Origin of the sequence: Hymenobacter canadensis, assembly GCF_027359925.1 — a bacterium.
Classification (GTDB): domain Bacteria; phylum Bacteroidota; class Bacteroidia; order Cytophagales; family Hymenobacteraceae; genus Hymenobacter; species Hymenobacter canadensis.
Genome location: NZ_CP114767.1, coordinates 2,760,363 through 3,683,108, shown reverse-complemented (window position 1 = coordinate 3,683,108; position 922,746 = coordinate 2,760,363). Strand labels below are relative to the sequence as shown.

The following is a 922,746-nucleotide window of genomic DNA, read 5'->3' as shown; positions in this document are numbered from 1 at the left end:
CACCCCTCCTGCCCCGGCCGTTGCCACTGCCCCCACCCTGCCACCCATAGCGCCGCCGCCACCGCAGCGGATTTCAGCTTCGGCCTGGGGGCTGCTGGTGGTGCTGGCCAGCATTTGGGGCACGTCGTTCATTCTGATGAAGAAAGGGCTGGTGGTGTTTTCGGCTATGGAGCTGGGGGCGGCGCGGGTGAGCATTGCGGCGCTGTTGCTGCTGCCGTTTGCGCTCCGCAATGTGCGCCGCGTCGATACGGGGCGCTACAAGTGGCTGCTGCTGAGTGGCGTGGTGGGCACATTTTTCCCGGCCTTTCTTTTCGCCTACGCCGAAACCAAGCTGGCCTCGGGCCTGGCCGGGGTGCTGAATGGCCTGACGGCGGTGTTCACGCTGGTGGTGGGCGCGGTGCTGTTTGGGCAGAAGCTCACCAGCCTACGGGTGCTGGGTATTGCGCTGGGCCTCGTGGGCACGGTGGTGCTGATGCTGCTGGGCGGCAGCGGCGGCGCAGCCACGCCCTCCGGCGACTCCAATGCCTGGTACGGGCTCTACATCGTGGCCGCCACCATCGGCTACGGCATCAGCGTGAACGTGATAAAGCAGCACCTGCACGGGCCTTCACCGGTGGCGGTTACCAGCCTCACGTTGCTCAGCATCGGGCCGCTGGGGCTGCTGTACCTGTTTGGCGTCTCCGATTTCATGCACAAGCTGGCCACCGTGCCGGGCGCCTGGACCGCGCTGGGCTACATTGCCCTGCTGGCCACCATGAGCACGGCCGTGGCCATGGTGCTCTTCAACAAGCTGATTCAGCAGAGCACCACGCTTTTCGCGGCCTCCAACACCTACCTCATTCCCATTGTGGCCCTCACCTGGGGCGTGCTCGATGGCGAGGCATTCAACCTGTGGCACCTGCTGGGCATGGTCATCATCCTGGCCGGCGTGTTTATCATCCACCGGGCGAAGTGAGTGATGGGGTGATGAAGAACGTCATTCCGAGCCTGCGAGGAATCTCGCGTGCTGACGTTGTGATGGTATTATTTACCACACTAGCGAGATTCCTCGCAGGCTCGGAATGACGTTCTTCATCACCTTTTAACTCAAAACCCTACCCGCACGCCGAACTGCACCCATTTGTGGCAGCGGGCACCGTCGAACTCTGGTGAAATCTGCACGGCGGAGGCTTCCAGGCGCACGCCCGCGTAGCCAAGACCGAGAGTGGCGGTGCTGCGCGCTACCGTGCGGCGGATGGCGCTGGCGGGCAGCGTGTAGGGGTTGTCGGAGCGGAGCAGGCCGCCCTGCAGGGTGGCGTCGTAGCCGATGAGGCGGCCTTCGAGCTGGCCTTCGGCGTAGAGTTGCACCCGGCGCTGGCCGGTGCGGGTGGCCGGACCACTCACGCCCAGGTTGTCGAAATACGGATTGAGCAGACCCACGCGCAGGCGCGCCCCGGCCCCGGCGTAGGTGTAGAGCGTGCCCAGCGAAGCCCCGGCCGAGCCGATCAGCTCGGCCCCGCGCCCGACGGCCAGCAGCTGCTTTTCGGCGTGCGCCTCGTAGCCCAGCACCAGATCGTTGCGGATCTGGTAGTCCCAGCCGCGGGGCGTGGGCGAATCCAGCCACTCGTGCAGCTTGGTCTGGAAGCCCTTGGCCCCCGCCGCCGGCCCCATAAAGCCCAGGTTGAGCGCCGTCGTCAGCCGAAACTTGCGTGCTGGCTGGTTGGCGATGCGCAGGAAGTCGGCGTACCAATACGAAGCATACGGCCGGTCGCCGACCCGGATGAACGGGTCCTGGATGCGTAGCGGTGTGAAGCCGTCGTAGTGCAACCGGATGCCGTGGTAGCGGGTGCTGCCTGCCGGCACCGGGCCTAATATGCGGTTTACGGGCGAGCGGCTAAGCCCCGGCAGCACCAGCATGAGCGTCTGGCCCTGGGTGAAGTAGTAGTCGGAGCGGAAAAAGGCGTCGTTGGCGAAGGTGTAGTACACCAGCCGGTCGGGGCTGGTTTGGGCGCTGTCCAGGCGCTGGGCGCAGACAACACCGGGAAGAAGGCAAAGGACAGTAATCAGAAGAGCGCGCATCAGCAGGAATACTTTCCGCTACCTACGCAGCAACCCGCACTTCGGCCTTGCCACCCTATGGCACGGACTTCAGTCCGTAGCCCGAAAACGTTGCCCGACCACGTTGCGCGGAATATCCGGTGCAGGCGGGCTACGGACTGAAGTCCGTGCCACAGAGGGGCTACTCGGGCAAATAAGGCCAACTATGAAACCGCTCGGGCAGTCTCAGGCGCTGCGGGTGAGCCAGCAGATACGCTTGCAAGCGGCCCAGCTCGGCGTCATCCAGCACGGGCAGCTCGTGGAAGCCGGGCTGCCAGAAGTCGGCTTCGGGCGGGAGCTGGGCGCGCAGCAGGCGGCGGGCCTGGGCGGCGGTGCGCTGGTGCAGCAGCTCCACGGTTTTGTAGAGCGAGAGGCCCGCGCCGGACGGCAGCTGCAGCACGGCGTGCAGGTGGTTGGGCAGCAGCACGAAGCAGGGCACCCGCAGCCCCTGCTCCTCCAGCATCAGCAGTTCCCCGACTACGGCCTCCGCCACTTTTTCCCGGGCCAGATAGTCGGGCCCCACCGTGCGGGCGTCCAGCAGCGCATCGAAGCCAGCGAAAAACACCTTCTCAGCCCGACGGTGGGCCACCTGGGCGTCGGCTTCGGTGGCGGCACCACGCGCCGTTTCCTGGGCGGCAATGCGCTGGGCGTGCAGCTCGCGGCCGGCCCGCGCCGGCACGGAGCCCGCCAGACGCAGCGTGAGCAAGATGGTTTCGGCAGGTGGAAGCATACGGTTTTAGCCCGCAGAGGGCGCAGAGGTTAGCGCAGAAGACGCAGAGCTGTTCTGTTAGCTGATCGGCTTCAGTATCCCATTAACTTCCACCAGCTCTCCCCGCTCCAGTAGGCCGGCCAGCACCGGCTCCAGTTGCTGGCGCATTTCCTCGCTGAGGCGGGCGAAGCCGAGTAGCCGCACGGCTGGCAGAAACACTGCCTCCCGAGGCAGCGCGAAGCTTTGCTCGACCACCGTGCGCAAAGCCAGGGCCAGCTCTTCGGGGGCCACATAAAGAAGTTTGCGCGAGATGGCCGGCAGCTGGCTCCGGTCGCGCAGGGCCGGATGCTGCATAGCCGGGGCCCAGAGGAAGTCGCCTTCCCGGCGCAGGTAGTGCAGGTTCAGAGCCAGCAGGGCAGCATCCCGGCCCACTTTGCGCAGGCGGGCGCCTACCTGGCTGGCTCCGCTGGCGTTGGCCAGCCGCCGGGTGGCCTCCTCGATATGAATAGGGCTTTCCACGCCTACCACCACATTCAGCCAGTTCACCACCTGGCCCAGACTGTACTGGTGCAGCTCCTGCTGCCGGATGGTATCGGGCAGCAGCGCCACCTGGTAGGGCACCACGGCCGGGTTGCTGTCGGGCGCAATCGGCTCTTCCCGCGCCAACTCAACTGGCTCGGGCAGCAGTACTTCGTCGGGTTCGTCGGGCTCATCGAGGGCAGCTAGGCGGCGGGCTTCTTCGATGGCCTGCACGGCCCGCTCGGTTTCCCGCGCCGGGTCCCGGAACCAGTCGGTGCTCCAGATGCGGTGCAGGCGCCAGCCCACGGCCTCCAGCACCTGCTGGCGCAGCCGGTCCCGGTCGCGGGCCGAGCGCGCCGAGTGGTACATGGCCCCGTCGCACTCAATGCCCAGCACGTAGCGGCCCGGCTGCTCGGGGTCGACTACGGCCAGATCGAGGTAGAAGCCCTGGCTGCCGATCTGGGGGCGCAGCTGGTAGCCGCGGGCCGAGAGGGCGCGGTATACAGCTTCCTCGAACGGCGACTCCATTTCGCGGCCGGTTTCCTCGTTCTGGTTGAGGCGGCCGTGCTGGGCGAAGTTGAGGAACGTCTTCAGCGCCGCCACGCCCCGGGCGCGGGTCCGGCTCAGGTCCAGGTCGTCGGCCGTGAGGTTAGTAAAGACTTCGCAGCGCTGCTTGGCGCGGGTAATCAGCACGTTGAGGCGCCGCTCGCCGCCCTCCCCGTTCAGCGGCCCGAAGCTCATGCTCAGGTAGCCGTCTTTGGTGCGCCCGTAGCCGATGCTGATCAGAATCACGTCACGCTCGTCGCCCTGCACGTTCTCCAGGTTCTTGATGAAGAACGGCTCGTGGCGGTGAGCGGCAAAGAAAACCTCGGTTTCGGGGTGCTGGCGGCGCAGCACTTCCAGCGCATCCTGGATGGCCTGCCGCTGCACCGTACTGAACGCCACCACGCCCAGCGTGAGTTTGGGCGTAGTGCGGGCGTGGTGAAGGACAGCGGCGGCCACGGCCTGCGCCTCCAGCGGGTTGGTGCGGGTGGTACCCCGTTCGTAGTGCGTTTCGGGCAGATGGTGGTAAAGCAACCCGAGCTGGCCCTTGCCGCCGGGGCTGGGGAAAATCACCAGCTTATCCTCATAAAACAGGTGGTTGGAAGCCGCAATCAGTGACTGGTGCAGGCTGCGGTAGTGCCAGCGCAGCATCCGCTCGGGCATCTGGCGGGCCTTGCACAGCTCGAGAATACTCTGGATGTCGGCCGTCACGTTTTCCTCGTCGGCGGCCTCACCGGTGCCGGTCAGCGAGTCGAAGAACGAGGTAGGCGGCAGCTGCTTGGAGTCACCGACCACCACCAGTTTCCGGCCCCGCGCCACCGCACCCAGCGCATCCACGGGCTTCACCTGCGAGGCTTCATCGAACACTACCAGATCGAACTCCACGGCGCCGGGCGGCAGGAAGCTGGCCACCGACAGCGGCGACATCATGAACACCGGCTTGATGGCCTGCACCACCCGCCCGGCCCGCTGCATCAGCTGGCGAATGGGCAGGTGGCGGGTCTTTTTGGCAAACTCGTTTTTGAGGATGCTCATCTGGCCGCCGGCCGTGGGCAGCAGCGGGTTGGGCAGGTTGTCGAAGTGCCGCGTCATGGCGCGGGTTCGGTTATGGTGCAGGCTGGCGCGGTCGGCTGCGCGGAACTGCGCGGCCACGTCCTCGTGCCCGGCCCGCTCGAACTGCGGCAGCGCCGGGAACTGGTTGTAAGCCAGTCGCTGCAGATATTCCAGCCAGGTTTGCCGCACCGTTGCCACCAGATACTGCGCAGCGGCGGGCCAGGTTTCGGCCAGGGGCAGTAGCTCCGGCCGGCCTTCCGTACGAACCACGGCGGCCACGTTGTTCCACTCCAGCGCCATCTGCAAAGCCGGCACGTCGGCAGCCCAGGCGGCCAGCAACGCGGCCTGGGCCGGCAGTGGCTGCGCTACCAGCGGGCCAGCCTCGCCAAAGCGGCGGGTTTCGTCCAGCGCCAACGTCGCCGCCAACGCCGGAACAGCCCGTTGCTGATCAGCCAGGGCAGTTTCCACAGCCTGCGCGGCAGCGGCCAGTGCAGCAGGCAGCGGCGTGGCTGCCAACCACGTGCGGAGCAGCTCCGCTTGGATGGTGAAGGGCTGCTGCCCCCAGTCAGGCGGCAGCCCGAACAACGATGGACCGGGCACTGCCTTCCCTATTGCCTGCTCTACTTGACTCAGTTGTTGCAAAGCAACGGTGCAGGCGGATACCTGTGCGGTAATATCATCGGCGCGGGGCGTAGCGGTTGCCCAGGCAGCCAACGCAGCTGCCTGCACGGCAAATGAAGCTTCGGGCAGATGATTCGTGAGACTTTGCGGCCGATCGGCTGATGGCTGGCACGCGGCTACGGCTTGCCGCACCGCCTGCTGGTGCCGGTGCAGGGCCGCTTTCAGAGTTGCCAGCGGCTCACTCAGTGCGGCGGCCTCCGGGTTGGCAGCCAGATAAGGCAGGATGGCAGCGGGCAGTTGCTGCCGGGTCAGCAGCTGGTGCGTGTGGGTAAGATAGTCGGCGACACGCAGCAGGGACGGCCAGTCAGAGGCTTCGGCTTGCCAGCTCGCACCAAACAACCGGCCAGCCAGTGGACTGACTTCCTGCAGATTCCGGTTGTGGCGGGCAGCCTCGTGGATATCATCGATAACGGCCATAACCTCGGCGGCCGAACCGGGCAGGGGCTGCCGCCACAGCTGCTGCAGGCGGCGGCGGGCGCGGCGGTAGTCGCCGCTCAAAAAGCGCCACCACTTGCTGCCGGTGGTCAGCAGCACGGCCCGCTCGGCGGCCAGATCTTGGTCCCAGGCTTCGGGCAGCAACGTGGCCGCGTGGCGCTGGCGCAGGTCGTTGAGGGTGGCGGCGGCCTGTTGGGCGGCGGGCAGCGGGCTGTTGGGCTGCTGCCAGAAGGCGTCGGCAACGGCCACACCGGGCAAGGGCGGAGCCAACGCGGCATGCTCGGCCAGGGGCAGCAGCGCAGTGGCCGTGGTGTAGTCGGGCGGGGTGGGTACGCCCAGCAGCCAGGCTATTTCAGCGGATGCCGTCTGCACCGCGCCAATGGCCGCTTCGGCCTCACCCGAATGGGCTACCAGTGCTTCGCCGTGCCGCTGCCGGGCCAGGTTTATCAGGGGTTCGGCGGTGGTCCGGCCAGTGGGTTTCGGTGCCTGCAACAGGCGGGCCAGCCCGGAGGCGGCAGTCTGTAAAGCTTCTACGGCTGTCACAGCTGCCAACTGGTGGGCAGATTCGGCTTCCCGGTGCGCCTGCTCTGCCACGGGCCGAAACGCCGCCACAGCGGCGGCATCGGGCGGCGCGGGCACGCCCCCCAGCAGCGCGGCCAGCGCGGTGCTGGTATGCGCCAATTCCTCTACGGTCTGGCGGGCAGCGGTCAGGCGCGCCACCAGCGCCTCCTGGTCGGCAGGCAGCAGCATGGTGAGGCCGGAGCCCCAGAACAGCAGCTGCGGGGGCGGCCCGATTTTCTGCAGGGTGGCCTGCAGGCGGCCAGCCAGCACCTCGGCGCGGGTGGCGTCGGCGTCGGTCCAGGTGACGAGGTCAGCGAAGGGCGGGCGCGGCAGCAGCTGCGTGCCCACTTCCTCGCGCAGGGCCAGCAACGCCCCGGCCACTTGCTGTGCGGTGCGGCGGCTGCGGCCCAGAGGGGCATTCACAGCCAGCGCGTAGCGGTTCAGCTGCTCGCGCAACGGCGGCAGCTGCGCAATCTGCTCATCCAGTACGGTGGACGCAGCCGGGCGGCCCAGGGCCAGGGTAGCGCGCAATTCGTCGTGGAGGCTTTTCTTGTTGGCCTTGTTGCTGTGCAGCTCCAGGCAGGCGGCGCCTAGCCCCAGCGCGTCGAGGCGGCGCTTAACTACTTCCAGAGCCGCCATCTTCTCGGCTACAAACAGCACTTTCTTGCCCGCACCAATGGCCTCGGCCAGCAGGTTGGCAATGGTCTGCGACTTCCCAGTGCCGGGCGGACCCTGAATGACGAGGTTGCGGCCTTCCTGCACGGCCAGCAGCGCCAGCAGTTGCGAGGAGTCGGCATCGAGCACTTGGTGCAGCTCGTGGGCCGGGCTGTCGGTATCCAGAAACGCCCCTTCGCCCACGCTGGGTGGCGCGTCATCGAAGCCGGCTTCCTGGTCGAGGAGCGAGCGGATGGCCGGGTGCGTCAGCAGCTCGGAGGTACCGTCGGCGCTGGTGGGCCAAGTGCTGGGGTCCAGGTCGCGGTAGAGCATCAGCTTGCTGAAGGAGAAGAAGCTCAGCGCCACGGCATCGGCTTCCACGCTCCAGCGGCTGCGCCCGGCCAGGGCCGCCCGTACCGCCTCGAAATACTCGGGCAGCGGCTGGTTATCGGGGTCGGGCAAGGGCAGCAGGATGCCGAAATCGGCCTTCAGGCGGGCCTGCAGGCTCAGGTTGCCTTCCACCTCGGCGCCCGAGTAGGTGATCTTAAAACGCTCGCCCACAGTGCCGCGCTCCAGCACCACCGGCACCAGCACCAGCGGAGCCCGGCGCGGCTCCGGGCTGCTCTCGGCCTCGTACCAGCTGAGTTGGCCCAGAGCCAGGTACAGGATATTGACGCCGGTTTCCTCCAGGCTGGTGCGGGCCGTGTAGTAGGTATTGAGCAGGCGGGTTTCCAGCCGGGCCAGCGGCTCGGCGGTCTGCAGCTTGTTATCGGTCAGCAGCGCCTTCTGCTCGGCCTCAGACAGCTCTACCGGCGGATGATCTTCCAGGTAGTCCTCCAGCGACGAAGCCACTTCCGCCGTAGCTTCGTTGGGTTGGGTGGCAGTTGCTGGCGAGGCGGCTGGCTCCGCATCAGGAACCTTGGTGGCTTCCGCGCCGGATATTGCGTCAGTCTGCGGCTGCGGCTTTTTTCGGGCCGGCTCGGGGGCGGCCGAGAAGTACATAGTTTTGCCCTGGCGCACCAGAATATCGAGCACCTGCGCTGATTCTTCGCGCACTACGGCCACGCCCTGGGCCTTGGAGAGGCGGAAATTGAGCAGCGGGTTGCGCATCCCCAGGTCGAGCAGCTCCTGGCGGGAGGCTTCGAGGCGGGCAGCAATGGAAATGGCAGCTACAGATGAATCAGAAATCGAATGCATAGCAGATAGCGGTAAACGTGTTTAGCTTTACCCATCATCAAGTATAGCGGTAAACGCCCTGCGGTGCAAGGAAAGGCCCGTCATCACAGCCTATCTGCTGTTGGCGCAGGGCGTTTCTGATGGCTGGCTAAACGGCCTTTTTCAGCCCCAGCTTGCTGTGCTTGTAGCCGTAGTTGAAGTACAAAGCCAAGCCGATAATCAGCCAGCCGAAGAACAGCAGCCAGTTGTTGATGCCGAGCTGAGTCATCAGGTAGAGGTTGGTGAGCAAACCCAGAGTAGGCAGCAACGAGAGGTGCCGGCGGAACGAATACCACGCCAGCAGCAAGCTAGCCACGAAAAATACCAACATCGGGATGTAGTGGCGGCCTTCCTCATAGCCACTGCTCAGAGCCTTGCGGAACTCCTCAATACCAGCGCCATTGTACACAAATAGCAGCACGGTTCCCACCAGCAGCACCAGCGGCACCAGATACTGCCCGTCGATGTAGGGCACCTTGAAGCGGGCATCGGACTTGCCGTGCGGATCAATCACGAGGATGCCGCCGCACACCAGCGCGAAGGCAAACAGCGTCCCGATGCTGGTCAGGTCAATCACGAGGTCCATGTTGAGCAGCAGTGCCGGCACGCCCACAAAAAAGCCCGTGACGATGGTGCTGAACGACGGCGTGTGGAAGCGCGGGTGCACCCGGGCAAACACTGGCGGCAGCAGCCCGTCGCGGCTCATGGTCATCCAGATGCGGGGCTGCCCGATCTGGAACACCAGCAGCACCGAGGCCATGGCAAAAATGGCCGACACGGCCACCACGCCCGCCAGCCAGTTCAGGCCCACTTTCTGAAACACGAAGGCCAGCGGGTCGCCCACGCCCAGCTCGGTGTAGCTCACCATGCCAGTGAGCACCAGCGTGATGATAACGTAGAGCACGGTGCAGATGATGAGGGCGTAAATCATGGCCCGGGGCAGGTCGCGCTGCGGGTTTTTGCACTCCTCGGCGGTGGTGCTGATGGCATCGAAGCCGATGTAGGCGAAGAACACCGCTGACACGCCTTTGAGCACGCCACCCACGCCGTTGGGCGCAAATGGGGTCCAGTTGTCGGGGTTCACATAGAACACGCCCACCGCAATAACCGTGGCTACCACAATCAGCTTGAGCAGCACCAGCAGGTTGGAGGCGTTCTTGGATTCCTTGATGCCGATGTACACCACGGCTGTGATGAGCAGCGTGATGAGGCCGGCGGGCAGGTCAATTACCAGCTTCAGGTCGCCGAAGATGGTGGGCGCCGAGTTCCAGGCCTTGTAGCCTTCCAGCTGCGTGGCGGTGGCGTCGGCGAGGGGCTTGCCGGCCTGCATCAGCTCCAGCACTTCGTTGTAGTGCTTATGGGCGCTTTGCATGCCCATTGTGAGCCAGATAGGCATGTCCCAGCCCACGCCCGAGAGCAGGCCAGTGAAGTAGTCCGACCAAGAAATAGCCACCACAATGTTGCCGACGGCATATTCCATGATGAGCGCCCAGCCGATGATCCAGGCCACCAGCTCGCCAAACGAGGCATAGGCGTAGGTGTAGGCCGAGCCGCTGACCGGGATGGTGGCGGCAAACTGTGCGTAGCACAGCGCCGAAAACGCGCAGGCAATGGCCGTAAATACAAACAGCAGCGAAACGGCCGGCCCGCCGTCGTGCGAGGCATTGCCGATGGTGCTGAAAATACCAGCCCCGATGACGGCCGCAATGCCCAGTGCCGTCAGGTCGCGGACGGTGAGGTGGCGCGCCAGGCCCCCGCCCCCGCCGTGGCTTTCGGCGTCGGCAGGCGGGTTGTGCAGGATGTCGGTGAGGCTTTTGCGGCGGAACAGGCCGCTGAGACGTGAGGGAGGTAGCGGATTAGACAAAGCAGTGGAGCGAGGTAAGAGGGGCAAAAGATACAGAATAATGCGGCTAGGCTGCTTTGATGCGCGTCATCTTCCTATCTTCCGGCTATGGCTACCGTTTCTATTCCGCAGCCCTGCCCGGCTTCCTGGGCCGATATGACGCCCGCTCCCGGCGGCCGCCACTGCGGCGCCTGCAACAAGATAGTGGTCGATTTCAGCGCCTTTTCAGCGGCCGAGGTGCAGCAGTATCTGCAGCGCCACCCAGAGGCGTGCGGGCGGTTTCAGGCCACCCATGTGGGCCAGGCCCCGGTGTGGGCGCCGTGGCTGGCCGCCGCCCTGGCAGCCCTTAGTAGCTGCAAAACCGAGCCCTTCGTCGTTGCACCGCAGGCCGCCAATACGCCGGTGGACGCAACCCGCCACTTCCTGATGCGCGGCACCGTGGTGGATAACAGTACCGGCCGGCCACTGGCGCAGGCGCTGGTTATCAGTGAGCAGGATACCACCTTCCTCACCCACACCGCCGCCGATGGCTCGTTTCAGCTGCGGCTGCCGCTGCATCTGCTGGGCACGCGGCTGGTGGCGGCCATCGAAAACGGGAAGATGCCGGCTGAAAGCCAGGAGTTGGAGGGCTCCTACCTACCAAAATATTTTCCGGCCGACAATACCACCGGCTCTGTGGTTTCGCTGCGCAACCCAGGCATGATTATAGGTCAGGCAGAGCTGGCGTCTGACGAATGCTACTCACCGGTAGTTATGCGGTATGTGATGCCGCCGCCACCGCCGCCTCACCTCATTACAAGCAGCTTCACCGCCCCTGTGACCAAGAACGAGGCCACAGAATAGCCGCCTGAATTCGGTTCGTTTCTGGTTTCAGTCACTCCACATTTTTCCCTCTTCCACTATGGCCTTCTCCGTTCCGAGCCCCTGCCCTAAAGCCTGGGCCGACATGACGCCCACCGCCGACGGCCGCCACTGCGGCAGCTGCCAGCACGAAGTCGTGGATTTCTCGCGCATGACCGAAGGCGAGGTCACGGCTTGGCTGGCGAGGCCGGCGGCGGGCGCCGTCTGCGGCTTTTTTCGGGCCGGGCAGTTTGCGCCGCCGGCCGTGCTGGCGCCGGCCGCTCCGCGCTGGCGCCGCTGGGTGCTCACGTCGCTGGCGCTGCTCAGCTTCAAGCCGCTGGTTAGCTCCTGCCAGACCACGGCCCCGGCCGCCACGGCCGGCCCCACTCCCACCTCCCAGACTGACGCTCTGGCCGACGCCCCCAACGGCCAGGTGAACGTGCGTGGCCGCGTCCTCGACGACTCCACTGGCCTGGGCGTGCCCGGCGCCGAAATCTTCATCGGCGACACGCCCTACGGCGCTACCACCGACGAGCAAGGCAATTTCAGCTTCGTGATGCAGCAGAAATGGGCGGCCGTGCAGAACGGCACCGTAAAGCTGCGTGTGCAGGGCAGCCCATTCGTGTTCGTGACGCAGCAGGTATCCGTGGCCGTGTTGCCGGCGCCCGCGCCGCTTACGGTGCGCCTGAAGTCCCGGGAGGGCCGCGGGCAGATCATGGGTAAAATTGCGCAGCACGACCCGCCCCAGAAGCCCCCGCTGAAGTAGCCTGCTGTGGCACGGACTTCAGTCCGTAGCCCGACTGCACCGGCCTACCCGCGCAATATGAACGAGCCGACTGGCGCAGCGCATTTGGGCTACGGACTGAAGTCCGTGCCACAGACACCCGGCACCGCGCTACTTGGGCAAAAATTTTCAGGCGCAGTTTGTGGAATCGGGCGGCGGGCGGCATCAGAGGCACAACTCTTCTGCTACCTGCCATGCCACAGCCGCTTAGCCTCTCCGTTCCGCAGCCCTGCTCCGAAAGCTGGGCCGCCATGACGCCCGCCGCCCAGGGCCGCCACTGCGCCGCCTGCGCCAAAGTCGTCATCGACTTCACCACCTTCAGCGACGCCGAGGTAGTGGCGCTGCTGCATCGCACCGCCGCCCCCTGCGGCCGTTTCCGCGAAGACCAGCTCCAGCGGGTATTGCGGCCGCTGGCCGAGCCGGCGCCGCGCTGGCGCACCTGGCTGGCCGCAGCGGCCGCCGTGCTGGGGTTGCGGGAATTGGCAGCGGAGCAAAGCGCCGGGCAGCAGCCTACGGCTCCCGTGTACACCGATTTCCTGACCCAGGACCAGCGCAAGCTTATCCGCCATCCGCAGCCTCAAGTGCCTGCCGATAGCAGCAGCCAGGTAGTGCGCGGCCGGGTCACAGATGCCAGCACCGGCGAAGGCCTGCCTGGTGTCACGATCCTCATACAGGACACACGTATCGGTACGTCAACGAATACCGATGGCACGTTTGAATTGCGCCTCTCGCAGTCCCATTTCCCCACTCCATCTACTACGTTGAGCATTTCCTACATCGGCTACCAAAATCAGGCTATCCGCTGGGATGAGCTCCAACAGCTGGCATTACCAATTGAATTGAAAATGGCTACCCAAACTCTGGGGGAAATAGTGGTAACGCGCAGTTACTATGCTAAACCCTGGCACCCACGTAGCCTCTGGAATCGGGTGCGCGCGCCTTTTCGGCAGTAGCCGCCTAAACCTTTCTGCCCCCAAAATCCTTATTCCGGGGTATGAAGAATCTGTTGCTTGCCGCCTTATTTCTGGTTTTTGCCACCTCGGGCTGCGCCCTGAAGCCCACCAATAAGTACGACGTATTCACGGAGCGGGCCCAACTGCCGCAGGAGGAAGCCGTGCACAAGCAGAATTCGCTGGAGTGGTGGTACTTCACGGGCCACCTGCGCGACGTGAAAACCGGCGAGCAGTTCGGCGTGGAATATGTGTTCTTCCACTTCAACATCACCGGCAAGAAAGACTGGCAGATGGTGAACTTCGCCGTTACCGACCCGCAAACCAAGCAGTTCCGCTACGACTACAAAGTGGAACGCCTGCCCAAGCTACTCGATTCGGCGCTGCCCGTCAGCCTGCAGATGCAAAAGGACGACCAGCGCTGGACCCTGGCCGGCGTCACTGGCGAGTACCAGCTGCAGGGCCGTATGGCCAGCCACAAAGGCTACGCCATCAACCTGAGCACCAAGCCGCAGAAGCCCGTGCTGCTGCACAGCGGCACCGGCTACGAAAACTACGGCGACGTGGCCAAGGCCGGCTACTACAGTTACCCGCGCCTGGCCACCACCGGCACCATTGAGGTAGACGGCAAAGTGCACGAAGTAACCGGCGACCTGTGGTACGACCGGCAGTGGAACTGCAACTCCGTCACCAACAAAGGCATCGGCTGGGACTGGTTTTCGCTGCAGCTCGATGAGCCCGCCGCCGCCGTGGCTGGTACGGCATCCGCGCCGGGCAACGTGACGCGCCACGAAATCATGACCTACCAGTTGTTCGACCGCAACTCCAGCAAAGTAGTAAACGGCGGCACCTACAACGGCCCCCAGCCGGGCCAGGCCGTAGACCTGGAAGCCAAGGACTTCCAGCTGGAGGTGCTCGAATACTGGACCAGCCCGCACTCCAAGCTGCGCTACCCCAGCAAATGGCGCCTGCGCATCCCCAGCCAGCAATACGACCTCACCATCACGCCCCTCGTCCCCGATCAGGAGCTAACGCTCAAGTTGTTTGCGGGCATCAAGATGCGCTATTGGGAAGGCATGTGCCGGGTAGAGGGCACGCACAATGGTAAGCCCGTGCAGGGCAACAGCTACGTGGAGCTAACCAACCGCGGCAAGGCCGGCAAAGACCCACTGACCCCGCAGCCTACCGCTACTACAGGCTCTCCGGCCGCACGCTAGCTACTTTTCCAGCTTACACCAACGGCGCAATAAATCATCCTTTCAGCACCACCCGGAACGTAGTGCCGCGCCCGACTTCGCTCCATTTCACGAAGAGGCGGCCCTGGTGGTAGTTCTCGATGATGCGTTTGGCCAGGGCCAGGCCCAGGCCCCAGCCGCGCTTTTTAGTGGTGTAGCCCGGCAGAAACACGTTGTCGATTTTGCTTTTTGGGATGCCCTTGCCGGTGTCGGTGATGTCGATGGCAATGCCGGTTTTGTCGCGGACGGGGCGGCGCAGGTGCAGCGTGATGCTGCCGCGGCCGTCCATAGCATCCACGGCGTTTTTGCAGATGTTCTCAATCACCCAGTCGAAGAGCGGCACGTTCACCAGCGCTGGCGTATCGGTGGGCAGGTCGGTCTTGATTTCGAACGTCACCTTCTTCGAGACGCGGCTCTGCAGGTAGGAAATGGCGTTCTGGGTGGTGCGCAGGATGTTTTCGGGCTTGAGCACCGGCACCGAGCCGATGTTGCTGAACCGCTCCGTGATAATCTGCAGCCGCCGGATGTCCTTGCTCAGTTCCTCCACAATGGGCTCATCCTTGAACCGCTCACTCTCGCTCAGATAGCTCTGCCAGGCCATCAGGCTGCTCAGGGGCGTGCCCAACTGGTGCGCGGTTTCCTTGGCCAGGCCCACCCACACGCGGTTCTGCTCGGAGCGGCGCGAATAGCTGAATGCGAAGTAGGCAATAACGCCCAGGCAGGCAATCACGGCCAGCTGCACCAGCGGATACGTTCGCAATTGTGCCAGCAGCACTGAATCTTTATAATAGATGCGGTTGCGCAGGCCGGCACCCAGCTCAATCACGATGGGCCGGTGCTGCTGCTCCATCACCGTTATTTCGCGCCGCAGATACGCAATGGAGGCCTTCTCCGACCGGCTCTTGGGCACGGTCACGTTCTTGGCATCCACGATATTGCCCTCGTCGTCGGTGAGGATGATGGGGATGGTGGTGTTGGCGTTGATGATTTCCTCGAATACGAAGTTGGTATTCGAGTCGACCTCCGAGTTGATGATAAAGCGCTGGGCCTTGGCGTAGAGTGCAATCTGCTGCTGCTCCCGCTCCGACACGCGCTGCACCAGGATGTTGGTATAGATGACGGTAGCGGCCGCAATGAGTAGCGCCACCGCCACAATAAGCAGTTTGATGCGGGATTTTTGGTCGTAGATGGCTATCAAAGCACGAAGAAAACGCTGGTGAGAAACCCGGCAGCAGCAGGCTGCCGGGCGCGGCGCCGGCCCCGGTTTGCCCCGAAGCCCGCCGGGCGGAACGAAGGTACAACGCGCCGCCGGGCGCTGCCGTTACGACAAAGGCCGCCTAGCGGACTACCCATCAGCTGATTTTTGTCACTTTATCGATTCAAAAAGACGCTTTAAAGCCCTAAAACGCAATTTCAACCTTTCTCGAACCAGGATAGGTTGCTGGCTGTTTTCACGGTACCAATTTGTGCCGTAATTTTGCCTTCTGCAATTGCAGTAGCCACCCGCTATGTCCCATCCTTTCAAGGCAGTCAGTCTTTCGTTCAAAAAAGCCCCCCTGCAAATCCGGGAGCTTATTGCACTGGACGAAGCCGCCTGCCGCCGCTTTCTGCACACGCTGCACCACGAACTGGGTCTTACCGACCTACTCGTGCTCAGCACCTGCAACCGCACGGAAGTCTACTACTCCTCTGACCTCGACTACAGCACCGCCATCATCACGGCGCTGGGCAAGCTCAAGGGCCTGGCCGACGCCGACAGCTACACGCCTTACTTCGACCTGCTCACCGATGCCGATACGGCGGTGCAGCACCTGTTTGAGGTAGCTATGGGCCTCGATGCTCAGGTAGTTGGCGACCTGCAGATCAGCAACCAAGTGAAGCAGGCCTACCAGTGGGCCGCCGACGAAGACGCTGCCGGTCCGTTTCTGCACCGCCTGCTGCACACCGTGTTCTTCACCAACAAGCGCGTACAGCAGGAAACCAGCTTCCGCGACGGCGCTGCTTCCACCTCCTACGCCGCTCTGGAGCTGGTAGAGGAGCTGACCGCCGACGTCGCCAACCCGCGCGTGCTGGTGGTAGGCCTGGGCGAAATCGGGGCGGATGTGTGCCGCCACTTCGGCGACAGCAAGCAGTTTCAGGACGTGACCATCTGCAACCGCACCCGCTCCAAGGCCGAAACGCTGGCCGAAGAATGCGGCCTGAAGGTACTGGACTTCGAGAACTTGGTGCAGGGCATGAAGGAAGCCGACATCATCGTGTCGTCGATTGCGGCAGCCACGCCCTTCTTCACCCGCGAGATGGTGCAGCACCTCGACGTGCTCAGCTACAAGTTCTTCATCGACCTGTCGGTGCCGCGCAGCATTGAGGCCGAGGTGGAAACCGTGCCGGGCGTGCTCGTCTACAACATCGACGCCATCCAGAGTAAGGCCTCGGCCGCGCTGGAGCGCCGCCTGGCCGCCGTGCCGCACGTGCGCGCCATCATTGCCGAAAGCATTGCCGGCCTCAACGACTGGAGCAAGGAAATGATGGTGTCGCCGACCATTCAGAAGCTGAAAAACGCGCTGGAGCAGATCCGGCAGGAAGAGATGGACCGCTTCCAGAAGAAGATGAGCCCTGAGGAAGCACGCCGCATGGACGAAGTCACGAAGTCGCTGATGCAGAAGATCCTCAAGCAGCCCGTCATCCATCTCAAAGCCGCCTGCAAGCGCGGCGAGGCCGACCAGCTGATTGACGTGCTTACCGACCTGTTTGATCTGGAACACCAGCCGACGGTAGCCTAAATCTCCTTCTCCTGTCATTGCGAGCATGTGGCGCATCAAGCCAGTGTCGAAGCAATTCATCCTCTCACAGCAGACAATTTCCTTACGACAAAGCCCTCCGGCATTAGGCTATGACCTACTGCCGGAGGGCTTTGCTGTTAAGAGGGCTTGTTTCAGACAGAAGATAGCTGGCTCCGCTTGCACTGTCTGATACCTGCCCCAAACGAAAAAAGACCGTCAACTGGCGGTCTTTTTCGATTAGGAAGAACGAAGTAAGCCGCGCTTACATCGTGTCGCAGCACTCTTCCAGCGAGTCGATAACATCGAGCAGCTTGGGAATGGACAGCGAGTAGTAGATTTTGGTACCCACCTTGAACGACGACAGAATGCCGCGGTCTTTGAGGGTAATCAGGTGCTGGGAAGCAATAGCCTGCGGCAGATCGAGCGAGCGGTAGATTTCCGTTACGGTCATCTTATCCTCTTTGCCCAGCAGGTCAACAATGGCTAAACGCTTCGGGTGCGCCAATACCTTAAGCATGGCAGCAGCCTTGTCTACTTTTTTAGATTCTACTCGTGACAGCAAAGGTTTCATAGGAGGGTACTACGGTGGCGAGGTGGAGGACGTTGTCGTCAGGAATATGCCTACTACGATATTTACGCCTTAAAGAGTTCCGGTAACAGAAATCGAACCAGAAAAACCAAGGCCATACTAGGCAGGCAGACAACCCTATTTGCTGCCCTAACGCAGTAAAGACCCCAATTCTTACGGGGGGCTGCTTACCTTTGGCCAACAAAATTACTGCCATCCTACCTACCCTTTTCTTCCCCGCCCATGAAAGACCTGCTGGCCAAATTCGAGAATAAGCGTCCTGAAATTGTCTTCGAGTGGAAAGACGCCGAAACGGAAGCCGAAGGCTGGGTGGTGATTAACTCGTTGCGCGGCGGCGCGGCCGGCGGCGGCACCCGCATGCGCAAGGGCCTGGACAAGCGCGAGGTGGAAAGCCTGGCCAAAACCATGGAAGTGAAGTTTACGGTGTCGGGCCCCGCCATCGGAGGTGCCAAGTCGGGCATCAACTTCGACCCGCAGGACCCACGCAAGCGCGGCGTGCTGGAGCGCTGGTACCGGGCCGTCATTCCGCTGCTAAAGAACTACTACGGCACCGGCGGCGACCTGAACGTGGACGAAATCCACGACGTCATTCCGATTACGGAGGACTACGGCCTCTGGCACCCGCAGGAAGGCATCGTGAACGGCCACTACCGCGCCACTGAGCCCCAGAAGATTCAGAAGCTGGGCCAGCTGCGCCAGGGCGTGGTGAAGGTGCTGGAAGATGCCGCCTTCACGCCCGACCTGAGCCGCAAATACACCGTGGCCGACCTGATTACGGGCTACGGCGTGGCCGAAGCCGTGCGCCACTACTACGAGCTGTGGGGCGACCGGAGCGTGGCCGGCAAGCGCGCCGTGGTGCAGGGCTGGGGCAACGTGGGCGCCGCGGCGGCTTACTACCTGGCCAGCCAGGGCGCGCGCATCACGGGCATCATCGACCGGGCCGGCGGCCTGATCAAGGAAGAGGGCTTCTCGCTGGAAGAAATCCGCACGCTGTTTCTGCAGCGCGAAGGCAACGCCCTCACCGCGCCGGATCTGCTGTCGTTTGACGAGGTGAACCAGCGCATCTGGAGCAGCGGAGCCGAAATCTTCATTCCGGCGGCGGCCTCGCGCCTCGTCACGCGCCAGCAGGTGGAGCAGCTGATTGCGGGCGGCCTGGAGGTGATTTCGTGCGGCGCCAACGTACCGTTCCAGGACCCGGAAATCTTCTTCGGCCCCACCGGCGAGTTTGCCGACCAGCACACCTCCGTCATTCCCGACTTCGTGGCCAACTGCGGCATGGCCCGCGTGTTTGCCTACCTGATGGAAACCAACGCCGAAATCACCGACCAGGCCATTTTCGGCGACACCTCGCGCATTATCCGCCGGGCCCTGGAGCGCACCCGCCAGCAAGGCGACGCGCGAACCGGCGTGGCCCAGAAGTCGTTTGAAATGGCCCTGCGCCAGTTGGTATAGCGTAGGGGCGCGTTGCACGCGCCCGCCGGCACCGCGTCCGTTCAACTGTACTCTACGCTGGTGCGGAACTGTTTTTCCGCTCACTTACCTACGCGTCTGCGTGGCTGGCCCAGGCCGGCGGGCGCGTACAACGCGCTCCTTCCATGACCCTTACCGAAATCCTGCACTACCGTTTTCTGGGCAACAATGTGGCCGCCTACCTGTGGTGCGTGGGCATTTTGCTGTTTGGCTACGCGTTCAAAACGCTGCTGTCGCGGCTGGTGTCGCGGGTGGTGTTCCGGTTTATTCGCCAGAAAACCGAGGGGGTCAGTGAAGCCCAGTTTCAGGCGCTGCTGATCCGACCGCTGTCCATCGTGGTATTTTTCGTGACGATTTACCTGGCGTTTCAGGTGCTCGACTACCCGGTGCGCAGCTCGGAGCTGGCCCACAACGAGCCTTGGCCGAAAGTGGCGCTGTTCCGGCTCTATCAGATCGGGATTATCTGGGGCGTGGCCTGGATTGCCCTGCGCCTCGTGGATTTTGCGGTGCTGGTATTTCAGCGGCGCACCAGTACTGGCGGAGGACTACAGGCCGAATTGGTGCCCTTTGCCAAGGATCTGATAAAAGTACTCATCATTGTGCTGGCGTTTCTGGGCGTGCTGGGCCGCGTGTTTGGGGTAGACGTTACGGCCCTGATTGGGGGGCTGGGCATCGGGGGCCTGGCCGTGGCCTTTGCTGCCAAGGAAAGCTTGGAAAACCTGATTGCCTCGTTCACCATCTTCCTCGACCGGCCCTTTGCCGTCGGCGACCTGGTGGAAGTGGGCGCCGTGGCGGGCACCGTAGAGAAGGTGGGTTTTCGCAGTACGCGCCTGCGCACGGCCGAGAAAAGCTACGTCACGGTTCCTAACAAGTCCATGATTGACAAGCCGTTGGACAACCTCTCGTTGCGCACGGCGCGGCGCGTGAGCTTCACGCTGGCCCTGAGCCACGCTACTTCCAGCCAGCAGCTGCACCGCATTGTGGAGGAAGGCAAGCGCCTGATCGGCGAAAACCCACTGGTGACCAAAGACATCCAGATGCAGTTTTCGGCCCTGACGCCGGCCGCCAAGGAAGTGACCGTGCAGTACTTTGTGGAAACCACCAACTACGACGAATACCTGCAGGTGAAGGAGGAGCTCAACTACCGCCTCGTGGAAGCCGTGGAGCAAGCCGGCGGCCTGTTTGCCAGTACCGGCAGCACCGTAGTGCAGCTAGCCGGCGGCGGCCGCCTCGACGGCCTCAATTCGGCCAGTACGCCGGTGGTGTAGTAGCGCGTGGCCGGCTACCGGAACTTCGGCGACTTGATGGTGGCGCGGTGCTGGATGATTTCCACTTCCTTGTCCTGCGGGTAGTCGACCTGGAAGCTGAAGCCCAGGCGCTGGCTGGTGCCGGGAGCCAGCGTCAGCACCCACGTGAGCCGGCCGGTGCGCTCGTCGAGCTGGGCTCCGCTGGTTTCCAGCGCTTTTACTTCGATTTCTTTTTCGCTGGCAACCGGAATCTGATCCTGTATCCGGATGCGGATGGGTTCGGCGTGGCGGTTGCGCACGTTCAGCTCGTAGGCCAGCTGCACGCGGCGCTTACCACTCAGGCCCGCCTTGCCACTGAAGTCTTTGAGCTTGGTACGGCTCACCACCACCTGCTCATCGTAGCCCAGCGTTACCTCCAGGGAATCGTTGTAGGCTCGCTCGTTCAGGTCGACCTGGCCCACGTAGCCGCCTTTGTGGTACACGGCCGCATCTTCAGGCAGATGCAGGCCTTCCCAGCCCGTGGCTTTGGCCGTCAGGTATACTTTGTCGGAGAGTTTGGGCAGGGCCAGGTATTCGGGGCGGGCCGACAGCCGCAGGGGCGGCAACGAGACGTCGCGCCGCCCGCCTACGGCCAGCGTAATGGGCTCGGGCACCTCGTAGCGGGTGCTTTGCGCCACGTTGGCGGGCTGGCCTTTGGCCGTGCCTTTCACCACAAACTCATCAATGCGGCCCTCACCGATATGGTCGCCGCCATTAAAGTCCAGCGCCCAGGGCTCCAGCTGCGGGCGCGACACATCTTCGGCCAGGGCGTAATTCATGATGGTGAGGCGCACCTGCTGCCACGCCAGCCCCGACTGATTGCGCAGCATCCCATGCGGATCAAAGCGCAACTCCCGCCCCGCTTCATCGGCCCGAATTTCCAGTTTGGGCTGCCACGGCATGCGGCTACCCACGTAATAGCGCACCGTGAGCGGCACGGGCCCGGCCTGTTTGGTGCGCACCAGCGCCACTACCCGGTCGCCAGGGTCGTTGGCCGTCCGGGGTTCAAGCAGCGTTGCCTGTTTCTTTAGCTCTGTCTGGCGCAGCTGCAGCCGCTGGGTTTCACGCAGTATGGCGGCCGTGCGGGTGCGCAGCAGGGTGGCGCCTTTCTGCACTTCCGCGCTCCAGTTGGCCTGGGTGCCGGCGGGCAGCGTGCGGTTGGCCTGCAAAAACACCTTCTCTTCTTCCAGCCCTTTCAGCTCGGCCTCCACTTGCTCTATTTCGTCGCGGGTGCGGCGCAGGCTGTCGAGGGCAGGCTGGTTGGCTGGCGAGGCGGGCAGCTCATCGGCGGCATCCAGCGACACCAGCTCGGCCGCCGGGCCCAGCTGCAGCTCCAATGATTCGGATTTGATTTTGGCTGACAAGTTATCGAATACCAGCCGGCTCAGGCCAGCCGGCAGCTGCACCTGCCCTTTGTGTTCCAGCGACGTCCCGTTCAGGTACACCACTACGCTGGTGAGGGGAGGCCTGGCCGGGACAAGCGGGGTAGAGGTTTGAGCGGCTGCGGCCCCGGGCAGAAGCAGCAGAAAGACACGTAAATATTGGCGCATAGCTTCCTGATTCAGAATTGGGCAGCCAAGGTGCGCAGATCCAACGGCAATAAAAAAGGCCGGCGGCTCCCTCAGGAAGCCACCGGCCTTTTTTTATGTTCCAGAAACTATAGCAGACGCCTAGCGGCCACCGCCGAGCAGGCCGCCGAGCAGACCGCCCATGCCACCGCTCATCAGGCCACTCAGACCGCCACCGCCGGCGCTGCGGGGCTGCGAGCCCGGCTGGCCGCCCAGGCCACCCAGAATCGACATCAGCGAACCAAGCCCGCCGCTGCCCACGTGCGAGCCCTGCTGCGGCATATCGCCGTAGGAGCCCTGCGCACCAGCCGAAGAGTTGCCGCCGCCGAGCACGCCGCTCAACAGGCCACCGCCGAGCAGACCACCGAGCAAACCGCCCATCGAGCTGCCGCCCATGGCACCGCCCATCAGGCCGCCCAGGGTGCCGCCGCCGGTCATGCCGCCCATCAGGCCGCCGCCGCTGCTTTGGCCACGGCCACCACCCATCACTTTCGACAGCACCATCGGGGCCACTACGCCAAGCAGGCCCGCCATCAGCGCGCCTTTCGGGATGCCGGCGCTTTCCAGCTTGTCGGTGATGCCACCGAAGAAGCCCTGCTTGGCCGGGTCGCTGGCATCGTGCGGCACGTGGGCCGCCTGGTCTACTACCTGGTTCAGCGTCTGGGTTTGCTGGGGCGTGATGCCCAGGTAAGCCGAAATCTTATTGATCATGGCTTCCTCGTCGTTGGCATACGCGCCATCGGCGCGGGCAAAGCTGATGAGGTCTGTCACGAGCGAGTAGCGCAGGTCGCTGTTGCGTAGCGCGTCGAGGTTGCTCTTGATGGTTTCGTTGCTGGCGTCGCGGGCAGCGCTTAATACCTGCTGCGTGGCACCGCCAGAGAGGCCGGCTTCGTGGGCCAGCTGTTGCAGAAACTCTATTTCAGTAGCGGAGGCTTCCCGGTCAGCCGAAGCGAGGCTGGCAATGACGCTCAGGTAAGCGGCTTTTTCCGAGTCGGAGTAGTTCTGGAGAAGTGGGGAATTGCTCATCTTCGTGTAGTTGGAAAGTAGTAGGGTGGGTTCTGCAGACCTTAACGCACATCCTTTAATTTGGTTAGCGCCTACTGCCGCCGCCGCCGCTACCCACTTTCCAGACAGGTCAGAATTCGAAATACTCGCCGGTCTGAGGCTGGGCGGGCTTCTTGGCGGGCGGCTTTTTCAGCTCGAAGGGTTTGCGCGGCTCCTGCGCCGGGCCAGCAGGCGCAGCAGGCTTCGGCAAGTCGGGGCGGCTGGCTGGCCGGGCGGTTTCCTGCGGCACCGTCGGCGCGCGGCCCGGCTGGGGCCGCCGGTCGTAGCTCACCCGGAAATTGTCTTCATCGCCCTGAATGGCCAGCAGCAGGCTGGGGCCGGTAGCCATGCCCACGGTGCGCTGCAGCAGCCCGGGCAGAATCGGGATATTGAGGTGGTAGTCCATCTGCTGGTCGAAGGTGTGGGTACCCGTGACGCGAATCAGGGAGGCGGCTCGCACGTTGGAGCGGATTTCCATTTCGGGCAGATACACCGTGCGGCTCTGGATGTAGACGGGCGTGGTGAGCTCGGCAAAGCGCAGGTGCCGCAGCCGCTCCCGGCCGGCTATCATGGAGAGCTTCTGCAGCGGCTCGAAATTGTTGAGTTCCCCGTTGCGTACCTGCAGGTTCAGCTCGGCCTCTAGGCGGTTAGTGAGCGGCGTAAGGCCCCCATCGAAGTACAGGTCCGACTCGGCGGTGGCCGTGAGGGCCCCGCGCAGGTGCCGCGCCGTGATGAACTGCTGCCCGAAATCCTCGAACGTGTAGAACAGACTATCCAGCGGCAGCTGCCGGCAGCTGATGGTGGAATGCAGGTGCAGCAGCAGCGGCTGGCGGGCATCGAGCGTGCCCCGAAAGCTGACCTGCCCGCCGGCGGCCCGCACCGTCAAGGAAGGCGCGCTCAGCACCTGCTGCTGCAGCCGGATGGTGCCGCGCAGCTGCCGCCCCCGAAACCGCCGAAACCGCAGCCGCTCCACCTGTGCCCGCACATTCAGGGCCAGCTGGGTGGGCAGCCGGAACTCGTAGCTGCCGGACCCGGGCGCGCCGGCGCCAGTGGCCGCAGCAGGGCCTGCGGGCGTAGTGAGACGCAGGAGCTGGTCGAAATCCAAGAGCCGCGACGTCAGGTCGGCGTCGAGCAGCAGCGTTTGGCCGGGCAGCAGGGCCCAGGCCAGGGCATTGCGCAGGCGGCCCTGCAACCGGAAATCCGACCCACCCACGCGCCCCGTGAAGCCCGCCACTTCCACCTCGCGGCCCAGCAGCCGGAAGCGGCCCGTGAGGGCCGTGAGCGGCTGGCTGAGGTCGCGCAGGCGCAGCTGCACGTTCTGTAGCACCAGGGTTCCGCTGGCCTGCACAGGAGCCGTAGCCGGCCGCGCCCGCAACTGGCGCAGGTTGCCGGCAAACGCCAGCGACAGCTGGGCAGTACCCCGGCCACTTGGCACGGCCGCCACCGGGTAGAACTGCAGCGCCTGCGCCACGTCCAGATCGGCGCGTACCTGCAGCTGCACGGTAGGATCCAGGAAATTGGCGTAGCGCAAACTGCCGCTGAAAGGCCGCCCGCGCAGCGTGCCGCGCACGTTCTGCAAGCTCAGCACCGAGGTGCGCGCCGCCTGGGCGGCGCCGTTGCTGAAGGTGCCCGCCAGAAACACGTGCTCCACGGCCTGCCGCAGCTCCGGATGGTAGAAGGAAGCGTCGCGGCAGCCGAACCGGGCCTCAATGCGCGGGCTGGCCTGCCCCGACACCTCGCCCCGTACCGTCCCGCCGAAGTACACCGCCCCGCGGCTGCGGTAGGCCCGCAGCGGCCGCGCCACCCGCGCCGGCAGCAGCGCCAGCACCGACTGCACGTCGGTGTTGCGGCCCGCCACCTGCAGATCCAGCTGCACGACCCGGCGGTAATCGATACGCCCGCCCACTTCATAGGATGCCGCTCCCACCCGTAGCTCGGAGGGCTGCAATGTCACGAGCCGGGCACCCCGATCCACGCGCAGACGGGTGTTTAGGGTCAGGTCTTTATTTTGGAAGTAGGCATCGAAACCCAGCTGCAGGGCCTCTACGCGGGCTTCGCCCTGGGCCGAAATGTCCACCAGCATGTCCTGCACATCCAGTTGGGCGCGCACGTCGTGGGCCTGCACGGTATAGCGCTGCCGGCGCTGGTCGTCGGCGTAGACGGTAGCCACGCGCTCCAGCCGGATGTTTTCGAGGGCGAAGGCCAACGGCTGACTGCTTGGCGCGGCGGTGGTATCAAAGCGTAGCACGTCGTAGTTAGGGCGGCCCTGCGCGTCGTGGCGCACCCACACCCGGCCGTCGGCCAGCGTCACGGCCCGGATGCGGTAGTGGCCGCGCAGCATGTCCCAGGCGTCGAAGGCGCAGTAGAGGCGGCGCGCCCGGGCCAGCGGCACGGTGTCCTGCGCCAGCGAGCCGCTCACGCGCAGCTCATGCAGCGTGATGGAAACGCGCGGAAACTGGTCCAGCACCGATACCTCCATGCGGCCCACCTGCACGGGCGTGGCCAGGTAGCGGTTGGCTTCCTGCACAAACAGCGCAATGATGCGCTCCTGCCCCAGCCACACGCCCCCAACCACCGCCGTCACCAGCAAAACCAGCCCGGTCAGAAAAAAAAATAGCACTCGCCGCAGCTTTCTCAATCTCCGAAAATTTCTGACTCTAAAAGAGTTGCCTGCAAAACCACCCGCCCTGCGAACATTTTTACGGGCTAAAGTTCGCACAAAGTGTTGCGTAATCAGAAACGACCTGCCATATTTGCATCCCCAACGGGATACGCCCAACGGGAGATTAGCTCAGCTGGTTCAGAGCATCTGCCTTACAAGCAGAGGGTCACTGGTTCGAACCCAGTATCTCCCACTTTTTTATTTTAGTACATTGCCCTATCGGGAGATTAGCTCAGCTGGTTCAGAGCATCTGCCTTACAAGCAGAGGGTCACTGGTTCGAACCCAGTATCTCCCACATCGAAAAGGACAGCCCTACCGGCTGTCCTTTTTTGTTTGCGGCCGGCCTGTTCGCAACCGGTTGCTTTTCAGCCTCTATTCTGCCTGCCATGCTCCTGCTCGAAGTTACAGATGCCGCCCGAGCCCGCCAGTTCCGCGACCTGCCCGTGCGCCTCTACCAAGGCCACCCCAACTGGATTCCGCCCCTCGACCACGAGCTGGAAGCGGTTTTCGACCCCAAAAAGAACCCCAACTTTGCGCAGGGCGAGGCCATCCGCTGGATTCTGACCACCGAGGCCGGGGAAGTAGTGGGTCGGGTGGCCGCCTTCGTGAACGGCAGCACGGCCCACACCGAGCCGGCACTGCCCACCGGCGGCATGGGCTTTTTTGAGTGCATCGACGATCAGGCCGCGGCCAGCCAGCTGTTTGAGGCCTGCCGGGCGTGGCTGGCGGCGCGCGGCATGGCGGCCATGGACGGGCCCATCAACTTTGGCGAGCGGGACCGGTTCTGGGGGCTGCTGACGGACGGCTTCACCGAGCCCAACTACGGCATGTTCTACCACCTGCCCTACTACCAGCAGCTGTTTGAAGCCCACGGCTTTCAGCTGTACTTCAAGCAGTATACCTGCTACCGCGAGGTGGCCGCGCCGCTGCACGCGCGCTTCTTTGAGGCCACCGAGCGCTACGCCGCCCAGTACCCGGAGTTCCAGTTCCGGCACGCCAGCAAGCGCGACCCGGAGCGCATGGCCCGCGACTTCCACCACGTATACAACCTGGCCTGGGCCAACCACAGCGGCATTGCGGCCATGACCCTGGACAAGGCCCGCGACCTGGTGCGCCAGATGAAGCCTGTGCTGGATGAGCGCCTGGTGTACTTCGCCTACCACCACGACGAGCCGATTGCCTTCTTCGTGAGTCTGCCCGAGCTGAACCAGCTGTTCAAGCACGTCAGCCGCAACTTCAACCTCTGGAACAAGCTGCGCTTTCTGTGGCTGAAGCGCCGCTACGAGCAGCGCTCCGACAAGAAGGGCTTCGGTGTGATTTTCGGGGTGGTGCCGGCGTGGCAGGGCAAGGGCTTGGAGCTGGCCCTGATGGTGCACGCCCGCGCCGAGATGATGCGCGCCGGCTACACCGAGTTTGAGATGAACTGGATCGGCGACTTCAACCCGCGGATGCTGGCCGTTATCCGCTCCATTGGGGCGCGTATCTACAAAACGCACATCACCTACCGCTACCTCTTCGACCGGGAGCGGCCGTTCGAGCGCAGCCCGATTATCCGGTAGTCGGCTGTCATTGCACGCCTGTCATTGCGAGCGAAGCGAAGCAATCCTTCCTCTCGTGGCAGTCACTTTCCTTACAGAAAAGCCCTCCGGCGTTAGTGTACTACACTACTGCCAGAGGGCTTTCTGCTGAGGGTCGTTTGTCTCATGGAGAGGAAGGATTGACGCCGCTTGATGCGCGGAATGTCGTGCCTCCTCGCAATGACAGCTAGCTGTTGAACTGCGCGTGTAGCTGGAGCACCTGCGGGATGAGCAGGTGCTCGTCGTCGTTGTACACGATGTGGTCGGCGCGCTGCATTTTTTCTTCTTCGCCGAGCTGCTTGCCGATGATGGCCAGGATGTCGTCGGGGGTGCGGTGCGGGTCGCGGCGCAACACGCGGGCTTGGCGCACTGGTAGCGGGGCAAACACGGTGATTATCTGGTCGAGGCCCTTGTAAGCTCCCGATTCGAAGAGCAGGGCGGCTTCCTTCAGCAGGTAGCGGTGGCCTTCCTGGGCGCGGGCGGCGCTCCAGGCGGCAAAGTCGCGGCCTACGGCGGGGTGTACCAGAGCATTGAGGCGGGCCAGCTCCGCCGCATCGGCAAAGGCGACGCGGCTCAGGTGCACGCGGTTCAGCTGGCCGGTGGCATCAAAGGTTTCGGGCCCGAAGGCAGCTACCAGCTCATCGCGCAGCTGCGCATCGTTGGCCATCACCCACTTGGCCCGGAAATCCGAATCATATACGGGCACACCCAATACCTGAAACAGCCGGCACACCACGCTCTTACCCGAGCCAATACCCCCCGTAATTCCAATCCGAAGCATAATTTATTTGGTGATGGGGTGATGGGGTGATGAGGTGACAGGTGACAGGTGACAGGTGACAGGTGACAAAATAAGAACGTCATTCCGAGCCTGCGAGGAATGACGTTCTTTTTCATCCTATTACCCCATTACTTCATCACTTCATCCCCCCGCTCACAGATACGCGCACGGTGGGGGTGATGACGCGGCGGCCCCGCACCAGAGCCGGCACCTGGGCCAGCACGGGCTGCAGGCTGGAATCGGGGCCGGCGAACTGGCCGTAGTGGAGCTGCACGCGCACCTGGCTGCGCTGCTGGCTGAGGCGGGCGCTATCCTCGGGGAAGCACTGCAGGCGCACCTGCACCGTAGCCGGCCACAACTGGTACTCGCGGCCCGCCGGAAACCCGGATAGCTCGGGCACTATGCGCATAAGCAAGCTCACGAGCGGGCGGGGCTGCAGGCGCACGCGCACCTCGGGCACACTGGTTTTCACCAGATCAGGCCCCCCGATGGGTACGCTCATGTCGCCATTGGTGCTGCTAGCCGGGGCGCGGGGCAGATGCACCGGGTAGGGGTTGGACAGCGCCAGCACCTGCCGCGCCGGCCCCCGAAACACCACCGAGGCAGGCGTGAACCGGGCCGCAAACGGCAGCGCCGAGCCATCGGCGGCGGGGCTCAGGGCCAGCGGCAGGCGGCGGCTCAGCAGCTGGTCGAACGCCACCCACAGCGTATCCGAAATCAGGTAGTTGAACTGCAGGCCTTCCATGGAAGCCTGCAGCGCCGGCCGCACCACACGGCCCGTCACGTAGCGCGTGGCGGGCAGGCCGGGCAGCGTAATTTCGGCGGGCTTCATGTCCAGCATCAGGTGCTTGCGCAGCAGCTTCCAGCCCCGGGTCGTCACGTTCACGGCTACCTCGGTGGGCAGCGGCTGCACCGGCACGTAGCGCGTAGCATCGTAGCGCCAGGCCAGCGGATAGGCAATGCGGGTGGTGTAGGTCTTGTTGAGGGCATTGAGCAGCCAGAACGTGCTGGCCGCCAGAAAGCACGCCGTTACGGCCCGCCAATAGCTCCGCTCCTGCCCGTAAAACGGGCTGAAAAACCAGCGCATCAACTGGGCAGAGCGGTTTAGTGGCATCGGGTACGGAGTAGGGTTTCGACTTCACAAGCCAGGACGAAGGCAACTCACTGTCGACGTTGCCCTTCGGCCCGGGTATAGCTTACGCTACAGTGTCTTTTACGCTGTCCTTGGCGGGCTTCACTTCGCGGGCAATGGCCGAACGGTCAAACTTGAGCTTGGTGCCGCGGTCCACTTCGATGATAATGGCTTCGTCGGTCAGGTCTACCACTTTGCCGTGCAGGCCGCCGATGGTTACTACGGTAGCGCCTTTGCCGATCGACTCGCGGAATTTCTTGGCTTCGGCGGCTTTGCGTTGCTGGGGCCGGATCATGAAGAAGTAGAGCACCACCGCAATGGCCACCGGAAACAGATACGACATAAAGCTCTCGTTGGTGGCAGCAGCCTGCAGCAAAAGGGTAGCAAACATGTAAAAAGGCGTGAGGAGGTGAAAAAGAATGAGGTGGCAAGGTACTGCCATCCGGGGTAACACGAAGGACCTTATGCCAGCGGAACCGCCGACGTTGTCGCGACGCGTTCCGCTGCCATAAGGTCCTTGGCGCAGCTCAGCCTGGCGGGTCCGCCACGCTCAGCAAGGAGGCACTACTGCCGAACCGGACCCTGCGCGCCGTCGGGCAGGATGTTGGCCTTGATGGCAATAACCGTGGTGCTGGGCGTGGTGTTGGCCTGCACCGAAATCTGCTTGTTCTGCATGCCCGACTTGCCTTGGCTGTCGAACTGCACGTCAATCGTGCCGGTGGCGCCGGGCGCAATAGGCTCTTTGGTCCAGTTGGGCGTGGTGCAGCCGCACGAAGCGGTGGCGTTGCCAATCAGCAGCGGCGTTTTGCCGCTGTTGGTGAACGTGAACGTGTGCTTCACCACCGCGCCGGGCTGGATGTCGCCGAAGTCGTGGTCCGACTCGGCGAAGGTCATTACCGGAGCGTTGGGGTTGGGCACCTCCGTTTCGTTGGTCACGTTGGGGTTGTCCACGGTGGGGTTGGCGGCAGCCTCGGTGGCGGCGGCATTCATGCCTTCGGCGCCCACTTCCGTGGTTTTGTCGGTGTTGCAGGCGCTGGTCAGCAGAGTGCCGGCCAGCAGGAAAAGGAACGTGCGTTTCATGGAATGAGAATTGGAATGTAGCAGAAGCTTTAGCTTGTGCCGGATAGCAGCACAACACGAAAGCGGCAGAAAACAGTCAAAATTTTTCGGCCCGCTGACGGCACAGGCTAAAGCCTATGCTACAGGATGTGCTACTGCAAATTAGCAATAATCGACTGGGTGAACTCGCTGGTAGAGGCCGTGCCGCCCAGGTCGCCAGTGCATTTTTCCTTGGTCTTGAGGGTGGCTTCCAGCGCCTTCTCAATCTGGTCGGCTTTAGCGTGCTCGCCGAGGTAATGCAGCATCATCAGGGCCGAGCGCAGCAGGGCCGTGGGGTTGGCTTTGCCCTGGCCGGCAATGTCCGGGGCCGAGCCGTGCACGGCTTCAAAGATGGCCATGTCGTCGCCGATGTTGGCGCCGGCTACCACGCCCAGGCCGCCCACGAGGCCGGCGCACAGGTCCGACAGGATGTCGCCGAACAGGTTGGTGGTTACCACCACGTCGAACTGCTCGGGCTTGCCCACCAGTTGCATGCACATGTTGTCGATGATCTTGTCTTCGAACACGATGTGCGGAAACTCGTTGCTGGCTTCCTTGCAGGCGTTCAGCATCAGGGTGCCGGCCATCTTCAGGATGTTGGCTTTGTGGGCCAGGGTCACCTTCTTGCGGCCGTGCTTGTCGGCGTAGGCGAAGGCGGCCCGGCAGATTTTGCGCGAACCTTCCTTGGTGATGCGGTTGAACGAGTCGGCAATGCCCAGGCGCTCATCGTACACTTCAAGGCCCGAGTACAGGCCCTCGGTGTTTTCGCGGAACAGCACCAGATCAATGCCCTCGTAGCGCGTTTTGATGCCGTCGGTGGTTTTAGACGGGCGCACGTTCTGGTAGAGGTCGTACTTCTGGCGCAGCGTCACGTTGATGCTGCGGAACCCCTTGCCCACCGGCGTCGTGATGGGGCCTTTCAGCGCCACGCGGTTTTTCTCCAGCGACGTCAGCAGCGCCTGCGGAATCAGCTCGCCCGACTGGTCGAAGGTGGTCTGGCCGGCGTTCTGCTCTTCCCATTGCACCGGCACCTGGGCCGCCGTGAAGATGTCCGTAACAGCTTTCGTGATTTCCGGGCCGATGCCGTCGCCGGGGATGAGGGTGATAAGGTGCATTGTATTGATTTACTGATTGTTTGATGTACTGATGTGCTGCGCAACGGCAGGCTGAGTGCCAAGCCTCCCGCAAAGGTACCCAAGCGCGACGGGTGCTGAAAATGAAAATGTGCCGACGTGCTGCCAACAGTTTCCTGTTTCTCAGCACATCAGCACATCATCCTGTCAGCACCTCATCTAAACCGTCTTGCGCGAGTTGATCTGGTTGATGAGCTGGTCCACGTCGCCGAGCAGCTGCTCGGCCTTGCTCTTGGCGTCCTGAATCACGCGCTGGCCTTCGCTCTTGGCCGAGCTGGGCCCCTGGTCGGCGCGGTTGGTCACCAGGTTTTCGGTGAGGTCGGCCAGGGTTTCGCGGTACTTCTCCAGCTGATAGCTCAGCCAGCTGCGGGTTTCGCGGCCTTTTTCAGGCGCATACAGGAGGCCAATGGCGGCGCCGGCCAGGGCTCCGCCCGCGAAGCACAGAATACCGGTAGTGGTTTTGCTACCCATTTTTTTAGTCTTGAGTATGAAGTAGGGAGTAAGGAGACAAACTTGATGAGCTTGAGTACGAAGTAACGCACAAACGAGATGCAACTTGCCCGGGGTCAGCAAAAACGGCGGCGCCTGCTCTGCTTGCCCGATACCAGGCTACCACCACGCCTTACTGGTTGTCGAGCAGGCCCCGGCCCGACTTGCGGATGGCGCCGCTGGCGGTCAGGTCCTGGGCCAATTTATCCAGAATCCCGTTCACAAACTGCTTGCTCTTGGGCGTGCTGTAGATTTTGCTGATTTCGATGTACTCGTTGATGGTCACTTTCACCGGAATACCGCGGAACAGGTGCATCTCACAGAGGGCCATCTTCAGCAAAATCTTGTCGGTGAGGGCCACGCGGTCCACGTCCCAGTTCTGCACCGATTCGGCAATCAGCTTCTCGTACTTGTCGTCGTCGGCCAGCGTCTGCTGGTAGAGGCTTTCGGCAAACTCCTTGTCCTCGGCCCAGTTCGCCGACAGCGCCATCAGCTCCAGCTCCTCGGTGGCGGGCTCGTCGAGCATCTTCACCGTCTTGAGCACCAGATTCTTCACGATGGACCGGTTTTCCTCCCAGTTCAGGTCGTCTTCCTCGATGTAGCGCGGCAGGCTCTCGCCCTTGAACACGTAGGTTTTGTAGAGGTGCTTGAGCATCTCTTGGTCCTCGGTGTAGTTGCCGGCCGGCGCGGCCAGGTAGCTGAGCAGCTCGGGGTCCTGGCGCATTTCGTTGCGCCAGGCCAGGCGCAGGGCCTCCAGCTCCTCCTCGCCGTGCCAGCGCTGGGCCCGCCGAATCGTGAGTGCCTGCAGCTGGGTGTTGCTGATGAGCTTCTGAATCACTTGGTTTTCTTCCAGGCGCGTGGTGTCCAGCAACGGCTCGGCCGAGGCAATATGCTTGCGGGCGGCGCGGGCCTTGTCTTCCTCAATCACCTGCAGCAGCACCTCCGGAATGTTGAGCAGGTGCAGATACTGGTCGTGAATGCTCTCGGCGGCGTGCACCATCTGCCCGCCGTAGAAGGTGCCGTCTTTAGCCACGGCCTTCTTGTAGAAGCTGATGGCATCCTGCACGGCCGAATGAATGTCGGCGTCGTCGCCCTTTTCGGGTTCTTCGCCGGTTTTGTGCCAGTCCTTGAACACCACCTCCGCCAGTTTGCGCTGGCCCTGGAGCTTGCGCCGGTCCTGCGGTTCGGGCGAAGTCAGATCGGGCGCGAAGGCATCCGCAATCCGGTCATTGGCCAACAAAAAATCGGACCCGACGGCCTGATGGTAGGCGTACAGGGCCTGCATGACCTTGATGCGGAGCGTGCGACGGTTGAGCATTGTACTTGGACTTGGGGATATTGAGGCTGAATGAACGTCATTCCGAGCGAAGGCGGAGCCGTAGCCGAGGAATCTCGCGTGCTGATGTTGCAATACTATTATTTACTACACTAGCGAGATTCCTCGGCTGCGGCTCCGCCTTCGCTCGGAATGACGTTCGTTCAGCCTCAAGTATTAAAAAGTGGATTTGACTTTGCCGAGCGAGGCAATGCGCTCCTCAGCCTGCCGGGTGGCGGCGGCTTGCGGGTGGCTTTGCTCCTGTTCGGCTTTGTTGAGAACCTGGGTGGTGATGTCGTAGATTTTCTCGGTTTGGGTGAGGGCCGACTGACGGCTGCCCCCAATAACTTCCGAATATACGTTGATCAGGCCACCGGCATTGATGAGAAAGTCGGGGGCGTACACGATGCCGCGCTCCACGAGGGCCGGGCCGTGCGTGTTTTCGTCCTTGAGCTGGTTGTTGGCGCAGCCGGCCACCACGCGGCACTTCAGCCTATCGATGGTGTCGTCGTTGAGGGTAGCACCCAGCGCGCACGGCGAGTAGATGTCCACGTCCTGGTCGTAGATTTCGTCGAGGCCCACGGCGCGGGCGCCAAAGCGGGCGGCTGCCTCCAGGGCGCGGTCTTCGTAGTAGTCGGTGAGCACCAGCTGGGCGCCTTCCTTCTGCAGATACTCCAGCAGGTAGGTGCCTACGTGGCCCACGCCCTGCACCGCAATGCGCTTGCCGGTCAGCGAGTCGGACCCGAACGCCTTTTTGGCGGCGGCCTTCATGCCCATGTAGGTGCCGTAGGCCGTCACCGGCGAGGGGTCGCCGGAGCCGCCCATGCTTTCGGGCAGGCCGGCCACGTGCTTGGTTTCCATCCGGATGTACTCCATGTCCTTGGTGGTCATGTTCACATCTTCGGCCGTGATGTACTTGCCGTTGAGGTTTTTCACGAAGCGACCAAACTTGCGCAGCAACGCCTCAGTCTTCATGGTCTGGTCGCCGATGATGACGGCCTTGCCACCGCCCAGGTTCAGGCCCGAAATGGCGGCCTTGTAGGTCATGCCGCGCGAGAGGCGCAGCACGTCGTTCAGGGCTTCGGCGTCGGAGGCGTAGTGCCACATGCGGGTGCCGCCCAGGGCCGGGCCCAGCACCGTGTTGTGGATGCCGATGATGGCGCGCAGACCGGTTTCGTGGTCGTGGCAGAACACTACCTGCTCGTGCTGGTGCTCGGCAATCTGACTGAAGACCGACGTGTCGGCCAATTGCTGGATTTCAACCATGGGATGAAGAAATGAGGGTGGGTGGGATGGGGAGGCAGAGGGAAGAGAGCGGGACGTGTAACTTTGGACTCGGTGGCGCGAGGTGGGTCTCTCTTTACGTTGAAGTTGAGCCGTTTGGTGCTGCCGGCTGTTTCGTACGTATAGAACCCTGCCACGTGGCACTGTCCTCAATTCGGGTGCAAAAGTAACCCTATTTCCGGTTCCGGCCATCGGTTGCGCTACCTTCGTGGCTGGCGGGCCGTAGAGTGGCCGGCTGCTATCCTCTTCTGCTGTGCGCGCACTTTCCGCTACCAACAAATACCTGTTTCGCTATAAATGGCACTTCCTGGGCGGAATGCTGTTTGTGGCCCTGAGCACGCTGCTGGCCATTTTCCCGGCCCAGATTGTGCGCTACGCCTTCGACCTGGTGAGTGAGGGCATCGACCTCTACCACCTGTTTGCGGGCACTTCGGCGCAGGGTGAGGTGTACTCGCTGTTCGGGCGCAACGTGCTGCTCTATGGCACGCTCATTATTGTGCTGGCGCTGTTGCGGGGCGTGTTTCTGTTCTTCATGCGCCAGACGCTCATCGTGATGAGCCGGCTGGTGGAAAACGACCAGAAAAACGAAATCTACCAGCACTACCAAAGCCTGCCGCTGGCCTTCTACCGCCGCCACAGCACCGGCGACCTGATGTCGCGCATTTCGGAGGACGTGGGGCGGGTGCGCATGTACATCGGGCCGGCCCTGATGTATTTCATGCAGCTCGTTATCCTGTTCATCCTCATCGTGCCGCTGATGCTGATGGTGAACGTGAAGCTGACGCTCTACACGCTGCTGCCACTGCCGGTGCTGAGCGTGAGCATTTTCTATGTGAACACGCTGATTGAGCGCAAGTCTGACGAAATCCAACGCTCTTTGGCCGCCATGACCACCTTCGTGCAGGAGGCGTTTTCGGGGATTCGGGTCTTGAAGTCGTTTGTGCGGGAGCAGGATTCGCACCGGCAGTTTGCCATTGCCTCGGAGCACTACAAGGACAAGTCGCTGAGCCTGAACTTCGTGAACTCGCTGTTTTTCCCGCTGATTCTGTTTCTGGTGGGCCTCAGCACAATCGTCACGGTGTGGCTGGGCGGGCAGGAGGTTATCCGGGGCACCATCACCACGGGCAGCATTGCTGAGTTCCTGATTTACGTGAACCTGCTCACCTGGCCCGTCACGGCGCTGGGCTGGACCAGCAGCCTGGTGCAGCGCGCCGAAGCCTCCCAGGCCCGCATCAACGAGTTCCTGTATCAGAAAACCGACATCGTGTCGCGCGAGGACGTGCAGCAGGAAATCCAGGGCGACATCGTCTTCGACAACGTCAGCTTCACCTACCCCGACACCGGCATTCAGGCCCTGCGCAACGTGAGCTTCCGCATCCGGCCGGGCCAGACGCTGGCCGTCATCGGCAACACCGGCTCGGGCAAAAGCACCGTGGCCGTGCTGCTCTGCCGCCTGTTCGACGTGAGCGAAGGCGCCATCAAAATCGACAGCGTGGACGTGCGCGACTACGCCCTGACCAGCCTGCGCGAGCAAATCGGCTACGTGCCCCAGGACGTATTCTTGTTCTCGGACAGCATCCGCAACAACATCAACTTCGGCCTCGACCAGCCCGACGAAGCCCGCATGCAGCAGGCCGCTAAAGACGCCAACGTCTACGACAACATCATGCACTTCCCCGAGGGCTTCGACACCAAAGTGGGCGAGCGGGGCATCACGCTGTCGGGCGGGCAGAAGCAGCGCGTGAGCATTGCGCGGGCTTTGGTGAAGGAGCCCAAAATCCTGATCCTCGACGACTCGCTGTCGGCCGTGGATACCAACACCGAAAACGCCATTCTGGGCGCCCTGCAGCGCATCATGCACAACCGCACCAGTCTCATCATCTCGCACCGCGTGAGCTCCGTGAAGCTGGCCGACGAAATCCTGGTGCTCGACGACGGCCAGATTGTGCAGCATGGCACCCACGAGGCCCTGATGCAGGACGAAAACGGCCTGTACCGGGCGCTATATGAGCGCCAGCTGCAAAGCGAGGACGCGGCGTAGCTAATCCAAGTTGCGGAAGAAGCTCCGGTCCGGCGGCTCTTTCAGCCGTCGGACCGGTCGCAGGGTGAACGAGGCGGCCGCGTCTGCCAAGACGTGCCAGATGTGCCAACAACGACCGGCTCGACGGCTGAAAGAAGCCTCCGGACCGGAGCCCTTGTCAATGGCCGCCGCATCGTCCGCACAACTTGGTTTAGCTGACCCACGTTGCGGAGCATCCGCGTAGCCCCGGAGGGGCGATATATAGGTAGAAGCCCCCCTAAACAATTCCGCAAGCCCCAGCGGGGCGACACCTTGGCCGCACAGTTCAGGTGTCGCCCCGCCGGGGCTCTGTTCTTATTAAAGACTATTGTGCTACCAACATACCGCCCCTCCGGGGCTACTCAGCTACCTGGGTTAACTACGCGCTGACCAGCATCTCGGCCGCCCGGCGGCCCACTCCGGCGCCCAGCGCCACGCCCATGCCGTTGCAGCGCAGTGCCCCGAACACGCCCGGCGCCAGGGGCCGCACAATCGGCTCCAGCTCAGCCCCGAAGGCCATCACGCCGCTCCAGCGGTAGTCGATGCGCACGGCGCGGCCGGGCAGGATTACCTCGCGCAGCAGCTCCTCCAGATACTGCTGCACCCGGGGCGTGAGACCGGGCTTGGTAGTGGCTTCGGCGGCGAAATCAAGGTTGCGGCCGCCGCCGAGCAGGATGCGGCCGTCGATCTGGCGGAAGTAGGTGTAGCCGCGGTCGTAGTGGAAGGTACCGGGCAGGTGCAGGCCGGCTATGGGCTCCGTGACCAGCACCTGCCCGCGGCCGGGCTGCGCGTCGAGCTCCGGAAAAAACTGCTGGCTGAAGGCATTGGTGGCCAGCAGCACCTGCGGCGCCTGAATTTCGCCCAGCAGCGTCCGCATACGGACCTGCGCCGGGCCCGGCTCCAACGCCAGAGCCGCGCAGCCATGCACCACCACCACGCCGGCCGCCCAGGCCTGCCGCAGCAGCACCTCCATCAGCCGGCCGGTGTGCAGCGCGCCTTCGGCCGTATTCTCCAGCATGACGCTGACGCCGGCAAAGCCGGTGGCGGGCACCTGCGCGGTGGCGTCGCGGAACACGTCGGGGCGGCCGATAATGGGAGCCAGCAGCTCGTTGTAATACGGCAGGGCGGCGCGGCAGCGGGCCGCCAGCTCGGCCTCAGCGGGCCGGAACAGCTCGTAGCCCCCTACTGGCTGATACTGCAGCGCCTCATCGCCGAGCAGGGCCCGCAGTTCGGCTAGGCCTTCCCAGCGGGCCTGCACCACGGCCAGCAATGCGGCCGTGCCGCCCCGCGCCTCCTGCTCCAGCAGCTCCGACACGCTGCCGAAGCAGGCGAAACCGGCGTTTTTGGTACTCGCGCCGTTGGGCAGCACGTCGCGCTCCAACACCAGCACGCGGGCCGCCGGGCGCAGGCGGCGCAGGTGCAGCGCGGCCGTAAGTCCCACCAAACCAGCCCCGATGACTACCACATCGAAGCCGTGCAGAAACGTCTGGTGCTCCCAGTAAGAAAGCGTCGGAATGCTCATGCCGGAAAAATAGGCAATCAGCCAGTAACGGCTGAATCGGGGTAACAGAAAAGCCCATCCGGCGCAAACCGAATGGGCTTTCCAATCATGAAGATCCTAATCTTAGCGGCCTACCATCACGCGCTTCATGCCCCGCCGCTCACCGGAAGTGCACTGCACCAGGTAGGCGCCGGCCGGCAGCTTGCTCACGTCGAGCGTAGCTACTTCGTTGCTGTTGAGCAAGTCGCGCGTGACCACCGGGCGGCCATCGGGGCCATTGATTTCCACGCGGGTAGGGTTGCTGGAGTTGGTACGCACCGTGAGGCGCTTGGTCACGGGGTTGGCTTCGGCGCGCACTTTCAGCGGGCCCGTGTTGGTGGGCTGCTGCACCATCTTGTCGGTGACCAGGGCCGGCGGGCCGGCGGGAGTTTCTTCCAGCTTGGGCTTGGCAGCTACTGTGGGCTTTTTGGCGGCCGGCACGGCGGGTTTCGCCACCGGTTTTGCCGCGGGCTTAGCCGCGCCTGGGCGGGCGGCCACCGGCTTTTTGGCGGTGGGCAAGGGCTTTTTGGTGGCCGGCTTGGGGGAGGGCTTGGTTTGGGCCTGAGCAGATATCGACAATGCCGTAGCAATTGCCAGGCAAACGAGAGTAACGAGTGTTTTCATACGCACGCCTAACGCGAAAAAGATGAGGGGTAGTATCCGGTAAAGATAGCCAATATTCACATCGGACTGCTACACTATTGGTAAAGTTCTCACCATCAGATTTTTCAATATTCCATCTCCCCAATATTTCATATCGCCACTCCCCGTACAATACACACTTCACCCCAAAGCCGCCAACCAGCCCAGACCGGTATTTTGTGGAGGAGCTAGCTGGTAGCCCGATAGTTAGCGACGAAGGTGTAAGCACGGAACCATGCTAACCACAAGAAACTGATTATCATAATTTTAAAATAAAAATTCTATGGTTAGATGCCTTGCTACAGGCAGGACCGGCACGAGCCGCAACGACAGGCAATGGCGGCTGCTAAGCAGAAAGTGAGTAAGTTCGAAGCCTCACAAATTCCATCTCCATCTTTCCTGCAATGGCTGCACAATCACTGACCGGGCTGCGTGCCGGCGTCCTGCACGGCGACGAAGTTCAATCCCTGTTCCAATATGCCAAGGCGAATTCGTTTGCGCTGCCGGCCGTCAACGTGACGGGCACCAATACGGTAAATGCCGTTTTGGAGGCCGCTCACGAAGCAAATTCGCCGGTTATCATTCAGTTTTCCAACGGCGGCGCCCAGTTCTTCGCGGGCAAATACCCTTCCAACGACGGCCAGCGCGCCAGCATTGCCGGTGCCATTTCCGGCGCGCAGCACGTGCACGCCATGGCTGAGCTCTACGATGTGCCCGTGATTCTGCACACCGACCACGCCGCCAAAAAGCTCCTACCCTGGATCGACGGCCTGCTGACGGCCGGCGAAAAGCACTTCGCCCAGTACGGCCAGCCGCTCTACAGCTCGCACATGCTCGACCTGTCGGAGGAGCCGATTGAGGAGAACATCGAAATCTGCAAGCGCTACCTGGAGCGCATGGCCAAAATCGGCATGACGCTGGAAATCGAGCTGGGCGTAACCGGCGGCGAGGAAGACGGCGTGGACAACTCCGACGTGGACAGCTCCAAGCTCTACACCCAGCCTTCGGAAGTGGCCTATGCCTACAAGGAGCTGAGCGAAGTAAGCCCGCGCTTCACAGTGGCCGCGGCCTTCGGCAACGTGCACGGCGTATACAAGCCCGGCAACGTGAAGCTGCAGCCCAAGATTCTGCACAACTCGCAGCTCTACGTGCAGGAGCACTTCAACACCGGCCCCCAGCCCGTTGATTTCGTGTTCCACGGCGGCTCGGGCTCCAGCCAGGAGGAAATCCGCGAGGCCATCAGCTACGGTGCCATCAAGATGAACATCGACACCGACCTGCAGTGGGCTTTCTGGGAAGGCATCAAGAACAACTACGTGAAGAACGAAGGCTTCCTGCAGGGCCAGATCGGCAACCCATCCGGCGCCGACTCGCCGAACAAGAAGTACTACGACCCGCGCGTATGGCTGCGCGAAGGCGAAAAAACCTTTGTAGCCCGCTTGAAGCAGGCTTTCGAAGATCTGAACGCCATCAACCGCCGTCCCTAGTCAGCGGTAGAATTGCACTGAAAAGCCGCCGCTTCTGCTTTGCAGACGCGGCGGCTTTTTTAATGAGCCGTTAGCTGTTTCAGAATATTTTTCAGCGTTTGCCGGAAGACAAGGTTGCGTCGCAAGCTGCAGAATATGAGGCATCTTTACGGTATTTGGCGAGCCAATGACGGGCTGAAAACCGGCTATCTGTGCTGCAGGCGCAATTTTCTTCGGCAGATATTGCGCAACTCTCACTTCTTCGCTTACCTTTGTGTCTCAATTCTATCGGGGTGTAGCGTAGCCTGGTATCGCGCCAGCATGGGGTGCTGGAGGTCGTAGGTTCGAATCCTGCCACTCCGACCGAAGAATTTCTTGTTCGAGAAGCCTCTGGGAACCCCACCCGGAGGCTTTTTTTGGCAAAACCGACTGAGTTGCCCGGTGCAGATCATCGTACCAACGGCACAGTTCGGGGTGTAGCGTAGCCCGGTATCGCGCCTGCTTTGGGAGCAGGAGGCCGCAGGTTCGAATCCTGCCACCCCGACTTCGTTTTAAAAAAAGGCCCTGCTGAACACATGTTCAGCAGGGCCTTTTTTATTTGCGTTTATAACGCACTGAAAGTCTGAGTAAGAGCCACCTGTCTATAGCGTCGAGCCTCCCCTACACATATCACTGGCTTAATACTTGCAGCGCCCGCCGCTGTACATTTTTATCCTTTTTTATATGAAAAAGCTCGCTACCAGCTTGCTATTACTTGGCGCGGCCACAGCGGCCCACGCGCAAACCTCTGCCGGAACCGTTTTGCTTGGCGGCAACGTCGGGTACAATTCCTCTAAGGAAAAGATCAGTTCCGGCTCTTACGCCTTCGAAAACAGCCAGCAAGCTTTTCGGATCGTACCGACAGTTGGCTATTTTATAACCGATAATCTGGCGCTAGGATTGGCGGGAGGCATTGAACGCGGCAAAGCTAAATCGTCCTACAAAAATGACGATCCATATGCTACCTCAAATCAGTATGAGCTTACTGGCAGGTCTTCATCTACCTATGTTGGTCCTTTTGTGCGTTACTACAAAATGGTAGGCGAGAAAGCAGCTTTTTATGGTCAACTGGATGCAAGCTACCGGAAAGGCAGTGCAGAAAACGAGCGCATTACTCCGAGCTCTGAAATTGAGGTTGTCAAGGATAATAATAGAGGATTCTCTAGTAACATCACGCCAGGTTTTGTCTTCTTTCCAACCAATAAGCTGGGGTTGGAACTGACGCTAGGATACCTTGGCTACTATCGTGCTAAAACAGTTCAAGAGAAAACGGATCAGATGCAGGAGTGGCGAAGGGAAAATTCCAGTTTCGGCGCCAGCTTTGGCTTGCAATATCTTAACATTGGCGCTTCATTTTACCTTGGCGGCAAGTAATTGCTAGCCGTTAACGAAACGGCCGCCTCAACCGATGGATGAGGCGGCCGTTGTATTTGCGGCTAACTATCAATTCTTACTTCACCACAGCCCACACTTCCACAGGGCCGGTGGTCGGGAACCGCTCTAGGTAGATGTTCTGCAGGGTGAGGTTGTTCTGGTTGGCGTAGTCTTTCACACCGGTGTAGAGCTTGTCGGGGGCCACGAGGTAGCTGGCTTCGATGCGGGCGTGCAGCACGCGCTGGCCGGCGGCAAAAACGCGGTGGCGGTAGCCCGGCGGCAGCGGCTGCGACACGGTATCGTCGAGGATCAGGCCCACGAAGACCTTGGCGTTGTCGCTGGCCTTGGCGGGGTCGTTGTAGAACAGGTTGCCGAAGGTGCCGCGCAGCTTGCCGGAAGTGCGCAGCTCGTAGGCTTCGCGGGTCAGGTCGCCGAACTGCTCGCTGTTGGCCGGGCCCTCGAAGTAGCGGCCCGCCAGGAATATGGGCTGGGCGGTGGTTTCCAGCGTCACGTCGGCTTTTTTCAGGCCACCCAGCATGTAGTAGGCCACGCCGGCGGCCACAATCAGCAGCAGGGAAAGCAGTAGGAAAATTCGGTTCATCTTGTGATAGAAGTGAGAAAGTAGAGGTAAGAAGTGAGAAGCAAGGAGGCAGAAGTGAGAGCAAACGCCTATGGGGTCAGCAAAGGTCTCACTTCTCGCCTCTACTTTCTCACTTCTACTGCGCCAGCACGTCTTTGTACTGCATCTGGTAGAGCTGGCGGTAGTAGCCGTCCTGGCGGAGCAGCTCCTCGTGGCGGCCCGATTCCTTGATTTCGCCGCGGTCAAGCACGATGATGCGGTCGGCTTTCTGGATGGTGCTCAGGCGATGTGCAATGACGAGGGCGGTGCGGCCCTGCATCAGCTTTTCGATGGCTTCCTGAATCAGCTCCTCGGTTTCGGAGTCGACGGACGACGTGGCTTCATCGAGAATGATGATGGCCGGCTGGTACACCATGGCCCGCACAAAGCTGATGAGCTGGCGCTGCCCCACCGACAGCGTGGCGCCGCGCTCCATCACGGGGTATCCAAGGCCTTCGGGCAGCCGCTCGATGAAGCGCCGGGCGCCTACTAGGTCGGCGGCTTCCCAAATCTGGGCATCGGTGATGTCTTCGTGGCCCAGCGTGATGTTGTCGCGGATGGTGCCTGCAAACAGGAACACATCCTGCAGCACCACCCCAATGTGGCGGCGCAGCACGCTCAGGTCGTAGGCGGGTAGATCCTGGCCGTCGATGCGGATGTGGCCCTTGTTGATGTCGTAGAAGCGGCTGAGCAGGTTGATGATGCTGGTTTTGCCGGCGCCGGTAGCGCCCACGAAGGCCACGGTCTGGCCGGGCTCTACCCGGAAGCTGATGTCGCGCAGCACCCACTCCTCGTCGTTGTAGGCAAACCAGACGTTTTCGAACTCCACTTCGCCGCGCAGCGTGGCCGGAGCCAGCGTACCGTTGTTGGGCACGAACTCCTGGCTGTCGAGCAGCTTGAGCAGGCGCTCGGTGCTCACGAGGCCTAGCTGCAGCGTGTTGAACCGGTCGGCAATCTGGCGAATGGGGCGGAAGAACAGGGCATTGTACATGATGAAGGCGATGAGCGCGCCCTTGGAAATGGTGCCCTCGATCTGACCTTGCGCAGCGTACCACACCAGCAGCCCCACCCCTACCGCCGCCAGCACTTCGGCCACCGGAAAGTAGATGCTGTAGTAGAGCACCGAGCGGATGTTGGCGCGGGTATGCTCCTGGTTGAGGGCCTGAAACTTGCGGTATTCGCGCTGCTCGTTGTTGAAAATCTGCACCACGTTCATGCCCGTCAGGTGCTCCTGCACGAAGGCGTTGAGCCCGGCCACGGCCGTGCGCACCTCCTGAAAAGAGCGTTTCACCTTCTCCTTGAACACGTAGGTGCTGAACAGCAGCGGCGGAATCACGGAGAGGCTCACCAGCGTCAGGCGCCAGTCGATGTAGAACATGAAGCCCATAATGAACACGATCTGCAGAATGTCGCCGATCATGGCCGCCAGCCCCTCGCTGAACACGTCGGACAGCGTCTCGACGTCGGAAATGTTGCGCGTGACGAGCACGCCGATGGGCGTGCGGTCGAAGAACTTCAGGCGCAGGTTGAGGATGTGCTTGTACAGATCCACGCGGATGTCGCGCACGATGTACTGGCCCAGCCAGCCGCCGAAATAAGTCTGGAGGTAGCTCACGAAGGCGTGCGCCACCAGCAGCACCAGCAAAATGCCAAAGCCCCGGTTCAACCCCACCCAGTCGCTCTGCTCAATGGTCACATCCACCATCTGCTGGATGAGAAAAGGCCGCAGCGTGCCCAGTACGGCCGTGGCCACGGTCAGGAACACCAGCAAATAGAAGATGCGCCGGTAGGGCCGCACATACACCATCAACCGGCGTAGCACCTGCCAGTCGAAGATATTGCCGGATTTGGCGGGGGTAGCAGTAGTCGGGTCCAAAGTAGCGGGTGGGGTGAAACGTAGTAACCGGGGCCGGCGGTGGGAAGTTGCAGGGTCAGCAGAACGATCTTAGTCGAACGTCATGGATAGAACGTCATTCCGAACGGAGTGAGGAATCTCGCCAGCGTAGTAACTGCTGAGAATACCACATCAGTCAGATTCCTCACTCCGTTCGGAATGACAATAGCCTCGGGCGAGATGCTTCGGCTGCGCCTCTGCATGATGTTCCTGCGCCGCTGCCTGACGTTCTTGCGCTGCCTAACTGGCTACCGGCCTACAAAGTACGGCAAACCGGGCGGCACCAAGTCGGCGGGCACCACATCGGGCGTGTATTCCACGCGGCTCAGGTAGAGGCCCTGGGCCGGGGCGGCGCCGCTGGCGTCTACGCGGCTCTGGGCCCACAGAATCTGCTGAAACTGGGCGGGCGTGATTTTGCCGCGGCCCACGCTCAGCAGCGTGCCCACCACCAGCCGCACCATGCCCCGCACAAAGCGGTTGGCCCGGATGCGGAACACCAGCCCGCCCGGCATTGGGTGCCAGCCGGCCTCATACACCACGCACACATAGTGGTTTTCACCGCCCTTCACCTTGGAAAAGGCCGTGAAGTCGCGCGAGCCGAGCAGGTGGGCGGCGGCTTCGTTCATGGCCGCCACGTCGGGGGCGAGGTCCACGTAGAGGGCACGCCCCACACTGAAAGGGTCGGGCACCTGGCGCACGTAGTACTCGTAGGTGCGGGCATCGGCCGAGAAGCGCGCGTGGGCCTGCGGCGGCACCGGGTGCAGCGCGTAGGCCGCAATGTCGGGTGGCAGGGCGCGGTTTAGGCGGTAGAGCAGGGTTTTGATGTCCAGCGTTTCCGGCACCTCGGCCTCGAAGTGCGCTACCTGATGGCTGGCGTGCACGCCGGTGTCGGTGCGGCCGCTGCCCAGGCAGAACACCGGCTGCCGCAGCACCTGCGACAGGCAGCGGTCCAGCTCCTGCTGCACAGTGAGGGTGTTGGGCTGCACCTGCCAGCCGTGGTAGCGGGTGCCGTCGTAGGCCAGATGAAGGAAGTAGCGCATAGAAGATCAGTGTAGCATAGGCTTTAGCCTGTGCCGTCCGTTAAATGGGTAATCAGCTTAATGGTTACGGGTTGAACGACGAGCTATTGAACAAGGCTATCATTCAATTGACGGCACAGGCTAAAGCCTATGCTACAGTTCACACCACCAGCGCGTAGAGGCGGGAGTCCAGCATCTGGCCGTCTTTCACCACGCTTTTGCGCATCGTGGCTTCCAGCGCAAAGCCAGCCTTTTCCAGCACCCGTGCCGAGGCGGCGTTGGGCTCAAACACCACAGCATACAGCCGGCAAACGTCGAAGTTCGCCAGCACATAGGCGGCCACGGTCTGTACGGCCGCCGTAGCCAGCCCGCGCCCCCAGTACGGCCGCGCCAGCCAGTAGCCGATTTCGGCCGAGCGGCGGCGCACGTCGCTCTTGAAGTGCACCCCGATACTGCCTACGGCCACCCCATCCACCGCAAAAGCCAGGTGCAGGTCGCGCTGGTTATCGGCTACCGATGCTAGGAAGAATTCCGCATCCTGGGTGGTGTAGGGGTGCGGAAACGTGTCGCGCAGGTTCTGCCAGATGCTCCGGTCGTTGGCGTAACCGGCCAGCGCCGGGGCATCGACAGACTGCCAGGGCCGCAGGCACGCGTCCGGCTGGGGCAATATGAGTGTAGGCGTGAGAAGCGGATTGGACATAGCTGTAATGCTAAGCTCCTGCTTGGCGAACGAGCGGAGCGAGTAATTCACATTGGTGTACTGCCGCCTATTCGCTTCGCTCGTTCGCCAAGCGGGAGCCTGGCGTTACATACGCTCGTAAATCACGGAAGCACCCTGCCCTACCCCTACGCACATGGTCACGAGGCCGTAGCGCACGTTTTCGCGGCGCTGCATTTCGTGCAGCAGCGTGGCCGTGATGCGCGAGCCAGCTGCGCCCAGCGGGTGCCCGATGGCAATGGAGCCGCCGTTCACGTTCACGATGTCCATGTTCAGGTCCAGGTCGCGGACGCAGGCAATGCTTTGGGCGGCAAACGCCTCATTCAGCTCAATCAGGCCGATATCCTGCAAGGTCAGGCCGGCGCGCTGCAGCACTTTCTGGGTGGCCGGCACCGGGCCCAGGCCCATAAACGCCGGATCGACACCCGCCACGGCCGACGCCACCACGCGGGCCATAGGCTTGAGGTTGAAGCGTTTCAACGCGTCTTCGCTCACCACCAGCACACCCGCGGCTCCGTCGTTGATGCCGGCCGAGTTACCGGCCGTAACGGTGCCATCGATGGGCTGAAACGCCGGGCGGATGGCGGCCAACTTCTCCATGGTGCTCAGGCGCGGCGGCTCGTCGGTGTCGAACAGCGCGGCAGCACCCTTGGGGTTGGCCACGAATACCGGCGCAATTTCCTTGCGGAAGCGCCCCTTCTCGGCGGCCCGGTGGTACTTGCGCTGCGAGTTGAAAGCAAACTCGTCCTGCTCAGTACGCGTGATGCCGTACTTGCGGGCCACGTTTTCGGCCGTTTCGCCCATGGCGAAAGGGTGGTGCATCTTGCTCAGCTTCGGGTTGGTGAAGCGCCAGCCCAGGGTGGTGTCGTGGGCCGTCAGCTCGCGCCCGAAGGCGGTTTCCGACTTGGCCATCACGAACGGGGCGCGGGTCATGCTTTCGGCCCCGCCGGCCAGGTACACGTCGCCCTCGCCGGCCATGATGGCGCGCGAGGCATCGGTGATGCTCTGCAGGCCGGAGGCGCACAGGCGATTCACGGTGCAGCCCGGTACCGTGATGGGCAGACCGGCCAGCAGCGCCGCCATACGGGCCACGTTGCGGTTGTCTTCGCCGGCCTGGTTGGCGGCGCCGATAATCACGTCTTCTACCGCGGTTTTGTCGAGGGAAGGGTTGCGACGCAGCAACTCACGCAGAATGTGGGCGGCCAAGTCGTCGGGACGGACGCTGCTCAGGGCTCCCCCAAAGCGGGCAATCGGAGTCCGGACGGCGTCAACTATGTAAGCGGTAGGCATTGGTAGGTTCGGATGCAGTTATTCCAGTCGTTGTTGGCTACTTTTGCCGGCCCGGCGGCACTGCCGACGGCCTAAACTGACAAAACACAAAGATGATACAAAGAATCCAAAGCGTATTCCTGCTGCTGCTGGCCCTGTGCATGATAGCCGTGCTGTTTCTGCCCCTCTGGCACAAAGCCGACCCCACCACCGGCCAGGAGCTGACCATGACGGCCCTCGGCTTCAGCTACAACAAACCTGGTGCGGGCCTCACGCCTCCGGGCGCGGTTTGGGTTATTGCGGCCCTCGCGGCGGCTTCGGCGGCAGTGGCGCTGTTCGAGATTTTCCAGTTCCGCAACCGGTTCCTGCAGCTCAAGCTGGGCATGCTCAACCTGCTGCTGATTCTGTGCACCATCGGGGCCGGCTTCTACTTCTCCACCCTGGGCGAGCAGGCCCTCAACGTGAAGATGCTGGGCTCCTACCAAGCCGGTTTCTACCTACCCACGCTGGCGCTGCTGCTGAACGTGCTGGCGGGCCGCTTCATCCGCCGCGACGAGCAGCTGGTGCGCAGCATGGACCGCCTGCGGTAGGCAACTGTCAGTCACGCGTTTTTTGAGCTTAACCAAAAAGAGGCTTCCACATGTGTGGAAGCCTCTTTTTGGTTAAGCTCTATACAGCCCAGTCGTCAGCTGCTTAGCGCGGCGCCTGTTGCGCCAGGTATTCCTGCAGCTCATTGGCCGAGTGCGAGAACGTGAAGCCTTCGTTGAGGCGGTACAGGTTCTGGCGGTCTACCACGCGGCTGGAGCCGTATTTGGCCAGCTCCATTTTCGAGTCCTCGAAGCTTAGCTCCTTCATCAGGCGGGTCAGGTCTTCGGCGCGCAGGCCGGTTTCGCTGAGGGCCAGGCGGGCCATGGGCAGCTTGTCCTTGTCGAACGACTGGCGGTGCACAGCCGCCACCAGGGCATCCACATCCTGCGGGGCCATCACGCGGTTGTAGCTCACGCTGCTACCGCCGTAGTAGCCACCGCCGTTGTTGTTGCCGCCATTGGGGTAGCTATTGCCGTTAGGATAGCCGCTGTTATTGCCGCCGTTGTTATTGGGGTAGCCACCGTTGCCGTAGCCGCCGGGCTGGCCGGGCGCAGGCTGGTTGCCATACGAATCGTCGTAGTCCTCATCAGCTCCCCGCGGGCTGCCACCCTGCACGCCGCCGTAGCCGCCGTTGGGGTAGCCACCATTATCGTAGCCGCCACGCACTGGCACAGCAGCCACTTTGCGCAGCTCGGGACCACGACCGGGGCGCGTCAGGAGCACGAAGCTGGTTTCCAGGCCGGGGTCCAGGAAAACGCGGGTGCGGTAGCTGACCGAGCGGCCATAGCCTACGGGTATCATAAACTCGGCCCAATGCACGCCCGGCGCAATCCGGTTGAGGTGTACCTGGCGGGCACCACCACGCGTTAGGGTGCGGCCATCAAAACGCAGGTTGAAGGGCACGCCGCGCTCCGAGGTGATGTTCATGTTGGCCGGAGCGGCCTGCAAGTGGGCGGCCGTCAGCAGCAACAGGCTGAGGCAGAAGAGTAGCGCCTTTTTCATGGCAGTAGGTAGTTGGGCGGAAGCAGCCCATCTGCCTCCGTATATATACCCAAGCCAAGGATTATGCCAGTTCGTGGAACTTTGCCGCGAAGCTGGTGGTTCGCGCGGCCATTTCCCTGAATTTGCAGCAGAGAGGCCGTATTTCTTTTCCTGCGCCGGCCTACAAAACGTAAAAAGCCCCCTCGCTTTGCAAACGAGGGGGCTTTTCCGGTAGTACGCAGCCGGTCTTATTCGGCGATTTTCGTCACTCGGAATTCCGTGCGGCGGTTGCGCTGGAACTGGTCTTCGGTTTTGGCATCCTTCACTTCCGGGCGGCTCTCGCCATAGCCTTTGGCCGTGATGCGCGCCTTGTCAACGCCCTTGGAAATGATGTAGTCCACGGCCGACTGCGCCCGCCGCTGCGACAGGGCCTGGTTGTAGGCGTCTTTGCCGCGCGAGTCGGTGTGGGAGCTCAGCTCAATGGTGATGTTGGGGTTGTCGTTGAGCGTTTCCACCAGCTTATCCAGCTCCAGCGCCGCATCCGGACGAATATCGGCCTTGTCATAGTCGTAGAGGATGTTCTCGACACGGATGGCTTTGTTTTTCACGATTTCCGTGAGCGTAAGCGCCACCGGAATCCGCACCTCCGTCATTTCGTTCACCAGCTGGTCCGGAGCCGGCTTGCGCCCAACGGTGCTCAGCGGCGCGCGGGCCGTGAAGAAACCGGGCCGGTCGGCCACCAGCGCATAGCTGGCCGCCGCCGAGTCCAGCTTCAGGCTAAACTTCCCTTCGGCATCAGCAGTCACGTCCTGGATTTTCTGACCATTGCGGCCGTACAGCGTCACGGTTTCGCCGCTGGCGGGGGCCATAGCGCCGGTTTTCTCGTTGCGGGTCATCACCGTGCCGTCGGCGTAGAAGGTCACGAGCCGCAGCGGCTTCTGCCGGAACATATAGAGGTCGTCGGAACCTTTACCGCCGGCGCGGTTGGAGGAGAATACGCCGCCGTCCTTGCTGGTGAAATAAGGGGCGAAGTCGTCGCCGGCGCTATTGATGGGAGTGCCTAGGTTCTTCACCGTGCCCTTCTCCACCATGAAGATGTCGAGCTTGCCCAGGCCCGGCTGCCCATCGGAGGAGAAATAGAGCGTGCCATCGGGGGCCACGGCCGGGAAGTTGTCGTTGCCGGCGGTATTCACCTGGTCGCCCAGGTTTTCGGCGGGCGAGAAGCGGCCGTTCGGGCCCAGCGTGGCTTTGTAGATGTCGTTACCACCGAGGCCGCCTTTGCGCCCGGAGGCGAAGTACAGCGTCTGGCCGTCGGCACTGAAGGCGGGCGCGAAGTCGTCGGCGGTACGGTCGTTGATATTGGCCAGCGCCGGCTCGCTCCAGGCGCCATTTTTGAAGTAGGAAATCCACAGGTCCACGCTCAGCAGCCCTTTTTTGGAGCTGTTGTTGGAGCGGGCAAACACCATCGTTTTGCCGTCGGGCGTGTAGGTGGCGCTGGCTTCGTGCTTGTCTTCGGTGTTGAAAAGGGCCTCCAGCTTGCGTACCGCGCCGCCAGTCATCTTCTCGGCATCATCAAATTTCACCGCGTATAAGTCGCTGAAATTCTCACCGTTGCCCAGATACTTCTTGCCCTCGCGGCCGGAAGCAAACACCAGCTCCTTAGTATCCGGCATCAGGGTCGAGCCAAATTCCGAGGCGGGCGTATTGATCTGGTCCAGCGCCATCACCTCATTATTGGAGCGCATGGCCATGATGGTGTTGGCCATCTTGGCGTTGCGGGACTCCATTTCGGCCCGGGGAGCCAGGGCCCGGCCGGCACTGGCCTGCGTGTAAGCGTCGAACTGCTGCGCCGCCTCATCAAACTTGCTGTTGGCTTTCAGCGCCTGGCCGTAGTAGAACACCACGTCGGGGGCCTTCACGCCACCGTCGATGGCGGCTTTGTAGTACGTTTCGGCCTGCTCTATGCGGTTGGAAAGCCGATACGCTTCTGCCACCCGGTAGTTGGCAGTGGCTACGTTTTTACCCTTGGCAACATCTGCTTTGTACAGCTCTATGGCAGTTTCATACTCGCCCTGAGCAAAGCGCTTATCGGCTTTGCTGGCGCTGCCGGAGGTAGCGCATCCGCTCAACAAGGCGGCAGAGCCGGCCGCAGCACAGACCAGTAGTAGCTTATTCATAGGTGGTGTACGATGGAGTGGATAACAAGCCAGCCGTCAAGTCGGCAAACCCGGACCTAATAATACTAAGTTTGTACAGTATAATAGCCGTAAAACCAAAATTAGCCGGCCGGCTCGAAGTAGCGGGACAGCCAGCTCTGGCCCGCCGGAGTCGGGAAGGAAGCCGCCAAAAGGCCCTTTTGCGCCAGTGTAGCATCAAAATAGGGAGTTTCCGCCGTGAGCTGGCCCGCGGCTACCGCCTCGCGGAGCTGCGGCCGGCTCAGTAGCTGCACCTGCCCAGCTACGAGAAAGGCCATGCGTGACTTTTCCAGCAGCGACACGCCCAGCTTGTCCTCTATGCTGCGCACAAATCTGACGGAAGCATCAATAGAGCAGCCGCTGGCATCGGCCACGGCCTCATCCAGCCCTACCACCAGAAACTGCTGATGCAGCACCTCCGCCGAAGCGGCCAACGAACGGCCGTGGCTGGTCCACTCCTCCGCAAAACGGCATAGCGTCGGCTGCATGTCTGCTATTTCTTCCGTCGTCAGCGGACGGCTGGCCTGATAAATCCAGATGCGGGCGGAAGCAGGAAGCTGATCGAAGGAAACGTACATGGCGTAGGGCTTGCGGGAGTTGAGGACTTGGGTATCGTCCCGTTCGGGATGGGGTGTTCTTACTACAAAGAAACAGCCCCGCCCGGAAGTTCCGGTGCGGGGCTGCTGTTTCGTTTATAGTTGTCGGTTGATAGTTGTCAGTTGTCAGCATTGTCCTGACAACTGACAACTATCAACCGACAACTATAAACGAACTACGCGTTGAGGCCTTCGGCGGAGGCAATCAGCTCGGCCAGGTCGAACACCTGCACGTCGGATTCGCGCTCTTTGTTCTTTACGCCGTCGGCCATCATGGTCATGCAGAACGGGCAGGCCACGGCAATGACGCTGCCGCCGCGGTTGGAGCCGGCGGGCAGTACAGGGGCGGTGCTTTCCACGCCCTGCAGGTTCAGCAGCACGTCGGCGTCGCCGTCGAGGGTAGCCAGGGCTTCCTCGGTTCTTTCAATATTGACTTCCTTTTTACCGGGTTCGGCATCCTTCCACATCTGGGCGCCGCCAGCCCCGCAGCAGAGGCCGTTGGTTTTGCAGCGCTTCATTTCCAGCAGGTCGGCGTCGAGCACCTCCAGCACCTCGCGGGGCGCTTCGTAGATGTTGTTGGCACGGCCCAGGTAACAGGAATCGTGGAAGGTAATGCGGCGGCCCTTGAACGACTCGCCGCCCTTAGCCGTCACCTTGCCTTCGTTGATGAGCTGCTGCAGGAAGGTGCTGTGGTGAATCACCTCAAACTCGCCACCCAAGGCGGGGTACTCGTTTTTGATGGTGTTGAAGCAGTGCGGGCAGGCCGTTACTACCTTCTTGATGCCATAGCCGTTGAGGGTGGCAATGTTGGTCATGGCCTGCATCTGAAACAGGAACTCGTTGCCGGCGCGCTTGGCCGGGTCGCCGGTGCAGGATTCCTCCATGCCCAGCACGGCGTAGCTCACGCCCACGTGCTCCAGAATGCGGACGAAGGCGCGGGTTACGCGCTTGTACCGGTCGTCGAAGGCCCCGGCGCAGCCCACCCAGAATAGGATTTCCGGCGACTCGCCCCGGGCGGCCAGGTCGGCCATCAACGGAACAGATACGGGACGCTTGGCAGTTTGCTCAGCCATTATATTGAGGTGGTTATTTTTTATGTTGTAAGAACGTCATGCTGAGTGAAGGCGCAGCCGCAGTCGAAGCATCTCTACCGCAGTAGTAATCAAATTACTTTGGCAACGAAGCGGTAGAGATGCTTCGACAAGCTCAGCATGACAGGGGTACTAATCCGACGAGATGCTTCGCTCTGCTCTGCATGACGTTCCAATGATTACTACGCCGTTACCGGCGTTTTTTCCGTCACGAACAGGTCGTCGGCCCAGTTGAACCGGTCGGAGGGCGAGAAGGCCCACGGCGCGCCGTTGTTTTCGATGTTGCTGAACATCACGTTCAGGGAGTTGGGCGCGGCCGACTCTTCCAGCACCAGGAAGCGGCGCATCTCGATGATGCTTTCCAGGGGGTTGATGTTCACGGGGCAGGCTTCCACGCAGGCGTTGCAGGTGGTGCAGGCCCACAGCTCCTCGGGCGTCACGTAGCCGCGCAGCAGGGTGTGGTTTTCCTTGTCGAGCTGCTCCTGGGGGTTGTGCTTGGCCTCCGCGCCGTACAGGCTGGGGTGGAAAATCAGCGGCGAGTTATACTTCTCCTCCACCCTATCCCGGGTGTCCATGATAATTTTGCGGGGCGAGAGGAGCTTGCCGGTCAGGTTAGCGGGGCACACCGAAGTACAACGGCCGCACTCGGTGCAGGAGTAGGCACTGAGCAGATTGGTCCAGGCCAAGTCGTCCACATCTTTGGCGCCGAAGGGCGTGGGCGCCAGCGCGGAGCCGTCAGGGTTGGTGGCCGGGGCAGGCACCGCGTAGCTGGGGTCCATCATGGCTTTCACCTCGTGGGTGATGCTGTCCACGTTCGAGAACTGCCCCTGCGGCACCAGCCGGGAGTAGAACACGTTCGGGAAGGCCATGATGATGTGGAAGTGCTTGCTGCTGGGCAGGTAGTTCAGGAACAGCAGAATGCCCACAATGTGCGCCCACCAGCCCACGCGCTCCAGCACGGCCAGGGCCGTGAGGTTGTCGGGAAACAGGCCCGTCAGCAGGCTGCTGACCGGAAACGCACCGGGCAAGTCCTTGCCTTCCAGCTGATGCAGCTTCAGGTCGGCGGCATTCATCGTGAACAGGGCCACCATCAACACTACCTCCACATACAGAATGATGTTGGCGTCGAGCTTAGGCCAAGCCCGCAGCTCCGGGCCGGTGAAGCGGCGCACCACGCTCGCATTGCGGCGCCACCAGAACGCCACCACGGCCAGCACCACCAGCGCGCCCAGCAGCTCGTTGGTACCGGTCAGGGCCGAGTACAGCGGGCCGAGGAACTGCAGAAACCGGTGGGTGCCAAACAGGCCGTCCACCATAATCTCAATCACCTCCACGTTGATAACAATGAAGCCAACGTAGACAATAAGGTGCAGGAAGGCCGGCGTGAGGCGCTTGAACATCTTCTGCTGCCCGAAGGCCACCAGCAGCGTCTTCCAGAGACGCTCATTGACGTGGCCGCTCATGTCCCGGTCGCGCCCGACGAGGATGTTGGCCCGGATCTTCCGCGCCTGCCAGGCAAACAGGCCGAAGCCCGCTACCGCCACCAGCAGGAAGAGGAGGTTTTGAAAGGAGAAATGCACAGGAAAGGGTAGGTTTGGGGTTGGATCCGAAATATACTCGGTATGCATAACAAATTACAGATTTTGCCAGCATAGTTTTCGGCCAGAAGATTTTTTTTAGGTTCAGGCTTGCAGGTTGAAAATGGTTTACTACTTTTGTGCTCCCCAACGGCGGTAACGCACTCGGGGGACCAAGAGCTGGTAATGTAGCTCAGTTGGTAGAGCACAGCACTGAAAATGCTGGTGTCGTTGGTTCGATTCCAATCATTACCACTAAAGCCCTCTTTGCAAAGCGCAGAGAGGGCTTTTTGTTTTACTCCTACTCGGCTGCGTGCCTTTGCGGCGCTGGCATCTGCTACCCGATGCCAGCGCTGTAAAGGCGCTTGCTACCGGCTCTTGAACTGGCGGATGGCGTCGCGGGTGAAGTCGGACAGCACGAGGCGGCCGCTGATGGCGGCTCGCTCCGGCAGCAGGGTGTCCCAGTGGTCGGTGCCCTGCCAGATGACGCGCTTGAGGTAGGTGAGGGCCTCGGGGTTGTAAGCGGCCAGCTTGCGGGCAAAGGTTAGCACGGCCGCGTCGAGGGCTTCCGGGGAGTCGTGCAGCTCGGCGTAGAGGCCTTTCTGCAAAGCCCACTCGGCGGGGCGGAACTCGCCGGCATCGAGGGCCAGCTGGGCGAAAGCCGCCGTGCCGATTTTGCGCTCCACGGCCGGGCCTACCACAAACGGACCGATGCCTACTACCAGCTCGCTCAACTTCACGCTGGCGTTACTGGTGGCAAAGCAGTAGTCGGTGGCGGCTGCCACGCCCACGCCGCCGCCAATGGCCTTGCCCTGCACCCGCCCGATGATGATTTTGGGCGAGGTGCGGCAGGCGTTAATCACTTTGGCGAAGCCGGAGAAAAACTCCAAGCCCTGGGCCGCATCCTCAATGGCAATCAGCTCATCGAAGCTGGCCCCGGCGCAGAAGGTCTTCTCGCCCTCGCTTTCCAGAATGATGACTTTGGTGGCTTCGTCCTGGGCAGTTTGGGTGATGGTGGCGGCCAGTTGGGTGAGCAGCGCGCCGGGCAGCGAGTTGTGGCTGGGGTGGAAGAAGCGGATGGTGCTGATGCCTTCCGGGGTGGTGTGGGTGGTAACGGTTCCTGTGGTCATGGGGGAATTGAGTTGTAAAAAGAACGTCATGCTGAGCTTGCCGAAGCATCTCTACCGCTTCGTTGGGCTAGCATTGCAACGAAGCGGTAGAGATGCTTCGGCAAGCTCAGCATGACAGTTAGCCTCTGGCGAGATGCTTCGGCTGCGCCTCTGCATGACGTTCTAAAGGCTACTCCTGGTCTTTCTTTTTCACCATCGTCAAAATGGTGGCTACGGCTACGGTTTCGCCGGTTTCGTCGGACACGTCTACCAACCAGCGCACGATGCCTTTGGCTACGTCGTCGTCGTCGCGCTTTTCCTGGGCTATTTTTTCCTTCACCGTGAGCTTCACGCCGATGGTCATGCCGGGGTACACGGGCTTGGTGAAGCGGCACTCATCGAGGCCGTAGTTGAGCAGCACGGGGCCTTTGCGCGGGTCCACGAACATGCCGGCGGCCTTGCTGAGCACGTAGTAGCCGTGGGCCACGCGGCCCGTAAACAGCGTGCCGTCCAGCGAAGTGGCATCCACGTGGGCGTAGAAGTTGTCGCCGGATACCTGCGCAAAGTTGGTGATGTCGGCCTCTGAAACGGTGTGGCGGTGGGTGGTGTACGTCTGCCCGATTTCCAGCTCCTCGAAGTAGTGCTGGAAGGGGTGCTTGTCCTTCTCAATCTGCTTGGCCTTGGGCTGATACACCTGAGTGATGGCCGTAATCATGCTGGGCGAGCCCTGGATGGCCACGCGTTGCATGAAGTGCTCCACGCCGCGCAGACCGCCCATTTCCTGGCCGCCACCGGCCCGACCGGGGCCGCCGTGCACCAGCAGCGGCAGTGGTGAGCCGTGCCCGGTGCTTTCCTTGGCTACCTCGCCGTTAAGCACCAGAATCCGGCCGTGGTGCGTGGCGGCACCCAGCACAAACTCGGTGGCGGTGGCGGGGCTGTTGGTGGCCACGGAGCACACCAGCGAGCCGCGTCCCAGGTTGGCCAGCTCGATGGCTTCGTCCACATTCTTGTAGGGCATCAGCGTGGCGACCGGCCCGAAGGCTTCCAGCTCGTGCGAGTCGGTGAACTTGAACGGCTCGGAGTTCAGCAGTACAATCGGCGACATGAACGCGCCGGTTTTGCAGTCGCCGCCGATAACCTGCACGTTGTCCAGGTCGCCGTACACGATGGGCGTGTTCTGGGCCAGGCGCTGCACCTGCTCGCGCACGCGCTTCACCTGGTCGAGGCCGGCCAGGGCGCCCATGCGCACGCCCTCAGCCTGCGGATGGCCCACGGTGGTTTGGGCCAGGGCTTTGCCCAGCGCAATCTGCACGTCTTCTACCAGGTTTTCGGGCACGATGATGCGGCGGATGGCGGTGCATTTCTGCCCGGCTTTGGCCGTCATTTCCTTGCGTACTTCCTTGATGAACAGGTCGAACTCCACGGTGCCGGGCACGGCGTCGGGGCCCAGCACGGCGGCATTCAGCGAGTCGGCCTCCATGTTGAACGGCACCGATTCAGCCAGAATGCGCGGGTGGCCCTTGAGCTTGCGGCCGGTTTCAGCCGAGCCCGTAAACGTCACCACATCCTGGTACGTGACGTGCTCGAGCAGACCGTGGCCGGTGCCCACCACCAACTGCAGCGCACCCTCCGGCAGAATCCCCGACCGGATGATTTCGCGCACCACGGCTTCGGTGAGGTAAGCCGAAGGCAGGGCCGGCTTCACGATGGCTGGCATCCCGGCCAGCAGGTTCACGGCAATCTTCTCCAGCATGCCCCAGATGGGGAAGTTGTAGGCGTTTATGTGCACGGCCACGCCCTCCTTGGGCACCATCAGGTGGTGGCCCATGAAGTTGCCGGCCTTGGACAGCGCAATAGGGTCCGACTCGGCATAGAACGGCGTATCGGGGAATTTGCGGCGCAAAGAGGCGTTGGCGAACAGGTTGCCGATGCCGCCTTCGATGTCAATCCAGGAGTCGGCGCGGGTGGCGCCGCTGCGGTAGCTGAGGGTGTAGAAGTCCTCCTTTTTGCTGTCGAGGTGCAGGGCCAGAGCCTTGAGCATGCGGCCCCGCTCGTGGAAGGTCATGCGGCGCAGCACGGGGTTGCCCACGCGGCGGCCGTAGTCGAGCATGGCCGCGAAGTCAAGCCCCTCACCGTCGGCAATGGCTACCACCTCGCCGGTGGAGGCGTCGTAGAGTTCGTGCTGGTCGCCGGAGCCCGCTGTCCAGCGGCCCAGGGCGTAGTTTTCGAGTAGTTGTGCCATTGGTGGGGTTTTCAGGATTCAGATAATTGCGCTCCGTTTTTAACTGAGCAATACGTTCGGCGCTAAGCTCGCTCAATAATAGCAGCGTAGCCCTGGCCCACGCCGATGCACATCGTGACAAGGGCGTAGCGCTTGTGCTGGCGGTGTAGCTCGCGGGCGGCGGCGTTGAGGATACGGGCGCCACTCATGCCCAGCGGGTGGCCCAGGGCAATAGCGCCGCCGTTGGGATTTACGCGTGGGTCGTTGTCGTCGAGGTGCAAAGCGCGCAGGCAGGCCAGGCTTTGGGCGGCGAAGGCCTCGTTCAGCTCGATTACGTCGATGTCGTTGAGCGTGAGGCCGGCGCGTTGCAGGGCCTGCTGGCTGGCTGGCACCGGCCCGATGCCCATAATGCGCGGCTCCACGCCGGCCACGCCCATGCTCACGATGCGGGCCAGCGGCGTGAGGTTGTGTTGCTTGATGCCGGCTTCCGAGGCCAGCAGCAGGGCTGCCGCGCCGTCGTTGAGGCCGGAGGCGTTACCGGCCGTGACGGTGCCGGTTTTGCGGAACGCGGGACGCAGCTTGCCGAGGCCTTCGAGGCTGGTATCGGGCTTCAGAAACTCATCTGCGGCGAAAAGCAGCAACTCGCCCTTGCGCTGCGGAATGGGCACCGGCGCAATTTCCTCGGCCAGGCGGCCGGCCTGCTGGGCGGCGGCGGCTTTCTGCTGCGAGTGGAGCGCAAACTGATCCTGGTCGTCGCGGCTGATGTGGTACTGGTCCACCAGGTTTTCGGCGGTTTCGCCCATGGCGTCGGTGCCGTAGAGGGCCTGCATCTGGGGGTTGATGAAGCGCCAGCCGAAGCTGGAGTCGTACATCTGCGAGTCAGTGCCGAAGCCTTTGCTGGGCTTAGATACCACCAGCGGGGCACGCGTCATGTTCTCCACCCCACCAGAAATAAACAGGTCGCCGTCGCCGCTGCGGATGGCGCGGGCGGCGGCAATGCTGGCCGAGAGGCCGGAGGCGCAGAGGCGATTTACGGTTTCGCCGGGCACGGTGGTGGGCATACCGGCCAGCAGTAGCGCCATACGGGCCACGTTGCGGTTGTCTTCGCCGGCCTGGTTGGCGCAGCCCAGCAGCACATCGGCCACGGCGGCGGGGTCGAGGCCAGGGTGGCGGCGCAGCAGTTCCCGGATGGCGTGAGCCGCCAGGTCGTCGGGCCGCACGGCCGCGAGCGTGCCGCCAAAGTTGCCGATGGGCGTCCGGATTCCGTCGATGAGGTAGGCTTGGGTCATGGGGTGGGTGGTGATAGGGAAAGGAAAAGAGGGAAGAACGTCATGCTCCATCTGGCGTCCGCTTGTCGAAGCATCTCGCGTGCTGAGGTTGCTTCACTAGCCCAGGGTTTAAACCCTGGGCTACGGAGCGGTTACCATCTGATTACTATAGCAACATCAGCACGCGAGATGCTTTGACAAGCTCAGCATGACGTGCTATTTGCTTTACAGCACCTCCTTACTCGTCCGGTAGGCGGTGCCTTTGAACAGGGCCAGCGGGATGCCGTGCTGGTTGGTGAGGCGCAGCTGGTACACCCCGATTTTGTGCTTGAGGCTTTCCTCGCGGGCTTCCACAGTGATAAGGTCGTCGGGGCGGCCGGCTTCGAGGTAGTCGATGGTGGCGTTGAGGGCCACGCTTTGGCGGCCATGGCTGTTGCAGGCGAAAGCAAAGGCCGAGTCGGCGGCGGCGAAGGCCACGCCGCCGTGCAGGATGCCGAAGCCGTTGAGCATCTCGGGCCGCACCCGAAACTGCAGACGGCAGTAGCCGGGACCCATTTCCTTCACTTCCAGCCCCAGCCAGTGGCTGAAGGCGTCGTGCTGTAGCATCTGGTCTTTCACAGCTTCGGCGCGAACCACGGCGGCGTTAGCGGGCGGCTGGCTCATGCTGGGCGAACGTGTGGCCGGTCCGGACCAGGCGGCGCAGCAGTGGGCTGGCGCGGTAGCGGTCCTCGTGGTAGTCGGCGTAGAGGTCGTCGAGGGTGGTCAGCACGTTCTGCAGGCCCAGCTCGTCGGCCCAGGCCAGCAGACCTTTGGGGTAGTTGACGCCCTTGGTCATGGCCAGTTCCAGGTCCTCTTTGGAAGCTACATTGAAGGCCAGCGCATCGGCGGCTTCATTGATGAGCATGGCTAGCACGCGCTGCACGATGTGGCGGCCCAGGGCTTCGTCGCGGGTGGGCTCGGGCGGGGTGGCGCCGTCGCGGTAGTCGTAGAAGCCGCGGCCCGATTTGCGGCCGTAGTAGCCGGCCTCGAACAGACGTTTCTGGGTGAAGCTGGGCTTGTAGCGCGGGTCGAAGAAGAACGAGGTAAACACCGACTCCGTGACGCGGTAGTTCACATCGTGGCCGATAAAGTCCATCAGCGCAAACGGCCCCATGCGGAAGCCACCCAGCTCGGTCAGGGCCCAGTCGATGGTCGCCATATCGGCCACGCCTTCTTCCAGCAGCCGGATGGCCTCGCCATAGAAGGGCCGCGCCACGCGGTTCACGATGAAGCCCGGCGTGTCTTTGCACAGCACCGGCAGCTTGCCCCAGCTCTGCACCAGCTGGCGGGTTTCCTCGGCCAGACCGGCGCGGGTCTGCACCGCCGGAATGATTTCCACCAGCTGCATCAGCGGGGCAGGGTTGAAGAAGTGGATGCCGATAAACCGCTCGGGCCGCTGGCAGGCCGCCGCAATGCTGGCAATCGACAGCGAGGACGTGTTGGAAGCCAGCACGCACTTCGGCGTCACCACCAGCTCCACTTCCCGGAACAGCTGCTGCTTTACGCCGAGGTCTTCCACAATGGCTTCCAGCACCAGCCCGCAGTCGGCAAACAGGTTGATGTCGGTGGTGGGCTGCACGCGGACCGCGGCGGCTTCGGCGGCCTCTGCCGTGATTTTGCCTTTCTCCGCGAGCTTCTGCAAGCCGCCGCGGATGCCGGCCACGGCCCGTTCCAGCGCGGCCGTGTTCTGGTCGAGCAGGCGCACCGGGTGGCCGGCCTGGGCCACCACCTGCGCAATCCCCGCCCCCATAGCCCCGCTCCCAATAATTCCGATGGTCATTGTACTGTGTTTTTATTCTGTCATCCTGAGCGGAGCGAAGGACCTTATCACGTTTGGGCGACTATCCAACGATGTCGTTCCTTAGTGACAAGATCCTTCGCTCCGCTCAGGATGACAGATATTTTTCAATTACTGCCCCGTAAACGTCGGCTGGCGCTTTTCCATGAAGGCTGAGACGCCCTCTTTGTAGTCGGCGGTGCTGCCGGCGCGGAGCTGGTAGTCGGCTTCGGCGCGCAGCTGCTGGGTGAGGGTGTTGGAGAAGGTGCCGTTGAGCAGCTGCTTGGTGTAAGCGAGGCCCTTGGTGGGCATGGCGGCCAGCTTGCGCACCAGCACGTCTACCTCAGCGTCGAACTGGTCGTCGGGGAAGGTCTTGTAGATCATGCCCATCTGCACGGCCTCCGGGGCCGATACTTTGTCGCCGGTCATCATCAAAGCCGTAGCACGCTGCAAACCCACAAGGCGAGGTAGGAAGTAGGTGCCGGCGCTGTCCGGAATCAGCCCGATTTTGCTGAAAGCCTGAATAAACGAGGCCGATTCGCGGGCCACCACAATGTCGCAGGCCAGGGCCAGGTTGGCGCCCGCGCCGGCAGCTACGCCGTTCACGGCCGCCACTACCGGCTTGTCCAGGGCCCGAATCAGCTCCACGATGGGGTTGTAGAGCTGCTCCACAATCTCGGCTACCTCGGGGCTGTCGGGGCCGGTGATTTCCGCCAGATCCTGGCCGGCGCAGAAGGCTTTGCCGGTGCCGGTGAGCAGCACGGCGCGCACTTCCGGGTTCTGCTGGCACTCGCGCAGCCGCTGCTGCAAGGCCAGCGCCACTTCCTTGTTGACGCTGTTGAACACCTGCGGCCGGTTGAAGCGGATGGTGGCCACGCCGGCTTCGAGGGAGAAGAGTAGGGAGGAAGTTTCGGACATAGTTCGGGAGTAGGGTGGGACAGGATGAAAAACGGCCGTCATGCTGAGCGAAGCCGGGGGCGAAGTCGAAGTATCTCGCGTGCTGACGTTGCCACAGCAATCCGACGTCAGCACGCGAGATGCTTCGGCAAGCTCAGCATGACGTTCTATACCAGTTGCATCACGCGTGGCACTTGAAGTAATCGAACGGTTCCAGGCAGTCGTCGCACTGGTAGTGGGCTTTGCAGGCAGTGGAGCCGAATTGGCTGACCAGGTGGGTGTGGGTGGACTTGCAGAGGGGGCAGCGCACGGCCGTATCGGCCCCGAACAGGTTGAGGACGTGGCCGGTGGCGGTGCCGTCCACGGGCGGGGCAATGCCGTAATCCTCCAGCTTCTGGCGGCCGGCCTGGCTCATCCAGTCGGTGGTCCAGGCGGGGCTGAGCTGGTTGTGGATGTGCACCTGCGTGAGGCCCTCGGCCAGCAGCCGCAGCCGAATTTCGGTGGCAATGGTGTTCATGGCCGGGCAGCCCGAGTAGGTGGGCGTGATGGTGACGTGCACCTGCTCGCCCTCCAGCCGCACCCCGCGCACAATGCCCAGATCCAGGATGCTGAGCACCGGCACCTCAGGGTCGGAAACCTCTTCCAGCAGCTGCCAGATCTGTGCTTCGGTGGGCATTACGTGGGGTTGGTGGGGCATAGGGGATGAAGTCAGAACGTCATGCTGAGCGCAGCCGGAGGCGAAGTCGAAGCATCTCTACCGCTTCGTTGCTACAGTAATCAGACATCAGCACGCGAGATGCTTCGACAAGCTCAGCATGACGGGCTATTTAGTCTACCACTGCATGCCCGGATACGTGCGCTGCATGTACTGCAGCTCGGCCAGCAGGTAGCCCAGGTGCTCGGAGTGGCGGCCGTCTTTGCCGCCTTGCTGGGCAAACACGTTTTCCGGCACGGGCAGGGTGGCTTCCTCAAACACGCGCGCAACGTGGGCATTTATCTGCTGCTGCAACGCGGTGTAGTCGGGCACGAGGCCGGCGATTTGCAGGGTTTGCTCGGTGGCGGTGGGCGTGGTCAGCTCGCCACCGAAGCGCCACAGGTTGCGGATGGCCTTCTCGATGCGCTGCCGGCTTTCGTCGGTGCCGTCGCCGAGGCGAATCACCCATTCCGAGCTCCACTTGATGTGGTAGGCCGCCTCCTTCACCGATTTCTCAGCAATGGCTGCCAGGTGAGCATCGGAGCCCTGCTGGAGCTGGAGCAGCAGATGGTAGTGGAAGGCATCGTACAGAAACTGTCGCACGATGGTGTGGGCGAAATCCTGGTTGGGCTGCTCCACCAGCAGCGGGTTGCGGTACTCCACGGCGGGCCGCAGGTAGGCCAGATCGTCCTCGGTGCGGCCCTGGCCTTCGAGCTCGGCGGCATACTGGTAGTAGCTGCGGGCCTCGCCCAGCAGATCCAGCGCAATGTTGGCCATGGCCAGATCCTGCTCCAGAATGGGGCCGTGCCCGCACCACTCGCTCAGGCGGTGGGCCAGAATCAGACTGGTATCGGCCAGCTGCAGCACGAAGGGCAGCATTTGACGCTGCGTTTCGGTGACAGTGGCCAGGGCCGGCGTGGGCGTGAAGTCGTCCGTCATCGGTTACATGTGCTTGATGGAATCCGGCACCTGGTAGAAGGTCGGATGGCGGTAGATTTTGTCGTTGGCAGGCTCGTAGAAAGCAGCCGCGTCGTCGGGGTTGGAGGCGTGCACGTGCGTGCTTTCCACCACCCAGATGCTCACGCCTTCGAGGCGGCGCGTGTACACGTCGCGGGCGTTCTGGATGGCCATGGTGGCATCGGCGGCGTGGAGGCTGCCCACGTGCTTATGGTCGAGGCCCTGCTTACTGCGGATAAAAACTTCCCACAGCGGCCATTCTTGTTGAGTCATGATGTAGTGCTTAGTAGAACGTCATGCTGAGCTTGTCGAAGCATCTCGCGTGCTGACGTCGGATTGCTATTGCAACGTCAGCACGCGAGATGCTTCGACAAGCTCAGCATGACGGGCTTGACAATTGGAGTTCAGACCTACGCCGCTGACTTGGCCAGCTCGCGGCCGGCGCGTTTGGCGGCGTGGGCCAGGGCAGCTTCGCGCACCCAGGCGCCTTGGTCCCAGGCATCTACGCGGGCCTGCAGGCGTTCCTGGTTGCAGAGGCCGTTGCCTTTCACCACGTTCCAGAACTCCTCCCAGTTCACCTCGCCGAAGTCGTAGGCCTGGCGGGCTTCGTTCCACTGCACCTTTTCGTCAGGAACGGTGAGGCCCAAGAACTCGGCCTGGGGCACCATCATGTCCACAAATTTCTGGCGCAGCTCATCGTTGGTGAAGCGCTTGATGCGCCACTTCATGCTCTGCTCGGTGTTGGGCGAGTCGGCATCGGCGGGGCCAAACATCATCAGCGTGGGCCACCACCAGCGGTTGAGGGCTTCCTGGGCCATGGCTTTCTGCTCGGGCGCGCCTTCGCACAGGGTCTGCATAATCTCGAAGCCCTGGCGCTGGTGGAAGCTTTCCTCCTTACACACGCGCACCATGGCGCGGGCGTAGGGGCCGTAGCTGGTGCGGCACAGCGGCACTTGGTTCAGAATGGCGGCGCCGTCTACCAGCCAGCCTACGCAGCCCATATCGGCCCAGCTCAGGGTGGGGTAGTTGAAGATGCTGCTGTACTTGGCTTTGCCCGAGTGCAGGTCAGCCAGCATCTGGTCGCGGGTGGTACCCAGGGTTTCGGCCGCCGAGTAGAGGTAGAGGCCGTGGCCGGCTTCGTCCTGCACCTTGGCCAGCAAGATGGATTTGCGCTTCAGCGAAGGGGCACGGGTAATCCAATTGCCTTCGGGCAGCATGCCCACCAGCTCGGAGTGCGCGTGCTGCGAAATCTGCCGGATCAGCGTCTTGCGGTACGCCTCGGGCATCCAGTCCTTGGGCTCGATGCGCACATCGGCATCAATGCGGGCCTGAAACTGTTCTTCCTGGGTGAGTTCTAGGGTTTCCATGCGCCTTCAACAAAGGTTAACTAACAATCGTTAGTTAAATGTAAGGAAAAATTTGGGCTGCTGCGCTGCAGCATCTTAAAAGAACGTCATGCTGAGCGAAGCTGAAAGCGTAGTCGAAGCATCTCGCATGCAGCAGTAATCAAATTAGTATTACAACGTCAGCACGCGAGATGCTTCGGCTGCGCTCAGCATGACGTTCTTTTACGAGGCCATCGATTACTGGTCGAAATCCACCACCACCCGCTCGGAGGTGGGGCGCGCCTGGCAACTGAGGACGTAGCCTTGGGCCACTTCTTTTTCGGAAAGCGAGTAGTTCACGTCCATTTCTACGGTGCCTTCGGTCACGCGGCAGCGGCAGGTGCTGCACATGCCGTTTTTGCACGAATACGGCGCGTCGGCCCCGGTTTCGAGCACCGCGTCCAGAATCGTGTCGCCGTAGTACGACATTTCCAGCACGCGCTTCGTGCCTTCCAGCTGCACCGTTACCTGGCTGTGCTTGTCGTCCTGGCCGGCGGGGCGCTGGGCCTGGCGGGCGGCGGCTTTCTGGGCCCCGGCGGCCGAGGCGAACAGCTCGAAGTGCACCTTCTCGGGCGCAACGCCGGCTTCCAGCAACACGCTTTTCACTTCCAGAATCATTTCCTCAGGCCCGCACAGAAACACCTCGTCGATTTTCTGGGCCGGGATGATTTTGTCGAGGAACACGCGGGCCTTGGCGCCGTCGATGCGGCCGAACAGCAGGTCGGTGTCGCCCTGCTCGCGGCTGAGCACGTGGTACACGCTCAGGCGCTGAAGGAAGCGGTTTTTCAGGCCCTCGATTTCCTCCTTGAAGATGATGGAGTTGCGGCCCCGGTTGCCATAGATGAGCGTTACGCGGCTATCAGGCTCCGCCAGTAGCACCGTTTTCAGGATGGACAGCACCGGCGTGATGCCTGAGCCGGCCGCGAACAGCACGTACTGCTTGGCCTGGTCGGCGTGCAGCTCGGTGGTGAAATGCCCCATCGGCGGCATTACCTCCAGCTCGTCGCCGACGCGCAGCTGCTGCACGGCGTGGGTGGAAAAGCGCCCCTCCGGCACCTGCTTGATGGCCACGCGCCACTCGTTTTCCAGCGGGCTGCTGCAGATGGAGTAGCTGCGGCGCACTTCCTCGCCGTTCAGGTGCCGCCGAAACGTGAGGTACTGGCCCTGCGTGAACCGGAAGGTGTCGCGCAGCTCGGCGGGCACGTCCAGGGCCACGCTCACGCAATCGGGCGTTTCGCGGGTGATGCTCTTGACTTTGAGGGAGTGGAAGCGGCTCATTCGTGTTAGTTGTCAGTTGCTGGTTGTCGGTTGTTAGTCACTGGGGTGTGGTTGTCAGACGTCCCTTCCGGCAAGTACTGACAACTGATACCCAGCAACTGACAACTCAACAACGCACTTACTTTTTCAGCCCCGACAGGAGCATGGTGATGATGTTTTCTTCGAGCTCTTCGGCCGTAACGCCGCGGCCCGGGCGGTACCACAGCTCCACCCAGCGCACCGCCGACAGAATGGTAAACAGCGCCACCGACACGTTGACGGGCTGCAGCTCGCCGGCCGCAATGCCCTGCTCGATGAGGGCGGCAAAGCCTTTTTCGTAGTCTTTGCGGGCTTTCTTGAACTCGGTTAGGCGCGGCTCGGACAGGTACTTCCAGTCGTTGTTGGCCACCGATACGGCCGCCCCATCCTCCACCATCAGGCGGATGTGCAGCCGGATCAGCGCCTTTATCTTCTCTACGTAAGAATCCTCGGTGCGCTCTATTTCGGCCAGCTGCGAGATATAGGTATCGGAAACGTGGAAGCAGATGTGGTCCAGCAGCTCATCCTTAGAACTGATGTGATTGTACATGCTGGCCGCCTCCATCCCTACCTGCGCACCCAGCTCCCGCATGGAGGCGCCGCTGAAGCCCCGGGCTTTAAACAGCTTGGCAGCTTCTTCCAGAATTATCTGGCGCTTATTGGACTTCGTTTTTTTGGCCATGGAGGTAAAACAGCATCGCCTGAAAGCAACGGCTTAAGCGCCTGACAACTGGTTGTTCGTTGCCGGACGAGGCGCAATCAGTTGCGCCGCAATGCCCTCAAAAGTACGGACCTCTAAGCCCCAAACAAACATTCGTTAGTTTAACCACTTATAAAATTCAGGCTTTTGAAAAAGGCCGTTTTTTGATTAAATTTCTACAAATCAACAACTTAAATATTATCAAGCAATAATAAGTGAGTGAATACTCACCTAAAAAGCAGCTACTCACCATGCCGGGCAGGATTCTTTGCTTAATATTGTTCCGGCTATCACACGGTGAATCCCCCCCGCCGGGTGTTAGCAAATTCCCACACCCTGATTGCCCGGACGTCCGCCCCACCCCGTCCGGTTCCTGTTCACCGAAAACCGCATTCCCTGCTTCGGTAGGTTGAGAGCCGGTTATCGAATTTCTACCCCGGCCGAAGCGGATTAATTTCCGCTTCGGCCGGGCTATTTTTGGGCGGTTTCGTTGGCTGAGGCGGCTGGAGTCTGGCCGCGGGCCAGCGCCGGGTGGTACAGCGCGTAGCCCGGCAGATTTTCGCACGTACCGGCCGGCCGGCTACCTTCGTGGCGCTCCTCTCCTACTGCCCCGCCCATGCCCACCGGAACCCTGCTGCTCATCGACGACGAAACCAGCCTGCGCCAGCTGCTCACGCGGGTGCTGGAGCTGGAGGGCTACACCCTGCTCCCGGCCCCCGATGCCCGCCGCGGCCTGGAGCTGCTGCGCCAGCACCACGACGAGGTACTGGTAGTGCTGTCGGATGTGAAGCTGCCCGACGGCTACGGCCTCGACCTGCTGCCGCGCTACAAGCAGGTCGCCCCGCTGGCCGAGGTCATCCTGATGACGGCCTACGGCACCATTCCCGACGGCGTGCGGGCCATGAAGGAAGGCGCCTTCGACTACCTCACCAAGGGCGACTCCGACGACCAGCTGCTGGTGGTAGTGGAGCGCGCCGCCGACAAGGCCCGCCTGCAGCGCCGCGTGGCCGACCTCGAAAAGAAAGTAGGCGCTCAATACAGCTTCGACAGCATGATTGGCCGCTCCGCCGCGCTGCTGCAGGCCCGGAAGCTGGCTGAGCGTGCGGCTCCTACCGATAGCACGGTTTTGCTGGAAGGGCCTACCGGCGCGGGCAAGGAGCTATTTGCCCAGGCCATTCACCAGGCCAGTCCGCGCCGCAGCAAGCCGTTCGTGGCCGTGAACTGCTCGGCCTTCCCTAAGGATTTGCTGGAATCGGAGCTGTTTGGCTATAAGAAGGGCGCGTTTACGGGCGCGCTGACCGACAAGAAGGGGCTGCTGGAGGAAGCCAACGGCGGCACGCTGTTTCTGGACGAAATCGGGGAGCTGGAGCTGAACGTGCAGGCCAAGTTCCTGCGGGTGCTGGAAACCCAGCAGTTCACCAAGCTCGGCGACACGAAGCCCACCAGCGTGAACGTGCGCATCGTGGCCGCCACCAACCGCAACCTCAAGCAGGAAGCCGAGGCCGGCCACTTTCGGCCCGATCTGTACTACCGCCTGGCCGTGTTTACGGTACCGGTGCCGGGCCTCAACGAGCGACGCGAGGATGTGCCGCTGCTGGCCGAGTATTTCCTGCAGTTCTTCGCCGGTAAGCTGCGCCGCCGCCTGCGCGGCTTGGAGCCCGAGGTGCTGGAGCAGCTGCGCCGCCACGACTGGCGCGGCAACGTGCGGGAACTGAAAAACGTGCTGGAACGCGCCGCCATCCTCGCCGACGGCGACACGCTCACCACCGACGACCTGCCCGCCGACTTCCACTACTTCACGGCCGCCCCCACCACTGACGAGGCCTCCGACAAAAGCCTACGCAATCTGGAGAAGCGCCAGATTCGGCAGGTGCTCCACGACACCGGCGGCAACAAGATGGAAGCCGCCCGCCAGCTCGGCATCGGCACCAAAACCCTCTACCGCAAGATTCAGGAATACGGGCTGTAGAGACGCAACATTTTGCGTCTCTCCGTTGAACGATGCCGCCTGCGTCCCAGGGCTGAAGCCCTGGGCTACGTAGCGCCCGCCCATACTCACTCACTAGCCCAGGGCTTCAGCCCTAGGACACGATGACCGGCACCCCACCAAACCGGGTTATTCTGACCAGCGCACCGGGTCAGAATGACCCGGTTTTTTTGTGCACGGTGAGCTGGGAAAGAGCAAGGTCAAAATATTTATATCTGATAATCAGGCAGATAAAATCAAAATAGAGCACAGCATCCGAATGTGGGCCCGGATTGGCAAGAAGCCGCCCGAGCCATTCGTCGATTCGGCAAACTGACCGAACCGGGGCCGGCCCTGGGCAGACTGACAACCAGCCCAGGGCCACGCCCCGACGACGCAGGCTCTTCACGGACCAGTTCCACTTTTTTTCATCGTTTCCGATGACTTCTTCCACCGAAACCGCCTCCCTGCTGCTGGAAAACTTTCCGGAGCTGGGTGCGGAGTTGCAGGCTCCGGCTACCCGCCAGAGTATTTACCGGCAGCTGAGCTGCTTTGCCACCTTCACCCGCGAAGCCGCCGAGGGCGGCCACCTGGCCCTGCTCAAGCGCTGCTTCGAGGTGGCCGACCGCCTGCTGCGCCAGGGCGACGCCTACCTGGCCCGCGCCATCGAAAACGTGTACCTGCACTGCCTGCACCTCGATGGCAGCACCTACGGCAACCAGCTGGCCCGCCAGCTCATGCCCGCCCGCCTCTACCAGACCTATCACTATCCATACACCACCATGCTGCCCTAGGGCCGCTGCTTTTCCGCTTTGCCAATGGCTCCGCTCCTGATGATTCCCGTGCTCACGGCCGCCGGCCTAGCCGGTTTCTGGCTCTTCTACAAGTCCGTCGATTTCTTCGACCAGATCTAACCCCGTCGCGCCATGATGCTCGTCCTGTTTTTCCTCTCCCTCGCCACGTTCGGCTACCTCTGCTACGTGCTGCTGCGCCCGGAGAAATTTTAACGTCAACCCCACCCCAACCCCTCCCCTCCGGGAGAGGGGTTGGGGTGGAGTTCAACTCACCAAAAATGAACAACGAACTACTCAGCATCGGCGGGATATACCTCGTTACGCTGGTGCTGGCCCTGCCGCTGGGCGCGTATCTGGCCCGGGTGTTCCGGGGCGAAAAGAACCTGCTCGACTTCATGCGGCCCGTCGAGAACGGCATCTACCGGCTGTCCGGCATTGATGCCCGCCGCGAGATGAGCTGGCAGCAGCACATGGTGGCGCTGCTCACCATCAACCTCGTGTGGTTTCTGCTGGCCATGCTGGTGCTCAGCACCCAGGGGAGCCTGCCGCTCAATCCCGACGGCAACCCCTCGATGGCCCCCGATCTGGCTTTCAACACGGCCATTTCCTTTTTGGTGAACTGCAACCTGCAGCACTACTCCGGCGAGTCGGGCCTGTCGTACCTCTCCCAAATCGTGGTGATTACCTTCCTGCAGTTTGTGAGTGCCGCGACCGGCATTGCGGCGGCCGTAGTGGTGTTCAACGCCCTCCAGACCCGCACTACCGAGAAGCTGGGCAACTTCTACGACTACTTTGTGAAGAGCCTCACGCGCCTGCTGCTGCCCGGTGCGCTGCTAGTAGCCCTTATCCTAGCCTTCAACGGCACGCCCATGACGCTGCAGGGCAAGCAGGAGCTCATCACGCTGCAGGGCGACTCGGTGGCCGTGAGCCGCGGGCCGGTGGCCGCCATGGTGGCCATCAAGGAGCTGGGCACCAATGGGGGCGGCTTCTACGGAGCCAACTCGGCCCACCCGCTCGAAAACCCCAACTTCATTACTAACGCCGTCGAGAACATTGCCCTGGTGATTATCCCCATTGCCATGGTGTTTGCGCTGGGTTTCTACCTGAAGCGCCGCAAGCTCTCCTACATGATTTTTGGGGTGATGACGGTAGGCTTCTTGGCCCTGCTGGCCCCCACGGTGTACTACGAAATGCACGGCAACCCCGCCATCAGCCAGATGGGCGTCGATCAGGCGCTGGGGGCTATGGAAGGCAAGGAAATCCGCTTCGGGGCCGCGGCTTCGGCCTACTGGAGCATCACCAACACCATCATCAGCTGCGGCTCCGTCAACTCCATGCACGATTCGTTTATGCCGATTTCGGGCATGAGCCAGATGCTGGGCATGATGACCAACGCCTTCTACGGCGGCTGCGGCGTGGGTCTGCTCAACTTCTTCGCCTACCTCATCATTGCCGTGTTCATTGCCGGCCTGATGGTGGGCCGCACGCCCGAGCTGCTGGGCAAGAAGATTGAGGCCCGCGAGATGAAAATCGCCATCCTCGTGACGCTGCTGCACCCGCTGCTGATTCTGGCAGGCACGGCCCTCACGGCTCACCTGTACGTGGGCAACCCCACCGAGTATGCTGGCTGGCTGGCCAACCCCGGCTACCACGGCTTCTCCGAGATGCTGTATGAGTTCACCTCCGCCTCGGCCAACAACGGCTCCGGCTTCGAGGGCCTCGGCGACAACACGCCCTGGTGGAACATCAGCACTGGCGTAGTGCTGCTGCTGGCCCGCTTCCTGCCCATCATCGGCCCGGTAGCCATTGCCGGCCTGCTGGCCCGCAAGAAGTACGTGCCCGAAAGCGCCGGCACCCTGCCCGCCGACACGGCCACCTTCGGGGTGATGGTGCTGGCCGTCATCGTCATCATCGCCGCGCTGGCCTTCTTCCCGGCCTTGGCCCTGGGGCCGCTGGCCGAGCATTTCTCGCTGTACTAGGCGGAGCCAATATCCGAGACTGTCATGCTGACGAAGGAAGCATCCTATCACGACTGCCTTCATCAGAACTAGTAATCAATGTAGCGCAGGCGTGATAAGGTCCTTCGCTACTCTCAGGATGACAATTACCCATGTCTACCAAATCTCAATCTCTCTTTCAACCCGCGCTGGTGTCGGAGGCCATCAAACAGGCGTTCGTGAAGCTCGACCCGCGCATCATGTTCCGCAACCCGGTGATGTTCACCGTGGAAATCGGGACGGTGGTGATGCTGCTCGTGACGCTGGGGCTGCTGGTGAAGCCGGACGCCGCCCAGGGCTCGTTCGGCTACAACTTCACCGTGTTTGTGGTGCTGTTCCTGACGCTGCTGTTCGCCAACTTCGCCGAGGCTATTGCCGAGGCCCGCGGCAAGGCCCAGGCCGAAAGCCTGCGCAAAACCCGCGAGGAAACGCCCGCCCGCGTGCTTGATGCCAACGGACAGGAGTCGTCGGTTTCCTCCTCCCAGCTCCAGAAGGGCCAGATTTTCCTGGTGGAAGCCGGCGAAATCATTCCTACCGACGGGGAGATTATAGAGGGACTGGCCACCATTGACGAGTCGGCCATTACGGGCGAGTCGGCTCCGGTGATTCGGGAGGCCGGCGGGGATAAGTCCAGCGTAACGGGCGGGACCAAGGTGCTGTCGGACCGCATTAAAGTGGTGGTGACGACGGCCCCCGGCGAGTCGTTTCTGGACAAGATGATTGCCCTGGTGGAAGGCGCTTCGCGGCAGAAAACGCCCAACGAAATTGCCCTCACCATTCTGCTGGCCGGGTTTACGCTGGTGTTCGTGCTGGTGTGCGTTACGCTGGCCCCGTTTGCCGAATACTCCAACACGCCCATTGCCATTTCGGCCTTCATTGCGCTGTTCGTGTGTCTGATTCCGACTACCATCGGCGGGCTGCTCTCGGCCATCGGCATTGCGGGCATGGACCGCGCGCTGCGGGCCAACGTCATCACCAAAAGCGGCAAAGCCGTGGAAACGGCCGGCGACATCGACGTGCTGCTGCTGGATAAAACCGGCACCATCACCATCGGCAACCGCAAAGCCACCCACTTCTGGCCCGCTCCCGGCATTGAGGCGCGGCAGTTTATCGAACTGGCCACCCTCTCCTCACTCACCGACGAAACGCCCGAGGGCAAGAGCATTGTGGAGCTTGCCCGGGAGCAGCAGGTAGATCCGCAGCTGCTGCAAAGCCGTTTGCAGGGCGCCGAGCTGATCAAGTTCACGGCCGAAACCCGCAGCTCCGGCGTGACCCTCGCCGACGGTCAGCGCATCCGCAAGGGCGCTTCTGATGCCATTCGCCAGTTAGCGGTAAAAGCCGGCCAGCCCTTCCCGCAGGAGACATCGGAGCGGGTTGATGCCATTGCCAATAACGGCGGCACGCCGCTTGTGCTGAGCGAAAACGACCGAGTGCTGGGCGTGGTAGAGCTGCAGGACATCATCAAGCCCGGCATTCAGGAGCGGTTTGAGCGCCTGCGCAAAATGGGCATCAAGACGGTGATGGTAACCGGCGACAACCCGCTCACGGCCAAGTTCATTGCCGAAAAGGCCGGCGTGGACGACTTCATTGCCGAGGCCAAGCCCGAGGACAAGATGCAATACATCCGCAACGAGCAGCAGCAGGGCCGCCTGGTGGCTATGATGGGCGACGGCACCAACGACGCCCCCGCCCTGGCCCAGGCCGACGTGGGAGTGGCCATGAACTCGGGCACCCAGGCCGCCAAAGAGGCCGGCAACATGGTGGACCTCGACAACGACCCCACCAAGCTCATCGAGGTGGTGGAAATCGGGAAGCAGCTGCTGATGACGCGCGGCACGCTCACCACGTTTTCGATTGCCAACGACGTGGCCAAGTACTTCGCCATTGTGCCCGCGCTGTTCATGGTGGCCATTCCGGCCCTGGGCGCGCTCAACATCATGGGCCTGAAGTCGCCGCAGTCGGCCATTCTTTCGGCCGTGATTTTCAACGCCATCATCATCCCGGCGCTGGTGCCGCTGGCGCTGCGCGGGGTGGCCTACAAACCCATCGGGGCCTCAGCGCTGCTGCGCCGCAACCTGCTAGTGTACGGCCTGGGCGGCGTCATCGTCCCCTTCATCGGCATCAAGGTCATTGACCTGCTGGTGGGGCTGTTTTTGTAAGAAAGCTGACGTTTGAACAGATAAAAAAGAACGTCATGCTGAGCGAAGCCGGAGGCGAAGTCGAAGCATCTCTACCGCAGTAGTAAATCAATACCGATTCAACAAGGCGGTAGAGATGCTTCGACAAGCTCAGCATGACAGACAACATAAAATCAACATGAACCAGAACCTGCTTCCCGCATTCCGCCTGACCCTTGTGCTACTAGTGGTCTGCTGCCTGATTTACCCCGTGATGGTGTGGGCCGGTGCCCAGCTGGCCCCCAACAGCGGCCAAGGCGAAACCATCAGCCACAACGGCCGCGTGGTGGGCTACGACAATGTCGGCCAGAACTTCACACGGCCCGAGTACTTCCAGGGCCGCCCCTCGGCCGTGGATTACAACGCCGCCGGCTCGGCTGGCTCCAACAAAGGCCCCAGCAACCCCGAGTACCTCGCCACCGTGCAGGCCCGCCTCGATACGTTTCTGGTGCAGAACCCCGGCGTAACCAAGGCCCAGGTGCCGGCTGAGCTGCTCACCGCTTCCGGCTCGGGCCTCGACCCGCACCTCTCACCGGCCGCCGCCGCCGTGCAGGTGGCCCGGGTGGCCAAAGCGCGCAACCTGGACGCTGCCAAAGTTCAGTCTCTGGTAACGGCCACCACCCAGCACAGCGCCTTCGGCCCCGACCGGGTGAACGTGCTACGCCTGAACGTGGCCCTCGACGCCCTGCAGAACCGCTAGCCCGTGGCTGCTCGTTAACGGCTCAGCTGGCGCGGGCGTCCCAGGGTTGAAATCCTGGGCTACGGAGTGGTTTAAACCGCCAACCAGACCGCTGACTAGCCCAGGGTTTCAACCCTGGGACGCCCGCGCCGCCTGAGCCATCTATTCCTACTTTCGCCTCTCCCTTCTCACTTTGCGCCCCTGCAACGGACGCTTCCCCCCCATGAAACCACTGGTTCTCCTTACCGCTACGGCACTGCTCACAGCTTCGGCCGCTATGGCGCAAACCACGCCCGATTCCACGGCAGCCCCGGCGGCTCCGGCCAATCCGCTGACCACCTACGGGTTCGTGGATGGCTATTACGGCTATGATTTCAAGCACGCGGCCACCAACCAGCGGCCCAGCTTCTTGTACTCGCACAACCGCCAGAACGAGTTTACGGTGAACAACGCCGTTATCGGCCTGCGCTACGACAACGGGCAGGTACGCGGGGCACTGGGCCTGCACGCGGGCTCCTACGTATCGGCCAACTACGCGGCCGAAGACCAGGTGCTCAAGCATCTCTACGAAGCCTACGCGGGCTTCCGGCCCTTCAAAAAGGCGTGGCTGGACGTGGGGATTTTCGGCTCGCACATCGGGTTTGAGTCGGCGCTGAGTAAAGACAACTGGACACTGACCCGCTCCCTGATGGCCGAAAACTCGCCCTATTACGAGGCCGGGGCGCGGCTGACCTACGAGGTGTCGCCGAAGCTCACGCTGACCGGGCTGGTGCTCAACGGCTGGCAGAATATCCGCGAAAACAACCAGGCCAAGGCCCTGGGTACCCAAATTCAGTGGAAGCCCACCGATAAGCTGCTCATCAACAGCAGCACCTTCTACGGCAACGAGCAGCCCCAGGACTCGGTGCGCCGCCGCCGTTACTTCCACGATTTCTACATGAGCTACGCCGCCACCGACCGCCTCAGCCTGGCCCTGGTGTTCGACGTGGGCAAGCAGGAGAATGAGCAGCGCGGCGGCAAGGCCGATACCTGGCACACCGGCGCGGCCTTCGTGCGCTACAAGCTGGCCGACAAGTGGACCGCCGCCGCCCGCGCCGAGTACTACAACGCCGACCGGGGCGTCATCATCAGCGCCATTTCGCCGGTGGCCGCCGCCACCGATTTCAAGGTGCAGGCGGCCTCGCTCAACCTCGACTACGCGCCCACCAGCAACGTGACGGTGCGGGTAGAGGGCCGAACCTTCCACGGCCGCCAGCCCTTCCTGACGGACCGCAACGGCAACCCTACGCGCAACTACGGCAACCTCACCAGCAGCATCGCGCTGTCGTTTTAGAGTGTGTTTGGGAATTTGAAAAGAACGTCATGCTGAGCTTGTCGAAGCATCTCTACCGCTTCGTTGCATGCTATCTGGCGAAGCGGTAGAGATGCTTCGACAAGCTCAGCATGACGTGCTGTTGATTACTTACGACTTTCTGAACAGCTTCATTTAGTAGCAGTGTTAATCATTTGTGAGACAGTGGTTTGTTAAAAAAAACAAATACCTGCTACTCAATACCAACTACTCAATACCCAGCCGTTCGGCGGCTTGGCAATGGTTTCACCTTCTAGCTGACCACGCATCATGGCCCGTACCATCAAAGCCCGCCTCACGCTGGGCCTGAGCTTTCTGTTCGTGATTATTCTGCTGCTGAGCGGGGTGGGGGCGTATTTCCTCTATCAACTCTCGCGCAGCTCGGCGGCCACTCTGCAGGACAACTACCGCTCGGTAGCTTACGCCCGGGCCATGTCCGATGCGTTGTCGGATTTGCGGGCGGCACAGCAGGCGGACCCAGTGGCTTCGGTCCGCGCCGAGGCCGCCTTCCGGCGCAGCCTGCGGGCCGAGCAGGGCAACATCACGGAGCCCGGCGAACAGGAGCTGGCCGATTCGCTGGCGGCCTCGTTTGGGAAGTACGCGGCGCAGGTGAAGGCCCCGGCCGGCCTCTACCAGCAGGTGCGCGGGCAGGTGGGCCGGGTGGCTACTCTGAATCTGCGAGCCATTGAGCAGCAGAGCGTGCGCACCCGCCGCATTGCCAACCGCACCATCGGTACGCTGGGACTGCTGGCCACCGTGGGTATTTTGGCCACGCTCTCGTTCATCTTCAGCTTCCCCGACTACCTGACCAAGCCGGTGCAGGAGCTGACGGCCGGCATCCGGCGGGTGGCCGAGGGCCACTACGACCAGCGCCTGCCCGTGCGCGCCCACGACGAGTTTGCGCCCGTGGCCCAGGCCTTCAACGACATGGCCCGCCGCCTCGAAGGCTACGAAACCGCCGACGGCACGCCCCGCATCGACTCCAGCGGCCCGCTGGACCTCATTACCCGCCACCACCGCCCCGGCACCGCTCCGGCCGCTCCAGCCGAGCTGTCGGACAGCCAACGCCATCTGGCCGAGCAGTTGCAACAGCAGGCCCGCCAGCTAGAGCGCACCGCCAAGACGCTGCTCCGCGGCCAGGGGTAGCGGGGCTATTCTGCCTGCCACCAACGCACACGTATTTCTCCCTAGTTTTCGGGCATGACGTCCTCCTCTTCTTCCGCGCTGCAGCGCGCTACCCCGGCCGGAATGCTGGTGGCTTTAGGCATTGTATATGGGGATATCGGCACCTCGCCGCTGTACACGGTGCGCGGCGTGTTTGCCGGCCGGCCCGTAACGGAGGATGTGGTGCTGGGCACTATTTCCTCAGTTATCTGGACGCTGACGTTGCTCACCACCGTGAAGTACGTGCTCATTGCCCTCCGCGCCGACAACCACGGCGAGGGGGGCATTCTGGCGTTGTATGCCCGGCTGCGGCGGCTGCCGGTGCGCTGGCTTTACCTGGTAGCCATTATCGGGGCGGCGGCGCTGCTGGCCGATGGCATCATCACGCCGCCCATTTCGGTGGCCTCGGCCATTGAAGGGCTGCGCATGGTCTGGCCCAATATCAACACAGTGCCCATCGTCATCGGGATTCTGGTGGCGCTGTTTGCGTTTCAGCAGTTCGGCACCCAGATTATCGGCAAGCTGTTCGGGCCAGTGATGACGGTGTTTTTCTCGATGCTGGCCGTGCTGGGCGTGTACCACCTCAGCCAGGATCTGAGCATCCTGCGCGCCTTCAACCCCTATTACGCCCTGCACATGGTCACGCAGGTGCCGGGTGCTTTCTGGTTGCTGGGCTCCATCTTCCTGTGCAGCACCGGCGCCGAGGCTCTGTACGCCGACATGGGCCACGTCGGCCGTAAGAACATCTACGGCTCCTGGACCTTCGTCAAGATTTGCCTGCTGCTCAATTACCTAGGCCAGGGGGCCTGGCTGCTGCAGCACCTGGGGCCGCCGCTGGGCGAGCAGAACCTGTTTTTCCTGCTGATTCCGCAGTGGGCTTTGCTGCCGGCCATCGGGCTGTGTACGCTGGCCACCATCATTGCCTCGCAGGCCCTCATTTCGGGCTCGTTCACGCTGGTGATTGAGGCATTGCGCCTGCATTTCTGGCCCAAAGTGAAGGTCGATTACCCCACCGAGCTGCGCGGACAGGCCTACGTGCCCTCGCTCAACTGGCTGCTGTGCACCGGCTGCGTGGGCGTGGTGCTGTACTTCCGCGAGTCGGGCAACATGGAGGCGGCGTTTGGGCTGGCCGTGACGGTGACGATGCTCATGACTACGGCCCTGCTGGCGTTCTACCTGCGCATGCGGCGCGTCAATCCGGTCTGGATTACGCTGCTGATTGGCACGTACGTACTGATTGAGGGGTCGTATCTGGTGGCCAATCTGGCCAAGTTCACCCACGGCGGCTGGCTCTCGGTGCTGCTGGGGGCCGTTATTCTGCTGGTGATGCTGAGCTGGATTGCAGGCCAGCGCATCCGCAACGACCTCACCGAATTCACGCCCCTGGCCGAGTACCTGCCGCTGCTGCAGGAGCTCAGCAACGACCAAACGGTGTCCAAATACGCCACCCACCTGGTGTACCTCACCAAGTCCGACGATGCCCGGCAGGTGGAAAACGGCATCATCCACAGCATCTTCAAGAAGCGCCCCAAGCGGGCCGATGTGTACTACCTCATCCACGTGCACACCACCGACGACCCCTACACCCGCCGCTACCACGTGACGCACGTGCTGCCCAACGAGCTGGTGCGCATTGATTTCTACCTGGGCTTCCGCGTCGACCATGCCCTCAACTACATGTTCCGGCAGGTGGTCACGGAGCTGGTGCAGAACGGGGAGGTGGACATTACCAGCCGCTACGAAAGCCTGCGCGGCCAGGACATGGCCGGCGACTTCCAGTTCGTGATTCTCAACAAAACCCTGCCCTACGAATACCTGCTGCGCGGCTGGCAGCGGCTGGCCCTGCGCCTGCACGGCTGGCTCAAGCGCCTGGGCGCCTCCGAAACCGAAAGCTTCGGCCTCGACAACAGCTCCTTCGTCATCGAAAACGTGCCCCTGCACATGCCCGCCCGGCCCGAGCTGCATTTGCAACGGGAGTAGCCAGGCAGAGGTGTAGAGACGCAACATCTTGCGTCTCGTCGTTGAACGATGCGGAACGGCACGATTGCAAACAACATCAGCAACGATGAGACTCCAACTATTGCGTCTCTACACCGATTCATTCACCCATTCCACCCCATGAGCAACGACGACCAACAGCGCGACCAATCAGCCGAGCGGTTTCTGCGGCTGGTGCAGCAGCGGCGGCGCGGCCGGTTGAAGGTGTACCTGGGGCTGGCCGCCGGCGTGGGCAAAACCTACCGCCTGCTGCAGGAAGCCCACGAGCTGCGCGCCCACGGCGTGGATGTGGTGCTGGGCTACGTGGAAACCCACGGCCGCCCCGGCACCGTGGCCCAGCTGCGCGACCTGCCCACGGTGCCGCGCAAGCACATCTTCTACAAGGGCCGCATGCTGGAGGAAATGGACGTGCAGGGCATTCTGCAGCGCCGCCCCTCGGTGGTGGTGGTGGATGAGCTGGCCCACACCAACGTACCCGGCTCCGAAAACGAGAAACGCTGGCAGGACGTGGAGCAGCTGGTGCGGGCCGGCATTTCGGTACTGACGGCCATCAACATCCAGCATCTCGAAAGCCTGCACGACCAGGTGCTGCGCATCACCGGCACCGACGTGACGGAGCGCGTGCCCGACCAGGTGCTGAAACTGGCCGACGAAGTGGTGAACGTGGACCTGACCGTGGGTGAGCTGCGCGGCCGGCTGGAGGAAGGCAAAATCTACGATGCAGCCAAGGTGCCCACGGCCCTGCAGAACTTCTTTCAGGCCGAAAACCTGCTGCAGCTGCGCCAGCTGGCCGTGCGCGAAACCGCCAACCTCATCAGCCGCCAGATTGAAACCGACGGGGGCGGGGCCGCGCCCGTGGCCCCCGAGCGCCGCAACCAGGACCGCCTGCTGGCCTGCATCAACGCCAACGCCCCCGCCGCCAAGGAAATCATCCGCAAAACCTCGCGCCTCGCCGACCGCCTCTCGGCCGCCGGCTGGTACGTGCTCTACGTGCAGACGCCCCGCGAATCGGCCGACCGCATCAACCTGGCCACCCAGCGCCACCTACTCAACAACCTGCAGCTCACCACCGAGCTGGGCGGACAGATTCTGCGCGTAAAAGCCCCCGAAGTAGTGCCCGAAATCCTGCGCATCGCCCAGGAAAAAGGCGTCACGCTGCTGATTTGCGGCGTAACGGGCGAGAAAAGCTGGTGGCAGCGCCTATTGCGCCGGGGCGTCACGGGCCGCCTCATCCGCGCCGTAGCCCGCTCCCCGCTGGACGTGGACGTGTTTCTGGTGAGTTATTAAAGTAGCCAACGCCCTATAGAACGTCATGCTGAGCGGAGGCGCAGCCGTAGCCGAAGCATCTCTACCTCTGGCTAATTAAATATCAGTGCAACGAAGCGGTAGAAATGCTTCGACTGCGGCTGCGCCTTCGCTCAGCATGACGGTCAATTAGAACACCACCCCGCCCATGAACCTCAAAACCAAAATCACCCTGGCCTTTATCACCATGCTGCTGCTGCTGCTGGGCGTGAGTGCCTTCACCCTGTTCTCGCTCAACCGGCTCGACCGTACGGCGCGCAACGTGCTGCAGGACAACTTCTACTCCGTGGAGTTGGGCCAACAGATGCTGCGCGCCCTCGACAGCATGCAGGCTGCACCGCCCGCCGGACTGGTCCGGTTCCGGACGGCCCTCACCCGCGAAGCCGGCAACGTGACCGAAACCGGCGAGCAGGCGGTGGTTGACAGCCTCACGGCCACGCTGGCCCGCTACGAGCGGCTGCCCCAGGCCGCCACCGCCGCCCGGCTCCGCGCCCAGACTTACCGCATGATTGACCTGAACACCCAGGCCCTCACCCGCAAAAACGAAGCCGCCAACCGCACCGCCACCCAGCAGCAGCGCTACGTGCTGGCCCTGCTCACCTTCGCGCTGCTGACCTCGTTGCTGTTTGTGCTGAGCGTGCCCGAGGCGGCTGTCAGTGGCCTGCGCAAGCTTACGGCCAGCATCGAAAACGCCACCAACCAGGATTACTCGGCCTCCATTCCGGTGGAGAGCCACGACGAGTTTGGCACCGTGGCGCGGGCCTTCAACCGCATGCTGGTGCAGCTTCAAGACTACCGCACCTCCACGCTGGCCCAACTGATGGCCGAGCGCAACCGCGCCGCCAGCATCGTGAACAACCTCGATGAGGGCCTGCTGCTGGTGGATGAAAACCGCCGGGTGCTGCTGGTAAACCCCGTAGCGGCTAACCTGCTGGCCCTACCGGCCGCCGAGCTGCTGGGCCAGCCGGCCGACGAGCTGGCCCGCCACAACGACCTGTTCCGGGAGCTGCTGCGCCACCTGGATACGCCCGCCGCCCAACGACCCCAGGAGGCCGCCCCGGTGCTCACGCTGGCCCAGAACGGCGAGGAAGTGTACTACCGCGTGGCCGTGAACGACGTCATCAGCTTCAACGAGGCGCTGGACAAGATGGAGTTCGTGGGCTCCATCCTCACCCTGCACAACGTGTCGGAGTACAAGAAGCTGGACCAGGCCAAATCGAATTTCCTGGCTACGGTGTCGCATGAGCTGAAAACGCCGCTGTCGAGCATCAACTTCAGCCTGAAGCTGCTGCAAAACGGCAAAGTGGGCTCCGTGAACGAGGAGCAGCAGCGGATTCTGGCCACCATCAAGCAGGAAAACCAGCGGCTGCTGAAGCTGGTGGGCGAGTTGATTGACGTGTCGCGGCTGGAATCGGGCAATATCCAGCTCAACTTCCAGCCCACCCAGGTGCGCGACATCGTGCAGTTTGCCGCCGATACCATCCAGCTTCAGCTCCAGCCCAAGCAGCTCACGCTGGATATTCAGGTGCCCGCCGAGTTGCCCGCCGTGCGCGCCGACATCGAGAAGACCACCTGGGTACTGCTCAACCTGCTGGCCAACGGTATCCGCTACTCGCCCGAGCAGGGGCAGCTGCACATTCGGGCGGCGCTGGCCCCGGGCGGGCAGCAGGTGGAGGTGCTGGTGCAGGACCACGGCCCCGGCATTGCGCCCCAGTACCAGGAAAAAATCTTCCAGCGCTTCGTACAGATTCCTGACAAAACCGGCTACCGGGGCGGCTCGGGGCTGGGTTTGAGCATTGCCCGCGAGTTCATCGGCAGCCAGGGCGGGCAGCTGTGGGTGGAAAGCGAGCTGGGCAGCGGCAGCACTTTCCGCTTCACGCTGCCGGTAGCGTAGCCGGGGCCGGGCAATAAGCCGCCGCCGCTTTCGGGCAGCAGCCCAGCGCCTTAGCGCAGCAGGGCATAGGCGTGATAAAATATTTTTCACATGTAATAAATCCAATCAGACACCAGCGGGCGTAAGTGCTTTCAAATCAACCACCCCCTTCTTCTCGCTTCTCTGATTATGAAAAAGACCCTTCTTTCTTTCGCTGTTATGGCCTTTATGGGCGCTGCTTCGGTTTCTTCGGCTCAGGCTCAGGCCAAAATGACGCCCGGCACCGTATCGGTAGGCGGCCAGGCCATGTACCCGAATAAGAACATTGTGGAAAACGCCGTCAACTCGGCCGACCACACCACGCTGGTAGCCGCCGTGAAAGCCGCGGGCCTCGTGGAAACGCTGCAGGGCAAAGGCCCCTTCACGGTATTCGCTCCTACCAATGCCGCCTTCAGCGCCCTGCCAGCCGGCACCGTTGAAACGCTGGTGAAGCCTGAGAGCAAGGCTACCCTCACCAAAATCCTGACCTACCACGTGGTAGCCGGCAACATGACCGCCGACAAGATTATGGCCGCCATCAAAGCCGGCAAAGGCACCGCCAGCCTCAAAACCGTAAGCGGCGGCACCCTGAAAGCCATGATGAACGGCCCCAAAAACGTGGTGCTGGTAGATGAGAAAGGCAACGTCTCGACCATCTCCACCTACGACGTGACCCAGAGCAACGGCGTGATTCACGTAATCGACAAAGTCCTGATGCCCTAACCCAACTGGTGTTTCTGCACCAACAAAAAGCGCCTTCCCGGCTGGGAAGGCGCTTTTTTTGATTGATATTGAGTAGTTGTCAGTTGCTCGTTGTCAGTACAGTTCTGACAACTGACAACGAGCAACTAAACTCAGGGGCAATTCTGGCGGCGGGCCTCGTCGGCGTAGGTGTAGCCGAGGCGCACGGCCCGCTCGAAAAACTCGCAGGCAGCCGGGGCGTTGCCTTCCTGCTGGGCCAGGCGCCCCAGCAGAAAGTGCACCTGCCCATTGTCCGGGTTGGTTTCGAGCACCTGGCGGTAGTCGGCGCGGGCCTGGGTCAGGTCCTGCATTTTGTAGTAGGCCAGGCCCCGGTAGGTCAGGTATTTGATGGGAAGCGGCCGGCCGGCCCGGGTGCGCAGGCGTAGGCCGGTGGTCAGGTCTTCGGCGGCCTGGGCAAAGGTCTGCTGCTCAAACAGGCGCACCTCACCCCGGGCCAGCCAGGCCGTGCTCTGCGTTGAATCCAGCGCCAACGACACGGTAAGGCTCTGCTCGGCGGCAGCGGCCTCGCCAAGACCCGCCAGGCATTGCCCCACCCGAAACAGCAGGTGGGCCCGCTCGGCGGCCGGCTCGGCATCCGTAAGGGCGGCCTCATAGTCGGCGCGGGCGGCGGCATAGTCGCGGTTTATCAGCTGCTCTATCTCGCCTCGCCGCCGCAGCGCGGCCCCGAACTCGGGCTTGAAGTGCAGCGCCTGCGTGAAGTAGGCGTGCGCCGTCGACCACCGGGCCCGGCGGTAAGCCTGCAGGCCGTCTTCGTAGTTGCTCACGGCCGTCACGTGGTCCATGATGAGCTTGCCGCCCAGTACAAACGCCAGGATAGTGGCCAGCAGCCCAAACGTGAGCAGGTAGTCGCGGCGCGTGAAGCGGCGCTGCTTAGGAATGGTGCGGTAGTGCCGCTCGCCGGCGCCGGCCGGCCGCCGGGTGCGCAGCGGCGCGGGCGGCGGCATGGGCACCCCGTACACGTGCTGGGTGGGGGCGCGGTACTGCTGCTGCCGTTGCTGCTCGGCGGCCCGTTGGGCACCCTGGCGCAGCTGCTGGTCGTAGGCGGCCCGGCGGTTGGGGTCGCCGAGCACGCCGTAGGCCACGGCCACGGCCTTAAACCGCTCCTCGTACAGGGCACTGCCGCCGTGCTTGTCGGGATGCAGCTCTACCGCCAGCCGCCGGTAGGCACGCTTCACATCGGCCGTTGTAGCGGTGGTGGCTATGCCTAATACGTGGTAATGATTCTGGCTCAAGATGCAGACACTTGCGGGTAAAAATACGCCGGGTTTCAGACACGCGCGCACTTTTCCCGTATGAATGGGCTATCTGAAAACCGGGCCACGCGCCCGGAGTTCAGCCCCTGCTTCCGAAACATGGTTTTCCGCAAATTATCTCCCGCTCATGGGCCTTTTCTCCGACGACGACGACGCTACTAAAACTCCCCGCACCGACAATATCATCGGGAATCTGAAGGGCTATCTGGACACCCGCATCGACCTGATGCGGCTGGAAGTGCAGCAGAAAGTGAAGGGCGCCATGGTAGGCACCATGCACGGCGCGGCTATGGCCGGCATCGGGCTGGTGTTTTTCCTGTTTCTGAACCTGTTTATCGCCCTGCTGCTCAATGAGCAGCTGGACAGCTCTTATTGGGGCTTCGGCATCGTGGCCGGCTTCTATCTGGTGCTGCTGATTGTGTTTGTGGTAGGCGTTGATAAGAAAGTATTCCAGGGAGTGGCTGACAAGCTCCTCGACAACACCATCTACAAATCCGACAAACGTCAAGCCTAATCCGACATGGCCGAACTGACCAACCCCTTGTTTGAAGACGAGAAAGAGTTTCTGGAACGCCAGAAGCTGGAATACGAGCGTGCTCTGATGGGCGACGTGGAGGAGATTAAAGAAAAAACCCAGCAGGCCAGCAAGTACGTGGCCATCGGGGCCGGCGTATTGGCCGGCGTCTGGCTGTTGTCGAAAGCCTTTGGCGGCAAGAAGGACAAAGTGCTGCGCGGCCGCCAGCAGCCACCGGCCGCATTGCCGGGCGGCCGGGCCGCCCGCACGCTGCGCAAGCACCGCTCTCCGGTGCCCAGCGCCGACGATGATCTGGGCTTCGGCACCAGCCACCAGGCCGACCGCGGCCAGCAGCCTTCCCACCATGAGCGCGCCCACCTTGCGCCCGAGGTGTATCACGCCACGCCCCTGGCTTCGTCCGATGACACTGCGCATGACCCTTTTCAGCCCATCGGGGCCGAGGTACAGTCGTATGCACCGGCCCGGCAGCCAGCTTATGAGCAGCAGCAGCAGCACGCGCCGCAGGCCGAGGCTTCTTCTATTGTAGCCGATACGTTCCGGGTATTCCTGCAGTCGGACACCGGCAAAATGCTGGTAGCACAGGCCACAGCCGTGCTGATGGCCGTAGTTGCCAAAAAACTGAACGAGTATTTGCCGATGCTCAAAAATCCCGACCTTGCAACCTCCCCAGCGGAGCCGGAAACCCGGGACATCGACTTTACTTATCACCACGACGACGCGAATGCGCCTCACCAGCCTCTATGATGGTCTTAGCAAGCGCCGTGCCCACGGCCGCAAATCGCTGGCCATCCTGCTCGACCCTGATAATCTGACTGAAGCAGGCTGCCGCCAGGTGCTGGCGCTAAGCGAGGCGCATCCCGTAGACTACTTTTTTGTGGGCGGCAGTCTGGTGATGAATTCCCACCAGACTGCCCTCATTCAACTGATTAAGCAGCATTCGGCGGTGCCGGTGCTGCTTTTTCCTAGTCATAGCCTGCACCTCGATCCACAGGCCGACGGCATTCTGCTGCTGAGTCTGATTTCGGGCCGCAACCCCGAGTTTCTGATTGGGCAGCACGTGGTTGCGGCCCCGCTGCTGCGCCAGAGCAACCTGCAGATTCTACCCACCGGCTACCTGCTCGTGGACACCGGCCGCCAGACCACTGCCAGCTACATGAGCGGCACCACGCCCCTCCCCTACGACAAGCCCACCATTGCGGCCTGCACCGCCATGGCCGGCGAGCAGCTGGGTCTGCGCCTGATGTACCTCGATGGGGGCAGCGGCGCTATGTACCCGGTGGCCGCAGCCACTATCCGGGCCGTGCGCCAAGCCGTGGAAGTGCCCATTATTGTAGGTGGCGGCATCAATACTGCCGACAAAGCCCAGGCCGCACTGGCCGCCGGTGCCGATGTCATCGTAATCGGCAACCAGGTGGAAAAGACGCCGGAGTTTCTGGCTGAAGTATCCCGCGTAGTACAATCGTTCAACACCGTTTCGGATGTAGCTTAGGGCTTCCGCGGTATCGCAAAGTACCAGTTGGCCCCAACGGCTTCCAGCCAAAAAAAGCCCCTTGCTACCAGTGTAGCAAGGGGCTTTTTTTGGTCGGCACATTGCCGGGAAAGCGTCTGGAAAGGCTTAGATGTTCATCGCCGACTCGCGGCGGCGCATCTTGCCGGCCGGAATCCCGAACATCATTTTAAAGCGACGGCAGAAGTAAGCCGTGTCTTTGTAGCCGACCTCTTTGCCGATGTCGCGGATGCTCTTTTTGGTGGTACGTAGCAGGAACACGGCGCGCTCCATGCGCTGGTACTCGATGTAGTCCTGGGGGTTGATGCCGGTGAGCATCTTGAAATACTGACCCACATAGTCCTCGCTCACGTTGGCCACGTTGCTGAGCACCTTGTTGCTCAGGTCACCGCCGATGTTTTCCTTGATGTAGTTGAACAGGTCGATGAGGCGCGGGTCCTTGAAGTAGGTGCTGTTGGTAGCTAGCTGCTCCACAAACATCTTGTTCTTGAGGATGTAGCGCACGATTTCCACCACGATGTTCTCGGTGTAAATCGTAATCAGCCGCTCCCGGCCCGGCAGCTCCTGCAGGCTTTCCTCTACCACTTTGATGATGAGGTTACCCAGCTTGGAGTTGTTGGAAATCAGGAACGCCGGCACGTCCAGCGAGGCGAAGAAGTTCACCGAGTCGAACACCTTGGCCTCGAAGCTCACAAACGAGTGGCTCTCCTCGGCGTCGCCAATCAGGTCGAGGTCGGAGTTGGAGTGGAAGAACTTGTCTTTGTTGCTGATCAGGTCGTCGTTGGTGATGACTTTGCCGGCCGATTCGCCGTAGTTCACCTTGGTGGCACGGCCGCCGGGGATGAAGAGCATCTCGCCTTCTTCCACCACTTGCTCTTCCTCACCGAACGTGATACGGCCTTTGTGGAGCAGAATAAGGTTGTTGCCGACGTCGTAAGAGTTGCGTACCGTGAAGGGCTGCTGCAACACCAGATTCTTCGCTTTTATGTAGCGTACGCCAAGCGACTCTATCACTTTATTGTAATCTTCCATCTTCGTAGGGCAGTTTGGGTACTGGGGTAAACCCGGTAAAAAGGGTGGCCGGACTTATGTAATGCAAATTAAGATATAAAAATTCACAAAAACGAAAAACCCAGTCGAAATTCGACTGGGTTTAATGCAATACTTCTGACTTTTAGGCAATTCGCTTCTTACTTCAGGATTTCCCGAGAGATTACAATTTTCTGAATCTCGGAAGTGCCTTCGTAAATCTGGGTGATTTTGGCGTCGCGCATCATGCGCTCCACGTGGTATTCCTTCACGAAGCCATAGCCGCCGTGGATCTGCACAGCCTCTACGGCCGTGTCCATGGCCACCTTGGAGGCAAACAGCTTGGCCATAGCGCCCGACTTGGCGTAGTCCTGGTGGGCATCCTTGTCGTGGGCCGACTGCAGGCACAGCAGGCGGGCGGCGTCGATGTTGGTGGCCATATCGGCCAGCTTGAACTGGATGGCTTGGTGCTGCGAAATCGGCACACCGAATGCCTTGCGCTCTTTCGAGTACTTCAACGACAGCTCGTACGCACCCGATGCAATGCCGAGTGCCTGCGCCGCAATACCGATCCGGCCGCCGGCCAGCACCTGCATAGCGAACTTGAAGCCGAAGCCATCCTCGCCGATGCGGTTTTCCTTGGGCACTTTCACGTCGGTGAACAGCAGCGAGCAAGTATCGGAGCCGCGGATACCGAGCTTGTTTTCCTTGGGAGCGGTCTGGAAGCCTTCCATGCCCTTCTCCACAATCAGCACGTTGATGCCGCGGTGCTTGAGCTCAGGGTTAGTCTGGGCTACTACGAGGTACACGGAGGCCGTGGTGCCGTTGGTAATCCAGTTTTTGGTGCCGTTGAGCAGGTAGTAGTCACCTTTGTCTTCGGCAGTGGTGCGCTGGCTGGTGGCGTCGGAACCAGCTTCCGGCTCGCTCAGGGCAAAAGCACCGATGATTTCGCCGGACGTCAGGCCGGGCAGGTACTTGCGCTTCTGCTCCTCGTTGCCATATTTCTCAAGGCCCCAGCACACCAGCGAGTTGTTCACGCTCATGATAACGGAGCAGGAAGCATCCACTTTGCTGATTTCCTCCATGGCCAGCACGTAGCTCACGGTGTCCATGCCGCCGCCGCCGTACTCGGGGCTCACCATCATGCCCATGAAGCCCAGCTCGCCCATCTTCTTGATCTGCTCGGCAGGAAACTTCTGGTGTTCGTCGCGCTCAATTACACCAGCCCAGAGTTCGTTCTGAGCAAAGTCACGGGCGGCCGCCTGCACGGCGAGTTGTTCTTCGGTGAGCTGGAAATCCATGCGGTAAAGGGAGGGGGTGGGATGGGGAAAACGTCAGAGCGTATTAGCTGCACAGCAGCCAAACTGTCCTCAAAATTAAAGCGCAGATTCGGCAGATTCGGTGGCTGGCCCGGATTTTTTACCGGAATCCAGCCTGAAAAGCTACAGACCCGCTATTTTGTTTGGTAGCGCCGCCGCTGCTAGCGGCGGCGGCCCATGAGCAAGGTGGCGTAGTAAAACAGCGTAGCCATAGAGCCCAGCGCCGCTACCACGTAGGTCATGGCCGCCCATTTCAGGGCGTCTTTGGCCATTACGTGCTCCTGCGGCGTCACGACGTTGCGCTTGTCCATCCAGGCCAGGGCCCGCTTGGAGGCGTCGAATTCCACCGGCAGCGTCACGAAGCTGAACAGCGTAGTGAGTGCGAAGAACGCCACCCCGATGCCCAAGGGAAGCGGCGTGGTGCGCAGCATAATCACGCCCACAAACAACAGAATGGGCATAAACTTGGACACGGCGCTCAGGGCCGGCACCATGGCCGAGCGGAACTGCAAGGCGCTGTAGGCGGTGGCGTGCTGCACGGCGTGGCCGCACTCGTGGGCCGCTACGGCGGCAGCAGCGGCACTGCGCTCCGCAAACACCGCTTCGCTCAGGTTCACGGTTTTGTCGGCGGGGTTGTAGTGGTCGGTCAGGCGACCCTCGGTGCTGATGACGCGCACGTCGGTGATGCCGTGGTCAGCCAGCATCAGCTCGGCAATCTGCCGGCCGGAAAGGCCATTGCGCAGGCCTACCTGCGAGTACTGCTCGAACTTGCTTTTCAGGCGGCGCTGAATCAGCCAGCTGGCCAGCATGGTGAGCAAAACGATGATATAGGCCGGATTCATACTGTACATCAAAATGAGGATGGTGGAAGGAAGTGAAAGACGGTAGCTGACTGCCATTCTGACGGTTGCAAGGCCTGCGCCTTCACCAAAATCCACCAGAACCCGGCCGCTAAGCCCCCGTCAGAATTCGCTCGACGATGCGCGAGGTGCTGTAGCCGGCCACCAGCGGCACGGTGAGCACCTGCCCGCCATGTTGCAACACCACTTCGTGGCCTACAATTCCACTGATGGGGTAGTCGTCGCCTTTCACCAGAATGTCGGGCAGCACGGCTTCAATCAGCGCCAGCGGGGTTTGCTCGTCGAAGAGCACTACGGCATCCACAAACAAAAGCGACGCCAGAATCCGGGCCCGTGCCATTTCGTCCTGCAGCGGCCGGCCCGGCTTGAGCCGGCTGACGGAAGCGTCGGTGTTGAGGCCGAGCACCAGCTTGTCGCCGAGGTGGCGCGCCTTCTCCAGGTAGTCCACGTGGCCCAGGTGCAGCAGGTCGAAGCAGCCATTGGTAAATACTACGCGCTGGCCTTCGGCTTTCCAGGCCGCCACTACCGGCAGCAGCTGGGCGCGGGTCAGGATTTTATCTTTGCTCCACATCAGCAGGTAGTTCAGTGGTTTCGAGAGGCAGCGCCACGCCACGGCGCGCCAGCTGCCCCGATTTCATCATGCTCAGCAGGAAGCTGATGCCGCCCATCAGCACCACCAGCAGCGTCTGGGCGCCGTGCACCACCAGCGCGTAGGCAATGCCGCCTTCCTTGCTGATGCCATACACCAGCAGCGTGCTCTGCACCAGCAGATGGAACACCCCGATGCCGCCCTGCACCGGCGCGGCCATCCCAAATGCTCCGAACGTCAGCACCGCCAGCGCGGCCCGCATGCCCAGGTCGTAGGTTTCGGGGAAGGCGAAAAAGGCCAGGTAATCCATCAGGTAGTACACCAGCCAGGTGAAGAAGGTGTGCAGCAGAAAGGTCCCCTTATTTTCCATGCGTACGATGCTGAACACACCGGCCAGCAGGCCTTTCACGAAGCCGAGCATCTTGTTGAATACAGTATTCTGGCGCAGGCGCTCCAGGTTGCGCCACAGCAGGTAGCCCGAAATCAGCAAAGCCAGCAGCGCTACCACGGCGGCAGCTACCAGCGCGTTGCGGTTGCGGGCCAGCGCATCGGCCTTGCCCTGCAGCAGGTAGGTATCGGCAAAACCCCAGAAGGTCTTGAAATCCAGGAGCAGCACCGTGGTCAGCAACCCCAGCAGCACCAGCACGTCGATGACCCGCTCGGTAATAACCGTGCCCAGCGAGACCTGCACCGGCACCTTGCTGGTGCGTTGCAGCAGCGAGCAGCGCACTACCTCGCCCACCCGCCCGGGCAGCACCATATTGGCCAGGTTGCCCACCATCATGGCGTGGTATACGTCCCAGAAAGCCGGTTTCGGGCCGGTTACGGTGGGGTCGAGCTGCATCTTCCAGCGGTAGGCCCGGCTCAGGTAGCCCAGCACCGACAGCACCATCGTGAGCATCAGCCACCAGTAGTTGGCGCCGCGCACCGTATCCACGATGCGGCTCAGGTCCTGGCCGCGCACGGCGTACCACATCAGCAGCCCCGAAACGGACAGTAGTAATGCGTATTTGAGGATGTTTAGAAGTTGCTTCACTAACTAAATGATTGAAGTGCTTAACGGCTAAATGGCGGGTCGTTCTAAAAGCCTCTAGAACGACCCGCCATTCAATACAGCAGCTTTTCAGCCGTTAAACCAGCCGGTTGTGCTGATCCGGGAAGATAATGGTGGGCTGGTGCGCCCGCGCTTCGGCGAAGTCGATGAGGCCGTAGGAGATGATGATGACGATGTCGCCCACGGCTACGCGGCGGGCCGCCGGGCCGTTCAGGCAGATCATGCCCGAGCCCCGCTCGCCCTTGATGGTGTACGTTTCGAACCGCTCGCCATTGTTGATATTGACAATGGTGACCTTCTCGTTTTCCACCATGTTGGCCGCATCCAACAGGTCTTCGTCGATGGTGATGCTGCCTACATAGTGCAGCTCGGCCTGCGTAACCTTAACGCGGTGAATCTTCGATTTGAGAACCTCGATGTGCATGAAAAAAAGCAATTGGCGAATAGGACCGCAAAGATACGCAGGAGTGCATCGTCTGGCATTCCTTCAGCTGCCTTACCGCACCACCACGTTGTCAATCAGGCGCACGCCTCCCAGGTGCGCGGCCAGGCACAGCACCACCGCGCGGCCGGGCTCCCGGGTTGCTACCGGCTGCAACGTCTGGGCATCGGCCACTTCAAAATACTCCAGTGTGAAGGCGGGCTCAGCCGCAATGTAGGCGGCGGCCTGCTGCTGCACCTGCGCCGGCGCTAGGCCACTCCGCACCGCGGCGGCCGCCTGCTCCAGCGCCTCATACAGGCGCGGCGCCACCGCCCGCGCCTCCGCCGACAGCCGCCGGTTGCGCGAGGACATAGCCAGCCCATCCGGCTCACGCACGGTCGGGAATGACACCAGCTCCAGATCAAATGACAGATCCTGCACCAGCTGCTGCACCACGGCCACCTGTTGCCAGTCTTTCTGGCCGAAGTAGGCCTGATGCGGCCGGCACATATGGAACAGCTTGCTCACCACCGTAGCCACGCCGTTGAAGTGGCCGGGCCGGTGCGCACCTTCCATCACCCGCTCCAGCGGCCCGAAGTCGAAGTGCAGCACCGAGGGCTGCGGGTACATTTCTTCCACCGAGGGCAGAAACAGTACTGTGCAGCCCGCCGGGCCCAGCAGGGCCGCATCGGCCTCGGGCAGGCGCGGGTAGAGCCGAAAGTCGTCAGGATTGTTGAACTGTGTGGGGTTCACAAAAATGCTGACTATCACCACGTCGCAGGCCTCGGCGGCAGCTTCCACCAGCTGCAGATGGCCGGCATGAAGCGCGCCCATAGTAGGCACCAGGGCCAGGCGTTGGCCGGCGCGCCGGCAATTTTCTGTGTACGCATGCAACGCGGCAGCCGTGTGCAGTATCTCCATAGATGTAGTAGCCTTGTTGGACAGGCTCCAGAGGGGTTTAGTTGAATTTTCGCCCAAATTTGTTTAATTTTGTGCTCCCCAACGTGTTGCCTTTCCCCAACTACCCTTTTCTGACTGATATGTCCAAGTTGAGAATCCTCTACGCGGCTACGGAGATTGATCCGTTTTTGCAGACCACCAAAGTAGCGGAATTTTTGCGGCGCCTGCCTCAGGGCATGCAGGAAATGGGGATGGAAATCCGCATTTTCGTTCCCCGCTTCGGCATCATCAACGAGCGGAAAAACCGGCTCCACGAAGTAGTACGCCTCTCAGGTATCAACATTGCTGTGGGCGAAGATGAGAAACCGCTGATTATCAAAGTAGCTTCCATTCCGAACGCCAAACTGCAGGTGTACTTCATTGATAATGAAGACTATTTCCACCGCAAGTCGGTATTGGTTGACAAGAACGACAAGTTCCACGCCGACAATGACGAGCGGGCTATTTTCTTCTGCAAAGGGGTGCTGGAAACGGTAAAAAAGTTAGGGTGGGCTCCCGACATCGTTCACTGCAACGACTGGATGACGGGTCTGATTCCGATGTACCTGAAAACGACCTACAAGAAGGACCCGATTTTCAAGGATGCCAAATCGGTGTTCACGATTTACAACAACGAATTCGACCACAAATTTGGCGGCGATATCATCGAAAAAGCTAAAATGCTGGATATCGATGATGACATGCTGGCGGGTTTGAAGACGGCGGACTTTGGTGGCTTCATCAAAATCGGCATGGAATACGCCGACTCCATCGTGAAATCGGATGAGAACTTCAGCGACAACCTGAACGCCATCTTCACCGAATACTCGCAGAACAAGAAGAACAAACAGATCGGGCAGGTAGGAGCCGACGAAAACCTACTGACCTCTTACTACGCACTTTATAATGAATTGGCCAACTAGTGCCTGCCGGCTTGCGTCGGTTTCCCTACTTTCCGCAACGCTGCTGTTTACGGCCGCCAGTTGCGAAGACGCCAACGATCTGGGCGTGGAACTACCTGGCACCGCCAACGCCGACACCCAATACCGCGACTTTCCCGTAACGGCTTCCACCGTGCTGCGCGACTCCACCGAAACCCAGAAAGCCGACCGGTTTCTGGTAGGCAGAGTGCGCGAAAACGTGCTGGGCTCTACGGCCGCCACGGCTTTCCTGAACCTGAAGCTGCGGCCTTTGGCCATAGACTCTCTTCCAACTGAGGTGAAGCGAACTGAAACGGTTGTTGCGCCGAACGCCATCCTGGACTCACTCGTGTTGGAGATGCCGTTTGACGAGGTGTATGGTTCGTCGGCTACTCCACTGCGGGTTAATATTTTTCAGTTGGCCCAGCCGCTGGATGACCGTACGGCCTACAATTCTACATCGTCGGTAGCATTCGGACCGGAAATAGCACGGGGCCTTTCGGCACGTCTGAATGGCACGCGCAAGGACTCGGCCGGCACAAAACCGAACCGGACCCAAGTGACTGTGCCCGACCGGACGGTACGCCTGAAGCTGCACGGCGGCAGCCAGACTTCTACGCTGGCAACCAGCGTATTTGACCGCCTCAAAGTGACTGGCTTCAACCAGGCGGCGCTGGATGCCATTTGGAAAGGCATTGCGTTTCAGCCGGTAGCAGACTTCAACACGGCCGTAGTAGGATTGCGGGCTACCGTGACGACGCGGGCTGTATTCTACTATCACTACACCAACAAGAAGAATACTGGCCAGCTCAGCGGCCGTTACAGCATCCCGTTCAGCAAAGGCAGCTGGACCCGTCTGACGACCAACGACGCACCCCGCTATTTCACCCAGATTACCAACGAACTGCCGACTGGCTCAGCCTTGAGCCGACTTGGTGGGCCAGGCGGCGCTACACAGTCGGTAGCGGCATCTGAAACAAATGGCTTGGTGTACATGCAGGGTGGCAACGGTTTCGGGGCCAAGCTGGAAATTCCGGGCTTGGAAATCCTGAAGGGCTTGGCGGCACCACAAGCTAACGGTAGCCCGGCCATTGCCATCAACCGGGCCGAACTGCTGATTCCGGTACGCCCGTATGCCAACCTGTTATTCTCGCTACCGGATAGCACCTTCCTGTACGAAGTAAATGCTAACAACCAATCGTTGTACCGCCCGTTGCTCAACACTCGGGTTGAACGGATTGTCCTGCGGGATGGAGTTCCACAGACAGGTGCTGGACTGTCGTCAATTGCTGATGATCTTACCAGCGGGCTTGGCTACTACCAGAATGCTGCCAATGGCCGCCTTTATACACTGTCGGACGCCAACCAGAACTTCAGCATGATTATGACGGGCTACGTACAGGCATATGTATATGATAAGCTAGGTGGCGTTTCACCGGCCGCTTTCGTATTGTCACCGTCGCTGCGCAACTCTTATGGCCTGGGCCTAGAGCGGGCCGTGCTGGACGGCAGCAATATCAAGCTCCGCGTATACTACTCGCAGCTGCGTTAACTTTGCTTTGTTTTTGTGCCTGCTGAGCCGCGGCATAGCATTTGCTATGCCGCGGCTCACTGCCATTTTTTCACGAAACCTACTTTTGCTTCCCTACTTATGTGCGGAATTGTTGCTTATATCGGTCACCGCGAAGCCTGCCCGATCATTCTTAAAGGCCTGCACCGTCTCGAATACCGGGGCTACGACTCGGCCGGCGTAGCGTTGTTGAACGGTTCGCTTGAAGTGTATAAGAAAAAAGGAAAGGTAGCCGAGTTGGAAGCCTTCCTGCAGGACAAAGACACTCAGGCGCAGATTGGCATGGGCCACACACGCTGGGCCACCCACGGCGAGCCCAATGACTCCAATGCGCACCCCCATTACTCTACCTCGGAGCGTATTGCCATCATCCACAACGGTATCATTGAGAACTATGCGGCGCTGAAAGAGCACTTGCAGCAGCAGGGCCACACGTTTCATTCGGATACCGACACGGAAGTGTTTGTCAACCTGATTGAGGAGATTCAGAAGCAGCAGAAATGTTCGTTGGAAGAGGCTGTCCGTCTGGCCTTGCATGAGGTGGTAGGTGCCTACGCCATTGTGGTGCTGAGCCGCGACGAGCCCAATCAGCTGATTGCGGCCCGCAAAGGCTCGCCGCTGGTTATCGGGGTTGGCAAGGATGAGTATTTCCTGGCGTCCGATGCCACGCCGATCATCGAGTACACCAACGAGGTGATCTATGTGAACGACTACGAAATTGCGGTCATTAAAAACGGCAACCTCGAAATCCGTTCCAAGGAAGACGTGCAGCAGACGCCCTACATCCAGAAGCTGGAGATGGCGCTTGAAAGCATCGAGAAAGGCGGGTACGAGCATTTCATGCTGAAGGAGATTTTCGAGCAGCCGCGCTCCATCCTCGATTCGATGCGCGGCCGTTTGGAACTGGAAGCTGGCCACCTGAACATGGGCGGCATCCGGGCCTACGAGCGGAAGTTCATGAATGCCGACCGCATCATCATCGTGGCCTGCGGTACCTCGTGGCACGCTGGCTTGGTGGCCGAGTATCTGCTCGAAGACCTGGCCCGCATTCCGGTGGAAGTGGAGTATGCGTCGGAATTCCGCTACCGCAACCCCATTATTACGGAGCGCGACATCGTAATTGCTATTTCGCAGAGCGGTGAGACGGCCGATACGCTGGCTGCAATTGAACTGGCCAAGAGCAAAGGCGCCACCATCTTCGGTATCTGCAACGTGGTTGGCAGCAGCATTGCTCGCGCTACCGATGCCGGTGCCTACACGCACGCCGGCCCGGAAATCGGGGTGGCTTCGACCAAGGCCTTCACGGCTCAGGTAACGGTGCTCACGCTACTGGCCATGATTGTGGGCCACAAGCGCGGCGCGCTGTCTGATACCCGTCTGCGCGAGCTGATGGTGGAGCTGACCAACATTCCGGCGAAAGTAGAAAAGGCGCTGCTGCTCAACGACGAAATCAAGGTGATTGCCGAGATGTTCAAGGACGTGCCGAACTTCCTGTATCTGGGCCGCGGCTACAACTTCCCGGTAGCCTTGGAAGGCGCGCTGAAGCTGAAGGAAATCAGCTACATCCACGCCGAAGGCTACCCGGCCGCCGAAATGAAGCACGGCCCAATTGCCCTCATCGACGAAAACATGCCGGTGGTGGTTATCGCCACCAAGGACAGCTCATACGAGAAAGTGGTGAGCAACATCCAGGAGGTGAAGGCCCGCAAAGGCCGCATCATTGCCGTCGTGACGGAAGGCGACACGGTTATCCCGGCCATGGCCGAGTTCGTGATTGAGGTGCCCCACACGTCGGAGGTGCTGGTGCCGCTGGTATCGGTGGTGCCGCTGCAGCTGCTGAGCTACCACATTGCCGTCCTGCGCGGCTGCAACGTGGATCAGCCCCGCAACCTGGCCAAATCGGTAACGGTGGAATAAGGCGCTTTTGCAGCCTGCTACTGACAGAAGTCCATCGGCTGCGGCCGGTGGACTTTTTTGTTTCCGGCCCGGGCACTTCCACTGATTATGCCTTCCGTTAACGCGCTGGGCCGATATTTTCCGCTTACTTTAGCGCTCCTTCAAACACCCATTCCTTCTTTTGCTATGCCCCATACCGTTGTGTATTCCGACCAAGCCCCCGCTCCTATCGGGCCCTATAGCCAGGCCATTCAGGCCGGCAATACCGTGTACGTTTCCGGCCAGATTGCCCTCGACTCTGTCACCGGCCAGGTGGTAGGTGACGGCGACGTGGCCCAGGAAACCCACCAAGTGATGCGCAACCTGCAGGCAGTGCTGCAAGCCGCCGGCCTCACGCTGCGCGACGTGGTGAAGTGCAGCATTTTCGTGAAGGACCTTGGCAACTTTAGTCTGATCAATGAAATCTACGGCAGCTACTTCACGCCCGACTACGCGCCGGCCCGCGAAACCGTGGAAGTAAGCCGCCTGCCCAAAGACGTGCAGGTGGAAATTTCGTGCGTAGCTGTGCAGGGCGGTCAGTAACCCATCGTCTTTTCAGCTATGAAAGAGCTTGGAATAGGGCTTTTCCTGGTGGGCCTGGTGGCGTTGGTGCTGCCTTTTCTGGGCATGAAATTCATGTTTCTGACCTGGATTGACCAATGGGGCGCTACCACGTCGCTGCTCATCCGGGGCGGTATTACGCTGCTGGGACTGCTACTGTGGCTGAGCTTCCGCAACCGCGACTGATGCGCCGGCCTGCCTCCAAAGCTCCGAAGGCGCTGACCAAACCAGCGTACTTCCCGCCCGAAAACGTGCTGGAACGAGCGTTGCCGCCGGCGTTGGCCGGGCAGCGCGAGTTCGAGGAGTACCGGTTTCGAAACATCGACTTCAGCGGGGCCAACCTGGCCGGCTTTCGGTTCAGCGACTGTCTGTTTGAGAACTGCAACCTGGCCGGCGCCAACCTCAGCCAGACGGCCCTCCAAAACGTGGCCTTTGAGGGCTGTAAGCTGCTGGGCCTGCCCTTCCACGCCTGCCGCGACATGCTGTTCGGCGTGCATTTCGACCGGTGCCAGCTGGATTACGCTTCTTTTATGGGCCGGGCCCTGCCCGCTACCCGTTTTGTGGGCTGCTCACTGCAGGAGGCCGATTTCTCGCAGGCTAACCTGACGGCGGCCGTCTTCGACGACTGCCAGCTCACCCGCGCTATCTTCCGCCAGAGCATTCTGGTCGGCACCGATTTTCGGACCGCGCACGAGGTGGAACTGGACCCGGAACAAAACGAGGTGCGGCAGGCCCGCTTTTCGCGCCACAGCCTGCCGGGCTTGCTCACCAAGTACGCCCTGGTAATAGAGTAGCTGAGTAGTGGAGTAGCTGAGCAGTGGTTCTGTTAGCCAGCACAATTACGCAGCTACTCCGCTACTCAGCTACTCTCTCGTATCTTTGCGGCGCGTTTTTCTATCCCGAAGACGCCGCGAACTGACTGACTTATGGAAAGAGAAGTACGGGTGCGCTTTGCGCCCAGCCCCACGGGGCCGCTGCACATCGGCGGCGTGCGCACTGCGCTGTATAACTACCTGCTGGCCCGCAAGCTGGGCGGCAAAATGCTGCTCCGCATCGAGGACACCGACCAGAACCGCTTTGTGCCCGGCGCCGAGCAGTACATCATGGACTCGCTGCGCTGGTGTGGCATTGTCATTGACGAGGGAATTGAGCAGGGCGGCCCCCACGCGCCCTACCGCCAGAGCGAGCGGAAGCCCATGTACCGCCAGTATGCCCAGCAGCTCATCGACAGCGGCCACGCCTACTACGCTTTCGATACGTCGGAAGACCTGGATGCCATGCGCGCCCGCCTGACGGCCGCCAAGGTGCCCAACCCGCAGTACAACAGCATCACGCGCGCCCAGATGCGCAACTCCCTGACGCTGCCCGCCGAAGAGGTGACGCAGCTGCTGGAGAGCGGCGCTCAATACGTCATTCGCCTAAAAGTGCCCCGCAAGGAGGAAATCCGCTTCAACGACCTTATCCGGGGTTGGGTGGTGGTGCATTCCTCAGCCGTGGATGACAAGGTGCTGATGAAGTCGGACGGCATGCCGACCTATCACCTGGCCAACATCGTGGATGACCATCTGATGGAAATTACGCACGTTATCCGGGGCGAAGAGTGGCTGCCCTCGGCGCCTTTGCACGTGCTGCTGTACCGCTACCTGGGCTGGGAAGCCACTATGCCGCAGTTTGCCCACCTGCCCCTGCTGCTCAAGCCCGACGGCACCGGCAAGCTCAGCAAGCGCGACGGCGACAAGCTCGGCTTCCCGGTATTCCCGCTGGAATTCCACGGCACCGATGCCGACGGCCAGCCAACCGTGAGCAGCGGCTACCGCGAAGCCGGCTACCTGCCCGAGGCGTTCATCAACTTCCTGGCGTTCCTGGGCTGGAACCCCGGCACCACACAGGAGCTGTTCACGATGGACGAGCTGATTGAGAACTTCTCGATTGAGCGGGTAAGCAAGTCGCCAGCCCGCTTCGACCAGAACAAAGTGCGCTGGTACAACGAGCAGTATCTGCGCGCCAAGCCCGACGCCGAGCTGGCCCAGTTCCTGCTGCATGACCTGCAAGCCCAGGGCCTGGACGTTTCGGCCGACAAAGCCGAGCAGATTGCGGCCCTCGTGAAGGAGCGCGCCACCTTCCCCGCCGATCTGGCCAAGGAAGCCCAGCTGTTCTTCCAGCGCCCTTCCGCCTACGACGAGCAGGTGATCAGCAAGAAGTGGAACGCTCAGGTAGCCGGCGCCCTCGCCGAGTTTGCCCGCCAGCTGCCCACCGCCCCCGACACCACGCCCGACGGCATCAAAGCCCTGCTCACGCAGGTAGTGGAAGGCCAGGGCCTGAAGCAGGGCCAGGTGCTGCAGGCGTTGCGCGTGGCCGTCACGGGTGCCGCCGCCGGCCCCGACCTGATGGCTATTATGAGCATTCTGGGCACGCAGGAAACCGCCGAACGCATTGAAGCCGCCGTGGCGGCGCTACCGGCCTAATATAGCCGGGTCATAAAGTTTAGGGCACGTTTGGTATCCGCCGGCGGGGCCGCTTCGTAGTGTGATGCTAGGAAGCGGCCCCGCTGTGTGTCAGGGGCGGCCGGCTTGCCGCTCTACGCCTTACGTCTGCTTATCATGGCCAAGAAACCCGTCAGCCCGAAGAAGAAAAAGAACGACCCCGAGAAAAAAGCCCGCGTGCACAAAGAGCTGGAGGGGTTTGAAATCAAAGTCAATCCGCTCGGCGAAATCACCTCCAACTATTCCATCGAAGACATCAACCAGTTCCTGAACCGCCACGTGCGCGACAAGAAGCTGGTGAACCGCGACGGCCAGTTTGGCGAGAAGCCCGAGGACGACGAAGAGTTTCCGCTGGAAGATGCCGCCGCCATCGAGCCGGAGGAGTCGGAAGAGGACTTCATGCGCCGCACTAGCCGCGAGAGCCGCAAGAAAGGCCCCAAAGCCGACCCTGACGCCGCCGCCGAAGCCGCTGACACCCGCGCAGAGCTGCCGGAGGAATGAAATGTAGCATAGGCTTCAGCCTGTGCCGTCCGTTGCCTGATACCATCTTAGATAGCCCCCCACAAAAAGCCCTGTCCTCAGGAGGTTCGTAGCCTGCTGCCGGCAGGGCTCTTTTTGTAAGGGTGGCTATTTAGGCGCTACCACCTGGGCAACCGACGGCACCAGCTGAAGCCTATGCTACAAGCCCTGCGTTTTCGCTATACTTGAGGCACCTTTTCACCTCACTCATATCCTCATGGCGATGAACTCGCACGACGTAGATTACCAGATTCTGGGCAACGATATTCAGGTGCTGGAAGTGGAGCTGGACCCTAACGAAACCGTCATTGCTGAGGCGGGCGCCATGGTGTACATGGAGGAAGCCATTGCGTTTGAAACCAAGATGGGCGACGGCTCGGAGCCCGACCAGGGCCTGATGGGCAAGCTGTTTTCGGCCGGCACGCGCCTGGTTACGGGCGAGTCGCTGTTTATGACGCACTTCACGCACCGCGGCAGCCACGGCAAGAGCAAAGTGGCTTTTTCAGCCCCGTACCCGGGCACTATCATCCCGCTGGACCTGGGCACGCTGCCGCAGGGCCTGGTGGTGCAGAAAGATGGCTTCCTGGCCGCGGCACGTGGCACGCGCATCAGCATCCATTTCAACCAGAAGCTGGGCGCCGGCCTGTTCGGCGGTGAAGGCTTCATTCTGCAGAAGCTCACCGGCGACGGCAAGGCCTTCATTCACGCGGGCGGCACCGTCATCGAGAAGCGCCTCAATAGTGAGCTATTGCGGGTAGACACGGGCTGTGTGGTCGCCTTCGAGCCCGGCATCGACTTCAGCATTGCCCGCGCCGGGGGCCTCAAATCCATGATCTTTGGGGGAGAGGGCCTGATGCTGGCCACGCTGCGCGGCACCGGCCGCGTATGGCTGCAGTCGATGCCCGTGAAGAAGCTGATTCAGGCCTTGGCGCCGGCCGGCGGCAACGCCCAGAAGGAAAGCGGCGGTATCCTGGGCAACCTCATGGGCGCCTTCGACCAATAGGCAGGATTCGGTATTATACCAGCCGGCTACTGGCTCACCGCTTTGGTGGCCGGGGCCGCGCTGTACTGCTGGTCCGTCGTCTCAATTTCGGGGTTAGCCATCTGCACAGCAATGATGCCCAAACTGATCATCAGGCCCAGCACCAGCAGGCCGAGCAGCCCTAACATGGAGCGGTTGCTGAGCAACGGAACTTCTTCGGAGAGACGGCGGCGTTTCCGGCGGGAAACGTAGGGGCGGTGGGAGGAATCGGAAGCGGGCACGGTGGGAGCAGTGAGCTATAACGAATCCCCTAATATATAGCTTTTTCTGAACGGAGCGCCATGCCTTGAGCTGCTGCACGCAGTGGGACCTATCGTGCTGGTTTAGTTGGGCAAGCGGCCCCGGTCGGCGGCTTTTGTTGCGGGACTTTCGAGGCCAGATGCTACTTCGGGCGGAGCACCGGCGGCGTGGCCGCGGGGCGCACGCTCACCAGCTTGCCGGTCTCGTAGTGCTCCAGCTTTTCGGCCTTACCGGCAGCGGAGTACACGGGCCAGTCGCCGAACCAGTAGAAGTGGGAACCGTCGGGCTCGGCTACGATGCGGGCCTGCCCGGTGCGCCAGATGCGGCCGTTGGGGTGGTAGTACGTGATGCGCATGAGGCCATCAACAGCACGAACGTACACCTCCTTGCGTTCCAGCACACCATTGGCGCCGTAGAAGCGGGAGGTGCCCACGATACGACCGTGCCGAAACCGTTCCCGCGAAGCCATTTGCCGGGCTGGCTCGGGATAGTAGCCGCGCCAGGGGCCATGGGGCCGCAGGTCACGGTCGTGGCGGTGCTCCGACCAGAAGCCGATGGGTCCTTTGGCGTTCAGCCGCTGGCAGCTGCTGCAGGCCAGCAGCAGCAAGAGGGCAAACAGAACATAGCGCATAGCAAACAGGGAATCAAGCATAGTATATCACCGCAGGCCGGCGCAGTAGCACTACGCCAGTCTGCGGTGAATATAGCCTTTGCGGGGCGGCCATGCCAGCACCGGGCGGCGGGCCTACTCGCTTTCGCGCAGAATCTCCTCCAGCAGGTCGCGGGAGTTGCTCAGGCGGGGCACTTTGTGCTGGCCGCCCAGCTTGCCCCGGCGGGCCAGCCACCGCTCAAACTGCCCTGGCGCGGCTACCGTGAGCTTGGGGGCCACCAGCGCTAGGTCGCGGTGGCGCTTGGCGTCGTAGTCGGAGTTGAGCTGGCGTAGGGTCTGGTCAAGGACGGCGGCGAAGTGGGCGGCATCGTGGGGCGGCGCCAGGAACTCTACCAGCCACTGGTGCCCTCCGCGGGAGCCATCGGCGGCACCGGCGAAGTAGATGGGGGCGGCCGTGAAGTCGCGCACGGTGGCGGCCGTGGCCTGGCAGGCAGCGGCCACGGCGGCTTCGGCGTTTTCCACCACCACTTCTTCGCCAAAGGCATTCAGGAAGTGCTTGGTGCGGCCCGTGATGCGGATGCGGTAGGGCTGCAAACTCGTGAAGCGCACCGTATCCCCGATTTTGTAGCGCCACAGGCCCGCATTCGTGCTGATGATCAGGGCGTAGCTTTTGCCCAGCTCTACGGCCTCCAGCGGCACGGTTTGTGGCTCAACGGCTTCCCACTGGTCGGCGGGCAGAAACTCATAGTAGATGCCGTGGTTGAGCAGCAGCAGCAGATCCTCGGAGTCGGGCTCGTCCTGCAGGGCCAGGTAGCCTTCGGAGGCGTTGTAGACCTCCAGATAGTGCATCTGCAGGCCCGGAATCAGCTGCCGAAACAGCTGGCGGTACGGCCCGAACGCCACGGCGCCGTGCAGAAACAGGCGCAGGTTGGGCCACACCTCTGTGATGTTGGCGGCGCCGGCCAGCTCGGTCACGCGGCGCAGCAGCACGATCATCCAGGTGGGCACGCCGGCCAGCGCCCGCACGTCCTGGTGCTGCACGTGGCGCGCAATCCGCTCGATCTTCTCTTCCCATTCATCCAGCAGCGCCATCTCCAGCGGCGGCGTGCGGATGTGCTCGGCCCAGGCGGGCAGGTTCTGCATGATGATGGCCGACACGTCGCCGGCGCGGGAGGCGGGGTCGTGGGGGCGCAGCGGGTTGGGGGTGTGCGTGCCACCCAGCGAGAGGGTTTTGCCGCCCAGCAGCTGCGCCTCGGGGTAGTGCAGGGTGGAAAGCGCCACCATGTCGCGGCCGGCGCGGTAGTGGCACTCATGCAGCGCCTCGCGCGTAACCGGGATGTACTTGCTGCGGGCGTTAGTGGTGCCGCTGCTCTTGGCAAACCACTGCACGCGGCCGGGCCACAGCACATCGGCTTCGCCGCGCATCACCCGCTCCAGATCAGGCACCAGCTCCTCGTAGCTGCTTACGGGCACGCGCTGAGCAAACTCGCCGGCCGACGGGCCGTCGGTGAAGCCGTGGCGGCGGCCCCACTCCGTGGCGCGGGCCTTGTGCAGCAGCTCTTTCAGCACGCCCTGCTGCACCTCGTACGGGTTGTCGCGGAAGTGGCGGATGCTGGCCAAGCGGCGCTGCACGGCCCAACTCAGAATACCGTTAATCACGGGCGATAAAAATAGACAGAACGGAATATAGAACGGACTTCCATACCTCTCTGAAGCCGATAAGGTTGTGGGTGCCGGCCCGGGCCAGGCTGCAGCTATAGCTTGCGTTTGAGCTCGAAATTTTTGCCCAGGTACACGCGGCGTACGGTTTCGTCGGCAGCCAGCTCTTCGGCGGTGCCGGCTTTCAGCAGCTTGCCTTCGAAGAGCAGATAGGCCCGGTCCACGATACTGAGCGTGGAATTAACGTCGTGGTCGGTAATCAGGATGCCGATATTCTTGTGTTTGAGCCGGGCCACAATGCTCTGAATTTCTTCGGTGGCAATCGGGTCGACGCCGGCAAAGGGCTCATCGAGCAGCACGAATTTGGGGTCGACGGCCAGGGCGCGGGCTATTTCGGTACGCCGCCGCTCGCCGCCGCTCAGCACCTTGCCCAGGTTTTTGCGCACGTGGGTCAGGCTGAACTCGTTGAGCAAGGATTCCACCTTGTCGAGCTGCTCCTGCTTGGGCATCTTGGTCATCTGCAGCACGGCCAGGATGTTTTCCTCCACGCTCAGGTCGCGGAACACGCTGGCTTCCTGAGCCAGGTAGCCGATGCCGAGGCGGGCGCGCTGGTAGATAGGCATCTTCGTGATTTCCTGGTCGTCCAGAAACACGCGCCCGCCGTCAGGCTTCACCATGCCCACGGTCATGTAGAACGAGGTGGTTTTGCCGGCCCCATTCGGCCCCAGCAGCCCCACAATTTCGCCCTGCTCCACGTGCAGCGACATGTCGTTGACAACCGTGCGGGACTTGTACTTCTTAACCAGGTGTTCAGCTCTGAGAATCATCGTGCGGCAAAGGTAACGAAGCGGCGCGGCCTGACGCCGCCCGGCCCTACAACGCAAAAAACCAGTTGATGAATGCGTATTGCCAAGCCTTTCAGCCGCCACCTATTCCGGCGCGTATCTTGTGGGCAACTCTTTCGCCTGCCATGCCTGGTTTTCGCCGCTTCAACCGCTTTCTGCTGGCCTTCCTGTTCGTGGGAGCTGGCATCACCCATTTTGTGGCGCCGGCCTCTTTTGTGCGCATCGTGCCGCCGTATCTGCCGGCGCCGCTGCTGCTGGTATACCTGAGCGGGGCCGCCGAAATTGCCGGCGGCCTGGGGCTGCTGCTGCCGGCTACCCGCCGCTGGGCGGTCTGGGGCCTGATATTGCTGTTGATAGCCGTGTTTCCGGCCAACGTGTACATGCTGCAAAGCCACGGCGCGGGCCTGGCGGTGCCGCAGTGGGCGCTGTGGCTGCGGCTGCCACTGCAGGCGGTGCTGGTGGCCTGGGTGTGGTGGGTGCGGAAGTAGTGCCCGGCACCTGCTTCCGCGTACGAGTGAGGCGAGTTTTTATTCGTTAGCGCAAGTGGCGCGGCGCCGGATACTCGCTGTGCTCGTTCACCAAGCAGGAGCTTGGTGTTACTTTACTCCCAGCGAATGTCCTTCACGCGGAGCTGCAGGGTTTTCACGCCGCGGTACTCGTTGATTTCCACCGTGTAGCACACGCTGAACGGCTGGCCCTGCTGAATCTGGGGCAGGTGCTCGGCCAGGCCAAACCCGATGGCGTCTATCACATGGTGGCCGTCCTGGGTGAGGGCCAGCTTGAGGTGCGAATTGCCGACGACGCGCGCCGAATCGGGGGCGGCGTATACGTCGCGGGCCATGAAGGTGGGGTTGCTGTTGCCGGGCCCGAAGGGCTCCATCTGGCACAGCAGCTTGTGGAAATTGCGCGTCACCTCGTGCAGCGGCAGCTCGGCGTCAATGTCCACGGGCGGAATCATCTGCTCCGGCCGGATGCGGCCCGCCACTATCCGCTCGAACTTCTCACGGAACGCGGGCACGTTTTCCACGGGTAGCGTGAGGCCGGCCGCGTACATGTGGCCACCGTACTGGTCGAGCAAATCGGCGCACTCCTCAATGGCTTGGTGCACATCAAACCCCGCCACCGAGCGCGCCGAGCCAGTGGCTTTGCCGTTGCTTTCGGTGAGGATGATGGTGGGCCGGTAGTACTTGTCGAGGCAGCGCGAGGCCACGATTCCCACCACGCCCTTGTGCCAGTCCTGCTTGAAAAGCACGGTGGTGTGGGCGTCATGGAACAGCGCATCGGCTTCAATCATGTCCAGCGCCTCCTTGGTGATGCTGGTATCGAAGCCGCGGCGCTCCTGGTTGGTTTTATCCACCACGGCGGCCTTGTCGAAGGCTTCCTGCTTGCTGCCGGCCAGCAGCATGGCCACCGAGCGTTTGGCGTCGCCCATGCGGCCGGCGGCATTTATGCGGGGCGCGAAGCCAAATACCAGGCTGCTGATGTTCAGCTCGCTGGTTTGCAGACCGGCCAGCTCGCGCAGGGCGTCGAGGCCGGCGCGCTGGGGGCGCTGGGGGTCGTTGAGCAGGCGCAGGCCGTGGTAGGCCAGCGTGCGGTTCTCGCCCACAATGGGCACGATATCCGCGGCAATACTAACGGCTACCAGATCGAGCAGGTCGTAGAGCGGGGCTTCGTCGAGGCCCTGTTCCTCGGCGAAGGCCTGCATCAGCTTGAAGCCCACGCCGCAGCCGCTCAGCTCCTTGAACGGGTAGGCGCAGTCGGCACGCTTGGGGTCGAGCACGGCCACGGCGGCCGGCAGCTCGGTGCCGGGCAGGTGATGGTCACAGATGATGAAATCCACACCCCGCTCGTTGGCGTAGGCCACCTTGTCCACGGATTTCACGCCGCAATCCAAGGCAATAATCAGCGAGTAGTCATTGGCGGCCGCGAAGTCGATACCGGCCTCCGACACGCCGTAGCCTTCCTTGTAGCGGTCCGGGATGTAGTAGTCGATGCGTTCCGGCCCGAAATACGGCAGCAGAAAGCTGTACACCAGCGCTACGGAGGTAGTACCGTCCACGTCGTAGTCGCCGAACACGAGTACCTTCTGGCCGGCGTGCAGGGCTTCGCGCAGGCGGGCCACGGCGCGGTCCATGTCGCGCATCAGTAGCGGGTCGGGCAAGGTGCTCAGGTCGGGCCGGAAGTAGGCACGGGCCTCTTCAAAACTGCTGATTTCGCGCTGGCAGAGCAGCGCTACAATGGCTTCCTTAACGCGCAGGGCGTCGGCCAGGTGCCGGACTTGTTCAGCGTCGGGGGCTGGCTTGCGAATCCATCGTTTTTCCATAACAATAAGGCGGCTCGGGTAGGCTGTATCTTCAAAAGTACAAAGAAAACCGCGCCCTGCCACCCCTACGTCGTACCTTTAAGCCATGTCCAGCTTCCGCGAGTTCTTCCGAAAATACGGCCAATACGTCCTCTCCGATGGGCTCATGTACCTGATTTTCATCGTGGCCCTGGGGCTGATGTTTTTGTTTTTCAGGTAGGGCGTAACGCGAAGCTCCAGCTTCTGCATACGAGCGAAGCGAGTAGCGCGCGTTAGCGCAAGTGGCGCGGTGCCGCATACTCACTTCGCTCGTATGCAGAAGCTGGAGCTTCGCGTTACAAACTGTCGCCGCGGAGCTTGCGGAAGTGCTTGCGGGCTTCGGCCACGTAGATGCTGCCGGGGTATTTCACCAGCAGTTGGTTGTAGAGAGTTTTGGCGGCTTCCTTGTCCTGCAGGTTGTCTTCCTGAATGGTGGCCAGCAGAAACAGCGCGTCGTCGCTGAGCACGTCGTACTTGGGGTTGGCCGTGATTTTCTCCAGCGTGCCCACGGCGCCTTTGTAGTCGCCGGTGCGGCGCTGCAGTTGGGCCTTCAGCAGCCAGGCCTCGTCCTGCAGGGCGTGGCCGGGGTACTTCTGCACCAGCGCATCGAGGCCGCGCAACGCTTCCGGCAGCTTGTTCTGGAACACCAGCTGCTCCACGGCCGCGTAGTCGCGCAGGGCCACGCCGGCGGTATCCATAGCGGTGTTGTCGGTGATGAGCAGCGAGAGCTGCATGGCGTCGTTGGCAATTTCGCGGGTGGTGGCTTCCTTCAGGATGTCGAGGTGGCTCTTGGCCAGCTTGAAGTCGCCGGCGAAATAGCTCAGGCGGGCGTTGCGGAGCTTGGCCTCGTAGCCCAGCGGCGAGTCTTTGTGCGACTTCTCCACCTGCGAATACAGCAGCGTGGCCTCCCAGGGCTCGGCGCGGAGCAGGTAGATGTCGGCCAGGTCAATCTTGGCCTGATCCACCACGTCAAGACTGGCGCGGGGCATGTCAATCACCTCCTGCAGCAGCTTGATGGCCGCGGGCTTCTCGTCGAGCTGGAAGGCGTGCAGCACGGCCATGCTGCGCAGTACCGGCGCCGTCTGGGGCGTGCGGCCCAGCTCCGTGAGCACCTGCTGGTACTCCCCGATCAGGCTGCGGATTTTGGCGGTTTCAATCGGGTACGTGTCGCGCACCTGGGCTTCACGGGTTTGCACCAGCCGCTGCCGGGCCATGGCGTAGAACGGGCCGCTACGGTACTCGCGCAGCACGTACTCGTAGCCGCTGATGGCGCTTTCGTAGTCTTTGTTTTGCTGGGCAATGGCGGCCAGCTCCATCACGCGGCTGCCCTCGGTGCGGCCGCGGCGGTCCAGGGCTTTGGCCTGCACCAGGGCGCCCGTGAAGTCGCGGCGCTGCACTTGCAGCCACAGCAGCAGCTCGCTGTACACGGTGCGCTCGGGGTACTTCTGCACGCTGCTCAACAGCTCGCGCTCCAGCGCCTCGAAGCCTTTCTCATCTTGCAGCGAGTTCTGCAGCATGTTGCGCACGAAGGGTAGCTGCTGCTCATCGTCCTGCACGAGGCGCAGGGTTTCGGCCATCAAACGTTCGGAGTTGCCGGTCTGAGTGTAGAGCTGGATGAGCTGCGGACCGTATTCGCTATCGTTTTTGGCCAGGGTGCGGCCGCGCAAGTAGGTTTTTTCGGCCCAGTCGGGCAGCTGGCGGCGCTGGAACTCGGCGGCTACGGGCAGCACCTGCTGGGCAGCCAGTTGGCTCAGTACCCGCTCATATTGCTTGGCGGCGGCGGCCGGGTCGCCGGCGGCAGCGTACACCGCGCCCAGCGTCACGCCGTAGGGCTCCTCGGGGTGCGCCTTCTGGGCTCGTTTCACCAGCTTCTCGGCGTCTTTGTGACGGCTGAGCTGCTGCAGGGTTTCCAGGTAGTCGGGCAGCACGTTGGAGGCTAGCTGAGCATCAGCCGGCAGCTTGGCGTATAGGAACGCCGCCTTTTCGTGCTCGCCCTTGCGGGTGTACTCTTTGGCCAGCGAGATATTGCCGCCCTCCTGCTGGGCCACCGCCGGCGCCGAGAGCAGCATCAGAAACAAAGCGAAACGGAAACGACGCATACAAACAGGGCTATTCAGCAGCAACGGCTACCGGGTCGGATTCATTTCAAGGTACGCAGGAAAATGCACTGTCATCCTGAGCCATCTGTCATCCTGAGCTTGCGAAGGATCCTATCACGGCTGGATTACTACCGAACGATTATTGTTCTAACATGAAAGGATCCTTCGCTCCGCTCAGGATGACAGATATGCTCAGGATGACAGAACAAAAAAAGCCGCTCCTTCGGGAGCGGCTTTCCTATCAAGCGGCAGCAGGGTCTAGAAGAACTTGTTGCGCTCGTCTTTGATGTTGGCGTTGGCTTTCACGGCTTCGTAGATAAGGCCGTCGGCGCGGTTCTGGCGCTGGGCCAGCAGCTGCTTCTTAATGGCGGCCACGTCGGCGGCGGCGGCAGGCTTCTGCACGCTCACCGGCTCCACAATCAGCACGCCCTGCTCACCCTGGATGGGGGTCGACTTCTGCCCGGCTTTCAGGCCAAACACCTTGCCCACGGCCAGCGGCTCGCCGCCCAGGCCCGGGATGGTGCCGGTGCCCAGCACCACGTTGTCGGCCGTTTTCACCTGCGCCTGCGCGCCATAGGTAGCGGCAATCTGCTCCAGCGTGCCGGTCTTACCCTGCAGCTTAGCCATGATCTGCTTGGCCTTTTCCTCGTTGCGCACGGCGGCCTGCAGCTCAGGCTTCAGGCTGGCCACGTCGGCGGTGCCTTTGCTCCGCTCGCCGGTCAGGACCGCAATAACGTATTGGTCGCCCATGTCGAATACTTCCGATACGTCGCCGATGGCGGTTTCCTTACCGGCCGTGCCGTAGGACCAGCGTACAATCTCGCGGGCGTTCTGCAGGTTGTTCACGGCCCGCTCGCCGCGGCCGAGGCCTTTGGCTTCCTGCTTCTGCAGGGTTTTGTCTTTGGCTACTGCCTTGCGGAACGACTCCAGATCGGTAATCTCGCCTTTCAGGGCTTGGGCCTTGGCGTAGGCGGCCTCGTTGGTGGCTTCCGAAGGCGTGATGCGCTTCTGCACCGCGGCCACCTGGTAGGTCTGGCTAGTTTTAGGAGCGGTGATTTTTACGATGTGGTAGCCGAACGACGTTTTCACGAGGCTGGGCAGCAAGCCGGCCGAGGTAGCGCCGAACACGGCCTTCTCGAACTCCGGTACCATGCGGCCCTGCTGGAACCAGCCCAGGTCGCCACCGGTGGCGGTGGTGCCGTCGGTGCCGAACTGGCGGGCCAGAGCGGCGAAGTCAGCGCCACCTTTGATTTTGTTGAGGATGTCGGTGGCTTTCACTTTGGCCGCGGCATCAGCCTCCGGCGTGGTGCCTTCGGGCTTGATGAGGATGTGGCTGGCGCGGGCGGCGGCTTGGGCGCCGGCTTTGGCACCCGTCACTTTGAAGAGGCTGGTGGTGCCGTTCTCCGAGAACGGACCGTATACCTTGCCTACTGCCAGCGGCAGCTGCTGGCGCAGCTTCTCGGGCATATCGGCCGGCGACACGTAAGCGGCGCTGTACGGCTGGTCGGAGTTGAGCTTCACGAACAGCGAGTCGTTCGGAGCCGAAGCAAACTGCGTGGTCAGCTGATCGACGGCCTGGCGGGCGGCGGTGCTGTCTTCCACCGAAGCCGTTACCGGAACGCTCACGTACTCGATGGTGCGGCCATCTTCCACTTTGTAGCGGCCCTTGTTCTTGTCGAGGTAGGCCTGCAGCTGGCTGTCCGTCACTTTCACCGCCGAATCGGAGATGGAGAAGTAGGGCACGAACAGGTAGCGCATGGAAGCGCGGGTGTTCTGGTCTTCGTCGAAGCGCTTGGCTTCGGCCGATGTTACGTAGGTGCTCAGCTTGAGCAAGTTGTTGTACTTCTGGCCTACCCGCTCAGGGCCGAGGTTGGCTTCGAAGTTGCGCCATGCAGCCTGCGCATCGGGCGGCAGCTTGTCGAGGCCCTGCAGGTACTGGATGATCTTGGCGCGGTCGAACTGGCCGGTCTGCTGATCGGTGAAGGCCTGGCGGATGCTGGGGTGGATGTTCTTGCCCTGCACCATGTCGGTCAGCTCGTCGTCGGACACCGACAGGCCGAGCTTATCGAACTCCTTCTGGAAGGCAATGCGGTAGATGGTCTGGTTCCAGGCCTGGTCGCGCAGGTAGCCCATCGTCTGCTCGTCGGGCTGGCGGCCCTGCTGCTGCACAAAGCTCTGCTTGGCCTGCTCCAGGCTGTTGTTGAAATCGGCCAGCTCCACTTTTTCGCCGGCTACTTCGCCCACCACGTTTTCGTTGCGGTTGAAAAGCCGGTTTTTACCCCCGACAAGGTCGCTGCCCACGATGAAGAAGAGCATGCCGATGGCGACAGTGCCCACGGCCCAGCCTGATTTTTCTCGAATCGTGTTAATTAATGCCATTTACTTGTAAAAAAGCGCAGGTTGAAAAAGCGGAAAGAGGTGCAAAATAACCAGAATCCGCGGGAGAATCAAAGGAGACGGGGCGATTGGGTAATCAGGTGAGTTAGTGAAGGCTAGGCTGTCATGCCAAAACAGCCTGTCATCCCGCGCAAGTGCAGGACAACAGGCTGTTTCAGGCGGCTACTATTTAGAGCTAGCCGCGCCGCTTGTTGCGGGGCACCGGCTTGGCGGGCGCCTGGGGCGGCTGCTTTACCGGCGTTTTCGGCTCGGGCTCCGGCTTGAGGTAGCGGTAGAGCATCACGCACGAAAACGACACCATGAATAGCCAGTAGTTGTCGCGCAGCGCGTTTTTGTCGTTGTAGCGGCTGACGGTTTCGTAGGTGCCGATGACGAACGACACCACGGCCAGCGAAAACAGGATGGTTCGCCCGAGGCCGGGACTCCAGAAGCGTTTCATGCGAACAGGTTATTTCGCCGGCTGCGTGGCAGCCTGGTCGATGGTGAACACGCCCTCCGGCTTGAGAATGGTGTAGCGCGAGAAGTCCTGGTTAGCCGTCAGGCCGTAGCCGGTCAGCACTTCGGTGGGCGTCTGGATGCGGACGAGCTGAGTGGTGTCGTTGTAGATCAGTTGCTTGTTCTGATCGAAGTACATCTCCTCGGTTTTCATCGACTGCTGCTTTTCCACATTGGCCACACGCACGTTGCCGCGGATGAAATACAGGTTTTTAGCCTTGTCGTAGCGGCCGTAGTTGCCACGCAGCGTGTTGAGCACCTTGGTGCCGCCTTCGGAGTAGAAGGTGACGTCGATGCCCTTGGGGTAGAGCTTGTCGCCGCTTTCAAACTGCTGCTCCAGCGGGGCCGTGTACTTGATCTGCAGCTTGGCCGAGTCGCTGTAGAGCGTCAGCACGTTGGTGGTTTCCAGCAGCGGGCCTTTGTACTCCACTTCCTTTTTGCTGGCCGCCGGGTCTTTTTTCTGGCAGCCGGCCACCGCCAAGCCGGCGGCCAGCAGTGCCAACAGCCCCAGCCGGCCAAAACTCCTGAACGAGTGCGCAGCCATGGGCAGCTTATTCAATGCGGCGCTTAATGAACCAGCGGTTGTTGAGCGAGATGCCCACCTGGGCGCGGATGTAGCTTTCCTGAATGTTGCGCTCGGTAGCGCCGCTGGCCAGCTGCTGCACGTCGGTGTTGCCGCGGCGGCCATAGGTGAAGCCCATGTTGAGAGTGGTAGCATCCAGCGGCGAGGCCGACACCGGGAACGAGAAGCCCCAGCTCACGGCCCGGTCGTAGAGCACCTGGCCGCCGGGGCGGTAAGGCATTTCGGCCACCGATACGCCGGCCCGGTAGGTTACGCGCCGGAAGTACTTGTCGACGGAAGTCGGGTCGGGGGCAAACTCGCCGCCCAGGGCCGCGCGCCACGTATTGCTCAGGGGCACGCCCACCGTGCCGCCGCGCTCATTGAATGCCCGGAACTTCGACCACTGCTGGTTGGCCGCATCCAGGCTCACCGACCAGTTTTTGTTGTTGTCGAGGCTGACCCCGAACTGGGCCAGCGCCGGCAGGTTGGCCGAGCCCTCGCCGCTTTCCAGCACGAGGCTTTCTACTTGGTTGCCGGCAAAGGCTTGGCGGTCCAGCGTCAGGCTCCGCTCCCCGTTCAGCTGGGCCTGGAAGCTATAAACGGCCCCCAGGTTGTAGTTGATGGTGCTGTTGAGCTTGCTGCGGTACTGGGCGCCGCCCCGGAACTTGAAGTCGGAGTAATGAATATGGTCGAGCAGGACGCTTCTTTCCAGCGCGTCGTTGGCCGTCACCACGTCGGGTACCACCTGCGTGGCAGTGCTGACATCGATGCTACCGAACACGTAGGAGGCTACCACGCCCACCGAAAGGCCCTTGGCCACGCGCACACCCTGCGCGAAGTACGCCTCCGACAGTTCGCCTTCGCCACGGTACTGCTTCACCACCTGCGCCAGCGTCGGGTCGCCGTTGACGCGCTGAGCCTCCACCGATTCGAAATCGACGGAGCTGAAGGGCTTGAGGCCCACGGCAGCACCCCAGCGGCTGGAAAGCGGTACGGCCAGCGCCAAATAATTCAGCTTGCCGGTACCCGTTTTCTGCGAGGTCTGGTTGTTCTCGATGGTTTTGTACTGCCCTATCGCCGTGAACTCCCACGTTGTGCGGTTCATGTAGTAGAGCAGGGCTGGGTTCAGCTCATTGATCTGGGTGCCATTGGGGGCCGAAACCCCGACGCCACCCATGCCCATCTGCCGGACACCGCCCGCGTTGAAGTAGGTGTCGCCCAGCCCGAGGCGGGAGTAAGGAGAATTGCCCAGGCCCTGGCCCTGGCCGCGTGTAGCGGCCCCGAGGCTCAGCAGCGTTAGGCCCAGCAGCCCGGCGTATTTAGAGTTCAACATTGTATGCCAATATACGGTGGAGCCCAATCAGCACGAGCTCCGGAATGCCAAAGATAGGGCCTTTCAGCCGGGGTTGGAAAAAAGCCGCATCGCCGCCGGCCAGCACCACGCTGAGCCCCGGATACTGCGCCTGGTAGCTGGCAATGAAGCCATTCACTTCGGCCACGGCCCCGTTGAGCACGCCGCTTTGGATGGCCGAGGTGGTATTGTCACCGGTGAGGGGTATCGGAGCGGCGCCGTCGGCCGGGATTTCCACCAGCGGCAGGCGTCCCGTAAACGTGTGCAGGGCCCGAAAACGCATGTGCAGGCCCGGCGCAATACTGCCTCCCCGAAACGTGTGCCCGCCTTCCACCAGGTCGCACTTGATGGCCGTGCCGGCATCCACAATCAGCGTGTGCTGGCCAGGCCGCAGCCAGGCCGCCCCTACCGCCGCCGCCAACCGGTCGGCACCCAGCGTGTGCGGGGTGGCGTAGGCGTTGCGCAGCGGTAGCGGCGTGGTGGCGGGGCTGAACTCCAGCACCGTGCCCGGCAGCCGCTGGCGCAGCGTCCGGGCCCAGTCGGCGGTGGGCTCGGCCACTGAGGCTACGATGGCGTGCTGCGGCTGCAGTCGCTCCACAGCGGCCATCACCTGCGCCGCCGTCTGGCCCGTGGCAGTTTCCAGCAGCACAGCGCCCTCGAAGCAGCCGTATTTCACGGCCGTATTCCCAATATCAAGGGCAAACGTGCGCAAACCCGATAAACGTGAAAGGTGAACAACAAAAAAGTGGCGGGACGATGCGCACCGTAGGAGGCGAGGCGGGCCGTTGGGCCGGGCAGCTAATGCCGGCAAAACAGCCTCCTCTCTCCTATCGTTCGCGCATCATCCCGCCACTAAGAGCCACACCGCTGGTCAGCGGTTGCGTATTACATGAAATACTTCAGGCGAATCACTTCCTTCTCGTTGAGGAAGCGCCACTTGCCGCGCGGCAGGTCCTTTTTGGTCAGGCCCGCGTACTGCACCCGGTCCAGCGACACCACGTCGTAGCCGAGGAACTCGAAGATGCGGCGTACAATCCGGTTGCGCCCGATGTGGATTTCGATGCCCACAAAGTGCGGGTTGCCGGCCACTACGGCCACGTCGTCCACTTCGGCCTTACCGTCTTCCAGCTCGATACCGGCCGCAATCATGCCCAGATGCTCCTCGGTGAGCGGCTTGTCGAGCTCAGCCTGGTAGATCTTTTTGTTGCGGTGCGAAGGGTGCGAGAGTTTCTGCGCCACCTCACCGTCGTTGGTGAACAGCAGCAGACCCGTGGTGTTGCGGTCAAGGCGGCCCACCGGGAAGATGCGCTCCTTCGACGACTCCTTCACCAGATCCATCACCGTGCGGCGGCCTTCGGGGTCTTCGGTGGTCGTGATGGTGTCTTTGGGCTTGTTGAGCAGCACGTACACCAGTTTCTCCCTGTTGAGGTTGGTTTTGCCGTACTGCACGGTGTCGGTGGGTTGCACTTTGTAGCCCATTTCCGTCACCACCTCGCCGTTCACCTTGATTTCGCCGGCCGCAATCAGCGAGTCAGCTTCGCGGCGCGAGCAAACGCCGGCGTTGGCGATGTAGCGGTTCAGGCGCAGCTCATCGCCTTTCACGTCTTGCTCTTCTTCGCGGCGGCGCTTGTTGCCGCGGCTTTTGTCGTCCTCGTAGTGCTTGAGGTTTTTGTAGTCGGGTGCCTGGCCTGCCACTTCGCCGCGCTTCAGCTTGTCGGCGCGGTTGGGCGTGGAGGCATCGTGGCCGAAGCGTTTGGGCGCTGCCCGTTCCGGACGCGTGCCATACGGGCGGGCGTCGCGGTTGGCGTCAGAAGCACCCCGGCTTGGCTCCCGGCGGTCAGCAGCATCCCGGTTACCGAAGCCACCTTCCTTGCGGTCGTTGAAGCTGCGGTTGCCGAAAGCCGGACGCTCGCCGGTGCTGCGGGGCTTGAAGCCCGACTCCCGACGGTCGCCGAATGCGCCGCGCGGCCGGTCGCCGAAGTCGGCGTCACGCTCGGGGCGCGGGCTTACCGGGCGCTCGTTGTCGAGGCCCTCGGGGCGGCTGCGGAAATCAAAGGCCCGGGCCGGCCGGATGGCGCGGTCAGGACCCTGGTCGTTGGCGTCATCGGTCCGGGGGGTAGGCTCCGAGGCAGCCGGGCGTGGCGTGTAGCCAGTGGGGGCTGCAGGCTGGTTGGGGTCAGCTTTCACAAACTTGCGGTTCCGCTCGCCGGCCGTACCACGGGGCACTGCCGCGCGGCCTTCCTGGCGGTAGGGCTGCCCGTCCCAGGTTTTGCGCGGCTCAAACGGCCGTACCGGGCGCTCGTCGTTGTCGCGGCGGGGCGGGGCATTAAAGCCACCGCGGCGGTCATCGTCGCGGCGGTTGCCGCCACCTCCGAAACCGCCACTGCGGCGGTCGTCGTTGTCGCGGCGCGGGCCACCGCCGAAGCCACCACTACGGCGGTCATCGTTACTGCCACGCGAAGCTCCGAAGCCACCGCTCCGATTGTCTTCCCGGCGCGAACCGCCACGGTCGAAGTCGCGGCCACCTGAAGGGCGGCTGCCGAAGGAGCGGCTGTCGCCACCATTCGTGTCGCGGGGGCGGGAGTTGACGCCGAAGCCGCCTTCGTTGCTGCGGCCAAAGCTGCCGCCGCCACTGCCAAATTTCTTGGGGCCACCAAAGCCGCTGCCGCCGGTGCGGTCAGCAGGGCCGCGCCCGAAGGAAGGGCGCGAGGAGGAGTCGCCGCGGGGCGCATCGCCGGAGCGGCCGCCGGAACGGTCCCGGTCGCCACCGAAGCGCGGTGGGCGGCTGTCGCCGGCCGAGCCACTGCCCGCGCCGCGCGGAGCGGAGAATTTCTGATAAAAGCCTGAGCCTCCAGCACTGCTGGAAGGACGGTCGGAGCGGCCGCGGCCGCCGGCTGGATTGCCGGAATTGTGCTTCTTGCCCATGGTTGCAAGGATGAGTGCCGTATCGCTACGGTACAGGTGAAAACAGATGTATCAGGAAGATAACCGATTGGGTCCCGATAACAACTAACCCAACCAGAAAACAGTGCCCGGGCTCACAGCCTGACTTCCTGCAGGAGGAAGGCCGGCCGAAAACCCGGGCGCTGGTAGTACAACCGTCGGAACTAGTCGCGACGGGCCATTTTAGCTTCAATCGAATGCTGGGTGTGCGGTACGGCGCGCAGCCGCTCCTTCGGAATCAGCTTGCCGGTGCCGATGCACACGCCATAGGTGCCGTTCTTGATGCGCACCAGCGCATTTTCGAGCTGCTGGATGAATTTCATCTGACGCGACGCCAGCTGGTTGAGGCTTTCCTTTTCGGCCGTATCAGCGCCATCTTCCAGCACCTTGCTGGACGAAGCCGTATTGTCGGTACCCGAATCGTTTTTGCGGCTCAGCGTTTCCTTAATGAAGGATACTTCTTTGCGGGCGGCGGTCAGCTTATCCTGAATGATCTGCTCGAATTCAGCCAAATCTTCTCTGGAATAGCGTATGGTTTCGTCACTCATGTCGGGGTCAGAAAAAGTAAACTAAAAATGGGAGAGAGAAGATGCGGCGATGAAAGCAGCGGGCCTCCGTCCAGATGCTTGCGCTAACAGCTGGCTACAGAAATTAGTTTATCACTAAGTCCAGGCTGTAGGCGGTATTTGCCGGAAAGCACTTGTGCCTGCCGCCTTTTTCGGGCGCAAAGCTACGCTTTTGTCTGACAATCACTTGGTGGCAGGTTGGTTTTCGAGCGCTCCCGCGCCCTGGCCTCAGAAGCTCAACATATGAATGGCGGCCACAGCGCCTTCCACTCCTTTGTTGCCATGCTTGCCACCGGCCCGGTCCCAGGCCTGCTCCAGCGTGTTGGTGGTCACCAGCCCGAAGATGACCGGCTTATTGAACTTGAGGCCCACGTTGGTGATGCCACTGGCCACGGCGTGGCAGATGTAGTCGTCGTGCTTGGTTTCGCCCTTGATGACCACGCCCAGGCAGATGACGGCGTCAATCTGCTCGTGCTGGGCCAGCAGCTGCGCGCCCAACGTCAGCTCGAAGCTGCCGGGCACCGTGTTGCGGAAGATATTCTCTTCCTTGGCGCCGTGCTTGATGAGCGTGTCGTAGGCGCCCTGCGCAAGGGTGTCTGTGATTTCGCGGTTCCACTCGGCCACTACCAACCCGAACCGTTTGTCGGAAATGTCGATGAAGTGGTCGGAGTTGTAGTCGCTCAGGTTTTTGAGGGCAGTTGCCATAAATCGCGGATGTTGCAGATTAAAGGGGATGACACAGATTTAAAGACGGGCTGGCTGATTGGCCTAGACTGGAACACGCAGAACGCAGAACAATCAGAGCCGCTCAGGAAACATTAAAAAGGAAAGGACGGTACCGGACCGTCCTTTCCTCTGCTAGCTGTGCAATCCGTTTACTCTGCAAAAGCTGCGATTCTACTTACCGCTCATGGCTTCCACGCGCGCCTTATACTGGCGGGCCTCGTTCACCTCAAACGCAGCCGGATACTCCGTGATGATGCGGTCGTAGGCTTTTAGGGCGCCTTCCGTGTCTTTGGCCAGCTCGCGGGCGGTGGCTTCCTTCAGCAGGTATACCGGCGTGAACTGCTCGTTGGCGTTGTGGTTGGCGGCTTTGCTGTAGAAGTCGGCGGCTTCCTGGGGCTTGTTCAGCTCCAGGTTGGCGTCGCCGAGCAGCGAGTAGGCGCGGGCCTGCACCAGCAGGTCGTCGGAAGAGAAGTCTTCGAGGTAGTCGGCAGCGGCTTTGTACTGGCCCTGCTTGAGGGCGGCCACACCGGCGTAGAAGTTGGCGAGGTTGCCGGCCTTAGTGCCGCCGTACTCGTTGGCTACCGTCTCCAGGCCCGGGTTCTGGCCGTCGCCTTTCATGGCCTTCTGCAGCGAGTCGGCTTCCCAGTAGTTCACGGCCTGGAACATCACGGCCTGCGCCTTGGTGTCCTGCGAAGCCCGCCAGGTGTAGAAGGCAAACGCCCCCACAATGGCCAGCACCACTACCGTCAGCAAGCCTAGCAGCACGTTCTTGTTGCGGCGCAGGAAATTCTCCGAGTCGGCCAGGCGCACGGCCAGCGCGTCCGGGTCTTCCAGCATCGGGTGCTCCGTGGCATAGGTTTCTTGTCCTAGCGGATCGGCCGATACGGGCTGCTGAGGCTGACGGGCGCCGGGTGTTTTACCCGTGTAAGGAATCTTCGACATGAGAAGTAACTGGAAAACGAGGGCCGAAACCTGGGGAGGCTCGCGGCAGAACTAGTCGCGGATGTAAGGATAATCCTGCTGCACGTACACGTCTTTGTAGAGCTCGTCGGCAGTAGGATAGGGAGACGTTTCGGCAAATTCCACCGACTTTAGCACCTGCGCCTTGATCTTCTCATCAATGGCCGTGAGGTCGTCCTCGGTAGCCATATTGTTGGTGAGGATGGTGTGGCGCACCGATTCGATGACGTCCCGCGAGCGGTAATCTTCCAGCTCGTCTTTGGTGCGGTACTTGGCCGGGTCACTCATCGAGTGGCCTTTGTAGCGGTAGGTTTTGAACTCCAGGAACGTGGGGCCTTCGCCGGCGCGGGCGCGCTCAGCGGCGCGGGCCACGGCGTCGTGCACGTCTTCCACGCTCATGCCGTTCACCGGCTCCGACGGCATATCGTAGCCGCGGCCGATGTGGTAGAGCTCCGTCACGTTGGAAGTGCGCTGCACCGAGGTGCCCATAGCGTAGCCGTTGTTTTCCACCACGAAGATGACGGGCAGTTTCCAGAGCATGGCCATGTTGAAGGCTTCATGCAGGGCGCCCTGGCGCACGGCACCGTCGCCCATGTAGCAGATGCACACGTTGCCGGTCTTGTTGTATTTCTCGGCGAAGGCAATGCCGGCACCCATCGGCACCTGCGCGCCCACGATGCCGTGGCCGCCGATGAAATTCACCTCCTTGTCGAAGATGTGCATCGAGCCGCCTTTGCCTTTGGAGCAGCCGGTGGCCTTGGCGTACAGTTCCGCCATGATGGCGTCGGGCGAGGTGCCCAGGGCCAACGGGTGGGCATGGTCGCGGTAAGCGGTAATCCACTTATCGGATTTGGTCAGGGCTGAAACGGCACCGGCGGCGCAGGCTTCCTGCCCGATGTAGAGGTGGCAGAAGCCTTTAATCTTCTGCTGCCCGTATAGCTGGCCGGCTTTCTCCTCAAACTTGCGCATGAGCTGCATTTGCTCGTACCAGCGCATGTAGATTTCCTTGGAAAACTTCGGCTTGGCTGAACCAGCGGCTTTCGCCGACTTGCCGCCTTTTTTCGTAGCGGCAGGAGCCGCGCCGTTAGCGGGCGGCAACACCGGATCAGGCTGGGTTACCGTTTTGGTAACCGCGTCGCTTTTGGCTACGGCTTTCTGGGTCGGCGTTTTCTTCACCGAGTTGGAAGCCTTGGGGGCAGCCTTTACTTTCGTCTCCGCCATCTTGCTTTCAGTTGTTCGCGTTTGGGATGCGAAAGTACGTAAAATGATTGCAATTCCGAACCCCGCGCATGATACTGGAAAGCCTGCAGCTTCTGTTCTTTAAAAACTACGACGAAGCGAATTTACGCCTGTCGCCCCGCATCAATTGCTTCATCGGCGACAATGGCAGCGGCAAGACTAACCTGCTCGACGCCATTCATTACCTCTCCCTGACAAAGAGCGCCTTCACCTCGGTTGATGCCCAGAGCATCAAGCAAGGTGAAGAATTCTTTGTGGTGAAGGGCCGCTTCCAGCCCACCGATGCGGCGACCCCGGCAACTGAGTCGGAGACCATTCAGGTGAGCTTGCGGGCCGGGCAGAAAAAGGCGGTGTCGCGCAATAAGCAACCCTACGACCGAATAGCCGACCACATCGGCCGCTACCCGGCCGTGCTCATTTCGCCTTACGACACCGACCTGATCCGGCAGGGCAGCGAGGAGAGGCGCAAGTATTTCGACAGCCTCATCTCGCAGCTAGACCACGCCTACTTAGAGCTGCTCATTTCTTACAACCATATTCTGCGGCAGCGCAACTCGCTGCTCAAGCTGGCTGCCGAGCGCCAGGGTGGTTACGACCGGGACTACCTGCTGGTGCTGGACGAGCAGCTGGTGCCGCTGGGCCTGCAGCTGGTAGCCGCCCGCCAGCAGTTTCTGTTGGACTTCGAGCCGCTCTTCCAGCGCCACTACCAGCTGCTGGCCGACGGCCGCGAACAGGTGTTGCTCACCTATAAGAGTGAGCTGCCCGAAACCGACTTCGCCAAACTGCTCCGGATTCAGGAGCGCAAAGACCTGGCGCTGCAGCGCACCACTGCCGGCCCGCATAAAGACGACTTCGTGTTTCTGATGGACGGGCTGCCGGTGAAGAGCTACGGCTCGCAGGGCCAGCAGAAGTCCTACGTCATTGCGCTGAAGCTAGCGCAGTTTGAAATCCTGGCGGCGCGCAACCAGCAGAAACCTCTGCTCCTGCTCGACGACATTTTCGATCGGCTGGACGAGAAGCGCATTGTGCGGCTCCTACAGCTGGTCGCCGACCATACCTTCGGACAGATCTTTCTGACCGACACTCACCTCGACCGCACCGATCTGGCGCTGGCCAGTATCACCGAGCAGATCAATCGGTTTCGGGTGGAAGGCGGTACAGTGCGGGCGGTGTAAGCCGCGCCAGGGCATCGTACCTTTGGGAGCTGCTTCGCTGCGCGCGGCAGTATCTTTCGCGCATCATTATACCGCACCGACGTGAAGAAACCTAGCAACTCCGAAAACTCACGTCGTGCCGATATTGTGTCTTTGAAAGACAGCATCCAGGCCTTGCTGAAGGCTTACCGCCTGCAGGGCAAGCTCAACGAAGTAACGGTAGTTGGCAGTTGGGAGAAGGTGATGGGAAAGGCCGTGGCCCTAAAGACGCAGGAAGTGTACGTAAGCAACGGCAAGCTCTTCGTGCGGCTTTCCTCGGCCCCGCTCAAGCATGAGCTGGTGATGGCCAAGACCCGCGTGATGCAGCTCATCAATGACGAGGTAGGCGAAGCCGTTATCAAAGAAGTTGTGTTCCTATAAGCACTTCGCATCCCGGCTGCGCACCTCTGCTTTATCAGGCTTCTCTCCGAGCGCGCGGCTTGTACCAGCATTTATTGAGCATATCATCCGACATCGCAGTGCGCAGCCTAGCTCACCTTGCCTACCAGCTTAGCTGAAACAAGCGGCGGATGATGCGGCGGCCACTGGCAAAGGCTCCAGTTTGGCGGCACCTTCAAGCCGTCGGACCGGTCGTCGCAGGCGTACATGGCCCGCCTTGACAGCCGCAGCCACCTCGTGCATTCCACCACCGAACCGACGGCTGAAAGAGTCATCAGACCGGAGCTTCTCCGCAACTTGGCTTTGCTACGGCTGTGCGGCTTGCCGGTTCCCGCTTTGGCCCGGCTGTTCCGCTACCTGAGGCTAGGCATAGCGGCAGGCATACCGCATTGTGTCCTGACCTAGCAAGCCCTCTTACCTTGCACAGGTCCGGCAATGCTACTGCCGGAATGTTTCTCCCTCCACTTGCTGTGCCTATGCTCCCCTACCCTCTTCCCGACTTTCGACCCGTGTCATATTCCCGGGTTACGCTCACCGAGCTCATGATTCCCTCGTACGCCAATTTCGGCGGCAAGATCCATGGCGGCATCCTGCTTTCGCTCATGGATAAGGTCGCCTACGCGGCGGCTTCCAAACACGCGGGCACTTACTGCGTCACGGTCAGTGTCGATGGGGTGAACTTCCTGCAACCGGTGGCCGTGGGAGAACTGGTGTCGTTGCTGGCCTCGGTAAACTACGTGGGTCGCACCTCGCTGCTGGTCGGCATCAAGGTCATTGCCGAAGACGTAAGAACCGGCACCGTGAAGCACACCAACACCTCTTACTTCACGATGGTGGCCAAGGACGACGAAGGCCGTCCGACTCCGGTACCGGGCCTGTTGCTCGAAACGCCGGACGACACCCGACGGTTCGTGGAAGCCATCAAGCGGCGGGAGTTCAACGCCCAATACCTCCGCCAATTCAACGATGCCCGAACCGGCATGCACGCCGACAGCCTCCTCCATATGCTGGAGAATGAGCGGTGCCAAATCAGCTATTAGCCCGCTCCTCTCTCACCATGCAGAGAACTAATAAAAGCAGCGGGGCGCAGCAGATTTACTCTGCTGCGCCCCGCTGCTTTTTGTGCTTCAGAGCCCTGCAGCCCCACCCATCTTCCCTCCTGCTTTCAGCTCTCCCACCTGTAGGCTTGAGGTTAAAATCCTACCGTAATACAGACAAAAATGTTTCACGTGGAACAATTTTGTCACCTAGGCCCATACACTTTCAACAGTAGTTCATTATAGGCTTCCAGCAGGGAAATGTACTTGGTCTGCAGAGCTAAAAGCTGTTTAGCGGTATCTGGCTCAGGTTGTGATACAGAAGCATCTCTATTTGTTACAATGGGCAAAGCTGTAACATCAGCCCGTTGTGTTACAAACGGCAAAGACACTTGCTGAACAACTGTAAAGTCGCTGGAAAAGTCGTGTCCGATAATATCTCCTACCTTCTTTACAAATCCGTAATCAAGTGTCTCTTCCTTGAATTTACGGTAGATGGTAGGCCGTGTAATACCCAGTCCATCCACAATACGTGTGATGGAAATACCGCTGTTTTTGATGGCCTCCTGGAGTATTTCGCCTTGATGTGGCATAGTAACGTTTCGTGTTTTGCTGGGTATGTAAATATGACAATTGTGTTTCATTTAACAATACTGACGAGACAAATACAGTTGCGTTACATGATACATGCTGATTGTACACTTGTTACATTATTGCACATTTTACACTTTACATATTATGCACTGTAACATCTTTACAGTGTTACAGTATTATTCCTGGCATTGCAGAAAAGTGCATTGTATGGGCGTTGAGAGGGTTATTACAAGCAAAAAGCACCTGTAACAAGTTGCTACAGGTGCTCTTTCTCCTTCACTACCAGATTCGGCTACGCCTGTGCCGTCCATAGGCACCTGTGGTTACTATGCCTGGGTATACAGCTGCAGTAATCGGTCGGGATAATCGGTGGTGATACCGGCTACACCGAGGGCTGTCAGGCGCCTCATATCGGCCGGATCATTCACTGTCCAGGGCACCAGTAGCAGGCCGTCCTGGGCGGCTTCGGTTACCAGTTGCGGCGTCACCAAGTCGTGGCACGGGCCATATACTTCCGGGACAAAACCGAGCTGCAGCAGGTGTTCGGTGAGGGGTACTTCGTCTTCCACGAGCAGGCACAGCGGCAGGCCCGGCAGTTGGCGCCGGGCCTCCTGCAGGATGCGTACGTCGAAGCACAGGAGCGTGGTGCGGCGCTCCAGATCCAGGCGGCACAGCTCGGCCAGGACCACCGCTACGTAGGCCGGCGGGGCCGGATGGAACAGGTTGTCGCCGGCCGGCTCGCTCTTCACTTCCAGGCTGAAACGGGGCGGTGCCTGGCCCAGCTCCCGGGCCAGCTGATCGGTGGCGGCCACTACTTCGCGGAGCAGCGGCTTGTGCGCCGGCAGGTTTTGCTGAGCCGGAAAAGCCGGGTGCTGCCGCCGCCCACAATCGTAGCGGCGGATCTGGGCGTAGGGCATTCGATAGAGATTGTGCTGCTGCTGGGTGGCCGCCGGGATAGGCTGGCCGGCGTGGTCGAGGCAGATGGCGGCGCTCATCCAGGGCTCGTGCGACACCACCACCTGCCCATCGGCCGACAGCACCACATCCAGTTCCAGCACGGTCACGCCCAGTCGCACGGCGTGCAGGAAAGCGGGCAGCGTATTCTCGGGAAAAAGGCCGCGGCAGCCCCGGTGGCCGTGTACCTCGGGGTGGGCTAAAGAAGCGTGGGAAGTAGGCATACGGGGCAGTACGCAGGGCCCGCCCGAATAGCTGCCGGCCGCCCGCATGCCGGGGCCGACCGTACCGCGAAAGACCAGCTGAATCCAGTATTTTCGCTGGTAACTTCTTCCCTCTTCTATGAAACGATTGATTCTTCTGGTCGTGTTGGCGGCGTTGGCCGTCGGCGGGTATCTCTATTATCAAAGCCTAAAGGCAAGCCCCAAATACGCGCTGATGCAGGCCGCCAATGCCGTGCGCACTCATGACATGGCCGACTTTGAGCGGTACGTAGACGTGAGCAGCGTGACGGGCAACCTCGTGGATCAGGTCACCAGCCAGGGCTCGGCGCTGGGGCTGCTGAACCCGGGCGGCATGATGTTTAAGGGCGCCCTACGGCTGCTGAAACCTCAGCTGGCCCAATCGGCGCGCCAGGAGCTGCAGCGCTACATCGAAACCGGTTCGGTGGAAGCGGCCGCCGCCGCCGCGCCCGACCGGCTGGTAAACGTGTCGGTGCTGGGGCTGGCAGGCAAAGTAGTAAGCTCCGACAGCCAGTTCAAGGACATTAAGTACGTGACCGAGCAGGGCGAGCAGGCGCTGGTAGGCCTGGAGTTCACGCAGCCCAAGTACGACACCACGCTGGTGGTGGAGCTGAAGATGCGTAACCAGGGCGACCATTGGCAGGTAAAGGAAATCACCAACACGGGAGAGCTGCTGAAGCACGTAGCCCGGCTGGAGAAGCAACGGCTCCTGAAAGGCTTGTAGTTAAACCGCAGCCCACCGCAAACAGAAAGCCCCGACACGAAACCGTGCCGGGGCTTTTCACTTACAAACGCTGCCTGAAACTAGCGACGACCTGAGAACAGGAAGTAGATGATGGAACCACCGAAGGGGAAGAACCAGATGATCAGGCCCCAGATGATCTTCTTGCCCGTCGACCAGTCCTGCTTGATCAGGCTCAGGAAAGCGGCTACGGCCAGAATGATGTAGAACACCCCGAAGATGGTGACGTTGCCATTGCTGCTGCGGCCGGCGCAGCTGCTGAGCAGCAGCGAGAAGGCCATGGCCAGGGAAAGCATCCCGACCGGCAGGCGGCGGGAAAGAGTTTTGAGTTTGTTCATGGGAGTAGAGAGTGTGTTTGAAGCCCGTTTACGGGTTGCCACTCAGAATAGATATACGTGGCAGAATATAAATTTTACAAGTCATTGATTTACAATATATTACTTAAATACAGTTGCACCTGCTGCCCAAAATTGAGGGCAGATGACGGTAGCAGAGCCAGCGTGACCAGCACACCATACAAAGCGCCATAAAAGTGAGCGTCGTGGTTGATGTTGTCGGCGCTGCGGCGGCTCATGTAGTAGGAATACGCCAGGTAGAGAAGTCCGAACACGAATGGCTGGATGGGAATCGGGAGCGGGAAGATGTAGATGCCGCCGCCGCCCGGTGCCACCGGAAACAGCAGCACGCTGGCAAACACCACCGACGATACCCCGCCCGAAGCCCCCAAGCTGTGGTAACCTGGGTTGTTGCGGTGGCGGAAAAACGTGGGCACCGACGACAGAATGATGCCGCCCAGGTACAGCAGCAGAAAGAACCCAATGCCCGCTCCCACTCCAAAGTTTACCACATATTGGCGCAGCACGATGGGGCTGAACGAATAGAAGGCAAACATATTAAACAGCAGGTGGGTCAGGTCGGCGTGCAGGAAACCGGAGGTGAGGAACCGGTACCACTGCTGCCGCTGCTGCATCAGGTAGGGGCTCAGAATCCAGCCATCGAGCAGCGCGCGGTTCGACCACGCGTACATCGAAATGCCGGCCGTGAGGGCTATCAGGATCAGAATGGGGTTGAGAAAGGACATGCGGGAGGAATAGAAGAGGAAATAAGCGCGTTTAAGGCGCGTCAGGCAACCGAAAGCCGCCTCTGGAACTTCCTAGCCCGGTAGAGCGCACGGAAGACGCTGAGGGGCCGGAAAAGCCGTGGTTTGTATGGCCGTGGCGTGGACTTCAGTCCGCAGACCATGTATACTGCGCCAATTGCCTACGCGGAGGGGCTGCGGACTGAAGTCCGCGCCACAAACCGATAGCCTAGCTTTCGCGCTCCAACAGCTGCAGGGCCAGATGGCGCAGGGGCTCCTTGCGGGCTGCTGGCACGCTCACGCGGTCCAGATGCTGCAAGGCATCCTCGAAGTAGTGGTTGATGCGGGCCTCGGTCTGGGGGCGGATAGCCAGCTCGTCGTAGAGGGCACGCACGGCCTGCACCTTGGCGTCGGCATTCGAGATGGGCTGGCCGATGTGGCGGGCCAGCTGGGCGCGCTGCGCGTCGTTGGCCTGGGTTTGGGCCGTGAGCAGCAGGAAGGTTTTCTTGTCGCTAAGGATGTCACCGCCCACACGCTTACCAAAGGTGGCGGCGTCGCCGTACACGTCGAGCAGGTCGTCGCGGAGCTGGAAGGCTATGCCGATGCCTTCGCCGAACAGGCGCAGGTGCTCAGCATCCTCCTCGGAAGCGCCACCGAGCCGGGCGCCCAGCTCCAGCGCGAAGCCCAGCAGAACGGCCGTTTTCAGCCGGATCATGTCAACGTACTGGTCGATGCTGACTTGGGTTTCCGTCTCGAAGTTCATGTCCCACTGCTGGCCTTCGCACACCTCGGCGGCCGTCTGGGAGAAGCGGCGCAGCATGGGCGCCAGCAGGGCGGGCGGCATGTCAAACAGCAGCTCGTAGGCCCGCACCAGCATCACGTCGCCGCTCAGGATGGCCACGTTGGGGTTCCACTTTTCGTGCACCGTGGGCTGGCCGCGGCGCAGCGGGGCCTGGTCCATGATGTCGTCGTGGAGCAGGGTGAAGTTGTGGAACACCTCCACGGCCAGGGCGGGCTTCAGGGCCACGTCCAGGGCATCGGTGTAGAGCTGGGCGCCCAGCAGCGTGAGCAGCGGCCGGATGCGCTTGCCACCAAGGGCCATGATGTAGCGGATGGGCTCGTAGAGGGCCGTGGGCTGGTCGCCGTAGTGCAGCTCGGCGAGGGCGGCCGTGAGTTTGTTGGAAAGGGCAGTCAGGTCCACAGAAACAGGTAAAGGTTCGGAGAGGAAAGGTACGGAAGAGTAGCTGAGTGGCTGAGTAGGCAGGCAACCATGAAAAACGCCTGTCATCCTGAGCAAAGCGAAGGACCTTATCACATCAGAACGGGCCGTTATGGCATCAACCGTTTCAACGTAATAAGGTCCTTCGCTTTGCTCAGGATGACAGGCGGCCCTGTGGCAGCACCCTCCTACCGGCGGCGCTTGCCTTTGTCGCCGCCGGGCCGACCTCCGCCGCCGCTGCTGCGCTCGGGGCGGTAACCGCGGGGCTTGCTGTTCTCGCGACGCTCCTGCAGCTCGCGCTGCTTCACGGCGTCGGGGCGGTTGTCCACCAGCTCGAAGTCGATGGTGCGGTCGAGCAGGTTAGCCGATTTCACGATAACCTGCAGCTCGTCGCCGAACTGAATGATGCGCTTGCTGCGCTGGCCCACGATGCGGTAGTTGTCGCGGTCCAGCTCGAAATGGTCGCCGGGAATCTCGCTCAGGCGCACCATGCCTTCGCACTTGTTCTCCTCGATTTCCACGTACATGCCGCGCTCCGTGAGGCCCGACACCACGCCGGTGAACGTCTCACCAATCACTTCGGACATGAACTCCACCTGCTTGTACTTAATGCTGGCGCGCTCGGCGGAGGCCGCCACTTTCTCACGCTCCGAGGAGTGCTTGCACTCTTCTTCCACGGGCTCCACGTCCACGTTCTTGCCGCCCTCTAGGTAGTGTTCCAGCAGGCGGTGCGCCATCATGTCGGGGTAGCGACGGATGGGTGAGGTGAAGTGCGAGTAGTGCTCGAAGGCCAGGCCGAAGTGGCCCAGCGGCTCGGTGGTATAGATGGCCTTGCTCATGGTGCGCACGGCCAGGGTCTGCAGGACGTTCTGCTCGGGCCGGCCCATCACCTCCATCGACAGGTCGTTGAGCTCAGTGCTGATCTTCTTGGGATTCGTCAGGTCGAGGCTGTGGCCGAATTTCTTGGCGAACAGCGCGAAGGTCTGCAGGCGGTCCGGGTCGGGGGCTTCGTGCACGCGGTACACCATCGTGAAGCGCGGCTTGCGGGCCTTGAGCTTGAACACGAACTCGGCCACCTTGCGGTTGGCAAGCAGCATAAACTCCTCAATCATCTTGTGCGCGTCCTTGCGCTCCTTCACGAACACGCCCAGCGGCTTGCCGTTCTCGTCGAGCCGGAACTTCACTTCCTGCGTCTCGAAGCTGATGGCGCCCTGCTTGAAGCGTTGCGCGCACAGCTTCTTGGCGATGCTGTTCATGAGCTGCACCTCGGCGGTGTAGTCCGACTCCAGCCCTTCGATGCGCTCCTGCGCATCTTCGTAAGCGAAGCGGCGGTCGGAGTGAATGATGGTTTTGCCGAACCACGACTCGTAGAGCTTGCCGTTTTCATCGAGCTCAAACACGGCCGAAAAGGTCAGCTTGTCCTCGTTGGGGCGCAGCGAGCAGAGGCCATTGGAGAGGCGCTCGGGCAGCATCGGAATCACGCGGTCCACGAGGTACACCGAGGTGGCGCGGTGCTTGGCCTCCTCTTCCAGCGCCGTGCCGGGCCGCACGTAGTGGGTCACGTCGGCGATGTGCACCCCGATTTCCCAGTGGCCGTTTTCCAGCTTCTGGATGCTCAGGGCATCGTCGAAGTCCTTGGCGTCGGCGGGGTCGATGGTGAAGGTGGTGATGTGGCGGAAGTCGCGGCGGCGCTCAATCTCGGAAGCCGGAATGGCTTCGGAAATGGACTCCGACTCTTCTTCCACTTCGGCCGAAAATTCAAACGGCAGACCGAACTCGGCCATGATGGCGTTTATCTCAGCCTCATTGGCGCCGGCCTGGCCGAAGCTGCGTACCACCTCGCCCATGGGCGAGCGGCTGGCATCCTCCGGAAACTCCGTGACGCGCACCAGCACCTTCTCGCCATCCACGGCGCCGTTCAGGTTCTCGAAGGGCACGAACACGTCGAAGTACATCTTGCGGTTGTCGGGCTTCACGAAGCCGATGCCGCCGCGCACCTGCAGGCGGCCCACCACCTCGGGGCGCACGCGCTGGAGCACTTCCACCACGTCGCCGACGGGGCGGCCGTCGCGGGAGCCGCGCAGGCGCAGGCGCACCGTGTCGCCCTGCATGGCAAAGCGCAGGCGGTCCGTGAACACGCGCACGTCGCTCTCACTTTCCTCGGAAATCACGAAGGCAAACTTGTCGGTGGCCAGCGCCACCTTGCCCACAATGGTATCGGCGTGGGAGTCGTGGCGGCGGCGCGAGTCGGTGGCATTATCGGCGTCGGGGAAGTCGAAGCCGGCCTCGCGGCGGCGGTGCACCAGCGGGTCCTGGCCAAACTCGGCCTCGGGGGAGCGGGCACTGCGGCGGGCGGGCGCGGCCTCGTTTCGGCGCGGGTTGCGGCCGGCGGCGGCGGTAGCCACGGGCGCAGCACCGGGGTCGGTGAGGCGGTACTCGTCGTTCTGCACCAGCGTCAGCAGGCCGGCTTTCTTCAGCGCCTTGAGGTGGCCGAATACTTCGTCGCGCTGCTCACGGGTCGTGACGCCCAGGCGGCGGGAAATCTGGCGGTAGGCCAGCACCTTCTCGGGATTATCGCGGAAGATGCGGAAGACCAGGTCCTGGGAAATGAGGGCAGCATCAGGGCTGCCGGGGGCTGCCTTCGCGCGGTCGGCGCGGGGGGCGGCGGAGTCGTCTTTTCTTTTCATTTAGAAAATGGGCGCCGCCAGTGGTTGTCGTTTTCGCAGGCGGCGGGGGTTGATAGCGGAAAACCCGTTGGGTTCTGAGTTGTCCTGGTTGAAGGTTTGGAAGCCTGGGTCAGGCTTCGAAAAGATGATACGGAATATATCAGGGAATAACTATTACGGGCGGGAAGTTGTAGCGTCATCTACCTGTCATCCTGAGCTTGCGGAGGATCCTATCAGGTTGGAACGGGTCGTTGGTATGGCTACTGTTTTAGCGTGATAAGGTCCTTCGCAAGCTCAGGATGACAAATAGATAACCGGCAGAAGCTAGGCTTACCCCCGGCTGGCCACGGCGGCGCGGATGTCGGCGGGGGTGTCTTTGGGGATGGCGGCCAGCAGCTGTTTGGTGTATTCGTGCTGGGGGTTGGCGTAGATGTCGGCGGCGGGTCCGCTTTCCACAATCCGGCCCTGACGCATCACCAGCAGCCGGTCGGACATGAAGCGGGCCACCGAGAGGTCGTGGGTAATGAACAGGTAGGTGATGCCGAACTCGCGCTTGAGGTCGTTGAGCAGGTTGAGCACCTGCGCCTGCACCGATACGTCGAGGGCCGACACGGATTCGTCGCAGATGATACACTTGGGCTGCAGGGCCAGGGCGCGCGCAATGCAGATGCGCTGGCGCTGGCCGCCGCTGAACTCGTGCGGGTAGCGCTGATACTGGGCTTCGGTGAGGCCCACGGTGCGCAGCAGCTCCAGCACCTGGGCCTTCTGCTCCTGGCGCGTGCCGCCCACGTTGTGCACACGCATGGGCTCCAGAATGGCTTCGCCCACGGTCATCATCGGGTTGAGGGCGGCGTAGGGGTCCTGAAACACCATCTGAAACTCGCGGCGGCGGCGGCGCAGCTGCTCGGCCGGCAGCTGTGCCAGGTCGATACCTTCGAACAGGATACTGCCCGAGGTTGGTTCCACCAGCCGCAGCAGCGCCCGGCCCAGCGTGGTCTTGCCGCAGCCCGACTCCCCCACCAGGCCCACCGTCTCGCCCGGATAGATGTCGAAGCTCACGCCATCCACGGCCCGCACAAACTCGGGCTTGCGGTTGAAGAAGCCCTTACGAATCGGGAAGTGCACGTTCAGGTTTTCGACCTGCAGCAAGGGAGCTGTGGTGCCACGTGTTGCCGAAGGCCTCGTGGTACCACTATCGTTGAACGAGGCAGCGGAGTTAGTGGCGGTGTCGTTCAACGGTAGTGGTACTACGAACCCCTCCGGGGAATTCGTAGCACCACTGGTGGCGCCACTGCTGGTCAGCAAGGGCTGGCCGGATTCCAGGCCAGGGGCCGTTTCCAGGCCAAATTCAGGGGTTTCGGGGCGTGAAACGCTATGTTCCACGGGGAACGTTTTGGTGGTTTCAACGCTGTTGTGAGAGGTTGAATCGGGGGCTTCACCTGCAAGACCATCAACTACTTGCACAATGTCAGTTTCAGTGCTGATAAAGCCTCCTTCGGCCGTTTCACGCATGAAATCAGCCACTACGGGAAGTTTTTTTCGCCCGACGGAAAGTTTTGGGCGGCAGGCCAGCAGGCCTTTGGTGTAGGGATGCTGCGGATTGGTGAAGATGTCGAGCACCGGGCCCTGCTCCACCACGCGGCCGCGGTACATCACCAGAATCCGGTCGGCAATTTCGGCCACCACACCCAGGTCGTGGGTGATGAAGATGACGGCGGTGTTGTGCTGGCGGCGCAGGTCGTCGATGAGGCGGAGCATGCGGGCCTGCACCGTCACGTCGAGGGCGGTGGTGGGCTCGTCGGCAATGAGGATGGCGGGGTTACAGGCCATAGCCATGGCAATCATCACGCGCTGCTTCTGGCCGCCACTGATTTCGTGGGGGTAGCTGGCGAAGATTTTCTCGGGGCGCGGCAGCTGAGCCATCGTGAACAGCTCCACGGTGCGGGCCTCGGCTTCTTTCTCGCTGAGCGAGGTATGCAGGCGCAGGGCTTCCACCACCTGGCTGCCGCAGGTATAGACCGGGTTCAGCGAGGTCATCGGCTCCTGAAAAATCATTCCGATGTCGTTGCCGCGCACCTGCTGCAGCTGCTTGTCCGTGAGCTGCAGCAAGTCCACCTCCCCCAGCGCCTCGCTCTGGAACCGCGCTTCGCCGCTCACAATCCGGCCGGGCGGCAGCGGAATCAGCCCCATCAGCGCTAGCGACGTCACCGACTTGCCCGAGCCCGACTCGCCCACGATGGCCAGCGTCTCGCCCCGGTGCAGGTCAAAGGAAACGTCCTGCACGGCCCGCGTGTTGCCGCGGTGGCTGTTGAAGTCGATGGTCAGGTTGCGAACGGAAAGGATGGGCTGGGGCATAGCAGATAGGCAGGCAAGTCGGTAAAGATACACAGCGCTTCATCTGTCATCCTGAGCTTGCGAAGGACCTTATCACGTCTGGATTACTATTGAACAACTTGCTCAGACGTGATAGGATCCTTCGCAAGCTCAGGATGACAGGCGGCGTATAAAACGGAAACGGCCCGCCGGAACAATTCCGGCGGGCCGCTTTCAGCCAATTAAAGGCAAAACCTACACCACTTCCGAGGCTTCGGCGTCGTGGCGGGCCTGGGCGGCGGCGGGGTCGTTGGCGGCCAAGGGGTGCGCTTTTTCGTCTTCGGTGCTGTAGAAACGGTTCTGGAACAGCAGAATCAGCACCACGCCCACGAAGATACTGGAGTCGGCGATGTTGAAGATGGGGAAGTCCGGAATCATCTGGCCACCGACCAGCGGCCACGAGGCGGGGAAGAAACCGTCGGGGAAATCCACGAAAATCATGTCAATCACCTGCCCGTGCAGCCAGGGCGTGGGGGCGCCGTACACCGTGAGGGCGGGGCCGTAGACAATGCCGTAGAAGATGGAATCGACGAGGTTGCCGATGGCACCGCCCAGAATCAGGGCGATGCAGAACATGAGGCCCTGGGGCGCGCGCTGCTGCCACAGCCGCCGGATGTAGTAGGCAATGCCCGTCACGGCCACCAGCCGGAACAGCGTGAGCAGCACCTTGCCGTAGGGCGCGGGCAGCTCCACTCCGAAGGCCATGCCCGGATTGGTGGTGTAGTGCAGCTTCAGCCAGTCGCCGAGCAGCGGTACTTCGCCAGGCATGCCGAGGGGCATGTAGCGGTGCACGGCCCACTTGGAGAGCTGATCAATGACGATGACCAGCACGGCCACCAGATAGTATTTCCAGTACTTCATTAGGGAGAAGTGAGAGGTTAGAAGTGAGAAGTGAGACGCCGCCCTGACGCTGTGTCAGGCCGGCAACCTCTCCCCTCTCGCAGCACAAAGTGACGCAGAATTTTAGACTTAGGCCTCGGAGCCGAAAGCCGGGCCGTTGCGCCGTTGGTATGTGTTTCGAGTGGCAGTTTATGCCGTTTTGAGCCAGATTCGGCAGCAGATTCCGGGCTTTGTGCGCCGGTGTGCCAACCGCCGTTTGGGAGGCGGCGGTTGGCACCTGAGGCTTAGGCAGTTGCTACGTTCAGCAGCACAGGCACGGAAAACTCGTCGAATTCCAGCACCGCGCCGCCGCTGATTTCCGGGGCGAAATCCAGGCTCAGGGCCTGCACTTCCTCCCGGATGTAGCCGCCGAACGACTGCACGGCGGCTTCCAGCTCGGGCTGCTGGCCCAGCGTCACGCGGATTTTGTCCTGCACTTCCAGGCCGCTGTCTTTGCGCAGGTTCTGGAGGCGGTTCACCAGCTCGCGGGCCACGCCTTCCTGGCGCAGCTCGTCGGTGAGGGTCACGTCGAGGGCCACGGTGAGCGGGCCGTCGGTGGCTACCAGCCAGCCGGGCAGGTCCTGGGTGCGGATTTCCACGTCGTCGGGGGCCAGGGTGTAGGCTTCGCCGTCGATTTCCACGGCCAGCTGGCCGGTTTTTTCGAGGGTGCTGATTTCCTTGGCGCTCATCTGCTGGATGCGGGCGCCCACGGCTTTCAGCTTGGCGCCGTACTGCTGGCCCAGGCGCTTGAAGTTGGGCTTCACCGATTTCACCAGCACGCCGCTGGCATCATCGAGGAACTCCACATGCTTCACGTTCACCTCGGCGCAGATCAGATCTTCCACCAGCGCCACCTGAGCGCGGGTCGAGTCGTTGAATACCGGCACCAGAATGCGCTGGAGCGGCTGGCGCACCTTCAGCACCGATTTCTTGCGGAGTGAGTGAGTGAGCGAAGAAATGCGCTGAGCCAGCTCCATGCGCTCCTCCAGGTCCTTATCGATACGGGCCTCATCGGCCTCTACCAGCAGGGTCAAATGCACCGATTCGGCGGCCAGCGGGGTCTTGCGCTCGATGGCTTCGGCGCGCATGCCGTTGGTCATGTTCTGGTAGAGCCACTCGGCGAAGAAGGGCGCAATCGGGGCCATGAGCTGCGACACTACCACCAGGCATTCCTGCAGGGTTTCGTAGGCGGCGCGCTTGTCGGCGGTCAGCTCGCCCTTCCAGAAGCGGCGGCGCGAAAGGCGCACGTGCCAGTTGGAGAGCTGGTCCGTCACGAAATCCTGGATGGCGCGGGCGGCCTTCGTAGGGTCGTAGCTGTCGTAGTGGCCGCGCACTTCGAGGATCAGCGACTGGAGTTTGCTGAGAATCCAGCGGTCCAGCTCGCTCAGCTCGGCGTGCGGCGTGCGGTCGAATTCGCGGGCCTGGAAGCCGTCGAGGTTGGCGTAGAGGGCGTAGAACGAGTAGGTGTTGAAGAGCGTGCCGAAGAAGCGGCGCTGCACCTCCGTGATACCGGCCACGTCGAATTTGAGGTTGTCCCAGGGCTGGGCGTTGGCAATCATGTACCAGCGCGTGGCATCGGGGCCGTACTGGCTGATGGTGGCAAACGGATCCACGGCGTTGCCGAGGCGCTTGCTCATCTTGTTGCCGTTCTTGTCGAGCACCAAGCCGTTGGCCATCACGTTTTTGTAGGCCACCGAGTCCTCCAGCATCACGGCCAGCGCGTGCAGCGTGAAGAACCAACCGCGGGTCTGGTCCACGCCTTCGGCAATGAAATCGGCCGGGAAGTTCTGCTTGAATTTCTCGCCGTTTTCCAGCGGGTAGTGCCACTGGGCGTAGGGCATGGCGCCGCTATCAAACCACACGTCGATGAGGTCGGTTTCGCGGTACATGGGCTGGCCCGAGGGCGACACCAGGAAGATGTCGTCCACGTAGGGCCGGTGCAGGTCGATTTTAGTGGTTTGGTCCGTAGAGCCGTTGGCCATTACCCAGTTGCCATCCACCAGCTGGTAGGGGTTGTGGGTCATGACTTCGGCGGCGACGGCCTTGTCGATTTCGGCGTTCAGCTGCTCGATGCTGCCGATGCAGATTTCCTCGGTGCCGTCCTGGGTGCGCCAGATGGGCAGGGGCGTGCCCCAGTAGCGCGAGCGGCTCAGGTTCCAGTCGACCAGGTTTTCCAGCCAGTTGCCGAAGCGGCCGGTGCCGGTGCTGGCAGGCTGCCAGTTGATGGTTTTGTTGAGCTCGATGAGCCGGTCTTTCACCGCCGTGGTCTTGATAAACCAGGAGTCGAGCGGGTAGTAGAGCACAGGCTTGTCGGTGCGCCAGCAGTGCGGGTAGGTATGCTCGTACTTCTCCACCTTGAAGGCCGTGCCGTCGCCTTTCATGCGGATGGCAATGCTTTCGTCGAGAGTTTTGTAGTCGGCTCCCGACTCGTCGTGGCCGTCGTAGTTCTTCACCCAGCGGCCGCCAAATTCGCCCATCTGGGCCACGTAGCGGCCCGTCCGGTCCACGATGGGGCCGAGCTTGCCTTCGTCGTCGGCTACCATCAGGGCGGGGACGCCGGCCAGCTGGGCTACCCGGAAGTCGTCGGCGCCAAACGTGGGCGAAATGTGCACGATGCCGGTGCCGTCCTCGGTGGTCACGAAGTCGCCGGGAATCACGCGGAAGGCGTTTTCCTCGTTTTCAAACGCCGGAAAGCCTTTGTCGTGGCCGAACAGCCGCTCGTAATTGATGCCCACGAGGTCGGCACCTTTGAAGGTGTTTTCGATGCGCCAGGGCAGCACTTTGTCGCCGGGCTTGAAGTCCTCAAACGAGGCCTCTTTGCCTTTCTCCGAGAAGTATTTGCCCACCAGCGCCTCCGCCAGCACCACCCGGATGGGCGCGTAGGTGTAGGGGTTGAAGGTGCTCACCAGCACGTACGGGATGTTCTTGCCCACGGCCAGCCCGGTGTTGGCGGGCAGGGTCCAGGGCGTCGTCGTCCAGGCCAGGATGAACACCTCGGGCTCTGATTCATTGTCGCCGTATAAAGCAGCCAGTGGCACTTCGTCGAGCTGCACATTGGCAAATAGCTTCTCCGACTTCTCATCCCGCTTCACCTTGAACTGCGCCACCACGGTGGTGTCTTTCACGTCCCGGTAGGTGCCCGGCTGGTTCAGCTCGTGCGAGGAAAGGCCGGTGCCGGCCGCCGGCGAGTAGGGCTGGATGGTGTAGCCTTTGTAGAGAAGGCCTTTGTCGTAGAGCTTCTTGAGCAGGGCCCAGCAGCTCTCAATGTACTCGGGCTCGAAGGTGATGTAGGGGTCGTCGAGGTCCACCCAATAGCCCATTTTCTCGGTGAGGTCGTCCCACTGGGCCTTGAAGCGCATCACGGTTTCGCGGCAGCGCTGGTTGTACTCCTCAATGCTGATTTTCTTACCGATATCCTCCTTCGTGATGCCCAGCTCCTTTTCTACCTGCAACTCGATGGGCAGGCCGTGGGTGTCCCAGCCGCCTTTGCGGTGCACCTGCTTGCCCAGCAGCGTCTGGTAGCGGCAGAAGATGTCCTTCACCGTCCGGGCCATTACGTGGTGAATGCCGGGGGCGCCGTTGGCCGAGGGCGGGCCCTCATAAAACACGAATGTGGGCTGCCCTTCGCGGGTGCTCACGCTCTTCTCAAAGATGCCGTTCTGCTTCCACCACGCCAGGATATCGGTGCCGACCTGGCCGTAGTTGAGCGGCTGCTTGAATTCGGGGTAGTTCATGTTGTCGGTGGGTGCTTTTCTAGCTCTAGTCGCCTCACCCCCTAGCCCCCTCTCCAAAGGGAGAGGGGGAACTAGAGCTAGAAGTAACTGGCTAGTGGAACTGATTTTTAGATTTTTAGGCTAGTTCCCCCTCTCCTTTTCGGAGAGGGGGTTAGGGGGTGAGGCGACTACGTGAGGCTTTTCGGCTGCACCTGCATCCTACTCAGGTTGAGTTCCAGGTCGTCGTCTTCCTCGTGGTAGTTGTCGTCGTAGTGCTTGATGCCCGACTGGTCGATGGTTTCCTCATCCACACCGTGCTCGAAGGTAACCAGCAGGCAGGGCAGCAGAATCAGGTTGGAGAAGTTGGTGATCAGGAGGCTGGCCGACATCAGCAAACCCAGGGCTTTGGTGCCGCCAAACTCCGAGAAGGCAAACACCGAAAAGCCCAGAAACAGCACAATGCTGGTGTAAATCATGCTGGTGCCAGCCTCCGAAAGCGTGGTGCTGATAGCGGCCTTCACCCGGCGCCCGTTCACGGCCATTTCCTGCCGGAACTTGGCTAGCAAGTGAATCGAGTTGTCGCCATCAATACCCAGCGCAATGCTGAAAATGAGGGCCGTGCTGGGCTTGAGCGGGATGCCGAAGTAGCCCATAATGCCGCCCGTGAGCAGCAGCGTGAAGAAGTTGGGCAGCAGCGTGAAGAACACCGCCCGGATGCTGCGGAACAGAATCAGCACCACCAGCCCTACCAGCGCAAACGCAATCAGCAGGCTTTCCTTGAGTGTGCCAATTAGGTATTCGTTGCCTTTGGTGAAGATGATGGTGGTGCCGGTCAGCTTCACGCTCATGCCGGTGCCGTTGAAAATCTTGTTGATTTCGGGCCGGATCTGGTTGTTGAGCAGCGTATCGAGGTTGTGGGAGCCGATATCGGCAATCTTCAGCGAGATACGGGCCTCGCGCATGGTGCTGTCGGTGAAGGAGCGCAGCAGCTTGCCAGTGAGCTGCCCATCCGAGCCCTCAGTGCTCTGCGAGCGGGCCAAGTAGCTGAACACGTAGTTCTTCTCCGAGTTGTCGGGCAGGCGGTAGAAATCGGGACTGCCGTTGTAGAACGCCTGGGTGGAAGCCTTCAGAAAGGTCACCACGCTCACGGGCGTAGTCAGCACGGGCTGGGTGCGCAGGTAGTTTTCCAGCCGGTCTATCTTCTCCAGGTTTTTGAGCTTGAGCAGGCCTTTGGGCTTGCCGGTGTCCACCACCATTTCCAGCGGCATCACGCCGTTGAAGTGCTGCTCGAAGAACTTGAGGTCGGAGTTCACCGACGAATCCTTGGGCAGATCATCGACCATGTAGCTCACCGAGCGCACCTTGCTCACGCCAAAACCAGCCAGCACCGCAAACACCAGCGCCGCAATGTAGACCGTGCGCCGGCGCTCCAGCACCAGATAGTCGAAGAACTCGAGCAGCTTCATCAGCGGCTTGGCTTCCAGGTGCTCCAGCTGCTTGGGCGTGGGCGGCGGCAGAATGGTGAACACAATGGGCATCAGAATAAACGATACCGCAAACGCCACGAAGATATTGATGGTGGCCACCGCCCCAAACTGGAACAGAATAGCAATGTTGGTGAAGCAGAACACCACGAAGCCGATGGCCGTGGTAGTGTTGTTCATCAAGGTAACCAGCCCGATTTTGCGCACCACCCGGGCCATGGCCAGCACCTGGTTGCCCGATTTGCGGTAGTCGTAGTGGTAGCGGCTGAGCAGGTAGGTGCAGTTTGGGATGCCGATAACGATGATGATGCTCGGAATCAGGCCCGTGAGCAGGTTGATTTTGTAGCCCATCAGCACCATCGAGCCGATGCACCACGTCACCACAATCAGCACAATCAGCAGCGGAAACACAACCGCCGACCACGTCCGGAAGAACATGAACAGCGTCAGGGCCATCATCACGATGGTGAGGCCCACGAACAGCTTCATTTCCGAGGCTACCTTGGTGGTCATCGTGGCCCGCACGTAGGGCAGGCCGGCGTAGTGCATCTTGATGCCCGTTTTCTGCTGGAACCGCTCGGCGTGGCCCAGAATTTCCTTCATCACCGCCTCGCGGCGGCTGGAGTTCAGGTACTTGGGGTCGAGAGTGAGGGCCAGCAGCGTGGCGCCGGTGGTGGGCGAAATCAGCTGGCCTTTGTACAGCTCCTGGGCATTCACCACCCGCATCAGCGAGTCCAGCTCCAGCTGGGTCTGGGGAAAGGTGCGGAAGACGGGCTCGGCCCGGAACGTCTGGGTAGTGGTGTCCTTCACCAGCCGCGGCAGGCGCGTAACGCCCAGCACGCCGTTTACGCCCTCCACCTTGCTAAGCGTGTCGGTGAGGGTGCGCAGCTCGTTGAAGTTGCCCAGCTGGTATACCGAGCTGTCCTGCATGCCCAGCACCAGCACGTTGCCATCCTCGCCAAACTGCCGCTTGAACTGCTGGAAGTACACCATGTCCGGGTCGGTGGGGCTCACTACCTGGGCAAAATCGTAGGTCATTTCGATTTTGCGGGCCTGCCAGCCCATGAACACCGTGATGAGGGCCAGCAGCCCTACCAACAGGCGGCGGTTCTTGATGACAAACAGGGCGAGGTTTCTCCACATAGGCCGGTAAAATGCAGCAAAGGTACGTAACCCCCGGCAGCTATCTGGTGAGGCTCAGCCATTAAACCCGGGCCATGTACAGCCCCGCGGCCCGGCCCGGCAATTGGCCAACTGCTTTTTACTTCTGCACTCGGGAACAATTTATAGTGTTTCTAGCGTAAGTATGCCGTCTACAGGCCGTTGCAGCGTTCAAAAATTGAATTATACCTCGCCGGGTGTAGTGTTTTTCTTTTGTCATGACCTTGTATAATTCCCCGGAAGCCTTGCTGACCTACAATCCGGTTTCCGAAACCTTGCTGCTGAGCTGCAGCACTCCTCACCTGTCGGCCGCCTTCAACCAGGCCTACCGCCGGGCCCTGGAAGAAATGCGCACCCAACACGTCGACAAACTGCTGCTGGACCTTAAGCGCGACGCTCCGCCCACCGACGAGGACGCCGAGCTGCTGCGCCCACTCACCAAAGCCCTGGCTGGCCACGCTACCCGGCCCCTGTTCATTGCGGCCGTCGTCTCGGAAGGGCAGTATCACCACCAGATCGACAGCCTGCTGGCCACTTCGCCCCTGCCGCCCGCGCAGGTGCAGTTCAACTACTTCACTTCCCGCCGCGACGCCACCCAGTGGCTGAGTGAAAACTAATTTCTGGTGCCTCACGCCCACAAAAAAGCCGCCCCGAACGCTGTTCGGGGCGGCTTTTTTGTAAATCTTTAGTTGCCGGTGGTATTAGCGCACTACTTCCACCCAGCCTTTCCAGCTTTCGCCGGTGTTGCTCTTGAGCTGGTAGAAATACACGCCGCCGGGCACGTTTTCCGGGCCCCAGCCCTGCGTGTAGTTGTTCTGCTCGAATACCTTTTTGCCCCAGCGGTTGAAAATCTGGATGTCCACCGGCTGCAGGGTCACGAAGGGCCTGAACGTATCGTTTTTGCCGTCGCCGTTGGGCGTAATAACGTTGGGCTTCTCTTCCTGAAAGATATTCACCGTCACGGTTCTGGCTTCCTCGCACTGGCCACTGGGGCCGTATCTGGCCGCCAGGCGCACCACGTAGGTACCGGGGCGGGTGTAGGTGTGGCTCGGGGCAGCGCCCGTACCGGTGGTACCGTCGCCGAAGTCCCAGACGTAGCTGCCCACAGCGGCCGTAGCCGTGCTGCTGAACGCCACGGGCACGCCGGTAAACTCATTCACTACGCCGGCCGCCGCCGTTACCTGCGGCCGCGGCGCCACCGATACCAGCACGGTGTCTTTGCCGGTGCAGCTGTTGGGGGTGGTGGCGGTGAGGATGTAGAACGTGCTGGCCGTAGGCGAGGCCACTACCGTGCGGCCCGTGGTGGTGTTGAGGCCCGTCGGCGGGAACCAGGCGTACGTCACGCCCGGGCCGGCATCCGGCACCGCCAGCGTCACGGAGCTGCCCTCGCAGATGGTGCGGTCGGGGCCGATGGCGGCGCGGGGCAGGCCATACACCACAATCGTATCCACGGAGGTAGCGCTCTGGATGCAGTTGGAAGGGTCCGTGACGGTGAGGCGGGCAATGTAGGTGCCGGGGGTGGAATACACCGTGCTGACCGTGGTGGTGGCGTTGCTGGAGGTCTGGCCGTTACCGAACGTCCAGTTGGTGGAAGTGCCGCTCACCGAAGGCCGGGTGAAGAACACGGTCAGCGGGGCGCAGCCGGTCCGGATCCGCGACCCGCCGGGCGTAGATGAGGCTGTGAAGGAGGCGTCCAGCTGCAGCACGTCAATCTTGAAGGCGGCGTTGTTCCAGCTGGAGTTGTTGGTGGCCGAGAAGCCGTTGGGCGTGATAGGCAGCGTAGCTGAGCCGCTGCCCACGCACATCGACTGGTAGATGATGCCTTTCTTGTCGAAGCGCGAGGTGCCGCCGTCTACGTGGCAGCTGCCGTTGCCGAAGTAGGTTCCGTACACGAGGCCGCTGGCATTGGCCGCCAGCTGCATGATGTAGAAGTAGCCGAAGCTGCCCGACGAACCTGCCGACGACGTCTGGATGGCGTTGGGCGTGACGGGCATGTTGGCCACGTTGCCCCCGAAGCCGGACAGCAAAATCTGCCCGCAGTTATCTACCAGGAAAGCCGTGGGCGAAATGTTGGTCCCGCCCGAGTTGCCGTTGCCGACCACCGTAGAAAAGCGGGTGGTCGTCAGCAGGCGGTTGATTTTGTGCAGGAACTGCAGACTGTTGGGGTTGGAATACACGCCCGTCGATACGGGGTAGGCCCCGTCGGTCTGCCCAAACAGGTACACCTCACCCTGGCGGTCAAGCTGCAGGAAATAGGCCTGGTCGTAGCCGGCCGTGCCGATATAGGAAGCCTGGAACAGGTCGTTGCCGGCCGCCGCAATCCGGGCCACAAAGCCGTCGGCACTGCCGCCGCGGTACTGCGGGTTGAGGCCGCCCACCGTGCCCGGGAAGTTGGTGCTGGTAGTGCCGCCGCTCACGAACACCGCGCCGGTGCTGTCTACCTGCACCGAGTAGGCCGCATCCTCGCCCGAGCCGCCCAGGAACGTGCTCCACGTCAGGCTGTTCAGGCTGGAGTTGAACTTGGCTACCACGGCATCAGAATTAGCGCCTTTAGTGCGCTGAAAGCCGTTGACTATCGGAAAGTTAGCCGACGAGGTCATCGTGGCCAGATAAATATTGCCCTGGGTGTCGGTCGTGACGTCGCCGCGGTAGGTGTCGTTGTAGTTTTTGTCGAGCGTACCGCTGATCTGGCCATCCACGCCGCTGCCGCCAAAGAAGGTGGAAGCCAGCAGCTGCGTGCCGGTTGGGTTGAGCTTCGACACCACAATGTCGGCGCCCGTGTTGAAGCTCACGTCGTAGGCATTGGTGGTGGTGGGGAAATCCGAGGAACTGGTGGTACCCAGAATCACAAGGTTACCGGCGGGGTCTACCACCATGCTGTGCGGATGGTCGTCGGAGGCGCCCCCGACGTAGGTAGCGTAGACGCGCGAAGCTGCCCGGGTGGTGGCCACCGGGTTGAACTTCATGATACCGTAGTCTTGGCTGGCGGCAAAGCTCACGTCGTAGGCGCCGGTGGTGGTGGGGTAGCCGGCGGCAAACACCACGCCGCCGGCGTACAGGTTGCCCTGCGCGTCGTAGGTGGCCGTGTAGCCGTAGTTGCTGGCCGTGGAGCCGGTATAAGACGAGTACACCAGAACCGGGTCGATGACCAGCGGCAGGGCGTGGTTGTAGTCCTGCGGGAAGCCAAACGAGAGGGTATTGTCGGCGCTCAGCACGTAGCGGCAGGCCACCGGCGTTTTGCGGCCGTTCTGCAGCTGGTACGCCACCGGGCTCTGCTCCAGCACGGTGCCCACCGAGGTAGTAACCTGCAAAGCGCCCTTCACGATGGCGAGCTTCTGCTGGCCTTCGTAGCGGAGCTTGATGCGGTTGGCATCGGCGCCGGGGGCCAGCTCGAAGTCGTATTCCAGCTGCTCCTCGTGGGTATAGAAGCGCAGGTTGGTACCGGGGTACAGCTCCTGGTAGCGCACCTCATTATAGGACGGCACGTTGCTGGCCCACTTGCTGCGGTCTTTGCCCAGGAAGTAGTTGCTGATTTCGCCGGTTTCGTCGCCGCCCTGCACCTGGGCCTGCATGTTGGCTCCCACAAACGACACCGAGTAGGCATGCGCCCTGATGCGGTGGTCGCGCCCGTCGGGCTTGCAGTGGTGCAGCTCCTCCACGGCCTTGGTGTCGTAGAGGGTTTGCAGCAGCCGGCCGCGCTCCAGGTACAGGCGGCCGCCGGGCACATCGGTAGCAAACAGCACGGGGCGCGCCCACTGCTTGCGGTTGGCCACAAACTGCAGGTGGCGGCCTTCGGTAGGAGCGGCCACTCTGCCGGGAGCTTCCGCCGCTACAGCCGGCGCCGCCGCCAGTAGCCCCAGCGCCGCAAGCAGCCCTTGAAACGCAGAAAAACGGTACCCTGAATTAGTAGAAATTCCCATCTAAAAAATTTATGTGTTGGACGAAAGACGATGAAACAGGCTGAAAACCAACCGCTGACCCGAAGACGTGCAGGAACGGCAAGCAGAAACCAGTTAGCAAAAGAACTTCCACCAAGTAAGCAATATTCTTCCCGAATGCCCACAAGCCAGTAGCTATTTTACAGGAAAAATTTCAACTTATCCAACTGTAAATGAGCTTCTAACTTCGTATGGCAACTTTTCCGGCCGGAATTTTCGGGCATAAAAAAATCCCCACGCTGCTCACACAACGCGGGGATTTTTTATGCCCGAATACTATTCAGCCAACTTCTACAGCTGCTCGAAAATGCGCGACAGACTCACGGCCTCCCCGATGTAGCTTTTCAGCTCCGAGATGGGCATGCGGGTCTGCTCGCGGGAGTCGCGGTGGCGCACGGTCACGGTGTTGTCTTCCAGCGTCTGGCCGTCTACCACAATGCAGAACGGCGTGCCGATGAGGTCCTGGCGGGTGTAGCGCTTGCCGATGGCGTCGCGTTCCTCCATCACCACCCGGAAATCGAAGCGCAGGGTGTTGAAGATTTCCTCGGCCTTTTCGGGCATGCCGTCCTTTTTCACGAGCGGGAAAATGGCGGCCTTGATGGGGGCCACGGCCGGGTGCAGCTTCAGGAAGGTGCGGGTTTTGGTCTGCTCCTTCTCGCCTTCGCCCTCCGTGATGGTTTCCTCGGTGTAGGCCTGGCAGAGCGTGGCCAGGAACAGGCGGTCGGCGCCTACGCTGGTTTCCACCACGTAGGGCACGTAGTTGCCGTAAGGCTTGCCGGTTTCGGGGTTTACGTCGGCGTCGAAGTACTGCTGCTTCTTGCGGCTGAGCTCCTGGTGCTGGGTCAGGTCGAAGTCGGAGCGGGAGTGGATGCCCTCGATTTCCTTGAAGCCAAACGGGAATTCGTACTCAATGTCCACGGCAGCCTTGGCGTAGTGGGCCAGTTTATCGTGGTCGTGGAAGCGGAGCTTGGCGGCGGGCAGGCCCATCACCTCGTGCCAGCGGCGGCGGGTGGCTTTCCAGGTGTCGTACCACTCGCCCTCGGTGCCGGGCCGCACGAAGAACTGCATTTCCATCTGCTCGAACTCCCGCATGCGGAAGATGAACTGCCGGGCCACAATCTCGTTGCGGAAGGCCTTGCCGATCTGGGCAATGCCGAACGGCACCTTCTGCCGCGCCGACTTCTGCACGTTCAGGAAGTTGACGAAGATGCCCTGGGCCGTCTCGGGGCGCAGGTAAATCTTGCTGGAATCTTCGGCCACGGCCCCAATCTGGGTCGAGAACATCAGGTTGAACTGGCGCACGTCGGTCCAGTTGCTGGTTTTGGAAACCGGGCAGATGATTTTCTCATCAATGATGAGCTGCTTCACGCCAGCCAGATCCTCGCTGGTGAGCAGACGGCCCATTTCGGCCAGCAGGGTTTCGGCGCGGGCCAGCTCGCCGTTCTTTTCGTACTCGGCGGCTTTGTCTTCAAGCAGCACGTCGGCGCGGTAGCGCTTCTTGCTGTCGAGGTTGTCGATCATGGGGTCGGAGAAGCCGTCGATGTGGCCGGAAGCTTTCCAGGTGAGCGGGTGCATGAAGATGGCCGCGTCGATGCCCACCACGTTCTGGTGAAGCTGGGTCATGGCCTTCCACCAGAGCTGCTTGAGGTTGTTTTTGAGCTCCACGCCGTTGGGGCCGTAGTCGTAGACGGCGGCCAGGCCGTCGTAGATTTCCGAGGAAGGGAATACGAAGCCGTATTCCTTGGCGTGCGACACGATATCGGCCAGGGTGCTTTCGGTGGTGGCGGCGGGTTTCTGCTCGTTGCTCATGCTTTATAGAGAAGTAAGAGGCGTCGGCTGTCATTCCGACGAAGGAGGAATCTCGCTGGTGTAGCGTAATCAGTTACCCCACTAGCGAGATTCCTCCTTCGTCGGAATGACAGCCGCTCCGGGCAAAAGTAGCTAAAGCCGACGCTAGTAGCCTAGCCGCCGCGGCCGAAGAAGCGCTGGCGGGGTGCCAGCCAGTAATTTAGCAGTTGCCGAATATTCGGGCTAACCCCGTACGCCTTCCTGCGTTTAGCGCCTCAAATGGGAGTCGCCCGGATAGTGCCGTAACAATTTCATAATCTTGCGGCCCCTAAGGGCACATCTACCTTTGGATGATGAAAACCGTCTTTTCACCAATTCCCTTCTTATGTTTGGCTTAGAGCCTCACGTGCTGCTGCTACTGGCTACCTGTCTGGTGGCGGCCTGCGCGTTCGAATTTGTCAATGGCTTCCACGACACGGCCAACGCCGTGGCCACGGTCATTTACACCAATGCCCTGCGGCCCTGGGTGGCGGTTATCTGGTCGGCGTTCTGGAACTTCATCGGCGTGTTTTCCGGCGGCATTGCCGTGGCCATGGGCATCGTGTACCTGCTGCCCGTGGAGAGTCTCGTCGATCAGAACGTCTACCACGGCATTGCCATGGTGGGGGCCCTGATTCTGGGGGCCATCATCTGGAACGTGGGCACCTGGTACTACGGCCTGCCCTCGTCGTCGTCGCATGCCCTGATTGGCTCCATTCTGGGGGTGGGCATTGCCTTCAGCCTCCTGCCCGGCTCGCAGAACGCGGCCGTTAACTGGAGCAAGGCTGGCGAAACGGGCATTGCCCTGCTCATCGGGCCGCTGTTCGGCTTCTCGCTCACCATCATCATGATGTTTTTGCTGAAGCGCTTCGTACGCAACAAGTCCATCTTTAAGGAGCCTAATAAGCACAAGCCACCGCCCATCTGGATCCGCTTGATCCTGATTGCCACCTGCACGTTGGTGAGCTTTTTCCACGGCTCCAACGACGGCCAGAAAGGCGTGGGCCTGATCATGCTGATCCTGATCGGTATCGTGCCCACCTATTTCGCCCTCGACAACGGTAAGAACCCGCTGGACATGCGCGACTCGCTGGTGAAGATTGAGCAGGTGATGGCCAAAGTAAACCCCCGTGAGCTGAGCCCCGCCGACCAGAAGATGCTGGCCGAAATCAAGAGCCAGACCGACACGCTCGACGCCATCTTCGCCGGCAAAACCAGCGTGGCCCAGCTGCCGCAGGACGCCCGCTTCCAGATTCGCAAAGGCATCCTGCTGACTTCGAACCGCGCTAAGAAGCTGCTCGGTAGCGAGCGGGTGAGTTTGAGCACCGCCGACCGCGCCACCTACGACGGCGCCATTGCCAACATGAAATCCTTCACCGACTACGCCCCCTTCTGGGTGCTGCTGGCCGTGTCGCTGTCGTTGGCCTGCGGCACCATGATTGGCTGGCAGCGCATCGTGACAACCATTGGTGAGCGGATCGGCAAGGAGCACCTGACCTACGCGCAGGGCGCGTCGTCGGAGCTGGTGGCCGCCGCCATGATTGGGGTGAGCACCGCCTACGGCCTGCCCGCTTCTACCACGCACGTGCTGTCGTCGGCCATTGCCGGCTCCATGGTCGCCAACCGCGGCATCAAGAACCTGAACCCACAGATGGTGCGCAACATTGCCCTGGCCTGGGTGCTCACGCTGCCCGTAACGATGGCCCTGTCAGGCGGTTTGTTCCTGCTGTTCCGCGCTATTCTGGGCTAGCAGCCACCGGTACGTTTCCTGCCTTAATACAAAAAAGCCGCTCTTTTGCAAGAGCGGCTTTTTTATGTTCTGCTTTTCGGGCATCCGGCAAAATGAGGATAACTCCGGACTGAACGTAGTATAGCAAGAGCTAAATACTTACAAAATCAGCCACTTATCCACTTATCAACACAAGTTTCATTGCATTTTGTGGATAACCCTGCTTTTAGGCAGGCCACTGTACGTCAAGGTCTTCGGATATGAACACCCCGAAGTTGACAAACTGCAGCTCGTTGTCATCAAAGTAAAGGTCAATCATTTCCTTCTCGTAGGAAATGCGCATTTCACCAGTATCCATCTTCTCCGTCTCGCTGGCTTCGTGGCCGTGGCGGCTCATGAGGGCCTGGATTTCGTCAGGCGTTTTGCCGTGGATGTTCTCGCCGTAGAGGCGCATGCCAGGGTGGTCGGTTTCGATGCAGCTCAGGCGGAAGTCGTCTTCGCGGTCGAAGTACAGCGAGTAGCCTTCCTCGAGGTAGTTCCAGGCTTGGTGCTCAAATTCGTCGTCGTCTTCCGACTCTTCGATTTCTTCAGGCTCACCCATCAGGGCGCGCACCTCGTCCATGGTGGCCCCGAAGCGGAGCGGGCCCATGCCGGTGCCCAGGGTAATTTCGTTTTCGTCGAGGCTCTGGGGCGTTGCGTTTGTGGGAGTCATAGCGCTTTGGTTGGGGGTATTTCTTGAAGAAAGTAAAGGTAGGAGGTTGAGGGTTGATAAGTGGCGGCGGCCTGGTAGGTGCGGGGGGAATACCTGCTTACCGAGGCACCTCGCGGGCGCAGTCGGGGCCGGCTTTGTTTGCCAGCAGCAACTACCGGCCACCTATCAACATTACGCACTGGCTTATCAACATTACACGGCTCATTTCCCGTAGCGGGCTTCGAAGTCGGCGCGCTGCTGCACGTAGTCGGGGTGGATTTTGGCCTGGTCCCATTTGCGCTTGAAGATGGCGGCGGCTTCAGCTTTTTCCGGATCCTCGGGCGAGCGGGGCAGTTCCTCGCGGCCGTGGGCCCCGCTCTGGCCCTTCTTATCGGCCGGCACGGGCCCCGCGTACTTTTTACCGCCCTGGTGGTTGGCGTAGCGCCGGGCACGCGTGAAGCCCATCTGCAGGAACTTCCGGGCCATGTCGGCCCCCACGAAGTCGTGGGCCTTCAGATAGTCCTCAAACAAGCCGTAGATAGTCTCCGACGACTCCCGGGCCACTGCCGGCGTGCGGAAGCGCCAGTGGGGCAGAATTTCGCTCTTGTAGGGTTCTACCAGCAGCACGCCCTGCTCGCCCTTTCCCACGCGGTACAGCTCGGGCTGCTCGCGCAGGTTGAGGTGCCGGAAATCCTGGTCGTAGTTGAAGGGCATGGCGGGAGAGGTTGCCCGTTGTATACGGCGGCCGCGGCTCCCAGAGTTTCCGGCGCGCCGGATTTGATTTTCCTCCGGCCCATTTGAAACGCAGAACCGTAGGCCTCTTTTTTTTTGAGGGCCGGCCGGGTTGTCCACAGGGTTAATAACTTTTTAAAAGAAGAAATTTTAAGAAATCTTTTTAATCTCCATCGTTAGGGCTGTGCATAAGTGGACAATCGGCGGGAGTAATCCACAGCGCGGATAACTTGTGTACAGCTTCGGGTTTATGCACCGTCTATCAACAGGGTGTGTGGATAGTAAATTACTGATAGTAAGAAACATAACTATCTTTTTAACAATCCACATAGCTTATCCACTAATCCACAATCCACAGCCAGCAGGGTGTGTGGATTGTGGTGAAAACCGGGGGAAGTTATCCACCCTTATCCACGCGGTGTGGATAGGAGAATGGGGGTGTAGGGGCGGCCAGAAACGCAAAAAAACTTATCCTGATTTTCTCCACGCGTTATCCCCAGGTTGCGGTAGTATTATCCACAGGTTAAGCCGTTTAGCCAGATGCCGGTGGAAAAGGCTGTGCAAAACCTGTGGACAAAGAGGAGAAAACCCGCTCAGTGACTGGAACAAGCCTGTTTTGAATGTGGATAGCGCTCCGCGCAAAGGGTGAAAACCCATAAATTGACCGGAATCTGCCCGAACATGGCCGGCCAGCCGTGGAACATAAATCATTGAAAAGCAGCCATACGTGCCTAGGACCCGCATTTTACCCTGGTAGAAGTAACCTGAAAAAGCGTTCCACGCATTTTTTCGGCCTGTAAAGGCAGTTTCTGGCCTGCCAGAACCCAACCGGATAAAGCCGGGCTCTTAGCCGTTGCAATTGCCTAACGTGAGCTGCGGAACAGCTCCGGTCCGGCGGCTTTCTGCAGCCGTCGGGCCGGCCGCAGTCAGAACTACCGGCCGGCTCCCGCCTGCCAACTCGCAGGCCCACCCCGGCGCCCACGCAAAAGCCCCCGGGCGGCCGCCAATCCGTTGGAACGGACCTGGCGGGCACCCGGGGGCTTGGTGGTAGCGTGCGAGGCGGCGGCTAGAAAGCCAGGCGTAAGTCTTCTACTTCCCAGTTGGCGCGCACCTGCACGGGCTGGGGCAGCAGATACACCGGCTCGGCGGGCTGTAGCAGCAGCGGGTCGGCGTTGCGCCAGCGGCCGTCGGCGTCGGCGTCAATCAGCACCCGGATGGAGTAGGTGCCCGGGGCCAGCCGGTCGAAGCGGAAGGTATTGCGCGGGCTTTCCAGGGTGGCAGCCACGGCGCCCTGCGCATCGAGCAGCTGCACTTCGTAGCGCGTGTACTTGGTCTGGATGGTGCCGGCCACGCTGCCCGTGCCGGATTGCTCCGTCAGGCGCAGGCGCAACGGCCGGGCCCCCAGCCGCTGCCCCGATAGGGTCGTGACGTTCACGGTATCGAGGCGGAGTGTGACGGTGGTTTTGGCTTTGGTATTGAGCAGTACCGTGAGGCGCGAACGGTCCGGGCTTAGTTTCACCTCGGGGCCCAGCGGCAGCGCCCGGCGCGTGAGGGAATCTTCCTGGAGCAGCACTGCAGGCTTGCCAGCCGCCACGCGCACCGGCTCCGTGAACACATAGCGCACCTCGCCCTGCCGGTACACCTCGCGCGGGCTGCCTTCCACTGAGTACACTGGCGGGCGGCGGGTGGGCGCCGTGCCCTGAAACTTCACGTTGATGGTGTCGCGGCTGGTGTTGCCGACGCTGTCGGTGGCGGCCAGCAGGTAGCGGCCCTCCTGGAGGGCGGCGGTGCGGTAGAGCGCCACGGCCCTTCCCTGCTCCTGCAGCTGAATGGCCTCGGCAAGCGCCAGAGTGGCGGCCGCCCCGAGCGGAGCCAGCACGGCCGTGCGCAGGCCTTCGTTGTAGCTCACCCGAAACTGCGTGGGGGCCGCCTGCTGGCCGCTCACCACCGGGCGGCGGGCATCGGGGCGCACCAGCTCCAGGCGCACGGTGTCAGGCCGGGCCCCTATCGTAATGGGCTGGGGCAGGTAGGCAATCTTCTCGCCGTCGTCGTAGCGGGTGTTCTGGTTTTTGTCGAGCAGGGCGTAGAGGCGGTAGCGTCCGGCCTTCAGGTTGCGCAGGTTGTAGGCGCCGCTCTTATCGGTGCGGGCCAGGTAGTAGGGCTTGCCGCGGCGCAGGCCGGCGGTGTCGGCCTCGGGGTAGAGCAGCACGGAGGCGGCATCGGCGGGCTGCTGCGTGAGCAGGGTGCGCACGGTGCCCAGCACGGCCCCCGAGTCGAGCACGGCCCCGGTGCTGAAGCTCACGCGGGCATCGGTGGCGGGCAGGCTCTCGGTGATGTCGCTGATGGCATTGCCGAAATTGAACGAGTAGGTGGTGTTTTCGTCGAGGGGCTTGTCGAATACCAGCGAAATGGCGTTGCGCTCCTCGCGCACCTTGTACTTGTTGTCGTCGGGGATGGTGGGCGCGATGATGAGGTTCTTCTGCAGATCCTTGAGCTGCACGGCCTCCGAAAACTCCAGCCGCACCACCTGGGTGCGGGCGTTGCGGGCGCCATTGGCCGGCACCGAGCGCACCAGCTTGGGCGGCAGAATGTCGCGCGGGCCACCCTGCGGCGAGCTGATGGAGGCGCAACCGGCCAGGCCAGCCGCGGCCGAAAGCAGGAACAGGAAACTAGCGCGAGCGGACATTGTAGAGCAGAAGCGTGGAAAGGGTAATTACGGCCAACGCAAGAGCGGCAAAAAGCGCCGTCCTGCGGGTTGGCTTGTCGTCGTCCTCAGCCGCCGGCGTGGGCGAGTCGGGCACCAGGGCGGGGCGTTGTCGGAGCGTGTCGGCCAAGGGGCGGCGGGTGGTATCGGGCGTATACGAGGCTATCCTAACGCCGGACCGGGGCCGGGCCGTATGCGCCGGCAGCGGCTGAGGGGCACTAGCTGAATGCCAGCGCGGTAGCCCCTCCCCTACCCTGCCGGTCCGGCCGGGCAAAGGCCCGGCGGCCAGCAGGAGTCCGAGTACCAGAGCCGCCGGCGTGCGCATCAGCTCAGCGTTTGGTGGCTACGTAAATCAGGCTCGAATACTGCCCCTCGTGCTGCTCGGCGTACTGGTTGGACTTGTAGCCCGCCTTGAGCACGGCCAGCATGCCGCCATTGCGCTCGGCGCGGTGCTTCTCGCTGAGCATGCTCACGTAGTAGGCATCCAGGGCCATCGGCAGCGTTTCCATCACCTGCATCTTGTGCTTTTTGAGCAGCTGGGTCATGGTTTTGGGGCTGAAATGGTAGAGGTGGCGCGGTACGTCGTAGGCGGCCCAGTCCTGGCGGTAGTGCTGGGCGTCGAGGCTATCCACGTTGGGCACCGCAATCAGCAGCACGCCGTCGGCCTTCAACAAGCTGATGAGCTGGGTGAGGGTTTCGTTCAGGCTATGAACGTGTTCCAGTACGTGCCAGAGCGTAATGGCATCGAACGAACCCGCCTGATACGTGACCAGGCTTTCGGTGCCCACCGGCTGCCCGACCCGCTCGGTGGCTTCCTCGCGGGCGCGGGCGTTGGGCTCCCAGCCGGCCACCTGCCAGCCATCGGCCTTGGCGGCGGCCAGAAAGTGACCCGTGCCGCAGCCGTAGTCGAAGAGGCGGCCTTTGCGGGGCGCCAGCTTGTTGAGCAGGCCCACCTTGCGGCGCATCGTGAAGAAGCGCGCCACTTTGTAGGCCTGGTTAATCACCCCTCCTGCCCCACTGTTATGCGACACGTACTCGTCGGACTCGTAGTAGCGGCCGATGTGGGCGGCGTCGGGCCGGGGGTTTGTAAACTGGAACGAGCACGCCTCGCACTGCTGAATGGCGAAACTCTCCTTGCTGACGGATTTGTCCTCGACCACCAGCTTGTTGCGAAACTCCGTTTTGCCGCAAACCGGGCACTTCTCCAAACGCTCGTAAATCACAGATGCTCGCTGATTATGTTGATTTCGCTGATTGCGACGACCAGCCTGCGCAGAGAAGCCAGCCGCAAGGCGAAGGTACAAAACCAAACCGGCCGCCGTTTCGGAAAGAAACGGCGGCCGGTTTGGTTTTGTGCTTCTGTCATCCTGAGCGGAGCGAAGGACCTTATCACATTGGAACGAGTCGTTCTTTCGTCGTGCTGACGTAACAAAGTCCTTCGCTCCGCTCAGGATGACAATAACTACCGCCCCAAATACACCATCAACACCGACACGTCGGCCGGCGAAACACCGCTGATGCGGCTGGCCTGACCCAGGGTTTCGGGCTGAACCTTGAGCAGCTTCTCGCGGGCTTCGTGCGAGAGGGCGGGCATGGCGGTGTAGTCGAGGCGGCCCTGAATCACGAAGTTTTCCAGCTCCTGCACGCGGGCGGCCTGCTGGTGCTCCTTCTCCAGATAGGCCTCGTACTTGACCAGAATTTCGGCCTGCTCCAGCGCGTCGGGGCGGTACGGGGCCAGGGCTAGCGTGAGTTCGGGCAGCACGCGGGCCAGGGCCGGCAACTCAATGCCGGGGCGGCGCAGCAGGTTCACGGCGCGGGTTTTCTCGCTGATAACGGCCGAGCCGATTTCTGTGAGCCAGGGGTTGATGTCTTGGGCCTCGATGCCGAAATTCTTCAGCAGCTTGGCTACTTCCTTGGTCTGTTGCTCCTTTTCGCGCACCAGCTGCATGCGCTCCTCCGAGGCCAGCCCCAACTCGTAGCCCAGGGGCGTGAGGCGCAGGTCGGCGTTGTCCTGGCGCAGCAGCAGGCGGTGCTCGGCGCGGCTCGTGAACATGCGGTAGGGCTCGTCGGTGCCTTTGTTGACGAGGTCGTCGATGAGCACACCGATGTACGCCTCACTCCGCTTGAGCACGAAGGGGGCTTTACCGTGGACTTTGTTATGGGCGTTGATGCCGGCCATCAGGCCCTGGCAGGCGGCCTCCTCGTAGCCCGTGGTACCGTTGATCTGGCCCGCGAAGTACAGGTTCTGGATCCGCTTGGTTTCCAGGGTGAGCTGGAGCTGGGTCGGCGGGAAGAAGTCGTACTCGATGGCGTAGCCGGGCCGGAACATCTTGGCGTTTTCGAAGCCGGCAATCTTACGCAGGGCGCGGTACTGCACGTCCTCGGGCAGGCTGCTCGAAAAGCCGTTCACGTACACCTCTACCGTAGACCAACCTTCCGGCTCTACGAAAATCTGGTGGCGGTCCTTGTCGGCGAAGCGGTTGATTTTGTCCTCCACCGATGGGCAGTAGCGCGGCCCCAGGCCCTTGATGCGGCCCTGGAACATAGGCGACTTCTCGAAGCCTTCCTTCAGGATTTCGTGGACCTCGGGGTTGGTGTAGGTGATGTAGCACGGGCGCTGGTTGCGCAGGGCGGGCGTGTCGAGGTAGCTGAACTTGCTCGGCTCGGCGTCGCCGGCCTGCTCCTCCATTTTGCTGTAGTCGAGCGAGCGGCCGTCCACGCGGGGTGGGGTGCCGGTTTTCATGCGGCCCGCCTCAAAGCCCAGCTCAATCAGCTGTTCCGTGATGCCGGTGCTCCCCTTCTCAGCCGCCCGGCCGCCACCGAACTGCTTTTCGCCGATGTGGATTAGGCCGTTCAGGAACGTGCCGTTGGTAAGCACCACCGACTTACCCCGGAACTCGATGCCGAGCTGGGTTTTCACGCCCACGCACACGCCCTCTTCCACCACGAGGCCCATGACGGCTTCCTGCCAGAAGTCCACATTGGGGGTCTGCTCCAGCGTCATGCGCCACTCCTCGGCAAAGCGCATGCGGTCCGACTGCGCCCGGGGGCTCCACATGGCGGGGCCTTTCGAGCGGTTCAGCATCCGGAACTGAATCATAGTTTTGTCGGTGATAAGGCCCGACTGGCCGCCCAGCGCGTCCACCTCGCGCACAATCTGGCCCTTGGCTACCCCGCCCATGGCCGGGTTGCACGACATCTGCGCGATGGTGTTCATATTCATCGTCACCAGCAGGACCTTTGAGCCCATGTTGGCGGCCGCGGCGGCGGCCTCGCAGCCGGCGTGGCCGGCTCCTACTACAATGACATCGTATTCTTCTTGCTGCATGGCGAAAGGAAGTAGCGCCAAGCTCCAGCTTGGCGAGGCATAAGGCGTGAACTCAACACCAGATGCGGTGTGGCGCGTTCAACGTCAGGCAATGATTCACCAGGCTGGAGCCTGGCGGTGCAGCCGGCAGCACCCGCGCCAGGGCGGGCGCTTCATCTGTTGCGCGAAGACTGGAAATAAACCGCAACACGCTCAAAACGTGCGCAAAGATACGCAGTACGGCGCGTTTTTGCGCGGTCCGGGGCTTCAAGCCTCGTCGGTGGGCGCGAAGTCGTCTTCGTTCCAATCGGCCAGCAAATCAGCCGATTGCCGGTGTACTTCCGGCCAGGAAAACGGCAGCCACTGCCCGGTCAGGCAGTTGAATACTTCCGTAGCGGTTGGGCACGGGAACAGCTTGTAGTCGAACTTGGGGTAGTTGTGGACCACGTAGCCGGGGTAATAGTAGTGGTGGCCCAGGGCGCGGGCGTGCTCCAGCTTCAGCAGCATCAGCACCTTGCCCAAACTGAACTTGCGGTACTCCGGGTGGTAGAAGTTCATGATGCCGGCCAGGGTGCGGGCCCCGTTATCGAAGATGCCCGCCGCTACCAGCCGCGCCCCGTCCCGGATTTCCAGTACCTCCGTGCTGAACACGTTGTGGGTGGCGCCGGCCAGCAGAAACGCCTCCACCGTGGGCGGCGCATCGAAGGTGATGGACGCGCGGTAAGCCGCGTACAGCTCTTCCAGCTCAGTAGTAAGCTGGAACGGGCGCCGCCGGATGGTAAAGCGCTCCGCCAGGCGCAGCAGGCGGCGCTGCTCGGGGCCGTAGTGCACGCGGGCCAGCTCCAGCCGTAGCCAGTGCACCGTGTATAACTCGCCCTCGATGGGCAAAAACCGGCAGGTAAACAGGTCCTGGTGCATCCGGTAGTAGCCCTGGCCCAGGTAGTAATCCAGCGCCGGGCCGGGAACAATGCGGATAGGTTGCGGGGTAGCGGACATAGCGGGCAGCCAGGATAGTCAGAATACAAAGAACGTCATGCTGAGCGAAGCCGAGTATGACGTTGCACAATGTAGAGACGCAATATTTTGCGTCTCACCGTTGCTGACTTTGTTTAGACAAGACAGCGTAGTTCCGGTCGTTAGATGTCAGCAACGACGAGACGCAAAATATTGCGTCTCTACACCGTTCAACAAAAAACGCCCACCAAATGGCGGGCGTTTCAATCTATGAGAGCAGCGCAGTTTAGAACGTGCGCAGCAGCAGGCAGTCGTCTTCCTTTTTGCGCATGGCGGTCTGGCTGAGCAGGTCCTTGTCGGCGTAGCCGAGCAGGTGTAGCACACCGTGAATCATGACGCGGTGCAGCTCGTCGCGGAAAGTGACGCCGTGGGTGACGGCGTTTTCGCGCACCCGGTCCACCGAAATGAAGATGTCGCCCTCGATGATGTCGGCGTCGTCGGCGTTGTCGAAGGTGATGACGTCGGTGTAGGTGTCGTGGTCGAGGTACTCCACGTTTACTTTGTGCAAGTACTCGTCGGAGCAGAAGATGTAGGTGAGCTGCACGATTTCGTACTCGTGTACCTCGGCTACCCGCTCAATCCAGGAGGTCAGCTCCTCGGCATCAGCAACTTTAAAATCGACATCCTCGACCAAAAACTCAATGCCCGCGCCCTCGTTGGGCCCGAAATCATCGTCGTCCTGGTCATCGTGCTGGGTTGGCAGGTCGCTCATCGCCGCGGCAGGCTGATTAGTGGGAATGTAGTTCGGCGCCGTTGACGGCCGAGTCGGAATCGGTAGAAGGCACGGGCAGTAAGAAGGTGAGCTGCACGTTGCGGCCGTCTTTCTGGAACTCCACCTCGTCGGCGAGGTGGCGGATCAGGAATATGCCGCGGCCACCGGGGTTTTCCAGGTTTTCGGGAGCCGTGGGGTCAATCAGGTTGGTGTAGTCGAAGCCCTGGCCCTCGTCCTCCACCTCGAAGCGCACCTTGTCCTGATCAGCGTACAGCGACAGGTAGACGTTCTTGTCCTTATCGAATTTGTTGCCGTGGCGAATAGCATTATTGACCGCCTCCGTGACAGCCACCATGATATTGCCATAGATGTCGTCCTCGATGTGGAAGGCGTCTTTCGAATTGTCGATAAAGCTTTCCACTACGCGAATGTTCTCAACGAGGGAAGGAATCTGGATTTTAACTTGCTTCATTAGGTAGTAGTGAGGGGGCGGCGGGGCGCAAACTTAGCGAGTCGCTATTTCATTTTCTGAAAATATTCACTTACCTCCCGCTGATAGTAGGGCGTGAGGGCTGGCGGCACGGTGCGGAGCAGCTCAGTTTGGCGGTCTTTCTGGCGCTTGTACTGGTTGAAGGCGGGCGGAAATACGGGTGGGCGGTTCTGGGCAGTCTGGGCTTCGCGCTTCTCTTCCTGGTCCCGCTCCCGGGCCGATTTTTCGGCCTCCAGCAACCGGGTAAGGATTTGACGCTGACGCATAACAGTCTGCTCCGTCAGCCGCTTGTTTACGAGGTCGGTTTCGGTTTGTTCCATTAATTTTTTCGCCTCGCCGGTGCCGCCACCGCCGAGCTCCCCTTTGCCGTCTTTCTGGCCGGGTTTGCCGCCTTTCTGCTGCTTTTCCAGCTCCTGCAGGGCCTGGCGCAGCATCTGCTGCTGGGCGGCCAGCTTGGCTAGGTCCTCGGAAAGGGCGCGGCCGGTCTTGCCGCTCTGCTGCAATTGCTGAATCTGCTGGTTGAGCTGCTGCTGCATTTTGCCGAGCTGGCCTTCGCCGGGGCTGCTACCTTTTTTCTTCTTTTTGCCGGGCTTGCCTCCCCCCTGCTGCTGCTGCTGGCTCTGGCTGTCGCGCTGCTCCTGCTGCATCTGCTGCAGCGCCGAATTGAGCATCAGGGCCAAGTTGTTCATGCTGGTCATGGCCTGTTGCTGGGTGGCGGTGGCGCGGCCCACGTCGCGCTGCCGGATGTGGTCGAGGCTTTCGTCCATGCGGCCGTTCATCTCGCCCACTTCGCGCGTCACGAAGCTCTGCAGCTGAAACACGCGCTTGGCCAGGGCATACAAGGAGTCCTGCACCACGCGGGCGTCGTCCTTGAGTTTGCGCTGGGTCTGGCCGAGCTGCACGAAGCGCGGGTCGCTCTGATCCACGCGGCGGAAATCCTTGGCCAGGCCTTCCTGGTCGAAGCTGAGCTTGAGCAGGTTTTCGAGGATGTCGCGCAGGTCGTCGATGTTTTCCTGCTGCTGGTCCTGCTCTTCCTCGCTCATCTGCTGCTTCATCTTCTGGGCCATCTGCTGCATCTTCTGGGCGGCCTGCTTTTGGCTCTGGCTGGCTTTCTGGTTCTGGTTTTTGCCCAGCTGCTGCTCGCCGTCCTGCATCTGCTCGTCTACCTGCTCCTGCTCGGGCTTCATTTCGTCGGCGCCGTTTTCGTTGCCGAGCTGGTCGTCCATCTTCTTGAGGTCCTGCAGGTCTTTCTTCAGCTCGTTGAAGTCCTGCTGTTTCTGCTGCTGCTCCTTCTGCAGTTGGTCGTTTTTGGCCTTCTGCTGCTCGTTCGACTGCTTGTTGTCGGGGTCCTGCTTGTCGTTTTTCTGGGTGTCGTCGGCCAGCTTCTGCTCGTCTTTGGCCAGCTGCTCCAGCTTGTCGAGGGCGGCTTCCTGCTTCTGCTCAAACTGCAGCTGCTTGAACATCTCGAGGGCGCGCTCCAACTCTTTCTGCAAAGTATTTTCCTTGTTTTCGAGCTGCTGCAATAGTTTCTGCATGTCCGGCTGGGTCATATCCTGCTGCTTTTCCAGCAGCTTCTGCAGCTCGTCGTAGAGTTTCTTGGTTTCCGGGTCGAGCAGGCTTTCCATCAGCTTCTGCAGCTCCTGGGCCTTCTCGGCCAGCTCCTGGCTTTTGGGGTCCAGCTCGTCCTGCTTCTGCGTCAGCTCATCAAACAGCTTCTTCATGTCCTGCATCTGCTGGTCCATCTGCTGCTTTTGCTCCAGCATGTCCTGCAGCTGCTTGCGGTCCTGGAAGTTCAGGTCGCGCTTGGTCTTGAGCTTGTCCTGGCTTTTGGCCAGCTCGCGCTCCAGCTTCTTACTTTGCTCGCTGGCCTTGCTCAGCTGGCTCTGCACCGACTCGGCCTGCGAGTTCAGCTGCTCGCGCAGCTCGGTGCGGCTAGGCAGCCGGAACTCCGCCGCCCGCGTGCGCGCCGACTTGGGGCCGTGCACGCCGTCGTTGTCCCAGACCTGCACGAAGTATTCCAGCCGGTCGCCGGGCTGCATTTTCAGCGGGCGCAAATCCCACTGGTAGGCGTAGGCCTGCACCGGCCCACGGGCCAGCGGCAGCGCCCGCGCCTGAAACGCGGCGTTGGGCCGCGCTTTGCTGGTGAGGCGGTAATGCAGCTGCAACCGCGAGAGGCCGTAGTCGTCGCGCAGGTTGCCGCCCAAGGCCAGGTAGCGTAGCGAGGTGGTGTCGGGGAAGGATTCCAAGCTGATTTCCGGGCCCTGGTCGGCAATGGCCGTGAGCTGGTACTCAATTGGGTCGCGGTTGAGGCTGGCAGGGTTGCGCAAACGCACGGCGTAGTTCTGGGTGCGGCTCACCACCCGCGTAGCCGTAAAGTCATCCTCGTTGCGGGCGGCGGTCAGCGTCACGTCGGGGTTCCGGAACAGCAACTGCAGCTGCTCAGTGGCCAGCGTGGCGAAGCGCCAGCGCACGGTGCTGCCCTCGGGCACGGTGAGGTTGCCGGTGTTGCGGATGGTTTCGGCGGGCTTGCCCAAGTAAGCCGGGTAGGTTACATCCACCTGAAAGTCGCGCAGATTGGGGCGCTGGCGCAGGCGCAGGTCGTAGTCGGCTGAGGTGACGTCGGCGGCGGTGAGCTGAAACGCTACGTCCTGCTGCAGCTGCTGAAACTGGTAGCTGAAGTGGCCAGGCCGGTCCTGCACCAAGTGCCGTTCCCGGCCGCCGTACTCAATCGTGACGTCGTTGGGCAGCGCCTCGCCTTCCACCGCTACCTGCAGCTTGAAATCTTCGCCTTTGAAAGCGGTAAGGGCCTTGTTTTCGATGATGAACCGGAACGGCGCCGGCGGCGCATACTTCTGGCGGTAGTTGAGAATACGGGCCGTGCCCTGCACGAAAAACGCCGGATACACCAGCAACACGGCCATAATCACGAGGGCCGGCACGGCCACAAACTTCCACAAGGGCCGGGTTTGCTGCCGGATGTTGATGCCGTTTTCGAACTGCACGCCCGCCAGCTGGCCGGCGCGCTGCTCCAAGCTGGCCGCAATCAGGGCGTTGCCTTTGGCCTGGTCCTGGAGCTGTAGTGCGTTCAGCAGCTTGTCCTGCACGTCCGGGAACAGCTCCCCGACGCGCTGGGCGGCTTGCTCATCGCTCAGCAGGCGGCGCAGGTTGGTGAGGGCGGCCAGCGGCTGCCAGATCCAGCGCATGAACGTGTAGGCCACCAGCCCCAGAAACCCGAACAGCAGCCCGCCCCGCACCCAGGTGGGCAGGTACAGGAAATATTCGAGCAGGTTGAGCACCAGAAACAGGCTCAGCAGCAGCGCGCCCGCTACCAAGGCCCCACGCACTAGTAGGCTCAGGTAGAATTTGCGCTTGAAGGCCTCCAACCGGGCCAGCACTTCACGCAACGCAGATGTAGTAGCAGACGATTCTTGCGACACAGGCATATCCAACGGCCGCTAATGGCCTCCGGGGAAAGATACGATTAAGCGGCGTGGGCTGCACGCCCACCGGCGATACAACCGGGTTTGGTGCGAGCCGGTTCCGGAAGCAGTGGCCCACACGTCTCGGTCGGAAGGCGGTAGCCGTCGGACCGGCAGGCAGCATCAGGCATAAAAAAAGCCCTGGCTGATGTACCAGGGCTTCTTGACAGACTTTCTTTTGGATACCGGAAACGGCACCTGACTACTATACAGCACATAGAGCAGCAGCAACAGCAGTACGATATAGCCCACTATCGGAGTGATGCGGCGCAGGTAGCGTTGTTGCACAGCATCCTGCTCGTCGAGGGTATGCAGATGATTAGGCGGAGAAATCGAGGTCATAGAAGTTGGCGAAGGTAGGGCCTGCAGGCCCGCGTCAACCCGCTGCCGCTTCGGGAAGTTCCCGATGCCAGGAAATAATAAAAAAAGCCCGATTCCAGCCGGAATCGGGCTTTTTACACTGGAAAAAGGAGGCGCTATTCGCCTTTGCCGGCGGTGCCGTCGGCGTTGGTTTTCTGCTTGCGCTTCTCTTTGCCCTCTTTGTCTTTCTTCACCATTTTCACCTTCTCGCCAGCAGGCGCAGGCGCACCGGTTACGGGTGCCGCGGCGGCCGGAGCGGCCGGGGCTGCAGGCGCCGCCACGCGGCTGCCGTTCAGGTCCAGCTCCACCACTTCGTAGCCCAGCTCCGAGAGGCCCGGGAAAGCCTTGGCCCGGTCGCCGACTACCACGATGTACATCTGGTCGATGGGCAGGTACTTCTGGGCGCTGGCCTGCAGGTCTTCCTTCTTCAGGGCCTTCAGGATTTCGCTCTGCTTGCTCACGTAGTTGGTGGGCAGGTCGTACTCCAGCAGGCGGCCCAGGAAGGCGGCTTTCTGCTGGCCGGTTTCATACTTGAGGGCGTCGCTCTGGCCCACCGAGGCCTGCAGGAACTGCAGCTCCTCGTCGGTGGCGCCGTCGCGGTAGTTCTTGATTTCCTTCACGAACTCCTTTACCGAAGCCGCCGTGGCATCGGCGCGCACGCCGGCCTGGGCCGTGTAGGGGCCCACGAAGCGGCTGCCCTGGAAGCCCGAGCGGGCGCCGTAGGTGTAGCCTTTGTCTTCGCGCAGGTTCAGGTTGATGCGCGAGTTGAAGGCGCCGCCCAGGATGTAGTTGGCCAGGTAGGCGCGGTAGTAGTCGCCGGTGGCGTCATACGTCAGCGGCGTGAGGTAGCCCACCCGGATTTCCGACTGCGCGGCGCCGTCCTTGTTCACGAAGTAGATACGCGTCTTGTCGGGCTGCTCGGCGGTGGGGCTGGCCGGCGCGGCTACGGCCTTGCGGCCCCAGGTTTTCAGGAAGCCCAGGCGCGGCAGCACGTCCTTCTGGTCCACGTCGCCTACCACCGTCAGGTAGCTCACGTTGGGCGCGTAGTTCTGCTGATAGAACTGCTTCACCTCGTCCAGGGTGATGCCCTGCACGGTTGTAGTCGAGCCCGAGGTCGGTACGCTCATCACGCTGCCGGGGCCGTAGAGCAGGCGGGCGTAGGTGTTGTTGGCAATGGCCACGGGCTGCGTGCTCTGGTTGGCAATGCCTTCCAGCGTCTGCTTCTTGAGGCGGTCGAAATCAGCCTGGTCGAAGCGCGGATGCAGCAGCATTTCCTCTACCAGCGCCAGCGTGGCAGGCAGGTTTTTGGTGAGGCTGCGGATTACGACGGTCGTGTTGTCGTCGCCGGCGTAGGTCTGCACGTCGCTGCCCAGCTTCTCCAGGGCGCCGGCAAACTGCTCGCCGGTGTACTTCTGGGTGCCTTCTTCCAGCATAGAAGCCGTTAGCGAGGCAATGCCGGCCTTATTGGGGTTCTGCTGCTCCAGGCGGTGGCCGCCGCTGATGTTGAGCAGCATGGTCACGGTCGGAATCTCGGCGTTGCGGTTGCCGATGATGCGCAGGCCGTTGTCGAAATCGGTGCGCCATACGGCCGGCACCTGCACTACGGGGTTGGCGCCGCCCTTCGGCTGCGTGGCCCGGTCGAAGTTGTCGGTGGCCTTGGTGTACTTCAGGTTGGCGTACTCATCGGTAGCGGGGGCTTTGTAGCCGTCCTTGCTGGCCGTGAAGTTGTCGGCCTTGGCTACCAGGGCGTTGCTGCCTTTCGGCACCACGCTCAGCACCACGGCTTTCTTGCCCTTCAGATACTGGTTGTACACGCGCTGCACGTCGGCTTTGGTGAGGCTGCGGATGCGCTGCAGCTCCTGGGGCAGGCGGTTGGGGTTGCCTACGTAGGTCTGGTAGGCGGCCAGCTGGCTCACCTTGCCGCTCACGCTGGCCAGGCCGTTTACCACGCTGGCCTCGCGCGTGGCCTTGAAGCGGGCCACGTCGTCGTCGCTGACACCGCGCTTCTCAAACTCGGCCAGGGTTTTGCGCACCACCGCTTCGGTGCTGTCGAGGCCTTTGCCGGGCAGGCTCAGGGCCACGATGGTGAACTCGCCAGCCAGCTCGGAGCTGGGGTGGTAGGCCTGCGTCTGCACGGCCTTCTGGGTCTTGATCAGGTTCTTGTAGAGCAACGACGTTTTGCCGCCCCCGATGATGTCGGCCAGGGCGTCCAGGGCCACCTCGTCGGGGTGGTATTGGGGCACTGTCGGGAACACCATCTGCAGCATCGGGAAGCGTACGTTGTCCTGGTAGCTCACGTAGCGGTCCTGGGTCAGCACGGGCTCGGGCAGCTTCATGTTCTGCACGGCCGGGCCGCGGTTGATGCTGCCGAAGTACTTCTCCACCAGCTTCACCACTTCGGCCGGCTTCACGTCGCCGCCCACCGTTACGGTAGCGTTGTTGGGGCCGTACCAGCGCAGGAAGAAGTTCTTCAGGTCGTCCACGTTGGAACGGTCCAGGTCTTCGAGGTAGCCGATGGTGAGCCAGCTATAGGGGTGGCCGTACGGATACAGGGTTTTGGCGATATTCTCGCTGGCCAGGCCGTAAGGGCGGTTGTCGTAGTTCTGGCCCCGCTCGTTTTTCACGGTGGAGCGCTGCACCTCAAACTTCTGCTGCGTTACGGCGTCCAGCAGGAAGCCCATGCGGTCCGATTCCAGCCACAGCGCGGTTTCCAGCTGATTGCTGGGCACGGTTTCAAAGTAGTTGGTCCGGTCGCGGTTGGTGGTGCCATTCAGCGTGCCGCCCGACGACGTCACAAGCTTGAAGTGCTGCTCGTCGGCTACGTGGTCGGAGCCCTGGAACATCATGTGCTCGAAGAAGTGGGCAAAGCCCGACTTGCCAATCGTTTCGCGGGCCGAGCCTACGTGGTAGGTCACGTCGATATGGGCCAGCGGATCGGAGTGGTCTTCGTGGATGAGCAGCGTGAGGCCGTTGGGCAGCACGTACTTCTCGTACGGAATCACCAGCTCGGAGCCCTTGCGGGTCACTTTCTCCACGAGGCGGGTGCCGGTGGCCGAGGCTGCAGCAGGTTTGGCCGCAGCTTTTTGCTGGGCAGCCACTGGTTGTGCGGTCAGGGCCAGGCCCAGGCTCAGCAGCCAAAGCGGTTTAAAGGTCATGGGGGAGGGAATAGGTAAATGGATGCGTGAAAATACGCGCAATAGACTGCCGCGCAACGCCGGGGCTGCATGGGCCACCATGCCAGCCACCGGCAGCGGCCACCTGTGGCCGAAAGCCCCGGCCAGTGAACCGGAAAAAGGCCGGACCGATGCAACGTCCTGTTGCAGGAGCTGCTCCTACGGCCGGCGGAGCCTGAAAATCTGCCAGCGCTTCACGCACTATTCATCGTAGCGCTATACGTTTGGGCTTTGCACTGCGTACCTTTGTGGTTCTTTCTCCCCCACCCTATGCTCATTGCCAACCTCGATTACCTGCTTCTCACCCACCGTCCTGATCTGGGCCAGTTGGTGTTGCGCTGGACGCGGCCGGCTACCTCCGCCGAGCACCGCGACGGCTACGCCCTGGCCCTGAAGCAGGCTGAACAGGAGAAAGTGACCCGCTGGCTGATTGATCTGCGCAGCCGCGGCCTGGCCGACGCCGCCGACTTCCGGTGGCTGATGCACAACTTCCGGGCCTCGCTGGCGGCCGCGCTGCCCGGCACCCGGCCCCGCCTGGCCTACCTCGTGGCCCCCTACCACGCCGAGCTGCTCAACGAGCGCCTGGCCGACGAAATGGCCACCGACGCGCTGGACACGGTAGCCGTGCGCGCCTTCACCGAAGAACAAACCGCCCAGGCATGGCTGCAGGCCCGCTAATCCCAGACTTTGCATAAGGCAGCGCTGTCTGTCATGACATAACCCTGAAGCACAACAAAAAGCCCCGCCTGAAGAGTCAGACGGGGCTTTTTGTTATGGGCAGATTCCCTTAAACGCGCGGGTCGGTCTGCGCCGGCGCGTCGTAGGCGGGGCTGACGGGGGCGTCGGTAGAGCTGGCCGTCAGCCGGATGTCGTCGGCGTCCTGCACGCGCAGCGTGAGCAGGCCCGAGATGACCATGGAAACGCCGCCCAGTACCAGCGTGTACACCGATTCGCCGCCGAACACCGACTTGGTGAAGAAGCCCAGAATCAGACCTGCCACCACCTGTGGAATCACAATGAAGAAGTTGAACACGCCCATGTAGTAGCCCATTTTGTTGGCGGGTAGCGCGCCGGCCAGCATGGCGTAGGGCACGCTCAGGATAGATGCCCAGGCAATGCCCACGCCCACCATCGAGAGCAGCAGCATCTTGGGGTCCTGGATGAAGTAAATCGAAATCAAACCCAGCCCGCCGGCTATCAGGCACAGCATGTGCGTGACGCGGCGGCTGGTAGCGCGGGCAATGGCCGGCAGCAGCAGCGCCGCAATAGCCGATACGCCGTTGTACACGGCGAAACAGATGCCCACCCAGTCGGCGCCCTCGTTGTAGATTTTGGAGGTGGCGTCAGTGGTGTGGTAAATGTGGCTCGTGACGGCTGGAGTAGTGTAAATCCACATCGAAAACAGCGCCAGCCACGAGAAGAACTGCACGATGGCCAGCTGGGCCATGGTTTTGGGCATGTGGAAGATGCCGCTAAACGACTCGCGGATGCCGTTCCAGAAGCCGGCCGTGCGCCGCTTCTCTTCCTCAAACTCCGCCATGTTTTCGGGCGGATACTCTTTGGTGTTCATCACCGTCCAGAGCACAGCCAGAAAGAAAATGACGCCCCCGATGTAGAATGCGTACTTCACCGACGGCGGAATCTGGCCGGCCGGGGCCGTGTTGGCAATACCGAACCAGTTGGTGAACATCCACGGCAACGACGACGCTACCACCGCGCCTACCCCGATAAAGAAGGTCTGGGCGGCAAAGCCCGTGGTGCGCTGCTCCGACGGCAGCAAGTCGCCGACCAGGGCCCGGAACGGTTCCATGCTGATGTTGATGCTGGAGTCCATAATCCAGAGCATGCCTACAGCCATCCACAGCGCCGACACGTTGGGCATCGTCAGCAGGGAGAACGAAGCCAGAATGGCGCCCACCAGGAAAAACGGCCGCCGCCGTCCCCACTTCACACTCCACGTCCGGTCCGACATGTAGCCGATGATGGGCTGCACGAGCATGCCCGTGAGCGGGGCCGCCAGCCAGTACAGGGCTATTTCGGTACCACCCAGGGTTTCAAAAATGCGGCTGACGTTGGCATTCTGCAGCGCAAAGCCGAATTGAATGCCCAGGAAGCCGAAGCTCATGTTCCAGATTTGCCAGAAGCTCAGGCGGGGTTTTTCGCGGGAAATGCTCGGCGCAGCCGCTACATTGGTTGCCATTGGGGAATGAATTGGGGGAGTTTTTTGGAGAGGATAGTGAAGGAGGTAAGAACGTTATGCAGAGGCGTAGCCGAAGCATCTCGCCAGTGTGGCATAATCAGTTACCACACTGGCGAGATTCCTCATCCCTGGCTTGATGCGCCACATGTTCGGAATGACAGTTAGCTTCTAGCGAGATGCTTCGGCAAGCTCAGCATGACGTTCTTACCTCATCACTTTTTAGGCTTGATTTCGAACACGTAGGCGCTCAGCGGGGGCATTGTGAGGTTGAGGAAGTCGGTGGGCGGCGTGTTGTTGAGCAGGTCGGTGTAGGTGCAGAAGATGTCGGGGTTGAGGCCCATGCGCTGGCGCACCTCGCGCGGAATCTCAATGGTGGGCGTCATCGTCTTGTCGCGGCTGAAGTTCACCACGATCAGCAGGCGCTGGGTGTCGGTGTAGCGCAGGTAGCTGTAGACGTTCTTCTGGTCGTAGTTTTTGCCTAGGTTGTTGGCATCCTGCAGCTCGTAGAACTTGCCCTTCCGGATGGCCTCGCTGGAGCTGGCCAGGTTGAGCAGGCGGCTGTAGAAGTCGCGCAGCTGCTTCTGGCTGTCGTCGAGCTTGCCGCCGTCGAACTTGCCGCCGTTCATCCATTTCTGGTGCTCCGGCACGCCCCAGTAGTCGAAGATGGTCGTGCGGCCGTCCTCGCCCGAGAAGCCTTCCGACTTCAGGGCCGGCTCGCCCACCTCCTGCCCCGAGTAGAGCATCACCGGGCCCGAGGCCAGCGTGGCCGACACGGTCATGGCCGGAATGGCGGTGCGCGGGTCGGTGGCGAAGTCCTTGGAGGCAATGCGCTGCTCGTCGTGGTTTTCCAGGAAGCGCAGCATCTTCGACGAGAAGCCGCGGCTTTCCTCGCTCCACACCTTCGTGATGTCGTCGGTGGTGCCGTTGCCGGTCATGAGGCGGCGCAGGCCGTCGTAGAGGCCTACTTTGTCGTAGAGGAAGTCGAACTGGCCCTTGTCGAGGTAGGTTTTGTATTCCTTGGGCGTGTAGGCTTCGGCAATGAAGATGATGTCGGGCTTCACCTTTTTCACCTCCGGAATCACCCAGGTCCAGAACTCCACGGGCACCATCTCGGCCATGTCGCAGCGGAAGCCGTCCACATCTTTCTGGGCCCAGAAGATCAGGATGTCGCGCATCTTCTTCCAGGTGTCGGGCACGGGCTGCAGGTACAGCTTGCGGCCGTTCTGGTAGTCCACGCCGTAGTTGAGCTTCACGGTTTCGTACCAGTCGTCTACCTTCGGAGCGGCCGAGAATACGTCGTTGCCGGTGGCTTTGGCGGGGTTTTCCAGGAACTTGCCGTCTTCCTTCGGGCCCAGGGCCGCGCCCAGCGGGTTGCCGGCTTTGGGCACCACCAGCGGCTGGCCGGGCAGGTAGTAGAAGTTGTTGTTGGGTGCGAAGGCCTTGGTTTTGTCGTCCACGGCGCCCAGGTCCACCACGCCCACCGGCTTCCCGTCCGACTTGTAGCTGCGGGCCACGTGGTTCGGGATGAAGTCCATGAGCACCTTCAGGCCGTTGGCGTGCGTACGCTTGATGAGGGCGTCGTACTCCAGCATGCGCGTTTTCACGTTCACGGCCAGGTCCGGAGCCACATCGTAGTAGTCCTTGATGGCGTAGGGCGAGCCGGCGCGGCCCTTCACCACGTCGGCATCGTCGGGGCCGGGGCCGCCGGCCTTGGTGAAGTCGGTCATGGTGGCGTGCTCAATCACGCCGGTGTACCAGACGTGGCTGACGCCCATCTTCTTGATTTCCTGGAGCGCCTTGTCGGTGATGTCGTTGAACTTGCCCACGCCATTCTCCTGGGCCGTGCCGTAGGGTTTGTTGAGGGCGGTTTTGTTGCCAAACAGGCGCGTCATCAGCTGATAGATGACGATTTTATTATCCTGGGGAACCTCATCGGTCGTGTTGGGGTCCGCCAGGGAAACGGAGTCAGACACAGGAGTAGAGCTAGGCGAGAAAGGAAGAGTGAAAGCAGCCAAAGCAAATGCAGCCGCCGCAGCCGGGAGAAGGATTTTCTTCATATACCGCGTAAGATAGGTGATTGGGTAATTAAGAACGTCATGCCGAGCGGAGCGAAGCATCTCGCTGGTATAGCATTGATTACTACTCGGGCGAGATGCTTCGCTCCGCTCGGCATGACGTTCTTAGAGCCCTTCCTACCATTCCTGCGTGAGCGGGTGAATCATCAGCTCGTCGATGACCACGTGGGCCGGAGCTTCGAGCACGTAGCGCACGGCCTGGGCTACGTCGGAGGGCTTGAGGTGAGTTTTCTCGGCGTCGGCGCTGCCCGGCACTGAGTCGTTGAAGTAGGTATCGACGAGGCCGGGGAAGATGGTGCTGACCTTGATGCCGTGCGAGCGGACCTCTTTGCGCAAACTGGCCAGCACGGCATCCTGCGCGAACTTGCTGGCCCCGTAAGCGGTGCCGTTCTCGAAGGTGCGCCGGGCCACGTCGGACGTAATGCCCACGATGTGACCTTTGTGGCGCGACTTGAAGTGGGGCACGGCGGCCTTGCAGAGCAGGAAGGTGCCTTTCACGTTCACGTCGAAAATCCGGTCCCACTCGGCGGCATCGAAGTGTTCCAAGAGCCCAAACGAGCCCACGCCGGCATTGCAGACCAGGATATCGAGGCGGCCGAAGTGGCGCAGGGCCTGGTCTACCACGCGCTGGGCGTCGTCGGCGTCGGATACGTCGGCGGGCACGGCCAGGCCCTGGGTTTTGTGGGCCACTTCCTCCAGTTCCTCGGCGGAGCGGGCCACGCACACTACTTTGGCGCCCTGCATGGCCAGCAGCAGGGCTATGGCTCTGCCAATGCCGCGGCTGGCACCGGTGACGATGGCTACTTGGTCGGTTAGGTCGGTCATGGCGTTTATCAGGTTGAGGCTGAAGATACTACCGGGTGTTGGTATTACGCAGGGTGGCGCATCCGTGGTTCCGGATGCACTGCTCTGGGCCTACTTTTTCAGCTCTACTACCCAAGCCGTGCGGCCCGGTACCTTAAAGCTCTTGAGGTCCGAGACAGTAGCACCGGTCGAAATTTCCGTGCCCGACGAGAAGCTGCCAGTGCGTTCCGCAAACCGCGCGCCGTCCACGGTTTTTTCATCTTTGTTGCCGTTGAGCAGGATCATCACGGTTTCGCCCTGGTCGTTGTAGCGGAAGTAGGTGTATACGCCGTCCTGCGGGATGAACTGCATGAGCTTGCCGGTGGCCAGCACCGGATGGGCCTTACGGTAGAGGCTGAGCTTGCTGAGGTAGTTGAACGCCTCGCCGGCCTGGCCCGTGCGGCCGGCGGCCGTAAAGTAGTTCTGCTGGTCGCCTGCAAAGCCGCCGGGGAAGTCGGCGCGCACCAGGCCGTCGGGGTTGGAGAAGTTCTTCATCAGCACCTCGGTGCCATAGTAGAGCTGCGGAATGCCGCGGGTGGTGAGCAGCCAGGCCACGCCCATCTTGTACTTATTGAAGTCCTCGCCAATCACCGAGTAGAAGCGGCTCATATCGTGGTTGTCGAGGAAGGTGACGTTGCGGGTGGCGTCCTCATACATCCAGTCGCCCTGCAGCGCGTCGTATATCTTAGCCATGTTGGGCTGGTCGCCTTTTAGCGCGTCATACACGGCAAACGTCGACTGAAAATCAAACACCGACTCCAGGTTGCTCTTGAACCCATCGACGGGCTGGAACACGTTGCGGGCGAAGAACGCCTGCTGGGCCGTGCTGCCCACCCAGGCCTCGCCAAACTTGAACAGGTTCGGGAATTCGTCGTTGAGCGCCTGGCCCCACTGCATCAGGAACTTGGGGTCGGAATACGGGTAGGTGTCGATGCGGTAAGCGTCGAGGCCGGTGTATTCCACCCACCACAGGAAGTTCTGAATCAGGTAGGTAGCCACCAGCGGGTTGCTCTGGTTTACGTCGGGCATGGTGGTGTCAAACCAGCCTTTGTTGTAGAGCTTGCAATCCAGCTGGGAGCCGTAGGGGTCGTTGAGGGCCTGCGAGTTGTAGTTGCTGCGCGTGAACTGCGGCCACTGGTTGAACCAGTCTTTGGCGGGCTGGTCCAGAAACAGATAGTTTTTGGAGCCCATGTGGTTGAGCACCACGTCGTGCACCACTTTCAGGCCATTGGCGTGGGCCTTGTCCACGAACTGCTTGTACTCTTCCAGCGTGCCGTAGCGGCGGTCGGTGTTGTAGTAGTCGGTGAGGGCGTAGCCGTGGTAGCTGGCCTTGGGCATGTCGTTTTCCGTGACGGGCGTCATCCACAGGGCCGTCACGCCCAGGCTCTTGAAGTAGTCGAAGTGGTTTTCGATGCCCTTCAGGTCGCCGCCGTGGCGGGCGTACATCGAGTCGCGGGCCACTTTGGGGGCGCGCATGCCAGGGATGTAGTCGTTCTTGGGGTCGCCGTTCGAGAACCGGTCGGGCATCAGGAAGTAGATGAAATCCTGTTGCGCGAGGCCCTGCACCTTCTGCTTGTCGCCGGGCGTGGTGCGCTGCTTCAGCTCGTAGGCGAAGGTGGTTTTTTTCGCGCCCTGAAACTCCAGCTGCAGCTTGCCGGGCTTGGCCGTGGGGCTGATGGTGAGGTTGATTAGCAGGTAGTTGGGACTTTCCAGCTTCTGCACGCCGTCCAGTGTCACGCCCTCGTAGGCTTTGAGCGTGGCGGTGCTGCTGGCAATGGCTGGCCCGTGCACCAGCAGCTGCAGCTTGGGGTTTTTCATACCCACCCACCAAAACGTGGGGTCAATGCGCTGGATGGCGGCGGTTTTGGCGGCCGGGGCAGCGGCTTCGGTAACGGCCGGGGCCGCCAGGGTGGCGGCGGCGGGCGCCGTAGCCAGCAGCACGCCGGCCAGCAAGGGCAGAAAGCGGGAAGAAATCATGAGCACAGGGGGAATTGATCGGAAAGGCCGCCAAGTTACGGCCGGAACGTCCGGAGAAGATAATGCTGAACTGCGCGGAAATGGTGTCCTGTTGACTGATTTTTAGCGCTTCGACGAGTCCGCAGGGTAACTACGCGCCGGCCGGGCACGCCGGAAACGAAAAGCCCCGCCGCCTGCAAACCAGGCAGCGGGGCTTCGGAAAAGGGGGCGGGCTGGCGCCGGCGCTAGCGGGCTACTGCAGCTTGGCCAGCCACAGCGAGGCGTTCAGGTGCAGGCGGGCGTGGCTCAGGTTTTCGTTCCAGCCGTCGTACACGGTGTTGCCGGGCGAGCCGGTGCCGTCGTCGGCCGGCGACGAGTCGCCGATAATCACCACGCGGCCCGTACCGAAGGTGCTGCTGGCGGCCATGGCCAAGCTATTGCCCTGGGTGGCCGAAGTGCGCCACACCAAACCCTGCACCGTGCTGTTGGCCGTGGGGCTGAGCGTCATGGTAGCGCCGTTGTGGAACGACAGCTGCGACACGCGGCCCTGCGAGCCGTTCATGATGGGGTTGGTGCTGGTGGTGAGGGCGTTGCTGCTGTTCTCCACGATGTTATCGAAGTTGACGGAGAAGCCGAATGGATTCGCTTTCACCGAGTTGTTCTGCATCAGGTCGTTCCAGATTTCAGGCGAGTCCCAGCCGTCGTTGTTGCGGTCCGAAATGATGTGGTCGGTAATCATGAACAGGCCGCCGCCGTTCTGCACGAACTGCAGAATGGCCGTTTTCTCGGCGGCCGTGAATAGGATATTCGGCTCATCTACCACAAACACGCTGTAGTTGCTCAGGTCCTGCGGGTTGGCGACATTGCCGTAGCTGATGGCCGCGCCGGTGGGCAGCTGCTCCACGGTGTGGCCCTGCTTCACCAGGGCCACGCCCCAGGCCGAAATGGCGCCGGTCCAGAAGGTTTCCGAAGTGGTGGCCGTGATGCCGCTCTGCGCGGGCGAGGGGTAGCGCGAAGCCACGCCGCTGTTCACGTCCAGCACCCAGTCGGCGTTGCCGGCCAGCTCGCCGTGCGAGCCATCGAACAGGAATTTCTTGCTCGTGCCGGTGGGGGGCGGGGTGGTGCCGCCGCCGGTAGTGCCACCATACTGCTCCACCGTCACGTTGTCGATGCTGATGCGGTTGGTGCCGCCCGAGGTCTTGCGGATCTGCAGGCGCACCGCGCCGCTCAGGTTCACCGCAAACGAGGCCGTGCTGAGCGTGGCGCTGCTGCTGGTGATGGTGCTGCCTACTTTGGCGTAGCTGCTGCCGCTGTTCTGGCTAGCCCACAGCTCCCACTGCGAGGCGGCATCAGTGCCGTACACGGCGTGCTGCACCGTCACGAGGCCGGCACCGGCCGAGGTGTTGAAGTTCATCGTGAGGGAGCCCACGTTGCGGATGCGGGCCGACTGGCTGCCGGTTTTGCGGTCGGCAGTGGTGTTACCGAGCAGGGCGTCGTTCAGGGTCCAGGAGCCGGAGCTGAGTGTGACCGAGCCGGTGGTGTAGGCGGTTTTGGTACCCGTCTCGAAGCCTTCGGGGAAGCCCGTGGCGCTGACGTCGGCGGTGGCGGCGGTGGCGGCCGGCGTGGCGGGGCTCAGGTCTTGCTTGGCGCAGGAGGCAGAGAGTAGCAGCGCGGCTGCCCAGACGAAGTGGAATTTCATGCGGTTGGTTGGAGGAGTTGGTAAGAGCGAAAAAGAACGCAAAGCTACCCCGCCCCCGCCCCGGCAAGGCTACCGTATTGGTTAAGCTTGCGTTAAGTTAATGGTCATTGGCTGAGGCTCTAGCCACGCGTCTGCCGCAGATTGCAGCGGGCCGGAGCGGTGCCGATACCACCCAACGGCAGGAATAGCCAGATGCAACTGCGCGGGGCCGCCCCATTGTGCTGGCCGCGCCCGGAAATACCCTTCGGCTAATGCTGCGTTGACTAGTTTGCCGCCGCTTTTGCCTTCCGGACCTGCATTGGTGGCGTAGCCCGCGGAAAATCCGATATTTGAATCCGCTGTGCTTTGCAAACCGGCCGGCATCTTCTGTTTTCTGACTTTCCCTTTATGGCTTTCGAATTCAAACCCTACCAGCCCGCGCCCGAGTTCAGCACCCAGGCGGCGTACTTTTCCATGGAATTTGCCCTGGATCAGACCCTCAAAACCTACTCCGGCGGCCTGGGCTTCCTGGCTGGCTCGCACATGCGCTCGGCCTACGAGCTGAAGCAAAACCTGATCGGCATTGGCATCCTCTGGACTTTCGGCTACTACGACCAGGGCCGCAACGAAGACCAGACCATGCGCTGCGACTTCCGCCACAAGCACTACTCCTTTCTCGAAGACACCGGCTTGATTTTCCCCATCACCATCCACGGCGCGGCCGTGCAGGTGAAGGCCATGTACCTGGCCCCCGACACGTTCGGCACGGCCCCGATGTTCTTCCTGACCACCGACATTCCCGAAAACGACTACATCTCGCGCACCATCTCGCACCATTTGTACGACGCCGACACGGCGGCCCGCGTGGCGCAGAGCATCCTGCTGGGCGTGGGCGGCGGCAAGCTGCTCGATCTGTTGGGCGTGAAGATGGACGTGTACCACCTCAACGAAGGCCACGGCCTGCCGCTGGCGTTCTACCTCTACGAAAAGCACGGCCGCAAACTGGAGGAAGTGCAGCAACGCCTGGTGTTCACGACGCACACCCCGGAGTTGGCCGGCAACGAGGAGCACCCCATGAAGCTGCTCTCCGACATGACCTTCTTCGGCTCGGTGCCCGCCGATGAAATCCGCCGCGTGGCCGGTGTGGAGCATGAGATGCTCAACTACACGCTCACGGCCCTGCGCTTTGCGCGCAAGGCCAACGCCGTAAGCAAGGTGCACGGCACGGTGGCCAACCAGATGTGGGGCGCCAACAAGGGCATCTGCCCCATCATTCCCATCACCAACTCGCAGAACGGCAGCTACTGGCGCGACCAGCAGCTGCACGAGGCCCTGGAAGCCAACGACGACCAGGCCCTGCTTTCGCGCAAGCGCAAACTCAAGAAGCAGCTCTTCGACCTCGTGGCCGACCAGACCGGCACCCTCCTCGACCCCGAGGTGCTGACCGTGGTGTGGGCCCGTCGCTTTGCCGGCTACAAGCGCGCCGACCTGATTCTGCATGATTTCGAGCGGTTCCAGGCCTTGGTGAACAACGCCGACCGGCCGGTGCAAGTAATGTGGTCCGGCAAGCCCTACCCCAAGGACTACGGCGCCATCGGCCTGTTCAACGACATCATCCAGAAAACCAAACACCTGAAAACCTGCGCCGTGCTCACCGGCTACGAGCTGGCCCTGTCCGGCTACCTCAAGCGCGGCTCCGATGTGTGGCTGAACACCCCCCGCTTCCCGCGTGAGGCCAGCGGCACCAGCGGCATGACCGCCGCCATGAACGGCAGCCTCAGCCTGAGCATCGCCGACGGCTGGATTCCGGAGTTCGTGCGCCACGGCGAAAACGGCTTCCTCATCCCCCATACCGACATCCACCAGCCCGACCACGTGAAGGATGCCACCGAAGCCAGCAGCCTGCTGGACGTGCTGGAAAACGAAATCGTGCCGCTCTACTACAACGAGCCCGCCAAGTACCTGGCCGTGGCCAAAGCCGCCATGCGCGAAGTAGAGCCCGAGTTTGAGTCGGGCCGCATGGCCACGGAATACTACCAGAAGCTGTACACCAAGTAGGGGCGCGTTGCACGCGCCCGCCGGTTGTACACCAAGGGGCGCACCCGCCGGCCTAGGCTTCCCGGTGTAGCCCGCCGGTGCTGGCGGCATGCCAACCACATAGACGGCATACGCAAGGCGCAACTACACAAAATGCCCGCTCCCGAATCAACGGAAGCGGGCATTTTGTGTGATAGGGCGCCGCACCGGCGGGCGCGTGCAACGCGCCCCTACAACACGCCGCTCAACACCGCCCACACGTTATCGGCCAGAATCTTCTGGCCGGCGGCGTTGGGGTGTACGCCGTCGGGTAGGTTGAGGGCGCGCTGCCCGATGACGCCCTGCAGCAGAAACGGCACGAAAGGCAGGCTGTTCTTTTCGGCCAGCTCCCGGAACAGCACCTTGAATTCCAGCGCGTAGCGGGCCATGCGGTGTCCCCCCAGCGGCCCCAGGTCAAACGGAAACTCCAGGCCCACCAGCACAATGCGCGCCTCCGGGTATTTCAGCCGCACCTGGTCGATGATGTCCTGCAGGTTCTGGGTGGTTTCGCGCACCGGAATGCCGCGCAGGCCGTCGTTGGCGCCCAGCTCCAGCACGAATACATCCACGGGCTGGCGGGCCAGCACGGTGGCCACGCGCAGCCGGCCGCCAGCGGTGGTTTCGCCGCTCACGCCGTAGTTGAAGGTTTTGTAAGGAAGATTGAGCGAGTCGATGCGCTGCTGGAGCAGGGTGGGGAAGGCGGCGCTGGCGGGCAGCTGGTAGCCGGCCGTGAGGCTGTTGCCGAAGAAAATGAGGTTTTGCATACGGGGTGGTGGCGTGGAAGGAGCGGCAGTGCGGCTTACCGGGTCGGGTGAGCCGCAACCCGCCAGCAGCAGGCAAAAAACAAGCAGCACGATGCGCATAAGAGCAAACTAAGCGGGCATCATGGCCGATGCTCTGCCTGCTATACTGCTGTTGCCCTTTCAAAAGTTTTCGGGCAGCCGGTTTCGGGCGAGAAAAACAGGTTCGGGACCGGCTGCTGTAAGGCTCGTTGGCAGAATTCGGCACCGGAAAGCCGTAAGTAAACAAAAATATAATTATATGATTTTAATGATATATTTTTGCTGTGTTGAGTACACCGCTCTTGCCTTTCATTCCTTTCTATGAAGCCAGATTTACGTTTCGTTCTGCTGCTGGCCGCTACCCTGACAACCAGTGCCGCCGCTGCCCAAACCGGCAGCGTAGGTATTGGAGTAGCTGTGCCGGCCTCCACCTCGCTGCTTGAGCTAAGCAGCACTTCCAAAGGGTTTCTGCCTCCACGCATGACCCAGGCGCAGCGCAATGCCATTGCCAGCCCTGCCGATGGCCTGATCGTCTACCAGACCGACAACACGCCGGGCCTCTACCAGCGCCTTACCACCGGCTGGGCTACCCTGGGCACGCTCAACACCGAAAGCAAGACGGACATTGTAGCGCCCACCACGGCCGCCAGCCTGGCTCCCGGCACAACCACGGTAGTGTACACCACCAACAGCAATGGCAGCGCCAACGGCACCGTAACGCTGGGGGCAGGCCAGGAAGGCCAGCGGCTGGTCATCATCAACAACGATGAGCAGTACCTGCCGGTAGTATCGGCCAGCGGCACCGGCAACCTTTTGCCCCGCTACGGCGCGCGCTACATCTACACGGCCGGTGCCTGGCGCCGCGAGTCGTAGGCGGCCGCTTTTCTGATTTCGGCTTCCGTTTTTTTCATGGCAAACACTTCCCCTTCGGCCCAGCGCGCCGCGCCATTGCGCGGCTCCCTGCGCCAACGACTCCAGAACTGGCTGCGGCCCACGCCCGCGGCGCAGCCCCTGGTTGCGATGCGCCCCAGCGGCGGCCAGCCCTACGTGGGCGAAATAGCCATTTTCGCCGGCAACTTTGCGCCCGCTGGCTGGATGTTCTGCAACGGCCAACTGCTGTATATTTCTGAGCATGAAACGCTATTCCAGCTCATCGGCACTACCTATGGCGGCGACGGGCAAGAGACGTTTGCCCTGCCCAACCTGCAGGGGCGGGTGCCGCTGCACCAGAGCAGCTCCTACACGCTGGGCCAGCAGGGCGGCCAGGAAACCGTATCGCTGACAATACAGCAAATACCGCAACATACGCACACCCCGCCAGCCAGCAACGCCCCGGGCACCTCGGCCTCGCCGCAAGGCAACGTGCCCGCCGACAGCGGCGCGGGTTCGGCGCAATACACGCAGTCGGTGGCCAGCCTAGTGAAGCAGCCAACGCAGACGCTGGCCGCAGTAGGCGGCAGCCAGCCCCACGAGAACATGCAGCCCTACTTGGCGGTGAATTATATCATCTCGCTGTTCGGCATTTTTCCATCTCAGACATAAGCTCCGAATACCATGTCATCAACACCTGATTCGCTGGTCGGCGACTCTTCGCGCCGGAGCTGGCTTAAACACCTGGGAGGGCTACTAACGGGAGGGCTGCTGCTGGGCCGGAGCCGGCCGGCGGCAGCCGCTATGCCCGAGGCCGCCTCTCCGGAAGGCCTCACGCCCTTCCTGTCGGAGATTATGCTGGTTTCCTTCAACTTCGCGCCCCGGGGCTGGGCGCTGTGCAACGGCCAGCTGCTGCCCATCAACCAGAATCAGGCCTTGTTTTCGCTGCTGGGCACCACTTACGGGGGCAATGGCCAAACCAATTTTGCCTTGCCCGACCTGCGCGGCCGGGTGCTGGCGCCTATTGGCAGCAACGGGACGGCAACTATGGCACTGGGCGAGCGAGGCGGCACGGAATCCCACACGCTGCTGGCCAGTCAGATTCCGCCGCACATGCACGGCATGAAGTGCAGCACCGACCTGGGCACCACGCCGCTTTCGGGCACCAGCTCTACGGTGCACCACTACCTGGCCGACAATGGCGGCGGTGCGGCCCAGTATGGCAGCACAGCGAACACCGAGCTGGCTAGCTTCACAACTGCAGTACCCCTCGTGAATGTGTCCAGCAGTATGGGCGGGGGGCAGCCGCACGAAAACCGCCAGCCCTACCTCTGCCTCAACTACGTGATTGCCTTGCAGGGTATTTTCCCCAGCGCTTCCTAGCCGTGTCCATCATGTCGACAACCTTTTCCCTTTCTGCGGGCCAGCCCACACGCCGCAGCCTACTCAAGCGCTTGTCCGGGCTGGTGGCCGGCACGTTTCTGGCCGGGCCACTGCAGGCGCTGTTTGGGCGCGCTACCCCGGCGGCGGCGGCCCCGCTTACCGGCGGGCAGGATCCTTTTGTGGGAGAAATAGCCATGTTCCCCTTCAATTTCACGCCCCGTGGCTGGGCGCCCTGCAACGGCCAGCTACTGTCCCTTTCCCAGAATACGGCCCTGTTTTCGCTGTTAGGCACCAACTATGGCGGTGATGGCAGAAGCAATTTTGCCTTGCCCAACCTGAACGGGCGGGTAGCCATCGGGGCTGGCCAGGGCCAGGGGCTGAGCCTCTACGACCTGGGCCAGCAGGGTGGCAGCAGCTCGGTTACGCTGACCACTGCCGAAATGCCGGCGCACCAGCATACCCTGGACCTGACTTACAGCACGGAGCTGGGTACCACCGACCTGCCCGCCAACACATATCTGGCCAGCAACGGCTCCGGCGAGCCCCAGTATGCCCCAACTGGCACCGGCTCGACGGGCAACGGCGCCACCGGTACGGCTCTCCCGCACAACAACCTGCAGCCCTATCTGGCTGTCAATTACTGCATTGCGCTGCAGGGGGGGGTCCCGCCGCGTGGGTAGTCCACTCCTGCTTTCCGCTTCACAGTATGAAACCAACTCTACCCCCCTGGGGCCTCTTCCTACTCACCACGCTGCCCGCCGCCGGCCAGGGGCTTTCCAACCAGGGAGCCCTGATCAGCATTCAGCCCGGGGTGCAGGTGTCGGTGGTGGGCGACATCAGCATCGGCAGCAGCGGCACCATCGACAACGCCGGCACGCTCACGCTCACCGGCAACTGGACCAATAATGCGGGTAGCGGCGTGCTTACGCCGGGTACGGGCACGGTGCAACTGACAGGCACCGCCACGCAGCAGCTCGGGGGAAGCAGCGCCACCACCTTTCATTCGCTGGATGTGAGCGGCGCTACCGGCCCGGTGCAGCTGACGGCCGACCAAGCAGTAGGTGCCAGCGGCGGCGTGCTTGCGCTGGGCGCCACGCAGCTGCAGCTCAACTCTAAAGTGCTGACGCTGAACAACGGCGCGGCAACCGCCCTCACCCGCACTACGGGGCGGCTCATCAGCGAAACTCTGCCCGCCGCGGGCTACGGCCGCCTGCTCTGGGTGATTGGGGCCAATACCGGCACGTATAGTATTCCCATGGGCACCGCCACTGCCGACCTGCCCATCACGGCCGTCATCAGCACGGCGGGTACGGGTGCTACCGGTAGCCTGTCAGTGGCCACCTACCCCACCCCGGCCAACAATACGCCCCTGCCTACCGGCATCACCAACCTGCAGGGCGACGCCAACAAGGCGCTTGATCGTTTCTGGGTGGTGCAGCCAGCCAACTACACCACGGCGCCTTCCGCCACGCTCACCTTCTCTTATCAGGAGGCTGAATGGAACACGGCCCCCAACAGCATCACGGAGGCCAGCCTGCGGCTGCAGCGCTGGAACGGCACCCGCTTCGAAGCCCCGCAAGGCAGCGTAAACACCAGCGGAAACACGCTCACCTCGGCTTCGCAGAACACGTTCGGCATCTTCGCCTCGGCCGACCAGGCGGCGCCGCTACCCGTAGAGCTGCGTGAATTTACGGCCCAGGCCCAAGGCCAGGATGGGCTGCTGAACTGGGCCACGGCCTCGGAAAATGGAAACCGAGGTTTTGATGTAGAGGTCAGCCTCGATAGCCGCACCTTCCAGCCGGTAGGCTTCGTGGCGGGCTTCGGCACTACGGTTGTTTCGCGCGCCTACCGCTTCACCGACCCCGGCGCGGCGCGGCGCGGCAGCCTGCAATACTACCGCCTACGCCAGCTTGATGCGGATGGCACCGCCACGTATTCGCCGGTCCGGACGGTAGCTTTTGCCCCGCCGCCGGCCAGCCTGGCAGTATGGCCCAATCCGGCACACGACTCCTACACGGTACTGCTGACCGTAGCCAGGCAGCAACCCGCTACCCTGACTCTGTATGATGCCATTGGCCGGAAGGTGAGTGAGTTGCGGGTACTGTTGCAGTCCGGCGAAAACCGGTTGCCGACGCAGTTTGCCGCTGGGCAGCCGGCGGGTATATACCTGTTTTCTACTACGCTGGATGGGCAGCCGATGCGTACACGGCTGGTGCGCGATTAGCAGGCAGGCCACTCGGAAATATGAGAATGGGCAAACCTTTTTCGAGGGTTTGGGCTTTACCTTTGCTGCAGGTGAGAATCATTCTTGCCTGAAAAGCCATTTCCCTGTCAACCCCTTTGCAATGCCCGTTACGAAAGCAACCGACGCTGATTTCCAAAACCTCCTCGAAGCAAACGATAAAGTAGTAGTGAAATACTACGCCGACTGGTGCGGCAACTGCCGCCTGTTTTCGCCCAAGTTCAAGCGTATGGCCGAAGCCATGCAGGAGCAGGGCATAAAGTTCCTGGACGTGAATGCCGAAACCAGCCCCGAAGCCCGCAAGCTGGCCAGCGTCACGAACCTGCCCTTCTTTGCCGTATTTCGCAACGGCGAGCTGCTCGATACGGTAGCTGCCAGCAAGGAGGAAGCGGTAGCCGCCCTCATTTCGCGCCTCAACTAGCCGCTGCTGCCATGAAAATGCCCGTCATCAAGCGCCTCGTGGAAACGCAGACGCTGGAGGCCCTGGTAGCCGCCGAAGAGGCCCTGCTGGAAGAGCAAGCCCCCGCCTTCGAGGTGGAAGGTGAGGATGAAGGCGAAAAGCTGACGCACGTGTTTGCCGCCATCTTCATCCGCAACCACATGCAGGACCACGGCTCCGAGTTCAAAGACGCCCTGCGTGAGTACACCAAAAAAGTTCGGGTTTCCATCAGCTAAGCTGCCAAACCCTGCATCATAAAAAAAGGAGGACTGGCATAGACAGTGCTCCTTTTTTTATGGCCGCAACCGTCCCGCTAGCTCCACATCCGGGCGAAGTGCGGGGACGTCAGGCGCATGCCTTCCTCGGTGCAGAGGCCGCGCACGTAGGGAAAAAAGATGTTGCGGTACACTTCGCCGAGGTTCACCTGGTCGGGCGGAAAAAACTGCTCATTCAGCACCAGGCTGAACTGGGCCAGGATGATGCGGGCAATGAAGGGCGCGTCGAGGGCGGCGCGGAACTGTCCTTCCTGGACGCCCTCCTGCAGCAGGCGTGTGAGTAGCGGAAAGGCATAATCCTGGGTGTATTCCTGGATGGTGTCCCAGACCAGCGGAAACTGCTTCCGCACCACATGGTAGTCGTGGTGGGAATGACGCAGCTCGTGCAGGCTGTGGTGCAGCAGGGCCAGCAGGCACTCCACCGGAGTAGCCAAGTTGGCGAACAGCTCTTCATGCTCGTGGCGCTGCCGGGCCAGGTTGTGGCGCGTAACCTGCAGCATAAATTCTGCCTTGTTTCCGAAAATAGTGCGGAACGTGGTGGGCGTCAGGTCCAGTGCAACGGCCAGCTGCTCTTCGTGCAGCAGCCGCACGCCCATGTCGCGCAGTAGCAGGTTGGCCTTATCAAGTAGTTGATGGAGTACGACTTGCTCCATAGAAGGGAGGGAATAAAAGGCGAAAGACAGAAGGTAAGCCAGAACGATGGATGGCCTAACAAAAAGTATTCCGAAGTGCCAATATTTTTAGCGCAGCAGCCCCAAACCGAAGAAGAACAGCAACTGCAGCATGTATACAAACGCGGCCAGCGGATTGCGCTTATCGAACTGCGTGCGGTTGAAAAACACCTGCAGGATGAGTGACACGGCAAACCAGCCCTTGAAGTTCTGCAGCGGAATGACATCGAAGCGCCACTGCCAGAAGTCGAACCGGACGGCCACGGGCTCCAGGCAGGCGTCGAGGCCCACCATGAGCAGTGTGGCCACTACGGCCCGCAGAAAATCGGACAGCGGCAAGTAGCGCGCCAAAATGCCAGCCGTGTAGGTGAGCATCAGCCAGTTGGCCCCGATGATTAGCGGCACGCCCAGCCACTTCAGGCCCAGCGTGCCCCCGTATTCATAGGACCCAAACAGCAGCCCGGTCCGGATGCCTACCACCTCCACGCCGAAGCCCACGGCCATGGTTACCAGGCAAAACCACCATAAGGTAGAGCCCTTATCTGGCTGAAACGCCAGCAGCAGCCCCAGCGTCAGGAGCAGGTTGAGCGGCACGAACTGCAGGAAAAACGCCGGATCTTCGGAAAAGCCCAGCCCCAGAAACCCCGTGACGTGGAACAGCAGCAGAATGCCTTGCGCCCAGCGCACCCGGCGTTGCCGGGCCAGGGCGCGTTGCGCAAGCGCCTCCGCCGGGAGTTGTTGAATGGATTCAGGCATTTATAATCGGTTAGTAATGAGCAATGTATAGTTAGGGGCAAGGCTTCTGGCCAGCGCATTTGGCTGGTCACAATTCGCCTGAAATTTGCTCCTGACTATTATTTGCTGATCAATTCAGAGACAATGCGGGCAGAAAGCAAACATAGCGGAATACCACCGCCGGGATGCACAGAGCCACCGCAAAAGTACAGCCCTTCCAGCTTCCGCGAGAAGTTGGGGTGCCGCAAAAACGCAGCCAGCAGATTGTTGCTGGAGCTGCCGTAGAGCGCGCCGCCAAACGACGACGTGCGGGCTGCAATGCCGGGCGGGTCCCACACCTGCTCGGCCCGGATGAGGGCGGCCACGTCGGTGCCCAGCGCGTTGCTCACGCGGGCCAGCACGGCGGCGCGGGTGCGCGCCACCAGCGCCGGCCAGTCTTGGCCCTGGTCGTGGGGCACGTTCACCATCACAAACCAGTTTTCGTGGCCCTCAGGCGCGTCGGCGGGTGTGTGCCCACTCGTGATGTTGACGTACACCGTAGGGTCGTCGGCAATGGTTTTGTCGCGGAAGATGGCCTCAAACTCCCGCTTGTAATCTTGGGAGAAGAAGATGTTGTGCACGCCCAGTTCCGGGAAGCGCCGCCCTATGCCCCAGTAGAAAATGAGGGCCGATGAGGAGCGGGGCTGGCTAAGCGTACGTTCCGGCGCAGGCTGCGTGGGCAGCAGGCGGCGGTAGGTCGGCACTACGTCCATGTTGCTGACTACCAGTCCCGATGCGTATGTGCCGTGGGCCGTACGCACGCCCGTCACTCGGCCTGCTTCGGTCAGAATTTCCTGCACCGGCTCCTGGTAGCGGAACTCCACGCCCAGCTCTTCGGCCAGCCGCACGAGGCTTTGGGCAATGGCATAGATGCCGCCTTCGGGGTAGAAGGCGCCCCGGCCGTGCTCCAGGTGCGGAATCAGGCTGAGGGTGGCCGGCGCCTGGTAGGGGTCGGAGCCGTTGTAGGTGGCAAACCGGTCGAAGAGCTGCACCAGCCGCGGGTCGTCGGGGAAGGCGGCGGTGTGGCGCTGGTGCATGGTGCTGAGCAGGCCCAGCTGCGGCAACGCGCCCACGGCTTTCAGCACTTCGGGGCTGAGGTAGGTACCGGCCTTGTGCAGCGACTTCTGCAGAAACGTGCCCGCCGTGCCGTCGTAGGCCTGGCCGCTGCGGTGCAGAAAAGCCCGCACGTGGGCGGCCGGCACGCCCAGCTTCGTTTCCACTTCCTGCGCAAACCGGTCTTCGTCGGCCCAGGCCGTAAGGCGGGTGCCGTCGGCGAAGAAGTACTGCGTGATGGGGTCGAGGCGCTGGTAGCGGAAGTAGTCGGCGGGGTTGCGCCCGGCCAGCGTGAACAGTTCGTCTACCAGCTCGGGCAGCGTAAACAGCGACGGGCCGCCGTCGAAGCGGTAGCCGCCGGGCAGCTCCAGCTGGTGCATTTTGCCCCCGAAGCTCTCCTGCGCCTCAAATACCGTGACGCGGTGCCCGGCCACCGCCAGCCGCACGGCCGTAGCAATGCCGCCAATGCCGGCCCCGATGATGGCGGCGGCGGCTTTCGGGACGGAAGTGGAAGCGTTTGGGCGGGTCACAGAACGAAATGAAGAATGTATCGCAGCTATAACTCGAAAACCCGCTTTATGGCTTCAGTTTCGAGATGAAAAAGTACATTGTGGGGATTGTGAATTGGGCTGTCAACCCCCGTTACAAGCAGGCCAGTGAAGGATTGCAACTGCAATACCCTGAATCCACTCCGAAACACCAGCAGCTTATGAAGCCTCGTATCGAGTACTGCCAGATGCTGGGCAGAGCCTACTAGCGAAGCCCGATTCCACATTGGTAGGGCTACCCGATGCCCTGCAGAATCCCACACGGGCGGGCCACCGAAAAAGCCTGGTAACGGCACGCGCTGGTTACTTTGGGTAAACCAGAAGCAGCGGCCGCTGAGTGGCCCACCCTGGCACTTCTCATACAACTCGCCATATTCCAAGCGCTGTGAACCATCAATTGAACACAGGTGGCTTACGTCGTTGGAGAAGTACCAGGGACTGAACTCAGTGTCCGGCATACAACTTACTTTCTCACTCAGGATTAGTTGTTGAGCGGCTTAGCACCCTTACTCAGGCTTCAACTGGCCCAACGGCTTCCAGCTGCTGCCGGACCGGAACTACCGGCTACTCCACGGCCAGCACCAAACCTTTCAGATAAGCGCCTTCGGGGTGGAAAAGGCTTACGGGGTGGTCGGCGGGCTGGGTGAGGCGGTGCAGGATGCGGGCCGGCCGGCCGGCCTCGATGGCGGCGGCCAGCACGGCGCCCTCAAACAGCTCGGGGCTCACCACCTGCGAGCAGCTGAACGTGAACAGCAAGCCCCCGGGCGCAATCTGCCGGATGCCGGCCGCGTTCAGGCGCTTGTAGCCCATCAGGGCGTTGTGGCGGGCTGAAAGGTGCTTGGCGAAGGCCGGCGGATCGAGTACGATGAGGTCGTATTCTTGCTGGCTGTTTTTCATGAAACTGAACACGTCCTCGGCGTAGGCGGCGTGCTTGCTTTCGAGGCCGGTGAGGGCGGCGTTGCGCTCCGTCAGCTCGATGGCGCGCTTGGAGCTGTCCACGGAGTGCACCAGCTCGGCGCCGGCCTGCAGCGCGTAGGAGCTGAAGCCACCGGTGTAGCAGAACGTGTTAAGCACCCGGCGGCCGGGCGCGTAGCGGGCCAGCAGGCTGCGGTTGTCGCGCTGATCAATGAAGAAGCCGGTTTTCTGCCCCGTTTCCCAATCCACGGCGAACGGCTGGCCGTTTTCGTGCACCACGTGCTCCTGCCCGCTGCTGCTGCCAAACAGGTAGCCGTTCTGGGCACCCGGGGCAGCCTTGGCCGGCACGGTTTCGGCGCTCTTGTCGTAGATGGCGCGCAAACCCGGAATGACGGCCTGCAGGGCTTCCGCAATGAGCGGGCGGGCCTTGTACATGCCCGCGCTGTGCGCCTGCACCACGGCCGTGTCGCCGTACACGTCGATGATGAGGCCGGGCAGGCCGTCGCCCTCGGCGTGGGTGAGGCGGTACACGTCGGTGTTGCCGGTGCCCGTCAGGCCCAGACCCTGGCGCAGCTGGTAGGCGTTGCGCAGGCGGGCTTCCCAAAAGGCCGCGTCGGGCAGCTGGGCATTGGGGCCGAAATCGAGCATGCGCACGGCAATGGAGCCGGGGGCGTAATGGCCCACTCCCAGTACTTCGCCGTTGGGAGCCTGCACCGTCACCACTTCGCCTTCGGTCACTTCGCCCTGCATGCGGCCAATAGCGCCCGAAAACACCCACGGGTGGCGGCGGCGCAGGGATTGGTCTTTTCCGGGTTTGAGGGTGACGATGGCAGCAGTCATAGGGGCAATGAAATGAATTGGACTGCAAAGGTAGCCTAACCCGCCGAGGATGAATTGCCGGGGCCTGATTTTAACCCCGGGCCAGCCAGATGCTCCCTTCAGCAGTCTGTCAGCGTGGCTGCCATTAGAAAGGGTCGATATAGGCAACCAGCACCGCCAGCGCCGCCAGCCCAGCCAGCACCAGCCACACCGGCCCGCCCCAGATCAGCAGCCCCAGCAGCGAAAGCGGCAATACAATCAGGCCCAGCACGCCCAGTACCGTAGTGCCCAGCCCCACCTCAGCGGGCCGTTGTGGCGCAAACGCTCGTCGGACTTTAGCTGGTGCCGCCGCTGCCTGGTGCCTGGTAACTGCCTGGGCGGCAGAAGCCGTCGGCCGGCGCGCTAACGCCGCCACCGGCCGCGCCAAACGCCGCAGGTGGCGGGGCCGGACGATGGTAACCGTATGCGTTTGCGGCTGCAAGGATGGCGCGGCAACCGGTGTTGCAGGTGGTGGCACCGCCGCTTCAGGTTCTGCAGAAACAACTGCTACAGACGCTGGCACCCGTTCGGAAGACGCGGGCCGAAACCGGAAGGCCGACTGGCTGCTGCTGCAGCTGGCCGTGGCTCCTAACAGCAGCAGCGCGCTCAACAAACGAAAAAACAGCCGCAGGGAAGCCGGGGAAGCAGAAGTAGTGGTGTGCATAGACGAGGGGAGAAAGCCGGTTCCGACGCGAAGTACGCCGAAAGCCTGGGCCGTATACGGCAGTAGCGGCCGGCGCGCTGCCTCAACCGGCCGGCAGAACAGCCGGCACCTTGGCGGGCCGTCCAAACCAGCGCCGGTAGATAGGTTTCCGCCACGCAAACTGCGCCCACATGGCCGGCCACAGCAGCCGGTCCAGCAGCTTCGAGCCACTCGTGAATTCCAGGTCTTCGATGATGTAGCAGCCGCCATCCGGGGCGGGCTGCATCAGGTGCCGGTGCTGCCAGTAGCGTAGCGGCGGCGGCAATTGACGGCCCTCATCCACAAAGAAATAGGTGCCATCGGGGGTGGTGCCGTGGTCGGTGATGAGCGACGTCCAGCGGAAGCGGGCGGGCCCGGCACCCAACTCAATGTGCACCTCGTCGCCGCGGTGGCAGCCATCGAAGCGCAGCAGCCGGAACGGCGGAAACGGCGGCGCTAGGGCCAGAAACAGGTCACGGGTAAAGCCCTGCCATACTTGGGCAGGCGCGGCGGCAACGTGGGTACGGAGGTAGAGGTGCATGAAGAATGAAATTTTGTTTTATGTATATATATTGTTACTATTATTATAGTAACAACCTGTTTGAGTTACAGGACTGTTGGCGCAGTCGCAGTAGCGGTGGCATTGGGGTCTAACCTCTAAACAATAAACAAATGAAGATGCCTCTCTTGCTTATAATCGGGACCGTCGGCTTGGCCGCCTCTGCTACCTCTTGCCTGATAAATCCCCATCCACCTACCCAGCAGCAGACTTCGACTTTGGCTTGTGAGCCTCCCGCCAGCATACCAGTAATAGCGGATAGTGCGGATAAGTGGCTTAACCGCTTTAATACCGATAATCCGAACGGTAGAAATAAATTTGCCTCCACTACTTTTGATGAAAGGGCTCTGAAAAATCTTCTTGGCTTACCTGGGGTGAAAGGGATTAAAATCTATTATGCCTACGATAGAAAAAAGCCGAATTCGTCGTCTGACGGCAGCAGCCCGCGCCCTTTTGCCCGGTTGATTCTGATGCCTGTGGACGGATGCGGAAAAGATTTAGTTGACCTTAAAAGTAAGAAATTGCTGAATCCTTATTACTTGCTTTCATCGCCAATGCGCTGCCCGGATAACTGCGACCAAAACCAGTAGGCACCTGCATGTATAACTGGGCCGACACACTCCACCTGACCAACCGAGTGCTGGAAGCCGCACCACTGCTGCCATTCATAGCTGGCTACCTGCGACGGATGAACCTGCCGCCGCTTTATCGTCTGGTGTATTACTACGTCGGCGCAAAGTCGCTTTTCTATATGCTGGATGTAGTTAGCAGGAGCGTATTTCGCAACAACGTTTACCTTTTCCACCTCTCCACGATAGTGACTGTTTTGTTGCTGTCCTGGGTGTATTACCGGCTGATTGATTTGGTGGCAGTAAAGAAACTGCTGCCCCCGGCAATTGGCGTGTTTATGCTGGTGGCAGTGGCCGACGCGCTTTTTCTCAATAAGCTGTTTATCGATATCAACAGCTATTCGCAGGCTTGCGGCAGCACCATCCTGATTACGCTGTCGTTGCTGCACATTCTGCAACTCAGCCGAAGCGTGCAGCTGCTGGAACAGCAGCCCGAGTTCTTCTTCAGCATTGCCGTGCTGGTGTATTCTGCTTACTCAGTTGTGACGTACGTAGCCTCCAATATCATCTACAGTGCGGGTTACGACAAAGCCACTAATATCCGGCTCGACACCATCATCAGCGCCCCCGATGCCCTTCTGTACGCTGTACACATGGGGATGCTGGCTTGGATGTTCAGTTTCTTTCCGCTCTCCATCAACCCAAGGCAGGCCCTCCCCTACTGGCTGCACTATAGCCGCTGGCGGCAGCGGGCGCATAAATTGCTGGGAAACAATATATTGCCGGGGATTTATTCCTGATTCTAGCTATGCCCGACGCGCTGCTGCCCTTCCTGCTGATTGGTCCGGTGCTGCTGCTGCTGGTAGGCGGCATTATCGGCATTCTGGTGCGGGAGCAGCGGCGCCGGCTGCAGCAGGAGCGCGAGAAGCACCTGCTGCTGGAGCAGCAAAATGAGCGGCTGGAGCAGCAGGTACAGCAGCGCACCGCCGATTTGCAACAGTCGCTGGATCATCTGCAGGCCACGCAGCGCCAGCTGATTCAGAGCGAAAAGCTGGCCTCGCTGGGCGAGCTGACGGCCGGAGTGGCGCACGAGATTCAGAACCCCCTCAACTTCGTGCTCAATTTCTCGGAGGTGAGCGTGGAGCTGGTGCAGGAGCTGAAGGAGGAAGTGCTGCACCAACTGCCGGCCACTACTGTGGCGCCGGCCGCAGAGCTGCTGCAGAACCTGGAAGACAACTTGCAGCGCATCACGCAGCACGGGCAGCGGGCTGGCGGCATTGTGCAGGGCATGCTGCTGCACGCGCGCACCTCGGCCAGCGAGCGGCAGCCCACCAACCTCAATGCCCTCACCGACCAGTTTCTGCGGCTGGCTTACCAGGGAATGCGCGCCAAAGACAAGACCTTCAACGTCACCATCGAAACGCACTTTGCGCTTGGTATGGACCCGGTAAGCGTGGCGCCGCAGGATATTGGCCGGGTGCTGCTGAACCTGTTCAACAATGCGCTGTATGCCCTGCGCAAGCGCCAGCAAAGCCAGGAGCCCGGCTATCAGCCGCTGCTGCAGGTCAGCACGACGGAGTGCCGCGACGGGCAGGTTGAGGTGCGCGTGCGCGACAACGGGCCGGGCATTGCGGCGGCCGTACTGGACAAAATCTTTCAGCCGTTTTTCACCACCAAGCCCACCGGCGAAGGGTCGGGGCTGGGGTTGTCCATCAGCTACGACATCGTGACGCAGGGGCACGGCGGCCAGCTGCTCTGCCAGACGCACGAAGGAGTCTACACCGAGTTTATTGTGCGGCTGCCGGCATAGCCGGCTTTCTTGCAGCCGGAGCCGCAATAGCCAAGAGTATGAATGGGCCGTTTTCTAGGGAACCGGACAACTACCCGGCCGCCTGTCGGGCTGCTAGCCTAGTAGCTCCTCAATATCCTCCTTGGTGAGGCTCTTGATGATGGCTTCGTCAGTAGTTATCAGGTCCGTGACAAGCTGGATTTTCTTGTGCTGCAGGGCCAGAATCTTCTCTTCCACCGTGTTCTGCGTGATAAACTTGTAGGTGAACACCGTGCGCTGCTGCCCGATACGGTGGGCGCGGTCGATGGCCTGGGCCTCCACGGCGGGGTTCCACCACGGGTCGAGGATGAACACGTAGTCGGCGGCCGTCAGGTTGAGGCCCACGCCGCCGGCTTTCAGGCTGATGAGAAACACCCGCAGCTCTTCGGTTTCCTGGAAGCGCGTCACCACCTTGTGCCGGTCGCGGGTGTTGCCATCGAGGTAGGCGTACTCGATGTCGCGCTCATCGAGTGAGGCCCGCACGATGTCAAGGTGCTTGACAAACTGGCTGAACACCAGAACCTTGTGGCCTTCTGAAACCACGCTCTTGATCATGCGCACTATCTCGCGCAGCTTGCCTGACTCGTGCGCATACTCCTCGTCGGCCATGCGGGGGTGGTTGGCAATCTGGCGCAGCTTGGTGAGGCCCTGCAGCAGCATAAACTGGGTGCTGGCCGTGCCGTGCTCCTCAATGTTCTGCAGAATCTTGTTGCGGTAGTAGCTCTTGGTTTCCTCGTAGCAGTGCTGCTGCTCCTCGGTCATGGGGCAGTAGCTCAGGTTCTCGATTTTCTCGGGCAGTTCCTTGGCTACCTGTGCCTTATGGCGGCGCAGAATGAACGGCTTGATGAGCGCATGGAGTTTGCGCGTCCGGCCTTCGTCCTTGCCTTTCTCAATGGGCTTGAGGAACTCCTTTCGGAAAAACGTCTGCGTACCCAGCAGCCCCGGGTTGATAAACGACATCTGCGACCACAAGTCCATGGTGCTGTTTTCCACGGGCGTGCCTGTCAGAATCAGGCGGTGGCGCGAGTGCAGCCCGCGCACGGCGTGCGAGGTAGTGGAACTGGGGTTCTTGATGGCCTGCGACTCGTCCAGAATCACGTAGTCGAACTTGTACGTTTTGAGCAGGTCCGCATCGAGCCGCACGATGCCGTAGCTGGTCAGCACCACGTCGTAGTTGGCAAACTGCTCCACGTTTTTGTCGCGGTAAGTGCCCGTGTAGATCAGCAGGCGCAGGGCGGGAGTAAACTTCTGAGCCTCGCTCAACCAATTGTATACCAAAGAAGTAGGCATGGCCAACAGCGACGCCGCGCCGCCGGCTTCGCCGCTTTCCTTGCGGTGCAGCAGCAGCGCCAGCGTCTGCACGGTGTTGTGCGTGAGCACGAAATTATCGGTGACATAGAGCCGGTCGGGCGCATCAACCGAGATGCACTGCGCGGGCATCGTACCTGCCGGTTCTACGGACCGGATGCCGCGGTAAGGCTGATACTTGGTTTTCGGGCGGTACAGCGCCGTCTTGCGGGTGAGCCGGAACGGCACAATATGCGGGGGCAGACTCAGCGTGAGCGTATACGCCCGCTGGCCGGTGCGCGCCTCTCCGCTGTGCGAGTAGGTGGGCATTTTGCTCGACTGGCGCACCGTGCCGCCCAAGGACTGCACCAGAAAGGTAACGCCCGCAATCAGGTCCGGAGAAATGGAGGTGAACTGGCTCACGTCGCCGCTGGCCGATACGTAGCCGTCGGAATCCATGAGTCCCTGGAGCACCGCCAAGCGGGTGGCCATGTCGTTCACCAAGTACTCCTCCGGCACAAATTTATCCCGGGAACCACACCCCTTCAGGCCCAGCTGCCGGATGGTCTGCATCAGCTCGTTGGTATGGCCCGGTGCGTTTTTCACGAACGTATAGTCGCAGGACTCGCCCTGGCGGCGCACGGCCAGCGTGGGCGGGAGCGTATCGGTGACGTAGTTCACAATTTGCGCGTCGCCAGTCGAGAGACGGATGCTGTTCTGGCGGAAGCAGCCGTCGCCCAGCAGCAGGCCCAGGAAGTAGGGGTCCAGGGGCACCGGCTGGGCCTCGAACTGGACGGGCTGCACTACCGGCACAAACCACTTGGTGTTGCCGTGAGGGTCGTGCAGGTCGTGGCGCAGGTCGGCCAGCTCCTTTACCTGGTAGCCCTGGCCGCGGTACTTCTGCACCGGACTTTGCACGGCCCACAGGTGTTCGGCGCAGCATTCCGCCGTGGAGCCATCGGTAAACGTGACCCGGAAAATCTCCTTCTCGCCTTGCGGAAACACGCCCGTCACGTGCGAGGTGCGGCCTTGGGAGTTGATGACGGCTTGTCCCACCCGTATATCACCCATCGTTGTCCAGCCCGTCGGGGTCAGAATGCGGGCGTGCAGGGGCTGGGCCTTGCCCAAACCCATATCGTCGGCGAGGCAGCCTCCGAAATGGTAGTCCTTCACGAAATGCAGCCAGTTGTAGCCGGCCTTCTGGTAGGGTCGCAGCTCGCCCTGGAAGCCAACCGGCATGGGCTGGTCTTCCACGGCCTCAAAGCCGCGCAGCTTCTCCAGCTTGCGGCTGATGACCACGGTGGCCAGGTTGCCGTTCTGCAGGTCCGAGACCAGCGCCAGGTGGTGCTTGCGCAGCGTCAGGCTCTGGGCGTGCTCTTCGGCGAAGGCAAACAGCTCCAGGTACTGCGTAAACCACTCCTCCGGGATGATGGCAATCTGCCCGTTGGGCAGCCGGAACTCGTGGCGGCGCTGCAAAATGTAGGTGCGCAGCTTGATGAACGGAATTTCGAACTCGCCGAAGCGCACGGTGCCGCGCACATCAAACCAGTCATTGGCTTCCGTGATGCCCACTTCCACGCTCACGGCCCCGATAAAGTAGTCTTTGCCGGAGGTACTGCCCTGCTGCACCGTGAAGCCCAGGCGGGCCAGCTCGTCGGCGTGGTGGTGCAGCCATCGGAAAGCGGTGGCCTTTTCCAGCACGGCGCGGCCGTTGCGCACCTCCAGGGCCCGGTCGGCCAGCTCCCGGATGATTTCCTGCTCCCGGTCGAGGTTGCGCACGAGGCGGTGGAAAATGTAGTTGTCCTGCTGCTTTTCCAGCTTCACGCACACCCGCTTGTCGTAGCTGTTGTGCACGGTATGGTCGCCGTAGCGGAAGGACAGGTCGAAGTGGATGTGGTCGGAAAGGGCCGTGGCCACGCTGGTACCGCCGGTTTCGGCTGCGGCGCGACGGGCTGTGGGGCGCACATCCTCTACTACTTTAGCCGTAGGAGCATCCGAAAAGGTCAGCTGCGGCCGCGCCACGTAGCGCTCCGACCGGATGTCGAAGCCGCGGGCGTGCACATCAAACGACTCGACGAGCGGGGCCACGAACCGCAGGAAGTAGCTTTCCTCCACCTGCCGCGGAATGACGATGAACTTCTTGTTGAGGAAGGGCTTGATCTTCTTGCCATCCACCTCGTTGCGGAAGTGGTAGAGCACATCGTCAACGAGCAGCCACGCTGGCTGCTCCGAGATGATAACGGCGTTTTTGTACTGGAAGTCGAGCCGCTGACTTTGGTACTGAATGGTAGGAAAGTAGTGGGTATTGTCTTCGTTGCGCCGAAAATGGAACAGCACCGACGCCGCTTCCGGGGCCAGCCCGATTTCACGCCACGTAGGCTCTCCATCCTTGCCCATGATGAACACGTACTTGCCGGGCAGGCGCGCCAGAATCTGGCCCATCCGCTCCTGCACATGCTGGGAAATGACTTCCTGGAGGGCTTTGTCGCCTTTCTCAGGATCGTAAACTTTCAGGAAAAAGTCGGTGGGGGTAGTTTTCTTGGGCCAGAATTCCTTGATGACAGCGTCCTGCTGAATCTGGTCGGTGAGAGCCACCAGCTCGAAGTCGGTTTCGTCGAGGCCGTCGGCAAACTCGGGCGCGTTTTTCGCCGAAACTGTTTGGTGCTGGAGCGTCAGCTGTCCTTTGGCGTTGCGCTGAACAACGTAAGACTCAAATAAATACCCTAAATATTCGTGCTCAAGCAACGAGTAAACAATTTGAAAAGGTAGAGCAGTAGAAACCTTCATAAGGATAAACAGCAGCCAAAATGCAGGGTTGAATGTAAGGACAAATGCTAAATACTATATTATTTACCAAAAAGTAAAATATATTCTAAAAATAATTATATTGTAGAGTCGAACAGGGTAGTTAATCTACCCGGAAGGCCCTTGTAGGTAGATGAACTACTAATTGCGCTGGCAGAAGGTTACAGGTTTTCGCGAACGTCGAGGCGTGCGGCATTCAGGGCGGGCCGAATGGAAACGGCTATCGTGATAACCACGATGGCCAGGCCGGTAAGCGCAATGTCGGAAAACTGCATTTTAACCGGGTACGAATCGACTACGCTGGTGGCCATGCCCATGCTCACGACGTGGAACGTCTGCTGCATCCAGCAGATAGTAACGCCCAGAAACAGGCCCGTAATGGCACCCACGAGGGCTACAATAGCTCCTTCGAGCAGGAAAATGCGTCGGATATGGCGCGGCGTAGCGCCCATGGCCAGCAGAATGGCCACGTCCTTACGCTTGTCGATGACGAGCATCGAGAGCGAGAAAAAGATGTTGAGTGAGGCAATCAGCAGGATGAAGGCGAAGGTGATGAAGACGAACATCTTCTCCACTTTGATGGCCTTGAGCAGGCTAACGTGCTGCTCATCGGAGTCGAGGACCTTGAACTTCGGGCCGAGGTCCTGCTTAATTAACTCCTTGACTTTCTGAATGTCGTGCTCATCGCCAACGTTTACCTCCAGCGACGTACGGCGCGGGCCGTAGCTGAGCAGCTCCTCGGCAAATTCCAGCGGCACGAATACATAGCTGTCGTCGATGTGCTGCTCAATCAGGAAAACGCCGCCCGCCGTAATGGTTTTTTCGGTGAAGGCGTTTTCGGGATTGAAGGAGAGGGTTTTTCTGCCTGTGTTGCGGGGGTAGAGCAGGTGTAGCGGCGCAAAGCGGTTGTTGAGGGCGATGCTGAGTTCGTGCTGTACGCCGGCCCCAAGTAGGGCATAAGGCTCGCCGCCGCGGCGCAGGCGGTGGTCGCCTTCCACAATCGAGGAGTCGATGCGGCTCTGCGTGTAGTAGTTTTCCGAAACGCCCTTCATCTTCACCACCATCTGGCGGTCGTGGTACTGAAGCAGGGCGTTGTCTTCGATGACCTCCGTGAGCAGTCCTACGCCCCGGATGCGGCGCAGCCCGTCCAGCATCGGCTCCGACACGGTAAACGACTTGCCCTGCATGGCCGTCACCACTAGGTCGGGGTCCGACTTGCCGTAGAGCGTGCGCACCAGGTCCTCGAGGCCGTTGAATACTGACAGCACGATAATCAGCGCCATTGTGCCCACCGCCACGCCAATCATGGAGATGTTGGAAATGATGCTGATGATGTTGCGCTTCTTCTTCGAAAAAAAGTAACGCCGGGCAATGAGCAACGGAACGTCCATGCGGGGCGTGGGAGGTGAAACGGCGGTAGGGTGGGTGGAAGGGAAAACTAGCTGGCGCGGCGCATAAATTCTTCGAGGCGGCGCAGGCGCTCCTCGTGGTCGGTCAGCACTACGGTTTTCAACTCCCGCAGGTCGGTACGTATTTCGCGCAGCTCAGACAGCAGAATGGCGTCGGTTTCTTCCTGACGCGAATTGAAGCGCATCTGCCGCTCATTGAAATCCTGCTGCGCCGAGTTGACTTTTCGCTGCTCCTCATAAATAAGCTGCAGTTGATCAAGCATCTGATTTTGTACGGTCGCTACCGTTTCCAATACGGAAGTGTTGCGCTCCAGCGCGGTGCCAAGCTGCTGAATCTGTTGTTGATGCAGCCCCGACTGACTGGTCAGATGCTGCAGAATTTGCGTCAGTTCGGATTGGTCAGCCATAATATGTGAACGAAGCAGTTCGGAAGAGCCCCAAGATACGCCGCTAGGGCTAAAAAGGTAGCAGCTAAAATAGCCCTACTTCCAGGCTTTCACAATCAGGCCGGTGCCGGAATCGTGCAGGGTGCGGGCATCCAGCCAGTTCAGCAGCAGGCAGAACGGGAACGTGACGAGGTAGTAGAACGGCAGCAGCAGGAAAAACAGCTTGGACTGGCCCAGCATCAGAATCGGGTATTTCATGCTCAGGCGCCACGAAACCTGGCCCGGTTCGCCGTAGCTGTAGCGGGCCTCAATCCGCTCGAAGCCGGCGGTGCGCAGCTTCTGCTGAATCTCGTGGATGTTGTAGCCGTCGCGCACGTGCTCCTCAATGAAGCTGGTTTCGCCGTCGGAGTGCACGTCGGAGCCGCCCTGGTCGGAGGGAGTGGAAATGAGCAGCATGCCGCCGTCCTTGAGGGAGGCGTGGATGTTGCGGAACACTTCCACGTCTTCCAGAATGTGCTCCATTACGTCAACGGACAAGGCCAGGTCGAAGGTGTTGGGCTCCTGGTACAGCACGAGGTCCTGCACCGCAAACTGGGCGTTGGTGCGGCCAATCTCGCGGAAGAACCGGTTGGAGTCGTCCACCTGCTCGTCTTTCACATCCACGGCCAGCACCTGCCACTTTTTGCTTTGGCCGGTCAGCCAGTAGGTATACTGGCCGTAGCCGGAGCCGGCATCGAGGATGTTGAGCGCCTCGCCGGTGCGGCCCCGCGCCCACTCCCGCAGCTCACGGTGCACGTGCCAGGTACGCAGCAGCAGCAGATCCAGCAAATGATAGAACAGGCGGCGCAGCAGCGGGGTGCGGTTGAAGACCTCACCCAGGGAGCGTTTAATCGGGTCGTAATGCAAGAGAGAGTAACTGAGTAGCGGAGTAACTGAGTAAGACGAGTAACTGAGTAATGGAGTAGCTGAGTAAGGCGTTCATTATCAGAACATCCTGCTCAGCTACTCCATTACTCAGTTACTCGTCATCGTCGTCGGCGAAGAGTTTGGGGCGCTTGGGGGCGGCTTCGGGCTGGTCGTCGGTTTCGGGCTCGGGGGCCGGAATGTTGAGTGTACCCAGCACCTGGTCCATTTTGGCAGCGTAGGCGGCCGAGTCGTCAAGGAAGAACACCAGGTCGGGCACGATGCGCAACTGCTGGCGGATGCGTTTAGCCAGGGCCTGGCGCACTATTTTCTGGTTTTCGCGCACCAGCTCCAGGGCGGCTTCGCCGCTGCCCTCGCGGGCCAGCAGCTGGCTCAGGTACACGCGGGCCACGCCCAAGTCGGGCGAAACGCGTACAGTGCTGATGCCCGGCGCCAGGCCCGGAAACAGGTGCGGCAGGTCGCGCTGAAATACGGCGGCCAATTCCTGCTGGAGCAGGCTGGATACTTTCTGTTGTCGTTTGCTTTCCATATGAATAAGCAAAGATAGGAACTTGGGGACAGGTAATAGGCGACAGGTAACAGGTAACGTGTGACAGGTGAGTGATGGTGTAGCTGAGGATGACAGTACATTTGAATTCTGTACCCCAACTTTCACCTGTCACGCATCACCCGTCACCCCCTTGCTGCAATTCTTTAAAAGCCCGTTGCCTTCCCGTTTGCTGGCGCTGCTGCTGCTGGTGCTGGCCGTGCGGCTGCCGCTGCTCTGGTGGGGCATTCCGCTCTCGGCTGTAGAGCTGCGGGCCCTGCTGGTAGGCGAGCGGCTGCACGCCGGGGCCCTGCCCTACCGCGACCTGTACGATGCCACGGCTCCGCTGGCCGCCGCCTTGTTCGGGCTGCTCGATGTGGTGGCCTCGCGGCCGCTGTGGCTGTACCGGGTGCTGGCCCTGGCCCTGCTCCTGACGCAGGCGCTGCGCCTGAGCTTCGTGCTGAACCGCGCCGATGTGCATCCCGAGCGTGGCTACGTGGCGGCGCTGGTGTACATGGTGCTGGCCAGCGTCACGACGGACCTCGATATTCTGTCGCCACTGCTGCTGGGGCAGACGTTCCTGCTGCTGGCCCTGAGTGCGCTGCTGCCTACTTCGCGGGAGGGCTACGACAACCGCCGCCTGTTTCGGGCGGGCTTTCTGATTGGGGTGGCGGCGCTGTGCTACCTGCCGCTGGCGCTGTTTCTGCTGGTGGGGCTGTTCGCGGTTATCATCTTCGCCGCCAATTCGTTCCGGAGCTTTCTGCTGTTGATTTGCGGCTTCGCGTTTCCGTACGCGGTGGTGGCCACCTTCCTGCTCTACAACGACGCTCTGCCCGATTTCCGGCAATACCATCTGGCCCCTACGCTGAGCGGGCTGGTGCTGGGCGCCGATGGCCTGCCGCTGGCGTTGCAGTGGAAGCTGCTGGTGCTGCCGGGTGCGGTGCTGCTGCTGGCGTTGGCGCGCTCATTCACTACGTCGCTGGGGCTGGTGTTCCAGATCAAGTTTCAGCAGCTGATGCTGGTATGGCTGCTGGTGGCCGCGCTGATGGTGGCGGCCGGGCGCGGCACGGCGCCGGGCACGCTGGTGCTGGTGCTGCCGCCGGTCACGTATTTTAGTTTGTTTCTGTGGCAGAAGGCCCCTCTCCGCTGGGTGGTGGAAGTGCTGTTTCTGGTGGTGCTGGGCAGCGTGGTGGCCATCCGCTACCGCACGCTGGCCGGCCTCGATGTGGCGTTGCGCTTCCCGTCCGAGAGCCGCTACGCCATGCAGCTGCATCCGGCCTACGCGCAACTGAGCGGGCAGCGCCTGCTGGTGCTGGGGCCCGACCTACGCCCCTACATCAACAACAAGCCGGCCTCGCCCTACCTCGACTGGCGCCTCGCCCAGGCCGATTTCGGCCACCTCAGCCAGTACGCGGCCGTCTACCGGCTCTCGCGCAACCTCGCGCCCGCCCCGCCCACCGTCCTCATCGACCAAACCAACCGCTTGGCGGAGCTGCAGTACAAGATACCCGCCGTGTTCGGCCGCTACCAGCCCACCGTCACCCAGCGCGTGTATCGGTTGAAGTAGCTGTCATTGCGAGGAGTCACGACGCAGCACCCGCAGGACAGCGCAGTTAATCCGTCCTCTTTTTGAGCTAAGCCTAAATTAAACAGAAAGCCCTCCGGCAGTACGTTAGTAACCTAACGCCGGAGGGCTTGTCGCTTAGGGTTGTTTCGCGCACGGAGAGGACGGATTAACTGCGCTGTCCTGCGGGTGCTGCGTCTTACCTCCTCGCAATGACAAGGGGTTAGCAATCAATCTTATTCACGCGGTTCTGGTGGCGGCCGCCTTCGAAGGCGGTGTTGAGGAACTGGCTAACGATGGCGCGGGCCTGCTCCTCGCTCACGAAGCGGGCCGGCACGCAGATGATGTTGGCGTCGTTGTGCTGGCGGGCCAGCCCGGCCAGCTCCGGCTCCCAGGCAATAGCTGCCCGGATGCCGCGGTGCTTGTTGGCCGTGATGCACACGCCGTTGGCCGAGCCGCACACCAGAATGCCGCGCTCCAGCTCGCCGCCCGTAATGGCCGTGGCCAGCGGATGCACAAAGTCGGGGTAGTCCACGGAGTCGGCGGAGTGGGTGCCGAAGTCGCGCACCTCGTAGCCGTTGTCGCGCAGCCAGTCGGCCAGCATCTGTTTGTAGGCAAAGCCGGCATGGTCGGAGCCGATGGCAATAGGAGTCTGGTCGGACATGGGAAAAGAAGGGAGAGGATGAAGACGGAAAATGGCCGGCAAAAAATGGGTCTGGAGGTTCAGAGCATCATTTCTTGCCGGCCATCGTGCGGTGCTGAATTTCGGAATTACGCTACGCCGTTGTTTTCGGCCAGCCGCTCGTTCAGCATTTTGGTGCGGTTGCGGCTCACCACGCGGGCAATGTTGATGCTCAGCTCGTAGAGCAGCACGATGGGAATCGTGACGATGATCTGGGCCGAAATATCGGGCGGCGTGATGATGGCCGCCACGATGAGGATGACCACAATGGCGTGCTTGCGGTAGAGGCGCATTATTTCGGGCGTCACGATGCCGGCTTTGGCCAGGAAGAACACAATCATGGGCAGCTCAAACACCCCGGCACACGACACCGACATGGTGGTGAGCGTACTGATGTAGCTCTGCATGTCGATCTGGTTTTCGATGGTCGGGTCGATCTGGTAGGAAGCCAGGAACTGGATGCTCAGCGGCGCGGCAATGTAGTAGCCGAACAGCAGCCCCACTAGAAACAGCAGCGACACGAAGAACACCGCCCCGCGCGAGTTGGCCCGCTCGTGCGGATACAGACCGGGCTTGATGAAGCGCCAGATTTCCCAGAACGTGTACGGAAACGCCAGCACCAGCCCCACCACCAGCGAGGTGCTGATGTGCATGGTCAGCTGCCCGCTCATCTCGCGGTTCTGAATCACGAAGCCGACTTTTTCGATGCACAGATCCGGAGCGCCTACCCAGGCGCCGAAGCGGCAGAAGGTCTTATAGGTCCAGAAATCGGCCCGCGAAGGCCCCAGAATCAGGTCGTGAAACAGGAATTCCTTGGAGAAGAAGGCAATGCTGGCAAACACGACAATCGAAATGGCGGCGCGGATGATGTGCCACCGCAGGGCCTCCAGATGGTCGATGAAAGACATTTCCTGGGGCTGGCCCAGAACGGGTTGTTCTGTATTCAAAGCAAACGGCGAAATAGTGGGGTGGTGAACGGGTGAGGGCGGCGACGGCAAACGGAACGGCAAGACACAAACGAGAAACCCGGCCAACAGGATGTGCGGGCCCGGCTTTGGCCGCGTGACTCAGCCGTTTACCACCTCACCAGGGCCCCGCTAGGCAAACAGCGGAAACTGCTGCATCCACTCGTTTACCTGGCCGCGCACGCGCAGCAGGTGGGCGTCGTCGTCGTGGTGCAGCAGGGCCTGGTCGATCAGGTCTACGATCCGGGCCATATCGGGTTCCTTGAGGCCGCGGGTGGTGACAGCGGCCGAGCCGATGCGCATGCCGCTGGTCACGAAGGGCGACTTGTCGTCGAAGGGCACCATGTTTTTGTTGATGGTGATGTCGGCCTTCACGAGGGTGTTTTCGGCCAGCTTGCCGGTGAGGCCTTTGCTGCGCAGGTCAATGAGCATCAGGTGGTTGTCGGTGCCGCCCGAGATGATCTGGTAGCCGCGCTCCACGAAGCCACTGGCCAGGGCCTGGGCGTTGCGGATTACCTGGTGGGTGTAGTCGGTGTAGGCGTCGGAGAGGCACTCGCCGAAGGCCACAGCTTTGGCGCCGATGACGTGCTCGAGCGGTCCGCCCTGCGTACCCGGAAACACCCCCGAGTCCAGCAGCGCCGACATCATGCGCAGTTCGCCTTTCGGCGTTTTCAGGCCGAAGGGGTTTTCGAAGTCCTTACCCAGCATGATGAGGCCGCCGCGTGGGCCGCGCAACGTCTTGTGCGTGGTCGTCGTGACGATGTGGCAATGCTGGAACGGATTGTTCAGCAAGCCCTTGGCAATCAGACCCGAAGGGTGCGAAATATCAGCTAGCAATAGCGCCCCCACTTCGTCGGCGGCTTCGCGCAGGGCCTGGTAGTCCCAGTCGCGGGAGTAGGCCGAGGCGCCGCAGATGATGAGTTTGGGCTGCTCGCGGCGGGCGGTTTCCTTTACTTTTTCCCAGTCGATGAGGCCGGTTTCCTTCTCCACGCCATAAAACGACGGCCGGTAGAGCTTTCCCGAGAAGTTGACCGGCGAGCCGTGGGTGAGGTGGCCGCCGTGGCTGAGGTCAAAGCCCAGAATTTTGTCGCCGGGGTTGAGGATGGCCAGCATCACGGCGGCGTTGGCCTGGGCGCCGGAGTGCGGCTGCACGTTCACCCACTCCACGCCGAACAGCGCTTTGGCGCGGTCAATGGCCAGTTGCTCGATCTGGTCCACGATTTCGCAGCCACCATAGTAGCGCTTGCCGGGCAGGCCCTCGGCGTATTTGTTGGTCAAAATAGAGCCCTGGGCCCGCATCACCTGCTCCGAAACGTAGTTTTCGGAGGCAATGAGCTCAATGCCGTGGGTCTGGCGCTCTTTCTCGCGCTCAATCAGGTCGAAAATGGCGGTGTCTTGCACGAGGGCGGGGGCTTGCGTTTCCATACTTCCAAAGGTACGCCACCGGCCCGAAAGGCCAAGCCGGACCCCAAAGCGGCGGCCTGACTTGCCCCAACGTTAAAATTTTTCCGGTGGTTGCGTGTGCAATACAGACCGGTTGCGCATCAGAAAGTTGTAGTCGGGCGTTTGAGCGTTGCACCGGGGCCGCTATTCTCCGCTCCCGATGCAACGCGGGAAGCCCATGCGGGTATCCTGCAGATAGGCAAGTGCCTGGGCAACAGGAAAATTGGGTCAGGTCGGGCGCTTTACTCACCCTTCCGGTAAGGGGCTCTGGCTGGTTGCAGCCGGCCGTTGCCACACCACTTGCCAGAACCCGGCCTGACCTCTGGCCTGGCAGCGGCTTCGGCCGGTGTCGTTTAACGCCAAAAGACCCTGCCGGCTAACCGGCAGGGTCTTTTTATTGGTCGTCTGTGGCGCGGACTTCAGTCCGCAGCCCGCCGGTACCAGCCCAGATGGTTGGGCTACGGACTAAAGTCCGTGCCACAACCTATCTAGAACGAGTAGTTCACCGAGGCTTTGATGACGCGGTTCTGAGCGTCGAAGCGGTTGTTTTTGTCGAGCGACGACAGGCCGTAGTCGTAGCCGGCGCTTACGCCGATGCCGCTGCTGTGCTGGTAGCCCAGGCCGCCGGTCACGCTGAAATCGACGGGGCGGAACTGGTCTTTGATGTCGAAGTCCTGCTGGAAGGCATCGAAGCCCAGCGCGCCGGCTTCCACGCGCACCTCATTGCTAAGCAGGAACGATGCCTGCGGGCCGGCGAAGATGTAGAAGCCGGGCGTCACGTTGATTTTGGCCAGCACCGGCACATCCAGGTACGCCATGCGCGAGGTGGCCGTCACGCGGGCGTTCAGGAAGTCCAGCTGTTCGAAGGGCAGCGTGCCCACCAGCCGGGCGCCTTTCTCGGAGTACAGCACGCCGGGCTCAATGGAGAAGCCGGGCGCGATGGGCAGGGTGGCGTAGAGGCCGGCGTGGAAGCCGGTTTTCATTTCCTTGGTCACGCCGCCGTTGGTGTAGCCGGCCAGGTCCATCACGCTCTGCACGGCATCCCCCGACCAGTCCGACACGTTCACGCCGGCCCGAATGCCGATCTGAGCGCCGCCCGTGCTGGCTGCCGGCTTGCGCACCGCCGATACTGAACGGGCCTGGGCCTTACCGGTATACGCCGGTACCCGGTGGGTTTGAATCTGAGCCTGGGCGGCGGTGCCTACTGCGGAAAAGAGAAGCGTAGCGGCGGCCAGACGGCCAAGGAAAGAGGAAGTTTTCATGATAACGAGAAGTTTTGGAGTGAAGAGCCAGCCGCCGCACTGCGCGGGTTGAAAAGTGGGCCGATGCTGGGTGCTTTTGCAAAACCGTGCCAAAAATCAGAATCCGCGTACTTGGCTAGTGCTTGGGCCTTGCCGGGCGCATGGCAGGGGCGTTCTTTTCCGGGAAATAATTTGGAAGTCCGGGCGGCGGGTGCCACCTTGCCGACGTCAAGCACCTCATTCTCATGCTGCAGCCCACGGCCCGTTTCTATTTTAGCTACTGCTTCTACTACGCCACCGCGTAGCCGGGTAGCCGCCGTGTAGCTTTTCCACTTGAAAATCTTCAGCGCCTCCCGACCCCGGGAGGCGCTTTTTTTACGCCTGCATCTGCCCATGACCATCCTGCGCTACTTTTTTACCTACGCCTATTTCTTCTATTGGAAGAAACCGGCCCCGTGTTGCCTGAGCTGAAAACCAGTTCACCACCAACCGCAGGGCCCCGCACACGGAGGCCCTTTTTTATTGCCCTTACTCAGTTGCTCAGTTACTCAGCTACTCTCTCATGCACGTTTCCATTCAGGGTTTTCAGGGAAGTTTCCACGAGGTAGCCGCCCGCCGGTATTTTGGGCCGGAGCCGGCGCTGCGGGCCTGCGCCACCTTTGCCGAAGTGGTTGCGCACGTGGTGCAGGGTACCGCCGAGGCCGGGCTCATGGCCATGGAGAACTCACTGGCCGGCAGCATACTGTCTAACTACCTGCTGCTGGAGCGCCACGCCGTGCAGGTCACCGGCGAAGTGTACCTGCCCATCCATCAGCACCTGCTGGCGCGGCCCGGCACCACCCTGGCCGACGTGCGCACCGTGCACTCGCACCCCATGGCCTTGCGCCAGTGCGGCACTTTCCTGGACAGCCACCCCGACTGGAAGCTGGTAGAAACCGACGACACCGGCCGCAGCGCCCAGTGGCTGGCCGAAACCGGCACGCCGGGCGCGGCTGTGGTGGCCGGGGCCCAGGCCGCCGAGCTGTTCGGGCTGCACATTCTGGCCCCCGCCATCCACGACGACCCGCACAACTATACCCGGTTTCTGGTGCTGGAGCGCGCCGACACCGCCCTCACCGACCCCCACGCCGATAAGGCTTCTCTGTACTTTTGCGTCGCGCACGAGCCCGGCAGCCTGGCCAACGTGCTGGTGCGTGTGGCCGCGCATGGCCTCAACCTGAGCAAGCTGCAGTCGTGCCCGCGGCCCGGCCAGCCCTGGCACTACGGCTTCCACGCCGATGTCGAGTTCAGCCAGATGGCCCAGCTGGTGGCCCTGCTCGCCGACCTGTCCCTGGTGACGGAAGAGCTGCGGGTGCTGGGTGCCTACCGCCGCGGCAGCTGGGAAGAGGAAAGTGTCATGGCGAGTGCAGCGAAGCAATCCTTCCTCTCGTAGCAGACACGTTCCTCAGCTCAAAGTCCTCCGGCATGACAACGATATGCCAAAGCCGTAAAGCTTTGCGCGTAATGGACGCTCACCACTTTTAGAGGAAGGATTGTTTCGTCCTTCGTCCTCGCAATGACAGAAAATACCCTGCAAATCCCCGTAGCCAGCCGCCTGGCGCACACCGGCGAATACTACTTCTCCCGCAAGCTGCGCGAGCTGGCGGCCCTCAACGCGGCCGGCGCCAACATCATCAACCTCGGCATCGGCAGCCCCGACCTGCCGCCGCACCCCAGCGTGCTGGCCGCGCTGGCCACCTCGGCCGCCCAGCCCACGGCCCACGGCTACCAGGGCTACCAGGGCACGCCCGCGTTGCGCCAGGCCATGGCCGATTTCTACCAGCGCCAGTACGGCGTGGCGTTGGATGCTGCCACGCAGGTGTTGCCGCTGCTGGGCTCGAAAGAAGGGCTGATGCACCTGGCCATGACGTTTCTGGAAGCCGGCGACGCGGTGCTCATCCCGAACCCCGGCTACCCCACCTACCGCGCCGTGGCCGAAATCTGCGGCGCCGAAATCCGGGAGTACAACCTCACCGAAGCCGCCGGCTGGCTGCCCGACCTCGACGCGCTGGCCGCCACCGACCTCTCCCGAGTGAAGCTGATGCTGGTCAACTACCCGCACATGCCCACCGGCACCGCCGCCGACCTGCCCTTCCTGACGCGCCTCGTGGCGTTTGCGCGGCAGCACCGCATTCTGCTGGTGCACGACAATCCGTACGGCTTCATTCTCAACGAAACGCCGCCCCTGAGTTTGCTGGCGGTGCCGGGCGCCCTGGAGGTGGCCGTGGAGCTGAACTCGCTCAGCAAGAGCCACAACATGGCCGGCTGGCGCGTGGGCCTACTCGCTGGCCGCGCCGACGTGCTGGCCAACGTGCTCCGCTTCAAGAGCAACATGGACTCGGGCATGTTTCTGCCGGTGCAGCAGGCGGCCGTGGCAGCCCTGGCGCTGGGTGAGGAGTGGTTTGCGGACCTCAATGCCACCTACCGGGCCCGCCGGGAACTGGTGGTGCAGCTGCTGCAGGCCGTGGGCTGCGCGCCGGTGCCCGAGCAGGTGGGCCTGTTCATCTGGGCGGCCGTGCCAGCCGGCGTGGCCGACGGCTACGCCCTGAGCGACGCCGTGCTGGCCGGCGCCCGGGTGTTCCTGACGCCGGGCGGCATCTTCGGCAGCAACGGCGGCGGCTACATCCGGGCCAGCCTCTGCCAGCCAGAAAGTGAGCTGCGCGAGGCGCTGACGCGGGTGCGGGAGTGGCAAAGCACGCTACCCGGCCGTCATGCAGAGGCGCAGCCGGAGCATCTCGCCAGAGGCTAACTGTCATGCTGAGCCTGTCGAAGCATCTCTACCGCTTCGTTGGGTTAGCATTGCAACGAAGCGGTAGAGATGCTTCGGCAAGCTCAGTATGACGTTCTTATAACAACCAGCCAGCCAATCAACACCATGACTATCAGCATCATCGGCTTAGGACTTATCGGCGGCTCGCTCTCGCTTAGCTTGCGCCAGCATAGGCTGGCCCAGCACATCATCGGTGTGGAAAACAGTCCCGCCCACGCCCGCCGGGCGTTGGAGCTGGGGCTGGTGGCCGAAATCGAAACCGACCTGGCCGCCGCGGTACGCCGCGCCGACCTGGTAGTGGTAGCCGTGCCCATGGATGCCCTCGTGACGGTGCTGCCCCAAGTGCTCGACGTGACGGAAGCGCACCAAGTGGTCATCGACGTGGGTTCGACCAAGCAGGCGCTGCTGGCGGCTGTGGCCGGGCATCCGCGCCGGGGCCGCTTCGTGGCGGCGCACCCGATGGCGGGCACCGAGCACTCGGGCCCAGAAGCAGCCATTTCAGGGCTGTTTGAGGGCAAGACGGTGGTGCTCTGCGACACGGCGCACAGCGACCCGGACGCCGTGCGGGTGGTGGAGCAGCTGTTTCAGGCGCTGCCCATGCGACTGCTCTACCTGGGCGGCGCCGAGCACGATTTGCACACGGCTTACGTGTCGCACATTTCGCACATCACCTCGTTTGCGCTGGCCCTCACGGTGCTGGAAAAGGAGAAGGAAGAGCAGCGCATCTTCGACCTGGCCAGCGGCGGCTTTGAGTCGACGGTGCGGCTGGCCAAGAGCGCGCCGGCGACGTGGGTACCCATCTTCCGCCAAAACCGCCTCAACGTGCTCGACGTGCTGGATGAGCACCTGCACCAACTCCAGCACCTGCGCGAGCTGCTGGCCCGCGAAGACTACAACGGACTGACCGACAGCATTCAGCAAGCTAACCGCATCCGCAAGATTCTGCCGTGAAAACGGCAGTGGTCCTACGAATTGCCCGCAGGGCTTCGTAGGACCACTAAAACATTGCTTCATCACCACCTGCCGGTTTAGTGGTTCTACGAATCGCCTGCAGGGCAATTTGTAGAACTAACTCCAACCATCACTACCTACCGGGTTAGTGGTCCTACGAAGCCCTTCGGGCAATTCGTAGGACCACACCCTCCCCTCCTCATCCGCTCAAGCAAAACCCCATGAAATCAACCCTGTTCAACCGCCAGCCTGACGATAAGCCGTACCTCATTTCCGGGCCCTGCTCGGCCGAAACCGAGGAACAAGTGCTCGAAACCTGCCAGCGCCTGGCCGCTACCGGCAAGGTGCAGGCCCTGCGCGCCGGCATCTGGAAGCCCCGCACCAAGCCCGGCGGCTTCGAGGGCGTGGGCACCAAGGGTTTGCCCTGGCTGAAGAAAGCCAGTGAGCTGACCGGCCTGCCCGTGGCCGTGGAAGTGGCCACCGCCAAGCACGTGGAGGACTGCCTGGCCTTCGGGGTGGACATTCTGTGGGTGGGCGCGCGCACCACCGGCAACCCGTTTTCGGTGCAGGAAATTGCCAATGTGCTGCGCGGCGTGCAGGTGCCAGTGCTCGTCAAGAACCCCATTCACCCGGAGCTGGAGTTGTGGGTGGGCGCCGTGGAGCGTCTGCAAAAGGCCGGTCTGGAGCAGGTGGGCCTGATTCACCGGGGCTTCAGCAGCTACGGCAACACCGACTTCCGCAATGCGCCCATGTGGCACCTGCCCATCGAAATGAAGCGCCGCCACCCCCACATGCCGCTGCTCTGCGACCCCAGCCACATCTGCGGCCGCCGCGACACGCTGTTTACGGTGGCCCAGCAGGCTCTCAACCTGGGCTTCGAGGGCAACATGATTGAAAGCCACATCGACCCCGACAACGCCTGGAGCGACGCCAAGCAGCAAATTACGCCCGAGGTGCTGCGCGACCTGATTGAGGCGCTGGTGTGGCGCCACGAAACCACCGACCAGCGCGAGTTCCTGACGGCGCTATCCAGCCTGCGCGAGCAAATCAACCAGCTCGATGCCGAGATTATGCAGCTGTTGGGCCGCCGCATGGCCGTGGCCGAGAAAATCGGCCTCTACAAAAAGGAAAACGACATCACCATTCTGCAGACCAGCCGCTGGAACGAGGTGCTGGAGCGCGCCCAGCGCCAGGGCGCCACGCTGGGCCTCACCCACGAGTTTGTGGAACAGTACCTGGCCGCCGTGCACCTGGAGTCCATTGCCCGCCAAAACCGCGTGATGGAAGGCCAATAGCCTGTAGCGCGAAGCTCCAGCTTCCGCGAACGAGCGAAGCGAGTATCTGGCGTTGGCGCAAGTGGCGCGGTACCGGATACTCGCTTCGCTCGTTCGCAGAAGCTGGAGCTTCGCGTTACTTCTTCTTCGCTTTGGCGGCCTGGGCAATCTTCTTTTCCAGGTTTTCGGCCAAGTAGGTGGCGTCGCTCTTGGCAGTGGGGTCGTCGAAGTAGCGGGCGGCGGCGCGGGCTTCCTGCAGGGCCAGCGGCAGCTTTTTGAGCACGGTATAGCTGTAGGATAGCTGGAAATGTGCCGGCGCGTAGTTGGGCCGCAGTGCAATGGCGCGGGTGTAGGCGGGCACGCTTTCGGCAAACTGGCGCAGGCTCTGGCGGGCATAGCCCAGCGCGAAGTAGGAGCTGAAGTCGCCGAGGCCGTGCTGATGGGCGGTGGCGTAGTAGCGCACCATCAGGGCGTAGAGCTGGGCCGGCGACTTGTCGGCCTCGGCGCAGCTGCACTGCTCGGTCTGGTAGTAGTAGTCGGCGAGGGCGCGGTGGAGGCGGTAGTTGGTGGGGTGCTGCTGGATGAGGTTTTTCAGCACCGTTTCCACCGCAAACGGGTAGCGGATAGCGGCGCGCGTGAAATGCTCCCGCAACGAATCCAGGCGTTCCAGCGGCTTCACATCCACGAAGCCAAAGCCTTCCAGCTCGCGGCTGCGCAGATGATAGTTGAGGGCCAGTTCGGTTTGCCTGAGCGCCACGGCCGGGCGGCGGTGCTTGGGGTCGAAGCCATTGAGTAGCTTCCAGGCCGATTCGTACTGGCGGTTCTGCATCAGCTGCGTGGCCTGGCGCAGCACCTCCGCTTCCGTGGGAGCGGCAGCCGGCGGCGTGGGCTGCTGCGCCGGCGCGGGGCCGGGCAGCAACAGCGCCCCGAGCAGGAGCAAAGGCAAACGATAGAGGTGCAGCATAGATACTGTGCTATACGGTAAGTGAGGGCGCGTAAGTTTGATGATCCATTGGCCGGGGCCGGCGGCCGGTCGAAAAGCCCGCTGCTCCGCTGCTGATCGGCTGCCGGCGGCCCCGGCCAAAAGTCCGGGCAATGATAGGCGAAAACGCCGTATCTGCGGCTTATAGCTCAAAAGCGAGCCGTTTTGGCCGGGGCGTAAAAGTCGGGTTCTGCTGCCGATTTTGGGGTGTAACGGGCGGAGCGGGTTGGCTATTTATCTGGTTCCGCCGTACTTGCTCACTATGCTCTTCTACACCGTCATAAAGCCGTTTGTGCAGGTCGCGCTGCGCGTGTTCTTTCGTCGTCTCGAAATCCGCCACCGCGACCGGCTGCAGACCCCGGGGCCGCTGCTGATGGTGAGCAACCACCCCAATACCCTGATGGACCCGCTGGTGGTGGCCGCCAACCGCCGCCAGCCTATTGCGTTTCTGGCCAAGAGCACGTTTTTCAAGAATCCGGTGTCCAGGGCGCTGCTCACGTCCGGCAACTCCATTCCGATTTACCGCCGCCAGGACCTGGAAACCGGGGCCGAAGCCACCACGCCCGAGCAGCTGGAAGCCCAGAACGAGGCCACCTTCGGCAAGTGCTACGATTACCTGGGACGCGGCGGCACGGTCATGATTTTTCCGGAAGGCACCAGCGTGAGCGAGCGGCGCCTGCGACCCCTCAAAACCGGTGCGGCCCGCATTGCGCTGGGGGCCGAGGCGCGGCACAATTTCACGCTGGGCCTGCAGGTGCTGCCGGTGGGCATCAACTACTTCGACCCCCAGCGGTTCCGCTCCGATGTGCTGGTGAACGTGGCGCCGCCCATCCGGGTGGCCGACTACGCCGCCGCCTATCACCAGGACCCCGCCGCCGCCGCCGACCAGCTCACTGAGGACATCCGGCAGCACCTGGAACAGCACCTCGTCATCACCCGCGACGCGGCCGAGGACGAGCTGGTGCAGCAGCTGGAGCGTACCTTCACCGGCCACCTCATCGACGACGATCCGCGCACGCTCTACGACAACTTCCAGCTCAGCCGCACGCTGCTGCAGGCCGTGGCGTATTTCGAGAAGCACGACCCCGACCACCTGGGCGAGGTGCGCGAGAAGCTGACGGCCTACCTCACCGACCTCAAGCGCCTCGGCCTCACCGACGAAGCCCTGGAGCGCACCGGCCGCCCCGACACCCGCACCTCGCGGGCCGTTGTGGCGGGCCTGAAGCTGGCTCTGGGCCTGCCGGTGTATCTGTATGGCGTTATCAACAACTATCTGCCCTACAAGCTGCCCTCCATGGTGGCCAAGCGCGCCACCAAGGAAGTGGAGTTTGTGGCGCCCATCATGCTGGTGGTGGGCATGATTACGTTCAGCCTCGGCTACGCTGCCCAGATTGCGCTGGTGCACCATTTCACCCAGGACTGGCGCTGGACATTGCTCTACGGCCTGAGTCTGGCGCCCGCCGGCTTCTACGCCCTCTACTACGCCAACAAGCTGGCTGGCCGCCTGCGGCGGCTGCGGGCGTTGCGGCTGTTCCGGCAGCAGCGCCCCCAAATGGAAAGTTTGCTGCGCCAGCGGGCTACCATCCTGCGCCTGCTCAGCGAGGCCCGCGAAGCCTATCTGGCCGGAGTGCAGCAGAGCCAGTAGCCGCTTAGCTCTTGTGAAACTTCAGCCGCTGCTGGCCTGTCAGGCTAGAACTCGGCCTTGATGCCCAACCCCAGCGTGAGGATGTCAACCGGGCTCAGGGAGCGGAAATTGCTGTTAGAGAAGTAGCTGACCACGTACAGGTCATTGGTGCCCAGCTCGTAGTATGCCGACACCCGGTGTGAGCGGCCGGCCGCCGACGTGGGCCGGTTGTAGCTGAGCCGCCCACCCAGCACGACGCCCACGCGGGTGTCCGTCGAAAACCAATAGTAGCCCTTGGTGTACTGGCCCCGCTCCTCGTCGTTGATGGTGCCGTGGGTGTAGCTCACATAGGGCCCGAACGTGAGGGGCCGCAGCGTCAGCTTCTCGCCCAGCGGCACCGAGTAGGGCGTGTACAGCAGCTTGAGCGTGGCAATGGATAGGGCCGAGCCGGCGTGCTTTTTGGGCACGTAGCCCACCAGCACGTCGGCCTCCGTCCGGTCGCGCCAGAAGCTGTAGCCCACGCCGCCGGCCACCATGCCCATGCCGCCGGCCGTCTGTAGAATCAGGTGGCGGGGCCGAAACCAGGGGCGCGGCGCCACGGCATCGGGGGTGTCGGGCGCGGTCTGGGCCAGCGCAGGGCCTGCCAGCAAAGAGAGGCCCAGGAGCGGAAATAGCAGGTGGCGCATCAGAAACTCACTTTTTTCAGCCGAAACTGCGGCTCGTCGTTGGCGTCGTTCCAGAGCGTCACAATCAGGTACTCGTTGCGCTCAAAGGAGGCCGAGTTGATGTAGGTCACGCCGTCCTCGAAGGGCTCCCCGATGCTGTAGCTGTGGCGGTGCCCGTTCAGCTCGAAGGCCAGCTTGGGCGCTTCGGCCAGGGTGCGGGTGTAGGCGGGCGTCAGGTTCTGGTCGAAGTCGCCATCCTGGGGCGGCACGTGCGACATCACCACCTGCCGGCGCGCGCCCTGCAGGTCCTGCATTTGGCCCTGCAGCCACGGCACGTCCGGAATGCGGCCGTTGAAGTTGTACTCGCGGCTGTTGGTGTCCACGAAGATGAACTTGGTGTCGCCGTACACAAACGAGTAGTTCAGCGGGCCGTAGATCTGCTCATAGGAGGCGCGGCCGTTGCCCACTTGGTCGTGGTTGCCGATGACGGTGAGGTAGGGAATGGTGAGGCGGTTGAGGCGCTCGGCCACCCAGCGCATCTCGCGGGCCAGCCCGAAGTCGGAAATGTCGCCGGCCACCACCATCAGCGACACGCCCGGCTGCTGGTTCACGCTGGCTACCAGCGCTTCCACCTCATTGTAGAAGCGCTGCGAATCGCCGGTGAACACAAAGCGCAGGGTGTCGCCGGGCGGCAACGGCTTTGCGGCCAGCTTGTCGAGGTTTTTCTGGGTGAGGTTGGTCAGGTCTTCGGGGCCCCGGAAGTCGTTGGGGCTGAATTCCAGCAGCTCACAGCCACTGAACAGCACGGTGGCGGCGGCCGCCAGACTCAGGCGGCGCCAGGAAGAGAAAGTAGAGAAAGAAGCCATATAAAGCGCCCACACAGGCAAAGCAGCACAACGGCGCGCCAATAGCGCCGAAATGCATATACTGTGTGGGCGCCCCAGTGGTTTTCGATATTCCCGCTTGAAATCCCGGAAAGGGCCTATTACCGGCGCCGCGTTTCCGACCGGGGCCATTGGGCGGCCCCGTGGCAGGCCAAAACGAGGCCTGCAGCAGCACCGAAGAAATTTTGCGTTTCCGGTGGCCGGGGCCCGTTTCGGGCGGCTATTCGTCGAGGTATTGGTGCACAAACTTGATGGCCATACTGCCTTCGCCCACTGCCGAGGCCACGCGGGCCATGGCCCCGGCCCGGCTGTCGCCGGCCGCGAATACGCCGGGCACGCAGGTTTCGAGCAGGTAGGGCTCCCGGGTGTGCTTCCAGGCGGTGGCGTAGCGCGGGTCCGTCACCAGGTCGCGGCCCGTCAACAGGAAGCCTTTGGCGTCGCAGAGCACCGTCTGGCACACCCACTCGGTGCTGGGCTTGGCTCCGATGAACACGAACAGCGCCCGGGCCGGTACTTGGCGCAACTCGCCGCGGCTTTTCAGCACCACGGCCTCCAGGTGGTCCTGCCCGCACACTTCGGCAACTTCCGTGAAGGGCAAAATCTCGATGTTGGGCGTGTGGGCAATCTGCTCAATCAGGTACGCCGACATGGACGCCGCCAGGTTTTCGCCCCGGATGACGATGCCCACGCGCCGCGCATAGGTGGCCAGGTACATGGCCGCCTGCCCCGCCGAGTTGCCGCCGCCCACGATGTACACGTCTTGCTCGTCGCAGGAGCGCGCCTCGGTGCGGGCGGCGCCGTAGTACACGCCGGCCCCGCTCAGGTGGTGCATGCCGGGCACGTCGAGGGTGCGGTAGCTGACGCCGGTGGTGAGCACCACGGCGCGGGTGCGTACGGTGCTGCCGTCGCTGAGGGTGAGGACTTTGTAGCCATCCTGCACGCACAGCTCGGTCACCTCACGCGGAGCCAGAAACTCGGCCCCTAGGCGTACGGCCTGCGCCCAGGCCCGGTGGGCCAGCTCGGCCCCGCTCAGCCCCGTCGGGAAGCCCAGGTAGTTTTCAATGCGGGATGAGGTTCCGGCTTGTCCGCCAGGGGTTTGGCGCTCGATGATGAGCGTTTTCAGGCCCTCGGAAGCCCCATACACTGCCGCCGCCAGCCCCGACGGCCCGGCCCCGATGACCACCACATCGTACAGCTCCTGGGTGGCCTGCGTGGTGAGGCCGATGCGGGTGGCTACCTCGGTGGCGGTGGGCTTGGCCATGGCGGTGCCATCTTCCAGCACCACCACTGGCAGGTCAACGGCGGCCAGGTTTTTGGCCGAAAGCAGGGCCTGGGCGTCGGGGTTGGTTTCGAAATCCAGCCACTGATACGCTACCATGTAGCCGGCCAGAAAGTCCTTGAGGTCGTGCGAGAGCGGCGACCATTGGAAGCCCACCAGCCGCACGCCCTTGTAGCGCGGCCGGTGCGTGGCTCGCCAGGCTCCCAGCAGATCGTGCAGGGTGGGGTAGAGCAGCTGCTGGGGCGGGTCCCAGGGCTTCATCAGGTAGTGGTCGAGGCGGGCGTTGTTGATGGCCCGGATGGCGGCTTCGGTGTCGGCGTATGCCGTAAGCAGCACCCGCTTGGCGTCTGGAAACAGGCTGCGGGCCTCAGCCAGCAGCTCCACGCCTTCCAGGCCGGGCATGCGCTGGTCGGCCAGAATCAAAGCCACTTCTTCTTCGCGACCCAGCAGTTCCCGCAAGGTTTCCAGCGCCTCCTCGCCCGAGGCCGCCCGCAGAATGCGGTAGTGCTGCCGGAACTCGGCGCGCAAATCCCGGTCGATGGCATTGAGCACCTGCGCATCATCGTCCACGGTCAGGATAATCGGTTTCTTGTCCATATGGTGGAGGGGTAAGAGTAGTAGGGTGGATGATCTGTCATCCTGAGCTTGCGAAGGATCTTCTCACGTATGAGTCGACGTAAAGCTGTTTCTCGCGGAGGTTTACAGGGTCGGCGCAGAGCTTCGCTGAGTTGTGTCTATTATTAGATCATTCTGGTGTGTCAAGGTCCTTCGCAAGCTCAGGATGACAGTACCAACCCATTACTCCCCAACCTGTCTACGCCGGCAGCCATACGCAGAACTCGGTGTGGCCGGGCTCGGAGCGCACTTCCAGCTTGCCGCCATGGCTTTCTACGGTGCGCAGCGCAATATCGAGGCCCAGGCCCGAGCCCTCGCCGGCCGGCTTGGTGGTAAAGAACGGCTCCAGTACCCGCGGCAGAATCTCGGCCGGAATGCCGGGCCCGTTGTCGATGACGAACACCCGTACGAAGTCGCCTTCCAGTAGCGTGCGGAGCGCGATTTCGCCGCCTGGTGGCAAAGCGCAAATGGCGTTGTCGAGCAGGTTGGTCCAGACCTGGTTGAGGCTGCTGACCTGCCCGCGCACCGGCGGCAGGCCGGGGGCGTAGTCGCGCACCAGCCGGATGTTTTTTTCGCGCAACGCGAAGCCCAGCATGTTCACGGTGCTGTTGAGGCCGGCGTGCACGTCCAGCGGCGCGAAATCGGCGGCGCGGTCCATGTGGGAGTAGGTTTTCACGTTGTGCACCAGCGTGCTGATGCGGCCGCCGGCTTCCTGCACATCGTGCACGAGGCGCAGCGAGGCCAGCTTGGCTTCCAGCCAAGCCAGCGCGGCCGGGCGGGCGGCCGTCGGCAGGCCGGATACCGCATCGGTCAGCTGCGTTGCGGTAAGGCCCGCGTTCAGCAGGCCCTCCACCAACGCATACGGGTCGGGCACCTGTTCATCTTCCAGCCAGCTCAGCAGCTCGTCTTCGCGGTCGGCGCGGGCCAGGCCGGAGAGGGGCGGTCCGTCGGCAGCCGGGGCCAGGGCCAGGGCGGTGAGGCGGTCGAGGGCGGCGGGGTCGGGGCAGTGCTGCAGCAGGTCGCGCATTAGCGTGGGCGAGGCGCGCAGGTGCTGGTTGAGGGCTTCGGCGGCCCGCACGATGGCGGCGGCGGGGTTGTTGAGCTCGTGCGCCAAACCCGCCGAGAGCTTGCCCAGGGCCCGCAGCTTGTCGTCGCGCTCCTGGCCGCGGGCTTCCAGGCGGGCCCGGTCGCTCATCAAAGCCACCAGCCGCTGCACCAGCTCGGGGCTCACCTGTTCCAGCTCCGGAAACAGGTCGCGGTGCAGGGTATAAACCACCACCTGCCCCACGGCCACGCCCCGGGCCTTGATGGTCTGCATGCGCGAGTAGGGCAGCACCCCGCTGATCTGGCCGGTATCGAGGCGGAAGGCGGGCTCGGGCTGGCCATTGCGGGCCACGTAAAACTGCAGGCTGCCCTGCAGCAGCACCAGCATCAGCTCGGCGGGCATGCCGGGCTCCACCACGGTTTCGTTGGGGGCAAACTCGCGCCGCTCGCCGTGGGCGAGCAGCCAGTCCAGCACAGAAGCGGGCAGGCCCTCCAGCGTCGGCACCACGGAGAAATCGGCAGAGGTCAGGTCGGCAGCCATGGCAGTACAGGGGAAAAGCGAAGCAGGCAGGCAAGTTCCCGACTATTCTCCAACAAAGAAAGCGCCCCCCAGACGGGAGGCGCTTTCCGGCAGACGCGCCAACGCGCGGATTACTTTACTTACTGCCCCAGTCCGACGGCGGTAGCCGTCCGACCGGTTGCTGGCCGCGTCGTTCAAACGAAGCCGCCCGAACCATGGCGTACCAACATCAGCCTGCGGCGACCGGTCGGACGGCTGAAAAAGCCGTCGGACCGGCAAGCGGTGGCAACGTCGCTTACTTCACCACTTTCAGCTGCTGGGTGCCGGCGCTGGTGCGCAGGCGCAGCGTGTACACGCCGGCTGGCAGGCTGCCGGTGGCCAGCGTGTGCTGCTGGGCGCCAGCGCGCAGCAGCACCGCTTCCTCGCGCACGGTGCGGCCCAGGGCGTCGAGCAGCTGGAGCGTGGCGGCTCCGGCTTTGGTGGGGGCCAGTTGCACGGTCAGCTCCTGCGAGAAAGGCACCGGATAGGCGCTCAGCAAACCCAGGTTGGCCTGGCGGCCGGCCGTGCCCAGTACCTGCAGGGCGCGCAGGCGCACATTGCTCAGGTAGAGGTTGTTGCCGTAGTCGTTGAGGTTGGCGAAGCGCACCAACACGTTGGCCGGGCGCGTGCCGCCGGCCGTCAGCAGGCCGGGCAGGTCTACGGTTTCCTGGCGCCAGTCGGCGGGCCGGGAAGGCTCCCACTCATTGGTGTCGAAGCCGGGCACCGTGGCCAGGGCTGTGCCGCGCTTCAGGTAGCCCGTGGGCTGGAACGTAGCGCCGCAGTCGGTGCTCATATCCACCCGGATACCATCAAAATACGCCGCGCTGTAGGCCGCATACGCCACCCAGAACGTCAGGCGGACGGTGTTGGCGGTGGCGGGCACCGTGCTCAGGTTCAGCGGGGGCGTAATCAGGTAGTCTTCGGTGCCGCGGGCCGCGTTGGCGTAGTCGTTGGCCATGGGCACGGGGCGCGCCACTGAGTCGGGGCCCGGGATGATGGAGCCGCTCAGCTGCCAGCGGAAGTTGGAGGTAGCGCTGGGGTTGACCACCTGCCAGCCGGCGGGCGGGAAAGTGCTGGTGCGGAAATTCTGCACCACGGGCAGCGGGTCGCCGGTAGTCACGGTGATGAGAGCCGGCCGGGTGGCGGTGGTGGGGCCGTAGCTGTTGCTGGCCAGCAGCGTGACGCTGTAGGTGCCGGGCGTGGCAAACTGCAGCTGCGGATTCTGCGAGCTGGCGCTTGTGCCGCCCACAAACGTGACGCCCGCGCTGGGCGACACCGACCACGTCCAGCTGGTTGGGAACGACTGGCTCTGGTCGGTGAGCGTGACGGGCACGCCGGGGCAGACCAGCGTGCGGCTGGCTTCAAACGCAATGAGGGGCGGGCCGGGGCAGTTGAAGATGCGCGCCGGCTGGTTGAGGGCGCGGGTGCGGCGGCTGCGCAGCCCGTCGGAGGCCCGGATGGCGCGCACCGCGTACCACTGCTCGGCGCCGTAGCCCAGGCCCGGCAGCACCACCGAGGTGCGCGTGACGGTCGTCACGGAGTCCATGTACTCAGCCCCCAGCTTATATACAATGTAAGCCGAGGCCGTGGCCAGCGTGTCCCACTGCAGCTTCACCTCGTTCTGGCATACGTAGCCCAGGCGCAGGTTGCCGGGCAGCGCCGACACGGTAAGCGGCACTACCGACTGGCTGCTGGCCGCGCCGCGCGTCACGCGCACTTTCACGCGGCCCGAGGCCACGCCAGCCGGTACCGTCCAGTCGAAGTGGCGGGCGGTGGCGGCGACGGTGGCGGAAATCGGGAGCCAGGTGGTGCCGTTATCGGTGGAGTAGTCCAGCGCGAACGTGGCGGGGCCGGCCGGAGCATCCCAGCGGATTACTTCGTTTTCGCCGGGCACGAAGCCTTCCCCGCCCAGCGGGTAGGTCAGCTCCACGCCGTCTTCGAGGTAGCTATACACTAGGTAGTAGGTCTGGGGGCCCTGGGGCACGGCCGCGCCGCGTACGGTCACGGTGTAGGTGCCGGCGGCGGGCTCGGCCACGGTCACCTGCTCCACGTTGTTCAGCGAGTCGAGGCCGCGCACGGCGTTGGCGTTGAGCTGGGCCACGGTGGGCCGGTGGTCGAGCACCCAGGGCTGGTAGGTGGTGCCGCCGGGCAGCGCCACCTGCATGTTCAGGTCGTTGATGAGGTTTTCGGTGGAGTTGATGGCACCCTCATAGTCGTGCCAGTACACCATCACGCGTAGCTCCTTCTTGCCGGTCGGCACTGCAATGGTGTGGGTGCGGGCCTGGCCCGTCGTCAGAGAGTCTTTCAGATAAGTGCGCTGCTCCAGCACCCGCACGGCCCGCAGCGCATTCACGCGGCCGTAGCCGAAGCGGAAGTCGGGGCCGGGGTTGCCGAGGTCTTCGGCGGTGTTCATCAGCGCCGCTTTCAGCAGGGCGCCGGGCGCTTCCTGCTGGTTGTTGAGGCTGCGGTAGGCCTGCACCAGCTGGGCCGTGACGCCGGCCACGCCGGGCGCCGCCATGCTGGTGCCCGTAAATACGGCATAGGTGTTGGGGTCGACGGTGGACGTAACGCTGGTGCCCACGGCGCATACGTCGGGCTTGATGCGGCCGTCTTTGGCCGGGCCGCGGCTGCTGGAGCCGGCCAGCGCGTCGGTGTACGTCACGTTGCCCACGGTAATCACGTTCTTGCCCATCTTGTGGCCGCCCGTGATGGTGCCCCAGCCCACGCCGGCCCCGTAGCCGAAGTCAGAGGTACCGGAGTTGCCCGACGAAAACACGTGCAGCAGGTAGGGCCGCTGGCGCGTCTGCTGGTCCACGGTGCGCGTGAAGCTGGTGTAGCCGGTGTTGTTGCCGTCGCCGTAGCTGGAGTTGGTCACGCGCATCTTGCGGGCGCCAGCGTAGGCTGCGGGGGTGTTGGTGAGGTTGCCGGGGTAGGAGAAGTACTGGTTGAAAGCGCCCGTGGCGTTGCCGCGCACCCGTGGGTCGGCGTTGCCGGCGCCCATGATGATGCCGGCCACATGGTCGCCGTGGTTGCCGCCGCTGGCGCCGGCCGCGCTCTGGTCGAAGCGGCCCTGGTAGTCGATGTGCGGCCCAATGCGGCCGTCGTCGCCGTGGCCCACGGTCACGCCGCGCCCGTCGTAGTGGCGGCCGGCGCCGTAGTCGGTGCTGATGGCGTTGGCGCGGTGGTCGGTGCGGCCCCGGAAGTTCTCGGGCTCAGCGGGCGGCGTGGCGGGCTCCACGGCACTCACCCAGGGCAGCGCCGCCACCCGGGCAATGTCGGCCTCGCGGCATAGCACCCGCAGCAGCTGCCCGAACATCGGCTTGCCGGCCTCCTGAAATCCGCTCTGGCGCAACGCCTGGGCGGCCTGGTTGGGTGTGAGCGTGGCGTAGTACTGCACGTTCACCTCTACCAGCCCGCCGGGCCGCCGCATGTGGGCCGGAATGGTATTCCGGGCCAGGTCGCCGGCCAGCTTCCAGGTGGGCGCCACGGGCTGCACGCTGCGCAAGCCCACGCCGCTCAGGCGCTGGTGGGGCAGGCTGGCAGGCAGGGCGGCGGTCCAGGCGTTGCGGGGCAGGTAGTCGAGCAGGCGCACGCCGGCCGCGGCCAGGGTGGCTTTCTGCGCCTCGGTGGGCAGCTGCTCAAACTGCAGCACCCGAAACACCTGGCCCTGCCAGGCATCGGCGGGAGCAGTGGTGGCGGGCTGCCGCAGCCAGTCGGCGAAGTTGGCGGCGGGCGTTACGGGGCCGCTGGCCAGGCGCAGCGTGTAGCGGCCGGCCGGTTGCGGCGCCTGGGCCTGCGCCAGCAGCGGCGCTAGGCTCAGGGCCGCGGCCAGCCCCAAGGAGGAGAGGTGTTTCATGCAGGAAACGGGAGTAGTGGTGGAAGCAAATAAAGAAGGGAAAGGAAGTTGCCGGGAAGATACACAGCTGATTTTATGTTCGATATAGGGCGCGGCCTGAGCGGCCAACAAAATTCCGGCTGGGCCCGGCCGGCAGAAGCCGCTGCCGAAACGCCGGCCGCGGGTGGCGCAACGCGGCTTCGGGCGGGGCTTGGTGGGCGGCGGTTTGTGCGGGTGAGGTGGCCTCTTATAGCCCGCAAGCCAACTTTCTGCGTTATCTTGTTCCGCCCGGGCAGGCTGCTGCCGGCCGGGGCCGTATTCTGTCTTTGTTGCTCTGGCCCCGTGAATCAGCCTTTAGCCGAAACCCTGACCCATCTGCGCGTTGGCAACCAGTCGTTTCTGATAACTTTCTACCAGGAAAACCGCGACCTGTTCGCGCGCTGGGCCCGGCGGCAGCACCAGTTGGAGCCGCCCGCCGCCCACGAGCTGCTGCGCACCGTGCTAGTGGAGTTCTACGACCAGGTAGCCGACGGCCGCCTCACCAAGCTCCCGCCCGACCTGAGGGCCCACGTCTACGGCATGGCCGTGCAGGAACTGCAGACGGCCCGCCCCGACACCGAGGTGCTGCCCGTGGCGGAAGCCGGCCGGCGCCAACGGCTGCTGGGCTTGTTCGGGCAGCTCGGCACCGACTGCCAGCAGGTGCTCATGTTCTTCTACTTCCGGGGCTACAATTTTGAGAAGGTGGCCGGCAAGATGGGCTTCGCCAACGCCACCGTGGCCCGCCTGCAGAAAGCCGGCTGCCTACGCCGCCTCTACGAGCTCAGCCTCAAGGATAGTGCTTAGGAAATAGGGCGTAGGGCTTAAGTCGTTTAACGACTGCACATACAAATAAGCCCCTAGTCCTAAGTTCCTGTTAATGAGCCACGAATCCTATTCCCCAAGCCCTACTCCCTAAGCCCTAAGATATGCCTGACCTGCGCCCCTACCTCGATGAGCTGGAACGCTTTGCCGATGGGCAGATGTCGGAGAGCGAGCAGGAAGCCTTTGAGCTGCGCCTGGAACAGGACGAGCAGCTCAGCACCGCCTACGAACAGTACGAGCGGTTTACGGCCGACCTGCGCTGGGTGGCCGGCCACGAAACCCTGCGCCACCGCCTCACCGGCCTCGATAAGCGCCTCGACCAGCGCCAGCATGCGCTGCAGCGCGTGCAGCGCCGCCGTCGCCGCCAGCAGGTCCGCTGGGGCATAGCGGGCGGGGTGCTGCTGCTGCTGCTGGGCGTGGGTTTGTGGCTGCTACTGCGCCCCCACGCCATCAGCTCCGATGAGGCCTGGACCCGCTACTACACGCCCGAACCCGGCCTGACGGAAGCCGCCGCCCAGCGTATCGGCAACCCGTTTCTGCGCGAAGCCATGCAGCAGTACCGCGACGGCCACTATCCGGCCGCGCTGCACTCGCTGCGCCGCATTTCCGAAAACAGCCTCGGCCCCGACACGCTGCTCTACTACACCGGCGTCACGCTGCTGCGCCAGGATGAGGCCGCCGCCGCCCGCCCCTATCTGCTGCGGGCCAGCCGGCAGCCGGGCTCGGCCCTGGCCGGCAAGGCGCAGTATCAGCTGGGCATGGCGCAGTGGCGCACCGGCCAGCTGCCCCAGGCCCGCACCACTCTGCAAGCCGTAGCCCAGGACCCCCGCAACCCCTACCGCCTCGATGCCAAAGCCGTGCTTCAAGCCAAGGTGTTGAACAGCAAGTAAGTATTGGGTGGTGGCTGGTGGTAGCGCGAACTTTGCGGTTCGCGTTTCCGCGCCATAGCTACTACCTGAACGGTGCGGAAACCCGAACCGCAAAGTTCGCGCTACTGACTACCCAACACGATTCGCCGTATGAATCCTGCTCCTGTTGCGGCAACCGGGCCGGCGGCTATCAGCATCATCATTCCCACCTATAAGGAAGCCGGCCACATCGGGCCGCTGCTGCGCCACCTGCGCACGGCTGCCGGCCCCGATGCGGCGCTGGAATTGCTGGTGGTAGACGGCCACAGCCCCGACGCCACGGCCGTAGAAGCCACGGCCGCCGGGGCGCGGGTGCTGCTGTGCCCGCGCAAAGGCCGGGCCGCGCAGCTCAACTTTGGGGCCGCGGCCGCCACAGGCAGCATCCTGTACTTCCTGCACGCCGACACCTATCCGCCGGCGGGCTTTACCGCACACATCCGGGCGGCGGTGGCCGGGGGCGCGGGCTGCGGCGGCTACCGCCTGCGCTTCGACCACCCCAGTTGGTTTCTGGCCCTAAACGCCTGGTTCACGCGCTTCCCGCAGGAGGTATTCCGCTTCGGCGACCAAAGCCTGTTTGTGCGGCGCGACGTATTCGGGCAGGCCGGGGGCTACCGCGAGGATATGGTGGTGTTTGAGGATCAGGAAATTACGCGGCGCCTGCGCCGGGTGGCGCCGCTGCGGGTGCTGCCGCACTACATCGTAACCTCGGCCCGCAAATACCGCGAAAACGGCGTGTGGCGGCTGCAGGGCATCTACTACCTCATCACGGCCATGTACCGCCTCGGCATGTCGCAGCAGCGCATGGTGCAGGTCTACCGCCGCCTGATCCGGCAGGATAAGGTGTGAGATTGGGTGATGAGGTGAATGGTACGTCATGCAGAGCGGAGCGAAGCATCTCGCGTGCTGACGTTGCAATAGTACTCCTGCATCAGCACGCGAGCTGCTTCGCTCTGCTCTGCATGACAGTTACCAACACAACGTCAGCACGCGAGATGCTTCGGCTGCGCCTCTGCATGACGTTCCATTTACCTCATAACCCCATCACTTCATTACTTGGCACGCCGCCGCATCGGATTCTCAATCAGCTCGTTACCGACGAAGTTCTGGCCATCGGTGGCCTGGTACTGGCGGTAGCGCTCGGCTTCAATCTTGCGCCGGTCTACGAAGTAGAGGCCGCCGCGGAAGCCACGCCGCCGCACCCAGTTGTTGATCAGGAAGGCGTGGGTTTTTTCGAGGCGGTTGGCGCCGCGAGTGGGCACGCCGTAGTCGCCCTGGAAGTAGAGGCCCGGCGCTACCGGCTCCCGCACAATGCTGCGGGTGTCGCCGTGGCGCAGGCGCTCGGTGTCGGCCACCCAGTTGCCATTGATGATGTTCACGGCCGGGTAGGGCGAGGGGTTGCCCCACATGACGCGCCGCTGGGCTCCGTTCACGTTGGCAAACCATGGCAAGTGCGACATCACGAAGGCCGAAAAATACGCGTACTCCGTGGGGTCGTAGTTCCGCTCCCGGAATACCAGCGTCACTTCGCGGTGCTCCGTGCGGATCAGGCGGCGCAGTTCCTGGCGGAAGCGCGGGTCGGCGAGGTACTGCAGGGCTTCGGCGAAGTGGTTGAAGAGCAGCGTGAGGCCGTTGTAGTGCACGGCGCCGTGCAGGTAGTTGATGGCGTGGGGCATACGGCGGCGTGTGCCGTGCGGAATCTCCGGCGTCGGCACCGATTTGCCCACCATCGTCGCCAGAAACTTGCCCACCTTACTGGCAATAACGTCGTCGGGCTCCGGGGTGTAGTCGGGCTGGGCCCATTCGGTGGCGGGCTCCGTCCGGAACACCACGTTGCGGGGCCATACCGCGCCCTGGCCGGCGGGCATCTGGCCTGTTACCCAGGGGTGTTCGGGGCCGAGCAGGCCGGCGGGCATCTTGTGCAGCGTGAGTAGGCGCATCACGTGTAGCGCTCCGCCGGTGTTGTGCAGCACGTTGCCGCGCACGATGTTCTGCACCAGAAACGCGCGCTCCTTCACCCAGGCCCGCTTGCGGCGCGGGGCCGGCAGGGCCGGCGGATGGGGCAGATGGGGCCGCGGCAACACGTCGGCAGAGGCGTAGGAAGCAGGCATAATCAGGAAGTAAGGAGTAGAAAGTATAACCGTAGCCCTTGCTACACGAACCATGCCCCCGTTTCTGGTTCAGCCGTTGTCCTGAAGATAAGTTGCTGTAAACAAGACTCTTTCAGGACGCCAGAAGGTGTAGAGACGCAATATTTTGCGTCTTGTCGTTGCTGATGTCGTTCAACCGGCACGCTTCTAGTCGTTCAACGACGAGACGCAAAGTATTGCGTCTCTACATCGTGCCGGCAGCTTCCAACACCCCCAAAAAAACAGCGCCGCCCTTGCAGGGGCGGCGCTGTGAGCAGCCTGAAAACCAGGTTGCTACTGACGTACTACGCGCTGGCGGAGCACGGTGCCGTTGAGGCGGGCCGTGAGGGTGTAGGTACCGGCGGGACACTGCGGAACCAGGTCCAGGGTGCTGAGGCCGGCGTCCATGGGCTGGGTTTGCTGCCAGACCACCCGGCCCACGGCGTCGATGAGCGAGAAGGCTACCGGCGTGGCGGTGGGCGTGGTCAGCTCCACGGTGAGACGGCCGCTGAAGGCCGTAGGATAGGCCGCCAGCTGCATGGCCTGAGCTTCCCGGAACGACACCGTAACGGGGCCGAAGTAGCTAGTTTTGCCGTCCTGGTCTTCCTGGCGGAGGCGGTAATAGCGCAGGCCCTGCTTGTTGGCCTCGCGGTCCAGGAACTGGTAGGCGCGGGGCTGGGTGGCCGGGCCCTCTTGGCCGGGCACGAAGCCCAGGCCCCGGAACTGCCGGCCATCGGTGCTCACTTCCACCTCGAAGCCGCGGTTGTTGATTTCGGAGGCCGTCGTCCAGGAAACCAGCGCCTGCGGGCCCTGGCGCACAGCCCGCAGCGAGGTCAGGCCTACCGGCAGCGGCCGCTGCGCGTCGCCGAGGGTCCAGCGTGAGAAGCCATCCACACCGTTGAGCTGGGCGTAGCCGGGGCCGCTACTGCTCACGCCGCGCGGCTGCCAGTTCACGCCCGCATCCGTCGACTTGAAGAAGCGCAGGTTGGCGGGCGTAATGCCGTTGAGCTCGTGCGTGAAATAGCGCATCACGAGGCTCAGGTTCAGGCCGTTAGCGGTGGTGGCTGTCACGTCGTAGTAGCGCTTGATGCCCTGGCTGCCATTGGAGCCGCTGGCGGCCGTGCCCGTCACGCGCAGCACGTCGGTGGCGCCGGGTAGCACGGAGCTGGCGGCGGGCGTCATTTCCAGGCCCAGGCCCCCGAATAGCTCGGTGTTGCTGGCCCGCACGGTGCGGCTGGCCATCACCCGGCCCAGCACGTAGCTCGCGTCCGACTCCGTGATGTTGGCCTGCTCCAGCAGCTCCAGCGTGTGGGCGCCAGTGGCCAGAATGCCGTTGGTGAGCGTGAGCTGGCTGATGATGTCGGCGTCGTTGGTGATGGTTTTGGTGCCGGCGCCGTTGATTTCGAGGTTGAAATACACGCCGCCGCTCACCAGCTGGGGGCCGCTGCCGGTCAGCTTCACCAGGCCGCCCACGCTCGTAAACGTGCCGCCCTGGTTGTTCATATCGCCTTTGATTTCCAGCGTGCCCTGGGTCTGGTTGTAGGTGCCCGAGGAGCTGTTCAGGAAGCTGCCAGTCACCAGCACGTCGCCGGCGTTTTTCAGCACACCGTCGTTCCGCAGGTTGCCGGTCAGGGTCAGGATGCCGCCTGGTTCCACGTTCACAATCTGGCCGCTGGCCACCGTAAAGTTCACCAGATCCGTGTCGGTGCGCGAGTTGAGGCTGATGACGCCGCCCTGGCCGCTGTTGGTCACGTTCGTGACGCTGTTGCCAGCCACGGCGGTTAGGCCGTCTTCCAGGCGCAGCGCCGTCAGGGGCTGGGTGGTGCTGGTGAGGCTCACGTTGCTCACCAGGTTGTTGCTGATGGTGGTGCTGATGCCGCTGCCGCAGCCCACCACAATGCCCCGGAACTCGGCGCTGGTGTTCACCCAGGTGCCGCCGCTGGCCGCGGCCGCCCGCCCCCCGATGCTGTTGCCGCTGATGACGTTGTTGTCGGACAGCGTGCCGGGCTCGAAGTCGATGGCCGTCTGCATCGACGTAGGCGTGGTGGCCTGGTCGTAGAAGAAGTCGTTGTTGGAGATGTTCCAGTTTGAGCCGTTGCCGCTCTGCACCTGCAGACCGTAGGCCGTGAAGTTGGCCAGGTCGTTGTCGGTGATGCTGATGTCCTCGTTGAGCGCGCCCGGCACGATGTTGAACGCATAGATCAGCGTTTTGGGCAGCGTGGTCGAAGCGTTGGTAATCAGGTTGTCGATGAGCGTGTTACGGTCGTTGCCGGCCGTGGCCGCGTTGCCGATGGTAACCACGCCCAGGCCCGGCTGCTGGCAGCTGCCCAGCACGCGGGTCTGGCTGAGGCGGTTGTCGGCGGCATCGTCCTCAAACACCACCGTGGCCCGGCTGATGGCCGGCTGGCGCAGCGTGAGGGTACGGGCGTTGGTGCCGTTGTGGCCGCTCACCACCACGTAGTGGCTGCCGGCCCCAAACGTAAGCGTGCCGGTGATTTCCGCCGTCACGCCGGCGGCCGGCCGGATGGTGATGGTGCTGGTAGCCGTGCCGGCCTTGTTGATGAGTACGTTCTCCGTGTATCTGGCATCAAGCAGCTGAATTTCAATAGGCTGCAAAACCTCAGTCGGGACAGAGGCCAGCGCCTGCGCAATGGTGGTGTAGGTGCCGCCAGCGCCTACCGTCTTCACCAGCGGAGCCGCGGCCCACGCCGGAGCCGCCAGCAGCAACGAGCCGGCCAAGATGCCCCCCAGGCATTTCAACGACTGGCCCGACATGGAAAGTAGTGTTCTTTTCATCCCTCTGATTGGTAAATGAGCGTGACAGAAAACGTGAAAAACCCCTCCGGCGGCTCTGCTCCGGCGCGTTGCCGAGTGGCAGGCAGCCTACTCTATCCCCTCGCAGCAGGCGCACCGCACAGCCCACACCCGATCAGGCAAAAGGCTCTCGGCAAATCGAAAGTCTTTGCAAAGTTTAATTGAAGTGTTGCTTGGTGGATGAGGCGTTATATGATTCGTCAAATATAGAGCAGAAATGAACACATGCCAATTTAGCCTGTGTGAAATTTGTATTATGGTTCCCGTTTATAGAATATGAACTGCCTTGATATATCTTAAGATAGTTAAAATGGCCTGTAAAAGGCATTTTAAAACATTATTCTTAGCGTGGAAAAGTATAGATAATAAATTTTTATTGGCAAAAGCTCTATTATGTTTTTGTTTTATCGTGTTTATAAAATGGTATTATTTTGATTTGTATCAACCGATACTTAGAATAATGAATTGGAATGATGCAATAATAGAATATACTGATGTTGAATAAATGCAATTGTATAGACGCAGGGCGCCCCTGATTGCCCAACACCAATGGGTGAGGCAAACAGGGGCGCCCTGGGTTTCGCTGAACGGCTATTAGCGGCGGGCTATAGGATAGGGCGTCTCTCGGTTGGGGGTGAGCGTAAGTTCGAACGTGTCGAGGTTGAGGGCAGCCAGATGGGCCAGCTCCGGGTTGTGGCGGTACACGCAGCCAGTATCGAGGCCGATGGCGCCGGCCCGGGCCTGCACGTGCTGCTGTACGGTGGCAGTGGGCGTGGGCACATGCCCGTGCAGCAGGTGCCGACCCTGCAGCCGCGACGCATCAAGGGTAAACTCCTTGGTATTGAGCATGGTGTGCCAGTCGTGGCGCATCTGCTCGGGCGGCAGCCGGAAGTCGTAGCCGGCGTGCACCAGCGTGAAGCCCGGAATATCGAGCTGGTGCGGCAGGTCACTCAGCCAGCGCAGGTAGCGCGGCGCCAGGTGCTCGGGCCGCGCTATGCCGAAGCTGGCCAGGGTTTGCTGGCGGTCGGCGGCGGCGGCCCAGGTGAGTTGCTGGTGGCCCAGGGCCGCGTCGAGCAGCTCCTGGTCGTGGTTGCCGCGCAGGCAGTGCACCTGGTAGCCCTGGGCGGTCAGCTGCATCAGGTAATCCAGCACGCCGCGGCTTTCGGGGCCTTTGTTGACGTAGTCGCCCAGCAGGTAGAGCTCGTCGGTGGGCTGCAGGCGCAGCTGGTGTTCCAGCAGGTGCCGGAAGGTGGCCAGGCAGCCGTGCAGGTCGGTGGTAGCGTAGCGGGCCATATGGTATCGGAAAAGCGGGAAGACGCAAAAAGCACCTTTTCTGGATCGAAAAGGTGCTTTTTTAGATATCACAGGTATTGCCTTAGCTACTGCACAATGGCCGTGTCGGAGGCGTCGGGGTCGGTGAGGTCGGCGTTGGTGCCCTGGCGGGCGAGGTCATCGTTGTTGATGGCAGGGCGCTCCATCTGGCCCATGCCTACCCGGGAGTCCGGGTCCGACATTTCATCGGGGCCGCTGCGGGCGTCGTCGCGGTCCAGCTCATCGGCGGGGCGGCGGGTGGCCAGGTCCAGGTCGTCGGCGGGCAGGTCCTGGTTGGGACGGTCGGGGCGGCCTTCGTCGGTGCTGCGCATGTTGTCGGGCGGCGAGCTGGTCTTGTCGGCGTTTTCGTTGACCGATACGGCCGAGATGCCGGCGCCGCTGTCGGTGCCGAAGCCTTCCTTGCCGTCGCGGTTGCCGAAGCCGCCGCGGGCATCCTCGTTCTTGGGCGGGTCGCCGCCGGGCGTGATGTGGCCGGCCTTCATTTCCTGTTCGGTGGTATCGTCGTTGATGACGCGCACGGGGCGGTTGTTCGGGTCAGTAGCCATGGCAGGTCGAGGTGTTAAGGTGGGAGTCAGGTATAGCTAGGTGTACTGCGGTTCGCCGATATGGGTTTAGCTTTGGCCTGCCCGCTGCCTTAAAATATTCGCGCTTCCTCCCCGCATCTGCCATGTTCGCCGCCGGCTTACCCGCCATTCGTTCTGTCGAGAGCTTGCTGCATCATCTGGAGGCTGGGGCGCCTGTGAAGTATCTGTATTTCTGGGGCCATACCGGCGCCGGCCATGTCGGCAAGGAGGTATTCAGCCAGTGGTATCCGGCGCCTTTCGATCTGGATGGCGATACCTACGCCACCGCCGAGCACTACATGATGGCCGAAAAAGCCCGCCTGTTTCAGGACGAAGCCACCCGCCAGGCCATTCTGGCTTCCTCCCATCCCGACCAGGCTAAAAAGCTGGGCCGCACCGTCCGCAACTTCGATGAAGCCCGCTGGAATGACGCCCGCTTCGCGGTGGTGGTGCGCGGCAATGCGGCCAAGTTCAGCCAGCATCCGGCGCTGCGGGCGTTTCTGCTGGGCACGGGCGCCCGCGTGCTGGTAGAGGCCAGCCCCGTAGACCCGGTATGGGGAATCGGGCTGGCGCAGAGCCATCCGCAGGCCGCCAATCCGGCACAGTGGCGCGGCCTCAACCTGCTGGGCTTTGCGTTGATGGAAGTTCGGGCTCAGCTTGGATAGTGCCAGTGAGTTATAGTATTTAGGACCCTGAATAATTCCTGTAAACAGTTTATATAAAGCCGTACATACCATGAAATTCTCACCAGTTGCTATTCTCTCTTTTCTCGTGCTAGGCTGTTCGCATTCAGCTTCCTTTGATCAGGAAGTTTGGTTGCAAAACCCCGGTGTGGAAGACACGCGCAACCCCAGAGCCTACATGGTGCAGGATGTGCTCAAAAATCACCTTCGTGCAGGCATGCCACGTGAAGCAGTAGTAGCCCTGCTAGGTTCACCATATAAAGAGGGTGTGGAGCAACGTCTTCCCAAAGAAGTAGTCGTACCAGATTCACTTTCTGCCAGTAATCCTGAGAATTTGAAGCCTGAAAATCAAGACAAATTCTTAGCTGCCTTCAACGCTTTTATGAGGTTGCCTTCCCGGCCAGATACAGTGCTTTTGTACCCAGTAGGTTGGTCTACTATTGATCCTAACTTTTTGGTAGTTAAGCTGACTGGCAAAGGCAAAGTTGAAAACTGCTGGGTTGAGCAGCATTGACTTACATCAAGAAGATAGACATAAGCCTCCTTTTTACCCATTTGCCCCCATTTGCCCCCATGTGGACCGAAACCGATAACACCCTGACCCGCACCTTCCGCTTCCCCGACTTCAAAGTAGCCTTCAGCTTCATGACCGACGTGGCTGAGGAAGCCGAGCACCAGCAGCACCATCCGTGGTGGAGCAACGAGTACAACGTGGTCAGCTTCCGCCTGCACACCCACGACGCCGGCAACACCGTCACCGCCAAGGACCACGCCCTGGCCGCCGCCATCGACCAGCTGGCCGCGGAGTACGGCGGAAGCTAGTAGCTTGTGGCGCGGACTTTAGTCCGCAGCCCGACTTCCGCGCCACACGCGGGCGGCGCGCATTCGGGCGGGCTGCGGACTGAAGTCCGCGCCACATGCAGGCGGTGCACTACCTTTGCGGCTATGGCTGACGCTCCCAAAACCCTGCTTTACCTCGTGCCCACGCCCATCGGCAACCTGGAGGATATCACCCTGCGGGCCATCCGGATCCTGGGTGAAGTGGACACGGTATTGGCCGAAGACACCCGCACCAGCGGCCGCCTGCTGCAGCACCTGGGTCTGAAAAAGCCCATGCTCAGCTACCACCTCCACAACGAGCACCAGCAGGTGCAGCGGCTGCTGGAGCGCCTGGAGCGCGGCGAAACCATGGCCCTGGTTTCCGACGCCGGCACGCCCGGCATCTCCGACCCCGGCTTCTTGTTGGTGCGCGAGTGCCTGGCCCGGGGCCTGCGGGTGGAGTGCCTGCCCGGCGCCACGGCCTTCGTGCCGGCGCTGCTCAAGTCGGGCTTCGGGGCCGAGCGGTTCACGTTCGAGGGGTTTCTTCCCGTGAAGAAGGGCCGCCAGACCCGCCTGCAGGAACTCGTGCACGAGCACCGCACCATGATTTTTTACGAGTCGCCGCACCGGATTGTGAAGACGCTGGAGCAGCTGGCCGGCGTGCTGGGTTCCGAGCGGCCCGCTTCCGTGAGCCGCGAGCTGACCAAGCTGTTCGAGGAAACCGTGACGGCCCCACTCGCCGAACTGGCCGCCAACTTCGCGGCCCGCGCCGCCATCAAAGGCGAAATCGTGCTGGTGGTGCAGGGCCGCGAGAAGGAAGAACGCATCAAGGAGGACCGCTACAAAAATGACGACCGTGACGAATAACCCCACTCTCGCCCCCGCCCCAACGGCCGGCCGCCTGGCCTACTGGCTACCCAGCCTGCTGGCGCTGCTCAGTGCGGTGCTGCTGTGGCTGGGCTGGCCGGTGCACCCGGCCCCACTGGCGCTGGTGCTGCTGGTGGCCTGGGTGCCGTTTCTGCGCCTGGAGCAACTGCTGGTGCAGCGCGGGGCCAGCGGCTGGAAGGTGTTTCGCTACACTTACCTCAGTTTGTTGCTTTGGAACGCCTTCACCACGTACTGGGTGAGCTACAGCACGTTAGGCGGCGGTATCACGGCCGTAATCTGCAATGCTTTGATGATGAGCGCGCCCGTTATGGCGTTCTACCACACCAAGCGGCTGGCTGGCCCGGTGCTGGGCTATTTGTCGCTGCCCGTCTACTGGATTGGCTTCGAACAGCTACATCTGCATTGGGACCTTACCTGGCCCTGGCTGACGCTCGGCAACGGCTTCGCGCAGGCCAACTATCTGGTGCAGTGGTATGAGTACACGGGCTTCCTGGGCGGCTCCGTCTGGATGTGGGCTGTGAACATCCTGGCGTTCTTGGCGCTATATCGGCAGCCAGCGCCCACCAGCTTGGTCCGGCGGTGGCTGGCGCCGGTGGTGGCGGCGGTGCTGCCCATCGCCGTGTCACTGATTATTGGCAGTCAATACCAGGAAAAGGGCGCGGCCGCCGAGGTTGTGGTGATACAGCCCAACGTGGATCCGTACCTGGAGAAGTTCAGCAGCACGCCCAACTTCATTCCCTACGACGAGCAGCTCAGCCGCCTGATCCGCCTCACCGAGCAGCAGCTCACGCCCCAGACCAAACTCGTACTCTGGCCTGAAACGGCCCTGGAAGAATCGTATTTCGAGCAGTCGTTTGATGCCAACCCCAAGGTTCAGCGGGTACGCAGCTTCCTGGCGCAGCACCCTGGCCTGGAGCTGATTACGGGCATCACCAGCATCCGGATGTACCCGTCCAAGGAAACCGCCACGCCCACTGCCCGCTTCCGCGACGACCTGGGCTACTACGACGTGTCGAACACGGCCGTGCACTTCCCGGGCGCTACCGGGCCGGTGACGTTCTACCACAAGTCGCGGCTGGTGCCGGGCGTGGAAAAGGTGCCGGTGGCGCTGGCCTCGCTCATCAACAACATCGACCTGGGCGGCTTCGTGGGCTCCTACGGCAGCCAGGAGGAACGCACCGTGTTCCAGACCGCCACGCCCGGCCTGCGTATGGCGCCCAGCATCTGCTACGAATCGGTGTACGGCGACTTCATGGCCGAATACGTGAAGAACGGCGCCACCCTCATCGGCATCATCACCAACGACGGCTGGTGGTCTGACTCGCCCGGCCACCGCCAGCACGTGCAGTACGCCACATTGCGCGCCATCGAAACCCGCCGCGACGTGGCCCGTTCAGCTAATACGGGCATTTCGGCCTTCATCAACCAGAAAGGCGAGTTCCTGGTGCGCACCGCCTGGTGGACGCAGGACGCCCGCCGCTACACCGTGCACCTCAACACCGAGCAGACGTTCTATGTCCGTCACGGTGAGCTGATCGGGCCTGCCTGCCAGGCGCTGGCGGCGCTGCTGCTGGGCTTCACAGTGGTGCAGGGTGTGCGGCGCCGGCAACAACCGGCAATCTAATACCGTCTGTCATCCTGAGCGGAGCGAAGGACCTTATCACGTCTGCTTCACTGCTAAACGACTCGTTTACGCCTGATAAGATCCTTCGCAAGCTCAGGATGACAGATACTTTTCTTGACTTTATCAACCACATGGATTACAACGAAATCAGCTTTCAGCTGGCGGCCGTAACGCGGCACGCCGGGCAGTTCATCCGCCAGGAGGCGGCTACGTTTCACCGCGGCCAGATCGAGAGCAAAGGCGTCCACGACTTGGTGTCGTACGTGGACAAGGAAACCGAGAAGCTGCTGGTAGCGGGCCTGCGTGAGGTGCTGCCCGAGGCCGGCTTCATCACCGAAGAAGGCACCGAGGGCGCCGACCGCGCCGAGGAGTTCAACTGGATTATCGACCCGCTCGACGGTACCACCAACTTCGTGCACGGCCTGCCCGTGTACTCCGTGAGCGTGGGCCTGATCCGGGGGCAGGAGCTGGTGGCGGGCGTGGTGTACGAGGTGGTGCGCGACGAGTGTTTCCGGGCCGCCAAGGGGGCCGGCGCCTTCTGCAACGAGCTGCCTATTCACGTCAGTGACGTGCCCGACCTCAACAGCTCGCTCATCGCCACCGGCTTCCCCTACACCGATTTCGGCCTCATGAGCGACTACCTGCAGGTGCTGGGCGCGTTCATGCGCAAGTCGCACGGGGTGCGGCGGCTGGGCTCGGCGGCTGTGGATTTGGCCTACGTGGCGGCCGGCCGTTTCGAGGGCTTCTTCGAGTTCAACCTCAACTCCTACGACGTATCGGCCGGCTTGCTGCTCGTGACCGAGGCCGGCGGCCGCACCACCGAATTTCTGCAGGACGGCGACCCGCTGTTTGGGCGGCAGGTGCTGGCCTCCAACGGCCACGTGCACCAGGAAATGCAGGACACCATCCGGGAGTTCTGGAAGTAAAGACTAACAGGGTACCTACAAAAAGGGTCCGACTCCACGTGGAGTCGGACCCTTTTTGTAGGTGCTTTTACGGCCCTGGATTCCGGCTTACGGCATGCTGTACTTGCTCTTGAACTTGCGGTTCAGGTACAGCTGCTTGTTCTCGGAGCTGAACGCGCGGCCGTCGATGTAGGCGTGGGTGATGTTGTTGGTGCGCATGTCCAGCAGGTCGCCGCTGCTTACCACCAGGGTGGCGCTTTTGCCGGTTTCCAGGCTGCCGTAGTCTTTGTCGATGCCCAGGATGCGGGCGGGGCTGAGCGTTACGGCCGTCAGGGCTTGCTCCGGGGTGAGGCCGAAGCCGGCCGAGGTGCCCGCAATGAAGGCCAGGTTGCGGGAGCCGGCCGTTTCCATACTGCCTTCATAATCAAGGCAGTAGCGGATGCCGGCCTGCTGCAAAATGTTCGGCAGTTTGTAGGGCAGGTCGTAGTCGTCGCCGGGGCGGCGGGGCAGGGCGTGGGTGCGCGAGAGCACCACGGCAATGTCGTGCTGCTTCAGGAAATCCAGCATCATCCAGGCGTCGCGGGCGCCCACCACGGCCACCTTCTGCGCGCCCAGCCGCTTGGCGAAGCTCACGGCTTCTACTATTTCCTTGCCGTAGTCGGCGTGGATAAACAGGGTTTTGGAGCCGTCGAAAATCCCGCTCAGCGCCGACAGCCGCAGGTTTTCGCGGTGGCCGGCCGGCAGGCTCTTGTAGGCGGCGGCTTCGGTGAGCATGGCTTCCAGGTCGCGCAGCTGGGTTTGGCGCTCTTTGGTGCGCCGTTCCACGGCTTTTTCGTCTTCGGCGGAACTGAGCTTGAGCACCATGGCCGGCCAGTTCAGGTGCAGGCCGTCGTCGGGGCGCACGGCGGCGTCCTGCCAGTTCCAGGCATCGAGCTGCACAATGCTGCTCTGGCCCGACAGCATCCCGCCGCGGGGCGTAATCTGGGCCAGCAGCACGCCGTTGGTGCGCACCGTCGGGATGATGTCGGAATCGGTGTTGTAGGCAATCAGGGAGCGGACGTTGGGGTTCATCATGCCCACTTCCTGCTCGTCCACCGTCGCCCGGATGGATTCCACCTCGGTGAGGCCCAGCGTGGTGTTGGGCAGAATTAGCCCGGGGTACACTTCCTGCCCCTTCACGTCAATCACCTCGTAGCCGGCGCGCTGCGCGAAGCCGCTTTGGGCGCCCGCGTAGGTGATGCGGCCCTTGTCGAAGGCCACGGCGGCGTCGGGCACCACCGTGCCGTTGCCCACGTGCAGGTTGCCGCCCACCAGCAGAATCGGCTTGCTTTGGGCCGGGGCCGGCATGGGTACCTGCGCGGCGGCGGTAAGCGCCGTCAGCAGGGGTAAGCAGAGCAGTAGTTGTTTCATAGTTGCTGAGGTTTCTGGTAGTCCGGCGCCCTTCTGAGTGGCGCGGTGGAGTGACCGTTTATTATATGTTCTACTGGTCCAGCTCTTTTTCCTCGCCGTCGGTGTCGCAGTGGAAGTGGCCGGTGGGCTTGGCGGTGGCCGTTTGGGTGGGCGCGCCGCCTTTCTTGGCTGCCAGCATTTTCTGCACGATGCGCAGCCGCTCCCGCTCCATGTCCTGGCGCAGCACCTTGTCCGACTCCAGGTCGAAAAACTGGCGGCCATCCACGAAGGTGCGCTCGGCGTGGGAGTACACGCTCAGCGGGTGGCCGCTCCACAGCACCACATCGGCGTCCTTGCCTTCCCGGATGCTGCCCATCTGCTGGTCCAGGTGCAGCATGCGGGCCGGGTTGATGGTCACCAGCTTCAGGGCTTCCTCTTCCGACAAGCCGCCGTACTTCACCGTTTTGGCGGCTTCCTGGTTGAGGCGGCGGCTCATTTCGGCGTCGTCGGAGTTGATGGCCACGTTCAGGCCGGCGTCGTGCATGATGGCGGCGTTGTAGGGAATGGCGTCGCGCACCTCATTTTTGTAGCCCCACCAGTCGGCAAAGGTGCTGGCCGCGGCTCCGTGGGCTTTCATCTTGTCGGCCACTTTGTAGCCTTCCAGAATGTGGGTGAACGTATTCACCTTGAAGCCCATCCGGTCGGCCACGCTCAGCAGCATGTTGATTTCGCTCTGCACGTAGCTGTGGCAGGTGATGAAGCGCTTGTTGTTGAGGATTTCCACCAGCGCGTCCAGCTCCAGGTCGCGCCGCGGGGCTTCGGTTTTCTTCTGCTTGCCTTTGCCGAGCTTGTTGTAGGCGGCCCACTCCTTTTCATACTCCCGGGCCCGCGTAAACGCATCCACAAACACCTGCTCCACGCCCATGCGCGACTGCGGGAAGCGCAGCACGTTGGCCTCGCCAGCATTCGACTGCTTCACGTTTTCGCCGAGCGCAAACTTGATGAACCCATCGGCGCCGGCCACTTTCAGGCCTTCGGGGGCCGCGCCCCAGCGCATCTTAATCAGCTGCGACTGGCCCCCAATCGGGTTGGCCGAGCCGTGCAGCAACTGCGCCGCTGTCACGCCGCCGGCCAAGTCGCGGTACAGGTCCACGTCCTCGGGGTCGAGCACGTCGCCGATGCGCACCTCCGCCGTGACGGCCTGGGTGCCTTCGTTCACGCCCCCGATAATGCCGATGTGGGAGTGCTCATCGATGATGCCCGGCGTGAGGTGCTTGCCGGTGCCGTCCACCACGCGGGCGTCTTTGGCGGTCAGGCTCTTGCCGATTTTCGAGATTTTGCCGCCCACCAGCAGCACGTCGGTGTTTTCCAGCTTGCCGGCGGCCTCACTGGTCCAGACTGTAGCGTTTTTAATCAGTACCGTTTCCTGCGGCGGAATGGCCGGGCGGCCGTACGCCGCAAACGGGTACAGAATGGCCCCGAGCTGCACCGGCTCCGGCGCCTTCGCCGAGTCGCGCCGGGCGGCGCGGCTGGCGGCTTCCTGGCGGCGGGCGGTCCACTTCACCAGAGCCGCGTCGGGCAGCTGGCCGTCGCCCTGAAACACGCGGGTTTCGGGGGTGTAGTAGCCGCTCAGGCGGACGGCGGTGGCTTTGTTTTTAGGCGTGGGGTTGTACACGATGGTGGCCAGCTCGCCCTGCACCGAAATAGCGCCCCGCACCGTGTCGTTGGGCGCCACGGCCACTTTCAGCTCCGGGGCTTCGGGCTTGCCGGCTACCAGCATCTGCACGGCCGGCTGGCTGCCCACCTGCAGCGTGTACACACCGCGGTAATCGGCGGGCAGGGTGCTGAGCTGGTACCGCTCGCCCTGGATCCAGTTGTCGAGCAGCACGTTGTCCTCGGCAAACAGGCGGCTGGAGCATACCAGGAAGTTGGCGGTCAGGCCGGGTTTCAGGCTACCTACTTTGTCCTGGGCCTTGATCAGCTCGGCGGGCGTGGCCGTGAGGGCGCGCAACGCCTGCTCCTCGGTGAGGCCGTACTGAATGGCCTTACGCAGGTTGGGCAGAAACTTCTTTTTATCCTTGAGGTCGGCGGCCGACAGCGCGAAGGGCACGCCGGCTTTGGCCAGCAGCGCGGCGTTGGCGGGCGCCATTTCCCAGTGCTTCAGTTCTTCCAGCGAAATGCGGGAGGCGTCGTACACATCGTCCACGTTGTAGGCGTCGGGGAAGTTGAGGCTGACCACGAACGAGGCGCCGGTGGCCTTGATGTCGGTCAGGCGCTGGTATTCGTCGCCGCGGCTCTTGATGATGTACTGGGTCTTGAACTCGTCGCCGAGCTTGTCGGCCCGTAGCGCGTTCAGCTTATCGCTCACCTCGAAGATTTGCGGCAGACTGCGCTGCTCCTGCCACGCCCTGAGCGACAGGTTCTGCTCTTTGCCGGGGTTGCGCTGGTTCCAGTCGGCGTCCAGAAACGTCTGGCGCAGCAGCGCAATGCTGCCCATCAACGAGCCGGGGTAGTTCTGGGTGCTACTGCCTTTGTCGAAGGAATAGCCGGCGGCGGCGCGTTCCAGCAGCAGTACCTCGTTTTCGCGGTGGCCGGCGGTGGCCAGCGAAACCAGCGCCGCCGTGCCGCGCGCAATGCCGTCGGGCTGCTGCGTCAGCACCGCCCCGAAGCCTAAGCGGCGGTACACATCGGCCTGCTCGTCGTTCACCTTGAACTCCTGCGCCGCCTGGGTTTCCGGATGAATGGCCTGGTTCCAGTCGTAGGCGCCGGTTTTTTTGGTTTCGAACTGTGGCGGCGGGCGGCGGGCGGTACGCTCGGGCGGCTTCACTTCGGGCAGGCCGTAGCTGGCCGCCAGATCCACGAAGCCGGGGTAGATGTACTTGCCCTTCAAATCCTGCACCACCGCGCCGGCCGGAATTTTCAGGTTCTGCCCCACGGCTTCCACCTTGCCGTCGCGCACCAGCAGGGTGGCGTCGGTGAGTTGGGTTTTGTAGTCGGTGAAGATGGTGGCGTGGGTGAAGGCGTAGAGGCCCGGCCGCTGGTCGTAGACGCCGTTGCGCGGGTAGGTGGTGGGCTGGGCGTAGGCCCCCAGACCGCCCAGCAGCAGTCCGCCCGCCAGCGTAAATCGAAGAGTAGAAGTTTGCATGCAGATGATAGGGTGAAAGGCCGCACGAACATTGCCAAATGGCCGGCCGGCGTTCAGCTGGAGAAGACCAACTCTTGGCTAAAGTACAGCCAGATGCCAGATCATCAAGTAAAAGCGGAAATCTTACCAGACCCCGGCAAAACAGGCCCCCAACCCGCGCCGGACGCTGCCGCCCGCAGGCTGACGGCGCCTGCGGCAGGCCGCCTTCCGCTCACACCAAACTTTTACTGCGGCATCGTAGTTTTGCGGGTACTATGTGGATGCAAACTCTCATCATCGGGCTGCTCTTCGCGGCGGCGGCGTTCTACGTGGGCCGGCTATTCTGGCGGGCCTTCTTCGACAAAACCCAGGCCGGCTGCGCCAAAGGCTGCGGCGGGGCCTGCTCCACCATTGATGTCGACCGGCTGCAGCGCACTATCGAGCTGGCGGCCTCCCGCCCCGACGCCGGCAAATAGGCCGGTTTTCTTCCCGAAAATTAAAGCAACCCGCCCCCGTACCGGCCTCGTATAGCCGGTGCGGGGGCGTTGCAGTTGCCCCTGTTTCCACGGCCTGTTTCCACCCTCGCATACCACACAACCATGCAAGACAAAGAAGAAGAACGCTCCCTCGTGAAAGTAGAGCAGCAGCTCACCAAAGACGGTTTCACGGCTGATTTCCGGGTGGCAGATGGCCGGCTGTTTCCTTTCGGCGACGACCGCAGCAAGGGCTACGCACCCGGTGAGGTAACCATCGTGGATTTCTACCGCTTCGAGGGCGAAAGTAACCCCGACGACATGTCCATCCTCTACGCCATCAAAACGGCTGACGGCGTGAAAGGCACCATTTCCACCGCTTTCGGCACCTATGCCGACGGCGACGTGGACGAGTTCCTGCGCACAGTAGAAGACCTCGGCAAAGACCTGGACAAGAACCATAAGTAAGCGGCCGGCTTCGGCCCCGCTCCGCATAAAAAAGGCGTCCGGAATTCGTTCCGGGCGCCTTTTTGTGTGTCTGAAGGATGGCTAGGCTTTCGGCGTTTCCGGCGGGTCGGCTGGCGGCGGGGCCAGCCGGCGCAGTACCGTTTCCGGCACGTCCAGCGTCCGGATCGGGAACGGAATGACGATGCCGGCCGCGTCGAAGGCGCGCTTGATGCGCATGATGGCCTCGCTCTTGGCCGACACGTAGTCGAGCTGCCGCTCAAACGGCACCCAGAACCGCACCTGAAACGCAATGGCACTCTCGCCGAACTCGGTGAACATCACATCGGGCTGGCGTTCGGGGGCCAGGTTGGGCACGTCGCGGATGGCGGCCAGCGCCACGTTGCGCACCTCGTCCAGGTCGGCATCGTAGGTTACGCCGCAGTCCACATCCACGCGCCGAAAGCTGTTGATGGTGAAGTTGATGAGGGCGTTTTCGAACACCTTGCGGTTGGGCACGCGTACCAGCTCGCCGGTAGCTTGGCGCAGGTCGGTGGTGCGCAGGCTTACGCGCTCCACCAGACCGGTGTAGTCGTTGGTCTTGATGACGTCGCCGACCGTGAACGGCCGCTGCAGCACCAGAATGATGCCGCTGATAAAGTTGGCCGCAATGTCCTGAAACGCAAAGCCCAGCGCCAGCCCGATAATGCCCACGCCCGCTAGCAGCGACGTGACGGTTTTCTGCAGATTGAGCACCTCCAGCACGAAGAACAGCCCGATGAGCAGCACCAGCACATAGCTGAGCGTGGCCACCAAATCGCGCAGGGCGGTGCTGGGCGAGATGCGCGGAAAAACGCTGATGATGAGGCGTTTGCTTAGTCGTGCCGCGTAGAGCGTGGCCACCAGTACTAGGGCCGCAATCAGCAGATTGGGCAGCATCACAATGAACTCCTGGCCCCAGCCAATCAGCTTGCGGGTCAGCATAGTAAAGGCTTTGTCGATCTGGGTCAGGCCGAACATAGAAACGGGCAGTAAGGTGAGCAATACGGCAAGATAGAAACCAGGCCACACGCACGCACGGCCGCTACGCCGTGCCGTAGCGCGAACTTTGTAGTTCGCGCCGCCGCGCCGTTCGCGCTACTGGCGCGGTCACCAGCGAGTTAGCCCCAGACCTTGGTGCCCTCGGTGCAGTTGCGGCACATGTCTATCTGGTCGCGGCCTTTGAGCAGGGAGGCCCGGAACTGGCGGTATTTGGGGCCGTGCCAGAGCTGGCGGAAGGTTTGGGTTTTCAGGTCGCCGAGGCGGTACTCGGCGTCTTTGTCGAAGCAGCAGGGCACCACGAGGCCGTCCCAGGTTATCACGCAACTGTGCCACATCTTCCAGCAGTGGTTGAGCAGCCGGTTCTTGATGCTCCAGGTGCCGTCCTGGTTGTTTTCGTAGCGCGAGTAATAGTCGATGGTCGGAATCAGCGGCGAGCCGTGCTGGTAGTCGTAGATCTGGGCCGTCTTGAACCACACGTCATCCACGCCCATGTCCTTGGCCATCTGCCGGGCTTCGTCCATCTGGTGCTCATTGGGGCGCACCACTAGAAACTGGAACACCACCCGCGGCGTCTGGCTTTTCAGCTCCCGCCGCCACTTAATCAGGTTGCGGGTTCCTTCCAACACCTTGTCGAGCTTGCCGCCCACGCGGTACTGCTGGTACACGTCCTGGGTAGTTCCGTCGAGGGAGATGATGAGCCGGTCGAGGCCGCTTTCCACGGTGCGGCGGGCGTTGTGGTCGTTGAGGTAATGGGCGTTGGTGCTGGTAGCGGTATAGATGCCCTTGTCGGCGGCATACTTCACCAGATCCAGGAAGTTGGGGTGCAGGTACGGCTCGCCCTGGAAGTAGAAAATCAAATACCACAGCCGCGAGGCCACCTCATCGATGGTTTTGCGGAACAGCTCGTCGGGCAGCATGCCGGTGGGCCGGGTGAAGCTGCGCAGGCCGCTGGGGCACTCCGGGCAGCGCAGGTTGCAGCTGGTTGTCGGCTCGAAGCTGAGGGCCACCGGCAGGCCCCAGTGGCGCGCCTTGCCCGTGAGCTTGCTCAGGGCGTAGCCGCCCACCACCTGCGCCGCATTCCAGACGCGGCGCGGCGTAGCTTTCGAAAGAAAAATAACGGAGTCGGTGAGCAGAGAGGCCATGCGGCAGTAAAGGTAGGGGCTGGCACGCTGCCACCCCCGATAGCAACAAAAACGCCTTCTGCCAGGGCAGAAGGCGTTTTTCAAGTATAGAAAAGAGGTAGTGCTTACTTGGCCGTTTCGTTGGAGAGCAGGCTGGTGTAGGTGCTGGCCTTGCCAAACGACTCCTTGATTTCGTCGACGGCGGCGCGGCTGCTCAGGCGCTTGGGCTTGGTGTTGAGGAAGGTGCCGTCCTCGGCCAGCAGGAAGTAGGCCGGCACATCATCGAGGGCGTAAGCGCGCAGAATGGGGCTGCGCATGCCGCCGGCGGCGCGGGCCTGCACGCCCGGCAGGCGCTTGCTGGTCACGAGCTGCTTCCAAGCGCCTTCGTTTTCGTCGAGGGCAATGTTGATGAACACGATGTTCTTGCCCTCAAACTTCTTGGCCAGATCGGCGGCGTACGGCAGGTCGCGCAAGCTCAGGCCGCTGGTGGTGCGCCAGAAATTGAGGTACACCAGCTTGCCCCGGAAGTCGCGCAAGCTCACCGAGTCGCCGTTGACGGTCTGCAGCCGGAACTCCGGTGCCGGCGCGCCAATGGCAAAGGCCTTGTGGGTATCGAAGTCCTGCTGCAACACCGGGGCGTAGCGGTTTTTGGTATCAATGGTGCGGAAATCGGCCAGCATAGCCGCCGACTGCTTCACGTGCCCAAACCGGAATGACTCCTGCAGCACCCGGCCCATGATGATAGGCCGCACGGGGCCGCTGAGCTGGTTTTTAGCGATGTCGTAGCAGGCCTGGTAGAAGTCGGGGTGGGTGCGGAGCTTGCCGTTGCTGTTGGCCAGGTAGTGGACGTAGTTGAGCAGAAACTCCTGGTACATCTCACTCTGCATGGCCTGAGCGTTGTTGGTCAGGCTCTTGTCGTTGAGGAACTCGTAGAACGTCGGCGACATTTTCAGGCGGCCCTCGGTGGCTACCACCTGCTCGCGCAGATCCGGGAACGTCAGCCGGTCGTTGGCGTAGCTGTAGTCGATTTCAGCCTTGGCATATTGCCGAAACGCCTCGCTGAACTTGTTGTCTTCCAGCGCGTTCTTCAGAAACTTGCTTTCCTCCTTGCGGCGGTAGTCCAGAAACGACAGAAAGCCAGGCTCGTAGAGCATGATGTTGTCGGGCAGGGCCTGAAAACCATCATTTTCAATGAACTGCTCCGTCACGTCGGTCAGGTAGGTGTTGGCGTCGGCGCCCTTGCCTTTGTAGCGCACCGAGCCCGCCATGTTGCTGCCCCGGAAGCGGATGTCCAGCGCGTCGCCGGGCTCCAGAAACAGGTCGGCCACGTCGTCGCCGTACACGAGGTCGGCGCGGGCGGGACCGTCGAGCTTGAGGGCCATCCGGAACTCGCCTTTGTCATCGAGGCGGGCGTAGGTGATCTGCTCCTTGGGGTCGAGGGGGTTTTCGCGGACCGATACGGCGATGGTGTCGTTGGTGCGGCCGCTTACTTTGCCGGTGAGCGTGACCGTACCCTGGGCCTGCGCCCCTGAAGAGAGGGCAGTGAGGCCCGCAGCCAGCAGCCACCCGGCGAGAAAGCGAATAGAGTATGACATCAGAACGGGTATTGCAGGAACTAGCGTCGGAACCGGACCGCTGGCAGGGGCTGCAGCGGTAAGCTGGACAGTGTCCCTATTCGCGGTAAAAGTCAATTCCTGTACCGAAGATACGGGTTTTGGGTTGTGATAGTCCAATCCGAATTATGTCTTTTTTTCGTACCGCACTACCACCCCGGTTTTTTGGCGGATTTATCCAAACAAACCCTGCAATACTTCATCCAGGCGGCCCGCCGGCTGCACCCGAATCCCATATCGGGCCAGATCGAGGCCGCGGGCGTTGTACTGGGAGATGTACATTTCGGCGAAGCCCAGCTTCTCCGCCTCACTCAGGCGCTGGTCGAGGCGGCTCACGGCCCGGATTTCGCCGCTCAGCCCCACTTCCGCCGCCAGGCACACTTCGCCCCGGATAGGCAAGTCGTTGAGCGACGACACCACGGCGGCGCACACGGCCAGGTCCAGCGCGGGGTCGTCGAGGCGCAGGCCGCCGGCAATGTTGAGGAACACGTCGTGCTGGCCGAGGCGCAGGCCGCTGCGCTTCTCCAGTACCGCCAGCAGCATCTGTAAGCGCTTGGCATCGAAGCCCGTAGCCGACCGCTGGGGCGTGCCGTAGGTGGCGGGCGTCACGAGGGCCTGCACTTCCACCAGCAGCGGGCGGTTGCCTTCCAGCGTGGCCCCGATGGCCATGCCGCTGAGGCTTTCGGCGCGCTGCGAGAGCAGGATTTCGGAGGGGTTGCTCACCTGCCGCAGCCCCGAGCCCTGCATCTCGTAGATGCCCAGCTCGGAGGTGCTGCCGAAGCGGTTTTTGGTGGTGCGCAGGATGCGGTAGCTCAGGTGCCGGTCGCCCTCAAACTGCAGCACGGTGTCCACCATGTGCTCCAGGATTTTGGGGCCCGCAATGGAGCCGTCCTTGGTGATGTGGCCGATGAGCAGCACCGGCACGCCGGTTTCCTTGGCGTACTTGAGCAGCTCCTGGGTGCACTCGCGCACCTGGCTCACGGAGCCCGCCCCCGACTCCACCAGCTGCGAGTGCAGCGTCTGGATGGAATCGACGATGACCACGTTGGGTTGCAGCGCGTCGATCTGCTTGAAGATGTTCTGGGTGTTGGTTTCGGTGAGGATGTAGCAGTTGGGGTGCTGCTCGCCGAGGCGCTCGGCGCGCATCTTGATCTGCTGCTCGCTTTCCTCGCCCGAGATGTAGAGCACCTTCATCTGCGTGAGGCTCATGGCAATCTGGAGCATGAGCGTGCTTTTGCCGATGCCCGGCTCGCCGCCGATGAGCACCAGGGAGCCCGGCACGAGGCCGCCGCCCAGCACCCGGTTCAGCTCGCCGTCGTTGGTATCGAAGCGCGACTCTTCCTCGAAGTGAATCTCGGAGATGACGCGGGGCTTGGCGGCCTTGGTAGTGCCCACCGTGGTGGCGGCTTTCCAGGAGCCGGCCGCCGAGGTGTCTTCCTTCTGGATGACTTCCTCCACGAAGGTGTTCCACTCGCCGCAGCTAGTGCAGCGGCCGAGCCACTTAGCGCTTTGGGCGCCGCAGTTCTGGCAGAAAAATAAGGTCTTGAGCTTGGCCATTCCTAAACAGGTTGGGGAGAATGGGTGTAAGGCAGATTTGCGCCAAAAAGTTTAGCAAGAACGGCATTTGGCGGCAGGTTTCCTTGCTGATGCGCTCCGGCAGGCAGCCGTAAATCTTTGCTACCTTAAGGCTGCCTATCGGCGCCATTTATCCCTGTCTTTATAGCGTTGTATGCGCAAACTATTTCTCTACGCGGCCCTGCTGCTACTCTCGCAATGCTCCAAGTGCAAGGACAACGACCCCTCGCCCGAAGCCCAGCTACCACCCGCCACCCAAACCGGCGCCAACACGTTCGGCTGCCTTGTGAATGGGGAACCGTTCACACCTGCCGGGCGCGTGGGACTTGATCCTAATCTATACTTCGAGTACGATACTACTTTCAACGGAGGGACTTTTACTCTGCAAGCTTTTCGAGCTGCAGACAGACGGCAACAAACTATCATACTAAGGGCTATACCGTTGGCCGGTCTTGGCACCTATTCGTTTGCCCTACCAAATAGTATAGCTCAAATAGCGTATTCAGACACTCGTCTACCAGACCCTTGCGATGAAACATACAGCGAATCAGATTTTGCTTATCGGCAAGGCTCGCTTACCATTACGCGCCTAGACCCAGTAGCAGGTATCGTCTCTGGCACCTTTGAGGTGAAAGTTGTTGCTCTGGGCGGCTGCGACACCATTCGTCTGACCAACGGCCGCTTTGACGTAAGACGGTAATCACCTTTGCCGCTTTCCGGCCACCCGCGCCGCTAAACGCCGCGCTGCCCGTATCTTGGCGGAACCTGGGGGCCGCTGGCTGGCTCTGCTGTTGCGCTATGCTGTTTCGTCGTCGTCCTGTTGCTGCTGCCGAGCTGTCCGATGCGGACCTGCTGCGGCGCTACCACGCCCAGGGCGAGGTGGCCGACCTGGGCGTGCTCTACGAGCGGCACATGAGCGGCGTGCTGGCCATTGCCCGGCGCTACCTCCGCGACGAAGCCGACGCCCAGGATGCCGTGATGCAGCTCTTTGAGCAGCTGGTGCCCAAGCTGCGCCAGCACACCGTGGAGAACTTTCCGCCCTGGCTGCACGCCACCGCCCGCAACCACTGCCTGATGGTGCTGCGGGCCCGCCAACGGGCCGGCCCCGCGCTGGTGCACTTTTCCGACGAGGCCGGTATGGAATCGGTGGCGGCCCGGCATCTGACCGCCGACGACCCCGCCGACGCCGAGCTGCACGAGCAGCACCTGCAGCAGCTGGAACACACCCTCGCCGAACTGCCCCCCGGTCAGCGCCAGTGCTTGGAGCTGTTTTACCTTGAAAAGAAAAGCTACCGCGAAGTGGCGGCCCTCACCGGCTTCGACCTCAACGCCGTAAAAAGCCACCTCCAAAATGGCAAGCGCAACCTGCGCCGCCTCCTGCAAGCCTCCGCCTCCGATGCCTCGCCCTGACCCAACCTCCGCACCCTCTGCCCCGGCCGGCGCCCACCTGCCGGTGGAGCAGCTGCGCCGGTACGTGGCCGGGCAGCTGCCGCCCGCCGAGGAGCACGCCGTGGAAGCCCACACGCTGGATTGCGCTGTATGCGCCGACATGCTGGAAGGCCTGGAGCTGCAGCCCGCCGCCGCCCACGAGGCCAGCCTGGCCGCGCTGCGCCAGCGCCTGCACACCCGCGTGGCCGAGTTGACTACTGAAACGGCGCCTGAGCCGACCGTAATTCCGCTGTGGGCGTGGCGGCCGCTGGCGGCGGCGGCCGTGCTGCTGATTTCGTTGAGCGTGGTGGGCTGGCTGGCAGTCAGCCGGTTCAGCAGCGCACCCAATTTGGCAGCCCGCACGGCTCCGGAAGCCGCCGCGCGTCAACCTGCTGGCGCGCCCGCCATTGTGCAACCCACCGAGCCGGCAGCAGCAGCTTCTGATTTGGCGGTTGTAACGCCGGCGGTTCCGTCGGCCTCGCCGCTGCGGCGGCCACCTGCAGCGCCAATGCGGCGGGCAGTGGTTGTAGCCGATGCCGACGTGCCCGGTCCGGCGGCTGACCTCGCGTCCGACAGTCAGGTTTCCGGCCTGGGCAGTACGATGGACGTGGCTGCTGTGGCCGCGCCGGATACTGCGGAGAGCAAGTCGGTGGCGGTAGCGGCGGCCGCGGCTCCGGCTAAAGCCCGCATGGCCCGCGTTTCGGTAGCAGCAGCGCCAGCCGCTGCTGAAGCAACGCGCACCGTGCAGGGCCGCATCACCGATATAGCTGGCGTGCCGCTGCCGGGTGCCACGGTGCTGGTGCCCGGTACTCAGAATGGCGCTAGCACGGATGCGGACGGCTCATTTTCGGTGGTCGTGCCGGCCACGACTTCTCAGCTGGCCGTCAGCTCCATCGGCTACACCACCCAGACCCGCGCCCTGCGCCCCACCGATTCCACTTTAGCGCTGGCGCTGGCGCCCGACACCCGGCAGTTGAGCGAGGTGGTCGTGGTGCGCCGCGAGGCCCCGCCGATGCTGCCCAGCATAGCCGCCACCCCGGCCGGCGGCTACCCCGCCCTGCGCAAGTACCTGCGCGACAGCCTCGACTATCCGCAAAAAGCCCTGGACGAGCGCCTGGAAGGAACCGTGCGCGTGCAGCTGCTGGTGGGTACGGATGGCAAGCTGAGCGACTTCAAGGTGCTGCGCAAAGTCTCGCCGGAGTGCGACGCCGAAGCCCTGCGGCTGCTGCAGGAAGGCCCGGCTTGGTTTCCAGCTGTGCAAAGCAACCGCCGCGTCGCCCGCCAAGTGGTCGTGGACGTGCCGTTCAAGATTGTGCAGCGGTAGCGGGATAGTTGAATTAATAGGACGTCATGCAGAGGCCGGAGGCCGAAGCATCTCGCCAGTGTAGTAGAATGAGTTTACTACACTGGCGAGATGCTTCGGCCTCCGGCCTCTGCATGACGGGCGGTAACTACCCGCTAATGCGTCGTTAGCCGCTGTAGCCGCCGCCACTTTCGGGCTCGGTGGCGCTGCCGCCGGCTTTATCGGGCGTGGGCAGCTCGGATTCGGTCTTCAGTTCTACCTGGCTGTAGTCGGGGGCACCATTGCCGGCGGTGGGCACGGGCGTTTCGGCGGTGGCGGCGGCGCCGGATATCCGGGTGCTCGTAGACTCCTTGTTTTCGTGGTTAGGCGGCGTGACGGCAGCGTTCTGGGCCGTGGTGGGCTGGGCGGGCGAAGTGGACAGGGCGTCGGATTCGTCTTCGAAGGTCTTTTTCATGAGGAAGGGCAGAAAATGTGGAGGGAAAGCAACTGGCTGGCTATACGCAGGGGCCGGGCCAGTGGCCGGGCGAGCGGGGCGCAGAATTTGGGGATTTTCCTCGCGCACGGGGCCGGGTTGCGTACTTTTGCCCGGCGGCCCCGGCCGCAGCCTGTTTCCCTGTCACCTCATCCTCTTCTCACCCCACAGAAGCATGACGCAGTTCCGCACCGAGAAAGACACCATGGGCACCGTGCAGGTGCCGGCCGACGCCTACTACGGCGCCCAGACCCAGCGCAGCATCGACAACTTCCAGATTGCCCAGGACATCAACCGGATGCCCAAGGAAATCATCCGCGCCTTCGCCTACCTTAAGAAAGCCGCCGCCCTCACCAACCGCGACGCCGGCATCCTCGACGCCGATAAAGCGGAGCTGATTGGCCGCGTGTGCGACGAAATCCTGGACGGCAAGCTCGATAAGGAGTTTCCGCTGGTGGTGTGGCAGACCGGCTCGGGCACCCAAAGCAACATGAACGTGAACGAGGTGGTGGCCTACCGCGGCCACGTGCTGCAGGGCGGTCAGCTCTCGGATGAGAAGAAGGTACTGGCCCCCAACGACGACGTGAACAAGTCGCAGTCGAGCAACGACACGTTCCCGACGGCCATGCACATTGCGGCCTACAAAATCCTGGTCGAAACCACCATTCCCGGCCTCGAGAAGCTGCGCGACACGCTGAAAAGCAAGTCGGAGCAGTTCATGCACATCGTGAAAATCGGCCGCACCCACCTCATGGACGCCACCCCGCTGACGGTGGGCCAGGAGTTTTCGGGCTACGTGTCGCAGCTCGACCACGGCCTGCGCGCCATCAAGAACACGCTGGCACATTTGAGCGAGCTGGCGCTGGGCGGCACCGCCGTGGGCACCGGCATCAACACGCCCGCCGGCTACTCCGAGAACGTGGCCAAGCACATTGCCGACCTCACCGGCTTGCCATTCATCACGGCTGAAAACAAGTTTGAGGCCCTAGCCGCCCACGACGCCATCGTGGAAGCCCACGGCGCGCTGAAAACGGTGGCGGCTTCGCTGATGAAAATCGGCAACGACATCCGTTTGCTGGCTTCGGGCCCGCGCGCCGGCATCGGCGAGCTGCACATCCCCGACAACGAGCCCGGCTCCAGCATCATGCCCGGCAAGGTGAACCCCACCCAGTGCGAGGCCATGACGATGGTAGCGGCCCAGGTGATGGGCAACGACGTGGCCATCAACATCGGCGGCATGAGCGGCCACTTCGAGCTGAACGTGTTCAAGCCGGTGATGATCTACAACTTCCTGCACTCGGCCCGCCTCATCGGCGACGTGTGCGTGAGCTTCAACGACAAGTGCGCCGTGGGCATCGAGCCCCTGAAAGCCAACATCAAGAAGCACGTGGATAGCAGCCTGATGCTGGTGACGGCCCTCAACCCGCACATCGGCTACTACAAAGCCGCCGAAATTGCCCAAACCGCCCACAAAAACGGCTCGACCCTGAAGGAAACCGCCCTCCAGCTCGGCTACCTCACTGAGGAGCAGTTCGACGAGTGGCTGAAGCCCGAGGACATGGTGGGCGAAATCAAGAAGTAACGCTTAGCGCCCTTGTGTCCACCCGGAACGCCGTTGCCCTGATCTGGGGCAGCGGCGTTTGGTTTTTTCGGGCATCTTTACGGGACACTCTGCTGGTTTTACTCCTTTTGATTATTACCGTCTTCGAACATGAATTTCAACGGCAAACGATTCCTGCTCGCCTTTGTGGGCCTTCTGCTGTTCATCACGCTGATCGAAATCGGGCCGGCATTGTTGCGGGGCGAGGCTATAACTGACTACTACTTTCCAATCTGGGTGATGCCGCTGGCTGCTGGGCTGGCAATGCAGCCTCAACAGAAACCGAAGAAACGCTAGCTCTGCCCGCATGGATTTCGCCCAGGATATCGTTCTTGAAAACAGCCGCGTACGGCTGCGTCCGCTGGCCCTCACCGATTTTGAGGCCCTGCGCCCCCTGGCGGCCGCGCCGGAGCTGTGGGCCTACACCCTCACCCGCGCCGACGACCCCATCAGCCTGGCGGCCTACCTGACCGAGGCCGCCCAAGGCCGTGAGCAGCAGCGCCGCTACCCCTTCCTTGTCCTCGACAAGGAAACCGGCCAGGCGGCTGGCAGCACCAGCTACTACAACGTGGATCTGGCCGACGCCAAGCTTTCCATCGGCTACACTTGGGTGGGGGAGGCGTTTCAGCGCACCGGCCTGAACCGGGCCGCCAAGCACCTTCTGCTGCACTATGCTTTCGAGGAGCTGGGCTGCGAGCGGGTGGAGCTGGAAACCGACGCCCGCAACCATAAGTCGCAGGAGGCGATGCGCCGCATGGGAGCCACTGAGGAAGGCACGCTGCGCAGCCATCGCCGCACCCAGGGCGGTATTCGGCGCGATACGGTCATCTTCAGCGTGCTGCGGAGCGAGTGGAGCCGACTGCGGCAAACTGTTTTTCAGGAGTTCGATGGCCGGGGCTGAGCCGGAAAAAGCCCCGCCGCGTCGGTTTCCGGCGGTGCTGCGGCGCCGGGCGGCCAGCTTCGGCTATGCGCTGCGGGGCGTGGCGGCGGCGTTGCGCACGGAGGTGCATCTGCAGTTTCATGCCGTGGCCACGGTGGCGGTGCTGGTGCTGGGCTGGGTGGTGGGGCTGGCGCGCTGGGAATGGGCGCTGGTGGTGCTGGCCGTGGGGCTGGTCTGGAGCCTGGAGCTGGTGAATACGGCCGTGGAAGCCGTGGTGAATCTGGTGTCGCCGGAGTACCACCCGCTGGCCGGCCGCGCCAAAGACGTGGCCGCCGGGGCCGTGCTGGCCGGGGCCGTAGCCGCCGCCGCCGTGGGCGCGCTAGTGTTTGGCCCGCGCCTGTGGGCGTGGCTTTCTTAGCGGTGGCCGGGCGCCTGTTACTCTACTACCGCTCCCCGGCTCACCAACCCCAGCGCCGGATAGGGCGTAAGCACAGGCCAGTGGTTGGCTTCTCGGCCGCCATCCGTACTTTTGCGCCCTCTTTTCCCGCTGCCATGCGCTCCTTTCTACTGTTGCCAGCCACTGCGCTGGGTGTACTGCTCTGCAGCGTCGGCTGCCAGAAAAACGTGAGTGTCACGACGCCGACCGACACGCCGGCCGGTGGTGGCACGGGCATCACTTCCACGCCGGCTCCGGCCGCCCGCAATACCACCACGCCCGTGCCCGAAGCCCCCGTAGCGCAGTACGATACCACGGCCCGCCCGGGCTGGCTGAAGGCAAAAATCGACGCTCACCTGGCCGAAAACAAGCAGAACCCGCCCATCCAGGTGTTCCGCTACCGCTACAACGGTGCCGTGGTGTACTACGAAACCAGCCCCTGCTGCGACCAGTACACCAACCTCTACGACCAGAAAGGTAAGCTCATCTGCCATCCTGATGGTGGCCTCACGGGCCGCGGCGACGGCAATTGCGCTGACTTCAACAAAAACAAAACCGAAGAAAAGCTGGTGTGGCAGGACCCTCGGTAATGGGCTGATTTTTTGATGGGCTGATGGGCTGATGGGCTGGCTTCTTCAGCGAAAACACCTCAGCCCCACCGGCTCATCAACCCATCAGGAAGCAACACACCAGCACACCAAAGAATCAGTACAGCATGTTCATGATCAATACCATCGACAAACTGGGGGCCTACAATGTGTGGGCCAACGAAACCCTGCTCCGCCACCTCGACGGCCTCGTGGCCAACGGCGCCACCATTCCGGCCAACGTATTGCGGCTGTTCAGCCACGTGCTCAACGCCCAGTCCATCTGGATTGGGCGCCTCACGGGCACGCCCAGCCCCGTGAAAGTATGGCAGGAGCACGACCTGGCCGGCCTGCACCACTGGCACGAGCAGTCCACGGCCCGCTTCTACGGCCTGGCCGCCGCCGCCGACGAAACCGAGCTACTGCGCCTCATCAGCTACACCAACTCGGTGGGGGAGAGCTTTACCAGCCAGGTGTCCGACATCTTCACGCACCTGCCCATCCACGGCAACTACCACCGCGGCCAGGTGGCCATCAAGCTGCGCGAGCAGGGCCTGGAGCCCATCAACACCGACTACATCACCTACTGCCGCGAGCTGTCGGCGAAGGCCCAGGCCGCCGACGTGCCCAGCCTGTAAGCAAAATCCCGGTTTGCGGGTTATACCGAAGCCTTTTCAGGAATTCCTGGAAAGGCTTCGGCTTTTTTTAGCCACAACCAGGCACCGCCGCCGCCGTGCCGCCTGCGTATGTAGTGCTGCTAACCCTGTTTCCTGCATGACCACCGAACCCACCACCCAGCCTGTTCTCACGCCCGAGCGCCTCGCCTCGGCCCATACCTACGCCCGCTACCGCCAGCTGATCGACGAGCTGCAGGCCGACGGCAAAACCACCGGCCCCCAGCAAAGCCCGGAGCTGACCGAGTACACCCACCTCAACGTGCAGCGCATGCAGCGCCTCGACAAAACCACCCGCGTGCTGCCCGAGCTGGCGGCCGCCGTGCAGGCCCTGCCGCAGCGCTACGAGTGGCTGATCATCACGGAAGGCTGGTGCGGCGACGCGGCCCAGATTGTGCCCGTGCTGGAAGCCGTGGCCCAGGTCTCGGGCGGCAACATCCGCACCCACTATCTGCTGCGCGACGAAAACCCGGACCTCATGGACCGCTACCTCACCAACGGCGCCCGCTCCATCCCGCAGCTGGTGGTATTGCACGCCGATACGCTCACCGAGGCCGCCCACTGGGGCCCGCGCCCTGCGCCCACCCAAACGCTGCTGCTCGACCTGAAAGCCCAGGGCGCCACCCACGAGGAGTACGCCGAGAAAATCCACGGCTGGTACGCCAAAGACAAAACCCAGACCACCCAGCACGAGCTGCTGGACTTGGTGCAAAAGCTGCGCTAGAACGCCCGCCGGCCAATAAAAAGCGCCCCGTAGCTGTTGCTGCGGGGCGCTTTTTGCGTGTGTGCGGTCGAGAGGGTTAGCCGCCGGTTTTGGCCGTGTCCGGCTTGGTGGGCTCCGGGTCGGCGGGCTTGGGGTCGGCGGGGGCCGGGGTGGGGTCGGGAGCCGGCGCCGGAGTGGCGGGTTTGGCTGGCTGGGCTTTTGGCTTGCCGAACAGCGAGTTGAGGCCTTTGGTGGCCTGCTCTTTCAACTTGGCCTGGGCTTCGAGGCGGCGCTTTTCGATTTCCAGCTGGGCCTTGTTCTGCAGCTCCAGCTGCTTGCGCTGCAGCTCGCGCTGCAGGCTGTCCTGCGCCACTTTGGCTTTGGCCTGCAGCTGCACCCTGGCGTCGTCGACCTTGGCCTGCACAATGTTGCTGACGATGTCCTTGGCCTGCGCCTTCACGCTGCCGGTGGTCAGCTTCACCTGCGGGTTGCTCACGGTGCCCCCGATGGTGAGGCCCAGCGTCACGCGCTCCGTGCCCTTGATGTCGGAAACGCCGGTGAGGCGCGTGAGCTGGCCGCTGAGCTGGCTGCCGAGCTTGCCGGTGGGCACGTTCAGGGCCGTCACGTACTCCAGGCCGCCGCTGCTGATGTTGTTGGAGCCGCCCACGGTCATCTTCACCTGGCCCACGGTCAGGTCGAAGGGCTTCACAATGAAGTTGCCGTTGAGGATTTCGGCGGCCACATCCTTGTTGTTCACCGCAAAGCTCTTCAGCTCCTGAAACTGCGTGAGGCTGCTGATTTTGGCCAGCACCGGCGAGCCGCTCACGGCCGCCCGCACCACCTCAAAAAGGCCCTTGCCAGTGAGCGTGCTGTAGTTGGGCATCATGTCGGGGCCCATTTCGCCGCTCACGCTGAAGTTGGTGGAGAAGATGCCTTCCAGGTTGTCGGCCAGCGGCACCAGCGTCTTGATGGAGTTGAAGGCCGAAAAAGCGTTCTGGAAGTTCAGGTTCTTGATGTTCAGCCCGAAGTTGAATTTGGGGTGCGCCAGGTTTTTGCTGCTGTACGAGCCGGTGGTGGCAAACGCGCCGCCCAGCGTGTTAAACGTCAGGCCGTTGAGCGTGGCCGTCTGGTCGCGCACGCCCACCGTGCCCTTCACGTTATCGAGCTTGAGGTTGTCGTAAATCACCTGGCCCACGGTGGTGTTCAGGGTCAGGTCTAACTCCTTCGGAATCTGCAGCACGCCGTCGGCCTTGGTGGCGGCGGCGGGGGCTTTGGTGGCGGCCGTGGCTCCCTTGCTCGGCGCCGCCGTCACCTCGTCCACCATCCACTCGTTCACGTTGAAGCGCTGCGAGTTCACCGTCAGGTTGCCGCGCAGCGGCTGGCCGGGCACAAACAGGTAGCCCATGTAGTTGCTGATGGTGCCCAAGGCGGCAATATCCGACGAGCCCACAAAGCCAGCCATATTCTGCAGCACGATCTTGTCGTTGTTGAACGTGGCTGTGGCCCGGGTCACGCGCATGCCCTGCGGCAGGTCGGCGCTTTTGTAGGTGATGTTCTGGGCCTGCACCGTGCCCGAGGCCACCACCGTCTGGTAGCGCCCGGCCTCAATGTCGGCCATGTTGCCCTTGGCGGCCACGTTGCCGTTGAGGCGGCCCGTCACGGTCATGCCGTCCAGCGGGAAGATCTTCGTGATTTTGGTGAGGTCTACGGTGCCTTTCACGTCGGCATCGAAGCGCAGCTTGTCCACGCCCTGGGTGCTCACGCGGCCGGCCAGCGGCTCGCCGTCCAGCAGCATCCGGAAGTTGCTGATGTCCACGCGCGTGTCGTTGAGCTGGCCCGTGGGGTTGGTCACCACGCCCGTAACGGCCAGATTCTCAATCGGGGCCGGAAACTGCTTGCTCTTCACGTAGCCGTTGGTCAGGTTCATCTTGGCCTGCACCACCGGCATCTGCGTCTTGGAATACGTGCCTTTGGCCGTGCCATCCACGAACAGCTTGCCGCGCAGCAGCAGATCCTGCACCGGGTACACTTTCATCATCTCGGCCAGGTCCACGTTGGCTTTCACGCGGCCGTCCACCTTCATCGGCTCCAATCCGTCGATGGCCACGTTGCCGTCAATCGGGTTGGCTCCCAGGTCGAGGTGGAACTGCTTCACGTTGACTTTCATGTTGTTGGTGAAGCCCGACGGGTTGTCCACCACCATGTCCACGTTGATGTTCTTGGCCGCCTGCGGCAGCTGCGGATAGTGGAACATGCCGTTTTTCACCTGCAGGTTCACGCCGTAGCCGGGCATTTGCACGTCGTTCTGCACACCCTTGAAATAGCCATCAAACGCCACCTGTCCGCTGGCCTCCACGTCCTTGAACTGCGCGGTGTACACGCCCGGCACTAGGCTCAGAATGTTCTTGAAGTCGGTTTCCAGCGCCTTGAAGGTCAGGTCGTAGGTGATGTCCGTGTCATTCGGCAGCCCGATGGTGCCGGCAAACTGCGCCGGAAAATCGTTGAGCTGCACCTTGTTGTCTTTGAAGGTGAACAACATCTTCTCCAGGTCCATGGCCAGGGTCACGTCGCCGGTCAGCTTCTTGCGCGTCACGTATTCGGTACCGTCGTAGGTCATCGAAAACTCCCGCGCCTCAGTCTGGCTGACCAGGTCGAAGATGTTCTGCTCGAAGTCGCCGGAGCCGGTGTGGTTGAGGCCGCGCAGCTCCATATTAAAAGGAATCGTGCGGTCCTCATAGCGCAGGTGCCCGTCGGTTACTTCCCACTTGCTGATGGCCAAATTAAGCGCCGTCGTGTCCTGCCCTTTGGCCGCGGCGGCCGAATCAGACAGCATCACGTCCCAGTTGGCACGGCCGCTTTTCAGCACCTTCGCGCTGATGTCGGGCCGGTCGAGCACAATGCTTTTGATCTTGATCTGCTCGCCGCTGATGACGCTCATCAGATCCAGCCCCACCCGCAACGACGGCAGGTAGGCCAGCGTGTCGCGTGCAAACGAGTCCTGCCCAATCACGCGCAGCTCATCAATGCCCAGCGCCAGATCCGGAAAAGTGCTGAACAGGGTCAGGCTGACGTTCTCGGGCTTGTACTGCACCTCGGCGTCCACGCGCTGGGCCAGCTGCTTGTCGAGGGCCTGCTTGATTTTGTCTTTGAACAGCAGCGGCGTAAGGGCCACGCCGGCCACCAGCACCACCACGAAAATCAATAAGCCAATCCAGAATTTGCGCATGATAAAAAAGGGTGAGGAGAGAGAATAATCGGCTTTTCGGGGCCCGAGTGGGCCGCAATATGCATCGGCTGCTCCTGCCGTAGCAGAGCCATCGGAGGCGGGGCAAGTTGCATGCCGGTCGTAGCAGGCCCTTCACGCGCCACAGTCCGGAGACCTGCCGGGCATCCAGTTGGTCAGTTGCAAAAGTAGCAGCCTTAGCCCGGCAACGGCCCTGCACTGGTCGCCAAAATGCCCGGGTTAGTCGATTAATGCCAGCGGCATACTGCTAATGAGGCCGGAAAGTGGCAATTTAGTTTTTGCAAAGCCACATTGTTGTGTACGATACCAAGCCAGGCCGGCGTTTAACCTCTTGATGACAGGGCTATTCCGACGCAAAATCAGTTGCCGTTCCGGCCGCTTCCACCGGCCGTTGCTACTGGCGGGGGTGGCTGCTGTGGTGGCGTTGCCCGCCGCCGCCCAGGACCTGTACTTTGCCCAGCCCTACGCCAACCGTCTGCACCAGAACCCCGCTTTCGCCGGCCTCCTCGACGATGCCAGCGTCACGCTCAGCTACCGCAACCAGTTCCCCACGCTGGCCGGCACCTTCACCACCAGTCAGCTCGCCGCCGACTACCGCCTTAAGGACCAGCATAACTCCGTCGGGCTCCTGCTGAACTACGACCGCACCGGTGGCCTGGGCTACACCCGCTTCGAGGTGGGCGGCCTCTACGCCTACCAGACCCGCCTCAATAAGGAGCTGTCGTTTAGCGGCGGCCTGCGCGCCAGCTATGGCAACCAGCGCATCAGCTACGGCAACCTCGTCTTCGGTGACCAGCTTTCCGAAGACGGCACCACGGTCCCTGTCACCGCCGAGCCGCTCGATTTCAACCCCGTCAGCTACCTGAGCGTGGGCACGGGCGTGCTGCTTTACTCCGAGAACTTCTGGGTATCGGTGGCCGGCCATCACCTCAATCAGCCCGACCTCGGGTTTCGCACCCAGGGCACGCTGCCCATCCGCTACGAGCTCAGCACCGGCTATAAGCACTACTTCCTGCAGCGCACCGAGCGCCAGCAGACCCGCGAAATAAGTGTCACGCCCACCGCGCATTACGTGCGGCAGGGCGGCTCCGAGCGGGCCGAAGCCGGATTGTACGCAACCGTGACGCCCCTCACGCTGGGCGCCGTCTACCGCGGCATTCCGCTGCCCGGCGCCCCAAATCCGCAGCAGATCCTGACGGCCATTGCGGGCGTCAGCGTGGGCAGTTTCCGGGTCGGGTATGCTTACGACGTGGCGCTGAGCAGCTTGAGTGCCGATCTGGGCGGCGCGCATGAAATAACTCTGACCCTGCGGGCGTTTGATTCGCTGGATGCCGCCTGGCGTCGCCTCAAACGTCGAAATTCCCCGGCGCCTCCTTGGCCATCGTTCTGAATTGTTGTATTATTGCAGCAACTTGCCTTGCCTAAAACGTTTTCTAACAGGTAGTTTCAACTCAATCATGAATTTTTCCAAGTACCTGCGTTTTGCGGTCGTAGGAGCCTGCGCCCTGGCTTCCTGCAAAAGCGGTCCGCCGACTGCTACTAAACCCGGTAAGTATAGCTCGACTACGGGCATCGATTATAACACCGACGAAGGAATGAAAGTGGCGGATTACGCCGGCATTCCCGAAGGCCCGGGCCTTATCTTTATTGAAGGTGGCCGTACCGTACTCGGCTCGCAGGAAGAGGACGTGACGATGACCCACGACAACGTGGAGCGCACCGTGACCATCGCCTCGTTCTACATGGACGAAGCCGAGGTGGCCAACATCCACTGGCTGGAGTATCTGCATTTTATCCGCAAGGACTCGTCGGAGGAATTCTACCAGTCGGCCCTGCCCGACACCACCGTGTGGGCCCGTGAGCTGTCGTTCAACGACCCGTATGTAGACTACTACCTGCGTTACCCCGGCTTCCGCTTCTTCCCCGTGGTGGGCGTAAGCTGGCTGCAGGCCAACGACTACTGCACCTGGCGTACTTCGAAGGTGAACGAAACGCTGGCTGGCAACTCGGAAGAGAGCAGCGGCGGCGGCGGTGGTCTGTTCAAGCGCAAGAAGAAAGGCGGTGACGCTGCTGAAGGCACCGACAGCGGTGATGGCAAAGCCAAGATTTCCATCGAAAACGGCAACACGCTGCCGAATTACCGTCTGCCCACCGAGGCTGAGTGGGAATACGCTGCGCAGGCACTCATCGGTACGCAGGAAACCGGCAACGAAAACCAGGAAAACAAGCGCATCTACCCATGGGATGGCCGCCAGGTGCGGAACCCTTACGGTGGCAAGATGGGCCAGTTCCTCGCTAACTTCAAGCGGGGCCGTGGTGACTATGCCGGTATTGCCGGCTCGCTCAACGACGGCGCCATGATTACGGAGTACATTTACGCCTACCCGCCGAACGACTACGGCCTGTACAATATGTCGGGCAACGTGAACGAGTGGGTGCAGGATATCTACCGCCCGCTCTCGTTTGAGGACGTGGAAGATCTGAACCCCTTCCGCCGCAACGGCTTCCTCGACCCGTCGGAGAAGTACGACAAGAAAGGCTACCAGTCGCTGATCGACGACCACGTACGCGTGTACAAAGGCGGTTCGTGGCGCGATGTGGCCTACTGGCTGTCGCCCGGCACGCGCCGCTTCATGGCTGAGGACTCGGCTACGGCCACCATCGGCTTCCGCTGCGCCATGATCAACGCTGGTTCGAACAAGTAAGGAGCACGGATTAGCACGGATTTCTCACGGATTACACGGATTTTGTAGTCGATTGATGTTCGTTTAAAACAAAGAGGCTTGCCAACCGGCAAGCCTCTTTTTGTTGTAGTCTGGTTGAAGTAAGCGAATTAGCGCCGTCCACAAAATCCGTGTAATTCGTGAAAGATCCGTGTCAATCCGTGATTAGCGATCCGCGCAGGCAATGGTGGCAATGCTGACTTCACTGGCGCCGGCGGCCAGCAGCGCGGCGGCGCAGGCTTCGAGGGTGGCGCCGGTGGTCAGCACGTCGTCTACTACCAGCACGTGTTTGCCCTGAATGGCCACTACGTCGGCTACTTCGAATACCTCGGCTACGTTTTGCCAGCGCTGCACGCGGTTTTTGCGGGTCTGGGAATCGGTGTGGGCGGTGCGGCGCAGGGCGCTGGCGTGCCAGGGCGTGTGCAGGGCTTCAGCGAGGCCCTCGGCAAACGGGTCGGACTGGTTGAAACCGCGTTTGGCCAGCTTGCGCGGGTGCAGCGGCACCGGCACAATCAGGTCGAAGGTGAAGCCGGCGGCGGCCAGGTCGTGGCCATACCAGCGGCCTAGGGCCAAGCCCACGTCGCGCTGGCCCTGGTACTTGAGCTGGTGCAGCAGGTGCTGCACCCGGCCGCGGCGCAGGAAGCGCAGGTAGCTCAGGGCGTGGCGCACGGGCAGCTTGCCCCAGAAGCGGCGGGCCAGCGGGTTGTCGGCCGGGGGCAGCAGGTGGTAGTCGGTGTAGGGGAGCTGAGCGCGGCATTTGGTGCAGAGGTGGTCTTCGCCGCGGGCCAGCGGCTCCTGGCAGCCCAGGCACACGCGCGGGAAAATCAGGCCCCAGAAATCGGCGAGGATGGTAGCGGCGGTGGCACGCATCGTGGATCGTCCTAACAGGTAGCGAATAAGCCCGGCGGTAACCGCTGGCGAACTTCTGCCTAATTTCGCGGTTAGAACGGGCCGGATTGAAAGTAGCAATTCGCGGCCATAGTTGCCGTAGTATTGTGAAGCTCTTGCTTCGTGTATCGTTGCTTTGGCACGAATACTTTTTCGATAGCGCGTTCAGCCATACGCGAAGCAAAAGCTTCGCGCTACACCTCACTCATTACCTCATCACCGATATGTCACAAGTCACTGAATTCAACGAATACCGCCAGCGCATGAATGAGAAGATCATGGCGGCGGATAACAAGGTTATCAAGCGCTTCTTCAACCTCGACACCAACACCTACCAGGCTGGCGCCGTGGACGTGAAAACCAAGGAAATGCTGGGCCTGGCCTGCTCCATGGTGCTGCGCTGCGACGACTGCATCAAGTACCACCTCGGCAAGTGCTTCGAGGAAAAGCTCACCGACGAGGAAATCTACGAGGTGTTTGCCATTGCCAACCTCATCGGCGGCAGCATTGTGATTCCGCACTTCCGCCGGGCCGTAGAGTACTGGGAGATTCTGAAAACGGAGGCCGTGGAAGCTGCGCCCGAACACCACCACGAGGCATGAGCCTCATGCACCCCGACGAAACCGAAACCCAGTTTGAAGAACGCTGGTACGGTTTCATGAACGACATGCGCGAGCGGTTTGGCAAGAAGCCCGACCTGAACGCGCTGCTCCTACTAATAGGTGTGCAGGAGCTGGGCCAGGGCGCCGGCCCCTTCACCAAAGAGCAGAAGCAGGACCTGATGCACATTGCCACCTGCCGCCTGTTCAGCCTCTCCGGCTACTACGAGCTGGAAAACGTGGACGAGGAAGGCTGGCCACACTTCCGGCTGGTGAAGTCCGTGCCGTTTGCCAGCCTCAAGGAACAGGAACGCATGCTCAAGTGGCACATCCTGGAGTATTTCGCCGAAATGAGCGGCGAGTAAATAGAATACCTGTCACCATACGCCACCTGTCATCCTGAGCTTGCAAAGGACCTTATCACGTTTGGACTACTACTGTCTGACGATTTCGTTCACGCGTGATAAGATCCTTCGCAAGCTCAGGATAACAGGCAACCAACCCGGAAATTCACCACATGCAAATCATCAGCTACAACGTCAATGGCCTGCGCTCGGCCCTGAGCAAAGGGCTGCTGGACTGGGTGCGGGAGGCGCAGCCCGACGTGCTGTGCGTGCAGGAAATCAAGGCAGGGCGCGAGCCGCTGGACGTGTCAGGGTTTGCGGCGCTGGGCTACTCAGCCTACCTGCACCCGGCCCAAAAGCCCGGCTACAGCGGCGTGGCCACGTTCACGAAGCAGGCCCCCACGGCCGTGGTAGTGGGCTGCGGCACCGACCTCTACGACGCCGAAGGCCGCGTGTTGCGGTTGGATTTCGACCAGCTTTCAGTGCTGAACGTGTACATGCCCTCGGGTACGAGCGGGCCGGAGCGGCAGGCGTTTAAGGTGGAGTGGCTGCACTTCTTCCGCGAGTACGTGCGGCAGCTGCGCGCCGAGGGCCGACAGCTCGTCATCGGCGGCGACTTCAACTGCTGCCAGACCGCCATCGACCTGCACAACCCCAAGGCCAATCAGAACAGCCCCGGCTACACGCCCGAGGAGCGCCAGTGGTTCAAGGATTTTCTGGCCGATGGCTACACCGATTCGTTCCGGCACCAGCACGGCGACGCGCCCGGCCACTACTCCTGGTGGAGCTACCGCGCCGGCTCCCGGGCCCGCAACGTCGGCTGGCGCCTCGACCATCTGCTGGTTGATGCGGAGCTGCTGCCGCGCCTCACTGGCGCCGGCTTGCTCCCGGATGCCGTCCACTCCGACCACTGCCCGGTGTGGGTGGAGGTGAATGGTTAAATGGCTGAATGGTTAGTTCTTGTGCTGGTCACTTAGCCATTTAGCAATTCAACCATTTAACCATTCAAAATCATCTCCGCTACTTCGCGGCCGGAGGCCATGGCGGCGTTCAGCGAGGGGTATGATGTGACGTCGCCGCAGCGGTAGAGGGTGGGGCTGATGCGCTGGGGCTGCTGCACGGGCTGGCCGGCCGGATACACGGGCAGGGCGTAGGGCAGGTCGTAGGTGCGCAGGTGCTCCCACTGGCTGACTTCCTCGCCAAACCACAGCATCAGCTCGGCGCGCAGCGTGGTGGTGAGGGTGGTTTCGGGCAGGCCATGCTCGCCGTGGGTGCTCACCGACACCAGCGTGCGGCCCGCCGGCGCATAAGCCGGGGCCACATCCGAGGGAAAGCAGACGTTGTGCGCCAGCTGGCCGGGCACGGCGTTGAGGCGCAGCAGCTTGTCGTGGCGGCCCGGCGAGGCGGGCGCCGAGAAGTAGGTACAGGTGGTGCGGCGCCAAGCGGTGGCCGGGGCCTGGGGCAGCGCCGGCAGCAGCTCCGAAGCGGTGTTGCCTTCGGTGGCTACTACCACGGCGGCAGCCTGCAGTGTTTCGCCGCCCCGCAGGCGCACGGTGGTGCCCTCGATGGCTTCTACCGCCGAATTGAGGCGCACGGTACCGGCCGGCAGGCGGGCGGCCAGCTGCTCCGGAATCTGCTGCATACCCAGCGCCGGCACCACGGCGTCGCCTTCCACAAACTGCTTGAACACAAACTCAAAGAAGTTGCTGGCCGTGGTCAGGCCCCGATCCAGGAACACGCCCCCGAAAAACGGCCGGAAGAAGTTGTCGATGATTTGCTCGCTCCAGCCGTAGCGGCGCAGAAACGTCAGGGTATCGGTGGAAGGGCGGTTCAGCAGGTCTTCGTTGCTGTGGCTGGTCACGTGGCGGGCCAGGCTGGCAATACGCAGCTTGTCGAAGAGCGTGCCGATGGGCGATACCACGGCCGGCAGGGCCGCCACCGGCTGCCGCAGCGGGTTGCGCAGGGTGGTTTCCTGGCCCGAGGCCAGCCGGATGACCGCGCCCGAGCGAAAGGCTTTCAGGTCCAGGGCGCCATAATCCAGGAGGCGCTGCACCTCGGGGTACTTGGTCAGCAGCACCTGAAAGCCCCGGTCGAGGCGGAAGCCCTCGGGCGTAACATCGGTGCGGACGCGGCCGCCCACGGCTTCGGCGGCTTCCAGTACCACCACGGTGCGGCCGGCACGGTGCAGGTAGTTGGCACAGGTCAGGCCGGCCATGCCAGCCCCGATGATAACGATGGGCGCGGAGTCAGGAGAAGAAGCAGTCATATCAGCCCCAAACTACAAAACCGGCTGCAAGGTTGGGCGCGGGCTGACGAAAGGCCGCGCCGTCAGATCAGCGAGCTGCCTGCGGGCAGATATTGTTGAGCGTGTACACCTCGCCCTGACTGTAGGCGTCCCAGTCGGCAATTTCCAGCCTTGACTCGTCCTGGTAGGTTTCCACCGCATCCACCACAATGCCGCTGCTGAAGTAACCTTTCCGGAAAATCTCCCGCACCACCACGGCGTCGTCGGAGATGCGGCGCAGCACCCAGCGGCCATCCGGCGCGCCTTGCAACACCGCGCCTGACAGGTTTAGGCCCAGCTCGTTGCGGTACCAGCTGCCGTTACCATCCTTCACCTGCTGCGTGCCGGCTTCGCTCCAGAATTGCTGAATCAGGGGGGCGTGGCCGTCGCGGAAGCTCAGGATCTGGCGCGGCCGGCCCGTCGGGTACCAGTAGGCCCAGTCGCCGACTTCCCGGCCCTGGAGGTAGCGGCCCCGCGCCGCCAGCTCACCATTGGGATGATAAATCTCGAACACGCCTTCTTTGCGCCCGGCCCGGTAGGCCCCCTGCACCAGCAATACGTTGTTGGTGAGGCGGTAGTCGCGCACGAAGCCCTGGAAGCGGCCGGCGCTGTCGAGGCGCACGTGGCGGCGGATGGTGGCGCAGCCGGGCGGCGTCAGCACGTACTCGTCGGAGTAGTAAAACACCACGCTGTCTTTGCCCACCACCCGGTAGCAGTCGTTGAGCTTGGCTTTGGGCAGGGCGGCCGTTTGGGCCCGGGCGGAGCCGAGGCTGAAACACATTAACAGCAGTAGATAATAGTAGCGGTTCAAGAGCAGTCGGAGTAAGAATAAGCGGGAAGTATAAAGCTGCTACGCGGCCGGCAAAGTGCAGGTTGGAATCGCAGCCACAACCCGCGTAGGGCAGCGGCAAAAACGGATTTCCGGCCTGGGGTGGCTGGCAGCTGCTAACAATTTTTGTGCTGGTTTATCAACTTCAGTAGGACATTGCCTGCAACTTTCCAGGCTCAGCCTAAAACAGCTTGCGGCGCTTTGGAATCTTGCGGGTCTTCATGGTCCAGAATTCGGCCACGCCGGGGCGCTGGAGCGTGACGCGCCACACGCCCATGGGCTCACCCAGCGCATAGCCGGTGGCCTGGTCCTGCGGGAATTGCCTGCGGATGAGGGCGTAGTCGGTGGCACTGAGGTCTTGGCCCACTTTGCCGTGGCAGCGCAGGCACAGCGCGTCGTTGGCGATGATGGGGCGCTGGTAAAAGAACGTCTCGGCGTTGGGCCGGGCCACTTGGCGGGCGGTGTCGGGCTGCAGGTCGGAGGCGGTGAGGGCCGCAAGGGCGGCGGGGTTGCGGGGCTTGCTGCTCACGCGCCGGGCGCTGGCCTGTAGGGTTTTGGCCACCGAGTCGACACCGGGAAAGGATGCGGGGCGGCAGTAGGGCAGGGCGGCAGCCACACCGCCCTCGGCGAGCTTGTCGCGCAGCACGCGCAGCAGCTCGCGGTCGGCGTGGCGGGTGAGCGAGTCGCCGGCCCAGCGGGTGGCGCGGAGCAGGTCTTCGGGCATGATGCGCTTTACCACCCAGTTTTCGGCCTCGGCCCCGATGCGCTTGCTTTCACGCAGGTGCTCAATCTGGTCGGGACGGCAGGCGGCGGCCAGCAGCAGCAAAGCGGCCCCGGCGGCACGGAGGAAATGGCGCATCATGAAAATGGGAAGGTGGAGTCGGCAAGATAAACAGGCCACGGCGCTGTTCGTTTCCAGGATAAGCGGTGCGCAGCATTCCCGGTGGCTTCAGCGCAGTAAAAACTCCTGCAGTGCCTCGTAGCGTGGCTCCAGCAGAATGCTTTGCTTGGGCCTGGACAGCAGCCCAGCCACGGAATCCGGCACCGGCACGGCCGCGCCAATGATGGGCTCCACTACTTCCGGAAACTTGATAGGATGCGCTGTTTCCAGGAAAAAGCTCCGGGCCGCCGGGTGTTCGGCCAAGTAGTTTTCCAGCGCCAGCAGCGCCACGGCGCCGTGCGGGTCGGGCAGGTAGCCGGTTTGCTGGTAGGTGCGCCGGATGGTGGCCTGGGTCTGGGCATCGGTGATGGTGGCGCCGCTGACCAGCTCGCTTAAGGCGGCATGCTGCTGCCCGAACAGCTCCAGAATGCGCCCGAAGTTGCTGGGGTTGCCCACATCCATGGCGTTGGAAAGCGTGGCTACGGCCGGCCGGGCCGCAAATGCGCCGGTGCGCAGGTAGTCGGCTACGGCGTCGTTGGCGTTGCAGGCAGCGATGAAGTGGCCGATTGGCAGGCCCGAGGCGTGCGCCAGCAGCCCGGCACAGAGGTTGCCGAAGTTGCCGCTGGGCACCGCTACCACCGGCGGCGCGGCGTGCCGCCACTGCTGCAGCGCAAACAGGTAGTAGAACTGCTGCGGCAGCCAGCGGGCCACGTTGATGGAATTGGCCGAGGTGAGCTGCCGATGCTGCGCCACTGTGGCATCGAGGAAGGCCTGCTTCACCAGCTGCTGGCAGTCGTCGAAGTTGCCGCGCACCTCCAGGGCCGTGATGTTCTGGCCGAGCGTGGTGAGCTGCTTTTCCTGCAGCGGGCTGACTTTGCCCGACGGATACAGAATCACCACTTCCACGCCCGGCACGCCCAGGAAGCCGTCGGCCACGGCCCCGCCGGTGTCGCCGGAGGTGGCTACCAGCACCGTGATGGGCGCCGCCTGACGCTGCGAGAAGTAGCCCAGGCAGCGGCTCATAAACCGCGCGCCCACGTCCTTGAAGGCCAGCGTGGGGCCGTGAAACAGCTCCAGCGCCGAAATTCGGTCGGAAACCGGCACTAGTGGGAAATCGAAATCCACGGTTTCAGCGCAGATGCGGCGCAGTTCCTCTTCCGGAATGCAGGCGCCCACATAGGGCCGGATGACTTCGTAGGCTACTTCGGCGCGCGACAGGCCCGGCAGCTGGGCCAGGAACTCGGGCGTGAAGCGCGGAATCTGCTCCGGGAAGTACAGACCGCCATCGGGGGCCTGCCCGGCAATGGTGGCTTCCCGGAAATCAACGGTAGGCGACTGGTGATTGAGGCTGTAGTAGCGCATGCTGAACAACGGATATCAAACGGCAAACCGTACGCCCACCGGGCTGAGGGTCGTGACGTGAATGTGAAAATCGACCCCCAGCGGCTCATAGACGCCGCGCATGGCGTGTCCCACAGCCTGCGCGGTAGCTTCGTCGCGGCTGAGCATGAAGATGGAGGGACCGGAGCCGGAAATGCCGCCGCCCAGCGCCCCGGCCGCCATGCTGGCCGCCTTCACGGCCGCAAAGCCCGGAATCAGGATGCTGCGCACGGGCTCCACGATGACGTCTTCCAGAGAGCGGCCAATCAGGTCGTAGTCAGATTGCAGCAGGCCAGCCACCAGCCCGGCCACGTTGCCCCACTGCCGGATGGCGTCTTTCAGCGGCACCTGCTGGCGCAAAATCCGGCGGGCGTCGGCGGTGCGCACTTCTATCTGCGGGTGTACCACCGTCACGTGCAGGGGCGGCGCCTGCAGCGGCACGATGTCGAGCGGGTCGGCGGAGCGGATTAGGGTGAAGCCGCCGTAAATGGCCGGCGCGATGTTGTCGGCGTGGCGGGCACCGCTGGCCACTTCCTCCCCGAACATGGCAAACTGCACCAGCTCTTCCGGGCTGAACCGGTCGTTCAGCAGCCGGTTGGCCGCCACCACTGCCCCCGCCGCGCTGGCCGCGCTGCTCCCGATGCCGCTGCCCGGCTTGATGCCTTTGTTGATGCGCATCTCAAAGCCCAGCGGCTCCGGTAGAGCCCGGAGCAGCGCCAGCAGCGCCGCCCCGGCCACGTTGCGGGTGGGCTCGGTGGGCAGGCCATAGTCGTCTTCGTTGATGATGACCACGCCCGGTTCCGGGGTGCAGCGCAGGTGCATGGTGTCGAAGGGTGCGGCCAGCGCGAAGCCCAGCACATCAAAGCCGCACACCACATTGGCCACGGTAGCCGGCGAATAAACGGTAACGGAATCGGTCATATATCGAAAGAAAAGCTGGCTGTGCGCGAAATCCCAGGGCTGAAGCCCGGGGCTACGTAGCGAGAATGAGCATTCAGGTGTTCACTGACTAGCCCCGGGCTTTAGCCCTGGGACCTAGAAGATTTACACCCGGGCGGCGCGCACAATGTCGGCAAACACGCCCGAGGCCGTCACGTCGGCGCCGGCGCCGGCGCCTTTCACCACCAGCGGCTGGCGGGGGTAGCGGTTGGTGAAGAACAGCACGGCGTTGTCTTTGCCCTGCAGGTCGTAGAAGTCGTGGCCGGGCGCCACGGCCTGCAGGCCCACGCTGGCCTTGCCGCCCGCGTAGCTGGCTACAAACTTGAGGCGCTTGCCCTCGGCGGCCGCGGCGTCATACAGCGCCCGAAAGTGCGGCTCGTGCACGGCCAGCTGCTCGTAAAACGCCTCCACGTCGCCCTGAAGGCAGGATTCGGGCAGAAACGACTCGTTGCGGATATCGGCCATTTCCATTTCCCGGCCGGCCTCGCGGGCCAGAATCAGGATTTTGCGGGCCACGTCGGAGCCGTTGAGGTCGAGGCGCGGGTCGGGCTCGGTGTAGCCTTCGGTCTGGGCCTGGCGCACCACTTCAGCAAACGGCCGGCTACCGTCGTAGTGGTTGAACACGAAGTTGAGCGTGCCCGACAGCACGGCTTCCATCCGCCGCACCTCGTCGCCGCTGCGCAGCAAGTCGTTCAGCGTCCCGATGACCGGCAGGCCCGCGCCCACGTTGGTTTCAAACAGAAAGCCCGCGCTGAACTCCCGCGCCAGCGCCTTCAAACGGGCATACTTCACGTACTCCGCCGACGCGGCCACCTTATTGCAGGCCACCACGGCAATGCTTTTTTCCAGCAGCTGGCCGTAGATGCCGGCCACTTCGGCGTTGGCCGTCACGTCCACGAACACGGTGTTGCGCAGGTTGCGGGCCTGCAGCTCGCGCACCAACTCGGGCAGGCGCAGCGGCTGGCCCTGCTCCAGGGCCTCGGGCCAGTGCGCCAGGTCGAGGCCGTTGTCGTCGAGCACGAAGCGGCGGCTGTTGGCCAAACCCACCACGCGTAGGTTCAGGCGCAGCTTCTCGCGCAGCCAGGGCTGCTGCCGGGCCAGCTGCTCCAGCAGCTTGCCGCCCACGTTGCCCACGCCCGCCACAAACACGTTCACCTGCTTCACCGACTCCTCAAAGAAGTCTTCATGCAGCACGTTGATGGCCTTGCGCACGTCGTGGGCCCGAATCACGACGGAGATGTTACGCTCCGACGAGCCCTGCGCAATGGCCCGGATGTTGACGCCGTTGTTGCCGAGCGCCCCAAACATGCGCCCACTGATGCCGGAGTGGTTGCGCATCTGCTCGCCCACCAGCGCCACAATAGCCAGGTCGGTTTCCAGGCGCAACGGGTCCACGCGGCCGGCCGCTAGTTCGGGCCCGAACTCCTCGTCTACGGCCACCTGGGCGTGAGCCGCATCGGCGGCGCGCACGGCCACGCAGATGGAGTGCTCGGATGAGCTTTGGGTGATGAGAATCACGTTGATACGCTCCTGGGCCAGCACCCCAAACAGCCGCCGTGAGAAGCCCGGAATGCCCACCATGCCGCTGCCTTCGAGGCTGAGCAGGGCCAGCCCGCTAATGCTGCTCAGGCCCCGCACCACCTCGTGGTTGGCCGGCGGGCGCACTTCCACCAGCGTGCCGGCATCGTCGGGCGCGAAGGTGTTTTTGATCCAGAGCGGGATGCCCTGGCTCATGACCGGCTGAATGGTAGGCGGATACAGCACCTTGGCCCCGAAGTGCGACAGTTCCATGGCTTCCTGGTAGGAGATGCGCGGAATGGGCCGCGCCGCCGACACCAGCCGCGGGTCGGCCGTCATCATGCCGCTCACGTCGGTCCAGATTTCCAGCTTTTCGGCGGCCAGCGCGCCCGCAAACAGGGCCGCCGTGTAGTCGGAGCCGCCGCGGCCCAGCGTGGTGGTGGCCCCGTGCGCGTCGCTGCCGATAAAGCCGGGCACCACGTAGAGCGCTGCAGGCTGCGCGGCCACAAACTCCCGGATCTGCAGGTTGGTCAGGGCTACATCCACGGCCGCGAAGCCGTGCTGCGAGTTGGTGCGGATCAGCTGGCGGCTGTCGTGCCATAGGTGCGGGATGCCGTGGCTGCGCAGCGCCGCCGCCAGCAGCCCGGAGGCCAGCAGCTCGCCGTGGCTCATCAGCCGGTCGAGGGTCCGGTCGGATAGCTCGTTCAGCGCGAAAATTCCGTCGCAGAGGTTTTCCAGCTCGTTGCAGGAGCTTTTCACAAAGCTCAGCACTTCGCTCTGCTCGGGCACCGGCAGCAGGCCGCGCACCGCCTCCAGGTGGCGCAGCTCCAGCTGGCGCAGGTGGGCGCGGTAGTCCTGGTGGCCGGCGGCGGCGGCGCGGCCGGCCTCAATCAGCAGATCCGTGGTGCCGCCCAGCGCCGACACTACGACGATAGTGGGCTGCTGCCGGGCGGCGGCCTCGGCCAGCCGCGCCACGCGCTGAAGATTGGCAGCCGTAGCCACCGACGTACCGCCGAATTTGAGGACCTGCATGAGATAGAAGCTAGATGAGAGACAGGAGAAGTAAGAAGGCGGGCGGGTAGTGGGCAGGGAGCGAAAAGGCACTACACAAAGAAGCCCGTCGGGCCGGGGCTTCCGGGGTGGGAAGCGGCCGGCGACGGGCTGCGAAAACTCGGGGGAAAGGGAAAAGGAGGTTCGGCAGCCCGCGTCAGCGGGTTGTTGTGGCCGTACCGGTGGTTGTCAGCGTTGAGTTGACAGCTGGTAATGGAAGAAGTAAGCTTAAAGCAACGAGCTGAAGCATAGGAGCGAGAAGAGTGGGCTCAAAGTAGAGAAAGTTTTCAGGATGCCCGCGTCGCCGGGCGTGTTTTTTTGCGGCGCCTGGCAGCGGCCTGCGCTTGCATCCACTCACACTATCAATACTGCGGAACCGGCTGGCAACCTACACGTGTTTGTTTTCAGTACCTTTGCAGCTGCAAATACAATTCCCCGAAGGCAAGATGCTAGATAAACTGGAGGCCATCCAACAGCGCTACAACGATGTGAGCGAACTGCTCACGCAGCCCGACGCCATGAGCGACATGAAGCGCTTCAAGACCTTGAACAAAGAGTACAAGGACCTGGGCAAAATCGTGGTCGAGTACAAGGCCTACCAGAGCGTACTGGCCAACATTGAAGGCGCCCGGGAGGTGATTTCGACCGAGAAGGACGAGGACTTCCGCCAGATGGCGAAAGAAGAGCTGGAAACGCTCTACCCCGAGCAGGAACGCCTCGAAACGGTCATCAAGGACCTGCTGCTCCCGCGCGACCCCAACGACAGCAAGGACGTCATCATGGAAATCCGGGCCGGGGCCGGCGGCGACGAAGCCGCCATCTTTGCCGGCGACCTGCAGCGCATGTACATGCGCTACGCCGAAAAGAACAACCTGAAAATGGACCTGATTGACGCCACCGAAGGCACTTCGGGCGGCTACAAGGAAATTATCCTGGCCGTGAAGGGCGAGGATGTGTACGGCAAGCTCAAGTTTGAGAGCGGCGTGCACCGCGTGCAGCGCGTGCCGGCCACCGAAACCCAGGGCCGCATCCACACTTCCGTAGCGTCCATTGTGGTGATGCCGGAAGCCGAGGAACTGGATGTGCAGATCGACATGAACGATGTGCGCAAGGACCTGTTTATGTCCAGCGGGCCCGGCGGGCAGTCGGTGAACACCACCTACTCGGCCGTGCGCCTCACCCACTTGCCCACCGGCCTGGTGGCCCAGTGCCAGGACCAGAAGTCGCAGCTCAAGAACTTCGACAAAGCCCTGCAGGTGCTTCGCTCGCGCATCTACGAAATCGAGTTGGCCAAGAAAAACGAAGCCGAAGGCGCCCAGCGCAAAAGCATGATTGGCAGCGGCGACCGGTCCGACAAGATCCGCACCTACAACTACCCCCAGGGCCGCGTAACCGACCACCGCATCGGCTACACGGTGCATAACCTGTCCAGCGTGATGGACGGCAACATCGACGACTTCGTGGAGCAGCTGCGCATCGCCGAAAGCGCCGAGCGCCTGAAGGAAGGCGTATCGTAATTAATTGCTGACCTATACGTTCTGTCATCCTGAGCAGAGCGAAGGACCTTATCACGCCAGACACGTTGTTTGTACAATCGTCGTTCCAGTGTGCTAGGATCCTTCACTCCGCTCAGGATGACATTCGTTTTATATAAGTTGCTGTTCTCTATGCGCTTTCTACTCCCGTTGCTGTTGATTTGTGCGGCGCTGCTGGCTTTGCTGCCGGGCTGCGAGCCGAAGGAAGACTTGCTCACGACCGACGACAGCGCCCGGCTGGAGTTTTCGGCCGATACGGTGCTCTTCGACACGGTATTTACGCAGGTGGGCACCGTGAGCAAGCGGCTGTGGGTGTATAACCGCAACAGCCGGGCCGTGAAAATCGAGCAGATCCGGCTGGCCGACAGCAACCCCGGCACTTACTCGCTCATCATCAACGGCGACGAGCGGCAGGCCGCCGCGGGCCTCGAAATCCGGGGCAAGGACAGTTTGCTGGTGCTGGTGAAAGCCCGCCTCGGTGCCACCTCGGCCTTGAAGCCCTTCCTGCTAACCGAGCAGCTGCTGTTCACGACCAACGGCAACGAGCAGGATGTGAAGCTGGTAGCCTACGGGCAGAACGCCTACTTCCACGTGCTGGAGCGCCTGCCCTGCGACGCCGTGTGGGCCAACGACAAGCCCCACGTCATCTACGGAGCAGCTGTCGTCGATGAGCTCTGCACCCTCCGGATTCAGCCCGGCACGCGCATTTACGCGCACGGCGGCGCGGCCCTGATTGTGCGCGGAACGCTGCTCATCAACGAAAACACTACGCCCGTCACCGAGCTCAAAGACGACGACCGCAGTACCATCGTGCGCTTCCAGGGCGACCGGCTGGAGGCGGCCTACAACGACGTGCCGGGCCAGTGGGCCGGCATTCAGTTTGATGCCAGTAGCAGCCGCAACAACGTGGTAAACTTCGTGGACATCAAGAACGCCTCGTTTGGGCTGCTGATTTTCAATCCTCGCAACCGGCCCCACCCCAAAGTGACGGTGCGCAACACCGCTATCCGCAACATTTCCGGGGCCGGCCTCACGTTTGCCAGCGGTGGCCAGAGCTTTGCGGGCGGCGGGGTGCTGAGCTTTTCCGGCGACTTCGACCTGACCAACTGCCTGCTTACCAACTGCGGCGAGTACGCTGTTGCGGGTGTGGGCGGCGGCCTCTACAACCTCAACTATTGCACCATTGCCAACTACACGCCGCTGTTCGGGCGGCGCGAAACGGCCTCGCTGTCGTTTACCAATGAGCCGGCGGATACGCAGCCGTTGGTGAGCCCCATTACGATTGGTATCAGCATCAACAATTCCATTGTGTGGGGCTCAGTGCCAGAGGAGCTGTTTTTTGAGAACAGCGACCGGTACCGCAGCAGCATCAGCATCCGCAACAGCCTGCTCCGCACCCTGGAGTACGCCGCTACCACCGATGCCGCCAATAAGCCCGGCCTAGGCAATGCAGCGCTCAACAACCTGCTCAACGTCAACCCGAAGTTCAAACGCAGCCCCGAAAACGCCGCCGATAAGTACGATTACCGCCTCGATACTCTCTCGCCGGCCAGCAACAAGGCCCGCTTCGATGCGCAGGTACCGCGCGACCTGGTGAACAAAACCCGCAACACCTCCACGCCCGACCTGGGGGCCTACGAGCGGGTGAATCCGTAGTGCTATGATCTACTTCCAGAAGCGGTTGCGGCTGCCGGCTGTGCGCCGAGGCTTTCATCTGATTACTGATCTGCTGGTGGCGGAGCTGCCCGAGCTGGAGCAGCTGCGGGTGGGCACGGCGCACTTCTTCATTCAGCACACCTCGGCCAGCCTGAGCATCAACGAAAACGCCGACCCCACCGTACGCCACGATTTCGAGGCCTACTTCAATCAGGCGGTGCCCGAAAACGCGCCTTACTTCCACCACACCCAGGAAGGCCCCGACGACATGCCCGCGCACCTGAAAGCGGCCCTGCTGGGCCACGCCGTAAGCGTACCCATCACCAATGGCGAACTGGCCTTGGGCACCTGGCAGGGCATCTATCTGGGGGAGCATCGCAACCAGGGCGGCCGGCGCTGGGTGGTGGCGACACTAATGGGCAGCGAGTAGCGTAGCTGGGGCGGGCGGCACAGAATTATTGCGCGGTCAGCAAGCCGCTTCCTGGGCTTTTGCGTATGACAGTCAAATTGTTTCCTGTCCGCGCTATGTTGTCCGCTATGCTGCTGTCCACGTCCAAAAGCCTTTCTGCCGCGCTGCTGTATGCGGCGCTGGGCCTGTTTGGCTGCGGCCCCGACGATACCGGCCGGACCGTAGCGCGCCCGGTGCCGCAACCTACGCGCCGCCTGGCCCCGAAGCCGCGGACGCCGCCCGTAGCGGCCCCCAAAGCCGTGTGCACCCTCACCAACGACAGCCTCGCCGGCCAGCCTTTTGGCCCCGAGCCTACCGTGCAGGAGCTGCTGGCCGTCGGCGCCAAAATGACGGCCCGTAAGCCGTTTGCCAACCTGCACGAAGCCGGCCAGATGGACACCATCCTGACGCTGCAGCATCAGGGCAACGAGTTTGAATTTTACCGTACCCCGGACAAGGACCTGCTCCGCCAGGCGGTCATCACCAACTTCCGGCCCGATTACGGCCGGCGTCTGCGGGCTACGCTCAACGAGTCGGCGCGGCAAAACGGCGGGACGTGCCTGCAACTGCGCCTCCGCGACACCGAGCGCGCCAACAGCGTCTCGGCGACCTTCACGGCCGGCCAGCCCAGCACGGCCCGCGTGCAGCCCTACTTCGACTGAAAACGGTCATCCTGAAAAAGAAGGAGCCTGAGTGAAACCGTTAATCGGCTTCGCTCAGGCTCCTTCTTTGTTGGAGTAACAAGTCTATTGCACAACCCTCGTCCGGACGGAGTAGCGCACGGTGTCAAAGAAGACCAGCTTCTGCACGCCGCGCACCTCGTATTCGGTCAGCTGGCCGTTGCGTACGGCTAGAAACAGTTTCTTCTCGCTGTAAAACAGCGTGTTGTCCTGTTGAACAGTAGCCGTGAGCTGCTGAGTGGCGCCGCTTTCCTGCGCCGCTTCCACGGTCAGGCGCTTCACTGGGGCGTCGTTGCCGGGCTTCAGGGCATACGTTTTGCGCACGACACCGTTCTGCAGCTTGGACGCTGCGTCGGCCGCGTACAGCCCCCGCAGCGCCGGCTTGTTGATGTCGGCCTGGTAGAAGATCTGCAGCTCCTTGGCCCAGTCGGTTTTCGCGACGCGGGTGGTTTCTGTGCTGCCGTTGCGGAGCTGCACCTGCTTCTCCACGGCCGGCTGCAGCTGGTTCAGGCGCGCCACCTGCGCATCCAGATATGCCTTCACGTCGAAGTAGCCGGGCTTGCGGTTGGCCGGGTTGGCACGCATCGTCGCCTCATCATCGGTGGTTCCGCAGGCCGCCAGCAGGCATAGCAGCGCCACTGCCCCCAGCCGCTTAGGCACGGGCAGGAGCGGTAGCCGTGAGCAGACTCTGGCCGGTCATGGTGGCCGGCTGCGGCAAACCCATCAGCGCCAGCACGGTGGGCGCAATGTCGCCGAGCTTGCCATCGGTGAGGGCACCGTGGTAGTCAGCGTCGGCCAGGATGCAGGGTACCAGGTTGGTGGTGTGCGCCGTGTTGGGTGAGCCGTCGGGGTTCATCATGAACTCGGCGTTGCCGTGGTCGGCAATGACGATGCAGGCGTAGCCGGCCGCCAGGGCCGTTTCCACCACGTCCTTGGTGCAGGTGTCTACGGCTTCGGCGGCTTTCACGGCGGCCTCAAACACGCCCGTATGGCCCACCATGTCGGTGTTGGCGAAGTTGAGCACGATGAAGTCGGCCGACTTGGCCTGCAGCTCCGGCACCAGCGCGTCTCGTAGCTCGTAGGCGCTCATCTCGGGCTGCAGGTCGTAGGTGGCTACCTTAGGTGAGTTGCGCATGATGCGGTTTTCACCCTCAAACTCCACCTCGCGCCCCCCGGAAAAGAAGAACGTGACGTGCGGATACTTCTCGGTTTCGGCAATCCGAATCTGCTTCTTATGGTGCGCGGCCAGCACCTCACCCAAGGTATTTTCGAGGTTGTCCTTCTCGAAAATCGGCGTGACGCCCGTAAACGTGGCGTCGTAGTTGGTCATGGTGAGGTAGTGCAGGTTCAGCCGGTGCATCTCAAAGGCGTGGAAATCCTGCTGCGTGAGGGCCTGCGTGATTTCGCGGCCCCGGTCGGTGCGGAAGTTGAAGCAGATAACCACGTCGCCTTCCTGAATGGTGGCCAGGGGCAGGCCGTCGGCACCGGTTTTCACAATCGGCTTCAGGAACTCGTCGGTCACGCCCTCCTTATAGGAGTCGAGCATGCTCTGGATCAGGTTTTGCGAGGCCGTGCCTTTGCCGTTCACCAGCAGGTCGTAGGCCACGCGCACCCGTTCCCAGCGGTTGTCGCGGTCCATGGCGTAGTAGCGGCCCACGATGGAGGCAATCTTGCCGCTGGCGCCGCGCTGCAGGTGCTGCTCCAGGTCGTTGACGTAGCTCACGCCACCCTTGGGGTCGGTGTCGCGGCCATCAGTGAAGGCATGGATGAACACGTTGTGCACGTCGGCATCGTGGGCCAGGGTGCACAGGGCCTTGAGGTGGTCGAGGTGCGAATGCACGCCGCCGTCGGAGAGCAGGCCCATCAGGTGCACGGGCTTGCCGTTGAGGCGGGCATACTCGAAGGCTTTTTCCAGCGCCGGCACGAGGCCCAGCTTCCGCTCCCGGATGGCCTTGTTGATACGCACCAGATCCTGGTACACTACGCGGCCGGCCCCGATGTTCATGTGGCCCACTTCGGAGTTGCCCATCTGGCCGTCGGGCAGGCCCACGGCCTCGCCGGACGCCTGCAGCTTGCTGTGCGGAAACCGCTCGAACAACGAATCCACAAAGGGCGTCTGGGCCTTGTCGACGGCCGAAACCTCCTTATTCTGTGCCAGACCCCAGCCGTCCAGAATTACCAACAATACCTGTTTGTTCATGCCTGCAAAGATACGTGCCGCGCGCCGTACCGGCCACATTTTCTTATCTTGCTTACCGGGTGAGCGCACAACCCCACGGGCGGCTGGCGCGTAGCGGAGGCTTGGCATCATTTTCGCGTACTGCATGACGAATTCTCTACAAACCCCATGAAACGCATCTTCTTCCACGCCTTCCTGTTCGTATCGCTGCTCCTGAGCTCGGGGGCGGTGCTGGCGCAGGCCGAAACCTTCGGGGCCGTTCGCAACGCGCTGCGCAGTGCTTCCTCGCGCGAATTGTCGCAGTACTTCGGCACCACGGTCGACATCAGCTTCGACGGCGACCGGCAGAGCTACAGCGCCACGCAGGCCGAGTTTGTCCTGAAGGACTTCTTCGCCAAAACGGCTCCCGCCACCTTCGATATCGTGCACCAGGGCGCCAGCCAGGGTGGCATTCCCTACGCCATCGGCAAGTACAACGGCAAATCGGGCCCTTATCGGGTGTTCATCAAAATGAAAAACGTGAACGGTGTCCTGCGCATCGACAACATGGATTTCACGAAAGAGTAACTGAGTAATGGAGTAGCCGAGTAGGTCGTTCTTGCTCGCCGCCGCTGTTTTTCTTTCAGGCCCCCAGTGCATCCGTGCGCTGGGGGCCTGTTGCGTAATAGGCGCTGGCGGCCTGCAATGGAAGCTTCCACCAGAGTTCCGGGCGCGCACCGCAGCGCCTCTACGCGTCCGGCTTCCGCCTACTCAGCTACTCACGTACTCCGTTACTCGTAGGTGCGCCGTTTTCACTATTTTTGCACCGTGCAAAACACCCCTTACCTCACCCCGGAAGCAATTTCAGAGTTCATTCGCACTGCCCTGCGCGAAGATGTCGGCGACGGCGACCATTCCTCGCTGGCGGCCATCCCGGCCGACGCCCGCAACCGGGCGCGGCTATTGGTGAAGGACGAGGGCATATTGGCCGGGGTAGAGTTGGCCCGCCATATTTTCCGGGCGGTAGATGCTGACCTGCAGGTGGAAACCCTGCTCGCCGACGGCGACACCATCAAGTACGGCGACGTGGTGCTGACGGTGGAAGGCCGCGCCCAGAGCATTCTGACGGCGGAGCGGCTGGTGCTCAACTGCATGCAGCGCATGAGCGGCATTGCCACCCACACCACCCACCTGCGCAACCTGCTGGCCGGCACCAACGCCCGCCTGCTCGACACGCGCAAAACCACCCCCAACTTCCGCCTCTGCGAGAAGTGGGCGGTGCTCATCGGGGGTGGCGTAAACCACCGCTACGGCCTGTTCGACATGATTATCCTCAAGGACAACCACGTCGACTACGCCGGCGGCGTTGCGGAGGCCATTGCGGCCACCAAGGCCTACCTGGCCCGCACCGGCCGCCAGCTGCCCATTGAGGTGGAAACCCGCAACCTGACCGAAGTGCAGCAGGCCCTGGATGCCGGCGGCATTGACCGCATCATGCTCGACAACATGCCGCCGGCCCAGCTGCGCGAAGCCGTGGAGCTAATTGGCGGCCGCGTAGAAACGGAAGCCAGCGGCGGCATCACGGAGCACACCATTGCCGCCGTCGGCGCCACCGGCGTCGACTACATTTCCGTGGGCGCCCTCACGCACTCCACCAAAAGCCTCGACTTAAGCCTGAAAGCGTATTGAGGTGTTGATTGGTTGGTGTGCTGATGTGTTGATTTACAATACAAGCAGCACAGCAGCAGGAAAGCACATCAGCACATCAATAATCAGCATATCAACCCCATGCAACTCCCCAACCAACGCGGCGCCAGCTACCGCCAGCAACAGCAGCCGGCCGGTTCGCCCCTGGCTATCCGTACGAAAAAGCACCAGCTTGATTCCAACCTCTACACCCGCGTGGCCATGGGCTACGTGTGGCGCAAGGAGTGGTGGTTTGCCATCATTCCGTTTGTGGTAGGCGTGCTGCCGGCAGCCATCTGGCCCTCGTGGTGGTGGCTGGTGAGCGGCCTGGTGCTGGCCCTGCTCTACGTGCTGCTGCGCTCCTCGCAGATTACGGCCGTGACGCAGGTAGAGCAGACCAAGCCTCTTTTCGAGCGCATGAGCTACGTGATAGACCAGCGCCAGATTGGGCTGATGCAGAACGAGAAGGAAGGCAAAGGCATGGGTGTCAACTGGGAAATGATCGGGCGCGTAGAGCGGGAAGGCGAAGGCTACCTGCTCTGGTTCCGCAACCAGGAGGTGCCCGCCGACATCACGGGCTGGCGCGCCTGGATTGCCCGCACCTTCGAAACGCCCATGTTCCTGCACGTTCCGTTTAAGATCTTCAACACGGCCACCGACCAGAAGCTGTTCGAGTCGATGCTGCGCCGCAAGAATCTGCTGCCGGCTGCCGCGCCCGAGGCGAAGTAACCAGCCGGCTCCGCACTTTTTACCTGTTATTTCAACCCTGTTTTTCTTCTCATGACCAAGCAACTTCTGCTTTCCGCGCTGGCTGTAGCCGCTCTTTCCCTGTCTGCGTGCAGCAGCGAGCCTTCCGACTGGCGCCCCGACAAGAAGGTGTCGGTGGATATGGTGGAGCCCGGCACCCGCTCTTCCGACAACTTTGACCAGCCTGCTGAGGCCGGTGCCCACCACGAAGGCGCCGGCGCGGCGCACGGTGCCGCCGGCGTAGAGCACGGCGCGGAAGGCATGCAGCACGAAACCGGCGTGGCTACCCCGCCCAGCTCCAACGTGAACATGGACCGCCGCGCCAAGCCGTCGGCGGAAGCAGCTACCTCGGCCAATGCCAAGGAAACGTTGCTCAACAAGAGCGACGAAACTGCGGCCGAAAAAGCAACCATCGCCGACCCGGCTGCCAAGGCCGAAAAGCCCGAATAGTCCGTGCGTAGTCTTTCCATTACCCTGTTTGCGGCCGCCGCCCTGCTGATGGCCAGCTGCAACAGCCAGCCCGCCACGGAAGCCGGGGCTGCCTCCCAGGCCACCACGGCCCCGGCCGACAGCCTGGCCGTGCCCACCGCTGCCGCCGCTTACATCTGCCCCATGAAATGCGAAGGCAGTGCCAGCGACAAGCCCGGCAAATGCCCGGTTTGCGAAATGGCGCTGGAGCCAGCCGAAGCCAGCCAGCCAGCCAGCTAACGAGAATGCCTACGTGCAGTTCCACGTCCTGCAGAACCAGCAACGGCTGGCTCCGCGGGGCGTGGAACTGCTGTTGGTGAGAATATTTTGTAACATTGTTGCACTAGATGCGCGTCAGCCATTCCGGGTGCCGAACATTGCCCCTAGCCTGACGCAGGCCTTCTGTGGTTTTCTGATATGACGTTGTTACCCGCTGCGGTGGAGCCCGAATGGTTTAGTACCTGGTTCGACTCGCCTTACTACCACCTGCTCTACCACGACCGGAACCAGGCGGAAGCCCAGGCGTTTCTGGATGCGCTGCTGCGGCACCTGCACCCTAGGCCGCAGGCCCGCCTGCTGGATTTTGCCTGCGGCAAAGGCCGCCACTCCATCTTTCTGAGTGCGCAGGGCTACGACGTAACCGGTATCGACCTGTCGGCGAAGAGCATTGCGGCGGCCCGGCAGCATGCCCACGAGCACCTGCACTTTGCCGTGCACGACATGCGCGAGCCGCTGCCGTTCGGGCCGTTTGACTTCATTGTCAACCTGTTCACCAGCTTCGGCTACTTTGAGCACGAGAGTGAAAACGTGCTGGCGCTGCGCAACGCCACAGCCGCGCTGCAGCCCGGCGGTAAGCTGGTCATCGACTTTCTGAATACCGAGCGCACGGTGCGCGAGCTGGTAACGCACGAGCAGAAAATGGTGGACGGCATCACCTTTCATCTGCACCGCCACCTCGACCGGGGCTTCATCGTCAAGGAAATCGACTTCCGGACCCCCGATGGCCAGCAGCTGCATTTTGAGGAGCGGGTGCGCGCGCTGAGCCGGGAGCGGTTTGAAGAATATTTCCTGCTGGCCGGGCTGCGGCTGGTAGAGGTGCTCGGTGACTATCACCTGCGCCCCTACGACGAGGCCACCAGCCCGCGCATGATTTTCATTCTTAAAAAGTGACGAAGTGATGAGGTAAGTGGTGATGAGGGGATAGGTGCCATGCGGCCGCCGCACAGCCTGTCAGCTCATCACCACTCACCTCATCACTGTTCACTTCATCACTTCATCACCGGTTTATGTGGTTTGCTGTTTTGCTGTTGTTTCTCACCGTGCTGGGGGCCGGCTGGTCTACCCGGCTGGTGCCAACCGCCAGCACCGTCTGGATGAAGCCGCTGCTGGCGTTCAGCGGGGCGTATCTGTTTACGCTTACCATCACGCACCTGCTGCCGGAGGCGCTGCTGCTAGTGCCCGGCAACATGCACCGCATCGGCTACTTCGTGCTGGCGGGCTTTTTTGGGCAGCTGGTGCTGGAGGTATTTTCGCAGGGCGTGGAGCATGGGCACGTGCATCATCACTCCGACCACGTGGGGCACGTGCCGTTCCTGCTGCTATTTTCGCTGGTTATTCACTCGTTTTTGGAGGGCAGCATCCTGGTGAAGGCGCCGGAGGCTGGCGCCATGAGCGACAATTTCTACGCTATTCTGACGGGCGTGGCGCTGCACCATATTCCGGCCGCTTTTGCCCTGATGGCGGCGCTGCGGCTGCGGCTGGGCAGCTTCCGTAAAGCGCTGCCGTTGCTGGTGCTGTTTGCGCTGGCGGCTCCAGTCGGCATCATCGTCAGCAACTACGTGGTGCTCGACCAACTCCTGACAGGCGGCCTCTACGCGGCGCTGCTGGGCTTCGTGGCCGGCAATTTCCTGCACGTTTCCACCACTATCCTCTTCGAAACCAGCCCCGAGCACAAGCTCAACCTGCCCAAACTAGCCGCCACCCTGGCCGGCACGCTGCTCGCACTGGGCGTTGAAGCACTGTAGAGGTTGGCGCTTAGTGCTTAGTGCCTAGTGCTTAGGGACTAGAGATGAAAAAACAGAAAGAAAAAGAGGCCCCGCCGTAACCTGGCGGGGCCTCTTTCATACACACTAAGCACTAAGCACTAAGCACTAAGCACTAAGCACTAAGCACTAAGCACTAAGCACTAAGCACTAAGCACTAAAAAGTCCCCAGCCGTCGTCGTAATGGTCGGTGGGGTCGAAGGTGGCGACCCAGGCCCGGAACAGGTGGCGGAACTCCTCCAGCTCGCGGCGCAGCGCCTCAATGTATTCCGGGGGCGTCAGGCGCAGTTCCAGGCACAAAGAGGTTTGGGAGAGCAGGCTTTCGGCCGCCACTTTTATCAGCACGGCCAGCTCCATGCAGCGGCCGTAGTCGGTGGCGGTGCAGGTGGCAGCCAGCTTGGCCGAGAGCTGAAATGCATTGTTGATCATCATGGAGCCCAGGCCCTGCACATCTTCGGGGCGCAGCTCGGGCTCCTCGGCCAGATGGGCGTCGGGGGGGAGCAGGGCGGCATCATCGGGGTGCGGGGTGGTGGCCGACGCCAGGCTCTGGACCAGCGCGTGCGTGAGCTGGCCTATTTCGCGGGCCTTCTGGCGCAGGGGAGCCGCGTGCAGCTCCCGCAGGTCGTCGTTGTTGTGGCCGCGCGCACTGGCCGCGTCGTCATCCTTCCACATACGCTAGAGCCAGTCGTCGGCTTCGAGCTGGGGGCCGGAGCTACGCAGCAGAAACTCCAGCTGCCGGGCGCGGGCCTGCTGCCGGACCAGCTCGGCCTGCAAACTCAGGAGCCGCTGGCGCATGGCCAGCACCACCTCAATGCCCGCGTGGCTCAGCTCCAGCTCGTGGTGCAGGCGCGAGAGGCGTGCCACATGGTCGGGCTCGTCGTGGATGGTGCCGGGCCGGGGGCCGGCCGCCAGCAAACCCAGCTCCACGAAGCCGCGCAAATCCGTTTCGGTCAGCTCGTACTGGCTGGCGCAGTCGTGGTACGTGATGGTGATACGGGGCGTTTTCATGCGCAAAGAGAGGCTAGTCGGGTGGCTGATAGAAGGGTAGCGCAGGCAGCACCTATTCCGGGCGCAGGGCGGCCAGCTGCTGCAGCAGCTCTTTCTCCTGCTCAGTGAGCTGCTGCGGAAGCTGCACCGTGAGGCGCAGGTACAGGTCGCCGTGCTGGCCGGCCTGCTTGTGCACCGGGAAGCCCTTGCCGCGCAGCCGCAGCCGGGTGCCGTTCTGGGTTTCGGGCTTGATGTTGATTTTGAGCGGCCCCGCCAGCGTTTCCACCACCTGCTCGCCGCCCAGCAGCGCCCGGTACAGCGGCACCGGTACTTCCTGGGTGAGGTCGTTGCCGGTGCGCACAAAGCGGGCATCGGGCCGCACGCGCAGCGTGATATAGAGCGAGCCGGCCGGCCCGCCGTTGCGGCCCGGGCCGCCCTGGTCGCGCAGCCGGATTACTTGGCCGTCCTCGACGCCGGGCTGAATGGTGAGGCGCAGGCTTTTGCCATTGACGGTGAGCGTGCGCGGGCCGCCTTCGTAGGCATCCTGCAGGCCCAGCTCCAGCTCGGCCTGGTAGTCGGAGCCGGCGGCGGCGCGGGTGCTGCGGCCGCCCCCGCCCGTGTTGCCGAAGATGGACCCGAAGAAATCCGAGAAGTCGGCGCCGTCGCCGAAGTCGTGGCCGCCAAAACCGCTTGGCTGCTGCTGGTACTGGCTCCAGTCGAAGCCGCCGCTGCTGCGGCCGCCGCCGCTGCCGGCCTGCTGGTAGCGCTGCCAGTCGTTGCCGAGCTGCTCGTACTTCTGCCGTTTCTCGGGGTCGGAGAGCACCTCGTTGGCCTCGTTCACTTCCTTGAACTTGCGCTCTGCATCCGGGTCGTTAGGGTTCACGTCGGGATGGTGCTGCCGGGCCAGCTTGCGGTACGCTTTCTTGATCTGGTCGGTGGTAGCGGTTTTCTCCACTCCCAGAATCTTATAGTAGTCTTTGTAGTCCACTGGACAAAATGACGGAAAAGCGTGGCAGGTAAGAACGACGGAGCCGCAGCTGCGGCACCTGAAAATACAGAATTTAAAACACCCCGGAGGCAGCGGCTACTCTGGTTTTACAAACGGCAGGAGCCCGAGCGGGGTTGCTGAAACGGAAATGGCCCTTCTTTTGTAGTTTAGCCTATAGTTGGATTCCCACCACCCTTTTCTCTTATGTTCTCCGCTATGAAACGGATTCTCACTCTTGCACTATTGCTGGCTACGGGCAGCTTCGTGGCTCAGGCCCAAACCAAACTTCCACCCCGCAAACCAGTGCAGCCGCGTGGCCGCATGGTGATGAAGGATGGTGCCACCCGCGACGGCGCGGTGATGAAGGACGGCAAGGTAATTCTCACCCAGCAGGGTCTCACCAATCCGGTGCTGCAGGAAACTGCCCTCATCAACGGCACCAAAATCAAGCCCGACGGCACCCTGACCATGGCCGACGGCACCACCGCCCAAATGAAGGAAGGCGACTATATGTCCCTGACCGGCCGCCTGACCACCATGGCCATGAAAGCCGAACAGGACAGCCTGATGAAGGCCGCCATGCTGGACCCGAAGGGCAAGGACAAAGTTAAAATGAAGAAAAAAGGCAAGTAAGACTGCCGAAGTCTCTGACCCGAAGCGGCGCTTCGGCCGTTGCACGTAGCCGTGAAGGCACGCGCAACGGCTGAAGCGCCGCTTTTTTGCCGGCGGCTAGCGCTGGGTGTAGTCCTGCAGAATCTCGCGTACCTCTGCCTCGTCGGCGGCTTCCACCACCTCGTCAATCACAAACTGCACCTCGGCCTCCGACCAGTGCTGGGCTTCGGCGGCTTTGATGAAGGCGGCCAGCGCCAGGAAGCGGGAGGTGGTGGCCGGGGGCAGCGTCCAGGCGACTTTCTTTTTGATGCGCATAAGCAGAGCAGAGGAGTGAATTACAAAGCAGCAAGGGCCGTCTAGGCCCTGACGCTGCACCGTGTGCGGTGCAGCATCATCAGCCTTTGCGGATTACTTTCAGCTTCACGGGGGCCACGCCCGCGTCGATGATGCCGATTTTGCGGGCGGCCTTCTTCGACAGGTCGATGATGCGGCCCTTGGCGTGCGGGCCCCGGTCCGTGACGGTGACCTTGACGGACTTTTTGCTGCGCGGGTTCGTGACTTTCACCACCGTGCCGAAGGGCAGCGTGTTGTGGGCTGCCGTGAGCTGGCCGCCGCGGTACACGGTGCCGCTGGCCGTTTTGCGGCCCTCAAACTTGTCGGCGTAGTAGGAGGCCTGGCCGGTTTGGGTGAAGCCCGCGCCGCCGCCGGCGCAGCTGCCCAGTGCAGCCAGCAAGGCCAGCAGCAGGCCGGTAGCCAGCGGCTGGCGCAGTCCGGGGAAGAAAGAAAATGTGGGTTGGGTCATGGCAGCAAAGGTACGGCTGGCCCGGGCAATGCGCCCTCAGGGCTGCGCCGGGCCAGACCTGGGCGGAATGCGCAAGGCCAGCAGCGTCTGGATGCTGCCCTGAAATACGTTGAAATCGACGGTGCCGCGGATGCCGGGAATGTAGGCCTCGTCGGAGTGCTGCCAGATGATCCACTTGTCGCGGGGCAGCCGGGGCTCGGGCACCTCGTAGTGCGCCAGCCAGAGCGGGTATTTGTCGAAGTGGCCGGCCAGGTGGCGCTTGTAGAAGCTGTAGTTGGAGTAGAGGATGGGGCGCACGCCGTAGTGGCGCTCCACCAGCCGCAGCCAGATGCCCACGTTGCGGCGCATGGTGGCCACGTCGTGAAACTCGGCGTGCTCTACGTCCAGCACCGGCGGCAGGTCGCCGGGAGCCAGGGGCACGGTGCGCGTGAACAGGTTGGCCTGCCGGGCGCCGTCGTAGTTGGGCTGGAAGTAGTGGTAGGCGCCCCGGTACACGCCGGCCTTGCGGGCGGCTTCCCAGTTGCGCCGGAAGCGCTGGTCGCGCAGCGTCACGCCCTCAGAGGCCTTGATGAAGGCGAACTGCACGTCGTGGCGGGCCACCTCGGGCCAGTTGATGCGCCCCTGGTAGGCCGAGACGTCGATGCCATGCACGGAGTAGCCGTCGAGCAGGGGCGTTTTTTCGTGGCCCGTGAGGTGGCGGCTGATGAGTGAGGCCCAGGCTAGGCGGACGTGGCGGTTGATCTGGCGCTGGTGCGTGAGGTAGAACCCCACCGTGCCCAGCAGCGCCACGGCCACGGCCCAGCGCAGCCAGGGCGGCAGGCGCCGGCGGCGGCGCGGCGGAACGGGAGCAGGGCGTTTCATCAGCAGGGTCATGGCGAAAGTAACGCCGTAAGCTAAGCAACTAGTGCCCTTGCGGGCAAAGCCGGCGTGCTGGTTTTTTGCGAACTTGCCGCCCCGCACCTTTATTGCCCTTTGCCCCATGTCTTCTGCCCCCATTGATGCTCGCGACGAAAACGGCCACCTCATCCGTGAGCTGCACGGCGTCACGCTGGCTTCCATCATCGACTACCTGCAGGCCCGCTACGGCTGGCCCGGCCTCGATGAGCGGCTGCGCATGAACTGCTTTGCCGTGAACCCTAGTGCCAAGTCGGCGCTGGCTTTTCTGCGCCGCACGCCCTGGGCCCGCGCCAAAGTAGAAGAGCTCTACATCCGCACCCGCAGCGCGGAGGTGGCTGGTAAATAGTGATGAGGTGATGGGATGATGAGGTTAGCACGTCATGCAGAGCGGAGCATCTCGCTTGCTGACGACTGAATTACTTTGGCAACATCAGCACGCGAGATTCCTCGCAGGCTCGGAATGACGTTCTTACTTCATCACTTCATCACCAAAATTCACCCCAAGTAAAAATGGCCGACGTAACGCAGAAAACGAGTGGGCAGGCACAGGTGGCGGGGGCGGCCGGCTTTGTGGTGTTTGAGGTGGTAGCCTACTACCTGCTGCGCTGGATAACGTCGCCGCTGGGCCGGCCCGACCAGTTTCAGCCCGAAAACACCATTGTGCCCAACTGGGTGAAGGCCGTGCTGTTTCTGCTGCTGCACCTGGTGCTGGTGGTGGTGGCCGTGCTGGTGCTGAGCAACCGGCTGCCCCGCCGCTACCGCGGGTTGGTAATGGGTTGGTTCTACCTGTCGCTGCTGATGGGCTTCGTGCTGGTGTTTGTGCTGATGAGCTGATACCGCCAGCCGGGCCGCCCGGCCCCGGAGGGCAATAAAAAAGCCACTGCGGGCGCAGTGGCTGGTGAAACATGGCGCCGGTCGGTCCCGGCTATATAGAAGGCAGGCGCCGCTTAGCGCTGCTTGATGGTGATTTCGCGGGGCTGGTCGGCCGGGTTCTGGTATGGAATCCGGATGCGCAGCTCGCCTTCCTCGTGCACGGCATCAATCCGCGTCAGGTCGAGGTTGGCGGGCAGGTCGAGCACGCGCGTGAAGAGCGGCGCGGCCAGCTTGTCCTCAGGCTGATGGCGGTACTCGGCCATCACCGTCAGGCGGTTGTTGTTGAGCACCACATGGATGTTCTCGGGGCTCACTGACGGGGCTGACACCCGCACCAGTACGCCCTGCTCCCGCTTGTCCACCTGTAGCTGGGCCTGCGCGATGCCCCCACCCAGCGTGTTGAGCAGATCAAGTTGCGGGGCCAGGTTACGAATGAATTCTCGGCTAATCAGATTCATGGTTGGGTTCCTATTGGTAGGTTCGATAAGGGTATTGCAAACCGTGTACCAACAGCGAATCCTGGGCTGAAATTAAGAAATGCAGCCATAATGGCTGCTTGTGCGTCGGTAATGAGTTATTTTATGTCTATTTGTCGCTTTAAGCGACAGTTGTTCCCCGGGTTAGCAGGCAATTCAGCATTCTGCTCCAAATAGCTGCCCTGGCAGGAGGCGCACAACAGGGGCAGGCCTCAAAAGAGCTGACTCACAGAAAGTAGCAAGCCGAGGATGCTGCGTATACTACGGCTACTATGCGCAAATCCACCACCCCCGACCTCACCAAACTGCCCAGCCGCGCCCCCGTGGAGTTCCACAAAGAGCACACGCTGCGCGAGCTGAAACGCATCCGGCAGGAGCTGATTGAGCTGCAGTACCGCCTCTACGCCGAAAACCGCCACAGCGTGCTGGTTATTCTGCAGGGCATGGATGCCAGCGGCAAAGACGGCCTGATCCGACGGGTGTTCAGCGGCCTCAATCCGCAGGGCGTGCAGGTGCATTCGTTTAAGGAGCCAACCGAAGAAGAGCTGGCGCACGATTTTCTGTGGCGCGTGCACCAGCAGGCGCCGCGCCGTGGCATGCTGCAGGTCTTCAACCGCTCCCACTACGAGGACGTGCTCATCACGCGGGTGCAGGGCATGATAAGCGCGGAGGAAGCCAAGCGCCGGTTTGTGGCCATCAACAACTTCGAGAAGCTGCTGCAGCAGGCCGATACCACCGTGCTCAAGTTCTACCTCCACGTCTCGGAAGCTGAGCAGCGGGAGCGGCTGCTGGAGCGCACCCTCGACCCCGACAAGCAGTGGAAGTATGAGGCCGGCGACGAGGAAAAGGCGCGTCAGTGGCCCCAGTACCGCGCCGTGTACGAAGACGTGTTCCGGCACTGCAGCCCAGCCAGCTGCCCCTGGCACCTGGTGCCCGCCGACCAGAACTGGTACAAGGCCTACGTGGTGGCCCGCACCCTGCGCGACGCCCTCCTGCGCCTCAACCCGCAGCTGCCCGAGCCCAAAGCCACCCGCAAGCGTGCTAGCTGATGGGGGTAACCTGGCCCTGCGCCTGGGGCGGCTCCGACGGCTCCACGGCCCGCTCGAACCGCATGCGCCCTTCTGTGTCGGGGTCGGTCAGCGTAAAGCCGTTGCGGAGCAGCACGCGCTGCGAAACCTCGTTGCCGGGCAGCGTGTGCGCCAGCAGACGGCGCACCATGCCCGTGTGCGACGCCTGCTGCACTAACCCGCCCACCAGCTCGGTGGCCAAACCCTGCCCGCGCCAGTCGGCCGCAATGGAGTAGCCGATTTCGGCCGTGCCGTTGACATCCGGCGGGCCCCAGAAGCCGCCCGCGCCTACCAGGGTGGCCGGGTGCTGCTCGGTGGCCCGCAGAATGGCGTACCAGCCGTACCAGCCCGCCGCCGTCCGGCCCCCGGCCGTCAGTTGGGCCAGGAAATACCGGCTGGCTTCGGCGTCATACTCTCCGGGAGGCCAGTCGGCGGGCAGGGCCGCGCCCAGTAGCACCGGGAAATATTGGGGCTTGTGCAGCTCAGCCGTGAGCAGGGCGCGGCTGGCAGCCAGAATGGTCAGGCGGGAAGTACGTGTGATGAGCGGAATCATGGCGAAATATACAAGGCTACCGTGCGCCAGCCAAGGCGGGCGCACGGTCGGGCTGGAAAGGGGGTAATATGTAAAATCCTCTATTTACCTTTGCCGACTGTTGTTTTGCTTATGTTCTCTGACACCCCCGATTTCCTGGCCCTCTCGCACCGCCCCGACCTGCAGGTGCTGGTAGCACGCTGGATGCGGGTGATTTCGCTGGCAGAAATGCGGCAGGGCTACGAGCTGCTGCTGCTGGCCGCCGCCCAGCACCGCTGCCGCCAGTGGCTGATAGATGCGCGCCGCCGCAACAACACCGACCGCGAAGGCGCCATCTGGATGGTGCAGGAGTTTCTGCCGCGCCTGCAGGGGCAGCTGGGTGGCCGCACGGCCCTGGCCTACCTGCTGCCGCCGGTGCACCTGCGCGACCAGCAGGCCGATGCTGCCTTTCCGCCCGCCCGCTTCTTCGATGACAAGCCCTTTGTGGCGGAGCGGTTTACTGACGAGCGGCAGGCGTTGGACTGGCTGCAGCAGGTGCAGCCGGCCGCCAGCGGGCAGTAGCGCCGCGGCTACAGCTCCCGAAAGGGTAGGTCCAGGATGATGGCCTCCAGCGCCAGCGGCACCGTGTCGGCAATGTGGTAGAGGCCTTCTGCACAGGCCCCGTAGAACGTGCCGCGGGCATCCACCAGCAGGCACAGCGGATCGGTGTAGGCCTGGCCTACCAGACTCAGCTGCCGGCCGGGCACGCGCGGTTCGTACTCGTCGTGCAGCTGGGCCATGTTCAGCAAAGTGGCCGCCTGCCGGATTTCAAACTGCATGCGGGTGATGCTCTGATCCTGGCGCGTGAAGTAGCAGTGCAGCCCCCCGTACTCGCGCAGAAATGCATCGGCGGCCGGAAGCCAGGCAAGCTGCCGCTGCAAAGTATCCTGCTGATAGGCGGCCGTAGACACGGCGCGCCCGACAAACCAGCCCGCTTCCGTCAGGGAGTGCTGCACATCATCGTGGAAAGCAGGCATAGTAGTAGGGCAGCAGTACGGCGTGCAAGATACGCAAGCTGCCGGGCCCGCAAAAGTGCCGCTGGGCTAGGCGGCCGGCGGCGAAAAGTGCAGATCTACGCAGTTGAGCACGTCCTGCACCGTGTGCAGCTCTTCCAGCTCGGCATCGGGTATTTCGATGTGGAAGCGGCTTTCCAGGTTCAGGGTAAGCTCCACGACGTCAACGGAATCGAAGCCCAGGTCGTGGACGAGGCGGGTGGCGGGCGTGAGGGGCCGGGCCGGGTTGCGGCGCTGGCGGTGGAGCATGCGTTCCACCTGATATTGAGTAAGCTGTTGCATAAGGGGGAGTAAAAAGTTGCGGTGCGGAAGAGCGGGTTAGTTGGCGCTGGAAAGCAGCAGGGTGGTGTCGTCGGCGGGCGTGGCGGGCAGCGGCGCCAGCTGGCCAATAGCGTCCCCCAGGCTGAGGTAGTCGCCGGAAGCCACGCTACGGCGCACCATCACGCCGTCGTGCGGGGCCGTCACGAACTGGAAGCTAAGCTGCGAGGGCAGCGCGGCCAGCTGCTGCCCGGTAGCGGCCACGAGGGCCGCGGCAGCCGCCAGCTCGGTGGCCGGCGCCGCCGGCTGCTGCCCCGTCAGGGTTGTCTGCCGCAGTTGTTGGCGGGTGAGCTGCTGCTGCAGGCGGTGGTGCTCAGCCGACACCAGCTTCTGCGCGACCTTCAGCAAAAGCTGGCCTTTGCGCACGTGCTGGCCTTCGGTGAAATACACTTCCCAGACCCGCCCGGCTACGGTGGCGGGCACGGCCACCCCAGCCGGGACGGTGGGCTGGGCGGCCGGTTGCGGCGTGCTCAGGTAGGCCGTGAGGGTAGACGAATCGGGCGTGGGGGCATCGGGCAGGCGGCTGAGCCAAAGGGCCAGCACGCCAAGAGCGCCGAGCAGAATGACGGAAGCCATTCCAACAAACTTGTTCATATAGGAGGGCTGTCGGCAGACGCAGAAAACTGCTTGGGTGCGCGACGAGGAAAAGCGTGGGGCAAAAAAAGGAGTTGGTAACTAATCTGGTTACAGTTAAGTACCCGGAAAAAACGTGCTCAAGTAGTGCCCGGGCAGCCGCAGTCGGGCGGGAGCCGGGTGGCCAGCTCCTGCATCAGCTGCGCCACCGACACAGCCGCCAGGGCCTGCCGCATGGCTTGCTCGGCGCTGCCCAGCAGGTCTTCGAGCGTGTGCTGCATCACCCGGCCCAGGTTGCAGTGCGTGTTCGGCTTGGTGCTGTTCACGGCAAATAGGTCGGGCTCCGGCTCCTGCATGGCTTCGTACACGTCGAGCAATGAAATGCTCTCGGGGGAGCGGGCCAGCAGCGCGCCGCCGCCGGCACCCAGCTGGGTGCGGACCAGGCCGGCGTTGCGGAGCGTGCTCATCAGGCGGCGCACCACCACCGGATGGGTGCCCGCGCTACCCGCCAGCACCTCCGACGATACCGGCTGCCCCGAGCTGTGCGCCAGGAAAGCCAGGATATGCGTTGCGACGGCGAAGCGAGTGTTCATGAAAATAAGTGTAACTGATTCGGTTGCAAATGTACGAAGGAAAATGGTTGTGGACAATCGTTCCGGCAAAATCCGGTAACGGGGTGGGGCCGCCCGGCTGGTGGCGGCCCCGCCCCGCTGCTGTCTGGCAGACGAATGAAAGCCGGATTTACCTTACAGATAGCCGCAGAAAATTTTAGGCTGAACCCTGATAGCCAGTGTATTTCGCAGAACTTGGGCCTGCCTAGCCGGGGCTACCCCTTCCAGACGCCGAACTTGCCCGCCTGATAGTCCTGGTAGGCCTGGCGGATTTCGGCCTCGGTGTTCATCACGAAGGGCCCGTGGGCCAGAATGGGCTCCTGAAAGGGCACGGCGTGACCGAGCAGCAGCACGGCATCGTCGGTGAGGGCCTCGGCCCGGAACTCGTCGCCGTCGTAGTTGAACTCCACCAGCTGCCGCGCCGCGGCTTCCTGCCCGTTGATGCGCAGGCTGCCCCGGATAACGTAGCAGAAAATGGTGCGCTCGGCCGGAATGGTGAGGGCCAGCTGCCCGCCCTGTTGGAAGTTGATGGTGGCCAGCTGCATATCCGTGAGAGGCTGCACGGCGCCCTCGGTGCCGGCCCAATTGCCCGAAACGGCGTGCACCTGCACGCGGCCCTCGTCCAGCGCCACCGTCGGAATTTGCGGTTCCTGCAAGCCCACGTAGTGCGGCGCGGTCATTTTGTGCTGGGCGGGCAGGTTCACCCACAACTGCAGAATCTCCAGCGGGCCGCCGGTTTGCTTGAACTCGTCGGACGATATTTCCGAGTGAATCAGGCCGCTGCCGGCCGTCATCCACTGAATGCCGCCCGGCCCGATAACGCTCTGGTGCCCGCCGCTGTCCTGATGCATGATGTCGCCGTCCAGAATGAAGGTCACCGTCTCGAAGCCGCGGTGGGGGTGCGGGCCGAAGGGGAGGCCGTGGTTGCGGGCCGGGTAGGTCTGGGGGCCGTGGTGGTTGAGAAACAGGAACGGGTCGAGGTGCTCGACGGCCTCCGTGGGCAGGGCCCGGTAGGTAACCAGGTCGGCAATGTGGGCGCTGACGGCGCGGTGCTGCTGCTTGATGGTGCGCATCATAGGGGAAGAGAACAGGTGGCGGAAGCCAGGTGCCTAGCACTACCCGGAAACGGGCGCACTTGTTTCCGGCGGCCCGGCCGCGGCGCAACCTATCGGCCCCGGAAAGGGTTTACTGGCTTCGTACCGACCAAAACTCCTCATCATGTCTGATCTGTTTTCGCCGTTTGCGCTGCGTGGTATCACGCTCCGCAACCGGATAGTTATTTCGCCCATGTGCATGTACAGCGCCCAGGATGGCTTCGCCAACGACTGGCACCTAGTGCACCTGGGCAGCCGGGCCGTGGGTGGGGCCAGCCTCATCATTCAGGAAGCCACGGCCGTGTCGCCGGAAGGCCGTATTACGCCCGGCGACCTGGGCATCTGGAAAGATGAGCACGTGCCGTTTCTGCGCCGCATCACCGACTTTATCAAGGCCCAGGGCTCGGTGGCGGGCATTCAGCTGGCCCACGCCGGCCGCAAAGCCAGTCACCGCAACCCCTGGGAAGGCGCCGACGCTATCCTGCCCACCGAGCCCCACGGCTGGCAGACCGTAGCGCCCAGCGCCGAGCCCTTCACGCCCGACGAACCCACCCCCCACGCCCTGAGTGTGGCCGAAATCGGGCAGGTAGTGGCCGACTTCCGCGCGGCCACGCTGCGCTCTTTGGAGGCGGGCTACGAGGTGATTGAGCTGCATGCCGCCCACGGCTACTTGCTGCACGAGTTCTTCTCGCCTCTGAGCAACCACCGCCAGGACGAATACGGCGGCTCCTTCGAAAACCGTATCCGGCTGCTGCTGGAAGTAGTGGACGCCACCCGCGCCGTGCTGCCTGAGCACCTGCCGCTGCTGGTGCGCGTGTCGGCCACCGACTGGACCGAGGGCGGCTGGACGGCCGAGGATACCGTGCAGCTGGCCGGCATCCTGAAAGATAAAGGCGTGGATCTGCTGGACTGCTCCACCGGCGGCAACGTGGCCAAAGCTGATATTCCCGTGGGCCCCGGCTACCAGGTGGAATTTGCCGAGCAGGTGCGCCGCGAAACCGGCCTGCCTACCGGGGCCGTCGGCCTCATCACCGACGCGCAGCAGGCCGAAGCCATCATTGCCAGCGGCCAAGCCGACTTGGTGCTGCTGGCCCGGGAATCCTTGCGCGACGCCTATTTCCCGCTGCACGCGGCGCACGAGTTGGGCACTGATATTGCCTGGCCCAACCAGTACGTGCGGGCCAAGCCGCGGCTGTAGGCGGGTGCCGCAGCGGGCCGGCCCGTACCTGCTTTCTGTACTGTACCTTTGTCTGATGCAAGACTTCTCGACGCCTGACTTCCCCATTCTCTACCGCCCCGACCTGGATATTCTGGTGGGCCGGTGGCTGGTGGAAATCAGTCTGGCCGAGGAGGTGAAGCAGAACTACGTGCAGCTGTTTCAGGCCGCCGCCGCCGCCAACTGCCGGTTCTGGCTGCTCGATGCCCGGCGGCGGTTTCGGACGACGCACGAAATCACCAACTGGGTAAACCAAAACGCGCCCCGGCAGGCGCTGGAGAAGCTGGGCCGCGAAATCCGGGTGGCCTTCCTGCTGGCCCCGCATCAGCTGCTGGCCTCCACCGATTCGTCCCCGTTTCCGGAGCTGCGGCACCCCGACACTGGCCACGCCATGTCGGCCCAGTTTACCGACGAAGGCGAGGCCATTGCCTGGCTGCAGGCCGAGCAAAGCAAGGTGTAGCGGCAGGATAGTTTCCTGATTAAAAGGCAAAAGCGCGACTGAAAACCCGGAGTGGGTTTTCAGTCGCGCTTTTGCCTTTTAATCAGGTTGATGGACAGAGGCCCGCAACCTTTCCCGGCGCGGTGCGACCTTAGGCGAAGCCTACTCTGTATTTCGCTGCATGAAACACCTTTCTGCTCCCAACCGGGCCGGCGCGGCGGCCCTGCTGCTGGCGCTGGCCGGCTGCGCCACCACCCAGCCCGCCGCCACCAGCACTACTGCCACGCCTCCCGCCACTGCTGTGGCCTCTGTCAGCGGCGGCCGCAGCATCAACCCCCAGGACGTGGACCGCTCGGTGTCGGCGTGCGAGGACTTCTTCCGGTTTTCGGGGGGCAACTGGCTGAAGAATAACCCCATTCCGGCCTATGCCAGCAGCTGGGCCCCGCGCAACGAGCTCAACGACCGGACCCAGGCCACCCTGCGCCGCATCCTAGAAGATGCCGCCGCCGACCGCGCCGCCACCCCCGGCTCGAACCGCCAGAAAGTGGGCGACTACTACGCCGTCGGCATGGACTCGGTGGGCCTGGAAAAAGCTGGCCTGACCTACCTCAAGCCCGAGCTGGCCCGCATTGCGGCCGTGAAAGACCGGCCCGGCCTGCTCACCGAAGTTGCCCGCCAGCAGACGCTGGGCACCGGCGCGTTCTTCCGGGCCGGCGTCACGCCCGACCGCAAAAACAGCTCGGTATATGCCGTAAACATGAGCCAGGGCGGCCTCGGCATGCCCGACCGGGACTATTACCTCAAGGACGACGCCCGGTCCAAAACCGTGCGCGCCGCCTACGTCACCTACCTCACCAACATCTTCAAGCTGCTCGGTGATGCCGAGGCTACGGCCGCCGCCAAGGCCGCCACGGTAGTGCGCGTGGAAACCCGCCTGGCCCGCGCCAGCAAAGACCGGGTGTCGCTGCGTGACCCGTACGCCAGCTATAATAAGATGACGGTGGCTGAGGCCGATAAGCAGTTTGCTAACCTGCAGCCCTCGGCTTTGCTGAAGCGCAACGGCCTGGGTGCGGCCCAGGAGGTGATTGTGGGCCAGCCCGAGTTCTTCAAGGAAGTCAGCGCGGTGCTGAAAGAGGAGCCGCTGGCCGACCTGAAAACCTATCTGAGCTGGCAGCTGGTGTCGTCGGTGCCGGCGGCCTTGCCCCAGGCGTTTAGTGACGAGGCGTTCCGGTTTGCGCAGGTGCAGAGCGGGGCCAAGCAGCAGCCCACCCGCTGGAAACGCATGCTTTCGGCCACCGATGGCACTTTGGGCGAAGCCTTCGGGCAGCTGTATGTGGACCAGGCGTTTTCGCCCGCCGCCAAGCAGAAGGCGCTGGATATGCTGGCCAACATCCGCGAGTCGATGGCCGAGCACATCCAGACCAACACCTGGATGAGCGCCGCCACCAAGCAGGAAGCACTCAAGAAGCTCAGCGCTCTGCGCGTGAAAATCGGCTACCCCGACAAGTGGAAGGACTACTCGGCGCTGAACATTTCGCGCGAATCGTACCTGAAAAACGTGCTGGCGGCGCGCCAGTGGGGCTACCAGCAGAACGTGAAGAAGTTCGGCGGACCCATTGACCGCAATGAGTGGAGCATGACGCCGCCTACCATCAACGCCTACTACAGCCCGCCGATGAACGAAATTGTGTTCCCGGCCGGCTACCTGCAACCGCCGTTCTTCGACCCCGAAGCCGACGACGCGGTAAACTACGGCGCCATTGGCGGGGTGATGGGCCACGAAATGACCCACGGTTTCGACGACTCGGGCCGGCAGTACGACTCGGAAGGCAACCTGCGCGACTGGTGGACGCCCGCCGACGCGGCCGAATTCACGAAGCGCGCCGCCGTGGTGGGCACCCAGTACTCGGCCTTCTCGCCTTTGGATTCGGTGTACGTGAACGGCAAGCTCACGATGGGCGAAAACCTGGCTGACTTTGCCGGCCTCACCATCGTGTACGCCGCCCTCCAGAAGCAGCTCGACAAGCAGTACGGCAAAGGCAACCGCCCGCTCATCGACGGCTTCACGCCCGAGCAGCGCTTCTTCCTGAGCTGGGCCCAGCTGCGCCGCCAGAACATTCGCCCCGAAGCCCTGCGCCAGCAAATCCTCACCGACCCCCACTCGCCCGGCCAGTACCGCACCATCGGCCCCCTCATGAACATGCCCGAGTTCTACCAGGCCTTCGGCTGCACGCCCGGCCAGAAAATGGTCCGCCCGGATGCCGAGCGGGCGGTGATTTGGTAGCCGGAAGCACATAAAAAGAACGTCATGCTGAGCGGAGCGAAGCATCTCGCGTGCTGATGTTGTTAAATCGTCGAACGGCAACCGCTCCGTAGCCCAGGGTTTAAACCCTGGGCTAGTGAAGCAACGTCAGCACACGAGATGCTTCGGCTGCACCTCTGCATGACGTTCTTTCTTCTCCTAATTCCAACTTCTCCCACAACCTTCATCCCCCCACCAATGACCCCACAACGCACCTTCCTGCTCTCCCTGGGCACGGCAGCCGGCATGGCCCTGGCCGGCTGTGCGGCCAGTACGCCTGCTACCACCGCCACCACGCCCGCCGCTACGCCGGCTACGACTGATGCTACGGCCACGGCCCAGCTCGGCCCGGTACTGCCCGGCGTCGGTATTGATCCGGCCAATATTGATAAGTCGGTAAATCCCTGCGACGACTTCTTCCAATACGCTTCGGGCACCTGGCTGAAGAACAACCCGATTCCGGCCGCCGAGTCGCGCTGGAGCTCCTGGAACGGGCTCATCAACCAGAATGAGGCCGTGATGCGCCAGATTCTGGAAACTTCGGCCGCCAACAAAACCGCCGCCAAGGGCACCAACCTGCAGAAAGTTGGCGACTATTACGCCACGGCCATGGACTCCATGGCCATCGACAAAGCCGGCCTGAAGTACCTGCAGCCAGAACTGGCCCGCATCAACGCGGTGAAAGACTTGCGCGGGCTGCAAATCGAGCTGGTGCGCGCTCAGCGTCTGCAAACCCGCTCGGTGTTCGGACTGGGCGTGAACCAGGACCGCAAAAAGAGCGACGAGTACGCCCTCTACCTCAGCCAGGGCGGCCTCAGCCTGCCCGACCGGGACTACTACCTCAAGGATGATGCCCGCTCCAAAACCATCCGCACGGCCTACACCACCTACCTTACCAACACGTTCAAGATGCTGGGTGAGAGCCCGGCCGTGGCCGCCAAAAGCGCTGCTACGGTGCTGCGCCTCGAAACCCGGCTCGCCAAAGCCAGCAAGGACCGCGTAGCCCTGCGCGACCCGTACGCCAACTACAACAAGATGACGGTGGCCGAAGCCGCCCAGAAATACCCCAACCTGGGGCTGCCCGTGATGCTGCCCGCTTTGGGCCTCAACTCGGCTAAAGAGGTGATTGTGGGCCAGCCCGAGTTCCTGCAGGAAGCCAGCACGGCCCTCAAGCAGGAGCCCCTCGGCGACTGGAAAACCTACCTGCGCTGGCACCTCACCTCGTCGCTGATGTCGGCGCTGCCGCAGTCGTTTGGCGACGAGAGCTTCCGGTTCCAGCAGGTGCTGAGCGGCGCCAAGCAGCAGCAGCCTCGCTGGAAGCGCATGCTTCGCGCCACCGATGGCGCGCTGGGCGAAGCCTTCGGCCAGCTCTATGTGGACAAGGCCTTCGCGCCCGAAACCAAGGTGAAGGCTCAGCAAATGGTGGCCAACATCAAGGAAGCCATGGGCGAGCATATCCGCGGCCTAGAGTGGATGAGCGCCGCCACTAAGGAGGAAGCCATCAAGAAGCTCAACTCCTTCACCGTCAAAATCGGCTACCCTGACAAATGGAAGGACTATTCGGCCCTCTCGATGAGCCGCGAATCGTACCTGAAAAATGTGCTGGCCGCCCGCGAGTGGGAGTCGAAGGACAACCTGAGCCGCTACGGCAAGCCGATTGACCGCGAAGTGTGGGGCATGACCCCGCCCACGGTGAATGCCTACTACAACTCCTCGCTCAACGAAATCGTGTTTCCGGCCGGCATCATGCAGCCGCCGTTCTTCGACCCTAAGGCCGACGACGCGGTAAACTACGGCGGCATGGGCGCAGTTATTGGCCACGAAATCACCCACGGCTTCGACGACCGGGGCCGGCAGTCGGATGCCCAGGGTAACCTGCGCGACTGGTGGACCAAGGAAGATGCGGCCGAATTCACGAAGCGCGCCGACATGGTGGGCGCCCAATACTCGGCCTTCCAGCCCCTGGATTCGGTGTTCGTGAACGGTAAGCTCACGATGGGCGAAAACCTGGCCGACTTCGGCGGCCTCGCCCTGGCCTACTCGGCCCTGGAAAAGGAACTGCAGAAGAAATACGGCAGCAACCCGCGCCCCCGCTACGACGGCTTCACGCCCGAGCAGCGCTTCTTCCTGGGTTGGGCCCAGGTGTGGCGCACCAACGCCCGCCCCGAATACATCCGCCAGCAGGTCCTCACCGACTCGCACTCCCCGGCCCAGTACCGCACCAACGGCCCACTCATGAACATGCCCCAGTTCTACGAGGCCTTCGGCTGCAAGGAAGACGCCAAAATGGTCCGCGCCCAGAACGTGCGCGCCAACATCTGGTAGCATAGAACGTCCCGGTCCGGCGGCTGTTGAAGCCGTCGGGCCGGTTGCTGTGTGCTGATGGTGATTGGTGAAGGGTGATTTTGGGAACGGTGTAGAGACGCGACACTTCGCGTCTCGTCGTTGCTGATGTTATTTGTCTGGCAAGATTCCGGTCGTTCAACGACGAGACGCGAAGTGTCGCGTCTCTACACCGTTCAACAGCCGCTGAGCCAGTGCCCTTCTGCCACAAGGGCATCAAGGCAAGAAAGGCCGCCTGCACTGTGCAGGCGGCCTTTCTGTTTTCTTGTGAAAAAAACTATTCTCGCTGACAACCAAGCAATACGATTTATTCGTAGAATTACGAAAAGTTCGTAATAGGAGAATGGAACGATTAACTCAACCCGAGGAAGAGGCCATGCGGGGCTTCTGGCAGCTGGGCGGCGGCTTCATCAAGGAAGTGCTGGAGCTACTGCCCGAGCCACGCCCGCCCTACACCACGCTGGCCTCCACGGTGCGCAACCTGGAGCGCAAAAACTACCTGACCAGCCGCAAGCTGGGCAACACCTTCCGGTTCGTGCCCAGCGTCACGGCCGAGGAATACCGGCGGCGCTTCCTGGGCACCTTCGTGGGCGACTACTTCCGCAATTCCTATAAGGAACTGGTGTCGTTCTTCGCCCAGGAACAGAAAATCAGCCCCGAGGAGCTGCAGGACATCATCGACATGATTGAAAACCGCAAAACCCGGCCCTGATGCCTGCGCTGCTTCTGTATCTGCTGCAAATGCAGGGGGCGCTGCTGCTGTTGCTGGCCGTGTACTACGGGCTGTTGCGCCGGCTCACGTTTCACCAGCTCAACCGAGGTTATCTGCTGGCGGCGCTGGCTCTGGCGGCCGTTTACCCATTGCTGGATCTGGGCTGGCTGCGGCCCGCCGTGGCCCCGGCCGCGCCGCTGGCGCAAGTGCTGACCGCCTGGCCTGCTGCGGCCGGCGTGGCCGCTCCGGCTGCTTCTGGCCTCGACTATGGCGCGTGGCTGCTGGCCGCCTACGGCCTGGGCGCGACGGTGCTGCTGCTGCAACTGTTGGTGCAGGTTGCCTCACTGTGGCGGTTGCACCGGGCTTCCCGGCCGGCGGAGGCGGCAGGCGTGCGGTTTCGGGCGGTGATGGGGGAGGTGAGTCCGTTTTCGTTTGGGCGCGCCATCTACCTCAACCCGGCCCACCACGCGCCCACTGAGCTGCCGGTGGTGTTGCTGCACGAGCAGGTGCACGTGCGCCAGGCCCACACGCTGGATGTGCTGCTGGGCCACCTGCACCGGGTGCTGGCCTGGGCCAGTCCGGCGGCCTGGCTGTGGCTGCGTGCCACCCAGGAAAACCTGGAGTTCATTGCCGATGCCGCCGTGCTGCACGAAAGCCAGCTGGCCCCGAAACAGTATCAATACAGTCTGGTCCGGCTCAGTACGCTGGCCGCCGGCCCGGCTTTAGTCACGCCTTTTTCCTTTATCATCCTCAAAAACCGTATCCGTATGATGAATTCCCGTCCTTCCGCCCGGCGCCAGCTGTTGCGCTACGCTGCTGTGCTGCCCGTAGCCTTGGGCCTGCTCCTGACCACCGCCGCCACCCAGGCTACTGCTGCAGAGCCACAGCAGACCAGCCGGACTGCCGCGCCTCTTTATTTTGTGGATGGCAAGCGGGTTGCTGAAAGCGAGCTGAGCAAACTAGACCCCAAAGCCATTGAGAGCATGAACGTGCTGAAAGGCGAGGCTGCTGTCAAAGCGTTTGGCGCTGAGGCCGCTGACGGCGCTATTCTCGTCATCACGAAGCAGAACAAAAATTCGGCAGAGGTGAAGGCTTTCATGCAGCAGTACAGCATCGTGCTGGACCCAACCGTGTCGAATGCCAAGCCCAGCCTGTACTTCCTCGACGGCCAGCCTTCCACCCAGCAGGCCATCAATGCCCTCAACCGCCGCACCATTGCCAGTGTGAACGTGGTGAAGGGGCCCGACGCCACCAGTGTTTTTGGCGTCGGCGCCGCGGATGGCGTGATGGTCGTGGTGACCAAGCGCAACGTGAGTTCCGAAACCGTGGCCGAGTTCAACCGCCGCTACAACATCCAGCCGCCGGTGGTGCCGGTGCCCCCGGTGCAGCCCTAGCCCGAGGCGAGAGTCTGCTGCTGCCCGGCTTCCTCCCCAGGAGTGAGCCGGGCAGCAGCGTTTACGGGGGCTGCTGCTACCGGCAGCCAACGCTAAGCGCCGATGGTGCGTATCGGTAGCACTGCACTCTTTCCTGGCCTGCCACCTACTCCTGTTTGCATGACGCCAACCACGCTAACTGATTTCCTCCACCTCAGCCACCGCCCCGACCTGGGCATTGTGGCCGCCCGCTGGACCCGGCCGGCGGAATCGGGCGAGCTGCGCGCCGGCTACCAGGCCATGCTGCACTACGCCGCTTCCTGCGGCAGCTGCACCCGCTGGCTGATTGACTCGCGCCGCCGCCTGCAGGTAGATGCCCAGGACGTGCACTGGCTGACCACCGAGTTTTACCCCACGCTGCGCCGCCACCTCAACGCGCACGTGTACCTGGCGTTCCTGATTGCGCCCTACCAGGCCGACGACGTGCAGGACGACACCCTGCCGCCGCTGCCCTACACCCACGGCGACTACTGCTCGCTCAATCAGTTCATCGACGAAGGCGAGGCAGTCCGGTGGCTGACCTCGCGCAGCTAGAGAAACAGGCAGAAAAGTAGTGGCCGCTGAAAAAGGCAATTTTCAGGTATCCTGTTGCATATTGAGGGTAAACGTAATATTGGCTCGATTATAGCCATTATCTTTGATACAGAGGACGTACAGGCATTGTTTATAAGTGCTTTAACGGCCCAAATGCTGCCTGTTTTACCTTTTTTTCTTCGGTCCATGTCTAAAATAATACTATTGCTTCTGTGCGCCCTCATGGTGCTGCTGGAGCCCGCCACCACGCTGGCCGCCGCTGGCCCCGAGGCCGCCCTCACGGAAGCCGCCGCTTCCGAAACGGATGCCGTTACCGTCATTCCGCGCCCCAACTACAAGCGCTACCGCGGCAACAGCCGCAGTAAAAAGCGCCGCCTGGGCTTCTTCCGCCGCCGCGCCGCCCGCCGCAAAGCCGCCCGCAAAACCAAGCAGAGAGCCACCGCGCCTAAGGGCCGGATTCAGGTGGACGCGCCAACCGGCACCATGCCGCCGCGCCAGTAGCCCGCACCAGTACCGCAAGTGCCCAAACGGCCGCTTTTCCTCCCCGGGAAAGCGGCCGTTTGCGTGATGGCCCGGCTGCCACAGGCGAAATGCAGCCGGCTGGCCGCCATCCGCCGGACGGTGCCGTATACAGGGACGTACCGTTTTCCTAGTGCTGCTATGCTTCGTTCGCTCCCTATTGCTTTACTGCTGGCCCTGTTGGCGGGTACCACCGCCGTGGCCCAGAACCGCGCCCCTTCCACGTCCACCCAACGCAAGCTCACCGAGCGGGTCAGCCCGTTGCCGGGCGTAACGCTGCCTACCGGGGCCAGCCAGCGCAATGCTCAGCCATTGCCCATTCCTTCGCAGGTGCGGCCCAACGGCGCGCTGCCGCTGCCGGCCATGCCCAGCGGCAACGTTACCGTCGGCCCGCTCGATTCAGGGCGGGTAGAGGAGCCGGCCCAGCGCCCGGCGCCGAAAGCACCAGCTCGCCGCCGACCCTAGCGCGCCCGGTGCAATGGCACGGCCGGCGGGCTAAGGGCAACGAGGACGGTTTGTGCCAAGGTGCCGCCGCAGGCAGTGCCGCCGCCCGGGGAGCGTACAGGCTGTGGCCGCCGCTCAGCCGCACTGGAACTCCCGGCGCTGGCTGCAGAACATCCGCCGCTGCACCCGCAACAATGCCGCACCCACCCGCTGGCTGCCCGCCGACTACTTTCCCAACAACGCCGCCCAGATTGCTCCAGGCGGCGTTTTCGGTTTGACACGGGCTGCGCGGCGCCAGATTTGCGCCAGGGGGCTTACCCGGCCGGGCCGGCTTTGTAGCGCAGCCACAGAATGCCACCGGGACGCTGCTCCACGCTCAGTAGCGCAAACTGCCGGGGTGGGCCGGGCTGCTCGCCCTGCTCGAACATGGTGGGCGAGGAGGCCGCGCCGTCCACCACCGGGTAGTGCAGGAGGCTCAGCTCGTCTATCAGGCCGGCGCGCAGCAAGGAGCCGTTGACGTGGCCGCCGCCTTCCAGCAGCAGCGTTTTGATGGGAAACAGCTCCCCCAGCTTGTCCAGCACCAGCGCCAGATCCAGCTCCTGGGCCCCGCCGAACACGTACGATACGCCCACCCGGCGCAAATAGGCCAGATACTCGTCGCTGACCTGCTCGGTGAGGACACTGATGACGTGGTCGTCGTCGATGGCGGCCGACTCCCAGCCCAGCTTGCCGTGTGCATCTATTGCCACCGCAAACGAGGTGGCGCCGTGTTCGGCCACGTAGTCGGTGCGGGGCAGGGGCTCGGGGGCGGGCTGCAGGTCGGGGGCGAGGCCGTCGGTGAAGTCCTTTTCCATCGTGACGCGGCCCACCAGCCAGGCATCGGCCCCGAAGGTGGCGGCGGTAGTTTCGTACTCCTGGGTGTTGGGTTTGGCGCCCCAGCGGCTGAGGATGATGCGCCCATCGAGGGAGCTCATCATGTGGCAGATTACGTGCGGTTTCATCGTAAAGCAGAGTAAGAGCGGGCACAGCAGCCTCGCCCGAAACGGCCTTATACGTACCGCTTCGGCAAGCGGCCGCGCCGGCCGGGTATACCTGCTAGCCCGGCAGCGCATGCGGCCGCGCCACCTGCCGGTATATGGCCGGCGCCGTCACGAACACGAACACGCCAAACAGCGCCTGCTCCAGCAAACTCAGCGGCACCAGTCCCGCTACTGCCGGCCCGAAGTAGCCTGCCAGGTACACGTGGGTGTTCACGCTGATATCCACCGCCATAATGCCTGCCGCCAGCGGCACGCCTATGCGCGGCCGCCACCAGACCAGCCCCGCCGCTAGCGGGTCGAGCAGCGTCAGGGCATCCCAGAACACCCCGATGCCCACCGGCACCGGAAACGCCAGCAGCCCCCGCCGCAGAATGCTGGCCGCGTGGGTGTAGGTGCCAATCAGGAAGCACGCGGCGTAGATGGCCACCACCAGCCGAAGGGGCCAGGCGTAGGAGGGAGTGGAAACAGTTGGGTAGCGCACGGCGGCAAGGTAGCGGCCCCCGCCCAAACGAAAGACGCCGCCCGGATTTCTCCAGGCGGCGCGGTGCCGGTTTGCCGCGTTGCGGCAGTGGAGGTATAATCTCCACCTAAGGGCTGGTTATGGGTTAGGCTGTGGTACACTCGCGCCAGATGGGAAACTTATTGTGCTTTATAAGCAATCTGTATAACTTTTTACGATACAGTTTGTCTTTATCCGATGAATCCGCATACATTTAACTAAAACCGAAAAGGAGATACCCTTTAGGGTACCTCCTCTTGGTTATGTTGAAGCTATCTACGCTTTGCGTAGAAATGCCACATCTTACCGTCTTTACGATAGCGCCTCACGCCTTTAATCGTAATGTACGGGGTGAACACTTCAACATAATCTGGGTGGTCGGCTTTTTCGGCCTGCTTCATGGGTATATGAAGTTTGGAGAAAAGAATACTAGCCAGGACTATCCCGTCTAGAGCCCAGTTGAGGTACGAACTCAACTGGGTTTCTTTTTGCCCCACCCGCAGCAAATGTCTGACTGCTGTGATTTGCTAATTTTTACGTCTTTCTATAGGCTCCCAATAGGGTTGAATGGCGAGTAAGATCCACGTCAACAAGTTACAAAATAGCCGTGACGCTTTTTGTCATCTTGCTAAAACGCTAGGAGTAGATTGGTAAACTAATTAGCATACCAGTCTACTCCTAATGTTTTAGTATTACGACCCGCAAGCCTCGCAGCCGTCCGGATCATCCAGGGAGCAGGCCATGTCGGAGGCGTTCTGGGCCGATACGTTCAGCGGCTCCAGGGTCTCGGCGGCTTGCTTCTGCACCGTGAACTTGATGGCGTCGGCGGCGGCTTTGGTGCGCAGGTAGTACATGCCGGTTTTCAGGCCCTTCTTCCACGAGTGGAAGTGCATGCTGGTGAGCTTGCCGAAGTTCACGTTCAGCACGTGCAGGTTCAGGCTCTGGCTCTGGCAGATGTAGGCGCCCCGGTCGGCCGACATATCAATGATGCGGCGCTGCGAAATCTCCCACACCGTTTTGTACAGGTCCTTGATGTTCTGCGGGATGGTGGGGATGTCCTGCACCGAGCCGTTGGCGGCAATGATGGCGTTCTTCATCTGCTCGTTCCACAGGCCCAGCTTCACCAGGTCTTTCAGCAGGTGCTTGTTCACCACCATGAACTCGCCGCTCAGCACGCGGCGCACATAGATGTTGGAGGTGTAGGGCTCAAACGACTCGTTGTTACCCAGAATCTGGGCCGTGGAGGCCGTCGGCATGGGCGCTACCAGCAGCGAGTTGCGCACGCCGTGCTCCATCACCTGGGCGCGCAGTGTGTCCCAATCCCAGCGGCCGGAGTCGGGCTGCACGTTCCAGAGGTCGAACTGGAATTTGCCTTCGCTCAGCGGCGAGCCCGGGAAGGTTTCGTAGTGGCCGTCGCGCATGGCCAGGTCCTTGGAGGCCGTCATGGCCGCGAAGTAGATGGTCTCGAAGATGTCCTTGTTCAGGCCGCTGGCTTCGTCGCTCTCGAACGGCATGCGCAGGGCAATGAACGTATCGGCCAGCCCTTGCACGCCCAGCCCGATGGGGCGGTGGCGGCGGTTGCTGCGCTCGGCCTCAATCACGGGGTAGTAATTGATGTCGATAACCTTGTTCAGGTTCAGCGTGGCGTGGTACGTAACGTCGTAGAGCTTCTTATGGTCGAAGAACAGATTGCCGGCGTCGTCGGGGCGCACGTAGCGGGGGAGGGCCAGCGAGGCGAGGTTGCACACGGCAATTTCGTTCTCGTCGGTGTACTCCATAATCTCGGTGCAGAGGTTGGAGCTCTTGATGGTGCCGAGGTTTTTCTGGTTGCTCTTGCTGTTGGCGGCGTCCTTGAACAGCATGTAGGGCGTGCCGGTCTCGGTCTGGCTTTCCAGAATGGCGAACCATAGCTCCTGGGCCTTCATGGTGCGGCGGCCTTTGCCTTCGCGCTCATACTTCTGGTAGAGCTTCTCGAACTCCTCACCGTAGGTGGTATCCAGGCCGGGGCACTCGTGGGGGCACATCAGGGTCCAGTCGCCGTTCTGCTCCACGCGCTTCATGAACAGGTCGGGCGTCCAGAGGGCGAAGAACAGGTCGCGGGCACGCATCTCCTCCTTGCCGTGGTTTTTCTTGAGGTCCAGGAAGTCGATGATGTCGGCGTGCCAGGGCTCCAGGTAGATGGCGAAGGCGCCTTTGCGCTTGCCGCCGCCCTGGTCCACGTAGCGGGCCGTGTCGTTGAACACCTTCAACATGGGCACGAGGCCGTTGGAGGTGCCGTTGGTGCCTTTGATGTAGGTGCCGGTGGCGCGCACATTGTGCACGGCCAGGCCAATCCCGCCGGCGCTCTGCGAAATCAACGCACAGTTCTTCAGCGTGTCGTAAATGCCCTCGATGGAGTCGTCCTTCATCGTGAGCAGGAAGCAGGAGCTGAGCTGGGGCTTGGGCGTGCCGGCGTTGAACAGCGTAGGCGTGGCGTGCGTGAACCACCGCTCGCTCATCAGCTCGTAGGTTTCAATGGCGGCGGCAATATCCTCCTTGTGGATGCCAATGGCCACGCGCATCAGCATGTGCTGGGGCCGCTCCACCACCTTGCCATCCAAGCGGAGCAGGTAGCTGCGCTCCAGCGTCTTGAAGCCGAAGTAGTCGTAGTTATAGTCCCGGTCGTAGATGATGGCCGAATCCAGCGTAGCGGCGTGAGCGTGCACGATTTCCCACACGTCCTGGGCCACGAGGGAAGCGTTTTCGCCGGTCTTGGGGTCCTCGTAGGTGTGCAGCCGCTTCATGGTGCTGCTGAACGACTTGCTGGTGACCTTGTGCAGGTTGCTCACGGCAATGCGCGCGGCCAGGATGGCGTAGTCGGGGTGCTTGGTGGTGAGCGAGGCAGCGGTTTCAGCGGCCAGGTTGTCGAGCTCCACGGTGGTCACGCCATCGTAGATACCGTCGATAACCTTTTTGGCTACCTCAATCGGGGAAATGAAGTTCTGGTTGAGACCGTAGCAAAGCTTCTCGATGCGGGCCGTAACCTTATCGAACTTCACGGATTCGCGGCGGCCGTCGCGTTTGAGTACCAACATAAGCGTAGCAGTTGATGTGGGGAGTGTTGGGGTATGGGCATAGCCGCTCCAACGGGAGGCGGCAGGTCGGAATCAGCTCGAAGGAGGCCCGCTCGTAACGGCGCGGTATCCATTGATAGCGGAAGTTATTTCTATCTGGGCTGTAGGACAAACCTTCTTTTCAGAAGTTTTCCACATAAGCCTAACGCAATGCAGATCAGGGGCTTTTTCGGAATCCGGTGGCGGCTATATAGCCTCGGCCGGCGCCCAAAAATGGGGTTGGCGGATTGCAAAGAATTGGTATTGGCCGGGCCCGAACGGGCAGCAAAAAGCGTGTCCCCGGAAGCAAACAGCTCCTGAGAACACGCTTTCTGCGCGGAGTGAAAAAAGCTTAAAAGTCCTCGTCCAGCGAGAAGGCGTTTTCGGTTCGCTCGCTCATCACGCCGGCCTTCTGGTACTCGGCCACACGCTTCTCGAAGAAGTTGGTTTTGCCCTGCAGCGAAATCATTTCCATGAAGTCGAAGGGATTGGAGGCGCCGTAGATCTTGCTGTAGCCCAACGATTCCAGCAGGCGGTCGGCCACAAACTCGATGTACTGGCTCATCGTCTTGGCATTCATGCCAATCAGGTTCACGGGCAGCGCATCGGTCACGAACTCCTGCTCAATCTGCACGGCGTCCTGGATGATTTCGTGCACGCGGGCTTCGGGCAGCTTGTTCTGCAGGTGGTCTTTGTAGAGCAGGCAGGCGAAGTCGCAGTGTAGGCCTTCGTCGCGGGAAATCAGCTCGTTGGAGAACGTGAGGCCGGGCATCAGGCCGCGCTTCTTCAGCCAGAAAATGCTGCAGAACGAGCCCGAGAAGAAGATGCCTTCCACCGCCGCAAAAGCAATTAGGCGCTCGGTGAAGTTCTCCGAGTTGATCCACTTGATGGCCCAGTCGCCCTTCTTCTTCACGCACGGCACCGTTTCCAGGGCGTTGAAGAGGTAATCCTTCTGCTTGGGGTCTTTGATATATGTGTCGATCAGCAGCGAGTAGGTTTCGGAGTGGATGTTTTCCATCATCACCTGGAAGCCATAGAAGCAGCGGGCCTCAGCCATCTGCACTTCCTGCATGAAGTTCACCGCCAGGTTCTCGTTCACGATGCCGTCGGAAGCTGCAAAGAAGGCCAGCACGTGGCTGATAAAGTGCCGCTCGTTGTCGCTGAGGGCTTCCCAGTCTTTCTGGTCCTGGGAGAGGTCAATTTCCTCGGCCGTCCAGAACGAGGCTTCCGCCTTCTTGTACATCTGCCACACGTCGTTGTGCTGGATGGGGAAGAGGACAAATCGGTTGGGATTCTCAGTGAGCAACGGTTCCATAGCTGAAAGCAATACGGGTGAAAGGATCTAAGTGCCCCACGGGCGGGGGCAGCGCCGGGAAGCCAGAAACCAACGGGCCAACCAGAATGTTCGGGGCTGTTGGCGGTGGTCGGCGGCAGGTTGGAGCACCAAATATACCCTCCTTGACCGGCTTGCCAGACACTGCTCTGGCATTTTTTACGTGTTAAATTTTCATTGCCAGATAATCACGTTCAGCGCCCTGTATTCCCGAAAAGAGGCAAAAACTGCCCGAAAATCCCAAATTGTGGAAAAGTTTTCCACAATTTGCGTGTGGACAATCGTGGTTTTCCACAAAAAACCTATTCGCGTACCCGCTGGCGCGTTCCTTGACAAACCGCCGCTACGTGGCCTGAGTGGTGGAGTAATGATGTTTAATGAGTTAGGGTTTGGATTTGTAAAACGATACTTCTACTTTTGCCTTCCATTTTTCAGAAACCGCGAAGACGCCGATGTACGCAATTGTCAACATAGCCGGGAAGCAGACTAAGGTCGAAGCCAATAAATTTGTATACGCCCACCGTTTGGCTGGCAACGTCGGCGACAGTGTGGAGCTGGGCAAAGCCATGCTCACCGATAACGACGGAACCATCACCATCGGCTCGCCGCTGTTGGACGTGGCCGTAACCGGTACCATTCTGGCGCACGTAAAGGGCGACAAGGTATTGGTATTCAAGAAGAAGCGCCGCAAGGGCTATAAGAAGCTGAACGGTCACCGTCAGCAGTTCACCAAAGTAATGATCAACAGCATCGGTTAATCTAGTGCATAGTTGTTGGTGTCGGGGGCTTAGTTTATTGAACTAAGCTGGATCGGCCCAACAAACCCCTAAGCACTAACAACCAGGCACTAAGCACTTAATACCATGGCACACAAGAAAGGCGTAGGTAGCTCCAACAACGGCCGCGAATCAGAATCCAAGCGCTTGGGCGTGAAGATCTTCGGTGGTCAGTCTATCATTTCCGGCAACATCATCGTGCGTCAGCGCGGTACCAAGCACCACCCCGGCCAGAACGTGGGTATCGGCAAGGACCACACGCTGTTCGCTATGATCGACGGCACGGTGCAGTTCCGCAAGGGCCGCAAAGACCGTTCGTTTGTATCGGTAGTTCCGGCTGCTGAAGTGGCTGAAGTAGCTACCGCCGAGTAGTTTCTACCAGTCCAGCGCAAGCTAAAGGGACGGCTCTCACGGGCCGTCCCTTTGTGCGTTGGGCTGAGTGGTATTTGTCATCCTGCGCATGTCGCGCATCAAGCGAGGACGAAGGATCCTGTCACGTTTGCTTGAGTCGTAGCAATGGTGCGTTCTGACCTGATAAGATCCTTCGCTCCACTCAGGATGACAGATGCTCAGGACGACATATTTCCCAGCGCGTACAGCACCGGCTTGCTGGGGCTGGCGTCCAGCTCCAGGCTGGTGGGCTGCAGGCTGAGCAGAAACAGGCCGTCTTCCACCTCGTCGGGCACGAAAATGAGCTCGGTGATGGTGGCGTGGGTGCGGGTGGCGTGCGGATACTGCCAGAAGGCGTGGTGCGCCAGCAGCTGGCCGCCATCTTCCTCGCGGTCCACGCTGGGCAGGTCCAGCAGCAGGTGCTCGATGTGGTGCTCGGCCAGGTAGTGTGCCAGGGCGGGCTCGAGGTAGGTGGGGTTGGTGCCGGAGTAGTGGCGGGTGCGCTTGGCGCGGTGGTTGGGTAGGGTGCGCAATACCAGGGCCTCCAGCGGAACGTCGGCGGCGGGGCCGCCTTCCAGTTCGCGGCGCACATCTTCCAGCAACACCACCTGGTCGCCGTTGGGCTGCGGGCGGGGCTGCACCGATACCAGCCGGGCCACAAACAGGAAGCGGCGCAGGCAGCGGTTGAGCGTGGCCTGCGGATCGGGCGAAATGTGGCCGTAGCACTCGGTGTGGGTGCCGTTGCCGTGGGGTGTGAGGTGCACGCGCTGGTAGTTGGTGCTGCCGCCCAGGGCCACGCTGCCCACAAAATCGCCCACCCGAATCACGTCAAACTGCACGGGCTCAGCCCAGAAGCAGTTCACCTGGTTTTCGCCGGGGGCCAGCGGTAGGGAAATATCCAGCGGCGCGGCCGGGTTGAAGGAGTAGGCGCGGCCGTGGTGCGGGTAAGTGGCGAGCATGGTGGGAAGTGAGTTGCGGAAGAGCCTAAAGGTACTGTCATCCTGAGCTTGCGAAGGATCCTATCACGTCTGGGTTACTACCGAACGACTCGTTCTGCCCTGATAGGATCCTTCGCTCTGCTCAGGATGACAGACGGCTCAGGATGACTGGGCTTTCTGGTGCTCTGCCGCCCCTTCCACTACTAGCCGGTTCAGGATTTCGGCAATCTGGGGGGCGTGGCTAACGACCATGAAGTGGCCGCCGCCGGGAATGAGGTAGTCGACGGGGGTGGGGCCGGGCGGAAACACTCGGTCGTTGCTGCCCAGGATCTGAATGCTGCGGCCGGCGCTGGTGCTGTCCCAGTGCAACAGCCGGTGGATGGCCCAGCGCGTGTAGCGCGGCTCCATGTCCTGCAGAATCTGGTGAAACAGCTGGTACTCCTCGCCGTTCTGCACCCCGAAATACCACTGCCCGGCCCGTGGGAACAGCTTCAGCCACTGCGGCGGAAACAGCCGGTAGGCGCCGCTGCCGCGGATCAGGCGCAGCAAGGGCGGCAGGCAACTGGCATCGGGCACGCTGCTGATGAGGATGGCCCGCGCCAGCGGCCGGATCCGGCAAATTTCCAGGGCCACCACGCCCCCAAACGACACGCCCACCAGCAGGCACGGCTGCCCGGCCGGTATGGCCCCGGCCATGCGCGCCGCGTACTGCGGTAGCAGCTCCTGAGGTTCTGGCAGTAGCCACTGCAGCACCTGACTCGGGCCGTGCAGCAAAGGCTGTAGGTTCCGGAAAACCCGCTCATCCGCTCCCAGGCCCGGTATCAGGTAGAACATGGAGTCAATTAAGAATTATGAATTAAAAATTGCGCCACCGCCCGAAGATGCAGTGTGGTTTCGCAGGAAGTACGTTTGCGTCATTCATGACTTTTAATTCTCCATTCTTAATTGACTCATGGCTCTACCCGCAGAAACACGTCTTCGAGGTAGAAGATGTTGTGGGGCATGCTGGCCTCGTATTCGGAGGTATCGGCTTCGTCGGCGTCGGGGTCGATGCTGATGTTGAACGTGTCGTCGGCGCCGTCGTCTTCGTCGGTTTCGTCGTCGTCTTCGAAGGGGCCGTCGGCGGGGTAGGTGCAGGAGAGCTTGAGGGCCACGCTGGGCAGTGGCACGGGCGGCTCAGCCTCAGAGGTGTACTCCAGCAGGCAGGGCCATTCCGTAACGGTAGCCAGGGCGTCGGCCACGTCTTCCTGCAGCGTGCCGGCCCGCTCGCCGGCCAGGCGCAACAGCAAGTCGAGCTGCTGGAACTGCAGGCCCAGGTGAAAAAAGTGCGGTTCCTGGTCGAAAAAGGTGGTCGCCCAGATGGTTACGTCGTCGGAGTTGTCGAACACGATGGCCGTAATCTGCACCTGTTCGATGAAAAAGTCCGTGTCGTCGGCCAGAGCATCAATCAGTCTTCTCATACTTGAAGATTACGCGGATTTTTTGATTCCTCCGAAGCAAAGTGGAGCGCGGGCGGCCAGCGGAATCCGGCCGCCTGCGAAGTCGCAGAGCGTTAGGATACTAGGAATGTAAGAATTTTGCGGCGGCTGCGCGTGCAGCGCTAAGCTCTGCCTTGGCGACGAGCAACGCGAGTATCTACGCGTTGGCGCAAGTGGCGCGGTTCCGCATACTCGCGTTGCTCGCCGCCAAGCCGGAGCTTAGCGTTACTCCGTCGGGCTCTGGAACAGCGTCAGCGTGATGTGGTCGGCGAGGAGCTTGCCCTGGTCGGTGAGGCGCAGGATGCCGTCGGCGTCGAGGGTGGCTAGGTTGGTGGCCTGCAACTCGTGCAGGTAGGTGGCCTGCTGCGTGAGCAGGTCCACGCCGAGTATGTCGCGCAGGTGGTGCAGGTCGGTGCCGTAGGCGGTGCGCAGGCTGGTCATCAGGTACTCGTTGGCGCGGTCCAGCGGCGAGAGGACTTCGATGGTGGCGGGCACCTCCTGCCGCTCCAGCACGGCGGCCACGTACTGCGGGTTGTTGGCGAGAGTGTACTGGCGGCTGTGGCCGTTGAAGGAGTGCGCGCTCGGACCAAGGCCCAGGTAGGGCACTCCGCGCCAGTATGCCGAGTTGTGCCTCGACTCACGGCCGGGCTGGCAGAAGTTGCTGATTTCGTACTGCTGGTAGCCGTGGCGGGCCATTTCCAGGAGCAGCAGCTCAAACTGCCGGGCCACAAAGTCGTCGGGCGGCGGGCGGAACGTGCCTTTCTGCTGGCGCCGGCCAAACACGGTGTCGGGCTCCACGGTGAGGGCGTAGCAGGAGAGGTGCGGCACACCCAGCGCGAAGGCCGCTGCCACATCCTGCTCCCAGATGGCGTGGCTGTCGGCGGGCACCCCGTAAATCAGATCCACCGAAATGTTCTCGAAGCCCGCGTCCTGCGCCAGCCGCACCGCCGCGCCCGACTCCGTGGCCGAGTGCGCCCGGTTCATCAGGCGCAAATGCGGCTCGTGGAAGCTTTGCAGCCCGATGCTGAGCCGGTTGATGGGCGAGGCCGCCAGCTCCCGCACCTTCTGCGGCGTCAGGTCGTCGGGGTTGGCTTCCAGCGTGACTTCCACATCCGCGGCCACCCGGAAGTGCCGGTGGATGGCGTCGAACAGCTGCTCCAGCTCGGCCTGGGTGAGCAGGGAAGGCGTGCCGCCGCCGAAGTAGATGGTGTTCAGCGTGGCCTGCGGGCCCAGATAGTCGGCGCGCAGGGCCAGCTCCTGGGTAATGGCCTCCACGAGCCGGCTCTTCAGGGCCATACTGGTGCTGAAGTGGAAGTCACAGTAGTGGCAGGCCTGCTTGCAGAAGGGGATGTGGAGGTACAGTCCGGGCAAAGTAGGGGCGCGTTGCACGCGCCCGAAAGGCCGGGCGCTACCGCAGGAGCAAAGATACGGCCGGGAGCGTGGGCGGGAGGCAGCTGCGTCAGCGAAGAATAGCAGCAGGCCATAGTTGCCGAAAAGTGCGTAGCGGCGGCAGATTCGCCGGCAAACTTCGCGTCGCTATGTGGCTCTTTTTCGGGTTCTACACACCTGCTGTCGCTGGGTGACTTCTCTTTAATGTGCTGATATTCAGTATGAAGGCAAGGGAAATGACTTAGCCTGTGGTGCTGTGTAGAATAGTGCTGATATCCAGAAGTTGCAGGCGTAGCTTGGGTGCCAAAGTACCATCGGCTATAGCTTGCGTCTTCTGAGTCAGAGCAGCAATTCGGGTATCGTAGCTGGCGATTAAGGCTTCAACAGACCCGGTGTTTGTGATGCAACCAGATATAGCCTCCGCGCTCAGCTCCAGCGTGCCTGCCTTTTCCAGGCTGTTGTCCGCATCCATATCCAGACGAGGCAGCATGTGTTCTTCTGGGCCGTGTACATAGCCCATTGCTGCGGGAATCAGTATGCCGAAGTATCGGGCGGACGCAAAATCCTGCATCGTTGGCTTTCTCGGTTCCTTGTAGTCAATCAGGGTCAGATAGTAGTGCTTGCTGGTTTTCTGCGCGATGAAGGAGGCGTAGAAAGTGAGCTGGTCGTAGCTGATGCTCAGGCAGTCACCTCTTCTGTACTTCGCGCGTTTGCCTCTCACTTTATCTGTTGACATATGCTTAATGGTAGGCTTCATGAATCCTTAATAACGATGTCCAAGCGTAAAATGGGGTTTCCCTATAGCCAGTAATGGACAGTAGGAATCAAATCTACTGTTTGATACCGAGAAGCAATAACGCCTCAATTAATAGTAGCTGATCTACCCCGAAACGCACGAAAACCCTCGTTTTGCGTTTACTTGCCATCATGGCTGCCCGCTTACTGCTTTTTCTGGGTTGGTGCTGGCTGCTGACGGGCAGCCCGGGCGCCGCGTGGGCCCAAACCACGCCGCTCAACCTCAATCTGCCTCCGCAGGCTATGCCGGCCCTGCCGCCGGATACCACCCGCACCACCCGCCCCGATACCACCCAGGCCAGCCGTCCCGATAGCGCCCGTGCCGCCGCGCCCGCCCGCCGGGCGGCGCTGCCGGTGCGCAAGCCCCGCGTGCTGGTACTGGAAGCCGAAGCCGCCGACCGCGCCGTGCTGCGCCGCTACCGTACTAAGGCCGTGTTGCCCGATTCGCTGGCCGTGCTGCGCGAAGTGCGCGAGCTGGTACTGGCGCTGCAGGGCCAGAGCTACCTAACGGCCTCCGCTGACGCCATGCGCTGGCGCCGCGACACGGTGCGGGTGCAGCTCTACATCGGCGAGCAGTTTCGGTGGGCGCGGCTGCGCAACGGCAACCTCGGCGACGGCCTGCTCACGCGCGCCGGCTACCGCGAAAAGCTGTACCGCGAGCAGCCGTTTCAGCCGCAGGAGTGGAGCCGGCTGCAGCAGCGCATCCTCACCGAAGCCGAAAACCAGGGCTTCCCGTTCGCCATCGTGCGGCTGGACTCGGTGCAGCTGCGCGGCGCGGATATTGAGGGGCGCGTGGTGCTGGAGCGGGGCCCGGTCATCGTGTTCGACTCGCTGCAGATTGTGGGCAATACCAAAACCAAGAAGCGCTTCCTGACTAAGTATCTGCAGATTTTCCCCAACCAGCCCTACAGCCAGGAGAGGGTGCAGGAAGCGGCCCGGCGGTTGCGGCAACTGCCGTATCTGCAGCTCAAGGCCGAGCCAGAAGTGCGGTTTGCGCAGGGCCGGGCGCGGGTGTATCTGCTGCTCGAAGACCGCACCGCCAACCAGTTCGACGCCATTGTGGGCGTGCTGCCCAACCCCACGCCCACCCTCGGCCAGAAGCGCGTACAGCTCACCGGCGACGTCACGATTGCGCTGCGCAACCTCAAGGGCGGCGGCAAAGGGCTGGGCCTGCAATGGCGCAAGGTGGATGCCAACTCGCAGCAGCTCGACGCCCAATACAGCCACCCCACGTTTTTCGGCACGCCGCTGGAGCTGGACGGCAACTTCAACCTCTACCGCCAGACCGACCCCGTCAATGCCTTCCAGACGCTGCGCCCGCGCCTGCAGATTACGTATCCGACGGCGCGGGCCGGGCGCGTGGGGTTCTTCACAGAGTGGCGCAGCTCGCGCCTGCTGCTCGTGGACAGCCTGGCTACGGCCCTGCCCCAGAACATCGACTCCCGCTTCACCGCTTACGGCCTCGACTACGTCTGGACCACGCTCGACGACCCGTTTTTCCCGCGTACCGGCGTGCTGGCCAGCGGGCAGGCGTCGGTGGGCAGCAAGCTCATCAGCCGCAACGCTGAGCTGAAGGAAGAGCTGTACCTGGGTTTGCCGCTACGCACCACGCAGGTGAGCGTGAGCACCCGGCTGGAGCGCTACAACCGCATCGGGCGGGGCGGGGTGCTGCTGGCCCGGGTGCGCGGCGAGGCGCTGTTCAACCGCCGGCTGTTCCTCAACGACCTGTTCCGGCTGGGCGGCCTCTCCACGCTGCGCGGCTTCAACGAGCTGAACTTCTACGCCAGCCAGTACGCCGTGGGCACCCTGGAATACCGCCAGTTCACCGGCCCCGACGCCTACGTCTTCGCCTTCATCGACCAGGGCTACCTGCGCCTCGACATCCTGACGGCCTCCAACAACGACGCGCCCACCGGCCTGGGCGCCGGCCTGAGCTTCCGCACTGGCGCCGGCCAGTTCCAGTTCGTGTACGCCCTCGGCCGCGACCGGCAGCAGAAGCTGGCACTGGGCGCCGGCAAAATCCACTTCGGCATCACCAGTAGGTTTTAGGTTGGTGGACATAGAAAAGCCCTGTCATCCTGAGCGGAGCGAAGGACCTTATCACGTATGAATTCCTGTCGAACAGGTTCGTTCAGGTGTGATAAGGTCCTTCGCTCCGCTCAGGATGACAGGGCTTTATTCCTGCTGACTCTTACTTCATCAAAGCGCTTTTCAGCTCGGCGGCGGCCATGTCCTGGGCCTGGGCGGCCTGGGGCACTACGGCAGCCATGCCGAAGAACTCGTGCGTTACGCCGTCGAAGTTCTGGTACTTGGTGGCTACGCCGGCGGCTTTCAGCTTGTCGGCCAGCATGCTGCCGTCGCTCATCAGCGGGTCGAGGCTGGCGGTGATGACGGTAGAGGCGGGCAGGCCTTTCAGGTTGGCATTCACCAGCGAAATCATCGGGCTCTTGCCATCGGCAGCGCTACGCAGGTATTTGTCGAAGAACCACCCCATCATGGCCTTGTTCAGGGGCTTGGCTTCGGCGTTTTTCTGGTAAGAAGGCGTGTCCATGTCGTAGCCGGCGATGGGATACACCAGCACTTGGTGCAGCGGCATCATCACCTTTTTGTCGCGGGCCATCATGCTCACCGAGGCGGCCAGGTTGCCGCCGGCGCTTTCGCCCACTACCGCAATTTTCTTGGGGTCGCCATTAAACGAAGCGGCATTTTTCAGCACCCACTCATACGCCGCAAACGAGTCGTTGTGGGCCGTTGGGAACTTGTTTTCGGGGGCCTGACGGTAGGCCACCGACACGAAGATGGCGCCAGTTTTCTCCACCAGCCCGCGCACGGAGCCGTCGTAGGTATCGAGGTTGGCAATCACCCAGCCGCCGCCGTGGTAGTAAACCACCACCGGTAGCGGGCCGGTAGCGCCTTTGGGCGTGTAGATGCGCACTTTCACACCGGGCATCACCATGCGGCTCATCGTATCGGCCGTGACGGCCGGCGCGGGCATGTTCTTGTCGCGCATCAGCTTCATCACGGCATCGGTGGGCGTGGGCTGCTGGCGGGCCTCCTGGGCCGTGAGGGTTGCAATGGGCTTGCCGCCCAGGGTGCCAAGCGTTTCCATAACGGCCAGCATTTCGGGCTTGATGCCGGTAGCCCAGGCCGGGGCCGGGCCGGTAGGCTGCACGGCCATAGAACCGGCGGCCATCGCCGTATCCGTGGCCATCATGGTCGAATCGGTGGAGGCAGTAGTGGTGGCCGAGTCGGTAGTTTGGGTGCTGTTGCAGGAGGTGAGGCCGAGGCCGGCCAGCAGCAGCGAGGCGGCCAGCGTATTGCGCGTTTTGGAAGTGTAGGTCATGAGTTGTAGTTGGCTGTGGTTGGGTAGTACAAAATGGTGACGGGCTTTACGGCAAGTCACCGGCTTAGGTGTTGGAAACCCGCAATTGTGTACAATAAGACGGCGGCTGTTTTGAAATCAAAAAAATTTTGTGACTGACAGTCAGGGGGCAACCGGCCGTTAAGGGGTATTTATGCGCCCTGCAGTGGCATTTCCCAAAAAGCCTCTTACATTTGTATCACCAAACAGTGCGGGGTGGAGCAGTTGGTAGCTCGTTGGGCTCATAACCCAAAGGTCACTGGTTCGAGTCCAGTCCCCGCTACCTTCAAAAAGGCCAGATAGTTCTTCGGAATTGTCTGGCCTTTTTCGTGCCCTAATCGTGCCGCCTTACTTTGTAAAAGATAAAAATTTATTATATAAATAATATTTTATATATTTCCTGTATCTTCTTACCTAACTCCTTTTGCTATGGCGGCCAAGTACCATATCAAGCAGTGTGCAGTGGAATTCCGGGTGACGCAGGCTGAATTCACGGACGCTATCCAGTACTATGAAGGCGTGTTTGGCGTCAGCCACCGCAAAACCGACCAGCCGGAACTGGTGCTGCTGACGGCCTATAAGAAGAAGAAACGGCTGTTTTTTGTGGGTATCCGGGCCATGGCGGCGGGAAGTACCGTGCTGGGGCCGGTGGTGTACTGGTTCACCGACAGCAACATTGAGGAGGCATATAACGACATCCTGAGCGGCCAAAAACCCGGCCCGCACGATGAGCCGCCGGTGGCCGACGTTGAGGGCCACTACCGCAGCAGCGTCATGGACATCTACGACAACCGGTTCGGGTCCATCAATCCCGACTACCCGTTCGTGCCTAGAGAGGAATAAAAAGAGCTTAATAATCAGACTTTTTGAAATCAAGTTCAACGGTTTGTTTTCTGATGCATTTCAGAACCGCGCCGATAGCATCAATCCGGACTTTCCAGGATTTTTGCCGTGGTATGCTAAGGGCAACAAGAGCACCTGGGGCACTGTAGTGGGCCTGCCGGGGCTGAGCGTAGCGGGGGCGCTGGTGTGGCGTGGGGCCAACAAATAAGTAGCAGCCGCAACCGCTAGGCAAATCGACTAGGCCTCTACCTCTTTCCTGCTGCTTATGCTGCGCTGTCGACCACTGGTTTTGCTGCTGGCTACGGGGCTTCTGCCCGGCGGCGGTGCGCTGGCCCAGACGCGCGCCCTGGACAGCCTGCGCCAGCTGGTAGCCAGCCATCCGCAGGCCGACACGACCCGGGTGCGCCGGCTACAGGCCCTGGCCACGGAGGTAGGCAAGCAGCAGCCCGCCGAAGCCATTGCCGTGACCAAGCAGGCTCTGGCGCTGGCCCGCCGCATTACCGACCCCGTGGGCGAGGGGCAGGCCCTGCTGCGCCTGGGCACACTCTACCGTCGCCAGGCCGACTTTGCCCCGGCCCTGGAATACACTGAGCAGGCCCGGACTCTGTTTACGCGCCGCACCGACCGCGCCGGCCTCAGCAACGTGTATATGCAACTCAGCCTGATCTACATGGTGCAGGGCAGCCCGGTGCCCGCCATGCAGGCCGCTCTGAAAGGCCTGCACTTGGCCGAGCAGGTGGGCGACCAGCAAGCCAAAGTACGGCTGCGCGTTACGCTGGGCAGCATCTACAACCAGCTCGGCGACTACCGCAGTGCGGTGCTGGTGCTGCAGACGGCCCTGCGCGACGCCGATCAGATCGGGGATGAGCGGGCGGTGGCTTCGGCCCTGAATGTGCTCGGCAACTCCTATCAGCAGCAGCAGCGCTACCGGCCGGCGCTGGCCAGCTACCAGCGGGCTATTGCCCTTAACCGCAAGCTCGGCGACAGCAAGAGCGAGGCCATTGATGAGATTGACGTGGCGGAGCTGTATGAAGAGCAGGGCCGTCACCCGCTGGCCCTGCTGCACGGCCGGCGCGCCCGCCAGCTCACCCGCACCGGCAACGACCTGTTCAGCCTGCCCGCCGCCGAGCTGATTCTGGCGCGCGTGTACCTGGCCCTGAACCAGCCCGACAGTGCTATTGTGCTGGCCCGGCACGGCCTGCAGCTCAGCCAGCGGCACCGCAACAACGAAAATATCCGCAACGCCAGCGACGTACTGGCCCGCGCCTACTCGGCCCGCGGCGACTCGGCGCGGGCCTTCACCTACCTGCAGCTGTATGTGGCCTACAAGGATACCTTGTCGGGCGAGGAGGTGCAGCAGCAGACCAGCGCCCTGCGCTACGGCTTCGAGCTCGATAAAAAGCAGCAGCAGATTGCCCTGCTCACCAAAACCCGCCAGCTGCAGGCCCAGAAAAGCGCCCGCCAGCGCCAGCAGCTCTACGCCTTGCTGGCGGGGCTGGGCAGCCTGCTGGTGCTGGCCTCGCTATTGTGGCGCAACGTGGTGCTCAAGCAGCGGGCCAACCGCCAGCTCAACGAGCGCAACGACCAGATTGCCCGGCAGCGCGACAACCTTGACCAGACCCTGCACCAGCTGCAGGCCACTCAGCGCCAGCTGGTGCAGCGCGAGAAAATGGCCAGTCTCGGCGAGCTGACGGCCGGCGTGGCCCACGAAATCCAGAACCCGCTCAACTTCGTGAACAATTTTGCGGAGGTGAGCGGCGAGCTGCTGGCCGAGCTGCGCCAGGAGCTGGAAACTGAACCGCTGCCCCCACCCCGGCGCGCCATTCTGCGGGTCCTGCTTCAGGACCTGGACGGCATGCAGCAGAAAATAGCGGAGCACGGCCACCGCGCCGACAGCATTGTGAAGGGCATGCTGGAACACTCGCGCGCCAGCACCGGCCAGCGCCGCCCCACCGACCTCAACACCCTGGTTGACGAATACCTGCGCCTGAGCTACCACGGCCTGCGGGCTAAGGACAAGAACTTCAACGTGCTCATCACCACCCACCTCGACCCCCACATTGGGCTGGTAGAGGTGGTGCCGCAGGACCTGAGCCGGGTGCTGCTCAACCTGTTTACCAACGCTTTCTATGCCGTGGCCGAAAAGCAGCGCCACCTACCGCAAGGGTATCAGCCGGAGGTGAAAGTCTGCACCCGCCGCCACGCCGACGAGGTGGAAATTCGGGTGCGCGACAACGGAATGGGCATTGCCGCGGCCCTCACCGACAAGGTGTTTCAGCCTTTTTTCACTACCAAGCCGCCGGGCGAGGGCACCGGGCTGGGTTTGTCGCTGAGCTATGATGTGGTGACGCGGGTACATGGCGGCACGCTTTCGGTGGATACCCAGGAAGGCGATTTTGCGGAATTCATCGTGCGGCTGCCGCTGAGCGTAGATTATTAAATGAATGAAATAGTTATAAAATTTATTTATTAAGTCTATGTAAATTGCGTTTCTAACGGGCATCTGCTAGCCTATCACTTTAAGACTGCTACGATGAACATACTGGTAGTCGACGACGAAACCGACGTGAAGCCGTTGTTTGAGCTGCGCTTTCGCCGCGAAATTCGCAGCGGCGAACACCTGTTTACGTTCGTGTTTTCGGGGGAGGATGCGCTGGAATACCTGCACCAGCACCCCACTGAGCCGGTAGTGGTGCTTTCTGACATCAATATGCCCGGCATGAGCGGGCTGGAGCTGTTGCGGCGCATCCGGGCCACCCGCGAGTTGCCCACCACCCGCGTGCTGATGCTCACGGCCAATGCCGACGACGCCAGCCGGCAGCAGGCCCGCTACGACGGGGCCGAGGACCTGCTGGCCAAGCCCGTGGATTTTGCCGCCCTCAAACACAAGCTCAGCCTGGAGCCGGCCGCATGAAAACCAAGATTCTGGTAGTTGACGACGAAGCCGACCTGCAGCTGCTGATCCGGCAACGCTTCCGCCGCAAAATCCGGGAGGAGGCCTACGAGTTTGTGTTTGCCGGCAACGGCGAGGAAGCCCTGGCCGTGCTGGCCGCCCACCCCGACGTTGATGTGGTGCTGGCCGACATCAATATGCCCGTGATGGATGGCCTGACGCTGCTCACACGGCTGCGCGAAACCAATCCGGTGGTGAAAACCGTGATGGTATCGGCCTACGGCGACCTGGCCAACATCCGGACGGCCATGAACCGCGGCGCCTTCGATTTCGTGTGCAAGCCGGTGGATTACAACGATCTGGAGCTGACCATCGAAAAAACCATTGTGCAGGTGCAAGAGCTGCGCACGGCGCTGCACATGATGGAGGAAAACAAGGTGCTGCGCCTGTACGTGGACGAAACGGTGCTCAAGTTCATGGCCCGGCCCGAGTTCAGCAACCGGCTGCTGGCCAGCGAAACCATTCAGGCCACGGTGGTTTTCATCGATATCTGCGGCTTCACGATGCTGGCCGAAAAGATGCCGGCCCAGGAAGTGGTAGCCATGCTTAACACCTACTTCGACCAGATGGTGAAGGAAATCATCACCCAGGGCGGCTACGTGGACAAGTTTGTGGGCGACGCCGTAATGGCCGTATTCCGGGGCGACTACCACCTCGACCGCGCCATCGACGCCTCGCTGGCCGTGCGCAACCTCGTGCAGAACATGCCGCGCGTGCTGCCCGAAGGCCTGGACTACGAGCCAGCGGTGTCCATCGGTATCAGCTCCGGCGAAATGGTGTCCGGCAACATCGGCTCGGCCACCCTGCGCCGCCTCGACTACACCGTCATCGGGGATGTGGTGAACCTGGGCCAGCGCCTGCAGGATGCCGCTCAGCGCCACCAGATCCTTATCACCGCCGCCATTCATGCCCGCGTGCAGGATTCGTTTCGGTGCCAGGCCGTGGGCGAGGGGCACCTCAAGAACAAAGCCGAGCCGGTGATGCTCTACGAGGTGCTGGAGTGAGTGAGGTGATGGGGTTGTGGGGATGAGGTAATAGGGTGATGAAGAAGAACGTCATGCAGAGGCGCCGCCGAAGTATCTCGCGGGCGCCTCACCCCCCCGGCCCCCTCTCCGAAAAGGAGAGGGGGAGCCGGACGAAAGTTTCTCAGGCGATACAGTCTTGGGAATTAGCCCGCTGGCGAGATTCCTCGCTCCGCTCGGAATGACGTTCTTCCCTCATCACCCCATCACCCCATCACCCCATCACCCCATCACCCCATCACCCCACCATTTCATTCTGGCGGCGCAGGCGCTGGCAGAGCACCCGTACTACGTTGCGCAGCACTTCGCCGCGCTCCTCCATCAGCTCATAGAAATCTTCCTGATCCAGGCGCAGCAGGCGGGTGGGGCCGGCGGCTACCGCCGAGGCGGAGCGCGGCTCGGCATCGAATAGGGCCAGCTCGCCAAAACACTCGCCTTTGCCGAAGCGGGCCAGCTGCCGGGGGCCGTCCAGAATGTCTACTTCGCCGGCATACACCATAAACAGGCACGCGCCCAGCTCGCCCTTCGGGAAGATGACCTGTCCGTCGGTGTAGCTGACTTCCTGCAGAATGGCCACGATGCTGGTCAGCACGTTTTCGGGCGTTTCGGCAAACAGGGCGGTGCTTTTGAGCAGCAGTACCTGCTCGATAATGGAAATGGAGGCGGAAGTGGGAGTCGCGTGCATAAGGTAGGTGCCAAGGGCCGGGTGCGCAGCCAGCAGCTGCTGAAAATGGGTGTAGCCGGTGGTGCGCAGGTGCTCCAGGGCCAGCAGGGCGCTTTCGTGCAGCAAGGGCTGGCCGGAGTGCAGGTAGGGCAGCAGCCAGCGTAGGTCGTGGGCGGTGGGTTGCCACTGGCGCAGCGCCACGCTTATCGTCCAGGTAGAAAACATGGCCTCGCCCTGGCGCACCAGAAACGCCGTCAGGGTTTCGGTGCCGGGCAGGCGGCCCAGCAGTTCGTCGAGGAGGCGGGCCTTTTCCGCCGGGGGCAAATGGTCATCGAGCACGGCCTGCAGGGCCAGATACAGGTTGCGCGGCAGTACGTTGTCGAGTAGCTCCAGGGCATTGGCGCGCCGCTCAGCGCTGGCTTGCGCCAGGTTGCGCTGGGCCTGCACCACGGTGGTGGTTTCGTAGAGCTGCCCCAGCAGATTGAAGATGCGCTGGTGCAGGCTGGCCAGCTCGTAGGTGAGGCTGGCCGCCAGCGGGCCGGCCGGGGCAGTGCCCAGTCCCCGCAGCAGGCGGTGCGCCAAGCTGATTTCCTCATGCAGCAGCCGCTGAAAAATCGGCTGGTCGGCGGGGTGCGGATGGAAGTTGCGCAGGGCCCGCAGTGCTGCGGCCCGCAGCGGGATGGAGGGGCGCTGCACCAGTTCCAGCAGCAGCAGCCGGCTGGCCGGGCTCCCGATGCGGCCCAGAATGGCCGGCAGGTGCAACGTGGCGGCCGTAGCCGGTGCCGCCGGCCGCAGGGCGTGGTGCAGGTGCGGCAGGGCCGCGTCGGCGAGCTGCACGAGGCCGGCGGCGGCCTGGGCTCTGAACGCCGCCTGCGGGAGCAGCCGCAGCACAGCCGGGGCCAGATCGAGGGTGGCGTGCCCGGCGGCCGGCACCCGCACCACGGCCCGGAGCCCGGCCTGCACCACGCTGGGGTCGGGGCTGTGCAGGGCCTCCCGCAGCAGCGCCGCCTGCTGGGGGGCGGGCAGGTAGTGGCTCAGGCCTAGCGCCGCTTGGCGGGCCGCAGGATTGGGCAGCGCCAAGAGCCTACCCAGGCTTTCCTGGGCCAACGGGCAGTTGGGTTTGGTGGCCAGCCGCCCGTGTAGCGCACCGGCGCAGGCCGCCACATCGGCTGGGTTTAGCAAGGTTTGCAGGGTTTCCAGCACCAGCGCCGGGTGGCTGCCGAGGCGCTGAGCGGCGGTCTGGCGCAGCTGTGGAGCCGGGTCGGAGGTGGCCAGTTGATGCAGCAGCGCGGGCGGGAGCTGGCCGGGCAGGAGCAGCAGCAGCGCCTGGTGGCGCACCTGGTCGTTGGGGTAGTGTAGCAGGGTGGGGGCCGCCTCGGCCAGGGCTTCCGGGAAATGAATCTGGAGCCACTGCAGCGCGGGCAGCACCTCGGTGGGGCGCGAACTGCCGAGGCTGCGCAGCATCAGGGCCCGGGCCGTGTCGGGCAGGGCCAGCTCCTGATGGTCGAGGAAGCGCAGCTCCAGGGCCTCATGCAGCTCGGAAAGGTAGTGCTGGTAGGCCCGGTGCAGCAGCCACAGCGCCGCCAGCAGCAGCAGCACCATCCAGACAAGATGCCCCCACACGCTGCGCAGCCCCAGCAGCGGCAGCCCCAGAAACAGCCCACCCGCCAGCGCCATGCCCAGCGGCTCATACAGGCCCTTGAGGGTGGTATGTCCCTGCAGCCGCTGCACCGCACTCAGGGGCTGCAGCAGCACCAGGAAGATAGGCTCGAACACCGCCCGGCGCAGCACTTCCACCAGCAGATACAGCGTGCAGCAGTAGAGCAGCACCCGGTTTTCGGTGAGGCCCAGGGCCTGCAGCGGCACAAACAGCAGCAGCGCCAGCAGCAGCGTCAGCGGCAGCACGGCCAGCGCCCGCCGCGCCCCCAGCTGTTCCAGCGCCGGCCTCGAAACCAGCAGCTTAAACACCGTGGCCAGCAGATAGGTGATGGCCAGCATCTTCCCGATGTAGATAATGAGGTCGGTATGATGATGATAGCGCTGCTTCACGTTCACGAAAAACAGGTACTCGGTGCCGGCCATCACGGCGGCCAGCGCCAGCACGCCCAGCCCCATAGCCCGCACCAGCGAATTGCCGCCCGGCAGCCACGATACCGGCGCCCCCTGCCAGGGCCGGGCTGGCGAGTGGCGCGCGTGCAACGGGTGCCGCTGCAGAATGGCGCGCAGCGTGAAAAAGGTGCTGGCATACAGCAGTAGCGCCGTAACCAGCAGCAAAGCCAGCTGGGTGTGCGCGTATACGGTGGTGGCCAGCACGGCCCCCAGGGCTTTGGCCGGCAGGTCGCCGGCGCTGATGAGGCTGAACAGCCGCTTGCTCTGCCGCACATTGAATACCAGCGCCGACAGCCCCCAGAACTCCAGATTAGTGAGCAGGTAGATCAGGCGGTAGCCCACCACCAGCGCCAGCACCGCCGCCAGCGAGTGGCCCAGCAGCAGCAGCGCCGCCACGCTGCCCGTGAGCAGCAACACCGCCACCAGCACCCACACCGCCAGATACCGCAACGACAGCCGGTGCTCCAGCCAGGCATACGCGCGCCCCACCAGCACCAGGGCCAGGGCAGCCACCAGATACGAGAGCGGCAGGCTGTGGTCGGGGTGGCTTTCCAGCAGCACCACCGAGGCCGTGACGTACACCAGCATGGTGCCGGCCCCCAGCAGGAAGTGGTGCAGAAAAAACAGCCAGACGGTAGCCGCCTCCGGTGTCCGGATTCCGAGCAGCCGGTGCCAGTACTGCGCTACGTTCATCAGAATAGAGGTTTATTTCGATATTATGTATAATATATTATTAATTAAGTATAAAAATATTACCCGCCTCAGAAAAACAGGGCAGCTGCTCTGTGGCGCCCCAACCCACCCAAACGCAGACTTCCCCGCCTGGCACGGAGCCAGGCGGGGAAGTATTAGGGGTTCAAAGAATCAGGCGGGGCCTAGTTCAGCCACACCGTCAGAATCACTTCGAAGCGGTGCGGGGCAAAGGCGTTGTAAAAGGGCGCCTCGCCCTGAAAGCCGAGCACGTGGATCAGCGGCATGCCTTCGGTGCGCGAATCGACCACGCGCACCGGATACAGCTCGCCTTGTGCGGGCCAGTCGCCTACGTGGTTGTAGGGGCGTTGGCTGTCGTCTACGCACCGGGCGTAATCGACGAAGGGAGCGTGCCGGGTGGCTTCGGCCAGGGTCAGGTTATCTACTTCGTATGCCATAAGCTCTTGTACAAAAAACAAGGGGTTTTGATTCATTGGAGAGCCGCACAGTGGCTCCGGGGTTGCAGGAGGTGTTTTGGGGTTATGAGGTGATGGGGTGATGAGGTAAATGGTGACAGGTAAGATTAAGATATAGAGTGGAGTAGTAGAAGTGTGCCGGGCGGAAAAAATATTCTTCCGGCACCTGCTACCCGTCACGTTTCACCATTCACCTCATCACTTCATTACCCAAAAACACCTCATCACCAAAAATCACAAACTAAACTGCAGACTGAATTTCACCCCAAAGTTACGGGCTCCCGGCGAGTTGCGGTAGGTGAGGCGGTGCAGGAAATCAACGCGCGCCACCCGGAAGATGTTTTCGACGCCGTAGCCCACCTCGGCGTAGGGCAGACGGCCCAGCGGCTGGAAGCGGGGCAGCGGCTCGCCGCTGGTGGGGTCCAGTTCCGGGATAATGGCGTCGTTGGCGCGCGCCACGCTGCCATAGAGCACGTTGCCGGTAGCTACCAGGCGCCAGTTCAGCTGCTTGAGGGCCGGCACCGAGTTCAGCAGGAAACCCTCGAAATGATGGTCGAGGCGCAGCGCCACGTACCGGTCACTCACGAACTCGAAAAAGCGCATCAGGTTGTAAGCCCCGCCGTTATAGAACGGCGACTGGTTGCCGAGGTGGGTTTTGAGTACCGGATACGGCACCGTGCTCGGGATGTAGCCGGCATCGAGCGTGTAGTTGGAGCGGCCCAGTTGGCCCAGGCGCACGCTCTGCGCCACCAGCAGGTTAAACTTGTGGTATCGGAAGTCGCCGCCCAGGAACCGGTTGAGGCCCAGCGTGTAGCGTAGCGTGGTGATGGGCAGGCGCTTGAGGCCGAAGGAGGTGCGGCGGTTCTGGTTTTCGTTCTGCACCAGCACCTCGTCGGGGGCGTAGCGCGACTCCAGCACGATTTCCGACAAACTGAACTGGTCGTCGGTGGGGGCGCCCACGCGCACGTCGCCGGTGTAGTAGGCGAAGCGGTAGAGCGGCCGGAACTGCTGGTGCCGGAACGTGACCTTCTGGGTGAAGCCCCGAAACAGATCCGACTGCAGCGACAGCGCCGACAAGTCGCGCAGCACAGGCCGGCCGTTGTCGATGTTGCCGAGGCGGGCCGAGGCCTCGAACAGCGGGTTTTCCAGCGCGTAGTCGTTGTCGAGCAGGGCCACTTGGTCGAGGTCGTGGCGGTACTCGAAGCCGATGGTGGTCCAGGAGCGGCGGTCAAGGACATGGGTGGCACGGGCGCCGTACTTGAAGCGGCCGTCGCGCACGCCGTAGGCCAGGTAGGCCCGCACCGTCCAGTCGCGGCTGATTTCGGGCGTGGTCCGGAATCCGATGCGGGGCCGCAGCCCCTCGATATTGTTGTAGCCGATGGTGGCCAGCACCGGCCCCACGTCGAATTTGCCCACCCGGTAGTAACCGTTCACCACCACATCGGCCACTTCCAGCAACGAGCGCACGGCCGGCAGCTTGCGCACCGAATCCAGCACCATCAGCGTGCGCTGCTCCTGCACGCTCAGCGTATCAGGACGGTTGCGCTCAAAGAAATTGTCGGGCTCTTTGCTGGCCGGGCCCACTGGGGGGGCCAGGGTTTCCAGCGGCCGGTCGTAGAAAGCCAGCGGGTGCTCTTTCTGAGCCTCGAAGTTGGAGTTGATGGTGACAAAGCGGGCCACCACGCCGGTGCTTTGCTTGCTGGGCCGGATGCTCACCACCACGCGCGTCTGCAGCGGCAGCCAGGGGCCGGCCGCAGTGGGCGTCATATCCTGCTTCACCTTGATCTGGTCGATGAAGTTGAGGTTGGCTTCGGGGCTGACGTACACGTCGATACGGCGCAGCGCGTAGCTGTCGGCCGTAATCCAGATGGTGCCCGTGAAGGCCAGGTCCTGGGCGCGGCGCGGCGTCACGGCCAGCTGGTAGCAATAGTCCTTACCGATGAAAATCGAGTCCTGCAGCTCGTATTCGTAGGCGAACTTCCAGCCGTCGGCAATCGGCGACACGAAGTCCTTGCCCATGATCTGCTGCCAGTTGCGGTAGAAGTCCCAGTCCTGAAACGAGGAGCCCGTCACCTGCGAAATCACCGAGCCCTCGCGCGGGGCCATGCCGCGCATGCGGCTGTGCCGGATTTCCTCGCGGCGGCGTAGCGGCTGGCGCAGCACATAGTAGCGCGAGTCGATTTCGGTAGCGAAAATGGGCACCACCGGCTTGCCGTCGGCGCCGCGCTCCAGGCCGAGGCTGTCGGCCACGGCGGTCATCTGGCGCAGCACCTTGCGGTTGCTCACCTGCGCGGGCAGGTTGTTGAGGCTGATTTCGGTGCGGTTATAGGAGTCGAACTCGAACGCCTCGAGCGAGGCCTTGTTGTTGCGGTTTTTTTGCTGCTGCACGCGCCGCATGATGGCGTAAGCCGGATTTTCGCGGGGGCGCACTATCACCTCGCCCAGACTCACGGCCCCGGCCCCCAGCGCAAAGTCGATGGTCTGGCGCGCGGCTTGCCGCCGGATGGGTTTCTTGAGGGCCGCAAAGCCCATGGCCGAAGCCACCACAGTGTCGGCCGGGGCGGTGCTGAGGGAGTAGCGGCCGTTTTCGTCGGCGGTGGCGCCGGCCGTGGTGCCGGGCACAAACACCGACGCGAACGGCACCGGCTTGCCCGTGGCCGCCTCCGTGATGCGCCCGGTCAGCAGGAGCTGTTGGGCCTGCGCCGGGCCCACTCCGGCCAGTAGCAGCAGTAAAAACAGGACGCCGAAACGGTAAGAAAACAACAAGGGCAATCGGCAGCTAGAAATCAGATAAATGACAGACGGCGAGGCGCAAGATACGGCTTTCGGGTAGCCATGTTACGCCCTTCAGAAGGCCCAAGCAAAAAACTCCGCCCTACGTTCCCTATTCCTTATACACAGAAGGATTGTAGTCAGGTTATCAAATTGTTAGGTCAGGTTCTTCTACTGCACCACCACTTCTACGCGGCGGTTGCGGGGGCGTTGCTGTGGGTCGCGGTTATCGGCCAGCGGGCGGGTGCCACCGTAGCCGCGGGCCGCCAGCCGCACCGAGTCGATGCCCTGCTGCACTAGGTACTGCCGCACCACGCGGGCCCGCTGCTCGGAGAGGCGCAAATTCAGCTGGGCGTCGCCCACGTTGTCGGTGTGGCCGGCTATTTCCAGGCGCAGGGCGGGCTGCTCGCGCAGGCGGCGGGCCAGGGCGTTGAGCGTGGGTCGGGAAGTGGGCAGCAGCGCGGCCGTGCTTTGGGTGAAATACAGGTTGGGCAACGCCACGGCCGTCCCTCGGTTCAGGCTGGCCAGGTCGGGCAGCACCGTGTCGGGCAGTGCGGGCCGTGGCTGCGGAACTGGGACCGGTGTGGGCCGGGGGCGTGGCGCGGGCCGGGTGGGGCGCGGTGCAACGGCAGAAGTCGGCCGCCGCCCAATCACCAGAGCCGATTTGACGGGCGTGATAGTCACGCCCGGTGGCAGGCCAGCCGTTTGCGGGCGGGCGGGTGGCGCAGGCTGCGGCGTGGCGGCCACCGGCACTGGCTTGGCTGAGGCCGGCAAAGCGGAGTAGAGGTAGCGGGCCGGAATGGCATCGGGCTCAATAGTGGAGTTAGGCAGTTGCCAAGCCAGCAAAGCGCGCGTGTCGAACCCCACCTGGTAGTACTCCACGCGCAGCGGGTAATAGCGGCCGCCTTCCAGCTGCAGCTGCGCCGTCACCAGTGTCACGGGCTGGTTGCGCCAAGAGCTGATGATGCGCTTGCCGCCCACCCACACCCGCATGCCATCGTCGGTAGGAACCTGAAACGTGTACAGCCCCGAAACTGGCGCGTAGAGGTGGCCCGTCCAGCGCACCGAAAAGTCCTCGCCGGCCAACCCTTCGCCCGGCGGCACAAAATGCCCGGTCACCTGCCCGGCGCGGTTGCGCTCCAGCGTCCAGTTGAAGTCGATGGTAGGGTCGAGGCGGGTGAAGGCGAGGTGCCCGAAGTTGCGGCCATTGTAGTAGGCACCCTGCAAGCCGGTGCCGGCGGTGGCGGGCATGGCCTGGCCCCAGCCCAGCTGGCTGGTAGTCAGCAACAACAAGAGCAGCCAGAGTCGGGGACGCATAAGCCAGAGGAGTAGGGGAGAAATAAATAACAGCAAGCCAACGCCGGAAAACAGTGGCTTGATATAGCCTTGGCGGCCAACAGTCCACCCTGGTTTGCGGTTAGCTGCAAGAAGCTACCGCCGCCAACCACCGAAATCCGGGAATTGAATTTCGGAAATTCCGGTTGTATCTTCGCTGTGTTACTTATCCAGAAAGACCGAGGGATTGGGCCCGATGACGTCTTAGCAACCTGAAATAAAACAAGGTGCTAACTCCCTTTTCAAGGCCTTTACGGGCGTTGGAAGAAGATAAGTACGGAACCGGCCTTCGCGCCCGGCTCTTTCTGGATAGGCACTTTTTGCTGCTGATTTTCTCTAGAAGAGCCGATATGCCGACCGCCCTCACCACCCCCGCCACTACGTCCCCCCTTCACGACATCCTGCGTCAGCGCGTGCTGATTCTTGACGGCGCCATGGGCACCATGATCCAGCGCCACCCGCTCACGGAGGAGGATTTCCGGGGCACACGCTTTGCCGACCACTCGCACCCGCTGCGCGGCAACAACGATTTGCTCAGCCTCACCCGGCCCGATATCATCCGCGGCATTCACGACGAGTACTTCGCCGCCGGGGCCGACATGGTGGAAACCAACACGTTCAGCGGTACCACCATCGCCCAGGCCGACTACGCGCTGGAGCACGTGGTATATGAGCTGAACTACGAGTCGGCGCGGCTGGCGCGGGAGTCGGCGGATGCCTTTACGGCCCTGACGCCCGACAAGCCGCGCTTCGTGGCGGGGGCCGTCGGCCCTACCAACCGCACCGCCAGCCTCTCGCCCGACGTGAACCGCCCCGGTTTCCGGGCCGTGACCTTCGATGAGCTGGCCACCGCTTACCTCGAGCAGGTGCGCGGCCTCGTGGACGGTGGCTCCGACGCGCTGCTGATCGAAACCATCTTCGACACGCTCAACGCCAAAGCGGCTTTGTACGCGGTGCAGAAGTTCTTCGACGAGGGCGGCAAAGTGGTGCCGGTCATGATTTCGGGCACGATTACCGACGCCTCGGGCCGCACCCTGAGCGGGCAGACCGTGGAGGCCTTCTGGAACTCCATCCGCCACCTGCCGCTGCTGAGCGTGGGCCTGAACTGCGCCCTCGGGGCCGACCAGCTCAAGGTGTATATCAAGGAGTTGAGCCGCATTGCCGACGTGCACATTTCGGCTTATCCCAACGCCGGTTTGCCTAACGCCTTTGGCGGCTACGATGAGTCGGCCCAGGAATTTGCGGGCGTGGTGGAAAACTACCTCAAGGAAGGCCTCGTGACGGTGGTGGGCGGCTGTTGCGGCACCACGCCCCAGCACATTGGCGAGCTGGCTCGGCTGGCCGAAAAGTACGCGCCGCGCCTCTTGCCGGAAGTGCCCAAAGCCACCCGCCTGAGCGGCCTGGAACCGTTCGGCGTGTACCCCGACAGCCTGTTCGTGAACGTGGGCGAGCGGTGCAACGTCACCGGCAGCCGCGCCTTTGCCCGCCTTATCCGCACCGGCAACTACGAGGCGGCCCTGCAAGTGGCCCGCGACCAGGTGGAAGGCGGCGCCCAGGTGATTGACGTGAATATGGACGAAGGCATGCTCGACTCGGAGCAGGCCATGACGACCTTCCTGAACCTGATTGCCTCGGAGCCCGATATTTCGCGGGTGCCCGTCATGATTGACTCCTCGAAATGGAGCGTGCTGGAAGCCGGCCTCAAGTGCGTGCAGGGCAAGAGCATCGTCAACTCCATTTCCCTGAAGGAAGGCGAGGACGTGTTCCGGCAGCGGGCCCGCACCGTGCGCCAGTACGGCGCGGCCGTGGTAGTCATGGCCTTCGACGAAAACGGCCAGGCCGACAGCTACGAGAAGCGCATCGAAATCTGCCAGCGCAGCTACGATATTCTGGTGAACGAAGTCGGCTTCCCGGCCGAGGACATCATCTTCGACCCCAACATCCTGACCGTGGGCACCGGCCTCGACGAGCACCGCAACTACGCCGTGGACTTCATCGAAGCTGTCCGCTGGATTAAGCAGAACCTGCCCGGGGCCCTCACCAGCGGCGGCGTTTCGAACATCAGTTTCTCCTTCCGCGGCAACGATGTGGTGCGCGAGGCCATGCACTCGGCCTTCCTCTACCACGCCATCCGCGCCGGCCTGGACATGGGCATCGTGAACCCCAGCCAGCTGGCCGTGTACGACGAGGTGCCCCAGGATTTGCTGGAGCTGGTAGAAGACGTGCTGCTCAACCGCCGCCCTGATTCCACCGAGCGCCTCGTGGACTTTGCCGAAACGGTGAAGCAGAAAGACAAGGTGGAAGTAGTGGCCGACGCCTGGCGCAGCCTGCCCGTGAAGGAACGCCTGCAGCACGCGCTGGTTCGCGGCATCACCGAGTTTATCGACCAGGACACCGAGGAAGTGCGGCAGCTGGTCGGCCGCCCGCTCGAAGTAATTGAAGGCCCCTTGATGGCCGGCATGAACGTAGTAGGCGACCTGTTTGGGGCCGGCAAAATGTTCCTGCCCCAGGTGGTGAAATCGGCCCGGGTGATGAAGAAAGCCGTGGCCTACCTGGAGCCCTATCTGCTGGCCGACAAGCAGAGCGGCGACCGGCAGACGGCCGGTAAAATTCTGCTGGCCACGGTGAAAGGCGACGTGCACGACATCGGCAAGAACATCGTGGGCGTGGTGCTGGCCTGCAACAACTTCGACATCGTGGATTTGGGCGTGATGGTGCCGCTGGAGCGGATTCTCGACGAAGCCCAGAAGCAGCAAGTAGACGTCATCGGGCTAAGCGGCTTGATTACACCGAGCCTGGATGAAATGGTGTACGTGGCCCAGGAAATGGAAAAGCGCGGCCTGAAAACCCCGCTCCTCATCGGCGGCGCCACCACCTCGCGCCTGCACGCCGCCGTGAAAATTGCGCCCAACTACAGCGGCCCCATCGTGCACGTCAACGACGCGTCCCGCTCGGTGGGCGTGGCCGCGGCTTTGCTCGGCTCGGCCGATGTGGAATACGCCCGCACCGTGCGCGAGGAGTACCGCCAGCTCCGCGAGGACTACGCCGGCCGCCAGCGCGACAAAAACTACCTGACCATCGAAGCCGCCCGCGAAAACGGCTTCAAGGCCGACTGGGACACTACGCCCATCGTCAAGCCGACCTTCCTTGGCACCAAGGCTTTGGAGGACTACGACTTGGCCGAGCTGGCCACATACATCGACTGGACGCCGTTCTTCCAGACCTGGGAGCTGAAAGGGCGCTACCCGCGCATCCTCACCGACGAGAATGTGGGCGAGGCCGCCACCCAGCTTTTCCAGGATGCCCAGGCCATGCTTAAGCGCATTGTGGGCGAAAAGCTGCTCACGGCCCGCGCCGTTATCGGGTTCTGGCCCGCCAACACCGTCGGCCACGACACCGTGCAGATATTCGCTGACGAGAGCCGGACCGAAGTAGCCACCGAGTTTTTCACGCTGCGCCAGCAGAGCGAAAAAGCCGCCGGCGTGCCCAACCTGGCCTTCTCCGACTTCGTGGCCCCGCTCGAAACCGGCCGGGCTGACTACATCGGCGGCTTTGCCGTGACGGCCGGTATCGGCATTGAGAAGCACCTGGAGCAGTTTGCCGCCGAGCACGACGATTACAGCAGCATCATGATGAAGGCTCTGGCCGACCGCCTCGCCGAAGCCTTTGCCGAGCGCCTGCATCAGCGCGTGCGCGAGGAGTTTTGGGGCTACGACCCGGCCGAAAACCTGTCGAACGAAGACCTGATTCAGGAGAAATACAAAGGTGTGCGCCCCGCCCCCGGCTACCCCGGCTGCCCCGACCACACCGAGAAAATCACGCTGTTTGAGCTCCTCGACGCCGAAACCGCCACCGGCATCCGCCTCACCGAAAACCTGGCCATGTACCCGGCTTCCTCGGTCAGCGGGCTCTACTACGCCCACCCCGACTCCCGCTACTTCGGCCTCGGCCGCATCGGCCGGGACCAGGTAGCCGACATGGCCGAGCGCAAGGCTATGCCGCTGCCGGAGCTGGAGCGCTGGCTGATGCCGAATTTGAACTACGAGCCTACGGCGGTGCCTGCCCTTATGCCCCAGGGCTAAAGCCCTGGGCTACGCAGCGTCCATTACAGCCCTTTCTCCATCTCCTCCTCGTTTCTAATCCGCTGACTAGCCCAGGGCTTTAGCCCTGGGATGCCTGTGCCAGAGCAGTATGAAAGTAACCGAACACCTGACCCGCGCTGAAGGCAAAACGCTGTTTTCCTTCGAGGTGCTGCCCCCCAAAAAGGGTGAAAATATCCAGAACCTGTTCTCCAACATCGAGCCCCTGATGGAGTTCAAGCCGCCGTTTATCGACGTGACGTACCACCGCGAGGAGTACGTGTACCGCCAGCACCCCAACGGCTTGCTGGAAAAGAAAACCGTGCGCAAGCGGCCCGGCACGGTGGGCATCTGCGCGGCCATCAAAAACCGGTTCGACGTGGACACCGTGCCCCACCTGATCTGCGGCGGCTTCTCGAAGGAGGAAACCGAAAACGCCCTCATCGACCTGCACTTTCTGGGCATCGACAACGTGCTGGCCCTGCGCGGCGACCCGATCAAGAGCGAGGGCAGCTTCAAGCCCGACCCCGACGGCCACGCCTATGCCTGCGACCTGATCGGGCAGGTTTCGGATTTGAACAAAGGTGCTTACCTCGACGAAAAGCAGGATGATGTGTGGGCCACCAGCTTCTGCATCGGCACGGCCGGCTACCCCGAAAAGCACTTTGAGTCGCCGAACTACGGGGCCGATTTGCGCTACCTCAAGCACAAAGTGGACCGCGGCGCCGACTACATCGTGACGCAAATGTTCTTCGATAACGAGCAGTTTTTTGCTTTCGAGAAGCGCTGCCGCGAGGCTGGTATCACGGTGCCCATCATCCCCGGCCTCAAGCCGCTCACCACCCAAAGCCAGCTCACGATGCTGCCCCGGGCCTTCTACCTCAACATCCCGGAGGAGCTGGCCGACGCTGTGCACCTGGCCCCCGACAACGCGGCGGCCCGCGAAATCGGGATTGAGTGGTGCATCAACCAGAGCCGGGAGCTGATGGCCCACGGCGTGCCCTGCCTGCACTACTACAGCATGGGCAAGTCGGAAAGCATCCGGCGGGTGGCGTCAGCGCTGTTTTAAGCAGTTTTTCGTTGTTTGTTTTTCGTTGTTCGTAAAAAGGGAAATTCGTTGCTGACACTGCCACCGAAAAACGGAAAACCAACCACTAAAATCGCACATGAACCCCGACGACCTGTTTGAGCGGCTGCGCGAGGCCACGGCCCTTACGGAGATTGAGGCGCTGCAGAACGGCATCTGGCAGCACTGGCTCACCACCCACGACCACCGCCTCGACAAGCACCTGGAGGTGGGCATGCGGGCCATGGCCGCCGGCGACTACACCCTGGCCATTGCCGAGTTCGACGTGCTGGTGCAGGAGCGGCCCACGTACGCCGAAGGCTGGAACAAGCGCGCCACGGCCCACTACCTGCGCGGCGAATACCGCGCCTCCATCCGCGACGTGCAGGAAACCCTCCGGCTGGAACCGCGCCATTTTGGGGCGCTGGCGGGCTGGGCCACCATGCGCCGCATGCTCGGCGACCCGGCCGGTGCGCTCCGGCTGCTGCGGCGGCTGGAGAAACTATGCCCGCACCAGCCGGGCCTGCAAAGCCAGTTGCGCGACCTGCGCGACCAACTCGATAGCCCGGAACACTGAGTGCGCAACGGCTTGTCTATCTGCTATAACACTTGTATATTTCCGGAATCTAATTTCTTGCTCTTGCCCGGCAGGTTGTCGTTTTTTAAAGCTAATCAGGCCGTTCCGGGGCCTGTGCACACTAAAACGGGGCGTCGAAGGGAAGCAAGGGGTAGATGCAGTATTGAACTTTGCCACTAATTTTTTGCTCTAGCGGCTCTGTGCTCTATCCCCCCTGAGCCGGCCGCGACTTCCTCCTTCCCACCCGTATGAAACAACTTTACTCTTTAGTGGCGCTCTGCGCCCTGTTGCTATTACTATGTACCGGCGCTTCGGCGCAACAACGCATCCGAAAAAGCGAGCTGGAAAGCGGCGAGATGGAAAAGGGCCGCAAAGTAGGCGTCTGGGAATACTTCAGCCTCACCCGCGACGGCCGGCAGGTGCTGGTGCAGCGCTACGACCACACCGCCGGCAAGCTGCTGTTTTATCGTCCCATCGAGGACATTCCGTACGAAACTGAAGTGAGCCCCGGCCAGTGGACCCGCACCCGCGTGCAGCAGCCGCCGCTGTTTGTGGGCGGCGAGGCCGCGCTGGCCGCCTACATGGCCAAGCTCAACTATCCGATGCAGGCCCAGAACCGCAATATTCAGGGCAAGGTGCTGGTGTCGTTTGCCATCGACACCCTGGGCCGCGCTTCCGGCCACAAGGTGCTGATGGGCATCGGGGGCGGCTGCGACGAAGAGGCCCTGCGCCTGTGCCGCACCATTCCGCCGCAGTGGATTCCGGCCCGGCTGGCCGGCCGCGCCGTGCCCGTCGTCTACGAGCTGCCCTTCACGTTCCGGCTGCAGCAGCGCTAGGCCGGCATCAAAAGCGCCTCTGCGTGAGTTTGGGGGCAGTTGCTTCCGTACCGGAAAGTAAGCCTAACCCCAAGGGCAGCAGGTTACGTACATTTCGCCCATGAACCTGTTCCCTACCCTCCGCCTGCTGGCGGCCACCGGCGTGGCCGCCGGAGCCGCCCTGTTGCTCACGTCCTGCGACACCACCCCGCGTGAGCGCCAGGACGTGGTGCGCGACGAAGTCCGCAACCTCGATACGCTGGCCGACCGCACCGCTGCCAAGCTGCGCGTGGCCGGCCGCCGCGCCGCCCGCTTCGACTCCGTTTCACGGGCCCGGGCGCGCCAGCCTGTCAGCGACGCTGATGCCAATACCTTCGCCAACGAGCTGCTGGGCACCTACGCCGGTATCGAGCAACTCACGCCGGCCACCATCGAGCCGGCCTTCACGCAGTTTATGCAGCAGGTGCGGGCCCGCCGCAAAGCCTGGACCCAGCGCGACTGGGACTACGCCACGGTTATCAGCCGCCGCCTCAATGCGCAGTTCCGCAAAATCCGCCTCGATATCAAAGGCCGCGACGAGCTGCACATCCGCGCCCTCCAGACCGAGTTTACGGCCATGGAAACCAGCCGCGACGTGAAAGACCTGCGCGAGGCCGTGCGCGAAGAATAGCCTTGTTTTCCTTGTATTGGAGAGCCCTGCCGGCTGGTGGGGCTCTCTTTTTATGGTAGCTGCCGCATGCGAAGAGCTGTTGAGAAGATTGCTGCCGGCTGGTGGCTGGCCCTGCTGCTGCTTGGGGTGGCCCCGGCTGCGGCCCAGCGCCCAATAAAATCGGTGGAAACCGTGCCCGGCGGCGAGCTGTGGCTAAGCCCCGGCGACCAGCTGCAGGTGCGCCTGACCGGCGAGCCGGGCGGTCAGGCCACGTTCCTGAACGGCCGGCCCCTGACGGAACTGCCCGCCGCCCAGGCCGGCGGGCAGCGCGGTATCTACCAAGGCAGCTACACCATCACGGCCGCCGACACGCTGGGCGGGGCCGCCGGCCGGCCGCTGTGGCTGCACCTGCGCCTGCCCGACGGCCGCCACGACTCCCTGGCCACCGCCGCCCCCGTGCGCGTGCTCAGCCCCGATCAGCCTCAGCTAGCCCTCACCCAGGGCGGGCTGGCCTATCTGAACTACGGCCTGGGCGAAGACCGGCTGGGCGGCGCCAAGTTCGGCTACCTCGACTCCCTGGTGGTGCTGCACGTGGTAGGACGAGCGGCCGGGCAGTACCGCGTGCGGCTGGCGGCCGGCCAGCAGGCCTGGGTACCCGCCGAAGTCGTGCGCCTGCTGCCGCCGGGCGGCTTCGTGCCGGCCTCGCTCACCGGCTCGTGGAGCGTGCAGGGCGACTCGCTCTACGACTACGTGCGGCTGCCGCTCAGCCAGCGTCTGCCCTACCGCACGCAGCTGCTCCAAAACCCCGCCCGGCTGGTGGTAGACGTGTTTGGGGCCACGTCCAACACCAACTGGATAACGCAGCGCGCCGGCTTGCAGGAGCTGGGCGCCGTTTACTACGAGCAGCCCCAGCCCGATGTGTTCCGGTTGGTGCTGCCGTTGCGGCACCGCCAGAGCTGGGGCTACCATGTGAGCTACGTGCGCAATACGCTGGTGGTGCAGGTGGCGCGCCCGCCCGCCAAGCTGCGCCTGAAAGGCCTACTGGTTGCCATCGACGCCGGCCACGGCGGCACCAATACTGGCGCGGCCACCCCGGCCGGCATCCGCGAAAAAGACCTGACGCTGGCCATTGCCCAACAGCTGCGCCAGGAGCTGGAGCGCCGCGGGGCCCGCGTGCTCATGACCCGCTCCGACGACCGCACCGTGGACAACGGCGACCGGGTGCTGCTGCTACGGCAGCGCCGGCCCGCGCTGTTGGTGAGCATCCACGTGAATTCGGCGGGCAGTGCGGCGGCCCGCGGTACGGCGGCGTTCTACCGCTACGTGGCGTTTCGGCCGCTGGCGGCGGCGCTCTACCAGCGCATGCAGGAGCAAACCGGTCTGCCAGGCTGGGGCTTGGTCGGCAATTTTAACTTCGGTTTGAATGGCCCTACCGAGTACCCCAACGCGCTGGTGGAAACGGCCTTTCTGTCCAACCCCGAAGATGAAAAAGTACTGACTGATCCCGCCGCTCAGCGCCGCATGGCGCAGGCCATGGCCGCCGGCCTGCAGGATTTCCTGAAGGCGTCGCGCGCGAAAGGCCCGCGTGGCTGGCTCCTGCGCCAGCCTGCCCGGGAGTAGCCGCAGCGGTATCGGGTGGCCGGGGTAGGAGGGAAGCTGCTGTGAACGAAGTCGGACCTATAGCTTTTTAGCAAAAAATAGTTGGGCATTTGCCGGTAATCGGCGTACAAAGCCGATATCTTCCTAAAAATCAGGCACGGCTTCCGGTCGTGCTATTTGCGTTTCTGTTCTACCTCACCACCAAAACCACCATTCCTCATGGCAGAAGATTCTTTACTGGACCGTAGCCGCACCATAGCCGGTCCCGGCTACAACCGCTGGCTGGTACCGCCCGCCGCGCTGGCGGTTCACTTGGCCATTGGGCAGGCGTATGCCTTCAGCGTGTTCAAGAAGCCCCTGGGAGCCCTCATCAGCGGCAACCCCGACGCGCCGGGTCCAGCCGACTGGACGCCCGGGCAGCTGGGCGTAATCTTCTCCATTGCCATTGTGCTGTTGGGTTTGTCGGCCGCCATTTTTGGTAAGTGGCTGGAGCGCGTCGGGCCGCGCAAGGCCATGATGGCTTCGGCGCTGTGCTTCGGCGGCGGCTTTTTCATTGCCGCGCTGGGCGTGCATCTGCACAGCATCTGGCTGGTGTACTTCGGCTACGGCTTCGTGGGCGGCATCGGGCTGGGTATCGGCTACATTTCGCCGGTGAGCACGCTCATCAAGTGGTTTCCGGACCGCAAAGGCGTTGCCACGGGTATGGCCATCATGGGCTTTGGCGGTGGCGCCATGATTGGCTCGCCACTGGCCGTCACGCTCATGGACCACTTCAAGGCGGCCGGTACCGGCTCGCTGGGCGTGGCCGCCACGTTCCTGGCCATGGGCCTGATCTACCTGCTGTTCATGCAGTTCGGCGTCTGGACCATCCGGGTGCCCGCCGACGACTGGAAGCCCGAGGGCTATACTGTTCCTACGGACCACAATGCTCTCATTACCACTGGCAACGTGACGGCCGACAACGCCATCAAGACGCCGCAGTTCTGGCTGCTGTGGGTGGTGCTGTGCATGAACGTGACGGCCGGTATCGGCGTGCTCGAAACGGCTTCGCCACTTATTCAGGAGTCGTTTTCGGATGCTGCTATGGGCGCCGGACGCGGCGTAACGGCGGCTGCCGCTGCCGGCTTTGTGGGGCTGCTGAGCTTGTTCAATCTGCTGGGCCGCTTCTTCTGGTCGTCTGCTTCGGATAAGCTGGGCCGTAAAACCACCTACGCCATCTACTTCGGCCTGGGTATTCTGCTCTACGCCCTGATTCCGACGCTGGGTGCCGGCGCCCAACTGACGCTGTTTGTGGTGATATCCTGCGTGATTCTGACCATGTACGGCGGTGGTTTCGCCACCATTCCGGCCTACCTCTCTGACTTGTTCGGCAAGCTGCAGGTGGGCGCCATCCACGGGCGGCTGCTCACGGCTTGGAGCACAGCCGGTGTACTGGGCCCCGTGATTGTAAACTACCTGCACAGCAATGCCAAGGACAATGGCCTGGTAGGGGCGGCGGCTTATCAGTCGGTATTCTACACCATGGCCGTGCTGCTGGTAGTGGGCCTGATTGCCAACTTCCTAGTGAAGCCCGTTGCTGAGCGGTATTTCGAAAAGGAAACTGCCAAAAAAGTAGCGGCCTAAGCGCCGGCCCTCTCATCTCCTGATTTCAACCGATATGGAACCAAGAACACCGAATTCCAACGCCGACGCCACGCCCAGCTCTACTGGCGCGGTGGTTATTGCCTGGCTGTTTGTAGGCGTGCCGCTGGCCTGGGGCGTTTCCCAGACCTTCATCAAGGCGCTGGCCCTATTCAAGTAGCGCCCCTCAAAATAAAGTGGCTCAAAAACAAAAGAAGCACCCCGCGGGGTGCTTCTTTTGTTTTTGGTAGTAGGTATTGAATGGTAAGTAATTAGTAGGAAGACTCATGGGCCTGCTTACTATTCAATAGCCGATACCCAGTACTCAATACACTGCAACGTCCCGCCGCATGTTCGACGAGCCCACTGACCAGCCCATTGTGCTGCTGGCCTCTTTCGCCAACAATATCTCGGCGCATCTGGCCAAAAACCAGCTGGATGCCGCCGGCATCCCGAGCTTCCTGAGCAACGAAAACCGGCCCTATGGCCCCATCTCCGGTGGGGTACGCCTGCACGTGCGCCAGCCCGACCTGGCCGCCGCCCAGGAGTTGCTGGAAGCCAGCCGCCCCACTATGCACGCCCTGGCCTCTTCCGACGACGATGAAGCTCCCGCCACGCTCCGCTGCCCCCGCTGCCACCACCCCGACGTGGTGTGCCGCCACCAGCCCCAGCCCCAAGACAACCTGTTCGTGAAGCTGCGCCTGTGGCTGCTGGCCCCCGAGAAGCCCCAGTGCCACTGCTTCCAGTGCGGGCTGGATTTTGAGGGGTGAGGTGACAAAGCAAATGGGATGGGCGAATCTAAAAATAAAAATGTACGCTATGCTTTACTATGTGTAAAGCATAGCGTACATTTGGGCTCACTCTACTGGTACCGTTATGAAAAAGGTTCTCTTGCCATACTATTGCAAATACGTCAGTATGCTGTTGCTGCTGAGTGCTTGCGGGTTTGTATATCTGCAAAGCGTTACCGGACTGGTACTGGCGCTGATAGCCGGAATATTGGCCTGGGTATTTTCGGCCGAGCGTATCGAAGATGAGCGTACGGCCTACCGGCGGCTCCTGGCTTTCCGGGCCACCACGTTTGCCATTCTCTTGTTTGGGAGCGTGTCGGCGGTGCTGGTGCTGAGCGGCCGTAGTGCCAGCCCAACGATATTCTGCGTGGCTCCCGTAGCGTTAGTAGTGTACCTCGTGGCTTTCTACGGCGGCTTACTGATGCCTTTTCAGCGCAATTGTGCGGAATAAGCTGAAGGTGGCCCGAGCGCAACGCGCCATCACGCAGGCCGACTTGGCGGCGGCTTTAGCTATTTCCCGGCAAACGGTCATTTCCATCGAACAAGGCCGCTATGTGCCTTCCACAGTGTTGGCACTAAAACTGGCGCGGTACTTTGGGCAATCTGTGGAGGAACTGTTCGAGCTGGAGGAACACGACTGAAACCGGCTATTTCTCCTCTATCGAAATCTCCTCTACCGAAACTGCCACACCGGCAGCACCGTGCCCGCGGGGAAGTGCTCCTGTTCCGGCGGCAGCTCCAGGAAGCCGCTGGAGGTGAGCAGGCTGGCCATGTCGCCGGAGCCGCCGGCCCGCTTGGGGGTGGCAAGCAGACGGCCGTCGGGGCCGGGCTCCATGCTCACCAGCAGGAAGTGCGTCATGGGCGGTTTGAAGTCGATGGGCTGGGTGAGCACGGCAGGCACGGGCGCGGCACCGGCGGCCGAGGTGCCGGCGGGTTGCTGCACGGCCAGCAGCCAGGGCCGGGCGTAGCGGTAGAAGTTCACGAACGTGGACACCGGGTTGCCGGGCAGCGCAAACACCACTGCCCCGCCGGGCTGCTGCCCGAACCAGAACGGCTTGCCCGGTCGCTGCTTCACCTCATGGAACAGCTGCTCCACGCCCAGCTCCCGCAGTACACTTGGCAGAAAATCGGCCTTGCCCATCGACACCCCCCCGCTGAGCACCACCGCATCGAAGCCGGCCAGCAGGGCGGGCAGGCCCTGGCGCAGGGCAGCGGGGTCGTCGTCGAAGTGGAAGATTTCGGTGCGGGCCCCGGCGGCTTCGGCGGCGGCCTGCAGCATGACGGCATTGGAGCGGCGGATCTGGTGGGCTTGGGGCTGCTCGGTGATGGGCACCAGCTCGTCGCCGGTGCTCACCACGGCCACTCGCGGCCGCCGCGACACAGCCACGGTGGCGGCGCCCACGGTGGCGGCCACTGCTACTTCGGCCGGCTCCAAGCGCGTGCCGGCGGGCACCAGCAGGTCGCCCTGGTGGCGGTCGGCGGCCTGGGGGTGCACGTTGTGGCCGGCCCGGGGCGGCAGCGTTTGCACGGTGGCCCAGCGCTGGCCGTCGGCGGCGGTGCGAAACGTGAGGTCCTCGTAGCGAATCACGGTATCGACGCCGGGCGGCAGCATGGCCCCGGTCATGATTTCCACGGCCGCCGTGGCATCGGGCAGCGGCTGCGGCGGCTGGCCAGCAAACTGAGTGTGGTGGATGCGGAATTCCGTCTGGCCCGCCGCCGAAGCCGCAAACTGCACGGCCATACCGTCCATGGCCACCCGGTTGAAAGGCGGAAAGTCCCGGTCGGCGCGCAGGTCCTCGCGCAGCACGCGGCCGGTGGCGAGGCCTAGGGAAAGATGCTCCACGCCCAGCGGGCGGATGGTGGCGGCAACAAGGCGGGTGGCTTCAGCAACAGAAATCATAGGCACGAAGGTAGAACAAGCCGTAGCTTGCGCCGTTTCTCAACGTGGAAACCGGCTGGTTGTTCAGGTAGGACAAGGCCGATGTAGAGACGCAATATCTTGCGTCTCGTCGTTGAACGGCCGTACTTGAACTGCTGCTCTACGATAAACAACGTCAGCAACGATGAGACGCAAAATATTGCGTCTCTATATCGGCCGGTAACCTCGTATAGCCAGCGCGCCAACCTGGCTTACCATTCCCTTTTCCTCCAACCACCGGCGCAGGCCGGTGTCCCGTATGTCCGACTCCGCTAAACTCACCCACCTCAACGACGCTGGCCAGCCCGCCATGGTCGATGTAGGCGCCAAACAACCCACCCGCCGCGTGGCGCGGGCCCGCAGCCGCGTGGTGCTCGGCCCAGAAATTATGGCCCTCGTGAAGGAAGGCGACCTGCCGACCCGCAAAGGCCCCGTGTTCCAGACGGCTATTCTGGCCGGCATCATGGGCGCCAAGCGCACCTCCGAGCTGATTCCGCTGTGCCACCCGCTGGGCCTCGATAACTGCCAGGTAACCATTGAGGTGGATGGCCCCGATGCCGTGCTGATTGAGTGCACGGCCACCGTGACGGGCAAAACCGGCGTCGAAATGGAGGCCCTGACCGGGGCCTCGGTGGCGGCCCTCACCATCTATGATATGTGCAAGGCCCTCTCGCACGACATTCTCATTCAGGAAACCCGCCTCGTCAGCAAAACCGGCGGCAAACAGGACTTCCACCATGCCGGATAACGCCCCCTCCGAGAAACCCCGCACCAAGCATGCTCACCTAACCCGACCCGCGCTAGGCGAGTTCGGCCGGCACGAGCTGGCCATCCTGGGGGCTCCCTGCGGCCGCATCAAGGAACTGGTGACCCGGCTGCTGCCGCTGCTCACCGATACCTTGCGCGTGGCCTACGTGGACGCCGACCACGCCGCCGCTGATGCCGTACGCAACGGCACCGCCCCCGAAACCGGCATGCTGGCGGCCGGGGCCAGCGCTGAGCTGACCGACAATATCAGCTTCGCCCGCCTCGACGTGAAGCGGCCCCTGGACCGGTTCAGTCAGCCCGAATTGGTGCAGCACCAGAACCTGGTGCTGGTGAACGGCAACCACTTCCGCGCCGCCCGGCAGCTGGTGATTCTGGACCCCGCCAAGCCCGTGGAGAAGAAGCTCGACCGCCTCACCAACGTGCGCGCCCTGCTGCTGCCCGAAGGCGTAACGGAAGTGCCCGCCTACCTGCAAGCCCATTTGGCCGAAGCCAACGTGCCTGTGCTGCCCCTGCACGACACCGCCGCCATTGCCCAGCTGATTCAGGAAGAGTGGCAGGCCGCCGCGCCGCCGCTGCGCGGGCTAGTGCTGGCCGGGGGGCGCAGCCAGCGCATGGGCCAGGATAAGGGCAAGCTGGCCTACCACGGCCAGGAGCAGCGCGCCTATGCCGCCGAGCTGCTGGCCCCCTTCTGCCAGGACGTGCACGTATCCTGCCGCCCCGACCAGATAGTGGAGCTTGAATACGCCGGCCTGCGCCCCCTGCCCGATGCCTTCGCCGACCTGGGTCCGCTCAGCGGCATCCTCTCCGCTCTGCGCCTCGACCCCAACGCCGCCTGGCTGGTGGTGGCCTGCGACCTGCCGTTTCTGTCCAAAACCACCTTGGCCCACTTGGTGCAGCACCGCCAGCCGGCCCGCATGGCCACGGCCTTCCAGAGCCCCGAGAACGAGTGGCCGGAGCCACTCATTACCATCTGGGAGCCGGCCAGCTACCCGCAGCTGCTACGCTTCCTGAGCCTGGGCTACAGCTGCCCCCGCAAAACCCTAATCAACTCCGACGTGGCCGTACTGCCCGCCCCCGCCCCCCAGGAGCTGCGCAACGTGAACACGCCCGAGGAAGCCGCAAACTATGGCCTCACCCCCCGGCCCCCTCTCCTTTAGAGAGGGGAAAGCCTGACGATGCCGCGCAGCACTTTCGGCTTTTGCCTCAAACACTGCTACCGCCAACACAAAGCGCCGCTACCATAGGTAGCGGCGCTTTGTATTTTTCATAAAGTCGGTAAGCCGTTGCGGAGGCGCTAGCCGACGTAGCGGCGTTGGAATCGTCAGGCTCCCCTTCTCCACGGGAGAGGGGGTTGGGGGGTGAGGCTACGGGTGCGCCGCTACCCACACGTCGCCATCCTCATAGAACTCCTTTTTCCAGATAGTCACCACCTGTTTCAGGGTGTCGATAATGTACTGGCAGGCGGCGAAGCTCTCGGCGCGGTGCGGCGTGGACACGGCCACTACCACGGCCACGTCGCCTATGTAGAGGATACCTTTGCGGTGGATGACGGTTATTTTCTCCACCATCGGCCACTGCTCGGCGGCCTGCTCGGCTACTTTGCGGAGTTGGTGCAGGGCCATGCTGTCGTAGGCTTCGTACTCGAGGCGCACCACGGGGCGACCGGTGCTCTTGTTGCGCACCGTGCCGATAAACGTATTGATAGCGCCCGCCCCATCGGCTTCCACGCTGCGCAGGGCGGCCGGTACGTCAATGGGCTGGTCGGTGAGGTCGATGTGAATCAAGGGGAGGAGATGGGGTGATGAAGAAGTGAGGAGGAAAGAACGTCATTCCGAGCCTGCGAGGAATCTCGCATGCTGATGTGGTGGGAGTAGCTCAACGTCAGCACGCGAGATTCCTCGCAGGCTCGGAATGACGTTTTGCTTTGCCTGTCAACTGACAACTGAAATTACCCGCCGCTTACTGGCGGAATAAGGGCTATTTCGTCGCGCTCCTGCAGCAGCGTATCGTCGGCGGCGTACTCGTTGTTGACGGCTACGGCGAGGCTGGTGAGGCGGGCCAGCTCGGGGTAGCGGGCGTGCAGGTCGTGGAGCAGGCCCTGGGCCGACTGGCCTTCGGGTGCGGAAACTTCCAGTACCGGCTGCCCCACTATTTCGCGGGCAATGCCGAACAAAGCAATTTTCAGATTCATGGGTTATCTGGTAATTCGTGGGCGAAACGGCGGGGCCGGTTCGGGTCGGCCGGCAAGTTTGCACCGAACCGACAAAACCCGGGCCGGAGCCCGTGGGTTGTTTACCCGAACGGAAAAGCCTGATTTACGTTGTTTGTTTCGTGGCTCCTGCTGCGCCGTTATTTCCTCCCTTTGCTTATGCCCACTGCCGTACCCTCCGTTCTGTTTGATAATCATGGTCGCCCGCTGGAATACCTGCGGCTGGCCGTCACGGACCGGTGCAACCTGCGCTGCTTCTACTGCATGCCCGAGGAGGGCATCAAGTACCTGCCCAAGCAGGAGCTGCTGACCTATGAGGAAATGGAGCGGCTGGTAGCCATCATGGCCGGCCTGGGCGTGCGCAAAGTGCGCCTCACAGGCGGGGAGCCCTTCGTGCGCCGCGACCTAGTGCCGTTCATGGACCGCCTCAGCCAGATTCCGGGCATCGAAGAGTTGACCATGACGACCAACGGTGTGCTCACCGCCCCCCACGTGCCCGAGCTGGCTCGCATGGGCCTGAAAGCCGTGAACCTGAGCCTCGATACCCTAGACCGCGCCCGCTTCGCCAGCATCACCCGCCGCGACGAGCTGCCCCGCGTGCTTGACACGCTGTACGCGCTGCTGGCGGCCGGCATCCGGGTGAAAATCAACGCCGTGGTGATGGACGGGCAGAACACCCAGGACCTGCTGCCGTTGGCCGAACTGACCCGCGACCTGCCCGTAGACGTGCGCTTCATCGAGGAAATGCCCTTCAACGGCCACAGCCACGAGGCCACGCCCGCCACCCTGCCCTGGAATCACAACCGCATCCGGGAGCACCTGGCCCTGAACCTGGGCGAGCTGACGCCCGTGCCCACCCGTCCCGGCGACACGGCCTCGCACTACACCGTGGCCGGCCACCAGGGCCGACTGGGCATTATTGCGGCTTACTCACGCACCTTCTGCGGCACCTGCAACCGCATCCGCCTCACGGCCGAGGGCGGCCTCAAAACCTGCCTCTACGACCAGGGCGTGCTCGATATCCGGGCCCTGCTGCGCGGCGGCTCCTCCGATGAGCAGATTGCCGAGGCTCTGAAATCGGCGTTCCGCAACCGCGCCGCCAACGGCTTTGAGGCCGAGAGCCAGCGCCCCCTGCACCAGCTCAGCTTCGAGTCGATGAGCACGATTGGGGGGTAAGCGGAGCTGCTGACGCATAACTTGCGGCCCCGCTGCTGCACGTTTCGCCTCCTACACCATGACCGTACTTCTGAGCTGCCTGCTGTTCTTCAATCTGCTGTGTTTTCTGCTTTTCGCCCTCGACAAACGAAAAGCCCAGCGCGGCCAACGGCGCATCCCGGAAAAAACGCTGCACTTCGCCACGCTGCCGGCCGCGGCCCCCGGCGCGTGGGCGGCCATCCTGCTGCTGCACCATAAAAACCGCAAAGCCTCTTTCTGGGGCGTTACCTTGGCAATGACGCTGCTGCAAGGTGCGGCGCTCTATTTCGCGTGGCCCTATTTGCAGGAGTTGGTTTAAGCCAGGGTCGGCGGCTGCATGACCAGTCCGGCTGGTAGACAATCAGTTGCGACGGTTGACGCTTTTGCAGTAGGCTCTGCCCACAGTGCTCGTCCTGATGTACTGTCTCAAACTTCAGCCCCTGCCCGGAATGTGTGCCCTCAGAGCCGGGTTGAACCGCTACTTGCCCAGTCCCACCCAGCCGCGCTGCATGGCGTAGTGCAGCGCCGTGCCCACTACCAGCCCCACCAGATAGCCATACGGCAGCCCACTGCACAGCAATCCCACCAGCAACGCCAGCAATAACCCGGCCCGCGAGTCGCTGATGTCGCGTAGCAGGGTAGCCAGGGTGAGGGCCTCGAACAGCAGTAGCACCCCCAGAATTGGCAGCGGGAAAATCTGCACCAGCTGCTGAAAGCCCTGGCTGAAGAACAAACCCAGCACCACGAACAGCGTGCCATAGAGAACCACCGAGCCGCCCGTGCGCCCCCCGAAAGTGTAGTGGCCCACCATGCCGCCCGAGCCGTGGCACACCGGAAAGCCGCCCAGAAACGGGTTTACCAGGTTCATGAGGCCATAAGTGAAGCTGATTTGCCGTACCGTGAGGCGGCGCTCCGGGAAGTAATCCTCTACCACCTGCCGGGTCGCCAGCACCGAGTTGCCCAACGACAGCGGAATCTGGGGCAGGGCCAGCAGCACCGCGCCCGTCAGTACATCGGCTGCCTGCGGCACGTGCCATGTGGGTAGGTGTAGCCCGATGGCGCGGGTAGCGGTGGCATAATCCAGCTGAAACAGCAGCCCGTAAGCCACGCCCAGTGCCAGCACCACCAGCGCGGCCGGCCAGCGCCGGTTGCCCAGCAAGACCACCGTCACCACAAACGCGGCCGTGGCCAGCGCGTAGCCCGGCAGGCCGGCGGCGGGCACGTATTCTTTGAGCGCCAGCGTGGCCAGCTGCAGCGCCAGCCCGAACTGAATGCCCCGGATAACGGGCTTGGGCACCAGCCGCGCCACCGCGTCAATCAGCCCCGAAACCGACAGCACCAGCATGCTCACCCCAATGGCCAGCCCGCCCCCGGAGATTACGCGGCCCGGTATTTTCTGGGCAATGACCAACGCGGCGAAGGCCTTAAGCGGCTGCACCGGCATCGGCATGCCGTACCACACGCCCGAAAAAATCTGCATCACCCCGAACATGACCAACACACCCGCACTGTCAATGCCCGAGGCGGCAATGACGCCGATGAGCAGCGGCAGATCAGTGCCCAGCCCCGCCAACGCCCCCGCCAGTTCGTTACGGTCGAAACGAAGGCGCGGACGGGCAGCGGCGGGAGCGGTAAGCGGCATGAGAAACTGAAGGGAAGTATGGGCAGTGTAGAGACGCGTATTCGCGTCTGCTCGTTGCGGAGGTTGTTTAGCTGGCGCCGTTTGGCACGGCCCCGGCCGTTACTTCGGAACGTCATGCTGAGCGAAGGCGCAGCCGTAGCCGAAGCATCTCTACCGCTTCGTTGCAGTAGTAAATGATTACCCTCGGTAGAGATGCTTCGACTGCGCCTCCGGCTTCGCTCAGCATGACGTTCTTTTACTTTTCACTCCATCACTTCATTACCTCATTACCTCGTCACCCATTGCCGCATCCTCCCAGGCCAGCATGCCGCCCTCCAGATTCAGCAGGTTGGTGAGGCCGAAATCGGTTTGGAGGCGCTCTACGGCCTTGGTGCTGCGGGCGCCGCTGCGGCAGTACACCACCACCGGATGGTGTTTGGGCAGGGTGGCCACACCACGTTCCAGCGTGCTCAGGGGCAGCAGCGTGGCCCCGGGCAGGTGGCCGGCGGCAAACTCGTGGGGCTCGCGCACATCCAGCAGAAACGGCGGGTGCGCCGAGGCCAGCCGCTCGTGCAGTTCCTGAACCGAAATACTGGTAACACCCGCCCCGCACAAATCGGCGTAATCGGCGGTATTGGCGGTGTCAAGGTTGATGGCGGCCTGCTCGGGGCGGCGGGCGAATTTGAGGGCGCGGGTCTGGAATGTGAGGGCATCGAACAGCCAGAGCCGGCCGCTGAGCACCTCGCCAATACCCAGAATCACCTTCAGCGCCTCGGTGGCCTGGGCCATGCCCACCAGGCCCGGCAACACGCCCAATACCCCGGTGGCGTCGCAGTTGGGCGCTTCCTGGGCCGAGGGCGGCTGCGGAAACAGGCAGCGGTAGGTGGGGCCGCCCTGGTAGTTAAACACCGAAACCTGCCCCTCGAACTTGTAAATAGCCCCCGAAATCAGCGGCTTATTGAAGCTTACGCAGGCATCGTTGAGCAGGTAGCGGGTCGGGAAGTTGTCGGAGCCGTCCACCACCACATCGAACTTGCCGACCAGCTCGCGCACGTTGCCCAGCGTCACGCGGCAGTTGAATACCTCCGTGTTGATTAGCGGGTTGAGGCGGCGCAGGGCCTGGGCGGCGGTGGCGGCTTTGGGCTGGCTCAGGTCGGCCGGGCCATACAGAATCTGCCGCTGTAGGTTGCTGCGGTCCACTTTGTCGGCGTCCACGATGCCGAGCGTGCCCACGCCAGCGGCGGCCAGGTACTGCAGAATGGGGCAGCCCAGGCCACCGGCGCCCACCACCAGCACGCGGGCCGCCTTCAGCTTCTCCTGGCCCGCCTCCCCGATTTCGGGCAGCTGCAGGTGGCGACGGTAAATCTGGCGTTCTTCGGAAGTGAGCATGGCAAGGGAAATAGGAAAGTCGTAAAGATGGGCCGCAGCCGTCAAATGGCCGGCAAGTACCGCCGCCGGCATCGGCCAGGCCGGTTCTGCCGTAAGCACCAAGGTAGAGTGGCGCAGGCGCAGCTTCAGCAGCCGGCCGGTGCAGCCTGGCACCGCGCCGCGCCCGGCTCTTCAAAACTCCCAACCTCTTCGGAAGGTTACTCTAAAAGACGACCACGGCTCCGGCCCCGGCCCTCCTGCTTATTCCTTCTTACGTATTACCTGCCGTGTCCGCTCCCGTTTTCCTGCCGCCTACCAGTTACGACTACGTTACCGTGCACAAGGTGCAGGGCGCAACCGTGACCGAAGCCTCCGATGTGCTGGCCGCCGAGGAGCCGCTGGAAATCCGCCTCGGCTACGGCCCCGCCGACCAGCGCCAGCACCGTACCCTGAGCATCACGATGCGCACGCCCGGCCACGATTTCGAGCTGGCGGCCGGCTTTCTGTTCACCGAAGGCATCATCCGCAGCCGCCAGGACCTGCAGGGCGTCATCTACTGCCCCGATGTAGAAAAGGAGGAGGAGCGCGAAAACGTAGTACGCGCCGAGCTGGCCCCCACTGCCACCCCCGATCTGCCGCGCCTGGAGCGCCACTTCTACACCAGCAGCAGCTGCGGCGTGTGCGGCAAAACCAGCATCGAGGCGGTGCACGCTGCCGCCTGTCCGGTGCTGCCCGCGGCGGGCCCCTACGTGCCGGCCAGCGTACTGCACCAGATGCCCGAGCGGCAGCGCGCCGCCCAGGACTTGTTCGAGCAAACCGGCGGCCTGCACGCGGCGGCCCTTTTCTCGCCGGAAGGCGAGCTGCTGCTGCTGCGCGAAGACGTAGGCCGCCACAACGCCCTCGACAAGGTAATTGGCGCGGCCTTGTTCCAGGAGCTGCTGCCGCTACACAACGCCGTGCTCCTGGTCAGCGGCCGGGCTTCGTTCGAGCTGGTGCAGAAAGCGGCCGTGGCTGGCATTCCGGTGCTGGCCGCCGTGGGCGCCCCCAGCTCCCTGGCCGTATCCGCCGCCCGCGACTTCGGCATGACGCTCTGCGGCTTCGTGCGCCAGAACCGCTACAACATCTACTGCCACGACTGGCGGATTACGAAAGAACTGTAGAGACGCGTATTCGCGTCTCCTCGTTGAGCGACCAGGACCACGACGCCTGCCCAAACAATGGCAGCAACGGAGAGACGCGAATATGTGTCTCTACATTGTTCAAGCCATGCAACCTGTTATCTTACCCCCAATATGAAGCTCCGCCTCGAAGACAATACGCTGCGCCTGCGCCTGGATGAGGCGGAAGTAGCCGCCTTCCGGCAGCAGGGCCGGCTGGAAACGGTAGTGCCCTTGGGCCTGACCGCCGCCGACTCTCTTACGTATACCCTCGAACGCGACCCAACGGTGCTGGCCCTGGCCGTGCGCCACGAGGCGGGCCGCGTGCGGGTGCTGGTGCCGGCCACGGTGGCCGACGGCTGGGCTTCTTCGGAAACCATCAGTCTGCGCGGCACCCAGGAAGTTGCTGACAACCAAGTCGTCCATATCTTGGTAGAAAAGGACCTGGGCTGCAAACATTAGCGGCCCGCGCCGTTTTATCTTTCTACCACCACCGCTCAAAGCCCACTCCGCATGGAAGATTCCCCCAAAACCGACCCCTCCAAGGCCGGCAACCAGCAGCAGCAAAAGGCGGAAAACGCCCCCAAAAGCGGTGAGCGTAGCGACCAGGGCGAGGCCCCGGTAGCCGACCACGATGCCCCTGACCCTCAAAGCATGCGCGACAACAGCAATATCACGCCGCCCGAAGTGGCCAATGCCAAATATACCAACCCCATCTTGGCCCAGCCGCCGGAAGCCCTCACCGGTATTCAGATTGACACGCCACCCAAGGTGGCTGCTGGCGTCACGGCTGTGCTCAAGAGCATGGAGTTCAGCTGGCGCGAAGGTGGCCTCGACCGGGGTACGCGCGGCCTGCTCAAGATGAACCAGAAGGACGGTTTCGACTGCTCCAGCTGCGCCTGGCCCGATCCGGACGACCACCGCTCGATAGCGGAGTTCTGCGAGAATGGCGCCAAAGCCACCGCCTCGGATGCCGACGACAAAGCCGCCGGCCCCGAGTTCTTCGCCAAGCACAGCCTGGCCCAGCTCTCCCAGATGACGGACCGCGACCAGAACAACGCCGGCCGCCTCACGCACCCCATGGTTAAGCGCCCCGGCGACAACCACTACTCGCCCATTGCCTGGGCTGATGCCTTTAACATCATTGGTCGGGAGCTGAACGCGCTGGACTCGCCCGACGAGGCCTTGTTCTACACTTCGGGCAAAGTGCCCAACGAGCCGGCCTTTCTGTTCCAGCTGTTCGCCAAGCAGTTCGGCACCAACAATCTGCCCGACTGCTCCAATATGTGCCACGAGAGCAGCGGCGCGGCCCTGAGCCCCACCCTGGGCCTGGGCAAAGGCTCCGTTACGCTCAACGATATCTACGAGGCTGAGGTGATTCTCATTATCGGCCAGAACCCGGGTACCAACCACCCGCGCATGCTGTCGGCACTGCAGAAGGCCAAGAAGAACGGGGCCAAGATCATCAGCATCAATCCGCTGCTGGAAGCCGGCCTCAACCACTTCAAGAACCCGCAGGACTTCATGAACCCCTTCAAGGCGCTGGGCGCGTTGCTGGGCGACGGCACGCAAATCACCGACCTGTTCCTGCAGGTGCGCGTGGATGGCGACATGGCCCTGCTGCGCGGCATCATGAAGCACCTGTTCGAGGCCGAGGACCTGAACCCCGGCCAGGTAGTAGACCGCCCGTTCATCGACCAATACACTACTGGCTTCGAGTCGTTCGAGCAGAACATCCGCAACACGCCGTGGGAAGACATCGAGGAGCTGAGCGGCATTTCGCGGGCCCAGCTGCTGGAAGCGGCCAATATCATTGCCCCCAAGCAGAAGATCATCACCTGCTGGGCCATGGGCGTGACGCAGCAGCGCCAGGGCGTGCAGACGATTCAGGAAATCGTGAACCTGCAGCTCATGAAAGGCGCCATCGGCAAGCCCGGCGCGGGCACCTGCCCGGTGCGCGGCCACTCCAACGTGCAGGGCGACCGGACGATGGGCGTGTGGGAGCAGCCCACCAAGATTTTCCAGGATGCGCTGGGTAAGGAGTTCAACTTCCAGCCGCCCTACGAGCACGGCCTCGACGTAGTCGATTCCATTAAGGCCATGTACAAAGGCAAAACCAAGGTGTACTTCAGCCTGGGCGGCAATCTGCTGGCCGCTGGCCCCGACACCGAGGTTATTGCCGAAGGCATGCGTAAGCAGAAGCTTACCGTATTCGTGGGCACCAAGCTCAACCGCGGCCACCTTGTGACCGGCGAAACCAGCCTGCTGCTGCCCTGCTTTACCCATGCCGACGTGGACATGCAGAAAAGCGGCCACCAGATGACCTCCTGCGAAAACTCGATGGGCGTGGTGAGCCAGAATAAGGGCATTCTAATACCGCTGCCGGGTCAGATGATGAGTGAAGTGGCTATTCTGGCCGGCGTCGCCATTGCCACCTTGGGCGAGAAAACCAACATTGCCGACTGGGTGGCCATGACGGAGAACTACGACGTCATCCGCGACCATATCAGCCGCGTGATTCCAGGCTTCGAGAACTTCAACGAGAAGCTGCGCCGCCCCGGCGGGTTCTACCTGCCCAACGGCCCCCGCGAGCGGAAATTCACCACCAAGAACGGCAAGGCCAACTTCACAACCACCGAGTTCCAGAAGTACCAGCGCGAGCTGGAGCCCGGCCAGCTGGTGATGATGACTGTGCGCAGCCACGACCAGTTCAACACCACCATCTACGACTACAACGACCGGTACCGCGGCATCACGGGCGAGCGGCGCGTGCTGTTCATGAACGAGCAGGACATGGCCGAGCGCGGCCTCAAGTCCAAGGACCTGATTGACATCACCAGTCACTACCTAGGCTCCACCCGCACCGTGGAGAAGTTCCTAGCCATTCCCTACGACATTCCGAAGGGCAACGTGGCCGCATACTTCCCCGAGGCCAACCCGCTGGTGCCCATTGCCAGCGTAGCCAAAACCAGCAACACGCCCACGTCCAAATACGTGGTGGTCACGGTAGTACCCGCGCACAAAACAGTCGGCGCGCCGGTAGAGCTGCGCGTCAAGGCTGAAGCCACCGCGTAGCGCACACTGTATAAATATAGAGTACGGAACTCTACACGTATACATAAGGCTAAGCAACATCATATAGCTGCATAGTTAACACCCCTCTTTCCACTGCGTAAAAGCAGTAGAAAGAGGGGTGTTTGTGTTTAAATGGGCCATGAGCAGTGTGTGCCAAGCCCATGTGTAGTGCCCCCTAGAATAAATTTCAGGTATCCATTGAACCTTTTCACTGAGCTAAACAGTTGTCTTCCAACGTGCATGCAAAGGCAGTACTGGTTGTCAGCTGCATTTCTTGCATAGACTGCTTGCGCAAGAGAAAAAGGCCTGCTACTTTTGCACTCCCAATCCGAAACGCGGAGCAGGAAAGGCCGCTTCGGCAGCCAAAAAAAGAAAGTTGGTCCGGTTTGCAAATCGCGGAAAAGTTCAGCTACCTTTGCAGCCCACTTCGGCGCCTCCGGGCGCCAGGCCCTGAAAAAAGTTTGCTTCAGGGCTTGCAAACGAAGAAACAGCCACCGTATCTTTGCAGCCCGCTTCAACCGGAGGCGGACAGAGTAACGCAGAAAAGCACAAAACAAACGCAGGCTTCGGCTTGGTTTTCTGCCGCCACTGCTTACCTTTGCAGCCCGCTTCAACCGGAAGCGTCGCTCAAAACTTCAGCCGGAAAAACAAACAAACTTTTTCTTGCTTCTTGCAAAAAGTTGCTTACCTTTGCAGCCCGCTTCACATGGAAGGGGAAACGAACACTGCTTACCGACTCTTTTGTGAGTCACTGCGTTTCACCGATCGGGTGCGACACACGTTCTTTGAATGGATGGAAATGACAAATTGGTAAGCTTCGCCGCTGCCACTCGCAAGAGCAGTAGGGGCGAAGAACAAAGCGTGACTTGGGTGAACAAGACAAGTCAACACTACCGGGTCGGATCAGCACTTGACATCAGCCCATGTTCGCATGGGTGTAGAGAATTTCTTACAATGGAGAGTTTGATCCTGGCTCAGGATGAACGCTAGCGGCAGGCCTAATACATGCAAGTCGAACGGGTATAGCAATATACTAGTGGCGCACGGGTGCGTAACGCGTAACCAACCTGCCCTTGACTGGGGGATAGCCCGCCGAAAGGCGGATTAATACCGCATAAACCAACAGCACGGCATCGTGTAATTGGTAAAGATTTATTGGTCAAGGATGGGGTTGCGTGACATTAGCTAGATGGCGGGGTAACGGCCCACCATGGCGACGATGTCTAGGGGACCTGAGAGGGTGATCCCCCACACTGGCACTGAGATACGGGCCAGACTCCTACGGGAGGCAGCAGTAGGGAATATTGGGCAATGGGCGAGAGCCTGACCCAGCCATGCCGCGTGCAGGATGAAGGCCTTCTGGGTTGTAAACTGCTTTTCTCAGGGAAGAAAAAGAGGATGCGTCCTAAACTGACGGTACCTGAGGAATAAGCACCGGCTAACTCCGTGCCAGCAGCCGCGGTAATACGGAGGGTGCAAGCGTTGTCCGGATTTATTGGGTTTAAAGGGTGCGTAGGTGGCCCGTTAAGTCCGGGGTGAAAGCCCACAGCTCAACTGTGGAACTGCCCTGGATACTGGCGGGCTTGAGTCCAGACGAGGTTGGCGGAATGGAAGATGTAGCGGTGAAATGCATAGATATCTTCCAGAACCCCGATTGCGTAGGCAGCTGACTAGGCTGGTACTGACACTGAGGCACGAAAGCGTGGGGAGCGAACAGGATTAGATACCCTGGTAGTCCACGCCGTAAACGATGGATACTCGCTGGTGGCGATAGACAGTCACTGGCTTAGCGAAAGCGGTAAGTATCCCACCTGGGGAGTACGCTCGCAAGAGTGAAACTCAAAGGAATTGACGGGGGCCCGCACAAGTGGTGGAGCATGTGGTTTAATTCGATGATACGCGAGGAACCTTACCTAGGCTAGAATGCGCGTGACCGGTTCAGAGATGGACCTTTCCTTCGGGACACAAAGCAAGGTGCTGCATGGCCGTCGTCAGCTCGTGCCGTGAGGTGTTGGGTTAAGTCCCGCAACGAGCGCAACCCCTATGTTTAGTTGCCAGCGGATAATGCCGGGGACTCTAGACAGACTGCCTGCGCAAGCAGTGAGGAAGGCGGGGACGACGTCAGGTCATCATGGCCCTTACGCCTAGGGCTACACACGTGCTACAATGGACGGTACAGAGGGTCGCTACACAGTGATGTGATGCCAATCTCGCAAAGCCGTTCTCAGTTCGGATCGAAGTCTGCAACTCGACTTCGTGAAGCTGGAATCACTAGTAATCGCGTATCAGCAATGACGCGGTGAATACGTTCCCGGGCCTTGTACACACCGCCCGTCAAGCCATGGAAGTCTGGTAGACCTGAAGCTGGTGCTCCGCAACGAAGCCAGTTAGGGTAGAACAGGTAACTGGGGCTAAGTCGTAACAAGGTAGCCGTACCGGAAGGTGCGGCTGGATCACCTCCTTTCTGGAGCTATCCGACTCGGACGACCTGTCCGGCTCACCCAGCTACGCAACACTATCAATTCGTCATTTCCTTCATTCACTGATTTTAGTAGGACGCGAGTCTTACGAACAGGGCTTGTAGCTCAGGTGGTTAGAGCGCTACACTGATAATGTAGAGGTCCCTGGTTCGAGTCCAGGCAGGCCCACTGTTCAACTGGTGGGAACGCTGCCAGGACAACAATCCGGGGGATTAGCTCAGCTGGCTAGAGCACCTGCCTTGCACGCAGGGGGTCAACGGTTCGACTCCGTTATTCTCCACTTCGGTGTCAATCGGACACCTAAAGTAGTGCACACACATATAGGAGTAGCGTCGCAGGATACTACTCTTACTTTTCCCCTCAATAGGAGGAGAAAACGTTCTTTGACGTAAGGATAACAAGAGAGAAAAACAAAGAAAAGAAAGTGATTACCCCTAGTGGATAATCACCCGAGCCCGCTCCGTCTTCGGATGGAGCACAAGAGAAGTAAGTAAGGGCACACGGGGGATGCCTAGGCTCTCAGAGGCGATGAAGGACGCGATAAGCTGCGAAAAGCTGCGGGGATTGGCACATACGAGGTGATCCGCAGATGTCCGAATGGGGCAACCCCACCACGTGAAGCGTGGTGACCATCTACGTTTGTAGAATGGGGCAAACCCAGGGAACTGAAACATCTAAGTACCTGGAGGAAAAGAAAATAACAATGATTCCCCAAGTAGTGGCGAGCGAACGGGGAGGAGCCCAAACCGGGTTGGTTACGGCCAGTCCGGGGTTGTAGGACCTCAACATCTGATTGTGTTACTTTAGCTGAACGACGTGGGAAAGTCGATCGTAGAGGGTGAGAATCCCGTAGGCGAACTGGTAATGCACGGTAGAGGAATCCTGAGTAAGGCGGGACCAGAGAAATCCCGTCTGAATCCGGCGGTACCATCCGCCAAGGCTACATACTCCTGAGAGACCGATAGTGAACTAGTACCGTGAGGGAAAGGTGAAAAGAACCGGGAATACCGGAGTGAAAAGAACCTGAAACCGTGTGCTTACAAGCAGTTAGGGGGGCTTCGTGCCCTGATAGCGTGCCTTTTGCATAATGAGCCTACGAGTTACTCCTCTCTGGCAAGGTTAAATGCTTAGAAGCATGGAGCCGCAGCGAAAGCGAGTCTGAATAGGGCGCAGAGTCAGAGGGGGTAGACGCGAAACTTTGTGATCTACCCTTGGGCAGGTTGAAGGTTGGGTAACACCAACTGGAGGACCGAACCAGTTTCCGTTGAAAAGGATTTGGATGACCTGAGGGTAGGGGTGAAAGGCCAATCAAACTGAGAAATAGCTCGTACTCCCCGAAATGTATTTAGGTACAGCGTCGGCGTTGAGTTACGTGGAGGTAGAGCTACCGATAGGACTAGGGGGTGTCATAGCCTACCGAATCCTGACGAACTCCGAATGCCACGTAATATAGCCGGCAGTGAGGCTTGGGGTGCTAAGGTCCCAGGCCGAGAGGGAAAGAACCCAGACCATCTGCTAAGGTCCCTAAATTCGGACTAAGTTGAACAAAGGAGGTCCACTTGCTTTGACAGCCAGGAGGTTGGCTTGGAAGCAGCCATTCCTTTAAAGAGTGCGTAACAGCTCACTGGTCGAGCGAGAGGGCATCGATAATACGCGGGCATCAAGTCCGGTACCGAAGCAATGGATTTGACATGAAAGACTGTCAAGTGGTAGGGGAGCATTCCAGCAGCGGAGAAGGTGTATCGTCAGGTATGCTGGAGCGGCTGGAAAAGCAAATGTAGGCATGAGTAACGATAAAGGGGGTGAGAAACCCCCTCGCCGATAGACTAAGGTTTCCTGCTCAACGCTAATCGGAGCAGGGTTAGTCGGGACCTAAGGCTACGCCGAGAGGCTACGTCGATGGACAGCGGGTTGATATTCCCGCACCTAGGATTTGGAGTGATGCAGTGACGCAGAAGTGAAAGTACCGCGAGCGGACGGAAGTGCTCGTTAAAGGGTGTAGGTATAGGCGGGGTAGTTAAGTACGCCCTGTTTGCTGAAACCTGATAGTACTCTACGGCCTCGGCCACGGAGATAGTGTACCTAATCAGACTGCCAAGAAAACCTGCTAAGCGTTTACTGAATTCTAGCCCGTACCGCAAACCGACACAGGTAGTCAAGGAGAGAATCCTGAGGCGCTCGAGTGAATCATGGCCAAGGAACTCGGCAAAATGGACCTGTAACTTCGGGAGAAGGGTCGCTTCCTCCAGCGATGGAGAAGCCGCAGTGAAAAGGCCCAGGCGACTGTTTAACAAAAACACATGACTTTGCGAACGCGCAAGCGGAAGTATAAGGTCTGACACCTGCCCGGTGCCGGAAGGTTAAGAGGGGAACTTAGTCGCAAGGCGAAGGTTTGAATCGAAGCCCCGGTAAACGGCGGCCGTAACTATAACGGTCCTAAGGTAGCGAAATTCCTTGTCGGGTAAGTTCCGACCTGCACGAATGGTGTAACGATCTGGGCGCTGTCTCAGCCATGAGCTCGGTGAAATTGTAGTCTCGGTGAAGATGCCGAGTACCCGCCACGGGACGGAAAGACCCCGTGCACCTTTACTATAGGTTGACATTGACGCTGGGTAACACATGTGTAGCATAGGTGGGAGACGTTGAACCAGGGCCGCTAGGTTTTGGGGAGTCGCCGTTGAAATACCACCCTTGTGTTGCTTGGTGCCTAATCTGGCAACGGAGACAGTGTCTGCTGGGTAGTTTGACTGGGGTGGTCGCCTCCAAAAGAGTATCGGAGGCTTTCAAAGGTCCGCTCAATCCGCTTGGTAACCGGATGTAGAGCGCAATAGCAGAAGCGGGCTTGACTGTGAGGCCTACAAGCCGAGCAGGGTCGAAAGACGGATATAGTGATCCGGTGGTTCCGCATGGAAGGGCCATCGCTCAAAGGATAAAAGGTACGCCGGGGATAACAGGCTGATCTCCCCCAAGAGCTCATATCGACGGGGAGGTTTGGCACCTCGATGTCGGCTCGTCACGTCCTGGGGCTGGAGAAGGTCCCAAGGGTTCGGCTGTTCGCCGATTAAAGTGGCACGCGAGCTGGGTTCAGAACGTCGTGAGACAGTTCGGTCCCTATCTGTGGTGGGCGTTGGATATTTGACAGGACCTGACTTTAGTACGAGAGGACCGAGTTGGACCAGCCGCTCGTGCACCGGTTGTGACGCCAGTTGCAGCGCCGGGTAGCGACGCTGGGATGAGATAAGCGCTGAAAGCATCTAAGTGCGAAACTCACCTGAAGATGAGATATCCTATATAGGAAGAGTCGTCGTAGACCACGACGTAGATAGGCGGTAGGTGTAGAGGCCGAAATGCCACAGCCGAGCCGTACTAAGGACTCGAACGCTTTGCTTGACAATGCTCGAAACTTCGATGTTTTTCTCTTTTGTCCTTACGTCAACGGTTTTGTTGGCAGCTCGCCTCGAACACAGAGCTGCCGCACCAGTAATGGTGGCTTTAGCCCGGGTGTTCACCTCTTCCCATTCCGAACAGAGTCGTTAAGCCCCGGAGCGCCTATGGTACTGCCTTCATCGGTGGGAGAGTCGGTCGCCGCCAACCTTACTGTATGACCCGCACGGGTCACCCTAACGCCCCCGCACCTCACCGTGCAGGGGCGTTTTGCGTTTGTGCGTGGGCGTGACTGTAGGATAGCTCACACTCTTTGGCCTCTCTCCGGAAAAGTTAGAGGGGGAGCCGGATCCAAAGGCAACGTTTGCTTATGTCTGACTACTTGTGTAGTCAGACATAAGCAAACGTATAACCATGTTGAGCTCGTCTAAGCATTTCTACTGCTTTATCAGGGTCGTTTTGGGCGGCAGTAAAGATGCTTCGATCAGCTCAACACGAAGGCCTTTTTCTATGCGCCTGCTTATAGTTCGCTACTTATAGCGGTTTAGATAACCATGTACCTTGACTCATGCCTTCTAGGGCTGAAGCCCTGGTTTATGTAGGTGATGATGGAGTACACCGTTCGCGAAACCGCTATAGTATTCGCTTGCCCAAGTTTATTCGTGAGCATGACCTACACCTTCAGACTAAGTAGTAAGAGTTCTGCATAGTAGTAATACGACGGTCAACTGTCAGTGAGGATGCTGTTCTGACTACCGTGCCGTTGCCGACTTGCTATCAACAGAACGGGCCATGCATGTGCATGGCCCGTTCTGTTGGTTGGAGAGATTACGTCTTTGTGTATAAGCACCTAGAATGGGTAGCCAATGGCGATGTTAAGGCGTACCGTTTTATCGTCAGGGGTGCCGTAGGGGGCACGGATGGGCATAGCAGCATCGAAGCGGATGACGAAGAACTGCACGTCGATGCGGATGCCGGCGCCGGCGCCGATGGCCAGCTGGTTGAGGAACTTGCTGGGTTCGAATTGGCCCCCGGGGCGGTCTACATCTTCATTGAGCAGCCAGATATTGCCGGCATCTACAAACAGAGCGCCTTTCACATAGGGAAACAGGTCTTGGCGGTACTCGGCGTTGGCTTCGAAGCGCAGGTCGCCGACCTGATCGTAGAAGCTGGTGGCACGGTCGGTATTGGGGCGGTAGGTGCCAGGGCCGATGCCGCGGGCGGCGTAGGCACGGACGCTGTTGGGGCCGCCGATACCGTACTGCTTAAGATAGGGCAGCACGCGGGAGTTCAGGTAGGGCAGGCCAGCGCCAATGAGCACGCGGGTGGCAATCTTGTTGCCGCTGGTGGGGTTGGAGGAAGTCCGGAAGTAGTTACGCACTTCCAGATCTACTTTGGAGTATTGTGAGAACTGCTGGCCGATGAGCGTGTAGGCCTCGGTGCCGTCGGGGTTGGTTTCCTTGGTCTGGCCGGTGAGGTTGCTGAGCAGGTAAGCGGCATTGCCGGAAACCTCGATGCCACCGCTGAAGTAAATCTGGTTACGGCGCTGCTCCAGGGCCTGCTGGTTGTAGGTGTAGCGGTAGCTGCTGCCCAGGATGAACTGTTGGCGGAAGCTGTTGGCTAGGAAGGCATTCTTATTGAGCCGAGCCTGAAAGGTATCAGATACTCCTCCTAAACGCAGGTACTGCAGATCGATGGGGCGCAGTTCCTGTTCGTTGGTGATGTTGGTTTTCCAGGTATAGCCGTAGTTGAGGCTGAAGGCGTCTTGCTGGAAGGCTTCGAGGCGCTGCACGTATTTGTAGCCGACGCCGAAGGTGGTGCGCGGCTGGAAGTCGGAGTTGCGCAGGCGGATATCGAAGGGGGGCGTGATGAGGCGCGGCACAATAAGCTGGGCATCGGCTCCTAGTTCGTAGGACGTGAGGCCGATGGCATTGGTGCCGGTGCGGGTTTGGTTTTCGAATGCGCCGGTAACATTCACCAGCAGCTGCTCGGCACCGCGTAGGGCGGAGCGGTTGCGGAACTGCACCTTAAAGCCGGGTCCAACGAAGCCATTAGACTTGCTGACCAGCGCTACCTCGGCCCGCAGGCTTTTCTTGGGCACCTGCGTCATGCGCACGAAGGCGTTGAGGTGGCCGTATTCGGCAGAGTCGGGCTGGTTGCGGGCGGGGCGGAAGCGGATATCCACGAACTTGAACGTGCCCAGGCTCATGAGGCGGCTCAGGGTCTGGTCGGCGCGGCGGCGGCGATAGAGGCTGTCGGGATAGAGGAAGGTGGCGTTGGTAATGGCCTTGGCCTTGAACACCTTCTCGTCGGGAAAGTAGCGGTAGCCCTCATACATGATGGGCGGGCGTCCCTGGGAGGCGGTATCGGAGAGCGAGTAATCGGTGTTCAGACTCACGCGGTTGAGCACGTAGGGTTGGGCCGCACGCTTCGGGATGGAGCCTTTCACCTTGAGGTAGATGTTGGCCTGGTTGTCGAGCGTGCTGTCGACCTGAAACAGGATGTAGTCGGGGGTGAAGTAGTAGTAGCCCTGGTTTTTCAGCTCGCCATCAATCCGAAGGCGCTCATTGATGAGGGTCTGGAGGTTGTAGGGGTCGCCGACTTTCAGCAGCGAGCCGGCCTGGGTGGCGCGGATGGCGCGGTCGAGCAGGGTGTCGCGCTCCGGGTACTGAATCTGCTTGATGAGGTAGGGCTTGCCCACCTGCGCCAGGTAGTCGATGGTGGCCGTGCGGTCCTTCTTCTGCACTTTGCTGTGCACAACCGGCTTGAAGTAGCCGTTGTTGTTGAGGCGGTTCACCATCAGGCCTTTCACCTTTTGGGTGTCCACCTCGCTCAGCAGCACCGGCTTCTCGCCGTACTTATCGGCCAGCCATTTGCTCAGGCCTTTGGTTTTGCCTTCGCCCATGTGCCAGAAATACAGCTTCGGGCGGGCACCCAGCAGCGGAATAGCGGCGTTGGGTTTGGGGGCAATGACGGCGGTGAGTTCCGTAGTAAGGGCTGCTTCGTTGGGGATGGGCGCTTCCGACTGCATCTTCACGCTGCTGCCGGTGTAGAGGTAGCTGCCTTCGGGGATGAACTTGGTGCCCGAGCAGCTCGCTGCCAGCAGCAGAGCCGTTAGCGCCGCCCAGGAACGCCACAGCCGGGCCGCTCCGGCAGGTGATGCCGAAGCAACCGGAGAGGGAGCAGTGCGACGAAAGAAGGAAGGCTTCATGCGTGAAATTGGCAGTTTCAAGAAATTCAAGAGTGATTCGTTATGCGTAGTTAAGGATTCGCAGCTCGTCGTTCGGGACCTGATAATGCCAGTCTGAGGAGGCTGGCAACTTCAGCAAGCAGCCAGGCTCTGGCAACAAACCGCCAGCCCCCGACCTAGCGGCCGGAGGTAGTGGGGCGTTGCGCGGTGCGCGTGGAGTCGCGGCGCGGCTCCGACGTAACGGTTTGGGTGGAATCCTGCGCGTCTTTTTTGTCTTGGCGCTGGCGGCGGCGGTTCTGCTTCACTTCTTCTTTCACCTCCTTATCGATGCCCTTGAACAGGTCAGCTAAGTCGCGGTAGTCGCGCTGGAAGATGAGCGAGGCACCGGTGCGCACAAACTGGCCGTCGATGTCGCCGTAGGCGTTGTTGCGGAAAGCTCGCAGGCGAATCCGGCCATTGGCCAGCACGTTGTACTCGATGCTGACGTCGCCGGCGAAAGAGCTGATGCCCGCCTGGTTCTGCCCGTTGCTGGCTTGGTTGCCACCGCCCAGCGGGACATCGGTGCCGAGGCGAACGGTGAGGCGGTTGTTGAGCAGCTGGCGGCGCACGGCCACGTTGAGGTCGGTGCGGGTTTTCTCGGCGCCGCTGCTGTAATCAGCATAGGAGTTCACGCCCAGCTCCACGCCCAGGTTGGACAGATACGAGCCCGTGAGGTTGTTGAGCTGCTGGGTGAGCACCTGGCTGGCCGAGCCGCGCAGCTGGTCAGTCACGAGGTTGCCGCCGCTGCTCTTGAACGGGTCGTCGGTCATGAAGCGGTTGAGCACCATCAGCGAGAAGACCTGCTTGTTCAGCTCCGACTCTTCGCTGGGCTGGCGCAACTGGGCCAGGCGGGCTTCAATGGGCCCGCGCAGCTCGGAGCGGGACTCTTCCGGCAGGCGGATATCGAACCCGATGGTGGGCTTGAGCAGCTCACCGGTCACGTTCAGGAACACCTGGAACGGCAGCTGGTTGCGGCCTACGGCACTCAGCGTTTCGTCGGCCACACCCTGGGCGGCCAGCAGCTCGGCCGGGGCCGCCTTCACGTTATAGATGGCGGCAATGTTGAGCTGGGCATTATACGGGTCGCCACTCCAGACAATGTAGCTGTCGGAGCCGATCTTGAATTCGCGCGAAGCCAGATCGTAGAGCGACATATTGTAGGCGCCATCTGTCACGTCGAGGCGACCGGTGAGGCTGATGGAGCCGCTGGGGTCTATGGCCGTGTTGAGCGTACCCTCGGCCCGCACCTTCAGGTTGTCGCCGGAAATCGGGTCGATAACGAGGGTGAAGGGCGTGTTGTCGCGGACGGTGATGCGGGCGGTGATGTCGTAGCCGGCGGCGGTTTTGGCGGAATCCAGGGCCAGCTGCCGGGCCAGCATCGTATCGACGGGCGCACTTTTGTCGATCCACTCCACAATTCCGTCGGTGGCGACTAAGCCGGCTTCGTCGTTGGGCACCACAATGGTCAGGTCGGATCCTTTTTCCACCAGCACATTGGTGTTGAGCACGGGCAGCGTCAGGTTACCGCTGATGCGCGTATCGGAGTCCAGCACCAGCTTGCCGTAGAACAGCTCGTTGTCGGTAGGGCGGCTGTTGATGGCCAGGAAGTCCTCGGTGGTGGCGTTGAGATTGAAGCGGTAGGAGTTGACGTCGGCGTAGTTGGGCACGATGATGCGGCCATCCACCACGGCCTTGTTGCCGAGCGAGTCCAGCACCGTGAAGTTATTGAAGGCAATGTTCTGCGGGTTGAACGTCACCGTCTGGTTGGGCATGCGGAAGTCGGAGCCCAGTTGGGTGAGCGTCAGGCCGGCATCGGCAGTGGTGGTGAGGGCCCCGTTGATGATGGGCTGGGCGGCCGTGCCCGTCACCACGATGCTGCCCGTCACGCCACCCAGGCCTTCGCGTAGTTGCCCGGCCGAAAACGGCTCGGCCATCTTGAGGTCAAACCGGTTTACGGTCACATCAAACCGAATCGGGTCGGGCGGCGTGGCCAAGTAGTAGCCCACGGCCCGCACGTCGGCGCCCTGGGCGTTGGTGAGGCGGGCGTCTACGTTGTAGCGGTTGGGAGTAGGGTTGGTGGCTTTCAGGGTCACGTCGCCCACCACGGTTTTGTTGTACACCAGGTTAGCAAGCGTGGCGTCGGCCGTGAATGCCTGCTTGGGCTGGCCCAGGCTGAGCGCCAGGGCCTGGCCGTTGAGCGTGCCAGCCACCAGCGAATCCTGCAGGCCGGCGGCGCGGGCCAGGCCGTTCAGCTCCAGGTTCTGCATGTTCAGCTGCAGCGGATACTGCGCGCCAGGCAGCGTCTGGAGCTTCAGGCTGCGGTTGTTGCGGCTGAACTCCAGGTTGTTGGCGAAGATGGCGCCGGTAGCGGTGGTGTAGCGCAGCTCGTTGCCGGGTGTCACGTCCCAAGCCACGCGGTCCAGCATTAGTTTAGGGTCGAAGCTGAAAGAGTAAGCGTCGCCGCTGCCAATTTCGCGCAGCACGCCGGCCATGTTCAGGCGCTCGGCACTGTCCGACTCGGCAATGCGCAGGCGGGTGCCAATCTGGTTGTTTTGCACGCTGCCGGCCAGGGTCGGGTTGGGGATGCGCAGCGTGGTGTCCTGGCTGATCTGGCGCAAACCCAGCGCGTAGTCCAGCTTCTGCGCATCGGAGCTGACGTTGAATTTCAACGAGTCAAGCGCGTAGCCCATGTACACAATGCGCGGAATGCGGGTGTTGAGCGTGAGGTTGGCGGCGCGGCTGTCGAAGCCGCCCGTGAGCTTGAACGGCGTGAGCTGCTTGAGGTCGGGCACCAGTTTCTGCACCAGCGTGGTATTTTTCACATTGGCCTCGAACGTGAACTGCCGGTAGGCCGCTGACGGCCGGTAGCGCACGCCGGGCAAATCAAAATACCGGTCAATGTGCTCCTGCAGCACCGTGGCCAGGTCGCCGAGGCGGGTGTTGCCTTGCAGGTTGAAGTCGGCCACGTTGGAGTTGAACACCACCTCGGTGCGGCCGGGGCGCTGCACAATGCGGCCACTCACCGAGTCCAGCGGAATAGTCTGGTTGTCGCGCACGATGATGATGTTGCGGCCCGAGAACGTACCGTTGATGCTGTTGGCGTCGGAGCCGCTGAGGTTAGCGGTCAGGTCGCCCTGCACGCGCAGGTCGCCGCCGGTGTAGAAGCCCAGGGCCGTGAGGTTGGCGCCGCGCAGGTTCAGGCGCTGCACTTCGTAGCTAGGGTTGTTGGCGTCGCGCAGGTTCACGGTGGCCAGCAGGTCGAGGTTCAGGTTGGGGTCCTGCCGGCTTTTGGCGTCGATGACGTAGCGGTTGCGGTCGATGTCCACCTTGGCCGTGATGCCGCGGTAGGTGTAGCCGTTGTAGGTGGCGCGCTGCACGTTGGCCGTGAGCTGCCCGCGCAGCAGGTTGGGGTCGAGGCCGCCGCGGCCGTTTAGGCGGCCGCTGGCCGTGACGGTGCCGATGGTGGGGTCGTTGAGGATGCGGCCTACGTTCAGGTTTTGGGTGCTGAACACGGCCGTAATCGGCTCCTGGCCTTTGGGGCCGGCGCCGAGGTCAATCTTCGCCGCCACGTTGCCGTAGGTGGTGGTAGCGCGCAGGTCGGTGTCAAACAGCATGGCCGAGGGGCGGCCCCGGAAGGTGCCGGCCACCGTCATCCGGGGCGGAATATTGTAACCGGGCGGAATCGTGCCTTTCGGGGCCAGCATCCGGATATCGGCCTCGGAGGTAGTGAACTGCTGGATGCGCAGGTCGGTGTAGAGGCGGCGGTCGGTTTCGGGCAGGCCCTGGATCCGGCCGCTGGCCTTCACGATGGTGTTGCGGAAGCCCACAAACTCCAGCCCCTGAATCCGCATGTCGCCCACGCGGCCACTCACGCGCCCGCTCAGCAGCACCGACTGGTTGGGGCCGGTGGTGAACGGCGGCGTGCCGGCCAGGTCGGGGGCCAGGTACAGGATGTCGCGGAAGCCGAGGCGCACGTTGCGCAGGTCGCCCTCGATGCCCAGGTTGGGCAGTTGGCGGGTGTCGGCCAGCGCGTCGAGGCTCTTGTAGCGCATGCCCAGCGTCTGGCGGATGCGGGTGTGCGGCGTAATCAGGTCGAGGTTGGTGAGGCGGGTCTGCACCGAGTCGAACACCACGTCGGCCGTGGCCGAGTCGATGCGGAAGCCGCTCTGCTCGCGGCCGGCCAGCTGGTTGATGCGGCCGGTGGTGCTGTTTTCGGAGTAGCGCAGGTTCTCCACGTTCAGCACCAGGTCCGTGAACTTGAGGTGATTGTAGTCCATGGCCGGCAGGCGGGTGCGCTGCTTGGGCTCGTCGAAGTTGTCGAAGGCTACATCCACGCCCCGGATGTCGGAGCGGTTCAGCGACACCACCCAGTTGCTAGGCTGGCCGGTGGCTCCTTCCACGGCGTCGTTCAGGTCGCGCACCACCTCGGCGGGGTTCACGAGGCGCTTTTCCACCGGTACGTTTTCGTTCTGGGCGTAGGCAATGCTGGTGTTGCGCAGCTTCACCGTGTTCAGGGCCACGCGGGAGTTGATCAGGTCGATGTTGTCGGCCGTAATTTCGGCCTCGCCCACGCGGGTGCTGATAAACTGCGCCGACGGGTCGTTCTTATAGGTCAGGCTGACGTTGCTGAGCACGGCCTTGTTCAGCCCGAACGTAAGAGCCAGCGGCTCGGCCACGGCCGTATCGGGCGGGGCGGTTTTGGTCTGGGCGATGCTGATGGCCGTGTTGCGCAGCGTGGCCTCATCTACCTTATAAATCGACTGATCCACGTCCACGGCGTCCATGGTGACGGCCAGCTCGCCCACTTTCGTGCGCACCGCCATGCCCTCCACCTGGTCGTCGTAGGTGAGGCGGATATTGGTCAGGCGCAAATCGCCAATGTTGTACTTGAAGCCCGCGGTGGTATCTGCCGGCGCGGTAGTGGCAGTGTCGGCCGTCGTGAAGGCATTGACGATGAAGTCGTAGTTGCTCACGCTGTCGGGCAGCGTGCGGCTGATGGCCAGACGGCCGTCGTTGAGCTCCAGCTCCTTCAGGTTGATTTCCGACTTGGTGAGGGCCCACAGGTCCAGATCCACGCCCAAGCGGCCCACCGACAGCAGTGTGTCGCCCTGCTGGTCCTCAATGTACACGCCTTCCAGGCTGAGCGCGTGCTTGAAATCGGTGCGAAACTTCGCAATGCGTACTTCGGTGCCGATTTTGCCTTGCAGGTAGCCGGCCGCTTTGCCGGCCGCGTAGTCCTGTACCGATGGAAACTGCAGCGCCACCACCACTCCTATAAGGAGCAGCAGCACGAACGCCACGATTCCAAGGAGAGTGTAGAGCGCGCGGCGGGCGTAAGTAGGTAGCGAGTTGATAGGCGTACAGAATTAGGGGTGTAGTCTAGCCCAACGGCAAAAAGGGGCCTGGGGTTGGAAACCAGTGCGTCCTGGCCCCGGCTCAGGGGCAAGGACGCACCTATCTATGCACATTCCCCCAATCCCCCCGTATCTTTCGGCTCTTATCTATTCTGCTCCATGATTCTTCGTTTCTCCCTGCCCTTCCGCACCGCGTGGGGCCAGCGGCTGGTTGTGTGCGGTTCCGAGCCCAGCCTGGGCCAGTGGAACCTCGACCACGCCCTGCACTTGCAGTACAACCCCGAACTCGGCCGCTGGAGCCAGGAAATCAGCTTGCCCGACGACGCGGCCGGCACCGTCGACTACAAATACATTCTGCTCGACGATCAGGACGGCGGCAAGCATTGGGAGTGGGGCCCCAACCGCCAGGTGCACTACGATGGCCGCCAGTTTTCGCGCCTCGTGCTGGAAGACTACTGGCGCCCGGCTGCCCAGCCCGAAAACGAGCTGTTCACGGCCGCCTTCACCCAGGCCCTATTCCGTCGCCCGAATACCGGCCCGGCCCGGCCCGCCACCTCAGCCCGCGTAGCCGACTCGGTGGTGCGTTTCCAGCTGGCTGCACCGCGGGTGGAGTCCGGCCACCAGCTGTGCGTGCTGGGTTCCGACGCCGCCCTCGGTGCCTGGGATGCCCGCAAGGCCGTCATCCTCTCCGACGCCGACTACCCCACCTGGACCGCCGAAGTAGCCCTGGAGCAGCCCGACAAAGCCACGCAGTATAAGTATGGTGTCTGGGACCCGGCGGAGAAGAAAATCGTGCTGCTGGAAAACGGCGAAGACCGCACCATTCCGCCGGCTCAGGACCGCCGTACGCTGCGCGTTCGGGCCGACGATAACTTCCGCTACCCCAGCACCTGGCGCGGCGCCGGCGTGGCGCTGCCCGTGTTTGCCATGCGCAGCCAGCAGGGCTTGGGTGTCGGCGAGTTCCCCGACCTGAAGCTGCTCACCGACTGGGCCGTGCAAACCGGTCTCAAGCTGGTGCAGATTCTGCCCATCAACGACACCGTGGCCACTCACACCTGGGTCGATTCGTACCCGTACGCGGCTATTTCGGTGTTTGCCCTGCATCCGCAGTACCTCAGCCTTGATTCCATTGCGCCCCTCCATGATGCTGCCGCGCAGCAGGAACTGGAGCAGCTGCGCCAGGAGTTGAACGCCAGGGACTTCGTGGACTACGAGCCGGTAATGAACGCCAAGTGGAAGTTCGCGCGCCTGCTCTATCAGCAGGAAAAAGCTGCCTTCCTGGCCGACCCGGCGTTCCATGCCTTCCGCGAAGAGCAGAAGTCGTGGCTGGAGCCCTACGCCGCTTTCTGCTCCCTGCGCGACCAGTACGGCACCGCTGACTTCCAGCAGTGGCCCGAAGAGTACCGCACGCCGGCAAAAGTGGCCGAGCTGGTGCGCGAGGACGCCGCCAACTTCGACGAGGTAGGCCTGCACTTCTTCATCCAGTTCCACCTGGATAAGCAGCTGCTCGACGCCGTAAACTACGCCCGCCAGCACGGCGTAGTGCTCAAAGGCGACCTGCCCATTGGCATCTACCGCCACTCCGTGGATGCCTGGACACAGCCCGAGCTCTACCACATGCACCAGCAGGCCGGCGCCCCGCCCGACGACTTCTCCACCACCGGCCAGAACTGGCGCTTCCCGACCTACAACTGGGAGCGGATGGCCGAGGACGGCTACGCCTGGTGGAAGCAGCGCATGGGCACCCTGGCCCGCTACTTCGACGCCCTGCGCATCGATCATATCCTGGGCTTCTTCCGCATCTGGGAGATTCCCGGCCATTCGGTGGAAGGTTTGCTTGGGCACTTCTCGCCCGCCCTGCCGCTGCATCAGCACGAAATTGAGCAGCGCCTGGGCTGGTTTGACTACGGCCGTTTGTGCGAGCCTTACATCCGCTGGCACACGCTGCAGCACATCTTCCACGGGCAGGCCCAGGCCGTGTTCGACGAGTTTATGGAAGATGCCGGATACGGCGCCATCCGGTTGAAGGAGCACGTGCGCACCCAGCGCCAGATGGAAAGCGTGCTGGCCGAGAAAATGGCCGCCGACCCCGCCAACACCGAGCACTACCTCTGGCTGCGTGCCGGCCTCTACAGCCTTGCCAACGAGGTGCTGTTTGTGCCCGACGACCTGCGCGCCGACTTCTACCACCCGCGCATCACGGTGGACAAGTCGGTGTCGTTCAAGGAGCTGAACGGTGAGGACCAGCACCGCATGCGGGAGATTTACAACGACTTCTTCTTCCAGCGCCATGAGGAGTTCTGGCGCGAGCAGGGTCTGCGCAAGCTGCCGCCGGTACGCTACGCCACCAACATGCTCATCTGCGGCGAAGACCTGGGCATGGTGCCGGCCTCGGTGCCCGGCGTGATGCGCGCCCTCGGCATGCTGGGCCTCAACATCCAGCGCATGCCCTCCGACCCCAAAGTGGAGTTCGGCCACCCCGACGCAGCGCCCTACCTGTCCGTCGTCAGCCCCGGTTCCCACGACATGAGCACGGTGCGCGGCTGGTGGGAGGAAGACCACGTGAAAACCCAGCGCTTCTTCGAAACCATCCTGGGCCACTGGGGCGAGCAGGCCCCGTACCACTGCGAGCCATGGGTGGCCCGCGAAATAACGGTGCAGCACCTGCACTCGCCGGCCATGTGGGCCATCTTCCCGCTGCAGGACCTGCTGGCCATGAGCCCCGACCTGCGCCGCGCCAACCCCGACGACGAGCAGATCAACGTGCCGGCCAACCCCACGCACTTCTGGAAGTACCGGCTGCATTTGCCGCTGGAGAAGCTGACGCAGGAAGCCGACTTCAACCGCGAGGTGCAGGCGCTGGTGCAGCGTAGCGGACGGAATTGAGTATAGTCAATCCTGCTTATTTCGCTGGCGCAGACCGGCATAAAAAAAAACGCTGCTTACACGCAGCGTTTTTTTTTATGCCGGTCTGCGCCAATCCGTTTGGCGCCTTCGCTTCGTAGAAACTTCTATTGCGTGACCATTACCCATGCTAATCTGACACCCCATTTTGGGATTTATACCCGTTATGGGAAACTGTTTAACCACTCAATTATTCACCGAGTAAAAAGGGGAGTTGATCGAATAAAGAAATCCTTCCTCCCATGTGTACGGTATTTTTGAATCACGCGTGAAAGTCAAGCGCTTACTATATTTTTCTCTCCTCCGGCACCATTCCTTATTTTTCAGAATATGAAAACAACCTTACGATTTTTACTCCTGCTGCTGGCCTGGACCAGCCTGGGGTGGACAGTGGGCTGGGCCCAGACGGCACGCGTAGCGTCCCTAATACCTGAGAGGGTATCGGTGGAAAAACGGGCACAACTGCTCGCTCGCACTATTGGCAAAGCGAAAGTCCAGAAAGCGGTTTCTACGGCCAGCCGGCCGGCGGCTATTACTGCCAACAACGTAACTGTAACCGTACCAATAAACAGTGGGCTGCTTATTGTAGCGCCGCTGAATTTCACTACTACACTGGCTAGCAGCCAGCCTAACCAAGTTCGGTACCGGATATTGCCGACGGCAGCGCAGGGCCAGCTCTATCTCTTTAATGCTGACTTCACTCAAAGTGTGCTTCTTGATCCAGCGGTATACAACAATGTGTGGATTAACCCCGGTAATTTCATAAACCAGGTTTTTCAGCCAGCTGCTAACTATACTGGAGTTATCACAATTCCATATGCGGGCAGAACGGTTAATAACTTAAACATTGTAGTTGAAACATCGAACGAAGCGGACTACACCATTCGAGTAGCTCCGGTAGCCGACAATAACACCGCTCTTATAATTGCGCCTAACGCTGGCATTACAGCTTTGTCGCAGCCATTGACATCAACTCCATCCGGCTTAAACTTCACGATTAAGTCGTTGCCGCCGACAGCTAATGGCGTGTTGTACACGACCCGTAACGCAACTGGCGCTATTGTGACTCCCACAGCTATTACTGTAGGCCAGTCTTTGACTCCCACTCAGGCACAAAACCTATCTTTTGGCCCAGCCACGAACTTCTTTGGTACCGCCATTTTCACCTTCACTGTTACCAGCAACGGGGTGGAATCAGAGGTGAGTGACTACGGCATCCCGGTAAGCAAAGCGGCCTGTGGCCTGACAGGCCCGATTGAGTTCAGCAAGAGCCCTATCGAAGACTGGAAGACGCACGCCAACGTGCTCGTAGCGGGCACCAACATTAGTAGCGGCGGTTTCACGTCTTCTGTAAGCGGTACCAATACCAACACGTTTGCTATTGGCAACAACCTTACCTTGCCTGGCCCATCTCTGGTGTGGCAGCAGAATAACATTGGTAACAACCCAACCACTACCCCCAATACCTCATCAGTAACTTTTACGTTCGACCGGCCCGTCAATAATCTGTCTATAACGATTACTGACATTGATAGGGACCTGACCAACGCCAACTTTACCGATGAATTGACCTTCAATGGTTTTGCCACTGACGCAAGTACTACCCCCATCACTCTGACGGCTGCTAATGTGGCCACCGCCGCCAGCCTTAATCAGTTTGTTGCTGGGACTAACACCGTACAAGGCATCGGAGTCGCCAATTCGACGACGACCAGTAACGTTGTTGTAACGTTCGCAAGTGCCGTAAAGAAGCTTACCCTCATTTACAAGAACACGGCTCCTTACGTTAACGCCACTACTGACCGTACGCAAACTATAGGTTTCCCCTCTTTTACTTGGTGCTCGCAGGCTGACGTAACAACGACGCTTATCGCTCAGGCTTCTCCAATTACTGCGGGTGCACAGGGGCAATTCAATGCTGCGTTCACTAACAATGGAGTAGACGTGACAGCCCAGGGTGTAGTAGCTCAGGTGCAGTTGCCTACCGGCCTAAGCAACGTAGTAGCCACTAACGGTGGGTCGTACAGCCCCACCACCGGCATTGTTACCTACGCCGGCCTCACGACCTTGACCGTGGGTCAGACGGTTGCCTCCACCATCACGTTCACGGCCCCGGCTACGGGGCCAGTTAGCGCCACGGCTTCCATCAGCACAACCAGTGATGAAGGCGCCAATACGGCCCCGAACTCGGCCAATGCTAATATTAGCGTGACGCCCTCCGCTGATGTAGTGACGACCCTGACAACTTCACAGACGGCTGTAGCACCTGGTGCCAGCATCACTTACACTGCCCGGGTACAGAATAATGGACCTTCGGCCGCTACCACGGTGGCTCCCACGGTGCAGTTACCAGCTGGCCTGCTGCTTGTAGCAGCTAATCTGCCTACCGGCGCTACCTACAATAATAACACGGGAGTGGTAACGCTGCCAACCACGGCCTCCCTGGCCAGCGGGGCAGGCAGTGCTCTCACATACGCAATTACGTTCCCGGCCCCGAACTACAGCACTACTATTACGGGTGTTGCTGCTAGTGCTTCGGGTACCAACGACCCAACGGCAGCCAACAACAACGGCACCCAAGCCAACGCCCGGGTGTCGACAGTCGTTAGCCTGCCTTCCAACGGCTGTGCTGGTGTGCCATACGGCCCAACCCGCAGCAGCGGTTTATATGGCGAATATTTCGCCGGTTACTTCGCCGATAACCTGAGCTTCTTTGATGGCAAGACGGCCGGTCTGGCCCGTTACGACGCCACACTGAACTTTCCGGCGTCCGATCGTTGGGGCAATCTGGTACCACCGGCTACGGGTTCGGCTTCCGATCCTGAGCAGTACACTTCTCGTTACCGTGGTAGCATCAACATCGCTACCGCCGGCTCCTACACGTTCTACCTGAGCTCCGACGACGCCTCTTACCTGTGGCTGGATGGAGCTACCGTAGCTCCTACACTTGCCAATGTCTCTATCAATAACGGTGGACTACACGGCGCAACTGAAAGATCCGTTATACTGAACCTGTCAGCTGGTTCGCATGACCTGCTGATTTATTTTGGTGAGCAAGGAGGAGGCAATTCGCTTACCTTCTCGTATGAAAGCGCCGCGGCCGGTATTGCCAAGCAGATTGTGCCCAACTCGGTACTGTGCGCCAGCGCCTCGCCCCCGGTTGCCAACAACGACTTCGCCACCACTACGCCCGGCACGCCTTATACTTTCACGGGTGCAACGGCCGTAACGGCCAACGATACGCCAACCGGCACTTTCAACGCTACTACTGTAACGCTGGGTGCCGCCGTACCGGCTTCGCAAGGTGTGTTCACGAAGGCTGCCAACGGCGACGTGACCTTTACGCCGGCTGTTGGTTTCGTGGGAATAGCTACCATCCCGTACACTGTGCAGAACGCCTCGGGCACTGTATCGAACACTGCTTTCATTTCGGTGGAGGTGAAGGGCACAACCTTTAACCTGGCCACCACGCTTACTGGCCCGGCTTCGGCCGATGCCGGGGCTCCGGTAACTTACAATGTCACTTCCAGCAACCCTGGCACAGTAGCCGCTACCAACGTGGTAGAAACGGTGCAGCTGCCCGCCGGCCTAACGACCACCGGCTTCACGGTAGGCGGTGCCAACGGTACGCTCAGCAACGGCGTTATTACGTTTGCCAACGGCAACACCTACAACCAGACGACCGGCGTACTGCGCCTGCCGATTGGCAACCTGGCCGCTTCTACTGGCTCGGTAACTACGGCAGTGGTGTTCCCCGCTTCCGGCAGCAGCCCGCTGATGGTAACGGCCAACATTTCGGGCCTGGGCGGCACGGAAACTACTACTGCTGATAACACGGCTGTGGTAAACACGGCTATCACGCCCCGCTTCGATGTGACGACCGCCCTGACAGGCCCGGCCACAGTAACGGCTGGCAACGAGGTGACCTACACCGTGACGACTAGCAACGTTGCTACTGCCACGGATCCGCGCTCGGTTTCGCCGGCCTCCAACGTGGTGCAGACGGTTACGTTCAGCGGCAATGTCATGGGTATTTTTGCTTCTAATGGCGGGACAGCGGCCTTCAACAGCAGCACGAACACCACTACGGTTACGTTCCCGGCTATCAGTGTGCTGGCGCCTGGCCAGAGCCAGGTGAATACCGTCAGCTTTGTATCGCCAAGCGACGCCCGCCTTGCCCCGGTTGCCATTGTGACTTCTGGAGAAACAAGCACCAATGTCGGCGACCTCAACTCGCCGACAGTGGGCACAAATAACAATACGGCCCAGTTGAACGGCGTGACAGTACGCCCTACGGTTACTCCAATTGCCGCAGTAGGCACGTCCGTCAACGTATTCACGACTATCTCGTCGCCGACCACCAATGTGGCACCTGGCGCGACTATCACGCTCAACGTAACGGCCAACAACGCGGGTCCGGCTACGGCCAACGCCGTGGTGCAGACCGTGACGTTGCCCACCGGACTGAGCGGCGTGACGCCTTCCAACGGCGGCAACTACAACGAAGTCACCGGTGTCGTGACCTTTCCTCAGCTGACGACCTTGGCTTCGGCCGGTTCGCAGGCCTACACGATTACGCTGACGGCTCCGGCCCAGGGTTTCGTGCTGGCTAACGCTACCATCACGACGACCAGCCCAGACCTGGTGCCAGCCGATAACCTGGCCCAGACCAAAGTCGACGTGAACCCGACGGCTGACGTGACTACGACCATTACCGGTCCGGTAGTGGCCCTGCCCGGTCAGCTGCTGACCTACACCGTAACGACCCGTAGCAACGGCTCGGCCGACGCTAACGGTGTAATCCAAACCGTGCAATTGCCCGCCGGCCTCACCAACGTGCAGTTCAACGGCGTGACGCCAACCGGTGCCACCAGCTACAACGCTGCCACCGGCCTGCTGACGCTGACCTATGCCGCACCGCTGGCTCAGGGCTTCAGCGCCTCCAACACGATTACCTTCACCACGCCTACGGGTATGACTAGCTTCGGCCCCGTCGCCACGGTAAGCACCAGTACTTTCGAAACGAACACGGCCAACAACACGGCCGCCGTAACGACGGTGGTGACGCCGGCCGCCGACGTGGTAGTAAGAGTAACCGCCCCGGCTTCGGCTGTAGTGGGCACTCCGGTCCTCTATGTCGTGAGCACGACCAACAACGGCGTGTCGGTAGCCACGGGGGTAACACCTACGCTGCAGCTGCCTGCCGGACTCGGAGTCGCAAATGTGGCCTTCCCGGCCGGCAGCAACACAGGCACCTACGACAACGTTTCCGGCCTGGTGACGTTCCCGACGGCTGGCACTCTGGCCAACGGCGCCAGCCTGGCCAACGAGGTGCTCGTGACTATGCCTGACGTTTCCCAACTCGCAGCCGTGGCCCGGGTGAGCACGACGAGCTTCGACACGAATCTGGATAACAACTACGCCAGCGCCGCTACGACGCCAATAGCTCCTACGGCTACCACGGCAGATGTACGGGTGGCATCGTTCTCGCCGAATTCGACAACTACGCCCGGCACAACTGTAACCTTGACGGCGACCTTCAACAACGCCGGCACCAACCCGGCCGCCAACGTGGTACCGCAAATCGTGCTGGTACCCGGCCTGACCAACGTTACGTATCCTGGCACCGTCGGTACTTACAGTTCCACCACTGGCATCGTCACGTTCCCGACAGTAAGTTCAGTGGCCGCCAACACGACCGTAGCCGGTACCTACTCGGTGAGTTTCAACGCCCCGAACTCGGGTCCGGTGAATGCCGTGGCCACCATTGCCTCGGCCACCTCTGACGCCGTGCTGACCAACAATACCGCTGTGTCGGTGCTGACAGTGACCTCGCAGGCCAACGCTACGACCAGCATTGCCGGGCCGGCTTCGGCCGCTCCGGGCTCGAAGGCAACCTACGCCGTCACGACCTCCAACGTGGCCACGACTTCGCCCTCGACCAACGTGGTGCAGACCGTGACCATCCCCGGCACGCCGGCGGACTTGGTAATTCCGACTGGTGCCACCTCGACCGTAACGGGCGGCAATACCGTGGTAACGTTCCCGACCATTGCCCTGTTGGCTCCCGGTACGGCTAATGCAGTAACCAACTACGTATCGTTCACGATGCCTACTGCAGCGGTAACGCTGACTGGTACCGTAACGTCGGACGTAGACGTTGCTGCCGGCAACAATACTGCTTCAGTTACCACTAATACCAACCGTGCGCCGGTGGCCTACAACGTGGTCAATAAGCTTCAGTCACCCGAGGGCAACACGGCCAACACGCCGCTGCTGATTTCGCCGCTGGCCGCTACCGATGCCGATGCCGGCCAGGTGCTGACCTACCGCATTACGAGCCTGCCCACTTCGGGCACGCTCTCACTGAACGGTACGCCGGTAAATACCACCACTGTGCTGTCGGCCGCCGATGCCGCTAATCTGAAGTTCTTGCCCGCCGCTAATTTCGTGGGCAACGTATTCTTCAGCTACGTAGCTATCGACAACGCTACAACCGTGGCCACGTCGAACACGGCGCTCTACACTATTCCGGTGGGAGCTGACAATAACTCTGCGTATGCTACCACGCCGACGAAAGGCGGCGCTACCGCTTATCAGAACAATGATGTGCTGGCCTACGTGGTCGATATCAATGCCGCCCGCTACAACAGCGCCGGCCTGATCTACAACACTACTACCGGAGCCCTGGTGGCTACCAATGGCAGTGTCAGCAACGGCCTGCCCACCACGGGTACGAATGCAGTTATTTCGGCCGCCGACAAGTCTACGCTCAACGCGGTAGGTATCGACATCAACCCCACTACCGGTCAGTTCTTCGTCTCGAACCGGTTGTTGCTCCGCGAGGGTAACTATACGGTCAGCGTTACCACCACCGATATCAACGGTGGTACCAACACGCAGAACGTGACGATTCCGATTGGAGCCCGGCCACTGCCAGTAACGCTGGTGAGCTTCTCGGCCAAAGCCGAAGGCGCCGACGCCAAGCTCACCTGGACCACGGCTCAGGAAATTAACAATGACCGTTTCGTGGTAGAGCGCAGCCTCGACAGTAACAGCTTTACGGTAGTAGCGGAAGTGAAGGGTCAGGGCACCAAGTCCTCGGCCACGAACTACACCCTTACCGATGCGCAGGCCGCCAGCAAAGGCCGGGTAGCCTACTACCGCCTGCGCCAAGTAGATACGGATGGCACCAGCACCTACAGCTCGGTGCAGACGGTGACGTTCAGCATCGCTACCCGCACAACCGTAGCTGTGTACCCCAACCCTACCTCCAATCTGGCGAATACGCGTCTGGATCTGTCGGGCGCACCGCAGGGTGCCTACCAAGTAAGCATCGTGGACATGACCGGCCGCGTACTCCGCAGCTTCTCGCAGCAGGGTGGCCGCAACGAGGCGATAGACGTAACCAGCCTGCCTGCCGGTACCTACCTGGTGCTGGTGAAAGGCAACGGCGAATCGTTCAACCAGCGCTTGGTTAAGGAATAAGGCTTCGGTTCATTACTCCGCATAGCAAAGTCCCCTCTCCATTCGGAGAGGGGACTTTTTCGTTTTGTCGGCTCGGGTTCAGTTTACCGGATTGCGGGCGTCGCTAAGGAAAGCAGCCCGCCTATTGCACTACATTGTGCGCTGCCAGTCCCGCTCGTTCCAGGTTCGGATACGGTATGCCATTCATGCTGCTCTGCTACTGCAGTCCGTACTTCCTAGGCACCGGCCAACCGCATGCACGCTTGGAAACCCCGGCTGCGGCAAGTAGTAATATGGGCAGCCTGTACGGATAGCTACAGTCCGGTGCGCCCGGCAATTTTCATGGCTTGCCCAACGATTCGTATTGTACAGCATCCGGCGGCACCTGTGCTGAAACACCTGAACGGCCGGCCAGCTTCAGCCCACAAGCGTAGGAATCAGGGGGTAATGGATTACACTAATTCCCGTTTTGGTAATTATATTCCAAAAGGCCTTATTGTCACTTTCTTGTGATAATAAGGCCTTTGATTGTGTAGTTACCTTACTACCTTTGTGCCAGATATTGTAATTTCCTCAACTGTGTCAAGGGTTTAGGGCGTCGATGAGCAGGCGTAACAGGATTTTTAGCAGGAAACCTGCTGCTGCTCCGGCTATGTAGAAAGCTGTTTTGACACACCGAACAACTCAAAAAGGGTTTGTCTAAGCCGGCTGAATGCTGCTTTTGACCGGCTTATATACCTGGTTTACCAAAAAGAGAAAACCTTCTTCTGCCCATAAACCAAGCTTGGTACGAATTGCCGCGTGCCAGCTGATCTTCTTCCTTTTGTCAGATTACCCTTACCATCGTTTCATGAAAACAACCTTACGCTTAGCTGCCTTCTTGGTGGCGTGGCTGGCTTTAGCAAGTAGTACAGCTTGGGCGCAGGCAGTCAACAAATCTGCGCCAATCATTCCGAAGTCATTTGGTATCACGGCTCTAAAAGCTTTATCGGCAACTACGGCCACCACGGGCTACAGTATTCTCTCGGTTCCCACGAGAGGCGTGTTGAGAGCAAATGGGACTGCAGTCACGACGGCTAACGTCCCTTTTGCGGTTACTGCCGCTAATGCGGGCACCCTCTCGTATGACCCGGACGGGGCGGCCCCAGCCGGTAACTACAGCTTTACGTATCGCGCCAGCAACAACACGACGGTAGCTAATTTCTCGCTTCCGGTTAGCAACGCTGACTGCGGCCAGAATAACGTCATTGACTTCTCGGAACGTACAGTGGGGGAGAACTGGAAGCAGCAGACGGGCGTCACGGTGGGAAACACCACCGTGACCACCAGTGGCTACGCCTCTTCTGTGCCAGCTGGTCAGACCAACATTCTTGAAATCAGCAACCAGCCTGCCCGCCTTTCCACGCAAGGGCTGGTATGGCAGCTTGACAATGAGAATTTTTCCGGAGATAACCGCTCCACAGTGCAGATGAACTTCAGCCGGCCGGTACGCAACTTGGCCTTCAGCATGGAAGACATCGACATTAGTACGCTAGGCAACGGTGGTAGTGACTTCGTGGATGAGGTTACGTTCAACGCCTACGCGCAGGGAAGCACCACACCGTATCAGCTGGTAGCAGCAGACGTGGCACTTGGCTTGAATGGCTCCAACATTTTTGTTGCCGGCACGAATACGATTGAAGGAACTACTGCCAACAGTGGCCCGGGAGGTACGGTTGTGCTAACTTATCCGGCCGGCATTGCTATTTCCCGCCTGGAAATCATCTACCGCAACACGCAGAACTACACGGCCGGCAACCTTCGCCTGCAGACCATTGGTATTCCATCCATGGTGTGGTGTGCGGTTGTAGACTTGTCGACTACGCTCACGGGCCCGGCTTACGCGCAGGCTGGCGGTACCGTTGCTTACACAGCCACTACCACCAACCAGGGAAATATTGATGCAGCGGGTGTAAACTCCACCGTGCAGCTGGTTCCTGGTCTGCTTAACGTAACTATTGATGGCACCACTGCCGGAACGCAGTACAATACTGTTACCGGCCTGCTTACGCTGCCCGCCATCGGAACACTGGCGCCAGGCGGCAGCCGTGCGAGCGTTATCCGGTTTACGATGCCTGCTACAGGCAGCGTAACCGGCCAGGCGAAGAGTACAACTACTGGCCTCGATGCTGATGTGACTAACAACAACGGCACTGCAGCCAACGCCAACGTCACGACGGTGCAGAACCAGCCGCCCGTAGCGAATAATGTGACGGTGACTCCTGCCATCTCCGTAAGCAGCGGCCAGACAGGCATTGCCCCCCTTACCGCCACTGACCCGAACGGTAATTCCACCATTGCGTCTTACCGCATTACCAGCACGCTGCCCCCAGTATCGCAGGGTACGTTTTACGTCAACGGCGTAGTGCTGAACACCACCAACTTCCCTAATCTGGTGCTGACGCCAACACAGGTTACGCAGCTGACTTTTGATCCGTCGGGCACGTACGTAGGCAACGTAACTTTCCAGTATACGGCCACCGACGACTTCAATATTTCGGATGCCACCCCGGCCACTTATACCCTCACAATAAGCAACCAGCCGCCGGTAGCAATTAGCGCCACCAACGTAATCCTGTCCAACACGGCCGGCGCTACGGTATTGTCGCCTTCACTCTCGGGCACGGATGCCGATGGTACGGTAGCTTCGTTTTCGATTAAGTCGTTGCCGGCCACCGGCACGCTGAGCTTCAACGGTGCGCCAGTCGTAGCCGGCGTTACCAGTGTCCCGGCCAATCAGTTGAACTTACTGCGCTACACACCGGCCAGCGGGCAGTTGGGCATAGCCAGCTTCACGTTTACGGCTATCGACAACAACGGCGCCGAAAGTGCTACGGCTACTTACTCCATTCCGGTGCAGAACCCGGCTCCGACTAATTGCGCGGTATCGTATTTCGATGGCGTGAACTCCTATAGTGGCCTGTCGGCTGACTATGTGGCGGGCACGTTCAGCACGAACGCCAATTCCACCGGCGACGACCTCGCGTATTTTGTGACGCGGGCGGGCACCGGCAACAGTATCAAACGGATTGACGCCCAGCTCAACTTTACAGATAATGGCGCTAGCTGGGGTAATATCATCCCGCCGGCCAGCGGCTCGGCAACGGACTACAATACCTATAGCTCTCGCTACCGGGGTAGCATCTTCCTGGCGAAAGCGGGTGTCTACACCTTCTACACCAGCTCCGACGATGCCTCTTACCTGTGGATTGACGGCGCGGCCCTGCCTACCAACAACACGCCTACCGCAGCTACGGCCCTGGTAAACAACGGCGGCCTGCACGGCAACGTTGAGGTGACATCCGTCACAGTCCGGCTGTCGGCTGGCTTGCACAACGTGCTGCTGTTCTTCTCTGAAAACGGCGGCGGCAACGTCTTCACGTTCTCGTATGCCGGCACAGCTGAAGACGGTACCACCATCGCCAAACAGGTGGTGCCCAATGCTATTCTGTGCGCCGGTCGTTCCAACCTGCCGCCGGTAGCGCTCAACGTCACCAATTCGCCTGCTATTCCAAACAGCTTTGGTCCTACGGCCATTGCCTCACTGGCCGGCTCTGATGCCGATGGTACTGTTGATAACTACATCATTGCCACGCTGCCAACGGCAGAGCAGGGCGTGCTTTCGCTAAACGGCACGCTCGTAACGGCCGGCCAGCAGATCACGGCCGCGCAGGCCGCGCAGTTGCAGTTCAATCCGACAGCAGGCTTCGTTGGCAACGCTACGTTTACTTTCCATGCTGTGGATAACACGCCACAGCGTTCCAACGAGCCAGCTACTTATACTATTCCGGTAGCAGCTACCACTACCATTAGCGGTACCATCTTCGAGGATGTAAACTACGGTGGTGGCGCAGGCCGCAATTTTAGTACGGCCAACTCGTCGGCCACGGGTTCGGGCTTCGCCAACAACGTCATTGGGCGGAACGGCGCTACCGTGGAACTGTACGATAATGCTACGGGCCTGCCCGTGATTGGCATTACTGCAACCGCCACGAGTACCACCAACGGCACTTATACTTTTACGGGTGTGCCAACTGGTAGCTACACGGTGCGCGTAGTAAACAGCACAGTTTCGTCGGTACGGAATACCGGTAACGTGGCAGGCCTGCTGCCTGTGCAAACCTTCGTACGCAACGGTGTAACAGACGACGTGAACCGCGTAGGCGGCGAGGCACCTGCCAAGCAGGATGCCGCCGCCAACACCGGTGCCCAAACGCTGGCCGCCCTGACGACTGGTACGCTCACGCCGCAGTCCATCACGACGGTGACGATAGCCAGCACGCCGGCCGCTGTAACGGCTGTTGACTTTGGCTTCAACTTCAATACGGTAACGAATACCAACGATGCCGGCGCCGGCTCGTTGCGGCAGTTTATCAGCAACAGCAACGCGTTGCCGAATACTACCCTCGATCAGGATGACACTTTCCAGGGGGCTGCAGCTGGCCGCGAGTTTGCCAACTTTATGCTTCCTGATGGCACTACAACCGGCAACGGTCTGCGTGCCGGGGTGGCAGCTGCCAGCGGTTACAATGCTACCACAGGCTTTACTATCACTTTGGCATCGACTCTGCCAATAATTACGGATGCCAATACTGTAATAAATGGCGGCCGGATTATCACAGGTGAAAAGGTAGCTGCAGTAGCTGGTACGACTACAGGACCAGAAGTGACGATCAACTTTGCCTCATTCGGTGGTCTGGAAACGACGGCGGCTAATACCCGCTTTGTAAGCATAGGTCTGACAGGAGCCAAGGGCACGGGTGTTTCCACAACTGGTGATGTATCACAGGGAGCGGCCATCACGCTGAGCGGAGCTGCTGCTACTGGTTCTATCGTGAACAATATAACGGCCTACGACAATGCCACCGCCGGAGTGCGCCTGGAGAATGGCGTGACGGGAGTATCCATTACTAACAGCATCCTGCGCAATGGTACTTCTACCGCAACTGCAGCCGGTGTCACGGCTACCGATGGATTCGGCATTGTGCTGGAAGGTGCTACCAACAACACGATAACCGGCAACACGCTTAGCAACAATGCAGGTTCTGCTATAACACTGGGTACGTCGACTGGCACGGCCGTAACGAACACCGGCAACCGCTTTGAGCTCAATACGATCAGCGGCAACGGTGGCGGGGCCGCCACGCTAAACAATGCTGGCATTCGGATTCGCTTCGGCCAGGACAATCTGTTTTTGACCAACACCATTACCGGCAACGATTCTGATGGCATTATTGCGAACAGCGGAACCTCTGGCAACCGCTTCTCGCAAAACTCATTCAGTGGCCACAATGATGCTGGTGACCTGGGCATCGATCTGACTGGCGGAACAGGATTTAACGGAGATGATACCAACCTTAATGCCGACGGTAAAACTGCCGCTACTGGCGCAAATGGCATCCTCAACTTCCCGGTCATCACTCAGCTTTCCAAGGATGGTACCAGCCTGCGTATGCTAGGATATGCTCCCGCCAACGCGGTGGTAGAGTTCTTTGTGGCAGATGTACAGACCGCTACTTTTGGTGAAGGCCTCACATACATAGCATCCCGCACTGAGGGCACTGCCGATGATGCTGATAACAAAGTAAGTAACTACTCCTTCTCTGGCTTCCCTGGTGAAATCAATCAAGGCAGCGAAACCAACGCTCGTCGCTTCTCCTTCACTATTCCACTCTCAAGCCTGACTGCCGCACAGCAACTGGCCCTCAATGGCGCCAACGCTCGTATAACCGCCACGGCTACGGTTTTGAGCACCACGTTGGTTAATGGTATAGCTGTTGGAAACACGTCGGAGTTCTCCGGTAATATTGCCGTAACTGCTAACCCTCTGCCCGTAGAGCTGAAAGCTTTCGAAGTAGCGGCGAGCAACGCCAATGCTTTGCTGACCTGGAGCACAGCATCGGAGCAGAACAACGACCACTTCGACGTGGAGCGCAGCTTCGATGGCGGCCGCTTCGAGCGGATCGGGCAGGTGCAGGGCCGCGGCACCACCAGCCAGACGACCAGCTACAGCTTCACCGATACCAACATCGGGGCCCAGCGGACGGGTGTCGTGTACTATCGCCTGCAGCAGGTGGACACGGACGGCACGGCCAGCTACAGCCCAGTGCGCACGGTGCGCTTCGCGGCTACGGCCGGCACTGCCGTGACGTTGGGTGTGTTCCCGAACCCAGCTACCACCCAGGACCGCACCGCAACGCTGGACCTGGCAACGCTGCCGCAAGGCGCTTACCAAGCTACATTGCTCGACGCCACGGGCCGCATCATGGGCACGTATGACGTGCAAGGTGGTGTGAATAAAAAGCTTGACATAGAGTCACTGCCAGCCGGCACCTACCTCGTGCTGGTGCGCGGCAATGGCCTGAGCCTGAATCAGCGTCTGATCAAGAAGTAAGCGGCTGCGGCCACCGATAAGCAAGCCCTCCTCTGGCAACAGAGGAGGGCTTTTTGTTTGCCGTAATCCTGCGCAAGGCTTCCTCGAATCCGGCAGGGGCGGAGCGGTATTCAGGCTGGCAGGGGTAAGCTGACTTGAGATTTTTCCGGCCGATAATCAGCCAGCTACCGCGCCAACGGCCGGGCAGATGCGCCGCCGGCCAACCATATAGCCGGAATACGGTATTAGGAATCTCACGCCTTGAATTCCTGCTCATGCCTGCCATTTCCACTGCTGCTACTTCTGCTATTCCGTCCCCTACTGCCCGGCCCCGCCGTCACCGTCCTGCTGCCGGACCGGTGCCGGATTTCGACGTGGTGATAATTGGAGCAGGAAGTGCGGGCCTGAGTGCCGCGCTGGTGCTCGGGCGCTGTTTGCGCCGCGTGCTGGTCTGTGATGGGGGTGCCCCGCGCAATGCGCCCTCGCCGGCCGTGCAGGGCTTCCTCACCCGCGACGGTACCAAGCCCGCCCAACTCCTGGAGCTGGGCCTGCGCGAGCTGGAGCGCTACACCAGCGTGGAAGTCCGGACGGAGCGGGTAACGGCCATAACGCGCCAGGGGCGGCACTTCGAGCTGACTGCCGAAGGCGAAACCGGCCGCAGCCGCACATTTACGGCGCGCAAGATTCTGCTGGCCACCGGCGTGGAGGACGAGCTGCCGCCGCTGGATGGCATGCGCGAGTTGTGGGGCACCGGCGTACTGCACTGCCCATACTGCCACGGCTGGGAAGTGCGCGACCAGCCGCTGGCCGTGCATGGGCAGGGCAAAGTCGTAACCGGGTTGGCGCTGTTGGTGAGCCGCTGGAGCCGCGACGTAATTGTCTGCACCGATGGCCCCGGTAACCTCACGGCCAACGCCCGCCGTCGGCTGCGGCTGCAGGGCATCCAGGTGCGGGAAGAACCGATAATGCGGCTGGAAGCCGGCCCCAAGGATAGCGTGCAGGTGGTGTTTGAGGGGGGCGAGGTGCTGGCCCGCCGGGCCCTGTTCCTGCATGCCCATCAGCACCAACGCACTGCGCTGGCCGAGCAGACCGGCTGCCGCCTCACCAGCAAAGGCGCCGTGTGGGTCGATAAAAACAACCAGACCTCGCAGCCGGGCATCTACGGAGCCGGCGACACGACTCCTGGCACGCAACAGGCCATTCTCGCTGCCGCGCAGGGCGCGCAGGCTGCTATCTGCCTCAACGAGCAGCTCACCCGCGAGGAGTGCCCGAAGTAACGGGCGACAGGTCCAAGCAGGGCGGGGCACGGTCTTCTCGCGCTTTCCGCTGCTATACTGCTCTCTCTAGCTTAAGTCAATAGGACTGCCGGCAGCGGCAGCGAGAATGGCCGCCAGTGGGTAAAAGAATAACAGCCGACTGCCACGGAGACGTCTCCGGTGCAGTCGGCTGCAATTGATAAGTGGGTAGATGAACAACCGTATCTGCCGGCGCAGGCCAGGGCCAGGGGGAAGCCAGCAGATACGGTGTGGTAGCGAATACGGAATATAGCAGCGTAAGCGTTGTTTTCAGAGCGCAGAAAGAGCGGTAGCGGGGTAGGGGAAGAACGGTTGCCTAATAGCCTCGCCCAACAATGCGGGGTGAGTCGGGGAAAATAGGCTTGTCGAAGTTGATGACGGGCCGCAGCGGCTCGGGCGTGCTGCTGTCAATGATGCTGGGGAAAGGTGGAACCGGGCGGGCAGGCGTACGGCGGACCCGGCGTGGGGCCATTTGCCAGGCCATTTGATAGACGGAGAGTAGGTGTCGGTCAGAAGTCATCATGATGTGCAACTGAGGTGGAGAAGAAGCGAGCGGCAGAGAACATGACAAAGGTGCCTTTTTGCGCAGGGCCCGACGCTCACATTTGAGACAAAAACGCTCAATCCGGGGACGTCTCAACGGAAGGCCCCGCGGTAACTCCTGCCAGGAGTCGCCGTTGGGCCGATTAATGCTTGTAAATCAGGAAGATAAAGCCGAGAGACAAGCCTAATGCCGTCGGGCCGGCATTAGGGCTGCGGTATGGGTGCGGTGCTGAATTCGCTGGGCGTGAGCTGGTAGAGGTCTTTGAAGCACTGCCCGAAGTAGGCCGGGGTGTTGAAGCCCACGGCATAGGCCGTGTCGGCGACTGAGTGGCCGGCGCGGAGTAGGTCGGCGGCTTTGCGCAGGCGGTACTGCTGGATCAGCTCGCTGGGAGCCAGATGGGTGAGGGCCTGCACTTTGCGCAGCAGCGTCTTGCGGCTCATGGCCAGCTGGTCGGCCAGGCGCTCTACGTTCAGCTCCGGGTCGTCGAGGTGTTTTTCCAGCACCTCATACAGGCTGCGCAGCCAGCCGTTCTGCACCGTTTCGGTGGGCTGCGAGAGTTCGGGCCGGCTCAGCTGCTGGCCATAGAGCGTGCGCAGGCGCTGCTGCCGCACCAGAATGTTGTGGAGCCGCAGCACCAGCTCCTCCAGATGAAACGGCTTGGTCAGGTACTCGTCAGCGCCCTGGCGCAGGCCGGTGAGGCGCTGGCTGTGGGTGCCCTGGGCCGTGAGCAGCACCACGGCCACGTGGTCGGTGGCGGGCGTGTTCTTGATGCGGTAGGTCAGCTCGTAGCCGTCCAGCTCGGGCATCATCACGTCCGACACCACCACGTCGGGCAGCTCCTGCTGAATCAGCTGCCAGCCCTCGGCGCCGTTGGCGGCGGCCAGCACCCGGTACAGGGGGGCCAGCTGCCGGGCCAGGTAGGTGCGCAGTTCCTCGTTGTCCTCAATCAGCACAATCAGCGGCGAGTCGGGGGCGTGGTCGGAAGGCAGGTCGGGGGCCGGGGGCACCGGCATGGGGGCCGGCAGCCAGTCGGGCGCGGTGGTGCCCGGGGTGGCCGGCTCGCTGGGCAGGGCCGGCTGCAGCGGCAGCTCCACCACAAAGGTGGTGCCCGTGGGCGGGGTGGTGGTGCTCTGCACGCTCACCTGCCCGCCCATGAGCGTGGTCAGTTCCCGCACCAGCGCCAAGCCAATGCCCGAGCCGACCGGCAGCTGCGTGGCGCCGGGCGCCGCCTGGTAAAACCGGTCGAAGATGCGCGGCAGGTTGGCGGCCGAAATGCCCACGCCGGTATCGGCCACGGCCAGGCGCATCCGCTCGGGGCCGCCGCTGAGGTGCACCGTTACTTGGCGGCGGGCATCAGGGGCAGCCGGCGAGGCTAGCAGCGGGGGCATAAACTTGAGGGCGTTGGCCAGCAGGTTGTAGGCAATGTGGGCCACTTTTTCAGCATCGTAGAGCCAGGTGCCGGGCAGCTCGGCGGCGTAGGTGAGCGTGATGCCGCGCTGCCGGGCCAGGGCCTGAAAGCCATCCACCAGCTCCCGCAGGTAGTCGCTGAGCAGGCCGGGCTGCAGGGCCACGCGCAGCTGCCCGGCCTCCAGGCGGGCCAGTTCCAGCAGCTGGTTGATGAGGTAGAGCAGCTGGCGGGCGTTGCGCTCCACGGTCAGCAGGTCGGGGCGCAGGCTTTCGGGCAGGTCGGGGAGCTGCAGCAGGCCGGCTACCGGGGCCAGAATCAGGGTGAGCGGCGTGCGAAACTCATGGGTGATGTTGTCGAAGAAGTGGGTTTTGAGCTCGGCCATCATCTTCACCTGAGCCGCCTCGCGCAGTTGCTGCACGTGCTGGGCGGTTTTCTCGATGGTGGCATCCAGGTCCAGAAAATTGATGGGCTTGCACACGAAGTCGAAAGCGCCGCGGTTCATGGCCGTCCGGATGTTGTCCATGTCGCCGTAGGCCGACACGATGACGGCCCGGCTCAGGGGCATCAGCTCGGGCAGGCGGCTGAGCAGGGTCAGGCCGTTGATATCGGGCATATTGATGTCGAGCAGCAGCACGTCGAAGTCGGGCTCGTTCTGCATCAGCGTCAGGGCCTGCTGCCCGCTTTCGGCGAAGCGGAAGTCGTAAGTGCCGTCCTTAATCTTATGCCGAAAACGCTGGCCCAGCAGGTCGGCCACGTCTTCTTCATCATCAACAACCAGGATTTTGGTAGCCATATCTTAGTGCTTGGTGCGTAGTGGTCAGGGCTTAGTTGTCAGTTGTTAGTGCTGGGGTGGTTTGCTTCAGTTAGGCGCTGACAACTGATAACCAGCAACTGACAACCACCACCTAATCCCTAAACCGGTAGCCAGAGTTGAAATTCGGTGCCCTGGCCGGGCTGGGAATCCACGAGAAAACGCCCGCCGTGGCCTTTTACTACAATATCGTGGGAGAGGGAGAGGCCGAGGCCGGTGCCGGTGCCGGCGGGCTTGGTGGTGAAAAAGGGCTGAAATACCTTCTGGCGTACTTCCTCGGGCATGCCGCAGCCGTTGTCGCGCACCCGTATTTCCACCTCCGTTCCCATCCGGCGCGTGCTCACCGTGAGGCTGGGCAGGTAGCCGGCCGGCTGCCGGTGCCGCTGCTCCTGTAGGGCGTAGAGGGCATTGTTGAACAGATTCAGCAGCACCCGGCCGATGTCGGGCGCCACCACGTTGGCTAGGCCCAGGTCGGGTGCCAGGTCGGTGTGCAGGGCGGCGTGGAAGGCCGGGTCTTTGGCGCGCAGGCTGGAGTAGGCCAGGTTGAGGTACTCGGTGGCCAGGTGGTTGAGGTCGGTGAGTTGCCGCTCGCGGGGGCCGGTGTGGGCGTGCTGCAGCATGCTGCGCACGATGCCATCCACGCGCTGGCCGTGGCGCGTGATGCGGGCCAGGTTGCGGCCCAGCGTTTCGAGTGTGCCCTGCACCAGGGCCTGCTGGGCGGCCGGCAACGCCGTAAACATGGCCGGCGGCAGCTCCTGCAGCAGCTCGCAGCTCACCTCCGAGAAGTTGTTGACGAAGTTCATCGGGTTCTGAATCTCGTGGGCAATGCCGGCCGTCAGCTCCCCGAGGCTGGCCATCTTCTCGCTGTGGACCAGCATGGCCTGGGTGGCGCGCAGCTCGTTCAGCGACTGTTCCAGCTGGCTGGTGCGTAAGGAAAGCAGGTCGTTGTTTTCGGTGAGTTGGCGCAGGGTGTTCTGGTTGATCTGGTCGAACACCACCGACACCACCAGCAGAATCAGCATCAGCCCGCCCAGGATGTCGAGGCTCCAGAACAGGCGGTGCTCGGGCGGCACCGTGCTGGGCAGATGGATGCCGCGCCGCTCCAGCTCCCAGAGCCCCACCACGCTCAGCAGCGACACCACAAAGAAGATGATGCCCGCCCGCCTACCCAGCAGAAACGTGGCCGACACCGGGCACAGCACCAGCCAGCTGGTAGTGGCCGCAAAGTAGCCGCCCTGGTAGATGCTGTTCAGAAACACACCCAGGTAGCCCGCCACCAAGTAGATGTAGCCGAACGTGACGTAGGAAAACAGGCCCTGCCGAAACCCGAACGGCAGCACCAGAAAGGCCACCACGTTGAAGATCATAAGGTACATGCCCGGCCAGAACCCGGCCCACCAGCACAGCACCAGAAAGTTGAACGAGAACAGGCTGGTGAGCAGCACCGTGTTGGTGATGATGCGCGCCTGCCGGGTCTGGTCCGGGGTGCCGACGAAGCCCGCCGGCATAAAGTAGGAGGTAATTCGATCCATGAAGAGGCGGCCGGCGGCCCGCACGTGTAGAAGCAGGAAGAACTGGAGGCGGGGAAGATACAGAAAGCCCGTGGGCTGTGCGCTAGGCCTACCCCAGCAGCGTGAAGGCTATCAGGCAGGCCAGCAGCATCACTACGCCCTCGGCCAGGCCGGCCAGCAGGAGCCAGCGGCCACCCCGGCCCACGGCGTGCAGCAGCAGCCACGGCACCGGCAGCATCAGCAGCGCCTCGGCCAGGAAAATATAGTAGGGTACCCCGTGCCAGCTGGGTGCTCCCTGATACTGCCACCAGCCGGCGCTAATGGCCCACTTCTCATACAGCGGAATGAGCACCCCGCTGACGGGCACCAGCAGCAGGCCGGTGCGCCACGGCCCCAGCCGCGGCAGCAGCAGCCAGGCCACAAACCCAATCTGGGTGAGCACCACGGCCCAGCTGAAGGGCATATACACCGGCGACGCCCACAGCATCGGCTCCGGTTGCGGGTACACCAGCGTGTTGGTAGCGTGCACCAGGTAAGCATCGGCGGGTAGCTCAGCCAGGCCGGCCGCCAAAGCAAAGCCCAGCAGCCGGGCCACCACCACGTCGCGGGCCCAGAGGGCGTAGAGGGCGTAGGCGGCCGTGAGCGAGTAGCCCCAGCGGGCCGCCGTGGTCCAGCCCAGGCCCGTGAGGCTGTCGTGGATGAGGGCCAGGATGCCCAGCGTCATCAGGCCCAGCATCACGGGCAGGCGATACTGCGTGGCGCGGGACGGGGCAGGGGCGGGAAGGAGGGTAGAGGTGGTGCTCATTTGAAGCGGCGAAACTGGTGGAACAGGTAGTTGAGGCGGTGCAGCGCCCGGCCCAGCCAGGGCACTTCGTTGGTCCAGGGCAGGCCCTGGGCGAAGCGGCGGCGGTCCAGCCAGCGGAGCACGGCCAGCACGCCGGGCTCGTGCAACTCCCAGATGCGGCAGGTGGGCACCTTGGCGCCGCTGGCGGCAATAATGCCGTTCACGGCCCGTCGGGCGGCCTCGTTGGCACCTTCCATGGTGGCCAAGTCGGTGTTGGTGCGCACGTAGTCGGCAGCCAGAAACAGGTTGGCAATGCCGGTGCTGGCTTCCGGTCGAAGGCTCCACGAGTTGGCGGTGTTCACCAGCAGCGGCTCGTCGTTGTGGCCCGAGCGGGTGGGCACGTCCAGGGCCTGCGCCGGCGCGCTCAGCCGCTCCGGCCGGATGTCGGCATCCACGTAAGCGCGCAGGAGCAGGTCGGGGCCGAGCAGGGGCGGCAGGCCGGGCGTGTTCAGGCTCTGCTCCAGCTGGGCCCACACTTCCTTCACTATTTCATCCAAGGTACAGTCGCAGGCCTGCTTGCGGCCGGTGGTGCCGTCTTCGAGGGGCCAGTCGAGCACGCCCTCAGCAAACCAGTTCGATACGTCCACCGACAGCAGCCCTTTGGCCTGCCCGTCGCCGTAGCCGCTCATCGGGAAGCCGGGCCAGAACTGCGGCTGCGAAATGACGGTAATGGCCCACGGCGAATCGATGCAGATGACGTGCCCTTTGGTGAGCTGCACGTCTTCGCGCAGGTAGAACTGCACGCCGTTCATCCAGTTCAGCGTGTGCAGGTGCGGGTTGCTCAGGTGCTCCACAAAGCCCAGCGTGGGGTCCAGCTTCACCATATCGGGGCTGATGAGCTTGGCCATGCGCTCCAGCGGCACGGCCGCCAGGTAGTAGTCGGCCTGCACGGTGCGGGTCTGGTGCGTCTCCAGGTCCAGCAACGTCGCCCCGCTGATCAGGCGCGTGGCGGGGTCGCAGTGCAGGGCCGTGGTGAGCTGGTTGTGATGATACACCACGCCCTTGCTTTTCAGGTACTGCAGCCACGGGTTCAGCCACACGTCGTTGGTGGGGCCGTTCAGCACCCGGTCGGTGTGGGCGCCGGGGTTGGCCATCAGCAGCAGCAGCTGCAGCAGAATGTCGCCGCCGGTTTTGGTGCTCATAAGCTGGGGCTGGGCCGCTACCAGCGAGTGGGTGAGGCCGCCCACGCAGTACAGCTCGTAGGGGCAGGGCTGGCGGGTGCCGCACTGCTGGTCGGTGCTCATGTACTGCCACCACGCCACCCGCTCGTAGCTCTGCTGGCGCCGCTCGTAGCTGCTGGTCAGCAGCTGCCACACCCGGTCGGCAAACAGCTTTTTGTCCGCATCGGTCAGGCCGGTATCGGCGTGCAGCAGGCCGTCGAGCAGGGCCTGCCAGTCGGCGCGGGTTTTGGGGAAGTTGACGGGGGCCGCCACGGGCGGCTTGCCGGTGCGGGCCATCATCACGCGCTGGGTGGGCACCAGGTTGTCGAACACGCCTTGCCGGTTCTGGCCGTAGGGAATGCGCTTCATGGTGTCGGTGATGTGGCGGTAGAAGCCGGGGAAGAACCGGAAGCCATGCTCGCCGGGCAGCGGTTGGTGGCCGGGCGTGGCGCTGTCGGGCACGTCCACGCTGCGGGCCTTGCCGCCCACGTAGTGCGGCTGCCTCTCGTAAATCTCCACGGCAAAGCCGCGCTCAATCAGCTCGTGCGCGGCACTCATGCCCGCAACGCCTCCTCCCAGAATGACAACCTTTTTCGGCATGGCTTTCCACTGAACGGCAGCGGCCCCGGCAATAGGTGTGGATGGTATAACAGAGCAGGTTAGCCCCGGCCGGGCCTGCGCCCGTGCCGGAATGCTTCCGCTAAAGCTACTAGTTATTATGGGGTATGTTCTATATATGGGCCGGAAGCGGATACGTACAGCATTTGGCCGCCGCTCAACGCCACAGCAGGTTTCGCGTAAGCACAGAAGCTTCATTACCTCACCCTGCCAGCCCCCCGCTTATGGCCGCCAAAAAACCCGCCACTCCGTCCGTTCCCGATCCGAAGAAAGCGCCCGCCAAGCCCAAGGCTCCGGCCAAAACCGCCGCCACGCCCGCCGCCAAGCAAGCCGCCAAGGACGCTGCCGAAGCCCCCAAGCCGGTGAAGCGCCCCACGGCCAAAGACATGAAGCAGCATGCCCAGACGCTGCCCTACCCCGCCAAGCAGGCCGATATGAAGCTGCAGCCCGCCATGGACTTCAGCACCTACCGCGCCGCCGGCAAGCTCCAGGATAAAGTGGCCCTCATCACCGGCTCCGACTCCGGCATCGGGCGGGCCGTGGCCGTGGCCTTTGCCATGGAAGGCGCCCACGTGGCCGTGCTTTTCAACGAAAACGTGGTGGACGCCGAGGAAACCAAGCGCCTCGTGGAGGCCCAGGGCCGCCGCTGCATTCTGCTCCAGAGCGACGTGCGCGACCCGGAGCAGTGCAAGCAGGCCGTGCGCCGCACGCTGGCCGAGCTGGGTGGCCTCAATATTCTGGTGAATAACGCCGCCTTCCAGATGGCGCAGGAGAAGTTCGAGGACATCCCGGAAGAGCAGATCCGCCGCACTTTCGATACCAACATTCTGGGCTACATCTGGATGGCGCAGGCCGCCGTGCCGCACCTCAAAAAGGACGACTGCATCATCAACACCGGCAGCATCGTGGGCCTGACGGGCATCCCGATTCTGATTGATTACGCCTGCACCAAGTCGGCCATTCACGCCCTCACCAAAAGTCTGGCCACCCACCTGGGCGAGCGGGGCATCCGGGTGAACTGCGTAGTGCCCGGCCCCGTCTGGACGCCCAACATCCCCGGCACCATGCCCCGCGCCGAAATCGAGAAGTTCGGCTACGAAGTGGCTTTGGCCCGTCCCGGCCAACCCGAGGAGCTGGCCCCGGCCTACGTGCTGCTAGCCTCCCAGGACGGCTCGTTCATGACCGGCTCGCTGGTACACGTCACGGGCGGCAAAATGAGCAGCGACCAGTAAGCAGCTCAACAGATTGTAATGAGCGTCATGCTGAGCTTGCCGAAGCATCTCGCGTGCTGATGTCGGATTACCAACCCAACGTCAGCACGCGAGATGCTTCGGCAAGCTCAGCATGACGTTCTGTTTTATGGGCTGTTGGCCCTTTCAGCAAATCAGTTTGTAGCCGATGCCGCGCACGTTCAGGATCTGCACTTGCGGGTCGTCGCGGAGGTAGCGGCGCAGGCGGGTTACGAATACGTCGAGGCTGCGGCCGTTGAAGAAGTGGTCCTGCCCCCAGAGCTCTAATAGCACGGTGGAGCGCGCCAGAACCTGGTTGCGGTGGTCGTAGAGGCGCTTGAGCAGCTCGGCTTCGCGGTTAGTCAGCTCGATTTCGGTATCGGTGAGGCGTAGGCGCTGCTGAGTGTAGGCGAAAACGTAGCGCCCAATGTGTAGCGGCTCGGACGCCGCCGTAGCGGTGGACACGGCGGTGCGGTTGAGCAGGGCCTGCATGCGTACGATTAGCTCGTCCATGCTGAAAGGCTTGCGGAGGTAGTCGTTGGCGCCCAGCTCGAAGCCGCGCACCACGTCGGTGGGCTGGGAGAGGGCCGTGAGGAAGATGAGGGGGATGGTGGCGTTTTCCTGACGGATCTGCCGGCCCAGCGCAAACCCATCGAGCTGCGGCATCATAACGTCGGCCACCACAATATCGGGCGTCTGCTGCCGGAACAGGCGCAACCCCTGCGCCCCATCGGCGGCGTGCTGCACCGTAAAGCCGCGCATTTCCAGGCTATCCTTGATGATGAGAGCCAGGGCGGCTTCATCTTCCACTAGCAGAACAGTTGCCATAGATCGGAAGCTTACAATGCGGGCAGCCAGAACGAAAACACGCTGCCGCTGCCCGGCTCACTGCGCAGCTGCAACCGACCGCCGTGCCGCTCTATCACCTGCCGCACGTAGTACAGCCCTAGCCCGAAGCCCTTAACCGGATGAAGGTTACCGGTCGGCACCCGAAAAAACCGGTCGAATACGGCGGGCTGGTAGCTGGCCGGAATGCCGATGCCGTCATCGGCCACGGTGAGGCGCCAGCCGGTGGTTTCGGGCCTGCCCTCAATGGTAATCGTGACCTGCTCGCGGGAGTATTTGATGGCGTTGTCGATGAGGTTGCTGATGACGTTGCGCAGGTGCAGCCGGTCGCAGCGGATGGCCGCCGAATCTACATCTACAGCAAAGCGCACGGCTTTGGTGGTAGTGAGTTGGTGCTGCTGCACCAGCTCGGCTACCAGCTCGGCGGGCCGCACCGTTTCGGGTGCCAGGCGCAGCGGCTGCCGCTCGGCCACGGCCATGTGCAGCACGTGGTCTACGAGGCCCGAAAGGCGCTGGAGCTCCTGCTGCGAAATGGCGAGGTAGGTCTGGGTTTTCTGCGGATCCTGCAATGCCCCAAAGTGCTGCAACGCCTCCACCGCCGCCGACACCGTGGCAATGGGCGTCTTCAGCTCGTGGGTCATGTTGTTGATGAAGTCTTCCCGGATTTCCGACAGCTTTTTCTGCCGCAGAATCGTGGACAGCATCAAGGCAAAGCAAGTCGTGGTGATGCACAACAACCCGAACGAGCCCGCCAGCAACCCACCCATGCGGTGCAGAGCATAGGGCCACGGCGGCTCAAAGCTGGCCCGAATAGCCACGCTCGGCAGCGCCGGCAACACCACCGCCGGGGTTTGCACGGCATAGCCGGCCGGCACAGGCGGTTGGCGCCGGGCGGCGGCTGTGGCTACGGTATCGAAGAGGAAGGCGGCTTCGGCGCCGCGCTGCCGCAGCTCGGCCTGGTAGGCGGTGGCGAGGCGCGCGAGGTTGAGCGTGGGCTGGTGGTCGGCGTTGCGGAGCAGAAACTGCAGAAACGCCTGGGCCACACTATCATCCTGGCGGTACGTGGCCAGGGCCGTAGCCCGCTCTTGGCCGCCGGCCCGCAGCAGCTGCCGCAGCTGGGCGCGGCCCGCCGTATCAAGGTGCGGCGTGGGCAGGGCTACCTGGCCGTAGGGATGGCCGGGAGCCGTAGGCTCAAGCAGCGCCCGCACCTCGGCCAGCTGCTGCCGCTGTACCACTGCCAGCAGCGCTTCGTGCGCCGTGCGCGTAAACTGGGTGGCCGTCAGCTGGTACGTGGTATAGAGCCAGTACGCCTGAAACCCGTTGATGCCCAGCATGCACAAGCTCATCAGCCAGAAGATAATACGCAGGCGGCTTTTCATACGCGGGAGTACTGCTGATAGGCAGCCAATCGAAAGTACAGGGCTAGCCGGGCCCTACCAAGTCGTTAACAATCATTAACACAAAATAACAGTCGTTTACACCCCCTTAGCGGTCCTTTGCTGCCGCAGCAACTTCCTCGGCTGCCCACGCTTGGCGTGGTTTACGGCTGTCTGTATGGGTTCGTATGCGCGTTTGAATAATGTGGTGGGCTGGCTGGTATTTGCCGTGGCCACCGTGGTGTATCTGCTCACCCTGGAGCCCACGGCCTCGTTCTGGGACTGTGGCGAGTTCATTGCCTGCTCCTATAAGCTGTTGGTGCCGCACCCACCTGGCGCCCCGCTGTTTTTGCTACTTGGCCGGCTGTTTTCCCTGCTCAGCTTCGGCGACACCAGCAAAGTGGCGGTGCTTATCAACACGCTGTCGGCGCTGAGCAGCGCGTTTGCAGTGCTGTTTCTGTTCTGGAGCATCACGCTGCTGGCGGCCAAGCTGGTGTTGCCCCGCCCCACGCCAGCAAGCCCCGCGCTGCTGGTACCCACCCGCGGGCAGGCGCTGTTGATGCAGGCGGCGGGCGTGGTAGGGGCGCTGGCCTTTGCCTTCTCCGACTCGTTCTGGTTCAACGCCGAGGAAGCCGAGGTGTACGCCATGTCGGCCCTATGCACGGCGGCGGTGGTGTGGCTGATGCTGAAATGGGAAAACCGCGCCGACGAGCCCGATTCTGATAAGTGGCTGGTGCTCATTGCCTACGTTATCGGCCTGAGCATTGGGGTGCATTTGCTGAACCTGGTGGCTATTCCGGCGCTGGGCTTGCTGTACTACCATCGGCGGCAGCCTGCGCCCACGCTGTGGGGCAGCGTGGTTACGTTGCTGATTAGCAGCGTAATCGTGGGGGTTGTGCTGGTCGGGGTCATTCCGGGGCTGCCGTCGTTGGCGGGGAGCTTCGAGGTGTTTTTTGTGAACTCACTGGGGATGCCCTTCAACTCGGGCGTGGTGGGGTTTGTGGTGCTGCTGCTGGGGCTGCTGGTGCTAGGGTTCCGGGTGTCGCACCGGCAGAACGCCCGGCTGCTGAATACGGCCCTGCTGGGCTTCACCTTCATCCTGATTGGGTACTCCTGCTACCTGATTGTGCCGATTCGCAGTGGCTATCAGCCTACCATCAACCAGAACGGACCGCGCGATGTGCTCAGTTTCGTGAGCTACCTCAAGCGCGAGCAGTACGGCTCCCGGCCCCTGCTCTACGGGCCCCACGTATTTGCCCAGCCCATTGCCCAGGAAGATGCCGGCCCGCGCTACGTGCGCGAGGGCAGCAAGTACGTGGTGGCCGAGCAGCGGCAGGAGCTGATCTACCGCGACGAAGACAAGATGCTGCTGCCCCGCCTGTATTCCGACGGCACTTCCAGCGCCTCCCAACGCGCCGCCGCTTACCGGCAGTGGGTTGATATTCAGGAAGGGGTGAAGCCGACAATGGGCCAGAACCTTGCGTTCCTGCTGCGCTATCAGATGGGCCACATGTTCTGGCGCTATTTCCTCTGGAACTACGTGGGCCGCGAAAGTGACGTGCAGCACGCCGGCGTGCTGTGGCCCACCACCAGCCACGAGGCCCTGCCCGAACGGGTGGCCGACAGCAAAGCCCGCAACAATTTCCTGGCCTTGCCGCTGCTGCTCGGGGTGCTGGGGCTGGTGTATCAGGTGCGCCGCGACCCCCGCAACGCGCTGGTAGTGGGGTTGTTGTTCCTGTTTACCGGTCTGGCTATCATCGTCTACCTCAACCAGCCACCCCTGGAGCCGCGGGAGCGAGACTACACCTTCACGGGGGCCACCTATGCTTTTGCCATCTGGATCGGGCTGGGCGTGCTGGCGCTGGCGGAGGTTCTGAGGTGGGCGCTGAAAGCCGACACCGCCCGGGCCGCCGTGGCCTTGCTGCTGGGCCTGATAGTGCCGGGTATTATGCTGGCTGAAGGCTGGGACGACCACGACCGATCCGACCGGTTTACCTCTGTCGATGCGGCCAAGAACCTGCTGAACTCCTGCGCGCCCAACGCCATCCTGTTCACCAACGGCGACAACGACACCTTTCCGCTCTGGTACGCGCAGGAAGTGGAAGGCATCCGCACCGATGTGCGGGTGGCCGTGCTCAGCTATCTGAACACCGACTGGTACATCCGGCAGATGACGAACCGCGCCTACAAGTCGCAGCCGCTGCCCATTTCCCTGCCCGCCGCCCGGTACCGGCAAGGTACCAACGACTACCTGCCCTACGTGGAAAATCCTAACGTCAGCAGCGTCAATCTTCACGATTTCATCGGTTTAGTGAAGGCCAACAGCGACTTGCTCAAAGTCAGCTACGGCGACGGTAGCCCCACGCTACTCTCGTTTCCGTCGCCCAGGTTTTACCTGCCTGTTGATACCACGGCGGTGAAGCAGCTTGGCATTATTCCGCCCGGCCGCCGCGGGCAGCTGGTGCCGCAGATGGAGTTCAACATCGGCAAGGGCGCCATGGAAAAGCGCAACCTATTCGTGCTCGATATTCTGGCCACCAACCAATGGAAGCGGCCCGTGTACTTCGCTACCAGCGTAGCGCGCACCGAAGACCACCTGGGGCTGGATGCCTACTTCCAGCTGGAAGGCCTGGCCTGGCGCGTGCTGCCGCTGAAGAACCCCAACGACGACCCGCGCGAGGAAGCCGGCTACTTAGCCAAAGATCTGCTCTACCAGAAGCTGATGCAGCAATTCACCTACCGCGGCCTCAACAACCCCGCCGTTTTCCACGACGAAAACAGCCAGATGTTCCCGGCCAACTACCGCGCAAAGTTCGCCCGCCTGGCCAATGCCTACTTGGCCGCCGGCGACACCGCCACCGCCAAAAAGCTGGCCGACAAGTGCCTAGCCGTCATGCCCGACCGCGCCATTCCTTACGACTTCTACACCCCGCAGCTGCTGCCGGCCCTGACGGCAGGCGGGGAGAGTAAGCGAGCCAACCAGCTCTTCGACTTACTGCTTGGCCGGGCCCAGCGCGCCCTCACTTACTACAGCAACCCCGCCTATGCCCTCTTCGACCGGGAACTAAGCCAGCAGCTCGCTACCACGCAGCAGCTCTACCTGGCAGCCCAGCAAATCGGCGACGAGCGGCGCGCCAACCAGGCGTTCCAGCTTCTGCAACCCTACCTACGGCAGTAAGCCCAGCTGCCCCCTCATAAGCTTCGTCCTGACTATCAACCAGCGTATGGCTGATGGATAGTCAGGGCGAAGCTTATGGCATTTTTAGCCCGTAGCAGAGATTTCAAAAAATACCGATAGGCATCATAACTAAATACCCTGCCAGACAGTAATGATGAGTACTGTTGAGATAAAGCGCCGCAGGTGCGCTCCCCAAAGCTTCGTCATTTACTAGCAATAAAACGCTTGAATACCTACCCCGAAGGCACCGTCCGGGCGCTGCTCCAGACCGAGCTGGTGACGCCCGCTACCCGCGCCGCCCTGGAGGCCCGCCTCAACGCCCCCGCCAACTACGCCCCGCAGTTCTTCGACGCGGATACGTACCAGCTGCTGCGTGCCGTGGCCGCCCGCATCTTCCCCCAGCCCGACCGCGAAACGCCCATCGAGCTGGCCCCAGCCGTGGATAAGCGCCTCACCGACGGCACCGCCGACGGCTGGCGCTACGACGCCATGCCGCCCGACCGCGAAGCCTACCGCCTCGGCCTGGGCGGCATCAACCAAGCCGCCGAAGCGCAGTTTCAGCAGCCCTTCATGGCCTTGAGCGCCGAGCAGCAGGACGCGGTTATCGGGCAGTTGGCCGCCGGCAAAGCAGCCGGCGAAAACTGGCAACAGGTACCTCAGGACCGGTTTTTCGAGGAGTTTCTGTCCGAGCTGACCGAGAACTACTACGCCCACCCGCTGGCCCAGGAAGAAATCGGCTACGTGGGTATGGCCGACGTGCCCGGCTGGCCCCACGTCACCCCCAACACCCTCGAACCCCGCGAGCCGGAGGCAGTAGCTGAGTGAAGAGTAACTGAGTAGCGGAATAACTGAGTAATCGTTTAGATTTCAGTGCTATACAATCAGTTTTCCCGCTACCCATTCATCACTTAATCAGCTACTCAACTACTCAGTTACTCTACCACATGCCCGACGAAGAAGTACTCGAAGAAGGCGTGCTGAACCCGGTTCAGCCCGAAATACAGGACCCGCTGCTGAAAAGCATTCTGGCCGATAACGAAGCCACCCCGGCCACCGAGCCCACCGGCGAGGAAGCCCCCAATCCGCTGCCCGACCCCACCGACGAGGTGGATTGCGTGGTGATTGGTACCGGCGCGGGCGGCGCGCCGCTGCTGGCCCGTCTGGCCATGGCCGGCCTGAAGGTGGTGGCCCTGGAAGCCGGCCCCCGCCGCGACCCCAAAACCGAGTACGCCACCGACGAAAAAGCCCAGAACTTCCTGTTCTGGAACGACGAGCGCCTCTCGGCCGGCCAGAACCCAGTGGCCTTCGGCAAAAACAACTCTGGCACCGGCGTGGGCGGCTCCACGCTGCACTACACGGCCTACACGCCCCGCGCCCACCGCGGCGACCTGCAGCTGCACACCGACTTTGGCCAGGGCGTCGACTGGCCCTTCGGCATCGAGGAGCTGGAACCGTACTACGAGGAGATTGAGCACTTTCTGGGGGTTTCCGGCCCCACGCCCTACCCCTGGGATGCCGGCCGCCGCAAGGGCTACCCGCTGGCCCCGCTGCCCCTAAACGGTGCGGCCCTGCTCATGCAGAAAGCCTGCGCCCAGCTGGGCATCGAAACCTCGCCGGCGGCCAACGCGGCCCTGTCGGCGCGCTACTACCAGGAGGGCATTGGCTGGCGCGAGGCCTGCACCAACCGGGGCTTCTGCCAGGCCGGCTGCAACCGTGGCGCCAAGGCCAGCATGGACGTCACCTTCTTGCCCCTGGCCGAAAGCTTCGGGGCTGAAATCCGGGCCGATGCCTACGTGACGGAGATTGAGCGCGACGCCTCCGGCCGCGTGGTGGCCGTGGTGTACGAGCAGCACGGCCGCACCGTGCGCCAGCGCTGCCGCCACTTGTTTTTGTGCGCCGGCGCCGTGGAAACGCCGCGCCTGCTGATGCTCAACGAGCTGGCCCTCAACAGCGGGCAGGTCGGCAAGCACTTCATGGCCCACCCCGGCATGCAGGTCTGGGGCACGTTCGATGAGGACATCCGGCCCTACAAAGGCATTCCCGGCGGCCTGATTTCCGAGGACACCCACCGCCCCAAAGACGCCGACTTTGCCGGCGGCTACCTGCTGCAAAGCATCGGGGTGATGCCCGTGACCTTTGCCACCCAGATGGTGCGCCAGCGTAAGCTCTGGGGCCAGCCCCTGCGCGACTACATGCGCAGCTACAACCACACGGCCGGCATCAACATCCTGGGTGACTGCCTGCCGCACGCTGCCAACTTCATGGAGCTCAGCGACGAGAAGGACGCCCGCGGCCTGCCCAAGCCGCGCCTGCACTTCACGGCCCAGGAAAACGAGCAGCGCATGAACCGCCACGCCGAAAAGCTGATGCGCCAGATCTGGGAAGCCGCCGGCGCCAAGGACATCTGGGCTTTCGAGCGCTACGCCCACGTCATCGGGACGGCGCGCATGGGCCTGAGCGGCGACGATGCGGTGGTCAACCCCGACGGAAAGGCCTTCGATGTGCCCAACCTCTACATCTGCGACAACTCAGTATTCCCTAGTGCCCTGAGCGTCAACCCCGCCCTTACCATCATGGCCCTGAGCCTGCGCACCGCCGACAAGTTTCTGGCGTCGTTGCGGGCATAGCGTAGGCTGAATCAGCACGTCATTCCGAGCTTGCCGAGGAATCTCGCGTGCTGATGTTGCAATACTATTCAGGCGTCAGCACGCGAGATTCCTCGGCAAGCTCGGAATGACGTTCTTCTTAATTATGAGGCACCCTTCTGGCGCATCATTTCAGCTTCAAAAAATGAAGTCTTTCCTCACCCACATCAAAGAAGCCTTCGGCGACGGCCATTACGAGGGCGACCAGTTCGGCGGCGCGGCCGGCCACGACGGCTCCGGCCTGCCTACCGGCGACGCGGGCAACTTCATGTTCGCCACCGGCATCGAGTGCTCGTACCCTACCATCGCCAACGGCACCATTCGGCGCGATTTGCTGGCCGAAACCGACCACTACAACCGCTACAAGGAAGACCTGGGGCTGGTAAAGGAAATGGGCCTGAAGGTGCTGCGCTACAACCTGCCGTACTACCTCGTGCACAAGGCCCCCGGCCAGTTCGACTGGGAGTTTGCCGATGCCGCCATGGCCGAAATCCAGCGCCTGGGCATCACGCCCATCCTAGACCTGATGCACTTTGGCGTGCCCGACTGGGTGGGCAACTTCCAGAATCCTGAGCTGCCAGTGCACTTCGCCGAGTACTGCGGGGCCGTGGCGCGGCGCTACCCCTGGGTGCGCTTCTACACGCCCGTCAATGAGATTTACGTGACGGCCCGCGCCTCCGCCAAAGACGGCATCTGGAACGAGCAACTTAAGGACGACCGCGCCTTCGTGACGGCCATCAAGCACATCACGGCGGCCAGCATCATGGGCACCCAGCAGATTGCCAAGGTGCGGCCCGACTGCATCATCGTGCAAAGCGAGTCGGCCGAGTACATCCACGAGATGCGCGCCGTGCCCACGCCCGAAATCTGCCTGGTCAACAAGCTGCGGTTTCTGTCGCTGGATTTGCTCTACGCCCACCCGCTTGACTCGGAAGTGCTGCTCTACTGCCTCGATAACGGCCTGACCCGCCAGGAGCTCGACTGGTTTATGGCCGGCGAGCCGCCCGGCTACCAGATCATGGGCAACGACTACTACGGCCGCAACGAGAAGATTATCAAGCCCGACGGCCAGATCTGCCAGGCCGAGGACGTGCTGGGCTGGTATACTATGACACGCCAGTACTACGAGCGGTACCGCAAGCCCGTGATGCACACCGAAACGAACACCTTCAACCCCAAAGACGCCGAATGCTGGCTCTGGAAGCAGTGGGTGAACGTGCAGCGCATCCGCCACGACGGCGTGCCGGTGGTGGGATTCACCTGGTACAGCCTGCTCGACCAAGTGGACTGGGACATCAGCCTGGCCGAAAAGCGCCTCACCGTCAACGCCTGCGGCCTCTACGACCTGGACCGCAAAATCCGGCCGGTGGGGGAGAGCTACAAGATGCTCATCCGCGAGTTCGGCCAGATTACCATCATGCCCCACGGCGAGATGTTCGAATTCACCAACCGCCCCGCCACGCTTAAAGTGAAGAAGTAGGTGCGCGCGCCATTGCTGGCCGCGCGCACCGATACCCGCACCTTTCAAAACCCCGGCAGCACCAGATGTTGCCGGGGTTTTTTTGTTGGGCGGTGAGGTATGCTCAATGGGCTTTCTGCTAGATGCTTGCACTTCGCTCAGGCCGCGTTTTCTTCCATAGCGGAATATTGTATTTTCTTCCCGGGATTGTGTAGGTTGACGGCGTTTTCCACCTGTTCGTCACCCTATCTTATTCTCTCCTATGAAGAACCGATTTTCCGGCCGCCACTATCTGCTGGGGCTGGCCGGGCTGTTGGGGCTGCATGCCTGCAGCCCCAAAGCCACGGCCGTTGTGACGGCGCCCGCCCCGGCCGCTGCACCTGCCGCTGCCCCCGCGCCGGCCGCCGCCTTCCAGATTCCGGTGGAGTACTACACGCTGCCCAACGGGCTGAAAGTGGTGCTCTCGCCCGACCATACCGCCCCCACGGCTACCGTGGCAGCCTACTACAACGTGGGCTTCCGCAACGAGCCCCGCGACCGGACCGGCTACGCTCACCTGTTTGAGCACCTGATGTTTCAGGGCTCCCAGAACCTGGGCAAGATGGAGTTCATTCAGCTGATTCAGAAAAACGGCGGCATCCTCAACGGCTCCACCCGCTTCGATTTCACCAACTACTTTGAGGTGGTGCCCAGCCACAAGCTGGAAACTATGCTGTGGGCTGAAGCCGACCGCATGCGCGGGCTGGCCATCACGCAGGCCAACGTGGCCAACCAGCAGGGCGTGGTGAAAAACGAGGTGCGCGTGAACGTGCTGAACGCGCCCTATGGCGGCTTTCCGTGGCTGGATATGCCCCAGAAAGCCAACCAGAACTGGAACAACGCCCACAACTTCTACGGCGACCTGAAAGACCTCGACGCGGCCACCCTGGCCGATGCCCAGCAGTTCTTCAAAACCTACTACGCCCCCGGCAACGCGGCCCTGGCCGTGGTCGGCGACTTCGAGCCGGCCGAAGCCAAAGCCTGGGTGCAGAAGTACTTCGCCAACATTCCCAGCGCCCCGCAGCCGCCCAAGCCCGACATTTCGGAGCCCCGCCAGGAGAAAGAGCAGCGCTTCACCAAAGACGACAAGCTGGCCACCAAGCCCGCCCTGGCCTTCGCCTACCACATGCCCGACCGCAACACGCCGGAGTACTACGCCCTCATCCTGCTCGACCAGATTTTGCTGCAGGGCAAAGACAGCCGCCTCTACCAGGCCCTGGTGCAGAAGCGCGGCTACTCCGACAACGTGAACGGCGGCATCAACTACCTCGGCAACGCCTTCAACTACTCCGGCCCCATGCTCTGGATGGGCGACCTGATCTACGACCAGTCGGTGAAAGCCGACTCGGTGGTAAGTGTGCTCGACCAGGAAATCAACCGCTTGGCCAAGGGCGGCATCGACCAGGCCACGCTGGATCTGGCCGTGGTGAAGCTGCGCTCCAGCCTCTACGACCAGCTTTCGGGTTCCGACAACTTCGGCCGCGCCGATATGCTGGCCTCGTTTGCGCTGTTCGACAACGACCCCGGTCGCATCAACCGGCTGGAGGCCGAGTTCCGTAAGGTGACGCCCGCCCTCATGCAGCGCACCATGCAGGAATACCTGCGGCCCACCAACCGCACCCTGCTGATTGTGAACCCGCTGGCCAAAAGCTAACCCACGAAGACTACGCCATGAAACCACTTCACTTCGGGCTGCTCTGCGTGGCCCTGGCTACCGCCGCCCCGGCTGCCCTGGCCCAAACCAAGCCGAAACCCAAGCCCGCTCCGGCGGCAGCAGTGGCCCCGGCCGCACCCCGCGAAACTCCGCCCGCCGGCGGCACCCCCCGCGACTTTGAGCTGCCGGCCAAAGAGGAATTCACGTTGCCCAACGGCCTCAAGGCGAAACTGGTGCCCTACGGCCAGGTGCCCAAAACCACGATGTTGGTGGCCATCCAGGCCGGCAACGTGCATGAAGCCGCTACCGAAGTCGGCGTGGCCGACCTGCTGAGCAAGCTCATGAGCGAAGGCACTGCTACGCTGACGGGCGCGCAGTTCGCCGACAAAGTGGCCCGGATGGGAGGCTGGCTCAATGTTTCGGTGGGCCAGGACCAGACCCTGATCTACGCTTCATGCCTGAGCGAGTTTGCTCCCGAGTTGGCGGCGCTCCTGGCCGAGGTGGTGCAGCGCCCGGCGCTGCCCGAGAGCGAGCTGGCCCGCATCAAGGCCGATTTCAAGCGCCAGATGAACCTGGCCCGCGCCCAGCCCGGTACTCAGGCCCGCCAGAAGTTCAGCCAGGCCCTCTACGGCAGCCACCCCTACGGCCGCCCCATCCCCACCGATGCCGAAATCGACGCCCTGACGATGGCGCAGGTGAAAGCCTTCTACCAGACCCAGTACGGCGCCCAGCGCACCAGCGTGTACGTAGCCGGTAAGTTCGACAACGGGGCTGTGCGCGAGGCCATTACCCGCGCCTGGGCCACCATGCCCCAGGGCCCGGCCCCGCGCATTGAAATAGCCAAATCCCAGACCCGCCCCGACGTCACGACCCTGGACCGGCCGGGGGCACCGCAGTCCACCATCGTCATCGGCCTGCCCGTCGTGGACCCCTCGCACCCCGATTATATGCGGGTGCGGGTGATGAACTCGCTGCTGGGCGGCTCTTTCGGCTCGCGCATCACGCGCAACATCCGCGAGGATAAGGGCTACACCTACTCGCCCTACAGCTACCTCGAAACCCACTACCGCACCGGCAACTGGAGCCAGAACGCCGACGTGACCACCCAGGAAACCGGCAATTCGCTCAAAGAAATCGTGTATGAGATTGAGCAGCTGCAGAAAACCCCGCCTTCGGCCGAAGAGCTGAAAGGCATCCAGAACTACGAGTCGGGCTTGTTTGTGCTGCGCAACTCCACGCCGGCGGGCATCATCGGCCAGCTCAACACCCTCGACCTGCACGGCCTGCCCGACTCCTACCTGACCGAGCAGGTGAAAAACATCAATGCCGTGACGCCCCAACAGGTCAGCGAAACGGCGCGCAAGTACGTGCGCCCCGAAGCCATGACCATCGTGGTAGTCGGCGACCGGAAAATCATCGACCCGCAGATCAAAAAGTTCCAGGCTTCCCGCAAGAAGCCGCTGTAGCGCCCCCAAGCCTACCCGCAGAACGCCGCGCCGGATTTCCGACGCGGCTTTTTTGTGCGCCTCGCCAGCGGCGAAAGTGGGCCCTGCGCTGGCTAAAAGGAAGCCGGTTTCACGGAAGATGAAGTGTGGTGAGTAGCGGGTTGTCGGGGTGCTGCTCTGGACCTGGAGAGGGCTGGCGAAGAAACAGCGCGGCCTTTCGGCACCGACAGCAACGACCTGCCCATTACCCAGCTCGCCAACAAAATTCGGGTGAGCGTGCACGACGTGTTAGATGTTGAGCTTTCCCGTTTTAAGAAAGCGCTGACCGTACCGCCATATAGCGTCGTGCACTAAAGTGGGAAATAAATGAATAGTAGGAATAGCTTATTGTACTGCTGGAGAGAGGAGAGGGCCTTTTCGCGTCTGAATGAGCGCATAAACAAGGGCTATTTATGGATATTTTACAGGGATATTATTTTTTATATGCAAAATGTCGGCCTTATTCCTGCAACTCCGTATACGCCGCTCGAACCCTGTCTCAATTCGACACGAAATGGTTCGATTCTCTCAAAATTCGTCCCTTTTTTAGAATGAAACCTAAAACTCTTACTCACAATCTCCGGCTGTTTGGCCGTGCCTGGCAGGGGTTACTGCCGCTGCTGGTCCTGTTTATAAGCCTTGGCTCTACCCGCACGGCGCAGGCACAGGCTAACAGCAGCATTACCGGCTCCACTATCATTATTGACCGTGGCAATGGCAATGAAGCTTTCATTGGCCAAGGTGGTACGCTGCCACAAGGATTCGATACAAAGGACCTTGGTGTTTTCAACGTAAGCAACTTCAACACGATCCTAGTACTCAATGGTGGTACTCTTCGTACTACTGAAACTGCTCCGGATGTCGTCCGTGGTGGGTTGCTTTTCTACGAGGTATCGGACGCCAGTGGTGCCACATTCACCGGTGGACTCCGCTCCATCAATCTACCGCTGACTGATAACACCAACGGAGCTAAAACTTTTTCGAATATCACATCGAATATCAACCTTCTGGCAGGGCTAACTCCTAATACAGTATTGCCGGCAGGAAGGTATTTTGTGGACGTCAGATTTAGTGCTAACGGCCGTAATTCAACAACTGGTGCTGCTTTCACTAAAGAAGATCCTCCACAAACTTTCTACACTGCTAGTTTTACCGTAGAAGGTGTGCGCCCAGCAGAGCCTCCAACGTCCACGACCTGGACCGGCGGCAAGAACGACAACTGGTTTGACGCCGCCAACTGGACGCAGGGCGTACCTACGGCCACTACGGACGCCACCATTCCCGACTTCCCCTCCGGCTCCACGGTTTCCTATCCGAACATCTACAGCAACGCCATCAAACCGGATACGCAAGTACCAACCAGTATCAAGAACCCGGATGGTACTTTCTCTACTGTTATCACGACAGTACCCGGCTATAATAACTCAACCTCCGGCCCGGCTCAAACCCGTGACTTTATCATGCGCGGTACCGACCAATTGCGACGCTCTATTGCACGGTTAGTAGTAGGCCGTCTGGAAGTGTATCGTGACTTCAGCAACCTGCAGGATAGCTTCATTCAGCGCGAAAATACCACCATTAGCTTTGCCGGTACCGCTCAGTCCATTAGTGGTTCGGCATCTGGGTTGGTAAACGTGGAAATTGATGGCGGCGGTGTGAAGACTCTGATTTCCAACTTCGCAGTGCAGCCTGGTGGCACCCTGCGTTTTATCAACGGCATTCTCACCACCAACATTTCCAGCGTAACCACCTCTTTCGTAGAGTTGGCTAACTCGGCTGGGACAGGTGTTGCCACGGTTCCCGCTGCCCGTTTGCTGGGTGAAAGCGAAACCTCCTATCTGCGGGGTATTGTCAAAACTTCGCAGGGGGTGGTACTGGGTGTGCCGCAGGATTTTAGCAACATCGGTATGACTATGACCTTCCTTGCCCCTAACAATCCTGGTGTAGTAACGATAACCCGCAACACGGGTGGGAACTACGCTACTATCAATAACGGTGCAAACAATAACCCTAGCATCCGCCGCGTATTTGGGGTCCGTCCGGCTGACCAGCAAACCAACAACGGCGGGTTGCGTGCTAATATGGTGTTCCGCTACCTCAACAACGAAACGACCAACCTGGACCCTAACTCCCAGACGGTAAACGAGCAAGATCTGGCCCTGTTCGTATCGACTTCGTCAGGTGACGTGTTCGGCCAGCTGGGCCGCGACAATATCAATACCACCACCAACGAGTTGACAAAGAGCAACATCACTTCCTTTGCCACCTTCACGCTGAGTGAGGCTACGGAGCCGCTGCCGGTTACGCTCACGGCTTTCGGGGCCAAGCGCATCGGTACCAACGCTGAAATCACCTGGGAAACGGTGAGCGAGCAGAATAACCGCGGCTACGAAGTGCAAGTGTCCACCGACGGCCGCACGTTCCGCACTCTTGCGTTCATTCCGAGTCAGGATGCCAACAGCAACCGCCTGCTGCGCTACCGCTACCTCGACACCGAAGCCAATAAAGGCGGTATCCGCTACTACCGTCTGCGCCAGATTGATGTGGATGGCAAGGAGAACTTCTACGGTCCTAAGGTGCTGAGCTTCTCCGGCTCGGCTACTGCTGAGGCCCGGATGGAAGCCTACCCCAACCCCTTCCAGAGCGAGGTGCGCCTGACGGTGCAATCGGCGGCGGCCGGCAAGGGCCAGCTGCAACTTCTGGATCTGACGGGCCGCGTGGTGCTGCAACGCAACGTAGAGCTGACCAGCGGTACCAACGACCTGGAACTGCAGGATCTGTCGGGTGTGCAGAGCGGTACCTACATGCTGCGCGTGGTAACACCTGCCGGCAAAGCCCAGACTCAGCGCATAATCAAGCGTTAACGGGTCGGCTGCTAAGCTACTCTGCTCAACAAAAGAGCCGGCTTTCCTTTGGGAGGCCGGCTCTTTTGTTGATAGAAATTTTGAAAATACTTGGGGAAAGAACGACCGGGAAGCTATGGCCTGTGTCTATATACTGAGTTGGTAAAAGCGTTTCTACCGCTTCTTTGGGGGGTGTGGGTGAAGCAGCCCCCCCGATGAAGCAGGGTTGGCCTCGTTGGTTGGGCCAGCATCAGGATGAGCACACGCTGTTATAGTGTGTGCCCATTCTAATGAACTGGAGGCAAAGCAGGTAGTCGTCTGTATGTCAAAATGTTGAGAAATCAGGTTGGTTACATAGGTTCGGGAAGAGCAATAGCGGATCGGCAATATGGATATTCCCCTGTATTCTGATTTTTACATTATGATAATACAGGAAAAAAGTTGGCAGTGCAGGAAAAGAAGGTAACTTAAATCGTCATTGAGGCACAATGGCTGTTTCGTTGGACACTTCTCGTTTTTCCTTTCATCCATCTCTTTTCCTTTTTCTGCATGACGGCAACTCATTACTCCTCAACCGGCTGGCTTTCTGCAAAGCTGCGGCCGCGGCTGGTAGCCCTGGCTACGGCCCTCTTAATGGCCCCTGCGGCCTGGGCGCAGATTGAAGTGCCCGCCGGCAACCCCAACGGGGGAACTTCGCGCCGCCCTTTGGCTACGTATTTTGGCTACGAGCGTAGCGCCATGATCTACACGGCAGCCGAAATTGGCACCAGCGGCAACCTTACGCGTGTCGGGTTCTATGTGAGTGCAGTGGCAACGCCCGGCGCAACGCCCACCAAAATCTACCTCAAAACCGTTGCCAATGCTACGTTTGCGGCGGCCACCACGGTAGCGGCCGAGGAAACAGGGGCCACGCTGGTGTATGACGCCACGATTCCGGCGGCTTCGTTTACGCCTGATACCTGGGTGAGCGTGCCTCTTTCGGCGCCCTTCGCTTACAACGGTACTTCCAACCTGGAAGTAATTGTGGAAACCAATGCCACTGGCGCCGGCAACGAGCCTATTGCCGGGAAAGCCTTCCGCTACTCTTCCACCGGCACCGGCAACAACCGCACGCAGCTGTGGGCCACCGATACCAACCCGCCAACCACCGCCGGCACGCTTAGCCTGCTGCGGCCCAACATCCAGCTCACGGGCCTCGCGCCGCTGTCCTGCCCACCCGTGACGGGCATTACGGTCAGCAACATTACGCCTACCTCGGCCCAGATTGCTTTCACGCCAGGGGCGGCCAGCACTAGCTACACCGTCACGTATACGCCCGCGGGCGGCACGGCCACTACCGTTACCCCAGCTCCCACGGCTTCGCCTATCAGCCTGACGGGCCTGACCTCCGGCACGGCTTACACCGTAACCATCACTGGTAACTGCTCGGGCAGCACGACGTCGCCTGTTGCTACTACCTCGTTCAGCACCACTGTAGTGGCCCCCGGCAATGATAACTGCGCCACGGCCACGGCCCTGACTGTTGGCACCAGCTGCACGCCTACCACCACCACCAACTTGGGTGCCACGGCCTCCACGGGCGTGCCGGCTCCCAACTCCACGGGCACTGGCTGTTTCGTGGCCGCTACGCCGGTCAGCAACGACGTGTGGTACAGCATGGTCGTGCCGGCTTCCGGTGCCGTTACGGTAACCACCAGCGCCGTTACTGGTTCGCTGGTAGAGGATACGGGCCTGGTATTGTACACGGGTGCTTGCGGCACGCTCACGGAAGTGGCCTGCAGCGACGACGCCACCGGCCTCTTCTCCTCGACGACGGCCAGCGGCCTGACGCCAGGTTCCACCATTTACGCCCGCGTGTGGAGCTTCGGCACCACGCCAACCGGTCAGTTCGGTATTTGTGCCTTCTCGTTACCAGCTAACGATGCTGCAGTACAGGCTATCTACTCGGTTGGCAAGGCTCCGGTATCTGCTCCGCAGGTAGTACAGGCTGTGATTCGCAACAACGGCTCCACTGCTCTGACCAACGTGCCCGTGACCCTGAACGTAACGGGGGCCACGACTTTTGCAGATGCCAAAATTATTCCAACCCTTGCCGTAGGGGCCTCGGCTATCGTAACGTTCACGAGCTACACGCCGGCTGCTATCGGAGCCAATACGCTCACGGTAACGCTGCAGCCTGATGGTCTGAATACCAACAACACGCAGACCTTCGCGCAGCTGGTAACGGCCAATAGCATTTCTTACCTCAACGACAGCCAGCCTGTAACGGCCAGCGTTAGTGTTTCGAGCACTACTCCCGGCGGCACCCTGGCCGTGAAATACAACATCAACTCGTCGGCTAACATCGGCGAGGTGAAGCTGAACTTCCTGGCCATCCCGACGACCACCTCCACTTATCAGGTGGTGATACTGAATGCCAGCGCTACGGGCACGCCCGGCACGGTAGTCTTCACTTCACCAACTCTCAACCGTCCTACGGCGGCGGGTGTCGTGACGGTGCCTGTAACCGGGGTGACAGTTAACGGTACGTTCTTCGTTGGCCTGAGAGAAGTTTCGGGTGGCGTTGCCATCGGCTATCAGGTGGAAAACCCCCTTCGCTCGGGTACTTTCTTCTTCCAGACCACCGCTGCCGGTGCCTGGTCAGACGTGAACACAACGACGCTCCAGACGCGCCTCGGCATCGAGGTTGGGTTCAGCTCGCGTGTACTGTCCAACAACAGCCCGGCGCTGGCCCGCTCTATCTCCATGTTCCCGAACCCCAGCCAGGGCCAGGTAACGCTGGATATCCGCGACGCCAAAGCCAAAGGCGCTATGCAGGTGCAGGTTACCAACACCCTCGGCCAAGTGGTGCACCGCGCTACCGTGCAGGACAACGCCGTAAACAAGCTCGACCTGTCGGGCCTGGCTACCGGCATGTATGTGTTGCGCGTGCAGTCCGGCTCGGAGTATTCCATCCGTCAGCTGGTGCTCACCAAATAGCGAGGTGCTACCGCTGCCAATGCAGCCCGGTAGCTTTCGGCTAACAGAATACCCGGCCCCATCAGGGCCGGGTATTTTTTTGTGGATACATGGCCCCTGTCTTGTGCCCGCCAGCAGGTCGGTCAGAAAAGATGGGCCTGAGCAACGCCGGCGCCAGCCAGCAGTATACAGGGGCAGCGCGGCCGCGGCCGTTTGCTACTATTCTCTCAGCACCGTTTCCTATGCCGAAAGCCACTCCACTTACCTTTCTCTACCTCCACTACTGGGCCGGTTCCGGCCGCGCGTTTCAGGCCGTGGCCGAGCGCCTGGCCCCCGACTACGCCGTGCTAGCTCCCGACCTGGGCGGCTTCGGCGATGCGCCGGCGCCAGCCGGCGGCTATACTGTGGATGCCTACGCCGACGAAGTGGCCGCTTTTGTGGCGGCGCATCAACTGACGGATTACGTGCTGGTAGGCCACAGCATGGGCGGCAAAATTGCGCTGGCCCTAGCGGCCCGGCAGCCGGCCGGTCTGCGGGGCGTGGCCCTGCTCAGCCCATCGCCGCCCACGCCCGAGCCTATGACTGACGCCGACCGCAAAGCCAGCCTGCACGCCTGGGGCCAGCGCGTCGAAGCAGAAAATACGCTTCAGCACATCACCGCCCGGCCGCTGGCGCCTGCCCTGCGCCAGCACATCCTCGCCGACAACCTGCGCAGCTCCAAAGCCGCCTGGGATGCCTGGTTGCTGCATGGCAGCCGCGAAAACCTGGTGGCTCGGATGTGTGAGGTGCGCGTGCCCTGCACCATCCTGGCCGGCGACCAGGACGCGGTGATGTCGCCGTCGGTGCACGGGCTGGAAACGCTGCCGCTGCTGCCTGAAGGCACGCCGCTGGAAATAATAGCCGCCGCCGGCCACCTGCTGCCCTACGAAGCCCCCGACGAGGTGGCGACGCTGCTACGAGCGTTTGGCGAGAAAGTGCGGCAATGGGCTAGCGCGGCGCATTAGGTAGTAAAAGCAGAACGTCATTCCGAGCGGAGCGAGGAATCTCGCGTGCTGACGTTGGATTACTATTCCTGCGTCAGCACGCGAGATTCCTCGCTCCGCTCGGAATGACGTTCTATGGCGTCATATCCGTTGTGTTGCTACTCCGCTAATCGAGGGCCCGCTCGCGGAACAATACGAAGCCGATGTGGGCAAATACGCCGAACTGGTGGTCGGGGTCATCGTAGTGAATGACCTGCAACGAGGCCGGTCCAACGGGCGTTTGGTACACGAAGCCGGTCATGGCCGTCAGGTAGGGGCGGCTGATGGTAGGGCCGCGGCGGGGAAGCAGTGGGTTGATGGTTTCCCGCTCCCAGGGCCGGAACAGCGTGTGTACATAGGCTTCGGTGCGCCATTCCAAGGAGCCCGCAACGGCCTTGATGTACTTCAGGCCCACGGCGGCGTAGGCGGTGCCACGGTAGCGGTCCAGGAACTGCGTGCGCGAGTCGGGCAGGGGCAGGAAAGCCGGCGCCGACGTCAGCGACGAGCGGTAGGTAGCAAAGCTGCCCTGCGTGGTAGCCACGGCATCTACGGTGTAGCCCCAGGCATGCACCCGCCGGCCCACCGAATCTACTTTATGAAACGTGAAATACTGCTCGGTGTACACCCGTGCCTGCAGCCACTGGTGGTCTTTGGTGCGGCCCGGCAGGCCGTTGGCCGTGGTGCCCGGCGTGTATTCTTCTTCGGCCAGCACGCCCCGGAAGGCAACCTCGACCCGGCGGCCATTCACGGCGTACTGCCGGCGGTTCAGAGAGTTGCGCTCGAAGCGCAGGGCCGCCGTAGCGCCATCCAGGCGGTTCTGGTCCAGCTCGGCGCCGGAGCTGATTTCGTTGGTGTTGGCAAACCGGTCGCGGCTCGTGAACACGCCCCCGCTCAGGATGTAGCGGCTGCGGTAGTTGGGGCTGTAGCCGATCTGCAGGTAGGTTTTCAGGTCGCGCTGCTGCAGCTGGGTGTTCTGGGCCGAGCTGCCCAGCAGACCGCCCGTATCCTGGTAGTTGAAGTTGTTGAACGTGACAGTAGGCTCGAAGTAGATCGGCGCCCGGCCCGGCACACTCACCCGAAACGACCCCTGCGCCCCGTTGTAGAAGCGCCCGATGGTGGCATTGGCCTTGATGGTGTAGAGGTAGCGGTTGAGGTAGCGGTAGGCCGCGCCCAGGTAGAAATTGCTCATGGACCGCGACGAGAGCAGCACGCCCAGGTCGGTGGTGAGGTTGGAGTTCTGGCGGGCGTCCAGGTTGAGGTCGTAGCCCTGCAGCTTGCTGTCGTAGCGGATGCGCGGGTACACGTTGTTGAAGAAGTCGTTGTTGACGAGGCGGTAGTAGCCTTCTTCCACGTCGCCGGGCGAGTAGGTAGAGCCGGTGCGCTGGAAGAAGCGGCGCACAAACTCCTGCTGCTGCTTGGGTACGCCCTGCACGCTCACCTGCTTGAAATCGGGCTTAGGGGCGCGCTCCTGGAAGTCGCGGCGGCGCTGCTGCAGCGCCAGCGTGTCTTCGCGGCGCGTAATGCGGGTCAGCAGCAGGTCCAGCTTCTTTTCGGTGGCCTGCTCGCCCAGGCTCAGCAGCTGCTTCACCTTGTTGAAGTCGGCGGCCGTGATGCCCTCCAGGTTGGGCTGGATGAAAATGCCATTCTTGCCCACCGAGGCGGTATCAGCCACATTGGAACCCAGAAACAGCAGCGTGCTGGTCAGCAGGGCATCGTCCTTTTCCTTGGGGTATTTATTGAAGGCCACGTCGCCCACGTTCACCCCAATCATAACGTCGGGCTTGAATTCCTCGCGCATCACGCCGGTGGGGAAGTTGTCCACCACGGCGCCATCGAAGAGGTAGCGGCCGTCCTGCTGCCGGATGGGGCGGAAGGCCAGCGGAAATGCCATGGAGTTGCGCACCGCATCGGAGAGGGAGCCGTTGCGTTGCACCACCCGCTCCCGGGTGAAGACCTCGGAGGCCACGCTGCGGTAGGGCACCAGCAGCTTGTTGAAATCGTAGCCGGAAATGGCGCCGGCCGGCGCCAGCATGGTGGCCAGCACATAGTTAAGCGTCACGTCATCCACGAGCTTGGGGGTCACGCGGGCCTTCAGCGTCGAGTCGATGGCCAGGCGCAGGTGCAGGGCGGCGGGGTTATAGTCGCCGTCGTAGTAGTTATACACCTTGCCTTCCAGCGGCTCCCCTGACACCCAGTTCTGGAACTCGGGCTTGAGCACGATTTCCTCGATTTCGGCTGGCGAGTAGCCGGCGGCGTACATGGCGCCCACAATGGCGCCCATGCTCGTGCCCACGATGTAGTCGATGGGGATGCGGTTCTTCTCCAGCACCTTCAGTACCCCCACGTGGGCCAGGCCCTTGGCCCCGCCCCCCGATAGTACAAGGCCCACTTTCTGGGCTTGGGCAGTGGTGCCTGCTAACAGGCAGATCAGTAAAAAATGGAGAAAACAGTACGTTTTGCGCATATAAAAAATGAGTGAGGCCCACGCCGGGGCGGCGCGTTTCCTACGCAAAGCAGGAAGGCAGGTTGCTGCTACAGCGGAGTTACGCACAAAGCTTCTGAATAGAAAATAAATAATACTTATTATTCGATGTTCGCCAGCATGAATTCGGCCGAGAAAACGCCTCTGCTTTCTGCTAGTTGCAGGCTGCTGCCGTGCAGCTCCAGAATGCGGCTGCTGAGCCACAAGCCCAGCCCGGCACCTTCGCTCAGCACATCGGCCTGGTAGTAGGCCGCCGTGAGCCGCGACAGGTCGCCGAGGCTGCGGGCCACGGGGTTGCTGATGGCTACCTGCCAGCCCGGCCCGGCAGGCGCCGGCCCCAGTGCTACCTGCACGGCGGCGGCCTGCGGGGCGTGGCGCAGGGCATTTTCGAGCAGGTTGAGGAGCACGCTCAGCAGCTTGTCAGCGTCGGCCGGCACGGTGTAGTTGGCCACGGTGTCGTCGAGGTGCAGGTGCAGGGGGCGGCCGGCGGCCTGGTAACGGGGCAGCACCTGATCCAAGAGACTTATTAACAGTTGATTGAGAACGAAGTGGCCAGGTGCTGCGGCAGTGCGCCTGCCGCACCTGAGGCCAGGCTGAGGGCCACATTAATTTTTCTTCAGGTGGCTTTCAGGCCCGATTCGCCGCTGCTCAGGGAGCCAGCCACGCCCCCACCGGGCCGGGCGTGTTGCGCAGCACTGTGAATACCACCGTCAGGCCCACGATGCCCCAGGCCAGCCACGGCCGGTAGAGCAGCGTGCGGCGGCGGGGTTGCCCGCTCAGCTGCAGGCGGGCTTCGTGCAGCAGCCCCAGGGCCACCAGCGGCGCCAGCGTGGCCGCCAGCAGATTGAAGCCCACGGCCTCGGCCAAACGGCCGTGCAGCAGCGAGTGTAGAGCGCGCTGGGTGCCGCAGCCCGGGCAGTGCAGGCCCGTCAGCCAGTTCACGGGGCAGCGCGGAAAGGGATAGTGCGCCGGGTTCAGGCGAAAGTAAAGGGCCGCCAGCGCCAGTCCTGCCAGCAGGACAACGGCGCCAGCGGCCCTCCGCATAGCAAGGGTAGTAGGCAAAACGAGGCTATTGGTTGTCGAGCGCGCCCAGCATACCGGCGCCTACGCCCATCACCACCACAAATACCACATACAGCACGGCAAACACGGCCCAGCCGATCAGTGAGTATTTCACCCACTTGCCAGCTTTCTGTGAAGCGTCGAGCGCGCCGGCGTAGTCGCCGAGGGCCAGACGTGAATTCACGTTGGCGGCGTTGATGATGGCCACGATGCCGAAGGGCAGGCAGCAGAAAATCGTCACCAGAATCGACTCAACGAGCCAGTTTTTCGGGGGTGGGCCGGGAGGCAGCGGCGACATGCCCGAAGGCGAAGCGTAGGATTGTTCCATGCAGGAAGAAAAGGGAGTAGAGTGATAGATGGCGGAAAGCTAAAGATTCCCGTTCCAATCCCCAACTCCGCGCGCCGCCGCTCACCATTTCTTAAAGATGACGTACACGGCCGCCAGCAGCAGCCCGAACCCGACGAGGTGGTTCCAGCCCAGCTTATCGGTCTTGAATACGTATACGGCGCACAGCGTGAACACGGACAGCGAGATGAACTCCTGTATCACTTTCAGCTGAAACAGGTTGAACGGCCCGCCGTTTTCCTCGAACCCGATGCGGTTGGCCGGCACCTGAAACACGTACTCGAAAAAGGCCAGCCCCCAGCTCACCAGAATCACGCCCACCAGCCCCAGCCCCTGCAGCCACGAAATCTTTTTGAACTGCAGGTGCCCGTACCAGGCGAAGGTCATGAACAGGTTGGAGATGGTGAGCAGCACAACGGTGGACAGCGCTTTCATGGGGCAGAGCTAGAAGGAAAAGCCTGCATACGGCAGAAATGGCTGCATTGGCGGCTTAGTCCTCGTGGCCCGGCACGGCGGCCTGAGGCGCCTGCTGCAGGTCTTTGGTCTCACGGGCCAGGCGCAGCTGCTCTTTCTCCGAGGGCTGCTTCGGCAGGGCGTCGAGGTCGGGCTGGCCGGCATCCACCCAGCAGGTGTACCAGAACGCCCCGATTAGGCGCTGGGCCAGGCGCATCTGGCGCTCCACCTGGCCCGCGAGGCGCTGGTGGTACTCGCGGCTGAACTCGCGCGAGTACACGCGCACGGCCCCGGCGTTGCCGCGCTCCTCGAAGCCGTACTTTTTGTCGTCGGGCATTTTGGCCGTCAGGTCGCGCTCGAAGCTGAGCACCGAGTCGACGGCGGCGTTGGAGCGGGCCACGGCCGTCCAGATGGTTTCGGAGGGCCGCTCCAGGTACGGCGCCGGGCCGGTAAAGAAGTCGTAGTTGGCGGCCAGGATTTCGGGCAGCCGCGACTCCCACAGCCCATGAATGCCGCGCTGCCCCGTGAGCTGGCCGTTGTAGTTGTGGGTGGTGTGCAGCGGTACGCAGGCATCGGCAATGTAGTGGCCCATATCGGCCGAGAGGCTCAGAATCCGGTCGGCGTCGCGCTGGCGGAAGGCTTCGGTGAGCTGGCCCTTCATGCGCACCACCTGCCAGGGCACAATGCCGTGCCGCATCAGCGAGTCCTCACCGTACTTGGCCACGGCGTCGGCGTAGGAGCGGGGCAGGCGGGTGAGGGCCGAGTCGCCGTACACGTCCACGTCGAGGAAGTGGCGGGCGGCCTCGCCAGGCACCACCGAGCGCCGCGAGTCGGGCCGGGTGGCGTTGGTGGTCAGGTACTCGATGTTGGTTTTGTAGAAGCCCATCATTTCGGGCGGCAGCGTAAACACGGCCAGCCGGTTGAGCAGCCGGTGCCCGAAAAACCCCCACGCCTGCGGCCGCTGGGGTAGTAGCAGCAAGAGCAGCAACGTTAACAGTACAACTCCTCCCCGTTTACTGCGCATAGAATCGAAGATGATAGGGTTATTGCCACTCGACAATCTGAAAGTCAATCAGTAAGCGGCAGGGCTTATGGTCGTCATCGAACCCAATATAGGTAGCATAAAACCCATCTCCGAAGCCGGTGGAAAACGTGGCGAGCGTGTCCTGCCGAATAGCGTAAAGAAATCCGTTGCGGGGATGCTCAGACTGGCTCTCAAAGCCGGTAATGAACATATCCTTATAGGCATTACGGTCGCGCCGCAGGTGGGCGGTGAAGCGGTTTGTGCTGGCGGCATCCAAGAATAGCGCTGTGCCGCCATCCACCGAAAATCCGTAGTATTCTTCGCTACGCAATGGCAACGGTTTCTGTCCGGGCAGCAAGGCTAACTCCCATTTCTTTACAGGGTTGGCCGAAAAAAGTATCCGGGCAAATGCCACACGGTGGTCGTTATGAAGGCTGGCTATAGCCAATTCAACTGGAAACCGTCCGCGCGGGAATTGAGTGGCGAAGGGCTTTACCTGCTCATGAAAGGTCACCGGATCAGTTGCCACGAGCTTTCCGGACTGCACAGCCAGGTTACCCAGAAACTCCGGCTCCAGGTGTATTTCCATAGAGTCCTGCAGAAGATGGGTGCCAGGGAAGAAGCTGGTTTCAAATGCTTTTGGCTCGGCAACTACTTCGTAGGGAGCCCGGCTGATTGTAGGGACATGACCACTTATCGGGCTTGATGATGCCGGCGAGCAACCCCATAGCAGCAGTAAAATCAGATACGGTATATGAAGCATAGGGAAGTGGTAAAAGGATATTAGATAATCGAGGAGTAGATGACCAAAAGCTTAGCGAGGGATGGGGCAAAAACAGTGAATTTTCCCCATCCCTCGCTAAGCCAGCCTCAGTCCCGCTCCCGCACCAGCCGGTACAGACTGTCGCGGTAGGTTTCGCCCACCGGAATGGCCTGCTCACCGATGTAGACCGTGTTGCCGTCTATCATGCTGATTTTGTCCACGGATACCAGAAACGACTTGTGCACCCGCAGAAACGGGGGCTGCGGCAGCTGGGCGGCCAGCTCCTTGAGGGTCTGGTAGGTGATGAGGCGCTGGCCCGCCACGAAGAGCGTCACGTAGTTGCCCAGCGCCTCAGCGTAGAGAATATCGGCGTGGCTGACGCGCAGAAACTTGTTCTTGCTTTCGCCCTTCACGAACAGGTAGTCATTGGCTGCCGGAACCGAAGCCACTGCTGCGCAACCAGGGCATGTGCGCCAACGTGGTGCGCCTGGCCCGCCAGCAGGGCGCCCGCCGGGTAGTGGTGGCCGTCGGCGCCTCCCACGGCCAAGTGCTGAGCGAGCTGCTCCGGGCAACTCCCGGCGTGAAAGTGGTCAGCTTCAACGAGCTAACCTAGAACCAGTAAATTATCCGAGTGAATAATCCGGCGTGTGTAGGGTACGTGAACTGTCGCACGTGTACATAAAAAGGCCTGCCGCAGTGCATACTGCGGCAGGCCTTTGCCATGGGTAGTAGCAGGGGATGTCTGGCCGCTTACCGCCGGCCTTGGCCCACAAACCGCATGCGGTAGTCGGCCGAAACGTCGCCTTTGGTGATGCGCGCCAGCTTGCCCTTGATGAGCTGCTTCTTGAAGCCCGAAATCTTGTCGGTGAACAGCACGCCTTCCAGGTGGTCGTACTCGTGCTGAATCACGCGGGCCGTCATGCCCGAGAAGGTTTCCTCGTGCATCTGGCGCTGCTCGTCCTCGAAGCGAATGACGATGGTTTCGGGGCGGTACACCATTTCGCGCACGCCCGGAATGCTCAGGCAGCCTTCCTCGAAGCCCCATTCCTCTCCGGTTTCGCTCACCATCTGCGGGTTGATGAAGGCCCGCTTCACGGCCGGCTCGGCATCGGGCAGCGGCTCGCCGGTTTCCTCGTCTTCGGAGTCAATCATCGGCTCCGAGTCGATAACGAACAGCCGGATGCCTTTGCCAACCTGCGGCGCGGCCAGCCCCACGCCGTGGGCGTGGTACATGGTGTCGTACATGTCCTGCACGATCTGCTTGAGGTCAGCGGCCGGCATATCGGCCGGAATGTCTTTGGCGCGGGCCTTCAGCACCGGGTCGCCGAACGCAACTATGGGGTAAATCATCGGGATTCGAGGAAAGATTGCAGAATGAGTGTGGCCGCCACCTTGTCTACGGTGGCTTTGTCGCGGCGGTCTTTCTTGCCCAGTCCGCCGGCCAGCATGGCGGCCTGCGCCATCCGTGAGGTGTAGCGCTCGTCGATTTCGTGCACCGGCACCTCGGGCAGCTCGCGGCGCAGCGTGCGCAGCAAACCCACCACGGCGCTGGTGCTGTCGGTGGCCTCGTTGAGCAGCGTACGGGGCATGCCCACCACCAGCGCCGCCAGCGGCTCGCGCTGGTGGTAGGCCTTCACGTAGGCCAGCAGGTCCTTGCTGTGGATGGTGTCCAGCGGAGTGGCAATCAGCTGGAGCGGGTCCGTGACGGCCAGCCCCACGCGCTTATGGCCATAATCGATGGCAAGAATACGGCCCATCACGGAAACAGGAGAGAAAGTGCGCGGCCCGGCGGCACCCGCCGCCGGCCGCCCAAAGATACGACAGGGCCCCGGAACCGCCCCGCTGTTCGCCCACAATCCGTCGCGCAGCCAATCCGGCCCACCGAGGATTTCGTAGTATTCAGCGAAAGATTTAATCACCATATAATCATAAATATACCTTTGAACGTTAGCTCAGCGGGGCAGAAGAAAATTGCACCGAATTTGACTTTAAATGGCAGTATTTTGATCTAAAGAAAGATATAATTGTATTGTTATCGGATAATTCATATCCCTGTATGTACACGGTGATTTTCTTGGAAAAGTTTCAATAGATTTGAAATCCTGTCCATTCTCAGCTTCTTCTATCGCCCAAACCTCTACTCTCTCAGCGTCTTATGGCAGTCAAGCCTCCGCTTCAGCCAGTGCTTTTTCCGGAGCCTGAGCCGCGCTCTGCGCGGCGTCGGGCGCGGCAGCCGTGGCTGCTGGCATTGGCGTTGGTGTGCGGCGTGCTGATCGGGGCCAATCCGTTCCGGCCTTCCGACCAGAACCCCGACGGCACGGCGCGTGGCTACCTGAAATTCAAGGAAATCCTGAGCTACGTGGACCGCGACTACGTGGACTCCGTGGATGCCGAAGCCCTGTCCGACTACGCCATTGCGCGCATGCTGGAGCGGCTCGATCCGCACTCGGTGTTCATTCCGGCCAAGCAGCAGCAGGCCGCCTCGGCGTTTCTACAGAGTGATTTTGACGGCGTCGGGGTGGAGTTCAATATTTTCCATGACACCGTGACGGTGGTGGCCCCGCTCAGCGGCGGCCCCGCCGAGCAGTCGGGTCTGCAGGCCGGCGACCGTATTCTGGCCGTGAACGGCGAGCGGGTGTCGGGCGTGCAAATCAGCACCGACCAGATGTTTCAGAAGCTGCGCGGCCCGCGTGGCTCCAAGGTGGTGCTGCAGCTGCGCCGCCACACCGTGTCCAAGCCGATGAACGTGGCGCTGGTGCGCAACCGCATTCCTAACAATTCGGTGGACGTAGCTTACCTGCTCGACCCCACCACCGGCTACATCAAAATCAGCCGCTTCGCCAGCGGCACCTACGACGAGTTCAAGCAGGCCCTCGGCGACCTGCGCCGCCAGGGCATGACCGGCCTCGTGCTGGACTTGCGTGGCAACCCCGGCGGCTACCTCGACCGCGCCACCAAGCTGGCCGACGAGTTCATCGGCGGCACCCGCAAAATCGTGTACACCGACGGCAAAGGCGACCAGTACGACACCCAGACCTATTCGCGGGTGCTGGGCGAGTTCGAGGAAGGCCCGCTGGTGGTGCTCGTGGACGAAGGCTCGGCCTCAGCCGCCGAGGTGGTGGCCGGCGCCCTGCAGGACCACGACCGGGCGCTGGTGGTAGGCCGCCGCACCTTCGGCAAAGGCCTGGTGCAGCAGCCCATTGCCCTCAACGACGGCTCGGAGCTGCGCCTGACCATTGCGCGCTACTACACGCCCTCGGGCCGCAGCATTCAGAAATCATACAGCCACGGGCTGGCCGCCTACGAGCAGGACCTGCAGAACCGCCTGCGCCACGGCGAGCTGTTCCACGCCGACAGCATCCATTTCGCTGATTCGCTGCGCTACAAAACGGTGCACGGCCGCACCGTGTACGGCGGCGGCGGCATCATGCCCGACCTGTTTGTGCCGCGCGACACCACGGCGTTTTCGGCCTACTACACCCGTCTGCAGAGCCACAATCTGGTGCGCGAGTTTGCGCTCAACTATTTCCAGGGCCACAAGGCGGAGCTGGAGGCTTTGCGCCCCGAGCAGTACCTGGCCACGTTCCGCATCAGCGACGCACAGCTGCAGGAGTTGGCCGAAGTGGCGGCTAAAGACGGCATGCCAGCCAACCCCATCCACCTGAAGCGCTGCGCCGAACTACTTCGTAATCAACTAAAAGCGTATATTGCTCGTAGTGCCTACGGCAAGCCCGCTTACTACGCCACCCTGCGCGAGCAGGACGCCGAACTGAAACAAGCGGTGCAGGCCATGGCCGACGGTTCCGCCAATCCCATGCAAAAGCTGTCCATGAAATAAGTGAATTACAATTAGGGGAAATCTATACTGCGAAGCGGCCGGGGTGGGGACTCCGGCCGTTTTGATTTTGGGGTAGATGAGAAAGACTGTCATCCTGAGCTTGCGAAGGACCTTATCACGTCAGCACTAATCGTTCGATAGTAACCTCAACGTAATAAGGTCCTTCGCAAGCTCAGGATGACGGTTATTACTTCGCCTGATCCTGATACCGGAACTCGCGCTTCACGCCCTCGAAGGGCTTGCCGCCCAACTCGGCATAGGGGTAGATGAAGTAGTTGAGCGGCTGGCTTTGCTGGCGGGGCGTGAGGGCCAGGTCGCGGCCGCGGCTGAACTCCACGCGGTTTTCGTCGTGGGCGCCGAAGAAGTAGGCGCGGCGGCTGGGGTCTTTGGCGGCTTCGGAAGCATCGACGGGCACCCAGCCAGTCTGGGCGGTGTAGAACTCGGCCCAGCAGTGGTAGCCCTTGATTTCGCCGGTGCCGCGCTCGGCAGGCAGCGGAAACCCGATGCTGAAGCGCGCCGGAATGCCCACGGCCCGGCAGTAGCCGATGAACACGGCGTGGAAGTCGGTGCAGTTGCCGCGGCGGGCGTCGCAGGCGTAGTAGATGTCGCCGCGGCCCCAGCCCTGCCCGGACTTGTCGTAGGTGACGGTGCTGACCACGTGCTCGTAGATGGCGCGGGCTTTTTCGAGGTCGGTTTTGGCGCCGGCTTTGGCCACCACTTCCAGGGCCCAGAACTTGATTTTGTCGTCGAGGGGCACGAGGCGGTCGGGCTGGAGCCAGCGGGCCATGTTGGGGTCGGCGGCATCGGCGGCGCGTAGTTTCTTGGGCGCGGCGCTGGCCAGGTAGGGGTTCTGGTGCTCGCGCCGGGTGGCTTCGAAGCGCATGGCAACCGTGAGGCCGGCCGCCTGGGCGGCGGGCACTTTCAGGTGCAGCATGGTATTGCCGAACGGCGCCTTGGTAAGCGTGTAGGGCGCGGTGGTACTGATTTTCAGGTTGCGCAGCTCCTGCGAGGCATCGGGGTGGGGCACGGGCAGCCACAGCTCCAGCGAGTCGGCGGTAGCGGGCAGGGCGGGCACGGTGGCCGTGTACTCGAAGGTGAAGGTGCGGGTGCGGGGCGCCGACGTGGGGCCGGCCGCCAGCAAGGCGACGCCAGCGGGCAGCAGGCAACGAAGCAAAGTAGAGCGCATAACGAACAGAAAAACAGCAGCAACAGCCGCCTGGGTAGTGCTAACACAAAGGTAGGCCATTCCGTTTCGACAGCTGGCGCCCCGGACTGGTGTTGGAGCCTGATGGTTGAAGTTGGTGCAATCAGAGCTGGCCGTTTTCCGGTGGGGCCGCGGGCTGCGTGGGTGCCGCCAAACCTTCTTACCTTCACCTCCCCATATTTCCCACCCACCCAACGTCCGTTTCGCCATGGCTTACTACCACCGCCTCGGCCAGATTCCGCGCAAGCGCCACACCCAGTTCCGCCAGCCCGACGGCACGCTCTACGCCGAGCAGCTGGTGGGCACGCTGGGCTTCCACGGCGTTTCGTCGCTGCTCTACCACCAGCATCCGCCCACCGAAATCCAGAAGGTAGGCACGCCCGAGCCCTACAGCCCCAAGCTGCTGAAAGACCGGCCGCTGGAGCCCAGCCACCTGCGCACCCTCGGCCAGGTGAGCACCGGCGGCGACTACCTGCAGGCCCGTCAGACCCTGCTCGGCAATGCCGACGTGACCATGAGCATCTGCAACCCCACCGAAAAGCGGATGCAGTACTACTACAAAAACGCGCTGGCCGACGAGGTGATTTTCGTGCACGAAGGCCGCGGCGAGCTGTGGAGCCAGATGGGCAAGGTGGCCTTCGAGCCCGGCGACTACATCGTTATTCCGCGCACCATCATCCACCAGCTGCACTTCGAGGACGGGCCGGTGCGCCTGCTCATCATCGAGTCGTTCAGCCCCGTGGAAACCTGCCGCCGCTACCGCAACCACTTCGGGCAGCTGCTGGAACACTCGCCCTACTGCGAGCGGGACATCCGGCCGCCGAGCGAGCTGATTACCGACGACGTGCAGGAGTCGGGCGAGTACCTGGTCAAGATCAAGAAGGAAGGCCAGCTGCACCATCTCACCTACGGCCACTCGCCATTCGATGTGGTGGGCTGGGACGGCTATTTTTACCCCTACGCCACCAGCATCCACGATTTCGAGCCGATTACGGGCCGCCTGCACCAGCCACCGCCGGTGCACCAGCATTTCGAAGCCAACAACTTCGTCATCTGCTCCTTCGTGCCGCGCCTCTTCGATTATCACCCACTGAGCATTCCGGCGCCCTACAACCACTCCAATGTCGATTCCGACGAGGTGCTGTACTACGTGGCCGGCAACTTCATGTCGCGCAAGGGCGTGGATCTGGCCTCGTTTACGTGGCATCCCAGCGGCATTCCGCACGGGCCGCACCCCGGCACCGTGGAGGCCAGCCTCGGCAAAAAGGAAACCCACGAGCTGGCCGTAATGGTGGACACCTTCCGCCCGCTCTACCTCACCGAGGCCGCGCTGCCCTACATCGACCCGCGCTACCCCATGAGCTGGCAGCCCGGCTTCGTGCCCGACCCGCCGCGCGCCGCCGACATGATGGACTAATCACGGATTCTGGCGGATTAGACGGATTTTGTAGTCGATTTATGTTCAGCTAAAAAACAGGAGAGGCTTGCCAGTTGGCAAGCCTCCCTGCGTTGTGCTAAAGCGGAGTGCAGGCTATGGCAGTTTAGCGCCGTCCACAAAATCCGCCCAATCCCCCTAATCCGAAGAAATACGTGCTCCGTACATTCGTGTGTAAAATTTAAATTACATGAAAAAAGTACTGTTTCTTCTGCCGCTGCTGGCCCTTATGCTCACGCTAGGCTGCAAAAAAATCAACGACCTACTGACGTTCGAAATTTCGGATTCGCAGAACATTAAAATCCCGGCCAGCGGCTTGGTCACGCCGCCTATCATCCTGCCCATAGCCGTGCCGGCACGCTCACAGGAAAACTTCAAAAACAACAACACCAGCGCCGACCTGGTAAAGGACGTCAGCCTCACCAAACTCACCCTCACCATCACCGATCCAGCCGCCGAAAACTTCAACTTCCTGCGCAGCATCAAAATCTCCATCGGCACCGACCAGAACGACAAAGTGCCGCTGGCTTCGCTGGATAACATCCCGACTGGCGTCTCCAGCATCGAGTTGCAGTCCAGCAACGCCAAGCTCGATAAGTACCTGAAGGCCCCCAGCTACACGCTCTACACCGAGGTGACGTTGCGCGGCAACGTAGCGCGGGAGCTCACGCTCCGCTCCGATTCCAGGTTCAAAGTAACCGCCGACCCGCTGTAGCGAGTAGCTGAGTAAAGAGTAGCTGAGTAAGGGAGTAACTGAGTAACTGTCGGGTAGGACAGAACGATACTCAGTTACTCCCTTGCTCAGCTACTCGTTTACCGGTTGCGGCCGTATTGCTCGTGGCTGCTCACCCAGTCGGAGCTGCTGATGGCGGAGCCCAGGCTCAGCTCGCCGGCCAGCACCACGCCGGCCACTATTTCGGCAAACTTATTGACGGTGCCGCGGCCTACGCAGCTCAGCATGCGCAGGCACTCGTTCTGGGTGGCCAGGCCGGTACCGCCGCCGTGGGTGGCTACAATCAGGCTCGGGATGGTGATGCTGATGTACAGGTCGCCCTCGGCCGTGACTTCGGAGTACAGCACCCCGGCCGACGACTCCGACACGTTGGCCACATCCTGACCGGTGGCGATGAACAGGGCCGTGATGCCGTTGGCCGAGTGCGCGCCATTGTTGTTGGCCCCGCTCAGGAAGGCGCCCACGTTGCTGACCTGCCCGTGGTAGGCCAGCTGCTCGGGCGTCACGCGCATGCGCTGCTGCAGAATGTCGCGCTTGATAACGGCCTCCGCCACCACGCGCTTGCCGCGGGTGCGCATCACGTTGATCTGGGAGGCTTTTTTGTCGGTGGCGAAGTTGGATTCGAGGTAGAAGTGGCGGATGGGCGCGCCTTTGTAGTGCTCCAGAATCCAGGAGCAGGCAGCGAAGGTGGCGCGGCCCACCATGTTCTGGCCGGCGGCGTCGCCGGTGCTGTAGTTGAAGCGCAGGAAGGCAAACTTGTTGCTCAGGTAGGTGTCGATGTATTGCAGCTTGGCAATGCGGGAGGTGCTTTCCGCCTCGGGCCGGATCTTGTCCATGTTTTCCTCCACCCACTTGCCGAAGTCGCGGGCGCCGCGGGCGTCGTCGAACACGAACACCGGGGCCCGCTGCATGGCGTCGCCGATGACGGTGCACTTCACGCCGCCGCACAGGTTCAGGAGCTGAATGCCGCGGTTGTAGCTGGCCACCAGCGTGCCCTCGGTGGTGGCCATCGGAATCAGGAACTCGCCCTGGGCATGCTCGCCGTTGACGTGCAGCGGGCCGGCCAGCCCCACCGGAATCTGGGCCACGCCCGTGAAATGCTCACAGTTGCCCTGCAGGTCGTGGGCATCGAAGGAGTAGTGCTTGAGGTGCTGGAACTGTTGCCCCGAAAATTCCTCGGCAAACTGCTGCCGGGCCCGGATGGCGTCGTCGGAGTAGTCGTCCTGGTCGGAGCGCGGAATGCGGGTGCGCTTGTCGGGTTGGGTGGCAATGGCGTCTTCCACCTCCACGTTCAGGTCGCCGAAGGGGTCAGCGGCAAACTGCACCTGCACGGTATGCAGGCCTTCTTTCAGGTGCTCGGTGGCGAGGTGGAAGGTAGCAGCCTGGCCCACGGGCAGCGTAAAGCCGGCACTATCGGCGTTGAAGGTAGTAGCGGGCCGCACGTCGCCCTCGCCCAGGTCCAGCGCAATCTGCTCCACGCCAATCTTCACGCCATCCAGCTGCACATGGTCGATGCGGGTGATGCGCACCGTGTCGAGGCGGTTCTTGATGCTGAAGGCCACGCCTTCGGGCGTATTGTGCAGGCTGCCGCGGGTGTAAAGCAGCTTGAGAAGCATGGGGCTGGGCGTGAAGACCATAGGGCGGGCGCGGATGGGTGAGGAATCAGGTCGGGGAAAATAGGAAGGTTTTCGCTACCTCAACGGGTATTAGCAGTAAAAGATGAGGCGCAACGCTTCTGCTGCTTTCTGCCAGCAGGAGCTAGTGCCGGGAAATGAACTGGGAGAGTAAAAGAAACGGCAACTGGCCGATTGTTATTCCGTGCGGGCATAAAGCGTCCGTTTAATAGGTTCGCCAGCCGCAACGCTTCGGTATTTAGGGCCGGATGCAGGCCGCGCAGAATTCGTGCATCTCTTACCAGCCCCGTAGTATCTATAATGAATCCGACGAACACTATCCCGGTTGGGTAACCACTCTCTGGTTGGCCCAATTGGTTGTTTTGGTAGAGGAGGCAACGCAGGGCTACAATGCCACCTTGCAATACAGGCATTTGGTCGATGTGGTGCGTGTCTCGTCCCCAGAGTTGTGGGGTAGACTGAGGATTAGGGGCAGGCGGGGGTTTCAGTAGGTAAAACAGGGTTGTGTCAACTGTCGCCGGGACGGACTGGGCAGCGCCGACGTGGTGCAGAAGCAGCGCCAGTGGCAGAAGTAGCAGCAGTTTCATGGCTATTTCCGGCTGAAGGTGATGGGTAGCGTGTAGCTCACTTCTGTCGGTTGCTGCCGGGGCGGCTGTATCCAGCGGGGCATTTGCCGCACCACCCGCAACGCTTCAGCATTCAGCATGAGATCAACGCCTTTCAACACTTTGGCTTGTGCGATGTGCCCGGTTTTCGTGATGACGAAGCTAATGAACACCTTGCCTTCGTCGGAGGTGGAATCAGGGTAGCGTAGATTTCTTTTCATGTAAGCCATCAGAGAATCCTGTCCGCCTGGGAAAACCGGCATGGGTTCGGTTGTTATGAATCCAGTCATAGGATACTCCCGCGTCCGAGAGATTGATACAGGCTCCAACCCTAATGCTTCTGCTGTAGCATCAGCAATGGACTGAAACTCTGTTGTGGGAGGTTTTGCGCAGGTAAGAAATTGGCCTATAGCCTCCCGGCTCGTCAATCCCAGCCCGCACACCAGCACCAATGCCACCAGAAACCGCCTCAGCCTTGGGCGCAGGCGGGGCGGTGGGGCCAACTGCTCTGCCCGGAACCGGCCGCAGAGGCGGCCGTCGGGGGAGGCGGCGCGGGCGGCTTCGAGGTCGGCTTGGGTTTTATCGGTGAAGTCAACGACCGTGCGCTGGCAGCTGGCGCAGTGGCGGCCCTTGGCGGTGGGCGTCATCTGCTGCCAGTCTTCGGAGCAGGGCTGTAGATGCACATTGAGGATAGGCAGCGGTAGCATAGGCAGGAGGGAATAGATAGCTCCTGAAAAATACGCTTTCCGCGCCGCATTATTGCGGGTAGCATCAGCCTGTGGCACGGACTTTAGTCCGTAGCCCGCTGAAGCCCGATAAATTGCGCGGTACCAACGGGCTACGGACTGAAGTCCGTGCCACAGCAAAAGGGGCGCTTACTTGTCGTCCCAGAACTCCCGGCCGCGGCTGTCGAGGTAGCCGGGCTGGCCGGTGGCGGTGGTTACGCGGGCCACCTCCTGCGCGAAGGGCGCGGCCGTGGCGTATTTGATGGGCGTCAGGAGCTTGCCGTCGGGGCCGAGGTAGCCGAAGCGGCCGGCCTGCTCCACCACCGGCAGCACGAAGCCGTTGGCCGGCGTGGCTCGGATGGCATCATATTCCAGTGGCAGCGTGAGGCGGCCTTTGGCATTGAGCACGCCCCATTTGGTGCCCTGGCGCACCAGCAGCAGCCCGTCGTGGTGCAGGTCCCGAATTTCGTCGTATTCGGCCGGCACCACGGTGCTGGAGCCGCTCGTGAACCGGAAGCCCACCTTGCCCTGGCGGCGCACCAGGTCGCCCTGCTCCAGGTAGTCGGTTTCGGGGGCGGGGGCGGCGGGCTCGGTCAGGCGCTGGCCGTCGAGGCCGATGGCGAAAGTGTCGGCGGCCAGTACCACGGTGGCGCGGCCGTCGGGCCCGAAGGTGCCGGCGGCGGTGTATTGCACCGGCGTCACGAGGTTGCCGCTGCCATCAATGTAGCCGTAGAGCGCACCCCGGCGCACCCAGGCCACTTCATTCACCATCGGGCCGGCATCGTCGTAGGTGGGCGGCAGCACCAGGCGGCGCGAGAGGTCGGCGTAGCCGAAGCGGCGGCCCTGCCGGAACGGTACCAGCCGGGTGGCCGGCGCGGTTTGGGCGGCGACTTCGGGGGCCAGCAGCATTCCCACCATTGCCCAGAGCGGCCAGCGCAACGAAAACGGGAGTAACTGAAAACCAGGCATACCGGCGAAGGTACGAGGGAAGCGGAAAACCTGTGCGCGGCCGGGCGGTTGCTATTCACTTGTTCTTCACACTGCTGAATGCAAATTGGGGCCTTGGTTAGGCTGCCGTTTTCTGCGGCGTATCAGAGCGCCGTCTTCCCCTCGTATCTTTGCCCCCGCAGGCCTGCTTTCAGGCGGCCTGGGTTCCTATGACTTCCTTGAAATCTTATCCGCGCTTTACGCTGCAAGCCAGCCTTACCACCGAGCAGCGCGACTTTTTTCGTCAACATGGCTTTCTGCATTTCCGGGGTTTCATTGCCCCCGGGGAGGTACAGCAGATTCTGCGCGCCACTGAAGCCATTCAGCAGCAATGGCTGGCCGAGGGCGTGGAAAAAGTAAACGGCGTCCCCATCAAATACGGCCACGACGTAGACGGCTCGCGCATTGTGCAGCGCTTCGCCTTTGCCTCGCAGCACAGCCCGGTACTACACGATTTCCTGCAGGATGTCCGCTTCCAGGCCTTGTTTCCGCTGCTGGAAGCCACCAATGAGCGGGTAGGCGAAAACGAGAAGGATGGTTTGGTGATGAACCACTACGTGAACGTGCCCGGCAGCGAGTTCAGCCGTATGGGCTGGCACACCGACTCGCTGCGCGACGTGTTTTACGGCAAGCGCATCGGGCCCATGCTGAACGTGGGCGTGCACCTGGATGCCACGCCGGCCACCAACGGCGGTCTGCGCATTTTGCCCGGCACGCACCACCAGTCGCTGGCCAGCATGATTTTCCGCAAGAAGTATTTCAAAGACAACGACGCCGACCCCGAGGAGCTGGCCATCGAAACCGAGGCCGGCGACCTGACCGTGCACGACGGCCGGATGTGGCACCGCGTGGCGCAGTCGCCGCTGGTGGGCGAGGTTTCGCGGCGGCGCGTGCTCTACGTGCCTGTCATTGCGGGCAAATACTCTCCCAAAAAAGCCGATAGCCCCACACCGTTCTATCTGCGGTTCCTGCACTTAGTGAAGTAGAGGTTCTGTCATCCTGAGCGTACGAAGGACCTTGTCATGCCGGAATAGAGCCGCTCAGCAGAAGTTCAGCCGTGATAAGGTCCTTCGCACGCTCAGGATGACAGAAAATAAACACGCCACCACTCCCACCAAATCACACATGCCTACCGCTCTTATCACCGGCGCCTCCCGTGGCATTGGCCGCGCTTTCGCCGCCGAACTGGCCCGCCGCGGCTACAACCTGCTGCTGGTGGCCCGTTCGGCGGCGCAGCTGGAAGAAGTGGCTGCCGAGCTGCGGCAGCAATTTGGGGTGCAGGCCGCCATCCTAACCCAGGACCTGGCCGCGCCCCACGCCGTGGAAGCCGTGGCGGAGTGGGCCAGCAGCCAGACGCAGGAACTGGCGGTGCTGGTGAATAACGCCGGCTACGGCCTGTGGGGGCGGTTTGAGGACCTAGCCCTGGAAGAGCAGCAGAACATGCTGCAGCTGAACATGCACGTGCCGGTGGCCCTCACGCACCGTTTGCTGCCCGCCCTGCGCCAGCAGCCCAAAGCCTACATCCTGAATGTGTCGAGCACGGCCGCCTACCAGGCCGTGCCCACGCTCACGCTCTACGCGGCCAGCAAGGCGTTTCTGCTGAGCTTCTCCCGCGGCCTGCGCTACGAGCTGCGCGACTCTCCGGTGTCCGTGACCTGCCTCAGCCCCGGCGCCACCACCACCGACTTCGCCGACCGCGCTGGCATGAGCGCCGGCCTGCAGGAAACTGCCAACAAAGTCTCGATGACGCCCGCGCAGGTGGCACACGCCGGCATTGCGGCGCTGCTGGCCGGCGAGGCCGAGTTGATTCCGGGTGCGCTGAACAAGATTTCCTCGAAGCTTACCGGGCTGGTGCCAAAGTCAATAACCGAGAAGATTGCAGCCGGTATATACGAAAAGCACCTGAAGTAAAATGTAGCATGACCTCCGGTTGTGCCGGGACCTCACCCCAACCCCTCCCTAAAAGAGAGGGGCTCCACCGCTAGCTTGCTAGCTCTCTATTTTCTGCATCTAGTTCCCCCTCTCTACGGGAGAGGGGGCTATGGGGTGAGGCGCGGTCAAAGCGCCGTCCGCAATGCATCTGGCCACCCGGTAGCAGCCCCAGGCAAACAGTGGCGCGGCCAGCACGTCGTAGGTGTAGTGGGCGTGCTGCACCAGCACCAGCGTGCCAACCGCCGCCGCAGCCGCCAACAACGCGGTGCGCAGCCGGCCCCGGCCCACGGCCAGCGCCAGCAGCACTACGGTGGCCGTGTGGCCTGAGAAGAACAAGTCTTTGGTGATGGGCGCCGGCGCGGCGTATACCAGCTGGTCCACGAGCGGATCCTGAAGCAACAACAGGCCCACGGGTGGCTCCAGCGGCAGCAGCCACAGCAGCAGGCAGCGGCACACATGCAGCAGCAGATACGCCCATAGTGCCCGCAGCAGCAGTTGGGGCCGTGGCAGTAGCACCCACAGGCTCGCCGCCACGCTCAGGTAGATGGTCCCGAATATCAGCCCCGAAACGTCGTGGGCGGGCAGCGCGGCCAGCAGCGGGTCGGGCAGGACCACGCCGGGGCGGGCCTGGATGTATGCGAAAAAGCGCGGCAGCGCGGCCAGCAGCCCCAGCAGCAACGCCAGCACCAGCAGCAGCCGCGCCCGGAAACTTGGGGCGCGCCAGGCTTCGGGCCAGCGCAGGGTAGGAGAAGCAGGAGCAGAAACGGCAGGAGAAGCGGGCATGCGGCAAAAGTACAGCCTGGCCGGTGTGTACCATGAAGCCTTCTGTGCCCTTGAAGTCTGGTTTCCGCAGGTACGCCCACAAACCACGCGCCACGCCAGGGCACTCCGCCGCGCGTGTTGTACCTTTTGCCGCCAATTTCAGCCTGTTCTTATGAAGCGCCTGCTTTCCTTACTTGCCCTCACGCTGCCGCTGGCCGCGTCCGCCCAAAACGCCGCCCTCGATGCCCGCATTGCCAAGCTGGCCGCGCAGCAGGAAAAGCAGGTGATTGCCTGGCGCCGCGACCTGCACGAGCACCCCGAGTTGGGCAACCAGGAAACCCGCACGGCCGGCATCATTGCGGCGGAACTGAAGCGGCTGGGCCTAGAAGTGCAGACCGGCGTGGCGCGCACCGGCGTGGTGGGCATCCTGCGTGGTGGTAAGCCCGGCCCCGTGGTGGCCCTGCGCGCCGACATGGACGGTCTGCCCGTGACGGAAAGCCCCACGCTGCCTTTCGCCTCCAAGGCCCGCACCCAGTACAACGGCCAGGAAGTGGGCGTGATGCACGCCTGCGGCCACGACACCCACGTGGCCATGCTGCTGGGCGCCGCCAACGTGCTGAGTGAGATGAAAAAAGACCTCAGCGGCACCGTGAAGTTCATCTTCCAGCCCGCCGAGGAAGGCTCCCTGCCCGGCGTGACGGGCGGCGCCAAGCTGATGGTGCAGGAAGGCGTGCTGGATAACCCCAAGGTCGACGCCATCTTCGGCGTGCACATCAACGCCCAGACCAAGGTGGGCACGCTCAAGTACCGGCCCGAGGGGACGATGGCCTCGTCGGACGTGTTTACCATCAAGGTGAAGGGCAAGTCGGCGCACGGCGCGTATCCGTGGCTGGCCGTGGACCCCGTGGTGACATCAGCGCAGATCATTCTGGGTCTGCAGACCATCATCAGCCGCCAGACCGAGCTGACCCAGGACGCGGCCGTGCTGACCGTGGGCATGGTGCACGGCGGGGTGCGCAACAACATCATCCCGGAGCAGGTGGAGCTGACCGGCACCATCCGCACCCTTAACAAGGAAATGCAGCAGCAGATCTGGGCCGCCGTGCGCCGGACGGCCACCAACATTGCCGAAAGCGCCGGCGCCACCGCCGAGGTCGACATCGTGAACTACGCTCCTGTGACGTTCAACGAAGTGCGCCTCACCGAGCAGATGCTGCCCACCCTGCGCCGCGTGGCCGGCCCCGAACACGTGGTACTGCAGAAGGCCGTCACCGGAGCCGAGGACTTCGCCTACTACCAGGAGAAAGTGCCCGGCTTCTTTCTGTTTGTGGGTGGCATGCCCAAAGGCAAGGACGCCGCTACCACCGCCCCGCACCACACGCCCGGCTTTTTCGTAGACGAAAGCGGCCTCACGCTGGGCGTCCGGACCCTGGCCGCGCTGGCCGCCGATTACCTGGCGATGAAAAAGTAAGAATAAGTCCGTCATGCTGAGCTTGCCGAAGCATCTCTACCGCTTTATTGCACCAATTGGATTAGTGCGGCGGTAGAGATGCTTCGGCAAGCTCAGCATGACGGTCTGGCCTGTTACCTGCTCACCTGCACCTACTACATGAATATTGCCCTCGTAACCTGCGAAACCCTGGCACAATACGCCGCCCCCAACGTCGATGACGAAGACAACCTGCTCACGCGCCACCTGCGGGCGCAGGGTCACCACGTAGAGCCCCGCATCTGGAGTAACCCCGCCGTAGACTGGCGCAGCTACGACGCCGTGGTGCTCAAGTCGCCGTGGGACTACTTCGACCGGGTGCAGGAGTTCTACGCCTGGCTGGACCGGCTGGACACGCTGGGCGTGCGCCTGCTCAACCCCGTGGCCACCGTCCGCTGGAATGCCGACAAGAAATACCTGCTCGATATGCAGCAGGCCGGCGTGCGCATCGTGCCCACGCATTGGCTCACCAAAGGTACCCCTTTCGACGCCGAAAGCGTGTTTGCGGCCCTTGGCACCGAGCGGCTGGTGGTGAAGCCGGCCGTGAGCGGCGGCGCCAAAAACACCTTCGACCTCACGTTGCCGGAAGCCCTGCGCCGCGCGCCGGAGCTCACCGAGCTGCTGCGCCACGAGGACTTCCTGGCCCAGCCCTTCCAGTCCGAAATCCAGACCGAGGGCGAATGGTCGCTCATCTACCTGGGCGGCGAGTTCAGCCATTGTGTGCTGAAAACCCCCAAAGCCGGCGACTTCCGGGTGCAGCACTACCTCGGCGGCGGCATCGAGCCCCAAGAGGCGCCCGCCCACCTGCGCGCCACCGCCGACCAAATCGTGCGCGACTTCGCCAAAGGCTGCCTCTACGCCCGCGTGGACGGTGTAGACGCCAACGGCGAGCTGCTGCTCATGGAACTGGAACTCATCGAGCCATTCCTCTATCTGGCGTCCGATGAGCAAAGCCTCACCCGCTACGAGCAAGCCTTATCACGGATTTCGGCGGATTAGCCGGATTTTGTAGACGATTTCGTTTCAAACAAGAAGGGCTTGCCGTGTGGCAAGCCCTTCTTGCTTGGGTATATATAGAAGTAAAAACCAGAACAGAGTCGACTACAAAATCCGACCAATCCGTCTAATCCGCTAAAATCCGTGATTCAGAAACCATTCACGCTGAAGCCGCCGTCTACGCTTAGGGTCTGGCCGGTGATGTAGCTGGCGGCGGGCAAACACAGAAACGCCACGGCGGCGGCCACTTCCTCCGGCTCGCCCACGCGCCGGGCCGGCGTGCGGCTCACCACCTGCTCCAGGTACTCGGGGTTGCGCAGCACGGTTTCGGCCAGCGGCGTGCGGATGTACCACGGCGCCACCGTATTCACCCGGATGCCGGCCGGGGCCCACTCGGCGGCCAGGTTGCGGCCCAGCTGGTTCATGGCCGCCTTGGTCATGCCGTAGATGGAGCCGGTGCGCACGTGCGTGAGCCCCGCCACCGACGACACATTGACGATGCTGGCGCTGCCCGCCGCCTGCAGCAGCGGATACGCGCCCTGGCACAGCCCAAACACCGATTCGAGGTTGGTAGCCAGCAGGTGCTGGTACTCGGTGGGGCTGTATTCGATGGTAGGCTTGCGGATGTTGGTGCCCACGTTGTTAACCAGAATATGCAGGGCTGGGCCAAGCCGGGCCGCGGCCTCCAGCACCTGCTGTCGGCCGGCCGCGGTGCTTACGTCGGCGGCTATGGCGTAGGCCGCCAGGCCCTGGGTACGCCAGTCGGCTACTTGTGCCTCCAGGTCGGGCATTTTTCGGGCCACGGCCAGCACGGTGGCACCCAGGCCCAGCAGTTCGGCCGCCACGGCGGCCCCAATGCCTTTGGAGGCGCCCGTGACAATGGCCAGTTGGCCATCGAGGCGCCAGCGGGAAGCAGCAGCAGATGAAGAAGATGAGGAAACAGCCATAAGGGAAATAGCAGAAAACAGAGAAGACAGTTCCAGGCCTCTACGCAGCACAGCCCGGCCGGGGACGCCGTTGGGAGCTGAAATTTTGGATTAAAGCAAAGTTAAGTTGACATAAATGAGTATATCTTCATTTGTGAGGTTTTCAGTCGAATGGGCATTTGAAAAATAATTTGATAAGGTAAATACGGTTTGATTGAAAATAACGTAAGTTAGCGGGGCGCCTGACTGAAATAAGGCAATCTGTACTCCTCAATTCCCACAACCACTCCTTATGCTGAACAAGTACTCCGCCGCCACTCTCCTGCTCTTGGGTGGCCTTACTACCTCGTCGTTGGCCCAGGACTATTCCCGGGTGAAAAGCAAGGAGCTTGACGAGAAGGGTATGCCGTCTTTGATTGAACTCAATGTGCAAGGTGCCGCCTATCGGCTCAGCGACGCCAAGGCCGCGCTGCGCGAGCAGCTGCAGCTCGCACCCACCGATCAGCTGGACCTGCTGAAAACCGAAACCGACGAGCTGGGCTTTGTACACGAGAAGTACCAGCAGTTCTACAAAGGCATCAAGGTGGAGCACGGCACCTACTCGGTGCATGCCCGCCAGGGACGCGTGGAAGTGCTCAACGGCCACTTCGAGAAAATCAGCGGCCTGAGCACCACCCCAACCCTGGACGCCGCCGCCGCGCTGTCGCGGGCGCTGGCCTTTGTGGGTGCCCGCACCTACATGTGGCAGGATGCCGCTGAAGAAGCCGGCCTGCGCCAGCAGGAAAACAATTCTGCCGCCACCTACGCCCCCCAGGGCGAGCTGGTGGTAGTGGAAAACCAGCGCAGCACCAGCCCGCAACGGGCCGGCAAGCCGATGCTGGCCTGGAAATTCAACGTGTACGCCAAGGCTCCCTTGAGCCGCGCCTTCATCTACGTGGATGCGCACTCCGGCGAAATCGTGCTCAAGGATGACATCATCAAGCACGCCGCCGCTACCGGCACGTTTGCCACCAAGTATAGCGGCACGCAGGCCGGCACCACCGACAGCTTCAACGGCACGTTCCGCCTGCGCGACGTATCGCGCGGGGGCGGCATCCAGACCTATAACTGCAAGAAGGGCAGCAGCTACACGGCCGCCGTGGACTTCACCGACGCCGATAACAGCTGGACCGAATACAACAACGCCAACTTCGACAACGCTGCCCTGGACGCGCACTACGGCGCCCAAAGCACCTACGACTACTTCAAGAACATTCACGGCCGCAACTCCTATAACAATGCCGGGGCGGCCATCCGAAACTACGTGCACTTCGACGACACGCCCGGCGACGGTGTGGGCTACGAAAACGCCTTCTGGGACGGCACGCGCATGACCTACGGCGACGGCGCCACCCGCTTCGACCCGCTGACCTCGCTCGACGTGGCGGCCCACGAAATCGGCCACGCCGTGTGCTCGTCGTCGGCCAACCTGACGTATTCCAACGAGTCGGGCGCCCTCAACGAAGGCTTCTCCGACATCTGGGGTGCCTGCGTGGAGTACTACAAAGACCCTAGCAAAGCCACTTGGCTGATTGGCGAGGACATCGACAAGGTGCGTCCGGCGTTGCGCTCCATGAGCAACCCCAACGCCGAAGGCCAGCCTGACACCTACAAGGGCACCAGCTGGTACACCGGCACCGGCGACAACGGCGGCGTGCACTACAACTCGGGCGTGCTCAACCACTGGTTCTACCGGCTGGCCATCGGCGGCAGCGGCACCAACGACATCGGCGGCGTGTTCAGCGTAGCCGGTATCGGCATCGACAAGGCCGGCCGCATTGCCTACCGCACCGAAACCGTGTACCTCACGGCTTCGTCCAACTATGCGGCTGCCCGCACGGGCTCCATCCAGGCTGCCAAAGACCTGTACGGCGCCGGCTCGGCCGAAGAGCAGGCCGTAACCAACGCTTGGTTTGCCGTAGGCGTAGGCGCTGCCTACGGCGGCGGCACCACGCCTCCTCCTGCCACGGTTACGTACTGCGCCAGCAAGGGCAACAACGTAGCTTATGAGTGGATCGACTACGTGAAGCTGGGCACCATTGCCCGCACCTCGGGCGCTGATGCCGGCTACTACAACGGCACGGCCACCAGCACGTCGCTGGCTGCCGGCTCGTCGCAGACCATCAGCTATTCGGCCGGTTTCGCCTCGACGGCCTACACCGAGTACTGGAAAGTGTATATCGACTACAACCGCGACGGTGACTTCACCGACGCCGGCGAACTGGTAGCCAGCCGCAGCAGCAACTCGGCCGTCACGCTCACCAGCACGTTCACGGTGCCCGCCTCGGCCCGCACCGGCGCCACCCGCCTGCGCGTGGTGCTGAGCGACGCCTCCGCTACGACCAGCTGCAACAGCTACAGCTACGGCGAAACTGAAGATTACACCGTGAACATCACGGGCGGTGCCGCCATTGCCGGTGCTACCACCGGTGGCAGCAGCAGCATGGGCCTCACGCAGGGCGCTACGGCCCGCGGCCTGGAGCTGTATCCTAACCCGGCTACCGACGTGGTGCGCATCAGCATGCCCGACAACGCTCCGCTGGTATCCGTGACGCTGACTGACCTGCGCGGCGCCAAAGTAACCGGCGTACGCATGGAAGGCGACCAGCTGAACGTATCGGCCTTGGCCAAGGGCATCTACACCCTCACCGCTACCGACGGCCAGAAAGTGTTCCACCAGCGCTTCATCAAGCAATAGGTGACCCGCTCAGGCAGCAGGTACTGCTGACCGCCAATTGAAAAAGGCCCGTCGTGAGACGGGCCTTTTTTTGTGGTTCAGGGTAGCTAACGACTTACTATACGCCACACTGTGATGTGATAGTAAAAGGAGTGCTGTGTAAAAAAAATATTCAAAAAATATAATATAGTATTAACACGTTGTTTATCAGCTTGATTTGTAGATTTGCTTTAAAATGGGCCTGTTTCATTCTGGGAATAAGTCATGTTTAACGCTCCTTTTCTTCTGCTCTTACCTATGAAACACACTTTACATTTGTTGGGCCTGCTGCTAACGCTGGGCAGTTCTTCGGCTATGGGGGCCACCATCGGTGGCCGCGTATTCGAGGATGTGAACTACGGTGGCGGCAGCGGAGCACCGTATGCTACTACCGGCGGCTTTGCGGGCATAGGCGGAGCCCGTGTAGAAATTTACCGTGGTAATACGTTCGTAACATTCGTCACGACAGGTAGCGACGGTTTCTGGTCTTACAACTATGGCACTGCTGCCAACAACAACCTGACTGTGCGCGTGGTGAGCAGCTCGCTGGTATCCAGCCGCGGAACTACTACCGGCCTGCTGCCCGTCGTAACATTCAGGCGGACTTTTGGGAATACGCCCACCAGCAGTGCCAACGATCTAAACTATGTGGGCGGCCAGAACCCTGGTTTGGCAGACGCAGGAAACAACACCGGCGCATTCAATACGATTACTCCCGTCGCGCAGAATCAAACCAATCTGCCGGATGCTGACGGCAATGGTGCAAATGCGGAGAATTACACTGGTATTGACTTTGGCTTCAACTTCGATGTGGTGGTGAACACTAACGACAGCGGCCAAGGCTCGTTGCGGCAGTTTGTGCTCAATGCCAATGCCCTGCCTAATACCGGTCTCGACCAACGGCAGTTCGACAATAATGGCACACCTGCTGGCACCAATTTCCCGGCCGGGCAGGAAACCAGCATTTTCATGCTGGCGGATGGCACCGCCAAACCCGGCCTGCGTGTTGGCCTGGCCAACCTGCTGACCGATGCCAGCGGCGTGGCGGCTACCACCAACAGCCGGGCGTTGATTACGCTGGCTACGGCACTGCCAGCCCTCAGCGCCGACGATACGGCCCTGGATGGCACCACCCAGACAACCCTCAATAGCTCCAACCCCCTACTTCTGGGTACGGGCGGCACGGTTGGCGTTGATAGAGTAACGCTGGCGCAGGTGCCAGGGCCCGAGGTGGAGCTGAGCCTGCCGGATGGCTCGACGGGCATTACACTGTCTGCCAACAACCTGATTGTGCGCGGCCTGGCTATCCATGGCGGCAGCACCAGCCTGCAGGCGACGGCCGGCACCAACCTGCTGGTTGAAGACAACGCCCTGGGAATTACAGCGTTCAGCGTGGCTGCTCCGGCCACCAGACCTACCGGCACAATCATCGTTTCCCTGCGGAATCCGTCGGGGATAGTGCGGCGCAACATTCTGGCCTATTCCGGCTCTTCCAACCTGAATTACTCGGGGAGCGGCAGCGGCTACACCATCACCCGTAACGAGTTTGTGCATGCCGGCCGCACCACAGCCGGCGGCGACAATATTTCGGTGGGCGACCAGGGAACGGCCGGTCCGCTCACCATCACCGAAAACCTGATCCGGGACAGCAACAGCAGCGGCATTCAGTTTGAGATTGGGGCCATCGGCAACAACCTGGTGAACAACAACACCATTTCGGGCAACGGCAAGGGCGGCACCAACAGCCGCCTGGAAGGCTCGGGTATTCACTACCTGCTGCGCGCCGATGGCCGCACCAGCACCAATACCGACGTTATTAGCCGTAACATCATCAATGCTAACCAGTCGTCGGCCATCGTAATCAACTACGGGCAGCGCAACGTGCAGGTAACGCAGAACTCGATTTACGGCAATGGCGACGGCACCACCGGCGGCCAGGGGCTGATTGCCATCGACTTTACGCCGCCTAGCTACCGGGTGGGCGGAAATGCAGCTTACGGCCAAGGCGACGGGGTGACTCCCAACGACGGTATCCCGGATCTGAGCAAAGCCAACGGCGGTATGAATTACCCGATCATCACGCGGAAAAACGTGACTACAGTGGGTGCCAACACCATCCTGCATGTAGAGGGCTTTGTGGGCCGGCAGAGTAACCAGACGCAGTTCGGTGGCTCCGTAGTGGAGTTTTTCCGGGGGGATAATACCACCGATACCAACCAGAACGGAGAGATTTTCGTGGGCGACGGCCAGACTTTCCCCCACGGTGAGCCGCGCGACTTCATCGGCTCCCTGACCACCGGTGCGGATGGTTCCTTCAACCAGGATATCACCTTCCCGACTGCTAACTTATCGCCTGCTCTGCAAACAAGTGACCCCATCAATTCCACCGCGTTTAAGGCGGGCTACGGGACGTCGGAGTCAGGTATCAACTTGATTCCGAATACGATTCCGCCCGGCGCTCTGCCAGTTACGCTCACCAGCTTCCGGGCGGCCTGCGCTGCTGGCGGTGTACTGGTTAGCTGGCAGACGGCCACCGAGCTCAACAACGCTGGTTTTGAAGTGCAGCGCAGCCTCGATGGCACGCAGTTTCGCCCCATTGCCTTTGTGGCTGGCACCGGCACTAGTTCTTCGGGCCGCAGCTACTCCTTAACTACTGATGCTACCGCTCCGTCCACTGCGTACTACCGCCTCCACCAGCTGGATACTGATGGCACGGCCAGCTTCTCGCCGGTGGAGGTGGTGGTGTGCGAAGCCCCGGCCACAAGCCGACTGGTGCTCACGCCAAACCCGGCCCGGCAGGCTGTAGAGGTGCTGGGCGGTATCGGTACCGTGCAACTGCTGGACCTGACCGGTCGCGTGTTGCGCCAGCAAGCTGTTGAGGCCGGCTCTTTGAACCTGCAGGGCTTGGCTCCGGGTATGTACGTGGTGCGCAGTGGCAATGCTACTGCTAGGCTGCTGGTGGAGTAAATCTCCTGCCAGGACGGCCAGATTACCGTTTCGTTGTTTCAGGATCACAGAAAAAAGGCGTTCTGACTATCGTAAGTCGGAACGCCTTTTTCGTGGTACTGCCTGGCAGCTTTACCGGCCCCAGGGGGCATATTCCAGCTTGATTTCGGCCAGGCCGTAGCCGTCGTTGAGGCTGGAGCTGGAGCGGCCACTCACCGGGCTGATGTCGTCGAGCTGGTCAGTGGTGGTGAAGTAGTAGGCGGCTTCGGCTGTGGCGTTGAGCTGAGGCGTGAGCCGGAACACCACCCCAAACCCGACGGGCGCTACCAGCGCCAGAGCGGGGTAGTCGTTGCGCTCGGGCTCCAGGTAGTTGGTGCGGTCATCGGGGCGCAGGGTGCCGCGGTAGGCTTTGGGGTTGTAGAGCAGGAAACCGGCCCCGGCCTTCACGTAGGGCTTGATGAGGGCCGGCGGCCGCTTGGGCGTGGCAAACTGGCTTTCGTCGCGCAGCAGCTCGAAGCGCAGAAACGTGACGCCGCTCACGTTGCGGCCCTGAAAGGCCAGGCCGCGTTCCGGTAGCTGATCCTTGGCTCCAATCTGAAAATACGTGGCCTCGCCGCCTACCACCAGCCGCGGGCGCAGCAGGTAGAGCACGCCCAGGCTGGCGCTGGCCCCCGGCAGATTATCGGAGAGGTTGCCGGCCAGGTCGCCGTTGTAGAAGGCGGCACCGGCACCAGCCGTGAAGCGGACCGGCCCCCGGTAGTAGGCCCGCGCCTGGCTGCTGTAGTAGCGGCGGCGGCGCTCCGGCCCATCCTGCGCCGTGGCCGTATGGGCCAGCAGCACGCTGGCCGTTAAGGAAGAAATCAGCACAAAACGCTTCACGCGGTAGGGGAATAGGTGATGGGGTGACACGTGATGAGGTGACACGTCATAGGTGACAGGTGAGAAGGGAGGCTGCCGGCACGGTTGGTAGCGGCGACAAGCCTACAACGCAAGCAAGTACGGCTTTGGTCTGAAAATAGGTTTCCGCGCGCGTCACTTTCCCGCGCCATCGCTCACCTTACGCCTTCACCTGTTCCCTGTCACGTGTGACGTGTCATGTCACCCCATCACCTCATCACTTCATCACGGCTTACTTAAACTTCCCCTGCGGATCGGGCATCTTGGCCATCAACTCACTCAGGAACTCAAAGTCGATGCTGGTCATGCTCAGGGCCTGGCCTTTGTATACAGCTTCCCAGGCTTTGGGGTAGTCTTCCTGCAGATAATGGACCCGGGCCATCTGCTGCCAGGCAATGGCGTTGTCGGGGCTGGCCGCGAGGGCGCGCTGCAGCAGGTCGGTGGCGGTGGTGAGGTCTTTTTTCTTCTTGGTCTGCTCGTAGCGGATGAGGTGGCTGGCGCCCAGGTCGCTGAGCATAAGGGCGTTGGTGGGGGCCAGGGCCAGGCCCTGGGTGAGCAGCGCAATGGCTTGGTCGGAGGTGGGCTGGCGGCTGGCCACAATGCCCAGGCCCCGGTAGACGTCGGGGTTTTTGGCGTCGAGCAGCCAGGCCAGGTTGAAGCGGAAGGCAGCCGTATCGGCGAGGCCCTCGGCCAGGTATTCGTAGCCCTTGCCCGACAGGAAGCGGCTAGCTTCCTCGCGGGAGGCGAAGCTGCCGGCCACTTTATCCACGTAGCCGGCCCCCAGCAGGGCCTCGGCCTGGGCCGCGGTGGCCCCGCCAAACAGCGGTTGCAACCGGCTGGCCGAGGTCAGCGCGGCAGCGGCGTCGCCTTTGATTTTGACTTTGCGCTGGGCGTGGGCTGGGGCCGCCAGCAGCGTAAGCAGCCCCAGGGCTGCGTAAAAAGGGTATTTCATGGAGAGAACAGAAGAACGGGGGAAGAAGCCGCCGGCTGGCAGCCAAGGGCTTCCGGCAAATATAACGCCGGCTGGCCGGGCGCTGGTGTGTAGCGGGGTGGCATCCGGGCAGGGCCTGGCTGCGTAGGTGCAAAGCGCGGCCGGTCCGGCCCTGCTTTTTTCCTGCTTTTATGTCTTTCTCCCGCCGCTGGCTCTACCTGCCGGCTCTGCTGGTGCTGCCCCTGCTGCTGGGTTTGGCCAACGAATACGCCACCGCCCGCCCCAGCCGCCGCACCCAAAACGTGGCCTACGTGCCCGCCTCCGACCCTGGTTTCGATACCGAGCGCCACCGCCTCGATGTATACACGCCCAAGAAGAAAGCCACGGCCCCCTACCCGGTGGTGGTGTTCATCCATGGGGGCAGCTGGGATAGTGGCAACAAGAACTTCTACTCCTTTATCGGGCGCCGGCTGGCCAAGCAGGGCGTGGTGGCTGTGGTTATCAACTACCGCCTGGCCCCGGCCGTGCAGGTGCCGCAAATGGCCGACGACTGCGCCCGCGCCGTAGCCTGGACCGCGCAGCACATTGCCGAATACGGCGGCGACCCGCAGCGCCTGTTTCTGATGGGCCATTCGGCCGGGGGCGGCCTGGCGGCTTTGCTGGCCGCCGACAACCGCCTGCTGGACCGCCACGGCTGGCCCCAGAATCCCGTCAAAGGCGTCCTGCTCGATGACCCGGCTGGCCTCGATATGTATGACTACCTGCAGAAGCAGGAGTACCCCGGCGACGCGCAGTACCTCGTGCCCTTCGGTAAAAACCCGGCCGTGTGGCGCGACGTGTCGGCCATGTACCACGTCACGGCCCAGACGCCTCCCATGCGGCTGTTCATCGGCGGCGAAACCTACCCTTCCATCAGCGGCAGCAGCCGCAAGTTCGTGAGCAAGCTGCACAGCTTGGGCCAGCAGCCGGAACTAACGGTGCTGCCCGGCAAAAAACACGCACCCATGGTGCTGCAGCTCTACTTCCAGCACAACATCATCTACCAGGAGCTGCTGAAGTTTATAGGGCTTGGGGCTTAGGGCCTGGGACTTAGGGAGTAGGGCCTGAGTATTCGAAAGTAGAATTTTCAAAAAAAACGAAGGCCCCATCGGGTTACGGTGGGGCCTTTCACATACACTCTAAGCTCTAAAAAAGAGCCGTCTGGACAGCGGGCTGCTCGAACTCCAGAAGCCACTTTTTGCGCCAGAGGCCACCGGCGTAGCCCGTGAGCTGGCCGCCCGCCCCGATAATGCGGTGGCACGGCCACACCAGACCCAGCGGGTTCTGGCCGTTGGCGGCGCCCACGGCCCGCACGGCGCCGGGGTTGCCGAGCTGCCGCGCCAGATCCAGGTAGGAGGCGGTGCGGCCGTAGCCCACCGCCGGCAGCGCCGCCCACACCCGCCGTTGGAACTCGGTGCCTTGCGGCACATCGTAGGTGAGCTGGAAGTCGCGCAGCTCGCGACCGAAGTAGGCCTGCAACTGGGTGTAGGCCTCCCGTAGGGGCGTGGCTACGGCCGTCGGCGGGGTAGGCGCTGGTGCTTCCCCGGCTTCCAGAAATTCCACGGCGGCCAGGCCGGCGTCGGAGCCTTGCAGCCGCAGGCAGCCAAGCGGAGTGAGAAGCACAGCCTGCGTGTCAATCATAGAACAGAGAATGGAGGAGAAACGAGAAGGCAAAAATGCAAAAAAGCCCGTTGGATATCTCCCCTTGATACAATGGGACCAGTAATGGACTCTATGGAGGAAAAAAATGGAAAAGAACAGGTTGTCTGCAAACGCGCAACGCAGGTGGAAAAAGAATGCTTTATATTGCTTCAGCGTGCGGCAAACCATAGCTGGAAATAATGATTCCCAGTTGCCGCTTCTGTTTCTTCGGGCCGCATGCAATTTATTCATTCTTAGACCTAACGCATCGTGCGACACCTACTGTTCTGTTTCGTAGCCGGCCTGCTCTCTACGGCCCCAGCGCTGGGCGGATCCGCCGTTTCGGGTCCCGCCGGCCTGCCGGGTCCTCCTGCCGCCGCGGTGGTAGCCGGCGTGGGCGAAGGCACGGGCCTCACCGGTTCCTACTTCAATAATGGCTCGCTGGCCGGCACGCCACTGTTGCGCCGCGTAGATGCGGTAGTGGACTTCGAGTGGAAGGAAGGCATTCCGGCCCCCGGCGTGCGCAACGACAACTTCTCGGTGCGCTGGGAAGGCCAGGTGGAAGCGCCTTCCACGGGCCGCTACAAGTTCATCACCCGCTCCAACGACGGGGTGCGGCTGTGGGTGAACGGCAAGCAGATTCTGGACAACTGGAGCGCGCAGGGCACCACCACCATCACCAGCGCCGAAGTGAGCCTGGCCGCCGGCGAGCGTACCACCATCAAGGTGGAATACTATGACCAGGAAGGCGAAGCTACCGTGCGCCTGCAGTGGGTGCGCCCCGGCCAGGGCCCCCAGACCGTGCCTTCCGTGTATCTGTATCCGTTGGAAGGCCCGGGCATGCCGGTAGCTGCGCCGCCGGTGGCTTTCACGCCGCCGCCGGCTCCGGAAGCCAAGCCCGCCATCGACAAGGCCGCTGCCAAAGCCAAAGCCGATGCGGAGGCTTCCGCCGCTGCTGCCGCGAAAGCCACCGCCAAAACCGATGCTGCCAAGGCTGCTGCTGCTAAAACTGCTGCCGCCAAAGCCACTGCTGCCGCCAAGCCTGTTGCCAAGCCGGCCGCTCCAGCCAAGCCCGCCGTAGCAAAGGCGCCGGCTCCTGCCAAACCAGCAAAAGCCGAAGCCCCTGCGCCGGAAGAAATGGCCAAAGCCCTCGGCATTCCGGGCGTGTTCACCATCATGGGCCGCACCGACGGCAAGCCGCTGGAAGTGCAGGGAGAGGCTCCCGTATCGAAAGAACCGGGCCTGGCCTCCGGGCCGGCCGGCGCCCCACAGTGGCAGATTGAGGAAGCCGGAACTGGTTTCTACAAGCTCACGGTGCAGGGTGGCCGCAAGGTGATGGAAGTGCTGGGCAGCTCCACCTCCAACGGCGCACCCCTGAGTTTGTGGCCTTACTACAGCGGCAACAACCAGCTCTGGAAAATTGAGGATGCCGGCGATGGCTACTACAAGCTCACCGCCAAGCACAGCAAAAAGGCCCTGACGGCCGGCACCGAGGAAGAAGGCGGCCTGCAGCAGCGCCGCTACGCCAGCAAGCCCAACCAGCAATGGAAGCTGCAGCCCGTAGCGCAGCAGCAGACGCAGTTTGCGGGCCTACCCTCCGATGTGCCCGTGACGGGCGCCAACCGCCTGAGCGTGTATCCCAACCCGTCGAGTGGCGTGGTGCAGATGGCCTACCAGCTCGGCCAAGACCAGCCGATGGGCTGGGTGCTCTACGACCAGCGCGGTTCGGCTGTGCGTGTCTCCGACTACCGCCGCCAGAACGCCGGCGCCCACCACCAGACCATCGACTTCACGGGCCTGCCCTCCGGCGACTACAACCTCAACCTGACCGTGGGCGCCTCCACCACCCGCCAGATGGTGAGCATCCGCCGTCCGAATGCAGGTACTACCGAAGCAGCCCCGGAGCCGGAAGCTGCTAAATAGCTACCACGCTCTACGTAAGGCTTCTATGCCTCGGTAAACTGAAACAGCCCGCCCCGGATAGTACATCCGGGGCGGGCTGTTTCGTTGGGTAGGTGATGCTGCTGGCCTAGCCCCGGAACTCCTCCAGCGCGTTCCAGAGCTTGTCGAACTCGTTGGCGTAGCGCATCACCAGCGTCTCGTCGTCGCTGGTGAGCAGGTTTTCCTGGTTCAGCTCGGCGGCGGAGCGGGTCCAGTTGTAGGAGCCGGTCAGCACGGTACGGCGGTCGGCCACGGCGAACTTGTGGTGCATGTGGTTGTCGGTGCGGTCGACGCGGATGGGCAGGCCGGCGGCGTGCAGCTGGCGCACGTCGGAGCCCCGGTCGTGGAGCTTGTCGTTGTCGGTGAGCAGGCGCACGCGCACCCCACGCCGGTGGGCGGCCAGCACGGCGTCGGTCAGGCGGTCATCGGCAATCGTGAACACGCAGATATCGAGCTGGCGCGCGGCCTGCCCCAGAAACCGCCGGATGGCCGCCACGCAGTCGTCGTTGGGGCTGAAATACACCTCGGTGTGCGTGGCGCGGGCTGCCGCCGGTGCGGGAGCGGGCAGCAGCAGGGCGCTGGCCGCCTCCAGCCATTCCACCACGGCCTTGTCCTGGAAGTTGTTGAACCGGTCGCGGGCCAGCCCAAACAGGCGGTGGCGCAAATCGGCGAGGCCAGCCGGGTGCCGGGCGCGCTCGGTGAGGCGCTGGCGCAACTGCCGGGCCTCGTCGGGCGAGAGGGTGGAATCGGCGAAGGCGCGCTGGAAGTGCTGGAGCAGGTCGGTGGGGGAGTCGGGCCGTGGGTTCATGCGGCCTAAGATAAAGAAAGCGCCAGCGAACCAGCCAGTTCCGGCGCAGCTTCCGCTACCATCTGCTGCGCTTCGGCCAGGGCCTCGGCGTAGGGAGCGTGCAGCACCCGCAGCGGGGGCGCGTCGGGCCGCAGCACGGCATCCCAGAGGCCCGAACGGTGCCACTCGCGCTCCGGAAAGTCCCAGTCGGGCCGGTCCACGATGGGGTAGAGGCACGCGCCCCACAGCGGCACGCCCATGCGCAGCGCGGCGGCGCACTCCTCGCCAATCATCCGGATCCAGCCGGGGCGGTCCTGGCCGGGGTGGCTGGTTTCGGTGAGCACCACGGGGCAGTTGTAGCGGCGGTGGGCGGCGGCCAGCAGGTGCCGCAGCGGCTGCCAGCGCGGGTCGGCGGGCACATCGGCCCATGGAATGCGGCAGTGCGGCTCCAGCTCCCATTGGTTGTCGTAGTAGAAGTTGAAGCCCAGCATGTCGATATACTCGGGCCGGCCGCCCAGCTCCGGACATAGCCGCCCGGCCAGCATGTCTACGCTCTGAAACTGGTTGTCGTGAAACTCGGCGGCGCGCTGGCGCTCCTGGCGGCTGGCCCCGGCCCGCGGCATGATGTTGATGAGCGGCTCGGTGGTCAGAATCCGGACGCTGGGGTCCTGCTCGCGCATGGCGGCCACGCCCTCAATGTAGGCCCGCATCAGGCCACGCTTCACTTCCCAGCCCTGGCCCACGCAGTAGGGCGAGGTACCGCGCACGTCGCCGCCCAGCCAGCTCATGAAGCTCACCTCGTTGATAGGCGTCACAATCAGCTCGCCCTCAGGGCGCATTTCGCGGTAGAACGCCACGAAGGCCCGGCATAGCGCGGCAAAGCGCCGCGCAAACAGCGGGTGTAGCGGCGTCAGGTCGTCGGGGTAGCCGAAGTGGCAGATGTCCCAGACCTGCTGGATGCCGTGGCGCTGGCCGGCGGCCAGCATCCGGCGCACGGTGCTCCAGTCGTAGTGGTAAGGCGTTGTTTCGATCTGGCTCCAGCGGATGCCTTCACGCACGGTGCCCAACTGGTGCTGGTGCAGGCTGTGGTAGTCGTCGTCGAGGAGTTGCAGGTGGCCCGTCAGCGGCAGGAAATCAACCCGGTGGCCGAAGGCGTTGAGCTGATCGGTGCATTCGTAGCCGGCCATCCAGAAGGATTGAAACGGATTGGAACGGGTAGGGGCAGCAGACATGGAAGCGCGGTTTGGTGAACGAAAAAGCGGTGCCGCCAACCCCGGGAGGGTGGCAGCACCGCCTTGTTTACCGCAAAACTGCCAGTGGGGTTAGCGCCGGGCTTTGCTGAGCGCGCCGGCTGCTGCTATATCTGCGGCGACACCGGACCGCTGGCCAGCGGCCCGCGCTCCTTGCCGGCCAGGCCTTTGGCCTCAATAAAAATGCGCTTGAATTCCGGGTATTGGGCCCGGATGCTGTCCTGCAGCGCGTCTACGGTGCGCTCCACTTCCACGGCCGACAGGTGGTCGTGAAACTCCACATCCAGGGCCAGCACCACATCCTGGGGGCCCATATACATGGTGAGCGGGCGGCGCACCTGCTCTACGCCGCGCTGCTGCCGCGCAATGGCTTCGAGGCTATCGAGGGTTTCGTCGTCTACGCCTTCGCCCACCAGCAGGCCTTTAGTCTTGTAAATCAGGAAAATGGCCACCGATACCAGCAGCACCCCGATGCATATGGAGGCGCCGCCATCGAAGTACGGATTGTTGAGCGCGTGCCCGAAGTACACGCCGGCCAGCGCAATGACGAGGCCCACCAGCGCAGCCAGATCTTCCATCAGAATGGCAAAAACCGAGGGGTCTTTGCTACGGCCCAGCGTGGCCCAGAAGCCGGCATCGCCGCGGGTTTTGTTGAATTCGCGGAACGCCAGGAAGCAGGAAATGCCCTCAAACAGCATCGAGAGGCCCAGCACCCAGTAGTTCCAAGTGGGGTCGGTAATTGGGGCAGGGTGCTTCAGGTGCTCGATGCCCTCATAGAATGACATGCCGCCGCCCACCGAAAACACCAGCACGGCCACAATCAGCGACCAGAAATACAGCTCCTTGCTGCGCCCGAACGGGTGGCGGGCATCGGCCGGCTTCTCCGATTGCTTCACGCCATAGAGAATCAGCAGGCCGTTGCCACTATCCACGAGTGAGTGAATGCCCTCGGACAGCATGGCCGAGCTGCCGGTGAAAAAGGCCGCCACAAACTTGCTGATGGCAATGGCGACGTTGGCGCCAATGGCCCCGTAAATGGCAATCTTGGAAGAACCGGCAGACATAAGGCAAGGTGCGTGTGCCTGCTGGTACGCGCTGGGTTGGGTCGGGGTTGGAAATGCGGGGCTGGCGTCCGGTTCGGCACCGTAGAAGAGGTGCCGGCGAACATTCTTCGTTTCTGCGACTTTTACAGCTTCTCTCCCCGCGTATGCCCCACCCCGACCCTGCCGTTGCTTCTGCCGAAACCACTGCGCCGCTGCGCCGCCGTCTGGGGCTGGTGCAGGCCACGGCCCTGAACATGATTGACATGGTGGGCATCGGACCCTTCGTGACGCTGCCGCTGGTGATGGGCTTCATGGGGCCGAACTTCCTGCTGGCCTGGCTGGTGGGGGCGGGCTTGAGCCTGGTGGATGGCATGATCTGGAGTGAGCTGGGCGCGGCTTACCCCGAGGCCGGCGGCTCCTACCGCTTCCTCAAACTAGCCTACGGCGAGCAGAAATGGGGCCGGCTGTTCTCGTTCCTGTACGTGTGGCAGACGCTGGTGCAGGCCCCGCTGGTGGTGGCTTCGGGCGCCATTGGCTTCGCGCAGTACTTCGGCTATCTGGTGCCGCTCACCGAGTGGTGGCAGCCCAAGCTGGTGTCGGGCGTGGTGGTGCTGCTGCTGATTGCGCTGCTCTACCGCCGCATTGAGGACATCGGCAAGCTGGGCGTCATGCTGTGGGTGGGCGTGCTGGGGCTGATGGGCTGGCTGATTTTCGGGGGCGTCACGCACGCCACGGTGCCGGTGGCGTGGCTGCCCGAAGGCGGCCTGTCGGCGCTGCCGGGCGTGCTGCTCTCGGCCGCCATGGGCCAGGCCACCGTCAAGACCATCTACAGCTACCTCGGCTACTACAACGTGTGCCACCTGGGCGGCGAAATCAAGGAGCCACAGCGTGTGATTCCGCGCAGCATTTTCCTGAGCATCCTCGGCATCATGGCGCTGTACCTGCTGCTGAACTGGAGCGTGGGCTCGGTTATTCCGTGGCAGGAAGCGCAGCACTCCGAGTTCATCGTGAGTAGCTTCGTGGAGAAGATTTACGGGCCACTGGCGGCGCAGGCCGCTACGGCGCTGGTGCTGTGGGTGGCGTTTGCCTCGCTGTTTGCGGTGCTGCTGGGCTACTCGCGCATCCCGTACGCAGCGGCCGCCGACGGCGAGTTTCTGCCCATATTCGCCAAAACCCACCCCACCAAGCACTTCCCGCATGTCTCGTTGCTGATTCTGGGTGGCGTGGGGTTCGTGTTCAGTTTGCTGTTCCGGCTGGGCGAGGTCATTTCTGCCATCCTGGCCATGCGGATTCTGGTGCAGTTTGTGGGTCAGGCCGTGGGCTTGGTGCTGCTGCGCCGCAGGAATGGCACGGCGCACTTGCCGTTCCGGATGCCGCTGTACCCGCTGCCGGTGGTGCTGGCAGTGGCCGTGTGGCTGTGGGTGTTCTGGAGCACCGGCCCGCAGTTCATGCTCTCCGGGCTGGCCGTTATTGGGGCCGGAGTAGGGGCGTTTCTGCTCTGGAGCCGCCGGCTGGGCCGCTGGCCGTTTGAGCGGTAACGAGTAGCTGGAGCGTTTGGCTACCCCAGCCGCTTCTCGTAGCAGAAAAACCGCAGGCCCGGCCGGAACGCCAGCGTGATTTCGCCGGCGTAGCGGTAGCCCAGCTTCGGGAAAAGCCGCTGGGTGGCCTGGTTTTCGGAGTTGGTATCCACGCGCAGCACCCGCAGGCTTTGCTGGCGGGCCAGCGTTTCGGCCTGAACCATCAGCGCGGCGGCCAAGCCGTGGCCCTGGGCGGCGGGCGCCACGGCCAGCCGGTGCGTGACCAAAGCCGGCTCGGCGGCGTCCCAGTCGGCCTGGGCGTACTCGGCGTCCTGGTCGTTGTGGGTGAGGGCGGCCACGGCGGCTACGCGGCCATCCAGTTCGGCCACCCAGAGGTGCTGCCGCTCTATGTCGCGCCGGAATACATCCTCGTTCGGGTACTCCGCCGTCCACTGCCAGTTGCCGGCCGCATTCATCAGCGGCACTACGCGGCTGATGAGGTCAAGAATGGCCGGCAAATCGGCGATGATGGCGAGGCGGGGCATCTGGTTGATATTGACAAGGTGAAGCGGCGTGTTTCGCGCAGCGCTAACGCTGCATTTCGTGACGGCCGTTGAGCGTACTGATTTGCATAAACAGCGTAGGCCGCAGCAGCTTGCCGGTGCCCAGGTAGCGGACCAGGAAAGCCTGGCTGTTTGCCAGCAAAGTTTCCGCTTCGCGCAGCGAAGCCTCAAACTGCCGTATGTTGGTTTGGTGAGCTGGACTCTGTAAAAGAGGCAAAGAGGCCAGCAGCTCGCGCGAACGGGCCAGGCGAGCCGCCGCAGGAGGCAGCAGCAGCGCCAGCTCGGCGTCGGTTTTACGGGGCAGGAACTGGTGGTTGAAGAAATCCATAAAGGCATTAAGCTGCTCGGCCCCGGCATTCAACTCCTGCAAAGCCGCATTGTAGGTGCCGATGTGCAGGTTTTCCTCCCGGGTGCGGTTGCTGCTCAGGTACGTGAAAGTTAGGCCGTTGCGCACGCCATTCCGCTCAATGCGCCGATTGACGGCCCGCAGTTGCTCCAGCGGGCTTTGCCGCTCGTACACGGCCAGCGAATCCAGGTACGCGAAAGGCTGCGCCGGGGTGGCAGGCACCTGGCCGTACTGAAATTGCTCGGGCGTGCGGGGCGCCGTCAGCAGCTGCCACAGCGGGTCATAAGGCATGTGCGACTCGATGGCCTGCGCGGGCTTCATGCGAAAGTAGTCGTCGCGAAAGACCACCAGCGGCTTGCCATTGACCGTCCGGGTTTGCAGGGCCCAGGTGGGGTCCATCAGGTACCACTGCCCGTCGATGCGGCTGGCGCACCAGGCGTGACCAGTGGCGTCGCGCAGGCTGGTGTAGCCGGGCACCACGTAGGTTGGCACGCCCACCGCGCTGGCCAGGGTCTTATACAGCTCGGCGTAGTGCCGGCACACGCCGAGGCGCTTGGTCAGCGTCTCGCGCACTACCTCGGCCGGCTCCCGCTCAAACTCCAGCAGGTACATGTTTTCCCGGTCGTAGCGGATGTTGCGCGCCACCCACACGAAGGCCGCGCGGGCCTTATCTGCCTCCGTCGCAAACGAGGCGTTGATGTAGCGGGCCAGACTGCCCACGGTATGCGTAGCGGAATCCGGAATCTGCCGCATACGGGCATCCACCGCCTGATAAGGTGGCGGCGGCGTACGGGGCTTGGCGGTCTGCGCGTGTCCGGCGAGCGGCTGGCCCATGAGCCCCAGCAGCAGCGCCAGCGGCACACCGCGAAAAACAGATAGCATAAAAAGAAAATAACGACTATGCAGCAGAAAGTCAGAAGACAAAAATGGGCAATTCCCGCGAGATAAAGCGCGAAAATTGCCCAAGTCCGGCGTGCAGTTGCCTAGCTGCAGTCTAGCCGCGCCGCAGCACTTCGGCGGCTTCCTTGGCGAAGTAGGTCAGGATGGCGTCGGCGCCGGCGCGCTTGATGCTGGTGAGGACTTCCATCATGGTTTTCTCGCCGTCGAGCCAGCCGTTCTGAGCGGCGGCCTTCACCATGGCGTACTCGCCCGATACGTTGTAGGCCGTCACGGGCAGATGCGTATGGTCGCGCACCTCCCGAATCACGTCCAGGTAGCTCAGGGCCGGTTTGATCATCACCATGTCGGCGCCTTCCGCTTCGTCGAGGGCCAGCTCGCGCAGGGCTTCGCGGCGGTTGGCGGGGTTCATCTGGTAGCTTTTCTTGTCGCCTTTTTTCGGGGCCGAGTCCAGCGCGTCGCGGAACGGGCCGTAGAAGGCCGAGGCATACTTGGCCGTATAGCTCATGATGCTCACGTGGCTGAAGGCGTTGCTATCCAGCACGTCCCGGATCCAGGCCACGCGGCCGTCCATCATGTCGGAGGGACCAATGATGTCACTGCCGGCGCGGGCCTGTGCCAGGGCCATCTGGCCGAGCACCTCCAGGGTGGCATCGTTGAGAATCTCGCCCGACTCAGCATCTACCACGCCGTCGTGGCCGTCGGAAGAGTAGGGGTCCATGGCCACGTCGGTCATCAGCACCACGTCCGGAAACTGGCGCTTGATGTCGGCAATGGTCTTGAGGTAGAGCCCATCAGGGTTGGCCGATTCGCGGGCCAGCCGGTCCTTCAGGCCGTCGTTGATGCTCGGAAACGGCGCGAAGCTGTGGATGCCCAGTTCCACGCAGCGGCCTACCTCGTCGATGATTTTGTCGGCCGAAAACCGGAAAATGCCCGGCATGGAATGAATTTCCACCTGTTGGCTGTGGCCTTCAATCAGAAACAGTGGGAAAATGAAGTCGTGCGTAGTCAGGCGGGTTTCCTGCACCATGTCGCGGATAATCTGCGACTTGCGGTTGCGACGCGGGCGGTGCGTGGGGAGCTGGGGCATGAGGTTCGGTTAGTTGGTAAGACGAGAGAGAACAACCGGCGCAAAGGTAAGGTTGCGGGCGGCAGCTTTGGTGGGGAGGCTGCGGCACCCTGTCGGCTCACATATTGAAGAACTCCTGGAACACCTCTAGCCAGGCGTGCTTGCCGCCCAGCCCTACGCCCACAAAATAGTAGCCCGCCAGCACTACCAGCGCCCCTACACCCAGGCCCAGCCAGCCGCCCAGCAGCAGGCCCGCCACCACGCCGCCCACCACCAGCGCCGCACCCAGCACAAACGCGCCGGTGTGTTCCAGCTGCGGCTGTTGCGGTTGGTGCCGGGCCCGTAGTGGGTGGTGCGCAGTCGTTTCCGTGGCCGCTGGTTGCACCCGCGGCATGCGCAATACCCGGGCCCGGGCCAGCAGCGACGCCGTGCCAGGGCGCTGTGTTGGCTGGTGAATGGCGGCTTCCCCGACAGCAGCTGGAACTGCCCCGGCGGGCATTGCAGGGGCCGAAGCCGGGGCTGCGGCCGCCACAAAGGAGGCTTGCATTGGGGCGGGTGCAAACCGGAAAGCAGTTTGCGGGCTGCGGCACCCGGCTACCAGCAAGAGCAGCCAGGAGAACGTGAGGATAGATTTCAAGCAGTGGCGGTAAGAATGCATGGCCGAAGGTAGCTACGGCAGCCGGCCGGCCATAAGCCGGCACAGCGCCCCGGCGGATTATCAGGCACTGAGCAGCGAAATCAACAGCAGCACCAACCCAACGACGAGCATGGCAATACCAAACAGGTAGCCCATATAGAGCATAATCGCCCCGGCCAGAGTGAACGTGCCCGGAGCCAGCACCAGCACCAACACCAACACCAGCAGCAGCACGCCGAAACCCAGAAATACCAGGCCGGCCTTTTGGAGCTTGGTAGTGGTAAGGGCCGCGGCTGCTTCGGAGGCCGGGCGCCGCACTAGCCGCGCTGCGGCAGCGGGCAGCCGGCGGGCGGTGCGCGTAACCGGAAGCAAGGCCACCGCTTTTTGAGGTGATGGGCTTACGGCCTGCTGATGGGGCGGCCGTACATCTGGGAGGACGGTAGCCGTGGGCAAAGACGCGGTAGGCGTTGGCTTGGGTAGTTGCGAGGCCGGCGAGTGGGCGGCCGTAGCCGGGGCCGTAGCACCGGCTGGTCCCGGCCGGAACCGAAACGCCACCTGCTCGCTGCGGCAGCCGGCCAGCAACGAGCAGAATAGCAGCAGCGGCCGGCTGGCAGCGGGTAATCGGAAATACATAGTGCGACGAACAATAGCACGAAAGCAATGGAGCAGGGATAAATAAACGATTTTTCGATTGAATTCAGGCTTCCTGGAGCGGCCGGGACCAGGCCGGTAAGGCTTTCTGCTATCTATCGGGCAACAGAATGCGTATCATACTACAGTAGGCACAAGTACAGGCACAAGTCGCATGGGCAGTGCCGGATCCGCTGGCCGTCTGGCGGGTGCAGCCGGCCACTGCTGGCTCTGTGCAGCGTCACCATCTTCTTCCCTCCGCGCGCCCATGTCCCGCCCCGCTTTCACCACCGTTGCTCATCCGACCCAGCAGGTGTACGCCTCCTGGGACGATGCAGCGCTGGTGCAGGCCCTGCGCCACGACGATACCCTGGCCTTCGCGCAGATCTACGAGCGGCACTGGTGGCCACTTTTTCAGCTGGCGGCGCGCAAGCTGGGCTCGCGGGAAGTGGCCGAGGAAATAGTGCAGGACCTGTTTACGGTGCTTTGGCACAAGCGCGCCGAACACCAGATCCAGCACCTGCAGCACTACCTGCACGCGGCCGTCCGCCACCGCGTCATCGACTGCATCAAGGCCCGGGCCCCGCGCGAAACCTACGTGGCCTACCACGGCGCCCGCCTGATGCAGCCCGATCATTGTACCGAAGAAGAAGTGGCCGCCGACGAGCTGAGCGGTGCCCTGCAGGCCAGCCTCACGCAGCTCCCCCGGCACACGCGGGAAGTGTTTCGGCTGAGCCGCTTCGAGCACCAGTCGGTACCCGAAATTGCGGTGCGCCTCAACCTCTCGCGCAAAACCGTGGAGTACCACCTCACCCGCGCCCTCCGGCAGCTGCGCGTGAGCCTGAAGGACTTTCTGGTGCTGATGCTGGCGTTGCTGGGAGTGGCGGGGTGAAGCATGCTGCCGTTTTTCTGCCTGACAGCTGTAGAGGCGCGACGCGACGTTAGCTTTAGTTTGCTGAGGTTGCTGACGTTGTTTGTTGCTGTAATGCCGGCCGTTCAACGACACGCCGCGAAGTGTCGCGTGTCTGCCCCGTTAGACCCGCAACCACCTGACTGCAAGCTTCGCGACCGGCCTCACGGCTGAAAAAAGCCTACAGCCTGGCCGGCATCTGCGACGTTGTCGATAATTTTTTTCAGACCCCGGCTAGGGATGCCGGCCAGGCTGGTCGTCTGCACTTATACCGCCCGCATTGGTCGGTTTTGAGTTCGATAGCACCCGCTCCATGAACCAGGCCGACCTGCAAACTCTGCTCCGCCGCTACCAGGCCGGCCAGTGCACGCCCGAGGAGCAGCAGCAGGTGGAGACGTGGTACGACACCCTGCGGCAAGACCCGCCGCTGCTCATGACCACCGACGAGCGGGAAGCCCTGCGCACCGAGCTTTGGCACCGGATTACCGCCGGCACTATTGCCCCGGCCGCCGCTCCCGCGCCTGCACCGGGCGGCTTCCGGGCCTGGCCCGCCGCCAGCCACTGGGCTGCCGCGGCCACATTGGCCGCCGGCCTGGGGCTGGGTGCCTGGTACGTAGCCGGCCGCCCCACCCCCGCCGACGTAGCCACTGCTCCGGCTGCCACCACCCGGCCGGCCCCGGCTGGTGCCTGGCGCACCCTCCGTAACTCGGGCCGCCAGCACTTGCCACTCACGTTACCCGACAGCAGCACCGTAGTGCTGGCCCCGGCCAGCTCTCTGCGCTACCCCACGCAGTTTGGGGGCGGCCAACGCCAAGTGCGGCTGGTGGGCGAAGCCTTCTTCCACGTCCGACCCGATGCGGCCCATCCGTTTCAGGTCTATACCGAGCAGTTGGTGACCACCGTGCTGGGCACCAGCTTCCGGGTGCGTGCCTACGCCGGGCAGCCGCAGGAGTTAGTGAAAGTGAGCACTGGACGGGTGAGTGTGACGCCGCGCCGGATGCTGGCCTTGGCCAGCAAGGGCAGTGTGACGGTAGTGCCCAACCAGCAGGCCGTGTACGCGGCGGGCCAGCAGCCGCTGCACCGCGAACTGGTGCCTGAGCCGGTGGTGCTGCAGCCGCAATTTTTCGTGTTCGATGACCAGCCCGTGGCCGACGTGCTGGCCGCGCTGGGCACCGCCTACGGCGTGGATATCCGCTACGACGCCGCCGCGCTGGCCGGCTGCACCGTGACCCTGAATCTGCAGCGCCAGTCGCTCTACGGCAAGCTGGATGTGCTGTGCCAGGTGCTGGGCGCCAGCTACTCCCAGCAAGACGCGCGCATCGAGTTTCGTAGTCCCGGCTGCCAGAATCCCTAGCGCCTGACTACCCTTTTCCTACCACCCGCCCCCGCATTGCCTATGGCCCGATAATCCCGCCGTTCCTCCGCCTTTGCCCGCCCAATGCCGCCCTGCCGACCGGGCCTGCACCGCCGGCCCCTGCCCGCGAAACTTTGCCCGCCACCGGGAACACGCTTCCCAAATTCCCACTTTCGCATGAACCCACGCCTACCATTTCCCCGCACCGTCCGTGACCTGAAGCGGGCGGCGCTGCTGCAGCCACTGTGCCTGACGCTGCTCAGCGGCATGGCCGCCGCCCATCCTTCCGCGGCCCAGCCCTCCCTCAACCAGCCCATTTCGTTGCAGGCCAGCGGCGAAACCGTGGCCGCGGTGCTCAGCAAGATCGAGCGCCAGACCGACTTCCGGTTTCAGTACAGCCGCCAGCTGATTCAGGCCGGGCGCCGCGTATCCATTGAAGCCAGCGGGCAGCCGCTGAGCGAGGTGCTGCATGTGCTCCTCGACCCGCTGCGCATTGCCTACGAGCCCATGGACAGCGGCATCATCCTGAAGCCGGCCGCCGCCGCCGACGTGCCGGTAACCGGCCGCGTGCTGGACGAGAAAGGCGCCGGCCTGCCCGGCGTGAACGTGGTGGTGAAAGGCACCAGCAACGGCACCCAGACCGACCCCGACGGCCGCTACACCATCACGGCCCCCGACACGGGCACGCTGGTGTTCAGCTTCATCGGCTACACCTCGCAGGAGGTGGCCGTGGGCGGCCGAACGACGGTTGACGTGAACTTGGCCCCCGATGCTACCGCCCTGAGCGAGGTGGTGGTGGTGGGCTACGGCACCCAGCGCAAAACCGACCTGACCGGCGCCGTGGCCCGGGTGGAGTCGGCGGAAATTGTGAACCAGCCGGTGCAGACGCCCACGCAGGCGCTGCAGGGCAAAACCTCGGGCGTGCAGATCATTTCCGACGGGGCACCTAACTCCCAGCCCAGAGTGCGCATCCGGGGTACGGGCACGCTGCTGGCCGGTGCCGAGCCGCTCTACGTGGTAGATGGCGTGCAGACCACCGACATCCGCAACCTGAGCAACGCCGACATCGAGACGATTGACGTGCTCAAGGATGCCTCGGCGTCGGCCATCTATGGCGTACGCGGGGCCAACGGCGTCATCATCGTGACCACCAAAAAGGGCAAGCAGGGCAAGCCGGTGCTCAGCTACAACAACACCGTGGGCTTCAAGCAGGCCGCCAACCTGGTGGAGATGGCCGACGCCGCTCAGTATACCAGCTACCTGCGCGACACCTCGCCCACGACCACCATACCGGACAACCCCGCCGACACCGACTGGTACGACCAGGTGTTGCGCCGCGCCACCTACCAGAACCACAACCTGGCCGTGTCGGGGGCCAATGAGAGCGTGCGCTACTACTTCAGCGGCAATATTCTGCAGGACGACGGCCTGGCCATCCAGAACAAGTTCTCGCGCCTCACCGTGCGCTCCAACACCGATTTCACCATCTCGCCCAAGTTCAGCGTCAACTCGCAGGCCTCGTTTAGCCGGGCCAACACGCGCGACGTGAACTTTGCGGCCGCTTACCAGGATGCCTACCGCGCCGCGCCGGTTATTACGGCCAAGGAAGGCGGGCGCTACGGCAATACGTCGGCTTTCGGCAACGTGGGCAACCCGCTGCTCGATATCGAGAAAAACAACAACCGCTCCTACGAAAACCGCCTGCAGGGCAACGTGGGCGTGAATTTCATTCCAATCGAAGGCCTCACGCTGCGCTCGGCCATCAACCTGGACCTGAACTACGACAACCGCCGTGTCTACGACTACCAGTACCTCAACGACGAGGTGACGTTCCTGCGGGCCGGCGGCAACCAGCGCAATCAGCAGAGTACGCTTAATGTCACGCAGATCAACCGCACGCGCTACCTCTGGGAAAATACGGCCACCTACCAGCGCACCTTCGCCGACAAGCACGCCCTGACGCTGCTGGCCGGTACCGTGACCGAGGAAGGCAACACCAACTCGCTGTCGGGGCAGCGGCGCAACGTGCCCGAAGACCCCAGCCAATGGTACCTGAGCACCGGCGACCCGAACACGTCGGTGAACGGCTCGCCCGACCTCAACAAGGACCGCCGCCTCTCGTTTCTGGGCCGCATCAACTACGCCTTCGCCGACAAGTACCTGTTCACGACCAACCTGCGCTACGACGGCACGTCCCGGTTCAATTCCAGCCAGCGCTGGGGCCTGTTCCCGTCGGTGGGTTTGGGCTGGATTCTGACCGAGGAAGGCTTCCTCAAAGACCAGAGCGTGCTGAGCTTCTTGAAGCTGCGCGCCAGCTTCGGCCAGCTCGGCAACGACCAGATTGACCCCACGGCCTACATCACCACGGCCGAAACCAACATCCCGTACGTGTTCAACGGGCAGCCGGTGCTGGGCGCCGTCATCAACCAGATCAAGGACCGCGACGTGCGCTGGGAGGTGACGACGGAGTATGACGCGGCCGTGGAGTTTGCGCTGCTCGACAACCACCTGAGCGGCGAGCTGACCTACTACAGCAAGAAAACCACCGACGCGCTGATTCCGGTGAACATCCCGGCCCTGTTCGGCGACCCCAACAACCAGTACATCACCAACGCCGCCGACATCAGCAACAAGGGCGTGGAAGCCTCGCTGACCTGGCGCAATACGGTGGGGGAGAAGCTCAGCTACAACTTCGGGGTGAATGCCACCTTCAACAAGAACCGCATCGAAAACCTGAACGGCGGCCAGGCCCTGTTCGGGGGCGCCAACAACGTGACCCGTTCCGACAACGGCGTGGCAGCCGGTTCGTTCTACGTGCTCGACGCCGTGGGCGTGTTCCAGAGCCAGGCCGAAATCGACGCCTACCCGCGCTACACGTTCTTCACGCCCCGCCCCGGCGACCTGAAGTATGCTGATTCCAACGGCGACGGCACCGTGGACCTGCGCGACCGGATCTACGCCGGCTCCTACCAGCCGCCGATGTATTTCGGTATCAACGGTGGCCTAACGTATAGCGGGCTGGACTTCTCGTTCGTGTTCAGCGGCAACATGAACAACGACGTGTATAACCGGAAGAAGCAGGCCACCGGCCAGAACACCGACAACATCGAGGCCGACTTCGCCAACAGCCGCTGGACCGCCACCAACCCCTCGCAGTCGGACCCCTTCGCCATTCGCAACAACACGCCCAACTCCACCTACTTTATCGAGTCGGGCTCTTATATCCGGCTCAACAACCTGGTGCTGGGCTACACCCTGCCGGGTGATCTGACGAAGCGGGCCTTTATTTCGTCGTTGCGCATCTACGCCACGGCCCAGAACCTGCTGACCATCACCAACTACTCGGGCTTCACGCCGGAGCTGCCGGGCGGGCCCCTGGACTCGGGCATCGAGGCCACCACCTATCCAACCAGCCGCACGCTTGCGCTGGGACTGAACGTCAACTTCTAAGCTTGCCCCACCCATGAAATCACTCGCCACTTTTGCTTCCCGGCCCGCGCGCCTGGCCGCCCTGGGTTTGCTGCTCACGGTGGGCGCCGCGGGCTGCAAAGACTTCCTCGACGTCGCGCCCCAGGGCCAGCTCACCGAAGACCAGATCAAAACTGACCCCGCCGCCGCCCAGCGCCTCGTGGATGGCGTCTACAACGTCATGTATCTCGGCGGCTTCGGCGAAGACATCCACGGCCTGCAGTACGTGATACTGACCGACATTGCCTCCGACGACGCCGACAAGGGCAGTACGCCCAACGACTATGGCCCGGCTCTGGAGGTGGACAACTTCACGCTCAACTCCACCAATTCTATCGTCAACAACACCTGGAAGGGCTACTTCCAGGGTGTGAACCGCGCCAACCAGGCCCTGGATAAGATTCCGCTGAGCCCAGCCCCGGAGGCCACCAAAAACCGCCTGATCGGGGAGGTGCGCTTTCTGCGCGGCTACTTCTATTTCAACCTGGTGCGCTTTTTCGGGGGCGTACCGAAGCTGGACCGGGTGCCGACGGCCTCCGAAATCAACGACCCGGCCCTGCAGCGCCGGGCTACCGTGCAGGAAATCTACCAGTTCATCGTTGATGACCTGCAGTTTGCGGTGGATAACCTGCCGCTTAAGGGTGCCGCCGAAACCACTACCGGCCGCGCTACCAAAGCCGCCGCGCAGGCCATGCTGGCCAAGGTGTACCTGTACCAGAAAAACTACCAGAAAGCCTTCGAGCTCAGCAACGAAATTATTGCGGGCCGCTCCGGCAACTACGGGCTGCTGGCCAGCTACGAGAACATCTGGCGCGAAGCGGGGGCCAACAGTGAGGAGTCGGTGTTTGAGGTGCAGACCGGCATCAACGCGGCCTGCAATAACTCAGCCGTGAACCTGTACAGCGTCAGCCAGGGCCCGCGCGCCGGCGGCCGCGGCGGCTGGGCCGACCTGGGCTTCGGCTTCAACAACCCCACCCAGCAGCTGGCCGATGCCTACGAGCCCAACGACCGGCGCCGGGCTGGCACCATCATCTTCATTCAGCCCACGGCCCCGGCTGGGCAGCGCTCCACCGGCACCGTGCTCTGGGACGGGTTCCGGATTCCAAGCAAAGACTCGGTGGAAAACCTGCGCTACAGCTACAAGGCATACCACAGCCGCACCCAGGAGCGCAACTGCGGCAACAACGACTACCTGCCCAAGAACATCCGGGTGATGCGATACGCCGAGGTGTTGCTCGTCAACGCCGAAGCGGCCCTGCGCATCGGCAATACCGGCGCGGCTCTCACTCAGCTGAACCGGGTGCGCACCCGCGCCGGCCTGCCTGCGCGCACGGCCCTCACGCTGCCCCTCATTTGGCAGGAGCGCCGCGTGGAGCTGGCCTTGGAGCACGACCGGTTCTTCGACTTGGTGCGCCAGGAAAGTGAGCAGCCCGGCCGCATTGTGCCGTTGTTCACGGCCCAGGGCAAGACCTTCAACCGCGGCAAAAACGAGCTGTTCCCGATTCCGCAGGAGCAGATTGATTTGAGCGGCGGCCAGTTGACGCAGAACCCGGGGTATTAATTTTTAGCCCGCAGAAAACGCGGAGGAAGGCGCGGAAGTCGCAGAACGTTCTGCGTCCTCTGCGCCTTCCTCCGCGCCTTCGGCGGAAAAGATGTTTGCTTGACATGACGATGAAATTCCTGCTTTTTCTGCTTCTGCTGCTGCCCGGTTTCACCCAGGCCCAGCAGAAGCCCACCGCCAAAAAAAGCGCCGCCTTCGATGCCCGGCAGCGCCCGCGCAACCTCACGGATGAGCAGCTGCTGGATCAGGTGCAGCGCCAGACGCTGCGTTACTTCTGGGACTTCGGACACCCCGTTTCGGGCATGGCGCGCGAGCGGAGCAACGTGGCCTACAACTACGGCAACGAGGTGGTGACGACGGGCGGCACTGGCTTTGGCATTATGGCCATTATTGTGGGAGCTGAGCGCAAGTGGATTCCGCGGGAGGAAGCGGCGGCGCGCATCTACAAAATCGTACAGTTTCTGGAGAAATCCGACTCGTATCACGGCGTGTTTCCGCACTGGCTGAACGGCGCAACGGGCAAGACGATTCGCTTCAGCCAGAAAGACGACGGCGCGGACTTGGTGGAAACCTCGTTTCTGTTTGAGGGCCTGATCTGTGCCCGCCAGTACTTCACGGGCAGCAGCAAAACCGAGCAGGACCTGCGCAACCACATCCTGTGGCTGTGGGAAGGCGTGGAGTGGAACTGGCACACGCAAGGGGACCAAAACGTGCTCTATTGGCACTGGAGCCCCAACAACGGCTGGAGCATGAACCACCAGATTCACGGCTGGAACGAGTGCCTCATCACCTACGTGCTGGCCGCTTCCTCGCCCAAATTCGCCATCGACAAAAAGGTGTACGACCAGGGCTGGGCCACCGGCAGCTACTTCAAAAACGGCAATGAGTTCTACCAAACTAAGCTCCCGCTGGGCTTCGATTTCGGCGGGCCGCTGTTCTTCTCGCACTACACCTTCCTGGGCCTCGATCCGCGCGGCCTCAAAGACCAGTACGCCGACTACTGGCAGCAGAACCAGGCCCACACCCGCATCAACTACGCCTACTGCGTCGACAACCCCAAGAAGTTCAAGGGCTACGGCCCCAACAGCTGGGGCCTCACCGCCTCCGACAGCTACCAGGGCTACGCCGCCCATTCGCCCACCGAAGACCTGGGCGTGATTTCGCCCACCGCGGCGCTATCGGCCATGCCCTACGCCCCCAAGGAGTCGATGACGGCGCTGCGGCACTTCTACAACGATTTGGGTGACAACATCTGGAGCGAGTACGGTTTCGTGGATGGCTTCAGCGAGCAGCACAACTGGTACGCCAAGTCGCACCTGGCCATCGACCAGGGTCCCATCGTAGGCATGATAGAAAATCACCGGACCGGCCTGCTCTGGAAGCTGTTCATGAGCAGCCCCGACGTGCAGCGCGGCCTCACCAAACTAGGCTTCGAAAGCCCGCAGATCAAGAAGTAGCAGAACTTTAGAGGCCCGTCATGCAGAGCGGAGCGAAGCATCTCGCCACTGTGCTAATCCTGTTATTCCGAGCGGAGCGAGGAATCTCGCCAGCATGGTAATTCACTACACTAACAAGATTCCTCGCTCCACTCGGAATGACGTTCTAATAGCCAACAACACCCCGCAACCCCACCAACTCACCCTTCCCTATGAAACATCCGTTCCGCTCCGCCCTGCTCTTGTCGCTGGGGCTGCTTGCGTCGCCGGCGCTGCAGGCCCAGGCGCCCGTCTCCGCTCCCCAAAGCGCCTCTGATCCGAAGATGACCCGCTTTATCGACGACCTGCTCCAAAAAATGACGCTGGAAGAGAAAATCGGCCAGCTCAATCTGATTACGGTGGGCTTCGACGTGACCGGGCCGGTGGTGAGCAAGGACGTGGACGCCAGCATCCGGCGCGGCGCGGTGGGCTCGGTGCTGAACACCTTTACGCCCACGGCGGCGCGCAAGCTGCAGGAAATGGCCGTCAAGCAAACCCGCCTGCACATCCCGCTCATCTTCGGCTATGACGTCATCCACGGCCACCGCACCATCTTCCCGATTGCGCTGGGTTTGGCCAGCAGCTGGGACCTGACGGCCATGGAGCGCAGTGCCCGCATTGCCGCCGAAGAAGCCTCCGCCGACGGCCTGCACTGGGTGTACTCGCCGATGGTGGACATTGCCCGCGACCCGCGCTGGGGCCGCATCAGTGAAGGCTCCGGTGAAGACCCTTACCTGGGCTCGCAGATTGCCCGCGTGATGGTGCGCGGCTACCAGGGCGCCGACCTGAGCAAGCCCAACGCCGTCATGGCCTGCGTAAAGCACTTCGCGCTCTACGGCGCCGCCGAAGCCGGCCGCGACTACAATACCACCGACATGAGCCTGGTGCGCATGTACAACGAGTACCTGCCTCCCTACAAAGCCGCCGTGGAAGCCGGCGCCGGCTCCATGATGTCGTCGTTCAACGATATCAACGGCGTGCCCGCCACCGGCAACAAGTGGCTGATGACCGACCTGCTGCGCCGGCAGTGGGGCTTCCAGGGCTTCGTGGCGACCGACTACACGGCCATCAACGAAATGACCGCCCACGGCATGGGCAACGACGCCCAGACCTCGGCCCTGGCCCTGAACGCCGGCATCGACCAGGATATGGTGGGGGAGGTGTTTCTGAAAAACCTGGCCCAGAACCTCAAGGACGGCACCGTGCAGCAAGCCCAGATTGATCTGGCCTGCCGCCGCATTCTGGAAGCCAAGTACAAGCTCGGCCTGTTCCAGGACCCTTACCGCGGCACCAGCGAGAAGCGCGCCAAGGCCACGATGATGAAGAAAGAGTTCGTGGCTGATGCCCGCGACATTGCCCGCAAAAGCCTCGTGCTGCTCAAAAACAGCAACAACACCCTGCCCCTCAAAAAAACCGGCACCATCGCCCTGGTCGGTCCCCTGGCCACCCGCCAGCGCGACATGATTGGCAGCTGGAGCGGCGCCGGCGACTGGAAGCAGGCCGTGTCGCTGGAACAAGGCATCCGCAACGCGGTGGGCAGTTCCGTGAAAATCGTGACAGCCCAGGGCGCCAACTTCACCGACGATGAGCAGATGATTGCGCGCCTCAACGAGCACGGCGGCGAGCTGAACGTGGACAGGCGCAGTGCTGAAGTGATGATTCAAGAAGCCGTGCAGGCCGCCCAAAGCGCCGATGTCATTGTGGCGGCCGTGGGCGAAAGCCAGGGCATGACCGGCGAAGCCGCCAGCCGCGCCGACATCGGCATTCCGGCCCCGCAGATGGAACTGCTCAAGGCGCTGAAGAAAACAGGCAAGCCGCTCGTGCTCGTGCTAATGAACGGCCGCCCGCTGACGCTGCCCTGGGAAGACAAAAACGCCGACGCCATCCTCGAAACCTGGTTTGCGGGCTCCCAGGCCGGCAACGCCATTGCCGATGTGCTGTTCGGGGCCTACAACCCTTCCGGCAAGCTCACGGCCACCTTCCCGCAGCACGTCGGCCAGATTCCGCTCTACTACAACCACAAAAACACCGGCCGCCCCTACGCCGGCGTGGCCCTCGACAAGTACAAGTCGCGCTACCTCGACCTCACCAACGACCCGCTCTATCCGTTCGGTTTTGGCCTGAGCTACACCACGTTCGAGTACGGCAAGCCGGAGCTGAACACGGCGATTTTACCCATGAACGGCACGCTGGAAGTGAAAGTAACCGTGAAAAACACCGGCAGCTACGACGGCGAGGAAGTCGCGCAGCTCTATATCCGGGATATGGTGGGCTCCATCTCGCGCCCCGTGCAGGAGCTGAAAGGCTTCCAGAAAATCATGCTGAAAAAAGGGGAAAGCCGCACGCTCACCTTCCGCCTCGCCCCCGACGACCTCAAGTTCTACAACACCGACCTGCAATTCGTGGCCGAGCCCGGCGAGTTCCAGGTGATGACCGGCCCCAACTCCCGCGACGTGCAGATGACCACCTTCACCCTGGTCAAATAAGAAGCCAGGCTGCAGACGCCACGAAAAAGCCGCGTCCCCGTTTCGTCGGGGCGCGGCTTTTTCCGTGAGTAGCGTACGGCGAACTTAGCGCTGCTGCCAGGTGGCCGCTTCGGCCGTGGTCAGGGAAACGCGGGTGGCCTGCGGGCCCTGCGAGTCGTGCAGGAGCAGCACGGTCGTGGTGGTGTCGGTGGGGGTGGCGGCTACCTGCCCGAACGGCCGGGCCTGGAAGGCCACCCGGCTGGTCTGGCAGCTCGCCAGCAACATCAATACAGCAGATAAAACCAGAACCAGCGGACGAACTGAAAGCATAATCAAGTGGCGATGAAGAAGTAACGCAACAAAAGTACGCCCTGCCCCGATTCCTCGCTTTCCTTCTCGACCAAGCCACCGCCACGCCCGACCAGCGGGCGAATGGCCCGGCTAAAGTGCGTCGGCCCCTGCCCAACAGCCCCGGAAACAGCCGCTGCCGGAACGAAACCCAAACCGGCTTCATCCCGGCAGCATCTACCGAAGACCTATATAAAACTTGAGCGCCTAAAACTCCAGAATCACCTGCTCGATGATGTCGCAGGCTTCGTGGAGCTGTTCTTCGCTGATAACCAGCGGCGGCGCAAACCGGATGATGTCGCCGTGGGTGGGCTTGGCCAGCACGCCGCGCTCCATCAGCGTCACGCACACGTCCCAGGCCGTGCGGCCGTCGGCGGCGGGCTTGATGACGACGGCGTTGAGCAGGCCTTTGCCGCGCACCAGCTCCACCACTTCGGGGCGCTTGGCCATCACGCGGCGCATCCGTTCCCGGAACACTTCGCCCATGGCCCGGGCGTTGTCGATCAGTTTTTCGTCGAGCAGCACATCCAGGGCCGCGCGCATCACTACCGAGGCCAGTGGGTTGCCGCCGAACGTGGAGCCGTGCTGCCCGGGCTGAATGGTGAGCATGATTTCGTTGCGGGCCAGCACCGCCGAGACTGGTAGCACGCCCCCGCTCAAGGCCTTGCCCAGAATCAGGATGTCGGCGTGTACGCCCTCGTAGCACACGGCCAGCAGCTGGCCCGTGCGGCCCAGGCCCGTCTGAATCTCGTCGGCAATGAACAGCACGTTATGGGCTTTGCACAGCGCGGCGGCCTTAAACAGGTAGCCTTCCGAGGGCACCATCACGCCGGCCTCGCCCTGAATGGGCTCCACCAGGAAACCGCACACGTGTGGGTCCTGCAGGGCTTCTTCCAGCGCCGCCAGATCATCATAAGGTACTACCTGGTAGCCGGGCATGTATGGCCCGAAGCCACCGGTGGAGTCGCCGTCGGTGCTGAAGGAGATGATGCCGGTGGTGCGGCCGTGGAAGTTGTGCTCGGCCACCAGAATGCGGGCCTGGTTGGGGGCAATGCCTTTCTCCTGGTAACCCCACTTGCGGGCCAGCTTGAGGGCCGTTTCCACGGCCTCGGCGCCGGAGTTCATCAGCAGAGCCTTGTCGTAGTTGAACAGCTCGCACAGCTGCTTTTCGGCCGCGCCCAGCTGGTCGTTGAAGAAGGCGCGGCTGGTGAGCGTGAGCTGCTGGGCCTGCGCCGTGAGGGCTCCGATGATGCGCGGGTGGCAATGGCCTTGGTTTACGGCCGAGTACGCCGACAGAAAGTCGAAGTAGTGCTTGCCCTCCACGTCCCAGAGGTGCACGCCTTCACCGCGGCTCAGCACCACGGGCAGCGGGTGGTAGTTGTGGGCACCGTAATGGTCTTCGAGGGCCATCAGCTCCTGGCTGCGGCTTTGCTGGGTGGTGGGGGCGGAGGTAGCGTGCATATGGGCCGGAGTTTGGGGGCAGGACAGCAAAAAGCGGTGAGCTGCCTACGCTGCCCACCGCCGAAAATTACGGAAAAACCCCCGTTTTGGCTGCTTGGCCTAACGCGGGCCCGAGAGGCTGCCCAGCCGGTCTTCCAGGTCTAGGAACTTGCCCACGTAGTTGCCCTCCTCGGAGTCGTCGGGGTGCAGGATCATCCAGTCCACGATGTCGGCCTCGTCGAATTCCTCGCGGTTGTTGCCTTCGGGCCGGCCGGTGCTTACCAGGCGGCCAGACACCCGGCCATCCTGCCAGCTTTGCACCTGCACCAGCTGCGGCACCCGGTTGGCGGCATCGTCCAGCAGCGTCGCCGTTACGAACAATTTGTCGCCGGTGGGCAGGCCGCGGTTGAATCGCTGCCGGGCCTGCGCCAGGGTGCGGCGCGCCTCCTTCAGCGGGGCCGCGGGTAGGGTTTCGGCAGTGGTCAGCTGCAAGGCCAGCCGGGTGGCCGCCACCGGCATTTCGGGCTGTTGGGCCCGGGTTGCCGGCCCGGTTGCCAGCATCGTCAAAAGCAGAAACCAATACCGCATGGGGAAACAATGTCTGGTGAAAGGTCTTATATTTTAATTGATTAAGAGAAAGATACTATAAAATAGGTGAGCTGTGGGCTTCTTCCAGGCCCAACGTATCTTGCGGGCCCATTTGTGCCCACCGTGCCCGATTCCACCCCGCAACCCCTGCAGCCCGGCGATTTTTACCTCACTCCGGAAGGCTATATGGTCTTCACGGAGCAGTACCACCTGCGCCGCGGCAGCTGCTGCGGCAACGGCTGCCGCCACTGCCCCTGGCCCGCCAAAAAGGGCAAGCGTGACAGGTAATGAGGTGAGAAGTGACAGGTGATAAGGTGACGAGTGACAGGTCAGTATGGGAAGGGGTACAGGTTTTCGCTGACGCGCAATAGCTTATCCGGGCTGAACAGGGCTTGCGGGTAGCGGAAGCAGAAAGGTGGAACCAGATGTCAGGCCCCGGCAGCAAGGACGTGCAGGCAGGGCAAAACAGCGAAAAGGCCTGTTTGGCGCCCGGAGACAACGCTTTTACAACTCACCTGTCACCTGTTACGTGTCCCCTTTCCCCTTTCCCCGAAAAAGCTAACCCGCTATTTTTCAGTCAGTGGTTTTGCTTCTATCAAACTTATACCGATATTTGCGGCCCCGTTTTTCCGCTTTGAAACCACTAAGTTCCTGATATCATGGCCCGAGTTTGTGATTTGACCGGCAAGCGTACCCGCGTAGGTAACAACGTGTCGCACGCCAACAACAAGACCAAGCGTAAGTTCTACCCGAACCTGCAGAAGAAGCGCTTCTACATCCCCGAAGAGGATGCTTGGGTAACGCTGAAAGTAGCCACCAGCACCATCCGCACCATCAACAAGAACGGCATCATGTCGGTCCTGAAGAAGGCGAAGGAGCAAGGCTTCATCGTTTACTAGTCTGCCCCCGGCCGTTCCTCGGAGCGAATTGTATTCAGACGCGTACCCGCCCCGAAAGCAATTTTTGGGGCGGGTACGCGTCTTTGTTGTATCTGCCTGCTAGCTTCGTCGCCGTGCCCTCATTCCGTCTGACTTCCGCCGCCCGCTGTCTGTGGGCTTTTCTGCTGCTGAGCCCCTTGCTGCCCGCCGCCCACGCCCAGCGGGCCGCCGGCCCCGGCCGCCCCACCGACTTTCTGGACCCGGCGTTCCACAAAGGGCGGCGCGAGCTGCTGCGGCAGGCGTTGCCGGCGGGCTCGGTGGCCGTGCTGTTCGCCAACCCCGTGCGCAACCGCGCCAACGACGTCAACTACCTCTACCACCCGCACCCCGACCTCTACTACCTCACCGGCTACGACGAGCCCGATGCGGTGCTGGTGCTGTTCAAGGAGCCCCAGACGCTGGGCGGGCAGGCGGGCGTCACGGAGGCGCTGTTCGTGCAGCCCCGCGACCCCAAAGCCGAACTCTGGACTGGCCGCCGCCTGGGCACCGAGGGCGCTAAGCAACAGTTGAAGCTGCAGTACGTGGCCGACAACACCACGTTTGCCACGGCCGACATCCGCTGGGCCGGCTTCGCGCGCATCCACTTCTTGGACCTGCCCACCGACGTGCGCGATGACACCCAGGACCCCGCCGACCTGTTCGACCTGGTAGCCGCCTTCCGCCGCCAGGCCGCCGTGCCTGCCGACTACGACGCCCGCCGCGAAGCCGTGTACCTGACCATGCAGCGCGAAGGCGTGGTGAATGCCACGGCTCTGCGCCCCTACCTGGAAAACCAGATGAAGGCCCAGCCGGCGCTGGCCACCGACCCTTATGTGCTGGGCTACCTGCAGGCCACCACCGACGCCACCCGCCTGCAGGCCCTCACCACCCGCCCACCCAGCCGTCACGAAAACACCTCCCTCAACGATGCCCTGGACGCCCTGCGAGCCGTGAAAACGCCCGAGGAGCTGGCCTTGCTGCGCCGCGCCGTCCGCATCAGTGCCGTAGGGCAGCAGGAGGTGATGAAGGCCCTACGGCCCGACATGGGCGAGATGGAAGTGCAGGGTCTGCACGAGTACATCTACAAGAAATACGGGGCCGAATTTGAGGGCTACCCCAGCATCGTGGGCGGCGGCAACAACGCCTGCATCCTGCACTACGAAACCAACGACAAGCCCCGCCTCGGCAACGACCTGATTCTGATGGACTGCGGCGCCGAATACCACGGCTACACCGCCGACGTGACGCGCACCGTGCCGCCCTCGGGCAAGTTCAGCCCGGCCCAGCGCCAGATCTACGAGCTGGTGCTGGCGGCGCAGGAAGCCGGCATCCGGGAGTGCCGGGCCGGCAACGAGTTCCGGGCGCCGGGTAAAGCCGCCCAGCAGGTGGTAGCCGCCGGACTGCAGAAGCTGGGCATCATTGCCGCCCCCGAGGAAATGCGCCGCTACTTCCCGCACGGCACCAGCCACTACCTCGGCCTCGATGTGCACGACCGGGGCGCCTACGGCCCGCTGCAGGCCGGCAACGTCATCACCGTGGAACCCGGCATCTACATTCCGGAGGGCAGCCCCTGCGACAAAAAGTGGTGGAACATCGGCGTGCGGATCGAAGATGACATCCTCATCACCACCGCCGGCCCTGAAAACCTGTCGAAAGAGGCGCCGCGGACTGTAGCTGAGGTGGAAGCCATGATGGCCCGCCCCAGCGCCCTAGACGCCCTGCGGCTGCCGGCCCTGAAGTAGCAAAACCCGCGCAAATCGGCCGGCTGGCCTGCCGGTTTGCAGCGGATTTTTCCTGTTTTTCGTAAAGCGCCAGCGGAGGCTCCAGACTTATTTAGGGCGTTTCGGCGCCCTGACAGCAGGCAAACCTACATTTGAGCGGGGATTATTCGATTGACTGTTTGCCTATTCCGAAAACCCTCGTACCTTTGCAGTCCTTAATCCCAAAACCCCCGTCGAGATGGCTAAGAAAGGCAATCGGGTGCAGGTGATCCTTGAATGCACTGAGCATAAAAACTCGGGGCAGCCGGGCACCTCGCGCTACATCACCACCAAGAACCGCAAGAACACTCCTGAGCGCATTGAGTTGAAGAAGTTCAACAACGTGCTCAAGAAGATGACCGTTCACAAGGAAATCAAGTAATTGAGCAATGGCTAAGAAAGTAGTAGCAACCCTGAAAACTCCAGGCGGCAAGGACTGGGCTAAAGTCATTCGCGCCGTGAAATCGGAGAAAACCGGTGCCTATACCTTCCGCGAGGAAATGGTGCCCGTTGACAAAGTGCAGGATTACCTCGCCACCGGCGTTAAGTAATCTAGCGCCCTTGTGGCCTCCTGATTCGAAGTGAAGAAGTCCCGCCAGCGTGGGACTTTTTTGCGTGTTGGGGTTTTTGATGGTGCCGGGAGCTTGGTTGTTGGCCCTTGGTACTAAAACGCCTAGAAAGCGTGTACTTGCAGCTGTTTCAGCGTGGCGCCACTAAGCACCAACAACTACGCACTAAGCACCACTACATGGGTCTCTTCGATTTTTTCAAGAAGGATAAGGAAAGCAAAGAGCAGCAGGAGTCGCTGGACAAAGGGTTGGAGAAAACCAAAACCAGCTTCTTCGATCAGCTCAGCAAAGCCGTAGCCGGCCGCAACACCGTGGACGAGGCGGTGCTCGACGACCTGGAAACCCTGCTCGTGCACGCCGACGTGGGCATCGACACGACGGTGAAGGTCATTGACCGCATCGAGAAGCGCGTGGCCCGTGACAAGTACGTGAGCACCTCGGAGCTGGACCGCATCCTGCGCGAGGAAATCGTGGAGCTGCTTGACGCCAACAGCGGCGCCACCGGCTCCCGCGCCATCCTCGACCGGCCCGACAGCCCCGGCTCGCCCTTCGTGATTATGGTGGTGGGCGTGAATGGGGTGGGCAAAACCACGACCATCGGTAAGCTGGCGCATCGTTTCCATTCGGCTGGTAAGAAGGTGGTGCTCGGTGCCGCCGATACATTCCGCGCTGCGGCCGTCGATCAGCTCATCATCTGGGGACAGCGGGTGGGCGTGCCCGTCATTTCGCACGGCATGAACACCGATCCGGCCTCCGTGGCCTACGATGCGGTGCAGAAAGGCGTGGAAATGGGCGCCGACGTGGTGATTATCGACACGGCCGGCCGCCTGCACAACAAGGTGAACCTGATGAACGAGCTGAGCAAAATCAAGCGCGTGATGCAGAAGGTGATTCCCGACGCGCCCCACGAGGTGCTGCTGGTGCTCGATGGCAGCACCGGCCAGAACGCCTTCCTGCAGGCCAAGGAATTCACCAAAGCCACCGAGGTATCGGCCCTGGCCATCACCAAGCTCGACGGCACGGCCAAGGGCGGCGTGGTCATCGGCATTTCGGATCAGCTCCAGGTGCCCGTGCGCTACATCGGCGTGGGAGAGAAGATGACCGACTTGCAGCTGTTCGACCGGACGACGTTCGTGAATTCGCTGTTTAAGAAGTAGATACAGAAAGTAAACGCCTGTCATCCTGAGCGGAGCGAAGGACCTTATTACGCCAGCACGAGCCGTTGAAACGATTGTCGTATTGACGTGACAAGGTCCTTCGCTCCGCTCAGGATGACAGGCGTTTTTAGCCTGGCTGACAATCTCGTACTACGCACAAAGAAACTTCCTCAGTAGGAAAAGGCGTTGCCTCCTGCGTACCTTTGCGGTCCGATTTTCGTCGCGGGCTTTAGGCAGGCAAGTTTCTCACTGATAAGAAATTGCCCGGCCGCCCGCCTACCCAATCTAGCATGAAAGTAAGAAGCCAGCAGGCCAATAAAGTCAACGTCATCACCCTCGGCTGCTCCAAGAACATCGTGGACTCGGAGGTGCTCATGGGCCAGCTTCGCGCCAACCAGTTTGAGGTGACGCACGAAGCCGAAAAGAGCGACGCCAACATCGTCATCATCAACACCTGCGGCTTTATTGATAATGCCAAGCAGGAAAGCATCGACACCATCCTGCGCTACGCCGACGAGAAGGAAGCCGGCCGCCTGGACAAACTCTACGTGACGGGCTGCCTCTCGCAGCGCTACAAGGATGACCTGGAAGTGGAAATCCCGCAGGTAGACGCCTTCTTCGGCACCCTGGAGCTGCCGCAGCTGATGAAAACGCTGGAGGCCGACTACATGCACGAGCTGGTGGGCGAGCGGCTGCTGACCACGCCCAAGCACTACGCCTACTTCAAGATTGCCGAGGGCTGCAACCGCCCCTGCTCGTTCTGCGCCATCCCGCTCATGCGCGGCAAGCACATGGACCGCCCCATCGAGGACTTGGTGAAGGAGGCCAACCGCCTCGCCTCCATGGGCACCAAGGAGCTGATTCTGATTGCCCAGGATCTGACCTACTACGGCCTGCAGCACTACGGCGAGCGGAAGCTGGCCGACCTGCTCCGCAACCTGTCCGACGTGAACGGCATCGACTGGATTCGGCTGCAGTACGCCTACCCCTCGCAGTTTCCGATGGATGCGCTGGACGTAATGGCCGAGCGGGACAATATCTGCAAGTACCTGGATATGCCGTTGCAGCATATTTCGGATAACATGCTGAAAACCATGCGTCGCGGCATCAGCAAGCGCCGCACCGTGGAGTTGGTGGACACCATCCGGCAGCGCGTACCCGGCATTGCGCTGCGCACCACGCTCATTGCCGGCCACCCCGGCGAAACCCAGCAGGATTTTGAGGACCTCTACAACTTCGTGGAGGAAACCCGCTTCGACCGGCTGGGCATCTTCACCTACTCGCACGAGGACAACACGCATTCCTATACCTTGGAAGACGACGTGCCGGCCGAAGTAAAGCAGGACCGCGCCGACCAGATTATGGAGCTGCAGCAGGGCATTTCGATGGAGCTGAACGAGGAGCGCGTGGGCCAGACCCACAAGGTGCTCTTCGACCGCAAGGAAAGCGGCTACTTCGTGGGCCGCACCCAGTACGACTCGCCCGAAGTGGACAACGAAGTGCTGGTGCCCGCCACCAAAGACACCTACGTGCGCCTCGGCGACTTCGCCCAGGTGGAAATCACGGAAGCCTCCGACTTCGATTTGTACGGCAAGCTGGTGTAGAGTTTTTTCAGCTGTTAAAGGCAAAAGGAACGTCATTCCGAGCGAAGGCGGAGCCGGAGCCGAGGAATCTCGCGGGCAATAGTAATCCTGTCGTAAGGGTTTACTGGCGCAACATCAGCACGCGAGATTCCTCGGCTCCGGCTCCGCCTTCGCTCGGAATGACGTTCTTTTATTCAGCCCATCCCAAAAAATACCCAGTTACTTTGTGGCTGCTGGCCGGTTATAGCCCGATTATCCTCTCTCGTATGTCCGTCACGACTCTTTCGTACGCCGAAACCGGCGCGTTTTCTTCTTTGCTCACCGATTATCTGGCCCGGGCGGAAGCGTTGCAGCCGTTTTATCACCGCTTCCCTACTCTGGCTGCCTTCGAGGAGCAGATCCGCGAAAAGCAGGCCCAGTACACCCCCGAGGCCCGGCAGCGGCTGACCGCGGAGCTACAGCGGCAGTACGCCGCGCTGCCCGTGGTGCACCCGTCGGTGCAGGCTAATCTGGAGCTGCTGGCGAAGGACACGACGTTCACCATCACCACCGGCCACCAGCTCAACCTGCTCACCGGGCCGCTGTACTTCATCTACAAGATTGTGACGGCCGTGAAGCTGGCCCGCCAGTTGAAAGCCCAGTACCCGCAGTACGATTTCGTGCCGGTGTACTGGATGGCCACCGAGGACCACGATTTCGCCGAAATCAACCACCTCAACCTGTTCGGCAAAAAGTACGAGTGGAACGCTGCCGACCTGGGCGGGCCCGTGGGCCGGCTGCCGCTGGGCGGCCTGAAGGAAGAGCTGCTCGACCAGCTGCCCGCCGATGTGCCGGCTTTGTTCCGCGAAGCGTATGAGCAGTCGGGCACCCTGGCCGAAGCCACCCGCCGCCTTACGCACGACCTGTTCGGGGAGTATGGATTGGTGAGTCTGGATGCCGACGCGCCGGCGCTGAAGCAGGCGCTGGTACCGGTGCTGGAGCAGGAAATCCAGGCCCAGGCCTCTAACAACGCCGTGCAGGCCGCCAACGCCCGCCTCGAAGCCGCCGGCTACAAGCCCCAGGTATACTCACGTCCGCTCAACCTGTTCTTCCTCACCGACGGCGGCAAGCGCGAGCGGCTGGAGTATGACGCGGCCCAGGACTGCGTGCAGATTACGGTGCGCAACACCGGCCACTGCCACACCCAGGCCGAGCTGTTGGAGCTGGCCCGCCAGCACCCCGAGCAGTTCAGCCCCAACGTGGTGCTGCGGCCGCTGTACCAGGAGCTGCTGCTGCCCAACCTCTGCTACATAGGGGGCGGGGCCGAGGTGGCCTACTGGTTCCAGCTGAAAGGCGTGTTCGACCAGAATCAGGTGCCGTTTCCGGTGCTGCTGCCCCGCAACTCGGCGCAGTTCATCAGCAAAGCCAACGCCGGCAAACTGCGCAAGCTCGGCCTCACGTCGCTGGATATTTTCCGGGCGCTGCCGGAGCTGAAAAAGCAGGTGGGCGCCACGCTGGGGCAGGAGGAAGTGAGCCTCCAAGAGCAGCAGCAGCAGCTGGCTGCCGCCTTTCAGCAAATGTCCGAGCTGGCCCAGCGCCTCGACCCCACGCTGGTGAAAACCGTGGCGGCCGAGCAGCAGAAAGTATCCGGCATTGTGCAGGGCCTGGAAAAACGCCTGAGCAAGGCCGCCGAAGCCAAGCACGAAACAGCCTACACTCAGCTTACGGCCCTCAAGGACAAGCTGATGCCCAACGGCCACCTGCAGGAGCGGGAGGATAACGTGCTCAGCATCCTTATCAACAACCCCGGCTTTATCAATCAGCTGCTGGCCGCCTTCGACCCGCTGGCCCTGGAGTTTACGGTGCTGGAAGAGGAGTAGGAAACAGTTGTTGTAGCTGGTTAGAAAGCAACAGAAGTCACTAAAGAACGTCATGCTGAGCTTGCCGAAGCATCTCTACCGCTCCGTTGTAGCAATCCAATGGAGCGGTAGAGATGCTTCGGCAAGCTCAGCATGACTGTTTCAAATAAGCCGGGAAGGCAACCAGCGGCCACCGGTGGGGCTCTGGGGGAGAGTTGTTCTACTCTTCTCCAACTCCTTATCTCCGATGGCGGCTATCCGAAGTTTCCGTTTCTCTGTTTCCTGGCTGTGGAAGGTAGCCGGTGCGCTGCTGGTGGGGCTGGTGCCCCTGGCAGCCATTGGCCAGACGCTGACTGGCACCCTTACCGCCGGCTCTGCGGCCGGCCCGGTGCCGTATGCCAACCTAGGTATCCCGGGCAAAACGGTGGGCACCGTAACCGATGAGCAGGGCCGCTACCAGCTGGCCTACACGCCGGCCAACCTCGCTGATACGGTGTACGTGTCCAGCCTGGGCTACCGGCCGCAGCGAGTGCTGCTGCGGGAGCTGGTGGCGCAGCCTAACCGCACGCTGGTGCCCGTGGCCGTGCCGCTGGCGGATGTGCGGGTGCAGGCCCCGGGGCTCTACAAGCGCCGCCGCACGCTGGGCTGCACCAGCACTTCCCAGTCCATCATAACGAGGCTGAAAGCCGAGAACTTAGGAGCCGAGATGGGCATGGTTGTTTCCCTTAAACACAAGCCCACCAGGCTGCTGACCGCTCATTTCAACGTGCTTTATTACCAGCCCGATACGCTCCGGTTTCGGGTGAACCTGTACCGGCTGCTGCCCGATGGCAGGCCGTCGGGGGAAAAGCTGCTCACCCGCAACCTGCTGATGAGCACGGCTGACCGGGCCAATCCCGACGCCCCGCTCACCGTGGACCTGACCACGGACCAGCTGGTGGTGGACGAGGATTTTTTACTGACGCTGGAATGGATTAGCGGCGGGGAGGTGCAGCAGGTCAGTAAAAGCCTGGCCTTTTCCAGCGCCCTGGGCTACGGCAAAGGCGACCTGTACTTCCGCAAAACCAGTCAGGATTCCTGGGAAAAACCTTCGCTTGGGGCCATGCTGGCCGGTATACAGCCGAAAGTAGGCTTCTACGTAACCGTACTGGACTGACTGGTTCATCCAAGAGAAACCACCTGAAAAAGTGCCCTGCTGTTTGTATCAGGGGATGAAAAAAATCAGCTTAATCAGTTCAATCTGCGAAAATCTGTGATAAAAGCCGACCTTCGCCGTGAAGCCCTGGCCCGCCGCCGCGCCCTGCCCGAAGCCGAAGTGGCCCGGCGCAGCACGGCGCTGTGGCAGCAACTGCGGGCCGGATTTCCGGTGCCAGAGTGGCGCTGGCTGCACCTGTTTCTACCGATTCCGCAGCAGCACGAGCCTGATACCTGGCCGCTGATCCGGGAGCTGTGGGCGCAGCAGCCGCATCTGCAGCTGGCCGTGCCGGTGGTGCAGCCCGACGGCCACACGCTGCGCCACTTCCACCTCACGCCCGAAACGACGCTGCTAGAAAACCGCTGGGCCATTCCGGAGCCGGTAGGCGCTGCCGAAGTAGCGCCGCCGCAGCTGGATGCCGTGCTGATTCCGCTGCTGGCCTTCGACGAAGCCGGTCACCGCGTCGGCTACGGCAAAGGCTTCTACGACCGGTTTCTGGCGGACTGCCGGCCCGAAGCCCTGCGTATTGGGGTGAGCCTGGAGCCGCCGGTTTCGAGCATTTCCGATGCCTGGGAGGGCGACGTGCCCCTGCACGCCTGCCTCACGCCGGAGCGAGTGTGGTGGTTTTAGACGGAGGGCGGCATTAAACCGACTTGCTGAACGGTGTAGATGTGCGTAAACGCCACATAATCTCTACATTCAGGCTATGGCCCACATTCAACCCCCTCATTTTACCGGCCGCGCCCGTCGCGCCGGCCGCCGCCCTGCCTCGTCGCCCGATATGACCTCGATGGTAGGTCTGGGGTTTCTGCTGGTGAGCTTCTTTCTGATGGCGGCTGATTTTACCAAGCCGGCAGTCATGCAGTTGACCATGCCGATGAAGCCAGAGCGGGAGGATATAGGAACTGTGTGCGGTGGCAATCATAATGCAATGACACTATTGATTGATGCGAATGACAAGCTCTACTATTACCCTGGATTGGCTTCGGTGTTATCTAAAGCCGATTTAAGGCAGACTGACTTCAGTGCTGAAGGCTTGCGACAAGTGCTGTTAGAGAACAAAAGAAATTCGAATGATGTGGTATTCCTCATCAAACCCAGCAACAAATCTTCCTATCAGGCGCTGGTAAATGTGCTGGATGAAATGAACATCACCGATACAAAAAAATACGCGCTGGTAGACCTCACGGCAGAAGATCAGCGGCTACTCGACTGCGCCAATCAAGTGAATCTGTAGCGGTTGCAGATGGCGGTAGCAACTTCTCACTAGCCGCAAACCCTTCGGGCGCACAATACCGACACCCACCATAGCGTTGGCTGAATACAACCGGTATTCACTTAACCCCCAGCATCGTTATGGCCGACTTCCAAACCGCCGCCCCTGCCGCCCGTGGCTCGAAACCCCGCGTGAAAAAGTCGGCCTTCCACCTCGATATGACCCCGATGGTGGACCTGGCGTTTTTGCTGCTCACGTTCTTCATGCTCACCACCACGTTTGCCCGGCAAAACGCCATGGAGCTGACCATGCCCGCCGGTAAAGGCCCCGCCACCCCGCTCAAACAAAGCAAGGCTCTGACGTTGATTCTGGGTAAAGACAGCCAGGTACACTACTTTTTCGGCCTGAACGATGCGGAAACCAAGCCGACGCTGCGTACCACCACGTTCAGCTCCGCTGGCCTGCGCCAGATTCTGCTGGACCGCCAGCAGCAGCAGCCCGCGCCCTTCGTGCTCATCAAGGCCGGTCCCGACGCCAAATACCGCGACCTGGTAGACGTGCTCGACGAAATGAACATCACCGACCAGCAGCAATACGCCCTGGTCGATTTCACCCCGGCCGACCAGCAGCTTCTCGACTACATGCCGCCGGTGCGGCACTAGAAGCCGGCGCTACCGGCGCATGGCTCGCCGGCCCAGCTGGTAGCAGCCGTAGCCTGCCCCGGCTATGGCCGCCAAGTGCAGCGCCCGCGCTAGCAGCAGCCAGCGGGCGGGAGCGGCCGCACTGCCGGCCGGAAACCCCGGTGGCACCACCAGCACCACCAGATGCGTAAGGGCGTCGGTGGCATAGTCGGCCCCAAACAGCAGCAGCAGGCTGGCCACCACCAGCCCGGCATACGTCAGGCGCGGAATGTGGCGACGCAGCATTGTGCCGGCTAACGTCAGCAGTAGCAGAGGTAACAGCAGCGCCAGCACCAGCCAGTAAGGCGGCAGCACGAAGTAAGTGTTGTGCAACTGGATATCCAGCTGCGGCTGCAACAGCGCCCCGAACCCCACCAACAGGCCGGCCAGCACAACGGCCGTCACTACACAGCCCAGCAGCAAGAGTAAAAAGCGCCGCGTCATCAGCGGGGCAAAGCGGGCAGCACCTGCACCTGCGAAATGCGCGCCTGCCCCCACGGCGCAATACTGACCGTGACCTGCAGCGGCTGCGGGCGGCGCAGCTGGCGGCGCGCTTCTTCGGGCAGGTAGTAGCGCTCCAGGCCATAGCGCAGGCGCATGCTGCGGCGCCACGTTTCCTGCACCCAGCCGCGCAGAATGGTCTGGCCAGGGCCGATTGCCGGCTGCTCCGGGTACACGGCCACGGCCTCATAGACGCCCTGCCGCTGCTCCAGCACCACGTATACCGGGGCTTTGCGGCGCGGCACGGCGCTGCCCTTCCAGAGGTGGCCGGGCAGCTCACTGATGAGGTAGCGCAGCTCCAGATAATCGTGGAAGCGCAGGTCGCGCGGGTCGGCGGGGGCGGTGCGCAGCGTGATGGTGGTGCCCAGTCGCTCGGTGGCGTAGCCGGCCCCGGCCACCGCCAGCACAAACAGCACCTGCGCCACCACCAGCCCCCACAGCCAGCGGCGCCGCCGGGGCTCGGGCAGCGTGTGGCTGGGCCTGACGCTGGGCGTGGCTACCGGCGCGCCGGCCGCCGCAGGTATGGGCGTAGTAGGCTCGCTCATGGCTTGGGGGCTTCAGAAGCCGAAAACGTGTGGGCCGCCCGGCGCCGCAGCCACCAGCTCAGACCCAGCAGCAGCCCGCCACCCAGCAGGAAAAACAGCGACTTGTCCATGAAGCCCCACGTCAGCTTGAAGTAGGCCACGGCGGTGGTCAGGATGAACAGCACGGTGCCCAGCGTCACCCGGTCGGGGTTCTGCTCCTGGTGGGCGCGCCAGAGCACGGCCCCGGAATAGGCATACAGCACCACCAGCGTGGCAATGGCCAGCGGCAATCCGCCCGTGAAATAGAAGCCCGGCAGCAGCAGCAGCCAGTCGGTGAGGCTGCCCAGGCGGCCGCGCCGCTGCTTGCCCACCGCCGACAGCGCCAGCACCACTCCCAGCGCCGCCAGATACGGCAGCATGGGCGCCCGCAGCCGCCCGGCATAGATGTCCGACTCGCCGAACAAGGCCAGCCCCAGCGTAAACACAAACGCGGCTACCAGCGGCGGCCCCTGCAGGGCACGACCCGCCGGCCGGTCAGGCTGCCAGTCGCCGAAGGCGTAGAGCAGCATGGCCGGCAGGAAAAACCAGGTGATTTTGATGTGCAGGTGGCTGATGAGCAGTGCCGCCTGCCAGAGCAGCCCCGAAGCCAGCACCGCCCCCAGCACCGAATCGGGGCGGCGCCACCAGTAGATGCCCAGCCCGCCCGCCGTGAGGCCGGCCGTGAGGTAGCTGAATGCGCCCAGCTGCCCGGTGTTGTAGCCCTGCACCAGCCCGCCAATCACCACGGTCAGGATGAACAGGAACCGGCTGCCATACACCCACGTGAGGGCCACGCCCGCCACCGCCCACGCCACCAGCCCCGACAGGTCGTAGCCGATGAGCTGGTACATCTGGCTGGTGAGCAAAATGCTGATGCCAAACAGCAGCAGCCCCAGCCCCAGCAGCCCCATGCCCAACGACTCGTACTGGCGGCGCAAAAAGTACTCGGCGGCGGCGTAGGTGCCGGCCAACGAGCCCAGCAGCAGCGCCAGCCGCACCACTTCGGGCAGGCCCTGCCAGTTGGCCGCCACCACGCTCAGGGCGCTCAGCAGAATCAGGAGGCTACCCAGCAGCGGCAGCAGCGCCAGGGGCGGCCGCTCGACCGGGTACAGCGCCAGCAGCTGCACGCGCTGCTCCTCCGCGATGATGCCCCGCTGCACCCAGTCCCGCCCGTCGGTTTCCAGTACTCTTCGACTCATAATGCAGGCAACTTACGCCGAATGGCGGAATTGAGCTAGCAGAGCTATTCGTCGTGCTGCTCCCGGCCCTGGGCCCAGGCCTTCCGTTGCTGGTGGCGGCGGGCCGTCTGGTGATTGTAGTGGCCCCAGCCGATGCGCCGGTCGGAATGGAAACGCAGGACGCCTTCTGCCAGCCGGGAGTTCTGCCGAATCATCAGGCCATTGTAGGGGCAGGTGTCGTAAGGGCAGTTGTGGCGGGAGTAGGTGCCGAAGTTGCGGTGGCCGAGCTGCTTCCGGGTGAGGATGCGTTGTTGCGCGTGCTTGATTTCTTCCCAGGCAGCGCGCTCATCGGCCACGGTCAGCTCCTGCCCCAGCGAGCTGAGCTGTAAATAGGTGGTAGGATCTTTGAGCTGGAGAAACTCATAAAACTTTGGAAACACCGCAATTGCGGCATCCCGTAGCTGCTGCCGTTGCACCAGGCTCAGCTTCCCGTTTTCAAGCAAGCTACGGAACAGCCCCAGCGAGTTGAAATCGGTGTAGCGGCAGTAATTGGCCAATAGGTGCCAGTACTCAGCTTCCGTAAGCTGGTTGAGACGACAATTCAGTTTCATAGCGTTATCAAGTGTCTGCCACTACGCCCGCTTCCAGGCCCGCGTCATTTCGCGTTTGCCAGGCGGGCCCGGAATCCGCTCCACTTCCCAGCCGGCGGCCTGCAGGCTGCGCTTGAAGCTGCCTTTGGCGCAGTAGCTCACCAGGCAGCCGCCCGGCGCGGTGGCGGCGTACAGCTGCCGGAATATCTCATCGGTCCACATGTCGGGCTGCTTCTCGGGCGCGAAGGCGTCGAAGTAGATGACGTGGTACGTGTCTTCGGCCAGGGGCGTGTGCTGCAGCTCGCCGGCCAGCTTCAGCAGCGCAAACTGCGGCGTGAGGGCTACCGGCGTGTTCCAGCCGGCGGCATGAATCTGCTCGTGGTAGTCGAGCAGCTCGGGGTTGAGCACGTAGCGCTCCACGCCCAGCTGCCCGATAACGGCCGGCGGCAGCGGGTACTTCTCAATGGTGTCGTAGAAGATGGGGTGGGGGCTGGCCAGGCTGTACTGCAGAGTGAGCAAAGCATTCAGGCCGGTGCCGAAGCCAATTTCCAGCACCCACACCATGCCCGTGGCGGCGGCCATCACGGGGGCCAGGCCCGCGCCCAGGTACACGTGCTGCGCCTCCTGAATGGCGCCGTGGGTGGAATGGTAATGTTCGTCGAGGGCCGGCACATATAGCGTGCTGGAGCCGTCGGCCGTGGTGCGGACTTCTACGGTGGGGGTGAGCATACGGGAGCGGTTGAGGAGGTGTATAGGCAGGCAGGAGCGGTTGAGGCGGGGCTGTACTTTCCGGCAAGAAAATGCCCCTTTCGCCTCTTCGTTGTCACCCGGCCTGCAAGCCGTGCGTAGGGAGGCTACCCGCTTTTCTTATCGTTCCGCTACATGGCCCGCATCAAAGTAAATCTACCGGAAACTTTCCGCTTTTCCAGCACCCTCGCCGTGCGCATCACCGACCTCAACTACGGCGCCCACCTCGGCAACGATTCGCTGCTGGGGCTGCTCCACGAGGCCCGCGTGCAGTTTCTGCTGCACCTGGGCCGGCCCGAAGTCGACCGCGCCACCGGCCGCGGCCACATCATGGCCGACGTGGCCATCGAGTACAAGGGCGAGGCCTTCCACGCCGATACGCTGCGCATCGATATGGCCGTGGCGGACCCACACAAATACGGCTTCGATATCGTGTATCAGGTCTGGAACCAGGAGCAGCGCGAAATTGCGCGGGCCAAAACCGGCATGCTTGCCTTCGACTACACCACCCGCAAGTTGCTGCCCCTCACCGAGGCCGAGCTAACCCACCTGGCGGGCTAGCTGTCATTCCGAGCGAAGCGAGGAATCTGGGGCAACGACGTTCAGTCGGTTTCAACCTAGATTTCTCGCTTCGCTCGGAATGACAATTTCCGTGGAACCCAACTGCCTCGCTCGTTGTATCTTTGCGCTATGATGATTGACCTGCCCGTAGTTTCCAAGCGCGACATCCGCAAACTCAGCCCCGACGAGCTCAAGGCCTTTATGGTGGAGCAGGGCGAAAAGCCCTTCCGCGCCAAGCAGGTGAGCGAGTGGCTGTGGAAGAACACGGCCGGCACGTTTGAGGAGATGAACAACATCTCGCTGGCCACCCGCGAACTGCTGGCGAAGCATTTCGTCATCAACGGCGTGCAGGTGCAAAACCAGCAGCTCAGCAACGACGGCACCATCAAATCGGCGTTCCGGCTCTACGACGGCAACATCGTGGAAGGCGTGCTCATTCCGCACGACACGCGGATGACGGCCTGCATCAGCTCGCAGGTGGGCTGCTCGCTCACGTGCAAGTTCTGCGCTACCGGCTACATGGACCGTAAGCGCAACCTCGACGCCGCCGAAATCTACGACCAGGTGGTACGCATCAAGGAGCAGTGCGAAAGCCAGTACGGTACGCCGCTCACCAACATCGTGTACATGGGCATGGGCGAGCCGCTGCTCAACTACGCCAACGTGGTGAAAAGCATTGAGCGCATCACCGCCCCCGACGGCCTGAACATGGCCCCGCGCCGCATCACGGTCAGCACCGCCGGCATCGCCAAGATGATCAAGAAGCTGGCCGACGACGGCGTGAAGGCCAACCTAGCCTTGTCGCTGCACGCCCCCAACGACACCAAGCGCAACGAAATCATGCCCATTAACGAGGCCAACTCCCTGGCTTCGCTGGAAGACGCCCTCAAGCACTACCACCAGATAACGGGCCGCAAAGTCACCTACGAGTACATCGTGTTCGAGAGCTTCAACGACACGCTGCAGGACGCCGAGGAGCTGCTGCAAATCACGAAGTGGATTCCGTGCAAGGTGAACCTCATCGAGTACAACCCCATCGAAAACGCCGACTACAAAAACACCGGCGAGGCCAAGCTCATGGCCTTCCTCAAGTACCTGGCCGACCGCGGCGTGCAAACCAACCTGCGCCGCAGCCGCGGCAAAGACATCGACGCCGCCTGCGGGCAGCTGGCCGTGAAAGAGAAGTCGGAGGCCGCATAGGCGGCGCACCTCCCCATACAACCGCAAGGGCCCGGCATTCAGTAATGCCGGGCCCTTTTTTGCTGAAAGTAGGAGTCTGTTATTCCTGCGTTGTCTTGTTGAAGTCAGAGAAGAGCATCACCGCTTCGGGGCATTCCAACGCCATCTGCAGGCCTACTTTGGTGCCCATGTCGCGCATGCGGTCCTGATTCTCGAATATGTCGGCGCCGAATACTTTCTTGAGCTGCGTGGCGTGAGTCTTTAGGTGCTTTTCAAACGCCTGGACCATTACCTGCTGGCGCTCATCAGCGCTCAGGGCTTTGATGGTGGCAATCCGGGGCTGCAGGTCGCGGCAGAGGGCGCTGGCTACCGGCCGGAGGGCTTTTTCTTCCTCCGGCCGCAGGGGCACTGGCTGCGGCTGGTTTAGTTGTTCGGCACCCAAGCGAATGAACAACTGCTGACCGACGGGACAGTTGACCAGTAGCCACATGGCTATCTGGCGCCCTATCTCCTCGCCCCTGGCCTTGATGGCGTCGCGGGTGCCCTCACCGCCGCCGCTGGTAAGCAGGGTCATGAAGTCGGGGTTGTTGGCGGCGCTGATCATCGTCAGACGGACAAAAAGCTGCTGCGCTTCATCCTTGGAGAGCTTGCTGAGCGGCTTCTTCTTGTCTTCGACTTCCAGCTGCCGGCAGATATCAGCGCCGGCCAGGCGAATCGTTTTCTGTTCGGCCAGGCTGTCGGGGGCGGTCTGGGCGTGGCCCGTAAGGGTAGTGCTGCATAGGCTTATCAGCAATACAATGCGTAGGATAAAAATTTTCATGCGTTAAATGTATCACCTGGCTGCCAATACAGGTGCTTAAAGGCGCCTTACTTGCTGCCTTTGCCGAAGCGGAACGTAAAGTCGTAGTACACCGGGATGATGTAGGAAGAGAGAATGCGCGGGCTGTAATCGTTGTAATCGTCATTTTTGTAGGCCAGCGCGTAGAAGGCGCCCAAACCCAGGGAGGCGCGCCGCCAATTGATTTTGGCGCCATACAGCCCGCCCATTCCCGCTTCAGAGTTGGCGATAATATAGTTTTCACTGATTAGTGAAACTCGGCGGCTGATGCGCTTTTGGCCGCCAATCTGCAGCACCGGCGTAGAGCCTATGTCGCCGCCAGAAAACCCATAGCCCAGGCCTACGGTGAAGTTATTGTCGGACGAGCCATAGGTGGCTACCCCGTAGGCTAGCCCTACGCCGAAAGAGCTGTTGTCATCATTGAAGTCCGGAATGCGCAGGTAAAGCAGGCCGGCGCCAGCGTGCCACTTCTCCGATATCCTGGCTGAGAACTTAGGCGTGAGGGCTAGGAACTGGTACTGCAGCGGTACTGTGGGGATGACCGAAAACATCAGCCCCATGGAAAAATTGTCGGTGAAGCCGTAGTTGGCTCCCAGAAAGTAGAGGCTGATGGCTTGCAGGTTGCCTTCGTCCTTGCGCAGATTGCGGGCGGTGGGCGCGAAGAACAGGCGGTTGCCGTTGCCGATGTCGTGCCAGTTGGCCGGGCGGCGGGCTACCTCCGACGTCAGCTCCTCCAGCCGCTCGATGTTGGCCCGCTCCACCTGCACCACGCCTAGGTCTTTGGTGAGGAACTGCAGCCGCTGGGGTTGGCGGTCCGTCAGCTCGCCATCGAAAGCCGAGCCGGAGCGCAGCGTAACCCGGTAGCGGCGGCCCACCGAATCGGGTGCAGCTGTAGTGCCGGGCTGGCTGGCGGCTGCCACCTCCTGCTGCCGGGCCGCAACGCGGCTGCGGATTGCAGCTAGCTCGGCCGGGGTGTAGGGCCGCAGCACCGTGCGGCCATCCAGCAGCTGCACCTGCAGGGTCAGGGCACTGTCGGGGGCCAGGTTTTGCAGTAGGCGCGCTTCCTGGAAATCCCTGGCCGAGTATTCCGGCAGCAGCCCGTAGTCGCGCTTTTCCTGTTGGTCGAGAACCGGGCCCACGGCCGGGCCAAAGGAGAGAGGCCGGGTGGCCGGCTGCTGCGCGTAGGCATGGCTGGCAAACAGGCAGGCCGGGAACAGAAAACGGAGTACAGACAGACGGGACATAGGGCTGGGAGGAGCGGGAGAAAGAGTGAGCCAAACCTACACGTTTGTCCGTCAGGCTGTATGCCGCCAGCCGCCCAGAATATCGTTCTGTCAGACTTTTTAATTTAACGCTTGCAGAATGTTTGAGTAAAGAAAAAGCCATCTGCGCCACAGTCACCAGATTCTATCCGGTGGCTGTGGCGCAGATGGCAGACTTTAAGGCCTACTAGAAATTCAGGCTGGCAGCCTGCCGGACACTATGCCCGCCAGCGACCCTCAGCGCGGGGGCGGCCCGTCGTGATTTCCTCGTGGCTTTCGCCCTTGGGTACCTCCCGCGTTTCGATGCGCACGGCGTGGGCCTTGGGCTGCACCTTCTGCCCAAAGGCGTCGGCGAATTCCTGGGTGAACTCAGCTCCGAAGAAGATGATCAGCGACGAGTAGTTCACCCACAGCAGCAGCAGAATGGCCGAGCCGGCCGCCCCGAAAGCCGAGCCCGGCTCGGCATAAGAGATGTAGGCGGCAATCAGGTATTTGCCAATCATGAACAGCAGGGCCGTGATGAAGGCGCCCACGCCCACGTCGCGCCACCGGATGATGGCATCGGGCAGGAAACGGTAGATGAGGGCAAACAGCAGCGAGGTGATAAACAGCGAGAGGCCGAAGTCCACCAAGTGGATAATCACCACCGTGACTTCGGGCAGCAGCCGCTGCAGATAGCCGGTAAACACCGACAGCATGGCGCTGATAACGAACGAAACGAGCAGCAGCAGCGCCACGCTCAGAATCAGGCCGAACGAGAGCAGCCGGTCGCGCACAAACTGCCAGATGCCGTTGCGCGGCTTCACCTTCAGGTTCCAGATGTCGTTGATGCTTTCCTGCAGCGTCACGAAGAAGGTGGTAGCGGCAAAAATCAGGGTGCCGATGCCGATGACGGCGGCCAGCCCGCTCTTTTGCTGCTTGGTGAACTCGGCAATGGAATCCTGCAGGAACTTGGCCGAATCGGGCCCGACAAAGCCCCGCAGCTGCCCGTACACCTGGCCCGTAACGGCCTCACTGCCGTACACTGAGCTGGCCACCGTGATGACGATGAGCAGCAGCGGGGGCAGCGAGAAAATGGTGTAGTACGACAGGGCCGCCGCGTGCCGAAAGGAGTTGTTGACCATGAACTCCCCGGCCGTGGTTTTGAGAATATTGAGGACGTCGGAAAGTTTGTAATGGGTAGCCATAAGGCGCGTAGTTCGGAGGAAAGGTTTGCGGTTAGTACGGGCCCGGCGCAGGTGGCGTTCGATAGAGTTGATCAAATCCGGGGACTTTGCGTAGAGAAGCCGCGCGGGCGAGCTACTTTGCTGCCTGGTTTCATTTCCTGCTTTTTGCTCTTGTTCTATGCGTTTTCTTCTCGTAGCCGCGCTGGCGGCTCTGCCCCTGGCAGGCTCCTGCCAATCAGCTCCTGACCGCACCAGCCCGGCCGCCGCCCAGAAGCCCGCCAAAGCCCCGAAAGGCTCCTACCCGGCGGCCCAGGGCTTCGATGCAGCCGGCTCCGACGCCAAAGCCACGCAGCTGGCCGATAAGGTGATGCTGGCCATGGGCGGCTACCCGGCCTGGCAGCAGACCCGCCTGCTGGGCTGGGACTTCCTCGACGGCTCCTACCAGCTCTGGGACAAGCAGACCGGCGACTTCCGCTGGCAGAAGGACAGCACCGTGGCCGTGTATAATCTGCAAAGCAAGCAGGGCAAAGCCTTCCGCAACGGCCGCGACATTTCGGCCACGCCCGATGGCGAGAAGCTGCTCAGCCGCATGTACCCCATCTGGGTGAATAACTCGTGGTGGCTGCTGATGCCCTTCAAGCTCAAGGATTCGGGCGTGACGCTGACTTACAAGGGCGCGGGCAAGTTCATGGACGGGCAGCCAGCCGAGGTGCTCAACATGACCTTCAAGAACGTGGGCGTGACGCCCGACAACAAGTACGAAGTGCTTATCAACCCCAAAACCAACCTGCTGGAGGAGTGGGCCTACTTCCCCAAAGCCACCGACGCCCAGCCCGCCTTCCGCCGCCGCTGGACCGGCTACCAGAAATACAACGGCCTGATGCTGGCCACTGACCGCACCGATGGTAAAGATGGCCGCGGTCTGGGCCACATTTCGGCCTTCAGCAACGTGCCCGCCGGCGTCATGCAGAACCCCAAGCCGATAGAGAAGCTGTAAGCTGACTCTGTCATCCTGACGCAGGAAGGACCTTGCCACACCAGAACAAATCGTTCCGGTGTGGCAAGGTCCTTCTTGCGTCAGGATGACAGATGCCCCAGATGTTAGCCTTTCGTCAGCTCCCAGCGCAGAGTTTCGATGGGCGCTTCGCGCAAAGCGGCGGCTAGCTCGGCGTCGTTCGTGAACTGCAGCTGGTGTAGCACGGAAGCTTCTACGCTCACCTCAACCTGCGGCTCGCGGAAGGGCCAGGGCTGTACCTGCACGGGGCCATCCTCGGTGGGGCGCAGCACCCGGTGCGTGTGGCCGTCGGGGCCGCGGTATATTTCCAGGGCCCGGCCCATCTCAGGCAGCTCCCGGCGGCATAGAATCAGGCTGAGCCGGTCGCACCAGTGCAGCAGGGCGTAGGCCTGCTCAGCCTCGGCCTTTTTGATTTTCAGCTCCCGCCGCCAGCGCTGCTGACTGGCCAGCTGCTCATCCAGAAACGCGTCGATTTCTGGCTTCTGGCCCCGCAGACTCTCGTAAAGCTTGCTCAGGTGCAGGCTCGTGAGCAAACTGCGCCAGCGGCCCTGAAACCGCGCGGCATTCATCAGGCGGGTGGCCTGCTCCATTGAAAATTCCTTCATGGTGAAGTTGGCCGGGGCTCCGGCGGGCGTGAGGCCGTAGTGCCCGGTCCAGTCGGCCTGCTCGTCGTCGTGCTGGGCGGCGGCGGCCAGCAGGCCCACCCACTGGTCGGGGGCCAGAAACGGGGGCCACTGGTGCAGCAGCTGGGCCGCCAGCAGCGCGTGGGCCTGCTGGTAAATAATCTGCCAGCCGGCGGGCGTATGGTTGACAATCATGGCAGGGCGCGAAAAGGGTGCAGTTTCAGGAACGCAACCAACGGTCGGAGGTTTTCTGCCAAGCAGCAGAAAACAAAACCGCCCCACCGGATGAGGCGGGGCGGCTGAGGTGTTGTCAGGACCGAGTGTCAGGATATTACAGTAGCGCCAGCGGCAGCCATGTGTTGCAGTAGCTGGTCGGCCCAGTACGCGGGCAGTTCCACGCGCACCTTTCCAATCCGGAACACTCCGGCTGTGTACTCTTTTTCGCTGAAGCGCATAACCTGGAAGGAGGTCGGGGTTTGCAGGGATTCAATATCAGCATACGGAATCCGGACAAGCAGCCCCGCTACACTGATGCCTTGCAAGACCCAATGCTGTGCCTCTAACCTAACCTTAAGATCACACGGGACGGCGCCAATAAAACCAGACACCTGTTCAGTAGGGCGAACAATCTGTGCAATTCCGTACTGCCGTTGCAGCTGCTTCCAGCCCGGCTGAAACGGGTTAGGAAAGCGCAGCTCGCCCCGGCGTACAAGGGTGCGAAAAAGAAACCGGAACAACAGGAATGCCAAGCCAAGTTGTGTCACAACTCCGACAGTTGACAACAAGGAACTTCCGAAGCTCAATAGCATATAATGCCGGCTACTTCAGCACCACGGCCTCTTTCAGGTGTAGCAGCATGTCGTCGGTCATCTTGTCCAGCGTGAACTGGGGCTGCCAGTTCCAGTCCTGGCGGGCTTGGCTGTCGTCGATGCTGGCGGGCCAGGAATCGGCAATCTGCTGGCGGGCGTCGGGCTTGTACGACACTTGGAACTCGGGGTAGTGACGCTGGATGCTGGCCGTAATTTCCTTCGGGCTGAAGCTCATAGCCCCCAGGTTGTAGGAGCTGCGCACTTTGATGTTATCGGCGGGGGCGTGCATCAGGTCGAGGGTGGCCTTCAACGCGTCGGGCATGTACATCATGGGCAGGTAGGTATCCTCGCTCAGGAAGCACTCGAAGTTCTCGCCGGCCACGGCCTTGTGGTAGATGTCCACGGCGTAGTCGGTAGTGCCGCCGCCGGGCAGGCTTTTGTAGCCGATGAGGCCGGGGTAGCGCAGGCTGCGCACATCCAGGCCGTGCTTGCGGAAGTACCACTCGCACCACTGCTCCCCGGCCAGCTTGCTGATGCCGTACACCGTGTTGGGGTTCATGATAGTGAGCTGGGGCGTGTTGTCGCGCGGAGTATCGGGGCCGAACACGGCAATGCTGCTGGGCCAGTACACCTGCCGCACGCCCAGGTCCACGGCCGCATCCAGCACGTGAAACAGGCCGTCCATGTTCAGCTGCCAGCCAAACTTGGGGTTCTTCTCGGCTGTGGCCGACAGCAGCGCCGCCAAGTGGTACACCTGCGTGGGCTTGTACTGGCGCATCACGTCTTCCAGGCGGTTCTTATCCAGCACATCCAGCAGCTCGAAGGGGCCGGCCTGAGTGGTTTCGGCATCCTGAGGGGCGCGCACATCGGCGGCCACTACGTTGGAGGCGCCGTACATCTGGCGCAGCTCGTGGGTGAGCTCCAGGCCCAGCTGTCCGCCGGCGCCGATAACGAGGATGGTGTCGCCGGGGGTGGTGGCGGAAGTGCTGGATGTAGTCATTCGGGAGGGTGGGGAGGGGGAACTGGGTGGTGAAGAAATACAAAGATACGGGCCGCCGGGGTTTCGGGGAGGGCAGTTATGCCGTAGCGCGAACTTTGTAGTTCGCGCCGTCATGCCGTTCGAACGGCGGCGCCCGGACCGCAACATCCGAACGGCAAGGTCCGAACGGCGCCGTAGCGCGAACTGTAACGTTCGCGCTACGGTCCGGCAGTAGCCCGGCTGCAACTTCCCCGGTATATTTGAGCTCCTGTCGTTACCGGTTTACCTGTCCGTTTTATGCGCTACCGATTCCTGTTATTCTGGCTGCTTGGCAGCCTGCCCGCGCTGGCCCAGCCCGCGGCTCAGCCGGCGGCCCGGCCCGTGTACCGCAACCTGGTGATGGAAGGCGGCGGCATCCGGGGCGTGGCCTACGGCGGGGCGCTGGAGGAGCTGGAGCGGCAGGGCGTGCTGGCGGGCTTGCAGCGGGTGGGCGGCACCTCGGCCGGGGCCATTCAGGCGGCGCTGCTGGCCGTGGGCTACTCGCCCCGCGAAATCATCGACGTGGTGAACAACACGCCCATTCAGCGCTTCAACGACGGCCGTTTCCTGTTTTTCGGGGGTAGCCACCGCCTCACCAAGCAGTTCGGCTGGTACCGTGGCGACGCCCTCACCGAACACCTGATGCAGCTGGTAGCCCGCAAAACCGGCAACCCCAATCTCACGCTGGCCGAGCTGCACCAGCTAACCCAGCAGCAGCCCGGCCGCTACCTCGACCTCTACACCACCGGCACCAACCTCACCCAGCAGCGGGTGCAGGTGTTCAGCCATGAAACCGACCCCACCCTGCGCGTGGCCGATGCCGTGCGCATCAGCATGAGCATCCCGCTTTATTTCCGGGCCGTGCTGCTCGATGCCCGCGGCAACGTCATTCAGGGCAAGCCCGAGAAAGGCCAGCCCGTGCAGGTGCTGGTAGATGGCGGCCTGCTGGCTAACTACCCCGTGGAGCTGTTCGACTACCCGCGCTACCTGCCCGCGCAGCTTTCCGCCTCCACCAAGCCCGACGCCGAAGGCCGCGTGTACAACCCCGAAACCCTGGGCATGCGCCTGGATCGGGCCGAGCAGATTGCCTGCGACACGCTGCCCACCGGCCGCCAGCAGCTGGCCCCTTACGATATCAACGGCTTCGGCAGCTACATCGGGGCCCTCTACAACCTCACCGAGGAAACCCTCAACCCCACCCGCGCCCAGGACTGGCCCCGTACCGTCAGCATCAACACTGAAGGCTTCGCCCCCAAAATCAAGCGCATGCCCGACGCCGACAAGCAGCGCCTGATGGCCAGCGGCCGACGCGGCGTGCAGGCGTTTTTTGCGCGGTAGAAAGAAGCGCGCGGTAGTAAGAACGTCATGCTGAGCGAAGGCGCAGCCGTAGTCGAAGCATCTCTACCGTTTCGCTGAACAATTCACTAGCCCAGGGTTTAAACCCTGGGCTACGGAGCGGTTATTGGTGTTGTCATCTGATTAGCCAGCGGTAGAGATGCTTCGACTACGGCTGCGCCTTCGCTCAGCATGACGTTCTGTTTCGCTCCGCTCAGGATGACAGGTAGTATCTTTGTTATGCGGCCACCCGTTCACCAAACCACACTCCATCAACCCACCATATGTACACCACCCTCCAGCCCGATCTTCAGCAGCAGCTTCAGGAAATCAAAGACGCCGGCCTCTACAAAAAGGAGCGGGTGATTACCTCGCCTCAGGGCGCCGAAATTGAAACCGCCGAGGCGGGTGAGGTGCTGAATTTCTGCGCCAACAACTACCTGGGCCTGTCCTCGCATCCCGAAGTCATCAAGGCCGCCAAAGAGGCCATCGACTCGCACGGCTACGGCTTGTCGTCGGTGCGCTTTATCTGCGGCACCCAGGATATCCACAAGCAGCTCGAAGCCAAGCTGGCTGAGTTCCTGGGCACCGAGGACACCATCCTCTACGCCGCGGCCTTCGATGCCAACGGCGGCGTGTTCGAGCCGTTGTTCAACGAGCAGGACGCCATTATCAGCGACGCTCTCAACCACGCCTCGATCATCGATGGCGTGCGTTTGTGCAAGGCCCAGCGCTACCGCTACGCCCACAACGACATGGCTGACCTGGAAAAGCAGCTCCAGGACGCCCACGCCAAAGGCAGCCGCCACCGCATCATCGTCACCGACGGCTCGTTCTCGATGGACGGCACCATTGCCCGCCTGGATGCCATCTGCGACCTAGCCGACAAGTACCAGGCCCTGGTGATGGTGGACGAGTGCCACAGCACCGGTTTCCTGGGCAAAACCGGCCGCGGCACCCACGAAATGCGGGGCGTCATGGGCCGCGTCGACATCATCACGGGCACGCTGGGCAAGGCGCTGGGCGGGGCCATGGGCGGCTTCACCACGGGCCGCAAAGAAATCATCGACATGCTGCGCCAGCGCAGCCGCCCGTATCTGTTCAGCAACACCCTCGCGCCCGCCATTGTCGGCGCCAGCCTGCGGGTACTGGAGCTGCTCACCGAAAGCACCCAGCTCCGCGACCAGCTCGAGGAAAACACCACATACTTCCGCGAGAAGATGACGGCTGCCGGCTTCGACATCAAGCCCGGCGAGCACCCCATCGTGCCGGTCATGCTCTATGATGCCCGTCTGGCCCAGGAATTCGCGGCTCAGATGCTGGAAAAGGGAATTTACGTGGTGGGGTTCTACTTCCCGGTGGTGCCCAAAGGCCAGGCCCGCATCCGGGTGCAGCTCTCCGCCGCCCACACCCGCGCCCAGCTCGACAAAGCCATTGCCGCCTTCATTGAGGTAGGCACCGCGCTGGAAGTGCTGAAGTAATTGCCCGGGCGAATAATCTGCCCCAGCCAACAGCTATACGTCAAAAAAGCCTCCGCTGGTCAGCGGAGGCTTTTTTGATGTTGGGAAGATACGCTCGGCTTAGCTAGCCTGGAAGCCGGTGGCTTGGCGGATGCTACGCTCCTGGCCGGTAGCCGGGTCGGGGTAAGTGTGGTCGCTAACCTCCACCGACAGCGTTTTGCCGATCAGTTGCTTGGTGTCGAGGTCCTGCTCGCCTTCGGGCTTGATGCCTGCGGCAGCATACAAGGACAAAATGATGGGCTTGCCAGCCGGCGAGTTGTAGAACCGTTGCGAAACAAAGCCATCCTCGTTTTCCATGCGGGCGGCAAAGAAAGGTACGTTCTGGTGTTCGCTCACACCCTCTTCAATGTCCGTTATCTCAACCGAATGGCGGCCGTCGGGCAGGAAGCCTTTCTCGTCTTTTTCAACCTGGATTTTCATATATTGCTTGTTTTATTAGCACGATTTGCTAATTATAACGGCAATATGAGCTGATTGGTTGCAGCAATTTTACTACGCTGCCACCTCCGCCGCTGTGGTGCCAGTTGCGGCAGCCGGTTTGGGCGCTGCGTCGAATAGGAATTCGTTGAGGCGGGCGCGCAGGTCGGCGGGAGCCAGGTTGCGGAAGACCTCGCCACCGCGCACCAGCGAAATCTGGCCGGTTTCCTCGCTCACCACCAGCACCACGGCATCGGTCACTTCCGTCAGGCCGATGGCGGCGCGGTGGCGCAAACCCAGGGCGGCGGGCACGTCGGGGTTTTCGCTCACGGGCAGAATGCAGCGCGCCGCCTTGATGCGGCCCCGGCTGATAATGACGGCGCCATCGTGCAGGGGGCTGGTTTTGTTGAAGATGCTCAGCAGCAGCCGCTTGCTCACGGCTGCGTCGAGCAGGTCGCCGGTGTCGGCGAAGGGCTTGAGGTCGGAGGCGAGGCTGAAGGCGATGAGCGCGCCGGTCTGCTTGCCGGCCAGGCTCTTGGCGGCTTCCACGAAGGGCGTGACGTTGAGGCGCTCGGCATCGTCGGGCTCACGGCGCCACGGAAATATGCGCATCCGCTCGAAGGCCGTGGCCTTGCCGATATTGAGCAGAAACCGCCGGATTTCCTGCTGAAACAGGATGATGCCGGCCAGCACGCCCACGCTCATAAACTGCCCCAGAATGCTGGTCAGCAGCTCCATGCCGGCCGCCTTCACTACCAGATAAAACAGGTAGATGGACATGAAGCCCAGGAAAATTTTCAGCGCGACGCTGCCCGTCAGCAGCTTGTAGAGCTGATAAAACAGCACCGTGACCAGCAGCACGTCCACGACGTCGATCCAGCCAATGCGCAGGAAGCCGATGGAGAAGGAGCCAATCACGACGAAAACGGGGGAAAGGTGTTGGAAACGAGCTGCACGGTCTGCACGGCTTCGGCCACGTCGTGTACGCGCAGCAGCCGGGCCCCGTTGAGCAGGGCCAGCGTGTTCACGGCCACCGTGCCCGTGAGGGCAGCGTCGGGCGTGAGGCCCAGCGGCTTATACACCATGCTTTTGCGGGAGAGGCCCGCCAGTACGGGCAGCCCCAGCACCCGCAGCTCGGGCAGGCGGCGCAGCAGCTCGTGGCTCTGGGCCGGGGTTTTGGCGAAGCCGAAGCCGGGGTCGAGCACCACGTCCGTGACGCCGTGCTGGCGCAGCACGGCCAGCTTGTCGCGGAAGTAGCGCACCAGCTCCAGCACCAGGTCGCCCTCGTAGTGGGTGTGCTGGGTCATTGTCTGGGGCGTGCCGCGCAGGTGCATCAGGATGTAGGGCACGCCCAGCCGGCCGGCGGTGGGCAGCATATCGGCATCGAGCGTGCCGCCGCTGATGTCGTTAAGGATGGCCGCGCCGGCCGCTACAGCCTCGGCCGCCACGCCGGCCCGGAACGTGTCCACCGACAGCAGGGCCTCGGGGAAGGCGCGGTGCACGGCCGCCACGGCGGGCATCAGGCGGCGCTTTTCCTCGTCTTCCGAAATGTGCTCGGCGCCGGGGCGCGAGGAGTAGCCGCCCAGATCGAGCACGGCCGCGCCGGCCGTGAGCATGGTTTCGGCGCGGCGCAGCAGGTCAGTTTCGGTTTCGATGCGACTGCCCTCAAAGAACGAATCAGGGGTGAGGTTGAGGATGCCCATCACCTGCGGCCGGCGCAGATCGAGCAGGCGCCCACCGGGGCAGCGCAGGGTTTGCGCAGCGGGGAAACACGTATCTTGCGGGGCCTGGAGCATGGTTTCGGGCGGGAATGAACGTCATGCTGAGCTTGCCGAAGCATCTCGCTCGTGTGGTAACTGATTTTACTACACTGGCCAGATGCTTCGGCAAGCTCGCAATGACAGGAGTACTACTCGGGCGAGATGCTTCGGCTGCGCCTCTGCATGACGAAAAAGGCGAATTGCAACAAAATAGCCTCAAAAACTTGGAGAATCAAACCCAGCACGAGTACGACCAGGTGATTGCGCAGTGCCGCGCCCTGTTTGTGGCCAAGACGCACGACTACGGCACGGCTTGGCGCATCATGCGCCTGCCCAGCATCACCGACCAGATTTATATCAAGGCCCAGCGCATCCGCAGCATTCAGGAGAAGGGCCGCCAGCTGGTCGAGGACGGCGTGGACGGCGAGTTTGTGGCCATTATCAACTACTGCGTGATGGCGCTGATGCAACTGCGCCTGCCCGCCGACGCGCCGCTGGAGCTGGAGCCCGCCGCCGTGGCCGCCGCCTACGACGAGCAGACCGCCGAAAACCGCCGCCTGCTGTTTGCCAAAAACCACGACTACGGCGAGGCCTGGCGCCAGATGCGCATCGAAAGCATCACCGACATCATCCTGATGAAACTGCACCGCACCAAGCAGATCGAGGACCTGGCCGGCGCCACGCGCGTGTCGGAAGGGGTGGAGGCCAACTACCGCGACATGCTCAACTACGCGGTATTTGTGCTGATTAAGAAGGGCGCTGCGCAGAGTAGCTGAGCAATTGAGTGGCTGAGTAAGCAGCTACCAAGCCTATATTTACGTATTGGCCTCAGTTCAGGCGTAAAGCGCATATGACGTTTGCGACCTACTTACTCAGCTACTCTGTTACTCTCCACTCCGTTACTCAACGCCGTTCATGAAACTTGTCACGAAAGTCTGCTGGCTGCTGCTGGGGGCGCTGTTCATTTTCTCCGGGCTCATCAAGCTCAACGACCCGGTGGGCACGGCCCTGAAGCTGGAAGAATACTTCGAGGTGTTTGCCGAGGACTTCGGCAGCTTTTTCCTGTTTTTCAAGGACTACGCCCGGACGATGAGCATCGTGCTTAGCTCGCTGGAAGTGGTGCTGGGTGTGGCGCTGCTGCTCCGTTGGATGCTGCGCAAAACGCTGTGGGTGCTGCTGGCTTTGCTGGTGTTCTTCGGCTTCCTCACGTTCTACTCGGCGGCCTTCAACAAGGTCACGGACTGCGGCTGCTTCGGCGACTTCATCAAGCTCACGCCCTGGCAGTCGTTTAGCAAGGATGTGGTGCTGCTGGGGCTGTGGGCCGTGGTGTTCTTCAACCAGCGCTTTCTGCGCTACAGCTTTGCCAAGGGCCAGCTGGGCGTGATGTACATCACGCTGGCCTCGGCCGTGGCCATCGGCATTGGGGTGCGGGCCCTGGGCCACCTGCCGTATTTCGACTTCCTGCCCTACAAGGTCGGCAACAACATCGGGCAGCTGATGAAGCCGCAGGAGCAGGCGCGCTACCAGTACGTGATGGAGCGCAACGGCGAAACCAAGACCTTCGACCAGTACCCCACCGACTCGACGTGGAAGTACAAGAGCATGGAGTCGCTGAATCCGGAGGCCTCCAAGGCGCTGATCACTGATTTCGAGGTGTCGGATGCCGATGGCAACTCTTACACGCAGGAGTTGCTGCAGGGCAACAAGCTGGTGCTCATCGTGCAGAACACCAATAAGACCGACCGGGAGCGGTTCAAAGTCATCAACGCGCTGATGGAAGCCGCCGGCAAGTCGCGCCGCAATATCAAGGCTGTCACCATCACCAGCACCAGCCCTCCCAAGTTCGACTCGTTTCGCCACGACGTGAACCTGCCCGGGCTATTCTACTTCGCCGACGCCACCGTGCTCAAGTCCATGATCCGCTCCAATCCCGGCCTGATAGTGCTGCAGGACGGCGTAGTGAAGGCCAAATACCACTACCACGACATTCCGGACCTGTATAAGGTCGAGAAGCTGTTTTAAGAGGCAGAACAGCGCAACAAGCACGTCATTCCGAGCGAAGGCGGAGCCGTAGTCGAGGAATCTCGCTAGTGTAGTAAACTTGATTCTACCACACTAGCGAGATTCCTCGGCTACGGCTCCGCCTTCGCTCGGAATGACGTGCTTGTTGGCTGCGTAATGACAGCCTGCCGCACTACCTTTACCGCATGCTCACCTTCCTTCTGCGCCGGCTGGGGCATGGCCTGCTAATATTGGCGGGCGTGGCTCTCACGGTGTTTTTCCTGTTTCAGGTGCTGCCCGGCGACCCGGTGGCCCTGCTGGCCGGCCAGCGCTCCGACGCCGCCACCCGCGCCGCCATTGCCGCCGACCTCGGCCTTGATAAGCCCTTGCCCGCGCAGCTGCTCGGCTACCTCAACGACGTGTCGCCGGTGGGCGTGCACCCGCGCGACTCGGCGGGTACGGCCAAGTATGGCGGCCTCACGCTGCTGCCGCTGGGCGAGCGGGCTGTGGTGCTGAAAACGCCCTACTTGCGGCGCTCTTTCCAAAGTAACAAAGAGGTGCTTACCATCCTGCTCGACCATTTCACAGGCACGCTGTGGCTGGCGCTGGCTGCCATGCTGCTGGCGGCGGTGCTGGGCATTACGTTCGGCGTGGTGGCCGCGCTTAAGCCGCACACCTGGCTCGACCGGCTGCTGATTACCACCTCCGTGCTCGGTATTTCGGTGCCTTCGTTCGTGGCTGCCATTCTGATTGCCATTACGTTCGGCTTCTACTGGAGCCGCTGGACTGGCCTCAACCTCACGGGACAGCTCTTTGAGACGGACGCCTTCACGGGGCGCCACCTGGTGCTGCGCAACCTGCTGCTGCCGGCCTTTGCGCTGGGCATCCGGCCGCTGGCTGTCATCACGCAGCTCACCCGCTCCAGCATGCTCGACGTGCTGGGGCAGGACTACATCCGTACGGCGCGGGCCAAGGGCCTGTCGGGCTACCGCACGGTGGTGGGCCACGCCCTTAAAAACGCGCTGAATCCGGTGGTTACGGCCGTGTCGGGCTGGCTGGCTTCGCTGATGGCGGGGGCCTTCTTCATCGAGTACATATTCAACTGGAAGGGTCTGGGCACCGTCACGCTCCGGGCCGTGGAAAACCTGGATTTTCCGGTGGTGATGGGCGCTACTATCTTCATTGCGGCGTTGTTTGTCGTGGTCAATATTGCCGTGGACATGTTGTACGCCGTGCTTGATCCGCGGGTGAAGCTGACTTCCTAGTTGCGTATGATGCCTGAACCTGAGTTGCAGCGGCTGTATCTGATTGGGATGCCCGGCGCCGGCAAAACCACGCTGGGCCGCGGCCTGGCCGTAGCCTATGAACTGCCGTTTCTTGACCTTGACGAGGAGATTGTGCGCCGGGAGGGACGCAGCGTGGCCGATATTTTCGCGGCCGAGGGCGAGGACTATTTCCGGGAGCGGGAGGCCGCCATCCTGCGGGAGGTGCAGCAGCAGCCCGGCCGCTTCGTGCTGGCCACCGGCGGCGGTACGCCTTGCTTCCACCACAACCTGGAGGCCCTGCTCGCCGACGGGCCGGTGCTGTATCTGGACGTGCCCGCCCCGGAGCTGGCGGCGCGCATACTGGCGGCGGCGGTGCAGCGCCCCCTGCTGGCTGGCCTGCCCGACCGCGAAGCCCTGATTAGCCGCCTGGATGAAACCTTGCGCCACCGAACGAGGTTTTACGACCGCGCACCGTTGCGCTGCAGCGCGGCCGCCTGCACCGTCGAGAACGTCCGGCGGTTGCTGGGCCGGTACCTGTCGCTGGCCTAGCTGGTGCTGGTTTACACTGCGCTGCGTACTTTTGCCCCTTGAATCAGATACTTGTCTCCATGAATCAGACTGCGCCCGCTGCTCCGACTCCTGCTGTGAAACCCGTTCCGGCCACCCCTGCTCAAGCCGTTAAGCCCAAGCACAAGGGCTCGGCACAGCTGTTCCAAAACCCGGTGTTGGAGCGCCTCACTCACACGCATATTGCCGGGCCGCTCAGTATTTTCTTTGGGGTGGCAGGGGTGAGCCTCTACTACAGCCTGAGCCGGGGCCTGATTTCGGGCTTATCGGCGTTTGGGTTGTTTCTGGGAGGCTGGCTGCTGTTCACGCTGGCCGAATACCTGATGCACCGCTACGTGTATCACCTCAAGGCCGATACGCCCCGCAAAACTAAGTTCCAATACACCATGCACGGCGTGCACCACGAGTACCCCAAAGACAAAACGCGCCTAGCTATGCCCCCCATCCTGACGGTGTTTGTGGCGTCGCTGTTGTTCTTCATCTTCCGGTTCACGTTCGGCAATGCCGGCTTCGGCATCTTGGCCGGCTTCGTGTTCGGCTACGCGCTGTACCTGTTTGTACACTACGCCATCCACGTGTACTCGCCGCCGAAGAACTTCCTGAAAGTGTGGTGGCACCACCACGCCCAGCACCACTATCGGCAGGACGAAATTGCTTTCGGCGTGAGCACTACGCTCTGGGACCACCTCATCGGCACGATGCCGCCAGAGAAGAAAAACTAGGGTATCTCTAAATAAGAATCTGCGAAAAAGCCTGCCGGATATCGGCAGGCTTTTTTTATAATTGGCTGTCTTTATATAATAAAATTAATATTTTAATTATTGCTTTGAAAATTTAAACTTAAATAGGAAAGTGCTGATTTAAAGCATTCTGGGTATATTATGATTGGCAAGGCGTTAGACTCTTTGTAATTTTCACGCTTCTAAACAGTTGTGAAAGCTTGAATTTTTCATTCAAAAAGTAGTCGATCTGCCTCTTCCAATATGAAAAAAAACTACGGTGCATTAACCGCTTTGCTGGTTGCGTTGAGTGCCGCACCTGCCGCGGCACAGTACGAATTTACGGCTGCCAACCTGGGCGCCTACACACAGAATTTCAATTCCCTGACGGGAAGCGTTTTTGCAAATAACTCCACTATTCTGGGAGTGTATGCGCAGGCAGAGTTTGGTACAGTCGCGTTTAATCCCACCGTAATTGCGGCCAATGACGGCTCCAACATTATCGCCAACTACTACCATTTCGGCGACACCGGCAGCACCGACAGGTCGTTTGGGGGCATTGCCGCTACCACTACCGCCAACGGTATCGGGCATGCCGGTATCAGGTTTAAAAACAGCTCAGGCGTAACGATTAAAAACCTGGAAATCCAGTACGCCATGGAGCAGTGGTACAACTCCGGCCGGCAGGATGCGGCCCGCGTGGACGTGTCTTACCTGACCGGCACCACCCTGCAGAGTCTGCTCAGCAGTGCCGGTACCTGGACGGATATCAACGCGCTGGACGTGGACGCGCCTTCCACTACTACCGTTATTTCCAGCCGCGACGGTAATTCGCCCTCCAACCGCCGGGTGCGGCAGGTGACACTGAATAACCTGAACCTAGCGAACGGGCAGGAAATTATGCTGCGCTGGAGCTATGTACTGAACAACACTACTAACGGCAACGGCCTCAGCATCGATGATGTGCTGGTGACGCCGGTTACGGGTATTTACTATTCCAAAGCTTCGGGCGACCTGGACGTGCTGGGAAACTGGGGCACCAGCACGGATGGCACCGGTACAGCTCCTACCAACTTTACTGCGCCCAACATCACCTACTACGTACAGGGCACGGGCACTGCAAGCCGCATAAGTGGTGCGCCCGGGTTTCTTAACAAGAGCACCTGGACAGTAGGGGGCGCCAACTCAAAAGTGGTTGTAGGACGGCCCGGCGTGACGGGTGCTGTGCTTCAGCTAGCCGACGACGACGACATCAGCGCAACTATTGATGTAGGTGCCGGGGCCACGTTCATTACTCAGCAGCCTAACCCTGTCTTCACCCTCGGCCGAATTGATAACTCCAGTACTGTCGAGTATATCACCACGGAGCAGCCTATCAGCATCACCCAGCCATCCTACGGCAACCTGAAAGTAAATGGAGCCGGCCCGAAGCTTCTTACCGCCAATACGGTGGTCAACGGCAATCTGATTTTTGTGGATAATGCCAAACTGCAGCTCGGCAACAACAATCTGAACTTGATCCGAGGCGGCACTATTACGGGCAATTCTGCTACCGCTTATGTAGTGACCAATGGCAAAGGCTCGCTTCGGCAGTCTGTCACCAACAACGGAACGGATGTGCTTTTTCCGGTCGGCAGCACTGCCTCCAGCTATACGCCGGCTTTCTTGCAGCAGCCCCTCAGCACCACCGCCCGCAACGAAGATGTTTTCTCAGTGCGCGTTATTGATGGGTTGTACCGCCGCTATACGGCCGCCGAAGACAGCGTTGCGGGCACGGTAGTGAAAACCCAGAACGTCAAGAAAACCTGGCTGATATCGGAGGAAGTAGCCGGTAACTCCAACATCACGATGGGGCTGCAGTGGAATGCCGCAGACCAGGTTGGCGGCTCCACTGCTACCGCCTTCGTTGCGGCGCAGGCCTATGTTTCTCACTACATCACCGGTACCACTCCGTACTTCGATAAGCCGGCCGCCGCTGCTTCATCAGTATCCGGAACCAGGGCTACCCGTACCGGCATCACCAGCTTCTCGCCCTTCGGCGTGTCGTCGCGGGCGGTAGGGCCGCTGCCGGTTACGCTGGTGGCTTTTTCCGCTGCGCGTACGCAGGACGCCGTGCATTGCGAATGGAAAACCGCTTCAGAGCTCAACAACGACTACTTCGCGGTGGAGCGTAGTGCCGATGGCCGTGAGTTTGTGAAAATAGGCACCGTAGCTGGCCGGGGCACCACTGCGCAGTCCACTACCTACTCCTACCTGGATCAGCAGCCTCTGAACGGCCTGGCCTACTACCGCCTGCGCCAGACCGACCTGGATGGTACCTACCAGTACTCGCCTATTGTGGCCGTGACGGGCTGCGCCACCTGTGCCGATGCGCTGCAGACGCTGGCTTTGGCACCCAACCCTGGTACCGGCGTGTTTCGGGTGCTGGATGCCAATGGCCAGCCGGCGGCCGTGACGGGCACAGTACACAATACGCTGGGCAAAGTCGTGCAACAGCTCAGTGGCCAAAGCACGCTGGACCTGCAGGCTCAGCCTGCGGGGATTTATCTGCTGAAGCTCAGCGCTGCGCATGGCGCCAAAGTACTGCGCGTAGTGAAGCAATAGCAGCACAGCATTGCCTCCGCAACACAAAAGGGCGACCCCGCGGGGCCGCCCTTTTTGCGTATTGGAGCGCCGGGAAACTAGCGCCGGATGCGGGTGATGACGAACCAGAGCAGCACCACAACCAGAAACACGCCGATGATGCCTGTCCAGGCGCCGGCTTTGAAGATGGTGCCAACGGCGTCGCAGCTACTGAGCGAAAAGGTGAGCAGCACCATCAGGGCTGCCAGGAAGGGAAAACGGATAGCGCGCATAGCGGGGAGAGGTAAGGCAGGTGCCGGGCCACGAGTATTCGGGCTTCATGGGTTTTACTAGCCCGGCCGGCAAAAGGTTGATGCACGTTGCCTGCCTGCGGCCTGCCGTCGGGATGCTGGTTCTCCAGGCAGCGGCCACCGGGGCCAATGTGCCTGCTGAAAAGGTGCTACGCCAGCCCGCGCGCAATGCCCATTTCCAGCCCGCGTAACTCGGCCAGCCCGCGCAGCCGACCAATGGCTGAGTAGCCGGGATTGGTGCGCTTATGCAGGTCGTCGAGCATCTGGTGGCCATGGTCGGGGCGCATGGGCAGGCTGGTCTGGCGCTGGCGCATCAGCAGCACCAGTTCCCGCAGCACGGCGTACATGTCCACGTCGCCTTCCAGGTGGTTGGCCTCGTAGAAGTTGCCGGCCGCGTCGCGCTGGGTGCTGCGCAGGTGCAGGAAGTGGATGCGCCCGGCAAACTGCTGCACCATAGCGGGCAGATCATTGTCGGGGCGCACACCGAACGAGCCGGTGCAGAAGCACAGGCCATTGCGTACCGAGGGCACGGCGTCGGCCAGGGCCTGCACGTCGGCGGCGGTGCTCACCACGCGGGGCAACCCCAGGATGGGGTAGGGCGGGTCGTCGGGGTGAATGGCGAGGTTGACGCCCACTTCCTCTGCCACGGGCACAATTTCCTTCAGAAACAGTACTAGATGCTCGCGCAGCTTGGCGGCGTCGATGCCGGCGTAGGCGTCGAGGGCCTGCTGAAACTGCTGGAGCGTGAAGCTTGCCTCGGAGCCCGGCAGCCCGGCAATGATGTTGCGCTGCAGCTGCTGCCTTTCGTCAGCGCTCATGCCGGCCAGCCGGGCTTCGGCCTGGGCCAGCTCCGGCGCAGCATACTCGGCGCGGGTGCCGGGCCGCTGGAGCAGTAGCGCATCAAAGGCCACAAAGGCGGCGCGCTCGAAGCGCAGGGCCCGGGAGCCGTCCTCCACCTCGTAGGCTAGGTCGGTGCGGGTCCAGTCGAGCACCGGCATGAAGTTGTACGTGACGGTATGGATGCCGCAGGCGGCCAGATGACGCAGCGTCTGCTGGTAATTCAGGATGTAGCGCGGGAAGTCGCCGGTGCGGGTTTTGATGTGTTCGTGCACCGGCACGCTTTCCACCACACTCCACGTCAGGCCCGCGGCGGCCACTTCCAGCTGGCGCTGCTGAATTTCGGCTATTGGCCACACCTCGCCATTGGGCACGTGGTGCAGGGCCGACACCACATCGGTAGCGCCAGCTTGGCGGATATCCGCTAAGCTAACCGGGTCGTTCGGGCCGTACCAGCGCCAGCTTTGGATTAGGGGCATTGCGTGAGTTTGGGGAATAAGGTATCTGGTTTATTTGACCGTCATGCTGAGCTTGCCGAAGCATCTCTACCTCTGGCTAATCAGTAAGCATTGCAACGAAGCGGAAGAGATGCTTCGGCAAGCTCAGCATGACAGTCTTTTCGCGCGTAACCCCACCCATCACACCCCGCTGTAGGCGTTGAAGCCGCCGTCCACCATCACCGTTTCGCCGGTGACGAAACGGGAGGCGTCGCTGAGCAGGTAAATGAGCGTGCCAGTGAGTTCCTCGGGCTGGCCGAAGCGCTGGTAGGGCGTGGCGGCAATAAACTTGCGGGCTCGGTCGGTGGGGGTGCCGTCGGGCAGCACGAGGAGGGCGCGGTTCTGCTCGGTCAGGAACACGCCGGGCGCAATAGCGTTCATGCGCAGGCCGCCGCCGTAGCGAAGGCCCAGCTCCACCGCCATCCACTGCGTGTAGGCTTCCACCGCTTTCTTGGCCATGGTGTAGCCCAGCACCCGCGTCAGAGGACGCTGTGCGGTCAGGCTCGACACGTTCACAATTGAGCCCTTGCCCTGCTCGGCCATCACGCGGCCGAACACGGTGGTGGGTATCACGGTGCCGAACAGGTTGAGGTCCACGGCGCGGCGGGTGTCCTCGATGCTGAGGTCGAACACGTCCTGGTCGGGGCCGATGGTGGCGCCGGGCAGGTTGCCGCCGGCCGCGTTTACCAGCCCGTCGATGCGGCCCCAGGCCTGCATGATTTCGTCGCAGGCGGCCTGCATCTGGCCTTTGTCGAGCACATCGGCCAGCACCGACAGTGCCTCGCCGCCCACGGCCTCAATGGCGGCCACCCGCTCGGCGGCGCGGCCGGCGTCGCGGCCCAGAATGGCCACGCGGGCCCCGGCCTCGGCCACGGCCAACGACAGCGCCTCGCCCAGCACGCCGGTAGCCCCGGTGATGACGATGACTTTGCCGTGAAGGGAAAACTGGTTGAGCGCAGACATGGGGCGGGCAGTGGATACGGGCGCAGCAGCCGGGGCCGGCGCGGAAGAAACAGGCGTCATATGATACGTTAGGGAAGGAGCGTGAGCCGGCTTTCGAGGCGGATATCGTCGGAGGCGGAACCGAGCATTAGCTGGAACTCGCCGGGCTCGGCAGCCCATTGCAACTGGCGGTTGTAGAAGGCCAGTTTGTCGGGCGTGAGGGTGAAGGTGACGGTTTTGGTTTCGCCGGGCCGGAGGCTGATTTTCTGGAAGTCCTTGAGCTCTTTGAGCGGCCGGGCCACCGAAGCCACCAAGTCGCGCAGATACAACTGCACCACTTCCTCGCCGGCCACTTTGCCGGTGTTTGTGACGGTGAGCTGCACCTGCGCGCTTTGCCCCGCCGCCAGGCTGGCCTTGTCGATTTTCAGGGCGTCATACTTGAACGTGGTGTAGCTCAGGCCGTGGCCGAAGGCGTAGCGCGGCGTGTTGGGCGCGTCGATGTAGGCCGATTTGTAGCGGATGTCGCCGGGCTTCGTGACGGGGCGGCCGGTGTTGTACTGCTGGTAGTTGAGCGGAATCTGGCCCATGTTGCGCGGGAAGGTGCTGGGCAGCTTGCCGCCGGGGTTGTAGTCGCCGAACAGCACGTCGGCCAGGGCGGTGCCGCCCTCCGAGCCCGGAAACCAGCCGTAGAGCACGGCGTCGGCCTGGTCGGCAATGGTGTTGAAGATGAGCGGCCGGCCGGCCATCAGCACCACCACAATCGGTTTGCCGGTAGCTTTCAGGGCCTGAAACAGCTCTTCCTGCACACCGGGCAGCCGGATGTCGGTGCGCGACTTGGCCTCGCCGCTCATGTCCCAGGTTTCGCCCACGGCCAGCACCACCACGTCGGCAGTTTTGGCGGTTTCTACGGCGGCCGCAAAGCCGGCGCGGGAGCTGCCCTCCACCTCGCAGCCCTTGGCGTAGCGGATCTGGGTGTTTTTGCCGGCGCGCTTGCTCAGGCCGTCGTGCAGAGAGGTAATCTGGGTGGTGTCGGCCAGCACAATCCAGCTGCCGGCCAGGTCGCGTTTGGCCTTGGCCAGCGGCCCGATGACGGCAATGCTGCGCGGCTGCGCCAGCGGCAGCGTGTTGTTGCGGTTTTCCAGCAGCACAATGGATTTGCGGGCCGCGTCGCGAGCGGCCACGCGGTGCTGCGGGTCGTTGAGGACTTTCTTCTCGCGCTTCAGGTCCGAGAACTTGTAGGGGTCCTCAAACAGTCCCAGCTCGAACTTTTTGCGCAGAATACGGCGCACGGCGTCGTCCAGCTGCTTTTCGTCGGACTGGCCGCTCTTCACCAGCTGGGCCAGCGTGGTGTGGTAGGCGTCGCTTTCCATGTCCATGTCGGAGCCGGCGGCCAGGGCCTTCTGAGCGGCATCGGCTTTGTCACGGGCATAGCCCCAGGGCACCATCTCGGCGATGCTGCCCCAGTCACTCACTACAAAACCCGGGTAGTTCCACTGGCCTTTCAGGATGTCGCGCTGCAGGTAGCTGCTGCCGGTGGCGGGCACGCCGTTCAGGGTGTTGAAGGAGTTCATGAACGTGGCCACGCCGGCATCGGCGGCCGCCTTAAACGGCGGTAGGTACACTTCCCAGAGCTGCTGCTCGCTCATATCCACCACGTTGTAGTCGCGGCCGGCCAGGGCGGCGCCGTAGGCCGCGAAGTGCTTGGCGCAGGCCATAATGGCATCGGTGCCGCCCAGCTTTTCGCCCTGGAAGCCCAGCACGCGGGCCCGTGCAATCTGGGCGCCGAGGTAGGTGTCTTCGCCGGCGCCTTCCATCACCCGGCCCCAGCGCGGGTCGCGCCCGATGTCCACCATCGGCGCAAACGTCCAGTGGATGCCGGACGCCGCCGCCTCGCGAGCCGCCACATGCGCCGATTCGCGGATAGCGGCCAAGTCCCAGGAAGCCGCCTCGCCCAGCGGAATCGGAAAAACGGTCTGGTAGCCGTGAATCACGTCGAGCGAGAACAGCAGCGGAATTTTCAGCCGCGACTTCAGCGCCTCGGCCTGGATAGCGCGGGTGTCCTGCACGCCTTTCACGTTCAGCATGGAACCCACCTGCCCGCTACGGATGCTATTGAGCAAGTCAGTTTTGCGGTTGCTGGCCGGGCCGGTTACCTCGCGGCCGGAGTACTGGTTGAGCTGGCCGACTTTCTCTTCCAGTGTCATCTGCTGCAGCAAACCGGTGATGCGCTGCTCGATGGCGGCGGCATCAAGCGGCTTGGTTTTCTGGGCCGTGGTCGGGAGGGCGCCCGTGAGCAGCAGCGCGGCGAGGAAAAAGGATCTGGAGTTGGAAGAAAGCATTCGGAAGAAATGGAAATCGGTAAGCGGGCAATAGTGCCCGGCGGCAGGAGAAGCGTAGCGCGGTTGTCATCCCCCCATTCCACAAACGCAGCATTCCCACACACTGGCTTGCAATTCGGAGACATCCGGCTACACTTTCCTTCGGCCGGGGTGATTAAGAGAGCTTTATGTGGAAAACCGTCATACTTGATCTGGCTTATTGCAAACCTTCCACGAGGCCGTCATAGGCGGGTTTGCGCTGGTAGTTGTCGTCGAAGGGGAGGGGCCATTCGGGGCAGCTGCAGTCGTTGCGCTTCCAGGTGTCGGCGTCGGCTACGTTCCAAGTGGTGATGCCGTAGCGCTGCGCGGCGGGCAGGGCCTTGAAAGTTTGGGCCAGTGCCTTGTACTTCACCTTCTGAGCGGCGGCCAGCGCAGGCGTAAACGTGGCGCTGGCAGACCGGCCCGGGTTCATCGAAATGTCCAGCTCCGCCACGTGCACCTTCAGGCCGGTAGCAGCGGCGCTGGTGATGGCCTCGGCAATGCGCGCATCGGTGATGTTGCTGCTGGTGTGCATCTGCAGCCCGACGCCGTGGATGGGCACGCCGCGGTTTTTGAGGCCATTGACCAAGGCCAGGATGCCGGTGCGGCGGGCGGTGCTGTACTCGTGGCCATAGTCGTTGTAGAACAGCAGCGCGGCGGGGTCGGCGGCGTGGGCGTAGCGGAAGGCGCGGTCGATGTACTGGTCGCCGAGGTGCTGGCGCCACACGTTGGCGGTGCGCAGATTGCCGCTGTCGTCGATGGCCTCGTTCACCACGTCCCAGGCCTGCACCTTGCCCCGGAAGTGCGTCACCACGGTCTGGATGTGCGTTTTCATTAGGTTTTCCCAGGCTGCTGAGTCGCCCTGGAAGCTCGTGACCCAACCGGGCAGTGAGTTGTACCAGAGCAGCGTGTGGCCGTGCACGCGCATGCTGTTCTGCTGCGCGAAGTCCACGAGGTAGTCGGCATCCACCCAGTTGTAGGTGGTAGCCGACGGGTGCAGCGCGCCGAACTTCATGGCGTTTTCGGCCGTGATGCTGTTGTACTCGGTGGCCATCAGCTGGCGATAGGCGGGGCGGGTCTTCAGCAGGTTGATGCTCACGGCGGCCCCCACCGGAAACGGCGCCACCGACTTCAGGCTGGCCACCGGCGGCACGGTCGGCGTGGTTGGGGCCGGCGCAGCTGCCGGGTCCTTGTCGCCGCACTGCGTAAGCAGCGTCACACTCAAAGCACTCAGCAGGGTGGTCGCTTTCATGGGATGGGAATTGGGAGTGTGCGAACAGGCGTACTTATTTCCTGATGCTCTTGCTGGCTTTCTGAAGACGCAGCATGGCTACGGCGTAGCGCTGGCCCATCAGGCGGGCCGAAGCCGTATTGAAATGCGTGTAGTCGCCGATGTGGGTGGTGCCCTCGGCCGTGACGTAGGCGTAGCGCGGTACCGTCTTTTGCAGCGCCGCTACCGTGGCGTTAATGCGTTGGGCGGCTTCGTTGGTGTGCGGCCGGCCGGCGCTGTCCAGCTTCAGAAGCTGGAACTCCGGTAGCTGCCCGGCCAGAAACGGCACGTCTGGCGCCTGCAAATCCTGGCGGAAACGGGCAATCAAGGCCGTTAGGCTTGGCCCGTAGGCCGTGCTGCCGGCTGGGTTGCTGTCCGATTCGCCCTGGTGCCAGATGACGCCGGCCAGCGTGCCGTTCTGCATAGCCGTTTTTGCCCGCCGGATGGCATCGTCGTAGGGGTTGGTTTTGGTGGGTGGGTAGAATGCGCCCGGCTGCCAGTAGCGGATAGCCGAGCCACCCACCGCGCACGGAATCAGCCCAATAACCAAGCTGGTATCCTGCTCCGACAGCGTCCGGCCAAACGTCAGGCCCGGACCCACCCCCGCCACGCTTTTGTCGAAATGAATCGGGTCCTGAGCTACTTCCCACTGCCCGGCCGCATTCAGGCGCAGCACGTGGCGGTTCGGTATGGTGTCTTGGGGCTGTACTATGCCACGCCCCGCCATATTCGACTGGCCCACCAATAGATACAGCCGGAACTTCTCTTTTCGCGTCGGCGGTGCCACTTGCTCCCGCGCCTTCGGCCGTAGGCTTTGCGCCCCCGCCGAACCAGTCAGCAGGGTAGTTGCAAGCAGCAGGAGGGGGAGGTGGGGCACGTTGCGTTAGGTGTAAAGACGAGCTATTCTGCGCCTTGTTGTTGCTGAGGTTGTTTGCTAATCCGGACGAACCGGATGGCGCGGACGTAGAGAAGCGAATTCGCGTCTCTACGTCGTTCTACCGCACCAACGGTTGGTGTTGGTCGAAGTAGTCGGCCAGCAGGTACATCTGTTGGTTCAGCTCGCGCATCTTGTTTAGCAGCGGCGTGTAGGGGTTCAGGTAGTTGTCCACGATGCCCTTGTTGGCGTTGGTGTTCGAGGGCTCGGCGCCCACAATCGTCGGGTCGTTGTCCTGGTACTTAAACCAGTGCCAGCCCACGCAATTCTTCGATTCCAGCAAGCCCAGCGTGAAATTCTGGTAGAACAGGCCCCGGTCATTCTGCGTCTTCACCACCCAGCCGGCGCCGGCGGTGTTGGCCAGGCCGGGCGCGTCTTCGCCCTTCACGTACCACTCCGTCACTAGAAACGGCTTGCCGGCAGTCTGCTCCCACTCGCGCACCCAGCGCGGCTCGGGCGTCCAGTTGTTGTAGTAGTTGATGCTGATGGCGTCGAGGTACTGGCCGGCCACCTTCATCAGCTCGGGGTAGTAGCGCTGGGCGCCGTGGAAGCGGCAGCCGAGGTACATGTGGTTGGGGTCGTACTTCTTCATGGCCCTAGCCACGATGCTGAAGTAGCGGTCGGCAGCGTAGGCCAGAAACTCCTGGCGGTGCTGGTCGGTGATGGTTTCCAGGGTGATGCTGCGCGCGTCGGCCCACTTCTTGGCCGCCTGGTAGCCGGGCTCGGTCTGGGGCAGCTTGAGGTAGCCGTCCAGGTTTTTGCGCAGCAGTGGCATTTCGTTATCGGAGAAGTAGCCGAACAGGTTCTTGTCGTTGCGGTACTGCGCCAGCTGCTTGGCGTGCTCCTCGACAAACTCCTCGAAGCCGGGGTCAAACACGAAAATGACGTCGTTGGGGTAGCCTTTGTGGCCGGGCTGCACGTAGGTGCCGCCGCGCTTGTCGCCGTACTTGCTCATGAAATCCAGGTTCACGGTGTACGCCAGCGGCTTGTCAGCGCGGGCGTTTTCCGCCTGTATTTCCTTGGTTGCCGACCATGCTCCGGTGCCGTTGAAGCCGTTTTCGAGCAGGAACTTGCGGGTGCCGGTCATCCAGCCGGCTCGGTCTCGGAACTTGTTCTTCACCGCCTTTTGCGTGCGTTCCGAGCTGCCGGGCTGCACGTCGTTAGGGGCGTTGTGCAGGAAGTAGTAGCCGGCAGGGTCGATGGCCCACCAGCGCCCATCTATCTTCTGCACATGGAAGAAGCCGGTGGCCTTGGCGCGCTTGTCCAGCCGCCCGCCGTACTTGCTCAGCTTCACGGTGCCCGGCCGGAAACCCGACAGCTGCGCCATGGAGCGCGTGGCGTAGCTTTTGTAAGCCGAAAAGCCGGCCTTGCCATCAATAGCAGAGTTGTTGATGGTCTTTTTGGCGTCCACGCGCAACGTGTACTCGGTGGTGTCGAGTTGCTGGGCTTGGGCGGTTGAAGACAGGCCTAGGACTAGGGTAATGGCGAGGAGGAGCTTGCCCGATCTAGAAACGTCGTGCAGAGCAGAGCGAAGCACCTCGCGTGCTGACGTTGAAGTAACGTTGCAATGACTGCACGCGAGATGCTTCGCTCCGCTCTTCATGACGTTCTTTGTCGTGGTTGTCATTTGTTACTTTCCGTCGTATTTGCGGGCCATCTGGCGGTAATATTCCTGCAGCACGTAGTAGGCCTTTTTCTTCTGGCCGGTGCTCGAAATCAGGCCTTTGCGGTTGAAGCCGTTCTGGTACACCGGGTGCTGGCGGCGGGTGGCGCGGAAGTCGGCCAGAATCCAGGGCGTCATGCCGCGCAGGCCGGGGATGGTGCTCAGCATTTTCAGCTGGTTCACGTACAGCGCCTCCTGGTATTCCTCGCTCCAGCGGGTGTTGGCGTCGCCGTGGTAGCCGGCCAGCGCATCGCCGCCAAACTCACTGACCATCACTGGCTTGTTGTACTTGATGTCGAAGGTGTACTTGGTGATTTCGCCGGGTTTGCCTCCCCAGTACCAGCCGGCGTACTCGTTGAAGCTGGTCAGATCCAGAAACTCGCCCAGCGGGTCGTCCACGTGCACCACGTTGTCGGGGGTGCGGTGCAGCTCCAGGGCCGCCGAAATCAGGCGGGTATCATCGAGGGCGCGGGCTTTTTGGGCGAGGCTGCTCATGAACTTCAGGCGTGGCGCGCCCAGCGGCGTTTCGTTGCCCACGCTCCACACCACCACGCTGGCGCGGTTTTTCCCCATCGAAATCAGGTCCGTAAGCTGCTGCTCGGCGTTCTGGTAGGTGGCCGGGTTTTCCCAGGCAATGGTCCAGTACACCGGCACTTCGGCCCACACCAGCAAGCCCATTTCGTCGGCCAGCTTGAGCATGGTTTCGTTGTGCGGGTAGTGAGCCAGGCGCACGTAGTTGCAGCCCAGTTCCTTGGCCCAGGTCAGCAGCATGCGCAAATCCCCCTCGCCCCGCGCCCGGCCCGGAATCAGCGGGTTTTCGTCGTGGATGCTGATGCCGCGCATGTATAGGCTGCGGCCATTGAGCAGGATGTCCTGCCCCCGCGTCTCAATCAGGCGGAAGCCGATGCGGTCCTGCACCGCGTCGGAGTTGCTCGTCAAGCTCACCGCGTACAGCCTGGGGCTCTGCGGCGACCAGCGGGCCAGCTTTTTGGCCGGCACACTGAACGTGGCGCGGCCTTCGGGGTTGGTTTGCACGGTTTGTTTGAGGCCGGCCTCGCCGATGTTAAGCGTCACGGCCTGATTGGCGCGGCCCTCGCCGGCCAGCTGCACGTAGCCGGCCACCGTATTCGCGTCGCCTTTGGCCAGCTGTACTTTGTAGTCGCTGATGTAGGTGGCGGGCGTTTCGGCAATAAACACGTCGCGCGTGATGCCGCCGTAGTTCCACCAGTCAGTGTTGATAGTCGGGACTTCCTCAGGACGGCGGGTGTTGTCGGCCTTCACCACCACAAAGTTGTCGCCGGAGGCGCTGAGCTGGCTGGTGATGTCGTACTGAATCGGCGTGAAGCCGCCCTTGTGCATGCCCAGCTTCTTGCCGTTGAGGTAAATGTGCGCCTCGTAGTTGATGGCCCCGAAGTACAGGAAGTACCGCTTGCCGGGCTTGGGCGCCAGCGCGAAGCTTTTCTTGTACCAGATGGTGCCTTCGTAGTAGAGCAGCTCCGGCCGCTGCGAGTTCCAGTCGCCCGGAATCTGCATGGCCTGCGACTTGTCGAAGTCGTACTCAATCAGCTCTTCCTCTTGCTTGCTGCTGGGCTTGGCGTTGTCGTAGTAGCCGCCCTTGCCCGATTTCGACTGGTCGAAGGCCTCGCGGCGGTAGTCGTAGAAGCCGTTTTCGTAGGGGTCGATGATGTAGTTCCAGCTGCCGTTGAGGCTCAGTACGCTACGGCCCGGCGCATTTTGCAGCAGTGCCGACTGGGCCTGCAGCGGCCGGCTGCTAAAGGTGCCCAGCAACAGCGCGGCGGCGGCCGTGAGCACCTTCATCAGGTTCAGTGAAGTCATGAGGGGTGGAAAAGGGTGGGGAGAAAGGGGCGGGCCAGTGCGCCAAGGCAGCCAGACCCTTGCAGGGACCTGGTTGCGCTTGGCATGTTCTGCACTTTTTCACACACACTTACTCTAGTTGTAGCCCGGATTCTGTGTGAGGATCGGGTTGGTCTGGATTTCCTGGATGGGTAATGCTTGCAGCAGCTCGTAGGTCTGCACCTGAATGGGCGTGCCGGTGGTGCCGTTGTTGGGCCGGATGTTGTACTGCGTGAAGAAGGCGTTCATCACTGGAATGGCGCGGTCGGTGCGCAGCAGGTCAAACCAGCGGTGGCCTTCCATATTCAGCTCCAGCCGCCGCTCGCGCTCCAGCGCCAGCTTCACCTCGGACTGAACGACAGTGGCGGCCAGAGCCGGCACGCCGGCGCGGGTGCGCACCCGGTTGAGCTGCGCGATGGCCAGCGCGGGCGTGTTCTGCTCGTTCAGGGCCTCGGCGTACATCAGCAGCACGTCGGCGTAGCGCAGCACAATCCAGTCGTTTTCGGCGTCCAGCGAGGCTGTGGGCGTGTCGGCGTATTTCTTGGTGTAGAAGGTGTTCACGCCGCCTACTGCGGTGGCGCCATACGAGGCCACGGCGCGAGTGTCGGTAGTGCCGCTAGCTGTGAAGGCCGCCACCAGGTCGGGGTGGATAATGTTGAACTGGTCGGAGGTGCCCACGTTGCCCACCAGCGCCGGCGTCACGGCAAAGTAGTTGGCGAACGGACTGCCCACGCCCAGGCCGCCCTTGCTGTAGCGCACCGCAAACAGAATCTCGCTGTTCATCTCGTTCGTGAGGGAGAAGATGTTGGCGTAGGTAGGCTGCAGCGCGTAGGTGCCGGCGTCAATCACCTGCTTGAGCTTGACGGCGGCCTCGTTGTATTTCTTCTGGGTGAGGTAGACTTTGCCCAGCAAACCCTGCGCGGCGCCTTTGGTGGCGCGGCCCAGATTGGCGGCGTTCTGCGTCACGGGCAGGCTGGCTTCGGCGTCCAGCAGGTCCTGCTCAATCTGGGTGTAGACCTGCGCGGTGGCCGTGCGCCCAAAGGTATAGGCGTCGGCGATAGTAGCAATTTCGCTGGTCACCAGCGGCACGTCGCCCCAGATGCGCACGGCGTTGAAGTAGGCCAGGGCCCGGATAAACTTCACTTCCGCGTACAGGCGGTTGCGGGTGGCCTCTGTCAGCTTCACGGCTGCGCCGCGGGTTAGAATCACGTTGCAGCGCGCAATGGTGCGGTAAGTCACCGTCCACTGGCTCTGCAGCCGGGCGTTGGTGGGCGTCACGGTGAAGAAGTCAAACTCATTGATGTTCTGCCCCGAAATAACCGACGTGCTGTTGTCGGAAGGCACTTCGGCAAACACGAATAGCCCGTTGTTGGAGCCTGCCTTGCCATAGATGTCCTGTAGGCCTGCATACGCCGCCGATACGCCCGTCACAAGGCTGAGCGAGTCGTTGTAGCCCTCGGTGGTGGGGATGCGGGTGGGGTCGTTGAGGTCGATGAATTCCTTGTCGCAGGCAGTGGTGCCCAGCAGGGTGGTCCCCAGCAACGCCGCGCAGCCTGCTCTGGTGAGTAGTTTCTTGAAAGTCATGGTGGGAGATTTTGGAGGGAGGAAGCGGAGTTGTCAGTTGCCGGTTGTCAGTTGTTAGTCAGGCTCTTGCTGAAATTCCTGTCTGACAACTGACAATCAGCAACTGACAACTCAATCAAAAGCCGACGTTTACGCCCAGCGTGATGGTGCGGGCCATGGGGTAGGAGCCTTGGTCGACGCCGTAGGTGGGCTGCGTGGTGTTGCCGAAGTTATTGGCCTCGGGGTTGTAGCCGAAGTACTTGGTGAAGGTGTACAGGTTCTGCGCGGCCACGTAAATGCCGGCGCTCTGCAGGCCGCCGCGCTTAGCCCATTCCGTCGGAATGTTGTAGCGCACCGTCACGTTGCGCACGCGCAGAAACGAGGCGTCGTGCACGAATCGCGAGCTGAACTCCCGAATAGACGGTGACGGGCTGGAGGTGGCGCGGGGCTCCATGCCGTTGCCGGGGTTGTCGGCCGAGCGCCAGCGGTCCAGCACGTTGGTGCGGGCGTTGGCCTGGCCGGGGAAGTTGTTTACATACCGGTCGCCGCCATACAGAACGTCGTTGCCCTGTGAGCCCTGCAGCGTCACGGCTAGCGACAGGCGCTTGTAGCCGAAGGTGTTCTGCAGGCCAAAAGTGAAGTCTGGGAACGGATTGCCGATAACGTCGATGTCGCCAGCATTAATCACCCCGTCGCCGTTCTTGTCGGCGTACTTGATGTCGCCGGGCACGGTGGCCCCGGTCCCGAACTTGGGGCTGCTGTCCACGTCGGCCTGGTCGCGGTACACGCCAATCTGCTCGTAGCCGTAGAACAGGCCCAGCGGCTGGCCCGGCACCACCCGGATGGAGCTGGTGTAGCCAAACACCGCGTCGTAGAGCAGCTGGTCGTTTTCGCCGGCCAGCGCCATCACCTGGTTGCGGTTGAACGACAGGTTGGCGGCCGTGTTCCAGGTGAAGTCACTGCCCACGAAGTTGGCCGTGTTCAGCTGGAATTCCACGCCGCGGTTGCGCACCTCGCCCACGTTAGCCAAGGCCCGCGTGGAGTAGCCGATGACGGCCGGAATGTTGCGATTGAGCAGCAGGTCGGTGGTGTTGCGCTGGTAGGCGGCCACCGTCAGGTATAGCCGGTCGCCGAACAAACCCACGTCGAGGCCGGCATCAAACTGGGTGTTGGTTTCCCAGGTGAGGTCGCGCAGGGCCACGCCGTTGGGCGCAAACCCGAAGGCGCGGGTGCCGGTGTTGGTGCCGAACACGTAGTTGGCGCTCTGCTGGTAGCTCTGGTAAGAGTAGTCGCCGATGTTGTTGTTTCCGGTCACGCCGTAGCTGGCGCGCAGCTTCAGCTCACTGATGGCTGGAATGGCCTTGACGAAGGCTTCCTCGCCCACCCGCCAGGCCGCCGCCACCGACGGGAACGTGGCGTAGCGGTTGTCGGGCCCGAAGCGCGACGAGCCATCGGTGCGCAGGGCCGCCGTCAGAATGTAGCGCTCCTTAAAGGCATAATCCACGCGGCCAAACACCGAGCTCAGCGAGTTGGCCGAGTAGCCGGCGCCGCCGAAAATCTGGCCCGCGCCGGTCACGTATTCCACCGACGTGTTGGTGTAAGTGCCGGTCTGCCCCAGCACGTTGCTGCTTTCGTTGATGTTGTACTGGGCTGCGTAGCCAGCCAGCAGCGTCACGTTGTGGTCGAGGCCCAGCGTACGGTTGTAGGTGGCCGTATTTTCCCACACCCAGTTGTAGTTGGTGTTGTTGAGCTGCCGCGCGTCGATGTTGTTGAGCACCGGATTCGAGAGGTTGGCGCTGCGCGAGTTGTTGGTGGGCAGCGTGGCCGGCACGTAGATGCCGCGGCGGTTGGCCAGCAGCTCGGCCCCGAAGTTGGTGCGCAGGTTCAGGCCCTTTATCACCTCAAAATCGAGAAAGGTGCTGCCCAGCGCCCGCACGGCGTTGGCGCGGTCCTGGTAGAGGTCCAGCGGCGCAATCGGGTTCAGCAGGTCGCTGATGGTGATGGTGTTGGCCGGGAAGGCATTGCTGATCAGGCCGTAGTCGCCGTTGCCGAGGCGGGCCGGCACCACGGGCGCCAGAATCAGGGCCGTCGTCACGGCGGCCGTTTCGCCGCCCGGGCCGCCGCCCGTGATGTTGCCGCCATTGTAGCTGCCCGAAATCGGCCGCACGTCGGTGCGGGCAAACGAAGGCGCCAGGTTCAGCCCGATTTTCAGCTTGTTGCTTAGCTGCGCGTCATAGTTGGCCCGCAGCGAAAACCGCTCGAAACCGGTGCCCTTCACGATGCCCGTTTGCTTGAAGTAGCCGCCCGAAATGTAGAACCGGCTTTTCTCCGCCCCGCCCGACGCTGACAGCTGGTAGTTCTGCTGCACGCCGGTCCGGAAAATCTCATCCTGCCAGTCGGTATCGGCCAGGGTGTTGGGGTCTGCCTGCAGGGCCGCCGGAATCACGCGGCCGCCGTTCGTAAACGACTCCTTGAGGTAGTCCAGGTACTGGTCGCGGTTGAGCACGTCCACGGTTTTGGCCACCTGCTGAATGCCGGTGTTGGCATTGAAGCTGAAGCGCGTTTTGCCGGCCTGCCCGCGCTTGGTAGTCACGATGACGATGCCGTTGCCGCCGCGCGAGCCGTAAATGGCGCAGGCCGCCGCGTCTTTCAGAATCTGGATGCTCTGGATGTCGCCGGGCGGAATCTGGTTGTAGTTGTCGGCGCTGTTGAGCGGGTAACCGTCCACCACGTACAGCGGCGAGTTGCCGGCCGAAATCGAGCCCAGCCCCCGGATACGAATCACGGCGCCCGCGCCCGGCTCGCCCGACGGCTCCGTAATCTGCGCCCCGGCCACCAAACCCACCAGCGCTTCCGACGGCGAGGCCACCGGAATCAGCTCCACATCCTTGGCCGAAACCGAGGCAATGGATGTGGTAAGCAGCTTTTTCTCCTGCACGCCGTAGCCCACCACCACCACTTCGCTTAGCGTCTTGTTGTCGGGTGCCAGCGAAACGTTCACGGAGGTGCGGCCGCCTACCGCCACTTCCTGCGGCAGGTAGCCAATGAAGCTGAACACCAGCGTGGCATCCTCGGCGGCCGTGATGGAGTAGCGGCCGTCGGCGTCGGTCTGGGTACCGTTGGAAGTGCCTTTTACTACCACGTTCACGCCGGGCAGGCCCGCGCCCCGTTCATCCAGAATTCGCCCTTTTACGGTGATATCGGCCACCGGAGCGGTGGGCCGTACCACGGCCGCGTAGGCCGGGCCGGCCGGCAGCGCCAATGCCAGAGCTGGTAGTAGCGCTAGCGGTGTGGCAGCCCAGCGGAGCGGAAAGGCAAGTAAAGAACGAGTCATACAAGTGGGAATTGAGGTGTGGCAAATCGGAGAACGGAAGCCGGAGCGCAGCCTGTAAGCCGCTCAAGGCCCTGCCAGAGACAAGGCAGAAGCTGTTTTCAGCAGTTGGAAGAGCGAGCAAACAAGACGAAGTTAGTGGTCACTCATCAGCCTTCGCTCTGCTAAGTACAGTACATTTAGCAGCGATGCGGCACGCCGAATGCGGGTTTATCTACGCAAACGTTTACATCAAATTACGCCTCCAGCACTCCGGGCAGCCCGCCGACCGGCATCTCAACCCGTTCTGCCAGCCGCGTTTGGCCGGTAGCCCGGCGTGCTCCGCAGCAGCGGGGCATTACGTGAAATGCGTTAGATTTACCCGGCACAGCCTTTCGGCTCGCGCTGCATCCGCGTTCTTTTTCGCCTGGTTTAGTTTCCTGCATGAACCCCGTCAACCTGAAACGGCTCGCCCAGGAGCTGAACCTGTCCATTGCCACCGTATCGCGTGCCCTGCAGGACAGCTACGAAGTGTCGCCACAGACCAAGGAGCGGGTGCGGGCCCTGGCCGCCGAGCTGGACTACCGCCCCAATGAATACGCCAGCAGCCTGCGGCGCAACATCAGCAAGACCATTGGGGTCGTGATTCCGGAAGTGAACAACCATTTCTTCTCGCTGGCTATTAATGGTATTGAGGAAGTGGCCCGCCAAAACGATTACCACGTCCTCATTTACCTCACGCACGAGGATTTCGAGCGGGAAGTAGCCATCACGCAGTACCTCACCGGCGGGCGCGTGGATGGGCTGCTGATGTCGGTGGCCAGCGGCAGCCAGGAGTTTGGGCATCTGCAGAAGCTGCACGCCAGCAAGCCCGCCATCGTCTTCTTCGACCGGGTCTGCGACGCGCTGCAGACCGCCCACGTCACCACCAACGACTACGAAAGCGGCTACCAGGCCACCCGGCACCTGCTGGAAGCCGGCTGCCGCCATGTGGCGCATCTGCTGGTATCGGGCAACCTTTCTATCGGGCGCATGCGCATGCAGGGCTACCAGGCGGCGCTGCAGGAAGCCGGCCTGCCCTTCGACGATACCCTGGTGCTCAGCGGCGAAGGCGACGACGACCACAACACGGCCCTGATTGCCAACCTGCTGCGTGCCCGCCCCGAAATAGACGGCGTATTCGCATCCGTCGAGCGTCTGGCCATCAGCACCTACCTGGCCTGCCAGACGCTGAACCTCACCATTCCTGCCGACCTGAAGGTTATTGGCTTTTCCAATCTGGGGGTAGCCGCGCTGCTCAATCCGGCCCTCACCACCATCACCCAGCCCGCCTACGAAATCGGCCGCGAAGCTGCCACCATCTTGCTGCGCGCTATTGAGAAGAAGCGCCCCATCCTGCCCACGCAAAGCGTAGTGCTGAAGTCGGAGCTGTTCCCGCGCCGCTCCACGGCCCGCGAGTAAGGCGCTGCCAGCGCCTGTTTATCAGGCACACATGCCCGGAAAACAAAAAGAGCCTATCGGAATACGATAGGCTCTTTTTGTTTTCTTGGCGCTCCCTCCTGGGCTCGAACCAGGGACCCTCTGATTAACAGTCAGATGCTCTAACCGGCTGAGCTAAGGAAGCGGTTATGGCGGCTTTTTTTGCCGTTGCTGGTGCAATATTACCCCAATTTGAAAGTTTGTGCAAGCATTGGCCTAAAAAAAAATTGCGCTTTGCGGCTAGTTAGTGATTGTCAGGATGCTACCGGACAAAGAAGTTGTGTACTGGCGCAACGAACGGGTGGCCGGCCCGGCCTGCGGGCGACCCAGCAGGTCGAACTGGGAGGCGCAGCAGGCGTCCCGCAGAAACAGCCGCGACGCATCGATGCGGACCCGGGCGCAGGTGTCGTTGGCGCGGTAGGGGCAGTTGCGCTCGAAAGCCGCGTAGGTGCTGGCGTTCTGGCGTACCACAATCAGGCCGCGCACGCCGCCGGCCACGTAGGCGGCCCCGTTGTCGGCGCGCAGGGCCACGTACTCCTGGTTGGTGAGGTTGATGGGCGTGTTGAAGGCCACCAGCGGAATCTGGGGCTCCACTGCGTTGGAGCCCGAATCACAGGAAGCCAGCATGAGGGGCCCCACAAAGGCCAGCAGCCCTGCAAGGGCGCGCCAACGCGGCAAATATCCGGCAGGAGAAAGGAGGTGGGCTGGGTTCATGAGAACAAGTGTAGATAAAGCTGGCCGAACGGCTAAGCAAGTGCCACCAAACGGCAACTGCCGCTGTGGCGGCGGAACCGTAACGTAGGCGCTTATACGGCCTTCGGTACGTGTCCCGTCATCACAACGGCAGAATGCTGCTTGTAGTCTGCAGTCGGGTTGCGAGCGGGGCTTATTGCACGCTCTCGAACTGCCGCAGGAAGCGCAGGTCGTTTTCCGTGAACAGGCGCAGGTCCTTGATCTGGTACTTGAGCATGGTAATCCGCTCGATGCCCATGCCCCAGGCGTAGCCGGAGTAGCGTTCCGGGTCGATGCCGGACTGCTCCAGCACCGCCGGATCGACCATGCCGCAGCCCCCGATTTCCACCCAGCCGGTCTGCTTGCAGATGTTGCAGCCCTTGCCTTTGCAGATCAGGCAGGTGATGTCGATTTCGGCGCTGGGCTCGGTGAAGGGGAAGAAGGACGGCCGGAAGCGCACCTGTACGTCGCTGCCGAACAGCTCCTGCACGAAGTGGTACACGGTCTGCTTGAGGTCGGCAAAGCTTACGTTTTCATCCACGAACAGCGCCTCCACCTGATGGAACATCATGTGGGCGCGGGCCGAAATGGCTTCGTTGCGGTACACGCGGCCCGGCATGATGCTCCGGATCGGGGGCTTCTGCGCCTGCATCACGCGCACCTGCACGGGGCTGGTGTGCGTGCGCAGCACCCATTCCTGCTCGCCGGGCGTGCGGCGCACGAAGAAGGTGTCCTGCATGTCGCGGGCGGGGTGGTTTTCGGGGAAGTTGAGGGCCGTGAAGTTGTGCCAGTCGTCCTCGATTTCGGGGCCTTCAGCGACGTTGAAGCCGATGCGGGCCAGAATCCGCACGATTTCCTCACGCACCACGCTCAGCGGGTGGCGCGTGCCCAGCGCCTGTGGCACGGCAGGCAGCGTGTAGTCGAAGGTCGGGTCTGCGGGAGCCGTGGCCGTGGCGGCCTCCAGTTCCTGCTGGCGGCCCTCGAAACGGGCCAGCGCCAGCTGCTTGAGCTGGTTTAGCTCCTGGCCGACGGCCCGGCGCTGCTCCTGCGGTACGGTTTTCAGCTGGTCGAACAGATCGGCCAGCTGGCCTTTGCGGCCCGTGTAGGCAATGCGAAACTGGTCGAGCTGCTCGGGGGTGCTGAGGTCGTACGCGTCTATTTCGGCGCGCAGCCGGGTGATGTTCTCCTGCATAGTGGTGCAAAGGTAGGTAGTTGCCGGGTGAGTAGGAAAACAAGCGTCCGGGCAGCTGGTAAGGTCGGCTTCAAGAAAAAAATAGCTGACTAAAAACTGCTTACACGTTTGCTGAAGGTAGTTTTTCTGAAAAACAAGGTAATGCCCTCCGCCTAGAAAAGGAAATTGGTATGGTTGCTGTCTTAGGGCAAATACCAGCGGCCAGCCGCCGGAACGTGGGGCGCCGCCCGTTCTGCTGCTGAGGCCCGGTTGCCTTTCCTGTTTGCCTACCATCTTGATTTTCCTGGTTATGAAATCCCTGTTCCTCTCCGCCTTTCTGGTCGCTGCTTCGTTCAGCACTTCTTTCGCCCAGGGCCAGCTGCCCGCCAACGCCGATTCGTGGCTGGATGAGCTGGCCGAGCCTGCCGCCGTGGCCCCCGACGAAGCCGAGGTGGCCCCTACTTATACGATGGGCTGGAACACTGCCCCCGGCCAGAGCCTGAGTTTGCACGGCCGCCCAACCACCGACTACTGGGGCCGCCCGCTCAAGAAAAAGCAGAAAGCCAACCTGACCACGGCCGCCGCCAAAGAGGTAGCCTACCAGGAGCAGGCCAGCACCGACCCCATGATGCAGTCGTCGGGCGTGATGGCGGCCCCCGGCATGAACACCGCGCCTTACCGCCGTGTGAGCACCGACTACTGGGGCCGCCCGCTCAAGCAGAAAGCCAAAGCTGCCACTACGCTGGGCAAGAGCACCACGGAAAACAGCACCGTAGCCTCCAGCGAGCCTGCCAGCTGGTAATACATCCGGACGCGCCGCGTCTGCGTATGGTAGCTCATTGCCAGTCTCCTAACTGAATTATGCCATGCGTATCGTCTCTGTTTTCACTGTTGGCCTCACTTTGCTTGGCGTCCTACTGATGTCGGAGGCAAAGGCCCAGAAAACCACCCGCCCCAGCGGCACCAAAAAGGCGGCTAACGGCTACCACCGCACCAGCAACACCCGCACCAAAGCTCGCTCCGGCGCCTACGCCCGCTACGACCGGTCGGGGCGGCGAGACGAGGAAGATATGAAGCTGGCCCCGGGCCTGCGCCTGAACATGCCCAGTCCGCCCACTACCGACTACATGGGCCGGCCGCTGAAAAAGAAAGCTTCCAAGCCGGCGGCAACCGGGGCATCGTCTATTTCCTCAGAGAAAAAGACTGCCCCGGCCACCCGCCGTAAGCCGTAGCCTCCGTGGCTCACGTTGCGCCCGATACAGTGAAAGCCTGATCTGCTGATCAGGCTTTTCGCGTGTAATGGAATGAGGTAAGTAGCTGAGGAAAAGGCGAAAATAAATTGTAACTTATAGAATGTCCCACCTTTCATCTGTCAGGTTATGGTTCGTTTTCCCCTACTACCCACCCTGGCTGGCTGCCTGCTGGCCCTGACGGCCCAGGCCCAGTCGGCCACTAAAGCCAAGCCCGCGCCGGCCAAGCCAGCAGCCGTGCAGCCCTTCGCCCCGGCTGCCACCCTGGAAGCCGATGAGCCGGCCGCGACTCCTGGCACCGCTGCCGCAACCAACCCGGCTGCGCCATTGCCGGCGGCGGCAGCGGTGGCACCCGCCGCACCGGCTGCGCCCGCCAAACCCAGCCCGAAGCCGGCAAAGCAATAGGCCCGCACTATGGCACGTTAATTCCCGTAACGACAGGAACTTCTGGCCCGGCTCTGCGTTTCGCAAGAATCTACACAGAAGGTTTCCTGCCAGCAGGCGGAGCCGTATCTTGCAGCACTTTTTAATCTTAGATCTAATGAATCGTTTTGCCTTACCGTTGCTGCTGGTCGGCACCTTCCTCGTAACTGCTCCTGCGCTGGCGCAGACTAAAAAGAAATCCAATGACGGCTGGGGCTCGTCGGATAGCTGGGGTACGCCAGCGGCAGCACCAAAAAAAGCTGCTGCTGCCCCGAAAAAGACTGCTGCTGCTCCGGCCGCAGCTGCTACCCCGATGGAAGCACCCGCTGCTGAGCCTGTAGCTGCAGCCACTACGGATGCCGTTTCCAGCCAAGCCGGTTTCGGTGGCGGCGGTATGTCGGCGGCGGGCACTAGCAACCAGCCCGGCGGCTCGGTGGTAGCGCCCGGCTTCACGGCGGCTCCTTCGCACCGTGTAACCACTGACTACCGGGGCCGTCCGCTGGCTCCCTACATCAAGCGCAATGTGCGCCGCCCCGATCCGGTGGTAGCCGCGCCTATGCCGGAGCCCGAGCCGGAACCAGTAGCCGCCGCGCCTGAGCCAACGCCAGCTCCGGTAGCTGCTTCGGCCAGCGCCAGCAAGACCAAGGCTTCGGGTGGCACCACGGCCACCAAGAAAGCGGCCGCGCCGGCCGCTAAGAAAGCTGCTCCCGCCAAGAAAAAGGACGACGGCTGGGGTTCGGGCGGCAGCGGCTGGTAAGCCAACCCGACTTCTAGGACCACACAAGAAAGGCCCGGCCGACGCATTGTCGGCCGGGCCTTTGCTTTGTAGATATTTAGTGTGTCACGGTGCGAGGGTAGAGACGCAAGATGTTGCGTCTCTACCCTCGTATTCCAGCCCAATGGCTACTTGGCGTCGGCGGTGGCCAGGGCTGCCGGAGCGGTTTCGGCGGCGGGCTGGGCGCGGTAGTAGAGCGTGCTGCAATTGTCGGGGCGCAGCACTTCCCGGGCGGCGGCGTGCACGGCGGCCGGCGTGACGGCCTGCAGGCGGGCGCTTTCCTGATTCACCAGGTTGGCGTCGCCCATCAGTTTGCTGTAGGCCAGATTCATGGCGCGGTTGAGCAACTCGATTTCCCCGAACACGATGCTGGCTTCGGCCTGATTCTTCACCTTTTCCAGCTCGTCGTCAGCTACCGGGGCCTCGCGGAGGGTGGCCAGCGCGGCTTCTACGGCCGCATCGGCGGCTTCCAGCGTCACGCCCGTGTTGAGCTTGCCGCTCACCACCAGCAGGCCAGGTTCCAGGGAGCCCGTCACGGAGGCTGAAATGGAGTTGAACAACGGGTTTTCCTTCACCAGCTGCTGGTACAGGCGGCTGGACTTGCCGCGGCCCAGCAGGTCGCTGAGCAGGTCCACAGCGTAGTAGTCGTCGGCGCTGCGGGCGGGCATGTGGTACACCTTATACAGGGCACTCAGGGGCACGTCGGCGGCTATTTCCAGGAAGCGGGGCTCGGTCTGGCGGGGCTCGGCGGGGAGCTGGCGCTCGTACGCTGGGCCGCCCGCAATGGGTTCGAACCACTTTTCGGCCAGGCGGCGCGCTTCGGCCACCGTCACGGCGCCGGCCACTACCAGTACGGCGTTCTGGGGGGCGTAGTGCTTCTGGAAAAACGCCCGCACGTCGTCCATCACGGCGTTTTCGATGTGGCTGATTTCCTTGCCGATGGTGGCCCACTGGTAGGGGTGGTGCTGGTAGGCGAGGGGGCGCAGCTTCAGCCACACGTCGCCGTAGGGCTGGTTGAGGTAGTTCTGCTTGAACTCTTCCACGACCACTTTGCGCTGCACTTCCAGGCCGTTTTCCGAGAAAGCCAAACTCAGCATCCGGTCCGACTCCAGCCAGAAGCCGGTTTCGAGGTTGGCGGCGGGCACGGTGAGGTAGTAGTTGGTGATGTCGGGCGAGGTGAAGGCATTGTTTTCGCCGCCTACCCGCTGCAGCGGCTCATCGTAGCTCGGGATATTCACGGAGCCCGAAAACATCAGGTGCTCAAACAGGTGCGCGAAGCCGGTGTGGTCGGCGTCCTCGTCGCGGGCGCCCACGTTGTAGAGCACATTGAGCACGGCCATCGGGGTGGTGTGGTCTTCGTGCACGATGCAGCGCAGGCCGTTGGCCAGCGTAAATTCTTCGAAATGAATCATGGAAGCAGAGCGGGAGAGAAACAGGATAGAAAGCTAACCATTGGTTGGCCTTTCGGGTTCGGAAGCATTGACTCAACAGGGTGTAGGGGGCAGGAAACAGGGCGAAGGCCGTTCCATCAAATTAAGGCCGAATGGTCATTGCCTAGCCTCCAATTCCCAAGCCCTACCAGCCTTGCAGGTAGTAGCGTTTTTTGTCTTTGGTGATGCCCCAATAGTGCAGTAGCCGGGCATTATACTCGGAATACTGCGGGTCGTTGATTTTCCACCAGGCGGCCACCGTGCAGCCCTCGCCCAGGCGTACCACCGGCTCCGATGACGCGGCCAGCCGCGCCAGGCTGGCCCGTTCGCAGTCGTTGTTGTTGGTGAGCAGCGGCTGGTCGGAGAGCATGAAGAACGCTGACACCACCAGCACGCCCGCCAGGTAGCGCCGCTGATGTGGGCGGGGCAGCTGGCGCAGCAGCAGCAGCGTGCTCAGGCCGTACAGAAACATCAAACCCATCAGCAGCGGCATGATGGAGTCGCGGCGGATGATGAGCGGGCGGTATTCGCGGTAGCCGCCCAGCGGCAGCAGCAGCACGTACACCACGCTGAACAGCCCTAGCCCCAGCAGTACCCGCCGCACCAGTTGGCTCTCCTCAGAAACCGGCAGCCAGCGCCGAATCAGCCACCCATTCAGCAGCGTGGCTCCCAGCAGCACCGGCAGGCCGGGCCGGCGGGTCAGCCAGAAAATACCCGACGGAATGCGGGTGTAGCGCTGCCACAGCGGCATCGTGTGCTCGGCACCTTCCAGCTCGTTTTGCCCGATGTAGAGCGAGTACAGGCACAGCGCCAGAAACACGCCCAGCAGCGCCACCGGCAGCCCCGGCAGCTGGCGCACCCGCTCCAGCCACTGCCCCGGCCCAAACCGCGCCCCGGCTTGCCACTGCCGCCACATCCAATGCACCCCAATGCCCAGAAACAGCACCGCTACCACGCCCGTGATGATGGCCCCGTTGAAGGCCAGTACCACCATCAGAGCGACCAGTGCTAAGCGGCGGGGCCAGCTCAGGCGCAGCGGTTCGCCGCGCCGCGCCGCCAGATAAAACGGCAGCAGCAGCAGCAGCAGCAGCGTCATCGGGAAGGCATAGAAAAACGTGTAGGTGATGGCCCGGTCCAGAATGCCCATCTGGTCGTTGTAGCCGCCGAGCTGAAACAGCGGCACCAGCAGCGCCGCCGTGGCCCACAGCTGCCACCGCCGCAGCGAGTAGCTGCCGGTGGTGTACACGGCCAGCACGTAGAGCAGCAGCCCCTGCACCAGTACCCCAAACAAGGCGCAGGCGGCGTACACGCTGGCAATGGGCGGCATCAGGCGCTGCAGCGCAAACGGCACCGTCTTGAAATAGCCGCCCATGGCCGCGTGGGCAAAAAAGCGGTTGGGAGCCACGTACACCGAGTCTCGCGTGAGCACCGTCCAGCCGAACGGGTCCTGCAGTACCCGTTGGGACATAGGTCCCGGCAGCACAATATCCACCATGTCGCCCTCCAGCGGCAGCTGGTTGGCCTGAAAAAAGGTGAAGGCCAGATCCAGCAATACAAACAAGATCAGCCCCCAAAGAAGTAGGCGTATTTTCATTAAAAAGCAGTAGCCCGGCCAATTGACTCTGGCCGGGCTACGCAAGTTACAGGGGATTTATAGTCTCTTTATATCGTATTTGCATTATATGTCATTTGGCGTGAATAAGCCAATAGCAACTGTGGTGCTGGATGGGGCATCTACTCCGTCACCAATCTTAAAATTCACCCTGCACGCCCAGCAGCAGAGTGCGGGCCGTGGGGTAGGCGCTGGCGTCGAGGCCGGCTTGGTTGGCGTCGGCGCCAGCGCTGCTCACGCTGGGGTCGAAGCCGCGGTATTTGGTCAGCACCAGCAGGTTCTGGCCGCCCGCCCACACGCTCACGCTGCGCGCCGCCTGCTTCCACAGCTCGTAGCTGACCTGCAAGCTGGACAGTCGCACATGGTTGCCCGACTGCAGAAAATACGAGCTGTTGGAGCGCAGGCCTGCCCCAGCGGCCGGCACGTCGGTGTTGGGGTTGGCGGGTGTCCAGCGGTCGAGCAGGCGGCGACCGTTGGCGTAGAAGGCGGGGTCGTCGAGGTAGCGGCCCGCCAGGCTATACACTTGGTGGCCAAAGGCACCATCGGCCTGCAGCTGCAAGCGCAGACGCTGGTAGCGCAGATCCTGCGTGAAGCCCAGCAGCCGCGTGGGCAGGCCCGAGCCCAGGTTTTCGTAGGTGCCCTCCGGGGAGGCACCCGTGCTGCCGGCGTAGCGGGGCTGGCCGGTGGCGTCGGGGCCGAGGTAGCGTAGGCCGCGGTAAGTGGCCAGCGGCTCGCCGTCGGCCGTTAGCTGCACGTTGTTGTTGCCCCACCCCACATTACCATAGTAGCGGCTTTGCTGGGCGGCCAGGGCCAGGGTGGTGCCGGCCCGCCAGCGGGGGCCACTCAGCCAGGTGCCGGTCAGGCTCAGCTCCAGGCCGCGGGCCCGCAGCGTGCCGGCCTCGTCGGAGCGGCCAAACAGGGCAATGGTGCTAAGGGCCGTGCGGCGCTGGTAGGCACCGGCCTCTACCATCAGTTTGTTGTCCCAGAGCCCCACGCTCAGGCCCGCATCCTGCTGGGTGGTGACTCCCAGGATTGATAGTGTCTGGATGCCCAAGCCACCCGCCCCGGTCTGGAAAAGGGCAAAGAAATTCTGTCCGTAGAGGTATCCGGCATTGGACGTACGCCCTACGCCTGCCCGCACATCCAGCTGCGACACGATGGAATTGTCCTTCAGAAATGCCTCCTGCCCGGCATGCCAGGTAAGCTGCGCGCCGGGGCTCCACTGCCAGCGCTGGTCGGTGCCGAAGGCGCTGCTGCCGTCGCGGCGGAGGCTGGCCTGCAGCTCGTAGCGGTCGGCGTAGGTGTAACCCGTCTGCAGGGTGGCGGTCAGCAGGTTGCTGTTAAATTGACTGACGCTGTAGCTGATGCTCTGCCCTGAGTTGTTGCTCAGCCGCGTGTCGGTGCTGTCGTACTGCTGCACATTATGATGGCGCACCTCCAGGTGCGCCGTCAGGGCGTGGCGCCCAGCCAGGGTACGGCTGTAATCGAGGGCAGTACGGTAGGTGAGCTGGCGCATCTGCCGCAGGTCGTTGCGGCGGTCTTCGTAGTCGGCAAATACGCCGCTGCCCCGATTGAAACCGGTGCGGAGCAGGTGGTTCCACTCTGCATGGCCCAGTAGACTGGCCGTGAAGTGCTGACCGAGCTGCTGGCGCAGTTCCAGGCGGGCCAGCAGCTGCCGCTGCCGGGGCTCGCGCGTCTGGCGCAGGGCCTGGCTGAGCGGATTTACCCCAAACCGCGGGTTATCGTTCAACTCACCGTCGGGCAGGCGGGCCGGAAACACCGGTGCGGCCGTCAGCATATTCAGCGTAAGGCTTTCGGGTGGGAGCCGGGCTTCGGACTGGCTGGCACCGGCGCGGGCATCCAGCGTGAGGCGGGGCGTGAGCTGCTGCTGCATGTTGGCGCGCAGGGCGTAGCGGCGCAGCTGCGAGTTTTCCACGATGCCGTTCTGGCGCAGGTGGTCGGCGCCGACGTAGTAGCGGGTGGTGGGGCGGCCGCCCGATACGCTCAGGTGGTGCTCCTGCAGGGCCGCCACGCGCAGCACCTCTTGCTGCCAGTCGGTTCCCTCACCTAGGCCAGCCACCTGGATGGGTGAAAACGGCTCCGGGAAGCCTGTGTTGCGGGCAGCTTCGTTCTGGAATTCGGCGTACTGGCGGGCGTTCAGCAGGTCGTAGCGGCGGCGCACCTGCTGCACCCCGCCGTAGCCGCTGTAGCGCACCTGCGGAGCTTGGTTTAGGCGGCCCAGCTTGGTGGTGATGCTGATAACGCCGTTCTGGCCCTGCGCGCCATACGCGGCCGTCTCGTACGCCCCGCGCAGCACCGTCACCGATTCCACGTCCTCATTGGGCAGGTTCAGCAGCGGGTTGAGGCCGTACACCTGCACTTGCTGCACGCCATAGGTGGTCTGTAGCTCACTCTCGCCCATGTTCTGGTACACAGGCACGCCATCCACCACGTAGAGCGGCTGCGCGTTGCGGGCCAACGAGGCCGCCCCCCGCAGCCGGACCGCCACCTGCGCGCCCGGCGCCCCGGAGTAGGGCGAGGCCTGCACGCCCGCTACCCGGCGGAGCTGCTCCTGGAGGGGGAGGAAGGGCGAGGGGAGGGGAATTGTTTCAATAAGTATTCCCTCAACTCTATGGTATAGTGTGTCATTCGATAAAGTATTCTGAAAAATGGGCAGATCATCGGTGGTTGCCGCAACGCCCACCCGGCGCGGGCTGAGCGTATCGGGCTGCTGGGCCAGGGCGGGGAGGGCAAGCAGCAACAAGGAACTCAGCGGTAGTAATCGGGTCATAAAAGCAGGATAAGGAAAGGAATTTAGCGCACGAAGATAGATGCCGGCTGGCCGCTCATTTCACAATCCTGCTGCCAATAATTTCGCATCCAACCCAAACCCGTACTTTTGGCGCCACCCACCACTTCTGCCTGCTCCCGATGAACTTCGACCGGAAAGACTACGCCAACGATACGCTCCTGCACCTCTACCAAGCCCTGCTCAAGCCGCGCCTGATTGAAGAGAAAATGCTGATTCTGCTGCGGCAGGGCAAGGTCAGCAAGTGGTTTTCGGGCATCGGGCAGGAAGCCATTTCGGTGGGCAGCACCCTGGCCCTCGACGAAGACGAGTACATCCTGCCGCTGCACCGCAACCTGGGCGTATTCACGGGCCGCAACATCCCGCTCGACCGCCTGTTTGCGCAGTGGCAGGGCAAAACCACCGGCTACACCAAGGGCCGCGACCGGAGCTTCCACTTTGGCACCAACGAGCACTACATCGTGGGCATGATTTCGCACCTGGGGCCGCAGCTGGCCGTGGCCGACGGCATTGCCCTGGCCGACAAGCTCGCCGACCGGCCCAAGGTAACCGTCACCTACAGCGGCGACGGGGGAGCCTCCGAAGGTGACTTCCACGAGGCCCTGAACGTGGCGGCCGTGTGGCAGCTGCCGGTCATTTTTATCATCGAAAACAACGGCTACGGCCTCAGCACGCCCTCCAACGAGCAGTTCCGCTTCCGCTCCTTCGTGGATAAAGGCCCCGCCTATGGCATGGAGGCCGTGCAGGTAGACGGCAACAACGTACTGGAAGTGTACGACACCGTGCGCCGCCTCACTGAAGACCTGCGCCAGAACCCGCGCCCGGTGCTGCTGGAGGCCCTCACGTTCCGGATGCGCGGCCACGAGGAAGCCAGCGGCACCAAGTACGTGCCCCAGGAGCTGTTTGACGAGTGGGCCCAGAAAGACCCGGTGGAGAACTACGAGAAGTGGCTGTTGGCCGAGGGCATCCTCGACGAGGAAGCCCGCATGCGCTACCGCGAAACCATCAAGCGCGAAATCGAGGAAGGCCTGCGCATAGCCGACGCCGTGCCCATGCCCACTGCCAGCCTCACCGAGGAAATCGGCGACATGTACCGGGCTTTCGAGCCCGATTTGGCCCTGAATCTGACAACTGACAACCAGCAACCAACAACTGACAAACGCTACGTCGACGCCATTTCGGACGGGATGCGGCAGAGCATGGAGCGCTACCCCGAACTGGTGCTCATGGGCCAGGACATTGCCGACTACGGCGGGGTGTTCAAAATCACCGACGGCTTTGTGGCGCAGTTCGGCAAGGCGCGGGTGCGCAACACGCCCCTCTGCGAGTCGGCCATTGTGGGCGCGGCGCTGGGTTTGAGCATCAAGGGCCGGAAGGCTATGGTGGAAATGCAGTTTGCCGATTTCGTGACCTGCGGCTTCAACCAGATTGTAAACAACCTAGCCAAAAGCCACTACCGCTGGGGCCAGAACGCCGACGTGGTGGTGCGCATGCCCACCGGCGCCGGCACCGCGGCCGGCCCGTTCCACTCGCAAAGCAACGAGGCCTGGTTTACGCACACGCCCGGTCTGAAAGTGGTGTACCCGAGCAACCCCGTCGACGCCAAAGGCCTGCTCTGCGCCGCTTTCGAAGACCCCAACCCGGTGCTGTACTTCGAGCACAAGCAGCTCTACCGCAGCATCTCAGCCCCCGTGCCCGACGCCTACTACACCACGCCCATCGGCAAGGCCGCGCTGGTTCGCGAAGGCGACACGCTCAGCATCATCACCTACGGCGCGGGCGTGCACTGGGCCCTGGGCCTGGCCGAGGAGCTGAACCTCGACGCCGACATCCTGGATTTGCGCACCCTGCTGCCCTGGGACGAGGACGCCGTGCGCAAAACGGTGGAGAAAAACGGCCGCGTGCTGCTGCTCCACGAAGACACGCTCACGGGCGGCCTGGGCGGCGAAATCGGGGCCTGGATTGCCGAGCATTGCTTCCGCAGCCTCGATGCGCCCCTCATGCGCGTCGGCTCCCTCGACACTGCCATTCCGTTTTCGCCCAACCTCGAAAAGCAGTTCCTGCCCCAGCAGCGCCTCCGCGAAGCCGTGGAAAAGCTGCTGAGCTACTAGACAATAGAACGTCATCCGGGAACGTCATTCCGAGCGAAGCGGAACGTAGTCGAGGAATCTCGCGTGCTGACGTTGCGCTAGCACTAATTTTACAACACTAGCGAGATTCCTTTATTACGCTCCGCTTCGCTCGGAATGACGTTCTATTTTCGCAACTCCATGAAACCACTCGTTACGCTGTGTTTGCTAGGGGCGCTGCTGGCCGGCAGCAGCTGTCACCGCTACGCGCTGCCCAGCCCCAAGGGCCCGCCCCAGCCCAAAGTGAAGCGTGGCGCCCGCGGAGCCGCTGATGCCAACGCCGACGGCACCGCGGCCGCGCCGGCCGAGGTGAAAACCCAGAAAAACAGCTACACCAAAAACGGCCTGCTCAAAAAGCCTAAGTATGAGCGGCGCCGGCTGAAGCGCAAAGTCGGGCAGCGCAAGTTTCTGGGTATCACGCTGCCGTTCTAGCGGGCAGCCTTCGGCGTAGTTTTTGCGTATCCTGTCAGGCTGCCGTCAGCCATTTGTTTCTCTTCCTTGTTGTTCGCTATGCGTTATCTACTGTTGCTGCTCGGTGTGGTTTGTTTGTCTGCCACTGCGGCCTCGGCCCAGATTGAGCCCACCAACCGCCGGGCCGAAAACCGCCGCGCCCTGCGCGACGCCCGGAAATACCCCGCGCCCTACAAAGACTCGCACCTGGCTGTGAACAAGGAAACGCTGACGCCGGGCGAGGGCGGCCGCACGCCCGAAAGCGAGGACGAAGCCCGCGACTACAAATTCGACAAAACCGGGGCGGCCCGCGTAAGTGAACCAAGCCCGCTGGGTTTGCGTCTTCGCAAAAAGAAAAAAGACGCTCCCGCCAACTAATACCAACTCCATTTATGACTCCCTGGCAACCCCTCACCCAATCCGAGCAGCTCCTCGACATCGTTCGCGAATCGCAGCAGCAGCCGGTTATCATCTTCAAGCACAGCACCACCTGCTCCATCAGCGCCGCCGCCAAAGGCAAGATTGAGCGCCAGTGGGCCGACGCTGGCCTCGACAACGTGAAAATCTATTACCTCGATTTGCTGCGCTTCCGGCCCATCTCGCAGGAAATTGCCCAGAAGTTCAGCGTGCAGCACGAGTCGCCGCAGTTGCTGCTCATCCAGGACGGTGAGTGCCGCTACGACGCTTCCCACATGGGCATCCGCCTTGCCGACGTGAAGCAGGCCGTAACCGGCTAAGCCCGAAAGCCCGTCATGCAGAGCGGAGCGAAGCATCTCGCCAGTGTAGTAAACGAGTTTACCACACTGGCGAGATGCTTCGCTCCGCTCTGCATGACGGGCTATTTGGTCAGGTGCTAGTTCTCGTAGAAGAACTGAACATCCTGTTCGATTTCAGGGTTGAGACTTAGCGCCACCGGGCAGGTGCGGGCTGCATTTTCGAGGATGGTGCGCTCTTTTTCGCTGAGCGTGGCTGGTAGCCGGAAGTGCACGTCAATCTGCCGGATGCGGCGGGGTTCGGCGGCCATGTGCTTGGTCACGTCGTACGTCACGCCGGTCAGGTCCAGGCCCTGCCGCTCCGCCACGATGCCCATGATGGTCATCATGCACGAGCCCAGCGCGGCACTGACCAGGTCGGTCGGCGAAAACGCTTCGCCGCGGCCGTGGTTATCCGTGGGCGCATCGGTGAGAATGGTGGTGCCGGAGGCCGTGTGGGTGGCTTCGGTGCGCAGATTGCCGGCATAGCGGGCGGTGGCAGTGCTCATACGGAATGATTTGGAAGGTTAGCCGGTTAACAGCATGATACCTGCAAATTTACGTACTTTCGACAGGGTAGCCGCCGGGCGGCCCTTACGGTTCAGTTCTTTTCACCCTCTAGCCCTTCTGCGCCCCGTGCGACACGTACTTACTCTGGCCGCTACCCTGCTGGCTGCTGCCGCTCCGGCGGCGGTGTGGGCGCAGAAGGCACCTGCCGCTGCCCCCAACGACGATCCTTCCTACCGCAAGGAGTTTGTCTACGGCATCAACTTCAACACCAAAGGTGGCCTGATTGGCGGCGTTTCGGTGCGCTCCAGCCACGTGCTCAACGAGAAATGGTCGCGCTACTGGAGCATTGAGGGCGTGGAGGTGAAGCACCCGAAAGAGCGCCGGCTGGTCAGCAACAACGGCGGCTCGTTTGTGCGCGATAAAGCCAACTTCCTGTACGTGCTGCGGCCGACCATCGGCGTGCAGCGCGTAATTTTTCGGAAGGCCCCCGAGGCGGGTGTGCAGGTGAATGCGCTGTTTGGCGCCGGCCCGTCCATCGGGCTGCAGATGCCTTACTACATCTACTACGACTACACCCCAGTCGACCCCAACGGCCAGGCCCTCGGTCCCGACGACATCCGGGCCGAGGCCTACGACCCGCGCCTGCACGGCAACCTTGGCCGGGTGCTCGACCGGGCCCCGCTGTTTTCGGGCATCAACGAGGTGAAGCCGCTGCTGGGGGCTCACATCCGGGCCGCGCTCAGCTTCGAGTATGGCCGCTACCGCGACGCCGTGGCGGGCATCGAAACCGGCTTTCTGCTCGAAGCCTACGGCAAGCGCCCCATCATCCTGAGCACGCTTCCCTCGGCCGACATCGACGACAACAGCATCAACAACCGCTTCTACCCCTCGGTGTACCTCACCATTTACCTGGGCTCGCGCAGCTAAATTGAGAAGTGAGACTGTAGGAAGTGAGAGGTGAGACTTTCGTTCTGTTGGCCCACTTGGGTTTCAGAACAAAAGTCCCACCTCTCACTTCTTACAGTCTCACTTCTATCTTCTCGCTTCTCTACCCTTACCTTTACAGCATGGAAGATTTGCTGCTGACCCTACCGATCATTCAGCCCGAAGCCGCTGCTCCGGCCAAGCCGCGCAAGCCCGACTGGCTGCGGGTGAAGCTCCCGGTGGGCCCCGAATATGCTGCCGTACGCCGTCTCGTGGACGAGCACAAGCTGCACACCATCTGCGAAAGCGGCAACTGCCCCAACATGGGCGAGTGCTGGGGAGCCGGCACGGCCACCTTCATGATCCTGGGCAATATCTGCACCCGCTCGTGCTCGTTCTGCGCCGTGGCCACCGGCCGCCCCAGCGAGTACGACACCGATGAGCCGCGCCGCGTGGCCGAAGCCATCCAGCTGATGGGCGTGAAGCACGCCGTGCTGACGTCCGTTAACCGCGACGAGCTCAAGGACCGGGGCGCCAGCATCTGGTACGAAACCGTGGTTCAAACCAAGCGTCTCTCGCCCGAAACCACCATCGAAACGCTGATTCCGGACGTGAAAGCCAACTGGGACGCGCTGGACACCATGATTGCCGGCGGCCAGGAAGTGGTGTCGCACAACATGGAAACTGTAGGCAGCCTCTACCGGCTGGTGCGTCCGCAGGCCAAGTACGAGCGCAGCCTGGAGCAGATCCGGCGCACTTACGAGGCTGGCAAGCGTACCAAGTCGGGCATCATGTTGGGCCTCGGCGAAACTCGCGACGAGATGTATAAAGCCATGGACGACCTCGTCGCCAACGGCCTGCACATCCTCACGCTGGGCCAGTACCTGCAGCCCACCAAGCGCCACCTCGAAGTGGCCGAGTTCATCCACCCCGACGTGTTTGCGCACTACCGCGAAGAAGGCCTCGCCCGCGGCCTGAAGTACGTGGAAAGCGGCCCGCTGGTGCGTAGCTCCTACCACGCCGAGCGCCACGTAAACGTACCCATCAACTAGTCTGAAAGAACCTTCGTGGTTCCGCCAGTAGAATATAAAAAAAGCCTTTCCCGATCAGGAAAGGCTTTTTTGCGTGCGTTCAAAGCTGGTGGCTAACAATTACCGGCTGGCATTGGGGCCTTCTGGGCCCTGCGGCGGGTAGGTGCCCAGGATGCTGTTGACAATGCGGTACACTTCAGGCTCCGAAATGGTCTGTTTGTCTACCTGCGCTTGGCCCTGGCCGCGCCATGCCAGCTCCTTGCGGCGCACGTCCACGAAGTCGATGATGACCGTGCCAGCTTTGTAATTGGTGACGAAGGTGTTGCCGCGGCCGTAGAGGCCGCCGTAGTAGCCGTAGCCGCCATATGGGTAGCCATAAGGGCCCATGCCTCCGTAGTTGGCCTGCTGCTTGTCTTCCACCTTGGCCGAATAGGCAATGTAGAGGTCGGGCGAGGTTTCGGCGTAGGTGAGGCCCTTGGCGGTCATTTCGCGCTCCACGGCCGTGCGGATACGCTTATCCAGAAACGACTGGTAGCCCTGGGCGGGGCCGCCTTCGGTGTCCTTGGTCTGCGTCGGGTACCACGACCAGGTTTTGTAGGCCCGGAAGTTCACCGAATGGTCGTAGTCGGACGTGACGCCCACTCGCGACGAGGTAGCGCAGCCCGAAACGCCCAGCACCAGCGCCGAGCCCAGGGCCAGCATAGCCGCCGGCCGGCTGAAAAAACGAGGGATATGAGACATGAGGAATAACAAAAAGAAGTGAGAGAGAAGCGGCGCAAAAACCGGGCAGCCAGTAGCGTGCAAAGAGTTTTGCTGTTCTGGTTTTTTAACATCCTACGCCTATCCATCGTTCCCGGTTTTGGGCCCCGTCCTGACCTGGAGTAAAATTATTCAGGGAAAATTCTCTTTTGCTTCTGAATGTATATATCTTACCCCAATCCTATTACTCCACCATGAACAAACCCACCTTATTTCTGCTCTCTCTACTAGGCCTGGCCGCCTGCACCGCGGCAAAAGAAGATACCGGAAGTTCCCGCACCGCCAGCACTTCACAAGCCAATACCATTGTGGAATGCATCCTCTACGACGGCATGACCAAGCAGTCGGCCCAGCTCACCAGCCTCGGGTCTGATACGCAGGTGCAAATCACGGACACGGTAGACGTGTACTTTGTGAAGGCCCGCGTCCTGAAAGACGGCCAAGTGCTCAACGGCTACATGTACCGGAGCTGCTTCGGCAAACAGTAGGCTTTTAGTGCTTGGTGCTTAGGCACTGGAGCCCAGGAACGAAAAAACAGAAAGAAAAAGAGGCCCCGCCGTAACACGGCGGGGCCTCTTTCATATCCACTAAGCACTAAGCACTAAGCACTAAGCACTAAGCACTAGTACGACGGACCTTTGTCGGTTTCTACCAGCTTCTCCTCGGCGTCTACATATTCCTCGATGGGGGTGCAGGAGCAGATCAGGTTCCGGTCGCCGTAGGCCGAGTCGATGCGGGAAACGGTGGGCCAGAACTTGTAGCTGCGGGCGTAGTCGGTGGGGTACACGGCCTGCTCGCGGGAGTAGGGACGCTCCCAGTCGTGCACCAGCACGGTGGCGGCGGTGTGCGGGGCGTGCTTGAGCACGTTGTCCTTGGCATCGGTGCGGCCGGCTTCTACCTCCGCAATTTCCTTCCGGATACTGATCATGGCCTCAATGAAGCGGTCCAGCTCCTCCTTGCTTTCCGATTCGGTCGGCTCGATCATCAGCGTGCCGGCTACCGGGAAGCTCACCGTGGGCGCGTGGAAACCGTAGTCCATCAGGCGCTTGGCAATGTCTTCCACCTCGATGCCAGCCTTTTTGAAATGGCGGCATTCCAGAATCATCTCGTGGGCGCAACGGCCGTTCGAGCCGGTATAAAGCACGGGGTAGTGCTCCTCCAGGCGGGCCTTGATGTAGTTGGCGTTCAGGATGGCAATGCGCGTGGCCTGCGTCAGTCCTTCGCCGCCCATCATGTTGATGTAGGCGTAGCTGATTGGCAGGATGCTGGCCGAGCCCCAGGGCGCGGAAGTAACCGCGCCGGCCGTGCGGCCGTCGGCGTCCACCAGCACGTGACCCGACAGGTAGGGGGCCAGATCAGCCACTACGCCGATGGGTCCTACGCCGGGTCCGCCGCCGCCGTGCGGGATGCAGAACGTTTTGTGCAGGTTCAAGTGGCACACGTCGGCGCCGATGATGGCGGGCGAGGTGAGGCCCACCTGGGCGTTCATGTTGGCGCCGTCCATGTACACGCGGCCGCCGTGCTGGTGAATGGTGGCGCAGATGTCGATGATGGTTTCCTCGTACACGCCGTGCGTGCTCGGGTAGGTCACCATCAGGCAGCTCAGGCGGTCGGCGTACTGCTCGGCCTTGGCCTTCAGGTCCTCCACGTCGATGTTGCCTTCCTCGGTGCTCTTCACCACGACCACCGTCATGCCGGCCATGACGGCCGAGGCGGGGTTGGTGCCGTGGGCCGAAGCCGGAATCAGGGCCACGTTACGGTGCTGGTCGCCGCGGGCATCGTGGTAGCCTTTGATGGCCAGCAGGCCGGCGTACTCGCCCTGGGCACCCGAGTTGGGCTGCAAGGAAACGGCATCGAAGCCGGTTACCTCACACAGCCATTTCTCCAGATCGTGGAAGATTTCGGTGTAGCCGGCCGCCTGCTCGCGTGGGGCGAAGGGGTGCAACCCACCGATTTCGGGCCAGGTCACCGGAATCATCTCGGCGGTGGCGTTGAGCTTCATGGTGCACGAGCCGAGCGAAATCATGGAGTGAGCCAGGCTCAAATCCTTGTTTTCGAGCTGCTTCATGTAGCGCAGCATCTCGTGCTCGGAGTGGTGCGAGTTGAAGATGGGGTGCGTGAGGTACTCGCTCTTGCGGATCAGGTTGTCGGTCCAGGTCACCTCCACCTCATCGGCCTGGGCTACCTGGCGCACGTCGCGGCCCAGCACTTTGCTGAATACGGCCACGATGTCCTGCACGTCCTCCAATTCGGTGTTCTGGTTGAGCGAGATGCCTAAGCGGGCCGTGCCGTCCTGCTCGAAGTAGCGGAAGTTGATACCCGCCGACTCAGCCTCCTGCCGGATGGCCGTCTGCAGCTCCGCACTTTCCAGCTGGATATCAAGCGTATCGAAGTAGAACTCGTTGGTCTGCTCCAGGCCCAGTGCGTGCAGCTCGGCGTCGAGGGTGCGAGCGAGGGCGTGGACGTTCGAGGCGAACTGCCGGATGCGCTGCGGGCCGTGGTACACGGCGTACATGCCGGCCAGCACGCTCAGCAGCACCTGGGCGGTGCAGATGTTGGAGGTGGCTTTTTCGCGGCGGATGTGCTGCTCGCGGGTCTGCAGGGCCATGCGGTAGGCCTTGTTGCCGGCCGCGTCGATGCTCTGGCCGATGATGCGGCCGGGAATCACGCGCTTGAAGGCGTCTTTGGTGGCCAGGAAACCAGCGTGCGGGCCGCCGTAGCCCATCGGCACGCCGAAGCGCTGGGAGTTGCCCACCACGGCGTCGGCGCCCATCTCGCCGGGAGGCGTGAGCAGCGTCAGGGACAGCAAATCGGCGGCCACGGTCACGAACAGGTTGTTGTCGTGGGCCTTCGAGATGAAGTCGGTGTAGTCGTACACGGCGCCGTCGGCGGCGGGGTACTGCAGGATGGCCCCGAACAGGGTTTCGTCGGTGAGGTCAGCGGTGCGGTGGTCGCCCACCACCAGCTCAATGCCAATGGGCGTGGCGCGGGTGCGCAGCACGTCGATGGTCTGGGGCAGCACCTGCTCCGATACGAAGTAGCGGGTGGCGTTCTTTTTCTTGCTCAGCGAGTGGAACATGTGCAGCGTTTCGGCGGCGGCGGTTCCTTCGTCGAGCAGGGAGGCGTTGGCAATTTCCAGGCCCGTGAGGTCAATTATCATCGTCTGATAATTGATGAGGGCTTCAAGGCGACCCTGGGCAATTTCGGCCTGGTAGGGCGTGTAGGCGGTGTACCAGCCCGGGTTTTCCAGAATGTTGCGCTGAATTACGGCCGGCAGCTGGGTATCATGGTAGCCCAGGCCGATGTAGTTTTTGAACAGCTTATTCTTGCCGGCAATGCCTTTGAATTTCGCCAGAAAAGCCCGCTCCGTGAGGGCAGCGGGCAGGTTCAGCGGCTTCTTGAGGCGGATGGCGGCCGGCACGGTTTCGTCGATGAGCTGGTCAATCGACTCCACGCCGATTACGCGCAGCATCTCAGCTACGGCAGCTTCGTCGGGGCCGTTGTGACGGTCCACGAACACATCGGCGGGCTTGGTCTTCAGCAACATAAAAAGATGGGTGAGGGTGGCAACAAACAGCCCCGGGAAGGAGCCCTGACAAAGGTAGCGCGAAAAGGCTTCACCCTTAAACCGATAAACCGGCAAATGTTTGGGCATTTCAACCGGCAACCTATCTGTCATCCTGAGCGGAGCGAAGGACCTTCTCACACCGGAACGTCTTAGATCCAAGAGAAACCCGAACGTGAGCAGGTCCTTCGCTCCGCTCAGGATGACAGACGCGTGATGTGCCCGAGAGCGACAGGTCAACAATTTTCCGCAGATTTAGCCCCCGAACTTCCCATCCCCACCCGTATGCGTCCCATCACCATTGGCCTGATCCGCGAAGGCAAAACTCCGCCTGATAAGCGCGTGCCGCTCACGCCCAAAAAATGCACCGAGGCCGAAGCGCGCTTCCCCGGCCTGCAGCTGGTGGCCCAGGAAAGCCCCATCCGCTGCTTCTCCGACGACGAGTACCGCGCCGCCGGCATTGCCGTGTGCCCCGACGTATCGGATTGTGACATTCTGATGGGCGTGAAGGAAGTACCCGCGGCGCAGCTCATCCCCAACAAAACCTACCTGTTTTTCTCGCACACCGTGAAAAAGCAGCCCGCCAACCGTGAGCTGCTGCGCCAGGTGCTGGCCAAGAACATTACCCTGATTGACTACGAGTTGCTCACCAACGAAAACGGGGAGCGGATTGTGGCCTTTGGGCGCTGGGCCGGCATTGTGGGGGCCTACAACGGCCTGCTCACCTACGGCCGCAAGCACGGCCTCTATGAGCTGAAACCGGCTTATGAGTGCGTGGATATGGAGGACATGCAGGAGGAGTTTTTCAAGGTGAAGAAGCTACCGCCCATTAAGATGGTCGTGACCGGCTCAGGCCGGGTAGCCCAGGGCGCGGTGGAAGTGCTGAACCTGATGGGCATCCGGCGGGTGAGCGTGTACGACTACCTCTACCTCGACTTCAACGAGCCAGTGTACACCCAGTTGCGCAGCTCCGATTACAACCGTCGCCGCGACGGCCGGGTGTGGGATACGCCCGACTTCCACCGCCACCCCGAGGAGTACGAAAGCACGTTTCGCAACTTTCTGCCCGTTACTAACCTGCTCATTGCCTGCGCCTACTGGCACCCGGCCGCCCCGCGCCTGTTCGAGGAAGCCGACACCTGCCGCGCCCACTTCCGCATCGACACGATTGCCGACGTGACCTGCGACGTGGACGGCTCCATCCCCGTCACCAAGCGCAGTAGCACCATCCAGGAGCCCGCCTTCGACTATAACTGCCAGACCGGCGAGCTGGAGCCGGCTTACTCTGCGCCCGGGAACATCACCGTAATGGCCGTGGACAACCTGCCCTGTGAGCTGCCCCGCAACGCCTCCCGCGACTTCGGCCGCCAGCTACTTGACAACGTGCTGCCCCACCTTGTGCACGAAGGCACCGACGCCGTGCTGGAACGCGCCACCATTGCCCGCAACGGCCAGCTCACCGAGCGGTATCAGTATCTGCAGGATTACGTGGGGTAGGAGGGAGAGCCTAGATTTTAGAGCTTAGAACTGAGAACCTGCATTTTATAGCCTGGAAAAGAGTGGGGAGCCATTCGTTCTGTTGACCCGGTTGGGTTTCAGAACGAACGGCTCCCCGTCTGCTTCTAAGCTCTAAAATCTCAGATCCGGCGCAGCACCGGGTATTTGGCCTGCACGAGCATGTAGAGTCCATAGGCCATCAGGCCCAGCGCCACGATACCGAGTACCACTGGGCCCATACTGGCCAGCAGGTCAAACGCTTCGTCGGTGCTGCCCACGGCAGCGGCGCGTGACTGGCGACCGGCCTGCACGAAGAAGTAGCCGATGATGGCCATCACCACGCCCCGGGCCGTGTAGCCGAGTTGGCCCAGGCGGTACACCGTGTTCTGCTGGCCGCCGGGGATGTCGGAGCTGTTCACATCTTTGTGAAAACTACCGGAGTAGGCTTTATAAATCTGGTAGATGCCGCCGCCGATGATGGCCACGCCGACCAGGATAATGATCCAGTCGCCGCCGGGCCAGCCCAGCACGCGGGCCGTGAGGGTTTGCTGGGTGTTGCCGCCCGCCTCGGCCGAGCCATTCATGGCCAGCTTAGCGGCGTACCAGGCCAGGCTGGCGTATAGCAGCCCGCTGGCCGCAAACCCGATGCGTCGGCCAATGCCTTTGGCGTCGCCGCCCTTGCCTTCCGTGTCCACCACGGCCTGCGTAAAGCGCCACACAATGTAGCCCAGCAGCCCGAAGGCAATCAGGCCCAGCAGCACCGGCCCGCCGGGCAGGCTCTGGATGGTGAGTACGGCTTCTTTTTTATCGGCTGTCTGGCCGCCTTGCTGGCCGGTGGCCGCCAGCAGCGCCAGCACGCCCATCAGCAGATACACGGTGCCCTTGGCTGCAAAGCCAAAGCGGGCCAGCGCCCGGATACCGCCCGAAGGTGAAGTGGGCACGGCGGCAGTTAAGTTGTCAGAGATACTCATGGAGTTCGTTGGTTGGGGGATACCCGTCCTCTACGCGAAAAGGCCAACGACGTTCACCGGGGCCTGATTGGCTACCGGAGGCGCGGCCGGTATTGCGGCGGCAGCTGATGCCCCAGCACGCCCAGTGGGCGCCAGGGCTGGGCCCCCCGCTGCATCAGCCGCCTGTTGAGTGGGATGTCCAGCGTGTAAATGGCTTTGCCCTTCAGCGCCGGCTGCCCGAGTAGCCGGTCAAGATTGCCGCCGGGCTTCAGGTATGGAATGAAGAAATCATCGGCGAGGTCGGCGATGAGCAGATTGCGGATTTCAGCCGTTTCGTCGGTTATATGGCGCACGCCGGCTTCAAAAGGCGAGACGAACAGCAGCCGGTTGGCCTGGATTTCGGGGCCGTACTCCATGCGCACGTTTTGCTGGATGCCCCGGCCCAGCGCGTAAATAATCGGCTGCTGCGGCCCCTGCAGCAAATACCGGAACACCGCCTGCTCCAGCCGCGAGTGAAAGCCCGACAGCACGCAGCATTGCTCATAGCGCTGCTCCAGGGCCCACACATACGTGAGGTACTCAATGGAGGCAGGATAGTCGCGGGAACAGAAAAATGCCGTTTTGCACTGCTGCAACAATGCGGTATTACCCAGGGTGCGCAGTTCTTCAGCGGCTATGCGCATGACAGGCAGGAAAACAGTGCATGACTAAAGATAGAAATATTATTACTAAATAAATAATATGTGCCTCATGAAGCTGCCAGAGGACAGGCTGTATGCGGGCCGGATAAGCAAAACGCCCCGGGCCATAAGGTCCGGGGCGTCTCACTTGGTAAGCGGCTTCGTTACTAGAACGTGCGCTGGAACCAATGTTTGATGTCGTCGATGGTTTCGCCAGTCTTCTGCTGCAGACGGCCATACCACTCGTCCTGCTTGCCTTCTTCGTAGTTCAGATCGTCGTCGGTCAGGCTACCCCATTTCTGCTTAGCCTGGCCTTTGATTTCGTTCCAGTTGCCGCGGGTGCGCAGTTCGGTGCTGTCGTCGATGCCGTTGTTATTAGCGTCCATGTTAGTAGAGGTTAAGGTGGGAAAGATAGCCAGCTATACGCGGCCTGGTAGCGGGGGTTGACAATGCCATAATTTTACTCCCTACCCGCTTCCTGCTTTCCTGGCCCAACCAAGCCAGCCACTACCGCCACCTGCGGCACTGTTACCGGCGGCGCGAGTTGAAGCCCATCAGCAGGCTGATGCGCGCCCCGCCGTTGCCGGGTACCACCGCCAGGTTCACCGGGAAATTGACGCCATCATACTGAAACGAGGTGCCCACTGCCAGCGCCACGCTGGCACTCACCGGCGTCAGGTTGGGGCCTATGCCAAATTCCAGACCCTTGGGGCCTCTGATGCCGAACAGCGCATTGAGGCTGGGAATAAACTTGCCCTGCTCCAGCCCACCTATCAACGGTACAAACTCAAACAGGCCCGCCGTGCCATTGGCCAGCCGGAAAATGCGGGTTTCAAACTGCCAGCCGAACTGCGTGAGAAACGGGTTCAGGCCCGGCACCGACTCGCGCGCCTTGTTCACCACGCCGCCCGTCAGCACGGTGGCCCCAATGCGCGGCCCGCCCAGATACACTGTGCCGCCAGCGGCATCTTCGTCGCCGGGCACCACGGGGCCGGGTGGGGTAGCGGCCCTGGCGGGGGCCGGCGCCGCGGGCAGAAACCCCGCTACCGGCGCCGGGGCAATGGCGGTCGGGGCGGCGGGCCCAAACTCATCCTGGGTGCCGTTGGCGTACCGGATCAGGCGTACTTCGGCTTTGCGCACAATGTAGAGCGGGCCCTCCAGGTTGTCGGTGCGCCGGAAGCGGATGTCGGTGGGCGTTACTTCCACCACCTTCACCCGGATTTCCTCGGTGTTGTGCTTGATGAGCAGGTCCTGAGCCTGCGCGACGGTGGCCGCCAGTAACAGGGTAGCAGAAAGGAGTAGCAGACGGAGCATAGCAGTGGCTGTAAAGGAGGAAGGAAGTGTCCGGTGAAGATGCGGCACAACCTCGTCGCAACGGCTGCCAGCTTTTTACATTGTCCGACTTTGGTTATGGCTTTATTTTTATAACAAGTAATTGATTTTTAGACGATTGAACTGTTGTAAATATGATTTTTCAGGATGCCGTTTGTAGTTGGTTTTCGGGGAGAAAGGCGCTTTCTTTAGGCAGTTGATTTTAGGGTAGTCCCGAGCCGATAGGGCGGGGTTGCCACGCGCTATTCTGTTTCGCCTGCACTCCGTCATGGACGACCTTCGTACCACCCTGGCTACCTTTTCGCCCACCGACCGCAAGGAGTTTCTGCAGTTCATTCAGCGGCAGAAGCGCAAGCCCAAAGGCCGCATGGACCTGCGCCTCTGCGAGCTGCTGCTGCACGTGAAGCCCTACACCACGCCGCAGCTGCTGGCCAAGCTCTACCCCAACGAGCCCAACGCCGTGGCCTACTACGCCCTGCGCAAGCGCCTGCTCCGCCACCTCACCGACTACCTGCTGCTGCGCCAGCGCCAACAGGACCCCACGGCGGCCTCCTCGGTGCGCGGCCTGCTCACGCTGGCCCAGTACCTTTTCGAGGCCGGGGTGCCGCGCCTGGGCTGGTCGGTGCTGCGCAAAGCCGAAAAGCTGGCCCACGACAACGAGCAATACGAGTTGCTCAACACCGTCTACTCGCTGCAGATTGCCCAGGCAGGCAGCGAATACGCCGACGACTTGGCCGACATCATCCGGCGGCACCGCATCAACAAAAAGGCCGCCGACGAGGAGGAGCGGGCCAATATTGCCGACAGCCTGATCCGCCAGCGCCTGCGCCAGGCCCGCGTGAAAGGCCGCGCCGGCGAGGCCTTCGACGGCATTCTGCAGGACGTGCTGCGCGAATACGACCTGCAGGAGGCCTTTGCCAAGCGCCCGGCCGTGCTGTACCGGCTGATGTCCATTGCCCGCAACGCCATGCTCGTGCGCCGCGACTTTGTGTCGTTTGCGCCGTTTGTGCGCCGTTGCTACCACCTCATGGAAAAGCGCCACGGCTTCCTGCCGGCCCACCGCTACTACCAGTTGGGGCTGCTGTATATGGTGGCGCACGCGCTGTACCGCACCCGCAAGTTTCAGGAGTCAGTGGAGTATCTGGAGCAGCTGCGCGGCGTGCTCGACGAGGGCGGGGCGCAGGCCTACCAGGCCGCCTGGCTGCCACGCTACACGTTTCTGCTGGCCGCCAACTACGCCTTCCTGCACCGCAACGCCGAAAGCATCCGGCTGCTGGAGCAGGTGCTGCGCCAGCCCGCCACCGTGCTGGCCCCGCGCGACGAAATGACGGCCCGCCTGGGGCTGGCGTTCCACTATTTTGCCGAAGGCCAGTTCAGCAAAACCAACCAGACGCTTATCAGCATCGGCCGCTCCGACCACTGGTGCGAGCAGGAAATGGGCCTGGAATGGATGCTCAACAAGAGCATGGGCGAAATGCTGGTGCAGTTTGAGCTCGGCAACCCCGACCTGGCCCTCAACCGCCTGCGCGCCATCGAGCGGGTGCTGCGTGAGCGGTTTAGCGCCGATGGGGAGGGCTATACGGCGGTGCTGCGCTACCTGAGTCTGGTGCGCGAAATAATCGAGGACCCGGCGGCGGCGCGGCGGCCGGGCTTTGCCGAGCGGGTGGGCCAGCTGCCGCCCTTCGCGCCCTTGGAGCAGGAAGACCTGCAGGCCCTGAGCTTCTATAGCTGGCTGTTTGCCCGCACGCAGGGGCGGCCCTACTACACGGTGCTGCTGGAACTGGCGGGCAGCGCCTCGCCGGCCCTCGAGCCGCAGGCGGCGGCTGGCAGCCCTGCCGCGTAAGCAAAAACAGGCCCCTTTCAGTCCGCAAAACGGAAGGAAAGGGGCCTGTGAAATTCCGCGGGCACCGGGGTGCCAGTCGGAAATTAGTTGCGGGTTTCGCGCTCTACTTCGGCAGCAGATTCCTTGGTTTCACGGGCTGCGTTGTTGGTAGCGTTTTCGGTAGCGGCAGCCGTTTTGTCGGCGGCGTTTTCGATGGCGTTGCCGGCGTTGTTGGCAGCGGCTTCGGTAGCGTTGGCAGCGTTGTTGGCGGCAGCTTCCGTTGCGTTAGCAGCATTGGTAGCTTCTGCTTCGGCAGCGTCGCCTACGTTTTCGGCAGCGGCTTCGGTATTGGCAGCAGCAGCATCGGCATTTTCTTTGCCTTCCTGGGTGCAGGAGGTAGCAGCAAAAGCAACGGCGGTAGCTACGAACAGGGCTTTGAACGACATTTTCATGGCAAGAAAAAGTTGAGTGTGGAAATTGACTGAACATCCCTTAATAGCGCCCTGCCGAAGAGGTAACCCACTGCCGGAGCCGCCCGCTGCTTAATGGGCATTATTCCAACGCTTCGGGTTTATTGTGCGTAAGCGGAGCCCTGATTTTCTGGTGTTTTTAGTTGAGTTGATGAAATATTTGCTGCCCGCATTGCTCGGGATGCTGCTGGCGCTGCCCATAGCGGCCCAGGCTCAAACCAACGATGGGTTTCTGCGCCGCGACGGCACCATGTATGTACTGCGCAACGGCCAGCCCCGCCCCATGGCCCACGACGTACACCTGCCCAACGGCCGCACCGTCACGCACGATGGGTTTGTGGTAGCGCCCGACGGCCGCCGCACCGAGCTGCGCAACGGCAGTGGCTGCGACCTGAATGGCCAAGCTACCGCCGCCACCGCCCAGGCCGACCGGGTGGTGCTGCAGCCCGTGGCCGGCAGTGCGGCCCCGAGCCGCGGCCTGGTGTATGTGCAGGCCTTGCCGGGCTGGGCCAAATGGGTTGGAGGCCGCGGAAAAGGCCGCTATAAAAAGCACAAAGGCAAAAAGCACGACGACTAGCGGCCGCCAAGGTCAGACCGCCTACTTCACCTCGTCGGCGTCGGTATCAATGTAGAACGTGCGGCCCTGCTGGGTTACCCGGGCGCGGCCCTCCACGAAGTCAGCCGCACTTTCGTAGGCGCCAAAGGGCTCGGTGCCCTCCGTGGGGTCGTCGAGATAGTCCTCCGTGATAAACGTATAGTGGCCGTTGCGCTTCACGCGGGCCAGTTCCTCCCGGAAAGCGTAGGCCTCCTGAAAGATAACCGGCTCCTTGGCCGCTTCTTCGAGCCCCGTGATGTAGAACCAGCCGCGGCGGTCCAGCACCGCGGCTTTGCCTTCGCTGAAGGGCCGCGCCGCGTAGTAGTAGGTGTTGAATTCCTGGCCCTGCAAATCCAGAAACGTGTAGAGTTTGCCGATGCGGGCGCGGGCGTAGCCGCCGGCGTAGGGCTGCAGGGCATCGTAGGCAAGCGGCACGGCTTCCGCACCTTCTTCATCAAGAAACCCGAATACCCCGTTCTGCTCCACCACCGCCCGGTTTTCGGCCTCGAAGGGTCCTGCGGAAGTGTAGCGGGCGGGCACCAGCGTATCGGCGTGGGCAGTGAGGTAGCCCCAGCGCCCGCCTTCCTGAAACGGCACCGGCGGCCCGGCCGTAGCCGCGCGCACGCCCCACCACACTAGGCCCGCGCCCAGCACTCCGGCGCCGGCCATAGCTGCCTGTTTCTTATACCGTCGCCACTGCCGGAGCTGCTGCTTGGCCTGAGGCCAGGCCAGCCGCGGCGTGGGCTGGCTGGCCGACACGCTGGCGGCTCCCGAAGGCGAACCTGCTGAGGCTGGAGTGCCCTGCTGGAGCTGCTGCATCAGACCTTCCAACTGCCGGATGCGGCTGTCGAGGGCGTGGTTGCGTTCCTCCAGATCGGTGCTGGCGGCACGCATGGCTGCCTCCAGGCGCTCCTTCTCCTGGTTCTCGACGGCCAGCTGCACCTGCAGGGCCTGGGCTTCGGCCGTTACGGGCGGGGCCGTGGTGAGCTGCCGACGCAGCTGGGTGATGCTGTGTTCCCGTTCTTTCTCACGGGTTTCCAGCGCCTGTAGCTGGGCGCCCAGCTCGGCCTGCATACTGGCCCGCAGCCGCTCCAGCTCCTCTTTCTGGGCCTGCGGGGCGGAGGTGCTGTAGGTGTCGTCAGGCAGCTGGTCGGCGTCGTGGTCCGAAACGTCCTCGGCGCCCAGCCAGCGCCAGAGCCAGCCCGCTGCCCGCCGCAGCTGAGTCGCTTCGGGCGAAGCCAGATTGGCCGGGGCAGGGCGGAGGTGCTGGGGTTGAGAAGCTTCCGGATCAGCGTCTGCCTGCGCCACGGGGCCTGCCGGCTCCGGTTCAGCAGCGTAGGCAGATGCCGCTTCATAAGGTTGATTATCAATGCCCTGTTGGCCAAGGTCGTGGGCCAGCTGCGTGATTTCGGCCGGCGTAAGGTCGATTTCCGGGGTGGCCAGCTGGCGCAGGCGCCGGGTGCAGTTGGCCGGGTTGGGCAGCAGATGAAAGCTGCTGCTGGCCGGCACGCTGCTCATACGCTCTTCTATTTCGGGCCCGAGCACCAGCGGCTGCTCAAACAGCGCCAGCCCGCCGATGAAGTTGAGGTTAGCCGCCTCCGCCGGCAGCTGAGGCCGCAACCAGGCCGCCAGCGCTTCTTTCTGCTGGCTGAATTGCTGAAAAGGGTTGTCGGCGCCGGCCGAGCCGGTGAGCGGGCGCCCCGCCAGCCGCCAGGCGCTGAAGCCAAAATCGGGGATGTGCAGTGCGCCGCCGCCCGGCAGCAGTAGCAGCAACACAATGCTGTGCGGCCGGATGAGCACAGCGTCCAGCACTTCCTCAGCGGGTCCGACCGCCAGATTTCCGAGCAGCAGTGTAGTGGAAGCACCAATTTCGGCCAGCAGGGCGGCCCGTAAATCGTCGAACTGCTGCTGCTTGGTGGCGTCTGCGAAAGGAATCGGGAGGTAGGTGTGGAGCATAGACAGAAGCGGCGGCCCGGCCGCAAGGCAAACCGGCCGGCAGCCTTCTACGCAGCGAACGGCGGCAGGGTAGCTCAACTTTTCCGGCGGCAGGCAAGTATAGACAACCACCTTCTTTTGTCAGTCATACTCTGCCCTCATGGATTCCACGGCCTCCACTCCCCAAAATACCCCCGTTCCGACGGTGCCACTCGCGGTAACGGACCAGCAAAACACTGCCTTGCTGGAGGATACCCTCACGCTGCTCAATGCCGGCCTGCCCGACAAGCCCGACCAACACGGCCTGACCGAAATAGAGCGCTGGGAGCAGGTGCTGAAAGCCTCGGAACGCCCCGGCCTGGCAAAAATAATTCAGGAATTGGCCACACTGCGCGCTCAACTCATGGCTTCCGATACCCAATCGCATGACCTGGCCGAAACGCTGGCCACGCTGGGCTCCGAAACCACGAAGGTGGCCGAAGAGTCGAACGGCGGCTATTCAGGGCCGCTGATGCACCTGGGCAAAGTGCTGATCAAGATGGGGTCTTCCCTGTCGCGCTAAGCCGGAACCGGCTATTTACTGGCACGCAGGCGCCTCATCAGCCAAGCCCCAACAACACGCGCGCCCCCACCTGCTACAGGTGGGGGCGCGCGTGTTGTTGGGGCCTGGTGCTTAATCGGGTCGTGGGCCGGTAGCGGCAGGCCAGTATCTGCGGCGTACTTTTGCGGCTCTTCGCTGCTTTCGTCTCTATGGAATCTGGTTCTGCTTTCCCGTCTCTTTCGCCCCTGGCCCTCTACGACCCGTTCACTGGGATGCAGTTCAGCCAGAAGCATTGTTTTCTATGCGGCACGCCCACGGTGCCCGGGCAGGATACGGTGCCTGTGTTTGCCGAGTGGCTGATGGCCCGCTACCAGCTGCACGAGCGCCAGATCAAGCTGCTGGATATGAGCATTGTGCGCTACCAGGATCTACAGATTGCCTGCTGCCCACAGTGCCGCACCCGGCACGTAGAGCCGCTGGAAGCCCGCGTGCAGCAGGCCGCCGCCCAGGGCCTGGCCGGCCTGCGCCAGCTGGATGAGCCGACGTTGTTTCTGTGGCTGGGCAAGATGTTCTACGGCGTGCTGGTGACGGAGCTGCTCAATGAGCTGATGCCGTTGGCCCGGCCCCAGTATCCGCTGGCCGAAAACGCCCAGCTGTTCCGGCGTTTCCAGGCCTTCTTCCAGCCGTTTCAGGGCCTGCGCGTGCCAATGGAATACGACGACTTCGTGCCGGGCTCCGTGTTTTTGCTGGAAGTTGATCAGCGCGAAGACGCGCTGCCCTTCTTCTACGACGATGACTTGAGCACGCTCACGTTCACCATCAAGCTCGACGAGACCATGCTCGTAGCCTGCCTCGTGGATAACGGCATCATCCGGCAGGCCATGCGCCGCGTCTACGACGATGCGCAGCGGCCCCTGCACCCGGTGCAGGTCGCGGAGTTCAAGGCCCGGGTGTATTACGGGGCCTATCTGCTCAATGTGGTGCCCGACTATTACCCGCGCGCCGTGCACCCCGGCGACACCACGCTGGTAATGGATACGCTGATTGACGACGTCACGGGCGCCGTCTTCAACCCCTGGGAAAACAGTGGCTACGCGCAGTCGTTGCTGGAAATGTGGAAGCCGTGGCAGATTCCGCTCGCGCAGATTCTGGCCGATCCGGCCCAGCCGCTCAGCCTGTTATACGACGCAGATGGCCAGCCCCGGCACCTGGAGCAGTTCCAAGGGCCGCAGGCAGAAGAAGGTGCGGAAAGCTAAAATTGGGTGGACTACAGGCTAGCTGGCCTGCCAGGCAGGCTCGAACACAAACTTGCTGAGTTTGATATTCGTCCAGCGGCCCTCAAGGCCGGTTTTGCATTCCCGCTCATTCACCAGCACGTCCACGCAGTGGCGGTGGCGGCGGTTCATGGTGTCGTGAATGATGTAAATTCCATCCAAAGCCGCGGAAATTCCGCTGACGCGCACTTTGTCGCCGTATTTGAATGGACCGCCCCAGTGGTTAAGTAGGTCGCGGGATACCGCGAGCCAGCGGGTTTTGCTGGAATGACGTGCCGGAATGATGGAGCCATCGGCCGTTTCCATCGGGGCATCGTCGGTCTGGCCCACTTCGGGCCAGTAAGTGGTTGCCGTAACGTGGTACGACAACGATGGGGGAGGGGCAGTGGGCCGCCGCATGGGCGTCACCGGTACCAGAAGCTGTACCGGACGGGGGCTGATGCTGGCAATGGTGGATGGCAGCGCAAGAGCCGAGTCAGTGAGAGTATGGGGTGGGAAGAGGAGGGTTAATAGGAATAAGGCAAGGGACATGACGTTTGGGTTCGTGGACTCTCGCTTCTTGTCCGGAGAGAATGGACAGCCGGCCCGACTCGGCTATTGGGTAAGTGCGCCAGCTGCATTAGCAGCGTAAAAACACTCTGTAAGGTATATTCAGCGGCCTGAAAAGCCGAAAACAAGCAAGTGGAAGACGTTTTATGATCTAAATATAGATAAAAATTATAATCAATTGCACTTGTAAAATATTGGCTTTTTGGAGGGCTCAAAGGTAACACTTTTTTTTGAACCGGGTTTTTCACCTGTTGCTAACTGTTTTAGTAAAACCGATAGAGCCGCTACTTGTTCAGGACCGGCGCATACGGCTGCATCAGGAAAAGGGTTGCAGGTAAGGCAGGAACCCTTCGACGGGGTGCGCGTATGGAATTGAAGCCGGTTTTTCGCCGCCTCTTGGCCTTAATTTCCCAACTACTGCTTTCTATGTCTTTCCCTTCCTCATTGCCTGACCGGAACTCCTGGCTGGCAACGGGCCTGTTGGCCGCGGCCTTGTTGCCAGCTTGCTCTTCGCCCTCCTCGCCCGCTACCGATGCCGCTGGCACCGCCGCTTCTTCTGACTCTACCCAGACGGCCGCGCCCGTTGCGCCGGCCAACTCGCCGCTGCAGGTGGTGGCCCAGTTCCGGGAGCCGCAGATGGTGGGTGTGGCCGTGCTGCCCGACGGCCGCGTGTTTGCCGACTTCCCGCGCTGGGACAACAACCCCGTGAATCCCATTGCCGAGGTGATGCCCGACGGCTCCGTGAAAGGCTACCCCGACGCCGACTGGTGCGCCTGGAACGAGACCGTGAAAAACGAGCCCCAAAAGCACTGGATCTGTCCCCAGAGCGTGCACGCCGATAAAACCGGCATGCTGTGGGTGCTCGACCCGGCCTCGCCCGGCATAAAGGGCACCGTGCCCGGCGGCCCCAAACTGGTCAAGATTGACCCTAAAACCGACAAAGTGGTGCAGAACATCAGCATCCCGGAAAGCGTGGCCTCGCGCAAATCCTACCTCAACGACGTGCGCATCGACACCCAGAACCAGTACGCCTACATCACCGAGTCGGGCGTGGGCAGTCTGGTGGTGGTGGATCTGAAGTCGGGGAAGGCGCGCAAGCTGCTGGCGGGCCACTCGTCGATGATGGGCGACACTACGCTCAACATCAAGGCCGATGGCAAGGAGCTACTGGACCCCACCGGCAAGCGCGCCCAGTTCAACGCCGACGGTATTGCCCTGAGCCAGGATATGCAATACCTCTACTGGAAGCCGCTGACTAGCTACACCCTGTTCCGCATTAAGACGGAAGCCCTGCGCAACCCGGCCCTCACCGATGCCCAACTGGCCTCGCAGATCGAGGACCTGGGCAAAGTGCCCGCCTCCGACGGGATGGAAATCGACGCCCAGAACAATCTGTACCTGAGTGCCTTCGAGGATCATTCCATCAAGCGCCGCACGCCGGCCGGCAAAATCGAGACGGTGGTGCAGGACCCACGCTTGGAGTGGCCCGATACGTTTGCCTTCTCCGGCGACGGCAAAACCCTGTACGTGACCACCTCGGCCATCCACAAAACCGCCACCTGGAACAAAGGCATCGGCAAGCAGGACCAGCCCTACTACATCTTCAAGATGGCGTTGCCTCAGTAGTAAATACCTGAATCCTACGAAAAGCCGTTTCTACCGAATAGAAACGGCTTTTCTCTTTTATTTGATAGATTGGCTACCCGTAGTCCGATTAACCAACGAATTGGAATTATATTATTGATGGTAAGGTTTATTTGCACATGCGAATATCAGTTTTTACTTCCTGATCAGGCTATTTATCTTTACCCCCTGACACTACCATCTCCCACCGCATGGACGCCAACTCCTATATCGCCAACGCCCACGGCGACTACCTCGACAACCTGTACCAGTCTTATAAGGCCGACCCGCAGTCGGTAGATGCGAGCTGGCAGAAATTCTTTGAAGGCTTCGACTTCGCCCAGCAGTACCCCGAAGGTGGTATTCCGCAAGCCGACGGCGAAGGCGTGTTGACCACGCCTGCCAGCACCAACCAAGCCGGGGCCATCCGGGCCGTGGATACGGTGGCTGCCGACAAGGAAACGCAGGTGCGCAACCTCATTCACGCCTACCGCAGCCGCGGCCACTTAGTGGCTAAAACCAACCCGGTGCGTGAGCGGAAGGACCGAAAGGCCCGCCTGAGCATTGCCGACTTCGGGTTGAGCGACGCCGACCTCGATACCAAATTCAAGAACGGCGAAGTGCTGGGCCTGGGCTCGGAAGCCACGCTACGCGAGATTGTGGCCGCCTTGCAGAAGGTGTACACCCGCACCATCGGCTTCGAGTATATGTATATCCGCGACCCGCAGGTGCTCGACTGGTTCCGCGAGAAAGTGGAGAAGGACTCGCTGAGCTTCAACCCCGGCGTGGAGTACAAGAAGCGCATTCTCAAGAAGCTGAACGAGGCGGTGGTGTTCGAGAACTTCCTGCACACGAAGTTCCTGGGCCAGAAGCGCTTCTCGCTGGAAGGCGGCGAAACCACCATTCCGGCCCTCGACGCTATTATTAATAAGGCCTCGGAGCTGGGCGTGCAGGAGGTAATGCTGGGCATGGCGCACCGCGGCCGCCTGAACGTGCTGGCCAACATCATGGGCAAAACCTACGAGCAGATCTTTTCGGAATTCGAGGGAACGGCCGTACCGGACCTGACCATGGGCGACGGCGACGTGAAGTACCACATGGGCTACTCGTCGGAGGTAGAAACGGAGGGTGGCCGCAAGGTCAACCTGAAGCTGGCCCCCAACCCCTCCCACCTGGAGGCGGTGAACCCGGTAGTGGAAGGCTTCGTGCGCGCTAAAATTGAGCACCAGTACGGCGGCGACTACCACCAGATTCTGCCCATCCTCATCCACGGAGACGCGGCGCTGGCCGGCCAGGGCATCGGCTACGAGCTGACCCAGATGTCGCTGCTGGAAGGCTACCGCACCGGTGGCACGCTGCACTTCGTGATCAACAACCAGGTGGGCTTCACCACCGATTTCGAGGACGCCCGCTCTTCGATTTACAGCACCGACCTCGCGAAGATCATCGACGCGCCGGTGCTGCACGTGAACGGCGACGACCCCGAAGCCGTGGTGTTTGCTGTGCGCCTCGCCACCGAGTACCGCCAGCAGTTCCACGCCGATATCTTCATTGATATGGTGTGCTACCGCCGCCACGGCCACAACGAGTCGGACGAGCCCAAGTTCACCCAGCCCACGCTCTACAACCTCATCAGCAAGCACCAGAACCCCCGCGAGGTGTACAACGCCATGCTGGTGCAGCGCGGCGACGTGGACGCGCAGCTGGCCCAGCAGATGGACAAGGAGTTCCGCGACACCCTGCAGGCCCGCCTGGATATGGTGAAGCAGAAGCCGCTGCCCTACAACTACCAGCCCCTCGAAAACGAGTGGCGCAGCCTGCGCCGCAGCAAGCCCGAGGACTTCGAGAAGTCGCCGGAAACGGGCATCAGCGAGGAAGTGGTGGCCAAAGTAGGCAAGGCCCTGACCACGCTGCCCGAAGGCTTCCGCCCCCTGAAGCAGATTGAAAAGCTGATGGAGGAGCGCAAGAAGATGTTCTTCGAAACGCGCATGCTGAACTGGGCCGCCGGCGAGCTGCTGGCCTACGGCTCCCTGCTCGACGAGAAGCATATTGTGCGCGTAAGCGGCCAGGACGTGCAACGCGGCACGTTCTCGCACCGCCACGCCGTGTTGCACGACGCCGAAACCTCGGCCCCGTACAACTCGCTCAACTACATTGGCGAAGGCCAGGAGAAGCTGAGCATCTACAACTCGCTGCTGAGCGAGTACGCTGTGCTGGGCTTCGAATTCGGCTACGCCATGGCCAACCCTACGGCTCTGGTGATCTGGGAAGCGCAGTTCGGCGACTTCGCCAACGGTGCCCAGACCATGATTGACCAGTTCATCGTGAGCAGCGAAAGCAAGTGGCAGCGCATGAACGGCGTGGTGCTGCAGCTGCCCCACGGCTACGAAGGCCAGGGCCCGGAGCACTCCAACGCCCGCCCCGAGCGGTTCCTGCAGCTGGCCGCTGAAAACAACATCATCGTGGCCAACATGACCACGCCGGCCAACTTCTTCCACGCGCTGCGCCGCCAGCTGACCTGGGAGTTCCGCAAGCCGCTGGTGGTGATGTCGCCGAAGTCTATGCTGCGCCACCCGCTGTGCGTGTCGCCGGTGGAGGAGTTCACCTCCGGCCACTTCCGCGAAGTGCTCGGCGACGTGTACGCCGACGCCAAGAAGGTGAAGCGCGTGCTGCTGTGCTCGGGTAAAGTGTACTTCGATTTGCTGGACGAGCAGCAGCAGTCGGGCCGTACTGATGTGGCCATTGTGCGCCTCGAGCAGCTGCACCCCTTCCCCAAAAAGCAGCTCGACGCCGAGCTGGCCAAGTACCCCAAGGCCAAGCTGTACTGGGTGCAGGAAGAGCCCGAAAACATGGGCTACTGGAACTACCTGCTGCGCTTCATGCGCCGCGAGCTGGAAGATGTTATTTCGCGCAAGCCCTCGGCCTCGCCGGCTACCGGCTACAACAAGGTGCACGTGAAGGAGCAGAAGGACATCGTGGCCCGTGCCTTCGACAAGCCCAAGGAAGCCGTGGCCGACGACAACATCAAAGCCACCGCCGAAGTAGCCAAGAAGCAGGATTAGTCCTGTGTCATTCCGAGCAGCGCAAGGAATCTGAGTGAAAACGTGCAACGACTTCTCTCAGATTCCTCCTGCGTCGGAATGACAACTTCCCCGACATTCCCCACCGAAACCCTTCAAAACTCCCACTTATGGGTCTGGAAATTAAAATCCCCGCCGTCGGCGAGTCCATCACCGAAGTAACCATTGCCAAGTGGCTGAAAGCCGACGGTGACACCGTGAAGCGTGACGAGATTCTGGCCGAGCTGGAATCCGACAAAGCCACGTTCGAGCTGCCCGCCGAGGCCGACGGCGTGCTGAAAATCCGCGTTGCCGAGGGCGAAACCATCGGTATCGGCACCACCATTGCCGAAATCGACGGCGACGGTGCGGCCGCGCCGGCTGCTGCGGCTCCGGCTGCCAGTGCCCCCGCCGCTCCTGCTGCCGACCCGGTAAGCCAGGGTGAGCAAAACCCCAAAGCCAGCGACCAGGCCGGCTACGGCGGCCAGCCAGAAGGCGGTGCTGCCGGTGCTCCGGCCGCTGCTGCTCCGGCTGCCGGCAACGGCGGCGGTGCTACCGTGGAAATGACGATTCCGGCCGTGGGCGAGAGCATCACGGAAGTGACGGTGGCCAAGTGGCTGAAGGAAGACGGTGCCCAGGTACAGCGCGACGAAATCATTGCCGAGCTGGAATCGGATAAGGCCACGTTTGAGCTGCCCGCCGAAGGCACCGGTATCCTGCGCCACGCCGCCAAGGAAGGCGAAACCATCGGTATCGGTGCTACCATTGCCCGCATCGAAGGTGGCAGCGGTGCCGCCGCTCCGACTCCGGCTCCCGCCGCTGCTCCTGCTGCTGCTGCCCAGGCTGCTCCGGCCGCTACTGCTCCGGCGGCTTCGGCTACTATCAGCTACGCCACGGGCACGCCTTCGCCGGCCGCCGGCAAAATCCTCGGCGAAAAAGGCATCAGCCCCGCCGACGTGCAGGGCTCGGGCCGCGACGGCCGCATCACGAAAGAGGATGCCCAGAACGCCCAGGCCAAGCCCGCCGCGCCGGCTCCGGCCGCTGCTGCTCCTGCCAAACCGGCTGCGGCTCCGCAAGCAGCTCCGGCCGCCAGCGGCAACCGCAACCAGCGCCGTGAGCGGATGAGCAACCTGCGCAAGACCGTCGCCCGCCGCCTAGTGTCGGTGAAGAACGAAACGGCCATGCTCACCACCTTCAACGAGGTGAACATGCAGCCCATCATGGACCTGCGCAACAAGTTCAAGGACAAGTTCAAGGAGAAGCACAGCGTGGGCCTCGGTTTCATGTCGTTCTTCACCAAGGCCGTGTGCGTGGCCCTGAAAGAGTGGCCCGCCGTGAATGCCCAGATCGACGGCACCGACATCGTGTACAACGACTTCTGCGACATCAGCATTGCCGTATCGGCCCCCAAAGGCCTCGTGGTACCAGTAATCCGCAACGCCGAGGAGCTGTCGTTTGATGGTATCGAGAAGGAAATCCAGCGCCTCGCCGGCCTGGCCCGCGACAACAAGCTCACCATCGAGCAGATGACCGGTGGCACGTTCACCATCACCAACGGCGGCGTGTTCGGCTCCATGATGAGCACTCCGATCATCAACGCCCCGCAGTCGGCCATCCTGGGCATGCACAACATCGTGCAGCGCCCGATTGCCGAAAACGGCCAGGTGGTGATTCGCCCGATGATGTACCTCGCCCTGAGCTACGACCACCGCATCATCGACGGCCGCGAGTCGGTATCGTTCCTGGTGCGCGTGAAGGAGCTGCTCGAAGACCCGACCCGTCTGCTGCTGGGCGTCTAAATCACGGATTTAACCGGATTAGTCGGATTTCACGGATTTCATGACCGATAACGAAAAAGAGGCTTGCCGATTGGCAAGCCTCTTTTTTGTTATGATTCAAGTAAGAAAAGCAGTGTTTGCGCTGACTGCAAAATCCGTGAAATCCGACCAATCCGGTTAAATCCGTGATTTAGTCGACGGGCAGCTCGCGGGTGCGGGAGGCGCTGAGGCGGGTGGCCATCTGGCGGGCCAGGTGCTTCGCCTCTTCGGCTTTGGAGCCGGTAAAATATTCTTCTACCGTCGAGGAAAACAGGTTCAGCCAATGCTCAACGTGGGCTCCACTCCGTGGTAAAGCCACCTGCTCTGGCAACGGCTCTCCTTCAGCAACGCCTTGGCCAAGCAGCGTGCTGCTCCAGTAGCGGTACTGCGACGTGAGATAGTGCGGCCAGTGGATGCGGGCAGCGGCCCCAAAGCTGGCTCCCAGCAGCGTGTCCTGCGTGGCTTTGTGGCACAGCATATCAACGAGCGTCTTGATGTCGCCTTCGGTCTGAATGTCGTGGCGCGGAGCAGAGGTTTGCATAGACAAAGGAGTATACAGGGTGGGCTACCAACTACGTAGCGAATTTACGCAAGTTGTAAGTCATTCGCTACGGAGCGGTGAAAATTTTATCTTTTCTCTCTAATATTCTATTAATGGGGTGTTTTATCTCACTCCTGGATCATTACTCAACTCGCACAAGCCGCAGTTGATCCAATATGGCCTCGTTTACGGCGCCGTTCATGTTCTCGTTGGCCGGGGCCAGCGTCAGGGTCAGCACTGACTTGCCGCGGGGCAGCTGCACTATAATCGGGTTGGAGTAGCCCCAGTCCGACCACTCGTTCACGCCGCGCTGCGGCAGCACCACCGTGCCCAGCAGCTGCGCGCCGAGGCGTAGCGTGCGGATAGCGCACTTGTTGCTGGTGTTGATGGGGCCGTTGCCGTTGGCGTAGCGGAAATCGAGGGCATAGTGGCCCGTCGTCGGCACCGATACGGGCACCGCGAGGCGGCGGTTCAACGTCTTACTGACTTCCACGAAGCCTTTACCAGTGTAGCCTCTGTACGCTTTAGCCGACCTAGGTGCGGCCGTCTCAATTTCCACAACCTGCGTGTAGCGGGCCGCCTCCGGCACCACCGGCTCACTGGCGAAGCTCTCGAAACCCTGGGCATCAATGGCCACCACCTGATATTCGCCGAAAGGCTGGCCGCCGGGTACGGGATAAGTGGATTCGGTGGTGCGGGCGGCAAACTGGCCGTTGCGCAGCACCTGATAGGCGCGGGCGCCCTCCACGGACGGCCACGCCAGGGCGCCGGCCGCATAACGTACAGCGGGCGTGGGCGGCGCTACGTGGTGGGTTACTTTGTTTTGCGACGAGGCCGCCAGCGGCAGATTGTTCAGCTCAATCCGGATGGTGTGGGCGCCGGTGAGGGTGGCCGGAATGGTGCCATCGGGCAGTGGCTGCCCGTCCAGCGTAATCCGGTGGTAGCCCTGGCCGAAGCCGGTCATTTCGATATCCAGCACGGCCCCCCGGTAACGGAGGTTGGTGAGCCGGCGGGTGCCCGCCAACGCCTGCGGCACAAACGGCCGGAACGTGAGCTGATCGGCCTGAAAATCCATGCCAAACAACCCCTTATACACCAGACCCAGCGCGCCCGAGAGGCTCCAGAGCATGTTGCTGCTGTTGATCTGGGTGCCGGCGAAGTCGCCGTTGCTGGCCACGAAGTTTTCCTTGTTGGTGAGAAACAGCGCCGCGGGCCGGGCCACGGCCATCAGGCTCTCCAGGAAAGCCGTTTCGTTGCCGACTTTGGCCGCTGCCAGCCCCCAATAGCTTTGCACGAAGGGCCACACGGCGTTGTTGTGGTAGGGCGGAATGCCGGAAATCTGCGGGTAGATGCACGGTACTCCGTAGTCCATAACGGGCGTGTGGGCCACCACGGTCTGCGGCCGGCTGCCTTCGGCCACGCCAAACAGCACTGCCAGTGCCTCGCCTAGCGCCTCTGCTTTCGGCGACACCTGCTGGTGCACGCGGCCGTAGCGGAACTGGCCGTAGTAACCCCGGTCGTCCAGCCACAGGTGCTGGTTGATGCCCTGTTTGATACGAGCGGCGCGGGTTTGCGCGTCGCGCGCCACGGCGGTTTCGCCCAGCTTTTCGGCCATCAAACCCAGCACGATGTTGCCCTGATAATGCGCGGCGTTGGTGCCCAGGTTTTCGCTCTGGTAGATGTCAGCGGGCTGCATCCACTTGGGGTAGGTTTGTTCGCGCCAGTCCAGAAACGACGATTCGCCGCGCACCAGATGGGTTTGCGCATCGTACGCCACCTGCTCGTCGTCTTCGATGGTGCGCCGGATGATGGGGTACACCTGGCGCAGCCATTCTTCGTCGCCGGTAGTGAGGTAGATTTCCCAGGCCGCTGTGGCCCAGATAATCCGGTCGGTGGAAACGGGGTAGGCGCCGCCGGTGCCGGTGTCCTGAATGATGCGGCCCTCGGGCGTGACTTTGCGCAGCAAACTGGTTTTGGCTACTTCCGGCTGCAGCAGCGCCTGGCTCAGGATGATGCTGTAGCTGATGTCGCGGGTCCAGACGCCGGCCCACTCCTGGCCGGTGCGGAACGTGCCGTCGGGCTCCACGGCGCGCCGGGCTTCTTCCAGCGCCATATTATACAGCGCATCGAGCAGTGGAAAATCAGAAGTGAGCTGCGGAAACGCCGATACGTCGAGGCTGGCGTTCCAGGTGCCCGCCGTGGTTTTCTGGTCGGAGTGGGCGTTGAGCACCACCGTGGTTTCGTAGATGCCGTTGCCATCGGGGTCTTTCAGCTCCAGCGACGGCTTGTTAATAAGGTTGTCGAAGTCCCAGCTCAGCGGCGCGGTGTTGCCGGCCACGAATACGTGCTTGAAATCGGCCTCGTACAGCTTCTGGCCATTGTAGAGCGTGTAGTAGCCCTGCTTGCGGAACGCCGCCAGCAGCGGCCGCAGGTCCAGCCGGATGGTGAGCGGCGTGTTGGGCGCCAGGTACTGGTTGGCTGGCACCGGCCGCTTATCTAGGTGCTGCTGCCCGAACACGATAACCGGGGTTTCTAGGGCCATGCCCCCGGCGGCCGGTAGTGCCAGAAACTGGTGGTCCTGGCCCGGCGCCATTTCGTTATCCTTGCCGTTGAGGCTGAACGTGAAGCTGATCTGCGGGCTCTGAAACGCGTTGGCCGGGCTCTGGTAGTTGCTCGTCAGCTGCTGGCGCGAGAGGGCCCGCGCCGTGTGGCGGCCCTGCACCAGCGAGTCGCGGTAGACGGTGTAGGCCGCCGACTGCCACACAGGTGCGGGAGGCGCGGCCGCCGGGGCGCCGGCAGTGGGTGAAGAAGCAGGTTTAGTCATCTGGCAGGCAGCAAGAAAGCCGAGGCCGAGCAGGAAGGCAGTGGAACAGGAAAGTCGGGACATAGTCGAAAGTAACAGGAAGCTCCCGGTGCGTGTGTCGTTGAACGATGGTTGCCGCGGCGTGGATGCCTGCCGTTTCGCTGACTTCAGTGTCAGCCGAGCAGTTGCTACCATCTGATGTCGTTAGGCCAACGGAACGGTGCAGAAACGCGACACTTCGCGTCTCGTCGTTGAATGGCCGGACCCACACATTTATAACAACCTCAGCAACGACGAGACGCAAAATATTGCGTCTCTACACCGTTCAACCGGCACCCGCAAACCGCTACGTAGCCCAGGGTTTCAACCCTGGGAATCCTGGGCCGGCCGCTTCGGCTGCCGGCCGCCCAGCACCACCAGCGCCACGGCCGCCACAATCAGGGCCGCGCCACCCAGCATGCCGGCGTTCAGGCTTTCGCCCGCAAACAGCCCGCCCAGCAGCACCGCCACCACGGGGTTCACGAAGGCATAGGTGCCTGCCAGTGCTGGCTCCACCACCCGCAGCAGCCAGATGTAGGCCGAAAACGCCACGAATGAGCCGAACACGACCAGGTAGGCAAACGCGCCCCAGGCTTTTAGTGGCACGGCGCTCAGGTCGTAGGCCGAGGCCTCGCCGTGCAGCAGGCCCGCCACCAGCAGAAACCCGCCGCCGCACAGCATCTGCATGCCCACGCCTAGAAACGGCGAGCCGGCAATGGGCTTCTTCTTGGAATACAACGAGCCCACCGACCACATAAAGGCCGCCAGCAGCACCGCCGCCACCCCAATGCCCGGGTGGCCCGGCAGCAGCACCGGCGCCGCGCTGCGCTGGCTCATCAGCAAGCCCAGCCCGCCCAACCCCAGGGCCAGCCCCAGCAGCACCTTGCCCGTCGGGCGCGCCGTGAGGCCCGCCGCCCAGCCCAGCAGCACCAGAAACATGGGCACCGTGGCTACCAGCAGCGCCGCCATCCCCGACGGAATGTACTGCTGCGCAAATACCGTGGCCCCGTTGCCGAACAGTGGCAGGCAGAAGCCCACCACGGCGGCCCGGCCCCATTCCTGCCGGCTGGCGGCGGCGGCCCCGCTCAGGCGCATGGCCCCGTATTGCAGCGTGCCCGCCAGCAGAAACCGCGAGGCCGACAGCAGAAACGGCGGCCAGGAGCCCAGTGCCACCTTCGTGGCCAGGTACGTGGAGCCCCAGATCAGGTACAGTGCCAGCAAAGCCAGCAGAATCAGGGGGCGGGGCAGGGTAGGCATAGGCAGCAGCATGAAGGCGCAAACCTACGCCCGTTTTCTGCCAGCCTGCTCCGGAGCCTGCTATTCTCAAAACAGGACTCGGGCCGAGGGCCTTAACAGGAGCGTTAAGACATTTTCTGACTGGTTACGAGAAAAGTTGTCTTATTTTAGGAAAGGCGAGAAATGCAATAGCTTTATTAGAAGTCTATTGGAATACGTATAATGCCTCTTGTATGGATTTGGGGGATGATAAAATTGAGTAGGCTCTCTTGGTGTCAGGTTGAAAACTTGTATTTTTGGGGGTTGATTTGCCTGCATTGTTGGTAAAGGCTTGCTGAAAGACTGGTATGCAGCCCTCGGCAAATAGCCCCAGAGTGGCCATCGGGATATTGCCCGATACAAGTCTGTCAATTATGTTGTAACTCCAGCAAAATGGTTCTCATATCATCTTCCGCCCCGAGTAATTGCCAGAACTGCCGCTACGTAAGCCGGTCGTTGCTGGGCACCTGCCAACTCAGCGAGCTGGCGATGCTTTCGGACAGCAAAGTATCGCAGTACTACCAGCGGGGCCAGATTATTTTTCAGCACGGCAACCGGCCGGCTGGGCTCTACTGCATTCATCAGGGCCGGGTCAAGGTGTCCAAACTGAGTAGCGACGGCAAAGAACAGATCCTGAGCCTACGCAAGGAAGGCGACGTGCTTGGGTTTCAGCCGCTCTGTACCGGCGGCCTCTACGATGCTACGGCGGTGGCCCTCACCGACTGTGTGGTGTGCCTGGTGCCGCGTCCCGACTTCTACAGTCTGCTGGAGCAGAACTCACGGTTTTCGCACGCACTGATGCGGCGGCTGTCTGAGGTGCTGAGCGCCACCCAGCAGCAGGTGCTGCACACGGCCTACAAGCCCGTGCGCGAGCGGCTGGCCGAAGCCCTGGTGCTGCTCTATCACTTCTTCCGTCCCGAAACCCCGGCCCCGTTCAGCATCCCCATTTCGCGCGACGACCTGGCCGCCCTCACCAGTACGGCCAAAGAAACGGCCAGCCGCCTGCTGTCTGAGTTGCGGGACGAAGGGCTGGTGGCCACCCAGGGCAGCCGCATTATGGTGCTGGATCTGCCCCGGCTGCAGAAAATGTGCGCGCCGCAGGAGTAGGCAGCGGTATCAGTAAGGCTGTTCTTGTTTTTCAGACCGCGCGGCGGCACCGGCTAGGCTGGTGCCGCCGCGCGCAGTTGCGGCTGGCACCAGCAAAAGGCGTTGATTGTTGTAGTTATTTAACAATCAATTAAATTATACTATGTAATTCTCATAATGATTCCCGCAATATCTGGCGTGGGAAAAGTTTAATTAAAATCATTTTCTAGCATAAGGGCAGTCATTTTTTTTAGCTGGCCAAGTCATGATTTTTGTAGAAAGCAGATGACCATGCCAGCTGGGCTGCAGCAGGCGGGCAGGGTTTTCTGACAGTACCCTTTCCATGGCTGGTATCAACTGCGTACCGGCCGGCCGGCTACTACCTCTTTCTTCCCTTTTTTTTATCTTCTCCCAGTACCATGGCTTACTCAGTCAACAACCCCGCCGGTAAAATAGTCCAGGATGTCATCACCGATCTGCCGGGCCTGGTTGCCATTGCCGTAGTGGAAGTCAATTCGGGCATGAGCCTGGCTTCGCACTCCAACTCGCCGGCCCTCAACCCCGATACCGCTGCTGCCTACAACACGGAAGTGGTGAAGCAGAAGCAGAAAGCCATGACGGCCCTGAAACTGCAGGGAGAGTCTATTCAGGATATTCTCATCTCGCTTACCAACCAGCTGCACCTGATCCGGCTAAACGATAACGGAAGCAAGTTTATCTATCTGGTCGTTAACTCCCGCGACACCAACCTGGCCATTGCCCGGGATGTGCTGCGCACCCACGCCAGCCAGCTCAACTAACCAGGCGACTTCGGCGCAGAGGCGGCAAGGCCGCCTCTGCGCCAAGCGTTTAGGGCCTTTTGGGGCGTATCGTTTATTGCTGATTTGAAGGTGTTTGCCCGCTTTTTAGGCCTATAATGCAGATTCCGTTTCTTCAACGCATACAGGCGCTGGCGGGCCCGGCCATCAACAAGGTGGTGCCGGCCGATGCCGGGCCGGCGGCGACGGCCGCCGCCACCCAGCTCCGGCAGGTGCTGGCCGGGCTGCCGGAGCTGCTTGGCGCGGCCGTGGTAGCCATCGAATCGGGGCAGGCGCTGGCTACTTACACCACTTCCCGCGAGTTCAACCTGCCCAAAGCCTTGGGCCACAACGCCGACGTGGTGCGCCAGCAGCGCCGGGCCCTGCAGGCGCTGGGCCTGCCCGCGGAGGAAGCGCTGGAAGAGATTCTGATAACGCTTCGGCACCAGCTGCATTTGCTCCGGCTATTGCCCAACGACCGTTTCCTGTACGTGGCCGTCGATTGCCGCGACACCAATCTGGGCATTGCCCGCGCCGTAATCCGCTCGTGCGAAGGCTAGCGCGGAGCCAGCGGCAGCGCTGTTTGTTTCTTCTCACCTCATCTGTTTTACGCGTATGAAACTGACTGCTTCCCCCTTCGATCCGCAAACCGGCGAGCTGCTGCCCGTCTACCGGGATGCCTACCTCAACGGCGACCTGAGCCGGTCCTCGGCCCAGGCCGTGGAAAGCTACCTGGGCCGCGACGACGACCAGGCCCACGAAACCCTGAGCCGCTGGCAGGAACTGCACGCGGCAGAGGCTGTGGCCGCGCCCACTTGGGTACAAAAGCAGGTGCAGCACATCCGGGCCGAGCCGGTGCGCTTTCGCCGGCGCGCTACCACCCTGGTAGCTTCGGCCGCGCTGCTGGGCTCCATGGTATTCGCGGGCACGCATCTGCCCACCGAGCGCACACCCACTGCCGACAACCTGCCCACCGACATGGCCGCCGCCCCAACCGAAGCGGCTACGGCAGCCGAAGCCGCCACCACTTCTGCCTCTGCCTCCCTGATGGCCGCCCGCACCATGACGGTGCGCGGCCGGATTCTGAATGAGAACGGCGCGCCGCTGGTGGGCGCCACGGTGCTGCACCCGGGCAGCCGCCACGGCGTATCTACCAACTCCGACGGCGAATACCTGATGCAGGTGCCAGCCGGTACCGCCACGCTCAAGTATGGCTACGGTGGCTACCAGGACGAAGAGCTGACCGTGCAGAAGAGCACTATTTCCAACGTAACGCTGCTGCCCCAGCAGCAAGCGAAAAAGCGCCATTGGTGGCAGTTCTAGGTGCTGCTCGCGTCCTGTGTTTGTAGTACTCCCTTTGCGTGAAACCGAAATCGTACCGAAGAAAAGCGCCCCGTCCGACCAGGCGCGTGAAACCGCCACCGCCGCCCGACCCACTTGCTGCGCAGGTAATTGAGCAGGTGCGGGTCGAGCTGCCCGAACTACTGGCCGTGGCCGTGGTAGACGTGGCATCGGGAACCAGCCTGGCGGCCCACGCCACCACGGCGGCCATCGACCCGGCTACGGCGGCCACGTTCAATGCTCAGGTGGTGAAGCTCAAGCAGCAGGCCATGGCCGAGCTCCAACTGGCTGACGAGCAGCTGGGGGATATTCTCATCACGCTGTCCAGCCAGCTTCATCTGCTGCAGCTCACACCCGACGGCCAGCGGTTTATCTATTTAGTGGTGGCGTCCGGTAGCACCAATCTGGGCATTGCCCGCGAGGTGCTGCGGGCGCAGGTGAGGCAACTGGCAGTGTAAACCTAAGCGTGCGTGCACCAGCCGCATTCAGTAGCAGCGGGCGCTAGAAAGTCCGACGCAACAGAGCTCCTTCCTCACGTGTGGGGAAGGAGCTCTGTTGCGTCGGGCCATGGGGCTGCTGGTGCGGTTGGGCGGCGTTTACATAAATTCACAGCTTCCCAAACTCCCCTTCCGTACCTTCGCCCCAGTTGATTCTCACCGAATTTGCCTTAGCATGAACCAATACGACGTTACCGTCATCGGCTCCGGCCCCGGCGGCTATGTGGCGGCCATCCGCTGCTCCCAGTTGGGCCTCAAAACCGCCCTCATCGAGAAATACGACACCCTGGGCGGCACCTGCCTCAACGTGGGCTGCATCCCCAGCAAGGCTCTGCTCGACTCCACCGAGCACTTCCACAACGCCCACACCACCTTCAAAGAGCACGGCATTGAGCTGAGCGACCTGCAGGTGAACATGAATCAGATGATTGACCGTAAGAACGGCGTGGTGAAAGCCAACACCGATGGCATCATCTACCTGATGAAAAAGAACAAAATCGACGTGCTGCACGGCGTCGGCTCGTTCGTGGATAAGAACCACATCAGCATTGTGCCCACCGGCGGCGGCGAGGCCCAGCAGATCGAAACCAAGAACGTCATCATTGCCACCGGCTCCAAGCCCACTGTGCTGCCCTTCATCGGCCAGGACAAGGAGCGCATCATCACCAGCACTGAGGCCCTGAACATCCGCGAAGTGCCCAAGCACATGGTGGTGATTGGCGGCGGCGTGATTGGCCTCGAAATGGCCTCCATCTACGCCCGCCTCGGCGCGAAAGTGTCGGTGGTGGAATTCATGGATTCGCTCATCCCGACCATGGACCGCGGCCTGGGCAAGGAGCTCAAGCGCATCCTGGGCAAAATCGGCATCGAGTTTTTCCTGAGCCACAAGGTAACCGGTGCCACCCGCGAGGGCGACGCCGTGACCGTAACCGCTACCAACCCCAAGGGCGAGGAAGTGAAGTTTGAGGGCGACTACTGCCTGGTGGCCGTAGGCCGCTCGCCCTTCACGGCGGGCCTGAACCTGGAAGCCTCCGGCGTGCAGATGGAAGAGCGCGGCCGCATCAAGGTTGATGAGCACCTGCAAACCTCCGTGCCCGGCATCTACGCCATCGGCGACGTGATTCGGGGCGCTATGCTGGCCCATAAGGCTGAGGAAGAAGGCGTGTTCGTGGCCGAAACCATTGCCGGCCAGAAGCCACACATCAACTACCTGCTCATCCCCGGCGTGGTGTACACCTGGCCCGAAGTGGCCGCCGTGGGCTACACCGAGGAGCAGCTGAAGGAGCAGGGCAAGGCCTACAAAACCGGCTCGTTCCCGTTCCGCGCCTCGGGCCGCGCCCGCGCCTCCATGGACCTCGACGGCTTCGTGAAAGTGCTGGCCGACAAAGAAACCGACGAAATCCTGGGCGTGCACATGATTGGCCCCCGCATCGCCGACCTCATTGCCGAAGCCGTAACGGCCATGGAGTTCCGCGCCTCCGCCGAGGACGTGGCCCGCATGAGCCATGCCCACCCTACCTACGCCGAAGCCATGAAAGAAGCGTGTTTGGCGGCCACCGAGAACCGCGCGATTCACATGTAATTCTGAAGCCGAAAGGCAGAAGCTGAAAGCGGCTGCAACTCCTAGGAGTTGCAGCCGCTTTTTTTGTGCTTGCATATGTGTAGAGACGCGACACTTCGCGTCTCGTTGTTGAACGGCTGGAACCGGGCAGGTATAACAACCTCAGCAGCCGAAGGCCAGCGGAGCTAACGACGAGACGCGAAGTGTCGCGTCTCTACATCTGGTCGAACGGGCTTTGCGCCGACGCATACGGGTTGTGTATTTTACAGGCGTTAATTTTTCGCCCCAATGACTATTTCATTCCGCTTCGCCTGCGGGCTGCTGCTGTTGCTCGGGCTGCCCGGCACGCTTCGGGCCCAGGCCACCCTCACGCCCGCGCAGTACCAGCAGGATTTCGACTACTTCTGGACCACCGTCAACGACAACTACTGCTACTTCGACAAGAAGCAGACCGACTGGGCCCGGGTGCGTGAGCTCTACGGCGCGCAGGTAGCCGGCGTGAGCACCCGGGCGCAGTTTGTGCGGCTGCTGGAAAACGCCCTCAACGAGCTCTGCGACAACCACGCCAGCCTCTCCACCAACCTGCCCGACTCCCGCCGCCTGGTCCCGACCGGCACCGACGTGTGGGCGCAGTTCGAGCAGGGTAAGCCGGTGGTAATGGCCGTGCGCCCTGGCTACGGTGCCGAGCGGGTTGGGCTGCGGCCGGGTATGGAAATAGTGAGTATCAACGAGGTGCCCGTAGCCCAGGCCCTGCCGCCGCTGCTGGGCCGCACCCTGAAAACCGTGGATGCAGCCGCCCGCAACTTGGCCCTGAACCTGGCCTTGGCCGGTGACCACCGCACCCCTCGCCAGCTGACGGTGCGCGCCCAAGGCCGGCTGCGGGTGCTCTACCCCGATATCCCCACCGCCCAGCTGGAGCAACGCGACGCCCGGTCGCTGCTGGAAAGCCGGCAGCTAGGCACCGTGTGCTACATCAGAATCAACAACAGCCTCGGTAACAACCGCCTGATTGCCGCCTTCGATAGCACGCTGGACGCACTGGCCAACACCACTGGCCTCATCCTGGATTTGCGTGATACACCCAGTGGCGGCAACACCACCGTGGCCCGCGCTATCCTGGGCCGCTTCCTCACGCAGGAGCAGCCCTACCAGCGCCATGAGTTTCCGGCCGAGGAACGGCAGTTCGGCATCCGGCGCAGCACGCTGGAAATTGTCTCGCCCCGCCCGCGGCCGTACACGCGGCCCCTGGTGGTACTGGTCGGCCACTGGACGAGCAGCATGGGCGAGGGCATCACCATCGGGCTGGATGCCATGCGCCGTGCCACCATCATGGGCACCGAAATGGCGCGCCTCAACGGGGCTATTACCTCATTTAGGCTGCCCAATTCCACGTTCGGCTTCAACATCCCTACCGAGCGGCTCTACCAGGTAAACGGCCAGCCCCGGGAAAACTTCGTGCCCGCCGAACGCATTGCGCCGGACCCCCAGGGCACTACCGATACAGCGTTAGATAGTGCGCTGCAACGCTTGCATGCTCCCGCCAAACGCTGAGGCGTGAGGGTAACAGGAAGTCAGTTGCCTACTCTATAACCTCTCCCTTGCCCCACAACGCCAGAAGCGGCGGCAGTTCCAGGAGCTGCCGCCGCTTCTGGCGTTGTGGGGCCGTTACCATTCGCGCCACTCCGACGCCAGCCCTTCGCCGTCGCCGTATTTCTCGGGCTGCAGGCCACAAGCCAGCGTAATGGTGTTGGTCAGTTCGCACAGCTGTTCCCGCTCGCCTGTTTCAATCATGTCTTCTGGCAGCTCATTCGTCGCCTCAATGGCCTGCTGAAACAAGGCTACTTTCTGTTTTTCCGAGGCTTGCTCACCACACGCAATTAGGTCGGCAATGAGCGTATCGAAAATACGTTGGGCCGCGTCGCAGTTCTCCGGCGTGTATTGCTCCAGGCCGTTGTGGTAGGAGGCACGCCAGGCAGCGAACGTGTAAGCGTGTTTAGTGGCGTTCAGGTTTTCGGCGTAGGTGGGCATGTGTGCGGGAGTTGAGTTGGACGATGCAGAGCGGCTATCCGGGGCTTGGTGGTTGGTGGAGGCAGTAGAATCATCTTGCGGCGAGCAGGCACCAACGCAAAGCAGGAATAATAAGAATGGAAGTTTCATAGGCCATTAGAGTAAAATATCCTCTGCGCCCTCCCTCGGCTGCGCCGAGTGAGCCCCACGCCCCAGCAACTATGCTGCGCGCGTCTGCCAAATCTGCGCCAGCAATGTGGACGGATTCGGGGCACAGCCCCTCAGGCGTAAGCCTCACTCGGCACAGCCGAGCGGGTGCGTGGCAGTAACTCCCGGGAGTTGCCGTCGCTTTTTCGGTATTAGAGTGTGTGGCCAGCTACCACAAACCCAGGAAGCCCTTCTTTTTGGCCACGTTGGGACGGGCTATGTCTATCACGTCGGAAATGCCGGCTTCATCGAACTCATCGAGCAACGCATCGGTGCCCTTCTTCATTTTTAGCTCCATCTCTTCCTTGTAAATGGGGTACAAGCAGTAGAAGTGGATGGTTTTTTCGTTTGTTACGCGCAGTTCCCGGAACTCCTCCGGTAAGCTGATAGAAGGCAGTAGCAGCATGCAGCCCAGTTTTGTATCAGCGGCATAAGGCTCGGCTTGTTCCCCGTTCGGGATGGTGTGGCCGGACCCTAGCCACGTGTGATATTCGTGTGGAAAACGGGCAATAAACTTCATCCAACCGATGGGCCAGTACGCTTCGTCCGTTGGGGTAGAGTCTGCCTGCCCAACGTCTGACAGGGGCCAGGTGCTGGGAAGGAGGATGCACAGTTCTGCATACGCAGGGCATGCCGGATCAGCGGGCACAGTCATGGGCAGGTCGCTCATGCCGGATGTGACCAGCGTGTAAAAGGGAAAATCCTTGGTGGGAGCCACGATGTGAACGTCCAAGTGCACTTTGTCCGAGATAAGCTCGTGAAAAACCCCGGTGACAGGGCCAACGTGCTGTTCGATGTGCCTCGAAATAGCCTCAATAGAATCCTCGTCGCCGGATGCCAGGCTAAACGGTTCGGGTTCTACATTTTCGTAACGGTAAATGGGTGCCCCGGAAGACGAATTCTCTGGTTCGATTTCCTGCTCTGACATAGTGGGTAGCGTAAAGTGAAAAGAGAAGAAAGGAAAGCACGTTGCCCGGTTGCTGACAGGCTACCCGAGAAGGGTAATTGTAAAGAAGGAGGGCAGTTAATCAGGTCTTCTGCACCAGCTTAAACCCGTCCTTCGTCACTTGGTACTGCTGGCCCTGGATGGTGATGGTTTCGCCTTCCAGTAGCTTGCTTAGATTCTCGATGTCGCCCTCAATGGTGTGGAGGCTGAAGCCGTGCTTGCGGGCCAGGGCGAGGTATTTGGGGTTGATGTAGTCACGGACGCCGCAGAGGATGATGCGCACGTGAGCGGTGGTGTTTTTGAGGAGTTTGGTGTCGCGGGGGAAGGTGTAGTTGTCGGCAATTAGGATGAGCTCGGCGGAGTCGGGGGCGGCGGCCAGTTGCTGGGCGTAGAGCAGGGCTTCGGCGTCGTTTTCGGGTGCGTCGCCGCCACCGCCGGCCTTCATGGTTTCAATCAGCTTGGCTTTGATGGCCTCGTAGCTGGCGCTTTTTACGTGGTAGAGGCCGCCGGTTTTGCCCGTGCGCTTGTCCTTGTCGGGCTGGTCGTTGCCGTCGTTGAAGAATACAAAGGTTTTCTCGTCTTCGAGGGCGCTGAGCTGCAGCCAGGCCAGCAGGTCGAAGGTGTAGGGGAACATGCTGCCCGTGGCGTCGGTCACCACTAATTCTTTGCTCCATTCGGGGTGGCGCTGCATTACGCGGCTGACCACGTTGGCATCGGCGGGCAGGGGTATTTCCTCAGTGGCGGCAGTATCGGCGGCGGCCAGCAGCTCGCCTTTCTTGGTGATGCGCGCCTCGCAGTAGTCGTTTTTGTGCTGCTTATTTTTCTTCTTCAGTAGCACCCGGTAGAGCCGGGCCGCCGAATCGGGCAGGGCAAAGTTGGTGAAGCCCATGTCGGCCTCGCCCAGCAGCTGAAACGGCCCCAGCGGCAGCCGGATAACGCCCTTGGCGGTGAAGGGAAACATCTTTCGGTTGATGGGAAAGCCCGAGGCGAAGGCCACGCTTTGGCGGATGGCTTCTTCCAGCTCGGCGGTACACACGGGCCGGGCCGTGGGCAGCACCTGCACGGTCCGGATGGTGCCGTCGGCGGCCATGGTCAGCTGAAACTTTACCACCTGCGCCTCCCGCTGGGGGCATTTGTAGAGGCGGCGCAGGCTGCGGGCCATCTGGCGGTTGGTGAAGCGGCCGGCGGGCAGGTTGCAGGCCACCTTTTTGCCCTGTGTTTTCTTGCTGGCTTTGGGGCGTTTCTTCTCCAGCAGGCGCAGCTTGCGCGTGAGGCTGTCGAGGTCGGCGCGGCTGGTGGCGGCGGTGGCGTGCCGGGCCACGTACACCACGAAACCGTGGAAAAACGGCTGGCACTCGATGGGGCTTTTGCAGCCCGTCTGCTCCACCAGCGTCCACGTCACCGACTCGTCCTGCAGCAGCCCCGGCACGGCGGCGGCCAGGTTGCGGATGCGGCTCAGGTTGAGCTGGCGCTGGTTGAAGGTGGGGTTGAGTTTGAAGGCCGTGTACACCAGGTCGATGCGCACGATGTGGCGGCTCTGCAGATTCAGGGCCCGCAGGTCGGCCCCCGAAAACGTGGACGGCAGCTGCAGGGCCTCCAGGTCGGGCAGGGGCTGGTAGCGGGCGGTGCGGTAGGCGTTGAGCTGGTCGTAGAAGGCATTCAGCTCCGGATCGGGCGGAGCAGTCTGGGCCAGGGCCGCGGAGAGAAGCAGGAAAAACAACAGGCCACTGAGCAGGCCGCGCCGGAATAAAGGAAGCATAGCACGATAAAGCACGGGCAGCACCAGGCCGCTCCCGTAAAGCGGCGCAACATACGACTTTACCGCCCCACCTGAAAGTGCCCCAAAAGCCACCGCAAAGCCGTCCCGCTACCAGCTGCTGCCGGCCCCGCCGCCGCCCGAGCTGCCGCCGCTGCTACTCGACCAGGAGCCCCCCGACGTCCCCGAAGACCCCGACGAGCTACCCGACGACGACAGGCGGGAGGTGGTGTATTTGGTGCGCTGGGTGTGTTGGCAGAAAGCGCAGTGCCACACATGCCACCCCCAGCCGCCGTGCGACGTGGTAGCAGACTCCATTACCTCGTCGGGCTGGGGCTGGGCGGTGTGGTAGCGGCACATGATGCAGGCCTTGGCTTCGGTGGCGAGGTTGGCGTAGGGCAGGAGTAGCTGCTGCTGGCAGGTCGGGCACTGCCACGCGTCGTAGTCCACGGAGGCCACCCGCTCCTCGGCTACCTGGCCGGGCTGCAGGGCCGCGTCGTCCTGGGCTTCGTCGAGGCGGTGCATGGGGTGGGCGCAGGTGGGGCAGGTGTAAGGCTCGTCGCGGAGGTCGGCCAGGCGGCGCTGCTGCCGGGGCCACAGCCACACCAGCCCCAGCGGAAACACGTAGCGCAGCATCCCCAGGCCGTGCAGGGCTTCGCTGAGAAACACGTAGCGGGCGTGGCGGCTCTGGCCGGCCAGGGCCGCCAGACGCTGCTGCACCTGCCACAGATAGGCGTGCGCGCCCAGCAGCGGCACCGCGTAGCACAGCACAAGCAGGGCACCGGCCGGCACCGGCAGGTCCAGCAGCACGGTGCCAAACCACAGCGCCACCACCGCCGCCACGGCCAGCCCCAGCCCCCAGCGGAAGCCGGTCGTGGGCTTCAGGTTGAACAGCAGCAGCCCGCCCGTCACCAACAAAAACACCAGCCCCACTCCCATACCAATGGCCTCGCCCGTGGTCCAGGCGTTGGGATTTATGGTGTCGGGGCTGGCGTAAATGGCAGTTTCGGGGGCTGTCGGGTCGTCGGTCAGGGCCAGGGCATCGTCTGTAGAGGCAGTGGCCACCGAGTCGGACGGCTCCAGGCGGCCGGTCGTGAGCTGCCGGATCAGGGCGGCCACGCCCTGGCGCACGGCGGCATCGTACTGGCCCTGCCGCAGATAGGGCACCATGTAGCGCTGCTGAATGCGGAAGCACAGAATGTCGGGCAGGTCGGCTTCGAGGCCATAGCCGGTTTCGATTTCCACCCGGCGCTGGTCCTGCACCAACAGCAGCAGCAGGCCGTTGCGCAGTTCCCGGTCCCCGATCTGCCAGCGGTTGAACAGGGCCGTGGCGGCCGTCTTAGGTACCTCCTGCCCGATACTGCGGGTCAGGACCACGTCGATGTGGGCGCGGCGGCTTTGGTCGAGGGCCCGCAGCAGCTCGTTCAGGTCGCGCACGGTGGCGGGCTGCAGCAGGTGGTCGGTGTCACTGACGTAGGCCTGGCCTAGAGTCTTAGGGTCGGGGATGCGGGTGAGGTAGGACGCCTGCGCCGCCACCTGCCGGCCCGCGCCCAGCGTCAGCGCCATCCATAAAAGCACACACCGCAGAAACATAGGCCACTGGAAAGGAAGGTTCGCAGGCCAAAGAAAGCAATCTGTGGTGAACAGTTTCCGGGCTCAATGGCGCAGCCACAATTCCGGGGCACTCATGCAACCTAGGTGCCGCCTCCGAGGCTCTGGTAGGAAACAGTATCCCCACTTTATCTCCTTCCTACCATGGATATGAAACTGCTACTGCTAAGCGGCATGCTGCTGCTGGCCGGCAGCGCCTACGCCCAGCTGGGTCTGCGCGCCGGCGCCAATACTACATATATCGCCACCAAAACCCCACAACAGGGTCAGCAGGCCAGCGCCGACGCCAAAGCTGGCTACCAAGTGGGCGTATTCTATGAACACAAGCTGGGCACGCGCTTCTCGGTGGTGCCGGAGCTGCAGTTCAGCCGCCAGCGCACTCAGTTGAGTTTGCAGGAAAGTGTTTTTGCCGATCCTAGCTACGCCGCCGACTACCGCCTCAGCCAAAGCTACCTGCACCTGCCCGTGCTACTGCGCGCCCGGTTTGGCAGCTTCTATGTGGAGGCCGGGCCCCAGGCCAGTCTGCAGCTGGCTTCGCGGGAAGTCGGAACCGAGTTCTACGGAACCACCGGCCCCTACTACAAGGACATCGACCGTACGGCTACCGCCCGCTACCGCCGCTTCGATGTGGGCGTATGCGCCGGGCTAGGCGTGCAGTTGCCATCGGGTTTTGGTATTGGGTTGCGGGGTACGGCGGGCTTACTATCGCTCAACTCCAAAGAATCGGCGCTATCCAGCTACAGCGGCGACCTGCGCAGCCAGACGGTGCAGGCTTCCATCAGTTACCAGTTGCGGCCGCGTTCCTGATCTTACGGAGCTGCCATTTGCCCTTCTGCCCGAAATGCCAAGCGGCCGCAGCTCCGGAGAGCTGCGGCCGCTTGGCATAGTAGAAAACCGGAGGCTTATTCGCCGCCGCCAACTTTCACGTTGAAGGCGCTTGGGCCTTTCGGGCCCATTTCCACCTCAAAGCTCACTTTGTCGTTCTCTTTGATAGTGGTGCCGCTCGACAGACCGTTGGCGTGCACGAAGATGCTCTGCTGCGTCACCGAATCCTTGATGAAGCCGTAGCCTTTGGAGTCGTTGAAGAAGGTCACCTGGCCCTTGCGGATCGGGTCTTCCTGCTCCATATCTTCCTGGCGCATGGCCCCCAGGCGGATATCCTCCACCTTGATTTCCTTTTTCTTCTTGGTCGGATCCGGCGGCGTGGACGTGATGTTGCCGTTCTCGTCTACGTAGGCGAGCATTTCGTCAAGCGGCTGGCCTTTCTTAGCATTGGCCTGACGCTCTTCTTTCTTCTCTGCTTTTTCGTTGCGCTTCTTCAGCCGCTTCTTTTCATTTTCCTTCTTGCCGAAGGTTGCCTGCGATTTGCCCATGCGTGGTATGTGGTGGTATTATTGCCGAATGGCGGGTGTGGAGATGTTGAAAGCCCTGTTACGATAGCTACATAATAGGTAAAAACCGATATTTAGCCCGTATGGTTCACAAAATAGGCTCACGAACAGCAGAGGCTGTTAAGGCCAGGCGGGTGAGCTACAGTTAAGGTATAAAAATAATTGCGTAATAGCACGCGGTTGGGGCCGCGAATTGCCAAAGATACGGAGGGTGAGGCAGCTTCGGTTGCGGCCCACGGTGGGAAATTATACAGCTTGGCCAGCCGGCGCTGGTACACGGTGGCGGCAGCCGGCGCCGGTTGTGGAAGCCGGGCCGTAACTGCGCCGCCTCTGTAGACGTTAGGAAAGGCTCATTATTCGTGTATAAAGCCTTTCCGATGTCAGATAAACCATCCCTTTTTCCACCCCAGCACCAGAGTGAGCAGCCGGGCCTGGAATCCAAAATGACGCCCCAGCCCGAGTACATCCGCGAAGGATACCAGGGCGCCAACAAGCTGCGCGACAAAGTAGCTCTGATTACGGGCGGCGACTCCGGCATCGGGCGGGCCGTGGCCGTGCACTTTGCCCGCGAGGGTGCCCACGTCGCCATCGTGTACACGCCCCGCGAGCAGGAAGACGCCGAGGAAGTGCTGCGCCTGGTGGAGGCCGAAGGCCGCCGCTGCGTGCTGCTGCCCGGCGACCTGAAGCAGCCTGCCTTCTGCGCCGAAGTGGTGCGCCGCACCGTGCAGGAGTTGGGTGGCCTCAACATCCTGGTAAACAATGCCGCCGAGCAAAACTGGCACGACTCCCTCACCGAAATTAAGGACGAGGAGCTGGATTCCATCTTCGAGCTGAACATCAAGTCGTTCTTTCGCATCACGCGGGCCGCGCTGGAACACCTCAAAGAAGGCGACTCCATCATCAACACGTCGTCGGTGAATGCCTTTGCCGGCAATGAGCAGCTGATCGACTACACCTCCACCAAAGGCGCCATTACGTCCTTCACCCGGGCGCTGGCGCTGCAGCTGGCTTCCAAAGGCATCCGCGTGAACTCCGTGGCGCCGGGCCCCATCTGGACGCCGTTCATCCCGTCGTCGGCGGGCGCGCTCAAAGTGGCCGTGTTCGGCCGCGATACGCCGATGGGCCGCGCCGGGCAGCCATCGGAAGTGGCGCCGGCTTACGTGTTTCTGGCATCCGAAGACGGCTCTTACTTCTCGGGCCAGACGCTGCATCCCAACGGTGGCCGCGTGGTGAATGCCTAGTTTCTCGAGGCACGAGCAAAAAGTTAAAAACCCATTCCTCTTTCGGGAAATGGGTTTTTTAGTGCTGAGTTTGTAGTCTAAACCGGTTTGTTACAGCAGTTCGCCTACCTCCTGCACTTCGCCGGGCTGCAGGCCGCCCAGCACAATACTGCCGATGCGCACCCGCACCAGCCGCAACGTGGGAAAGCCGGCGGCGGCGGTCATTTTGCGCACCTGGCGGTTCTTGCCCTCCGTCACGGTGATGCTGACCCAGCTGGTGGGGCCGTGCCGGTCGTCGCGGATTTTGCGGGTGCGGGGCGGCAGGTCGGGCGCCTGCTCTAGGCGGAACGCGGCGCAGGGCAGCGTCAGGTACTTGCCTTCGGGGATGCTAATTTCCACGCCCTGCTGCAGCCGTCGCACGGCTTCGTCGGTGATGAGGCCATCTACCTGGGCGTAGTATTCCTTTTCCACGTCTTTGCGGCGCACCCGCTCGCTCACGCGGCCATCGGTGGTGAGCAGGAGCAGGCCCTCGCTGTGCTCGTCGAGGCGGCCAATGGACATGGTGCCTTCGGGGAAGTCGTGCAGCAAGCCCAGAAACTTCTTTTTGCGGGCCTCGCGGGCGTCTTCGCTGCGAAACTGGCTGAGGTAGCCGAACGGCTTGTGCAACAGGAAATGGCGGTGGTTCATGTAACAGAAAACAGGGAGCAGCCAGTTGAAATCGGGCCGGCCGGCCGGCGCCAACCAGGCTGGTTGCAGCCCGGCGCATTGGCGGCACGAAGCTACGAAAGCCGCTGCCGACCTGCCTGCGCCACATACGGCCAGCGGCAACATTGCCGGCGGCAACGTTTGCCCAGAAAGCCACAGGAGCGCGAACTACAAAGTTCGCGCTCCTGTGCAACGGATCCGGCAACGCGTCAGACGCGCTGTTGGCCCCTGTTTCTTGTACGTGGTGGCTTAGCGCGTCACGCGGGCTTTGCCTTTGTTGCGCACGTCGCTGGCACCGGAGGCGCGCGAGGTCAGGCTTTCCTCCACGAAAACGGAGGCGTCGGAAGTGCCGGAGGCCTGCACGTCGGCGGTGCGGCTTTGCAGCTCGGCGGCGTGGTAGTCGCTGCTGCCGCTCACCTGCACCTGCTGGCGCTCGGCGCGGCCGGCCAGCTTGATGTCGGAGGCACCGGAAGCGCGCACGGTCAGCATTTTGGCTTCAAGGCGCAGCGTCACATCCGAAGCGCCGCTGGCCTGGATGGTGAAGTTGTCGGCGGTGAACGTGGAGGTGCTTTTGATGTCGGAGGCGCCGCTGGTTTCGATGCCGGTCAGGCGCGGGCAGGTCACGTACACCGTCACTTTCTTGTTGTTGAACAGCTGGCTGGGCGCTTTTTTGTCGCGGTAGATCTGCAGCGTGCCGTTCTGCACTTCCGTCACGATGTACTTTTCCAGGTCGCTTTCGGTCTGCACTTTTACCTCAGTGGTAGCGCCCTGCACCAGCACTACGTCGCAGGCTCCGCTGGCTTGCAGCTTGTTGAACGAGCCCACGGCCCGCAGCTGCTGGGCCTGCGCGGCTGCTACGGAAACTACACTGAAAACAGCGGCCACGGCCACAGAGCGAAAGCAGGAAAAAGTGCGCATGAGCAGGGGAGGGTAAAGGGAAAAAGAAGACAACGACAGCGTACAGGAGGCTAGATGCCGGAGTTGCTTAAGGCGTTGCCTGGCTGCGGCGGTTTTTTATTGGCTCCCAGCCGAACGGGCCTGCCATCACCCCAGCCGCAACCTTTGGTCGTAACCTCGCCGCAACCTCAGCCGTAACAGGCCCCATTATAGCCAGTGGGCTATATGCTGTTTCCATTGATCTTTCTTTTATGCACAAGACCCTTCTTTTCGTCTCGGCCGCTGTCACGTTGCTGGCCGCTTCCTGCTCCCAGGATAAGCCTGCCGCCGTTGATGCCGCCACCACTCCTTCGGCAGATACGGCCGTGGTAGTGAACAACAGCGTGGACACCACCACCTACCGCACCGACGCCGACCAGCTCGCCAACCGGATTGCCGAAGACCTCAAGCTGACGGATACGGTGGTCGTGACGCGCATCGAGAAGACCTACTACACCCGCGGCCGTCGCCTCAACGACATCGAAACCAGCTATTCTGCTGACACCACCGGCCGCTACGCTGCCATCCGGCAGGTGAACGACGACACGGACCGCGAGGTGCGCACCATCGTTACGGACCCCAACCAGTACAACACGTACTCGTCGAACCGCGGCACCTACTACGCCGGCACGCCCTACACCGTAACGGAAACCCGCGTGGTGGAGGAAGCTCCCCGCAGCGCCCCGGCGCGCCGCACGGGCCCCAGCGTCGTGAAGTACGACAAGAAGAAAAACGGCGAAACCAAAATCGTGTATTCCAACGGCACCACGGTGAAAATCGATAAGGATGGCGACCGGAAAACCGAGTACTCCAACGGTACTAAAGTAAAGCGCGACGCTGACGACGGCAAGGTGAAAGTGAAAGACTAGCTCTCCGCGGCTCCTGCCACGCAAAAGCCCCCGTACCAGTTTGGTGCGGGGGCTTTTGCGTGGCAGGAGCCAGCGTCCGTTATTGGATAACGCCGTAGCCACGCAGTTCGGCATCAATGCGCTGGTTCCAGCGCTCCTGGGTGGCGGCGTCCTGGCCGTGGCGGGTTTCCAGGTCATACTGGTCCTGCAGGCGGTTCATTTCGGTGAACGACTTCAGGTATTGCAGTTGCAGGATGCTGTTGTAGTCTTCCACCGTGAGGCTGTCGGCGGTGGCTTTGCGCCGGAACCGCTCGGTCACCAGCCGCACGATATCGAAGTGGCGCTGCTCGTGGTTGAGGTTGTAGGGCGTTTGCTGGCCGGGCCCCACCCAGGAGCTGCTGCGCACCACAAACACCTGCAGCGTGAGGCCCAGCTGCACCACCCCGCGCACCACCCGCGGCTGCCCCCGGTAAGCAAACCCCGGAAACACCGTGGCCGCGTACTCGCCCGGCTGTGGCCGGCCCGTGAAATCCGCCCAGCGCAAGGGGCGCGTGGGGTCGTAGAATAGGGTGTCGGGCTCGGTCTGGCGCTGGTCCTGGCGGAAGGTGGGCTGCACGGCCGTGGCGAGTCGCACGTCGTGGTCGGCGGCCTGCGTCATCCAGCCGTTGAAGTAGCGCAGGGCGTCGGCCAGGGTCTGGCGCAGCGTGGGCTCCACCAGGGCCGGGCTGGTCAGCGGGCGGCCGTAGCGGGCGCCGCCGCGGTACTCGGTCAGCAGCAGCGGCGGCCCGTCGGGGCGCTGCCACTCAAAGGCCAGCCGCACACTCACTCGGCCTTCCACCTGCCCGCCCGGCGCGGCCGTTTCCTGCACGCGCAACTCCTTTATCCGGACGACGATGGGCCTCTGACCAGTGGTGCGCGGCAGGCTTTTCCAAACAAACTGCCGCAACGCCTCGGCGGCGCCGCCCTGCAGGTCGGTGGCGAGGGCGGGGCCAGCCGGAGCGCCTGGGCGGGCCGGTACCGGCAGCAGCCAGGCCACGGCGGTACGGTCGGCCCGGTCGTCGCGCACATCGGCAACGGAGAAGGTGGTGGCCTGAATGCCGAGCGGCGCGGGCAGCAGCAGCAGCGGCTTAGGTGGCGGCCCGGCCGGCACGGCGCCCAGCAGCATCCACAGCAGCGGCAGCATCCAGCGTAGCGTCGGAATAACGCGGTGGCGGGGCGGGTTCAGGTCAGGAAGGGCCGGCATCATCTGCTATACAACAGGCCGGCGACCCGCGTTCCGCTTACGCTGCTGCGCGCTGTCTGCGGTACTCGGTGGGGCTGTAGCCGGTATAGCGGCGGAAGGTTTTGTTGAAGTGCGACAGGTTGTTGAAGCCGCTGGCGTAGCACACTTCCGTCACCGACAGCTCCTCGTCGATAAGGCTGCGGCAGGCCTGGCCCACGCGGTATTCCTGCAGAAACTCGGTGAGCGTGAGGCGCGTCATCTTCTTGAAGTAGCGGCAGAACGCCGGCACCGACAGATGCGCCACTTCTGCCACCTGCTGCACCGAGAGCGTAGCCCGGAAGTAGTGCTGCTCCACAAACTGATACACCCGGCTCAGGCGCTGCTGCTCCTTGCCGCTCAGGGCCTGGCTGCCGGCCCCGGCGTGCAGCGGCGTGTAGTCGGTGGGGGCGGCCTGGGCCAGGCGCTGCAGCACCTGCAGCAGCAGCAGCAGGCGCGCGAAAGGTGGTGCGTTCAGCAGCTCCCGCAGCAGGTCGCCGGCCGCCGCGCGCGTCATACCCCCGAACGACAGGCCCTCGTGCGAGCGGGCCAGTAGGTGCCGGATATCAGCCAGCTCGGGGTGCTGCCAGAACTCCGGCCCCAGGAAGTCGGAGCGCAGCTGCACCACTATTTCCTCGAACGGCGTGCCGGCCGGCAGCCCGTAGCTGAACGTGAGGTGCGGAAGGTCGGGCCCGATAAGCACCAGCTCACCTTCCTCAAAGCGCGAAATATGCTGCCCGATGTGCCGCCGCCCGCTGCCCTGCGGAATGTACACCAGCTCGTACTCGGGGTGGTAGTGCCAGAGCAGGCCGGCGCTTTGCACCTGGGTGTAGTGCAGCAGCGTAAACGAGCTGTCGGCGGTCGGATGGATGGGCTCAAACTGCAGCTTCATGGCGGAGTAATGCTTTACTGGCTGATACTTCTTGCGAAATTAACACATTAAGTCAATACAGCACCTGCATCGGCTAACTACGACGTAGTAACCCCCTGATTAACTGCCGAAATTGTGTCACGATTCAGGCCTGCTGCCGGCCGTCGGTTTCGGCCGGCTTTTTTCGGCAGCAATGGCCTGGTTTCAAGAGCAATAAAAAGCGGACGGTGGAGGAGTTGAAACGCAGCTTATCCGTCTTTTCTAACAGAATATAGCTGGTGCAAGCCAGCAGGCAGAGAGTGCGCCGGCGCTGTCTGCCGCCAGTATCCAGTGGCATTGGGTGGGAATTTTGCCGCTGGCCCGTTCGCCGATTTCGTCGACGGACGTTAAAAAAGCTGAGGCCGTTAGGTCTCAGCTTTTTTCATTTTCAGCCTATGGGTATTGCTGACGAGGGCGCTACCTCACGCTCTGCTACCGGCCGTTGAGCGCCGTTTGGGGCTTGCGCGGGGCGTTGCGCAGCAGCTGCAGCGTATGAGCCAGCAGATCGGGGCTGCCCCATTGGCCGCGGCCGGGCACCAGCACTTCGGCCTGCGGGTAGCGGGCCTGCAGCTTGCGGAGCGTGGCGGGCCACTGCTTCAGGTTGGTTTCGGCCGTGCTGCTCAGCAGCTGCGCGGCGGTTTCCTGCACCAAGTCGCCGCCGAAGAGCACGCGCTGTTTGGGTAGCCACGCCACCAGGTTATCGGGGCTGTGGCCGGGGCCGGGGAAGAACAGTTCCAGCTTCGTGCGGCCCGCTCGGATGACCGTGTACGGCTTGATGGCCGGCGTAGGCGCGCCGAAGGGCAGCCGGGCGGCCCGCTTGGCCGTGAGTGGCGTGCTGTACACCTTAATATCGTTGGCGCGCAGCACGGCCAGGCCGCCCAGCCGCGCCTCCTGTGCCTCCGACACCACCACCAGCCGCACCCGCTGGTGCAGGCTGTCGGCCACCCAGCGCAGCAGTTCCAGTGTCTGCTCCGGGTCCCAGGCCGTGTCGATGAGCAGCGCGCCTTTGCTGGTACTCACTATGAGTCCATTAGACGCCGCCAGCTCGGTTTTGCCGGCGTAGCGGTGGTAGGAGGTGTGTACAAATACGTTGGGCGCCACGCGCCGTACCTGCAGATGCAGCCCCGCCGGCCGGGGGCGCGGAGGTGGGCCAGCCACGGCCCGATTCAAGGAAAATAAAGCCAAAACCGTCGGCAAAATCAGCCGGCGTACGCAGCGCAACGGGCGCGGAAACAGAACTAACATTCAGAAAAACCAATGAACAGGCTCCCCTAACGGCGCACCCCCCCGGATAGTGCCCGCGCCCCCCAAACCAGCAGTTGCTCAGCCGATAATCTGCCGGATGTGGTACTCCAGATGCACCACGTAATCTTCAATCACCCAGCCCAACGTTACGGTGTAGCCGTTTTCGAACTCGCAGCGGTGCCCGAGGGCGGCGGGCGTGAGCTGGGCCAGCAGGCGGGCCAACTGCCGGTTGTAGAGCGTCCAGAGCTGCAGCAGCTCGGCGGCGGGGGCCGTCTGGTAGGCGCCGCAGGCCACCCAGCCATCCTGCTGATAGGGCACCATGCGGTAGGGCTCGGGCTCCAGCTGGCAGAGCACGAAGCGCCGGTAGTTGTTAGTGGCCGAGTCGAGCAGGTGCCCCAGAATCTGGCGGCGCGACCAGCCGCCGGGCTGCAGTGGGCGGCTCAACTCCTGCTCATCGTAGTCGGGAAACCGGCTGCTGAGCAGCTCCAGCAGCTGCTGCAGGCGTTCCAGCGGCTCGTGCAGGGGCTCCGGTAGCGGCGGCGACACAGGTGCCGGGCTGCCCCCACCGGTAGCGTGCAGCGCGGTTGGGGTCGGGCGCCGCCGGCGGCCGCGGCGCCGGGGATGCAACGCACCCGATAACCCCGGGGCCGTTGCCGCATTGCGTTGGTGGTGGGTAGTATCCACTGCAGCAAGCGTTTGAAAATCAAGCATGTTTCTAGGAAAATAGCAGATTGGCAAGGCGAAATTACGGTAAACCAGTCGGCAATTCGTGCGGCTTTCAGATATATAATGGCTTGGTAAATAGATTTTTATTGCTTGTTTACGCGCCTGCCGCTGCAGTGAAGCGCTGCAGGACATTGGTGCTGGCTGCGTTGCCTGCTTACAGACCAGTAGGTTTTCGGCTGTTGGTTGCCTGCCTGATAACCAGCAGCTAACCACTAACTTCCCGCCTCTTGGCAGGCCGCTGGCTGATCGAAGCCGCCCGTAGCACGTATCAGCTTCACGCCTCATCTGTTCCGCTTTTCCCCTCCCAATATGCCGTCTGCCCCCGAGTCCGTTGCTTCAGTAGCCATCAGCCACCTGTTTGCGCAGCAGCAGGCCCGCAGCGCCGGGTTGCGCCGCGAGGATGCCGCGGCCCGCGCCGTTCGGGTGCGCAAGCTGGGCCGCTGGATTACCGAAAACCGCGCCGCCATTCAGCAGGCGCTCTACGCCGACTTCCGCAAGCCCACCACCGAAACCGACGTTTCGGAAATCTGGCCTTCCCAAACCGAAATCAAGCACACGCTGCGCCACCTCAAGGAGTGGATGGAGCCCAAACCTGCCGAAACGCCGCTGGCCCTGCTGGGTGCGCGCGGCTGGGTGCAGGTCGAGCCCAAAGGCGTCTGCCTCATCATCGCGCCCTGGAACTACCCGTTCTACCTGGCCATCGACCCGCTGATTTCGGCGCTGGCCGCCGGCAACTGCGTTATCATAAAGCCCTCGGAAATGACGCCCACCGTGGCGGCGCTGCTGGGCCGCATGGCCCGCGAGCTGTTCGACCCGGCCGAGGTGACGGTGGTGGAAGGCGACAAGGACGTGGCCACCGAGCTGCTCCGCCTGCCCTTCGACCACATCTTCTTCACCGGCAGCCCACAGGTAGGCAAGGTGGTGATGCGCGCCGCCGCCGAGCACCTGACCAGCGTGACGCTGGAGCTGGGCGGCAAGAGCCCGGCCATCGTGGACGAAACCGCCAACCTGCGCGACGCGGCCGAGAAAATCGTGTGGGGCAAGGGCATCAACGCGGGCCAGACCTGCGTGGCCCCCGACTACCTGCTGGTGCATGAAAGCGTGCAGCAGCCGCTGCTGGATGAAATCGGGGCTGTGGTGCGTCGCTTCTACGACCCCGCCGGGCAGGGCGTCATCGGCTCCGACTCGTTTGCCCGCATCGTCAACCAGCACCACTTCGAGCGGGTGGCTGGCCTGCTCGAAGATGCCCAGCTGCACGGCGCCACGCTGGCCCTGGGCGGCCACGTAGACGCCAGCCAGCGCTTCATCGAGCCCACCGTGCTGCAGGGTGTAGCCCCCGACAGCCGCATCATGCAGGAAGAAATTTTCGGGCCGCTGCTGCCGGTGCGCACCTTCCGCACCCTGCAGGAGGCCGCCGACGAGGTGAATTCCCGGCCCCGGCCGCTGGCGCTGTACGTCTTCACCCAAAGCAAGGAAAACCAGCGCTACCTGCTGGGCAACATTCCGGCCGGCGGCGCGGCCGTCAACGAAACGGTTCTGCACCTGGCCCACCCGGAGCTGCCGTTTGGCGGGGCCGGCAACAGCGGCCTGGGCCGCGCGCACGGCCACGCCGGCTTCCTGGCCTTCAGCAACGAAAAATCCGTGCTCAAGCAGCGGATCGGCGTCACCGGCATCAAACAGTTCTACCCGCCCTACACGCCCAAAGTGCAGCGCATGGTACGGTTGCTGCTGCGCTGGCTGTGAGTTTTAGGTGAGTTTTAGGTTATGGGGTGATGGGGTGATGCAGAACGTCATTCCGAGCGGAGCGAGGAATCTCGCCAGTGTGGTAGAATCATTTACCACACTGGCGAGATTCCTCGCTCCACTCGGAATGACGTTCTTCCTTTGTCACCTGTCACCTCATCACCCCACTAGTTTTCGTATGCAAGCCGAGTATTTCTGCGGAAAAAGTGCGAACTTTTGGGAGCCGGCGGGCCGACTACCGCTTACCGGCTTCCCACCCTGACGTTCTCAGTGCCATGCAGTTCACCGAAGCCCAGCGCGCCACCCTGCGCGCCCTCGCCGATACCTTCATTCCTGCCGTAGACGGCCCCGCCGAACACGCGGCGTTCTGGCAGCGAAGTGGCTCCGAGGGCATCGATGTCAACCAGATTGGGGAGATTCTGGAGGAGCAGCCCGCCGCCGCGCGGCAGGAGTTTCTGAAGCTGCTGGGTTTGCTCGACTCGCCGACGCTGGGCCTCACGTGGTTTGGCCCGCTGCGGCCGTTTGTGCGTTTGCAGCCCGCCCAGCGCGAAAAAATGCTGCAGAGCTGGGCCCAGAGCAACGTGCCGCAGCTGCGCAAAGGCTTCCACGCGCTGCGCAAGCTGCTGCTGATTCTGTTCTACGGCGGTGCCGAAGCCGGCGGCCGCAACCCGGTCTGGGACAGTGTCGGCTACGCCGGCCCGCTGCCCGCCGACCTGCCGGTGGACACCGCCAAACCCATCCGGACGCTGCAGCCGACCCAGGACGTAACCTACGACTGCGACGTGCTGGTGATTGGCAGCGGCGCGGGCGGCGGCGTGGTAGCCGGCGAACTGGCCGCCGCCGGCCACGACGTGCTGGTGCTGGAAAAAGGCCCCTACTGCCACGGCTGCGACTTCACGCAGCGCGAAGTAGACATGTTGGGCAAGCTCTATGATGCCAAAGGCGCGCTCAGCACCCAGGACGGCAGCATCGGGGTGCTGGCCGGCTCCTGCCTGGGTGGGGGCACCACCGTCAACTGGGCCGGCGCGTTCCGCACCCCCGACTACGTGCTGCAGGAGTGGGCGCGCGAGCACCAGCTGCCGCACGTGGCCACGCTGGAGTTCAAGAAAAGCCTCGATGCCGTGAGCCGTGCCCTGAGCGTGAACATCGACTACACCCGCCACAACGGCCAGAACCAGGCCCTCTGGGACGGTTCTACCAAACTGGGGCAGGAAGTGAAGCTGATTCCGCGCAACGAAAAAGGTCTCACCGACTCCGACGCCCACTTTCAGGCCCTGGGCTACACCACCCTCGGTGACGCACACGGCGTCAAGCAGGGCACGCTTAACACCTACCTGCTGCAGGCCTTCGAGCACGGTGCGCGCCTGCTGGCCGACACGCGGGTGGAGCGCGTCACGATTGCCGACGGCCGCGCCACCGGCGCCGAGGCCGTGCACACCACCGCCGACGGCCGCCCGGTGCGCGTGACGGTGCGGGCCCGGCGGGTGGTGGTGGCCGGTGGCGCCATCCAGACGCCGGCGCTGCTGCTGCGTAGTGGCCTGCAGCATCCGCACATCGGGCGCCACCTCAACCTGCACCCCACGGTGGTGGTGTCGGGGATGTATGAGCGGCCGATGCACCCGTGGTTCGGGCCCAGCATGTCGGTGGTGAACGACTGTTTCACGATGCTTAATGGCACCAATTACGGCGCCAAGCTCGAAACGCCGCCCGCCCACGTGGGCCTGATGAGCATGGTAATCCCCTGGCTCAACGGGCGCCAGCACAAGCAGCTCATGCAGCAGGCCGACCACATCGGCTCGTTCATTGTGCTCACCCGCGACCGGGACGGCGGCCGCGTCAGCATCGACAAGCACGGGCAGGCCCTCATCGACTACACCCTCTCGGAGCACGACCGCGCCAACATGCTGACCGGCGTGCGGGCCGCGGCCGAAATTCATGCCGCGGCCGGGGCCCACACGGTGTTGCTGCCCCACGGCACGCTGCCCATGCTGCGCGTGAAAAATGGCCAAATTGATAATCCCGAAGTGCTGGATCAGCTGGCGCACCTGAGCTGGAAACCCAACCAGTTCGGGCTCTACAGTGCCCACCAGATGAGCACCTGCCGCATGGGCGGCGACCCGGCCACGCACCCCACCAGCCCCACCGGCGAGCTGTACGAGGTCAAAAACCTGTTCGTGGCCGACGCCTCAGCCTTCCCGGCCTGCAGCGGCGTCAACCCGATGCTGACGGTGATGGCGCTGGCCCACTACACGGCTCAGCAGATGAAGGCAGCCACCCCGGCTGCCGCCCTGCGTGCGGTGGCTGCCACGGCGGAGTTGTGAGGCCGGGCTGGGTGTCTGGGAGCAGAGATATGCTGCCGGTCTGGGCACACCAATGCAATGATATTGTTTGCAGGCTAGACAGCACGCTTCGGTTTTCACGCAGAATATAGCCGGCAAACGATGATCGAAAACCCTGTTTCTCGCGTATGCGAGGCACACGCCTGTTTTCGTTTCTATCCTATGCGTCTCTCCCAACTCTCTTTTTCGCTGCTGCTGCTGGCCACGCTGTCGGTAGGCTGCGCCCGCCGCAACAACGCCATTCCCGAAGCCAAATCGGTATCGACAGCCCCGCCGGCTGCTGCACCTGTGGTAGCGCCCACCGCCGCCCGCGACATGACCGACATCATGACCGAGGAGCTCAACCTGACCGCCGAGCAGCGCCAGAAGGTGCGGGCCATTCTGTCGGGGGTTGCGGAGCAGGCCAATGCGGCCCAGAAGCAGTTCGGCAACAACCGCCCGGCGCTGCTGGCCGAGCAGAAGCGCATCATCACCACCTCCGACAAAGAGCTGCAGCAGGTGCTCACGCCCACCCAGTACCAGCAACTGAAAACCAAGCAGCGCCAGATGCAGGCCCAGCGCCAGACCCGCAAGCCCAACTAGCGGCTAGGGGCCGGGGCACTTCTATGAAATTTCGGCTCGCAGGCAACTGATGTTCAGGCGGCTGCATCTGCAGAAGAGGCTGGTTTTTCCGGCCGCCCATTTTTGGGTTCACGTCTGTAGGCTATGCTGCCATGAAACTACTTGTTCTCCTGTTTGTAGGCCTGCTGGTGCAGTCTGGTGCGGCTTCTGCCCAAACCACTGTCAAGACAGAAAAGCAGGCCCTGGCTCGGCAGCTAAATGAGCTGCTGCGCGACCCCCGCAAACCGTCGCAGGAAGTGACGCTGGAGCTCAGTGGCTGCCACGTGCTGCAAACCGTCCGCGACACCGACGCCGACGTGCGCATGAGCCAGCCGGTGGCCGTGAGCGTCAGCAAAGGCAGCTCCGACTGGTCCGTGAACCTCGATAATGGCCGCTTCGAGATGAAAATGGGGTTCGACTGGCCGGATGTAACGGCCCTCACCTATGCTCCCGACACCGACGACGATGGCCGCCGGATATACGAGCTGCGGGTGAAGCGGCAGGCCAAAAACGCCAGCACGACCATCACCATGAGCCTCTACACCACCAACGAAGCCTTAGTGAAGGATATAGTGCGACGGCTGGAGCAGCTGCGCCAAAGCTGCCGCTAAAGTGGGAGTGGCACTATCAGATAAAATCCCCTTGTGCTTGTGGCGCAAGGGGATTTCTGTATTGGAATATAAAGGTATTGAATAAAGAGGGTGTGTAATTGTTGATCAGGTAGTTGTTAGCTTAATAAGTCATAGACGGGCAAGGCTAAAGGCCCGCCGCTCATTGTATTCGACCCAAATAATCAGCTTTTGTTCCAGCAGCGCCTTCAGCTGCCAGAGCGGCTCCCCGGGTGCGTAAGTAGCGTGGCGGGGCCGGCGTTCATGGCTATGCTGATAGAACTTGCGCAAAGGTGCGCTGCGGGCCAGCCATGGCGCAAAGGCCAAAAATTTCTTTTTTCTTTGGCCCCTGATTCCGCCCCTTCTTAATGCCCACGCTTCCCACGCCTCTCCACGTTGCCTTGCGCAATGCCGTTGCTACTCGTTTCGGGCAGCCACTGCGCTACCCCAGCCACTGCGACGCGCTGGAGGCGGAGCTGCGCAGGGCGGCGGGCACTACGGGCCGGCGTCTCAGCCCCAGCACGCTGCGGCGGTTTTTTGGCCTCGTGGAGAAAGAGGGTGGCTACCACCTACACACCCTCGACACCCTGGCCCGCTACGCTGGCCACCCTGATTTCGCCGCTTTCGGCCAAGCCGTTACCCGGCAGGCGGCCACCGATTACCCGGCCCAGGTGACCGATATTCCGGAGCTGCTGGCTATGGAGCGGCTGGCCCCGCCGGAGCGCCTGCTGCTGGGGTATTTTCTGGGCCGTGTAACCCGGCCGGCGGTGCCCACCGGCCCGGCAACCCCGCTGGCTTTGCGGCTGGCGGCGCACCCGGCCGGGCAGGAGTATTTCGTGGAGTCGTTCGTGGATATGGCACACCTGAATGGAGCATACGGCGAAGTGCTAACCCATTATCTGCAGCATAAGCGCACTCCCGAAGCCCAGCTGTTCGGGCACGGCACCTTGTTTGTTGGCGAGTTTCTGGCCGAAGACGAACCGGCCTGGCAGCGCCGGCTGGCCCAGCTGCTGGCGCTGCCGGTGCCGGCCGAAACCCACGCCTTTCCGCGCGGCCGCCGCGCTTTTGCCGAAATTATGGGCGCATGGAGTGCGACGCCCGGGCAGCCGCTGCCGGCCAGCCTGCTGATGCGCTTGCGGGAGCAGGCCGCCGCCGTGCCCCGCACGCCCATGCCGCCGCCGGCGATGCCGGCCTTCTACAACCTGTTTCCGGCGGGGTACCACTTCTTCGTGGCGGAGGCCCTGTTGCTGAGCGCGCAGTTTGAGGAGCTCCACACGTGGCTGGAATACACGGCCCTGGCGTTTCCGGAGCTGGCCACGCTGGAGCACAACGTCTACAACGAGTTGCTGCGGGCGTTTCAAGCTGTGGCCCGGTTGCGCACCCAGCCCACGGAATCTGCCGTGGCGTATGCGCCGGCTGTGTTTCGGCCGGAAGAAAGCGGCTGGCTGCTGGACTATTATCAGGTGCATCTGTGGCTGGTGCAGCTGCACTTTGCGGCCGCAGCCGATACTTCGGAAACAGAGCGGCTGCTGGCGCTGGTGCAGCAGTTCGCCGTCCGCCACGGCATGCCCTTTTTTGAGCGCGCCGCCCGGCAAATAGCGCCGCGGGTCTAGCGCTGCCAGCGGCCCGGCGCTGCCGCTGGCGGAGCACGCCAAAACTTTCCGGCGGCAGGTGCGTTGGCACGGTTCCACCTTGTATATAGCGTTCCTGTAGTATGCGCCGCCAACCCTACCAGCTCCATTTCAATCCCAAGCTCAGCCTCAATGAGGCTGGCAAGCACGTACGCGACGGTCTCTCGACCGTGCTGCGCACCGGCGATAACCTCTGGCTGAGCTGCGATGAGCGCACCAGCATTGAGCGGCTGCGCCTGACGGGCCCGCACGAATTTGGTGAGCACTGCCGCTACGAGCTGGCCGATCTGCTGGACCTCACCAACGAGGAAGCCAACGTGGAAATCGACATTGAGGGCCTGGGGGAGTGTGAGAATTACCTCTGGGTTATTGGCTCCCACAGCCTCAAGCGCAAGCAGCCCGACCCCACCGACGCCGACACTGCCAAGCAGATTGCCAAGCTGGCCAAAGTGGCCGAAGAACCCAGCCGCTACCTGCTGGCGCGCATTCCGCTGCTGCTTAATCCCAAGACCGGCGACTACGAGCTGCACAAAGAAGCACCCCACCCCACCGACCCCACCCAAACGCTGCGGGCGGCCCAGCTGCGCGGCACCGACGATTCCAACGACCTGTTGGATCTGCTGGCCCAGGATATCCACCTGAAACCCTTCATGACCATTCCAGGCAAAGACAACGGCTTCGATATCGAGGGGCTGGCCGTGGCACCCGACGGGCGGCTGTTTGTGGGCTTGCGCGGGCCGGTGCTGCGGGGCTGGGCAGTGGTACTGGAACTGCTGCCGCGCGAAGACAAGCACGGCCGCCTGCGCCTTGATGAAGTGCCCGGCGCCACCGAGAAATACTACAAAAAGCACTTCCTCGACCTGAGCGGTATGGGCCTGCGCGAGCTGCGCCAGCGTGGCTCCGACCTGCTGCTGCTGGCCGGCCCCACCATGGACCTCGACGGTACCATTGCGGTATATTGCTGGCCCGATGCCCTGCGCTGCGAGCAGGACAGCCTCATCGGGCCCGATAAGCTGCAGCGCCTCTGCGACATTCCGCACGGCTCCGGCCCCACTTCCGGCCAGGATAAGGCCGAGGGTATGGCCTTGCTCGACGACCAGCATATCCTCATCGTATTCGACAGCCCCACCGACGCCCGCAAGCCCCAGCCGCACTACGTGGTGGCCGATAGCTTTCTGTTGCCTTCCTAATCAGTTTTTACATTCATGCCCCTCGTTCAAACGCCCGAAACCACGCACCGCATCCATTTTCAGGACTGCGACATGATGGGCCACCTCAACAACGCCCGCTACCTCGACTACTTTCTGAACGCCCGCGAGGAGCACACTATCCAGCACTACGCCCTCAACCTGGGCGAGCTTTCCCGCGAGCAGAACGCGGCCTGGGTGATTACCAAGCACCACCTCAGCTACCTGCGCCCCGCCAACCACGGCGAGCTGGTGAGCATCCGCACCCAGCTCATCCACTTCGACAACTCCAACCTGGTGGTGGAGATGCAGATGCTCAGCGACGACGGCCAGCGCCTCAAGGCGCTGTTGTGGTCGGAAATGGCCTTTGTGTCGGCGCGGGCCGGCACCCGCTCCGAGCACTCGGCGGCCCTGATGGAGATGCTCAGCGAGCTGGATGTGGAGCACGTCGACTACGACCCTGATGGGTTCGATGAGCGGGTGAAAACCGTGCGCAAGCAGTTCAAGCAGCTGCGCCGCGAAGAATAAGGCCGGATATTGTACCAACTCCGGTACCTGATTGCCGTTAATGAAAAGGCCGGTTGCGTTGCGCAACCGGCCTTTTCTGTTCTTTCCTCCCAACCACTTACACTACTACCCATGTCTATATTTGGCAGCGACAGCCTCAAAGGAAAAACCATCGCCATTGTGGCCACCGACGGTTTCGAGCAATCGGAACTGGAGAAACCCAAGAAGTATCTGGAAGACGAAGGCGCCGAAATCCACGTTATTTCCCTGAAAAGCGGTTCCATCAAGGGCTGGGACGAGAAAGACTGGGGCGATAAGGTGAGCGTTGATAAGGTAATCGGCGACGTGAAAGTGGCCGAATACGATGCGCTGGTACTGCCCGGCGGCCAGATGAACCCCGATATTCTGCGCACCGAGCCGGCCGTCATCAGCTTCATCGGTGAGTTTGTACGCTCCGGCAAGCCGGTGGCCGCCATCTGCCACGGCCCGTGGCTGCTGATTGAGGCCGATGTGGTGCGCGGCAAAAAGCTCGCCAGCTGGCCCAGCCTCAAAACCGACATCAAAAACGCTGGTGCCCATTGGGTTGACGAAACCGTGGTAGTCGACGGCAACCTTATCACCAGCCGCAACCCGCAGGACATCCCCAACTTCAACGAGAAAATTAAGGAAGCCCTGGTAGGCAAGAAGTAAGTCCTGGGTGGCCCCGCGCCGCCCCTGGCAAAAACGCCCCGCTGACCTCAGTTGTCAGCGGGGCGTTTTTTTGCGCTTTCTGTTTTCCGGCTACCCAACCAGCGCCAGTAGCTCCGCCGCGTAGCGGTGGTACACCAGATAAAAACTCACATCGAACAGCAGCAGAAACCCGCCCTGCAGCCACAACGAGCGGCCGTAGCCCAGCAGCTTTTCGGGCGGGGCAGTAGCGGCGGCCCGGGCGCGCAGCCAGCTGCCGCAGCAGATGTACGCCACATCGAGGCCCGCATTGAACAGCAGAATCTTCTCGAACGTGAACTGCGCGGCCAGGCTTTCGGCCAGGGGCAAGCCGGCTATGTGGTTGGGGTTGGCGCGCAGCAGCCCCCACACGGCAATGGCCGTATTCACGAAAGCCCAGCCCACGTTCATGAGGTGGAAGTAGCGGGTTTCGGAGCGCGGGTCGGCATGCATCACTTGGTAGCCGCTCACCAGCAGGCTCAGCAGGGCCCACGCGCCCAGCACGCCCATGCCGCGCTCCGCCAGCAGCTCGCGGGCGTGGTTAATTGCGGCCAGCGGGTCGGTAGCCGCCATGAGGCTGTCAGGAGTCATAGAATCAGAGAAAAGTTGACACGAAAAAAGGAAGCCAAAGGCTTCCTTTTCAAGTTCAGGGCAAACAACCGGAAACCGGTTGCTTAGTTGTTGATGCCGATGCCTACATACACCTGGAATACACCGTTTTTCACGTTGTCGTAGGCTGCAGAGCCAGCATCCTTGGGGTCGTTGTAGATATCCGACAAACCCAGGTCGTAGCGGGCACCCACGCGGGCAGGGCCTACACGGGCTTCTACGCCGCCAACCACGCCGTATTCCAAGCTATTGAGGCCCACGCTGGAAATCTGGCGCTCTTCGCCAGCAATCTTGGATTTCACCAGCAGCGACGCCTGCGGGCCTACGTGCAGGCTGATATTGTCGAGGACATTGTACACGAACAGTACCGGTATCTGAATATAGTCGAGGCGTGTTTGCTTCTGCTGGCCGGTGGTCTGGCCGGTGGTGCGGTCAAACTGCTCAGCATCGAAGCCCTTGCGAGTGAACAGAAATTCCGGCTGAATCGACACCTTATCGTTGAGGCCAAACTGCGCATACACGCCAGCGTGGTACGATTTCAGGCTTTCCAATTGCTTGTAAGCACCTTTGTCGCCGCCGCGCAGGTCGGAGAGGTTGAAGCCCGCCTTCACGCCGAAGCCGTTGTTGCGCGAGTCGCTGGTGCCGGGTGCGTAGTTGGTAGACGATTGCGAGCCGCCGGGCGTCTGCTGGGCCTGGGCGGCCGTGAACGAAACGCAGCTCAGGGCGAGGAGTATGGGTAGTTTCTTCATGGAGAGAGGAAAATGAAATCGTAGGATTCTGTGATGGCAGACAGCTGCCAGCGCTTTCTGTAGCCGCTATACTTGCGGCGGCAGGGAAGGTTACGCGGCATCCGGGCCGGGGTTGTAAATTTTTATGCGCTGCCTGGTAGCAAGTGTGCAATCGGCTGCTATCTTTGGCGCTTTCCGGCCGCCGCCAGAAGGACTGCGGGGCGTTAGCTCAGTTGGTTCAGAGCATTACCTCGACAAGGTAGGGGTCACTGGTTCGAGCCCAGTACGCCCCACGCATTCCTTCCCCGAATCCGAAGTAACCGCCCCACCGGCGGTTATTTTCGTTTTCGGGGGTGTTAGGACGTTACACTGCGCCCCCTGTCATCCTGAGCAGAGCCAAGGACCTTATCACGCGTGAACGAGTCGTTTTGATAGTCGTGCTAACGTGATAAGATCCTTCGCTCTGCTCAGGATGACAGAAAATCATCCAGTTACCTCATCACCCCAACATGCTTTCCATTGCCTGGGCCCCGCTGTACGCGCATCCGCTGCCGGAAAACCACCGCTTCCCGATGCTCAAGTACGAGCTGCTGCCGGAGCAGCTGCTGCGCGAAGGCACGGTGCCGGAAAGTGCCTTTTTCGTGCCCCAGCCGCCCCCGGAAGCCGATATCATGCGCACCCATTCCGCCGACTACTACCAGCGCCTGCGCGCCGGCCAGCTTACGCGCCACGAGGAGCGCGCCACCGGCTTTCCGTGGAGTGCGCAGCTGTTTGAGCGCGAAGTAACCATCTTGGGCGGCACGCTGGAGTGTGCGCGCCGGGCGCTGCAAAGTGGGGTGGCCTTCAACATTGCGGGCGGCACCCACCATGCCTTCCGCGACCGGGGTGAGGGTTTCTGCCTGCTCAACGACCAGGCCACCGCCGCCGACTACTTGCTGGCTACGCCGGCCTACAACGTGCGCAAGGTGCTGATCGTGGACCTCGATGTGCACCAGGGCAACGGTACGGCCGCCATTTTCCAGCACGAGCCGCGGGTGTTCACCTTCAGCATGCACGGCGCCCGTAACTACCCGCACCGCAAGGAGCAGTCGGACCTGGACCTGCCGCTGCCAGACGGCACCGACGACGCCACCTACCTGGCCCTGCTGCACGACACGCTGCCCCGCCTTCTGGAAGAGCAGCAGCCCGATTTCGTGTTTTACCTCAGCGGCGTCGACGTGCTGGAAACCGACAAGCTGGGCCACCTGACCCTGAGCCGCGCCGGCTGCCGCCTCCGCGACGAGTTCGTGCTGAGCCTCTGCCACCGCCACGGCCTGCCGGTAGTGGTGTGCATGGGCGGCGGCTACTCCCCGCGTATCATCGACATCGTGGAAGCCCACGCCAACACCTTCCGCGTGGCGGCGGACTTGTGGAGCTAGATGATGGAGTGGTGGATTCTTTTGAACGTCATTCCGAGTAAAGCGAGGAATCTCGCGTGCTGACGTTGTTAGGCTATTTCAGGCGTTAGCACGCGAGATGCTTCGGCTGCGCCTCAGCATGACATTCAGTCTGCCCAATCACTCCCCAGCAAAACCAACTGCCACCGAAACGCCCAGCGCCAGCGCAGACGGTACTGTCGGATGCCGGCGTGCTGCAGCAGCTGCTCCCAGTCGGGGCGGGTGAAGGCACGGGCCACGGATAGCGGCGCATCATTCTGCACCAAGTGGGAGCCGCGGAAGAGGCGCGTGAGCCAGCGGATGCTGTAGTAGGCCAGCGGGTGGCGATGCAGGTCGTTGATGATGACGGCCAGCCCGGCCTGCCGTTGCCAGCTGGCCAGCATTTCGGCCAGCGCCTCGTCGGAGAAGTGGTGGCAGAACAGGCTGCACGTCAGCACGTCGAAGGGCTGCTGCCGGAATTGCTCGGAGAAGATATCCTGCTGCTGAAAGCTGATTTCCGGGTAGTCCTGCGCCTTATCAGTGGCGTAGCGCAGCATAAACGGGTTGGCATCAATGCCGACCAGCTCCACCGGAATCTGGCGGCGGCGGGCCCAGCGGGCAATGTGGCGCAGGGTGTCGCCGCCGCCGCTGCCCAGGTCGGCGAGGCGCAGCGGGCGGCCCGGCGGCAGCTGCGGGCGCAGCTGCTCCAGCGCGTGCAGCACCGGCGCATAGCCGCCCAGCCAGGTATTGATGGTTTCCAGCTCGTCGAGGTTGCGCCGCAGCGCGTCGGAAGCCAACGACAGGTCGTCCATCAGCTCCTCCTCAGTAGCGCGGCGCGTGAAATCAGGCATTAGGATTTGGTGGGGTGGGAGGAGTGGCGGGTTGGTGGAGTGGCGGGTTGGTGGAGTGGCGGGTTGGTGGAGTGGCGGGGTGGGCAGGAACGAAGGAATAACGTCATTCCGAGCTTGCGAGGAATCTCGCCAGCGTAGTAATTCACTAAAGACCGCCTGAGCGAAATACGTCAGGCTCCCCCTCTCCATGGGAGAGGGGGCCGGGGGGTGAGGCCCACGTCAGCACGCGAGATTCCTCGCGCTGCTCGGAATGACCTTCCACCAATCCACTACACAACCCGCAGCAGCATGGCTTCCAGCGTGAGGCCGGGGCCGAAGGCAAAGCTCAGAATGGGCGCCCCGGCGTCGGCGGCCGTGAGCCCGCCCAGCAGCTCGCGCAGCACAAACAGCACCGTCGCCGACGACATATTGCCGTACTCGCGCAGCACGTGGTAGGCGGGTGCATTGTCCTGCTTGCTGAGGCCCAGCTCCTGCTCGATGGTTTCGAGGATGCGCCGCCCGCCTGGGTGAATGGCAAAGTGGCGGATGTCGGCCAGCTGCACCGGCAGGTTGCGCAGCAAATCGTCGGTGAGCTTGCGGATACCGCGCTGAATGAGCTTGGGCACGTACGACGATAGCGTCATCTCAAACCCGAAGTCGTTGACGTGCCAGGCCATGTCGGCGTGGCCGTCGGGTTCCAGGCCGCAGTGGAAGGCCTCCATGGCCAAGTGCGGCCGGCTGCCCGTGGGCGTGCCCACCACCAGGGCCGCTGCCGCGCCGTCGCCGAACAGGGCGTTGGAAATCAGGTGGTCTTCCTCGTGGTGCTTTTGAAAGTGAATGGTGCACAGCTCGGTACATACCACCAGCACGCGGGAGTCGGCATCGGCGCGGCAGATGGCGTCGGCCAGCTTCAGAGCGTTGAAGGCCGCGTAGCAGCCCATGAAGTTCACGCAGGTGCGCTGAATGTCGGGCCGCAGCCCCAGCCGGTTCACCAGCTCAATATCGAGGCCCGGCGCGTACATGCCGGTGCAGCTCACCGAAATCAGATGCGTAATCGTGTCGGCGGCTACTTCCGGGGCCTGCTGCAGGCAGCTCTCGGCAGCGGCGGCGGCCAGCGGCAGGGCCTCCTGCCGGTACACCCGCATACGCGCCCCCACCGACGGAAACGGTTCCAGATCGGTCGTGTTCGGGAAGAAGGTGAAGTCGCCGTTGGCGCGGCCGTAATCGGGCAGCACGGTATAGCGGTGGCCGATGCCCGACACCCGGTAAAGGGCCCGGAGCTTGCGGGTGTCAGCATCATCGAACTGCAGGGCGCGGGCCATGAAATCCCCGATCTGGGCTTGTAAGAGACGGTGGGGCGGGTTGGCAGTGCCGATGGCACTCAAATAGCTGGTCATTGACTGCAGTATACGAAATTAGGTAGCGTGTGGAAGAGGCAGGGAGCGGAAAGCGGAAATACTATACACGGCGCTACAGCGCCGGCGAAGCCGTATACGGGCCGAAGATAAAGCGGCTTAAAACGCCTGCCCGTGGGTGCGGCGCATGAGGGCGCGCACAGCGGCCGGTAGGTAGCGCAAACCACCCACCACGGCCTCGCTGAGCACGGGCTGGCCGAACAGGCCCTGCACCAGCCGCCCCACGCGCAGCCGCTGCCCGAACTGGCGCTGCCAGTCGTGGCGGTAGCGGCTTTCCAGCGTGGCGCGGGTGGTGCGGCCCTGCAGGAAGTCGTGGAGGTGGGTGGCGGCCAGCTGCGCGCCGTGCAGGGCCATGGCCATGCCGTTGCCGCAGAGGGGCGTAATCAGGCCCGCCGCGTCGCCGCACAGCAGCATGTGGTCTTCCACGCACGACTTGGGCGCAAAGGATATTTCGTTGATGACCTCGGGCTGCGGATACAGGTACTCGGCCTCCGTGAGGATGCGCCTCAGGTGCGGGTTGCAACCCAGCACGTTGGCTTCCAGCTGCGCGATGGTGCCCTGGGCCTTCAGGTTCTGGCGCGTGGTAAGGTAGCAGAAGCACAGCCGGTCGTCCTCCACCGCCGAGATGCCCGCGTAGCCGTCGGCGAAGTTGTGCAGCGCAATCAGGTCGGTGGGGTAGCCGGGCAGGCGCAGGTGGTGCTTGACGCCGATGTAGGGCGAGCGTTGCTGAAAAAACGGCCGCTGCAGCTGCCTGTCAAAGGTGCTGCGCTTGCCGAAAGCGCCCAGCACCGTGCGCGCCGTCAGCTGCCGCCCGTCGGCCAGCGTGGCGGTGTGGCTGTCGGTGGCCGCATCGAAGGCCACGGCCGTCACGGTGGCTTTCTGCAGCACCGTGACGCCGCGGGCTTCCGCCAGCTGGCACAGGTGCAGATCGAGCGTGTAGCGGCTCACCCCAAACCCACCCAGGTCCAGCGGCACCGACAGCGTGCGGCCGGCCGGCGAGCTAAGCGAGAAGCGCGTGAGCTGAGCCGGCTGTAGTACCGCCGGGTCGGCATCGAGGCGCCGTAGGTACGGCAGCACCTCATTGGAAATGTACTCGCCGCACACTCGGTGAAACGGATACTGCTGCCGCTCCACCACCGTCACGGCGTAGCCGCGCGCCCGCAGGTCCAGCGCCGCCACCAGCCCCCCCAATCCACCGCCTATAATGAGAACGTCCAACTTGTTTTATCTGGTAAGAAGCTGAAAAAGAGGCGAAAAAAGGGCAGTTAGTCGAAGAGGAGTTATATTTTGTCGACCTATTCGGGAATAGCGTAATATCTTTGCAAACCTAATCAAGCGCCGAACGTTTCACCAGGTATTCTGTTCGCGCTTTTCCTTCTGCTTTACGGCCCACTATGATGCAACTCGTACGCTATTTTCTATTATTCGTGCTCCTGGCTGGCAGCTCTGTGCAGAGCCAGGCCGTAGGGCGGCCCACGGCCCGTCCCTCACGGCCCGCCGAGGAACGTTCCCTGCTGATTTACCCGAATCCCAGCACCGGCATCGTCCACATTGCCATCAATGGCTTTGAGGGCCGCAAGCTGGAGCTACGGGTGCTCAACGTCATCGGGTCGGTTATCTACCGCGAAACCATCACGGAGCTCAACGACCGGTTCACCAAAACCCTCGACCTGAGCAAGTTCGCCAACGGTCTCTACTACGTGAAGCTTGAAGGCGACAACGCCAGCGAAATGCGTAAGCTCGTCATTCGCTGAAGTGCAGCTGGCATAATGCCACTGACCTCCCCATAAATGAGAAGCCCCGTCTGGTTCCAGACGGGGCTTCTCATTTATGCGAAAAACCAGCCGGTTAGCGGCGATTCTTGGCGCGTACGGGAATCGGCTTCAGCGACGCTTTCAATTGGTCGAAGGTATTGAGGGCAAACAGGGCCGTGGCAACCGCTACGCCCAGAAAAATCAGAAGTGACATGCTACAGTGCGTTAGAAACAGCGAAAAAAATCCCGGCACCTTACTCGCCTTGGAGGCCATATAGCGGCGTCGGGAACTGCCTATACAACTACGAAAGCCCCTCAGTAGTTGCAGCATAATTTAGGCTTTCCTGAAAAGACGGGTGCTGGCCGGGCCGGCACTCCAAAACGGAGTAGCGCTGCGCCGGCCATGGCTCAGGAAGCCGCCAGCAGGCGCTCCACTACGTGGCGGGCGTCGGGGCCGGCCCCACCCATCAGGGCCGAGCTGCGGCTGTTCAGCCAGGGCAAACCCATGAAAGCCACTCCCGGCGCTTCTGTGAGACCGTAGTGGTGGCGCGGCGTGCCATCAGCTTCGAAGATAGGCAGCCTGATCCAGTCGAAATCGGGGCCGAAGCCGGTGGCCCATACCACGGCTTCCAGGGCAGGCGTGGTGAGGCGGCGGCCCTGCAGTGTGCCTTCGGCAGTGGCCCCGGTGGCCCGGCCCATAAACTGCGCGTTCGGGAAGCGGCGCAGGCGCTGCAGGTCGCCGAGCACCACCGGCTCGGGTCGGTGCATCATGGCCCGCCCTGCAAAGTTGTAGCGCGACACGCGCAGCATGCCGGTGCCCTTCAGCAGTACCCACGTGGTCTGGTTGTTCGGGAAGGCTGGGGTCTGGTCGTCGAAGGCAGCATAGACGGGGCGGCCGCTGCCGGCCAGGTCGGCGGCAATCTGCAGCGCCGAGTTGCCGCTGCCCACCACCGCCACCGGCCCCGCGCCTGCCACCTGGGCCGGGTTGCGGTACTGGCTGCTATGGAGCTGCTGCACGCGGCCCGGCAACTGCCCGGCAAACGCTGGAATGCGCGCCGCCGAATAAGCCCCGGTGCTCACAATCACCCGCTGAGCGTGGTAGGTCTGGCCGGTGGCAGTGCGCACCACGTAGCCGCTGCCGGCCGGGTCCGGCGTCAGGGAAGTGGCTTTCTGCCCCAGGTGCACGGCGAAGCCAAAGTGGACAGCGTAGTCGCGCAGGTAAGCGGCGGCCTCGTCCTTGGAGGGATAGTGCAGCGCCGGTCCCGGCCAGGGCCGGCCGGGCAGCCCGCTGGCCCACTGTGGCGAAAACAGCCTCAATGCATCAAAGCGCGTCGCCCAGATGTCGCCAACGGCCGGCCGCTCGTCGAGCAGTGCAAAGGCCACGCCGCGCTGCTGCAGGTAGTAGGCGGCCGCCAGGCCGGCCTGGCCGGCCCCGATGATGAGCGTGTCGAGCGGGAGAGAGGTCATGGAGCAGCAAAAGCAATGAGTGCGGGAACCGGACAAAGGTAGGCGCCGGCTGGGCCGGCGCGTGGCTGGCGGCTTACAGCCCGGGAAAATCCAGGCGCAGGCCGTCCATCACCTGTTCCGTCACGCTGCACACGAGGTCCACGAGCTGCTTGGCTTCCTGCGGGTCGAGCGGCTCTTTGCGGCAGGCTTCCAGGCGCCGGATGGGCGCGTGCAAACTCCGGATATGGAGGCCATCGAGGGAGCTTTTGAGCTGGTGGGCCGCCGCGCCCAGCTGCTCGTAGTTGGCGGCAGCTAGGTGCTGCTCCAGCTCCCGCACAGCGGGTGGCGTGGTCTGGATGAACAGCTGGGCCAGCCGGCGCACAAACTCTTCGTTGCCGTGGGCCAGCCGCCGGATGCCGCTCAGGCTGTACAAAGCCGTGGCCGCGGGGTCGGTGTCGGGGGGCGCGGGGGCCACCACCACGGCCGGGCGCTGGCCCAGCGCTCCGGCGATGGTCTGGAACAGCTCTTCCTCCTGAAACGGCTTGGACAGATAACCCGAGAAGCCCGCCTGCCGGAACCGCTCGGCCTCGTCGCGCAGGGCGTGGGCGGTCAGGGCCAGGATGGGCGTGGCGGCGCGTGCGGCGTCGGGGTGCTGGCGGAGCCGGCGGGTGGCCTCCACGCCATCCATGCCCGGCATCTGAATGTCCATCAGCACCACGTCGTAGCGGTGCTGGTTGAAGAGCAGGAGCGCATCGGGGCCGGTGCCAGCCGTGTCTACGGTCCAGCCCCAGCCTCTGAGCAGGGTTTCTACCAGAAACTGATTGATGGCATTGTCTTCGGCCAGCAACACCCGGCGGGCTCCAAGGCTCCAGTAATTGGGGGCCGGGGCCGACTTGCTCTGGGCGGCAGCAGTGCCGCTGGGTACGCCGCTGAAGGTGAGGGTGAAGGAGAACGTACTGCCTTCGTGCAGGCGGCTTTCGGCGGTGAGGGTGCCGCCCATCAGCTCCACCAGGCCCCGCGAGATGCTCAGGCCCAGCCCGGAGCCGCCATATTCGCGGGCCGTGCTGGAAGAGGCCTGCATGAAGGGCTCGAACATTTGCTGCAACTGATGCTCCGGGATGCCCGTGCCCGTATCCATCACCTGAAACTGCAGCGTAGCCTGCTCGGGCGTGAGGTGCAGAGGCCGGCACGAAACCACTACCTGGCCGTGCGCCGTGAACTTCACGGCGTTGGAAAGCAGGTTGAGCAGGACCTGACGCAGGCGGTGCGGGTCGCCGAGCACGGTGGTGGGCACCGAGGCCGGCGGCAGGTCCAGCTCCAGCGCAATGCCTTTTTCCTGCGCCCGGGGCAGCAGCAGCTCCCGGCTGGCCGTCAGCACGTCGCGCACGTCAAACAGGATGCTTTCGGGCCGGACCTTGCCCGCGCCCAGCTCCGCCATGGCCAGCACATCGTTGATGACGACCAGCAAATGGTCGGCGGAATAGCGGATGTGACGCAGGAACTGGCTTTGCTGGTCGTCGAGCGGGGTTTTGGCCAGCAGCCCGGCAATGCCCAGAATGCCGTTGAGCGGCGTCCGGATTTCGTGGCTCATGTTGGACAGGAAATCCTGCTTGGCCTGCGCGTTCTGCTCGGCCGCTTCTTTGGCGGCGTGCAGGTCCAGCTGGGTACGCTTGAGTTCCGTGATGTTGGTGTCGATGCCCAGCACCTGCATGCTGCCATCGGCCAGCACAAACGGGCGCTTGATGCTGTAGAACCACAGCAGCTCGCCGTCGGGCTTCGTGAAGCTTTCTTCCAGCACCATCTCCTGGCCGGTGCGCAGCAGTTCTTCGTCCTGCTGGCGGTAGCGCTGGCCGTCGGTGGGCACGTTGGGTAGCTTTTCGGGCTTTATGCCTACCATCTGCTCGGGCGTCATGCCGTAGAGGTCGGCAATGGCCTTATTGGCCAGCAGGTAGTTGCCGAGCCGGTCTTTGAGGTAGATCAGGTGCGGGGCGGTATCAATTACCTGCCGAAACAGGCGGTTCTGCTCGGCCAGACGGCGGTTGGCGGTGCGGCGCTGCTCGTCGGCTACTTTCCAGCGCGTAATGTCTTCGCCCACGCCTACCAGCTGCCGCACCCGGCCCTCGGCGTCGCGCTCGAAAGGCGTATCCGTCACGCGCATCCAGCGCACCGACCCATTGCGGTGGTTGAGATAGTATTCCAGCGTGAGCATCTGGCCGTCGGCCAGCTGGGCCACCTGCGCGTAGTGCTCCTGCATCAGCTTCACCTGCGAGGGCGGCATAAGGTGGCTGTATACCTGGCTGCCAAGAGCCTGGATTTCGGTTCCGGTATACCCCAGCATATGCTCAACGGCACGGTTGCAATAGATATTGCGGTTTTCCTGCAGATCCTGGATATAGATGAGGTTGGGCGCAGTGTAGGCTACCCGCTCCATCAGCAGCTGGCTCTGGCGCAGAGCCTGCTCCGTTAGCTTGCGTTCCGTAATGTCCTCGGCGCTTCCCAGAAGCTGCTGCACGCGGCCCTGCGCATCACGCAGGAAAACCCGGCTCCGCACCCAGATCCAGCGCCAGCTGCCGTCGCGGTGCCGCACGCGGTACTCGCCGGTGCTGAGCTGCTGGTCGGTCATGTTGGCTAGAAATTCCTGCTTACCGGCTACGTCCTGCAGGCCCTGCGGATCAAACATGTGCTGCACTATATCATCGCCAAGCTCCTTAAGGTCTGCCTCCGAGTAGCCCAGTATCTGCTCCATCTGCCGGTTGAGATAAATCATTCTCTGGGCCTGGATATCGAACAGATACACGATGACCGGAATGGTGTCGTTGATGCGGGTCGTAAACCGCTGGCTGTGGCGCAGCTCGGACTCCGCCCGTCGCCGGGCCGTAATATCAGTCAGGTAGACATTGGCGGTCTGCTCCGCTGGCAGCGGCACAATAGTCCAGTGATAGAAATTGCCGTCGAGGCGACGCTCCACCACCCGCGTAGCGCCTTCCTGCAGCGCCTCCGTAACCTGCTGCTGCAAAAATTGCCGGTCGTGCTGCCACTCGGGTTGGCTGAGGGCTTGCAGCACGTGGCCGGCGGCGGAGTTGGCATAGCGTGCCTCGCCATCCATCCCGAAGCAGATAATAGGGGAGGGGCTCTGCTCAGCCAGCCTCGACAGCTCCCGCACGCGCCCCAGCACCTGCTGCTGCTGGGTCACGTCTTCGTAGCTGAACAGGTAGAGTTGCGTGAGGCCCTGGCTTACTACCGGCAGGTATTCCTGCTGCAGAACGCACCCGTTTACCAGTTCAATCAGCGCACAGCTGCGCTCCTGGCTGCGCATGGTTGCTATCGTTTCAGTCTCCAGTTCTGCTGCGTTGCGCACCCGCGGCCGGCATACGGTCCAGAGCTCCTGAATCAGGCGGCCCAGATAATAGGCCGGTGGTTGGGGCAGCTCCAGCAGGTCGCAGTAGTTCTGGTTGAGCAGCGTGATGCGGCGGTTGTGGTCGGCTACCAGCAGGCCGGTGTGCATGGTCTGGAGCAGGGCCGCTACCTGGTTGGCCGCGGCCGTGCTCTGCCGGGCCAGATCCTCGCGCAGCTGCTGCATCTCCTGTTGCTGAGCCTGCAGCGCCTGCTGCGTTAGCTGAAGCCGGCGTTTCAGCTGTCGAAGAGATATAGAGCCTGATGTCATGGAGTGCGTCTGCAGAATGGAGCGTAGCGAAATGAGAAGGCTACTGTTCCGCTAGAAACTATCGCAACCGCACCTCGTTGTTTTGAGCCATACGATAAATAGTGGACTTCCCGATTTGCAGCTTGGCTGCTACCTGCAGAATATTCCCCTGGTGGGCATCCAGGTAGCGCTGTACAATGGTGGCCACCTGCGTCCGCAACGATTCGTTGGCGGAAATGAGGCCGCTACTGGCCCCGCTCTGTGCCCGCAACGACAGATCCTGAGGCTGAATCAGGTCGTTTTCGGCCAGTACGGCGGCTAGCTCTACTACGGCCTTCAGCTCGCGCACGTTGCCCGGGAAAGAGTAGCGCAGCAGCAGGTTGCGGGCCTCGTCTGAGAGCCGGCAGGAGGCCATCTTGTTTTGCTGGCAGAACTCTTCCAGGAAGGAGTCGGCCAGCAGCAGCACGTCCTGGCCTCGCTCGCGCAGGGGCGGCAGCACAATGGGCAGCCCCAACAGGCGGTAGTACAGGTCTTCGCGGAAGTTGCCCTGCTGCACCTCGGCGGCCAAGTCGCGGTGGGTGGCCACCATCAGGCGGGCATCAAACGGAATGGGGGCGCCTCCGCCCACGCGGGATACTTCGCGCTCCTGCAGCACCCGCAGCAGCTTGGCCTGCAGCTCCAGCGGCATCTCGGCTATTTCATCCAGAAACAGCGTGCCCCGGTTGGCTTCCTCAAAGCGCCCGATACGGCGGCTGACGGCCCCGGTGAAAGCGCCCTTCTCGTGCCCGAACAATTCGCTTTCCAGCAAGTCGCGCGGAATGGCGGCCAGGTTCACGGCCACAAAGGCGTGCTCGTGCCGCGGCGACAGGTAGTGAATGGCTTTGGCCACCAGCTCCTTGCCGGTGCCGGTTTCACCACTCACCGAAACGGTAATGTTGGTGCGGGCGGCTTTTTCAATCAACGTGTTGAGCTGGCGCATTTGGGCGCTATTTCCCAAAATGGCACGGGTAGGATCGTATTTGAGACCAATCTGTTCCCGCAGCCGCTCGTTTTCGCGGCGCAGTTGAATCTGTTTGCGCACGTTGCCGACGGAATTCCACAGCCGGTCGGCAGTTTCCTCGTCTTTCACCAGGTAGTCGTAGGCCCCCTGGCGGAGCAGGCCGATGGCTGTGCGCACATCTTCCTGGCCCGAAATGATGATGACGGCTACCTCGGGCAAACGCTCTTTGATCTGGCGCAATACTTCGTCGCCTTTCCCGTCGGGCAGGTTGTAGTCGAGCGTAATCAGGTCCGGCTTTTCGCCCAGGTGGTCGAGGCAGGCCTGGGCCGTAATGAAGCGCTGGATCTGATAATCGGGGTTCTGGCCCAGTTTATACTCGAGCAGTTCGCCGTACCAGGCATTGTCTTCGACAATGAAAATATGGATGGGGGAGGAGGCAGACATGTATAGCAGAAATGCTTAACCGACTGTAGCGAAGCCAATCAGACTACAAACTCCGCAAACTGGACACCCTGTAAGGCGCCTATGCAATGAGGCAGGCTGACTGTGTGGTTTTCGATAGCTAGGGCGGGGGTGAAAAGGGGCAGAAAGATGCGAGTATAACAGGGAAATATGGGCTTTACCATTTATTCCCTAATTGGGAATCATAATCTATAAATGGGATAATATATTAATTTTCTAATATAATTAACTTGTTGAACGTCAGTGTATAAATAAAATGAGTGCAGTGTGGCAGTGGTATTGTACCAGGCAAAGCAGGGCAGTGTAGTTCGCTCTGCCTGTACCTGACCTACCACTATGACACGCCATATCTACTTTCGAACCATTGCGTTAGCCATCGTTTGGCTAACAACCATGTCGCTCAGCTGGGCTGCCGGCCCCGCGTATTATGGTGCCTCGGTACAAGGCATCACTACTACCTGTGGTCTGGCGCTGCCATTTCCATGCGGCCAAGTGCTAAATGATAACAACGCCGTGGGGGATAAGGCACAGTTTGCTACTCTACGACTGCCCACCGTGAGTTTGTTGGGTGGGGCCTCAGCGGCCATCCGGCTCAATATGAGTGGCACTGTTCCGGCAAATTACCGAGCGGGCTTTGTGCTCGGTACTTCCGGGCTGCTCTCAGCGGTCGGTACGGTTACAATCACCACCTACCTGAATGGGCAGGAGCGTGAGTCGTTCCCGGCTACCGGACTCGTCACGGCACTGCTTGGCTCTTCAGACCCTATGCGAGTGGAATTTATTACTAAACAGAGTTTTAACAGAATTGAAATAGAGGCGCGGTCGTTGCTTAGCGTAGGCTATGAATTACGGGTCTACTATGCCTATGGCGTGGATGCCAACATTGTAGAAACAGCCAAAGGCGTGGTTTCGCGCTTCCCAAACCCTGCTGCCGGCACCGCCTACAGCACGCAGGTAGTCGACAACGGCGTGACGGTGTGCGTCAACTCCAACGTGGCCAACGCGGACCGGGCTGCCGATACCGACCTAACCAATTTTGCGACCTTCAATACCGTGTTGGGCGTTAGCTGCCCCAACACCTTGCGCGTGAAGCTGGAGGCCGCCGTGCCGCGTGGCTTCTACGCCGGGTTTGTGGTGGGCCGGCAAGGGCTGGCTGATCTTCAGGCGCTGGGAAGTCTGCAAATCAGAACGTTCCTGAATGGAGAGCCGCGCGAAACCGTTTCGGGACTGGGCCTGCTCCAGGTGACAGCTTTGCCGGGGGATAAATATCAGGTGAGCTTCCCGACCAACCGGGCGTTCGACGAGGTGCAGCTCACCCGTAGCAGCCTGTTGGGGTTGCTCGACAACCTGAATGTGTACTACGGTTTCGGAATTGAGCCTTCGGCCTTCCGCGACCAAGACCCCATCCGGTCGGACTTTGCCAGCGGCGTCGGAAAGTTTCAGGGCAGCCGGAACGGAGTAGCGCTGGTAACCCTCAACGACACGACAATCATCGTGAACGGAGAGCGGGCCGCTGACGCCGACCTGAACAACTTCGCCGTTATCCGCACGGGTTTGTTAGGGGTACTTTCGCGCACTTCGTTGCGCGTGGACCTCAATGGGGCAGGGCAGGCCGGCAATGCGGCCGGCGCAGTTATCCGGCAGGGTACGGGGCTGCTCAATACCCAGCTGCTCAACGCCATTACCCTGCGCACCTATAATGCCGCAGGTCAGCTGCTCGAAACGGCAAGTGGTAGCACGCTGCTCAATCAGTCGTTGCTGACGAATGGCCAGGTAGAAGTGTATTTCAATACCACCCAGGACTTTGCCAAAGTGGAAGTAGAGGTAAGCTCTACGGCGGCCGTGCTGGCGCGTACTTTGGTGTACCAGGTGTTTGCCGAAGACAAGCTGTCGGGCTTCCCGGCCACCATTACGCCCACGGGCCCACTGCCCGTAGAGCTGGTGGCCTTCACGGCGCAGGCGGCCGGCCCGGCTGTGCAGGTAGCGTGGCGTACGGCCTCGGAGCGCAACAACCAGTATTTTGAGGTAGAGCGGGCCCTGAATCCGGCCAGTGGGTTTACGCCAATCGGGCGGGTGGCCGGCAGCGGCACCAGCAACGGCCGCAGCTACAGCTTCCGCGACGAAACGGCCGCTGCCACCCAGGCGGCCACCCTCTACTACCGCCTGCGCCAGGTAGATACGGATGGCACCCCGGAGTATTCGCCAGTGGTGGCCGTGTCCTGGAAAAGCACCACGCAAACCGCCATTTCTCTGTATCCTAACCCCGCTGCGCAATCCAGCACGGTGCGGGTGAGCCTGACTAACAGCAGCGAAGCGGCGGCCGTGGCCGTGCTCAAGATATACGACATGCGGGGTGTGCTACTGCGCCAGCTGCCAGCCGACAAGCTCACGCTGCAGGGCGAAAACCTGCCGGCAGGGCTCTACCACGTAGTCCTGACCAGTGCCCAAGGCCAGACGATCGGTAGCCAGCGCCTTGTAGTGACGGGCCCTTAGGCAGTGCAGCTAACAAACATTGAGTAACGATTGGTGTGTAGAATACAGCCGGAAAAGCCGTTGGCACTGCCAACGGCTTTTTTAGTGCGCCAGTCAGGCGGTCATAGGGGCCATACTGTGGGCCCCGGGCAGGTGGCGGTCAAGATGGAATTCATCGGAATAAGCAAAAGATATTGGATGAATTAAATTTTGAGTTTTTTTCAATAAAGTAGAGGTCAAATGAATAAAATGATAATATTTAAGTAACATCAGCCTGAAAACAAAGCATAACCTTTGCCGCATCATCAACCTGCTGCCTCTACCCGAGGTAGCAGCTACCGCTCCTTCTTCTCTTCTTACTTCACACACCTCCAACACATGAAGCGTACTGGTATTCGTTTGCTCACCTGGGGCGCCCTGCTGACACTGGCTGCCGCTTGCTCGAAAGAAGAGTTGGTTTCACCGCAGGCGCCCACCGCCGTGCAGGCTTCGGCCGATGCCACAGCCACGCGTGACAGCCATCTGGCCCTGGGCAACCCCAGCGGCGCCGTTACGGATGCCGCCCAGTACACCAACTACCTGCTTGTGAAGCCTCAGTTTGTGATGTCGTATCACCGCGACCGGGCGGTGCCGAACTGGGTGAGCTGGCACCTGAGCAGCGCCTGGCTGGGCAGCACTCCCCGCCAGGATAATTTCGCGGCCGATAACAGCCTGCCCAGCACCTGGTTTAAGGCCACTACCAGCAGCTACACCGGCTCGGGCTTCGACCGGGGCCACAACTGCCCCAGCGCCGACCGCACCGGCTCGGTAGCCGATAACTCGGCCACGTTCTTGATGACCAACATGATGCCCCAGGCGGCCAACAACAACCAGCGCACCTGGGCCGGCCTCGAAAACTACTGCCGTACACTGGTGAATGCCGGCAATGAGCTCTACATCATCTGCGGCAGCTACGGCAGAGGCGGCACCGGCGTCAATGGCTACGCCACCACCATCGCCAGCGGCAAAATCACGGTGCCTAACCGCTGCTGGAAAGTGATAGTAGTGATGCCCAACGGCACGTCCGATGCCAGCCGCGTAACCACCGCCACCCGCATTATTGCCATCGACACGCCCAACGACCAGACGGTGGCCACCACCTGGGGTACGTATCGTACTTCCGTAGATGCCATCGAGCAGGCCACCGGCTACAACTTGCTGTCGGCGGTGAGCAGCACGGTGCAGGCCACCATCGAATCCCGCATCGACAACGGCCCGACCAACTAACGGCTGCCACATTCCGGTTTTGGATGTTTTGTGCCCCGGCTAACAGGTGTTAGCCGGGGTATTTGCTTGAAGGGCAAATTTTGACGTTCAGGGAGTTAGCCTGTATATTAACATTTCATTATTCTGCCCTTTAACCCAACATCGCCTGCTTCCCTGTCGTACATTTGCAGTGAGTGAAGTAAGTGGAAAATGTGAAGGAGATGGAGAGCCGCGCTGCAACGCGGCTCTCTGCATTTCTGGCCGGCCGGTCAATCTTAATAGTTTGATAATCGGGGCATAACGAGCGGCTAATTTGCGTTTCGGAGGTTTGGGAGCTATGTCCTGGTGATGCCAGGCGCTACCTGGCCATCCATGGAATTACAGCCCCATTCCTCCCTGTTTCCGGCACCTCTGCGCCGCTCACGTGAATTTCTGCGTCCTGTATGGGAGCAGCTGGTGCAGCTGCGCAAGCTGCAGGACCTCTACGCGCAGAGCAGCCACCTCAATGGGCTGGACTTTGTAGCGCAGCTGCTGCGGCATCTGCACATCAGCGTGCGCTACGATGCCGCCGAGCTGCGCCGGCTGCCGGCCACGGCCTTCGTGGCCATTGCTAACCATCCGTGCGGCCTGCTCGATGGGTTGGTGCTGCTCCATGTGCTGGGGCAGGCGCGGCCACAGCTGCGGGCTGTGGCCAGCGAACTGCTGGCCCCGCTGCTGCCCCAGCTGGCCCAGCAATTGGTGCTGGTGAGCCCGGAGCGCCAGGCAGCTGGCCGCAACGTGCCCGGTGTGCGCCAGATGCTGCGCCACCTGCACAACGATGTGCCCCTGCTCCTGTTTCCGGCCGGCGAGGTGGCCCACCGGTCCCATCTGTTTCGGCCGGCCCACGACTCGGCCTGGAACCCTACGGCTGGCCGGCTGCTGGCTTTGGCGCGGGTGCCGGTGGTGCCGGTGTGGCTGAGCGGGCAGAACAGCGCCACTTTCAGTGTGCTGGGGCTGTTGCATCCGCTGTTGCGCACGGCCCGGCTGCCCGCCGAACTGCTCAACAAGCGCGGCCAGACCATTCAGGTCCGGATTGGCCAGCCGGTGGCGCCAGCTGAGCTGGGCCGGTTGCCGCTGGCCGAGCAGCTGCCGTATCTGCGGGCGCGGGTGTACGGGTTGGGCTCGGCACCTGAGCGGCGCTTTGCGGCGCTGCTGCCCCCCTTGCCCTTGCCGCCCGTGCTGGCCGAAACTCCGGCCGGGTTGCTGGAAGCCGACATTGCCGCCCTGCGCCCGGGCCGCTGCCTGGTGCGCCACGGCCGCTGGGAAGTGTATTTGGGCAAGAAGGCGGAGCTGCCCCATGTGCTGCGCGAAATAGGCCGGCTACGCGAGCTGACCTTTCGGCGGGAAGGCGAGGGCACCCAGCAGCCCACCGACCTGGACCACTACGATGACTATTACCGCCACCTTTTTCTCTACGACCGTGAAAATCGGCAGCTGGTGGGGGCCTACCGCCTGGGTTTGGGCCGGGCTATCCTGCGGCAGCACGGCCGGCGCGGCTTCTACCTGCACTCGTTGTTTCGGCTGAAGAAAGAGCTGATTCCAGTGCTGCGGCAGTCGCTGGAGCTGGGGCGCTCGTTTGTGCGCGCCGAGTATCAGCGCCAGCCCCTGCCCTTGGCGCTGCTCTGGAAAGGCATTGCCGAATACCTTGCCAACCATCCCGAATATCAGTACCTGCTGGGCCCGGTTAGCATCAGCAACCGGTTTTCGATGGTTTCCAAGGCGGTGATGGTGGAATATCTGCAGCGGCACTGTTTCGATACCCAGCTGGCAGCGCACGTGCGGCCCCGGAAGGAGTTTCGCTACCGGCCCCTCGACGACGCCTCCGGCCCCACGCGGCTCCAGGCCGGCCTCAACGATCTGCAGCAGCTGCAGCAGCTGGTGTGTGGACTTGAGCCTGGCGGCAGCGGCGTGCCGGTGCTGCTACGGCAATATTTGAAGCAGAATGCCCGCTTGCTCGGCTTCAACATCGACCCCCGTTTCAGCAACACGCTTGATGGGCTGCTGCTGCTTGATGCGCGGGAGCTACCTGCCCGTACCCACCGGCTCCTTGGCCGCTACTAGCCCCACCCGTAGCAGAATAGCGAGATAGGGATTAGGCGGTGGTTGGTAAAATAGTCGGATATGATAAGGGAAAAGTGCAAAAAAATAGTCCGGGTACCGAAGGTTGCCAGTGGCTGAACCCCGGTGCCCGGACTACCTGATTCCTGCTGGCAGGAGGCTGGCAAGCCCTCCATTGCCTGATGCAGGCAAGATGCAGCCTCTCTGCGTTGCCGGCATTGCTACGCCTTTACTCTACGGCACCCTCAGCAGGCCGGCTATTCATAAATGAGCGGAAAGACATAGCAATTTCGCTGGCCAGGGAGGTTGCCTGAGCCGTTACGCGGCGGTCGTTGTGCGTACGGTCGTTGGTGCGCTCGGTGGCTAGCTGCGCCACAAACTCGTCGAAATTCACGGTGTCATTGGGTTTGCTGGCATCAGGCACCACCTGAAAACCGCCTACGCTGTAGTCGTAGCCGGTTGGCAGCGCATGGAAGACAAACTCAAAGCGTACGGGCCGCTCTTTCAACTGGCCAGACGGGGTAGTAGTTTTTACCATTGCCGTGCCCTCCACGCGCATTTCACCTTTGGCTGTATCTGTGCGTGTTATGGCTTTGGGTACGTACGTGAAGTGGTTTTCCACCCAATCAGTGGCTCTTTTGTATAAGACTACTTTATCTGAACTATCATCAGGAACCCGCTCGCTGTAACCAACCTGGCCATCCTGCGCCTGCGCGGCCTGGCTCATTGCCAGTAGTCCGCCCAGTAGAAACATGAGTACCGATTTTTTCATGGAGTAGTTTGTTGGATGAGGTGGCGGATGCCGCAAAAATACAACTTGTCTTTGAGATTGAAGTGGCGAAATGTGATTGTGATTTTGTTAAGAATTGGTCGGGTACTAGGAAATTATTGCGCTACCTGAAAATTGTCTGGCAGCAGGAATAATCGTCGTGTATATTATAGAAGTAGGTGGTACCTCGTAAAATATAATTATTCTAATTGAGTAGATTGGTGTGGCTGTGGCGAAACCAGGAGTCAGGCAGCGTTCCGGCTGTGCTGGCTCGCGTGGATATTATACTGAATTGCTAAAATGGCTATAGTGTAAGAATTTGATAGTCAATGCGGTATTGGAGTATGCGGAGTTTCGTTTTTGAGTGTCGTTACGCAGTGATCCAAGAATGCGGCGGCAGGTTGTTGAAAAATAATTTTCGTTTCTGTTTGGTGGCAACGAAACGCATTGGTACTTTTGTGGCGTGCTTCTCCTCAATCAACACCATTTGATGAAGCGCGGGACCGAGCCAAACGCCGTCCTGCGAGATGACCGCAAGGTCGTTTCCCCCGTTGACTCTTCCATTTTTATTGGTTCTGCTGCTTTCACCGCTTCGGTTTTCGAGGCGGTTTTTTTATGCCCGGTCGGTTCGGCCAGGCTGGCAGAATCCGGCACGCACCTTCGCATTTTCTAATTCTTCACTCCATATCGGCAATCAACCTTGAACGCCACCACCACTCTCGCCCGGCAGATGGTCGCCGTCGCTCCTGCTGCCACCCGCCATGGCTTCTGCAGGGAAATGCAAGCTGACGGCCGCCTGGCCCGGTTCGTCCCCGGCCAGACCGACATCCGCCCCTTTGTTGCTTTCCTGGTAAACCATGACAACGTCATCTAGTTGCCTTCCGGCTAAGCGCCCGGCCTTACACCGGGTACTTAGGTAGAGAGGATGCCGCGGCTGGCCCGGCCGTGTAGCACCAGCGCAAACCCGACAAAACCCTGGCTCCGAAGGCCGGGTAGGGGTGGCTCAACCAGCGGGGTGATGGAAGATCAGAGGGGATTCTGGCGTAAGTCAGTCCGTGGTTGACCACCCCGTTTCGGGGGGTATGTTTTTTTGAATCCAGTCCTGACGAACAGCAGGGGAGTTTCCCCCGCCGACCGATGGATTTTTCTATTTCTAAACCTATGCAACTCGGACAACTCACATTGCGCAATCCGGTATGTCTGTCGGCCGCCGCCTGGCAGTTGGAAGGCACGGGCTACGAGCGGCTGGGCGCCATCTTCACCCGCACCGTCACGATGGAGCCCCAGCCCGGGCTCTATGAGGAGGGCATCTGGCAGGTGAACGAGCAGACCCTGCTCAACGCCACCCACATGCGCACCGAAAGCGCCGAGATTTTGGTGCAGGAGCACTTGCCCAACCTGCGCCGCTACGGCGTACCGGTGTTCGTGAGCATCACGGCCCCCGGCATCCCCGGCTTCCGCAAGATTGCCCGCTTCCTGGCCCGCGAAACCGCCGGCCTGATTGCCGGCGTGGAAGTGTACATCGCCCAGCCCGACGCCGGGAAAGGGGAGGAACTGACCGCGCAGTTTGTGCGCGACGCCACCCAGGCAGTGCGCAACGAGCTAGGACCCACGGCCGCCGTGGTAGTAAAGCTACCGCCGTGGCCCGAGCACATCCGGGGCTTGGCGCTGGGGGCGCAGGAAGGCGGGGCCGATGCCCTGGCCGCAACCAACCTGCTCAAAGCCCTGCACCTGCCCGAAGATGCTACGGCCGCGCCGATGGTCGGGGGCCTGTCAGGCGAGGCGCTGCGCCCCGTGGCCCTGCGCTGCGTGTGGGAGCTGGCCCATGATGAGCGGATTACGCTGCCCATTTTCGGGACGGGCGGCGTGTTTACGGCCAGCCACGTGACGGACTACCTGCGCTGCGGGGCCTCCGCCGTGCAGATTGCCAGCGGCGAGTGGCTGGAGCCCGGCCTGGCGGCCCGCCTGGCCGCTGAGTGCAGTCAATTGGTGTCCATAAATCAATAATTGCAGTAGCGCGAAGCCTTCGCTTCGCGTGTAGTTGAACTGTCGGTACTGATAATATTCGGCATCAGTGACCATCCGCGAAGCAAAGGCTTCGCGCTACAACCCACCTTATGCAAAAACTTCTCAACCGCGTTCAGGCGGCCAACAGCCTGCTTTGTGTGGGCCTCGACCCGGTAGGCGACGATGCGCAAGTAGCGCGCCGGCTAGCTGAAGTCATCGACCAGACCAGCGAATACGCCGCCGCCTTCAAGCCCAATCTGGCCTTTTTCCTGAGCCGGGAAAACGGCGTACAGCTGCTGCGCGAAACCGTGCAGCGCGTGCCGGACGGTATTCCGGTGATTCTGGATGGCAAGTTCGGCGACATTGCCAACACCGCCGACCACTACGCCCGCTTCGCCTACGACGTCATCGGGGCCGACGGTGTGACGGTGAACCCTTACATGGGCGACGACGCCATTGTGCCCTTTGCCCGTCCCGGTAAGCTGGTGTTCGTGCTGGCTAAAACCTCGAACAAGCCAGCGCACTCTTTGCAGGATGTGGCCCTCACCCGCGGCGGCAGCCTGTCGGATTGCGCGGCTACTATTGCCCGCAAGCTCGATGAAGCACACGGCGGCATCGGGTTGGTGGTAGGTGCCACCAACGCCGAGGCTGTGGCCCGCCTGCGCGCCCTCTGCCCCGAGCAGTGGTTCCTGGTGCCCGGCGTAGGTGCCCAGGGCGGCGACCTGGCCGCCACCCTCCGCTCCGGCCTTCGCCCTGATGGCTCCGGTCTGCTCATCAACACCTCCCGCGCCATCTGGCAGGCCGAAGATGCCGCCGCTGCCGCCCGGGAGCTGGTGGAGCAGATGAATCAGCTGCGGCCGGTGACGGTGTAACCTATGCCCATTCTCCCAGGGCTGAAGCCCTGGGCTACTCAGCGGGTAAGGTGCTTGATTCACCACAGGCCCCCTACGTAGCCCAGGGCTTCAGCCCTGGGACGTCCGAATCCATACGTTATATAAATAGAACACCTCCCTTGACTTCCACCCAACCCACCCAACCCACCCCCTTCACCCCCGAAACCCTGGAGCAGCAGCTGTTGCAGGAAGATGCGCTGCTGCGCGGGCACTTCCGGCTGTCCTCGGGTCTGCATTCCGATACCTACGTGCAGTGCGCCCGGTTCCTGCGCCGCCCCGATCTGGCCGCGCCGGCCGCGGCCGAGCTGGCCCGCCGGATTCAGGAGGCCGGTTTGCAGCCCGATGTGGTGGTAGGCCCGGCCATGGGCGGCGTGGTGATTGGCTACGAGCTGGCCCGGCAGCTGGGTGTGCCCGGCATCTTTACGGAGCGCGACGAAACCGGCCAGATGACCCTGCGGCGCGGCTTTACCATCGAGCCCGGCCAGAAAATTATCATTGCTGAGGACGTGGTAACTACCGGCAAGAGCACCAATGAAGTAGCGCGGCTGCTGGAAGGACTGGGGGCAAAAGTTTTGGCCGTGGCCAGTTTAATTGACCGCACTAGTGGGAAAGCTGGCCTTTCTTTTCCGAACTTTGCCTTGCTGCCGGTCACGGCGGCTACCTACGCACCCGATGAGTGCCCGCTGTGCCGGGCAGGTATTCCGGTGGTAAAACCGGGCAGTCGGCCCGATAAAGCGTTTTCTTAAACCTACTGCGGCGCAACCGGCGTTTCAGCAAGGCATTTTCGGCGTACCCTGCGTGGGTATGCTTCCTCACGATGGCAATTTCGCCAGGCGTGGGAAACCCGAAAAATAGACAAACCTCCCTCTTTTGGAAGCTAGCCAAAGAACCATTCAGCTGCTGCTCAAGCCCGGCCAACACGACGGCGAGGGCCAGCGCGTAGCCGAAGCTGCCCACCGCCACCTGGGCCTGCGCACCGGCCGTGTGCAAAGCACCGCCCTCTACACGGTGCGCTACCCCCTGACCGACCAGCAGCTGCGCGACTTCGCCACCCACTGCCTCCAGGACCCGGTGCTGCACGACGTGGCCTTCGACGAGTTCCGCCACGACTCACTATATAAGAGCTATATTCTCGTTGCCAAGCTGCCCGGTGTCACCGACGACGAAGGCATCTCGGCCCAGAACGCCCTCGGCGACTTCCTCAACGAGCCGCTCGACACCCACACCCAGCACATCTTCTCGAAACGGCTCTACTTCCTCGAAGAAGCCCTGCCCGAGAGTAGTCTGCGCCAGCTCGCGCAGGATCTGCTGGGCAACAAGATGATTAACCGCTTCGAAACCGGCCCCATCACCGATATCCGCGACTACACGCCGCGGCCCGGTGGCGGGGCCGAATCCGTTACGGAGACGGTACAGCTGGTGGGCCTCACGGACGAGGAACTGCTGAAGCTGTCGAAGGATAACCTCTACGCCCTGAATCTGGAGGAAATGCGCGCCGTGCGCGACCATTATACCAGCATCCGGGAAGGGCGCCAGGCCGCCGGCCTGCCCCAGGACCCCACCGACTGCGAGCTGGAAATCATTGCCCAGACGTGGTCGGAGCACTGTAAGCATAAGGAGTTTTCGGCCCTGATTAAGTACAAGGATGCCGACACGGGCGAGGAGTTCGAAGTGGATTCCCTGTTCAAAACCTACATCAAAGACGCTACTTCGGAGGTAGACCGCCAGCTGCGCGCCAACGGCAACGACTGGCTGATTAAGGTGTTTAGCGACAACGCCGGGGCTGTGCGCATCAACCCCGAGTCGCTGTTCGTGTGGAAAGTCGAAACCCACAACTCGCCCTCGGCCATTGATCCGTACGGCGGGGCCATTACGGGCATTCTGGGCAACAACCGCGACCCGCTGGCGACTGGTATCGGGGGCGCGCGGCTGCTGTTCAACACCAACGTGCTGTGCTTCGGCAACCCCGAGTTTGATGGTACGCTGCTGAGCAACCAGTTGCACCCGCGTCGCATTTTTGAGGGCGTGCGCAAGGGTATTGAGGACGGCGGCAACAAGTCGGGCGTGCCCACCGTGAACGGCAGCATCGTGTTCGATGACCGCTACGCCGGCAAGCCGCTGGTGTATTGCGGCACCGGTGCCGTGATGCCCATGCAGCTGGCCGGCCTCGATTCGTGGGAAAAGAACATCGACGCTCAGGACCGCATCATCATGGCCGGCGGCCGGGTGGGCAAGGACGGTATCCACGGCGCGACCTTCTCTTCTATTGAATTAGACGAAACCTCGCCCGCTACGGCCGTGCAGATTGGCTCGCCCATCACCCAGAAGCTGGCCATGGACTTCCTGATCTTGGCCACACGCCGCGGCCTCATCAAGTGCAGCACCGACAACGGCGCGGGCGGCCTCTCTTCGAGCATCGGCGAGCTGGCCACCATTAGCGGCGGGGCCGTGGTGGAGCTGGAAAAGGTGCCGTTGAAATATCCTGGTCTGCGGCCCTGGGAAATCTTCGTTTCGGAGTCGCAGGAGCGGTTTTCGCTGGCTGTAGAGCCCGCCAAGCTGGATGAGCTGCTGGCCCTGGGCCGGGAGATGGAAGTGGAGCTGACCGACATCGGCTACTTCACCGCCGATGGCAGCCTCGACGTGCGCTTTGATGGCGAATCTGTGGCCCGCCTCGATATGGAATTCCTGCACAATGGCGTACCGCGCAAAGTGCTGGAAGCCGAGTGGAGTAAGCCCACAGCGCATGAGCCCGAGCTGGCGGCTGCCACTGACTACACCGACGTACTGGGCCGTCTGCTGGGCAGCCTCAATATCTGCTCCCGCGAGTCGGTGATTCGGCAGTACGACCACGAGGTGAAGGGCCGCACGATTATCAAGCCCCTGATGGGCGCTACCGGCCAAGCTCCGCAGGATGCGGCCGTAGTGCGCTTCAACTTCGAGAGTTGGGAAGGCGTGGCCGTGAGCAACGGTATTCTGCCCCGCTTCGGTGATTTGGACGCCTACCACATGTCGGCCGGCGCGTTTGACGAGGCTGTGCGCCAGATCGTGGCCGTGGGCGGCAAACTGCCCAACCTGAGCTACGGCGACGGTAACTTTTGGTCGGTGAACGACAACTTCTGCGTGCCCGATTCGGTGTACGATGCCACCACCAACCCCGACGGCAAGCACAAGTTGGCCAAGCTGGTGCGCATGTGCCAGGCCCTGCGCGACGCCACGGCGGCCTACTGCATCCCGCTGACCTCGGGCAAGGACTCGATGAAAAACGACTTCAAAGCCGACGGCGTGAAGATTTCGGTGCCGCCCACGGTGCTGTACTCCATGACGGCCAAGCTGGACGACGTGCGCCACACCATCACCTCCGACTTCAAGCAGGCCGACGACGTGGTGTACCTGCTGGGCGAAACCTACGACGAGCTGGGCGGCTCGGAGTTCTACCAGCTCTTCGGTGAGCTGGGCGCCAATGTGCCCAAAGTGCGGTTCGAGCAGGCCAAAGCCTTGTATATCCTCATGGGCGATGCCAACGACCAGAACCTGATTCAGAGCTGCCACGACTTGTCGGATGGCGGCTTGGCGGTGGCGCTGGCGGAGGCTACGTTCGGCTACGGTTTCGGGGCCGAGGTGGAATTGCCGGAAGGCTTGCCGGTGCACGTGCAGCTGTTTTCGGAGTCGCACTCCCGGTTTGTGGCCACGGTGGCGCCCGAAGATGTGGTGGCCTTTGAGCAGCACTTCGGCGGGCGCGCCACGCGCCTGGGCCGGGTCACGCCGGACGGGCAGCTGACGGTGCGGCAGGCGGGCAAAACCATCATTTCGGCCAGCACGGCGGCTTTGCGCCACGAGTGGACCAACGGTCCGGTAAACCGCATTATCGGCTTCGGCCACCACGAAGCCGCGCTCTAATCATGGAACAGACCCCCCAACTGCCGGACCAGCACACGCCCCCGCGCCCCCAGCACGACGACCCCGGCCACGAAATCGTGAACCGCGAAGGCCAGATTGTGCTGCCCGGCTTCAAGAGCGTTGACCCCGGCCACGAATCCGCCGAACCCCTGAAAAGCAAGGAAGAACAGTCAACTGACAACCAACAACTGGCAACTGACAACTCAAAAGTGCAGGCTCTGATCCTGACGGGTTTTGGTATCAACTGCGAAGAGGAATTTGCCGCCGCCTACCGGCTGGTAGGTGCGCAAGCCACCATCGTGCACCTCAACCAGGTGTTGCACGGCCACGTGAGCATCCACGACTACGACATCCTGAACTTCCCTGGCGGCTTCTCTTTCGGCGATGATTTGGGCTCGGGTGTGGTGCTGGCCAACAAGCTGCGCTACCGCCGCAACGCCGAGGGCCGCACGCTGCTCGACGATATCAACGAGTTTATTGCCAACGGTAAGTACGTGATGGGCATCTGCAACGGCTTCCAGGTGCTGGTGAAGCTGGGTTTGCTGCCCGACCTGAGCGGCACCGTAACGCCCGAAGTGACCCTGACGCACAACGCCTCGGGCCGCTACGAGGACCGTTGGGTGAAGCTCAAAGCTAACCCCAAGGCCAACACGCCCTTCCTGCGGGGCCTCGACACGCTGGAAGTGCCCGTGCGCCACGGCGAAGGCCGCCTCATCATTCAGGACGCTGCCACGCGGGCCGCTATTGAGGACCGCGGCCTAAACTGCCTCACCTACACCGACTCCAACGGCGCGCCCACCGAGGTTTACCCCTTCAACCCCAACGGCGCCGACCTGAACTGCGCGGGACTCACCGACACCACCGGCCGTGTGTTCGGCCTGATGCCGCACCCAGAGGCGTTTTTGTCGCTGTACAATCACCCGGATTGGGCCCGCCGCAAGCGGCAGAACCCTGATCTGAGTGAGGAGGGCGACGGGTTGAAGCTGTTCCGGAACATTGTAGAGCATGTGCAAAGCCAGCGCCGTGCCCCCGCAGTGCAGCCAGCAGCCCACCAGTTTTCATCCTAACGAGTCACCTGCCAGCCCCGCCGGTTGACACCTACTTATATGAACACCCTCAACCACTTCGATACCCCCCAGCTCGAACTTTTGCACCGTGGCAAAGTCCGTGATTCGTACCGCGCCCCTTCCGGCGAGCGGCTGATTGTGGTTACTGACCGGTTGTCGGCGTTTGACTCGGTGCTGGAAACGCCCGTGGCCCACAAAGGCGCGGTGCTGAATGGGCTGGCGGCTTTCTGGTTCGACAAAACCCGGCACATCATCCCCAATCACGTCATCAGCCTGCCCGACCCCAACGTGACGCTGGCTCAGGAAGCCGAGCCGATTCGGGTGGAAATGGTGGTGCGCCACTACCTCACGGGCTCCATGTGGCGCGGTTACCAGCAGGGGCAGCGCAGCTTTTCGGGCGTAGCGGTGCCCGATGGCCTGACCAAGCACCAGCAGTTTCCCGAGCCCATCGTGACGCCCACCACCAAGGAAGAATCGGACCGCGAGATTACGCCGGAAAACCTCGTGTCGGAAGGCTGGGTGACGGCCGAGCTGTATGAGCAGATGCGGGTGAAGGCGCTGGAGCTTTTCAACTTCGCCTCGCAGTGGATGGCCGAGCGCGGCATCATTCTGGTGGACACTAAGTATGAGTTTGGGCTGCGGAACGGGGAGCTGATCCTGATTGACGAAATCCACACGCCAGATTCGTCGCGCTTCTGGAGCGCCGAGGACTACGCCGGGAATCCGGAAACAGCCGAGCAGATGGACAAGGAGTACGTGCGCCAGTGGCTGATTGCCAACAAGGAGGATGGCCAGTACCCTCGCGCCCTCACGCCCGAAGTATCCGCCGAAGCCACCCGCCGCTACCTCGATATCTACGAGCGTATCACGGGCGCGCCGCTGCCCATCATTTCCTCCGACGACGATGTGCAGGCCCGCCTGGTGGGCAACCTGGTGCGCGCCGGTATCATGAAAGACGCCTAACAATGCTGGCCCACTCCGCGACGCGGGCACTCATCTTCGCATGAATAACTGGAAACAAACGGTACGCTTCGATGAAACAGAAGGACTGATGGCCGACGTGCCGCTGGACTTCGTGCCGTCGAAACCCTTGGTCAGGTTGATGTTCGACCTGTCGGGGCAGGTGCAGACGCTCACGCCGGAAATGGCCGCGGCGGCTGAAGCCGTGCTGCAGCAGTTGCCCGGCTTGAACCAGTCGGTAGCAGAGGCCGCCTTCGAACATTTCCAGATGATGCGCCAGATGTGCGGCGACATCTACAATGAAGAGGACGAACTGCTGACGGCTGCCGATGCCACGGAGCTGCAGGCGCTATACCAACTGCAAACCATCTACTTTCCCGAAGAGCCGGAAATCGGTCGGTTTGGGCTGAGCTTCGTCTGCCAGTGGGAAATAGAGCACGGCTTTGGGCTGCAGTTTCGTAATTGGAACATCGTAGAGGTAGGGGGTGAGGCGGAAGCTTTTTCCTTCTACGACTGATCTTCCCTGACTTATCAACCACACGATAGTGAGTACCAGCCATAAATCCATAGTACTTCTCGGCGGCGGGGCCCGTGAACACGCCATGGCGTGGAAGCTGACCCGCGACGGTGCTACCGTGCACGTGCTGCCCGGCAACGCCGGCATTCCGAACAGCCACCCCCACATCAGCGCCACCGACTTCCCGGCTATTCAGGCCTTCTGCCAGGAACACGGCGTGAAGCTGATTGTGGTGGGCCCCGAAGCCCCGCTGGCGGCAGGCGTAACCGACTTTTTCCAAGGCTCCGATATCCGGGTATTCGGGCCGGGCCGGGCGGGGGCAACGCTGGAAAGCTCCAAGGTGTGGAGCAAGGATTTCATGCGCCGCCACGGCGTGGCTACGGCCCTTTCGTGGCAGTTCCGCAGTGACAAGATGGACGAGGCCCGCGCCAAAGCCACCGAACTGAACGGCGACGTGGTGGTGAAGTTCGATGGTCTGGCGGCCGGCAAGGGCGTGTACGTGTGCTCTTCGGTGGAAGAAGCCCACGCCGCCCTCGACGATTTGGCCCGCCTGCACAGCGGGTGGTTCAGCTTCCTGCTCGAAGAAAAGCTCACCGGCCCCGAAATCAGCATCATCGGCATCACCGACGGCAACCGCATTCGGTTGCTGGCGCCTTCCCAAGACCACAAGCAGCTGCTGGCCGGCGACAAGGGCCCCAATACCGGCGGCATGGGCGCATACTGCCCCGTCCCGTTTGCCGACGACAACGTGCTGGCTGCCATCCGCACCGACATCGTGGACCCCACGCTGCGCGGGCTGCAGAACGAACAGTTCGACTTCAACGGCTTCCTGTATTTCGGCATCATGCTCACGCCCCAGGGCCCCAAGCTGCTGGAATACAACACCCGCCTTGGCGACCCCGAAGCCGAGGTGCTGCTGCCCGCCCTGGAAAGCAGCCTGCTGGAATTGATTGAAGCCACACTCGACGGCAAGCTGCAGCAAACCGTAGTGCGCCAGCGGCGCGGCTACTACGTGGGCGTGGTGCTGGCCTCGGGTGGCTACCCCGCCGCCAGCTTCCCCACCGGCTTCCCCATCACCGGCCTCGACCAGCTGCATCCCAGCATCCTCGCCTTCCACGGCGCCACTAAGCGCACCGAAACCGGCGAGCTGGTGACCAACGGCGGACGGGTGCTGGTGCTGGTCGGCCACGGCGAGGAGCTGGAAGATGCGGTGGCCCACGTGTACCGCGAAGTAGAACGAGTTAACTTCCAGGATGCCTACATCCGCACTGACATCGGCCAGCGGCCGGAACCGACCCTTGCCGGCAACTGGTAACCATAGCACCCGTAAAGCGCGCCTGGCCATTTTGCTGTCGGGCCGGGGCTCCAATATGGTGGCCCTGGTAACCGCCGTGCAGCAGGGCGTGCTGCAGGAGCTGGCCGAGGTGGCCGTGGTGTTCAGCAACAAGCCCGACGCGCCCGGCCTGGAAACAGCCGCCGCCCTGGGCTGCCCCACGGCCAACCTCAGCAGCCAGGGCCGCAAGCGGGCCGAGTTTGATGCCGACGTGGTGGAAGCGCTGCAACAGTATCAGCCCGATTACGTGGTGCTGGCTGGCTACATGCGGATTCTGTCGCCCACGTTCATCCGGGCGTTTGCGGGCCGCATCCTCAACATTCACCCCGCCGACACCCACCAGCACCAGGGCCTGCACGCCTATGAGTGGGCCTTCGAAAACCACCTGCACGAGACTAAAATCACGGTGCATCTGGTAGATGAAGGCCTCGATACCGGACCTATTCTGGCCCAGCATGCTGTTGACTTACGCGGGGCCGACACCTTGGCCGAAGTAGAGCGCCGCGGCCTGGCCGTTGAGCACCGCGTGTACGCCGAAACGCTTGCGGAACTCATCAAAAAAGAACGTCATGCTGAGCTTGCCGAAGCATCTCGCGTGGCGTCGTCTGAATAGCAATCCAACGTCAGCACGCGAGATGCTTCGGCAAGCTCAGCATGACGTTCTTGAATTTTACCCTGTAACCACCCGATTGCCATGTGCGGAATAGTAGGTTTTTACGGTCCTGATGACGTTGCCCACGATATCGTGTTCGGCCTCACCGCGCTCCAGCACCGCGGCCAGGACGCGGCTGGTATTGCCACCTTCGACGAGAACTTCCACCTCTGCAAGGGCAACGGCCTCATCTCCGACGTGTTCCGGCCCAAGCAACTCAAGAAGCTGAAAGGCAACATCGGTATCGGGCACGCGCGCTACACCACGCAGGGCTCCAATGATGCCGAGCTGGCCCAGCCGTTCACTACCAGCTACCCGTTTGGGCTCTCGATGGTGCATAACGGCAACGTCATCAACTTCCGTTCAGCCGCCAAGCGCCTGCATGAGAAGTACCACGTGCTGCCCAAAACCAGCAACGACCTGGAGCTCATCATGTACACCTTCGCCTCGGAGCTGCGCCTGAAAAACCTCGATGCGCTGTCGGTAGTGGATATTTTCGATGCTGTGGAGACGACGCAGGAGCTGGTGAAGGGCGCCTACGCCACCATCACCATCATTGCCGGCCATGGCCTGCTGGCCTTCAACGACCCGCTGGGCATCCGGCCGCTGGTGCTGGGCCGCCGCGAAACGGAGCGCGGCCCGGTATACGCCTTCGCCTCGGAAAGCACCTGCTTTGATTATCTGGGGTTTGAATTTGTGGAGAATGTAGGCCCTGGCCAAGCGGTGTTCATCGACAAGGATTTCAAGGTGCATCACAAAAACCAGCAGGAGCAGCCCAAAAGCTTCTGCGTGTTCGAGCACATCTACTTTGCCCGCGAAGACTCGACCATCCACGGCCGGCTGGTGGCGCGGGAGCGGGTACGGCTGGGCAAGATGCTGGCCAGGAAGGTTATCGAATCAGGCATTCAGCCCGATATGGTGATTGACGTGCCGTCATCGGGCTACTTCTCGGCCTCCGGCTTGGCCGAAGCCATTGGCGTGCCCTACCGCCGGGCCATGGTGAAGAACAACCACATGGGCCGTTCCTTCATCGTGAGCAGCCAGGCCGGCCGCGAGGACATCGTCAAGAAAAAGCTCAACCCCATTCGGGAGTTCGTGGAAGGCAAGAAGATTGCCGTGGTGGACGACAGTATCGTGCGCGGCACCACGTCGCGGCGCATCGTGCGTATTCTGCGCGAGGCCGGAGCGGCCGAGGTGTACTTCATCAGCAGCGCCCCGCCCATTATTGCGCCCTGCATCTACGGCATCGATATGGCCATGAGCACCGACCTGATTGCGGCCAACTACACCGAAGATGAAATCTGCCAGTACATCGGGGCCGATAAGGTGATTTACCAGTCGATTGAGGATTTGCAGGAGTTGTTTTCGGAGGATAAGGGCCACGGCGGCAGCTGCTTCGCCTGCTTCACCGGTAACTATCCGACCGGCGACGTGACCAAGTACCTGCGCCACATCCAGGAGGAGCGCCAAAGTCACCGCTCCAACAAAAAAGGCCCCGACGTTATTCCTTCCGTCAGCGCCAAAGCCCCCGAGCCGACCGAGCATTAACCCAACCGCCTGTCATCCTGAGCGGAGCGAAGGACCTTATCACGTCTGAATCACTAGTGAACGACTCGTTCCAGTGTGATAAGGTCCTTCGCTCCGCTCAGGATGACAGACGCCTTCCCTGATTCGTCCTTCTCATGAGCCAGACTTCCAACGATACCAACCTCAAAGCCACTGCCGGCTACTCCATCGAAGAAGGCAACGCAGCTTCCAAAAACGCCTACCACTGGGCCCAGAAAACTTTCAGCACCCGTGCAGGCAAGCCTGGCGAGCCGGCCCAGGACCTGGCCGGCGGCTTCTCCAACGAAATCCGCTTCGGGGCCGAGCGGCTGGGTATCGGCTCCGACGGCATCGGGACCAAGATTGAGGTGGCCGAGCGCCTGGACCGCTACGACACGCTGGGCTACGACCTGATTGCCATGGTGGCCGACGACCTCATCGTGGCGGGCTTCGTGCCCACCAACCTCTCCAACATCATCGACGTGAACACCCTCAACTACGAGGTGGTGGACGAACTCATGCGCGGCCTGCACGACGCGGCCCAGTTCAGCCAGATTGCCGTGACCGGGGGCGAAATTGCCGAGCTGGGCAACCGCATCGGCGGCTACCCCGGCGCCAAAATGAACTTCAACTGGTGCTCGACGGCCGTGGGCGTGCTGCACCCCAGCCTGGAGCGCCCCCTGAGCGGGGCTAACGTGCGCGCCAGCCAGGCCGTGGTGGCGTTGCACTCGCCCTCGTTCCGCTCCAACGGCTACTCCCTGGCCCGTCGCGCCCTCACCAAAACCTTCGGCGAAAAGTGGCACGAGGCCCCTTTCGGGGAATCAAGAAGTAAGAATGAGGAAGTAGGAACTGACGGCACCAGTGCTGACAACCAGCAACTGACAACTGACAACTCCAAAACCTGGGGCGAGGTGATGCTGGCGCCTTCGCTCATTTACTCGCCCGGCGTGGCGGCGGTGCTCGATGCCGGCCTGCCCCTGCACGCGGCCGCGCACATCACCGGCGGTGGCATTGCCGATAACTTCAAGCGTGTGCTCAAAAACGGGGTGGGCGCTGTGCTGGATAACCTGTTTGCGCCCCTGCCCGCCATGCAGCAGCTGGCTGAGCTGGCTGGCATCAGCCCCACGGAAGCCTACCTCTACTGGAATATGGGCAACGGCATGCTCCTCGTCACCGACGAGGCTCAGGCCGAAGCAGTAGCCGAAACTCTGCGCGCCCACGGCTACCAGGCCCAGGTGGCCGGCCGCATTACCCCGGAAACCGATGTTGTGCTGCACGTAGGAGCCGGCGAGCTGCGCTACGAAGCGTAGCCTTACGATGAATACGCTGTCATCCTGACGAAGGAAGGACCTTATTACGTTAAAAAAGCCGTGTAAACGACTAGTTTCAACGTAATAAGGTCCTTCCTTCGTCAGGATGACAGGCGAGGGGAGGAGTGCTTGCTAAGCGGCTGCCGGCTCAATATCAAACCCGGCTTGCGACACGGCTTTCATCACCTGCTCGGGAATAACATTTGCGCCTTCCACGGTCAGGATTTTGGCGGGGTTGTTCGTGTCCACGCTCCACTTTTCTACCGTAGGCTCGGCGTCGAGGAAAGGTGTGACGGCGCGCAGGCAGTTGGCGCAGTTGATGCTGGTTTTGAACTGGAGGGTGGGCATGGGAAGTAGTAAGTGAAGAGGCGCTGGCTGCTACGGCTGCCGCCAGCAGCGGGTGAAATGATGCTGATAGTAACGCAGCGGGAGCAAAGGTAGCCGCCAGCTGTGGCTAGGTAAGTACAGGCTTTGGCTGGCGTTGTGTAGAGTTTTGCCGTATTTCGCTGCTCATGCTACACCCGCAGGGCAAATGGACAAGAAAGAATTCTGGCAGCTAATCGAATCGGCTAAGAAAACCGCCCAAGGCGACCAGCAGCAGCAGGAAGCGGCACTAATCAGCCACTTGGCGCAGCTGGAGCCGGAGCAGATTGTCGGGTTTGAATGTCGCCTGCGTGAATACCTGCTGGAAGCCGACCACTTCAATATCATGGCCGCCCAGAAGATCATCGACGGCTACGTTTCCGACGACCCCTACCTGTACTTCCGGTGCTGGCTGATCGGGCAGGGCGAAACCGTCTTCACCAACGCGCTGCAGAATGCCGATTCCCTGGCCAGCGTCATGGACGAAGGCTACCAGAATTTCGAGGAGCTGTTGTACGTGGCAACCGAGGCCTTCGAGCAGCGCACCGGCAAAACCGAGGAAGACGACACCTTCCCGCGCAACGTGGCAAGTGCGCAGGGGCTGAACTATGATTTCGGCTCCGAAACCAAAGGCGAAGACTGGACCGAAAACCAGCTACCCAAGATGCTCCCGAAGCTGTGGAAGAAGTTTGGTGCCGTGTAATATGTCACCGTCTTACCAGTTGGAAAAATGGATCTGGACCGAAGCTGACTATGAGCAGATGGGCTGGCATGATGCCAGGATATATGCGGTCCAGTTTGGGAAGGATATTAGCTTTGATATCGATTATATCTTTCAATGGGTTCAGGCAGACAAAGACGACTACTTCTCTTTCTGGGTAGCGCCGGCAACGCTCATATTTACTGAGGCAACCCACGTTGCCTTAACTATGGATTTTCGGCCGAATCAAGAACTAGAAATAGAAGACATTCGCCGTGAATCTTCTGCAGCCGGTGTTACAGAGTGGCACCTTGAAACCCATCAAGGTGATATAATAATTACGGCTGAAGGCTTCCGGCAGGTTATCCGGCGTCCGCCAACGCTTCAAGTTGGCCAACAGATTATTTCCGAAGAACGTGGCGCTTCTAGTTTCGACGTGACACCGGATGCCGCTTTCGCTGAATCAGAGGAAGTCAGCCGGTTGAAAAAGGCTGATTTTGCTTTGCGCCAAAAGGCAACAGAGTTAAGGCGGCTACGTCGTCAATTGGATGCGCTGGTAGAGCAACGGAGTGCGGGTGCAATGGCAGTAAAGCGGTATTTGCAGGAAAAGCTCACCTTGGAGAAAAGGATCAAAGATCTGCTAAAAGAGCTGGATACGACCGAATGGCAGTAGCTCGTAAAGGAGCAAGGCCCGGCTGCTACAGCAACCGGGCCTTGCTCCTTTACCCCAGCCGCACCGGCCGCTTCTCCAGAATCAGCTTCGTGCGGAACGTGTTGAGCGACTCTTCCAGGCCCACGGGGTAAGTGTGGGGATTGAGGAAGCGGCGGATGCTGGGGTCGAGGCTGAGCACTTCGCGGTGGGCGTGGGCGCGGCTTTCCGGCAGCGTGGGTAGCGTGTGGACCAGCTCACCGCGGCGGAAGATAGGCTCCAGCAGCTCCCGAAACGGCGCTTCGGGCCGCACGGCGCGGCGGCGGGTGGCATCCAGCGGGTCCACGAGGGTGAGCTGTTCGGGCAGTGTCTCGGCCACGTTGTAGAGCATGTCGGCGCGGGGCTGGCCTTTGTCGGTTTCGTAGCGGCGCACCTGCAGGATGCCGGGAATGCTGGTCTTGGCCAGCTGCTCCGAGAGTTTGATCGTGAAGTCCCAGCCCGAATCGTCGGGTTTGCGCAGGGCGGCCAGCTTGTACACGCCACCAAGCGCCGGCTGGTCGTAGGCCGTCACGAGCTGCGTACCGATGCCCCAGGTGTCGATTTTGGCGCCCTGCTGCTTGAGGCTGGTGATGAGGTTTTCCTCCAGGTCGTTGCTAGCCACGATGCGCACACTTTCAAAACCGGCCTCGTTGAGCAACGCGCGGGCCTCGCGGCTGAGGTAGGCCAGGTCGCCGGAATCCAGGCGGATGCCGCCCAGCTCGTGGCCCTGGGCGCGCATCTCGCGGGCCACCTTGATGGCGTGGCGCACGCCTTCCAGCGTGTCGTAGGTGTCCACCAGAAACACCGAATCATCCGGAAACGCCTTGGCGTAGGCGGCGAAGGCGGTTTCCTCGTCCTCGAAGGCCATGACCCAGCTGTGGGCGTGGGTGCCCTTCACCGGAATGCCGAACCGCTGCCCGGCCAGCACGTTGCTGGTGGCATCGGCCCCGCCCAGGTAGGCAGCGCGGCTTGCCCCCAGGCCGCCATCCACGCCCTGGGCGCGGCGCAGACCGAATTCCAGCACCGTATCGGAGCCGGCGGCCTCGCGGATGCGGGACGCCTTGGTGGCAATGAGCGTCTGGAAGTTGACGAGCGTGAGCAAAGCCGTTTCCACCAGCTGGGCCTGCAGCAGCGGCCCCTGCACCCGAATCAGCGGCTCATTACCGAATACCACGGTGCCCTCGGCAATGGCGTCTACGTCGCAGGTGAACTTCAGCTCGCGCAGATACTGCAGGAACTCCGCCGGGAACATGGCCGCGCCCTTGCTGCTTTTCAAGCTGCCCAGGTAGGCCAGATCGTCCTCGGAGAAGCGCAGGTTCTGCAGGTAATCGACGGCGTAGGCCAGGCCCGCCGCCACGGCGTAGCCGCCCTGGAAGGGAGCCTTGCGGAAATAGAGGTGAAACACAGCCTCGCGGTCCTGCAAGCCCTGCTGCCAGTAGCCGTAGGCCATGGTAACCTGGTAGAGGTCGGTGAGCAGACTCAGGGACGGGGAGTAGAGGCCGGAAAGGGGAGCTGAATTCATGGGTGCATCAGGATAGATGCCGTAGCTTACGCAGAATATTTCATTCCGTCGATGCTATGGCCCCTTCTGCTTCTTGGTCCGGTCAGTTCCTGTTTCAGCGCCTGGAGCTGCTGGCGGCCTGGAAACGCCTGTCTATCGGGCTGTTGCCGGCAGTGCTGCTCTACTGGGGCACCCCGGCCGCCTGGCCGCTCATGATGCGGCTGTTTCTGGCCTGGGACGGGTTTGCCCTCTGCACCGTGCTGCTCACCTGGGGTATCATGCTGACGGCCGATGTGGGCCATATCCGCCGCGTATCTACCCGCGAAGACCCGGGACGGGTGGCGTCGTTTGGGGCGGTGCTGGTGGCGTGCAGTACCAGTCTGCTGGCTGTGGTGGGGCTGCTGGCCTCGGTGCGGCAGGGCCCCGGGCCGCTGCAGCTGGCGCAGGTGTTGGTGGGCGTCGTGGGCGTGCTCACGGCCTGGCTGCTGGTGCATACGCTGTTCACGCTGCGCTACGCCCATTTGTTCTACGACAACGATGGGCGGCCGGAAGGCGGGCTGTCCTTCCCCGGCGGCGAGCAGGAACCGGATTACCTGGACTTCGCCTACTTCTCGTTCGTGGTGGGCATGACGACCCAGACCGCCGATGTCAGCATCGTGGACCGCAGTATCCGGCGGCTGGCGCTGCTGCACGGGGTGCTGTCCTTCGGGCTCAATACGGCCGTGGTGGCCCTCACCATTAATGGGCTGGCTGGCGTGGTGTAGCCGTCCGGGGCTGCGAGCGGCAATAGGTGGCCGCTGCGCCCACGGCAGCTGCTGCAGAGTAGCCGCGGCGGCATCGGTAAGGTGGCACAGCACCAGCAACAGCCGGCGACGCTGAAACTGCAGGTGGTAGTCGCTCAGCAGATCCAGCGCTGCCGTTGGCAGGCTGGCCACGGCGCTGCAGTCCAGCCAGATGCTGTTTTTGCCGCTGGCGCCCGCCCGGTGGAGTACCTTTTGCAGATCAGGCAGGTCGTCGGGCGTTGCGGAGCCGCTGAGAATCAGCAGGTAGCTGTCTGGTAAGATTTCCCGGTACACGTTCATCACATCTCAACTGCTTAATGCGCTCTGCGACGTGTACAGCGCCCGGTAGTCAACCTGAATCCTGAACCTGTCGCTGTAAAAGAGATGATTTTCAGGATCTTGTTATAGAAGCTGAGTGCGCAAGGTTCTATTGGTTATTGTAAAAGTATAACAGGATGTTTGTCTAAAAAAGTGGTAAACCCTGATTTTATAGTAATTATTCTGCATTTTTGATTGCCGGGCTTGCATGGCAACCGAAAATCAGGCCCCATAAAATCACGCTTGGCAACGCCTGCCGCCGCTACATCTGCGTAAATGTGGCTTGCCGCCCGAAGTATGGTGGCCCAAACCTCTGCGTTGCCGAAATCAGGCAGCCTTCAGGCTGTAAGTGCCGGGAACTGCCTTGAATGATGAACCAATAACGTTGCCGGGAATAGAAGCAGGCTGCGGCCAGACGTTTCCGGCAGACCTATCCGCCACCATGATTAGAGTTCTGCTCACCGACGACCACACGATTCTGCGCGACGGAATCAGGGCGCTCCTCTCGCTGCAGCCTGACCTTCAGGTGGTAGGTGAGGCGGGCAATGGGCAGGAGCTGCTGGAGCTACTGGCCTCTACTCCGGCTGATGTGGTGCTGATGGACATCAACATGCCCGTAATGGACGGGTTTACCACGATGGGACACTTGCGCGAACAGTACCCCGAACTGCGGGTGCTGGTGCTGTCTATGCTGGACCACGAAAACTACGTGCACCGCATGCTGGGCGCCGGGGCCCATGGGTACGTGCTCAAAAACGCCGACATCACTGAAATCTCCCATGCCATCCGGACGGTAGCTGCGGGGCGGCTTTTCCTGTGTACTGAGCTGGGGCTGGATCTGCTCAATAAGCTGGTGCGCACGTCGGTGGGGGTGGTGGCCGAAGGCAGCCGGATGAAATCCGGAGATTTATCGAAGCGGGAGCTGGAAGTACTGCACCTCATTTCGGAAGGCCTCACCAATGCCGAAATTGCCGATCAGCTCTTTACCAGCAAGCGTACCATCGAAACGCACCGCCAGAACATTATCGAGAAGACGCAAACCAAAAACACCGCGGCGCTGATCAAATTCGCGGCTTCTAATGGTTTGCTGGATCACTAGCTCAGGATTTCGCCAATCAGTACTTCGCCAGGTGCGGTACCGATGGCATACTCCAGCTTCCGGCACATCTGTGCTACCGCCGACCGAAATGAGTCAAGGGCTGTGGGTAGGCACAGATCCGGATTGGTCTGCTCGTAATTGTGGTATTGGGCCGGGGCTGGCTGACAGGGTGCTACCCATTCGGCCGCTTCCTGTTCCGTCACGTTATTGGGCATCCCCCACCAGAGCAGTCGATAGCCATCAGTTTGCAGCAACTCATTATGTTTGAAGTAGAGAGGTATGCCATCGGATAAGGCATACAGGTAAACCCGCCGGGCGGAGCCGGAAGTAGACAAAAGCAAGGATTCCATTGAGCGGAACTACTAAAGGGTACTGGGCAAAAGATGTGTAAGCAGGATGTTCGGAGCGGGTAACTTTACGCAAAGCCCTTAAACTAGGATTCGGTACTTGCAAGATAGGCAGCAATAGTTACTGTTTTCTTGAAATGATATACGTACATAGGATAGTTGATGATGCAAAAAAAAAGTCCTTCCCGCATACTTATGCGAAAAGGACTTTACAGTAGTAGCCGCGACGGGAATCGAACCCATATCAAGCGTTTAGGAAACGCCTATTCTATCCGTTGAACTACGCAGCCGTGGCGCAAAGATAGGGGGAGATGTGCTGGTTTCTGATGTGCCAGCTAGTGCATCATGTCCTTGACGCAACGTGCAGCAGCTCATCAACACATCAAAAACCAGCATATCACTACATCTTGTACAGCAGCGCAATGCCGAACGACAGTGCCGTCAGGATCAGGCCGACCATGAAAATGGTGTAGCTGATGCGCAGCAGGCGGTATTTGCGCGTCAGCACGTCGCCGAGGTAGTAGATGTCGGTAACCATGTTGGTGTAGAGGGCATCTTTTTTGCCCATCAGTTCGGTCATGCCACTCTGGAAGTCGTCGAGGCTGAGCTTGCTGAAGTTGCCGAAGAACAGCAGGTTTACCCGGCGGTTGGTGGCAATCTGGGGGCTTTTCTTGAGCCATTTGAAGCTCGTGACATCGGGCTGGGCACACAGGATGGCCGATACCACCGAGCCCAGCGCCGTGGCCAGCAGCAGCCCGATAGGAATGGTGAGCACCGGGTTGTTCATGATGGTAGGGCTCAGCACCCCGGACTTGGTGCCGGCCTTGGCGCCCAGGTAGGTGATGATGACCGACAGCAGCACCGCGTTGAGGCTAATCATCATGTTGGCCTTCTTATCGGCCATGTCCGAGAGCTTCATGTGGTTGCTGTACATGGTCCGGAACATCGTCTCGATGCCCCGTTTGGGCTCTGCAAACGTGCCGTTTTCTTCCTCGTCCTTCTTCTTTTTCTTCTTCTCGGTTTTCTTCAGCAGGTCACGCTGCTCCTTGAGGTTGGCCTTGAACTGCTCGCCGTAGCGGCTTCTGGCGGCGTCGGTGTGGAACTTGGCCGCGTGCAGGAAGTCCAGCTGCGACTCGGCCCATTCGGTGCTAGAGTAGGTTTTGCCCAGCGTGGTTTCCCACTCGGCCCGGAGCAGCTCGGCGTTGCCGAAGAAGTCCTCGCGCCCCATGCCGCTCATGTCGGCGTCGGCCAGCAGCTGCTGCAGCTCGGTTTCGGCGGGCTCGTTGCGGTGGGTGGTCCGTATAAGGTCCTGCACCAGCGCAATGCGCTCAGGGGCGTCCTGCTGCTTGGTCAGCCAGTCTTTGGCCAGCTCCATGCTGCGGTACTCGTGGCCGTCGTACACTTCGGTGTAGCCGGTGTCGTGAAACCAGGCGGCCAGTAGCAAGGTTTCCTGATCGGGCGCGCTAAGGCCTGTATCTTCGCCGAGCTTACGCGCTTCTTTCACCACAGCCACCGTATGGTCCAGCGAATGGTATACCAGTTGTTTGGGCAGTTTTTCTTCGAAAAGCTGCGTGACATAGGCCTTGGCCTGTTTCAGAATTTCTGACTTTTCAGCCTTGGCAGGCCGGAGCGTTTCCGTGGGTTCCATGGAAGAAAAAAGAGGTGCAACAGGGACGGATTCCGCCTCCCAACCGCCTTTCAACGCGAATCGGCCGATGGGGTTTTTGGAAGGAGGCTCAACCGTACACCAAGAGTTTTCGTACGGCAGGCACCCGGCCACATAAACTGACCGGACTGCAGCAGCCGTTTGGGTAAGTTACTCGTATTTCCGCTAACTACCAGCGGCGCACTGCAGCTCCCGGCCGCAACCCGCCCCTGCTCTTTCTCTCTACTGGCTCTTTATGAAGCATTTTTTGATTTCCTGCGGCTTGTTGCTGGCCGCGTGTAGTGCTCCGGCCTGGGCACAGAAACCTGTTCAAACCCCGCACCCTACCCGCCCCAACTACAACCACGGTGGGGAAAACTGGGAAGCCAGCACGCCACCTGATAGCGCCAACATCCGCTACACAGTGTTTCTGATTGGCGACGTGGGCAAGCCGATTGCGGTGGATAAAGGCGGCGAGCCTTCGCTGAATTATCTGCGCAAGCAGATCACGGCGGCCGGCTCGAAAAGCACCGCCATCTACCTCGGCGACAACATCTACGAGTACGGCATGCCCGAGGAAGGCTCTTTCGACCGCAAGGAGTCGGAGCGCCGCATCATCGACCAGCTAAACGTGCTGCGCGGTTACCAGGGCGAGAAGTACATGATACCGGGCAACCACGACTGGAAACAGGGTCGCGTCGGGGCCGTGGATCAGGTGAACCGCCAGCAGCGGTTCGTGGAGAACTTTATGACCAACGACTCGGCGGCGTTTTCTTACACCGGCGACTTTTTCATTCCGCGCGACGCCTGTCCCGGCCCGTTTGAGGTGCGCCTGCAGGACAACGTGGTGCTGATTGCCATCAACTCGCAGTGGTTTCTGCAGGGTGAAGGTGAGCGGCCGTACGGCTCGAACAGCGGCTGCGGCGTGGCCAACGAGACGGACTTCTTCACCCAGCTCGAAGACATCATCAACCAGAACAAGGACAAGAACATCATGGTGGTGGGCCACCACCCAATTCTGTCCGACGGTATCCACGGCGGCTTCTTCACCCTCGGTGACCATTTGTTCCCGCTGAGCATCGTGTATAAGTACGCCTTCCTGCCGCTGCCCATCATCGGCTCGGTATATCCGTTTGCGCGCAAATACGGCGGAATCTCGCAGGACATTCCGCACCCGCTTTACCAGGCGTATAAGAAAGGGCTGGAAGATATTTTCGCCAAGCACCCCAACATCGTGTACGCGGCCGGGCACGAGCACAACCTGCAGTACTTCAAGGCGCCCACCTACCACCAGATTGTGAGTGGCTCGGGTTGCAAAACCCAGCACGTGCGCGCCGGCCGCGACGCCGACGCCAACTTCTCGGACAAGGAAAAAGGCTTTGCCCGCGTCAACTACTACAACGACGGGCAGGCGTGGGTGGAGTTCTGGATTCCGGAAGGAGCCGGTGAAACCGGCCGCCTGGTGTTCCGCACGCCGCTGTACGCGCAGCCGGTAGTGGCCGAAAACGGCCCGGCCGCCGCGCCCGCCACGGCCCGCCCGGACTTCCGCGACTCCACCGTGACGGTGGCCGTGAACCCGCGCTACGCCGACCGCAGCAGCTTCCATAAGTTTCTGTTCGGCGAGCATTACCGGCAGGAGTGGGCCACGCCCGTGACCTTTCCGGTGCTGGACTTGGCCACTGAGAAAGGCGGCCTGACACCCTATAAAATCGGCGGCGGCAAGCAGACGGCCTCGCTGAAAGTACGCAACGAGGAAGGCCGCCTGTTCACGATCCGTAGCCTCAACAAAGACCCTTCGGCGGTGCTGCCCGAAGCCCTGCGCTCCGGTGCCGCCGCCGACATTCTGCAGGACCAGATTTCGGCCCAGCACCCGTTCTCGTCGCTGCCGGTGCCACCGCTGGCTACGGCGGCCGGCATCCTGCATACCAACCCCGAGCTGCGCTTTATTCCGCAGGACCCGCTGCTAGGCCAGTACCTGGAGCAGTTTTCCAACAAGCCCGGTGCTATTGAGGAAGACGCCAACGAAAACCAGAGCAACGTGGCCTCGCTCGGCAACGCCAAAAACCTGGTGGGCACCGACCGGGTGTTTGAGCGCATCACGGAAGACAACGACAACCGCGTCAACGAAAAAGCCTTTGCCCGCTCGCGCCTCTTCGATATGTGGATCGGCGACTGGGACCGGCACGAAGACCAGTGGCGCTGGGCTGAGAAGAAAGACAAGGACGGTGACCGGAAGTTCACGGCCGTGCCCGAAGACCGGGACGTGGCCTTCTTCAAGGGCGACGGCCTGTTCCCATACCTGGCCTCGCGCAAGTGGGCCATCCGCAACTTCCAGAACTTCGGCAACGACTACGCCGACTGGAAAGGCCTCAACCTGACGGCCCTGAGCAACGACCGGGTGTATCTGGCCTCCGTGAGCCGCGAGCAGTGGGTGAAGGAAGCCGAGGAAATGAAGGCGTCCCTCACCGATGAGGTCATCGAGAAAGCCTTCCGTGAGCGGTGGCCCAAGCAGATCTACGATCTGCACGCCCAGGAAATCATCGGGAAACTGAAAAACCGCCGCGACCTGCTGCCCGAAGTGGCTGCCGATTACTACACCATGCTCAACAAGGTGGCCGAAGTAAAGGGCTCCAAGAAGCGGGAGAAGTTTGTGGTGGAACGCCTCCCCGACGACAAAACCCGCGTGACGGTGCAGAAAATCAATAAGGAGGGCGAGTTGAGCAAGGTGCTGTTCGACCGCACTTTTGAGAACAACGTCACCAAGGAGCTGCGCCTCTATGGCTTCGAGGGTGAGGATATCTACGACGTGAAGGGCGACGTGAAAAGCGGCCCGCGCCTGCGCATCATTGCCGGCACCGGCAAGGACTCCATCACGGACCGCTCGAACGTAGCCGGTTTCCGCCGCTATACCCACATCTACGACGCCGATTCCGGCAACGTAATTACGCCCGGCCGCGACTCGCGCCTGCGCACTGAGCCCGGCATCGACGTGAGCCGCTACGATGTGCACAACCGCTCCAACCGCAAGGACTACACGCTGAACTACTTCGGCCCGACGGCTTATTTCGGCTACAACATCGACGACCGGCTGTTTGTGGGCGGTGGTGCCGTGTACCGCACATACGGCTTCCGCAAAGAGCCCTACTCTACCGAGCAGAGCCTGGCCGCCAACTACTCGCCTTCGCAGCAGGCTTATAACGTGCGCTACCTGGGCCACTTCGTAGACGTTATCGGCAAGTACGACCTGCGCGTGAATGCCCAGCTCTACGGCCCGCAGTTGCTCTATAACTACTTCGGCGAAGGCAACGACTCGCGCAACCTGCTGGATACAGATGAGGGTGGCGTGCGCAACCGCGACATCAACGAAACTTACCGGGTGCGTTTCTCGCGCCTCTACGTGAGCCCCGTGCTGGAGCGCGACGTATTCAGCTTCATGAAGTTTGGTGTGGGCCCGCAGTACGACCAGTTCCGGGTGAGCCGCCTGCCCATCGGCAGCGAAATTGCTAATGGCCTCGACGCCAACGGCAATGGTGTGCAGGGTGCCGGCCTCGGCATCCGCAGCTCTGATTTCCAGATGAACCGCTACCTCGGTGGCCGCGCCTACCTCAACATCGACGCTGCTTCGTCGCCGAAAAACCCCCGCATCGGTTTGCGCTGGTACAACGCCATCGAGTACAACTACCAGCTCAACGCCGAGCAGCTCAAGTACGGCCGCGCCAGCTCGGAATTCCGCTTCTACCTGTCGCCTAACTTCCCGTTCCAGCTGACGTGGGCCGGCCGCATCGGGGGTACTCGCAACTTCGGCGACTACCGCTTCTACCAGGCCAACACGCTGGGCGGCACCACCAACCTGCGCGGCTACCGCCGCACCCGCTATGCCGGCCGCAGCTCCGTATTCGCCAACGCCGAGGTGCGCGTGCAGCTCTTCGAGTTCAACGCCTACCTCGTGCCCGGCAAGTTCGGTATCCTGGGCCTCACGGATGCTGCCCGCGTGTACTCGCCCTACGACGTGAAAACCGGCGTGAAGGCCTTCCACACCGCTTTCGGTGGCGGCGTTTGGGTGGACGTGCTCAAGCAGGCCGTCATCAATGTCACCTATTCTGTAGGGGAAGAAAACCTGGTGTTCGTGGGCTTCGATTTCCTGTTCTAGGCAGAAGTGAGAAGTAGCGCGGCGCTTCGCGTTTCGTTGAACGGCATCGTACGAAAGTCAGCCGCGAAACGCGAAGCGGAAGCGCTGCGCTACTTCCCACAGGCCCCGTTAACCCCCGTACTGCCCCACCTCCACCACACGTAATTATTCGCTTTCATGCTCCTGTCTTCTATCCGCCGTACGCTGCCCGCGCTGGCGCTGCTGGCGGCGGCCCCGGCCCTGGCCCAGCAAACCCCGCCTGCTTCGCCCACGCCGGTATTCCCGCGCCCGGCAGCCACGCCCGGCGACACCACTGCCGCCGGCGCCATCGACCGGCAGGAGTTTGCCACGCCCTCGGTGGTGGGCATGGGCCCCAGCAAGGGCCTGATTTTTCACTATGAGCGGATGCCTACTTTCGGCATAACGTCCAACGCGCAGGTGGTGGGTCTGGGCGACTTCTCAGCTGATGCCAAGAAGAACGCCCGGCTGGTTATCAAGGGCTATATCCCGATGCTCAACCACCCCCACCTCAAGCTGATTCTGGGCGTGAACTACGAGCGGGAGGAGTTCCAGTTCCGCAGCACGCCCACCCGCTACGAGCTCTACGACAACATCGAAAATAAGGCCCTCAAGACCCTAGGCACTCAGCTGGCCGTTATCCGGCCCGTGAACGAGGTGAACTGGTACATCTTCCGCGTGAAGGGCGAGCTGAGCGGCGACTACACCTCCTCGGCGCTGAGCGTGAGCGACTACCTGCGGGTGTCGTCGGAGTTTTTGTACGGCTGGAAGCGCAGCCCCAATTTCTCGTGGGGCGTGGGCCTGCAGCTGGGCTACACCTTCGGGCGCCAGAGCATCTACCCGGCCGTGCTCTACAACCGCACTTTCAACAGCCGCTGGGGCGTGGAGGCGCTGTTCCCGGCCCGTATTACGGCCCGCTACAATGCCTCGCCCAAGTCGCTGTTCTTCGCTGGCTACTCTGTTGATGGCTTCAACTATATCGTGAAGCTGAACAACCCGCTGGTGCGCCAGAACCAGCCCGACAAGCAGCCGCTGCGCACACTGGAGCTGCGCGAAACCGAGGTGAAGTTCCGGGGCCGCTGGGAGCGGGAAATCTACGACTTCATCTGGTTCGGGGCCGAAGCCGGCTACCGCTACAACTACGCCTTCGACGCCTTCGACCGCACCAACGCCGACCGCGAGAAAATCATCGACAGCAAGTTTGCCGGCGCGCCATACGCCTCGCTGGAGCTGTTCATCGTGCCGCCGCGTAAGTTCCTGAAGAAGCAGTAAGCCTGCGCCGCCTTTACTACCGGGCCGCCGCCTGCCAACGTTGCTGCCCCGGGCAGGCGCTGGTGGGCGGCGGCCGGTCTGTTTGTGCGGCAGCCCGCCTAGCCTAGCGGCAACTTCAGGGCAATTATGTTGCGTTAGTATATGTATTCTTCCGCTACTCTCAGGTTATGCATATGCGCATTTCCCAACACCTCGACCAGACGGACGTTAGGAGCTGCACGCTGGATTATGAAGAGGCCGAGACTGCGCGCCACCTGGTTCGGTTATATTGATCCGCAGGAGGCCTACGACGAGGCCACTCACATCCTGGATGCCATGCAGCAGCGGTCCTACCGGTATCTGCTCAACGACAACAGCCGCCTGTCCGGCCCGTGGTTCGACTCAGTGGAGTGGCTGCGCCGCGTGTGGGCCCCGCAGGCCATGCAGTTGGGGATGCGCTACATTGCCCACGTAGTGCAGCCCCACGACCTGCTCGGCGAAGCCGCCATGTCAGCCACCCATCCATTCACCAAGCAGCTGCACCTGCAGTTCTTCGACACGGTAGAATCGGCGGAGGAATGGCTGCGGGCCGTGCGCGCCGGCCAGCCGGCTTAGCGCGGCAGCTGCCAGCCAGAATGCCGCCCACTATGCCACCAGAAGGCCTGATTTTGTTCGTCGGCTTTGCAGAGGTGCGGCAGGACATAGCCGCCCGCCTCCTGTTTCCAAAAAGCCCCGGATTATGTGGGCTGAGCAGCGAGCCAGGCGAGGGCCTCGGCTTCGGTCAGGAATACGCTGGTGGAGTAGGGCTGCTCGGGTGCCAGGGCCCGCTGCACGGCCGGGGCCACGGCGGCATCGGTGTGGAGCTGCTCCAGGCGGGCCTGTGAGCTGAGCGCGGCCATGCACAGCCGGGCCGGGGCCAGGGCGCGCACGGCTTCAGGGAAGAAGTGGCCAACCAGCCAGTGGGTGGTATACACGTCCAGGGGGCCGTCGCGGCGGCCATCCAGCAGCCAGCGGGGGCAGCCGTACTCCTGCGCCAGAGTTAGCAGCTGCTGGTAAGACTCCTGCGTTTCGTACAGCGTCTGGGGGTGCAGCCAGCGCAGCACCAGCACGCGCAGATCGGGGCGATGCTGTATTGTATAGCCCTCGGTGGTGATGGTGGGAAGCAGCGACATGCGGGGGGAATGAGTGGTTATAGTGGATAGTTTGGCGGGCCTTGGGGCACAGGCAGCCGGGGCGCTTGCTGCTGTCATTACTGGCTGAAGCGGAATTCCAGACGGCTGCCACTCGTTGGGCCGGGCGGTAACGCAGGCCCATGGCCCTACTAAGGTTGGCTTTGCCAAGGCAGGGGCATAGTGAGCAGCGCAATAAATGCCGGCTAGCCGAAGCGCTTTTGCACGGGCTCGTCGCAGGTGGCCACCCGGCGGCAGGTCGCACCGGATCCAGTGAATAAATCAATGCCAAGGGCTTCTGCCTGCTCCTGGGTTGCGCCTGGCCACTTCTGGGTAAAGCAGATGGTGCGGTTTTTCGCTGCGGATAAGGAAAACGGCATAGAGACAAGAATAAAACGGCACGGAAGATAGCACGGAATTTCGCCCCGCGCTCTTCGGCTCCGGTCCGATGGTACCAGCCGGCTGGCGGCCTAGTTATTCAGCCTTTCCGATGCAGGAAATGGGGAAAGGGTGAGGCAAAAAAAAGCCCCAACCGGGTGGGCTGGGGCATATGGGTGAGGGGAAGTGGCAGGTAGCTACCAGAGGCGCGTATCGCTGACGCCGGCCGGCAGGGGCGGGTGCTCGGCCAGGCCTAGCACGCACCAGCCGTTTTCCAGGCCGAATGCGCCGCCCTGCAGCAGGTAGCTGATCCAGCGCTCGGTACTTCGGCCGCTGAACTGCTCACTTTCGGGCTCGTACTCGCGCAGTAGCACGGCATCACCGATCTGGTAGTCCCGGTCATTGAAGCGCACGTCGAAGGCCTTGCGGCCATCGAGGACGGCGGCAAAGCAGGCGGGCCAGACTTTCAGTTCGTGGAAGGTAGGGGTGAGGGCTGAAGCGAAACGGGTGACAGAGGACGAATACAACATGGTGTGGAAGTGCAAAGGGTGGAACAGGAACCGCCCCGGCAAGCTGCCGTGGGCTGACTATCAGGGTATTTTACCTGATGCGCGCGGCGTTGGTTGCCGCGGGCGGGCGGGCCGGCGCAGGCCGGCGGGCAGCACAAAGGTACTGCTCCTGTGTTACTTCCGTGTGAAGAGAGGGTTTGCCGGGCGTTATGATGGGACAGCAGAACGTTAAGCAGAACGGAGCGAAGCATCTCGCTAGTGCAGGAATTTTTACCACACTAGCGAGATGCTTCGCTCCGTTCTGCCAGACGTTCTGTTGCTAAATGACGCTATGCGGTTTTGCGTCGGCGGCTATTCTTCTTCAGCCAAGCGTAGGTATCAAACTGGGCACGCACGGCGGCGGCGTTGGCGGCCGGCTCGGTGGTGGGCCCCACGAAGTTGTTCTGCCAGTCGCGCGACTTCACGCTGTCTTGGCGCTGCAGGTCCAGCATGTGGCGCACTTCTGTCCGCAGCTTAGGATCTAGAATAGGGAAAGCCACTTCCACGCGGCGGTCGAGGTTGCGGGCCATCCAGTCGGACGAAGCCACGTAGAGCTTTTCGTCGCCGCCGTTGCCGAACACGTAGAGGCGGGCGTGCTCCAGGTAGCGGTCCACGATGGCGCGCTGGGTGATGTTCTCGCTCTGCCCCACGCGGCCCGGAATCAAACACGAAATACCGCGGATCAGCAGCTCCACCCGCACGCCGGTCGTGCTGGCTTCGTAGAGCTTCAGGATCATGCGCTCGTCCTGCAGGGCGTTTAGCTTGAGAATAATGTAGGCGTCCTCGCCCTTGCGGGCCCGGGCTATTTCGGCATCAATCAGGCCGTTCAGCTTTTCGCGCAGCTCAAATGGCGCCACCAGCAGGTGCTCGAACTGCCCGGTTTTGTCGAGCCGGTCGTGGAAATAGCGGAACACCTCGCCCACCTCGCTGGTCAGGCGTGGGTCGCTGGTGAACAGGCCGTGGTCGGCGTAGATGTTGCTGGTTACCTCGTTGAAGTTGCCGGTGCTCAAGTAGGCGTAGAGACGGTTCTGGCCTTCCTCAGCCCGCGTGATGAGCAGCAGCTTGCTGTGTACTTTCAGTTCCGGAATGCCATAGATGACGTTGGCGCCGGCCTTTTGGAGCTTCTCGGCCCAGTACATATTGCTTTCCTCGTCGAAGCGGGCTTTCAGCTCCACCACCACGGTCACCTGCTTGCCGTTTTTCACGGCTTTCAGCAGCGCTTTGGCTACCTCGCTCTTGCTGGAGACGCGGTAGAGTGTGATGCTTATGCCGCTGACCTGCGGATCGAGGGCGGCCTCCGTAATCAGGCGCGTCACGTAGTCGAACGACTGGTAGGGTAGGTTGAGCAGGTGGTCGCGCTCGGCAATGGCGGGCAGCATCTTGCCGGTGCGCGGTAGCGTGGGGTGCGGCAGCGGCGGGTGCGGCTCGTACACGAGGTGCGAGAGGCCCAGGTCGGGGAAGCCGAAGAAGTCGCGGAAGTTGTGGTAGCGGCTGCCTTCCACCAGCTCGTCTTTGCCGATGCCGGTTTTCTGGATCATGGCTTTCAACACGGCCTTGGGCATGGCCGGGTCGTAGAGCAGGCGGGCGGGGTAGCCGGTTTCGCGCTTCTGCAGGCTGCTCTTGATCTTGAGCATCAGGTTGCCCGATACCTCCTCCTGAATGTCGAGCTCCGCGTCGCGGGAGAGTTTCACGGCGTGCACCTGCACCTTCCCAAACTTCGGAAACAGCGTGTGCGCGCACACCCGAATCACGTCGTCGAGGAACATCACGTACCGCTCATCGCCGATGGCGGGCAGCTGCACGAAACGGCCGCCGTGGCGCTTGGCAGGCAGCTCCATCACCATCACCCGCTCGTCGGCGTCGTGCTTTTTCTTTTTGCCAGTGGCCTCGGGCTCCGTGAGGTGGAAGGTGAGGTACACCGTTTGGTCTTTCAGAAACAGGTGGTGCAGGTTGTCATCGAGAATCACGGGCGAAAGCAAATCCTGCACGTTCTGCTCGAAATACTGCTGCACCCACTGCTGCTGCTCCTCGCTCAGGTCGTGCTCCGACACCAGGTGGATGTGCTGCTCGCGCAGGGCCGGCAGCAGCCCGTTGCGGAACGTGTCGCCGAACTCCTGCTGCTGGCGGCCCACTTCTTCGAGCAGGTCTTTGAGCTGGGCGGCCGGGTCTTCGCCCAGCTTGGCGCGGGTTTTTTTCTTGAGCTTCACGAGGCGCCGTAGCGTGGCTACCCGCACCTTGAAATACTCGTCGAGGTTGGAGCTGAAAATGGCCATGAACTTGAGGCGCTCCAGCAGCGGCACCTGCGGATTCTGGGCTTCCTGCAGCACGCGGCGGTTGAAGGCCAGCCAGCTCAGCTCCCGGTTCAGAAGTTCAGGTTTCGCCGCTACGGACTTCTTCTCAGTCTTTTCCATGAGGTAAAGGTAAAGGGAATGGCAAAAGGACTGTCATGCTGAGCGAAGGGCGCAGCATCTCTACCTCTGGCTAATTATACGCCATTGCAACGAAGCGGGAGGGATGCTTCGGCTACGGCTGCGCACACTGGCTTGATGCGCCACATGCTCAACATGACGTTCTTTTACGATTGTTAATTCGAGTCTCGGGGGCAGTCGAAGAAATAGAACTCAGCGTTTTGAGTGTCGGCGTCGGCCCAGCGCTCCACCTGAAAGTGCAGGCACACAATGGCCGCGGTGGGCATTTCCTCACTCAGGGGGCTGGGTGAAAGCAGGTTGGCCAGCTCCGTGATGCCGGGGTTGTGGCCCACCAGCAGCACGCTTCCCGCTTCGTCCGGCGACTCGCGGATGACGCGCAGCAGTGTCATCGGGTCGGCATGGTAGATGTCGGGCCGCACCACGATTTTCTCGTGCTGGTACTCGATTTCCTTGGCCACCAGCGCGGCCGTGGTGAGGGAGCGTACGGCCGTGGATGCCAGCAGCAAATCGAGTTTGATGTTGCGCTCGGCCAGTGCCTGGCCCATGCGCGGGGCGTCGGTGCGGCCCCGCTCGTTGAGGGGGCGCTGCTCGTCGGAAAGGTCGTCGAAGCTCCAGCTGGATTTAGCGTGGCGCATCAGGTATAGGGTCTTCATAGGGCAGGAGGAGCGAGGTAGAGAAGTCGCGGACCAGAAGCAGGCCTCTTTACTGAGGTGCCTGAAAAAGGTTTTTGCGGCGCCGCGTATGCTGGGCGGTAGTCTGTGCAAGATAGCATGCGTAGGCCGGCAGCGTCCTAAAAAAGAAAGCCCGCCAATGCGGCGGGCTTTCTTCAGGAGGCTGGAGCAGGGCATCGGGGCGCCCGATTAAACCTGCAGCCCGCGCCGGAGCGCGCTATTCCTTCACGAAGCGCTGGTGCGACACCTGCTGGCCATCGGTGATGGTAAGCATATACACGCCTTTGCTCAGGCCCGACACGTCGAGCTGGCCTTCGGCGCTGTAGGTGGCCTGGCGCTGCTCGGCCCCGCGCACGTCGTATACTTTCACGCTTACAGCGCTCAGGTCACGGTCGGCGGGCAGGGCAATGTTCAGCACGCTGGTGGCTGGGTTTGGATACACGCTGTAGTCGGTAGAAGCCAGGCGGGCCGAGGTGCGGGCCGTACCACCCGAGATGGTCACGGTGTAGTCTTCGGTTTCGCCGTAGCTGTAGCTGTTGCAGCTGGTCGTGGCCGAGGCGTCGCTCATCACCACGCGCATGCGGGTGCTGCCGGTTTTGGCAGTAGCCGGTACCGTGAACGAGCTGGTGCGGGTGGTAGTGGCGGAACTGCCGGCGGCATTCACCACCAACTCACCAGCGTCCGTGAAGTCACCATCCCGGTTGTAGTCGATGTACACCTTAAAGTATTCAGTATAAGCTGTGCCGGCGAAACCAGCGCTGTAGCTAATGGTCTGCGACGAGCCAGCGGCCAGAGTAGTGCTCAGGGCGGTGCCGTTGTAGTAGCCGGCATCAGCGCCCGAGGTGCGGGCAATGGTACCCAGCTTCACGTAGTCGATGAACTCATACGCTACGCTGGTGCCTTTGCTGGCGCAGTACGTAATGGTGGTAGGAGGAGGCGTGGTGCCGCCACCGCCGCTTGGCGCCGTGCCGCCCAGCGAGGAGAGCAGCGAAGCGCGGCTGCCGCCGCTACCGAACAGCGCGTTCATGCGCGTGCTCTGGCCGGTGGAGAACATGTACATGCAGGCGTCATTGGTGTAGTCCATGTAGTTCATGAACATGTCGCCGTTGGTGGTGTTGCCGCAGGTGCGGCGCGGGAACACGGGGCAGCCGGAGTTGTCGGCCTGCTGGGTGGGCGTGTCGCTCACCAGGTCGTTGCCACAGTTGGCATCACCCCAGATGTGGCGCAGGTTCAGGTAGTGGCCCACCTCGTGGGTGCCCGTGCGGCCCAGGTTGAACGGCGCCGACAGGTAGCCGGTGCGGCCGAAGTAGTTCGGGCCGATTACCACGCCGTCGGTGCTGGCTGCGCCGCCCGGGAACTGGGCGTAGCCCAGGATACCGCCGCCGATGTTGCACACCCAGATGTTCATATACTGGCTGGCAGGCCAGGCGTTGAGGCCGCCGGTAGTGGTGCTCTTCATGGCGTCGGCGGTGCCCCAGGTGGTTTTGGTGCTCGATTTACGTTCGATGCCGGTGGTGGCGTTGCCGCTAGGGTCGCGCTTGGCCAGCACAAACTGCAGGCCGGCGTCGGCGGCGAGGCCGGCAAAGGCGGCTGGCGTCTTGCTCACGTCGGAGTTGAGCTTGCGGAAGTCTTCATTAAGCACGGCAATCTGCGAGGCAATTTGCGCGTCGGAGATATTCTCGTTGGCGTTGCTGTACAGCACGTGCACCACCACCGGAATGGTGCCGAGCAGCGCCGTGCCCCGCTGGGCCACCGGATTAGCGTCCAGCTGGCGGGTTACGTTCTCAATGGTCTGCATGCGCTGGGCCATGCCGGGGTCGGTGGCCAGCTGGCGCTCCAGCACTTCCATAGAGGCACACTGGCGCTGGGCTAGTGCTTCCGTGCTGAGACCCAGCCCCAGGCAGGCAAGCAGGGTTGCGTAAAATGTTTTCTTCATGTGAAAAGGAGTTTGGTTGTGGAAAAGGGAACGGTTCTGCTAACTTATTGAAAATATGTCAAAATAGTAAACTGTTTATGGCATGAATTTTCAATAATAGCCCAAAAAGCCGTTGTAGTGATAATCAGGCTAAAAGAAATACTGCAGCGGTAAACCCGAACAAGCGTTTGTTTTTGCACTTTCAGTATGTGCCTGTATCACAGGCACCGGGCGGGCCTCAAACAGGAAAAGCCCACCATAAGGCGGGCTTTTCGAGCTGGTGAGCAAATGGAAAATCAGAAGGGCTGTACTGCCGGGGCGCTGCAACACCTGTCGGAAGCAGCGCTAATTACGCTATTCTTTCTCAAAACGCTGGCGAATCGTTTGGCTGCCGTCGGTCAGTACCGCCTGGTATAGGCCCTGCGGCAGACCGGCTACACCGATATGGCCCTGGTTGTCGTAGCTCACCTGCTTCATTTCGTAGCCGCGCAGGTCGTACACCTTCACGCTCCAGCTACCGAACTGCTCGGCTGGTACCGACACGTTCAGCGTCTGGGTGGCGGGGTTTGGGAACAGGCGCACCTTGCTCTGGGCCTCCACCACGCTGGCCGACTGGCGCAGGGCCGTGCCGCCCAACGACGTGGCGAGCGAAGCGCGGGCTCCACCAGCGGCGAACAGCGCGTTCATGCGGGTGCTCTGGCCGGTGGAAAACATGTACATGCAGGCGTCGTCGGTGTAATCCATGTAGTTCATGCTCATGTCGCCCTGGTTGGAGCACGACACCTTAGGGTAGCTGGGGCAGCCGTAGTTGGCCGCCTGCTGGGTGGGCGTGTCGCTCACCAGGTCGTTGCCGCAGCTGGCATCACCCCAGATGTGGCGCAGGTTCAGCCAGTGGCCCACTTCGTGCGTGGCCGTGCGGCCTTTGTCGTAGGGGCGCGAGGTGCCGCCGGGCAGCGACGAGTACAATACCACCACGCCATCGGTGCTGGCGGTACCACCCGGGAACTGAGCGTAGCCGAGCAGGCCCTGACCCAGGTTGCATACCCACAGGTTGAGGTAAGCGCTGGTAGGCCAGGCATTCGAGCCGCCGCGCTTGGCGTTCTTCACGGCGTCGTTGCTGCTCCAGGAAGTGGTTTTGGTGAGCGTCCGCACAATGCCGGTGGTGGCGTTGCCGTTCGGGTCGCGCTTGGCCAGCACAAACTGGATGTTGGTGTTAGCCGCTAGGCCAGAGAAAGCCGCCGGCACGAGGCTGGCATCGGCGTTCATCTTTGCGAAGTCCTTATTCAGCACGTCAATCTGGGCCTGCACCTGGGCTGTCGATACATTCTCGGCGGCCGTCTTGTATACCACGTGCACCACTACTGGAATCGTAACTATGCCGGCCGTGGCGCGGCTGAACACCGGCGACTTCTCGAAGGCGCGGGTCTGAGCTTCCACGTTGGCCATGCGCTGGGCCAGGCTGGGGTCGGCCTGCATCTGAGCGGCCAACACTTCCATAGCGGCGCATGAGCGGCCGGCTGGGGCTAAATCCAGATTGCCTTGACGGAAATCCTGCGCGAAGGCAGCGGAAGTCAGGCCAAGAAAGGCAAGGGCGAGCGAGTAAACGTTTTTCTTCATGTTCCAGGATTTTGCTGATGAGGAATGGGGTATGACGCTCAGTTTATTGATAAAATTTCAATAAAATAACGTGTAGCATCGCAATGTTATAATAATATATGTTGGGCCCGACATGTGAGCATAAGCCGTTATTGCTTGAAAGCAGCGGATGGTGAATAGGCGCTACCGGATATCCGCGAGCAAAAAAAAGCCCTGGCAACTATGCCAGGGCTGGAAATGGACTGTCGCGAAATGGCTATTCCTCTACGCTGAAGCCGGGCACGAAATTGGGGTAGCGCTCCATATGAATCTTGCCCACGTGGCGCGTGATGAGGGCGCGCAGCTCATCGATATTTTCACGCTCCTGCGCCGAGATGAAAATCACCGGGTCGTGGAGCTTGGCCATGTACGTATCCTGCAGCTGGGCTAGCGAAGGGCGCACGGGCAGGTCTTCGTCGAGGTTCATGCCCTCGAAATCGGGCACGGCGTCGGCGGGGGCATCGGCGCGGTACTGGTCAATCTTGTTGAAGACGAGCAGCATGGGCTTGTCGGCGGCCTCGATGTCCTTGAGCGTGGCATTCACCACCTCCATCTGCTCCTCGAAGGTGGGGTGCGAGATGTCCACAACGTGAATCAGCAGGTCGGCTTCCCGGATTTCGTCGAGGGTGCTCTTGAAGCTCTCAATCAGGCGGGTGGGCAGCTTGCGGATAAACCCCACGGTGTCGGAGAGAAGAAACGGCACGTTGTCGAACACGATTTTGCGCACCGTGGAATCGACGGTGGCAAACAGCTTGTTTTCGGCAAACACGTCGGAGCGGCTCAGCAGGTTCATAATGGTGCTTTTGCCCACGTTGGTGTAGCCCACCAGCGCCACCCGCACCACGCCACCGCGGCTTTTGCGCTGGGTGTGGCTTTGCTTGTCGAGGTCCTTGAGCTTTTCCTTCAGGAAGTCGATCCGCTCGCGCACCACGCGGCGGTCAGTTTCAATCTCGGTTTCGCCCGGGCCCCGCTGGCTGACGCCACCGCCGCGCTGCTTGTCCAGGTGAGTCCAGAGGCCGGTGAGGCGGGGCAGCAGGTACTGGTACTGCGCCAGCTCCACCTGCGTGCGCGCCGTGGCCGACTTGGCCCGGCGGGCGAAGATGTCGATGATGAGCAGGGAGCGGTCCACGATTTTCACCTTCAGCTCGGCCTCCAGGTTGCGCAATTGCGAAGGCGAGAGGTCGTCGTCGAAGATGACGACGTTGGTGCCGGAGTGCTGCACGTAGGCCTTGATTTCCTCAAGCTTGCCTTCGCCCACAAACGTGCGGATGTCGGGCTTGTCGAGGCGCTGCACGAAGCGCTTGGTGACCGTAACGCCGGCCGTTTCGGCCAGGAAGGCCAGCTCGTCGAGGTATTCCTGGGTGCGGGCGTCGGCCTGGCGCTTGTCGGGCACGGCCACCAGCACGGCGGTTTCTTCCTCCACGGCGGTTTCGTAGGTGGCGTCTTTGTTGCCTTTGGCCAGGATGCGGCCAGCGCGGCCCTTGGCGCTGTCGACGGCGCCGGGGTGGCGGGTGCTGTTGGTTTGCTGGCGGCCGCCGGAGTTGGATTTCTTGGCCATATCAGAAGGAGTAGGGGAGAGCAGGTAAATGAAAAAGCGGGTAGCGGAGCGGAAACTCTACCGCAGCGTGAGCGAATAGGCCACTACCTGCTGGATTTGCGCGTCGGTGAGCTTGCCCTGGAAGGCCGGCATTTTGCCGAGCCCATTGGTGACGAGGTACACGCGGCCGGCGGTGTTGAGGTTGCTTTTGGTGAGGTCGTGGGCGCCGTTGAGGCCGCGCTGGCCGTCGGGCCCGTGGCATACTACGCAGTTCTTTGTAAACAGGGCCTGCCCGGCTGCCAGTTCCGGATTAGCACTGGTAGCGGAAGCTTCGTCAGAGGCGCTGGCAATGGTAGCTGCGTCGGCATCGGACAGGCCGGCTGAGGCAGCTTCGATGGGCACGTCGGCGTCGGGCGTGGCGGTGGTTTCCGGCAGGCCGGCGGCGGTGGGTATAGTGCCCGACAAAGCCGCCGCATTAGGAGCTTCTCCCAGCAGCGCCTGCCGCAGCACGTTGGGCTGCTGCTGCCCCTGAATGACGAGCGCGCTGTACGTATGAAGGCCGTAGCTGACTACCAAGCCCAGCAGGAAGAGGCGGGCTGCCCCCCGGCGCTCTTGCCGTAGTGCCCGGACAAAGCCCAGGGCAACAATCATTAAAAACACCGCCCTGACCCAGGCCCACGGTATTTTGGGACCCGTGTAGGTGACGTAGGCGGCTGCAAACGTGAGCAGGCCGGCACCCAGCAGCAGGCTGTCGGCCCAGCGGGTGCGGGCGCGCAGGCGGCGCAGCTGTTCCTGGCGGTCCGTGAGCAGCAGCAGCAGCTTGTAGAGGAAAAACAACAGCGTCAGCACCACCACAACGGCGTGCAGCCGCCACAAAACGATATTCAGCATCAGGAGGAACGGTCAGGAGGAGCGGCAAAGATACGGGTGCCGGCAACTGGTAGTGGCCGGCGGGGCAGGGCGAAGCAAGTGTCGGCAGCCGAAAAAAGTTTGGGGCCGTATAGGCCGGCCGGGCGTTTGGTACCTTTGCCGGCCCGCCCAGTCTGTTTGCTTTTCACCTGTTACCCTGAAGAATGCGCGTTGCCCTGGTCATCAATACAAGCTGGAACATCTGGAACTTCCGCCGCAGCCTGGTAAAAGCGCTGCAGGACGCCGGGCACGAGGTGCTGGCCATTGCCCCGCCGGATGCCTACTCCGAGCGCCTCGAAACCGAGCTGGGCTGCCGCTACGTGCCCATCCTGATGGAAAACAAGGGCACCAACCCTGTAAAAGATGCCTTGCTTACGCGCCGCTTCTACACTATCTATAAGCGCGAAAAACCCGATGTAGTGCTGCACTACACCATCAAGCCCAACATCTACGGCACGCTGGCCGCTAAGCTGGCCGGCATCCCGAGCGTGAACAACGTGAGCGGGCTGGGCACGGTGTTTATTGTGAAAAACCTGGTGAGCCAGGTGGCGCTGGGCCTCTACCGCTTCGCGTTCCGGTTTCCACGCAAGGTGTTTTTCCAGAACGACGACGACCGGCAGCTGTTTCTGCAGCATCAGTTGGTGCAGCCCGCCATTACGGATCTGCTGCCCGGCTCCGGCGTGGCTACCGACAAGTTCCGGCCCGCCGCCACGTTCCGGCGCAACACGCCTTTCGTGTTCCTGATGATTGCGCGCGTGCTCTACGAAAAGGGCGTGGAAGAGTATTTCGAGGCCGCCCGCCTGGTGCGCGAAGCCGTGCCCGGCACGCGGGTGCAGCTGCTGGGCGGCGTGGATGAAAGCGGCGGCGTGGGCGTGAAGCGCGCCGTGTTTGAGCAGTGGCTGCAGGCCGGCCACGTCGAGTACCTGGGCACCTCCGACAACGTGGCCGCCCAGATCCGGGAGGCCGATTGCGTGGTGCTGCCCAGCTACCGCGAAGGCACGCCCAAAACCCTGCTCGAAGCCGCCGCCATGGCCAAGCCCATCGTCACGACGGACGTGCCCGGCTGCCGCGAAACCGTGGTGGACGGCCAGAACGGCCTGCTCTGCGAAGTGCGCAACGCCGCCGACCTGGCCGCCAAGATGCTGCAGATCCTGCGCCTGCCTGCCGCCGAGCTGGAGCAGATGGGCCGCGCCGGCCGCCACCTCGCCGAAACCAAGTTCGACGAGCGGATTGTGCTGGACAAGTATCTGCGTGAAGTAGCCGCCGTAGGAAAACGGTAACGGCCGGGCCGTTTGGCCCCCGCAAAATCTGCCTAACTTGCGTCCCAAAACCCGGCGGAACCGGCCACTAGAAGCTGTTATATGGAGTTTAAGTATTTTGATATTGCCGGGACGGTGGAAATCCTGCCGCGCGTATTCGGGGATATTCGGGGCGCCTTTTTCGAGTCGTTCAGCGAGCGGCGGCTGGCCGAAGCCGGCATCAGCGGCGAGTGGGTGCAGGACAACCAGTCGCGCTCCGACCGGGGCGTGGTGCGGGGCCTGCACTTCCAGAAGCCGCCCTTCGCCCAGGCCAAGCTGGTGCGCGTGGCCGCCGGCCGGGCCCTCGACGTAATCGTGGATATCCGCCGAGACTCGCCCACTTACGGCCAGCATTTGTCGGTGGAGCTGGACTCAGAGCGCTTCAATATGCTGTATGTGCCCGTAGGCTTCGCGCACGGCTTCACGGCCCTCGAAGACAACACGCTATTCCTGTACAAGTGCACGAACTACTACGCCCCGGAGTCGGAAGGCGGCCTGCTCTGGAACGACCCCGCGCTGGGCATCGACTGGGGCGTGCAAAACCCCACCATCTCCGCCAAAGACCAGGTGCTGCCCACCCTGGCCGGGTTTAACTCTCCGTTTTAACTGTCATTGCGAGCGAAGCGAAGCAATCCTTCCTCTCAGCAAGCAAAGCAACCCTGAATGCAAAGCCCTCCGGCGTTAGTGTACTACACTAGAGCCGGAGGGCTTTTTTATTAAGGAAAGTGTCTGCCACGAGAGGAAGGATTGCTTCGCTTTGCTCGCAATGACAGCTACACCATTTTCAGCAGGCTTTCCAGGCCCATGCCGCGGGAGCCTTTGATGAGAATCTGGCGGCCCTGCAGGGGCTGCTGCTGCAGCCAGCTGGCCGCCTCGGGCTTGGAAGCGAAATATCGGAACGATGGATCGACGGCGGCGGCGCGGGCCATGTCGGGGCCGATGAGCACGACGGTGCCCAGGGGCAGCTCGGCCAGCAGGTGGCCCAGCGCCTGGTGTTCGGCCAGGCTCTCGTCGCCCAGCTCAAACATATCCCCCAGAATCACCACCTTGGCCGCATTCGACACGCCGGGGCGGGTGGCAAAGCTGCGCAGGGCGGCGGCCATGCTGCTGGGGTTGGCGTTGTAAGCGTCCAGCACTACTTCGTTACGGCCGGTCTGCACCAGCTGCGAGCGGTTGTTGGTGGGCGCGTAGGCGGCCAGCGCGGCGGCCACCTCCTGGGTCGGCACCTCAAAATAAGCCCCCACGGCGGCGGCGGCGGCCAGGTTCGGGAAGTTGTAGTCGCCGGTGATGTGAGCCTCGGCTACGGTGCCGTCGGCGAGGCGCAACACTACCTGCGGGGCGGCGCTGAGCAGGGTGGCCGGGTAGGTGTCGGTGGGGCTGGGGTACGTGACGTGGCCGGGCACGAGGTCGGCGAGGCCAGCCAGGCGGTGGTCGAGGGTGTTGAGGAAGGCCGTGCCGCCCACCGTGGCCAGAAACCGGAACAGCTCCGACTTGCCCTTCAGGATGCCCTCCTGCCCGCCAAAGCCCTCCAGGTGGGCCTTGCCGATGTTGGTGATGAGGCCGTGCGTAGGCTCGGCCAGCTCGCAGAGCAGCGCAATTTCGCCCTGGTGGTTAGCCCCCATTTCCACGATGGCCAACTCATGCTCGCCGCTGCGGATGCTGAGCAGCGTGAGCGGCACGCCGATGTGGTTGTTGAGGTTGCCGCGGGTGTACTGCACGTTGTAGCGGCAACTTAGTACGGCATGCACCAGCTCCTTAGTAGTGGTTTTGCCATTCGAGCCCGTGATGGCCAGCACCGGAATGATGAGCTGGCGGCGGTGGTGCCGCGCCAGCGCCTGCAGCGCTAGCAATGGGTCGGGCGCGTAGGTGTAGTGCTCGGGGTCGTGCGTGGCCTGGGCGGCATCGTCCGTGACAGCGTGGTGGGCACCCTGCGCCAGGGCCCCGGGGGCAAAGTCGGCCCCGCGGAAACTGGGGCCATTCAGGGCGAAAAACAGGGTTCCGTCCTGCGGCTGCCGCGAGTCGGTGCTAACGGCCGTGCAGGCGCGAAACCGGTCGTAGAGCGCCTCAATATCTTCCATGGGCTTTGTGGTAACTTGGAGCTTACTTTTCGTGTCTTACAAGAAAAAGGTATTTCTATGTTTCGACGGTTTATTCTCGCTGCTGCGGTGCTGACGAGCTTTGGCTGGGCCGGTTCGGCTACCCGGGCAACTGCGCAAAATACGGCTTTTGGCTTTGAGTTTCGGGAGGTGGCAAAAGTAGTGCAGGGCTCCGATACGCTCCGCAACGCCTGGGCCGGCGGCCTCGACTCACCCCAGTTTTCGGGCATCGACCTCGACGCCGACGGCCGGCAGGACCTGTTCATCTTCGACCGCCGTACGCGCCGGGTGCTTACCTACCGCAACGCCGCCGCGCCGGGCGGCGCGCGGCGCTGGCAGTATGCGCCCGAGCTGGCCACGCTGTTTCCGGCCGGTTTGCGCAACTGGGCCCTGCTGCGCGACTACGACTGCGACGGCCGCCCCGACCTGTTCACCTCCGCCGAGAACGGGGCCGATATCCGGGTGTTTCGCAACGTGGCCGGTGCCGGCGGGCTGCCGTCGTTTCAGCTGGTGACGCCCCAGATTCGGGCCACGCTGCCCGGCAGCACCATCACGGTTAACATCAACGTCGGTACCAACATGCCCGCCATTACGGACCTGGACGGCGACGGTCGACTCGATATTTTAGTGGCTAGCTGGGAGAATTTTCGCACCATCTATCACTACCAGAATACGGCCACTGACGCCTGCGGGGGACTGGCGTTCCGGGAAGTCAACGATGCCTGGGGCAACATTCGCAACTGCTTGGGCGAGTGCGGCTCCTATGTATTCAGTGCCACGCCGGTGCTATGCCGCGAGGCCCGGCCCCAGCATTCGTCTAGCAGCAGCCTCACAGTAATGGACCTCGACGGCGACGGCGACCAGGATGCGCTGATGGGCCGCGACTACTGCCCCGAGCTGGTATCGACCCTGAACGAGGGCACACCCCAGCTGGCCCGCATGACTACGGCCAATGTCAGCTTCCCCACGGCCGCGGCCGCCATCCGGATTCCGTTTTTTCCGGCCGGCTACGTGGTGGATGTCACCTTCGACGGCCGCCCCGACCTGCTGGCCGCCCCCAACCTGTTCGATAACCTCGACAGCGTGGATACGCGCCGCACGGTGCTGCTCTACGAGAATACCGGCATCGGCCCGGCCTACAATCTGCAGCCGCGGCAGACGGGTTTTCTGCAGCAGGATATGCTGGAAGTCAGCTCGCAGGCCGCGCCGGCTTTCCTGGACGTGGACGCCGACGGCCGGCTGGATCTGCTGGTGGCCGGGGTGAAGCGCCTGACGCCGGCCAGCCCGCTGGTGGCCTCGGTGGCGCACTACCGCAATACCGGCACTGCCGCCCGCCCCGTTTATCAGCTGGTTACGGAAGACTACCTGGGCTTATCGGCCCGTAAATTCGGGGCGCTGCGGCCTACGGTGGCTGACCTCAACCGTGACGGGGCGCCGGACCTGGTGTGTGCGGGCTACCTAGCCGTAGGGCGCCAGGCGTTTGTGGGCTACTACCCCAACCGCGCCCTCGCCGGGCAGCCCGCCAGCTTCGACCGTAACGACCTGCGCCTGATCAGCAACCTGCCCAACGCCCCCGACGACAACGCCACCTTCTTCGACGTGGATAACGACGGCTTCCTGGATCTGCTTTACGCCACCAACTCCACCCGTACGGATCTGCCCGGCCAGGCCCTGCGCTATTACCGCCACAGCGGCAGTGCTACGCCCGAAACGGCCTTTGTGCTGGCCAATGCCGACTTCGGCCAGCTGCGCACGGCGGCCGGCACGCGCCCCGCTAACCTCTCATTGGTAGTGTCCGACTTCGACGGCGACGGCACGCCCGATCTGCTGACGGCCGACGCCAGCGGCCAGGTGCGGCTGTTTGCCAACCTGCGCGCCCAGTCCGGTATTTTTATTGACCGGTCGAGCTTGTTCTACAACGCTGCCCAGGCCCGCTACGACGATGGCTACCTCGGCACGCACTCGCCCAACCACTTCGCCCTGGCCGCCGCCGACGTGAATGCCGACGGTAGCCCCGAGCTGTTTATCGGGATGGAAGCCGGAGGCGTGCTGGCGGCGGCCACCCGCAACCGGGTGCTGAGCACCCGGGCAGCAGCGGCGCAGGCCCTGCCGCTGAGCGTGTATCCTAACCCGGCCGCGGCGGCTGCCGCCGTCGAAACCACTCAGCCCTCCCGCCTGACGCTGCTCGATCTCACCGGCCGCACCGTGCGCACCGGGGCCACGTTCAGCCGCCGCCACCAGCTGGATTTGCGCGGGCTGGCTGCCGGCGTGTACGTAGTGCGCTGCGAAACCCCCGCTGGCCAGCTGGGCATGCAGCGGCTGGTCGTGAGTGAATAGTTGCCTGCTCTCGTCGCCCATGTCCGGTGCGGCTAGGCCCTTTTAAGAAACCCAATGCCCCCCGGCTGCAGCATCTGCTACGGCCGGGGGGCATTGGGTTTCTTACAAGGATCTTCCGATGAATAGTCCTGTCGGCTAGTGCCGAATCATTTCGGCTGACGGATGCAGCAGCTCGAAGGGGTCGGCGTCCTTCAGGGCCGGAAAACGCTCCCGGAAAGCCTCCAGATCGGTGCGGCGCAGGGTGCGCGTGATGCCGGTTTCCTGGTTGCCGACTTCCACCAGATACTCGCCGCGCATGTCCAGCAGGGCCGAGTCGCCGGCGTAGGCCAGGCTGTTGCCGTCGATGCCCACGCAGTTCACGCCCATGGTGTAGGCCAGATTTTCCATGGCCCGGGCCCGGAGTAGCGTCATCCAAGCGGTGCGGCGGGCGGCCGGCCAATTGGCCACGTACAGCAGCAGGTCGTAGGGCTCGTGCATGGGGTTGCGGCTCCAGACCGGAAAGCGCAGATCGTAGCACACAAGCGGGCAGATGCGCCAGCCGCGCCATTCTTCTATCAGGCGCTCATGGCCGGCCGTGTACACGGTATGCTCGCCGGCCATCGAGAACAGGTGACGCTTGTTGTAGTAGCTCAGGCTGCCGTCGGGGCGCACCCACAGCAGGCGATTGTAATGCTGGCCGGCCTCGTCGCGGATAATGATGCTGCCCGTGATGACGGCGTTGCGGGCGGCGGCCAGCTGGCGCATCCAGGCTACGGTAGGGCCCTCCATGGTTTCGGCCAGGTGCGCGGCGTCCATGCTGAAGCCGGTTGTGAACATCTCCGGCAGCACAATCAGGTCGGTGGCTACCGATATTTCGTCGATGTGCCGCTGCAATTCTTTCCAGTTGGCGGCCGGATCATGCCACTGCAGTGAGGTCTGAATAAAAGAAACGGTTAAATCAGGCATAAGACCAGGAGCAATTTAGGTGTAGTAGAAAGTGGCGGCGGCAGACCAGGCAGCGGGTGCAGAAGTGAGCATGCATACCAAAATGTAGATAATATGAAATATGCAATAAACTTTTTGCTTTACCCAATGCCAGGGCCGCGCCAAGCACGGTGGTATCGGGGGCACATACGAAAAACGCGCCCCGGCAGATTGCCGGGGCGCATTACGTAGGGCTGAACAATTCATGGATTTACAGCACCCGCAGCCGCTCGGCTGCCGCCTGCAGGGTGGCATCCTGTTTGGCAAAGCAAAAGCGGATCAGGCCCGCGTCGTGGCCGTTGTGGTAGAAGGCCGACACAGGCACCACGGCCACGCCGGCTTCCCGGGTGAGGTGCCGGGCAAACTCCACATCGGGCAGGGTGGAAATGCGGTGGTAGCGGGCCAGCTGGAAGTAGCCGCCGGGCACGGGCAGCAGTTCGAAGCGCGAGCCGGCCAGCAGCTCCCGGAACAGGTCGCGCTTGTGCTGGTAGAAGGCTGGCAGGTGCTGGTCGTGGGCGGCGTCGGTTTCCAGCACGTCGGCTAGGGCGTGCTGGGTGGGCGTGCTCACGGCAAACGTGAGAAACTGGTGCACCCGGCGCACTTCGGCCGTAAGGGCCGGCGGCGCGATGCAGTAGCCCAGCTTCCAGCCTGTGGCGTGGTACGTTTTGCCGAACGACGACAGCACAAACGCCCGCTCGCGCAGCTCGGGGTGCTGCAAAACGCTGCGGTGCGGCTCCCCATCAAACACCATGTGCTCATACACTTCGTCGCTGAGCAGCATCGTGGCGGTATCGCGCAGCAGGGCGGCCAGCGTATCGAGGTCGGCGGCAGTCAGGACTGCGCCGCTGGGGTTGTGGGGCGAGTTGAGCATGACCAGCCGGGTCCGCGGCGACAGCGCGGCCCGCACTAGGTCCCAGTCGGGGCGGAAGTGCGGGGCGGGCAGCGGCACGTACACCGGCACGCCGCCCTGCAGCCGGATGGCCGGGCCGTAGAGGTCGTAGGCCGGCTCCAGCACCAGCACCTCGTCGCCGGGATGCACCACGGCGGCCAGTACCGCATACAGCGCCTCCGTGGCACCACAGGTCACGGTGATTTCCGTGGCCGGGTCGGGCTCCGGAATGCCATAGACGCGGGCCGTTTTGCGGGCAATGGCTTCGCGCAGGCGCGGCAGACCCGGCATGGGCGCATACTGGTGGTGGCCGGCGGTGGTGGCGTGGCGGGCCAGCGCCTGCTGCAGGGCCAGCGGCGGGTCGTAGTCGGGGAAGCCCTGCGCCAGATTGATGGCCCCGCATTCCTGGGCCAGCTGCGTCATCACGGAGAAAATACTGGTCCCGATGTCGGGCAGCTTGGAAACAGGAACGGGAAACGGCATGCGCGTAAGGAACCTTCAGGATGAGCCCGAAAGTACATAGCGGCGGCCATTTTGCGCCAGGTGGCCGGGCGCCTGCTGCTACTGCCCGCGCAGGGCCGCTTCTTCCGTCGCGTCGCGCATGGCGCCCACCATGCGCACCGGCAGGCCGGCTGCGTCGTGAATCACGCAGGCGCGGTCCTGGATGGTGAGGTAGTGGCCGTCGGAGCGGCGCAGGCGAAACTCCGATTCCAGCAGCTTGGCGCTGGTGGTCAGGTCGTCCTGCACGCCGTTCTGCACCCGCTCCAAGTCGTCGGGATGGATCAGGCTCAGCCAGAAGGCCACCGTTTCGGTGTCGGGGCGGGGCGGATAGCCCACCAGCTGCCAGAAAGCCTCGCTGTACCACATCCGGCCCGAGGTCATGTCCCAGTCCCACATCAGGTCGTTGGTGGCGCGGGCCATCAGCTCGAACAGCTCCCGGCCGCGGCGCTCCTGGATTTCGGCCCGCTTCTGCTCGTCGATGTCGGTGGAAGTACCCAGCCAGCCCAGCAGCTTGGTGTCGGGCCCATACAGCGGCACCACCCGGTCGAGGTACCAGCGGTAGCGGCCGTCTTGGCCGCGCCAGCGCAGGTGCAGCTCCATGGTTTTGCCGTTGGGCAGGTGGCGTAGCTGGGCATCGGCGGCTTCGGCGCGGTCGTCGGGGTGCAGATACTCCACAAAGCCGCCATCGGCCAGGGCATCGGGGGGGGCGCCGGTGTAGCTGTGCCAGCGCCGGTTGCAATGGATAACGGTGCCATCGGGGGTGGAGAGCCAGGCCAGATGCGGCAGCGCATCCAGCATGGGCACTGGCTGCAGATCCCGCATCAGGGTGCGGGCGGCGGCAGTTTCGGTGGTGTCAGACCAGAGCATAGGTGCGGGAAGAAGAGCAGGCGGAGCGAGGGTGCAAGATACAGGGACTGGCATAATATAGCCATTCAGCTATGACTGGGCCTTGCCTGAGGGCCGAAAGCCAAGAGCGGCCGCATATGGGGTATGCGGCCGCTAAGGCAGGAAACCAGTGAGGTGCGGCGCGCTACAGCGGGTTTTTCAGCAGCTGCGGAAAGGCCTTGCGGAACTTCTGCACCTTCGGCACCGACACCGACTGCACGTAGGGGTTGTCGCCGTGGAGGCGGAAGTAGCCCTGGTGGTAGTCTTCAGCGGGCCAGAATTTGGTAAAGGCCTTCACCTGGGTCACGATGGGGTTGGGGTAGTGCTTCGAGGCATTCACCCGCTTGATGGTAGCCTCAATGAGCTGCTTTTCCTGGGGCGTGCGGTAGAAGGCCACCGAGCGGTACTGCGCGCCGGCATCGGGGCCCTGGCGGTTGAGCGTCGTGGGGTCGTGGCCGGCCAGGAAAAACACGTCCAGCAGCTGCTGGTAGCTGATCTGGCCGGGGGTGTAGTACACTTGGAAGCTCTCGGCGTGGTCGGTGCGGCCACTGCCCACCTGCTCATAGGTGGGGTTGGCCTCTTTGCCGCCGGCGTAGCCCGATACCACGTACTGCACGCCTTTCAGCTCCTCAAATACTTCTTCGGTGCACCAGAAGCAGCCGCCTGCAAACGTGGCTACGGCCAAGCCTTTGGCTTGGGTAGCGGTGGGCAGGCCGCCAGCGGTGGAGCGGCTCAGGGCCTGGGCGTCGGCGGGGCGCTGCTGGGAGCAGGCCATCGTGAGCAGTAGCATGCTCAGCAGGTAGGGGTTCTTTTTCAGAAAGGACAGCATAGAGAAACGGGAGGGAAACAGGGAAAAATCAAGAAGGGAATATACGCAGGAAGCCGACAGCCGGACTTGGCCGCCTGCTGTCAAACAACCGCCGGGAGCTCTGCCGTTCCAATAGCGGGCAGATGGCGACCGGCAGGTGCTGCTGCAACCTGGCTAGCCGGCGGAGGTTTGTGGTTTTAGGGCCGGCGGCATTACTTTGGCCGGCGTTATAACCGAAATCAAGGAGAAGAAACTCTTTAAATCAAACAACGTATCGTTATTTTGTTCAAATAAATAGTGAATTATGTCAAATTCAGATGATACGCGTTTTCCGGCTGGCAGTGTGCCCGATAACCCACGGGTGCGAGAGGCAATGGCGGCCCGTATGCGGGCTTTCCACCGGGAAGCAGTTGCGAAAATTGGCCGGCCGGAAATGCTGAAAGTATACTGCCATGCGCTCAGCAACTGGGTACTCAACCCCAATATCGACCCCTACCAGATAGAAATGTTCTTCGACGAAATCTGCCTCGGCGCCCAGCAGGAAGGCCTGGACGACTGGGATGCCTAGATGGAGCAGGTAGGCACAAACCCGGGGTTTCTGGCTATATTGATGGCCCCTTCTGCGCGGCCGACTGGTTACGTCGGTAGTGGCACTTTTTTGGAAGCGCTGCGTGTTGGGCCTGCACTGTTCCACGGTTGTTTTGTTTAGTCTATGATAGTTTCGACGCGTGCCATCCTGTTTGCTGCCGGCAGTTTGCTGGCCGCCGTTCCGGCTTCGGCCGGCAATCCGGCGGGAACGTCGTCCATTACGGTGGTCGTTTCGGCACTGGCCTCCACGCAGTCGGTGGTAAAATTGTATTTCTACAACCTGCGCGACCAGTTTCTCAAGCCCCAGGGCTACGTGTTCAAGAAAGTGGTGATGCCCGCCGGCCAGCGCCAGATTACGCTGCCCGTAGACCTGCCCAACGGTGAGTGGGCCGTGGCCATCACCCAGGACATGAACAACAACGACAAGCTGGACAAGAACTTCGTGGGCATCCCTACCGAGCCGTTTGCCTTCTCCAACAACGTGCGCCCCACGCTGGCCCCGCCCGATTTCAACGAGTGCAAGTTCACCGTGAGCGGCCCGCGCGTTGTCACCATCAAGCTCACCAAATAGCGCGGCGCCACTGCCGCCCCGCTGAAAGTGCCGGTCTGGTTGCGCTGTTAAAGCGTGCCGGACCGGCACTTTTGGCTTTTCGGTGTGCGTAGGGTTTCTTGCAAGCCGCCCACTCCCTGTTCTATGCGTACTCTTCTGCTGGCTGCCGCCGGTCTGACTTCGGTGGTTACTGCCGGCGCCCAAAGCCTGCCCATTCTCGACCAGAATCCGCCCACACTGCGCTGGCAGGAAGTGCGCACGCCGCATTTCCGGGTGCTGTACCCGCTGGGGTTTCAGGAGGCTGCCCAGCGCACGGCCGGGCAGCTGGAGCAGGTGCACGGGCCCGGCGCGGCCACGCTGGGCATCAGCCCGCGGCCTATTTCGGTGGTGATGCAGACCCGCACCAGCGTCAGCAACGGCTTCGTGACGTTTCTGCCGCGGCACGCCGAGTTTTTCAGCACCCCGCAGCAGGGCATGGGTTTGGGCACCGTGGATTGGCTGGCCGGGCTGGTGGTGCACGAGTACCGGCACGTGGCGCAGTTCGAGAAGGGCCGCCAGGGAATAGGCCGCCTGCTGGGGCCGCTGCTCGGCGACGGGGCGCTGGGCGTGGCGGCCGTGGGCGTGCCGCAGTGGTTTTTCGAGGGCGACGCCGTGGGCACCGAAACGGCCCTCACGCGCAGCGGCCGGGGCCGCATTCCGGAGTTCGGGGCCGGGCTGCGGGCCAATCTGCTTTCGGGCCGCACCTACAGCTACCAGAAAGCCGTGAATGGCTCTTTGCGCGACCAAGTGCCCAACTGGTACGTGCTGGGCTACTACCTCACGTCATACGCCAAAACCCACTACGGCGCCGACGTCTGGGACCGGGCCCTGACTGGCTACTACCGGTTTCCGTTCTACCCGTTTTCTTTCTCTAATGGCCTGAAGCGCACCACCGGCCTGCGCGTAGAGCAGCTCTACCAGCGCACGATGCAGGAGCTGGACTCCATGTGGCGCACGCAGCAGCGCGCGGTGCAGCCCACCGCGGCGCGGGAGCTGGCCGGCCAGTACCAGGGCCCGGTGTTTACCGAGTATCAGTACCCGCAGTATGTGAATGACAGCACCGTGCTGGCGTTGAAATCCGGCCTCGGCGACATTGCGCAGCTGGTGTTGCTGGGCCGGCGCGGGCAGGAGCGCAAGCTGTTCGTGCCCGGCCTGCTGAACCTGCCCGAGCAGCTGAGCGTAGGCGGCGGCAAGGCTGTGTGGCCCGAGCTGCAGCCCGATGCCCGCTGGGGCCAGCGCATCCATTCCGAGCTGAAGGTGCTGGACCTGGCCACCGGCCGCATCGGGCGCATGGGGCGCCTCGGCCGCCGCCACCGCTACACCGCCGCCTCGCTCTCGCCCGATGGCACGCGCCTGATAGCCGTGGAAACCGACAGCGCCTACCGCCACGCCCTGCACCTGCTCGACGCCCTCACCGGCGCCGTGCTGCAAACCCTGCCCAACCCCCAGAACGACCTGTACTTGCAGCCCCGCTTCACGCCCGACGGCCAGCGCGTGGTGGCGGTGGTGCTGAAGCTGGCCGGCAAAACCATCGATGAAATCGACCTGGCTACCGGCGCGGTGCGGGCCCTGCTGCCCGTGGCCAACGTCAACCTGACAAACCCCCAGCCCTGGGCCGACTACGTGCTCTACAACTCGCCGCAGTCGGGCATTGATAATGTGTATGCCGTGCACAACATTACCGGGCAGGTGTATCAGGTGACGAGCCGGCCGCTGGGGGCTTACCAGGCGGCCGTGTCGCCGGATGGGCAGCGGCTGGCGTTTCACGATTTCCAGGCTACCGGAGCGCGCATCGTGGAGATGCCGCTGCAGCCGGCCACGTGGCGCGCCGTGCCGCCCGCGCCGCCCGAAGCCGCCGATGCCGGCCAGCCCTACGCCGCCGCACTGGCCGCCCGCGAGCCGGGCGCCGCCACCGTGGTGGCGCAGCTGGGCAGCGCCTCGCGTCCCGATTCGGCCACGCGCTACCCGGTGCGGCCCTACTCGGTGCTGCGGCACGCATTCAATGTGTTCAGCTGGGGCGTGGTGCAAAGTCCCACCGGCAACAGCGTCAGCCTCGGCCTTCGCTCGCAGGATCTGCTGAGTACCACCCAGGCCGTGGCCGGCGTCAGCTACGACCAAAACGAGCGCACCGGGGCCGTATTCGGCGGCGTCAGCTACCAAGGCAAATACCCGGTGTTCGATGCCGAAATCAGCCACGGCGGCCGCAACGCCGCCCGCTACATCGACCGGGCCCGCAACCAGCCGCTCGATAGCCTCCGCGCCGACCGCTGGCAGACCACGCGCCTCACGGCTGGCCTGCGGCTGCCGCTCACGCTCACCCGCTCCAAATACCTGTCGGCCCTGACTTTGAGTAGCTACTACTTGCTGGAGCAGGTCAGCGGCTACGATCTGCCGGTGCGGTTCCGCTCCGAGCCCGGCCCCGGCCGGCCGGTGCACGCCCTGCAAACCACTCTCAGCTTCGTGCGGCAGCTGAAAATGAGTGCCCGGGACGTGGCCCCGCGCTGGGGTGCTACGGCATTGCTCACCTCGCGCCTCACGCCATTCGGGGTGGGGCTGGAGGCCCGTCAGTGGGGCGCGCAGGGCAGCGTGTACGTGCCCGGCCTGGGCAAGCACCACAGCCTGCGCCTGCGTGCCGGCTACCAGCGCCAGCAGCAGCGGCAGTATCAGTTTGCCTCGGCCATCAGTTTCCCCCGCGGCGAAAACTACGTGAGCTTCGACCAGCTCAGCGCTGCCTCTGCCGACTACTACCTGCCGCTGGCGTTTCCGCACTGGTCGGTGGGGCGGCTGCTGTACGTGCAGCGGCTGCGGGCCACCGGGTTTCTGGATGTGGCCCAGGGCCGCAGCACCGGCGTGTCGGGCCGCGGCAACTACCGCAACGTGGGCCTCGACGTGGCGGCGCTGTTCAACGTGCTGCGGCTGCGCACCCCGCTGGAAGGCGGTGTGCGGGTAGTCGTGGATACCTACACCAATGATTTGATAATCGAACCCTTAGTGTTCAGCATTCGGCTGTAACGTGAAGCTCCCGCTGGGTGAACGAGCGAAGCGAATATCAGGCATTGGCGCAAATGGCACGGCGCCGCATATTCGCTGCACAGGTAGCACCAAGCAGAAGCTTCGCGTTGTAGCGTCTTTCCTCTATTTTCGCCTCGATTTATTCATTCACTACCAGTATCCTGTGAAAACTACTTTACCTCTCCGCCTGCAGCATTTAGCCCTGGGCGCTGCCGCTGCTTCCATGGCCGCCATTAGTCTGGCTTTCCAAACCCCTGCTGACCCTGCCGGGCGCCTCGTGGAGCGGCTGCTGGCTTTCTATACCGATGCTCAGCCCGAAATCAGCTATCTGCACCTCAACCAGGCCGCATATGCCGCCGGCGAAACCGTATGGTTTAAGGCCTACGTGGCCGATGCCCGGCATCACCAGCTCGACTCGCTCAGCCGGGTGCTGTACGTGGATGTAGTCAGCCCCTCGGGGCGGCGGGTGCTGCTGCGCCGCACGTTGGCCCTGCGCGGCGGCCTTGCACACGGCGACCTAGCCCTGCCCGATACGCTGGCGCAAGGCATATACACGGTGCGCGCCTACACCCACTGGATGCGTAATACCAGCGAGCAGCTGTTTTTCTCGCGCCGCGTGCCCGTGTGGCAGGTGGCGCCGCCCGCTCCCGACGCGGCCAGTGCCTCAGCCGGCAAGCCCACTCCCGCCCGCCGCAGCGTAACCCGTCCGGCAGCCCCGGCCCGGCCCGACGTGCAGTTTTTTCCGGAAGGAGGCGACTATGTGGCCGGCCTAGCCACGGTGGTAGGGGTGAAGGCCCTTGATGCCACCGGCACCGGCCTGGCCGTGCGCGGTGACATTCTCGACGACCAGAACCAAGTGCAGGCCAGCTTCAGCACGCCCGCGCTGGGCATGAGTTCCTTTAACTTCACGCCGGCCGCCGGCCGCCGCTACCACGCCCGCGTGGCGCTGCCCGCCGGTACCACCGCCGACTACCCGCTGCCTGTGGCCCAGCCCAGTGGCTGGGTGATGAACACGCGCGAAATCGGCAACTCGTTTAAAGTATTTATTCGCCACCAGCCGGCAGCGGGGGCGCCGGCCGGGCCGGTGGGTCTGCGGCTGCTGGCGCATGTGCGCGGCGTACCCGTGTACGTGGGCGAGGGGCAGATTCAGGGTAATGAAATATTCGCGGCTACCCTGCCCAAAGGCAAAATGCCCGCCGGCGTGCTGCACATAACGCTCTTCGACGACCAGCAAGTGTCCCGCGCCGAGCGGCTGGCATTCGTGCCCGATGCTAACCCCCTGCGCATCACTGTGCGTCCCAACAAACCCGTCTACGGCCCGCGCGAAGCCGTGACCGTAGACGTAGACGTGCGCACCGGCGCCGGCGCCCCGACCGCCGCCGAGCTGTCGTTGGCCGTGGCCACGGATGGCGGCCTGCCCGCCACCGCCACCACCGACGCCACTATCGAGTCGCAGTTGCTGTTGACCTCGGAGCTGAAAGGCTACGTCGAAAATCCCGGCTACTACTTCCGCAACCCTACGTCCGACACGCGCCTCGCCCTCGACCAGCTGCTGCTTACGCAGGGCTGGAGCCGCTTTGTGTGGCGCGAGCTGGTGGCTTCCAACGCCTCGCCTGTGGCCGCGTATCAGTTTATGACCGAGCAGAACCTTACGCTGGGCGGCCGGCTGGTGCGCGCCAACCAGAAACCTGTGCCCAATGGTAACGTCACGCTGTTTCAGCAGGCCGAAAAAAGCATCAGCGCCGGGCAATCCAACGCCGACGGACAGTTCCTGTTTACTGGCTTTCCCGGGCAGGATTCGGCCAGGGTGCTGGTGCAGGCCCGCACCGAGAAAGGCGGCAGCAATGTTCTGATTCAACTCAACGAGCTGTGGCCGCTGCCGGCTAAACCATTGCCGCTGCCTCTACTGGCACCTGCTGCCGCCCAGCCCGAAGTAGCTGCCTACGCCCAGCGCAGCCGCCGCCAGCAGGTGCTCGAACAGCAATACCGCCCAGATTCCAGCCGCAGTATTATGCTTCGCAACGTGACCGTGAAAGGCAGCCGCCCCACGCCGCCCCCGCGCGACCCCCGCTCCATCCACGGCACCGCCGACAACGTACTGACCTTGCGCGACATTCCGCTGGCTGACACGTATTCCGATATTTTTCAGCTGATGCAGGGCCGCGTGGCGGGCGTGCAGATAACGCGTACCGGCTTCTCCTACAACGTCCAGATCCGGGGCATCTCCAGCTTTTCGGGCTCTAGTCAGCCCTTGTTTCTGCTCGATGGTATGCCGCTTTCGGATATTGATGGGCTGGTGGGAATTCCGCCCACGATTGTGGAGCGCATTGAAGTACTGAAAGGGGCGTCGGCTGCTATTTATGGTAGCCGCGGCGGCAATGGCGTCATTGCCGTATTCACCAAGCGCGGCAACCCCGACTACAACTACAGCAAGGAGCCTGCTGCAGGCGTGGCAGTGCGCCAACTGCCGGCCTATCACCGCGCCCGCGAGTTCTACGCGCCCCGCTACGAAAAAGCCCCGGCCGCCAACCGCCCCGACCCGCGTGCCACTACGCTCTACTGGCTGCCGCGCCTAGCCGTGCCGGCCTCCGGCACGGCCCGCTTCACGTTCTATACCGCCGACCAAGGCGGCACTTTCCGCGTCAGCGCCGAAGGTATTGGGGCCACTGGCCAGCCGGCGGTGGGCAGTTCTTCGCTCTCGGTGTCGGACCGGTAAGAAGTAACACCAAGCTCCCGCTTGGTTAACGAGCGAAGCGAGTGTGCGGCACCGCGCCACTTGTGCTAACGCGTGGAAACTTGCTAAGCACGTGCGCAGAAGCTTCGCGTTACTTCCGGAACGGGTGCCCGTTCAGGGCCAGCCGCTCGATTAGCTCCACGGCGCGGCGGGCGCGGGTTTCGGTCTGTTTGGCGGTGGCTACGTGGCGGGCCATGGCGCGGCGCATGCTGCCCGAGTGCCTGGCGAAGCTGGCCTCTGCTTCCGGCCAGGTTTCCAGGGCTTCGGCCAGCTCGGCGGGCAGCTCTACATAGTCGGGTTGCGGGTCGGGGGCGAGGCTGATGGTGAGGTGCTGGCCCAGCTGAATGCCCGCGGCCCGGCACAGGTCTTTGCTGAGCATCAGGTAACGGCCGCCGCCGGGTAGCAGCAGCAGCCCTAGCCGTACGGCGTGGCCGTTCACGGTGCCCATCACGCGCTTCGTGGCCTTGCCTCCCAGCGCCTCCAGCACCAGCGGCGGCACTACCACTATCTGGGTAGGCATAAAGCTGGGGCCGCCGGGCTCCAGCTGCGCCTGAAAGGTGTGGGCGGTTTCCATGCGGGAAAGGTAAACAGCAAAAGGGTGCGAGCCGGAATGTTCCTTTCGGCCCGCTAAGTACACCAGGCTGCCAAAAAAATATCCGTGCTACGGAACTATTCCCACAGAGTCTGGCACAACTCTTGGAACTCGGGCTGCCATACCCATCTATGCTCCCGGTTATGTTGATGAAACGCTTTCTAGTTACGCTCCTTACTTCTGCTACGCTATTCACTATCGCCTGCCAAAAAGACTCCGCCGACCAGCCCCAGCCCGCCGCGCCGGTGCAGGCGGCTACCCTCAACATGACATTTCATTACACCAGCCCCGACGAAACGCGCGGCATCAACCACCTGGCCGACCGGCCCAGCGGCCAGTTGCTCTCCGACCGGCTTGTGCTCAAGCTCAGCAACAGCCAAACCAGCACCACCGACCAGCTGGAATTCACACTTGCCAAAAGCCGCCAGAAGCCCGGCCTGACCGGCGCCTACACGCTGGCTTCGCAGCCCGACCCCGGCGCGGGCGACGTGCAGGTGAGCTACCTGCGGGCCAGCCTCAACAGCAGCGCCATCGGCAACCTGATAACGGGTAACAACCACCACCTCACGGGCTCATTCGTCATCAGCAGCTATGATGCCACCCGCAACCTGATCAGCGGCAGCTACACCGTAGAAGCCGCCGATAGCAAAGACCCGTTCACGTTCCTGGCCACCGGCGTCGATAACCGCCGCTCCGGCGATTTGCGCGTCTATGGTACCTTCACGGAGGTGCCGCTGCGGTAAGCTCTCATTCCGACGCACGAGGAATCCGGGGTACAGGTGCGGAAACCAGTTTACCCGGATTCCTTTCTTGCCGGAATGACAGACGAGCTGCGTAAACTTTGATTCCGGCGGATTTGGCCCCAACTTGCCTAGGCTGCGGCTTCGGCGGTGGCATTTCACCCTGGAATCCGACTCATGCTCAAGATCAACAAGCAGGACGCTCTCGACTACCATTCCCAAAGCCCCGCCGGCAAGATTGAGGTAGTGCCCACCAAGCCCGTCAGCACCCAGCTGGATCTGGCCCTGGCCTACTCGCCGGGCGTAGCCGAGCCCTGCCTGGCCATTGCCGCCAACCCCGACGACGTATATAAATACACCGCCAAGGGCAACCTGGTAGCCGTTATCAGCAACGGTACGGCCGTGCTGGGCCTCGGCAACATCGGGCCGGCGGCCTCCAAGCCGGTGATGGAAGGCAAAGGCGTACTGTTCAAGAAATTCGCGGGCATCGACTGCTTCGACATTGAAATCGACGCCACCGACCCCGACGAGTTCATCCGCATCGTGAAGGCCCTGGAGCCCACGTTCGGTGGCATCAACCTCGAGGATATAAAAGCCCCGGAGTGCTTCCGCATCGAAACAGAGCTGCGCGAGAAGATGAACATCCCGCTCATGCACGACGACCAGCATGGCACGGCCATTATTTCGTCGGCGGCGCTGCTCAACGGGCTGGAGGTAGTGGGCAAGAGCATCAAGGACATCCGTCTGGTGGTGAGCGGCGCGGGCGCGGCGGCCATCAGCTGCCTGCGCCTGTATCTGGCGCTGGGTTTGCGGCTGGAAAATGTGGTGGTCTTCGATAAGGACGGCGTCATCAATGCCAGCCGCACCGACCTTGACCCGCTACAGCGGCACTTTGCTACCAGCCGGCCCATCAGCACCATGGCCGAGGCGCTGGAAGGTGCCGACGTGTTCCTGGGCCTCTCGGCGGCCAACGTGCTGCCCGCCGAGCTGCTGCTGAAGATGGCCGACAACCCCATCGTATTCGCGCTTGCCAACCCCAACCCCGAAATTGCCTACGAGCTGGCCATGGCCACCCGTCCCGACATCATCATGGCGACGGGCCGCAGCGACCATCCTAACCAGGTAAACAACGTGCTGGGCTTCCCCTACATCTTCCGGGGGGCGCTGGACGTGCGGGCCACGGAAATCAACGAAGCCATGAAGCTGGCCGCCGTGCGCGCCCTCTCCGACCTGGCCAAGGAGCCCGTGCCCGACATGGTGAACCGCGCCTACGGCGACAACACGCTGGCTTTCGGCCGCACCTACCTCATCCCTAAGCCCCTCGATCCGCGCCTGATTACGGCCGTGAGCCCGGCCGTGGCCCGCGCCGCCATGGAAAGCGGCTCGGCCCGCGTGCATATTCAGGACTGGGTGGCCTACGAAGATGAGCTGCGCGGCCGCCTCGGCGTGAACCAGAAGCTGATGAACCGCATCACGTCGGCGGCCCGCGCCAACCCTAAGCGGGTTGTGTTTGCCGAAGCTGACAACTATAAGATCCTCAAGGCGGCTCAGATTCTGTTCGACGAGGGCATTGCGGTGCCCATTCTACTCGGTAACCGTAAGAAGCTGGAAGCCATTGCCCTGGCCAACAACCTCGACCTGCACGGCTGCCAGATCATCGACATTCTGGAAGAAGAAGCCAAGCGCGAAGAGTACGCCAACCTGCTGTATGAGAAGCGCCGCCGCCGCGGCATTACGCTCTACGAAGGCCGCCGCCTGCTGCGCGAGCGGAACTACTACGGCTCCATGATGCTGGAAACCGGCGAGGCCGACGCCTTCATCACCGGCCTCACCAAAGACTACGGCAAGAGCATTGTGCCTTCGCTGCAGGTGATTGGGGTGGAGGAAGGCGTGAAGCGCGTGGCCTCCATGTACATCATCCAGCACAAGAAAGGCCCGTTCTTCTTCGCCGATACCACCGTTAATATCGACCCCACGGCCGAGGAAATGGTGGACATCATCGGCCTCACGGCCGAGGCCGTACGCTTCTTCGACGCCGAGCCGCGGGTGGCCGTTATCAGCTACTCCAACTTCGGTTCCAACCCCGGCGAGCTACCCGACAAGGCCCGTCGCGCCACCGAGCTGGCCAAAAAGCGTTACCCCGACCTGATTCTGGACGGCGAGATGCAGGCCAATACGGCCCTCAATCCCGACCTGCTGCGCGAGCAGTACCCGTTCTCGGAGCTGGCCGAAAAAGGCGGCGCCAACACGCTCATCTTCCCGAACGTGATTAGCGGCAACATTGCCTACAAAGTGCTCCAGGAAATCGGGGGCGCCGAGGTAATCGGGCCGGTGCTGATGGGCATGCGCAAGCCGGTGCATATCCTGCAGCTGGGCGCCTCGGTGCGCGAAATCGTGAACATGGCCTCCATTGCCGTGGTCGACGCCCAGCAAAGCCAGACCAACCGCGGCCTGTAGCGCCTGTAGCGCCCGTAGCATAGGCTTTAGCCTGTGCCGTACCGGGCCTACTACCGGCGCCTCACCCCCTAGCCCCCTCTCTGTAGGAGAGGGGGCTAGGGGGTGAGGCGCCGCATGGCCAACTTATTCTGCCAATAATGCCGCGCTGCCCGGGATAGAAAACCCGGCCGCTGGTGTTGCCCCAACCCAAGCCCTCAAGTCCCCAAGTCCCCAAGTCCCACCACCCCATGATTGCCTACATCGAAGGAAAGCTCGCTTACAAAGACCACGCTCAGGCCATTCTCGACGTGAGCGGCATCGGCTACGAGGTGCGCATCTCGCTCAGCACGTTCAGCAAGCTGCCCGCCGAGGGCGACAAGGCCAAGCTCTACACCTTCCAGCACATCAAGGAAGACGCCCACACGCTCTACGGCTTCCTCGACCCCAGCGAAAAAGCACTGTTTATGCTGCTGATTTCGGTGTCGGGCATCGGGCCGGGCACGGGCATCGTGATGGTGAGCAGCATGAGCGTGGGCGAAATCCGCCAGGCCATCGTCAACGAGGACGTGCGCGCCATCCAGAGCATCAAGGGCGTGGGCCCCAAAACGGCGCAGCGCGTGATTCTGGAGCTGCGCGACAAGCTGCGCAAAGACGAGCTGCTGGCCAAAGCCGGCGTCGATACCGTACCGCTGGCCCGCGCACACAATACCAGCCGCAGTGAGGCGTTGTCGGCTTTAGTGACGCTGGGCTTCGCCCGGGCCGCCGCCGAGAAAAACCTCGACCAGATCCAGAAGCGCTACGGCAACGACCTGAGCGTGGAGGAATTGATTAAGTTTGCTCTTAAGTCCAATTAAGTATTGAGTAGTTAGTATGGAGTATAGAGTGGTAAGTAGGCAGTATCGGTAGTGGGTAGAAAGCAGTGAGCCCCACGTGCCGCCAGCTCTGCGCGGCCCGGTGTTCACTCCCAGCTACTCCATACCTGCTACTGCATGCTTTCTGCTTGCTACTCCCTGCTCCGCACTCAGCGCCCCCTGCATCCTTTTTATTTGTAGCACTTGAACTCCGGTAAGAAGTCCCTCACTGCCTCAGTTGCTGTTGTTTTTGCGTCGTTGCTGGGTGCTTGGTGGTCGCAGGCGGAAACTGCCGGGGCCGCCGCTTTTTCGCTGCGCCAGCTCTGGGCGTGGCTCCCCGAAACCAGCGAGGCCCGGCCCTGGCTTATGCCCGGGCCCGACACGCCGCGCACGGCCCTGCCCGATACCAGCCGCTACCGTACCAGCCGCCGGCCCCGCGTAGCGCCCGCCGATAGGGTGGGTACGCCGTTTTCGCCGCAGCGCCGCCGCTCGCCGCTGGTGCTGCCGCTGCCCGGCAACGTGCAGCAGGTCATCACGCCCGACGACAGCCTGCAGTATTTTGATGTGGAGGAGCGAATAGGGGAGGATGTGGACTTCCGCGACCCCAGCCGCCTTACCTTCAAAGAATACTCGCGCTGGCAGCAACAACAGGCTGTACGAGACTACTTCCGAAATCGTTCGGCCGGGGGCGTCGTTGGCGACTCCGGCTCGGCCGCCTCGCGCCGCCTGATTCCCAAGATCTACCTCGGCCCCATGGCCGACCGCATCTTCGGCGGCTCCTACGTGGACATCCGGCCGGCCGGCGCCGTCACCATCCGGATGGGCGCGCGCTTCAACCGCAACCAGAACCCCACGCTCACGCTCCGGCAGCAGCGCATCGGCGAGTTTCAGTTCGACCAGAACATGAACCTCAACCTGACGGGCCAGATCGGGGAGAAGGTGCGCCTGAACTTCAACTACGACACCAAGGCCGCCTTCGACTTCGAAAACAACATGAAGCTCGATTACACGGGCTTCGACACGGACATCATCCGGAAGGTGGACCTGGGCAACGTGAGCTTGCCGCTCAACAACTCATTGATTGTGGGCGGCCAGAACCTTTTTGGGGTGAAAACCCAGCTGCAGTTCGGGCGCATGAGCGTGACGGCCGTGGCCAGCACCCTGCGCGGCCAGGCCGACGAGGTGCGCGTGCAGAACGGCGGCCAGAGCCGGCAGTTTGAAATCAAGGCCAGCCAGTACGAGAAAGACCGGCACTTCTTCCTGAGCCAGTTTTTCCGCGACCGGTACAACCTGGCCCTTCGCAACCTGCCCACCGTGCAGAGCGGCATCGAAATCCGCTACCTGGAAGTGTGGGTGACCAACGACAACCGCCAGAGCGACAACCTGCGCAACGTGGTGCCGCTCATGGACCTGGGCGAAGCCAGCCGCGTGTATCGGAGCCCGCTGCTACTGCCCGGGGGTGTGGTGCCCACGGCCGCCGCCAACAACACCAACAACCAGCTCCAGCAGCTGCTGCAGCCCAACGCCCAGGCCCGCGGCGAGCTGACCGTGGACAACTACCTGAGCGGCGGCAGCGTGGCCGGCCAGCCGCTGGTGAAAAACGTGGACTTCGAGCACGTGCGGGCCCGCAAGCTCGACCCGCGCGAGTACACCTTCAACGCCCAGCTGGGCTACCTGAGCCTCAACACCCAGCTGCTGCCCGAGCAGGTGCTGGGCGTCAGCTACGAATACATTTACAACGGCCGCACCTACAAAGTAGGGGAGGTGGTGAACGACTACGGCAACCGCAGCCAGGACGAAGTGGTGTTCCTGAAGCTGCTGAAGGCCACCAACCCCGCCGTCGGCCTCGCCGACCCCAGCCAGAACCCGCAGAACACGAACCTGCTCACCCGGAACCTGCCCACCTGGGACCTGATGATGAAGAACGTGTACCCGTTGAACGCCTCGCAGCTAAACCGGGACAACTTCCAGCTCCAGATCATCTATAAGGACGACGTGACGGGCGTGGATTTGATTTCGCTGAAGGAAGGCGCCCGCATCCAGAACCGCCCGCTGATTGAGGTGCTCAACCTCGACAACGTCAACCCCAACAACGACCAGAACGCCGACGGTAACTTCGACTTCTTCCCCGGCATCACCATCGACCCAGAGCTGGGCAAGATCATATTCCCGGTGGTGGAGCCCTTCGGCAACTACCTGCGCAGCCAGTTTGATACGCTGGGCGTGACGCCCGGCTCCGACCCCGCCAACGAGCGGCTGCTGGCCCGCAAGTACGTCTACGATGCCCTCTACAACCAGGTGCAGAGCGACGCCCAGCAGGTCACCGAGAAAGATAAATTCGTGTTGCGCGGCCGGTTCCAGGCTACTGCCACCGACGAGATTACGCTGCCCGGCCTGGGCATTGCGGTAGGTTCGGTGCGGGTGCGCGCCGGCTCGGTGCTGCTGGAAGAAGGCCGCGACTACCAGGTGTTCTACGACCAGGCCAAGGTGAAAATCCTCAACCCGGCCTACCTCAACTCGGCCAACGAGTTGCGGGTGGAGTTCGAGAAGAACGCCCTGGTGCAGGTGCAGCCGCGCAAGCTGCTCGGTGCCCGCTTCGACTACCGCCTCAACCAAGACGTAAACTTCGGGGCCACGGTGCTGCACCTGCGCGAAAACCAGGCCCCCGGCATCAACCGCGTCAACATCGGCGATGAGCCGGGCAATAACACCATCTACGGCTTTGACGTGAACATGCGCCGCGACTCGCGCGCCCTCACCAAGTACCTGGATATGCTGCCGTTCATTTCCACCAAGGAGCCGTCGTCGGTGGCTTTCAGTGGTGAGTTTGCGCAGCTGCTGCCGGGCAAGTCGCAGCTGGGCAACGGCGAAAACGGCGTGAGCTACCTCGACGACTTCGAGAATGCGCGCACGCCCTACACGCTGGGCGGGCTGAACTCGGCCGTGGCCTGGCGGCTGGGCTCCACGCCGTTCACGTATCCGGAGTTCAACCGCAACGACATCACCTCGGCCTACCGCCGCGCCAAGCTGGCCTGGTACTCCATCGACCAGAGCTACTACACGGACGGGCCCAGCGTACCGAACAACATCGGCACGGCCGAGCTGGAAAACCACTACACCCGCGGCATCCAGCGCAACGAAATCTTCCCGAACCGCGACCTGGGCACTACCGGCAATGGCTTCGAGTATTCGCTGGACATGGCCTACTACCCGTCGGAGCGCGGGCCCTACAACTACAACCCCGCCATTGCGGCCGACGGCAAAAGCCTGCCCCCGGCACTCGCCATCCAGAATTTCGGGGCTATTTCGCGCGAAATCACCTTCGATACTGACTTCGACAACGCCAACGTGGAGTACCTGGAGTTCTGGCTGATGGACCCGTTCATTGCTGGCGTCCGGGGCGAAATCAACGACAGCGAAAACCCGCGCATCAACAATACCACCGGCGGCCGCCTGATGATCAACCTGGGCAACGTGAGCGAGGACGTGCTGCGCGACAACAACCGCTACGAATTCGAAAACGGCCTGCCGACCAGCAACGACTCCATCGGGACCACGCGCCGCACGCCCTGGGGCCTGGTGGCGCGCCAGCAGTTCCTGACCGACGCCTTCAGCAACGCGCCCGGCGGCCGCGCCCGCCAGGACGTGGGCCTCGACGGCCTCAACGACACCGAGGAATCGGCTTTCTTCGGCAAAGCCTACGCCGACCCTTCCGGCGACAACTTCCGCCACCACCTCGACCCGTTCTACGACCAGAACGACGTGAAGCTGCTGGGCCGCTACAAACAATACAACGGCCTGGAAGGCAACTCGCAGGAAAACAGCCAGCTCTCGTCTACGGCTTTCCCGGATAAGGAAGACCTGAACCGCGACAACGTCATTTCGGAGACGGAGCGCTACTACGAGTACCAGTTGGACCTGGGCGCCAACCCCGGCGACATTGCCGTGGGCAACAACTACGTGGTGGACCGCATCACCAAGCAGGTGAACGGCGACCAGGTGAACTGGTACCAGTTCCGCATTCCGATCCGCAACTACAATGCCGTGCGCAGCGCCGACGGGCAGCCGTTCGGCTTCAAGAGCATCCGGTTTTTGCGCATGTATCTCACGGGCTGGCAGCAGCCGGTGGTGCTGCGTATGGTGCAGCCCCAGTTCATTGCCAACCAGTGGCGCCGCTACCTGCAGCCGATTTCCGAAACCAGCCAGCCTTGCGTGAACTGCGGCGACGCGGCCCGCTCGTTCAACATCAGCACCGTGAGCCTGGAGGAAAACGGCCCGGCGCTGGACGGGGCCAAAGGCGCCATTCCGTACGTGCTGCCGCCCAACATTCAGCGCGACAAGGAGTACGGCTCCGGCACCGTGAACCGCCAGCAAAACGAGCAGAGCCTGCGCCTGTGCGTAGACCAGCTCCGCGACGGTTTCGGGCAGGCTGCCTATAAGAACATCAACCTGAGCTTGCTGCGCTACAAGCAGCTGCGCCTGTTCCTGCACGCCGAAAGCGAGGACGCCAACGTGCGCGACGGCCAGGTGCAGGCCTTCGTGCGCCTCGGCACCGACTACAACCAGAACTACTACGAGTACCGCCTGCCGCTGCAGATTACGCCGCGCACCGCTACCACCCAAGCCGAAATCTGGCCCACGGCCAACGAAATCAGCCTTTCGTTGCAGGAGTTCATTGATGTGAAGGCCGAGCGCAACCTGGCCGTGAACCGCGGCACAGCCAGCTACACCGGCCCCTATACCAAAACCTTCCCGAACGGCGCCAGCATCACCGTGTTCGGCAACCCCGACCTGAGCGCGGTGCAGGGCGCCATGATTGGCCTGTTCAATCCCACCAACGACGGCAACACCAAATCCTTCTGCCTCTGGGCCGATGAGTTCCGGGTGTTCGACTTCGATAAGCAGAACGGCTGGGCCGCTACCGCCCGCTTCAATACCAAGCTCGCCGACCTGGCCAACATCACGGCCACCGGCAGCTACACCTCGGTGGGCTTCGGTGGCCTGCAGGACAAGCTGCAGCAACGCTCGCTGGAGAGCATCACCCGCGGCGACGTAAACGCCACGGTGGCCGCCGACAAGCTCTTCCCCGAGCGCCTGGGCCTCCGGATTCCGGTACTGGTGCAGGCCGGCAACGAAACCCGCGCCCCCGAGTACGACCCGCTCGACCCCGATACCCGCCTGGAGCAGTCGTTGCGCAAGTTTGAGCGTGAAGAGGACAAGGCCGAGTATCGCAAGGAAGTCATCGACCAGACCACCAGCCGCAGTATTTCGGTGCTGAACGTGCGCAAAGAGCGCACCAACCCCGAGAAGAAGCCGATGCCCTACGACATCGAGAACTTCGCGGCCAGCTACTCCATCACCGAGCGCACCCACACCGACATCCGCACCGACCGGGACTACACCCGCACCTACACCGGCGCGCTGGCCTACCTCTACCAGCTCACGCCCAAGAACTACACGCCGCTGGCCAAGATCAAGGCCCTGGACAATCCGTATCTGAAGATTTTCCAGGACGTGAACTTCACGCCGCTGCCCACCCGCTTCTCGTTCCGGGCCGACATTGACCGGCGCTACAACGAGCGGTTCCTGCAGCGCGTGCTGGAGCCGGGCAATCTGCCCACCACCAACGGCATTCCGGGCGTGTTCCAGAAGTCGTTCTACTTCAACCGCATCTACGACCTGCAGTGGGCCCTCACCAAAGCCCTGACGGTAGACTACACCGCTAACAACCGCGCGGTGATTGACGAAGGCCTGGGCCGCACCATCGGCGACTCGCCGGAAGCGCTGGAAAACCGCCGGCAGCTGCGCGAAAACCTGTTCCGCCGCGGTGGCCGCACCACCAACTTCAACCAGACGGTGGCCATCACCTACCGCCTGCCGCTCGACAAGTTCCCGCTCACCGACTGGCTGTCGGCGGATGCACGCTACGCGGCTAACTACACCTGGCAGGCGGCTTCCACGGCGCTGCGGGCTCCGCTGTATCCGGCTAACCCGGACAGCACCCAGACGCGGGAGCTGAACCTGGGCAACACCATCCAGAACAACGGGGAGCTGAGTGCCAACGGCAAGATTGATCTGGTGAAGCTCTATAACAAGGTGCGCTTCCTCAACATCATCAACAACGCCCCGGCGCCCGGCGCCAACGAAGCCAGCGCCGGCAAGCGCCGCCCCGGTCTGCCCACGGCCCTCGACCGCGCCAGCCAGGCCGGCCAGCCCGACGTGCCAGCCGACACCGCCAAGGGCCCGGAGCTACGTTTGCTGAAAGCCGTGCTTCGGTCCCTGATGACGGCCCGCTCGCTGAACTTCACTTACACCCGCTCCAACGGCACGCTGCTGCCCGGCTACCTGCCGCGCACCCGCTTCTTCGGCATGAACTCCGACTTCGACGCGCCGGGCGTGCCCTTCCTGCTGGGCAAGCAGTACGACCTGGATGCCCTGTACGACCGGGCCGCCAGCCGCGGCTGGTACACCGACCAGAGCCAGTTCCTGAACACGCCCATCAGCTCCCTGCTCACCGAAAACCTGATTCTGCGCACCTCCCTGGAGCCCTTCCGCGACTTCAACATTCAACTGGAAGGCCGCCGCCAGCTGGCCCGCAACCGGGAAGTGTTCTACCGCAATGAAATCGACGAAATAACGCTGCAGCCCACCGGCAACCTCGCCCCGCGCCAGAATTTGGGTTCCGGCACGTTCAGCACGTCTTTCATCAGCATCCGAACCTTGTTCGGCGACCGGCTGAATGAGGGAGAAGATTCCAAGGCTTTTGACCGGTTTGTGCAGAACCGAGGAATCGTGCAGCAGCGGCTGGCAACGGCCAACACCAGCGGCAATGGTACCTACGGCTACAACTCGCAGGACGTGCTGATTCCGGCCTTCCTGGATGCTTACCGCGGCAAGTCGTCGGACGGCTACAAGGCTGAGAAGTTCAAGCCGTTCGAACTGCTGCCCATCCCCAACTGGCGCGTCGACTACAACGGCCTGGCCGAGTTGCCCTTCGTGAAGCGCTACTTCCGTTCCATCTCGATCACCCACGCCTACTCGTCGGTGTACACGGTGGCGGGCTACACCACGGCCTCCGGTTACACTGCCGAGCCGGAAGGCCTGAGCACCATCACCAACGCCTCGGGCCAATACATTCCGTACTACATCATCGGGCAGGTAAGCATTGCGGAGCGCCTCTCGCCGCTGATTGGCGTGAACTTCCAGACGCTGGAGAAGATTACGGGCCGCGTGGAGCTGCGCACCGAGCGGGCTATCGGCCTCAACACCACCAACGCCCAGGTAACGGAGCTGCACACCCAAGAGCTGGTAATTGGCTTCGGCTACGCTACCAACCGCTTCAAGCTGCCCTTCCGCATCGGCGGCGAGCAGCGCATCCTACGCAACGAGTTAACCGCCCGACTCGACCTGAGCATCCGCGACAACACCACCATTCAGCGCAGCATCGAAGACGTGACGGACCCGATTCCGGCCGCTGGCGGCCAGCCGGCCGTGGAAGGCGAGCTGGGCCGGGCCTTCGGCCTCACCACCAACGGTACCCGCCAGCTGCAGCTGCGCCCCACCATCGACTACGTGCTCAACCAGCGCCTCAACCTGCAGTTCTTCTTTGCCCGCACCGTCACCGACCCGCGGGTGCAGAACTCGTTCAAAAACTCCACCACCGAAGGCGGCCTGCAGCTCCGTTACAGCCTGTCGCAGTAGATAGATGGTTAAATGGCTGCATTGTTAAAGGGTTGGTCGTTGTACCGAAATTAGGTTGAACGACTACCTCTTTAACAATGCAGCCATTTAACCATTTAACAATTACTTTTGAGCGGCCGCGGCGCTGCCCGGCTTCTTCCTCTTCTTCCCAACCCCCGCACTGTTATGAATCTGCCCGCTGACCTGAAGTACACGAAAGAGCACGAATGGATTCGTGTGGAAGGCGACGTTGCCTACATCGGCATCACCGACCACGCCCAGAAAGAGCTCGGCGACATCGTGTATGTTGACATCGACACGCTCGACAAGGAAGTTGCCCAGAACGAGGTATTCGGCACCGTAGAAGCCGTAAAAACCGTTTCCGACCTGTTCAGCCCCATCACCGGCACCGTGCTGGAAATCAACAGCCAGCTCGACGGCAGCCCCGAAACCGTCAACTCCGACCCGTATGGCGACGGCTGGATGGTGAAAATGTCTATTGCCAACCCTTCGGAGCTGGACGCTTTGCTGTCGGCCGAAGTCTACGGCGAGCTGGTAGGTGCCTAGCCTTCCCGGTCTGACCGAGCAATCCGCGCCGCCCAGGTCTGGCAGCCGGCCCCTGGTGGGCCTGCCGCTGGCCTGGGCGGCGCTGGTGTTGGGGCTCACCCTCACGCCCGCCCGCCAAATGCCGGTGGTGCCGCCCTGGGAGCTGATATCCTTCGACACGGCGGCCCACGCGGGCGTATTCGTGGTGCTGGCGGCGCTGCTGGTGTTTTCGGCGCGGCGCCAGTCCCGGTGGCCGACTTTGCGGCGCCACGCCTACCTGATTGTGCTGCTGGGCTGCGTGGCGTTCGGGCTGCTGATTGAGTTGCTGCAGATGACCATGAACCTGGGCCGCCACGGCGAGTGGTCCGACGCCATCAGCGACGCTTTGGGGGGCGTAATCGGCCTGGGTCTGGCTTACGCTAGCCGCCGCTGGTGGCAATAGCGGACTTTTTAACCGCTTGCCTGATGGCCTATTCTTGTAAAAAGTGCCGATGTGTGCTGCTGGCAGCCCTGGCTTTCACTGCGCAACTGGCTGCCGCCCAGGATATGCCCCGCGTGCGGCGCACCATCGAAACCCTCACGGCTCCCGTCATGCACGGCCGCGGCTACGTTAGCCAGGGCGAGCAGAAGGCCGCCGCTTACCTGCGGCAGCGTTTCCGTGAGCTAGGCCTACACCCGCTGGCCCCCAACTACACGCAGCCCTTCACCCTCGGCATTAACACGTTTCCGGGGGCGCTGAAGCTGGAGCTGAGTCTGGGCATGCTGCGCTTTCCGGTGTTCGGCCATTCGCGGCCGTTGCACGTCGGTACGGAGTTTATTGCCGCGCCCAATTCCGGTAGCGGGCACGTAGGCGGGTCTTTCTCTACCGTACCCATCCTGCGCCTCGACACGCTGGTTTTCACGGATGCTGCCGCTCAGCAACAGCTCCTGCATCACCGCTGGTACTTCGGCGGCTACGTGCTACGGGCTGCCGACGAGCGGCGCCTGGCCCAGCTGCCCCTGCCGCTCCGCCAGCACCTCGACTCCGCTGCCCTGCGCATAACGCAGGTGTCTAAGCTCACGGCGTCGTTGGCCTCTGAGCAGGCCTCGCAGATGCGGCTGGAAGTGCTGGATTCGGTGTGGCGTAAAGTGGCCTATCAAGGGCCCGGCAACCTCGCCGCTACGGTTGAGGCGCGCGTGGATGCCCGCCTGCAGCCGCAGTATCCCACCCAGAACATCGTGGGGTTCATTCCCGGTCGCCTGCAGCCCGACTCGTTTCTGGTAGTAACGGCGCACTATGACCACCTGGGCCGCATGGGCGCCCGCACCTATTTCCCGGGCGCCAACGACAACGCCAGCGGCACGGCCATGCTCCTGGAGCTGGCCGCCCACTACAGCCGCCCCGAAAACCGGCCGGCGTATTCGGTGGCGTTTCTGGCATTTGGGGCCGAGGAAGCTGGGCTGCTGGGCTCCCTCTTCTTCGTGGAGCACCCGCTGGTCCCGCTGGCCCGCATCCGCTTTCTGCTGAACCTCGATCTGGTGGGTACCGGCTCAGAAGGCGCCACTGTAGTGAACGGCCGCACCCTGCCCGCGCAGTTTGCCCGGCTGCAGGCCCTGAATACCCGCCGCCAGGCCCTGCCATCATTGGCCGCCCGGGGCCCTGCCGCCAACTCCGACCACTTTCCGTTTTCGGAGCGGGGCGTGCCTGCCTTCTTCCTCTACACCCGCGGCGGCCCCACGGCCTACCATGATGTGCAGGACCAGGCCACCACGCTACCGCTCACGGCCTTCGCCAACGTGTTCGGCCTGCTCTGGGAGTTCCTGGATGGCCTGGGCGCCGGCACCGTCCGCTAGCCCCGAGCGGCCGACCGCTGTCTGCCGAACAGAACCCACCCATGGCAGGGAAGCCCGATTACCGGCTACCGGTTTCCTTGCCGCGGGGCCAAAAAAAAACGCCTGCAACTATTGGCACGGGGCCAATGGTTGCAGGCGTTTTTACAGTCTGAAAGTAGAGAAGACCTAGCCGTTCGTCTTGAACGAGCTCATGATCTGCTTGGCTACCGTTTCCCACTCCGGCTTCTGGCGGTCGGCGCAGGTGAAGGTGCACATGAGCAGCTTGCCCTCCACGTCGGTGAAGAAAATCAGCTGGTAAACTTCGTGGCCCAGCTCTGGCTTCATCAGCTCGAGGTAGCCCACTTTGCGGCCACCTACTTCCTTCACGCCGTTAGCAAACCACTTGGCTTCCTTGAACTGCTTGTAATAGGTCTTGTAGAAGTTGTCGGCATACATGTCAATCATGTCCTGATCGGCCGTATTGTCGGTGTAGGTGAAGGAGATGCTGGCCTCCTTGCTGTTGGTGTAGATAACGCTTGGGCGGCTCTGCGACTTCGCATAGTTGAAGTCCATCTGCTGCTCGCTCATCACCTCGAATCCTTTCGGAATCAGGATTTCGACCCGCTCGCTCAGCACGCGCTTCTTGATCAGTTCTACCTCAGCAAAGGGGCGGAAGGCCGTCAGCAACAGCATCAGGCACAAGGAAACGGGCAAGAGTATTACTTTTTTCATATGTATGGGGCTGAAAAAAGATGAAAATCAAGGTTGGTTTCTACGGCAGACTGATCATCAGGTAGTCTGTTCGGATAACACAATTTACGCAGGAAACCCTGAGTAGCAAGTGATTTGTGAAAAAATAATTATCCCGGATTAACACAGTTTGCTAAAAAGAGGCTTTTTGGGATAATCAGGAATGTTATTCAGGCTTTAGGCAATGGAAAAGGTAAAAATTAAATTTCAATTCGCTCGAATATATCAGGTATTTATAGCAATAATCATATGCAGGATTTTATTGCCAAAGTTCAAAACTGTAAACCGGTGCAAGTCGGGCATGTTTACAGAATATTATTAATCTGCTCTTTTATCTTCTCCAGTTCCTCCTTCATGCCCACCACCAGATGTTGGACAATAGAGTCGTTGGCCTTGGAACCGATAGTGTTGATTTCCCGTCCGATTTCCTGCGAAATAAACGCTAATTTCTTGCCGGTGGGCTCCGGCAGATAGACCGTTTCGGTGAAGTAGTGCAGATGGCTGACCAACCGTACTTTTTCCTCGGCGATATCCAGCTTCTCGATATAGTAGATCAGCTCCTGCTCGAAGCGCGAGGTGTTGAACTGCTCGCTGGTGGCCAGGTCGGCGAGGTGGGAGCGGAGCCGCTCGCGCACCTGTTCTACGCGGTGGGGGTCGTGGCGCTCAATCTCGGCCAGCTGAATGCGGATGCTGTCGAGGTAGCTCAGGATTTCGGTGGTGAGCGTCTGCCCTTCGGCCCGGCGGAACTCGTTGGCGCGCTCCAGCGCCTCCTGCACCAGCGGCAGCAGTTCGTCCCAGGTTACTTCGTCTTCTTCCTCGGTGGGAGCGGCTACCGCCTCTGTAGGCAGGCGTAGGGCGCCGGGCAGGGCTTTAGCAATAGCCGTGAGCTGCTCCAGCGAGGCCCCGGTGCGGGCGCTCAGCTGCATGAGTTCCTCGTACGCCAGCTGCAGCACGGCCTGGTTCACGACACTGCTCTGGGTGCCGGTGGCGCGGACTCGTAAAAAGTCAAAGTTCAGGTTCACTTTGCCGCGCACCAGGGATTTGGCCACCAGGTTGCGGATTTCCAGCTCCTTGTCCTGCAGGAAGCGCGGCAAGCGCAGGGTCAGGTCCAGGGATTTGGAATTCAGGGATTTAACCTCGACGGTGGCGGAGTAGCGGTCGGTGTCGCGGTGCGCGACGCCGTAGCCGGTCATGGACTGGAGCATAGGCGGGTAGGGTAAAACGGCCGCAAAAGTAACGGTTTGTTTCAGAATGTGAGATACTTACCTGCGGCGTAACAAAAGCGTAATACCCACGCAATATTCGCATAACAGGCCTCCGGTACTTTTGCACTGCAAACGAAAACTACCTGTATGCTCCGTTTTTTAACGCTGATTTTCAGCTTGTTGCTCAGTACGCTGGCCATCGCACAACAAGGCTCCCTGGTGGGCAAAGTAGTCGATAGAAAAACCAGTGAAGCAGTAATCGGGGCGACGGTGCTGGTGACGGGCACCACGCAGGCCGCCCCGGTAGACGTGGAGGGCCGCTACGAGCTGAAGCTGGACCCCGGCACCTATAACATCACCATGACCTACATCGGCTACAAGCCGCTGACTTTTCCAGGTGTGCAGGTGCGGGCCGGCCAACCGACCACGCTCAACGGTGCCATGGAAGAAAATTCCACGGCCCTGGGCGAAGTAACCGTGACCGGCCAGAAGCAGACCGGTACCGAGGTAGCCATGATCCAGGACCTCAAGAAAAGCGAGGTGGTGGTGAGCGGCATGAGCAACGACCAGATTGTGAAGAGCCTAGACCGCGACGCCGCTGAAGTGGTAAAGCGCATTCCGGGCGTAACGGTGCAGAGCAACAACTTCATTGTTATCCGGGGCCTGGCCGAGCGCTACAACACGGTGTTGCTGAATGACGCCCTCACGCCTTCGGCCGAAGTGGATACCCGCTCGTTTTCCTTTGACATTCTGCCCAGCTCGGTGATTGACCGGGTGCTGATCTTCAAGTCGGGCTCGCCGGAGCTGCCCGGCGAATTCGGGGGCGGCGTGGTGAAAGTGTATACCAAGAATGCCGTGCTGGAAAATTCTACCAGCCTCACGGTTTCGAGCTGGGCCCGGAGTACCAACACATTTCAGGGCGGCTTTCTGCAGAGCAACCACAGCGGCACCGACTTTCTGGGCACTGATAACGGCCAGCGCGGCATGCCTGGCGTGCTGAGCGGCCTGCAGTCGGCGGTACCGAGCAACAGCGAACAGACTGCAGCGTTGGGCAACGAGCTGCGCAACGAATTTTTGCCGCGCCTGGTAACGTCGCGACCCGACCTGCGGGTGTCGCTGGGGGTGAACCGCAAGTTTGAGATTGGCAGCGTGTATGTGAGCAACGTGACCTCCGTATCGTACTCCAACACGCAGGAGCAGTACAACGCCACCCGGCAGCGCTTCTCGGCCTACAACCCTGCGGCCCCGGACGTACTGCCCGGAAAGTTCTTCGACTACGTGGACACGCGCAGCGTATCGGCCGCGCGCCTGGGCATCATCCACAACTACCAGGTCCGGCTCAATAACAACCACAAGCTGGAGCTGCGCAACTTCTTCAACCAATACGGCACTGATGAGGTGATAAACCGCCGCGGCGTTATCTCGGACCCGCTGCTGGAGCGCAACAACTTCGCGCTGCACTACCAGAGCCGCTCCATCTACTCGGGGCAGCTGGGCGGCACGCATACGCTGGGCGCTGCCGGTGCGGGCACCCTCACCTGGGCCGCTGGCTACAACTACGTGAACCGCAACGAGCCGGACTACCGCCAGAATATTCAGGAGCGGGAACTGGATGCCAACCTGCCCGGCGATGCGAATCCGGCACCTTACCGGGTGGTTGTAAACCGCGACCCTACTACCAGCTCGCGCTTCTACTCCACCATGAAGGAAAATACCTACATGACGAGCGCGCAGTATGAGCACCGCATCAACGGCCGCGATACGCTGAGCGCTAACCAGTACAAGGTGCGCGTTGGCTACTACGTGGAGGAGAAGGAGCGTCGCTACGACAGCCGCTACTTCAACTACGACCGGTCGCGCAACTTCGACTCCTCGCTGGAAGACCTGCCGCTGACGACCATCTTCAGCCCGCAGAACCTCAACACCAACGGGGGCTTTGTGCTGCGCGAAGCAACGCAGCCGCAGGACCGCTACACCGGCAACAACCGGCTGGTGGCGGGCTATGTGGGGGGCGTGGCGCCACTCACGGACCGCTTCAACGTGACGGGTGGTGTGCGGGTGGAGTACAACCGCCGGCGCCTCCAGCCGGGTGGTGGCGACAGCTACGAGGAAATCCGCACGTTCGTGCTGCCCTCGCTTAATACCACGTTCAACTTCAACGACCGCAGCCTGCTGCGGGCCGGGGCCAGCATTTCGGTGAACCGGCCGGAGTTCCGCGAAATTGCCAACTACACGTATTACGACGTCAGCAATAACTTCTTTATTCAGGGTAACAAAGACCTGCGCACGGCCAAGATCTATAACGCTGACCTGCGCTATGAATTCTACCCCAGCCGCTCGGAGATGATTTCGGTGGGCGTGTTTGGCAAGCGCTTCTTCGATGCCATCGAGCAGGTGACCCGCTCGACCACCGGCACCGACTTGCTGCTGACCTACCAGAACGCCACCCGCGCCTACGACGTGGGCGCCGAGATTGAGTTGCGCAAGTCGCTGCTGGATATGTCGGAAAACAAGTTTCTGCAGCGTCTCTCGTTTGTGATGAATGCCTCGCTGATCAGAAGCCGCGTACAGCTCGATACCACCCTGGCCGACAACAAGGATTTCGCGCTGGAAGACCGTCCGCTGCAGGGGCAGTCGCCTTACGTGGTGAACCTGGGTACATTCTACCAGGACGACGAAGGCAAGTGGCAGGTGTCGCTGCAGTACAACGTAATCGGGCCGCGCATTGCTTTCGTAGGCGACCGGAACCTGAACTACTCGGTATATGACCTGCCCCGCCACGTCGTCGATCTGTCGGTGACCAAGGGCATCGGCTCGCACCTGGAGGTACGGGCGGGTATCCAGAACCTGCTCAACCAGCAAACCCGGCTGTACTACGACTTGGACCGCAACGGCCGCATAAACGGGATAGAAAACCAAGCCTCCTTTGCCAGCTACCGGCGCGGGAGCTATTCCACCCTCGGCCTGACCTACCGCTTCTAACCAGCTGCCCCGGTTGCCTTCTTTGAACGGAAGCAGCCGGGGCAGCCGGCTTCTGGGGCACCAGGGGCAACAGTAACTTAACACAGAGGCTACCCAGCGGTAACCTTGCCCAGAAACAAGGAAGCGACCTTTGTCAGGCGCAAAGCGCGGCCTCTTCTATTGCGTTTGTATTCACTCTCTTTTTTTCTTCTCTACCCATGAAAAAAGTTGTACTTCCGGTCTTGCTGGCCTTGGCCACCCTTGCTCCGCTCGCATCGCAGGCACAGTGCCCCACTACGGCCTCCAATGTGGTACTGGTAGGAACGGGCACGTCCGACAAGCAAACCGGCTTTCAGATTACGCAGAACACCACCTGGACCCGCAACAACATTTACGTGCTCAACGGCTGCGTATATGTCAACAGCGGCGCAACGCTGACCATTGAGGCGGGCACCATCATCAAAGGCGACCTGGCCAACCAGGGCACTCTGGTTATTCGGCAGGGCGCGCGGCTGAATGCCGTGGGCACGCCTACCCAGCCCATCGTGTTTACGTCCAACCAGCCGGCCGGCTCCCGGGCTCCCGGCGACTGGGGCGGCATCATTCTCTGCGGCCGTGCGCCTGTAAACCTGTCGGGCAACCCCACGATTGAGGGCGGCGTGAATGCCACGTTTGGCGGCACCGACCCAGCCGACAACTCTGGAACGCTGCAGTATGTGCGCATCGAATATCCCGGCGTAGCATTTCAGCCCAACAACGAAATCAACGGCCTGACGCTGGGTGGCGTGGGCTATGGCACCACCATCGACCACATCCAGATAACGGGCTCCGGTGACGACTCGTTTGAGTGGTTTGGCGGCACTGTGAATGCCAAGTACCTGATTGCCCTGGGCAGCACCGACGACGACTTCGACACCGACAACGGCTTCTCGGGCCGCGTGCAGTACGGCCTGGCCCTGCGCGACCCACGCCGCGGCGACACCGCTTCGGGTGGGGTGTCCAATGGCTTTGAGAGCGACAACGACGCCTCCGGCACCGCCAACGGCCCGCAGACTTCGGCCGTGTTCACCAACATGACCATCCTGCTGCCGACCACGCCTACGCTGGCCTCGCCGTTCAACAACAGCGCCAGCGCCCTGATTCGTCGGAACTCGGCCCAAAGCATCTTCAACTCGGTATTTGCCGGGCGCCGCTTCGGGGTGGAGCTGAACAGCAACTCGGCCAACTACACCCAGAGCAATGCCCAAAGCGGCTCGCTGGCGCTGTCGAACAACGTCATCTCGACGACGTCCTTCTCCGCTACCCTGGCTAACCGGGCCGGTCGTTCCACCTACGGTACCGGCGTAACGCCGCTGGCCGGCTTCAACATCAACCCCATTGTGGCTGCCGGCAACGACACTACGCAAGCAGTAGCTGGCCTGGGCCTGAACGCCGACAACTTCAGCTTTGAAGGCAACTGCAGCAACAACGCGCAGTGCGTTCCTGCCTTCGCCCTCCCTGCTGCCTCCATCCTGAACACCGGCGGCGCCTTCACCAACGCCAAGCTGACCGGCGCCGGCAACGGCGGCCCCAACAGCACCTTCGACGTGGTGAGCTTCCGGGGCGCCTTCGGGGCGCCTAACACGCCTGCCGGCAACTGGGCTACGGGCTGGACCAACTTCAACCCCCAGAACACCTGCTACAACGTGCCCGGCCAAGTGCTGGCCAGCAAAGCGGCCGCCGAGCAGCTGCAGGGCCTGAGCGTGGCTCCCAACCCCACGGAAGGTGCTGCCAAGCTCTCGTTTGAGCTGAAGAAAGCCGGTGCCGTAACGGTGCGCGTGCTCGACGTGACGGGCCGTGTGGTAGCTGTGGTAACTAACGCCGCCAAGCTCGCGGCCGGCACCCAGGTGGTGCAGCTGCCTGCTTCGCTGAACGCCGGCCTCTATGTGGCCGCCGTTACTACTGAAGCCGGCACGCAGTCGGTACGCTTCGTGGTGTCGAAATAGGTTCTGACTCCCTTATGGAAAAGCCTGCTCCCTCGTGGAGCAGGCTTTTTTGTTGTTTACAGCCTGAGGTAATACGGCAAAGCCGCCGCCGAAATCAGGGTTGAAACCTGTAGCTTGCGCCCCGATGAAGCCCCGCGTACTGATGCTGCCCAAGTGGTACCCCAACCGCTACGACGACCAGGATGGCGACTTCGTGGGCCGGCACGTGGCGGCCATTGCGCCCCATGCCCAGGTGGCCGTGCTGTTTGCCGCCGTAGCCCGCGGCCCACTCCGGCGCCTGACCGAGTGCGACGCCGACTTGGCCGGTCCCGTACCCACGCTGCGCTACTACTACCGTGCCCGCCCCACCGGCCTGGCCGCGCTGGATAAGGTGCTGAAGCTGGGGCTGTACTTCTGGTGCCTGGGGCGCGGCTACCGGCAGCTGGTGCGGCACTGGGGCGCGCCGCCGCAGCTGGTGCACGTGCATGTGCTGCTGCGCACAGGCCTGTTTGCGTGGTGGCTGACGCTGACGCGCCGCATCCCGTACGTCATTACCGAGCATTGGACGCTGTATCTGCCCCAGAACGCGCACCGCATCGGGGCGCTGCGGCGGTACCTCACGCAGCGGGTGGTGCGGGCGGCGGCGGCGCTGCACACCGTGTCGGAGAATCTGCGCGGGGCGCTGGGGCAGTTGGGCATCGGTAATGCCCGTACGGTGGTGATTCCGAACGTGGTGGATACGGCCTTGTTTCGGCCGGCCGAGCCGCCCGTGGCGCGGCAGGGCCTGCTGCACGTGGCCGCCTTCAACGAGCAGGCCAAAAACCTGAGCGGCCTGCTGCGCGTGGTGGCGCGCCTGCGGCCCGCCCGTCCCGGCCTGACGCTGCGCATTGCCGGCTACGGTCCCGCCGAAACCCAGCTCCGCCAGCTGGCCGCCGACCTGGGCTTGCTGCAGGATGGCACCGTGACGTTTCTGGGCAAGCTCTCCACTGAAGCTGTGGCCGCTGAGATGCGCCGTGCAGCCTGCTTCGTGCTGTTCAGCAACTACGAAAACCTGCCCTGCGTGCTCATCGAGGCCCAGGCCAGCGGGCTGCCGGCCGTGGCCACTCACGTCGGCGGCGTGCCCGAGCTGCTGCCCCCCGACGGCACCCGCGGCTTCCTGGTAGCGCCCGCCGACGAAGACGCCCTGACCCAGGCCCTGACCAGCGTCCTCGACCACCCGCAGCAGTTCGATGCCGCCGCCCTGCACCGCCACGCCGAGCAGCACTTCAGCCAGCAGGCCGTCGGCCAGCAGTTTGCAAGCTGGTATGATGAGGTGATGGAGAGCTGAAGGTACTGTCATCCTGAGCTTGCGAAGGACCTTATCACATTGTAACGGAATCTTTCGGTAGTAGCCCTGGCGGGATAAGGTCCTTCGCAAGCTCAGGATGACAGTACCTTTATTACCTCATTACCCCATCACCAAAAGTGCTCCGCCGCATCTTCCACACGTTTGCTACCCGGTTGTCGTCGGCGCTGCTGAGCTTTGCGGTGGTGTGGCTGACGGCGCGCTACCTGGGGGCGGCCGGGCGGGGCAGCGTGAGCTTGTTCGTGACGGACTGCGCGGCACTGCTGCTGTTTATCGGGCTGCTGGGCGGCTCGTCGCTGATATTTCTGGCGCCACGCCGCAACGTGTGGCATCTGCTGGTGCCGGCTTACGGCTGGGCCATGGTGGTGTGCACGGCTGGCACAGTGCTGGCCGGCCTGCTGCGGCCGGGGCCGCTGAGCTACCTGGGGCATCTGTGGGGGCTGGCACTGCTGCAGGCCTTTCTGTCCATCAATATTTCGCTGCTGCTAGGCCGCAAGCAGGAAGCCGCCTACAACGCCCTCAATATAGCGCAGGTGGCGCTGCTGGCCGGGCTACTGCTGCTGGCGTTTGCCGGCCTGGGCTGGCGCGAGGTGCCGGCCTACTACTATGCCGCGTACGTGGCCTATGCGCTGCCGCTGCTGGCCAGCTTCGGGCTGCTGCGCCGCCTGCCCGACCAATGGGAGGGAGGCCGCGGGCTGCGCGAAACTACCCAGGAGCTCAGCCACCACAGCCGCGGGGCGCACCTGTCCAATATCCTGGCTTTCGCCAACTACCGCCTCAGCTACTATTTTGTGGCGCATTTTGCCGATGCGCGGGCCGTGGGCGTGCTGAGCGTGGGCGTGGCGCTGGCCGAAGCCATCTGGCTGATTCCGCGCAGTGCCGCCCTCATTCAGTACGTGGACCTGGTGCACGCCGACGACAAGCAGGCCCAGCTGGCCCCGGCACTGCAGGTGGCCCGGCTGGCAGTGCTGGCCACGGCGGCGGCCGTGGTGGTGCTGGCATTGCTGCCGTCTGCGCTGCTGGCGGGCGTATTCGGGCCGGAGTTTGGGGCGGCGCGGCCGGTTATCGGGTGGCTGGTGCCGGGCGTGGTGGCGGTGGCTTTGAACGTGGCCTGCAGCAGCTACTTCGCGGGCCTGGGCCGCTACCGCGTCAACAACTGGGCTACCGTGGTGGGGCTGGCCGTGACGGTGCCGGCCTGCTGGCTGCTGATTCCGCGGCTGGGCATTGCGGGAGCCGCTATGGCTACGTCCTTGTCGTACGTGGCTTCCACGGCCTACCTGCTGGTGCAGTTCGGGCAGGCGACCGGCGCCGGCTGGGCCGAGTGGCTGCCCGGCCCCGCCGACGTGGCCTATCTGCGTGGGCTGCTGCGGACGCGCTAGCGGCCTGCTACGGGCCGCAGCGTCACCTCAAACCACTGGTCCGGGTCGCGCAGCGGGTCCGGGGTGTGGGTGGGTAGCGGGCGCGGCGAGTACAGGGCGCAGAGCGTATTCTCCACCTGTACCAGCTGGCCGGCGGCAGCAGCGGGCAGGCCGTCGAGGATGCCGGCCAGCACTTCCCAGCGTGGCTCGCCCGGCTGGCGGCTGGCATCGTGCCACACCACCACGGTTTCCGGCCCCACCAGGTGCTCGAACACGCGGCGCGTGTCGGTGCGCACGGCCTCGTAGCGGTGGTCGCCGTCGATGAACACCACGTCGAACTGCTGCCGCAACGCTGCCAAGTCGAAGGTGGCAGAGTTGCCGTGCAGGTGCTGCACGTTGGGCAGGGGCCGCGAGAAAAAGCCGTGCAGATCAATGTACCGCTCACTGAGCCCCAGCCCGCGCATCTCCTCTGCCGACAGGTTCAGGGTGTGCACCGAGGCTGCTACCTCGGCCACGTTGGCGGCGCTTTCGCCGCGCCACGTCCCAATCTCGAAGTAGCGGCAGCCCGGCACCTGCCCAGCCAGGGCGCGCAGCAGCACCAGGTCGGTGGGCAGGGAGCCGCCTTCGCGAAACGCGAAAGGCCGCACGGTGTGCGCGGCGGTGGGGGAGAGGAAGTGCGTGAGCGGCACGGCCGGCAGCCCCTGCGCCGTGAGGCCGCGCTGCCCGTTGGCCCGGGCGCGCTGCTGCCAGTCGGCGGTATCGGCGGCCAGCACGTGGTTGAGCAGCCAGGGGTTGCGCGCCAGGCTGGCCAGCCCGCGCAGGGTTTTGGTAAGACGGGACACAGGCAACGGATAAATGAGCTGCAAAGCTACTACGTCTGTTCGCACCCGTCTACTGAGGCGCAACAGCACTCCGTTGCTGTGTGGCGCCGCTGCTTTGGGTTGGGTATATCGTAGAAAATATAGTAGTTATTGTGTATTTCATAAAACTGACAGACAGATAGTTAACTTGACAGGTATTCTGTATGTGCGCTAATCGACTTTGCGTCGGCAGCCTTTTACTGGTCTTTCCTGTCTGCCCAGCTGTGCGACCCCACCGCCCGGGCGCTTTCCGTTCTGCATGCTGGCTTCTCCTGACCTCGATGCCCTGCTGGCCCGTTGCCAACGCCGCGAACCGGCGGCGCAGCGCGCCCTCTACGCCCGCTACGCCGCGCGCATGCTGGGGGTGGCGCGCCGGTACGCTACCTGCCTGGCTGAAGCCGAGGACATTCTGCAGGATGCCTTCGTGAAGGTGTTCACGCACCTGCGTGATTTCCGGGCGGAAGGCTCGCTGGAAGGCTGGATCCGGCGCGTCGTCGTCACGACGGCCATCAACCACTGGCAGAGCGGCAAGCTGCGCCGCCGCTGCCAGGCCGAGCCGGAGCAGCTGCCGGAGCCCGCCGTAGCTGCCGCCGCCCTGGACCGGCTGAACGTAGCCGAGGTGCTGGCCCTGATCGAGCAGCTGCCCGACGGCTGCAAGATGATTCTGCTGCTCTACGCCGTGGATGGGTACTCGCACAGTGAAATCAGTGAGCTGCTGGGCATCCAGGAAAGCACCTCCAAGGCCCAGCTCAGCAAAGCCCGCAAACAACTGCAAACCCTATATCAACAGCAGAATACCTTCCTCCGACTATGAGCTACGACGACCCCGAAGAAGAACTGCTGGACCAGCACCTGCGCGAAGCGTTCAGCGAGTTTGAGCTGCCGCCAGCCCGCCGGGTCTGGAACGGCATCGAAGGCCGGATCGGAACGCTGCCTGGCGCTTCGCAGCCGCTGGTGCCGCTGAAATTTCTGCTGCCGGCCGTGGTGCTGGCTGGCGTAGCGGCGGGGTGGCTGCTGCCCCGGCCCACGCCTACGCTGCCCGCCGCACCCGCGCCGGCAACCCGCACGGTGGCGGCGCAGGCCACGCCCCTAAACCCTGGTACGGACGCTGCTGCCTCCGTGGAGCTGGTGTCGGCTGGGCCGGTAGCGGTGGCCGGTACCGGGCGGCGGCTTTCTGCCGTACCCCGCCCAGCAGGCCGGCGGCCAGTGGCCGTGGCACCTTTGGCTTCTCAGCTGCCGCCTCTGGCAACGGCGCTGGACGCTGACCTCGCAGCTGTGCTTTTGTCAGAAGTGGATAGCAATGCTGCCAGTGCCCTGCCGGTAGCTCCTTACACCCCCGTTACGCCGGCGGTAGTGCCTGCCCCGGAAATAGCACAGGCGCCCTCGGCTACCGAAGCTCCCAGGGCAGATGGGCAGCAAGGGTCTCACACCGAATTCCGCCAGCCCACGCACCGCCGCGCCGAAAAGGGGAGAGGCATCCGGCGGCGCTTGTCGGCGGTGGGGCAATGGGCGCGGCATCTGGTTAGCCCCCGCCGCGCCCGGACTACAGGCAAGCCCAGATTCTGAGGGGAAAGCAGGCACATGGGCCTGAGGCCGCCGCAAAAAATAGCGGTTGTTCAGCAGCCTTTTAGTTTGAAAACCTGTCTGACCCAGCAACGACCTACTCGGTGCACCTGCTGCCGGGTGCCGGCCTTTTGTCTGCTACGCGAAAGCTGAGGCTTCCTCAGCTGTTTCACTTTCATTCGGTTATATGGATACGCTGGTCCGCTCTGTTCCCCCACTACCTGCCGGCCCTCCGCTGCCCGCGGCTGTCGTTCCCCAGCAGGATTACTGGACCTGGGTGGTAGGTGGGGCGCTGTTTTGCCTGCTGCTTATTGCCCGACTGACCGGGGGAACTCCGGTTGCGGCCGCTTCAGGAGCACTGCCCGCATCTGCGGTATCGGTACCAGCTGCCACACCCGTTCGTTTGCACGGGGTGTTGCGTATCTGAGGCCGGTAGGGCCGTTAGCTGATGGGTACCTTGCGTAGAATGGCCTCAATCAGATCCTGGGTCCGGATGCCGTCGGCCTCGGCCTCGTAGGTGAGCAGAATGCGGTGATTGAGCACGTCACTGGCCACATCCTTGATGTCTTCGGGTAGCACGTAGTCGCGCTCATCAAAGTAGGCTACGGCCTTGGCGGCACGGTGCAGCGAAATGCTGGCCCGCGGGCTCACCCCAAACTGCACGTACTGCTGAAACTCGGGCAGGTCGTAGTCGGCCGGGCGGCGCGTGGCAAACACCAGTTCGATGATGTACTTCTCCAGCGTTTCGGAAATCTGCACCTGATTGATCTGCTGCCGGATGCCGAAGATGTCTTCTTTGGTCAGAATGGGGCTTACTTCGCCCACGTAGCTCATGTTGGCCATGCGGCGCATCACCTCCAGCTCGTCGGCTTTCTTGAGGTAGTCCACAAACACCTTCATCATAAACCGGTCGACCTGGGCCTCGGGCAGCGGGTAGGTGCCTTCCTGCTCCACCGGGTTCTGGGTGGCCAGCACCAGAAACGGCAGGTCCAGCGGATACGTGGTTTCGCCGATCGTGACCTGCTTTTCCTGCATGGCCTCCAGCAGGGCGCTTTGCACCTTGGCCGGGGAGCGGTTCACCTCATCGGCCAGTACCAGGTTGGCAAAAATGGGTCCCTTCTTCACCTCAAACACCGACTGATTCTGGTTGTAAATCATGGTGCCTACCAGGTCGGAGGGCAGCAGGTCGGGCGTGAACTGTACGCGCTGAAAGTGCAGGTGCAGCACCTTCGACAGGGTGCTGATGGTGAGGGTTTTGGCCAGACCCGGCACGCCTTCCAACAGGATGTGCCCACCGGTAAAGAGCCCGATCAGCAGCCGACCAATCATGTACTGCTGGCCTACCACCACTTTGCCCATCTCCGCAAATACCTGCTTGATTTTCAGCTGATAATCGGGTGGGGCAGTGCTGGGGCTGGAAGAGGACGGCATCATACGCGGGAGACAGTAATACGGCTAAAGGTAAAGAAAGCGGGTAGTATCTGTATGCCCGGCCCGATGCAGCGGCACTTGCTACCGGCAACGCCGGCCGGAGGGGCGCCGGGGCCGGGGGTAAAAAAATATTCGGGCAACCCGCCATGCCTAAAGCCAATTGCCCCGGTAGCTGCGTATCCGTAAGCACCACGCCCGCCGGTGGCACTGCTATGCCGGTGCGGGCCAACTCTGAAATAAACCACTATTTTCACTGCATGGATACAGCCGCCCCCTCTCCCGCCAACTCGCTACCGATACATTCTCTACGGCGCTTTCTGCTGCTTGCAATAGGTATGTACCTGGTCTGGTTCTTCGGCTATGAGCAATGGCTCCGGGCCGACAACCGGCTGGACCCGGCCTTATCCAGAAATATTGCCCAGGCTTCCACGTGGCTGCTACAGGTGCTGGGCTTTCCGGCCAGCCTGAACGCCAGTAGCCCGCAACTGCTGCTGATCGAGCAGAAACCGGCCGTGTTCGTCGGGAATCCCTGCAACGGATTGGTGCTGTATGCGCTGTTCACCGGGTTCGTGCTGGCCTATCCGGGGCCGATAGTGCGCAAGCTCTGGTTTATCCCAACGGGTATTGTGCTCATCTACCTGCTGAACGTGCTGCGGGTTGCCGCCCTGGCCCTCAACCACCTGTACGCCCACAAATCCGTCGATTTCAACCACCACTACACGTTCACGTTTGTCGTGTACGGCTGCATTTTTCTGCTCTGGATGTGGTGGGCACGCCGTCTGGCCATCGTGCCCGCCCCTTCTCCCGCCTACTAGTTTATGCCTGCAACGCTCGGTAATTCGTCGCTGGTAGCCACCCACCGGTCCTGGACAGTAGCCCGGCTTATGCGGCTGGTGGCCGTGGCCCTGCTGATCGGGCTGCTCTTCGTCTGTGGTATCTACGATGAAGTGATTTTTGCCGCTCTGGGCCCTGCCTGGCAGAAAGCCGCCACCGCTCTGGGCTTCTCCGAGCAGCTGGCCCGCCTGCAGCAGGGCATCAGCGGGGAAGTGGTGAAGCGCAGTCTGCCGGTGGTAGCTACCTACGCGCTGCTTTACCTGAGTCTGGCATTACTGCTGCTGCGCCTGCTGCTGCCCGCCCACCACATGCCACTGGTGCTGAAGCTCTATGGAGCCGTAATAGCCACCTATGTCGTCTTGCTGCTGGCGGGCCGCCTGACAGGCAACGTCCCTTGGATCTACCAGCTCGGGCGCCGCCTCATCGATTTTCTCGTTTCGCCGCTCCCTGTTATTATAGCGGTCTGCCTGCTGCGCTGGTACAGGCCAGGTCCGGTCCGGCCCACTGGCTAGCCAAAACGACGCGCGGCCTTGCAGGTATATCCTGCAAGGCCGCGCGTCGTTTGTACCAGAGACGGGACTCGAACCCGTACGTCCGTGAAGACAAGGGATTTTAAGTCCCTCGTGGCTACCATTACACCACTCTGGCTGAAGATTTTAGCTGATTCTTACCTCGGTAGCTACTTGTCTGCGCGTGGCAATTAGGGCAAAGTAACTGCAAATTTTCCAATCGGTGGTCATTGTTTACACCGTTGATGTGGTGTAGTTCCAAGGGAATGGGCATACTTCGCCACTCTTCCAAACCACACTGCTCGCACCGATGTGCTTTATATCCTTCCTTTAATAGCCGGCCACGCAGACCATGCGTGAAGGTATAAGGAGAATCAGCTACCAGAATTTCTGCCAGCCTACACTTCCTGCCAAAACTCCGGTATCGGTTGCCTACGTTCCAGGCTTTTCCCGTAAAGTGGCCGATTCCTAGTACCTGGCGCTTTATTCGGTCATTCACCGTTTTGTAGTTGCCACCGGCCGGTACCAGCCCCAGCCGCGCCAGCACTTGCGCTACTGACAGGCACTCGGCGACAATTCCGGCGAATTCTGCGTCCGTAACTCTGGGTTTCATATCCGGCTAGCAACTGGCTGTTGAAGATACGAAACGAGCCTTTTCGGGAGGCAACCGTACCGGCATAAAACAAAAAAAGGATGCTTCCGAAGAAACATCCTTTTTGAGCGGGAGACGAGGTTCGAACTCGCGACCTCGACCTTGGCAAGGTCGCGCTCTACCAACTGAGCTACTCTCGCTTTTGATCTTGGCGCCGTAGTGGCGTTTTGATGTGACAAAGGTAGAAGAAGAATCCCTGAAGTCAAGCGCACACCCTAAAAAAACCGGCTATTTCTATCCGTGATGAGCTTTGTCGGCTGATTTTCAGGGAGAAAAATTTCAATAGAAATACCCCATTCGTGGTGCGCAAGCTGTGGTCAGACGCATTTCGCCCCGCCTGATTCCGATGTACTTCCCTGCAGACAGAGGGAAATCGGAGCAGGCGGGGCGAAAAAACGGGCAGCTCGGGTAAGAATCTACTTTCCGCCAACGGCCAGCTTCAGCTCGTTCAACTTCAGCAGGGCCTCGATGGGCGTGAGTGTGTTCACGTCGAGGCGCTCCAGCAGCTCGCGGACCTTCTCCAGGGCCGGGTCGGTGGGCTCGAACATGCTGAGCTGGAGGCTGGGGCGCGGGGCATTGTGTACGGCGGCGGCGGGCTGGGCCTTGGGGCCGCGGCGGGCCGACTCGGGAGCAGTAACCGGTACGGCTCCGTTCAAAGGCACCACTTTGCCGCCGGCAGGCTCGCTTTCCAGGCCATCCAACACGTCGTCGAACTCAGTGGCGGCGTCGGTATCGACGCCCGTAGAGGCGCGCTCCTGCTCCAGGTGGTGCATGATTTCGTTGGCGCGCAGCACCACCGAGGTGGGCATGCCGGCCATGCGGGCCACGTGGATGCCGAAGCTGTGCTCGGAGCCGCCCTCGCGCAGCTTGCGCAGGAATAGGATGCGGCCGTCGGCCTCCTTCACTGCCACGTTGTAGTTGCGGACGCGCGGGCAGTCGTCGGCCAGCTGGTTGAGCTCGTGGTAGTGGGTGGCGAACAGGGTTTTGGCCGTGAAGCGCGGGTTGTTGTGCAGGTGCTCCACAATAGCCCAGGCAATGCTGATGCCGTCGTAGGTGCTGGTGCCGCGCCCGATTTCGTCCATCAGCACCAGGCTGCGGTCGGAGAGGTTGTTGAGGATGGAGGCGGTTTCGGTCATCTCCACCATGAAGGTGCTTTCGCCCTTGCTCAGGTTGTCGGAAGCGCCTACGCGGGTGAAGATTTTGTCGATGACGCCAACGTGGGCGGCGTCAGCGGGCACGAAGGAGCCGATCTGGGCCAGCAGCACAATCAGGGCCGTCTGGCGCAGCAACGCCGATTTGCCGGCCATGTTGGGGCCGGTGATGACCACAATCTGCTGGTCGTCCTGGTTAAGGCAGATGTCGTTGGGGATGTACTGCTCGCCGGGGGGCAGCTGGCGCTCAATCACGGGGTGGCGGCCGGCCTTGATGTCGAGCAGGGTGCTGTCGTCCACCACCGGCTTCACGTAGCGGTGCTGGCGGGCGGTGGCGGCGAAGGAGGCCAGGCAGTCGGCCACGCCGATAGCGCGGGCGTTCTGCTGCACCTGGGCCACGTATTCGGCGGCCGTGAGCACCAGCTCGTTGTAAATGCGCTGCTCAATCACGAACAGCCGCTCCTCGGCGTGCAGAATCTTCTCCTCGTAGGTTTTTAGCTCCTCCGTGATGTAGCGTTCGGCATTTACCAGCGTCTGCTTCCGGATCCAGGTCGTCGGCACCTTGTCCTTGTGCGAGTTCGTGACTTCGAGGTAGTAGCCGAAAACCTTATTGTAGGCCACTTTCAGCGACGAAATACCAGTTTCCTGAATAGCCCGCTGCTGGAGCTGGAACAGGTAGTCTTTGCCAGTGAAGGCCATGGCGCGCAGCTCGTCCAGCTCGGCATCCACCTTGTCGTTGAGCACGCCGCCCTGGTTGGTGAGGATAGGCGCGTCTTCCCGGATTTTCGCCCGGATTTCCTCGCGCAGGGCGGTGCAGGGGTTAAGCTGGTCGGCCAGCTTCTGCAGCGCCCGGATGCCGGAGCCGGCCAACTGCTCCCGGATCGGGCTGATGGCCTCCAAAGCGCGGGCCAGCTGGAGCAGCTCGCGGGGGTTGATGCGGCGCACGGCCACCTTGGAAATCAGCCGCTCCAGGTCGTTGATCTGGCGCAGGTGCTGCAGCAGATTTTCCAGCAGCTCGGGCGTCTGGAGCAGGGCCTCCACGGTATCGAGGCGGCGCTGAATCTGGGCGGGCTCCTTGAGGGGCAGCACCACCCACTTGCGCAGCAGGCGCGCGCCCATGGGCGTCACGGTCTGGTCGAGGATGTCGATGAGGGGCACGCCGCCGGGGTGCTGGGCCTGCACCAGCTCCAGGTTGCGCACCGTAAACCGGTCGAGCCACACGTATTTATCTTCCTCCAGCCGCCCGATGCTACCGATGTGGCCCACATCGGTGTGCTTGGTTTCGGCCAAGTAGTGCAGGATGCAACCGGCGGCCGTGATGCCCTCGCGCAGCCCGTCGATACCGAAGCCTTTCAGCGAGGTGGTGTTGAAGTGGCGGGTGAGCAGGTCGTGGCCGTAGTCGAAGCCGAACACCCATTCCTCCAGCGCAAAGTGGCAGTAGTCGGGGCCGAAATGGTCTTCGAACTCGCGGCGGCTTTTCTTGCAGAACAGCACCTCGGCGGGCTGGAAGTTCTGGAGCAGCTTGCCCAGGTAGTCGATAGTGCCCTGGGCCACCAGAAACTCGCCGGTGCTGATGTCGAGGAAGCTCACGCCGGCTTCGTGCTTGCCGAAATGCACGGCGCAGAGATAGTTATTCGAACGGCGCTCTAGCACGTTGTCGTGCAGGCTCACCCCGGGCGTGACGAGCTCCGTGATGCCGCGCTTGACGAGGCCCTTGGCCAGCTTGGGGTCTTCGAGCTGGTCGCAGATGGCTACGCGCTGGCCGGCGCGCACCAGCTTGGGCAGGTAGGTATCGAGGGAGTGGTGCGGGAAGCCGGCCAGCGGGGTTTCGGAGGCCGTGCCCGCCCCGCGCTTGGTGAGCGTGATATCGAGAATGCGCGAAGCCGTGACGGCATCCTCGCCGAAGGTTTCGTAGAAGTCGCCCACCCGGAACAGCAGCACGGCGCCGGGGTGGGCCTGCTTGAGCTCGTAGTACTGGCGCATCAGCGGCGTATCCACCACGGGGGCGGGCCCCAGCGTGCCGTGCGTGCGGATGGGCTTTTTGTTGGGGTCGGCGGATTTGGTTTTCACGGGGAAATGTAGCGTAAGCTTTAGCTTGCGCCCGTCAGAACGAATACAACGGCGTTTTAGCTCCGTCGCGGCCCAGATACTGGCCGGCGGCACAAGCTGAAGCTTATGCTACATTTTCATGCGCAAACTCTCGATGGAAGAGCTGAACCGGCTGACGGTGGCAGACTTCAAAAATACGCGAAAATTCCCCCTCACCCTAGTGCTCGACAACGTGCGCAGCCTCCACAACGTGGGCGCGGCCTTCCGCACAGCCGATGCCTTTGCGGTGGAGAAAATCTGGCTCTGTGGCATTACGGGCCGCCCGCCCCAGCGCGAAATCACCAAAACGGCCCTGGGCTCCACCGAGTCGGTGGCCTGGGAATACGCCCCCACCACCGTGGAGGCGCTGCAGCAGCTGAAGGCTGCCGGCTACCAGCTGATTGCCGTAGAGCAGACCACCGGCAGCGTGCCCCTGCCCGAGTTCCGGGTAGAAGCCGGCCAGCCCTACGCCCTGATCATGGGCAACGAAGTATTTGGGGTGGACGACGAAGTGCTGGCTTTGTGCGACGCGGCCGTGGAGATTCCGCAGTTCGGCACCAAGCACAGCCTGAACGTGAGCGTGGCGGCCGGGGTGGTGCTGTGGGAGTTTATCAGCCGGATGAATATGGCTAATATGCAATATGATAGATGATAGATTGGGTCAGGGCAGCAGCACGGCCACGGGAAGTATAAATTGGAGGCAGTAGCAGCAGATCAGCAAAAAAAATCCGATTTCCTGTGTAGATTTGAAACGAGTCATCGATTTTTCGACGACTTTTTCATTCAACCGCCTCACCTATCATTCATCTCTACCCCCCCAACCAGATGAAACAAACGTTTACTTTGCCAGGCACCCGCGCTCTGGCGGTGGCTGCTATGCTGGCCATTCCGGGTCTGGCTGCTGCCCAACAAGCGCCTCTTAGCCGGGCGCTGGCTGCGCTGAGCACCACTGCCGCCCGTCAGGGCTTGAGCGAGCAGGATTTGGCCAGCCCGGCCGTAACCAGCAACTACACCGACGCCAGCACCGGCCTCACCCACGTGTATCTGCGCCAGCGCTACCAGGGAATTGAGGTGGTAGGCGCCGTGGCCAACGTAACCGTAGCCGGCAACGGCAAGGTGGTGGCCCTGCACCAGAACTTTGTGGCGGGCACCGCTGCCAAAGCGCGCACTACGGCTCCTTCGCTCACGCCGGCGCAGGCCGTAGCCGCCGCTGCCCGAGCCCTGAACATGCCCGCTCCCCGTTCGCTGAACCTGGAAATAGCCGGCCAGCCGGCCGAAGGCATGACGTTCAACAATGCCGGTATCTCGCTGGAGAAGATTCCGGTGAAGCTCATGTACCAGCCCACGGCTAACGGCGAGCTGACGCTGGCCTGGGACGTAACGCTGGCCCCACTCGACGGGGAGCATTACTGGAACGTGCGCGTAGACGCCCAGACCGGTGCTCTGCTCGACCGCTACGACTATAGTATCTCAGAGCCGGTATCGTTTGCTGATATGACCCAGCAGGCATTGGCTTCGCGTAGCTGGTCGCAGGTGTTGGCTCCTGCTACCACCGCCAATAAGGTGACGGCTCCCAACTCCTACAACGTCATCCCGCTCACCATCGAAAGCCCCAGCCACGGCCCACGCCAGCTGGTGGTAAATCCCGCCGACGCGGCGTTTTCGCCGTTTGGCTGGCACGACGTGAATGGCGTGGCCGGCGCTGACTCCACCAACGCCAAAGGCAACAACGTGTATGCCTACCTGGACCGCGACAACACCAATGTTTACAAGAAGGGCACCAGCCCGGAAGGCGGCGCCACTCAGATTTTCGACTTCCCCTTCGACCAGACGCTGCAGCCAGATGCCTACAAAGAGGCCGCAGTAACCAACCTATTTTACTGGAGCAACATCGTGCACGATGTGCTGGCCACCAAAGGCTTCACGGAGGTTGCCGGTAACTTCCAGTTTAAGAACTACACCAGCACCGGCGGCGTGGTTACGCCAGGCGGCAATGACCCCGTACAGGCCCAGGCCCAGGACGGTGCGGGCCTGCCCACGCCTAACCGCAACAATGCCAACTTCTCGACGCCCAACGATGGATTTGCTCCCCGGATGCAGATGTACGAATGGACGGGTGAGACGCAGGTTCGCGTGACGGCCCCCGCTACGCTGGCTGGCCCGCTAACTGCCCTCGAAGGTACTTTCGGCCGGAAGTTGGATCGGGTAGGCCCCGTTACCGGCAACCTGGTTGCGGTGAACGACGGTTCTGCTCAGCCAACGCGTGGCTGCAACACTACGTTTGTGAACGCCGCCGCAGTGAGCGGCAACATTGCTTTGATCCGTCGGGGCAAGTGCAGCTTCGGTATCAAGATCAAAAATGCCCAGGATGCCGGCGCCCGCATGGTTATCATGATGGACAGCATTCCAAATGCACCCAACCTGATAAGCATGGGCGGTGCGGCGCCGGATACCGTTGGGGTACGTATTCCTTCGGTGTTCATCAGCTTCAACGAAGGCACCCGCCTGAAAGCGGCTCTTGACGCCGGCCAGACAGTGACCATCACGGCCGGCTCCTCGGCCCGCCGCGACGGTGACTTCGACAACGGCATCATTGCCCACGAATACGGCCACGGCATCTCCAACCGCCTCACCGGCGGCCGCCTCAACTCCAGCTGCCTCGGCAATGCTGAGCAAATGGGTGAAGGCTGGAGCGACTTCTTCGGTCTTTGGCTGACCACCAAGGTGGGCGACGTAGGCACCACAGGACGCGGTATTGGTACCTATGCTTCATCGGAGCCAACCACGGGCGCTGGCATTCGCCCCACTCGCTATAGCACCGACATGAGCATCAATCCGTCGACGTACGCGCTGATTGGTACGACGGGCTATGGCGCCACGACTGGCCAGCAGCACGCAATCGGCTACGTGTGGTGCACCGCACTATGGGACCTGAACTGGGCTTTGATCGGCCGACATGGCTACAATGCCGACCTGACAGCCAGCACCGGGGGCAACAACATCGCCATGCGCCTCGTGGTGGAAGGCCTCAAGCTGCAGCCTTGCGGCCCGGGCTTCCTCGACGGCCGCAATGCCATTCTGAAAGCTGACTCCGTACTGAACGGTGCCGCCAACTCTGCCCTGATCTGGCAGGTATTTGCCCGCCGCGGCATGGGTTTCAACGCCATCCAGGGTCTATCTACCAGCACCACCGACAACACGGCTGGTTTTGCTACCCCACCTGCTTTGAGCACCAGCAAGCGTTTGAGCGAGCAGATGCTGGAAGTATATCCAAACCCCGCCCGCGACCAGGTATTGGTACGCACGCAGGTGAGCAGCAAAACCGCCGTGTCGGTGCAGCTGCTGACCCTGATGGGCCAGGTGGTACGCACGCAGTCGGTTTCGGCCGCCTCGCTGCAGCAGAACGGTGTGCAGGTGAACACGGCCGAGCTGGCCAATGGCGTCTATGTAGTACGCGTCACGACTTCCGAAGGCACCATCACCAAGAAAGTATCGGTGCAGCACTAATGGCACGCACAAACGCCGCCTCTGCGGTAGTTTGTGTTGCCGGATGCCCCAAATAAAGAACCCGCCCGGCAGCTAGTCGGGCGGGTTTTTTGTTGCTGCTTTCTACCTCCTTTTCCTCTCGCCCTGATGCTACCTGATTCTGCTTCCCCGGCCCGGCCCGATGCCGCGCTGTTGGCCCTGCGCCCCCAGTTGCCGCAGCTGCTGCCCGCCTCCGGCGACGCCACTGTTGCCGACTTTCTGCACCACACCCTGCGCCCGCTGCTGAAACTGCAGAACGACGTGCTGCTGGCCGTAGTCGCCGATTTTGTGCGCGACCATCACATAGCGTTGGCCGCGGCGTCTGCTACAGAGCAGGAGCGGCTATTGGCCGAGCTGCTTTCCCGCAATACCAAACTGCGCTACACCGTCATCGGGCTGGTGTGCGGCCTGTTTACGGCGGCCGAGCTGAGCTACTACCGCCCGCAACGCCCCGAGCTGAACCGCCGCCTGCTGGAGCTGGCTACCCGCCGGGTGCAGGACCAGGCCGCCGCTGTGGCTGAACTGAGCGCCAGCCAGTGAGCTACTACGCCGTATTGGAGCTGAGTACGCAGGCGTCGCCCGAAGACATTCGGCGGGCCTACCGCCGCCTTGTGCTGAGCACCCACCCCGACCGTACCCCCGACCCCGCGCAGCACCGCCGTTATCTGGCCATCAACGAGGCGTACGAAACGCTCAGCGACCCTGCCCGCCGCGCGGCGTATGACGCGGCCCTGGCCCGCCTGCAACAGCCAGACCCAGCGCCGGAAGCTGCCTTTGAGTCTCACCCCGACCCAGCCATGCGTCGGCGCGGATTTCGACGCAGGCCTCTTAGCAAAGCAGAAGCCGCCGCACGTGTGCAGGCATCGTATCCGGCACAATATGCGCGCTATATGCCTTGGGCCCGGCGTGTAAATTGGGCTCTGTTACTGTGTGCGCTGTTGCTACTGCTGGATTCGCAGTGGAATACCAAGTATGTAGATCAAGAGGTGCGGCGTGTAACAGAGCACGTTGTTCGGGGCAAAGGAGGTACCCTGGATTCATATGTACGCATCGAAACTCCCGATCTGAATTTCCGCCTCGATCAGAATATGCTGCGTGAAGGGGAAATGATTGATGTAGAATGTAGCGCGCTATTTAAGCAGGCGCGCATTATTTGGCCGGCCGGTAACGCCGACCCCGACCGTCGGATCTTTATCGACACGTTTTATGATTTGCTTTTTCTTCCGGCAACTATGGCTGTAGTTGCGGCAATAGGCTGCTGGCCACCTCCCGGAAATCGCCGCATTGTTGATACAGCGGCTATGGCCATAACACTGGGTGTCATTCACCTCTACCTACTGCTTCGTAGCTGAGTAATCCACAAAAAAAGCGCCCGCAACTACAGTTGCGGGCGCTTTTGCGCTGGGTGGTTCTGGCGTTAGTCGTACTGCGAGTCGCGCAGGTGGACCGGCTCGGTTTTCTTGCGCAGGCGCATGTTGAGCACCTCTACAATCAGCGAGAAGAACATGGCGAAGTACACGTAGCCTTTCTCGATTTCCTTGTGGAATGCTTCCATCACCAGCATCACCCCAATCATAATCAGGAAGGAAAGGGCCAGCATCTTGATGGTAGGGTTACGGTTCACGAAATCGGCCACCACACCCGAGAAAACCAGCATCACTGCCATCGACAGAATCACGGCCAGAATCATGATCAGCACGTTATCCACGAGGCCCACGGCTGTCAGGATGGAGTCGAAGCTGAACACGATGTCGATGAGGATGATTTGGAAAATCACGCTGCCGAATGAGACGCCTGCCTTGCCGGCTTCGGTTTCCTCTTCCTCGCCCTGCAGCTTGGTGTGGATTTCGGTGGTACTCTTCCCGATCAGGAACAGGCCGCCGGCCAGCAGAATCAGGTCGCGCCCGGTCACGCCGAACGGCTCCGTCATCCAGGGCAGATTGACGGTAAACAGGGAGGCTTTCAGCCCCACAATCCAGCTGATGCTTAGCAGCAGCCCAATGCGGCACAGCAGCGCCAGCAGCAGCCCGATGCTGCGGCCCCGCTTCTGTTGCTCGCGCGGCAGCCGGTTGACAATGATGGAGATGAAGATGATGTTGTCAATGCCCAACACAATTTCCATAAACGTCAGCGTAAGCAAGCTGACCCAGGTTTGTGGGTTGGAGAAAACCGAGAAGTCGAAATGCATCAGGTGATGTGCTGATTGGGTGATGTGCCGATATGTTGATGGCTGATGTGCGGATTTTCGATGTATTGATGTGCCGGTGCAGCACATCAACACATCAAAAATCAGCGCATCAGTTAGCTTTTCATGTTCACGAATTGGAGCGGCTGGCCGATGTCGGCGGAGCTCTGGCGCAGCAGCGCAATTACGCCCTGCAGGTCGTCGATTTTCTTGGCTGTTACGCGCATCTGGTCGTCCTGCATCTGCACATCCACTTTCAGCTTGGCATCCTTGATGGCCTTGCTGATTTTGCGGCCCACTTCTTTGTCGAGGCCGGCGCGCACCTTGATGGTTTTCTTGATGAGCTGGCCGCTGGCTTGCTCCTCAGCCGAAAAGTCGAGGGCCGTGCCGTCGATGCCCTGCTTCACCACGCGGCCCAGCAGAATATCTTCCAGTGCTTTCACACGCATGGAGTTTTCGGAACTGAGCAGGATGGTGTTTTCTTTCTTGTTGAGCTCAATACCGCCTTTGGTGTCGCGGAGGTCGTACCGGGTCTGCAGTTCTTTCTGCGCCGTATTCACGGCGTTTTCCAGGGTTTGCGGGTCTACTTTGCTGACGATATCGAAGGATGCCATGGGGAGAAGAAAAGAAGGAAGTGAAAGGCAGTACGCCAAACCGGCGCGGTGGTTGGCGCGGGCCGTAAAGGTAAGAAGGGAGGGCTGATTGGCGGGCTCCCGTTTTTGAGTATCCTTGCGCCAGCTCCTGCCCGCCACCCCGCCAACATGCTCCTGCTGACACCCCAAACCCCCGCCCACTGGGCCGCCTACTACCGCCTCCGCTACGCGGTGCTGCGCCAGCCCTGGCAGCAGCCCGAAGGCTCGGAGCGCGTGCCGGAAGATACCCTGCCCACCACCGTGCACGCCCTGGCCCTGGACGACAGCGGCCAGGCGGCCGGGGTGGCCATGCTGCAGGCTGCCGGCCCGGCCACGGGGCAGGTGCGCTTTATGGCCGTGGCGCCGGGGCAGCAGGGCCAGGGCGTGGGCCGGCAGCTGCTGCACCACTTAGAGGCTGCCGCCCGGCAGCACCACTACTGCCGCATGGTGCTGCACGCCCGCGAGGCAGCCGTGCCCTTCTACACCCGGCTCGGCTACACAGTGCAGGCGCCGTCGCACACGCTGTTCGGTACCGTGGCGCACTTTCTGATGCACAAAGACTTGGCCCCGCCGGCTGCCTGAGCAAGCAGCGCAGCGCGGCGGGCGGGCAGAAAAGGGCAGCGGCGTATATTGCCCGGCAGGCTGCCTGTACTGCCCGCCCTTCTACCCGCCCCGCTTCTCTCCATGGAACAGCTCCCCAATGTGGCCACGCTCGTGGCCATCTACAACCAGATAAACACCTACGGCCTTACAAACGGCATGACCCTGACCGTGCACAGCCCCGGCGACGCGGAGTACCGCATGACCATCCGCGAGGAGCATCTGTCGTCGCCGGGCACCTGCCACGGGGGCGTGCTGGCCGGGCTGATGGATGCGGCCTTGGGCGCCGCAGCCCTGTCGCTGGCTTTCACGGCCGGCGAGCTGGTGTCGACGGTGGAGTTCAAGATCAACTACCTGCACCCGGTGCGCCTGCACGATGCGCTGGTAGCCCGGGCCCGGGTGGAGCACGCCGGCAAAACCCTGCTCGTCAGTAGTGCCACCATCGAGTGCCCCGGCCGCGACGGCGGCCTGGTGGTAGCGCGCGGCATGGGCACCTTCAACCGCTACCCCGCCGACAAGCGCGACTTCCACCGCCTGCTCTTCCCCGATGCTGAACCGCAGGAATAGATGAGCCACGGGAGTATTGAGTACCAGCTATCCGGCACTCAATACTCAGTGCTTAATACCGAAAAAAAAGCCGCCAGCTGCTCGATGGAGCGGCTGGCGGCTTTTAAGTAGCTGACAGATACTAAAGACTGTCGGAGGGCTTACAGGTGCTCCGACGAATCGGCCGACTCGTGCTCGGGCTGCTCCTCGTCGTCGTACTCGTCGCCTTCCTCCATGGCCGGAGCGGCTACTTTACGCACGTTGCGGGCGCAGTCCTCGTCGCGGTGGTTGCGGCCCACCGTGAACTCCACCCAGTCGCCTTCGCGCAGCTCGTTGAAGTCGCCTTCGGCCATATCGGCGTAGCTGAAGAACAGGTTGTTCGGCGGCATCACCACGAAACCGAATCCGTTTTTCAGGTTCTTGATGGTGCTGATGCCAATGGTGCCTACCGGACCAGCAGCCGTGGGGCCTGTGGGACGCACTGGCTTGGCGGTGGCCGGATATGGCGTAGGCTCCGGGGTGTTCACAAACATGGTTTCAATCAGCTCGTCGGCATCTACCAGGCCCTGGTCGATGATTTCGTGCATCTGTACCGGGTAGGTGGCCTGCTCCAGCAAGTGCTGCGATGCGCGCGTAACGCGGGCTTCACCCTTGAAATCCACGTACTTGAAGTCCCAGTTGAGCAGCATCACCCGCGTGCCAATAGTGTTGAGCTTCTTGATGAGCGGCACGTAGTCCGAGTCGCCGGCAATCAGCACCACTACGTCGTAGCTCTTGTGCAGCGCCAGCTCCAGCGCTTCCAGGCTCAGCCACACATCAATGCCTTTTTCCTGCAGACGGCCGTCGCGCGTTTTCAGGGGCATGTAGTGGGTGGCGATGCTCATGTTCATCAGGATATCGTCGAGCAGCCGGTCATGGAACAGGCGGTCCTTGTCGCGTGCTTCCGTCGCCGATAGCCGGCCGCGGAAGAAGTGAGCGTCAATGATGCGGCTCAGGCGCACGTCTACATCTTCCTCTTCTGCTACTTGATGGCGGATAAACTCATGCAAGCCTTCCAGGCTAATCCGGGCCTTGCGCTCATGCTGGAAGTAGTAGTAGTCGCTAATCTTCAGGAAATAATTGCCGTCATAAAAGACGCCGACCCTAATCAGAGGGCTATTAATCTGGTTCATACAAAAAAGTGTTGAAGGGTAAGTTAAAAAGGTGTGTGTAGGGGGTATGGGGGCGGTTATTCTGTTTCAGCCATGACCATTGCTGGTATAGTCTGATGCCAAATATACAACACCCATCGTTTTAGCTGCCTGCGTGATAGACTATATTCGGTGCCTGCTCAGGATTACAAGCCAAACAGGAGGAAATGCCAGTTCAACCAAAGCGAATCTTTTTTTCTGACACCGATTTACTGTCCCGCTCCGCAACTCCCCGCTACTCCGTGCCATATATGTCGGGTAGCAGCAGGTGCTGGCTACCGTCGATGCCTACAAGAAAAGCGACTGTAATATTAAATAAAATATATTTTACATAAGTCTGTTTCTGAACAAATGATCATATGTGCAAAGTGCATTTCAGCGCTAATCTAGTAAAAGCGAATATTACCCGTCGGAATTATATTACGTAATCGAACAATCCGCCTGCACGCTCATTGCTAAGTACGCTTACTGCGCCAATAGGCTGCAGATTATTGACTTTTAAGTGAAGTTTGCATGAACCAGGCAGCGCGGGGTGTGCCGCCGCCGCGGCTACTGTTGTGCTTACAAGCGAGTTGCGCAAGCCAAAAATCGGTGGGCTCAAAGGCCCTGATTGCACGCAGGCTGCCCATACCCATCAGGCAGCCTGTAGCAGGCAGTGAAACTATGGGGATGCGGGTAAGGGCAGAGTTTTATGCTTAAAATTCAATTCGGCCCGCTACCAGACCCAGAATCAGCATGGCATACCCCACGCAGATTGCTACTTCCAGCATATTGCCGCTGGGGGAGCCGGTGCGGATCAGGGGAATTTTAAACGACACGTCCAGCAGCGGCATCAGCCACTTTACGCCGGCCTTGGTGAGGCTGTCGGCCAGCAGGTGCGACACGTAGCCGCCGCCGGCAAACAGCGCCACGCCGTGCCAGCCCAGGCTCTGGTTGGCCAAGTGCCCGATGTAGGTCCAGAGGCCGGCGGCCCAGAGCGTATGCGTCCAAGACCGGTGGCTGGTGAACGGCGCAATGGCTACGAAGCAGCCCAGCATACTCAGCCACAGAAATTCGGTATACAGGCCCGCCACCACCGTGCACAGGCCCGTGAACAGCAGCGCCAGCCGTCGGGTGGAGTCGCCCTGCATGGCCGCCCCGATAAGGCCGAAGGCCAGCGCCGCCGTGAAGCCCATGCGCCGGTCGGGGCCGATGGGGAGCTGGAAGTGGGTGTAGGCGGCCAGTAGCAGCGCCACCGCCACAAAGGCCCAGCGCACATAGGCCTGCGCGAAGCCCAGCCGCTTGCTCAGGCGGGAGCTGGGATGGTCGAGGTCGGGGGCGAGGGCCGAGAAGCCCGCCAGCGCAATACCGGCAGGGGAGAAGGGGATGCCGGGCACCAGCCCCGCAACGGCAACGCCGGTGATGAGGCCAATAGCCAGGTGAGAAGAACCGCGCAAAGAAAATAAACTATAAAGGGCGAAAACTGCCCGCAAAGGTGCAACAATAGCCGCGGCTGCTCACCGCCAGTGTGCCAGGAAAGCGGCTGCAAGCAGGGTAGGCTATATACTTTCAGCTTACCACTTGCCGGCACTGCCCTTCAAGTTGCCGCGGATATCCTGCACCTGCGTTTCCAGCAGGGCCAGGCCGCGCCGGAAGGCATCGGTGACTTCGGCCTTGGCCTGCTCGGGCAAAGGGCCCTGCTCCTGCACCTGCTGGCGCACCTGACGAAGGTGGTGCAGCAGGTTGTCCCACTCGTCGCTGCCTGGTTGGTTATGCGTATCTGCCATTGCCCTCTGCCCCCCCGGGCTGCTTAACTGCATGAACCCGGAAGATACGGCACCGGGGAGCAAGTCCGGCGGAAACTTTCGGGGCCGCGCGGCGGTATTGGATAGCGCGCCCCGCGGGCGCCTGTCAGCCTGCTTCGCCCGACCGGATTCTCATTCGGCCGGGCTTCTACCTTTGCCTCCTCCCTAGCCGAACTCCGTTTTGAAGGTTACCGATTTACTGAAGCTCTACGCCCTCGACCCCACCGGCATGACGCTGGGCGCGCGCCTGAATCCGGCCACCCGCCACTCGCTGCGGCCCGCCGACAAGGCTGAAGCGCCCGTGCGCCTGCATCTGCGCGGGCTGGTGGGCTCCCAGGATGCCGTGCTGGCCGCCGCCGTGCACCAGGAGTATCCCGACCAGCACCACCTGTTCATTCTGCACGACCGGGACGAGGCCGCCTACTTCCTGGCCGACCTCCAGCACCTAGTCCCCGAGGAAGAGCCTTTGCTGTTTCCGACCTCCTACAAGCGCCCCTACAGCTTCGACGAGACGGAAAATGCTAACGTGCTGATGCGGGCCGAGGTGCTGAACAAGCTCAATAGCCACCGCGGGCCGAAAACTACTGCCGAGCAGGAAGCCGACGACGCAGCCGACGCAGTGGAAACCGACGGCCAGCCCAAAGGCAAGAAGCGCGGCAAGGCCAGCGCCAAGGAAACGGCTGGCGTGCTCATCGTCACCTATCCCGAAGCCCTGTTCGAAAAGGTTATCAACAAGAAAAGCCTGGTCGCCAATACCTTCGTCATCAAGGTGGGCGACAAGCTGGACGTGAACTTCGTGAGTGAGATGCTGGCGGAGTACGACTTCGAGCGGAGCGACTTTGTGTACGAGGCCGGCCAGTTTGCCGTGCGCGGCGGCATCGTGGATATTTTCTCGTACGCCAACGAGCTGCCGTACCGCATCGAGCTGTTCGGGGATGAGGTGGAGACGATTCGGACGTTTGACCCTGAGACGCAGCTGTCGGTGGAGAAGCGGCAGCAGGTGAGCATCATCCCGAACGTGCAGACCAAGCTACTGCAGGAGACGCGGGAGGCGTTTCTGGAGTTCATTCCGAAGAACACCGCCGTGTGGGCCAAGGACGTGCGCCAGACCCTCGACGTGGTGGACGAGTATTTCGACAAGGCCGAGGCGGGCTTCCAGGAGCTGCTGGCGGTGGCGGGCGGTACCCAGGTAGTGAGCAAGCCGGCCGATTTGTTTGAGTCGGCCAAGACGCTGCGCAAGCTGCTGGAAGGGTTTGCGGTGGTGGAGTTCGGCAAACGGTTTCACTTCAAGACCGGCGCCGAGGAGTTCCAGTTCAGCGCCAAGCCCCAGCCCAGCTTCGGCAAGGACTTCAACCGCATCGTGAAGAATCTGCACGACAACCAGGCCAAGGGCTACACCAACATCATTGCCGCCGAGCAGGTGCGCCAGGCCGACCGTCTGCGCACCATCTTCGACGAGCTGGACAACAACGTGCAGTTTCAGCACCTGCTGCTGGGTTTGCGCGAAGGCTTCATCGACGAGACGCTGCGGCTCATCGTCTACACCGACCACCAGCTGTTCGAGCGGTTCTACCGGGCCCAGGAGGCGCGGAAGTTCAGCAAGAAAAAGGCCCTCACGCTGAAAGAGCTGCGCACCCTCGTGCCCGGCGACTACGTGGTGCACCAGGACTACGGCATTGCCCGCTTTGCCGGCCTCACCCAGGTGGAAATCAACGACCGGCTGCAGGAAGCCATCCGGCTGGTGTACCGCGACGACGACGTGCTGACCGTCAGCATCCACGCCCTGCACAAGATTGCCAAGTACAGCGGGGCCGAGGGCACGCCGCCCACCATGAGCAAGCTGGGCTCGCCGGAGTGGGAAAACAAGAAAAAGTCGGTTAAGAAGAAAGTGAAGGACATTGCGGCCGAGCTGATCCGGCTGTACGCCAAGCGCAAAACCGCGCCCGGCCACGCCTTTGCCCACGACTCCTTCATGCAGGCCGAGCTGGAATCGAGCTTCCTCTACGAGGACACGCCCGACCAGGCCAAGGCCACCGAGGACGTGAAGCGCGACATGGAGCTGCCCCACCCCATGGACCGCCTGATCTGCGGCGACGTGGGCTTCGGCAAGACGGAAATTGCCATCCGGGCCGCCTTCAAGTCGGTGGCCGATGGCAAGCAGGTGGCCATTCTGGTGCCCACCACCATTCTGGCCATGCAGCACTACAAAACGTTCCGCGAGCGGCTCGGCAACCTGCCCGTGACGGTGGAGTACGTCAACCGCTTCAAGAGCACCAAGCAAATCAAGGAAACCCTGGGCCGCGTGGCAGAGGGCAAAACCGACATCCTCATCGGCACCCACCGCCTCACCAACAAGGACGTGCAGTTCAAGGACCTGGGTTTGCTGGTGATTGACGAGGAGCAGAAGTTCGGGGTGAAAACCAAGGACAAGCTCAAGGAAATCAAGGTGAACGTGGACACGCTCACGCTGTCGGCCACGCCCATTCCGCGTACCCTGCACTTCTCGCTGATGGGGGCCCGCGACCTGAGCGTGATTGCTACGCCCCCGCCCAACCGCCAGCCGGTGCAGACCGAGTTACACGTATTCGATGAGCTGCTGATTCGCGACACCATTTCGCGGGAGCTGAAGCGGGGCGGGCAGGTGTTTTTCGTGCACAACCGCGTGAAGGACATTGAGGAGCAGGCCAGCATGATTCTGCGCCTCGTGCCCGATGCCCGCGTGACCTACGTGCACGGCCAGATGGACGGCGACCTGCTGGAAAAGCGCATGATGAAGTTCGTGGACGGCGACTACGACGTGCTGGTGGCCACCACCCTCATCGAGTCGGGCCTCGACATTGCCAACGCCAACACCATCCTCATCAACCGGGCCCACATGCACGGCCTCTCCGACCTGCACCAGATGCGGGGCCGCGTGGGCCGCTCCAACAAAAAGGCCTACTGCTACCTGCTCACGCCCCCAGTGGCCGGCCTGCCCTCCGATGCCCGCAAGCGCCTGAGTACCCTCGAAGAATTCTCGGACCTGGGCGCGGGCTTCAACGTGGCCATGCGCGACCTGGACATCCGGGGCGCGGGCAACCTGCTGGGCGGCGAGCAGTCGGGCTTCATCAACGACCTGGGCTTTGAAACCTACCACCAGATTCTCGACGAGGCCGTGCAGGAGCTCAAGGAAACCGAGTTCCGCGACCTGTTCCTCGGCGACCCCACCCAGCGCCTCCAGCAGGCCGCCGGCACCAGCGGCCCCAAGGAGTGCAACATCGAAACCGACCTGCAGGTGCTCATTCCGGACCGCTACGTGAGCAGCGTCTCGGAGCGCCTGCAGCTCTACAGCAAGCTCGATCGGGCCAAAAACGCCGAGGAGCTGCGCAAGCTGCTTACCGGCATCGTGGACCGTTTCGGGCCGCTGCCCGAGGAGGTGGAGCAGCTCGCCGACATCGTGCGCCTGCGCTGGCTGGCCTGCCAGACCGGGTTCGAGAAGCTCACGCTCAAGAAGAACCTGCTCAAAGGCTTCATCCCGGCCACCAACAACGAGCCCTACTTCCAGGGCGCTACCTTCGGCAACATCCTCAGCTACGTGCAGACCCACCCGCGCTCCGCCTCCATGAAGGAGCGCAAAGAACAGCTCATCATCTCCTTCGAGGACGTGAAAAGCGTCCAGGCCGCCAAGCGCATCCTGAACGAGCTGGTGAGTGAGGAAACGGTGGGAGTTATCTAATTTTACCAAAACTTCAAATACTCAATTGATGATCAATAACATCAGAATCCAGCATTTCAAGTCTTGGCAGGACACTGGCACGATAGAGTTAGGTTCGCTAACTGGCTTTTTTGGCACAAATTCATCAGGCAAAACCAGTATATTGCAATTTATACTAATGTTAAAACAGACTATAGAGTCGTCAGATCGTTCTAGGATACTTAATTTAGGAGGAGACAATTCTTATATTGACTTGGGAACACTATATGATGTTATACATGCACATGCTGACCCAGGGATAATTGAGTTTAGTATGCAGTGGCCCTTTCAAAGGGTTGATTATGGAAGATTTGACGGCAAAAATATTAAAGTAACTCTCGAGGATGTTACTTTTAGTGCTACTATACAAAGAAAAAAAGACAGGATATTTGTCGACTGCTTTTCTTTTAAGGGAGAATCATGGCAGGTTGGAATGAAGAGAAAATCAAGAGTAGCTAAAAGCAATAAATTGCAATATTATATTGAATCAAAGGAGTTAGAGAAGGGAAAAAATAAATCTTCAAAAATCGAATCTATTGAACCTGAAAAATTTTATGGTTTCCCTTTTTCTAGTTCACAAGCAACTAAATTTGGTGGATTTAGAACAATGGATCTTATATACTCTTTTGAAAGGTTGTTTAAGAGTATTTATTATTTAGGACCATTGCGTGAATATCCAAGCAGATTGTATGTTTGGGCCGGAGAGCAACCAGCTGACGTTGGAACAAGAGGTGAAAAAGCCGTAGCTGCTTTACTGGCTTCTAGGCAAGGGGGTAGTGATACTAAAATCAAACGCGAAAACATAACTTACACAGTAGAGCAAAGTGTTGCATTTTGGTTGAAAGAACTAGGGCTAATCCACAGCTTTAAAGTTCAACCTATCGCTCCAAATCGAAAGGAATACGAAGTTAGAGTACAAAGAACACCAGAAGCACATGATGTTTTTATCACTGATGTAGGATTCGGGGTTTCTCAGATACTTCCTGTTCTAGTGCTTTGCTACTATGTTCCAATTAACTCAACAATCATATTAGAGCAGCCAGAAATTCACTTGCATCCTGCTGTACAGGCTGGGTTAGCCGATGTATTTATAGATGTAATTAAGTATAGAAATTTGCAAATTATATTAGAAAGTCATAGTGAGCATCTATTGCAAAGATTACAAAGAAGAATTGCCGAAGAAGCAATAGATCCTAGTAAAATTAAATTGAATTTTTCTTCGTTCACCGAGTCTAGCTCGAGCTTAACAGCATTGCAATTGGATGAATATGGAAATATAAAGAATTGGCCCTTAGGTTTTTTTGGTGATGTAATGGGTGATGCAACAGCAATGGTTCAAGCCGAGTCAAAAAGAAAGAAAGCGAAAAAAATAAATTAAAAAAATGAAATATATAATAGATACAAATGTTCCTCTAACAGCAAATGGTGTTTCATCAGCTGGACCAGCTTGTGTTTTAGCTGCATCTGAACGGATACTCGCTACACAAAACCAAATAATAGTATTAGATGATGAATTCAATATAATTAGCGAATATCAGAATAAGCTCAGTAGCAGTGGCCAACCTGGCCCAGGTGATGCTTTTTTGAAATGGGTATTGCAAAACCGCGCAAATCCTCTTCGCTGTGAAACGATTGCCTTGAACTGTAATGAAGATGGAAGTTATAGTGATTTTCCCGATGATGAAGGCTTAGATAAATTTGATTTGTCGGATAGGAAATTCGTTGCGTTAGCAATTGCTCACGCAGGAAACCCACCTATTGTTAATGCAACAGATACAGATTGGTATATTCACATTGAAGCTTTAGAACGGTGTGGTATATCAGTAGAGTTCTTATGTATGAGTGAGATGGAAAAGAGCAAAGGTTGAGGCTGCTTACGCTAGTGTATGGCAGATGAGGTACAATACAAATCTGTCATAATGCGGAGACCATATCCGCGCCGCTGCTACAGCCTCTGCGGCGGCGGGCTGAGGGCGTTGTGCCCCCGTTAGCAGCGGATGCCACCCGGTTAGCACGGCTTGTCAGCCCGCCACTGGGCGTTGTCACCTGGGCAGCGGCCCTTGTCACGGGGGCAGCAGGCAGTGCCACCGGGTCAGGGGACATTGTCACGGGGGCGAGGGCCTTGCCACTTGGTCAGCGCCCGTTGTCACGCGGGCAGCGGGCGTTGCCACCGGGGCGGCGGGCGTTGTCAGTGGGTCAGCGGCCGTTGCCACCCCGGCAGAAAAAAGTTGCCGCCCGGCGTAGCAGATGCTCCGCGCCACCGCCTATCTTTTGGAGGTACTTTAACCCTTACCTTATTATGACCGATAAGCAACGCGCCCGCCTCACCATGATGCAGGCCACCCTCGCCGTCCTCGACCAGTACGCCGAGGTCTATGCCGCCAACAAAGCCCTGGGCACCGCCCGCGCCGAGCTGGCCGTCCTGGTCCAGGACCTGGACCCCACCGCCGAAACCCAGCAAAGCGCCGCCGCTCCCCGCAGCGCCGGGGCCGTGAAAAAGGCCACCAAGCTGCACCTGGCCCAGCGCGCCGCCGAAGTAGCCGCCGCCCTGCTCGCCTACGCCGACGAGCAACAGGACATCCGACTCCACACCGACGCCGACTACACCGAGCGCCAGCTCCGCCGCGCCCCCGACAACGACCTGGCCCGCATCGCCAAAAACATCCACGACCAGGCCACCGCCCATCTCACGGCCCTCCAGGACCAGGGCGTCACGCAGCAGGAGCTCACCGAGCTGGCCGCCGCCCTCACCGCCTTCCAGGCCGGCCAGTCGGCCCCCCGCCTCGCCACCGCCGACGGCAAAGCCAACACTCAGGCTCTTGCCGCCGACCTGAGCGCCGCCGTGGCCCTGCTCCGCAACCGCCTCGATAAGTACCTGGTGCGCTACCAGCGCCCCGAGCCCCGCTTCTACACCGCCTACCAGTCGGCCCGCCAGGTGATTGACACCGCCCACCGCAGCGAGAAACCGGCCGTGCCCGCCTTCTAAGCCTGCTTCTCCCGCAGTGCAACAACGGCCGCTCCTGTCAGGGGCGGCCGTTGTTTGTTTGTTCTGCCGCCCGGTGTAGCGGCGCGTATTCGCGTCGCGTCGTTCGCGCCGACCAAGCAGTAAGGCGCCGCGCCGGCCGTTCAACGACGAGACGCGAATACGCGCCGCTACAGCCGCGCCAGCCCTTGGCGGAAATACTGAAAGCTGGCCGAGGTATTGCGGGCCGGGTCGAGGTGCGGGGCAATGGTTTCGGCCCATTCCACCTTGGCTTTGCCCGTCAGGTAGTACTTGCCTTCCCGCAACACGCGCCACAGCGTTTCCCAGGTGTCCGCAATAGTATCGGGGTCGTGCGGCAAGCCACTGAAATGCTGGTGCCGGACGCGCGGATACGCCGCCTGAATGGCCTCCCGGTCGCCGAGAAACCACGCTTCCAGCTCCTGCACGGCCAGCCGCGTGATGATGCGAAACGGCTCGTGGGGGGCGGCGCTGGTTTTGGTCAGCAGGCCCGCGTCGGCCACCACCTGTTCCAGCTCCGCTTTCCGCCGTCGGCAATCGGTGTCGGCATCCATCAGAATGACGACCCGCAGCTCCGGCTGGTGGGGTAGCTGGCGGGCGTAGGTTTTCAGCCGGCCGGGCAGGCGCTGGAACAAATCGGTTTTGCCGCGGTGCGGGTAGCAGCGCCAGGTGGTATCGGGTGGCAGCAGTTTGGGCAGCAGGATATCCAGCGCCGCCTCCGAGGAAGGTTCTTCCAGCAGAAACTCTAGGTGCATACTACTGCGCGGCTGAGGTGCGGGGAGCCAGCGGGTCGCCGAGGCGGAAGAAGTTGCTGGTCCAGAGGTAACCCAGCGGCGAGCCATCTTCCACCAGCTCCTTCACCTGCGGAATATCCGCCGTGCGCGTGGCCTGGGTGTAGCCATCAGCGCCCCGGTGCAGAATCCAGACCTGCTCCGGTTCCAGCGCATCCAGCAGGAAGGGCGAATGAGTAGCCACCAGCAGCTGCCGTGTCTCGGTGGCTTTGCTGAGCTCCTCGGCCAGGCGCGGCAGCAGGCGTGGGTGCAGCTCGTTTTCCGGCTCCTCAATCCCCAGCAGACCGGTGGCGTTAGGCTCATAGAGCAGCGTCAGCAGCGCCGCCAGCCGCATCGTCCCATCCGACATGTACTGGGCCGGCAGCGGCTTCTCAAACGGCGCATCCCGGAAGCGCAGCAGCAGCCGCTCATCCGAGGTTATTTCCGGCACCACCTCCGCCAACCCCGGCACCCAGCGCCGCAGCTTCTCGCTGATGTGCGCCAGCGCCTCCGGGTGCTTGGTGTGCAGGTAGTACAGCACGTTGGGCAGGTTGTCCCCATTCGCCGACAGCTTCTCCCGCGGCCCCGCATCGGAGTAGCCTTTCAGGTGGTCGTCGGTGAGGTGGATGTAACGGTAGGAGGTGAGAAGATTTATTACCCGAACAGCTTGCTGCTGAATCACACCTTGGAAGGATGCAAATACAGGCAGTGCAAGATTATTATGGGCTTGAAAGAAACCCTCATTTATAGCTTCTACTGTTCGAGTTTGATTTTCTCTATCTACCTCATCAGGAGTGAATTTTTCATATGTAACTATAGAGACGAAGTTACCTACCGCCTTTTTTATGATGTTGAATAGAGGATAGTTGTCGCCGTTTAGCTTCCGTTGACTCAACCACTCTTCCTCGCGTATCCACTCTCCATCCACTTCATTAATAGCTAAATTGTATCGCAAGCTTTGTAATGGTGGGGCAGCATCTATCTCCACCTCAAACTCAATCGGCCCGTCCTGCCCGCGCGTACGCATCCCGGCAAACCGGTTGCGCTTTTCCCAGGCTTGTTGCAGGTTGCCGCTCACCGCTTCGGCCAGAAATGCCAGCGCGTCGAGCACCGTGGATTTGCCGCTGCCGTTGGGGCCGATGAGCACCGTCAGCGGCGTCAGGTCGCGCAGCTCCACGTCGCGCAGGGCGCGGTAGTTTTTGATGCGCAGGTAGGTGAGGCGCGGAAAGCCGGCAGCGGCGGGAAGGTCAGGCATAGGGCAGCAAAGGCAGTAGCTACAAAGTACGCGGGTTTCGCCTAATGTGGGCGGATGTGCTTTCCGCTTGCCCGGGCCGGTAGCTGGCACCCTGTCAGGTTCCGCCAGCGGGGGCGCGCTGCCGGCCGTAGCGTCTTCCTCGCCGCCGCCACCGGTTGGCCGTCCTGCCGCACATGTTTCTCGTCCAGGATTTGGGTTGGTTGACAGAAATTACGTCGGTCTGGGTGGCCTGCCCCGCTCAGGACTGCTTAACTTAGCTGAACTTACGCAGTTTCGTTACCATTGCGCTGCTGCTCCCACCGCCATGAATTACCCTTCCGCCTCCTTGCCGCCGAACGAAGCTGAACGCCTGAAAGCCATTCAGCCCTACCTGGACCTGCCGTTGCGCCACCAGATTTTTCAGGCGGTGGTGGTGCTCACGGCCCGGGCGTTTGTAGCGCCCATGTCCATCATGTCCATCGTGGAAGAAACCCAGGTGCAGTACCTGGGCAGCGTGGGCCTGGCCCTGCCCGAGCGCATGGCCCGCGTCGACTGCATCTGCTCGGCGGCCGTGTACACCCACGACACTACCATTTTTCGCGACCTGCAGCAGCAGCCCTGCCCGTGGGTTAGCCCCGCCGCCCAGGCCCAGACCGATTTCAGTTTCTACGCCGGTACGCCCCTGCTCACCGAGCACGATTTCGCCATCGGCACCCTCTGCATCCTCGACCGGGAATACCGTCTGTTCCCGTCTGCCGACCGGAACCTGCTGCGGGTTCTGGCCCGCCTGGCTATGCGCCTGCTGGATCTGCAACTCCTGGGCCTTGAGCAACCCAGTGCGCTCGTTCCCTGCTGGCCCGAAATTGAGGCGCGCCTCACCACGACTGGGGAGGCGCTGCTGGCCCTGCCCGACCCGGCCCAGCAGGCCGAGCGGGAGCGGCTGGTGCAGCAGCTGAACGACTATATCGAGTTTATTTAAGCCCGGGTCAGTTGCACCGCCACGGTCATGACTTTGTAGGCCGAGCCGCTGCGGGTTGTCCCGCTACCGAACCTCCCTGCCACCCCGGCAGCAGTTTCTGTGAGTTCTGCCCCGCCGCATGCTGCGCGGAGTTTGCCACAAAAAAAGGCCGCCCAGATCGGGCGGCCTTTTTTACCCTGACTACCGGCGCTTACTTGGCGGGCATCAGTACGGTATCGATGGAATGCACCACGCCGTTGGTGGTCTTGATATCGGCTTTCGTGACGGTGGCTTTGCCGCCTTTGGCATCCGTGAGGGTCACGGTGCCGCCCTGCACGCCCACGGTCAGCGACTCGCCCTGCACCGTCTTCACTACCTGGCCATCCTTGAGGTCGGCAGCCATGACGTTGCCGGATACCACGTGGTAAGACAGCAGGTTGGCCAGCTTCTTTTTGTTGGTGGGCTGCAGCAGCGTGGTCACCGTGCCGGCGGGCAGCTTGTCGAATGCCGCGTTGTCGGGGGCAAACACCGTGTATGGCCCAGCACCCTTGGCCTTGTCGGCGAGGCCGGCGGCACCCAGCGCCTTGAGCAGGGTAGTGTGGTCAGGGGAAAGCGCCGCACTGGCGGCCAGGTCCTTGCCGGTAGAGGCCGTTGCCGGGGCGGCAGGAGAAGCCATAGTTTGGGCCGAGGCCGCTCCGGCTCCGCCCATATACAGTAAGCCGGCAAGCAGGAGGGAGAACAAGGGTTGCTTTTTCATAGCAGTTGGGATTGGTGAGACACTAGGTGCGGCAGCACCCATCCAGTTTCAACAGCCGTCCGCCAGAATTGTCCGGCATTGCCAAAATCTTGTAAATGAACCCGTACGCCTGCCCCGGCCGTGCCAGCTGCCAGACCGGCCCCAACGGCGGCCCCCGCCTTACCCAGGCAAGCCAAGGATATATAACCGCTGTTTCATCAGAAATAGCGGCTATTTTTATTGCCGGCAGTTTATGTCTTTGCTATATATTTCTATTGAACTATGCTCGACTTCTCAAAACCCGACACTCCTCGCACGCCGGAACAAGAACGTCGTAAACAGAGCCGCAACCCGGCCCGTTCCGCGCCAGCCAGTGCCATTTAGGGGGCGGCGCTAGCGAATAGCGAAGGTGACGGGCACCAGACATTCGGCCGGTACTGGCTGGCCGTTGGCGGAGGCCGGAATCCAGGTGCCGGGCAACAGCTGTACCACGCGCATAGCCTCTTCGTCGGCGCCCATGCCCAGACCTTTCACGACACGGTATCCTGAGGTTTTGCCGGCAGTGTCTATCGTGAAGCCGATTGTTACCGTACCCATCAACCGGTTGCGTAGCGCCATTGCTGGGTAGCGGAGGGTCCTGCCCACAAAAATTAGCAGGGCATCGGTGCCTTCCGTGTAGAGTGGCTCGGTGCTGAACGGCGCGCCCTGTGCCACCGGCTGAAAAGCCAGTTGGTGGCGCATGGTGCTAGGCGCCTTAAACAGTATCCGGCCGGCACTGTAGTCGTAGCGTAGCGTGGGGGTACCATCGGCGCTGTAGTATTTCCATTCCCCAAATTTCCGGCCCTGGCGGTAGATGCCCTGCGACATCAGCCGTTTGCCGCTCTCATAATACTCCGTCCAGAGGCTGTCTGGCTGGTTGGCAGTATAGTAGCCCTGCCGGATGAGCGTGTTGCCTTTGCGGCCGGCATAGTAGCGGTAAGTGCCTTGCCGCACGGGTGGCGGGCCCGGCAATACCTCATACTCTTCACGGCCAGGGGCTGTGGGCAGCGGTACCGTTACTTTTTGGGTTGTTTGGGCCAACGTGGCCAACGGCATGGCCAGCAGCAGTGGCAGCAGGAATCGGGTAGAAAGAAGCATGGAAAACAGAATGGAATAGCTTGGCTAAAAATGCAGTGCCCGCCAAAAGTATGGCCTGCCTGCCAAATAAGTACCTGGGTTTCCTAGCCCGCTACCCCAGATACCACGCCGCCGAAGCCACCACCGTCACTGCCTCGCCGGGCGCTACGGTGGGCGCGGCGGTTTTCACGGTCAGGCGGCCGCCTTTCAGGGCCACTTCCACCTCCGAGTAGCTGCCCACGAAGCGCACGGCCCGCACGGTGCCGGCCAGCCCTGGCCCGGAGGGGAGCAGCTGCAGGGCCTCGGGCCGCACCAGCAGCGGCTTGCGGCGGGGTTTCAGGCCCGCCTGCTGCGCCAGCGCCGTGGCCAGCGCCCCGGTCAGCAGGTTGTAGTCGCCGAACAGGCCGGCCGTGTACTCGTTGGCGGGCTGCTGATACACCTGTCGGGGGGCACCCTGCTGCACCAGCCGGCCCGCCTGCAGCACCAGCAGTTCCTCGGCCCAGGCCAGCGTGTCGGTGGGGTCGTGCGAGACGAGAATGCAGGTGATGTCCAGCTCGGCCCCGATGTCCTCAACCACGGCCTTGAGCTGCTGCTTGTGGGCGCGGTCGAGGTTGGAAAACGGCTCATCCAGCAGCAGCAGGCGGGGGGCGCCCAGTAGCAGCCGGGCCAGCGCAATACGCTGCCGCTCGCCGCCGGAAAGCTGGTCGGTGCGGCGCGCCAGCAAGTGCCCGATGCGGCACAGCTCGTACAGGGCCTCGGCCTCTGCGGCCGGCCGCTGGCTGGCGTAGCGCAGCACCTGCTCCACCCGCAGCGAGTGGGGCAACTCCGAGTGCTGCGACAGATACGCCACCCCCGGATGGCCCGGAATCAGCACGTCGTGGGGGCCACGCACGCGGCGGCCGTCGAACGTGACGGTGCCGGCCGTGGGCTGCACCAGTCCGGCAATCACCTGCAGCAAGGTGCTTTTGCCGGCTCCGGTTTCGCCCGCAATGGCCAGCCGCCGCCCCTCCGGCAGCGTAAAGCTGATGTCCTGCAGCGCCGTGTGGCTGGTTTCCTGCACCGATATTCCCGCAACCTGCAATAAGCTCATAAGTACCCGCCCGCTTGTGTGCGGGCAACCTCCGCCCGCTCTGCAAAGCTACGCCGTTCGGCCTCGGCGCGGGCGGGGGGAGCAAGTGCAGTAAAGCCTGTGAAGGGCCGTCATGCTTCGGCTTCGCTCAGCATGACGGCCTGCGTACATTCCGGCCCGGCCAAAACGAAACCGAGCCGCGAAAAATCGCGGCTCGGTTTTACTATCCAACGGCAAACAGCTTCTTACAGCTTCTCCACCGGGAACTTGTCGAGAATGTCTTTGGCGGATTCCGAGAACTTCTCGCCCACGCGGCCGGGGCTGCCCACGGCGTCGGCTACTGAGCCGCGCCAGACCAGATTGTTGCTGCGCGCATCCACAAAGTCCAGAATCATGGTGCCTTCGGTGAAGGTTTCGGTGCGGGTGCCGGTGTTGTAGTACGGCGACGAGTAGAAGTAGCCGTAGTTGATGGGCATGAACCGGCCCCGGTACGCAAAGGCGTAGGGATAGGCAAAACCGGCTGGCTGCGGGTTGGTCACGGTGCGTTCAGCCTCCTCGATGTAGAGGTGATAGGTCAGGTAGAAATCGGGCTTGGCCGAGCCCTGGGCCTGCCGGATGCCGCGCTTGGCCAGCTCCGAGCTGATGGCGCCCTGAATCTGCTGGTCGTTGAGGCTACTCTTATAAATTGGGTTGGCTGAGTCCGCCGATTTCACCTCGGTGGTGGCCCAGTCGTAGGTTTTATACTGCGAGAAGTCGGTGCCGGGGCGCTGCTGCACGGCCACCGAGGGCGCGCAGCTGCTGAGCAGGACTGTAAGCAGGAAAAGAAAAATATGGGTGGTGCGTTGCATGGCGAAAGGAAAACAGGTTGAAAACGTGCTAAATACCTTTGGCTATACCCGGTCGGCTACCCGGAAGTTGCGCCGGTGCGTGGCGGCATCAGGCGGGGGGCAGGCAGGGTTCCGGGCCGGCGTGGGCGGCCAGGCGCTGGCAGGCAGTTTCCACGCGGGCTACTTTCTGCTCGTCGGTGGGGGCGGCGGCCACCCACGCCACCCACGCCTGTTGGTCGGCGGCGGGCAGCTGCTCATAGCGGGCCAGCGCCCCCGGCACCTCCGCCAAGCACTCCCTGAAGTCTTCTGCTGATACCGCCAGGGGCGCGTCTCCCTCGGACTGAAGCAGCACCAGGCGCACCACGTCGCCGGCCTGCTTGCCGATCTGCTTGCGGATTTCGGCCCGCACTGGCAGAAACAGCCGGCCCTTTCCCAGCGACATTAGGCTGGCGTTTTCGAGTGCGAAGTCGTCAATCTGCCCGCTCACCCGCAGCTGGTTGAACCACGACCTGGGAGCCGTCACCGTGGCCGGCAGCGGCGCATAAGTCCAGCCGCCCTTGCCGGGAAACCGTTCCAGCGTCACGTCGCCGTTGAAGAGTTCGATGAGCATAGGGTAAGCGGCCAGCCGTACCGGGCCAGCGCAGAAAGTGGAGGATGCAGCCTTTGGTACGTGCGGGCCGACTACTGGATACATAGTTACCACGCGGCTTCCTCTTTCTTGTATGTCTATGCTGAATTCGATGCGCTGGCTGGCCGTGGCCGCCGGCCTGCTGCTGGCTGCTCCCGGCCGTGGCTTGGCCCAGTCGGCAGCCGTGCCGCCCCTCAACCCCGCCCAGTGGGTCCCGGAGCTGCGCGCCTTTGCCCGCCAGGACAGCCTCACGCCGCCGCCTGCCCGCCCTATCCTGTTCTACGGCAGCTCCTCCATCCGCAAGTGGGAAACGCTGCGCCAGGATTTCCCCGGCCGCCCGGTGCTCAACCGCGGCTTCGGCGGCTCCCGCTTCCCCGATGCGCTGTACTTCTTCGAGAAGCTGGTGGTGCCCTACCAACCCCGGCAGGTGGTGCTCTACGAAGGCGATAACGACATCAGTGCTGGGGCCACGCCGCAGGAGGTGTTTCAGTCGTTTCTGGCGTTTGAGCAACTGATGCAGCAGCGGCTGCCCAGGGTGCCGCTGGTGTTTCTGGCCATCAAGCCCAGCCCCTCGCGCTGGGCGCTCTACCCCCAGATGCAGGAAGCCAACTGCCTCATCCGCGAGTACGTGGCCGCTCACCCGAAGCGCCTGCGCTACGTGGACACCGCCACGCCGCTACTGGGCCCCAACGGCCGGCCGCAGCCGCAGTTCTACGTATCCGACAGCCTGCACATGACGCCCGCCGGCTATGCGGTGTGGCAGCGGGTGGTAGGGAAGGGGCTGAAGAAGTAGGCGCGCTGGTGCTGTAATTGCCCCGTCTAGCGTATTTCTAACGCCACAGTAAAACAAAAAACAGCAGCATGCCAATGAATCGTACGGCTGTGGATGTTATGTACGACTTGATATACTGGCTGGGAAAATCATTGGCTACCAGTTTCTTGTAGGCTGATATGCTAACGCTGATGATGAATACCAGCATAGCAATGCAGTAAAGCACTGATAGTAGAAATGGATCAAGCAAGTTGAATTTTATACCGGCAAAGTAGCCTAGCAGAATAAGGATAAGCGCGCCAAAAGTATAGGGCCTAGAACCCGAGAATAGGTCTACTAAGTCAGCCTTCTGATTTTGGTTGAGATGTTGAGTAGCTTTTTCATTGATTGTCCTTGACAGAAAGACTGAGCCGATTAGTAAAATGAAGGCAAGCATGAAGTTATCCATGAGTATTGATTATTCTAGGAATAGCGTAAAAGTTGGGGTTTATTCCAGAAAGCAGTGTTTTACAAGATTAGAGAGCAACCGTTTCCGCACTCGCTCGGCTGTGCCGAGTGAGGCATGTATGCTTCAGCAGCTGTGCTGCGTGCACCTGCGCGGGTGGCGCGGCCGGATTCGGGGCATAGCCCCTCAGGCGTAGGGCTCACTCGGCGCAGCCGAGCGAGTGCGGGGAGCTTAATCATGAAATGTCTAGATAAATAGATAAAAGAAAGCTGCAAGTAACATTGATTTATTTTCCTATTACATCTCCTATTTTGGCATTTTCTTTCAATTCTACTAAATAGCTTGTTAAATTTCCATTGTTAACACTTGCAATTAGCCCCACGCCCTCAGCGTAATACATATGATACATTTTGAACTTCTCCTTATCTCTATTAAGGAGCTGGATGCATTCAACGACAACTAATTTTTTGTATCTTTTTGCCGGAGTCGTGAGCTTTTCGTCAATCCCGATTATCTTATACGACCAGCTATTGTCTGCCTCAAACCAAGTTTGACCTAATTTAACATTTTTAGGCAATAATATTGACTCGTTTTTAAGTTTACGATTGAAATGATAATAGTTGTTATTGTCTTCTCTAATATATGAAGTGTCGATTTTTCCCCAAGAATAATTTCTAATTTTTACATAATATTCATGTGTGCCAAATTTAAATTTACTGTCTAAATAAAAGTCCAAATATGTGCCATTGCCCATTTTAAATAATGCTGAGTTATTTGATTTTTCATGAATATTTACATATTTTTCAGTGCTTTTTACCTGCCCGTTGCAGATAAATGAAATGAAGCTGAAAGAACTAATGAGCATCAATCTGATCATTGCTGTTTAGTATGTTGTTGAGTGTCTGTTCTTTCGTAGTATAGTGTAAAACAGTATGCTTTTGGTGTGCAAAGTAACGACGAAAACCAAGCCGACAGCAGGTAGCTATTTACCACAATGTGTTTAGTCAAAAGTAGTACATGTCTGCTAGATCTAAAGTAAATCCAGCCGCCCCCGCCGTACCTTCGCCTGACCTAAACCGCACCCAGGGAAACCAAACCCCGGGCGGCGGCTGTTTACCCGTTCTATGGCTGACAACTCCGCTCTGCAAGTAGCCGCCCCCGCGGCCGACCCCATTGACCAGCTCGACCCGCGCGAGTTTATCCTCATCAAAAACGCCCGCGTCCACAACCTCAAAAACCTGAGCGTGGCGCTTCCGCGCAACAAGTTTATTGTCGTGACGGGCCTGTCGGGCTCGGGCAAGTCGAGTCTGGCCTTTGATACGCTGTACGCCGAGGGCCAGCGCATGTACGTGGAGAGCCTCAGCAGCTACGCCCGCCAGTTCCTGGGCCGTATGGACAAGCCCGACGTGGACTACATCCGGGGCATTTCGCCGGCCATTGCCATCGAGCAGAAGGTCAGCATCAAGAACAACCGCTCCACCGTGGGCACCAGCACCGAAATCTACGACTACCTGAAGCTGCTGTTTGCGCGGGTGGGCCGCACCTACTCGCCCGTGAGCGGCGAGCAGGTGAAAAAGGACAACGTGGCCGACGTGGTGGACTACCTCATGCGCCTGCCCGCCGATACCCGCGTGATGCTGCTGGCCCCCCTGCAGCCCGCCCAGGACGGCCGCCCCATGAGCAAGGAGCTGGATTTGCTGCTCCAGAAAGGCTACAGCCGGGTGGTAGTGAACGGAGAAACTGCCTTTATCGAAGAACTCATTGCCGAAGGCCAGCCTGAAGTAACGGGCGAAGTCTTCATCATGATTGACCGCGCCGTCATCATCCCCGGCGACGAAGACCTGACCTTCCGCCTCGCTGACTCGGTGCAAACCGCCTTCTTCGAGGGCCACGGCAGCTTACTGGTCAGCGAGCAGACCAGCACCGCCACGGAGCCCACCACCAAGCAATTCTCCGACCGGTTTGAGCTGGATGGGGTAGTGTTTGAGGAGCCTAGCGTCAACTTCTTCTCCTTCAACAACCCCTACGGTGCCTGCCAGACCTGTGAGGGTTTCGGCTCGGTGCTGGGCATTGATGAGGACCTGGTAATTCCGGACAAGAGCATGACGGTGTACGAGGGCGCCATTGCTCCCTGGCGCACCGACAAGCAAAGTGAGTGGCTGAAGCCGCTGCTGAAAAACGGCATCCGCTTCGACTTCCCGATTCACCGGCCCTACAACGAGTTGAGCGACGCCGAACGCACCCTGCTCTGGAAGGGTAATAAGTACTTTGAGGGCCTCGATACCTACTTTAAGTGGGTGAGCGAGCAGACCCACAAAATTCAATACCGCGTGCTGCAAAGCCGCTACCGGGGCCGCACCACCTGCCCCGACTGCCGGGGCACGCGCCTGCGCAAAGACGCCCAGTACGTCAAGATTCAGGAGCATAGCATCACCGATATCGTGCTGCTGCCGGTGAGCCGGGCGCTGGAGTTCTTCCAGTCCCTCGACCTGCCCGAGCACGAAGCCAAAGTAGCCGAGCGTCTCGTGACGGAAGTCACCAACCGGCTGGAGTACCTGAACCGCGTGGGTTTGGGCTACCTCACCCTCAACCGCCTCAGCAGCACACTTTCAGGAGGGGAAAGCCAGCGGATTTCGTTGGCTACCTCGCTGGGTTCGGCGCTGGTGGGCTCCATGTACATCTTGGATGAGCCCAGCATTGGCCTGCACCCCAAGGACGCCGAGCAGCTGATTGGCGTGCTGCGCTCCTTGCAGCAGCTCGGCAACACCGTAATTGTGGTGGAGCACGAGGACAAAATGATGGAGCAGGCCGACCAGATCATCGACATCGGGCCCGAGGCCGGCTCGGGCGGCGGCATCCTGCAGTTCCAGGGTACCTACGCCGAGGTGCTGACCTCCGACACCTACACCGGCCAGTATCTGAGCGGGCGCATGGCAGTGGAAGTGCCCAAAACCCGCCGCCCCTGGCGCAACGCGCTGGAACTGACCGGCGCCCGCGAAAACAACCTTAAAAACGTGTCGGTGAAGTTTCCGCTGAACGTCATGACAGTCGTGACGGGCGTATCGGGCTCCGGCAAAAGCACGCTTGTGAAGCGGATTCTGGCCCCGGCCCTGCTCAAGCAGCTGGGTGGCGGCGCGGGCGAAGCCACCGGCAAGTTCGACCGCCTCACCGGCGTAAATGGCCAGGTAACGCACGTGGAGTTCGTGGACCAGAACCCCATCGGCAAGAGCAGCCGCTCGAACCCCGTCACCTACGTGAAGGCCTACGACGCCATCCGGACGCTGTTCTCTGATCAGCCGCTGGCCAAAGCGCGGGGCTTCAAACCCTCGCACTTCTCCTTCAACATCGACGGGGGCCGCTGCGAGGTGTGCCAGGGCGAGGGTCAGGTGAAGATTGAAATGCAGTTCATGGCCGACATCTACCTGACCTGCGAAGCCTGCGAGGGCCGCAAGTTCAAGCAGGACGTGCTGGACGTGAAGTACCAGGACAAGGCCATCAACGATGTTTTGGAAATGACCATCGAGGATAGCCTTACCTTCTTTAAAGAGCAGACCAAAATCGTGGAGCGCCTCAAGCCGCTCCACGACGTGGGCCTGGGCTACATTCGTCTGGGGCAGTCGGCCAACACGCTCAGCGGCGGCGAGGCCCAGCGCGTGAAGCTGGCCTCGTTCCTGACCAAGGGCAACACGCTGCAGAACGATAAAATCCTGTTCATCTTCGATGAGCCCAGCACCGGCCTGCACTTCCACGACATCAACAAGCTGATGACGGCCCTCAACGCGCTGGTGGAGCAGGGCAACTCGGTGCTCATCATCGAGCACAACATGGACATCATCAAGTGTGCCGACTGGGTGATTGACCTCGGCCCCGAAGGCGGCACCAACGGCGGCCACCTGCTCTTCGAAGGCACACCCGAGGAAATGGTGAAGCACAAAGACACCAACCACACCGCCCGCTTCCTGGTAGACAAGCTGTAGAAAGTTGGTTGAACAGTGTAGAGACGCAATACTTTGCGTCTCGTCGCTGAACAATCTGTACTGAAGTCAGCAACGACGAGACGCAAAGTATTGCGTCTTTACATCGGTCAGTCCCCAATACCTTCCGCCCCCAATCAGCTTCGTGCCGGTTGGGGGCGGTGTTGTTTGTTGGCAAATGCATTTCGGGTGTTGGCTGCTTGATAAATGCGTCAAATAAAGTAACTTATATAGAGATAACCAGATGCGTAGCGGGCTATGATGATTATGGAAAATCCGATGCTGCGGGTGCAGCACGACGCGCCTACCGGCCTGCTGCGCGTGGCATGGCGGGCCGGCCAGCAGGTGCAGGGCTTCCGGCCGGCGCTGGAGTGGCTCATGGCGTTTAGCCGCCGCAAGCACGTCACCAACTGGCTGGTGGACATGCTGGGCGTGCCCCCGCTGGGCTACCCCGAACAAACCTGGATTGCGCAGGAGTGGTTTGCGGCCATGGCCACCACCCCCGTGCAGCACCTGGCCCTAGTGCTCCCGACGGACCTGCACAACTACCTGGTGGCTACCGCGCCCGTGCACGAGCAGGCCCTGAAACCCCCGTTTGCGCTGCACTTTTTCCTGGATGCTGAGTCGGCCTTCAACTGGCTGCTGGGCGAGACCCCGCACCGGCAGCAGCTGTGGCAGGAGTGGCAGCAGCAGCCCGCCCGCTTCGCCGCCAGCGTTCTGCGCGTGCTCTGAAGTGCCGGGCGCCGGGGGAGCGTCAACATTGCGGTAGCCCGGCCGTAGACGGAAGCCTGCTTTCTTTGCTGCTATGTCTGCTCACTCGCAATCCTCCGCCACCAGCCGCCTCTGGCGCTGGCTGGCCGCTGCCACTATCTTCGGCAACATCTTCCTGAACTACTACTCCAACGCCTTTCCCTTCAACGGGCAGAATATGGGCGAGGTGTCGGCCAAATACCCGACGCTGCTCACGCCGGCCGGCTACGCGTTCAGCATCTGGGGCCTGATTTTCCTGGCCCTGACGGTCTACGCCATCTGGCAGCTGCTGCCGGCCCAGCGCCAACTTTCCCTGCCCGATGCCGTGGCCCGGCCGCTCACGCTGGCCAGCGTGGCCACGGCCGGCTGGGTGGTGCTGTTTGCCTTCGAGCATATTCTGCCCAGCGTAGCCACCATGCTCGTGATTCTGGGCGCGCTGATTGTGGTGTATGGCCGGGCCCGGCGGCGGGTGCTGGACCACAGCGCCCCGCGCTGGGCCAGCGTGCCGTTTGCGCTGTACCTGGGCTGGATTTCGGTGGCCGCCACCATCAACATCACCATCGGGCTGCGGCAGCTGGGCTGGCAGGCCGCCGAAAACTTCACGGTGCTCCTGACGCTGCTGCTGCTGGCTGTGGTGGTGGGCCTGGGCCTGCTGCTGGCCCGCGAGTTCCGCGACGAGGCCCCGGCGCTGGTAGGGGCGTGGGCGCTGCTGGCCATCTGGGTGGCGCGTCGCCCCGAGTACCCTGAGCTGGCCTGGGCGGCGCTGGTAGGCGCTGTGGTGGTGGCAGCGGGTAGCTTCGTGCTGGCCTCGCGCCGCCGGCGCCGGGCGCTGGGCGTATGAATTGTCCGTAATTTGGCCCCTCAACAACTTTTCTCTCTACTCTTCTTCTTATGCGCAAGAACCTCGTTGCCGGCAACTGGAAAATGAACATGACCCTCCAGGATGGCCTGGCGCTGGTGTCTGAAATCACCAACATGGTGCAGGATGAAGTGACCGGCTCCGCGGTGGAGGTGGTTATCTGCCCGCCGTTTCCGTTCCTGGCTTCCATCGGCAAGCAGCTGCCTGCTGGCAGCCGGTTCCACCTCGGCGCGCAGAACTGCCACCAGAAAGAAAGCGGCGCGTTTACTGGCGAGGTATCGGCCAAGATGCTGCAGTCGGTGGGGGCTGAGTACGTGATTCTGGGCCACTCGGAGCGCCGCCAGTATTTCCGCGAAGACGACCAGCTGCTGAGTGAGAAGCTGAAGGCTGCCCTAGCCGCCGGCCTCAAGCCCATCTTCTGCGTGGGCGAAACCCTGGAAACCCGCGAAGCCGACGAGACTTTCAACTACATCAGCAAGCAGCTGAAAGACGGCCTGTTTCACCTCTCGAATGAGGAGTTCGACCAAGTAGTTATTGCCTATGAGCCTATCTGGGCCATCGGGACCGGCAAAACGGCCACCAGCGCCCAGGCGCAGGAGGTGCACGCCTTCATCCGCGAGCAGATTGCCCGCGCCTACGACGCCGAGGCGGCCCTGAACACCAGCATCCTGTACGGCGGCTCGGCCAACGCCCAGAACGCCCGCGAGCTGTTCAGCCAGCCCGACGTAGACGGCGGCCTCATCGGCGGTGCCGCCCTCAAGTCGCGCGACTTCACCGAAATCATCAAGTCGTTCTAGGTTACCACACGTAGCGTATGTCATCCTGAGGCGGTAGCCGAAGGACCTTGCCACGCTGGAACGAAAATTGCCGTTTCCGCGTGATAAGGTCCTTCGGCTACCGCCTCAGGATGACAGCTTTTTTAGGTTGCCCTAGCTTCTTTGTATGCTTTCTACCCTGCTACTCTCCGGCCTGCTGGCTCTGAACCCGTTTGCGGCCCCGCAACCCCGGATACCTTTTGTGGCGCCGGCACCGGCAGCTTCGCTGGAGCCGTGCCGCCTCTACGGCTCGGTGTACCTAGAGCGCGACCCCAACCGCCGCGGCTTCTGCTTCGGGGCGGTGTATGAGGAGCCTGAAGAGGCGTTTGCCGACGTGCTGGTGTTCCCGGAAAGCAACAAGCTCTTCGCCGACAAGCCCGGCCTGTGGTACCTCACCGAAACCCGCGACTTCGCCGACTACGTGCTGTTCGTGTCCCCGAACCGCGCCCTGGCCGACTTCAGCATCAGTTACACCAAGGTGCGCTCCTTTGCAGGGTGCCGTAAGCAGTAACCGTTCCGGCCAAGTAAAAAAGAAGCCCTTCCTCAGTTGAGGAAGGGCTTCTTTTTTTGGGTATGGTCTACAGCTTCACCAGTTCTACGCGTCGGTTGCGGGCCTTGCCGGTTTCGGTGGCATTGTCAGCCAAGGGCTGGCTCTGGCCGAGCCCGGTGGCCTGTAGCCGGCTGGCCGCAATGCCGGCTTTCGCCAGCTCCGCCACTACGGTGCCGGCCCGGGCTTCGGAAAGCTGCTGGTTGTAGGCTGGGGTGCCTGCGTTATCCGTGTAGCCCTGTACGGCTAGGCGCAGCGCCGGATTCTGGCGGAGCAGCGCCAGAACTTCCGCCACGCCAGCCGCCGACTCGGGCCGGAGGGTGGCCTTATCCGTGTCGAAGTTGAGGTAGAGCGCTATGTGGCCTTCCGCATCTAGTTTTTTTTTATGTCGGCGGCCGGAATGACGGTGGCTTGCTGGGGCATGGCTGCCCGCTCAGCTACCGTGATGTTGTAGCTGCCGTCGCTGCCCAGGGGAGTCACCTGCACCCAAACTTCCTTGTCTTTTTGCCGGATCAGGTAGGTATCGGTTACGTGGTCGGTGCTTAGGCTCCACTTGCCGTGCTTGTACGCTTCTTCGCTACCCACTTTATCAATGATTTCCCGCGGGACTTTGGCCGAGGATACTTTGGTGGCACTCAGGTCTTGCAGCAGGGCCGCGTAGTTGCGGGAAATCATCAGCTCCGAGGCCTTCTGGTCGCTGTCATTAGGGTCGAAGAGGCGCTGTGACACCTTCCCCTCTACGGGCACCAGGTTCTGGCCGTCGAAGATGTAGGCGAGCTCGAACTCGTAGGCTTCGCTGTTGCTGGTGTTTACTTTGTAGTCTTTCAGGCCGCTCAGGTACGGATACTGCCCCAGGTTGGCACTGCTCACCGGCACCGTACTGATGTCGAACGTTGCGGCCGGTGCGGTAGGCGCAGCAGTTTCGGGGGCTGCTTCGGGGGCCGCGGCGGTTTCGGTGGTGGTAGTGGCCGTGGTGGTTTCGGCGGCGGTGGTTTCTTCGGCGTTGTCTTTAGCGCCGCAGGAGGCCAGCAGGCTCAGCAAGGCGCAGGAGGCTACGAGTCGGATCGTCGTTTTCATGGAACGGTGGTTGATAGGAGTGAGGTTGGTGGTTCAAAGGAAGTAATATTTATATAAAATGGTAGATGCATAAAACCGGCTGCTGTTTAAGGGCCTGCGTTGGCCCAGCCCGATTTTCCTGCGACCTTTGCGGCCCCGGCCCGGCCGGCTAACCTGAATTTTTCCTCCCTGACTATGGATTTTGTTGAAGTGCGCGTGCTGGCCCCCCGGGAGCTGGCCGACATCCTGGTGGCCGAGCTGGCCGAAGTAGGCTACAGTACCTTCGAAGACAACGACGAGGGCTTCTGCGCCTACATCGACGAAGACCAGTTTGCGGCCGATGCCGTAACCGAAATCATGAGCCGCTACGAGGGCCAGGGTGAGCTGGGCTACGAGCACCGCGTGATTACGCGCCAGAACTGGAACGCCGAGTGGGAGAAGAACTTCGAGCCGTTGGTAATCGCCGAGAAGGTGTCAGTGCGGGCGCCGTTCCACGAGGCCCGGCCCGACCTGCAGTACGAAATCGTGATTATGCCGCGCATGTCGTTCGGCACCGGCCACCACGATACCACGGCCCTGATGATTGCCAATCAGCTGGATGTAGACCACCAGGGCAAGCGCGTGCTGGACATGGGCTGCGGCACCGGCATCCTGGCCATTATGGCCGTGCACTTAGGTGCGAGCTACGTGCTGGCCGTGGACGTGGAGCCCTGGACCGCCGAAAACGCCGCCGACAACGCCCTCGAAAACAACGTGCAGGACAAGGTGGAGGCCCGCCTCGGCGACATCACCGCCCTGGAAGGGGAGGCTCCGTTCGACATCATCTTGGCCAACATCAACCGCAACGTGCTCCTCGATGACATGGGCGCCTACGGCCAGTACCTGAAGTCCGGCTGCCCCATTCTGTTCTCGGGATTCTACGAGGAAGACCTGGCCCTGATCCGGGCGGCGGCCGAACAGAACGGCCTGCGCTACGGCAGCCACCGCACCCAGAACCATTGGGTATCGGCCATTTTCTATCAGGCGTAATAGGTTTCGCCAACAGCAAAAAAGAAGGCCCGCACTACCTGGTAGTGCGGGCCTTCCTGCGTTAGGAGTCAGACGAATTCTACAGGCAGAGCGCCAGCCATTCCTCGTCGGAGAGGCCGTAGTCCACAGGGTTTTCGTGGACCAGGGCCTTACAGTTGAGTGCGGGCAGCACGTCCTGCGGCGACACCAGGAAATGACGGGCCAGCCGGTCGAGGGCGGCTTTGCCCCGGCGCACGATGATGGTGCCGCACTCCGGCCGCACCTGTACTTCAGGGTCTACGAGCAGCAGCATTTCCTTCCACTCCGATACAGTGGCGGAAGACTTGCCCAGGCGTTGCGTGATGTCGTCGCGCAGCGTCTGGACGGCGCGTAGCAGCGCGTTCGGGGCGAGGGCTGAAAGCCGGGAAGCAGCGTTTAGCATAAGACAAGGCAAATGAGAAAGTTCTGCTTATAAGATACGCAGATGCATTCCGAAAGATACCGTTTTAGCTGAGCTGGCCGGTAAACTTTGCAAGAAATTTGTGTGTCTGTTGTATTATTTATTACCGTCTTCTGCTCCCCAAACCCATCCGGCGGCGACGCTGATTGTAGGACGGTAGGCGAGGTAAATAGTCTGAAACCAGCAAAATAGCGGAGCGGGTACTATCAGGCCGCTGAGTATGCCGACTATTAACGAAATTGTAGGCGACTTATCAGGTTCCGACGAATTTTCCTATGAAGCAATTCGCTTTCGGGTGGCTTAGCGCCCTGCTGCTGGCACTGAGTATGCCCGCCCTGGCCCAGCAACCCAAGCCGCAAACGCCTGCCCGCCAGCAGCCTGCCGCCGCCCCGGCGGCGGTGCCGCGCTTTAATGGCAAGCTCTCCGCCGACCCCACGCAGTTTATGCAGGATGTGCAGCTGATGATGGCGGCCACCAACAACGCGGCGGCCAAAAATACCGCCGCCAAGCTGCAGCAGCTTTGGGCCAGCAACAAGCTCACGGCCAGTCAGCAAGCGTCCATTGTGGCGCTGGCACAACAGATGCAGACGCTGGGCTACAAGCCCCGCCCGCACCTGGAGGCGTTGTTCGGGGCCATTGTGGCGGGCGCTACCGTGCAGAACTTCACCGACCGCCAGACCGACGAGTTGCTGGAGGTGCTCACCAAAACCGTGCGCCGCGACCCGGGCCCGGAGGCGTCTAAGTTCATTGTCAGCACGGCGCAGTTTCTGGATACCAAGGTGCTGTATAGCTCGCGCTACAGTTCGTTGCGGGTAGTAGGCGGCAGCTTCTCCTTCGCCTACAACGACCAGGACATGCCCAGCATGGCGCCTGCACCGGCTCCGGCGCCCGCGCCCGTGTCGGCGCCGGTAGTCACGCAGCCGATGAATACCAAAGCCGGCGCCAAGCCGGCCGCCAAGAAGCCCGCCAAAAAGCGCAGCTCCGACGGCTGGGACACCGCCGACCTGTGGAGCAGCAGTGGCAGCAGCGGCTGGGGCGACAGCAACGACGGCTGGGGCACGCCTAAGAAAACCACGGCCAAAGCGGCGCCTGCCAAAGCGGGTGCTGCACCAACTGCCACACCGGCCCCGGAGCCTGCCTACGAGCCGGCCCCGTACTACGACAGCTACATGGCTCCGCCCACGCGTGGCCCGGTGCTGCTACTCAAGGATGCCGACCTATTCCTTTCTACCAGCGCCGACTCGATTACCATCACCAAAACCAGCGGGGCCGTGCTGCCCCTGACCGGCAAGTTTGTGGGCTACGGCGGCCAGTATGCCTGGCAGGTGAACGGCAACCCCGTCACGGCCGACCTCGCCAGCTACGACTTCGACCTCAACAAGCCTGAATTCACGGCCGAGCCCGTGACGCTGACCTATCCGGCGGTGCTGGAAACGCCGGTGAAAGGGGCGCTGTCGTATAAGAGCGTGAAAAAGAAGCCGGGCGCGGCCGACTCCGGCTACCCGCGCTTTATCTCGCTCACCAACGACGCCCGCGTCAAGAACATCGGCGAAAACATCCGCTACTACGGGGGCTTCTCGCTGGCGGGCAGCCGCACGCTGTCGGCGTCGCTGGACGGTTCGTTGTCGCGCATTTTCGTGGACGTGGACGGCAAGCCCAAGTTCCGGGCCGACAGCCGCGCCTACGTGCTCGGCGATTCGGTTATCACGGCGGAGCGGGCTTCGGTGTCGATTTTCGAGGATAAGATTGACTCGCTCACGCACCCCGGCGTGAAGCTGAAGTACAACAAGAAAGCGCAGGTGCTGCAGTTGGCCCGCGAGGCTGGCCTCTACAAAACCACGCCCTACTACGACTCCTACCACCAGATGGAAATCACGGCGGAGATGCTGACCTGGCCCATCCGGACGCCCGATATCCAGTTCTCCATCCTGACGGCCAAAAACCAGGTGACGGCCAACTTCGAGAGCAAGGAGTTCTACACCAACACCCGCTACCAGCAGATCAAGGCCATTAATAAGCTGCACCCGCTGCAGATGGTGGTGGGCTACAGCGCCGAAAACGGTAACCGCAAGCGCTTCACGGTGCAGGAAGTAGCCGATTTCCGCAAGCTCAAGCCCGAAAACGTGCGCTCCGCCGCTGCCGGCCTCGCCCGCGACGGCTACGTAGACTGGAACCCCCTGACCCAGCAGATTACGCTGCGGCCTAAGGCCACGCACTACGTGAATTCCAGCCGTGGCAAAAAGGACTACGACCACATTGCCATTAAGAGCCTGTCGCCGTCGGGCAAGAACGCCACGCTCAACCTGAACTCCAACGACCTAATTGTGCGGGGTGTGGACCGATTTAACTTCTCCGACGACTCCGTGACGGTGTTCGTGAAGCCCGACTCCAGCATCATACGGATCCAGAAGAACCGCGGTATTCTGTTCAATGGCACGGTGGTGGCATCGGCGTTTGTGTTCAAAGGCAAGGAGTTCAAGTTCGACTACGACGGCTTCTTCATCGACCTAGCCCAGATTGACTCCATCATCGTGAAGGGCAAAAACTCGAAAGGCTCGGTGATGAAGGCCCGCAAAGACACCGACTTCACGCTTACCAACAAAAAGAAAACCTCCACCGGCAAGCTCTACATCAACCACCCCAACAACAAGTCGGGGCGCAAGAAGCTGGGCTCATACCCGTCGTTTGACGCCACGACCGGGGCCTACGTGTACTTCGACAAGCCCGAAGTGCTGGGCGGCGCCTACGACACGACCGTGTATTTCGACATCCCGCCCTTCAAGCTCGACTCGCTCAACAACAAGAACCGCTCGGCGGTGGGCTTCAAGGGCACGTTCGTGAGTGGCGGCATCGTGCCTGACATCAAAACCAAGCTTAGCCTGCAGGAAGACGGTTCGCTGGGCTTCACCTACGCCCTGCCCAAGGAAGGCGTGCCGGTGTATGGCGGCAAGGGCCGCCTGTTCAACCAGGTGAAGATGAGCAACCGCGGCATCCAGGGTATCGGCGACATCAAGTACCTGACCAGCACGCTCAGCTCCGAGCAGTTTATTTTCTACAAAGACTCCGTGGTGACCGTAGGCAAGGCCGGCACCATTCTGCCGGGCCCGCTCAACGGTACTGAGTTTAGCAAGGTGAACCTGCCGCCGGGCTACCAGATGAAGTGGGCCGTGAAGCAGGACTCTATGTACCTGAGCACCCAGGCCGGCACTGCGGGCAAGCCCATGCTGCTCTACGGCGACCAGTACGGCTTTAAGGGCGTGGCCACGCTCACGCCGGGCGGCCTCTACGGCGACGGCCGCATTGAGGGCCCGCAGTCGTTTATCCGCTCCACCCAGATTGCCTTCAAGCCCACCAGCTACTCCGGCAAGCAGTCCACGCTGAGCATCAAGTCGGCCGAGCCCAACAAGCCCGCCCTGACGGCCAATAACGTGGTATTTGCCTACGATGTGAAGAACGGCAACACCGTTTTCGCCCGCGAAAGCGACGACGCCAAGTCCAGCATCGACCTGCCGTATTCCGACTACAAAACCACGCTGTCGGGCGGCGTCTGGGACTTCAAGAAGAAGCTGGTGCAGCTGAAGGTGGCGCCCGGTGCCGACTCCACGCGCTCCTACTTCTACTCGACCCGCAAAGACCAGAACGGCCTGAAATTCCGGGCCGCTACCGGCCAGTACGACCTGGCCCGCTACCGCCTCGTGGCCGGCGGCGTGCCCTACATTGCCTCCGCCGACGCCTGGATTTCGCCGGACTCCAGCAAGGTGTATGTGCTGGCCAACGCCCAGATGCGCACCTTCCAAAACGCGGGTATCGTGATGGACACGCTGGCCAAGTTCCACAAGCTGTACCAGGGCGAAATCAAGGTGCTGTCGCGCAATGCCTTCACCGGTAACGCCCTGTATAGCTACAAAAACGCCTCTGCCGACTCCTTCGCCATCAAGTTCGCCAACTTCCAGATCGACTCGGCGGCGGTGGGCATGGGCTCGGCGAAAGGCGCCAAGCCGGTGGCAGCCAAGAAAGGCGGCTTGCTCAAGCGCAACGACGACAGCGGTAACGCCCCGCTTTCGCCACCCACCACGGCCGTGGCCACCATCGACGCCAAAGACAAGTTCCACCTGGCGCCGCGCATTGCCTACCGCGGCGGCGTCAATATGAACTCCAAGCGCAAAGGCTTCATCTTCGACGGGCAGGCACGGCTGGAGTTCAGCAAGGTGCCTGCCGCCGCCGAGTGGTTTGCGGTGCAGGATTCCATCGACCCCAAGGCCATCCGGCTGCGCATTCCGGAGCCCGGCGTGAAGGCCGCCGACGACAACCTGTTCACGGGCCTGTTCCTGTCCGACGGTACGGGCAAGGTGTACCCGCTCTTCGCCGGCCCCAAACCAGACATCATCGACCGGAACTTCTTCCAGGCAGGTGGCACGTTGGCCTTCGACCAGAAGAAGGGCGTGTACACCATCGCCAAGCACGACTTGGCCGACCCCAATCAGTACGAGGGCTCGGTGATGAGCTTTATTGACTCTTCGTCGGCGCTGAGCTTCCGGGGCAAGTTCAACTTCATCAACTCCAGCAAAGACTACGGCCTCACGGCCTCCGGCGTGGGCACCGCCCGCCCCGACAGCAACCGCTACTCCATCAACAGCTTCCTGACCTTCGACATCAACCTGCCGGAGAAAGCCGTGGAAGCCATGGGCGTGGACATGGCCACCAACACCAAAGGTGCGCCCGAGGCCCTCGACGGCTCGCAGGACGAACTGTACAAGCTGGCCGAGTTTATCGGCAACAAGGGCGTGCAGACCTACGCTGAGCGCCGCGGCAAGTACGAGCCGCTGCAGAAGCTTTCGGCCAAGATGCTGCACACGGTGGTGCTGAACAAGGTGAATCTGCGCTGGAACGAGAAGTTCAAGGCCTGGCACTCAGTCGGCAAGATCGGGCTGGTGAGCATCGGCAAGAAGGATTTGAACGCGCTGATTGACGGCTACATTGAAATCCGGAAGGGCGAAAACAACACCGACGAGGTGAACCTGTACCTGGAGGCCGAGCCCCAGACCTGGTACTTCCTCAAGTACTCGGGCACAGCGCTGCTGGCCAAGGCCCAGCACGGCTCCTTCGACGAGATTGTGGGCCGCGCCGCCAAGGGCGACTACAACACGGCCACCCAGTACGGCTTCTTCCTCGGCGACGACCAGGAAGTGCAGCAGTACCTGACGCACTTCCGCAAAGACTACCTGCGCGAAGACCCCAAGAAGATCAAGGCGCCGGTATCGTCGGGCGCGCAGAGCACCGGCAACTTCGACTTCGACCAGGATACCAGCAAGAAGAAAAAGAAGAAAGGCAACGAGCCGGCCTTCGACGCCGACGGCATGCCGATTGAGGAAGCCCCGGTAGACAAGAAGAAGAAAAACAAGAAGGAGGAAGCCGCCTTCGGGGCCGACGAAACGCCGGTGGAAGACACCGGCAAGAAGCCGGTAGAAGACACCGGCAAGAAGCCCAAGAAAGCCGCCGAGCCCGTAGCCGCCGACCCCGCCGACGAAGAGCCTGCCGTAGACCCCAAGCAGGCCAAGAAGGAAGCCGAGCGACTGAAGAAGGAAGAAGAGAAGAAAGCCAAGGAGGACGCCAAAAAGAAGAAAAACAACGAAGACGACCCCTTCGGCGACTCCTAAGCAACCAGCGCCCCGGCCCCCAGCCGGGGCGTTTTGCGTTGTAGCATAGGCTTTAGCCTGTGCCGTCCAGCGCAGGCTTTGCCTGGCCTGCCTGCTACCGCACTATGCGCTTTTGGCCGGCTGGCGCGCAGAAGCGTATGCTGCACTTTCTATCTTTGGCCATCTCCCTCTTTCCCCATCCATGAATCTTGCTATCATCCTCGGCCTGCTGCTGGCCGCCTACCTGCTTGGCTCCATCCCAACGGCCCTGTGGGTGGGGCAGCGTTTCTTCGGCCTCGATATCCGGGAGCATGGCTCCGGCAACGCGGGTGCCACCAACACCTTCCGGGTGCTGGGCAAGAAGCCGGGCTCGTTCGTCATGGCCATCGACGTGCTGAAAGGCTGGGCCGCCACCTCGCTGGCCCAAGTGATGCTCAATCAGGGCGCCATCACGCCCGGGCAGTTGCTGTATTTCCAGCTGGCCTGCGGAATTCTGGCCATCGTGGGGCATATCTACCCGGTGTTTGCGGGCTTCCGGGGCGGCAAGGGTGTGGCCACGGTGCTGGGCATGATGCTGGCTATTGCGCCCGCCACGGTGGGCGTGTGCGTGCTGGTGTTTCTGGCGGTACTGGCTACCACGCAGTACGTGTCGTTGAGCAGCATGTCGGCCGGGGTGGCGTTTGCGTTGCTACAGTTGTTGCCGGCATTCCGGCCGCAGAACCCGCTGCTGGTGTGGTTCGGCTTTATTCTGGCGGCGCTGCTCATCTACACCCACCGCGCCAACATCGGGCGGCTGCGGGCCGGCACCGAGAGCCGCGTGCCGCTACCGTGGAAGAAGTGAAGTAGGAAACTGGACTGAGAATGAAAAGACACTGCTTATTGCTGCTGGTGAGTAGCCTGGCGTCTTGTGCAGATTGCCAGGAGTATTATCGTGAGCAAATTCTGCCGATGGATATTAAAGCGGTAGTGGTTAAAAAATACAACGACAGCCTCAATCATACTTATCCGATGATAGGTATCCGGCAGCCAACGGGTGATAGTGAGTTTACCTTGTATTTCTATGACAGGAGCCACTTGTGGGACTCGCTGCTGGTAGGCGACAGCCTGAGAAAAGAAGCTGGCACGATGGAGTTCTACCGCACTCGTGCTGGACGGCGTACGTTGTTTGAAGTAAGCTGCGAATAGTAGCAACCAGGTAAACAGCATCTATCTGCTCTATAGCATCTGTTCCTGTCTGCCTGAATTTTCTTCCTAGTAGCCAATACCAAGTTGTTGGCTGCTATCTGATAGCACTTGGCGCGACCACTACAAACGGTTACTGTAACGCTAGGGCTAACCGCGGGGGCGTGGTATGTTTGTACATTGGTTCAACGCAGCAATAATGCTCGAACCTGAATCCCTTAATTTGCTTTTTCCCAATGGCTGATATCGTCCTGATTGCGGAATCGTATGGCTCTATGCTGCTGGCGCCGGAAGTTCCCTGCCTGATTGTGCAGTGGCACGGCTTCGCAAACCGCCAGCAGTTTCAGTCGCTCATGGACCGGGGCCTGGACCTGTACATCGAGGAAGCCACCCGCACCCAGCCGCTGGGCTGGCTGGCCGATACGCGCCTGATCAGCGCCATCACCCCCACCGACCAGACTTGGCTCGATACCGTCTGGAACCCCCGGGCCTACGCCGCCGGCATCCGGCACGTCAGCTTCGTGCTGGCTGAAAACGTGTTTGGGCAGATTTCGGTACAGAACTACACGGCCAATACCGAGGCTGCCGCCGCATACACTATTGAGCCCTCCCATCACCGTACCCTGCCCGAGGCCAAGCGCTGGCTGCACAAGGCGTTGCACGCCTAGCCGAGCCTGTTTTTTTCGCTCTTCCCCATCGGCCAATAGCGCCGGAAGGCGGTTGCTGTCTTTTGCCCCCTACTACCCATGAAACAGACCCTACAGAATGCCCTGGGCCGCACCTACATCAGCGTGGAGCAGGATACCGCAAACCGCTGGATTGCGGTGGACTGGATGGGCTACCTCACCACCGACAGCATCAAGGCCGGCGCCCGGGCCTACACGGAGGCGCTGGCCCGCTCCAGCTACCAGGCCGTGCTCAACGATACCCGCAACGTGCTCGGCCCCTGGGACCATTCCATCGACTGGGTGGTAAACGAGTGGGCGCCCAACGCGGCGGCGGCCGGCCTGCGCTACCTGGCCATGATCAGCACGCCCGATTCCATGGCCGATTCCTCGGCTGCCACCTTCTACGCCCAGCTCAAGGCCTTCGAAACCCGAATTTTCGACAACGAAGCAGACGCCGCGGCGTGGCTGCGGCAGAGTCTGGCATCGGGGCGGTAGCACACGGCTCCTACGTATCTGTTGGCTACTTTTACCCCCGGATTCCCCACTAACCCCGCTTCCCGCATGGCTTCCATCCTCGAACAGCACCAGGACCGTTTTCTGAGCGAATTGCTCGACTGGCTGCGTATCCCTTCGGTTTCGGCCGACCCCAAGTTTCACGGCGACGTGCTGAAAGCCGCCGAATACCTCAAAGCCCGCTTCGAGGAAGTAGGCCTCGACAAGGTAGAGCTGTGCCCCACGGCCGGCAACCCCATCGTCTACGGCGAGAAAATCATCGACCCCAGCCTGCCCACGGTGCTCGTGTACGGCCACTACGACGTGCAGCCCGCCGACCCGTATGAGCTCTGGGATTCGCCGCCGTTCGAGCCCGTCATCAAAGACGAGAAGATCTACGCCCGTGGCGCCTGCGACGACAAAGGCCAGGTGTATATGCACGTGAAGGCCCTGGAAATGATGAACCTGGAAGGCGGCCTGCCCTGCAACATCAAAGTGATGATTGAGGGCGAGGAGGAAATCGGGTCCAACAACCTCGGCATCTTCGTGCGCGCCAACAAGGAAAAGCTCAAGGCCGACGTCATCCTGATTTCGGATACGGGCATGCTCGCCAACGACGCGCCCAGCATTGAGGTGGGCCTGCGCGGCCTGAGCTACCACGAAGTGGAAGTGACCGGCCCCAACCGCGACCTGCACTCCGGCATCTACGGCGGGGCCGTGCCCAACCCCATCAACGTGCTCTGCAAGATGATCGCCAGCCTGCACGACGAAAACAACCACATCACCATCCCCGAGTTCTACAACAACGTGGCGGTGCTGACGGACGAAGAGCGCGCCGAGCTGAACCGCGTGCCGCACTCCGACGACGAGTTCAAGCAAAGCATCGGCCTGAACGACGTGTACGGCGAGAAGGGCTACTCCACCGTGGAGCGCATCGGCATCCGGCCCACGCTCGACGTGAACGGCATCTGGGGCGGCTACACCGGCGAGGGCGCCAAAACTGTCATTGCCTCCAAGGCCTACGCCAAGATTTCCATGCGTCTGGTGCCTCACCAGACTTCCGACGAAATCACGGCCCTGTTCCAGCAGCATTTCACTCGCATTGCGCCCGCCGGCGTAACGGTAGTCGTGAAGCCCCACCACGGCGGCGAACCCGTCGTGACGCCGACCGACTCAGTGGCCTACAAAGCCGCCGCCGACGCCATGGAAACCACCTTCGGCAAGCGCCCTATCCCCACGCGCGGCGGCGGCTCCATCCCGATTGTGGCCATGTTCAAAACCGAGTTGGGCCTCGACACTGTGCTGCTGGGCTTCGGCCTCGACTCCGACGCCATCCACTCGCCCAACGAGCACTATGGCGTCTTCAACTTCCTGAAAGGCATCGAAACCATCCCGCACTTCTACCGCAACTACGCGGCCGCCATGAAGGCATAAGAAGTGGTTTTCTGAAAGCAAAAAGCCCGGCTCCTGATAAGGAGCCGGGCTTTTTGCTTGTTGAGGTCGGTGGCCAGTAGCGCGAACTTTGTATTCGCGCTACTGCCTACCGGTTATTTGCCGGGCAGCAGGAAGCCTACCGAAGCCTGGAACACCGAGTTGCGGGCGTTGCGCACGTCGGCGTCGCCGGTGTAGCCGTCTTTGCCGAAATCCGTGAACGAGCCGTTGTAGCGGAGGCCCAGGATCAGGCCGTTGTCGGCCTGGTAGCCCAGGCCGGCAGCGTACCCGATTTCGTTGCGGTTCACGTTGTCGAGGTCGGCTACGCCTTGGCTCTGGAAGGCCGTGTTGCCGTTGATGGACACCTTCGAGTCGTCCTTCACTTTCAGCAGGTAGCTGTACTGCGGGCCGGCCTCAAAGTAGGCACCGCCGGCGCGTATTTTCAGTAGCACCGGTACGTCGATGTAGTTGTAGGTCCGGTCGCCATCGTATTTCACCCGCGCGCCGGCAATGTTAAACTCATCGTCGGCGTAGGTGAAGCCCTTCTGCGAGAACAGCACTTCCGGCTGCACCGACAGGAAGCCGTCGTCGAGCAGGCCAATGTTGAGCATGACGCCGCCGTGGAAGCCAACTTTGTTTTTGTAGCGGTCTTCCTCGGTCAGGTCGCCTGAGATGTTGGACAGGTTGGCGCCGCCTTTCAGGCCGAACCGGATGCCCTGCGCGTGGGCGGAGGCGCCGCCCAGCAGCAGCAGGGCAAACAGAGCAACAGAAGTCTTTTTCATGGGGTAAAAAAGGTTAGGTGAACCACAGTGCCCACTATACGAGCCAGGCTGGCAGGCGGGTTGTGGCGGCAAAAATAAACGGCCGCCTCTTCGCGGGAAGAAACGGCCGTTTTCAAAGCGTATTGTGCCAGAACCTACTTGGTAGGAATCAGGTAGCCCAACTGCAGCGTGAAGGCATTGTTGAACGCCTTGGGCTCGTTGTCGGTGTCTTTGGTGTCAATCAGTGAGTTGAAGCCGCGCGCATAGCGCAGGCCCAGGCTGATGCCGCCATCGGTCATGTAGCCAACACCAGCCACGCCGCTGATGTCAAATTGCGCTAGATCCGACTTCGACGACTCGCCGCGCTTGATGCCGCTGTAGTCCAGGAAACCGCCGTCGTTGTCGGTTTTTACTTTGGTGCCATCGGCGAATTTGGTGGTAGTCTGCTGCTTGTTTTTCGAGCCGAACAAGTAGCTCACCTGCGGGCCCAACTCAAAGAACAGGCCGCCGGCGTTGATGCGGGCCAGCAACGGCACGTCCAGGTAGTGCAGCACGCGCTGCTGCTCCACTTCGCGGCTGGTTACGGTCTTGCCGTTTTCCGTGCCCAGGTTGCCGGTTTGGTTTGACTGAACTTCGTATCCCTTGCGGTTGTAGAGCAACTCAGGCGCAAACGCGAAGAATCCGTCGCTGCTGAGCGGGATGATGGTGCTGATACCTGCATTGTAGCCCAGCTTGTAGTCGCCCAGGTCGGTGCTGTAGCCGGGGCCGGTCAGCAGGTTTACGTTGTCGCCGGAAACGTTGGAGTAGGTACCACCAACTTTCACGCCGAGACGGAAACCACCAGCGTCCTGGGCGTGAGCAACGGCAGCTGCTGACACCAGGGCCAGCGTGAGGGCAAGAGACTTTTTCATGAGGATAGGTGAGGGGGGGGGAGGTGGCAAACACGGAACGGCAACACAATTCGGGGCTGGGGGCCACCAGTGGGGCCGTTTCAGGGGCTCTTAGCGAAAGAAGCACCTATAATGTTGCGTTGCAGCGAAAAATTAATCTGGGCAGGGCGTGCGGGCGGCAGCGGTTTGGATGCCTACTTTAGTGCTCGTTTTGCTGTCGTATGTTCTTTTATAGTCGCTTGATAATGAAGCTGGCAGGGGCGCTGCTGCTGCTGTTCGCCGGGCCGTTGCAGGCGCAGTATACCTCGCCCGGCCCCTTGGTAATCGGGGCCTACGCGCAGGGTAGTTTTATTCTGGCCCACACCCCGGCCATCAGCCATCTGGCCGTGTCGCACCCCACGGGTCTGGAGTTGAACCTGCAGCGCCAGACGAATGGCTCGGAGCCCTGGCACGCCTGGTACCGCTACCCCAAAATCGGGCTGGCGCTGGTCTACTACGACTACCACAACCCCGTGCTGGGCCGCTCCTACGCCTCCACCATCTACCTCAACAAACGGTTTCTGTACTCGCCCCGGCACGAGCTGAATTTTCGGCTGGGCACGGGCCTGGCCTACTTCACCAACCCATTCGACCTCGAAACCAACCACAAAAACACCATCGTCAGTTCGCACCTGAATGCCGTGCTTCAGATGCGCCTGGAGTACGATGTGGCCGTGGCCGAGCACCTGGGCTTACTGGTAGGGCTGGGGCTCAACCACTATTCCAACGGCGCGACCACCAAGCCTAACTTCGGCATCAACCTGCCCACCGTGTTTCTGGGGCTCAACTACCACCAGCAGCGCCCCTTCGTGCCACTAGCGCCGCCCGCCGACGACACGCCCACCGACCTGGGCCGGAATTTCCTCAACCTGAGCACCAGCCTGGGCTTCAAGCAGCGTAGCGCCACCGACCGGCAGAAGTACCTCGTGCACTCCGTGTCAGTGCTGGGCGGACGCCGCGTCGGGCGCAAAAGTAACCTGCTGGTGGGCCTCGAAGGCTTCTACGACCGAAGCCTGGTGCCCGAGCTGCGCGACACCGCCCGCACCAGCGAGAATCTGCCCGACGTGAAAAAGGCCGGCGCCCTTATCGGCCACGAGCTGCTGTTCGGCCGCCTGGCCGTCGTCACGCACCTGGGCATCTACTTCTACAATCCCTACAAGTCCAACACGTTCTATTACGAGCGGATCGGCCTGAAATACCACGTCACCGACCGTCTATTCGGCGCCGTCGACCTCAAAGTCCACCGCGGCTCCGCCGACGTAATCGAGTGGAAAGTGGGCGTGAAGCTGTAGGGTGGATTTGTGGGTTGAACGTCATGCTGAGCATGTGGCGCATCAAGCCAGTGTGCGCAGCCGCAGTCGAAGCATCTTTACCGCTTCGTATGGGTTGCGGGGCTAGCGACAGCACGCGAGATTCCTCGCGCTGCTCGGAATGACGTTCCCGCAGAATGACGTTCCCGCGAAGCGGTAGAGATGCTTCGACAGGCTCAGCATGACGTTCAATCCACTACTCCAGTACTCCGCTACTTCACCAGCGCCTGATTGATGCGCTTGATCAGGCCGGGGCCTTCGTACACAAAGCCACTGTACAGCTGCACCAGCGAGGCACCGGCCGCCAGCTTTTCCTGCGCATCCTCGGGCGAGTGAATGCCGCCCACCCCGATGATGGGCAGCGCGCCCTTGCTGTGCTGATGCAGGTATCGTACCACTTCGGTGGCGCGCTGGCGCAGCGGGCGGCCGCTCAGGCCGCCGGCGCCCAGGCTCTGCACGTGGCTGGCGTCGGTTTGAAGTCCGTCGCGGCTGATGGTGGTGTTGGTGGCCACGAGGCCGCTGAGCTGCGTTTCGCGGGCTATCAGCAGGATGTCGTCGAGCTGGGCGTCGGTGAGGTCGGGAGCTATTTTGAGCAGCAGCGGGCGGGGCGAGGGCAGCGTGGCGTTGCGCTCCTGCACCTGCTGCAGCAACCGGATCAGCGGCTCGCGCTCCTGCAGCTGCCGCAGCCCCGGCGTATTCGGCGACGATACGTTCACCACAAAGTAGTCGACCACGGCGTGCAGCGCCTCCACGCAGGCCACGTAATCATTGGCGGCCTGCTCGTTGGGCGTGTCCTTGTTCTTGCCGATGTTGCCGCCCACAATCAGGCCGGCCGGCCGCGGGCCGCGCAGCCGCTCGGCGGCGGCGGCGGCGCCTTGGTTGTTGAAGCCCATGCGGTTGAGCAGGGCCCCATCCTGCGGCAGCCGAAACAGGCGCGGCGTGGGGTTGCCCGGCTGCGGCCGCGGCGTCACCGTTCCGATTTCCACGAAGCCGAAGCCCAGCTCGCCCAGCTCCGGCAGCAGCTCGGCGTTTTTGTCGAGGCCGGCGGCCAGCCCCACCGGGTTGCGAAACCGCAGCCCGAACACTTCCCGCTCCAGATCCGGGTGCTGAAAGCCGTAGAGCCCGCGCAGCAGCGCAGCCCCGCCCGGCACCCGATGGGCCCGCCGCAGGTTGTCGAACACCAGATGATGCGCTTTTTCTGCGTCGAGCTGAAAGAGCAGGGGCTTGAGTAGGGATTTGTACATGGCTGACCAGCGCGTTTCCGGAAGACAAAGCTCCCACTTATTCCGTTAGCGGGCACGCGGTCTGGCAACAGCTTCCGAAAAATTTATTTTGAAAGATATATGCCTGAAAGCTAGTTGGATCGGGTGCGCAATGGGGGCTGCCTGACCGCAAAGGCAGAAAAAAGCTTGCAGGAAGTGAAATGACCTAGTACTTTTGCCATCCCTTCAGCAGGAAGCCAAGGCCAATGCAACGGGAACTGATTCTGTAGCTCAGCTGGTAGAGCAATACACTTTTAATGTATGGGTCCTGGGTTCGAATCCCAGCGGGATCACCAAAAACCCTCACTGCGCTTCGCAGTGAGGGTTTTTTATTGTTGCCCACCGGAAGCCAAAGTCCCTGCAAGCCTAAGTGGTGCAGCCACCACCAACCGGCACAGCTTCCGGACTCGCGTGAGCCACAAAATCCGTGAAATCCGAATAATCCGGTTAAATCCGTGATTCAGCCGGCCCAGCCTTCCCGGTCGAGGCTGCGGTACTGGATGGCTTCGGCCAGGTGGGGCAACTGGATTTCCTCGGCTTCGGCCAGATCGGCAATGGTGCGGGCCACTTTCAGAATCCGGTCGTAGGCGCGGGCCGAGAGGCCGAGCCGCTCCATGGCGGTTTTGAGCAGCGTGCGGCCGGCGTCGTTGGTGGCACAGATGTCCTTCACCATCTGGGGTGGCATCATGGCGTTGGAGTGGATGTCGGGGAAGTCCAGGAAGCGGCGGGTCTGCACCTGCCGGGCCGCATCCACACGACGCTGAATGGCCTGGCTGCTCTCGGCTTTGCGCGTTTCCGTCATCTGGTCGAACGTGACGGGCGTGACTTCCACGTGCAGGTCAATCCGGTCGAGGAGCGGGCCGCTGACTTTGTTGAGGTAGCGCTGCACCACGCCGGGGCCGCATACGCACTCTTTTTCCGGGTGGTTGTAGTAGCCGCAGGGGCAGGGGTTCATGCTCGCAATCAGCATGAAGTTGGCCGGAAAGTCGATGCTGACTTTGGCGCGCGAGATGGTGACGCGGCGCTCCTCCAGCGGCTGGCGCATCACTTCCAGCACCGTGCGCTTGAACTCGGGCAGCTCGTCCAGAAACAGCACGCCGTTGTGGGCCAGCGAGATTTCACCCGGCTGCGGGTTGCTGCCGCCGCCCACCAGCGCCACGTCGGAAATGGTGTGGTGCGGGGCGCGGAAGGGCCGCGTGCCCAGCAGCGAGGCGTTAGCGCCCAGCTTGCCGGCCACCGAATGAATCTTGGTGGTTTCGAGGGCTTCCTGAATGGCCAGCGGTGGCAAAATGGTGGGTAGGCGCTTGGCCAGCATGGTTTTGCCCGCGCCGGGCGGCCCGATCATAATAACGTTGTGGCCGCCGGCCGCCGCTATTTCCAGGGCCCGCTTGATGTTTTCCTGGCCCTGCACGTCGGCAAAGTCGGCCGCGTACTGGTTGGCGTCGAGCTGGAAGGCGTCGCGCGTGTCCATCACCAGCGGCTCAATGGCCAGCCGGCCCTCGAAAAAGTCGATGGCCTCCTGCATGGTGTCCACCGGAATGATGTCGAGGTTGTTGACGATGGCGGCCTCCCGGGCATTCTCGCGGGGCAGGATGAAGCCTTTGAAGCCTTCCTTGCGGGCCTGAATGGCAATCGGCAGCACGCCCCGAATGGGCCGTAGCGCGCCATCCAGCGCCATTTCGCCCATGATGATGTACTCGCCCAGCCGCTCGGTGTTGAGCTGCTGCGAGGCGTGCAGAATGCCCAGTGCAATGGGCAGGTCGTAGGCCGAGCCTTCCTTGCGGATGTCGGCCGGGGCCATGTTCACCACCACTTTGGTGCGCGGCATCCGCAGCCCCCGAAACTTGAGGGCGGCCTCAATGCGCTGCTGGCTTTCCTTGATGGCATTATCGGGCAAACCCACCACGTAGAAATTGGTGCCCTGCGATACAACTACTTCAATGGTAATGGTATAAGCATTTACTCCCTGCACGGCCGAGCCGAAGGTTTTGGTAAGCATACGATCCGTCGGTAAACAATAAAGTGGAGTAGCAATATAGCCGAAATCCTACACCCTGGCGCACACAAATTCGCCCGTAGCTTCTCTTGTTTCAGCGGATTAGGTTGAACCGAAAAGATGCTACGGGCGAAACGACCTGGCAGCGGCAGAACCGCCGGAAGCAGGCAAGTAGAACGGGCTAGCTGCCCTGTTCGTCTACCAGCTGCTCAATGATCATAATCATGATGTGAATGGCCTTGATGTGGATTTCCTGCACCCGGTCGGCATAGCCGTGGTGCGGGGCCCGGATTTCCACGTCGCAGAGGGCCGCCAGCTGGCCGCCGTCTTTGCCGGTGAGGCCGACTACCTGCATACCTGCCGCTTTAGCGGCCTCAGCGGCGCGCAGCACGTTGGGCGAGTTGCCGCTGGTGCTGATGGCCAGCAGTACGTCGCCGGGGCGGCCCAGGGCCTCCACGTAGCGGCTAAAGACGTGGTCGTAGCCGAAGTCGTTGGCCACGCAGCTCATGTGCGAGGCCTCGGTGAGGGCAATGGCACCCAGGGCGGGGCGGTTCTGGCGGTAGCGGCCGGTGAGCTCCTCGGCAAAGTGCTGGGCGTCGCAGAGGCTGCCGCCGTTGCCGCAGCTCAGGATTTTGCCTTTCTGCCGCAGGCTGCCGGCCATGAGGCGGGCGGCCTGCTCAATGGCCGTGAGGTTGGCGGGGTCCGCCAGAAAACGGTCCAGCACGGTGCGGGCTTCGGTCAGCTCCGCCCGGATGAGGTCGGGGAGGGAAACGGGGGTGTTCACGGCACGAAGATAAGCCGGCTACGCCAGCGGCGCCTCGTCGCGGGTGGTGGGGCGGTGCGCGTCGGGTGGCACGGGGGCCGGAACCACGTAGCCTTCGGGGTGCACGGTGGTACCGGTGCGGGGCGCGCCCAAGCCGGGGCTGCGCTGCTCCAGCTGCTGGTCGTAGAGGCGGGCCTTCAGCTCGTTGATCTTGCCTTCGTGGGCGGCTACGTTGCGGCGGAGCAGGGTGCTGTCGAGGTTTTCGGTGATGAGTTGCAGGGCAAGCAGCACGGCGCCCGTCACGAACAGGGCGTAGTAGAAGCCGGCGGCGTTGCTACCGGCCGTCACGGCCATCAGGCCGTCGCGCGAGCCGGGGCTGAGGATGAGCAACAGGGCCAGCAGGACATAAAGCATCACCAGAATGGTGACCAGACGTTTCAGCGCAAGCATGAGGTGGCAGAGCTAGGTGAGAGAACAATGCGCCCGTGTACGCGAAAACGCCGCAGGCGGGTTAAATATAGTGGTTCACTTATTCTAACAGGCTGTCAGCCTCCGGCCGAAGCGGTACCGAACCGGCCGATGCAGGCCGGGCCGCGGCAAGCCGTGCCTGCAGCTGCCGCAGTTTCTGGCGCTCAATCGGGAAGAGGCTGTCGGTGGGCTGGCGGCGCAGCGAGTCCAGCAGTTGGGTGGCGGCCAGCGTGTCGGCGGCGGTCAGCAGCGATTCGGCGCGGAGCAGGGCGGTGTCGTAGGCCATGCTGGCGGCTATTTTGCGCTGCAGGGCGGCCTCGGTGACCTGCCGGGCGGGCTGTTGCTGCGCCTGCCGGAACTTGCGCCACAGCCACGTGCCGCCCTGGGCCAGCAGCAGCAGCACAATCAGGGTGGCTACCCAGCGGCGCGTGGTGTCAGAGGAAGTCGCCATACCGCCGATCGGGCCTTAGCGCGCCACGGTGGCCGTATCGGCCAAAACGGTGGAATCGGCGAGGACGACGGGGCCGGTGCTGGCGGCTTGGCTGGCCCGGATCCGGTCTTCCAGCGCCGCGTTACGCTCGGTGAGCTGCTCCATGCGGGTGGCCGAATCAGGCTGCTGCTCTTTGTACCAGTATTTATAGGCGAAACGCAGGCCAATCATCACCAACGCCAGCGTCCAGAACCACTGCGACTTAAACCACGGTACTTGCTGATTAGCCATTTTCGTTTTTCGTGGTGTGTAATTCGTCTTTTGAGGATTATTGCATTGTTTGACAAGAAACGAAAAACGCATCAGGAACAACAAGAAACGCAACCCTAAGCCAGCGCCGCGTTGGTGGCCTGCATCTGGCTGAGGCGCTGGTAGAGGCCACCGGGCCGGCGCAGCAGCTCGTCGTGGGTGCCGCGCTCGGCAATGCGGCCCTGGTGCAGCACAATGATTTCGTCGGCGTGCTGCACGGTGCTCAGGCGGTGGGCAATAACCAGCGAAGTGCGGCTCTGCATGAGGCGCGTGAGGGCTTCCTGCACTAGCTTTTCGCTTTCGGTATCGAGCGCCGAGGTGGCTTCGTCGAGGATGAGGATGGGGGGGTTGCGCAGGATGGCCCGCGCAATGCTCAGCCGCTGCCGCTGCCCGCCGGAAAGCCGCCCGCCCCGGTCGCCGATCAGGGTGTGGTAGCCTTCGGGCGTGGCCATGATGAAGTCGTGGGCGTTGGCAATGCGGGCCGCTTCCATCACCTCGGCCTCGGTGGCTTCAGTGTTGAAGCGGATGTTGTTGAGTATGGTGTCGTTGAACAGGATGCTTTCTTGAGTCACGATGCCCATCTGCTCGCGTACGGAGTGAATGGTGCAGTCGCGCACGTCGTGGCCGTCGATAAGGATCTGGCCGCCGGTGGGGTCGTAGAAGCGGGGCAGCAGGTCGGCGAGGGTGCTTTTGCCGGAGCCGCTGGGGCCTACCAGGGCCACGGTTTTGCCTTTCTCAATCACGAGATTTATGTCCTGCAGCACCGGCGCGTCGGCGTAGGCGAACTGCAGGTTGCGTAGCTCAATGTGGTGCCGGAATTCGGGCAGCACCTGCGCGTCGGGCTTGTCGCGGATGATGGGGTCGGTGTCGATGATGTGCAGCACCCGCTCGCCGGCCACCAGCCCGCGCTGGATGTTGCCAAACGACGACGACAGCGCTTTGGCGGGCGTAAGTACCTGCGAAAAGATGACGATGTAGCCGATGAAGGTGGCCGCCGCCAGATTGGATTCGCCATCCAGAATCAGCGTGCCGCCAAAGTATAGCAGCCCCGCCACCACCGTTACGCCGGCAAACTCCGAAAAAGGTGAGGCCAGGTCGCGGGTATTGTCGATGCGGCGGGAAGTGCGGGCGTACTGGTCGTTCTGGTCCTCAAACTTGCCCGTAATGTAGGCCTGGGCATTGAAGGCCTTCACTACCCGAATGCCGCCCAGCGTCTCGTCAATCACCGAAAGCATGGTGCCGAGCGTGCTCTGGCTCTGCTTGGCCTGCGTGCGCAGGCGCTTCGATAAACTCGCAATCAGGCCGCCCGAAATCGGCAGCAGCACCAGCGTGAACAGCGTGAGCTTGGTGGAAATGCTGAATAGCACCGTGAAGTAGAAGATGATGGTGAGCGGCTCCCGGATCACGCCGGTCAGGGTGTTCACCACCGACGTTTCCACCTCCTGCACGTCGGACGTGAAGCGAGACATCAGGTCGCCTTTCCGCTCGCCGTTGAAGTAGCCCAGCGGCAGCTGAATGATGCGGTGGTAGAGGTCGAGGCGCAGGTTGCGGATTACACGGGCCCGCACCCGCGCAATCAGCCGGAGGCTGAGGTAGCGGAACACGTTGCTGAAAAACACCGAAGCCACCACAAACAGGCACACAAACGACAGCGCGCCCAGCTTGCCGCGCGTGGCAATCACCTGCCCAAAATAGTAGTAGAAAGTGTTCTTGAAGTAGTCGGCCGACATCGCAAAATCGGGCAGCACGCTCGGCGTCGGCGACTTGTCGGTGGTGTCGAACAGCACGTCCAGCAGCGGGATGATGAGCGTGAAGTTGAAGATGCTGAACACGATGGTCAGCACCGTGAGCAGCAGGTACAGCGGCAGAAAGTCGGCGTAGGGCCGGGCGTATTGCAGAATGCGGAGGTAGGTCTTCATCGGTAGCCGCAAAGGTAGCATTGTAGCATAGGCTTTAGCCTGTGCCCCGCCACCCACGGCGCGCCCGGGCCTACTCGACTCCGAAAACGGCTACTACCTCAATCTGGCCGATAATGTGGCGGTTGAACTCAGCCAGTTCCTCGGCCGGCACCCACAGCTCGTTGTGCTCCCGCAGCCCCACGTTCTGCACCGGGAAGGTGGCGGCGTATTCGGCATCCACGGCAAAACGCAGCACGTAGCCCACGCCGTAATAGGGCACGTTCCAGTCGCGGGCAATGCGGGTGGCGTACTCTTCATTGAGCACCGGATAGAAAATCGGCTGCTCCGGCAGGCGCGGCGGAAACTCCAGCCACCCTGCCGCCGCAATCAAATCCAGCTCCTGCTGATTGACGGGGCGGTACAACAGCAGGGCTTCTGGTTCGTGGCGCATATGGGGAAGTTGGTGATGAGTGGGTGGTGTAAAAGAACGTCATTCCGAGCGAAGGCGGAGCCGGAGCCGAGGAATCTTGCCAGTGTGGTAGCATCATTTACTACATTAGCGAGATTCCTCGGCTCCGGCTCCGCCTTCGCTCGGAATGACGTGCTGGGTTGTCGTTCGGCTTAAAACTCGTGCAGGCGCTGGGCGATGTTCCAGCGCAAGCCCAGCGAGGCCAGGGCGGTGGTGCCGGCGGTGGCATAGGGCACCGACTGGTCGAGGGTGCGGTTGCGCACTACCAGCTTGCCATCGAGCCAGAGGTTGTGGGCCGCCTGCCAGGTGCCGGTAAGGTCGCCGTGGAACAGGTAGGACGTGGCCCCGTCGCCGACGCGGAAGTCGTACTCCCGGATGTTGCCGTTGGCGTCCAGCGGGCGGTTGGTGTAGGGCAGGTTGGGGTTGCCGCCGTTGTTCTGGCCCACGGGGTCGAGGCCCTGCTTCACGTAGAAGCCCTTGGCCACCACGTTCAGGCGCGGCAGCGGCTGGTAGCTCACAATCCCGATCAGCTCCCACAGGTTGGCGCCCATAGGGTGCGCCAGCGGCTGCTGGTAGTGCTGGTAGTTGCGGTACTTGTCTTCGTGCTGGTAGAGGTAGGGGCGGATGTAGTTGAACTCGCCCTGCACGTCCAGGGTGCGGATGCCGGCCACGTTCACGTATTTGGCGCCCAGCTGAATGCCCTGCTTGTTGGCCCACCAGCCGTTGCCGCTCCGGATCTGGCTCAGCACAAACTCATCGAGCACCACCTGGCCGTAGAGTTGCAGCTGCTGCTTCACGTTCCACTTGAAATCCAGGCCCAGCAACGCGTTGTCTTCGGAGCCCACGCCCTGCTCCACGGCGCGGTAGAAGATGATGGGGTTGAGGTACTGCAGCTCGAAGCCCCGGCGGCGCTGCCGGGTTTGGTATACCGGATTAGGCGCTCCAGGTGGGGATATTAAGTCCTGGACTTCTTCGTAGCCACTGTACACCACGCTTTCAAACACGCCGATGTTCAGGTTGGGCCGCACATCGAGACTGAGGTGGTGCATGGCCAGGTACTTGCGCTCGTAGGAAGCATCCACGTTGGGCGCGTCGGACACCATCTGCGCAAACAGGTTCTGGTAGTTGAACTTCCAGATGCGCGTGTTCAGCTTCAGAAAGAAATACGGCGCCGAGTAGTCCGACATAATCAGGCTGCGGTAGCCGTTGCCGATCTGGTTCCGGTCGTGGCCCAGCTGGATGTTGACGTGGCGGCTGGCGGCATACGTGAGGTAGCCCCGCGCCGACAGGTAGTCGTACTGGCCGGGCGTGGTCTTAAACGGCTTCCAGAACCCTTCGTGCGGCACGGCTAGGTCGCGCTCCACGCGCTGCTGCACGTATTCGGGCACGGCCATCTGGTTGTCGGCCAGGAAGGTGTAGAAGCCCAGGCGCTTGTCAATGGTCCCTTCCAACTGGATGCCGCGGGTGTTCTGGAAGGTGTAGCTCTTGGAACCATCCGAATTGCCGAGGCTCAGGCCCGCCACCGGATTCACGCGCAGCGTGAAGTCGGGCGTGGCCACGCTGTAGAGGTCGGAATGACGCTCGTAGAAGTACTTCAGCCGCGGCTGCGGGCGCCGGTTTACGGCATTGGCGCGCGAGGTGTAGTTCCAGTTGTCGCGCAGCAGGTACTCGGCATTGAACCGGTCCTGGGCCGAGAGGTTGGCGCTGTCGGCCAGCATCCGCTCGGCGAGGCGCGCCACGGCCGCCCGCGGGTAGGGCCGCACGGAGGTGTGCAGCTGATAGATAGAGTCGGTGCCGTAGAGAATGGCGTACCGGTCAATCAGGCGGTACACATCGGCATCAAGCGGCACGGTAGTGGAGCCCTGCGTATAGTCGGGGGATATAGCCAGGTTGTCGGGCACGGGCTCCGGCGGTATCGGACCGTCGAACTTCATGGACATACTTTGGCTGAAAGCAGCTTGCTGGAGCAAGGCGCTCAAAGCCAGAAGGAGGATAGGTTTTTTCATAAAGAGGTAGGCCACATACACAAATCCGGCAGCCTGGTCGCAAAACTACGCAGTTGGCACAACACTCGGATGCCGACAGGGCTGGTTGCCAGGGTCTGCGCCAACTACTAACGTGCGGCGGCAGCCGGCATTGCCCGGATTCTTTGCCACTCAACGCCCGGCGCGTGTACCTTTGGCGCGTGCCCCTGCTGCTGCTCCGCCATCCTCAACTCGACCTCTCTGCCTGGGATGCCTGCGTGGCCCGGGCCACGCAGCAAGTGCCCTATGCCCAAAGCGGCTGGCTGGCTGCTACCGCCGGCCGTTGGGATGCCGTGGTGGAAACCAGCCCCCAGGGCCACTACGTGAGCGTGTTGCCATTGCCCGCGCTCCGCCGTCCCTGGGGTCGGGTTCTGTATCAGCCGGCCTTCACCCAGCAGCTGGGTTTGCTCACCACTGCCGACAGCCGCCACCGCGAGCTGCTCGACTACCTGCCGCTGCTGCGCGGGCACTATGCCCAGGGCTACCTGCAGCTGCACACCGGGCAGGAGCTGGCATCTGAGCCGCCCGGCTTTCAGCTCACTGAGCGCCGCACCTACCACCTGCCGCTGGCCCCCGACTACGCCACGCTGTTGACCGGCTATACCGCCGACTACCGCCGCCGCCTGCGTCTCAACGGCCAGCAGTCGGGCCCGCTAAGCGTAGTCCCGCTGCCCGACATCACCGAAATGCTGGCCCTGTTCCGGCAGCACAGCGGTGAAGCGGCTGGCCTCAAGCCGAAGCATTATCAACAGTTGCAGGCCCTGTATGCCTGTCTGCAGCCACTCGGCCAGGCGCTGCCGCTACAAGTGCGCCACCCCGAAACCGGCGAACTGCTGGCAGCGGCGCTGTTTGTGCGCTACCGGGAGCAGCTGGTGTACCTGTTTGCCGCCGCCTCGCCGGCCGGCAAAAAAGCCGGGGCGCCGCTGCTGCTGCTCGACTACGTGATTCGGCAGCACGCCGGCACGCCTGGGCTGCTGCTCGACTTTGAGGGCGGCATGATACCGTCCATTGCCCGTTTTTTCGCCAATTTCGGGGCCACGCCCGTTCCCTACGCGGCCCTTTCCTTCACCTCCCAACGCCCCTGGTACCTGCAATGGATGCGCTGACCTCTCCTCTCCCGGCCGATTCTGCCGCCGCCGAAAACACTCGGGTGCACGTAGTGTGCGCCGAGCCGTCCATCGCCAACCACTTCCTGGCCGAACTGCGCGACGTGGACGTGCAGCGCGACTCGCTGCGGTTCCGCCGCAATCTGCAGCGTCTCGGCGAAATCATGGCCTACCGCATCAGCTCCCAGCTCAGCTACGTGGAGAAAAGCGTGAAGACGCCGCTGGCCGAGGCCAGAAGCCTGCAGCTGCACGACTTTCCGGTGCTGGCCACGGTGCTGCGCGCCGGCCTGCCGTTTCACCAGGGCTTCCTCAACTACTTCGACCAGTCGCCGAGCGCCTTTGCGGCCGCCTACCGCATCGAAGGCACCTCGCAGGTGCAGGTGCAGGTCGATTACCTGTCGGCGCCCAGCCTCGATGAACGGGTGCTGATTCTGGTGGACCCGATGCTGGCCTCGGGCAAGAGCCTGGTGCAGACCTACCGGGCCATGCTGCGCTTCGGCACGCCGCGCCAGGTGCACATTGCCGCCGTCATTGCCTCGCCCGATGGCGTGGCCCACGTAACGCGCGAAATCCCGGAAGCCACCCTCTGGGTAGCCGCCATCGACGAAAAGCTCAACGAGCAGGCCTACATCGTGCCCGGCCTCGGCGACGCCGGCGACCTGTCGTACGGTAGCAAGCTGTAACGCGAAGCTCTCCTGCTTCCGCGTACGAGCGAAGCGAGTATCTGGCGTGGCATCATTTGGCGCGGCCCCGGATACTCGCTTCGCTTGTGCACGGAAGGCAGGAGCTTCGCGCTACAACCTGTTCGGAACGGATTTCCGCGTTTCTTCCTTGAATGGTAACGCACCTCTTCCCGGAGTTCGTCGTATTTTTAGGATTCGCTTTCTGTCTGTGTTTTTCGCTGCCGTGCTGCCTCAACTGCTTAAATACGCTTCCGTTTTCCTGCTGGGCATGGTCAAGTTTGTGGCGGCCCCGGTAGCCGGGGTGGCCGCCGGTGTGCCGGTGCCGCTGATCTGGCTGCTGTCGGTGGCGGGGATGATGACGACGGTGGTGCTGATTTCCAGCGTGGGCAAGATGTGGGCCCTGCACCAGCGGCAGCGGCGCGAAGCCAAGGGCAAGCCGCTGTTTAGCCGCAAGAGCCGCCGCATTGTGGGCATCTTCCGGCGCTTCGGCATGGCCGGGATTGCCTTTCTCACGCCCATTCTGTTCAGCCCCATCGGCGGCACCGTCATTGCCACGCAGCTGCACGTGCCGCGCCTGCGCATCATGCTGCACATGCTCTGGAGCGCCGTGCTGTGGGGCGCCGCCTTCACGCTGCTAGCCGTGAAATTCAGCCACTTACCCATCTTCGACCACTACCGGTAGGTTGTCATTGCCAGCATTTCCTGCATTAAGCGCGCCACGACCATAAACAGAGAGCCCTCCGGCAGTAGGTTATTAGCCTAACGCCGGAGGGCTTTCTGTTTAATTCAGGCTTAACGCATCGAAAGGAAGGATTGACGCCGCTTGATGCGCGGAATCTCCTTCGTCCTCGCAATGACAGCAGATTACTTGCGCTTGGTGCGGGCTTTGGCGCGGGCGGCTTTCACGGCTTTCTTGCCGGGGCGCGAGTCGCTGCCTTTGGTGGAGTTGGCTTTGCTGCCTTTGGTGCTGCGGTTGGGGCCGGCCACAAACGGGCGGCCGGTGCGCTTATCAATCGTGACGCCGGCCTTGATCCATTCCTTGCGCTCGTGGAAAGCGCCCTGGAACTCGGGGTCTTCGCGCTTGCGGCGCTCGTCCTTTTCGCGGTCCATTTCCTGCTGCTCCTCAAACATGGTGGGCATCACCGTCACGGCGGGCGGTATGGGCACCAGCGGAATTTCCTGCCGGATCAGCTCGGCAATCTTCTGCATGTGGTGCATTTCTGCCTCGTTGGCGAAGGTGATGGCCGCGCCCGTATGCTGCGCCCGGCCCGTGCGCCCGATGCGGTGCACGTAGTCGTCGTAAATCAGGGGCACGTCGAAGTTGATAACGTGGCTTACCAGCGGCACATCGATGCCGCGGGCGGCCACATCGGTAGCCACCAGAAAGCGCACCTCGCCCGCCTTGAAGGCCTCCATGGCGTTGATGCGCATGTTCTGGCCCTTGTTGCCGTGGATGGCCCGCACCTCGCCGTGGGCTTTGCGCGTCAGGAAGCTGGCCACATTGTCGGCGTGCTCTTTGGTGCGCGTGAAAATCATCACGCGGTTGAAGGTGTCCCAGTCCAGAAACAGGTATTCCAGCAGGTTGATTTTGGTGAGCAGGTTGGGTACTTCGTACAGTTCCTGCGTCACGGTCTGGGCCGAGGTAGCGGCGGGCGTTACCTCCACGCGCACCGGAAACTCCAGAAACTCCTCGCTCAGCACCGATACCTTCTCGGGCATCGTAGCCGAAAATAGCACATTCTGGCGCTTGGTCGGAATGACTTCCAGAATGCGCCGGATCTGGGGCATGAAGCCCATGTCCATCATCTTGTCGGCCTCATCCATCACCAGCGTTTTCAGCTCCTTCAGCACCAGGTCGCCGCGCAGGTACAGCTCCAGCAGGCGGCCCGGCGTGGCAATCAGAATATCGACGCCGGCGGCAATGGTTTCAATCTGCGTTTTCGGGCCCAGTCCGCCGTAGATGGCGAAAATGCGCAGATCGGTGTAGACGGCCAGCTTCTTGAGGTGGCTTTCCAGCTGCATGGCCAGCTCGCGGGTAGGGGCCAGCACCAGGGCCCGCGGGTTGGTGCCCTGGGCGTATTTCACCTTCATCAGCAGCGGCAAACCAAAGGCGGCCGTTTTGCCGGTGCCGGTCTGGGCAATGCCCAAAATATCGTGGCCGGCGAGCAGCAGCGGAATGGTTTGCGCCTGCACAGGCGTGGGCTCCGTGAAGCCCGCCTCGGCTACGGCCGTGAATAGCTGCTTGTTGAGCTTGAAATCGGAAAAGGCGGGCACCTGCGGCGTATCGGACATGTCAAAAGGGTGTTGCAAGCCGCAAAGGTACGGGGAATATAGGCGGCGTTTTCCGGTGAACTGATAATCCACGGTCATCCTGAGCCTGCGAAGGACCTTGTCACGCCCGAACAGTAGGTCTGATAACCGCTTGCTGATTCGTAATAAGGTCCTTCGCTCTGCTCAGGATGACAGCAGATTAACGTGCCATCCAGAAAAAAACTGCCAGCAAAGTTTGCAAATGCACTTTCGTACACTACTTTTGTTGCTCCAAAACAAACACGGTAGATATAGCTCAGCTGGTTAGAGCGTCGGATTGTGATTCCGAAGGTCGTGGGTTCGAGCCCCATTATTTACCCACTGCAAAAGCCTCTGACATTGCGTCGGAGGCTTTTTCTTTTTCCGTCAGGCAGTTGCGGTGGCCTTGGCGGCGGCATCGGTGCAATAAATTCGGCGCTAATGCGGAAGGATTTGGATATTTGCGGCGTTGCGAGGCTGTAGCCTCTACTATGAATCACCTTTTTCCTCTCTGAATATGAGTCTGGTCGTAATCGGTACGGTGGCGTTCGACGCCCTGGAAACGCCTTTTGGCAAAACCGACAAAATCATTGGTGGCGCGGCCACCTACATTTCGCTGTCGGCGAGCTACTCCGTGAAGCCGGTGAAGCTAGTGGCCGTAGTCGGCGACGACTTCCCGCAATCCGACATTGACCTGCTGGAGCAGCACGGCGCCGACACTACGGGCCTACAGATCAAGCAGGGCGAAAAGTCGTTCTTCTGGTCGGGCAAGTATGCCAACGACCTGAACTCGCGTGAAACGCTGGTGACGGAGCTGAACGTGCTGGCCGATTTCGACCCTATTCTGCCCGATTCCTACCAGGATTGCAAGTACCTGATGCTGGGCAACCTCACGCCCCAGATTCAGCGCCTCGTGATTCAGCGCCTCGTCAACCGGCCCAAGCTCATCGTGATGGACACGATGAACTTCTGGATGGACATTGCGCTGGACGAGCTGAAAACGACCATCGAAATGGTGGACGTGCTCAGCATCAACGACGAGGAAGCCCGCCAGCTTTCGGGCCAGCACTCGTTGGTGAAGGCCGCCAAGATCATCCTGGAAATGGGCCCCAAATACCTCATCATCAAGAAAGGCGAGCACGGCGCGCTGCTCTTCGATAAGAAGCAGATTTTCTTCGCCCCGGCGCTGCCGTTGGAGGAAGTATTCGACCCGACCGGCGCCGGCGACACCTTCGCGGGCGGCTTCATCGGCCACCTGGCCGCCACCGACGACATCAGCTTCGAGAACATGAAGCGCGCCGTGATTCACGGTTCGGCCATGGCTTCGTTCTGCGTGGAGAAATTCGGCACCGAGCGGCTGCTACACCTCACGCAGGAAGAAATCGAAGCCCGCGAGCAGCAGTTCGCCGATCTGGTAGCCGTAGCCCCGGCCGCCACGGTGGCTTCGTAGTCTGGTTGGCGTCTCGACGTTCCAAAAGCCTCAGCCCACACCGGCTGAGGCTTTTTCGTGCCCGAATTTTGCGCAACCCCACGGCCAGCGGCAGGGTAGAAGTAATATTCATCCACCCGTAAACCACACGGCCATGAGCATGAGCAAGAAGCAAACCGACCTGACCAACGATAAAACGTCCGTCAACCCGGCTGCCAATACCAAGAAGAAAAGCACGCAGGTGCAAAGCCCCAACACCACCGACGTATCGGCCCACGGCAACACCACTGACGGCAACTCGGCCGGCGAAGGCGTCAATAACATCCGCAGCAACCCGCAGGGCAACAAACCGATGTCGGTAGACGGCGGCGGCAAAGGCCCCGGCCGCCAGGGCGACTAGGTCTTTTAGAGGTGAGACATTAGAAATGAGAGGTGAGACTTTCGTTCTGAAACCCAAGCGGGCCATCAGAACGAAAGTCTCACCTCTCATTTCTTTGTACTTACTTCTACCTCAAGGCACGACGGTCAGGCGCACCACCCGGGTGTCCACGTCGCCGTTATCGAAAAAATCCTGCTCGAAGAGGATGGTTTTGTTGTCAAGCCAGCGCGGCTGGGTGCAGCCCCACTCGGTTTGGCGCTCCCATAGCAGGCGCAGCGTGCTGCCGTCTACCGACCACAGCTGCAAACCGCTGGGCTCGTAGCGAGCCAGCACGTCGGAGTTGCCGCAAACGAAGTGGCGGCCGTCCGGGGCCACGGCCGGGGCGCTCCAGACGCGGGTGCGGCGGCCGGTGCGCTGGTCGACCAGCATGGAGTAGCCGCCTTCGTAGAGGTGCACGGCCACCAGCCACTGCCGGATGGCCGGCAGCGTGGCCAGGTACTCGTAGCTGATGTTGGTAGTGGGGTTGTCGGCGGGATTGTTGAGCAGGCGCAGGGGCTTGGCCGTGCCGGGGTAAAGCCACAGCGTATTGCCGACGCGCCGGACGCTCTTGCCGGCCGTGCGCAGGCGGTTGCGCTCCTCGGCTTCAAAATCGAAGGCCTCTTCCTCCTCGGCTGAAGCCGGCGGCACGGGCAGCCAGATCGGCTGGGGTAGCCGCTCATAGGTGCCCCGCGACGCCTGATGAATGGGCAGCACCCGGCCCGGCACCTGCACCAGCGTGTCGAGGTGGCCGAGGCGGTAGATGCGGGGCGGAACTGGGCGCGGTAGCCGCGCCACGGGTGCCACCACCGGCACGCCGGGCTGGGCGCGCTCCGTAGGGCCACGGAAAGAACAACTCAATACTAGCACTGCCAGCGGCAAAACCACTATTAGTGCACGAAGCCGAAACATGGGGATAGTGAAAAAACGCCGCGCTTAAAAATCCTGTTTCAGCCAGTTCCGGTAACTGGCCTGCTGTTCAGCCGTGGCTGCCGGAAGCTTTTCAATCGTAATCTTCTGCCAGAACCGCTCACCGGCACGGGCCGCCAGCGGCACCGTGAGCAGGCGGTTTTGGCGGAATACGCTAACCTCGTACGGATGTTCGCTGTCGGCGGAAAGCAGGCTCTGCAGGTTCATGTCCACGCGGCGTCCGTTCACGGCCACCAGTTCGTCATCGACGGTGAAAGCCGCCGCCGCCGGTGAGTTCGGCAGGATATCCGTGACTTCGGTTCTTTCGTTGCGAGTTACCGTTCGGAAGCCAAACAGGCCTTCGGAAGCCGACAGGTTTTCGGTGATGCGCAGCGTGCAGCCCACAAAGGCCAAGGCCTTGTCGAGCGGCTCTTCCAGCGGGGCCGTGCCGTAGATAAACTTGTCGAAATAGGCCTTCATGTCGCGCCCTGCCACATCCGTCACGATGCGCACGTAGTCGTCTTCGGTGTAGCCGATGCCGGTTTTGCCGAATTCCTCGTAGAGGCGGCGCATCACGTCGTCGAGGCTGCGCTGATGCTGAGAGAGGCGGCGTAGCGTGAGGTCGAGCAGCAGCGCCACCAGCGCGCCTTTGTGGTACACCGACACCTTGCGGTCCGGAATGCCGGGCTTATAGCCGTCCAGCCACAGGTCCATGCTGGCGTCGGCCAGCGAGAGGTGGTAGCGGCCGTAGTCGTCGTAATGCTTGCGCAGCACCGTATTCAGCTCCGCGAAATACTGCTCGGCGGTGCGCACCTGGGCCCGGGCCAGCAGGTACTCGCCGTAGTACGTCGTGACGCCCTCTGCAATGAAGCAGGTGCGGAAGTAGTTTTCCTTGCTGTAGTCGTAGGGCTGCATCTCAGTCGGCCGGATGCTCTTAATGTTCCAGGCATGGAACAGTTCGTGGCAGCTCACGCCCAGCAGCTCCTTGTACAGTCCTTCGGTCATCAGCAGCTCGGCCGGGCCCAGCGTAATGACGGTGGAGTTGAGGTGCTCGACGCCGTGGTAGTGCTTGTAGGGCAGAATCTGGTTGAGGAAGTGGTAGTCCTGGGCCGGAAACGCGCCGAACAGCGTCAGCTGCTCCTGACTGAAGGCCCGGAAATCGGCCACCAGCCGCTGCCAGTCCACGGGGCACTCGCCCTGAATCCAGATGTAGAAGGGGAGACCCTGCACCTCGTAGTTGCGGTACTGCAGCGTGGGGCTGGCAATAAAGGGCGAGTCGGCGAGGTGGTCGAAGCTCTGGGCCTGCAGCACGTTGGGTCCGCTTTGCGGGAGGCCGCAGGCCAGGTGCCAGCCCTCGGGAAGGTGCAGCTGCACCTGACAGGGCTCGTGCTGGCGGCCTTCCACGTACATAAAGCCCTGCACGGGGTTCATGTACAGCTGGCTTTCGTCGAGCCAGGAGCCGCCGGCGTCCATCTGATGGGCGTAGAAGTTGTAGCTCACCCGCACGGTGCGGCCGGCCGCCTCGCGCACTTCCCACCGGTCTTTGGTGAGCTTGCGGGTAGGCAGCAAGTCGTGGCTGGCCGCGTCGGAAACCTCCACCTGCTGAATTTTCTGGGCGAAATTCTGCAGCTCGTAGCGGCCCGGGCGCCACGCCGGCAGCTGCAGCTCCACGGTGGCGGGGCCATCGGTGGGTACCTCAAACGTCATGTGCAGCTGCACATAAAAGGTCAGCGGGTTCTCAAACGAGACGGAGTAGTGAATCATGGGCACGCGGAGCGGAAAGGGCTGAAAACCCAGTACAAAGGTAGGTCTATCCGGCTGAAATAAGTGGATAAATAACAGGGTTTTCGGCCCTGTAAACCAGCTTTCAGCGCAGGCCAAAACCCTGAATGGCGGATAGATGCCGGCAACGGGCCACGGAAAAAGGCGGCCGATGCTTTGCCATTTTCAAACTAACGTCTTACCTTTGCCGGCCCTACCTGTAATTGAGTCACCAGACATACCATGAAACGTACTTTTCAGCCCTCGCAGCGTAAGCGCCGCAACAAGCACGGGTTCCGCACCCGCATGGAATCCGCTAACGGCCGCAGCGTGCTGGCCCGCCGCCGTGCCAAAGGCCGCAAGCGCCTGACCGTATCCGACGAAGGCCGTCACAAGCGCTAGGCTGCTGCCAACTGCTGTGGCTGAGCTCCTTACCCCGCACCCGTTGCCGGAGGAGCGCTCCTATTCGTTTTCGAAAGAAGAACACCTGTGCCGAAAAAAACTCATTGATGAGCTTTTCGCACAGGGTTCTTCTTTTGGTTTATACCCGTTGCGGCTGGTGTGGCGGCCCGCCGAAACCCATGCCGCTACGCCTCCACAGGTGCTGGTGAGCGTAAGCAAGCGCAGCTTCAAGCGCGCCGTCGACCGCAACTACCTCAAGCGCCTCATGCGCGAGGCCTACCGGCTCAATAAGCACCGCCTCACGGAGGCCGCGGGCGGCCACGGCGTCGGGCTGCTGGCTATTATCTACACCGGGAAGGAAAAAAAGCCTTTCGCGCTGGTGGAAAAAAAATTAATTTCAGGGCTGGAGCGTTTGCTGACTGACGCAACCCCGCACGGCGCGCAGGCGTCTGCTGTGTAGGGTTGTTTTTCTGCTCCTTCCCCTGTCTATGCGCAACAAGTCTATTGTGGCCGGTGCCTTCCTGAGCGGGGCCGCGCTGTTGGTTTCCTTCCGCTCCGACAACGAACGGTACTTCGAAATCGCCAAGAACCTCGACATTTTCGCCACCCTGTTCAAGGAGGTGAATACCTACTATGTGGACGAGGTGCCACCGGCTAAGCTGGTGAAGACGGGCATCGACGCCATGCTCAAGTCGCTGGACCCCTATACCAACTACATTCCCGAAGACGACATCGAGGACTTCCGGACCCTGACCACCGGCCAGTACGGCGGCATTGGGGCGGTAGTGGTGAAGCGCAATGGCAAAACCATCGTGCAGGCCGCATACGAAGGCTACCCGGCCCAGAAAGCCGGTCTGCTGCCCGGCGACGAGATTCTGACAATCAACAGCGTTAATGTTGAGAAGAAGAACAACTCCGACATCAGCAAGCTGCTGAAGGGGCAGGCCAACTCGCTGGTGAAGCTGATGGTGACCCGCTACGGCCAGGATGCGCCAGTGGAAATCAACATCACGCGCGACAAGATTCAGGTCGATAACGTGCCGTATTACGGCATGCTCACCAACGATATCGGCTATTTCCAGCTGTCGGGCTTCACGGTGGATGCCGGCAAGGAAGTGCGCATGGCCCTCACCAAGCTCAAGGAGCAGGGGGCCAAGAAAATTGTGTTTGATATCCGCGACAATCCCGGCGGTTTGCTCAACGAGTCGGTGAATATCTCCAACCTGTTTGTGGAAAAGGGGCTGGACATCGTGAGCACCAAGGGCAAAGTTTCCGATTGGAACAAGACCTATAAGGCGCTGGACATGCCGCTGGACACGCAGATTCCGGTGGTTATCATCACCAGCAGCCGGTCGGCGTCGGCGTCGGAAATCGTTTCGGGCGTGCTGCAGGACTACGACCGGGCCGTGGTGGTGGGGGAGAGGACGTTCGGTAAGGGCCTCGTGCAGGCGACCCGGCCGCTGAGCTACAACTCGCAGCTGAAGGTGACGACGGCCAAATACTACATTCCAAGCGGCCGCTGCATCCAGGAAATCGACTACGCGCACCGCGCCGACGACGGCACGCTGGGCAAAGTACCCGACTCGCTGCGCACGGCCTTCAAAACGCAGGCCGGCCGCACCGTGTACGACGGCGGCGGCGTGGCGCCCGATGTGGAAGTAGTGGACCGCGAAATTGCGGATATCACGCGGGTGCTGCTGCAAAAGAGCTACCTCTTCGACTACGCCACCCGCTACCGCGCCGAGCATGCCACCATTGCGCCGGCCCGGCAGTTCAAGCTCTCGGATGCCGATTACGCCAAGTTCACGGACTACCTCAAGGGCAAGGACATCAGCTACAGCACCGACGCCGAAAAGGCTATCAACGACCTCACCAAAAAGGTGAAGGAGGAGAAGCACTACGACGACGTGAAAACCGAACTGGAGGCCATGCGCCGCAAGGTGAGCACCAACAAAGGCAACGACCTGACCCGCTTCAAGCCGGAAATCAGGGATCTGCTGGAGCAGGAAATCGTGTCGCGCTACTACTTCCAGAAGGGCCAGATTGAAGCTACCTTCGACGACGACCCCAACATACTGATGGCCATGAGCGTGCTCAACGACCCCAACCGCTACGCCGCCCTGCTCCGCCCCAACGGCCGCGCCGCCAGCGCCACAAAAGGTGCCGGCACGGCGAAGTAGGATTTGGAAAGCAGTGTGTGATGACTGTATACTAGCACGGTAGTTTCATGACGAAGCTGCCGTGTTTTTTATTTATATGATGGATGATTTTATCCTGCGGGCAAAGCCTTGGCAGATATTTCTATGCTTGCTGGTGCCGCGCGTTGCTTCATGGTGCATAGATGACGGTATACTAGATGCTGTTCTGTCTTTCACCAGTTTGTCTTTATGGGTGATATGGGTGGCTCTTTTAGTAAGCTCGCTCAGCCGCATACGTGCTGGAATAGAAGGGTATAATTTCACTTGGTTTCTGGTGAATGTGTTCGTGGTGCTGTTGGTATTGGCCTACGCAAGCTTCGCAGAAGACCTGAATGTGCAGTTCTCCTCAACCAGCTTTCGGGTAACGGGTGTAGCCGCATTACCAGGGCTGTATGCTGGGTTTGCCTACATTCATCTGCATTGGTTCACCGCGTCGCTGTTACTTGCTAAAGAGCACGGACGCCGGCCTGATTTCAGCCAGGCGTTTGTGGCCTTTTTGGCGTTGTGGTTCTGGCCTCTTGGCGTTTGGTTTATTCAGGAGAAGGCAAATAGGATCTGGGATGAAGATTTCTGGGCACGCCAAGCCGTAGATAATCTGGGAGCTGAGCCGGTGGAGTAATTCAGCAAAAGCGTAGGCTATATCTTTGCCCCATGCCTAGCCTCATCCTTTCCCTCGAAACGTCTTCTGCTGTCTGTTCTGTGGCTTTGCACCGGCTGGACGATGGCCGGCTGGTAGGGCAGTCGGAGCTGCGGCTGGAAAAGTCGCACTCGTCGCACCTGAGTGTGCTGGTTAGCCAGTTGCTGGAAAACACGCTGCATACCTTGGCCGACGTAGCGGCCGTGGCCGTGAGCGACGGGCCGGGCTCCTACACGGGGCTGCGGATTGGGGCTGCTGCTGCTAAGGGGCTGTGCTACGCGCTGGACATTCCGCTGGTGGCCGTGAGCACCCTGGCGGCGCTGGCCCGGCAGGTGGCCGCTGCCACCGTGCCCACCGAAGACCTGCTGCTGTGCCCCATGCTGGACGCGCGCCGCATGGAAGTCTATACCGCCCTCTACCGCCCCGATGGCACGCAGGTGCTGGCGCCCACGCCGCTCATCCTCGATGAAATCGCGCTAACTGAACAAACCACTCAGCACCGCGTGTTATGCTTCGGAAACGGCGCGGCCAAATTCCGGCCGCTCGCGGCAGGCAACCCGAACGTGGCGTTTCTGGCCGGTATCGAGCCTTCGGCAGTGGCCGTGGGCGCGCTGGCGGTGGAAGCCTACGCTCGGCAGGAATTCCGCGACGTGGCCTACTATGAGCCGTTTTACCTGAAAGAGGTGTACACCACTACCCCGAAAAGCTGAGTTGCGCCGGCGCTAGTGCCGGTAGCCCTGCCAAGTGCCGCCGTAGCGGTAGCCGGGTTGGGGTTTGGCCTTCAGGCAGCAGCTTTCGCAGACGAAAATCCAGCTTTTGCCTTCGGTCGGCGTCTGGATGCGGTACAGCGTGGTCGCCTCGGTCTGACAATGGGCGCAGAATTTTGTTTTCATGGTGAGGAGTCTGACCGGTCAACAACTTTTTGCGGTCGTCGCTTTGTTTGAAGTTTTGTTTCGCTTGTTTATTCTGCCTTTCTCATGGAACCGTTATTTGTCAACCGCGTCGCCAGCAGCGCCCTTACGTCGCTGAACCTGGAGGAGCTGCTGCACCCCGGCGAGCGGGTCGTGTACGACATCAAGGACAACCTGTTTCACGGCCTGATGCTGCGCGAAAAGGATTTGCGCGAGTTCGTGAAAACCCACGACTGGAGCCAGTACGACGGCAAAAACGTGGCCATCATCTGCTCGGCCGATGCCATTGTGCCCACCTGGGCCTACATGCTGCTGGCCAGCAAGCTGCAGGGCCATGCCCACCGCTACGTGTTTGGCAGCCTGGAGGCGCTGGAGCAGGAGCTGTTCCAGGAAGCCATTGCCGGCATCAGCGCCGAAGACTACCGCGACGCCAAAGTGGTGGTGAAGGGCTGCGGCGAGAAACCCGTGCCGACCTACGCCTACGTGGCCATCATGCAAAAGCTGCTGCCTGTGGTGAGCAGCGTGATGTATGGCGAGCCCTGCAGCACGGTGCCGCTGTATAAAAAGCCGAAAGTGAGTGTAGCATAAGCTTCAGCTTGTGCCGGTTGGCTATTGAGCCTACGCAAAAGCGAGTTGCGCACCCTGGTGGTGCCGACTCGCTTTTTGCGTTTTCAATGAAAGTTAATTGGGGGGCAGACCCCCGATTAGCTGGGTCGGACCCCCGATTTCGCACTTGGTTGGCCCGATTGCGAGGGTCCGACCCAGCTAATCGAGCCTATCTGGTCCGAAATCGGGCTAAATTGGACCTATTCCGAGCCAGCGAGGACCGATTAGGTACTGAGCTGGTCCGATTGTGGGCCAAAATGGGTCGATTGTGGCCTGACCTTGCTCAATTTTGAGCCACTTTGGTCCTAATTGTAGTGGTTTCGCAAACGAAATATGCTCCGGTCCGACGCCGTAGGCGTCCGACCGGTTGCCGTCCGCGCCACGGCGGCTACTAAAATACTGCCACCCAGACGACGACGGAATCACCTCAGCACGCGGCAACCGGTCGGACGGCTGCCGCCGTCGGACCGGAGCATACTTCGTTTGCGAAACCGCCATTGGACCCGACTTGGCCCCGGAGAGCAGCCTGTTGGCTTGCCAACGGATTCTGCATATTTGGGGCCTCACTTTCCCTGCGCATGCCCCAAACCAGCCCCTACAAAATCAGCATCCTGACCGGCATTTCCATCGTGGTGGCCAATATGGTGGGCACCGGCGTGTTTACCAGCCTGGGGTTTCAGGTGACGGACATCAAGAGTGGGTTTGCGTTGCTGATGCTGTGGGCGGTGGGCGGCGTGGTGGCCTTGTGCGGAGCGCTGAGCTACGGCGAGTTGGCCACGGCACTGCCCCGCTCCGGCGGCGAGTACCACTACCTGTCGCGCATTTACCACCCGGCGGTGGGTTTTTTGTCGGGCTGGGTGTCCAGCACGGTGGGGTTTGCGGCGCCCACGGCGCTGGCGGCCATGGCGCTGGGCAAATACGCGGGCAGCGTGTGGCCGGGGCTGCCGCCGCTGCTCCTGCCGGTGGGCGTGGTGCTGGCCCTCACGGCGGTGCACGCCAGCAGCCGCCGCGCCGGCAGCCGCCTGCAGCTCGTCGTGACGGCCGTGAAGGTGCTGGTGCTGGTGGCGTTTGTGGGCGTGGGGCTGGTGGTGGCCGTGCCGCAAGGGCTGTCGTTTGCACCGTCGGCAGCCGTGGGGCGGGAGCTGCTGAGCCCGGCGTTTGCGGTGGCGCTGGTGTACGTGTCGTATGCCTACTCGGGCTGGAACGCGGCCGTGTATGCCACCGGCGAGGTGCAGGAGCCGCAACGCACGCTGCCACGCATCCTGCTCACGGGCACAGCGCTGGTGCTGGCCCTGTACGTGGCCCTGAACTTTGTTTTCCTGTATTCCACGCCCATCAGCAAGCTGGCCGGGCAGGCTGAAGTGGGCTTTATTGCGGGCACGGAGCTGTTTGGGCCACTGGGTGGGCGGCTGATGGGTGGGCTGATTGCGGCTCTGCTGGTGTCTACTATCAGCGCCATGATTTTTGCCGGGCCGCGCATTGTGCAGGTGATGGGCGAAGACCTGCCGCCGCTCCGGCCGCTGGCGCAGCTGAGCGCGGCGGGCATTCCGGTGCGGGCCATGCTGCTACAAACCGGCCTCACGCTGCTGTTCATCGTCACGGCCACCTTCGAGCAGGTGCTGCTCTACGCGGGCTTCGTGCTCAACCTTTTCACGTTCCTGACGGTGCTGGGGCTGTTTGTGCTGCGCTGGCGCGAGCCGAATCTGCCGCGGCCCTACCGCGCCTGGGGCTACCCGGTCACGCCGCTGCTGTTCCTCGCCCTCAGCGCCTGGACGCTCTGGTTCATCGTCCACGACAAGCCCACCGAGTCGCTCTACGGCCTACTGACGGTGCTGGCGGGGCTGGTGCCTTACGCGCTGAGCCGACGACGGTAAGCCGGGCCCGCTGCCGGTCGGCTTCGTCACATCAGAAACGCTTACTCCCTGCCTTGCCACATGGAAATCACCCTCGCCAACCGCTGGCACCAGCTCACGGCCCCGCTACTGGCCGATGAAGCCGCCCGCACCGCCATGCTCACGCAGTTGACCAAGGCGTACGAGGCCCCGGGCCGCCACTACCACACGCTCACCCACATCCGGGCGCTGCTCGATGCCACTGACCAAGCCGCCGCCCAGCTGCAAGATTCGGTAGTAGTGCAACTGGCCGTGTGGTTTCACGATGCCGTGTACGAGGCGCTGCGCTCCGACAACGAAGCGAAAAGCGCTGAGCTGGCTCGCGAATTTCTGGCAAAAACCTCCCTCTCCGCCGAACGCCAGGCGCGGGTGGCCTTCCTGATTGAGCGCACCCACGACCACACCCAGCCTCAGCCGCCCGACGACTCGGACCTGCTGTTTTTCCTGGATGCCGATCTGGCCATTCTGGGCGCTTCCGAAGCCCGCTACCAGGAATATGCCCGGCAGGTGCGGCAGGAGTACCGCCTGGTGCCGGGCCTGCTCTACCGCCGCGGCCGCCGCAAAGTGCTGCAGAAGCTGCTGGAAGCACCGGTGCTCTACCACACGCCCGGTTTTCGGGAGCAGCTCGATGCCGCCGCCCGCCGTAACCTGGCGCAGGAGCTGCGGGAGTTGTAAACGCCGCCTTATCACCAGCCCAGCCGGCAACGGACCCGGCCAATCCGTGTCTCTGGGTTTCTTCTCCTTCTTGCTTTAGCTTTGATGATGCACCAACTACGCTTTTTAGGGCTGCTGCTGGCCGTGTCGGCCCCGGCTCTGGCCCAGACGCCGGCCGCGCCTTCCGCCGGACTGGCCCCGCTCACCGTCGAGAAAATCATGCGCGACCAGGCGCAATGGCTGGGCACCGCGCCCTCCAACGTGTACTGGGGCGAGGACGGCCGCACCATCTACTTCAACTGGAACCCTGAGAAAAACCGCCGCGACTCGCTGTACCAAGTGGCCGCCAGCAGCGCCGGGGCCCCGCGCAAGGTGAGCCCGCGCGAGCAGCGGGAGCTGCCCGCCAGCTCCGGTGAGTACGACCAGGCGTACACCCGCAAAGTGTACGAGAAGGAGGGCGACATCTACCTGCTCGACCTGAAAACCCGGAAGGTGCGCCGCGTTACGAACACCGCCGAGCGCGAAACCGACCCCGCGTTTGCCATGCGTGGCCGGATGGTGAGCTACATGCGCGCCCAGAACCTCTACACCTGGGACCCCGCCACCGGCGAAACCACCCAGCGCACCGACTTCCGCAAGGGCAGCAAGCCCGCCAACAGCCAGCCCACCGACAAGTCGGAGCGGTTTCTGCGGGCCCAGCAGCTGGCTTTGTTCGACGTAATCCGGCAGAAAGACCAGGACCGGCAGGCCCGTGAGCGGCAGCAGAAGGCCTTGGCCCGGCTGCGCCCCAAAGCCATCTGGATTGGCCAGCAGGCCGTCGATAACCTGCAACTCAGCCCCGATGGCCGCTACGTGACCTACACGCTGGTGCAGGAACCGGCCGCCGAAAAGGTGGCGCTTGTGCCTAGTTTCGTCACGGCTTCGGGCTTTACTGAGGACATCAGCACCCGTACCAAGGTAGGCGCGCCGCAGACCGCCTACGAGCTGGGCGTGTACGACCTGGCCCGCGACACCACCTTCGTGCTGGGCTACCGCGAGCTAAAAGGCCTCGACGAGCAACCCGCCTACCGCAAAGAATACCAGCTGCCCGCCAAGGCCCCCATGCCCGCCGATTCGGCAAAGGCGGCCGCTACCAAAGCCAGCCAGCCCAAGCCCGCCACCGAGCTGCGCCGCGTGCAGCCGTTCGGGCCCTTCTGGTCGGAAGACGGGCAGCGGGCGTTTCTGGTGGTGCGCTCCGCCGACAACAAGGACCGCTGGATTGTGGCCCTGGACCCGGTTAGCCAGAAAATCACGCTTCTGGACCGGCAGCGCGACGAAGCCTGGATCAACGGGCCCGGCATCGGGTACGGCGCTGGCAACGTGGGCTGGATGCCCGACAACCGCCGCATCTGGTTCCAGAGCGAAGAATCCGGCTACTCGCACCTCTACACCGTGGATGTGACTTCGGGCCAGAAAAAGGCCCTAACCAGCGGCAAGTTTGAGGTGCAGAAAGCCGAGCTCAGCCGCGACAAAAAGACGTGGTACCTCACGGCCAACGCCACCCACCCCGGCGTGCAGCACTTCTACCACCTGCCGCTGGAAGGCGGCGCGCTCCGCCAGATCACCACCCGCGACGGCGCCAACGAGGCCACTGTGTCGCCGGATGGCCGGCAGCTGGCCGTGCGCTACAGCTACACCAACAAGCCCTGGGAGCTGTATCTGATGGACAACAAGCCCGGCGCCAAGATGCAGCAGCTCACCCACAGCACCACGCCCGAGTTCGAGAGCTACGCCTGGCGCGACCCCGAAATCATCACCATCAAGGCCCGCGACGGCGCCGACGTATACGCCCGCCTGTACCGTCCCGCCAACCCCACCGCCCAGGGCCCGGCCGTGATATTCGTGCACGGCGCCGGCTACCTGCAGAACGCCCACAAGTGGTGGAGCCAGTACTCGCGCGAGTACATGTTCCACAACCTGCTGGTCGATAAAGGCTACACGGTGCTCGACATCGACTACCGCGGCTCGGCCGGCTATGGCCGCGACGTGCGCACCGGCATCTACCGCTACATGGGCGGCAAAGACCTCACCGACCACGTCGATGGGGCTAAGCTACTGGCCGAGAAATACGGCGTGAGTGCCCAGCGTATCGGTATCTACGGGGGCAGCTACGGCGGCTTCATCACGCTCATGGCCATGTTCACCCAGCCCGACGTATTCCGCGCCGGCGCCGCCCTGCGCTCCGTCACGGACTGGGCCCACTACAACCACGGCTACACCGACAACATCCTCAACGAGCCCTACAACGACTCCGTCGCCTACGCCCGCTCGTCGCCCATCTACTACGCCAACGGCCTGAAAGGCGCCCTGCTCATGTGCCACGGCATGGTGGATACCAACGTGCACTTCCAGGACATCGTGCGCCTCTCGCAGCGCCTCATCGAGCTGAAAAAGGAGAACTGGGAGCTGGCCGTGTACCCCGTCGAGGACCACGGCTTCGTAGAGCCCAGCTCGTGGACCGACGAGTACAAGCGCATCCTGAAGCTATTTGAAACCAACCTGAAGCCCGGCAGCCCGGCCACGGGCGGCGCCAGTAGCGGCGGTAACTAAGCTGCCCGAACGCATAATAAAAAGCCCTTGTCGCGCATTACGACAAGGGCTTTTTATTATGCGTTCGGGTCCGGCGGTACTTTTCAGCCGTCGGGTCAGTCGTCGTCAGAACATTCTCTGCCAGAGCAATGCCAAGACGTTCAAGTGAATAACCTCAGCTTTCCTCAAGCTGTTCGAAGCCAATCTAAAGGCTACTTACGACAACGGTAGTAGACTAAGTGCGCTTGATTACCATTAGAAGGATATTATCGCGCATCACTGCCTGACGATGGGTTGGGAACCAGACATGATTCGTTGAATGCTTGTAGTACCGCAATAATTCCCGCTTCTGTATAGGGAGCCTGGGTCGCTGCCATTGCTGCCGGCGCACAGTTTCCGAAGTAAGTCGACAATTGGTCGCGATACATGTTGCCGTCAACCCAAATAGTATTGGTGGGCCCTTTTACAAATAGTGGCGCTCTGTAAGCTCTAAAATCGGTTGGCCATTGCGCTGCACCCAAAAATGCCGGGTTCCCAGCATGGTGGTGCTATACAGAGAGGTTGGACCTTCCAACAGCATGTCAACCAATAATACAGCAGGCTTCTGGCGAATAACTAGCCCCCAATCCAGGTTTTGTACAGCAGTAGTGGCGTAGCGGTCAACGGGCAGAATGAGGATGCGCTGCTGACTTCAAGTAGAGTGCACGGCGCGAAGCTCTTCCAAGGGGATTTTTCGCACAGCATCTCCCGGATTAGCGCGGAAAAATACAGCCGAATGCTCTGCAGTCCACTTTGTACTATACAACTCTCCACGCAGCGTATCACCACTTGTCAAAACAAGATATCCAGTCTCGAATTGTTGGTTTTGAGGTGCTCTCTGGCCTTGGATGGTGTGATGCGCCGCTAGCAGTATGACGACGATGAGAAAAAAGCGGTAAGCCGACATAACAATGACACAAGTAGATGAGCAGATATTTTCTTGCAATCTACTTGCAATTGGAGTGCACAGCAACTTTCAGCGGGTACCGTCTACAGCCGCTTGGTCAACGACAAACCGGAATAGGAATAGCCATTCACGTTGAGGCCCTGCACCGGGCTGATGCTGTACGAGTTGCCGGTTTTCTTGTGCAGTTGCGGCACCAAAATGCCCGCCGTAGCGCCTACCGCCAGCCCCACAAGGTTGTCGGAGAGGAAGTGCTTGCCGGCTTCCAGACGCGTGTACGCTTCCGCTACCGACACCACGGTAGCCGCCGTCCAGATGAACGGCCTGGCTTTGGAATCGGGGTGGAAGTCGTGGTAAACTTTGGCAGCGAAGAACGTAGCAGCGGCCGTATGGGCCGTGTGGCCGGCAAAAAACGAGTTGGTGGCAATCTTGCTGTTGCGGCTGCCGCCACCTTCGGTGCCGTACAAAAACGGCCGGTAGCGCGTCACGTTGCCGATGGTCATGGTGAAGGTGGCATCGGCAGCCAGCATGCTCTGAAAGTACAGCCCCAGCACCTGCCCGTAGCGGCTGCGCACATCCTGGTCCAGCGCCAGCAAACCCGGCGCAATCAGCAACGACGGATACACAATCAGGTCACCGGCCGTCTGGGCAGTTTCGCTGTAGTAGCCCGCCGAAAACCGGTCGAACTTCGGAATGTCGTTCTTATTAAGGGCCGCCAGCTGAGCATCCGTCAGGCCATCTTTCTTCTGCACCAGCAGCAGCCCAGCCACGCTGAGGGCTGCTAAGCCGCCCGTAATGGGCGCGTCGACGGCAAAGCGGGTTTGGTAAGGAGAGCGGGCTTTTTGGGCTTGCGCGTGTTGTGGGACGTTTACGGCGAGCAGGCTGGTGGCCAGTGCCAGAGAGGAGAGTTTCTTCATAGTAGAACAATTAGGCGAAAGTAGCGCTCTAACGGAAAACGGCCGACGGAGGTTAGCCAACCGCCTCAGCGCATGCGTGGGCCCATCTCCGACACAGTTGCCGCCAACTCCCAACTAAATAGTAGCTTTGTAGCCCTGCTCCAACCGCAGGGCAGGGGCTGCCGGCCCCTCGCGTACTCTACCCTACAAGCTGATGCCGTACCTGTTCACCTCCGAATCTGTTTCGGAAGGCCACCCCGATAAAGTAGCCGACCAGATTTCTGACGCTATTCTCGACGAGTATCTTCGCCAGGACCCTGCTTCCAAAGTAGCCTGCGAAACCCTGGTCACCACCGACTTTGCGCTGGTAGCCGGCGAAATCAAGTCGAAGGCCCACGTGGAGGCCGAGCCGATTATTCGGGAGGTGATTCGCCGCATCGGCTACAACAAGCCGGAATATCTGTTCAACGCCGATACCTGCGAGGTGATGAACCGCCTGCACGAGCAGTCGGCCGATATCAACCAGGGTGTAGAGCGCGCCAGCGACGAAGAGCAGGGCGCCGGCGACCAGGGCATGATGTTCGGGTATGCCACCAAGGAGACGCCCAACTACATGCCGCTGGCCCTCGACCTCTCGCACCGTTTGCTGCAGGAGCTCTCCAAAATTCGCCGCGAAGGCACGGAAATGACCTACCTGCGCCCCGATGCCAAAAGCCAGGTAACCATCCGCTACTCCGACGACAATACGCCTGAAGGCATCGAAACCATTGTGGTGAGCACTCAGCACGATGAGTTCGACCAGGACGAGCAAACCATGCTTCGGCAGATTGAGCAGGACATCAAAACCATTCTGGTGCCCCGCGTGAAGGCCCAACTCAGCCCCGAGGTGCAGAGCCTGTTCACCGACGCCATCATCTACCATATCAACCCCACCGGCAAGTTCGTCATCGGCGGGCCCCACGGCGACTCCGGCCTCACCGGCCGCAAGATCATCGTGGACACCTACGGCGGCAAAGGCGCCCATGGTGGCGGTGCCTTCTCGGGCAAAGATTCCAGCAAAGTAGACCGCTCAGCGGCCTACGCGGCGCGCCACATCGCCAAAAACCTGGTGGCGGCCGGCGTTGCCGACCAGGTGCTGGTGCAGGTGGCCTACGCCATCGGCGTGGCGCAGCCCGTGGGAGTGTTCGTGACCACCTATGGCACCACGCAGGCCAGCAACGGCCACGGCGAAAAGCTCACCGACGGCCAGATTGCCGAAAAAGTGCAGCGCCTCTTCGACCTGCGCCCCTACGCCATCGTGCAGCGCCTGGGCTTGCGCAACCCCATCTTCAGCGAGTCGGCTGCCTACGGGCACATGGGCCGCCAGCCCGGCACCAAAGAGGTTAAGGACGCCGCCGGCAACACCCGCACCGTGGAAACTTTCACCTGGGAGAAGCTCGATTACGTCGACAAAATCAAGGCTGAATTCGGCCTGTAGCATAGGCTTCTGCCTGTGCCGTAAAACGCAAAAAGCCCCGTCTGAGGAATCAGACGGGGCTTTTTATTTGTGAATACGATACGCTTAGTGCGCCAGGATTTTCTCTTTGTGTTTCGTGATCTGGCGCTTCAGGCTTTCGGAGGCAGCATCAGCGGCAGCTTCAAACGAAGGAGCGTCTTCCTGCGAAAACAGCGTGGCGCCCGGTACGAGCAGCTTTATTTCCACGGTCTTGTTGGCAATACCGTCTTTGTTGTTCAGCTTCAGAATCACTTCACCTTCCGTGACGCGGTCATAGAAGGTTTCGAGCTTGTCGAGGCGTTTCTGGATGAAATCGAGCAGTTTTTGGTCGGCGTCGAAGTGCACCGAATGCATCTGTACTTTCATCGGTCGTAGGGTTTGGGAGGTAAGAAAAAGGAACACAACTCAGGCCTTCGGATGGGCCTGTTCAAAAACAGATTTCAGCTTGTCAATGGATAAGTGCGTGTACACCTGGGTGGCGGCCAGGTTGGCGTGGCCCAGCAACTCCTTGATGGCGTTCAGATCGGCCCCCTTGTTGAGCAGGTGGGTGGCGAAGGAATGCCGCAGCACGTGCGGGTGCTGCTGCGACGAAGCCGTGGTAATCTGGCTCAAATAGTGTTTCACGGTTCGATACACCAGCTTTTCATACAACGGTTCGCCCTTATCCGTAACGAGGAGCACGGATTGGGCGTTGCCTTGCGCCCCAAACTCGCGTTGCCGAAGTGCTATATAGCCGGAGAGGACGGCCACCAGCGTAGGGTTCAGCGGCACGATACGCTGCTTGTTGCCCTTGCCCGTTACGCGCACTGTGCGCGCCGCCAGACTCACATCATCGGGCCGGATGCCCAGCAGCTCCGACAGGCGGATGCCGGTGCCGTACAGCAACTCCAGAATCAGTTGGTCGCGCCGGCCGGCTAGCGTATCCTCAAACGCAAACGAGTTCAGCAAGCCGTTCAGGCTCTCCTCGGGCACGAAGTCGGGCAGCTTCTTGGCCATTTTGGGAGCCTTGATGCGCAACATGGGGTTGCGCCCGATGACGCCCGTGGTCAACAGAAACTTGTAGTAGGAGCGCAGGCAGGCAATCTTGCGGTTCACGGTGCGCGGGTCCAGGTCCTGCTGCATCAGCGTCACCACCCACGAGCGAATGAGCGTGTGGTCGGCCTGGGCCGGCTCCGCCAGCTCATATGTCGCCCGCAGATACTCCGAGAACTGGCGTAGATCAGTCTGGTACGACAGCAGCGTGTTGGGGCTGTAGCGTCGTTCCGACCGCAGGTAGGTAAAAAACAAATCCATACATCAGAGAGCCGGCCGCTAGGGCCGGATAACCAATGTATGGATTTCAGGGGAAGAAAAAAATCTGAACCAATAGGACGCGAAAAAACCGGCTGACGCACCACAAGTGGGCATCAGCCGGTTTTTAACCCGGGAAGCAGCAGAGTGCTAGGCGTTAGCCTCGTTGCCGTAGGTCACCTGCTTGTAGATGGCCTTCTGCTTCTGCTTACGGTTGGTGATCGACGGCTTCTGGAAGAATGTGCGACGACGCAGCTCTTTCAGAACGCCCGTGCGCTCAAACTTCTTCTTGAAACGCTTGAGGGCGCGGTCAACCGACTCGTTTTCCTTGATTTGTACGATGATCATATGTCAGTGGGGTTGAAAACTCTTCTATGAAGGGCCGCAAAGATAATCAGAGAGTTGGAAGATTAAAAACGGAATTTATAAAATCGCAGATACCGTAGGTTTTTCGGCGTTTCCATCACCGGGTAAGGAATTCTGGTCGGCTTTAACTTATCAAAATTCCGTTCCGAACGGCAGAATCCGCAAAACCCTACGGCATCGAACGGTCTTACTTCAGCAGCGTGCGGGCAATAACGAGCTTCTGAATTTCGCTGGTGCCCTCGCCGATAGTGCACAGCTTGGCGTCGCGGTAGTACTTCTCGGCCGGGTAATCCTTGGTGTAGCCGTAGCCCCCGAAGATCTGCACGCCTTCGTTTGCCACCCGCACCGATACCTCGGAAGCGTACAGCTTAGCCATTGCCGACTCACGGTTTACGTTCAGGCCGCGGTCCTTCATATCAGCCGCGCGGTACGTGAGTAGGGAAGCCGCTTCAATTTCAGTAGCCATATCGGCCAGCTTGAAAGCAATGCCCTGAAAGCTGCTGATTGGCTGGTTGAACTGGTGACGCTCCTTAGAATACTGCAGCGCGGCCTCATAGGCACCTTGCGCAATGCCCAGGCTCAGCGCCGCAATGCTGATGCGGCCACCGTCCAGCACCTTCAGCGACTGCACGAAGCCGTCACCAACTTTACCGATGACGTTCTCTTTGGGTACCCGGCAGTCCGTGAAAATCAGCTCCGTGGTTTCCGAGGCGCGCATGCCCAGTTTGTCTTCCTTACGCCCGGCGGCGAAGCCCGGCGTGTTGCGCTCCACGATGAAAGCCGTCATGCCGTGCGAGTCGCCCACTTCGCCGGTACGGGCAATCACTACGGCTACGTGGCCGGATTTGCCGTGGGTGATGAAGTTCTTGGCGCCGTTGAGCACGTAATGGTCACCGTCTTCGATGGCCACGGTGCGCATGTTGCCGGCGTCGGAGCCCGTGTTGGGTTCCGTCAGGCCCCAGGCGCCAATCCACTCGCCGGAGGCCAGTTTCGGCAGGTATTTCTGCTTCTGCTCCTCGGAGGCATGCTGCAGGATGTGGCCGGTGCACAGCGAGTTGTGCGCCGCCATGCTCAGGCCGATGCTGCCGTCAATCTTCGACAACTCGGCAATAGCCGTCACGTACTCGGTGTAGCCAAAGCCAGCCCCGCCATACTGCTGCGGCACGAGCACGCCCATCAAACCCATTTCGCCAAGTTTGTGGAACACATCAATTGGAAATTCCTGGCTTTCGTCCCACTTCATCATGTGGGGTTTGATGTGCTGGGCGCCGAAGTCGCGCACCATCTGGGCAATCATTGTCTGGTTTTCGGTAGCAACCAATTCCATGGGTGGGAGAATGAAAGGTGGTGAGAAGTAGAGCTATAACCGGTAAAGCCCGGCTTTGGGTCCGCGAAAGTACGATTTTGGTCGCCCTAATCCGCGTGCAGAATTACGGGAGCCTGCCTCAATTTTGAAAGAGGCCGCTAAATCGGTTAACTTTGAAGGTTTTTCAGAGAAACCACTTTCTCTGGATGTTGCCTCGCCACGGCCCATCCGTTCACTTTTTCGGCTCCCTTAGCCTGCATGCCTGCATCTGTTTCCCGCCGTCTTGTCCTGTTGTGGCTGCTATGCCTGCCTTTCCTGACACTGGTTTCATCCTGCACTGATAAATTATACAATCAGCGGGTGATGTTTCAGCTGGATAAAAGCAAAGGATTGGACACTACCAAAATTCGGCGGGTAGTAAATCGGGTGAATCGCAACTATACTATCCAGATAAATGATTTTTTGTCAGTCCGAGTATACACGAACGAAGGAGAGCGAATCATTGACCCTAATGGTGAATTGCGTTTCGGTGCTCCGGCCGGCTTGCTGCCAACGGGGGGGAATGGTAGCCGGACGTTGGGCAATTCTGGTCAGGGTGGCAGTAGCGGTGGTATGCAAAGCGCTGGTGGAAGCACGCAGAGCGCGGCCGGTGAATCTGAATTTCTAGTGCAAACCGATGGTTACGTTCGTTTACCACTGGTAAACAGGGTGCGCGTTACGGGCCTCACATTACTGCAGGCAGATAGTGTGCTACAAATCAGATACAGCGAATTTTACAAAGGCGTGTTTGTGACTACCCGCGTCACCAACAACCGGGTTATCGTACTGGGCTCGCCAGGTGGTCGAATTGTACCTCTCGTGAACGATAACATGAATCTGCTGGAAGTGTTGGCTTCGGCTGGGGGTATCGATGGTGGCGGCGGTGGTGGTGGTGGAACGAGCGGCCTATACAGGTCTGGGGGCAAAGCTTCTAATATTCGTATCATCAGAGGCGATTTGAAAAATCCGCAGATCGAACAAGTAGACTTGACTACTATTGACGGAATGCGTCGCGCTAACCTACAAGTTGAGCCTAACGATATCATTTATATAGAGCCCATCCGTCGTCCTTTCTATGATGCGCTGAACGATGCTGCTCCTGCAATTGGTTTATCAACAACGCTGTTGAACATAGTGTTTCTTGTATTTACGTTTACACGATAGTACAATGCCAAAAGGCTCTTAACTACCGAACTTCTGACTCCCATAAATGGCCGTTAACGAAAATGCTGAACTGGAGAATCTGATCCGAAACGCTACAGGCGGAGTAAGCGCCTTGTCTGTAGAGTCAGAGCCTGCAGACGAAGGTGGTGGATTAGATTTTGACACACTATTGATGGTAGTGCGTCGCAGTCTATTATGGCTATTACTACTTATTGGACTCGGCCTAACCGGGTCTTGGCTATTTCTGCGCTACACGAAGCCGGTTTATAAATCCTCCTCCCTGTTGAAAATTGATGAGAAGACGGAAGCAGGTGCCCTAGGTTTGGGTGGTGCCATGAAGGAAGCCGAAGGGCGACAAAGTCTGAATAAGCTGTCAGGTGAGGTAGAGCTGATTAAATCCAATATTATCTACCGCCGTTTACGCGACTCTCTGGACCTAGATGTCAACTACTACGCTGAGGGGACCGTTCTGGAAAATGAACTGTATGGTGCATCACCATTCCGGGTTCAATACGGAGGTAATATCATATATAATACCAAATTCAATCTGCGCTTTACGGGGCCGCAACAGGTTCATATTTCATACCAGAAGGCCGGCCAGGAGCAAGGGGGTGATTATTCTTTGAACCAACCGGTGAATCTGGATGGAATGATATTGAGCATCTTGCCTAATGGCAGTATAGCTGCAACAGAACTGGAGCGGAATTACTATTTTACCATTAATGATGAAGGAGCCATCAATGCTTATTTAGATAAGAATCTACTGGTCGAAATTGTGAATCCGGATGCCAATACCATCCAGATTTCTTTTCTGGATTTCAACCCTTCCAAGGCCCGGGCTATTGTCAATAAAATTGACACGGTGTATTTGCAGGAGAAGATTGCGCAGAAACAGACAGCCACTGCCCAAACACTCAAATTCTTAGACCAGCAACTCTCGGAAAATCGGCAAAGCCTAGCGCAGGCAGAAGAAAATCTTCAGGATTTTGCCCGTAGGAATAAAACATATGATGTCCGGGGTACCATAGGAGAAATTACAGGTCGCCTGGAAAAGCAGCAGGAAGAGCGGCTGAAACTGTCGGAAAAAATCCGTCTGCTCAATGAGGTTGCGGCGCTAGCGGAACGTGGGACAATAACCTCCCGGGAGGGCCTAACCGTTGAGGAGAGCATTCCGGCGCTAGTTACGTTGGAAAACAGCCAGCTTTCGCAGCAATTGGCCGAGCTAAACGATTTGCAGTGGAACCTGCGCCGCCTTTCACGCTCCTACAAGGAAACTACTGAAGCTGTACAGCAGCAGCGGGAAGCCCTCGACTACGTGAAAGGCAATCTGCGCCGCACTTTGCGTCAGAGCCAGGACCTGCTTAAAAGTGAACTGGCCGCCTTAGACCGGCAGGGTAACCTGTTCAATTCTGAACTGCAGACGCTGCCGCAAAAGGCTACTGAACTTGCCCGCCTGAATCGTCCACTGGAGCTGTATGAGAAATCATACTTAATGCTGATGGATAAGAAAGTAGAGTTCAATATTTCAAAAGCCGGTACTACACCTGACTTTCAAATTTTGTCGCCCGCCAGTATGCCTGGGGCACCTATTTCTCCTATCAAGCTAATGGTATATGCCATTGGCCTAGCAAGTGGTATTGTTTTAGGATTAGCGCTGATGGCGACGCGTTATTTCATGCACAACACGGTGACGAATGTGCGCGAGTTGGAGCGGGTTACTAACTCATCCGTGTTGGGAGTTATTCCGACGTACGATAAAGAGAAAATGAGCGTGTCGAAGCTGGTGGTGGATAAGAATCCTAAGTCAGCTATTTCTGAGTCCATTCGCTCTATTCGGACGAATCTGGATTTTATCAGTTCCGCGAAGAAAAAGCGGCTGATTTCGGTTACTTCTACTATCTCCGGGGAAGGCAAAACCTTTGTTTCTGTAAATCTGGGGGGAATTATAGCGCTGTCTGAGCAGCGGGTGGTGATTCTGGATCTGGACATGCGCAAGCCCAAGGTGAACCTGGCGTTTGGCGCAGAAAACGTGAAGGGGGTCAGCACCATTCTCATCGATAAGCATTCGATAGAAGAATGTATCCAGCATACTTCTATTCCGACGCTGGATTTCATTTCGGCTGGCCCAACGCCTCCTAACCCTTCGGAGCTGATTCTGAGCGCTAAGTTCGACGAGTTGCTGGCTGACTTACACCAGATATATGATGTCATTCTCATTGATACGCCACCGGTGGGGTTGGTGACGGACGGTATTCTGATTATGCGTAAGGCCGATATTCCGATTTATATCGTCCGGGCTAACTATTCTAAGAAGGCCTTCCTGAAAAATATCAATAAGCTGGCCCGGGCGAATAATTTTACCCGGTTGAGCGTCATTCTCAATGACGCCACAGCTAGCGGCCTGTATGGCTATGGTTACGGCTATGGCTACGGCTACGGTTACGGCCAAGGGTACTACGAAGAAACCAAGCCGGCTGACGGCAAGCTGGCGCGTCTGCGTAAGCGTTTTTCTTAAATCCGGATAGCGGGTATGGCGTCCTTTTTTCAGAAGCTCTTTGGCCGTGCGGCAACTTTGCCGGCACTGGCGGCCGACGGGCTTACGGATTTAGGTGCCGATATGCACTCCCACTTGCTCCCTGGCCTCGACGATGGCGCCGAGAATCTGGATCAGTCGCTGGAGCTGCTGCGGGAGTTGAGGGCCCTTGGGTACCGCAAGCTTATCATGACGCCCCATATCATGGGCGACTTCTACAAGAACACGCCCGAAGGTATCCGAGGAGCACTACGGGCGCTGCGGCAGGCCGCGAGTACGGCCGGGTTGGGAGACGTAGAACTGGAGTGTGCGGCCGAGTATTACCTCGATGAGTGGTTTGGGCCCCGGCTGGAGCGTGGTGACGAAATGTTGACTTTTGGTGGCGACAAGCGCTACATACTGGTAGAAACCAGCTACATCAACGAGCCGCTTAACTTTGCTGAAACCATTTTTCAGTTGCAAAGCCATAACTACCAGCCCGTGATAGCCCACCCGGAGCGGTATACATATTTTTATGGGCGGTTCGACGATTTGGTGAAGGTGCGCGAAACCGGCGCTTTGCTGCAGGTAAACCTGAACTCGCTGGCCGGCTACTATTCGGCGGGTGCTAAGCGGGTGGCCGAAAAGCTCATTGATGCTGGGCTGGTTGACATGGTAGGCACCGACGCGCACAACCTCAAGCACACGGCTACGCTGCGCGAGAAGGTGCTGCCGACCGAATATATGCGCAAACTACTGGCGCTGCCACTGCTCAACAATACGCTGTAACGGATTGAAGAACTCCATGATTTTCGTGACCGGCGGCAGCGGCCTTGTGGGAAGTTTTCTGATTCCGGCGCTGGTGGCCCGCGGCGTGCGGGTGCGGGCCCTATATCGGCAGCAAGTGCCCGAAATAGCGGGCACCGAATCTGTGGAATGGGTGGAAGGGGACTTGCGGGACACCACGTTGCTGAACACTGCGCTGGAAGGCGTAACGCACGTATTTCACTGCGCCGGTTTGGTATCGTATGCCCCGCAGGACGAAGAGGCGCTGCTCCAGGTGAACGTGGAAGGCACGGCCGCCGTGGTAGATGCCTGCCTGCGCCAACCGGGGGTGCGGCTCTGCCAAGTGTCGTCGGTGGCGGCGCTGGGCGGCGGCGCGACGGAAACGAGCGTGCTGCCCGGCAGCCAGCCCCAGGTGCTTGATGAAAATACCAAATGGGACCTGGGCGCTGAGCACGGAGCGTATGCTACGTCTAAATATCTGGCGGAGCTGGAAGTGTGGCGTGGCGTAGCGGAAGGCCTGCTGGCCGTAATCGTGTGTCCGTCCGTGATATTGGGGCCGGCTGACTGGAAGCGGAGCAGCACGCGGCTGTTTCGGTACGCCTGGCAGCAGCACCGGTTCTACACGCCGGGCAGCGTGAATTTTGTGGATGTGCGCGACGTAGTGGCCAGTATGCTCTACCTCACGCTCGATACCCAACTGACGGCGGAGCGCTACGTGCTGAGCGCCGGCAGCCTGCCGCTGCAGGAGTTTCTGGCCCGCGCCGCTGCCTGCTTTGGGCGCCGCCCGCCCACCGTAGCCGTGCCCGACTGGGCGGCGGAGGGCATCTGGCGGCTGGAGCACCTTCGGTCCCTGCTTACCGGTGCCCGGCCGCTCATCACCAAAGATACTGCCCGGGCTGGCCGCCGCCCCCTCTTGTATCGCGCAGAAAAAGTGCAGCGCGCCACGGGCCTGGCCCTGAGGCCGCTGCAGGAAACTATAGCGTGGTGCTGCGCCGAGCTGCAAACCCGCCAGCAACAGGCCCGGGAGCCAGCCGCCGGGAACTAGTGCCTACCGTAGCGCCGGACTATTTTTTGCGCTGTGTGTCGCCTACCGAACCTGCTTGGCTCCGGTGCGGTTGTTGTATATTAGGCCATAGCCCGCATTTAAAGGGTTTTGGTTGGAAGAAAGCCCGTTGGGACTGCCGTTTTGACGGGTAACCGGCACTTGATTGTAGCTGCATGAGAATGAATGAAAATTATGAGGACCGGGATGAAGTACTGGACACCGTGCGCCGTTTCGAGCGGATGGTGGCCCAGAACGAGCCCGTCTTTTTCGACCTGGCTGATTTTGAGAACATCATCGACCATTACACCACCAACACGCAGTACGACAAGGCCTTGCAGGCCTGTGAGGCTGCCATTGCCCAATACCCGTTCAGCACCGAACTCCTGATTGACCGCTCGCAGGTGCTGGCCATGAAAGGCGAATACCTGGAGGCCAGCAGCCAGATTGAGAATGTAGCCCACCTCGACCCCGACAACCCGGACGTGGCGGTAACGCGCGGCATTATCGCCACCCAAAAGGGCGAATTTGCGGAGGCCGTAGCCTTTTTCCTGCAAGCGGCTGAGCGTGCTCCCGACCGCGACGACATCTTCTTCAACCTGGGGCTGGCTTACCAGAGCTGGCAGAAGTTCAAGAGTGCCGCCAAGTACTACAAGAAGAGCCTGCGCATCAACGCCGACAACGACGTGGCGGTGCAGGAACTGCTGTATTGCCTGGAGGTGAGCGAGCGGCTGGAGGAAAACCTGCCGTTTTTCCAGCGCTTCACCGACGACGACCCATATTCGGCCATTGCTTGGTACAACCTGGGCCAGGCATATTTCCGGCTGGAGCAGCTGGACAAGGCGGTTGCGGCCTTTGAATATGCCATTCTTGTGGATGGCAAGTTTCTGGAGGCGCATGCGTATCTGGCCAGCGTATACATCAGCCAGGAGCGCTACCGCGAAGCCATTGCGGAGTTTGAGCTGAGCTACGAGGAAGGCCAGCCCACGCCGGAGGCGCTGTGCAACATCGGCGAATGCCACGAGAAGCTGCGCGAGTGGGATGCGGCCCGCCGGTTCTACCAGAAATCCATTGATCTGGAGCCAGAGATGGACGAGGCTTGGTTTGGCATCGGCGTCATCATGAACGAGCAGGAGCGCTACCTGGAAGCCACGCACTTCTTCCGGAAAGCCGTGGGCATCTACGCCGAAAGCGTGGAATACTGGCTGGCCCTGGCGGCCGCCGAATACCAGGTCGGCAACGTGGTAAGTGCGCTGGAAGCCTACGAAAAGGCCGCCGAAGTGGCCCCCGACAGCAAGGATGTATGGCTGAGCTGGAGCATTATCCTCTACGAGCAGGGTGATTTCCAGGGGGCCATCGACCTGATGCGCAATGCCGTGGAGGTGCAGCCGCTGGAAGCCGAGCTGCACTACCGGCTGTGCGCTTACCAGCTGGCCGCCGGCCGTTTCCGCGAAGCCTACGAAACGCTGGAAAACGCGCTGGTGCTGGATTTCGACAAGCACCGGCTGCTGTTTGAGTACTTTCCGGAGCTGGAGTCGCAGCAGGCCCTGGCCCGCCTGATTGATCAGTATCGGAAGTAGAAAACCCGTTCGCCGGGGATTGAAGGCCCGGGAAGATGGGTGGCTGCGTTGTCACCGAGCCATCTTCCCGGGCCTTCAGTTATAAAATTCGGGCTTACTTTTGCCCCGTTGCCTTCATCGGGCCGGGAGTGCTGCCTGCTGGTCAGGCCCTCAAACCCAATCTAACCAAGACCCTACAGCATGAACTACCACCTCTCACAACTTCCTGAGCGCACTGCCAAACCCCGCGAGCAAGGCTTTACCATGGTCATGGACAAAGGCCTGAGTGTGCGCGAGGTAGAAGACTTTCTGGAAGTGGGCGCGCCCTACACCGACATCGTGAAGCTGGGCTGGGCCACGTCCTTCGTGACGCCCAACCTGAAGCGCAAGCTGGCCGCCTATAAGGAGGCCGGTATTCCGGTGTATTTCGGGGGCACGCTGTTTGAGGCCTTCATCATCCGCAACCAGTTCGACGACTACCGCCGCCTGCTGGAGGAGTATGGCATGGAGTACGCCGAGGTATCGGACGGCTCGATTGACTTGGTGCACGACAAAAAGCTGGAATACATCCGCACGCTGGCCCAGGACGTGCAGGTGCTGAGCGAAGTAGGCTCCAAGGATGCCGAGAAGATCATTCCGCCCTACAAGTGGATTTCGCAGATGAAAACGGAGCTGGAAGCCGGTGCCGTGAAGGTAATCGGGGAGGCCCGCGAGGCTGGCAACGTAGGTTTGTTCCGCAGCACCGGCGAGGTGCGCTCGGGCCTGGTAGAGGAAATCCTGACCCAGATTCCGTTTGAGAAAATTCTGTGGGAAGCCCCGCAGAAAGCGCAGCAGGTGTGGTTTATCAAGCTGCTGGGCCCCAACGTGAACCTGGGCAACATTGCGCCAAACGAAATCGTGAGCCTGGAAACCATCCGCCTGGGTTTGCGCGGCGACACGTTCACCGACTTCCTCGACATGGACAACGTGGACGAGATGTTCAAGCCTGAGGTAAAGCCAATCGGCCGCCCCGGTACCTCGATGCCGCGCGGCTAAGCGCGCCAGATCCATCAGTAAGTGATACGCAGGTGGCTGCTTCCGGCAACGGGGGCAGCCACCTGGCGTTTTGTGGCAATCGGGGCGCGGCTTGTGCCTATACTTGCGCCATGAATCTGCGACTATTACTGCTGCCGCTGCTGCTGCTGGCGTTTTCCTCTATGGCCCAGCCTGCCGGTTCGCCGGCCCGGCTGGAGCAGCTCGGCGAAGTAACTTCCCGGTTCGTGCAGCCCCGGCGCGTGAGCGTGTGGCTGCCGCCCGGCTACGAGCAGGGCCGCCGCTACCCCGTGCTGTACATGCACGACGGCCAGAACCTGTTTGAGCCCGCTACTTCTTATAGCGGCACCGCCTGGGAAATAGACAGCGTGCTCACGCAGCTGATTGGGGCCAAGCAGGCGCGGGCTTGCATTGTGGTGGGCGTCTGGAACACCGACCGCCGCTTCCGCGAGTACGCCCCGGCCAAGCCCTACGCCGCCATGCCCGAAGCCCGCCGCGCCCGGCTGGCCCAGGAGCGCCCCGGCACGCCGCTCTCCGACGACTACCTGAAATTTCTGGTGCAGGAGCTGAAGCCGCGCATCGATAGCCAGTACCACACCAGCCCACGGCGGCAGGATACGTTTGTGGCCGGCAGCAGCATGGGCGGGCTGATTTCGCTGTATGCGGCGCTGGAGTACCCGCAGGTGTTCGGGGGTGCGGCCTGCCTCTCCACGCACTGGCCCCTGAGCCTCAAGGAAAGCACGCCCGACTTCACCACGGCCATGCTGGCCTACCTGCAGCCCCGCCTCACCGGCCGGCTCCGCCCGCGCCTCTACTTCGACTACGGCACCACTACCCTCGATGCCTGGTATGAGCCCCATCAGCAGCGCGTGGATAGCCTGCTGCGGGCCACGCGCTACCCACGTCGGAGCTGGCTGACCCGCAAGTACGCCGGGGCCGCCCACAACGAAGCCGCCTGGCAGCAGCGGGTGGCCGTGCCGCTCCGGTTTCTGCTGAGCCGGTAGCGCCCCTGCCGGTTCCTTTCGCTATCCTTTCCGCCCAAATTCTCCCTGAATGAATACTTCGCTACCCGCGCCCAAGCAATATTTTCCGGCCCTGACGGGGCTGCGGGCCGTGGCGGCGCTGCTGGTGTTTGTGCATCACTTCAACCCATTTTCGGCAGAGAAATTCGGTTGGACGGTGCACACGCTGGCGGCCGAGCTGCACATCGGCGTGACCATTTTTTTCGTGCTGAGCGGCTTTCTGATCGGCTACCGGTATCTGGGCCAGGAGCGGCTGAATCTGCGGGCGTACTTCGCCAACCGTTTTGCCCGCATCTACCCGCTGTACTTTCTGCTCACGACGGCCACGTTCGTTCTGTTCTACTACCTGGGGCGCGACACAGCCGACAATCTGCTGGAGCAATACGTGCTCAACATCACGTTTCTGCGGGGCCTGTTTCAGCAGTATCTCTACACGGGCATTGCGCAGGGCTGGTCTTTGACTACCGAGGAAATGTTCTACGTGTCGGCGCCGCTGGCTTTCTGGCTGGTGCGGCGCAGTGCGCACTGGCTGTGGGCGCTGCCACTGCTGCTGCTGGCGGTGGGCGTGGCGCTGGTGCTGGCCGGGCGGCCGCAGCCCTGGCATGGCTTCTTCGATTCCTTCGATTTCCTGCTGCAGTTCGTGTACCTGGGCCGGGCCGCTGAGTTTTTCACGGGCGTGGCGCTGGCCTGGTGGCTGCGGCAGCGCGGCGGGCAGCTACCGTTCCGGGGCCTGACTTACGTGGGAGTATCCGGCATGCTGGCCTGCGTAGGGATGCTGAGTCTGCTGCACGGCCCCGAGGAGTATGCGTTCGGGGTAATGACCTGGCCCGGCATGTTTATTAATAACATCGTGCTGCCGCTGGTGGGCATCGGGCCGCTGCTGTGGGGGCTGGTGCAGGAAGATACGTGGCTGCGCCGCCTGCTGGGCAGCGCTCCGCTGGTGCTGCTGGGCAAAAGCTCCTACGCCTTCTACCTGATCCATATGGGCGTGTTTCAGCAGTTGCTATATGAGAAGGTGGGCAGCCAGGCGCTGTGCGTGCTGCTGCTGTATGTGACGTCCATTCTGCTGTACTGGCTGCTGGAAGAGCCGCTCAACCGCTGGCTGCGGCGGGTGCTGGGGCCGCCCACCCGCCCGGCTGAAGCCGCCCAAAAGGCAGCCGACGTAACTATATCAGCGTAAAGCAGGTAGAAACGGGTTCCGCATTCTATTCTGACATGAAACATCTGACTTTCCCGGGGCCGGTAGCGGCCCTGCTGTTGCTGGCTGGCTGCAATCAGGGCCAGCCCGCCACCGATACCCCCACCAACACGCCCGCCCAGACGGTAGCCACGCCGGATTCTGCCACCCAGCCCACTGCCACCGCACCGGCCCTGCCCGAGCCTTACGCCACCAAATCGGCGACCAAGCGCAGCAAGGTGATTGGCTGGCCGGCCGGCAAAACGCCGGTAGTGCCTGCTGGCTTCGTGATTACCGAGTATGCCGGCAGCTTTAACAGCCCGCGCTGGGCCTACATCACGCCCAACGGCGACGTACTGGTAGCCGAGTCCAACACGGTGCCGACTTCCTTCAAGAAGAAAGTAGCCGCCAAGCTGGAGCTGGATACCTCAAAATCCCTGAAGGAAACCAGCGCCAACCGCATCACGCTGTTGCGCGACACCAACAAGGACGGCAAGCCCGACGTGCGCGAAACCTTCCTGGCCAATCTTAACCAGCCGCTGGGCATGCTGGTGCTCGGCGACTATTTCTACGTGGCCAACACCGACGGCGTCGTACGTTACGCCTACAAGCCCGGCCAGACGAAAATCACGGGCCCGGGCCAGAAGATTCTGGAGCTGCCCGCCAGCGGCTACAACAACCACTGGACCCGCAACCTGCTGGCCAGCGCCGACGGCTCGAAAATCTACGTGAGTGTAGGCTCCGGCTCCAACGTGGGCGAAAACGGCATGGAAAACGAGCAGCGCCGCGCCAACATCCTCGAAATTAACCCCGACGGCACGGGCGAGAAAATATACGCCGCCGGCCTGCGTAACCCGGTGGGCATGGACTGGGCCCCCGGCACCAAAACCCTCTGGACGGCCGTCAATGAGCGCGACGAGCTCGGCGACGACCTCGTGCCCGACTACCTCACCAGCGTGCAGCCCGGCGCCTTCTACGGCTGGCCCTACGCGTATTTCGGTCCCAAGGAAGACCCACGCCGCAAGGGCGAGCGGCCTGATCTGGTAAAGAAAACCCTGGTGCCCGAAGTGGCGCTCGGACCGCATACCGCCTCGCTAGGGCTGGCGTTCTACAAAGGCCAGGCCTTCCCGACCCGCTACCAACAGGGCGCTTTCGTGGGCCAGCACGGCTCCTGGAACCGATCGGAGTTTACGGGCTACAAGGTGGTGTTCGTGCCATTTGCCAGCGGCAAGCCCGCCGGCAAGATGGAGGATTTCGTGACCGGCTTCATTGCCAATGCTGGCGAAAAAGAAGTGTACGGCCGCCCCGTTGGCGTCACGACGATGCCCGACGGCTCGCTGCTGGTGCTCGACGACGCCGGCAACAAAGTGTGGCGCGTAGCGGCCAGTAAAGGCTAATACTGCTCAACTTAAGGCCGATGGACGGCCGCTGAAATAAAAAAGGAAAGTTGCTGTAATGAGTTGCCGGTTCCGGCGATTTAGTCAGCATCTTTCCTTTTTCATTTCCACTCCTATGCGCCTGTTTCGTCAAACTGCCTTCGCGGCTGCTCTGTTGCTGACCGCCTTCACCGCTTCGGCCCAGAAGAAAACTGCCAAGTCGACCACCAAAGCCCAGCCTGCTGCCACGGCGGCGGCGGCCAATTCCCTGCTGTGGGAAGTGTCGGGCAAGGGCCTGAGCGCGCCGTCTTACGTGTTCGGCACCATCCACATGATTTGCCCGGCCGATATGCAGATGTCGGAAGCCGTGAAGCAGGCCGTGAGCAGCAGCAAGCAGGTGGTGCTGGAAATGGACATGGACGACCCCACGATGGCCCAGCAGGCCCAGGCCGGCATGCTGATGAGCGGCGGCCAGACCCTGCAGACTCTCATGTCGCCAGCCGACTACGCCGCCTTCGGTACCTACCTGCAGGCCAAAGCCGGCCTGCCCATCGACAAGGTGGGGGCCATCAAGCCGTTTTTTCTGGGCTCGATGCTGATGCCAGCCGTGCTGGGCTGCGCCCCGGCCAGCTATGAGGCCTCGTTTATGAAAATGGCCCAGGAGCAGAAAAAGGAAGTGCTGGGCCTGGAAACCATGCAGGACCAGCTCAGCATCTTCGACAAGATTCCATACGCCGCGCAAAGCAAGATGCTGACGGACATGGTGAGCAAGGAGGCGGAAATGAAGCAGGAAATGCAAGCATTACTGGCTCTCTACAAAACCCAACAGGTGGAAGCCCTACGCGACATGAGCTCGAAAAGCATGTTCGGCTTCACTGAATACAACGGCCTGCTCCTCGATGACCGCAACCAGCGCTGGATTGCCGGCATCGAGAAAATGGCTGCCAGCCAGTCCACGTTTTTCGCGGTAGGCGCGGCCCACCTCGGCGGCCCCAAAGGCGTGCTGGCGCTGCTGCGTCAGCAAGGCTACCAGGTGAAAGCCGTTCAATAGTCAGCAAAGCCCTGCCCCAAGAAGTCCGGGCCCCGACAGGCAGCACAGAACCGTGTTGCCTGTTGGGGCCCGGACTTTTGCGCTTCCAGAGGCGGCGGCCTTACCTTGCGCGGCCATGCTAACCTTCCTTCGCCGCTACCTAAGCTACCTGATTCCCCTGACCCGCACCACCACATCGGCCATCAACGGGCCGCTGGAAGTGACGTGGTACCGGGGCCGCAAGCTGCTGGATACGCGCCACGCCAACTATTCCTACGGCTCGCTGCAGCGGGTGCTGCGCTACGGACTGCTGTTTGTGGCCCCCGAAAAGGCTCAGCGGCTGCTGCTGCTGGGGCTGGGCGGCGGCTCGGTGGTAGAAACGCTGCGCAAGGAGCACCCCGCCGCCGGCCACCTCACCGCCGTCGAGCTGGACCCCACCATCATTCAGCTGGCCGCCACGGAGTTCAACATTCAGCCCGGCCCCAACCTCGATATTGTGTGTGCCGATGCCTTTGCGTGGGTGCGCACGGCCCCGGCGGCCACCTTCGGCCTCATCATCATCGACCTGTTTATTGACCTTGATCTGCCCGCCGGCCTCCAGACCGAGGACTTCTGGCAGCATATCTGGCGGCTGCTGGCGCCCGGTGGCCGGGTGCTGGCCAACACCCTCACGGCCGCTCACCTAAGTATTGAAGGGCAGGAGCTGGCCGAGTTTCTGCCGCAGCTGGGGTTCCGGGTGAAGGAAGTGGAAGTGGAGTTGTTGAACCGGCTACTGATTCTGGAAAAGCCGCTGGCGTAGCGACCATGAAGGCGTCGTTGCCGTATCAGGCGCGGCGCCTCTCCCCAGCGGACTGCCCCAAACCCGGGGCAGCCCGCCGGGCCACGGCGATACTCCGGCGGCTTTCCGCTTTCTTTGTAGTTCTATTCTACCACCTCGCCCTTCCGCATGGAAATTCTGAAGCATCTGCTCGACTTCATTCTGCACCTCGATAAGCACCTGGCTGAAATCATTCTGGACTACGGTGCCTGGACCTACGCCATTCTGTTCCTCATCATCTTCGTGGAAACCGGCGTGGTGGTGCTACCCTTCCTGCCCGGCGACTCGCTGCTGTTTGCGGCCGGCTCGCTGGCCGCGCTGCCCGGCTCTCCCCTGAACATCTGGGCCATGATTGGCCTGCTGATTCTGGCCGCCGTGCTCGGCGACACGCTCAACTACCACATCGGCGACTACCTGGGGCCGCGCGTGTTCCGTGAGAATTCCCGCTTTCTGAAGCGGGAGCACCTGGAGCGCACCCAGGCGTTTTACCAGAAGCACGGCGCCAAAACCATCATCATTGCCCGCTTCATTCCCATCATCCGCACGTTTGCGCCCTTTATTGCGGGCGTGGGCACCATGAGCTACACCAAGTTTCTGAGCTACAACGTGGTGGGCGCGGTACTGTGGGTGACGCTGCTGACCGGCGCCGGCTATTTCCTGGGCCGCCTGCCTTGGATTCAGCAGAACTTCGGGTTGTTCACGATTGGCATCATCGTGGTGTCGGTGCTGCCGGCTGTGGTTGAGTTCTTTAAGTCGCGCCGCGACGCGGCCAAGCAGCCGGCTGCCTAGCGCAGGCTGGGTTGTGCGCAGATCCGATACTAACATTCCGGGAAACCATCCTGGCCGTTTTGGCCGGGGTGGTTTTTTTTGTTGCTTGACTCCCGAAACTATCCTCCTGCCTTATGCCTGCCTTCGGACTTATCGGCCTGACCCTGAAGCATTCTTTCTCCCAAACTTATTTCAGTCAGAAATTCACCAACCTCGACTTATCCGACCATCAGTATGAGCTGTTTGAGCTGCCGGCCATTACGGCCCTGCCGGCCCTGCTGGCCCGCGAGCCGGAACTGCGTGGCCTCAACGTCACGATACCGTACAAAGAGCAGGTGTGGCCGTTTCTCAACGAGGTGGCGACCTCGGCGGCGCGGGTCGGGGCCGTCAACGTCATTGAGTTTGCCGCCGACGGACGCCTGATCGGCCACAACACCGACTACATCGGGTTTCGGGACTCGCTGCGTGGGTTTCTGCCTCAGCCGGTGCCGCATGGGCTGCGGGCGCTGGTACTGGGCAGCGGCGGCGCTTCCAAAGCCGTGGAGGTGGCGTTGCGCGAGCTGGGCATCAGCTATTGGGTGGTATCCAGAAACCCTCTGGGCCACGGCCTCACGTACCAGGAGCTGACGCCCACCGTGCTGGCCGACCATCCGCTCATCATCAACACCACCCCGCTGGGCACCTACCCCGATATCGAGCAGTGTCCCCCGCTCAATTACGCGGCCCTCACACCCCGCCACTACCTCTATGACCTCATCTACAACCCCAGCGAAACCGAGTTCATGAAGCGCGGCCAGGCGGCCGGCGCCCACACCAAAAACGGCTTCGAAATGCTCTGCATTCAGGCCGAGGAAGCCTGGAAAATCTGGAACCGGTAAGTGTTGGGTTGCTGGATTGGCGGGTTGGTGGCGTTTCCAGAACGTCATGCTGAGCTTGCCGAAGCATCTCGCTCGGCTGACACAGGATTAGTAGCCCAACATCAGCACGCGAGATGCTTCGGCTGCGCCTCTGCATGACAGTCACTCCATTAACCCGCCAACCCAACAATCCACCTACTGCTGGCCGCCGCCTTCGCCTTGCTTGGCGTCGTCGTTCTGGATGCCTTTGCGGCGCTTGGGGGCCTGGGTGGATACCTTGCCGAAGCGGTAGTTGAAGGCCAGGCGCACCCCGCGCAGGTAGATGTAATTGTTGCTTTCCTGGGTGAACTGCGGCGTTTCCAGGATGGTGCTCAGGTTGCGGGTGGCCTGCAGGAAGTTGTCGGCGTTCAGCGTCAGGTCGGCTTTATCCTGGAGCAGGTTTTTGCGCAGCCCCACCGAGTAGAACGTCCAGGCGGCCTGCTTGCCCTGCAGCTGGATGCGCGGTGAGTTCAGGCCGCCGTTGAGCTGCACGCTCAGGCCCCGGCGCCACGGCGTGGCCGTGTCGTCGCCGGGTTTGGCGAATTTGTAGCTGGAGTTGATATTGACGCTGTACATCAACCCGCTGTTGCGGAAGGCCGTGGTCGTGACATCCAGGGCCGGGCTGTTGAGCGAGACGTAGTAGAAGTTCAGGTTGCCGCTCAAGTCCCAGAGCGGCACCGGCTTAAACGAGCCGAACAGGCTGGCCCCGTAGGTGGCATTGCGCCCGATGTTGCGGAACGTCTGGTTCTGCACGCCCTGCGCATCCACAAACCGTACCGTCTCGATGGCATTGCCGGTGCGGCGCGTATACACCGAGCCGTTGAGCACCACGCCCTTCACGAACGTCGTGTAGTTGAGCTCGTAGCTGTCCGTGAATTCGGGGTTGAGGCGTGGGTTGCCGTAGCTGATGTTGAGCGAGTCAGATGCGTTGATGAACGGGTTGAGGTAGAAAATCTGGGGCCGCTGGATGCGCCGCGAGTAGGCCAAGCGCACCGTCTGGCCGGGCTTGCCGGGCTGGTAGCTCAGGCTGGCATTGGGCAGCATGTTGGTGTAGTTTTGGGTGAAGCGGCTGGCCTCGCCTTGGGTGAAGCGGCCTGTAATATCGGTGTGCTCCAGGCGGGCGCCCAGCCGGGTGCTCAGCTTCTTGCTCAGGTTGAAGCCGTAGGTGGCGTAGGCCGCCAGCACGTTCTGGTCGTAGTCGAAGGTGTTGGAGCGGGCGGCGCTGCGCATCAGCGGGCTGTTGCCGGTGGGGTCAATCTGCACGTCGTACTGGCTGCTCACGCGGCGCAGAATGCCCTTGGCGCCGGTTTCCAGGGTCGCGGTTTCCGAAAACGGGTGCGTGTAGTCGGTCTGGAGGGTGGTTTCGAGGTTGCGGCTCAGGTTGTCGCTGCCTTCGCGGTAGGTCCGCTCGCCCTCGGTGGCCCGGCCCGGAAACTGGTCGAGGTCGTAGCGCTGGGTGTTGCGGTTGCGGGTGTGCTGCCCCAGCACGCTCCACTCGCGCTTTGGCTGCCCCTCGAAGGTGCGGGTGTAGGAGCCGCTGGCGTCGTAGCTCTGGGTACGGAAGCCGCGGTCGGTGGCGCGCGTAAAGTCGGGTAGCAGCGCCGGCTGGTTGAACTGGTCGTAGTCGCCTTTGTTGCGGAACAGGCTACCCTGCACGCTCAGGTTGAAGTTGTGCTCCTTACTGGGGTCGTAGTCGAAGCCCAAACGCCCGAACCCGCCGCCGCCAATTGTGAATCCGTCGCCTTCCTGCCGCAGGGAGGGTACTAGCACATCCTGCGCGTCGCGCACGCTACGGGTCAGGTCGTTGCGGTTGGGGCTGTAGAAGGCAAAGCCGCTGGCCGAGCTGTTGATGCCGATTTTGCCGCGCCGCACGTTCAGCGAGGCGTTGGCGTTGGAGCTGCGCGTGCCGGCTGCCACGCCTACGCTACCGTTGGTGCCCTCCAGGTTGTTTTTCTTGAGCGTGATGTTAATGATGCCGCCCGTGCCTTCGGCGTCGTACTTGGCGCCCGGCGTCGTAATCACCTCCACCGTCTTGATCTGGTCGGCCGGAATCTGCTTCATAGCATCGGCCACCGAGCTGGCAATGATGCCCGACGGCTTGTTGTTGATGAGCACGCGCACGTTGCTGGTGCCGCGCAGCTCCACATTGCCCTCGGGGTCTACGCTGATAAGAGGCACCTTGCGCAACACGTCGGCGGCGGTACCGCCCGCGTTGGTCAGGTCGCGGTCGGCGTTGTACACGATGCGGTCCGGCTTGGTTTCTATCACGTCCCGCTCGCCGGTCACGGTCACTTCGCCCAGCTTTTGGGCCGTGGCGGCCAGCAGCAGACTGCCCAGGTCCACGGTGCCGTCCGTTACGGTCACGTTTTCCACCCGCACGCCATAGCCCAGAAAGCTCACCTGCACTCGGTAGGCGCCAGCAGCCAATCCTTTCAGCACAAACCGGCCCCGCTCGTCGGCGGCGGTGCCATCCAGCGGCCGCTCCCCGGTGGCCGGGAGCAGGGCCACAGTGGCGAATTCTACGGGCTTTTTGGTGGTAGCATCCAGCACGGTGCCCGTAATGCGGCCCGCGCCTTTGGGCGTTTCGGGCAGTGCCAAGCGGGGCGCAGCGGCTGGAGCCGGACGGGCGCCAGCCGGCACCGGATTGGGTGTCTGGGCCAGGGCTGGCAGGGTCAGCAGCGTGCTCAGTAGTAGTAGTGGTACGGTTGGTTTCATAAGGCTGGGAGAATATACCGGGACGAGCGTATAACGACAGATGCCGCAAAGTCTGGCTTGGCCGCAGAAGGTTGCAGCCGCCCGGCGAATCCGAAGAAACAGGAAGCTGTTCTGGCTGTTGCGGCCACAAAAAAAGCCGGCCACTCCTTGCGGAGCGGCCGACTAATGTTGCAGAGGTGTGCGGGACAATTTCTGCGTAAACGTAGCAAGAAAAGCTAATATTATTTCGTGCTCAACTTTTTGGCAATCTCGGCGGTGTGGCGGCCCTGATAGCGGGCACCTTCCAGCTCGTTGCTGCTGGGCTGCCGCTCGCCCTGGCCCCCGGCCACGGTGCTGGCGCCGTAGGGCGTGCCGCCCGTTACTTCGTGGTGGCCCATCTGGCCCTGCCACGCGTAGGGAAGCCCTACCAGCACGAAGCCGTGGTGCAGCTGCATGGTGTGCACAGCCCGGATGGTGGTTTCCTGGCCGCCGTGCTGGGTGGCAGTGCTCACGAAGGCGCCGCCCACTTTGCCTACCAGCGCGCCTTTGGCCCAAAGGCCACCGGTAGAGTCCCAGAAGGCCTGCATCTGGCCGCACATGTTGCCATAGCGCGTGGGCACGCCCACCACAATGGCGTCGTAGTCGGCCAGCTCGTCGGGCGTGGCTACCGCAATGTGGTCGAAGGCTTTCTGCGCCTCGGTGGCCCCGATCTGGTCCAGAAGCTCCTTCGGCAGGGTTTCGGGTACTTTCTTGATGACGACTTCGTTGCCTTCCACTTCGCGGGCCCCTTCGGCCATAGCTTCCGCCAGCTTGAACACGTGGCCGTAGGTGGAGTAGAACAGGATCAGGGTTTTCATGGGCAGTAAGGGTAAGGTGAGGGAATTGCTAGCGTGTATTCAACTGTAGCCGGCTCGCATGTAGCTACATGCGAGCCGGCTACTCCTATACTCGCTTGCGGAAAGCAAGGTTATTGGGTAAGGGCGGAAGATTTTGGCAACTTTTTTTGCGGATATTCAACAGCACATGCAACCGCCGCGGCGGGCGGTGGGCTCTTGGGGGTGTAGTGGCCGCTGGGCCGCAACCGGTTATCTTTCGATTCTCTGTTTCTGCCCTATGCCCACCTTATTTACCCAGCGTATGCTACCCCACGGCCAGCTCGCTAACCACGGCACCGGCGCCGCTGGCCGGCAAGGCAAGTGAGTGCGCTGTCGTCGGCGCTGCAGCCCCTGAGCGGGTTGCGGAGCATGCTGGCCGGTGCGCCGGCTTCGTCATCGGAAGCTCTCACGCCACCTACTCCTGCTGTGCGCCCACTTATCCCGCCTGCCCAGCTCAGCGAGGCCGAGCTGCTCGACGGCTGCCTGGCTGGCAGCCGGCTGATGCAGAAGTATCTCTACGAACGATTTGCGGCCCGCATGATGGCTGTGTGCCTGCGCTACGCCCAAACTACGTTCGAGGCCGAAGACGTGCTGCAGGAAGGATTCATTACGGTGTTCAAGAACCTGAGCAGCTTCCGCCGCGAGTGCCCGCTGGAATTCTGGATCCGGCGCATTATGGTGAATGCGGCCCTGCGCCAGCACCGCCGCAACGCCCCGCTGGTAGCAGTCAGCGACGGCGACTACCCTGCCGAGCTGGCCGGCGAGGAATTCACTCTCTCCAACTACGGGTTCGAAGACCTGATGGCCATGGTGCAGGAGCTGGCCCCCCGCTACCGGATGGTGTTCAACCTGTTCGCCATCGAGGGTTACGGCCACAAGGAAATCGGTGAGATGCTGGGCATTTCCGAAGGCACCAGCAAGTCGCAGTATTCCCGCGCCCGGGCAATTTTGAAGTCTAAAGTCGAGCGCCTTGATGCGCATTCCAATAATGGCACTTTCCGATCCTAACCACACCCCCGACCCACGCCCCACCGGCGACCTGGAGCATCTGTTCCGGCAGAAGTTTGCCGAGGCGGAGGTGACCCCGCGGGCCAGCCTCTGGGAGCAGCTCGACCACGAGCTGCTGGTGCAGCAAAACGATACGTACCGCCGCCGCCTGCTGGGCTACCGCTGGGCGGCGGCGGCTTCGCTGCTGCTGCTGGCCAGCGGCGGCACCTGGCTCACGCTGCAACCAAATGCTACCGGCGTGGCTTCTGCCGCTGCTGGCCTTCGCGCCGGCAGCCCGGTAGTTGGCGCCGCCGGTGCTGGCCGCACCTACGAGGCGGGCGGCTTCCAGGTGCAGCCTAGCGGGGCTGATGCCTCTGCCCGCCACTTTGGCCAGCAGGGCCCAAATACCTCGCCCGGCCCGGCCTACACGCTGGCCAGTGCTTCGCCAGCTTCGCAAACCGCTACCGGCACCAGCTTGGCAGCGCGCCCCAACGGCTACCTGGCCGCTGCCACGGACGAGCAGCGGTTCGGGTTGTACGATGGCCGCCGGTCTGGTGCCGCAAACCTGGGCTCGACGCTGATGCAGGAGGCCGGCTATACGGTGGTGGCCAGCGCCGCGCCGTGGCCGGCCGCTGGCAGCAGTGCCGAGTCGATGCTGAGCCGTTTGGCGGGCTTCGCCGGCAGCACCGCCGCCGGTTTCGGCCGCCCCGACAGGCTAACGTCTGCGGCGTCTACTTCTCCGGTTGCTACTATTCTGCTGGCCTCCGCTTCGCCTAAAAAGCTATTTGCGCCGGCTGCACAGGCAGAAGAAGAACAGCCAGTGCCCGCTCGGCGCCGACGCTGGAAGCTGAGTGCCGGCTACGCCGCCTCAGCTTTCAACCCCAACATCAACTATTCGCGCGCCTCACGGACGAGTACCACGCCATCGAACTCCGTGAATTTCTATTCGGCTGATGTGCAGGCGCAGGCTTACGAAACGGCCGCCTCCGAATACAAGTCCACGCTGCAGTCTGGCCTCGGGCAGCAGGTAGCGGTGCTGGCCAACTACAGCCTCAACCGCCATTGGGCCGTGGAAACCGGCCTGGCTGCCGGCCAGCAGGAAGCCACGTCGGCTACGTCGTGGGTGTTTCTGGATGGTAATTCTCCGCTGGTGTCGGCTGCCACCGCCGACCGTAGCCAGACCGGCAATACCATGCGTCCCAACGCCGACGTAGCGCTGCGCAACGTGCGCTACCGCTACCAGACGGCCAGCGCGCCCGTGAACGTGCGCTATACCACCAACTCGAAAAAGGGGTGGGCCCTCTACGCCAAAGTAGGTGCCGCCGTGAACGTGCTGCTGAAATCCCGCACCGAGCTGGAAGGCCTGCCCGAAGCTACCTCCACTTACAGCCTGGCCTCCACCAATTCGCCCTACCGCAAGGTGCTGGGCTCGGTGCAGAGCGGAGCCGGGGTACACTACCAGCCCGCCAACGCCACCTGGCGCCTGGCGCTGGGCCCGAAAGTGGAAACCGGCCTGAATACCCTCAACGACCGCCCTGCCGGTAGCTTCACGCGGCGCAGCCGCCCGTATTCCGTGGGTCTGGAAGCCAGCGTGGAGTTCGGCAACGCTACTTCTACCGCCGTAGCCCGCCGCTAGCCTGCTGCCCGGGCCGCTGCCGGCTTGGTAAACGAAAAAACCTGTTCGCCCGTCGGACAGGTTTTTTCGTTTGCCGGGAAACCTACACTTTGCTAACGCAGTTATGCTAGGCTGGCTTTCCGGCCGGCGGCCGGGCATTCCGGCGTCCACTCTTCCTGTTGCATGAAGTACCAACTCACCTCGGAATTCCAGCCCACCGGCGACCAGCCCAAAGCCATTGCCCAACTGGTGCAGGGCGTGAACAACGGCGAGCCGGCGCAGGTGCTGCTCGGGGCCACCGGCACGGGCAAAACCTTCACCATGGCCAACGTCATTGCCGAAACCGGCAAGCCGGCCCTGGTGCTCTGCCACAACAAAACGCTGGCCGCCCAGCTCTACGGCGAGTTCAAGCAGTTCTTCCCCAACAACGCCGTCGAGTACTACATCAGCTACTACGACTACTACCAGCCCGAGGCCTACATTGCCAGCTCCGACGTGTTCATCGAGAAGGATCTGGCCATCAACCAGGAAATCGAGAAGCTGCGGCTGCACACCACGTCCACGCTGCTCTCGGGCCGCCGCGACGTGATTGTTATTGCCTCGGTGTCGTGCATCTACGGCATCGGCAACCCCGAGGAGTTCAGCAAAAACGTGATTTACCTGGCTCCGGGCCTGAAATACTCGCGCAACAACCTGCTCTACCAGTTTGTGCAGATCCTGTATTCGCGCACCGAAATGGAGTTCACGCGCGGCACGTTCCGGGTGAAAGGCGACACCGTGGATGTGTACCCGGCCTACGCCGACCACGCCTACCGGCTGTTCTTTTTCGGCGACGAAATCGAGGCCATTCACAAGATTGACCCGCAGAGCGGCAAGAAGCTGGCCGACGAAAAGTCGGTGACGCTGTATCCGGCGCAGCTGTTCGTGACTGGCAAGGACACGCTCAACCAGGCCATCAAGGAAATCCAGTTCGACCTAGTGCAGCAGCACGCCTACTTCGAGAAGGAGGGCCGCGACTCCGAGGCCAAGCGCATCATGGAGCGCACCGAGTTCGACCTGGAGATGATCCGGGAGCTGGGCTACTGCTCGGGCATCGAGAACTACTCGCGCTACTTCGACGGCCGCCAGCCCGGCACACGGCCGTTCTGCCTACTCGACTACTTCCCCGATGACTACCTGCTGGTAGTGGACGAAAGCCATGCCACCATGCCCCAGATCCGGGCCATGTGGGGCGGCGACCGGAGCCGCAAAACGGCCCTCATCGAGTACGGCTTCCGCTTGCCCTCGGCCTTCGACAACCGCCCGCTCACCTTCAACGAGTTCGAGAGCATGTACCGGCAGGCCGTGTTCGTGAGTGCCACGCCCGCCGACTATGAGCTGACCCAGGCCAACGGCACCATCGTGGAGCAGATCATCCGCCCCACCGGCCTGCTCGACCCCGAAATCGACATCCGGCCCAGCGTCAACCAGATTGATGATCTGCTGGACGAGGTGGACAACCGCGTGAAAATGGGCGACCGGGTGCTCGTGACCACGCTCACCAAGCGCATGGCCGAGGAACTGCAGAAGTACATGGAGCGCCTAGGCATCAAGTCCAGCTACGTGCACTCCGACGTGAAAACGCTGGACCGGGTGGAAATCCTGCGCCAGCTGCGCCTCGGCGAAATCGACGTGCTCATCGGCGTAAACCTGCTCCGCGAAGGCCTCGACCTGCCGGAAGTGAGCCTGGTAGCCATTCTGGATGCCGACAAAGAAGGCTTCCTGCGCGACCAGCGCAGCCTGATCCAGACGATGGGCCGCGCCGCCCGGAACGACCGGGGCAAGGTGATTATGTATGCCGACCGTATGACCGGCTCGATGCAGCGCGCCATCGACGAGACCAACCGCCGCCGCGCCACCCAACTGGCCTATAACCAGGAGCACGGCATCACGCCGCGCACGGTGCGCAAGAGCCACGCCGAAATCATGGGCCAGACCTCTCTGTCGGACTACCGCATCCAGGACAATACGGCCTACGTGGGCCCGGAAGGCGACGGTGGGCTGGCCATTGCCGCCGAGCCCGTGGTGGCCATGATGGGCCGCACCGATTTGGAAAAGCTCATCAAGCAAACCGAGAAGCAGATGGAAGCCGCCGCCAAGGACCTGGACTTCCTCACGGCCGCCAAGCTCCGCGACGAGCTGGCCGCCCTCAAGCAGGTGCTCAAAACCAAGCGCGAGTAAGAGCCGCGCCTCAGAACGCTCATTCACAAAGCAGCCCCGTAGCAGAGATGCTACGGGGCTGCTTTGTGAATGAGCGAGAAACGAGGTTCGAACTCGCGACCCTCAGCTTGGGAAGCTGATGCTCTACCAACTGAGCTACTCTCGCTTGTGTACTACTTGGTGAGGCAAAAATACGCGGCAGAAATCAAAATGCAACCACCTTGTGGCCCTGCTGCGGCGGCCGGAGCGGGCCGCCGGGCCACAAAGGGCACTGAATTGCCGCAGGGCCTGTTATTGCCACTGCCAACACCTGCCCGAAATCCTGGTTTATCTGGGTAGTTGCGCTTTTTGCGTCTCACTTTAGCCCCTTGCTGGTTGCCTATGCCTCCGTTGCCACCCGTTACGCGTCGTATTGTAGGGATGATGACTGTGCTGGCCGGCTTTATGCTGCTGGTCGCGTTTTTTCTCCGGATGGGCCTCACGTACTACGCGTACAAGCAGGCAGGCCCGGCCGCTATTTACAACCGCGAGTTTCTGATGAGTTTGCTGCTGCTGGCTGGCAGCGGGCTGCTGCTGCGGTATGGCTGGCGTACGTGGCGCCCGGAAAACGACAGGCTGGGCTAGCCCTCGTGGCCGCCTAGTAGCGGCCCGCAATTCCGGCCGGTGTACCTTTGCCGTCTTCCCGAATCCAGCCCGAATCCAGCCACCATGTCTTCGCCGCTTACTATCACCGTCGCCAAACGCACTGCCGAAGCGGCCGCCCAGCTCGCCAGCCTGGGCCACCAGACCTTCCACGACACTTTCGCCGCCACCAACGACCCGGCTGATATGGCGGCCTATCTGGCGGCTACCTTCAGCCCCGAGCTGCAGCTGGCCGAGCTGAACGAGCCCGACGTGGTGTTTCTGCTGGCCCGGATGCAGCAGCAGTTGGTGGGGTATGCCAAGCTGCGGCTGCATTCCACGCTGGGGCAGGCGGAGGGCAAAGTGCCAGAAGAGCGCCTGGAAATTGAGCGCCTCTACGTGCTGGAAGACTGGACCGGCACGGGTCTGGGGGCCGCCCTGATGCGCCGCGCCATTGAGGAAGCCCGCGAGCAGAAATGCCGCGCCGTAGTGCTGGGCGTATGGGAGAAGAACGACCGGGCGCTGGAGTTCTACCGTCGTTTTGGCTTTAAAGCCGCCGGCCAGCACGAATTTCGGCTGGGCAACGACCTGCAAAACGACCTGATTCTGCGCAAAGGCCTCTAAATTGAGCTTTTCGTGATTCGGTGCTCAAGGGCAGCATACATACGAGTAACGCCTGCCGAAAACCGAATGCCGACGCTGCTCTACCTTTGCCTGTCTGCCACTTAGCCGTTCGCGTGAACCTTCCTCTGCCTGCCACCGCTTCTTTCTGGGCCCGACTCCTGCTGTGGGCTGCTCCCGTGGGCCTGCTGCCGGGCTGCGCATCGGATGCGGGCAGCGGGGCCGCCGTGGCCCTGCCCACCGGGCACTACGAGGGCACGGTAGCATACCAGGGCACCGAGCTGGCGGCCGTGCTGGAGCTGCGCGAAACCAGCCCCGGCCAGCTGGAGGCCGATATGCGCTTTCCACAGGAAGAAGGCCTGAGCTTTCCGGCCGATGATGTGCGCTACGCGGAGCCCCAGCTGCTGTTCGGGCAGGCGGGCACGCCCGGCGGCATGCAGGTATCGGCGGTGCGCGAAGGCGACTTCCTGCGGGGCGTTTTCACGCTCGACAGTATCCGGACGGACTTTGTGTGGGTGCGCCGCGGCAAGGCCCAGCCGCGCCCCTACCAGCTGGATACGCTGCAGGTGCCCGCCAGCCGGCTGGCCCTGCTGGTGCTGGTGCCCACCGATACGCTGGGCCGCCACCCGGCCATGGCACTCTTCGCTGATGATACCCACCAGGCCGCTGCCCACCTCCGCGCCGACCAGCTGGCCCGCCAGGGCTTTGTAACGACAGTAGTGTCGGTAGCGGCCGGTTCCCCGGCCGACTCGGTGGCGTTGCAGGCGGCAGCCGCTACGGTGCAGGCGCTGCGCCTGCATCCGGCCGTAGATACGCTGCGGGTTGGTATGTGGGCCCGGGGCGCGGCCGCTACGGTGGCAGTGCCGGCCGCCACGCTGGCCAAGCCGCGGGCGGCGTTCATGGTGCTGGAAAACGTGTCGGTAACGTCTGCCGACGAGGCCCGGCCGCTGCAGCAGCTCGGCCAGCGCCGGGTGCCGGTGCTGGGCCTCTATGCCGCCGCCGACACTTCCCTGAACGTGAAAGACAGCGCCCGCCGCCTGCGCAATGCCGTGGGCGGGCGCCGCGCTTCGCAGGTGCGCGTGTTTCCCAAAGCCAACGCCCGCTTCGTACTGCTCGGCCGCACCAGCCCCGACGGTAAATGGACTTGGCCCGCCGCTGCCCCCGGCTACCTCACCGCCATCGAGGACTGGCTGAAGTAAGCCGCCACACAGTAGCGCGAACTTTGTAGTTCGCGTCCCCACGCCGCTGGAACGGCCCTATTGATAAGAAGACGCAATACAAAAAGCCTGCAAATGGCGCGAGGACGCGAACTGCAAAGTTCGCGCTACCTACAATACTAGCAGCCCCTTCTCGCGCAACGTCAGCCAGGCCGCCGATTCCAGAAACCGCTCGAACGAGTGGCCGGCCGGGAAGCTCTGGGCCACTTCCTTCAGCAGCACTTTCGTGTCGTAATCGGTGGTGAGGCGGGTGAGCAGGATGTGCAGCCATGGGCCCAGGGCGGGCGGCACCGATACTTCGAAGTCCTCGGCCTGCTCGTAGAAGGTGAGCACCGCGCGCGGGCCTTTCTTGCCGGTTTCCTGCCGCAGCTCCGGCGCGTTGCCCAGCCAGAACAGCCGCTGGTTCTGCTTCGCGAAATCCGGCTTGGCAGGTTCCTGCACCGCCTTCTGAATCAGCTGGCGCGGCACCGTGGACTTGGGCACCCGGAAATCAAACCAAAAGTTGAGCGGCTCGTGTAGCGCCACGCCGTGCAGGTAGTTGTATAGGGCCTTGGCCAGACCGGGGCCAAACTGCTCGTGGTCGGTGCCGGTGGGGTCGTCGTGCCAGAGGTCGTTCCAGGCGAAGGGGCCGGGCTCGGGGCCGGTGGCGGCCACCTGGTACTTCGCGGGGTTCTTGCCTACGGGTGAGTGGGCCGTCATCGAAAACCGGTGCCAGTAGCCGCTCTGCACGATGCCGGCTTCGAACAGCTGCCGCACCACTTCCAGGCTGTCCACGGTTTCCTGGGCGGTTTCCGTTGGGAAACCATACATCAGGTAGGCGTGAACCATGATGCCGGCCTGCGTGAAGCCGTCCGTGACGCGGGCCACCTGCGCGATGGTGACGCCCTTTTCCATGAGGGCCAGCAGCCGGTCGGAAGCCACTTCCAGGCCGCCGCTCACCGCAATGCAGCCTGAGGCGGCCAGCAGGCGGCACAGGTCGGGCGTGAAGGTTTTCTCGAAGCGGATGTTGCCCCACCACGTAATGTTCACGCGGCGCTTGAGCAGCTCGATGGCTAAATCGCGCAAGGCCAGCGGCGGCGCAGCCTCGTCCACGAAGTGGAAGCCAGTCTGGCCGGTCTGGGCAATGATCTGCTCGATTCTATCCACCAGCAAAGCGCTGGGCGCGGTTTCGTAGCGCGAAATGTAGTCCAGCGTTACGTCGCAGAACGAGCAACGCTTCCAGTAGCAGCCGTGGGCCACCGTGAGCTTGTTCCAGCGCCCGTCGCTCCAGAGCCGGTGCATGGGGTTCAGCACCTCAATCACCGACAGATACTCGCTCAACGGCAGATCCGAATAGTCGGGCGTGCCCACCTCGGGGTGCGGAATATCCGGAAACGGCTGGTTGATGTACTCCACCTCGCCGGCCGCATTGCGCAAGAAGGTGCGCTGGAAGGGGAGGGGCTGAGTTTGTGACGGAACGCGCTGCTGTACCGTTAGGCCGTCATGCTGAACTTGTCGAAGCATCTCTCCCGCTTCGTTGCTAAACGATTGATTAGCCAGCGGTAGAGATGCTTCGGCAAGCTCAGCATGACGTTCTTTTGGTGCCGCCTGGCGTTCTTTCTCCTCACTCAACCACTCCAGCAGCCGCAACCAGGGGCCTTCGCCGTCGTCGAGGGTCAGGTAGTCGATGTAGTCGAAGAAGCGCGGCTCCCGGATCTGGCGTAGCTCGGTGTTGGGGTAGCCGCCGCCCATCAAAGTGTGGGTATTAGGGCTGAGCTGCTTGATGCGGCCGGCCAGCCGCAGGGCGCCGTAGAGGTTGCCGGGGAAAGGCACCGTGAAGCCGGCCACGTCGGGCTGCACCCGCGCCACCAGCTCATCTACCAGCTCCTGCAGCATCTGGTCAAGCAGGTTGGGCGGGGCTTGTAGCGCCTCGTGCAGCGCATCAAAGGTGGTGGCCGACATAGCCAGCTTCTCGGCGTAGCGCGAAAAGCCGAACTGCGGCCCCACGGTTTCCTTGATCAGGTCGCCGAGGTCTTCGAGGTAGAGCGTGGCCAGGTGGCGGGCCTGGTCGGTGAGGCCCATGGTGCCGAAGGCCGTTTCCAGGTCGGCAATGTTGTCGAAGCGGCTGGCTTCGGGCAGGAAGCGGCTGTGGCAGATGCGGGGCGCGAGGGTGTTGTCCTTGTTCTGCAGAAAGCGCACGACCGGCTCAATGGTGCTCAGGTAGCTCTGGCGCAGGCGCAGCATCCGGCGGGCGTTGTCGGAGAGCGAAAAAGCGCCGGCCGCAATGGCGTCGAACACCCGCGTCAGGCCCGGCTTAGAAAACAGCTTCAGCACCAGCTCCAGACCCAGGTCGGTCTGCGTAACGGCGTAGCCGCGCGTGCCCAGAAACCCCTTGATGTAGGCCGTGGCCGGGTAGGGCGTGTTGAGCTGCGTGAGCGGCGGCGTGATGAGCAGGATGCGGAGCGAAGAAGTAGGCACGGGAACAACAACCGCCAACCGGCAGCAAAGGTGCCCGCAAAGGTACGGCCCAATGCGTTGTGTTATTTTGCTGCCCGACTCGCACTTTATGGCTCCTGTATCTTCTCCTGACTTACTACCGAAGCTCCCGGCTGCTGCCGCGCTTGAGTGGCTGCAGGCCGGGCACCCGGTGCGTGGCTACCACATTGTGGGCACGCTGGCGCTATGCGACTATCAATACATCGACTATCCGGTGGAAATAGCGAACTGCTGGGTGGACGAGCTGGCCGGCCCCGCCATGAGCTACCGGCAGCCGGTGCGGCTGCTTCACTCCCGATTCGGGCGCTGCGAGTTCCTGTTCGCCTACTTCCTGCAGGGCCTGACCGTGGCAGACTGCACGTTTGAGCAGTATCTCGATTTTCAGGCCGGCGGCCACAACAAGTCCGGTTTTCCGGTATTGCTGCAACGCAACGTGTTTCACGGTTTCGTCAATTTCTTCGACTGCTGGTATGAAGCCGAAGTGCAGGTGGAAGGCAACGACTTCCGCCAGGGAAGCAACCTGCTGGGAAGCCCGCAGGGCTACTCCGTTGAATTCGATGTTTCACCCATCATCCGGAACAATACCGGTGACCTGACACGCAACGACGAAGGGGAAGCCGCTGAACCTACGCTCCAATAAACCGAACCTGCATTTCTACGGGACCAAACGGGCTGCTGCTCCGCATAAGCCACAAAAAAACCGGGGTATCGAACAGAAACCTGTTTGATACCCCGGCAATAAAAGTCAGGTAGCTATAAAGCCGCACCGCAATGAGGCGGCACGAGGCGCTAGGCCAGCTGGTCGAGGGCGATGCGCTTGGGCAGCAGCTCGCGGCGGAATTCGCTGACGGAGTAGCCGGTCACCTGGCGGAACTGGTTGCTCAGGTGCTGGCCGGAACTGTAGCGCATGTGGTCGGCAATTTCGCTGAGCGTCATTTCGCCGTAGCTCAACATTTCCTTCACCCGCTCAATTTTCAGGCGGATCAGGTACTTTTCAATCGTGAGGTTGGCCGTGCGCGAAAACACCTTGCTCAGGTGCGAGTACGTGGCGGCAAACCGGTCGGTCAGGAAAGCGGAGGTAGTGAGGGGCATGCGCGCGGTGCGCAGATGCTCCAGGTACTCGCCCAATGCGCCCTTGATCTGTTCAGTCATCTGCTCGGCGCGGCCCATCAGTACATCGAAGCCGGCTTCGCGCAGCAGGGGAGCCACGGCAGCCAGATCGGCCGGGGTGTCTTCTTCCAGCAGCGCCTGGCCCAGCGTTACTTCCGTGGGGTGATAGCCGGCCTTTTCGAGCACGGTGCGAACGGCTTCCACGCAACGTGGGCAAACCATGTTCTTGATATGAAGCAGCGTTGTTTTCACGGGTTATAAAGTTTTTTCTGACCGCGTTACTGTACGCGTAGGTTTACGAACGGTTGCCGAAGCCGGGGCGCTTCGGGGTTTGCGGCTGGCCCCAGCGGCCGGTGCAACTTCCGGCGACACCAGCCACTTAGCGGCAGCCCAACTCACAAAGGGAACTACCGCCAGAAAAGTTACCGACAACAGCCAGAAAAATACGAAAAAAGCATTGAACAACCGGCTGAAAAAATCCTCGTCGGCAAACCCGAACAGGTAGCCAACCAGCGCCAGTGCCAGCCCGAAGCTCACGCCCGCCATAATGCCGGCCCGGCGCAGCAGCCGGGTAGAAAAAAAAGTCGAAAGCGAAGGGTGGAGCATAAGCACAGCAGCAGGAAAGCAAATATACCGCTTCCACTCATCCCGCGCCATTCACAACGCCGGCCGGTTGACGCCGTACCAACATTCGCTTACCTTGCATCCGAACCGCTACACCTTCATTCCGTCCTCTATGAAACGCCCTTCGCTCCCCGGCATGCTGGCCGCCGCCCTGCTGCTGGCCACCTCGCTCACCGCCTGCAACACCGGCACTTCCACCGGTGATACCAATGTGGAAACCGATGCCGCCAAAACCAAAGACCCCGACCCCGGCCAGATGACTACTTCTGACTCGGCTACGGCCGGCCTGCAGCGCGACACCACCGCCGGCCCTACCACTCGCCAGCAATACGAGAAAGCCGCCGACGCCGTAGACCGCGACAAGAACGGCATCGCCGACTAGCCCGCGCTATGCAACGATACAACGCCAAACGGCCGGCCCCTTCCAGGGCCGGCCGTTTGCGTAAAAAACCGGCGGTTTATGTGCCGCTTATTTGAACAGGAAGCCATTGGGCGCAATGCCCACCGCAAACGAATCGACGGCCGCGCCGGTAGCTGAGAAGCGCACCACCCGCCCATCGGCCGAGAAGCTGCCCGTGCCGGCATAGATGGTGTTGTCCTGCGGGTCGATGCCGAGGCCGTAGAAGCTGCGCCGGATGAGCGGCGTGGTGGGCAGGCTGGTGGCCGTGATGGGCAACTGGTATACGCCCGTGGCCAGGCCCACGTAGATTTTGTCGCCGGCGCCGTTCACGCGCAGGTTGCCGTTGCGGTAGTCTTCCGGAAACGTGATGCGGGTTTGCTGTGTGGGCGTACCCGGGCTGAAGCGCACCAGCGAAGCCAGCGGCTCGGTGTAGTCGTCGGAGAGCACCCACACGTTGCCGCTGGCGTCGGTGGTTACGTTTTTGGGGCCGGCCGGCACGGTCACGGTGCCTTCCACGGCGTCGGTGGTGGGGTTGATGACGGTGAGCGTGTTGCCGTCGGAGTTGGCCACGTACACTTTGCCGCCCGCCACGGTCAGCTGCTCGGGGTTGATGCCCACCGGAATGGTTTTCGTTACGGTGTTCGTAGTCAGATCCAGCACCGACACGCGGCCGGCCGTGTAGCCGCTTGTGAAGTTGCCCTGCCACTCCGTGAGGTAGGCCTTATTCGGCGCCACCTGCACCAGATAGCGCGGCTGCGAGAGGCCCGTAATCTTCTTCACCGACTTGAAATCGGCCAGCGTCACGACTTCCACCCAGTTGCTGTTGTTGGCCACCAGGTAGGCGTTGTCGCCCACAATGGTCATCGACTGCAGCACGTTGCCCACGCCGCGGCCGTTGGCGGCCAGAAACGGGTCTTTCTGCACCTCCTTGGTGGCTTTGCTGAACACGCTCACCGAGCCGCTGCCGGTCAGGAAAGGGCCCTCGTTCACCACGTACACCGTCTGGGTGGTGACGGGCGGTGTAACGGGCGTTACCTCATCGTCCGGGTCGCAGGACGTAACGGCCAGAGTCAGGAAAGAGGCGGCGCCGAGCAGCGCGTAACGGCGCGTAGCCATAGGAAAATGGAACATGGATAAGGGAAAAATGGAAGATGAAAACAAGCGGAATCAGCGCCACGCCACGCGCAGGCTGGCCACCCACGAGCGGCCGGGCATGGCGCGGCTCTGGTAGCTCTGGTAGCGGAGGTTGCCGAGGTTGAAGCCCTGCGCCAGCGGCGTCAGCCGGGCCCGGCCCACCCGAAACTCGTGGCCCAGCTGGGCATTAAGCAGCAGGTAGGAGGGCAGGAAATCGGTGCCGGAGGCGGTGGTGTAGCGGAAGCCCGTGAAGGTGAGGGCGCTGGTCAGCAGCCAGCCGCGCCAGCTGTGGTCGGTGCTGAAGGCGGCAGTGTGCAGCGGCACGTAGGCCAGCTGCTGGCCCACCGGGTCTTCGTCGAGGACGTAGCCGCGCACTTTGCGGGAGCTGGTGTAAGCGTAGGCGGCGCGGGCGGCCAGGGTGTAGCGCCCGGGTTTCCAGCGTAGCTCACTGCTGGCTTCCAGGCCCTGGGCCAGCACCTGCCGCAGGTTGTTGGGGGCGTAGCCCAGGTCGGTGGGCAGCCATTGCACCCAGTCGTCTACGCGCTGCCGGAATGCTGTCAGCTCGGTCTGGAGCAGCAGGGTGGGAGTGGGGCGCACCTCGTGGCGCAGGCCGGCCTCGTAGCCCAGGCTGGTTTCGGGGCGCAGGTCGGGCTTGCCGGTGGGGTACCAGAACCGCTCGTTGAGGGTGGGGGCGCGGTAGCTGCGCGAGGCACTGGCTTTCACGCTGAGCTGCTGGGTGCCGCGCTGCCAGGCCAGCCACTCGGCGCCGGCCGTGGGCGTGAGCGGGGGCCGCCGGCCGCTGATGAAGGCCTGCCGCACGTTCAGGCTGAGCTGCAGCCGCGGCAGCGGGTCGTAGCGCAGCAGCCCGAAGCCGCTGAATCGGTTTTCGGTCACGGTGGGCGCTTCATAGCCATCTACGTGGGCCACGAAATGCTGCGCCTCAGCCCCCAGCCGCAAACTGAGCGTGGGAGCAAACCGGAACGTGTGCTCGGCCTGGGCCTGACTGGTCTGCACCCGCGAGTCGCTCCGGATGCCGTCGTCCTGGTAGTTGATGATGTCCTCGAACCAGGCGGCGCGCACGCTCGTTTCGTGGCGGCTGCTCACGTGGCGGTAGCCGGCCAGCAGGCGGCGGCTCTGGTCCCGCTCCCGGGCACGGCGGTTTACTGAGCCCAGCGCGGCCTGAATCTGCCGGTCGGCATCCGTGAGCCAGACGGCGGCCGTGAGTTCTCCCTGCTCGCCTACCCGCAGCGTGGCATCCTGGGCCAGGCTCCACTGCCGCAGCTGCGCGTTTTGCTGGCGCTGCGTCGGGCCGTACACCAGCCGGCCGTTTTCGCGGCCCACCGGCTCGCGGTACGGGAAGTCGTTTTGGGCGGTGCGGTAGGAGGCGGCCGTCCGCACCGAGAGCTTCTGGTTGCTGAACGTGGCCTCACCTGAGCCGGCGGCCAGCCCGAAGCTGCCGCCATCCAGCTGCACCCGGCTCTGCAGCCCCTGCCCCCAGCGCGCCTCCGACGACAGCAGCACCGTGCCGCCAATGGCCCCGGTGCCGTAGGTGGCGCCGGCCGGCCCGTGCTGCACTGCTACCTGGGTAGTGCCGCTTACGGGCAGCAGCGCAAAGTCTGCTTCGCCCAAAGAAGGTAAATTGATGTTGAAGCCCTGCCACAGCACGGCCGTGTGCCGCGCCGACGTGCCGCGCAGCGTGATGCTGGCCAGCTGGCCCGGCCCATAATTTTTCAGATAAAGCGGCGTGCGCAACGACAGCGCATCGGCTAGGGTGCCGGCGCCGGTCTGCCGGAGCGCCAGCGTGTCGAGCGTGGTGCGGCGGGTGCCAGTGGCGAAGCGCGTGGCCGGAATGCCCTGTACGCGCACCGCCGGCAGCGCCTGCACCGAGTCGAGGGCGTGCGGCGATGCCTGCTGGGCCGTGGCGGGAGTTGCCAGGGCCGCGCAAAGCAGCATGAGCGGCAGCAGCCGGAGCCGTGCAGCAAGCGGAATGTTAATTAGCTGAACCAAATTTTCGGGTAAGGAAAATTCAGTTCAGAACTCCGACGCCAGCTTTCGTTGCCGAAAGCCAGGCCGCAGCCGAGGCCGAAAACAGGAAATTCCGGTGGCCCGAAAGCCACCACTGCCATCATTCTCCGCCCCTCCACCGAGGGCGCTGAACATAGGGAAATGTAAAGGCAGGTCTCCTGGCTTGCTTCTGGCGCGCCGCCTTCCCATTTCTCCGGCTGCTCTGGGGAGAGCAACCTTCTCGGAAACAGTGGCAGCTGAGGCGCGCCGACTCGTGAAGCATACAGTTGCGGGGACAGCTCCGGCTTTGAACCGGATTCCCTTTTCAGCCTCGCCCCGCAATCGGGGTCCGGCCACCTCTACGCCCCAAAGGTAGCAGATTGTAGCATAGGCTTCAGCCTGTGCCCCCGGCCGGCCGCCACAATTCCCGCAGAAAACGTATCAGCTCAACCATAAACCGAAACTTGTTCTTGCGCCGCTGCCGCCGCCCGGCACAGGCTGAAGCCTATGCTACATCGAAATATGCTACATCCCAAACTCCCGCCCGACTTCTACCGCCGCCCCGACCCCGTGCAGATTGCCCGCGACCTGCTGGGCAAATACCTATTTACGTGCCTCGACGGCGAGCTGACCGGCGGTCGCATCGTGGAAACCGAGGCCTACTCGCACCACGGCGACCAGTCGATGCAGCTGCACCTGAAGCGCCGCGGCCCGCACGGCCACGCCCTGCACGAGCCCGGCGGCCGCGCCTACCTGTACCAGGTGTATCAGCGCCACACGCTGTTCAACATCAGCACCAACGAAGCCGACAAACCCGATACCATCCTGATCCGCGCCATCGAGCCGCTGGTAGGTCTGGATATTATGCTTCGGCGGCGTGGGCTGGAAACGGCCTCGGCCAAGCTTACGGCCGGGCCTGGCCTGCTCACGCAGGCGCTGGGCGTCACGCCGGCCCTCTCCGGCACCGATTTGCAGGGCGACACGCTCTGGATTGAAGACCACGCCGAGCAGGTGCCGGAAGCCGACGTGCTCAGCAGCCCCCGCGTGGGCCTCGCCTACGCCGGCGAAGAAGCCGCCAGCCTACCCTGGCGCTTCCGCATCATCAGCAGCCTCTGGACCAGCAAGGTTAAATGAATCACGGATTAGCACGGATTTCACGGATTTTGTGGACGATTGATAATCGCGCAGAAACAAGGGGCTTGCCGTTTGACAAGCCCCTTGTTTCTGCTTTGTGTCTCAGGACAATTGAAGCGAGCAGCTTAACGCCGTCCACAAAATCCGTGAAATCCGCTTAAATCCGCGCTAATCCGTGATCCTTCTCTGTCACCAGCACCATCAGCTTACCTTCCAGATTGGTGGTGGCGAACAGGTATAGGTCGCCGCCTTCGCGGATGCCGGTGCGGTGGCGGAACTCGGCCACCGTGTCGGGGAAGTTGCGGGTTGTGACGTGGGCGCGGACTTCGGGGCCGAGGTGGGCGCGTAGGGCTTGGGCGTCGTATTTCTCGGTGGCCCGGATGCGGAAGATGCGGCCCGGGAAATCGGGGTGCAGCGTGTCGGAGGTGTAGAGGTGGCTGTGCTGGTGCAGCTTCAGCAGCTCAAACGCCGTACCGATGCTGCGGAAGCCGCCCGCCTTCAGAATAGCCACGTTGGGCTCGTAGAGGTACTGCTGCGGCTCGGCGTAGCGCGGGATGGCGCGGGCCTCGCGGGCCCGGTTCAGGCGGAAATCCTGCTGCTGGCCCGTGCGAAGCAGGTTCACGGTGTGGCGCTCCGGATCGACGGCCGGCTCGGGGCCCAGCTCGTACAGCACCTCCTTGCACTCATTGTCCACGGCCACCACCCACAGCTGCCGCACCTGCCGCAGCTCCAGAATGGCCTGCTCGATATCGAGCATGGGCGAAGTTTTGAGCAGCACCCGACGGCCTTTATGCAGCAGCAGCGGCATTAGGCGTAGAATATCCGGCTCACAGTCCTGCAGCCGGAAAATCTTGCGGGCCGCCGTATCGCGCCGGGCCGGGTCGAGGTAGATCCAGTCGAAGGTGTCCGGGGTGTTGCGCAGAAACTGCACCGCATCGGCCGTATGAAACTGCACGTTCGAAACGCCCAGATGCGTGAGGTTGAAGCGCACCACGTCGGCCAGGGCTGCGTTGCGCTCCACGTAATGCACTTCCGGAATACGTTCGGCAAAATACGATACGTCCACGCCGAAGCCGCCGGTGAGGTCGGCCAAGCGCTGCCCGCTCACCAGCGCCGCCTTGAACGCGGCCGTGCGAGCGGAAGAGGCCTGCTCCACCGACAGGGTCGGTGGGAAAACCAGGTCTGGGTTGTCGGCCCAGGCGGGGACTTTCAGGCGGGCTTTCTGGCGGGCCTGAATCTGGCGTACCAGCTCCGGAACGGGCAGGCCAGGGTGTTTGCGGGCTTGCAGCGCCAGCTGGGCGGGGTCATCGTGCAGGTGCTTGGCCACATACTGACGCGACGCCGCGGGAAGCGGAAATTCCATGTGGTACTCCTACGAAACTAATAAACAGGGGTTGGCCCACCGGGCCGGCGCTTAGCGCAGCTGCCAGCGCAAAGCCAGCAGCGGCTGGCCCGTAGCCGACGCCGCCAAACCCACCCCAGCGGGTGCCAGCCGCTGCCACCCGCTCGCGTGCCCGCCCGCCGACAGGCCGGCATTGTTGGCGTCCACGGCCCGCACGAAATGCTCGTTGGTGTGGCGCGTAATGAAGATGTTGGCCAGCAGGCTGCCGGCCACCACACCCAGTGTCACCTTCTGCGGATTGCTGAAATAGTGCTGGTCGCCGCTGCCACTGAAGGTCTGGGAGCCATACACCGCCACGCCGCCCACAAACGTCAAGCGTTCGGCCAGGAAAATCCACTTCTGGCGGCGGTAGCGGTTGAGGTTATCCAAGGCCTCCTGGTTGCCGGCCAGGTATGGGCGCAGGCGCTGCCCGAAGTAGCCGGCATTCTGGTAGTCGTCGTCGGTGGGCTGCTCTTTGGTGGTGAAATAAAAGTTCTTCTGCACCCCGTTGCGGCCCCGCCCCTGGTCTTCCGGGCTCAGGCGCACTACCGTGCCCGATTGCCCAAAAGCGGTGCTCGCCCACAAACCTAAAAATAACACTAGAGAAGGGCGGAATACTCCAGCCAGGCGAAGTTCGTAACGGTGCATGAAAGCAAATATAACAGTCTGCATCATAGCTATATCAACTATGTGCCATGGAAGAATTCCAGGCCAGCCCAACAAAAGCCGTTACCGATACGTTCTGTCCGCAGTGCAATTAGCTTTCACTCAACCTGAAACCGACTATGAAAACCTTCATTCCTTCTCTGCGCCAGCTATTTCTAGCATCCATGCTACCGGCCGCGCTGACTTTTTCTGCCTGCGGCAACGACGACGATAATAACACGCCGGCCCCCGAGCAGGGCAAGGTACTGGTGGTGCATGCCGCCGCCGTGTCCAATGTGCCCATCACGGCCTTCGTCGCCGACCAGCAGGTGGCCCAGCTCAACTACGGCGCCAACAGCAGCTACTTCACCGTAAATGCTGGTTCGCCTACCTTACGTATCAATAATGGCACGCAGGTGCTGGCTTCGGCTCCGCTTGCCGTCTCTAAAGACCAGAGCTACTCGTCGTTCGTCTTCTCGCCTTCCGCCACCATTGGCTCTACGCCCACGGTGCTTACCGTTCCCGACGACCTGACGGCTCCGGCTGCCGGCCAGGCAAAAGTGCGCATTGTGCATCTGGCCCTGAACGCTCCTACGCCGGTGCGCCTCACGGTGCCATCGGCACTGCCCGGCACCCCCGGCACCGACGTAACCACGGACGTAACTTTCGGTTCGGCCTCCAGCTTTGTGGCTATCAATGCCGCCTCGCTTAACCTATCGGTGACGGCCGGCACGCCCCGCGCGCAGGTACTGGCGGTTGGCGATGGCACAGGAACGGGCACGGGCGTTAAGAACTACGAGCCGGGTAAAATCTATACGGTGGTAGTGCGCGGCATTGCCGGAGCTGGCGTGCCGGCAACCCAGCAACCTCAGGCAGTCATCATTCAGCACAACTAAATGCGCCGGTTAGCGGCCTGATCTGCAACGCCTGCCCCATCCGGGCAGGCGTTGTTGTTGTATAGCCCAACTAACATTTTAGTTACCTTTGTAGTTGTCTAGCAAAAAAAACAGCATCATGGTGGAGACCAAGACCACGGCCTACGTTCCGTACAAAGTAAAAGACATGAGCCTCGCTGAGTGGGGCCGCAAGGAAATCCGTTTGGCTGAGGCTGAAATGCCGGGTCTGATGGCGCTGCGCGAAGAATACGGCAACAGCCAGCCGCTGAAAGGCGCGCGTATTGCCGGCTGCCTGCACATGACCATCCAGACCGCCGTGCTCATCGAGACGCTGCAGGCCTTGGGCGCTGAAGTGACGTGGTCGTCGTGCAACATCTTCTCCACGCAGGACCACGCCGCCGCCGCTATTGCTGCCGTCGGCACGCCAGTGTACGCCTGGAAAGGCCTCAACGAAGAGGACTTCAACTGGTGCATCGAGCAGACGCTGTTCTTCGGTGAAGACCGTCAGCCCCTGAACATGATTCTGGACGACGGTGGCGACCTGACCAACATGGTGTTGAACCAGTATCCTGAGCTGGCCGCTGGCATCCGGGGTATTTCGGAAGAAACCACCACCGGCGTACTGCGCCTGCTGGAGCGCGTGAAAGCTGGCACCCTGCCGCTGCCCGCCTTCAACGTCAATGACTCGGTAACGAAGTCGAAATTCGACAACAAGTACGGCTGCAAAGAGTCGGCTGTGGACGCTATCCGTCGCGCTACCGACGTCATGATGGCCGGTAAAGTGGCCGTAGTGGCCGGCTACGGCGACGTAGGAAAAGGCACGGCGGCTTCGCTGCTCGGTGCTGGTGCCCGTGTTATCGTCACCGAAATTGACCCGATCTGCGCCCTGCAGGCTGCTATGGACGGTTTTGCTGTGAAGAAGCTGGCCAACGCCGTGAAGGAAGCCGACATCGTGGTAACCGCTACCGGCAACTGCGACATCCTCACCGAGGAGCACTTCCGCAGCCTCAAGGACAAAGCCATCGTCTGCAACATCGGTCACTTCGACGATGAAATCGACATGGCTTGGCTGAACAAGAACTACGGCCACACCAAGGACACGGTGAAGCCGCAGGTTGACATCTACAACATCGAAGGCAAAGAGGTCATCATCCTCGCCGAAGGCCGCCTCGTGAACCTGGGCTGCGCCACCGGCCACCCTTCGTTCGTAATGTCGAACTCGTTCACCAACCAGACGCTGGCGCAGCTGGAGCTGTGGCAGAACGCCGACCAGTACGAAAACCAAGTGTACACCCTGCCCAAGCACCTCGACGAGAAGGTGGCCCGTCTGCACCTCGCCAAAATTGGCGTGGAGCTGGACGAGCTGACGCCTAAGCAGGCCGATTACATCAAGGTGCCCGTAGAAGGCCCGTTCAAGTCGGACCTGTACCGCTACTAAGCGGCTCCGGCTTCCTGAATAGAAAAACCCCGCCCGGCATTGCGCCGGGCGGGGTTTTTGTTGTGCTCAAGGGTGGCGAGTTATTTCGTAAGGGGCGCCATACCGGTGTATTCTTCGCTGCTCACATACAAGCCAATGCCCAGTAGCTTCCATTCGTGGATTAAGAATACCTCGTAGGAAACGCCCTGCTTCCTGGTGTGCGCCATACCAGCCAGCGGTTTCCATTCGTGGCCCAGCATCAGGCCCGAAACGCTGCTGTACATTCCATGAACCCGTAAGGTAGAATCTGTACGGATGCCTTCAAACCGCAGGTGCAACTCGTTGTTGGGGTTGAGCGGAACAGTGGCACTACTGCCCCAGTTGCCTATCGGATGCTCCAAACGCCCGTTTTCCAGCAGATTCCCGGCTTTGGTGTCCGACGTGGAGCTGCTGCCTCTGAGTGTTAAACTCAACATGAACAACATTGCCAGTCCCAAGCCTATTTGCCGGCGCAGCACCTTAAACACCCGAAACCAGGCAAACGCAATCAGCAGTAGCACTAAAATATTCAGACCAGTCCAGAGTAGCGAAATCATAGCGTAAAACAGAATATAAGATTGCGTCAAACTTAGCGAGAAAATGCTGTCTGCCTAGGCGCGACGTTAGTTACCGGCTGACGCCCGCTACCACGATTAACAAAAACGGCCAGCTCCTGTGGAGCTGGCCGTTTACATATCATGAAATTTAAGCGCTATTCTGCAAAGAACGGCTGCCCTACCATCTGCTCCGACTGCTGCCAGAATTGCTGCACATTGGCCGCGGTATTGAAGTCCGATTTCACGGGCTCCGGCTTTTTCTTGGCGAAATAGCCGCCGCTGATGCTGGCTACTTCGGGTGAGGTGGCGAGGTAGATGCTGGTCTGGGCGCCGTCTTCGGAAGTCGTCATGAATGGCGCGGCGGCTTTGTAGAAGGCCCGCGTGAGCCACGTGGAGTTGCTGCCGAAGTTGCTGGCCACCACGCCCGGGTGCAGGCTGTTGGTGGTGACGTTGGTGATGCCACGCTGCCGCAGTTGCCGGGCCAGCTCCTGCGTGAACAGGATGTTGAACAGCTTGGAGTTAGCGTAGGCCCGCATGGGCGAGTAGCTGCGGGTGGCGTCGAGGTCAGCTAGGTCGGGCTTGGCAAACTTGTGGGCCATGGAAGCCACGTTCACGATGCGGGCCGCCGGGCTTTGGCGCAGCTTCGGTAGGAGTAGGCTGGTCAGCAGAAACGGGCCGAGGTGGTTGGTAGCCAACGTCATTTCGTGGCCGTTGACGGACTCTTCCCGCTCGGCCCCGAAAACCAGGCCGGCGTTGTTCACCAGCACGTCCAACCGGGCGTAGCGCTGGTTGAACTCCTCGGCTGCCCGCCGCACTTGGCCCAGGTCCGACAGGTCGCAGAGCAACACATCAACGCGGGTGCCAGGCTTGGCGGCTTGCTGCAGCTGCTGGCGGGTGCGGGCGGCTTTTTCGGCGTTGCGGGCCAGTAGTACTACGTGGTAGCCCTGCCGGACCAGCTCACGGGCGGTTACTTCGCCGATTCCCGACGTGGCACCCGTAACGAGGGCAATAGGCTGTGATACTTCGCTCATAAAAAAGGCTGAATGGCTGAGCGGCTATACGCAGGCCTGGGGGCGAAGTTGAAAGTGCGGCGGTCAGTGGGCCACCAGCAGGCGCAGAGTGGTCGGCCGAGCCTTGTCGGGCGCCTGCACGCGCACCGAATAGGTGCCATTGGGCAGGCCGGCTACCGGCAGGGCCAGCTGCGAAGCCGCAACCGGGTACGACTGCAACAGCCGGCCCCGTTCGTCGTAGAGCTGCACTTGGCGGGCAGCGGCTTCCCCAAAATCTACCGTGGCGGTGGTGCTGGCCGGGTTGGGATACAGGCGCGGCAGCAGCACCGCACCAGCAGCCAGCACCGGCGTGGAGCGGGGTCCGGCAGCCGGTGCCGTGGCCAGCCGGTACGTAATAAAGCTGTCGACTTCGGCCACGTAGAATGACCGCAGCTGCCGCCGGTCGAAGCGCAGCCGCACACTGTCGCCATCCGGGGAGCGGAACCGCACCAGCGCTGGCCAGCGGCCTTGCCGGGCGGCCAGGCTCAGGTCCAGCATCTGCGCAAAGCCGGTACCCAAGCCCTGCACCTGCCCCCGTCGGATGCGGACGGCGTGCACCCAGCAGCCGGAATCTGGCCGTTCTTCTACCAGGTAGTACAGCCCCCGAAACCGAAAGGCCCGGGCCGTAAACCAGTTTTCATCAGCAGAATCACCCGCCAGCGCAAAACTTGTGAAGCCAGTAGCGGCATCGAACTGCAGGCGTAGCGCCAGCGTGTCGTGGTTGCTCAGCAGTACTGGCGTCGGCCCCAGCACGCGGGCCAGATTCACGGGCCGGGGCAGCTGGAAAGCGTCAAACTCGGCAGTAGGGGCCTCGCAGCTGGTCAGCAGCCCCAGTAATAACAGCAACAGGATCAGTGGACGCATAACCAACTAGGAAGTAGATGAACGGATACCGTCAATGCCGCCGCTAGCTGTCAGGTAACCCTCAGCGTTAGCCTCCGCGCCAAAAGCCCGATATTTGCCGGCCTATGCCTGTTGTCCCGCTCTCCATCGTCATTATCACCTTCAACGAAGAAGCCAACATCGGCCGCTGCCTGGAAGCCGTGCGCGGCCTCTCCGACGATGTGGTGGTGGTAGACAGCTTCTCCACCGACGGTACCGTGGCTATCTGCCAGCAGCTGGGTGCCCGCGTGATACAACACGCTTTTGAGGGCTACGTCGAACAGAAAAACTACGCCACCGCCCAGGCCCGCTACGACTATGTGCTGCAGCTCGACGCCGACGAAGTGCTGACCGAAGAGCTGCGACAGAGTATAGTCGCGGCAACTCAAAACTGGCAGGGCGGCGGCTACACCCTGGCCCGCCTCACCAACTACTGCGGTAGCTGGGTGCGCCACGGCGGCTGGTACCCCGACCGCAAACTGCGCCTCTACGACCGGCGCCTGGGCCGCTGGGAAGGTTTATTGCTGCACGAGCGGTACGAAATGCAACCTGGGCAGCCGGTTGGGGCTCTGCAGGGCGACGCCCTGCACTACTCCTACACCTCCGTTGAGCAGCACGTGCAGCAGCTCAACCGGTTCACCAGCATTGCGGCCGAGGAGTTGTGGCTGCGGGGCCGGCGTCGGGTCACGTTGTTTCACCTGCTGCTCAAGCCGTGGTGGAAGTTTGTGCACGGCTATTTTTTTCGGTTGGGCTTCCTTGATGGGTTTGCCGGCCTGAGCATTGCCGTTATTTCGGCCTGGGGCGTATTTCTGAAGTTTGCCAAGCTGAAAACCAAAGCCGCTGCATGAGCCGCACTTTCCTCATTAGCCGCACCGATGCCATCGGCGACGTGGTGCTCACGCTGCCGGTAGCGGGCCGCCTGAAGCAGCTGTTTCCGGGCTGCCGGGTGCTGCTGCTGGGCCGCACCTACACCCAGGCCGTAGCCGACGCCTGCCCCTGGCTCGACGGATTCCTCAACCTCGATGAGCTGCTGCAGCTGCCTGTCGCCGGCCAGGTAGCCGCCCTGCGTGCCACCGCCGCCGACACCATTCTGCACGTTTTCCCCAGCAAAGCAGTAGCCCGGCTGGCCCGCCAGGCCGGCATCCGGCACCGCATCGGCACCCGCAGCCGCTGGTTTCACTGGCTTACCTGCAACCAACTGGTAGCACTCAGCCGCCGCCACTCGCCACTACATGAAGCCCAGCTGAACCTGCAGCTACTAGGCAGCCTCGGCCCTGCCGGTACGCTCAGCCTGCCGGAGGTAGCGCAATTAGTGCGGCTGCGGCCCGTTGTAGCGTTGCGGCCAGTTTTGCGCGAGCTACTGGCGGCCCGCCGGCCCGGCCAGCTCAACGTCATTTTGCACCCGCGCAGCCGGGGCAGCGCCCGGGAGTGGGGCTTGGCGCATTTCGGCCAGCTGGCCCGGTTGCTGCACCAGGCCGGGCACCGCGTCTTCATCACCGGCACGGCCGCCGAAGGCGAAGAATTGCGGGAGTGGCTGCGGGAACACCAGTCATATCTGGCCGCTGACCTCACCGGGCAGCTTCCGCTACCGGAGTTTCTGGCCTTCATTGCCGCCACCGATGGGCTGGTGGCAGGCAGTACCGGTCCGCTGCATCTGGCGGCGGCCCTGGGCCGGCACGCGCTGGGGCTGTACCCGCCCATCCGGCCCATGCATCCCGGACGCTGGGCGCCGCTGGGGCCGCTAGCCGAATACGTGGTGTTTGACCGGCCTGACTGCCAGGACTGCCGAACGCAGCCGGCTGCTTGCACCTGCATCAAGGCACTGGCCGCCGTCGAAGTGGCCGGCCGGGTTCTTGCTTGGCCGCCGCTTATCTTGCCAAGCTGAGGGAGGGCTCCGCGCTCCGCTCATTTCATTGTTTATGACTACAACTTCCGTCTCACCTTTCTCCCTGCGCCAGCTCTATGCTGATGGTCGTTTGTCGCAATACCTGTTGCTGCTGGGAAGCCTGGCCGCCGTTACGGGGCTGTTTGCGTCGCGGGCCCTCGTAGCGCTCAGCTCGGTGGTGGGGGTGCTGGCCGTGCTAGCCCAGCCGCACCTGCGCCAGCAGCTACGGGCCTGCACCCGCCTGCAAACCGTGCTGGGCATGGCCCTGATGTACCTGTTCTGGCTGCTGAGCGTGGTCTACACATCCGAAACCGACATCTGGCGCCACGAAGTCTACCGCAAGCTGCCCCTGGTAATTGTGCCGCTGGCTTTTGCCGTGGCGGTGCCCCTGAGTCTGCGGCAGCGGTTTGGGGTAGGGCTCCTGTTCGTCGGGCTGGGCACGTTGCTGGCGCTGGGTACGCTCGGCCGCTACCTGCTCGACCCGGAAACGGCCAACTACGAAATCAGCATCGGCCACAATGTGCCGGCCATCACGGGCGTCTTTCATATCCACTTCAGCATCATGCTGGCGCTGGCCTTCTTCTTCGCGCTGCTGATGCGGCGTAGCGTGCTGGCTCTGCCGGTAGTGCGCAACGTGCTGCTGGCCTGCTCGGCCATTTTGTTTGTGGTGATGCATGTGCTGGCTTACCGCACTGGGCTCATGGTGCTCTACGGCATGCTGCTGCTCGATGCCGGCCTGCTGGTTGTATTGCGGCGCCGCTACGTGCTGGGCGCCGTGGTAGTGCTGGCGCTGATTGGAGTGCCGCTTCTGACCTACTATACCCTCGAACCCATCCAGCAGCGCGTCAACGTTACCCTCGACGACGTCAACCAGTACCGCTCCGGCCGCGACATCAATGACTACTCCCTGGCCAAGCGCTTTGCCGCCTGGAAAACGGCCACCGTCATCATCAGCCAGTATCCGGTTGCGGGCGTGGCCCCCGCAGATGTAGATGCCGCCATGCTGGACCAGTACAGCTACCAGGATTACGGCTTGCTGCCCAAAAACTGGGTAATGACCCACAATCAGTACCTGGAGGCCTTGGTAGGCGGCGGCATTGTGGGCTTATTGCTCTGGCTTTTTGTGCTATTCGGACCATTTTTGCAACCTGCGCTCCGCCAAAACCCGTACGTTGTACACTTCCTGCTGATGATGGGCATCGCCAATCTGGTCGATACGCTGTTACAGATGCAGATTGGGTTCAGCCTGTTCGTGTTTCTCTACGGCTTTCTGGTTGTAGCTGCCGAGCGGCAGACCCGCAATACGCACTTGGCTCAAACTGCTTGAGCGAGATAGGATAATCAGTACATTTGTTTACATGGCGGATTTTATTTCACCCCCGCCGTACTTTGCCGCGCCCCCCTTATGAGCGACTCTCCCGAACGGGTTCCGAAGCTTAGTAAAGAAGAAAAAGACCGCCGGTTTCAGGCCGAATTGATGCCTGTAATCGACTCTCTGTACAATTTCGCGTTCCGTCTCACCCTCGATGAAGACGACGCCAACGACCTTGTGCAGGAGACCTATCTGAAGGCGTACCGCTTCTTCGAGTACTTCGAGCAGGGAACCAACGCCAAGGCATGGCTGTTTCGCATCCTGAAAAACTCGTTCATCAACGACTTCCGGAAGAAGAGTAAACAACCCGCCAAGGTCGACTACAGCGAAATTGAGGGCTACTACAATTCGGAAGACGTCGAGTCCGACAGCGACGCGGGTGGTACCTCGTCTGATATGCGGCAGCAAGCCGTGCGCGACCTCATCGGCGACGAAGTGGCTAGCGCACTCAACTCGCTGCCCGTGGATTTCCGCACCGTCATCATCCTCTGCGACCTGGAAGGGTTCACCTACGAGGAAATGGCCAAAGTGCTGGATATCCCTATCGGTACGGTACGGTCCCGGTTGCACCGGGCCCGCAATTTCCTGAAAGAAAAGCTTGAAAAGTACGCCCAATCGATGGGCTACGGTGCCGACTCCGGCAACACGGAGGCAGAGCCGGAGGCAGAGCCGGAGGACGATACCGACAATTACTAACCGCTAACCGCAACGGGTTGCACCATGGAAAACACCTCTACCCACTCCTCATCCTCCACCCATCAGGCGCAAGCGCCCGTTGCTGACTGTGAACGTGTGAATACGATACTAGACCAGCTAGTTGTGGGTCAGCGACCCACCGAAGCCGACGAACAGTACATCGTGCACCACGCCGATGATTGCTCGCCCTGCTTCGATAGCATCGAAAAACAACGGGTGTTTATTGGGTTTTTGATGACCCATGTCAGCCGCAAAGGCGCCCCAAATTCGCTTCCGCAAACCATAATGTCTCGTTTGCAAACAGAAATGGCCTAATTTTGCTCGATGCAGGGTAAAATCATTGCCTTTTCAGCTCCTTCCGGAGCCGGCAAAACCACCATCGTCCACCGCCTGATGGCGGCCATACCGGATCTGAGCTTTTCCATTTCGGCCTGCACGCGCGACAAGCGCGGCCGTACCGAAGCCAACGGAAAAGACTACTACTTCATCTCCGTCCAGGAATTCCAGGAGAAAATCCGCCACGACGAGTTTGTGGAGTGGGAGGAAGTGTACGAAGGCGCCTTTTATGGCACGCTCAAGTCGGAGATAGAGCGCATCTGGGAAAGCGGTAAACACGCCGTCCTGGATGTGGACGTGAAGGGTGGCTTAAGCATCAAAGAGTTTTACAAAGACCGGGCCTTGGCCGTCTTCGTGAAGCCGCCGTCCATTGAGGTGCTCGAAGAGCGGTTGCGCCATCGTGCTACCGACTCGGCTTCCAGCATCTCGGCGCGGCTCTACAAGGCCAACTTCGAGCTGACCTTCGAGGACCGTTTCGACGTCACCGTTGTCAACGATGACCTCGACGAAGCCACCGCCCAGGCCGAAAAGCTGGTGCGCGACTTCATCACGGCCGAGTCGGCTATCTTGTGAGTTCGGAAGCAGGCGCCCAAACCGGCTCTTCCGGCAAGATCGGGCTGCTGTTTGGCTCCTTTAACCCCATCCATACCGGCCATCTGATTCTGGCGCAGTACATGGCCACGCACACCGATCTGTCGGCGGTGTGGCTGGTGGTGTCGCCGCAGAGCCCGTACAAGCTGGGGCATGACCTGCTGCCGGAGCAGGACCGTCTGGCTCTGGCGCAGGACGCCACCGCCGACAATGAGTTGCTGTCGGTGTCAGACGTGGAACTGCGGCTGCCCAAGCCCAGCTATACCATCACCACCCTCGACGAAATCCGCCGCCTGCATCCCGGTCGGGAGTTTGTGCTGCTCATGGGCAGCGACAACCTCTTGGGGCTTGATGGCTGGCGCGACGCCGGCCGCATCCGGCAGGAATTCGGCATCTACGTCTACCCGCGGCCCGGCCATCCGGTAGAATCTGCTGCCGTGGCTGGTGCCAACATCAAGGTGGTGGACGCGCCGTTGCTGGATATCTCCGCTACGCTCATTCGGCAAAGTCTGCAGGAAGGCAAGTCCATCCGGTATCTGGTGCCCGATGCCGTTGAGAAGCTAATTGCCAAAAACGGCTATTGGCAGCAGTAGTTTGATCCGCAAAAAAGGAGCGGCTCCTGTTTCAACGCCCAATCGGGCGTTGAAACAGGAGCCGCTCCTTTTTTGCGTTCGTTGCCGGATCAGATGGTCATGATTTCCGATTCCTTCTTGGTGGTCAGGCTATCAATCTGCACGATGTAGCTATCAGTGGCTTTCTGCACCTTGGCTTCGGCATCCTTGATGGCGTCCTCAGCGGCTCCGTCTTTCTGCAGCTTACGCAACGACTCGTTCACGTCCTTGCGGATGCCCCGGATGCGCACCTTGCCGCTTTCCGACTCCTGCTTTACCTGCTTTACCAGGTCGCGGCGGCGCTCCTCGGTCATGGGCGGAATGTTCAGGCGTACGCCTTCTGCATCAGACTGCGGATTCAGGCCCAAGTCACTGTTTTTGATGGCTTTCACCACTTCCGCAATGATGTTCTTCTCCCAAGGCTTGATGAACAACGTGCGCGCGTCCGGCGTCGAGACGTTGGCCACCTGCGCAATAGGAGTGGGCGTGCCGTAATAATCTACGCGCAGCGAATCGAGCATGGCCGGCGAGGCCTTGCCGGCGCGAATACGGCTGAGTTCCAGGCCGGTGTGCTGCAGCGACTTAGCCATCGATTCTTCGGCTTCGCTTAGATAAAACTGAATTTCTTCGTCCATGAGTGTAAGAAAATTAAAAATTGAGAATTAAAAATTAAAAATTGTCAAGTGGTGAATGGCGCTTCTGCATTGCCGTCCACCTACTTTTAATTCTCAACTTTTAATTTTTAATTCTTTTCAGGCTTGTTCGGAAGGAGTGTCCAGCGAAGGATGCAGGCCGCTGGAGGTGCTGTTGGTTTCCGTTGGCTTCGGGTGTTCCATCGTCACCAAGGTGCCCACTGTTTCGCCCTCGATAAGCCGCTGCAGGTTGCCTTCCTTGTTCATATCGAAAACGATGATGGGCAGGTTGTTTTCCTTGCAGAGCGTGAAGGCCGTCATGTCCATCACGTTCAGGTTTTTGGCCATCACCTCATCAAACGTAATGGTGGGGTAGCGCACGGCGGTGGGGTCTTTCTCCGGGTCGGCCGTATAGATGCCATCCACGCGGGTGCCCTTCAGCACCACATCTGCCTCAATTTCGATGGCCCGCAGCGAAGCCGCCGAGTCGGTGGTGAAATACGGCGAGCCGATACCGGCCCCGAAAATCACGACCCGGCCTTTCTCCAAATGGCGCAGGGCCCGCCGGCGGATATACGGCTCGCACACCCGCTGAATGGTAACGCCCGACAGCAGGCGCGTATTCACGTTGAGCTTCTCCAGAGCGCTCTGCAGCGCCATGGAGTTGATGACCGTGGCCAGCATGCCCATGTAGTCGCCCTGCACCCGGTCGAGGCCAAAGGCTTCGGCCTGCACACCCCGGAAGATATTGCCGCCGCCAATCACCACCGCTACCTGGGTACCGGTGGCGGCTACTTTCTTGATTTCCTCAGCGTATTGCATCAGCCGGACGGCATCAATGCCGTATTGCTGTTGGCCCATCAGGGCTTCGCCGCTTAGCTTAAGCAGAATTCGGGTGTACTTCAACGTCGGAGGAATTAAGTGTAAAAACGGTATGAGGTGCGCACCCTCGCTGGGCGCAGGGCCTGAGCAGGCTGGTTAGCTGAACTGAATCAGCACCTGGCCCTTGGTTACGTTGTCGCGCAGGCCGATTTTGATGGCCCCCACAGTGCCGTCGCCGGGCGCTTTCAGAATGTTCTCCATCTTCATGGCCTCCAGCACCAGCAGCGGGTCGCCCTTTTGCACTTGCTGGCCCGGGGCCACCCGGATATCCACGATCAGGCCCGGCATGGGGGCCTTCAGCTCGTTTACTTTGCTGGCGGCTGCGTTGTTCATGCCCAGCTTGTCGAGCAGCAAATCGAACCGGTCTTTGGCCTGCACTTCCAGCTGCTGCCCGTTGAGCTTAAACTGAAACGATTTGGTAGCGTAATCCGCGCTAACCACTTCGGCCACGTACGAGCGGCCGTCGTGCAGTACATGAAAGCGGCCCGGACCCAGCACCACCAAATCCCAGGCAAACGGCTGGCCGTCTAGGGTGATGGCGCCGGTGGCACGATAATCTACGGCCCAAGTTTGGGTGGGGCTGGTGCTAACCTGTAGCATAGGAAGGGGAGGAGGAGGGGCGGAAATGGGCTTAAAGATAGGCCAAATCTCAAATAATTTCGGAACTTGAGGACCCATATACCTATCGCATCAACGCATGAAATATTCGGTTCTCAGCATTCTGGGACTGGTCCTTGCGTGTCAGTTTCAAGCTTCTGCCCAGGTTGTTAGGAGCATTAAGCCGGCAGGCAGCAAAGCAGCTACGCACAAGAAATCTGAATCGACCCCGGCCCCTGAAGCGGCATCGTCTATTCTGGTAGTACCCTCGTGGCTACCGCCTACCAATCCGGTGCAGCCAGCCGCCACCATTCTCCACGACCTGCTAGATACCAAACTCGACGTCCGTTTCGACTGGGCCAAACAATGGCTGCTGGGAACGGCTACGCTCACTGTCCGGCCGCATTTCTACCCGCAAAATCAGCTTGTGCTTGACGCCAAGGGCTTCGACGTGAAAAACGTGCGCCTTGTAAACGGGGGAAAAGAAAAGAACCTGACCTATACTTACGACAAGAAAAAGCTGACCATTGCGCTGGACCGCACCTACTCCCGCACCGAGCTTTGCCAGGTTCGGATTCAGTACGTGGCCAAACCCAATGAGCTGGAAGTAGGCGGCAGCGCGGCCATCACCCAGGACAAGGGCCTGTACTTCATCAATCCGCTGGGCACCGACAAAACCAAGCCGCGCCAGCTCTGGACCCAGGGCGAAACGGAGGGCAACTCCTGCTGGTTTCCCACCATCGACCGGCCCAACCAGCGCATGACCCAGGAAGTCAGCCTCACGGTGGAAGCGGGGCAGAAAACCCTTTCCAACGGGCTGCTGGTGTCGTCGCGCAAAAACAACGACGGCACCCGAACCGATACCTGGAAGCAGAGCCTGCCGCACGCGCCGTACCTCGCTATGCTGGCCGTAGGCGACTTCGCCGTCATCAGCGACACCTGGCGGGGCAAGCCGGTAGACTACTACGTCGATGCCAAGTTCAGCAACACGGCCCGGGCGGTGTTCGGCAACACGCCCCAGATGCTGGACTACTTTTCCAAAAAACTGGGTGTTGACTTCCCGTGGGAAAAATACACGCAGGTAGCCGTACACGATTTCGTGTCGGGGGCTATGGAAAACACCACGGCCGTCACGTTCGAGCAAAGCCTGGTGCAGTTCTCGCCTCGCGAGCTGGCCGATGTGGGCTACGATGCCGAGTCTACGGTAGCGCACGAGCTGTTCCACCACTGGTTCGGCGACTATGTAACCACCGAATCGTGGGCCAACCTGCCGCTTAACGAGTCTTTCGCCGACTACTCGGAGCTGCTCTGGGCCGAGCACAAGTATGGCGCCGATGCCGCCGACCTGGTGCAGCAGCAGAAGCTGGGCCGCTACCTGGAAGAAGCCCAGAGCAAGCGCGAGCCACTGATTCGCTACCGCTACGCCAAGCAGGAAGACATGTTCGACCGGCACTCCTACGACAAAGGCGGCCGCGTACTGCACATGCTGCGCAACTATGTCGGCGACGAAGCCTTCTTCGCTTCCCTGAACCGCTACCTCACCCAGAATAAATTTTCCACCTCGGAAATAGCTAAGCTGCGCATCGCCTTCGAAGAAACCACCGGTGAAGACCTGATGTGGTTTTTCGACCAGTGGTTTATGCAGCGCGGCCATCCCGAACTGAAAGTGACGCACAGCTTTGCTAACGGCCAAGTGAGCATGCGCGTGCAACAGTTGCAGGATTCCACCTTCACGCCTGTCTACCGGCTGCCCGTAACCGTAACTGTATGGGCCAACAACCAGCCCACCGACCACCGCATCACCATCACGAAAGCCGACCAGACTTTCCGGCTGTCTTCTGCCCAGCGCCCCAGCCTCGTGAAATTCGACAGCCAAGCGCAACTGCTGGCCGAAATCGAAGAAGAGCGCACGCAGGACGAGTTGATGTACCAGTACACCCACGCGAAAGGCTATCTGCAGCGGTATGAAGCCGTAACCCAGCTGAAGGTTAAAAGCGCCGAGCTGCCCGTAAGCGCCCTGCTGCGCACTGCCCTCAACGACCCTTTCTGGGCTGTGCGTCAGGCGGCCGTGCAGGCGTTGCGCCGGTATAAGGGCCCTGAAGGCAACGCCGTACGCCAGGATCTGCAGCAGGTAGCCCTGAAGGATAAAAATAGCCAAGTACGCGCTACTGCGCTGAATGCCCTGGCCTCTCTCCCCAACGAAAACTACGCCAGTGCCTTCCTGACGGCGCTCAACGATAGTTCCTACAGAGTGGTCAGTGCCGGTATTCAGGCCTTGGCCAAAACCCCAACGGCCGATTCGCAAGAGAAGATTGCGGCCATGCAGGAAAGCCGGAATGCAGAAGTGCTGACCTCCATTGCCACCTATTATTCTCTCAATGGCAGCAGCAACGAGCAGTACCAGTGGTTCATGCGCCGCCTGCCCGACGTCAGCGACGCCGACCTCTACCGCAGCTATCTGCCCGACTTTGCCACTTTCATGCTCCGCATGCCTCCCATCGAGCGGGAAAAAGGCATTCAACGACTAGAAAGCCTAGCGCGCACGGCTCCCAGCACGTTCGTTCGGTTGGGCGCTTACCGGGGCCTGAGCATTCTGGCCTCCAGCATGCCCGCACTTAAAGCAACGTTGCAGGATATCCGCAGTAAGGAAAAAGACGAACAGGTGAAGGCATATTATGCCATGATGCAGTAGCTGCTAAGAAAAAACGCAAAAATTTATTCGCTCTCCAGAGTAGCAGGTTTCCTAAAAGCAATCAGCAGGTTAGCCCCGGAAAAACAGGGGATTCTGAACGCCGGCAGAAAAAATATTAAACGATTTTCAGGGCTGCGCTTGACTTGCATCAGAAAGCCCCTAATTTTGCAACTCAATTCGACACAGTAGCCGACTAAGGCAGAAAGGTTGAAGCGAAAATTTCTTCGCAAACGGCGGAGAAATAACAATCGGGGGGGTTCCAGAGCGGCCAAATGGGACAGACTGTAACTCTGTTAGCGTAAGCTTTCGAAGGTTCGAATCCTTCTCCCCCCACGATTGATAAGTAGAGAAACTCGCAAGGCAATGAATCAGATTGGCCGCCTACGAGTTTCTTTATTTACACTACGCGGGAGTAGCTCAGCTGGTAGAGCGGCAGCCTTCCAAGCTGCAGGTCGCGGGTTCGAACCTCGTCTCCCGCTCAACATTCGCAGAGTTGCGCAAAGAAACAGATACAGCCGCAACGGCGATTGTACTTCTCCTGTCGTACCTTTGTTGAAATCTATAGTATCAGCCGTTTTAGCTCAGTGGTAGAGCACTTCCTTGGTAAGGAAGAGGTCATGGGTTCAAATCCCATAAATGGCTCACATTATACCGGCGGTGCAGCGCGGCTGCTCTGTTTGGGCCAGTCTGAAAAGCAAAGCGACGTGCAGTCCCCACTAAGCGGAGCTGCGTTTCGCTTTCTTTCAGTATAAGCAAGTCGCGTTTTCCTCCTCACAACATAGTTCTCTAATCTCACTTACAATGGCCAAAGAAAATTTTGATCGTTCCAAGCCGCACGTGAACATCGGTACGATCGGGCACGTCGACCACGGCAAAACCACCCTGACCGCTGCTATCACCATGGTACTGGCGAACAAAGGTTTGGCCGCCAAGCGTGACTTCTCGTCGATCGACAACGCTCCCGAAGAAAAAGAGCGTGGTATCACCATCAACACGTCGCACGTAGAGTACTCTACCGTAAACCGTCACTATGCTCACGTTGACTGCCCAGGTCACGCTGACTACGTGAAGAACATGGTTACGGGTGCTGCCCAGATGGACGGTGCTATCCTCGTGGTAGCTGCTACCGACGGCCCAATGCCCCAGACGCGTGAGCACATCCTGCTCGCTCGCCAGGTAGGTGTTCCTCAGCTGGTAGTGTTCATGAACAAAGTAGACATGGTGGATGACCCCGAGCTCCTCGAGCTGGTGGAAATGGAAATCCGTGAGCTGCTCTCGTTCTATGACTTCGATGGCGACAACATTCCGGTTATTCAGGGCTCGGCTCTGGGCGGCCTGAACGGCGATGCCAACTGGGTTCCGAAGATCGAGGAGTTGATGGACGCTGTTGACAGCTACATTCCAATTCCAGCTCGTCTGACCGACCTGCCCTTCCTGATGCCAGTAGAGGACGTATTCTCTATCACGGGTCGTGGTACGGTAGCAACCGGCCGTATCGAGCGCGGTATAATCAACTCGGGTGAGCAAGTTGAAATCCTCGGTATGGGTGCTGAGAACCTCAAGTCGACCGTAACTGGCGTTGAGATGTTCCGCAAAATCCTTGACCGTGGTGAAGCTGGTGACAACGTAGGTCTGTTGCTCCGTGGTATTGAAAAAGAAGCCATCCGTCGTGGTATGGTTATCTGCAAGCCCGGTTCCGTTAAGCCTCACACCAAGTTTAAAGCCGAGGTGTACGTGCTGTCGAAAGAAGAAGGTGGTCGTCACACGCCGTTCTTCAACAACTACCGTCCTCAGTTCTATTTCCGCACCACCGACGTAACCGGCATCATCACGCTGGGCGAAGGCGTGGAAATGGTAATGCCTGGTGACAACGTAACTATCTCGGTTGAGCTGATCAACTCGGTAGCTATGGAGAAAGGCCTGCGTTTCGCTATCCGTGAGGGTGGCCGTACGGTAGGTGCTGGTCAGGTAACCGAAATCACTGAGTAGATTTCAGCTGGATTCTAGCAAATCAATGCAATCCGCCTCTGATTTTTTCAGAGGCGGATTTGTTTTGTAAATAGAGTTCCATACATTTGCAGTCCCAATCCAGTAGCAAGCTGGTAACGGACGCATACACGGGCGTAGTTCAAGGGTAGAATAGAGGTCTCCAAAACCTTTGATGGGAGTTCGAATCTCTCCGCCCGTGCTTTAATACAGGTTGCTGCATTCGCAGCCTGCGAGTAATCAGAAGCCACTAACCAGGCGACGAGCAATGGACAAGAAACCGAATTACTTCCGCGACACCGTCGAGGAGATGCGCTACAAAGTAACGTGGCCATCTTTCGAGGAACTCCAGAAGAGCGCTGGCTTAGTGCTCATCGGTTCGCTGGTATTCGCTGCTGTTGTTGGTTTGATGGACGTGGTATTTAAAACTGGTCTGGAAGCGTTTTACAACTCATTCCGTTAATCGGCAGCGAAGATGGGAGAGTTGAAATGGTATGTGGTCCGCTCGGTGAGCGGACAGGAGAAAAAGGCCAAGACCTATCTCGAAACGGAAATTGGCCGGCATGGTCTCTCCGACCTGGTGCCTCAGGTACTGATTCCGGCGGAGAAGGTGTACGAGATGCGCAACGGCAAGAAGCGCGTACGGGAGCGGAATCTGTATCCCGGCTACATCATCATTCACGCGGATCTGACGCACGGTGAGGTAGACCACATCATTACCAGCACTCCGGGTATTCTGGGTTTTCTGAGTGATAAGGAAGGCAAAGCTGCCAACCAGAACACCAAGCCTATCCCGTTGCGTCTTTCGGAGGTGAATAACATCCTCGGTATCGTAGACGAGGCAGAAGAGCAGACGGCCACGCTGGAAACACCATTCGTAGTAAACGAGTTGGTGAAGATTGTAGATGGTGGTTTCGCCGGCATGCTGGGCACTGTCTCGGAAGTATTCGAGGAGCGCAAGAAACTCAACGTAATCGTAAAAATATTTGGCCGTAGCACTCCGATGGAGTTGAGCTACACACAGGTCGAAAAGGACTCATAGTAGTATAGAGCGAACTTGAGCTAGGGACAGTCGGAACGACACGTTTCTGACTGTTTCTAGCTCAAGTTTCACCTACTGCCAAGCAAACGTCATCGGTTATCCGCTCCGGACCGGTGGTGCTTCCACTTCGGAGCAATCAAAAAACTGAGGACAATGCGTGTTACGATGCAGCGTCCGAAGCCTTACAAACCCAATGGCCAAGGAAATTAGAGGTTATCTGAAGCTTCAGATAAAGGGAGGCGCCGCAAACCCTGCGCCGCCGGTTGGACCTGCACTTGGTAGCAAAGGCCTTAACATCATGGAATTCTGCAAGCAGTTCAATGCTCGCACCCAAGATAAGGCCGGCCAAGTTTGTCCTGTACTCATCACCATGTACACCGACAAGTCGTTCGACTTCGTTGTGAAGACCCCTCCGGTGCCGGTTCTCCTGATGGAGGCTGCCAAGCTCCAGAGCGGTTCGAAAGAGCCCAACCGTAATAAGGTAGGCTCAGTGTCGTGGGACCAGGTGCGCACCATCGCTGAAACGAAGATGCCAGACCTGAATGCTTTCAAAGTGGAGTCGGCAATGCTGCAGGTAGCCGGTACGGCTCGTAGCATGGGCATCACTGTGTCGGGCACTTCTCCTTTCGCTGAATAATTTAACGACGGAGTAGACATGGCACAAGTAAGCAAAAAGCGCAAGGAAGCCCTTGCCAAGCATGACCTGACCGAAGTTCGGAATCTGGTAGAAGCGGCCAAAGTGGTAAAGGATATTACCTATACCAAATTTGACGCCTCGGTAGATATCGACGTTCGTCTGGGCGTGGATCCTCGCAAAGCCGACCAGATGGTACGTGGCGTCGCTACGCTGCCCCACGGTACTGGCAAAACCGTTCGTGTTCTGGCCCTCGTTACGCCCGACAAAGAAGCCGAAGCTACTGCTGCTGGTGCTGATTTCGTTGGTTTGGACGACTATATCGCCAAGATTGAAAAAGGCTGGACTGACATCGACGTTATCATCACCATGCCGGCCGTAATGGCTAAAGTGGGTCGTCTGGGCCGCGTGCTCGGTCCCCGTGGTCTGATGCCTAACCCGAAGTCGGGCACGGTAACGACGGACGTAGCTAAAGCGGTGCAGGAAGTGAAAGCTGGTAAAATCGACTTCAAAGTCGACAAAACCGGTATCATTCACTGCTCGGTTGGTAAAGTGTCGTTCGATGACCAGAAGCTGGCTGAAAACGCCATCGAAGTAATTCAGACGCTGCTGCGTTTGAAGCCTTCCTCGGCTAAGGGCACGTACATCAAGAGCATCACGCTCTCGAGCACGATGTCGCCTGCTGTTCCGGTTGACACGTCGGTAACTTCCGCATAATCTAAATCAACACGACGATATGATCCGGGAAGAAAAACAAGCCCTCGTCGACGAGTTGAGCGAGAAGTTCCAATCGCACAACGCGTTCTACATTGCCGATGCTTCGGGAATGTCAGTGGCGAAAATCAACGAATTCCGTCGCCTGTGCTACAACCGCGGCATGGAGTTCAAGGTGTACAAGAACACGTTCATCCGTAAGGCCCTCGACACCCTCGGTGGCGACACTTCGGAGATGGACGCGGCGCTGGTAGGCCAGTCGGGCATCCTGTTCTCGAAAGAGTCGGGTAACGCTCCAGCCAAGCTGTTGCAGGACTTCTACAAGTCGCAGAACTACAGCAAAACTGCTGTGATTCGCCCAGCTTTCAAAGGTGCTTACATTGACTCCGGCGTATACGTTGGAGCCGATCAGCTGAGCACCCTCAGCACGCTGAAAGGTAAAAACGAGCTCATCGGTGATGTTATCGGTCTGCTCCAGTCACCTGCCAAGAATGTTATCTCTGCTCTGTCGAGCGGCGGTGCCAAACTGGCTGGTATCCTCAAAACACTTGCCGAAAAAGAAGAGGTTGCAGGCTAACCGCTGCTCATCTTTTTCACCTTCAATTTCCTCCAACAACCCCTTTTTAACAATCTACAGAAATGGCAGATTTGAAAGCATTCGCCGAGCAGCTCGTTAGCCTGACGGTAAAAGAAGTAAACGAACTGGCTACCATCCTGAAGGACGAGTACGGCATTGAGCCTGCTGCTGCTGCTCCGGTAATGATGGCCGGTGGTGGCGCTGCCGCTGCTGACGCTCCTGAGGAGAAGACCACGTTCGACGTGATCCTGAAGTCGGCTGGTTCGGCTAAACTGGCCGTTGTGAAACTGGTGAAAGACCTGACCGGTCTGGGCCTGAAAGAAGCCAAAGAACTGGTTGACGGTGCCCCTAAGGCCCTGAAAGAAGGTGTTGCCAAAGACGAAGCTGAGTCGCTGAAAAAGCAACTGGAAGAAGCCGGCGCTGAAGTAGAAGTTAAGTAATTTCTGCTGCCTGCTCTTAAAACCAGCAAATAAGGAGAGGCCTGGCAACTAAGCCAGGTCTTTTCCTGTTTGTAGGCAACAAACCAGCCGGAAGTTCGTTTGCACGCCGCTTTGCGGCTTTTCGTGCCTACGGACGCCACAAGCGCAAGGTTCTGCTTTGCGCTTTCGTGCGCCCGCAACTTTCTGATTTTTCAAGGTAGTGGCCCTGTTACTACCCTGTTCTGGATTCTCCCAGTGTCCATTTCCTAACCCCACATACATTGGCTACACCGAAAGCACAGTCAGGTCTGCAAAAGCTGCAAGCTGCTGACGAGCGGATCAACTTCGCCAAGATTAAAAAGGTTATTGAGTATCCGGATTTCCTGGACGTGCAGGTGCGCTCGTTCATGGATTTCTTCCAGTTGGAAACGGCTGCCGAGAACCGTACCGATGAGGGCCTGTTCAAAGTATTCGCCGAGAACTTTCCGATTTCGGACTCGCGCGAAAACTTCGTGCTGACCTTTCTCGATTACCACGTTGACCCACCCAAGTACTCGGTTGACGAGTGCATCGACCGCGGCCTCACGTATTCGGTTCCGCTGAAAGCCAAGTTGCGCCTGGTCTGCAATGACTCGGACAACGAAGATTTCGAAACGATTGAGCAGGAAGTGTTCCTCGGGAACATTCCCTACATGACCGAAAAGGGCTCGTTCGTTATCAACGGCGCTGAGCGCGTTATCGTATCGCAGCTGCACCGCTCGCCGGGCGTATTCTTCGCACAGAGCAAGCACACGAACGGTACCAAGCTGTACTCGGCCCGTATCATTCCGTTCAAAGGCTCGTGGATTGAGTTTGCCACGGACGTGAACAACGTGATGTATGCCTACATCGACCGGAAGAAGAAATTCCCGGTTACCACGCTGCTCCGCGCCATCGGCTACGGCACCGACAAAGACATTCTTGACCTGTTCGGTTTGTCGGAGGAAGTGAAGGCCGATAAAAAGAACCTCAAGAAAGCCGTCGGCCGGAAGCTGGCCGCTCGGGTGCTGCGCACTTGGACGGAAGATTTCGTTGACGAGGACACCGGGGAAGTGGTTTCCATCGACCGGAACGAGGTACTGCTGGAGCGCGACTCCACCATCGAGGAGGAGGACATCGACACGATCCTGAACGCCGGGGCCAAGTCGGTGATTCTGCACCGCGAGAACGTAAATATTGCCGACTACGCAATCATTTACAACACGCTGCAGAAGGACAACTCCAACTCGGAGAAAGAAGCCGTGGAGCAAATCTATCGTCAGCTCCGGAACACGGAGGCTCCCGACGAAGAAACGGCCCGCGACATCATCCAAAAGCTATTCTTCTCGGACAAGCGCTACGACCTCGGGGACGTAGGCCGCTACCGTATCAATAAGAAACTGGGTATTGACACCGGTTGGGACGCCCGCGTACTGACCAACGAGGACATCGTTCTCATCGTGAAATACCTGATCGGTCTGATCAACTCGAAGGCCATTGTCGATGACATTGACCACTTGAGCAACCGCCGCGTACGCACCGTGGGCGAGCAGCTCTACGCCCAGTTCGGCGTGGGCCTGGCCCGGATGGCGCGTACCATCAAGGAGCGCATGAACGTGCGTGACAACGAGGACTTCAAGCCGGTTGACCTTATCAACGCGCGCACGCTGTCGTCGGTTATCAACTCGTTCTTCGGCACCAACCAGTTGTCGCAGTTCATGGACCAGACCAACCCGCTGGCCGAGGTGACGCACAAGCGTCGCGTATCGGCACTGGGGCCGGGAGGTCTGTCGCGCGAGCGGGCTGGTTTCGAAGTACGTGACGTTCACTACACGCACTACGGCCGCCTCTGCACCATCGAAACGCCGGAAGGCCCGAACATCGGTCTGATTTCGTCGCTGTGCGTGCACGCCCGGGTTAACTCGATGGGCTTCATAGAGACGCCTTACCGCACGGTAGAAAACGGCAAGGTGGATACCACCGAGCACGTAAAGTACCTGACCGCTGAGGAAGAAGACACCCACCACATCGCGCAGGCCAACGCCCGGATCGACGACGAAGGCAACTTCATCAACGACTTGGTAAAAGGCCGTTTCGAGGGTGACTTCCCCGTGGTTGGCCCGGATGAGTACAGCTACATGGACGTAGCTCCGAACCAGATTGTATCGGTGGCCGCTTCGCTGATTCCGTTCCTGGAGCACGACGATGCTAACCGGGCACTGATGGGCTCGAACATGCAGCGCCAGGCAGTTCCGCTGCTGAAAGCCGAGGCTCCGATTGTGGGCACCGGTCTGGAAGGCCGCGTAGCTACCGACTCGCGCACGCTGGTAGTAGCCGAAGGCAACGGCGTAATCGACTACGTAGACGCCAACCGCATCGTCGTGAAATACGACCTGACGGCCGACGACGTACTCGTGAGCTTCGACGCCGAGAAGATTTCCTACGACCTGATCAAATTCCGTCGTACCAACCAGGACACCTGCATCAACCTGACGCCGCTCGTGAAGAACGGCGAGCGGGTGACCAAGGGCCAGGTACTGTGCGAAGGCTACGGCACCAACAAAGGTGAGCTGGCCCTGGGCCGGAACATGCAGGTGGCGTTCATGCCGTGGCAGGGCTACAACTTCGAGGATGCCATTGTCATCTCGGAGAAGGTAGTGCGCGACGACATCTTCACCTCGATTCACATTGAGGAGTTTGAGCTGGAAGTGCGCGAAACCAAGCGCGGCGAAGAAGAGCTGACCTCGGAAATTCCGAACGTGAGCGAAGAAGCCGTGCGCAACCTCGACGACAACGGTATCATCCGTCTGGGCGCTGAGGTGAAGGAAGGCGACATCCTGATCGGTAAGATTACGCCAAAGGGCGAAACCGACCCGACCCCGGAAGAGAAGCTGCTCCGCGCCATCTTCGGCGACAAAGCTGGCGACGTGAAGGATGCCTCGCTTAAGGCGCCACCGTCCCTGCAAGGCGTCGTTATCGGCACCAAGCTGTTCTCGCGTCCGAAGAAAGACAAAAACCTGCGGGCCAAGTCGAAGAAGGAAGTGGAAGAGCTGAAGGAGTCGTACGGCAAGGAACTGCGCGGCATCAAGTCCATTATGGTTGAGAAGCTGATTCAGCTTCTGGAAGGCAAAACCTCCCAGGGTATCAAGCATAAGTTCGGCGACGAAATCCTGACCAAGGGCGTGAAATTCGGGAAGAAGAACATCACGGAAGCGTTGTTCCCCGAGAAGAACCCCTATAAGGACGAAAGCAACTACGCCGTGCCCGAGGAGGTGAACATCTTCAAGGACCTCGTGCTGGAAGGCTGGACCGCCGACGCCCGCGTGAACGGTATGGTGCTGCAGCTGGTGAAAAACTACGCCAAGCGCCGCAATACCATCACGGCCCGCTTCAAGCGTGACCGGTTTACGCTGGAGGTTGGCGACGAGCTGCCCGCAGGTATCGTACAGCTGGCCAAAGTCTACATCGCCAAGAAGCGTAAGCTGAAGGTGGGTGACAAGATGGCTGGTCGTCACGGTAACAAAGGGGTAGTGGCCCGCATCGTGCGCGATGAGGACATGCCTTTCCTGCCCGACGGCACGCCGATGGACATCGTGCTTAACCCGCTGGGTGTACCGAGCCGGATGAACATCGGTCAGATTTACGAGACGGTACTGGGCTGGGCCGGCCTCAAGCTGGGCCGCACCTACGCTACCCCGATTTTCGATGGTGCTACCGAAGCAGAAGTATCAGCCGAATTGACGGAGGCCGGGCTGCCGACCTTCGGCCGCGCGTACCTGCACGACGGCCTCACCGGCCAGCGTTTCGACCAGCCGGTAACGGTGGGTGTTATCTACATGCTGAAACTGGGTCACTTGGTGGATGACAAGATGCACGCCCGTTCTATCGGACCGTACTCGCTCATCACGCAGCAGCCGCTGGGTGGTAAGGCGCAGTTCGGTGGTCAGCGCTTCGGTGAGATGGAAGTGTGGGCATTGGAGGCCTTCGGTGCTTCCAACGTGCTGCAGGAAATCCTGACGGTGAAGTCGGATGACGTGGTAGGCCGTGCCAAAGCGTACGAAGCCATTGTAAAAGGCGACGTTCTGCCCAAGCCGAATATCCCCGAGTCGTTCAACGTACTCATCCATGAGCTACGTGGTCTGGCCCTGGAAATCACGCTTGACTAAGGTTTGAAAGTAGTGGCTGCTGATGCGCGAGTATCGGCAGCCACTTTTCAAGTCCTGCTTATATAAAGTATCCGCAGTTCGGGAAACCGAAAACAACTGCTGCCGGCGTCGTTCCGAGATAAGGTCAGAACGACAGCTGATACCGGCATTGGTTGGCTGCACAAGGGTTCGTGTTTGCCCAAAGACGAACGAGTACCCAATCAGACCTAGCAAAACCTACTGCGCGGCGTACCTATCCGACCCGCAGAGCACTTTTCGCAGAGTCGAACTGTTCTGTTCTTTCCGACTGGTCTTAAGACCAGCGGAACCAACTAACAGCCACAAGCCAACAGCTAACAGCTACCCTACATGGCGTTTGCAAAAAACAAGAAACTGGTACAGGACTTCTCGAAAGTCACCATTTCGCTGGCCTCGCCCGAATCCATTCTGGAGCGGTCGAACGGTGAAGTTGTGAAGCCCGAGACGATCAACTACCGGACGTACAAGCCCGAGATGGGCGGCCTGTTTTGCGAGCGGATTTTCGGTCCCGTGAAGGACTGGGAATGCCACTGCGGCAAATACAAGCGGATTCGCTATAAAGGCATCATCTGCGACCGTTGCGGCGTGGAGGTGACCGAGAAGAAAGTACGCCGGGAGCGGATGGGCCACATCGAACTGGTGGTGCCTGTTGCGCATATCTGGTACTTCAAGTCCCTGCCAAATAAAATCGGCTACCTACTGGGCCTGCCCACCAAGAAGCTCGATCAGATTATCTATTACGAGCGGTACGTAGTTGTACAGCCCGGCGTATTGGGCGACGAAGGCGTGCAGCAGCTCGACTTCCTCACCGAAGACGAATACCTCGACATCATCGACAAGCTCCCCCGCGAGAACCAGATGCTGCCGAACGAGGACCCCAACAAGTTCATCGCCCGCATGGGTGCCGATGCCTTGCAACTCCTGTTGGAGCGCATCAACCTGGACGAGCTGAGCTACTCGCTGCGTGACTCTGCCGCTCACGAAACTTCGCAGCAGCGTAAGGCTGAAGCGTTGAAGCGTCTGCGTGTAGTGGAAGCGTTCCGCGACGCCTCGACCCGCGTGGAAAACAAGCCTGAGTGGATGGTAATCCGCATGGTTCCGGTGATTCCACCGGAGTTACGTCCGCTTGTTCCGCTCGACGGTGGCCGTTTTGCCACTTCCGACCTGAACGACCTGTACCGTCGCGTAATCATCCGCAACAACCGCCTCAAGCGCCTGATCGAAATCAAGGCTCCCGAGGTGATTCTGCGGAACGAGAAGCGCATGCTGCAGGAAGCTGTAGACTCGCTGTTCGACAACTCGCGTAAGGTGAATGCCGTGCGCGCCGAAGGCAACCGCGCCCTGAAGTCGCTGTCCGATATGCTGAAAGGCAAGCAGGGCCGCTTCCGTCAGAACCTGCTCGGTAAGCGTGTCGATTACTCGGGTCGTTCGGTTATCGTCGTTGGTCCTGAGCTGAAGCTGCACGAGTGCGGTCTGCCCAAGAACATGGCGGCCGAGCTGTTCAAGCCGTTCATCATCCGCAAGCTCATCGAGCGCGGCATTGTGAAGACGGTGAAATCGGCTAAGAAGATTGTGGACCGCAAGGACGCAGTAGTTTGGGACATCCTGGAGAACGTGCTGAAAGGCCACCCAGTATTGCTTAACCGGGCTCCTACGCTTCACCGTCTGGGTATCCAGGCGTTCCAGCCGCGCCTCATCGAGGGCAAGGCTATCCAGCTGCACCCGCTCGTCTGTACGGCCTTCAACGCTGACTTTGACGGTGACCAGATGGCTGTGCACGTTCCCCTGGGACCGGCCGCTATCCTGGAAGCCTCCATGCTCATGCTGGCGTCGCACAACATCTTGAACCCCGCCAATGGCGCGCCGATTGCGGTACCGTCGCAGGACATGGTTCTGGGCTTGTACTACGTAACCAAAGGCAAGCGTACCACGCCCGAGGAGAGCATCCAAGGTGAAGGCCGCATTTTCTACTCCGATGAGGAAGTAGTAATTGCCCTCAACGAAGGTCAGCTGTCCAAGCACGCCTACATCAAGGTGCGCACGCTGGTTCGCGACGAGGACGATAACCTTGTAACCAAGATCATCGAGACCGTAGCCGGCCGCGTGCTGTTCAACCAGCTCGTGCCAACCGAGGTAGGTTTCGTGGATGAGCTGCTGACGAAGAAGAAGCTGCAGCAGATCATTTCGATGGTGTTCAAGCGGACCGGCATGGCCCGCACTGCACAGTTCCTCGACGACATCAAGACGCTAGGCTTCCAGTCGGCTTACAAAGGTGGTCTGTCGATGGGTCTGGGCGACATCCAGATTCCGAAAGAGAAGGATGCCCTGATTCTGCAAGCGCAGAACGACGTGAAGGCCGTTACTCAGAACTACCAGATGGGTCTGATTACCGACAACGAGCGTTACAACCAGGTTATCGACATCTGGACCCGCATCAACAACCAAATCACGGAAACCCTCATGGGTCGTCTTGAAAAAGAGGATCAGGGCTTCAACTCGATTTACATGATGATGCACTCCGGTGCTCGTGGCTCGCGTGAGCAGATTCGTCAGCTCGGCGGTATGCGGGGTCTGATGGCTAAGCCACAGAAGTCGCTCCAAGGTTCGGTAGGCGAGATTATCGAAAACCCGATTCTGTCGAACTTCAAAGAAGGCCTCGATGTAATCGAGTATTTCATCTCGACTCACGGTGCTCGTAAAGGTCTTGCCGATACGGCACTGAAGACGGCCGACGCCGGCTACCTGACCCGTCGTCTGGTAGACGTATCGCAGGACGTAATCGTGAACGAGGTAGACTGCGGCACGCTGCGGGGTATCGAAACCTTCGCGTTGAAAGACAACGAGGACGTAGTAGAGCCCCTGGCCGAGCGTATCCTGGGTCGCGTAGCGGTGCACGATATCATCGACCCGCTGACGGACGAAGTAATCCTGACCGCCGGTGACGAAATCACCGAGGAAGTTACCCGTCGCATCGACCAGACCAGCATCGAATCGGTGGAAATCCGCTCGGTACTGACCTGCGAATCCAAGCGTGGTATCTGCGGTAAGTGCTACGGCCGTAACCTGTCGTCGGGCCGCATGGTCCAGAAGGGTGAAGCTGTTGGCGTAATTGCTGCTCAGTCCATCGGGGAGCCCGGTACCCAGCTCACGCTGCGTACCTTCCACGTAGGTGGTACGGCCTCTAACATCGCCGTAGAAGCCAGCCTCAAGGCCAAATTCGCCGGTGTAGTAGAGTTCGAAGACATCCGGACCGTGGAAACCGCTAACGCCGACGGCGAGATGGTGAAAGTGGTAATGGGTCGCTCGGGCGAAATCCGCATCGTAGAGAAAGGCACTGGCAAGGTGTTCATCTCCAACCACGTTCCCTACGGCTCTTTCCTGCTGGTGAACGAAGGCCAGGAGGTGGAGAAAGGCCACGAGCTGAACAACTGGGACCCTTACAACGCCGTTATTCTGGCCGAGTTTGATGGTAACATTCAGTACGATGCCATCACCGAAGGCATCACTTACCGTGAGGAGTCGGACGAACAGACCGGTCACCGCGAGAAAGTGATTATCGAATCGAAGGCCAAGGACCAGAACCCGGCCATCATCGTTCGTCCCGGCAAGAAAGGTGACGCAGAAGGCCAGAAAGCATACAGCATTCCGGTTGGCTCGCACATCAACGTCGAGAACGGCGAGAAAATCAAGGCCGGTCAGATTCTGGCCAAGATTCCGCGTGCTGTGGGTAAAACCCGCGACATTACCGGTGGTCTGCCCCGCGTTACGGAACTCTTCGAAGCCCGTAACCCGTCGAACCCGGCCGTAGTGGCCGAAATCGATGGTGTGGTAACCTACGGTACGGTGAAGCGTGGCAACCGCGAAATCTTCGTGGAGTCGAAAGACGGCGTCAAGAAGAAGTACATGGTGCCGCTGTCCAAGCACATTCTGGTGCAGGACAACGACTTCATCCGCGCTGGCTCACCGCTGTCGGATGGTGCCATCACGCCTTCCGACATCCTGAGCATTCAGGGCCCCGGCGCCGTGCAGGAATACCTCGTGAACGAGATTCAGGAAGTATACCGCTTGCAGGGTGTGAAAATCAACGATAAGCACATCGAGGTGGTAGTTCGCCAGATGATGCAGAAAGTTGTGATTCTCGACGCTGGCGACACGACGTTCCTGGAGCACCAGGTAATCGACAAAATCGTGTTCATGGAGGAAAACGATACCATCATCGACATGAAGGTGGTAACGAACTCCGGCGATTCGACCAACCTGAAGCCCGGCCAGATTGTAACGGCTCGTCGCCTGCGCGACGAGAACAGCAGCCTGCGCCGCCGCGACCTGGCCCTGGTGGAAGTGCGCGACGCGCAGCCTTCGGTATCCCGTCCTACGCTGCAGGGTATCACCCAGGCTTCGCTGGGCACTCAGTCGTTCATCTCGGCTGCCTCCTTCCAGGAGACGACCAAGGTGCTGTCGGAAGCTGCCATCCGTGGCAAGGCCGATGAACTGCTGGGCCTGAAGGAGAACGTAATCGTAGGTCACCTCATTCCGGCCGGTACCGGTCTGCGCGAATACACGCGTCAGATCGTGGGCTCGAAAGAGGAACTGGAGGCCCAACAGGCCGCCAAAGCCGACGAGACGCCTGCACCTACCAAGCGCCCCGCCCGTGCCTCGCGCCGCGAGTCCGTTTCGGAGTAAGCTAGTAGCTGCTTAAATTAGGAGAAGCCGGCCGGAGAAATCTGGCCGGCTTTTTCTTTTTTGGTAGTTTTAACCATTCGGCCCACCAACACGGTAGCCGTTCCCGTAACCCCTTCCAATGAACCAACCCAACCAACCCGACGCCGACGCGCCTCAGCCGCAAGACCCGAACGCCATCAACATCGAGCTGTCGGAAGACATTGCCGAGGGAGAGTATGCCAACCTGGCCATGATTGCGCACAGCAGCAGCGAATTCGTCATCGACTTCATTCGGCTGATGCCGGGCCTGCCTAAGGCCAAGGTGAAGGCGCGCATCATCCTCACGCCTGAGCACGCCAAGCGCCTGCAGGCAGCCCTTGCTGAAAACCTGGAGCGGTACGAGCAGGCCAACGGCCCCATCAAGCAGCAAAACGACTCGCCGATGTACCCGATGGGCTTCGGCGGGAAAATAGGGGAGGCCTAATAATTCAAATAGTACCACGCTGGTCAGGGCTTTTATCGGGATGATAGAAGCCCTGACCTTTTTAGGTGCAATCCTTGGCTGACCCGAGAAGGAACGAAACCACGCAAACGGCACCATATAGCTTGGCTTTGGGAAAACGAGAATTATCAGCTCTGAAATTGTCTGAAATGGCTTCGGGCAATTCCCTAAAACAAACTATTCCAACTCGTTTGCTATTTCACCCTGACTTTTCTACCTTTGCAAGCCTAATTTTTGGGAGAGAACCCTCCTTGACAAAACATACCGTAGATGCCTACCATCAACCAGTTAGTACGAAAAGGCCGCGAGAAGCTGACGACGAAGTCGAAGTCGCCGGCTCTTGACTCGTGCCCGCAGCGCCGTGGCGTTTGCACCCGTGTGTACACCACCACGCCTAAGAAGCCGAACTCGGCTATGCGTAAAGTGGCCCGTGTGCGCCTGACCAACGGCAAAGAAGTTAACGCCTACATTCCCGGTGAAGGCCACAACCTGCAGGAGCACAGCATCGTGCTGATTCGTGGTGGTCGTGTGAAAGACCTTCCCGGCGTGCGTTACCACATCATCCGTGGTGCCCTTGACACCGCTGGTGTGAACGGCCGTACGCAGCGCCGCTCGAAGTACGGTGCCAAGCGTCCGAAGCCAGGCCAGGCTGCTCCAGCCGGCAAAGGCGCTCCTGCTAAGAAGAAAAAGTAATTGAAACCGAGTGAGGTAGCGCGCCGTGCCGGATAGCACATGGTTCTTATCCCACTGGCCCGCTACCTCAGCTCATTTCTACACCCATGAGAAAGTCAAAACCAAAGAAGCGCATCCTCCTGCCCGACCCCAAGTTCAAGGAGACGCTGGTTACCCGGTTCGTTAACTACATGATGTACGACGGGAAGAAAAACCTCGCCTACACCATTTTCTATGATGCCTGCGAGCTTGTTGAGCAGCGCACCAAGGAAAGCGGCGTGGAGATGTGGCGCAAAGCCCTCAACAACGTCATGCCGACCGTAGAAGTGAAGAGCCGCCGCGTAGGTGGTGCTACCTTCCAGGTTCCAATTGAAGTTCGTCCCGACCGTCGTATTGCTGTTGGCTCGAAGTGGCTGATTCAGTACGCTCGTCGTCGTGGCGAAAAGACCATGAAGGACAAGCTGGCCGGTGAAATCATCGCCGCCGCGAAAGGTGAAGGTGCTGCCGTGAAGAAGAAAGACGACACGCACCGGATGGCAGAGGCTAACAAGGCCTTCTCGCACTTCCGCTTCTAAATAAATGAGTGCCTAAGTGAATGGGCCGCCCGTTGATTTGGTTAACTCCACACCTCGGTTGCTGCCTGCTCACCAAACACACATTCACTCATTCAACTAGACATGGCTGTTAATAAAGATCTGCAATACCTCCGGAATATCGGGATTATGGCGCACATCGATGCTGGTAAAACCACCACGTCGGAGCGCATTCTCTACTATACCGGTAAGACCCATAAAATCGGGGAAGTGCACGAAGGTGCCGCCACGATGGACTGGATGGAGCAGGAGCAGGAGCGTGGTATCACTATCACGTCGGCTGCTACTACTACCTTCTGGAACTACCCAACCGATGCGCAGGGTGATCCAACCCCGGACACCAAGCAGTACAAGATCAACCTCATCGATACCCCTGGCCACGTTGACTTCACGGTAGAAGTTGAACGTTCGCTGCGTGTACTTGATGGTGCTGTGGCCCTGTTCTGCGCCGTATCCGGTGTAGAGCCCCAGTCGGAAACCGTATGGCGTCAGGCTGACAAGTACAAGGTGCCCCGCATCTGCTTCGTCAACAAGATGGACCGTGCCGGCGCTGACTTCTTCAAAGCCGTTAACGAAATCAAGGACAAGCTGGGTGCTAACCCCGTGCCGCTCCAGATTCCGATTGGCGCTGAAGATACCTTCAAAGGCGTAGTTGACCTGCTGACTGGCAAAGCCATCGTGTGGGACGACGCTACCCAAGGCAAAGCCTACCACGAAATCCCGGTTCCCGAGGATCTGGTGGAGACCGTAGCCGAGTGGCGCCAGAAGCTGGTGGAAAGCGTAGCCGAGTACGACGACGCGTTGCTGGAGAAATTCTTCGACGACCCAGACTCCATCACGAAAGAGGAAATGATGGTCGTTATCCGCCAGGCGGTTATCGACATGAAGTTCTCGCCCGTAATGTGTGGTTCGGCGTTCAAGAACAAAGGTGTACAGTCGATGCTGGATGGCGTAATGGCCTACCTGCCGTCGCCGCTGGACATGCCCCCCATCATCGGTACCGATCCGGACACTGGTGCTGAGGTGACGCGTCACCCCGACAACTCGGAGCCCTTCACTGCCCTGGCGTTCAAGATTGCTACCGACCCCTTCGTGGGCCGTCTGTGCTTCTTCCGCTGCTACAGCGGCGTGCTGGACGCTGGCTCGTACGTGCACAACAACCGTACGAACAAGAAAGAGCGTATCTCGCGCCTTATGCAGATGCACTCCAACAAGCAGAACCCGATTGACAAAATCCAGGCGGGTGATATTGCTGCAGGTGTTGGTTTCAAAGACATCAAAACCGGTGACACGCTGACCGACGAGAAGTCGCGCGTGGTACTGGAGTCGATGAGCTTCCCGGAGCCGGTAATCGGCTACGCCATTGAGCCTAAGACCCAGGCCGATATGGACAAAATGGGTATGGCTATTGCCAAACTCGTGGAGGAAGACCCAACGCTGGTAGTTCAGACCGACCCCGAGACGGGCCAGACTGTTCTGAAAGGCATGGGCGAGCTTCACCTCGAAATCATCATCGACCGGATGCGTCGGGAGTTCAAGGTGGAAATCAACCAAGGTGCTCCTCAGGTAGCCTACAAAGAGATTCTGACCAAGTCGGTAGAGCACCGCGAAACTTACAAGAAGCAGACCGGTGGTCGTGGTAAGTTTGGCGACATCGTGTTCGAACTTGGTCCGAAAATCACCGATCCGGAGAAACCAGGTCTGGAGTTCGTAAACGATATCACCGGTGGTGTTATCCCACGCGAATTCATCGCACCAGTTCAGAAAGGCTTCGAAGAAGCTATGAAGAATGGTCCGCTGGCAGGCTTCCCCATCGAAGGCATGCGCGTGCGCCTGTATTACGGTTCTTACCACGATGTTGACTCGGACGCCCTGTCGTTCGAACTTGCTGCCCGTGGTGGTTTCCGTGAAGCCGGCAAGCAAGCTGGTCCGAAACTGCTCGAGCCAATTATGGCGGTAGAAGTTGTTTCGCCCGACGAGTACACGGGTTCGGTAACCGGTGACCTGAACCGTCGCCGTGGTATCATGAAAGGCATGGACACCAAAGGTGGCGCCAACGTAATCAAGGCTGACGTTCCGCTGTCGGAACTGTTCGGCTACGTAACTACGCTGCGTACCATCTCGTCGGGTCGGGCTTCGGCTTCGCTGACCTTCTCGCACTACGACCAGGTGCCCAACAACCTTGCTGAAGGCATCATTGCCAAGCAGAAGGGTAACGCCATTCGCTAACACCGCTTTCATTCAATAGACATGAACCAGAAGATTCGCATCAAACTCAAATCCTACGACCACAACTTGGTGGACAAATCGTCGGAGAAGATTGTGAAGGCGGTGAAGGCTACGGGCGCTATCGTAAGCGGTCCGATTCCCTTGCCGACCGTCAAGGAAAAATTCACCGTGCTCCGTTCGCCCCACGTGAACAAGAAGAGCCGGGAGCAATTCCAGCTCTGCACTTACAAGCGTCTCGTTGACATCTACTCGACTTCGTCGAAGACCGTAGATGCGCTGATGAAGCTGGAGTTGCCAAGCGGCGTTGACGTTGAAATCAAAGTCTGAGGACTGAGTTAGTCAACTAATCACCAAAACACCCCACTGGTTCTTCGGAACTGGTGGGGTGTTTTGCTTTTGGCTGAGCTCGGAAACGGGATAAGTCAATTTATGCGCCGCAGAAACCTAGTAGGAGAGGGGCAAAGAAGGGCTAAAGCGGTGACACTGAAAATATTTCAGAAGGTAGCTATTATATAACATAACAATTTCCTAGCTTTGCACTCCCATTCCGAAAACGCCACTCGGGCGTTTTCGTGTGCGTCTTTTACTAAACCCAAACAGAATGCCTGGCATCATCGGTAAAAAAATCGGTATGACAAGCCTCTTCACTCCGGACGGGAAGAACATTCCCTGCACGCTCATCGAAGCAGGTCCGTGTGTGGTGACGCAGGTTAAAACTATCGAAACGGACGGCTACACGGCCATCCAGCTCGGTTACGGCGAGAAAAAAGCAAAGAACACCACCAAAGCATTGGCAGGTCATTTTGCGAAAGCCGGAACTACTCCTAAGCGTAAACTCGTTGAGTTCCGCACGGATGAGGTAGCCCAGTTCACTGCTGGCAGCGAAATCAATGCTTCCCTCTTCGAGGAAGGCGAATTCGTTGACGTAGTAGGCACCTCGAAAGGCAAAGGTTTCCAGGGCGTTGTGAAGCGCTACAACTTCGCCGGTGTTGGTGGCCAGACTCACGGTCAGCACAACCGCGGCCGTCACCCCGGTTCTATCGGGGCTTGCTCGTGGCCTTCGCGCGTATTCAAAGGAATGCGCATGGGTGGCCGCATGGGCAACGACCGGGTGAAAGTGCAGAACCTGAAGGTGATGCGCATTGTAGCCGAGAAAAACCTCATTGTGGTGAGCGGCTCGATTCCCGGTGCCAGAAATTCATTCGTGGTCCTGGAAAAATAACCTTGAAGATGGAACTGTCAGTATTTAACATCAAAGGCGAAGACACCGGCCGCAAGGTTACGCTGTCTGACGCCATCTTCGGTCTGGAGCCGAACGAGCACGTGATGTACCTCGACGTGAAGCAGTACCTGGCCAACCAGCGCCAAGGCACGCACAAGTCGAAGCAGCGCAACGAAGTGCACGGCACCACCAAGAAACTGAAGAAGCAGAAAGGTACGGGCGGCGCTCGTGCTGGCTCGATGAAATCGGGTGTGTTCGTAGGTGGTGGCCGGATTTTCGGTCCTGAGCCCCGCGACTACGGCTTCAAGCTCAACAAAAAGACCAAGCGTCTGGCCCGTCTGTCGGCTCTCTCAACGCTGGCCAAAGACGGCAAGGTAGCCCTGGTGGAGAACATCTCCCTGTCGGCTCCCAAGACCAAAGACTTCCTCTCTATCCTCGCAGGTCTGAAGCTGAACAACGGCAAGAAGACCCTGCTGGTGACCGGCGAAGTAGACAAGAACGTGGTTCTGTCGGCCCGCAACATTCAGAAGGTAAAAGTATCGACGCCTATCGCGCTGAACACCCACGACCTGCTGAACACCGACACGCTGCTGCTGTCGGAAGCTGGCCTGACGGCATTGGAACAACTCTATACCACTGCTGAATAATGAGCACGCTGAAAAAACCCATCGTGACCGAGAAGGCCACAGGCCTGAACGAGCAAGGTAAATACGTTTTCGAAGTAGAGCGTAGCGCCAACAAAGTTCAGATTAAGAAGGACGTTGAGCAATTCTATGGCGTGACGGTAACGAGCATCAGCACGATCCGCACCAATGGAAAAGTGAAGTCCAAGTTCACCAAAGGTGGTTCGGTATCGGGCCGCCGCGCACATGGCAAGAAAGCCATCGTGACGGTGAAGGAAGGCGAGGTTATCGACTTCTACAGCGGCATCTAAGCTGCGCCCTTTTCTGCATAAGAGCATTTCCTAAGCAAGAGTAATGGCACTCAAAAAACTAAGACCAACATCACCGGGTCAGCGCTTCCGCATTGCACCGGCCTTCGACGAGATTACGACGTCGACGCCGGAGAAGTCGCTGTTGGCACCCATGAAAAACTCCGGTGGCCGCAACAACTCGGGCAAAATGTCCAACCGCTACATCGGTGGTGGACACAAAGCCAAGTATCGTATCATCGACTTCAAGCGTGACAAGGCCTCGGTGCCTGCTACGGTGAAGACGATTGAGTACGATCCGAACCGTACGGCCCGTATCGCCCTGCTTCAGTACGCCGATGGCGAGAAGCGTTACATCATCGCTCCTGCGGGCGTTGAGGTAGGTGCTACGGTCGTTTCCGGTTCGGGTGTAGCCCCAGAGGTAGGCAACGCCCTGCCGCTGCGCGAAATCCCGCTCGGTACCATCGTCCACAACATCGAGCTGATGCCCGGTAACGGTGCCGCTATGGCTCGTTCGGCTGGCACCTACGCTCAGCTGGTGGCCCGCGAAGACAAGTACGCCACGCTGAAATTGCCTTCCGGCGAGATGCGTATGGTGCTTGTTACGTGCATGGCCACGGTAGGCACGGTATCCAACGGCGACCACATGAACGTTCGTTTGGGCAAAGCCGGCCGTAACCGCTGGTTGGGTCGTCGCCCACGTGTTCGTGGTGTCGCCATGAACCCTGTCGATCACCCAATGGGTGGTGGCGAAGGCAAATCGTCGGGTGGTCACCCACGTAGCCGTAACGGTATCTTCGCGAAAGGTCAGAAGACCCGTAACAAGAACAAGTACTCCGAGCAGCTCATCGTTAACCGCAAAGGCAAGAAGTAAGCAATGGCACGTTCACTAAAAAAAGGGCCGTACATTGACTTCCGGCTCGAGAAGAAAGTAACGGCAATGGATGAGTCCGGCAAAAAGTCGGTGGTGAAGACTTGGTCTCGCCGCTCGATGATTTCGCCTGATTTCGTTGGCCACACCTTCGCCGTTCACAACGGCAATAAGTTCATCCCGGTATATGTTACGGAGAACATGGTAGGACACAAGCTCGGTGAGTTTGCCCCGACCCGGAACTTCCGTGGACACATTGCCAAGAAAGATAAAGGCAAGCGCTAATCATGGAAGCAACCGCTAAACTCCGCAACGTTCCCACCTCGCCGCGCAAGATGCGCTTGGTGGCCGACATGGTTCGTGGTCAGAAAGTGACCCGTGCGTTGGGTCTGCTGAAATTCGAAGCCAACTCGGGCGCTGCCCGCGTTGAGAAGCTTCTCCTCTCGGCCCTTGCCAACTGGCAGCAGCACAACGAGGATGAGCGCATCGAAGACGCTAACCTTTATATCAAAGAGATTTTCGTGGATGAAGGTCGTCAGTTGAAGCGTCTGCGCCCCGCCCCTCAGGGCCGTGGCCACCGCATCCGCAAGCGCAGCAACCACGTGACGCTGGTGCTTGATACGAAAGTAGAGCGTCTGGGCAGCAAAGCTGCTACCCAGAAAGCTGCTGAGACGAAGACCACCGAAGCCAACGCTGAAGCCAAGCCAAAGACCACGCGTCGTAGCTCGGCTAAGAAATCCACTGAAACCAAGGCAGAAGCCTCCGCATAAGCACTATGGGACAGAAAGTAAATCCGGTTGGCTTCCGTCTGGGCGTCATTAAAGGATGGGACTCGAACTGGTACGGCGGCAAGGACTTTGCCGACAAGCTGGTGGAGGACGAAAAAATCCGCAAATACATCATGGCTCGTATCCCGAAAGGTGGCATCAGCCGCATCGTGATTGAGCGTACGCTGAAGCGCATCACCATTACCATCAACACGGCTCGTCCGGGTGTGGTAATCGGCAAGGGTGGCGCTGAAGTGGATAAGATCAAAGACGAACTGAAGCAGATCACCAGCAAGGACGTTCAGATCAACATCTTCGAAATTAAGCGTCCGGAACTCGACGCCAAGCTGGTAGGTGAGAGCATTGCTCAGCAGCTGCAGGCTCGTATCTCGTTCCGCCGTGCCATGAAGATGAGCATTCAGGCTGCTATCCGCGTTGGTGCCGAAGGCATCAAGATCCAGTGCGGTGGCCGTTTGGGCGGTGCTGAAATTGCCCGTTCCGAGCAGTACAAAGAAGGTCGTACGCCGCTGCACACGCTGCGCGCCGATATCGACTACGCTTTGTCGGAAGCTCAGACCGTGTATGGCAAAATCGGTATCAAAGTATGGATCATGCGTGGTGAAGTGTTCGGCAAGCCCGACCTGTCGCCTAACCAGGTTCCTGCTAACCAAGGCAACGACACCCGTGGTGGCGACCGTGGCCCACGCGGTGAGCGTGGCGACCGTGGCGGCGACCGTGGCCCGCGCCGCGACCGTAACGACCGTGGCGGTGACAACCGTGGCGGTGGTGCTCCAGGTGCCGGTGGTGCCGCCGGTGGTGGTCAGCGCCGTGGCGGTGGTGCCCCAGGTGGTACTAACCGTGGTGGTCAAGGCGGTGGCGCTCCGCGTCGCTAGTCGTTTCTTTTCTTCAGAAATTCAATTTCAATAAATCATGTTACAACCGAAAAGGACCAAGTATCGCAAGATGCAAAAGGGTCGCGTAACAGGCCTCGCCTACCGCGGCAGCTCCATTGACTTCGGTTCTTTCGCTATTAAGTCGTTGGAAGTGGCTTGGATTACGGCTCGCCAGATTGAGGCAGCCCGTATCGCCATGACCCGCGCTATGAAACGCGAAGGGCAAGTTTGGATTCGCATTTTCCCTGATAAGCCGATCACCAAGAAGCCGGCTGAAGTGCGGATGGGTAAAGGCAAAGGTTCGCCCGAGTATTGGGTAGCCTGCGTGAAGCCCGGCACTATCATGTTTGAGTCAGACGGCGTTACGCTGGAAGTGGCGCAGGAGTCGCTGCGCTTGGCTGCCCAAAAGCTGCCGGTTCGGACTCAGTTTGTTGTTCGTCGCGACTACGTAGAAAGCAAGTAAGATGAAGAACGCCGATATCCGCGCCCTCTCGCTGGAAGAACTGAACCAGCAAGTAAAGACCGAAAAAGCCAGTGGCCAGACGTTGCGCTTCGCGCATGCCATTTCGCCCCTGGAAAACCCGATTCGCCTGAAGCAAAGCCGCAAGAACGTCGCCCGTCTGTTGACCGAGCTGACCCGTCGCGAGAACGAGCAGGCTAATAACACTGCTAACTAACGATGGCAAGCAACGAAGAACAGCAGGCTACCTCCGCCACGGAAGAGCGGAACCTGCGCAAAGAAATCATCGGGCGCGTCACCTCCTCCAAGATGGATAAGTCCATCACGGTGATGGTGGAAAGCAAAATGAAGCACCCGATCTACGGCAAGTTCGTTACCAAGTCGACCAAATTCATGGCCCACGACGAGAATAACGAATGCGGCGAAGGCGACACGGTACGCATCATGAGCACGCGTCCGCTGAGCAAGAACAAACGCTGGAGACTGGTAGAAATCGTAGAACGCGCCAAGTAAGATGATACAGCAAGAATCCCGTCTGACCGTCGCTGATAACAGCGGCGCCAAAGAAGTTCTTTGCATTCGTGTCCTCGGTGGCACGGGCAAGAAATATGCCAGCGTAGGCGACAAGATTGTAGTAGCCATCAAATCGGCTATTCCTTCCGGCAACGCTAAAAAAGGCACTGTATCGAAAGCAGTGGTTGTTCGCACGAAGAAAGAAGTACGTCGCAAAGACGGTTCTTACATTCGTTTCGACGACAATGCTGCCGTACTGCTCAACAATAACGACGAGCCCCGCGGTACCCGCATCTTCGGCCCCGTGGCCCGTGAACTGCGCGAGAAGCAGTTCATGAAGATCGTTTCGCTGGCTCCTGAAGTTCTCTAAGCAATGGCAACGAAAACGAAAGCAGCACCCGCGAAACTGCATGTGAAAACCGGCGATACCGTACAGGTAATTGCCGGCGACGAAAAAGGCAAAACCGGCGTTATCAAGTCGGTGAACCGCTCGACGCAGCGTGTTATCGTGGAAGGCCTGAACCTGGTGACCAAGCACAACAAACCAAGTGCGAAGAACCCCCAGGGTGGCATTACCAAAATCGAAGCTGGTATTCACGTGAGCAACGTGAAAGCAATTGCCTCGACAAACGCCTAACCCGGTACGACGACAATGGCTCGATTCAAAGAGAAATACAAGAAAGAAGTGGTGCCGCTGCTCCAGGAGAAATTCCAGTTCAAAAGCATCATGCAGGTTCCACGCATCACCAAGATCTGCATCAACCGCGGTATTGGTGCTGCTGTAGCCGACAAGAAGCTGGTGGACAATGGAGTGGACGAGCTGACGACCATTGCTGGTCAGAAAGCAGTTGCTACTATTGCCAAGCGTTCGGTATCGAACTTCAAGCTGCGCGAGGGTATGCCAATCGGCGCCCGCGTAACGCTGCGTGGCGAGCGGATGTACGAGTTCATGGACCGTTTGCTGTCTATTGCTCTGCCCCGCGTTCGTGACTTCAAAGGCATCAACGACAAAGGCTTTGACGGCCGTGGTAACTACACCCTGGGCGTTAAGGAGCAGATCATCTTCCCTGAAATTTCGATTGACAAGATCAAGTCGATTTCGGGTATGGATATTACCTTCGTAACGTCGGCCGAAAACGACGAGCAGAGCTATGAGCTTCTCAAAGCTTTTGGTATGCCGTTCGCTAACGCCAAGAAACAAAACGACTAATGGCTAAGGAATCCGCGAAAGCAAGAGCGCGCAAGCGCATCGCTACGGTTGCCCGCTATGCTGAGAAGCGCAAAGCGCTGAAGGCCGCCGGCGACTACGAAGGTCTGGACAAGCTGCCCAAGGATGCTTCGCCTGTGCGCCTGCACAACCGGGACATGATTGACGGCCGCCCCCGTGGTTACATGCGTAAGTTCGGCATTAGCCGGGTACGTTTCCGCGAGATGGCGCTGGCTGGCAAAATCCCCGGCGTAACCAAGTCGAGCTGGTAGTTCGACCCGTTACCAAATAGCCTCGGCTGTTGACGTAACATTACTTGGCAGGTTGCCGAGAGAAACCATTGGCCGCATTCGAGTCAAGAAGTCTTAACCGAAAATTTCGCTGCCGCATTTCTGCGGCGGCGAAATTTTCATATCTTTGCGGCTCCCTAAAAAAGGGTGGCGCTTTTACTAAGTCACATGAACACAGATCCAATTGCTGACTACCTGACCCGGGTACGCAATGCCATCAAGGCAAATCACCGGGTAGTGGAAATCCCGGCCAGCAACATCAAAAAGGAAATCACGAAGGTGCTCTACAAGAAGGGCTACATTCAGAGCTACCGTTTTGATGATGCCGCAGTACAGGGCACGATTAAAATCGCGCTGAAGTACAACCCGGTAACCAAACAACCCGCCATCACCAAGCTGCAGCGTGTGAGCACGCCCGGTTTGCGTCAGTATGCCCACGTGGAGAACCTGCCGCGCGTACTGAGTGGTCTGGGTGTCGCCATCCTGTCGACCTCGAAAGGGGTGATGACGGAGAAAGAGGCGAAAGCTGAAAACGTGGGCGGCGAAGTGCTGTGCTACGTCTACTAATCTGAAAGGAAACCGAGACTATGTCACGCATTGGTAAACTGCCCATCAGCCTGCCCGCCAACGTGCAGATTGAAGTGAGCAACGAAAACACGGTAACCGTGAAGGGCCCGAAAGGCACTTTGGTGGTTCCGGTTGACCGCGACATTACCGTAGCGACCGAAGACGGCCAGCTGGTAGTGACCCGCCCAACCGAACAGAAGCGTCATAAAGCCATGCACGGCCTCTACCGCTCCCTGCTCAACAACGCCGTTAATGGCGTGAGCAACGGCCTGGAAGAGAAGCTGGAGCTGGTAGGTGTAGGTTACAAAGCCGCAATGGCTGGTACCACGCTGGAACTGTCGCTGGGCTACTCGCACAACATCTTCTTGGCTCTGCCAAAAGAGGTGACTGCTACGGCTCTGACCGAGAAAGGCAAAAACCCTATCGTTACACTGACCAGCATCGACAAGCAATTGTTGGGTCAGGTAGCTGCCAAAATTCGCTCGTTGCGCAAAGTTGAGCCTTACAAAGGCAAAGGCGTGCGCTTCGTGGGTGAGCAGATTCGTCGTAAGGCTGGTAAAACAGCTTCGAAATAACATCACACCATGGCTTTCGATAAAGCAACTAGAAGAAAACGGATCCAGCGCATCATCCGCACTAAGGTGGCTGGCACGTCCGAGCGTCCACGTTTGTCGGTGTTCCGCAGCAATACGGGCATTTATGCTCAGATTATTGACGACACTACCGGCCGCACGCTGGCGTCTGCTTCCTCGAAGCACGTTTCGGTGGAAGGGGGCAACGGAGTCGCCCTCGCTGCCGCAGTCGGCAAAGAACTTGCTGCCCGTGCTACAGGAAAAGGAATTTCGAAAGTGGTATTTGACCGTTCCGGTTACCTCTACCACGGCCGCGTAAAATCATTGGCAGAAGGAGCCCGCGAAGGCGGCCTCAATTTCTAAATCATCATGGCAGAATTTAACAACGGCCCTCGTGGTGGTAGCGGCGATAACCGTGGCGGTGGCAATGACCGTCGTGGTGGTGGCAATGACCGTCGCGGCAATGACCGGAAGGAAGAGTCGCGTACCGGTGACTCCGATCTGAAAGAAAAAGTGGTTGCTATTAACCGCGTAGCCAAAGTAGTAAAAGGCGGTCGTCGCTTCAGCTTCTCGGCCATCGTGGTAGTAGGTGACGGCAACGGCACCGTAGGCTACGGCCTCGGCAAAGCCAACGAAGTAACCGACGCCATTGCCAAAGGCATTGATGACGCGAAGAAAAACCTGGTGAAGGTTCCGCTGTATAAGCACACGGTTCCCCACATCATGGAAGGCAAATACTCGGGCGGCTTCGTGCTGGTTCAGCCAGCTGCTGCTGGTACGGGTGTAATTGCTGGTGGCGCTATGCGTGCCGTTTTCGAAAGCGCCGGTATCAAAGACGTACTCGCTAAGTCGAAAGGCTCGTCGAACCCCCACAACGTGGTAAAGGCTACCTTCGACGCCCTGCTGAAAATGCGCGACCCGATGCAGATTGCACAGGCTCGTGGCATCACCCTCGCTCAAGTTTTCAACGGTTAAGAGACGATGGCGCAGATCCAAATCAAACTCGTAAAAAGCGTTATCGACCGCCCCGAGCGTCAGAAGCGTACTGTGCAGGCCCTGGGCCTCGGCAAAATGGGTAGCACCAAGAGCGTGGAAAACACGCCCCAGGTTGCTGGCATGATCAAAGCCGTTCAGCACCTGTTGGAAGTAACCGAACTCTAGGAATCTCCCGAAAATGAATCTCAGCAATCTCAAACCTGCCGTAGGCTCTACCCGCAATGTCAAGCGCATTGGTCGTGGTACGGGTTCCGGCCGTGGCGGCACCTCGACGCGTGGCCACAAAGGTGCCAAGTCCCGTTCGGGTTACTCCAAGAAGTCGGGCTTTGAAGGTGGCCAAATGCCCCTGCAGCGCCGCGTACCGAAGTTCGGTTTCAAGAATATCAACCGCGTGGAGTACAAAGCCATCAACTTGGACGTACTCGCTGGCCTGACTGAAGGTGGTGTAACTACCTTCGACAATGCCTACTTCGTGCAGGCTGGTCTGGCTTCGAAAAACGCCAAAATTAAAGTTCTGGGCCGTGGTGAACTCACCACTGCCGTAGAAGTTCATGCTCATGCATTCTCCAAGTCGGCTGTTGAAGCTATTGAGAAAGCAGGTGGCAAAGCCGTGACGCTGTAAGTTCTTGTGGCGATGAAAAAGTTTATCGAAACGATAAAGAACATTTTTGCGATTGAAGATCTGCGTATGCGGATCTTCAATACGCTGTTTTTCATTGCCATCTACCGGTTGGGCTCTTTCGTAGTGCTGCCGGGCGTCGACGCTACTCGTCTGAAAAGCGGTGGAGCTTCGGGGGTGTTTGGCATTCTGGACACGCTGCTTGGCGGCGCATTCAGCAATGCTTCCATCTTTGCATTGGGTATCATGCCGTACATCTCGGCATCTATCGTATTGCAGCTGCTTACTATTGCAGTTCCTTATTTCCAGAAGCTGCAGAAAGAAGGAGAGTCGGGCCGCAAGAAAATCAACCAGTACACGCGTATCCTTACAATTCCGATTGTAATGGCGCAGTCGGTCGGTTTCATTGCTACCATCAGTGCTGACGCAATCCTGGAGCCTGGTACGTTCTTTACAATCTCCACTATGCTCATCATCACGGCTGGAACGCTGTTTTGCATGTGGCTGGGAGAGAAAATTACGGATAAGGGTATCGGCAACGGTATTTCCATGATCATTATGATCGGGATTGTATCGCGCCTGCCCGGTGCCATTATCGGTGAGGCTGCCGCCAAAGGCATGCGTGGCTCGCTGATCTTCCTGATTGAGCTGGTCGTGCTTTTCCTGGTGGTAATGGCAGTTATCGTGCTGACGCAGGCTGTTCGCCGGATTCCGGTGCAGTATGCCAAGCAGGTAGGCAGCACCGCTCAACTGAATGCCCAGCGGCAGTTCATCCCGATGAAAGTGAATGCGGCCGGCGTAATGCCGATCATCTTCGCCCAGTCGCTGATGTTCGTGCCCGCTATCGTGGCTTCGGTTTGGCAGAACGACAGTGACCTGGCCAGCTACATTGGCGTGAAGTTCTCGGACTACACGTCGTGGCAGTATAACGTGGTATTTGCAACGCTCATCATTGTCTTCACCTACTTCTACACAGCCATCAGCGTCAACCCTAACCAGATTGCGGATGACCTGAAGCGTAGCGGTGGTTTCGTACCCGGGGTTAAGCCCGGCCGCGATACGTCGGAGCACATTGACGAGATTCTGACCCGCATCACTTTGCCTGGTGCCGTGGCATTGGCGCTGATTGCCATCTTCCCGGCGCTTGCGCTGCTGGGTGGTGTCACGCGGCCTTTCTCGGCCTTCTATGGCGGTACTTCCCTCATCATCATGGTAGGGGTAGTGCTGGATACGCTGAACCAGGTGGAAAGCTACCTGCTGATGCGCCACTACGATGGCATGATGAAAACTGGTAAAGTGCGTGGCCGTTCGCAGAACATTGCCATGGCTTCGTAAGCACTCATGATTGTTTACAAGACCGAAGAAGAAATAGAGTTCATGCGGGCCAGCGCGAAGGTGCTGGCTCAGGCCCACGGAGAAGTGGCCGGCATGATCCGGGAAGGAATTACAACGCGAGAGCTGGATCAGCGCGCCGAGGAGTTCATCCGGGACCATGGTGGAAGTCCTTCCTTCAAGGGGTACAATGGATTCGAATACAGCCTCTGCATCTCGCCCAACTCGGTAGTGGTGCACGGTTTTCCGAGCGACTACACGCTGAAAAGCGGTGATATCGTTTCGGTGGACTGCGGAGTGCTACTCAACGGCTACCACGCGGACAGTGCCTACACCTACCCGATTGGGGAGGTGGCACCGGAGGTGCTGCAGCTGTTGGAAGAAACCAAGAAGTCGCTGTATCTCGGTATCGAGCAGGCAGTGGCGGGCAATCGGATGGGCGACGTCAGCTTTGCCATTCAGAACCACGTTGAGAAACAAGGTTACGGAGTGGTTCGGGAGTTGGTCGGCCACGGGATTGGAAAGAAGCTGCACGAGCGGCCGGAAGTACCGAACTACGGTAAGCGTGGCTCGGGACTGAAGCTGCAGACTGGCCTCACACTGGCTATCGAGCCGATGGTGAATCTGGGTACGAAGAGCGTGATACAGGAGAAGGACGGCTGGACCATCCGGACCAAAGACCTCAAGCCTTCCGCGCACTTCGAGCATACGGTAGTAGTACGAAAAGACAAGGCGGAAATACTTACCTCCTTCGAATACATAGAAAAAGCCTTACAGTAGCCTTATGGCCAAACAAACTTCCATTGAGCAGGACGGAGTCATTCTGGAAGCCCTTTCCAACGCCATGTTCCGCGTGGAGCTGGAGAACGGTCACCAGCTGATTGCCCATATCTCGGGCAAGATGCGGATGCACTACATCAAGATTCTGCCGGGAGATAAGGTAAAGTTGGAAATGTCGCCCTACGATTTGTCGAAGGGCCGAATTGTGTACCGTTACAAATAACCCGACGACATGAAAGTCAAAACCTCGGTTAAGAAGCGTAGTGTTGACTGCAAGCTGGTCCGCCGCAACGGCAAGCTCTACGTTATCAACAAAAAGAACCCCCGCTACAAACAGCGTCAGGGCTAGACATCTGGAAGTTGGGGACTCGGGTCCTGAGGACTTGGTTTTTGAAGGAAAACTGTCCTAACCGAAACCAGGTCCCCAAGACCCTAACTCGCCAAAAACCCAAACTCAACACATGGCTCGTATTGCAGGGGTAGACATCCCAGACAACAAGCGCGGTGAAATCGCGCTGACCTACATTTTCGGCATTGGCCGTCCATCTGCTCAGCAGATCCTTGTTAAAGCAGGTGTAGACCTGAATAAGAAGGTGAAAGACTGGACCGAAGCGGAAGCCGGTGAAATCCGTAGCGTAATTGCTGCCGAATTCAAAACCGAAGGTGTGCTGCGCTCCGAAGTGCAGCTCAACATCAAGCGCCTCATGGACATCGGTTGCTACCGGGGTCTGCGTCACCGCAAAGGTCTGCCAGTTCGTGGTCAGCGCACCAAGAACAACTCGCGTACCCGCAAGGGCAAGCGTAAGACCGTTGCTGGTAAGAAAAAGGCTACTAAATAACCCGTAGTGGGAATCGTTGCCTGCTCTGATACGTTCGGGGCAGGCAACAACACCTCCCGCGTATTTTTGCGATAACCAAATGGCACAAAAGAGAAAAGACAAAGCCAAGAAGCGCGTTGTCGTTGTCGAGCCGGTAGGCCAAGTTCACATCAAGGCCTCGTTCAACAACATCATCATCTCCATCACCAACAACAATGGCCAGGTTATTTCCTGGGCTTCGGCTGGTAAGATGGGTTTCCGCGGTTCCAAGAAGAACACGCCTTACGCCGCTCAGATGGCTGCTACCGACTGCGGTAAAGTAGCTCATGATCTGGGCATGCGCAAAGCTGAGGTGTTCGTGAAGGGCCCGGGCGCTGGCCGCGAGTCGGCTATTCGTACGCTGGGTAACGTGGGTATTGAGGTAACGACCATCAAGGACGTGACGCCGCTGCCCCACAACGGCTGCCGTCCTCCCAAACGTCGTCGCGTTTAGTTTATTGAACAGGCTGGCTCTGCCGGCCACCGGTGTCGGGTTTCTGATGCGCCTTTTCACCCCTGCAAGGTGCGCCTCCGGAGCCCGACACGCGCGGTTCAACCCCCTCAACACTCAACAACCCCGAAATGGCACGTTATACTGGTCCTAAAACCAAGATTGCCCGTCGCTTCAATGAGCCGATCTTCGGCCCAAGCAAGGCACTCACCAAGAAAGCATATCCTCCAGGCCAGCATGGCCGTGGTCGTCGTAAGAAGCAGAGCGAGTACGCTGTCCAGCTGATGGAGAAGCAGAAAGTGAAGTATATGTACGGTGTACTGGAAAAGCAGTTCGAGAATCTGTTCCACAAAGCTGCTACGCTGCCCGGCATCACCGGCGACAACCTGCTGGCCTTGCTGGAGTCGCGCCTCGACAACACGGTATACCGTCTGGGCATTGCTCCAACGCGCCGTGCTGCTCGTCAGCTCGTTCTGCACAAGCACATCACCGTAAACGGTGATGTAGTAAACATTGCTTCGTACAAACTCCGCGCTGGTGACGTTGTTGCCGTACGTGAGAAGTCGAAGTCGCTGGAAGCTATTACCACGAGCCTGAGCGCCCGCAACGCGCGTGCTTTTTCGTGGCTGGAGTGGGACGGCAAAGACATGGTGGGCAAGTTCCTCAACGCCCCCGCCCGTGAGCTGATACCGGAGAAGATCACCGAGCAGCTCATCGTCGAACTGTACTCGAAGTAATTCTTGGAACGGCCCGGACGCCCGGGCCGTTTCCTTGCTTCGACCTTTTTAATTGGATTCAGGTATTGGGTAATGGGTATCAAGACGCTCTGAGAGGTCTTTTTACTCACTACCCATTACTCAATACTAAAAACCGCCCCACTTATGTCAATCTTAGCTTTTCAAATGCCGGAGAAGGTGGTGATGGAGAAATCCGACGACTTCTACGGAACGTTTGAATTCAAACCGCTGGAGAAAGGCTACGGCGTCACGATCGGCAACGCTCTGCGCCGCATCCTGCTGTCGTCGCTGGAGGGCTATGCCATCACGTCGGTTCGCACCAGCAGCGTACTGCACGAGTTCATGACCATCGAAGGCGTGATTGAGGACATGTCCGAAATCATCCTCAACCTGAAGCAGGTCCGCTTCAAGAAGGTGAGCGACGCCATCGAGGACAAGATTACGGTGCGCATCAAAGGCCAGGAAACCTTCACGGCCGGCGACATCAGCAAATTCACCAACGGCTTCCAGGTGCTGAACCCGGACCTGGTGATTTGCCACGTGGACGCCAGCACCGAGCTGGAATTTGAATTCACGATCCAGAAAGGCCGCGGCTACGTTCCTGCAGAGGAAAACAAGCCTGCCGATCAGGTTTTCGGTCAGATTGCCATTGATGCCATCTTCACGCCTATTAAAAACGTGAAGTACAGCATTGAAAACACCCGCGTAGAGCAGAAGACTGACTATGAGAAGCTCCTCATCGAGATTCACACGGACGGCTCTATCCACCCGGAGGATGCGCTGAAAGGCGCCGCCAACATCCTGATTCAACACTTCATGCTGTTCTCCGACAGCACTATGACCTTCGAAACGGCTAAAGCCGAAGAAGAGGAGACGGTAGACGAGGAGACGCTGCACATGCGCAAAGTTCTGAAGACGCCGCTGGCGGACATGGACCTGAGCGTACGCGCTTACAACTGCCTCAAAGCCGCCGACATCAAAACCCTCGGCGACTTGGTGCAGCTGGACATGGCCGACATGATGAAGTTCCGCAACTTCGGTAAGAAGTCGCTGACCGAGCTGGAAAACCTTGTAGAAGAGAAGGGCCTGAATTTCGGCATGGATCTGAGCAAGTACAAGCTCGACGAAGAATAGACAGCAAACAGAAAATGTGCTGAATGTGGTTGATGTGCTGGTCACATATTCCACTTCAGCACATTTTTTATGCCTGTACATTCCGTACCTTTGCACTCCATTTTCACACTTTCATAACCAGTGAGCCCGAAGGGGCGACGGTTCTAATGAGAAAGGTGCCTTACAGCAGCTTTTCCGCCGTGGTCGTCGTCCGCAAGCTTACACATCTCCTTTTTTATGCGTCACGGTAAAACCATCAACCACCTCGGCCGCACGGCCTCGCACCGCAACGCCATGCTTTCGAACATGGCCTCGTCGCTGATCCTGCACAAGCGCATCACCACGACCGTTGCCAAAGCCAAAGCCCTGCGCAAGTTTGTAGAGCCCCTGCTGACCAAAGCCAAGAACGACACGACGCACTCGCGCCGCCTCGTATTTGCCGTACTGGAGCAGAAGGACGTGTTGAAAGAGCTGTTTGGCGACGTAGCTGCTAAAATTGCTACCCGTCCCGGCGGCTACACCCGCATCATCAAGCTGAGCGAAACCCGTCTGGGTGACAACTCGCAGATGTGCATCATCGAGTTGGTTGACTACAACGAAACCATGCTGGAAGCCAAGACGGCCGGCGAAGCAAAAACCACTACCCGTCGTTCGCGCGGCAAGAAAAAAGCTGATACGACTACTGCTGAAGGCGAGTCGTCGGCTGAGGTAGTGGCTGAGAAGCCTGCCAAGAAAGCCAAGGCTGCCACTACGGAGGTTTCGGCCCCCGAGGATACGGCTACCGAAACGCTGAAAGACGGCGAAACCCGCGAGGAGAGAGCTGCCGAGTAGTTGCTTTGGTAAGCATCAGGCTTACGAATTGAAAGGGGCTGCACCACAAGGTGCGGCCCCTTTCTGTTTTACTTCACCAGCTGTTTTACCTGGTTCAGGAGGTTTATCAGTGAACTGAAGGAAACAGGGGAGGAAAAAGGAGGGAGAAACGGGTGATTTGAGACATCCAACCACTTATTCTTCCTGACCATGCTGTACTTCCTGTCCAACTTCCGACTTGCTGCATTTGCGCTCTTGATTCATTGCTGCCTCGCCCATTCGAGTTGGGCCCAAAGTATGGGACAGGACACGGCGGTATTCGCGGGTGTTCCGCAAGCCACGGTTTCTCTTGGGGAGGCCGCCGTGTTTCCGGAGTTTGAGGCGGGCTTTTATGATAATCAGTTGTTTCTACTGGGGGAAGCACATGGTACGGAGCGGCCGCAGGAAATTGACCTGGCCTTACTACAGCACCTGAACCAGCGGACGGGCGTGCGGACGTACGTGGGGGAAATAGACTGTGCTAAGGCGTACTTCCTGAATGAGTACCTGCGCACCGGCCAGGAGGCAACCCTGGATCTGGTTTTCCGCAGCTGGCAGGCCGAGGGCTCGCAGTGGGCCAACACGGCCCTGCGTGCCAAGTTTCAGCGGCTGCGTAGCTGGAACCAGACGTTGCCGGCTAAGCGCCGGATTCGGGTGCTGGGTATTGACCAGTTACAGGATCTGCCCTTGGCCGCCGATTATCTGAAGGTACTGACGCGCGGCTTGGCTTTGCAGCCGGCAGTGCGGGCGCAGCTCGATTCGGTAGCCACTTGGTTGCAACGGACGGAAGGCGCTCAGGCGGCGGCCGGGGCTACGCGAGCCGTGCGGGCATTGGCAACGAGTAAATCCGGCAAGGAGCTGTTCGATCTAACGCATCTGCTGCGTAACGTGGCTTACGACCGGCGCAACATGACGGTGCGCGAGCAGAATATCTTCGCCAATTTCCGGGAGCTGTACCAAGGGCTGCACCTGGAGCGGGAGAAGCTGTACGGTATGTGGGGGCTGGCGCACGTGCTGCAAAGCCCACTGGAGGGCGGAACGACGCTGTTTGCCGGGCTGGTGCGCCAGAGCGATTTGCCGGTGCGGGATAAGGTGGTGTCGTTGCTGTGCGTGTTTTCTGAGTGTCAGCTACTCATGCCGACCAGTTCTCTGCCCGCCGCCTGGCAGGCTCCCGGCCAGCGGTTTACGCCCACCGATAAGTTCAACCACGACGGTCCTCTGACGCGGATTGTGGGTCTGGAAGAACTGAAGCGCCGCACGCAGCCGGGCAGCAGCACCATTTTCCAGCTGAACGCCCCGGCGGCCGCGGCCAACCGGCAGCCTATCCGGGTGACGTACGCGCCGGGCATTCCGGCGGGCCAGCAAATAAGGTTCAGAAGCGACCTGCCGAACACGGCGTACGTGCAATATCTGGTGCTGGTGCGTAATTCGCGGGCGCTTACGCCGTTGGTGCCGTAGTCGGCGGCAGGCAGTATCTTACGCACTATTGAATACGTGACTATGAAACTTTCCGGTTTGCGCCAGTGGAGCCCCGGCTCCGATGGCAAGCTGGTGGGCGGCTACTGGGCCGTGGTGGTGCCGGTGCTGCTGCTGCAATACGTGGCCGATACGGGCTGGATGTGGTGGCGGGTGCTGCCGGTGGTGGCCGTGACGGTGCTGCTGGATACGGCCATGGTGGCCGTGCTGGTAGAGCGGTTTCTGCCACTGTTCCTGAGCCGGAAGTGGTGGCGGGGGCTGGTGCAACTGCCGGTGCTGCTGCTGCTGAGCGGCGGATTGTACCTAGTGTTGTACGGATGTCTGCTGGGGCACCGCATCGATTTATCGGGTGGGCGGCTTGTGCTGGGGGTGGTGGCCCACGCCAAAAGCTACGGGCTGCTGGCCGTGCTGCTCACTGGCAAACGGTACGTGGGGTTGCAGCAGATGCTGCTACGCACCCGTCAGGCCCAGACCGAAAGTGAGCTGCGCAACCTCAAGGCCCAGCTCGATCCGCATTTTCTGTTCAACAACCTCAATGTGCTGCGCGGCCTGATTCAGCACGACCCGGCGGAGGCCCACGAGTTTCTGAACCGCTTTGCCGCACTGTACCGGTTTCTTATCCGCTACAAAGACGAGGACGTGGTGCCGCTGAGCGAGGAGCTGCAGTTCGCCCAGGAATACATCTACCTGCTGCGGCACCGTTTCGGGGCGGCGTATGAGTTTCGGGAGGAAATAGCCGCCAGCGCCAATTTGGGGCAGCTGCTGGTGGTGCCCGGTACGCTGCAGCTACTGGTGGAAAACGCCATCAAGCACAACGCCGGCGACGAGGAAAACCCGCTGGTCATCACCATTGTGGTAGCGCCGGTGGCCCTGACGGTTTCGCACCCGCACCGGCCCAAGCTCACGGCCGTCGAGTCGATGGGGACGGGGCTGGCCAACCTGCGCGAGCGGTACCGGCTGCTGTTTGGCCGCAGCATTGAGGTAGCGCAAAGCCCCATTCTCTTTACCGTGACGGTGCCGGTAGTGCCACTGGGAAAAACCGGGCCGTTGGCTCAACGCACACACGCATGAACATTCTGATTCTGGAAGACGAGGAGCTGGCCGCGCGCCAGACGGTGCAGTTTCTGCGGCAGGCCGGCGCGGTGGCCGAAACCGAGGCCCCGCCGCCCGTGCTGCGGAGCGTGGAAAAGGCCCTAACGTGGCTGCAAAACCACGACATGCCCGACCTGATTTTCTCCGACATTGAGCTGCTGGACGGCAACGTGTTCCTGCTCTACGAGCGGTTTACGGTGACCTGCCCCATCATCTTCACCACCGCCTACGACCAGTTTCTGCTGCCCGCTTTTCGGGGTAACGGCATTGCGTATCTGCTCAAACCCTTCACCTACGAGCAGTTTCAGGAAGCTTTGGCCAAATACCACGGCCTGAAAACCAGTCTGGGCAGTCCTGTACCGGCCCCGGTTCTGACGCCCGAGGTGCTGCGCGAGCTAAGCCAGGCGTTGCGCCAAAACAGCCTGCCCCAGTACAAGCAGCGGTTTTCGGTGCGGATGCGCAACGGCCTGTACGTGCTGCAGGTGGACGACGTGGCCTACGTGCAGGCCGACGAGGGCGTGACCTTTGCCGTGGACGCGGCCGGCGTGCGCTACCCACTCAGCGGCACGCTCACGGAGCTGGAGCGCCAGCTCGACCCCGCCCGCTTCGGCCGCCTCAACCGTTCGGAGCTGGTGAACATTGCGTTTGTGGAGCGCGTGGAGCCGTACTTCAACAACCGGCTGGCCGTGCGGCTGCGAGGCAAGCCCGACCTCACCCTCATCACCAGCGCCGCCCAGACGCCGGAGTTCCGCCGGTGGCTGGAAGGGTAGGAACCAGACTGTTGCGGCATGCGCTTTTTCCGGTGCTGACTTTGCATCTGGTAGCCCAGTGCTGGCCTGAAAGTGGCAATTGAGTACCTTGCCACCGCAATACCGCTTCTGGTCCGCTGGCCGGCTCCGGGGCGGCCGCCCCGTAATTTTTCTCAACCCCATACTTTTCCTCATGAGCATTATCACCGAAATCCACGCCCGGCAGATTTTCGATTCGCGCGGCAACCCGACCATTGAGGTAGATGTGACCACCGAAAGCGGCACCGTAGGCCGCGCAGCGGTTCCTTCGGGCGCCAGCACCGGCAAGCACGAAGCCGTGGAGCTGCGCGACAACGACAAGAGCAAGTACATGGGCAAAGGTGTGCTGCAGGCCGTGGAAAACGTGAACAGCAAGATTGCCGAAGAGCTGATCGGTTTCTCGGTGTTCGAGCAGGGTTTGCTCGACAAGATCATGCTGGAAATGGACGGCACGCCTAACAAAGCAAACCTGGGCGCCAACGCCATTCTGGGTGCTTCGCTGGCCATTGCCCGCGCCGCGGCGCAGGAAGCCGGCATGCCGCTCTACCGCTATGTGGGCGGCGTAAATGCCACCACGCTGCCCGTACCGATGATGAACATCCTCAACGGCGGCTCGCACGCCGACAACAGCATCGACTTCCAGGAATTCATGATTATGCCCGTGGGTGCTCCGTCGTTCTCGGAGGCGTTGCGCTGGGGCACCGAAATCTTCCACCACCTCAAGGAAGTGCTCAAAAAGCAGGGCTTCAGCACCAACGTGGGTGACGAAGGCGGCTTTGCCCCGAACATCAAGAGTAACGAAGACGCCATCAAGATTGTACTGCAGGCCATCGAGAAGGCCGGCTACAAGCCCGGCGACGACGTGATGATTGCCATGGACGCCGCGGCTTCCGAGTTCTACTCCGACGGCCACTACCACTTCAAGAAGAGCACCGGCGACAAGCTGACCTCGTCGGAGATGGTGAATTACTGGACCGACTGGACCAAGAAGTACCCCATCATCAGCATCGAGGATGGTATGGATGAGGATGACTGGAGCGGCTGGAAGGCTCTCACCGAAAGCATCGGTAGCACCACCCAGCTCGTGGGCGACGACCTGTTCGTGACCAACGTAAACCGCCTGCAGCGCGGTATCGATGAGCAGATTGCCAACGCCATCCTCATCAAGGTAAACCAGATCGGTACGCTCTCCGAAACGATTGACGCCATCAACCTGGGCCGCCGCAACGGCTACAAGAGCATCATGAGCCACCGCTCGGGCGAGACGGAGGACAACACCATTGCCGACCTGGCCGTGGCCCTGAACACCGGCCAGATCAAGACCGGCTCGGCCTCGCGCTCCGACCGGATGTCGAAGTACAACCAGCTGCTCCGCATCGAGGAAGAGCTGGGCGAAGTAGCCTACTTCCCCGGCCGCAAGATGTAAGCGTGTAGCATAGGCTTCAGCCTGTGCCACAAACCACGAGCCCGCCCGATGCTGCATCGGGCGGGCTTTGTTTTTGCCACCCGGCCCGGCCCAGGCAAAAGCCTGCGCTACGTTTTCTATCTTTGGCTATGCAACTCTCTGATCTGACGGCGCGCGTGCCGCGCTTTCTGCGCAGCTTCTACTTCTACACCGGGCTGGGTTTTCTGGTCTGGATGTTCCTTTTCGACTCTAATGACCTGCTGAAGCAGTACGACATGTACGCCAAGCTGCAGGAACTGCAAACAGAGAAGCAATACTACCTCGACAATATAGACGTGGTGAAGCGCGAGCGGGCCGAGCTGCTGAGCAGCCCCGAGTTGCTGGAGAAATTTGCGCGGGAAAAGTACATCATGAAACGCCCCGGCGAAGACGTATTCGTGCTCGTGCCCCAGGCCGAAGAATAGCCCTTGGCCGCTGCGGCACAGCCTTTGCCGTATGCATGGTATGAAGTCTGCCCCGTTTTGTTGGTTTTGCTGCGTGTTGAGTGCTCTGTTGGCGGTTGCCGGCCCCTTGGCGGCGCAGCAGCCAGGGCCGGCTGTAGCCGTGAAGCCCGTGGCTATATCGTCGCAGATTCAGGTGGCGCGGCAGTTTCTGCTGGCCGTGCTGGCCGGCAACTACCCGGCCGCCTACGCCCTGCTCGCGCCCGAAGTCAGCCGCAACGTGCCACTGGCGCGGTTTCAGACCACCGCTGAGCCGCTCTACCGGCAAGGGCAGCGCTACCAGCCCACCATCGACCTCTACAAGCTGGGCTTCCGCATCAGTGCCGACAACAGCACCCGCGCCTTCGTGGCCTTCATGTTCCGCAGCGATACGCTGGCCCCGCGCCCCCACCTGCAGCTTGACGTCACGTTCCGCGACACCATCGCCCGGCAGGTTCTCAGTTTTGGCCTCGTGCCGTTGGGAGAGGTGAAGAAGTAATGGGGTGATGAGGTAAGGCAAAGAAAGAACGTCATTCCGAGCGGAGCGAGGAATCTCGCCAGTGTGGTAGAATCAGTTACTACGCTGGCAAGATTCCTCGCTCCGCTCGGAATGACGTTCTTTTCCTTGTCACCTGTCACCTGTCACCTGTCACCAAAAATCACCCCGGGAGCGAAATCTTCCCCATACTTACGGCCGGCACGCGCTGACGGCCCGCGCCAATCGAAACCGGCTGGCCAGCCACGGCTTCATTGGCCAGCACTGCAAACAGGATGGCTTCTTTGGCGTCAGGCAGCACGCCCAAAGCATCGGTAGTGGCGAAACGGCAGTGAGGGAGGTGACGCTGTAATGCCGCCTGCAGCGCCGGATTGTGGGCGCCGCCACCGCTGCAGTAGACTGCCAGCGCCGGCTGCTCGCCAAACACCTGTTGGGCCGCCCGGGCAACGCCGGCGGCACTCAGCTCCACCAGCGTGGCCAGTAGATCTTCGGTGCCTAAGTTCTCAGTGCCGGTGCGCTGCTGAGCCTGCTGCAGATATTCGGGCCCGAACAGCTCCGGGCCGGTGGTTTTGGGCAGCGAAGCCCCAAAAAACGGATGCTCCAGCAGTGCCTGCAGCAGCAGTGCGTGGATGCGCCCGGCCAGTGCCAGGCGCCCATTCTCATCATAGGGCAGGCCACAGCGGGCCCGCACGGTGGCGTCGAGCAGGGTGTTGCCGGGGCCGGTGTCGGTGCTGAAGGCGGCGCTGGCATCGTGGCCGGTGCGGGGCAGGTAGGTGAAGTTGGCAATGCCGCCCAGGTTGAGCAGCAGCCGTTCCTCGGTCGGGCTGCTGAGCAGCAGATAGTCGCCGTAAGCGGCCAGGGGGGCGCCTTCGCCGCCGGCCGCAATGTGTTTCTGCCGGAAGTCGCTGAGCGTGATGATACCGGTGCGCACCGCTACCTGGTCGCCGTCGCCGAGCTGCAGCGTGGCGTTCAGGCCCGTGAAATCTGGGTGCTGGTACTGGTGGGCAGGGGCGTGGTAGACGGTCTGGCCGTGGCTGGCTACAAGGTCCACTTCCGTGGGGGCCAGCTGCCAGTCGCGCAGGCAGGCCAGCACCATATCCGCGTGTAGCGCGCCCAGCCAGGGATTGAGCAGCGTCAGATGCTCAAGGCTGATCTGGCCCGTGGGGCCGCCCGCAAACACCGCCCGGATGCGGCGGCGCACGTCGTCATCGTAGGGTACGGTAGTGAAATGCTCCAGCTCCAGCCGGGTAGCCGGGCCGTGGCCGTGCAGCCGGCACAGTGCCACATCCAGCCCGTCCAGCGAAGTTCCCGACATCAGGCCGATGATGCGCCGGCTGGGCTGCTGCGCTAGCTGGCAAAGGCGGTGGAGGTGTGCGTTCATAGAAGTTTTGTGCCGTTTACTACCGCAGTCAGAGGCTGCGGATATGCTGAAACATTTTTTGTACTGTTTAGTACCAATAGGGCGCCGCAGGCCAGCCAGATCGTCGAATGCAAAGAAAGTAAAAATGCCCTTGCTGATTACAGCAAGGGCATTTTCAGGAGATTATCTATTGGAGCAAACAACATCAGCATGCGGCGACCGGCCCGACGGCTGGAAAAAGCCGCCGGGCCGTGGCGTGCTCACTTCTACTCGATTTTCTTGCCGGTCATGGCCTGCTTGATGGAGATGTTCATCACCCGCTCGGCGTAGGGGCTGGTGAGGGCTTCGAGTTCGTCGACGGCTTTCAGGATGGTGTCTTTGTCGCGGGTTTCCAGCGACTCGCGCAGGCGCTGGGTGGCGGCAGCCGTCTGCGTGATTTCGTCTTCGGAGAGGTGCAGCTGGTTTTTCTCCACGAACCGCTCCACCTGGTAGAGCATCTGCTCGGCCACGGTGCGGGCTTCAATCACCATGCGGGCCGCCACGTCTTCGCGGGCGTGCGTGAGCGAGTCCATCAGCATCTGCTCCACTTGCTCATCGGTGAGGCCGTACTGAGGCTTGATTTCCACAGCCTGGCGCGTGTTTGAGCGCAATTCAACGGCTTCTACTTTCAGAATACCGTCGGCGTTCAGGATGAAGTTCACATCGACCTTGGGCAGGCCGGCGGGCATGGCCGGAATGCCGCGCAAATCGAACTCGGCCAGCTTGCGGTTTTCCTGCACCAAATCCCGCTCACCTTGGTACACCGAAATCTTCAGGTTCACCTGCCCGTCCACGCTGGTGGTGTATTGGCGGCCGGCCTTGGTCGGGATTTTGGAGTTGCGCGGGATGATGGGGTCCATCAGGCCGCCCAGGGTTTCGATGCCGAGCGTAAGCGGCGTCACGTCGAGCAGCAGTACGTCGCGGCGGTTGCCGGCCAGGATGTCGGCCTGGATGGCGGCGCCCAGCGCTACCACTTCGTCGGGGTTGAGAGAGCTGTTGGCGGGCTGCTGGAAGAACTCCGACACCGAATCGTAGACCAGCGGCACCCGCGTAGAACCGCCTACCAGCAGCACGGCGTCGAGGCTTTGGGGCGTGAAATTTGCGTCGGCAAGAGCCTGACGGCAGCTGTCGATGGTGCGCTCCACCATGGGTCCAATCAGCTCGTTGAACTTCGCCTTGCTCAGCGGCAGTGTGGTGCCGTTGAAGTCTGCCTCGAAGGTGTCATGCTGGCTGAGCTGCTTTTTGGCTTCCTCGGCCAGCAGACGGAGCTGCTGCTGGGTTTCGGCGCTCTGGAAAAGCGTCGTGGAGAGCTGGTATTCGGTGGCCCAGTGGTCGTAGATGGCGCGGTCCAGGTCGTCGCCGCCCAGGTAGGTGTCGCCGTTGGTGCTCAGTACCTCAAAAATGCCCTGCTGAATGCGCAGAATGCTCACGTCGAAGGTGCCGCCACCGAGGTCGTACACGGCCACGGTTTTCTCGTCGTCGGGGCTCAGGCCAATGCCGTAGGCCAGCGCGGCCGCCGTGGGCTCATTCACGATGCGCAGCACCTCCAGGCCCGCCAGACGGCCGGCGTCGCGGGTGGCCTGGCGCTGCGAGTCGTTGAAGTAAGCTGGCACCGTAATCACGGCCTTGTTGACGGGCGTTTTCAGGGCGTGCTCGGCGCGGGCCCGCAGCTCCCGCAGAATCTCGGCCGACAGCTCGACGGGGGAGTAGAACTTGTCGCCGACTCGGATTTTCACCAGGCCTTCCGAGTTGTCGTCGATGACCTTGTAGCCCAACTCGCGGGCGTGCTCGCCGAGGTCTTTGTAGCTCTTGCCCAGCAGGCGCTTCACCGAGTAAATCGTGTTTTCGGAGTCGGTGAGCAGGTATTGCTTGGCGTCGGTGCCGACGATGGGCGTTTCGCCGCCCTGCGGAAAGTGCACCACCGACGGCACGATGGTACCGCGGCCCTGGTCGTTGATGGCGCGGGGCTGGCGGGTGTCGGGCTGGATGTAGGCCACCAGCGAGTTGGTGGTGCCCAGGTCGATGCCAACGATGATTTCTTCCTGCTGTATGCTCCCGGTGGAGAGGTTGATTGCGACTTTGGCCATGCGGATAAAGACAGCGCGCCACGGGGGCGCGCACGGTGAGGCAGAAGGGGCGTGGGCGAGAACAACCGGCCCGGTGCGTAAAGGGCCCAAAAGTACGGAAGAAAACCCGGCCGCCGCCCCCACAGTATCGGTGGCGAAAGCAGAGCAGCGAAGAGTTCAGAATTAGATGTACATAATTCCAGCCTTTGCCAAACCATCAGGCTGGGTCCTGACGTAGGGCTTTATATATCTGCTACTCAATACTGCCGGCCCTTATGCTACTTCGGCAGTGATACTACAGGCTCACAGACCTTCTGTCCCCTGTATTGCTCTGTTTATCCGCTCCGCGCACCGCTCTGCTTACCTGGCCTTGCTTTTTTACACCACTGGCTAGTTGCCACTGGTGTGTTGCGTTTCCCAATTCCTACCCTTTCCAACCCCATTATCCATCATGGCAAAAAACATTACGCGTCCCATTCTCATGCTGGCCGCCGCTACCACCGCTGTGGTAGGCGCCGTCGCCTGGAGTGGCCAGGGCACCCGTCTGGAAGCTTCCAGCCACCGCGAAGCCCCCCTTATTGCCGATGACCCGTTGGCCGACAACACCGACCTGTATGCCTTCCGTAGCCCCGACGCCGCGGAAACCGTAACCATCATCGCCAACTACATACCGTTGGAGCTGCCCCAGGGCGGCCCCAACTACAACACGTTCGGCGAAAACGTGCGCTACGAGATTCACGTGAAGAACAGCGCCACCACTACCGGCGACGACATCACCTACCGCTTCACGTTCTCGCGCATCAACCAAGACCCCACCACGTTCTTCAACATTCGGCTGGGGCAGCAGAACCTGAAAACCACCTACACGCTGGAGGCCATCCGCGGTGGGGCCACCACCACGCTGGTGACCAACGGCATCGTGCCGCCTACCAACGTAGGCCCGCGCTCCATCACCAGCGCCGCTGGCCTCAACACTACCTATGAGGCCCTGATGACCGGCGCTATCCAGACGGCGGCCAACGGTGTGAAAGTATTCTGCGGCCCGACCGATGATCCGTTCTTTGCAGATCTGGGCGGTATTTTCGATTTGGGCGGTATCCGGACGGCCAGCGCCCGCGACGGGCTGGCCCGCAAGAACACCCACGCCATTGCCCTGCAGATTCCGATTTCGTTGCTGCAGAAAGACGGCAAAACGGCCGCGCAGGCCACTACCATCCTCGATCCGGACTTCGTGATTGGCGTGTGGGCTTCGGCCAGCCGTCCCGCCCTGCGCACGCTCAATGCTGATGGCACGCAGGCGCACTCCGGCAACTGGATTCAGGTGTCGCGCATCGGTATGCCGCTCACCAACGAAGTAATCGTGCCCATCGGCGGCAAGGACCGCTGGAACTCGCGCACGCCGTACACCGAGGACGCCACCACCGACGACTACCTCTCCAACCCCGAGCTCGGCCTGTATATGGCTGAAGGCACGGCCAACGGCACCACCTACTACGGCGCTGCCGTACCCGGTTTGTCGCCGCTGCGCATCCAGAGCAACTCGCTGCAGGCTTTCGACTTCCGCAACGGCGCCAATGGCGTATCGGGCCTGACGGCTGCCCAGCGCGCCGGTACCGTGTTTGCTGATGCTACGTTCGGTCCGTATTTGTTGCGTGCCGGCAAGCCTCGCTCCGTCGATATCCTGCCGATCTTCCATACCGGTGTGCCCAACCTGCCGCCGTACCAGCTGGCTACGGGCAAGCCTGCCCGCAATCCGCTGGCCGCTGGCAAGCCGTTCGTCAGTAACTTCCTGCCCGTGCTCGGCGACATGCTCCGCCTGAACATGGCCGTGCCTGTTACGCCCCGCAACTCGGCTGATTTCAGCTCCGAAGGTCTGCTGCAGGCAGCCGTACTGGGTCTGACAGATCCACGCTACAACACAACGGCCACGCTGCAGAACATCCCGAACATGGACGGCTTCCCGAACGGTCGTCGTTTGGAAGATGACGTGACGCGCATTGAGCTGCAAGCCGTAGGTGGTGCCGTACTGGCCGCCATTGGCCTGTTCTATGACGACTACACGGCCACGGCCACTAGCCCGGTAACGGCGCAGTTGCTCGGCGTAGTGGGGTTCCGTACCGGCATCGAAGCCAACGATACCACGTTCAAAGCCGGCTTCCCGTATGCCCAGACTCCTTGGAGCGGCACGAAAGCCCAGCGTGTAGCTCTGTCGCAGCGCAACGCCACCGGCGGCCTCGGTTTGCAGCCTAACACGGTTGACAACTTCGTGGCTTTCCCGAATCCGGTAGTTGACCAGACCACGTTCCGCTACGAAGTAGGCGTGAAGTCGGACCTGACGCTGCGCATCACCGACCTGAACGGCCGCGTGATTGCCACGCCGATGAAAGGCAAAGCCCACAAGCCCGGCGCCTTCGAGTACGAATGGCGCATGCCGTCCGGCACGGCCGCTGGTATCTATGTAGCCACCCTGTCGAACGGTTCGACGGTGCTGCAAACCATCCGGCTTGCGCACCAGCGCTAGCCTGAACTACCCAGGCGCAGCATCCGGCCCCGGCCGGGTGCTCTGCTTACCAGCTGAATAGATTGATAGCCGGGCTCGGATGAGTCCGGCTATCTTTTGGGCGGTAGCCGGCGCAACCGGCAGCACCATCGTCCTGTCTTTCCTGCCGAACCCTCAACTCCCGTTTCTGTGCGAAAATATCTTTACCCGATTTTACTGCTGAGCTTTATGGCGGCGGTGGCGGCGCTGGTTTTCTTTCGGAAGCCCGAGCCGGTGCCCGCCCTCAAGCCCCGGCACGGCGACTTGGCCCTGGGCGGCGAGTGGGTGAACACCCAGCAAGCCGTGGGCGGCCTGCTGGCCCGCCTGCGCGAACAGCCCGACGACACCAAGGCCCAGCTGCTGCTGGCCCAGGCCTACATGCAGGAAGGCCGCGTGACCGGCGACCATCCATACTACGACATGGCCGCCGTGAAGCTGCTCGACGAGATTCTGCGCCGGGAGCCCGACAACTTTGAGGCGCTGTGCTGCAAAGCCTCGCTCAGCCTCACCCAGCACCACTTCACCGAAGGCCTGGCCCTGGCCGAACAAGCCGTGCAGCTCAACCCCAACAACGCCTTCGTGTATGGGCTGCTCTGCGACGCCAACGTGGAGCTGGGCCGCTACCCCGAAGCCGTCCGCATGGCCGACAAGATGAACACCGTGCGCCCCGACCTGCGGGCCTACGCCCGGGTGTCGTACCTGCGCGAAATCCACGGCGACGCGCCCGGCGCCATTGAGGCCATGGATATGGCCACCAAGGCCGGCGTGGGCGGTCTGGAACAAACCGAATGGTCGCGCATCACGCTGGGCCACCTCTACGAAACCACCGGCGACCTTGCCCGTGCCGAGCAGCAGTACCAGACTTCCCTAGCCGCCCGCCCTGGCTACGCCTACGCGCTGGCCGGCCTCGGCCGCATTGCCAAAGCCCGCCACGACTACCCGGCGGCCATTGCGCACTTTCTTAAGGCCCGCGCCACGGTGAAAGACTATGCTTTTGCCGATGAGCTGACCGACCTCTACCGCCTCAACCACGAGCCGGCTAAAGCCAACGCCATGGCCCGCGAGGCCATCAAAATGCTGGCTACCGACGCCAAGGAAGCCGACGACAACGAGCAGATGGGCCACTACGCCGACCGGGAGCTGGCCTACGCCTACCTCAAAACCAACGAGCCCGACAAAGCCCTCGAGCACGCCAAAGCCGAGTACGAGCGCCGCCCCGACAACATCGACGTGCAGGAAACGCTGGCCTGGGTGCACTACAAGCGCGGCGAATACGCCGCGGCCCGCAAGCTTATCACGCAGGCCCGCCGCACCAACTCCCAAAACCCCACGCTGCTCTGCCGCGCCGGCCTGATTGCCACCAAAACCGGCCACGCCGCCGAGGGCCAGGCTCTGATCCGGCAGGCGCTAGCCATCAACCCGCACCTGAGCCTGGAGCTGGCCGAGGAAGGCAAGCAGCTGCTGGCTGGCTTGTAGCATAGGCTTTAGTCTGTGCCGCCCTGGCAGCTTCAAGCAACATTGTATATGAGCACAGAGAAAAGCTCGCAGCTTCTGGTCCGGCACAGGCTGAAGCCTATGCTACATTTTCGTTTGCTGCTGCCGTTGCTGCTGCTGGCTCCGGCCGCCGCCAGCGCCCACGCGCTGGACGGCGTAGACGTCAGCAAACTCTCGCAGGCCGATGCGGTCTGGATTTACCTCAAGCTGGGCTTCGAGCACATCATCCCGCTGGGCCTCGACCATATCCTGTTCGTGCTGAGCATTGCGCTGCTGGAGCCGCGTCTGAAGTCGGTGCTGGTGCAGGCTACGGCCTTTACGGTGGCGCACTCCATCACGCTGGGGCTGGCCATGTACGGGCTGATTTCGCCGCCGCCGGGCATTATTGAGCCCATTATTGCGCTGTCGATCCTGTTTGTGGCGCTGGAAAACATCCTCGTCAGCAAGCTGAATCCGTGGCGGGTGGTGGTGGTGTTCGGCTTTGGCTTGGTGCACGGCATGGGTTTCGCCAGCGTACTGACCGGGTTGGGGCTGCCGCGGCGGCTGTTTCTGGAGTCGCTGCTGGCGTTCAATGTGGGCGTGGAGCTGGGCCAGGTGGCCGTGATTCTGCTGGCCTGGGGGCTGGTAGGCTACTGGTTCAGTGGCAAGCCCTGGTACAAGCAGCGCGTCGTGGTGCCGGCTTCCATCGTCATCGGCCTCATTGCCGCCTACTGGACGGTGGAGCGGGTGTTTTTCGCTTGATAATATGTCATTCCGACCGCAGGGAGGAATCTGAGGAGACACACCAAGCAAACTCAGATTCCTCGCGCTGCTCGGAATGACAGCCAAACAACAAAAAGTAAACAACTCTCATGCTCCGCTCCGTCCTCATCTGGCTGTTGCTGCTCAACTACCTGCTGGTAGTTGGTGCGGGCCTCGTGGGCCGGCCGGAGCCCGCGCCGCAGCGCGCCACCGCCTACGTGCACAGCGCCGACTGCCAGCAGCGCCACTACCTGCAAATCGACTGCTTCGACCACTGCAACGGCGAGCAGTACGCCACGCGCAAACCGGGCGCGTCTGAAACGCCGCTGCACTTCCTGAGTAACCTGAAGGGGCTGGATGTGCATTGCCTCGCCGCCGCCGAACCAGCTTCGGTTGCGGTGTTTATCTATGCCCCGAAGCCCCAGGCGCCGCGCCTGCGGCCGGCCGCGCCGGCAGGTTTTGGGAAGCAGCCCTACGCGCCGCCGCGCCACGGATAAGAAGTGCTTCGGGCCGCATCGTGCCCGAAATTTCCGGCCTGCCTGACAAGCCGGATTCTGTCAACTTCTTATCACCCGACGCGCCTTCTGCCCGCCTCCTGTGCGGCATGAGGCCCGTCATGGCTGTGGCACTATGCACCTTTACTTTTTACGAATTTACCTGCTTGGGCTGGCGCTGCTGGCCCTGAGCAGCAGTCCGGCGTACGCGCAATCCTGGACTCTGGCCATGCTGCGTGGCACCATCACCGACTCTATTTCCGGGCAGCCGCTGCCGGGCACTGGCCTGCAGCTCGAAGGGCCTGCCGGCACTACCGGCACGGCCACCGATGCCCTGGGCCACTTCCGGCTCGGCGGACTGGCGGCCGGCACCTACACGCTCCAAGCTACCGGGCTCGGCTATGGCACCCGCCGTCAGCAACTCACGCTGGCCGCCGGTGAAACCCAAACCCTCACGCTGGTTCTGCCTGCCGTGGCCCTAAACCTGCGCGAAGTAACCGTGGCCCAGCCTCGCGACCCCAACCAGAGCCTGGCCGCTATCAGCCGCATCGACCAACTACTGCGGCCCGTGAATTCGGCGCAGGACCTACTGCCGCTGGTGCCGGGTTTGGTTATTGCCCAGCACGCCGGTGGCGGCAAGGCCGAGCAAATTTTCATCCGGGGCTTCGATGTCGACCACGGTACCGATTTCAACGTGAGCATCGATGGGCTGCCGGTGAACATGGTGAGCCACGCCCACGGCCAGGGCTACGCCGACATGCACTTCGTGATACCCGAAACCGTGGACGCGCTGCGCGTGTACAAAGGGCCCTACACGGCCCGTTTCGGCGATTTTGCCACGGCCGGCTCCGGCGAGTTTAGCACCAAAACCACCCTGGAAAGCAGCCTGGCCAAGGTGGAAATCGGGCGGTTTAATACGCGCCGCGCCGTGGCCCTGCTGAACCTGCTGCCCGCCGGCACGCACCTGCTGTCCAACCAGACCGAAAGCGCCTACCTGGCCACCGAGTATACCTTCACCAACGCCTATTTCGACAGCCCGCAGCACTTCCGGCGCTTCAACGGGTTGGGAAAATACACCGGTATCCTGTCCGACCGCACGTCGTTGATGCTGCTGGGCTCGCACTTCACCTCGCGCTGGGATGCCTCAGGGCAGGTGCCGGAACGGGCCGTGCGCGACGGCCGGATTTCGCGCTTCGGCGCCATCGACAACACCGAGGGCGGCAGCACCAGTCGCACCAACGCCACGGCCGTGCTCACCACTGCGCTGCCCCACGAGGCCGTGCTGCGCCAGCAGGCCTACTACTCGCGCTACGATTTCAACCTGTTTTCCAACTTCACCTTCTTCCTCGAAAACCCCGACCAGGGCGACCAGATCCGGCAAACCGATGGCCGCAACATATACGGCTACACCGGCACCTACGAGCGTACCAGCCAGCTGGGCAGCCGGGCGCTGCGCTCCACCTTTGGCCTGGGCACCCGCATTGATGCCGTGGATGTGGCCCTGCGCAACTCGGTGAAGCGGCAGGTGACGGGCACCATCGTGGCCGGCCGGGTTTTCGAGCAGAACCTGAACGCCTACCTCGACGAGACGCTCACGCTCACCGACCAGCTCACGCTCAATGCGGCGCTGCGGGCCGATTATTTCGTGTTTCGCTACCGCGATGCGCAGGATACCGAAACCTCGGGCCGGGCCACTAAGGCGCGCGTCAGCCCCAAGCTGAATCTCTACTACGACCTCACGCCTAACACGCAGCTATTCGTGCGCTCGGGCCTGGGCTTTCACTCCAACGATGCCCGCGCCGTAGTCGTGAACCGTGCCGACTCGTTGCCGGCGCTGCCGCGGGCCATTGGCTACGAGGTGGGCAGCACCTTCAAGCCGCTGCCGGCGCTGGTGGTGAATGCCGCCTTCTGGGCCCTGCACCTGCAGGACGAGCTGGTGTACGTCGGCGACGGGGGTTTCACGGAAAGCGCCGGCCGCACCCGCCGCTTCGGGGCCGATGTGGCGCTGCGCTACCAGCTCAGCCGCGTACTTTTTGCCGATGTAGACCTGAACTATGCGCACGGCCGGCTGGTGGGGGCGCCGAAAGGGGAGAACTACATTCCGCTGGCGCCCAGCTTCACCACCGTGGGCGGGCTCACGCTCAGGCAGCCGCGCGGCCTGAGCGCCAGCCTGCGCTACCGCCACCTCAATACCCGCCCCGCCAACGAGGCCAACACGGTGCAGGCCCGAGGCTATTTCCTGCTGGATGCCGTGGCCAGCTACGCCGTGGGCCGCTTCGTGCTCGGGGCTACCGCCGAAAACCTACTGAATGTGGAGTGGAATCAAGCGCAGTTTGACACGCTGAGCCGCCTGCCCGGTGAACCGGCCGAGGGCGTCTCGGAGCTGCACTACACGCCCGGCACGCCATTTTTCGTGAAAGGCAGCGTGAGCGTGCTGTTTTAGGAACCGGAGCGGCCCCGCCACGCTGCCGCCCCGGGTTCTGTCCCGCGCAACTTGGCCGCAAACAGCGTCTGGATTGGCTATTTGCCCACCGCTGCAGTACCTTGGCGGCATGATGATGCAGGCAAAAACCGGGGCAGGGATACAGAGGACGAAGCTGGCCGCGCTGGCAGTACTGCTTGGTCTGGCTGGGTGCCACGCCGCTGCTACTGAAAGCAATGCTCCGGCGGCCTTTGTGCATCCCGTTGCCGCCGATACCGCCGCTGCGGCTGCCGCTGTTCCCGATTCGCTGGCCCTCACGTCCGTGGCGCCGCTGCCCGCCCTGCCCGATTCAGTGCGCCAGGCGGTGCAACTGTTGCACAAGCAGCTGGGCCCCGAGGCCGCCGCACTGCGGCCCGAAGTGTTAGAACGCGCCTGCGTCGGCTACCTCGCCTTGCGCCATGAAGGCCGCATCCAGCAGGGCGGCGTACTGGCCGTGGCCGACATGGATCTGCCCTCCTCAGAAAAGCGCCTCTGGGTACTGGATCTGCGCCAGGGCCAGGTGCTGCACCGCAGCCATGTCGCGCACGGCCGGGGCTCGGGCCGGTTGCGGGCCCGGCGCTTCTCCAACACCATCAAGTCGGCGTGCACGGCGCTGGGCTTCTACCGCACCCAGGATACCTACGGCGGCAAGCACGGCCTCTCGCGCCGCCTGCGCGGCCTCGACGCGGGCCAGAACGACAACGCCCTGCGCCGCTACGTGGTACTACACGCCGCCGACTACGTGAGCCGCCAGCACCTGCAGCGCTACGGCCAGGCCGGCTACAGCCGCGGCTGCCCCGCCCTGCCCCCCGACCAGTACCGCGCCATCATCCGAAGCCTGCCCGAAGGCGCCTGCCTGCTGCTGGCCGGCCCCGGCCTGGAATCGAAGTGGCTGGATGGCGCCGCCGCCGCCCGGCAGCTGGCGGCGCGGGGCTGGCAGTAAGCACCATCAGCTTTATGAAATCCGATAACCGTATTCGTGTCGACTTTGAGCAGCCAAGCCACGGTTGGCTACCGGTCAAAGTCGTTATGAATGGCTTTGATCTTGATATTGACGCTTCGGACGTTCCAGTCAATCCCATCTATCTGTTGTATGCGGCAATTCTTGATGTGGTTGATGGAATAGCGTCGAAGGTGTGGTGGCATCTGGAGCCAGCTGGCTATTATTTCGATTTCACCCAGCCACAGCCAGGACTATATCGTCTGGTTATCAGCTACCATTCAGATAGCCAAACACCAGAATTCCTGCACGAAACAACAGGCAATGCTGCCGACATCATCCTGCCATTTTGCCGGGCTATCAAAAATCTGGATTCCTATAAGTATGACGAGCAGGACTGGCCCAGTCTCGAAGAAAAGCAACTAGCTCGTCTGTCAAACGTTATCGAATTATTGAAGAAAAGAGCATAAAAAAAGCGCCTCCGGAAACTCCGGAGGCGCTTTTTATAAGTTACTAAGCCTGATTTTTACTGCACCGCTACTTTGCGGCTCAGGCCCAGTTCCGGCACGTTCAACTGGTATACCCCGGCCGGCAGCGCCCGCTCGATGCGGAGGCGCTGCTCGGTGGAGCCGGGGTAGAGGCGTACTTTCTGCTCGTGCACGAGGCGGCCCATCAGGTCCGTGAGGCGCAGCGTAGCCGTTACGTCCGTCGGCGACTGCAGCACCACGTCGATGCGATTGGCGGCGGTGGGGTTGGGGTACACCGTCAGGTCGGCGCCGGCCAGCGGCGTGCGGGCGTTGGCGGTGGCCAGCACGCCGGTTTCGCGCAGGGCGGTGCTGGTGAGTACGGCCGGAGCGGTGTAGGTGGCCTTGATGAAGGCGCGCTGGGCCGGGTTGGTGGCCACAGCGTTCTTAGCGCGCAGCGTCAGCCAGCCGGTGGCCGTGGGCGTGTAGGTGCCCACCAGGTTGCCGGTGCCGGTTTTGCTGCTCACGATGGTACTCGTGCCGCTCACCAGCTCCACCGCGAGGCTGCGGGTAGCATCCGTGGGGAACAGGGTGTAGGTGACGGTTTTGCCCGATTGCACGTAGATGCGGCCCGCCGTGCGGTAGGCCGTGGATGAGGCCGGCAGCTGCCCACCCTGCCGCAAGGAGCGGCTGTCACTGTCGCCCAGGTCATCGGCCAGCTCCCATTCCTGGGTGGTGGCCATGGCGGCGCGCACATAGTTGGTGCCGATGCCGGCAGGGGCCCACACCGAGTAGCCGCGGCGGCCGCCGGTGGCCGTGCCGTTGCAGGGCGGCGTGTTGATGCTCACCGTCTGCGAGCCGCTCACCGTCACGGTAGCCGTGCCGTTGGCGCCGGAATAGTCCTTGAGCACGGTGCCCGGCGCGAAATCACACGAAACCGTGCTGTTCTGCCAGGTCGAGAAGTTGTCGTTGATGCCGATGATGGCTTTGGTGCTGCGCTCAATTACGAGGTGGTCGGCGGCCTGCCAGCGCACTTTGTAGGCGCCGTCCTTGAAGCGCAGATTCTGGTGGCACCAGATCAGGTTCTCGATGTCGGAACGCTGGGGCAAATCGACGGTGCTGGTGGGCTGGTGCGAGTAGCGCTTGCCCGTGTTGCCGATATTAAACAGGTCTTCGAAGAAAATCTGCGGCGAGCCATCCACAGCCAGCGCGGCAGCATACGCAGCCGACAAACGCGGATCGAACGGGTCAATGTGCGGGGCCAGCTCCGAGCCGGAGTTCCAGCCAGTGTAGTTGCCGGTGGTGCTTACCTGGGGCCGGAACGTGTCGTGGTTGTTCACGAACGGCACCGTGCGGTGCACAAAAGTGCCGTTGATCTGCACCACCCGCGTGCCCTGCTGATAAGTCGGCAGCGAGCCGATATCGAAGTTGCCGCCCCCGCTCACGATGCTATACAGGGCATTGCGCAGCGAGAAATCGAAGGTGCCGGCGCGGTTCTGCACGCCCGCCACCCAGCTGTCCATTTGGCCGCTGCCGCCCACCCATTCGCCCACGGCGTACATGGTGGCGCCGCCGTTGGCCCAGCCGGCGTTGCTTTGCATGTTGTAGAGGAAATCCTCCATGGCAAACTCTGGGAAGTGCTTCACGGCATCCAGGCGCACGCCATCAAAGCCTTCCTGCTTTTTGTACCACACCAGCCAGTTGCGCTGGTTGTTGCGCATATAGTCTGCGCCCTGCGCCGGGTTGAAGGTGGCGTTGGAGCTCTGCCCATACGAGCCGTTGTAGTAGCTGATATCGGGCCCGAACAGAATCTGGTTCTGGTCGCCGGAGGTGGAGTTGTTGCCGGGGTTGGGGTTGAAGTTCTGCCAGTTTTTGGGGAAGCGGCCGTTGCGGGCCAGGTAGTTGGCAGCCGTTTCGTCGGTGGCGGGCTTGCTGTAGCTCACGTACCGGAAGTTCTTGTACTTGCTGGTCGAGCCATCTTCCCAGGCGGCCGGGTCCTGGCCACCGCCGCCGGTTTGGGAGCCGGCCCCGTCGTTGTGGTTCAGTACGATGTCCTGCACCACCTCAATGCCGTTGGCGTGCAGCACGGCCACAGCGCGCAGCAGCTCATCCTTGTTGCCCATGCGGGTGGCCGTGAAGCCTTTCTGGTACTTGTCGCCCAGGTCGTAGTTGTCGAAGGGCGAGTAGCCGTTGCCCTGGTTGCCGTTCTTGATGGTGGGCGGCAGCCACACGGCATCAATGCCCATGGCTTTCAGGCGCGGGGCCAGCAGGGCAATGTAGTTGGCCCAGCCGTTGGGGTAGTTGGTGTTCCAGTAGTCCCACCAGTAGCCTTGCAGCACTACTTTTTGGGCTTTGGCGGGTTGGCCGCCCAGCACTAAAAGGGCAGCTGCGGCCAGGGTGAGCTTGCGCCACCATGCGTTTGTACAATTGAGCATATGGGGTTGGGGGAATTGGTTGGTGAAGCGGGTCGGAAGCGGCGAAAATTCGCTTGTGCCGGCAATTTTGGGAAATGCCGGGCTACAAGATAAATAAGAAAATTCCGCTATTAAGTCCTTGGCCAAAATTTTGCTGCCGGCCCTGCTGCTGCCGCAAGCTGGCGCAGTGGCCGCAAGCCGAGGGAATTAATCGTGGTAGCGCTATGTTGTGCCTGTTCCAATGCCGGAGGTAGTGCCACTATCATCCGGATGCAAGCTATTTGCGTATAGGCTTTTCAAGATGGCTTTCAGAGCACGAAAGACATCTTTTGTACAACCGAAACCGAAGTGTGTCGATGGAAAATCATAGTGTAGTTCGTCGCCAGCGGCTGAAGCGCCGGGCCCGCCGCATGGCGCGCCGGGTATTACCGTTCGTAGCCGCTCTGTTCATGGCCACCCCGTTGGCCGGCCCGGTAGTGGGCAGCGGCAACAAGGCGAAAGCCGCAAGCGTGGAAACCAAGCTGCCGTCCGCCAAAAGCCTGCAGGCCGCTTTCTTCAACCAGCGCCTGCACGACCTGTACCGCGACCTGAACGTGGAAAGCCAGGGCCTGCGCTACGCCGTGTTCGAGAAAGCCATGACCGGCTACCTCAACCTGCAGCACGACGGCCAGCTTGCCAACGATAAGCAGCTGCTGACAGTAGTAGATTTCGAGCTACCCAGCACCGAAAAGCGCCTCTGGGTGCTCGATATAGAGGCCAAGCAGGTGAAGTTTCATACGCTGGTAGCGCACGGCCACAACTCCGGCGAGAACGTAGCCACCAACTTCTCCAACCAGAACGAGTCGAATATGAGCAGCCTGGGCTTCTACGTGACGCAGGGCGAATACGTGGGCAAGCACGGCCGCTCGCTCAAGCTCAACGGCGTCGATGAAGGCTACAACACCAACGCGCTGGCCCGCTCCGTGGTCATGCACGGCGCCGACTACGTGAGCGAGGATTTCATCCGGCAGTATGGCCGCCTGGGCCGCAGCCTCGGCTGCCCGGCCCTGCCCATGGATCAGAAAGACGAAATCATTGAGGCCGTAAACGGTGGCACTTGCCTGTTCCTGAACGGCCCCGACCAGTCGTATTCCTCCAAGTATCTCAACGAAGACGTGGCCATGAACGCGCTGCTCAGCAGCAACAGCTAAGCCACTATATCAACAAAAAAGCCCCGCCGACACTGTGTCGGCGGGGCTTTTTTGTTGAAAAATGCTGATAGCCGCTACAGCTTCACGCCAAACTTGCTGCCCACAGTTTCCAGGTCCCGGATGACGGGCTCCAGAAGCGGAATGCCCTCTAACAGCCGCACGGCGGAGGTTTCGCGCTCTGGGTCGCCGGGGATGAGTACGTGGCGGCCTTCCACGGCCTGCGCGGCCCGGAACGTGCTGATCCAGTTGTCCATGTGCGCCTTGAACTCGTCGGCGGGGCGGAAGGCGTCTACGCGCATCGCCCCAAAGAAGTGGCCCAGGCCCTGGCCCACCGGATTGGCCGAGGGCTGCAGAAACGCCACGAACGGCGGCACCCACGGCCCGTAGTTGGCCCCGCTCAGCACCGCCGAAAAGATGTCGACCACGGCGCCCAGGCCGTAGCCTTTGTGCGAGCCGGTAGCGCCGCCCAGCGGCAGCAGCGCGCCGCCGTTTTTCACGGCGTTGGCATCCGTTGAGCCGGTGCCGGTGGCATCTTGGGCCCAGCCTTCCGGAATCGGTAGGTTTTTGCGCTGCGCGATTTCCAGCTTGCCGTTGGCGGCCGTAGTAGTGGCCATATCCAGCACGAAATCGGGCTGCTCACCGGCGGGCACGGCCACGGCAATGGGATTGGTGCCCAGCAGCCGCTCCAGGGAGTAAGTGGGCGCCACCAGCGGCGAGGCGTTGGTCATGGCCACCCCAATCATGTCGTGGGCCAAAGCCAGCATGGCGTGGTAGCCGGCAATGCCGAAGTGGTTGGAATTCTTCACCGACACCCAGCCCGTGCCCACCAGCCGGGCCTTATCCATGGCCACCTGCATAGCCCGTGGCCCCACCACCAGTCCCAGGCCCCCGTCGCCGTCCACCACGGCCGTGCTGGGCGTTTCGTAGGTGACGCCCACGCGGGGCGTGGCGTTGATGCGGCCGGCTTCCCAGAGACGCACGTAGCCGATGAGCCGCGCCACTCCGTGCGAGTCCACGCCGCGCAAATCGGCGGAGAGCAGGGTTTCGGTGGCCAGGGTGGCGTCGGCATCGGGGCAGCCCATCCCGCTGAAAACGGCCTCGGCGAACGTGAAGAGCTGGTTGTAGGAGAGGGTAGTGGTCATTGGCAGAGGGAAGCGGCGCCCGGTTCCCAGGGCTAAAGCCCTGGGCTATGGAGTGGAGCAGATAAGCGGTAAGAAGGAGCAAATACGCCAGTTTCACTAGCCCAGGGCTTCAGCCCTGGGGCACGGCGCGCGGCTGGAACGGCCCAGGCTACGACGCCAGCATTTCGGCCAGCAGCCCTTCCTTGAGGGCGTAGGCCGAGGTGCGCAGGTGCGTGATGCCGGTCAGCTCCAGCACGTAGTCGATCAGCACTACGGCCACCACCAGCATGTCGGCGCGCATGGGCAGGATGCCGGGCAGGGCCTTGCGCTGCTCGTGGAGCAAACTCAGCAGCTGCTGCTGGCTGCGGCGGAAGCTCTCCAGCGGCAGGTCCGTGGACGGCGGCAGGTCGGCTTCGGCGCGCAGGCGGCCCAGGTGCATGTCGGCTAGGCTGTCGAACGAGCCGGACGCGCCCACTAGGCCCACCGGCCGGAACTCGGCCACGGCGGCAGCCAGCGGCGCCAGTACCTGCTGGAAATAGGCTTTTTCGGCCGCTACGGCTTCGGGCGGGAACACGCCGCTGGGGTCCGGAAAGAACTTATCGAGCAGGCGTTGGGCCCCGATTTCAAAGCTCTGCTTCCAGAAGATCTGGCTTTCATCGGCCACGATAAACTCTACCGAGCCGCCGCCAATGTCCATAATCAGGTGCTTCTCGGCTCCCAGCGGCACGGCCCGGCGCACGCCAGCGCAGATCAGCTCGGCCTCCCGGTCGCCGGCAATGACTTCCACCTGAATGCCGGTCTGCTCAAATATGTCCTTCACCAGCTCGGGGCCGTTGCTGGTCACGCGCATGGCGCTGGTGGCCGTGGCGCGCACGTCCGTCACCTGGTGCAGCTCCATTTCCTCCTTGAAGCCGGCCAGCGTGTGCAGGGCCCGCGCATACGGCTCGGGTGCAATCTGGCCCTTGCTGATGCCACCCTCACCCAGCCGCACGCCCACTTTCGTGCGCAACAGCGTAACGGGCTGCGCGTGGCGCGCCTCGGGTAGCTCCACAATCAGCAGGTGAAACGTGTTGGTGCCCATGTCAATAAGGGCCAGCCGGCGGTGCAGAGAAGGAGGATGTGACACGGACTCGGGTGATGAGGTAATGAAGAAATAGAAGGGTAGGGGCCGGCTGTCATTCCGGGCCTGTTGCGCCTGGAGCAAGGACGAGGAATCTGGTATACTGACGTTGGAGCCCCTTGATTTCCACACTAGCGAGATTCCTCGCAAGCTCGGAATGACGTGCTGGTTTTTAACTGTGGTATCCCAAGCCACCTACGTGGCGAAGCGGCAGAACGTGCCCAGCGGCAGCTTGCGGGCGGCGGCATCGTGCAGGTAGATTTCCCCGATTTCGCGCTTGTCGCGCATAGCCGGGAAGATTTCGCCCACCAGATTGTCGAGAATCAGGGCCGAGAAACCCAATGAATAGAGGTTTACGAGGAAGAAATGGTCCTCGGGGTCGAGCAGCTCCTTGCAAAGCTTGAGCATCTCGTTGAGCTCGTCTTCCAGCTGCCACTTCTCACCGTTGGGGCCGCGGCCGTAGGCGGGCGGGTCGAGGATGAGGCCTTGGTATTTGCTGCCGCGCTTCACCTCGCGCCGCACATATTTCATGGCGTCTTCCACCAGCCAGCGCACGCCGTCGAGGTTGCTGGCCTCCATGTTGTCGCGGGCCCAGAAATTCACCTGCTTCACCGAGTCGAGGTGCGTAACGTCGGCGCCGGCGGCGCGGGCGGCCAGCGTGGCGGCCCCGGTGTAGGCAAACAGGTTGAGCACGCGCGGCACGGCCGCTTTGCGCTTGCGGGTCTGGTTGTAGATGAACTGCCAGTTGGGGTCCTGCTCCGGAAACAGACCCACGTGCTTAAACGACGACATGCCCAGCCGAAACCGCAGCTTCAGGCCGTCGGGCCGCTCGTAGCCGATCAGCCACTGCTCAGGCGTGCCGGGCTTGATTTTCCACTGCCCGCGCTCCTGGCTGCCCTTTTCGCGGTTGAACGTGGCGTTGGCGCGCTGCCATTCCGAGGCCGGCAGGTGCGGGTCCCAGATGGCTTGGGGCTCGGGCCGGGCCAGAATGTGCTGGCCAAAACGCTCCAGTTTCTCGAAGTTGCCGGCGTCAATCAGCTCGTAGTCGGCCCAGGGGCTCGTGGTCAGGAAGGTGTACATGCCTGCAAAGGTACGAAGGGGGTTATGAGGTGATGAGGTGAATCGTGATGAGGTGATGAAGTGACAGGTGAAAAGTAAAAGGTCGTCATTCCGAGTGGAGCGAGGAATCTCGGCAGTGTGGAAATCACCAGGAAGCAGGCTCACAAAAAAACTCGTCTGGCTCCCCCTCTCCACGGGAGAGGGGGCCGGGGGGTGAGGCTAACGTCAGCACGCGAGATTCCTCGCAAGCTCGGAATGACGTTCTTACTTTGTCTCCTGTCTCCTGTCTCCTGTCTCCTGTCACCTCATCCCCCCCTTCGTACCTTTGCCCCATGAGCACCACGCTGCACTTCCACAAATACCAGGGCACCGGCAACGACTTCGTGATGCTGGACGACCGCGCCGAAACCTTCGATGCCGCCGACCACGCGCTGGTGCGCCACCTCTGCGACCGGCGCCGCGGCATCGGCGCCGATGGCCTGATTCTGCTGCGCAACCACCCGGAGTATGATTTCGAGATGGTGTATTTCAACGCCGACGGCCACCTGGGCTCGATGTGCGGCAACGGCGGGCGCTGCACCGTGGCCTTTGCCCGGCAGTTGGGCGTCATCGAAACCGAAACCCGCTTCCTGGCCGCCGACGGCCCCCACGAAGCCCGCATCGACGCCGACGGTACCGTACACCTGCGCATGCAGGACGTAGCCGGGCAGCAGGAGTTGGAAAACCTGGGCGTGTTCCTCGATACCGGCTCGCCGCACGTGGTGCGTCTGCAGGCAGCCGGCACGCTGGCCGAGCTGAACGTGTTTGCCGAAGGCCGCGCTATCCGCTACGGCGAGCTGTTCCGCGAGAAAGGCACCAACATCAACTTCGTGGAGGCGCCCGCCGCGCCCGGCCAGCCCTGGCAGGTGCGCACCTACGAGCGGGGCGTGGAAGACGAAACCCTGAGCTGCGGCACCGGCGTCACGGCCGTGGCGCTGGCCGCTTCGCAGCACGGCGCCACCAGCCCCGTGCACCTGCGCACCCCCGGCGGCGACCTGCGCGTAACCTTCCAGACCCAGCCCGACGGCTCGTTCCAGCACGTCTACCTCATCGGCCCCGCCACGCGGGTGTTTGAGGGAAGAATAGATGTAGCATAGGCTTTAGCCTGTGCCGGACCTCACCCCCTGGCCCCCTCTCCAAAAGAGAGGGGGAACTAGTTTGAAAAACCATTCTGTCATTTTCAACCACCCCAACCGTCTCCTTGTAAAAGGAGGGGAACTAGCTCTAGAAGAACCTATCAGCTAGTTCCCCCTCTCCATCGGAGAGGGGGTTAGGGGGTGAGGCCTCCGTTATGCTCCATTCTGACCTCGTATTCCTGCGCCCCCTCGAAGCCGACGACCTCGACTTCCTGTACGCGCTGGAAAACGACCCCGCGGTCTGGAGCGTGTCCGACACGCTGGCCCCCGTGTCGCGCTACACCCTGCGGCAGTACCTCGATAGCGCCGCCACCGACTTCCACGAGGTGCGGCAGTTGCGGCTGGTGCTGTGCGCCACCGCCACCGGCGCGGCCGTGGGAACCGTCGATATATTCGGGTTTGAGCCGCTGCACCAGCGGGCCGGGGTGGGCATTGTGGTGCTGGCCAGCCAGCGCCGGCAGGGCTATGCGCAGGCCGCGCTGCAGCTGGTGCAGCCCTACGCCCGGCAGGTGTTGCGGCTGCACCAGCTGCACTGCACCATTTCGGCCGATAATACGGCTAGCCTTCAGCTGTTTATGGCGGCTGGTTTTGGCGCCGTAGGTACCCGCCGCCAATGGCTGCGCCGGGCCGACGGCTGGCAGGATGCCGTAGAAATGCAGCTGCTGCTGTGAGCCGGCTGCGGAACTAGTGAATTTAGTTGAACTATGCCAAATACCTTAGTGTTAGCTCGGCAATATCCTTTTAAATAATCGGGCGTATAGTCAGCAGGGGCCGGCAGGTCGTTGAGGCGGAATCTTTCAGTAGAAACCCGTGCCCCGATTACTCATTCTCGCTTTCTGTTTATGCCGCTGACCACACCAGCGGAGTTGGATGCGTGCGCCTCCATCTCTGCCGCTACCCCTACAACTACTAACGCCACCGTTGCTTACTCTCTGCCCGATTTAGTGTGTTTTGCGCACTTACACTGGGATTTTGTGTGGCAGCGCCCGCAGCATTTGCTTTCGCGCTTTGCCCAATATGGCCGGGTGTTCTACGTAGAAGACGCCTTCTATCACGCCGACGACCTCATTGAGCCGCACCTGGAAGTGAAAGAGCGTCAGCAGGGCCTCAAGGTGCTGGTCGTGCATCTGCCGCACAAGCTGCGCGCCGACGAAGCCGTGGCCAACCAGACCCAGTTCGAGGTCCTCAGCCGCTACTTCGACGAGCAGGGTGTGGACCGGTACGTGTTCTGGTACTACACGCCGATGGCGCTGGGCAAGTCGCGCTTCTTCAAGCCCGTGCTGACCGTGTACGACTGCATGGACGAGCTGGCGGCTTTCAAGTTTGCCCCGCCGCAGTTGCGAGAGCGGGAGCAGGAGCTGTTCGAGAAGGCCGAGCTGGTGTTCACGGGCGGCCACACGCTCTACGAAGCCAAGCGCCAGCAGCACCCCGACGCGCACCCTTTCCCCAGCAGCATCGACAAGGCCCACTTCGGCCAGGCCCGCCAGGCCATGCCCGAGCCCGCCGACCAGGCCGGTATTGCGCATCCGCGCATCGGGTTCTTCGGCGTGGTGGATGAGCGGCTGGACATTGCGCTGCTGGGTGAGCTGGCCGACGCGCACCCCGAGTGGCAGTTTGTCATTATCGGGCCCGTGGTGAAGATTGACGCGGCTACGCTGCCGCAGCAGGCCAACGTGCACTACCTCGGCGGCAAAGATTACCAGGAGCTGCCCGCTTACCTGCAGGGCTGGGAGGTGGCCACGCTGCTCTTCGCCGACAACGAAAGCACCAAGTTCATTTCGCCCACCAAAACGCCCGAATACCTGGCCGCCGGCCGCCCGGTGGTCAGCACGCCCATCCGCGACGTGGTGCGCCCCTACGGCGAGCTGAACCTCGTGTACATTGCTGATAACGCCGCTGATTTCGGCCAGGCCATTGAAAAGGCCCTGACGCAGACCCAGGACGCCGACTGGCGCCAGCGCACCGACGACTACCTCGCCACCATTTCCTGGGACCAGACCTGGCAGCAGATGCTGGACCTGATGCATGCCCGCCTGCACGCCAAAGTGCCTGCTGTTCCGCTCGCTACTACCTGAAAATTCCCTTTCCGAATCCTCCTACCAACCACAACACCCGTACGTTATGTTCGATTACCTCATTGTTGGGGCCGGTTTTGCCGGCAGCGTGCTGGCCGAGCGGCTGGCCACCCGCTCAAATAAGAAAGTGCTGATTGTAGACAAGCGCAGCCACATTGCCGGCAACGCCTACGACCATTATAATGAAGACGGTATCCTGGTTCACAAATACGGCCCGCATATCTTCCACACCAATTCCAAGGACGTTTTCGAGTACCTGTCTGACTTCACCGACTGGCGCCCCTACGAGCACCGCGTGTTGGCTTCCGTGGATGGCCAGCTGGTGCCCATGCCCATCAACCTTGACACCATCAACAAGCTCTACGGCCTGTCGCTGAACAGCTTCGAGGTGGAGCAGTTTTTCGAGTCGGTGGCCGAGGATGTGCCCGTTATCCGGACTTCCGAGGACGTGGTAGTGAGCAAAGTGGGTCGCGAGCTGTACGAGAAGTTCTTCAAGAACTACACCCGCAAGCAGTGGGGCATGGACCCCTCGGAGCTGGACAAGTCCGTGACGAGCCGGGTGCCCACCCGCACCAACCGCGACGACCGGTACTTCACCGACACCTACCAGGCCATGCCGCTGCACGGCTACACCCGCATGTTCGAGCGGATGCTGGACCACCCCAACATCAAGGTGATGCTCAACACCGACTACCACGACATTATCGACTTCATTCCTTTCAAGGAAATGATTTTCACGGGGCCGGTCGACGAGTATTTCGACTTCAAATACGGCAAGCTGCCGTACCGCTCGCTGGAGTTCAAGCACGAAACCCTGAACGAGGAGCAGCATCTGGCCGCGCCCGTGGTGAACTACCCCAACGACAACCTGTACACGCGCATCACGGAGTTTAAGGCCCTCACTGGCCAGAAGCACCCCAAAACCGCGCTGGTCTACGAGTATCCCAAAGCCGAGGGCGACCCGTACTACCCCGTGCCGCGCCTCGAAAACGCCGAGCTCTACAACCAGTATAAAAAGCTGGCCGACCAGACGCCCAACGTACACTTTGTGGGCCGCCTCGCTACCTATAAGTACTACAACATGGACCAGGTAGTGGCCCAGGCCCTCACGCTCTACAAGCGTCTCACCGAGAAGAGCGAAGAAGCCCAAAAGGCCCAGAAACCGGCCATTCTAGGCTCCACGTCCATCATGGACAAGCTGGTGCCCCGCGACCCGGCCAAGCAGTAAGGTTACTTTTGTCATCCTGAGCGGAGCGAAGGATCTTATCACGTAAGAGCAACGTCGCCGGGTAGTAATCCAGCCGTGATAGGGTCCTTCGCTCCGCTCAGGATGACAAATGATTTCCTGACAACAAATCCGAAACGACAAACCCCGCACACTCTTTGAGGATGCGGGGTTTGTCGTTTTGGGGTCCGGGGCGGCGCGTTTACGGTATTTCACCGGGAGAATCCCGGAAAACACTGTAAATTTGAGGTACGCCCCGGCGTTTCAGTTTAAAAATAACAGCATGTTTGACTTTCTAGGGAAAACCGTCGCCAAGATTTTCGGAACGAAATCGGACCGGGACTTGAAGGAGATTATCCCCTATGTGGCGCTCGTAAACGCCGAATATGCCAAACTGGCACAGCTCTCCGACGACCAGCTGCGCGAGCACACCAACGAGGTGCGCGCCCGCATCGACGCCCATCTAAAGCCGCTCGACGACCAGTTGGCCGCGTTGCACGCCCGCGTCAACGACGACGCCAGCCTCGACATCATGGCCAAGGAGAAGCTCTTCGACCAGATTGATGAGCTGGAAAAGCAGCGCAACAAAGACCTGGAAGTGGTGCTGATGCAGGTGCTGCCCGCCGCCTTTGCCACGGTGAAGGAAACGGCCCGCCGCTACACCGAAAACGGCCAGCTGGTGGTAACCGCCACCGACTACGACCGCCAGTACGCGCAGCGCAAAAAGAACGTCACGATTCAGGGCGACAAGGCCATCTGGAGCAATAAGTGGCTGGCCGCCGGCGCCGAAATCACCTGGGACATGATTCACTACGACGTCCAGATCATCGGGGGCGTGGTGCTGCACCAGGGCAAGATTTCGGAAATGGCCACGGGCGAGGGCAAAACCCTCGTTTCGACGCTGCCGGCGTTCCTGAACGCGCTGAGCAAGCGCGGCGTGCACCTGGTAACCGTCAACGACTACCTGGCCAAGCGTGACTCGGAGTGGAATGCGCCGCTGTTCGAGTTCCACGGCATCACCGTAGACTGCATCGATAAGCACCAGCCCAACACCGACGCCCGCCGCGCCGCCTACGCCGCCGACATCACCTACGGCACCAACAACGAATTCGGCTTCGACTACCTGCGCGACAACATGGCGCGCGAAACCGGCGAGCTGGTGCAGCGCAAGCACCACTACGCCATGGTCGACGAAGTGGACTCCGTACTGATTGACGATGCCCGGACGCCGCTCATCATCTCGGGCCCCGTGCCCCGCGGCGACGTGCACGAGTTCTACCAGCTCAAGCCCCGCATCCAGCGCCTCGTAGACGAGCAGAAGAAGCTGGTGCAGCAGTATCTGGTGGAGGCCCGCAAAGGCATCAAGGACGGCAAAGAAGGCTACAAGGAAGGCGAAGCCGGCCTGTCGCTGTTCCGCGCCTACCGCGGCCTGCCCAAGAGCAAGCCGCTCATCAAGTTCCTGAGCGAAACCGGCATGCGCGCCGTGCTGCAGAAAGTGGAAAACCACTACCTGCAGGACAACGCCCGCCAGATGCCCCAGGCCGATATGCCGCTGTTCTTCACGATCGACGAGAAGAACAACCAGATCGAGCTGACCGAAAAAGGCATCGACCTGATTACGGCCCAGGGCGAGGATCCGCACCTGTTCATCATGCCCGACATCGGCTCGGAAATCGCCAATCTGGAGCGCAGCACCACCCTCAAAGACGACGAAAAGCTGCACCAGAAAGAGCAGCTGATGCAGGACTACCAGGAGAAGAGCGAGCGGGTCCACACCGTAAACCAGCTTCTGAAGGCCTACACGCTGTTCGAGAAGGACGACCAGTACATCCTGACCGACGACGGCAAGGTGAAAATCGTGGATGAGCAGACCGGCCGCGTAATGGAAGGCCGCCGCTACTCCGACGGTTTGCACCAGGCTATTGAGGCCAAGGAAAACGTGCGCGTGGAAGACGCCACCCAGACCTACGCCACCGTGACGCTGCAGAACTACTTCCGCATGTACCACAAGCTGGGCGGCATGACGGGTACGGCCGAAACCGAAGCCGGCGAGCTGTGGGACATCTACAAGCTCGACGTGGTGGTGATTCCGACCAACCGCGGCATCCAGCGCAAAGACGAGCACGACAAAGTCTACAAGACCGTGCGCGAGAAGTACAATGCTGTGGCCGAGGAAATACAGACGCTGGTGCAGGCCGGCCGCCCGGTGCTGGTAGGTACCACGAGCGTGGAAATCTCGGAGCTGGTGAGCCGCATGCTGAAGCTGCGCGGCATCCAGCACCAGGTGCTCAACGCCAAGCAGAACCAGCGCGAAGCCGAAATTGTGGCCGGCGCCGGCTTCCCCGGCACCGTGACCATTGCCACCAACATGGCTGGCCGCGGTACCGACATCAAGCTCAAGGAAACCTCTAAAGCCTCGGGTGGCCTGGCTATCATCGGTACGGAGCGCCACGAAAGCCGCCGCGTAGACCGCCAGCTGCGGGGGCGCGCCGGCCGCCAGGGCGACCCGGGCTCTTCGCAGTTTTTCGTGAGCCTCGAAGACAACCTGATGCGCCTGTTCGGCTCCGACCGGATTGCCAAGCTCATGGACCGCATGGGTCTGGAGGAAGGCGAGGTGATTCAGCACTCGATGATTACCAGCTCGATTGAGCGCGCCCAGAAGAAGGTCGAGGAAAACAACTTCGGTCAGCGCAAGCGCCTGCTCGAGTACGACGACGTGATGAACGCCCAGCGCGAGGTAGTGTACAAGCGCCGCCGCAACGCCCTGTTCGGCGAGCGTCTGGAGCTGGACGTGTGGAACATGATTTACGACGTGGCCGAGGACATCGTGGCTGCCCATAAAATTTCGGGCGACTACGAGGACTTCAAGCTGGCCATCATCCGCGTGTACGGCTACGATACCTACATCACGGAAGCCGAGATGAAGGGCATGGTGGCCGGTACTCTGTCGCAGAAGCTCTACGACGAAGCGCTGGGCTACTACCACAGCAAGAACGACCACATTGCCAGCAACGCCATGCCGCTCGTGAACAGCCTGCTGGAGCAGAACGCCCCGTTCGAGAACGTAGCAGTGCCCTTCACCGATGGCCGCAAGCAGGTGTCGGCAGTAGCCAGCCTGCGCCGCTCGCAGGCTACGGGAGGCCACGAAATCATCCGGAGCATGGAGAAATCCGTGGTGCTGTCGACCATCGACACCGCCTGGACCCAGCACCTGCGCCAGATGGATGACCTGAAGCAAGTAGTGCAGAACGCCGTGTACGAGCAGAAAGACCCGCTGCTGGTGTATAAGTTCGAGAGCTTCGAGCTGTTCAAAGGCATGATCGGCAAGGTGAACGAGGACACCCTGTCGTTCCTCTTCCGCGCCGATATTCCGGTGCAGGGCGGCGCGCAGGGCACCGACGAGGCTGAGTTCTACATCGAAGACGAGCTGCCGACGCCTGCCCCGATGCCCAAGCTGACGGCTGAGAAGGAAGTGTCGTCGATTTCGCTGGGTGCCGGTCCTGAGGACATGGGCCCCGACGACGCGCAGATTCTGGAAAAGCAGACGCCGGCCCGCTCGCAGAAAGTGGCCAACCGCAACGAGAAAGTGACCGTGCAGTACATGGACGGCCGCATCGTGAGCGACGTGAAATACAAGACCGTGGAAGACGACCTGCTCAACAACCGCTGCGTGCTGGTTGACGAGGCATAAGGCCGCCACAAGCCGCAGAACGGGCCGCGTTTCCAGCAGGAAGCGCGGCCCGTTTGTTGTAAAGCGCCAGTCTGTTTCGCGCTACATCCTTCTACCTTTGCGTTGCCTATGAACCTCGCTTCCTATATCGACCATACGCTGCTGCGGCCCGATGCCACGCCCGCCCAGATCCGGCAGCTGTGCCAGGAGGCCGCCGCGCAGCAGTTTGCCAGCGTGTGCGTGCCGCCCTGCTACGTGCGCCTGGCCGCCGAGGCCCTGCACGGCAGCGGCGTGCCGGTGTGCACCGTCATCGGCTTTCCGCTGGGCTACGCGCTGGCGAAGGTGAAATTCTTCGAGGCGCATCTGGCCCTGGCCGATGGGGCGACGGAGCTGGATATGGTCATCAACGTGGGTGCCCTCAAAGCCGGCGCGCTGGCTGAAGTGGAAGAGGAAATAGGCCAGCTGGCCGAGCTGTGCCACTTCCGCGGCGCCATTCTGAAGGTGATAATCGAAACGGCGCTGCTGACCGAAGAGGAAATCGTGACGGCCTGCCGGCTGTGCGCCGAGGCCGGTGCCGACTTCGTGAAAACCTCCACCGGCTTTGCCAGCCGCGGCGCCTCGGTGGCCGATATTGCGCTGATGCGGCAGTCGTTGCCAGACACTATCCGTATCAAGGCCTCCGGCGGTATCCAGGCCCGGGCGTTTGCGCTGGCGCTGGTTGCGGCCGGTGCCGACCGGCTGGGCTCATCCAACAGTCTGGCTTTGCTTGAAGAACATGATGAAACCCCTACTGCGTAACGTGCTGCTGCTTCCCGCATTTCTTGCCCTGGGGGCCTGCGCCGCCACCGCGCCCGCCGCCACCGGCCCCACCGCCCCCGCCGATACCACCAAAACCCGCGCCGCCCAGACCGCGCCGGCCGTGCCCGCCGAGGACCTGAGCCGCTACCGGCCCGTGTTCAGCGCGCCCAAAGAAACGGTCGTTTCCGCGGCCCCGCGCACCGCTATAGCACCCACCAACCAGGTAAATGCCCAGGTAGAACAGCGCCTGCGCGACCAGGCTTTCACCAACCAAAACGTGAAATATGCTCAGGGTTTCCGCATTCTGGCCTACGTGGGGCTGGAGCGCGACCAGGCCATGAGCATCCGCCGCGCCGTCATCAGCCGCTACCCCGACGAAACCGACTACCTGACCTTCAAGCAGCCGGTTTTCCGCCTTTACATCGGTGACTACCTTACGCGCCTCGAAGCTGAGCAGGCCATGCTTCGCATCCGGCCGCTGGCCCCCAAGGCCGAGCTGGAATCGGCCCAGGTGGTACTCAACAAAGCGGCGTACTAGAGTTGTTAGTTGTCGGTCTGCTCCAATAACCAGCAATCTGTACTTAATCAACGACTGACAACCGACAACTAACAACTGACAACCTGCCCTATGCAACACCTGCTTTCCCGCATTAAAGCGCTGGCCACTGAGCACGCCGCCGATACCGTCGCCCTGCGCCACCATCTGCACGCTCACCCCGAGCTGTCGTTTGAGGAGCATAATACCGTGGCCTTCGTGAGTGAGCAGCTGCGGCAGCTGGGGCTGCAGCCCCAGCCCATTGCCAAAACCGGCGTGGTGGCTCTCATCGAGGGCCGCAACCCGGCCTCCCGCACCGTGGCCCTGCGCGCCGACATGGACGCGCTGCCCATCACGGAGCAGAACGAAGTGCCCTACAAATCCCAAAACCCCGGCGTGATGCACGCCTGCGGCCACGATGTGCACACGTCGTCGCTGCTGGGGGCGGCCCGCATTCTGGTGGCGCTGAAGGACGAGTTTGAGGGCACCGTGAAGCTGATGTTTCAGCCCGGTGAGGAACGGCTGCCGGGTGGGGCAAACCTGATGATTCAGGAGGGCGTGCTCGAAAACCCCAAGCCGGCCAGCGTGCTGGGTCAGCACGTTTTTCCAATGCTGCCCGCCGGCCAGATCGGCGTCCGGCCCGGCCGCTACATGGCCAGCACCGACGAGCTCTACCTGACCGTGCGCGGCAAAGGCGGCCACGGCGCCATGCCCGAAATGAACCTCGACCCCGTGCTGGTGGCCGCCCACATCATTGTGGCGGCGCAGCAGATTGTGAGCCGCCGCGCCAACCCCAAGATGCCTTCCGTGCTGTCGTTCGGCAAAGTCATTGCCAACGGCGCCACCAACGTCATTCCCAATGAAGTCTACATCGAGGGCACCTTCCGGACGCTGAACGAAGAGTGGCGCAACGAGGCCCACGGCCACCTGCGCCGCCTTTGCGAGGGCCTGGCCGACTCGATGGGCGCCACCTGCGAGCTTGAAATCCGGCGCGGCTACCCGTACCTGGAAAACGAGCCCAATCTCACGGCCCGCGTGCGCGCCGCCGCCGAGCAGTACCTGGGCCCGGAAAACGTGATTGAGCTGGACCAGTGGATGGCCGCCGAGGATTTCGCCTACTTCTCGCAGGCCGCCGACGCCTGTTTCTACCGCCTCGGCACCCGCGCCGAAGATGGCCGCTTTGCCTCCAGCGTGCACACGCCCACCTTCGATATCGAGCCCAAAGCCCTGGAAACCGGCCCCGGCCTGATGGCCTGGCTCACGCTCTGCGAGCTGCATGTAGCATAGGCTTCAGCCTGTGCCGGCCCATAGAGTTGAGGTGACTACCATAGTGTAGCGCGAGCTGCGTAGTTCGCGCTACACTACGTTGTACCGATTATCGTTCCGTAGTGCGAATTGCATAATTCGCGCTACGAGCCTCATCATCACCTGAACGAAGGCACTGCGCAACAGCCGCACAACAATATTCGCTAACGGGCACAGGCTGAAGCCTATGCTACATCTGCCTTTTCTATGCGTCACCAATTTCTACTGCTTACCGCCTGCCTGCTTGCCACCGCTGCCACGGCCCAGCGCCGGAGCGTCGGCAGCACGCTGCTGCTGCCCGAGGTACAGGCCGAGCTGGCCCTGACCGGCGACGACTATGCGCTGGCCGCTTTCAACCTGGGTGCCCAGACGGTGAGCTCCGGTAGTAAGTTTTCCACGGCTCAGCTGCGCCTCGGCTACGAGCATTTCTGGAATGAGCAGTGGAGTGGGGGCGGGCTGCTTAACGTGTACTCGTACGATAACGGCTATAACAACAACAGCCGCCGCCGGGACTATACTATCACGCCGGAGGCCTTTGTGCGCCATTGGAACACGTTCGGCAGCTTCAATTTCCGGCAGCGGCTGAGCGTGGAGCAACAGATTGCGCTGGCCGATGACGCCGAAAGCCGCGCCCTCACCCGCCTGCGCCTCGACCTGGACCGGGTGTTTCCGCTGGGCACCAGCCTGGCCCTGCGCCCTCGCATCTCCTACGAAGCCGCCGCCTTCCTGCGCCTGCAGCGCGACGAGTTGGAAGAAAAAGAGCGGGTAATCGACTTCGGCAGCCTGCGCGGTGAAATAGGCGTACGCGTGTCGCCCCGTTTCGATTTCACGCCCTGGGTGGCGTCGCAGACCACGTACATCAACGCGTTGGTGCAGACCGATGCCAACGGCAACGTCACCGGCGGCGGCCGCACCAACCTCATCACGCCCGTCGTGGGCCTGGACCTGCGTTTCACCCTCTTCAAAGGCGGCTCCGTGTTCGAGCGCCGGCAGCTTCCAACGCAGCACTAGGTTGATTCGTGACTTTTTGTCGTGAGTTGGATTGCGGTGAAAATAGGCTTGATGGGTTGTATAGTCGGTATTTGTTGAAACGTGGATAGGGTTAAAATTCAGCGAATACACTTTTAATGTCTTTTTGTCATTAAAATACGGCTGGTATGGATTTTATAGAGTAGGGGTGTGCCCGACGGCACAGATTCAACTTCTGACTCAACTACATCACCACATACCATGGCAACTCTGCTGTATAACAACCGCCCTGCTCTCCGTCCTTCGCGTGCCTTCAATGCCGTGCTCAGCGACATGCTGCGCGATACGCTGCCGGCCGTGAACCAGCCGTCCAAATCCTTTGCTCCAGCCGCCGATGTGTTGGAAACCGCCGCTGGCTTCGAGCTGCACCTGGCGCTGCCGGGCATAGCGAAAGACGCCGTCAGCATCGACTTCCAGGAAGGCCAACTCGTCATCAGCGGCGAGCGGAAGGCGCCTGAGGCCACCGAAAACGCTCCGAAGTTCCACCGTACCGAAACCGGCTACGGCAGCTTCACCCGCAGCTTCCGCCTGCCCGAAACCGTGGACGTAACGGCCATCAAAGCCGAGCTGACCGACGGCATTCTGCGCGTGCAACTGCCTTTTGACAGCAAAAAAGTGACGAAACATCACATCGAAGTGCGCTAGGCACTGCGAGTTCTGTAAAAAAGGCACCCGGTCGGGTGCCTTTTTTGTTGGCCCGCGTGTTGCTAGAGTAAGCAGCAGGAAGCGGTACGCAAAACGGGTTGGTTTGTCGACTAATAACCCCGACTGATCTACCAAATGCAACCTCGTACTACCGGGCGCGCATCTTTCGTTGCATACAGGCGCTCCTTTGGGAGTTTATGCCTGCTTTCTTAAATTCGAATCTCTTCTTTTTTCCTTCTTTCACTGTTCTTACCCATGCAAGCAAAACAAATGATGCTCGGTCTGCTCGGTTCCGCTGTACTTGGCGGGGGCGTGGCAGTGGGTGGGTACAAGCTGCTGGAACCAGAGCGCACCAACGCGCCCCAGGCTATTGCGGCTGACCCCAACATTCGGTACACGAGTGAGCTGCGCAGCAGCAACTACGTGGTGCCCGAAGGCCTCAACTTCACGGCGGCGGCTGCTTCCGTGACGCCGGCCGTGGTGCACGTAATGACGGAGTACGCGCCCAAAGCGGGCCAGGGCGGCAGCGCCCGCATGGATCCGTTCCTACGCCAGTTCTTCGGCGATGAGCTGGAGCAGTACCATCAGCCCCAGCGCGGGCCGCAGCAGGGCTCCGGCTCCGGCGTTATCATCGCCGCCAATGGCTATATCGTCACCAATAACCACGTGATTGATAAGGCCGATAAGATTGAAGTGGTGATGGACGACAAGCGCAAGTTCGAAGCCGAACTGGTGGGAGTCGACCCGACCACCGACCTAGCGCTGCTCAAGGTGAAAGCCGATAACCTGCCATTCATCCGCTACGGCAACTCCGACCAGGTGAAAGTAGGGGAGTGGGTACTGGCCGTGGGCAACCCGTTCAATTTGAACTCCACCGTGACGGCCGGTATCATCTCGGCCAAGGGCCGCAACATCAACATCCTGCGCGACCAGCAGGGCATGGGCATCGAAAGCTTCCTGCAGACCGATGCCGTGGTGAACCCCGGCAACTCGGGTGGCGCGCTGGTTAACCTGAACGGCGACCTGATCGGCATCAATTCGGCCATTGCCTCGCAGACGGGCTCGTTTGTGGGCTACTCCTTTGCCGTGCCCAGCTCCATTGTGAGCAAGGTGATTGACGACCTGCTGAAGTATAAAGTGGTGCAGCGGGCGCTGTTGGGCGTGCAGATCCGGGAGGTAGATGCCACGCTGGCTTCGGAGAAGAAGCTGAACTCTCTGAGCGGCGTGTACGTGATGGGCCTGAGCAAGAACAGCTCGGCCGCCGACGCCGGCCTTCGCGAAGGCGACATCATCACGGAAATCAACGGCGCGAAGGTGAACACCTCCTCGCAGCTGCAGGAGCAGGTAGCCCGCTTCCGTCCTGGCGACAAAATCAAGGTGACCTACCTGCGCGGCTCCGACTCGCGCACGGCCTCGGCCACGCTGCGCAACTCCACCGGCACCACCGACATCATTCGGGAAGAGCTGGCCAAAGCCATCAAGTATGAAGGCGCCACGCTGGCCCCGGTGAGCAAGCAGGAAATGAACAAGCTGGGCCTGGAAGGCGGCGCCAAAATCAGCGGCATCCAGGGCTCCAACTTCCGCGAAACCGGCATTGCCGACGGCTTCATCATCACCCGCATTGATAAGAACAAGGTGGGCAAGCCGCAGGACGTGCAGCAGTTTCTGGAAGCCGCCAAGGAAAGCCAGGGCGCGCTGGTAGAAGGCGTGTACCCCGACGGCCGCAAAGCCTACTACCCCATCGGGCAGGCTGAGTAGCTGTCATTCCGAGCAAAGCGAGGAATCTGAGAGTTTCGGTTGCCTAATGTTTATGAAAAGCTCCTGCTACGTCTGTAGCAGGAGCTTTTTTGCATTTGAGTGGATACGTCAGGAGCATGAGCAATAGTAGCCCCGGTGCCAATTCATTAGATTTGCTGAATACCAATCTGCATTTCCCACCCCAACCACCCCCATGAAACAAGCCCTCGAAGAAGCTACCGCTACCGGCACCGACGTACAAGACCACGACCACCACGGCATCCGGCAGGTGCTGCGCGAGCTGGGTGTAGAAGCCACCAACGCCGCCTGGAGCACCGGCCTGGTGTGGGGCGGCCAGGGCAATGCCCAGACCCGCGCCATCCACTCGCCCACCGATGGAAAGCTCATCGGCAGCGTGGCTTTTGCCACCGTAGACGACTACGAGCAGGTGGTGCAGAAGGCCCAGGAAGCCTTCCAAACCTGGCGCACCGTGCCGGCCCCCAAGCGTGGCGAAATTGTGCGCCAGATTGGCAACAAGCTGCGCGAGTTCAAGGAGCCGCTGGGCAAGCTGGTGAGCTACGAGATGGGCAAAATCCTGCAGGAAGGCCTCGGCGAAGTGCAGGAAATGATTGACATCTGCGACTTCGCGGTGGGCCTCTCGCGCCAGCTGCACGGCTTCACGATGCACTCGGAGCGCCCGGCGCACCGCATGTACGAGCAGTATCACCCGCTGGGCGTGGTGGGCATCATCTCGGCCTTCAACTTCCCGGTGGCCGTGTGGAGCTGGAACGCCATGCTGGCCGCCGTCTGCGGCGACGTGAGCATCTGGAAGCCCTCGGAGAAGACGCCGCTGGTGGCCGTGGCCGTGCAGCACATCATCAAAGACGTGCTGCGCGAAAACGAGCTGCCCGAAGGCATCTTCAACCTGGTTATCGGCGACGCCGAAATTGGGGCGGCTATGGCTGCTGACGGCCGCGTGCCGCTGGTGTCGGCCACGGGTAGCACCCGCATGGGCAAGAAGGTGGGCGAAGTAGTAGGCGCCCGCCTGGGCCGCGCGCTGCTGGAGCTGGGCGGCAACAACGCCATCATCCTCACCCAGCACGCCGACCTGGAAATTGCCATCCGCGCCATCGTGTTCGGGGCCGTGGGTACGGCCGGGCAGCGCTGCACCACCACGCGCCGCGTCATCATCCACGAGTCTATTTTCGAGGATGTGAAGGCCCGCTTGCTGAAAATCTACCCCAACCTGCCCATCGGCCACCCGCTGCAGGACGGCAAGCTGGTGGGTCCGCTCATCGACACAGATGCCGTGCAGGCCTTCACCAAGGCCTTGGAAGCCGTGCAAAAGGAAGGCGGCAAGCTGCTCATCGGTGGCGAGGTGCTGAGCGGCGCCGGCTACGAAACCGGCACCTACGTGACGCCCGCGCTGGTAGAAGCCAACAACGCCTACCACACCGTGCAGGAAGAAACCTTCGCGCCCATCCTGTACCTGATCCGGTATAGCGGCGACGTGGAAAACGCCATTACCATCCAGAACGGCGTGCGTCAGGGCCTCTCGTCGAGCATCTTCACGCTGAACATGCGCGAGGCCGAAGCTTTCCTGGCCCACACCGGCTCCGACTGCGGCATTGCCAACGTGAACATCGGTACGAGCGGCGCCGAAATCGGCGGCGCGTTCGGCGGCGAGAAGGAAACCGGCGGCGGCCGCGAGTCGGGCTCCGACGCATGGCGCGTGTACATGCGCCGCCAGACCAACACCATCAACTACAGCACCCAGCTCCCGTTGGCCCAGGGCATCAAGTTCGATTTCTAGCTGAATGTAGCATAGGCTTCAGCCTGTGCCGGACTGCGTAGTTACACAAAGCAAAAGGCCGCCATCAACCAGATGGCGGCCTTCTGCTTTTACTCGAGGCGTAAGTCACTACGGGCTGAAGCCTATGCTACATCCCGACTTTGATGTCGCCGTGGCCTTTGTAGTACAGCGTTGGGCCGTTCTGGAACACGTAATAAAGTCGGTAGCGCTTGCCTGGTGGAAAGTCCTGGCTCATGTCGAAGTGGAAGCCGGTATTGGTTTGCACAATGGATGTTTTCAGCGGTTTGACCACCCGATACTTGTCATCCACTATCACAAAGCTGCACGTCACGGCTACCGGCGTTTCATATTCGAACACCACTTGAGAGGCTACCGGATTGGGGTAGGCACTGAGCAGGGACATCGTGCCGCTGGCAGCGACGTTCAGATCCAGCCCCAAACCCTTGAACAGATCCTGCTCCTGCTGATTCCAGATGCCGTCCAGCGTCCAGTCTGTAGGATCAGTAGTGCCTTGGGGGTAGTTGAATGTGTCGCGGACGGTGATGCCGCCGTTGGGGCCGAAGTCGATGGTAGGGGCGTCGTTGTCCTTTTTACAGGCGACGAGGGCGGTAGCGGCAAAAAACAGGAATGGAAGAAACTTCATACGGGCAGAATAGCTTAACGGAAAGAATAGCAGACAAGGCAGTTGCAAACATACCGCGCCATGCGGCAATGTTGGCGGACAGGTGCAACCCTGGCGCCACGCGACTGTCTTTCACCTGCTTGCCCTCCAGCATGTAGCAGCTTCGCTTGGAAAGTCGGATATTCGCTGACTTTCGCCTGTTTCACCTTCCGCTTTTCGCTTATGGAAGCTTTTGCTTATACCGATATCAACGCCCCGCTGGTAGAGCGGTGCCGCCTGGGCGACCGGCGGGCCCAGGCCGAGATATACAAGCGCTATTCCAAGGCCATGTTCAACGCCAGTTTGCGCATCACCGGCAACTACGCCGAGGCCGAGGACGTGCTGCAGGAGGCGTTTCTGAGCGCCTTCCGGGAGTTGCACAGCTACAAAGGCGACTCGTCGTTTGGCTCCTGGCTGAAGCGCATCGTCATCAACAAAAGCATCAACTGCCTGCGCAACCGGCGCCTGCAGCTGGTGCCGCTGGGCGAGCAGCACGATGCCGCCGCCGGCCCCGAACCAGCCGACTACGCCGCCGATAGCGACGAAACCCACTGGCGCGCCGATGTGGTGCGCCGCTGCGTGCAGGAGCTGCCCGACGGCTACCGCGTGGTGCTGACCCTGTACCTGCTCGAAGGCTACGACCACGCCGAAATAGCCGGCATTCTGGGCATCACGGAGTCCACGTCGAAGTCGCAGTACAGCCGGGCCCGCAAGAAACTGCTGGAGCTGGCCAGCCAGCGCGGCCTCACCGCCTGATACCACCCCCTTTACTTTGCATTTTTCTCTGACGGCGCCTTCGGGCAATTTCAGAAACCCATAGTGCCCCTAGTACCACCCCCGAACATGAACAACAAAGAAACCGGACTGGAGAATTTCGTTGAGCGGCACCGCGCCGACTTCGACGTATTTGAGCCGCGCCCGGACTTGTGGGATGCCATTGAGGCGCAGCTGACGGATTCCGCTGCTGCCCCTGCTACCGCTGCGCCCGACGAGGAGCCCGCGCCGCTGCGGGTAGTGCGTATGCATCCGGCCGCCGAAGCCTCCACGACCCCCACGCTTGCTGCCCGCCCCGCTACCTGGTGGCCGCGCCCGGCTATGGCAGCTGCCACGGCGGCGTTGCTGCTGGCCGGCCTCGGCGCAATCTGGAGCAACGACAACAGCCACTCCGGCGCTTGGACGGCCAGCTCCGCTGCTGTAGCGCCGCTGGCCTCGGCTCCGGCCGCCGAAACCTCAGCCGGCCTCTCGTTTGGCTTTGAAGCCGAGCCCGTAGCTGCCGCCGCTTCGGCCTCCTCCACCCAGCGCCTCGCGCAGGAAGTGCGCCGCATGGAAAGCTACTTCGCTGTGCAGATCAACGAGCGCCAGGCCCAGCTGCAGAAGCTGGAGGCCACCATGCCGATGGCCGGTGCCGCCGACTGGCAGCGCGAGCTGGCTGGCCTCGACTCCACCTATCGGCAGCTGAAGCAGGAGCTATACCGCAACCCCGAGCCCACTGTGGTGCTCGACGCCATGAACCGCAACCTGCAGATTCGCCTTGATATTCTTAATCAGCAGACCCGTACCCGGGAGCAGATGCAGGAGTATCATTCGCAGGCCGCGCCGGCCGCCAGCAACCAGCCCCAGCCATGAACCAGCCCTTCCGCCAGCTTCTGAATCAGGCGTTGCTGCTGGGTGGCTTAGTGCTGGCCGGCTGTAGCACCGTGCGTGCGCAGTCGGTGGAGGCCCACTTCTACCAGGCAGGGGCCGAGGCCGCGCCGCTTCCGCTGCAGGGTGGCCCGGCCGAAGGGCAAGGGCCGCAGGGCCCGCAGGATGAAGCCACACCGGCTCCGGCCGTGGAGAAGACGCGCCGCCTGAGCCGCACGTTCAGCGCCGCCAACGGCAAGCCGTTTGCCCTCAACACCCGCTACGGCCGCGTGCTCGTAAACGTGTGGAACCGCCCGGAAATCCGCACCGACGTGGACATCATCACGCGGGCCGAAACCGAAACCCAGGCCCAGCAGCTCCAGGACATGATTCAGGTGCAGCTGCTCGAAAACGACCCGGCCACGGGCGGCATTTCGGCTAACTCCCGCTTTGGCGCTATGCCGCACGGCTGCTGGAGCCGCACCAAGCTCTACGAAGTAAACTACACGGTGTGGGTGCCGCGCAACACGCCGCTGCACGTGTTCAGCACCTTCGGCGACGTGAGCATCAACGGCGACCTGACCGGCGCCACCGAGCTGGCTGTGGAGTACGGAACGCTGCGCACCGGCCGCCTCGATGGCCCGCAGAACCTGCTGCGCCTCGGCAACGGCCAGGCCTCGGTAGTGTATGCCAGGCGCGCCAGCATTGATGCTTCGTACTCGCGGCTGCGTCTGGACGCCGGCCTGCTGGTGGATCTGCGCAACAACTACTCGGATATTGACATTGGGACGGTGCAGGACCTGACCGTGCACAGCAAGTACGGCGACGTGGCCCTGGGCACGGTGCAGAACCTGCGCGGCACCTCCGGCTACTCGCGCTTCAGCATCGACAAGCTCTCCGACCGCCTCGACATGACGGTACAGTACTGCCCCAACTTTGAGGTGCGCAACACCGGCAAAAACTTCCGCGTCATCAATCTCGACGGCGGCTACAGCACCATCCTGCTCAACTTCGCCGACGACGCCGGCTTCAACTTCGACGTCAACACCCAGCACGGCAAGCTGCTCGTGGATAAGAAGCTGGTGCGGGTGGACTCGGAGGAAAGCGGCCCGGCGTCCAGCGACATGCAGGGCACGTTTGGCGTGGCCAGCCGCAGCCGCTCGGCCGGCAGCAACGTCAACATCAAAGTGCGTTACGGCAACGTCCGCTTTAATCGCTGATTTGCGCTGATTGACTTGATTTCGCTGATTTTTCTGAACGGCGTCCGGTACTTGCTGCCAGACGCCGTTCTTTGTGGTATGCGTACTCGTTTCTGCGGTTTGTTCTTTTCCTTGCTGCTAGCCGGGCCGGCTGCGCCGCTGCTGGCCCAAACTCCTGCTGCCATGCCCGCTAATAAGCCTGCTGTACCGGTTCCTGCCGCTTTGCCTTCTGTCATGCGCACTTATGCGCTGCGCCTGACGCCCGGACAGGATCTGCGCCAGCAGCTCAACGCCTTTGTGGAGCAGCAGCAGATAAAAGCGGGCGCCATCGTGACGTGCGTGGGCAGCCTCACGCAAACTACCCTGCGGCTGGCCAACCAGGAAGGCCCCAGCGTGTACCGCGGCCACTTCGAAATCGTGAGCCTGGTGGGCACGCTTTCCACCAGCGGCAGCCACCTGCACCTGGCTGTGTCTGACTCCACGGGCCGCACGCTGGGCGGGCATCTGCTCGATGGCAACCTCGTGTACACCACCGCCGAGCTGGTGCTGGGCGTGCTGGAAGACGTGGAGTTCCGGCGCGAGCCCGACCCCACGTTCGGCTACCGCGAGCTGACCGTGTACCCGGCCCCGAAAAAGCCCCGCAAGCCCCGCCCCACGCCGCGCTAACGGGCCCTCCGACGCCGCTATATAGGGTAGAAAAATTTATTGTGATACCGGGACAGCCTCTGTTTCAGGGCCGCTTTTCCGTGCGTATACTTGTAGGAATATCTGTCGGCGCGGCGCAGGTCGGGGCCAGGCACTGCCTTCTTTATCTATTCTTTTTTGATGCGACTACCCTCTTATGGTGCGGTGCTGGCCCTGCTGGCTGCCGCGCCCCTGGCCGCGCAGGCTCAGAAAACCGCCGCGCGCCCGGCCACTACGGCTGCCACCACCACCACAACTGCCGCCGCCACCCTGCCACCCCTCGTCGATTCGCGGCAGGCCGTAAACCAGGGCATTGAACTGCACGACCAGGGCGACTACGCCGGGGCCATTGCCCTGTACGGCAGCATCACGCCCGGCGACACGCTGTATGCCGCCGCTCAGAGCGAACTGGCCACCAGCTATGTGGCGCTGGAAAAATACCAGGAAGCCGTAGACGCAGCCACCCGCGCTCTGGCCCAGCACTACCACGACCCGCAGCCCTACGTGGCGCTGTCGTGGGCCGAGGAGGAGCTCAAGCACCCCGAAAAGGCGCAGTCCGCCTACGATACCGGCCTCAAGCATTTCCCATACAACCAGAGCCTGTGGTTCAACCAGGGCGTGTTTCAGGTGGCCACCATGCAGTTTGCCCCAGGCTTTGCCAGCCTGCAGCGCGGCGTAGCCCTGAAGCCCAACCACGCCAACAGCCACTACCAGCTGGCATACGTGGCCAGCCGGCAGGGCCACACCAGCCACGCCATGCTCAGCATGCTCACGTATCTGCTGCTGCAGCCCGCGGCCAGCAGCCACAACATGCTGGTGGCCCTGGAAGAGCAGGCCACCCGCACGGCGGTGGTGGAGGAAGCCGACAAGATTGCCCCGTTCACGCCCAACGCCGCTTTCACGGAGCTCGATGCCCTGCTCGATTCCAAGATTGCGCTGCGCAAGGACTATGTGTCGAAGGTGAAGTTTGATGCGGCGCTGGTGAAGCAGCTGCAGCTGCTGGTGGAGAAGTTTCCGGCCCCGGCTGCTGCCTCCGACGACTACTGGCTGCGCCTCTACGGGCCGCTGGTGGCCCAGCTCCGCCTCAACGACAACCTGACCACCGCCACCTACCTCGCCCTGGCTTCCGCCGACGACAAAAAAGCGGCCCAGTGGATCAAAGGCAACAAAAGCCGCATCGAGAAATTCTATACGGCCATCACGCCGGCCCTGCTCCAGATCCGGGAGCAGCAGTCATTTATGCACGACGGCAAGCCCGTGCTGGCCAAAGGCTGGTTCGACGACGAAGGCCGCCTCAACGGCATTGGCGAGGGCACGGTGGCAGGGGAGGACCGCCGCTTCACGGGGCCGTGGCTGTTCACGGACGAGAGCGGCACCATCCGGCAGCAGGGCCTCTACGGCCCCGATTTCAAGCGCACCGGCCCCTGGCGCATCTACTACGCCACTGGCGTGCTGGAGCGCACCGCCTCCTACCGCGCCGGCGAGCTGGACGGCCTCGTGCGCGACTACCACGACAACGGCCAGCCCGCCAGCGAGGCCACGTACGTGAATGGCAAGACCGAGGGCGTGCTGAAGGTGTTCAGCTACTGCGGCGAGCTGGAAAGCACCCGCACCTTCCGGGCCGGCGACCTGAACGGCCCCTACCGGGAGCTGTATCCCGATGGCAAGCCCAAGATGCAGGCAGAAGTGCGCGCCGACAAGCTGCAGGGCGTTCAGACCTACTTCTACCCCGACGGCACTAAGGAGTATGAGTACACCTATGTCGACGGCAAAAAGCAGGGCGCGTTGCTGGTGAACTACGCCGACAACACGCCCGAAAAGCGCGGCACCTACGACCAGGACGAGCTGCACGGCCCCTACACCGAGTATTTCTCCAATAGCCAGTTGGAAAACACCGGCTCCTATTCTCACGGTAAGAAAACCGGCGTATGGAAAAGCTACTTTGCCGACGGCCGCCCCAGCGACGAGAAGACCTTCGACGAGGCCGGCGAGCTGCACGGCACCTTCCGCGACTACAACTATCAGGGCAAGCTGTATGCTGAAATGGACTACGAGCACGGCCGCATCACGCGGCAGCGCTACTTCGACCCCGCCACCGGCAGCCGCCTGCAGGATACGCCCGTGCCCAAAAAGGGCCGCGCCGCCGTGCAGATTTACGGCGTCGAGGCCGGCGTGACGGGCACCGGTACCTATATCGATGGGTTTATGGAGGGCGAGTGGCGCTGGAATTACGCCAACGGCCTGTTGCAGCAAATCCGGCACTACAAGCAGGGCCAGCTGCAGGGCCCCGCCCTCGACTACTACGCCAACGGCCAGCTCAAGCAGCGCACCAGCTACGCAAGTGGTCAGCTGGAAGGCAGCTTCGAGAGCTTCCTGCGCGACGGCCAGCGCTACCAGACCGGCTACTACCGCGCCGGCCAGCAGCAGGGCCTCTGGCGCGAGTTCTACGCCGACGGTCAGGTGAGCGAGGAGTACGAAATGCACCAGGGCCAGAAAAACGGCCCCACCCGTAGCTTCGCCCCCAACGGCAAGCTCACGGAGTCGCGCCTCTACGGCTTCGGGCGCAAGCTGCAGCTGACTACCTACGACACCCTGGGCCGCACCGTCAGCCACGTCGCACTCCGGCCTGATACCAAGGAGTTCACCTTCGCCTTTCCCGGCGGCCAGCCTCACTACCGCACCCAATTGGCGTGCTACGAAAACCGCGGCCCGGCCCGCTGGTACCACCCCGGCGGTAAGCCGGAAGTGGAGTTCAGCTACCAAGCCGACCAGCGCCACGGCCCCTACAAGTCCTACTACAGCAGCGGCAAACTGCACCAGGAAGGGCGCTACGTCAACGGCGAGCGGCACGGCGAATGGAAGGACTACCACGCCTCGGGCCAGTTGCGCTCGGTGATGAGCTACCGCTACGGCAGCCTCGACGGGGAAGTGCGCTACTATTTCCCCAGTGGCCAGCTTGAAACCGTGCAGAATTACCTCTACAGCACCGCCGAAGGGCCTTCGCGCTACTACAACCCGGCCGGCGAGTTGATCGAGGAGCGCATGTATGACCACGGCGGCCTCACGGCGTTCCGCAACGGCACCAATCCCGCTGAGCCCTGGCAGCGCATCGAGAAGCTGGCCGGCCCGCTCAAAACCACCTTCGCCAACGGCAAGCCCGCCGCCGACCAAACCGTGAAGGGCGGCATTCTGGACGGGGCCCGCACCACCTACTACAGCTCGGGCCAGGTATTCCGCCGCATGACCTTCCAGAACGGGCTACTGACCGGCCCGCTCACCAGCTTCTATGCCGACGGCAAGCCGATGGAGCAGGAAACTTACCTGCACGACGAGTTGCACGGCCTCAGCCGCTACTACCGCCCCGACGGCACCCTGGAGCGCACCGAATCCTACCGCAGCGGCGAAAAGCTCGGCCCTACGGTATATTACGATGCCCAAGGCAAGCCCACCAAGACCGAAGTGTACTGGAACCAATACGTGTATGAAGGCAAATAACCGGTTTGGTGGCGCCCTGGCGCTGCTTTTGGGCGCCGCCACGCTGGTGGCCGCGCCACGCAGTGCCTACGCCCAGCAGCCCACCCAGCTGGTGGCCGAAATGCAGGCGAAGTTTCCGGGCGAAAAGGCCGTGTACCTCGACTACCGCACCGACCTCACCTTCGCGGTGCAGGGCGACTCGGTGGTGGTGCTGGCCCGCCACCACCAGGACATGCTGCACCTGGATGCACAGTCGGCCATGTACGCCAACGACAAGGTGTTCAACTCCCACTTCAGCCGCGTGCAGAAGCTGGACGCCCGTACCATGGTGCCCGCCGGCAACAGCTACAAAACGGTGAAGGTGACCGACTACAAGGAGAAGTTCGAGGTGCAGTCGGGCATTTTCTACGACGACACCCGCTCCACCACCTGGAGCTTCCCGGCCGTGACGCCCGGCGCCCGCACCGTGACCGACTACACCGTGCGCCACCCCGACCCGCGGTTTCTGCTGCCGTTCTACTTCGGCTCCTACGTGCCCGTGCGCCACGCCGAGCTGACCATCACAGCGCCCAAAAACGTGAAGATCAGCCACCGCATGTTTCACGTTGAGGGCCTGAAAATCAACTTCAGCAAGCAGGAGAAAGGCAGCACCGTTACGTACCGCTGGAGCGCCGACGACCTGCCCAGCCCCCCGCGCGACGACGACGGCCCCGAGGCCGCCTACTACCTGCCGCACCTCGTGTACTTCGTGGAGGAAGTGCCTTCCGCCGACGGGCAGGCCCGCCGCATGCTGGCCGGCGTGCCCGAGCTCTACAGCTTGTATTCGGGCTTCGTGAGCAAGCTCGACCCACAGGAAAGCCCCGCCCTGCGCCGCGTAGTCGATTCGCTGGCTGTGGGCGCCAAAACTGAGCAGGAAAAGGTGCAGCGCGTGTACTACTGGGTGCAGGACAACATCCGCTACGTGGCCTTCGAAAACGGCATGGGCGGCTTCATCCCGCGCGACGCCGGCCTGGTGTACACCAAGCGCTACGGCGACTGTAAGGACATGGCCAACCTCACCCGCGAGATGCTGCGCATGGCCGGCATCAAGTCCTACCTCACCTGGATTGGCACCCGCGACCTGCCCTACCGCTACTCCGAGCTGGCCACGCCCGGCGTGGATAACCACATGATAACCACCTACGAGGCCAGCCCCGGCCAGTACGTGTTCCTCGATGCCACCAACAAATACATGCCCTTCGGGATGCCCTCGGCCTTCATTCAGGGCAAGGAGGCGCTGCTGGCCATCGATGGCAAGAACTGCAAAGTGGTGCCCGTGCCGGTGATGGGGCAGGAGCGCAGCCCCGTTTCGGACGTGTCGCAGCTGGTGCTGGATGAGAAGGGCGGCTTGCGCGGCAAGGGCAGTCTGCAGCTACTGGGCTACCCCAAGGTGATGCAGAGCTACGCCCTCGACGGCCTCGACCAGACCGAGGAAACCAAATATGTGAAGGCTCTGCTGGAGCGCGGCAACAACAAGTTCTTTGTCGACAAATACAGCGTCAGCCACCTCGACACCCGCGAAAAGCCGCTCACCATCGACTACGAGTACCGCCTGCAGGACTACGTGCAGAAGCTCGACGACGAAATCTACGTGAACCTGAACCTGGAGCAGCCTTACGCCCACGACAAGATTGACGCCGCCAAGCGCCGCCTGCCCCGCGTGAACGAGTACGCCACCCAGAACCACACCCGCACCGAGCTGGAAATTCCGGCCGGCTACGACGTGGAGTACCTGCCGCCCGTTGCCGAAATGCGCGACCCGGTGTTCGGCTTCAAGGTGAAATATGAGCGCCAGGGCAACAAAATCGTGCAGGACAAGGAAGTCTACATCAACTACCTGCTGCTCCAGCCCCAGCAGTTCGGCCAGTGGAACGCCGTGGTCGACAAGCTCAACGCCGCCTACCGCGAAACCGTCATTTTCAAGCGCCGGAAGGTCTGAGCACGGCTGCGCAGGTGTCCCCGGGCTGAAGCCCAGGGCTACGCAGGGCCCATTGCCCA

Annotated in this window: 780 protein-coding genes, 20 tRNA genes, 3 rRNA genes, 1 pseudogene and 2 riboswitches (1 of these 806 cut by a window edge); of the genes and pseudogenes, 444 read left to right on the top strand and 360 right to left on the bottom strand. The window is 61.7% G+C overall.

Annotation, left to right across the window (positions count from 1 at the left end; translation table 11 throughout):
- Positions 1–955 carry the 3' portion of a DMT family transporter gene (locus O3303_RS15805; protein ID WP_269559348.1) on the top strand. 5 nt of this gene lie to the left of the window's left edge, so 955 of the gene's 960 nt are visible here — the last part of the coding sequence; the start codon falls outside the window, past its left edge; it ends in the stop codon at positions 953–955.
- Positions 956–1,086: 131 nt separating this feature from the next.
- Here O3303_RS15805 and O3303_RS15800 read toward each other — a convergent pair whose 3' ends face one another.
- The 4 genes from O3303_RS15800 to O3303_RS15785 form a co-directional block, all read right to left on the bottom strand.
- On the bottom strand, positions 1,087–2,058 hold the full coding sequence (locus O3303_RS15800; protein ID WP_269559347.1) for a lipid A deacylase LpxR family protein: 972 nt from the start codon (positions 2,056–2,058) through the stop codon (positions 1,087–1,089).
- Between the two features lie 160 nt (positions 2,059–2,218).
- Entirely contained in the window at positions 2,219–2,806 is a 588-nt protein-coding gene (locus O3303_RS15795) for a hypothetical protein (RefSeq protein ID WP_269559346.1), read from the bottom strand.
- A 57-nt stretch (positions 2,807–2,863) separates the two neighbouring features.
- Positions 2,864–8,428 (bottom strand): DUF3320 domain-containing protein, encoded by a 5,565-nt coding sequence (locus O3303_RS15790; protein ID WP_269559345.1) that lies wholly within the window; start codon positions 8,426–8,428, stop codon positions 2,864–2,866.
- A 127-nt stretch (positions 8,429–8,555) separates the two neighbouring features.
- On the bottom strand, positions 8,556–10,310 hold the full coding sequence (locus tag O3303_RS15785; protein ID WP_269559344.1) for an amino acid permease: 1,755 nt from the start codon (positions 10,308–10,310) through the stop codon (positions 8,556–8,558).
- An 87-nt stretch (positions 10,311–10,397) separates the two neighbouring features.
- On the opposite strand from O3303_RS15785, the gene O3303_RS15780 reads away from it, so the two are divergent.
- The 4 genes from O3303_RS15780 to O3303_RS15765 all read left to right on the top strand — a co-directional run bounded on the left by O3303_RS15780 (position 10,398) and on the right by O3303_RS15765 (position 14,080).
- Positions 10,398–11,132 (top strand): peptidase associated/transthyretin-like domain-containing protein, encoded by a 735-nt coding sequence (locus tag O3303_RS15780; protein ID WP_269559343.1) that lies wholly within the window; start codon positions 10,398–10,400, stop codon positions 11,130–11,132.
- Positions 11,133–11,190: 58 nt separating this feature from the next.
- A complete protein-coding gene (locus O3303_RS15775) occupies positions 11,191–11,895 on the top strand; it encodes a carboxypeptidase-like regulatory domain-containing protein (RefSeq protein ID WP_269559342.1) in 705 nt (234 codons plus the stop codon).
- Between the two features lie 212 nt (positions 11,896–12,107).
- The gene (locus tag O3303_RS15770) at positions 12,108–12,866 is read left to right on the top strand and encodes a carboxypeptidase-like regulatory domain-containing protein (protein ID WP_269559341.1); all 759 of its coding nucleotides are present in this window, start codon (positions 12,108–12,110) and stop codon (positions 12,864–12,866) included.
- Between the two features lie 41 nt (positions 12,867–12,907).
- Complete coding sequence (locus O3303_RS15765) at positions 12,908–14,080, top strand: lipocalin-like domain-containing protein (RefSeq protein ID WP_269559340.1); 1,173 nt, start codon at positions 12,908–12,910, stop codon at positions 14,078–14,080.
- 34 nt (positions 14,081–14,114) lie between these two features.
- On the opposite strand, the gene O3303_RS15760 is transcribed toward O3303_RS15765, so the two are convergent.
- A complete protein-coding gene (locus O3303_RS15760; protein WP_269559339.1) occupies positions 14,115–15,296 on the bottom strand; it encodes an ATP-binding protein in 1,182 nt (393 codons plus the stop codon).
- A gap of 310 nt (positions 15,297–15,606) precedes the next feature.
- On the opposite strand from O3303_RS15760, the gene hemA reads away from it, so the two are divergent.
- The gene (hemA, locus tag O3303_RS15755) at positions 15,607–16,878 is read left to right on the top strand and encodes a glutamyl-tRNA reductase (protein ID WP_269559338.1); all 1,272 of its coding nucleotides are present in this window, start codon (positions 15,607–15,609) and stop codon (positions 16,876–16,878) included.
- 262 nt (positions 16,879–17,140) lie between these two features.
- On the opposite strand, the gene O3303_RS15750 is transcribed toward hemA, so the two are convergent.
- On the bottom strand, positions 17,141–17,395 hold the full coding sequence (locus O3303_RS15750; RefSeq protein WP_269559337.1) for an ArsR/SmtB family transcription factor: 255 nt from the start codon (positions 17,393–17,395) through the stop codon (positions 17,141–17,143).
- Positions 17,396–17,689: 294 nt separating this feature from the next.
- Here O3303_RS15750 and O3303_RS15745 point away from each other — a divergent pair, with 294 nt between their 5' ends.
- Both O3303_RS15745 and O3303_RS15740 read left to right on the top strand, forming a co-directional pair.
- Positions 17,690–18,919, top strand: coding sequence for a Glu/Leu/Phe/Val dehydrogenase dimerization domain-containing protein (locus O3303_RS15745; protein WP_269559336.1), 1,230 nt, complete (start codon positions 17,690–17,692; stop codon positions 18,917–18,919).
- A gap of 143 nt (positions 18,920–19,062) precedes the next feature.
- A complete protein-coding gene (locus O3303_RS15740) occupies positions 19,063–20,205 on the top strand; it encodes a mechanosensitive ion channel family protein (protein WP_269559335.1) in 1,143 nt (380 codons plus the stop codon).
- Positions 20,206–20,219: 14 nt separating this feature from the next.
- Here O3303_RS15740 and O3303_RS15735 read toward each other — a convergent pair whose 3' ends face one another.
- The 3 genes from O3303_RS15735 to O3303_RS15725 all read right to left on the bottom strand — a co-directional run bounded on the left by O3303_RS15735 (position 20,220) and on the right by O3303_RS15725 (position 25,455).
- Positions 20,220–21,773 (bottom strand): DUF4139 domain-containing protein, encoded by a 1,554-nt coding sequence (locus O3303_RS15735; protein ID WP_269559334.1) that lies wholly within the window; start codon positions 21,771–21,773, stop codon positions 20,220–20,222.
- Between the two features lie 120 nt (positions 21,774–21,893).
- Positions 21,894–22,817, bottom strand: coding sequence for a TerB family tellurite resistance protein (locus O3303_RS15730; protein WP_269559333.1), 924 nt, complete (start codon positions 22,815–22,817; stop codon positions 21,894–21,896).
- Positions 22,818–22,926: 109 nt separating this feature from the next.
- Positions 22,927–25,455, bottom strand: a complete 2,529-nt coding sequence (locus O3303_RS15725) for an AsmA-like C-terminal region-containing protein (RefSeq protein WP_269559332.1) — start codon at positions 25,453–25,455, stop codon at positions 22,927–22,929.
- A 160-nt stretch (positions 25,456–25,615) separates the two neighbouring features.
- Here O3303_RS15725 and O3303_RS15720 point away from each other — a divergent pair.
- From O3303_RS15720 to O3303_RS15710, 3 genes are all read left to right on the top strand, one after another.
- Positions 25,616–25,690, top strand: a tRNA-Val gene (locus O3303_RS15720).
- Between the two features lie 28 nt (positions 25,691–25,718).
- Positions 25,719–25,793, top strand: a tRNA-Val gene (locus tag O3303_RS15715).
- 91 nt (positions 25,794–25,884) lie between these two features.
- Positions 25,885–27,057 (top strand): GNAT family N-acetyltransferase, encoded by a 1,173-nt coding sequence (locus O3303_RS15710; protein ID WP_269559331.1) that lies wholly within the window; start codon positions 25,885–25,887, stop codon positions 27,055–27,057.
- A gap of 205 nt (positions 27,058–27,262) precedes the next feature.
- Here the strand turns inward: O3303_RS15710 and coaE are convergent, their stop codons facing one another.
- The 8 genes from coaE to O3303_RS15670 all read right to left on the bottom strand — a co-directional run bounded on the left by coaE (position 27,263) and on the right by O3303_RS15670 (position 34,289).
- On the bottom strand, positions 27,263–27,856 hold the full coding sequence (coaE, locus tag O3303_RS15705; RefSeq protein ID WP_269559330.1) for a dephospho-CoA kinase: 594 nt from the start codon (positions 27,854–27,856) through the stop codon (positions 27,263–27,265).
- Positions 27,857–27,992: 136 nt separating this feature from the next.
- Entirely contained in the window at positions 27,993–28,970 is a 978-nt protein-coding gene (locus O3303_RS15700) for a hypothetical protein (protein WP_269559329.1), read from the bottom strand.
- 82 nt (positions 28,971–29,052) lie between these two features.
- Positions 29,053–29,379, bottom strand: coding sequence for a preprotein translocase subunit YajC (gene yajC / locus O3303_RS15695; RefSeq protein ID WP_269559328.1), 327 nt, complete (start codon positions 29,377–29,379; stop codon positions 29,053–29,055).
- 173 nt (positions 29,380–29,552) lie between these two features.
- Positions 29,553–30,068 carry a DUF1573 domain-containing protein gene (locus tag O3303_RS15690; protein WP_269559327.1) on the bottom strand — a complete coding sequence of 172 codons (516 nt, stop codon included), beginning with the start codon at positions 30,066–30,068 and terminating at the stop codon, positions 29,553–29,555.
- A 131-nt stretch (positions 30,069–30,199) separates the two neighbouring features.
- Complete coding sequence (locus O3303_RS15685) at positions 30,200–31,201, bottom strand: isocitrate/isopropylmalate dehydrogenase family protein (RefSeq protein ID WP_269559326.1); 1,002 nt, start codon at positions 31,199–31,201, stop codon at positions 30,200–30,202.
- Positions 31,202–31,378: 177 nt separating this feature from the next.
- Positions 31,379–31,690: a YtxH domain-containing protein gene (locus O3303_RS15680; protein WP_044014992.1), complete on the bottom strand. Its 312-nt coding sequence runs from the start codon at positions 31,688–31,690 to the stop codon at positions 31,379–31,381.
- 151 nt (positions 31,691–31,841) lie between these two features.
- Entirely contained in the window at positions 31,842–33,026 is a 1,185-nt protein-coding gene (gene nusB, locus O3303_RS15675) for a transcription antitermination factor NusB (protein ID WP_269559325.1), read from the bottom strand.
- A gap of 174 nt (positions 33,027–33,200) precedes the next feature.
- Positions 33,201–34,289, bottom strand: a complete 1,089-nt coding sequence (locus tag O3303_RS15670) for a Glu/Leu/Phe/Val dehydrogenase dimerization domain-containing protein (RefSeq protein WP_269559324.1) — start codon at positions 34,287–34,289, stop codon at positions 33,201–33,203.
- Between the two features lie 271 nt (positions 34,290–34,560).
- On the opposite strand from O3303_RS15670, the gene O3303_RS15665 reads away from it, so the two are divergent.
- On the top strand, positions 34,561–36,348 hold the full coding sequence (locus O3303_RS15665) for an ABC transporter ATP-binding protein (protein ID WP_269559323.1): 1,788 nt from the start codon (positions 34,561–34,563) through the stop codon (positions 36,346–36,348).
- A 397-nt stretch (positions 36,349–36,745) separates the two neighbouring features.
- Here O3303_RS15665 and O3303_RS15660 read toward each other — a convergent pair whose 3' ends face one another.
- Together O3303_RS15660 and O3303_RS15655 are read right to left on the bottom strand one after the other, a co-directional pair.
- Complete coding sequence (locus O3303_RS15660) at positions 36,746–37,888, bottom strand: NAD(P)/FAD-dependent oxidoreductase (protein WP_269559322.1); 1,143 nt, start codon at positions 37,886–37,888, stop codon at positions 36,746–36,748.
- Positions 37,889–37,990: 102 nt separating this feature from the next.
- Positions 37,991–38,485, bottom strand: coding sequence for a T9SS type A sorting domain-containing protein (locus tag O3303_RS15655; protein ID WP_269559321.1), 495 nt, complete (start codon positions 38,483–38,485; stop codon positions 37,991–37,993).
- A gap of 467 nt (positions 38,486–38,952) precedes the next feature.
- Between O3303_RS15655 and fbaA the strand changes: the two genes are divergently transcribed.
- From fbaA to O3303_RS15635, 4 genes are all read left to right on the top strand, one after another.
- Complete coding sequence (gene fbaA, locus O3303_RS15650; protein WP_269559320.1) at positions 38,953–40,035, top strand: class II fructose-bisphosphate aldolase; 1,083 nt, start codon at positions 38,953–38,955, stop codon at positions 40,033–40,035.
- A 268-nt stretch (positions 40,036–40,303) separates the two neighbouring features.
- Positions 40,304–40,377 (top strand) — tRNA-Pro (locus tag O3303_RS15645).
- Positions 40,378–40,484: 107 nt separating this feature from the next.
- Positions 40,485–40,558, top strand: a tRNA-Pro gene (locus O3303_RS15640).
- A 179-nt stretch (positions 40,559–40,737) separates the two neighbouring features.
- The gene (locus O3303_RS15635) at positions 40,738–41,427 is read left to right on the top strand and encodes an outer membrane beta-barrel protein (protein WP_269559319.1); all 690 of its coding nucleotides are present in this window, start codon (positions 40,738–40,740) and stop codon (positions 41,425–41,427) included.
- Positions 41,428–41,503: 76 nt separating this feature from the next.
- Here O3303_RS15635 and O3303_RS15630 read toward each other — a convergent pair whose 3' ends face one another.
- The 5 genes from O3303_RS15630 to O3303_RS15610 all read right to left on the bottom strand — a co-directional run bounded on the left by O3303_RS15630 (position 41,504) and on the right by O3303_RS15610 (position 46,967).
- Positions 41,504–42,028: a hypothetical protein gene (locus O3303_RS15630; protein ID WP_269559318.1), complete on the bottom strand. Its 525-nt coding sequence runs from the start codon at positions 42,026–42,028 to the stop codon at positions 41,504–41,506.
- A 115-nt stretch (positions 42,029–42,143) separates the two neighbouring features.
- Entirely contained in the window at positions 42,144–43,853 is a 1,710-nt protein-coding gene (locus tag O3303_RS15625; protein ID WP_269561923.1) for an ABC transporter ATP-binding protein, read from the bottom strand.
- 335 nt (positions 43,854–44,188) lie between these two features.
- Positions 44,189–44,980 (bottom strand): tRNA pseudouridine(38-40) synthase TruA, encoded by a 792-nt coding sequence (truA, locus tag O3303_RS15620; RefSeq protein WP_269559317.1) that lies wholly within the window; start codon positions 44,978–44,980, stop codon positions 44,189–44,191.
- A gap of 139 nt (positions 44,981–45,119) precedes the next feature.
- Complete coding sequence (locus O3303_RS15615; RefSeq protein ID WP_269559316.1) at positions 45,120–45,659, bottom strand: GNAT family N-acetyltransferase; 540 nt, start codon at positions 45,657–45,659, stop codon at positions 45,120–45,122.
- 105 nt (positions 45,660–45,764) lie between these two features.
- A complete protein-coding gene (locus tag O3303_RS15610) occupies positions 45,765–46,967 on the bottom strand; it encodes a thiolase family protein (RefSeq protein WP_269559315.1) in 1,203 nt (400 codons plus the stop codon).
- 92 nt (positions 46,968–47,059) lie between these two features.
- On the opposite strand from O3303_RS15610, the gene O3303_RS15605 reads away from it, so the two are divergent.
- Positions 47,060–47,536, top strand: a complete 477-nt coding sequence (locus tag O3303_RS15605) for a DUF4293 domain-containing protein (RefSeq protein WP_269559314.1) — start codon at positions 47,060–47,062, stop codon at positions 47,534–47,536.
- 103 nt (positions 47,537–47,639) lie between these two features.
- Here the strand turns inward: O3303_RS15605 and O3303_RS15600 are convergent, their stop codons facing one another.
- From O3303_RS15600 to O3303_RS15580, 5 genes are all read right to left on the bottom strand, one after another.
- Positions 47,640–48,536, bottom strand: a complete 897-nt coding sequence (locus O3303_RS15600; protein WP_269559313.1) for a proline and serine-rich protein 1 family protein — start codon at positions 48,534–48,536, stop codon at positions 47,640–47,642.
- Positions 48,537–48,763: 227 nt separating this feature from the next.
- The gene (locus O3303_RS15595) at positions 48,764–50,692 is read right to left on the bottom strand and encodes a CHU_0125 family OmpA-like outer membrane integrity protein (protein ID WP_269559312.1); all 1,929 of its coding nucleotides are present in this window, start codon (positions 50,690–50,692) and stop codon (positions 48,764–48,766) included.
- A gap of 101 nt (positions 50,693–50,793) precedes the next feature.
- Positions 50,794–51,288: a hypothetical protein gene (locus O3303_RS15590; protein WP_269559311.1), complete on the bottom strand. Its 495-nt coding sequence runs from the start codon at positions 51,286–51,288 to the stop codon at positions 50,794–50,796.
- Positions 51,289–51,482: 194 nt separating this feature from the next.
- On the bottom strand, positions 51,483–52,379 hold the full coding sequence (locus O3303_RS15585) for a (Fe-S)-binding protein (protein ID WP_269559310.1): 897 nt from the start codon (positions 52,377–52,379) through the stop codon (positions 51,483–51,485).
- Between the two features lie 200 nt (positions 52,380–52,579).
- The gene (locus O3303_RS15580) at positions 52,580–53,977 is read right to left on the bottom strand and encodes a 4Fe-4S dicluster domain-containing protein (protein ID WP_269559309.1); all 1,398 of its coding nucleotides are present in this window, start codon (positions 53,975–53,977) and stop codon (positions 52,580–52,582) included.
- A 179-nt stretch (positions 53,978–54,156) separates the two neighbouring features.
- On the opposite strand from O3303_RS15580, the gene O3303_RS15575 reads away from it, so the two are divergent.
- Positions 54,157–54,229: transfer RNA gene (locus O3303_RS15575), tRNA-Phe, on the top strand.
- 113 nt (positions 54,230–54,342) lie between these two features.
- On the opposite strand, the gene O3303_RS15570 is transcribed toward O3303_RS15575, so the two are convergent.
- The 13 genes from O3303_RS15570 to O3303_RS15510 all read right to left on the bottom strand — a co-directional run bounded on the left by O3303_RS15570 (position 54,343) and on the right by O3303_RS15510 (position 66,959).
- Entirely contained in the window at positions 54,343–55,104 is a 762-nt protein-coding gene (locus O3303_RS15570) for an enoyl-CoA hydratase/isomerase family protein (RefSeq protein WP_269559308.1), read from the bottom strand.
- A gap of 169 nt (positions 55,105–55,273) precedes the next feature.
- A complete protein-coding gene (paaZ, locus tag O3303_RS15565; protein ID WP_269559307.1) occupies positions 55,274–57,325 on the bottom strand; it encodes a phenylacetic acid degradation bifunctional protein PaaZ in 2,052 nt (683 codons plus the stop codon).
- 62 nt (positions 57,326–57,387) lie between these two features.
- Positions 57,388–58,593 carry a 3-oxoadipyl-CoA thiolase gene (gene pcaF / locus O3303_RS15560; protein ID WP_269559306.1) on the bottom strand — a complete coding sequence of 402 codons (1,206 nt, stop codon included), beginning with the start codon at positions 58,591–58,593 and terminating at the stop codon, positions 57,388–57,390.
- Between the two features lie 204 nt (positions 58,594–58,797).
- Positions 58,798–59,235 (bottom strand): hotdog fold thioesterase, encoded by a 438-nt coding sequence (locus O3303_RS15555; RefSeq protein WP_269559305.1) that lies wholly within the window; start codon positions 59,233–59,235, stop codon positions 58,798–58,800.
- Positions 59,216–60,391: a 3-hydroxyacyl-CoA dehydrogenase NAD-binding domain-containing protein gene (locus O3303_RS15550; protein WP_269559304.1), complete on the bottom strand. Its 1,176-nt coding sequence runs from the start codon at positions 60,389–60,391 to the stop codon at positions 59,216–59,218. The genes O3303_RS15555 and O3303_RS15550 overlap by 20 nt, the downstream gene beginning before the upstream one ends.
- A gap of 129 nt (positions 60,392–60,520) precedes the next feature.
- Positions 60,521–61,306 (bottom strand): enoyl-CoA hydratase-related protein, encoded by a 786-nt coding sequence (locus O3303_RS15545; RefSeq protein WP_269559303.1) that lies wholly within the window; start codon positions 61,304–61,306, stop codon positions 60,521–60,523.
- 160 nt (positions 61,307–61,466) lie between these two features.
- Complete coding sequence (paaD, locus tag O3303_RS15540) at positions 61,467–61,982, bottom strand: 1,2-phenylacetyl-CoA epoxidase subunit PaaD (protein ID WP_269559302.1); 516 nt, start codon at positions 61,980–61,982, stop codon at positions 61,467–61,469.
- A gap of 135 nt (positions 61,983–62,117) precedes the next feature.
- Positions 62,118–62,918 (bottom strand): 1,2-phenylacetyl-CoA epoxidase subunit PaaC, encoded by an 801-nt coding sequence (gene paaC / locus O3303_RS15535; RefSeq protein ID WP_269559301.1) that lies wholly within the window; start codon positions 62,916–62,918, stop codon positions 62,118–62,120.
- Positions 62,919–62,921: 3 nt separating this feature from the next.
- Positions 62,922–63,209, bottom strand: a complete 288-nt coding sequence (gene paaB / locus O3303_RS15530) for a 1,2-phenylacetyl-CoA epoxidase subunit PaaB (RefSeq protein WP_044004358.1) — start codon at positions 63,207–63,209, stop codon at positions 62,922–62,924.
- 137 nt (positions 63,210–63,346) lie between these two features.
- Entirely contained in the window at positions 63,347–64,303 is a 957-nt protein-coding gene (paaA, locus tag O3303_RS15525) for a 1,2-phenylacetyl-CoA epoxidase subunit PaaA (RefSeq protein ID WP_269559300.1), read from the bottom strand.
- Positions 64,304–64,519: 216 nt separating this feature from the next.
- Positions 64,520–65,599: a 1,2-phenylacetyl-CoA epoxidase subunit PaaE gene (gene paaE / locus O3303_RS15520; RefSeq protein ID WP_269559299.1), complete on the bottom strand. Its 1,080-nt coding sequence runs from the start codon at positions 65,597–65,599 to the stop codon at positions 64,520–64,522.
- A gap of 118 nt (positions 65,600–65,717) precedes the next feature.
- Positions 65,718–66,299 carry a TetR/AcrR family transcriptional regulator gene (locus O3303_RS15515; RefSeq protein ID WP_269559298.1) on the bottom strand — a complete coding sequence of 194 codons (582 nt, stop codon included), beginning with the start codon at positions 66,297–66,299 and terminating at the stop codon, positions 65,718–65,720.
- Between the two features lie 489 nt (positions 66,300–66,788).
- On the bottom strand, positions 66,789–66,959 hold the full coding sequence (locus O3303_RS15510) for a hypothetical protein (RefSeq protein ID WP_269559297.1): 171 nt from the start codon (positions 66,957–66,959) through the stop codon (positions 66,789–66,791).
- Here O3303_RS15510 and O3303_RS15505 point away from each other — a divergent pair.
- From O3303_RS15505 to O3303_RS15455, 12 genes are all read left to right on the top strand, one after another.
- On the top strand, positions 66,934–68,286 hold the full coding sequence (locus O3303_RS15505; protein ID WP_269559296.1) for a sigma-54-dependent transcriptional regulator: 1,353 nt from the start codon (positions 66,934–66,936) through the stop codon (positions 68,284–68,286). The two genes, O3303_RS15510 and O3303_RS15505, sit on opposite strands and share 26 nt — an antisense overlap.
- A 437-nt stretch (positions 68,287–68,723) precedes the next feature.
- Positions 68,724–69,077 (top strand): DUF7674 family protein, encoded by a 354-nt coding sequence (locus tag O3303_RS15500; RefSeq protein ID WP_269559295.1) that lies wholly within the window; start codon positions 68,724–68,726, stop codon positions 69,075–69,077.
- 132 nt (positions 69,078–69,209) lie between these two features.
- Positions 69,210–69,290: a K(+)-transporting ATPase subunit F gene (kdpF, locus tag O3303_RS21975; protein ID WP_350356620.1), complete on the top strand. Its 81-nt coding sequence runs from the start codon at positions 69,210–69,212 to the stop codon at positions 69,288–69,290.
- Between the two features lie 65 nt (positions 69,291–69,355).
- Positions 69,356–71,056, top strand: a complete 1,701-nt coding sequence (kdpA, locus tag O3303_RS15495) for a potassium-transporting ATPase subunit KdpA (protein WP_269559294.1) — start codon at positions 69,356–69,358, stop codon at positions 71,054–71,056.
- 131 nt (positions 71,057–71,187) lie between these two features.
- Positions 71,188–73,233 carry a potassium-transporting ATPase subunit KdpB gene (gene kdpB / locus O3303_RS15490; RefSeq protein ID WP_269559293.1) on the top strand — a complete coding sequence of 682 codons (2,046 nt, stop codon included), beginning with the start codon at positions 71,188–71,190 and terminating at the stop codon, positions 73,231–73,233.
- Positions 73,234–73,390: 157 nt separating this feature from the next.
- On the top strand, positions 73,391–73,951 hold the full coding sequence (locus O3303_RS15485; RefSeq protein ID WP_269559292.1) for a K(+)-transporting ATPase subunit C: 561 nt from the start codon (positions 73,391–73,393) through the stop codon (positions 73,949–73,951).
- Positions 73,952–74,153: 202 nt separating this feature from the next.
- Positions 74,154–75,263, top strand: a complete 1,110-nt coding sequence (locus O3303_RS15480) for a porin (RefSeq protein WP_269559291.1) — start codon at positions 74,154–74,156, stop codon at positions 75,261–75,263.
- Positions 75,264–75,551: 288 nt separating this feature from the next.
- Complete coding sequence (locus O3303_RS15475; protein ID WP_269559290.1) at positions 75,552–76,427, top strand: HAMP domain-containing protein; 876 nt, start codon at positions 75,552–75,554, stop codon at positions 76,425–76,427.
- Positions 76,428–76,481: 54 nt separating this feature from the next.
- Positions 76,482–78,425, top strand: a complete 1,944-nt coding sequence (locus O3303_RS15470) for a KUP/HAK/KT family potassium transporter (RefSeq protein WP_269559289.1) — start codon at positions 76,482–76,484, stop codon at positions 78,423–78,425.
- 138 nt (positions 78,426–78,563) lie between these two features.
- Positions 78,564–79,730: a sensor protein KdpD gene (locus O3303_RS15465; protein ID WP_269559288.1), complete on the top strand. Its 1,167-nt coding sequence runs from the start codon at positions 78,564–78,566 to the stop codon at positions 79,728–79,730.
- 166 nt (positions 79,731–79,896) lie between these two features.
- Positions 79,897–81,642, top strand: a complete 1,746-nt coding sequence (locus tag O3303_RS15460; RefSeq protein ID WP_269559287.1) for a HAMP domain-containing sensor histidine kinase — start codon at positions 79,897–79,899, stop codon at positions 81,640–81,642.
- A 168-nt stretch (positions 81,643–81,810) separates the two neighbouring features.
- The gene (locus O3303_RS15455) at positions 81,811–82,383 is read left to right on the top strand and encodes a fasciclin domain-containing protein (protein ID WP_269559286.1); all 573 of its coding nucleotides are present in this window, start codon (positions 81,811–81,813) and stop codon (positions 82,381–82,383) included.
- A gap of 131 nt (positions 82,384–82,514) precedes the next feature.
- On the opposite strand, the gene O3303_RS15450 is transcribed toward O3303_RS15455, so the two are convergent.
- The gene (locus O3303_RS15450) at positions 82,515–83,654 is read right to left on the bottom strand and encodes a J domain-containing protein (protein ID WP_269559285.1); all 1,140 of its coding nucleotides are present in this window, start codon (positions 83,652–83,654) and stop codon (positions 82,515–82,517) included.
- 148 nt (positions 83,655–83,802) lie between these two features.
- On the opposite strand from O3303_RS15450, the gene O3303_RS15445 reads away from it, so the two are divergent.
- Genes O3303_RS15445 through O3303_RS15435 form a run of 3 tightly spaced genes read left to right on the top strand, consistent with a single transcriptional unit; the run spans position 83,803 to position 85,699 of the window.
- On the top strand, positions 83,803–84,189 hold the full coding sequence (locus O3303_RS15445; protein ID WP_269559284.1) for a phage holin family protein: 387 nt from the start codon (positions 83,803–83,805) through the stop codon (positions 84,187–84,189).
- 6 nt (positions 84,190–84,195) lie between these two features.
- A complete protein-coding gene (locus O3303_RS15440; RefSeq protein WP_269559283.1) occupies positions 84,196–84,954 on the top strand; it encodes a hypothetical protein in 759 nt (252 codons plus the stop codon).
- Positions 84,932–85,699 carry a geranylgeranylglyceryl/heptaprenylglyceryl phosphate synthase gene (locus O3303_RS15435; RefSeq protein WP_269559282.1) on the top strand — a complete coding sequence of 256 codons (768 nt, stop codon included), beginning with the start codon at positions 84,932–84,934 and terminating at the stop codon, positions 85,697–85,699. Before O3303_RS15440 ends, O3303_RS15435 begins: the two co-directional genes overlap by 23 nt.
- A gap of 126 nt (positions 85,700–85,825) precedes the next feature.
- Here O3303_RS15435 and O3303_RS15430 read toward each other — a convergent pair whose 3' ends face one another.
- The 7 genes from O3303_RS15430 to panC all read right to left on the bottom strand — a co-directional run bounded on the left by O3303_RS15430 (position 85,826) and on the right by panC (position 91,910).
- Positions 85,826–86,749 (bottom strand): helix-turn-helix domain-containing protein, encoded by a 924-nt coding sequence (locus O3303_RS15430; RefSeq protein WP_269559281.1) that lies wholly within the window; start codon positions 86,747–86,749, stop codon positions 85,826–85,828.
- A gap of 158 nt (positions 86,750–86,907) precedes the next feature.
- Positions 86,908–88,047, bottom strand: coding sequence for an acyl-CoA dehydrogenase family protein (locus O3303_RS15425; protein ID WP_269559280.1), 1,140 nt, complete (start codon positions 88,045–88,047; stop codon positions 86,908–86,910).
- 179 nt (positions 88,048–88,226) lie between these two features.
- Entirely contained in the window at positions 88,227–88,907 is a 681-nt protein-coding gene (locus O3303_RS15420; protein WP_269559279.1) for a zinc metallopeptidase, read from the bottom strand.
- Positions 88,908–89,016: 109 nt separating this feature from the next.
- Positions 89,017–89,496, bottom strand: coding sequence for a D-glycero-beta-D-manno-heptose 1-phosphate adenylyltransferase (gene rfaE2 / locus O3303_RS15415; RefSeq protein WP_269559278.1), 480 nt, complete (start codon positions 89,494–89,496; stop codon positions 89,017–89,019).
- On the bottom strand, positions 89,480–90,550 hold the full coding sequence (locus tag O3303_RS15410; RefSeq protein ID WP_269559277.1) for a lysylphosphatidylglycerol synthase transmembrane domain-containing protein: 1,071 nt from the start codon (positions 90,548–90,550) through the stop codon (positions 89,480–89,482). Before O3303_RS15410 ends, rfaE2 begins: the two co-directional genes overlap by 17 nt.
- 94 nt (positions 90,551–90,644) lie before the next feature.
- Positions 90,645–90,992 (bottom strand): aspartate 1-decarboxylase, encoded by a 348-nt coding sequence (gene panD, locus O3303_RS15405; protein ID WP_187317395.1) that lies wholly within the window; start codon positions 90,990–90,992, stop codon positions 90,645–90,647.
- 72 nt (positions 90,993–91,064) lie between these two features.
- Positions 91,065–91,910 (bottom strand): pantoate--beta-alanine ligase, encoded by an 846-nt coding sequence (gene panC / locus O3303_RS15400; protein ID WP_269559276.1) that lies wholly within the window; start codon positions 91,908–91,910, stop codon positions 91,065–91,067.
- 119 nt (positions 91,911–92,029) lie between these two features.
- Between panC and O3303_RS15395 the strand changes: the two genes are divergently transcribed.
- The 9 genes from O3303_RS15395 (at position 92,030) to O3303_RS15355 (ending at position 100,919) form a co-directional block, all read left to right on the top strand.
- Positions 92,030–92,851 carry a glycogen/starch synthase gene (locus O3303_RS15395; protein ID WP_187317397.1) on the top strand — a complete coding sequence of 274 codons (822 nt, stop codon included), beginning with the start codon at positions 92,030–92,032 and terminating at the stop codon, positions 92,849–92,851.
- The gene (locus tag O3303_RS15390; RefSeq protein ID WP_269559275.1) at positions 92,835–94,400 is read left to right on the top strand and encodes a DUF4270 family protein; all 1,566 of its coding nucleotides are present in this window, start codon (positions 92,835–92,837) and stop codon (positions 94,398–94,400) included. The genes O3303_RS15395 and O3303_RS15390 overlap by 17 nt, the downstream gene beginning before the upstream one ends.
- Before the next feature lie 99 nt (positions 94,401–94,499).
- Positions 94,500–96,335, top strand: a complete 1,836-nt coding sequence (gene glmS, locus O3303_RS15385; RefSeq protein WP_269559274.1) for a glutamine--fructose-6-phosphate transaminase (isomerizing) — start codon at positions 94,500–94,502, stop codon at positions 96,333–96,335.
- A 165-nt stretch (positions 96,336–96,500) separates the two neighbouring features.
- Entirely contained in the window at positions 96,501–96,896 is a 396-nt protein-coding gene (locus O3303_RS15380) for a RidA family protein (RefSeq protein WP_269559273.1), read from the top strand.
- An 18-nt stretch (positions 96,897–96,914) separates the two neighbouring features.
- Positions 96,915–97,100: a hypothetical protein gene (locus O3303_RS15375; RefSeq protein WP_269559272.1), complete on the top strand. Its 186-nt coding sequence runs from the start codon at positions 96,915–96,917 to the stop codon at positions 97,098–97,100.
- Positions 97,100–97,708: a pentapeptide repeat-containing protein gene (locus tag O3303_RS15370; RefSeq protein ID WP_269559271.1), complete on the top strand. Its 609-nt coding sequence runs from the start codon at positions 97,100–97,102 to the stop codon at positions 97,706–97,708. Before O3303_RS15375 ends, O3303_RS15370 begins: the two co-directional genes overlap by 1 nt.
- A 132-nt stretch (positions 97,709–97,840) precedes the next feature.
- Positions 97,841–99,379 (top strand): glutamate--tRNA ligase, encoded by a 1,539-nt coding sequence (gltX, locus tag O3303_RS15365; RefSeq protein WP_269559270.1) that lies wholly within the window; start codon positions 97,841–97,843, stop codon positions 99,377–99,379.
- A 135-nt stretch (positions 99,380–99,514) separates the two neighbouring features.
- Positions 99,515–99,898 (top strand): hypothetical protein, encoded by a 384-nt coding sequence (locus tag O3303_RS15360; RefSeq protein ID WP_269559269.1) that lies wholly within the window; start codon positions 99,515–99,517, stop codon positions 99,896–99,898.
- A 241-nt stretch (positions 99,899–100,139) separates the two neighbouring features.
- The gene (locus O3303_RS15355) at positions 100,140–100,919 is read left to right on the top strand and encodes a TIGR00266 family protein (RefSeq protein ID WP_269559268.1); all 780 of its coding nucleotides are present in this window, start codon (positions 100,140–100,142) and stop codon (positions 100,917–100,919) included.
- A gap of 26 nt (positions 100,920–100,945) precedes the next feature.
- Here O3303_RS15355 and O3303_RS15350 read toward each other — a convergent pair whose 3' ends face one another.
- The 4 genes from O3303_RS15350 to lptB all read right to left on the bottom strand — a co-directional run bounded on the left by O3303_RS15350 (position 100,946) and on the right by lptB (position 104,294).
- Positions 100,946–101,179: a hypothetical protein gene (locus O3303_RS15350; protein WP_269559267.1), complete on the bottom strand. Its 234-nt coding sequence runs from the start codon at positions 101,177–101,179 to the stop codon at positions 100,946–100,948.
- Between the two features lie 161 nt (positions 101,180–101,340).
- Positions 101,341–101,850 (bottom strand): toxin-antitoxin system YwqK family antitoxin, encoded by a 510-nt coding sequence (locus tag O3303_RS15345; protein WP_269559266.1) that lies wholly within the window; start codon positions 101,848–101,850, stop codon positions 101,341–101,343.
- A gap of 93 nt (positions 101,851–101,943) precedes the next feature.
- The gene (locus O3303_RS15340; protein ID WP_269559265.1) at positions 101,944–103,467 is read right to left on the bottom strand and encodes a GH3 auxin-responsive promoter family protein; all 1,524 of its coding nucleotides are present in this window, start codon (positions 103,465–103,467) and stop codon (positions 101,944–101,946) included.
- Between the two features lie 95 nt (positions 103,468–103,562).
- Positions 103,563–104,294 (bottom strand): LPS export ABC transporter ATP-binding protein, encoded by a 732-nt coding sequence (lptB, locus tag O3303_RS15335; protein ID WP_269559264.1) that lies wholly within the window; start codon positions 104,292–104,294, stop codon positions 103,563–103,565.
- Between the two features lie 143 nt (positions 104,295–104,437).
- Here lptB and O3303_RS15330 point away from each other — a divergent pair, with 143 nt between their 5' ends.
- Complete coding sequence (locus tag O3303_RS15330) at positions 104,438–104,800, top strand: DoxX family protein (RefSeq protein ID WP_269559263.1); 363 nt, start codon at positions 104,438–104,440, stop codon at positions 104,798–104,800.
- A gap of 113 nt (positions 104,801–104,913) precedes the next feature.
- Here the strand turns inward: O3303_RS15330 and recJ are convergent, their stop codons facing one another.
- From recJ to pdhA, 12 genes are all read right to left on the bottom strand, one after another.
- Positions 104,914–106,635 carry a single-stranded-DNA-specific exonuclease RecJ gene (gene recJ / locus O3303_RS15325; RefSeq protein WP_269559262.1) on the bottom strand — a complete coding sequence of 574 codons (1,722 nt, stop codon included), beginning with the start codon at positions 106,633–106,635 and terminating at the stop codon, positions 104,914–104,916.
- 314 nt (positions 106,636–106,949) lie between these two features.
- The gene (locus O3303_RS15320; RefSeq protein ID WP_269559261.1) at positions 106,950–108,752 is read right to left on the bottom strand and encodes a tetratricopeptide repeat protein; all 1,803 of its coding nucleotides are present in this window, start codon (positions 108,750–108,752) and stop codon (positions 106,950–106,952) included.
- 258 nt (positions 108,753–109,010) lie between these two features.
- Positions 109,011–111,131 (bottom strand): peptidylprolyl isomerase, encoded by a 2,121-nt coding sequence (locus tag O3303_RS15315; protein ID WP_269559260.1) that lies wholly within the window; start codon positions 111,129–111,131, stop codon positions 109,011–109,013.
- A gap of 193 nt (positions 111,132–111,324) precedes the next feature.
- On the bottom strand, positions 111,325–111,588 hold the full coding sequence (locus O3303_RS15310; protein ID WP_269559259.1) for a hypothetical protein: 264 nt from the start codon (positions 111,586–111,588) through the stop codon (positions 111,325–111,327).
- Between the two features lie 9 nt (positions 111,589–111,597).
- On the bottom strand, positions 111,598–112,188 hold the full coding sequence (gene lptC / locus O3303_RS15305; RefSeq protein ID WP_269559258.1) for an LPS export ABC transporter periplasmic protein LptC: 591 nt from the start codon (positions 112,186–112,188) through the stop codon (positions 111,598–111,600).
- A gap of 7 nt (positions 112,189–112,195) precedes the next feature.
- A complete protein-coding gene (gene bamG / locus O3303_RS15300) occupies positions 112,196–113,539 on the bottom strand; it encodes a BamG family beta-barrel-assembly machinery protein (protein WP_269559257.1) in 1,344 nt (447 codons plus the stop codon).
- Positions 113,526–114,269, bottom strand: coding sequence for a type III pantothenate kinase (locus O3303_RS15295; protein ID WP_269559256.1), 744 nt, complete (start codon positions 114,267–114,269; stop codon positions 113,526–113,528). Before O3303_RS15295 ends, bamG begins: the two co-directional genes overlap by 14 nt.
- 173 nt (positions 114,270–114,442) lie before the next feature.
- A complete protein-coding gene (locus tag O3303_RS15290; protein ID WP_269559255.1) occupies positions 114,443–116,482 on the bottom strand; it encodes a pseudouridine synthase in 2,040 nt (679 codons plus the stop codon).
- Between the two features lie 182 nt (positions 116,483–116,664).
- Positions 116,665–117,048 carry a TraR/DksA family transcriptional regulator gene (locus O3303_RS15285; protein ID WP_044015125.1) on the bottom strand — a complete coding sequence of 128 codons (384 nt, stop codon included), beginning with the start codon at positions 117,046–117,048 and terminating at the stop codon, positions 116,665–116,667.
- Positions 117,049–117,294: 246 nt separating this feature from the next.
- Positions 117,295–117,771: a 6,7-dimethyl-8-ribityllumazine synthase gene (ribH, locus tag O3303_RS15280; RefSeq protein WP_269559254.1), complete on the bottom strand. Its 477-nt coding sequence runs from the start codon at positions 117,769–117,771 to the stop codon at positions 117,295–117,297.
- A 192-nt stretch (positions 117,772–117,963) separates the two neighbouring features.
- A complete protein-coding gene (locus O3303_RS15275; protein ID WP_269559253.1) occupies positions 117,964–118,734 on the bottom strand; it encodes a tetratricopeptide repeat protein in 771 nt (256 codons plus the stop codon).
- 51 nt (positions 118,735–118,785) lie between these two features.
- Complete coding sequence (pdhA, locus tag O3303_RS15270) at positions 118,786–119,748, bottom strand: pyruvate dehydrogenase (acetyl-transferring) E1 component subunit alpha (protein ID WP_269561922.1); 963 nt, start codon at positions 119,746–119,748, stop codon at positions 118,786–118,788.
- 293 nt (positions 119,749–120,041) lie between these two features.
- Here pdhA and recF point away from each other — a divergent pair, with 293 nt between their 5' ends.
- The 3 genes from recF (at position 120,042) to O3303_RS15255 (ending at position 122,623) form a co-directional block, all read left to right on the top strand.
- The gene (gene recF / locus O3303_RS15265) at positions 120,042–121,166 is read left to right on the top strand and encodes a DNA replication/repair protein RecF (RefSeq protein WP_269559252.1); all 1,125 of its coding nucleotides are present in this window, start codon (positions 120,042–120,044) and stop codon (positions 121,164–121,166) included.
- Positions 121,167–121,247: 81 nt separating this feature from the next.
- Positions 121,248–121,565, top strand: a complete 318-nt coding sequence (locus tag O3303_RS15260) for a DciA family protein (RefSeq protein WP_187317093.1) — start codon at positions 121,248–121,250, stop codon at positions 121,563–121,565.
- A 560-nt stretch (positions 121,566–122,125) separates the two neighbouring features.
- The gene (locus O3303_RS15255) at positions 122,126–122,623 is read left to right on the top strand and encodes an acyl-CoA thioesterase (protein WP_269561921.1); all 498 of its coding nucleotides are present in this window, start codon (positions 122,126–122,128) and stop codon (positions 122,621–122,623) included.
- Positions 122,624–122,826: 203 nt separating this feature from the next.
- On the opposite strand, the gene O3303_RS15250 is transcribed toward O3303_RS15255, so the two are convergent.
- The gene (locus O3303_RS15250) at positions 122,827–123,213 is read right to left on the bottom strand and encodes a helix-turn-helix domain-containing protein (protein ID WP_269559251.1); all 387 of its coding nucleotides are present in this window, start codon (positions 123,211–123,213) and stop codon (positions 122,827–122,829) included.
- Positions 123,214–123,540: 327 nt separating this feature from the next.
- A complete protein-coding gene (locus tag O3303_RS15245) occupies positions 123,541–124,392 on the bottom strand; it encodes a glycerophosphodiester phosphodiesterase family protein (protein WP_269559250.1) in 852 nt (283 codons plus the stop codon).
- Positions 124,393–124,510: 118 nt separating this feature from the next.
- Between O3303_RS15245 and O3303_RS15240 the strand changes: the two genes are divergently transcribed.
- Positions 124,511–125,134, top strand: a complete 624-nt coding sequence (locus O3303_RS15240) for a DUF2939 domain-containing protein (RefSeq protein WP_269559249.1) — start codon at positions 124,511–124,513, stop codon at positions 125,132–125,134.
- A gap of 80 nt (positions 125,135–125,214) precedes the next feature.
- On the opposite strand, the gene O3303_RS15235 is transcribed toward O3303_RS15240, so the two are convergent.
- The 8 genes from O3303_RS15235 to O3303_RS15200 form a co-directional block, all read right to left on the bottom strand.
- Complete coding sequence (locus O3303_RS15235; protein WP_269559248.1) at positions 125,215–125,490, bottom strand: PLD nuclease N-terminal domain-containing protein; 276 nt, start codon at positions 125,488–125,490, stop codon at positions 125,215–125,217.
- An 89-nt stretch (positions 125,491–125,579) separates the two neighbouring features.
- Positions 125,580–126,233, bottom strand: a complete 654-nt coding sequence (locus O3303_RS15230; protein ID WP_269559247.1) for a rhomboid family intramembrane serine protease — start codon at positions 126,231–126,233, stop codon at positions 125,580–125,582.
- 226 nt (positions 126,234–126,459) lie between these two features.
- Positions 126,460–127,431 carry a polyprenyl synthetase family protein gene (locus O3303_RS15225; protein WP_269559246.1) on the bottom strand — a complete coding sequence of 324 codons (972 nt, stop codon included), beginning with the start codon at positions 127,429–127,431 and terminating at the stop codon, positions 126,460–126,462.
- 206 nt (positions 127,432–127,637) lie between these two features.
- Positions 127,638–130,136 (bottom strand): ribonuclease R, encoded by a 2,499-nt coding sequence (gene rnr, locus O3303_RS15220; RefSeq protein ID WP_269559245.1) that lies wholly within the window; start codon positions 130,134–130,136, stop codon positions 127,638–127,640.
- 309 nt (positions 130,137–130,445) lie between these two features.
- On the bottom strand, positions 130,446–132,470 hold the full coding sequence (locus O3303_RS15215) for an ABC transporter ATP-binding protein (RefSeq protein ID WP_269559244.1): 2,025 nt from the start codon (positions 132,468–132,470) through the stop codon (positions 130,446–130,448).
- 213 nt (positions 132,471–132,683) lie between these two features.
- Positions 132,684–133,349: a lipoprotein signal peptidase gene (locus O3303_RS15210; protein ID WP_269559243.1), complete on the bottom strand. Its 666-nt coding sequence runs from the start codon at positions 133,347–133,349 to the stop codon at positions 132,684–132,686.
- Between the two features lie 263 nt (positions 133,350–133,612).
- Positions 133,613–137,101 (bottom strand): isoleucine--tRNA ligase, encoded by a 3,489-nt coding sequence (gene ileS, locus O3303_RS15205; protein ID WP_269559242.1) that lies wholly within the window; start codon positions 137,099–137,101, stop codon positions 133,613–133,615.
- A gap of 167 nt (positions 137,102–137,268) precedes the next feature.
- Positions 137,269–139,707 carry an efflux RND transporter permease subunit gene (locus tag O3303_RS15200; RefSeq protein WP_269559241.1) on the bottom strand — a complete coding sequence of 813 codons (2,439 nt, stop codon included), beginning with the start codon at positions 139,705–139,707 and terminating at the stop codon, positions 137,269–137,271.
- Positions 139,708–139,943: 236 nt separating this feature from the next.
- Between O3303_RS15200 and O3303_RS15195 the strand changes: the two genes are divergently transcribed.
- The gene (locus O3303_RS15195) at positions 139,944–140,342 is read left to right on the top strand and encodes a hypothetical protein (RefSeq protein ID WP_269559240.1); all 399 of its coding nucleotides are present in this window, start codon (positions 139,944–139,946) and stop codon (positions 140,340–140,342) included.
- Between the two features lie 84 nt (positions 140,343–140,426).
- Here O3303_RS15195 and O3303_RS15190 read toward each other — a convergent pair whose 3' ends face one another.
- Together O3303_RS15190 and O3303_RS15185 are read right to left on the bottom strand one after the other, a co-directional pair.
- Entirely contained in the window at positions 140,427–143,534 is a 3,108-nt protein-coding gene (locus O3303_RS15190; protein ID WP_269559239.1) for a DUF7948 domain-containing protein, read from the bottom strand.
- A 420-nt stretch (positions 143,535–143,954) separates the two neighbouring features.
- A complete protein-coding gene (locus O3303_RS15185; RefSeq protein WP_269559238.1) occupies positions 143,955–145,472 on the bottom strand; it encodes a glycine--tRNA ligase in 1,518 nt (505 codons plus the stop codon).
- A gap of 364 nt (positions 145,473–145,836) precedes the next feature.
- Between O3303_RS15185 and O3303_RS15180 the strand changes: the two genes are divergently transcribed.
- On the top strand, positions 145,837–147,240 hold the full coding sequence (locus O3303_RS15180) for an inorganic phosphate transporter (protein WP_269559237.1): 1,404 nt from the start codon (positions 145,837–145,839) through the stop codon (positions 147,238–147,240).
- Between the two features lie 205 nt (positions 147,241–147,445).
- Here O3303_RS15180 and O3303_RS15175 read toward each other — a convergent pair whose 3' ends face one another.
- The 11 genes from O3303_RS15175 to O3303_RS15125 all read right to left on the bottom strand — a co-directional run bounded on the left by O3303_RS15175 (position 147,446) and on the right by O3303_RS15125 (position 163,863).
- Positions 147,446–147,931 carry a hypothetical protein gene (locus tag O3303_RS15175; RefSeq protein WP_269559236.1) on the bottom strand — a complete coding sequence of 162 codons (486 nt, stop codon included), beginning with the start codon at positions 147,929–147,931 and terminating at the stop codon, positions 147,446–147,448.
- A 201-nt stretch (positions 147,932–148,132) separates the two neighbouring features.
- On the bottom strand, positions 148,133–148,624 hold the full coding sequence (locus O3303_RS15170) for a DUF4385 domain-containing protein (protein ID WP_269559235.1): 492 nt from the start codon (positions 148,622–148,624) through the stop codon (positions 148,133–148,135).
- A gap of 1,084 nt (positions 148,625–149,708) precedes the next feature.
- Positions 149,709–151,328, bottom strand: coding sequence for an Ig-like domain-containing domain (locus tag O3303_RS15165; RefSeq protein ID WP_269559234.1), 1,620 nt, complete (start codon positions 151,326–151,328; stop codon positions 149,709–149,711).
- Positions 151,329–151,675: 347 nt separating this feature from the next.
- Complete coding sequence (locus O3303_RS15160; RefSeq protein ID WP_269559233.1) at positions 151,676–152,569, bottom strand: class I SAM-dependent methyltransferase; 894 nt, start codon at positions 152,567–152,569, stop codon at positions 151,676–151,678.
- A gap of 239 nt (positions 152,570–152,808) precedes the next feature.
- A complete protein-coding gene (gene mnmG / locus O3303_RS15155; RefSeq protein WP_269559232.1) occupies positions 152,809–154,674 on the bottom strand; it encodes a tRNA uridine-5-carboxymethylaminomethyl(34) synthesis enzyme MnmG in 1,866 nt (621 codons plus the stop codon).
- Between the two features lie 246 nt (positions 154,675–154,920).
- The gene (locus tag O3303_RS15150; protein ID WP_269559231.1) at positions 154,921–155,649 is read right to left on the bottom strand and encodes a GNAT family N-acetyltransferase; all 729 of its coding nucleotides are present in this window, start codon (positions 155,647–155,649) and stop codon (positions 154,921–154,923) included.
- Positions 155,650–155,893: 244 nt separating this feature from the next.
- Positions 155,894–156,379, bottom strand: a complete 486-nt coding sequence (ybeY, locus tag O3303_RS15145) for an rRNA maturation RNase YbeY (protein ID WP_269559230.1) — start codon at positions 156,377–156,379, stop codon at positions 155,894–155,896.
- A gap of 16 nt (positions 156,380–156,395) precedes the next feature.
- Positions 156,396–156,851: an ATP-binding protein gene (locus O3303_RS15140; protein WP_269559229.1), complete on the bottom strand. Its 456-nt coding sequence runs from the start codon at positions 156,849–156,851 to the stop codon at positions 156,396–156,398.
- Positions 156,852–156,895: 44 nt separating this feature from the next.
- Positions 156,896–160,312 carry a DUF4175 family protein gene (locus O3303_RS15135; protein WP_269559228.1) on the bottom strand — a complete coding sequence of 1,139 codons (3,417 nt, stop codon included), beginning with the start codon at positions 160,310–160,312 and terminating at the stop codon, positions 156,896–156,898.
- A gap of 159 nt (positions 160,313–160,471) precedes the next feature.
- Positions 160,472–160,690, bottom strand: a complete 219-nt coding sequence (locus O3303_RS15130) for a hypothetical protein (protein WP_269559227.1) — start codon at positions 160,688–160,690, stop codon at positions 160,472–160,474.
- A 134-nt stretch (positions 160,691–160,824) separates the two neighbouring features.
- Complete coding sequence (locus O3303_RS15125; protein WP_269559226.1) at positions 160,825–163,863, bottom strand: M16 family metallopeptidase; 3,039 nt, start codon at positions 163,861–163,863, stop codon at positions 160,825–160,827.
- A 288-nt stretch (positions 163,864–164,151) separates the two neighbouring features.
- Between O3303_RS15125 and O3303_RS15120 the strand changes: the two genes are divergently transcribed.
- Positions 164,152–164,559 carry a hypothetical protein gene (locus O3303_RS15120; protein WP_269559225.1) on the top strand — a complete coding sequence of 136 codons (408 nt, stop codon included), beginning with the start codon at positions 164,152–164,154 and terminating at the stop codon, positions 164,557–164,559.
- 109 nt (positions 164,560–164,668) lie between these two features.
- Here the strand turns inward: O3303_RS15120 and O3303_RS15115 are convergent, their stop codons facing one another.
- From O3303_RS15115 to O3303_RS15095, 5 genes are all read right to left on the bottom strand, one after another.
- On the bottom strand, positions 164,669–166,081 hold the full coding sequence (locus tag O3303_RS15115) for an MFS transporter (RefSeq protein WP_269559224.1): 1,413 nt from the start codon (positions 166,079–166,081) through the stop codon (positions 164,669–164,671).
- A gap of 212 nt (positions 166,082–166,293) precedes the next feature.
- On the bottom strand, positions 166,294–168,054 hold the full coding sequence (locus O3303_RS15110) for an alpha-amylase family glycosyl hydrolase (RefSeq protein WP_434086402.1): 1,761 nt from the start codon (positions 168,052–168,054) through the stop codon (positions 166,294–166,296).
- Positions 168,055–168,273: 219 nt separating this feature from the next.
- Positions 168,274–168,981 (bottom strand): SDR family oxidoreductase, encoded by a 708-nt coding sequence (locus O3303_RS15105; RefSeq protein WP_269559222.1) that lies wholly within the window; start codon positions 168,979–168,981, stop codon positions 168,274–168,276.
- Positions 168,982–169,071: 90 nt separating this feature from the next.
- The gene (locus O3303_RS15100; protein WP_269559221.1) at positions 169,072–170,976 is read right to left on the bottom strand and encodes a glycoside hydrolase family 13 protein; all 1,905 of its coding nucleotides are present in this window, start codon (positions 170,974–170,976) and stop codon (positions 169,072–169,074) included.
- A 232-nt stretch (positions 170,977–171,208) separates the two neighbouring features.
- The gene (locus O3303_RS15095; RefSeq protein WP_269559220.1) at positions 171,209–172,654 is read right to left on the bottom strand and encodes a hydrolase; all 1,446 of its coding nucleotides are present in this window, start codon (positions 172,652–172,654) and stop codon (positions 171,209–171,211) included.
- Between the two features lie 387 nt (positions 172,655–173,041).
- Between O3303_RS15095 and glgP the strand changes: the two genes are divergently transcribed.
- Positions 173,042–174,691, top strand: a complete 1,650-nt coding sequence (gene glgP / locus O3303_RS15090; RefSeq protein ID WP_269559219.1) for an alpha-glucan family phosphorylase — start codon at positions 173,042–173,044, stop codon at positions 174,689–174,691.
- Positions 174,692–174,900: 209 nt separating this feature from the next.
- Here the strand turns inward: glgP and O3303_RS15085 are convergent, their stop codons facing one another.
- Complete coding sequence (locus tag O3303_RS15085) at positions 174,901–175,473, bottom strand: arylesterase (RefSeq protein ID WP_269559218.1); 573 nt, start codon at positions 175,471–175,473, stop codon at positions 174,901–174,903.
- A 339-nt stretch (positions 175,474–175,812) separates the two neighbouring features.
- Between O3303_RS15085 and O3303_RS15080 the strand changes: the two genes are divergently transcribed.
- The 7 genes from O3303_RS15080 (at position 175,813) to O3303_RS15050 (ending at position 180,661) form a co-directional block, all read left to right on the top strand.
- Positions 175,813–176,364, top strand: coding sequence for a phage tail-like protein (locus O3303_RS15080; RefSeq protein WP_269559217.1), 552 nt, complete (start codon positions 175,813–175,815; stop codon positions 176,362–176,364).
- Between the two features lie 36 nt (positions 176,365–176,400).
- Entirely contained in the window at positions 176,401–177,033 is a 633-nt protein-coding gene (locus O3303_RS15075; RefSeq protein WP_269559216.1) for a phage tail protein, read from the top strand.
- Positions 177,034–177,045: 12 nt separating this feature from the next.
- Complete coding sequence (locus O3303_RS15070; RefSeq protein ID WP_269559215.1) at positions 177,046–177,744, top strand: phage tail protein; 699 nt, start codon at positions 177,046–177,048, stop codon at positions 177,742–177,744.
- An 11-nt stretch (positions 177,745–177,755) separates the two neighbouring features.
- Positions 177,756–178,424, top strand: coding sequence for a phage tail protein (locus O3303_RS15065; protein ID WP_350356587.1), 669 nt, complete (start codon positions 177,756–177,758; stop codon positions 178,422–178,424).
- A gap of 26 nt (positions 178,425–178,450) precedes the next feature.
- On the top strand, positions 178,451–179,968 hold the full coding sequence (locus tag O3303_RS15060) for a T9SS type A sorting domain-containing protein (protein WP_269559214.1): 1,518 nt from the start codon (positions 178,451–178,453) through the stop codon (positions 179,966–179,968).
- 121 nt (positions 179,969–180,089) lie between these two features.
- Entirely contained in the window at positions 180,090–180,407 is a 318-nt protein-coding gene (locus O3303_RS15055; protein WP_269559213.1) for a thioredoxin family protein, read from the top strand.
- 11 nt (positions 180,408–180,418) lie between these two features.
- The gene (locus O3303_RS15050; protein WP_269559212.1) at positions 180,419–180,661 is read left to right on the top strand and encodes a DUF6952 family protein; all 243 of its coding nucleotides are present in this window, start codon (positions 180,419–180,421) and stop codon (positions 180,659–180,661) included.
- A 77-nt stretch (positions 180,662–180,738) separates the two neighbouring features.
- On the opposite strand, the gene O3303_RS15045 is transcribed toward O3303_RS15050, so the two are convergent.
- From O3303_RS15045 to O3303_RS15020, 6 genes are all read right to left on the bottom strand, one after another.
- Complete coding sequence (locus O3303_RS15045) at positions 180,739–181,353, bottom strand: hypothetical protein (RefSeq protein WP_269559211.1); 615 nt, start codon at positions 181,351–181,353, stop codon at positions 180,739–180,741.
- 87 nt (positions 181,354–181,440) lie between these two features.
- Positions 181,441–182,127, bottom strand: a complete 687-nt coding sequence (locus tag O3303_RS15040) for a carotenoid biosynthesis protein (protein WP_269559210.1) — start codon at positions 182,125–182,127, stop codon at positions 181,441–181,443.
- Between the two features lie 98 nt (positions 182,128–182,225).
- Positions 182,226–183,728, bottom strand: coding sequence for a 1-hydroxycarotenoid 3,4-desaturase CrtD (gene crtD / locus O3303_RS15035; RefSeq protein ID WP_269559209.1), 1,503 nt, complete (start codon positions 183,726–183,728; stop codon positions 182,226–182,228).
- 582 nt (positions 183,729–184,310) lie between these two features.
- Positions 184,311–185,501 (bottom strand): class I SAM-dependent rRNA methyltransferase, encoded by a 1,191-nt coding sequence (locus O3303_RS15030; protein ID WP_269559208.1) that lies wholly within the window; start codon positions 185,499–185,501, stop codon positions 184,311–184,313.
- Between the two features lie 124 nt (positions 185,502–185,625).
- Positions 185,626–186,183, bottom strand: a complete 558-nt coding sequence (locus O3303_RS15025) for a hypothetical protein (protein WP_269559207.1) — start codon at positions 186,181–186,183, stop codon at positions 185,626–185,628.
- Between the two features lie 82 nt (positions 186,184–186,265).
- The gene (locus O3303_RS15020) at positions 186,266–186,742 is read right to left on the bottom strand and encodes an SRPBCC family protein (protein WP_269559206.1); all 477 of its coding nucleotides are present in this window, start codon (positions 186,740–186,742) and stop codon (positions 186,266–186,268) included.
- A 131-nt stretch (positions 186,743–186,873) separates the two neighbouring features.
- Here O3303_RS15020 and O3303_RS15015 point away from each other — a divergent pair, with 131 nt between their 5' ends.
- From O3303_RS15015 to O3303_RS15005, 3 genes are read left to right on the top strand one after another with little or no spacing between them, the layout of a single operon-like run.
- Positions 186,874–187,350, top strand: coding sequence for a hypothetical protein (locus O3303_RS15015; RefSeq protein WP_269559205.1), 477 nt, complete (start codon positions 186,874–186,876; stop codon positions 187,348–187,350).
- Between the two features lie 8 nt (positions 187,351–187,358).
- The gene (locus tag O3303_RS15010; RefSeq protein ID WP_269559204.1) at positions 187,359–188,129 is read left to right on the top strand and encodes a hypothetical protein; all 771 of its coding nucleotides are present in this window, start codon (positions 187,359–187,361) and stop codon (positions 188,127–188,129) included.
- Positions 188,130–188,137: 8 nt separating this feature from the next.
- Positions 188,138–189,139, top strand: coding sequence for a sensor histidine kinase (locus O3303_RS15005; protein WP_269559203.1), 1,002 nt, complete (start codon positions 188,138–188,140; stop codon positions 189,137–189,139).
- A gap of 93 nt (positions 189,140–189,232) precedes the next feature.
- On the opposite strand, the gene O3303_RS21970 is transcribed toward O3303_RS15005, so the two are convergent.
- The 5 genes from O3303_RS21970 to rbfA form a co-directional block, all read right to left on the bottom strand.
- Complete coding sequence (locus tag O3303_RS21970) at positions 189,233–193,189, bottom strand: SNF2-related protein (protein WP_350356586.1); 3,957 nt, start codon at positions 193,187–193,189, stop codon at positions 189,233–189,235.
- A 221-nt stretch (positions 193,190–193,410) separates the two neighbouring features.
- Positions 193,411–194,640 (bottom strand): ABC transporter permease, encoded by a 1,230-nt coding sequence (locus O3303_RS14995; RefSeq protein ID WP_269559202.1) that lies wholly within the window; start codon positions 194,638–194,640, stop codon positions 193,411–193,413.
- Positions 194,641–194,687: 47 nt separating this feature from the next.
- Positions 194,688–195,065 (bottom strand): hypothetical protein, encoded by a 378-nt coding sequence (locus tag O3303_RS14990; protein ID WP_269559201.1) that lies wholly within the window; start codon positions 195,063–195,065, stop codon positions 194,688–194,690.
- A gap of 75 nt (positions 195,066–195,140) precedes the next feature.
- Positions 195,141–195,950, bottom strand: coding sequence for a class I SAM-dependent methyltransferase (locus O3303_RS14985; RefSeq protein WP_269559200.1), 810 nt, complete (start codon positions 195,948–195,950; stop codon positions 195,141–195,143).
- A 112-nt stretch (positions 195,951–196,062) separates the two neighbouring features.
- On the bottom strand, positions 196,063–196,497 hold the full coding sequence (gene rbfA / locus O3303_RS14980; RefSeq protein WP_269559199.1) for a 30S ribosome-binding factor RbfA: 435 nt from the start codon (positions 196,495–196,497) through the stop codon (positions 196,063–196,065).
- Positions 196,498–196,648: 151 nt separating this feature from the next.
- On the opposite strand from rbfA, the gene O3303_RS14975 reads away from it, so the two are divergent.
- On the top strand, positions 196,649–198,061 hold the full coding sequence (locus O3303_RS14975) for a hypothetical protein (protein WP_269559198.1): 1,413 nt from the start codon (positions 196,649–196,651) through the stop codon (positions 198,059–198,061).
- Between the two features lie 220 nt (positions 198,062–198,281).
- On the opposite strand, the gene rpiB is transcribed toward O3303_RS14975, so the two are convergent.
- From rpiB to O3303_RS14955, 4 genes are all read right to left on the bottom strand, one after another.
- Positions 198,282–198,722: a ribose 5-phosphate isomerase B gene (gene rpiB / locus O3303_RS14970; protein ID WP_269559197.1), complete on the bottom strand. Its 441-nt coding sequence runs from the start codon at positions 198,720–198,722 to the stop codon at positions 198,282–198,284.
- A gap of 107 nt (positions 198,723–198,829) precedes the next feature.
- Entirely contained in the window at positions 198,830–199,687 is an 858-nt protein-coding gene (gene tatC, locus O3303_RS14965) for a twin-arginine translocase subunit TatC (RefSeq protein ID WP_269559196.1), read from the bottom strand.
- Positions 199,688–199,837: 150 nt separating this feature from the next.
- Positions 199,838–201,130, bottom strand: coding sequence for a serine hydroxymethyltransferase (gene glyA / locus O3303_RS14960; RefSeq protein WP_269559195.1), 1,293 nt, complete (start codon positions 201,128–201,130; stop codon positions 199,838–199,840).
- 506 nt (positions 201,131–201,636) lie between these two features.
- Positions 201,637–202,410, bottom strand: coding sequence for a porin family protein (locus O3303_RS14955; RefSeq protein WP_269559194.1), 774 nt, complete (start codon positions 202,408–202,410; stop codon positions 201,637–201,639).
- A gap of 541 nt (positions 202,411–202,951) precedes the next feature.
- Between O3303_RS14955 and O3303_RS14950 the strand changes: the two genes are divergently transcribed.
- The 4 genes from O3303_RS14950 (at position 202,952) to O3303_RS14935 (ending at position 207,444) form a co-directional block, all read left to right on the top strand.
- Positions 202,952–203,821 (top strand): prephenate dehydratase, encoded by an 870-nt coding sequence (locus tag O3303_RS14950; protein WP_269559193.1) that lies wholly within the window; start codon positions 202,952–202,954, stop codon positions 203,819–203,821.
- Positions 203,822–203,944: 123 nt separating this feature from the next.
- Positions 203,945–205,177 (top strand): pyridoxal phosphate-dependent aminotransferase, encoded by a 1,233-nt coding sequence (locus tag O3303_RS14945; RefSeq protein WP_269559192.1) that lies wholly within the window; start codon positions 203,945–203,947, stop codon positions 205,175–205,177.
- A 126-nt stretch (positions 205,178–205,303) separates the two neighbouring features.
- Positions 205,304–206,149 (top strand): prephenate dehydrogenase, encoded by an 846-nt coding sequence (locus tag O3303_RS14940; RefSeq protein ID WP_269559191.1) that lies wholly within the window; start codon positions 205,304–205,306, stop codon positions 206,147–206,149.
- 221 nt (positions 206,150–206,370) lie between these two features.
- Positions 206,371–207,444 carry a chorismate mutase gene (locus O3303_RS14935; protein ID WP_269559190.1) on the top strand — a complete coding sequence of 358 codons (1,074 nt, stop codon included), beginning with the start codon at positions 206,371–206,373 and terminating at the stop codon, positions 207,442–207,444.
- Positions 207,445–207,559: 115 nt separating this feature from the next.
- On the opposite strand, the gene O3303_RS14930 is transcribed toward O3303_RS14935, so the two are convergent.
- Positions 207,560–208,387 (bottom strand): tetratricopeptide repeat protein, encoded by an 828-nt coding sequence (locus O3303_RS14930; protein ID WP_269559189.1) that lies wholly within the window; start codon positions 208,385–208,387, stop codon positions 207,560–207,562.
- Between the two features lie 280 nt (positions 208,388–208,667).
- Here O3303_RS14930 and O3303_RS14925 point away from each other — a divergent pair, with 280 nt between their 5' ends.
- A complete protein-coding gene (locus tag O3303_RS14925) occupies positions 208,668–210,050 on the top strand; it encodes a lysophospholipid acyltransferase family protein (protein ID WP_269561918.1) in 1,383 nt (460 codons plus the stop codon).
- A 44-nt stretch (positions 210,051–210,094) separates the two neighbouring features.
- Here O3303_RS14925 and O3303_RS14920 read toward each other — a convergent pair whose 3' ends face one another.
- The 5 genes from O3303_RS14920 to O3303_RS14900 form a co-directional block, all read right to left on the bottom strand.
- Positions 210,095–210,715, bottom strand: coding sequence for a hypothetical protein (locus O3303_RS14920; protein ID WP_269559188.1), 621 nt, complete (start codon positions 210,713–210,715; stop codon positions 210,095–210,097).
- The gene (locus tag O3303_RS14915; protein ID WP_269559187.1) at positions 210,715–211,560 is read right to left on the bottom strand and encodes a metallophosphoesterase family protein; all 846 of its coding nucleotides are present in this window, start codon (positions 211,558–211,560) and stop codon (positions 210,715–210,717) included. The genes O3303_RS14920 and O3303_RS14915 overlap by 1 nt, the downstream gene beginning before the upstream one ends.
- A 238-nt stretch (positions 211,561–211,798) precedes the next feature.
- Complete coding sequence (locus tag O3303_RS14910; RefSeq protein WP_269559186.1) at positions 211,799–213,454, bottom strand: NAD(P)/FAD-dependent oxidoreductase; 1,656 nt, start codon at positions 213,452–213,454, stop codon at positions 211,799–211,801.
- Positions 213,455–213,671: 217 nt separating this feature from the next.
- Entirely contained in the window at positions 213,672–215,057 is a 1,386-nt protein-coding gene (locus tag O3303_RS14905; RefSeq protein WP_269559185.1) for a sensor histidine kinase, read from the bottom strand.
- Between the two features lie 274 nt (positions 215,058–215,331).
- Complete coding sequence (locus O3303_RS14900) at positions 215,332–218,931, bottom strand: S8 family serine peptidase (protein WP_269559184.1); 3,600 nt, start codon at positions 218,929–218,931, stop codon at positions 215,332–215,334.
- A 321-nt stretch (positions 218,932–219,252) separates the two neighbouring features.
- Here O3303_RS14900 and O3303_RS14895 point away from each other — a divergent pair, with 321 nt between their 5' ends.
- The 3 genes from O3303_RS14895 (at position 219,253) to O3303_RS14885 (ending at position 221,525) form a co-directional block, all read left to right on the top strand.
- Positions 219,253–219,753 (top strand): hypothetical protein, encoded by a 501-nt coding sequence (locus O3303_RS14895; protein ID WP_269559183.1) that lies wholly within the window; start codon positions 219,253–219,255, stop codon positions 219,751–219,753.
- A gap of 122 nt (positions 219,754–219,875) precedes the next feature.
- On the top strand, positions 219,876–220,661 hold the full coding sequence (locus O3303_RS14890) for a tetratricopeptide repeat protein (protein ID WP_269559182.1): 786 nt from the start codon (positions 219,876–219,878) through the stop codon (positions 220,659–220,661).
- Positions 220,662–220,790: 129 nt separating this feature from the next.
- Positions 220,791–221,525, top strand: a complete 735-nt coding sequence (locus O3303_RS14885) for a TIGR04283 family arsenosugar biosynthesis glycosyltransferase (protein WP_269559181.1) — start codon at positions 220,791–220,793, stop codon at positions 221,523–221,525.
- 203 nt (positions 221,526–221,728) lie between these two features.
- Here the strand turns inward: O3303_RS14885 and O3303_RS14880 are convergent, their stop codons facing one another.
- From O3303_RS14880 to O3303_RS14865, 4 genes are all read right to left on the bottom strand, one after another.
- Positions 221,729–222,787 carry a hypothetical protein gene (locus tag O3303_RS14880; protein ID WP_269559180.1) on the bottom strand — a complete coding sequence of 353 codons (1,059 nt, stop codon included), beginning with the start codon at positions 222,785–222,787 and terminating at the stop codon, positions 221,729–221,731.
- Positions 222,788–223,099: 312 nt separating this feature from the next.
- Positions 223,100–225,601 carry a T9SS type A sorting domain-containing protein gene (locus O3303_RS14875; RefSeq protein ID WP_269559179.1) on the bottom strand — a complete coding sequence of 834 codons (2,502 nt, stop codon included), beginning with the start codon at positions 225,599–225,601 and terminating at the stop codon, positions 223,100–223,102.
- A gap of 612 nt (positions 225,602–226,213) precedes the next feature.
- The gene (locus O3303_RS14870; RefSeq protein ID WP_269559178.1) at positions 226,214–226,912 is read right to left on the bottom strand and encodes a metallophosphoesterase family protein; all 699 of its coding nucleotides are present in this window, start codon (positions 226,910–226,912) and stop codon (positions 226,214–226,216) included.
- Between the two features lie 86 nt (positions 226,913–226,998).
- Complete coding sequence (locus tag O3303_RS14865) at positions 226,999–227,496, bottom strand: hypothetical protein (protein WP_269559177.1); 498 nt, start codon at positions 227,494–227,496, stop codon at positions 226,999–227,001.
- A 122-nt stretch (positions 227,497–227,618) separates the two neighbouring features.
- On the opposite strand from O3303_RS14865, the gene ybiA reads away from it, so the two are divergent.
- The 6 genes from ybiA (at position 227,619) to O3303_RS14835 (ending at position 232,454) form a co-directional block, all read left to right on the top strand.
- Positions 227,619–228,179 carry a riboflavin biosynthesis intermediates N-glycosidase gene (gene ybiA, locus O3303_RS14860; RefSeq protein ID WP_269559176.1) on the top strand — a complete coding sequence of 187 codons (561 nt, stop codon included), beginning with the start codon at positions 227,619–227,621 and terminating at the stop codon, positions 228,177–228,179.
- Between the two features lie 70 nt (positions 228,180–228,249).
- The gene (locus tag O3303_RS14855; RefSeq protein WP_269559175.1) at positions 228,250–228,711 is read left to right on the top strand and encodes a hypothetical protein; all 462 of its coding nucleotides are present in this window, start codon (positions 228,250–228,252) and stop codon (positions 228,709–228,711) included.
- A gap of 59 nt (positions 228,712–228,770) precedes the next feature.
- Positions 228,771–229,019: a 4a-hydroxytetrahydrobiopterin dehydratase gene (locus O3303_RS14850; RefSeq protein WP_269559174.1), complete on the top strand. Its 249-nt coding sequence runs from the start codon at positions 228,771–228,773 to the stop codon at positions 229,017–229,019.
- A 123-nt stretch (positions 229,020–229,142) separates the two neighbouring features.
- On the top strand, positions 229,143–229,883 hold the full coding sequence (rsmI, locus tag O3303_RS14845) for a 16S rRNA (cytidine(1402)-2'-O)-methyltransferase (protein ID WP_269559173.1): 741 nt from the start codon (positions 229,143–229,145) through the stop codon (positions 229,881–229,883).
- A complete protein-coding gene (gene lnt, locus O3303_RS14840; protein WP_269559172.1) occupies positions 229,864–231,528 on the top strand; it encodes an apolipoprotein N-acyltransferase in 1,665 nt (554 codons plus the stop codon). Before rsmI ends, lnt begins: the two co-directional genes overlap by 20 nt.
- A gap of 131 nt (positions 231,529–231,659) precedes the next feature.
- Positions 231,660–232,454, top strand: a complete 795-nt coding sequence (locus O3303_RS14835) for an inositol monophosphatase family protein (protein WP_269561917.1) — start codon at positions 231,660–231,662, stop codon at positions 232,452–232,454.
- A gap of 87 nt (positions 232,455–232,541) precedes the next feature.
- Here O3303_RS14835 and O3303_RS14830 read toward each other — a convergent pair whose 3' ends face one another.
- Together O3303_RS14830 and O3303_RS14825 are read right to left on the bottom strand one after the other, a co-directional pair.
- Positions 232,542–233,843: an amidohydrolase family protein gene (locus tag O3303_RS14830; RefSeq protein WP_269559171.1), complete on the bottom strand. Its 1,302-nt coding sequence runs from the start codon at positions 233,841–233,843 to the stop codon at positions 232,542–232,544.
- A gap of 70 nt (positions 233,844–233,913) precedes the next feature.
- Complete coding sequence (locus tag O3303_RS14825; protein ID WP_269559170.1) at positions 233,914–236,967, bottom strand: amidohydrolase family protein; 3,054 nt, start codon at positions 236,965–236,967, stop codon at positions 233,914–233,916.
- A 254-nt stretch (positions 236,968–237,221) separates the two neighbouring features.
- Here O3303_RS14825 and O3303_RS14820 point away from each other — a divergent pair, with 254 nt between their 5' ends.
- On the top strand, positions 237,222–237,422 hold the full coding sequence (locus tag O3303_RS14820; RefSeq protein ID WP_269559169.1) for a FeoB-associated Cys-rich membrane protein: 201 nt from the start codon (positions 237,222–237,224) through the stop codon (positions 237,420–237,422).
- A 123-nt stretch (positions 237,423–237,545) separates the two neighbouring features.
- A complete protein-coding gene (locus O3303_RS14815) occupies positions 237,546–237,887 on the top strand; it encodes a hypothetical protein (RefSeq protein ID WP_269559168.1) in 342 nt (113 codons plus the stop codon).
- Positions 237,888–237,968: 81 nt separating this feature from the next.
- Here the strand turns inward: O3303_RS14815 and O3303_RS14810 are convergent, their stop codons facing one another.
- The 4 genes from O3303_RS14810 to radA form a co-directional block, all read right to left on the bottom strand.
- Entirely contained in the window at positions 237,969–238,883 is a 915-nt protein-coding gene (locus tag O3303_RS14810; protein ID WP_269559167.1) for a mechanosensitive ion channel family protein, read from the bottom strand.
- A gap of 140 nt (positions 238,884–239,023) precedes the next feature.
- Positions 239,024–240,046: an SPASM domain-containing protein gene (locus O3303_RS14805; protein ID WP_269559166.1), complete on the bottom strand. Its 1,023-nt coding sequence runs from the start codon at positions 240,044–240,046 to the stop codon at positions 239,024–239,026.
- 104 nt (positions 240,047–240,150) lie between these two features.
- Complete coding sequence (locus O3303_RS14800) at positions 240,151–241,620, bottom strand: TlpA family protein disulfide reductase (protein ID WP_269559165.1); 1,470 nt, start codon at positions 241,618–241,620, stop codon at positions 240,151–240,153.
- Positions 241,621–241,812: 192 nt separating this feature from the next.
- Positions 241,813–243,195, bottom strand: a complete 1,383-nt coding sequence (gene radA, locus O3303_RS14795; protein ID WP_269559164.1) for a DNA repair protein RadA — start codon at positions 243,193–243,195, stop codon at positions 241,813–241,815.
- 172 nt (positions 243,196–243,367) lie between these two features.
- On the opposite strand from radA, the gene O3303_RS14790 reads away from it, so the two are divergent.
- The 3 genes from O3303_RS14790 to O3303_RS14780 all read left to right on the top strand — a co-directional run bounded on the left by O3303_RS14790 (position 243,368) and on the right by O3303_RS14780 (position 245,965).
- Complete coding sequence (locus O3303_RS14790; RefSeq protein WP_269559163.1) at positions 243,368–243,913, top strand: Riean_0653 family protein; 546 nt, start codon at positions 243,368–243,370, stop codon at positions 243,911–243,913.
- A gap of 98 nt (positions 243,914–244,011) precedes the next feature.
- Complete coding sequence (locus tag O3303_RS14785) at positions 244,012–244,623, top strand: RNA polymerase sigma factor (protein ID WP_044015269.1); 612 nt, start codon at positions 244,012–244,014, stop codon at positions 244,621–244,623.
- A complete protein-coding gene (locus O3303_RS14780; RefSeq protein ID WP_269559162.1) occupies positions 244,610–245,965 on the top strand; it encodes a TonB family protein in 1,356 nt (451 codons plus the stop codon). Before O3303_RS14785 ends, O3303_RS14780 begins: the two co-directional genes overlap by 14 nt.
- Positions 245,966–246,110: 145 nt before the next feature.
- Here O3303_RS14780 and O3303_RS14775 read toward each other — a convergent pair whose 3' ends face one another.
- The gene (locus tag O3303_RS14775) at positions 246,111–246,398 is read right to left on the bottom strand and encodes a hypothetical protein (protein ID WP_269559161.1); all 288 of its coding nucleotides are present in this window, start codon (positions 246,396–246,398) and stop codon (positions 246,111–246,113) included.
- 193 nt (positions 246,399–246,591) lie between these two features.
- Between O3303_RS14775 and fumC the strand changes: the two genes are divergently transcribed.
- The 7 genes from fumC (at position 246,592) to O3303_RS14740 (ending at position 251,317) form a co-directional block, all read left to right on the top strand.
- A complete protein-coding gene (gene fumC / locus O3303_RS14770) occupies positions 246,592–247,998 on the top strand; it encodes a class II fumarate hydratase (RefSeq protein ID WP_269559160.1) in 1,407 nt (468 codons plus the stop codon).
- A gap of 129 nt (positions 247,999–248,127) precedes the next feature.
- Complete coding sequence (locus O3303_RS14765; protein WP_269559159.1) at positions 248,128–248,313, top strand: hypothetical protein; 186 nt, start codon at positions 248,128–248,130, stop codon at positions 248,311–248,313.
- Between the two features lie 10 nt (positions 248,314–248,323).
- Positions 248,324–248,917, top strand: a complete 594-nt coding sequence (locus O3303_RS14760; protein ID WP_269559158.1) for a GNAT family N-acetyltransferase — start codon at positions 248,324–248,326, stop codon at positions 248,915–248,917.
- The gene (locus O3303_RS14755; protein ID WP_269559157.1) at positions 248,904–249,314 is read left to right on the top strand and encodes a diacylglycerol kinase family protein; all 411 of its coding nucleotides are present in this window, start codon (positions 248,904–248,906) and stop codon (positions 249,312–249,314) included. Before O3303_RS14760 ends, O3303_RS14755 begins: the two co-directional genes overlap by 14 nt.
- A gap of 134 nt (positions 249,315–249,448) precedes the next feature.
- Positions 249,449–249,922, top strand: coding sequence for a DUF6970 domain-containing protein (locus tag O3303_RS14750; RefSeq protein WP_269559156.1), 474 nt, complete (start codon positions 249,449–249,451; stop codon positions 249,920–249,922).
- Between the two features lie 125 nt (positions 249,923–250,047).
- Positions 250,048–250,557, top strand: coding sequence for a DinB family protein (locus tag O3303_RS14745; RefSeq protein WP_269559155.1), 510 nt, complete (start codon positions 250,048–250,050; stop codon positions 250,555–250,557).
- 136 nt (positions 250,558–250,693) lie between these two features.
- Entirely contained in the window at positions 250,694–251,317 is a 624-nt protein-coding gene (locus tag O3303_RS14740) for a thioredoxin family protein (protein ID WP_269559154.1), read from the top strand.
- A gap of 76 nt (positions 251,318–251,393) precedes the next feature.
- On the opposite strand, the gene O3303_RS14735 is transcribed toward O3303_RS14740, so the two are convergent.
- Positions 251,394–254,522 carry an AsmA family protein gene (locus tag O3303_RS14735; RefSeq protein ID WP_269559153.1) on the bottom strand — a complete coding sequence of 1,043 codons (3,129 nt, stop codon included), beginning with the start codon at positions 254,520–254,522 and terminating at the stop codon, positions 251,394–251,396.
- Between the two features lie 352 nt (positions 254,523–254,874).
- Here O3303_RS14735 and O3303_RS14730 point away from each other — a divergent pair, with 352 nt between their 5' ends.
- Both O3303_RS14730 and gldJ read left to right on the top strand, forming a co-directional pair.
- Complete coding sequence (locus O3303_RS14730) at positions 254,875–255,930, top strand: PorP/SprF family type IX secretion system membrane protein (protein WP_269559152.1); 1,056 nt, start codon at positions 254,875–254,877, stop codon at positions 255,928–255,930.
- 67 nt (positions 255,931–255,997) lie between these two features.
- A complete protein-coding gene (gene gldJ, locus O3303_RS14725; RefSeq protein ID WP_269559151.1) occupies positions 255,998–257,245 on the top strand; it encodes a gliding motility lipoprotein GldJ in 1,248 nt (415 codons plus the stop codon).
- A gap of 183 nt (positions 257,246–257,428) precedes the next feature.
- Here the strand turns inward: gldJ and O3303_RS14720 are convergent, their stop codons facing one another.
- Positions 257,429–258,133 (bottom strand): ComF family protein, encoded by a 705-nt coding sequence (locus O3303_RS14720; protein ID WP_269559150.1) that lies wholly within the window; start codon positions 258,131–258,133, stop codon positions 257,429–257,431.
- 242 nt (positions 258,134–258,375) lie between these two features.
- Here O3303_RS14720 and O3303_RS14715 point away from each other — a divergent pair, with 242 nt between their 5' ends.
- From O3303_RS14715 to O3303_RS14705, 3 genes are all read left to right on the top strand, one after another.
- The gene (locus O3303_RS14715) at positions 258,376–258,753 is read left to right on the top strand and encodes a carboxymuconolactone decarboxylase family protein (RefSeq protein ID WP_044018485.1); all 378 of its coding nucleotides are present in this window, start codon (positions 258,376–258,378) and stop codon (positions 258,751–258,753) included.
- Positions 258,750–259,115, top strand: a complete 366-nt coding sequence (locus tag O3303_RS14710) for a hypothetical protein (protein WP_434086401.1) — start codon at positions 258,750–258,752, stop codon at positions 259,113–259,115. Before O3303_RS14715 ends, O3303_RS14710 begins: the two co-directional genes overlap by 4 nt.
- A 152-nt stretch (positions 259,116–259,267) precedes the next feature.
- Positions 259,268–260,035, top strand: a complete 768-nt coding sequence (locus O3303_RS14705; RefSeq protein ID WP_269559149.1) for an exodeoxyribonuclease III — start codon at positions 259,268–259,270, stop codon at positions 260,033–260,035.
- Positions 260,036–260,091: 56 nt separating this feature from the next.
- On the opposite strand, the gene O3303_RS14700 is transcribed toward O3303_RS14705, so the two are convergent.
- The 6 genes from O3303_RS14700 to thrA all read right to left on the bottom strand — a co-directional run bounded on the left by O3303_RS14700 (position 260,092) and on the right by thrA (position 267,956).
- Positions 260,092–261,360, bottom strand: a complete 1,269-nt coding sequence (locus tag O3303_RS14700) for a protoporphyrinogen/coproporphyrinogen oxidase (protein WP_269559148.1) — start codon at positions 261,358–261,360, stop codon at positions 260,092–260,094.
- 67 nt (positions 261,361–261,427) lie between these two features.
- Entirely contained in the window at positions 261,428–262,159 is a 732-nt protein-coding gene (locus O3303_RS14695; RefSeq protein ID WP_269559147.1) for a toxin-antitoxin system YwqK family antitoxin, read from the bottom strand.
- A gap of 229 nt (positions 262,160–262,388) precedes the next feature.
- Positions 262,389–263,069 carry a c-type heme family protein gene (locus tag O3303_RS14690; RefSeq protein ID WP_269559146.1) on the bottom strand — a complete coding sequence of 227 codons (681 nt, stop codon included), beginning with the start codon at positions 263,067–263,069 and terminating at the stop codon, positions 262,389–262,391.
- 87 nt (positions 263,070–263,156) lie between these two features.
- Positions 263,157–264,449, bottom strand: coding sequence for a threonine synthase (gene thrC, locus O3303_RS14685; RefSeq protein WP_269559145.1), 1,293 nt, complete (start codon positions 264,447–264,449; stop codon positions 263,157–263,159).
- Positions 264,450–264,464: 15 nt separating this feature from the next.
- Positions 264,465–265,388: a homoserine kinase gene (locus O3303_RS14680; RefSeq protein ID WP_269559144.1), complete on the bottom strand. Its 924-nt coding sequence runs from the start codon at positions 265,386–265,388 to the stop codon at positions 264,465–264,467.
- A 123-nt stretch (positions 265,389–265,511) separates the two neighbouring features.
- Entirely contained in the window at positions 265,512–267,956 is a 2,445-nt protein-coding gene (gene thrA, locus O3303_RS14675; protein WP_269559143.1) for a bifunctional aspartate kinase/homoserine dehydrogenase I, read from the bottom strand.
- Between the two features lie 464 nt (positions 267,957–268,420).
- Between thrA and prfA the strand changes: the two genes are divergently transcribed.
- The 4 genes from prfA to O3303_RS14655 all read left to right on the top strand — a co-directional run bounded on the left by prfA (position 268,421) and on the right by O3303_RS14655 (position 272,275).
- Entirely contained in the window at positions 268,421–269,491 is a 1,071-nt protein-coding gene (prfA, locus tag O3303_RS14670; protein WP_269559142.1) for a peptide chain release factor 1, read from the top strand.
- A gap of 150 nt (positions 269,492–269,641) precedes the next feature.
- A complete protein-coding gene (locus tag O3303_RS14665) occupies positions 269,642–271,165 on the top strand; it encodes a hypothetical protein (RefSeq protein ID WP_269559141.1) in 1,524 nt (507 codons plus the stop codon).
- A gap of 4 nt (positions 271,166–271,169) precedes the next feature.
- Positions 271,170–271,595, top strand: a complete 426-nt coding sequence (locus tag O3303_RS14660) for a secondary thiamine-phosphate synthase enzyme YjbQ (protein ID WP_269559140.1) — start codon at positions 271,170–271,172, stop codon at positions 271,593–271,595.
- Positions 271,596–271,690: 95 nt separating this feature from the next.
- On the top strand, positions 271,691–272,275 hold the full coding sequence (locus O3303_RS14655) for a hypothetical protein (protein WP_269559139.1): 585 nt from the start codon (positions 271,691–271,693) through the stop codon (positions 272,273–272,275).
- 84 nt (positions 272,276–272,359) lie between these two features.
- Here O3303_RS14655 and O3303_RS14650 read toward each other — a convergent pair whose 3' ends face one another.
- Together O3303_RS14650 and gpmI are read right to left on the bottom strand one after the other, a co-directional pair.
- On the bottom strand, positions 272,360–272,953 hold the full coding sequence (locus O3303_RS14650) for a hypothetical protein (RefSeq protein WP_269559138.1): 594 nt from the start codon (positions 272,951–272,953) through the stop codon (positions 272,360–272,362).
- Positions 272,946–274,493: a 2,3-bisphosphoglycerate-independent phosphoglycerate mutase gene (gene gpmI, locus O3303_RS14645; protein WP_269559137.1), complete on the bottom strand. Its 1,548-nt coding sequence runs from the start codon at positions 274,491–274,493 to the stop codon at positions 272,946–272,948. The genes O3303_RS14650 and gpmI overlap by 8 nt, the downstream gene beginning before the upstream one ends.
- A 147-nt stretch (positions 274,494–274,640) precedes the next feature.
- On the opposite strand from gpmI, the gene O3303_RS14640 reads away from it, so the two are divergent.
- The 7 genes from O3303_RS14640 (at position 274,641) to O3303_RS14610 (ending at position 279,376) form a co-directional block, all read left to right on the top strand.
- The gene (locus tag O3303_RS14640; protein ID WP_269559136.1) at positions 274,641–275,039 is read left to right on the top strand and encodes a DUF4783 domain-containing protein; all 399 of its coding nucleotides are present in this window, start codon (positions 274,641–274,643) and stop codon (positions 275,037–275,039) included.
- Between the two features lie 240 nt (positions 275,040–275,279).
- Complete coding sequence (nadC, locus tag O3303_RS14635; protein ID WP_269559135.1) at positions 275,280–276,140, top strand: carboxylating nicotinate-nucleotide diphosphorylase; 861 nt, start codon at positions 275,280–275,282, stop codon at positions 276,138–276,140.
- Between the two features lie 99 nt (positions 276,141–276,239).
- Positions 276,240–276,866, top strand: a complete 627-nt coding sequence (locus tag O3303_RS14630; RefSeq protein ID WP_269559134.1) for a hypothetical protein — start codon at positions 276,240–276,242, stop codon at positions 276,864–276,866.
- A gap of 51 nt (positions 276,867–276,917) precedes the next feature.
- Positions 276,918–277,334: a hypothetical protein gene (locus O3303_RS14625; RefSeq protein WP_269559133.1), complete on the top strand. Its 417-nt coding sequence runs from the start codon at positions 276,918–276,920 to the stop codon at positions 277,332–277,334.
- Between the two features lie 3 nt (positions 277,335–277,337).
- Complete coding sequence (locus O3303_RS14620; RefSeq protein ID WP_269559132.1) at positions 277,338–277,592, top strand: heavy metal-binding domain-containing protein; 255 nt, start codon at positions 277,338–277,340, stop codon at positions 277,590–277,592.
- Positions 277,593–277,769: 177 nt separating this feature from the next.
- Positions 277,770–278,522, top strand: coding sequence for a class I SAM-dependent methyltransferase (locus tag O3303_RS14615; RefSeq protein WP_269559131.1), 753 nt, complete (start codon positions 277,770–277,772; stop codon positions 278,520–278,522).
- A 116-nt stretch (positions 278,523–278,638) separates the two neighbouring features.
- The gene (locus O3303_RS14610) at positions 278,639–279,376 is read left to right on the top strand and encodes a ZIP family metal transporter (protein ID WP_269559130.1); all 738 of its coding nucleotides are present in this window, start codon (positions 278,639–278,641) and stop codon (positions 279,374–279,376) included.
- A 168-nt stretch (positions 279,377–279,544) separates the two neighbouring features.
- Here O3303_RS14610 and O3303_RS14605 read toward each other — a convergent pair whose 3' ends face one another.
- The 3 genes from O3303_RS14605 to O3303_RS14595 are packed head-to-tail and all read right to left on the bottom strand — an operon-like array spanning position 279,545 to position 281,369.
- Positions 279,545–280,066 (bottom strand): hypothetical protein, encoded by a 522-nt coding sequence (locus O3303_RS14605; RefSeq protein ID WP_269559129.1) that lies wholly within the window; start codon positions 280,064–280,066, stop codon positions 279,545–279,547.
- Between the two features lie 3 nt (positions 280,067–280,069).
- The gene (locus tag O3303_RS14600; protein ID WP_269559128.1) at positions 280,070–280,402 is read right to left on the bottom strand and encodes a hypothetical protein; all 333 of its coding nucleotides are present in this window, start codon (positions 280,400–280,402) and stop codon (positions 280,070–280,072) included.
- Positions 280,403–280,454: 52 nt separating this feature from the next.
- Entirely contained in the window at positions 280,455–281,369 is a 915-nt protein-coding gene (locus O3303_RS14595; RefSeq protein ID WP_269559127.1) for a J domain-containing protein, read from the bottom strand.
- A 216-nt stretch (positions 281,370–281,585) separates the two neighbouring features.
- Between O3303_RS14595 and O3303_RS14590 the strand changes: the two genes are divergently transcribed.
- Positions 281,586–282,002 (top strand): DUF6799 domain-containing protein, encoded by a 417-nt coding sequence (locus O3303_RS14590; protein ID WP_269559126.1) that lies wholly within the window; start codon positions 281,586–281,588, stop codon positions 282,000–282,002.
- A gap of 96 nt (positions 282,003–282,098) precedes the next feature.
- Here the strand turns inward: O3303_RS14590 and O3303_RS14585 are convergent, their stop codons facing one another.
- The 3 genes from O3303_RS14585 to O3303_RS14575 all read right to left on the bottom strand — a co-directional run bounded on the left by O3303_RS14585 (position 282,099) and on the right by O3303_RS14575 (position 283,644).
- Positions 282,099–282,296, bottom strand: a complete 198-nt coding sequence (locus tag O3303_RS14585) for a hypothetical protein (RefSeq protein ID WP_269559125.1) — start codon at positions 282,294–282,296, stop codon at positions 282,099–282,101.
- A gap of 79 nt (positions 282,297–282,375) precedes the next feature.
- Positions 282,376–282,783 (bottom strand): septal ring lytic transglycosylase RlpA family protein, encoded by a 408-nt coding sequence (locus O3303_RS14580; protein ID WP_269559124.1) that lies wholly within the window; start codon positions 282,781–282,783, stop codon positions 282,376–282,378.
- Between the two features lie 36 nt (positions 282,784–282,819).
- The gene (locus tag O3303_RS14575; protein WP_269559123.1) at positions 282,820–283,644 is read right to left on the bottom strand and encodes a glycoside hydrolase family 25 protein; all 825 of its coding nucleotides are present in this window, start codon (positions 283,642–283,644) and stop codon (positions 282,820–282,822) included.
- A 118-nt stretch (positions 283,645–283,762) separates the two neighbouring features.
- Between O3303_RS14575 and O3303_RS14570 the strand changes: the two genes are divergently transcribed.
- Together O3303_RS14570 and O3303_RS14565 are read left to right on the top strand one after the other, a co-directional pair.
- Positions 283,763–284,026, top strand: a complete 264-nt coding sequence (locus O3303_RS14570; protein WP_269559122.1) for a VF530 family protein — start codon at positions 283,763–283,765, stop codon at positions 284,024–284,026.
- 164 nt (positions 284,027–284,190) lie between these two features.
- Positions 284,191–284,514: a hypothetical protein gene (locus O3303_RS14565; RefSeq protein WP_269559121.1), complete on the top strand. Its 324-nt coding sequence runs from the start codon at positions 284,191–284,193 to the stop codon at positions 284,512–284,514.
- Positions 284,515–284,627: 113 nt separating this feature from the next.
- Here the strand turns inward: O3303_RS14565 and O3303_RS14560 are convergent, their stop codons facing one another.
- The gene (locus O3303_RS14560; protein ID WP_269559120.1) at positions 284,628–285,011 is read right to left on the bottom strand and encodes an Hsp20/alpha crystallin family protein; all 384 of its coding nucleotides are present in this window, start codon (positions 285,009–285,011) and stop codon (positions 284,628–284,630) included.
- Between the two features lie 290 nt (positions 285,012–285,301).
- On the opposite strand from O3303_RS14560, the gene O3303_RS14555 reads away from it, so the two are divergent.
- On the top strand, positions 285,302–286,078 hold the full coding sequence (locus O3303_RS14555) for a PPK2 family polyphosphate kinase (RefSeq protein WP_269559119.1): 777 nt from the start codon (positions 285,302–285,304) through the stop codon (positions 286,076–286,078).
- Here the strand turns inward: O3303_RS14555 and O3303_RS14550 are convergent.
- Positions 286,071–286,649, bottom strand: a complete 579-nt coding sequence (locus O3303_RS14550; RefSeq protein WP_269559118.1) for a GNAT family N-acetyltransferase — start codon at positions 286,647–286,649, stop codon at positions 286,071–286,073. The genes O3303_RS14555 and O3303_RS14550 overlap by 8 nt on opposite strands.
- 111 nt (positions 286,650–286,760) lie before the next feature.
- Here O3303_RS14550 and O3303_RS14545 point away from each other — a divergent pair, with 111 nt between their 5' ends.
- On the top strand, positions 286,761–287,189 hold the full coding sequence (locus tag O3303_RS14545) for a hypothetical protein (protein WP_269559117.1): 429 nt from the start codon (positions 286,761–286,763) through the stop codon (positions 287,187–287,189).
- Positions 287,190–287,197: 8 nt separating this feature from the next.
- Here O3303_RS14545 and O3303_RS14540 read toward each other — a convergent pair whose 3' ends face one another.
- From O3303_RS14540 to O3303_RS14520, 5 genes are all read right to left on the bottom strand, one after another.
- Positions 287,198–287,644: an SUKH-3 domain-containing protein gene (locus O3303_RS14540; protein WP_269559116.1), complete on the bottom strand. Its 447-nt coding sequence runs from the start codon at positions 287,642–287,644 to the stop codon at positions 287,198–287,200.
- Between the two features lie 66 nt (positions 287,645–287,710).
- Complete coding sequence (locus O3303_RS14535) at positions 287,711–287,962, bottom strand: acyl carrier protein (protein ID WP_269559115.1); 252 nt, start codon at positions 287,960–287,962, stop codon at positions 287,711–287,713.
- A gap of 36 nt (positions 287,963–287,998) precedes the next feature.
- Positions 287,999–288,592 carry an efflux RND transporter periplasmic adaptor subunit gene (locus O3303_RS14530; RefSeq protein ID WP_269559114.1) on the bottom strand — a complete coding sequence of 198 codons (594 nt, stop codon included), beginning with the start codon at positions 288,590–288,592 and terminating at the stop codon, positions 287,999–288,001.
- 119 nt (positions 288,593–288,711) lie between these two features.
- On the bottom strand, positions 288,712–289,164 hold the full coding sequence (locus tag O3303_RS14525; protein WP_269559113.1) for an Rrf2 family transcriptional regulator: 453 nt from the start codon (positions 289,162–289,164) through the stop codon (positions 288,712–288,714).
- Positions 289,165–289,397: 233 nt separating this feature from the next.
- Positions 289,398–290,255 (bottom strand): pirin family protein, encoded by an 858-nt coding sequence (locus O3303_RS14520; RefSeq protein WP_269561915.1) that lies wholly within the window; start codon positions 290,253–290,255, stop codon positions 289,398–289,400.
- 145 nt (positions 290,256–290,400) lie between these two features.
- Here O3303_RS14520 and O3303_RS14515 point away from each other — a divergent pair, with 145 nt between their 5' ends.
- From O3303_RS14515 to O3303_RS14475, 9 genes are all read left to right on the top strand, one after another.
- A complete protein-coding gene (locus O3303_RS14515; RefSeq protein WP_269559112.1) occupies positions 290,401–291,474 on the top strand; it encodes an NADH:flavin oxidoreductase/NADH oxidase in 1,074 nt (357 codons plus the stop codon).
- A gap of 55 nt (positions 291,475–291,529) precedes the next feature.
- Positions 291,530–291,952 (top strand): hypothetical protein, encoded by a 423-nt coding sequence (locus O3303_RS14510; protein ID WP_269559111.1) that lies wholly within the window; start codon positions 291,530–291,532, stop codon positions 291,950–291,952.
- 160 nt (positions 291,953–292,112) lie between these two features.
- A complete protein-coding gene (locus tag O3303_RS14505; protein WP_269559110.1) occupies positions 292,113–294,215 on the top strand; it encodes a M13 family metallopeptidase in 2,103 nt (700 codons plus the stop codon).
- Positions 294,216–294,431: 216 nt separating this feature from the next.
- On the top strand, positions 294,432–296,558 hold the full coding sequence (locus O3303_RS14500; RefSeq protein WP_269559109.1) for a M13 family metallopeptidase: 2,127 nt from the start codon (positions 294,432–294,434) through the stop codon (positions 296,556–296,558).
- 361 nt (positions 296,559–296,919) lie between these two features.
- Positions 296,920–297,288, top strand: coding sequence for a BlaI/MecI/CopY family transcriptional regulator (locus O3303_RS14495; RefSeq protein WP_269559108.1), 369 nt, complete (start codon positions 296,920–296,922; stop codon positions 297,286–297,288).
- Positions 297,288–298,682, top strand: a complete 1,395-nt coding sequence (locus tag O3303_RS14490; RefSeq protein WP_269559107.1) for a M56 family metallopeptidase — start codon at positions 297,288–297,290, stop codon at positions 298,680–298,682. The genes O3303_RS14495 and O3303_RS14490 overlap by 1 nt, the downstream gene beginning before the upstream one ends.
- A gap of 159 nt (positions 298,683–298,841) precedes the next feature.
- A complete protein-coding gene (locus tag O3303_RS14485; protein WP_269559106.1) occupies positions 298,842–299,255 on the top strand; it encodes a hypothetical protein in 414 nt (137 codons plus the stop codon).
- Positions 299,256–299,441: 186 nt separating this feature from the next.
- Positions 299,442–299,756 carry a hypothetical protein gene (locus O3303_RS14480; protein ID WP_269559105.1) on the top strand — a complete coding sequence of 105 codons (315 nt, stop codon included), beginning with the start codon at positions 299,442–299,444 and terminating at the stop codon, positions 299,754–299,756.
- Positions 299,757–299,915: 159 nt separating this feature from the next.
- Positions 299,916–300,239 (top strand): hypothetical protein, encoded by a 324-nt coding sequence (locus O3303_RS14475; RefSeq protein ID WP_269559104.1) that lies wholly within the window; start codon positions 299,916–299,918, stop codon positions 300,237–300,239.
- Positions 300,240–300,532: 293 nt separating this feature from the next.
- Here the strand turns inward: O3303_RS14475 and O3303_RS14470 are convergent, their stop codons facing one another.
- From O3303_RS14470 to O3303_RS14455, 4 genes are all read right to left on the bottom strand, one after another.
- Positions 300,533–301,219: a RibD family protein gene (locus O3303_RS14470; RefSeq protein WP_269559103.1), complete on the bottom strand. Its 687-nt coding sequence runs from the start codon at positions 301,217–301,219 to the stop codon at positions 300,533–300,535.
- Between the two features lie 94 nt (positions 301,220–301,313).
- Complete coding sequence (locus O3303_RS14465; protein WP_269559102.1) at positions 301,314–301,739, bottom strand: hypothetical protein; 426 nt, start codon at positions 301,737–301,739, stop codon at positions 301,314–301,316.
- A 710-nt stretch (positions 301,740–302,449) separates the two neighbouring features.
- A complete protein-coding gene (locus O3303_RS14460) occupies positions 302,450–304,831 on the bottom strand; it encodes a ribonucleoside-diphosphate reductase subunit alpha (RefSeq protein ID WP_269559101.1) in 2,382 nt (793 codons plus the stop codon).
- A gap of 370 nt (positions 304,832–305,201) precedes the next feature.
- Complete coding sequence (locus O3303_RS14455) at positions 305,202–306,164, bottom strand: ribonucleoside-diphosphate reductase small subunit (protein ID WP_269559100.1); 963 nt, start codon at positions 306,162–306,164, stop codon at positions 305,202–305,204.
- A gap of 470 nt (positions 306,165–306,634) precedes the next feature.
- Between O3303_RS14455 and rplU the strand changes: the two genes are divergently transcribed.
- Positions 306,635–306,940 carry a 50S ribosomal protein L21 gene (rplU, locus tag O3303_RS14450; RefSeq protein WP_044015375.1) on the top strand — a complete coding sequence of 102 codons (306 nt, stop codon included), beginning with the start codon at positions 306,635–306,637 and terminating at the stop codon, positions 306,938–306,940.
- Positions 306,941–307,045: 105 nt separating this feature from the next.
- Positions 307,046–307,330 (top strand): 50S ribosomal protein L27, encoded by a 285-nt coding sequence (gene rpmA / locus O3303_RS14445; RefSeq protein ID WP_269559099.1) that lies wholly within the window; start codon positions 307,046–307,048, stop codon positions 307,328–307,330.
- 197 nt (positions 307,331–307,527) lie between these two features.
- Here rpmA and O3303_RS14440 read toward each other — a convergent pair whose 3' ends face one another.
- The 5 genes from O3303_RS14440 to O3303_RS14420 form a co-directional block, all read right to left on the bottom strand.
- Positions 307,528–308,307 carry a cyclase family protein gene (locus O3303_RS14440; protein ID WP_269559098.1) on the bottom strand — a complete coding sequence of 260 codons (780 nt, stop codon included), beginning with the start codon at positions 308,305–308,307 and terminating at the stop codon, positions 307,528–307,530.
- A gap of 138 nt (positions 308,308–308,445) precedes the next feature.
- Positions 308,446–309,120, bottom strand: coding sequence for an alpha/beta fold hydrolase (locus tag O3303_RS14435; RefSeq protein ID WP_269559097.1), 675 nt, complete (start codon positions 309,118–309,120; stop codon positions 308,446–308,448).
- A 116-nt stretch (positions 309,121–309,236) separates the two neighbouring features.
- Complete coding sequence (locus O3303_RS14430; RefSeq protein ID WP_269559096.1) at positions 309,237–309,746, bottom strand: hypothetical protein; 510 nt, start codon at positions 309,744–309,746, stop codon at positions 309,237–309,239.
- A 243-nt stretch (positions 309,747–309,989) separates the two neighbouring features.
- Positions 309,990–311,135 carry a radical SAM family heme chaperone HemW gene (gene hemW / locus O3303_RS14425; RefSeq protein WP_269559095.1) on the bottom strand — a complete coding sequence of 382 codons (1,146 nt, stop codon included), beginning with the start codon at positions 311,133–311,135 and terminating at the stop codon, positions 309,990–309,992.
- A 259-nt stretch (positions 311,136–311,394) separates the two neighbouring features.
- Positions 311,395–311,910 carry a hypothetical protein gene (locus tag O3303_RS14420; RefSeq protein ID WP_269559094.1) on the bottom strand — a complete coding sequence of 172 codons (516 nt, stop codon included), beginning with the start codon at positions 311,908–311,910 and terminating at the stop codon, positions 311,395–311,397.
- 170 nt (positions 311,911–312,080) lie between these two features.
- Here O3303_RS14420 and O3303_RS14415 point away from each other — a divergent pair, with 170 nt between their 5' ends.
- Positions 312,081–313,997 carry a BamA/TamA family outer membrane protein gene (locus O3303_RS14415; RefSeq protein ID WP_269559093.1) on the top strand — a complete coding sequence of 639 codons (1,917 nt, stop codon included), beginning with the start codon at positions 312,081–312,083 and terminating at the stop codon, positions 313,995–313,997.
- Between the two features lie 142 nt (positions 313,998–314,139).
- Here the strand turns inward: O3303_RS14415 and O3303_RS14410 are convergent, their stop codons facing one another.
- On the bottom strand, positions 314,140–315,291 hold the full coding sequence (locus O3303_RS14410; RefSeq protein ID WP_269559092.1) for an alpha/beta hydrolase: 1,152 nt from the start codon (positions 315,289–315,291) through the stop codon (positions 314,140–314,142).
- Between the two features lie 228 nt (positions 315,292–315,519).
- On the opposite strand from O3303_RS14410, the gene O3303_RS14405 reads away from it, so the two are divergent.
- The 5 genes from O3303_RS14405 (at position 315,520) to O3303_RS14385 (ending at position 320,109) form a co-directional block, all read left to right on the top strand.
- Positions 315,520–315,592, top strand: a tRNA-Met gene (locus tag O3303_RS14405).
- Positions 315,593–315,738: 146 nt separating this feature from the next.
- The gene (locus tag O3303_RS14400; protein ID WP_269559091.1) at positions 315,739–316,152 is read left to right on the top strand and encodes a hypothetical protein; all 414 of its coding nucleotides are present in this window, start codon (positions 315,739–315,741) and stop codon (positions 316,150–316,152) included.
- Between the two features lie 265 nt (positions 316,153–316,417).
- Positions 316,418–318,592, top strand: coding sequence for a tetratricopeptide repeat protein (locus tag O3303_RS14395; protein ID WP_269559090.1), 2,175 nt, complete (start codon positions 316,418–316,420; stop codon positions 318,590–318,592).
- Positions 318,593–318,685: 93 nt separating this feature from the next.
- Positions 318,686–319,066: a response regulator gene (locus O3303_RS14390; protein WP_269559089.1), complete on the top strand. Its 381-nt coding sequence runs from the start codon at positions 318,686–318,688 to the stop codon at positions 319,064–319,066.
- Positions 319,063–320,109: an adenylate/guanylate cyclase domain-containing protein gene (locus tag O3303_RS14385; RefSeq protein WP_269559088.1), complete on the top strand. Its 1,047-nt coding sequence runs from the start codon at positions 319,063–319,065 to the stop codon at positions 320,107–320,109. Before O3303_RS14390 ends, O3303_RS14385 begins: the two co-directional genes overlap by 4 nt.
- Before the next feature lie 256 nt (positions 320,110–320,365).
- Here O3303_RS14385 and O3303_RS14380 read toward each other — a convergent pair whose 3' ends face one another.
- The 4 genes from O3303_RS14380 to O3303_RS14365 form a co-directional block, all read right to left on the bottom strand.
- Positions 320,366–323,593, bottom strand: coding sequence for a cyclic nucleotide-binding domain-containing protein (locus tag O3303_RS14380; RefSeq protein ID WP_269559087.1), 3,228 nt, complete (start codon positions 323,591–323,593; stop codon positions 320,366–320,368).
- 182 nt (positions 323,594–323,775) lie between these two features.
- The gene (locus tag O3303_RS14375; protein ID WP_269559086.1) at positions 323,776–324,048 is read right to left on the bottom strand and encodes a hypothetical protein; all 273 of its coding nucleotides are present in this window, start codon (positions 324,046–324,048) and stop codon (positions 323,776–323,778) included.
- 252 nt (positions 324,049–324,300) lie between these two features.
- Entirely contained in the window at positions 324,301–326,832 is a 2,532-nt protein-coding gene (locus O3303_RS14370) for a DUF5686 and carboxypeptidase-like regulatory domain-containing protein (RefSeq protein WP_269559085.1), read from the bottom strand.
- A gap of 177 nt (positions 326,833–327,009) precedes the next feature.
- Positions 327,010–328,155, bottom strand: coding sequence for a PA14 domain-containing protein (locus O3303_RS14365; RefSeq protein WP_269559084.1), 1,146 nt, complete (start codon positions 328,153–328,155; stop codon positions 327,010–327,012).
- 181 nt (positions 328,156–328,336) lie between these two features.
- Positions 328,337–328,450, top strand: a riboswitch (SAM riboswitch).
- A gap of 73 nt (positions 328,451–328,523) precedes the next feature.
- Between O3303_RS14365 and metH the strand changes: the two genes are divergently transcribed.
- The 11 genes from metH to O3303_RS14310 all read left to right on the top strand — a co-directional run bounded on the left by metH (position 328,524) and on the right by O3303_RS14310 (position 340,010).
- Complete coding sequence (gene metH / locus O3303_RS14360; RefSeq protein WP_269559083.1) at positions 328,524–332,255, top strand: methionine synthase; 3,732 nt, start codon at positions 328,524–328,526, stop codon at positions 332,253–332,255.
- A 109-nt stretch (positions 332,256–332,364) separates the two neighbouring features.
- Positions 332,365–333,321: a methylenetetrahydrofolate reductase [NAD(P)H] gene (gene metF, locus O3303_RS14355; RefSeq protein ID WP_269559082.1), complete on the top strand. Its 957-nt coding sequence runs from the start codon at positions 332,365–332,367 to the stop codon at positions 333,319–333,321.
- A 97-nt stretch (positions 333,322–333,418) separates the two neighbouring features.
- A complete protein-coding gene (locus tag O3303_RS14350; protein ID WP_269559081.1) occupies positions 333,419–333,895 on the top strand; it encodes a tetratricopeptide repeat protein in 477 nt (158 codons plus the stop codon).
- A 248-nt stretch (positions 333,896–334,143) separates the two neighbouring features.
- The gene (locus O3303_RS14345) at positions 334,144–334,731 is read left to right on the top strand and encodes an energy transducer TonB (RefSeq protein WP_269559080.1); all 588 of its coding nucleotides are present in this window, start codon (positions 334,144–334,146) and stop codon (positions 334,729–334,731) included.
- Positions 334,732–334,831: 100 nt separating this feature from the next.
- Complete coding sequence (locus O3303_RS14340) at positions 334,832–335,380, top strand: hypothetical protein (RefSeq protein ID WP_269559079.1); 549 nt, start codon at positions 334,832–334,834, stop codon at positions 335,378–335,380.
- Between the two features lie 66 nt (positions 335,381–335,446).
- On the top strand, positions 335,447–336,979 hold the full coding sequence (locus tag O3303_RS14335) for an N-acetylmuramoyl-L-alanine amidase (protein WP_269559078.1): 1,533 nt from the start codon (positions 335,447–335,449) through the stop codon (positions 336,977–336,979).
- A gap of 198 nt (positions 336,980–337,177) precedes the next feature.
- On the top strand, positions 337,178–338,581 hold the full coding sequence (locus O3303_RS14330) for an OFA family MFS transporter (RefSeq protein ID WP_269559077.1): 1,404 nt from the start codon (positions 337,178–337,180) through the stop codon (positions 338,579–338,581).
- A gap of 34 nt (positions 338,582–338,615) precedes the next feature.
- Complete coding sequence (locus O3303_RS14325) at positions 338,616–338,759, top strand: MFS transporter small subunit (protein ID WP_269559076.1); 144 nt, start codon at positions 338,616–338,618, stop codon at positions 338,757–338,759.
- A 169-nt stretch (positions 338,760–338,928) separates the two neighbouring features.
- Positions 338,929–339,348, top strand: coding sequence for a putative signal transducing protein (locus tag O3303_RS14320; protein WP_269559075.1), 420 nt, complete (start codon positions 338,929–338,931; stop codon positions 339,346–339,348).
- A 106-nt stretch (positions 339,349–339,454) separates the two neighbouring features.
- Complete coding sequence (locus O3303_RS14315; RefSeq protein WP_269559074.1) at positions 339,455–339,820, top strand: hypothetical protein; 366 nt, start codon at positions 339,455–339,457, stop codon at positions 339,818–339,820.
- Positions 339,810–340,010 carry a helix-turn-helix transcriptional regulator gene (locus tag O3303_RS14310; RefSeq protein ID WP_269559073.1) on the top strand — a complete coding sequence of 67 codons (201 nt, stop codon included), beginning with the start codon at positions 339,810–339,812 and terminating at the stop codon, positions 340,008–340,010. Before O3303_RS14315 ends, O3303_RS14310 begins: the two co-directional genes overlap by 11 nt.
- A 32-nt stretch (positions 340,011–340,042) precedes the next feature.
- On the opposite strand, the gene O3303_RS14305 is transcribed toward O3303_RS14310, so the two are convergent.
- Positions 340,043–341,269 (bottom strand): molybdopterin molybdotransferase MoeA, encoded by a 1,227-nt coding sequence (locus O3303_RS14305; RefSeq protein WP_269559072.1) that lies wholly within the window; start codon positions 341,267–341,269, stop codon positions 340,043–340,045.
- A gap of 277 nt (positions 341,270–341,546) precedes the next feature.
- Between O3303_RS14305 and moaC the strand changes: the two genes are divergently transcribed.
- Both moaC and O3303_RS14295 read left to right on the top strand, forming a co-directional pair.
- On the top strand, positions 341,547–342,035 hold the full coding sequence (gene moaC, locus O3303_RS14300) for a cyclic pyranopterin monophosphate synthase MoaC (RefSeq protein WP_187316904.1): 489 nt from the start codon (positions 341,547–341,549) through the stop codon (positions 342,033–342,035).
- Positions 342,025–343,212, top strand: coding sequence for an NTP transferase domain-containing protein (locus tag O3303_RS14295; protein ID WP_269559071.1), 1,188 nt, complete (start codon positions 342,025–342,027; stop codon positions 343,210–343,212). The genes moaC and O3303_RS14295 overlap by 11 nt, the downstream gene beginning before the upstream one ends.
- A gap of 207 nt (positions 343,213–343,419) precedes the next feature.
- Here O3303_RS14295 and O3303_RS14290 read toward each other — a convergent pair whose 3' ends face one another.
- Together O3303_RS14290 and moaD are read right to left on the bottom strand one after the other, a co-directional pair.
- The gene (locus tag O3303_RS14290) at positions 343,420–343,839 is read right to left on the bottom strand and encodes a molybdenum cofactor biosynthesis protein MoaE (protein WP_269559070.1); all 420 of its coding nucleotides are present in this window, start codon (positions 343,837–343,839) and stop codon (positions 343,420–343,422) included.
- 164 nt (positions 343,840–344,003) lie between these two features.
- Positions 344,004–344,246 carry a molybdopterin converting factor subunit 1 gene (gene moaD, locus O3303_RS14285; RefSeq protein ID WP_269559069.1) on the bottom strand — a complete coding sequence of 81 codons (243 nt, stop codon included), beginning with the start codon at positions 344,244–344,246 and terminating at the stop codon, positions 344,004–344,006.
- Between the two features lie 177 nt (positions 344,247–344,423).
- On the opposite strand from moaD, the gene moaA reads away from it, so the two are divergent.
- Positions 344,424–345,440, top strand: coding sequence for a GTP 3',8-cyclase MoaA (gene moaA, locus O3303_RS14280; protein WP_269559068.1), 1,017 nt, complete (start codon positions 344,424–344,426; stop codon positions 345,438–345,440).
- 58 nt (positions 345,441–345,498) lie between these two features.
- Positions 345,499–345,777: a DUF1294 domain-containing protein gene (locus O3303_RS14275; protein WP_269559067.1), complete on the top strand. Its 279-nt coding sequence runs from the start codon at positions 345,499–345,501 to the stop codon at positions 345,775–345,777.
- Between the two features lie 159 nt (positions 345,778–345,936).
- Here the strand turns inward: O3303_RS14275 and O3303_RS14270 are convergent, their stop codons facing one another.
- Together O3303_RS14270 and moeB are read right to left on the bottom strand one after the other, a co-directional pair.
- On the bottom strand, positions 345,937–347,100 hold the full coding sequence (locus tag O3303_RS14270; RefSeq protein ID WP_269559066.1) for a putative sulfate/molybdate transporter: 1,164 nt from the start codon (positions 347,098–347,100) through the stop codon (positions 345,937–345,939).
- 258 nt (positions 347,101–347,358) lie between these two features.
- The gene (gene moeB / locus O3303_RS14265; protein ID WP_269559065.1) at positions 347,359–348,468 is read right to left on the bottom strand and encodes a molybdopterin-synthase adenylyltransferase MoeB; all 1,110 of its coding nucleotides are present in this window, start codon (positions 348,466–348,468) and stop codon (positions 347,359–347,361) included.
- A gap of 266 nt (positions 348,469–348,734) precedes the next feature.
- Between moeB and fdhD the strand changes: the two genes are divergently transcribed.
- The 8 genes from fdhD (at position 348,735) to rrf (ending at position 358,753) form a co-directional block, all read left to right on the top strand.
- Entirely contained in the window at positions 348,735–349,607 is an 873-nt protein-coding gene (fdhD, locus tag O3303_RS14260) for a formate dehydrogenase accessory sulfurtransferase FdhD (RefSeq protein ID WP_269559064.1), read from the top strand.
- 132 nt (positions 349,608–349,739) lie between these two features.
- Positions 349,740–350,066 (top strand): DUF7009 family protein, encoded by a 327-nt coding sequence (locus O3303_RS14255; protein WP_269559063.1) that lies wholly within the window; start codon positions 349,740–349,742, stop codon positions 350,064–350,066.
- A gap of 51 nt (positions 350,067–350,117) precedes the next feature.
- On the top strand, positions 350,118–352,679 hold the full coding sequence (locus O3303_RS14250; RefSeq protein WP_269559062.1) for an FdhF/YdeP family oxidoreductase: 2,562 nt from the start codon (positions 350,118–350,120) through the stop codon (positions 352,677–352,679).
- Between the two features lie 951 nt (positions 352,680–353,630).
- Positions 353,631–355,143 (top strand): 16S ribosomal RNA (locus O3303_RS14245).
- Between the two features lie 110 nt (positions 355,144–355,253).
- Positions 355,254–355,327, top strand: a tRNA-Ile gene (locus O3303_RS14240).
- A gap of 38 nt (positions 355,328–355,365) precedes the next feature.
- Positions 355,366–355,439, top strand: a tRNA-Ala gene (locus tag O3303_RS14235).
- A 200-nt stretch (positions 355,440–355,639) separates the two neighbouring features.
- Positions 355,640–358,549: ribosomal RNA gene (locus tag O3303_RS14230) — 23S ribosomal RNA — on the top strand.
- 92 nt (positions 358,550–358,641) lie between these two features.
- Positions 358,642–358,753, top strand: a 5S ribosomal RNA gene (gene rrf / locus O3303_RS14225).
- The 16S, 23S and 5S rRNA genes sit together here with 2 tRNA genes alongside, the layout of an rRNA operon.
- 640 nt (positions 358,754–359,393) lie before the next feature.
- Here rrf and tamL read toward each other — a convergent pair.
- Positions 359,394–361,754 (bottom strand): translocation and assembly module lipoprotein TamL, encoded by a 2,361-nt coding sequence (gene tamL / locus O3303_RS14220; protein ID WP_269559061.1) that lies wholly within the window; start codon positions 361,752–361,754, stop codon positions 359,394–359,396.
- A gap of 155 nt (positions 361,755–361,909) precedes the next feature.
- Positions 361,910–367,072, bottom strand: coding sequence for a translocation/assembly module TamB domain-containing protein (locus tag O3303_RS14215; RefSeq protein ID WP_269559060.1), 5,163 nt, complete (start codon positions 367,070–367,072; stop codon positions 361,910–361,912).
- Between the two features lie 213 nt (positions 367,073–367,285).
- Between O3303_RS14215 and O3303_RS14210 the strand changes: the two genes are divergently transcribed.
- The 4 genes from O3303_RS14210 (at position 367,286) to O3303_RS14195 (ending at position 385,186) form a co-directional block, all read left to right on the top strand.
- On the top strand, positions 367,286–370,012 hold the full coding sequence (locus tag O3303_RS14210; RefSeq protein ID WP_269559059.1) for a 4-alpha-glucanotransferase: 2,727 nt from the start codon (positions 367,286–367,288) through the stop codon (positions 370,010–370,012).
- Between the two features lie 348 nt (positions 370,013–370,360).
- Positions 370,361–377,518: a T9SS type A sorting domain-containing protein gene (locus tag O3303_RS14205; protein ID WP_269559058.1), complete on the top strand. Its 7,158-nt coding sequence runs from the start codon at positions 370,361–370,363 to the stop codon at positions 377,516–377,518.
- Between the two features lie 1,246 nt (positions 377,519–378,764).
- The gene (locus O3303_RS14200) at positions 378,765–383,930 is read left to right on the top strand and encodes a beta strand repeat-containing protein (RefSeq protein ID WP_269559057.1); all 5,166 of its coding nucleotides are present in this window, start codon (positions 378,765–378,767) and stop codon (positions 383,928–383,930) included.
- Between the two features lie 254 nt (positions 383,931–384,184).
- On the top strand, positions 384,185–385,186 hold the full coding sequence (locus tag O3303_RS14195; RefSeq protein WP_269559056.1) for an NAD(P)/FAD-dependent oxidoreductase: 1,002 nt from the start codon (positions 384,185–384,187) through the stop codon (positions 385,184–385,186).
- A 334-nt stretch (positions 385,187–385,520) separates the two neighbouring features.
- Here O3303_RS14195 and O3303_RS14190 read toward each other — a convergent pair whose 3' ends face one another.
- From O3303_RS14190 to O3303_RS14170, 5 genes are all read right to left on the bottom strand, one after another.
- A complete protein-coding gene (locus tag O3303_RS14190; protein WP_269559055.1) occupies positions 385,521–385,727 on the bottom strand; it encodes a hypothetical protein in 207 nt (68 codons plus the stop codon).
- Between the two features lie 224 nt (positions 385,728–385,951).
- Positions 385,952–387,949, bottom strand: a complete 1,998-nt coding sequence (locus O3303_RS14185; RefSeq protein ID WP_269559054.1) for a response regulator — start codon at positions 387,947–387,949, stop codon at positions 385,952–385,954.
- A 119-nt stretch (positions 387,950–388,068) separates the two neighbouring features.
- The gene (locus O3303_RS14180; RefSeq protein WP_269559053.1) at positions 388,069–389,499 is read right to left on the bottom strand and encodes a sensor histidine kinase; all 1,431 of its coding nucleotides are present in this window, start codon (positions 389,497–389,499) and stop codon (positions 388,069–388,071) included.
- Between the two features lie 88 nt (positions 389,500–389,587).
- A complete protein-coding gene (locus tag O3303_RS14175; RefSeq protein ID WP_269559052.1) occupies positions 389,588–390,283 on the bottom strand; it encodes a DUF6989 domain-containing protein in 696 nt (231 codons plus the stop codon).
- Positions 390,280–392,082 carry a hydroxysqualene dehydroxylase gene (locus O3303_RS14170; RefSeq protein WP_269559051.1) on the bottom strand — a complete coding sequence of 601 codons (1,803 nt, stop codon included), beginning with the start codon at positions 392,080–392,082 and terminating at the stop codon, positions 390,280–390,282. The genes O3303_RS14175 and O3303_RS14170 overlap by 4 nt, the downstream gene beginning before the upstream one ends.
- Before the next feature lie 404 nt (positions 392,083–392,486).
- Here O3303_RS14170 and O3303_RS14165 point away from each other — a divergent pair, with 404 nt between their 5' ends.
- A complete protein-coding gene (locus O3303_RS14165; protein WP_269561914.1) occupies positions 392,487–393,332 on the top strand; it encodes an SDR family oxidoreductase in 846 nt (281 codons plus the stop codon).
- A 144-nt stretch (positions 393,333–393,476) separates the two neighbouring features.
- Here the strand turns inward: O3303_RS14165 and O3303_RS14160 are convergent, their stop codons facing one another.
- A complete protein-coding gene (locus O3303_RS14160) occupies positions 393,477–394,157 on the bottom strand; it encodes a response regulator transcription factor (protein WP_269559050.1) in 681 nt (226 codons plus the stop codon).
- A gap of 11 nt (positions 394,158–394,168) precedes the next feature.
- The gene (locus tag O3303_RS14155; protein ID WP_269559049.1) at positions 394,169–395,554 is read right to left on the bottom strand and encodes a sensor histidine kinase; all 1,386 of its coding nucleotides are present in this window, start codon (positions 395,552–395,554) and stop codon (positions 394,169–394,171) included.
- 175 nt (positions 395,555–395,729) lie between these two features.
- Between O3303_RS14155 and O3303_RS14150 the strand changes: the two genes are divergently transcribed.
- The 9 genes from O3303_RS14150 to O3303_RS14110 all read left to right on the top strand — a co-directional run bounded on the left by O3303_RS14150 (position 395,730) and on the right by O3303_RS14110 (position 412,815).
- On the top strand, positions 395,730–398,729 hold the full coding sequence (locus tag O3303_RS14150) for a glycosyltransferase family 117 protein (RefSeq protein WP_269559048.1): 3,000 nt from the start codon (positions 395,730–395,732) through the stop codon (positions 398,727–398,729).
- A 225-nt stretch (positions 398,730–398,954) separates the two neighbouring features.
- Positions 398,955–399,554 (top strand): gluconate 2-dehydrogenase subunit 3 family protein, encoded by a 600-nt coding sequence (locus tag O3303_RS14145; protein WP_269559047.1) that lies wholly within the window; start codon positions 398,955–398,957, stop codon positions 399,552–399,554.
- A gap of 119 nt (positions 399,555–399,673) precedes the next feature.
- Positions 399,674–401,356: a GMC family oxidoreductase gene (locus tag O3303_RS14140; protein WP_269559046.1), complete on the top strand. Its 1,683-nt coding sequence runs from the start codon at positions 399,674–399,676 to the stop codon at positions 401,354–401,356.
- A 163-nt stretch (positions 401,357–401,519) separates the two neighbouring features.
- Positions 401,520–402,854 (top strand): family 1 glycosylhydrolase, encoded by a 1,335-nt coding sequence (locus O3303_RS14135; RefSeq protein ID WP_269559045.1) that lies wholly within the window; start codon positions 401,520–401,522, stop codon positions 402,852–402,854.
- A 241-nt stretch (positions 402,855–403,095) separates the two neighbouring features.
- A complete protein-coding gene (locus tag O3303_RS14130) occupies positions 403,096–404,526 on the top strand; it encodes a M16 family metallopeptidase (RefSeq protein ID WP_269559044.1) in 1,431 nt (476 codons plus the stop codon).
- A gap of 17 nt (positions 404,527–404,543) precedes the next feature.
- Positions 404,544–405,992: a M16 family metallopeptidase gene (locus tag O3303_RS14125; RefSeq protein ID WP_269559043.1), complete on the top strand. Its 1,449-nt coding sequence runs from the start codon at positions 404,544–404,546 to the stop codon at positions 405,990–405,992.
- 1,181 nt (positions 405,993–407,173) lie between these two features.
- Positions 407,174–408,874, top strand: a complete 1,701-nt coding sequence (locus tag O3303_RS14120) for a T9SS type A sorting domain-containing protein (protein ID WP_269559042.1) — start codon at positions 407,174–407,176, stop codon at positions 408,872–408,874.
- 528 nt (positions 408,875–409,402) lie between these two features.
- Positions 409,403–411,832 (top strand): T9SS type A sorting domain-containing protein, encoded by a 2,430-nt coding sequence (locus O3303_RS14115; RefSeq protein WP_269559041.1) that lies wholly within the window; start codon positions 409,403–409,405, stop codon positions 411,830–411,832.
- 221 nt (positions 411,833–412,053) lie between these two features.
- Positions 412,054–412,815, top strand: a complete 762-nt coding sequence (locus O3303_RS14110) for an alpha/beta fold hydrolase (RefSeq protein WP_269559040.1) — start codon at positions 412,054–412,056, stop codon at positions 412,813–412,815.
- Positions 412,816–412,960: 145 nt separating this feature from the next.
- On the opposite strand, the gene O3303_RS14105 is transcribed toward O3303_RS14110, so the two are convergent.
- From O3303_RS14105 to O3303_RS14070, 8 genes are all read right to left on the bottom strand, one after another.
- Positions 412,961–415,222, bottom strand: a complete 2,262-nt coding sequence (locus tag O3303_RS14105) for a patatin-like phospholipase family protein (protein WP_269559039.1) — start codon at positions 415,220–415,222, stop codon at positions 412,961–412,963.
- Positions 415,223–415,416: 194 nt separating this feature from the next.
- Positions 415,417–415,824 carry an ATP-binding protein gene (locus O3303_RS14100; RefSeq protein WP_350356618.1) on the bottom strand — a complete coding sequence of 136 codons (408 nt, stop codon included), beginning with the start codon at positions 415,822–415,824 and terminating at the stop codon, positions 415,417–415,419.
- Positions 415,825–415,963: 139 nt separating this feature from the next.
- Positions 415,964–416,359 (bottom strand): DUF2752 domain-containing protein, encoded by a 396-nt coding sequence (locus tag O3303_RS14095; protein ID WP_269559037.1) that lies wholly within the window; start codon positions 416,357–416,359, stop codon positions 415,964–415,966.
- Positions 416,360–416,384: 25 nt separating this feature from the next.
- Positions 416,385–416,705 carry a CD225/dispanin family protein gene (locus O3303_RS14090; RefSeq protein WP_269559036.1) on the bottom strand — a complete coding sequence of 107 codons (321 nt, stop codon included), beginning with the start codon at positions 416,703–416,705 and terminating at the stop codon, positions 416,385–416,387.
- 81 nt (positions 416,706–416,786) lie between these two features.
- On the bottom strand, positions 416,787–417,158 hold the full coding sequence (locus O3303_RS14085; protein ID WP_269559035.1) for a DMT family protein: 372 nt from the start codon (positions 417,156–417,158) through the stop codon (positions 416,787–416,789).
- 55 nt (positions 417,159–417,213) lie between these two features.
- Complete coding sequence (locus tag O3303_RS14080; RefSeq protein WP_269559034.1) at positions 417,214–418,155, bottom strand: zinc dependent phospholipase C family protein; 942 nt, start codon at positions 418,153–418,155, stop codon at positions 417,214–417,216.
- Between the two features lie 64 nt (positions 418,156–418,219).
- The gene (locus tag O3303_RS14075) at positions 418,220–418,963 is read right to left on the bottom strand and encodes a DUF4241 domain-containing protein (RefSeq protein ID WP_269559033.1); all 744 of its coding nucleotides are present in this window, start codon (positions 418,961–418,963) and stop codon (positions 418,220–418,222) included.
- Between the two features lie 107 nt (positions 418,964–419,070).
- Positions 419,071–419,412 carry a LytR/AlgR family response regulator transcription factor gene (locus O3303_RS14070; protein WP_269559032.1) on the bottom strand — a complete coding sequence of 114 codons (342 nt, stop codon included), beginning with the start codon at positions 419,410–419,412 and terminating at the stop codon, positions 419,071–419,073.
- A 17-nt stretch (positions 419,413–419,429) separates the two neighbouring features.
- On the opposite strand from O3303_RS14070, the gene O3303_RS14065 reads away from it, so the two are divergent.
- A complete protein-coding gene (locus O3303_RS14065; protein ID WP_269559031.1) occupies positions 419,430–419,576 on the top strand; it encodes a hypothetical protein in 147 nt (48 codons plus the stop codon).
- A gap of 137 nt (positions 419,577–419,713) precedes the next feature.
- On the opposite strand, the gene def is transcribed toward O3303_RS14065, so the two are convergent.
- Complete coding sequence (def, locus tag O3303_RS14060) at positions 419,714–420,313, bottom strand: peptide deformylase (RefSeq protein ID WP_269559030.1); 600 nt, start codon at positions 420,311–420,313, stop codon at positions 419,714–419,716.
- A complete protein-coding gene (gene ruvX, locus O3303_RS14055; RefSeq protein WP_269559029.1) occupies positions 420,310–420,720 on the bottom strand; it encodes a Holliday junction resolvase RuvX in 411 nt (136 codons plus the stop codon). The genes def and ruvX overlap by 4 nt, the downstream gene beginning before the upstream one ends.
- 398 nt (positions 420,721–421,118) lie before the next feature.
- Between ruvX and O3303_RS14050 the strand changes: the two genes are divergently transcribed.
- Complete coding sequence (locus O3303_RS14050; protein ID WP_269559028.1) at positions 421,119–422,801, top strand: S41 family peptidase; 1,683 nt, start codon at positions 421,119–421,121, stop codon at positions 422,799–422,801.
- Positions 422,802–422,988: 187 nt separating this feature from the next.
- Here the strand turns inward: O3303_RS14050 and O3303_RS14045 are convergent, their stop codons facing one another.
- The gene (locus tag O3303_RS14045; protein WP_269559027.1) at positions 422,989–423,987 is read right to left on the bottom strand and encodes a transglutaminase-like domain-containing protein; all 999 of its coding nucleotides are present in this window, start codon (positions 423,985–423,987) and stop codon (positions 422,989–422,991) included.
- A 226-nt stretch (positions 423,988–424,213) separates the two neighbouring features.
- Between O3303_RS14045 and O3303_RS14040 the strand changes: the two genes are divergently transcribed.
- Both O3303_RS14040 and O3303_RS14035 read left to right on the top strand, forming a co-directional pair.
- Complete coding sequence (locus tag O3303_RS14040; RefSeq protein ID WP_269559026.1) at positions 424,214–425,422, top strand: homogentisate 1,2-dioxygenase; 1,209 nt, start codon at positions 424,214–424,216, stop codon at positions 425,420–425,422.
- A gap of 208 nt (positions 425,423–425,630) precedes the next feature.
- Positions 425,631–426,155: a hypothetical protein gene (locus O3303_RS14035; protein ID WP_269559025.1), complete on the top strand. Its 525-nt coding sequence runs from the start codon at positions 425,631–425,633 to the stop codon at positions 426,153–426,155.
- A 98-nt stretch (positions 426,156–426,253) separates the two neighbouring features.
- Here the strand turns inward: O3303_RS14035 and O3303_RS14030 are convergent, their stop codons facing one another.
- The 4 genes from O3303_RS14030 to O3303_RS14020 form a co-directional block, all read right to left on the bottom strand.
- Positions 426,254–427,789, bottom strand: coding sequence for a hydroxymethylglutaryl-CoA reductase (locus tag O3303_RS14030; protein WP_350356585.1), 1,536 nt, complete (start codon positions 427,787–427,789; stop codon positions 426,254–426,256).
- Between the two features lie 80 nt (positions 427,790–427,869).
- On the bottom strand, positions 427,870–428,220 hold the full coding sequence (locus O3303_RS21965; protein WP_350356617.1) for an energy transducer TonB: 351 nt from the start codon (positions 428,218–428,220) through the stop codon (positions 427,870–427,872).
- 176 nt (positions 428,221–428,396) lie between these two features.
- Positions 428,397–429,119, bottom strand: a complete 723-nt coding sequence (locus O3303_RS14025; protein WP_269559023.1) for an energy transducer TonB — start codon at positions 429,117–429,119, stop codon at positions 428,397–428,399.
- Between the two features lie 168 nt (positions 429,120–429,287).
- Positions 429,288–430,106 carry a WG repeat-containing protein gene (locus O3303_RS14020; protein WP_269559022.1) on the bottom strand — a complete coding sequence of 273 codons (819 nt, stop codon included), beginning with the start codon at positions 430,104–430,106 and terminating at the stop codon, positions 429,288–429,290.
- Between the two features lie 188 nt (positions 430,107–430,294).
- Here O3303_RS14020 and O3303_RS14015 point away from each other — a divergent pair, with 188 nt between their 5' ends.
- Both O3303_RS14015 and O3303_RS14010 read left to right on the top strand, forming a co-directional pair.
- Positions 430,295–431,110 (top strand): phytanoyl-CoA dioxygenase family protein, encoded by an 816-nt coding sequence (locus tag O3303_RS14015; RefSeq protein ID WP_269559021.1) that lies wholly within the window; start codon positions 430,295–430,297, stop codon positions 431,108–431,110.
- Positions 431,111–431,249: 139 nt separating this feature from the next.
- Positions 431,250–432,035 (top strand): SDR family NAD(P)-dependent oxidoreductase, encoded by a 786-nt coding sequence (locus O3303_RS14010; protein ID WP_269559020.1) that lies wholly within the window; start codon positions 431,250–431,252, stop codon positions 432,033–432,035.
- Positions 432,036–432,134: 99 nt separating this feature from the next.
- Here O3303_RS14010 and O3303_RS14005 read toward each other — a convergent pair whose 3' ends face one another.
- Positions 432,135–432,839: a phosphatase PAP2-related protein gene (locus O3303_RS14005; protein WP_269559019.1), complete on the bottom strand. Its 705-nt coding sequence runs from the start codon at positions 432,837–432,839 to the stop codon at positions 432,135–432,137.
- A 151-nt stretch (positions 432,840–432,990) separates the two neighbouring features.
- Between O3303_RS14005 and O3303_RS14000 the strand changes: the two genes are divergently transcribed.
- Together O3303_RS14000 and O3303_RS13995 are read left to right on the top strand one after the other, a co-directional pair.
- A complete protein-coding gene (locus O3303_RS14000; RefSeq protein ID WP_269559018.1) occupies positions 432,991–434,289 on the top strand; it encodes an amidohydrolase in 1,299 nt (432 codons plus the stop codon).
- Positions 434,290–434,367: 78 nt separating this feature from the next.
- The gene (locus O3303_RS13995) at positions 434,368–435,306 is read left to right on the top strand and encodes an ATP-grasp domain-containing protein (RefSeq protein WP_269559017.1); all 939 of its coding nucleotides are present in this window, start codon (positions 434,368–434,370) and stop codon (positions 435,304–435,306) included.
- A 146-nt stretch (positions 435,307–435,452) separates the two neighbouring features.
- On the opposite strand, the gene O3303_RS13990 is transcribed toward O3303_RS13995, so the two are convergent.
- Positions 435,453–436,250: an SDR family oxidoreductase gene (locus O3303_RS13990; protein WP_269559016.1), complete on the bottom strand. Its 798-nt coding sequence runs from the start codon at positions 436,248–436,250 to the stop codon at positions 435,453–435,455.
- A gap of 271 nt (positions 436,251–436,521) precedes the next feature.
- Between O3303_RS13990 and O3303_RS13985 the strand changes: the two genes are divergently transcribed.
- Positions 436,522–438,966, top strand: coding sequence for a M4 family metallopeptidase (locus tag O3303_RS13985; protein ID WP_269559015.1), 2,445 nt, complete (start codon positions 436,522–436,524; stop codon positions 438,964–438,966).
- A 276-nt stretch (positions 438,967–439,242) separates the two neighbouring features.
- Positions 439,243–441,951, top strand: coding sequence for a right-handed parallel beta-helix repeat-containing protein (locus tag O3303_RS13980; protein ID WP_269559014.1), 2,709 nt, complete (start codon positions 439,243–439,245; stop codon positions 441,949–441,951).
- 111 nt (positions 441,952–442,062) lie between these two features.
- Here O3303_RS13980 and O3303_RS13975 read toward each other — a convergent pair whose 3' ends face one another.
- Together O3303_RS13975 and O3303_RS13970 are read right to left on the bottom strand one after the other, a co-directional pair.
- Positions 442,063–442,839, bottom strand: coding sequence for a hypothetical protein (locus O3303_RS13975; RefSeq protein WP_269559013.1), 777 nt, complete (start codon positions 442,837–442,839; stop codon positions 442,063–442,065).
- A 220-nt stretch (positions 442,840–443,059) separates the two neighbouring features.
- Entirely contained in the window at positions 443,060–443,779 is a 720-nt protein-coding gene (locus O3303_RS13970) for a tetratricopeptide repeat protein (protein WP_269559012.1), read from the bottom strand.
- 170 nt (positions 443,780–443,949) lie between these two features.
- On the opposite strand from O3303_RS13970, the gene O3303_RS13965 reads away from it, so the two are divergent.
- Positions 443,950–444,837, top strand: coding sequence for an alpha/beta hydrolase (locus O3303_RS13965; RefSeq protein ID WP_269559011.1), 888 nt, complete (start codon positions 443,950–443,952; stop codon positions 444,835–444,837).
- A gap of 106 nt (positions 444,838–444,943) precedes the next feature.
- Here the strand turns inward: O3303_RS13965 and O3303_RS13960 are convergent, their stop codons facing one another.
- Positions 444,944–445,438, bottom strand: coding sequence for a methylated-DNA--[protein]-cysteine S-methyltransferase (locus O3303_RS13960; RefSeq protein ID WP_269559010.1), 495 nt, complete (start codon positions 445,436–445,438; stop codon positions 444,944–444,946).
- A 270-nt stretch (positions 445,439–445,708) separates the two neighbouring features.
- Between O3303_RS13960 and O3303_RS13955 the strand changes: the two genes are divergently transcribed.
- Entirely contained in the window at positions 445,709–447,361 is a 1,653-nt protein-coding gene (locus tag O3303_RS13955; protein WP_269559009.1) for a PA14 domain-containing protein, read from the top strand.
- Between the two features lie 106 nt (positions 447,362–447,467).
- Here the strand turns inward: O3303_RS13955 and O3303_RS13950 are convergent, their stop codons facing one another.
- The 3 genes from O3303_RS13950 to O3303_RS13940 form a co-directional block, all read right to left on the bottom strand.
- Positions 447,468–448,187, bottom strand: a complete 720-nt coding sequence (locus O3303_RS13950) for a phospholipase D-like domain-containing protein (RefSeq protein ID WP_269559008.1) — start codon at positions 448,185–448,187, stop codon at positions 447,468–447,470.
- A gap of 5 nt (positions 448,188–448,192) precedes the next feature.
- On the bottom strand, positions 448,193–449,398 hold the full coding sequence (locus O3303_RS13945; protein WP_269559007.1) for a glycoside hydrolase family 1 protein: 1,206 nt from the start codon (positions 449,396–449,398) through the stop codon (positions 448,193–448,195).
- A gap of 125 nt (positions 449,399–449,523) precedes the next feature.
- Positions 449,524–450,480, bottom strand: a complete 957-nt coding sequence (locus O3303_RS13940) for a cation diffusion facilitator family transporter (protein WP_269559006.1) — start codon at positions 450,478–450,480, stop codon at positions 449,524–449,526.
- Between the two features lie 143 nt (positions 450,481–450,623).
- On the opposite strand from O3303_RS13940, the gene O3303_RS13935 reads away from it, so the two are divergent.
- Entirely contained in the window at positions 450,624–451,997 is a 1,374-nt protein-coding gene (locus O3303_RS13935) for an APC family permease (RefSeq protein ID WP_269559005.1), read from the top strand.
- Between the two features lie 20 nt (positions 451,998–452,017).
- Here O3303_RS13935 and O3303_RS13930 read toward each other — a convergent pair whose 3' ends face one another.
- From O3303_RS13930 to O3303_RS13910, 5 genes are all read right to left on the bottom strand, one after another.
- Entirely contained in the window at positions 452,018–452,521 is a 504-nt protein-coding gene (locus O3303_RS13930; protein ID WP_269559004.1) for a GNAT family N-acetyltransferase, read from the bottom strand.
- Positions 452,522–452,564: 43 nt separating this feature from the next.
- On the bottom strand, positions 452,565–453,767 hold the full coding sequence (locus O3303_RS13925; RefSeq protein ID WP_269559003.1) for a transglutaminase domain-containing protein: 1,203 nt from the start codon (positions 453,765–453,767) through the stop codon (positions 452,565–452,567).
- Positions 453,768–453,879: 112 nt separating this feature from the next.
- Entirely contained in the window at positions 453,880–454,872 is a 993-nt protein-coding gene (gene hemB / locus O3303_RS13920; protein WP_269559002.1) for a porphobilinogen synthase, read from the bottom strand.
- 97 nt (positions 454,873–454,969) lie between these two features.
- Positions 454,970–455,398, bottom strand: coding sequence for a hypothetical protein (locus tag O3303_RS13915; protein ID WP_269559001.1), 429 nt, complete (start codon positions 455,396–455,398; stop codon positions 454,970–454,972).
- A gap of 171 nt (positions 455,399–455,569) precedes the next feature.
- Positions 455,570–456,121, bottom strand: coding sequence for a hypothetical protein (locus O3303_RS13910; protein WP_269559000.1), 552 nt, complete (start codon positions 456,119–456,121; stop codon positions 455,570–455,572).
- A gap of 265 nt (positions 456,122–456,386) precedes the next feature.
- Between O3303_RS13910 and O3303_RS13905 the strand changes: the two genes are divergently transcribed.
- From O3303_RS13905 to bglX (O3303_RS13880), 6 genes are all read left to right on the top strand, one after another.
- On the top strand, positions 456,387–457,010 hold the full coding sequence (locus tag O3303_RS13905; RefSeq protein ID WP_269558999.1) for an RNA polymerase sigma factor: 624 nt from the start codon (positions 456,387–456,389) through the stop codon (positions 457,008–457,010).
- Positions 457,011–457,341: 331 nt separating this feature from the next.
- Positions 457,342–458,382, top strand: a complete 1,041-nt coding sequence (locus O3303_RS13900; RefSeq protein WP_269558998.1) for a FecR family protein — start codon at positions 457,342–457,344, stop codon at positions 458,380–458,382.
- Between the two features lie 177 nt (positions 458,383–458,559).
- On the top strand, positions 458,560–461,832 hold the full coding sequence (locus tag O3303_RS13895; protein ID WP_269558997.1) for a SusC/RagA family TonB-linked outer membrane protein: 3,273 nt from the start codon (positions 458,560–458,562) through the stop codon (positions 461,830–461,832).
- Positions 461,833–461,845: 13 nt separating this feature from the next.
- Positions 461,846–463,411: a RagB/SusD family nutrient uptake outer membrane protein gene (locus O3303_RS13890; RefSeq protein WP_269558996.1), complete on the top strand. Its 1,566-nt coding sequence runs from the start codon at positions 461,846–461,848 to the stop codon at positions 463,409–463,411.
- 110 nt (positions 463,412–463,521) lie between these two features.
- On the top strand, positions 463,522–464,868 hold the full coding sequence (locus O3303_RS13885; protein ID WP_269558995.1) for a glucoamylase family protein: 1,347 nt from the start codon (positions 463,522–463,524) through the stop codon (positions 464,866–464,868).
- 191 nt (positions 464,869–465,059) lie between these two features.
- A complete protein-coding gene (gene bglX, locus O3303_RS13880) occupies positions 465,060–467,372 on the top strand; it encodes a beta-glucosidase BglX (protein ID WP_269558994.1) in 2,313 nt (770 codons plus the stop codon).
- A gap of 84 nt (positions 467,373–467,456) precedes the next feature.
- Here the strand turns inward: bglX (O3303_RS13880) and O3303_RS13875 are convergent, their stop codons facing one another.
- The 3 genes from O3303_RS13875 to O3303_RS13865 all read right to left on the bottom strand — a co-directional run bounded on the left by O3303_RS13875 (position 467,457) and on the right by O3303_RS13865 (position 469,700).
- Positions 467,457–467,636, bottom strand: a complete 180-nt coding sequence (locus O3303_RS13875) for a hypothetical protein (protein WP_269558993.1) — start codon at positions 467,634–467,636, stop codon at positions 467,457–467,459.
- A gap of 270 nt (positions 467,637–467,906) precedes the next feature.
- A complete protein-coding gene (gene rocD / locus O3303_RS13870) occupies positions 467,907–469,160 on the bottom strand; it encodes an ornithine--oxo-acid transaminase (RefSeq protein WP_269558992.1) in 1,254 nt (417 codons plus the stop codon).
- 99 nt (positions 469,161–469,259) lie between these two features.
- Positions 469,260–469,700 carry a hypothetical protein gene (locus tag O3303_RS13865; RefSeq protein ID WP_269558991.1) on the bottom strand — a complete coding sequence of 147 codons (441 nt, stop codon included), beginning with the start codon at positions 469,698–469,700 and terminating at the stop codon, positions 469,260–469,262.
- A 150-nt stretch (positions 469,701–469,850) separates the two neighbouring features.
- Here O3303_RS13865 and O3303_RS13860 point away from each other — a divergent pair, with 150 nt between their 5' ends.
- The 12 genes from O3303_RS13860 to O3303_RS13805 all read left to right on the top strand — a co-directional run bounded on the left by O3303_RS13860 (position 469,851) and on the right by O3303_RS13805 (position 480,624).
- Positions 469,851–470,015 (top strand): C1orf53 family protein, encoded by a 165-nt coding sequence (locus O3303_RS13860; protein ID WP_269558990.1) that lies wholly within the window; start codon positions 469,851–469,853, stop codon positions 470,013–470,015.
- 371 nt (positions 470,016–470,386) lie between these two features.
- Complete coding sequence (rpmB, locus tag O3303_RS13855; RefSeq protein WP_044015540.1) at positions 470,387–470,626, top strand: 50S ribosomal protein L28; 240 nt, start codon at positions 470,387–470,389, stop codon at positions 470,624–470,626.
- A 113-nt stretch (positions 470,627–470,739) separates the two neighbouring features.
- Entirely contained in the window at positions 470,740–472,386 is a 1,647-nt protein-coding gene (locus tag O3303_RS13850) for an aminopeptidase P family protein (RefSeq protein ID WP_269558989.1), read from the top strand.
- A 217-nt stretch (positions 472,387–472,603) separates the two neighbouring features.
- Positions 472,604–472,786: a 50S ribosomal protein L33 gene (gene rpmG, locus O3303_RS13845; RefSeq protein ID WP_022825071.1), complete on the top strand. Its 183-nt coding sequence runs from the start codon at positions 472,604–472,606 to the stop codon at positions 472,784–472,786.
- Positions 472,787–472,793: 7 nt separating this feature from the next.
- Positions 472,794–472,955 carry a DUF4295 domain-containing protein gene (locus O3303_RS13840; protein WP_071843814.1) on the top strand — a complete coding sequence of 54 codons (162 nt, stop codon included), beginning with the start codon at positions 472,794–472,796 and terminating at the stop codon, positions 472,953–472,955.
- A gap of 197 nt (positions 472,956–473,152) precedes the next feature.
- Positions 473,153–474,130: a signal recognition particle-docking protein FtsY gene (gene ftsY / locus O3303_RS13835; protein ID WP_269558987.1), complete on the top strand. Its 978-nt coding sequence runs from the start codon at positions 473,153–473,155 to the stop codon at positions 474,128–474,130.
- Between the two features lie 290 nt (positions 474,131–474,420).
- Complete coding sequence (rimO, locus tag O3303_RS13830) at positions 474,421–475,734, top strand: 30S ribosomal protein S12 methylthiotransferase RimO (protein ID WP_269558986.1); 1,314 nt, start codon at positions 474,421–474,423, stop codon at positions 475,732–475,734.
- Positions 475,735–475,979: 245 nt separating this feature from the next.
- Positions 475,980–477,572, top strand: a complete 1,593-nt coding sequence (gene bshC, locus O3303_RS13825) for a bacillithiol biosynthesis cysteine-adding enzyme BshC (protein ID WP_269558985.1) — start codon at positions 475,980–475,982, stop codon at positions 477,570–477,572.
- Positions 477,573–477,798: 226 nt separating this feature from the next.
- Positions 477,799–478,707, top strand: coding sequence for a carboxypeptidase-like regulatory domain-containing protein (locus O3303_RS13820; protein ID WP_269558984.1), 909 nt, complete (start codon positions 477,799–477,801; stop codon positions 478,705–478,707).
- 96 nt (positions 478,708–478,803) lie between these two features.
- On the top strand, positions 478,804–479,376 hold the full coding sequence (locus O3303_RS13815) for a 5-formyltetrahydrofolate cyclo-ligase (RefSeq protein ID WP_269558983.1): 573 nt from the start codon (positions 478,804–478,806) through the stop codon (positions 479,374–479,376).
- A 76-nt stretch (positions 479,377–479,452) separates the two neighbouring features.
- Positions 479,453–479,983: an ExbD/TolR family protein gene (locus O3303_RS13810; protein WP_269558982.1), complete on the top strand. Its 531-nt coding sequence runs from the start codon at positions 479,453–479,455 to the stop codon at positions 479,981–479,983.
- A gap of 119 nt (positions 479,984–480,102) precedes the next feature.
- Positions 480,103–480,624, top strand: a complete 522-nt coding sequence (locus O3303_RS13805; RefSeq protein ID WP_269558981.1) for an ExbD/TolR family protein — start codon at positions 480,103–480,105, stop codon at positions 480,622–480,624.
- Between the two features lie 9 nt (positions 480,625–480,633).
- On the opposite strand, the gene O3303_RS13800 is transcribed toward O3303_RS13805, so the two are convergent.
- From O3303_RS13800 to mnmC2, 5 genes are read right to left on the bottom strand one after another with little or no spacing between them, the layout of a single operon-like run.
- Complete coding sequence (locus O3303_RS13800; protein WP_269558980.1) at positions 480,634–481,086, bottom strand: hypothetical protein; 453 nt, start codon at positions 481,084–481,086, stop codon at positions 480,634–480,636.
- Positions 481,086–481,688, bottom strand: a complete 603-nt coding sequence (locus tag O3303_RS13795) for a GDYXXLXY domain-containing protein (RefSeq protein ID WP_269558979.1) — start codon at positions 481,686–481,688, stop codon at positions 481,086–481,088. The genes O3303_RS13800 and O3303_RS13795 overlap by 1 nt, the downstream gene beginning before the upstream one ends.
- Positions 481,685–482,905, bottom strand: coding sequence for a DUF2157 domain-containing protein (locus tag O3303_RS13790; RefSeq protein ID WP_269558978.1), 1,221 nt, complete (start codon positions 482,903–482,905; stop codon positions 481,685–481,687). The genes O3303_RS13795 and O3303_RS13790 overlap by 4 nt, the downstream gene beginning before the upstream one ends.
- A 44-nt stretch (positions 482,906–482,949) precedes the next feature.
- Positions 482,950–483,495 carry a hypothetical protein gene (locus tag O3303_RS13785; protein WP_269558977.1) on the bottom strand — a complete coding sequence of 182 codons (546 nt, stop codon included), beginning with the start codon at positions 483,493–483,495 and terminating at the stop codon, positions 482,950–482,952.
- Between the two features lie 21 nt (positions 483,496–483,516).
- On the bottom strand, positions 483,517–484,203 hold the full coding sequence (mnmC2, locus tag O3303_RS13780; RefSeq protein ID WP_269558976.1) for a tRNA (5-methylaminomethyl-2-thiouridine)(34)-methyltransferase MnmC2: 687 nt from the start codon (positions 484,201–484,203) through the stop codon (positions 483,517–483,519).
- A 153-nt stretch (positions 484,204–484,356) separates the two neighbouring features.
- On the opposite strand from mnmC2, the gene O3303_RS13775 reads away from it, so the two are divergent.
- The gene (locus O3303_RS13775; RefSeq protein ID WP_269558975.1) at positions 484,357–484,782 is read left to right on the top strand and encodes an acyl-CoA thioesterase; all 426 of its coding nucleotides are present in this window, start codon (positions 484,357–484,359) and stop codon (positions 484,780–484,782) included.
- Positions 484,783–484,914: 132 nt separating this feature from the next.
- On the top strand, positions 484,915–485,982 hold the full coding sequence (rlmN, locus tag O3303_RS13770) for a dual-specificity RNA methyltransferase RlmN (RefSeq protein ID WP_434086418.1): 1,068 nt from the start codon (positions 484,915–484,917) through the stop codon (positions 485,980–485,982).
- Positions 485,983–486,061: 79 nt separating this feature from the next.
- Here rlmN and O3303_RS13765 read toward each other — a convergent pair whose 3' ends face one another.
- From O3303_RS13765 to O3303_RS13755, 3 genes are all read right to left on the bottom strand, one after another.
- Positions 486,062–486,781 (bottom strand): hypothetical protein, encoded by a 720-nt coding sequence (locus tag O3303_RS13765; protein ID WP_269558973.1) that lies wholly within the window; start codon positions 486,779–486,781, stop codon positions 486,062–486,064.
- Between the two features lie 47 nt (positions 486,782–486,828).
- Entirely contained in the window at positions 486,829–488,043 is a 1,215-nt protein-coding gene (locus O3303_RS13760; protein WP_269558971.1) for a hypothetical protein, read from the bottom strand.
- 236 nt (positions 488,044–488,279) lie between these two features.
- Entirely contained in the window at positions 488,280–489,248 is a 969-nt protein-coding gene (locus O3303_RS13755; RefSeq protein WP_269558970.1) for a YihY/virulence factor BrkB family protein, read from the bottom strand.
- Between the two features lie 157 nt (positions 489,249–489,405).
- On the opposite strand from O3303_RS13755, the gene O3303_RS13750 reads away from it, so the two are divergent.
- A complete protein-coding gene (locus O3303_RS13750) occupies positions 489,406–490,224 on the top strand; it encodes a DUF6503 family protein (protein WP_269558969.1) in 819 nt (272 codons plus the stop codon).
- 104 nt (positions 490,225–490,328) lie between these two features.
- Here the strand turns inward: O3303_RS13750 and O3303_RS13745 are convergent, their stop codons facing one another.
- The 3 genes from O3303_RS13745 to O3303_RS13735 all read right to left on the bottom strand — a co-directional run bounded on the left by O3303_RS13745 (position 490,329) and on the right by O3303_RS13735 (position 492,674).
- Positions 490,329–491,060 carry a DUF3891 family protein gene (locus O3303_RS13745; RefSeq protein ID WP_269558968.1) on the bottom strand — a complete coding sequence of 244 codons (732 nt, stop codon included), beginning with the start codon at positions 491,058–491,060 and terminating at the stop codon, positions 490,329–490,331.
- Positions 491,061–491,188: 128 nt separating this feature from the next.
- Positions 491,189–491,629 carry a hypothetical protein gene (locus tag O3303_RS13740; RefSeq protein ID WP_269558967.1) on the bottom strand — a complete coding sequence of 147 codons (441 nt, stop codon included), beginning with the start codon at positions 491,627–491,629 and terminating at the stop codon, positions 491,189–491,191.
- Positions 491,630–491,684: 55 nt separating this feature from the next.
- Entirely contained in the window at positions 491,685–492,674 is a 990-nt protein-coding gene (locus tag O3303_RS13735) for an NAD-dependent epimerase/dehydratase family protein (RefSeq protein WP_269558966.1), read from the bottom strand.
- Positions 492,675–492,950: 276 nt separating this feature from the next.
- Between O3303_RS13735 and O3303_RS13730 the strand changes: the two genes are divergently transcribed.
- Entirely contained in the window at positions 492,951–494,030 is a 1,080-nt protein-coding gene (locus tag O3303_RS13730) for a patatin-like phospholipase family protein (protein WP_269558965.1), read from the top strand.
- Positions 494,031–494,311: 281 nt separating this feature from the next.
- Positions 494,312–495,508, top strand: coding sequence for a glycine C-acetyltransferase (kbl, locus tag O3303_RS13725; RefSeq protein ID WP_269558964.1), 1,197 nt, complete (start codon positions 494,312–494,314; stop codon positions 495,506–495,508).
- Positions 495,509–495,607: 99 nt separating this feature from the next.
- Here kbl and O3303_RS13720 read toward each other — a convergent pair whose 3' ends face one another.
- From O3303_RS13720 to folP, 3 genes are all read right to left on the bottom strand, one after another.
- A complete protein-coding gene (locus O3303_RS13720) occupies positions 495,608–495,967 on the bottom strand; it encodes a hypothetical protein (RefSeq protein WP_269558963.1) in 360 nt (119 codons plus the stop codon).
- 72 nt (positions 495,968–496,039) lie between these two features.
- On the bottom strand, positions 496,040–496,882 hold the full coding sequence (gene cdaA / locus O3303_RS13715) for a diadenylate cyclase CdaA (protein WP_269558962.1): 843 nt from the start codon (positions 496,880–496,882) through the stop codon (positions 496,040–496,042).
- On the bottom strand, positions 496,879–497,760 hold the full coding sequence (folP, locus tag O3303_RS13710; protein ID WP_269558961.1) for a dihydropteroate synthase: 882 nt from the start codon (positions 497,758–497,760) through the stop codon (positions 496,879–496,881). Before folP ends, cdaA begins: the two co-directional genes overlap by 4 nt.
- A 188-nt stretch (positions 497,761–497,948) precedes the next feature.
- Here folP and O3303_RS13705 point away from each other — a divergent pair, with 188 nt between their 5' ends.
- From O3303_RS13705 to O3303_RS13680, 6 genes are all read left to right on the top strand, one after another.
- Positions 497,949–498,500, top strand: coding sequence for a DUF1599 domain-containing protein (locus O3303_RS13705; RefSeq protein WP_269558960.1), 552 nt, complete (start codon positions 497,949–497,951; stop codon positions 498,498–498,500).
- 139 nt (positions 498,501–498,639) lie between these two features.
- Positions 498,640–499,746, top strand: coding sequence for a BT_3928 family protein (locus tag O3303_RS13700; RefSeq protein WP_269558959.1), 1,107 nt, complete (start codon positions 498,640–498,642; stop codon positions 499,744–499,746).
- Between the two features lie 185 nt (positions 499,747–499,931).
- Positions 499,932–500,990, top strand: a complete 1,059-nt coding sequence (locus O3303_RS13695) for an ABC transporter permease (RefSeq protein WP_269558958.1) — start codon at positions 499,932–499,934, stop codon at positions 500,988–500,990.
- A 6-nt stretch (positions 500,991–500,996) separates the two neighbouring features.
- Positions 500,997–501,539 (top strand): shikimate kinase, encoded by a 543-nt coding sequence (locus O3303_RS13690; RefSeq protein ID WP_269558957.1) that lies wholly within the window; start codon positions 500,997–500,999, stop codon positions 501,537–501,539.
- A gap of 59 nt (positions 501,540–501,598) precedes the next feature.
- Entirely contained in the window at positions 501,599–502,279 is a 681-nt protein-coding gene (locus tag O3303_RS13685; protein ID WP_269558956.1) for a sterol desaturase family protein, read from the top strand.
- Between the two features lie 261 nt (positions 502,280–502,540).
- Positions 502,541–504,880, top strand: coding sequence for a T9SS type A sorting domain-containing protein (locus O3303_RS13680; protein WP_269558955.1), 2,340 nt, complete (start codon positions 502,541–502,543; stop codon positions 504,878–504,880).
- Between the two features lie 77 nt (positions 504,881–504,957).
- Here O3303_RS13680 and O3303_RS13675 read toward each other — a convergent pair whose 3' ends face one another.
- From O3303_RS13675 to O3303_RS13630, 10 genes are all read right to left on the bottom strand, one after another.
- A complete protein-coding gene (locus tag O3303_RS13675) occupies positions 504,958–505,131 on the bottom strand; it encodes a hypothetical protein (RefSeq protein WP_269558954.1) in 174 nt (57 codons plus the stop codon).
- A 167-nt stretch (positions 505,132–505,298) separates the two neighbouring features.
- A complete protein-coding gene (gene uxuA, locus O3303_RS13670; RefSeq protein WP_269558953.1) occupies positions 505,299–506,465 on the bottom strand; it encodes a mannonate dehydratase in 1,167 nt (388 codons plus the stop codon).
- A 159-nt stretch (positions 506,466–506,624) separates the two neighbouring features.
- The gene (locus O3303_RS13665; RefSeq protein ID WP_269558952.1) at positions 506,625–507,506 is read right to left on the bottom strand and encodes an SDR family oxidoreductase; all 882 of its coding nucleotides are present in this window, start codon (positions 507,504–507,506) and stop codon (positions 506,625–506,627) included.
- A gap of 8 nt (positions 507,507–507,514) precedes the next feature.
- A complete protein-coding gene (gene bglX / locus O3303_RS13660; RefSeq protein WP_269558951.1) occupies positions 507,515–509,764 on the bottom strand; it encodes a beta-glucosidase BglX in 2,250 nt (749 codons plus the stop codon).
- 196 nt (positions 509,765–509,960) lie between these two features.
- On the bottom strand, positions 509,961–511,034 hold the full coding sequence (locus O3303_RS13655; protein WP_269558950.1) for an endo-1,4-beta-xylanase: 1,074 nt from the start codon (positions 511,032–511,034) through the stop codon (positions 509,961–509,963).
- A 34-nt stretch (positions 511,035–511,068) separates the two neighbouring features.
- Complete coding sequence (locus O3303_RS13650) at positions 511,069–511,929, bottom strand: sialate O-acetylesterase (RefSeq protein ID WP_269558949.1); 861 nt, start codon at positions 511,927–511,929, stop codon at positions 511,069–511,071.
- A 118-nt stretch (positions 511,930–512,047) separates the two neighbouring features.
- Positions 512,048–513,523: a hypothetical protein gene (locus O3303_RS13645; RefSeq protein ID WP_269558948.1), complete on the bottom strand. Its 1,476-nt coding sequence runs from the start codon at positions 513,521–513,523 to the stop codon at positions 512,048–512,050.
- A gap of 93 nt (positions 513,524–513,616) precedes the next feature.
- On the bottom strand, positions 513,617–515,485 hold the full coding sequence (locus tag O3303_RS13640) for a glycoside hydrolase family 2 protein (protein WP_269558947.1): 1,869 nt from the start codon (positions 515,483–515,485) through the stop codon (positions 513,617–513,619).
- Between the two features lie 114 nt (positions 515,486–515,599).
- Positions 515,600–517,087 carry a RagB/SusD family nutrient uptake outer membrane protein gene (locus O3303_RS13635; RefSeq protein ID WP_269558946.1) on the bottom strand — a complete coding sequence of 496 codons (1,488 nt, stop codon included), beginning with the start codon at positions 517,085–517,087 and terminating at the stop codon, positions 515,600–515,602.
- A 115-nt stretch (positions 517,088–517,202) separates the two neighbouring features.
- Positions 517,203–520,400: a SusC/RagA family TonB-linked outer membrane protein gene (locus tag O3303_RS13630; RefSeq protein WP_269558945.1), complete on the bottom strand. Its 3,198-nt coding sequence runs from the start codon at positions 520,398–520,400 to the stop codon at positions 517,203–517,205.
- Between the two features lie 420 nt (positions 520,401–520,820).
- Between O3303_RS13630 and O3303_RS13625 the strand changes: the two genes are divergently transcribed.
- On the top strand, positions 520,821–521,837 hold the full coding sequence (locus tag O3303_RS13625; RefSeq protein WP_269558944.1) for a LacI family DNA-binding transcriptional regulator: 1,017 nt from the start codon (positions 520,821–520,823) through the stop codon (positions 521,835–521,837).
- An 86-nt stretch (positions 521,838–521,923) separates the two neighbouring features.
- Here O3303_RS13625 and O3303_RS13620 read toward each other — a convergent pair.
- The 3 genes from O3303_RS13620 to pheS all read right to left on the bottom strand — a co-directional run bounded on the left by O3303_RS13620 (position 521,924) and on the right by pheS (position 523,779).
- Positions 521,924–522,000 (bottom strand) — tRNA-Asn (locus tag O3303_RS13620).
- A gap of 95 nt (positions 522,001–522,095) precedes the next feature.
- Complete coding sequence (locus O3303_RS13615) at positions 522,096–522,482, bottom strand: Rieske (2Fe-2S) protein (RefSeq protein WP_269558943.1); 387 nt, start codon at positions 522,480–522,482, stop codon at positions 522,096–522,098.
- Between the two features lie 259 nt (positions 522,483–522,741).
- Positions 522,742–523,779, bottom strand: coding sequence for a phenylalanine--tRNA ligase subunit alpha (gene pheS / locus O3303_RS13610; RefSeq protein ID WP_269558942.1), 1,038 nt, complete (start codon positions 523,777–523,779; stop codon positions 522,742–522,744).
- Between the two features lie 289 nt (positions 523,780–524,068).
- On the opposite strand from pheS, the gene O3303_RS13605 reads away from it, so the two are divergent.
- From O3303_RS13605 to O3303_RS13590, 4 genes are all read left to right on the top strand, one after another.
- The gene (locus O3303_RS13605; RefSeq protein WP_269558941.1) at positions 524,069–524,560 is read left to right on the top strand and encodes a hypothetical protein; all 492 of its coding nucleotides are present in this window, start codon (positions 524,069–524,071) and stop codon (positions 524,558–524,560) included.
- 64 nt (positions 524,561–524,624) lie between these two features.
- The gene (locus tag O3303_RS13600) at positions 524,625–524,990 is read left to right on the top strand and encodes a hypothetical protein (protein WP_269558940.1); all 366 of its coding nucleotides are present in this window, start codon (positions 524,625–524,627) and stop codon (positions 524,988–524,990) included.
- 147 nt (positions 524,991–525,137) lie between these two features.
- The gene (locus O3303_RS13595) at positions 525,138–525,413 is read left to right on the top strand and encodes a hypothetical protein (protein ID WP_269558939.1); all 276 of its coding nucleotides are present in this window, start codon (positions 525,138–525,140) and stop codon (positions 525,411–525,413) included.
- 136 nt (positions 525,414–525,549) lie between these two features.
- Positions 525,550–526,188: a hypothetical protein gene (locus O3303_RS13590; RefSeq protein WP_269558938.1), complete on the top strand. Its 639-nt coding sequence runs from the start codon at positions 525,550–525,552 to the stop codon at positions 526,186–526,188.
- Positions 526,189–526,334: 146 nt separating this feature from the next.
- Here O3303_RS13590 and O3303_RS13585 read toward each other — a convergent pair whose 3' ends face one another.
- The 3 genes from O3303_RS13585 to O3303_RS13575 form a co-directional block, all read right to left on the bottom strand.
- Positions 526,335–527,618: a M16 family metallopeptidase gene (locus tag O3303_RS13585; protein ID WP_269558937.1), complete on the bottom strand. Its 1,284-nt coding sequence runs from the start codon at positions 527,616–527,618 to the stop codon at positions 526,335–526,337.
- A 163-nt stretch (positions 527,619–527,781) separates the two neighbouring features.
- Positions 527,782–529,230, bottom strand: a complete 1,449-nt coding sequence (locus tag O3303_RS13580; protein WP_269558936.1) for a hypothetical protein — start codon at positions 529,228–529,230, stop codon at positions 527,782–527,784.
- A gap of 157 nt (positions 529,231–529,387) precedes the next feature.
- Positions 529,388–532,039 (bottom strand): SusC/RagA family TonB-linked outer membrane protein, encoded by a 2,652-nt coding sequence (locus tag O3303_RS13575; protein ID WP_269558935.1) that lies wholly within the window; start codon positions 532,037–532,039, stop codon positions 529,388–529,390.
- Between the two features lie 140 nt (positions 532,040–532,179).
- On the opposite strand from O3303_RS13575, the gene O3303_RS13570 reads away from it, so the two are divergent.
- The 4 genes from O3303_RS13570 to ytxJ all read left to right on the top strand — a co-directional run bounded on the left by O3303_RS13570 (position 532,180) and on the right by ytxJ (position 535,373).
- The gene (locus O3303_RS13570; protein WP_269558934.1) at positions 532,180–534,168 is read left to right on the top strand and encodes an alpha-ketoacid dehydrogenase subunit alpha/beta; all 1,989 of its coding nucleotides are present in this window, start codon (positions 532,180–532,182) and stop codon (positions 534,166–534,168) included.
- 159 nt (positions 534,169–534,327) lie between these two features.
- A complete protein-coding gene (locus O3303_RS13565; RefSeq protein WP_269558933.1) occupies positions 534,328–534,618 on the top strand; it encodes a hypothetical protein in 291 nt (96 codons plus the stop codon).
- Positions 534,619–534,696: 78 nt separating this feature from the next.
- On the top strand, positions 534,697–535,014 hold the full coding sequence (locus O3303_RS13560; protein WP_269558932.1) for a hypothetical protein: 318 nt from the start codon (positions 534,697–534,699) through the stop codon (positions 535,012–535,014).
- A gap of 14 nt (positions 535,015–535,028) precedes the next feature.
- Complete coding sequence (gene ytxJ / locus O3303_RS13555; protein WP_269558931.1) at positions 535,029–535,373, top strand: bacillithiol system redox-active protein YtxJ; 345 nt, start codon at positions 535,029–535,031, stop codon at positions 535,371–535,373.
- Between the two features lie 116 nt (positions 535,374–535,489).
- Here the strand turns inward: ytxJ and O3303_RS13550 are convergent, their stop codons facing one another.
- Positions 535,490–535,897, bottom strand: a complete 408-nt coding sequence (locus O3303_RS13550; protein ID WP_269558930.1) for an OsmC family protein — start codon at positions 535,895–535,897, stop codon at positions 535,490–535,492.
- A gap of 127 nt (positions 535,898–536,024) precedes the next feature.
- Here O3303_RS13550 and O3303_RS13545 point away from each other — a divergent pair, with 127 nt between their 5' ends.
- Positions 536,025–536,825, top strand: coding sequence for a hypothetical protein (locus O3303_RS13545; protein ID WP_269558929.1), 801 nt, complete (start codon positions 536,025–536,027; stop codon positions 536,823–536,825).
- Between the two features lie 152 nt (positions 536,826–536,977).
- Positions 536,978–537,874, top strand: a complete 897-nt coding sequence (gene lipA / locus O3303_RS13540) for a lipoyl synthase (RefSeq protein ID WP_269561913.1) — start codon at positions 536,978–536,980, stop codon at positions 537,872–537,874.
- Between the two features lie 99 nt (positions 537,875–537,973).
- Here lipA and O3303_RS13535 read toward each other — a convergent pair whose 3' ends face one another.
- Positions 537,974–538,594 carry a DUF4136 domain-containing protein gene (locus O3303_RS13535; RefSeq protein WP_269558927.1) on the bottom strand — a complete coding sequence of 207 codons (621 nt, stop codon included), beginning with the start codon at positions 538,592–538,594 and terminating at the stop codon, positions 537,974–537,976.
- Positions 538,595–538,806: 212 nt separating this feature from the next.
- Between O3303_RS13535 and O3303_RS13530 the strand changes: the two genes are divergently transcribed.
- Positions 538,807–539,100 (top strand): hypothetical protein, encoded by a 294-nt coding sequence (locus tag O3303_RS13530; protein ID WP_269558926.1) that lies wholly within the window; start codon positions 538,807–538,809, stop codon positions 539,098–539,100.
- 134 nt (positions 539,101–539,234) lie between these two features.
- Here O3303_RS13530 and gcvP read toward each other — a convergent pair whose 3' ends face one another.
- Positions 539,235–542,159: an aminomethyl-transferring glycine dehydrogenase gene (gcvP, locus tag O3303_RS13525; RefSeq protein WP_269558925.1), complete on the bottom strand. Its 2,925-nt coding sequence runs from the start codon at positions 542,157–542,159 to the stop codon at positions 539,235–539,237.
- 303 nt (positions 542,160–542,462) lie between these two features.
- On the opposite strand from gcvP, the gene O3303_RS13520 reads away from it, so the two are divergent.
- On the top strand, positions 542,463–543,674 hold the full coding sequence (locus tag O3303_RS13520; protein WP_269558924.1) for an NAD(P)-dependent oxidoreductase: 1,212 nt from the start codon (positions 542,463–542,465) through the stop codon (positions 543,672–543,674).
- 140 nt (positions 543,675–543,814) lie between these two features.
- Here the strand turns inward: O3303_RS13520 and O3303_RS13515 are convergent, their stop codons facing one another.
- The 4 genes from O3303_RS13515 to O3303_RS13500 all read right to left on the bottom strand — a co-directional run bounded on the left by O3303_RS13515 (position 543,815) and on the right by O3303_RS13500 (position 546,618).
- Positions 543,815–544,645, bottom strand: a complete 831-nt coding sequence (locus O3303_RS13515) for a DUF1206 domain-containing protein (RefSeq protein ID WP_269558923.1) — start codon at positions 544,643–544,645, stop codon at positions 543,815–543,817.
- A gap of 71 nt (positions 544,646–544,716) precedes the next feature.
- Entirely contained in the window at positions 544,717–545,307 is a 591-nt protein-coding gene (locus O3303_RS13510; RefSeq protein WP_269558922.1) for a hypothetical protein, read from the bottom strand.
- A 164-nt stretch (positions 545,308–545,471) separates the two neighbouring features.
- Positions 545,472–545,690 carry a CsbD family protein gene (locus O3303_RS13505; protein ID WP_269558921.1) on the bottom strand — a complete coding sequence of 73 codons (219 nt, stop codon included), beginning with the start codon at positions 545,688–545,690 and terminating at the stop codon, positions 545,472–545,474.
- Positions 545,691–545,832: 142 nt separating this feature from the next.
- On the bottom strand, positions 545,833–546,618 hold the full coding sequence (locus O3303_RS13500) for a hypothetical protein (protein ID WP_269558920.1): 786 nt from the start codon (positions 546,616–546,618) through the stop codon (positions 545,833–545,835).
- 286 nt (positions 546,619–546,904) lie between these two features.
- Here O3303_RS13500 and O3303_RS13495 point away from each other — a divergent pair, with 286 nt between their 5' ends.
- On the top strand, positions 546,905–548,479 hold the full coding sequence (locus O3303_RS13495; protein WP_269558918.1) for a hypothetical protein: 1,575 nt from the start codon (positions 546,905–546,907) through the stop codon (positions 548,477–548,479).
- 83 nt (positions 548,480–548,562) lie between these two features.
- Here O3303_RS13495 and O3303_RS13490 read toward each other — a convergent pair whose 3' ends face one another.
- Positions 548,563–548,904 (bottom strand): hypothetical protein, encoded by a 342-nt coding sequence (locus O3303_RS13490; protein ID WP_269558917.1) that lies wholly within the window; start codon positions 548,902–548,904, stop codon positions 548,563–548,565.
- Positions 548,905–549,079: 175 nt separating this feature from the next.
- Here O3303_RS13490 and O3303_RS13485 point away from each other — a divergent pair, with 175 nt between their 5' ends.
- Complete coding sequence (locus O3303_RS13485; RefSeq protein ID WP_269558916.1) at positions 549,080–549,505, top strand: DUF6799 domain-containing protein; 426 nt, start codon at positions 549,080–549,082, stop codon at positions 549,503–549,505.
- A gap of 21 nt (positions 549,506–549,526) precedes the next feature.
- On the opposite strand, the gene O3303_RS13480 is transcribed toward O3303_RS13485, so the two are convergent.
- Positions 549,527–551,479 carry a WG repeat-containing protein gene (locus O3303_RS13480; protein ID WP_269558915.1) on the bottom strand — a complete coding sequence of 651 codons (1,953 nt, stop codon included), beginning with the start codon at positions 551,477–551,479 and terminating at the stop codon, positions 549,527–549,529.
- A gap of 139 nt (positions 551,480–551,618) precedes the next feature.
- Between O3303_RS13480 and O3303_RS13475 the strand changes: the two genes are divergently transcribed.
- Complete coding sequence (locus tag O3303_RS13475; RefSeq protein WP_269558914.1) at positions 551,619–552,020, top strand: hypothetical protein; 402 nt, start codon at positions 551,619–551,621, stop codon at positions 552,018–552,020.
- Positions 552,021–552,208: 188 nt separating this feature from the next.
- The gene (locus O3303_RS13470) at positions 552,209–553,255 is read left to right on the top strand and encodes a hypothetical protein (protein ID WP_269558913.1); all 1,047 of its coding nucleotides are present in this window, start codon (positions 552,209–552,211) and stop codon (positions 553,253–553,255) included.
- Positions 553,256–553,273: 18 nt separating this feature from the next.
- Here the strand turns inward: O3303_RS13470 and O3303_RS13465 are convergent, their stop codons facing one another.
- Complete coding sequence (locus O3303_RS13465) at positions 553,274–553,804, bottom strand: RlpA-like double-psi beta-barrel domain-containing protein (protein ID WP_269558912.1); 531 nt, start codon at positions 553,802–553,804, stop codon at positions 553,274–553,276.
- A gap of 444 nt (positions 553,805–554,248) precedes the next feature.
- Between O3303_RS13465 and O3303_RS13460 the strand changes: the two genes are divergently transcribed.
- The 3 genes from O3303_RS13460 (at position 554,249) to odhB (ending at position 560,303) form a co-directional block, all read left to right on the top strand.
- A complete protein-coding gene (locus O3303_RS13460) occupies positions 554,249–555,448 on the top strand; it encodes an SMP-30/gluconolactonase/LRE family protein (RefSeq protein WP_269558911.1) in 1,200 nt (399 codons plus the stop codon).
- A 209-nt stretch (positions 555,449–555,657) separates the two neighbouring features.
- The gene (locus tag O3303_RS13455; RefSeq protein ID WP_269558910.1) at positions 555,658–558,507 is read left to right on the top strand and encodes a 2-oxoglutarate dehydrogenase E1 component; all 2,850 of its coding nucleotides are present in this window, start codon (positions 555,658–555,660) and stop codon (positions 558,505–558,507) included.
- 128 nt (positions 558,508–558,635) lie between these two features.
- Complete coding sequence (gene odhB, locus O3303_RS13450) at positions 558,636–560,303, top strand: 2-oxoglutarate dehydrogenase complex dihydrolipoyllysine-residue succinyltransferase (RefSeq protein ID WP_269558909.1); 1,668 nt, start codon at positions 558,636–558,638, stop codon at positions 560,301–560,303.
- Between the two features lie 169 nt (positions 560,304–560,472).
- Here the strand turns inward: odhB and O3303_RS13445 are convergent, their stop codons facing one another.
- From O3303_RS13445 to O3303_RS13435, 3 genes are all read right to left on the bottom strand, one after another.
- On the bottom strand, positions 560,473–560,862 hold the full coding sequence (locus tag O3303_RS13445; RefSeq protein WP_269558908.1) for a group III truncated hemoglobin: 390 nt from the start codon (positions 560,860–560,862) through the stop codon (positions 560,473–560,475).
- Positions 560,863–561,004: 142 nt separating this feature from the next.
- Positions 561,005–563,749: an alpha-L-rhamnosidase-related protein gene (locus O3303_RS13440; protein ID WP_269558907.1), complete on the bottom strand. Its 2,745-nt coding sequence runs from the start codon at positions 563,747–563,749 to the stop codon at positions 561,005–561,007.
- A 279-nt stretch (positions 563,750–564,028) separates the two neighbouring features.
- Complete coding sequence (locus tag O3303_RS13435; protein WP_269558906.1) at positions 564,029–564,961, bottom strand: EamA family transporter; 933 nt, start codon at positions 564,959–564,961, stop codon at positions 564,029–564,031.
- Positions 564,962–565,372: 411 nt separating this feature from the next.
- Between O3303_RS13435 and O3303_RS13430 the strand changes: the two genes are divergently transcribed.
- The 7 genes from O3303_RS13430 (at position 565,373) to O3303_RS13400 (ending at position 571,812) form a co-directional block, all read left to right on the top strand.
- Positions 565,373–566,086, top strand: a complete 714-nt coding sequence (locus O3303_RS13430) for a Crp/Fnr family transcriptional regulator (RefSeq protein WP_269558905.1) — start codon at positions 565,373–565,375, stop codon at positions 566,084–566,086.
- Between the two features lie 398 nt (positions 566,087–566,484).
- Entirely contained in the window at positions 566,485–566,865 is a 381-nt protein-coding gene (locus O3303_RS13425; protein WP_269558904.1) for a hypothetical protein, read from the top strand.
- A gap of 116 nt (positions 566,866–566,981) precedes the next feature.
- Positions 566,982–567,422: a hypothetical protein gene (locus O3303_RS13420; protein WP_269558903.1), complete on the top strand. Its 441-nt coding sequence runs from the start codon at positions 566,982–566,984 to the stop codon at positions 567,420–567,422.
- Between the two features lie 55 nt (positions 567,423–567,477).
- On the top strand, positions 567,478–568,185 hold the full coding sequence (locus O3303_RS13415; protein ID WP_269558902.1) for a carboxypeptidase-like regulatory domain-containing protein: 708 nt from the start codon (positions 567,478–567,480) through the stop codon (positions 568,183–568,185).
- 86 nt (positions 568,186–568,271) lie between these two features.
- A complete protein-coding gene (locus tag O3303_RS13410) occupies positions 568,272–568,661 on the top strand; it encodes a hypothetical protein (RefSeq protein ID WP_269558901.1) in 390 nt (129 codons plus the stop codon).
- A 214-nt stretch (positions 568,662–568,875) separates the two neighbouring features.
- Positions 568,876–570,282: a dihydrolipoyl dehydrogenase gene (lpdA, locus tag O3303_RS13405; protein ID WP_269558900.1), complete on the top strand. Its 1,407-nt coding sequence runs from the start codon at positions 568,876–568,878 to the stop codon at positions 570,280–570,282.
- 267 nt (positions 570,283–570,549) lie between these two features.
- Positions 570,550–571,812, top strand: coding sequence for a S41 family peptidase (locus O3303_RS13400; protein WP_269558899.1), 1,263 nt, complete (start codon positions 570,550–570,552; stop codon positions 571,810–571,812).
- 114 nt (positions 571,813–571,926) lie between these two features.
- On the opposite strand, the gene O3303_RS13395 is transcribed toward O3303_RS13400, so the two are convergent.
- The 4 genes from O3303_RS13395 to O3303_RS13380 all read right to left on the bottom strand — a co-directional run bounded on the left by O3303_RS13395 (position 571,927) and on the right by O3303_RS13380 (position 576,755).
- On the bottom strand, positions 571,927–572,289 hold the full coding sequence (locus O3303_RS13395) for a hypothetical protein (RefSeq protein WP_269558898.1): 363 nt from the start codon (positions 572,287–572,289) through the stop codon (positions 571,927–571,929).
- Between the two features lie 355 nt (positions 572,290–572,644).
- Positions 572,645–573,403 (bottom strand): suppressor of fused domain protein, encoded by a 759-nt coding sequence (locus O3303_RS13390; RefSeq protein ID WP_269558897.1) that lies wholly within the window; start codon positions 573,401–573,403, stop codon positions 572,645–572,647.
- Between the two features lie 100 nt (positions 573,404–573,503).
- Positions 573,504–575,180, bottom strand: a complete 1,677-nt coding sequence (locus O3303_RS13385) for a hypothetical protein (RefSeq protein ID WP_269558896.1) — start codon at positions 575,178–575,180, stop codon at positions 573,504–573,506.
- 108 nt (positions 575,181–575,288) lie between these two features.
- On the bottom strand, positions 575,289–576,755 hold the full coding sequence (locus O3303_RS13380; protein ID WP_269558895.1) for a TPM domain-containing protein: 1,467 nt from the start codon (positions 576,753–576,755) through the stop codon (positions 575,289–575,291).
- A gap of 183 nt (positions 576,756–576,938) precedes the next feature.
- Between O3303_RS13380 and O3303_RS13375 the strand changes: the two genes are divergently transcribed.
- On the top strand, positions 576,939–577,595 hold the full coding sequence (locus O3303_RS13375) for a porin family protein (protein ID WP_269558894.1): 657 nt from the start codon (positions 576,939–576,941) through the stop codon (positions 577,593–577,595).
- A 95-nt stretch (positions 577,596–577,690) separates the two neighbouring features.
- Here the strand turns inward: O3303_RS13375 and O3303_RS13370 are convergent, their stop codons facing one another.
- The gene (locus tag O3303_RS13370) at positions 577,691–578,161 is read right to left on the bottom strand and encodes a cold-shock protein (protein ID WP_187314296.1); all 471 of its coding nucleotides are present in this window, start codon (positions 578,159–578,161) and stop codon (positions 577,691–577,693) included.
- 395 nt (positions 578,162–578,556) lie between these two features.
- Between O3303_RS13370 and O3303_RS13365 the strand changes: the two genes are divergently transcribed.
- Entirely contained in the window at positions 578,557–579,420 is an 864-nt protein-coding gene (locus tag O3303_RS13365; RefSeq protein ID WP_269558893.1) for an SDR family oxidoreductase, read from the top strand.
- Between the two features lie 90 nt (positions 579,421–579,510).
- Here the strand turns inward: O3303_RS13365 and O3303_RS13360 are convergent, their stop codons facing one another.
- A complete protein-coding gene (locus O3303_RS13360) occupies positions 579,511–580,086 on the bottom strand; it encodes a pseudouridine synthase (protein ID WP_269558892.1) in 576 nt (191 codons plus the stop codon).
- Between the two features lie 267 nt (positions 580,087–580,353).
- A complete protein-coding gene (locus O3303_RS13355) occupies positions 580,354–581,022 on the bottom strand; it encodes a head GIN domain-containing protein (protein WP_269558891.1) in 669 nt (222 codons plus the stop codon).
- Positions 581,023–581,252: 230 nt separating this feature from the next.
- Here O3303_RS13355 and O3303_RS13350 point away from each other — a divergent pair, with 230 nt between their 5' ends.
- The gene (locus tag O3303_RS13350) at positions 581,253–581,909 is read left to right on the top strand and encodes a hypothetical protein (RefSeq protein WP_269558890.1); all 657 of its coding nucleotides are present in this window, start codon (positions 581,253–581,255) and stop codon (positions 581,907–581,909) included.
- A 79-nt stretch (positions 581,910–581,988) separates the two neighbouring features.
- On the opposite strand, the gene O3303_RS13345 is transcribed toward O3303_RS13350, so the two are convergent.
- The 4 genes from O3303_RS13345 to O3303_RS13330 form a co-directional block, all read right to left on the bottom strand.
- Entirely contained in the window at positions 581,989–583,134 is a 1,146-nt protein-coding gene (locus O3303_RS13345; RefSeq protein WP_269558889.1) for a hypothetical protein, read from the bottom strand.
- Between the two features lie 34 nt (positions 583,135–583,168).
- Positions 583,169–584,038 (bottom strand): AraC family transcriptional regulator, encoded by an 870-nt coding sequence (locus O3303_RS13340; RefSeq protein WP_269558888.1) that lies wholly within the window; start codon positions 584,036–584,038, stop codon positions 583,169–583,171.
- Between the two features lie 450 nt (positions 584,039–584,488).
- Positions 584,489–585,214 carry a subclass B1 metallo-beta-lactamase gene (gene bla / locus O3303_RS13335; RefSeq protein WP_269558887.1) on the bottom strand — a complete coding sequence of 242 codons (726 nt, stop codon included), beginning with the start codon at positions 585,212–585,214 and terminating at the stop codon, positions 584,489–584,491.
- A 165-nt stretch (positions 585,215–585,379) separates the two neighbouring features.
- Entirely contained in the window at positions 585,380–585,847 is a 468-nt protein-coding gene (locus O3303_RS13330; protein ID WP_269558886.1) for a DinB family protein, read from the bottom strand.
- A 489-nt stretch (positions 585,848–586,336) separates the two neighbouring features.
- Here O3303_RS13330 and O3303_RS13325 point away from each other — a divergent pair, with 489 nt between their 5' ends.
- The 8 genes from O3303_RS13325 (at position 586,337) to O3303_RS13290 (ending at position 595,332) form a co-directional block, all read left to right on the top strand.
- Positions 586,337–587,770, top strand: a complete 1,434-nt coding sequence (locus O3303_RS13325; RefSeq protein WP_269558885.1) for an aldehyde dehydrogenase family protein — start codon at positions 586,337–586,339, stop codon at positions 587,768–587,770.
- A 275-nt stretch (positions 587,771–588,045) separates the two neighbouring features.
- Positions 588,046–590,091 carry a GMC family oxidoreductase N-terminal domain-containing protein gene (locus tag O3303_RS13320; RefSeq protein WP_269558884.1) on the top strand — a complete coding sequence of 682 codons (2,046 nt, stop codon included), beginning with the start codon at positions 588,046–588,048 and terminating at the stop codon, positions 590,089–590,091.
- A gap of 180 nt (positions 590,092–590,271) precedes the next feature.
- Positions 590,272–590,691, top strand: a complete 420-nt coding sequence (locus O3303_RS13315) for a hypothetical protein (RefSeq protein WP_269558883.1) — start codon at positions 590,272–590,274, stop codon at positions 590,689–590,691.
- 131 nt (positions 590,692–590,822) lie between these two features.
- The gene (locus O3303_RS13310; protein WP_269558882.1) at positions 590,823–591,320 is read left to right on the top strand and encodes a hypothetical protein; all 498 of its coding nucleotides are present in this window, start codon (positions 590,823–590,825) and stop codon (positions 591,318–591,320) included.
- A 365-nt stretch (positions 591,321–591,685) separates the two neighbouring features.
- Positions 591,686–592,930 (top strand): hypothetical protein, encoded by a 1,245-nt coding sequence (locus O3303_RS13305; protein WP_269558881.1) that lies wholly within the window; start codon positions 591,686–591,688, stop codon positions 592,928–592,930.
- A 101-nt stretch (positions 592,931–593,031) separates the two neighbouring features.
- Entirely contained in the window at positions 593,032–594,138 is a 1,107-nt protein-coding gene (locus tag O3303_RS13300) for a DUF3616 domain-containing protein (RefSeq protein ID WP_269558880.1), read from the top strand.
- Positions 594,139–594,153: 15 nt separating this feature from the next.
- Positions 594,154–594,663: an acyl-CoA thioesterase gene (locus O3303_RS13295; RefSeq protein WP_269558879.1), complete on the top strand. Its 510-nt coding sequence runs from the start codon at positions 594,154–594,156 to the stop codon at positions 594,661–594,663.
- 111 nt (positions 594,664–594,774) lie between these two features.
- On the top strand, positions 594,775–595,332 hold the full coding sequence (locus O3303_RS13290) for a type 1 glutamine amidotransferase domain-containing protein (protein WP_269558878.1): 558 nt from the start codon (positions 594,775–594,777) through the stop codon (positions 595,330–595,332).
- A 90-nt stretch (positions 595,333–595,422) separates the two neighbouring features.
- On the opposite strand, the gene O3303_RS13285 is transcribed toward O3303_RS13290, so the two are convergent.
- Both O3303_RS13285 and O3303_RS13280 read right to left on the bottom strand, forming a co-directional pair.
- A complete protein-coding gene (locus tag O3303_RS13285; RefSeq protein ID WP_269558877.1) occupies positions 595,423–595,938 on the bottom strand; it encodes a DUF6992 family protein in 516 nt (171 codons plus the stop codon).
- A gap of 83 nt (positions 595,939–596,021) precedes the next feature.
- Positions 596,022–596,705: a porin family protein gene (locus tag O3303_RS13280; RefSeq protein WP_269558876.1), complete on the bottom strand. Its 684-nt coding sequence runs from the start codon at positions 596,703–596,705 to the stop codon at positions 596,022–596,024.
- 197 nt (positions 596,706–596,902) lie between these two features.
- Here O3303_RS13280 and O3303_RS13275 point away from each other — a divergent pair.
- Together O3303_RS13275 and O3303_RS13270 are read left to right on the top strand one after the other, a co-directional pair.
- Positions 596,903–596,977: transfer RNA gene (locus tag O3303_RS13275), tRNA-Val, on the top strand.
- Positions 596,978–597,193: 216 nt separating this feature from the next.
- Positions 597,194–598,102, top strand: a complete 909-nt coding sequence (locus tag O3303_RS13270) for a histone deacetylase family protein (protein ID WP_269558875.1) — start codon at positions 597,194–597,196, stop codon at positions 598,100–598,102.
- A gap of 125 nt (positions 598,103–598,227) precedes the next feature.
- Here the strand turns inward: O3303_RS13270 and O3303_RS13265 are convergent, their stop codons facing one another.
- The 3 genes from O3303_RS13265 to O3303_RS13255 all read right to left on the bottom strand — a co-directional run bounded on the left by O3303_RS13265 (position 598,228) and on the right by O3303_RS13255 (position 601,562).
- Complete coding sequence (locus O3303_RS13265; RefSeq protein WP_269558874.1) at positions 598,228–598,950, bottom strand: methyltransferase domain-containing protein; 723 nt, start codon at positions 598,948–598,950, stop codon at positions 598,228–598,230.
- A gap of 269 nt (positions 598,951–599,219) precedes the next feature.
- Positions 599,220–600,326, bottom strand: coding sequence for a type III polyketide synthase (locus tag O3303_RS13260; protein WP_269558873.1), 1,107 nt, complete (start codon positions 600,324–600,326; stop codon positions 599,220–599,222).
- Between the two features lie 117 nt (positions 600,327–600,443).
- Positions 600,444–601,562, bottom strand: a complete 1,119-nt coding sequence (locus tag O3303_RS13255; RefSeq protein WP_269558872.1) for an NAD(P)/FAD-dependent oxidoreductase — start codon at positions 601,560–601,562, stop codon at positions 600,444–600,446.
- A 176-nt stretch (positions 601,563–601,738) separates the two neighbouring features.
- On the opposite strand from O3303_RS13255, the gene O3303_RS13250 reads away from it, so the two are divergent.
- A complete protein-coding gene (locus tag O3303_RS13250; protein WP_269558871.1) occupies positions 601,739–602,098 on the top strand; it encodes a T9SS type A sorting domain-containing protein in 360 nt (119 codons plus the stop codon).
- 408 nt (positions 602,099–602,506) lie between these two features.
- Here the strand turns inward: O3303_RS13250 and O3303_RS13245 are convergent, their stop codons facing one another.
- The 3 genes from O3303_RS13245 to O3303_RS13235 form a co-directional block, all read right to left on the bottom strand.
- Positions 602,507–603,565 (bottom strand): flavin-containing monooxygenase, encoded by a 1,059-nt coding sequence (locus tag O3303_RS13245; RefSeq protein WP_269558870.1) that lies wholly within the window; start codon positions 603,563–603,565, stop codon positions 602,507–602,509.
- A 73-nt stretch (positions 603,566–603,638) separates the two neighbouring features.
- Positions 603,639–607,208 carry a PAS domain S-box protein gene (locus tag O3303_RS13240; RefSeq protein ID WP_269558869.1) on the bottom strand — a complete coding sequence of 1,190 codons (3,570 nt, stop codon included), beginning with the start codon at positions 607,206–607,208 and terminating at the stop codon, positions 603,639–603,641.
- Positions 607,209–607,266: 58 nt separating this feature from the next.
- On the bottom strand, positions 607,267–608,631 hold the full coding sequence (locus O3303_RS13235; RefSeq protein ID WP_269558868.1) for a sigma-54-dependent transcriptional regulator: 1,365 nt from the start codon (positions 608,629–608,631) through the stop codon (positions 607,267–607,269).
- An 888-nt stretch (positions 608,632–609,519) separates the two neighbouring features.
- Between O3303_RS13235 and O3303_RS13230 the strand changes: the two genes are divergently transcribed.
- The 3 genes from O3303_RS13230 (at position 609,520) to O3303_RS13220 (ending at position 614,466) form a co-directional block, all read left to right on the top strand.
- A complete protein-coding gene (locus tag O3303_RS13230; RefSeq protein WP_269558867.1) occupies positions 609,520–611,142 on the top strand; it encodes a T9SS type A sorting domain-containing protein in 1,623 nt (540 codons plus the stop codon).
- A 357-nt stretch (positions 611,143–611,499) separates the two neighbouring features.
- A complete protein-coding gene (locus O3303_RS13225) occupies positions 611,500–612,387 on the top strand; it encodes a DNA/RNA non-specific endonuclease (RefSeq protein ID WP_269558866.1) in 888 nt (295 codons plus the stop codon).
- A gap of 351 nt (positions 612,388–612,738) precedes the next feature.
- Positions 612,739–614,466 (top strand): bifunctional lysophospholipid acyltransferase family protein/GNAT family N-acetyltransferase, encoded by a 1,728-nt coding sequence (locus O3303_RS13220; protein ID WP_269558865.1) that lies wholly within the window; start codon positions 612,739–612,741, stop codon positions 614,464–614,466.
- 226 nt (positions 614,467–614,692) lie between these two features.
- On the opposite strand, the gene O3303_RS13215 is transcribed toward O3303_RS13220, so the two are convergent.
- Positions 614,693–615,235: a DUF4468 domain-containing protein gene (locus tag O3303_RS13215; RefSeq protein WP_269558864.1), complete on the bottom strand. Its 543-nt coding sequence runs from the start codon at positions 615,233–615,235 to the stop codon at positions 614,693–614,695.
- 460 nt (positions 615,236–615,695) lie between these two features.
- Between O3303_RS13215 and O3303_RS13210 the strand changes: the two genes are divergently transcribed.
- The 13 genes from O3303_RS13210 to O3303_RS13150 all read left to right on the top strand — a co-directional run bounded on the left by O3303_RS13210 (position 615,696) and on the right by O3303_RS13150 (position 629,413).
- Positions 615,696–615,905, top strand: a complete 210-nt coding sequence (locus O3303_RS13210; protein WP_269558863.1) for a hypothetical protein — start codon at positions 615,696–615,698, stop codon at positions 615,903–615,905.
- 27 nt (positions 615,906–615,932) lie between these two features.
- Complete coding sequence (locus O3303_RS13205) at positions 615,933–616,106, top strand: hypothetical protein (protein ID WP_269558862.1); 174 nt, start codon at positions 615,933–615,935, stop codon at positions 616,104–616,106.
- A 287-nt stretch (positions 616,107–616,393) separates the two neighbouring features.
- Entirely contained in the window at positions 616,394–617,239 is an 846-nt protein-coding gene (locus O3303_RS13200) for a dihydroorotate dehydrogenase (protein WP_269558861.1), read from the top strand.
- Between the two features lie 110 nt (positions 617,240–617,349).
- Positions 617,350–618,111, top strand: a complete 762-nt coding sequence (gene pyrF / locus O3303_RS13195) for an orotidine-5'-phosphate decarboxylase (protein ID WP_269558860.1) — start codon at positions 617,350–617,352, stop codon at positions 618,109–618,111.
- Between the two features lie 140 nt (positions 618,112–618,251).
- Positions 618,252–618,878, top strand: a complete 627-nt coding sequence (gene pyrE, locus O3303_RS13190; protein WP_269558859.1) for an orotate phosphoribosyltransferase — start codon at positions 618,252–618,254, stop codon at positions 618,876–618,878.
- Positions 618,879–619,002: 124 nt separating this feature from the next.
- A complete protein-coding gene (locus tag O3303_RS13185) occupies positions 619,003–622,029 on the top strand; it encodes a phosphoribosylformylglycinamidine synthase subunit PurL (protein ID WP_269558858.1) in 3,027 nt (1,008 codons plus the stop codon).
- A 2-nt stretch (positions 622,030–622,031) separates the two neighbouring features.
- Positions 622,032–623,096, top strand: coding sequence for a phosphoribosylformylglycinamidine synthase subunit PurQ (locus O3303_RS13180; protein ID WP_269558857.1), 1,065 nt, complete (start codon positions 622,032–622,034; stop codon positions 623,094–623,096).
- Positions 623,097–623,135: 39 nt separating this feature from the next.
- A complete protein-coding gene (locus O3303_RS13175; protein WP_269558856.1) occupies positions 623,136–624,059 on the top strand; it encodes a phosphoribosylaminoimidazolesuccinocarboxamide synthase in 924 nt (307 codons plus the stop codon).
- A gap of 40 nt (positions 624,060–624,099) precedes the next feature.
- The gene (locus tag O3303_RS13170) at positions 624,100–624,573 is read left to right on the top strand and encodes a DUF6985 domain-containing protein (protein WP_269558855.1); all 474 of its coding nucleotides are present in this window, start codon (positions 624,100–624,102) and stop codon (positions 624,571–624,573) included.
- Between the two features lie 85 nt (positions 624,574–624,658).
- Positions 624,659–625,888 carry a phosphoribosylamine--glycine ligase gene (purD, locus tag O3303_RS13165; RefSeq protein ID WP_269558854.1) on the top strand — a complete coding sequence of 410 codons (1,230 nt, stop codon included), beginning with the start codon at positions 624,659–624,661 and terminating at the stop codon, positions 625,886–625,888.
- Entirely contained in the window at positions 625,872–626,519 is a 648-nt protein-coding gene (gene purN, locus O3303_RS13160) for a phosphoribosylglycinamide formyltransferase (protein ID WP_269558853.1), read from the top strand. Before purD ends, purN begins: the two co-directional genes overlap by 17 nt.
- A 132-nt stretch (positions 626,520–626,651) precedes the next feature.
- Complete coding sequence (gene purF / locus O3303_RS13155) at positions 626,652–628,106, top strand: amidophosphoribosyltransferase (protein ID WP_269558852.1); 1,455 nt, start codon at positions 626,652–626,654, stop codon at positions 628,104–628,106.
- A 134-nt stretch (positions 628,107–628,240) separates the two neighbouring features.
- The gene (locus O3303_RS13150) at positions 628,241–629,413 is read left to right on the top strand and encodes an AIR synthase-related protein (protein ID WP_269558851.1); all 1,173 of its coding nucleotides are present in this window, start codon (positions 628,241–628,243) and stop codon (positions 629,411–629,413) included.
- 132 nt (positions 629,414–629,545) lie between these two features.
- On the opposite strand, the gene O3303_RS13145 is transcribed toward O3303_RS13150, so the two are convergent.
- Positions 629,546–629,761 carry a heavy-metal-associated domain-containing protein gene (locus O3303_RS13145; RefSeq protein ID WP_269558850.1) on the bottom strand — a complete coding sequence of 72 codons (216 nt, stop codon included), beginning with the start codon at positions 629,759–629,761 and terminating at the stop codon, positions 629,546–629,548.
- A 184-nt stretch (positions 629,762–629,945) separates the two neighbouring features.
- Between O3303_RS13145 and O3303_RS13140 the strand changes: the two genes are divergently transcribed.
- Positions 629,946–630,479 carry a DUF4240 domain-containing protein gene (locus O3303_RS13140; RefSeq protein ID WP_269558849.1) on the top strand — a complete coding sequence of 178 codons (534 nt, stop codon included), beginning with the start codon at positions 629,946–629,948 and terminating at the stop codon, positions 630,477–630,479.
- A gap of 1 nt (position 630,480) precedes the next feature.
- Positions 630,481–631,149, top strand: a complete 669-nt coding sequence (locus tag O3303_RS13135) for a hypothetical protein (protein WP_269558848.1) — start codon at positions 630,481–630,483, stop codon at positions 631,147–631,149.
- A gap of 49 nt (positions 631,150–631,198) precedes the next feature.
- On the opposite strand, the gene O3303_RS13130 is transcribed toward O3303_RS13135, so the two are convergent.
- A complete protein-coding gene (locus tag O3303_RS13130) occupies positions 631,199–632,686 on the bottom strand; it encodes a nicotinate phosphoribosyltransferase (protein ID WP_269558847.1) in 1,488 nt (495 codons plus the stop codon).
- Positions 632,687–632,742: 56 nt separating this feature from the next.
- Here O3303_RS13130 and O3303_RS13125 point away from each other — a divergent pair, with 56 nt between their 5' ends.
- Positions 632,743–633,429, top strand: coding sequence for a DUF1345 domain-containing protein (locus O3303_RS13125; protein WP_269558846.1), 687 nt, complete (start codon positions 632,743–632,745; stop codon positions 633,427–633,429).
- Positions 633,430–634,207: 778 nt separating this feature from the next.
- On the top strand, positions 634,208–634,864 hold the full coding sequence (locus O3303_RS13120) for a response regulator (RefSeq protein WP_269558845.1): 657 nt from the start codon (positions 634,208–634,210) through the stop codon (positions 634,862–634,864).
- On the opposite strand, the gene O3303_RS13115 is transcribed toward O3303_RS13120, so the two are convergent.
- From O3303_RS13115 to O3303_RS13105, 3 genes are all read right to left on the bottom strand, one after another.
- Positions 634,861–635,214 (bottom strand): hypothetical protein, encoded by a 354-nt coding sequence (locus O3303_RS13115; RefSeq protein WP_269558844.1) that lies wholly within the window; start codon positions 635,212–635,214, stop codon positions 634,861–634,863. The two genes, O3303_RS13120 and O3303_RS13115, sit on opposite strands and share 4 nt — an antisense overlap.
- Positions 635,215–635,429: 215 nt before the next feature.
- Positions 635,430–635,501, bottom strand: a tRNA-Arg gene (locus O3303_RS13110).
- A gap of 110 nt (positions 635,502–635,611) precedes the next feature.
- The gene (locus tag O3303_RS13105) at positions 635,612–636,859 is read right to left on the bottom strand and encodes a Pycsar system effector family protein (RefSeq protein ID WP_269558843.1); all 1,248 of its coding nucleotides are present in this window, start codon (positions 636,857–636,859) and stop codon (positions 635,612–635,614) included.
- Between the two features lie 253 nt (positions 636,860–637,112).
- On the opposite strand from O3303_RS13105, the gene O3303_RS13100 reads away from it, so the two are divergent.
- The 3 genes from O3303_RS13100 to O3303_RS13090 all read left to right on the top strand — a co-directional run bounded on the left by O3303_RS13100 (position 637,113) and on the right by O3303_RS13090 (position 642,869).
- Positions 637,113–641,006, top strand: coding sequence for a metallophosphoesterase (locus O3303_RS13100; RefSeq protein WP_269558842.1), 3,894 nt, complete (start codon positions 637,113–637,115; stop codon positions 641,004–641,006).
- Positions 641,007–641,162: 156 nt separating this feature from the next.
- Entirely contained in the window at positions 641,163–642,275 is a 1,113-nt protein-coding gene (locus O3303_RS13095; protein WP_269558841.1) for a DUF6268 family outer membrane beta-barrel protein, read from the top strand.
- 228 nt (positions 642,276–642,503) lie between these two features.
- On the top strand, positions 642,504–642,869 hold the full coding sequence (locus tag O3303_RS13090) for a hypothetical protein (RefSeq protein ID WP_269558840.1): 366 nt from the start codon (positions 642,504–642,506) through the stop codon (positions 642,867–642,869).
- Between the two features lie 122 nt (positions 642,870–642,991).
- Here the strand turns inward: O3303_RS13090 and O3303_RS13085 are convergent, their stop codons facing one another.
- The 9 genes from O3303_RS13085 to O3303_RS13045 form a co-directional block, all read right to left on the bottom strand.
- Positions 642,992–643,426 carry a hypothetical protein gene (locus O3303_RS13085; protein ID WP_269558839.1) on the bottom strand — a complete coding sequence of 145 codons (435 nt, stop codon included), beginning with the start codon at positions 643,424–643,426 and terminating at the stop codon, positions 642,992–642,994.
- Positions 643,427–643,629: 203 nt separating this feature from the next.
- Positions 643,630–643,803 carry a hypothetical protein gene (locus tag O3303_RS13080; RefSeq protein ID WP_269558838.1) on the bottom strand — a complete coding sequence of 58 codons (174 nt, stop codon included), beginning with the start codon at positions 643,801–643,803 and terminating at the stop codon, positions 643,630–643,632.
- Between the two features lie 195 nt (positions 643,804–643,998).
- On the bottom strand, positions 643,999–644,331 hold the full coding sequence (locus O3303_RS13075) for an ASCH/PUA domain-containing protein (RefSeq protein ID WP_269558837.1): 333 nt from the start codon (positions 644,329–644,331) through the stop codon (positions 643,999–644,001).
- 308 nt (positions 644,332–644,639) lie between these two features.
- The gene (ppk1, locus tag O3303_RS13070) at positions 644,640–646,760 is read right to left on the bottom strand and encodes a polyphosphate kinase 1 (protein WP_269558836.1); all 2,121 of its coding nucleotides are present in this window, start codon (positions 646,758–646,760) and stop codon (positions 644,640–644,642) included.
- 173 nt (positions 646,761–646,933) lie between these two features.
- Positions 646,934–647,431 carry a SixA phosphatase family protein gene (locus O3303_RS13065; protein ID WP_269558835.1) on the bottom strand — a complete coding sequence of 166 codons (498 nt, stop codon included), beginning with the start codon at positions 647,429–647,431 and terminating at the stop codon, positions 646,934–646,936.
- Between the two features lie 235 nt (positions 647,432–647,666).
- On the bottom strand, positions 647,667–649,385 hold the full coding sequence (locus O3303_RS13060) for a GEVED domain-containing protein (protein WP_269558834.1): 1,719 nt from the start codon (positions 649,383–649,385) through the stop codon (positions 647,667–647,669).
- Between the two features lie 333 nt (positions 649,386–649,718).
- Positions 649,719–650,981, bottom strand: a complete 1,263-nt coding sequence (locus O3303_RS13055; protein ID WP_269558833.1) for a M43 family zinc metalloprotease — start codon at positions 650,979–650,981, stop codon at positions 649,719–649,721.
- Between the two features lie 235 nt (positions 650,982–651,216).
- Entirely contained in the window at positions 651,217–652,557 is a 1,341-nt protein-coding gene (gene hflX / locus O3303_RS13050) for a GTPase HflX (protein ID WP_269558832.1), read from the bottom strand.
- A 57-nt stretch (positions 652,558–652,614) separates the two neighbouring features.
- Positions 652,615–653,427: a c-type cytochrome gene (locus O3303_RS13045; protein ID WP_269558831.1), complete on the bottom strand. Its 813-nt coding sequence runs from the start codon at positions 653,425–653,427 to the stop codon at positions 652,615–652,617.
- A 182-nt stretch (positions 653,428–653,609) separates the two neighbouring features.
- Between O3303_RS13045 and O3303_RS13040 the strand changes: the two genes are divergently transcribed.
- Both O3303_RS13040 and rfbC read left to right on the top strand, forming a co-directional pair.
- On the top strand, positions 653,610–654,725 hold the full coding sequence (locus O3303_RS13040; protein WP_269558830.1) for a glycosyltransferase family 4 protein: 1,116 nt from the start codon (positions 653,610–653,612) through the stop codon (positions 654,723–654,725).
- 81 nt (positions 654,726–654,806) lie between these two features.
- Entirely contained in the window at positions 654,807–655,349 is a 543-nt protein-coding gene (rfbC, locus tag O3303_RS13035; protein WP_269558829.1) for a dTDP-4-dehydrorhamnose 3,5-epimerase, read from the top strand.
- Between the two features lie 167 nt (positions 655,350–655,516).
- Here rfbC and O3303_RS13030 read toward each other — a convergent pair whose 3' ends face one another.
- Positions 655,517–656,821, bottom strand: a complete 1,305-nt coding sequence (locus O3303_RS13030) for a UDP-N-acetylmuramoyl-tripeptide--D-alanyl-D-alanine ligase (protein WP_269558828.1) — start codon at positions 656,819–656,821, stop codon at positions 655,517–655,519.
- A gap of 57 nt (positions 656,822–656,878) precedes the next feature.
- Here O3303_RS13030 and O3303_RS13025 point away from each other — a divergent pair, with 57 nt between their 5' ends.
- The gene (locus O3303_RS13025; RefSeq protein ID WP_269558827.1) at positions 656,879–659,176 is read left to right on the top strand and encodes a T9SS type A sorting domain-containing protein; all 2,298 of its coding nucleotides are present in this window, start codon (positions 656,879–656,881) and stop codon (positions 659,174–659,176) included.
- 135 nt (positions 659,177–659,311) lie between these two features.
- On the opposite strand, the gene O3303_RS13020 is transcribed toward O3303_RS13025, so the two are convergent.
- From O3303_RS13020 to msrA, 4 genes are all read right to left on the bottom strand, one after another.
- A complete protein-coding gene (locus O3303_RS13020; RefSeq protein ID WP_269558826.1) occupies positions 659,312–660,121 on the bottom strand; it encodes an amidohydrolase in 810 nt (269 codons plus the stop codon).
- 229 nt (positions 660,122–660,350) lie between these two features.
- Positions 660,351–661,511, bottom strand: a complete 1,161-nt coding sequence (locus tag O3303_RS13015) for a methionine aminotransferase (RefSeq protein WP_269558825.1) — start codon at positions 661,509–661,511, stop codon at positions 660,351–660,353.
- Positions 661,512–661,589: 78 nt separating this feature from the next.
- Positions 661,590–662,396, bottom strand: a complete 807-nt coding sequence (locus O3303_RS13010) for a PAS domain-containing protein (RefSeq protein ID WP_269558824.1) — start codon at positions 662,394–662,396, stop codon at positions 661,590–661,592.
- 163 nt (positions 662,397–662,559) lie between these two features.
- Positions 662,560–663,243, bottom strand: coding sequence for a peptide-methionine (S)-S-oxide reductase MsrA (gene msrA, locus O3303_RS13005; protein ID WP_269558823.1), 684 nt, complete (start codon positions 663,241–663,243; stop codon positions 662,560–662,562).
- 412 nt (positions 663,244–663,655) lie between these two features.
- On the opposite strand from msrA, the gene O3303_RS13000 reads away from it, so the two are divergent.
- From O3303_RS13000 to O3303_RS12985, 4 genes are all read left to right on the top strand, one after another.
- Positions 663,656–663,790, top strand: a complete 135-nt coding sequence (locus tag O3303_RS13000) for a hypothetical protein (RefSeq protein ID WP_269558822.1) — start codon at positions 663,656–663,658, stop codon at positions 663,788–663,790.
- A gap of 144 nt (positions 663,791–663,934) precedes the next feature.
- A complete protein-coding gene (locus O3303_RS12995; RefSeq protein WP_269558821.1) occupies positions 663,935–664,381 on the top strand; it encodes a DUF2141 domain-containing protein in 447 nt (148 codons plus the stop codon).
- 123 nt (positions 664,382–664,504) lie between these two features.
- Positions 664,505–667,411, top strand: a complete 2,907-nt coding sequence (locus O3303_RS12990) for a TolB-like translocation protein (RefSeq protein WP_269558820.1) — start codon at positions 664,505–664,507, stop codon at positions 667,409–667,411.
- Between the two features lie 163 nt (positions 667,412–667,574).
- Positions 667,575–670,127, top strand: a complete 2,553-nt coding sequence (locus O3303_RS12985) for a TonB-dependent receptor plug domain-containing protein (RefSeq protein ID WP_269558819.1) — start codon at positions 667,575–667,577, stop codon at positions 670,125–670,127.
- A 109-nt stretch (positions 670,128–670,236) separates the two neighbouring features.
- Here the strand turns inward: O3303_RS12985 and O3303_RS12980 are convergent, their stop codons facing one another.
- The gene (locus O3303_RS12980; protein WP_269558818.1) at positions 670,237–670,719 is read right to left on the bottom strand and encodes a YdeI/OmpD-associated family protein; all 483 of its coding nucleotides are present in this window, start codon (positions 670,717–670,719) and stop codon (positions 670,237–670,239) included.
- Positions 670,720–670,886: 167 nt separating this feature from the next.
- Here O3303_RS12980 and O3303_RS12975 point away from each other — a divergent pair, with 167 nt between their 5' ends.
- The 7 genes from O3303_RS12975 to O3303_RS12945 all read left to right on the top strand — a co-directional run bounded on the left by O3303_RS12975 (position 670,887) and on the right by O3303_RS12945 (position 684,823).
- Entirely contained in the window at positions 670,887–671,480 is a 594-nt protein-coding gene (locus tag O3303_RS12975; RefSeq protein WP_269558817.1) for a hypothetical protein, read from the top strand.
- 174 nt (positions 671,481–671,654) lie between these two features.
- Positions 671,655–673,934 (top strand): NADP-dependent malic enzyme, encoded by a 2,280-nt coding sequence (locus O3303_RS12970; protein WP_269558816.1) that lies wholly within the window; start codon positions 671,655–671,657, stop codon positions 673,932–673,934.
- A gap of 227 nt (positions 673,935–674,161) precedes the next feature.
- Positions 674,162–674,767 carry a Holliday junction branch migration protein RuvA gene (ruvA, locus tag O3303_RS12965; protein ID WP_269558815.1) on the top strand — a complete coding sequence of 202 codons (606 nt, stop codon included), beginning with the start codon at positions 674,162–674,164 and terminating at the stop codon, positions 674,765–674,767.
- Positions 674,768–674,968: 201 nt separating this feature from the next.
- Complete coding sequence (gene sov, locus O3303_RS12960; protein WP_269558814.1) at positions 674,969–682,465, top strand: T9SS outer membrane translocon Sov/SprA; 7,497 nt, start codon at positions 674,969–674,971, stop codon at positions 682,463–682,465.
- A 165-nt stretch (positions 682,466–682,630) separates the two neighbouring features.
- On the top strand, positions 682,631–683,011 hold the full coding sequence (gcvH, locus tag O3303_RS12955; RefSeq protein ID WP_269558813.1) for a glycine cleavage system protein GcvH: 381 nt from the start codon (positions 682,631–682,633) through the stop codon (positions 683,009–683,011).
- A complete protein-coding gene (locus O3303_RS12950; RefSeq protein WP_269558812.1) occupies positions 683,004–683,432 on the top strand; it encodes a VanZ family protein in 429 nt (142 codons plus the stop codon). The genes gcvH and O3303_RS12950 overlap by 8 nt, the downstream gene beginning before the upstream one ends.
- 53 nt (positions 683,433–683,485) lie before the next feature.
- The gene (locus O3303_RS12945) at positions 683,486–684,823 is read left to right on the top strand and encodes a M28 family metallopeptidase (RefSeq protein WP_269558811.1); all 1,338 of its coding nucleotides are present in this window, start codon (positions 683,486–683,488) and stop codon (positions 684,821–684,823) included.
- 165 nt (positions 684,824–684,988) lie between these two features.
- Here the strand turns inward: O3303_RS12945 and O3303_RS12940 are convergent, their stop codons facing one another.
- Positions 684,989–685,534: a hypothetical protein gene (locus O3303_RS12940; protein ID WP_269558810.1), complete on the bottom strand. Its 546-nt coding sequence runs from the start codon at positions 685,532–685,534 to the stop codon at positions 684,989–684,991.
- Between the two features lie 323 nt (positions 685,535–685,857).
- Positions 685,858–686,757 (bottom strand): YicC/YloC family endoribonuclease, encoded by a 900-nt coding sequence (locus O3303_RS12935; protein WP_269558809.1) that lies wholly within the window; start codon positions 686,755–686,757, stop codon positions 685,858–685,860.
- A 147-nt stretch (positions 686,758–686,904) separates the two neighbouring features.
- Between O3303_RS12935 and O3303_RS12930 the strand changes: the two genes are divergently transcribed.
- The 4 genes from O3303_RS12930 to O3303_RS12915 all read left to right on the top strand — a co-directional run bounded on the left by O3303_RS12930 (position 686,905) and on the right by O3303_RS12915 (position 694,406).
- Positions 686,905–689,739, top strand: a complete 2,835-nt coding sequence (locus O3303_RS12930) for a TonB-dependent receptor (RefSeq protein WP_269558808.1) — start codon at positions 686,905–686,907, stop codon at positions 689,737–689,739.
- Between the two features lie 197 nt (positions 689,740–689,936).
- Positions 689,937–691,703 (top strand): beta-helix domain-containing protein, encoded by a 1,767-nt coding sequence (locus O3303_RS12925; protein ID WP_269558807.1) that lies wholly within the window; start codon positions 689,937–689,939, stop codon positions 691,701–691,703.
- Between the two features lie 124 nt (positions 691,704–691,827).
- The gene (locus O3303_RS12920) at positions 691,828–693,009 is read left to right on the top strand and encodes a glycosyltransferase (protein WP_269558806.1); all 1,182 of its coding nucleotides are present in this window, start codon (positions 691,828–691,830) and stop codon (positions 693,007–693,009) included.
- Positions 693,010–693,146: 137 nt separating this feature from the next.
- The gene (locus O3303_RS12915; protein ID WP_269558805.1) at positions 693,147–694,406 is read left to right on the top strand and encodes a lipopolysaccharide biosynthesis protein; all 1,260 of its coding nucleotides are present in this window, start codon (positions 693,147–693,149) and stop codon (positions 694,404–694,406) included.
- On the opposite strand, the gene O3303_RS12910 is transcribed toward O3303_RS12915, so the two are convergent.
- On the bottom strand, positions 694,403–695,227 hold the full coding sequence (locus O3303_RS12910) for a class I SAM-dependent methyltransferase (protein WP_269558804.1): 825 nt from the start codon (positions 695,225–695,227) through the stop codon (positions 694,403–694,405). The two genes, O3303_RS12915 and O3303_RS12910, sit on opposite strands and share 4 nt — an antisense overlap.
- A gap of 277 nt (positions 695,228–695,504) precedes the next feature.
- On the opposite strand from O3303_RS12910, the gene O3303_RS12905 reads away from it, so the two are divergent.
- Positions 695,505–696,059 carry an RNA polymerase sigma factor gene (locus tag O3303_RS12905; protein ID WP_269558803.1) on the top strand — a complete coding sequence of 185 codons (555 nt, stop codon included), beginning with the start codon at positions 695,505–695,507 and terminating at the stop codon, positions 696,057–696,059.
- A complete protein-coding gene (locus tag O3303_RS12900) occupies positions 696,056–696,811 on the top strand; it encodes a hypothetical protein (protein ID WP_269558802.1) in 756 nt (251 codons plus the stop codon). Before O3303_RS12905 ends, O3303_RS12900 begins: the two co-directional genes overlap by 4 nt.
- A gap of 438 nt (positions 696,812–697,249) precedes the next feature.
- Here the strand turns inward: O3303_RS12900 and O3303_RS12895 are convergent, their stop codons facing one another.
- Complete coding sequence (locus O3303_RS12895; RefSeq protein WP_269558801.1) at positions 697,250–698,242, bottom strand: AAA family ATPase; 993 nt, start codon at positions 698,240–698,242, stop codon at positions 697,250–697,252.
- A gap of 332 nt (positions 698,243–698,574) precedes the next feature.
- Between O3303_RS12895 and xrtX the strand changes: the two genes are divergently transcribed.
- Together xrtX and O3303_RS12885 are read left to right on the top strand one after the other, a co-directional pair.
- Positions 698,575–699,054 carry an exosortase X gene (gene xrtX / locus O3303_RS12890; protein ID WP_269558800.1) on the top strand — a complete coding sequence of 160 codons (480 nt, stop codon included), beginning with the start codon at positions 698,575–698,577 and terminating at the stop codon, positions 699,052–699,054.
- A gap of 3 nt (positions 699,055–699,057) precedes the next feature.
- The gene (locus tag O3303_RS12885; RefSeq protein ID WP_269558799.1) at positions 699,058–699,585 is read left to right on the top strand and encodes an XrtX-associated membrane protein; all 528 of its coding nucleotides are present in this window, start codon (positions 699,058–699,060) and stop codon (positions 699,583–699,585) included.
- Positions 699,586–699,638: 53 nt separating this feature from the next.
- On the opposite strand, the gene O3303_RS12880 is transcribed toward O3303_RS12885, so the two are convergent.
- The 4 genes from O3303_RS12880 to mutS all read right to left on the bottom strand — a co-directional run bounded on the left by O3303_RS12880 (position 699,639) and on the right by mutS (position 703,368).
- A tRNA-Leu gene (locus tag O3303_RS12880) sits at positions 699,639–699,721 on the bottom strand.
- Positions 699,707–700,195, bottom strand: a complete 489-nt coding sequence (locus tag O3303_RS12875; RefSeq protein ID WP_269558798.1) for an HNH endonuclease — start codon at positions 700,193–700,195, stop codon at positions 699,707–699,709. The genes O3303_RS12880 and O3303_RS12875 overlap by 15 nt, the downstream gene beginning before the upstream one ends.
- 106 nt (positions 700,196–700,301) lie before the next feature.
- Positions 700,302–700,374: transfer RNA gene (locus O3303_RS12870), tRNA-Gly, on the bottom strand.
- A gap of 276 nt (positions 700,375–700,650) precedes the next feature.
- Positions 700,651–703,368, bottom strand: coding sequence for a DNA mismatch repair protein MutS (mutS, locus tag O3303_RS12865; protein WP_269561912.1), 2,718 nt, complete (start codon positions 703,366–703,368; stop codon positions 700,651–700,653).
- A 205-nt stretch (positions 703,369–703,573) separates the two neighbouring features.
- On the opposite strand from mutS, the gene O3303_RS12860 reads away from it, so the two are divergent.
- The 4 genes from O3303_RS12860 (at position 703,574) to O3303_RS12845 (ending at position 708,350) form a co-directional block, all read left to right on the top strand.
- Positions 703,574–704,125: an RNA methyltransferase gene (locus O3303_RS12860; protein ID WP_269558797.1), complete on the top strand. Its 552-nt coding sequence runs from the start codon at positions 703,574–703,576 to the stop codon at positions 704,123–704,125.
- A 173-nt stretch (positions 704,126–704,298) separates the two neighbouring features.
- The gene (locus O3303_RS12855; RefSeq protein WP_269558796.1) at positions 704,299–706,980 is read left to right on the top strand and encodes a T9SS-dependent M36 family metallopeptidase; all 2,682 of its coding nucleotides are present in this window, start codon (positions 704,299–704,301) and stop codon (positions 706,978–706,980) included.
- A 126-nt stretch (positions 706,981–707,106) separates the two neighbouring features.
- Positions 707,107–707,538 carry a hypothetical protein gene (locus O3303_RS12850; RefSeq protein WP_269558795.1) on the top strand — a complete coding sequence of 144 codons (432 nt, stop codon included), beginning with the start codon at positions 707,107–707,109 and terminating at the stop codon, positions 707,536–707,538.
- Entirely contained in the window at positions 707,535–708,350 is an 816-nt protein-coding gene (locus tag O3303_RS12845; RefSeq protein ID WP_269558794.1) for a J domain-containing protein, read from the top strand. Before O3303_RS12850 ends, O3303_RS12845 begins: the two co-directional genes overlap by 4 nt.
- Before the next feature lie 65 nt (positions 708,351–708,415).
- Here the strand turns inward: O3303_RS12845 and O3303_RS12840 are convergent, their stop codons facing one another.
- Positions 708,416–709,186 carry a TerC family protein gene (locus tag O3303_RS12840; RefSeq protein WP_269558793.1) on the bottom strand — a complete coding sequence of 257 codons (771 nt, stop codon included), beginning with the start codon at positions 709,184–709,186 and terminating at the stop codon, positions 708,416–708,418.
- A 113-nt stretch (positions 709,187–709,299) separates the two neighbouring features.
- Positions 709,300–709,797, bottom strand: coding sequence for a YajQ family cyclic di-GMP-binding protein (locus tag O3303_RS12835; RefSeq protein ID WP_269558792.1), 498 nt, complete (start codon positions 709,795–709,797; stop codon positions 709,300–709,302).
- 147 nt (positions 709,798–709,944) lie between these two features.
- Here O3303_RS12835 and O3303_RS12830 point away from each other — a divergent pair, with 147 nt between their 5' ends.
- Together O3303_RS12830 and O3303_RS12825 are read left to right on the top strand one after the other, a co-directional pair.
- The gene (locus O3303_RS12830; RefSeq protein ID WP_269558791.1) at positions 709,945–710,397 is read left to right on the top strand and encodes a GNAT family N-acetyltransferase; all 453 of its coding nucleotides are present in this window, start codon (positions 709,945–709,947) and stop codon (positions 710,395–710,397) included.
- 102 nt (positions 710,398–710,499) lie between these two features.
- Positions 710,500–710,982 carry a PaaI family thioesterase gene (locus tag O3303_RS12825; protein WP_269558790.1) on the top strand — a complete coding sequence of 161 codons (483 nt, stop codon included), beginning with the start codon at positions 710,500–710,502 and terminating at the stop codon, positions 710,980–710,982.
- A gap of 140 nt (positions 710,983–711,122) precedes the next feature.
- Here the strand turns inward: O3303_RS12825 and O3303_RS12820 are convergent, their stop codons facing one another.
- From O3303_RS12820 to O3303_RS12810, 3 genes are all read right to left on the bottom strand, one after another.
- Positions 711,123–712,133 (bottom strand): NYN domain-containing protein, encoded by a 1,011-nt coding sequence (locus O3303_RS12820; RefSeq protein WP_269558789.1) that lies wholly within the window; start codon positions 712,131–712,133, stop codon positions 711,123–711,125.
- A 713-nt stretch (positions 712,134–712,846) separates the two neighbouring features.
- Positions 712,847–713,587 carry a metal-dependent hydrolase gene (locus tag O3303_RS12815; protein ID WP_269558788.1) on the bottom strand — a complete coding sequence of 247 codons (741 nt, stop codon included), beginning with the start codon at positions 713,585–713,587 and terminating at the stop codon, positions 712,847–712,849.
- A gap of 117 nt (positions 713,588–713,704) precedes the next feature.
- Positions 713,705–713,917, bottom strand: a complete 213-nt coding sequence (locus tag O3303_RS12810) for a hypothetical protein (protein WP_269558787.1) — start codon at positions 713,915–713,917, stop codon at positions 713,705–713,707.
- 199 nt (positions 713,918–714,116) lie between these two features.
- Here O3303_RS12810 and mfd point away from each other — a divergent pair, with 199 nt between their 5' ends.
- From mfd to O3303_RS12790, 4 genes are all read left to right on the top strand, one after another.
- Positions 714,117–717,650 carry a transcription-repair coupling factor gene (gene mfd / locus O3303_RS12805; RefSeq protein ID WP_434086400.1) on the top strand — a complete coding sequence of 1,178 codons (3,534 nt, stop codon included), beginning with the start codon at positions 714,117–714,119 and terminating at the stop codon, positions 717,648–717,650.
- A gap of 28 nt (positions 717,651–717,678) precedes the next feature.
- Positions 717,679–719,046 carry an AAA family ATPase gene (locus tag O3303_RS12800; RefSeq protein WP_269558786.1) on the top strand — a complete coding sequence of 456 codons (1,368 nt, stop codon included), beginning with the start codon at positions 717,679–717,681 and terminating at the stop codon, positions 719,044–719,046.
- 4 nt (positions 719,047–719,050) lie between these two features.
- A complete protein-coding gene (locus O3303_RS12795; RefSeq protein ID WP_269558785.1) occupies positions 719,051–719,536 on the top strand; it encodes a hypothetical protein in 486 nt (161 codons plus the stop codon).
- 431 nt (positions 719,537–719,967) lie between these two features.
- Positions 719,968–720,654: a hypothetical protein gene (locus O3303_RS12790; RefSeq protein WP_269558784.1), complete on the top strand. Its 687-nt coding sequence runs from the start codon at positions 719,968–719,970 to the stop codon at positions 720,652–720,654.
- 167 nt (positions 720,655–720,821) lie between these two features.
- Here the strand turns inward: O3303_RS12790 and O3303_RS12785 are convergent, their stop codons facing one another.
- A complete protein-coding gene (locus tag O3303_RS12785; protein WP_269558783.1) occupies positions 720,822–721,424 on the bottom strand; it encodes a DUF4276 family protein in 603 nt (200 codons plus the stop codon).
- A 1-nt stretch (position 721,425) separates the two neighbouring features.
- Entirely contained in the window at positions 721,426–722,694 is a 1,269-nt protein-coding gene (locus tag O3303_RS12780) for an AAA family ATPase (RefSeq protein ID WP_269558782.1), read from the bottom strand.
- A 304-nt stretch (positions 722,695–722,998) separates the two neighbouring features.
- Between O3303_RS12780 and O3303_RS12775 the strand changes: the two genes are divergently transcribed.
- Positions 722,999–723,652 carry a GAF domain-containing protein gene (locus O3303_RS12775; RefSeq protein ID WP_269558781.1) on the top strand — a complete coding sequence of 218 codons (654 nt, stop codon included), beginning with the start codon at positions 722,999–723,001 and terminating at the stop codon, positions 723,650–723,652.
- 190 nt (positions 723,653–723,842) lie between these two features.
- On the opposite strand, the gene O3303_RS12770 is transcribed toward O3303_RS12775, so the two are convergent.
- The 5 genes from O3303_RS12770 to O3303_RS12750 form a co-directional block, all read right to left on the bottom strand.
- Positions 723,843–724,307, bottom strand: coding sequence for a fasciclin domain-containing protein (locus O3303_RS12770; protein ID WP_269558780.1), 465 nt, complete (start codon positions 724,305–724,307; stop codon positions 723,843–723,845).
- 453 nt (positions 724,308–724,760) lie between these two features.
- Positions 724,761–725,504 (bottom strand): energy transducer TonB, encoded by a 744-nt coding sequence (locus O3303_RS12765; protein ID WP_269558779.1) that lies wholly within the window; start codon positions 725,502–725,504, stop codon positions 724,761–724,763.
- Positions 725,505–725,595: 91 nt separating this feature from the next.
- On the bottom strand, positions 725,596–726,573 hold the full coding sequence (locus O3303_RS12760; RefSeq protein ID WP_269558778.1) for an ABC transporter ATP-binding protein: 978 nt from the start codon (positions 726,571–726,573) through the stop codon (positions 725,596–725,598).
- Between the two features lie 224 nt (positions 726,574–726,797).
- The gene (locus tag O3303_RS12755; RefSeq protein ID WP_269558777.1) at positions 726,798–727,400 is read right to left on the bottom strand and encodes a DUF4136 domain-containing protein; all 603 of its coding nucleotides are present in this window, start codon (positions 727,398–727,400) and stop codon (positions 726,798–726,800) included.
- A gap of 88 nt (positions 727,401–727,488) precedes the next feature.
- Complete coding sequence (locus tag O3303_RS12750) at positions 727,489–727,989, bottom strand: DUF1905 domain-containing protein (RefSeq protein ID WP_269558776.1); 501 nt, start codon at positions 727,987–727,989, stop codon at positions 727,489–727,491.
- A 112-nt stretch (positions 727,990–728,101) separates the two neighbouring features.
- On the opposite strand from O3303_RS12750, the gene O3303_RS12745 reads away from it, so the two are divergent.
- Complete coding sequence (locus O3303_RS12745) at positions 728,102–728,800, top strand: SGNH/GDSL hydrolase family protein (protein WP_269558774.1); 699 nt, start codon at positions 728,102–728,104, stop codon at positions 728,798–728,800.
- Between the two features lie 37 nt (positions 728,801–728,837).
- Here the strand turns inward: O3303_RS12745 and O3303_RS12740 are convergent, their stop codons facing one another.
- Positions 728,838–729,227 carry a hypothetical protein gene (locus O3303_RS12740; protein WP_269558773.1) on the bottom strand — a complete coding sequence of 130 codons (390 nt, stop codon included), beginning with the start codon at positions 729,225–729,227 and terminating at the stop codon, positions 728,838–728,840.
- 283 nt (positions 729,228–729,510) lie between these two features.
- On the bottom strand, positions 729,511–730,089 hold the full coding sequence (locus O3303_RS12735) for a hypothetical protein (RefSeq protein WP_269558772.1): 579 nt from the start codon (positions 730,087–730,089) through the stop codon (positions 729,511–729,513).
- Between the two features lie 259 nt (positions 730,090–730,348).
- Here O3303_RS12735 and uvrA point away from each other — a divergent pair, with 259 nt between their 5' ends.
- The 5 genes from uvrA to O3303_RS12710 all read left to right on the top strand — a co-directional run bounded on the left by uvrA (position 730,349) and on the right by O3303_RS12710 (position 736,133).
- Positions 730,349–733,201, top strand: a complete 2,853-nt coding sequence (gene uvrA / locus O3303_RS12730) for an excinuclease ABC subunit UvrA (RefSeq protein WP_269558771.1) — start codon at positions 730,349–730,351, stop codon at positions 733,199–733,201.
- 255 nt (positions 733,202–733,456) lie between these two features.
- The gene (locus O3303_RS12725; RefSeq protein WP_269558770.1) at positions 733,457–733,930 is read left to right on the top strand and encodes a hypothetical protein; all 474 of its coding nucleotides are present in this window, start codon (positions 733,457–733,459) and stop codon (positions 733,928–733,930) included.
- Between the two features lie 73 nt (positions 733,931–734,003).
- Positions 734,004–734,789 (top strand): TspO-related membrane protein, encoded by a 786-nt coding sequence (locus O3303_RS12720; RefSeq protein WP_269558769.1) that lies wholly within the window; start codon positions 734,004–734,006, stop codon positions 734,787–734,789.
- A 50-nt stretch (positions 734,790–734,839) separates the two neighbouring features.
- Positions 734,840–735,604, top strand: a complete 765-nt coding sequence (gene tpiA / locus O3303_RS12715) for a triose-phosphate isomerase (RefSeq protein WP_269558768.1) — start codon at positions 734,840–734,842, stop codon at positions 735,602–735,604.
- A gap of 145 nt (positions 735,605–735,749) precedes the next feature.
- Positions 735,750–736,133 carry a 7(1) septoil knot domain-containing protein gene (locus O3303_RS12710; protein WP_269558767.1) on the top strand — a complete coding sequence of 128 codons (384 nt, stop codon included), beginning with the start codon at positions 735,750–735,752 and terminating at the stop codon, positions 736,131–736,133.
- A gap of 67 nt (positions 736,134–736,200) precedes the next feature.
- Here the strand turns inward: O3303_RS12710 and O3303_RS12705 are convergent, their stop codons facing one another.
- Together O3303_RS12705 and O3303_RS12700 are read right to left on the bottom strand one after the other, a co-directional pair.
- Entirely contained in the window at positions 736,201–736,464 is a 264-nt protein-coding gene (locus O3303_RS12705) for an OmpA family protein (protein WP_269558766.1), read from the bottom strand.
- Between the two features lie 77 nt (positions 736,465–736,541).
- Positions 736,542–737,246, bottom strand: coding sequence for a hypothetical protein (locus tag O3303_RS12700; protein ID WP_269558765.1), 705 nt, complete (start codon positions 737,244–737,246; stop codon positions 736,542–736,544).
- Positions 737,247–737,420: 174 nt separating this feature from the next.
- Between O3303_RS12700 and prmA the strand changes: the two genes are divergently transcribed.
- Positions 737,421–738,254 carry a 50S ribosomal protein L11 methyltransferase gene (prmA, locus tag O3303_RS12695; RefSeq protein WP_269558764.1) on the top strand — a complete coding sequence of 278 codons (834 nt, stop codon included), beginning with the start codon at positions 737,421–737,423 and terminating at the stop codon, positions 738,252–738,254.
- Between the two features lie 79 nt (positions 738,255–738,333).
- On the opposite strand, the gene O3303_RS12690 is transcribed toward prmA, so the two are convergent.
- Positions 738,334–738,675, bottom strand: coding sequence for a hypothetical protein (locus O3303_RS12690; RefSeq protein ID WP_044015850.1), 342 nt, complete (start codon positions 738,673–738,675; stop codon positions 738,334–738,336).
- 293 nt (positions 738,676–738,968) lie between these two features.
- Here O3303_RS12690 and O3303_RS12685 point away from each other — a divergent pair, with 293 nt between their 5' ends.
- The 6 genes from O3303_RS12685 to O3303_RS12660 all read left to right on the top strand — a co-directional run bounded on the left by O3303_RS12685 (position 738,969) and on the right by O3303_RS12660 (position 748,105).
- A complete protein-coding gene (locus O3303_RS12685; protein ID WP_269558763.1) occupies positions 738,969–744,350 on the top strand; it encodes a hypothetical protein in 5,382 nt (1,793 codons plus the stop codon).
- Positions 744,351–744,531: 181 nt separating this feature from the next.
- A complete protein-coding gene (plsY, locus tag O3303_RS12680) occupies positions 744,532–745,170 on the top strand; it encodes a glycerol-3-phosphate 1-O-acyltransferase PlsY (RefSeq protein WP_269558762.1) in 639 nt (212 codons plus the stop codon).
- 20 nt (positions 745,171–745,190) lie between these two features.
- The gene (locus tag O3303_RS12675) at positions 745,191–745,514 is read left to right on the top strand and encodes a hypothetical protein (RefSeq protein ID WP_269558761.1); all 324 of its coding nucleotides are present in this window, start codon (positions 745,191–745,193) and stop codon (positions 745,512–745,514) included.
- A 233-nt stretch (positions 745,515–745,747) separates the two neighbouring features.
- The gene (locus tag O3303_RS12670) at positions 745,748–746,179 is read left to right on the top strand and encodes a hypothetical protein (RefSeq protein WP_269558760.1); all 432 of its coding nucleotides are present in this window, start codon (positions 745,748–745,750) and stop codon (positions 746,177–746,179) included.
- Positions 746,180–746,257: 78 nt separating this feature from the next.
- On the top strand, positions 746,258–746,674 hold the full coding sequence (locus O3303_RS12665) for an STAS/SEC14 domain-containing protein (protein ID WP_269558759.1): 417 nt from the start codon (positions 746,258–746,260) through the stop codon (positions 746,672–746,674).
- Between the two features lie 66 nt (positions 746,675–746,740).
- Positions 746,741–748,105 carry a dipeptidase gene (locus O3303_RS12660; protein WP_269558758.1) on the top strand — a complete coding sequence of 455 codons (1,365 nt, stop codon included), beginning with the start codon at positions 746,741–746,743 and terminating at the stop codon, positions 748,103–748,105.
- 113 nt (positions 748,106–748,218) lie between these two features.
- Here the strand turns inward: O3303_RS12660 and O3303_RS12655 are convergent, their stop codons facing one another.
- Together O3303_RS12655 and O3303_RS12650 are read right to left on the bottom strand one after the other, a co-directional pair.
- Positions 748,219–748,884: a porin family protein gene (locus O3303_RS12655; RefSeq protein ID WP_269558757.1), complete on the bottom strand. Its 666-nt coding sequence runs from the start codon at positions 748,882–748,884 to the stop codon at positions 748,219–748,221.
- A 134-nt stretch (positions 748,885–749,018) separates the two neighbouring features.
- Positions 749,019–749,774, bottom strand: a complete 756-nt coding sequence (locus O3303_RS12650) for a porin family protein (protein WP_269558756.1) — start codon at positions 749,772–749,774, stop codon at positions 749,019–749,021.
- Between the two features lie 224 nt (positions 749,775–749,998).
- Between O3303_RS12650 and O3303_RS12645 the strand changes: the two genes are divergently transcribed.
- On the top strand, positions 749,999–751,084 hold the full coding sequence (locus O3303_RS12645) for an acyloxyacyl hydrolase (RefSeq protein ID WP_269558755.1): 1,086 nt from the start codon (positions 749,999–750,001) through the stop codon (positions 751,082–751,084).
- A 230-nt stretch (positions 751,085–751,314) separates the two neighbouring features.
- On the opposite strand, the gene O3303_RS12640 is transcribed toward O3303_RS12645, so the two are convergent.
- On the bottom strand, positions 751,315–752,346 hold the full coding sequence (locus O3303_RS12640) for a quinone-dependent dihydroorotate dehydrogenase (RefSeq protein ID WP_269558754.1): 1,032 nt from the start codon (positions 752,344–752,346) through the stop codon (positions 751,315–751,317).
- 238 nt (positions 752,347–752,584) lie between these two features.
- Between O3303_RS12640 and O3303_RS12635 the strand changes: the two genes are divergently transcribed.
- Positions 752,585–752,660, top strand: a tRNA-Lys gene (locus tag O3303_RS12635).
- 164 nt (positions 752,661–752,824) lie between these two features.
- On the opposite strand, the gene O3303_RS12630 is transcribed toward O3303_RS12635, so the two are convergent.
- From O3303_RS12630 to O3303_RS12595, 8 genes are all read right to left on the bottom strand, one after another.
- Positions 752,825–754,363 (bottom strand): YifB family Mg chelatase-like AAA ATPase, encoded by a 1,539-nt coding sequence (locus O3303_RS12630; protein ID WP_269558753.1) that lies wholly within the window; start codon positions 754,361–754,363, stop codon positions 752,825–752,827.
- A 178-nt stretch (positions 754,364–754,541) separates the two neighbouring features.
- Entirely contained in the window at positions 754,542–755,144 is a 603-nt protein-coding gene (gene lpcA / locus O3303_RS12625) for a D-sedoheptulose 7-phosphate isomerase (RefSeq protein WP_269558752.1), read from the bottom strand.
- Between the two features lie 18 nt (positions 755,145–755,162).
- Complete coding sequence (locus tag O3303_RS12620; protein WP_269558751.1) at positions 755,163–755,573, bottom strand: hypothetical protein; 411 nt, start codon at positions 755,571–755,573, stop codon at positions 755,163–755,165.
- 79 nt (positions 755,574–755,652) lie between these two features.
- Entirely contained in the window at positions 755,653–756,042 is a 390-nt protein-coding gene (locus tag O3303_RS12615; RefSeq protein ID WP_269558750.1) for a hypothetical protein, read from the bottom strand.
- Between the two features lie 15 nt (positions 756,043–756,057).
- A complete protein-coding gene (locus O3303_RS12610) occupies positions 756,058–756,312 on the bottom strand; it encodes a hypothetical protein (RefSeq protein WP_269558749.1) in 255 nt (84 codons plus the stop codon).
- A gap of 95 nt (positions 756,313–756,407) precedes the next feature.
- On the bottom strand, positions 756,408–758,249 hold the full coding sequence (locus tag O3303_RS12605; RefSeq protein ID WP_269558748.1) for an ABC transporter ATP-binding protein: 1,842 nt from the start codon (positions 758,247–758,249) through the stop codon (positions 756,408–756,410).
- A 70-nt stretch (positions 758,250–758,319) separates the two neighbouring features.
- Positions 758,320–758,679: a hypothetical protein gene (locus O3303_RS12600; RefSeq protein WP_269558747.1), complete on the bottom strand. Its 360-nt coding sequence runs from the start codon at positions 758,677–758,679 to the stop codon at positions 758,320–758,322.
- A 170-nt stretch (positions 758,680–758,849) separates the two neighbouring features.
- Positions 758,850–760,631, bottom strand: coding sequence for a hypothetical protein (locus O3303_RS12595; protein WP_269558746.1), 1,782 nt, complete (start codon positions 760,629–760,631; stop codon positions 758,850–758,852).
- A gap of 215 nt (positions 760,632–760,846) precedes the next feature.
- Between O3303_RS12595 and O3303_RS12590 the strand changes: the two genes are divergently transcribed.
- The 3 genes from O3303_RS12590 (at position 760,847) to O3303_RS12580 (ending at position 763,192) form a co-directional block, all read left to right on the top strand.
- Positions 760,847–761,827, top strand: coding sequence for a GNAT family N-acetyltransferase (locus tag O3303_RS12590; RefSeq protein WP_269558745.1), 981 nt, complete (start codon positions 760,847–760,849; stop codon positions 761,825–761,827).
- Positions 761,815–762,510: a uracil phosphoribosyltransferase gene (upp, locus tag O3303_RS12585; protein ID WP_269558744.1), complete on the top strand. Its 696-nt coding sequence runs from the start codon at positions 761,815–761,817 to the stop codon at positions 762,508–762,510. The genes O3303_RS12590 and upp overlap by 13 nt, the downstream gene beginning before the upstream one ends.
- Positions 762,511–762,718: 208 nt before the next feature.
- On the top strand, positions 762,719–763,192 hold the full coding sequence (locus tag O3303_RS12580) for a hypothetical protein (RefSeq protein WP_269558743.1): 474 nt from the start codon (positions 762,719–762,721) through the stop codon (positions 763,190–763,192).
- A 182-nt stretch (positions 763,193–763,374) separates the two neighbouring features.
- On the opposite strand, the gene O3303_RS12575 is transcribed toward O3303_RS12580, so the two are convergent.
- Entirely contained in the window at positions 763,375–764,802 is a 1,428-nt protein-coding gene (locus tag O3303_RS12575; protein ID WP_269558742.1) for a DEAD/DEAH box helicase, read from the bottom strand.
- 263 nt (positions 764,803–765,065) lie between these two features.
- Here O3303_RS12575 and O3303_RS12570 point away from each other — a divergent pair.
- From O3303_RS12570 to O3303_RS12560, 3 genes are all read left to right on the top strand, one after another.
- Positions 765,066–765,139, top strand: a tRNA-His gene (locus O3303_RS12570).
- 177 nt (positions 765,140–765,316) lie between these two features.
- The gene (locus tag O3303_RS12565; protein ID WP_269558741.1) at positions 765,317–766,249 is read left to right on the top strand and encodes a PfkB family carbohydrate kinase; all 933 of its coding nucleotides are present in this window, start codon (positions 765,317–765,319) and stop codon (positions 766,247–766,249) included.
- A 139-nt stretch (positions 766,250–766,388) separates the two neighbouring features.
- On the top strand, positions 766,389–766,628 hold the full coding sequence (locus O3303_RS12560) for a hypothetical protein (RefSeq protein ID WP_269558740.1): 240 nt from the start codon (positions 766,389–766,391) through the stop codon (positions 766,626–766,628).
- Between the two features lie 111 nt (positions 766,629–766,739).
- Here O3303_RS12560 and O3303_RS12555 read toward each other — a convergent pair whose 3' ends face one another.
- Positions 766,740–767,504, bottom strand: coding sequence for a TolB-like translocation protein (locus O3303_RS12555; protein ID WP_269558738.1), 765 nt, complete (start codon positions 767,502–767,504; stop codon positions 766,740–766,742).
- A 75-nt stretch (positions 767,505–767,579) separates the two neighbouring features.
- Positions 767,580–769,316: a M61 family metallopeptidase gene (locus O3303_RS12550; RefSeq protein ID WP_269558737.1), complete on the bottom strand. Its 1,737-nt coding sequence runs from the start codon at positions 769,314–769,316 to the stop codon at positions 767,580–767,582.
- 240 nt (positions 769,317–769,556) lie between these two features.
- Here O3303_RS12550 and rpmH point away from each other — a divergent pair, with 240 nt between their 5' ends.
- From rpmH to tsaB, 5 genes are all read left to right on the top strand, one after another.
- Positions 769,557–769,715 (top strand): 50S ribosomal protein L34, encoded by a 159-nt coding sequence (gene rpmH / locus O3303_RS12545; RefSeq protein WP_044015888.1) that lies wholly within the window; start codon positions 769,557–769,559, stop codon positions 769,713–769,715.
- A 43-nt stretch (positions 769,716–769,758) separates the two neighbouring features.
- Entirely contained in the window at positions 769,759–770,175 is a 417-nt protein-coding gene (rnpA, locus tag O3303_RS12540; RefSeq protein ID WP_269558736.1) for a ribonuclease P protein component, read from the top strand.
- A 28-nt stretch (positions 770,176–770,203) separates the two neighbouring features.
- Entirely contained in the window at positions 770,204–771,895 is a 1,692-nt protein-coding gene (locus O3303_RS12535) for a S41 family peptidase (protein ID WP_269558735.1), read from the top strand.
- A gap of 76 nt (positions 771,896–771,971) precedes the next feature.
- Complete coding sequence (locus O3303_RS12530) at positions 771,972–772,532, top strand: hypothetical protein (protein WP_269558734.1); 561 nt, start codon at positions 771,972–771,974, stop codon at positions 772,530–772,532.
- Between the two features lie 32 nt (positions 772,533–772,564).
- Positions 772,565–773,260 carry a tRNA (adenosine(37)-N6)-threonylcarbamoyltransferase complex dimerization subunit type 1 TsaB gene (gene tsaB / locus O3303_RS12525; RefSeq protein WP_269558732.1) on the top strand — a complete coding sequence of 232 codons (696 nt, stop codon included), beginning with the start codon at positions 772,565–772,567 and terminating at the stop codon, positions 773,258–773,260.
- 12 nt (positions 773,261–773,272) lie between these two features.
- On the opposite strand, the gene O3303_RS12520 is transcribed toward tsaB, so the two are convergent.
- Positions 773,273–773,443 (bottom strand): DUF8622 domain-containing protein, encoded by a 171-nt coding sequence (locus O3303_RS12520; RefSeq protein ID WP_269558731.1) that lies wholly within the window; start codon positions 773,441–773,443, stop codon positions 773,273–773,275.
- An 84-nt stretch (positions 773,444–773,527) separates the two neighbouring features.
- Between O3303_RS12520 and O3303_RS12515 the strand changes: the two genes are divergently transcribed.
- The 4 genes from O3303_RS12515 (at position 773,528) to O3303_RS12500 (ending at position 779,202) form a co-directional block, all read left to right on the top strand.
- Positions 773,528–774,049, top strand: coding sequence for a DUF2480 family protein (locus O3303_RS12515; RefSeq protein WP_269558730.1), 522 nt, complete (start codon positions 773,528–773,530; stop codon positions 774,047–774,049).
- A 596-nt stretch (positions 774,050–774,645) separates the two neighbouring features.
- Positions 774,646–775,941, top strand: a complete 1,296-nt coding sequence (locus O3303_RS12510; RefSeq protein ID WP_269558729.1) for an APC family permease — start codon at positions 774,646–774,648, stop codon at positions 775,939–775,941.
- Positions 775,942–776,001: 60 nt separating this feature from the next.
- Positions 776,002–776,634, top strand: a complete 633-nt coding sequence (locus tag O3303_RS12505) for an HD domain-containing protein (RefSeq protein WP_269558728.1) — start codon at positions 776,002–776,004, stop codon at positions 776,632–776,634.
- A gap of 84 nt (positions 776,635–776,718) precedes the next feature.
- Positions 776,719–779,202: a prolyl oligopeptidase family serine peptidase gene (locus tag O3303_RS12500; RefSeq protein ID WP_350356584.1), complete on the top strand. Its 2,484-nt coding sequence runs from the start codon at positions 776,719–776,721 to the stop codon at positions 779,200–779,202.
- Between the two features lie 1,008 nt (positions 779,203–780,210).
- On the opposite strand, the gene O3303_RS12495 is transcribed toward O3303_RS12500, so the two are convergent.
- Entirely contained in the window at positions 780,211–781,041 is an 831-nt protein-coding gene (locus O3303_RS12495) for a phosphatase PAP2 family protein (protein WP_269558727.1), read from the bottom strand.
- A 193-nt stretch (positions 781,042–781,234) separates the two neighbouring features.
- Here O3303_RS12495 and metK point away from each other — a divergent pair, with 193 nt between their 5' ends.
- Positions 781,235–782,497: a methionine adenosyltransferase gene (gene metK / locus O3303_RS12490; RefSeq protein ID WP_269558726.1), complete on the top strand. Its 1,263-nt coding sequence runs from the start codon at positions 781,235–781,237 to the stop codon at positions 782,495–782,497.
- Positions 782,498–782,581: 84 nt separating this feature from the next.
- Here the strand turns inward: metK and hpf are convergent, their stop codons facing one another.
- The 4 genes from hpf to O3303_RS12470 form a co-directional block, all read right to left on the bottom strand.
- Positions 782,582–782,881: a ribosome hibernation-promoting factor, HPF/YfiA family gene (hpf, locus tag O3303_RS12485; RefSeq protein WP_044015909.1), complete on the bottom strand. Its 300-nt coding sequence runs from the start codon at positions 782,879–782,881 to the stop codon at positions 782,582–782,584.
- A gap of 39 nt (positions 782,882–782,920) precedes the next feature.
- Positions 782,921–783,808, bottom strand: coding sequence for a tyrosine-type recombinase/integrase (locus tag O3303_RS12480; protein ID WP_269558725.1), 888 nt, complete (start codon positions 783,806–783,808; stop codon positions 782,921–782,923).
- A 147-nt stretch (positions 783,809–783,955) separates the two neighbouring features.
- The gene (rpsU, locus tag O3303_RS12475; RefSeq protein WP_044015913.1) at positions 783,956–784,153 is read right to left on the bottom strand and encodes a 30S ribosomal protein S21; all 198 of its coding nucleotides are present in this window, start codon (positions 784,151–784,153) and stop codon (positions 783,956–783,958) included.
- Positions 784,154–784,358: 205 nt separating this feature from the next.
- Positions 784,359–785,498, bottom strand: a complete 1,140-nt coding sequence (locus tag O3303_RS12470; RefSeq protein WP_269558724.1) for an acyl-CoA dehydrogenase family protein — start codon at positions 785,496–785,498, stop codon at positions 784,359–784,361.
- Positions 785,499–785,735: 237 nt separating this feature from the next.
- On the opposite strand from O3303_RS12470, the gene O3303_RS12465 reads away from it, so the two are divergent.
- From O3303_RS12465 to O3303_RS12405, 13 genes are all read left to right on the top strand, one after another.
- A complete protein-coding gene (locus O3303_RS12465; protein WP_269558723.1) occupies positions 785,736–786,680 on the top strand; it encodes a polysaccharide biosynthesis/export family protein in 945 nt (314 codons plus the stop codon).
- Between the two features lie 46 nt (positions 786,681–786,726).
- On the top strand, positions 786,727–789,195 hold the full coding sequence (locus O3303_RS12460) for a polysaccharide biosynthesis tyrosine autokinase (protein ID WP_269558722.1): 2,469 nt from the start codon (positions 786,727–786,729) through the stop codon (positions 789,193–789,195).
- Positions 789,196–789,297: 102 nt separating this feature from the next.
- Positions 789,298–789,981, top strand: a complete 684-nt coding sequence (locus O3303_RS12455) for a tyrosine-protein phosphatase (RefSeq protein ID WP_269558721.1) — start codon at positions 789,298–789,300, stop codon at positions 789,979–789,981.
- Between the two features lie 4 nt (positions 789,982–789,985).
- The gene (locus O3303_RS12450; RefSeq protein ID WP_269558720.1) at positions 789,986–791,023 is read left to right on the top strand and encodes an NAD-dependent epimerase/dehydratase family protein; all 1,038 of its coding nucleotides are present in this window, start codon (positions 789,986–789,988) and stop codon (positions 791,021–791,023) included.
- 179 nt (positions 791,024–791,202) lie between these two features.
- The gene (locus O3303_RS12445; protein ID WP_269558719.1) at positions 791,203–792,600 is read left to right on the top strand and encodes a tetratricopeptide repeat protein; all 1,398 of its coding nucleotides are present in this window, start codon (positions 791,203–791,205) and stop codon (positions 792,598–792,600) included.
- Between the two features lie 180 nt (positions 792,601–792,780).
- Positions 792,781–793,614: a phosphosulfolactate synthase gene (locus tag O3303_RS12440; RefSeq protein WP_269558718.1), complete on the top strand. Its 834-nt coding sequence runs from the start codon at positions 792,781–792,783 to the stop codon at positions 793,612–793,614.
- Between the two features lie 110 nt (positions 793,615–793,724).
- Entirely contained in the window at positions 793,725–794,615 is an 891-nt protein-coding gene (locus O3303_RS12435) for an alpha/beta hydrolase (RefSeq protein ID WP_269558717.1), read from the top strand.
- Positions 794,616–794,664: 49 nt separating this feature from the next.
- The gene (locus O3303_RS12430; protein WP_269558716.1) at positions 794,665–795,813 is read left to right on the top strand and encodes an acyltransferase family protein; all 1,149 of its coding nucleotides are present in this window, start codon (positions 794,665–794,667) and stop codon (positions 795,811–795,813) included.
- Positions 795,814–795,848: 35 nt separating this feature from the next.
- Positions 795,849–797,207: a PQQ-dependent sugar dehydrogenase gene (locus tag O3303_RS12425; protein WP_269558715.1), complete on the top strand. Its 1,359-nt coding sequence runs from the start codon at positions 795,849–795,851 to the stop codon at positions 797,205–797,207.
- A gap of 115 nt (positions 797,208–797,322) precedes the next feature.
- Entirely contained in the window at positions 797,323–798,237 is a 915-nt protein-coding gene (locus O3303_RS12420) for a TraB/GumN family protein (RefSeq protein ID WP_269558714.1), read from the top strand.
- Between the two features lie 115 nt (positions 798,238–798,352).
- Entirely contained in the window at positions 798,353–799,015 is a 663-nt protein-coding gene (locus tag O3303_RS12415) for a spermidine synthase (RefSeq protein WP_269558713.1), read from the top strand.
- 147 nt (positions 799,016–799,162) lie between these two features.
- Entirely contained in the window at positions 799,163–799,822 is a 660-nt protein-coding gene (locus tag O3303_RS12410; protein ID WP_269558712.1) for a DedA family protein, read from the top strand.
- A gap of 113 nt (positions 799,823–799,935) precedes the next feature.
- Positions 799,936–800,679 carry a shikimate dehydrogenase family protein gene (locus O3303_RS12405; RefSeq protein ID WP_269558711.1) on the top strand — a complete coding sequence of 248 codons (744 nt, stop codon included), beginning with the start codon at positions 799,936–799,938 and terminating at the stop codon, positions 800,677–800,679.
- A gap of 174 nt (positions 800,680–800,853) precedes the next feature.
- Here the strand turns inward: O3303_RS12405 and O3303_RS12400 are convergent, their stop codons facing one another.
- The gene (locus O3303_RS12400) at positions 800,854–803,412 is read right to left on the bottom strand and encodes a TonB-dependent receptor (protein WP_269558710.1); all 2,559 of its coding nucleotides are present in this window, start codon (positions 803,410–803,412) and stop codon (positions 800,854–800,856) included.
- Positions 803,413–803,633: 221 nt separating this feature from the next.
- Positions 803,634–804,248 (bottom strand): NAD(P)H:quinone oxidoreductase, encoded by a 615-nt coding sequence (wrbA, locus tag O3303_RS12395; RefSeq protein ID WP_269558709.1) that lies wholly within the window; start codon positions 804,246–804,248, stop codon positions 803,634–803,636.
- 444 nt (positions 804,249–804,692) lie between these two features.
- Here wrbA and O3303_RS12390 point away from each other — a divergent pair, with 444 nt between their 5' ends.
- The 3 genes from O3303_RS12390 (at position 804,693) to uvrB (ending at position 809,088) form a co-directional block, all read left to right on the top strand.
- A complete protein-coding gene (locus O3303_RS12390) occupies positions 804,693–805,274 on the top strand; it encodes an RNA polymerase sigma factor (protein ID WP_269558708.1) in 582 nt (193 codons plus the stop codon).
- On the top strand, positions 805,255–806,889 hold the full coding sequence (locus O3303_RS12385; RefSeq protein ID WP_269558707.1) for an outer membrane beta-barrel protein: 1,635 nt from the start codon (positions 805,255–805,257) through the stop codon (positions 806,887–806,889). Before O3303_RS12390 ends, O3303_RS12385 begins: the two co-directional genes overlap by 20 nt.
- A 162-nt stretch (positions 806,890–807,051) precedes the next feature.
- The gene (gene uvrB, locus O3303_RS12380) at positions 807,052–809,088 is read left to right on the top strand and encodes an excinuclease ABC subunit UvrB (protein WP_269558706.1); all 2,037 of its coding nucleotides are present in this window, start codon (positions 807,052–807,054) and stop codon (positions 809,086–809,088) included.
- Positions 809,089–809,160: 72 nt separating this feature from the next.
- On the opposite strand, the gene O3303_RS12375 is transcribed toward uvrB, so the two are convergent.
- A tRNA-Gly gene (locus O3303_RS12375) sits at positions 809,161–809,233 on the bottom strand.
- Between the two features lie 215 nt (positions 809,234–809,448).
- Between O3303_RS12375 and O3303_RS12370 the strand changes: the two genes are divergently transcribed.
- The 3 genes from O3303_RS12370 (at position 809,449) to O3303_RS12360 (ending at position 811,508) form a co-directional block, all read left to right on the top strand.
- Complete coding sequence (locus O3303_RS12370) at positions 809,449–809,691, top strand: hypothetical protein (RefSeq protein WP_269558705.1); 243 nt, start codon at positions 809,449–809,451, stop codon at positions 809,689–809,691.
- Between the two features lie 84 nt (positions 809,692–809,775).
- Entirely contained in the window at positions 809,776–810,312 is a 537-nt protein-coding gene (locus tag O3303_RS12365) for a GNAT family N-acetyltransferase (protein WP_269558704.1), read from the top strand.
- Between the two features lie 113 nt (positions 810,313–810,425).
- Positions 810,426–811,508 carry a hypothetical protein gene (locus tag O3303_RS12360; protein WP_269558703.1) on the top strand — a complete coding sequence of 361 codons (1,083 nt, stop codon included), beginning with the start codon at positions 810,426–810,428 and terminating at the stop codon, positions 811,506–811,508.
- 129 nt (positions 811,509–811,637) lie between these two features.
- On the opposite strand, the gene O3303_RS12355 is transcribed toward O3303_RS12360, so the two are convergent.
- Positions 811,638–813,983 (bottom strand): B12-binding domain-containing radical SAM protein, encoded by a 2,346-nt coding sequence (locus O3303_RS12355; protein ID WP_269558702.1) that lies wholly within the window; start codon positions 813,981–813,983, stop codon positions 811,638–811,640.
- Positions 813,984–814,071: 88 nt separating this feature from the next.
- Between O3303_RS12355 and O3303_RS12350 the strand changes: the two genes are divergently transcribed.
- The gene (locus tag O3303_RS12350) at positions 814,072–814,641 is read left to right on the top strand and encodes a hypothetical protein (RefSeq protein WP_269558701.1); all 570 of its coding nucleotides are present in this window, start codon (positions 814,072–814,074) and stop codon (positions 814,639–814,641) included.
- Between the two features lie 149 nt (positions 814,642–814,790).
- Here O3303_RS12350 and O3303_RS12345 read toward each other — a convergent pair whose 3' ends face one another.
- Together O3303_RS12345 and O3303_RS12340 are read right to left on the bottom strand one after the other, a co-directional pair.
- Positions 814,791–815,315: a helix-turn-helix domain-containing protein gene (locus tag O3303_RS12345; protein ID WP_269558700.1), complete on the bottom strand. Its 525-nt coding sequence runs from the start codon at positions 815,313–815,315 to the stop codon at positions 814,791–814,793.
- A 51-nt stretch (positions 815,316–815,366) separates the two neighbouring features.
- Positions 815,367–815,717 carry a hypothetical protein gene (locus O3303_RS12340; RefSeq protein WP_269558699.1) on the bottom strand — a complete coding sequence of 117 codons (351 nt, stop codon included), beginning with the start codon at positions 815,715–815,717 and terminating at the stop codon, positions 815,367–815,369.
- Positions 815,718–815,847: 130 nt separating this feature from the next.
- Between O3303_RS12340 and O3303_RS12335 the strand changes: the two genes are divergently transcribed.
- The gene (locus O3303_RS12335; RefSeq protein ID WP_269558698.1) at positions 815,848–816,117 is read left to right on the top strand and encodes a hypothetical protein; all 270 of its coding nucleotides are present in this window, start codon (positions 815,848–815,850) and stop codon (positions 816,115–816,117) included.
- A gap of 87 nt (positions 816,118–816,204) precedes the next feature.
- Here O3303_RS12335 and O3303_RS12330 read toward each other — a convergent pair whose 3' ends face one another.
- Together O3303_RS12330 and O3303_RS12325 are read right to left on the bottom strand one after the other, a co-directional pair.
- Positions 816,205–817,266 (bottom strand): DUF5074 domain-containing protein, encoded by a 1,062-nt coding sequence (locus O3303_RS12330; RefSeq protein ID WP_269558697.1) that lies wholly within the window; start codon positions 817,264–817,266, stop codon positions 816,205–816,207.
- 36 nt (positions 817,267–817,302) lie between these two features.
- Entirely contained in the window at positions 817,303–819,276 is a 1,974-nt protein-coding gene (locus tag O3303_RS12325; protein ID WP_269558696.1) for a TonB-dependent receptor plug domain-containing protein, read from the bottom strand.
- Between the two features lie 149 nt (positions 819,277–819,425).
- Positions 819,426–819,649: riboswitch (cobalamin riboswitch) on the bottom strand.
- A 146-nt stretch (positions 819,650–819,795) separates the two neighbouring features.
- Between O3303_RS12325 and O3303_RS12320 the strand changes: the two genes are divergently transcribed.
- Positions 819,796–820,407: a DNA-3-methyladenine glycosylase gene (locus O3303_RS12320; RefSeq protein WP_269558695.1), complete on the top strand. Its 612-nt coding sequence runs from the start codon at positions 819,796–819,798 to the stop codon at positions 820,405–820,407.
- Between the two features lie 157 nt (positions 820,408–820,564).
- Here O3303_RS12320 and O3303_RS12315 read toward each other — a convergent pair whose 3' ends face one another.
- Positions 820,565–821,770 (bottom strand): class I SAM-dependent methyltransferase, encoded by a 1,206-nt coding sequence (locus O3303_RS12315; RefSeq protein ID WP_269558694.1) that lies wholly within the window; start codon positions 821,768–821,770, stop codon positions 820,565–820,567.
- 51 nt (positions 821,771–821,821) lie between these two features.
- The gene (locus O3303_RS12310) at positions 821,822–822,373 is read right to left on the bottom strand and encodes a hypothetical protein (protein WP_269558693.1); all 552 of its coding nucleotides are present in this window, start codon (positions 822,371–822,373) and stop codon (positions 821,822–821,824) included.
- 200 nt (positions 822,374–822,573) lie between these two features.
- On the opposite strand from O3303_RS12310, the gene O3303_RS12305 reads away from it, so the two are divergent.
- Both O3303_RS12305 and ahcY read left to right on the top strand, forming a co-directional pair.
- A complete protein-coding gene (locus tag O3303_RS12305; RefSeq protein WP_269558692.1) occupies positions 822,574–823,329 on the top strand; it encodes a DUF4397 domain-containing protein in 756 nt (251 codons plus the stop codon).
- Between the two features lie 118 nt (positions 823,330–823,447).
- A complete protein-coding gene (ahcY, locus tag O3303_RS12300; RefSeq protein ID WP_269561909.1) occupies positions 823,448–824,767 on the top strand; it encodes an adenosylhomocysteinase in 1,320 nt (439 codons plus the stop codon).
- 80 nt (positions 824,768–824,847) lie between these two features.
- Here ahcY and O3303_RS12295 read toward each other — a convergent pair whose 3' ends face one another.
- From O3303_RS12295 to O3303_RS12285, 3 genes are all read right to left on the bottom strand, one after another.
- Positions 824,848–825,342 carry a hypothetical protein gene (locus O3303_RS12295; protein WP_269558691.1) on the bottom strand — a complete coding sequence of 165 codons (495 nt, stop codon included), beginning with the start codon at positions 825,340–825,342 and terminating at the stop codon, positions 824,848–824,850.
- A 155-nt stretch (positions 825,343–825,497) separates the two neighbouring features.
- Positions 825,498–826,373, bottom strand: coding sequence for an SDR family oxidoreductase (locus tag O3303_RS12290; RefSeq protein ID WP_269558690.1), 876 nt, complete (start codon positions 826,371–826,373; stop codon positions 825,498–825,500).
- Positions 826,374–826,436: 63 nt separating this feature from the next.
- Positions 826,437–827,255 carry a T9SS type A sorting domain-containing protein gene (locus tag O3303_RS12285; RefSeq protein WP_269558689.1) on the bottom strand — a complete coding sequence of 273 codons (819 nt, stop codon included), beginning with the start codon at positions 827,253–827,255 and terminating at the stop codon, positions 826,437–826,439.
- Between the two features lie 104 nt (positions 827,256–827,359).
- On the opposite strand from O3303_RS12285, the gene O3303_RS12280 reads away from it, so the two are divergent.
- From O3303_RS12280 to nadD, 7 genes are all read left to right on the top strand, one after another.
- Complete coding sequence (locus tag O3303_RS12280; RefSeq protein WP_269558688.1) at positions 827,360–828,121, top strand: glycosyltransferase family 2 protein; 762 nt, start codon at positions 827,360–827,362, stop codon at positions 828,119–828,121.
- The gene (locus O3303_RS12275; RefSeq protein ID WP_269558687.1) at positions 828,118–829,158 is read left to right on the top strand and encodes a glycosyltransferase family 9 protein; all 1,041 of its coding nucleotides are present in this window, start codon (positions 828,118–828,120) and stop codon (positions 829,156–829,158) included. The genes O3303_RS12280 and O3303_RS12275 overlap by 4 nt, the downstream gene beginning before the upstream one ends.
- 34 nt (positions 829,159–829,192) lie before the next feature.
- Positions 829,193–830,485: an O-antigen ligase family protein gene (locus tag O3303_RS12270; protein WP_269558686.1), complete on the top strand. Its 1,293-nt coding sequence runs from the start codon at positions 829,193–829,195 to the stop codon at positions 830,483–830,485.
- A 78-nt stretch (positions 830,486–830,563) separates the two neighbouring features.
- On the top strand, positions 830,564–831,226 hold the full coding sequence (locus O3303_RS12265) for a sigma-70 family RNA polymerase sigma factor (RefSeq protein ID WP_269558685.1): 663 nt from the start codon (positions 830,564–830,566) through the stop codon (positions 831,224–831,226).
- Positions 831,227–831,250: 24 nt separating this feature from the next.
- Complete coding sequence (locus O3303_RS12260; RefSeq protein ID WP_269558684.1) at positions 831,251–831,541, top strand: hypothetical protein; 291 nt, start codon at positions 831,251–831,253, stop codon at positions 831,539–831,541.
- A 9-nt stretch (positions 831,542–831,550) separates the two neighbouring features.
- Complete coding sequence (gmk, locus tag O3303_RS12255) at positions 831,551–832,135, top strand: guanylate kinase (protein ID WP_269558683.1); 585 nt, start codon at positions 831,551–831,553, stop codon at positions 832,133–832,135.
- On the top strand, positions 832,132–832,746 hold the full coding sequence (gene nadD, locus O3303_RS12250) for a nicotinate (nicotinamide) nucleotide adenylyltransferase (RefSeq protein WP_269558682.1): 615 nt from the start codon (positions 832,132–832,134) through the stop codon (positions 832,744–832,746). Before gmk ends, nadD begins: the two co-directional genes overlap by 4 nt.
- Positions 832,747–832,835: 89 nt before the next feature.
- Here the strand turns inward: nadD and frr are convergent, their stop codons facing one another.
- The 3 genes from frr to O3303_RS12235 form a co-directional block, all read right to left on the bottom strand.
- Positions 832,836–833,399 (bottom strand): ribosome recycling factor, encoded by a 564-nt coding sequence (frr, locus tag O3303_RS12245; RefSeq protein WP_269558681.1) that lies wholly within the window; start codon positions 833,397–833,399, stop codon positions 832,836–832,838.
- 117 nt (positions 833,400–833,516) lie between these two features.
- Positions 833,517–834,302 carry a UMP kinase gene (pyrH, locus tag O3303_RS12240; RefSeq protein WP_269558680.1) on the bottom strand — a complete coding sequence of 262 codons (786 nt, stop codon included), beginning with the start codon at positions 834,300–834,302 and terminating at the stop codon, positions 833,517–833,519.
- A 72-nt stretch (positions 834,303–834,374) separates the two neighbouring features.
- Positions 834,375–834,878: an acyl-CoA carboxylase biotin carboxyl carrier protein subunit gene (locus tag O3303_RS12235; protein WP_269558679.1), complete on the bottom strand. Its 504-nt coding sequence runs from the start codon at positions 834,876–834,878 to the stop codon at positions 834,375–834,377.
- 289 nt (positions 834,879–835,167) lie between these two features.
- Here O3303_RS12235 and O3303_RS12230 point away from each other — a divergent pair, with 289 nt between their 5' ends.
- The 54 genes and pseudogenes from O3303_RS12230 (at position 835,168) to O3303_RS11965 (ending at position 877,565) form a co-directional block, all read left to right on the top strand.
- Complete coding sequence (locus O3303_RS12230) at positions 835,168–837,567, top strand: M1 family metallopeptidase (protein WP_269558678.1); 2,400 nt, start codon at positions 835,168–835,170, stop codon at positions 837,565–837,567.
- Between the two features lie 250 nt (positions 837,568–837,817).
- A tRNA-Tyr gene (locus O3303_RS12225) sits at positions 837,818–837,900 on the top strand.
- A gap of 73 nt (positions 837,901–837,973) precedes the next feature.
- Positions 837,974–838,046, top strand: a tRNA-Gly gene (locus O3303_RS12220).
- A 91-nt stretch (positions 838,047–838,137) separates the two neighbouring features.
- Positions 838,138–838,209 (top strand) — tRNA-Thr (locus tag O3303_RS12215).
- Between the two features lie 159 nt (positions 838,210–838,368).
- Entirely contained in the window at positions 838,369–839,556 is a 1,188-nt protein-coding gene (gene tuf, locus O3303_RS12210) for an elongation factor Tu (protein WP_269558676.1), read from the top strand.
- Positions 839,557–839,684: 128 nt separating this feature from the next.
- Positions 839,685–839,755 (top strand) — tRNA-Trp (locus O3303_RS12205).
- Between the two features lie 66 nt (positions 839,756–839,821).
- Positions 839,822–840,016 (top strand): preprotein translocase subunit SecE, encoded by a 195-nt coding sequence (gene secE / locus O3303_RS12200; protein ID WP_269558675.1) that lies wholly within the window; start codon positions 839,822–839,824, stop codon positions 840,014–840,016.
- A 12-nt stretch (positions 840,017–840,028) separates the two neighbouring features.
- Positions 840,029–840,595, top strand: coding sequence for a transcription termination/antitermination protein NusG (gene nusG, locus O3303_RS12195; RefSeq protein WP_269558674.1), 567 nt, complete (start codon positions 840,029–840,031; stop codon positions 840,593–840,595).
- Between the two features lie 193 nt (positions 840,596–840,788).
- Positions 840,789–841,232 carry a 50S ribosomal protein L11 gene (rplK, locus tag O3303_RS12190; protein WP_022822113.1) on the top strand — a complete coding sequence of 148 codons (444 nt, stop codon included), beginning with the start codon at positions 840,789–840,791 and terminating at the stop codon, positions 841,230–841,232.
- 18 nt (positions 841,233–841,250) lie between these two features.
- On the top strand, positions 841,251–841,946 hold the full coding sequence (rplA, locus tag O3303_RS12185) for a 50S ribosomal protein L1 (RefSeq protein ID WP_269558673.1): 696 nt from the start codon (positions 841,251–841,253) through the stop codon (positions 841,944–841,946).
- A 19-nt stretch (positions 841,947–841,965) separates the two neighbouring features.
- Complete coding sequence (gene rplJ / locus O3303_RS12180) at positions 841,966–842,520, top strand: 50S ribosomal protein L10 (protein WP_269558672.1); 555 nt, start codon at positions 841,966–841,968, stop codon at positions 842,518–842,520.
- Between the two features lie 62 nt (positions 842,521–842,582).
- Entirely contained in the window at positions 842,583–842,960 is a 378-nt protein-coding gene (gene rplL, locus O3303_RS12175; protein ID WP_269558671.1) for a 50S ribosomal protein L7/L12, read from the top strand.
- A 287-nt stretch (positions 842,961–843,247) separates the two neighbouring features.
- Positions 843,248–847,123 (top strand): DNA-directed RNA polymerase subunit beta, encoded by a 3,876-nt coding sequence (rpoB, locus tag O3303_RS12170; protein ID WP_269561908.1) that lies wholly within the window; start codon positions 843,248–843,250, stop codon positions 847,121–847,123.
- A gap of 348 nt (positions 847,124–847,471) precedes the next feature.
- Complete coding sequence (gene rpoC, locus O3303_RS12165; RefSeq protein ID WP_269558670.1) at positions 847,472–851,824, top strand: DNA-directed RNA polymerase subunit beta'; 4,353 nt, start codon at positions 847,472–847,474, stop codon at positions 851,822–851,824.
- Between the two features lie 118 nt (positions 851,825–851,942).
- A complete protein-coding gene (locus O3303_RS12160; protein ID WP_269558669.1) occupies positions 851,943–852,287 on the top strand; it encodes a DUF3467 domain-containing protein in 345 nt (114 codons plus the stop codon).
- Positions 852,288–852,575: 288 nt separating this feature from the next.
- Positions 852,576–852,998 carry a 30S ribosomal protein S12 gene (gene rpsL, locus O3303_RS12155; RefSeq protein WP_044003259.1) on the top strand — a complete coding sequence of 141 codons (423 nt, stop codon included), beginning with the start codon at positions 852,576–852,578 and terminating at the stop codon, positions 852,996–852,998.
- 86 nt (positions 852,999–853,084) lie between these two features.
- Positions 853,085–853,552 (top strand): 30S ribosomal protein S7, encoded by a 468-nt coding sequence (rpsG, locus tag O3303_RS12150; protein WP_044016015.1) that lies wholly within the window; start codon positions 853,085–853,087, stop codon positions 853,550–853,552.
- A 102-nt stretch (positions 853,553–853,654) separates the two neighbouring features.
- Positions 853,655–855,799: an elongation factor G gene (fusA, locus tag O3303_RS12145; RefSeq protein ID WP_269558668.1), complete on the top strand. Its 2,145-nt coding sequence runs from the start codon at positions 853,655–853,657 to the stop codon at positions 855,797–855,799.
- Between the two features lie 21 nt (positions 855,800–855,820).
- Positions 855,821–856,126 (top strand): 30S ribosomal protein S10, encoded by a 306-nt coding sequence (gene rpsJ, locus O3303_RS12140; protein WP_073281279.1) that lies wholly within the window; start codon positions 855,821–855,823, stop codon positions 856,124–856,126.
- A gap of 274 nt (positions 856,127–856,400) precedes the next feature.
- A complete protein-coding gene (gene rplC / locus O3303_RS12135; protein WP_269558667.1) occupies positions 856,401–857,021 on the top strand; it encodes a 50S ribosomal protein L3 in 621 nt (206 codons plus the stop codon).
- A gap of 8 nt (positions 857,022–857,029) precedes the next feature.
- Positions 857,030–857,668 (top strand): 50S ribosomal protein L4, encoded by a 639-nt coding sequence (gene rplD, locus O3303_RS12130; RefSeq protein ID WP_269558666.1) that lies wholly within the window; start codon positions 857,030–857,032, stop codon positions 857,666–857,668.
- Complete coding sequence (rplW, locus tag O3303_RS12125; protein WP_269558665.1) at positions 857,668–857,955, top strand: 50S ribosomal protein L23; 288 nt, start codon at positions 857,668–857,670, stop codon at positions 857,953–857,955. Before rplD ends, rplW begins: the two co-directional genes overlap by 1 nt.
- A 43-nt stretch (positions 857,956–857,998) precedes the next feature.
- Positions 857,999–858,826: a 50S ribosomal protein L2 gene (rplB, locus tag O3303_RS12120; RefSeq protein WP_044016024.1), complete on the top strand. Its 828-nt coding sequence runs from the start codon at positions 857,999–858,001 to the stop codon at positions 858,824–858,826.
- A gap of 3 nt (positions 858,827–858,829) precedes the next feature.
- Positions 858,830–859,108 carry a 30S ribosomal protein S19 gene (gene rpsS, locus O3303_RS12115; RefSeq protein ID WP_044003251.1) on the top strand — a complete coding sequence of 93 codons (279 nt, stop codon included), beginning with the start codon at positions 858,830–858,832 and terminating at the stop codon, positions 859,106–859,108.
- A 2-nt stretch (positions 859,109–859,110) separates the two neighbouring features.
- The gene (gene rplV, locus O3303_RS12110) at positions 859,111–859,593 is read left to right on the top strand and encodes a 50S ribosomal protein L22 (RefSeq protein WP_269558664.1); all 483 of its coding nucleotides are present in this window, start codon (positions 859,111–859,113) and stop codon (positions 859,591–859,593) included.
- Positions 859,594–859,598: 5 nt separating this feature from the next.
- Positions 859,599–860,483, top strand: a complete 885-nt coding sequence (gene rpsC / locus O3303_RS12105; RefSeq protein ID WP_269558663.1) for a 30S ribosomal protein S3 — start codon at positions 859,599–859,601, stop codon at positions 860,481–860,483.
- Positions 860,484–860,520: 37 nt separating this feature from the next.
- Positions 860,521–860,946: a 50S ribosomal protein L16 gene (gene rplP, locus O3303_RS12100; protein WP_073281286.1), complete on the top strand. Its 426-nt coding sequence runs from the start codon at positions 860,521–860,523 to the stop codon at positions 860,944–860,946.
- 1 nt (position 860,947) lies between these two features.
- Positions 860,948–861,160 (top strand): 50S ribosomal protein L29, encoded by a 213-nt coding sequence (gene rpmC / locus O3303_RS12095; RefSeq protein ID WP_269558662.1) that lies wholly within the window; start codon positions 860,948–860,950, stop codon positions 861,158–861,160.
- Between the two features lie 2 nt (positions 861,161–861,162).
- Positions 861,163–861,456 (top strand): 30S ribosomal protein S17, encoded by a 294-nt coding sequence (gene rpsQ, locus O3303_RS12090; RefSeq protein ID WP_269558661.1) that lies wholly within the window; start codon positions 861,163–861,165, stop codon positions 861,454–861,456.
- A 1-nt stretch (position 861,457) separates the two neighbouring features.
- Positions 861,458–861,826 carry a 50S ribosomal protein L14 gene (gene rplN, locus O3303_RS12085; protein WP_044003245.1) on the top strand — a complete coding sequence of 123 codons (369 nt, stop codon included), beginning with the start codon at positions 861,458–861,460 and terminating at the stop codon, positions 861,824–861,826.
- Between the two features lie 3 nt (positions 861,827–861,829).
- Positions 861,830–862,075, top strand: a pseudogene (rplX, locus tag O3303_RS12080) (50S ribosomal protein L24); the annotation flags it as partial.
- A gap of 33 nt (positions 862,076–862,108) precedes the next feature.
- Positions 862,109–862,666 (top strand): 50S ribosomal protein L5, encoded by a 558-nt coding sequence (gene rplE, locus O3303_RS12075; protein ID WP_269558660.1) that lies wholly within the window; start codon positions 862,109–862,111, stop codon positions 862,664–862,666.
- Positions 862,666–862,935, top strand: a complete 270-nt coding sequence (rpsN, locus tag O3303_RS12070) for a 30S ribosomal protein S14 (protein ID WP_044016038.1) — start codon at positions 862,666–862,668, stop codon at positions 862,933–862,935. The genes rplE and rpsN overlap by 1 nt, the downstream gene beginning before the upstream one ends.
- Positions 862,936–863,121: 186 nt before the next feature.
- Positions 863,122–863,520, top strand: coding sequence for a 30S ribosomal protein S8 (rpsH, locus tag O3303_RS12065; RefSeq protein ID WP_044016040.1), 399 nt, complete (start codon positions 863,122–863,124; stop codon positions 863,518–863,520).
- A 20-nt stretch (positions 863,521–863,540) separates the two neighbouring features.
- A complete protein-coding gene (gene rplF / locus O3303_RS12060; protein WP_269558659.1) occupies positions 863,541–864,095 on the top strand; it encodes a 50S ribosomal protein L6 in 555 nt (184 codons plus the stop codon).
- A 9-nt stretch (positions 864,096–864,104) separates the two neighbouring features.
- Positions 864,105–864,455, top strand: a complete 351-nt coding sequence (gene rplR, locus O3303_RS12055) for a 50S ribosomal protein L18 (protein ID WP_185888788.1) — start codon at positions 864,105–864,107, stop codon at positions 864,453–864,455.
- A 6-nt stretch (positions 864,456–864,461) separates the two neighbouring features.
- Positions 864,462–865,067 (top strand): 30S ribosomal protein S5, encoded by a 606-nt coding sequence (gene rpsE / locus O3303_RS12050; protein WP_044016044.1) that lies wholly within the window; start codon positions 864,462–864,464, stop codon positions 865,065–865,067.
- A gap of 6 nt (positions 865,068–865,073) precedes the next feature.
- Positions 865,074–865,253, top strand: a complete 180-nt coding sequence (rpmD, locus tag O3303_RS12045; protein WP_044016046.1) for a 50S ribosomal protein L30 — start codon at positions 865,074–865,076, stop codon at positions 865,251–865,253.
- A gap of 13 nt (positions 865,254–865,266) precedes the next feature.
- Positions 865,267–865,710 carry a 50S ribosomal protein L15 gene (rplO, locus tag O3303_RS12040; protein ID WP_269558658.1) on the top strand — a complete coding sequence of 148 codons (444 nt, stop codon included), beginning with the start codon at positions 865,267–865,269 and terminating at the stop codon, positions 865,708–865,710.
- 12 nt (positions 865,711–865,722) lie between these two features.
- Positions 865,723–867,042 carry a preprotein translocase subunit SecY gene (gene secY / locus O3303_RS12035; protein WP_269561907.1) on the top strand — a complete coding sequence of 440 codons (1,320 nt, stop codon included), beginning with the start codon at positions 865,723–865,725 and terminating at the stop codon, positions 867,040–867,042.
- A 6-nt stretch (positions 867,043–867,048) separates the two neighbouring features.
- Positions 867,049–867,819 carry a type I methionyl aminopeptidase gene (gene map / locus O3303_RS12030; RefSeq protein ID WP_269558657.1) on the top strand — a complete coding sequence of 257 codons (771 nt, stop codon included), beginning with the start codon at positions 867,049–867,051 and terminating at the stop codon, positions 867,817–867,819.
- Between the two features lie 4 nt (positions 867,820–867,823).
- Positions 867,824–868,042, top strand: coding sequence for a translation initiation factor IF-1 (gene infA / locus O3303_RS12025; protein WP_022822146.1), 219 nt, complete (start codon positions 867,824–867,826; stop codon positions 868,040–868,042).
- Positions 868,043–868,051: 9 nt separating this feature from the next.
- Complete coding sequence (gene rpmJ, locus O3303_RS12020) at positions 868,052–868,168, top strand: 50S ribosomal protein L36 (RefSeq protein ID WP_044016053.1); 117 nt, start codon at positions 868,052–868,054, stop codon at positions 868,166–868,168.
- Positions 868,169–868,280: 112 nt separating this feature from the next.
- Positions 868,281–868,658 (top strand): 30S ribosomal protein S13, encoded by a 378-nt coding sequence (gene rpsM, locus O3303_RS12015; protein WP_269558656.1) that lies wholly within the window; start codon positions 868,281–868,283, stop codon positions 868,656–868,658.
- A gap of 79 nt (positions 868,659–868,737) precedes the next feature.
- The gene (rpsK, locus tag O3303_RS12010) at positions 868,738–869,130 is read left to right on the top strand and encodes a 30S ribosomal protein S11 (protein WP_022822149.1); all 393 of its coding nucleotides are present in this window, start codon (positions 868,738–868,740) and stop codon (positions 869,128–869,130) included.
- A gap of 128 nt (positions 869,131–869,258) precedes the next feature.
- The gene (gene rpsD, locus O3303_RS12005) at positions 869,259–869,864 is read left to right on the top strand and encodes a 30S ribosomal protein S4 (protein WP_187314077.1); all 606 of its coding nucleotides are present in this window, start codon (positions 869,259–869,261) and stop codon (positions 869,862–869,864) included.
- A 144-nt stretch (positions 869,865–870,008) separates the two neighbouring features.
- A complete protein-coding gene (locus O3303_RS12000; protein WP_044016060.1) occupies positions 870,009–870,998 on the top strand; it encodes a DNA-directed RNA polymerase subunit alpha in 990 nt (329 codons plus the stop codon).
- A 216-nt stretch (positions 870,999–871,214) separates the two neighbouring features.
- Positions 871,215–871,808 carry a 50S ribosomal protein L17 gene (gene rplQ / locus O3303_RS11995; RefSeq protein WP_269558655.1) on the top strand — a complete coding sequence of 198 codons (594 nt, stop codon included), beginning with the start codon at positions 871,215–871,217 and terminating at the stop codon, positions 871,806–871,808.
- Positions 871,809–872,084: 276 nt separating this feature from the next.
- The gene (locus O3303_RS11990; RefSeq protein ID WP_269558654.1) at positions 872,085–873,284 is read left to right on the top strand and encodes an erythromycin esterase family protein; all 1,200 of its coding nucleotides are present in this window, start codon (positions 872,085–872,087) and stop codon (positions 873,282–873,284) included.
- Between the two features lie 42 nt (positions 873,285–873,326).
- Positions 873,327–874,373, top strand: a complete 1,047-nt coding sequence (locus O3303_RS11985) for a sensor histidine kinase (RefSeq protein WP_269558653.1) — start codon at positions 873,327–873,329, stop codon at positions 874,371–874,373.
- The gene (locus O3303_RS11980) at positions 874,370–875,164 is read left to right on the top strand and encodes a LytR/AlgR family response regulator transcription factor (RefSeq protein ID WP_269558652.1); all 795 of its coding nucleotides are present in this window, start codon (positions 874,370–874,372) and stop codon (positions 875,162–875,164) included. Before O3303_RS11985 ends, O3303_RS11980 begins: the two co-directional genes overlap by 4 nt.
- 172 nt (positions 875,165–875,336) lie before the next feature.
- Positions 875,337–876,608 carry a phosphopyruvate hydratase gene (gene eno / locus O3303_RS11975; protein ID WP_269558651.1) on the top strand — a complete coding sequence of 424 codons (1,272 nt, stop codon included), beginning with the start codon at positions 875,337–875,339 and terminating at the stop codon, positions 876,606–876,608.
- A gap of 128 nt (positions 876,609–876,736) precedes the next feature.
- Complete coding sequence (locus O3303_RS11970) at positions 876,737–877,051, top strand: FtsB family cell division protein (RefSeq protein WP_269558650.1); 315 nt, start codon at positions 876,737–876,739, stop codon at positions 877,049–877,051.
- Between the two features lie 76 nt (positions 877,052–877,127).
- A complete protein-coding gene (locus tag O3303_RS11965; RefSeq protein ID WP_269558649.1) occupies positions 877,128–877,565 on the top strand; it encodes a hypothetical protein in 438 nt (145 codons plus the stop codon).
- Positions 877,566–877,725: 160 nt separating this feature from the next.
- Here the strand turns inward: O3303_RS11965 and O3303_RS11960 are convergent, their stop codons facing one another.
- Both O3303_RS11960 and hscA read right to left on the bottom strand, forming a co-directional pair.
- Positions 877,726–878,943 carry an anhydro-N-acetylmuramic acid kinase gene (locus O3303_RS11960; protein ID WP_269558648.1) on the bottom strand — a complete coding sequence of 406 codons (1,218 nt, stop codon included), beginning with the start codon at positions 878,941–878,943 and terminating at the stop codon, positions 877,726–877,728.
- Between the two features lie 245 nt (positions 878,944–879,188).
- On the bottom strand, positions 879,189–881,048 hold the full coding sequence (hscA, locus tag O3303_RS11955) for a Fe-S protein assembly chaperone HscA (protein WP_269558647.1): 1,860 nt from the start codon (positions 881,046–881,048) through the stop codon (positions 879,189–879,191).
- A 430-nt stretch (positions 881,049–881,478) separates the two neighbouring features.
- On the opposite strand from hscA, the gene O3303_RS11950 reads away from it, so the two are divergent.
- From O3303_RS11950 to O3303_RS11920, 7 genes are all read left to right on the top strand, one after another.
- Positions 881,479–883,548 carry a DUF4331 family protein gene (locus O3303_RS11950; RefSeq protein ID WP_269558646.1) on the top strand — a complete coding sequence of 690 codons (2,070 nt, stop codon included), beginning with the start codon at positions 881,479–881,481 and terminating at the stop codon, positions 883,546–883,548.
- Between the two features lie 168 nt (positions 883,549–883,716).
- On the top strand, positions 883,717–885,042 hold the full coding sequence (locus tag O3303_RS11945; RefSeq protein WP_269558645.1) for a tetratricopeptide repeat protein: 1,326 nt from the start codon (positions 883,717–883,719) through the stop codon (positions 885,040–885,042).
- Positions 885,043–885,141: 99 nt separating this feature from the next.
- A complete protein-coding gene (locus tag O3303_RS11940) occupies positions 885,142–885,801 on the top strand; it encodes a HupE/UreJ family protein (protein ID WP_269558644.1) in 660 nt (219 codons plus the stop codon).
- A 110-nt stretch (positions 885,802–885,911) separates the two neighbouring features.
- Positions 885,912–886,298, top strand: coding sequence for a hypothetical protein (locus O3303_RS11935; RefSeq protein ID WP_269558643.1), 387 nt, complete (start codon positions 885,912–885,914; stop codon positions 886,296–886,298).
- A gap of 133 nt (positions 886,299–886,431) precedes the next feature.
- Positions 886,432–888,738, top strand: coding sequence for a TonB-dependent receptor (locus tag O3303_RS11930; RefSeq protein ID WP_269558642.1), 2,307 nt, complete (start codon positions 886,432–886,434; stop codon positions 888,736–888,738).
- Between the two features lie 232 nt (positions 888,739–888,970).
- Positions 888,971–889,699: a murein L,D-transpeptidase catalytic domain family protein gene (locus O3303_RS11925; protein WP_269558641.1), complete on the top strand. Its 729-nt coding sequence runs from the start codon at positions 888,971–888,973 to the stop codon at positions 889,697–889,699.
- Between the two features lie 14 nt (positions 889,700–889,713).
- Entirely contained in the window at positions 889,714–890,166 is a 453-nt protein-coding gene (locus O3303_RS11920) for a hypothetical protein (RefSeq protein ID WP_269558640.1), read from the top strand.
- 56 nt (positions 890,167–890,222) lie between these two features.
- Here O3303_RS11920 and O3303_RS11915 read toward each other — a convergent pair whose 3' ends face one another.
- Positions 890,223–892,595: an alpha-amylase family glycosyl hydrolase gene (locus O3303_RS11915; RefSeq protein WP_269558639.1), complete on the bottom strand. Its 2,373-nt coding sequence runs from the start codon at positions 892,593–892,595 to the stop codon at positions 890,223–890,225.
- Positions 892,596–893,023: 428 nt separating this feature from the next.
- Here O3303_RS11915 and O3303_RS11910 point away from each other — a divergent pair, with 428 nt between their 5' ends.
- Positions 893,024–893,764: a murein L,D-transpeptidase catalytic domain family protein gene (locus tag O3303_RS11910; protein ID WP_269558638.1), complete on the top strand. Its 741-nt coding sequence runs from the start codon at positions 893,024–893,026 to the stop codon at positions 893,762–893,764.
- Positions 893,765–893,838: 74 nt separating this feature from the next.
- On the opposite strand, the gene O3303_RS11905 is transcribed toward O3303_RS11910, so the two are convergent.
- The 3 genes from O3303_RS11905 to O3303_RS11895 form a co-directional block, all read right to left on the bottom strand.
- Positions 893,839–894,906: an Ldh family oxidoreductase gene (locus O3303_RS11905; RefSeq protein ID WP_269558637.1), complete on the bottom strand. Its 1,068-nt coding sequence runs from the start codon at positions 894,904–894,906 to the stop codon at positions 893,839–893,841.
- A 148-nt stretch (positions 894,907–895,054) separates the two neighbouring features.
- Entirely contained in the window at positions 895,055–896,011 is a 957-nt protein-coding gene (locus tag O3303_RS11900; protein ID WP_269558636.1) for a Ppx/GppA phosphatase family protein, read from the bottom strand.
- Between the two features lie 189 nt (positions 896,012–896,200).
- A complete protein-coding gene (locus O3303_RS11895; protein WP_269558635.1) occupies positions 896,201–897,085 on the bottom strand; it encodes a class I SAM-dependent methyltransferase in 885 nt (294 codons plus the stop codon).
- Between the two features lie 311 nt (positions 897,086–897,396).
- On the opposite strand from O3303_RS11895, the gene dapF reads away from it, so the two are divergent.
- The 12 genes from dapF (at position 897,397) to amaB (ending at position 913,071) form a co-directional block, all read left to right on the top strand.
- Positions 897,397–898,200 carry a diaminopimelate epimerase gene (gene dapF / locus O3303_RS11890; protein ID WP_269558634.1) on the top strand — a complete coding sequence of 268 codons (804 nt, stop codon included), beginning with the start codon at positions 897,397–897,399 and terminating at the stop codon, positions 898,198–898,200.
- A gap of 194 nt (positions 898,201–898,394) precedes the next feature.
- Positions 898,395–898,910, top strand: a complete 516-nt coding sequence (locus tag O3303_RS11885; protein WP_269558633.1) for a GNAT family N-acetyltransferase — start codon at positions 898,395–898,397, stop codon at positions 898,908–898,910.
- 171 nt (positions 898,911–899,081) lie between these two features.
- Positions 899,082–900,314, top strand: a complete 1,233-nt coding sequence (locus tag O3303_RS11880; protein WP_269558632.1) for a glycosyltransferase family 1 protein — start codon at positions 899,082–899,084, stop codon at positions 900,312–900,314.
- 46 nt (positions 900,315–900,360) lie between these two features.
- Complete coding sequence (gene glf, locus O3303_RS11875; RefSeq protein WP_269558631.1) at positions 900,361–901,542, top strand: UDP-galactopyranose mutase; 1,182 nt, start codon at positions 900,361–900,363, stop codon at positions 901,540–901,542.
- A gap of 280 nt (positions 901,543–901,822) precedes the next feature.
- Entirely contained in the window at positions 901,823–905,230 is a 3,408-nt protein-coding gene (gene secA, locus O3303_RS11870) for a preprotein translocase subunit SecA (protein ID WP_269558630.1), read from the top strand.
- A 108-nt stretch (positions 905,231–905,338) separates the two neighbouring features.
- Complete coding sequence (gene deoC / locus O3303_RS11865; protein ID WP_269558629.1) at positions 905,339–906,007, top strand: deoxyribose-phosphate aldolase; 669 nt, start codon at positions 905,339–905,341, stop codon at positions 906,005–906,007.
- Positions 905,985–906,545 (top strand): sporulation protein, encoded by a 561-nt coding sequence (locus O3303_RS11860; RefSeq protein ID WP_269558628.1) that lies wholly within the window; start codon positions 905,985–905,987, stop codon positions 906,543–906,545. The genes deoC and O3303_RS11860 overlap by 23 nt, the downstream gene beginning before the upstream one ends.
- Positions 906,546–906,635: 90 nt before the next feature.
- On the top strand, positions 906,636–907,829 hold the full coding sequence (locus tag O3303_RS11855) for a M20 metallopeptidase family protein (protein ID WP_269558627.1): 1,194 nt from the start codon (positions 906,636–906,638) through the stop codon (positions 907,827–907,829).
- Positions 907,830–908,054: 225 nt separating this feature from the next.
- Positions 908,055–908,858, top strand: coding sequence for a hypothetical protein (locus tag O3303_RS11850; protein WP_269558626.1), 804 nt, complete (start codon positions 908,055–908,057; stop codon positions 908,856–908,858).
- 219 nt (positions 908,859–909,077) lie between these two features.
- A complete protein-coding gene (locus tag O3303_RS11845) occupies positions 909,078–909,521 on the top strand; it encodes an Hsp20/alpha crystallin family protein (RefSeq protein WP_269558625.1) in 444 nt (147 codons plus the stop codon).
- A gap of 255 nt (positions 909,522–909,776) precedes the next feature.
- Positions 909,777–911,279 carry a Do family serine endopeptidase gene (locus O3303_RS11840; protein WP_269558624.1) on the top strand — a complete coding sequence of 501 codons (1,503 nt, stop codon included), beginning with the start codon at positions 909,777–909,779 and terminating at the stop codon, positions 911,277–911,279.
- Positions 911,280–911,472: 193 nt separating this feature from the next.
- Positions 911,473–913,071, top strand: coding sequence for an L-piperidine-6-carboxylate dehydrogenase (amaB, locus tag O3303_RS11835; RefSeq protein WP_269558623.1), 1,599 nt, complete (start codon positions 911,473–911,475; stop codon positions 913,069–913,071).
- A gap of 127 nt (positions 913,072–913,198) precedes the next feature.
- Here amaB and O3303_RS11830 read toward each other — a convergent pair whose 3' ends face one another.
- Positions 913,199–913,714, bottom strand: a complete 516-nt coding sequence (locus tag O3303_RS11830) for a hypothetical protein (protein ID WP_269558622.1) — start codon at positions 913,712–913,714, stop codon at positions 913,199–913,201.
- A 201-nt stretch (positions 913,715–913,915) separates the two neighbouring features.
- On the opposite strand from O3303_RS11830, the gene O3303_RS11825 reads away from it, so the two are divergent.
- From O3303_RS11825 to O3303_RS11800, 6 genes are all read left to right on the top strand, one after another.
- Entirely contained in the window at positions 913,916–914,488 is a 573-nt protein-coding gene (locus O3303_RS11825; protein ID WP_269558621.1) for an RNA polymerase sigma factor, read from the top strand.
- 87 nt (positions 914,489–914,575) lie between these two features.
- A complete protein-coding gene (locus tag O3303_RS11820) occupies positions 914,576–915,358 on the top strand; it encodes a hypothetical protein (protein ID WP_269558620.1) in 783 nt (260 codons plus the stop codon).
- On the top strand, positions 915,355–916,572 hold the full coding sequence (locus tag O3303_RS11815) for a hypothetical protein (RefSeq protein WP_269558619.1): 1,218 nt from the start codon (positions 915,355–915,357) through the stop codon (positions 916,570–916,572). The genes O3303_RS11820 and O3303_RS11815 overlap by 4 nt, the downstream gene beginning before the upstream one ends.
- A 78-nt stretch (positions 916,573–916,650) precedes the next feature.
- Positions 916,651–917,217, top strand: coding sequence for a PPC domain-containing DNA-binding protein (locus O3303_RS11810; protein WP_350356583.1), 567 nt, complete (start codon positions 916,651–916,653; stop codon positions 917,215–917,217).
- 159 nt (positions 917,218–917,376) lie between these two features.
- Complete coding sequence (locus tag O3303_RS11805) at positions 917,377–920,730, top strand: hypothetical protein (RefSeq protein ID WP_269558618.1); 3,354 nt, start codon at positions 917,377–917,379, stop codon at positions 920,728–920,730.
- Positions 920,717–922,687 carry a DUF3857 domain-containing protein gene (locus O3303_RS11800; RefSeq protein WP_269558617.1) on the top strand — a complete coding sequence of 657 codons (1,971 nt, stop codon included), beginning with the start codon at positions 920,717–920,719 and terminating at the stop codon, positions 922,685–922,687. Before O3303_RS11805 ends, O3303_RS11800 begins: the two co-directional genes overlap by 14 nt.
- Positions 922,688–922,746 lie beyond the last annotated feature (59 nt).

Bases quoted from the DNA above. Each gene is read 5' to 3' on its own strand.
- O3303_RS15800 (WP_269559347.1), bottom strand. From the start codon at position 2,058: ATGCGCGCTCTTCTGATTACTGTCCTTTGCCTTCTTCCCGGTGTTGTC.
- O3303_RS15795 (WP_269559346.1), bottom strand. From the start codon at position 2,806: ATGCTTCCACCTGCCGAAACCATCTTGCTCACGCTGCGTCTGGCGGGC.
- O3303_RS15790 (WP_269559345.1), bottom strand. From the start codon at position 8,428: ATGCATTCGATTTCTGATTCATCTGTAGCTGCCATTTCCATTGCTGCC.
- O3303_RS15780 (WP_269559343.1), top strand. From the start codon at position 10,398: ATGGCTACCGTTTCTATTCCGCAGCCCTGCCCGGCTTCCTGGGCCGAT.
- O3303_RS15775 (WP_269559342.1), top strand. From the start codon at position 11,191: ATGGCCTTCTCCGTTCCGAGCCCCTGCCCTAAAGCCTGGGCCGACATG.
- O3303_RS15770 (WP_269559341.1), top strand. From the start codon at position 12,108: ATGCCACAGCCGCTTAGCCTCTCCGTTCCGCAGCCCTGCTCCGAAAGC.
- O3303_RS15765 (WP_269559340.1), top strand. From the start codon at position 12,908: ATGAAGAATCTGTTGCTTGCCGCCTTATTTCTGGTTTTTGCCACCTCG.
- hemA (WP_269559338.1), top strand. From the start codon at position 15,607: ATGTCCCATCCTTTCAAGGCAGTCAGTCTTTCGTTCAAAAAAGCCCCC.
- O3303_RS15750 (WP_269559337.1), bottom strand. From the start codon at position 17,395: ATGCTTAAGGTATTGGCGCACCCGAAGCGTTTAGCCATTGTTGACCTG.
- O3303_RS15745 (WP_269559336.1), top strand. From the start codon at position 17,690: ATGAAAGACCTGCTGGCCAAATTCGAGAATAAGCGTCCTGAAATTGTC.
- O3303_RS15740 (WP_269559335.1), top strand. From the start codon at position 19,063: ATGACCCTTACCGAAATCCTGCACTACCGTTTTCTGGGCAACAATGTG.
- O3303_RS15735 (WP_269559334.1), bottom strand. From the start codon at position 21,773: ATGCGCCAATATTTACGTGTCTTTCTGCTGCTTCTGCCCGGGGCCGCA.
- O3303_RS15730 (WP_269559333.1), bottom strand. From the start codon at position 22,817: ATGAGCAATTCCCCACTTCTCCAGAACTACTCCGACTCGGAAAAAGCC.
- O3303_RS15710 (WP_269559331.1), top strand. From the start codon at position 25,885: ATGCTCCTGCTCGAAGTTACAGATGCCGCCCGAGCCCGCCAGTTCCGC.
- coaE (WP_269559330.1), bottom strand. From the start codon at position 27,856: ATGCTTCGGATTGGAATTACGGGGGGTATTGGCTCGGGTAAGAGCGTG.
- O3303_RS15700 (WP_269559329.1), bottom strand. From the start codon at position 28,970: ATGCCACTAAACCGCTCTGCCCAGTTGATGCGCTGGTTTTTCAGCCCG.
- yajC (WP_269559328.1), bottom strand. From the start codon at position 29,379: ATGTTTGCTACCCTTTTGCTGCAGGCTGCTGCCACCAACGAGAGCTTT.
- O3303_RS15690 (WP_269559327.1), bottom strand. From the start codon at position 30,068: ATGAAACGCACGTTCCTTTTCCTGCTGGCCGGCACTCTGCTGACCAGC.
- O3303_RS15685 (WP_269559326.1), bottom strand. From the start codon at position 31,201: ATGCACCTTATCACCCTCATCCCCGGCGACGGCATCGGCCCGGAAATC.
- O3303_RS15680 (WP_044014992.1), bottom strand. From the start codon at position 31,690: ATGGGTAGCAAAACCACTACCGGTATTCTGTGCTTCGCGGGCGGAGCC.
- nusB (WP_269559325.1), bottom strand. From the start codon at position 33,026: ATGCTCAACCGTCGCACGCTCCGCATCAAGGTCATGCAGGCCCTGTAC.
- O3303_RS15670 (WP_269559324.1), bottom strand. From the start codon at position 34,289: ATGGTTGAAATCCAGCAATTGGCCGACACGTCGGTCTTCAGTCAGATT.
- O3303_RS15660 (WP_269559322.1), bottom strand. From the start codon at position 37,888: ATGAGCATTCCGACGCTTTCTTACTGGGAGCACCAGACGTTTCTGCAC.
- fbaA (WP_269559320.1), top strand. From the start codon at position 38,953: ATGGCTGCACAATCACTGACCGGGCTGCGTGCCGGCGTCCTGCACGGC.
- O3303_RS15635 (WP_269559319.1), top strand. From the start codon at position 40,738: ATGAAAAAGCTCGCTACCAGCTTGCTATTACTTGGCGCGGCCACAGCG.
- O3303_RS15630 (WP_269559318.1), bottom strand. From the start codon at position 42,028: ATGAACCGAATTTTCCTACTGCTTTCCCTGCTGCTGATTGTGGCCGCC.
- O3303_RS15625 (WP_269561923.1), bottom strand. From the start codon at position 43,853: ATGGTGTATGTGCGGCCCTACCGGCGCATCTTCTATTTGCTGGTGTTC.
- truA (WP_269559317.1), bottom strand. From the start codon at position 44,980: ATGCGCTACTTCCTTCATCTGGCCTACGACGGCACCCGCTACCACGGC.
- O3303_RS15615 (WP_269559316.1), bottom strand. From the start codon at position 45,659: ATGTCCAATCCGCTTCTCACGCCTACACTCATATTGCCCCAGCCGGAC.
- O3303_RS15610 (WP_269559315.1), bottom strand. From the start codon at position 46,967: ATGCCTACCGCTTACATAGTTGACGCCGTCCGGACTCCGATTGCCCGC.
- O3303_RS15605 (WP_269559314.1), top strand. From the start codon at position 47,060: ATGATACAAAGAATCCAAAGCGTATTCCTGCTGCTGCTGGCCCTGTGC.
- O3303_RS15600 (WP_269559313.1), bottom strand. From the start codon at position 48,536: ATGAAAAAGGCGCTACTCTTCTGCCTCAGCCTGTTGCTGCTGACGGCC.
- O3303_RS15595 (WP_269559312.1), bottom strand. From the start codon at position 50,692: ATGAATAAGCTACTACTGGTCTGTGCTGCGGCCGGCTCTGCCGCCTTG.
- O3303_RS15590 (WP_269559311.1), bottom strand. From the start codon at position 51,288: ATGTACGTTTCCTTCGATCAGCTTCCTGCTTCCGCCCGCATCTGGATT.
- O3303_RS15585 (WP_269559310.1), bottom strand. From the start codon at position 52,379: ATGGCTGAGCAAACTGCCAAGCGTCCCGTATCTGTTCCGTTGATGGCC.
- O3303_RS15570 (WP_269559308.1), bottom strand. From the start codon at position 55,104: ATGACCACAGGAACCGTTACCACCCACACCACCCCGGAAGGCATCAGC.
- paaZ (WP_269559307.1), bottom strand. From the start codon at position 57,325: ATGGCACAACTACTCGAAAACTACGCCCTGGGCCGCTGGACAGCGGGC.
- pcaF (WP_269559306.1), bottom strand. From the start codon at position 58,593: ATGACCCAAGCCTACCTCATCGACGGAATCCGGACGCCCATCGGCAAC.
- O3303_RS15555 (WP_269559305.1), bottom strand. From the start codon at position 59,235: ATGAGCCAGCCGCCCGCTAACGCCGCCGTGGTTCGCGCCGAAGCTGTG.
- O3303_RS15550 (WP_269559304.1), bottom strand. From the start codon at position 60,391: ATGACCATCGGAATTATTGGGAGCGGGGCTATGGGGGCGGGGATTGCG.
- O3303_RS15545 (WP_269559303.1), bottom strand. From the start codon at position 61,306: ATGTCCGAAACTTCCTCCCTACTCTTCTCCCTCGAAGCCGGCGTGGCC.
- paaD (WP_269559302.1), bottom strand. From the start codon at position 61,982: ATGCCCCACCAACCCCACGTAATGCCCACCGAAGCACAGATCTGGCAG.
- paaC (WP_269559301.1), bottom strand. From the start codon at position 62,918: ATGACGGACGACTTCACGCCCACGCCGGCCCTGGCCACTGTCACCGAA.
- paaB (WP_044004358.1), bottom strand. From the start codon at position 63,209: ATGACTCAACAAGAATGGCCGCTGTGGGAAGTTTTTATCCGCAGTAAG.
- paaA (WP_269559300.1), bottom strand. From the start codon at position 64,303: ATGGAAACCCTAGAACTCACCCAGGAAGAACAGTTTCAGGCCCGCATT.
- paaE (WP_269559299.1), bottom strand. From the start codon at position 65,599: ATGAGCCGCTTCCACTCCCTCAAAGTCAAGAGCATCACCCGCGAAACG.
- O3303_RS15515 (WP_269559298.1), bottom strand. From the start codon at position 66,299: ATGGCCAAAAAAACGAAGTCCAATAAGCGCCAGATAATTCTGGAAGAA.
- O3303_RS15505 (WP_269559296.1), top strand. From the start codon at position 66,934: ATGCCCACCGGAACCCTGCTGCTCATCGACGACGAAACCAGCCTGCGC.
- O3303_RS15510 (WP_269559297.1), bottom strand. From the start codon at position 66,959: ATGAGCAGCAGGGTTCCGGTGGGCATGGGCGGGGCAGTAGGAGAGGAG.
- O3303_RS15500 (WP_269559295.1), top strand. From the start codon at position 68,724: ATGACTTCTTCCACCGAAACCGCCTCCCTGCTGCTGGAAAACTTTCCG.
- kdpF (WP_350356620.1), top strand. From the start codon at position 69,210: ATGATGCTCGTCCTGTTTTTCCTCTCCCTCGCCACGTTCGGCTACCTC.
- kdpA (WP_269559294.1), top strand. From the start codon at position 69,356: ATGAACAACGAACTACTCAGCATCGGCGGGATATACCTCGTTACGCTG.
- kdpB (WP_269559293.1), top strand. From the start codon at position 71,188: ATGTCTACCAAATCTCAATCTCTCTTTCAACCCGCGCTGGTGTCGGAG.
- O3303_RS15485 (WP_269559292.1), top strand. From the start codon at position 73,391: ATGAACCAGAACCTGCTTCCCGCATTCCGCCTGACCCTTGTGCTACTA.
- O3303_RS15480 (WP_269559291.1), top strand. From the start codon at position 74,154: ATGAAACCACTGGTTCTCCTTACCGCTACGGCACTGCTCACAGCTTCG.
- O3303_RS15475 (WP_269559290.1), top strand. From the start codon at position 75,552: ATGGCCCGTACCATCAAAGCCCGCCTCACGCTGGGCCTGAGCTTTCTG.
- O3303_RS15470 (WP_269559289.1), top strand. From the start codon at position 76,482: ATGACGTCCTCCTCTTCTTCCGCGCTGCAGCGCGCTACCCCGGCCGGA.
- O3303_RS15465 (WP_269559288.1), top strand. From the start codon at position 78,564: ATGAGCAACGACGACCAACAGCGCGACCAATCAGCCGAGCGGTTTCTG.
- O3303_RS15460 (WP_269559287.1), top strand. From the start codon at position 79,897: ATGAACCTCAAAACCAAAATCACCCTGGCCTTTATCACCATGCTGCTG.
- O3303_RS15455 (WP_269559286.1), top strand. From the start codon at position 81,811: ATGAAAAAGACCCTTCTTTCTTTCGCTGTTATGGCCTTTATGGGCGCT.
- O3303_RS15445 (WP_269559284.1), top strand. From the start codon at position 83,803: ATGGGCCTTTTCTCCGACGACGACGACGCTACTAAAACTCCCCGCACC.
- O3303_RS15440 (WP_269559283.1), top strand. From the start codon at position 84,196: ATGGCCGAACTGACCAACCCCTTGTTTGAAGACGAGAAAGAGTTTCTG.
- O3303_RS15435 (WP_269559282.1), top strand. From the start codon at position 84,932: ATGCGCCTCACCAGCCTCTATGATGGTCTTAGCAAGCGCCGTGCCCAC.
- O3303_RS15430 (WP_269559281.1), bottom strand. From the start codon at position 86,749: ATGGAAGATTACAATAAAGTGATAGAGTCGCTTGGCGTACGCTACATA.
- O3303_RS15425 (WP_269559280.1), bottom strand. From the start codon at position 88,047: ATGGATTTCCAGCTCACCGAAGAACAACTCGCCGTGCAGGCGGCCGCC.
- O3303_RS15420 (WP_269559279.1), bottom strand. From the start codon at position 88,907: ATGAATCCGGCCTATATCATCGTTTTGCTCACCATGCTGGCCAGCTGG.
- rfaE2 (WP_269559278.1), bottom strand. From the start codon at position 89,496: ATGTGGAGCAAAGATAAAATCCTGACCCGCGCCCAGCTGCTGCCGGTA.
- panD (WP_187317395.1), bottom strand. From the start codon at position 90,992: ATGCACATCGAGGTTCTCAAATCGAAGATTCACCGCGTTAAGGTTACG.
- panC (WP_269559276.1), bottom strand. From the start codon at position 91,910: ATGGAGATACTGCACACGGCTGCCGCGTTGCATGCGTACACAGAAAAT.
- O3303_RS15395 (WP_187317397.1), top strand. From the start codon at position 92,030: ATGTCCAAGTTGAGAATCCTCTACGCGGCTACGGAGATTGATCCGTTT.
- O3303_RS15390 (WP_269559275.1), top strand. From the start codon at position 92,835: ATGAATTGGCCAACTAGTGCCTGCCGGCTTGCGTCGGTTTCCCTACTT.
- glmS (WP_269559274.1), top strand. From the start codon at position 94,500: ATGTGCGGAATTGTTGCTTATATCGGTCACCGCGAAGCCTGCCCGATC.
- O3303_RS15380 (WP_269559273.1), top strand. From the start codon at position 96,501: ATGCCCCATACCGTTGTGTATTCCGACCAAGCCCCCGCTCCTATCGGG.
- O3303_RS15375 (WP_269559272.1), top strand. From the start codon at position 96,915: ATGAAAGAGCTTGGAATAGGGCTTTTCCTGGTGGGCCTGGTGGCGTTG.
- O3303_RS15370 (WP_269559271.1), top strand. From the start codon at position 97,100: ATGCGCCGGCCTGCCTCCAAAGCTCCGAAGGCGCTGACCAAACCAGCG.
- gltX (WP_269559270.1), top strand. From the start codon at position 97,841: ATGGAAAGAGAAGTACGGGTGCGCTTTGCGCCCAGCCCCACGGGGCCG.
- O3303_RS15360 (WP_269559269.1), top strand. From the start codon at position 99,515: ATGGCCAAGAAACCCGTCAGCCCGAAGAAGAAAAAGAACGACCCCGAG.
- O3303_RS15355 (WP_269559268.1), top strand. From the start codon at position 100,140: ATGAACTCGCACGACGTAGATTACCAGATTCTGGGCAACGATATTCAG.
- O3303_RS15345 (WP_269559266.1), bottom strand. From the start codon at position 101,850: ATGCTTGATTCCCTGTTTGCTATGCGCTATGTTCTGTTTGCCCTCTTG.
- lptB (WP_269559264.1), bottom strand. From the start codon at position 104,294: ATGATTCTCAGAGCTGAACACCTGGTTAAGAAGTACAAGTCCCGCACG.
- O3303_RS15330 (WP_269559263.1), top strand. From the start codon at position 104,438: ATGCCTGGTTTTCGCCGCTTCAACCGCTTTCTGCTGGCCTTCCTGTTC.
- recJ (WP_269559262.1), bottom strand. From the start codon at position 106,635: ATGGAAAAACGATGGATTCGCAAGCCAGCCCCCGACGCTGAACAAGTC.
- O3303_RS15320 (WP_269559261.1), bottom strand. From the start codon at position 108,752: ATGCGTCGTTTCCGTTTCGCTTTGTTTCTGATGCTGCTCTCGGCGCCG.
- O3303_RS15315 (WP_269559260.1), bottom strand. From the start codon at position 111,131: ATGGCATTAATTAACACGATTCGAGAAAAATCAGGCTGGGCCGTGGGC.
- O3303_RS15310 (WP_269559259.1), bottom strand. From the start codon at position 111,588: ATGAAACGCTTCTGGAGTCCCGGCCTCGGGCGAACCATCCTGTTTTCG.
- lptC (WP_269559258.1), bottom strand. From the start codon at position 112,188: ATGGCTGCGCACTCGTTCAGGAGTTTTGGCCGGCTGGGGCTGTTGGCA.
- bamG (WP_269559257.1), bottom strand. From the start codon at position 113,539: ATGTTGAACTCTAAATACGCCGGGCTGCTGGGCCTAACGCTGCTGAGC.
- O3303_RS15290 (WP_269559255.1), bottom strand. From the start codon at position 116,482: ATGGGCAAGAAGCACAATTCCGGCAATCCAGCCGGCGGCCGCGGCCGC.
- O3303_RS15285 (WP_044015125.1), bottom strand. From the start codon at position 117,048: ATGAGTGACGAAACCATACGCTATTCCAGAGAAGATTTGGCTGAATTC.
- ribH (WP_269559254.1), bottom strand. From the start codon at position 117,771: ATGGCAACTGCCCTCAAAAACCTGAGCGACTACAACTCCGACCACTTC.
- O3303_RS15275 (WP_269559253.1), bottom strand. From the start codon at position 118,734: ATGTCGAAGATTCCTTACACGGGTAAAACACCCGGCGCCCGTCAGCCT.
- pdhA (WP_269561922.1), bottom strand. From the start codon at position 119,748: ATGCGCTGGTACGAGCAAATGCAGCTCATGCGCAAGTTTGAGGAGAAA.
- recF (WP_269559252.1), top strand. From the start codon at position 120,042: ATGATACTGGAAAGCCTGCAGCTTCTGTTCTTTAAAAACTACGACGAA.
- O3303_RS15255 (WP_269561921.1), top strand. From the start codon at position 122,126: ATGATTCCCTCGTACGCCAATTTCGGCGGCAAGATCCATGGCGGCATC.
- O3303_RS15250 (WP_269559251.1), bottom strand. From the start codon at position 123,213: ATGCCACATCAAGGCGAAATACTCCAGGAGGCCATCAAAAACAGCGGT.
- O3303_RS15245 (WP_269559250.1), bottom strand. From the start codon at position 124,392: ATGCCTACTTCCCACGCTTCTTTAGCCCACCCCGAGGTACACGGCCAC.
- O3303_RS15240 (WP_269559249.1), top strand. From the start codon at position 124,511: ATGAAACGATTGATTCTTCTGGTCGTGTTGGCGGCGTTGGCCGTCGGC.
- O3303_RS15235 (WP_269559248.1), bottom strand. From the start codon at position 125,490: ATGAACAAACTCAAAACTCTTTCCCGCCGCCTGCCGGTCGGGATGCTT.
- O3303_RS15230 (WP_269559247.1), bottom strand. From the start codon at position 126,233: ATGTCCTTTCTCAACCCCATTCTGATCCTGATAGCCCTCACGGCCGGC.
- rnr (WP_269559245.1), bottom strand. From the start codon at position 130,136: ATGAAAAGAAAAGACGACTCCGCCGCCCCCCGCGCCGACCGCGCGAAG.
- O3303_RS15215 (WP_269559244.1), bottom strand. From the start codon at position 132,470: ATGCCCCAGCCCATCCTTTCCGTTCGCAACCTGACCATCGACTTCAAC.
- O3303_RS15210 (WP_269559243.1), bottom strand. From the start codon at position 133,349: ATGAAGTACTGGAAATACTATCTGGTGGCCGTGCTGGTCATCGTCATT.
- ileS (WP_269559242.1), bottom strand. From the start codon at position 137,101: ATGAACTACCCCGAATTCAAGCAGCCGCTCAACTACGGCCAGGTCGGC.
- O3303_RS15200 (WP_269559241.1), bottom strand. From the start codon at position 139,707: ATGTGGAGAAACCTCGCCCTGTTTGTCATCAAGAACCGCCGCCTGTTG.
- O3303_RS15195 (WP_269559240.1), top strand. From the start codon at position 139,944: ATGACCTTGTATAATTCCCCGGAAGCCTTGCTGACCTACAATCCGGTT.
- O3303_RS15185 (WP_269559238.1), bottom strand. From the start codon at position 145,472: ATGAGCAACGAGCAGAAACCCGCCGCCACCACCGAAAGCACCCTGGCC.
- O3303_RS15180 (WP_269559237.1), top strand. From the start codon at position 145,837: ATGTTTGGCTTAGAGCCTCACGTGCTGCTGCTACTGGCTACCTGTCTG.
- O3303_RS15175 (WP_269559236.1), bottom strand. From the start codon at position 147,931: ATGACTCCCACAAACGCAACGCCCCAGAGCCTCGACGAAAACGAAATT.
- O3303_RS15170 (WP_269559235.1), bottom strand. From the start codon at position 148,624: ATGCCCTTCAACTACGACCAGGATTTCCGGCACCTCAACCTGCGCGAG.
- O3303_RS15165 (WP_269559234.1), bottom strand. From the start codon at position 151,328: ATGTCCGCTCGCGCTAGTTTCCTGTTCCTGCTTTCGGCCGCGGCTGGC.
- mnmG (WP_269559232.1), bottom strand. From the start codon at position 154,674: ATGCAGCAAGAAGAATACGATGTCATTGTAGTAGGAGCCGGCCACGCC.
- O3303_RS15150 (WP_269559231.1), bottom strand. From the start codon at position 155,649: ATGTCCGCTACCCCGCAACCTATCCGCATTGTTCCCGGCCCGGCGCTG.
- ybeY (WP_269559230.1), bottom strand. From the start codon at position 156,379: ATGAGCGACCTGCCAACCCAGCACGATGACCAGGACGACGATGATTTC.
- O3303_RS15140 (WP_269559229.1), bottom strand. From the start codon at position 156,851: ATGAAGCAAGTTAAAATCCAGATTCCTTCCCTCGTTGAGAACATTCGC.
- O3303_RS15135 (WP_269559228.1), bottom strand. From the start codon at position 160,312: ATGCCTGTGTCGCAAGAATCGTCTGCTACTACATCTGCGTTGCGTGAA.
- O3303_RS15130 (WP_269559227.1), bottom strand. From the start codon at position 160,690: ATGACCTCGATTTCTCCGCCTAATCATCTGCATACCCTCGACGAGCAG.
- O3303_RS15125 (WP_269559226.1), bottom strand. From the start codon at position 163,863: ATGACCTTTAAACCGCTTTGGCTGCTGAGCCTGGGCCTGGCCCTGACC.
- O3303_RS15120 (WP_269559225.1), top strand. From the start codon at position 164,152: ATGCTCATTGCCAACCTCGATTACCTGCTTCTCACCCACCGTCCTGAT.
- O3303_RS15115 (WP_269559224.1), bottom strand. From the start codon at position 166,081: ATGGCAACCAATGTAGCGGCTGCGCCGAGCATTTCCCGCGAAAAACCC.
- O3303_RS15105 (WP_269559222.1), bottom strand. From the start codon at position 168,981: ATGACCGACCTAACCGACCAAGTAGCCATCGTCACCGGTGCCAGCCGC.
- O3303_RS15100 (WP_269559221.1), bottom strand. From the start codon at position 170,976: ATGATTTCTTCCCGCTTTCTGCCCTTGCTGGCCGGCGTGCTGCTGGCT.
- O3303_RS15095 (WP_269559220.1), bottom strand. From the start codon at position 172,654: ATGAAATTCCACTTCGTCTGGGCAGCCGCGCTGCTACTCTCTGCCTCC.
- glgP (WP_269559219.1), top strand. From the start codon at position 173,042: ATGGCTTTCGAATTCAAACCCTACCAGCCCGCGCCCGAGTTCAGCACC.
- O3303_RS15085 (WP_269559218.1), bottom strand. From the start codon at position 175,473: ATGCAAAACCTCATTTTCTTCGGCAACAGCCTCACGGCCGGCTACCAG.
- O3303_RS15080 (WP_269559217.1), top strand. From the start codon at position 175,813: ATGAAGCCAGATTTACGTTTCGTTCTGCTGCTGGCCGCTACCCTGACA.
- O3303_RS15075 (WP_269559216.1), top strand. From the start codon at position 176,401: ATGGCAAACACTTCCCCTTCGGCCCAGCGCGCCGCGCCATTGCGCGGC.
- O3303_RS15070 (WP_269559215.1), top strand. From the start codon at position 177,046: ATGTCATCAACACCTGATTCGCTGGTCGGCGACTCTTCGCGCCGGAGC.
- O3303_RS15065 (WP_350356587.1), top strand. From the start codon at position 177,756: ATGTCGACAACCTTTTCCCTTTCTGCGGGCCAGCCCACACGCCGCAGC.
- O3303_RS15060 (WP_269559214.1), top strand. From the start codon at position 178,451: ATGAAACCAACTCTACCCCCCTGGGGCCTCTTCCTACTCACCACGCTG.
- O3303_RS15055 (WP_269559213.1), top strand. From the start codon at position 180,090: ATGCCCGTTACGAAAGCAACCGACGCTGATTTCCAAAACCTCCTCGAA.
- O3303_RS15050 (WP_269559212.1), top strand. From the start codon at position 180,419: ATGAAAATGCCCGTCATCAAGCGCCTCGTGGAAACGCAGACGCTGGAG.
- O3303_RS15045 (WP_269559211.1), bottom strand. From the start codon at position 181,353: ATGGAGCAAGTCGTACTCCATCAACTACTTGATAAGGCCAACCTGCTA.
- O3303_RS15040 (WP_269559210.1), bottom strand. From the start codon at position 182,127: ATGCCTGAATCCATTCAACAACTCCCGGCGGAGGCGCTTGCGCAACGC.
- O3303_RS15030 (WP_269559208.1), bottom strand. From the start codon at position 185,501: ATGACTGCTGCCATCGTCACCCTCAAACCCGGAAAAGACCAATCCCTG.
- O3303_RS15025 (WP_269559207.1), bottom strand. From the start codon at position 186,183: ATGCACACCACTACTTCTGCTTCCCCGGCTTCCCTGCGGCTGTTTTTT.
- O3303_RS15020 (WP_269559206.1), bottom strand. From the start codon at position 186,742: ATGCACCTCTACCTCCGTACCCACGTTGCCGCCGCGCCTGCCCAAGTA.
- O3303_RS15015 (WP_269559205.1), top strand. From the start codon at position 186,874: ATGAAGATGCCTCTCTTGCTTATAATCGGGACCGTCGGCTTGGCCGCC.
- O3303_RS15010 (WP_269559204.1), top strand. From the start codon at position 187,359: ATGTATAACTGGGCCGACACACTCCACCTGACCAACCGAGTGCTGGAA.
- O3303_RS15005 (WP_269559203.1), top strand. From the start codon at position 188,138: ATGCCCGACGCGCTGCTGCCCTTCCTGCTGATTGGTCCGGTGCTGCTG.
- O3303_RS14995 (WP_269559202.1), bottom strand. From the start codon at position 194,640: ATGGACGTTCCGTTGCTCATTGCCCGGCGTTACTTTTTTTCGAAGAAG.
- O3303_RS14990 (WP_269559201.1), bottom strand. From the start codon at position 195,065: ATGGCTGACCAATCCGAACTGACGCAAATTCTGCAGCATCTGACCAGT.
- rbfA (WP_269559199.1), bottom strand. From the start codon at position 196,497: ATGGAAAGCAAACGACAACAGAAAGTATCCAGCCTGCTCCAGCAGGAA.
- rpiB (WP_269559197.1), bottom strand. From the start codon at position 198,722: ATGTCCGACCAGACTCCTATTGCCATCGGCTCCGACCATGCCGGCTTT.
- glyA (WP_269559195.1), bottom strand. From the start codon at position 201,130: ATGGAAACGCAAGCCCCCGCCCTCGTGCAAGACACCGCCATTTTCGAC.
- O3303_RS14955 (WP_269559194.1), bottom strand. From the start codon at position 202,410: ATGAAAACTTCCTCTTTCCTTGGCCGTCTGGCCGCCGCTACGCTTCTC.
- O3303_RS14950 (WP_269559193.1), top strand. From the start codon at position 202,952: ATGCACGTTTCCATTCAGGGTTTTCAGGGAAGTTTCCACGAGGTAGCC.
- O3303_RS14945 (WP_269559192.1), top strand. From the start codon at position 203,945: ATGACAGAAAATACCCTGCAAATCCCCGTAGCCAGCCGCCTGGCGCAC.
- O3303_RS14940 (WP_269559191.1), top strand. From the start codon at position 205,304: ATGACTATCAGCATCATCGGCTTAGGACTTATCGGCGGCTCGCTCTCG.
- O3303_RS14935 (WP_269559190.1), top strand. From the start codon at position 206,371: ATGAAATCAACCCTGTTCAACCGCCAGCCTGACGATAAGCCGTACCTC.
- O3303_RS14930 (WP_269559189.1), bottom strand. From the start codon at position 208,387: ATGCTGCACCTCTATCGTTTGCCTTTGCTCCTGCTCGGGGCGCTGTTG.
- O3303_RS14925 (WP_269561918.1), top strand. From the start codon at position 208,668: ATGCTCTTCTACACCGTCATAAAGCCGTTTGTGCAGGTCGCGCTGCGC.
- O3303_RS14920 (WP_269559188.1), bottom strand. From the start codon at position 210,715: ATGCGCCACCTGCTATTTCCGCTCCTGGGCCTCTCTTTGCTGGCAGGC.
- O3303_RS14915 (WP_269559187.1), bottom strand. From the start codon at position 211,560: ATGGCTTCTTTCTCTACTTTCTCTTCCTGGCGCCGCCTGAGTCTGGCG.
- O3303_RS14910 (WP_269559186.1), bottom strand. From the start codon at position 213,454: ATGGACAAGAAACCGATTATCCTGACCGTGGACGATGATGCGCAGGTG.
- O3303_RS14905 (WP_269559185.1), bottom strand. From the start codon at position 215,057: ATGGCTGCCGACCTGACCTCTGCCGATTTCTCCGTGGTGCCGACGCTG.
- O3303_RS14900 (WP_269559184.1), bottom strand. From the start codon at position 218,931: ATGAAACACCTCTCCTCCTTGGGGCTGGCCGCGGCCCTGAGCCTAGCG.
- O3303_RS14890 (WP_269559182.1), top strand. From the start codon at position 219,876: ATGCCTGACCTGCGCCCCTACCTCGATGAGCTGGAACGCTTTGCCGAT.
- O3303_RS14885 (WP_269559181.1), top strand. From the start codon at position 220,791: ATGAATCCTGCTCCTGTTGCGGCAACCGGGCCGGCGGCTATCAGCATC.
- O3303_RS14880 (WP_269559180.1), bottom strand. From the start codon at position 222,787: ATGCCTGCTTCCTACGCCTCTGCCGACGTGTTGCCGCGGCCCCATCTG.
- O3303_RS14875 (WP_269559179.1), bottom strand. From the start codon at position 225,601: ATGAAAAGAACACTACTTTCCATGTCGGGCCAGTCGTTGAAATGCCTG.
- O3303_RS14870 (WP_269559178.1), bottom strand. From the start codon at position 226,912: ATGGCCCGCTACGCTACCACCGACCTGCACGGCTGCCTGGCCACCTTC.
- O3303_RS14865 (WP_269559177.1), bottom strand. From the start codon at position 227,496: ATGGCTACTGACCCGAACAACCGCCCCGTGCGCGTCATCAACGACGAT.
- ybiA (WP_269559176.1), top strand. From the start codon at position 227,619: ATGTTCGCCGCCGGCTTACCCGCCATTCGTTCTGTCGAGAGCTTGCTG.
- O3303_RS14855 (WP_269559175.1), top strand. From the start codon at position 228,250: ATGAAATTCTCACCAGTTGCTATTCTCTCTTTTCTCGTGCTAGGCTGT.
- O3303_RS14850 (WP_269559174.1), top strand. From the start codon at position 228,771: ATGTGGACCGAAACCGATAACACCCTGACCCGCACCTTCCGCTTCCCC.
- rsmI (WP_269559173.1), top strand. From the start codon at position 229,143: ATGGCTGACGCTCCCAAAACCCTGCTTTACCTCGTGCCCACGCCCATC.
- lnt (WP_269559172.1), top strand. From the start codon at position 229,864: ATGACGACCGTGACGAATAACCCCACTCTCGCCCCCGCCCCAACGGCC.
- O3303_RS14835 (WP_269561917.1), top strand. From the start codon at position 231,660: ATGGATTACAACGAAATCAGCTTTCAGCTGGCGGCCGTAACGCGGCAC.
- O3303_RS14830 (WP_269559171.1), bottom strand. From the start codon at position 233,843: ATGAAACAACTACTGCTCTGCTTACCCCTGCTGACGGCGCTTACCGCC.
- O3303_RS14825 (WP_269559170.1), bottom strand. From the start codon at position 236,967: ATGCAAACTTCTACTCTTCGATTTACGCTGGCGGGCGGACTGCTGCTG.
- O3303_RS14820 (WP_269559169.1), top strand. From the start codon at position 237,222: ATGTGGATGCAAACTCTCATCATCGGGCTGCTCTTCGCGGCGGCGGCG.
- O3303_RS14815 (WP_269559168.1), top strand. From the start codon at position 237,546: ATGCAAGACAAAGAAGAAGAACGCTCCCTCGTGAAAGTAGAGCAGCAG.
- O3303_RS14810 (WP_269559167.1), bottom strand. From the start codon at position 238,883: ATGTTCGGCCTGACCCAGATCGACAAAGCCTTTACTATGCTGACCCGC.
- O3303_RS14805 (WP_269559166.1), bottom strand. From the start codon at position 240,046: ATGGCCTCTCTGCTCACCGACTCCGTTATTTTTCTTTCGAAAGCTACG.
- O3303_RS14800 (WP_269559165.1), bottom strand. From the start codon at position 241,620: ATGTCATACTCTATTCGCTTTCTCGCCGGGTGGCTGCTGGCTGCGGGC.
- radA (WP_269559164.1), bottom strand. From the start codon at position 243,195: ATGGCCAAGCTCAAGACCTTATTTTTCTGCCAGAACTGCGGCGCCCAA.
- O3303_RS14790 (WP_269559163.1), top strand. From the start codon at position 243,368: ATGCGCAAACTATTTCTCTACGCGGCCCTGCTGCTACTCTCGCAATGC.
- O3303_RS14785 (WP_044015269.1), top strand. From the start codon at position 244,012: ATGCTGTTTCGTCGTCGTCCTGTTGCTGCTGCCGAGCTGTCCGATGCG.
- O3303_RS14780 (WP_269559162.1), top strand. From the start codon at position 244,610: ATGCCTCGCCCTGACCCAACCTCCGCACCCTCTGCCCCGGCCGGCGCC.
- O3303_RS14775 (WP_269559161.1), bottom strand. From the start codon at position 246,398: ATGAAAAAGACCTTCGAAGACGAATCCGACGCCCTGTCCACTTCGCCC.
- fumC (WP_269559160.1), top strand. From the start codon at position 246,592: ATGACGCAGTTCCGCACCGAGAAAGACACCATGGGCACCGTGCAGGTG.
- O3303_RS14765 (WP_269559159.1), top strand. From the start codon at position 248,128: ATGAATTTCAACGGCAAACGATTCCTGCTCGCCTTTGTGGGCCTTCTG.
- O3303_RS14760 (WP_269559158.1), top strand. From the start codon at position 248,324: ATGGATTTCGCCCAGGATATCGTTCTTGAAAACAGCCGCGTACGGCTG.
- O3303_RS14755 (WP_269559157.1), top strand. From the start codon at position 248,904: ATGGCCGGGGCTGAGCCGGAAAAAGCCCCGCCGCGTCGGTTTCCGGCG.
- O3303_RS14750 (WP_269559156.1), top strand. From the start codon at position 249,449: ATGCGCTCCTTTCTACTGTTGCCAGCCACTGCGCTGGGTGTACTGCTC.
- O3303_RS14745 (WP_269559155.1), top strand. From the start codon at position 250,048: ATGTTCATGATCAATACCATCGACAAACTGGGGGCCTACAATGTGTGG.
- O3303_RS14740 (WP_269559154.1), top strand. From the start codon at position 250,694: ATGACCACCGAACCCACCACCCAGCCTGTTCTCACGCCCGAGCGCCTC.
- O3303_RS14735 (WP_269559153.1), bottom strand. From the start codon at position 254,522: ATGCGCAAATTCTGGATTGGCTTATTGATTTTCGTGGTGGTGCTGGTG.
- O3303_RS14730 (WP_269559152.1), top strand. From the start codon at position 254,875: ATGACAGGGCTATTCCGACGCAAAATCAGTTGCCGTTCCGGCCGCTTC.
- gldJ (WP_269559151.1), top strand. From the start codon at position 255,998: ATGAATTTTTCCAAGTACCTGCGTTTTGCGGTCGTAGGAGCCTGCGCC.
- O3303_RS14720 (WP_269559150.1), bottom strand. From the start codon at position 258,133: ATGCGTGCCACCGCCGCTACCATCCTCGCCGATTTCTGGGGCCTGATT.
- O3303_RS14715 (WP_044018485.1), top strand. From the start codon at position 258,376: ATGTCACAAGTCACTGAATTCAACGAATACCGCCAGCGCATGAATGAG.
- O3303_RS14710 (WP_434086401.1), top strand. From the start codon at position 258,750: ATGAGCCTCATGCACCCCGACGAAACCGAAACCCAGTTTGAAGAACGC.
- O3303_RS14705 (WP_269559149.1), top strand. From the start codon at position 259,268: ATGCAAATCATCAGCTACAACGTCAATGGCCTGCGCTCGGCCCTGAGC.
- O3303_RS14700 (WP_269559148.1), bottom strand. From the start codon at position 261,360: ATGACTGCTTCTTCTCCTGACTCCGCGCCCATCGTTATCATCGGGGCT.
- O3303_RS14695 (WP_269559147.1), bottom strand. From the start codon at position 262,159: ATGTGTTTCAGCCTCGGCTCCGCCCGGGCCCAAACGGCCGCCCTGCCC.
- O3303_RS14690 (WP_269559146.1), bottom strand. From the start codon at position 263,069: ATGATGCGCCATTTCCTCCGTGCCGCCGGGGCCGCTTTGCTGCTGCTG.
- thrC (WP_269559145.1), bottom strand. From the start codon at position 264,449: ATGCGCTACTACAGCCTCAATCACCAGTCGCCTACCGTTGATTTCCGG.
- O3303_RS14680 (WP_269559144.1), bottom strand. From the start codon at position 265,388: ATGACCGATTCCGTTACCGTTTATTCGCCGGCTACCGTGGCCAATGTG.
- thrA (WP_269559143.1), bottom strand. From the start codon at position 267,956: ATGCAGGTCCTCAAATTCGGCGGTACGTCGGTGGCTACGGCTGCCAAT.
- prfA (WP_269559142.1), top strand. From the start codon at position 268,421: ATGCTAGATAAACTGGAGGCCATCCAACAGCGCTACAACGATGTGAGC.
- O3303_RS14665 (WP_269559141.1), top strand. From the start codon at position 269,642: ATGCGCTTTCTACTCCCGTTGCTGTTGATTTGTGCGGCGCTGCTGGCT.
- O3303_RS14660 (WP_269559140.1), top strand. From the start codon at position 271,170: ATGATCTACTTCCAGAAGCGGTTGCGGCTGCCGGCTGTGCGCCGAGGC.
- O3303_RS14655 (WP_269559139.1), top strand. From the start codon at position 271,691: ATGTTGTCCGCTATGCTGCTGTCCACGTCCAAAAGCCTTTCTGCCGCG.
- gpmI (WP_269559137.1), bottom strand. From the start codon at position 274,493: ATGAACAAACAGGTATTGTTGGTAATTCTGGACGGCTGGGGTCTGGCA.
- O3303_RS14640 (WP_269559136.1), top strand. From the start codon at position 274,641: ATGAAACGCATCTTCTTCCACGCCTTCCTGTTCGTATCGCTGCTCCTG.
- O3303_RS14630 (WP_269559134.1), top strand. From the start codon at position 276,240: ATGCAACTCCCCAACCAACGCGGCGCCAGCTACCGCCAGCAACAGCAG.
- O3303_RS14625 (WP_269559133.1), top strand. From the start codon at position 276,918: ATGACCAAGCAACTTCTGCTTTCCGCGCTGGCTGTAGCCGCTCTTTCC.
- O3303_RS14615 (WP_269559131.1), top strand. From the start codon at position 277,770: ATGACGTTGTTACCCGCTGCGGTGGAGCCCGAATGGTTTAGTACCTGG.
- O3303_RS14610 (WP_269559130.1), top strand. From the start codon at position 278,639: ATGTGGTTTGCTGTTTTGCTGTTGTTTCTCACCGTGCTGGGGGCCGGC.
- O3303_RS14605 (WP_269559129.1), bottom strand. From the start codon at position 280,066: ATGTGGAAGGATGACGACGCGGCCAGTGCGCGCGGCCACAACAACGAC.
- O3303_RS14600 (WP_269559128.1), bottom strand. From the start codon at position 280,402: ATGAAAACGCCCCGTATCACCATCACGTACCACGACTGCGCCAGCCAG.
- O3303_RS14590 (WP_269559126.1), top strand. From the start codon at position 281,586: ATGAAACGGATTCTCACTCTTGCACTATTGCTGGCTACGGGCAGCTTC.
- O3303_RS14585 (WP_269559125.1), bottom strand. From the start codon at position 282,296: ATGCGCATCAAAAAGAAAGTCGCCTGGACGCTGCCCCCGGCCACCACC.
- O3303_RS14580 (WP_269559124.1), bottom strand. From the start codon at position 282,783: ATGACCCAACCCACATTTTCTTTCTTCCCCGGACTGCGCCAGCCGCTG.
- O3303_RS14575 (WP_269559123.1), bottom strand. From the start codon at position 283,644: ATGAAACGCCCTGCTCCCGTTCCGCCGCGCCGCCGCCGGCGCCTGCCG.
- O3303_RS14570 (WP_269559122.1), top strand. From the start codon at position 283,763: ATGTCTTCTGCCCCCATTGATGCTCGCGACGAAAACGGCCACCTCATC.
- O3303_RS14565 (WP_269559121.1), top strand. From the start codon at position 284,191: ATGGCCGACGTAACGCAGAAAACGAGTGGGCAGGCACAGGTGGCGGGG.
- O3303_RS14560 (WP_269559120.1), bottom strand. From the start codon at position 285,011: ATGAATCTGATTAGCCGAGAATTCATTCGTAACCTGGCCCCGCAACTT.
- O3303_RS14555 (WP_269559119.1), top strand. From the start codon at position 285,302: ATGCGCAAATCCACCACCCCCGACCTCACCAAACTGCCCAGCCGCGCC.
- O3303_RS14550 (WP_269559118.1), bottom strand. From the start codon at position 286,649: ATGATTCCGCTCATCACACGTACTTCCCGCCTGACCATTCTGGCTGCC.
- O3303_RS14545 (WP_269559117.1), top strand. From the start codon at position 286,761: ATGTTCTCTGACACCCCCGATTTCCTGGCCCTCTCGCACCGCCCCGAC.
- O3303_RS14540 (WP_269559116.1), bottom strand. From the start codon at position 287,644: ATGCCTGCTTTCCACGATGATGTGCAGCACTCCCTGACGGAAGCGGGC.
- O3303_RS14535 (WP_269559115.1), bottom strand. From the start codon at position 287,962: ATGCAACAGCTTACTCAATATCAGGTGGAACGCATGCTCCACCGCCAG.
- O3303_RS14530 (WP_269559114.1), bottom strand. From the start codon at position 288,592: ATGAACAAGTTTGTTGGAATGGCTTCCGTCATTCTGCTCGGCGCTCTT.
- O3303_RS14525 (WP_269559113.1), bottom strand. From the start codon at position 289,164: ATGAACACTCGCTTCGCCGTCGCAACGCATATCCTGGCTTTCCTGGCG.
- O3303_RS14520 (WP_269561915.1), bottom strand. From the start codon at position 290,255: ATGCGCACCATCAAGCAGCAGCACCGCGCCGTCAGCGCCCACATTGCC.
- O3303_RS14515 (WP_269559112.1), top strand. From the start codon at position 290,401: ATGTCTGATCTGTTTTCGCCGTTTGCGCTGCGTGGTATCACGCTCCGC.
- O3303_RS14510 (WP_269559111.1), top strand. From the start codon at position 291,530: ATGCAAGACTTCTCGACGCCTGACTTCCCCATTCTCTACCGCCCCGAC.
- O3303_RS14505 (WP_269559110.1), top strand. From the start codon at position 292,113: ATGAAACACCTTTCTGCTCCCAACCGGGCCGGCGCGGCGGCCCTGCTG.
- O3303_RS14500 (WP_269559109.1), top strand. From the start codon at position 294,432: ATGACCCCACAACGCACCTTCCTGCTCTCCCTGGGCACGGCAGCCGGC.
- O3303_RS14495 (WP_269559108.1), top strand. From the start codon at position 296,920: ATGGAACGATTAACTCAACCCGAGGAAGAGGCCATGCGGGGCTTCTGG.
- O3303_RS14490 (WP_269559107.1), top strand. From the start codon at position 297,288: ATGCCTGCGCTGCTTCTGTATCTGCTGCAAATGCAGGGGGCGCTGCTG.
- O3303_RS14485 (WP_269559106.1), top strand. From the start codon at position 298,842: ATGACGCCAACCACGCTAACTGATTTCCTCCACCTCAGCCACCGCCCC.
- O3303_RS14480 (WP_269559105.1), top strand. From the start codon at position 299,442: ATGTCTAAAATAATACTATTGCTTCTGTGCGCCCTCATGGTGCTGCTG.
- O3303_RS14475 (WP_269559104.1), top strand. From the start codon at position 299,916: ATGCTTCGTTCGCTCCCTATTGCTTTACTGCTGGCCCTGTTGGCGGGT.
- O3303_RS14470 (WP_269559103.1), bottom strand. From the start codon at position 301,219: ATGAAACCGCACGTAATCTGCCACATGATGAGCTCCCTCGATGGGCGC.
- O3303_RS14460 (WP_269559101.1), bottom strand. From the start codon at position 304,831: ATGTTGGTACTCAAACGCGACGGCCGCCGCGAATCCGTGAAGTTCGAT.
- O3303_RS14455 (WP_269559100.1), bottom strand. From the start codon at position 306,164: ATGGAACCGTTGCTCACTGAGAATCCCAACCGATTTGTCCTCTTCCCC.
- rplU (WP_044015375.1), top strand. From the start codon at position 306,635: ATGTACGCAATTGTCAACATAGCCGGGAAGCAGACTAAGGTCGAAGCC.
- rpmA (WP_269559099.1), top strand. From the start codon at position 307,046: ATGGCACACAAGAAAGGCGTAGGTAGCTCCAACAACGGCCGCGAATCA.
- O3303_RS14440 (WP_269559098.1), bottom strand. From the start codon at position 308,307: ATGCTCGCCACTTACCCGCACCACGGCCGCGCCTACTCCTTCAACCCG.
- O3303_RS14435 (WP_269559097.1), bottom strand. From the start codon at position 309,120: ATGTTCTACCTGATACCGGGCCTGGGAGCGGATGAGCGGGTTTTCCGG.
- O3303_RS14430 (WP_269559096.1), bottom strand. From the start codon at position 309,746: ATGAGAAGACTGATTGATGCTCTGGCCGACGACACGGACTTTTTCATC.
- O3303_RS14420 (WP_269559094.1), bottom strand. From the start codon at position 311,910: ATGAAGCCTACCATTAAGCATATGTCAACAGATAAAGTGAGAGGCAAA.
- O3303_RS14415 (WP_269559093.1), top strand. From the start codon at position 312,081: ATGGCTGCCCGCTTACTGCTTTTTCTGGGTTGGTGCTGGCTGCTGACG.
- O3303_RS14410 (WP_269559092.1), bottom strand. From the start codon at position 315,291: ATGACCTACACTTCCAAAACGCGCAATACGCTGGCCGCCTCGCTGCTG.
- O3303_RS14400 (WP_269559091.1), top strand. From the start codon at position 315,739: ATGGCGGCCAAGTACCATATCAAGCAGTGTGCAGTGGAATTCCGGGTG.
- O3303_RS14395 (WP_269559090.1), top strand. From the start codon at position 316,418: ATGCTGCGCTGTCGACCACTGGTTTTGCTGCTGGCTACGGGGCTTCTG.
- O3303_RS14390 (WP_269559089.1), top strand. From the start codon at position 318,686: ATGAACATACTGGTAGTCGACGACGAAACCGACGTGAAGCCGTTGTTT.
- O3303_RS14385 (WP_269559088.1), top strand. From the start codon at position 319,063: ATGAAAACCAAGATTCTGGTAGTTGACGACGAAGCCGACCTGCAGCTG.
- O3303_RS14380 (WP_269559087.1), bottom strand. From the start codon at position 323,593: ATGAACGTAGCGCAGTACTGGCACCGGCTGCTCGGAATCCGGACACCG.
- O3303_RS14375 (WP_269559086.1), bottom strand. From the start codon at position 324,048: ATGGCATACGAAGTAGATAACCTGACCCTGGCCGAAGCCACCCGGCAC.
- O3303_RS14365 (WP_269559084.1), bottom strand. From the start codon at position 328,155: ATGCGTCCCCGACTCTGGCTGCTCTTGTTGTTGCTGACTACCAGCCAG.
- metH (WP_269559083.1), top strand. From the start codon at position 328,524: ATGCCGACCGCCCTCACCACCCCCGCCACTACGTCCCCCCTTCACGAC.
- metF (WP_269559082.1), top strand. From the start codon at position 332,365: ATGAAAGTAACCGAACACCTGACCCGCGCTGAAGGCAAAACGCTGTTT.
- O3303_RS14350 (WP_269559081.1), top strand. From the start codon at position 333,419: ATGAACCCCGACGACCTGTTTGAGCGGCTGCGCGAGGCCACGGCCCTT.
- O3303_RS14345 (WP_269559080.1), top strand. From the start codon at position 334,144: ATGAAACAACTTTACTCTTTAGTGGCGCTCTGCGCCCTGTTGCTATTA.
- O3303_RS14340 (WP_269559079.1), top strand. From the start codon at position 334,832: ATGAACCTGTTCCCTACCCTCCGCCTGCTGGCGGCCACCGGCGTGGCC.
- O3303_RS14335 (WP_269559078.1), top strand. From the start codon at position 335,447: ATGCGAAGAGCTGTTGAGAAGATTGCTGCCGGCTGGTGGCTGGCCCTG.
- O3303_RS14330 (WP_269559077.1), top strand. From the start codon at position 337,178: ATGGCAGAAGATTCTTTACTGGACCGTAGCCGCACCATAGCCGGTCCC.
- O3303_RS14325 (WP_269559076.1), top strand. From the start codon at position 338,616: ATGGAACCAAGAACACCGAATTCCAACGCCGACGCCACGCCCAGCTCT.
- O3303_RS14320 (WP_269559075.1), top strand. From the start codon at position 338,929: ATGTTCGACGAGCCCACTGACCAGCCCATTGTGCTGCTGGCCTCTTTC.
- O3303_RS14315 (WP_269559074.1), top strand. From the start codon at position 339,455: ATGAAAAAGGTTCTCTTGCCATACTATTGCAAATACGTCAGTATGCTG.
- O3303_RS14305 (WP_269559072.1), bottom strand. From the start codon at position 341,269: ATGATTTCTGTTGCTGAAGCCACCCGCCTTGTTGCCGCCACCATCCGC.
- moaC (WP_187316904.1), top strand. From the start codon at position 341,547: ATGTCCGACTCCGCTAAACTCACCCACCTCAACGACGCTGGCCAGCCC.
- O3303_RS14295 (WP_269559071.1), top strand. From the start codon at position 342,025: ATGCCGGATAACGCCCCCTCCGAGAAACCCCGCACCAAGCATGCTCAC.
- moaD (WP_269559069.1), bottom strand. From the start codon at position 344,246: ATGAATCTGAAAATTGCTTTGTTCGGCATTGCCCGCGAAATAGTGGGG.
- moaA (WP_269559068.1), top strand. From the start codon at position 344,424: ATGCCCACTGCCGTACCCTCCGTTCTGTTTGATAATCATGGTCGCCCG.
- O3303_RS14275 (WP_269559067.1), top strand. From the start codon at position 345,499: ATGACCGTACTTCTGAGCTGCCTGCTGTTCTTCAATCTGCTGTGTTTT.
- O3303_RS14270 (WP_269559066.1), bottom strand. From the start codon at position 347,100: ATGCCGCTTACCGCTCCCGCCGCTGCCCGTCCGCGCCTTCGTTTCGAC.
- moeB (WP_269559065.1), bottom strand. From the start codon at position 348,468: ATGCTCACTTCCGAAGAACGCCAGATTTACCGTCGCCACCTGCAGCTG.
- O3303_RS14255 (WP_269559063.1), top strand. From the start codon at position 349,740: ATGAAGCTCCGCCTCGAAGACAATACGCTGCGCCTGCGCCTGGATGAG.
- O3303_RS14250 (WP_269559062.1), top strand. From the start codon at position 350,118: ATGGAAGATTCCCCCAAAACCGACCCCTCCAAGGCCGGCAACCAGCAG.
- tamL (WP_269559061.1), bottom strand. From the start codon at position 361,754: ATGAAGCCTTCCTTCTTTCGTCGCACTGCTCCCTCTCCGGTTGCTTCG.
- O3303_RS14210 (WP_269559059.1), top strand. From the start codon at position 367,286: ATGATTCTTCGTTTCTCCCTGCCCTTCCGCACCGCGTGGGGCCAGCGG.
- O3303_RS14205 (WP_269559058.1), top strand. From the start codon at position 370,361: ATGAAAACAACCTTACGATTTTTACTCCTGCTGCTGGCCTGGACCAGC.
- O3303_RS14195 (WP_269559056.1), top strand. From the start codon at position 384,185: ATGCCTGCCATTTCCACTGCTGCTACTTCTGCTATTCCGTCCCCTACT.
- O3303_RS14190 (WP_269559055.1), bottom strand. From the start codon at position 385,727: ATGATGACTTCTGACCGACACCTACTCTCCGTCTATCAAATGGCCTGG.
- O3303_RS14185 (WP_269559054.1), bottom strand. From the start codon at position 387,949: ATGGCTACCAAAATCCTGGTTGTTGATGATGAAGAAGACGTGGCCGAC.
- O3303_RS14180 (WP_269559053.1), bottom strand. From the start codon at position 389,499: ATGGATCGAATTACCTCCTACTTTATGCCGGCGGGCTTCGTCGGCACC.
- O3303_RS14175 (WP_269559052.1), bottom strand. From the start codon at position 390,283: ATGAGCACCACCTCTACCCTCCTTCCCGCCCCTGCCCCGTCCCGCGCC.
- O3303_RS14170 (WP_269559051.1), bottom strand. From the start codon at position 392,082: ATGCCGAAAAAGGTTGTCATTCTGGGAGGAGGCGTTGCGGGCATGAGT.
- O3303_RS14165 (WP_269561914.1), top strand. From the start codon at position 392,487: ATGAAGCAGCATGCCCAGACGCTGCCCTACCCCGCCAAGCAGGCCGAT.
- O3303_RS14160 (WP_269559050.1), bottom strand. From the start codon at position 394,157: ATGGCAACTGTTCTGCTAGTGGAAGATGAAGCCGCCCTGGCTCTCATC.
- O3303_RS14155 (WP_269559049.1), bottom strand. From the start codon at position 395,554: ATGAAAAGCCGCCTGCGTATTATCTTCTGGCTGATGAGCTTGTGCATG.
- O3303_RS14150 (WP_269559048.1), top strand. From the start codon at position 395,730: ATGGGTTCGTATGCGCGTTTGAATAATGTGGTGGGCTGGCTGGTATTT.
- O3303_RS14140 (WP_269559046.1), top strand. From the start codon at position 399,674: ATGCCCGACGAAGAAGTACTCGAAGAAGGCGTGCTGAACCCGGTTCAG.
- O3303_RS14135 (WP_269559045.1), top strand. From the start codon at position 401,520: ATGAAGTCTTTCCTCACCCACATCAAAGAAGCCTTCGGCGACGGCCAT.
- O3303_RS14130 (WP_269559044.1), top strand. From the start codon at position 403,096: ATGAAGAACCGATTTTCCGGCCGCCACTATCTGCTGGGGCTGGCCGGG.
- O3303_RS14125 (WP_269559043.1), top strand. From the start codon at position 404,544: ATGAAACCACTTCACTTCGGGCTGCTCTGCGTGGCCCTGGCTACCGCC.
- O3303_RS14115 (WP_269559041.1), top strand. From the start codon at position 409,403: ATGACGGCAACTCATTACTCCTCAACCGGCTGGCTTTCTGCAAAGCTG.
- O3303_RS14110 (WP_269559040.1), top strand. From the start codon at position 412,054: ATGCCGAAAGCCACTCCACTTACCTTTCTCTACCTCCACTACTGGGCC.
- O3303_RS14095 (WP_269559037.1), bottom strand. From the start codon at position 416,359: ATGCGGAGGGCCGCTGGCGCCGTTGTCCTGCTGGCAGGACTGGCGCTG.
- O3303_RS14090 (WP_269559036.1), bottom strand. From the start codon at position 416,705: ATGGAACAATCCTACGCTTCGCCTTCGGGCATGTCGCCGCTGCCTCCC.
- O3303_RS14085 (WP_269559035.1), bottom strand. From the start codon at position 417,158: ATGAAAGCGCTGTCCACCGTTGTGCTGCTCACCATCTCCAACCTGTTC.
- O3303_RS14075 (WP_269559033.1), bottom strand. From the start codon at position 418,963: ATGCTTCATATACCGTATCTGATTTTACTGCTGCTATGGGGTTGCTCG.
- O3303_RS14065 (WP_269559031.1), top strand. From the start codon at position 419,430: ATGTGCGCCAACGTGGTGCGCCTGGCCCGCCAGCAGGGCGCCCGCCGG.
- def (WP_269559030.1), bottom strand. From the start codon at position 420,313: ATGATTTACCCCATAGTTGCGTTCGGCGACCCGGTGCTGAAGGCCCGC.
- ruvX (WP_269559029.1), bottom strand. From the start codon at position 420,720: ATGGGCCGTATTCTTGCCATCGATTATGGCCATAAGCGCGTGGGGCTG.
- O3303_RS14050 (WP_269559028.1), top strand. From the start codon at position 421,119: ATGGCAGTCAAGCCTCCGCTTCAGCCAGTGCTTTTTCCGGAGCCTGAG.
- O3303_RS14045 (WP_269559027.1), bottom strand. From the start codon at position 423,987: ATGCGCTCTACTTTGCTTCGTTGCCTGCTGCCCGCTGGCGTCGCCTTG.
- O3303_RS14040 (WP_269559026.1), top strand. From the start codon at position 424,214: ATGGCTTACTACCACCGCCTCGGCCAGATTCCGCGCAAGCGCCACACC.
- O3303_RS14035 (WP_269559025.1), top strand. From the start codon at position 425,631: ATGAAAAAAGTACTGTTTCTTCTGCCGCTGCTGGCCCTTATGCTCACG.
- O3303_RS14030 (WP_350356585.1), bottom strand. From the start codon at position 427,789: ATGCTTCTCAAGCTGCTTTACACCCGCGGCAGCCTGCACAATACGCCC.
- O3303_RS21965 (WP_350356617.1), bottom strand. From the start codon at position 428,220: ATGCCTGTATTGCAAGGTGGCATTGTAGCCCTGCGTTGCCTCCTCTAC.
- O3303_RS14025 (WP_269559023.1), bottom strand. From the start codon at position 429,119: ATGCTACCGCTGCCTATCCTCAATGTGCATCTACAGCCCTGCTCCGAA.
- O3303_RS14020 (WP_269559022.1), bottom strand. From the start codon at position 430,106: ATGCCTGGTTTTCAGTTACTCCCGTTTTCGTTGCGCTGGCCGCTCTGG.
- O3303_RS14015 (WP_269559021.1), top strand. From the start codon at position 430,295: ATGACTTCCTTGAAATCTTATCCGCGCTTTACGCTGCAAGCCAGCCTT.
- O3303_RS14010 (WP_269559020.1), top strand. From the start codon at position 431,250: ATGCCTACCGCTCTTATCACCGGCGCCTCCCGTGGCATTGGCCGCGCT.
- O3303_RS14005 (WP_269559019.1), bottom strand. From the start codon at position 432,839: ATGCCCGCTTCTCCTGCCGTTTCTGCTCCTGCTTCTCCTACCCTGCGC.
- O3303_RS14000 (WP_269559018.1), top strand. From the start codon at position 432,991: ATGAAGCGCCTGCTTTCCTTACTTGCCCTCACGCTGCCGCTGGCCGCG.
- O3303_RS13995 (WP_269559017.1), top strand. From the start codon at position 434,368: ATGCTTCGGCAAGCTCAGCATGACGGTCTGGCCTGTTACCTGCTCACC.
- O3303_RS13990 (WP_269559016.1), bottom strand. From the start codon at position 436,250: ATGGCTGTTTCCTCATCTTCTTCATCTGCTGCTGCTTCCCGCTGGCGC.
- O3303_RS13985 (WP_269559015.1), top strand. From the start codon at position 436,522: ATGCTGAACAAGTACTCCGCCGCCACTCTCCTGCTCTTGGGTGGCCTT.
- O3303_RS13980 (WP_269559014.1), top strand. From the start codon at position 439,243: ATGAAACACACTTTACATTTGTTGGGCCTGCTGCTAACGCTGGGCAGT.
- O3303_RS13970 (WP_269559012.1), bottom strand. From the start codon at position 443,779: ATGAAATACCCTTTTTACGCAGCCCTGGGGCTGCTTACGCTGCTGGCG.
- O3303_RS13965 (WP_269559011.1), top strand. From the start codon at position 443,950: ATGTCTTTCTCCCGCCGCTGGCTCTACCTGCCGGCTCTGCTGGTGCTG.
- O3303_RS13960 (WP_269559010.1), bottom strand. From the start codon at position 445,438: ATGATTGACACGCAGGCTGTGCTTCTCACTCCGCTTGGCTGCCTGCGG.
- O3303_RS13950 (WP_269559008.1), bottom strand. From the start codon at position 448,187: ATGAACCCACGGCCCGACTCCCCCACCGACCTGCTCCAGCACTTCCAG.
- O3303_RS13945 (WP_269559007.1), bottom strand. From the start codon at position 449,398: ATGTCTGCTGCCCCTACCCGTTCCAATCCGTTTCAATCCTTCTGGATG.
- O3303_RS13940 (WP_269559006.1), bottom strand. From the start codon at position 450,480: ATGTCTGCCGGTTCTTCCAAGATTGCCATTTACGGGGCCATTGGCGCC.
- O3303_RS13935 (WP_269559005.1), top strand. From the start codon at position 450,624: ATGCCCCACCCCGACCCTGCCGTTGCTTCTGCCGAAACCACTGCGCCG.
- O3303_RS13930 (WP_269559004.1), bottom strand. From the start codon at position 452,521: ATGCCCCGCCTCGCCATCATCGCCGATTTGCCGGCCATTCTTGACCTC.
- O3303_RS13925 (WP_269559003.1), bottom strand. From the start codon at position 453,767: ATGCTATCTGTTTTTCGCGGTGTGCCGCTGGCGCTGCTGCTGGGGCTC.
- hemB (WP_269559002.1), bottom strand. From the start codon at position 454,872: ATGCCCCAGCTCCCCACGCACCGCCCGCGTCGCAACCGCAAGTCGCAG.
- O3303_RS13915 (WP_269559001.1), bottom strand. From the start codon at position 455,398: ATGCAAGCCTCCTTTGTGGCGGCCGCAGCCCCGGCTTCGGCCCCTGCA.
- O3303_RS13910 (WP_269559000.1), bottom strand. From the start codon at position 456,121: ATGTATTTCCGATTACCCGCTGCCAGCCGGCCGCTGCTGCTATTCTGC.
- O3303_RS13905 (WP_269558999.1), top strand. From the start codon at position 456,387: ATGTCCCGCCCCGCTTTCACCACCGTTGCTCATCCGACCCAGCAGGTG.
- O3303_RS13900 (WP_269558998.1), top strand. From the start codon at position 457,342: ATGAACCAGGCCGACCTGCAAACTCTGCTCCGCCGCTACCAGGCCGGC.
- O3303_RS13895 (WP_269558997.1), top strand. From the start codon at position 458,560: ATGAACCCACGCCTACCATTTCCCCGCACCGTCCGTGACCTGAAGCGG.
- O3303_RS13890 (WP_269558996.1), top strand. From the start codon at position 461,846: ATGAAATCACTCGCCACTTTTGCTTCCCGGCCCGCGCGCCTGGCCGCC.
- O3303_RS13885 (WP_269558995.1), top strand. From the start codon at position 463,522: ATGAAATTCCTGCTTTTTCTGCTTCTGCTGCTGCCCGGTTTCACCCAG.
- bglX (WP_269558994.1), top strand. From the start codon at position 465,060: ATGAAACATCCGTTCCGCTCCGCCCTGCTCTTGTCGCTGGGGCTGCTT.
- O3303_RS13875 (WP_269558993.1), bottom strand. From the start codon at position 467,636: ATGTTGCTGGCGAGCTGCCAGACCAGCCGGGTGGCCTTCCAGGCCCGG.
- rocD (WP_269558992.1), bottom strand. From the start codon at position 469,160: ATGCACGCTACCTCCGCCCCCACCACCCAGCAAAGCCGCAGCCAGGAG.
- O3303_RS13865 (WP_269558991.1), bottom strand. From the start codon at position 469,700: ATGCTGGCAACCGGGCCGGCAACCCGGGCCCAACAGCCCGAAATGCCG.
- rpmB (WP_044015540.1), top strand. From the start codon at position 470,387: ATGGCCCGAGTTTGTGATTTGACCGGCAAGCGTACCCGCGTAGGTAAC.
- rpmG (WP_022825071.1), top strand. From the start codon at position 472,604: ATGGCTAAGAAAGGCAATCGGGTGCAGGTGATCCTTGAATGCACTGAG.
- O3303_RS13840 (WP_071843814.1), top strand. From the start codon at position 472,794: ATGGCTAAGAAAGTAGTAGCAACCCTGAAAACTCCAGGCGGCAAGGAC.
- ftsY (WP_269558987.1), top strand. From the start codon at position 473,153: ATGGGTCTCTTCGATTTTTTCAAGAAGGATAAGGAAAGCAAAGAGCAG.
- rimO (WP_269558986.1), top strand. From the start codon at position 474,421: ATGAAAGTAAGAAGCCAGCAGGCCAATAAAGTCAACGTCATCACCCTC.
- bshC (WP_269558985.1), top strand. From the start codon at position 475,980: ATGTCCGTCACGACTCTTTCGTACGCCGAAACCGGCGCGTTTTCTTCT.
- O3303_RS13820 (WP_269558984.1), top strand. From the start codon at position 477,799: ATGGCGGCTATCCGAAGTTTCCGTTTCTCTGTTTCCTGGCTGTGGAAG.
- O3303_RS13810 (WP_269558982.1), top strand. From the start codon at position 479,453: ATGGCCCACATTCAACCCCCTCATTTTACCGGCCGCGCCCGTCGCGCC.
- O3303_RS13805 (WP_269558981.1), top strand. From the start codon at position 480,103: ATGGCCGACTTCCAAACCGCCGCCCCTGCCGCCCGTGGCTCGAAACCC.
- O3303_RS13800 (WP_269558980.1), bottom strand. From the start codon at position 481,086: ATGACGCGGCGCTTTTTACTCTTGCTGCTGGGCTGTGTAGTGACGGCC.
- O3303_RS13795 (WP_269558979.1), bottom strand. From the start codon at position 481,688: ATGAGCGAGCCTACTACGCCCATACCTGCGGCGGCCGGCGCGCCGGTA.
- O3303_RS13790 (WP_269558978.1), bottom strand. From the start codon at position 482,905: ATGAGTCGAAGAGTACTGGAAACCGACGGGCGGGACTGGGTGCAGCGG.
- O3303_RS13785 (WP_269558977.1), bottom strand. From the start codon at position 483,495: ATGAAACTGAATTGTCGTCTCAACCAGCTTACGGAAGCTGAGTACTGG.
- mnmC2 (WP_269558976.1), bottom strand. From the start codon at position 484,203: ATGCTCACCCCCACCGTAGAAGTCCGCACCACGGCCGACGGCTCCAGC.
- O3303_RS13775 (WP_269558975.1), top strand. From the start codon at position 484,357: ATGGCCCGCATCAAAGTAAATCTACCGGAAACTTTCCGCTTTTCCAGC.
- rlmN (WP_434086418.1), top strand. From the start codon at position 484,915: ATGATTGACCTGCCCGTAGTTTCCAAGCGCGACATCCGCAAACTCAGC.
- O3303_RS13765 (WP_269558973.1), bottom strand. From the start codon at position 486,781: ATGAAAATTTTTATCCTACGCATTGTATTGCTGATAAGCCTATGCAGC.
- O3303_RS13760 (WP_269558971.1), bottom strand. From the start codon at position 488,043: ATGTCCCGTCTGTCTGTACTCCGTTTTCTGTTCCCGGCCTGCCTGTTT.
- O3303_RS13755 (WP_269558970.1), bottom strand. From the start codon at position 489,248: ATGGCTACCCATTACAAACTTTCCGACGTCCTCAATATTCTCAAAACC.
- O3303_RS13750 (WP_269558969.1), top strand. From the start codon at position 489,406: ATGCGTTTTCTTCTCGTAGCCGCGCTGGCGGCTCTGCCCCTGGCAGGC.
- O3303_RS13745 (WP_269558968.1), bottom strand. From the start codon at position 491,060: ATGATTGTCAACCATACGCCCGCCGGCTGGCAGATTATTTACCAGCAG.
- O3303_RS13735 (WP_269558966.1), bottom strand. From the start codon at position 492,674: ATGACTACATCCAGCACTTCCGCCACCACCCCCGGCGACACCATCCTC.
- O3303_RS13730 (WP_269558965.1), top strand. From the start codon at position 492,951: ATGCGCTACCGATTCCTGTTATTCTGGCTGCTTGGCAGCCTGCCCGCG.
- kbl (WP_269558964.1), top strand. From the start codon at position 494,312: ATGTACACCACCCTCCAGCCCGATCTTCAGCAGCAGCTTCAGGAAATC.
- O3303_RS13720 (WP_269558963.1), bottom strand. From the start codon at position 495,967: ATGAAAATCCAGGTTGAAAAAGACGAGAAAGGCTTCCTGCCCGACGGC.
- folP (WP_269558961.1), bottom strand. From the start codon at position 497,760: ATGCTCCAGGCCCCGCAAGATACGTGTTTCCCCGCTGCGCAAACCCTG.
- O3303_RS13700 (WP_269558959.1), top strand. From the start codon at position 498,640: ATGAAACTTGTCACGAAAGTCTGCTGGCTGCTGCTGGGGGCGCTGTTC.
- O3303_RS13695 (WP_269558958.1), top strand. From the start codon at position 499,932: ATGCTCACCTTCCTTCTGCGCCGGCTGGGGCATGGCCTGCTAATATTG.
- O3303_RS13690 (WP_269558957.1), top strand. From the start codon at position 500,997: ATGATGCCTGAACCTGAGTTGCAGCGGCTGTATCTGATTGGGATGCCC.
- O3303_RS13685 (WP_269558956.1), top strand. From the start codon at position 501,599: ATGAATCAGACTGCGCCCGCTGCTCCGACTCCTGCTGTGAAACCCGTT.
- O3303_RS13680 (WP_269558955.1), top strand. From the start codon at position 502,541: ATGAAAAAAAACTACGGTGCATTAACCGCTTTGCTGGTTGCGTTGAGT.
- O3303_RS13675 (WP_269558954.1), bottom strand. From the start codon at position 505,131: ATGCGCGCTATCCGTTTTCCCTTCCTGGCAGCCCTGATGGTGCTGCTC.
- uxuA (WP_269558953.1), bottom strand. From the start codon at position 506,465: ATGCCCCTAATCCAAAGCTGGCGCTGGTACGGCCCGAACGACCCGGTT.
- O3303_RS13665 (WP_269558952.1), bottom strand. From the start codon at position 507,506: ATGACGCCTGTTTCTTCCGCGCCGGCCCCGGCTGCTGCGCCCGTATCC.
- bglX (WP_269558951.1), bottom strand. From the start codon at position 509,764: ATGCTTTCTTCCAACTCCAGATCCTTTTTCCTCGCCGCGCTGCTGCTC.
- O3303_RS13655 (WP_269558950.1), bottom strand. From the start codon at position 511,034: ATGAAAGCGACCACCCTGCTGAGTGCTTTGAGTGTGACGCTGCTTACG.
- O3303_RS13640 (WP_269558947.1), bottom strand. From the start codon at position 515,485: ATGACTTCACTGAACCTGATGAAGGTGCTCACGGCCGCCGCCGCGCTG.
- O3303_RS13635 (WP_269558946.1), bottom strand. From the start codon at position 517,087: ATGACTTTCAAGAAACTACTCACCAGAGCAGGCTGCGCGGCGTTGCTG.
- O3303_RS13630 (WP_269558945.1), bottom strand. From the start codon at position 520,400: ATGACTCGTTCTTTACTTGCCTTTCCGCTCCGCTGGGCTGCCACACCG.
- O3303_RS13625 (WP_269558944.1), top strand. From the start codon at position 520,821: ATGAACCCCGTCAACCTGAAACGGCTCGCCCAGGAGCTGAACCTGTCC.
- O3303_RS13615 (WP_269558943.1), bottom strand. From the start codon at position 522,482: ATGCTGGCTTCCTGTGATTCGGGCTCCAACGCAGTGGAGCCCCAGATT.
- pheS (WP_269558942.1), bottom strand. From the start codon at position 523,779: ATGCAGGAGAACATCACCCGGCTGCGCGCCGAAATAGACGCGTACGAC.
- O3303_RS13605 (WP_269558941.1), top strand. From the start codon at position 524,069: ATGAAATCCCTGTTCCTCTCCGCCTTTCTGGTCGCTGCTTCGTTCAGC.
- O3303_RS13600 (WP_269558940.1), top strand. From the start codon at position 524,625: ATGCGTATCGTCTCTGTTTTCACTGTTGGCCTCACTTTGCTTGGCGTC.
- O3303_RS13595 (WP_269558939.1), top strand. From the start codon at position 525,138: ATGGTTCGTTTTCCCCTACTACCCACCCTGGCTGGCTGCCTGCTGGCC.
- O3303_RS13590 (WP_269558938.1), top strand. From the start codon at position 525,550: ATGAATCGTTTTGCCTTACCGTTGCTGCTGGTCGGCACCTTCCTCGTA.
- O3303_RS13585 (WP_269558937.1), bottom strand. From the start codon at position 527,618: ATGATTCATTTCGAAGAATTTACGCTGGCCAACGGCCTGCGCTGCATC.
- O3303_RS13580 (WP_269558936.1), bottom strand. From the start codon at position 529,230: ATGAAAATACGCCTACTTCTTTGGGGGCTGATCTTGTTTGTATTGCTG.
- O3303_RS13575 (WP_269558935.1), bottom strand. From the start codon at position 532,039: ATGACCCGATTACTACCGCTGAGTTCCTTGTTGCTGCTTGCCCTCCCC.
- O3303_RS13570 (WP_269558934.1), top strand. From the start codon at position 532,180: ATGAACTTCGACCGGAAAGACTACGCCAACGATACGCTCCTGCACCTC.
- O3303_RS13565 (WP_269558933.1), top strand. From the start codon at position 534,328: ATGAAACCACTCGTTACGCTGTGTTTGCTAGGGGCGCTGCTGGCCGGC.
- O3303_RS13560 (WP_269558932.1), top strand. From the start codon at position 534,697: ATGCGTTATCTACTGTTGCTGCTCGGTGTGGTTTGTTTGTCTGCCACT.
- ytxJ (WP_269558931.1), top strand. From the start codon at position 535,029: ATGACTCCCTGGCAACCCCTCACCCAATCCGAGCAGCTCCTCGACATC.
- O3303_RS13550 (WP_269558930.1), bottom strand. From the start codon at position 535,897: ATGAGCACTGCCACCGCCCGCTATGCCGGCAATCTGCGCACCGAAGCC.
- O3303_RS13535 (WP_269558927.1), bottom strand. From the start codon at position 538,594: ATGTCTCATATCCCTCGTTTTTTCAGCCGGCCGGCGGCTATGCTGGCC.
- O3303_RS13530 (WP_269558926.1), top strand. From the start codon at position 538,807: ATGAACAAACCCACCTTATTTCTGCTCTCTCTACTAGGCCTGGCCGCC.
- gcvP (WP_269558925.1), bottom strand. From the start codon at position 542,159: ATGTTGCTGAAGACCAAGCCCGCCGATGTGTTCGTGGACCGTCACAAC.
- O3303_RS13520 (WP_269558924.1), top strand. From the start codon at position 542,463: ATGCGTCCCATCACCATTGGCCTGATCCGCGAAGGCAAAACTCCGCCT.
- O3303_RS13515 (WP_269558923.1), bottom strand. From the start codon at position 544,645: ATGAGTATCTCTGACAACTTAACTGCCGCCGTGCCCACTTCACCTTCG.
- O3303_RS13510 (WP_269558922.1), bottom strand. From the start codon at position 545,307: ATGCGCATAGCCGCTGAAGAACTGCGCACCCTGGGTAATACCGCATTG.
- O3303_RS13505 (WP_269558921.1), bottom strand. From the start codon at position 545,690: ATGGACGCTAATAACAACGGCATCGACGACAGCACCGAACTGCGCACC.
- O3303_RS13500 (WP_269558920.1), bottom strand. From the start codon at position 546,618: ATGCTCCGTCTGCTACTCCTTTCTGCTACCCTGTTACTGGCGGCCACC.
- O3303_RS13495 (WP_269558918.1), top strand. From the start codon at position 546,905: ATGGACGACCTTCGTACCACCCTGGCTACCTTTTCGCCCACCGACCGC.
- O3303_RS13490 (WP_269558917.1), bottom strand. From the start codon at position 548,904: ATGTCGTTCAAAGCCCTGTTCGTAGCTACCGCCGTTGCTTTTGCTGCT.
- O3303_RS13485 (WP_269558916.1), top strand. From the start codon at position 549,080: ATGAAATATTTGCTGCCCGCATTGCTCGGGATGCTGCTGGCGCTGCCC.
- O3303_RS13480 (WP_269558915.1), bottom strand. From the start codon at position 551,479: ATGCTCCACACCTACCTCCCGATTCCTTTCGCAGACGCCACCAAGCAG.
- O3303_RS13475 (WP_269558914.1), top strand. From the start codon at position 551,619: ATGGATTCCACGGCCTCCACTCCCCAAAATACCCCCGTTCCGACGGTG.
- O3303_RS13470 (WP_269558913.1), top strand. From the start codon at position 552,209: ATGGAATCTGGTTCTGCTTTCCCGTCTCTTTCGCCCCTGGCCCTCTAC.
- O3303_RS13465 (WP_269558912.1), bottom strand. From the start codon at position 553,804: ATGTCCCTTGCCTTATTCCTATTAACCCTCCTCTTCCCACCCCATACT.
- O3303_RS13460 (WP_269558911.1), top strand. From the start codon at position 554,249: ATGTCTTTCCCTTCCTCATTGCCTGACCGGAACTCCTGGCTGGCAACG.
- O3303_RS13455 (WP_269558910.1), top strand. From the start codon at position 555,658: ATGGACGCCAACTCCTATATCGCCAACGCCCACGGCGACTACCTCGAC.
- odhB (WP_269558909.1), top strand. From the start codon at position 558,636: ATGGGTCTGGAAATTAAAATCCCCGCCGTCGGCGAGTCCATCACCGAA.
- O3303_RS13445 (WP_269558908.1), bottom strand. From the start codon at position 560,862: ATGCAAACCTCTGCTCCGCGCCACGACATTCAGACCGAAGGCGACATC.
- O3303_RS13440 (WP_269558907.1), bottom strand. From the start codon at position 563,749: ATGTCCCGACTTTCCTGTTCCACTGCCTTCCTGCTCGGCCTCGGCTTT.
- O3303_RS13435 (WP_269558906.1), bottom strand. From the start codon at position 564,961: ATGCCTACCCTGCCCCGCCCCCTGATTCTGCTGGCTTTGCTGGCACTG.
- O3303_RS13430 (WP_269558905.1), top strand. From the start codon at position 565,373: ATGGTTCTCATATCATCTTCCGCCCCGAGTAATTGCCAGAACTGCCGC.
- O3303_RS13425 (WP_269558904.1), top strand. From the start codon at position 566,485: ATGGCTTACTCAGTCAACAACCCCGCCGGTAAAATAGTCCAGGATGTC.
- O3303_RS13420 (WP_269558903.1), top strand. From the start codon at position 566,982: ATGCAGATTCCGTTTCTTCAACGCATACAGGCGCTGGCGGGCCCGGCC.
- O3303_RS13415 (WP_269558902.1), top strand. From the start codon at position 567,478: ATGAAACTGACTGCTTCCCCCTTCGATCCGCAAACCGGCGAGCTGCTG.
- lpdA (WP_269558900.1), top strand. From the start codon at position 568,876: ATGAACCAATACGACGTTACCGTCATCGGCTCCGGCCCCGGCGGCTAT.
- O3303_RS13400 (WP_269558899.1), top strand. From the start codon at position 570,550: ATGACTATTTCATTCCGCTTCGCCTGCGGGCTGCTGCTGTTGCTCGGG.
- O3303_RS13395 (WP_269558898.1), bottom strand. From the start codon at position 572,289: ATGCCCACCTACGCCGAAAACCTGAACGCCACTAAACACGCTTACACG.
- O3303_RS13390 (WP_269558897.1), bottom strand. From the start codon at position 573,403: ATGTCAGAGCAGGAAATCGAACCAGAGAATTCGTCTTCCGGGGCACCC.
- O3303_RS13385 (WP_269558896.1), bottom strand. From the start codon at position 575,180: ATGCTTCCTTTATTCCGGCGCGGCCTGCTCAGTGGCCTGTTGTTTTTC.
- O3303_RS13375 (WP_269558894.1), top strand. From the start codon at position 576,939: ATGAAACTGCTACTGCTAAGCGGCATGCTGCTGCTGGCCGGCAGCGCC.
- O3303_RS13370 (WP_187314296.1), bottom strand. From the start codon at position 578,161: ATGGGCAAATCGCAGGCAACCTTCGGCAAGAAGGAAAATGAAAAGAAG.
- O3303_RS13365 (WP_269558893.1), top strand. From the start codon at position 578,557: ATGTCAGATAAACCATCCCTTTTTCCACCCCAGCACCAGAGTGAGCAG.
- O3303_RS13360 (WP_269558892.1), bottom strand. From the start codon at position 580,086: ATGAACCACCGCCATTTCCTGTTGCACAAGCCGTTCGGCTACCTCAGC.
- O3303_RS13355 (WP_269558891.1), bottom strand. From the start codon at position 581,022: ATGCGCACTTTTTCCTGCTTTCGCTCTGTGGCCGTGGCCGCTGTTTTC.
- O3303_RS13350 (WP_269558890.1), top strand. From the start codon at position 581,253: ATGCACAAGACCCTTCTTTTCGTCTCGGCCGCTGTCACGTTGCTGGCC.
- O3303_RS13345 (WP_269558889.1), bottom strand. From the start codon at position 583,134: ATGATGCCGGCCCTTCCTGACCTGAACCCGCCCCGCCACCGCGTTATT.
- O3303_RS13340 (WP_269558888.1), bottom strand. From the start codon at position 584,038: ATGAAGCTGCAGTTTGAGCCCATCCATCCGACCGCCGACAGCTCGTTT.
- O3303_RS13325 (WP_269558885.1), top strand. From the start codon at position 586,337: ATGCCGTCTGCCCCCGAGTCCGTTGCTTCAGTAGCCATCAGCCACCTG.
- O3303_RS13320 (WP_269558884.1), top strand. From the start codon at position 588,046: ATGCAGTTCACCGAAGCCCAGCGCGCCACCCTGCGCGCCCTCGCCGAT.
- O3303_RS13315 (WP_269558883.1), top strand. From the start codon at position 590,272: ATGCGTCTCTCCCAACTCTCTTTTTCGCTGCTGCTGCTGGCCACGCTG.
- O3303_RS13310 (WP_269558882.1), top strand. From the start codon at position 590,823: ATGAAACTACTTGTTCTCCTGTTTGTAGGCCTGCTGGTGCAGTCTGGT.
- O3303_RS13305 (WP_269558881.1), top strand. From the start codon at position 591,686: ATGCCCACGCTTCCCACGCCTCTCCACGTTGCCTTGCGCAATGCCGTT.
- O3303_RS13300 (WP_269558880.1), top strand. From the start codon at position 593,032: ATGCGCCGCCAACCCTACCAGCTCCATTTCAATCCCAAGCTCAGCCTC.
- O3303_RS13295 (WP_269558879.1), top strand. From the start codon at position 594,154: ATGCCCCTCGTTCAAACGCCCGAAACCACGCACCGCATCCATTTTCAG.
- O3303_RS13290 (WP_269558878.1), top strand. From the start codon at position 594,775: ATGTCTATATTTGGCAGCGACAGCCTCAAAGGAAAAACCATCGCCATT.
- O3303_RS13285 (WP_269558877.1), bottom strand. From the start codon at position 595,938: ATGACTCCTGACAGCCTCATGGCGGCTACCGACCCGCTGGCCGCAATT.
- O3303_RS13280 (WP_269558876.1), bottom strand. From the start codon at position 596,705: ATGAAGAAACTACCCATACTCCTCGCCCTGAGCTGCGTTTCGTTCACG.
- O3303_RS13270 (WP_269558875.1), top strand. From the start codon at position 597,194: ATGCTTTCCATTGCCTGGGCCCCGCTGTACGCGCATCCGCTGCCGGAA.
- O3303_RS13265 (WP_269558874.1), bottom strand. From the start codon at position 598,950: ATGCCTGATTTCACGCGCCGCGCTACTGAGGAGGAGCTGATGGACGAC.
- O3303_RS13260 (WP_269558873.1), bottom strand. From the start codon at position 600,326: ATGACCAGCTATTTGAGTGCCATCGGCACTGCCAACCCGCCCCACCGT.
- O3303_RS13250 (WP_269558871.1), top strand. From the start codon at position 601,739: ATGATGCAACTCGTACGCTATTTTCTATTATTCGTGCTCCTGGCTGGC.
- O3303_RS13245 (WP_269558870.1), bottom strand. From the start codon at position 603,565: ATGACCTCTCTCCCGCTCGACACGCTCATCATCGGGGCCGGCCAGGCC.
- O3303_RS13240 (WP_269558869.1), bottom strand. From the start codon at position 607,208: ATGACATCAGGCTCTATATCTCTTCGACAGCTGAAACGCCGGCTTCAG.
- O3303_RS13235 (WP_269558868.1), bottom strand. From the start codon at position 608,631: ATGTCTGCCTCCTCCCCCATCCATATTTTCATTGTCGAAGACAATGCC.
- O3303_RS13225 (WP_269558866.1), top strand. From the start codon at position 611,500: ATGAAGCGTACTGGTATTCGTTTGCTCACCTGGGGCGCCCTGCTGACA.
- O3303_RS13220 (WP_269558865.1), top strand. From the start codon at position 612,739: ATGGAATTACAGCCCCATTCCTCCCTGTTTCCGGCACCTCTGCGCCGC.
- O3303_RS13215 (WP_269558864.1), bottom strand. From the start codon at position 615,235: ATGAAAAAATCGGTACTCATGTTTCTACTGGGCGGACTACTGGCAATG.
- O3303_RS13200 (WP_269558861.1), top strand. From the start codon at position 616,394: ATGCAACTCGGACAACTCACATTGCGCAATCCGGTATGTCTGTCGGCC.
- pyrF (WP_269558860.1), top strand. From the start codon at position 617,350: ATGCAAAAACTTCTCAACCGCGTTCAGGCGGCCAACAGCCTGCTTTGT.
- O3303_RS13180 (WP_269558857.1), top strand. From the start codon at position 622,032: ATGGAACAGACCCCCCAACTGCCGGACCAGCACACGCCCCCGCGCCCC.
- O3303_RS13175 (WP_269558856.1), top strand. From the start codon at position 623,136: ATGAACACCCTCAACCACTTCGATACCCCCCAGCTCGAACTTTTGCAC.
- O3303_RS13170 (WP_269558855.1), top strand. From the start codon at position 624,100: ATGAATAACTGGAAACAAACGGTACGCTTCGATGAAACAGAAGGACTG.
- purD (WP_269558854.1), top strand. From the start codon at position 624,659: ATGGCGTGGAAGCTGACCCGCGACGGTGCTACCGTGCACGTGCTGCCC.
- O3303_RS13150 (WP_269558851.1), top strand. From the start codon at position 628,241: ATGAGCCAGACTTCCAACGATACCAACCTCAAAGCCACTGCCGGCTAC.
- O3303_RS13145 (WP_269558850.1), bottom strand. From the start codon at position 629,761: ATGCCCACCCTCCAGTTCAAAACCAGCATCAACTGCGCCAACTGCCTG.
- O3303_RS13140 (WP_269558849.1), top strand. From the start codon at position 629,946: ATGGACAAGAAAGAATTCTGGCAGCTAATCGAATCGGCTAAGAAAACC.
- O3303_RS13135 (WP_269558848.1), top strand. From the start codon at position 630,481: ATGTCACCGTCTTACCAGTTGGAAAAATGGATCTGGACCGAAGCTGAC.
- O3303_RS13130 (WP_269558847.1), bottom strand. From the start codon at position 632,686: ATGAATTCAGCTCCCCTTTCCGGCCTCTACTCCCCGTCCCTGAGTCTG.
- O3303_RS13125 (WP_269558846.1), top strand. From the start codon at position 632,743: ATGGCCCCTTCTGCTTCTTGGTCCGGTCAGTTCCTGTTTCAGCGCCTG.
- O3303_RS13120 (WP_269558845.1), top strand. From the start codon at position 634,208: ATGATTAGAGTTCTGCTCACCGACGACCACACGATTCTGCGCGACGGA.
- O3303_RS13115 (WP_269558844.1), bottom strand. From the start codon at position 635,214: ATGGAATCCTTGCTTTTGTCTACTTCCGGCTCCGCCCGGCGGGTTTAC.
- O3303_RS13105 (WP_269558843.1), bottom strand. From the start codon at position 636,859: ATGGAACCCACGGAAACGCTCCGGCCTGCCAAGGCTGAAAAGTCAGAA.
- O3303_RS13100 (WP_269558842.1), top strand. From the start codon at position 637,113: ATGAAGCATTTTTTGATTTCCTGCGGCTTGTTGCTGGCCGCGTGTAGT.
- O3303_RS13095 (WP_269558841.1), top strand. From the start codon at position 641,163: ATGCTCCTGTCTTCTATCCGCCGTACGCTGCCCGCGCTGGCGCTGCTG.
- O3303_RS13090 (WP_269558840.1), top strand. From the start codon at position 642,504: ATGAAGAGGCCGAGACTGCGCGCCACCTGGTTCGGTTATATTGATCCG.
- O3303_RS13085 (WP_269558839.1), bottom strand. From the start codon at position 643,426: ATGTCGCTGCTTCCCACCATCACCACCGAGGGCTATACAATACAGCAT.
- O3303_RS13080 (WP_269558838.1), bottom strand. From the start codon at position 643,803: ATGCCGTTTTCCTTATCCGCAGCGAAAAACCGCACCATCTGCTTTACC.
- O3303_RS13075 (WP_269558837.1), bottom strand. From the start codon at position 644,331: ATGTTGTATTCGTCCTCTGTCACCCGTTTCGCTTCAGCCCTCACCCCT.
- ppk1 (WP_269558836.1), bottom strand. From the start codon at position 646,760: ATGGAAAAGACTGAGAAGAAGTCCGTAGCGGCGAAACCTGAACTTCTG.
- O3303_RS13065 (WP_269558835.1), bottom strand. From the start codon at position 647,431: ATGAAGACCCTATACCTGATGCGCCACGCTAAATCCAGCTGGAGCTTC.
- O3303_RS13060 (WP_269558834.1), bottom strand. From the start codon at position 649,385: ATGAAGAAAACATTTTACGCAACCCTGCTTGCCTGCCTGGGGCTGGGT.
- O3303_RS13055 (WP_269558833.1), bottom strand. From the start codon at position 650,981: ATGAAGAAAAACGTTTACTCGCTCGCCCTTGCCTTTCTTGGCCTGACT.
- hflX (WP_269558832.1), bottom strand. From the start codon at position 652,557: ATGGCCAAGAAATCCAACTCCGGCGGCCGCCAGCAAACCAACAGCACC.
- O3303_RS13045 (WP_269558831.1), bottom strand. From the start codon at position 653,427: ATGCTGAATATCGTTTTGTGGCGGCTGCACGCCGTTGTGGTGGTGCTG.
- O3303_RS13040 (WP_269558830.1), top strand. From the start codon at position 653,610: ATGCGCGTTGCCCTGGTCATCAATACAAGCTGGAACATCTGGAACTTC.
- rfbC (WP_269558829.1), top strand. From the start codon at position 654,807: ATGGAGTTTAAGTATTTTGATATTGCCGGGACGGTGGAAATCCTGCCG.
- O3303_RS13030 (WP_269558828.1), bottom strand. From the start codon at position 656,821: ATGGAAGATATTGAGGCGCTCTACGACCGGTTTCGCGCCTGCACGGCC.
- O3303_RS13025 (WP_269558827.1), top strand. From the start codon at position 656,879: ATGTTTCGACGGTTTATTCTCGCTGCTGCGGTGCTGACGAGCTTTGGC.
- O3303_RS13020 (WP_269558826.1), bottom strand. From the start codon at position 660,121: ATGCCTGATTTAACCGTTTCTTTTATTCAGACCTCACTGCAGTGGCAT.
- O3303_RS13015 (WP_269558825.1), bottom strand. From the start codon at position 661,511: ATGCCGTTTCCCGTTCCTGTTTCCAAGCTGCCCGACATCGGGACCAGT.
- O3303_RS13010 (WP_269558824.1), bottom strand. From the start codon at position 662,396: ATGCTCTGGTCTGACACCACCGAAACTGCCGCCGCCCGCACCCTGATG.
- msrA (WP_269558823.1), bottom strand. From the start codon at position 663,243: ATGCTGTCCTTTCTGAAAAAGAACCCCTACCTGCTGAGCATGCTACTG.
- O3303_RS13000 (WP_269558822.1), top strand. From the start codon at position 663,656: ATGCTGAAAGTATACTGCCATGCGCTCAGCAACTGGGTACTCAACCCC.
- O3303_RS12995 (WP_269558821.1), top strand. From the start codon at position 663,935: ATGATAGTTTCGACGCGTGCCATCCTGTTTGCTGCCGGCAGTTTGCTG.
- O3303_RS12990 (WP_269558820.1), top strand. From the start codon at position 664,505: ATGCGTACTCTTCTGCTGGCTGCCGCCGGTCTGACTTCGGTGGTTACT.
- O3303_RS12980 (WP_269558818.1), bottom strand. From the start codon at position 670,719: ATGGAAACCGCCCACACCTTTCAGGCGCAGCTGGAGCCCGGCGGCCCC.
- O3303_RS12975 (WP_269558817.1), top strand. From the start codon at position 670,887: ATGAAACGCTTTCTAGTTACGCTCCTTACTTCTGCTACGCTATTCACT.
- O3303_RS12970 (WP_269558816.1), top strand. From the start codon at position 671,655: ATGCTCAAGATCAACAAGCAGGACGCTCTCGACTACCATTCCCAAAGC.
- ruvA (WP_269558815.1), top strand. From the start codon at position 674,162: ATGATTGCCTACATCGAAGGAAAGCTCGCTTACAAAGACCACGCTCAG.
- gcvH (WP_269558813.1), top strand. From the start codon at position 682,631: ATGAATCTGCCCGCTGACCTGAAGTACACGAAAGAGCACGAATGGATT.
- O3303_RS12940 (WP_269558810.1), bottom strand. From the start codon at position 685,534: ATGAAAAAAGTAATACTCTTGCCCGTTTCCTTGTGCCTGATGCTGTTG.
- O3303_RS12935 (WP_269558809.1), bottom strand. From the start codon at position 686,757: ATGCTCCAGTCCATGACCGGCTACGGCGTCGCGCACCGCGACACCGAC.
- O3303_RS12930 (WP_269558808.1), top strand. From the start codon at position 686,905: ATGCTCCGTTTTTTAACGCTGATTTTCAGCTTGTTGCTCAGTACGCTG.
- O3303_RS12925 (WP_269558807.1), top strand. From the start codon at position 689,937: ATGAAAAAAGTTGTACTTCCGGTCTTGCTGGCCTTGGCCACCCTTGCT.
- O3303_RS12920 (WP_269558806.1), top strand. From the start codon at position 691,828: ATGAAGCCCCGCGTACTGATGCTGCCCAAGTGGTACCCCAACCGCTAC.
- O3303_RS12905 (WP_269558803.1), top strand. From the start codon at position 695,505: ATGCTGGCTTCTCCTGACCTCGATGCCCTGCTGGCCCGTTGCCAACGC.
- O3303_RS12900 (WP_269558802.1), top strand. From the start codon at position 696,056: ATGAGCTACGACGACCCCGAAGAAGAACTGCTGGACCAGCACCTGCGC.
- O3303_RS12895 (WP_269558801.1), bottom strand. From the start codon at position 698,242: ATGATGCCGTCCTCTTCCAGCCCCAGCACTGCCCCACCCGATTATCAG.
- xrtX (WP_269558800.1), top strand. From the start codon at position 698,575: ATGTACCTGGTCTGGTTCTTCGGCTATGAGCAATGGCTCCGGGCCGAC.
- O3303_RS12885 (WP_269558799.1), top strand. From the start codon at position 699,058: ATGCCTGCAACGCTCGGTAATTCGTCGCTGGTAGCCACCCACCGGTCC.
- O3303_RS12875 (WP_269558798.1), bottom strand. From the start codon at position 700,195: ATGAAACCCAGAGTTACGGACGCAGAATTCGCCGGAATTGTCGCCGAG.
- mutS (WP_269561912.1), bottom strand. From the start codon at position 703,368: ATGCGCCAGTACTACGAGCTCAAGCAGGCCCACCCCGGCGCCGTGCTG.
- O3303_RS12860 (WP_269558797.1), top strand. From the start codon at position 703,574: ATGCGCAAACTCTCGATGGAAGAGCTGAACCGGCTGACGGTGGCAGAC.
- O3303_RS12855 (WP_269558796.1), top strand. From the start codon at position 704,299: ATGAAACAAACGTTTACTTTGCCAGGCACCCGCGCTCTGGCGGTGGCT.
- O3303_RS12850 (WP_269558795.1), top strand. From the start codon at position 707,107: ATGCTACCTGATTCTGCTTCCCCGGCCCGGCCCGATGCCGCGCTGTTG.
- O3303_RS12840 (WP_269558793.1), bottom strand. From the start codon at position 709,186: ATGCATTTCGACTTCTCGGTTTTCTCCAACCCACAAACCTGGGTCAGC.
- O3303_RS12835 (WP_269558792.1), bottom strand. From the start codon at position 709,797: ATGGCATCCTTCGATATCGTCAGCAAAGTAGACCCGCAAACCCTGGAA.
- O3303_RS12830 (WP_269558791.1), top strand. From the start codon at position 709,945: ATGCTCCTGCTGACACCCCAAACCCCCGCCCACTGGGCCGCCTACTAC.
- O3303_RS12825 (WP_269558790.1), top strand. From the start codon at position 710,500: ATGGAACAGCTCCCCAATGTGGCCACGCTCGTGGCCATCTACAACCAG.
- O3303_RS12820 (WP_269558789.1), bottom strand. From the start codon at position 712,133: ATGAACCAGATTAATAGCCCTCTGATTAGGGTCGGCGTCTTTTATGAC.
- O3303_RS12810 (WP_269558787.1), bottom strand. From the start codon at position 713,917: ATGGCAGATACGCATAACCAACCAGGCAGCGACGAGTGGGACAACCTG.
- O3303_RS12800 (WP_269558786.1), top strand. From the start codon at position 717,679: ATGATCAATAACATCAGAATCCAGCATTTCAAGTCTTGGCAGGACACT.
- O3303_RS12795 (WP_269558785.1), top strand. From the start codon at position 719,051: ATGAAATATATAATAGATACAAATGTTCCTCTAACAGCAAATGGTGTT.
- O3303_RS12790 (WP_269558784.1), top strand. From the start codon at position 719,968: ATGACCGATAAGCAACGCGCCCGCCTCACCATGATGCAGGCCACCCTC.
- O3303_RS12785 (WP_269558783.1), bottom strand. From the start codon at position 721,424: ATGCACCTAGAGTTTCTGCTGGAAGAACCTTCCTCGGAGGCGGCGCTG.
- O3303_RS12780 (WP_269558782.1), bottom strand. From the start codon at position 722,694: ATGCCTGACCTTCCCGCCGCTGCCGGCTTTCCGCGCCTCACCTACCTG.
- O3303_RS12775 (WP_269558781.1), top strand. From the start codon at position 722,999: ATGAATTACCCTTCCGCCTCCTTGCCGCCGAACGAAGCTGAACGCCTG.
- O3303_RS12770 (WP_269558780.1), bottom strand. From the start codon at position 724,307: ATGGCTTCTCCTGCCGCCCCGGCAACGGCCTCTACCGGCAAGGACCTG.
- O3303_RS12765 (WP_269558779.1), bottom strand. From the start codon at position 725,504: ATGCTTCTTTCTACCCGATTCCTGCTGCCACTGCTGCTGGCCATGCCG.
- O3303_RS12760 (WP_269558778.1), bottom strand. From the start codon at position 726,573: ATGAGCTTATTGCAGGTTGCGGGAATATCGGTGCAGGAAACCAGCCAC.
- O3303_RS12755 (WP_269558777.1), bottom strand. From the start codon at position 727,400: ATGCAACGCACCACCCATATTTTTCTTTTCCTGCTTACAGTCCTGCTC.
- O3303_RS12750 (WP_269558776.1), bottom strand. From the start codon at position 727,989: ATGCTCATCGAACTCTTCAACGGCGACGTGACGCTGGAACGGTTTCCC.
- O3303_RS12745 (WP_269558774.1), top strand. From the start codon at position 728,102: ATGTCTATGCTGAATTCGATGCGCTGGCTGGCCGTGGCCGCCGGCCTG.
- O3303_RS12740 (WP_269558773.1), bottom strand. From the start codon at position 729,227: ATGGATAACTTCATGCTTGCCTTCATTTTACTAATCGGCTCAGTCTTT.
- O3303_RS12735 (WP_269558772.1), bottom strand. From the start codon at position 730,089: ATGCTCATTAGTTCTTTCAGCTTCATTTCATTTATCTGCAACGGGCAG.
- uvrA (WP_269558771.1), top strand. From the start codon at position 730,349: ATGGCTGACAACTCCGCTCTGCAAGTAGCCGCCCCCGCGGCCGACCCC.
- O3303_RS12725 (WP_269558770.1), top strand. From the start codon at position 733,457: ATGATGATTATGGAAAATCCGATGCTGCGGGTGCAGCACGACGCGCCT.
- O3303_RS12720 (WP_269558769.1), top strand. From the start codon at position 734,004: ATGTCTGCTCACTCGCAATCCTCCGCCACCAGCCGCCTCTGGCGCTGG.
- tpiA (WP_269558768.1), top strand. From the start codon at position 734,840: ATGCGCAAGAACCTCGTTGCCGGCAACTGGAAAATGAACATGACCCTC.
- O3303_RS12710 (WP_269558767.1), top strand. From the start codon at position 735,750: ATGCTTTCTACCCTGCTACTCTCCGGCCTGCTGGCTCTGAACCCGTTT.
- O3303_RS12700 (WP_269558765.1), bottom strand. From the start codon at position 737,246: ATGAAAACGACGATCCGACTCGTAGCCTCCTGCGCCTTGCTGAGCCTG.
- prmA (WP_269558764.1), top strand. From the start codon at position 737,421: ATGGATTTTGTTGAAGTGCGCGTGCTGGCCCCCCGGGAGCTGGCCGAC.
- O3303_RS12690 (WP_044015850.1), bottom strand. From the start codon at position 738,675: ATGCTAAACGCTGCTTCCCGGCTTTCAGCCCTCGCCCCGAACGCGCTG.
- O3303_RS12685 (WP_269558763.1), top strand. From the start codon at position 738,969: ATGAAGCAATTCGCTTTCGGGTGGCTTAGCGCCCTGCTGCTGGCACTG.
- plsY (WP_269558762.1), top strand. From the start codon at position 744,532: ATGAATCTTGCTATCATCCTCGGCCTGCTGCTGGCCGCCTACCTGCTT.
- O3303_RS12675 (WP_269558761.1), top strand. From the start codon at position 745,191: ATGAAAAGACACTGCTTATTGCTGCTGGTGAGTAGCCTGGCGTCTTGT.
- O3303_RS12670 (WP_269558760.1), top strand. From the start codon at position 745,748: ATGGCTGATATCGTCCTGATTGCGGAATCGTATGGCTCTATGCTGCTG.
- O3303_RS12665 (WP_269558759.1), top strand. From the start codon at position 746,258: ATGAAACAGACCCTACAGAATGCCCTGGGCCGCACCTACATCAGCGTG.
- O3303_RS12660 (WP_269558758.1), top strand. From the start codon at position 746,741: ATGGCTTCCATCCTCGAACAGCACCAGGACCGTTTTCTGAGCGAATTG.
- O3303_RS12655 (WP_269558757.1), bottom strand. From the start codon at position 748,884: ATGAAAAAGACTTCTGTTGCTCTGTTTGCCCTGCTGCTGCTGGGCGGC.
- O3303_RS12650 (WP_269558756.1), bottom strand. From the start codon at position 749,774: ATGAAAAAGTCTCTTGCCCTCACGCTGGCCCTGGTGTCAGCAGCTGCC.
- O3303_RS12645 (WP_269558755.1), top strand. From the start codon at position 749,999: ATGAAGCTGGCAGGGGCGCTGCTGCTGCTGTTCGCCGGGCCGTTGCAG.
- O3303_RS12640 (WP_269558754.1), bottom strand. From the start codon at position 752,346: ATGTACAAATCCCTACTCAAGCCCCTGCTCTTTCAGCTCGACGCAGAA.
- O3303_RS12630 (WP_269558753.1), bottom strand. From the start codon at position 754,363: ATGCTTACCAAAACCTTCGGCTCGGCCGTGCAGGGAGTAAATGCTTAT.
- O3303_RS12620 (WP_269558751.1), bottom strand. From the start codon at position 755,573: ATGCTTGCGCTGAAACGTCTGGTCACCATTCTGGTGATGCTTTATGTC.
- O3303_RS12615 (WP_269558750.1), bottom strand. From the start codon at position 756,042: ATGGCGACTTCCTCTGACACCACGCGCCGCTGGGTAGCCACCCTGATT.
- O3303_RS12610 (WP_269558749.1), bottom strand. From the start codon at position 756,312: ATGGCTAATCAGCAAGTACCGTGGTTTAAGTCGCAGTGGTTCTGGACG.
- O3303_RS12605 (WP_269558748.1), bottom strand. From the start codon at position 758,249: ATGAAGACCTACCTCCGCATTCTGCAATACGCCCGGCCCTACGCCGAC.
- O3303_RS12600 (WP_269558747.1), bottom strand. From the start codon at position 758,679: ATGCGCCACGAACCAGAAGCCCTGCTGTTGTACCGCCCCGTCAATCAG.
- O3303_RS12595 (WP_269558746.1), bottom strand. From the start codon at position 760,631: ATGAAGTTCGACGGTCCGATACCGCCGGAGCCCGTGCCCGACAACCTG.
- upp (WP_269558744.1), top strand. From the start codon at position 761,815: ATGGATGCGCTGACCTCTCCTCTCCCGGCCGATTCTGCCGCCGCCGAA.
- O3303_RS12575 (WP_269558742.1), bottom strand. From the start codon at position 764,802: ATGTCCGATACGCCGCAGGTGCCCGCCTTTTCCGATTTCAAGCTCAAC.
- O3303_RS12565 (WP_269558741.1), top strand. From the start codon at position 765,317: ATGAGTCTGGTCGTAATCGGTACGGTGGCGTTCGACGCCCTGGAAACG.
- O3303_RS12560 (WP_269558740.1), top strand. From the start codon at position 766,389: ATGAGCAAGAAGCAAACCGACCTGACCAACGATAAAACGTCCGTCAAC.
- O3303_RS12550 (WP_269558737.1), bottom strand. From the start codon at position 769,316: ATGATTCACTACTCCGTCTCGTTTGAGAACCCGCTGACCTTTTATGTG.
- rpmH (WP_044015888.1), top strand. From the start codon at position 769,557: ATGAAACGTACTTTTCAGCCCTCGCAGCGTAAGCGCCGCAACAAGCAC.
- O3303_RS12535 (WP_269558735.1), top strand. From the start codon at position 770,204: ATGCGCAACAAGTCTATTGTGGCCGGTGCCTTCCTGAGCGGGGCCGCG.
- O3303_RS12530 (WP_269558734.1), top strand. From the start codon at position 771,972: ATGATGGATGATTTTATCCTGCGGGCAAAGCCTTGGCAGATATTTCTA.
- tsaB (WP_269558732.1), top strand. From the start codon at position 772,565: ATGCCTAGCCTCATCCTTTCCCTCGAAACGTCTTCTGCTGTCTGTTCT.
- O3303_RS12520 (WP_269558731.1), bottom strand. From the start codon at position 773,443: ATGAAAACAAAATTCTGCGCCCATTGTCAGACCGAGGCGACCACGCTG.
- O3303_RS12515 (WP_269558730.1), top strand. From the start codon at position 773,528: ATGGAACCGTTATTTGTCAACCGCGTCGCCAGCAGCGCCCTTACGTCG.
- O3303_RS12510 (WP_269558729.1), top strand. From the start codon at position 774,646: ATGCCCCAAACCAGCCCCTACAAAATCAGCATCCTGACCGGCATTTCC.
- O3303_RS12505 (WP_269558728.1), top strand. From the start codon at position 776,002: ATGGAAATCACCCTCGCCAACCGCTGGCACCAGCTCACGGCCCCGCTA.
- O3303_RS12500 (WP_350356584.1), top strand. From the start codon at position 776,719: ATGATGCACCAACTACGCTTTTTAGGGCTGCTGCTGGCCGTGTCGGCC.
- O3303_RS12495 (WP_269558727.1), bottom strand. From the start codon at position 781,041: ATGAAGAAACTCTCCTCTCTGGCACTGGCCACCAGCCTGCTCGCCGTA.
- metK (WP_269558726.1), top strand. From the start codon at position 781,235: ATGCCGTACCTGTTCACCTCCGAATCTGTTTCGGAAGGCCACCCCGAT.
- hpf (WP_044015909.1), bottom strand. From the start codon at position 782,881: ATGAAAGTACAGATGCATTCGGTGCACTTCGACGCCGACCAAAAACTG.
- O3303_RS12480 (WP_269558725.1), bottom strand. From the start codon at position 783,808: ATGGATTTGTTTTTTACCTACCTGCGGTCGGAACGACGCTACAGCCCC.
- rpsU (WP_044015913.1), bottom strand. From the start codon at position 784,153: ATGATCATCGTACAAATCAAGGAAAACGAGTCGGTTGACCGCGCCCTC.
- O3303_RS12470 (WP_269558724.1), bottom strand. From the start codon at position 785,498: ATGGAATTGGTTGCTACCGAAAACCAGACAATGATTGCCCAGATGGTG.
- O3303_RS12465 (WP_269558723.1), top strand. From the start codon at position 785,736: ATGCCTGCATCTGTTTCCCGCCGTCTTGTCCTGTTGTGGCTGCTATGC.
- O3303_RS12460 (WP_269558722.1), top strand. From the start codon at position 786,727: ATGGCCGTTAACGAAAATGCTGAACTGGAGAATCTGATCCGAAACGCT.
- O3303_RS12455 (WP_269558721.1), top strand. From the start codon at position 789,298: ATGCACTCCCACTTGCTCCCTGGCCTCGACGATGGCGCCGAGAATCTG.
- O3303_RS12445 (WP_269558719.1), top strand. From the start codon at position 791,203: ATGAATGAAAATTATGAGGACCGGGATGAAGTACTGGACACCGTGCGC.
- O3303_RS12440 (WP_269558718.1), top strand. From the start codon at position 792,781: ATGAACTACCACCTCTCACAACTTCCTGAGCGCACTGCCAAACCCCGC.
- O3303_RS12435 (WP_269558717.1), top strand. From the start codon at position 793,725: ATGAATCTGCGACTATTACTGCTGCCGCTGCTGCTGCTGGCGTTTTCC.
- O3303_RS12430 (WP_269558716.1), top strand. From the start codon at position 794,665: ATGAATACTTCGCTACCCGCGCCCAAGCAATATTTTCCGGCCCTGACG.
- O3303_RS12425 (WP_269558715.1), top strand. From the start codon at position 795,849: ATGAAACATCTGACTTTCCCGGGGCCGGTAGCGGCCCTGCTGTTGCTG.
- O3303_RS12420 (WP_269558714.1), top strand. From the start codon at position 797,323: ATGCGCCTGTTTCGTCAAACTGCCTTCGCGGCTGCTCTGTTGCTGACC.
- O3303_RS12415 (WP_269558713.1), top strand. From the start codon at position 798,353: ATGCTAACCTTCCTTCGCCGCTACCTAAGCTACCTGATTCCCCTGACC.
- O3303_RS12410 (WP_269558712.1), top strand. From the start codon at position 799,163: ATGGAAATTCTGAAGCATCTGCTCGACTTCATTCTGCACCTCGATAAG.
- O3303_RS12405 (WP_269558711.1), top strand. From the start codon at position 799,936: ATGCCTGCCTTCGGACTTATCGGCCTGACCCTGAAGCATTCTTTCTCC.
- O3303_RS12400 (WP_269558710.1), bottom strand. From the start codon at position 803,412: ATGAAACCAACCGTACCACTACTACTACTGAGCACGCTGCTGACCCTG.
- wrbA (WP_269558709.1), bottom strand. From the start codon at position 804,248: ATGAAAACCCTGATCCTGTTCTACTCCACCTACGGCCACGTGTTCAAG.
- O3303_RS12385 (WP_269558707.1), top strand. From the start codon at position 805,255: ATGGCACTTTCCGATCCTAACCACACCCCCGACCCACGCCCCACCGGC.
- uvrB (WP_269558706.1), top strand. From the start codon at position 807,052: ATGAAGTACCAACTCACCTCGGAATTCCAGCCCACCGGCGACCAGCCC.
- O3303_RS12370 (WP_269558705.1), top strand. From the start codon at position 809,449: ATGCCTCCGTTGCCACCCGTTACGCGTCGTATTGTAGGGATGATGACT.
- O3303_RS12365 (WP_269558704.1), top strand. From the start codon at position 809,776: ATGTCTTCGCCGCTTACTATCACCGTCGCCAAACGCACTGCCGAAGCG.
- O3303_RS12350 (WP_269558701.1), top strand. From the start codon at position 814,072: ATGGCTCCTGTATCTTCTCCTGACTTACTACCGAAGCTCCCGGCTGCT.
- O3303_RS12340 (WP_269558699.1), bottom strand. From the start codon at position 815,717: ATGCTCCACCCTTCGCTTTCGACTTTTTTTTCTACCCGGCTGCTGCGC.
- O3303_RS12335 (WP_269558698.1), top strand. From the start codon at position 815,848: ATGAAACGCCCTTCGCTCCCCGGCATGCTGGCCGCCGCCCTGCTGCTG.
- O3303_RS12330 (WP_269558697.1), bottom strand. From the start codon at position 817,266: ATGTTCCATTTTCCTATGGCTACGCGCCGTTACGCGCTGCTCGGCGCC.
- O3303_RS12320 (WP_269558695.1), top strand. From the start codon at position 819,796: ATGCTACATCCCAAACTCCCGCCCGACTTCTACCGCCGCCCCGACCCC.
- O3303_RS12315 (WP_269558694.1), bottom strand. From the start codon at position 821,770: ATGGAATTTCCGCTTCCCGCGGCGTCGCGTCAGTATGTGGCCAAGCAC.
- O3303_RS12305 (WP_269558692.1), top strand. From the start codon at position 822,574: ATGAAAACCTTCATTCCTTCTCTGCGCCAGCTATTTCTAGCATCCATG.
- ahcY (WP_269561909.1), top strand. From the start codon at position 823,448: ATGGTGGAGACCAAGACCACGGCCTACGTTCCGTACAAAGTAAAAGAC.
- O3303_RS12295 (WP_269558691.1), bottom strand. From the start codon at position 825,342: ATGATTTCGCTACTCTGGACTGGTCTGAATATTTTAGTGCTACTGCTG.
- O3303_RS12290 (WP_269558690.1), bottom strand. From the start codon at position 826,373: ATGAGCGAAGTATCACAGCCTATTGCCCTCGTTACGGGTGCCACGTCG.
- O3303_RS12285 (WP_269558689.1), bottom strand. From the start codon at position 827,255: ATGCGTCCACTGATCCTGTTGCTGTTATTACTGGGGCTGCTGACCAGC.
- O3303_RS12280 (WP_269558688.1), top strand. From the start codon at position 827,360: ATGCCTGTTGTCCCGCTCTCCATCGTCATTATCACCTTCAACGAAGAA.
- O3303_RS12275 (WP_269558687.1), top strand. From the start codon at position 828,118: ATGAGCCGCACTTTCCTCATTAGCCGCACCGATGCCATCGGCGACGTG.
- O3303_RS12270 (WP_269558686.1), top strand. From the start codon at position 829,193: ATGACTACAACTTCCGTCTCACCTTTCTCCCTGCGCCAGCTCTATGCT.
- O3303_RS12265 (WP_269558685.1), top strand. From the start codon at position 830,564: ATGAGCGACTCTCCCGAACGGGTTCCGAAGCTTAGTAAAGAAGAAAAA.
- O3303_RS12260 (WP_269558684.1), top strand. From the start codon at position 831,251: ATGGAAAACACCTCTACCCACTCCTCATCCTCCACCCATCAGGCGCAA.
- gmk (WP_269558683.1), top strand. From the start codon at position 831,551: ATGCAGGGTAAAATCATTGCCTTTTCAGCTCCTTCCGGAGCCGGCAAA.
- frr (WP_269558681.1), bottom strand. From the start codon at position 833,399: ATGGACGAAGAAATTCAGTTTTATCTAAGCGAAGCCGAAGAATCGATG.
- O3303_RS12235 (WP_269558679.1), bottom strand. From the start codon at position 834,878: ATGCTACAGGTTAGCACCAGCCCCACCCAAACTTGGGCCGTAGATTAT.
- tuf (WP_269558676.1), top strand. From the start codon at position 838,369: ATGGCCAAAGAAAATTTTGATCGTTCCAAGCCGCACGTGAACATCGGT.
- secE (WP_269558675.1), top strand. From the start codon at position 839,822: ATGGACAAGAAACCGAATTACTTCCGCGACACCGTCGAGGAGATGCGC.
- nusG (WP_269558674.1), top strand. From the start codon at position 840,029: ATGGGAGAGTTGAAATGGTATGTGGTCCGCTCGGTGAGCGGACAGGAG.
- rplK (WP_022822113.1), top strand. From the start codon at position 840,789: ATGGCCAAGGAAATTAGAGGTTATCTGAAGCTTCAGATAAAGGGAGGC.
- rplA (WP_269558673.1), top strand. From the start codon at position 841,251: ATGGCACAAGTAAGCAAAAAGCGCAAGGAAGCCCTTGCCAAGCATGAC.
- rplJ (WP_269558672.1), top strand. From the start codon at position 841,966: ATGATCCGGGAAGAAAAACAAGCCCTCGTCGACGAGTTGAGCGAGAAG.
- rplL (WP_269558671.1), top strand. From the start codon at position 842,583: ATGGCAGATTTGAAAGCATTCGCCGAGCAGCTCGTTAGCCTGACGGTA.
- rpoC (WP_269558670.1), top strand. From the start codon at position 847,472: ATGGCGTTTGCAAAAAACAAGAAACTGGTACAGGACTTCTCGAAAGTC.
- O3303_RS12160 (WP_269558669.1), top strand. From the start codon at position 851,943: ATGAACCAACCCAACCAACCCGACGCCGACGCGCCTCAGCCGCAAGAC.
- rpsL (WP_044003259.1), top strand. From the start codon at position 852,576: ATGCCTACCATCAACCAGTTAGTACGAAAAGGCCGCGAGAAGCTGACG.
- rpsG (WP_044016015.1), top strand. From the start codon at position 853,085: ATGAGAAAGTCAAAACCAAAGAAGCGCATCCTCCTGCCCGACCCCAAG.
- fusA (WP_269558668.1), top strand. From the start codon at position 853,655: ATGGCTGTTAATAAAGATCTGCAATACCTCCGGAATATCGGGATTATG.
- rpsJ (WP_073281279.1), top strand. From the start codon at position 855,821: ATGAACCAGAAGATTCGCATCAAACTCAAATCCTACGACCACAACTTG.
- rplC (WP_269558667.1), top strand. From the start codon at position 856,401: ATGCCTGGCATCATCGGTAAAAAAATCGGTATGACAAGCCTCTTCACT.
- rplD (WP_269558666.1), top strand. From the start codon at position 857,030: ATGGAACTGTCAGTATTTAACATCAAAGGCGAAGACACCGGCCGCAAG.
- rplW (WP_269558665.1), top strand. From the start codon at position 857,668: ATGAGCACGCTGAAAAAACCCATCGTGACCGAGAAGGCCACAGGCCTG.
- rplB (WP_044016024.1), top strand. From the start codon at position 857,999: ATGGCACTCAAAAAACTAAGACCAACATCACCGGGTCAGCGCTTCCGC.
- rpsS (WP_044003251.1), top strand. From the start codon at position 858,830: ATGGCACGTTCACTAAAAAAAGGGCCGTACATTGACTTCCGGCTCGAG.
- rplV (WP_269558664.1), top strand. From the start codon at position 859,111: ATGGAAGCAACCGCTAAACTCCGCAACGTTCCCACCTCGCCGCGCAAG.
- rpsC (WP_269558663.1), top strand. From the start codon at position 859,599: ATGGGACAGAAAGTAAATCCGGTTGGCTTCCGTCTGGGCGTCATTAAA.
- rplP (WP_073281286.1), top strand. From the start codon at position 860,521: ATGTTACAACCGAAAAGGACCAAGTATCGCAAGATGCAAAAGGGTCGC.
- rpmC (WP_269558662.1), top strand. From the start codon at position 860,948: ATGAAGAACGCCGATATCCGCGCCCTCTCGCTGGAAGAACTGAACCAG.
- rpsQ (WP_269558661.1), top strand. From the start codon at position 861,163: ATGGCAAGCAACGAAGAACAGCAGGCTACCTCCGCCACGGAAGAGCGG.
- rplN (WP_044003245.1), top strand. From the start codon at position 861,458: ATGATACAGCAAGAATCCCGTCTGACCGTCGCTGATAACAGCGGCGCC.
- rplE (WP_269558660.1), top strand. From the start codon at position 862,109: ATGGCTCGATTCAAAGAGAAATACAAGAAAGAAGTGGTGCCGCTGCTC.
- rpsN (WP_044016038.1), top strand. From the start codon at position 862,666: ATGGCTAAGGAATCCGCGAAAGCAAGAGCGCGCAAGCGCATCGCTACG.
- rpsH (WP_044016040.1), top strand. From the start codon at position 863,122: ATGAACACAGATCCAATTGCTGACTACCTGACCCGGGTACGCAATGCC.
- rplF (WP_269558659.1), top strand. From the start codon at position 863,541: ATGTCACGCATTGGTAAACTGCCCATCAGCCTGCCCGCCAACGTGCAG.
- rplR (WP_185888788.1), top strand. From the start codon at position 864,105: ATGGCTTTCGATAAAGCAACTAGAAGAAAACGGATCCAGCGCATCATC.
- rpsE (WP_044016044.1), top strand. From the start codon at position 864,462: ATGGCAGAATTTAACAACGGCCCTCGTGGTGGTAGCGGCGATAACCGT.
- rpmD (WP_044016046.1), top strand. From the start codon at position 865,074: ATGGCGCAGATCCAAATCAAACTCGTAAAAAGCGTTATCGACCGCCCC.
- rplO (WP_269558658.1), top strand. From the start codon at position 865,267: ATGAATCTCAGCAATCTCAAACCTGCCGTAGGCTCTACCCGCAATGTC.
- secY (WP_269561907.1), top strand. From the start codon at position 865,723: ATGAAAAAGTTTATCGAAACGATAAAGAACATTTTTGCGATTGAAGAT.
- map (WP_269558657.1), top strand. From the start codon at position 867,049: ATGATTGTTTACAAGACCGAAGAAGAAATAGAGTTCATGCGGGCCAGC.
- infA (WP_022822146.1), top strand. From the start codon at position 867,824: ATGGCCAAACAAACTTCCATTGAGCAGGACGGAGTCATTCTGGAAGCC.
- rpmJ (WP_044016053.1), top strand. From the start codon at position 868,052: ATGAAAGTCAAAACCTCGGTTAAGAAGCGTAGTGTTGACTGCAAGCTG.
- rpsM (WP_269558656.1), top strand. From the start codon at position 868,281: ATGGCTCGTATTGCAGGGGTAGACATCCCAGACAACAAGCGCGGTGAA.
- rpsK (WP_022822149.1), top strand. From the start codon at position 868,738: ATGGCACAAAAGAGAAAAGACAAAGCCAAGAAGCGCGTTGTCGTTGTC.
- rpsD (WP_187314077.1), top strand. From the start codon at position 869,259: ATGGCACGTTATACTGGTCCTAAAACCAAGATTGCCCGTCGCTTCAAT.
- O3303_RS12000 (WP_044016060.1), top strand. From the start codon at position 870,009: ATGTCAATCTTAGCTTTTCAAATGCCGGAGAAGGTGGTGATGGAGAAA.
- rplQ (WP_269558655.1), top strand. From the start codon at position 871,215: ATGCGTCACGGTAAAACCATCAACCACCTCGGCCGCACGGCCTCGCAC.
- O3303_RS11990 (WP_269558654.1), top strand. From the start codon at position 872,085: ATGGGACAGGACACGGCGGTATTCGCGGGTGTTCCGCAAGCCACGGTT.
- O3303_RS11985 (WP_269558653.1), top strand. From the start codon at position 873,327: ATGAAACTTTCCGGTTTGCGCCAGTGGAGCCCCGGCTCCGATGGCAAG.
- O3303_RS11980 (WP_269558652.1), top strand. From the start codon at position 874,370: ATGAACATTCTGATTCTGGAAGACGAGGAGCTGGCCGCGCGCCAGACG.
- eno (WP_269558651.1), top strand. From the start codon at position 875,337: ATGAGCATTATCACCGAAATCCACGCCCGGCAGATTTTCGATTCGCGC.
- O3303_RS11970 (WP_269558650.1), top strand. From the start codon at position 876,737: ATGCAACTCTCTGATCTGACGGCGCGCGTGCCGCGCTTTCTGCGCAGC.
- O3303_RS11960 (WP_269558648.1), bottom strand. From the start codon at position 878,943: ATGAACGCACACCTCCACCGCCTTTGCCAGCTAGCGCAGCAGCCCAGC.
- hscA (WP_269558647.1), bottom strand. From the start codon at position 881,048: ATGGCCAAAGTCGCAATCAACCTCTCCACCGGGAGCATACAGCAGGAA.
- O3303_RS11950 (WP_269558646.1), top strand. From the start codon at position 881,479: ATGGCAAAAAACATTACGCGTCCCATTCTCATGCTGGCCGCCGCTACC.
- O3303_RS11940 (WP_269558644.1), top strand. From the start codon at position 885,142: ATGCTACATTTTCGTTTGCTGCTGCCGTTGCTGCTGCTGGCTCCGGCC.
- O3303_RS11935 (WP_269558643.1), top strand. From the start codon at position 885,912: ATGCTCCGCTCCGTCCTCATCTGGCTGTTGCTGCTCAACTACCTGCTG.
- O3303_RS11930 (WP_269558642.1), top strand. From the start codon at position 886,432: ATGCACCTTTACTTTTTACGAATTTACCTGCTTGGGCTGGCGCTGCTG.
- O3303_RS11920 (WP_269558640.1), top strand. From the start codon at position 889,714: ATGAAATCCGATAACCGTATTCGTGTCGACTTTGAGCAGCCAAGCCAC.
- O3303_RS11915 (WP_269558639.1), bottom strand. From the start codon at position 892,595: ATGCTCAATTGTACAAACGCATGGTGGCGCAAGCTCACCCTGGCCGCA.
- O3303_RS11910 (WP_269558638.1), top strand. From the start codon at position 893,024: ATGGCCACCCCGTTGGCCGGCCCGGTAGTGGGCAGCGGCAACAAGGCG.
- O3303_RS11905 (WP_269558637.1), bottom strand. From the start codon at position 894,906: ATGACCACTACCCTCTCCTACAACCAGCTCTTCACGTTCGCCGAGGCC.
- O3303_RS11895 (WP_269558635.1), bottom strand. From the start codon at position 897,085: ATGTACACCTTCCTGACCACGAGCCCCTGGGCCGACTACGAGCTGATT.
- dapF (WP_269558634.1), top strand. From the start codon at position 897,397: ATGAGCACCACGCTGCACTTCCACAAATACCAGGGCACCGGCAACGAC.
- O3303_RS11885 (WP_269558633.1), top strand. From the start codon at position 898,395: ATGCTCCATTCTGACCTCGTATTCCTGCGCCCCCTCGAAGCCGACGAC.
- O3303_RS11880 (WP_269558632.1), top strand. From the start codon at position 899,082: ATGCCGCTGACCACACCAGCGGAGTTGGATGCGTGCGCCTCCATCTCT.
- glf (WP_269558631.1), top strand. From the start codon at position 900,361: ATGTTCGATTACCTCATTGTTGGGGCCGGTTTTGCCGGCAGCGTGCTG.
- secA (WP_269558630.1), top strand. From the start codon at position 901,823: ATGTTTGACTTTCTAGGGAAAACCGTCGCCAAGATTTTCGGAACGAAA.
- deoC (WP_269558629.1), top strand. From the start codon at position 905,339: ATGAACCTCGCTTCCTATATCGACCATACGCTGCTGCGGCCCGATGCC.
- O3303_RS11860 (WP_269558628.1), top strand. From the start codon at position 905,985: ATGATGAAACCCCTACTGCGTAACGTGCTGCTGCTTCCCGCATTTCTT.
- O3303_RS11855 (WP_269558627.1), top strand. From the start codon at position 906,636: ATGCAACACCTGCTTTCCCGCATTAAAGCGCTGGCCACTGAGCACGCC.
- O3303_RS11850 (WP_269558626.1), top strand. From the start codon at position 908,055: ATGCGTCACCAATTTCTACTGCTTACCGCCTGCCTGCTTGCCACCGCT.
- O3303_RS11845 (WP_269558625.1), top strand. From the start codon at position 909,078: ATGGCAACTCTGCTGTATAACAACCGCCCTGCTCTCCGTCCTTCGCGT.
- O3303_RS11840 (WP_269558624.1), top strand. From the start codon at position 909,777: ATGCAAGCAAAACAAATGATGCTCGGTCTGCTCGGTTCCGCTGTACTT.
- amaB (WP_269558623.1), top strand. From the start codon at position 911,473: ATGAAACAAGCCCTCGAAGAAGCTACCGCTACCGGCACCGACGTACAA.
- O3303_RS11830 (WP_269558622.1), bottom strand. From the start codon at position 913,714: ATGAAGTTTCTTCCATTCCTGTTTTTTGCCGCTACCGCCCTCGTCGCC.
- O3303_RS11825 (WP_269558621.1), top strand. From the start codon at position 913,916: ATGGAAGCTTTTGCTTATACCGATATCAACGCCCCGCTGGTAGAGCGG.
- O3303_RS11820 (WP_269558620.1), top strand. From the start codon at position 914,576: ATGAACAACAAAGAAACCGGACTGGAGAATTTCGTTGAGCGGCACCGC.
- O3303_RS11815 (WP_269558619.1), top strand. From the start codon at position 915,355: ATGAACCAGCCCTTCCGCCAGCTTCTGAATCAGGCGTTGCTGCTGGGT.
- O3303_RS11810 (WP_350356583.1), top strand. From the start codon at position 916,651: ATGCGTACTCGTTTCTGCGGTTTGTTCTTTTCCTTGCTGCTAGCCGGG.
- O3303_RS11805 (WP_269558618.1), top strand. From the start codon at position 917,377: ATGCGACTACCCTCTTATGGTGCGGTGCTGGCCCTGCTGGCTGCCGCG.
- O3303_RS11800 (WP_269558617.1), top strand. From the start codon at position 920,717: ATGAAGGCAAATAACCGGTTTGGTGGCGCCCTGGCGCTGCTTTTGGGC.